Raw genomic sequence first — 901,215 nt, 5'->3', positions numbered from 1 at the left:
TTCGCCTGCAGAGAAGAACAGGAACTCACCGTAGCGGCCGAGGGTGTCGATCTTGGTGATTTCAGCGGGGCTGGTGTGGGTGAGTTGCATGGTTCTTCTCCTGCGGCTTGTTCGCCTTCCATGGGTCTCAATATATAAAGCTCTAGAGCTTTAATCAAGCATAGAAGAATACCGCTCGTCGGTAGTTGAAGAGGGCGCCTGGGGGCGCCCTTTTTTGTGCCCGGCGTTTCAGGTCCGTTGGGGTAGACTGCGGGCTTTCTTCCTCGAAGGGGTGTTGCCGTGCTGGTAATCCGGGTGAACGGCAAGAGGCCGATCAAGCTTGAGCGTAAGTTGAGTGAGGCTGGCGGCTGGGGGCTGTGGGATTTCCACCGGGCTGAAAGCTCGTACACCATTGGGGTGAAGACGCACCGCCTCGCGCGAGTCAGGCCGGCCGAGCCGGCTGCCGGGAAGCCTGTCGAGCTGTTCATCATGCGCGAGGCTTCGGCGCCTGAGTCGGAGTGGATCTCGTTTGGCGAGGGTGTTGCGGCGTACGAGTCCGACAGCTGACGGTCTAGCAAGATTTATAGATTGCGCGTACTGAGAATTGCCATTTTGCCGTTATGGTAATTTTTATGTGTATTGAATGAATATTTCTCTAGTGTGAGGGATTGCGATGGCGGATTTATGGGGGCCGGTTAACGGTATTTATACAGCTGCTACTCCGTTGCTGCCTTGGTTGGATAGTCTCCCTAGAATCGATGCTATTGAATTGGGCGGGGCATTAATTAGTGCAGGCTTCGGCGCAGGCTTTGGTGCATGGATGGCAGGCCGTATTGCCAGGAATACAAAGTTAAGAGATGAGCTTTTAGTAGAACTTCGCAGTGCCGATGTTGCGCTGACATTGTGTGCTTCAATAATGGATGTGGCTGGTGCATTCAAGAAGCAGCACGTATTGATTGTTCAAAATAAGCATAAGTCAGATTTAGAGCAGTTTAAAAAGCATCAAAAAGCTAACGTCCAAGGTGAACCATTTATATTAAAAATGGATCACTTGAAGTTCCAGCTCATAAAGCCTCCAGTCGCTGAACTGCGGATTATGGTTCTCAAGGAAGTTAGCGTATCGCCCAATGGCGTCAAGTCGATGGTTGCCCTGGCAGATGCCGTTGAAAATCTTAACGGTATGATCGTGCGGTACAACGATATCTTGGAGATGTTTGAAAGCGGAACCTTACCTATTGGCTTCAAGGCGGAGCATTACTACCTCGCTTTGCCTGTCAAGGGCGTTACTCATAATGAGTATGTTTCAGCTCTGGAAGGGATTGCGACTTACACTGATGATGTGCTTTTTTTTGCTCGAAAGCTTGCTGAGTGTATAACCTTGCAGGGGTCTAAGGTTGCTGGTCGTTTTGCGGCGGTATCTGGGGAGGCGCGTCCAGTTAGGAAGATCGCTGCACTTGAGGAGAATGAGGGTCTCTTTCCTTTAGAAGGCAATTATGAAAATTGGATGAAAGGTTGGGAGGAAGAGCCTGACAATAAGGTGAAAAAAAGTTGGTGGCGCCTTTTTAAATAGAAGGTGCCAGAATCTAAGCCCTCACTTATTGTTGGCGGGTTTTACAGTATTCTTTGGATGAAGTAACGCCAAATCTCTCACTTCCCTGAGGTGGCCTTGATTAGCTCTGGCCCCTGGTTCCGCACGTTCCCCACTGCTCTGTCGACAGGGAACCACTCGAACGCCTCGGGCGGTGTGCCTTCGTGTAGTAGCATCATTTCGGCGCGGTGCTCGGTGGTGGCGGGGTCGATCCATTCGCGGGCCAGTTCGGGGCTGAGCACGACCGGGCGCCGGTCATGCACGTCGACCATTCCGCCCTCGGCATCGGCGGTGATGATCACGAAGCCGTCTGTTTCGTCGGTTTCGCCGCCGGCCGGCGGGAATTTGCCGATGGCGGCGAAGAACAGCGGGTCACCGCTGCGTAGGCGAATGAAGTAGGGCTGCTTGATCTTCGGGTTGTCTTCGTCTTTGACCCACTCGAACCAGCCGTCAGCGGCCACCAGCGCGCGGTGGGGCCATATCTGTTTGAAGAACTTGCCGGTGGCCACTTTCTCCAGCCTGGCGTTGATCGGCGGTGGCATCTTCCCTCGCGCCCAGTTTGGCGCCCATCCCCACTTCACCTCGGCCACCACCAGGTGTCCGCCCGTGCTGTGCAGCACCTGCACCTGGGTGCTTGGCGCGACGTTGTAGCGCTGGATTGGCTCGCCCTCCCAGCCGCTCATGGCGTCCTGCTCGCTGTCGAGCTCGCGCAGGTAGTCGCGCATGCTTCGGTACTGGGCAAACCTTCCGCACATCCTCTGTTCCTCCTGTCGCTCGCCTTGAGCATGGCATTGACGGCGCGCCTGTCAATGCAAATACTGTTTATCTATACAGTATTAGTTTAGGTAATACCCTTGGCCAGCGTCAGCATCCTCGGCCCTGTCGCTACCGGCGGCGCCGAAATTCCCTACTTCCTCCCCAGCGTGCCGGCGGGTTTCCCCAGCCCGGCCCAGGATCACATCGAGCAGCGTATCTCCCTCGACGAACTGTTCGGCCTGCACCGTCCGCAGATCTATCTGGCACGCGTAGGCGGCGACAGCCTGCAGGGCCTGGGCATTCTCGACGGCGACCTGGTGCTGATCGACAAAGCGGCCAAGGCCAGGCGTGGCGACGTGGTGATTGCGTGCGTCAACGGCGAGCCGCTGCTCAAGATCATGGGCGGTGACCAGCACCAGGTCATCCTACTGTCGGCCAATCCCAAATACGCGCCGCGCTACGTGCTCGAGGCTGAAGATTTTCAGGTATGGGGCGTCTATGTCGGCCTGTGCCGGCAGGGGCGCCACTGTGGCTGATCGCGTATTCGCGCTGATCGACTGCAATGCGTTCTACTGCAGCTGCGAGCGGGTGTTCCGTCCCGACTTGGCGCGCGTGCCCATCGTCGTGCTGTCGAACAACGATGGCTGCGTGGTGAGCCGCACCAGCGAGGCCAAGGCGCTGGGCATCAAGATGGGCGAGCCGTGGTTCCAGATCCGCAAGGCGTTCGAGGCGGCCGGCGGCATGGCGTTCAGCTCCAACTATGCGCTGTACGGCGACATGAGCGAGCGGGTGATGACCGTCATCGAGGGGCTGGTGCCGGCGCTGGAGGTGTACAGCATCGACGAAGCCTTCGCTGAGCTGACGGGCGTGCTGGGTGACCTCGATGCGCTGGGGCGAGAGATACGCGCCCAGGTGCTGGCGTGCACCGGCATCCCGACCGGCGTGGGGATCGGCCCGAGCAAGACGCTGGCGAAGCTGGCCAACTACGCGGCGAAGCGCTGGCAGAAACAGACGGGTGGGGTGGTCGATATTCGCGACCCGGAGCGCCGCGCGAAGCTGCTGGCGGCCACTCCGGTCGGTGAGGTGTGGGGTGTTGGGCGCCGGCTGACGGCCCGGCTGGGCGAGCTGAACATCAAGACCGCGGCCGACCTGGCTGCGGCTGATGCCTGGACGCTGCGCAAGCAGTTCAGCGTGGTGCTGGAGAAGACTGCGCGCGAGCTGCGCGGCATACCTTGCCTAGAGCTCGATGGGGAGGCGCCGCCGAAGCAGGAGATCTGCTGCAGCCGGATGTTCGGCAAGCGCCTGCACGAGCTGCCGCCGATACGCGAGGCGGTGGCCACCTACGCCGCCCGGGCTAGCGAGAAGCTGCGCGCGCAGGGCTCGGTGTGCAAGCGGGTGCGGGTGAGCATCCGCACCGGCATGTTCAACCCGGATGAACCCAAGTTCGCGCGCGGCGTGATGTGCGAGCTGCCGTACCCCAGCGACGATACCCGGCTGATCACCCATGCCGCCCTGGCCGGGTTGGAACAGATCTACCGGCCCGGCTTCGCGTTCAGCAAGGCAGAGGTGCTGCTGCTCGATCTCTGCCAGCGCGGCGAGTACACCGACGACCTGTTTGCGCCGACCCAGCCCGAGGCCTCCCGCCAGGTCATGGCGGTGCTGGATGCAGTGAATGCGAAGTGGGGCAGGGGAACGCTGCGGCCGGGAGTCGTGCCGCCGGCGCCAGGATGGGGGATGAAGCGGGAGATGATGAGTCGGAGTTATACGACGGATGTCGATGCTCTCTGGTCTGTAGGCGGGTAACATGGTGCGCCGCTCGTCGGATGATTTGCAGGCGAAAGCCGAGCAAACCCGGGCAGAATGCAGCGTCAAAAAAAGCGGGTATCAGAGCGGGTATAGATAGACGGTTTTCTTTGTTGGTGTCCTTTTAAATCAATACGTTATGAAGCAAAGAAAAATCGTCCACATCGACTGCGACTGCTTCTACGCCGCCATCGAGATGCGTGACGACCCGAGCCTGGCCAATCGTCCGCTGGCCGTCGGCGGTTCGGCGGACCGTCGCGGGGTAATCGCCACCTGCAACTATGAAGCGCGCGCCTATGGTGTGCGCTCGGCGATGTCGTCGCGGCATGCGTTGAAGCTGTGCCCGGACCTGCTGATCGTCAAACCGCGCTTCGAGGTGTACCGCTCGGTGTCGCGGGAGATTCACGGCATCTTTCGCCAGTTCACCGATCTGATCGAGCCGCTGTCGCTGGATGAGGCCTATCTGGACGTGAGCGACTCGCCGCATTTCGCCGGCAGCGCCACGCGCATCGCCCAGGAGATTCGTCGGCGCGTGGCGCAGGAGCTGCACATCACGGTGTCGGCCGGGGTGGCGCCGAACAAGTTCCTGGCCAAGATCGCCAGCGACTGGCGCAAGCCCAACGGGCTGTTCGTGATCACCCCCGATCAGGTGGACGAGTTCGTCACGGCGTTGCCGGTAAGCAAGCTGCACGGGGTCGGCAAGGTCACGGCGGACAAGCTGACGCGCTTAGGGATTCGCACCTGTCTGGATCTGCGGGAATGGAACAAGCTGGCGCTGGTGCGCGAGTTCGGCAGTTTCGGCGAACGCCTGTGGCGTCTGGCCCATGGCATCGACGAGCGCGAGGTCAAGGTCGACAGCCGCCGCCAGTCGCTGAGCGTGGAGCATACCTATGATCAGGACCTGCCCGATCTGGAAGCCTGCCTGGAGAAGCTGCCGGCGCTGCTCGAGGAGATGAACGGCCGCCTGCAGCGCCTGGATTCCAGCTACCGGCCGGACAAGCCCTTCGTCAAGGTCAAGTTTCACGACTTTACCCAGACCACACTGGAGCAAGCGGGGGCCAGCCGCGATCTGGACAGTTATCGGCAGTTGCTGGCCAGTGCCTATGCCCGTGGCGACAAGCCGGTGCGCCTGCTCGGCTTGGGGGTCAGGCTGCACGATCTGCGCGGCCGGCAGGAGCAGCTGGAGCTGTTCGCCTAGTTGCCCTTGTGGGAGGGGCTTTAGCCGCGAGGTTTTATCGCGGCTGAAGCCGCTCCTACAGGAACAGAGTGCGTCCTGTAGGGCGAGCGTCGTGTCACTCCGCCCAGAGGCGAATCGGCTTGCCGCTGGCCGGCCACAGCTGCAGTTGGCCAATGCCGTTGAAGTCCCAGCGCTGCACCTCGTCGAGCGCCGCGAGGAAGCGCTGCTCCTGTTCCATCAGCGCTGGTGCGCACATCTTGCGGGTGCTGCCGGCGGGCTCGAAGCTGAGCGCGTCGCCCTTGAGCGAATAGCCGGCGAACCAGTGGTTGCAGCCAGCATGGCCATGGGCGCGGCCGTCGGCGGCGAAGGTGACGGTCAGGTGGCTGCGGTCGATCAGCGGGCGTTCGCCGATCCATTCCACGCGGTAGCTGCGCTCGGTTTCCAGTTGCGGTGCGTCGCTGGCGCAGCCGGTCAGGGCGGCGGCGAGCAGGGCGAAGGGGAGGGTGCGATGCATGGTTTCAGGCCTCCTGGCAGTTGCGGCACAGATGCCGGCCGGCGTCGTTGCGCCAGCCCAGCTCGGCGATGCGGGCCTCGGCGGCCGGGGCTTGCGCCGCCTTGCCGAGCGCCGCATCGACGGCGAATTCGAAGTCCAGCTGCTTGCCGCAGCCGTCGCAGTTCACCTGCCAGTTGTGGATGGCCAGTTCCTTGAACTGCGGGCCCTTGCACACGGCCAGCCATTGGCCGGGCGGGTTGATCAGATGGCGGACCTTTTCCACCTCCAGGCGCATGTGCAGGTCGCGGCTGCCCTTGAGGGTGACCAGAAGCGCGTCACCTGCCTGGATCGAGCCGCCGTTGCCGGTGACCTGATAGCGGCCCGGCGCCAGGGCGCGGCATTCGGTGAGGGTGTGTTGCGGGTTGAGCAGGGAATAACGGAAATCGTGTTCGGCCATGGGTCCTCCGGATCAGCCGGCATGCTATCACGCGCCGGCCTTGACCTCATTGCGCGGGCTGCCGGCGAGCCAGGCGGCGATGTTGTCCAGCGTGGTGCGGGCGATGGCGGCCAGGGCTTCATGGGTAAGAAAGGCCTGGTGCGCGGTGATGATGACGTTGGGGAAGGTCAGCAGGCGGGCCAGGGTGTCGTCCTGCAGCGGCAGGTCGGAATGGTCTTCGAAGAACAGTTCCGATTCCTCTTCGTACACGTCCAGGCCCAGGTAGCCGAGCCGGCCGCTTTTCAGCGCGCCGATCAGCGCCGGGGTGTCGACCAGCGCGCCGCGGCCGGTATTGATCAGCATGACGCCGCGCTTCATCTGCGCCAGGCGAGTGGCATCGATCAGGTGGTAGCTGGCCTCCGTCAACGGGCAGTGCAGGCTGAGGATGTCGCTCTGGCCGATCACCTCGTCCAATGGCGCCTGGCGCGCGCCGATGGCATCGAGCCCGGCGAGCGGGAACGGATCGTAGACCAGCACCTGGCAGCCGAAGCCATGCATGATGCGGGCGAACGCCTGGCCGATCTTGCCGCCGCCTATCACCCCGACAGTCTTGCCGTGCAGGTCGAAGCCGCTCAGCCCGTGCAGCGAGAAATCCCCCTCGCGGGTGCGGTTGAAGGCCCGGTGGATGCGCCGGTTCAGCGCCAGGATCAGCGCCACGGCATGTTCGGCTACCGCATGCGGCGAATAGGCCGGCACGCGTACCACGGGTAGCTGCAGGCGTTGCGCTGCCGCGAGGTCAACATGGTTGTAGCCGGCCGAGCGCAGGGCGATCAGGCGTGTGCCGCCCGCCGCCAGACGCTCCAGCACCGGTGCCGACAGATCATCGTTGATGAAGGCGCAGACCACCTCGCAGCCGTCGGCCAGCGCGGCACTGGCCGCGGTCAGGCGCGTCTCGTGGAACTGCAGCTGCCAGTCTTGCGGGCGTGCGCTGGCGAGGAAGCTGTCGCGGTCATAGGGCTTGCTGCTGAACAGACAGATGCGCATGGCGAGTCCTCAGGCGCTCTGGGCCGTGGCTTCGGTGAGGCGGGCGATGGCTGCGTCCAGTTCGTCCAGCGCGCGCTGAGCCTCCGGGTCATCCTGCTTGAGCAGGGTTTCGCTACGTTGACAGGCGGCGCGCAGTTGCGGCACGCCGCAGTAGCGGGTCGCGCCATGCAGGCGGTGTACGCGCTCGATCAGCGCAGTGCGTTCGCCGGCATCGCGAGCCTGGCGAATGGCCTGGCGATCACCCGGCAGGCCGGCCAGCAGCATGCTCAGCATGTCGGCGGCCAGATCGGCCTTGCCGGCGGCCAGACGCAGCCCTTCCTCGGCGTCGAGCACCTTGATCTGCGAGGGCGCCGGGGCGGGCGATACGGGTTTGTGTGCGGGCTGGTTGCGCAGGCTCAGGCCGGTCCACTTGAGGATGACCTGGCACAGCTGGCGCTCGTTGATCGGTTTGGTCAGGTAGTCGTCCATGCCGCTTTGCAGCAGGGTGCGCTTCTCGTTGGCCAGTGCATGGGCGGTCAGGGCGATGATCGGCGTGGCGCTGCGGCCCTGTTCGCCTTCCCACTGGCGGATGGCCTCGGTGGCCTGACGGCCGTCCATGCCCGGCATCTGCACGTCCATGAACACCAGATCGAAACTGCCGTGCTGCACCGCTTCGATGGCGGCGAAGCCGCTGTCCACGGCCGTGACCTGGGCGCCGAGATCGTCCAGCAGGGTTTGCACCAGCAGCAGGTTGGCCGGGTTGTCGTCGACGCAGAGAATCTGCGGTCTGCGGCCGTTGACCGGCGCGCTGGGCTCGCCGGGCCCGCGCTGGGGGCAGAGCATCTCGACCAGCGCCTTGTGCAGCTTGCGCGTGCACGGCGGTTTGGCCTGCAGCTGGGTGTAGGCATCGGGCAGCGATTCGTGGAACAGCCCCAGTTCGGTGGTCGGGCACAGCACCAGGGTCTTGCAGCCAAGGCGGTCGAGGTCCCAGATGTGTTGCGCCAGCGCCTCGGGCGGCAACTGCTCGGCGGTGATGCCGAGCACTGCCAGGCTCAGCGGCCGTTCGTGCTGATGCTGCTGGCTCACGGCCTCGAGCAGTGGCTGCAGGCCGGCGAAGCTTTCCACCTCGAGACCGCAGTCTTCCAACTGGTGGGTGAGCGCCTGGCGGGCCAGTTCGTGGCTTTCCAGCACCGCCACGCGGCGGCCCTGCAGCGGCGTACGCGGCAGGTCGTCGGCATCGTCGCGGGCTTTCGGCAGGCTCAGGCTGATCCAGAATTCCGAGCCTTCGCCCGGGGTGCTGTCGACGCCGATCTCGCCGCCCATCTGTTCGATCAGGCGCTTGGAGATCACCAGGCCCAGGCCGGTGCCGCCGGCCTGGCGGCTGAGGGAATTGTCGGCCTGGCTAAAGGCCTGGAACAGCGCGCGCAGATCCTCGTCGGACAGGCCGATGCCGGTGTCCATCACGCTGATGCGCAGCTGGGCGCTGTCGACGCTCTCGTCCTCGACCATGGCGCGCATGACGATAGTGCCTTCGCGGGTGAACTTGATGGCGTTGCTGACCAGGTTGGTCAGCACCTGTTTCAGGCGCAGCGGGTCGCCGCGCAGGGCCAGTGGCGTGTCGCGGTAGATCAGGCTGATCAGCTCCAGCTGTTTCTCGTGGGCGGCGGGGGCGAGGATGGTCAGGGTGTCCTGCAGCAGGTCGCGCAGGTTGAAGGGGATGCTCTCCAGCACCAGCTGCCCGGCCTCGATCTTGGAGAAGTCGAGCACCTCGTTGATGATGCCGAGCAGGCTGTCGGCGGATTTCTCGATGGTTGCCAGATAGTCCTGCTGGCGCGGGCTGAGCTCACTCTTCTGCAGCAGGTTGGTGAAGCCGAGAATGCCGTTGAGCGGGGTGCGAATCTCGTGGCTCATGTTGGCCAGGAACTCGGACTTGATGCGGCTGGCCTCCAGGGCTTCCTTGCGCGCGAAGTCCAGCTCGATGTTCTGGATCTCGATGGTTTCGAGGTTCTGCCGCACGTCCTCGGTGGCCTGCTCGATGCTGTGCTGCAGCTCTTCCTGGGCATTCTGCAGCGCCTCGGCCATGCGGTTGATGCCGGCGGCCAGCTCGTCCATCTCATGGCTGCCCAGCGGCGGCAGGCGGGTTTCCAGATGGCCGTCCTTGAGCTGGGCCACGCCGGCCTTGATGGCACGCAGCGGCTCGTTGATGCTGCGGCCCATGCGCAGGGCCAGCAGGGCGGTGACGGCGAGACCGCCGGCGATCAGCAGCAGGCTGGCGAACAGGCTGCGGTAGCCGATCAGCAGCGTGCCCTGGTGCGATAGCTCCAGCTCCACCCAGCCGAGCAGCTGGGCGCTGCGTTCGCTGTCTGCCGAGCGGGTGGCCAGCAGGTGCTGGTCGTAGACCGGCAGCAGAAAGCGCGTGGCATCCTGGCCGCTGAGCAGGCTGATGCCCGGCTGATCGCTGGGCGCAGGGTTGAGCATGCTCGGTCCGGCGTGCGCCAATGGCGCCCGCTCGGCGGCGAGGAAGCTCACCGAACGCACGTCCGGGTGTTCCAGCGACTGCCGCGCGATGCGTTCGAGCAGTACCTTGTCCTGCTGCTGCAGGGCGGGGGCGGCCAGGGGCGCCAGGTGTTCTATCAGCATCTCGCCACGTTGCAGCAGCTGCGCCTGCAGACCGGACAATTGCACCCAGGTGAAGTAGCCACCCAGCACCAGTGCCAGCAGGCTGGTGGGTAGCAGGGTGAGCAGCAGCACGCGGCCTTTGATGCCTAGATCCTTGAACACGATTTTCCTCCTTTATGACATCTGGGCAGTGTAGCGACTCGGCGCGCCGGAATCTGTAGATGAGCGATTGTCGTTTAATAGGTAGAATTGTTCGCATCTACCTTCCCGGTTTGCACCATGATGACCCACGCCTGCCCCTCGGCCCGCATTCTCGCCGTCGAGGACGACCCCCTGCTTGCCAGTCACCTGCAATCGCACCTGGTGGCCCGCGGCTTCGATGTGACCCTCAGCCATGATGGCAGCGAGGGGTTGCGCCTGGCCGAGCGCGAAGATTTCGACCTGATCCTGATGGACATCCTGCTGCCGGGCATCAACGGTCTGGATGCCCTGCAGCAACTGCGCCGGCGCCGCAGCGTGCCAGTGTTGCTGATGTCGGCGCTGGGCGATGAGCAGAATCGCATCGCCGGTTTCAGCCAGGGCGCCGACGATTACCTGCCCAAGCCCTTCAGCCTGGGCGAGCTGAGCGTGCGGGTGGAGGCCATTTTGCGCCGCGTCGCCTACGAGCGCCGTGAGCCGCAGCCGGGCGTTGGCGACGATGCCCTGCAGTTCGACGATGGCCGCAGCGACGTCGCCTACGCCGGTCAGTGGCTCGGTCTGACGCCCAGCGAGTACCGGGTGCTGGAGCTGCTGTGGCGGCACCAGGACGAAGCGCTGAGCAAGCCCTTCCTTTACCAGCAGGCGCTGCGCCGCGCCTATGCCCAGCATGACCGCAGCCTCGACATGCATGTCAGCCACATCCGCCGCAAGCTGCAGGCGGTGGGTTACGAGGCGATGCGGGTGGACACCGTCTGGGGCAAGGGCTACATCCTGGCGCAGGCCGGCGCATGAGCCTGCCGGGTCGGCACTCGCTGCTCTGGCGCCTGGCCGGAGCGCTTGCGCTGTTCTGCCTGCTGCTGGTCAGCCTCTATGCGGATGTCGGTCGGCTGCTGGTCCAGACCGCTTCCTATCTGCCCGAGTCGACTCGGCAGGTGCTGCGCGAGCATGCGCGCGAGGCCGAGGCGGCCTGGCGCGAGGGCGGGAGCGTCGGTGTGGACACCTTTCTCGAGCAGCTGCGCGAGCGCGAGGGAATCTGGGCGGCGGTGGTCGACGAGCACAAGCACTCGCTGTCGTCGATGCCGCTTGACGAGGCGCAGCAGCAGCGCCTGGATTTCGTGCGCAGGCTGGATTTCCCGGTGGGGCGACCGGGCAGCACGCCCACCTTCTATGTGCCGTTCAGCGATGGCCAGGCGCGCCTGGTGCTGGAGCTGCCGCAGCGCCTGGATCCACGGCAGTACGTCGAGCTCTGGGAACTGCTGTTGCAGCGCCTGCTGCCGGCACTTCTGGCCGTGGCCCTGGCTGTGCTGCTCTATCGTCTGCTCATCGCTCCGCTGGCGATGCTGCGCAGGCAGGCCGCGGCGCTGAGTTCCGGCGATCTGTCGGCCAGGCTGGGTCCGCGGGTGACGCAACGCAAGGACGAGCTGGGCGAGCTGGCGCGCAGCTTCGACCATATGGCCGAGCGTCTGCAGGGCACCGTGGCCTTTCAGCGTCAGCTGCTGCGCGACCTGTCCCACGAGCTGCGCACGCCGCTGGCGCGCCTGCGCGTGGCCGGCGAGAGCGAACAGGACGTCGAGGCCCTGCGCCAGCGCCTGGCGCGTGAAGTGCTGCAAATGGAGAAACTGGTGGGCGACGCCCTCGAGCTGGTCTGGCTGGACACCGAAAGGCCCCGCCTGCCGAGCGAGGAGGTGGACGTCGCCCGGCTGTGGGACGTGCTGCGCGAGAATGCCGCGTTCGAAACCGGCTGGCCCGTCGAGCGCATGCCCTGCGACCTGCCCGCCGACTGCCGCGTGATCGGGCACCTCAACGGCCTGGCGCAAGCGCTGGAGAACATCCTGCGCAATGCCATTCGCCACTCGCCGCAGGGTGGCTCGGTACGCCTGGGCGGGCGGCGCGAGGCGGGTGATTGGCTGCTGTGGATCGAGGACCAGGGGCCGGGAGTCGCCGAGAGCGAACTGGAAGCCATCTTCCGCCCCTTCACCCGGCTCAGTGCCGCGCGGCCCGGCGGCGACGGTTTCGGCCTGGGCCTGGCGATTGCCCGCAGCATGGTGGAAACGCAGGGCGGCCGCGTATGGGCGCACAACGGCGAGCCCGGGCTGCGCGTGCATATCCAGCTACCGGCGACCTGAGCCTGCCGCGCAGCGCCGCGTTACGTTCGCCGGGATGCTGCGCTCGCGGGTTCGGCGTATCATGACGCCCCTTCGCGTCAGTCTGGATTCGAGCGACCCATGACCCTGCAATTTCCCACCATCGCCGACTGCATCGGCAACACGCCCCTGGTGCGCCTGCAGCGCCTGGGCGGCGACACCAGCAACACCCTGCTGGTCAAGCTGGAAGGCAACAACCCGGCCGGCTCGGTCAAGGACCGCCCGGCGCTGTCGATGATCAACCGCGCCGAGCTGCGCGGCGATATCCGCCCTGGCGATACCCTGATCGAAGCCACCAGCGGCAATACCGGTATCGCCCTGGCGATGGCGGCGGCGATCAAGGGCTACAAGATGATCCTGATCATGCCGGACAACTCCACCGCCGAACGCAAGTGGGCGATGACCGCCTACGGCGCCGAGCTGATCCTGGTCAGCAAGGAGGAGGGCATGGAGGGCGCGCGTGATCTGGCCGAGAAGCTGCAGGCCGAAGGGCGTGGCAAGGTGCTCGATCAGTTCGCCAATGGCGACAACCCCGAGGCGCACTACAGCGGTACCGGCCCGGAAATCTGGCGCCAGACCGGCGGGACCATCACCCACTTCATCAGCTCCATGGGCACCACCGGCACCATCATGGGCACCTCGCGCTATCTCAAGGAGCAGAACCCGGCGATCCAGATCGTCGGCCTGCAGCCGCAGGAAGGCTCGGCCATCCCCGGCATTCGTCGCTGGCCGCAGGAATACCTGCCGAAGATCTATCAGGCCGAACGGGTCGACCAGGTGATGGACATGGGCCAGGCCGAGGCCGAGCACGTCATGCGTCGTCTGGCGCGGGAAGAGGGCATCTTCTGCGGCGTGTCTTCCGGCGGCTCGGTGGCCGGCATGCTGCGCCTGTCGCAGCAGGTGGAGAACGCGGTGCTGGTGGCGATCATCTGCGATCGCGGCGACCGCTACCTGTCCACCGGCGTTTACCAAGAACCGACCCACTGATGGCCAGACGCAGCTCCAACCTGCGCTTTCAGCCCAGCGGTGGCAGTCGCGCGGCGCAGGTCCCGGTCGGCAAGAAGCAGAAGCTCGCCATCGAGCGCCTGGCCGGTGACGGTCGCGGCATCGCCTTCGAAGGCGGGCGTACCTGGTTCGTCAGCGGCGCCCTGGCTGGCGAGCAGGTCGAGGCGCGGGTGCTCGGCGCCCGCAGCCAGACCGTCGAGGCGCGCGCCGAACGCATCATCGTCGCCAGCAGCGAGCGCCGTGAGGCGCCCTGCATGCATGCCGAGCGCTGTGGCGGTTGCAACCTGCAGCACATGCCGCATGCCGATCAGCTCGCCCTGAAACAGCGCACGCTCACCGAGCAGTTGTCACGTTTGGGTGGCGTGCAGCCGGATGAATGGGCGGCGCCCTTGGTTGGCCCCGAGTTCGGCTACCGCCGCCGCGCGCGGGTTGCCGTGCGCTGGGATGCCAAGGCGCGTCAGCTACAGGTCGGTTTCCGCGCCGAAGCCAGCCAGGACATCGTCGCCATCGACGACTGCCCGGTACTGGTACAGCCCTTGCAGCCGATTTTCAGGGCATTGCCGGCGCTGTTGCGCAGCCTGGAAAAACCGCAGGCGGTCGGGCATGTGGAGCTGTTCAGCGGCACCGCCGAAGCCGTGCTGCTGCGCCATACCGCGCAACTGCCCGAGGCCGACCTGAGCCGTCTGCGCGCCTTCTGCGGCGAGCATCGCGCGCAGCTCTGGCTGCAGGGCGACGGACAGCCAGAGCCCGACGATCCGGCGGCCGAGCTGGGGTTCGAGTTGACGCGCTGGCAGCTGCGGCTGGCCTATCGCCCGGGCGATTTCGTGCAGGTCAACGGTCCGGTCAACGAGGCCATGGTCGCTCAGGCGCTAGACTGGTTGTCAGTGCAACCCGGCGAGCGGGTGCTGGACCTGTTCTGCGGCCTGGGCAATTTCGCCCTGCCGCTGGCGCGTCAGGCAGCCGAAGTGGTGGCTGTGGAAGGTGTCGAGGCGATGGTCGCGCGGGCTGCGGCCAACGCACGGAGCAACGGGCTGGACAATGCGCACTTTTTCCGTGCCGACCTGTCCAACCCGCTGGCCAATGAAACCTGGGCGCGTGGCGGTTTTGCCGCTGTGCTGCTCGATCCGCCGCGCGATGGCGCGCTGGAGGCGGTGCGCGGGATGAGTGCGTTGGGCGCCCGGCGGCTGGTCTACGTCTCCTGCAACCCGACCACCCTGGCGCGCGACGCCGCGGAGCTGGCGCAGCAGGGATACCGGCTGCGCCGTGCCGGGATTCTCGACATGTTCGCGCAGACCGCGCATGTCGAAGCCATGGCGTTGTTCGAAAAGATTTAGCGGTAAGTGGCACGTTCGGTGTCACAGGGACGTACAGGAGGTACGTTCTTTCAGTTAATCCGACCGGCTCAGAGAAGGCCGGCGACTGCTCGGTGCGACCTATGCGCACCGTAGGGAAGGTAAGACGATGGTTCAGGTAAGAGCGCATCAGCCAGTCAACGATGACGGCAGCATCAATCTCGAGGCCTGGCTGGATCATGTCGCCAGCGTCGACCCGGCGCTGGATCGTCAGGCACTGCAAGAGGCCTGCGAATTCGCCCGCGATCTGGAGCAGCAGGCCAACACCACCCAGCATCACTGGAGCGAGGGCGCCTCGACGTTCCGCGCCGGCCTCGACATCGCGGAAATCCTCGCCGACCTCAAGCTCGATCAGGATTCGCTGGTCGCGGCGGTCATCTATCGTGGCGTGCGCGAGGGCAAGATCACCCTGGCCGCGGTGCACCAGCGTTTCGGTCCGGTGGTGGCCAAGCTGATCGAAGGCGTGCTGCGCATGGCGGCGATCAGCGCCAGTATCAATCCGCGTGAATCGGTGGTGGTCGGCTCGCAGACGCAGGTAGAGAACCTGCGCAAGATGCTGGTGGCCATGGTCGACGACGTGCGCGTGGCGCTGATCAAGCTGGCCGAACGCACCTGCGCCATCCGCGCGGTCAAGGAAGCCGACGAAGAGAAACGCCAGCGTGTGGCGCGCGAGGTGTTCGACATCTATGCACCGCTGGCCCACCGCCTGGGCATCGGCCATATCAAGTGGGAGCTGGAAGACCTGTCCTTCCGCTACCTGGAGCCGGAGCAGTACAAGCAGATCGCCAAGCTGCTGCACGAGCGTCGTCTGGATCGCGAACAGTACATCAACGACGCCATGGCCCATCTGCGCCAGGAGCTGGAAGCCACCGGCATCAAGGCCGATATCAGCGGCCGGGCGAAACACATCTATTCGATCTGGCGCAAGATGCAGCGCAAGGGCCTGCAGTTCAGCCAGATCTACGACGTGCGTGCGGTGCGCGTGCTGGTGCCGGAGGTGCGTGACTGCTACACCACCCTGGGTATCGTGCACACCCTGTGGCGGCACATTCCCAAGGAGTTCGACGACTACATCGCCAACCCCAAGGAGAACGGCTACCGCTCGCTGCATACTGCCGTGCTCGGCCCGGAAGGCAAGGTGCTGGAAGTGCAGATCCGCACCCACTCCATGCACGAAGAAGCCGAACTGGGCGTGTGCGCGCACTGGCGCTACAAGGGCACCGACGTCAAGTCCGGCTCCAACCACTATGAAGAGAAGATTTCCTGGCTGCGTCAGGTTATCGAGTGGCACGAGGAGCTGGGCGATATCGGCGGTCTGGCCGAACAGCTGCGCGTGGACATCGAGCCGGATCGGGTCTACGTCTTCACCCCCGACGGCCACGCCATCGACCTGCCCAAGGGGGCCACGCCGCTGGACTTCGCCTACCGCGTGCACACCGAGATCGGTCACAACTGCCGCGGCGCCAAGATCAACGGCCGTATCGTGCCGCTGACCTACAGTCTGCAGACCGGCGAGCAGGTGGAGATCATCACCAGCAAGCAGGGCTCGCCGAGTCGCGACTGGCTCAACCCCAACCTGGGCTACGTCACCACCAGCCGCGCGCGGGCCAAGATCGTCCACTGGTTCAAGCTGCAGGACCGCGACCAGAACGTCGCTGCCGGCAAGCAGCTGCTCGAACGCGAGCTGGCGCGCCTGGCCCTGCACGGCGTGGATTTCGACAAGCTGGCCGAGAAGGCCAACCTGAAAATCGCCGAGGACCTGTTCGCGGCGCTGGGTGCCGGCGACGTGCGCCTGGCGCATGCGGTCAACCTGGCCCAGCAGCTGGTCGAACCGGAGCGCAGCAGCGAGCAGCTCGAACTGATCCCGCGCAAGGCGCAGGGCTTCAAGCCGGGCAAGCGCGGCGACATCCAGATCCAGGGTGTCGGCAACCTGTTGACGCAGATGGCCGGCTGCTGCCAGCCGCTGCCGGGAGATCCCATCGTCGGCTACATCACCCTCGGTCGTGGCGTCACCATTCATCGCCAGGATTGCCCCACCGCGCTGCAGCAGTCCGCGCGCGAGCCGGAACGGATGATCCAGGTGAGCTGGGGGCCGGTGCCGGTGCAGACCTACCCGGTGGAAATTGTCATCAAGGCGTACGACCGCTCCGGTCTGCTGCGTGACGTCACCCAGGTGCTGCTCAACGAGAAGCTCAACGTGCTGGCGGTCAACACGCGCTCGAATAAGGAGGACAACACCGCCTCCATGTCGATCACCGTGGAGATTCCCGGGCTCGATGCGCTTGGCCGTCTGCTGGCGCGTATCGGCCAGTTGCCCAATATCATCGAGGCGCGTCGCCACCGCGTGGCCTAGCAGGAAGCTTTCATGTACCAACTCGACGACCTGCTGCACCTGATGGCGCGTCTGCGCGATCCGCAACACGGCTGCCCCTGGGACCTCAAGCAAAGCTACGCCACCATCGTGCCCTACACCCTGGAGGAGGCGTATGAGGTCGCCGACGCCATCGAGCGCGGCGACTTCGAGCACCTGCCCGGCGAGCTGGGCGACCTGCTGTTTCAGGTGGTCTATTACAGCCAGCTGGCGCAGGAAGAGGGGCGTTTCGATTTCGCGCGGGTAGTCGACGGCATCACCGCCAAGCTGATCCGCCGTCACCCGCACGTATTCCCCGACGGCGACCTGTATGGCGCGCCGGATGCGGCCAGGCTGGAGGAGGCCGCGGTCAAGCAGCGCTGGGAAGAACTCAAGGCCCTGGAGCGCGCCGAAAAGGCCGCCGCCCCCGAGCAGCTGTCGCTGCTCGATGACGTACCCGCCGCATTGCCGGCGCTTTCGCGCGCGGCCAAGTTGCAAAAGCGTGCGGCCCAGGTCGGTTTCGACTGGCCCGAAGCACTGCCGGTGGTGGACAAGGTGCGCGAAGAGCTGGACGAGGTGCTCGAAGCCATGAGCGAGAACGATGCCGAGGCGGTTGCCGAGGAAATCGGCGATCTGCTGTTCGTCGTCACCAACCTGGCGCGGCACCTGAAGGTCGACCCGGAAGCCGCGCTGCGCGCTGCCAATGGCAAGTTCGAACGACGCTTTCGTTTCATCGAGCAAAGCGTGCGGGAAGCCGGGCGCAGCCTGGACGGCTGCTCGCTGGAGGAGCTGGACGCCCTGTGGGGCGAGGCCAAGAAGCTGGAGAAACAGGCGCCCGGTTGCTGAACGCCATATCCGGGAACGGCTGACTCGCCCCTCCTGACGTGCATCCCGGCTACGGCTTGGTTTTCGGGCTGGAGCCGCTGCGCCTTAGCCCTTATGCTGGGCGCCTTGGACTGGCAGCGTGAATCGTCGCTGCCGCAACAAAATCATGTTCGGGATCTTTAGCCATGGGTCTTTCCCTGCGCGACCAGCTGCTCAAAGCCGGCCTGGTCAACGAAAAACAGGCCAAGCAGGTTGGCAAGCAGCAGCAGAAGCAGAAGCGTCTGGCGCACAAGGGCCAGGCCGAACTGGACGACAGCGCACGCCAGGCTGCGCTGCAGGCGCAGGCCGAAAAGGCCGCGCGTGATCAGGAGCTCAATCGTCAGCAGCAGGAAAAGGCCGAACAGAAGGCCCGTGCGGCGCAGATCAAGCAACTGATCGAGCGCTCGCGCCTGCCCAAGCTCGACGGCGACGACTACTACAACTTCGTCGATGACAAGAAGGTCAAACGCCTGCCGGTCAACACCATGATGCGCAACAAGCTGTCCAACGGCTGGCTGGCCATCGTCCGCCATGGCGGTGGTTATGAGGTCATTCCGCGTGAAGCCGCGCTGAAGATCCAGGAGCGCGATGCCTCGCGCATCGTTCTGCTCAATACCCACGTCGAAGCGCCGGACACCGACGATCCCTACGCGGCCTATCAGATTCCCGATGATCTGATGTGGTAACGCCCTAGGGTGCGCCGTGCGCGACGCATTGCGCGCACCCTACCTCGACCTTTGGGTCAATCCAGCGGCAGCTCGGTGGTGCGTTTGACCTCGCTCATGGCGATATGCGAGTGCGCCTCCTGCACGTGCGGGCGCTGCAGCAGGTGGTCGCGTAGGAAGCGCTCGTAGTCGGCGATGTCGCGCGCCACCACCTTGAGCAGGTAGTCCGAGCCGCCGGCCATGGTGTAGCACTCCAGCACCTGCGGGTAGCCCACCACCGCCTGCTCGAACTCTTCCAGATTGCCGCGGCCATGGGCCGACAGCTTGATGTCGACGAACACCGTCATGCCCAGGCCCAGCTGCTTGGGGTTGAGCAGGGCGACCTTGCGTTCGATCAGGCCTTCCTCCTGCATGCGGTGAATCCGCCGCCAGCACGGCGATTGCGACAGCTCGACCTTTTCCGCCACCTCGGCGGCGGACAGGTCGGCGTCGTGCTGCAGCAGGCGAAGAATCTTGCGGTCGATGGGGCTCAGCTTGTCCTGCATGACTGTTTCCATTTTCTTGTGATTGTTGGAAGGATCATGCGCAGTATCAGCAATCCGGCCCGCAAATAGAAAGAAAAAAGCGGAACTCCTCGGTCATGATCTTTGCCAGTCGTCCCGTACAGCGATCCTGGCGGGGCAGAACAGGGTGGCACCTACCGTTGCCATCCCCGCTCTCCATAAGAATAAGAGGAGCACCCCATGTCACTGGCCGAGATCCGCCTGGATGACAAGTACCGTCTCGCCACCGGTCACCTCTACCTGACCGGCACCCAGGCGCTGACCCGCCTGCCCATGCTGCAGAAACAGCGTGACGCCGCCCATGGTCTGAACACCGCCTGCTTCATTTCCGGTTACCGCGGCTCGCCGCTGGGCAACCTGGACAAGAGCCTGTGGGACGCCAAGCAGTACCTCAAGGACAACCACATCCACTTCCAGCCCGGGGTCAACGAAGAGTTGGCCGCCACCGCCTGCTGGGGTAGTCAGCAGACCAGCCTGTTCCCCGGCGCGCGCTACGACGGCGTGTTCGCCATGTGGTACGGCAAAGGCCCGGGTGTGGATCGCTGCGGCGACGTGTTCAAGCACGGCAACTCGGCCGGCGTATCGCCGCATGGCGGCGTGCTGCTGCTGGCCGGCGACGACCATGGCTGCAAGTCCTCGAGCATCGCCCACCAGAGCGAGCACGCTTTTATCGCCGCCTCGATCCCGGTGCTGAACCCGGCCAACGTTCAGGAGATCCTCGACTACGGCATCATCGGCTGGGAACTGTCGCGCTACAGCGGTTGCTGGGTGGCGCTGAAGACCATCGCCGAGAACGTCGATTCCTCGGCCGTGGTGGATGTCGACCCGCTGCGGGTCGAGGTGAAGATTCCCACCGACTTCAAGCTGCCGGAAGACGGCGTGCATATCCGCTGGCCGGACCCGCCCCTGGTCCAGGAAAAGCGCCTCAACACTTACAAGATCTACGCCGCGCGCGCCTTCGCCCTGGCCAACAACCTCAACCAGATCAAGCTCGATTCGCCCAACCCGCGCCTGGGTATCATCACCACCGGCAAGTCCTACCTGGATGTACGTCAGGCGCTCAACGACCTCGGTCTGGACGAGCAGCTCTGTGCCCAGGTCGGCCTGCGCGTGCTCAAGGTCGGCATGAGCTGGCCGCTGGAGCCGGTGTCGGTGCACGAGTTCGCCGAGGGCCTGGACGAGATCCTGGTGGTGGAGGAAAAGCGCAGCATCATCGAGGACCAACTGACCGGTCAGCTGTACAACTGGCCGGTGGGCAAGCGCCCGCGAGTGGTGGGCGAGTTCGATGAGGGCGGCAATTCGCTGCTGCCGAACCTCTCCGAGCTGACCCCGGCGATGATCGCCCGGGTTATTGCCAAGCGTCTGGCGCCGATCTATTCCAGCCCGGTGATCGAGGAACGCCTGGCCTTCCTCGCCGCCAAGGAGGCGGCGCTGGCTGCGCCCAAGCACCACACCGCGCGCACCCCGCATTTCTGCTCCGGCTGCCCGCACAACAGCTCGACCAAGCTGCCGGAAGGCAGCCGCGCCCTGGGCGGCATCGGTTGCCACTACATGACCCAGTGGATGGACCGCAACACCGACACCTTCACCCAGATGGGCGGCGAGGGCGCCACCTGGATCGGCCAGGCGCCGTTCACCGACACCCCGCACGTGTTCCAGAACCTCGGCGACGGCACCTACTTCCATTCCGGCCAGCTGGCCCTGCGCGCCTCGGTCGCCGCCGGGGTCAACATCACCTACAAGATTCTCTACAACGACGCGGTGGCCATGACCGGCGGCCAGCCCATCGACGGCGAGCTGCGCATCGACCAGCTCAGCCAGCAGGTCTATGCCGAGGGGGTCAAGCGCATCGCCCTGGTCAGCGACGAGCCGGACAAGTACCCGACCCGCGCCACCTTCGCGCCCATCGTCACCTTCCACCATCGCCGCGAGCTGGACGCCGTGCAGCGTGAGCTGCGCGAGTTCAAGGGCGTGTCGGTGATCCTCTACGACCAGACCTGCGCCACCGAGAAGCGCCGCCGGCGCAAGCGCGGCAAGCTGGTCGACCCGGCCAAGCGCGCCTTTATCAACCCGGCGGTGTGCGAGGGCTGCGGCGACTGCAGCGTCAAGTCCAACTGCCTGTCGGTGCTGCCGCTGGAGACCGAGCTGGGGCGCAAGCGCGAGATCGACCAGAACGCCTGCAACAAGGATTTCAGCTGCCTGGAAGGCTTCTGCCCGAGCTTCGTCACCGTGCATGGCGGTAGTCTGCGCAAGCCGGAGGCGGTTGGCCTGGGCGCGCTCTTCATCGCCCTGCCGGAGCCGCGCCAGCCTGCGCTGGAGCGTCCGTGGAACATCCTCCTGCCCGGCGTCGGCGGCAGCGGCGTGACCACGGTCGGCGCGCTGCTGGGCATGGCCGCGCATATCGAAGGCAAGGGCTGCACGGTGCTGGATCAGGCCGGCCTGGCGCAGAAGTTCGGCCCGGTGGTCACCCATATCCGCATCGCCGCCAAACAGGACGATATCTACGCGGTGCGCATCGCCGCCGGCGAGACCGATCTGCTGCTCGGTTGCGACCTGGTGGTTTCCGCCAGCGAAGAGGCCCTGGCCAAGCTCAACGACAAGATTGCCCATGCGCTGGTCAACAGTCATGAGGCGGCCACCGCCGAGTTCACCCGCAACCCCGATGCCCAGGTGCCCGGCGCCGCCATGCGCGAGGCCATCATCGAGGCCGTCGGCGCGGCCAAGACCCAGTTCGTCGATGCCACCCGCCTGGCCACCCGCCTGCTTGGCGACAGCATCGCCACCAACCTGTTTATGCTCGGTTTCGCTTATCAGAAGGGTTTGGTTCCCGTCTCCGCCGAGGCGATCAACAAGGCCATCGAACTCAATGGCGTGGCGGTGCAGCTCAATCAGCAGGCGTTCCTCTGGGGCCGTCGCGCGGCCCACGACCTGGCCGCGGTGGAGAAGCTGGCCGCGCCCAAGGTGGTCGAGGCGCCGCGTTGCCAGAGCCTGGAGGAGATCGTCGAGGATCGTGTGCAGCGTCTGAGTGCTTACCAGAACGCCGCCTACGCCGCGCGCTACCGCGAGCTGGTCGAGCGCGTGCGCCAGGCCGACACTGACGCCGAGCAGCGCCTGAGCAAGGCCGTAGCACGCTATTACTTCAAGCTCCTGGCCTACAAGGACGAGTACGAGGTGGCGCGCCTGTATAGCGACGCCGCCTTCCGCAAGCAGCTCGAGGCGCAGTTCGAAGGCGACTACCAGCTGCAGTTCCACCTGGCGCCGAGCTGGCTGAGCAAGCCCGATCCGGTCACCGGTCAGCCGCGCAAGCGCGCCTTCGGTCCCTGGATGCTCAAGGCCTTCGGCGTGCTGGCGCGCTTCAAGTTCCTGCGCGGCACGGTGCTCGATCCGTTTGGCCACAGCGCCGAGCGCAAGCTCGAACGCGAGCTGATCGAGGAGTACGAGGCGACCGTCGCCTATCTGCTCGCCGAGCTCGATGCCGGCAACTACCGCACGGCGGTGGCGCTGGCCGAGATTCCCGAGCAGATCCGCGGCTACGGCCACGTCAAGGAAGCGGCGCTGGCCAAGGCACGCGAGCAGGCCGCGCAGCTCAAGGCGCGCATGGCCGTCAGCGAAATCGCCGCGGTGCAGCTGTTCGAACCGGCCGCCTGATCCTTCCCCCGTCACCCCTTGCCACCCCCTCCCGTCTGGGAGCGGGGCGGCCTTTTACAACAAGAAAACCGAGGTAACCGATGTCCGTCTTCACCCACGTCGACTTCGATCAGCACGAACAGGTGGTCTACGGCCACGACAAGGCCAGCGGCCTGAAAGCCATCATCGCCATCCACGACAGCACCCTCGGCCCGGCCCTGGGCGGCTGCCGCATGTGGAACTACGCCTCGGACGAGGAGGCGCTGCGCGACGTGCTGCGCCTGTCGCGCGGCATGACCTACAAGTCGGCCCTGGCGCGCCTGCCGCTGGGTGGCGGCAAGGCGGTGATCATCGGCGATCCGCACACCGGCAAGAGCGCGGCGCTGTTCCAGGCCATGGGCGATTTCGTCGACAGCCTCGGCGGGCGCTACATCACCGCGGCGGACTCCGGCACCGGCGTGGCCGAGATGCAGATCATGGCCGAACGCACCCGCCACGTGGCTGGCGCCGGCCAGCGCGAGGCCTTCGACGGCGGCAGCCGCGATGGCGACCCGTCACCGTCCACCGCCTATGGCGTGTGCATTGGCATCCAGGCGGCGGTAGCCCATCGTCTCGGTCGCCAGGATCTTTCCGGCATCCGCGTGGCCATCCAGGGCGTCGGCCAGGTCGGCTTCGGCCTGGCCAAGCTGCTCAAGGACGCCGGTGCCCAGCTGTGGGTGACCGATATCCAGGCCGCCAACGTGCAGCGCGCGGTCGCCCAGCTCGGCGCCACCGCGGTCGGCCAGCACGATATCTACGGCCTCGATGTGGACGTCTTCGCCCCCTGCGCCCTCGGCGCCATCGTCAATCCGCAGACCCTGGAGGCGCTGCGCGCGCCGATCATCGCCGGCGCCGCCAACAACCAGCTGGCCGACGCCAGCCTGGCCGAGACCCTGCGTCGCCGCGAGTGCCTGTATGCGCCGGATTACGCGATCAACGCCGGCGGCATCATCGATGTCTGCTACGAGCGCACCGGCGGCAGCGCCGCCCAGCTCAAGGCGCATATCGAAGGCATCGGCCCGACCCTGACGGAGATCTTCCAGCGCGCCGAGCGCGAGGGCGCGACCACCACCGCCATCGCCGACCGCATGGCCCGCGAGCGTCTGCAGGGCGGTCTGTGAGCCATGGATAGGCAATAACGCTGGTGGGCATGGCGCACCCTACGAGATGAGGTGCGTCGTGCGCACCAAGCGGGGTGGCCCGACCACCCCAGGCTTCTGACTTTTTCACAACAACAAGAGGGCAAGTCCCAATGAGTCAAGACAGCATCGCCACCGGCACCTTCGCCGGTGCCTCCAGCAGCGCCGGCCGAGGCCTGTGGTCGTCGCGCTGGGTGTTCTTCCTCGCCGCCACCGGCTCGGCCGTGGGCCTGGGCAATATCTGGAAGTTTCCCTATATCACCGGACAGAACGGCGGCGGCGCCTTCGTCCTGGTCTACCTGGCGTGCATCCTCGCCATCGGCATCCCGCTGCTGATGACCGAGGTGATGATCGGCCGCCGCGGTCGTGCCAATCCGGAAGGCGCCTTCGCGGCGCTGGCCAGGGAAGCACGGGCCAGTCGGCACTGGCGCTGGCTGGGTACGCTGGTGGTGCTGACCGGCTTTCTCATCCTCAGTTTCTATGCGGTGATCGCCGGTTGGGCCGTGGCCTATACACCCACGGCCATGACCGGTGGCTTCGCCGGGCTGAACGGGGAGAGCAGCGGTGCACTGTTCGGCGCCATGCTGGCCGACCCCTGGACGCTGGCCGGCTACGGCACCCTGGTGCTGGTACTGACCCTCGGCATCGTCGCCTTCGGCGTGCGCGGCGGCCTGGAGCGCTCGCTGCGTTTCCTCATGCCGGGGCTGTTCGTCCTGCTGCTGGTGCTGGTGGGCTATGCCGCCACCACCGGGCATTTCATGCAGGCGGTGCACTTTCTCTTCGACGCCGATTTCAGCAAGCTCAGCGCCGCGGGCGTGCTGGCCGCGCTTGGCCATGCCTTCTTCACCCTGAGTCTGGCCAGCGGCGCGATGATGGCCTACGGCTCCTACCTGCCGGCCGGCACCTCGATCGCCAAGACCGCGCTGATGGTCGCGCTGGCCGATACCGGCGTGGCGCTGCTGGCCGGCCTGGCGATCTTCCCGCTGGTGTTCGCCAACGGCCTGGAGCCGGGCGCAGGGCCGGGGCTGATCTTCGTCACCCTGCCGATCGCCTTCGGCCAGATGCCCCTGGGCCAACTGGTCGGCGGGCTGTTCTTCATCATGCTGGCGATCGCCGCGCTGACTTCGGCGATTTCCCTGAGCGAGCCGACCATCGCCTGGCTGACCGAGAAGTTCGGTATCAGCCGCTTCAAGGCGGTAGCGCTCAGCGGTATCGCCCTGTGGCTGCTGAGCCTGGGCACGGTGCTGTCGTTCAATGCCTGGAGCGAGGTGACTCTGCTGGGCAAGACCTTCTTCGACAGCCTGGATTTCCTCACCACCAACCTGCTGATGCCGCTGGGCGGCCTGGCCACCGTGCTGTTCGCCGGCTGGGCGCTGAGCCGCAAGACCGTGCAGCAGTCCATCGGCATCGACCAGCCGCAGCTGTTCTCGCTGTGGTGGCAGGTGCTGCGCGTGATCACCCCGCTGGGCATCCTGGTGGTGTTCCTGCACAGCCTCGGGTTGTTTTGAGTGAGGCAGCGCCCACCTCCGAGGCGGATGGGCTCGATGTGGACTCGTCGCGCTTTTGTCGCGCTGCAAGCTTGGCTGCGGCATGACAAAAGCGCGCGACGCCGCTAAGATGCGCCCGGCCTTTGCGACACCGCTCGCCGGGCTGGGTCCCCTTAGTTCAACGGATAGAATAAGCCCCTCCTAAGGGCTAGATGCTGGTTCGATTCCAGCAGGGGACGCCATCGATTTTTTCTCGGATGCTCCCACATCCTCCCGAATAAGACGGGAACTAAGACAAACCGGCCATTCGAGCCGGTTTTCTTTTGCCTGAATATGTTGGTTCGATATGGGAGCGTACTCCCTACCAGCCTGACAATGCAGGTTAGCCCTTCGAGTCCCAGCCATTCACCTGGCCATCATCTAGGGTGATGCGCAGTCCGTACCGGTTTTTGCCCTGCGGGTAGTATTTCCAGACCTCGCGAGTCTTCGTCTTCAGGTACTTCTGGTCTACAGCGGCGGGGCGACCAATGGAGTCTATTAGCTGATCTTCACTCATTCCCTCCCAGATCGAACCCTTGAGGATCGCTTGCACGGTGGACTCATTGCTGTATTTCTTGCGGAGATAGGCGATCCGTGCAGCGTGCTGGCTTTTTTTGATGAAAACATAGGAAACACCGCCAATGATCAGCGCACCGAGCACGAACGGCCATGCTCCGGCGTCAGTGATCTTCTGGAAAACCAATACCGGTATCCCAACGAAGATGCCCAAGAAAAGAAGGGCACGCTGTTCTTTTGCGGAAATCTTGGCCATTCCGGCTTCCTTGCTGTTGGTTTGTCCGGGAGTCTAAACCAGGAGACAAGTAGCGACCATGGATCAGGCTCTGAGCCGAATCAGACGCCGATCCTGGGGCTTTTCCAAACTGGGCTGTTCAAGATTTTTCGTCGAAGAGCGATGGTCGCGCCCCAGGACTATCTGAGCTGTCCTGAGCTTCCAATTGCGGTATGGGGTATTCGATCTGTTGCTGCTCTTGGTCATCGCGGTAAATCTCCTAAAATTTGAGGAGCTTAGCTTTCAGGCCAGTATGGCGAGGCCATCGTGGCGCACCGTGCGGATATGCGGTGCTCGTGCGGCCTGACCAAAAAGCTACTGGAAGAGTTGGAGCAACTGACGGATCACCGCGACCTGGCAGAGTCATTGGGCGAGATGATGCGCAGCCCGGACGCCTTCGGGAACGACCGGCTGAGCGACCTTTACCACAAGATCATTGCGCTACCGAACCGCACCAAGATCATGCGAGAGCTGGCCGAGACGCTGAAGACACTGATCACCCTAGAGCGCCAGGCCTACAACCTCGACGAGCAGGAGCATGAAGAACCCTACGAGGAACGGTTGCGACGATTGTTGGGGGGATGGCTAAGGCGGCGGTCTCACTGGTAATGAATGGGCGCTGATAACCCTATGGTGCCTAACGATAAGTACAGCGAGCTGCTGAGGAAAAGAACGCCTGAATACTTTCGAACAGTGTGTTTCGGGGCTTGAGGCCGTTGTCGAGGATGGCAAAAGGCTGGCATGATCTGTTCCCATTGAGAACGAAAGGAAGTTGATCAATGGGCCTTCAATGGAATGAGTTCGAGCTACCGGGTAAGAAGCTTCCGCAATGGAAGCGCACCTTTGCCGTAGATCAAGAGACCGGCCAGGTTTTCGTAGCCGCAGCCCTTACTGGCGATGCCGAGTACCTCGTATGGGCCTGCGCATCTAGTGATGGTATGCCCACCTATACCCGAAACGATCACTACTACGTTCCTGCGGAATGGATGGCGAGCGAGTTTTCGCACACCAAGCCTATGTGTGAAGCCATTACGGCTGCCGCCGATAATTAATTTTCTCTTGCAATAACTCTAACTTTTTATTTTGGAGTCTTGTATGGCATTGCTGCAAGAAGAACCGTGGTTCAAGGATAAGATGGATAGGGAGGGCGTGGCTAAGTTCCTGACCAACTATCTGGATACCAACGAAGACTTAAAGGTTCTGAATGTGAATGCCCCCTGGGGGGCAGGTAAAACATTCTTCTTGCAGAACTGGCATGACGCATTACTTCAGGAGCGTGCGGTTATCTACTTCAATGCATGGACGCATGATTATGCAGGTGATGCTTTTGTAGCACTCACCGCAGCAATCAATGATGCGCTTCTCGAGTTCATCCCAACCGGAAAGGCTGAGGAAGCTCTACGTGATTTCAGAAGTAAAGCGACTAGCGTAATTCTGGCTGCTACACCTGCATTGGCCAAGGGGGTTATTAAGAAGTTTACAGGTGTAGACGTTGCAGCAATAACTGAGAAAATTGACTCCGAAGCACTTGCAGATGCTGCTGAAAAAGCCCTGGATAATCTGCTGCAAAGTAATAAAGAAACAATGCAGGTCGTTGAGAATTTCAAGGTTCGATTTGCAGCATTAGCTTTAGAGGCAGCTGCCAATCAAGCTGTTAAGTACGAGACAGAATCACGCCCGCTCTACATCTTCATAGATGAGTTAGATCGATGCAGACCAACTTTTTCCATCGAGCTACTGGAAAGAATTAAGCATTTTTTTGATGTCGAAAATTGCAAGTTCATTATTGCATGCGATGTTGCTCAGCTCAGGCACTCCATAGGTGCGATTTATGGGGTGGGTTTTGAAGGTGATAAATATCTCAAAAGGTTCTTTGATGCTGAGTACTCGCTAAGCTTTGATAACACCGAGAAGTGGTTGCAGGCCCAGGAGTTAAATTTTGGTAGTGTGTCTTTGCCACCTATAAGGCTTCATGATATTCGGCATAGATATTCGGCGAGTGGCGATAGAAACTTTGTTGCTCCTGCCTCAGACGCGGTTCTGGCTGGGCAGTATAACCTGAATGAGCTTCAGGCTATTTTGTATTCCATATCTTCTACTTTCAAGCTAAAGCCGCGTGAGTTGGAGAAATGCCTTAGGCAGCTAAAAGCTATTAGCTCTTCGGTTAAGCCTGCAGCTGTAGAGATTTTTTTCGCTTTCTACCTAATCGTCCTGAGAGATGAGGCACCGCACCTCTACAGAAGGGTTGTTGCGCACAATGATCCTGATGCATGGCAGGAAATATGTAAAACCTATCCCGCCAGATCTTTGTATTATGGAGGTAGCAATGAGGAGGTACATAGTACTGCTAAGCGCTATTTTACATGTCTTCACTCGACGGCAGAGTCTATGCGCGAAATGATTCATGCTGACAATCAGCATAATACACTACACTCTCACGTGATTTGGCTTTTCAATGGTCCTAATTGCATTGCAATGATGAAGCAATATCTGGCGCTGGTGGATCTTTCCCATAGCCTTGAATGACTTTGTATCTTTGCCTTGATTGTGTGTTGATTAGGTGCCTTTGTGAAAAATGCAGTGCTGTTGCTTCTTGTTTACTCGACTGTTGTTACGGTGTTCCTGATCGCATATTTTTTGCCAATTAGGCAGGCGCTCGGTCGTTTGTTTGGAGGGATGAACTTTGCACAGAGATTTATATTGGCCTTTGCGTTTTTTACCATAGTGGCTGTGGTTGGTGTTTTTGTATTGCACTTATGGCTGAAAATCGACGTGACCACCAATCTGGGTCAGGTAGGTGACTTTGTTGGTGGAATACTTAATCCAATACTTAGCTTTCTTGCTCTTATTGCTATTGTTTCTTCGGTATCGCTGCAGGAAAAAGAGCTATCCTCAACAGTCGAGTCACTGCGTGCGCAAGAGTTGATTTTTAAGACTCAAAATTTTGAAAGTTCATTTTTTAATTTGCTTTCTGCGCAGCGTGAGCGGCGTTCAGAGCAAAAAATAGATGTGGATGGAAAAATTGTTAGTTCGTATTCGTATGTTGCTGACCTTATTTATGATGAAAGAAAGAAGATAAATGCTGATGCGATTGGGTGGCGTAAAAGTTTATCTGCGGCAAAGACGGCTCTTGAGGATATGGAAGCTCGCGATAGTAGTATTATGCTTTTAGAGCAATTTTCTATTCTGACTAAAATGATCGAGAATGCGCGCATGAGTGGTGAGCAGGTTAAGTACTATATGACGCTTGCGTATTCGAGCTTAGATGCTAATGAAGCACTTGTTCTTGTTAATTATTCGGTTTATCGTAAGAGGGTTGGGCGCATGTTAAAGCAGAATTTATCTATCGATGTGACGCCATCTTATTTTATTGCGCCTGTACTCTCTGCTTATTATGACTGTGACTAATTGCTTTTGCAGGTAGCGCTGGGTGGTTGGCGCTAAATTATTAGAATATATCAGATACTAAACTATGCTAAGGATTTCCGGGGCGGCACCACCCACGAAAAGGAGTTCGACCATACCCATTCTTCGCTACCTCTGCGTTGCCCTCGCTTCCGCCCTGGTGGCCGCTTATGCGGCCATCTGGCTTGCCGGCCCTGCGCCGCTGGAACGTACCGCCACCACCATTCCGCCACTGCGTTTTGCCCAGGGTGACAATCTGGTCATCTGGGGCGGTTGGCGCGCCGTTGAGGGCGACGCCTACGGCACTACCAACGGTGTTGAGATCATTTGTAACCGCGAGCGCCAGACTTGCCTGGAGGCGCATGCCTCGTTGCTGAACCACACCGAGGGGCAGGATCTGGAGGCGCAGGCATTCGCCTACGAGGTGAGCGCGTGGGATGACCAGCACCTGGTGGCGATCAGCAAGGACGGCATGGGCGAGTGCCTCGATCGCATCCTTAACGTAGACCTGGTGGGCGAGGGCGCCACGCTGGAATGGCGCCCAGGCGAGGGTGACTGCCAGGGGGATATCGGCAAGGCCGTGTTGGTGGGCGACCTGCTTTAGCGAGCGGTTTGCCGGCGAGCGAGGGTTGCCTGGGCGCGGCGGGCGAGCCGGTAGCTGATGAAATCGCTCACTATGAAGCGGCCGAACGCGATGGATGCGGCAAACGCGCTTACTCCAATGATGAAATCGCCGACGTTGAATTGATACACCGAGACGGTGAAATACAACGCGCCAACTACACCTATGGTCATTGCGGCAACGGCACTCCAGATCGCGGCGAATTTCTCGAAGCCGCCGATGACGACCTCGGGCTTATCGCTCCCTTCCGGCACCTCCAGGTGTCGGCATAGGCTGCGAAGCTGCGGCTTAGTCCAATTGCCGTCTTTATCCAGCGCTAACAAGAACTCCATTTTTGATCGGCTGGTGGTGACGCCAGACGCGATGCGGAATGCCTCCAGCTCGATGGACGTTTCCAAGTAATGGGACAAGTCTGGGTTTTTGGCGACGCTGGAGCGCAGAGCCTTTAGTCGCTCAAGAGGCTTACGCACGAAGTGTTTGTCGTGTGCCTCGAAGGCGCTGAGCAGCGGTGCGATCAGCTTGGGGAAGAGAGACAGCACTGTTACGGCTGCAGTGAATAGCGGCGCGTACTGGCTACCGATCAGGGCTTGAGCTTGTTGGAGCAGATCCATTTAAGGGCAACGTCCTTGATAAAAGGTGGCAGTTTGCCCGCTGGGGCGCAGGCTGCCAAGCTGCGGGCTGGCTTGCATATTCCAGAGTGGCGGTAAGGTCTGCGGACAACTGCCAATGACGGAGTATGCAGATGAGTATCGATGTGAACACGGCTGTAGGGGAGCAACTGGCGGAGCGGGTTGCGCAGCCGGATAGGGATTGGGTGACGCCAGAGGAGCGGTTGTTGCTGCGGTTTTACCGCAAGCTCGATGCGGGTGAACAGGCGTTTATGCGCCGGTGTATTGCTCGGCGGCGCCGGGCAGTTGTCTGTGAGTTACTTGGAATGTCGCTGACCCCCTGTAGGGTCGATCTATCGGTTGACAGCTTGCACTCTGAAGCCTTCCACACAGGAGAGCGTCACCATGTCAAGAATCAAAGCCGAGCACGAAGTCCGCCGCCCTGGCGAGCGATACCTCGATGATGTGGCTGGCCCCGTCAGAGTAGGGCGCTACACCCGGAGCGATGAGCTCTGGATCTACTATCGTGGAACCGTGCAGGAGCGGCCATGCGAGATACGCATGGCCGCTATCCGTGATGAGCTTCTAAGCGGAGTGGATAGTCGGGAAGAAGGCGGGTCTTCCTTGGTCACCTTGGTTCGAGAAACTAGGCCGCTGGCGCGGCCGGAGCGGTAATCCATCCGCGACAGCGCGACAACCCAGCAATGGCGCGACCTCTAGCGATTTTTTATCCGCGACACCGGGCACTCTGTCGCGGATAGAAAAACGTCGCAGCCCAGCAGTGACGCGGGTTGTCGCGTTGTCTCGGATAAAACTACCTTCCAGAGCGTTGGCTTTGATGGAGGCTAGATACCCTATATCCCGGGTATGTTTCGAATTATCTCGGCTTTCAGGTAAGTCAGCAGAACACCGAATGACCACGAAGCTGTCGGCTTAAACACGTTCTCTCTGGCTTTGTTCCAGATGGTGTCGTCTTTGATGCTGTCGGCGAAGTCATGACCATTCCAAGTGAGCCGCCAAAGGACGATCATTGCAGGGATACCGCGTTGTAATGGACCAACAGCACCTTCTGCTAGACCGGCCTCAATCAGCAGATTTGCATGGTAATTGAAGGCCTGCTGGTCAACATCGGACAGTTCCTGGCGAGGCGCGGTCTCAACGGCCAGAACAATTTTCCTTATCAGATCCATGTCGCGTTTCATACTTTCCTCGGTTTGTGAGCACCATTCGGGGTTCAACCTAAAGACAGTAGTCGATCCATCCGATGGTGAAATTGCGAGTTAAGCAGAGGTACTTCGGGTTTTAGGGGTACGTTTGGGGGTATGCAATGAATATCGAAACGCTAAATGCTAGACATGGCTTGGTCTTGAGTGGCTATGTTCGATTCCAGCAGGGGACGCCATCCTGATTGCTTTCCTTCGCGTTCAGCGAGCGCTCGTCGCAACGCGCTGTTCCACACGTATTCCTCGATCACCTGCAGCCATGTTGGTCATCCGCTGATGCCACGGCGGCGTGATGCCGTGCGGCCATTTCAATTGTCGGCAGGGCCTCGCCAAATCAAGGCGTCTCGCCATTATTGTAATGAGAACTGTTTGCATGCACGATTGGCGCTCCTTGCCAATGAGCGTGACCTCACATGGAATGTTCTCGACAGTCATTGCCGGCGCCAGGCCGGAGAGGTTCCCGGCGGTCTTTTGCAGCGAATGCGCCTGCCTATGACCACTCTGCTGCGGTCCTTGACCGCAAGGCTTTGCTGGCGGCCTATCAGGCTCAGCGTCATGCATTGCTCAATCTGGCGACGCGAGTTCTGGGATGTCGCAGCAGAGCCGAGGATGTCCTGCAGGATGCCTTTCTCAAGCTGTGGGAGGGCAGCCTCAATCTCTCCCGGGTGGATGCGCCCGAGCGCTACTTGACTCGCCTGGTACGCAACCTGTCCATCGACCACTTGCGGCGCCTGCAGCTGGAGCAGCGCTACGGTGCCGCCGGCGAACTGGCGGATCTGCAGCCTTCGGAAATCTCGCCAGAACAGGCCGTAGGCGGACAGCAGGCCGTGCGCCAGTTGCTCGATGCGCTGGCGGAGCTGACGCCGCGGATGCGCCGGGTTTTCACCCTCAGTCAGCTGGACGGCCTCACCCAGCGCGAGGTGGCGACTCAACTGGGCGCTTCGCCAGCGCTCATCAGCCTGATCCTGCGCGATACCCTGGGGCATTGCCGTGTCCGACTCGACGGGCAGTGCTCGCGCAACTGTCCCCTGGCCAAGAGGTTCTGAATGAAACTGCTGCGTCTGGTTTTCCACGAATATCGCTGGTCCATCGCGCTGGTGCTGGGGCTCAGCCTGGGCAGCGCATTGCTCAGCGTGGCGGTGATTGCCTTCATCAATCAGCGCATGCTTAACCCGGCGAGCAATCCGGGGGTGGCGCTGGGGCAGTTCGTCGCCTTGCTGGCCTTGCTGCTGGTGCTGGCCTCGGCGGCGCAACTGTCGCTGACGGCGCTGGGCCATCGCTTCGTCTATCGCATGCGCCGCGCGTTGGTGAAGCGGGTGCTGGACACCAGCATTGAGCGTCTGGAGATCATTGGTGGCTCCAACATCATTGCGAGTCTTTCCAGCGACATCCGCAATATCACCCTGGCCTTCGTGCATCTGCCCGAACTGATCTACGGCAGCGTGCTGACGCTGGCGGCGTTCGCCTATCTGGCCTGGCTGTCGCCGGGTCTGTTCGTCACCACATTGCTGTGGATGAGCTTCACCCTCGGCGTGGGCTGGCTGCTGGTCGGGCGCCTCAATCATCACCTGCGCATGCTGCGTGAGTCCGAGGATCGTCTGTACGGCGACTACCAGGCGGTGATCGACGGGCGCAAGGAGCTGACCCTAAACCGCGACCGCGCGCAGCGCCTGTACGAGGACGAGTTCGACCTCAGCGCGCGCGCCTATCGCGATCACGTGACCCTGGCCGACCGTTACCACGGCCTGGCCAGCAACTGGGCCAACATCATGGTGCTGGGCACCATCGGCCTGGTGTTCTACCTGGCCAACGGCCTGGGTTGGGCCTCCACGGCGGTGGCCTCGACCTACGCGCTGACCATTCTGTTCATGCGTACACCGCTGGTGTCGGCGGTGGCGGCGATCCCGACGCAGATCGCAGGACGCGTGGCGCTGGACAAGGTCGAGTCGCTGGCGCTGGCGCCTCATGTGGAGACCTTCGAGCATCCAGCCGACCCCTTGAGCGGACAGTGGCAGGTGCTGGAACTGCATGAGGTGGAGTATCGCTATCCGGCACAGGACGGTGAGCCCGGCTTCGACGTGGGGCCGGTCAGTCTGCGCCTTGAGCGCGGCGAGACGGTGTTTCTGGTCGGCGGCAACGGCAGCGGCAAGTCGACTCTGGCACGTCTGCTGACGGGCCTGTACATCCCGCAACGCGGCGAGATCCGTATCGATGGCCGGGTGCTCGGGCCGCAGGAGTGGCCGGCGTACCGTCAGCTGTTCGCATCGGTGTTCACCGACTATCACCTGTTCTCGCAGCTGCTTGGTCCGCGCGGCGTGGCGGCATCGGATGAAGAACTCGAGCACTGGCTGGGCAGTTTGCACATGCGCCACAAGGTGCAGGTGGCGGCGGGGCGCCTGCGGGACACACGTATGTCTGCCGGTCAGCGCAAGCGTCTGGCGCTGCTACTGGCGTTACTCGAAGCGCGCGACATCCTGCTGCTCGACGAATGGGCCGCCGATCAGGATCCGCTGTTCCGTCAGGTGTTCTATCGCGAGCTGCTGCCGCAGTTGAAGGCCGCCGGCAAGACCGTATTCGCCATCAGTCACGACGATCACTACTTCGACCAGGCCGACCGCCTGCTGAAGATGGACGGTGGGCAGCTCCAGGAATTGCAGGGCGAACATCGCGCCCGGGCCAGTCGCAACGCGCTGCTGGAGATCGGTGGCGCTGCCCGTTCCTGAATGCCGATTGCCCTCGCTGCGCCCGCATCATGCGGGCGCAGTCGTTTTGCCGAAGTGATTTCACATTCCGCCGGCAATCGCCCTAAACATTCCTTCCCCTCGTTCGTCAGTGTTAATGAGAATGTTTTCCAGTTCATTCCGGCTGGCGAACCGCCCATTCAGCACGCAGATATCGGGAGGATTTATGGGGCTCGTTTACGACTATATCGGGGTTGGCTTCGGGCCCTCGAACCTGGCTCTGGCCATCGCCACCGAAGAGTTCGCCCAGCGCAGCGGGCGAGAGCCCAACGTCTGTTTTATCGAGCGCAAGCCTGCCTTCAGCTGGCATGAAGGCATGCTGATCGACGGCTCGAGCATGCAGATCTCCTTCCTCAAGGATCTCGCCACGCTGCGCAACCCCGCCAGCCGCTTCACCTTCATCAGCTACCTCAAGGCATGCGGGCGCCTGGAGGATTTCATCAACCTGAAGACCTTCTACCCCAGTCGTGAAGAGTTCAACGACTACCTCGGCTGGGCTGCCGATGCGTTCGCCGGGCAGGTGCATTACGGCGAGGAGGTGACCAGCATCGAGCCGTTCTACAGCGCCGGCACCTGTGCCGGCATCGAGGTGGTTTCGCGCGGTGCGGACGGGCAGAGCACGCGGCGCCGCGCGCGCAACCTGGTGCTGGGCATCGGCGGTGTGGCGCAGATTCCGGCGGCCTTCACCGGCATGACTGACCCGCGCATCGTGCATTCCTCGCGTTATCTGGGCGCGCTCGATGCCATGCTGGGCGATGGCAGTCGTCCGCGCCGTGTCGCCGTGATAGGTGGCGGGCAGAGCGCCGCAGAAATCTTCCATGACCTGGCATGCCGCTTCCCGCAGGTCGAGGCCAGCCTGCTGGTGCGTGGCGGCAGCCTCAAGCCGTCGGACGACAGCCCGTTCGTCAACGAGATCTTCAATGCCGACTTCACCGACCGCATCTTCGCCCAGGATCCCGCGCAGCGCGCACAGATGCTCAGCGAGTACCGCAATACCAACTATTCGGTGGTCGACCTGGAGCTGATCGAGAAGATCTACCACCTGTTCTACCAGCAGAAGGTGCGCGGCCAGCATCCTCACCGCTTGCTCACCCATCGCGAAGTCATGGCTGTGGCCGCCGATGACAGTGGTGTGGAACTGAGCCTGCGCAACACCCTGGGTGGCGATCAGCATCGCGAGCGTTTCGATGCGGTGATCCTCGCCACCGGCTACCGCCGCGACTATCACCGCACCCTGCTGGCGGGCTTCGCCGACTACATCGAGGGCGATGCGGTCGACCGCCAATATCGCCTGCCGCTGCGGGCGGACTGCCAGGCGCAGATCTTCCTGCAAGGTGGCTGCGAGGGCAGTCACGGCCTCAGCGATACCCTGCTGTCGGTGCTGGCCATGCGCTCCGAAGAGTTGGTCGCTTCGATGTTCGTCGAACCCGCTGGTGTACAGGTGCGCGATTCGCTGCGTCTGGCCGCGGCTTCGCTCAGCTGATCGACAGACGCAGTTTTCCTTCTTTTGCGAGCGGTCGGCAGCCACTGCCGGGCCGCTGTGCAGGCACGAGTTTTCACGGGTGACGAGATGAGATCGATGGTGGATCAGGCGCAGCACTTTGCCGACATTCTGGATTATCACGCCGAGCGCGTGCCGGGCCGTGTGGCCATCCGGCATATCGTGGCGGATCAGGGCGAGCCGCTGCTGACGACCTATGCCGAGCTGCGCGAGCAGGCACTGGCCGTGGCTGGCCTGCTGCAGCGTCTGGGCTGTCAGGCCGGCGAGCGTTGCGTGCTGATGCTGCCCAGCGGCGCTGACTATGCCGCTGCCTTCTTCGGTTGCCTGTACGCCGGCGTGATCGCGGTGCCGGCCTTCCCGCCGGAGAACAACCGGCAGATGCACATCGAGCGCCTCACCGGCATTCTGCTCGATGCGCAGCCCATGGTGGTGCTGGCGCCGCACGAGGTGATCCGGCGTTGCCAGGCGGACCTGCAGCCGCTGCTCGCACCCGGGGCGCAGATGATCGCCATCGAGGATGTCGAAGCCCACGACCGTGCCGGCTACCAGCCACGGCTGATCAGCAGCGCTGCGCTGGCCTTCCTGCAATACACCTCGGGTTCCACCCGTGCGCCCAAGGGGGTGATGGTCAGCCACGCCAACCTGCTGGCCAACGAGCGCAGCATGAGCCGCGGCTTCAGCGCCAGCCGCGAGGAGTCCTGGGTCAGCTGGCTGCCGCTGTATCACGACATGGGGCTGATGGCCGGGCTGCTGCTGCCGATCCTGCACGGCGGCACCCTGACGCTGATGGCGCCGAACTTCTTCCTCGCCAGACCGGCGCGCTGGTTGCAGGCCATCAGCCAATACGGCGGCACCTTCTCCGGCGGGCCGGATTTCGCCTATCGCCTGTGCGCCGAGCGCGTGCCGCAGAGCAGCCTGGAGGCGCTCGATCTGAGCAGCTGGCGCCTGGCGTTTTCCGGCTCCGAGCCGATCCGCCTGGATACCCTGCAGGCCTTCGGTCAGCGCTTCGCGGCGGCGGGCTTCAGTGCCGAGGCGCTGGCGCCGAGCTATGGCCTGGCCGAGGCGACGCTGTATGTGTGCGTCGATGCTGCCGAGCGCGAGCCGCAGGTGGAGACGTTCGCCAGTACCACAGCGGGCCAGGCGGACAGCCGTTTGCCGGCCTGTGGCTGGAGCGATGCCGAGCACCCGCTGCGCATCGTCGAGCCGCAGACGCTTCAGGTGCTGGGGGACGATCAGGTCGGCGAGATCTGGATCGCCGGGCCAAGCATCGCCCAGGGCTACTGGCGTAACCCCGAAGCGACCGCCAAGGCCTTCGTCGAACGTGATGGCCAGCGCTGGCTGCGCACCGGCGATCTGGGCGTGGTACGCGAGCGTCAGCTGTTCATCGCCGGGCGCCTGAAGGACCTGATCATCCTCAATGGCCAGAACCATTACCCGCAGGACATCGAGCAGGCGCTGGAGCAGGACATCGAGCTGCTGCGCCAGGGGCGTATCGCCGCATTCGCCGTCACCGACGAACAGGGAATCGAGGGCGTCGGCCTGGCGCTGGAGATCAGCCGCAACGTGCGCAAGCTGATCAGCGCCGAGATGATCTGCCAGCGCATCGCCGACGGCATGGGCGAGCGCTTCCAGCTGGCGCCGCAGCTGATCCTGCTGCTCGAGCCGGGTACCTTGCCGCGCACCACCAGCGGCAAGCTGCAGCGCTCGGCCTGCCGCAGCGGCTGGCAGAACGGCAGCCTGGCCACCTTCGCGCAGTGGTACAAGGGGCGCCTGCAGGACGCCGAGGCGGCGAGTCCAGTGCCGCAAGCCAGCACCGTGCTGCCGCAGGTGCTGCAGGCCTGGCAGGAGGTGCTGGGCTGCGCGGAGCTGGGGCAGGGCGACCACTTCTTCGCGCGTGGCGGCGACTCGGTGGGCGTGATGCAGGTGCTGGCGCGTCTCAACGCCGAGATGGGGCTGGAGCTGCAGGCCGAGAGCCTGTTCGAACGCCCGCGCCTGGGGGATTTCAGTGCCTGGGTCGCGGCGCAGCCGCGCACGGCCCGGCAGGTGCCACCCCCGCAGGCCGAGGTGCGTGACGCGCAGTGCGCGCAATCCTATGCGCAGCAGCGCCTGTGGTTTCTCGAGCGTCTGCAGGGTGACGCCAGCGCCTACCGGCTGGGCGGTGAGCTGCGGTTTCAGGGCCAGCTCGACGAGACGGCGCTGCAGCGCAGCTTCGATGATCTGATCAGTCGCCACGAGAGCCTGCGCACGCGCTTCGCCGCTGGCGAAGAGGACGGCGTGCCACTGCAGCGCATCGATCCGCCCTTTACGGTCGACCTGGCGCATTTCGATCTGCGCGGCGAGGCAGATGCCGAGGCGGCACTGGCGCGCCTGCGCGAGGAACGGATGAACCTGCCGCTGGATCTGCAGCAAGGGCCGTTGTGGCATCTCGCTCTGGTGCGGGTGAGCGAGGACGATCAGCGTCTGCTGCTGGTGATGCACCACATCATCTGCGATGGCTGGTCGATTCAGGTACTGATCCGCGAGTTCGCCGAGCTTTATGGTGCCCATATCCTTGGCCAGGCACCGAACCTGCCGGCACTGCCGGTGCAGTACGCCGACTACGCCATCTGGCAGCGGCGCTGGCTGCAGGCGGGCGAGGGCGCGCGTCAGCTGGATTACTGGAAGCAGCAGCTGGGTGATGAGCAGCCGTTGCTGCAACTGCCCGCCGACCACCCGCGCCCGGCGCGGCAGAGCCACCGCGGCGCGCGCCACGCCATTCGTCTCGATGAGGCGCTGAGCCAGCGTCTACGCGCGCACGCTGCCGATCAGGGCGTCACCTTGTTCATGCTGCTGCTGGCCGCCTTCAAGGTGCAGCTGCAGCGCTACAGTGGCCAGCGCGATATCCGTGTCGGCGTGCCCAGTGCTGGGCGCGTGTGCCGGGAAACCGAAGCGCTGATCGGCTTTTTCGTCAACACCCAGGTGCTGCGCAGCGAGTTCGGCGGCGAGCACCGCTTCGCCGATGTGGTGGCGCAGGTGCGGGCAGCGGCCCTCGGCGCGCAGGATCACCAGTTGCTGCCGTTCGAGCAACTGGTCGACGCGCTGGCGCCGCAGCGCAGCCTGAGCCACAACCCGCTGTTTCAGGTGAAGTTCACCCAGCAGTTCGCCCTGGCCCAAGATCTGGCGCTGCCTGGCGTGACCCTCAGCGCGAGTCAGCTGGACGAGCAGGCTGCGCACTTCGATCTGGGGCTGGATATCACCGACCTGCCCGAGGGCATCGAGGCCGCCTTCACCTATGCGCAGGATCTGTTCGAAGCGCCGCGCATCGCTGGTTTCGCCGCCGATTTCGAACATCTGCTGGAGCAATTGCTGGCGCAGCCGCAGGCGCCACTGGCCAGCCTGCAACTCGCGGCGCAGCCGGCGCAGGTCGCGGGCGTCGAGCGCAAGTTCGCCGCTGCGACGGTGCTCGGTCTGTGGCAGCCGCAGGTGCACGGCGAGGCCGTGGCATTGATGCACGACGGCGTGCCCTACCGCTTCGCCGCGCTGGAAGCCCAGGCCAATCAACTGGCGCAGCACCTGCTTGCCCTGGGCGTGGCAGCGGAGCAGCGGGTCGGCCTGTGCCTGCAGCGTTCACCGTCTTTTGTTATCGGGCTGCTGGCCGTGCTCAAGGTCGGCGCCGCCTTCGTGCCGCTCGATCCGGCCTGGCCGGCGCAGCGTCAGGCGTTCGTCCTGGCCGACAGTGCCTGTGTGGTATTGCTCTGTGAGTCCGCGTCGGTGCAAGGCTTCAATGGCCCGCAGCTGGACTTCAGCGCCGATGCGCCGTGGCGTCAGCAGACCAGCGCTGCGCCGAGCGTGCCGGTGCACCCGCAGCAGGCGGCCTATCTGATCTACACCTCCGGCACCACCGGCCAGCCCAAGGGGGCGGTGATCAGTCATGCGGCCCTGGCCGACTACGTGCAGGGCCTGCTGGAACAACTGGCCCTGGCGCCCGAGACGAGCATGGCGATGGTGTCCACCGTTGCGGCCGACCTGGGCCATACCGTGCTGTTCGGCGCGCTGTTGTCCGGACGTACCCTGCACCTGCTGAGCGCGGAAACCGTGGCCGATGCCGATAGCCTGGCGGACTACCTGAGCACGCAGCAGGTCGGCATCCTCAAGATCGTGCCGACTCACCTGGCCGGCCTGCTGCAGGCCGGCGCAGGTGAGCGGGCGATACCTGGGCATGCCCTGATCTTCGGCGGCGAGGCGCTGCCGGTCGAGCTGGTGAAGGAGGTCAAGCGCCTGCGTCCGCAGTGCCGGGTGATCAACCACTACGGCCCCAGTGAGACCACGGTCGGTGTGCTGACTCACGAGGTCACGGACGCCGAGCTGGCAGCGTTGAGCGGCGTGGTGCCGATTGGCCGGCCTTTGCCCAACGTCCGCGCCCTGATACTGGATGCAGCGCTGACGCCGCTGCCGCAAGGTGCGGTTGGCGAGCTGTACCTGGGCGGGCCTGGCCTGGCGCGCGGCTATCTCGATCGTCCGGGGCTGACGGCGGCGAGCTTTCTGCCCGATCCCTTCGCCAAGGGTGAGCGTCTGTATCGCACCGGCGACCGCGCGCGCCTGTTGGCCGACGGGCGTATCGAATTTCTCGGGCGTGGTGACGATCAGGTCAAGGTGCGCGGCTACCGTGTCGCTCTTGGCGAGATCGTGGCGCAGCTGCGCGGCCTGGCGGGCGTCGCCGATGCCCATGTGCAACTGGACGAACGCGGCCAGTTGCTCGCCTATGTGGTTGCGCAGGACTCTTCTCTCGATCCCGCGCAGGTGCAGGCGCAACTGGCCGAGCGTCTACCTGACTATATGCTGCCGAGCCATGTGCTGCTGCTCGAACGCTTCCCGCTGACCGCCAATGGCAAGCTCGACCGTCACGCGCTGCCGCAGCCGCAGGCGGCAGAGCAGGGCTTCGAGGCGCCGCACGAGGGCGTCGAAGCGCAGCTGTCAGCACTCTGGCAGCAGGTGCTGAAGGTTGAGCGCGTCGGCCGTCACGACAACTTCTTCGCCCTTGGCGGCGACTCCATCCTCAGTCTGCAGATCATCGCCCGGGCGCGACGCCAGGGTATTCGCCTGACGCCCAAGCAGCTGTTCGAGAAGCAGAGCATCGCCGAACTGGCGCAGGTCGCCGTCGTGGCAGAGACGCCGGCGGCACCTGCAAATGCCAGCGCAGAGGTGACGCACGCCTTTGCCCTGACACCGATTCAGGCGCGGTTTTTCGCCCAGCCTCCGGCGCGCATCGGCCACTGGAACCAGTCCTTGCTGCTGGCAGCGGACGAACCGCTCGACGCCCGTGCACTGGAGCAGGCGCTGCAGGCCGTGGTGCGTCATCACGCCAGCCTGCGCCTGAGTTTCCAGCAGGATGCGCAGGGCAACTGGCAGCAGCGCTATCGTGACGTGCAGCCGACGCAGGAGCTTTTGTGGGTATGCCAGGTGGCCGCCAACGAAGACCTGCCGGCGCTGTGCGACGAAGCCCAGCGCAGCCTGGATATCGAGCATGGCCCGCTGCTGCGCGCGGTATTGGCGCAGTTGCCGGACGGGCGTAATCGACTGCTACTGGCCGTCCACCACCTGGCGGTCGATGGCGTGTCCTGGCGCGTGCTGCTCGAGGATCTGCAGCAGGCCTACGCGCAGCGACTGGCCGGACAGGCGATCAGCCTCGCCACCGTTGCGACCAGCTTCCAGCAGTGGTCGGTGCATCTGCAGGCCCTGGCCGGCAGCCCGCAGCTGGCGACGCAACTGGCGTATTGGCAGGGTTTCAGCGCCGCCGAAGCCTGCCTGCCCTGCGAACGGCCCGAAGGCAGCGCCAAGGTCGCCGATGCCGGCCAATTGCAGCTGCAGCTCGATGTTGCCACCACTGCGCGCCTGCTCGGCGAAGTGCCGGCGGCCTACCGCACCCAGATCAACGACGTGCTGCTGGCGGCGCTGGCCCAGGCCTTGTGGCAGTGGAGTGGGCGCCAGCGTACGGTGATCAGCCTGGAGGGTCATGGTCGCGAGGACGATCAGCTCGACCTGAGCCGCACGCTGGGCTGGTTCACCAGTCTGTACCCCGTGGCGCTGCAGGCTGGCGATGACCTCGGCGCGACCCTCAAGCAGGTCAAGGAAGGGCTGCGTCAGGTGCCGGACAAGGGCATCGGCTACGGCGTGCTCAAGTACCTGGCCAAGGCTCCGCTGGAGGAGCTGACGGGCCAGGGGCTGACCTTCAACTACCTGGGCCGTTTCGATGACCAGGCCGGTGCACGCTGGCGTCTGGCTGACGAAGCGAGCGGCGCGCCACGCGACGGCAGCGGCCCGCTGGCGAATGCCCTGGCCATCGACGGTCAGGTGCGTGGCGGTTGCCTGCAACTGATGCTGACCTACAGCCGCGCGCGCTTCGAGACGAGCACAGTCGAGCGGCTGCTGGATCTGTACGAGCAGGCGCTGCGGCAGTTGATCGAGCATTGCTGCGCACCCGGAGCCGGTGGCCTGACACCTTCCGATTTCCCTCTGGCAACGCTCGGCCAGGCGCAATTCGACGCCTTGCCTTATGCGCCGCAGCAGATCGAGGATCTGTTCCCGCTGGCGCCGATGCAGCAGGGCATCCTCCTGCACAGCCAGCTGGAGCAGGGCAGCGGCATCTACCTGATGCAGGACCAGTACGCCGTGGCCAGTGCGCTGGATGTGGAGGCCTTCACCCATGCCTGGCAGCAGGTGGTGCAGCGTCACCCGGCGCTGCGCACGGCCTTCTGCAACCTGGAAGGGACGCCGCATCAGCTGGTGCTGCGCCAGGTGCCGTCGCCCGTGCAGTTCCTCGATTTCAGCGAGCTACCGCGCGATGAAGCCGAGGCCAGGTTGCAGGCGATCCTGCGCGAGGAGCGTCAGCGCGGCTTCGATTTCACCCAGGCGCCTTTGCTGCGCCTGCGCCTGGTGAAGTTCGCCGACGCCGATCTGCGCATCGTGCAGAGCCATCACCATGTCCTGATCGACGCCTGGTGCCGCGGCCTGATGCTGGCCGAGTTCTTCGCCCAGTACCGCGCTCGGCTGCTTGGGCGCAGCCTGCAACTGCCGCCGGCGCGACCCTATCGCGACTTCATCGCCTGGCTCGCACGCCAGGACGAGGCGGCCAGTCGTCGCTACTGGCGAGACGAGCTGGCCGGCTTCGACACGGTCACGCCACTGCCTTATCGCCGCCAGCAGGGCGAGGCGGGCATGCGCGATGTCAGCCTCGCGCTCGATGCCGAGCAGACCCGCGCGCTGGCCGAGCAGGCGCGGCGTCATCAGCTGACCGTCAACACCTTCGTCCAGGCCGCCTGGGCGCTGCTGCTGATGCGCTACAGCGGGCGCGACGACGTGCTGTTCGGCGTCACCGTGGCCGGGCGCCCGACTGAGCTTGAGGGCATCGAAGAGGCGCTGGGGCTTTTCATCAATACCTTGCCGCTGCGCGTCCGAGTGCCGGGCGCGGGCGCGACCGGGCTGCAATTGCTGCAAGCGCTGCAGGCGCAGAATGCCGGCATGCGTCAGCATGAGCAGTTATCCCTGGCCGAGGTGCAGAACCTCGCCGACACCCCGCGCGGCCAGCCGCTGTTCGACAGCCTGTTCGTGTTCGAGAACGTGCCGCTCGGTGGCGAGGTGCAGGAGGCCGTCGAAACCTACCGCATCACGCCGTTGGCCAACCGCACCCACACCAACTATCCGTTGACCGTAGTGCTGCTGCCGGGTGCCAGTCTGACCCTGCAACTGAGCTTCGATACCCAGCAGTTCGCCGTGGTCGACATGCAGGTAGTGGTCGGGCATTTCCGTCGTCTGCTGCTGCAGCTGAGCGAGGCGCCGCAGCGTCCCTTGAGCGAGCTGCGCCTGCTCGATGACAGCGAGCGCGAATCCCTGTGCCAGCTGGGCCAGGGCGAGATGCAGCCGCAATGGTATGCGCAGAGTTACCTGGCGCGCTTCGAGGCGCAGGTCGAGCAGCAGGGCGCACGTACCGTCGCCCGCTGCCAGGGGCAGACGCTGTCTTATTTTGAACTCAACGAGCGGGCCAACCGTATCGGTCATGGCCTGATCGAGTGCGGCGTGCGGTTCGATGATGTGGTGGCGCTGTATGCACCCCGTGGTATGCCACTGCTGAGCCTGATCATCGGCGCCTTCAAGGCCGGTGCTGCCTACCTGGCGCTGGACGAGCGCCATCCGCCGGCGCGCAGCGCGCGCATGTTGGCCAGCAGCGCTGCGCCGGTGCTGATCACCCTGCGCGAGCAACTGGCGCAGGTTCAGGCGATGCTCGCCGAACTGCCGCAGCCGCCACGCGTGCTGGTCTATGAAGACATGCTGGAGCACGGCCGCCGCGACAATCCCGGGCGCTACGCCGGCCCCGAGCACCTGGCCTACCTGATCTACACCTCCGGGTCCACTGGCGAGCCCAAGGGGGTGATGGTCAACCAGCGCGGCATGCTCAACAACCAGTTGGCCAAGGTGCCTTACCTGCAACTCGGCGAAGCGGACGTGATCGCCCAGACCGCCGCCACCGGCTTCGATATCTCGGTCTGGCAACTGCTCACCGCGCCGCTGTTCGGTGGCGCGCTGGAGATCATCCCCGATGCCATCACCCATGATCCGCAGGCGCTGCTGGCGTGCGTCGCAGCCACCGGGGTGAGCGTGCTGGAGGCGGTGCCGGCGGTGATCGACGGCATGCTCGAAGCGTCGGCCGTGGCGCTGCCGGCACTGCGCTGGCTGTTGCCCACCGGCGAGGCGCTGAGTCATGAGCTGGCCACGCGCTGGTTCGCCCGCTACCCGCAGGTGCCGATGATCAACGCCTACGGTCCGGCCGAATGCGCCGATGACGTGGCGCTGTACCGCCTGGATGCGGCGCCGCCACGGCGACAGCCCATCGCCATTGGCCAGCCGACCGACAACAACGGTCTGTACGTGCTGAGCGGCGACCTCGAGTTGTTGCCCAGCGGTGTGGTCGGCGAGCTGTATATCGGTGGCACCGGTGTGGGCCGTGGCTATGCCGCGCGCCCGGGGCTGACGGCCGAACGCTTCGTGCCCGACCCTTTCGGCGCACCGGGCGAGCGCCTGTACCGCAGTGGCGACCTGGCGCGCTGGAATGCCGAGGGACAGCTCGAATACGTCGGCCGGGTGGACTTCCAGGTGAAGATCCGTGGCCAACGCATCGAGCTGGGCGAGATCGAAGCCTGCCTGCTGGCCAGCGCGCCCTTGCGCCAGGCCGTGGTGGTTGCCCACGAAGGGGCAGCCGGTACGCAGCTGATCGCCTATGGCGTGGCCGAGGCCGGCCAGCAGGTCGAGGTGCAGGCGCTGCGCGAGGCCCTGGCTGCGCAGTTGCCAGCCTTCATGGTACCGGCGCAGATCATCCTGTTGCCGCGCCTGCCGCTCAACGCCAACGGCAAGCTGGATCGCCGCGCACTGCCGGCGCCACAGGCGCAGGTGCGCAGCGTCGAGGCGCCACAGGGCGAGCTGGAACAGCATCTGGCGCAGCTCTGGCGCGACCTGCTCAAGGTGGAGCAGGTCGGCCGTCACGACCACTTCTTCGAACTCGGCGGCCACTCGCTGCTGGCCACCCGCCTGCTGGCCCTTATCCGCGAAACGCGCGGCGTTACGGTGCCGCTGGCGCAGGCCTTCGAGGCCACCACCGTGGCCAGCATGGCCAGCCTGATCTGCAGCCTGGAAAGCCAGGCCCTCAACGATGAACGCCTGGACGCGCTCGACGACCTGATGAGCGCTCTGGAGGAAATTCAGTGAATCTGTTGCATGACAAAGCCCTGCTGCTGTCGCGTCGCTTTCTCGGCCTGGGGCCGCAGCAGCGCCGCGCCTTCCTCGACAAGCTGCGCGAGCAGGGGCTCGACGCCTCGGCACTGCCGATTCCGCCGGGAGCGGCCGATGCCGAGGGCAGTGTGCTGTCCTACGCGCAGCAGCGCCTGTGGTTCCTCGAACAGCTGCAGCCGGGCAACAGCGCCTATCACCTGCCGGGCGCCCTGCAGTTGCAGGGGCCATTGGACGAGGCTGCCTTGCTGGGCGCCTTCAGCGATCTGGCGCAACGTCATGCGAGCCTGCGCACGCGCTTCTTCGCCGATGCCGACGGCAACCCGCGCCAGTGCGTCGACGCGGCGCCGGCACTGACCCTGGAACCGCTGCAGGGCGATGACTTTGCCGCCCTGACGCGTGAGTTCGCCCAGCGCCCGTTCGACCTCGAACAGGCGCCGCTGTGGCGCATCGGCCTGCTGCGCCAGGACGAGCAGCGGCATGTGCTGCTGGTCTGTCTGCACCACATCATCGCCGACGGCTGGTCGATCCAGCTGTTGTTGACCGAGCTGGCGCAGTTCTATCGCGTGCGCGTGCAGGGCGAGCCTGCCGCACTCGCCGAGCTGCCGCTGAGCTACGCCGACCACGCCCTGTGGCAGCGCGCCTGCCTGGATGCCGGCGAAGGCGAGCGGCAGCTGGCCTACTGGCGTGAGCAACTGGGCGACGAGCAGCCGTTGCTGGAGCTGCCTTGCGATCATTCGCGCCCGGCGCAGCAGAGCTTTCGTGGCGCGCGTCTGGCCTTTCGCGTGGAGCCCGCGCTTGCCGCCCGCGTGCGCGAGCTGGCGCGGCAACAGGGCTGCACGCCGTTCACCGTGCTGTTGGCGGCCTACAAGGTGTTGCTGCACCGCCTGAGCGGCCAGCGCGACCTGCGTGTCGGCGTGCCCATTGCCGGGCGTATGCAGAGCGAAAGCCAGGGGCTGATCGGCTTCTTCGTCAATACCCAGGTGCTGCGCAGCGAGCTGAGCGGTGAGCAGAGTTTCGAGCAACTGCTGGCGCAGGTGCTGCGCACGGCGCAGGGTGCCCAGGCGAATCAGGCGCTGCCCTTCGAGCAACTGGTCGAGGCGTTGCAGCCCGAGCGCAGTCTCAGCCACAACCCGCTGTTCCAGGTGCTGTACAACCACCAGCAGCGCCCGCAGGACAGCCTGCAACTGACGTCCGGCCTGCGTGCCGAGCTGATCGGCCTGGACAGCGGCAGCGCGCAGTTCGACCTGGCCCTGCACACCTGGGAAGGCCCGGGTGAGGAGCTGGCCGGCAACTGGAACTACGCCCTGGATCTGTTCGAAACAGCCACGGTGGAGCGTCTGCATCAGCGTTTCATTCGCCTGCTGGAGCAATTGCTGGAACAGCCGCAACTGGCCATCGGCGAGCACCGCCTGGACGATGATCAGGATCGCCTGGCCCTGACCAGCTTCAACGCCACTCGCGTGGATTACGGTGCGGTGGAGCCGGTGCATCGTCAGTTCGAACGTCGCGTACAGGTGCAGCCGCAGGCCATCGCCCTGGTGTTCGGCGACCAGCGTCTGAGCTACGCCGAGCTGGACCTGCGCGCCAACCAACTGGCCCACCATTTGCAAAAGCTTGGCGTAACTCGCGACAGCCTGGTGGGCGTGGCGGCGCTGCGTTCGGTGGAGATGGTGGTGGCGCTGTACGCCATCCTCAAGGCGGGCAGCGCCTACGTGCCGATGGACCCGGAATATCCGGCCGAGCGTCTGCGCTACATGCTCGAAGACTCTGGCGTCAGCCTGCTGCTGAGCCACGATGCGGTGATCGACAGCCTGCCGCAGGTGAGCAGCGTGCAGGTGCTCAACCTCAATCATCTGGATCTTTCTCAAGAGCCGCAGACCGCGCCCGAGGTAGCGATTCACCCCGAGCAACTGGCCTACCTGATCTACACCTCCGGCTCCACCGGCAAGCCCAAAGGGGCCGGCAACAGCCATGCGGCGCTGTACAACCGCCTGGCCTGGATGCAGGAGGCTTACCAGCTCACGGCGGATGATCGGGTGCTGCAGAAGACCCCGTTCAGTTTCGACGTGTCGGTGTGGGAATTCTTCTGGCCGCTGATCACGGGCGCGCGTCTGGTGGTGGCGCAGCCGGGCGATCACCGCGACCCGGCCAAGCTGGTCGAGCTGATCGCGCGCGAGAGCATCAGCACCTTGCACTTCGTGCCTTCGATGCTGGCGGCCTTTGTCGGCCATGGTGACTTGCACGGCTGCGAGAGCCTGCGACGTATCGTCTGCAGCGGCGAAGCGCTGCCGGCAGAGCTGGCCAGCAGCACGCGGCAACTGCTGCCGCAGGCCGAGCTGTACAACCTGTATGGCCCGACCGAGGCGGCCATCGACGTGACCCACTGGCGCTGCAGCGGCCAGGAACGGCGCAGCGTGCCGATTGGTCGACCAATCGCCAACCTGCAGATCCATATCCTCGACGAACGCCTCAACCCGCAGCCAATCGGCGTGGCGGGGGAGCTGTATATCGGCGGCATCGGCCTGGCACGGGGTTACCACCGTCGTCCGGGACTGACCGCCGAGCGTTTCGTCGCCAGCCCCTTCGGCGATTGCCAGCGCCTATATCGCAGTGGTGATCTGGCGCGCTGGACCGAAGAGGGCGTGCTGGAATACCTCGGCCGTATCGACCATCAGGTGAAGCTGCGCGGCCTGCGTATCGAACTGGGCGAGATCGAAGCGGCGCTGCTGGAACATCCGGCGCTGCGTGAGGCGGTGGTGCTGGTGCGCGATCAACAGCTGGTGGCCTATGTGGTCGGTGGCGATTACGACGAAGTCGAGCTACGGGCGCGTCTGAAACAGCGCCTGCCCGAGTTCATGCTGCCGAGCCATGTAATGCAGCTCGAGTGCCTGCCGCTGTCGCCCAATGGCAAACTGGAGCGCAAGGCGTTGCCGGAGCCGCAGCGCGTTCAGCGTGACTACCAGGCGCCGCGCTCCAGCCTGGAAAGCCAGCTCGCAAGCATCTGGCAGGAGCTGCTGGGTGTAGAACGAGTAGGGCGCGACGACAACTTCTTCGAGCTGGGTGGCGATTCCATTCTCAGCCTGCAGATCATTGCCCGTGCCCGCCGTCAGGGCATCGAGCTGACGCCACGGCAGCTGTTCGAGCGTCAGAGCATTGCCGAGCTGGCCCAGGTCGCAACCCGCAGCGCCGAGACGTCGGGCTGCATCATCGACAGTCAGCGCGACATCCCGCTGACGCCGATCCAACACTGGTTCTTCGCCCAGCCGATGAACAATCGTCAGCACTGGAACCAGTCGGTGCTGCTCAGTGCACGCGAGCCGCTGCAGCCGCAGCGCCTCCACGCTGCCCTGCAGGCCGTGCTGGAGCAACACGACGCCTTGCGCCTGCGTTTTCAGCAGCAAGGCGACAGCTGGCGCCAGCGCTATGCGGCCGAGGCCGAAACGCTCGAACTGCGCGTCGAGCGCTGCAGCCTGGCCGAGCTGAGCGCGCTGTGCGACGAGGTGCAGGCCAGCCTCGATCTGAGCCATGGCCCGCTGCTACGCGCCGTGCTGGTGCAGTTGCACGAAGGCGGCGAGCGCCTGTTGCTGGTGGTCCACCACCTGGTGATCGATGGCGTTTCCTGGCGCATCCTGCTCGATGACCTGCAGCGTGCCTATGCGCAGCTGGGCGTGGGCGCCGCTGCCGATCTGGGGCGCAAGAGTAGTGCCTGGCAGAGCTGGAGCGAGCGCCTGGCGGCCTATGCGTCCAGCCCCGAAGTGGCCGCCGAACGTGCTTACTGGCAGGCGCTGCCGGCTGATCGCGGGCTGCCCTGCGACCACCCGCAAGGGCGCAACCTGACGGCCTGCGCTGAACGGTTGGAGGTGCAGCTCGACCCCACCACCACCGAGGCGCTGCTGACACAGGCTCCGGCGGCGTACCGCACGCAGATCAACGACCTGCTGCTCAGTGCACTGGCCCATGCCCTGCGTGACTGGAACGGGCAGGCGCAAACCCTGATCGCCCTCGAAGGCCATGGCCGCGAAGCGCTGTTCGAGGAGCTCGACCTGAGCCAGACCCTGGGCTGGTTCACCAGCCTCTACCCGCTGTTGCTGCAGGCCGGTGACGACTGGGATGCGACCCTCAAGGGCACCAAGGAGAACCTGCGCCGGGTGCCGCGCGGCGGCATCGGTTACGGCCTGCTGAAATACCTGCAGGGCGAGGACCTGCCGGCGCTGGACGACGCGCTGCTGTTCAACTACCTGGGCCGCCTGCAGACCAGCGGGCAGTTGTTCGATCTGGCCGAGGAAGCGTCCGGCGCGCAACGCGACGCCAGCGCACCGCTGGCCTGTGCCCTTGCTCTGGACGGTCGCGTCACGGGCGGCTGCCTGCAGTTCACCTGCACCTTCAGCCATGAGCGCTTCGAGCGCGAGCGCATCATCGCGCTGCTCGAGGCGTACCACTGCGCGCTCGTCGAGCTGGTGCAGCACTGCCGCACGCAGGCTGCTGTCACCCCCAGCGATTTCCCCTTCGTGCCGCTCAGCCAGGCCGATCTCGACAGCCTGCCGCTACCGGCCCGGCAGATCGAAGACATCTATCCGCTGACACCGATGCAGCAGGGCCTGTTGTTCCACAGCGAACTGCAGGTGGCCGATGGTGCCTACGTCAATCAGCTCAGCCTGGAGGTCGAGGGCTTGCCGGTGGCGCGTTTCAAGGCGGCCTGGGCGGCTGCGCTGCAGCGCCATCCGTTGCTGCGCGCAGCCTTCCTGCGCCTGGGCGCCGATCAACAGGCGGTGCAGCTGGTGCAGCGCGAGACGCATCTGATGATTCGCGAACTGGAGGGAAGCGACCTCGATCTTCAGGCACTGCTGCGCGATGAGCGCGAGACGCCATTCGACCTGACGCGGCCGCCGCTGATGCGCCTGGCGCTGGTACGCCTGGGGGAAGGGCGTCATCAACTGATCTGGACCCTGCACCATATCCTGCTCGACGGCTGGAGCAGTGCCGCGCTGCTGGCGCAGGTACTGCAGGACACACGCGGCGAGGGCGGCGCGCACGAGGTCGGGCATTACCCGGATTACCTGGCCTGGCTGCAACGCCAGGATCTCGCTGTCAGCGAGGCGTTCTGGCGTGAGCAGCTGCAGGGCTTCGATGAGCCGACGTTACTGACTGGCAGTCTGCGCAGCGAGTTCTCTGCAAGCGGCAGCGGCGTGCATATCCTGAACCTGCCGCGTGCTGAACTCGAAGCCTTTGCCAGGGCTCGACGCATCACCCTCAATACCCTGATCCAGGCGACCTGGACGCTGCTTCTGCAGCGTTATTGCGGGCGCCGCCAGGTGGCCTTCGGTGCCACCGTAGCGGGGCGGCCGGCGAGTGTGGCGGGCATCGAACACATGCTTGGCCTGTTCATCAATACCCTGCCGGTGGTGCAGGCGCCGCAGCCTCAGGGGCCTGTCGGCGACTGGCTCGATGCGTTGCAGGCGCACAACCTGACGTTGCGCGAGCACGAGCAGGTGCCGCTGTTCCGCCTGCAACAACTGGCCGGCCACGCCGGGCGCGAGCTGTTCGATACCCTGCTGGTGTTCGAGAACTACCCGGTGGATCAGGTGCTGCAGGGGCAGGGCGATGGCCTGCGCTTTACCAATCTGCAGGCGCACGAGCAGACCCATTACCCGCTGAGCCTGGCGGTGATGGCTGGCAACGAGCTGCAGGTGCACTGGCACTATCAGCGCGCGCATTTCAGCGACCGGCAGATCGCCGGCATGAGTCGCCAGTTCGAGCGACTGCTGCAAGCCCTGTGCGCCGATGCGCAGTGCTGCATCGGCGAACTGCCCTTGCTGGATGAAAGCGAGGTGGCCGAGGTCGAGGACTGGAATGATGCTTCTCCAGCTCCCGATACCCCTCAGCTATTGCCACAGAGTATCGCCGAGCAGGCGCGCCTGCGCCCGACGGCCATTGCCCTGGTGCATGGCCAGCAGCGCCTGAGCTTCGCCGAGCTGGAAGCCCGCGCCAATCGTCTGGCCCATCAGTTGATCGCCCGTGGCGTCGGCGCCGAGGTGCGCGTCGGTGTAGCGCTGGAACGTGGCATCGAGCTGTTCGTTGCCCTGCTGGCGGTGCTCAAGGCCGGCGGTGCCTATGTGCCGCTGGACCCGGATTACCCCGAAGAGCGCCTGCGCTACATGCTCGAAGACGCCGGAGTAAAACTGCTGCTGAGCCACCAGGCGGCCTTGCCGCGCCTGCCCGAAGTGGCAGGTATCGAGGTGCTCGACCTCGATCATCTGCCACTGAATGATCAGCCGCTTGAGGCGCCCGAGGTGGATATCCACCCCGAGCAACTGGCCTATCTGATCTACACCTCCGGCTCCACCGGCAAGCCCAAGGGCGTTGCGGTGGCTCATGGTGCCATTGCCCTGCATTGCCAGGCCATTGGCGAGCGTTACGAACTGACCGCCGAGGATCGCGAGCTGCACTTCCTTTCGGTCAGTTTCGACGGCGCCCACGAGCGCTGGCTGACGCCACTGAGCCATGGCGCGCGGGTGGTGATCCGCGACCAGCAGCTGTGGAGCGTGCAGCAGACCTACGATTGCCTGATCGCAGAAGGCATCAGCGTGGTGGCCTTGCCGCCGAGCTACCTGCGCCAGTTGGCCGAATGGGCCGAGCAATGCGGCAAAGCGCCCGGGGTGAAAACCTACTGCTTCGCCGGTGAAGCCTTCAGCCGCGAGCTGTTGCAGCAGGTGATTCGCAGCCTGCAGCCGCAATGGATCATCAACGGCTACGGGCCGACCGAAACCGTGGTCACCCCGACCCTGTGGCGAGTGCCGGCGGCCACGGCCGACTTCACCACGGCCTACGCACCGATTGGTGATCGCGTCGGCGCGCGCCAGGGTTACGTGCTGGATGCCGACCTCAACCTGTTGCCGGTCGGCGTGGCTGGCGAGCTGTATCTGGGCGGATTGTTGGCGCGTGGTTATCTGGATCGACCGGGCGCCACCGCCGAGCGCTTCGTGCCCAATCCGTACCGCCCCGGTGAGCGCCTGTACCGCACCGGCGACCGTGTACGGCTCGGCGCTGATGGCCAGTTGGAATACCTGGGCCGGCTGGATCAGCAGATCAAGCTGCGCGGCTTCCGTATCGAGATCGGCGAAGTCGAGGCGGCGCTGAAAGCCTGCGCCGGCGTGGGCGAAGCGCTGGTGGTGGTCAAGGACAGCGCCGCAGGCAAGCGTCTGGTGGGTTACGTCAGCGGCCAGGGTCTGAGCGAGAGTGAGTTGAAAGCGCAGCTCAAGCAGCGCCTGCCTGCGCATATGGTGCCGAGCCATATCCTGGCGCTGGAGCGACTGCCGCTGCTGCCCAACGGCAAGCTGGATCGGCAGAGTCTGCCGGAGCCACAGGTGGAAGCGGGCGAGTACCAGGCGCCGCGCACCGAGCAGGAACGGCTGCTGGCCGAGCTGTGGAGCGAGCTGCTGGCGCAGCCGCGCATCGGCCGTGACGATCACTTCTTCGAGCTGGGCGGCCACTCGCTGCTGGCGACGCAACTGATCTCCCGCCTGCGCCATGCGCACGGGCTGGATCTGCCGCTACGCGCCGTGTTCGAGGCGCCGCTGCTCAGCGATCTGGCCAGGCAGCTGGAACAGGCTGCTCAGGCCGTCGACCTGCCTCTGCAGGCCAGGGGCGAGCGGGCGCAGGTGCCACAGTCTTTCGCTCAGCAGCGCCTGTGGTTCCTCCAGCAACTGGAGCCGAGCAGCAGTGCCTACCACCTGCCGGGCGTGCTGCGTCTGCGTGGTGAGGTGGACCGGCAGGCGCTGCAGCAGGCCTTCGAAGCCCTGGCCGAGCGTCACTGGATTCTGCGTACCACCTTCACTCAGGACGCCGACGGCCAGCCGCTGCAATGCATACAGCCGCAGGCGTTGGTGAATCTGGAGATGCTCCAGGCCAGGGGCGAGCACGCCTTCCAGGCCCTGGCGCGGGCATTTATGGAAAAGCCTTTCGAGCTGCAGCAGTCGCCGCCCTGGCGTGTCGCCCTGGTGACCCTGGAGCCGGGTGAGCAGCGCCTGCTGTTGTGTTTGCATCACCTGCTGTCCGATGGCTGGTCCGTGCAAATTCTGCTCGCCGAATTCGCCGCCCTGTACAACGCCGCCCGCGCTGGCGTGGCGGCTGTACTGCCGGCGCTGACCGTGCAGTACGCCGATTACGCGGCCTGGCAGCGTGAGTGGCTGGCAGGCGGTGAAGGCGCACGGCAACTGGCCTACTGGCGCGAGCAGCTGGGCGACGAGCAGCCGCTGCTGGAGCTGCCTTGCGACCATCCGCGACCGGCGCGGCAAAGCTTTCGCGGTGGACGGGTGCATTTCCGTCTCGGCGCAGCCCTGGGCGAGCGCCTGCGCGACTTGGCCCAGGCGCAGAACGCGACGCCCTTCATGGTGTTGCTGGGCGCCTACAAGGTGTTGCTGCATCGCCTGAGCGGGCAGCGCGATTTGCGCGTCGGCGTGCCCATCGCCGGGCGTACGCGCGCCGAGGTCGAAGGGCTGATCGGCCTGTTCGTCAACAGCCAGGTGCTGCGCAGCGAGGTTGCTCCGCAGCAGAGCTTCACGGCGCTGGTCGAGCAGATCAGGCGCACCAGCCTGGAGGCTCAGGCGCACCAGGAGCTGCCCTTCGAGCAACTGGTCGAGGCGTTGCAGCCCGAGCGCAGCCTCAGCCACAACCCGCTGTTCCAGGTGGCCTATGACCATCAGCAGGTGCGCCACGAGGCGCTGGGGCAGTTGCAGGATCTGCACGCCGAGGTGCTGACCCTGGCCGATGGCGGCAGCCAGTTCGACCTGGCGCTCAACACCCAGGAAGATCGCTACGGTCAGTTCAGCGGCAACTGGAACTACGCCCTGGACCTGTTCGAGGCAGCGACGGTGGAGCGCCTTCACCAGCGCTTTATCCGCCTGCTGGAGCAACTGCTGGAACAGCCGCAACTGGCCATTGGCGAGCATCGCCTGGACGATGATCAGGATCGTCTGGCCCTGACCAGCTTCAACGCCACCCGCGTCGATTACGGCGTGGTCGAGGCGGTGCACCGTCAGTTCGAACGCCGTGTGCAGGCGCAGCCCGAGACCATCGCCCTGGTGTGCGGCGAGCAGCGGCTGAGTTATGCCGAGCTGGACCTGCGTGCCAACCAGTTGGCCCACCATCTGCAAAAGTTTGGCGTGACTCGCGACAGCCTGGTGGGCGTGGCGGCGCTGCGTTCGGTGGAGATGGTGGTAGCGCTGTACGCCATCCTCAAGGCCGGCGGCGCCTACGTGCCGATGGACCCGGAATACCCGGCCGAACGCCTGCGCTACATGCTCGAGGATGCCGGTGTCAGCCTGCTGCTGAGCCACGACGCGGTGATCGACAGCCTGCCGCAGGTGGGCGGCGTGCAGGTGCTCAATCTCGATCATCTGGATGTGAGCGGCGAGCCGCATACCTCGCCCGACGTAGCGATTCACCCCGAGCAGCTGGCCTACCTGATCTACACCTCCGGTTCCACCGGCAAGCCCAAAGGGGCCGGCAACAGCCATGCGGCGCTGTACAACCGCCTGGCCTGGATGCAGCAGGCCTACAACCTGACGGCTGACGATCGGGTGCTGCAGAAAACCCCGTTCAGTTTCGATGTGTCGGTGTGGGAATTCTTCTGGCCGCTGATCACGGGTGCGCGCCTAGTGATGGCGCAGCCGGGCGATCACCGCGATCCCGCCAAACTGGTCGAGCTTATCGGGCGCGAGAGCATCAGCACTTTGCACTTCGTGCCCTCGATGCTGGCGGCCTTCATCGGTCATGGTGACTTGCACGGCTGCGAAAGCCTGCGCCGCATCGTCTGCAGCGGTGAAGCGCTGCCGGCGGAACTGGCCAGCAGCACGCGGCAACTCTTGCCGCAGGCCGAACTGTACAACCTTTATGGCCCGACCGAAGCGGCCATCGACGTCACCCACTGGCGCTGCAGCGGCCAGGAGCGGCGCAGCGTGCCGATTGGCCGACCAATCGCCAACCTGCAGATCCATATCCTCGACGAACGCCTCAACCCGCAACCGATTGGCGTGGCTGGCGAGCTGTATATCGGTGGCGTCGGCCTGGCCCGCGGTTATCACCGTCGTCCGGGGCTGACCGCCGAACGCTTCGTCGCCAGCCCCTTCGGCGATGGTCAGCGTCTGTACCGCAGCGGCGACCTGGCGCGCTGGACCGAAGAGGGCGTGCTGGAATACCTGGGCCGCATCGACCATCAGGTGAAGTTGCGCGGCCTGCGTATCGAACTGGGCGAGATCGAGGCAGCACTGCTGGAACATCCTGCGCTGCGTGAGGCGGTGGTGCTGGTGCGCGACCAGCAACTGGTTGCCTATGTGGTCGGCAGCGATTACGACGAGGTCGAGCTGCGGGCGCGGCTGAAACAGCGCCTGCCCGAGTTCATGCTGCCGAGCTACTTCGTCCCGCTCGAACGTCTGCCGCTGTCGCCCAATGGCAAGCTGGAGCGCAAGGCGCTGCCGGAACCGCAGCGCGTTCAGCGCGATTACCAGGCGCCACGCCCCGGACTGGAAAGCCAGCTCGCAAGCATCTGGCAGGAGCTGCTGGATGTGGATCGGGTAGGGCGTGAGGATGATTTCTTCGCCCTCGGTGGTCATTCGCTACTGGCCACGCAACTGGTATCGCAGATTCGCCGTCACCTGCAGCGTGAGCTGCCGCTACGCGCCGCTTTCGAGGCCAGCACTCTCAGTGCCCAGGCCTTGCAGCTGGCGGCCGCCGACGCTGCGCCTGGCTTCGGTCTGCAGGCTCGCCAGCGTCCAGCCCGTAGCCCGCAGTCCTTCGCTCAGCAGCGCCTGTGGTTCCTCGCCCAACTGGAGCCCGACAGCCTGGCCTACCACCTGCCTTGCGCCGTGCGTTTGATGGGGGAGCTGGACGTCTCGGCGCTGCAACGCAGCTTCGACACCCTGGCCCAGCGTCATGAAAGCCTGCGCACCACTTTCGCCAGCGGCGAGGCGGGTGAGCCCCTGCAATGTGTGCAGCAGCCGATTGCGGTTGGCATCGAGCGCCTGCAGGCGCAGGACGAGGCGAAGTTGCAGCAGCAGATCGATGGCGTCAATCGGCGCCCCTTCGATCTGGAACAGAGCCCGCCCTGGCGTGTGGCGCTGATTGAACTGGATCCACGACAGCATGTGCTGGTGCTCTGCCTGCATCACATCATCGCCGACGGTTGGTCGATCCAGGTGCTGCTCGACGAGTTCGCTGCGCTCTATCGTGGCCATGCCGAAGGGCAGCCGGTTGAGCTGGCGGCACTGCCGATCCAGTACGCCGACTACGCCCTGTGGCAGCGTGATCATCTTGCTGGCAGTCGCCTGGCCGAACAGGTGCAGTGGTGGCGCGAGCAGCTCGGTAGCGAACAGCCGCTGCTGGAGCTGCCGGCAGACCGGCCGCGTCCGGCCGTGCGTCTGGGGCAGGGGGCGCGGCATGCCTTCAACGTGCCGGCCAGCCTGGTCGAACGACTGCGTGAGCAGGCGCAACTGTACGAAGTGACGCCGTTCATGCTGATCCTGGCGGTCTACCAGAGCCTGCTGTATCGCCTGACCGGCCAGCACGACCTGCGCATTGGCGTGCCGGTGGCCGGGCGTACCCAGGGCGAGAGCGAGGGGCTGATCGGCCTGTTCGTCAACACCCTGGTGATTCGCAGTGAAGTGGATGCGCAGCACTCGTTCGTCGACCTGCTGCGTCAGGTCAAGTCGCGGGTGGTCGGCGCCCAGGCCCATCAGGATGTGCCTTTCGAGCAACTGGTCGATGCCCTGCAGCCGGAGCGCAGTCTGAGCCACAACCCGCTGTTCCAGGTGGCGTACAACCATCAACGGCAGGACCAGAGCGCCCTGCAGACGTTGCCCGGCCTGCAGTGCGAAAACCTCGACTGCCAGGGGCAGAGCGCCCACTTCGACCTGGTGCTGGGCACCCTCGAACAGGCCGATGGCCGCATCGAGGCCTACCTGGATTACGCCACCGATATGTTCGATGCCTCCAGTGTCGAGCGCCTGGCCGGCCGGTTCCTACGTCTGCTCGATGGAGCGTGCCGTATGCCACAGGCGTCGCTGGCTGATCTGCCATTGTTGAGTGAGTCGGAGGTGGAAGAGGTCGAGGCGTGGAACAACCCAACACCCGTTCCGAACAGCATTCAACTCTTGCCGGAGCGCATCGCCGAGCAGGCGCGTCTGCGCCCAACGGCCATTGCCCTGGTACACGGCCAGCAGCGCCTGAGCTTCGCCGAGTTGGAAGCCCGCGCTAATCGCCTGGCCCACCAGCTGATCGCCCGTGGCGTCGGCGCCGAGGTGCGCGTCGGTGTGGCGCTGGAGCGCGGTATCGACCTGTTCGTCGCCCTGCTGGCGGTGCTCAAGGCTGGCGGTGCCTACGTGCCGCTGGACCCGGATTACCCCGAAGAGCGCCTGCGCTACATGCTCGAAGACGCCGGAGTAAAACTGCTGCTGAGCCACCAGGCGGCCTTGCCGCGCCTGCCCGAAGTGGCAGGTATCGAGGTGCTCGACCTCGATCATCTGCCACTGAATGATCAGCCGCTTGAGGCGCCCGAGGTGGATATCCACCCCGAGCAACTGGCCTATCTGATCTACACCTCCGGCTCCACCGGCAAGCCCAAGGGCGTTGCGGTGGCCCATGGTGCGATTGCCCTGCATTGCCAGACCATTGGCGAGCGTTACGAACTGACGGCCGAGGATCGCGAACTGCACTTTCTCTCGGTCAGCTTCGACGGCGCCCACGAGCGCTGGCTCACGCCACTGAGCCACGGTGCGCGGGTGGTGATCCGCGACCAGCAACTGTGGAGCGTGCAGCAGACCTACGACTGCCTGATCGAAGAAGGCATCAGCGTGGTGGCCTTGCCACCGAGTTACCTGCGCCAGCTGGCCGAGTGGGCCGAGCAATGCGGCAAAGCGCCTGGGGTGAAGACCTATTGCTTCGCCGGTGAAGCCTTCAGCCGTGAGCTGCTGCAGCAGGTGATTCGCAGCCTGCAACCGCAATGGATCATCAACGGCTACGGCCCGACTGAAACCGTGGTCACCCCGACTCTGTGGCGAGTGCCGGCAGCCACGGCCGACTTCACCACGGCCTATGCGCCGATTGGCGACCGCGTTGGGGCGCGCCAGGGTTACGTGCTGGATGCCGACCTCAACCTGTTGCCGGTCGGCGCGGCCGGCGAGCTGTACCTGGGCGGGCTGCTGGCGCGCGGTTACCTGGATCGACCGGGTGCTACCGCCGAGCGCTTCGTGCCCAATCCCTATCGCTCCGGCGAGCGCCTGTACCGCACTGGCGACCGCGTGCGCCTCGGTGCCGACGGCCAGCTGGAATACCTCGGCCGGCTGGATCAGCAGATCAAGCTGCGCGGCTTCCGCATCGAAATCGGCGAAGTCGAAGCGGCGCTGAAAGCCTGCGCCGGTGTGGGTGAAGCGCTGGTGGTGGTCAAGGACAGTGCCGCAGGCAAGCGCCTGGTGGGCTACGTCAGCGGCCAGGCGCTGAGCGAGAGTGAGCTGAAAATGCAGCTCAAACAGCGCCTGCCGGCGCATATGGTGCCGAGCCATATCCTGGCGCTGGAGCGCCTGCCGCTGTTGCCTAACGGCAAGCTGGATCGGCAGAGCCTGCCGGAGCCGCAGGTGGAAGCGGGCGAGCACCAGGCGCCGCGCACCGAGCAGGAACGACTGCTGGCCGAGCTGTGGAGCGAGCTGCTCGGTATTGGCCAGATCAGCCGCGATGCCCAGTTCTTCGCCCTGGGTGGCGATTCGATCCAGTCCCTGAGCCTGGTCACGCGGCTGCGCAAGGCCGGCTGGGAGCTGACTCCCAAGGCGGTGTTCCAGCACCCGCGCCTGGCCGATCTGGCTGCTGTGATGACGCCGCTCGGCACTCAAGCCGTGGCGGTGCAGCGGGCCAGTGGCGAGCTGCCGCTGACGCCGATCCAGGCGCATTTCTTCTCCTTGCCCATGGCCAACCGTGCGCACTGGAACCAGGCCTTGCTGCTGGATGTGCGCCGACCACTGCACGCTGCCCATTTGCTGAGCGCGCTGCAGGGGCTGATCGAGCATCACGATGCGCTGCGTCTGGCCTTCCGTCAGGATGAAACGGGCAACTGGCAGGCCTTCTACCGGGACGAGGAGCAGGCCGAGCGGCTGTTCCGGCAGCGCCGCATCGACTCGGACGCAGCCCTGCAGGCGCAATGCGAGGCAGCACAGCGCAGCCTGGATCTGCAGCACGGTCCGCTGCTGCGGGTGCTGCTCGCGGACTTGCCGGATGGCAGCCAACGCCTGCTGCTCGCCGCTCATCACCTGATCATCGATGGCGTTTCCTGGCGCGTCCTGCTGGATGATCTGGCCCGCGCCTACCAGCAGGCTGTGATCGGCCAGCCGGTCGATCTCGGTGACAGGCCGGGCAGCTACCAGACCTGGGCCGAGCACCTGTGGCGCCATGCGCAGGGAGCCCAACTGGCCAGCGAGATGGGCTACTGGCAGGCGCAGCACGCCAGCCAGCGTGTGCCCGTAGATGACCCGGCCGGCGAAGCCAGCCATGCCCAGGTGCAGACCTGCACCTGGCAGCTGAGCGAAGCGCAGACCCGGCGTCTGCTACGCGAGACCCTGAAACAGCAGGATGCGCGCATGGACGAAGTGCTGCTCGCCGCGCTGGCCGAGGGCTTGCGTCGCTGGAGTGGGCTGGACGACAGCCTGATCGCCCTGGAAGGCCATGGGCGTGAATGGCTCGACGAACAGGCTGAGCAGGATATCGGCCGGACGTTGGGCTGGTTCACCAGCCTCTACCCGCTGCGCCTGCAGGCGCAGGAGACCTTGCCGCAGACCCTGTCCAACGTGCGTCAGCGCCTGCGCAGCGTACCGAACAAGGGCCTGGGTTATGGCCTGCTGCGCTACCTGGGTAACGCCGAACAGCGGCGCCGCCTGGCCGAGTTGGGTGAGCCGGATATCGCCTTCAACTACCTGGGGCAGTTCGATGCGCAGCTTGGCGATGGTCACTTCATGCCCGCCAGCGAGTCGCCGGGCACTCTGGTCGACCCGGCCACGGCGCTGACCCGCGAGCTGGAAATCAACGGCCAGGTATTCGCCGGTCGTCTGAGCCTCAGTTGTCGATTCAGTGCGCAGCGCCATCGCGTACAGCGTATCGAGGCGTTGCTGGCAGCGGTGGGTGATGCACTGCAAACCCTGATTGACGGCACGCCGGCCACGTCTGTTCCGAGCTCGCAAGTCATAAAGGCTGCCGCGCCCAGCCCCTTGCTGCGCCTGAACCAGGCGGATGCCGGACGGCCCACGCTGTTTTGCGTTCACCCGGTCAGTGGCACGCTGGTCGGCTACTACCCCTTGGCCCGCGCCCTGGCGCCGCACTGGCAGGTGTTCGGCCTGCAGAACCGGCAATTGCTGCAGCCGGCCTGGCGTGATCAGAGCCTCGAACAGATGGCCCGCGATTACGTCAGGGTGATGCTGGAAACCCAGCCGCAGGGACCGTATCACCTGCTCGGCTGGTCGATGGGCGGCGCTCTGGTGCTGGCCATGGCCCGGCTGCTGGAACGCCTGGGCAAGACGGTGGCCTTCGTCGGCCTGGTGGACGGCTATGTCCCCGGCGCCGGTCTGGCCCGTGCGCCACGCGCTGACGTGGCAGAGGCCTCGGCCACGGGCGATGACGACTGGCAACAGTTGCTTGCCCTGGAGCGGCACATGCACGCGCTGGCCGCGCAGCATCGGCATATCCAGCCGCTGCGCAGCCCGGTGCAGGCCTGGTGGGCCGCGCATTCGCCGGAGAACAACCGCAATGGCGAGGCTCTGCTGCAGAGCGCCCTGGGCCGAGAACTGCAGCTGTCGAGCTGGGTCCAGGCCGACCACCTGGGCATCGTCCGCGATCCGTCCTTCATCGAACACCTGAGCCGGCAACTGGCTGCGCTCGATCAATCGTCACGGCCGCTGGGCCTGGAGAGTCACGATTATGCAAATTGAACCGCATTACGATCCGCTGCCCATGCCTGTCGCGCTCGATCTAGGCCCGGAAGCGACGTTGCGTGGCGCCGACTACCGCTTCGCCAGCACGGCCAGGCTGCAGCATCAGAGCGAGGTGGAGTCCAATGCGCGCAGTTATCCGAGGCGCATCCCGCTGGAGCTGCGCCGCGCCGAGGGCATCCATGTGCAGGATAGCGAAGGGCGCTGGTTCATCGATTGCCTGGCCGGTGCCGGCACCCTGGCCCTGGGGCATAACCATCCCGTCGTTCTGCAGGCCATTCGCGGCCTGCTCGATGGCAAGCGACCGCTGCACACCCTGGACCTGATGACCGAAGCCAAGGACGAGTTCATCAACGAGCTGTTCGCCTGCCTGCCGGCCGAGTTCGCCCGCGATGCGCGCATCCAGTTCTGCGGGCCGGCCGGCACCGATGCGGTGGAGGCTGCATTGAAGCTGGTGCGCACGGCCACCGGACGTAGTCAGATGTTGGCCTTCCACGGCGCCTACCACGGCATGACCCAGGGCGCCCTGAGTCTGATGGGCAGCCTGGGGCCCAAGCAGTATCTGGACGGCATGATCAGTGGCGTGCAGATGCTGCCGTACCCCTATGGCTACCGCTGCCCGTTTGGTCTGGGCGGTGCCGAGGGCGAACGGGTCGGTCTGCATTACATCGAGAACCAGCTAGGCGACCCGGAAAGCGGCGTGCTGCCGGCGGCCGGCATGATTCTCGAAACGGTACAGGGCGAGGGCGGGGTGATCGCCCCGTCCGCCGACTGGTTGCGCGGCATTCGGCGCATCACCCGCGAGGCCGGTGTACCGCTGATTCTCGACGAGGTGCAGTGCGGCATTGGGCGCACCGGCAGGCTGTTCGCCTTCGAGCATGCCGGCATCACGCCGGACGTGCTGGTGCTGTCGAAGGCCATCGGCGGCAGCCTGCCGCTGGCGGTGGTGGTCTACCACAAGGATCTCGACCGCTGGCAGCCGGGGGCGCACGCCGGCACCTTCCGCGGTAACCAGATGGCCATGGCGGCAGGCGCGGCCACCTTGCGCCTGATCCGCGAGGAGCGTCTGGATCAGCACGCCGCCGCCATGGGCGAACGCCTCTGCGCTCACCTGCAGGCCTTGCAGGCGCGCTATCCGCAGATTGGTGAAGTACGCGGCAGGGGATTGATGCTCGGGGTGGAGATCGTCGATCCACAGGGCAGGGCGGACGCCATGGGGCGCGCACCGCACAACCGCGCGCTGGCCTCGGCCGTGCAGCAGCAGTGCCTGCGCCGTGGCCTGATTCTGGAGGTGGGCGGGCGCCATTCCAGCGTTCTGCGTCTGCTGCCGCCGCTGATCATCACGGCGGCACAGGTGGATCAGGTGGCGGATATCTTCGCCAGCGCGCTCGACGCTGCAGTGAACCACTAAGAATCATCCTCCGTCAGGGGAGCCAAGTCGATGCGGACTGGCTTCCCGCCGCCAGGAATGCCGGCCATTTCAGCGGCTGCCTAATCGTTCCACAGCAGAGCGGACCCCTTTAACGGGTAATGGCGAGGTCGTATCAAATTGCCATCTAAATGATAAAAATTACTATTTAGTTTTGCATTGATATTAGTTAGGCTAGCCAGCGTTTTTTGACAGGCCAGCGGATTGGCTGGCGGTATCGGGGGAGAAGATGATGTCGAAAGCAGTGCAGGGTGCTGGACGTTTTCAACTGAAGTGCCTGGCCGTGGTGATTGCTGCCACATGCCACGGGATGGTTCAGGCGCAAGAGGATCAGGTGACGCTGCCGTCACAGACGGTCACCGGCGAGCTGGACCGCCCGCAAGGCCCGGATTACGGCTACAAGGCCGAGAAAAGCCTGACCGCCAGCAAGACCAGCACGCCGCTGTCGGAGACGCCTCGTTCGGTGTCGGTGGTGACCCGCAAACGCATCGAAGACCAGAAATCGCAGAGCCTCACCGATGTGTTGGGCTACGTGCCGGGTATCTTCGCGCCACCCTTCGCTGCCGGTGATGGTCTGGCAGGTGACCTGTTCTTCATCCGCGGTTTCAACGCCACCGACTATGGCTACGGCCTGCTGCGCGACGGTTTGCGCGTGCAGGGCAACCGCTACGACACCACCAGCGAGCCCTATGGCCTGGAGCGGGTAGAGGTGTTCCGTGGGCCGACCTCGATTCTCTATGGGGAGAACGCGCCGGGCGGCCTGGTCAACCTGGTCAGCAAACGCCCGACCGCCGCCCCGCAGGGCGAAGTGCAGCTCAGCTATGGCTCCAACGACCGTCGCCAGCTCAATCTGGATGTCTCCGGGCCGTTGAATGACAGCGGCAATGTGCTGGGGCGCGTGGTGATGGTGGGCCGCGAGGCCGATACCCAGGTCGATCACGTGCAGGACAACCGCATCTATATCGCCCCGTCGCTGACGCTGAATTTCGACGATTTCAACAGCCTGACGCTGCTGTCGACCTACCAGAAGGATCGCACCAAGCTTGAGTTGGGCTTGCCGGCAGCGGGCACGCTGCTGAAGAATCCCAATGGCAAGATCGACAAGGACACCTTTCTCGGTAACAAGGACTGGAACACCTTCGAGCGTGAAGTCTGGACTCTGGGTTACGAGTTCACCCATCGCTTCAACGACGACTGGCAGTTCCGCCAGAACTCGCGCTACATGCAGTCGCGCATCCAGCGTAACGAGATCTGGCCGGGGGCACTGAACAACGCGGGCTTCGGCACCAACGTCAGTACCCAGGCGTACGATCGACACAACAAGTCCATCACCTATTCGCTGGATAACCAACTCGAAGGCAAGTTCGACACCGGTGCCCTGCAGCACACGCTGCTGGTCGGCGCCAGTTTCGACCGTACTTCCTTCAACCAGGACTGGAGTGCAGGGTTCGGCCCGTCGATCAACGTATTCAATCCGGTCTGGACCAGCGAGCCGACCACGCCGTTCACCATCCAGAACTCGCAGCTCGATCAGCAGATGACCGGCCTCTACAGCCAGTTGCAGAGCAAGTACGAGAACTGGATCTTCCTGCTTGGCGGTCGTTTCGACAGGGTCGATAGCCAGTACCGCAACAAATTCGACGCGACCAGCCCGGTCAGCAACGCAGCCTCCGACCTGGACTACACCGACCGCGACTTCACCTGGCAGACCGGTGTGATGTATCAGTTCGAGAATGGTCTGTCGCCCTACGTCAGCTACTCCACCTCTTTCGTTCCGGTGCAGCAGACCACCAGCGCCAGCGGTCCTCTGGATCCGATCACCGCCGAGCAGTACGAGGTGGGTCTGAAGTACGAGCCCAAGGGCTGGAACACCATGTTCACCGCTGCCGTATTCGATCTGCGTAAGGAAAATGACGTCTATTTCGAGGCGGGCATCAATGACTACCGCCAGGTCGGCGAAAGCCGCTCCAAAGGTGTCGAGTTGGAGATCAACAGCGATATCAGTGCCAACCTGAATGTCACCGCGGCTTATACCTATACCGATGCACGTATTACCAAGGATGCGCCGGGCTCGCGGCTCGAGGGCAACCAGATGACCGGCGTGCCACGCAACCAGGCCTCGATCTGGGCCAACTACCGCTTCCTCGATGGTGCGCTGCGCGGTCTGCGTCTGGGCGGCGGCGTGCGCCACTTCGACAGCACCTTCGCCTACACCGCCGAAAGTCTCTACGGCAAGCTGGACACCGGCGACGTGACCCTGGTCGATGCCGCCATCGGCTACGACATCGACGAGAACTGGTCGGTCGACCTCAACGCCAAGAACCTCTTCGATCAGGAGTACGTGGCAGGCTGCAACAACGCCGGGCGCTGTTACTGGGGCGATGAGCGCACCTTCCTCGGTACCGTGTCGCTGCGCTGGTAAGTGGCAACCGAGTGGGCAAACCAAGGCGAGGGGGCAACCCTTCGCCTTTTTGCATAGGTAAGGACAACGGATGACGAGTTTGAGTCGCCCCGGGCAGTCTGCCGCTGCCCGTGGTTTCGGTCATGCTGGCCTGGCGCTGCTGGGGCTCGCGCTGCTGCTGGCCATGCTGCTGTGGCAGGGCGTGTTGCGCCATCCCTGGCCAACGGCCGAGGCCTGGTTGGCGCCGCTGTCGTCGCAGCCGTCGCTCGACGGCCTGCTGCTGTGGTGGACCCAGCTGCCACGCGCCTTTGCCGGAGTGCTGGTGGGCGCCTGCCTGGGCGTTTCCGGAGCGATCATGCAGCTGATCACGCGCAACCCGCTGGTGTCGCCGGATCTGCTCGGCATCACCGCCGGGGCGCAACTGGGTGTGATCCTCGGCATGCTTCTGCCTGGCGTCCTGGGATTGCCGCTGGTCTTCGTCGGCGGGCTGCTGGCGGCCTTGTTCACCTTTCTGATGGCAGGCGGCTGGAACACCTCGCCGCTACGCCTGACCCTGGCCGGGGTGGCGGTGGCGCAGACCTTTGCCGCGCTGATCGCGCTGTTTCTCAGCCTCAACGACCAGGCTGCGATGGTGGTGTCGCTGTGGAATACCGGTTCGCTGCAGCAGTTGGGCTGGGGCGCGATGCATCCGGCCCTTTACCTGTTGCCGCTGATTGCCCTCGCTCTGCTGGTGCTGATGCGGCCGATGAACCTGGTCGTGCTGGGCGACGGGCAGATGCGCTCGCTGGGGCTTTCGCCGGCCTGGCTGAAAGGGCTGAGCATCGCTCTGGGTAGCCTGCTGGCGGCGCTGGCTATTCATCTGGCTGGCCCCTTGGGCTTTATCGGGCTGATCACGCCGAATCTGCTGCGCTTTGCCTTCGCCGTGGTGCGACCGTCTCGGTTGATTCCCTTGTGCGCGATCTGGGGTGCATTGCTGACGGTACTCGCCGACGCGCTGGTGGCGGCGGTGGAGCCCTGGTTCCAGTTGCCGCTGGGGGTGCTGTCGGCGGTTCTCGGTTCGCTGGCGATCCTCTTGCTGCTGCGTTACGGGCGCCGCGCGCCGGTGGCGGCGGTCACGGCGAGCATGCCGGGCGAGAACCGGGCCATGCGCCTGCCGCTGTGGTCGTTCGTCGCGCTCGCGGTGCTGATCTGCCTGGCGCTGCTGGTAGCGGGCACGGCGCAGGGCGAATCGGGCGTCTGGTCGTTCTGGCAGCGAGTGTGGAGCGGCGAGCCCATGGCCATGACGCTGCTCGATCTGCGCCTGCCGCGGCTGCTGGTGGACATGGCCGCCGGGGCGCTGCTGGCGACCGCGGGCATGCTGTTGCAGGCGGTCACGCGCAACCCGCTGGCCGGTCCGGAAATTCTCGGGGTTAGCCAGATGGCGGCACTGGTGGTGCTGCTCGCACTGATCTTCATGCCCGAGCTGGCCGTTGCCTGGCGCTTCCCGCTGGCCTGGCTGGGCGCCGGCCTGGCGCTGGTGATCGTCATCGGCCTCAACCTGCGTCATGGCCTGGAGCCGCTGCGCGTGACGCTCACCGGCTTTGCCATCAGCGGCGTGGTACTGGCCGTGGTGAGCCTGCTGATGGCGCAGTTCACCAGCAATATCGCCCAGGCGCTGATCTGGATGGTGGGCAGCAGCTACGGGCGTACCTGGAGCGATCTGCAGGCCATGCTGCCCTGGCTGGTGATCGGCCTGGCGCTGTGCGCGGCGACCACGCGCTGGATGGATCTGCTGCAGCTGGGCGACGGCGTGGCCGGCAGCCTCGGGCTGTCGGTGCCGAGCCGGCGGGTGTTGCTGATCGTGCTGGCCAGTGCATTGATTGCAGCGGCCGTGGCGGTGGTCGGCCCGGTGGCGTTCATCGGTTTGCTGGTGCCACATGGCGTGCGCTTGCTGGGCTTTCATCGTGCCCGTCAACGTTTGCTGGCTGCGCCGCTGCTGGGCGCGACCCTGCTGGCTTCGGCTGATTTGCTCGGGCGCGTGCTGCTGGCGCCGCTGGACATCCCGCTGGGAATCGCCATGGCCGCCATCGGTGCACCGTTGTTCCTGCTGCTGCTCAGCCGCGTCTATTTCAGTGACAAAAGGAGCTAGTGCGGTGGCGATGCGTCTTGTCTGTTGCCTGCTGCTGGTCTGTCTGGCGCAGGGCGCCTGGGCGACCGATGCACAACTGGTGGCCCGGCAGTCGGCCGGCGCTGGAGAGGCGCCGCAGCGGATCGTCAGCCTCGATGAGCTGAGTACCGAGCTGCTGGTGTCGCTGGGGATCGAGCCGGTCGGCGTGGCCAACCTGGCCAGCTATCGCCGTTACATCGGTATCGGCAACGACCTGCTCGAGCGCAGTGTCGCATTGGGCAGCGCGCAGCAGCCCAATCTGGAGGCCATCGCCCGGCTCGAGCCGGACCTGATCGTGGGTGTGGCCTACCTGCACCTGCCGTTGTTCGAACGTCTCGATGGCCTGGCACCGACCCTCATCTATCAGGTGTCGCTGGCATCGGCAGGCTATGACGGCGTGGCCATCGGCGAGGCCATGCTGGCGCATCTCGGGCGTCTGACCGGGCGCCAGGCGCAGGCTGCTGCCGTCATCCGCGAAGGCCAGCAGGCGCTGGCTGCCGCACGTCAATCCGTGCGTGAGCGAGATCTGCAGGGCGAGCCGGTTGCCGTGCTCTATCCGCTGGTGCAGCAGGGCAGTTTCATCGCCCTCAACCAGCAGACGCTGATCGGCAGCCTGATGAATCGCCTGGGGGTACGCTCGCCCTGGACGCTGCGCTCCGCCCACAGCCTGCACCGGCGCATCGATATGCGCAGCTTCGCCAGCGAGCCGGGACTGCGCGTGCTGTTCATCGGTGGGCAGGAGCGGGCGCCGTTCTTTGCCAGCCCCCTGTGGAAGGCGCTGCCAGTCGCCCAGCAGCAGCGTTACGCCTTTCTTCCCACGCCGTACTGGACCTTTGGTGGCCCACGTTCGACGGCTGCTATCGCGACCCAGGTGCGCGAGGCGATCGAGGCGATGAATCGTTGAATTTTGTTCTTAGCCATTCGTCCTTTAAGAGGAGCCTGGCGGCTATCACTACTGGCCAGGGGCAAGTCACTTTCACAGAGGTCATCGCATGAGCTTCGACAACGAGAACGCGCGCTTTCTGGTCGTGATCAATCATGAGCAGCAGTATTCCATCTGGCCCGAATACAAGGCCATTCCCGAAGGTTGGTCGGCCGTGGGCGTGTCCGGCGACAAGGCCACCTGCCTGGCCCACATCGAAGAAGTCTGGACCGACATGCGCCCGCTGAGCCTGCGCCAGGCCATGGCGTGAACAGCGACCTGCGGGGAGCGCGACGATGAATCAAGTGACCGATCTGGCGCAGGCCGCCCTGAGCATCGAAGCCGGCCTGCCCATGCGCGTCAGCCCGTTGCAGGTCGGGCAGGGCTTGCACGAACATCTGCCGACTTTGCAGCAACTGGTGGCCGAGCATCTCGAAGTCAGTGGTGGTCTGCTGTTCAGCGGTTTCGCCGATATCGATGTGGCCAGCTTCCAGCAGTTTGCCGCGTCCTTCGGCCATCCGCTGCTGAGTTACGAGTTCGGCTCCACGCCGCGTAGCCGGGTCAGTGCAGGCGGGGTGTATACCTCCACCGAATTTCCCGCCCATCGCCCGATTCCGCTGCATAACGAGCAGGCCTACACCACCGAATGGCCGCTGCGCATCTGGTTCTATTGCGCCCAGGCGGCCGAGCAGGGCGGCGAGACACCGATTGCGGACAGCCGTGAGGTGTTCCGGCGTATCGATCCGGCCATCCGCCAGCGCTTCGCCGAGCGCGGCCTGCTTTACGTGCGCAATTACGGCAATGGTCTGGATCTGCCCTGGCAGCAGGTGTTCAACACCGAGGATCGCCAGCTGGTCGAGCAATACTGCCGCGCGCGACGTATCGACTTCGAATGGCTCGGCGATGACGAGCTGCGTACGCGCCAGCTTTGCCAGGGCGTCGCCCAGCATCCGCGTACCGGTGACTGGGTCTGGTTCAACCAGGCGCACCTGTTCCATCTGTCGGCCCTGGATGCCGATACCCAGGAGGTGCTGATCGATGCGGTCGGTCTTGAGGGGCTGCCGCGTAATGTCTACTTCGGCGACGGTACGCCCATCGAGGCGAGTCTGCTGGATGAGGTGCGTGGCGTGCTGGACGCCTGCACCATTCGCTTCCCCTGGCGCGACGGCGATATTCTGATGCTCGACAACATGCTCACGGCCCATGCCCGCGATCCCTTCAAGGGGCCGCGCAAGGTGGTGGTGGCGATGGCCGAGGCCTACGGCCAGGAGGGCTTCCAATGAATGCATTGCCGCTGCCTGACGGGCGCGTGCTGCAAGGCGAGTCTCGCGACTCTGCGATCTGGCTGTCCTGCGACGGTCGGCCGCTGATACAGCTGCGCATTTGTGAAACCAACGCCGTGCAGGTGCAGGAAGTGGCCACGGCCGATCTGGCCGATGCGCTGTGGTGCGCCAGCTACTGGTGGCTCGCCGCTTATCCGCAGGCGCCACGTCTGGTCTGGCAGGGGCTGGATCAGCAGGCGCTGCAGGCTTGTGGTGACTGGCTGCGCGACGATGCCGGCACGACCAGCGCGCAGGTCGAGCGCAGCCTGTTCTGGCAGTTGCCGCAGCCCTGGCTGCGTCAGGCACTGCCGCCTTATCCGCAGCGGATGGTGATGAGCGACGGCAAGCGTCATCCGCGGCGCCGCGCCAAGCCCCAGGGCGAGGTCTACCGGCGCTTCGATGCGCGCCTGGGCGCCTGGATATCCCTGCGTACGCTGGACATCGAACAGGACCTGGAGCGCTTCAATCGCTGGCAGAACACGCCGCGCGTTCTGCATTTCTGGCATGAGGGTGGCGATCTGGTCCAGCACCGCAGCTATCTCGAGACCATCGCTGCCGATCCGCATGTCTGCAGTCTGATCGGCTGCTTCGACGATCAGCCCTTCGCCTACTTCGAGCTCTACTGGGCCAAGGAAGACCGCATCGCGCCTTTCTATGTCGCCGACGACTATGATCGCGGCATTCACATGCTGGTGGGTGAGCAGGCGCATCGCGGGCCGCACAAGGTGGCCAGCTGGCTGGCGGCGCTGACCCATTACGCCTTTCTCGACGATCCGCGCACCCGCCTGGTGGTAGCCGAACCGCGCGCCGACAACGCGAAGATGATCGGCTATATGCAAACGCTGGGTTACTACCGGGAAAAGGAGTTCGATTTCCCTCACAAGCGCGCGGCGCTGATGGCCATCGGTCGCGAGCGATTTTTTGATAGCGGGGTACTGTGTTGAACGCATCGGGAATCGTTCGGGGTGATTGAGGCACTGGCGCCGCTGTTCATTGGCGACTTCTCCTCTTATCGGGACACCCTGGTGCTGCACGATGATCCACGGCCCTCGGTGCCGCTGCGCGAACTGCTCAGCGACGAGGGGCTGCCGGTGCTGCTGGCGCGCTTCGGCGAGTCGTACACCGGCGGCGACCGCCGTGCGCTGCTGTCGCAGTGGTCGAAGCACTATTTCGTGCGCCTGATCCCGCCAGTGGTGGCCGCCGCGCTGGTGCTGAACCGACGCCTGCCGCTAAACCTCGATGACATCCAGGTGGTGCTCGACGAGGAACACTTGCCACAGGCGTTCAAGCTGCGCGATGCGGGGCAGCCGTTCGCTCCGGGCGATCCGTTCGAGCGTTTTGCCCATCTCCAGCATGACCACTTGCAGCCCCTGATCCAGGCCTTCACCGCGCAGGTGAAGATCGCGCCCAAGGTGCTCTGGAGCAATGCCGGCAACTATTTCGAGTGGATTCTGACGGCGCTGGGCAAGGTACTGCCGGCGCCACTGCTGGCCGACGGTTTCAGCCTCCTGCAGGCGGCCCAGCAGCCTGACGGGCGACGTAACCCGCTGTATCAGCCGGTGCGTTATGTCGAGCTGCAGGGCGCTGCACTGCCGTGGCGGCAACGGCGAGTGTGCTGCATTCGTTATCTGCTGCCCGAACTGGAACTGTGCGAGAACTGCCCGCTGCTCGACGAGCCCCCGGCGCAGGCGTCCGCTTCGGCGTCCTGAGGCGTGCCGGTCAGTGCAGGTAGCTGATCGGCGAGCCGTCCACCGGATTGGCCATCACCCCCATGGGCACGCCGTAGATGCGCTCCAGGGTTTCGCCGTGCATCAGCTCGGCCGGGCTGCCCTGTGCCAGCAGGCGACCGCTGTGCAGGGCCAGCAGGTGGTCGCAGTAGCGCGCGGCCATGTTGATGTCGTGCAGCACCACCAGCACGCCGAGGCCCAGCTCGCGACTGAGGTCGTGAACCCGTGAGAGGACTTCCACCTGGTGGGCGATGTCCAGCGCCGAGGTGGGTTCGTCGAGCAGCAGGTAGCGGGTGTTCTGCGCCAGCAGCATGGCCAGCCAGACGCGCTGGCGCTCGCCGCCAGAGAGCTGGTCGACCAGGCGATCGGCAAACATGCCGGTGTCGGTCAGGTCCATGGCGCGCTCGATGTGCGCGCGGTCTTCGCTGCCCAGGCGGCCAAGGGCGCCGTGCCAGGGATACCGGCCGAAGCCCACCAGCTCGCGTACGCTCAGGCCTTCGGTCTGCGGCAGTTGCTGAGGCAGATAGGCCACCTGCCGAGCGAAGTCGCGCTGACCCCAGGCCTGCAGCGGTTTGCCGTCGAGCAGGATATGGCCGCCGCTGGGCGACTGCTGGCGGGCAAGCAGTTTGATCAGGGTGGACTTGCCTGAACCGTTGTGGCCGATCAGGCCGACCATGCGTCCGGCATCGATGTGCAGGTTCAGGGGATGCAGCAGGGTGCGTTCAGGAATGCTGAAACTGACGCTTTGCAATTCGAACATGAAGCCGTCCGCGGTGGGGTTGCGAAGGGCGTCAATCTAATTCAAACGCTAATCGTTATCAATTTTGTGGCGTCCTGTCGCGTCCCCGATCCGTAGGGTGCGCCGTGCGCACCACTTGGCGGATGGCGGGCTCGCCTGAGGGACGAGCCCTGGAGGTTCAGGCCTGACGCTGCTCTTCCGCCATGCACGCGGCAGCGGTGAACAGGGCGTCGGTGGAGGAGTTCAGCGCGGTTTCCGCCGAGTCCTGCACGATGCCGATGATGAAGCCGATGGCCACCACCTGCATGGCCACCTCGTTGGGGATGCCGAACAGGCTGCAGGCCAGCGGGATCAGCAGCAGCGAGCCGCCGGCCACGCCCGAGGCGCCGCAGGCGCTGATCGAGGCCAGCACGCTCAGCAGCAGGGCGGTGGGCAGGTCGACGGCGATGCCCAGGGTATGCACCGCGGCCATGGTCAGCACGGTGATGGTGATCGCCGCGCCGGCCATGTTGATGGTGGCGCCCAGCGGGATGGAGATCGAATAGGTTTCCTCATGCAGGCCCAGGCGCTGGCACAGCTGCAGGTTGACCGGGATGTTGGCGGCCGAGCTGCGGGTGAAGAAGGCGGTGATGCCGCTCTCGCGCAGGCAGGTCAGCACCAGCGGGTAGGGGTTGCGGCGCAGCTTCCAGTACACCAGCGCCGGGTTGATCACCAGGGCCACCAGCAGCATGCAGCCGACCAGCACCACCAGCAGGTGCAGGTAACCGAGCAGGGCATCGAAGCCGGACTCGGCCAGGGTCGCGGCGACCAGGCCGAAGATGCCCAGCGGCGCCAGGCGGATCACCAGCTTGACGATGGCGGTCACGCCGTTGGCCAGATCGCCCAGCAGCTGCTTGCTGCCGGGGCTGGCGTGGCGGAAGGCGAAGCCGAGGCCGATGGCCCAGGCCAGGATGCCGATGAAGTTGCCGCGCAGCAGGGCGTTGACCGGGTTGTCGACGATGTTCAGCAGCAGGGTCTTGAGCACCTCGCCGATGCCGCCGGGGGGCGTCAGTTCGGCGGCCTGGCTGCTCAGCACCAGCGACGACGGGAAGGCGAAGCTGGCAACCACCGCCACCAGCGCGGCGCTGAAGGTGCCGATCAGGTACATCAGCAGGATCGGGCGGATATGGGTCTGCTGGCCGTGCTGATGGTTGGCGATGGACGACATCACCAGGATGAACACCAGCACCGGCGCCACGGCCTTCAGGGCCGAGACGAACACGTTGCCGACGAAGCCGACCGACAGCGCCGCCTGTGGGGCGATCAGGGCAAGGGCGATACCGGCCAGCAGGCCGATGAAGATCTGCATCACCAGGCTGGTGCGGTTGAGCAGCTGCAGGGCAGGGTGGAGGGCTTGTGACATCAGTCGAGTCTCTGGTTGCGGGGCGCTTTACACGGCGTGCTGCGCTCTGGGCGAGAGGACTTCCGGCCAGCCCTGTCACAGGCTGGCGGAAAAAATAGCGCGCGACTCTAGCACAGTCGCCTGACGCATCGAGCCAGGCGCTGCCATCAGGGCGACAGGGTGCAAGCCGGTGTCGCATATCGGCAAGCGCGCCCTGCTTGAAATATCGAACATCCGGTGCGTATTTTGTACGTCTCGCCGCGCCGAAGCGGCTCTCGGGTCATACAAGGACAGCCTCACATGAGCACCGCCAGCCGCCATGCATTGGAAACCCTCCTGCGTGGCATCGATGAAATCGACTGCGTGACCCCTGACCTCAATGGCGTGCCGCGCGGCAAGGTGATGACCGCAGCGGGTTTTCTCGAGGGGCGCCGTTTGCAGCTGGCGCGCGGCGTGTTGCTGCAGTGCATCATGGGCGGCTATCCGCCGGCGCGTTTCTATGGCAGCGATGACGGTGATCTGGCGCTGGTCGCGGCGCCGGAGCAGATCCACCGTCTGCCCTGGAGCGAGCCGCCGCGCGCCCTGGCGATCTGCGACGCCGAGGAACTGGATGGCCGCAGCTCCGGCCTGTCCACTCGGGCGCTGCTCAAGCGCGTGCTGGCCCGTTATGCGCAGCACGGCTGGCAGCCGGTGGTGGCCACCGAACTGGAGTTCTTCGTGTTTGCGCCGAATGCCGATCCGCAGCAGCCGTTCCAGCCGCCGGTCGGCCTGGATCGCCGCCGCGAAGACGGCGGCTCGGCCTTCAGCGTCAGTTCGGGCAATGGCCTGCGGCCCTTCTTCGCCGAGGTCTATCGCTGCATGGCGGCGCTCGGCCTGCCACGCGACACCTTCATGCACGAGATGGGCGTCAGCCAGTTCGAGATCAATCTGCTGCACGGTGACGCGCTGCAGCTGGCCGATCAGACCTTTCTGTTCAAGCACCTGCTGAAAGAGGTGGGGCTCAAGCATGGCCTTGCCGTGGTGTGCATGGCCAAACCTCTGGCGCACACCCCGGGCAGCTCGATGCACATCCACCAGAGCGTGGTGGAGCAGGGCAGTGGTCGCAATATCTTCAGCGCCGAGGACGGCGAGGCGACGCCCGCCTTTCACCATTTCATCGGCGGCCAGCAGGCGGCGCTGGCGGACTTCACTCTGCTGTTCGCGCCGCACGTGAATTCCTATCAGCGTCTGTGCCATCCCTACGCATCGCCGAACAACGCCTGCTGGTCGGCTGACAATCGCGCCGCCGGCCTGCGTATTCCGGCCAGTGCACCTGCCGCACGACGGGTGGAGAACCGCCTGCCGGGCGCTGACGCCAACCCCTATCTGGCCCTGGCCGCCAGCCTGGCGGCAGGACTGCACGGACTGGAGCACGAGCTGCAGCCGAGCGCGCCGATCCAGGGTGAGTTCGAGGTGCCCGAGCAATTGACGCTACCCTGTACCATGCATGCCGCCATCGAGCGTCTGAAACGCAGCGAACTGGCGGTCGAACTGTTCGGTGCGGAGTTCATCGAAGGATATATCGCCAGCAAGACCATGGAGCTCACCAGCTTCTACGACGAAATCACCCCCTGGGAGCGTCGCGTGCTGGCCGCACAGGCCTGACACCATCGCGCCCGGTGCGAGCTACCCGCTCGCGCCGTGTACAAGGAGCTCTACCCGCACATGCGCCTTATCTGGAAGTCGTTCCGCTCGCTGTACTTCGCAACCTTGCTGATGCTGCTCGGCTCCGGCCTGCTCAGCACCTACCTGGCGCTGCGCCTGGCCGATACGGTGGACGGCCTGTGGGTCGGTGCGCTGATGGCGGCCAATTACTTCGGCCTGGTGCTGGGCGGCAAGCTCGGGCACCGGCTGATCGGTCGGGTCGGCCATATTCGTGCCTATGTCGCCTGCGCCGGGGTGGTTACCGCGGCGGTACTGGGGCATGGCCTGGTGGAGTGGCTGCCGTTCTGGTTGTTCCTGCGCATGCTGGTGGGCCTGGGCATGATGTGCCAGTACATGGTGATCGAGAGCTGGCTCAACGAGCAGGCCGAAGCGCGGCAGCGCGGCCTGGTGTTCAGCGGTTACATGGCGGCCTCCTACCTGGGGCTGATTCTCGGCCAGCTGACCCTGGTGGTGCATCCGACCCTGGGCCTGGAGCTGCTGATGCTGGTCGCCCTGTGCTTCGCCCTGTGTCTGGTGCCGGTGGCGCTGACCCGCCGACTGCATCCGGCGCCCCTGCACCCCGCGCCGCTGGAGCTGAGGTTCTTCCTTAGCCGGGTGCCGTTGTCGCTGACCACCATCGCCGTGGCCGGGTTGCTTATCGGTTCCTTCTACGGCTTGGCGCCGCTTTATGCCACCCGCATGGGCCTTTCCACCGAACAGGTCGGTCTGTTCATGGGCAGCTGCATTCTGGCGGGACTGCTGGTGCAGTGGCCGTTGGGTTGGCTATCGGATCGGCAGGACCGGGTGCGCCTGATTCGCGGTTGTGCGGTATTGCTGCTGCTGGCCGCGTTGCCCCTGGCGGTACTGCCGGAAGTCTTCCTCGGCTTGCTGATCGGTATCGGCTTTCTGGTCAGCCTGATGCAGTTCAGCCTGTATCCGCTGGCGGTGGCTCTGGCCAACGATCACGTCGAGCCGGAGCGGCGCGTGTCGTTGACCGCCATGTTGCTGGTGACCTTTGGCGTAGGAGCCTGTGTCGGGCCGCTGCTGGCAGGAGTGCTGATGCGCTTCTACGGCGCCAACATGCTCTACGTGTTCGTCTGCGTCTGTGCGCTGATCCTGGTGTGGCGCATCCGGCCCGAAGTGGTCACCCATCTGCATCAGGTAGAGGATGCGCCGCTGCACCACATGGCCATGCCGGGCAACGTCGCCAGCTCGCCTCTGGTGGCTGCGCTCGATCCCCGGGTGGATGAGCAGACGGTGCATGAGCAGATGCACGAGCCCGCCGCGGCTGCGGCCCAGGAGGATGCCGAGGCGCCGCGAGCAGGTCAGTAGGGGCTGTCAGAACAGGCCGTCGCTCTCCGTGCGGCGCGCCTCGCGCTGCAGCTGGTAGACGAAGCGTTCGACCTGGCGTTGCTCCAGGCCGTTGATGCGGTAGAAGCGGGTGCCGACGAAGGTCATGTCGATCTTCTCTTCGTACTGCACGTGGCGCAGTTCCACCGCGCAGGTCATCGCGCCGAAGGGCAGGTGAGCGGTGAGTCGTTCGTGCACCTGACCGTTGCTCAGCTGCTGGCTGAGGTTGCCGGGAAAGCGCAGCTTGCAGCCGGTGGCCGAAATATCCAGCAGATGACCTTGCAGCGGTTCGCGCAGCTTGTCGCCAGCCAGCACCACCTTGACCAAGTCGCTCTGCTTGAGCGGTGCGCGAAAGGCGCTGCGGCGCTGGTGATAGATCACTTCCGAGGGGAGCGGAGCCCAGTAGCACGGCGCGCCTTCGAACTCGCCCAGTTGCACGTCGTGCTCGCAGGTCCAGGCCACTCGCACGCCATCGCGGTAGGCCTCGACGTTGAAGGTTTCGCCCTGCTTGAAGAAGCGTTCGCCGTCGGTGGGGATGATTTCGTCCAGTGCCAATCGCGCACGGTCTTTATCGATTTCGACGAGGTAGCTTTGAAAACGCTGGCCACGATCCTTGAATTGGATAACGAGGGGATCATGGTTCTGTTGCAATTGACGCAAGGTGGCAATGATCTCGACGGATGTCTTGAGCACCTTGGGCGGCTGGGGGCCGCTCTCGTCGTTGAACGCGCTGGACACAGTTCGGAACTCTCCGAGTCATAGACTACAACGGCACTAGCATACTGGCTAAGTGCCTGCATGTCCCTGTGCTTTCTTGTTTTTGCGGCTGTTCTCAGGCCTGGCTGAGTGGCCTTTGCTGCGCGATTCTAGCGGCGCTGCCGCGGCTGTCATAGAGGCCGGGCGTCTCCCCGCCGCGCAGGATGCCGAGAACGCTGCCGACCGAAGCCTGGTTGGCGCGAATCAGACGGCCGTTACGCAGATTGGCCTCATGGCAACGCTGCAGCAGGTTGGACAGCTCCTCGCTACGGGCCAGCAGCTGCTCGCCCAGGGCAGAGCCCGCTGCCAGCGCCTTGAGGCCGTCTCGGTCGGCATTCAGGCCGGCGTTCTGCAGCACGCGGCTGCGCTCGCCAGCATGTTGCTGGAGCAGGGCGAGAAGGGGTTGTTTGTCGTTGAGCAGGCTTTCCAGACGCGGAAGATCGCGCTCGGTCAGGGCCTGGAATTCGGTGTCGATCAGCTCGAGCAACTGCTCGGCGGTGCCGATATCGGTGGTGAACAGGTCAAGCAGGGCTGTGTCGTGCATGGCGGGCTCTTGGGGGTCGGGCGTCCAACACCCCCAGCGCAGCCCGGAGACTAGCGCTGGGATTCGAAATCGAGCAGCTTCTGGGCGACGCGCTTGCTGTCGACCTGGTAGCTGCCGTCGGCGATGGCCTGCTTCAGCTGGGCCACGCGCTCTTTGTCGACGATCGGCTGGTCACGCAGCTTCTCGCCGATTTTCTGTAACTGCTGGGCCTCACGGCTCAGTTGCACGGATTCGCCGCTCTTGGCGGTGGTTTGTTCATCGCTACCGGTGACAGGCGCCTTGGTCGGCTGCGCCGCCTCGTTGCGATTGCCAGTCTGAGTGGCGCCGGTACGCCCCGCATTGGCGGGCGTATTGGCATTGTTCAGCCGGTTGAAGTCGATGACCATGATGCAAAACCTCGGACGATTGTTGGACGCTTGCCAAGCTTTTCGGCCCTTGCCGAGAAAACTTTAGGATTTTTTTCGCGCCACTGAATGCAGTGTAGGAGATCGCCAAGGCGATACGTTACAAGAAACATGCCTACATGGCGACTTCCACCTGACCGGGGCCCACTACTCGTGCGCGTATCACCCGTTGCGAACGCAGGTTGCGCACATTGATCTGCTGGCCGGGAGCCCCTTCGGTCAGGGCTTCGCCGGGCATACGTACGTTGACCGTGCCGCCGCTGGCGCTGATCACCACCTGGTCGCCGCGGCGAACCACCTCTGCGACCTGCAGGTGGGCGGGGGTGATGATCTGGTCGCTATTCAGCTGTCGCGTCAATTTCTTGCCTATGGCCTGCGTCGGATCCGTCAGGTAGCCCTGGGCAAGCTGGCCCACGTCACGCTCGACCATGCTCAGATCGGAGGCTTTGACTACGCTCAGGCGCTTGAGCGGGCGGGTCAGCACCGCTACCTGGCGATACAGGCGCACTTCTGCCGGCACGAACACCGTCCAGGGAGCGCTGCCGTTGCAGCGCACGCGCGTGGTCACCCGGCCCAGGGGCTGCGCCGGGCTTTCCAGCGTGGTGGTCAGCGGCTCGTCGCACAGGGCCAGACGCAGCCGCGGGTCGAGTCGGTTCACGCGAATCTCATGGCGGCCCTGGATTTCGCTACGCTGTAGATAATCGACGACCGCCTCCTCAAGAAAGGACTCGGTGGCGCCGATAAGTTCGTCAGTACTGGTGAAAGTCGCCGCCGCCGTACCGCTGTAGCCGAGCATCGGCAAAGCGAGTAAAACGGACAAAGGGGCAAGGCACTTTGCCAGTATCTGACGGAATGATGACGTTCTTGGCTTCATGACTAATACAAAGCAAGCCCCGTGCCGCCTGCTAAGCTGCTACGGGTAGGCGCTACCAGAAGATAAGGAGTCCGGGCATGGCCGGGTTGATGGATTCGGTTAACCAGCGCACCCAGCTGGTGGGACAGAACCGCTTGGAGTTGCTGCTATTTCGCCTGGAAGGCCCACAGCTTTACGGCATCAACGTATTCAAGGTGAAGGAGGTGCTGCAGTGCCCCAACCTCACCATCATGCCGAAATCCAGTCCGGTGGTACGCGGCGTGGCCAATATCCGTGGCGGCACCATTCCGATTCTCGATCTGTCCATCGCCACCGGGCGGGCGGCGCTGGAGGACCTCAAGACCAGCTTCGTCATCATCACTGAGTACAACACCAAGGTTCAGGGCTTTCTGGTGCGTTCCGTGGAGCGCATCGTCAACATGAACTGGGAAGAGATCCATCCGCCACCCAAGGGCACCGGCCGTGATCACTACCTGACTGCGGTGACGCGGCTCGATCAGCAACTGGTCGAGATCATCGACGTGGAGAAGATCCTTGCCGAGGTGGCGCCCACCTCCGAGGTGATCTCCGCCGGTGTGATCGACGACCAGGTGCAGAGCCAGGCGGTGACCAAGCATGTGCTGATCGTCGACGACTCGTCGGTGGCACGTAAGCAGGTGTCTCGTTGTCTGCAGACTGTGGGGGTGGAAGTCACTGCATTGAACGACGGTCGTGAAGCGCTCAACTACCTCAAGAAGATGGCCGATGAAGGGCGCGACCCCGACAAGGAACTGCTCATGCTGATTTCCGACATCGAAATGCCGGAAATGGATGGCTACACCCTGACTACGGAGATTCGCAGCGATTCGCGCATGCAGAAGCTGCATATCCTCCTGCATACTTCGCTCTCGGGGGTATTCAACCAGGCGATGGTGAAGAAGGTCGGTGCCGATGACTTTCTCGCCAAGTTCAAGCCGGATGACTTGGCGGCGCGCGTGGTTGATCGCATTCGTGTGGTGGATGGGGGCTGAGGGGCGTGACCTTTGGCAAACGTTATGGTTGGTGAGGCTGCATTAGTGTCTTCAGGTAATTTGGATTTCGAGCAGTTCCGGACTTTCCTGGAAAAGGCCTGCGGTATTCTGCTTGGCAGCAATAAGCAGTACCTGGTCTCCAGCCGGCTGAACAAGCTGATGGAACAGAACGGCATCAAGACCCTGGGAGAGTTGGTGCAGCGTATGCAAAGCCAGCCGCGCGGGGGCTTGCGCGAGCAGGTCGTGGACGCCATGACCACCAACGAGACCCTGTGGTTTCGTGACACCTATCCGTTCGAAGTGCTGAAGAACCGCGTGCTGCCGGAGCTGATCAAGGCCTACCCGTCGCAGCGCTTGCGCATCTGGTCCGCCGCCTGTTCCTCCGGGCAGGAGCCTTACTCCCTGTCGATGTCCATCGACGAGTTCGAGCGCACCAACCTCGGCCAGCTCAAGGCCGGGGTGCAGATCGTTGCTACCGATCTGTCGCCCTCGATGCTGAGTAACTGCAAATCCGGTGAATACGACAGCCTGGCCATGGGCCGAGGCCTGTCGCAGGAGCGCCTGCAGCGCTACTTCGACCCCAAGGGCCCGGGGCGTTGGCAGGTCAAGGCGCCGATCAAGAGTCGGGTGGAATTCCGGCCGCTCAACCTGCTGGACAGCTACGCGGCCCTGGGCAAGTTCGACATCGTGTTCTGCCGCAACGTGCTTATCTACTTCTCTGCCGAGGTGAAGAAGGACATCCTCACGCGCATCCACGCCACCCTCAAGCCGGGCGGGTATCTGTTTCTCGGGGCATCCGAGGCGCTCAATGGCCTGCCCGAGAAGTACCAGATGGTGCAGTGCAGCCCAGGGATCATCTACAAGGCCAAATAGCGGCACGTGCCATGATCGGCGACAAGCGGGAGGCCTCAGGGTCTCCCGTTTTCGTTTGCGTTGCGCCGGATAGGGTGTGCCGTGCGCACCAATGGTTATGCGATTTCCGCTGGTGCGCGCGGCGCACCCTACGGGCGGCAAGGCGGCAAAGTGGCGTTGCCGCTCGTGGGGGGAAAGCGGAAAGCGCTTGCCGCTTGCCGCTCGGTTGGCAATTGATTTATTCGTAAGTCGTTGAAAATAAAGAATAAATTAAATTGGCACAGCCTTTGCTGAATGTCTGGCAGGAAAGACCAGACAGCCCAAGCGGCAAAGGTTGCAGAACATGAGCATCAACTTCGGCAAGGCCCTAGGTATCCACGAACAGGCACTCGGCTTTCGTGCGCAGCGCGCCGAGGTGTTGGCCAACAACATCGCCAACGCCGATACGCCCAATTACAAGGCGCGTGACCTGGATTTCGCCAGCGTGCTGGCCGAGCAGAATGCCAAGCAGCAGCGCGGCAACGTCGCCCTGGCACGTACCGATGGCCGCCACATTGCCGCCGAGGGCGTTGCCATGGGGCAGGCCGAGCTGCCTTACCGCACGCCGTTCCACGCTTCGCTGGATCAGAACACGGTCGATCTGCAGATCGAGCAAGCCAATTACGCCGAGAACTCGGTGCACTTCCAGGCGAGCTTCACCTTTCTCAACAGCAAGTTCAAAGGGCTGACCAACGCCCTGCGCGGCGAATAAGGAGCGCGATCATGTCTCTAGCCAGTGTTTTCAACATCGCCGGAACCGGCATGAGCGCCCAGAGCACTCGCCTGAACACCATTTCCAGCAACATCGCCAACGCCGAGACCGTTTCCTCGAGCATCGATCAGACCTACCGCGCCCGTCATCCGGTGTTCGCCACCGTGTTCCAGCAGGCGCAAGGCGGCGACCGCGGTTCGCTGTTCGCCGAGCAGGACGAAGCCGGGCGTGGCGTCCAGGTGCTCGGCGTGGTCGAGGATCAGAGCAGCCTGATGCCGCGTTACGAGCCGGATCATCCGATGGCCAATGCCGACGGCTACGTCTACTACCCGAACGTCAACGTGGTCGAGGAAATGGCCGACATGATTTCCGCCAGTCGCGCCTTCCAGACCAACGTGGAAATGATGAATACCGCCAAACAGATGCTGCAGCGCGTGCTGACCCTGGGTCAGTAATGCTTTGAAGGGAGACAGGTGATGAGCACGGTAAGCGGCACGAGTTCGGTACTCGATCAGTACGAGATGAAACAGAACACCCGGCAGAACAAGGACCTCGGCAAGAACGAGTTCCTCAACCTGCTGGTGGCGCAGTTGAACAACCAGAACCCGCTGGAGCCCCAGGGCAACGGCGAGTTCATCGCCCAGCTGGCGCAGTTCAGCAGCCTGGAAGGGATCGAGAAGCTCAACAAAAGCATGGAGTCGATGCTTTCCTCCTATCAGTCGTCGCAGGCGTTGCAGGCCTCTTCGCTGGTGGGGCGCAAGGTGATCGTGCCGACCGAGAGGGCGGTGGTCGATACCAGCGAGAGCTTCAAGGCCAGCGCCGTGCTGCCGGTGAGCAGCGGCAACGTTTATGTGAACGTCTATGACAGCGCCGGCTCGGTGGTGACGCGTATCAACCTGGGCGAGCAGGCCGCCGGCAACGTCAGCTTCATCTGGGACGGCAAGGACTCCAGCGGCAATCTGATGCCGCCGGGCACCTACAAGTTCGAGGCTCAGGCCACCTACGGTACCGAGACCAAAGCGCTTTACACCCTGTTGCCGGCCAACGTCGACAGCGTCACGTTGGGTGGCAGCGAATTGATGCTCAACCTGGCGGGGCTGGGCAGTGTTCCGCTTTCGCAAGTGCAAGTCATCGGCCAATAACTATTGCCGCCGGCAGTTCCGGCAAAGGAGTTTTCCATGTCGTTCAATATTGGTCTCAGTGGTCTGCGCGCCGCCACCAAGGATCTCAATGTCACCGGCAACAACATCGCCAACGCCGGTACTGCAGGTTTCAAACAGTCGCGTGCCGAGTTCGCCGATGTCTATGCCGCGTCCGTGCTGGGCACGGGTTCCAACCCGCAGGGCAGCGGTGTGCTGCTGGGCGACATTTCGCAACTGTTCAACCAGGGCAACATCAACTACACGCAGAACGCGCTGGACCTGGCGATCAACGGCAACGGCTTCTTCGTCACCAGCAACAACGGCGAGATCAGCTACACCCGTGCCGGCTACTTCGGTACCGACCGCGAAGGCTTCATGGTGAACAACTTCGGTTATCGCCTGCAGGGCTATACGGTCGATGCCAATGGCAACCTGCAGAACGGTGTGGTCAGCGACCTGCGCATCCAGACCGCGAACCAGGAGCCGCGCGCCACCGCCAACCTGGCCCAGACCTTCAACCTCAACTCCAACAACGTGGTGCCGACTACCGTACCGTTCGATCCGACCGATCCGACTTCGTACAATTCGTCGACCTCGACCAACATCTATGACACGCAGGGCAACTCCCACGTGTTCACCCAGTACTTCGTCAAGACCGGGCCCAACACCTGGACCATGAACGTGCTGATCGATGGGCGAAACCCGGATGATCCGACGCTGACGACTCCTTCGAGTGTCGATCTGCAGTTCACCACTGCCGGTCAGCTGGATATCCCGGCGTTGGTTGGCTCCACCCCCACCGGCTTCACCGTGGCCGCTGACGGCACCATCAGCCTGAGCACCTGGGTACCGGCCGCGCCGGACAACTCGGTACCGCCGGTATGGAGCCCGAACGGGGCCGCGGCCAACGCGGCCGGGATCACCATCGATGTGCGCCAGTCCACCCAGTTCGCCAGCTCCTTCGCGGTCAACCGGGTCAGTCAGGATGGCTATACCACTGGCCAGCTGGCGGGGCTGGAAATCGACGATACCGGGGTGATCTTCGCGCGCTACACCAATGGCCAGTCCAAGGTGCAGGGCCAGGTGGTGCTGGCCAACTTCGCCAACGTGCAGGGTCTCACTCCGGTGGGCAAGACCGCCTGGGTGCAGTCCTTCCAGTCCGGCGAGCCGGTAGTCGGCACACCTCGCGCCGGTACCCTGGGTGCGCTGCAGGCCGGTGCTCTGGAGGACTCCAACGTCGAGCTTTCCGATCAGCTGGTGAACCTGATCGTGGCCCAGCGCAACTACCAGGCCAACGCCAAGACCATCGAAACCGAAAGCGCCATCACCCAGACCATCATCAACCTGCGTTGATGAGGGCACGCTGCACATCCTGCGCGCTGCGGATGTGAGGCGGGTTCGCCGACGGCGGCAAAGCGGCAAGCCAGGCTTGCCGCTTTGCCGTTGCGGAGCCGGCAAAACCTCGCCGCCAGGGTCTCCGCTGTTTTCTCGATTTAATAAAAAGCACTTTTAAATCAGTAGCTTGTAGTGATTTTTAGAGGCTGGCACGGCGCTTGCTGTATTGCTTGCAAAGAGCCAAGGGCCCGTCGCCCACTCGGAGAATCACCATGGACAAGATGCTGTACGTCTCCATGACCGGAGCGCAGAACAACACACTCGCTCTGCGTGCGCATGCCAACAACCTGGCCAACGTTTCCACCTCGGGCTTTCGCCGCGACTTCGAGCAGGCGCGTTCCATGCCGCTGTTCGGCGAAAGCTATCCGGCGCGGGTATTTGCCATGAGCGAGCGGCCGGGCACCGATTTTCGTGCCGGTTCGCTGCAGGAAACCGGCCGCGATCTGGACGTTGCCATCGGCGGCAAAGGTTGGATCGCGGTGCAGGCGCCCGACGGCAGCGAAGCCTATGTGCGTACCGCCAGCCTGAACATCGATGCGCTCGGCGTGCTGCGCACCGGCAATGGCTTGCCGGTCATGGGCAATGCCGGGCCGATTGCCGTGCCGCCGGAGCAGAAGGTGGAGATCGGCCAGGACGGCACCATCAGCATTCGCGCCCTGGGTGAGAACCCCAACGTGCTGGCCGAGGTGGACCGCATCAAGCTGGTCAACCCGGATCCGAAGAGCCTGGAGAAGGGCGCCGACGGCCTGATCCGGGTCAAGGGCCAGCCCGAGGTGGAGGCCGATGCCACGGTGCAGGTGACTTCGGGCTTCCTCGAGGCGAGCAACGTCAACGCCGTGGAAGAAATGACCGCCATCCTTTCCCTGTCCCGCCAGTTCGAGCTGTCGGTAAAGATGATGCGCACCGCCGAAGACAACGCCTCGGCCATGGCGCGGGTTTTGCAAATTAGCTAATTACCAGCACGCGGCGCCGTAAAACCGGCACCCGAGGAGAATCGATATGCTTCCGGCACTGTGGGTCAGCAAGACCGGTCTGTCCGCCCAGGACATGAACCTGACCACCATTTCCAACAACCTGGCCAACGTCGCGACCACCGGCTTCAAGCGCGATCGCGCTGAGTTCGAGGATCTGCTGTATCAGATCCGTCGCCAGCCGGGTGGCCAGTCCAGCCAGGACAGCGAACTGCCGTCCGGCCTGCAGCTGGGTACCGGTGTACGCGTGGTCGGCACGCAGAAGATCTTCACCGCCGGCAGTCTGCAGACCACCGAGCAGCCGCTGGACATGGCGATCAATGGCCGCGGCTTCTTCCAGATCCTGCAGCCGGACGGCACCGTCTCCTATACCCGCGACGGCAGCTTCCACCTCAACTCCGACGGCCAGATCGTGACCTCCCAGGGGTTCGCCCTGGAGCCGGCCATCGTGCTGCCGAACGAGGTGCGCACCTTCACCGTCGGCGAGGACGGCACCGTCTCGGTGACCACCGCTGGCAATCCGCAGCCGCAGATCATCGGCAACATCCAGCTGGCCGACTTCGTCAACCCGGCCGGCCTTGAAGCCATCGGCAACAACCTGTTCCTGGAGACCGGTTCCAGCGGCGCGCCGCAGGTGGGCAACCCGGGCCTCAATGGCCTCGGCACCACCCTGCAGAACACCCTGGAAAACTCCAACGTCAGCGTGGTGGAAGAACTGGTGAACATGATCACCACCCAACGCGCCTATGAAATGAACTCCAAGGTGATTTCCACCGCCGATCAGATGCTGTCCTTCGTGACGCAGAACCTCTGATCCTTTTGACTCTGTTGTGAACGCCGCGAGGTAGTGGTTATGAACCGGCAAGTTTTCTGTTTCCCCCTGTTGGCTGGCCTGCTGCTCAGCACTGGCTGCGTGGCGCCGACAGCCAAGCCGGACGACCCTTATTACGCGCCGGTGCTGCCGCGCACGCCGCTGCCGGCTGCGCAGAACAACGGCTCGATCTACCAGGCCGGCTTCGAGAATGGTCTGTACGACGACCGCAAGGCGTTCCGTGTCGGTGACATCATCACCATCACCCTCAACGAGCGTACCCAGGCCAGCAAGAACGCCAACAGCAACATCCAGAAGGACAGTTCGGGTGCCATCGGCGCGCCCAACCTGTTCGGCATGGCGGTAACGCCGGACAACCCGCTGCGCAGCCTCGGCGCGCTGGGCATGAACAACCCCAACCTGAGCCTGGAGGCCAACTGGAACGCTCAGCGCGAAGCCAGCGGTTCCGGCCAGGCGGGGCAGAGCAACAGCTTGTCCGGTTCGATCACCGTCACCGTCGCCGAGGTATTGCCCAACGGCATCCTCGCCGTGCGCGGCGAGAAGTGGATGACCCTCAATACCGGCGACGAGCTGGTGCGTATTTCCGGGCTGGTGCGTGCTGATGACATTTCCACCGACAACACCGTGGCGTCCACCCGGGTGGCCGATGCGCGCATCACCTATTCCGGCACCGGTGCCTTCGCCGATGCCAGCCAGCCGGGTTGGTTGAGCCGCTTCTTCCTCAGCCCCATGTGGCCGTTCTGAGTGAGGGTGCATCGATGAAATCCTGGCTGGCTCAGACCCCCGCTTCGGCGGCCAATCTCCTGGCGCAGTGCTACTCGCGTATCGTCGCCGGTCACTCCGTGCGCGATGCCTTCGCGCCGGCTCCGACTCGCCCGCGGCAGCAGGCCTTGCGCCCGCTGCGCAAGGCGCAGTCGGAGCAGAGCGTGTCCTGCCGCCGGCAGTTCGCTGCCGCTCATCGCGGTTATCGTCGGCGTGGCGCCAACGACTGGCTGCTGCTGGCCACCATGCTGGCGTGCCTGCTGCTCAGCCTGCCGACCCAGGCCGAGCGCCTCAAGGACCTGGCCTCGATCCAGGGCGTGCGCAGCAACCAGCTGATCGGTTACGGCCTGGTCGTCGGCCTCAACGGCAGTGGCGACCAGACCACGCAGACGCCATTTACCGTGCAGACCTTCAACAACATGCTGGCGCAGTTCGGCATCAAGGTGCCGCCGGGTGGCAACGTGCAGCTGAAGAACGTCGCCGCGGTATCGGTGCATGCCGAGCTGCCGGCGTTCGCCAAGCCCGGGCAGACCATCGACATCACCATTTCCTCCATCGGTAACGCCAAGAGCCTGCGCGGCGGCAGCCTGCTGATGACGCCGCTCAAGGGCATCGACGGCAACGTCTACGCCATCGCCCAGGGCAACCTGGTGGTCGGTGGTTTCGACGCCAGTGGTGCCGACGGCTCGCGCATCACCGTCAACGTGCCATCCGCCGGGCGCATTCCTGGCGGGGCCACTGTCGAACGTCCGGTGCCGAGCGGCTTCGATCAGGGCAACTACCTGACGCTCAACCTCAACCGTCCCGACTTCACCACGGCAAAGAACATCGTCGATCAGATCAACGATCTGCTCGGCCCGGGCGTGGCCCAGGCCATCGACGGCGGCTCGATTCGCGTCAGCGCGCCGCTCGATCCGAATCAGCGCGTCGACTACCTGTCGATCCTGGAAAACCTCGAGGTGCAGGCCGGTCAGGCGGTGGCCAAGGTCATCATCAACTCGCGCACCGGCACCATCGTCATCGGCCAGAACGTGCGCGTGCAGCCGGCAGCCGTGACCCATGGCAGCCTGACCGTGACCATCACCGAAGATCCCATCGTCAGCCAGCCCGAGGCATTCTCCGGTGGGCAGACCGCGGTGGTACCGCGCTCGCGCGTCGGCGCCGAGGAAGAAACCAAGCCGATGTTCAAGTTCGGCCCCGGTACCAGCCTGGACGAGATTGTCCGTGCGGTTAACCAGGTGGGCGCCGCGCCTTCCGACCTGATGGCCATCCTGGAGGCGCTCAAGCAAGCCGGCGCCCTGCAGGCTGACCTCATCGTGATCTGACGAGGAGCGCCCCTATGGACTCTCGACTCTCTGCCGGCATGCTCGGCAACGGCAAAAGCCCGATCGACAGCGGCGCTTTCACCGACCTGAATCGCCTCAACCAGTTCAAGGTGGGCGGCGACACCGAGCAGAACATCCGCAAGGTCGCTCAGGAATTCGAGTCGCTGTTCATGAACGAAATGCTCAAGGCCATGCGTTCGGCCAACGCCGCGTTCGGCGAGGGCAACTTCATGAACAGCAACGAGAGCAAGACCTACCAGGACATGCACGATCAGCAGCTGGCGGTGACGCTTTCCAAGGAAGGGCGCGGCATCGGTCTGGCCGATGTGCTGGTGCGGCAGATGTCGAAGATCAAGCAGCCCTCGAGCAGGCCCAACCCCTTCGCGCAGATCGAACAACCGGTTGCCGCGGCCAGCGAAGCCAAGTCCGAGAAAGCGGCCACATCCGAGGGCTTCCGCGACGACGTCGCGCTGCTCAACCGCCGGCGCCTGGCCGTGCCGGGCAAACTGGCCGACCGCCTGCTGGCCGGCATCGTGCCGTCGGCCGCCGAAGGCGAGGGCAAGGCCCTGGCGGGTAACGACTGGCTGCCGGCGCAGGCATCTGCCGCACCGGCAAGTGCCGGCCTGAACCCGGGCAACAGCGATGCCATCAGCGGCCGGCGCATCGCCCAGCCGCCGCTGGCGCCGGGCAAGGCCGTGTTCAATTCCCCGCAGGAGTTCGTCGCCACCATGCTGCCGATGGCCGAGGCCGCCGCCGAGAAGATCGGCGTCGATCCGCGCTATCTGGTTGCCCAGGCCGCGCTGGAAACCGGCTGGGGCAAGTCGATCATTCGTACCGGCGACGGGCAGAGCAGCCACAACCTGTTCGGCATCAAGTCGCACAACAGCTGGAAGGGCGAGTCGGCCCGGGTGCTGACTACCGAATACAAGGGCGGCAAGGCGGTCAGGGAGGCGGCCAACTTCCGTGCCTACGATTCCTACGCGCAGAGCTTCGATGACTACGTGAATTTCCTGCAGAGCAACGGCCGCTACGAAAAGGCGCTGAACGCCACCGAGAACCCCGAGCGTTTCGTCAAGGAACTGCAGCAAGCCGGTTACGCCACCGACCCGCACTACGCGCGCAAGATTTCGCAGATCGCCCGCAAGATGCAGACCTATCAGGCCATCGCGGCTGCCGACAGCGCCACCACAAGGACTTGAGGTTGAATCATGGCTGACCTACTCAACATTGGCCTGTCCGGCCTGTCGGCGAGCAAGACGTCGCTGGCCGTTACCGGCCACAACATCGTCAACGTCAACACGCCCGGGTTCTCCCGCCAGGAAGCCGTGCAGACGACCCGTACGCCGCAGTTCAGCGGGGCCGGTTATATCGGCTCCGGCACCACGCTGGTGGACGTGCGCCGCATCTACAACGAGTTCCTCAATACTCAGGTACGCAGCAGCACCGCGCTCAACAGCGATACCCAGGCCTACCTGAGCCAGATCAACCAGCTCGATTCCCTCCTGGCCGGCAGCACCACCGGCGTCACGCCCGGATTGCAGCGGCTGTTCGCCGCCCTGCAGACCGCCGCGGAGGACCCGGCCAACATTCCGGCACGCCAGCTGGCGCTGTCCGAGGCCGAGGGGTTGTCCAAGCGATTCAACACCATCTACGACCGCCTCTACGAGCAGAACGCCTTCCTCAACAAGCAGCTCTCGGCGGTGACCGATCAGATCAATCAGCTGGCCACCTCGATCGCCGGTTTCAATGATGCGATTGCCGTGGCCGCCTCCAATGGCCAGGCGCCGAACGATCTGCTCGACGCCCGCGAAGAGGCGGTGCGCAAGCTGTCCGAGTTCATCGGCGTGACCGTGGTGCCGCAGGACGACAACTCCTACAACCTGTTCATCGGCTCCGGTCAGCCGCTGGTAGTGGGCAGCAAGGCTGCTCGTCTGGAGGTTACCCCCGGGCAGTCCGACCCGCTGCGCAGCGAGATCCAGTTCGTCAGTGGCAGCTCGCGCCAGGGCATCACTTCGCTGATCACCGGCGGCGAGATGGGCGGTCTGCTGCGTTATCGCCAGGACGTGCTGGACCAGTCGATGAATGCGGTGGGGCGTCTGGCGCTGTCCATCGCCGATCAGATGAACCGCCAACTGGGGCAGGGCCTGGACCTCAATGGTCAGTTCGGCAACGAGCTGTTCCGCTCCATAAACGACCCGCTCCTGCTCAGCCAGCGCAGCCTGGCCCGGGTTGGCAACAGCGACACCACGGCCAACCTGGCCGTCACCCTGACCGATACCTCGCGCCTGACCACCAGCGACTACGAGGTGCAGTTCACCAGCGCCACCGAATACGTGGTGCGCCGGGTGTCCGACGGTACGCTGTTCCCGCCGACTCCGGCGACCTTCGACATCACCACGGTACCCGCACCCGAGGTAGACGGCTTCTCGCTCGGTGTGGCCAGCGGTACCTTCGCGGCCGGCGACCGTTTCCTGGTGATGCCGACCCGCAACGCCGGTCGCGATATCCGTGCGGACATGAAAAACCCCGAGGAACTGGCCTTCGCCGCGCCGCTCAAGGCCGAGACCAGCCCGGCCAACATCGGCACCGGCAGGATCACCCAGCCCCGGCTGCTGACCGAGATCAACATCTACGATCCGGCGGCCCAGGCGGACCTGGAAACCAGCCTGCGCAACGCGCCGCCGCTGCGCATCGTGATGGGCGCCGGCGGTGGCGCCACGCAGAGCTACGATGTGGTCGACATCAACGGCAACGTGATCGACACCGGCAGCATCGTGCCCGGCCAGGACAATGCCCTGACCATCACCGTGCCGGCCAACCCACCAGCGATTCCGGCGGCGTTCGATTACCAGGTGACCATCAGCGGGCGACCCCAGGCGGGCGACAACTTCTCGGTGTCGTTCAACACCAACGGCGTATCGGACAACCGTAACGCGCTGAATCTGGTCAACCTGCAGAACAAATCGGTAATCGGCGTCAACCCAGGGGCACCGACCACCACGGGCTCCAGCTTCTCCGACGCCTATGGCGACCTGGTCGAACGGGTCGGTACGCTGACCAGCCAGGCGCGCGTCGATGGCCAGGCCACCAGCGCGATCCTCAAGCAGGCGACCGACAACCGCGACTCGATTTCCGGTGTTAACCTGGACGAAGAGGCCGCCAAGCTGATCCAGTTCGAGCAGTACTACCAGGCATCGGCGCAGATCATTCAAGTTGCGCGTAATCTGTTCGATACCCTGATCAATACATTCTGATAGCCACCCTCCCGCATGCGGGAGGGTGAAGCCTGTTCAACCGACAGGCGTTGCAAGAGGCAAGCCCCATGGTCATGCGCATCTCCTCCATCCAGGCTTTCAACAACGGCGTTTCCGGCCTTGGGCGCAACTACTCCAACCTGATTCGCACCCAGGAGCAGATCAGCAGCGGCAACCGCATCCTCACCCCGGCGGACGATCCGGTGGCCTCGGTGCGTCTGCTGCAGCTCGAGCAGCAGCAGGCCGTGCTCAAGCAGTACAGCGACAACCTCACGGCGGCCAAGAACAGCCTCACCCAGGAAGAGACCACCCTCAATTCGGTGGTTACCGTCATGCAGCGCGTGCGCGAGCTGGCGGTGCGCGCGGGCGGCGGTTCGCTGTCGGCCGAAGACCGCAACTCCATCGCCAAGGAGCTTTCCGAGCGTGAGGCCGAGCTGCTCAACCTGATGAACAGCCGTAACGCCCGGGGCGAGTACCTGTTTGCGGGAAATCTGGGCAAGACCGAACCCTTCGTGCGCAACCCGGACGGCACCTATTCCTACTTCGGCGACGAAGGGCAGCGCACCCTGCAGGTGGCCAGCTCCACCAACGTGGCGATCAACGACAACGGCAAGCGTCTGTTCGAGAGCGTGACCAACGCCAACCGCGTGGCCAACGCCAACGGTGTCAACAATCCGGCGCTGCCGTCGCCACCGCTACCGGCGACCACCATTCCCGCCGTGCCGGCCAATGAGCAACGGGTGTTCATTTCGCCCGGGCTGGTGGAAGACAATCGCGCCTTCAATGCCGACTTTCGCGGTGGTGAGCCCTATTCGCTGGCGTTCGTCAGCGGCACCGAGTTCCGCATCTACGACGCCAGCGGCGCCGACGTGACCTCGGAGATTCCGGGGGGCGGCAAGATCGATCCGCTGGTCAACGGCGGCAACGTCATCAATTTCCGCGGTATGCGTTTTCAGCTCGATGTGGTGCTCAAGCAGGGCGACAACGAGCTGAATCTGGACAGCCTGCTGGCCGACATCCAGCCGCCTGCCACCGCCGGTTCACCGGGTATCGGTACCCACAGCTTCACCCTGCAGTCCGCGCCAACCGAGTTCGCCGTCACCCGTGCTTCCACCAACGGCTCGGCGGCAGTCGTGGCGGGCGGCAACATCGTCAACCAGAACGTGTTCGACAGCCAGTTCCCCACCTCCGGCGTGGTGTTGCGCTTCACCGACGACAGTAACTACGAGGTCTTCGCCCAGCCCGTTGGGCCGAACAGTCCGGTGCTGACCACCGGTACCGTCACTGGTCCTTATCCGGCCAGTTTCACCGTGTATGGCGCCGAGTTCACGCTGTCCGGCCCGGCCAGCGCCGGCGGTGGCGACCAGTTCGGCGTGCAGCCCCAGTTCCAGGAACAGCGCAGCATCCTCAACACCATTTCCCGACTGCGTCAGGCGCTGGAGTCGTCGCCCACCTCGCCGGCCGGGAATCTGGCTGTGCGCAACGAGGTGGCCATCGCCCTGAAGAACCTCGACAACGGCATGGGCAGCGTGCTGGAAGTGCAGACCGAGATCGGCGCGCGCCTCAACCTGATCGAGACCACCGGGATCGACAACGAGGACGTGACCCTGGTGAACAAGTCGGTACAGGCCGAGCTGCGCGAGCTGGATTACGCCGAGGCGTTGTCGCGCCTGTCTTTCCAGACCATCATTCTGGAGGCGGCGCAGCAGAGCTACGTGAAGATCGCCGGGCTGAATCTGTTCAATCAGTTGCGCTGAGCCGGCGTTACCCTCTGCCTGACTCCATTTAGGATGTTGTATGAATATCTGTGTATTCGGTGCCGGTTACGTAGGGCTCGTGCAAGCAGCCGTCCTCGCCAATGTCGGTCACAACGTTCTGTGTATCGAAACCGATGAAGGCAAGAGAGCGGTCCTGGAAAGTGGCGGCATTCCCATCTTCGAACCGGGCCTCCAAGGGCTGGTGGCTGCCAATCACGAGGAGGGACGGTTGCGCTTCTCGGGTAGTCTGGAAGAGGCGGTGAAGCACGCGGATATTCACTTCATTGCCGTGGGGACTCCGTCTGACGCGAATGGCTATGCGGATCTGACCTTTGTTCATGAAGTGGCCAGAGGCATTGCCCAGGTTGCGCAAAAGGATCAGCTGATCATCAACAAGTCCACGGCCCCGGTGGGCACAGCGGATGCCATCGAACAGGTGATGCGCGACACCCTGGACGCGCGGGGGCGCTCGGATATCCAGGTCGACGTCGTCTCGAACCCGGAATTCCTCAAGCAGGGGGCTGCCGTCAGCGACTGCCAGCGCCCGGACAGAATCATCATCGGTTCCAGCAATCCGGCCAGCATCGAGGTCCTGCAGGAGCTGTATGCCCCCTTCAACCGTAATCGCGAGAAGATCATGGTCATGGATCGGCGCAGCGCCGAACTGACCAAGTACGCCGCCAACTGCTTTCTTGCCACCAAGATTTCGTTCATGAACGAAATGGCCAATCTGTCCGAGCTGTTCGGCGCCGATATCGAAGCTGTTCGCCGAGGCATTGGTGCCGATCCGCGCATAGGTTACGACTTCATCTACCCCGGGTGCGGTTATGGTGGCGCCTGTTTTCCCAAGGACGTACGCGCCCTGAAGGCTTCGGCGCAGAGCGAAGACTACGAGCCGGCCATCCTGGCCGCGGTCGAGTCCGTCAATGAAGCGCAGAAGAAAAAACTCGGCCACAGCATCCAGGCGTTCTACGCAGGTCATTTGCGTGGCCGGGTCATCGCGCTTTGGGGGCTGGCCTTCAAGGCCAACACCGGAGACATGCGTGACGCCCCCAGCCGGACATTGATGGAGCATCTCTGGAGCCTGGGGGCGACGGTACAGGCGTTCGATCCGGAAGCAATGCCCGAATGCCGTCGTCTGTATGGCGAGCGACCGGATCTGATACTTGCCAATAGCAAGGAGGAGGCGCTCGTGGGTGCCGATGCGCTTGCGGTGGTCACCGACTGGCAGAGTTTCAAGGCGCCGGACTTTCCACTGCTTCGTCGTACCCTCGGCGATGCGGTGGTGTTCGACGGCCGCAATCTCTACGACCCCCAGGTCATGAAGCGTCACGACTTGCGCTACTTCTCCATCGGCCGCCAGCCGGTCTGAACGAGGCATTCCCGCCCAGGGCCATTCAACGAGTGGCCCGCTTGTTGCTATACCTGTATATCGGGCAACAAAATGCCGACTAATTGACGATTGGTCGAATATCCGGGGGCAGGGGAGTAGCGATGAAGGCGGTCATTCTTGCCGGTGGACTGGGCACACGGATCAGTGAGGAATCCCATCTCAGGCCCAAGCCCATGATCGAAATCGGTGGCAAGCCGATTCTCTGGCACATCATGAAGATCTACTCCCACCATGGCATTCAGGACTTCGTCATCTGCCTGGGCTACAAGGGCTATGTGATCAAGGAATACTTCGCCAACTACTTCCTGCACATGTCCGACGTGACCTTCGACATGTCGAAGAACTCCATGGAAGTTCATCAGCGCTACGTGGAGCCCTGGCGGGTTACGCTGGTCAATACCGGCGAAGACACCCTGACCGGCGGACGGCTGCGCAGGGTACGCGAGCATCTGGGGGATGAGCCGTTCTGCTTCACCTATGGCGATGGTGTGGCCGATATCGATATCCGCTCTCTGATCGACTTTCACAAGCAGCATGGCAAGCCGGCGACGGTCACGGCCATTCAGCCGCCGGGTCGTTACGGTGCGCTGGATATGGACGGTGACCGGGTCGGTGCCTTCCAGGAAAAGCCCGCAGGTGACGGCTCCTGGATCAACGGTGGGTTCTTCGTGCTGAATCCTTCGGTCATCGACTACATCGACGGTGATCAGAGCAGTTGGGAGGGCGAGCCGCTGATGCGGTTGGCGGAGGAGGAAAACCTCATGGCCTTTCGTCACCGAGGCTTCTGGCAGGCGATGGATACCCTGCGTGACAAGAATCAGCTCAACGACCTCTGGGTCAGTGGCAAGGCACCCTGGAAAATCTGGCAATGACGGCATTCGCTCGGAGTTACCAGGGGCGCAGGGTGCTGCTTACCGGACACACCGGCTTCAAGGGCAGCTGGCTCGCCGCCTGGCTGGTCGAGTTGGGCGCCGAGGTGGTGGGTTTTTCGCTGCCCTGCGAACAGGACGGCAATGCTGAACATTGGGCGGCGCTGCGTCTGCCCGTTACCGATCTGCGTGGCGATATTCGCGACGCCTCCGCCCTGCAGCGCCTGCTAGCCGAGCAGCAGCCGGAGATCGTCTTCCATCTGGCCGCCCAGTCCCTGGTGCGTCCCTCCTACCGACAGCCATTGGATGCCTGGTCGAGCAATGTCCTGGGCACCGCCAACCTGCTCGAAGCCTGCCGCGTTACGCCAGGCGTTGCCGCGGTGGTGGTGGTTACAACCGACAAAGTGTACGCCAACCGCGAATGGCCTTGGGGCTATCGCGAGTGTGATGAGCTGGCCGGCCACGATCCCTACAGTGCCTCCAAGGCGGCTACCGAACTGGTGTGCGACAGTTACCGTAAATCCTTCTGGCAGCAGTCCGGCCCGCTGCTGGCGACCGCCCGCGCAGGCAATGTTATCGGAGGCGGAGACTGGGCGGAGGATCGTCTGATTCCCGACCTGGTCCGCGCAGTACAGACCGGGCAGACGCTGCAGATCCGTTCGCCGTCCTCCACGCGTCCCTGGCAGCACGTGCTGGAATGTTTGTCCGGCTATCTGCTGTTGGGCCAGCGACTGCTTGAGGGGGATCGTAGCTGTGCCGATGCCTGGAACTTCGGGCCGGCGCCCGAGGCCAATCGCAGCGTAGCGGAAATTCTTCAGGCCCTGCGTGAGCATTGGCCTGCACTGAGCTGGCAGGCCGCCAGCGACGACGGTCTGCACGAGGCGCGTTTACTCTACCTGGACAGTGCCAAGGCCCGTTCCGGCCTGCACTGGGCTCCGGTCTGGTCGCTGCACACCGCGCTACAGATGACCGCCGAATGGTATCGCCTTAGTCATGAGCGAGGCGAAGTCTGCACCCGTGAGCAGTTGCTGCATTTCATCAATGCTGCGCGACAGGTCGGCTGCGTATGGGCCTGACGGTGAGCGCAACCTCTATCGACGGCCTGATGCGCGTCGACTGCGATGCTCATCGCGATGTACGGGGTGCGTTCACTCGCCTGTTCTGCGCCGATGAGCTGGCACCCTTGCTGGGTGAGCGTCGTATCGTCCAGATCAATCAGTCGCTGACCCGCCAGGTAGGTGCAGTGCGTGGCCTGCACTTCCAGCACTTTCCCCGAGCGGAGATGAAGCTGGTGCGCTGCATTCGCGGTCGAATCTGGGACGTGGTGGTGGATTTGCGCCGCGGCTCGTCGAGTTTCCTGTGCTGGCATGCCGAGACTCTGAGTGCGGAGAATCGGCGCTTGCTGGTGATCCCCGAGGGCTGCGCCCATGGCTTCCAGGTGCTGGAGGAGGACAGCGAGATGCTCTACCTGCACACCGAGTTCTATTGTCCCGATGCAGAAGGCGGGGTCTGTCATGACGACCCTGCGCTGGCCATCGAGTGGCCGTTGCCAGTGCGTGACCTCTCGGCGCGCGACCGAAAACATCCCTCGCTCACCTCGGACTTCATTGGACTGGCACCATGAACTGTCGTCACTGCGCTGCTCCGTTGCGGCAATCTTTCCTCGATCTCGGTCACGCGCCGCCGTCCAATGCCTATTTGACGCAAGCGGACCTGAGTCGGCCCGAGCGCTATTACCCGCTGCGACTCTGGGTTTGCGAGCAGTGCTGGCTGGTGCAGACCGAGGACTACGCCGACTCCGGCGAATTGTTCGATGCCGACTACGCCTATTTTTCCTCTACCTCCAGCAGTTGGCTGGCTCACGCTCGTGCCTACGCCGAGCGCATGCGCGAGACGCTGCACCTGGGAGCTGGCAGTCTGGTGATCGAGGTGGCCTCGAACGACGGCTACCTGCTGCGTAATTTCGTCGAGTCAGGCGTGCCATGCCTGGGCGTCGAGCCAACCGCCAGTACCGCCGATGCCGCGGAGCGTTTGGGGATTCCCGTATTGCGCGAGTTCTTTGGCGAGGCGCTCGGCAAGCGGCTGGCCGAGGAGGGCAGGCAGGCCGATCTGCTGTTGGGCAATAACGTCTTTGCCCACGTGCCGGATATCAACGATTTTTCCCGAGGGTTGAAAGCGGTGCTCAAGCCCGGTGGCACCCTCACCCTGGAATTCCCGCACCTGTTGCGCCTGATCGAACAGGTGCAGTTCGACACCGTCTACCACGAGCATTTTTCCTACCTGTCTCTGTATAGCGTGGAGCGCGTCCTGGAGGCTGCCGGGCTGCGTATCCATGACGTCGAGCAGTTGCCTACACATGGCGGCAGCCTGCGCGTTCACGCTTCGCATCAGGACGACTCACGGCCACGCTCGGCTTCAGTCGATGCGCTGCTGAGTACCGAGGCGCAGGCCGGATTGCGCGATCCTGCCACCTATCGAGGTTTCCAGGCGCGCGCCGACCGATTGAAGAACGATCTGCTGGCCTTCCTGCTCGAGCAGAAACGGGCCGGGCGTCGGATGGCTGCCTATGGTGCTGCCGCCAAGGGCAATACCATCCTCAACTACGCCGGTATCAAGCCTGACCTGCTGCCCTGGGTGTTCGATGCGGCACCCTCCAAGCAGGGCAAGTATCTACCGGGCAGTCACGTGCCCATCCTCTCGCCGTCACAACTGGATGAGGTGCGCCCGGATCTGCTGCTGATCCTGCCATGGAACATTGCCGACGAGGTGATGGCGCAGAACGAGCGCATTCGCCAGTGGGGCGGCCGCTTCGTCACCGCCATCCCGTGCCTGGAGGTGAAATGAAGTCGCGCATCCAGTACACCCAGCCTTCGATATCCGAGCTGGAGGTGCAGTACGTCACCGATGCGGCCCGGCACGGCTGGGGGCCACGCTGCTACGAATACATCGAACGCTTCGAGGCGGCCTTCGGCCGTCACCTGGGGGTCAGGCACGCGATCGCCACCTCCAGCTGTACCGGGGCCTTGCACATGGGCTTGGCCGCACTCGGAATTGGGCCGGGCGATGAGGTGATCCTTGCCGACAGCAACTGGATCGCCTCGGTGGCGCCGGCCGTGCATCTGGGAGCGACGCCGGTGTTCGTCGACATTTGCGAGGACACCTGGTGCTTGGACCCAGCGAAGGTGGAGCAGGCCATAACGCCGCGCACCCGGGCGATCATCGCCGTTCACCTGTATGGCAACCTCTGCGCGATGGACGAGTTGCTGGCCATCGGTGCTCGGCATGGTATTGCGGTCATCGAGGACGCTGCCGAGGCCATCGGCTCCGAGTGGCAGGGACAGCGCGCCGGCAGCATGGGGCGCTTCGGCGTATTCTCCTTCCACGGCACCAAAACCATGACCACCGGGGAAGGCGGCATGTTCGTCACCAACGATACAGACCTCTTCGAACGGGTGCTGGGGCTGTCCAATCATGGTCGGCTCAAAGGCCAGACACGCCAGTTCTGGCCCGATCTGCTGGGGTTCAAGTACAAGATCTCCAACCTGCAGGCCGCGATCGGCTGCGCCCAGACCGAGCGTATCGACGAGCTGATCGAGCGTAAGCGCGCCATCATGGCGAACTATCGTCGGCGTCTTGGTGGCCTGCCCGGCTTGCGCCTGAACCCCGAGCCCGAGGGCACCCGAATCGGCGCCTGGATGCCTACGGTGGTCTTCGACTCCGAGCTGGGCATCACTCGCGAGCGCCTGTTGGCGCGTTTCGCCGAGAACAACATCGACGCCCGCGTCTTCTTCTATCCCCTCTCGGCTCTGCCGATGTTCCAGGGGCGCATACCTGCCGCTGGCGGTCATTCGGCAAGCATTCCCGAGCGGGCCATCAACCTGCCGAGCTTTCACGACATGACCGAAGCGGACATGGCGCGCATCTGCAGCGTGGTCGAGACGTTGCATGCCGAGGCGCGGCGATGAGCACGGTGGTTATTTCCCAGCCGATGTATTTCCCCTGGGTAGGCATGTTCGAGCAGTGGCGACTGGCGGACGATTTCGTGTTCTTTGACGATGTCCAGTTCGCTCGCGGCTTCATCAACCGAGTGCAGTACAAGACACCCGATGGCAGTGCCTGGCTGACGGTGCCGCTGCGCCAGCACGGGCGTGAGGTGCGCATTTGCGATCTGCAGTGCGCCGAAGAGTCGGGATGGCGCGACAAGCATCTGCGTACCCTGGCCCTGGCGCTGGCCGGAACGCCCCATATGCATGACGCCCTGGGGCTGGCCGAGAGGGTGCTGTTGCGTCGTGATCTGGGCTTCTGTGATCTGCTCATCGAGGGCATGCAAACGGTGGCGCAGTATTTCGGCCTGCTAGAAGGCAAGCGTCTGCACCGCTCTTCACAGCTGGCGGTGGAGGGACGCAAGAGCGAGTTGATCCAGGGGTTGGTGGCGCACCTGAGCGGTGATCGCTACGTTACGGGAATGGGCGCCCTGAACTATCTGGACCACGATGCCTTCGAGTGCGCGGGTATCGAGGTCTGCTACATGGACTACCGCAAGCGCGAATATCCGCAGAAGTTTCCGCCCTTCACCCCTTATGTCTCCGTGCTCGATCTGGTAGCCAATTGCGGGCGGGACGGTAGAACCTTCATCGAATCGGGTGTGACCCACTGGCGCCAGGCGCTGGCAGCAAGAGATCAGGCATGAGCAAGCTGAATGACGTGACCTCGCAATACAAACCGGGAGCGGTGACCTCTCTGGAGAACGAGCTGATTCTCAATTGGTACCCGCCGCGCATCCTGCGCCGTCTCGAGGGCAAGGCTCCGCTCTCGCTGCTGGAGCTGGGACTGGGCCACGGTTACACCACGGCCTTGTTCAATCGGCATTTCCAGCGCCACGTGGTGCTCGAGGGCTCCTCCGTGGTGATCGACCTGTTCCGGGAAAACTACCCTGGGCTGAACATCGAGCTGGTGGAGGGCTACTTCGAACACTTCGTCAGCAGTGAGCAGTTCGATGTGGTGATGATGGGCTTCATCCTCGAGCATGTGGACGATCCGGGCCTGATTCTGCGCCGTTTTCGTGACAACCTGCGCCCGGGCGGCAGCCTTTACGTTGCGGTGCCCAATGCCAAGTCGCTGAACCGGCGTCTGGGACTGGCGATGGGCAAGATCGCCGATATCTACGAACTCAATGCCAATGATCATGCCCTCGGCCATCAGCGTCAGTTCTGCCGCGACACGCTCAAGGCGCTGCTGCAAGCGGAGGGGTATCGGGTTACCTGGGAGGAGGGCATCTACCTCAAGCCATTGCCACTCGGCTACATGCAGACCATGCCTGAATTCGAGGAAAACCTGCAGGCCATGTGCGAGGTCGGGGTGGATTTTCCCGACCTCTGCGTGGGGCTGTTGATGGAAGTGCAGGTGGCCTGATGCAACGTGCGCTGGTGGTAGGCCCAGGCTCGATGGTTGGCAGTCGCCTGAGCGAGCACTTACGCGCGCGAGGCTGGCAGGTGATCGGCGCTGGGCGCTCCGGCGACTGCGAGGTGCCGCTGGAGCTGGGCTGCGACAGCTTGCGTACGGAGTTTCCCGGTGTCGAGGCGGATGTGTTGTTTCACTGTGCCGCGGCTTTTGGCGACGACTCACCCCAGGGGGCCTGGCTCAACGACCGGGTCAATGTGCTCGGCGCTCATCAGGTGGTGGCACTCGCGCGTGCTGCGGGCTGTCGGCAAGTGGTGTACGCCGGAAGCGTATCGTCCGCGCGACGCGACGGGGCGGCCTTCGCCAGCAGCTACGGTGCATCCAAGGCGCGGGCCGAGGGTGTTCTGGCCTGGGCGCTGGCGCAAAGCGGGCAAACCTTCGTCAGTCTGCGTTTCGCCCAGCTCTACGACGAGCGCGGCGATTGCATACGCCATCAGCGCTGGTTCGGGCGCATCGTCAGTTACGCCCGCAGCGGCCGCGTGCTGCGCTTGCCCCCGGGGGATGCGCCGCGCAATTTCGTGCACGTTTGCGATGCTGTCACCGCCATGACGCTGGCCAGCGAGGCTGGCGCAGAGGGCGTGTTGCATGTTTGCCACCCGCACAGCGAGAGCTACCTGAGTCTTGCTCGACATGCCTACGAAGTTTTTGGGCAGGGCGGTGAGGTGCAGATCGCCCAGGAGAAGACAGCGTTTTGGCCGGCGTATTTCCCGCCCGCGTCACCAGAGCTGGCGACGCTGGGCCTCACGTTCACACCGTTGCTCGATGGCCTGCGCGCTATCCGTGATGGTGGATATGCCGCACGTTTCGAGGTGTTCGATGTCACTTGAGGCTGCTGGTGTGCGCGTGCTGGTGACCGGTGTGGGCGCGATCATCGGTCAGGGCGTGGTCAAGTCGCTGCGTCCGTTGCCAGAGGTGAGCATCATCGGCCTCGATCGAGACCCACTGGCCTTCGGTCGTCATGCCTGCGACGGTTTTTACGTCAAACCACCCGTGGCGGAGGCAGATCCGGCCTACGACAGCTTCCTCCTCGAACTCATCGAGCGCGAAGCGATTGACCTGGTGCTGCCCGCCATCGAGCAGGATGTCTTTCATTTCGATGCACGCCGCCAATTGTTCGCTTCGGCCGGGGTGGCGGTGGCGCTCAACGACAGCCGCCTGATCGAGCTGGCGCGGGATAAATGGAGCCTGCACCAGGCGCTGCTCGAAGCGGGGCTGCCGGCAATCGCCACCAGCCGATGCGGCGACTGGGCGCAAGCCATCGCGCAGCTCGGTCCGGCGCCGCTGCTGTGCAAGCCGCGGCGGGGCTCCGGTGGCCGTGGTCAGGCTCTGGTAGAGGATGAGGACGATCTGCGGTACCAGCTTCGAAAGCTGGGCGACAACTTCATGCTGCAGCGACTGGTCGGCAGTGCCGACCAGGAGTACACCGTGGGGCTGTTCGGTTATGGCGACGGTACCTCCAGTCGGCCAGCCATCTTGCAGCGCACATTGGGACCCGGCGGTGCTACCTGGAGAGCGCGCAGCGTCGCAAGCGATGCCCTGATCGAGAGTGCTTGCGAGGCATTGACCGCTCAATTCCGGCCTGTAGGGCCGACCAATTATCAGTTTCGCAAGGCCGATGGCCGGGCCTGGTTGTTGGAAATCAATCCGCGCCTGTCGGCATCGGTTTCCTTGCGCGCAGCGCTTGGCTTCAACGAAGCGGCTATGAGCATCGATTACTTCTGTCGTGCTCGGCGCCCGGCGCTTACGCAATGGCGCGCGGCCAGCTGTACCCGTTACATAGAGGATCACATCGAATACTTATGATTGCGGTGATATCGGATGTTCATGGCAATTTCCCGGCCCTGCGTGCGGTACTGAGCGAGGCGGATCGGCTCGGCTGCACGCGGGTGATTTCTCTGGGCGATGTGACCGGCTATTACGCCGAGCCGGAGAAATGTATCGACCTGCTAACCCAGCGCGGCGCCGTGCAACTGCTGGGTAACCACGACGGTTACCTGACGGAAGGGACCGGCTGTCCTCGTTCGCGGCTGGTGTCATCCTTGCTGGAGCACCAGGCTCGAGTGGTGCGTCCTGATCAGGTCGAGCTGTTGGCCGGCCTGAGCTCTCAGTACGAAGAGGGCGATGCCTGCTTCGTTCATGGTGGCTGGGAAGACCCGCGCGATCAGTACCTGTACCGGGTGTCTGCGGACAAGCTGAGCGGCGCCTGGCGTTATTACTTTTCAGGGCATACCCATGTCCAGGTCCTGGCGTCGTTGGGCGACAAGACCTATTGCAACCCCGGCTCGGTCGGTCAGCCGCGCGACGGAGATCCGCGTGCGGCCTTTGCCCTGTTCGACGGCTCGCGCATCGTCCTGCAGCGGGTGGCCTACGATATCGACGAGACGGTCGCGGCGATGCGTCGGGCCGGCTACGACGAGCCGCGGTTGTGGGAAAACCTCTATATCGGCGCCCAGATCGGCGGCCGTATCGACAAGGTCGAAATCATCGAGCGAGAGCACACAAAGTGAGCGCAAACGACGAGTTTCAAGCGGAAGTGCAACGCAACATCGAGGCCGCCGGCCAGGATCAAGGCCTCAAACAGCGGTCTCTGGACTGGATGCTGGAGGCAGGCGGCAAGTACCGCTATTCCTACAACTTCAGCTGGCTGGGCCGGCCCATCATCCAGTACCCCCAGGACATCGTGGCCATGCAGGAGCTGGTATGGGCCGTGCAGCCGGAGCTGATCATCGAGACCGGCATCGCCCATGGCGGATCGCTGATTCTCTTCGCCTCGCTGCTGGAGCTCAACGCGGCTTGCGGTGGGCCCAGTGACGCGAGGGTGCTGGGTATCGACATCGATATTCGCCAGCACAACCGAGAGGCCATCGAGGCACATCCGATGTGCCGTCGTATCGACATGATCCAGGGCTCGAGCATCGCGCCGGAAGTGGTGGAACAGGTGCGCCAGGCTGCCCGTGGTAAGCGGGTATTGGTCTCGCTGGATAGCAATCACACCCACGCACATGTGCTGGCCGAACTGCAGGCTTACGCGCCTCTGGTATCGCCGGGCAGTTACTGCGTGGTATTCGATACCGTGGTGGAAGACACACCCGACGAGCTGCAGGCCGGTCGGCCATGGGGCAAGGGCAACAGTCCGAAGTCGGCGGTGCGCGAGTATCTGACGAGCCACCCGGAATTCCAGGTGGATGAACGAATGGACAACAAACTGCTGATCAGCGTGGCGCCGGAAGGCTATCTGAAGCGGGTTTGAAGTCGACAACGCGAACTCCGGCGTACCGGAGTGCAACGAACATGCTACGGGGTGCGCATGCACAATATTAATAGCAGGATCGTGGTCAGTGTCCCGGTCTTCAATGAAGAAGCCTATGTCCGCGAAACGCTCGAGTCACTCGCAGCGCAGACGTACACGGACTTCCTGGTACTGATCGCGGATAACGCCTCCACCGACGGGACCGGTGAAATCTGCCGCGAGTTCTGCACGCGTGATCCTCGTTTTCACTATGTCCGTCATGCGCAGAACCTCGGGGCTTCGGCCAACTTTCGCTACTGCTTCGAGCATACCTCCTCGGAGTTCTTCATGTGGCTCGGCGGGCACGACGTGCTGGCCCCCGAATTTCTGGCGGAAACATCGGCGCGCATGCTTGCCGACCAGAGGGTCAGCCTGGTCTATACCCAGACCAAATGGATAGATGAGACGGGCAACACGCTCGGGCAGAGCAACGGAGGCAACTACGTTTTCGCCGAGCCACTGGCGCCACACCAGCGCTACCTCAAACTGCTGCATGCGCTGGATCGCTGCGAGGCGGTCAACCAGCTGATCCGGCGTTCGTTCATCGATCTCGACTTCCGCCCGGTGGTCAGCGCGGATCTGGCGTTTCTCTGCCATTTGGCCGCGCACGGGCCGTTCGTCCGTGTCGAGCAGCCGCTGTATGTTCGCCGAGAAATCCGCAGGCGCGACAGCACCGCAATGGAGCGGATGACGGGAACCAAGACGGCTGCCCGTTACCACCAGTTGGCCGAGCTCTTCGTGCACAGCATCAGCACCCACAGGAACATCGCCGCGGAGCACAAGCTGGAGGTCATCAGCCAGGTGCTGGTGTGGTTGAACAAGCGCTTCCAGCTGTTTAACGAAACCCTGCCGATTCCCTCGGCTGCGCTGCAAACGGGGCCATCAACTGACGTCACCTCCGATGAGCCTGCTCCTTTCTTCAGCGTGATCATGCCGGTATACAACCGCGAGCGTTATGTGCGCGAAGCGATCGAATCGGTGCTGGCGCAGGACGAGCGGGATTTCGAGTTGATCGTGGTCGACGATGGTTCCACCGATCGATCGGTAGAGATCATTCGCGCCATCGACGATCCGAGAATCCGTCTGCTGCACAACGACCACGGCGGTGGTGCTTCGGCGCGTAACCGAGGGCTTGCCGAGGCACGTGGGCAGTTCGTGGTGTGGATCGACAGTGACGACCGGCAGGCCAGAGGTGCGTTGAGCGAAATACACCGCAGCATCGCGGCGAACCCGGGTGCCGATGTGTTCTACGGCGACTTGGAAATCTTCGACGACCAATCCAGCACCGGGCAAACGCTGCGCACGCATTACCCCGATTACCAGGGGCAGTCGCTGCTGCCACTGTTGATCCAGGGCAACTGTCTGCCCAATCCGGGGACTGCGGTGCGCCGCTCGCTGTATGACACCTATGGCGGCTACGATCTCGCCTTCACGCGCTGCCACGACTACCAGATATGGACTCGGCTGGCGGACAGCGCCCGCTTCAAGAAAGTCGACGCGATTCTCTGTCATTGGCGTCAGCACGGTGAGAGCTTGTCCAGTGCCAAGACCAAGGCCTTCGAGGCCAAGGTCATTCTGGATGCCTTTGCCCGTTACCCGGTGAGCCGGCTGTTTCCGGATCTGGACGCAGGGCAGGGCGGTCAGGCACAGGCCTGCTGGCGGGTTTCGCAGACGTTGCAGGCGTTGGGTGAGCACGCGGCGGCGCTGCACGTCGCCTACAAGGCCAGCGCTCTGGGGAAGGGCATCGTTCATGACCTTTCCGGACTGGAGCGTCAGGCCGGAGCCGCTTACGAGCCGTTGTTCTCCATCATCCTCACCACCTACAACCGTCCAGACCTGCTCAGGGATGCCCTGGCCAGCGTCGGTAGCCAAACGCTGCGTGATTTCGAAGTCATTCTGATCAACGACAACGGCGAGCCGGTCGAGTATCTGTTGGCGGATTACGACTTTCCCATCACCTATATCCGTCAGGGCCGAAACAAGGGCCTATCGGCGGCGCGCAACGCCGGCTTGGCGCTGGCGCGCGGGCGCTACGTCGTCTACCTCGACGACGACGACATCTACCTGCCCGACCATCTGGCCGTGCTGGCCGAGGCCTTCGAGCAGCATCCAGGCAGCGTCATCTACACCGGTGTGGAGTACGTCAACGAAAAGCTGGAGGGCGGCAAACGCATAGAACTCGGCCGTGGTCAGCCGTTCAGGCACGAGGCGTTCGACCGCGACCGTCTCTTCACGCAGAACTACATTCCCGTCAATACCTGGGCGCACCCACGGGAGATGCTGGCAGCTGTTGGGGAGTTCGATACCGGCCTGGCCGCGTTCGAGGACTGGGACATGCTGTTGCGCCTGGCCTCACGCTATCCCTTTGTGCATGTGCTGACCGTGACCAGCGAGGTGCATACACGAGCACCGGGTGCCGGTGGCGACCACATGCTGGGGCGCGAGCGCAAGAATTTCCCGGCCCTGTACCGCGAGCTCTACGAGCGCTATTCGGGCTCGGCCAGCGAGGGGCTGCAGCGCGGTCGCCAGCAGCTGCTCGAGAGTCTGGGCGAACGCCCCAAGGGCGGCCTAATGGATTGGCTGGCCGAGCGCCTGCCGACATCCACCGAAAACCGTCTGATCGCCGATTATCTGCAGCGTCATCAGGGCGGGCCGTTGATCGGTGTCGTGGTGCTCGACAGCGAAGGCCAGTCCGAGCAGTTGATGGTCACGCTCAAGAGTCTGCTTGGCGAGCGTTGCCTCTATGCGACGCTGCGTATTCTGGTACTCACCACCGCAGACGTGCCGGCGACTTCCGCGGCGGACAAGCTGCACTTCCTGCGTCTGAGCGACGAGCCGTTGGCGTTGCAGATCAACCGGGCTGTCGAAGCGAGCGATTGCCAGTGGTTCATGCTGGCCCGCGCTGGCGATGAATTCACCCAGAGCGGGTTGATGATCGCCGGGCTGGAACTCGCAGCCAATCCAGAGTGCCGCGCCGTGTACGGCGATCAGCTGCAACGTCTGCCCGACGGTAATCTGGGGGCGGCGTTCCTGCCGGGCTTCAATCTCGATCTGCTGCTCAGCTTCCCGTTGGTGATGGCGCGTCACTGGCTGTATCGCCGCGACCTGTTCCTCGCCGCCGGCGGTTTCGACGCCGAATATCCCGAGGCCTTCGAGTTCGAGCTGCTGACTCGCCTGATCGAGCAGGACGGCCTGGGCGGATTGGGGCATATCGATGAACCCCTCCTGATCACCGCGGCCCCTACGCTGCGTGACAACCCCGACGAACGCCGGGTGATCGAACGTCACTTGGGCAATCGTGGCTACCAGGCGAAAGTGTTGCCGGGCCTGCCGGCTCGCTATCGGGTGCATTACGGTCACGCCGGTACGCCTCTGGTATCGATCCTTCTCTCCACGGATGTCGCACTGGCCGCCCTGCAGCGCTGTATCGACAGCCTGCTGGAAAAGACCCGTTACGGCCACTACGAGTTGCTGCTGGCCGATGGCGGTACGCGTGCCGATGTTAGTGCCTGGCTGGGCGAGGTCGCGGCGCTCGGCGACGACAAGGTGCGTGTGCTGACGGCGGCTGCCGGTTTGGCGCAGAACCGTGCTGCAGAACAGGCCCGTGGCGAATACCTGCTGTTGCTTTCGGGCGAAGCGGCCATTGTCAACGAAGACTGGTTGGACGAGCTGCTCAACCATGCGCAACGCCCTGAGGTAGGCGTAGTCGGTGGCAAGCTGCTGACGCCCAACGGACGGATCGCCCAGGCTGGTCTTCTGCTGGGCGTCAATGGCCCGGCAACGCCCGCCTTCGCAGGCGAGCCGATGGATGCGGCTGGCTACATGCAGCGTCTACAGGTTGATCAGAACTACAGCGCCGTGGGTGACGCCTGTCTTATGGTGCGTGCCGAGCTGTTCCGCCAGGTCGGTGGGTTGGATGCGACGTTGACCGCGTTCCGTGACGTGGATCTGTGCCTCAAGGCGCGGGCGGCTGGCTATCTGACCGTATGGGCGGCCAATGCCGTGGTCCTGCACGAGGCCCAGACGCCGCACGCCGATCCGGCAGCCGAGGATCAGCTGTACGAGCGTTACCTGCCGCAACTGGCCAACGATACGGCTTATAACCGCAACCTAGCGCTCAGCGGTCGTGGTTTCGACCTCGAAAGCGATGTCTCTCTCACCTGGCGGCCGCTGAGCTGGCGTCCTGCACCGGTGGTGCTGGCGCATCCGGCGGATCCCTGGGGCTGCGGTCACTACCGAGTGATTCAGCCGTTCGCGGCGATGAAAACCGAAGGCCTGATCGACGGTACCCTGTCCATGGGCTTGCTGCAGGTGACGGACCTCGAGCGTTACGATCCCGATGTGATCGTTCTGCAGCGCCAGATCGGTGATGAACGCCTGGAGGCGATGCGACGCATGCGCAAGTTCTCCCGCGCGTTCACCGTTTACGAGCTGGACGACTATCTGCCCAACCTGCCGCTGAAAAGCGTTCATCGCGCGCAGATGCCGCGCGATATCCTCAAGTCCTTGCGCCGCGGGCTGGAGTTCGTTGATCGTTTCGTGGTTTCCACTCAGCCGCTGGCCGAGGCCTTCGCCGGGCTGCATGAGGATATTCGGGTGATCGAAAACCGGTTGCCCGTGACCTGGTGGAAAGGGCTCGAAAGCCAGCGCCGGCGTGGCCGCAAACCGCGTGTCGGCTGGGCGGGCGGTGTAAGCCATACCGGCGATCTGGATCTGATCGTGGACGTGGTACGCGAACTGGCGTCCGAGGTGGAATGGGTATTCATGGGCATGTGCCCGGACGTGATCCGACCTTACGTTAAGGAAATCCACGCAGGTGTCGATATTGAACACTACCCTGCGGCTTTGGCTGGCCTGGACCTGGATCTGGCCCTGGCACCGGTGGAGCAGAACCTGTTCAACGAGTGCAAGAGCAACCTGCGCCTGCTGGAATACGGCGCTTGTGGCTTCCCGGTGGTATGCAGCGACCTGGTGTGCTACCGCGGTGACCTGCCGGTGACGAGGGTGAAGAATCGCTTTCGGGACTGGGTTGAGGCCATTCGCATGCACATCAATGATCTGGATGCCGCCGCTGCAGCTGGTGACCTCCTGCGCGAGGCGGTACTGCGCGATTGGATGCTCGAGGGAACGAACCTGGAGCGCTGGCGCCAAGCCTGGCTGGCCGATTGAGCGTCCCCGCGAGTGCGTCGAGCCCAGCTGGGCTCGACGGTTTTCAGGCGATGCTGTCACTTTCGTGGCATTTTTTAGCTAAGTGACTGATAGGCAAGAATAAAAAAAGCTTGAAAAAGTCTCTAAAGCTCCAGAGGCAAGCGCCGATAAAGAGTTCGAATGCGAACTTTCTGGGCGTCTGAGCATGCAGGCCCGAGCTCGCAGGCTCAGACAAACGGTTCTAAGGTCATCTGGAGGCAATACCATGGCCCTTACAGTCAACACTAACGTTGCGTCCCTCAACACTCAGCGTAACCTGAATACCTCGTCCAAAGGCCTGGATACTTCTCTCCAGCGCCTGTCCACCGGCTACCGTATCAACAGCGCCAAAGACGATGCCGCCGGCCTGCAGATCGCCAACCGCCTGACCAGCCAGATCAGCGGTCTGGGCGTCGCCACCCGTAACGCCAACGACGGTATCTCCCTGGCGCAGACCGCTGAAGGCGCTCTGCAGCAGTCCACCGGCATCCTGCAGCGTATGCGTGACCTGGCCCTGCAATCGGCCAACGGTTCCAACGGCGCTACCGAGCGTGCCGCCCTTCAGGGTGAAGTTGCTCAGCTGCAACAGGAACTGAACCGTATCGCTGAAACCACCAGCTTCGGCGGTCGCAAGATCCTCGACGGCAGCTTCGGTTCGCAGAGCTTCCAGGTTGGTGCCAACGCCTACGAAACCATCAGCGTGTCCATCGGCTCGGCTGCTACTGATCGCATCGGTATCAACCGCTTCACCACCGATGGCGGTGACGCTCAGGCGATCGCTTCGGGTGCAGCCTTCAGCGCCACCTCCGGTAGTGCCTACGGCAGTGCTTCGTTCAACATCAACTCCAAGCTGTCCAATGGTGACGTAGCCATTTCCGGCGCAGCCAGCGGTTCGGCCAGCGAAGTTGCTCGTGCCATCAACTCGAAGAGCGACGAGACCGGCGTAACTGCCAACGCTCGCACCGTGGCCGTACTGGGTGGCATCACCGCTTCCGGCACCGTCTCCTTCAACCTGTCCGGTCTGACCAGCAAGTCGAAGGAAAGCGATGCGGCTACCGTATCGGCAGTGGTCAACGATGTCACTAACCTGTCCTCGCTGGCTGATGCCATCAACCGTGAAACCGGCAAGACTGGTATCTCGGCTGTGAACAAAGGCGACACTATCGAACTGGTCAGCTCGCGTGGCGATGCGATTCAGATCACCAACTACGCCGGCTCCGGTGGCGCTACGCTGCAGGCCAAGAGCTTCGATGGTGAAGACGATGTCGGCTCCGCAGCGACCATCGTTGCTGGTGGTGGCGCTCGCGCCGATGGTCAGGTACAACTCGAAGCAGCCGATGCCTTCCAGGTTAGCGGCATGAGTGGTGGTCTGGGTGCTGACGGCTTCAGTGAGCTGGATGCGGTGAATACCATCGATATCAGTACGGCGACAGGAGCGCAGAGCGCACTGGGTATCATCAACGGTGCAATCTCCAACATCGACAGTCAGCGTGCTCAGCTCGGTGCCGTGCAGAACCGCTTCGAGAACACCATCTCGAACCTGCAGAACATCGCTGAGAACTCCTCGGCTGCTCGTAGCCGGATTCGCGACACCGACTTCGCTGCTGAAACCTCGGAACTGACCAAGAATCAGATCCTGCAGCAGGCCGGTACCGCGATCCTGGCTCAGGCCAACCAGTTGCCGCAGGCAGTGCTCAGTCTGCTGGGCTAAGGTCGAAAGCGCTAGACTACGGGGGGAAGGGCTTGGCTCTTCCCCCCGTTACCTCATTGTGAGGAGCAATTTATGGACGTCGGTTCGATAAAACCCGCAGTAAATCCTGCAGTTGCCCGAGATGCTGGTGTTTCGAGCGTCACCGAGCCGCGGCAGAAGCAAAGCCTGCCCCTCTCGGCCCCGACCGGGGGCAGCGATGAGCAGTCTTCCACCGGCGCCAGCGCTCCTGTCAAGGAGGCCAGTCGTGAGCAGGTCGAAGAGGCGGTCGCGACTATTCAGGAGTTCGTCCAGTCGGTTCGCCGCAGCATCAACTTCGCGGTCGACGATGGTTCCGGACGGGTTGTGGTGAAGGTGACGGACGCGGGTTCGGGTGATGTCATCCGACAGATTCCGTCGGAGGAGGCGCTGAAACTGGCAGAAAATCTGTCGGAGGTGCGTAGTTTACTGTTCAAGGCCGAAGCTTAGATCTCGGGGCTTGGCATGAGTTTTGACTGGTATCCCGCACGAACGGGATTCAGTCGGATTTTTGACGAGGTACAGGATCATGGTAGGTATCACGGGAGTCGGTTCGGGAATCGACATCGACAGCATTGTCAAGGTACTGGTCAATTCCGAGCGAGCGCCGAAAACCGCTCAGCTGGATCGTCTCGAGAAAACTACCGTAGCCCGTATCTCGGCGTTGGGCACCTTTACCGGGGCGCTCAACACGTTCAAGACGGCAGTCGACTCGCTGAACAAGGCTTCGTTGTTCGAAGCCCGCACGGCGAGTTCGTCCAACACCAGCGTGCTCAGGGTGACTGCCGCTACCACCGCGCCGGCGGGTAACTACAGCGTGCAGGTGCAGCAGCTGGCCAGTAGCAGCAAGGTGGGTTTGCAATCGGTCAGTGGTAGCGGTGCGGCAACGTTCAACAGCGGCGTCATGTCCATTTCCGTTGGCAGCACGAGCTTCGATGTTGAGATCACGGAAGGGAACAACACCCTGGCCGGTATGCGCGATGCGATCAACGAGGCAGGCCGCAGCAGTGGCGTCAGCGCCAGCATCATCACCGACGACTCCGGCTCGCGCCTGGTGCTGACTTCCACCAAAACCGGTGCGAGCAACGATATCCAGGTGTCGGTGACGGAAGACGGCGTAACTTCCGGAAATAATGCGCTCACCTCCCAGGCCTTCACGCCTGCGGTCGATCCCGACAATGCCGACGCTTTCCTGCCTCCCAGTTCCACTACCGGTGCGGCCGGGGTGATCAGTAAGGCCCAGTCGGCCAAGCTGACCATCGACGGTTTGCAATTGGTGCGTAACACCAACAAGATCGATGATGCGCTTGAAGGGGTCACCCTCGACCTCGTCGCGGCGCAGTCCTCGGCCGATCGGCTTGAAGGCAAGACCATCAATCTGACCGTGGGTGTCGACAAGGCAGGTGTAAAGAGCAACCTGCAGAAGTTCGTCAGCGCCTACAACGCCCTTATCACCACAACCTCCCAATTGACGGCAGTCGTACCGGTCGATGGTTCGAATCCGGTTACCGGTCCTCTTCTGGGTGACTCTTCGGTACGCAACGTGCTTTCGGCGCTGCGCAACGAAATGGTGAAGATGTCGGGTGAGGGCGGGGTGCGCGCGCTTGCCGATCTGGGTATCACCACCGAGAAGGATGGCAAGCTCACGCTCAACGACAGCGCGCTGACGGCGACGCTGGACAACAACTTCGACCAGGTCGCCGGTTACCTGACCGGAGACGATGGCCTGATGGGGCGCCTGGCTAAAGCGGTGTCCGGTTATGTCTCCACTGACGGCGTGCTGAAGCAGCGTACCGATGCGCTCAACGGCACCAAGAAGAATATCGATGAGCAGCGCAAGGCCCTGGATCTGCGAGTGGAAAAGATCCAGACGCGCCTTTACGCCCAGTACAACGCCATGGACTCTTTGGTCGGTCAGCTCAAGCGCACAAGCGAAAGCTTGAGCGGCATGCTGGCCAACCTGCCCGGCTTCGTCAGAAAGGATAGTAAGTGATGAGCAAGAACCCCATCGATGCCTACAAGCAGGTCAAGACCAGCCAGGAGGTATCGCCTTACCGTACCGTGCAGTTGTTGCTCGAAGGGGCGCTGCAGCGCGTGATGCTGGCCAAGCAGGCCCAGGCCGAAGGCGATACCGAGATTCGTGGGATGGCGGTTGGCAGCACCATCACCATCCTGGGCGTTCTGCAGGCGGCTCTGGACAAGGAGCTGGGCGGGGAAATCGCCGAGAATCTGGATGCGTTATACGACTACATGACTCGCCGTCTGGCAGGCGTTGCGTTGGACGATACCCCGCGAACCCTGGATGAGGTTCAAGCCTTGCTGGGCGACATCAAGAGCGCTTGGGATGCCATCGGCCCCGAGGTCGAGCCGTCTCCGGCCGGTTGATTTTCCCGCTAAAGCTTTGAGCGCCTACGCCGATACCCAGGGTATCAGCCCATCGGTAGAGCGAGAGCGACTATGAATGCAATGGCGGCCCTCAGGCAGTATCAGACCGTCAACAACCAGGCCCAGGCAGCGGAGGCCAGCCCTCATCGTCTGATTCAGATGTTGATGGAGGGCGGTCTGTCTCGCATCGCTCAGGCACGTGGTGCCATGGAGCGCGAGCAGACGGCGCTCAAGGGCGAGTTGATCGGCAAGAGCATCGCCATCATCGCGGGCCTGCGCGAAAGTCTCGACCATCAGCAGGGTGGCGAGCTGGCGGGTAATCTCGATAGCCTGTACGAATACATGATCGCCCGTTTGACCGAGGCCAACGTCAGCAACGAGCCTGCGATACTCGAAGAGGTCTCCGAGCTGCTGCGCAACGTCAAACAGGGTTGGGATGCCATCGCCCAGTAAGGGCTGGCATCGGAGGAGAAGCGAATGAGTTCATCTGTCCAGCGTTTGGAAGCCACCGGTCTGGCTCTGCGCGACGCTCTGGCCAAGCAGGACTGGGCGGCCATTGGCGAACTGGATGTGCAGTGTCGCCTGGCTGTCGACGCCGCGATGGTCGACAGTCGCGATGAAGAGCAGCTGCGTACCAGCATGGAGAGCCTGCTTGCCCTCTACCGCGAACTGGTAATCGTCTGTCAGACCGAACAGCAGCGTCTGGCTGGTGAGCTGGTTCAGCTCAATCAATCCCGTCAGGGCGCCAAGGTATATCAGCTGTTCGGCTGATTTCGCCGCATTTTCCGGGCTCGACCGGCTGGTTCGGCCCGGAATGTCTCCATCGCTCTCTTCCCCGGATTCCTCTTTTTTCCCATTTTTTACTACCCGACCCGGCTTTCAGCTGCTTAGCTAATGCCTAAGTCGGGCAAAATAATCACGTCATAAAATTGACTAAGTTCAAGTTTTTGACTTTACTAGTGGCCAATTGCCGGTGCGCGCCGAGGATCTGGCGCGCAGTTCCTTTCACTCCTCGGGTCAGACAAACACAAGATGTGGCGTGAAACCAAAATCCTGTTGATCGACGACAATGCTGAGCGCCGCCATGAGCTGGCGATCATTCTGAATTTTCTCGGGGAAGATCATCTCGCCTGTAACAGTCAGGACTGGCGCAACGTGGTTGCCGAGCTCGGCTCCAGCCGCGAGGTGCTCAACGTGCTGTTGGGCGACGTCGAATCCAAGGGCGGCGCGCTGGAACTGACCAAGCAGATCGCGGGTTGGGATGAGTTTCTGCCACTGCTGACGGTGGGTGAGTTCAGCATTCACGAGTGGCCGGAGGATCTGCGCCGGCGCGTGCTGGCCACGCTGGAAACACCGCTCAGCTACAACAAGCTGCTCGATTCCCTGCATCGTGCCCAGGTCTACCGCGAGATGTATGACCAGGCCCGTGATCGTGGGCGGCAGCGCGAGCCCAACCTGTTCCGCAGTCTGGTCGGCACCAGCCGAGCAATCCAGCAGGTGCGGCAGATGATGCAGCAGGTGGCCGACACCGAGGCCAGCGTGCTGATCCTTGGCGAGTCCGGAACCGGCAAGGAAGTGGTGGCGCGTAACCTGCACTATCACTCCAAGCGTCGCGAGGCACCGTTCGTGCCGGTCAACTGCGGCGCGATTCCAGCCGAGCTGCTGGAAAGCGAGCTGTTCGGCCACGAGAAGGGGGCCTTTACCGGTGCCATTACCAGCCGGGCTGGGCGCTTCGAGCTGGCCAACGGCGGCACGCTGTTCCTCGACGAAATCGGCGACATGCCGCTGCCGATGCAGGTCAAGCTGCTGCGCGTGCTGCAGGAGCGCACCTTCGAGCGTGTGGGCAGCAACAAGACGCAGACGGCTGACGTGCGCATCATCGCCGCCACGCACAAGAACCTGGAAAAGATGATCGAGGAGGGCAGCTTCCGTGAGGACCTGTACTACCGCCTCAACGTCTTCCCCATCGAGATGGCGCCGCTGCGCGAGCGCATCGAAGACATTCCGCTGTTGATGAACGAGCTGATCTCGCGCATGGAACACGAAAAGCGCGGCTCCATCCGTTTCAACTCCGCCGCCATCATGTCGCTGTGCCGCCATGACTGGGCAGGCAACGTGCGCGAGCTGGCCAACCTGGTGGAGCGCATGGCGATCATGCATCCCTACGGCGTGATCGGTGTCGGCGAGCTGCCGAAGAAATTCCGTCATGTCGATGACGAGGATGAACAGCTTGCCGCCAGCCTGCGCGACGAGATGGAAGAACGTGCCGCGATCATGGCCGGGCTGCCGGGCCTGGATACGCCTGCCATGTTGCCGCCCGAGGGACTCGATCTGAAGGACTACCTCGGCAACCTGGAGCAGGGGCTCATCCAGCAGGCGCTGGATGATGCCGGCGGTGTGGTGGCGCGTGCCGCCGAGCGCCTGCGCATTCGCCGTACCACCCTGGTGGAGAAGATGCGCAAGTACGGCATGAGCCGTCGCGACGAGGAAGGTCAGGAAGAAGATTGACCCCACGCCGCTGGCGGAAAGGCCCAATAGAGCCGGAGCTTTGACGCAAGCTCCGGCTTTGTTTTTTCAACCTGTTGATAAATAAGACAAAAAAAGTCGGCACGGGGATTGCTAATTCTCTCGCATCTGACCGTCTTCTGACGGTGCGTCGTGCGAGAGAAGCAGATGGAAGCCAACCTTCGTCCCACCGAGCCAGTCGAGGCAAACCCCTCGGCACCGCTCGAACAAGCCAGCCGTGCGGGCCTGGAGCAGGCGTTTGCCCTGTTCAACCAGATGTCCAACCAGCTCAGCGAGTCCTACAGCCTGCTCGAGGCGCGGGTCACCGAGCTGAAAGGCCAGCTGGCGCTGGTCAGCGCCCAGCGCATGCAGGAGCTGGCAGAGAAGGAGCGTCTGGCTCATCGCCTGCAAAGCCTGCTGGATCTGCTGCCCGGTGGGGTGATCGTCATCGATGGCCAGGGCGTGGTGCGCGAAGCCAATCCCGTGGCGCGCGCGCTGCTGGGGCAGCCCCTGGTCGGCATGCTCTGGCGCCAGGTGATCGCCCGCAACTTCGCCCCGCGCGAAGACGATGGTCATGAAATCTCCATGCGCGACGGGCGTCGCCTGTCCATTGCCACTCGCTCGCTGCATGGCGAGCCGGGGCAGCTGGTGCTTTTGACCGACCTGACGGAAACCCGCCGCCTGCAGGATCAACTGTCCCGTCATGAGCGTCTTTCGGCGCTGGGGCGCATGGTCGCCTCGCTGGCCCATCAGATCCGTACGCCGCTCTCTGCGGCGCTGCTGTATGCCAGCCATCTCAATGAGCAGGTTCTGCCGGCCGAGCAGCAGCAGCGTTTCGCCGGGCGGCTCAAGGAGCGTCTGCACGAGCTGGAGAATCAGGTGCGCGACATGCTGATCTTTGCCCGCGGCGAGCTGCCGCTGCCCGATCGGCTGTCGCCTGCGGCCCTGTTCGATGCCTTGCGCGCGGCAGCGGAGGTGCATGTCGGCGGCATGGCGGTGCGCTGGCAGTGCGATGTGCGCGAGGGCGAATTGTTGTGCAACCGCGACACGCTGGTCGGCACCGTGCTCAATCTCATCGATAACGCCATTCAGGCAGGGGGGCGCGAAGCGCGGCTGAAGGTCCACCTGTATCGTCGCGATAACCAGGTGCGCCTGTGTGTCAGCGACAACGGCCCCGGTATGAGCCGCGAAACGCTGGGACGCCTGGGAGAGCCGTTCTTCACCACCAAGACCACCGGAACCGGCCTCGGCCTGGCGGTGGTCAAGGCCGTGGCGCGGGCCCACCAGGGCCAGTTGCTGCTGCAATCGCGCGCAGGTCGCGGAACCTGCGCCATCATTTCTCTGCCGCTGCTCGAGGCGGCGCTTCACTCGAATCAGGAGTAACCCATGGCTGCCAAAGTCCTGCTGGTTGAAGACGATCGCGCCCTGCGCGAAGCCTTGGCCGATACCCTGTGCCTGGGCGGGCATGATTATCGTGCGGTCGATTGTGCCGAGGCGGCCCTGGTCGCCCTGGCCGAGGAGCCCTTCGGCCTGGTGGTCAGTGACGTCAACATGCCGGGCATGGATGGGCATCAGTTGCTGGCGCAGATCCGCGCTCGCTATCCGCAACTGCCGGTACTGCTGATGACGGCCTTCGGCGCCGTGGAGCGGGCGGTGGATGCGATTCGTCAGGGGGCTGCCGATTATCTGGTCAAGCCGTTCGAGCCGCGCACCTTACTGGAACTGGTGGCCAGGCATGCGCTCGGCAAGCTGCCTGCTGGGGATCGCGACGGCCCGGTGGCGCTCGAGCCGGCCAGCGTGCAACTGCTGGAGCTGGCGGCCCGGGTAGCGCAGAGCGATTCGACGGTGATGATCACCGGTGAGTCCGGTACCGGCAAGGAGGTGCTGGCGCGCTACATCCACCAGCAATCCCCGCGTTCGTCCGGACCGTTCATCGCCATCAACTGCGCGGCGATTCCCGACAACATGCTCGAGGCCACGCTGTTCGGCCACGAAAAGGGGGCGTTCACCGGCGCGGTCACGTCCCAGCCGGGCAAGTTCGAACTGGCCGATGGCGGCACCATCCTGCTCGACGAAATTTCCGAGATGCCCCTTGGTCTGCAGGCCAAGCTGCTGCGCGTGTTGCAGGAGCGCGAGGTGGAGCGGGTCGGAGCGCGCAAGCCGATCACCCTGGACATCCGCGTGCTGGCCACCAGTAACCGCGACCTGGCCAGTGAAGTGGCCGCCGGGCGTTTCCGCGAAGACCTCTACTATCGGCTGTCGGTCTTCCTGCTGGCCTGGCGGCCGCTGCGCGAGCGTCCTGCCGACATTCTGCCGCTGGCCGAGCGGCTGCTGGCCAAACACGTCAAAAAAATGAATCAGGCGCCGGTGCGGCTGTCCGAGTCGGCTGCACGAAGCCTGGTGCAGCACCCCTGGCCAGGCAACGTGCGCGAGCTGGACAACGCCATCCAGCGTGCGTTGATTCTCCAGCAGGGTGGAGTGATTCAGGCGCAGGATCTCTGCCTGCACGCACCCATCGGCCAAAGCGTACAGGGCACCGCGCCTCGCTTGGCGGTCGTGCCCAGTGCGCCCGTTGCGCCGCCGGTGGCGGAGGAGGCGATGGTGGCCGATGGCGGCGCTCTGGGTGAGGACCTGCGGCGTCGTGAGTTCCAGGTGATCATCGATACCCTGCGCGCCGAGCGCGGCCGCCGCAAGGAGGCTGCCGAGCGTCTGGGCATCAGCCCGCGCACCTTGCGCTACAAGCTGGCGCAGATGCGCGACGCCGGCATGGATGTCGAGGCCTATCTCTACGCCAGTTAGTCTGGCTCCACTCATGCCTGAAACCAGGCGGGTTATCCCCGCCTGTCGTTTTGCTGTCTCACGCTCTGCCAGCGCGCTTCTCGCACTGCTCCTGCCTGCCGACTGAAGCCTGTCGCTGACAACTGCCCTCTTGGCACCCTTGTTGCAATTACCCCTGCATAGCGCCGCTAGCGTCAAAAAGCGGGCAGTGGAGGAAGTCATGTCCCAGGGTGTCGAATTCAATCGCTTGATGCTGGAAATGCGAGCCATGCAGGCCGAGGCCATGGCCCGGCAAAAGCCGGCTGCCAGCGAGCCGGTGCAGGGCATGCCGAGTTTCTCGGAGATGCTCGGTCAGGCGGTGAACAAGGTCAACGAGACCCAGCAGGCCTCCAGCAAGCTCGCCACCGCTTTCGAGATGGGACAGAGCGGGGTCGATCTGACCGACGTGATGATCGCCTCACAGAAAGCCAGCGTATCCTTTCAAGCCATGACCCAGGTGCGTAACAAGCTGGTTCAGGCTTATCAAGACATCATGCAGATGCCGGTCTGAGGGTTGATTCATGGCTGAGGCAGCAGTAGCAAACGTACCGGTTAAGAGCGAAGCAGCGGAGCCCAAGAAGCCGCTGTTCGGCTTGAGCTTCCTGGAAAATCTCGCCGAGATGTCGGTGCTGCGTCAGCTCGGCCTGCTGGTCGGTCTGGCCGCCAGCGTGGCCATCGGCTTTGCCGTGGTGCTCTGGTCGCAGCAGCCGGACTATCGTCCGCTGTATGGCAGCCTCAATGGCCTGGATGCCACCCAGGTGGTGGAAACGCTCAATGCCGCGGGCATCAACTACACCGTCGAGCCCAACTCCGGCGCCTTGCTGGTCAAGGCCGACGATCTGAGCCGTGCGCGTTTGCGCCTGGCCGCCGCCGGTGTGGCGCCCACCGACAACAGCGTCGGCTTCGAGATTCTCGACCGCGAGCAGGGCCTGGGTACCAGTCAATTCATGGAGGCCACCCGCTATCGTCGTGGCCTGGAAGGCGAGCTGGCGCGTACCGTGTCCAGCCTCAACAACGTCAAGGCTGCGCGCGTGCATCTGGCCATGCCCAAGGCTTCGGTGTTCGTGCGTGACGAGCGCAAGCCGTCCGCATCGGTGCTGGTGGAGCTCTATCCGGGGCGGGCGCTGGAGCCCAGCCAGGTGATGGCCATCGTCAATCTGGTCGCTACCAGCGTGCCGGAGCTGGACAAGGGCCAGGTCACCGTGGTCGACCAGAAGGGCAACCTGCTGTCGGATCAGCAGGAACTCTCCGAGCTGACCATGGCCGGCAAGCAGTTCGACTACACCCGCCGCATGGAAACGCTGTTCACCCAGCGCGTGCACAACATCCTGCAGCCGGTGCTGGGCACCGGCCGCTACAAGGCTGAGGTATCGGCCGACGTGGATTTCAGCTCGGTGGAGTCCACCTCCGAGATGTTCAACCCGGACCAGCCGGCGCTGCGCAGCGAGCAGCAGGTCAACGAGCAACGTCAGAGCAGCCTGCCGCCGCAAGGTGTGCCTGGCGCGCTATCCAATCAGCCGCCCGGTGCTGCGGCCGCTCCCGAACAGGCCGGTGGCGCTGCGGGGGCTGCCGGCCCGGTAGCCCCCGGGCAGCCGCTGGTGGATGCCAACGGTCAGCAGATCACCGACCCGATTACCGGTCAACCGATGCTGGCGCCGTACCCGGCCGACAAGCGTGAGCAGTCCACGCGCAACTTCGAGCTGGACCGTTCGATCAGCTACACCAAACAGCAGCAGGGGCGCCTGCGCCGTCTGTCGGTGGCCGTGGTGGTGGATGACCAGGTACGCGTCGACCCAACCACCGGCGAAGCCACCCGAGTGCCGTGGAGCGCCGACGATCTGGCTCGCTTCACGCGTCTGGTGCAGGACTCGGTGGGCTTCGATGCCAGCCGTGGCGACAGTGTCAGCGTGATCAACACCGCCTTTACCGCCTCGCTGGGCGAAGAGATTCCGGACATTCCGTTCTACACCCAGCCCTGGTTCTGGGACATCGTCAAGCAGGTGCTCGGCGTACTGTTCATCCTGGTGCTGGTGTTCGGCGTGCTGCGTCCGGTGCTCAACAACATCACCGGCGGTGGCAAGGGCAAGGGGCTGGCCGAAACCGGCGACGTCGAGTTGGGCGAGATGGCCGGCCTGGATGGCGAACTGTCCGAAGATCGCGTCAGCCTGGGCGGCCCGCAAAGCATACTGCTGCCCAGCCCCAGCGAGGGGTATGATGCACAATTGAACGCCATCAAGAGTCTGGTGGCCGAAGATCCTGGTCGCGTGGCCCAGGTAGTGAAAGAGTGGATCAACGCCGATGAGTGACAATCGAACCGCTACCAAGCTGAACAAGGTCGACAAGGCCGCCATTCTCCTGCTCTCGCTGGGCGAGACCGATGCGGCTCAGGTGCTGCGTCACCTCGGCCCGAAGGAAGTGCAGCGCGTCGGCGTGGCCATGGCCGGGATGCGCAACATTCACCGCGAGCAGGTCGAACAGGTAATGGCCGAGTTCGTCGACATCGTCGGCGACCAGACCAGCCTCGGCGTGGGCGCCGACGGCTACATCCGCAAGATGCTCACCCAGGCCCTGGGCGAGGACAAGGCCGGCAATCTGATCGACCGCATCCTGCTGGGCGGCAGCACCAGCGGCCTGGACAGCCTGAAATGGATGGAGCCGCGCGCCGTTGCCGATGTGATTCGCTACGAGCACCCGCAGATCCAGGCCATCGTGGTCGCCTATCTCGACCCGGACCAGGCCGGCGAGGTGCTCAGCCACTTCGACCACAAGGTGCGCCTGGACATCATTCTGCGCGTGTCCTCGCTCAACACCGTGCAGCCGTCTGCCCTCAAGGAGCTCAACCAGATTCTCGAGAAGCAGTTCTCCGGCAGCGCCAATACCACGCGCGCCACCATGGGCGGGGTCAAGCGTGCGGCGGACATCATGAACTTCCTCGACAGTTCGGTGGAAGGTCAGCTGATGGACTCGATCCGCGAGGTGGACGAGGACCTGTCGACGCAGATCGAGGACCTGATGTTCGTCTTCGACAACCTGGCCGACGTCGACGACCGCGGCATCCAGGCGCTGCTGCGCGAGGTGTCCTCCGAAGTGCTGGTGCTGGCGCTCAAGGGCGCCGACGACGCGATCAAGGACAAGGTGTTCAAGAACATGTCCAAACGTGCCGCCGAGCTGCTGCGTGACGACCTGGAAGCCAAGGGGCCGGTCCGCGTCAGCGACGTCGAGGCGGCGCAGAAGGAAATCCTCACCATTGCCCGGCGCATGGCCGAGGCCGGCGAGATCGTGCTCGGTGGCAAGGGCGGCGAGGAGATGGTTTAGCAGGGTCTATTCCCGTTTCGCCACGGCCGCGCCGGAGCCAGTTTTTGCGCGGGGCAAGGCATGAGGAGAGAAGTTTGGTCATTCCAAATGAACAACGAATAACGCAGCAGCGCGCAAAGACCGGCCCGGCCCTTCGGGTTGCGCGGCAAATGGCACCATGCGGTGTTGCGGGACTTGGCAAGGGGGCAACCATTCCCTGCGTCCCGCGCCTTGCCTGGCGCCATTTGGCGCAGCAACGCGGCTCGCGTCGAAATGGGAACAGACCCTGATGGCCGCCAAGGAGCCGGAGAGCGAGCTGATTCGCGCCAAGGACCTGGGTACGTTCGATCGCTGGGCGCTGCCCAGCTTCGATGCGCCTGGCGAAGAGTCCGCAGAGAGCGAGGCGGCTCCAGCCGAAGAGCCCGCCGCTGCGGCCGAAGGCGAGGCGCAGGACCTCGGCCAGGTCGAGGAAGTCGCGCTGGAGGACGTCAAGCCGCTGACGCTCGATGAGCTCGAGGCGATCCGCCAGGATGCCTACAACGAAGGTTTTGCCACCGGCGAGAAGGACGGCTTTCACGCCGGTCAGCTCAAGGCCAAGCAGGAGGCCGATGCCGCGCTGGCGCTGAAGATCGGCAGCCTGGAAAAACTCATGGCGCAACTGCTCGAGCCCATCGCCGAGCAGGACCAGCAGATGGAGCTGGCCCTGGTTCGCCTGGTCAGCCATATGACGCGCGAGGTGATCCAGCGCGAGCTGAGCATCGATTCCAGTCAGATTCGCCAGGTCCTGCGCGAGGCGCTCAAGCTGCTGCCGATGGGGGCGGACAACGTGCGCATCCAGGTCAACCCGCAGGACTTTGAGGTCATCAAGGCCCTGCGTGAGCGCCATGAAGAGAACTGGCGCATTCTCGAGGACGACAGCCTGCTACCCGGCGGCTGCCGCATCGAGTCGGAGCACAGCCAGATCGACGCCAGCGTGGAAACGCGCATGGCGCAGGCGCTCAAGCAGCTATTCGAGCAGCAGCGCGCGCAGTTCACCCAACCGCCCGAGGCCGACATAAGCCTCGATCTGGACGCCGGCGATGCGCCTTGATCGGGTGAGTTTCGCCCGGCGTCTGGAGGGCTACACCGAGGCGATCAGCCTGCCCAGCCAGCCCATACTCGAAGGCCGCCTGCTGCGCATGGTGGGCCTGACCCTGGAGGCAGAAGGCCTGCGCGCCGCCATCGGCAGCCGCTGCCTGGTGATCAATGGCGACAGCTACCACCCCGTGCAGGTCGAGGCCGAGGTCATGGGCTTTTCCGGCGGCAAGATCTACCTGATGCCCGTGGGCAGTCTGGCCGGGATTGCACCTGGCGCCCGCGTGGTGCCGCTGCCCGATGCCGGCCGCCTGCCGATGGGCATGTCAATGCTCGGCCGGGTGCTCGACGGCGCCGGCAGGGCGCTCGACGGCAAGGGCGGGATGAAGGCCGAGGACTGGGTGCCGGTCGACGGGCCTGCCATCAATCCGCTCAATCGCGATCCCATCAGCCAGCCGCTGGATGTCGGCATTCGCACCATCAACGGCCTGCTCACCGTCGGACGCGGCCAGCGTCTGGGCCTGTTCGCCGGTACCGGCGTGGGCAAGTCGGTGCTGCTGGGCATGATGACCCGTTTCACCGAGGCCGAGATCATCGTCGTCGGCCTGATCGGCGAGCGCGGTCGCGAGGTCAAGGAGTTCATCGACGAGATTCTCGGCGCCGAAGGCCTCAAGCGTTCGGTGGTGGTGGCTTCGCCCGCTGACGATGCGCCATTGATGCGTCTGCGCGCGGCGCAATACTGCACGCGCATCGCCGAATATTTCCGCGACAAGGGCAAGAACGTGCTGCTGCTGATGGATTCGCTGACCCGCTATGCCCAGGCGCAGCGCGAGATCGCCCTGGCCATCGGCGAGCCGCCGGCAACCAAGGGTTATCCGCCTTCGGTGTTCGCCAAGCTGCCCCGGCTGGTCGAGCGCGCCGGTAATGGCGAGGCGGGCGGTGGTTCGATCACGGCCTTCTACACGGTATTGAGCGAGGGCGACGACCAGCAGGACCCCATCGCCGATGCGGCGCGCGGCGTACTCGACGGCCACTTCGTGCTGTCGCGGCGGCTGGCGGAGGAGGGGCACTATCCGGCCATCGACATCGAATCGTCGATCAGCCGGGTGATGCCGCAGGTGGTACCGCCGGAGCAGCTCAAGCAGGCGCAGCGTTTCAAGCAACTCTGGTCGCGCTATCAGCAGAGCCGCGATCTGATCAGCGTCGGCGCCTACGTACCGGGCGGCGACGCCGACACCGATCTGGCCATCGCCCGGCAACCGCAGATGGCCCAGTACCTGCGCCAGGGCCTCGGCGAAAGCGTGGACATGGCGCAGAGCCGCGAGCAGCTGGCGGCGGTGCTGGGGGCGTGATCGAGGCTGATGGGGCGATGAAACCATGAGTCTGAGCCGTGCCAAGCGTCTGCAGCCGGTCGTGGAAATGGCCGAGAAGGCCGAGCGCGAAGCCGCACGCCAGCTCGGTCATTGTCAGGGCCTGGTCGGCCAGGCCGAGGCCAAGCTGGGCGAGTTGGAGCGCTTTCGCGGCGATTACCAGCAGCAATGGATCAGCGAAGGCAGCAAGGGCGTCTCCGGCCAATGGCTGATGAACTATCAGCGCTTTCTCTCGCAGCTGGAGACGGCCATCGGCCAGCAGCATCAGAACCTCGAATGGCATCGCGCGAATCTGGAGAAGATTCGCGCCATATGGCAGCAGCGCTATGCGCGTCTGGAAGGGCTGCGCAAGCTGGTGCAGCGCTACATCGACGAGGCGCGGCTGGCCGAGGACAAGCGCGAGCAGAAGCTGCTCGACGAACTGGCGCAACGCCTGATCGATCGCGGCGAGCCCTGATTGCAGTTGTCTCACCGCAGCTCAGGTGCTACACCTTGAAGCGTGAACACGCCGATCTGGCAAAGTCCCCAAAAGGAGTAGACATGGCCATCACCTCGCAACCGTCGGCCGACGGGCAAGAGCTGACCATCGTGATTCGAGGACGATTCGACTTCGCCTCCCACCAGGAATTTCGTGACGCCTACGAGCGCGTCAACATCACGCCCAAGCGCTATCAGGTCGACCTGCAGGACACCAGCTATCTGGATAGCTCGGCCCTCGGCATGCTCCTGCTGCTGCGCGATCACGCCGGCGGCGACGCGGCGCAGATTCGTCTGCTCAACTGCAGCAGCGATGTGCGCAAGATCCTCGCCATTTCCAACTTCGAGCAGTTGTTCCAGATCAGCTGAACATGCCTGAGCGCCTGTCGATCCTGATCGTCGAGGACAACGCGGCCGACCGCATGCTGTTGTCGACCATCGTCAGTCGGCAGGGGCACAGGGTACTCACCGCCGGCAACGGGCTGGAGGCGGTCGCCCTGTTCGAGCAGGAGCGGCCGCACCTGGTGCTGATGGATGCCCTGATGCCGGTGATGGACGGTTTCGAGGCCGCCCGCCGTATCAAGCAGCAGGCCGGCGAAGCGCTGGTGCCGATCATCTTTCTCACCTCGCTCACCGAGAACGAGGCGCTGGTGCGTTGCCTGGAGGCGGGCGGCGACGATTTTCTCGCCAAGCCCTACAACCGGGTGATACTCGAAGCCAAGATCGGCGCCATGGATCGCCTGCGCCGCTTGCAGGCCACCGTGCTGGAACAGCGTGACCTGATCGCCCGGCACAACGAACACCTGCTGCGCGAGCAGCGGGTGGCCAAGGCGGTATTCGACAAGGTGGCGCATTCCGGCTGCCTCGACGCCCCCAATATCCGTTATCTGCAATCGCCCTATGCGCTGTTCAACGGCGACCTGCTGCTGGCGGCGTACACGCCCTCCGGCGGCATGCACGTGATGCTGGGCGACTTCACCGGGCACGGCTTGCCGGCCGCCATCGGCGCCATGCCGCTGGCCGAGGTGTTCTATGGCATGACCTCCAAAGGCCATGCCCTGGCCGAGATCCTTCGCGAGATCAATGCCAAGCTCAAGCGCATCCTGCCGGTTGGGGTGTTCTGCTGCGCCACCCTGCTCAACATCAGCAGCCAGCGGGGCCTGCTCGAGGTGTGGAACGGCGGGCTGCCCGATGGCTATCTGCTGCATGGCGACGGGCGACCGCGTCAGGCGCTGGTGTCACGTCATCTGCCGTTGGGCATTCTCGAGCCGGCGGCATTCAGCGATCGCTGCGAGGTGTATCCCCTGGCCGAGGGGGATCGCATATTCCTGCTCAGCGACGGCGTGCTGGAGGCCTGCAACCAGCAGGGCCAGCTGTTCGGCGAAGAGCGTCTGCTGGCCCTGCTCGATGCCAATCGCCAGCCGCAGGCGCTGTTCGAGGAGATCCAGCGGGCCTTGGTGGAGTTCCGCGGCGAAGTGCAGGACGACGTCAGCATGCTGCAGGTCGGCCTTGCCGAAGACGACGAGCGCCCTCGGCCCCTGGCCTTTGCCGACAGCGGCCAGAGCAGTTCGCTGGACTGGTCGGCCAGTTTCGAGTTTCGCGCGCAGAGCCTGCGCCATTTCAATCCCTTGCCCTACCTGTTGCAGCTGCTGCTGGACGTGCAGGCCCTGCGACCGCGCGGCGGGGAGCTGTACACCGTCCTGGCCGAGCTCTACTCCAATGCCCTGGAGCACGGCGTGATGGGACTGAACTCCGCGCTCAAGCAGGATGCCAGCGGTTTTGCCGAGTACTACCGTGAGCGCCGCCTGCGCCTGGCCGCACTGCACGAGGGGTACGTGCGCTTCCACCTGCGGATGCTGCCGGAGGACGGGGGTGGCCGTCTGATCGTGCGGGTCGAGGACAGCGGTCCCGGCTTCGATCCGGGCAGGGTCATGGCGGCTGGCGACGAAGCCCTGTGCGGACGCGGGCTGGCGCTGGTGCGTCAGCTCAGTGATGGCTTCCATGTTGCGCCGGGTGGCCAGGGGGTCAGCGTGGAGTTTTGCTGGTCCTCTGAGGCATAATGCGGGCCTGTCGTTCAGGGAGTGACCCGGTGTCCGATATCCATCTCGACGATGCCGTCCTGGCAGCCTTGCAGGACGTCATGGAAGACGAGTACCCGATTCTGCTCGATACCTTCGTGGCCGATTCCGAGGAGCGCCTGCGTCTGCTGCATCAGGCCGCGGCCGATGGCGATGCGCAGGGCTTGCGGCTGGCCGCTCATAGCTTCAAGGGCAGTTGCAGCAACATGGGCGCGGTGCTGCTGTCTGGCCTGTGCAAGCAGCTCGAGGACGCTGGGCGGCGTGAGGCGCTCGAGCTGGCACCGGCGCTGATCGAGCAGATCGAGCGCGAATTCGCCATCGTCCGCATCCTCTTCAAGTCCGAGCGTCAGCGTTACCGCGTCTGACTTTTCCCGAGTTGGCCCATCCTTTGCTCTGATCCCGTCACGACCCATCAGACGGAGAGCGTCCATGTCCGCGTTGCCCGACCTACGCCTGCAGGCCACGCCTGAGGCGAAGAGCAAAGCGAAGCAGCCGGCCAAAGCGCCGGAGCCCAGCAAGAAAGAGGCTTCCAGCTTTGCCGAGGTGTATGCCAAGGAGCGCCAGGCCAAGCCTGGTGAGCGCTCTGGCAGCACTGCAAAATCCAGCCAGGAGCAGCCGGCCAAGCCCGGTGCCGAGGCCTCGACCCCGGCCGCGACTGCCGCCGAACAACCGGTCGTTGCCGCCCCCGGCAATTCCTTGCCGGCCGAGGAGGGTACGCAGGAGGCGCTCGACCCCTTGCTGGCCATGGCCCTTGGCGGCATGCCGCTGCCGGCTGACATGGTGCCTGCTGCCGAGGAAGCGCTGCCGCCCGAGGCTCTGCTGATCACCGGCTTTGTCGGCGGCAGCGCCGAAGAGACGCAGCCGGTGCTGGAGCCTGAGGTCGATGACCCCCTGGCCATGCTCGCCGAGCTGCCGGAGGAGGAGGTCAAGACCCAGCCCGTGCAGGAGGCTTTGAGCAGAAGTGCGCGGATCTCCACCAGCACCGATTTCGCCGCGGCCATGGCGGCCATGGGCAAAGGCGAAGAGACGCTCAAGAAAAGCGATGAGCCTGCTCTGGACCTGCCGCTCGAGAGCCTGGCCAAGGATGCGCTGGAGAGTCTCAAGGACAGCGTGCAACCCAATCGCCCGGATCAGTTCGTCAGCAAGCTCAACGCCCTGACTCAGGCGCTGAACCAGCAGACCAACGTGACCTCGCGCCTGCCACTGGTGCCCGGTCAGCCGGTCGCCATGCATCAGGGCGGCTGGAGCGAGGCGGTGGTGGACCGGGTCATGTGGTTGTCCAGCCAGAACCTCAAGTCGGCGGAAATTCAGCTCGACCCGGCCGAGCTGGGGCGCCTGGAGGTGCGGGTGAACCTGTCCCAGGATCAGGCCCAGGTCACCTTCGCCAGCCCCAATGCCAGCGTGCGCGAAGCGCTAGAAGGCCAGATGCACCGCCTGCGCGAGCTGTTCACCCAGCAGGGCATGAGCCTGGCCGACGCCAATGTCTCCGACCAGTCGCTGAGTCGCGGCTGGCAGGGCCAGGGGGAGGAGGGCCGTGGTGGTGGTGGACGTGGCGGCGAAGGGCTGCTGGGCGGCGATGACGCAGCGATGGTCGGACATCAGGAAGTGGCCGGTGAGCGCCTGCGCACGGGGCTCGGCCTGGTCGATTACTACGCCTGAGCCAGACGCTGACGGAGTCGACGCCAGCCAGGCGGCGTCACTCCGCTAAACTTGCATTCGCCCGGGTGGCCGAAAGGTCGCCCGGGCGAATGCTTTTTGAGGTGACAGCAAGGGCGCGGCCCTGTTAAATCCGCAGCCCAGAGTTAGACAAGTCTGCTCAGATGCTGGCATAACACTTGCTCTTAACCCTTTGAAAGCGGAAAGAACGTAGGCACTGACGGATTATTGGCATGGCTAAGAAAGAAGCGGCACCGGCCGCCGACGGACAACCCGGCGGCAAGAGCAAGCTCAAGCTCATCATTCTCATCGTCGTGGGTCTGCTCCTGGCCGTCGGTCTTTCCATTGGCGGTACCTGGTTCATTCTCAGCAAGGGCGACAAGGCCGACGATGCCAAGCCCGCCGAAGCTGCCAGCCCCGCGGTACCGGTGCGCCAACCGGCGCTGTATCAGGATCTGATGCCGGCTTTCGTGGTCAATTTCAATCATCAGGGCCGCACTCGCTATCTGCAGGTCAGCATGGCGCTGATGAGCCGCGACGCCGCTGGCGTGGAGAAACTCAAGGTGCACATGCCGGTTTTGCGCAATCGCCTGGTGATGCTGCTTTCCGGTCAGGATTTCGCTGCCCTGCAGACCCCGCTGGGCAAGGAGATGCTCCTGCAGCAGGCCTTGGCCAGCGTGCAGGAACTGGCCCAGAAGGAAACCGGCAGCACCGTGGTCGAGCAGGTGCTGTTCACCAATTTCGTTTTGCAGTAGCCGGGAGCCCAACATGGCCGTGCAAGACCTGCTTTCCCAGGATGAGATCGACGCGCTGCTGCATGGCGTCGACGACGGGCTGGTCGCCACCGAAGACGCCGCGGAACCTGGAAGCGTCAAGCAATATGACCTGACCAGCCAGGACCGCATCGTCCGTGGGCGCATGCCGACCCTGGAGATGATCAACGAGCGTTTCGCCCGCTATACCCGCATCAGCATGTTCAACCTGCTGCGCCGCTCGGCGGACGTGGCCGTCGGTGGCGTGCAGGTGATGAAGTTCGGCGAGTACGTGCACTCGCTGTACGTGCCCACCAGCCTCAACCTGGTGAAGATGAAGCCGCTGCGCGGCACCGGCCTGTTCATTCTGGATGCCAAGCTGGTGTTCAAGCTGGTGGACAACTTCTTCGGCGGCGACGGCCGCCACGCCAAGATCGAGGGGCGCGAGTTCACCCCCACCGAACTTCGCGTGGTGCGCATGGTGCTCGATCAGGCCTTCGTCGACCTGCGCGAGGCCTGGCATGCGGTGATGGACATCAACTTCGAGTACGTCAACTCCGAGGTCAACCCGGCGCTGGCCAATATCGTCAGCCCCAGCGAGGTGGTGGTGGTGTCCACCTTCCATATCGAGCTGGACGGTGGCGGTGGCGACCTGCACATCACAATGCCCTATTCGATGATCGAGCCGATTCGCGAGATGCTCGACGCCGGTTTCCAGTCCGACGTCGACGATCAGGACGAGCGCTGGATCAAGGCCCTGCGCGAGGACATCCTCGACGTCAGCGTGCCGCTGGCCGCCACCGTGGCGCGGCGTCAGCTGAAGCTGCGCGACATCCTGCACATGCAGCCGGGTGACGTGATCCCGGTGGAGCTGCCGGAAAACGTGATCATGCGCGCCAATGGCGTGCCGACTTTCAAGGTCAAGCTCGGCGCACACAAGGGCAATCTCGCCCTGCAGGTGCTCGAGCCGATCGAGCGTCAGCGCTGAGGCGCTGGCAAACCCATTTGAGGTAGGCGAGGAACAACGATGGCAGACGAAGAGAACACCTCCCCCGAGGAACAGGCGCTGGCCGACGAGTGGGCGGCAGCCCTGGCCGAGGCAGGCGATGCCGGCCAGGACGACATCGACGCCATGCTGGCTGCGCAGAGCAGCGCCCAGCCGGCGGCGCCGCGTGCGCCGATGGAAGAGTTCGGCAGCGCGCCACAGGCCAGCGGGCTGCCGGTCAGTCTGGACGGCCCCAACCTGGACGTGATCCTGGATATCCCGGTGTCCATTTCCATGGAAGTGGGCAACACCGATATCACCATTCGCAACCTGCTGCAGCTCAATCAGGGCTCGGTGATCGAGCTCGATCGCCTGGCCGGCGAGCCGCTCGACGTGCTGGTCAACGGCACCCTGATCGCCCATGGCGAAGTGGTGGTGGTCAACGAGAAGTTCGGCATTCGCCTGACCGACGTGATCAGCCCCAGCGAACGCATCAAGAAGCTGCGCTGACCATGGCTCGTCTTCTCGCTCTGCTTCTGAGCATGCCCCTGGCGGCCATGGCGGCCGAACCTGCGGGCAAGGCGGCCACGCCCATGGCCGGTAGCGATGTGGCCGGCCAGCTGGGCCAGTTGCTGCTCGGCCTGCTGCTGGTCATCGGGCTGATCTTCGCGCTCGCCTGGCTGCTGCGTCGGGTGCAGCAACTGGCGCCGCGCGGCGGCCAGGTGATCAAGCTGCTGGCCACTCAGCCGCTCGGTCCGCGTGATCGCCTGGTGCTGGTGCAGGTGGGCAACGAGCAGATATTGCTGGGCCTGTCCGCCGGACGCATCACCCCGCTGCACGTGCTCAAGGAGCCGGTGCACCTGGCCGACGCCGAACCGGCCACACCGGAATTCGCCCAGCGCCTGATGGAGCTGCTGGGCAAGGATCAGAAGGACAAATCCTGATGCTGCGTCTGTTGCTGGTGCTGCTGCTGAGTCTGGCCGCTTCGCTGGCGTTCGCCGAAGATCCGCCATCCGGCGCCTCGCTGATCCAGCAGGGCAGCAGTCCGCTGTCGATTCCGGCGATCACGCTGTCCACCGATGCGGAGGGTCAGCAGGAGTATTCGGTCAGCCTGCAGATCCTGCTGATCATGACCGCGCTGAGCTTCATCCCGGCGTTCGTCATGCTGATGACCAGCTTCACTCGGATCATCATCGTGTTTTCCATCCTGCGTCAGGCACTGGGCCTGCAGCAGACCCCGTCGAACCAGATCCTGGTGGGCCTGGCGCTGTTTCTGACGCTGTTCATCATGGCGCCGATCTTCGACCGGATTAACACCGATGCGCTGCAGCCCTACCTCAACGAGGAAATCGTCGCTCAGGAGGCGCTGACCCGTGCCGAGGGGCCGATTCGCGACTTCATGCTGGCGCAGACCCGTGAGAGCGACCTGGCGTTGTTCGTGCGCTTGTCCAAGCGTACCGATCTGGCCGGTGTCGAGGACGTACCGCTGACCATCCTGGTGCCGGCGTTCGTCACCTCCGAGCTGAAGACCGCGTTCCAGATCGGTTTCATGATCTTCATCCCGTTCCTGATCATCGACATGGTGGTCGCCAGCATTCTCATGGCGATGGGCATGATGATGCTGTCGCCGCTGATCATCTCGTTGCCGTTCAAGATCATGCTGTTCGTGCTGGTCGATGGCTGGGCGTTGATCATGGGCACACTGGCCGCCAGTTTCGGCACGTTATAGCGAGGCTCACGATGACTCCCGAGGTAGCGGTAGACCTGTTTCGCGAAGCGCTGTGGCTGATCGTGCTGATCGTCGGCCTGGCGGTGGTGCCAAGTCTGCTGGTCGGTCTGGTGGTCGCCATGTTCCAGGCCGCGACGCAGATCAACGAACAGACCCTGAGCTTTCTGCCGCGTCTGATGGTGATGCTGATCACCCTGATCTGGGCCGGCCCCTGGCTGGTGAGTCAGTTGATGGAGTACACGCAGAATCTGATCCAGAACATTCCGTACCTCATAGGTTGAGGGGCTGCGCGCGATGCTGGAACTGAGCAACGAGCAAATCAGCGGCTGGGTCGCCCAGTTCCTGCTGCCGTTGTTCCGCATCGCGGCGATGCTGATGGTCATGCCGATCATCGGGACGCAACTGGTGCCGAATCGGGTTCGCCTGTACCTGGCGCTGGCGATCAGCGTGGTGCTGGTGCCGACCCTGCCGCCGATGCCGCAGGTCGACGCGCTGAGCCTGCGCAGCCTGTTGCTGATCCTGGAACAGGTGCTGATCGGCGCCATGTTCGGCTTCATCCTGCAGCTGTTCTTTCATCTGTTCGCCGTGGCGGGGCAGATCATTGCCATGCAGATGGGCCTGGGCTTCGCCTCCATGGTCGATCCTACCAACGGCGTTTCCGTGCCGGTGCTCGGCCAGTTCATGCTGATGCTGGTGACGCTGCTGTTTTTGGCGATCAACGGCCACCTGGTGGTTCTGGAGGTGCTTGCCGAAAGCTTCGTCAGCCTGCCGCCAGGGCAGGGCCTGATGATCGGCCACTACTGGGAGCTGGCCGGCAAGCTCGGCTGGGTGATCGGCGCCGGCCTGCTGCTGACCCTGCCCATGGTCACCGCGCTACTGGTGATCAACCTGGCGTTCGGCGTGATGACCCGTGCGGCGCCGCAGCTGAACATCTTCTCCATCGGTTTCCCGCTGACCCTGGCCATGGGCCTGGTGATCTTCTGGATCGGCCTGTCCGACTTCGGCAGCCTGTTCCAGGCCCTGGCCAGCGAGGCCTTGCAGCAGCTGGGCGAATTCGCCCTGACGCGATGAGGAGCGAGCATGGCTGAAAGCGAAAGCGGTGCCGAAAAAAGCGAGGAACCCACCAGTAAGCGGCTCGAGGAGTCGCGCAAGAAAGGTCAGATCGCTCGCTCCAAGGAGCTCAACACCCTGGCGGTGACCCTCACCGGCACCGTTGCGCTGATCATCTTCGGCGCCTACATGGGCAACGTGCTCATGGACCTGATGCGCGGCAATTTCAGTCTGCCGCGCGAGGTGCTGATGCACGAGGGCAGCATGGCCTTGTACCTGCTGGCTTCCGGCAAGCATGCCCTGGTGGCCATACAGCCGCTGTTCCTGGCCCTGCTGATCGCTTCGGTCATCGGCCCCATCGCCTTGGGCGGCTGGCTGTTCTCCGCCGAGGCGCTACAGCCCAAGGCCAGTCGCATGAATCCCCTGGCCGGTCTCAAGCGCATGTTCTCCGTGCAGGCGCTGGTCGAGCTGCTCAAGGCCCTGGCCAAGTTTCTGGTGATTCTGGCGGTGGCGCTGGTGGTGCTTGCGCTGGATCAGGACGACCTGCTGGCCATCGCCAACGAGCCGGTGGAGCCGGCCATTCTGCACAGCCTCAGGGTGGTGGGCTGGAGCGCGTTCTGGCTGTCCTGCGGGCTGATTCTGATCGCCGCGGTGGATGTGCCGTTCCAGCTCTGGAGCCACAAGCAGAAGCTGAAGATGACCAAGCAGGAAGTGCGCGACGAGTACAAGGACACCGAGGGCAAGCCCGAGGTCAAGGGGCGTATCCGTCAGCTGCAGCGCGAGATGGCCGAGCGGCGCATGATGCAGGCCGTGCCGCAGGCCGACGTGGTGATCACCAACCCGACGCACTTCGCCGTGGCGCTCAAGTACGACCCGGAGAAGGGGGGGGCGCCAATGCTGCTGGCCAAGGGTGGCGACTTCCTGGCGCTGAAGATTCGCGAAATCGCCCAGGAGCACAAGGTGATGGTGCTGGAATCGCCGGCGCTGGCCCGGGCCGTCTACTACTCCACCGAGCTGGATCAGGAAATTCCCGCCGGCCTGTACCTGGCCGTGGCCCAGGTGCTGGCCTACGTCTATCAGCTTCGGCAGTACCAGGCCGGCAAGGGCAAGCGTCCGGGGCCATTGCCGGACCTGCCGATCCCTGCGGATCTGCGTCGCGACTCGTAAAGAGCGTCTTGCACGCTGCCGCGTGATTCTGGAACGCTTCTTGCCATTACCCCAGCAGGGCGCATTTTCGCGTCAAAAGATTGAATGGGCTGGGGTAGAGCTGTGGCAGTAGATCGCGCACAAATCATCGGTGACGTACGCAGCAACCTTGCCGGGTTGCGCCACGGCAACCTGGGCATTCCGCTGCTGCTGCTGGTCATGCTCGGCATGGTCATGCTGCCGATTCCGCCGTTTTTGCTCGACGTGCTGTTCACCTTCAGCATCGCGCTGTCGATCGTGGTGCTGCTGGTCAGCATCTATGCGCTGCGGCCGCTGGACTTCGCCGTGTTCCCCACCATCCTGCTAGCCGCCACGCTGCTGCGTCTGGCGCTGAACGTCGCCTCCACCCGTGTGGTGCTGCTCAACGGCCACGACGGACATGGCGCGGCGGGCCAGGTGATCCAGGCCTTCGGCGAAGTGGTGATCGGCGGCAACTACGTCGTCGGTATCGTGGTGTTCGCCATCCTCATGATCATCAACTTCGTGGTGGTCACCAAGGGTGCCGGGCGTATCTCCGAAGTGAGCGCGCGCTTCACCCTCGACGCCATGCCCGGCAAGCAGATGGCCATCGACGCCGACCTCAACGCTGGCCTGATCGATCAGGCCGAGGCCAAGCGCCGTCGCAGCGAGGTGGCCCAGGAGGCGGACTTCTACGGCTCGATGGACGGTGCCAGCAAATTCGTGCGCGGCGACGCCATCGCCGGCCTGCTGATCCTGTTCATCAACCTGATCGGCGGTATCGCCATCGGCGTGCTGCAGCACAGCCTGGCCTTCGCCGAGGCCGGCAAGGTCTACACCCTGCTCACCATCGGTGACGGCCTGGTGGCGCAGATTCCTTCCCTGCTGCTGTCCACTGCCGCCGCGGTGATGGTGACCCGCGTTTCCACCTCCGAGGACATGGGCTCGCAGGTGCATCGGCAGATGTTCGCCTCGCCGCGTGCTCTGGCCGTGGCCGCTGCCATCCTCATCGCCATGGGCCTGGTGCCGGGCATGCCGCACTTTTCCTTCATCAGCCTGGGCCTGGTGGCCGCTGGCGGCGCCTACTGGATCGCGCACAAGAACCGCAAGGTCAAGGAAGCCGAGGTCAAGGAAGTGCAGCGCCAGCAGGAGCTGCTGCCGGCGCAGAAGGCCCAGGAGGTCAAGGAACTGGGCTGGGACGACGTCACCCCGGTGGACATGGTCGGTCTGGAGGTGGGCTACCGCTTGATTCCGCTGGTCGACCGCAATCAGGGTGGCCAGCTGCTGGCGCGTATCAAGGGAGTACGCAAGAAGCTGTCGCAGGAGATGGGCTTTCTCATGCCCTCGGTGCATATCCGCGACAACCTCGATCTGGCGCCCAACGCCTATCGGTTGACGCTGATGGGCGTCAGCGTGGCCGAGGCCGAGGTCTATCCGGATCGCGAACTGGCGATCAACCCCGGCCAGGTATTCGGCCCGCTCAACGGTATCGCCGCCAAGGATCCGGCGTTCGGCCTGGAGGCGGTGTGGATCGACCCCAGTCAGCGCGATCAGGCGCAATCGTTGGGTTACACCGTGGTCGACGCCAGTACCGTGGTCGCCACCCACCTCAACCAGATCCTGCACAAGCATGCCCACGAGCTGCTCGGCCACGAGGAAGTGCAGCAGCTCATGCAGCTGTTGGCCAAGAGCTCGCCGAAGCTGGCCGAGGAGCTGGTGCCGGGGCTGGTGTCGCTGTCGACCCTGCTCAAGGTGCTGCAGGCGCTGCTGCAGGAACAGGTGCCGGTGCGCGACATTCGCACCATCGCCGAGGCCATCGCCAACGTCGCGCCCAAGAGTCAAGATCCCGCCGCGATGGTCGCCGCGGTACGCGTCTCGCTGGCCCGCGCCATTGTGCAAAGCATTGTGGGACTAGAGCTGGAGCTGCCTGTGATCACCCTCGAACCAAGGTTGGAACAGATATTGCTCAACAGTATGCAGAAGGCCGGTCAGGGCAGCGAGGATGGCATCCTCCTCGAACCGGGTATGGCCGAGAAGCTGCAGCGTTCCCTGGTGGAAGCGGCGCAGCGCCAGGAAATGCTCGGCAAGCCGGTGATTCTGCTGGTGGCCGGTCCGATCCGGGCGATGTTGTCGCGCTTCGCGCGGCTGGCGGTACCCAGCATGCATGTGCTGGCCTACCAGGAAATTCCGGACAACAAGCAGGTCACCATAGTCGCTACGGTTGGCCAGAACTGAGGTAAAGGGTCATGCAGGTCAAACGCTTCTTCGCCGCCGATATGCGGACCGCCATGAAACTGGTGCGAGACGAGCTGGGCGCCGACGCCGCGATCATCGGCAACCGCCGCGTGGCTGGCGGTGTCGAGCTGACCGCTGCGCTGGACTACCAGGTGGCGCCGGCGCCGGTACGCCCGAACCCGGCGTTGGAAGCCGAGCTGCGCAAGACCCAGGCGCGCATCGCCAGTGCCCAGGCGGAGCTGGCCACGCGTGCCGAGCAGGACGCCGGCAAGGACCGCCAGTTGTTCGCCAACGAATCGCTGCTGGCGCCCGAGCTGCCTGCCACGCCGGTCAAACCGCAGCGCGCGGCCGAGTCGGCTCCTGCCGCGGCCCCGGCGGTCGATCCGCGCGCGCTGGAAGCCATGCGCTTCGAGCTGCACGGCCTGCGCGAGCTGATTGAGGTTCAGCTGGGGTCGATCGCCTGGGGCCAGTTGCAGACGCGTCGTCCGCAGCAGGCCAATCTGTGGCGTCGCCTGCAGCGCATGGGCCTGTCTGCCGAACTGTCGCAGGCACTGCTGAGCAAGGTCGCGGGTGTGGCCGAGCCGCGTCAGGCCTGGCGCATGCTGCTGGCGCACCTGGCGCATGCGATCAAGACGCCCAAGGTCGAGCCGCTGGAGGAGGGCGGGGTGATCGCCCTGGTCGGTCCGGCCGGCATGGGCAAGACCACCACCCTGGCCAAGCTGGCGGCGCGCTACGTGCTTAAGTACGGCGCGCAGCAGGTCGCTCTGGTGAGCATGGACAGCTTCCGTATCGGTGCCCAGGAGCAGCTCAAGACATTGGGGCGTATTCTGGGTGTATCGGTGACCCAGATCGATCCCGGTCAGTCCCTGCTGCAGGCGCTGACGCCGCTGGCCAAGAAGCGCGTGGTGCTGGTCGATACCGCCGGTCTGCCGGGTAACGATCCGGCGCTGCGCCTGCAGCTGGAAAGCCTGGCCTCGGCGCGGATCAAGGCGAAGAATTATTTGGTCCTGGCTGCAACAAGTCAGAGCCAAGTGCTCAAGGCGGCCTACCATAGTTACAAGCGTTGTGGCCTTTCTGGCTGCATACTGACGAAGCTGGACGAGGCCGCGAGCCTGGGTGAGGTTTTGGGTCTGGCTATAGGCCAGCATCTGCCGGTAGCCTATGTCACGGACGGACCGCGGATCCCGGATGATCTGCAGGTGCCGCGTAGTCACCAGCTGGTCAGCCGCGCCGTAGGCCTGCAGACCGCCGAGCCGCCGAGCGAGGATGCCATGGCGCAGATGTTCGCCGGGCTGTACCACAGCCCCGCGCAGCGTGCCGGCTGAAACGGCGAGAATGTAGCACCCTCCCGCGTCATGACGCGGGAGTAAACGGCCACGAGGCCAGGTCGAAGTTAGACAAGGTGTAGAAAGAACATGGGTATGCATCCCGTACAGGTGATTGCGGTGACCGGCGGCAAGGGTGGCGTCGGCAAGACCAATGTGTCGGTGAATCTGTCCATGGCCCTGGCCGATCTCGGCCGTCGGGTGATGTTGATGGATGCCGACCTGGGGTTGGCGAATGTCGACGTTTTGCTGGGGCTGACGCCCAAGCGCACCCTGGCCGACGTGATTGCCGGTGAATGCGATCTGCGCGACGTGCTGCTGCAGGGACCGGGCGGTATCCGCATCGTCCCGGCGGCCTCCGGCACGCAGGCGATGGTCAATCTCTCGCCGATGCAGCATGCCGGCCTGATTCAAGCCTTCAGCGACATCAGCGAGAACCTCGACGTGCTGGTGATCGACACCGCTGCCGGCATCGGCGATGCGGTGGTCAGCTTCGTTCGCGCCGCCCAGGAGATCCTCGTGGTGGTGTGTGACGAGCCGACTTCCATCACCGACGCCTACGCGCTGATCAAGCTGCTCAACCGCGATCACGGCATCAGTCGCTTCCGCGTTCTGGCCAATATGGCCCATAGCCCGCAGGAAGGGCGCAATCTCTTTGCTAAGCTGACCAAGGTGACGGATCGTTTCCTCGATGTCGCCCTGCAGTATGTCGGCGCCGTACCCTACGATGAGTGCGTGCGCAAGGCCGTGCAGAAGCAGCGCGCCGTCTATGAAGCCTTCCCTCGTTCCAAGTGCGCTCTGGCGTTCAAGGCGATAGCTCAGAAGGTCGATACCTGGCCCTTGCCGGCCAACCCCCGTGGCCATCTGGAATTTTTCGTCGAGCGTCTGGTGCAGCAACCGACCGCAGACTCGGCCGTATGACAGCAGCCTCTGGACTTCGTATGTACAACAAGGCGCAGGCGCAGGACTCCCAGCACCAGCTGATCGAACGCTATGCCCCTCTGGTCAAGCGCATTGCTTATCACCTGCTGGCCCGTTTACCGGCCAGCGTGCAAGTCGACGATCTCATTCAGGCCGGCATGATCGGCCTGCTGGAAGCGTCGCGCAAATACGACTCCGGCAAGGGGGCGAGTTTCGAAACCTTCGCCGGTATCCGCATCCGCGGTGCCATGCTCGACGAGGTACGCAAGGGCGACTGGGCCCCGCGTTCGGTGCACCGCAACAGCCGCATGGTCAGCGATGCCATTCGTGTCGTTGAAGCAAGAACCGGGCGAGACGCTAAAGATCACGAGGTTGCGGCCGAACTCCAATTGAGTCTCGAGGATTACTACGGCATCCTTGGCGACACTTTGGGCAGCCGTTTGTTCAGCTTCGACGACCTGTTGCAGGACGGCGAGCATGGCGGTTTGCACGAAGACGCCGGGCACACCCACCTCGAACCTTCGCGGGACCTCGAAGACGAACGCTTCCAGGCGGCCTTGGCCGATGCCATCGCCGGTTTGCCGGAGCGCGAACGTCTCGTGCTGGCGCTGTATTACGATGAAGAACTGAACTTGAAGGAAATCGGCGAAGTGCTGGGGGTCAGCGAGTCGCGCGTCAGCCAGTTGCATAGCCAGTGCGCAGCGCGGTTGCGCTCGCGGCTCGGCGAGTGGCGCGCCAGCTGAGTCGGTTTCACGATTAAAGGGCGTCATTGCGTGTGCAATGCGTTTGGGACTGTACGGAGGTCGACTTGGACAAGAACATGAAAATCCTCATCGTTGACGATTTCTCGACGATGCGACGGATCATCAAGAACCTCTTGCGGGACTTGGGCTTCACCAACACCGCCGAGGCCGACGATGGCACTTCGGCACTGCCCATGCTGCAGAGCGGCAGCTTCGACTTTCTGGTGACCGACTGGAACATGCCCGGCATGACCGGCATCGACCTGCTGCGCGCGGTGCGCGCCGACGAGCGCCTCAAGCACCTGCCGGTGTTGATGGTTACCGCCGAAGCCAAACGTGACCAGATCATCGAAGCGGCACAGGCCGGCGTGAACGGCTATGTGGTCAAGCCCTTCACCGCCCAGGTGCTGAAGGAAAAGATCGAGAAGATCTTCGAGCGGGTAAACGGCTGATGTCAGCCGCGAGGGTGCTATGGAACACGATGACTCCACGCTGGGTGACCTCGAGTCGACCCTGAAAAGCAACGCCCGCGAGCTGGTCGATAGCCTGGAACAAGGCAACTTCGGCGCTGCGGTGCAACTGATCAACGAGCTCAACAAGGTCCGCGATCGCGGCCTGTACCACGAGGTCGGCAAGCTGACCCGGGAGCTGCACAACGCCATCGTCAATTTCCAGCTCGACCCGCGCATGCCGCATGCCCAGGAGCTGTCGCAGATCGCCGATGCCACCGAGCGCCTGAACTATGTCGTGACCATGACCGAGAAGGCCGCCAACCGCACCATGGATCTGGTGGAGCAGAGCGCGCCGCTGGTCAACGACCTCAGTGACGAGGCGCAGAGCCTGAGCGCGGAGTGGGGCCGTTTCATGCGCCGCGAGATGGGCGCCGAGGGCTTTCGCGAGCTGGCCAAGCGTATCGAGTTGTTTCTCGCTCGCAGCGAGCGTGACAGCAACAAGCTGTCCGCTCATCTCAACGACATCTTGCTGGCGCAGGACTACCAGGACCTGACCGGCCAGGTGATCAAGCGCGTCACCCAGTTGGTGACCGAGGTGGAAAGCAACCTGCTCAAGCTGGTGCTCATGGCCAGTCAGGTCGACCGTTTTGCCGGTATTCAGCACGACCATGAAGTGCTGCGCGCCGAACAGGAAAAATTAAAAGAGCCATCCCGGGGTGAAGGTCCGCAGATTCATGCCGATAAGCGTGATGACGTCGCCTCCAGTCAGGACGATGTCGACGACCTGCTGTCCAGTCTTGGATTCTAAGGAGCACCCCCTATGAGCTTCGGCGCCGATGAAGAGATCCTCCAGGATTTCCTGGTAGAGGCCGGCGAGATTCTCGAACAGTTGTCCGAACAGCTCGTGGAGCTGGAAAGCCGACCGGACGACATGAACCTGCTCAACGCCATCTTCCGCGGTTTCCATACCGTCAAGGGCGGGGCGGGTTTCCTCCAGCTCAACGAGCTGGTGGAGTGCTGCCATATCGCCGAGAACGTCTTCGACATCCTGCGCAAGGGTGAGCGTCGCGTCGACTCGGAATTGATGGACGTGGTGCTCGAAGCTCTGGATGCCGTCAACGGCATGTTCGGCGAGGTGCGCGAGCGGCGCGAACCGACTCCGGCCACGCCGGAACTGCTGGCGGCACTGTCGCGTCTGGCCGAGCCCGCTGGTGCCGAGGCGGCTGCCCCCGCACAGGAGCCGGAAGCGGAGCCGGAACCCGCTCCGGTTTCCGCGCCTGCCGCCTCCGGCGACATCACCGACAGCGAGTTCGAGCAACTGCTCGATGCGCTGGGCGATGCGCCCGCTGCTGCCCATGGCGCCGAAAGCAGCGCCGCCAGCGACGAAATCACCGACGACGAATTCGAATCCCTGCTCGATCAGCTGCACGGCAAGGGCCAGTTCTCCGGCACGGTTGAAACCGCCGCCGATACCGCCGTGGCGACGGCGTCTGCCGCTTCCGCCGCCAGCGACGAAATCACCGACGACGAATTTGAAGCCCTGCTCGATCAGTTGCACGGCAAGGGCCAGTTTTCCGCGGCAGCCGAGGCAGCCGCTCCCGCCGCTGCCGTAGCCGGTGCTGCGGCAGCGGCCGGCGATGACATCACCGACGACGAGTTCGAGTCGCTGCTCGATGAGTTGCACGGCAAGGGCAAGTTCGTGCCGCCGCCGGTTTCCGCACCTGCCGCCGCGCCCGCAGCCAAACCGGCCGCCGCGGCCAAGCCAGCGGCTGCGGCAAAACCTGCTGCGGCCAAGGCCGAGCCGGCTGCCGCGCGCACCCCGGCGGCGCCTGCGCCGGCTGCCGACAAGGCGCCCGCCGCGAGCGAAGCGGAAACCACGGTGCGCGTCGATACCGCGCGTCTGGATGAAATCATGAACATGGTCGGCGAGCTGGTGCTGGTGCGTAACCGCCTGGTGCGCCTGGGCCTGAACAGCGGCGATGAAGCCATGTCCAAGGCCGTTTCCAACCTCGACGTGGTGACGGCCGACCTGCAGACCGCGGTGATGAAGACCCGCATGCAGCCGATCAAGAAGGTCTTCGGCCGCTTCCCGCGCCTGGTCCGTGATCTGGCACGTAACCTCAAGAAGGAAATCAACCTCGAGCTGGTGGGCGAGGAGACCGACCTGGACAAGAACCTGGTCGAGGCCCTGGCCGACCCGCTGGTGCACCTGGTGCGCAACGCCGTCGACCATGGCGTGGAAACCCCGGAAGAGCGCGAGAAGGCCGGCAAGGCCCGCGCCGGCCGCGTGGTGCTGTCCGCCGAGCAGGAAGGCGACCACATCCTGCTGTCGATCACCGATGACGGCAAGGGCATGGATGCCGACGTACTGCGTGCCAAGGCCGTGGAGAAGGGCCTGCTGGACAAGGACGCCGCCGATCGCCTGAACGAATTCGAATGCTACAACCTGATCTTCGCCCCGGGCTTCTCGACCAAGACCGAGATCTCCGACGTGTCCGGCCGCGGCGTCGGCATGGACGTGGTGAAGACCAAGATTTCCCAGCTCAACGGCACGGTCAACGTGTTCTCGCAGAAGGGCCAGGGCTCGAAGATCGTCATCAAGGTACCGCTGACCCTGGCGATCATGCCGACGCTGATGGTGATGCTGGAAAACCAGGCCTTCGCCTTCCCGCTGGTCAACGTCAACGAGATCTTCCACCTCGACCTGTCGCGCACCAACGTGGTCGACGGTCAGGAAGTGGTCATCGTGCGCGACAAGGCGCTGCCGCTGTTCTACCTCAAGCGCTGGCTGGTGCCGCAGGCCTTCCATGAGGGCCAGCGCGAAGGCCATGTGGTGATCCTCACCGTGGGCAGCCAGCGCATCGGTTTTGTCGTCGATCAATTGGTCGGCCAGGAAGAAGTGGTAATCAAGCCGCTGGGCAAGATGCTCCAGGGCACGCCCGGCATGTCCGGCGCCACGATTACCGGCGACGGTCGCATCGCGTTGATTCTCGACGTACCGAGCATGCTCAAGCGCTACGCTCGACGTTTCTGATGGTTGCGGCCCAGGCATCGCCTGGGCCGTCTAGGAGTGTGTATGGCAGTCAAGGTCTTGGTGGTGGACGACTCCGGTTTCTTCCGCCGGCGCGTTTCGGAAATTCTGTCTGCTGACCCCAGTATTCAGGTCGTGGGTACGGCCACCAACGGGCGGGAAGCCATCGATCAGGCGCTGGCGCTCAAGCCCGACGTGATCACCATGGATTACGAGATGCCGATGATGGACGGCATCACCGCCGTGCGAAACATCATGCAGCGCTGTCCGACCCCGGTGCTGATGTTCTCCTCGCTCACTCACGAAGGTGCCCGTGTCACCCTCGACGCGCTGGACGCCGGCGCGGTGGATTTCCTGCCGAAGAACTTCGAGGACATCTCGCGCAATCCCGAGAAGGTCAAGCAGATGCTGTGCGAGAAGGTGCACAGCATCGCGCGCAGCAACCGCCGTTTCAGCTCGGCCGCGGTGGCTCCGGCGCCGACTGCGGCTAGTCCGACGGCGCCGACTAGTCGTCTTGCCGCCTCGGCGCGCCCGGCGGCTCCCTCGGCCGCCCCGCGCCCCGCGCCGGCGTCCTCTGGTGCCGCACCGGTTTCGCCTGCGCCCAAGCGCAAGTCCTACAAGCTGGTGGCCATTGGCACCTCCACTGGCGGCCCGGTTGCGCTGCAGCGCGTGCTGACCCAGCTGCCGGCCAACTTCCCGGCGCCCATCGTGCTGATCCAGCACATGCCGGCGGCCTTCACCAAGGCCTTTGCCGAGCGTCTGGACAAGCTCTGCCGCATCCAGGTCAAGGAAGCCGAGGACGGCGATATCCTGCGCCCGGGTCTGGCCCTGCTGGCGCCCGGTGGCAAGCAGATGATGGTGGACGCGCGCGGTGCGGTGAAGATCCTGCCGGGCGACGAGCGCCTCAACTACAAGCCCTGCGTGGACATCACCTTCGGTTCGGCGGCCAAGTCGTACGGCGACAAGGTGCTGGCGGTGGTGCTGACCGGCATGGGCGCCGACGGCCGCGAAGGCGCGCGCCTGCTCAAGCAGGGCGGCAGCCAGGTGTGGGCGCAGGACGAGGCCAGCTGCGTGATCTATGGCATGCCGATGGCCATTGTGAAGGCCAATCTGGCCGACGCGGTCTATGGGCTGGACGACATCGGCCGGCACCTGACCGAGGCCTGCCAGTGACGAACGCTAAGTCGGGTGCATGCGCATGGATGTACTGAGCCTAATCGGCGTCATCCTGGCCTTCGTCGCGATTCTCGGCGGCAACTATCTCGAAGGCGGACATGCCGGCGCGCTGCTCAACGGGCCAGCGGCGCTGATCGTGATCGGCGGCACGCTGGGCGCGGCCTTCCTGCAGGCGCCGGTGAACGTGTTCAAGCGCGCCATGAGCATCCTGCGCTGGATCTTCTTTCCGCCACGCATCGACCTGATCGGTGGTATCAATCGCGTGGTGGGTTGGAGCATGGTGGCGCGCAAGGAAGGGCTGCTGGGCCTGGAGGCCGTGGCCGACGCCGAGCCCGATCCCTACGCGCGCAAGGGCCTGCAATTGCTGGTCGACGGCGCCGAACCCGAATCCATCCGCAGCATCCTGGAAGTGGACCTCTACACCCAGGAGGCGCGCGATATCCAGGCGGCCAAGGTGCTCGAGAGCATGGGCGGTTACGCGCCGACCATCGGCATCATCGGTGCGGTGATGGGCCTGATTCACGTGATGGGCAATCTGGCCGATCCGAGCATGCTCGGCAGCGGCATCGCCGTGGCCTTCGTCGCCACCATCTACGGCGTCGGCTTCGCCAACCTGCTGCTGTTGCCGGCCGGCAACAAGCTCAAATCCATCGCGCTGCGCCAGTCGCGTTATCGCGAGATGCTCCTGGAGGGCATCCTGTCCATCGCCGAGGGTGAGAACCCACGCTCCATCGAACTGAAGCTGCAAGGCTTCATGGACTGATGGAGGTATGGCATGGCGCGCAGGCGGCATCACGAAGATCATGAGAATCACGAGCGTTGGCTGGTCTCCTACGCCGACTTCATCACCTTGCTGTTCGCCTTCTTCGTGGTGATGTACTCGATCTCCTCGATCAACGAAGGCAAGTACAAGATCCTCTCCGAATCGCTGACCGGCGTGTTCAATCAGCCGGATCGTTCGATCAAGCCCATACCGGTGGGCGAGGAGCGGCCGCGCACCGGCGAGCCCGAGAACACCTCGCTGGACGACCCCAGCGCCGATGCCACCCTGCAGAGCATTGCCTCCAGCGTGCGCGAGGCCTTCGGCGAGCTGATCCAGAGCGACCAGCTGACCGTGCGTGGCAACGAGATGTGGATCGAGATCGAGCTGAGTTCCAGCCTGCTGTTTCCCAGCGGCGACGCCTTGCCCAACAACCAGGCGTTCGACATCATCGAGAAGGTCGCCAAGATTCTGGCGCCCTACCAGAACCCGGTCAAAGTGGAAGGTTTCACCGACAATCTGCCGATCCAGACCAGCCAGTTTCCGACCAACTGGGAGTTGTCGTCGGCGCGTGCGGCTAGCATCGTGCGTATGTTGGCCATGGATGGAGTGGACCCGTCACGTCTGGCGGCGGTGGGCTACGGTGAGTTCCAGCCCATCGCGGACAACGCCACGGCCGAGGGCAGGGCGCGCAATCGCCGGGTGGTACTGGTGATTTCGCGCAACCTCGATACCCGGCGCGGGGCGGGTAGTACCGCGGCGCAGCAGTCCGGCGCTGGCACGCAACCTGCACCAGCGCCTGTGTCGGGGGTTCCGCAGTCGTGAGCCGTCAAATCCCAGTCGCCTGCTGCGTGCCGGCGACAGCCATTCTCGGCCTGAGCGCCTCACGCCGGGAGGATGAGAGAACATGAAAGTCTGGGCAGTAGCCAATCAGAAAGGTGGTGTCGGCAAGACCACCACCTCCATCGCGCTGGCAGGCCTGTTGGCCGATGCCGGCAAGCGCGTGGTCGTGGTCGACCTCGACCCCCACGGGTCGATGACCAGTTACTTCGGCCATGATCCCGATACGCTGGAGCACAGCTGCTTCGATCTGTTCCTGCATCAGGGCAACGTGCCGCAGGGGCTGCCCCGGCAGCTGCTGCACAGCACCAGCCACGAGAACATCTCCTTGCTGCCGTCGAGCACCGCACTGGCCACGTTGGAGCGTCAGTCGCCGGGGCAGAGTGGCCTGGGGCTGGTGATCGCCAAGAGCCTGGCGCAGCTGTGGGAGGATTTCGATCACGCCATCATCGACAGCCCGCCACTGCTCGGCGTGCTGATGGTCAACGCGCTGGCGGCCAGCCAGCAGCTGGTGATTCCGGTGCAGACCGAGTTCCTGGCGGTGAAGGGCCTGGAGCGCATGATCACCACGTTGGCCATGATCAACCGCTCGCGCAAGCAGGCGCTGCCCTACACCATAGTGCCGACCCTGTTCGATCGTCGTACCCAGGCGTCCATGAGTACCCTGCGCGTGCTGCGCAATACCTATCCCGATCATCTCTGGCCGGCCTACATTCCGGTCGACACCCGTTTGCGCGATGCCAGCCGGGCAGGGCGCACGCCTTCGCAGTTCGATGCCGGCAGCCGCGGCGTGATCGCCTACCGGGCGCTGCTCAAGCACCTGCTGAGCCACCAGCCGGCAGCGCAGGTGGCTTGAAATGCATGACTGTGTTGAACTGCTGGACTCAAGTCCGACGACGCTCCGGCCGATACGCTGTAGAGCTTTCCATCACGGGTTCCAGTCATGAGTCGTAACCTCGCCACAGCCACGCGCTCCCAGCTTGCCTTGCAGTCATACCTCGACGGTTTGCTGCAGGAGGCTGCCGCCGAGCTGGAGATGTCCGTCAGCCTCGACGAGTTCGAGGCGGCGGTACTCGAGGAGCAGGTGCGCGATGCGCGTCTGGTCGAGCCGGTCGCCGTTGCGCCGGTCATCGAGCCTCAGGTGCAGGCGCCGCCAGTCGAAATGCCCGTACCGGTACAGACCGTGGTCGTCGAAGAGGCGCCGCCGCCTGTGGCTCCTGTCGTCGAGCTGGCGCCGTCGCCTGCGGCCGTGCTGCAGGATGGCCGGCCAGGCTGGGCGGAAGAGCCGTTCGAGTGCCTGCTGTTCGACGTTGCCGGGCTGACCCTGGCGGTGCCGCTGATCTGCCTGGGCTCGATCTACCCGCTGCAAGATCAGGAGCTGACGCCGCTGTTCGGTCAGCCGGAGTGGTTCCTCGGCATCCTGCCGAGCCAGGCCGGCAACCTGAAGGTGCTGGATACCGCGCGCTGGGTGATGCCGGACCGCTATCGCGAGGATTTCCGCGATGGTCTGCAGTACGTGATTTCGGTCCAGGGCTACGAGTGGGGGTTGGCGGTGCATCAGGTCAGCCGCTCTATCCGTCTGGACCCCAGCGAGGTCAAGTGGCGCAGTCAGCGTACCCAGCGGCCCTGGCTGGCCGGTACGGTGATCGAGCACATGTGCGCGCTGCTCGACGTGGCGGCGCTCGCCGAACTGATCGCCAGCGGCGGCGCCAAACGCCTGGCCGCTGGAAAACTGCATTGAGAATTGGTGGGTCCGTGGTTATGGGCTCTATAGTTGATGACAGGCGGGTCGACCCGCACATGCCGCGCTGAGCGGTTTTTGACGAGGCTTGGGACATGAAGAAAAGCTCTGCACAAGGTGCCGAAGATCCGATTCTGCAGTGGGTGACCTTTCGCCTGGATAACGAAACCTACGGCATCAACGTGATGCAGGTGCAGGAAGTCCTGCGCTACACCGAGATCGCTCCGGTACCGGGTGCGCCGAGCTACGTGCTGGGCATCATCAACCTGCGCGGCAACGTGGTCACCGTGATCGATACCCGCCAGCGCTTCGGCCTGGGCTCGGCGCCGGTCACCGACAATACCCGTATCGTCATCATCGAAGCGGACAAGCAGGTGGTCGGCATTCTCGTCGACAGCGTCGCCGAAGTGGTTTACCTGCGTCAGTCCGAGATCGAGACCGCGCCCAACGTCGGCAACGACGAATCGGCCAAGTTCATCCAGGGCGTATGCAACAAGAACGGCGAGCTGCTGATTCTGGTCGAGCTGGACAAGATGATGAGCGAGGAGGAGTGGTCGGAGCTGGAGAGCATCTGATGCTCGAAGCCGCCCTGATCCTGCTGGCGCTGCTCTGTGTGGCGCTGGGCTTCGTCTGCCACGGTCTGTATCGCAGCCAGCAGCGTGCGCTGGCGGAACAGGCCAAGCGTGACGCTGCGCGCGATGCGCGGATCAAGGAGCTGAGCAAGCGTCTGGACACCTACCTGACCGGCAGCATTCGCATGGGCGAAGAACTGCATGAGCTGCGCCGGATCGTCGCGCCGCTGCCGGACAAGGTCAGCCAGATCGAGCAGCGCGACCCCAGCAGCCTGTCGTTCACCCAGGCTGCAAGGCTGGTCGGCATGGGCGCCAGCGTCGATGACCTGACCCAGTCCTGTGGCCTGAGCAAGGCCGAGGCCGAGCTGATCAGCCGGCTGCACCAACCCAAGGCGCGGCAGCCGCAATAGCCTCCCTGCAGGCTGGCCATAGTCGCCAGGGTTCTTAGCAGGCCGCCCGGCCTGTGCAATCGTTCCTAGCGCCCACCACCACTGCACCTACGCTGAAGAAGTGGGGCCATTTTGCGTACCGACGCGGCCGGCCCGGATCACAGTTGCGGGGTGACCCTCATGCATCGCCTGATTCCATTGCTTTGCGCCTGCCTGGCATGCCTGCCGCTCGCTGCCCAGGAGGCGCCGCTGGAGGTGCGCGGCGCCATTACCGTCAACGTCATGCAGGCCAAGCACCTTTACGATCATGGCGCCGTGTTCATCGACGTGCGCCCGGCGCGCGAGTGGGGCTGGGGCCATGTCGAGGGGGCGATGCACATGGATCTGCGCGGGCGCTTCGCTGGCCTGGCCCAGCCGCAGTGGCCGCGCGACCTGCCGCTGGTGATCTATTGCGACAGCGAGATGGGCCCGCAGAGCGCGCAGGCGGTGGAGCAGGCGGTAGCCTGGGGGTTCAGCCGGGTGTTCTATTTCCGCGGCGGCTATTTCGCCTGGCAGCTGTTCGACTTCCCCATGGGCAAGGCCACGGCTGGCGAGGCACTGGCAGTCAGCTCCTCGGACCTCTGAGCAGCGCCGGCGGCGGGGTGACGTCGCGCTCTTTGTCCGCCTCGAAGCCGGGCGGGGTCTTGCCCTGCAGGTACCAGGCGAAGGCGATGATCTCGGCAATGCAGCGGTACAGCGCTTCGGGGATGGCGTCGCCCAGCTCCAGGCGGGCCAGCAGCCGCACCAGCTCGGCATTCTCGTAGATCGGGACCTCGTACTCGCGGGCGATGGCAAGGATGGCCTCGGCCAGTTCGTCGTCGCCCTTGGCGCTGAGCACGGGGGCGTTCTGCCCGTCGTAGTTGAGGGCGATAGCCTGGCGCGGTTCCGCCTTACTGCTCTTGCGGCTCATGCGGTTTCATCCACCCAGCGTTGTTCCAGCGTGGTCTTCGGCCCCTGCGGTGGCAGGCCCTGGCTGCAGGTCAGCTCGCCCACTTCCAGCCCGGCTGCCTGCAGGCGTTCACGCAGGTGGTCGAGTTCGGCGTTGATCAGGGCGGTGGTTTCGCCGCGCTCGGCCCAAAGCTGGCTGGACAGGCTGCCGCGCAGCAGTTGTGCACGTACCTGCAGCGGGCCGAGGTGGTCGAGTTCGAACGCCAGCTCCACGCGCCAGAGCGTTTCCTTGTGTTCCGGTTTATCCGCCTTGCCGCTGTCCTCGCGTTGCAGCTTGATCTGCAGCGGGATCACTTCCTGCTGGTGGCGCATCGGCAGTTCCAGTTGCCAGGTGGTCAGCAGGTTGCCGTTGGCGTCCACCTGGGTCTGCGCCAGGCTCGACAGCTGGTGGGTCTGCAGGCGTGACACGGCCGCGGCGGCGAGTTTCAGCAGGGTTTCCAGATCGGCTTCGCCATCCATGTTCTGCAGCAGGCGCGAGGGCAGGGGGAAGGTCAGGGCCTGCTGGCGCGCCGAGCCGGCGGCATTGACCCCGAGCAGCTGTCTGGCCAGATTCGGCAGGTTCTGGTTGAGGGCATTCTGCAGGCCGGCAAGGGTGGCGGCGCCGCCCGGAAACTGCGGCATCAGCTGTGCGATCAGGCGCAGCAGGTTGGCTTTCAGATCCTGCGCCAGTGCGCCGGTCTGGCCCTGCAGCAGCTTGGCTTCGAGCAATACGCCACTGCTCTCCAGGGCCTGCGCCAGGCCCTTGGCGCTGCTCAGCTGGGTGCTGTCGGGCAGGGCGCCGAGCAGCTTGTCGATGCTGCCGCGCAACGCCTCGTCGCCGGTGCGCAGGCCCTGCAGGCCCTTGATCAATCCTTCCAGAGAGGCCTGACGGTTCTGCTGGGCGGCCAGTTGCTGGCCCAGCACCAGTTGATCGAGGCGGCCGCTCAGCGGCAGGAAGGCGAGGCTCTGGCTGCCCTGCACCTGGGCGCTGAGCAGGCTGCCTAGCGGCAGCGCCATGGGGCTGTCGAGCGCCAGCTTGCTGCCGGCCAGCGGGGTGTTGAGCAGGTTGACCACCAGGCGGTAGACGGTCTGGGCGCCCTGTGGCGGCAGCACCTCACGGCTGATCACCTTGCCCTGTACCAAGGTGCCGGGCGGCAGTTGCTGCAGGTCGAGGCTGGTCAGCGGCTTGTCGCCCCCGGCCTGCAGAACCACGGCCAGACGCGTATCCGACAGGGCGGTGACCACCAGGGCGCTGCCCTGGGCCAGCGCCCGCGGGCTTTCCGCCTGCAGAGTGGCCTGTCGGCCGCCGTCGAGCGTCAGTTTGAGCAGCACCTGAAAGCTCTGCGCCTGTTCGCGAATCGCCACCACTTCGGCCTTGGCGCTCTCGCCGGCGGCCAGCATGCCTTCCAGCGGCTGCAGCAGGCGCACGGCCAGGTCCGCAGCCGTCGCGGCGTTGCGAATCACCGGCGGCGAGGGGGGAAGCGGGCGTGGGCTGCTGATTTCACTCATGGGCTTGGGTTGGGCTCCGTCCTTTGCAGGTGCCGAGGGTGCGCATGGCACACTCCATGTGATTCACACCCTGTCGAAAATGCTGACTGCGGGGACAGCGATGCGCCATGTATAATGCCGCCCCGCTGCGCACCGCACTCCGGCACGCGTCAGTATAGCGGCCGGAGCACCGTCGACTTTAACCCTGCCAGGTATCGATGACCCTTCCCGTTCCTCTTCTCGAAGCCGTGGCGCTCAGTTGTGAGCGGGACTGGCGCATGCTTTTCGAGCATCTGAATCTGGCCATGCAGGCCGGCGACATGCTTCAGGTCAGCGGGCCCAACGGCAGTGGCAAGACCAGCCTGCTGCGTCTGCTGGCCGGCCTGCGCCAGCCCACCGCCGGCAGCATCCGCCTCAACGGCCAGCCGATGAGCGAGCAGCGTGCGGAGCTTGCGCGCAATCTGCTGTGGATCGGCCACGCCGCCGGCATCAAGGGGCTACTGACTGCCGAGGAGAACCTCGCCTGGCTCTGCGCCCTGCATCGTCCGGCCAGCCGCGAGGCGATCTGGCAGGCGCTGGACGCGGTCGGGCTGCGCGGTTTCGAGGACGTTCCCTGTCACACCCTGTCCGCCGGTCAGCAGCGCCGGGTGGCCCTGGCGCGCCTGTATCTGGTCGATACGCCGCCGCTGTGGGTGCTGGACGAGCCCTTCACCGCCCTGGACAAGCAGGGCGTGGCGCAGCTCGAGGCGCATCTGGCCAGTCATTGCGAGCGCGGTGGCGTGGTGATACTGACCACCCATCACAGCCTGCAGCACAAGCCGGCCACCTACCGTGATCTGGATCTGGGGCAGTACGCCGCATGAGCAACGTATTCACCCAGCTTCTGGCCCGCGAGATGCGCCTGCTGGCCCGCCGTCCGTCCGACCTGGCCAACCCCCTGGTGTTCTTCGCCATCGTCATCGCCCTGTTCCCGCTGGCGGTGGGGCCGGAGACGCAATTGTTGCAAACCCTTTCTCCCGGCCTGGTCTGGGTGGCGGCGCTTCTGGCCGTGCTGCTCTCGCTGGACGGGCTTTTCCGCAGTGATTTCGAGGATGGCTCGCTGGAACAGTGGGTCCTTTCGTCGCACCCCCTGCCTCTTCTGGTGTTGGCCAAGGTGCTGGCACACTGGCTGTTCAGCGGCCTGGCGCTGGTATTGCTGGCGCCCTTGCTGGCGCTGATGCTCGGTCTGCCCGGGCGCTGTCTGCCGGTTCTGCTGATTTCCCTGCTGCTCGGCACTCCGGTGTTGAGTCTGCTAGGCGCGGTGGGCGCTGCGCTCACCGTTGGCCTCAAGCGCGGCGGCCTGCTGCTGGCGCTGCTGATTCTGCCGCTGTACATCCCGGTGCTGATTCTTGGCAGCGGGGCGTTGCAGGCGGCCCTGCAAGGATTGCCGGCGACCGGTCACCTGTTGTGGCTGGCCAGCCTCACCGCCCTGGCGGTGACCCTGACACCTTTTGCAATTGCCGCCGGCCTGACCATCAGCGTCGGCGAATAATAACGAACCGTGATACGTAGCCCGGACGTGCTCCGGGAGTGGCTTCCCCGGATCGAATACGGGCTACGTCCGAATGATGAGTCGAGCATGAACTGGACCTGGTTTCACAAATGGGGTTCGCCCAAGTGGTTCTATGAGATGAGCGGTCGCTGGCTGCCCTGGCTGAGCATCGCCGCGGTGCTGCTGATCGTCTCCGGCCTGGTCTGGGGCCTGGCCTTCGCACCGCCGGACTACCAGCAGGGCAACAGCTTCCGCATCATCTACATCCACGTGCCTGCGGCGTTCCTCGCCCAGTCCATCTACGTGACGCTGGCCATCGCCGGCCTGGTGGGCCTGGTCTGGAAGATGAAACTGGCCGACGTCGCCCTGCAGCAGGCCGCGCCCATCGGTGCCTGGATGACCGCCATCGCGCTGCTCACCGGCGCCATCTGGGGCAAGCCGACCTGGGGCACCTACTGGGTGTGGGACGCGCGCCTGACCTCGATGCTGATCCTGCTGTTCCTCTACTTCGGCGTCATCGCCCTGGGCAACGCCATCAGCAACCGCGACAGCGCCGCCAAGGCCTGCGCCGTGCTGGCCATCGTCGGCGTGGTGAACATTCCGATCATCAAGTACTCGGTGGAGTGGTGGAACTCGCTGCACCAGACCGCCACCTTCAAGATCACCGAGAAGCCGGCCATGCCGGTGGAAATGTGGCTGCCGCTGCTGCTGGCGGTGCTGGGCTTCTACTGCTTCTTCGGCGCCGTGCTGCTCTATCGCATGCGCCTGGAGGTGCTCAAGCGCGAGGCACGCAGCAGCTGGGTGAAGACCGAAGTGCAGAACCTCGTGGAGGGCAAGGCATGAGCTTTTCGTCCTTTGCCGATTTTCTCGCCATGGGCACCCATGGCGTATACGTATGGAGCGCCTACGGCATCAGCCTGGCGATTCTGGCGTTGAATGTGGTGCTGCCGATCCTGGCGCGCCGCCGTTACCTGCAAGACGAGGCGCGCCGTTTGCGCCGGGAGAAGTCGAAGTGAATCCGGTCCGCAAGAAACGCCTGTACATCGTTCTGGCCATCCTCTGTGGCGTCAGCATCGCCGTGGCGTTGGCGCTGACCGCGCTGCAGGAGAACATCAACCTGTTCTACACCCCCAGCCAGATCGCCAACGGTGAAGCGCCGGAGGGCACCCGCATCCGTGCCGGCGGCCTGGTGGAGGAGGGCTCGGTCAAGCGTTCGCCCGATACCCTGGAAGTGGATTTCGTCGTCACCGACGGCGCCCACGGCGTGACCATCCGCTACCACGGCATCCTCCCGGACCTGTTCCGTGAAGGGCAGGGCATCGTTGCCCTCGGTCGGGTCAACGAAGACGGCGTGCTGGTGGCCGACGAGGTGCTGGCCAAGCACGACGAGAACTACATGCCGCCTGAAGTCATGCAGGCGCTAGAAAAGAGCGGAATGATGCAGAAGCACAATGAGGCCAAAGCCGCGAAAGGCTATCAGCAGGAGAGCGCACAATGATCCCCGAGCTCGGCCATCTGGCGATGATCCTGGCGCTGTGCCTGTGCCTGGTACAGGCCACGCTGCCGTTGATCGGTGCCTGGCGCGGTGACCACCAGTGGATGAGCCTGGCGCAGCCGGCGGCCTGGGGGCAGTTCGTCTTCCTGTTGTTCTCGTTCATCTGCCTGACCTATGCCTTCATGGTCGACGACTTCTCCGTCGCCTATGTGGCGCACAACTCCAACAGCGCGCTGCCCTGGTACTACAAGTTCAGTGCGGTGTGGGGCGCCCACGAAGGCTCGCTGCTGCTGTGGGCGCTGATCCTGGCCGGCTGGACCTTCGCCGTGGCGATCTTCTCGCGCCATCTGCCGGAAGAGATGCTCGCCCGCGTGCTGGCGGTGATGGGCATGATCAGCATTGGCTTCCTGCTGTTTCTGATCGTCACCTCCAACCCCTTCGAGCGCCTGCTGCCGAACTCGCCGATGGACGGACGCGACCTCAACCCGCTGCTGCAGGACTTCGGCCTGATCGTCCATCCGCCGATGCTGTACATGGGCTACGTCGGCTTCTCGGTGGCCTTTGCCTTCGCCATTGCCGCACTGCTCGGCGGCAAGCTGGACGCCGCCTGGGCGCGCTGGTCGCGGCCGTGGACCATCGTCGCCTGGGCTTTCCTCGGCATCGGTATCGCCCTGGGCTCCTGGTGGGCCTACTACGAGCTGGGCTGGGGCGGCTGGTGGTTCTGGGACCCGGTGGAGAACGCTTCCTTTATGCCCTGGCTGGTGGGCACCGCCTTGATCCACTCGCTGGCCGTGACCGAGAAGCGTGGTGTGTTCAAGAGCTGGACCGTGCTGCTGGCCATCGCCGCCTTCTCCCTCAGCCTGCTGGGGACCTTCCTGGTACGTTCCGGCGTGCTCACCTCGGTGCATGCCTTCGCCACCGACCCGGAGCGCGGCGTGTTCATCCTCGCCTTCCTGCTGATCGTGGTCGGCGGTTCGCTGGCGCTGTTCGCCGTGCGTGCGCCGGTGGTCAAGAGCCAGGTGGGCTTCGGCCTGTGGTCGCGCGAGACGCTGCTGCTGGTCAACAACATCGTGCTGGTGGTGTCGGCGGCGATGATCCTGCTCGGCACGCTGTATCCGCTGGTGCTCGATGCCCTGACCGGCGCCAAGCTGTCAGTCGGCCCGCCTTACTTCAACGCCCTGTTCCTGCCGCTGATGGCGCTGCTGATGGCAGTGATCAGCGTCGGTGTGATCGTGCGCTGGAAGGACACCCCGCTGAACTGGCTGGGCCGCATGCTGGCCCCGGTGCTGGTGGCCAGCGTGGTGCTGGCGCTCATCGCCACCTTCGTCCATGGCGATTTCAACTGGGCGGTGCTGGCCGTGTGCCTGCTGGCGTTCTGGGTGGTCCTGGCCGGGGTGCGCGACATTCTCGACAAGACCCGCCACAAGGGCCTGCTCAAAGGCCTGCCGAGCCTGGGCCGCAGCTACTGGGGCATGCAGATCGCGCACCTGGGTTTCGCCGTGTGCGCCCTGGGCGTGGTACTGACCAGCCTCGGCAGCTACGAGCGCGACCTGCGCATGGCGCCGGGCGATTCGGTGGAGCTGGGCGGCTATCGCTTCCAGTTCGACGGCGCCGTGCACCATGAAGGCCCCAACTTCATTTCCGACAAGGGCACGGTGCGCGTGTTCGACGGCGAGCGGCAGATCAAGGTGCTGCACCCGGAGAAGCGTCTGTACACCGTGCAGCAGGCCACCATGACCGAGGCGGGCATCGATGCCGGCTTCACCCGTGATCTGTTCGTCGCCCTCGGCGAGCCGCTGGAGCAGGGCGCCTGGGCGGTGCGCGTGCACATCAAGCCGTTCGTCCGCTGGATCTGGCTGGGCGCGCTGCTGATGGGCTTCGGCGGCTTCCTCGCCGCCGCCGACAAGCGCTACCGCATCAAGGTCAGAACCCGCGTGCGCGAAGCACTGGGCATGCAGGAGGCCAGCGCATGAGACGTCTGCTGTTGCTGTTGCCGTTGCTGGCATTTCTCGGCATCGCCGTGTTCCTCTACCGCGGCCTGTTCCTCGACCCGTCCGAACTGCCGTCGGCGTTGATCGGCAAGCCGTTCCCGGCCTTCAGCCTGCCCTCGCTGGACGATCCCGAGCGCACCCTCAGCGAGGCCGACATCAAGGGCCGGCCCGCGCTGGTCAACGTCTGGGCCACCTGGTGCCCGGCCTGCCGCCACGAGCATCCGGTGCTGAACAAGCTGGCCGAGGCCGGGGTGGTGATCCATGGCGTCAACTACAAGGACGAGCGGGGGCCGGCGCAGAAGTGGCTGCGCGACCTGCACAACCCCTATCAGCTCAATATCGAGGACGCCAAGGGCAGCCTGGGCCTGGACCTGGGCGTCTACGGCGCGCCGGAAACCTTCTTCGTCGATGCCCAGGGCATCATCCGGCACAAGTTTGTCGGCACCATCGACGAGCGCGTCTGGCGTGAGAAGCTGGCGCCGATCTATCAAGAACTGGTCGACGAGGCCCAGCCATGAAGCGTTTGCTGATGTCCGCCGGTTTGGCGCTGGGCCTGTTGGCCAGCGCCCATGCCGCCATCGATACCTTCGAGTTCGCCAGCGAGGCCGAGCGCCAGCGCTATCGCAACCTGATCGAAGAGCTGCGCTGCCCGAAATGCCAGAACCAGAACATCGCCGACTCCGATGCGCCGATCGCCATGGACCTGCGTGGCGAAATCTATCGCATGCTCGAAGAGGGCAAGAGCAACGAGCAGATCATCGACTTCCTGGTTTCCCGCTATGGCGACTTCGTGCTCTACAAGCCACCGCTGACCAGCCGCACGCTGCTGCTCTGGTACGGTCCGGCTGGCCTGCTGCTGATAGGTTTCGGCGTGCTTGGGGTGATTCTTCTGCGCCGCCGCGGGCAGCAGAAGGACCGTTCGGCCGCCGTTCTCTCCGCCGATGAGCAGCAGCGCCTGGCTGCGCTGCTCGAGCAAAACTCTCAGGACCACAAAGACCGATGATCGATTTCTGGTTGCCCGCCGGGCTGCTGTTGCTGACCGCCCTGGCGTTTCTGCTGATTCCGGTGCTGCGCATTCGCAAGCTGCAGGCCGAAGAAGACCGCACCGCGCTCAACGTCACCCTCTATCAGGAGCGCCTGCAGGAGCTGGAAGCCCAGCGCCAGGTCGGCGTGCTCGATGATGCGCAGCTCGAGGCCGGCCGTGCCGAAGCCGCGCGCGAACTGTTGGCCGACACCGAAGGCGTGCAGCGTCGCAGCGGCGTGCTCGGCGGCAAGGTGCCGCTGGTCTGCGCACTGCTGGTACCGGTGCTGGGCGTCGCCCTGTATCTGCACTGGGGCGCGCTCGATCAGGTCGAGCAGGCGCGCAACTTCGCCGCCCAGCAGCCGCAGAGCATCGAGGAGATGACCGCGCGCCTGGAGCAGACCGTCAAGCAGCAGCCGGATTCGGCCGAGGCCTGGTACTTCCTCGGTCGCACCTACATGGCCCAGGAGCGTGCCGGCGATGCCGCCAAGGCCTTCGAGCAGGCGGTGAATCTTGCCGGCCGCGCGCCGGAGCTGCTCGGCCAGTGGGCGCAGGCGCTGTACTTCGCCGAAGGCAAGCAGTGGAACGAGCAACTGCAGGCTCTGACCGACGAGGCGCTGAAGGCCGATCCGGAGGAGGTCACCAGCCTCGGCCTGCTCGGTATCGCCGCCTATGAAAGCCAGCGCTACGCCGACGCCGTGCGCTACTGGGAGCGCCTGGTGGCCGTGCTGCCGGAGCAGGACCCGTCGCGCATGGCCATCGCCGGTGGTATCGAGCGCGCCCGTCAGCAGATGGGCGAGGGCGAGCAGCCCGGCGCTGCCGCCGAGCCGGGTGCCAAGGTGCACGCGCTGGAAGTCAGCGTATCGCTGGCGCCCGAGGTGCAGCGCCAGGTGCAGCCGGACGACGCCGTATTCATCTTTGCCCGTGCCCTCAGCGGCCCGCCCATGCCGCTGGCGGTCAAGCGCATGAAGGTTTCCGACCTGCCGGCGCAGGTCAGCCTGTCGGATGTCGATGCGATGATGCCCGAGCTCAAGCTGTCGGCGTTCGAGCAGGTGCAGCTGGTGGCGCGGGTATCGCGTGAGGGGAATGCGACCAAGGGCGAGTGGATCGGCCAGCTGGGCCCGGTCTCCAACACCGCACGTGACACACAGGCGCTGCTGATCGACAGCCGCGACGGGCAGACACAATGAAACGCCTGGCGCTGCTCTGCGCGATCGCTCTCGGTCTCTCCGGCTGCGTGCTGCAGCAGCCGAGCCCGCCGGTCGGCAAGCTGCCACCGGCGCAGCAACCCGGCACGCCGGCTGGCAAGTTGCCGCCGGTCCAGCAGCCCTCGCACCCGCGCTACGCACCGCCGCCCGGAGTGAAGAGCCACTGGAATCCGGCCTTGGGCGTGTACGTGGTCGAAGGCGCACGCGACCTCTACTACCGCGAGCGCATCTTCTATCGCTGGGATGGCGGCTGGAGCTGGTCGCCACAAGCCGGCGGGCCCTGGAAGGCCACCGACAGCTCGGGCATACCGCCGGGGCTGTTCCGTCAGTATCAGAACCGCTGATCGCGCATTTCCTGTTGCCTCCAAACGAAAACGGCGCCCGTAGGCGCCGTTGTTGTTTGGGTTCGATCCGGGCTCAATGCGCCCAGATCATGCCTACCAGCAGGTAGCAGATCAGCGTCACCAGCACCACGCCGAACAGGTTGAGGGCAAAGCCCGCCTTGATCATCGACTGTATCTTCATATGCCCGGTGCCGAACACGATGGCATTGGGCGGCGTCGCCACCGGCATCATGAAGGCGCAACTGGCGGCGATGGCGGCAGGAATGGCCAGCAGCTCGGCCGGCATGCCCTGCGACACGGCCAGCGCGCCCAGCAGCGGCAGGAAGGCCGCCGCGGTGGCGGTGTTGGAAGTGACCTCGGTGAGGAAGATGATCACCAGCACCACCACGCCGATCATCGCGATCACCGGCAGGGCGCCCAGGGCGCCAAGGCTCTGCGCGATCCACTCGGCCAGGCCGGTGCTGCGGATCACCCCGGCCAGTGACAGGCCGCCGCCGAACAGCAGCAGCACGCCCCAGGGCAGTTTGCTGGCGCTTTCCCAGTTCATCAGAAACACCCGCTGCTTGGCGTCCACCGGGATGATGAACAGCGCCAGGGCGGCAGCGATGGCGATGCTGGTGTCGTTGACGCCGGGCACCCAGCCGGCGACCAACGGCTGGAACACCCAGGCCAGCGCGGTGATCACGAACACCAGCGCCACCAGCTTCTCGCCGCGGCTCAGCGGGCCGAGTTCGGCCAGTTCGCTGCGGATCAGCTGGGTGCTGTCATGCCCGGCCAGGTTGAAGCCGCCACGGGTCAGCCACCACCAGATGAACGCCAGCATGATGATCGCCACCGGCAGGCCGAGCAGCATCCACTGACCGAAGCCGATCTGCACCTCGTAGTTGTCGGCGAGGAACGCCGCCAGCAGGGCATTGGGCGGGGTGCCGATCAGCGTGGCGATACCGCCGACGCTGGCGGCATAGGCGATGGCCAGCAGCAGGGCGGTGGCGAAGCGCTCGCGCTCGTTGTCGCCGGCCTCCTGCTCGCCGGTCAGCAGGCCGATCACCGACAGGCCGATGGGCAGCATCATGATGGTGGTGGCGGTGTTGCTCACCCACATGCTGAGAAAGGCGGTGGCCAGCATGAAGCCGGCGATCTGCTTGCTCGGTTTGCTGCCCATGGCCAGCAGCGTCATCAGGGCGATGCGCTTGTGCAGATTCCAGCGCTCCATGGCCAGGCCGAGGATGAAGCCGCCGAGGAACAGGTAGATGGTCGGGTTGGCGTAGGGCGCGGTGGCGGCGTTGAGGCTGTCGATGCCCAGTGCCGGGATCAGCAGGATCGGCAGCAGCGAAGTGGCGGGAATCGGGATGGCCTCGGTGGACCACCAGGTGGCCATCAGCAGCGTCAGGCCGACGGTGGCCCAGGCGGCGCTGGAAAGCTCGCCCGGCGGATCGGTGAGCAGGTAGGCGAGCAGCAGCAAGGGGCCCAGGATCAGACCGATCCAGGCGGCCTTGGCAGGCGCCGTAGAGTCATTGGTGGTTACTGCCATGTCAGGCTTCCTTCAGCTAAAAAGGCGGCTTTATAGCCCAGTGGGCGACTGTATGACCACGTAACGGCTTGTCGGTTTTGCTTCAGTCTGTGTCACCTCGCTGCAGCGCTTGCGGGGCGCGGCTGTACAAGGGCCCGCCGCAGCGGTTGCAGTAGCTGGCGTTGTGTTCGTGGCGGGGCTTCTTGCAATGCGGGCAGTCGTGTTCCATCTGCCCCTCCAGCCGCATGGCATTGGCCAGTTCGGCGGTGAAGATGCCGGTGGGCACGGCGATGATCGAGTAGCCGGTGATCATCACCAGCGTGGCGAGCATCTGACCGATGGGCGTTTGCGGCGTGATGTCACCGAAGCCCACGGTGGTCAGCGTCACCACCGCCCAGTAGATGCTGATCGGTATGCTGGTGAAGCCATTGGCCGGGCCTTCGATCACGTACATCAGGGCGCCATATACCGTGACCAGGGTGGAGACGCTGACCAGAAAGACGATGATCTTCTGCTTGCTGCCGCGCAGCGCCACCAGCAGGAAATTCGCCTGGGACAGATACTGACGCAGCTTGAGCACGCGGAAGACGCGGATCAGGCGTATGGCGCGCACGATCATCAGGTACTGCGCATCGGCGAACATCAGCGCGAGGATGGCTGGCAGTACCGCCAGCAGATCCACCAGGCCGAAGAAACTGAAGGCATAGCGCATGGGCTTGGGCGATATGTACAGACGCAAGCCGTACTCGATGGCGAAAAGAACGGTGAAGAACCATTCCAGTGCTCTGAATACCTCGGCGTACTGGTTATGGAAGTGCTCGACGCTGTCGAGCATCACCACCACCAGGCTGGCCAGGATGGTCACCAGCAGCCAGTTGTCGAAGCGCTGAGCGGCCGGTGTGCTGGTTTCGAAGATGATGATGTAGAGGCGTTGGCGCCAGGTCTGGCCTTTGTCCACGGCGTGACTCTCCTAGTAAGGCGAGGGGCAAGCCTAGGCAGGAGAGTGTAGCCAGGGCAAGTGACAGGCGCGGGCGAGGGCGCCTACTGATCTTCCGGCGACGACTCCTCCCGCGGGTCGGCGAGCAGGAACTGCTCTCCCGTCACTGCCGTGATTCGCGCGGTACCCATATTGAGCATTTGCCATTGCCACTGCCCGTAGCGGGTGCTGAAGGTGCCGTAAGCCCGGCATGGGCCATGCAGATACCAGTCGTGTTCCTGGCGAGCGGTAACGAGTATGGCGTGGCGCAGGAACTCGGCGACTGCCTGCGGACTGACCTTGAAGTCCGCGCAGTTCTCCTGCCGCGGGCCGAGGCCATCCTCGATCACCTCGATATCGCTGACCGGGCCGATCAGGCTGGGGATCGCCTCGGCACTGGCGGCGCTTGTCGCCAGCAGCAGGCTGAGGCCGAGCGTTCGTCTGTCCATGTCTTGGGTGATCCCTCACTGGCTGGCATCAGGTCGCCAGCTTAGCCCACTGCCCGCGAATCGGCCCGGCACCAGTCGCCGTTTCAGTCTAGGGCCAGGTAGTGCTTGGTAGAGCTGTCGCTGAGGCCTTCCCTGCGCGTGTTGGTGCCGCTGGCGACGAACAGGGCGTCACCGGCTCTGTGGTGAGCGGTCTCGCCGGTGATCTCACTTCGCCGAGGGTCACCACCGCCAGCTCTCGAGCAAAACCTCAACGAGAATTTCAGCCAGGTTCGGCTTCCGCGCGTTCGAAAACATGACGCAGGCCGACCGCTCGGTCACCCAGGTGGCCACAATTTGCAGCCGAACTCCTGCGCGACAAGGGGGCTCTACTGTCTGTCCCGGCGACCCGAACCCGCGGTCGCAAACCGATCAGACAGGAGTCCCGATGACGTCAACACCAGCATCCCTCTGGCCCAAGTCCTGGTTGATGATCGTCGCCTGTGCGCTGCCGCTGCTCGGCGGCTGTTCCTCCGAGGCAGAGCCGGCACCCGAGCCGCCGCGGGTGGCATTGGTCGAGCCGCTGCAGCCCGCCGCGCCGCAGGCCGAGGCGCTGCGTTTCTCCGGGGTGGTGCAGAGCGTGACCACCACCCAGCTGTCGTTCGAGGTGGCCGGGCGCATCGAGCGCATCCTGATCGATGAGGGCACCCGCGTCAGGCGGGGGCAGCCGCTGGCCGAGCTGGACCGCACCGACTACCGCCTGCAGCTGCGTGAAGCCGAGGCGCGCCTGCGTCAGCTGGAGGCGGATCTGGCGCGCAAGCGCACCCTGCTTGCCGAAGGCATTCTCGCCCCTGCCGCCATCGAGGCGCTGGAGGCCAACACCGTGGCCGCGCGGGTGGCTCGCGACAGCGCGCAGCGCGACTTGGACCACAGCACCCTGAACGCGCCGTTCGATGGCGTGGTGGCGCGCCGCCTGGCCGAGCCGGACATGGTGGTAGCGGTCGGCACGCCGGTGTTCGAGATGCAGGACAACCGCCAGATCGAGGTCAGCGTCGATCTGCCGGAAAGCGCCGCGCTGAGCATTCCGCTCGGGCCCGAGCTCGAGGCCGAAGCGCAGCTGGTGATCGCCGATCTGCGCCTGCCGCTGCGCTACAAGGAGCACAGCACCCAGCCGCGCGAAGGTGCGCGCACCTACCGGCTGGTGCTGCAGGGCGAGCCGCCCGAGGACTACAACCTGCTGCCGGGCATGGCCATGCGCGTCAGTCTGCAGCGCCCCGCGCAGCCACAGACAGAGGAGGAGGGCTTTCGCCTGCCGCTGTCGGCGCTGCAGACCGGCAGCGACGGCAAGCACTTCATCTGGCAGGCCGATGAAGGTCGCGCGCGGCGGCTGACGGTGCAGCTGCAGCAGGTCGAAGGCGATCAGGCGCTGATCCGCGGCGAGGGCCTGCAGGCGCAGCTGCCGATCATCGTCGCCGGCGGCAGCAAACTGCACGAGGACCAGCCGATCGAAGCGCGGGAGCGGAACTGAGCCGATGGATTTCGCCCGTTACGCCATCACTCGGCCGGTCAATATCTGGATTCTGGTGCTCACCTGCCTGCTCGGCGGCATCCTCGCCTTCTTCGAGATCGGCCGCCTGGAAGACCCGGAATTCACCATCAAGCAGGCCATCGTCAACGTGCAGTACCCCGGCGCCACGGCGCTGGAGGTCGAGCTGCAGGTGACCGAGCCGCTGGAAAGCGCCATCCAGCAGATGTCGCAGATCAAGGAGATCCGCTCGCGCTCGATGCCGGGCATCGCCGAGATCCGCGTGGAGATGCAGGACCGCTACGACGGTGACGCGCTGCCGCAGATCTGGGACGAGCTGCGCAACAAGATCAACGATGCCCAGGGCGACCTGCCGCCGGGCATCGAGCCGCCGCAGGTCAACGACGATTTCGGTGATGTCTACGGCATCTTCTACGCCCTGACCGGCGACGGTCTGACGCTCAAGGAACTGCACGAAACGGCCAAGGACCTGCGCCGCGCGCTGCTCACCGCCGACGGCGTCGGCAAGGTGGAGATCGCCGGTGTGCAGGAGGAACGCATCCTGGTGGAGGTCGATCAGGCGCAGCTGGCGGCGATGAACATCGCCCCCGACGAGATCGCCGCAGCGCTGGGCGATACCGATGCCGCGGTGGAAGCCGGCGGCGTCAATGCCGGCGACTTCTTCGTGCGCCTGCGCCCCAGCGGAGCGTTCGACTCCCTGGAGGAGCTGCGCGCGCTGTCGGTCGGCCAGGGCCCGCAGCGGGTCGAGCTGGGCGCCATCGCCAAGCTCTCGCGCGACTACGCCGAGCGGCCGCAGCAGATCATCCGCCACAACGGCCAGCCGGCGCTGACGCTGGGTATCAGCGGGGTGTCCGGGGCGAACATCGTCGAGGTCGGGCACAGCGTCGAGGCAGTGCTGCAGGCCAACGAGCACCGCATGCCGCTGGGCGCCGAGCTGCACCCGCTGTACCAGCAGCACCGCATCGTCGACGAGTCGGTGAACAGTTTCGCCCTCAACGTGTTCCTCTCGGTGGCCATCGTGGTCGGCGTGCTGTGCATCGCCATGGGCCTGCGCGCCGGGGTGATCATCGGCGCGGTGCTGTTTCTCACCGTGCTCGGCACGTTGCTGGTGATGTGGCTGGTCGGCATCGAGCTGGAGCGGATTTCCCTCGGCGCGCTGATCATCGCCATGGGCATGCTGGTGGACAACGCGGTGGTGGTCTGCGACGGCATGCTGGTGCGTCAGCGCCAGGGCAAGAGCATCCTCGAGGCGTCGCAGCAGACGCTGCAACAGACGCAGTGGCCGCTGCTGGGGGCGACCATCATCGGCATCCTGGCCTTCGCCGGCATCGGCCTGTCCCAGGACACCACCGGCGAGTTCCTCTTCTCGCTGTTCTTCGTCATTGCCGTGTCGCTGCTGCTCAGCTGGTTGCTGGCCCTGCTGCTGGTACCGCTGTTCGGCCATTACCTGCTGCGCAATGGCGGCGCCGACGAGGATGCCGATGCCGCATACGACGGCCCCTGGTACGCGCGCTATCGCCGGCTGGCTACAGGTGTGCTGCGCTGGCCGAAGCTGACCATCGGCGCGCTGCTGGTGCTGACGGTGATCAGCGCGGTGATCTTCACCCGTCTGCCGCAGAGCTTCTTCCCGCCGTCGAGCACGCCGCTGTTCTACGTCAACCTGTTCCTGCCGCAGGGCACGCATATCCGCGATACCGCGCGCGCTGCCAGCGAGGTCGAGCAGTACCTGGCCGAGCAGGACGGCGTGAGCGATGTGTCGAGCTTCATCGGCGCCGGGGCCTCGCGCTTCATGCTCACCTACATGCCGGAGCAGCCGAATGCCTCGCTGATGCACTTTCTCGTGCGCACCGAGGATGCCGAGCGGATCGACGGCCTGGTCCGGCAGATCAACCAGGAGCTACCGCAGCGCTATCCATCGGCGGACGTCAGCGCCGCCCAGTTCATGTTCGGCCCCAATGCCGAGGCCAAGCTGGAGGCGCGCATCAGCGGCCCGGACATCGAGGTGCTGCGCGAGATATCCGCCGAGGGGCGCAAGCGCCTGCAGGAGCAGGGCCGGGTGCTCAACGTGCGCGACGACTGGCGTCAGCCGGTGCTGGTGCTGCGCCCGCAGCTGGCGCTGGATCGCCTCGCCGATGCCGGACTGACCCGCCAGGCGGTGGCGCGCGCACTGGCTGCCGGCAGCGAGGGCCAGCGCGTCAGCCTGCTGCGCGAGCGCGACGAGCTGATCCCGGTGGTGCTGCGCGCCGCGCCGGATGACCGCATCGACGCCGACAACCTGCTGCAACGGCTGATCTGGAGCCCGGCCGGCAACGGTTACGTGCCGCTGGCGCAGGTCGCCGACCGCATCGAACCGAGCAGCGAGGACGGCATCATCGTGCGCTACGACCGCGAGCGCACCATCTCCATCCGCGCCGAACCGCGCGACGGCGAGAACACCAACGAGGCGCACGAGCGCATCCGTCCGCTGATCGAGGGCATCGAGCTGCCGGTGAACTACAGCCTGAAGTGGGGCGGCGACTACGAGCAGTCCTCCGATGCCCAGCAGGCGCTGGCCAGCACGCTGGCGGTGCCTTATTTGGCGATGGTGCTGGTCACCGTACTGCTGTTCGCCCGGGTGCGTCAGCCGCTGATGATCTGGGCGGTGGTGCCCATGGCCATCTGCGGCGTGAGTTTCGGCCTGCTGCTCACCGGCCAGGCCTTCGGCTTCATGGCGCTGCTCGGCCTGCTCAGCCTGACCGGCATGCTGATCAAGAACGCCGTGGTGCTGGTGGATGAAATCGACCGGCAGATCGCCGCCGAGGTGCCGCGCCTGACCGCCATCATCGAGGCCTCGGCCTCGCGTCTGCGCCCGGTGACGATGGCCGCCGGCACCACGGTGCTGGGCATGGTGCCGCTGCTGTTCGACCCGTTCTTCGCCAACATGGCGGTGACCATCATGGGCGGCCTGGGCTTCGCCACGCTGCTGACCCTGCTGGCCGTGCCTTGCCTGTACCTGCTGCTGATGAAAGTGCGCCCGGAGGAAACCGCATGACTGCCAAGGCCCTGGCCGCTCCGCTGCTGCTCGCCCTGGCCCTGAGCGCCTGCTCCAGCGCACCGCAGCACCCGGCGCCGCAACTGCCGGATACCTGGTTCAGCGCCGCCGGCGTCCACCCGGCCGATGCCGAGTCGCTGGCCAGCTGGTGGCGCCAGTTCGACGACCCGCAGCTCACCGCGCTGGTCCACCGCGCCATGCAGCAGAACCACGATGTACGCCTGGCCATGGCGCGGGTCGACAGCGCCCGCGCGCAGCTGCGCCAGTCGCGCGCCGGCCTGCTGCCGAGCTTCGATTTGCCGGGCTCGGCCAGCCGCCAGTGGATCGAGAACGACCAGGACGCCGAACCCGGTAGCCCGCTGGCCGAGTTCATCCCGGATGACGACCCGATCGCCTTCGACAGCTGGGAACTGGCGCTGCAGGCGACCTGGGAACTGGACCTGTTCGGCGCCACCCGCGCCCGGCGCGACAGCGCCGCCCAGCAACTGCGCTCGGCCGAGGCGCAGACGGTGGCCGCACGCCTGGCCGTGGCCGCCAACACCGCGCAGGGCTATCTGCAGCTGCGCGCGCTGCAGGGGCAGCGCGCGCTCTTGGTCGAAGGCATCGAGGTGGCCCGCGAACTGGAGCGCATCGCCGGGCTGCTGTTTCATGCTGGCGAGGTGACCGGGCTGGACGTCGAGGCCACCTCCGCCGAACGCGCATCGCTGGAAGCCGATCTGGACGAGCTGGATATCCACCTGGCCGAAGCGCAGCTGGCGCTGGATACCCTGCTTGCCGAGCCGCCGGGCAGTAGCGCCGTCCAGCTCGCCGCCAGTACGGCGGTGCCGTTGGCCGAATCGCGAATCGCCGCCGGTCAGCCCATCGACCTGTTGCGCCGTCGCCCGGACCTGATCGCCGAAGCGGCGCGGCTGGATGCCGCCGAACTGCAGGCACTGGCCGCCCGCCGCGACCTGTTCCCGAAACTGGCGGTGCAGGCTGCCGTGGGTCGCTCCGGCTTCGCGTTGGGCGACGCCGTTTCCAGCGCGTCGAACTTCGCCCGGGTCGGCGCCACCTTCGGCCTGCCGCTGCTGGACTATGCAAACCGCGGTGCCGCCATCGAACTGGCCGATGCCGAGGGCGAGGGCGCCTATATCGCCTTCGAGCAGGCCCTGGCCCGCGCGCTGGAGGAGGTCGAACGCGGCCTGACGCGCATTGCCGGCCAACAGCGTCGGCACGCCGCCCTCAGCCGCACCCGCGAGCACCGCGAGCGCGCGCACCGGCTGGCGCAGCGCAGCTACGAGCTGGGCGAGGCGAACCTGAGTGAGGTGCTGGACGCCCAGCGCGGCGCACTGCAGGCGCGCCAGCGGGCATTGGAAGGTCGCACCGCACTGGCGACCGCGCAGGTGGCGTTGTACGTGGCGCTGGGCGGTGGCTGGCAGGCGGGAGGCGCGCAGGCTGCGGATACGCCGAGCGAGGCTGGAACCGTGGAGCGCGAACGCTGATTGGCTTCCTGGGCCAGGCGGCTCAGGCGGGCGGCAGTTTTTCCAGAAAGCGCATCAGCAGGCTTTCTTCGGCGCGCAGGCCCTTGCGCGATGTCGCCAGGCGGATGCCGGCCAGCTCGCCAGCGAGGAAGGCGTCGATCAGGGCCGGATGGATGTAGCACTTGCGGCAGACCGCCGGCGTATTGCGCAGCTGCTGCGCCACCTCCTTGACCATGGCCACCACGTGCTTCTTGGCTGCGCTTTCCGGCTGCCATTCGAGCTCGCGCAATAGCGTCAGGGCCAGCGCGCTGCCGGCCCAGGTGCGGTAGTGCTTGGCGGTGAAGTCGGCGCCGGTAAGTTCACGCAGGTACTCGTTGATATCGGTGGAGGTCACCGCGCGACGCTCGCCATGCTCGTCCAGATACTGGAACAGGTGTTGCCCGGGCAGTTCCAGACAGCGCTGGATGATGCGCGCCAGGCGTCGATCGTTGACCTGCACCTCATGCTCGATGCCGCTCTTGCCGCGAAAGTGAAAGCGTATGGTGTTGCCTTGCACCTCGACGTGACGGTTGCGCAGGGTGGTCAGCCCATAGGAGCGATTGTCCCGCGCGTAGCGGGCGTTGCCGACCCGGATCAGGGTGTTGTCCAGCAGCATGATCACGGTCGCCAGCACCTTCTCGCGGCGGTGTTCGCGCAGGTTCAGGTGCTGCTGCAGCGCTTCGCGCAGCGCCGGCAGGGCTTTGCCGAATGCCAGCAGGCTGGCGTACTTGTCCGCATCGCGGATTTCGCGCCAGCGGGCGTGGTAACGGTATTGCTTGCGCCCGCGGGCATCGCGGCCGGTTGCCTGCAGATGACCGTTGGCCAGTGGGCAGATCCAGACATCGGTGTAGGCGGGCGGCACTGCCAGGGCATTGATGCGAGCCACCTCCTTGGGATCGCGGATGCGCTGGCCCTGCGTGTCGAAGTAGCAGAACTTGCCGCGCAGCTTGCGGCGGCTGATGCCGGGCATGCTGTCGTCGACATAGCGCAGGTCGGCCGGTAGTTCGATGTCGCCAGGCGCCAGGCTCATCGGCGCGCCCCTCGACAAAACCTGACAACAGGCGAAACGGCGATGGCAGGGCAAAGGACAACGTCGGGCATGGGTATCGCTCGTTGCAGCAGATATGAATTAGCCCGCCAAACGAGGCGGGAGTTCACTCTTTACGAGCGGGAAGAGGGGGCGGGCGTCAGGGCGCTGCGCTGTTTCTGACTGCCTGCTGCCAGCTCTGCGCGCCGGCTCTGATCAGCCAGCAGGCGAGGATGAAGGGCATGGTCAGGGCCGGCAGGCCGAGGGCGCTGAAACCGGGCTGCAGCAGCGGGGCGAGCAGGATGCCGAGGGCGGGCACCCAGAGGTTGCGGTGTACCTGGGCCAGGGCAATGGCCGCCAGAGTGGCGTTGTAGCCGTAGAGACCGGCCAGCGCACCCTCGCCGGGCCAGCCGGAGAAGAGCGCCAGGGCGAAGCCGCCGCTGGAACCCAGCAGCGCCCACAGCGCCATGCGGCCATCGGCCAGGCGCAATCCGAGCAGCAGGCACAGGCCGGCCAGTGGCGAGTCGAGGAAGATCACCTGGCCGAGGCCGCGCAGCACGGCGAGTATCAGCTGCAGGAGGCTCAGCGCCGGCGCGTCGGGCGCGCTGGCTGGCGGTGCAGCTGACAGCTCCAGATGAGCGAGCAGTGCCAGCAGCAGCCAACCCAGCAGCACGAAGGGAAAGGTGAAGGCGGGCAGCCAGCCATGCTGGCGCATGCGCCGCATCCAGGGTGCCAGCAGCAGGCTGGACAGGGTGGCGCTGGCGACGATCAGCACGGGCAGCAGCAGCGTCCACGGCAGTTTCAGGCTGAGCAGCAGACCGAGCAGGACGCCGTTGTAGCCGTACAGGCCGATGGCGATGTCCGCCTTCGGGTAGCCGCGGCGTAGCGCCACCCACGTCGAGGTCAGGCCGCCGAGCAGGGCGCCGGGCAGCAGCTCGGGTGCGCCGATCAGAATTGCGAGCAGCACCAGTGCGCCGCATCCGGGGCTCTTTTGCAGGAAGATCTGGGCGAAGCCGCAGAGCAGGGCGCGCAGGCTTTGCAGGGCAGGGTGTGAGGTTGGTAGTCGGGGCATGATGTATATGCCAAGAGAGCCCTCTCCCCCAGCCCCTCTCCCATAAATGGGAGAGGGGAGCTGTCCGTGTCGCTTGGAGGAGACGTGTAGGGTGCGCCGTGCGCACCAAAACCGCCTTGCCATAGCAGGTGCGCAAGGCCTAAGTGGCCCCGCGACATCCTGCGTTGGCTTTATGCGTAGCCCAGATGAAAGCCGGGAAGCAGCAGTCGAGCATTCCCCGGATTTCATCCGGGCTACGGGGCGAGTCACTGCAGCGTTTCGATCCTCAGGCTGTTGGTACTGCCGGGCTGGCCGAAGGGTTCGCCGGCGGTGATCACCACGGTTTCGCCGCGCTTGGCCATGCCCTGGGCCTGGGCGATCTCCAGCGCGGTGCTGGTGACTTCCTCGACCCGGCGCAGGCGCTCGTTGACCACCGAGTAGATGCCCCAGGCCACGGTCAGGCGGCGGGCCGTGGTCAGGCTCGGCGTCAGGCTCAAGATCGGCGCCTTCGGTCGTTCACGCGAGGCACGCAGGCTGGAGCTGCCGGATTCCGTGTAGTTGACCAATGCCGCCACCGGCAGGATCGAGCTGATACGGCGGATGGCGCAGCTGATGGCGTCGCTGGCGGTGGCCTCGGCCTGCGGGCGACCGACGTCGAGCTGGCTCTGGTAGTCCGGGCCGTTCTCCACCTGGCGGATGATCTTGCTCATCATCTGCACGGTTTCCAGCGGGTAGTCGCCGGAGGCGGTCTCGGCCGACAGCATCACCGCATCGGCGCCTTCGGCCACTGCGTTGGCCACGTCGGTGACTTCGGCGCGGGTCGGCGCCGGAGAGAAGCGCATGGATTCGAGCATCTGCGTGGCGACCACCACCGGGCGGCCCAGTTGGCGGCAGGTGCGCACGATGTCCTTCTGAATGCGCGGCACGTTCTCGGCCGGCACTTCCACGCCCAGATCGCCGCGCGCCACCATGATGGCGTCGCACAGCTTGGCGATTTCTTCCAGGTGAATCACCGCCGAGGGCTTCTCGATCTTGGCCATCAGGAAGGCCTTGCCGCCAATCAGCTCGCGGGCTTCGACGATGTCCTCGGGGCGTTGCACGAAGGACAGCGCCACCCAGTCCACGCCCAGCTCCAGGCCGAAGGCCAGGTCGCGACGATCCTTCTCGGTCAGTGGCGACAGCTGCAGCACGGCCTCGGGCACATTGACGCCCTTGCGGTCGGACAGCTCGCCACCGGCGATCACCTCGGTTATCACGGCGTCATTCTGCTTGGCGGTCACTTTCAGGCGCAGGCGGCCGTCGTCCAGCAGCAGGCTCATGCCCGGCTGCAGGGCTTCGATGATTTCCGGGTGGGGCAGGTTGACCCGGCTGGCGTCGCCGGGCGTGGCGTCCAGATCCAGGCGCAGGCTCTGTCCGTTGACCAGATCCACCTTGCCTTCGGCGAAACGGCCGACGCGCAGCTTGGGCCCCTGCAGGTCCATGAGAATGCCGATGGGCTGATTCAGCTCGCGCTCCACCTCGCGCACCCACTGGTAGCGCTGGGCGTGATCGGCGTGCTCGCCGTGGCTGAAGTTGAGGCGGAACAGGTTGACCCCGGCCTCCACCAGCTGGCGGATATGCGCGGCGTCGCGGATGGCCGGGCCGAGGGTGGCGAGGATCTTTACTTTCTTGTCGGCGTTCATTGAGCAGGGCTCTCGAGAATGAGGATGGCGCGGAAATCGTTGACGTTGGTACGGGTCGGGCCGGTGACGATCAGCTCGTCGAGGGCAGCGAAGTAGCCGTAGCCGTTGTTGTTGTCCAGCTCGTCGCGGGCGGACAGGCCCTTGATGCCGGCACGGGCATGGCTGTAGGGCGTCATGATGGCGCCGGCGTTGTCTTCGGAGCCGTCGATACCGTCGGTGTCACCGGCCAGCGCGTAGACGCCGGGCAGGCCCTTTAGGCTCTCGGTGAGGCTCAGGAGAAATTCGGCGTTGCGTCCGCCACGGCCGTTGCCGCGCACGGTTACGGTGGTTTCGCCGCCGGAGAGAATCACGCACGGCGGCTTGATCGGCTGGCCGTGCAGCTGCACCTGGCGGGCGATGCCGGCATGCACCTTGGCCACGTCGCGCGACTCGCCTTCCAGGTCGCCGAGAATCAGCACCGGCAGGCCGGCCGCTTCGGCCTTGGCTGCGGCGGCGTCGAGCGACTGCTGCGGGGTGGCGATCAGCTGGAAGTGGCTACGGGCGAGTACCGGGTCGCCCGGCTTGACCGTTTCCGAGCGCGGGTCCTGCAGCCAGGCGCGCACGTTGGCCGGGATGTCGATGCCATAGCGAGCGAGAATCGCCAGGGCTTCTGCCGAGGTGGTCGGGTCGCCCACGGTGGGGCCTGAGGCGATCACCGTGGCCTCGTCGCCTGGCACGTCGGAGATGGCGTAGGTGTAGACCGTGGCCGGCCAGCAGGCCTTGGCCAGGCGGCCGCCCTTGATCGCCGAGAGGTGCTTGCGCACGCAGTTCATCTCGCCAATGGTGGCGCCGGATTTGAGCAGCGCCTTGTTGATCGCCTGCTTGTCCTTAAGGCTGATGCCCTCTGCCGGCAGCGCCAGCAGCGAGGAGCCGCCGCCGGAAAGCAGGAAAATCACCCGGTCGTCTTCGGACAGGCTCGACACCAGCTCCAGCACGCGGCGGGCGACGCGCTCGCCGGCATCGTCCGGCACCGGGTGCGCGGCTTCCACCACCTCGATCTTCCTGCAATCGGCGCCGTGCTCGTAGCGGGTCACCACCAGGCCGCTGACCTCGCCCTGCCACTCCTGCTCGATCACCTCGGCCATGGCCGCGGCGGCCTTGCCGGCGCCGATGACGATGACGCGACCACTGCGGTCGGCGGGTAGATGGTCGGCCAGCACCTGGCGCGGATGGGCGGCGGCAATGGCGGTAGCGAACAGGTCGCGCAGCAGGCGTTGCGGGTCGAAGTTCATGGCGGTGTTCTCTTGTTCTTGGCTTGAGAGTCGCGTAGCGAGGCGGGCAGGCCGCGTAGGAGTCGATGAGTCGGGGTGCCTGCGCGGCATGCCCGTCAGGGTGACGCAGGGTCGATTCCAGTCCGCAGGCGCCGCGTTGGCAGCGCCTGGGGAGTGGAATCGACCAACCTGGCAATCGGGCCGTGACACCTCCTGCCAGGAAGGTCGAAAGGGTGCCGGGGCGATCCGGCTGGTCGGTGCGCACGGCGCACCCTACGGCTCGCGATACCCCGTAGGGTGCGCCGCGCGCACCGCCTTGTTACTCGCCGCGGATATTGAAGTTGGCCATATGCTCCAGACCCTTGATCAGGGCAGAGTGGTCCCAACCGCTGCCACCGAGGGCCGCGCAGGTGCTGAACACCTGCTGGGCGTTGGCGGTGTTGGGCAGGTTCAGGCCCAGCTCGCGGGCGCCGGACAGCGCCAGGTTCAGGTCCTTCTGGTGCAGGCTGATGCGGAAGCCCGGATCGAAGGTGCCCTTGATCATGCGCTCGCCGTGCACTTCGAGGATCTTCGAGCCGGCGAAGCCGCCCATCAGCGCTTCACGCACCTTGGCCGGGTCGGCGCCGTTCTTGGCGGCGAACAGCAGGGCTTCGGCCACCGCCTGGATGTTCAGCGCGACGATGATCTGGTTGGCCACCTTGGCGGTCTGGCCGTCGCCATTGCCGCCGACGCGGGTGATGTTCTTGCCCATGGCCTGGAACAGCGGCAGGGCGCGTTCGAAAGCGTTCGGGCAGCCGCCGACCATGATCGACAGGGTGGCGGCCTTGGCACCGACTTCGCCGCCGGATACCGGGGCGTCCAGGTAGGCGGCGCCGGTGGCCTTGATCTTCTCGGCGAAGGCCTTGGTGGCGGTGGGGGAGATCGAGCTCATGTCGATCACCACCTTGCCGGCACCGACGCCCGCAGCAACGCCGTCGGTGCGGAACAGTACGTCTTCGACCTGCGGAGTGTCCGGGACCATGACGATGATGAATTCGGCTTCCTGGGCCACTTCCTTCGGGTTGGCCAGGGCGATGCCGTTGTCGCCGACCAGGTCGGCCGGGGCCTTGTCGAAGTGCTCGGAGAAGAACAGGGTGTGGCCGGCCTTCTGCAGGTTCTGCGCCATGGGCTTGCCCATGATGCCGGTGCCGATAAATCCGATTTTTGCCATGAGATGAGTCTCCTCAGATTGCGTTGTGCATGCTGTTCTGGTGGGAAGCCATCCAGCCGAGGCCGGCAGCGGTGGTGGTTGCCGGCTTGTATTCACAGCCGATCCAGCCCTGGTAGCCGATGCGATCCAGGTGCTCGAAGAGGAAGCGGTAGTTGATCTCGCCGGTGCCCGGCTCGTTGCGGCCCGGGTTGTCGGCCAGCTGCACGTGGTTGATGGCGGCCAGGTTGCTTTCCACGGTACGGGCCAGGTCACCTTCCATGATCTGCATGTGGTAGATGTCGTACTGCAGGTACAGGTTGGTGCTGCCGACCTTGTTGCGGATGTCCAGGGCCTGTTGGGTGGTGCTGAGGTAGAAGCCGGGGATGTCGCGGGTGTTGATGGCTTCCATTACCAGGCGGATACCGGCGCCGGCCAGCTTGTCGGCGGCATAGCGCAGGTTGTCGACGAAGGTCTTCTCGACGGTCGCGCAATCCACGCCCTGCGGACGGATGCCGGCCAGGCAGTTGATCTGTGTGTTGCCCAGCACCTTGGCGTAGGCGATGGCCTTGTCGACGCCGGCGCGGAATTCCTCGACGCGATCCGGATGGCAGGCGATGCCGCGCTCGCCCTTGCCCCAGTCGCCGGCCGGCAGGTTGAACAGCACCTGCTCGAGCTTGTTGGCGTCCAGACGGGCCTTGATCTCTTCCACCGCGAAGTCATAGGGGAAGAGGTATTCCACGCCGCTGAAACCGGCTTCGGCGGCGGCGGCGAAACGGTCCAGGAAGTCCACTTCGGTGAACAGCATGGACAGGTTGGCAGCAAAACGGGGCATAAGAAATTCCTCGGTTGCGTAGGGTGTGGTGGCCCGTAGGGTGCGCCGTGCGCACCAGGTGGTACGCATCGGGTATGCGGTGCGCGCGGCGCACCCTACGGATCAGTCGAGCAGCGAGATGGCGGTCGGGGCGTCGACGCCGCGCTCGGCCAGCTCCTCGAACTCGTTGATGGCGTTGATCTCGGTGCCCATGGAGATGTTGGTGACACGCTCCAGGATCACCTCCACCACCACCGGCACGCGGTGCTCGGCCATCAGGCGCTTGGCTTCGGCGAAGGCGTTCTGCAGCTCGTTCGGATCGAACACGCGGATCGCCTTGCAGCCCAGGCCCTCGACCACGGCGATGTGGTCGACGCCATACCCGTTGAGCTCCGGTGCGTTGATGTTCTCGAACGCCAGCTGCACGCAGTAATCGATGTCGAAGCCGCGCTGTGCCTGACGGATCAGGCCCAGGTAGGAGTTGTTCACCAGCACGTGGATATACGGCAGGTTGAACTGCGCGCCGACGGCCAGCTCCTCGATCATGAACTGGAAGTCGTAGTCGCCAGACAGCGCGACCACGTTGCGGGTCGGGTCGGCCTTGACCACGCCGAGAGCCGCCGGAATGGTCCAGCCCAGCGGGCCGGCCTGACCGCAGTTGATCCAGTGGCGCGGCTTGTACACGTGCAGGAACTGCGCGCCGGCGATCTGCGACAGACCGATGGTGCTGACGTAGCAGGTGTCCTTGCCGAAGGCTTCGTTCATCTCTTCGTAGACGCGCTGCGGCTTGGCCGGCACGTTGTCGAAGTGGGTCTTGCGCTGCAGGGTGCGCTTGCGCTCGCGGCAGGCTTCGACCCAGGCGCTGCGGTCCTTCAGCTTGCCGGCGGCTTTCCACTCGCGGGCAACCTCGAGGAAGGCGTCCAGCGCGTTGCCGGCGTCGGAGGCGATACCCAGGTCTGGGTTGAACACGCGGCCAATCTGGGTCGGTTCGATGTCGACGTGGATGAACTTGCGGCCCTCGGTGTAGACGTCCACCGAGCCGGTGTGGCGGTTGGCCCAGCGGTTGCCGATGCCGAACACCAGGTCGGAAGCGAGCAGGGTGGCGTTGCCGTAGCGGTGCGAGGTCTGCAGGCCGACCATGCCGACCATCAGCTTGTGATCGTCGGGGATCGCGCCCCAGCCCATCAGGGTCGGCACCACCGGCACGCCGGTCAGCTCGGCGAACTCCACCAGCTTGTCCGCCGCATCGGCGTTGAAGATGCCGCCACCGGCGACCAGCAGCGGGCGCTCGGCCTCGTTGAGCATGGCGATGGCCTTCTCGGCCTGGACGCGGCTGGTGCTCGGTTTGGCTACCGGCAGCGGCTCGTAGGCGTCGATATCGAACTCGATCTCGGCCATCTGCACGTCGAACGGCAGGTCGATCAGCACCGGGCCGGGGCGGCCGCTGCGCATTTCATGGAAGGCACGCTGGAAGGCGCGCGGCACCTGGCCGGGCTCCATCACGGTGGTGGCCCACTTGGTCACCGGGCCGACGATGCTGGTGATGTCGACCGCCTGGAAATCTTCCTTGTGCATGCGCGCACGCGGCGCCTGGCCGGTGATGCACAGGATCGGGATGGAGTCGGCGGAGGCCGAGTACAGGCCGGTGACCATGTCGGTGCCGGCGGGGCCCGAGGTACCGATGCACACGCCGATATTGCCGGCATTGGTGCGGGTGTAACCCTCGGCCATGTGCGAAGCGCCTTCGACGTGACGGGCCAGGACGTGATCGATGCCACCGAGTTTCTTCAGGGCGGCATACAGGGGGTTGATGGCAGCGCCGGGGACGCCGAACGCGGTATCGACGCCTTCGCGGCGCATCACCAGTACGGCTGCCTCGATTGCTCTCATTCTGGCCATATCTTGTGCCTCTTTTGTTATCAGATTGTATACAAAACGCTTGGCTCGGATTCTATGCAGGCCATGACTTCGCGGTCAACATTTTTTCCGAGGCAGTCTGTCGCCGCGGCGGATTTCTTTTAAAACGCCTGTTTGAGCGGGTTTGGCCGGGTGGTCGACCGCAATGCTCGAATAAATGTATACAATGAAAAATAATATTGTATGTAGGTATTGATGTTTTTGTTTCTGGTGGGATAGTGAGGGCGAGCTTTGGATTGCTCGGGGCATGCCGCCTTACGCCAAGTGCTGGTGCCTCGAGTGTTCGTTCCCTTTGTCACTTAGGAGCATCACCATGAGCCACTTGAACCTGCAAACCGCCAACGCCATCGGCAACCGCGCCCTGGCCGTGGGCCGCGAGATAAAGGCGGCACCGCTGACCGTCGCCGTACTGGATGCCGGCGGGCATCTGATCAGCCTGCAGCGCGAGGACGGCGCCAGCCTGCTGCGCCCGCAGATCGCCATCGGCAAGGCCTGGGGCGCGCTGGCCCTGGGCAAGGGCTCGCGCCTGATCGCCGCCGACGCGCAGCAGCGTCCGGCCTTTATCGGTGCGGTGAACAACCTGGCCCAGGGCAGCCTGGTACCCGCGCCGGGCGGGGTATTGATCCGCGACGACCGCGGCGAAGTGATCGGCGCCGTCGGCATCACCGGCGACACCTCGGATATCGACGAGCAGTGTGCAGTCAGCGCGCTGGAGTCGCTGGGCCTGAAGGCGGATGCCGGGGCGTAGGGTGTGCCGTGCGCACCGGCTTTACCGCCGGTGCGCCCTATGCCCCGGATTGCATCCGGGCTGCGGCCCGTAGGGTGCGCCGCGCGCACCGATTTATGACGCGGACGTTCGGGAAGCCTTTGGTGCGCACGGCGCACCCTACGGACTGGCGTATGTCGCTGGCTCGACGTAGTGCGTAGGGTGGATGTCGCTTTTTAGATCCACCAGGGCGGTGGATCGATAAGGCGCGATCCATCCTGCGGACTTTCGGAGATGCCCCTGACTCTTCGTAGGGTGCGCCGCGCGCACCGAATTCGGTACGTCGAGTTCGGGAAGTCTTGGTGCGCATGGCGCACCCTACGGGCTGGCGTATGCCGCTGGCTCGACGTAGTGCGTAGGGTGGATGTCGCTTTTTAGATCCACCAGGGCGGTGGATCGATAAGGCGCGATCCATCCTGCGGACTTTCGGAGATGCCCCTGACTCTTCGTAGGGTGCGCCGCGCGCACCGAATTCAGTACGTCGAGTTCGGGAAGTCTTGGTGCGCATGGCGCACCCTACGGTGGTCAGCCGCTAGACGCTGCTGACCAATTCGGACGCCGTCGACGGCGCCGGGGCGACTTCGCAGCCCTTGAGCACCAGGCGGATGATGGTCTGCGCCGCGGCTTCGTAATCGGCGTCGTCCAGGCTGGCCTTGCCGGTGACGGTGGAAATCTGCCAGTCGAAGTCGGCGTAGGTCTGGGTCGCGGCCCAGATGCTGAACAGCAGGTGGTGTGGGTCGACTTTGGCCATCAGGCCCTGGTCGATCCAGCGCTGGATGCAGGCGATGTTGTGTTTGGCCTGGTCGTTGAGCTGTTCGGTCTGCTCCGGCGACAGGTGCGGGGCACCGTGCATGATCTCGCTGGCGAATACCTTGGAGGCATGTGGCAGCTCGCGGGAAATACGAATCTTCGAGCGGATGTAGGCGGTCAGTACCTCGCTCGGGTGGCCCGGCTGGTTGAAGGGCGCAGAGGCGGCCAGCAGCGGCTCGATGATGCTTTCCAGGACCTCGCGGTAGAGGTTTTCCTTGGACTTGAAGTAGTAGTAGACATTGGGCTTGGGCAGGCCGGCCTTGGCCGCGATGTCGCTGGTCTTGGTGGCGGCGAAGCCCTTGTCGGCGAACTCTTCGCTGGCCGCGCGCAGGATGAGCTCTTTGTTACGCTCGCGAATGCTGGTCATAAGGCCCTGTGTTTTCCTCTGCCGCCGGACGGCGGTCGGGCATGGTAGCACCGGCTTTGCGCGAGGCTCAAGGCAGCGGCCACGGGCTGCGCAGCTGCTATCTGACTCTTGAGTCAAATTTCTGTATACAAGAAATGGCTTTTCTGTTTTTATCCTTCGCAGCGACATCCATGACAAAAAGTCTCGGCGCGTGACGCTGCAGGAGACCCGCTGTGCACACGAACCAACTCGTCGATCCCTTCGGGCGGCGTATCACCTACCTGCGTTTGTCGGTGACGGACCGCTGCGACTTTCGCTGCACCTACTGCATGAGCGAAGACATGCAGTTCGCCCCGCGCCAGCAGATCCTCAGCCTGGAAGAACTCTATGCCGTGGCCGACGCCTTTATCGGCCTTGGCGTGCGGCGTATTCGTATCACCGGTGGCGAACCGCTGGTACGCAAGAATCTGCTGAGCCTGCTGCAGCGCCTGGGCGAGCGTGACGAGCTGGATGACCTGGCGATTACCACCAATGGCTCGCAGCTGGCCGAGATGGCGGCGCCCTTGCGCGCAGCCGGTGTGCGCCGGCTGAACATCAGCCTGGATTCCCTGCAGCGCGAGCGCTTCGCCGCCTTCACCCGGCGTGACAAGCTCGACCAGGTGTTGGCCGGCATCGACGCCGCGCGTGCCGCCGGCTTCGACAGGATCAAGCTCAACAGCGTGGTGCAGAGCGGGCGCAACGACGACGAGGTGCTCGATCTGGTCGAGTTTGCCGTCGAGCGCGGCCTGGACATCAGCTTTATCGAGGAAATGCCGCTGGGCAGCGTGGTCAGCCACAGCCGCGAGCAGACCTTCTGCTCCAGCGACGAGGTGCGCCAACGTATCGAACAGCGCCATGCGCTGGTGCGCAGCAGCAAGGTGACTGGTGGCCCCTCGCGCTACTGGCAGGTGGTCGGCACGCAGACCCAGGTCGGGTTCATCTCCCCGCATAGCCACAACTTCTGCGGCGACTGCAACCGCGTGCGGGTCACCGCCGAAGGCAAGCTGGTGCTCTGCCTCGGCCACGACAACGCGCTGGACCTCAAGCGCCTGTTGCGCGCCCATCCGGGGGACAGCGAGCGCCTGCGTCAGGCGCTGACCGAGGCGTTGCGCCTGAAGCCCGAGCGGCACCACTTCGCCACCGACGAGCAGGTCCAGGTGGTGCGCTTCATGAGCATGACCGGTGGCTGAGCCCGTCTGATCGGATTCCCATAACAACAATAAGGAGGCTTTCAATGAAGCCCGTTCGTCTGTGCCTGTTTTCCACCCTTTTGCTGACGCCTGCTGCCCTGGCGCAGACCTACGTGGTCGGCGTCGAGGAGTTGCCGTTCGCGCCGCACTACAGCCTCGATGGCGAGGGCCAGTACCGTGGTTTTGCCCGAGAAGTGCTGGATGCCTTCGCCGCCGACAGCGGTGTCGGCCTGAGCTACAAGGCGCTACCCGTGGATCAGTTGCTGCCGGCCCTGCAGCGTGGCGAGATCGATCTCAAGTACCCCGACAGCCCGCATTGGGCCGGCGCGCAGAAGGCCGGCATGACGCTGCACTACAGTCAGGCCGTGGTCGATTACGTCGACGGCGTGCTGGTGGCACCGCAGCGAAAGGGGCAGGCAGTGGAGAGGCTCGGTCGTCTGGCCATGGTCCAGGGCTGGACGCCGCGCGGTTACGAGCAAGCCATCGACAGCGGGCAGATCCAGCTGAGCTACAGCGACGATCTGCGCCAGATGATCCGTCAGGCGTTGAAGCAGGACACCGATGGCGCCTACTTCAACGTGGTGGTGGCCACGCATTATCTGGACAACATCCGCGCACGGCCCGGTGCGCTGGTGTTCGACCCCAAGCTGCCGCACACCCGCGGCAGCTTCCACCTGTCGAGCCTGCGTCATCCGCAGCTGATCGCCCGTTTCGATCGCTTTCTCGTCGAGCGCTCGGCACAGGTGGCGGCGCTCAAGGCGAGTCATCGCGTAGAGGCCAATCTCGATAGCGACTACCTCGGCCTGGAGCAATGGAAAGTGGACTATTTCGAGCGCCAAAAAGCCAAAGCCGGCGCGCAGGCGCCGGCTTCGTCCACTCGATAAGGGCTTAGCAGGCCGTTGAAAAACGTAGGCGAGATAGCCAGTGCAATACCGATGGCGGCCCCGCAAAAACAGGCGAAAAACGGTCGGAGTCGCGCTCGACTTTACGAGCTGTAAATGAGCATTTTGAGCCTGTTTTTAACGCAGCAATGGCAACGCAGGTAGTTTTTCAACAGCCTGTTAGACGGTGGCGTCGGCGCGCTTTAGCGCCTGCGCCTGGCCGCGCATCAGGCCATAGTGCAGTAGCGCGCCGAGCAGGGCGCCAAGCAGCCAGGAATAGCCCGACAGCTGGGTCAGAACGGGCGCCCAGACCGAGGCGACGGAGAACACCGAGGCGATGGCAAAGGCGATCAGCGCCTTGCGGTTCCAGCCGCCGTCGAAGTAGTAGGCCGAGCCGACTTCAGCGCTGAACAGCTGCTGCAGGTCGAGCTTGCGCCGGCGCACCAGGTAATAGTCGACGACGATGATGCCGTACAGCGGCGCCAGCACGGCGCCGAGGGTATCGACGAAGGCGGCGATGCCGACGTTGCTGATGAAGGCGACCCACAGCGCGCCGATGAAGAAGGCGATGCCGGCGGTGATGAAGCCGCCAGTGCGCGCGCTGATATGTGCCGGGGCTAGGTTGGCCAGGTCGTAGGCCGGCGGGATGAAGTTGGCCACCAGGTTGATGCCCACGGTCGCGGCGAAGAAGGTCAGCGCGGCGATGATGGTCAGGGTCAGGTTATCGACGCGCGCGACGATGTCGGTGGGGTTGGTCAGCGTCTCGCCGAACACCACCACGGTACCCGCGGTGATCACCAGGGCGATCAGCGAGAAGAACGCCAGGCTCACCGGCAGGCCGAGGAAGTTGCCGATGGTCATCTGCTTCTCGCTTTTGACGAAGCGTGCGAAGTCGCCGTAGTTGATCACCACCGCGGCGAAGTAGGCGACCATGGTGCCGACCACCGCGAAGAAGGCAGCCACCGGGCCGGCCTTGTATTCACCGGTGCCACTGAAGATGTTGCCCAGCTCGCTGAGCAGGCTGGGGCCGGCCTTGTACCAGATCAGGCCCATCAGCGCGATCATCACCACATAGACCAGCGGCCCGGCCCAGTTGAGGAAGCGGGTGATCCAGCTCATGCCGCAGACGAACAACGCCACCTGGAACAGGCAGACGATCACGTAGGACAGCCAGCCGATGGCGGTCAGGCCCATGTATACGGCCGGGTCCTGCGGTTGCAGCAGCGAGTTGAGCAGCAGCGCCACCGCGGTGGAGGCGAAGTAGGTCTGCACGCCGTACCAGAAGATGGCGACGATACCGCGTACCAGGGCGGGGAAGTTGGCGCCGCGCACACCCATGCTGGCGCGGGCGAACACCGGGAAGGGAATGCCGTACTTGACGCTGGGTTTGCCGGTCAGCTGTACCAGGCCCATGACGATGAAGCCGGCGAGGACGATGCCGGCCAGCACCGCCCAGCCATTGAGCCCGTAGGAGATGAACAGCGTCGCCGCCAGGGTATAGCCGAACAGACTCTGAATGTCGTTCGACCAGACGTTGAAGATCTCGAACCAGCCCCAGGTACGTTTCTCGGGAGCCAGGGGGGCGAGATCCTCGTTGTGCAGCGAGGTATCGATGTGCTTGATGCGGAAATCTTCGGCGTTGGACATGGACAGCTCCCAGTTTTGTTCTTGCGCCGCGACGGCGTATGAGGAGGTTTGTCTGCAGGTTTCGTTCCGATTTTGTATTCGTGTCATGACTGAATCTGTGTATACAGCCATTTCAACAGTGTTTCGGTAGGAACCTGTTTGTCTTGTACACAGAAAATTCGTTGATGAATATGGCTTTCGGATAAATTGCACACAAAAAATAGAAATATTGTGATCAAAAACTTGACCTTGCGGTCAGTTGCGTGCTTGCAAGTCGTTGATGAAAAAGCCGGATAGGTGGCCTGATTCTGCACCGATGCGGTGCCTGCCTGATTGCGAAGCGCCGGGTTGGTGCGGCGATTCAAGCCGGTTTGATAAAGGCGGTGCGCACGGCGCACCCTGCGGCCCGAGGTAGATGGCCGTGTGCACCGCCCATCTTTCGGTGCAAAGAAAAAGGGGGAAGGGCGCGAACGCCCATCCCCCTTTTTACCCGGCCGCCGTCCCTACCCGACGTCGGCCAAGTACGTTGCGGCAGTGGTCAGAAGTGGTACTTGACCAGTGCCTGCACAGCTGTCTGGTCGAAGCGATCGCCCGAACCATCCACCGGTTTCACGCCGTACTTGGCGCGCCACATGTTGATCTCGGTGCCGACGTAGAGCTGGCGCTCTTTGCCGAACAGGGCCTTGCCGGCGTCCCACTTGACCTGGATCGAGGAGCCCACCGAGGTCTGGGTGCCGGCATCGCGCGACGGCGAGCGCCAGTCGACGAAGCCGTCGACGACGAAATCCTGATCGCCCAGGCTGAAGGGGTACGCGGCGCTGACGGTCAGCTGGGTGGCGTAGCCGTTGCTGTCGGCATCGTTGAAGAAGGTGTGGTTGTTGATCTTGACCCGGTAAAGATTGGTCTTGAAGTAGTTGAAGCCGGGGATCTCCCAGTCCAGGCCGACGCCGTACAGGTAGTTCTCCGGGCCGGGACCACCTTCGCCTTTCTCGTAGGTGAAGGCGGCGTAGATGTCCTTGATCGGACCGGCAGCCAGCTTCTGCCCGGTCAGCCAGCTCAGGCTGATGCGCGGGGAGAATTCCATGTAGTAGAAGGAGTTCTTTTCATGCTGGCGGAAGGTGCCGTTGTCGAAGCTGCCGCGCGACTGCACGTTGTCGGCGCGGATGTAGTCGAGGAAATAGAAGACGTCGCCCCAGACCCAGCCGCTGGCGTGTTCGAAGGTGAAGGTGGTCTGAGTGCGCTGCTCCTCGCCATTGAAGTTCATGCGCTGGAAGTTCTCGCCATACAGGTAGGACAGGCTGTTGTCCTGCCAGTACAGCAGGTCGCCGGCGAGGGCCTGCTGGCCGGCGAGCAGGCCGGCAGAGAGCGCGAAGCAGTGAGGCAGATGCTTGAGTTTCATGGGTTTTCCTTATTGTTGGCGTGCAAGCGGACAACTCCCGGCGGCGCAGCACCGGGAGGGGTAAGGGTAAAAGGGGATCAGCCGGAGCGCGTGGTGGTGGCCAGGTCGCGGCTCAGGGTCTTCAGGCTGCTGTCGTCGATGTGATCGTCGTCCTCGCGGTTCTGCAGCACGGTGTGCAGGTGCGCTTCGGGATCGTAGTCGTCTTCCTCCACTTCGTGAGCTTCATCGGGCAGGAAGATGTTCAGCAGAATGGCACTGAAGGCGCCGATGGTGATGGGCGAGCCGAAGATGTTCTTCAGCACGTCGGGCATGTGCGACAGCACGTCCGGCACGCCGGCCACGCCCAGGCCCATGCCCAGCGAGATGGCCACGATCAGCACGTTGCGGCGGTGCAGGCCGGCTTCGCTGAGGATCTTGATACCGGCCACCGCAACGGTGCCGAACATGATCAGGGTGGCGCCGCCCAGTACCGGCTTGGGCATCAGTTGCAGCACCGCGCCGACTGCCGGGAACAGGCCGAGCAGCACCAGGATGCCGGCGATGTAGAAGGCCACGTGACGGCTGGCCACGCCGGTGAGCTGGATAACCCCGTTGTTCTGGCTGAAGGTGGTCATCGGCAGGCTGTTGAACATGGCGGCGACCGCCGAGTTGCAGCCGTCGGCCAGCACCCCGGACTTGATCCGGCGCATGTACAGCGGCCCCTTGACCGGCTGTTTGGAGATGATCGAGTTGGCGGTCAGGTCGCCGGCGGTTTCCAGCGGGGTGATCAGGAAGATCACGGCGATCGGCACGAAGGCGATCCAGTCGAAGCCGAAGCCGTACTTGAAAGGCTGCGGCACGCTGATCAGCGGCACCTCGGCCATGTTGGCGAAGTCCACCCGGCCGGTGAACCAAGCCACCGCGAAGCCCAGGGCCAGCCCGATGATCACCGCCGACAGGCGCAACACCTGCGAGGAGGCGCGGTTGAGCAGGACGATGGTGCCCAGTACCAGGCCGCCGAGGGCCAGGTGGTGCAGGGCGCCGAGATCCGCTGCGCCGTAGCCGCCGGCCAGATCGGTCATGCCCACCTTGATCAGCGACAGGCCCATCAGGCAGATGATGGTGCCGGTGACCACCGGGGTGATCACCTTGCGCAGCTTGTTGATGAACTGGCTGAAGACGATCTCGACGAAGGCGGCGCAGAAGCAGATGCCGAACAGCGTGGCGAGTATCTCCTCCTCGCTGGCACCGCGCCCCTTGACGATGAAACCGGCGCTTAGGATCACGCTGAGAAAGCCGAAGCTGGTGCCCTGCAGGCACAGCAGGCCGGAGCCGATCGGGCCGATGCGCTTGGCCTGAACGAAGGTGCCGAGGCCGGAGACGAACAGCGCCATGCTCACCAGATACGGCACGTGGGCGCCGAGGCCCAGCGCGCTGCCGACGATCAGGGTGGGGGTGATGATGCCGACGAAGCTGGCCAGCACATGCTGCAGCGCCGCGAAGATGGCTGGGGCGAACGCTGGCGTGTCGTCCAGCTGGTAGATCAGGTCGCTATTGCCGGAGGGCGCAGCGGGGGCTTGGGTGTTGCTGTCTGTGGTCATGTCATAGCCTGCCAGTTGTTTTTATACGGTCATGGGCTTGCACGAGGCTTCACGGCACCTCTGAACTGATCGACCTGCAAAGCTGTCTGGTCGGTCAGAATATTTCGACTATAACAATTTGTGGACAGGGTTAAAAACAATTTATTTTTGGATTGTGCACAAAAAATGAACCGCCGGTCAGCTTTCGCTGCCGGCGGTTCATGGGGGGAGGTGTTGCAGGCGGCGCCTCGGTAGGAGGAGGCCGGGAGGGCGGGGATAAAAAGATGCCGCGCCCATTCGCGGGCGCGGCATGTGTGGCAATCAGTTGATCTGGGCGCCCTTGGCGATCCAGCTGCCGATCAGGTCGCGTTCGTCCTGGGTCATCTGGGTGATGTTGCCCAGCGGCATGATCTGCGTGGCCACGGTCTGCGCATGGATCTTCGCCGCCTGCGCCTTCATCTGCTCAGGGGTGTCGAGCATGAAACCGGCCGGTGCGGTGCTGAACATCGGGCTGGTGGGGCTGGCCGAGTGGCAAACGGTGCAGCGCTCGTGGATCACGCTCTCGACCTTGGCGAAGTCGACGCCCGAGCCGGCTGCCGGTGCTTCGCTCGGCGCTGCCTGCTCGGCGGTCGCCGGAGCCTCACCGACTTCCTCGACCTTGGCCAGGGTAGCGCTGGCCGGCTGTTCAACGGCGGCCACCGGCGCGGCGGTCGGCGAGCGGTGGATCGGCGCGGTGACGTAGGCCAGGCAGATCATGCCCAGTGCTGCGGCCGGCAGGGTCCAGACGTACTTGCTGCTGTCGTGGCGGGTGTTGAAGTAGTGGCGCACCAGCACGGCCAGGATCGCGATACCGGCCAGGATCAGCCAGTTGTACTGGCTGCCGTAGGTGCTCGGGAAGTGGTTGCTGATCATGATGAACAGCACCGGCAGGGTGAAGTAGTTGTTGTGGCGCGAGCGCAGCAGGCCCTTGGCCGGCAGTACCGGGTCGGGTTCGCGGTTCTCTTCGATGGCCTTAACCAGCGCACGCTGGGCCGGCATGATAGTGAAGAACACGTTGCCGACCATGATGGTGCCGATGATCGCGCCGACATGGATGTACGCCGCGCGGCCGCTGAAGATCTGGCTGAAGCCATAGGCGGCGGCGATGATCAGCACGAACAGCACGGCGCCGAGCAGGGCGGGGCGCTTGCCCAGGGGCGAGTCGCAGAGGAAGTGGTAGATCACATAGCTGATCGCCATGGAGCCGAGGCCGATGGCGATGCCCATCGCCGGGGACAGCTCGATGCCCGGCTTGACCAGGTACAGGCTGGGGTTGAGGTAGTACACCACCAGCAGCAGGGCGACGCCCGACAGCCAGGTAGCATAGGCCTCCCATTTGAACCAGTGCAGGTTCTCCGGCATTTTCGGCGGAGCCAGCTTGTACTTTTCCAGGTGGTAGATACCGCCGCCGTGAATCGCCCAGAGGTCGCCCGACAGGCCCTCGCGTGGGTTGCTCCGGTTGAGGTTGTTCTCCAGCCAGACGAAATAGAAGGATGCGCCGATCCAGGCGATACCGGTGATCATATGGATCCAGCGGATGCCCAGGTTTAGCCATTCGGTGAAATGTGCTTCCACGATCTGTACCTCTTTCCCGGGGGAGGCACGCCAGCCCCGGGCTTCTCTTATTGGTGGGGGTTGAGGAGAAGGAGTTCGTCCTCATTGAAGAAATGCTCATCGCAGTTGTTGCCGGAACCACTGCGATCAACCACCAGGAAGTCATCCCGCTTTTCGATCGTCAGCACCGGGTGGTGCCAGACGCCGCGATGGTAATTGACGCCCTGCCTGCCATTGCTGAGGAAGGCACGGACGGACCCTGATACAGGTACATCGCCAAGTGGCGCGACCACGATCAGAAAGGGGTTGCCGAGCAGCGGGATAAAGGCCTGGCTGCCCAGCGGATGGCGTTCCAGCATGCGGATGGTCAGCGGCATCTCCAGGGCTTCGGCGCTGAAGATGCTGATGATGGCCTTGTCCTCCGGCTGCGCGGTCTCCACGGTGGCCAGCTTGTGATAGCGGCGGGTGGAGCCGTTGTTGATCATGAAGAAGTCGCTGCCGTCGGTTTCGATCACGTCACCGAAGGGGGCGAAGGCTTCTTTGCTCAGGGGCTCGATGGTCAGGCTACGCATGGCTGTTCTACTTGTTCGATTCGGTTTGTTGGGCTGCGCCAGCCGTTACAGCTGCTGCAGACGGAAGAGGGCGATCTTGTTGATCTCGGCCAGGGCGGTGGCGAACTCCTGCTCCGGCGTGTTGTGAATGCGCTCCTCGAAGGCGGCCAGAATCTGGTGGCGGTTGCTGCCCTTGACGGCCTTGATGAAGGGGAAGCCGAACTTGGTCTTATAGGCGTCGTTGAGTTCGGTGAAACGGGCGAACTCCTCGGCGGTGCATTCGTGGATGCCGGCGCCGGACTGTTCGGCGGTGCTCGAAGCGGTCAGCTCGCCACGCACTGCAGCCTTACCGGCCAGGTCCGGGTGCGCGTTGATCAGCGCCAGCTGCGCCTCATGACTGGCGGACAGGAGGATGTCGGCCATGCGCTGCTGCAGGCCGTCGATCTCGTCTACCGACGCGTCCATGCCGAGGTCGTAAGCCTTCTCGGCCACCCAGGGCGAGTGCTCGTAGATGTCGGCGAAGGCTGCGACGAACTCCTCGCGGCTCAGCTTGGAAGGGGTCAGGGTCTGGAAACGGCTCATGGACGGCTCTCTCATTCGGTCGCGCGGAAGGGGTGGGTGGCGTGCCAGTGCCTGGCGATGTCGACGCGGCGGGCGCACCAGACCTTGTCATGGCTTTTCACGTAGTCGATGAAGCGCGCCAGCGAGGCCAGACGCGCCGGGCGGCCGAGCAGGCGGCAGTGCATGCCGATCGACAGCATCTTCGGCGCGCCGGCCTGGCCTTCGGCGTAGAGCACGTCGAAGGCATCCTTGAGGTACTCGAAGAAATCGTCGCCCTTGTTGAAGCCCTGCACCTGGGTGAAGCGCATGTCGTTGGTGTCCAGGGTGTAGGGGATTACCAGGTGCGGCTTCTCCGCGGTGCTGGCCGGGTCCCAGTAGGGCAGGTCGTCGTCGTAGGTGTCGGAGTCGTAGAGGAAGCCGCCTTCCTCGCGCACGATGCGCCGGGTGTTCGGCCCCAGGCGGCCGGTATACCAGCCCACTGGGCGCTCGCCGGTCAGCTCGGTGAGGATGCGGATGGCCTCGAGCATGTGCTCGCGCTCGGTGGTTTCGTCGACATTCTGATAGTCGATCCAGCGGTAACCGTGGCTGCAGATCTCGTGGCCGGCGGCGACCATCTGGCGAATCACCTCGGGGTGACGCTGGGCGGCCATGGCCACGGCGAAGATGGTCAGGGGAATGTCGTGCTTCTTGAACAGCTCGAGCAGGCGCCAGACACCGGCGCGGCTGCCGTATTCGTACAGCGACTCCATGCACAGGTTGCGCTGGCCCTGTAGCGGCTGGGCGGCGACCATCTCGGAGAGGAAGGCCTCGGACTCCTTGTCGCCGTGGAGGATGTTGCGCTCGCCGCCTTCCTCGTAGTTGAGCACGAAGGACAGGGCGATGCGGGCATCGCCCGGCCAGTGCGGATGGGGCGGGTTGGCGCCGTAGCCGATCAAATCGCGTGGGTAATCAGCATTCACTGCAGTCTTCCTATCTGGATCGTGGCGGTCACTGCGCGCCTGGCAATGGATGGCTGCGCGACCGGGATGGCTAATTGTATACAAAGTTAGTTGCAGTTTGTAAATCGACTTTTCATCATTTTCTTCGTTGCACGGCGTGCAGGGAAAATTGCCTGAGTGGTCAGCAACGAGTGCTGATCGCTGCGTAGCTGCTGGCTCGCGATCGAATAAGCAGTGAACCGCTTTGGTGCGTAGACGGCATCCTGATCGAATTTATTGTGTACAATTTTAGAGCAAACTGTTTTATATTAACTCTGCGTGCTATCCTGCCATTGCGTCGGAGCATTGCGACGAGCCGATTTCAACAGAGTAGAGGAGGTGTGGTGTTCGTAGGGCGCAGGTCGCCACGAGCATCCGAGACCCATGGGACGTTTGACTACGCATGTACTGGACGCCGCACACGGCTGCCCAGGGAGTGACATCAAGGTCGAGCTGTATCGCGTCGAAGGCGCGCAGCTGGAGCTGATCAACAGCGTGACCACCAACCACGACGGCCGTTGCGATGCGCCGGTGCTGCAGGGCGATGACTACCGCACGGGCGTGTATCAGCTGCACTTCCATGCCGGCGACTACTACCGTGCCCGTGGCGTGAAACTGCCCGAGCCGGCCTTCCTCGATGTGGTGGTACTGCGCTTCGGCATCGATGCCGGCCAGGAGCACTACCACGTGCCGCTCCTGATTTCCCCTTACAGCTACTCCACCTACCGCGGTAGCTGACTGACTGGCGGGCCAACAGCCTGCCAGACGAATGCTTGTCACCCTCAGACTCGTTCGAGTCCTTACGCCCGCTCACACTGCGGGCTTTTTTTCGTCTGCGTGTAGGGTGCGCCGTGCGCACCGGAACCCGCGTGGAGCCGTGCAGCGCCTTGAATCCGGTGCGCGTGGCGCACCCTGCGCGCGCCCCGTAGCCCGGATGAAGTCCGGGGTCGGCGATATGCTTGCGACGAGCGCGCCTTTCGTTGCGACCAAACGAAAAGCCCCGGCACAAGGCCGGGGCTTCGATCAGCACGGGGTGTTGCCCTCAGAGGAAGGCGAACTTGGCGATGAAGATCACGCACAGCACATACAGGCTCAGCGATACCTTGTCGCGCTGACCGGTCAGCAGCTTCAGCGTCGCGTAGGTAAGGAAGCCCAGGGCGATGCCGTTGGCGATGGAGAAGGTCAGCGGCATCATCACCACCGTGACGATGGCCGGAATGGTGTCGGTGTGATCCTTCCAGTCGATGTGCGCCATGCCGCTCATCATCAGCATCGCCACGTAGATCAGCGCACCGGCGGTGGCATAGGCAGGGATCATGCCGGCCAGCGGGGCGAAGAACATCGCGGCGAGGAACAGAATGCCGACGGTGACGGCGGTCAACCCGGTGCGGCCACCGGCGGCCACGCCCGAAGCGCTCTCGACGTAGCTGGTCACCGGCGGACAGCCGACCATGGCGCCCACCACGCTGGAGGTGGAGTCGGCTTTCAGCGCCTTGGACAGGTTGTGGATCTTGCCGTCCTCGTCCACCAGGTTGGCGCGGTGGGCAACGCCCATCAGGGTGCCGGCGGTGTCGAACATGTTCACGAAGAGGAAGGCCAGGATCACGCTGATCATCGCCACATTGAATGCGCCGGCGATATCCATGGCCAGGAAGGTCGGCGCCAGGCTCGGTGGCATCGACACCAGGCCGCCATATTCCACCAGGCCCAGGGCCCAACCCAGGGCAGTGACGCCGAGCATGCTGAAGAGGATGGCGCCGAACACGTTGCGGTGGCTGAGCACGGCGATCAACAGGAAGCACACGGCGGCGAGCAGCGCAGAAGGATTGCCGAACGAGCCCATGGTCAGCAGGGTAGCCGGGCTGTCGACGACGATGCCGGCGGTCTTCAGGCCGATCAGACCGAGGAACAGGCCGACCCCGGCGCCCATGGCGAAGCGCAGGCTCATCGGGATGCTGTTGAGCAGCCATTCGCGAATCTTCGACAGGCTCATGATCATGAACAGCACGCCGGAGATGAACACCGCGCCCAGTGCGATCTGCCAGCTGTAACCCATTTCACCGACGACGGTGTAGGTGAAGAAGGCGTTCAGGCCCATGCCCGGCGCCAGGCCCACCGGCCAGTTGGCATACAGGCCCATCAGGAAGCAGCCCAGGGCTGCGCCGATGCAGGTGGCGACGAAGGCGGCGCCATGGTCGATACCAGCGCCGGCCATGATGTTGGGGTTGACGAAGATGATGTAGGCCATGGTGACGAAGGTCGTCAGGCCCGCCAGCAGCTCGGTCTTTATGGTGGTGCGGTGCTCGGTCAGTTTGAAGAAGCGGTCGAGCAGGCCGCCCCTTGCCAGTTGATTCGCGTGTTGTTCTTGTTTGACGCTTTCCACAGCGGGTACTCCTCATCTCTCTTGTTGTGTACCGCCCAGAGCGTTGCGCAAGAACAATGCTCTCTGAGGCAGGCGGTGTTTCGGCGGTGCTTCCTGGCTAAGTTGTTGACCGAGCGGTCAAGAAGTCACTCAGGCGCGATTATGATGTTGTATACAAAAAATGCAATTAATGTTTTTAATGTTGCATTAATCGCACCAGTTGACGGGTCGGGCATGCGTGCGACCGGATTTGGCGACAATCCACCAGGCCTTGAAATTAAAAGTCTTTAAAAACAATTAGATAAGCTCATGGCTGGCAAGGAGTCTTTGGCTGCCTCGGCGGCCATCTGCCGGCCGTAGGACGCCCTTAGCTGCTAATGAACTGAGGCAGGGGTCTATATATAAAGAAAGGATTTGACGCGCTGCGCTCAGCCGAAGGCAGTCTGCGCCTTTGGGCAGCTATGACGTCAGGTGTAGTGGCTGATTGACCTGTGTACAATTGCTCGAATTTTTTTCTGATGTTTTTTCGCTCGGAGCTTGTCAGCTACCGGGTAGAACACAGTAGAGTCGCAGTGTCGCCGACTCTCATTGACGCGAGCCAGAATGAACGATCAATTGCAGCCACTGAAGAAGCAGCCGCGTGCGGGCAAAAGCAGCCGCAGCGGGACTCAGGACGATGTCGTATATGCCCACATTTTCGATGCCATTCTCGAGCAGCGCCTGGCGCCCGGCACCAAGCTGAGCGAAGAGGCGCTGGGCGAGATCTTCGGCGTCAGCCGCACCATCATTCGCCGCGCCCTGTCGCGCCTGGCCCACGAGGGTGTGGTACTGCTGCGCCCGAACCGCGGTGCGGTGGTGGCCAGTCCCAGTGTCGAAGAAGCCCGGCAGATCTTCTATGCGCGTCGCCTGGTCGAGCGGGCCATCACCGAGCTGGCCGTCGAGCATGCCACCGCCGAGCAGCTGGCCGAGCTTCGGCAGATGGTCAAGGACGAGCAGGACAGCTTCTCCCGCGGTGATCGTGGTGCCGGCATCCGTCTGTCCGGCGAGTTCCACCTGAAGCTGGCCGAGGCCGCGCGCAATGCGCCGCTGGTGAGTTTCCAGCGCAGCCTGGTGTCGCAGACCTCGCTGATCATCGCCCAGTATGAAAGCGGCAGCCGCTCGCATTGCTCCTACGACGAACACAATCAGTTGATCGACGCCATCGAGGCGCGCGATGCCGAGCGTGCGGTGCACCTGATGATGCACCACATGGATCACATCGACAGCAAGCTCAACCTGGACGAGGAAAGCGCCTCGGACGATCTGCACGCGGTGTTCTCGCACCTGCTGCAGACCAAGAAGAAGCCGGGCCGCAGCGCCGCCAATCGCTGATTGATCAGGTTGTAAAAAAGCCCCGAGGCGTAAGCGTCGGGGCTTTTTTCATTCCTGCGATTTGTGTCGGCCGCTGCCTTCAATCATCCGCAATCAGGCGCTTGCCCAGGCTTACCGAGGCGTCCACCTTGTAGCCGAGCCGCTCGTAGAAGGCCAGGGCCGCGGTGTTGCTGTCGCGTACCTGCAGGCTGAGCTTGGGGCAACCCATGGCCAGCAGCTGCTCTTCGATATGGGCCATCAACTGGCGCGCCAGGCCCCGCTGGCGCTGCTCCGGGCATACCGCCAGGTAGTTGACCCAGCCACGATGGCCTTCGTAACCGGCCATCGCCGAGGCCACCAGTTGGCCGTCGATTTCACCCACCAGAAACAGCTCGGGTTGCACCTTGAGCTTGCGCTGAATGTCCTTGTGCGGGTCGTTCCAGGGGCGGGTCAGGTCGCAGCGTTGCCAGAGCTCGACGACGGCAGCCTCATCGGCGGGCTGGAAGGGGCGGATAAGCATGCGGGCGACTCCGTGGCGCAAAGCCGCCGTTTTACCACGCGGCTCAGCGGCGCAGGTAGGCGGCGAAGTCGATATCGCCGGCCGAGAGAATGGCCTGTACGCGGTTGTGCACGTTGAGCTTGCGCAGGATGGCCGAGACGTGGGCCTTTACCGTGGTTTCGGCGATATCCAGGCTGTAGGCGATCTGCTTGTTGGACTCGCCCTTGGTCATGCGTTCGAGCACCAGCAGCTGCTTGCGCGTCAGCGCCTGCAGCAGCTCCGGCGGAATGCTGTGGGTGTCGTGGTGCGGGCGCGAGCTGCCGCTTTTCTGCGAGCGGATGATGTCGGGCGGCAGGTAGACGTTGCCGTCGAGTATCTGCGCGATGGCATCGGTCATCTGCGTCCGTGGCGAGGATTTGGTGATGAAGCCCACCGCCCCATAGGTGATGGCCTGCAGCACGATCTGCTTGTCCTGCTCGGCCGAGACGATCACCACCGGGATGGTCGGCGCTTCGTTGCGCAGGTTCATCAACCCGCCCAGGCCGTGCATGCCGGGCATGTTCAGGTCGAGCAGGATCAGGTCGAGATCGTCGTGCTGCTGGGTCAGCTCCAGGGCGCTGTCCAGGTCGGCGGTTTCCATGATCTCGCTGCCGGGGAAGCCGTCAGCGATGACGTTGTGGATGGCTTCGCGAAACAGCGGGTGGTCGTCGGCAATCAGAATCTTGTACATGGCCTTTCACCTCGTTGTTGTGATTATGGTGCGGCGTTGGGGGTGAGGAAAGCGCCAGGCAGTTCGGCTGGCTGAGCGGGCACCAACGGCAGGCCGGCCTGTTGCCAGGCGTCGATGCCGTCACGATACCAGTACAGCTGGCGATAACCCAGCGCATGGGCGCGGCGTGCGGCGTTCCAGCTCAGCCAGCAGTCGGAGCGGCAGTAGAAGACGAAGGGGTGGCGCAGGTCGCCGCCGCTGACCTGGTGCAGGTAATGAGCCAGGTAGCGTTGCCATGGCGCCGCGAGATTGCCGTTGCCGGTGTTGGCCAGCCACAGGCTGCCGGGCAGGTTGGCGTGGGGCTCGTCGTCGATGAATCGCTCGTTCAGCCAGGTGCGCCGGTAGACGTCGATCAGGCGTGTTTCCGGGCGCTCGGCCAGGAGCTGTTGCAGGGCGGGGGTGTCCAGGGTTTGCACGCCGTCCAGGCTGCTCGGCGTCGGGCTGCGGTATTGGCTGCTGCGATAGCCTTCGGCATCGAAAAGCTCTTCTGACTGCACGGCGCAGACCAGCAGCAGCGAGACGAACATCAGGCCTGCGCGCAGGGGCAGACGGTACTTCATGGCGAGGTCTCTACTTATTGTTGTAGCGGTATTACAGGCCATGGTCGCAGGCTTGGGAATTCTACGTTGGAGAGGAAAAGCAGTACCAAAGTAGTAGAAGTCGTAATGGCGAGCGGCCAGATGGCCGTTCAACCCGCCTTGCGCAGCGCCGCGTGCTGCGGGTTGAAGCTGACCACGGCGAGCACGGCGAAGAGCAGGGTCAGGCCGGCGCAGATCAGCAGCGCATCGAGGTGCAGGCGCAGGTACAGGGCGTTGCGCACCAGCTCCACCGCATGGGTGAAGGGGTTGAGCGCGCACAGCCAGTACAGCCATTCGCTGGACTCGCGCATCTTCCACAGCGGGTAGAGCGCGGACGAGAGGAAGAACAGCGGGAAGATGACGAAATTCATCACCCCGGCGAAGTTCTCCAACTGGCGGATGCCGTTGGACAGCAGCAGGCCCAGGGCACTGAGCAGCAGCGCCACCAGGAGCAGCGCCGGCAGCGCGGCGAGCAGGCCCCAGGCCGGCGGTTGCACGCCGTAAACCCAGGCGATGGCGAGGAAGGCATAGACCTGCAGCAGCGAGATCAGCGCGGTGGCCAGCAGCTTGGCGGCGAGCAGGAAGGCGCGTGGCAGCGGGCTGGTGAGCAGCACGCGCATGCTGCCCATCTCGCGGTCGTAGACCATCGACAGCGAGCCCTGCATGCCGTTGAACAGCAGGATCATGCAGGTCAGACCCGGCACGATATAGGTGTCGTAGGTGATGTAGGTGTCGTACGGCTCGATGATGGCGATGCCCAGTGCGGCGCGAAAGCCGGCAGCGAATACCAGCAGCCACAGCAGCGGCCGCACCAGAGCGCTGAGAAAGCGCGAGCGCTGCAGGACGAAGCGTAGCCATTCGCGCAGCACGATGCCGCGCAGGCAATACCAGTAGGCGCTCATGGGCGTGCCTCCCGCGTAGGGTGCGCCGCGCGCACCGAGACCGTATCGCTGCTGTCGTCGGCACGTTTCGGCCTGATCGCCTCGCGCACGTAGCCGCGGCCGAGGGCCTCGTCGCCGGTCAGGCGGGCGAAGCTGGTGGCCAGGTCGTCGCCGAAAGCGGCGGCCTTGCCGCGGGCCACGCGCTCGCCGCGATGCAGGATCAGCAGCTCGTCGCCAGGCTCGATCTCGTCCAGCAGATGGGTGGTCCACAGCACGCTCAGGCCCTGCTCGCGGCACAGGTTGCGTACATGCCGGCCCAGCGCCAGGCGACTGGCAGGGTCGAGCCCGGCGCTGGCCTCGTCGAGCAGCAGCAGGCGCGGCTGGTGCAGCAGGGCGCGGGCGATTTCCACGCGGCGGCGATGTCCGCCATTGAGCGTGCGTACCTTCTCGTGCCGGCGTTCACCGAGGTCCTGGCGCTCGAGTTCCTCGTCGATACGCGCCTGCGCCTCGCGACGCGGCATGCCATGCAGGGCGGCGTGGTAGGCGAGGTTCTGCTGCACCGAGAGGTCCAGATCCAGCGTGCTCTGCTGGAACACCACGCCGAGCTGGCGCAGCGCCTGGCGCGGCTCGCCGGCCAGGCTGTGGCCGAAGATGCGGATATCGCCCTGCTGCAGGTCATACAGGCGGGTGAGCAGGGCGATCAGGGTGGACTTGCCGGCGCCGTTGGGCCCGAGCAGGGCGGCGAAGCGCCCGGCGCTGAGCTCGAAGTCCAGACCGGTCAACGCCTGGCGCGCCCCGTAGGCGAAGCTGACGCCGCGTACCTCGAGGGCGTTCATGGCGTCACCACCACGCCCCAGGGGTAGCGGCCGACCTTGATCGACTTGGTCACCTTGAGCGCATCGACATCGATCACAGAGACATCGCCACTGACGCCGTTGGTGGTCAGCAGGCGCTTCTGATCCGGAGTGAAGGCCAGGTGCCAGACGCGCCGGCCCACCAGCAGGTAGTCGAGAATCTCGAAGGTCTTGGCGTTCACTACCGCCACATGGTTGGCCGGGCCGAGGGCGACGAAGGCGTACTTGCCGTCATCGCTGAGCTTGACCCCCACCGGCTGCACCTTGTCCGGGTGCACGCCCTTGATCTCGAAGCGCAGCACCTTGAGGATCTCGCGCGAGTCGACGTCCATCACCGTGACCGTGCCGCCGATCTCGGCCGAGGCCCACAGGCGCTTGCCGTCCTTGTCGAACTCCACATGGCGAGGGCGCTGGTCGACCAGGGTGTTGTCCACCAGTTGCTGGGTGCTGGTGTCGATCCAGTGCAGCATGTTGGTGGTTTCGCTGGTATTGACCGCCCACTTGCCGTCCGGGCTCACCGCCATGCCTTCGGGCTCGACCCCCACCTCGATCTGCGCCAGCACCTCGTCGCTCTGGGTGTCGACCACGGTGACCAGGGCATCGTCCTCGTTGGAGATGTACAGCCAGCGGTCGTTGGGGTGCAGGGCGAATTGCTCGGGGTCGGCGCCGGAGGGCAACTCCTTGATGATCTTGCGCGTGGCCAGGTCCATCACCTGTACGCGGTCCGAGTCGCTGGCGCAGATGTACAAGAGCGTGTTGTCGGAGGACAGCAGCAGGCCGCGCGGGCGCATGCCGACGGCCAGGGTGTCGGTGACCTCCAGCGTGTCCAGGTCGATCACGCTGATGCTGTCGTCCTTCTCGTTGGACACATAGGCAGTGGCGGCCAGGGCCGAGTGGCAGGCCAGGCCGAAGGCGACGGCGCAGGCGAGACGGGTAAGGCGCATGGGGTTGATCCTCTTGTTATGGTCGTTTGCAGCCGTGTTATGGCCGGTGCGCACGGCGCACCCTACGGTCGGGGCGCACTATCAATTCACGCTGCCCGCCAGATCGCACTTCACCTCAGGCCGGTCGTAGCCGAGGCTGTCCATTTCGTTACTGGGATGCAGAAAACCGTCCTGCGGCGAGGTGCTGACCAGGGCGCGCGGGTGTACCAGCGGGATCGGTTGGCGCAGCTCGCCGTTCCACGGGCGGAAGCTCAGCTTGCGCCCCTTGAAACCATCCAGCGGCAGTTGTTCGTTCAGCAGCAGGTGGCGGATGGCCTGCGAGTCGGCGGCGCGTAGCTTGGTCACGGCAGTGGCGATGCTGCGTACGGCCATCCAGGCGGCGAAGTCGCGGTCGTTCATCCAGCGCCCGGCCAGCTCCTCGAAGCGCTTCTGCAACTGCGCGGCGCCGAAGGTTTCCACCGTCTTGTGCCAGGCGGTCGGGGTCAGGCCCTGGGTGCCGGCCACCGGGCGCGGGTACCAGGTGTTATAGGGCAGGTACTCGCCGAAGTCGCCGCGTTCGTCGGCCACCAGCACCACGTCGTACTCGGCGCTCTGGGTGAACAGCGGCATCTCCGCCTGGGCGCTGCGGCGCTGGTCGTTGTCGAAGCTCCAGGGTTTTTCCGCGACGATCTTGTGGCCGAAGCGCTTGGCCGCGCGCTTGAGCGCCTCGGCGTAGGCGAGGTCGTCCTCGGTGTTGCCGGTCACCAGCAGCCAGCGCGTCCATTTGCGCACGGCGAGAAACTGCGCCAGGGCGTCGGTCAGCATGGCGCGGCTGGGCAGGGTGTGCAGCACGTTGCCCAGGCATTGTTCGCGGCGCAGGCTGTCGTCGGCGCTGCCGGCGTTGAGCAGCAGGCTGTCGGGCAGGCGCTGGCTGAGCTGGCGCAGGGTAGCGGCGGGGGCGTTGATCACGAACAGGCGAATGCCCTGGACATGCAGGGCATCGGCGGCAGCAAGCACGGCTTCGGCGTCGTCGCTCTCGGCACTCTCCAGGCTGTAGCTCTGCTTGAGAAAACGCCCGGTGCTGTTGCTGTCGGCAATCGCCAGCTCGGCGCCGCGGCGGCCGGCGTCCAGCGGCTCGGGGATGACATTGGACAGCAGCGGCCCGCGCGGCGGCAGGTGGGCCAGGTAGCCGATGCGCACCTGCAGCTCGCTGGCACAGGCGACGCCGGCGCAGAGCAGGGCGAGAACTAGCAGGGCGGACTGGCGAATCTGGCGCATGGAGCGGCTCCCGTTCGGATGGCCCCAGCATAGGAACAGCCCCCGCCTTGGGAAATATGCCCAAAGTACCAGCGGGGCCGTACCAAGGTAGTAGACCGCAACGGTCGTCCGCTCCCTAGCATAGTCACCAGGCCAATAAGAACAAAAGGTGAACCCCCATGCGCATCATCAAAGCCCTGACCTTGCCGCTGCTGCTGATCCTCAGCCTGCTCGGCGTCGACAGCCTGCATGCCGCCGGTGACCTGACTCGCCGTCCGGTCGCCTTGCCCGATCTGGTGCTGGGCAGCGAGGAAAGCGACTACGCCATGTCGCAGCGCGAGTACCAGCTGGAGACCGGCCAGGCCTACCAGCTCAAGATCATCTCCACCGGGCAGAAGGAGTACGCCTTCCAGGCCCCGGAATTCGCCACCGCCATCTACCTGCGCAAGGTCGAGGCCGGCGGCGTGGAGATCAAGGCAGTGACCCTGACCGAGCTGGAGTTCGAGGATGCCGGCGAGGCGGAAATCTTCTTCCTGCCGGTCAAGCCGGGCAAGTTCCGCTTCTACGCCAAGGGCCTGGAAGGCAAGGGCATGCTCGGTCATTTCGTGGTCAAGTAGATGACTGCCCTCGGCCGCATCAACCTCGGCGTCAGCCTGCTGTTCGCGCTGGTGACCCTGCTCGGGCTGGCGCTGCTGCTGCGCCAGGCCAGCGAGGATGTGCGCCGTGAACTGCTGGCCGCCGAGGCGGTGGTCGAATACCTGGGGGAGGTGGCTCGTACCCGACCCGCCAGCCTGCGCCCGGAGCTGACCGACAACCTGCGACATATCCGCGTCAGTTGGCTGCGGCCCGGTGAAGACATCCACGCGCAGCCCGGCACCGGCCTGCAGCGCTGGATCGCCCGACAGCTGCTGGACCCGAGCCTGCTGGCGGCCGATGTCTGGCCGCTGGGTGACGGTCGCGAACTGCGCATCGCCCTCGATCCCTATGACGAGATCGAGGAGATCCAGGATTCGCTGCTGCAACTGTTGCTGCTCAGCGCCTTCGCCCTGGCCCTGAGCCTGTTGACCATTCGCTTCGCCGTGCGCCGCGGCCTGCGTGTGCTCGACGAGCTGCTGGCCGGCCTGCGCCAGGTCGGCGCCGGCCACTTCGATACGCGCCTGCCCAACCACGGCCTGGCCGAGGCGCAGCGCCTGGCCGGGCATTTCAACGCCATGGCCACCACCTTGCAGCAGGTGCAGGCGGACAACGCCGAGCTGACCCAGGCACTGCTGGAGTTGCAGGAGCGCGAGCGTGCGCGTCTCGGCCAGACCCTGCATGACGACCTCGGCCAGTACCTCAGCGGCATTCGCGCCCAGGCCTGCCTGCTCAGGGTAATCGCCGACCGGCCGCAGCAGGTGCAGGACACCGCGCGCCTGCTCGACGACAACTGCGAACGCCTGCAGCAGGGCTTTCGCAGCCTGATCCGTGACCTCTACCCGGTGGTGCTGGAGCGCCTGGAACTGGGCCCGGCCCTGCAGCAACTGACCGCTGACTGGCAGCAGGCGCAAGGCATTCGCTGCCGTCTGCAACTGGGCGAGCGATTGCCGGAGCTGCCGCTGGCGAGCAAGGCGCACCTCTATCGTCTGGTGCAGGAGGCGCTGACCAACGTGGCCCGTCATGCCGACGCCAGTGAAGTGCGCATTCGCCTGCAACGCCGCGGCCAGGGCCTGCGCCTGCTGGTGCGCGATAACGGTCAGGGCACCGCATTACCGCTGCGCCCCGGAATCGGCCTGCGCTCGATGCGCGAACGCAGCCGCAGCCTCGGCGGCGAGCTGCGCCTGCACAGCCGCCCGCAAGTGGGCTGGGTGCTGTGCCTGAACATTCCCCTGGAGGCGAAGTCATGAAGATTCTGCTGGTAGATGACCACGCCGTGGTGCGCCAGGGCTACGCCAGCCTGCTGCGCGCCCTGTTGCCGGAGGTGCAGCTGCGCGAGGCTTGCGACGGCGAACAGGCCCTGCAGCGGGTGCAGGAAGAGATACCCAACCTGGTAATCATGGATATCGGCCTGCCCGGCATCAGCGGTCTGGAAGCCACCCGCCGCCTGCGCCAGCGCCTGCCACAACTGCGCGTGATGTTCTTCAGCATGCACGACGAACTGCCCCTGGTACGCCAGGCGCTGGACGCCGGCGCCATTGGCTACCTGACCAAGAACTCGTCACCGGAAGTGCTGGTGGAGGCGGTCAAACGCACCGCCGCCGGCCGCGCCTATATCGAACAGCCACTGGCCACCCAGCTGGCCTGCAACCCCGCAGGCAGCGACGGCCTCGACCCACGCCTGCGCGAGCTGACCCAGCGCGAGTTCGAGATATTCGTCATGCTTGCCCGCGGCCTGCCACCTAGGCAGATCGCCGAGAAGCTATGCATCAGCGCCAAGACCCTGTCCAACTACCAGACCCTGGTGAAGAGCAAACTGCAGATCGCCTCGCAGGCGGAGTTGGTGCACCTGGCGATCGATAGTGGGGTGGTAAGGGTGGGGTTGGAGAGTGCCTGATCTGACGGAGTGCTTGATCGTCCCGCGCTCTGCGTGGGAGCGCAGCCCTCGATGCTCCGTGTCGCCGCTGTGTTTTGTTCGCTCGCGAAGCAGAGCGTCGCAGGCTGGCTCCCACGCAGAGCGTAGGAGCCACATACAGGCTTACTCGCCGCCTTCGCGCACCACCCGCCAAACCGTATTCGCCAGATCATCCGCCACGATCAGCGCGCCACGCGGATCGACCGTCACGCCCACCGGGCGGCCGCGGGTCTTGCCGTCCTCATTGCGAAAGCCGGTGACGAAATCGATGGGTTTGCCTGCAGGGCGGCCGTTCTCGAAGGGCACGAAGATCACCTTGTAGCCCACCGGGTTCTTGCGGTTCCAGCTGCCGTGCTCGCCGATAAATACGCCGTCGGCATATTGCTCGCCCATTACGTCGCTGGAGAAGTCCAGGCCCAGGGCGGCGACATGCGCGCCCAGGGCGTAGTCCGGTTCGATGGCGGCGGCGACCTTGTCCGGGTCCTGCGGTTTCACCCGCGGGTCGACGTGCTGGCCGAAGTAGCTGTAGGGCCAGCCGTAGAAGCCGCCTTCCTGCACCGAGGTCAGGTAGTCGGGCACCAGGTCTTCGCCCATCTCGTCGCGCTCGTTGACCACTGCCCACAGAGTGCCGGTGCCGGGCTGAATGGCCAGCGCGGTGGGGTTGCGCAGGCCGGTGGCGTAGGGCTTGTAGGCACCGGTTTCGGCGTCCACCTGCCAGACCAGGGCGCGGTCGACTTCCGCCTCCATGCCGCGCTCGGTGATGTTGCTGTTGGAGCCGATGCCGACGTACAGGTAGCGGCCGTCTTCGCTGATGGTCAGCGCCTTGGTCCAGTGGTGATTGATCTCCGATGGCAGGTCGGCGACCTTGCTCGGCGGGCCGCTGGCTTCGGTCTGACCTTCCTCGTAGTCGAAGCGCACCAGTTCGTCCTGATTGGCCACGTAGAGATTGCCCTCGTGCAGGGCCAGCCCGTAGGGGGCGTTGAGGTCTTCGGCGAATACCGTCTGCAGCTCGTAGCTGCCGTCGCCATCGGCATCGCGCAGCAGGGTCAGGCGATTGCCGCTTTCCACCGAGGTGGTGCCGCGCGCCTTGATCACATCAGCGATCACGTCCTTGGGCTTGAGCTTGGGAGCATTGCCGCCGCGGCCCTCGGCTACCAGGATGTCGCCGTTGGGCAGCACCAGGGTCTGCCGAGGAATCTTCAGGTCGGTGGCGATGGCGGTGATGCGAAAGCCTTGCGGCACCGTCGGTTGCTCGTCGCCCCAGGGGGTCGGTTCGGCGATGGTCATGCTCGGCAGCACGCCGCGTTCCGGCTCGGGCAGCGGGGGCTGGGGGCCGTAGAACTGTCCGTTCTGCTGCTCGTTGTCGCCACAGGCGGCCAGGCCCAGCGCCAGCGGCAGGGCAAGCAGTGCGTTTGTGCCTTTCATCGTGCACCTCCATGGCGGGGTTGGGCGAGACCGACCCAGGTGGCGGCGCAGGCCAGCACGGCCACGATCACCGACAGAGCCAGGCCCCAGGGCATGACGGCCCAGGCGTCCTTGGCATGCTCCAGCGCATTGACGAACGCCAGCACCCAGGTCGTCAGCAACAGCAGGAAGTAGGCTTGCGGATGGCGCCCCGCGGAGGCGCCGCGAAACAGCCCGGCCAGGGCGAACAGCAGGGCCAGGCCGCCGAACACCAGGCCGCCGACAATCAGCCAGGAGGCGAAGTTGCTCCACTGGATCTGGTAGCTGCGAAAGTAGGCGATGTCGCTCAGCAGGGCGCCGAGAAACAGCGGCACCTGTCCGGCGAGCAGGGTGGCATGCAAGGGGTTCGGGGTGTCTCGATAGGTGCTCTGAACTGCGGTGGTCACGGCAGATCCCTCTTGGGTCGGTGATCGGCGACAGTACGCCGCCCTCGATCTGACTGTTCCTAATCAGGGATCGCCCGTGCGGGGCATGGTTCAGACTGTTTTGCGCCACGGCGGGTGGTGGCAAGGTCAGGCGCGCCGAATGCAGCGCGGGCTTCGCGTGGGGCGGGGCGAGCCGCCAGGGTAGTGATGGCGACTAGCCGTGCCCGCTATTGGTGGGCTGAAGCCCACCCTACGCGCTGTGGTGTGCCAGGTGCTCGTGGAGAGTCAGTCCCAACCCTTGGGGCATTGCACACAGCCGGGCATGTTGGCGTCCTGAAAATTGCCGAAGCGGGTGCGGGCGCCGCTGAGGTTGGCGTTCTCCAGGTTGGAGCCGGCCAGCTTCACTTCCTGCAGGTTGGCATCCTCAAGATGTGCGCCCTTGAGGTCGGCCTTGCTCAGCCAGGTCATCTCCAGATTGGCCGCCTGCAGCTGCACGTTATGCAGCCTGGCCCCGGAGAGGCGGGCGAATTCCAGATTGGCGGCGCGCATGTCGGCGCCTTCGAACTCGGCGGCCTGGGCGAACAGGCCCCAGCCGCTGATGGCCACCAGGCTGGCGCCGGACAGATCGGCCAGGCGCAGGTTGCTCTGTTGCAGGCTGGCGCGGGTGAGGTTGGCGCCGCGCAGCTTGGCCTTCTCCAGATTGGCCAGATCGAGGTTGGTGTGGCGCAGGTCCGCGCCGGACAGATCGGCCCCGGACAGGTCCATGCGGCGCATGTCGAGGTTGCGCAGGTCGGCGCCACGCAGGTTGGCGTTGGGGCATTGGCTGTCGGGTTCGATGCGGCAACCGTCGATCTGCGGCACGCCGTCGTTCTCGGCGCCGATGGCATGGCTGCCGAGTACCAGCAGCACGACCGGGATAAGCAGGGGCAGGTAGTTCATGACGAGTCCTCGGGTTGATTGCCTGATGCGCTGCGCGGCCTAAGCGGAATGCCGCTCAGCCGCTTCTGCGGCAATGGGTAGGGTGCGCCGTGCGCACCAATAGAGCCGCGCAGACGGCGAGAAGGGAACGCGAAAAGCTGGTGCGCATGGCGCACCCTACGGTGCGCCATACGTTGAGCCTTCAGCGCTTGGCGCTGGCCTTGTCCCAGCTCGGCAGCTTGAACACCCAGAAGGAACCGCCCTGGGCCACCGGTTTGGTCAGGTCGGCCATGTCGCCGCCCCACAGCGGCACGGCGCCGCCGTAGCCGGCGGTCACGCCGATGTACTGCTCACCGTCCTGTTCCCAGGTAATGGGCGGAGAGATGATTCCGGTGCCGACCTGGAACTTCCACAGCTCCTTGCCGTTCTTGGCGTCGAAGGCCTTGAAGTAGCCGTCGCCGGTGCCGGTGAACACCAGATTGCCCTTGGTGGCCAGCACGCCGGCCCACAGCGGCAGACGCTCCTTGTGTTCCCAGGCGACCTTGCCGGTGGTGGGGTTCATGGCGCGCAGGATGCCGACGTGGTCGTCGTACAGGCGCTTGATGCGAAAGCCCATGCCCAAGTAGGCAGAGCCTTTCTTGTAATGCGCCTCTTCGGCCCAGTAGTCCTCCTTCCAGTGGTTGGCCGGTACGTAGAACAGGCCGGTGTCCTGGCTGTAGGCCATGGGGTTCCAGTTCTTGCCACCGAGGAAGGGCGGGGAGACCTCGACCACCTGGCCCTTGGTTTCGCCGGCCTTGGGTTTCGGCGGGCGCTGGCCTTCGTTCTCGACCGGGCGACCGGTTTCCAGATCGATATGGCTGGCCCAGGTGATCTTGTCGACGAAGGGGAAGGCGTTCTTCAGCTTGCCGTTGGCGCGGTCGACCACGTAGAAGAAGCCGTTGCGGTCAGCGTGGGCGGTGGCCTTGGTGACCTTGCCGTCCTTGTCCTTGTAGTCGAACAGCACCAGCTCGTTGTTGCCGGAGAAGTCCCAGGCATCGTTCGGGGTGTGCTGGTAGAACCACTTCACTTCGCCGGTGGTCGGGTCGACGCCAACCTGGCCGGAGGTGTACAGGCTGTCGTAGTCCTTGGGATCGCCGCCGTCGCTGGTGCGCGCCCAGCCATTCCAAGGGGCCGGGTTGCCGGCGCCGATGATGATGGTGTTGGTTTCGGCATCGAAACTGGCGCTCTGCCACGGCGCGCCGCCGCCCTGGCTCCAGGCTTCCTTTTTGCCGGTGGGGTGGTTGGGATCGTCCGGCCAACTCGGCGCTTTGACGTCGCCGGTCGGGGTGCTGTCCTTGCCGTTCAGGCGGCCCATGTGGCCCTCGACGAAGGGGCGCATCCAGACTTCCTCACCGCTATCCGGGGCGCGGGCGAACAGCTTGCCGACCACGCCGAACTCGTCACCGGAGCTGCCGTGGATCAGCAGCACCTTGCCGCTTTTCTGATCCTTCACGATGGTCGGCGCGCCGGTCATGGTGTAGCCGGCGGAGTGATCGCCGAATTTCTTGTTCCAGACCACCTTGCCGGTGTCCTTGTTCAGCGCCACGATGCGGGCGTCGAGGGTGCCGAAGTAGATCTTGTCGCCATAGATGGCGGCGCCGCGGTTGACCACGTCGCAGCACGGGCGGATGTCGTCGGGCAGGCGATGGCTGTAGGTCCACAGGCGCTTGCCGGTCTTGGCGTCGAGAGCGAACACGCGCGAGTAGGAGCCGGTCACGTAGACCACACCGTCGTGGATGATGGCCTGCGACTCCTGGCCACGCTGCTTCTCGTCGCCGAAGGAGTAGCTCCAGGCCGGGGCCAGCTTGAACACGTTGTCGGCGTTGACCTGAGCCAGCGGGCTCCAGCGCTGGGCGTTGGTACCCATGCCGTACTGCAGCACGTTGCTGGTGGTGGTGTGGTCGTTGGCAATGTCTTCCCAGGTGACCGGCTTGGCGAACGCGGCCTGGCTCAGCGCCAGGCCGCCGGCCAGCATCAGGGCGAGCGCCAGGGGGCGCGGGGTGCTGGGTAGGTTTCTTGTTGTCATGGTTGTGCTTCCCGTTGAAGAAAGTGATCGTCGCAGTGGCAAGCCGATGGTGGTACCCGGCCACCTTCGCGCCTACGGAAAAACTCCCGCCTTTGCCGGGAGGATTTCCCGGTCGGCCCATGACTTGGCCTTGCTGCCAAGGCATCACTCAAACCCCCACCCAAGCCCTACTACCAAGGGACTAGAACGCGACCACCAAAGCAGCATTCGGCACCTTGCGCGGCCTTTCTAAGATGGCCCCACAAGCTCCGTATGAGCTGTCTTGCGTGCATTCGATGAGGTCCTAGCCATGAACAAGAAACTCAACTCCACCCTGGCCCTGGTGCTGCTGGCCGCATCCACCCAGCTCTGGGCCCATGGCGACGTGGTGCCGCAGGCCGTCAACACCGATGGGCTGGAGCCGCTGGGCGAGGAATGGCTGGAAGAGAACCCCTACCGCGACAACCCGCGCGCCGTCGAGATCGGCGCCTCGGCCTACAACCAGAACTGCGCGGCCTGCCATGGCCTGGAAGCCAAATCCGGCGGCATCGCTCCGGATCTGCGTTTGCTGGAACTGGGCGCCAGTGGCGACGAATGGTTCAAGGAGCGGGTGATCAACGGCGCGGTGCGCGATGGCCGCGTGTATATGCCGAAGATGGCCGACTTCCTCAGCCAGGAAGCCCTGTGGGCGGTGCGCACCTACCTGGAGAGTGTGCACGTAGAGGAGTAATTCATGCGCCGGCTGATCCTCTTGTGTGGCCTGCTGCTGTTTCTGGGCACGGCGCAGGCGCAGGTGCGCGACTTCGACCGTATTGTCGAGTCGGGCACCTTGCGCGTGGCGTTGTACCAGAACTTCCCGCCCTACAGCTACGAGCAGGACGGCCAGCCCCGTGGTGTCGATTACGAGTTGGCCAAGGCACTGGCCGAAGGGCTCGGTCTCCAGCTGGAATTGATGTGGGCGCCGCCGGGGGAAAAGCTCGACGACGACCTGCGCGACTATATCTGGCGTGGCCGCGTCACGGCGCAGGGCGAGCTGGCCGATCTGATGCTGCGCGTGCCCTACGACCGCGAGTTCTCTTACAAACGCAACGAGCTGGGCGAGCTGATCAACGAACTGGTGGTGATGTTCGGCCCCTATCAGCGCGAGCGCTGGCAACTGGCCCATGACCGTCGCCGGCTGGCCGAGGTGCCGAGCATCGCTGCACTGCGCCAGCACCCGGTGGGCGTCGAGGTCGAGAGCGTGCCGTCTTTCTACCTCAGCTCGGTACAGGGCGGCATGCTCAGTCGGGAAACACGTCACTACCCGACGCCACAACTGGCCTTCGCTGCCATGCAGGCCGGCGAGGTGGACGCGGTGATGGCGCTACGTGGCGAGGTGGACTGGCTGCTGCACGAGGCGGGTGATGCGCAGCTGGCGCTGGCGGAGAACGCCTACCCGGACATGGGGCGGCAGATCTGGGAAATCGGCATGGCGGTGCACGAAAGCAATCGGCAACTGGCCTACGCGGTCGAGGAACAGCTGGAAAACCTTATTCTCGATGGCTCGCTCGAGCGCCTCTATGCGCGCTACGGGCTGCGCTTTGAGAAGCCTGAACAATACCAATAAGGCGTGAGCCGGAGGTGGGCGATGGATTGGCGGACCCTGGTGTTGCTGGCCCTGTTCGCCTGGGCCTGGGAGGCGCGGGCGCAAGGTACCGACCCGGTCACCTCGGTGATGTGGGACTACTACCACCAGCGCCTGCTGAACGGTGAGGCCTTCGTCTTCGACGACAGCATTCGCCTGGATGTGCCACCGTTCGCCGAGGATGCGCGCCAGGTGCCGATCCAGATCGACGCCAGGGCCTACAGTGGCCGGGTCAAGCGCATCCTGGCCTGGGCCGAGCTCAACCCCATCCCGCAGATCTTCGATTTTGCTCCCGGTGCGCAGCTCGAACCGAGCCTGGCCATTCGCATCCGCGTCGAGCAGGCCACACCGATCCGCGCCGCAGTGCTGACCGACGATGGCCTCTGGCACGTCGGCTCGGCACGTGTCGAGGCGGCGGGTGGTGGCTGCACCGCGCCCAGCGTGGTGCGTGCCGAGGCCGGCTGGGAGGAGCGCCTCGGGCAGGTGCTGAGCAAGCGCTTCGTGCGTGGCGAGCACAGCCGGTTGCGCCTGCAGGTGTCGCACCCCATGGACAATGGTCTGGTCGGCGGCATCCCCGAGTTCTACATCGAGCAGGCCGAACTGCGCGGCGAGGGCGGCCAGGTGCTGGGGCGCATCGAACTGTTCCCGGCGGTCAGCGAGAACCCCACGCTGAGCTTCGACCTGCGCGGCGAACAGCCTGCCGAGCTGTGGCTGCGCGACAACAATGGCAACGAATTCCAGGCCGCGTTCTGAACACGTTCAGTAGGGTGCGCCGCGCGCACCAACCCATTCAGGGAGGGCTTCCATGCGCTGGATGTTATTGCTGATCTGCCTGCTCGCCGGTCTGGCCCAGGCGCTCGACTACCAGCTGCAACCCCGGCAGCTCGCCGAGGGCGTCTGGCTGGTGGAGGGCAGCATCGACAACTTTGCGACCGACAATGGCGGCAATATCGTCAACGTTGGTTTTATCGAAACCGCCGACGGCGTGGTGGTGATCGACAGCGGCCCGTCGCGCCGCTATGGCGAGGCATTGCGCCAAAGCATCGAGAAGAGCACCGGCAAAGCGGTGGTGCGCGTACTGCTGACCCACCATCACCCGGACCATGCGCTGGGCAACCAGGCCTTCGCCGGCGTGCCCATCGCGGCGCTGGCGGAGACCACAAGGTTGTTGGCAGAGCAGGGCGATGCCATGGCGGAGAACATGTACCGTCTGGTGGGCGACTGGATGCGCGGCACCGAAGTGGTGTTGCCCAGCGAGGAGGTGCAGGAGGGCACGCTGGAAATCGGCGGCCGGCGCCTGCAACTGCTGGCGCTGCGCGGCCACACTGGCGCCGACCTGGCGATTCTCGACGAGCGCACGGGCGTGTTGTTTGCCGGCGATATCCTGTTCTACCAGCGCGCGCTGACCACACCGAACAGCCCCGGGCTGGATGTGTGGCAGGCCGATCTGGATCGGCTCGAAGCCTTGCCGTGGAGGCAGATCGTGCCCGGCCACGGTCCGGTGACCACCGACGCGGCGCCGTTCGTGCAGATGCGTGATTACCTGGACTGGCTCGATGGCTTGCTGCGTCAGGGAGCGGAGCAGGGCGCGGAAATGAACGAGCTGATCCGCGCGCCGATCCCCGAGCGCTTCGCCCAGGTCAACCTGTCGCGCTATGAGCTGATCCGCAGCGTCAGCCACCTCTACCCGCGCTACGAGCGCAGCGCCATGGGGCGGGTGGATCGCCAGGATTAGAGACCTGCGGCGTCCTCGGTGCGCACGGCGAGCGTGGTCAGTAGGGTGCGCCGCGCGCACCGAATATGAGGCGATGGACTGGCCTGATGCATCAGCCACCTTCACCGCGCTGCAAAGCAATGCCATGGCGCGGGTGCATCGCCAGTATCGGAAACCAGCGGCGCCCTCGGTGCGCATGGCGCACCCTACGAGAGTGTTGCCACGGATGTAGGGTGCGCCGCGCGCACCGAATATGACGCGGTGGATTGGCCTGATGCATCTGCCACCTTCACCGCGCTACGAGCGCAACGCCATGGCGCGGGTGCATCGCCAGAATCGGAAACCAGCGGCGCCCTCGGTGCGCACGGCGCACCCTACGCGAGTGTGGTCAGTAGGGTGCGCCGCGCGCACCGAATATGACGCGGTGAATTGGCCTGATGCATCTGCCACCTTCACCGCGCTACGAGCGCAACGCCATGGCGCGGGTGAATCGCCAGGATCAGTAACCAGCGGCGCTCTCGGTGCGCATGGCGCACCCTACGCGAGCGTGGCCGCGGATTCGTGGGCACGCCGCGCGCACCATTGGGCGGTCAAAGCTCTTCGTCGTCACGAATCAGCACGTAATGGCGGCCGTGCTCGGTCTCTTCGTGGTCGTAGACGTAATACATCACCACGTCGCCCTGGCCGGACTGGACGGCCACGTAATCACCGCTGTCGGCCATGAAGAAGTCCCGGGTGGCGGGCTTGGCCAGGCATTCGATATGGGCGGTGACGAAGTGCGTGGGATCTTCCTCGCCGAAATAGTCCTCGCGCTGGTGCGCATCCCACTCGGTGGGCGGCTCGAAGGCGCCGGTGATCAGCACCTTGCCATCGCCCAGGTCCTGCTCTTCGGCATCCGGGTCCTGCTCGTCGGGGCGATAGATCGTGCAATCCAGTGCATCGGGATGGTTGAGAATTTCCTGGCGAGGATGGGGCACGGGCGTCTCCGATCAGAATGTGCAGGCGGCCAAGTGTCCGGCAAAGCTGGGGCCGCCGCAATCGTCATGATCGCAGGCTGTGGAGCAGGTATTGCTACCAAGGAACGAGGAAAATCGGCTGGGGGTGCAATTGTTGGGTGGCCTGTGCGAGCCAAGAATTTGCGGCAGACCGGGAAAAATTCCCGGCAATAACAATGAACCCGCAGAGGTAGCCGCAATGAAACACGCCGGTCTTCGCCAGCCTTTCCTCCTCACCGCACTCTGTGCCGCCATGCTGTTGCCGTCCGCCGCCGCGCTGGCGGTCACCGACGCCGAGATTCTCAAGGACGCCACCACCACCAACGAGATCGTCACCAACGGCCTCGGTCTGCAGGGCCAGCGCTACAGCCCGCTGAACATCCTCAACGATCAGAACGTCAAGGAGCTGCGCCCGGTCTGGACCATGTCCTTCGGCGGTGAGAAGCAGCGCGGCCAGCAGGCGCAGCCGCTGATCAAGGACGGCGTGATGTACGTCACCGCCTCCTATTCGCGGGTGTTCGCCGTCGATGCGCGCACCGGGCGTGAGCTGTGGCAGTACGAAGCCCGCTTGCCGGACGACATTCGCCCTTGCTGCGACGTGATCAACCGTGGTGTCGCCCTGTACGACGATCTGGTGATCTTCGGCACCCTGGATGCCAAGCTGGTGGCGCTGAACAAGGACAGCGGCAAGGTGGTGTGGAGCAAGCGCGTGGCCGATCACAAGGCCGGTTATTCGATCACCGCAGCGCCGCTGGTGGTGGGTGGCAAGCTGATCACCGGCGTCTCCGGTGGCGAATTCGGCGTGGTCGGCAAGATCGAAGCCTATGACCCGAAGAATGGCGACCTGCTGTGGAGTCGTCCGACCGTCGAAGGCCACATGGGCTACGTCTACAAGGACGGCAAGGCCGTGGAGAACGGTATCAGCGGCGGCGAGGCCGGCAAGACCTGGCCGGGCGACCTGTGGAAGACCGGCGGCGCCGCGCCCTGGCTGGGCGGCTACTACGACGCCGACACCAACCTGCTGTTCTTCGGCACCGGCAACCCGGCGCCGTGGAATTCGCACCTGCGTCCTGGCGACAACCTCTACTCGTCCTCGCGTCTGGCGCTGAACCCGGACGATGGCAGCATCAAGTGGCACTTCCAGACCACGCCGCACGACGGCTGGGACTTCGACGGCGTCAACGAGCTGGTGTCCTTCGACTACCAGGAAGGCGGCAAGACCGTGAAGGCCGCGGCCACCGCCGACCGTAACGGCTTCTTCTACGTGCTCGACCGGACCAACGGCAAGTTCATCCGCGGTTTCCCCTTCGTCGACAAGATCACCTGGGCCAAGGGTCTGGACAAGAATGGCCGGCCAATCTACGACGACAGCAACCGTCCGGGTTCGCCGAGCGCGGCGGAGAAGGGCAGCAGCGTGTTCGCCGCGCCGGCCTTCCTCGGTGCGAAGAACTGGATGCCCATGGCCTACAGCCAGGACACCGGCCTGTTCTACGTGCCGTCCAACGAATGGGGCATGGATATCTGGAACGAGGACATCGCCTACAAGAAGGGCGCGGCCTACCTGGGCGCCGGCTTCACTATCAAGCCGCTCAACGAGGAATACATCGGCGTGCTGCGCGCCATCGATCCGAAGACCGGCAAGGAAGTGTGGCGCCACAAGAACTACGCGCCGCTGTGGGGCGGGGTGCTGACCACCAAGGGCAACCTGGTGTTCACCGGCAACCCGGAAGGCTACCTGCAGGCGTTCAACGCCAAGACCGGCGAGAAGGTCTGGGAATTCCAGACCGGCTCGGGCGTGATCGGCTCGCCGGTAACCTGGGAGATGGACGGCGAGCAGTACGTCTCGGTGCTGTCCGGCTGGGGCGGCGCGGTGCCGCTGTGGGGCGGCGAGGTGGCCAAGCGCGTCAAGCACCTGAACCAGGGCGGCATGCTGTGGACCTTCAAGCTGCCGAAGGAGCTGGTCGCCAAGCGCTGATCGGTTGATGTGTCAGACGATGGCCGGACTCTGTCCGGCCATCGTCGTTTCCGGCTCCTGTCGGCCCGCTCTGGGCTGCGTCGAAATGCCAGGGGCGAATTTTCGGCCTCGGGAACGCAAGGCGAAGCGAACGGGTCTAGCCTTTAGCCTTCGCAGCCCTGCCACCTTGCTGCCAAAGTCCCGTGCCAGACCGCTCGCCGCTCTACTACCAAATGACGAGACGATCTGTGCCATGGGCGCATACCGAGGTCGCAGGGCCCTTCCTAAGATCGAAGCATGACTCGCTTCCCCGATTGGCAGCGGGCTCCGACAACAAGAGAGGTCAGCATCATGATTTACGCGAAACCGGGTACTCCAGGCGCCGTCGTCACCCTCAAGCCGCGCTATGGCAACTACATCAATGGCGAATTCGTCGCTCCGCTCAGTGGCCAGTACTTCAGCAACACCAGCCCGGTCGACGCCTCGGTGATCGCCGAATTTCCCCGTTCCAATGCCGCCGACATCGACAAGGCGCTGGACGCCGCCCATGCCGCCGCCGATGCCTGGGGCCGCACCAGCGTGCAGGAGCGCTCGCACATCCTGCTGAAGATCGCCGACCGCATCGAAGCCAACCTCGAGCTGCTGGCCGTGGCCGAGACCTGGGACAACGGCAAGGCCGTGCGTGAAACCCTCAACGCCGACGTGCCGCTGGCCGCCGATCACTTCCGCTACTTCGCTGGCTGCATCCGCGCCCAGGAAGGCAGCACCGCCGAGATCAACGACGGCACCGTGGCCTATCACTTCCACGAGCCGCTGGGTGTGGTCGGTCAGATCATCCCGTGGAACTTCCCGCTGCTGATGGCCGCCTGGAAACTCGCCCCGGCCCTGGCCGCCGGCAACGCCATCGTGCTCAAGCCCGCCGAGCAGACCCCGCTGTCGATCACCCTGCTGGCCGAAATCATCGGCGACCTGCTGCCGCCGGGCGTGCTCAACATCGTCCAGGGCTTCGGCCGCGAGGCCGGAGAGGCGCTGGCCACCAGCAAGCGCATCGCCAAGATCGCCTTCACCGGCTCCACGCCGGTGGGCTCGCACATTCTCAAGTGCGCGGCCGAGAACATCATTCCGTCCACCGTCGAGCTGGGCGGCAAGTCGCCGAACATCTTCTTCGCCGACATCATGAACGCCGAGCCGGCCTTCATCGAGAAGGCTGCCGAAGGTCTGGTGCTGGGCTTCTTCAACCAGGGCGAGGTGTGCACCTGCCCGTCGCGCGCGCTGGTGCAGGAGTCGATCTACGACGCCTTCATGGCCGAGGTGATGAAGAAGGTCAAGCAGATCAAGCGCGGCAACCCGCTGGACACCGAGACCATGGTCGGCGCCCAGGCCTCGCAGCAGCAGTTCGACAAGATCCTCAGCTACCTCGAGATCGCCCAGCAGGAAGGCGCGCAGGTGCTGACCGGCGGCGCCGCCGAGCGGCTGGACGGCGACCTGGCCAGCGGTTACTACATCCAGCCGACCCTGCTCAAGGGCACCAACCAGATGCGCGTGTTCCAGGAGGAGATCTTCGGCCCGGTGATCGGCGTGACCACCTTCAAGGACGAGGCCGAGGCCCTGGCGATTGCCAACGACACCGAGTTCGGCCTCGGCGCCGGCGTGTGGAGCCGCGACATGAACGTCGCCTACCGTATGGGCCGTGCGATCAAGGCCGGCCGCGTATGGACCAACTGCTACCACCTGTACCCGGCGCATGCCGCGTTCGGTGGTTACAAGAAGTCCGGCGTCGGCCGCGAAACCCACAAGATGATGCTCGACCACTACCAGCAGACCAAGAACCTGCTGGTGAGCTATGACATCAATCCCCTGGGCTTTTTCTGAGTCCTGATCAATCCATGACGCGGCGCGCTCGCTCCGGCGCGCCGCCCTTGTACGGCGAAGGACCCTACCCGGGTGGATCTGCAGGCAGCCATCAGCCTGTACGGCAGCAGACCCTTATCGCGACGCGGCTTCGGCCGCGTTTTTTATTGGCACATGTTTCAGGGCCGGCGATCACAGGAACCTTCGCGGTGCGATCCATGCCTATTGATAGCGTCACCTACCAATGCCAGTGCCGATTCATCCCAAAGTACCATTTGGCCTCTTGCCTGGCGGGGGCTTAATGAGGGTGCCGGAATGCCCCGGCGCCATAAAAAGAGGACCGCACCATGTGGACTAAACCCGCCTACACCGACCTGCGTATTGGCTTCGAAGTGACCATGTACTTCGCCAACCGCTGATCGCTCCTGGCCCCGGCCCGTCCGGGGCATCCCCCTGGTAATCCGCCATGCATATCCAGATTCTCGGTTCCGCCGCCGGCGGCGGTTTCCCCCAGTGGAACTGCAACTGCCGCAACTGCCGCGGCGTGCGCGCCGGTACCCTGCGCGCGCAGCCGCGCACCCAGTCGTCCATCGCCCTTTCCGATGACGGCGGCGAGTGGATCCTGTGCAACGCCTCGCCGGACATCCGCGCGCAGCTCGAAGCCTTCCCGGCGCTGCAACCGGCGCGCAAGCTGCGTGACACGGCGATCGCCGGCATCGTCCTGCTCGACAGCCAGATCGACCACTGCACCGGCCTGCTGACCCTGCGCGAAGGCTGCCCGCATCAGGTCTGGTGCACCGAGATGGTCCATCAGGACCTGACCACCGGCTTTCCCCTGTTCAACATGCTCAGCCACTGGAACGGCGGCCTGCAGCACCGGCTGATCGAACTGGACGCCAAGCCCTTCGCCATACCGGCCTGCCCGGGGCTGCGCCTCACCGCCATCGCCCTGCGCAGCAGCGCGCCGCCGTATTCGCCGCATCGCGGCAATCCGCATCCGGGCGACAACATCGGCCTGTTCATCGAGGACCTGCGCACGGGCGGGAGCTTGTTCTACGCCCCCGGCCTGGGCCAGGTGGACGAGCAACTGCTGGGCTGGATGCGCCGCGCCGACTGCCTGCTGGTGGACGGCACCCTGTGGCGCGACGACGAGATGCGCGTGTGTGAGGTGGGCGACAAGCTCGGCAGCGAGATGGGCCACCTGCCGCAGAGCGGCCCGGGCGGCATGCTCGAGGTGCTGGAGGGGCTGCCGGCGGCGCGCAAGATCCTGATCCATATCAACAACACCAACCCGATTCTCGACCTGGATTCGCCCGAGCGTGCCGAGCTGGACGCGCGCGGCATCGAGGTCGCGTTCGATGGCATGAGCATCGTTTTGTAGGGTGTGCGGGGCCGCCCAGGCTGTGCGCACTTCAAAGAATGCTGGTGCGCACGGCGCACCCTACGGCAACGCGTATCGGAGATCCTGATGAGCCAAACTGCCATGAGCCCTGCCGAATTCGAGCAGGCGCTGCGCGCCAAGGGCGCGCTGTACCACATCCATCATCCGTTTCATCGCGCCATGTACGAAGGGCGCGCCACCCGCGAGCAGATCCAGGGCTGGGTGGCCAACCGTTTCTACTATCAGGTCAATATTCCGCTCAAGGATGCGGCGATCCTCGCCAACTGTCCGGACCGGGAAACGCGGCGCGAGTGGATTCAGCGCATCCTCGACCACGATGGGGAGCCAGGCGAAGAAGGCGGCATCGAGGCCTGGCTGCGCCTGGCCGAGGCGGTCGGCCTCGACCGCGAGCAGGTGCTGTCGCAGGAGTTGGTGCTGCCCGGTGTGCGCTTCGCCGTCGACGCCTACGTCAACTTCGCCCGCCGCGCCAGTTGGCAGGAGGCGGCCAGCAGCTCGCTGACCGAGCTGTTCGCGCCGACCATCCACCAGTCGCGCCTGGACGCCTGGCCGCAGCACTACCCGTGGATCGACGCGGCCGGTTACGACTACTTTCGCAATCGCCTGAGCCAGGCGCGCCGCGATGTCGAGCATGGCCTGCGCATCACCCTCGAGCACTACCGCACCCGTGAGGCGCAGGAACGCATGCTGAACATCCTGCAGTTCAAGCTCGACGTGCTGTGGAGCATGCTCGACGCCATGAGCATGGCCTACGAGCTGGAGCGCCCGCCGTATCACACGGTGACGGCCGAGCGCGTCTGGCATCGGGGGATCGCTTTATGATCAAGACAGCGGTGCACATGGCGCACCCTACGGCCGCATTCCACGTAGGGTGCGCCGCACGCACCACGACGGAGTCGCAACCATGACCTCGACCATCCTGCCCACTGTCCCCGCCATCCGCCGCGGCTTCCGCCTGCAGTTCGAGCCGGCCCAGGGCTGCCACGTGTTGCTCTATCCCGAGGGCATGATCAAACTCAACGACAGCGCCGGCGAGATTCTCCAGCAGGTCGATGGCAAGCGTTCGGTGGCCGAGATCATCGACAGCCTGCACCAGCGCTTCCCCGACGTGCCCGGCATCGACGAGGACATCCTGGCCTTTATCGAGGTAGCCCATGCCCAGTTCTGGATCGAGCTTCGCTAAGCCGGGCGTGCAGGTCGGCCCGCCGCTCTGGCTGCTGGCCGAGCTGACCTATCGCTGCCCGCTGCAGTGCCCGTACTGCTCCAATCCGCTCGACTTCGCCAAGCAAGGCGCCGAGCTCAGCACCGCCGAGTGGATCGAGGTGTTTCGCCAGGCCCGTGAGCTGGGCGCGGCGCAGCTGGGCTTTTCCGGCGGCGAGCCGCTGGTGCGTCAGGACCTGGCCGAGCTGATCGCGGCGGCGCGCGGCCTGGGCTACTACACCAACCTGATCACCTCCGGCATCGGCCTGACCGAAGCGAGGATTGCCGAATTCGCCGAGGCGGGGCTGGACCATATCCAGATCAGCTTTCAGGCCGCCGACGAGGAGGTGAACAACCTGCTGGCCGGCTCGCACAAGGCCTTCGCGCAGAAGCTGGCCATGGCCCGAGCGGTCAAGGCCCATGGCTACCCGATGGTGCTGAACTTCGTCACCCATAGGCACAATATCGACAATATCGAGCGCATCATCGAGCTGTGCCTGGAGCTGGAGGCGGACTTCGTCGAACTCGCCACCTGCCAGTTCTACGGCTGGGCCGAGCTCAATCGCGCCGGCCTGCTGCCAACCCGTGCGCAGCTGGAGCGCGCCGAGCGCATCACCAACCAGTGGCGCGACAAGCTGGCGGCGGAGAACCACCCCTGCAAGCTGATCTTCGTCACTCCCGACTACTACGAGGAACGGCCCAAGGCCTGCATGAACGGCTGGGGCAACCTGTTTCTCGACATCACTCCGGACGGCACGGCGTTGCCGTGCCATAGCGCGCGCCAGCTGCCGGTGCAGTTTCCCAATGTGCGCGAGCACAGCGTCGAACATATCTGGCGGCATTCCTTCGGCTTCAACCGCTTTCGTGGCGACGACTGGATGCCCGAGCCATGCCGCAGCTGCGATGAGAAGCACAAGGATTTCGGCGGCTGTCGCTGCCAGGCCTTCATGCTCACCGGCGATGCCAGCAACGCCGACCCGGTGTGCAGCAAGTCGGCGCACCATGAGGTGATTCTCGCCGCGCGCCGCCAGGCCGACGAGGCGCCGCTGGGACTGGGCGAGCTGCAATACCGCAACGAGAAGGCCTCGCGAATCATATGCAAGGCGTAGGGTGCGCCGTGCGCACCGATCCCGACAGCATCTGGGGCGCCGAGCAGGCGGCTGCGGCCAGCGCCGATTTTGCCGAGTTGCACGCTGCTCATGGTGGCGTGCTGTGGGTGGCGTTCGATCCACTGCAGGCCCGTTGCGGGCTGTTCTTCTGCTGCGATGGTGCGGTGTGTGAACTCACGCCGCCGGGGTTTTCCGTGCGCAGCCGCGTCTATGAGTACGGCGGTGGCGCCTGCTGCGCCACGGAGCAGGGCGTGGCCTTCGTCAATGAGCATGATCAGCAGATCTATCGCATTGATATCGGCCTGGACGGCGGTGCGCACGGCGCACCCTACCTGATCACTGATCAGCCTCACTGCCGTTATGGCGACCTGTCCTTCGTTTCCGCCTGGCAGGCGCTGCTGGCGGTGGAGGAGAGCCATGAGACGGGGGCGGTGGTGCACCGCCTGGTACGTATCGGCCTCACCGGCCATCGCCAGGTGTTGATCGAGGGCGCTGACTTTTATGCCGCACCGGTGGCCGACCCCAGCGGCCAGCGTCTGGCCTGGATCGAATGGGATCGTCCGTACCAGCCCTGGGTCGCCACGCGCCTGTGCCAGCGCGAGTCCGGTGAACGTACCCGCGTGCTGGCCGGGCAGGGCAGCGATCAGGCTCTGCAGCAGCCACGTTTCGATGCGCAGGGCCGGCTGTGGGTGTTGAGCGACAAAGCGGGCTGGTGGCAACCCTGGTGTGTCGATGTGCAAGCGCAACCTCAGGGCGCTCCCTGCGATCACGCCCCCGCGCCCTGGCAGCTGGGTGGCCGAACCTATCTGCCGCTGGAAAATGATGAGTTTCTGTTGACTCGTTTCGAGCAGGGGAGAGCAGTTCTCGTAGGGTGCGCCATGCGCACCAACCCTCTCGCCTCCATGGCCAATGGTGCGCACGGCGCACCCTACGAGCGGCGTTTGGCTGGAGATTTCACCCGCTTCCGCTCGCTGACCGCCGATGCCGAGCATTTCTATTGCATCGCCGCTGCGCCGGATCGTCTACCAACGGTGCTCGCCATTCGCCGCAGCGATTGCGCACCGCGAATACTAGCTGGCGGTGAGGCGCCCCTGAGCGAGGATCATCTGGCCCGGCCGCAGCCGTTTAGCTGCACAGTGGGCGAGGGTGAGCACTGCCATGGCTTTTTCTACTCGCCGGTTTCCACCAAGGAACGCCCGCCACTTGTGATTTTCCTGCATGGCGGTCCGACCTCGGCCTGCTACCCGGTGTTCGATCCGCGCATCGCCTTCTGGACGCTGCGCGGCTTCGCCGTGCTCGACCTCAACTACCGTGGCAGCAGTGGCTACGGCCGCGCCTATCGCCTGCGTCTGGCTGGCGGGTGGGGCGAGCTGGAGGTCGAGGACATTCGCGCCGCCATCGAGGCCCTGGGTGGGGAGGGCCGTATCGATTCGCAGCGTGTGTTCGTGCGCGGCGGCAGCGCTGGCGGTTTCAGCGCGTTGCGAGCGCTCGCCGAACTGCCGCAGCTGCGTGGCGGCGCCAGTCTCTATGGCGTCAGCGACCCGCTGGCGCTGCGCCGGGTCACCCACAAGTTCGAGGCGGATTATCTGGACTGGCTGATCGGCGACCCGCAGCAGGATGCCGAACGTTATCGCCGCCGCACGCCGCTATTGCAGGCCGACAGGATCAGGGTGCCGGTGATTTTCTTCCAGGGCGCGCTGGACGCCGTGGTGGTGCCCAGCCAGACCGAAACCATGGTCGAGGCGCTGCGCAGCCGAGAGTTGCCGGTGGAATATCACCTGTTCGCCGAAGAACGCCATGGTTTCCGTCAGGCCGCCAATCTGGCCGAGGCCTTGCGCGCTGAACACGCCTTCTACCGGCGGCTGATCTGAACGGAGGTCGCATTGCATAAACCGGGCGATGCAGTAGGCTGAGCGCAATTCCATAACAACAAGATCCGGGCCGTTGTATGAGCCATGATTTGAGTCAGCTGCGTAAATTCGTCTCTCCGGAGATCATCTTCGGCGCCGGCTCCCGGCATAACGTCGGCAACTACGCCAAGACCTTCGGCGCGCGCAAGGTGCTGATCGTCTCCGACCCCGGTGTGGTGGCAGCCGGCTGGGCTAGGGACGTGGAAGTCAGCCTGCAGGCCCAGAGCATCGACTATTGCCTGTATACCGGCGTCTCGCCCAACCCGCGGGTGGAAGAGGTGATGACCGGCGCCGAGCTGTACCGCAGCGAAGGTTGCAACGTCATCGTCGCGGTCGGTGGCGGCAGCCCGATGGACTGCGCCAAGGGCATCGGCATCGTCGTTGCCCACGGGCGCAATATCCTCGAGTTCGAGGGCGTGGACACCCTTCGCGTGCCCAGCCCGCCGCTGATCCTGATCCCCACCACTGCCGGCACCTCGGCCGATGTGTCGCAGTTCGTGATCATCTCCAACCAGCAGGAGCGGATGAAGTTCTCCATCGTCAGCAAGGCGGTGGTGCCGGACGTGTCGCTGATCGACCCGGAAACCACCCTGAGCATGGATCCCTTCCTGTCCGCCTGTACCGGCATCGACGCTCTGGTGCATGCCATCGAGGCGTTCGTCTCCACCGGTCACGGCCCGCTCACCGACCCGCATGCGCTGGAAGCCATGCGCCTGATCAACGGCAACCTGGTACAGATGATCGCCAACCCGGCGGACATCGCCCTGCGCGAGAAGATCATGCTCGGCAGCATGCAGGCCGGTCTGGCCTTCTCCAACGCGATTCTCGGCGCGGTGCATGCCATGAGCCACAGCCTCGGCGGCTTCCTCGATCTGCCGCATGGCCTGTGCAATGCGGTACTGGTCGAGCACGTGGTGGCCTTCAACTACAGCGCCGCACCGGAGCGCTTCAAGGTCATCGCCGAAACCCTCGGCATCGACTGCCGCGGCCTCACGCATACGCAGATCCGCCAGCGTCTGGTCGAGCATCTGATCGCCTTCAAGCATGCCGTGGGCTTCCGTGAAACCCTCGGTTTGCACGGTGTCGGTAAGTCGGACATTCCGTTTTTGTCCAGCCATGCCATGGACGATCCGTGCATCCTCACCAACCCGCGCGAGTCGACCCAGCGCGACGTCGAGGTGGTCTATGGCGAGGCGCTCTGACGAAGCGCTGGCCGGGCTGCTGGGGCTCAGCAGCCAGTCGGCGCGCAAGAGTCATTACCCCGAGCTGCTGGCCCGCCTGGAAGAGCTGGAAACCGAGCGCAATCGCTACAAATGGCTGTTCGAGCACGCGGTGCACGGCATCATCCAGGCCAGCCTGCAGGATGGCGTGCTGGCAGCCAACCCGGCGATGGCGCGCATGCTCGGCTACGACGATCCGCAGCAGGTGCTGTGGTCGCTGGGCGATCTAGCGCGGCACCTGTTCGTCGGTGGTTTCGACGAGCTGGAAGTGATTCGCCAGCGCCTGAGCCAGGGCCAGGCCCTGCTCGGCTACGAAACGCGCCTGCGCCGGCGCGATGGCAGCACCATCGACGTGCTGATGAACCTGTTGCTCAAACCGGAGGGGGAAGGGGTCTTCGAAGGCTTCGTCGCCGATATTACCGAGCGCAAGCAGGCGCAGCAGCGCCTGCAGCAGCTCAATGACGAACTGGAGCGCCGCGTCGCCGCGCGCACCTTCGAGCTGCTCGAATCCAACCGCAACCTGCAGCGGCAGATCGAGGAACGCGAGCGCATCGAGCTGGCCCTGCGCGAGGCGCGCGACGCCGCCGAGGCAGCCAACAGCAGCAAGGACAAGTACCTGGCGGCGGCCAGCCACGACCTGCTGCAACCGCTGAATGCCGCGCGGCTGCTGATTTCCACCCTGCGCGAACGGCAGTTGCCCAGTGCCGAGCACAATCTGGTCGAGCGCAGCCACCTGGCGCTGGAGGGCGCCGAGGATCTGCTCGCCGACCTGCTGGACATTTCCAAGCTGGACCAGGCCGCGATCAAACCGGATGTCGACGTCTATCGTCTGCAGGAACTGCTGGCGCCCTTGGCGTCCGAGTTCGAGGGCGTCGCCGCGGCCGCTGGCGTGCGTCTGCGCGTGCGCATTGCCGACTGCGCAGTGCACACCGACTTTCGCCTGCTCACGCGCATCCTGCGCAATTTTCTCAGCAACGCCTGCCGTTACACCGAAAGCGGGAGCGTGCTGCTCGGCGCGCGGCCGCGTGGCGCCTTCGTAGAACTGCAGGTGTGGGACAGCGGTCGCGGCATAGCGGCCGATCAGCTGGACAAGATTTTCCTCGAGTTCAACCAGCTGGATGTCGGCCGCGCCACCGAACGCAAGGGCGTCGGTCTGGGGCTGGCCATCGTCGAGCGCATCGCGCGCATGCTCGGTTACCCGGTGCAGGTGCGTTCCGAGCCCGGGCGTGGCTCGGTGTTCAGCATTCGCGTGCCCCGTGCCGAGGCGCGTCCCCAGCGCCAGGCGCAGCCCGCATTGCAGCCGGTATTGGGAGACCCCTTGCCGGGGCGGCGTCTGCTGGTGATCGACAACGAGGCGGAAATTCTCCACAGCATGGCTGCGTTGCTCGGGCAGTGGGGCTGCGAGGTGATCACCGCGCTGGATCTGCCCGAGGCCCTGCAGCGTTTGCAGGGCAGGGCGCCGGACCTGATCCTGGCCGACTTCCACCTGGATCACGGCGTGCTCGGCTGTCAGGTGATCCAGCAGTTGCGCGACGCGTTTGCCAGTGCGATCCCTGCCCTGATCATCAGCGCCGACCGCAGCGATGCCTGTCGCCGCGACCTTCAGGCACTGGGGGTTCCGCTGCTGAACAAGCCGGTCAAACCGGGCAAGTTGCGTGCGGTGCTCAGCCAGCTTCTGCAGGAAACGTGAACGGCTGCGGACTATCGGGCTGAACCTGCGCGCTTGCGATGCTGTCTATTGGCTACCTCGTCCCTCAGGAGATAACCACAATGACAATCACCATGAACCCCGTTATGCGCCGCCTGGCGGCCATCACCGCACTGTTCCACCTGCTTCTGGTGGTGCAGATTCCCGCCGCCAATGCCGCGATGATCGGCACCCACGAGGTGATCGCCGAGCAGCAGCACCAGGTGGATCAGCAGCAACTGATGGCCATGCTCGATGACGAGCAGGTGAAGGAGAAGCTGGTGGCCATGGGCGTCGATCGCGAGCAGGTCGAATCGCGTATCGCCAGCCTGACCCCGGCCGAGCTGGCGCAGTTCAACCAGCAACTGGATCAGGCCCCGGCAGGTGCCGGTGTGGTCGGCATCATCGTGCTGTTTCTGGTGATCTTCATCATCACTGATATGCTGTGCGCCACCAACATCTTCAATTTCGTCAAATGCATAAATCGCTGATTCGCCTCTGCTGTATCGCTTCCATCGTTCTACTCGCAGCCTGCGCTCGGTCTCCGGTGTTGTCACCGGAGGCCGAGCGTCTGCCTGAACGGGTCGAGCTCACCGACGTTCCCTTCTTCCCCCAGGACGCCTATCAGTGTGGCCCGGCGGCCTTGGCCACCATGCTCAACCAGCGCGGTCTGATGACCACTCCGGGTGTGCTCAAGGACAAGGTCTATCTCCCCAGCCGTGAAGGCAGTCTGCAGGTGGAGATGGTCGCCACCGCTCGCAGCCACGAGATGCTGGTCTATCCGCTGCAGCCGCGTCTGGAGGCGCTGCTGGCCGAAGTGGCCGCTGGCAACCCGGTGCTGGTGCTGCAGAACCTGGCATTCGACTGGTACCCGCAGTGGCATTTCGCGGTGGTGGTCGGCTACGACCGTCGCGAGCGCACGCTGATCCTGCGCTCCGGTACCACGCGTCGACTGGTGGACAGCTTCGCCAGCTTCGACAAGACGTGGGCACGGGGTGGCCGCTGGGCCGTGTTGACCTTGCCGCCGGAGCGCCTGCCGGCGCAGGCGGACATGCATGCATGGATGAAGGCCGCCAACGACCTCGAGCAAACCGGCAATGCCCAGCCGGCGCGGCGCGCCTATCGCCGGGCCAGCGAGGCCTGGCCGGAGCAGGCGCTGCCCTGGTTCGCCCTGAGCAACAGTCGCTACGCCGACGGTGACCGCAAGGGCGCCGAGCAGGCGCTGCGCGAGAGCCTCAAGCGCGAGGCGGATTTCGCGGCCGGCTGGTTCAACCTGTCCCAGGTGTTGGGCGAGCAGGGTTGTGCGCGCGAGGCGCAGCAGGCCCAGGCCTGTGCTCAGCGTCTGGCGCCGGAGGATTCGCGGTTCTCCGTGCCGCCGAAAGTCAGCGGTTCTGCCGAGCAGTGTCAGGCCTTGCCGGCCTGTCCGTGATGCACAAACGATAACGGCGCCCTCGGGCGCCGTTATCGTTCATGGGCTGTTGCTCAAACGCCCAGCTTGTCGCGCAGCGTGTAGTACCAGGCGCCGATGGCGCTGAACGGCACCTGGAACATCCGCCCGCCGGGGAATGGGTAGTGCGGCAGCCCGGCGAAGGCGTCGAAACGCTCGGCCTGACCGCGCAGCGCCTCGGCCAGCACCTTGCCGGCCAGGTGTGTGTAGGTGACGCCGTGACCGCTGCAACCCTGCGAGTAGTAGATGTTGTCGCCGATACGGCCGACCTGCGGCAGGCGCGACAGTGTGAGCAGGAAGTTGCCGGTCCAGGCGAAGTCGATCTTCACATCCTTGAGCTGCGGGAAGGTCTTGAGCATCTTCGGACGGATGATCGCCTCGATATTGGCCGGGTCGCGCGCGCCGTAGACCACGCCGCCGCCGAAGATCAGGCGCTTGTCGCCGGACAGGCGATAGTAGTCGAGCAGGTAGTTGCAGTCCTCGACGCAGTAGTCCTGCGGCAGCAGGCTGGCGGCCAGCTCATCGGACAGCGGCTCGGTGGTGATCACCTGAGTGCCGCACGGCATCGACTTGGCCGACAGCTCGGGCATCAGGTTGCCCAGATAGGCGTTGCCGGCGACCACCACGAACTTGGCCTTGATGCGCCCTTCGGGCGTGTGCACCACGGGATTCGCACCGCGCTCGATGCGGATGGCGGGGGATTGTTCGTAGATCACGCCGCCGAGCGACTCCACCGCTGCCGCCTCGCCCAGCGCCAGGTTCAGCGGATGGATGTGGCCGCCGCTCATGTCCAGCATGCCGCCGACGTAGTTGTCGGTGGCCACGACCTCACGGATGCGCTTGCTGTCCAGCAGCTCCAGCTGGGTATGGCCGTAGCGCTCCCATAGCTTCTTTTGCGCTTCCAGGTGGCCCATCTGCTTGCCGGTGAGCGCGGCGAACACGCCGCCGTCCTTCAGGTCGCACTGGATGTCGTACTTGGCGATACGCTCGCGGATGATGCGCCCGCCCTCGAAGGCCATCTGCCCGAGCAGTTGCGCCTGCTTGGGGCCGACGCTGCGCTCGATCACGTCGATGTCGCGGCTGTAGCTGTTGACGATCTGCCCGCCGTTGCGGCCCGAGGCGCCGAAGCCGACCTTGGCGGCTTCGACGATGCTGACCTTGAAACCGTTTTCCAGTAGGAACAATGCAGTCGACAGCCCGGTATAGCCGGCACCGACGATGCACACATCGGTTTCCACCTCGCCCTGCAGGGCAGGGCGTTGCGGGGCTGGGTTGGCTGAAGCGGCGTAGTAGGATTGTGGATATGCCGTGTGCGCCATTTTGAACCTCTGTTCTTTATTTTTTACGAATAAGGCGATGCTACCTGAGTTGAAAATGGCCGGCTAGTGCCCGTGCAAAATATTCAACGTTCCTGCTTTGAATAAAAAATTGGCCTATTTCAGTGAGTTAGCGAAAAAACCTGTTGACGGCCAAAAAGATCTGCGTAGAATGCGCACCCATCGAAGGCACATAGCTCAGTTGGTTAGAGCACCACCTTGACATGGTGGGGGTCGTTGGTTCGAGTCCAATTGTGCCTACCAAATCGATAAGAAAGGGGTCGCCAAGCGACCCCTTTTTTGTTTTCCGAATTTGCGATGGCTTACGCCCTGTTTGTTGTTGCGGCTGCTTGTCAGGGTTCAGGCTTTCTGAAAGCATCCGCACTCTTTACTTCCAGTGACTCTGGTTCGGTCTGGTTGGCCTTCGGGCTCCTGCCATCGTTAGGTGGGTATACCGCTGAATCGCTTCCTGGCTCATCCCAACCCACGTGACCTTTGGTAGGGGTCACCACTAGGAGAGGAGGCGCCATGCCCACCATTACTCTTCCCGACGGCAGTCAGCGTTCGTTCGATCATCCGGTATCCGTACTGGAGGTCGCTCAATCCATTGGTGCAGGTCTGGCCAAGGCCACCCTGGCCGGCAAGGTAAACGGCAAGCAGGTCGATGCCTGCGACGTTATCGATACCGACGCCACCTTGCAGATCATCACGCCGAAGGACGAAGAGGGGCTGGAAATCATCCGCCACTCCTGTGCTCACCTGGTTGGGCATGCGGTCAAGCAGCTGTACCCGAACGCCAAGATGGTGATCGGCCCGGTCATCGATGAAGGCTTCTATTACGACATCGCCATCGATCGTCCCTTCACGCCGGATGACATGGCGGCCATCGAGAAGCGCATGGCCGAGCTGATCGACAAGGACTACGACGTCATCAAGAAGATGACGCCGCGTGCCGAGGTCATCGAGCTGTTCAAGTCGCGTGGCGAGGAGTACAAGCTGCGTCTGATCGACGACATGCCGGACGAAAAGGCCATGGGCCTGTACTTTCATGAAGAGTACGTCGACATGTGCCGCGGCCCGCACGTGCCCAATACCCGCTTCCTCAAGGCCTTCAAGCTGACCCGCATTTCCGGGGCCTACTGGCGCGGCGACTCGAAGAACGAGCAGCTGCAGCGCATCTATGGTACTGCCTGGGCGGACAAGAAGCAGCTGGCTGCCTATATCCAGCGCATCGAAGAGGCCGAGAAGCGCGATCACCGTCGCATCGGCAAGCAGCTCGACCTGTTCCATCTGCAGGAAGAAGCGCCGGGCATGGTGTTCTGGCATCCCAATGGCTGGACCGTCTACCAGGTGCTGGAGCAATACATGCGCCAGGTGCAGCGTGAGAATGGCTACGTGGAAGTGCGCACGCCGCAGGTGGTCGATCGCATTCTCTGGGAGCGTTCCGGCCACTGGTCCAACTATGCCGAGAACATGTTCACCACGGCCTCGGAGAATCGCGATTACGCGGTCAAGCCGATGAACTGCCCGTGCCACGTGCAGATCTTCAACCAGGGTCTGAAGTCCTACCGCGACCTGCCGCTGCGTCTGGCCGAGTTCGGTGCGTGCCACCGCAACGAGCCGTCCGGTGCGCTGCACGGCATCATGCGCGTGCGCGGCTTCGTCCAGGACGATGCGCACATCTTCTGCACCGAAGATCAGGTGAAGAAGGAGGCGGCCGATTTCATCAAGCTGACTCTGCAGGTCTATGCCGACTTCGGTTTCACTGATATCGCCATGAAGCTTTCGACTCGTCCGGCCAAGCGCGTGGGTTCCGAAGAGCTGTGGGATCGCGCCGAGGGTGCGTTGGCCGATGCGCTGAACGAGTCCGGTCTGGCCTGGGAATATCAGCCGGGCGAGGGCGCCTTCTACGGTCCGAAGATCGAATTCACCCTGCGTGACTGCCTGGGTCGCAACTGGCAGTGCGGTACGCTGCAGTACGATCCGAACCTGCCGGAGCGTCTGGACGCCAGCTATATCGCCGAAGACAACAACCGCAAGCGCCCGGTCATGCTGCACCGCGCGATTCTCGGTTCGTTCGAGCGTTTCATCGGCATGCTGATCGAGCACTACGCCGGTTCCTTCCCGGCCTGGCTCGCGCCGACCCAGGCGGTGATCATGAATATCACCGACAAGCAGGCCGATTTTGCCCGCGAAGCGGAGAAAACTCTCAATCAAAGCGGTTTTCGTGCCAAGGTTGACTTGAGAAACGAAAAGATCGGCTTTAAAATCCGCGAGCATACCTTGCTCAAGGTTCCCTATCTCTTGGTTATTGGAGATCGGGAAGTCGAGACACGATCCGTTGCTGTGCGCACCCGCGAAGGCGTAGACCTAGGGTCAATGCCTCTCGAGCAGTTCGCCGCGCAGTTGCAGCAAGCGGTTTCCCGGCGTGGTCGCCAAGATTTGGAGTAAGAACTATTAAGCGTGATATGAGACAGGACAAGCGGGCCGCCCCCAAGGCGCCGATCAACGAGAACATCACTGCACGTGAGGTTCGTCTGATTGGCGCGGACGGCCAGCAGATTGGTGTGGTTTCCATCGATGAAGCGTTGAACGCTGCCGAGGAAGCCAAGCTGGATCTGGTGGAGATTTCCGCAGACGCGGTGCCACCGGTTTGCCGCATCATGGACTACGGCAAGCACCTGTTCGAGAAGAAAAAGCAGGCTGCTATTGCCAAGAAGAACCAGCACCAGCAGCAGATCAAAGAGATCAAGTTTCGTCCAGGGACGGAAGAAGGGGATTACCAGGTAAAACTACGCAACCTGGTACGTTTCCTTGAAGATGGGGACAAGGCCAAGGTATCGCTTCGATTCCGCGGCCGTGAGATGGCCCACCAGGAGCTGGGTATGGAGCTGCTTAAGCGGGTCGAAGCCGACCTCGCCGAACTCGGCACCGTAGAACAGCATCCTAAGCTGGAAGGACGCCAGCTGATGATGGTCATCGCTCCCAAGAAGCGTAAATAACCTCCCGGGCACTGGCAGGCCTGATGGTTATCAGTTGTTAATGAATGCGGAGTACTAAACATGCCAAAAATGAAAACCAAGAGCGGCGCTGCAAAGCGCTTCCTGAAGACTGCTTCGGGTTACAAGCACAAGCACGCTTTCAAGAGCCACATCCTGACCAAGATGTCCACCAAGCGTAAGCGCCAGCTGCGTGGCAGCTCGCTGATCGGTCCGTCGGACGTCGCAAAAGTCGAGCGCATGCTGCGCGTTCGTTAATCGGTCAAGATATCTAGAGGTAATTACTCATGGCTCGTGTTAAGCGTGGCGTTATCGCTCGTGCTCGTCACAAAAAAATCCTGAAGCTCGCCAAGGGCTACTACGGTGCACGTTCGCGCGTGTTCCGCGTTGCCAAGCAAGCGGTAATCAAGGCTGGCCAATACGCCTACCGTGACCGCCGTCAGCGCAAGCGTCAGTTCCGCGCACTGTGGATCGCTCGTATCAACGCTGGTGCTCGCGTCAACGGTCTGTCCTACAGCCGTCTGATCGCTGGCCTGAAGAAAGCGTCGATCGAAATCGACCGCAAGGTTCTGGCCGATCTGGCAGTGAACGAAAAAGCGGCGTTTGCTGCGATTGTCGAGAAAGCTAAGGCCGTTCTGGCTTAAGTCCCCCGACAATCACCGGGTTCGCCCGGTGGCAACGTCAAAGATAGGGGAAGAGCCTTAACAGCTCTTCCCCTATTTCGTATCTGGAGTCTGTAAATGGAAAATCTGGATGCATTGGTCTCCCAAGCGCTCGAGGCCGTGCAACAAAGTGAAGATGTCAACGCCCTGGAACAGCTCCGGGTTCAATACCTTGGCAAGAAAGGCGAGCTGACCGCCCTGATGCAGACTCTGGGCAAGCTGTCGGCCGAAGAGCGTCCGCAGGCCGGTGCTCTGATCAACACTGCCAAGAACCAGGTGCAAGATGCCCTCAACGCCCGCAAGTCCGTGCTTGAGCAGGCTCTGCTCGCCGAGAAGCTGGCATCCGAGCGTATCGACGTGACCCTGCCAGGCCGCGGTCAGACCTCCGGTGGTCTGCACCCGGTGACCCGCACGCTCGAGCGTGTCGAGCAGTTCTTCACCCATATCGGTTACAGCGTCGCCGAGGGCCCGGAAGTCGAAGACGACTACCACAACTTCGAAGCGCTCAACATCCCCGGTCACCACCCGGCGCGGGCGATGCACGATACCTTCTATTTCAATGCGAACATGCTGCTGCGCACCCACACCTCGCCGGTACAGGTGCGCACCATGGAATCGCAGCAGCCGCCGATCCGCATCGTCTGCCCCGGCCGCGTCTATCGCTGCGATTCCGATATCACCCACTCGCCGATGTTCCACCAGGTCGAAGGCCTGTTGGTCGACGAGGGCATCAGCTTCGCCGACCTCAAGGGCACCATCGAGGAATTCCTTCGCGTGTTCTTCGAGAAGCCGCTGGGCGTGCGTTTCCGTCCTTCCTTCTTCCCGTTCACCGAGCCGTCGGCCGAGGTCGACATGCAGTGCGTGATGTGCTCGGGCAAGGGCTGCCGCGTCTGCAAGCAGACCGGCTGGCTGGAAGTGATGGGCTGCGGCATGGTGCATCCGAACGTGCTGCGCATGAGCGGCATCGATCCGGAGAAATACTCCGGTTTCGCCTTCGGCATGGGCGTCGAGCGCCTGGCCATGCTGCGATATGGCGTCAATGACTTGCGCCTGTTCTTCGATAACGACCTGCGGTTCCTGGCGCAATTTCGCTAGCAGCTGCCCCTCGTGATCGAATTCGTTTAAGGAGAACAGACAACATGAAATTCAGTGAACAGTGGCTGCGCAGCTGGGTGAACCCGGACGTCTCGCGCGATGAGCTGGTGGCCCGCCTGTCGATGGTCGGCCTGGAAGTGGACGCCGTGATTCCGGTGGCTGGCGCTTTCAGCGGCGTGGTGGTCGGCGAGATCCTCAGCGCCGAGCAGCACCCGGATGCCGACAAGCTGCGCGTGTGTCAGGTGAGCAATGGTAGCGAGAGCTTCCAGGTCGTCTGCGGCGCGCCGAATGCACGTACCGGCATCAAGATCCCCTTCGCCATGATCGGCGCCGAGCTGCCGGGCGACTTCAAGATCAAGAAGGCCAAGCTGCGCGGTGTGGAGTCCCAGGGCATGCTGTGCTCGGCCTCCGAACTGCAGATCAGCGACGACAACAGCGGCCTGATGGAGCTGGCGGCGGACGCCCCGGTCGGTCAGGACATCCGCGCCTACCTGGGCCTGGACGATGCCAGCATCGAGATCGGTCTGACTCCCAACCGCGGCGACTGTCTGTCGCTGGCGGGTCTGGCTCGTGAAGTCGGTGCCATCTACGGTGCTCCAGTATCGGCGGTATCGGTTGCTCCGGTCGCAGCGATCCATGATGAAGTGCGCCCGGTGGAAGTGCTGGCGCCCAAGGCCTGCCCGCGCTACCTGGGCCGCGTCATCCGCAACGTCGACCTGTCCAGGCCGACTCCGTTGTGGATGGTCGAGCGCCTGCGCCGTTCCGACATTCGCAGCATCGACGCGGCCGTTGACGTCACCAACTACGTGATGCTCGAGTTGGGCCAGCCCATGCACGCCTTCGATCTCGCCGAGATCAACGGCGGCGTCCGCGTGCGCATGGCCGAAGAGGGCGAGAAGCTGGTGCTGCTCGACGGCCAGGAAGTCAGCCTGCGTGCCGACACCCTGGTGATCGCCGATCACAGCCGCGCCCTGGCGATTGCCGGCGTGATGGGCGGCGAGCACAGCGGCGTCAGTGACAAGACCCGCGATCTGTTCCTGGAAAGCGCCTTCTTCGACAACATTGCCGTGGCTGGTAAGGCGCGCTCCTATGGCCTGCACACCGACTCGTCGCACCGTTTCGAGCGTGGCGTCGATTCGCAGCTGGCGCGCAGCGCCATGGAGCGTGCCACCGCGCTGCTGTTGGAAATCGTTGGCGGCGAAGCTGGGCCGATCATTGAGGTCAGCAGCGAGGCCGATCTGCCGAACGTGGCGCCGATCACCCTGCGCGCCGAGCGCATCAGTCAGATGCTGAGCATGGACATGGACGGTGCCGAGGTCGAGCGTCTGCTCAGCGCGCTGGGTCTGGGCGTGATCGCCCAGGGCGCCGGCCAGTGGCAGGTCAGCGTGCCGAGCCACCGCTTCGATATCAGCCTGGAAGTTGACCTGATCGAAGAGCTGGGTCGCCTGTACGGTTACAACCGCTTGCCGGTACGCTATCCGCAGGCGCGTCTGGCACCGCAGGCCAAGGCCGAGGCACGTGCCGAACTGCCGGCCCTGCGTCGCCTGCTGGTGGCGCGCGGTTACCAGGAAGCAATCACCTACAGCTTCATCGATCCCAAGCTGTTCGAGCTGTTCAGTCCGGGCGTGGCGCCGCTGCAATTGGCCAACCCGATTTCCGCCGACATGGCGGCCATGCGTTCGTCGCTGTGGCCGGGCCTGGTCAAGGCGCTGCAGCACAACCTCAACCGTCAGCAGTCGCGCGTGCGCCTGTTCGAAAGTGGTCTGCGCTTCGTCGGTCAGCTAGAAAGCCTGCAGCAGGAGGCCATGTTGGCCGGCGTGATCAGTGGCAGTCGTCTGCCGGAAGGCTGGGCCAACAGCCGCGAGAGCGTTGACTTCTATGACCTGAAAGCCGATGTCGAAGCTCTGCTGGGTTATGCCGGCGCGGCCGATGCGTTCAGCTTCGTGCCGGGCGAGCATCCTGCTCTGCATCCGGGCCAGACCGCCCGTATCGAGCGGGAGGGGCGCCTGGTCGGCTTCATGGGCGCACTGCATCCGGAGCTGAGCAAGACTCTGGGTCTGGATCAGCCAGTGTTCGTCTTCGAGCTGGTGCTGGCCGAAGTTGCTGCTGGTCGTATGCCGGTGTTCAGCGAGCTGTCGCGCTTCCCCGAAGTGCGTCGCGATCTGGCACTGCTGGTGGATCGCGAGCAGCCGGCCGAGGCCGTATTGGCTGCCATTCGTGAAACGGCGGGCGAGTGGTTGACAGACCTCAAGCTATTTGACGTCTATCACGGTAAAGGTATTGATCCGCATAGAAAAAGCCTGGCTGTCGGCTTGACCTGGCAACATCCATCGCGCACTCTTAATGACGATGAGGTGAGTACTACTACGCAAAACATCCTCACCTGCCTCGAACAAAGGTTCAACGCCACGTTAAGGAAGTAGCGTATGGGGGCTCTGACGAAAGCTGAAATGGCGGAACGTCTGTATGAAGAGCTCGGCCTGAACAAAAGGGAAGCCAAGGAACTGGTGGAGCTGTTTTTTGAAGAGATCCGCCAGGCTCTTGAGCTGAACGAACAGGTCAAGCTTTCCGGGTTCGGTAACTTCGACTTGCGCGACAAGCGCCAGCGACCCGGCCGCAACCCGAAAACAGGAGAGGAGATTCCGATCACGGCTCGCCGTGTGGTCACCTTTCGTCCAGGGCAAAAATTGAAAGCCAGGGTCGAGGCCTATGCTGGAACCAAGTCATAACGACGAACTACCGGCAATTCCCGGCAAACGCTACTTCACCATCGGTGAGGTCAGTGAACTCTGCGCGGTCAAGCCTCACGTTCTACGTTACTGGGAACAGGAATTCCCACAGCTCAACCCGGTCAAGCGGCGGGGCAACCGCCGCTACTACCAGCGTCAGGACGTGCTGATGATTCGTCAGATTCGAGCGCTGCTTTACGATCAGGGGTTCACCATCGGCGGGGCGCGTCAGCGTCTTTCGGGTGATGAAGCCAAGGACGACACCACCCAGTATCGTCAACTGATCAAGCAGATGATCGTCGAGCTCGAGGACGTGCTGCACGTACTGAAGAAGTAAGGTGAAGAAAAAGTTGCCTTATTTCAAAAGCTTAATGTATAGTTCCTCCCGCTTTCGGTCACCCGGAAGCATCGTCGGGGCGTAGCGCAGCCCGGTAGCGCACTTGCATGGGGTGCAAGGGGTCGAGTGTTCGAATCACTCCGTCCCGACCAAAAAACCCTAGAAAATCCAGTCATTTAACGGTGACTGGATTTTTTTATGGGCGGGTGCTTTTCAGGATGCACGATTTAGGGCACACATAGGGCACATCGTCCTGCAAGGTTCTTCTGCACGCATTTTCTTGTGCCATGCGATCAGTCGGTCGTATCGTTCTTAATCACTAGGAGGGATGCGCGATGGATAAGCCTGCAAGAACACGGAGCGTGACAGCGCTGAAAGACATGATCAACAAGCCCGAATCCCCGGTCTCTGTCGACGGCATGGATCTCATGCTCGGCAAGGGGGCTGTCCGTGTTGGCGGCGACACTGCTTTCTTGCTGATCTCAAATGCGTCCGGTGTACTCGTGACCGAGAACTGGCAAGAGCTTCAGTATGACTCGACAGACATCAGCTCTGTCCATCTTGCGATTCCAGGCCTGAACGGATTGTCAGTAGAAGAAGTCCGCAGCGTTTCTGTCTTTGAAGAGCTTCGCCCAACTGGTGGCATCCGGCATCACGTCAGCTACACGCTTATGGGGGGCAGTATTTACACGGAGAGCGAGCTTTCGAGCCGGGCGACTGGTAAGCACACTACTGTGTATGAGAAGCGCTGAGCAGCGGCCACCGATCATGCACCCATTCTAGGCCAGTTGGCGGCGTAGTAGTGATCACATAGATCCTCTGCTGATCCTTTTCTCCGATCACCAAACCATCGATCACCAGTTCGTCTTCTAAGTCGAACCAGTGGCTGACCTTCTCTTCATCCTTCTCCATAAATTTCGCAGCAGGAATGTGGACGCGAGTCGGCTCGTACTTTTCCCATCTTCCTTCTTCAACTGACGATAGCCGCGCCCATCCGCCCTGCGGACCTTTCCCCGGCTGTTGCCTGCGCCGACCCCACGGCACCCACACAATTTCCTGGCCATCGCCAGTGAGCACAGTTAGGGCAGCCCTCGGGTTCGGGAAATAGATCTTAAGCTGCTCACCCGTCCGCGTGTACCGCCCGGAAATTTCTACGCCGCCGCACATCGCTAACCCCCTTGGAGATCGGAAAAATCCCACTATACTGATTATATATACAGTATTTTGAGCAGGCTGATGAATACCGCATTTTTGACCCAAGGACGCCGCATCGAGCGTCTATGTCTTTCGCCAGAAAAGCTGAAGATCACAGGTTTCCAGTCCCCAGCAGGGGATCATGAGCAAGGCCCCTTGAGCATCGACGAATTCGTCGGCCTGGGTGCCCCACACATATGGCTATGGATCGCTGACAGCGACGCCTTGTCTGGCCTCGGCATCTTCAAACACGATGTCCTTGTTGTTAACCGCGTCGGTCAAGCTGCTCCAGGACGCGCTGCAATCGTCATCATCGATCATGAGTTCAAGCTCTGCTCAATCCTCACTGACGCTGAGAAAAGGCGCTCTCTTGTCACCATAGACCGCCAGGGCGAGTGCCAGCGCCTGGCCGACGAGGGCGAGGTGATCCTTTGGGGCATCGTCGATTTTCTGTTTCGAGATCTGCGCCCATGAGTCGCCGCGTTTACGCACTCATCGACTGCAATTCCTTTTACTGTTCATGCGAAAGGATTTTCAGGCCTGAGCTGGCCACCACCCCGATTGTGGTGCTGTCCAATAACGATGGCTGCGTCATCGCCCGTACACGTGAAGCGAAGGCCTTGGGCATCGCTATGGGTGCCGCTTACTTCGAAATTCGAGATGAATTACGCCAGCTTGGCGTCCAGGCTTTTTCGAGCAACTACGCGCTTTACAGCGACGTATCGAACAAGGTCATGCGCTGCATCCACAGCCAGGTGCCAGACCTTGAGCAATACAGTATCGATGAAGCCTGGGCTGAGCTGACCGGCATGCTGGGTGATCTGGCAACAATCGGGAAAGCTATCAAAGAGCGCGTTTGGAGCGAATGCGCGATGCCGGTGGGCGTCGGTATAGGGCACACCAAAACCCTCGCAAAACTCGCGAACTTCGCCGCCAAGAAATGGCAGAAGACAGGGGGAGTGGTAGACCTCACCGATCCCATTCGTCGCGACAAGCTGCTCAAGGTGGCGCCGGTCGATGAGGTATGGGGTGTTGGCCGCAGGCTGAGCAAGAGTCTCGAAGTGATGGGCATCAAGACGGCTTGGGATCTCGCTCATGCCGACCTTTCAGTGATCAGAAAGTCATTTGGCCGCGTGCTCGAACGCACTGCCCGTGAGCTACTCGGCGAAGAATGGCTGCGAATGCACCAGGCGCCAGATCTGAAGAAAGAGATCTGTAGCTCCAAAATGTTTGGCACCAAGCTGAGAACCATCGAGCCGATCCGCGAGGCCTTGGCGAGCTACGTCGCTCGTGCTGCCGAAAAACTGCGGGAGCAGGGCAGTCTGGCTGAGGAAATGGTCATCAGCTTGCAGACCTCGGGGTTCGTCGAAGACAGAGAGCGTTACTTCAGCAGCGCTCGCTGCATCCTGCCGCATCCGACAAACGACACGCTCTTGATGACCCAAGCAGCCAATCAGGCTCTAGAGCGCATCTTCAGAAAGGGCTATGCGTACTCGAAAGTCGGCGTTTTGCTAACAAACCTTTGTCCCGCAGATGGGTACACGCCGGATCTGTTTGCTGAGCCGCCTCGCCGGAATTGCGAGCGGCTGATGAAGGCGATTGACCAGTTGAACGCCAGGTATGGGAGAGGGGCGGTCAGGGTAGGGACGATCTGGCCGGGAGGGAGGGCGTGGCAGATGAAAAGGGAGATGCTGTCGCCGTCGTATACGAGTAGCTGGCGGGAGCTGCCGAGAGCTGGGTAGCGCGTAGTAGGCGAGGATGCCAGGAGCCAGTACATCAGTGCTGGATTTTTCATTTTTGTTGGTCGGGTGGACCTGACGGGCACCCAAAATTCTCGTCGCGTTGAGGTATCCTTGAGGTCCGAATTTCAGGTCGAGGAGAGGATTCCGTGATCTCTAACGCAGACAAGGAAAACGTACAGAAGGCGCACGAGATAGCTACCCAGCTTGTTGATGAGCTGAAGGGTGTTGCCTGCTCAAAAAATGCTCTACTGGCAGAGCTTGGGGTGGATATCCTCAGGTCTGTTACTGAGATTGAGCAAAAACTAAAAAGAATATCGCTAGCAAATCAATCCGAATCATAAGAATACGAATATTAAGGGAATAAAATGCCAGTAAATATTAACCGCCCTCATCTCTGGGCGGATGACGTTGCGCGTTCCGTTGATATGTACAACCAATGGTTCCTAGACTTTTCACCGCAAACATTCTTGAAGACGAGGGTCACAGCAACAAAGATAGTAGAAGATAGTCTGAAGGCAACAAATTATCTGAGAAATATATCTCCTGCTATTTTTAAGGCTTATCCCGGAATCCTTTCCACTCTGCGCATGTCTACTTGCCCTCCAATAGCGGTAGATCGTCTTATTGGGCTGTCTGGTGTAACCCCATCTCTTGTGAAGGGCATGGAGCTTGAGCAAAGACTTCCTCTTCGAATGAATAGGGATCAACTTGATCAAGAGCTTGGTCAAATAGGAGCCATCATCGAGAGAATGGCAGATCCAGAAATTTTTAGCTGGCTGAGAAGCGGTCTAGAGCCAACAGAGAGAGAAGTACACAGGGCTGCCACGATCATTGCTGACCGCTTATGTGCCGCTCAGGCTAATCCGATTATTCGCAATGAACAAGAAAAAAGACAGCTCTTAGAAATTAAAAAATGGCTTGAAGCGAGAGGTTATACAGAGGTTCAGCTCGGTGACCGTGTTGATTTCAGGAGTATGCAAAATGGCACATTCAGTTTTAGGCTGAACGTTGTTGTTGGTGATGCTAATCCAGTAAATATCCCGGTTGATGCTGTAATAATGCCCAGGAATGCTCAGCCTGGACAATTTCCATTGCTGGTAGAGGCTAAGTCAGCAGGGGATTTCACCAATACGAACAAGAGAAGGAAAGAAGAGGCCACAAAAATGATTCAGCTCCGTGGAAAGTATGGGGCGAAAATTAAATTTATATTGTTCCTTTGCGGATACTTCGGGACGAGCTATCTTAAATATGAGGCCGATGAAGGAATTGATTGGGTCTGGGAACATAGAATTGATGACTTGGCGGGGTTTGGACTTTAATGATTGAAGAACTGGAATCGAGCAGGATTGAAATTCAAGCTCATTTGGATGGTTTGAAAACTCAGGAAGAGAGGAATCGACTCGGGCAATTTGCAACCCCGTCGTTGCTGGCTAGAGACATTCTGTTTCATGCTAAAGAGTTTCTTCCGGCCAACGAGCGGGTTCGATTCCTCGATCCAGCTCTTGGTAGCGGGGCGTTCTTCGCCGCGCTCAAGAGAGTCTTCAAGGCAGATGAAATCGAAAGCTCTTCAGCGTTTGAAATAGACCCGCACTACGGTGGTCCGGCTGAAGAACTGTGGGTGAAGCAAGGACTAAAGATCACTCACGGCGATTTTACACAAGCCGAGCCTGATCCAGCATTCAATTTGATTATCTGCAATCCTCCTTACGTTCGACACCATCATCTAAAGGGTGATGAGAAGAAAAGGTTGCAGCAGAGCAGTCTCACCGCATCTGGACACAAGCCGACAGGACTGGCGGGTCTTTATGTCCACTTCTTGCTTCAGTGCCAAGCCTGGATGGCTCCTGGGGCAATTGCTGGATGGCTAATTCCCTCTGAATTTATGGATGTGAATTACGGGAAAGAGGTCAAAAAGTACCTGCTTGATAAAGTAACCTTGCTCCAGATTCATCGTTTCTGTCCAGAAGACATCCAATTCACGGATGCATTGGTGTCCTCTGCTGTGGTCTGGATCAAGAACGAGGCTCCGAAGTCTGAGCACGAGGTATTATTTACCTTTGGTGGATCTCTCGCGAAACCAGATATAGTCAAGTCGGTGAGCAGCAAGGATTTGGCCAAGGAAGCGAAGTGGACGCGCTTCCCTAAAGCCGGAGTGCGTGAGGAGGAGGTTGATGGTGTAGTTAGGCTGAGTGACCTTTTCTCTATCAAGCGAGGACTTGCAACAGGTGACAATAAGTTCTTCGTATTGAATGAACAGCAGGTGGCAAGCCTTAATATTCCGGCGACTGCACTGCGACCAATCCTGCCAAGCCCAAGATATGTGAAGGACGATGAGATTAAGGCAGACGAGGAGGGGCTGCCAACAAATGTTGAGCGACTTTTCTTGCTGGACCCGAAAATGCCGGAAGAAGAAATTCAATCCAAGCATCCTGAGCTATATAGATATCTGCTAGAAGGCAAGGAGAAAAGGGTTGATCAAGGCTACCTGTGCAAAGGGCGTAAGCGTTGGTATGACCAAGAGCAGCGCGGACCAGCACCAATCGTATGTACATACATGGGACGGTCAGATGGTAAGAGTGGCAGGCCGTTCAGATTCCTTCTAAATCGCAGCAAAGCAACGATGGCAAACACCTACCTTGCTATGTATCCGACTCCAGCTATGCAGCAGAGGCTCGATGCAGACCCTAGCCTTCTAGAGAAGGTCTGGAGGCAACTCAATGAGATCAAGCCAGAAGTGTTGCTGGGGGAGGGGAGGGTCTACGGCGGCGGTTTGCACAAGCTTGAGCCGAAGGAGCTGAGCAAAGTGCCAATAGAGCTGGACTGAAATAAAAAGCCCCTGAAAAGGGGCTTTTTCATGAAGCTAAGGAACTGGGATCACTGGAGCCAAGATTCGACCGTTTCAGCCCCAAACTCTTCTTTCCAGGCCTTCAGCACTTTGTGATTCCCGCCTTTTGTCTCAACCCGCTCACCGTTATTTGGATTAACGTAGATCTTGACCGCACGCTCTTTACGCTGCCCAGTAGCAGCCTGGGCGCGTTCTGGACGAGCGTGTGGGTCCAAGATGAGCTTTACTTCACGCAGCGAGAAACCGTACTCGGCCAACAGACCGCGCAGCTTTTGCTCGAACTCGATCTCTTTCTTGAGTTCGTTGTCGTTTTTCATCGCATCGAGCTGCTTCAGCTGCTCAGCGAGTTGCGCTTCAAGCGCTTTGAATTCTGCGAGTTTGCTCATTATTTGTCCCCAATTTTTTAATGGTCGGCGGTGAATTCGAGAGAGTCGAAAGCTTTGATTTTCTTTTCTACGGCGGTGCGGCGGGATTGTAGCTGAGAGTCTCTCATCGTGATGTAGTTGTCTTGATAATCATTGAGCAAACCGGCCTCCAGCTGGATCTGGTCTTCGATAACGGAGAGGTCTTTTTTGAGCGTTATGAGGGTAGGGCCAAGGGCTGTTTTAATCTGAAGGCGGATGCGATTGGCCTTGTCACGCAGACGTTTGAGGTAGCGAAGCTGAAGGTGGACGAGATTGAGCTTGGACTCGCCTTCTGCAATCTCGTTGCGGCAGTGATCGATGATGCTTGTGAAGTATGCGTAACGCTCTTCGTATGACTTTTGCGGTCGGCCCATGGCTTTGGAGGTAGGGTTAGGGTCGAGGTCGCGGCGCTTGTAAAACGCTGTGTACATCTGTTTGTCGAGCATGCCCAAGATATCTTTTCCCGGCCTGCCGACCTGGGTTTTGCCATGCTGGGCGCGAAGCGTCTCGATGTCTGACGGCTCCTCATCTTCGTCCTGTTCCATCGCGCGGAGCTTCTCTAGCTCTTCGTCGCGCTCGATTTCAATGCGTGCTAGCTCCAATTCCTTTGGCATTATCGGCTTTCCGGGGGCCAGGCGCTTCTCGGAATCGGGGAGGGCGTTCCAGGCTTCTTCTGTGAAGCCCTGAGGGCGGAAGAGGTTCAGCTTGTGGCGTACGGCCTTCGCTTCATCCTTGAGCCCTTCTTGCTCGTATTTGGCGGCTTCACGAGCGAGCGTGAGGCGCTGTAGGAACGTGCTGAGCAAAAGGTGGCGCTGCACGTCGTCATCGGCCAACAGGTGGCCAGACTCTTCTTCGATTTCGCGTTCCAGCTCGCCGAGATTCTCGTGAAGGCGGGCTACGAGGCGGCGTTGCTTTTCCAGGGGGCTGAGAGCGGGGCGGCCCTGAGATTTTTTCCTTGACGGAGCTTCATCCATGTGAATCACCATTGACAAAACAAATATTTATTACTATAATATGTGTTTTAAAGGTGGTTCTGTCAAGGATGACAATGGAGCTGTCAGGCGGCTCTGCCAGACCTTGGGTGCGGCTGGAAGTTGATGCCAAGCTCCAGGGAGCGGGCTTTCCAGTACGACCGACCTTCGAGGACGAAGGTTGCGAGATCGCCGGCCAAGTAATGCACTTCATGGCCTTTGCTGATGAAGGGCAGAACACAAAGGAACTGGCGCTTAGAGCGCCAGATTTGCAGGGAAGCCTTGGAAATACCGTAGGCGAGAGCTGCTTCAGCAGTAGTTAGTTTTGTGGATGGATCTGAAACAGTAAGAGGGTTGTCATTGAAAAGAACTGGAATACGTGGGTACTCATGCTCCAGCCGGGCTTTCGGCTTGTCTTTGTACGCGATTACGTCGTCTCTCTTATAAAAGACCTTTCCGCCCTGTTTGATGTGCGGGATTGGCTTTCCATTCGATTTAACTGTTCGAAGATTCCTCAGCGTTCCGACTGCAAGCTGAAGCATTGCTGCTGCTTGTGATTCGCTGACGTATTCTGCTGTTCTTGTGTTTACTTGTTCTTTAACAATGCGCATTTTTATTATTCCTTTGGTGCTTGTCCATAACATTATTATAGCATAAAAGCAGTGTTATTTTTGGTGTGGTCAAGTTCTTTGTAATTATTTTGCATCGCTTTAACCCCCTGAGGGGAAGGGGCCACTGGGGTGGTTCTTTGGGTGGGTGCCACTTCCCTCTCTTTTATATATATGAAAGAAGGAAGTGGTAATAAACGCAAAGCTACAACCAGCACAACCACTGGATACCTTACGCGAAGCGGGATTAGATATTTACCACTTCCTCCTGTTTTATATATATGAAAGCAGGAAGTGGTAATAAAAAGACAATCTCATTGACTGGAAAAATATTTTTAATTATTTTCGATATTAATGTTTAAAAGTTAAAAATTAGTGTTATTATAAAAATGTGCAATATAGCACTGCGCCGGAGATGCGTAAAACATAATAACAGGTTAAAATTTAAAATGAATAAAACATTCTATAAGGGTCAAAAACAGGAGCACACTGTAAATGACATAAACACTGCGGTAGTGGTGGTTGGTACAGAAGACATAACAGATTTGAGTTATACGTACGTTAGGGCAGAGAAAAATTTAGAGTCTGTAGTAAAGCTGCTCTCAGAAGCAAAGTCAGAAACAAAGAAGTCTATTTCAATCTTCGTAACAGATGAGAATTACACCGAGCGTTATGAGCTGGCAAGAGCATATAAGGCCGGGCTGTACTTCGTAAACGATACCCACATCGAAAGCCTGAAGGGTTACTCATCTCTTGAAATCGATGAAGTCGCTGCACAAGCAGGCGTTCTAAAGAATATTAAGCGTTTTGTTGCGTCTGTGGCTCGCCAGGTTCCTTTCTCGCTGTCTCGTGACCAAGCCGTAAAGCTTGTTGGAAATGCTGTTTCAGACTTGAGTTTCAGTGTTGAAAAGGATGAAAACCCGCTGGATCTGCTTAACAAGGCAATTGATAGTGACATTATCAAATACCAACACAGCCGCAAAATCAATTTCGATTCTCAAATCGTAGGCAGTTTTCTCAATCATCGTAAACCTAGCCTTGAGGCATCCGCTGAGCTAGAAACCTATGCTGCGAAAATATTCTTGCAGGGCGGCGTTCATGTGCTAGCAGACGGCATGGGCAAGGGTAAAACCAAGCATGTCATACGAAAGCTGATTGAGGCTGGTATCGATTCTGGCGAGAAATCCACGGTATTGACTCATCGTATCGCTATCGCTCGTTCAAGCGCTATCGCTGACCTTGTTGAGCAATACAATGACGACAGCATTAAAGGTCGTGAAGATCAGCTCAAATCACTCTCTCTAGTAATTAATAAATGCGATAACGAGAGGTTTAGGGTTCATACGCATCAAAGCGGCATCGTCATCATCGAAGAAGCCGCCCAGGTACTGCGTCACTTGATGCAAAAAGACTTCACCGGCGACCGTATCGGCGTGTTTCACGAGATTCTTGGGCTCATTAAGAATGCGCGCCTGGTGCTTTTCTGCGAAGCATTTGTGAATGATGTACTGATTAATTACGTACGCCTTGCCGGCAGAACGATAAATTTTATGCAGGGCAATGCTGATTATTCGTCAATTAATGTATGTCTCGGATCGGTAGAGTCAACACAGAGAGAAATTCTCAGAGCTTTGGCTGCGAACAAGAAGGTTCTTTTCTCATCAGATTCGAGAAAACAGGCCGAGACAGTAGCCAAAATTGCCAGAGATCAGGGTAAAAAAGTTCTTTTGGTAACGCAGATAACTAAAGACAATGATGAGGTTGTTGAGTTTCTTGCTAACCCAAATGACACTATTACTAAGTACGACGTGCTTTGCCACAGTCCATCAATGCAATCGTCTGTCAGTATCACCATCAAGCATTTTGAGGCTCATTTCTGCATATTCGGCGCGGTTGTTGGGGTCGATGATGCAAAGCAGTTCGTATATCGAGACAGAACAGCCAAAAAAATTATTGTGGGGATTCATCACACAAGAAATTTCTCGGTCGAAGAGAAGGAAGCTATAGCAAAATTCTTCGGAAGTGGAGATCTGGTTTTCGACTCTATCGCTTTTCAGCAGTTGCACCTAAATGCTCTTGAAAAAAATAATTTCCAGCAATGGTTGTCCATTAGCTTTGGGCTGGATGGTTTTACTATGAGCAGGCTCTCATCTGAAAAAAATGTTGACGAAGAAGCTTCGAAAATCTTCAAGAATGGAAGAAAAGTGGTTGCGCAAATGGTAACAAAGCGAACCCTAGAAGCTGGGAAAGAGTTATCATTTCGGACAATGGAGAGACTTGAGAAAACTACAAACGATAAAGAATACTACATCAATAATTTAATAGATGTAGCTAACGCAACCGGAAAGATTATCAATGAAGTTACTGCGAAGGATGTTGGATTCTATAATCAAGGTGCTGGTCTGACCAAGATTAGAAATATGAAGTGTCTGTTGCTGGAGGATGCTGACTTCGAAAAGTTCAGGGAAAGGGATAATTTACTGACTGGTATCGATGCTAGGCACTACTCGGACATTCGTAAGCATCTTCGCGAGGTGATGACTACGCTATCTATTAGGATGGACGGCAAAGGCGTTTTAACCGAAGACGGACTTGCAGATGCATGTGCATACATTGTTAAAAATCAAATTGATTTCAAGATGAATGGACTTGTTTCAATAAAAGTTGGAGCAAATACGGACCGGCAAAAGCATTCGCTTATCTCTAACTTGCTTTCGAAATTGGGATTGTCAAAAGTAAGAAAGATGGTAGATGGTGAAAGAGTCTATGTCTTAAATCAGGCGCAGTATAAAAGAATGTGCTCGTACGTCTTTCCGTTTAGCTTTAGTTCAATTAAAAGAAAGGATTGGTCTTTTCAGGATAATATTCAATACGATAAAAAAAGTGCGCTCGTATAGATTGAAAATGATACGCAAAAAAATAACTCTTAAAATGAGGTTATAAGCTAGAGGTCTGTTAAAATTATGGTATGATTAATGTGTGAGAAAAAATACCTGCTTGCTCATGCATCTCCAAGTGCAGCCTCGTCCGATATATTTATTTATCGGCGGGGTTTTCACCCTCTAGGCCCAATACTGTAAGGAAAGCATATTAATAGGGATGCTTGTCGTAGGTATTGCCGAGTTCTAGAAAATCTTGTTCAGCTGGAGTGATACAGATCTTACAGGCCAAATCATCGCTAATGGTTGATCTAGTTGCGGCCGCATTACACGCTCATGTACTACAGCCGCTAATTTGGAACCACGCTCAGGGCAGGCTTCTATGGTTTGTGTGTTTTCGGATGCAAATATAATTATGAGTTAGTGGATCCGCATAGATGCATCTCAGTTTTTTTGATCAATTTATTCAGAGGCTCTCTATACAAAAGATCAGGAGACAACGAGATAAAATTGCTTTTACGAATGTCATTAACGCATATTGTAAGCTCCTTGGTCAGTTTGGGGTTGAGTGTAAATCCTCTAATTGCTTTAAGCGTTTTTGAACTGGTGTCTATGACGTGCATTTCGATGAAAAGCCTAGAGCTTTCAGTAAGTTCTGGTGTTGCGTACTCTTCGTTGGGAATTATTTGTGGCATGAAGGGGCACTCCAATATCATGTCTCCAATTTTGAAAAGTATCAGAATTTGTGATTCTTGGCGTATGAAGCCAGCTCTAATTTTTCCATCTCTGAGATTTTTAATCTCAGAGCTGATCGGACTAGGCAGCATTACTTGGAGTGTAAAGCCTTGTTTTGTAAAAAATTGAGCTGCTGAGCCTTCATATACTGGAGTTCTAAGTGGGTATGGAGCATTTATAGATAGTTGTATAAATTCTTTCATGGATTATTTCCTTGTGGGTGATTGGTTTATATGCCAAGTAATGATGTCAATGGCTATGATCACGCTGATTTCTCCCCAGTGATTTATTTTGAGTTGAAATTTCAATTTCTTGGCGAAATTTATTGTGACAACGGTTTTGTGTTCGTCAATACTTTTAAGTTGGTTTTATAAAAATAATTGATGTGGCGAGTTGTCTGCTCGCAACTTATTTGGAATGTCGATCGCAGTCGAATAGATGGATGTGTCATCTACAGCCGTAAATAGGAGATGTGGCGCACGTTGACTATCTGAAAGAACTAACAGACATCGGATTCTTAGAGTTGATTTCGACGTCTCTGCGAATGACAGCCGAATTCTGGAAGTAGTGCCTCTTGCCAGTTAACCGCTCGGACCTTGGTCCACAATAGCCAGGTCAGAAGTACGGCAACGCGAAGCTACGTTTCGGCGGATTGGCAAAGAATGCCACGTACCTGGTGACGCTATTTGCCCTGTCGAATGATCAGGAGATGGCCAGGGAATTTACGACCATGGTCCACATTTACCAGTTCAGGGCACGCGGTTGGATGGTGTTGGCCTGGTGATTTGCGACCATAGTCCATGCGACGCTTTAGTTGAGTGGCGATGATTCGGGCTTAGCGCCCCGGGAGCTTCAAGCGATCTGCGGTTTTCTTGTCTACAGGCAGTGCCTCAACGATGCCGTGATCTACAGTAGGGCTGATTGAAATCGCATTTTTCTGCGCCCGATCTCGACCTTCCTGTAATTGTTCCGGCGTACAAATAAATACTGGCAGCACCCCCGACCAGTTACCTACTCCTTCAAGCTCCGCATCCACATGAATAGAAAGATATTGCTCGGTAAGCTCAAAGGTCGGAGTGCTAACGCTATTGACGCGATTGACCCAGTCAAGCGGTACCACTTTCTTGTTAGCAGCTCTGGAGTTCCGGGGGACAAACGAAAGGCGGATGATATCCATCATAATGAGCCTGCTAAGCCAATCGGAGCCTGCATACCTTTCGTGATAATCAGAGATAAAGCTGCCGCTCTGGAGGTCTGCAAACCACGTGCCGTGAGCCATGCCCAGCACGTTGCCAAATAGCGACTCCATCGCTTCCATGCCACCGAGCATCCTACCGGTCTCTCTGCACATGGTTTTGGTTGCCAATGCATTGCGACGGTCTGTGGCTACTTGGATTTGGACGGTGACCTCGTGCCCAGACTCAGTTCGCTCAATTGCAGGCGGTTGGGAAAGCAGCCCTCCATAGCCCAGTTCATTTGAAAGGACATATCGATCTTCATCTGGCCATTTGCTGAAATCCACGCTCAGTGCCCACAGCTCCCGGATGTTGCCTTCAAGGAAGTGAGAAATTCTAAATCGACATCCGTCCGGACCGAACCGTAGTACCGCCCCTAGCGCTATCAGACTCGGGCCGATAGCGATGATGTCGTCGCGACCCACTTCACCTTGTCCCTGAAGGCGCCTTGATGCCTCGTGGCTGAGCTTCAGCTCATGAAGGTTTTGGGTTGAGTATCGTACTTCGTCCCTGTCGATGAGAACGCTACAGCTAGCGCAAAGCCAAATCCCATTATCGATTGATCCGCGTTGCTCGGGAGTCATTGAGTGATCGTAACGACGCGCGCCAGGACCAGACGCAGCTGCTGCAATGTGAGCAGCAACGCCAATCATGGTCACAGCGTTTGAAGCTTCGTCGCTGGGCCCTACCGTCGACGCCTTGCACAAGGAGCATTGATAGCTTGCCCGTAGGGCGAGATCGCTCTTAGTCCTTCTTGAAAAATCGTCACGTGAGGAAGTCATCTGTGAAATCCAAACCTAATAGGCCCCAGCAGGAGCAGAGTGATTGCAGAGTTACTTTGGTGAAGATGATGTTGGGTATCAGACCGTATTGCTCGAATCTGAAGGCCATCCGCAGACTATTCCAAATACTCTGCCGAGCGTTTCTGATCGATGCCCGTAAAGGCTAAGCTTGGTAGAAACCTTGGGTTAGCTCAAGAACGCTCTGAAATCGAGATGGACCACCTCCACGGAGCTGAAGCTCAGAGCGTTGACCTAATTGGAATACTCTGCGATCCAGCTTACCTTGAGTACGACGAGAACACCTCACTCTGGTCCCTTCTGCGAAGCGGGTTTGGTTGAAAAAGAGCGGCTGCCAGACAAGTGCGAGGGTGGCTTGTACCGCTCAGACGAGCCCGCCCAGCGAAAAATTTATTGGCTGTATGACTGCTCCTGGGCGAGAGCGGCCCTTCGTGGCTGGCAGAGGTCGGCCAGAAGCGGCCACTAATTTCTTGGCAATCAACAGCAGAAAAAGCATTATGGAAACAACTGCTCACGCGCAGTCCCATCTTCGGCGGCATGAATGCCTTGCTTATCTCACACAAGCATTCATTCCTGCTAGCTTTGGCGACATGCTGTGAAGCGCGGGCTTATGCCGCATTCGGCTATAACTGGCTTATACCGCGTTCGATATAACGTCGCAGCAGAAGGGAGTGAAAGATGCATAAAACACTGATCCGCAAGAGAAAAGTCAACATTGTTAGCGAAATGTTAGGCTGCGTATTAGTCGAGCGTTCGGTCTAATCACTGTTAGGCACAGTCAAACACGCAACAATCCAATTCTTTCAACCCAGAGGTCTCCCAACTATGAAAGTCAAACTTGTAGCATTAACAGCATTAGTCGCACTTACCTCAAATATTGCGAACGCAAACGAGCCCATCGTTGTAAATCAGGCAGTAACAGAGAAGGAAGCATTAACAGCTCAGCAAGCATGGTGTGCTGCTCTTCTTGATATCAACGCCGCATACGAAAAGGATGGAAAAGTAGCAGCGAGAGCATTGGCCGAGAAAGTCATAGATTCCGCTTACGCCTACCAAATGGGCGCAGTACTCTTTAAGCCTACGCTCACGGTGAACCCTCAAACATTTCGCCCCACACGTGCCGGTGCGCTATCTTATTTCGTTGGCGGTGACCCATCCTTCCCTGCCGACACAGGTTTTGCTCTAAAAGGCTGGAAAAAATGTGAGCCTGTCACTTCTGCTATTTTTCTTGATGGCAATAGCGCAATTACTATGGGGAAAGTTCACTTCACAGATAAAAATGGGAAAGTGACTACCGTTGACAAAACGTGGGGTTACGTTAAAGACGATGCGGGAAATTTGCGCATTAACCTTCACCATTCATCATTGGAGTACCAACCTAAGTAAATCCGCTATAAACCCATAGGCAGTGGAGTTGTTGCCTAACAAGTCATTCCAGCGGACTGCCTACGGCAGCCGCTGAATTCCAACGTTAGTGGCTTTTCTCCAGGTCATGTCAGGGTCACGAACGTTTGAAGTAATCCAGCAGTAATCCGACAGCTCCAGTGTTCGGCTAACGCCGTAGAAAGCACAATCTAGAGGTTGATTAACGAGATAGTAGATAGTCCGGTGAAACCGACTAAGAGAAAATTGTGAGTCTGTAACTGACGTTGTGACGCGGCCCGGAGAAATTATGATCGAGAGAGTTTTCAGAAGTAGTCGGTTTATGGTGTGGGTGGCAGTCGTTATCTGTGCGGTGTCATCTTTGCTCTTGTATGGTGCCTCGGTTAACATAATCTGGAATACCGCACTGGATGTAGTACGTGATATACCTGTCTCTGCTGACAACGGCAAGAGCCTCGCGGTTCGCCTCCTGAAGCTGTTGGATCTCCTGCTGATCGCTATTACTTTTCAGATCATGGCGGTTAGCCTGTATCGTCTGTTCATCCGTCCGGTGTCTGATGATGACAGAGAATCCCAAAACCCTCTGGACATTAAGAGCTTCCATGATTTGAAGATAACAGTAAGCCAAGTGGCTGTTGTGATACTGGTGGTTCTGTTCCTTGAGCAGGCGGTAGAGATTGGCGCTACGATCGCTACGTTATACTTGGGTGCTGCCATCGGTATCATTATTTTGGCCTCGGTATTCGCGTGGAAGAATATGAAAGACTGATGCACAGCACGCGGTTAGACGTCACCTGCTGGTTGCCTGAACTAGAGAGGCAACCACTCCGCAGAGAATGTAGGCGGCCAACGCTTCATGGGAGCCTGCTTTGGGCAAGAGCCAACGTCACGGGCGTCTGCCACTAACCAATCCAAGCATAGCGACACCATTTCGGTTGCGGCTTCGCCTTCACTACAAAGCTGCGCGTGTTGGCGGCGTTATGCGCATCCATAGAGAGGGTACTCTTATTATTGAAATCAGGAAGGCAGAAAAAGCGGACGTTCCTGCGATACTCGACCTTGTTCGAGGAAAAGCGGAATTCGATGGGTGTTTGAATTCGCTTCAATCTACGGAAGCTGACATTGAGGAAGCTTTCTTCTCCGAACAACCCAAGGCGTTTGCGCTCTTGGCCATGAAGTCAGGCGAGGCCGTGGGTATCGCGACGTACTACAGTATCTATTGCACGTTCATTGCCAAGCCTGGCATCTGGCTAGACGATCTGTTTGTCTATCCGCAGTTCCGGGGAAGCGGTGTGGGCGAAGCTCTACTCTCAGAGCTGTGTATCCTCGCTCAGAATACTGGCTGCGGGCGTATTGACTGGATCGTGGCTACCGACAATGATCGAGGAAGGAGCTTCTACGAGCGCTCGGGCGCTCGGATATTCGAAGAGGTACGGCGTGCCCGGTTAGATGAATGTGCGATCAACGCACTTGCAGAGAAAGCGCATAACAAAGCAATGCACCCGACAAGCGGGTGATTGCGGCGTTAGGTTATCCGAGCAAAAGTGACCCGCCCCTCATTCCTCAGTCACTGTGAATGTCCGCTTCTGGCCGGAAGCAGCCCCTTGTCACCGACCGTAAGTGGCCAGAAGCGGAAACGGTGTGTCTAAAAAGCTGGGGAGATTCACTCATCTCTCACGCCCAAGGTGTACCAATCACCCGCTGGCCACTTTGCAGCGCAGCTGGGTGTAAAAATCAATATTCGCGTTCGGGAACAATGAATCCTAGCGGCTTGATCAACTCATTCACGGCCCCAGCAGCGCGCTCATTCTCCATAAACTCCCGCGGCGTATAGCTCAAAGCAATAGCCAGAGTTAGTGCTTCGTGACACAGCGTTGCGGGATCGAAAGACCATACTTCGATCCGGGTCGCGTCTGTGTCTCTAAAGTCGGGCTCATCGATTACCTTTTTGCTAGCCAAAAACTCGTCGAGCCTCAAGATGGGAGCCGCGTACGTCCGCTGTGCTCGATCAGCAAGCATGGTTCGTGCTTCAAGATAGGTATCGCCCACGGCGACTAGTCCGTCACTGTATTGGCCACGAACATAGATTTCAGCGAGTTTGGGTGACGATACATAGCCTCGAACGTCACTAAGCTCGATATATCCGCTTACTGGTGTAAGCGTAATCAGAAGTTTTTTGATTATGTCTGGCTCGTTAGGCATTACGACGTGGGTCAACATCATGCATTCACTCGCATCACACTAAGTTGTCAATGTTGAGCTAAAAAAATCGGCCATTAGCAGCTCGTAGAGTAGAAAGATCATACAGTCATAGGCCTCTGTGAGCTAATTCTCTACTTTTAACGTGCTCACTATATTTATAGTGGATGAGAATGACTTGAGCTTTTTTACAAAACGATCTTCATCTGCGGCCAGGTAGAGAAAAGGTAGACGAGGTTGGCCATCCTCTCTGCATATTGCTATGCGATTATTTCCACCGGTAACAACTAGGCAGCCCAGATTCACTGAGAGTAGGGGGGGAGTCATTAGCCCGCCATTACTCCAGTGCATTATAGCGCGAACAACCTTGTCGTCAGAAACTCCCCATAGTGACTCCCTGCGGCTGTGTCCGTGCAAAAGCTCAACGATCTCAGCCAAATTAGCCTCTCCGAACAAATACTCGCCTAATTGATAGTCATTTGGGTCGGCGCCATCATCGCAAAAATAGATATTTTCTGGCGAAAAATCCCACTTCACCTCGAAGGTCTCAGGCCATCCTGCTCGGGGCTTGCCCTTGATTGAATTGATCATTCTTATCCTTGATTAGGCCTGTTATTAATGGCAATGCGTTGGCGTAAATATAGGTGCCATGTTGAGACTTGAAAAGTGCGTGGTTCAAATTTTGTGTTGCAGACTCATACTGTCGATATTAAAAATTATCGGAAGTAAGTGTGGTCAAAATTGGTACTGTGATTTCTATCATGTGTTTTTGTTGTGGTCAATAAGAAAAATATAAAACTTGCTGCCAGGGCGGAGGGTGATGAAAAATACTTTAGGAAAAGCCGGCGTGAGTTGTTTGATTATCTGATTATTATTGAGGCTGAATTATGGGGAAGAAGAGGATAGGGGCGAAGATGGAGAATCTTCTTGGAGAGGACGCTAATAGGATTTTTTCTATATCAGCAGCTTCGGATGATCGGTGGGTCGCAACGGATAATGCTTCAGTAGTATTTTGTGAGGAAGCGAAAAGGTATTTTGAGCGAAAGTATGAAGGATGCTTAGTTAATGCGTCAGCCTTGAGTTCAGGGAATGTCGACTTTATTTGCAGCGGAGGTTCTAGGATTGGTTTTCGGGTACAGGCTAGAGGGGTTAAATGGACGAAAGATATCCTTGTCATATCAAATATAAGTGAGCTGCGTAGTTTTTGTGCTCGAAGCCCGTTCGAAGAAATGCTAGGTTTCATTTTCTATGCAAAGGACAAAGTGGGTTATTCGAAGCTGGGGCTTGAGTATCCAGGTCATTTGGGACTTGAGTTGGTAAAGAGGTATGGGTTCAGTAAATATGAACCTTTGGATGATTGCTGGATAATCGAACTTTCCAAGCTTCAACGGATAGATAAGTGTATGGAGTTCATGCTTGGGGTATTTCGTAGAATTTTCTAAGTGATATAGTTCCATTCATTAGGAGCGATCTGTATGGTCAATGATTTAGAGGCAGTATTAGCAGAAAATTTTGCAAATATTCTCTTTGATGGGCGGCAAGCGGAGGTGCGATTTTTCGGATTTGAATGTGGGGGCGGGTGGTATGGCCTGGTCGGAGGAACTCTGCTTTTTATTCAGCAGTATTCCCGAGAGAACAAGCTGGATGTTGTGATTCGACAAGTTAAAGAAAAATTCGGTGAGTTGAGGATATATTTACGAGGTGGTGACGAAATAGTTGACATAGCTACTGATATTGCCGGATTGGTGTCTAGGGTTATCTGTGAGAGTTGTGGTTGCCGAGGAAAACTCAACGAAGAGGAAGGGTGGCTTCGTGTGCGGTGTGAAATACAATGCGATGAGCTGCAAGTCAAAGCGGAAAACTTCGAGACGTATAAGTTTAGTTATGCAGCATCAGTTTTGGCATTAACCTCACTTTTTGGGCTGCGCTCTGTGGAATGGTTGAAGACCTCTCAAATGGCCTTTAACGGTCGTCCCCCATTCGAATTGCTAGCTACCACAGAAGGCTGTCACGAGGTGGTTGTACATATTGGTCGACTAGCGTACGGCGTCGGCGTCTGAAGTAGCGCTCGTTAGTGAATCCCGACAATCCATGACTAATTAATGATCTCATGCTGAATTGTAGACTTGGGTATGAGTGCGCTGTAGACAAAGCTGCTGCATCCTTGATATAGCTTGAGCTGCGGCTGAGGTGCTAATGATAGCCCGCCAATATCTCAGTACTTACTGGAGGCGCAATGGGACGGATTGCTTGTCTGGGGTGGGGGTCACTAGTGTGGGACCCGAGAGGCCTGCCAACGCAGGGGGGGTGGTCTCAGGACGGCCCATTGATACCTGTAGAATTTGCTAGGCAGTCGCAAGATGGGCGAATCACACTCGTACTGATCGAAACAGAGAGGGTAGTTCCCTCACTGTGGGTAGTTATGCAGTGTGAGGATCTAGCAGCAGCCGTTGAAGCTTTGCGCTACCGAGAGGGTATCCCTCAACGAAATGTTGATAGGCATGTTTGCAGGTGGTCTGCCGGACAAGTGTCTCCCAAACTGATACCTAGTCTATCTCAATGGGCTGAGGGGTACGGACTAGATCACGTGATTTGGACCGGGTTGCCTCCGAAGTTCAGCGGCACTGAAATCACGCCCACTGCGGAGCAGGTAGTGGACTACCTGAAGGTGCTTACAGGAGAGGCGCGGGACCTAGCGGAGTATTATGTGCGTAAGGCTCCGCGTCAGATTGCTACGCAATACCGCCAAAGCATCGAGGCTGCTCTTCAATGGAATCCAGTATGACGTAGCACTCTGACCCCATGAAATCATGTCATGTTCTGGAGCATGAGCCGCTGATAGGTGGCATACTAGCATCCTATATATGGTCATATTCCACATGAGTCCTTCATGCCACTTGCCACTCTTCTCGCAATACATGAGCGTGAAAGCCTGTATTCAGGTGCCAATACTGCAATCTGGCATTCACACTCTCTCGCAGTACGTTTAGCCAAGAAGGCTGTCCGCGAAGAAGACTACGTGGCGACATTGATAACAAACGGTATACCGTTCTTAGTGGAGCGGTGGGCTCCATTGCTCCGATCAAAGGGGGTGAGCTTGAGGGTCTCCGGTGTGTTCTGCCATGGGCACCCTCAGGTTTCGTTCGGCTCCCCGCGTCGCCGAGTCGAACTCGCCGATCTGCTTATAGTTCATATACACACGAAGACAGGGCGCTCATCGGCACGAGCAATATTGCTTCAAGCAAAAATGTCGAGTGACTCTACTCATCAACTCTCTTCATCAGATGATCAACTCCACCTATTCAGCCATTGGCCGCCATTTGAATTTGTCTCTGGAGGTCTTGCGCCAGGACTGCGTAACCTCGATGAGCATGGCAAGGGGTCTCGCTATGCTTTGGTGCATAAAGGACAAGCTTACCCTGAGCAGATTAAGTGGGCTGATTAATGCCCTTGGGCAGCGAGCCAGGCAAAAGAGCTACTAACTGCTGACCGCTCTGTGGCCCGGCTGCTCGGAGACATGCTACTCAACAAAGATGGCCGACCGTTTCAGTTGGGGAAACCCAAAGAGGATTGGTCCCGGACAATTCAAGAACTACTACAAATAACAGGGCTGCGCACATATAGGCGTACAAATATTGATCGAGGCCCTTCATCACGAATGACTGATGCATTCTCATCGGAGCCAGGACATATGCTGATGTATACCGACGGAGGCCAGTTCAGCATTTCATCTCAGGTGGCTAGATCATCACTTCTGGAGCGTTACTTCGGTGCTGTACCCATTGCGTTGCAGGGGGGGGATGTCTTGAGCACACCTCCGATTACTTCGCGCGATCAGCCTTCTGGCGGTATCTCAAGCCTCGCTATCGAGACGACTGAGGAGAAGGGCTAAGGTTTACGCTCTTCCCAGATACTTCTTAATGGTTTGGTAGGTTGTCAGACTGAATGAATATAGAAATATATGCGCTGTCATCGTGCATTGCTGAAAGTGCGATTTGTGAAGATCGTGTCATTTCACAGTAGGCTCTCAAAAGTCTAATTAATGTTTTTTTCATGTGCGCGTGGCTTCTGTATAAGGTATCTGCGCTAATTCTTATTCCGCAATTCTCAAGCTTTTCGCGCACGGACTCGGTAATGGTGTTTTGGTTGTCGAATGCATTGTAAATTGCTGTGACTGTTAGGTCTGAAATATTAACAGACCCAGCGCAATTTCCCAGTTTCTCTCGAGCGGCTTCGTAATATTCATGATCAAGCTGCTTTTGAACCATCCCTGCTCCGATTATTCCAGGCCAGCTAGCTAGTGTCCCTGTATGCGTGCGTAGCCTTGTCTTTCGATTTCCCCACTGCTCAAAGAAATAGGTTATCTGATGCTTTATGTTTAGGTCTCGGTTAGAAAGTTGCGGAAAGCTATTGCGTAAGCTTTTCTTAGATATGGCTTCATGAAAAACTCTTTGTATGTCTAAAAGACGATCAATGGTTGTTTCTTGTAGTTCGAAATTTGCGTTGTTAAGGAATACTCTTGCAGAATTATCTTTGCTAATTGTTAGCTTGAAGTAATGCATGAGCATCTCATAGTCAGCAACTAGTGTAAGTCTAGTTTCAAAATTTTCATTGAAGTCATTGCATAATCTCTCTGGGCTATTTTTAGTTACCGGTAGCACTCCCTTGACAGTCATCCAGCTGTAAACCCCTATTGATGAGTCTCTGAATTCACGTACAAAACAGCGTGTCAAGAGGTCTCGCTTTACAAGTGCCGAGTAGCCAATGAATTCGCTCTTTAGAGAATCGTAGATTTCAAATGCAAATTCAGCGCTGATTCCTGTATTTTTTTCAAGTGTTACAAGCATGAGGGCGCTTTGGAAGTCCTTCTTGAAGTTGTCTACAGCTTCGATCGTGTCTATAGATAGATCAGGTGGAAGAACTCTTGTAGAGTCGGAAATTGCCAATTCTTTAGTGGTGGTTGCAAGGTTAACTTCCAGTAAAAAATATGCTAGGTGCTTTATTACTTCGGCTTCGCGGCCAGAGTATTTTCTCTCAGCCATAGTCTTGACGCTTCTAATTATCGTATCTAGTTGCTGCCTTTCTTCGTAGTTCATACCCAGATGAACTAGGATGTCGCTAAAGTAAATCTGATCTAGAAAGTCCAAACCAGCTTTCTGTGATTTGGTAATACGTGCCATCAGAGTTTCCTTAATCCTATGCTACGGCCACACCAATACTGCTTACAGTTGCGCCTACTGCCGCTCCTGTTGTCGCTACGACTGTCGCTCCAGCAACCATCCCGCCACCACCTGCTGCGATCGCCCCACCGCCAAGTGCTGCCAGTGAGGCGTTGGTCAAGGCGGCTCCCGAAAGAGTGCTTATGGCCGTACCGGATGCTGTCGCACCAAGTAGCCCAGTGGTCCCAACCGCTGCTGCAATTGGACCTGCAAAGGCTGCGGCAGCTCCTCCAGTGGCGAGAGTGCCAATGCAGATCAGTGCGACCTTCCCTGGATTCTCAATTACCGTATCTGCTGTCGAACTGGCCAAATCGCCCACAGTATCGACTACTACCATGGCCGCATCGCCTACCGCTCCGGCTGCGTTACCAACAAAATCGAAAACGGATTCAAAGAAAGACATAGTGTTAGCTCCAGGCTTTGCGCAGAAGAAATTTCTGTGCTGTGTGGAGGCAATTCTGCTGACTCGGCGACCCGCGATCTATCGGTAAAAAAGTGTACTTTTTTCTACACTAGGTGCGCTATTTGGATAGAGGTGGGCATCCTCAGTGGAGGTCTTCAGAGCCTCTAGATCATTGACAGATATAGAGGTTTGGAGGTGTCGCAGAGCAAGCCTTGCTATTGTGCGGCTACTTTCGGCGACCAGCCCTAGCTAGGGCCCTACGGTTGATCGTCGGTCAAAATGAGAGGGCGAGGTGTGTAAGAGTCGATTCACGATACGCAACTGATTTAGTATGCCATCAATAAACCAAGGATGGAGGCATGCATGTACCTGGCTGAACTCAACGTCAACAACTTCCGTAAGCTACGTGAGGCAAAGCTGAAATTTCAGCCAGGTCTGAACGTGCTGGTTGGTCCAAACAACGTTGGGAAGAGCGCAGTAGTTGATGCTCTTCGGACCCTTCTTGCCGGGCACGATGAGCCATTCCCGCGCCTCGACGTCTCAGATCGTCATCGCCCTGCGGAAGGGGAGCCAGCTGGCGATATCAGCTTTCATTTTGTTTTTTGTGGGCTCAGCCACGACGACGAGGCTGACTTCATTGCAGCCTTGAGGCCAAGCGCTGACGGTCAGTCGATGGAGGCTCACATCCATGTGAGCTACACGGACGCAGATCAGACAGGTCGATTCAGAGTTAAGCGTTGGTGTGGGGAACATCAAGACGTGGCTTTGACCTCCGATATGATGGAGAACCTCCGAGGAGTGTACCTTCAACCACTTCGCGATGCGGCACAAGGATTGCGCCCTAGTCGTAACAGCCAGCTTTCTCGTCTGCTTCACCTGCTTACGGATAAAGCTGGTCGCGAAGAAATCAATTCAGCTCTGAAAGCGTTGGATGAGCAGCTTCAGGCAAACCCATCCATACAAAGCACCCAAACCGCGATTTCGTCCCGCCATGATTCCATGTTGGGGGCGCAATTGGCTCAATCACTGGCGGTTGGGTTGAGCGCCACCGATTTTCAGCGCCTGTCATCCAGGTTGTCCCTTACGGTCGACGCATTGGAGATCGAGCAGAATGGCCTGGGCTTTAACAATCTGATCTTCATGGCGGTGGTGCTCTCTGAGCTGGCCAAGAACCAGGAGTCGGCATATCGGAGCTTGATTGTCGAAGAACCAGAGGCGCACTTGCATCCCCAGCTACAGAGAGTTCTCCTACGCTATCTTGCTGGAATTCCTACGGGAGAAGGCGAGAAGCCCGTACAGCTCTTCGTGACGAGCCATTCACCGAATTTTGCGAGCAATTCCAAACTCGAATCGCTTACCTGCTTGGTCGAGACAGAAGCAGGTGTTGAGACGTTCTTTCCTCGTGAGATTGAGTTTGCTAAAGGGAAGCGTGAAAAGCTGGAACGCTACCTGGATGTGACCAGAGCTGAGCTGTTTTTCGCCCGAAGGGTGATCTTCGTGGAAGGGGCCGCTGAACTGATGCTTGTGGATGCTCTTGCCACGAGAATGGGGTTGGACTTAAGAGATCACGGTATAAGCCTCATCAGCGTTGAAGGGTTGAACTTTGACTCATTTCTGCCGCTGTTTGGGGAGAAGGCACTACGAATTCCTGTTTCTCTGATTACGGATGCAGATCCCGTTGGGGAAGTAGAGCTTGAAGCCGGTGAAGACGATGAACCAGGAGCGATAGGAGACGAAGAGGTTTTAGCGGAGGCTGCGTATCTTGAGGAGGAAGACGACGCTGGGGATGATGAGCTAGAGCAAGAAGTGCCCGCTGATGGAGAAGCCAAGGCGAAGAAAAAGGCCAAGCGAGTAGGTGTTTACCCAGCGCTAGGTGAAGCGATCAGGTTGTCGAGCAATACCGTCAAGATGAAAGCTTTGGAGGATCACTATGTGAGGGTTTTCCATGGTGTGAAAACGCTGGAATACGACTTGGCACTTCTGGAGGCTAATAGGGAGCCAATGCTTACTGCTTTGGCCGATCCCCATCCCCGTATCGCCAACGCATTGCGCAAGATCGTGGAAGCCGCACCAGATAACACTGCGAAAGCTAAGGCGCTTTTCTGCGGCATGTTTGAGCGTAAGGACAGTAGCATTCAAAAGGGGCGCTATAGCCAGGCGCTGGCTCAGGTTCTGGCTACCAGCGAAGATTGTGAAGTACCCGAATATCTCCGTATGGCGATACTTCATGCCTGTCAGGGAGCTGCGAAAGAATGAAGCTCTCTGATGAGCAACTGGCGGTTATACAGGCGCCATTAGGGGCCATGGCCGTAACAGCATGCGCAGGAAGCGGTAAGACAGCTACTGCAATAAGGCGCCTGATTTACATCCGACAGCTAATGAAGAGCAGCCGTGGACGCGTAGCACTGCTGTCGTTCTCCAACGTTGCCGTCGACACCTTCAATAAGGGTTTTCAACAACTTGCAATCAATCTACCAGATGGTGTAAATCTCAAGCGTGTCGAGGTGGACACGTTAGATGGATTCTTCACTAGTCACGTAATACGTCCTCACGCTCATCGAACGATGGGGGCTAATCAAGCAGCCTTTTTGGTATCGGGAAGCGAACCGTTTCTGAGTGGTTTTTCTTATTGGCGAGATGGATCGTTTCCATTACCTATAGCCGAATTCAAAGTGGGCATCGCAGATGGGAAGACATTCTTCTACTCTGGTACCGGGGATAATCATGAGCTTCTTGATCAAGCTAAAGCCTTAGAGTTGGTCGGAAGGCTGGGGCGCACGGGAGCATATACACACGATCTAGGTAGATACTGGATCTACAAAACTCTTTCCAATCAGCCTGCTGTTTTACGTGCTCTAGCTACTCGGTATCCACAGATTCTTGTTGATGAGTCCCAAGACCTAGGCATGGTGCATCAGGAAATCCTGGAGCTACTCATTAAAGAAGGTGTTCAAGTCTCCCTTATCGGCGACGCGAACCAGGGAATCTATGGCTTTGCAGGTGCCGATGGCTCATTTCTCCGCTCCTACAGCACGCGTGAGGGTGTCAGTGGGTTCGAGCTGACACGTAACTACCGCTCTCTGCCTCCCATTATTGATCTGGCAAACGCTCTGAGTGGACGCGAAGACAAGCCCTATAGAGAGCCCCAGCCAGGTGGGCTTTATTTCTTAGGTTATAAAGATGCAGAGCTAGAGAGGCTGTTCGATAGATTTAGAGATTGTCTAGATGAGCTGGGTTTACAGCACGAGCAGGCAGTAATTCTGGCTAGAGGAGCCGATAGAGTCGCCAAGCTGTCTGGTGAGGTTGAACCTCCTGGAAGAGGGGTAATGACAGCATTTACAGAAGCTGCGCTTTTACGGGATCAACATGCACGATTTCTGGATGCTTTCAAGCTTGTGAGCAGAGGTGTGGTGAGCTTGCTGGAGGATGCCCCGAGCGGCTTGGCCTCCAAGCTTCTAGGCGCACCTCAGGAGGAGTGGATGTTGAGGCTGCGTCGGGTTCTTTGGGGCTTTACTCGTGATGCTGATGCTGGATTGCCATCCTCCAACCTGCTTGGCGAAAGTGAGTGGCATGCGCTACTTCTACAGCGCATACGCAGTCTTCTTGTACATATCCAGCGGGACTACGGATTCGCTTCGGTGGCTAATCTTGGCAACAAATTGAGTAAGCGAGATCTGCGCAACGCACCGCTCAATGCAGCCTCCCCAGTTGGAAAGCAAGGGCCTGAAATCAGGGTAGAAACGGTTCACCAAGTCAAAGGGGAGAGCATTGACGCGGTGCTTTACGTAGCCAAGAAAGCTCACATCGAAGCTCTGTTGGGAGGCACTGGCGATGAAGAAGGCCGCATTGGATACGTTGCGGTTACTAGAGCGAGAAATCTGTTCTGGTTGGCTGTACCTAACTCATGCCTAAAAGAGCTACGTCCGAAGCTGGTTAGTGCAGGCTTTGGGGAGTTAACGAACGGGTAGGTAAGCTATTAGGAGAGGTGGGCATGGAGATTAAATTGGCTAAGCCTGATGTAACATTATTATTCGAGAATGGGCTACCTGAAGATCTATTCAAGAGTTTCTCTGAGGGGCTGGATGTTGAAAAAGTCACTGTTTTAGTACAGTCAAGGCCGCCAAGTGGACCTCAAGCATGTCTTGAGTGGTTCATGCTTCCGCTGGTAGCAACGTATCTTTCCAAATCCTTATTCGATTCTTTCCTTGGTGAAATGGGCAAGGATTTATATTTAGTGCTCAAGAGGAAGATCTCCGATACCACCACAAAGGTGATGACGCAGCCTAGGATCGAGCCAGTTTTGGTTGGTACTAAAGGCAAGCTTAGCCAAGATAATCCTTACAGCATGGCATGCTCTATATATGCTGAGGCAAGTGATGGTAATAGATTTAAATTACTTTTGCCTAAGCCTGGGGCGGATGTTGATTACAACGAAGTAGTGGGGGTTTTTCTAGACTTCTTGTCGGACTATCACTCTGGAGTGAAAGAACTTGATTCAATTGGATTTGATGTGAATTCAAAACCGCCTAGCGGTTACATGTTTGTAAGAGTTAATACTGAAAATAAAAGTGTTGAATGGGTGGAGCTTGTTCGTAAATTTTGATGGTTGCAGTCATACTGCTCGCTGTCAGTGAGTTAAAGTGCAGTATTTGCCGCCGTTAATTATATGTCGCTTGCAGTTTTGAGGTTTATAGATGGTCTCGCAGTCATTTCAGACATTTAATCATTCAATACAAGACGCAATAGAGCTTCTCAACCATTTTGACGCTATAAATACAAATCCGCCACCAGCCAACGCGGAGGTGTTGAAGAGAGCAAGCCTTGTCATGGCATTAGCTGCACTCGAAACCTATATAGAGGATAGGATCATCGAGGCAGCGTATAAGATAGCGGGCAGCGCTCCGAATGGCGGGCACTTATCGAATTTCTTTATCTCGTCACTACAAAGCGATCTGAAGTACTTTCATACGCCAAGCACTGATCGTGTAAAACCAATTTTTGAGAAATACCTTGGTGTGGATATTACTGAAGGTTGGGTTTGGAATCATTTTGATCCGGCCCGTGCCAAATCCGAGCTTAACAAGATTGCCAAGAAGCGTGGGGATATCGCACATCGCTCACTTCGTCCGCTTCCTGGTCAGCCCGTTGCGCATGCAGTGACCCGTGACGAGCTACGGAAACACATTAGATTTATCTGCGATCTCGTAACTGCTACTGAGAAATACCTAAGCGAAAAGCTTTAGGTATTGGAGAATAATATGGCTTACACTAAGTTAAAGTTTTCAAATGATATTGAGGCGGTTGATATTCTTAGCATGCAGGAGATGTCGGTGGAGGAATATCGCGAGTACTTGAACGGCGAACTGCTCTTTGTTGATCATCATGACATTCTGCGGTCGGGGCCAGCTGAGTACCCATTGGCTACAAATAAAGAGCAGCTTGAAATTCTTATATCCTATCTTCAAGGACTCAGATCTAGAGTAGGCTCCGAATCTATTTAATTATATTTAATAATGAGGGAGAAAATGAAATACGAATTGCACGGAGTTTCTTTAGGCGGTCAGGAGTATAGATTTCGCTCCACTAAACAAGATGGTGTGTATGAAATTCTGTTCGAGAATTGTGTCTCCACTCTTGATATGAGGCATTTTCTGAATGATCAAAATAAACCGTTGTCAGGTTCTAGCCACTGGGGGAAGGACAACAAACGGGTTGTAGACTCTATAGTTGTCCTCGCTGAGGTACAGTCTCCAAGATTCTCCGTTGAGAAAGGGTTCAAGGTGTTCAATATTAACTGGGAATCGGACGGTGCAATCGATACTGGTTATTTTGTTATTCGACAGGTCTAGCAAGCATGATGGTTTAGGCGGCATAGTACCGATGAGTGAAATACTTTCGTGATCTTAGGTAAGACAAAATGTAGGGGAGGAGGGGAGTGATTCGAGACGTTACTATTCGAGAGAATAATTTCTTGCTGATTTTTTCAGATGCTGTATTGCTTTATGAAGCAGCGATGGCATGTGATAACGATGATCTCAACAGTGCCTTAGCTAAGTCGTCTGTATTAGCTGTAAATTTTGCAATCGAGGCAGCTGCTAACTCATTTCTACAATCCGTCGAGTTGACAACCCCTCTAAAGGATAGTATCGATAAATTTCCAACTATAGATAAGTTTAATTTTGTACTCCAATGGCATACTGATAATCACCTTCCTAAAGGTGACTCTCATGTCCAGGCAGTAAGTAACTTAGTCAAGAACAGAAATGCGATGGTTCATCCAAAGGTAGTGAAACGGTCGCTGCCAGTTGAGACTCAGGTTGGGCCAGATGGCAGATTATTGCACTCGGTAATAACGTCACCTCCTCGCAAGGGACAGGATGTGAAACATAAGCTATTGGGTCCGGATCCAGAGCTATATACCCATCATGATGCCAAAGCGGCTCTCCAGGTGATGACCAAATTTCTTAATGCATTCGTTTACTGGTGGGGTATTGGATACGACGATGCGGAGCTTTTCCTTTTCCAGACTTGGGACGGGTCATTAAGCGCAAGACCGGTCATGTTTAGAAAGAATCAAATCGATGTTCTCGTTCGCAATGACCACTTTCTGAACATCCAGTTTATGGGTATTCACGGCATGTTTGATGATGACAGTCCTCAAATCTAAGCCCCCTGACGGGAAAGGGGCCAGCCAGAGGCGAGGATTAATGATGCTTATCCGTCAGTGCTCGCAACGCCAACTGTCAGTTAACTAATTTTGGCTCGTTTAAAGTGCTTCTTTCGTTATTCAAGCATTGAGCAATTACAAATTTTAGCTGGCTTATGCATTGGCTTTTTAGTTTCCCATCAACACTCTTGTCAAGAAAATCATCTTGCATCGGTACGTTGATCTTCAAAGCTACATCTGAAAGATCGTGTATTTCAGATTCGTAGTCAATAGTTACTTCAAATATAGAGAAGATCGCTTGAAGAATGCTCTCAACCATTTTCATGATGTCCCGGATAATTTTATCTAGTCTTTGCTTCTCTATCTCGTGCTGTACTTCCTGTCTTTTGAGTTTTCGCTGAGGGAGTTTTATACCTATATTGAACCCCAGGTGGTAATTCGTCCTGTCACCGAAGAAATCATATTTGTTTGAGCGCTCTCGTACGTATTTATTCAGACTAGATTTTGGCTTGGTAATCTTAATATATGCTCTGAACGTAGCATCAAATTTGGCTGTAGATGCTAAGTCTGGTTGAGCTATACCTAGGCCTAGGCCAAGTTTCAAATTATCCCTATGCGGGGAGTAACTTACTCCGTTTCTTTGCAGGGCGTCCCACGTGAGCATGGTGGACATGACGTCAGTGCCAGAGATGAATTTTACGTTTTTATTAGTCAGTTTGTAGCTGATCCCAAATATTTTCCCATTGTTGTGCTTCACTTGAATGCTGATTCCGCGCTCAGCAAATCTATCAACGAGTTGTGACATAGTTCTAGGTCGATTAGGGGCTTTAAAAATTGCTTTGGAAATACCACGCATGATGTAGGCATAATCTTTCTTGGGATCTGAGAACCGTGGTATTTCTTTAGTCCACCCATCTGTGCGGGGGGTGGAAAGCCGGTATCTGTGCTCAATCTCGCGTGCGGCGTTCATGCCTTTATGTCTATCGTTCGAGTCCGCCACTAACTGGAAATTTGCGCCTAGGGCTGCTCTTGAGCTAGTCGCATCGCGCGCTGCAACCCTTACGCGCGATGCGACGATATGTACATGCTCTAATTCTGTGTCTCTATGAATCACTGCGACATATTTTGTTGAGTCGTCATACCCTAACGACTTCATATAGCTGTGAACAGAGCTTAACCATTCCGCACTGGATAGCTTCTCGCCTTTGGCGAGGGAAAGGATGTAGTGTCCACAGAGGTTGTCGCTGTCTCCTTTGTACTGAGCTGCGTGTTGCTCGAACTCAGTTATGATCTGTTCGGGATCAATGAAAACCTTGCGTTCTCCACCTTCGTGATATTCATAGTAAGGGTTTCCGGATACAATATTTCCTCCTATGAACTCCACATGCTTGATTTTTTCTTTATCGCAATGGCGGGCGGCAAGTTCGTACAGAATTCGCGCTCTAAAATTTTTTGAAAATTTTGCCTTTTTACTAATCATATTATTCTCTCTTTTTATTGTTGTTGTATGAGTTTGTTAAGATCTACTAGCTTTTTCTTGAGTGAACCGGAAATTATAAAAGCAGCCTCTGGCATGCTGGGGTCGCTTGCGAGATGGTGCAGGGCATTAACATCCGATGCTATTGCCCCCAGATGAGCAGCGACACACGCAGATTTTGCGTCTAGCCCTAGGCTCTTTTGCCTGATAAGTGCAAATGCAGCAGTTCTGAGGAATTGCGAGAGATAAGCGTAACCAAAGGTTTTTCCGGCACATCGAAGTTCTTCTGCTTCGCCCGGGGTCAAGTAAACCTCCGAAATTACAGTTCTTGGATTGTCTATTCTCGGGCGACCGCCCTTGGTCTTGATTTTCTTCATTGCCCACCTTTGTTTTTATAGTTCTTGGTGTTTTCTTTCTACAGCGCAGAACCCCTTGGGGTATGAGCACAAGCCGTTCTACGCTCTCTACAAGCTGAGGTACGAAGTTTGTAGAGGGGGTTGAACATAGCTTGCTTGGAATTTCTTCTCTTAGAAATGATTATAACATTAATTATTAACTTATTTTAATTGGTGCATGAAGTTTTCGATTGATTGTTTAAAATATTTTTGCTAGAACAGGATTTCTCTACATATATGTTCTAGAGAACATTTTTCGGGTGTGGAATCTGTTCACTAGAACAAATGAGGTGAGAAGATTTGTTCTAGAGAACAAGAATTGAATTGAAATCTGTTCTAGAGAACATTTCCATAAAAAATATTTGTGCTAGAGAACAGATTTGGGCTGATAGATTTGTTCTAGAGAACAGATCTGAAATGAAGAATATGTGCTAGAGAACAAATCATGTACTAAAATTCTATTCTCTTTTTTAACACCAGCTGCGCTGAAGGTAGCCAGCGGTAGTGTCATGTTATAGGGAGGAGTGGGTAAATGGACGTTCGAAAACCGGGAAGTCTGGGTGAATTTTACGAAGGTTGGCAGCAATACGCTGATGCGTTTCTTGTTGCATGCAAAGAGTCTGGCGTTCAGCCAGCTGGGATTAATCCATCTCACGGTTATCTCCGCATTAATTGTGCAGGCTTGCCAGAGCATCTGGTTGTGCTGGCCGATGCTGTGGAGCGGGCGACTGATGGCATTTGCCAATTTTGTGGTGCTACGAACGCAATTGAGCGCGTAGAGGAGGGATGGATCTGGAAGCTCTGCAAGCCATGCATCAGAGCTAGGGCCTCAGAAAACACGCCCTGAGGGCGTCCTGGATCACTGAAAATTCAGGCCTGCCAAGCCAGACTTTTCTTAGTTAACCACAGCCTTTTCAGGAACAATCAGTTTACACATATAAACAAGTGTACGCACATTGTTCCTCATAACTACTAAGCAATCACCACTGGATTTCTTAGTCGAAAGGCTGTAAAAATATTTGACATAAATTCCTTCTTCTGAAATTTATTGCTATTTGCATGGTATAATATAAGCATGCAATAGAATAATAAGAAGAAGAGGCTACTTATGGAAGATATAGAAAAGGGATGGTTGTGGATACGAGAGCTAAAGAATACGGTTTGTTTTTATCGTGTAGTGTTTGGCGAAAAAAGAGAGCGTGTTCTTGCAGTGCCGTACACTGAAGTAATGGCTCGACAGCACGAGATTCGTAAGCACTTTAAAAGTCCGAAAAACACAGCAAAGCTGCTTAAGTATTTCAGTACATTCGAATCCAAAAACAAAGGAAAGCTCGTAGATAATAAAGTGTATCTGACACCATCGCAGATCATTGAATCTCTCACGCTGATCGAAGAGTCACTCGCGGAGTTAGTTAAAGCAGATCCGAAATGCCAGAAGCCTGAAAACCGCCAGGCCGGATATGAGACGTGGCGGCAATGGTCAAAAATCAGGCCTTGGTTAAACACGCTCGGCGGATGGAACATCAAGGAATCTGACTCACAAAAAGCCCTGGGCTGGGGCACCGCAGGGAGGAGAAATCAGGATGGACAAGAAACCTAACCGCACAGGCTTCCTCGCCGGTCAGCTGACCTTTGGTGACGACTTCGACACCCTCGGCCAAACCGAGATCAAGGCTACATTCGAGGGTGAGCCAGAACCCGCCCCTTGTACTGAACCCTGCTTGGCAACAAAAGAAGGGGAGGGGCAGCGCTGCCAAGTCTGTGGCTTCCCCGCCACCGCTGGCCACGTCCAGGGCGTGGTTGATGGTGAGCGCTATAGCCTGCTGATCTGTCCCGGCTGCTTGAAGCACGCTGTTCTGTGTTTGAGAGACAGCCACCGGCAGTGTCGTCTCTTTGATGATGATTTCGAGATCGAGGAGCTGTGCCGATTCGGAAAGGCTCCGCCGACCCATGGTGGTGAGGAAAAGGACTGGCAGCAGATGAAGCCGGTTGGGCGAGAATTCGGTGCGGATCACGATGACTAATGTTTCTCGGCGCGTCATGCGGCTCAAAGAAGTCATGTTTGTGAGCGGCCTTGGGCGAAGCTCCATTTACAACTACATCGCTGCGGGGAAATTTCCAAAATCTCGTCCGTTGGGTGGTGGAATCGTCGGCTGGGACAGCGTGGAGATTCAGCGCTGGGTTGATGCAGTGCTTGATGGGCAAGAATGGAAGCCGCGAGAGACTGATCTCACTGTACAGAAATGAAAAAAGGCACCGAGTGAGGGTGCCTTTTCATAAGTCGGCGGCCATAAGACCTCCTTCCAGTTTCTATCGAGATGACATCCAGTGATTCAGGTCGCTTAGCCTCCAGGCTACGCTTTTGCTGCCAAGCTGGACGCGTTTCGGGAATTTCCCCTCCTGCTCCATCCTCCAGATGGTGCTCCTGCTAAGTCCGATTAGCTCTGCTACCGCTCCAAACCTCAGAAATTTTTCTTGTTGTACTGCTACTGCTGCTCCCATCGCTGCCCTCCCTTCGGCATATAATTTATGACATATTATATGCCTGGCAGTGTTTGCGGTCAATAGCCTCCTCCTTTGTCAACCCCTATTTTTGACGTTTCACAGCGCTCGAATGGGGCTGACAATTGCATTGTCGGGTCGGAGGCCACGTTCTACGCAGACTCTTGCCCTTCGTCGGGTTTTTTGTAGTATTTCTTAACGAGTGCGAGCATGCCAATCTCGTCATCTGGCTCCCTCAGGTAGTCCTTATCCAACTCCTTCAGGAAGTCCTCACCCTCTGGGCCGGTGATAACAGAAAGCGCTTCACTGAGCAGATACCAAGCCCGCTTCATCTCTTTTTCATAGTCGTAGTGATGGTACGTAGCTTTCACCTTGTTACCTTCGGCATGGTTCAGGCAACGCTCTGAGACCTCGGTTGGAATACCAAGCTGCTGCATGAGCGTAGAACCAGACCGGCGAAGGTCGTGCGTTTTCCACTGCTCACCGCCGATGAGAAGGGATTGCGTCTGTACCGTTCTCCCTGTGGCAGGTCCTTTCCCATCAGGCAGTTGTCGGTCGCGAGCGTGGTTTGTCGCGGCCTTCCGATTGATCGGCTTCTCCGGATCACGGCCCGGATAGCACCAGGCAGTGTGGCCGGTCAGCGTTTTTAGCTCTTCGTACAAGCCGATTGAATAAGCGGATAGGTTAACGGTGATTGGGCGTCCTGATTTTGTACGAGCGCCTGGAATCGTCCATGTGCGTTTGCCCCAATCGAACTCTGACCATGCAGCCTGGCACAGCTCGTTGATTCGGCACGTCATAGAGATCTGAAGCATATAGATGATGTGAGTGACGCGATTGAGGCTTGAAGACTCCAAGGCCAGGTCGAGTTCCCGGATCTCCCGAGGACTCAGTACGCGTTCGCGTGGCTTAGTGGCCTTGCCGATGCTCTGCTTACTGATGTTCTCAGCAGGGCTCTCGCTGATCACTTCTCGATCAACAGCGAAAGCAAACATCTGCTTCACGTCGCTGAAAGGTTCCTGGCCTGGAGCTGCGGGTTAACGCAAAAGGCAAGGAATGGTCACTACGTTACCGCGTCAAGATCGGGGCGAAGTGGGGGAACAAGCGACTGCCGCTTGGAGAGTTCCCGACCATTACCGTGGCAGCTGCAAGGTCAGATGCACTGAAGGCCAAGGCTCGCATATCCCAAGGCGAAGACCTAATGGGCGAGCGTCAGGCCGAGGCTGATCGGCGCGCAGAAGAGATCGAAGCGAAAGCGCGGGAAGAGGCGTCCCGTGTAACAGTGAATGATTTTTTCGACCGCTGGATGAAATCCGACAAGCCCAAAGGCCGCAAAGATGGAGGCAAAGAGCTTCGTCGTCAGTTCGAAAAGGATGTGCTCCCACTTCTTGGCGAAAAGGAGATGAAAAACGTCACTAGGGCTGACATCCTCAACGTCACCGATACCGTTCTCGCTCGCGGTGTGAACCGGATGGCGCAATCGCTTTACCGACCCGGGTGAAGGGATCGTTGGCGCGGGCATAGTCGTTGAGGGTGGCTGCGCCTCGGTCGGTGGTGGAGTGATAGGCCTCCAGCCAGTTCTGCCGCACCACCACCGGATCGATCGACAGAGAACGCACCTGCTCGATAAAGCGCGCCAGGTGATGGGCGATCTGCGCATCCTGGGGCTGGTAAGGACTGGCGGCTTCGCCAACGGCGCGCACCTGGCCGAGGTTGTCGACCTCCACCACGTAGGGCGTCACCGTCGACTGCGCCGAACGCCAGACCAGTCCGCCTGCCATCAGCAGCGCCAGGCCCAGACAACCGAAGGCCATCAGTCGCCAGTTGCGTGCCTGCGCCAGGCTGCTGCCCATGCGCAGGTCCCAGGCCTGTGCTGCGGCCTGGTAGGGTGTGATGGGTTGGGGGGTGTCGCTGTAGCGCACCCGTGGACGTGTGAATCGCATCTTCGTCCTCCTTTACGAATTCGATGGGTCGCGAATCTGCGGCCCAGGTGATGAACCACCGCCATCGCCACCACGAAGGGTGTGGGCGACCGTGCTGGTGGCCTGTGAGAGTTGTTGCCTGCGCTGCAGGCGCCTGGCCCAGTCGGGCTGTTTGGTAGGGGCAGTTACAGGATCGGAAGCTGCTGGGGCGCCACTTGCCGCAGCGCCGGAGGGGGCTCCTGCCAGAGCGCGAGCGCCACCGATTGCCAAGCGAGCTGCACCGGGTGCCATACGCGCGCCGGCCAATACCGCGCCGCCGACACCTGTGGCGACTGCAGCAGCACCAGCAGCCATGCCCGCCGCGCCCAGTGCGGTACCGGCTGCTGCACCAGCACCCAGTTGCGGTGCGCCAGAGACCAACCCGGTGGCAATGCCCGGCCCGAAGATTCCCAGGCCGAGCAAGGCCAGCGAGGCGAGCATGAGCCACTGGCGGATGCGCGCGGCGAACAGCGGAGCGTCGAGGAACAGCCAGGCCTCGTCGAGGATCAGCAGTGTCGGCGCGCCGTCAAAGCGCTCCTCGAAACGGGCGAACAGGTAGCTCAGCACGGCAGCCACCGCCGCCTTGCTGTACATCAGTTCTTCCATCTCGAAACACTGCACGTCGGCTCTGCCCAGACGATCCCGGTCGGCATCCAGCAATGCGCCATGAGCGCCGCCTAGCACATAGGGTTGCAGCGCCTGGCGAAGAGCGTTGTCCTGCAGCAGCACGGACAAACCGGTCAGTGTGCGCTGCGCCTCGGGCGCGCCGGCCAGACTGTCCAGCGCCGTCCACAGCGCGGCTTTCTGCTCGGGGTCGACGGCCACACCTTCCTGCAGCAGGCGCGCCTCCAGCCACTCGGCGGCCCAGGCTCGGTATCCTGGCTGATCGATGCGCGCCAGAGGCTGGAAGGCCAGGTCGCCGTCGCCTCCGAGGGCGTAGTGCTCGCCACCCAGGCCCAGCACCGTAGCGCGCAGCGAGCGCCCCATGTCGAAGAGAAACAGGCGCGCGCCCGGGTAGCGTCGGAACTGCAGGGCCAGGGTCGCCAGCAACACCGATTTGCCCATGCCGGTAGGGCCAGCCACCAGGGTGTGGCCGACGTCGCCAACGTGGGTGACCAGGCGAAACGGTGTTGCGCCATCGGTGCGGGTGATCACCAATGGAGGGGCATCCAGATGTTCGTTGCGTGCCGGGCCAGCCCAGACTGCCGAGACCGGCATCAGGTGCGCCAGGTTGACGGTGGAGATCAACGGCTGACGGACGTTGGCGTAGGCGTTGCCGGGGATCGACGAGAGCCAGGCCTCCACCGCGTTGAGACTCTCGGCGATGGTGACGAGGCCGCGGCCCTGGATCACCCGCTCGACCCGGCGCAGCTTCTCGTCGGCGATCTGGGCGTCGGCATCGCTCACCGTCACCGTGGCCGTCACATAGCCGAAGGCGACTTGGTCGGCACCGAGTTCCTGCAGCGCCGCGTCGGCGTCGCTGGCCTTGTTCGCGGCGTCGCTGTCGAGCAGTGGGCTTTCCTGCTGGAAGATCGCTTCGCGCAGCAGCGCCAGGACGCCCTTGCGCTTGGCAAACCACTGCCGGCGCAGGCGCACCAGTTCCTTCTCGGCCTCAACCTTGTCCAGGCAGATAAAACGGGTCGACCAGCGATAGGCGAAGCCCAGACGGTTGAGGTCATCCAGCACGCTTGGCCAGGTCGAGGTGGGAAAGCCACGTACCGACAGCACGCGTAGGTGCTGCTCACCCAAGCGCGGTGCCAGGCCAGTGGCCAAAGGACTGTCGGCCAGCAGAGCATCGAGATGGAAAGGCACCTCGGGTACAGCCACCCGCTGGCGATGGGGCGAAATCGTGGCATGCAGGTAAGTCAGCGTCTGGCTGTCATCGAGCCAGGCGAGCTCTGGCATCACTCCGTCCAGCAGGTCGAAGAGACGATCTGTCTCGGCGACAAAGGCGGTCAGCCGTTCGCGCCAGTCGACTCCGCGTTGCGGCCGGTGCTCGTAGAGCAGGCCGGCGGCGCGCGAGCGCGATTCTTCCGGTGGCAGGTAGAGCAGCGTCAGGTGATAACTGCTCTCGAAGTGGCTTCCGTGCGCCTCGAAGGCAGCACGGCGCTCCTCGTCCACCAGCCAGGACAACGGCTCGGGAAAATCGCTGTCAGGGTAGTCGGCGGCCGCCAGGCGCTCGGCCTCGACAAACAGCGCCCAGCCCGATCCAAGGCGACGCAGGGCATTGTTCAGGCGCGCCGAGGTGACCACCAGCTCGCCTTGGGTGGCGCTGTTCAGGTCTGGCCCGCGAAAGCGCAGGCTGCGTTGGAAAGAACCGTCCTTGTTCAATACGACGCCGGGTGCGACGAGACCGGCCCAGGGCAGCCAGTCGGCCAACTGTGCGGGGCGGCGCTGGTATTCGGTGAGGTTCAGCATGGCGGCCTCCTCACACATCCAGCAGCGACGGCTGCTTGATATGCCGGGCAAATACCTGCAGGAACTGCGGATCCAGACGTGCGCCCCACACCGCCAGCGTGTGGCCGACCAACCAGAGCGCCAAGCCAGGCAGCCACAGCTGCAGGCCCAGACCGACCACCGCCGCCAGAGTACCGTTGAGGATCGCCACGTTGCGCGGCGCGCCACCGAGCAGAATCGGCTCGGCCAGCGAGCGGTGCAGTGGCACCTCGAAACCGGGGATGAGTTCGCGCTCGCCGTTCATGCGATCACCGCCCCGCCGGCAAAGCTGAAAAAGCTGAGGAAGAACGACGACGCGGCGAAGGCAATCGACAGGCCAAAGACAATCTGGATCAGCTTGCGAAAGCCGCCACTGGTGTCGCCGAAGGCCAGCGTCAGGCCTGTGGTAATGATGATGATCACCGCGATGATGCGCGCCACCGGCCCCTGTACCGAATCAAGGATCGATTGCAGTGGTCCTTCCCAGGGCATTCCGGAGCCAGCGGCGAGCACTGGCAGGGAGGCGCTCAAGCAGAGGGCGCCGAGCATCAAGGCGCCGACGAGGCGACGACGATTAGCAACGCGGGGATGGCAGGCAGTCATGACTGTTTTCCTGAGTCAGTGAAGGAATGAATGCGGGGGCGATGGAAGTGAGTTGATAGCCGCGCTCGTCATAGCCGGTGACGCGGGCGATCTGCTGGACATAGCGCGTGCGGCCACGTCCGGCGAGAAACACCAACAGGTTGACCGCCTCGGCGATCAACGCCCGCGGCGCGGCCAGGGCGACCTCCAGGATCAGTTGCTCCAGGCGCAGCAGCGCCCCCTGCGCGGAACCGGCATGGATGGTGGCGATACCGCCGGGATGGCCGGTGCCCCAGGCCTTGATCAGATCCAGTGCCTCACCGCCGCGCACCTCGCCGACCACCACGCGGTCGGGGCGCAGACGCAGCGTGCTGCGCACCAGATCAGCCATGGAGACCACGCCGGGCTTGGTGCGCAGAGCGACGTGATCGAAGGCCGGACACTGCAGTTCGACCGTGTCCTCCAGCACCAGCACGCGGTCACCACTACCGGCCACCTCGGCCAGCAGCGCGTTGGCCAGAGTGGTCTTCCCGCTGCTGGTGCCGCCTGCCACCAGGATGTTCTGCCGCTCACTTACGGCCACACGCAGGTGCTCGGCCTGCGCGGCGCTGAGAATGCCGTCGGCCACGTACTGCTGTAGCGGGATGACGCCGGCGGCGCGTTTGCGCAGAGCGAAGGTCGGCCCAGCCACTACGGGCGGTAGTACACCTTCGAAGCGCTCACCAGTCTCTGGCAACTCTGCACTCAGCAGAGGCTTGTTGCGATGTACCTCCTGGCCGACATGCGCAGCCACCAGGCGGATGATCCGTTCACCATCGGCAGCCGCTAGCGTGCCTAGATGGGCGCGGCCAGCGGACAGTCGATCCAGCCAGAGCGCGCCGTCGGGGTTGAGCATCACCTCGACCACGTCCGGGTCGTCCAGGGCGGCAGCGATCAGTGGGCCCATTGCCGTGCGCAACATGCGCGTGCGCCGATCCAGAGAAGTTGCCGCCGCACTCAGCACAGGGGAAGAGGCGATGCGCCAGTCGCAGCGCGAGGTGACCTCGGCCACCGTTGGATCGCGATACAGGCCGAGGAAGGACATGGCGGTGGACAGCACGCCAGAGCGCTCGTTGTCGCTCTTGTTCAGCACCTCCCGCGCGGCCGAGGCCACCACTGGATGGGGCGCATCGCCCAGGTGCGGCGTGGTCATCATCCGGTGCAGGGTCAGCTCGAAGGTGCAGGCCGGATCTGAGAGGAAGTTGGCGACGCCGCGCAGGGTCTTGTCCTGACCGGCGTAGAGCACGTGTAGGATGGCGCCGACCAGCAGCGCATGACTGGTCTTCTCCCAGTGGTTACGCCGCTCCAGCGCTCCCTCCGGGTCGACCAGGATGTCGGCGATGTTCTGCACGTCGCGCACCTCGTGGGCGCCGCGCCGCACTTCCAGCAGCGGGTTGTAGGCGGCCGAGGCCAGGTCTGTGGGGTTGAACAGCAGGCAGTGCGAGAAGCGCGAGCGCCATCCCGCAGTCAGGCTCCAGTTCTCGCCCTTGATGTCGTGGATGACCGCCGAGGCCGGCCAGGTGAGCAGGGTGGGTACCACCAGGCCGACGCCCTTGCCCGAGCGCGTCGGCGCGAAGGTCAGCACATGTTCGGGGCCTTCGTGACGCAGATACTGATTGTCGAATTGGCCGAGGAACACACCCGCAGGCTGGGTCAGGCCAGCCTTGCGCACCTCATCCGCGTCGGCCCAGCGCGCCGAGCCGTAGGTGGTGACTCGGCGTGCCTGGCGCGCCCGCCAGATCGCCATGCCAATGGCCACCACCAACGCCAGCAGGCTGCTGCAAGCAGCGATGCTACCGCCGACATTGAATACGTCCGGCGCGTAGGCATCGAAGACGAACCACCACTCAAACAGACGCCAGGGATGATAGACCGGCGTGCCCAGTAGTTCGAACCAGGGCGCGCCAAGGCGAGCCTGGTAACCGAGCGCGGCTGCCGTCCGCTGGGTGGCACCCCATACCCCGGACAGGGTAATGGCCAACACCACAATTACTTGGCCGTACAGCACCGTTGTTGCATGCATCCCCGAACCCAACCTCCCAGACAAAACGCACGGCACGCGGATGTGCCGCGGGCGAGAGGTTCGGTACTGGGAAGGAAGGGGGTCAAAGACCGTTTCGGCGAGGACTAAGAAGGTAGGGGCAACACAGCAGGCTGGGGCGGTCGGTGGAAAAGCTCAGCAGGGTGTGTACACGAGGTAGATGTCTATCCGAAGCTGCGCCTGGCGACAGGCAGAAACCGGCCACAAGCGGTCCTTGGAGCTAGCCCGATTGAAAGGTTTTGGGGTTCTGTGAGATCGCCATGTCATTCAGGGATGGCTGAAGACTGCAAGTAATTTTGATATGTTATTCCGTAACGATATCCTTGCGAGATAGCCTCAATGCACCGCTTACTGACCCACTTCTCCAGCGTGATGCTGGGATTGCTGTTCGCTGCGCCTGCCTTTGCAGAAGTCCGCGTACTGACCAGTATCAAGCCTCTCCAGTTGATTGCCGCTGCCGTACAGGACGGAGTCGGCAAACCCGGTGTACTCCTGCCGCCAGGGGCATCTCCCCATCACTTCACACTGCGTCCTTCTGACATTCGCAACGTGCGAGAGGCAGACTTGCTCTACTGGATCGGGCCGGATCTTGAAACGTTCCTGCCAAGAGTTCTGGAAGGCCGTAGGGCAATGACTCTGGCTGTCCAGGACATCAGTGGGCTGCACCTGCGTCGCTTTGGTGAAGAACATCGGCACGACGAAGAACCCGCTGACGAGCACGAAGAGGAGCACACTGATGTGCATGACGAAGGGACAGAGGCTGGCGAGCACGACGAACTACATCGCCCAGGGGCACTTGATGCTCACCTCTGGCTTGATCCCGACAATGCACGCAAGATCGCTTCGCGTATGGCGAGCGATCTGTCCAGCATCGACCCTGCGAACGCCGCTCGCTACCAGGCAAATCTGGCAGCATTCGATCAACGTCTGGCGGCCATGGACGAAAAGATCGAGGATCGCCTCAAACCGTTGGCCGGCAAACCCTTCTTCGTCTTCCATGAAGCTTTCGACTACTTCGAGGAGGCATTCGGCCTGAGGCATGCAGGGGTATTCGCTGTAAGCGCCGATGTTCAGCCAGGTGCGAGAAAAGTTGCCGATATGCGCAAGCGCTTGGAACTGGCAGGAGCCAGCTGCGTGTTCAGCGAGCCGCCCATTCCGCCTCGTCTGGCGCAGACGCTCAGCGAAGGGTTGCCAGTAAGGCTGGCCGAGCTTGATCCGCTTGGCTATGACGTGAAGGTCGACGCGTTGGGCTATGAGCGTCTACTGGAGGCGCTGGGGAGCAATCTGGCCGGTTGCCTGGAGCGGCTTTAAGATCATCGCACGACGCTGGCAGAACCGGCCCCATGAGGGGCCGGTTTTGTTTTCAGATCACGCGTTTGATGGCGATGTAATCTCCTTGGGTGCGCAGAGTGACGGTGACCGACTTGTCTGTTCGGTTACGCCAGAACCAGCCGTGCTTGCCGTCGAAAGCCGCCTCCAGAACGCCACTGTCTTCCGGGGTGAAGCGCCCTTTGCCGTACCCGTGGTAGAAGTCGCGCGGTGCGTTGTAGGGGTCGCCGTGGGTGTCGTAGTTGACCTGGCCGCCATTGGCCGTCCAGAAGTAGTTGACCTTGGCGCCCTTGATCATCTCCAGCTTGATTTCGGCGCCCTGGCCGGGAGCCAAGTCAATGCTCATCTCGTGCTTCAGACCTGCCACTTCCGGCGCTGCCGGCGCTACGGGCGCGGACGATTGAGCAACTTCGGTTGTCACCTCGGGGGCTGGCTGCGTGCTGGGCTGAACCACCGCAGGCGCCTGCACGACCAGCGCGGCGACCTCGGCAGCGGCCTCTTCGGCCAGCTGCTGCTTGATCTCGCCCATCTGAGTGAGGCCCAGCATGCGTCCCGCACCAGTCGGGTCGATGGCATATTCCGAAGGCATCACCACGGTGACCAACAGGACGATGGCGACAATCAGGGCAATGACGGTGGAGCGCAGCAACTGCTGACTGCTCGGCAGTTCGTTGAGGCTTGGGGCTTTGCTATTGAACATATGGAAATTCCTTACTGAGAGACGATCAGGCCGGTGAGCTGGTAACCCATCAGCAGGAAACCGGCGCTCATCATGGCAACGTTGGCGGTATAGGCATGGCGCCAGAAGCTGGCGGTACGCCGCCAGTAGCCCATCAGAATGAGGATGGTGCCGAGGGCCAGCAGTTGACCGATCTCGACGCCGACATTGAAGGCGATCAGGTTGGCGATCAGGCCATCCGGCGAGATTTCGAACTCCTGAATCTTGGTCGCCAGGCCGAAGCCATGCAGCAGGCCGAATATCAGCGTGGCCGCACGGGTATCGGGCTGATAGCCAAACCAGCGCTGAAAGGCACCCAGGTTATCCAGTGCCTTGTACACCACCGAAAAGCCGATGATGGCGTCGATCACGTAGGGGCTGATGCTGATGCTGCTTAGCACTCCGAACAGCAAAGTGATCGAGTGGCCGACCGCGAACAGCGTGACATACAGCCCCACGTCCTTCAGGCGGTAGAGGAAGAAGATCACCCCGAACAGGAACAGCAGGTGATCGTAGCCGGTGATCATGTGCTTGGCGCCCATGTACACGAACGGCACCAGCAACACCCCTGTGCTTTCCTGGATGAAGCCTTTGTCGCCTTCGGGAACACCATGGGCAAGAGCCTCTGGCATGCCTATCAGCAACAGAACGAATGCCAATAGGGGGAGCAGGAACGGTCGGCGCAAGGCGCCATTACCGCGAAGAGATAGCGAATGCATAGGTAGATCCTGAGTTGATGAAGTCTGGGCCACGAGGGCCAGAGTCGAAGAGATACTCAGAATCGAGGGGGACGTTCTATCCGCGTGCTGTGGCCACTGGGCAAGCGCAGTGGGCCGGCAGTCAATGGCTGCTCCGCCGCTAGGTATTGAGGCGTCGGCAGCCAGGCCGAGAGGTGCGGGGTTTCATGGACATGGTCGGCCATCAACGACGAGTGCTGATGGTCTCCCCAGAGCTGAAAATCTTGTTCGCTCAGGTCCTCATCATGGCTGTGCTGATGAGAGATGGTGCCCACTTGCGCAATTTTTCCGTAGCCGGAAAACGCATGCCCCGCCCACAGCAACATCGACAGTAGTGCCAGAGCGGAAAGAAATCGGCATGTAGCAATTTGGCTCAGCATCGACGGACTGATTGCGACTCGACAGGAGGATTGCCTGGTTTGACGCATCCCCCCCAGGGGGATAGGATGCGATGGCGATTATCCTTGCACGAGGCTCCGCGATGAGCAAGCACGAACACGAACATCAGCACCAAAGTCATAAGGAAATCATCAAAAGGTTGAAGCGTGCCGAAGGCCATCTGCGCAGCATTGTTGGCATGATCGAAGATGGACGCGCGTGCGTTGACATTGCCCAGCAACTGCATGCGGTTGAGAAAGCGGTGTGTCAGGCCAAACGCACGCTGATTCAGGATCACATCGACCACTGCCTGGAGCACACGGTCGGCGCTCTCACCAACGGTGAGCGGGCGCCACTTGAAGAATTCAAGCAGATCACCAAGTACCTCTGAGCCCCCGCCATGTCGTCCTTTGCCGAACTCTTGCAACAGGGGGCCAGCCAGGCTTGGCTGTATGTTCCCACCGCCATCCTGCTAGGTGCCCTGCACGGCCTGGAACCTGGGCACTCGAAAACCATGATGGCGGCGTTCATCGTGGCGATCCGTGGCTCTGTCCGTCAGGCCATCCTATTGGGTCTGGCTGCGACGGCCTCGCATACAGCGGTGGTCTGGCTGGTTGCCATCGGCGGTATGTATCTGGGTCAAAACCTCGACGCCCAGACGACCGAGCCATACTTCCAGCTAGCCTCGGCGGTTCTGATCATCGGCATCGCCCTGTGGATGCTCTGGCGCACCTGGCGTGGAGAGCAGATGTGGCGCTTCGAACAGGAAGGTGATCATCCTCACTCGCATGACCATGCGCACGACGAAACGCGACGTATCGACACCGGTCACGGGCGCATCGAGCTGTCAATTTTCGAGGAAGGTGTCGCTCCGCGTTGGCGATTACGTACGATCAGCGGTCAGCCCTGGAAGGCCACAGATGCCTGGCTACAGACGACCCGCGCCAACGGCCGCATGCGGCGCTTCGCTTTTACCGAGCGCGATGGCTATTTGGAGTCCGTGGATGAGATCCCAGAACCGCACGAATTCGACGTGCGATTGAGCCTCGGTCATGGTGGCCACTCCCACGACTATGACCTGGCGTTTCATGAACATGCCCATGCAGACCTGGACGGCTTGGAGCTGTCACTGGATGGCTATCAGGACGCCCATGAGCGAGCCCATGCCAACGATATTCGTCGGCGATTCTCCAGCCGCAACGTGAGTACTGGGCAGGTCATTCTCTTCGGCCTGACGGGAGGACTGATTCCCTGTCCTGCGGCTATCACCGTGCTACTGCTCTGCCTACAGGTCAAGGAAGTCACGCTTGGTGCGGTGTTGGTGCTCAGCTTCAGTGTCGGTTTGGCCTTGACCCTGGTGGCTGTGGGTGTAGCGGCAGCCATTGGCACGCGTCATGCCTCCAACCGCTGGCCCTGGTTGGGTGCGGTAGCGCGCCGCGCTCCGTACCTGTCCAGCCTGCTGATCATCGGAGTGGGCATCTATGTCGGCCTGCACGGGTGGGCAGGGTTGAATACCTGAAATGTGGGACTTCTCAGCCTACCTGGGGTTGTTCGTCGCAGCCTTTGGGGCCGCCACTCTGCTGCCAATGCAGTCCGAAGCGGTGTTGACCAGCTTGCTGCTGGCAGGCAAGCAATCTCCGGCCTTGTTGCTGGTAGTGGCTACGGTTGGCAACGTACTTGGCTCGATCATCAACTGGCTACTGGGGCGCTACATCGAGCACTTCCGCCATAAACGCTGGTTCCCGGTAGCGGATGACAAGTTGCTACGTGCTCAGCGGGCCTACCACCGCTATGGGCGCTGGTCACTGCTGCTAAGCTGGGCGCCGATCATTGGCGACCCGTTGACCGTTATTGCCGGCATGCTGCGTGAGCCGTTCTGGAGCTTTCTGCTGATCGTACTGGTGGCCAAGGCGGGGCGTTACCTGGCGCTGGCGGCGTTGGCGTTCGGGGTGTTGGGATGAGGCGCGATGCGGGGCTCGATCTGGTCAAGTGGTTGGCCATGCTCAGCATGCTGATCGACCACCTGCGCTATTTGTGGCCTGACGCTTACGGCCTGTTCATCATAGGTCGTCTCGCTTTTCCGTTGTTCTGTCTGAGCATCGCAGCCAACGTCACCAGAACCCGCCCCGGCGAACTATTCAGCGAAGGAAATGCGCGCTACCTCGGCTGGTTGCTGGTGTTCTCCCTGATTTCGGAATTGCCGTACCGTGAACTCTCACCGGAAAGTGCGACGCTCAACGTGATGCCGACTTTGTTACTTGGTCTGCTGGTCGCTTGGGGCGTCCATCACGCGGACCGGAACAGCCTGCTACTGGCTACTGGAGCGCTGGTCCTTGCGATACTTTTCCATCATCAACTGATGTACGGCTTAGTCGGTGTGATTTTGCCTGCTGCCTTTATGCTTGGGCTGCGAGGCATGCGTTGGTGGTGGCTGCCTGCCGTACTAGCCATTCTGGCCAACAGTCGTAATCGCTGGTTGGAAGGCTGGGGGGTCACACCGGAGACGGTGGCGATGTTCGTTATGGCTGGTGCCGCTGCGCCATTTGGCCTTGCCCTGTTGCGGCAATCCAGCTCTCTCCGTCCTTGGCCTGTTGGACGATGGGGATACTGGTTCTATCCAGGTCACCTGGCAGCCATATACCTGGTGAGCCCCTGAAAGGGCGTTTGTCCGCTTCTGGCCGATTGCAACCTGCCGTATCCTCTGCTTTCGGCCAGAAGCGGCCGATCATGCAGAGACTTAGAGGACTTCCATTTAAGGCTTGAAGGTACCTACGAAACCGGGGATTCAGCTCTGTGCTGCAGCTGGTTCTAATTGCTGAACTGTAGCCTTGGGTGATTCCATCCGTAGGCTCTCTCGATACTGCTCTGCTGGAGCTTCGTGAGTGACCTCGACAGCAGCATCGTAGTTTTCTCGAATGACCGCCTCTATTTCAGCAATGTCGGCGCGGAAGAACTCCTTGCGCCCGTTAACCTTATTTAACCGACCGGCCGCAAAACGTTCATGAAGCTTTGCTTCCAATGCTGGGGCGTTATCCGAGAAAACCATCGCATGTACGTCAAACCAGAATGGCACCGACGCATCACCTAACTCATCGACGCGATCCATTGGCTCCAGGCGGCGGGTCATACCGATCTTGTAAATTCCTTCCCCGAATGCTCCGACGTTGGAGATCACATAAACGTAGCCAGCTTTGGCGTTCTGTTCGCGATAGTCGATAAGTTTCTCTTCGCTTTCCAGCGCAGCGCGACCTGCTTCAATCTCTGCCAACTTGGCCACAAGCGGCGCGCGTTCCTCCTCCGATTGTGCCTTTTCCAAGCGAGCCTGTAGCTCGCGCATTGCGGTCGCGAAGTGTTTGCGCTCCTTAGCGATCTTCTCCCGAGCGGCGCGAATCTCCTGCTCTAGCTTCTGCTGTTCCCGCAGCTCTTCTCGGGCGCGCTTGGCATCTTCCTTTTCCTCTTGCTTCTTAACCTGAAACTCATGGGCAAGGTGCAGTTCGTCAATCTTGAGGCTCAGGTACTTCCGAGATAGCTCAACGGACATCACTCTGCCGAGACGGTTGCAGGTTTCGAAGGACTTCAGAATGCGCTTTTCGCCCAGCTCTACGTTGTCGAATTTTACATTGTCGACGCAGTAGTCAGCTTCATTGTTGAATGATCGGAGCACCAACTTGATCATGTCGTTGACCAGCTTCCGACCTTCTACCTTGCTCCCATTCACCTCCCAGTTAGTGTTTCCACTCGCTGCCGTTCCACTTTTGATTAAGGCTTTCTGCTGCTCGCGAACCCCGACCAGTCGGGCTTTGTACTCATGGCTGGAGTTCAACTTGAACTTGGGCTCGTAGAGCGCAAAGCTTTCAAGAAGCAGTGTCTCTTCCCAGACGAGGATCTCCCTCTGCAAGTCAGAGGAGCGTTGCGCGAGCGCAGCTGCATCTTGCTCAGCTCGCTGAACCTCCTGGTGCACGGCCGCCAGCTTTCTTTTCTCCTGAGCGATCAGATTTTTGACCTCTACGACTTCCATGGCGCCGATCTGCCTGGTGAGTGCCTGAAGTTGCTGATAGCGCGCCTGAAGGTCAGTCAGTTGCAGGTCAAGATCATCGGCCCGCCTCCGGTGCTCAGGTCCCTTCCAATAGTCACTAAGGGCCATGTGGTTCCTTCCTCGTGTAGATCAAATTGTTGCTTGGCTCTGGACGCCAACCTGGGAGTCTTTATAGCCCAGCCGAACTGTATTGGCCGCTGAAGAAGTGCGGATTCCACGCCATTCGGACACTCAGCCCACGCTGATCCGGACACCTGTTCCACGATCATTCGGACAGGCAGTCGGAGCGCAGCGACGCAGGGGTGGCATTGTTAGTCTGAGGCGCCCGCTGCGTCGGCAACCGTGTCAGCACATCCTTGAGATAGGCATACGGATCGTGCCCATTATTACGGGCCGACTGGATCAAACTCATGATCGCAGCAGCGCACTTGAGCATGCGATCCCGCGCCGAGCATTTGAGAAGGCAACGGGATGAACGCTGGCTGGATAGCCGTGGTTTTCTGGGTATGCAGCCGAATCCATTTGTGGACGAGGTTGGCATTGAGGCTGTAGCCCAAGGCGATGTTTGCGATGGAGGCACCGGGTTCAGAACACTCCTGAATGACCTGGGCCTTGAAAGATTTGCTGTAGGTACGGCGCTGAGGGGGCATGGAAAATCCGCTTGATGGGCCATGGCCTTCGGCGGCGGTGTCGGGAAGGTGTTTTGGCCGGACGGATACTGTTGAACTACGTTGTCTGGGGCAACGGAAGTGTTTCGGCCCGACTCTGGAACGCGATCCGCAGCGACGACTGGGCAATTCCGCACGTTGGCCTGAGCAGCCTCGGGGAAATCGTCGGCTGGGCGCGCCCAGACGAGTTTCCGCCAAGGAACATGCAGACGAGCAAGGGGCTGCGGGCACTCGGCTACAACGTGAGGATCGGTGTTTGATCGAGGCGCCTGTGGCACACGCAGGCTGACGAGCCAGGCGCTGTCCATGGCCTGATCAGGCCGCCCCGCTGCGCCTTGCCTGAGCAGTTGACCTGCATCAATGGGGCGGGAGATCGCTGTACATTGACTCTTGATGTTTGTCCTGGTAAGCGCAATATCTTGCAAAGTCTTGTAAGGATTTCCTTGGCCGGAACCGCAAAGCGACGCGATTGGAGAGGGTGAGATGAAAGCGCACCTACAGGTGATTTTCACGCTCGATGAATTGGCTGCGTACTTGAAAGTCGGCAAGCGGACGCTTTATCGGCTCGCGCGCACGGGGAAATTCCGGCTTTCAAGGTGGGCGGGACGTGGCGGTTTCGTCAAAGTGAAATCGATCAGTGGATCAATGATCAGACCCGAGCCGGAGCAAAGAAGGAGGTGATGCGCAAGCGTGAACAGCAGCAGTCATCCGAGCAGCCCGTGTCGCCTGGGCGCACTGCCCGTCGCAGCAGGCAAAGGGCTTGAGTAACTCGTTTTTCAATTTTTCTGGAGGTATGACATGGACATTGATTTCAAGAAGTTGGCTCCCTGGAACTGGTTCAAGAACGAGCAGCAAGAGCAGCAGACCGCCTCTTCCCTGCCGGTGCAGCGCAATGACCTGCCAGCAGCGAGCGGGCCAGTCAGCCCGATCCTGCAACTGCATCGCGAGATCGACCGGCTGTTCGATGACGCGTTCCGGGGCTTCGGTTTTCCGGCGCTGGCCATGCCGCGGCTGCCATCCGATTGGTCGGGCATGCTGAAGCCGGCCCTGGATATCCAGGAAACCGACAAGCAGTACAAGATTGCCCTGGAAGTGCCCGGTGTCGAGGAGAAGGACATCCAGATCACCCTCAACGACGATGTGCTGGTGGTGCATGGCGAGAAGCGCCAGGAACAAGAGAAGAAGGAAGGTGGCTTCCACCGTGTGGAGCGCTCCTACGGCAGCTTTCAGCGCGCCTTGAACCTGCCTGACGACGCCAACCAGGATTCGATCAAGGCATCGTTCAAGAACGGGGTGCTCACGGTCACGATCGACAAGCGCGAGGTCAGCGCGCCGAAGCAGGGACGTTCGATCGCGATCAACAGCTGACGTCGCCGGCTCGTTCGTCACAAGAAAAACCCGGCACGAGACGAGGTGTCGCGACTCGCGATGCCTCGTCGCCTCAACCTTCTCAGGAGCATCAGCATGGCCAGAAAACAATGCCAGGTCTGCGGCCAACCCGCCACCGTGCGGGTGGAAGCCAATCTCAACGGGCGTCACAGCACCATGCTGTTGTGTGACGACCATTACCGCCAACTGGTGCGCCAGCAAAAGCGCACCGTCTCGCCGCTGGAAGCCTTGTTCGGCTCGCGCAGCGGCCTGTTCGAGGACTTCCTCGGCAGTGATTTCTTCCGCATCGGCGACGACGCGACGCCCGTTGCCGCCGATACCGATGACGTGGTCGATGCCTCGTTCGGCGAGCCCGCCGCCGCAGGTTCGGGTGCGCCGCGCCGTCGCGGCAGTGGTTTGGCCAGCCGCATCAGCGAACAGTCGGAAGCCCTGCTGCAGGAGGCCGCCAAACACGCTGCCGAATTTGGCCGCTCCGAGGTGGATACCGAACATCTGCTGCTGGCGCTGGCCGACAGCGACGTGGTCAAGACCATCCTGGGTCAGTTCAAGATCAAGGTCGATGACCTCAAGCGGCAGATCGAGTCCGAGGCCAAGCGCGGAGACAAGCCATTCGAGGGCGAGATCGGCGTGTCGCCCCGCGTGAAGGATGCGCTCAGCCGCGCCTTCGTGGCCTCCAATGAACTCGGCCATTCCTATGTCGGTCCGGAGCACTTCCTGGTCGGTCTGGCCGAGGAAGGCGAAGGTCTGGCCGCCAACCTGCTGCGCCGCTACGGCCTGACGCCGCAGGCGCTGCGCCAACAGGTCAGCAAGGTGGTCGGCAAGGGCGCCGAGGATGGTCGCGCCGAGACGCCGACCAACACGCCGGAACTCGACAAGTACTCGCGTGACCTGACCAAGATGGCGCGCGACGGCAAGCTCGACCCGGTGATCGGCCGCGCGCAGGAGATCGAGACCACCATCGAGGTGCTGGCCCGGCGCAAGAAGAACAACCCGGTGCTGATCGGCGAGCCGGGCGTGGGCAAGACCGCCATCGTCGAGGGGCTGGCGCAGCGCATGGTGGCGGGCGAAGTGCCCGAGACGTTGCGCGACAAGCGCCTGGTGGAACTCAACATCAACGCAATGGTGGCTGGCGCCAAGTACCGGGGCGAGTTCGAGGAGCGCGTGCAGAAGGTGCTGAAGGAAATCTCCGAGCACCAGGGCGAGCTGATCCTGTTCATCGACGAGGTACACACCATCGTCGGTGCCGGCCAGGGTGGCGGCGAAGGCGGGCTGGACGTGGCCAACGTGTTCAAGCCGATGATGGCGCGCGGCGAACTGAACCTGATCGGCGCCACCACGCTCAACGAGTATCAGAAGTACATCGAGAAGGACGCCGCGCTGGAGCGTCGCTTCCAGCCGGTGATGGTGCCCGAGCCGACGGTAGCGCAGACCATGATGATCCTGCGCGGCCTGCGCGACACCTTCGAGGCGCATCACAAGGTCAGCATCACCGAGGATGCGATCATCGCCGCCGCCGAGTTGTCGGACCGCTACATCACCGCACGCTTTTTGCCTGACAAGGCCATCGACCTGCTCGACCAGGCGGCCGCACGCGTGAAACTGTCGGCCACAGCCCGCCCGGTGGCGGTGCAAGAGCTGGAGTCCGAACTGCACCAGCTGCGGCGTGAGCAGGACTATATGGCCTCGCGCAAGCAGTACGACAAGGCCGCCGAGCTGGGCAAGCGCATCGAGACCAAGGAGACTGAACTCAAGAAGCTCGTCGAGGAATGGGAACGCGAGCGCGCCTCGGGCAGCGCCGAAGTCAAGGCCGAGCATGTCGCGCAGATCGTCTCGCGCCTGACCGGCATTCCGGTCAACGAGCTGACGGTGGAAGAACGCGAGAAGCTGCTGCATCTGGAGCAGCGGCTGCACGAGCGCCTGGTGGGCCAGGACGAAGCGGTGCGCGCGGTGGCCGATGCCGTGCGGTTGTCGCGCGCGGGCCTGCGCGAGGGCAGCAAGCCGGTGGCGACTTTTCTGTTCCTCGGGCCGACCGGCGTGGGCAAGACCGAGCTCGCTAAGGCGCTGGCCGAGTCCATCTATGGCGATGAAGGTGCGCTGCTGCGCATCGACATGTCCGAGTACGGGGAACGCCATACCGTGGCACGCCTGGTGGGCGCGCCTCCGGGTTATGTGGGCTATGACGAGGGCGGCCAGCTCACCGAGAAGGTGCGTCGCAAGCCCTACAGCGTGTTGCTGCTGGACGAGATCGAGAAGGCTCACCCCGACGTCTACAACATCCTGCTGCAGGTGTTCGACGACGGGCGGCTCACCGACGGCAAGGGCCGGGTGGTGGATTTCACCAATACCATCATCATCGCCACCTCGAACTTGGGCTCGGACATCATCCAGCGTCGGCTGAAGGCCCGTAGCGCCGCCGGCGAGGAATACGAGAAGACCAAGTCCGAGGTGATGGACGTGCTGCGCGGACACTTCCGCCCCGAGTTCATCAACCGCATCGACGAGATCATCGTATTCCATGCGCTGGGCAAGGAGGAGATCCGCCATATCGTCGGCCTGCAGCTCGATCGTGTGGCCCGCAACGCCGCCAGCCAGGGCGTGACGCTGACCTTCGATCAGACCTTGATCGATCACTTCGCGGAGGAAGGCTACAAGCCCGAGTTCGGCGCGCGTGAGCTCAAGCGGCTGATCCGCAGCGAGCTGGAGACGGCACTGGCGCGCGAGATGCTGGGTGGCGGTATCGGCAAGGGCGATCACGCCAGCGCCCGCTGGGATGACAAGGCCGAACGGGTGGTCTTCGAGCGCCAGGAGCCACCCGCGAAGCCGGCCGAGCCAGAGCAGCCGGATGCCGCGAAGGCGGCCGAGGCGCCGCATGGCGACGCGGGTAAGGGCTCGCGCAAGAAGAAGTCGGCGAGCGACGCGTCTTAATGTTGGGAGAGGCTGCCGTGTCCGATCCCATCGGCCTGGCATGGGCAGCCTCCCTGGCCTCGATCGCGGTGGCGGTCGTGGCCGCGGGTCACGCGGTCGTCTACAAGCGTGATCCGCGGTCGGCCACGCTCTGGGTGCTGCTGATCGGGATGCTGCCGCTGCTCGGATCGCTGTTGTACCTGCTGTTCGGCATCAACCGCTACCAGCGACGGGCACGACGGCTTTACCCGAGCGCCAGCCATCCAACCCGGGCGACCGGCCCGGCGCAGGGAGACGACGCGCAGCCGGCGGCGCTTGCCGGTCTGGCTGCATTGGTCGGCCGCACCACTGGCCAGCCGCTGACGCGTGGCAACCGTATCGATCCGTTGGTGGGTGGCGAACAGGCCTACCCGACCATGCTCGCCGCCATCGAGTCGGCCCGACACAGCATCGTGCTGGCCTCCTACATCTTTGACGGCGTGGGTATCGGCGAGCAGTTCGTCGATGCCCTGAACCGGGCGCGTGCGCGTGGCGTACAGGTACGGGTGTTGATCGACGATGTCTACGCCCGATGGGCGCGTCACAGCGCCTACAAGCGATTGCAGCGTTGCGGCGTGACGGTTGCCGCTTTCAACCCGACGCTGATCCCTGCCCGTCTGCATGCAGTGCACCTGCGCAACCACCGCAAGCTGCTGGTGATCGACGGCGCGTTGGGCTTCACCGGCGGCATGAACATCGCCTGTCCCTATTGGCAGCCCGATGCACCCGCGCAGGCTTTTCGTGATCTGCATTTTCGGCTGCGAGGGCCGGTAGTGGTGCAGCTCATGCACTGTTTCACCAAGGATTGGTGCGACACCACGGGCGAGCAGCTCGATGAGCGTTTCTGGGCCAATGAGCCCATGTCAGTCGAGGAGGCTGGAGGCAGTCTGGCGCGAGGCATCGAGGCCGGTCCCGATGAAACCCTGGACCGCATGCGGTGGATCTTCACGGGCGCGCTGAGCGCGGCGCGACATTCGGTGCGCATCTGGACGCCTTACTTCGTGCCCGATCAGCCAATCATCGCCGCCTTGAACACAGCCGCTTTGCGGGGGGTACGCATCGAGGTGCTGACGCCTGCCAATGGTGATCACCCGGGCGTGCAGTGGGCCGCGCGCGCCCATTACTGGCAGGTGATGGAACATGGTGCCCGCATTTTTGAGCGACCCGGGCCTTTCGATCACACCAAATTGATGCTGGTCGATGGTCTCTGGTGCTGCCTGGGGTCAGCCAACTGGGACGCGCGCAGCCTACGGCTCAACTTCGAGTTCAACGTTGAAGTCTATGACACTGCACTGTGCACGCAGCTGGAGGCGCTGTTCGACGGGGTCCGCAATGCATCGGTACCGGTGTTGCCCAGGATGCTGCGGGAGCGCCCGCTGGCGGTGCGATTGCGCGATGGCTTGGCACGCCTGTTCACACCCATTCTCTAACGACAGTTTGTCGAGGAGCAACGCGTCATGGAAAAGAAGAATCAATGGAACACCGGCTACTGGATCGTCGCCGTATTGCTGCTGCTGACGCTGCAGAACTACTGGCAAACGGCAAAGACCGTCGAGCCCGTGCCCTACAGCGAGTTCGAGAAGGCGCTGGCCGAGGGTCGAGTGGCGGAAGTGCTGGTGTCGGATCGCAGCGTGACCGGGCGTCTGAAGTCGCCGGACAGCCGGGGCAAGACGACGATCGTGGCGACCCGGGTCGAACCCGATCTTGCCGATCGCCTGTCGAAGTACGACGTGCCCTATGCCCGCGTGGTGGAGAGCACCTGGCTGCGCGATGTGTTGTCGTGGATCCTGCCGGCGGTGGCTTTCTTCGGCGTCTGGTTCTTCCTGTTCCGCCGCTTCGCCGAGAAGCAGGGCATGGGCGGGTTCCTCAGCATCGGCAAGAGCCGCGCCAAGGTGTTCATGGAGAAAAACACCGGTGTGACCTTTGCCGATGTGGCCGGCGTCGATGAGGCCAAGGCGGAGCTGGTCGAAATCGTCGATTTCCTGAAGAACCCGCAGGACTATGGTCGTCTTGGGGCGCGCATTCCGAAGGGCGTGCTGCTGGTCGGTCCGCCCGGCACCGGCAAGACCTTGTTGGCCAAGGCTGTGGCGGGTGAAGCGGGCGTACCGTTTTTCTCCATTTCGGGTTCGGAATTTGTCGAGATGTTCGTCGGGGTGGGCGCGGCGCGCGTGCGCGACCTGTTCGAGCAGGCACGCGGCCAGGCGCCGGCGATCATCTTCATCGACGAACTGGATGCGCTGGGCCGGGCGCGGGGTGTCGGAGGCCCCATCGGCAGCCATGACGAGCGCGAGCAGACGCTCAACCAGTTGCTGACCGAGTTGGACGGCTTCGATGCCTCCGTGGGGCTCATCATTCTGGCCGCGACCAACCGCCCTGAAATCCTCGATCAGGCGCTCTTGCGCGCCGGCCGCTTCGATCGCCAGGTGCTGGTGGACCGACCCGACAAGAAGGGCCGGCTCGACATCCTGAAGGTGCATGTCAAGAAAGTCGCGCTGGCACCCGAGGTCGACCTCGAACAGGTGGCCGCGCTGACCACCGGCTTCTCGGGCGCGGATCTGGCCAATCTGGTCAACGAGGCGGCGCTGGCCGCAACCCGCCGCCGCGCGCAGGCCGTGGAGCTGCAGGACTTCACTGCCGCCATCGAGCGCATCGTGGCCGGCCTGGAAAAGAAAAACCGCGTGCTCAACCCCAAAGAGCGCGAGACCGTGGCCTATCACGAGATGGGCCATGCGCTGGTGGCGCTGGCGCTGCCGGGCACTGACCCGGTGCACAAGATTTCCATCATCCCGCGTGGCATCGGCGCCTTGGGTTACACCCTGCAGCGTCCGACCGAAGATCGTTTCCTGATGACGCGCAGGGATCTGGAACACAAGATCGCCGTGCTTCTGGGCGGACGCGCGGCCGAGAAGCTGGTGTTTGGCGAACTCTCCACGGGGGCGGCCGACGACCTGTCGCGGGCCACCGACATCGCCCGCGACATGATCACTCGCTTCGGCATGGACGAAGGCTTGGGTTACATCGCCTTCGAAGCGCAGCGACCGCGCTTCCTCGACACGCCCGAGTTGGCCAGCGGTGGCTGCCGGGTGGCCGAATCGACCCAGGCGCGCATCGATCAGGCCATCCGCGACATCGTGATGGGCGTGTTCGAGTGCGCCTACGGGATTCTCGATGCCAATCGTGCGGTGCTGGAGCGCTGTGCTCGCGAGCTCCTGGCGCGGGAAACGCTGGATGAAGCCGATATCCGTCGCCTGACCGAGGGGCTCCAGCGCGCCACCTCGGCTACGGCGGCCGAGCCGGCCCCCCCCGCATCTACAACCCATCCCGGAGTCTCGACATGAGCGACAGCCTGCACATGTTTGCCCGCATTGCCAATCCGTCAACCGCGTACCGGCGGCCAAACTCGCCGACCAACCGAACTGCGGCCGTTGCCAGCCACCTTTGTTCACGGGCGCGCCCATCGAGCTGACCACGGCGACATTCACGCGCCACGTGGAGCGCAGCGACATTCCTCTGCTGGTCGATTTCTGGGCCCCCTGGTGCGGCCCCTGCAAGATGATGGCGCCGCAGTTCCAGCAGGACGCGCGCCTGCTGGAACCCAAGGTACGGCTGGCCAAGGTCGACACCGAGGCAGAGCCTCAATTGGCCACCCGCTTCGGCATCCGCAGCATTCCGACCCTGGCGCTGTTCCGGGGCGGGCGGGAGATCGCGCGTCAGGCCGGCGCCATGGGGGCAAAGGACATCGTGCGCTGGGCATCCTCGGCTGTGGTGAGTTGAGGGCCGATGCAGGACTTGCTCGGTACGACGCTGATTCTGCTGGTCGCCTGCAGTCTGGCGGCTGCGTTGACGGCCAGGCTGAATATCCCGACCTTGCTGGGTTATCTGCTGGTCGGTGTCTTGCTGGGCCCTCCGGTCACGGCCTGGATCATGCCGGGACCGGCGCTGAATTTCCTGTCCGAGCTGGGGGTGGCGCTGCTGCTGTTCATGGTCGGGCTGGAGTTCTCGCTCGGCCATTTCTGGCTCACCCGCAAGACCGTGCTGGTGGCCGGGACACTGCAGCTGGCGATGGTCGCCGCACCGGTGGCGTTGGCTTTGCTGTGGCTGGGGCTGCCGCTCGACAGCGCCGCACTGCTGGGCGCGGCGGCGGCCATGTCGTCGACAGCGCTGGTCAGCCGGCAGCTGGCCGATCAGGGCGAGTTGACCACACGCCACGGCCGCGGCGCCATTGCCGTGCTGGTGTTCCAGGATCTGGCCAGTGTGCCCTTGCTGGCGCTGCTGGCGATCTGGGCGCGCGGCGATGCTCCCGGGCTTGGCCGTGTGCTTGGGGAGGTGGCGGGCGTGCTGTTGCTGTTTGCCGTCTCGGCGGTTGCGTCGCGCCGCCTGTTGCATGGTTTGCTGGGCTGGGTGGCGCGGCAGGGGCACGAAGAGTCCTTCGTGCTGGTCTCGCTGAGTCTGGTGGTGGCGGCTGCGGCAGCGGCCCATGCACTGGGTGTGTCGGCTGCGCTCGGTGCCTTTCTTGCCGGCATGGTGCTGGGGGAGAGCGATTTCCGGTACCACATGGAAAACCACCTCAAGCCCTTTCGTGATGTGCTGTCGGGCCTGTTCTTCGTGACCATTGGCCTGCAGCTGGACACCGCGCAGATCGTGGCCGCACCGCTGGCGGTACTGGGTTGGCTGTTGGCCTTGGTGCCTCTCAAGATGGGGCTGAACTTTCTGGCGCTGCGCGCAACCCGCCTGGCGCGCAGGCATCGTGCTGGGTCATGGCGGCGAGTTTGCGCTTCTGCTCCTGGGCATGGTCATGCAGCAGCACCTGATCGCCGCCACCATGGTGCAACCGATGCTGGTGGCGCTGGTGTTGAGCATGGGGTTGGCACCGCTCCTGATCCGACACCATGACCGATGGGCGCGGGCTTTCAGCTGCTCGGGCGCACTCGGTCAGCCACCGCAGGCCGAAGAAGGCGAAGTCGCCGAGCGGGCGCGGTCGTTGCGCGACCATGTGATCATCTGTGAGGCGGATGACGTCGGGCTGCTGCTGAGCCGAACGCTGCGCCTGGCAGGCATACCGCATTTGCTGCTGGAATCGGACCGCCAACGGGTCGAAGCGGGGCGTGCGATGGGGGCGCCGGTGTCGTATGGCGATGCCAGTCGGCTCGACACCCTGGCCGCCGCCTGAGCTTGTCCGTGGTGGTGGCCACTGAGCGCGTAACGGATGCCCAGCTTTTGCGTAATCTGCCCAATGTCAGACTGTACCCGTTGTACCTGGCTGCGGGACTGGGACTGGCCGAGCAGGTACTGTTGATGTTGGGCATCAACGCCGACCAAGTCGACCACCGGATCGAGGAATTACGGCAGACACTCAGTGAGTCAGGTGGGGATAGACCATGAACGGGCCGACCATTTGGCTGATGGTGTCGCTACTTGCCAATATTGGCATGGCGGTTGCAATATGGCGTTTTGTTCGTACCAATCGCCAGAGGCGTGACGAGCTGAAGCATCGCCAACAAGCGCAAATCGATGACAAGGAACGGATCGCCATCGCCCTGGAGGGCGCAGGGCTGGGATTCTGGGAGTGGGATATCGCTACCGACAGCTTCAGGCTTTCTGCCCGCAGTCTGGCGATGTTCGGCTTGACCTCCGACGAGGAGGTTGGCGCCACCCATGCCGCATGGCAAGCGCGTATTCACCCGGAGGATTTACCGGTCGTTCTGGCAAAGGTGCGCGCTTACCAAGAAAACCCGTCGGAGCGATTGGAGTGCGAGTACCGCGTTCGTCATCGATCTGGCGTTTGGATTTGGGTGCTGGATCGCGGCCGTTGGCTGGGTGACGCGGGCAGGCAACTGATAGTCGGCACTCTGCTCGACATCTCTTCTCGCAAGGAAATGGAGCAGCAGTTGCTGCGTATGGCGATCACCGACCCCTTGACCGGCTTGTCGAACCGGCGGGCTTTTAACGAACGATTACAGCTGGAATGGGAGCGCCTCAAACGCAGCCCCGAGATACAAGCAGCACTTGTGCTCTGCGACATCGATCACTTCAAGCGTATCAATGACACCTATGGACACGGATGCAGCGATGAGGTGCTCAAGCACTTTGCTTCACGGTTGAGGGAACATGTTCGCGCAACCGACATGGCTGCCCGGATTGGGGGGAGGAATTCGCTGTGTTGTTGGAAGCGGCATCGATAGAAGACGCCCAAGTATGGGCGGAGCGATTTCGTCAGGACACTGCGGCGACAGCGGTGGTGTGTGGAGATGTGTCGATCAGCTATAGCGCCAGCATGGGGGTGGCTCTCCTTGACCCCCGTTTGCGCTCTGTCGAGCAGGTGATGCAGCAGGCGGACAGCGCGCTCTACCAGGCAAAAAGACAAGGGCGCAACTAAGTTGTGGGTGCACAAGTATTTCAGAATTGAGAGGAGTGGCGATGAAGGAAAAGCAAGCAGACCCGATCAAAACATTTCGCGCCCAATGGGCAGTGATGACGTTCTACGAGCGCTTCGAACAGGTGATCGCGCTCGCGCTGTCCGCAATCATTGCCGTGATCATCGTGGTCTCGCTGCTGCAGCTGATCTCGATCGTCTTCAGCCTGCTGATCATTGATGCGTTCAATCCGCTCGATCACAAGGTCTTCCAGACCGTGTTCGGCATGATCATGACGCTGCTCATCGCCATGGAGTTCAAGCATTCCATCGTGCGGGTGGCCTTGCGGCGCGACAGCATCATCCAGGTCAAGACGGTGATCCTGATCGGGCTGATCGCCCTGGCGCGTAAATTCGTGATCCTCGACCCGGAGACCGGCCCCGCCAAGGTCGCGGCGCTCGCAGGCGCGACACTGGCCCTCGGGGCGACTTACTGGCTGCTGCGCGAGCGCGATGACCGGACAGCCGGGGAAAGCTCAGATGATCAGTCGTGATCTGCGCCACGCGCAGAATGTCGGCGCGCGGCATCGCTGGCTCAATCGCCTGCAAACCGCGCTGTTGGTGCTGACCCTGCTCGGGATTGCCGCCGTCGCTGGCAGCCTGCTGTTGGGTGACGGCGGGCTTTGGCTGGCGCTTGCGGCCGCGGGGTTCACCCTGCTGCTCGAACCGGCGGCCGCCTCCGGGCTGACCTTGCGGCTGTATGGCGCACGCCCCCTGCACCCGGATGAAGCGCCCGATCTTTGGGCTGTGTTGCGCGAACTGGCGGCGCGGGCCGGGCTGCCTGCCGTGCCGGTACCGCACTACGTGCCCAGCGGGGTCGTCAACGCCTTCGCCACCGGTTCGAAGCATCACGCGGCCATCGCGCTGACCGACGGCCTGCTGCGTAGCCTCACGCCCCGCGAGTTGACCGGCGTGCTCGGCCACGAAATCGCGCATATTGCGAACGAGGATATGCGTGTCATGGGCTTGGCCGATTCCATCAGTCGGCTCACCCATCTTCTGGCCTTGTTGGGGCAGCTTGCGATCGTGCTCAGCTTGCCAGCGCTATTGCTTGGAGTCACGGAAGTCAATTGGCCCGCGTTGCTTCTACTGGCGGTCGCGCCACAGCTGGCCTTGCTGGCTCAGTTGGGCTTGTCCAGGGTGCGCGAATTCGACGCCGACCGGCTCGCTGCCGAATTGACCGGCGACCCGCACGGGCTGGCCTCGGCGCTCGCCAAGATCGAGCGGGTGAGCCGCTCCTGGCGCGCCTGGCTGCTGCCCGGATGGGGCAATCCGGAACCCTCCTGGTTGCGCACGCATCCGGCGACAGCTGAACGCATTGAGCGCTTGCTGGAACTTGCTCCGCCGCCCGCGATGCCGCCGTTTCCATCGGCCCGTTTCGTCCCCGAGGTGACCGTATCACCACGTCCGCCACGCTGGCGCACCGGCGGCCTTTGGCGCTGATTTCAACATGGAGAATGACGTGACCTACCCCGACCCCTACAGCCGCCCGGCGCCGGATCGATTCATCCGGCGCTGGCTCGTCATCACTGGCTGCATCGCCGCACTCATGCTGCTGTGGCAGTTCCTGCCCGCCATCGAAGCCTGGTTCAGTCCCCACGAAACGCAGGAGCGCACGGTGACGCCGCGCGGCGACCTGGCCGCCGACGAAAAAACCACCATCGAGCTGTTCGAGAAATCGCGCGGGTCGGTGGTTTACATCACCACGGCACAACTAGTGCGTGACGTCTGGTCGCGCAATGTCTTTTCCGTGCCGCGCGGCACCGGCTCCGGCTTCATCTGGGACGATGCCGGCCACGTGGTGACCAACTTCCACGTGATGCAGGGGGCATCGTCTGCCACGGTCAAACTGGCCGACGGTCGCGATTATCAGGCTGCGCTCGTTGGCGCCAGTCCTGCGCACGACATCGCGGTACTCAAGATTGGCGTCGGCTTCAAGCGCCCGCCGGCGGTGCCGGTGGGCACCAGTGCCGATCTCAAGGTGGGGCAAAAGGTCTTTGCCATTGGCAATCCCTTCGGGCTCGACTGGACGCTCACCACCGGCATCGTCTCGGCGCTTGACCGCACCCTTTCCGGCGACGCCAGTGGCCCGGCCATTGACCACCTGATCCAGACCGACGCCGCTATCAACCCCGGCAATTCCGGTGGCCCGCTGCTCGATTCGGCTGGGCGGCTGATCGGCATCAATACCGCCATCTACAGTCCGTCTGGCGCCTCGGCCGGCATCGGCTTTGCGGTGCCGGTCGATACCGTCATGCGCGTGGTGCCGCAACTCATAAAGACCGGCAAGTACATCCGTCCGGCGCTGGGCATCGAGGTGGATGAGCAGCTCAACGCGCGTCTGCAGGCGCTGACCGGCAGTAAGGGCGTATTCGTATTGCGCGTAACGCCGGGCTCGGCGGCGCACAGGGCCGGGCTCGTCGGCGTCGAGGTCACCGCAGGCGGCATCGTGCCCGGCGATCGCGTTATCAGCATCGACGGTATCGCCGTCGACGACGTCACCACATTACAGGCCCGGCTAGACGACAAGAACGTTGGAGATGTTGTGGTCTTGTTAGTGGAGCGGGCCGGCAAGACTCGCGAGATGCTTGTGGAACTACAACCGGGAGCTTGATGGAAAGTGGGTCATGGATCTGCACAGCGAAGCAGCCAAGCGACTTCAGCCTTGCGCCGAACTACGAGCCCTAGCTAGTGCAGTGGGGAGAAGGCTGTTTAGGTTAAATGGATATAAGGGAGTCATTTTTGATTGTGTTTTTAAAAGAAGGTGTTGATTTTTTTGGGTAAGCATTTAGGGCGTCCAAGGGTTGGAGCAGTTGGCACGGATGAGAGAGCTCAATGCTCGCTAGGGATTGGATCTATGTGTTTTTTCTGACTGACTGCTTACGTGTTGGAACGGGCAACATCGGAAAAGGATGAATCTTTATTCTCACCATTTACCGTATTTTTCGAGCCTGGGCGAAAATTAGGATGATACTTTAGCGCCCTTAATCATTCTCCCATGAAAGGCAAAACGATCCAGTCTCGGGTGTAAGTGCTCACAACATACTGATATAAAATGGATTTTTTATGAATAGGAGAGCGCGCCGCCGCCCTGTTTTTAGGGTTAGGATGAAACTTTATTTGCATCCCACACTTGCTCCAAGCTCGCAGGTTTTATCTCGGCGGCAATATGCGGCGCGCATCAGCTAAAGAAAAACGAATAATTCGGTTATAAGCTATCAACTAATCGAATCCATACGCCGAGACCATGAACTATCAGGATCTTCAGATCGACTGGCTGAAATGCTTTGTCGCCGTGGTGGATGCCGGTTCGCTGTCAGGCGCAGCGCCCGAGGTTCATCGCTCTCAATCTGCCGTCAGCATGCAGTTGAAAAAACTGGAGGCAGCGCTGAACTGTCAGCTCCTGAGGCGCGGCCCCAGGCAGCATCAGTTGACGCCACAAGGACAACTACTCCTGGGCTATGCGCGACGCATGCTCGACCTGCATGCAGAAACTCAGGCTGCCTTTCATGGCCAGGAGCTGACCGGGCAGATTCGTCTGGGTGTTCCTGATGATTACGCCGCCCGCTATCTCACGCCGGTGCTCAAACGTTTCGCACAGCACCATGGCAGTGTGGAAATCGAGTTGAATTGCGAACAGTCGACCGCCTTGATTCCTCGTGTCGAGAAAGGGGAACTCGACCTCGCGCTGGTATCACGCGACCATCCCCGGCACGGAACCCTGCTGTTTCATGAACCACTGGTGTGGGTTGGCTCGGCGCAGTTCCAGACATGGCGGCGCGACCCGCTGCCGATTGCCGTCTACGAAAGCACCAGCCTGGCGAAGCGCAGCGCCATCAACTCGCTCGCTTTGCAGGGGCGCCGCTACAAGGTGGTCTACAACAGCTCCAGCCTGGCTGGGCAACTCGCAGCGGTTGAGAGCGGTTTGGCCATTGCGGTGCTGACCCAATGCAGTGCGCCTGCCCACCTGGAAACCTTGGGTGCTGAGCACGGGCTGGGGCCGCTTGAACCGATGGAAGTGGCGGTCTATCGAAGCAGGGCCTCACAAGCATCGGCGGCTGTCGACAGACTTCACAGCCTGTTGATCCAGACACTCAGGCAGTCGTCTGCAACATAGACGCGCTGCCTAGGCCGACGGCTATTAACGTCCGCTTCTGGCCGATTTCTGCCGGTTGTGATCGGCAGTCCGTGGCCGGAGGTCGCTCCCTACCTGATTGTAGGGTTCACTCTCAGCGCTGGGAACTATTCGGCTAGCAACGTTGTAAGCCGGTTGACTCTGATTGCTTTCCGCTCCAGATCATCATCGAGATGGGTAGGCTGGATGATCAAGGTGACAGCGCGCAGAGCCATCAGTGTCCTGTAGACGCTGACGGAGGGCGAACGAGTTGTGGTGAAGGGCTGTGCATGCGGCTCGCCTCACATCGCTTCCCAATCTATTTGAGTACCCGGCGAGTGATTCTGCCCGTTTGCTGTTGTTACAGGGACCATCTGCGCTCTGGTGATCTACGCCAGTTCGCGTATGAGGTCCGGATGCTTGTTCAGGATACGGATGAGAACAGTAGCCTGGTCGTTGGGCTTTGAGCGGTTCTGCTCCCAGTTCTTTAAGGTCGCAGGCTTGGCGTGAATGGCCTGCGCAAATACACCCTGGGACATCTGCAGCTTTTCGCGCAGTGCGACGATTTCCGCGCCTGTCGCGGGTTCAATTGGCTTGTATTCAACCTTGTGAGTACGCAGCGTACGCTTGCCTTCGCGTGCCGAGGCCAGGTCGTCGAAGCCTTCGATCAGCTCGGAAAAAATATCGCGTTTGGTCATGGTGCTTGCCTCGCCTTCACTTCGCGCTCAAGGAGCGCTTTCAGCTGCCTACGCTGGTCACTGCTCAGGTCATCGAGTTCGTCTTTGTCATACAGGGTGAAGAGCCAGAACTGCAGACCGCGGAGCCAGTAGTAGTAAATCACCCGAACGCCACCTCGCTTCCCCTTGTTGCGCCTGACCGATCCGAAACGGACCTTCCGTAGACCACCGCTGTTGGCGATGACTGCGCCTGCCTCCGGGTTGGTCAAGAGCATCTGCTGGAATAGCGAGTACTCGTCATCATCGAGGTGGGCTTTTCGGTTGCGCTCAAAGGGTGACAGTTCAACGAACAATGCTTTCATTTGTATGCGCTATTTGCGTATATTTAATGGAGAGTGTCTTCTTGTCAAGAAAGAGGCTTGTTGGCCAGATACAACAAATGCGGCAGCCTGAGTGGGCTGCCGCTAAGACTCTCTTCTGACAGGCGCGCTGCGAGGGGATATCTTGTGCCTGATGCGATCAGGCGATCTCCTTGTGTGATCTGTGATCCGGCAGCAACACCTGAGTTTCTGCCGGGCTGACCCGCTCGATAAACCTGGCCAGTTGCTCGGCTGGATCGCCTTCGCGCCTTACCAAGTAGGTGGTTAGCATCGATGCACAGCCGTCTAGCGGCCTGGCCACGACGTCCGGATTGTTGAGTTCGTTGATGCGCGCCAGGCTGGAGAAGCCCAGGCCGTAACCCGCGGCCACCAATGCCATCATCAGATCCAGAGTTGGAACGCGGTCAGCAATAGTCAGTCGCGTATCCACGGCGCCCAGCACCCGCTGCAGCTGTTGCCAGAAGCCTTCGCAAACTTGCGGATCGCAAAGGACCAACGGGTAGCGCACCACCTCGTCGAGCGGCACGCGCCGGTAGCTCAGCAGTGGGTGGCGGGCAGGTACCGCCACAACCAGCGGATCGAACCAGACCGGCTCGGCCACCAGCCCATCGCCGACCTCGTCGGACTGTGCAAGCCCGATATCGAACAGGTCATCGTTCAGGCCTCTGATCTGTTCGCTGAAGGTGACTTCCGACAGGCAGATCTCGACCTCCGGTTCCTCCTCGCGGCACTGGGCGAGCAGGGCGGCCAGGCGTGACTGCGGGATGCCATCGGACAGTGCGACGCGGATGCGCCCGCGGTAGCCGGCCGCCGCGCTTTTGACGCTGGCCTTGGCCTGGTCGACCACGGCCAGCACCCGGCGAGCTTCTTCCAGCAGCACCTTGCCGGCCCAGGTCAGGCGCGTGCGCCGCGTGGTGCGTTCGAACAGCTGCACGCCCAGGCGGTACTCCAGTTCCTTGATGATCCGCGACAGGGGCGACTGCTCGATATGCAGGCGCGCGGCGGCACGCGCAAAATGCAGTTCTTCTGCGACGGCAATGAAACAGCGAAGGTGGCGCAGTTCCACGGCCTTTCCTCCGTCAGTTGTAGGGTTCGGCTTGCACGTCGCCGTTCCAGGTTGGTTGGCGACGCAGGTTGACGATCTGCAGCAGGGCGCCCAGCGCGGCGACACCACCGGCACTGGCGGCCAGGGTCCAGGTGGGCAGCTGCAACAGCAGCACGAAGCCGCCGGCCGCGGCACCGATGGCGCTGCCCAGGTACAGCGCCGACTCGTTGAGGGCGATGGCCAGGTTGCCGTCGCCTTGTGCCTGACGCGCCAAGATCAGCTCGTTATTCTGCGGCACCTGCAGCGCCCAGCCGACCGCGCCCCACAGGGCGATGGGCAGCATCACCAGCCAGGTGCTGATGGCCGCCGCCAGCGGCAGCACGAACAGCGACACGGCGAGGATCAGCATGATGGCGAAGGTCAGCACCGGGCCCTTGATGCGATCCACCAGCGGGCCGATCAGGAAGCTGCCCAGCACACCGCCGATGCCCCAGACCCACAGATAGGGCGTGACCGAGCGCACCGCGCCGTAGGCCGGGTCAGCCAGCAGCGGGGCGATAAAGGTATACATGCCCAGGCTGGCAATGGCGGCCAGCAGTGAGACTAGCAGGATGACCAGTACATGGCCGTCGCCGAGGATCGCCAGCTTCTGCCCCAGCGTGGTGGCGGTGGCTGCCGGCAGGGAAGGGAGCTTCAGCAGCAGGCCGGAGAAGGCCACCAAGCCGAGAAGGGTGACCAGCCACAGGGCGGCCTGCCAGCCGAGCTGTTCGGCGATCAGCAGGCTGAGCGGCACGCCCAGTACCACGCCGCTGGCCATGCCGCCCATGATGATGGCGATGGCCTTGCCGCGGCGTTCCGGGGTGGAAACGGCGGCCGAGGCACCGATGCCCATGGCCAGGTAGACGCCGGCGCCGATACCGGCGATGGCGCGCCAGACCATCAACGCGGTGAAGCTCTCGGCCAGCGCGCTGGCGGCGTTGGCGATGACGAACAGGCCCAGGGCCAGCAGCAGGCCGGCACGCTGGCGATGCGCCGGCGTCAGGGCGACGAAGATCGGCGAACCCAGGCCGTAGGCCAGGGTGAAGGCGGTAACCAGTTGGGCGGCCACCGCAACGGAGACCGCGAACGAGGCCTCGATCATCGGGATCAGCCCGGCGGTGACATAGGAGGCCATGCCGAGGGCGAAGGCCCCCAGCGCTATGAGGTAGATGGGGGATTGGTTAGGTGTGTGCATGCTCGGACTCGCTTGCGTTGCAAGAACGCGTGGGTGGTACAGCGGAGGGATGCGGCCCCGCAACGGGGCCGCATCCGGTTGGGGGACTAGAGTTCGAGGCTGACGTCGTACTCGTTCAGCCAGGTGTTGAGGCCGACTGCCAGCTCCATGCCCATGCGCTCGTACATGGGCGAGACACTGCCGAGCGGCTTGGCCAGGGTCTGCTGGATACGGCCGCTGTCGAGCAGGGGCGTCACCGGCGCATTGCGATCCGCCTGGATGGCGGCCAGGGCGTCACGCAACGCCTGCTCGTAGGCCGGGTCCTGGGTCGAGGGGTAGGGGCTCTTGACCCGTTCGCTGATCGATTCGGGCAGCAGGTCGCGGGTCGCCGCGCGCAGGATGCTTTTCTCCCGCCCGTCGAAGGCCTTCATCGCCCAGGGGATGTTGAAGGCGTACTCGACCAGGCGGTGATCACAGAAGGGCACACGCACCTCGAGGCCGACGGCCATGCTCATGCGGTCCTTGCGGTCGAGCAGGGTCTGCACGAAGCGTGTCAGGTTGACGTAGCTCATCTGCCGCATGCGCTGGTCGACAGCACTTTCGCCCGGCAGTACCGGCGCCTCGGCAATGGCCTGGGCGTAGCTGTCGCGCAGGAAGCTGTGCATGTCCAGTTGGGCCAGCAGGCCCGGGTCGAACAGGGTCTTGCCGTCGAAGTACTTGCCGGTGACCGATGTCAGCCAGGGGAAGGTGTCGGCCTGGATCGCCTCCGGATCGTGGAACCAGCGGTAGCCACCGAACACCTCGTCCGCGCTCTCGCCGGACAACGCCACCGTCGAGTGCTTGCGGACCTCCTGGAACAGTCGGTAAAGCGATGGCCACATGTCGCCCCAGAAGGCCGGTGGCAGGTCGAGGGCGCGGACGATCTGCGCACGCAACGCTGGATCGGCCAGCTCACGACTGTCGAGGACGATCTCCTGGTGGCTGGAGCGAATCTTCTCCACCAGGTCGCGCACGAAGGGCGCATCTGGCGTCCCCCGCACGGCATCGCCGGTGAAACCGCTGCCGTGGTCGACGAAGTCGACGGAGAAGGAGCGGATGTTCTCCTTGCCGGCGGCCAGCAGCTTCTTCGACGCCAGCGCGGTGATGATCGAGGAGTCGAGACCGCCCGAGAGCAGGCTGCACAGCGGTACGTCGGCGACGATCTGGCGGTCGACGATGTCCTCCAGCAAGTCGCGGGTATGGCGGATGGTCTCGTCCAGCGTGTGCTCGTGCTCGCGCGCCTCGAGCTTCCAGTAGTGGCGGCGACCGAGGCCCTGGCGGTTAATACGCACGATCTCGCCCGGCATCACCTCGCGCATGCCATCGAACACGGCGTGGCCTGGCGTCTTCACCATCTCCAGGATCTCGCGCAGGCCGTCGGCACGCACCTTGCGCGGTACCAGCGGGTTGGCCAGCAGTGCCTTTGGTTCGGAGCCGAACACCACACCGTCCGCGGTGGGGAAGTAATACAGCGGCTTGACGCCCATGCGGTCGCGGATCAGCAGCAGCTCCTGCGAACGCAGGTCCCAGATGGCGAAGGCATACATGCCGTTGAGCCGCTCGACGAAGGCCTCGCCCCATTCGACATAGGCGCGCAGCACCACCTCGGTGTCGCTGCGGGTTTTGAACTGATGACCGAGTCGCTGCAACTCGGTGCGCAGCTCGCGGAAGTTGTAGACCTCGCCGCTGTAGGTAATGGCGGCGACCTCGCGCGGGCCACCGTGCATAGCCGTCATCGGCTGACGACCGCCCTCCAGGTCGATGATCGACAGGCGCCGATGACCCAGGCCGACCGGGCCGTCAATCCACAGCCCGCCGGCATCAGGGCCGCGCAGGGCCATGGTGTCGGTCATGCGCTGCAGGGTGTCGCGTTGCGTTTCCAGGTTCTGGCTGTAGGACAGCCATCCAGCGATTCCACACATAGTCGTTCTCCTTGTGATTGGGTTACCCGAGGCTTTCCAGGTCGCTGTCCTCGGCCAGCAGTACGCGCGTCTCGCCATGTACGTAGCGCGCCGGTGCTGGGGTTTGGGCATGGGTGTCGAGGTCGTTGAGCAGGCGCTCCAGCGCCACGGCGGTGTCGAGACCGGCGAAGGGCTGGCGGGGCGGTTCCTTGAGCGCCACGGCGCGCACCACCTGCCGGCACAGCCGCGAGAGCTTGTGCAGGGTGTCCAGGCCAGGTTCGTCGGGGGCAGTGGCGAACTCGTGCAACAGCTCCTCGGCGCCGTTGGCGCCGCGCGTCCAGATGCGCAGCTGGTCGTGGTCCCAGCGCGGTGTGTCGAACACCAGACGCGCATGGATCAGCCGGGCGTCGCGGTCGACGAAGCTGAAATCCACGGTGCGCTGACGCACGATGTTGACGAAGCTGGAGTAACCGGTGACCCGCGCTTCGCCTAGGCTGGCGGTGAGCTGCACGGTGTCGAGCACCTCTGCGCCGGAGATGGAGAAGTCCGAGCGCACGCCGAGTACGCCACCGAGCTGGAGCTGGCCGGCGCGCGGGCAGATCCAGCCGACCAGATCCAGGGCATGGATCACCTCGCTGGTCACACCGCAGGTCGGGCGGTAGTCGTTGATGCGGTCCTTGCCCCAGTGGAAGCTGGCCCGCACCAGTTGCCAGTCGTGACGCCCGACCCAGTCGCGCAACTGCCGGGTTGCGTCCGAGTAGCGCTCCACCAGATCCAGGGCAAAGCCGCCGACCTGATCCAATGCACCGAGCAGCTCGTCCAGGTCGTCGCCCGGCGTGACCAGCGGCTTCTCGCAGAGCACGAAGCCACGGTAGCCGGCCAGTTGCTTGAGCACGGGCGCATGGCTGTGGTCGTTGACGCTGACCACCACGATGTCCGGCGCAAAGACTTCCAGCGCGCGGGGGACGCTGTCGAAGTAGGGCAGCTCAGTCGCCTTCCGCCGGCGCCCGACATAGGCTAGCGACAGCGGCAGGCCGGTGCTCGTGGCGATATGTTCGAAGGCCCGGCGGTAACGGTTGCCGGCGTAGCCCAGGCCGATGATCAGGATCTTCATGCCGAGGCCTCCTGACGGATCAGCAGGCGCTCGTCGCTGGCGGTGAAGCCCAGGGCCTGGTACAGCGTGCCGGCGGCCTCGGTGCTCTGCAGCACCACGCAGCCGACGCCGCGGTTGGCGAACCAGCGCAGCAGGTGCTGCATCAGTTGCTTGGCGATGCCGCGGCCGCGCCACTGCGGCTCCACCACCACCGATTGCACCCAGCCGGATAGGCCGTTGAGGCAGCCCGGCGCCGGCGCGCGCTGGTCGATGATGGCCGTCGCGCAGCCCAGCACCTGGCCGGACTCCCTGTGCTCGGCGGCGAGGATTTGCACGCAGTCACTGTCGTTCAGGCGGCTGTTCAGCCAGGTGCGGTAGGCCGCCCGCCAGCGCGCCGCGTCCTCCGGTGTCTTGCTCGAATAGCTGGCGTTGGTGCCGTCCAGCAGATACGCACGCAGTTCCACCAAACTGGCCAGGTCGGCCTGGGTCGCCGGGCGCACGGTGAGGAAGGACTGGTCCATCTCAGGCCACCTCCGCAGCAAACACCTCGGACGCCAGCGGGATGCTGAAGTGGTCGAAGGTCTCCCTCAGCGACACCGCCAGGTGCTCGATCTGCGCGTCGCTGTGGTTCGGCGTGGCGTTGACGCGGAAGCGCTCCGTCCCTACCGGCACGGATGGATAGTTGATCGGCTGCAGGTACACACCATAGTTATGCAGCAGGCGTTCGGCCGCTGCCTTGCAGCGCTTGGCTTCACCTACCCGCACCGGTAGCACGTGGGTCTGCGAGCAGGGCATCACCGGCACGTCATGGTGCTTGAGCCGCTCGCGCAGCTTGGCGGTCTGGGCATGCAGGCGATCGCGCTCGGTACTGCTGGCCTTGAGGTGCTCGACGCTGGCCAGGCAGCCTGCGGTGATTGCCGGCGGCAGTGAGGTGGTGAAGATGAAACCTGTGGCGAAGGAGCGCACCGCATCGACGATCACCTGGGTCGAGGCGATATAGCCGCCGATTACACCGATGGCCTTGGCCATGGTGCCCTGGATGATGTCCACCTGATCAGCTACACCCAGCTCGGCGGCGATACCGGCGCCACGTGGGCCGTACATGCCCACCGCATGCACCTCGTCGAGGTAGGTGAGGGCGTTGTAGCGCTTGGCGATCGCAACGATTTCAGCGATTGGGGCAATATCCCCGTCCATCGAGTAGATCGACTCGAACACCACGATCTTCGGCTGACCCAGCGGGTAGCTGGCGAGGATCTGCTCGAGGTGCGCAACATCGTTGTGGCGGAAGATCTTGCGCTCGTTGGGCGTGGAGCGAATGCCGTTGACGATGGAGGCGTGGTTCAGCTCATCGCTGATCACCACGCAGTCGGGGATGCGCCGCAGCAGGCACTGGAGGGTGGCATCATTGGAGCCAAAGCCGGTGGGGAAAACCAGCGCCGCCTCCTTGCCGTGCCAGTCGGCCAGGCTAGCTTCCAGACTGGAATACACCTCGTGCGAGCCGCCGATATTGCGCGATCCGCCGGAGCCCGCTCCGTAGGTCTCCAACGCATCGTGCATCTGTTCGCGCACTGCAGGATGTTGCGACATCCCGAGGTAGTCATTGCTGCACCAGACCACCACCGGTTCTTGCTCACGGCCATCCAGTTTGGCCAGCGGGTACTGGCCGCAGATGCGGCTGAGGGTGGTGAAGGTGCGGTACTGGTTGGAGGACTTCAATGTCTCCAGTTGTTCCCGAAGAAGTGCTTGGTACATCCGTTTATCTCCTTAGCGAGTTGATGACACGTCTCTGTGTGGTTCCTCATCAAGCGAGAGCCCTGGCACGGGTAATTGCGGCCAGGTCGGGCTATTCTTCTCGGGATTTATAGGGGTTACAATTTGACTGTTTATCCTAGTACTGGAGGTAACCGGATGAGCGCGCCTCGCACAGCCGAACGCACTCGGGTAGAGCTGGCCGAATTCCTGCGTAGTCGCCGCGAACGAATTTCGCCGGAGGAGGTGGGTCTGCCCGCCGGCAGTCGACGGCGCACGCCGGGGCTGCGTCGCGAGGAGGTCGCGGCCCTGGCCGGGGTGGGTTTGTCCTGGTACACCTGGCTTGAGCAGGGCCGGGATATCAGCGTTTCCGCGACCTTCCTCGACAACCTTTCGCGCACGCTCAAGCTGGATGCCACCGAGCGTCGTCACCTGTTCCTGCTCGCTCACCAGCGCCTCCCGCCAGAGCCAGGGAAGACCTGGTGCACGGTGCCGGCGCTGATTCATCGCCTCATGGGGGATCTGACGTCACGTCCGGCCTACGTGCTTAACCTGCGTTGGGATGTGCTGGCCTGGAACGCCGCTGCAGATCGGGTGTTCGGTTTCTCCGCGCTGCCGGCGGACCGCCGCAACCTGTTGTGGATGCTGTTCACCAGCCCGGCCATGCGCGAGCTCTTCAACCCTTGGGATGAGCAGGCGCTGCAGATCCTCTCCAGTTTCCGCCGTGACTTCGTGCGGGCGACCCAGGATCCGGATATCGCCGCGCTGGTGAAGGATCTGGAGAAGGCCTCGCCGGACTTCAGAGAATGGTGGCGACAGCAGGACATCCACGGCCCGTGCCAGGGGATCCGTCACCTGTACATCGAAGCAGTTGGCCAGGTGGTGTTCGAACACACCACGCTGACCATCGACGAGGACCGCCACCTGCGCCTGGTCTACTATGCGGCCAAGGAGGGTAAGCCGCACAGCCAATCCTTCGAGCAGTGGCTGCAGCAGGAGCCGTCGCTGGTGTAGGCCCCGCTGCCTGTTGCTCAACCAATCGACGGCCCGCGCTGGCGACCCAGTTGCCAGGAGACGCTGTTGCCCTGGATTAGCGCCGACACGCTCTGCCCGAGCCTCTGCTCGATCACCGGCTTCCACGGCACCAGGCTGAAGCCGATGCCATCGTCGAGCAGGACAAAACGGCCGCTGGTCAACTGCACGCTACGTCGGTAGATCCCATTGACGCGCTGGCCATCGACTGCCGGGCGGTACTGCAGGCCCGTCTGCGCCGAGATCTCGCGCGCTACCGCGGTCAGCTCCCTTCCGCGCAAGGTGGCCAGCAGGTTGCGTGCGAGCACCACGCGTTGGCGCTGGCGTTGGGCCAGTCCCTGTACCACCAGGAAGTCGGCGCGCTGCCGCAACGCTTCGCGCACCTCCTTGCCGAAGCCCGTGTCGACCAGCTCTCGGCTGCCGCCGATCAGCTGTTGGTCCAGCCAGGTCGCACCGGCGGCGCGCACCTGCTGCTCGAGGGGCAGCGGCGTGCGCAGCTGGACGGCGACATCGCCCAGGCGGCGGGCATCATGCTGCCGGCCTTGCTCGGGCAGGTCGGCCGGCACCCGCCAGACACCCTCGGCCAACCGCTCGACGATACCGGCCCGGCGCAGGGCTTCGAGGCGGCGCACATGACGCTCGACCAGTGCCTCAGGATCATGTCCGTCGCTCGACTGCGAGCGTGCCAGGGCCAGGTGATGATCGGTGCGATAGAGGCCGTCCGACGCCACAGAAACAATCGACCGATCCACCGCGCGAGGCTCGCTCAGACTGCGTGTTACCACCAGGCCGCCGATGGGGTAGTCGGCCAGTTCCGCGCGGGCAGGCAGGGCCAGGTAGTGCGCCTTGCCGTCGAGGCCGTCGACCACTAGATAGCCGCGGTCGTTTAGCTCGTCGGCCAGCCCCTTGGCAACGATTCGGCCGACCACAACAGAACCATCCTTACCCGGCTCGAATACCGCCAGCTCGCGCTGCAGGCCACCCATGGCTCGCTGCATCGTGCGCACGATATCGCCGCGCTCACCCATGGCGCGCAAGGTCGCCTCAGCCTCGTCACGCAGAAGCCATTGTCCTGGCCGAACTTCATGGGCCAGTTCAAGCTTCTGCAGATGCTGCAAGCGGCCGATCAGCAGTTGCCGACGTGGATGGTTTGCAAGTGTTTTCAGGCTCAGGCCGCCGGCCAGGCGTTCGCGCAGCAGGGTGCGATCCAGGCTGGTGAAACGCTCCTGCTGCACCTCGCGCTGCAGGCTCTGCTGGATCTCCAGCTCGGTACGCGGTCCCAGCCATTCGGTGGCCAGCTCCGAGGCGCGGTTGCGCATGCCCTCGGCGATGTAGTCGCGGGCGATCACCAGGTCCTTGCCGGTGTCGTCCTTGCCGCGCAGGACGATATGGGTGTGCGGGTTGTCGGTGTTCCAGTGGTCGACCGCCACCCAGTCGAGGCGGGTGCCGAGGTCGGCCTCCATCCGGCTCATCAGGTGGCGGGTATAGGTGCGCAGATCGTCGAGCTGCTCGGCATCCTCAGGCGAGACGATAAAGCGAAACTGGTGGCGGTCGTCCCGGCCGCGCTCCTCGAACGCATTCAGGTCGGCCTGGTCGGTCAAGGGCCCGTAGGCCTGACCCGGATCGCCCTCGCGACTGACGCCGTCGCGCTCGATATAGCGCAGGTGGCTCGCGGTCGAGCGCTTGCCTGCCTGGCGCAGGTTCACCAGGCGAATCTTGATGGTGACACGACGGGCGTTGTACGGCAGTTGCTGCCCGCTGAAACGAGCGGCGACATGCCCGCGGCCGAGCCGAGCGCCGGGCTGCTGGCCCGCCTTGCGCGGTTTGCCGGTGCCGGCCTTGTTGGCCTGGCGCAGCACCTGGTTGACGAACGGTTGGCCGCGTTGCTGTGGCTTGCCCGGCTGCGGGCGAAAGCGCAATTCGTCATCCGGACGGCTTCCCTTGCTCATGTTTGGACTCCTCCAAGTTGATCGCAGTACGGCGTATCAGGCACGCTTTTAAGCCAGTGTCGCTGTGGGGCGAACACAATTTCGGCACCTGGCGATACCGGCGCTGTGTCGCCGCCAACCCCCGTGCAGACTGCTTTTCGGGCCAACGAAGTGCCGCCCCCTTTTATCTTGCCCTCCGCTTTTTCCCTGCCTTGGCGCTGCTGAGTTGGGTAATCAGGAGAGGCGGGACGGTGACTTCCAAAGCTCCTGGTCGGCAGGTGAGGGCAGAGGTATCTGCAGCCAGGCGGCCCTCTACCGCACACACCGGGCGCATGCAGTCGGCAGGCGGATCGACACGCAGAAGACCTGCTCATCGACGCGACTCCAGCCACAAGGGCTGCGCCCGACCGATCACCGCGTCGGCGGATATCGGGCCGAAGTAGCGGCTGTCGAACGACGCCGGGTTGCTGCTGCTGAGCAGGAACAGCTCGTCACCAACTAGGCGCCGACAGGCCTGCCAGATTGGCAGCGCGCGACCCTGTCGGTCCCACCTCAAACGCCTGGCCATAAGCACGCCATCGATACGCACCTGACTGCCTTGCATGCACACCCGCTGCGGCGCCACTGCCGCCAAGGTCTTCAGCAACGGCACGTTCGCCGGCAGGTAGCCGCGTTGCGCTGCCAGCGACCTAACCTCCGGCGGCAGATGAACCAGCACCATATCGCCCGGTGCCAACGAGTTGGCTGGCGAAATGCGATACCAACCGACGGGCACGCTGTCGGACGCGTTGTAGACCAGCCGCGGTGGCGACGTTGTGAGCGCCGCCCAACCCAGGGCAGCCAGGCTGCCTGCGAGCAGCGCCAGTGGCCACCGCACGCCGCAAGCACCAAACGTCATGACGTAGCCTCCGGGAACTGCCGCTCCAGCACTTCGCGCAGCATCTCTGCCATGGTTACGCCACGGTCGAAGGCCGCCAGCTTGATGCGCGTACGCAGTGCTGGCGTGACATCCAATGTCAGGCGGGCGCTATAGCGCTCGACCTTGCCGTTGTCGACGGTGGCGCCCTGACGTATCCAGGCTTCGGCCTGCGGATCGGCCAACGGGCGTGCACCGATACCGATGCGCTTGCCGCTCATGTCGACCACCTCAGCAACTCGTCGACCAGGCTGCTGACCTCGCGCGCGGCGGCGCTGTCCGGCGCCAGTTCACGTGCCAGGCGACCGGCTGCCACGCTTTCGGCAAAGACGATGCGCTGGCGTACCTCGGCCTGCATCGCCGGTAGCGGTTGCTCGGCCAAGGCGCCGCGCGCTTCGCGGCCGATCACCGTGGTGCTGACGCGGCGGTTGATGGCGAACGCCGCGCGCAGCGTCGGCCTGAACACCTGCGCCTCGCGGATCAGGTTGACCATCTCCGCGCTGGCCCACAGGTCGTAGGGGCTAGGCTGCACCGGGATCAACACGCGATCCGCTGCCAGCAGCGCCGAGCGGGCGAGGGCGGCGATGCGCGGTGGTCCGTCGATGATCACGTGATCGGCGCGACGAGCCAGCTCCGGTGCTTCCTGGTGCAGCGTTTCGCGCGCCAGGCCGACGGCGCTGAACAATCTCGGCAAACCTTGCTGGCTGCGCCGTTGTGTCCAGTCCAGTGCCGAGCCCTGTGGGTCGGCATCGAACAGGATGACGTTCTTTCCACGCAGGGCCAGTTCGCCGGCGATATGGGTGGCGAGGGTGGTCTTGCCCACCCCGCCTTTCTGGTTGAGAAGGGCGACGATCATGGCCGGATCTCCCCGGCCAGACTGCCCTGATCAGCACCTGTCCACACATAGGCGCTGCCCCAATAACAAGTTAGAGCTTTTAAGTTAGTTAAGTTAAGGGGAGCTGAAAGCCGCGCCAGTCGTGGCCTGTAGCGGAGTCCGTGCGCCTGATAGCACGATGGGGATGCGCCTGATAGCACGAGCCTGGTTGCGCCTGATAGCACGACTGCATTCACAGCTTTTCCGCAAGTTATCCCCGTGCCGTTTACGGCACGCGCCGGAAGGCGAGCAGCTCGGTCGATGGGGGCAGGTGAACGACCTCCAGGCGATACCCTGGAAGTGGCTGCCGGGCGACCAGAGCACGCACATCCAAAGCAAAGTCCGAATAGCGCGCCGAGCTGCCGGATTTGCGGTACAGGTGGCGAAAGTCGAACTGCCAGCCGTCCTCCTGCTTGCCGCCGTGCTTGCGCACCAGGCGATACAACCAGCGTTCGATGCCGCCGGTGAGGTGGAAATAGGCCGGGTCGATGGTTAGCACAAGGGCCTGATCCAGCACCCCGCTGTAGAACCAGTCCGGCAGGATCAGCTCGATACCCAGTGGCCGGCCATCCGCCGCGGCCAGCTCCTTCCACTCGTTGATCCAGGAGAAACGATGCAGGCGCCGGCCAGTGGTCTCGCGGATCGAGGTAGCTACGCTGGTCGACTGCAGCCGATCCAGCGCCGCTTTCAGGCGCTGGTAGTCGCGCAGCGAGGTGCCGCGGCCGATGAAGCGCAGGATCTGGAAAGGCGTTGCACGCATCAGTCGGGAAGTGGGGATGCCCGCATCGCGCGCCTCGACAAGCTGGCTGGCCGCCCAGATCAGGATGTCGGCATCCCAGATCGTGGCGATGCCATGCTCCAGCGTGCCCTCCACGCGCACCGTCACCTCGCCCGAGCGAAAGTCGATCGGCACGGTTCTGCGCGACTTGGCCAGCGAGAAGAACGGATGCGCCATCAGATCCTGGGCATCGCGTGGCGCCATATCTCCCGGCAGGGCGCGGAACAGATCCAGTTGCTCGCTCTGCGAAGTCAAATCGAGATGCCGACAATTCATAGGCGAAGGTTTCACTGATCATCACGCTGCGCTCCCGGGTGGCGGTCGATGTACTCGGGATCGAAGGTGGTCTCGAAGCTGCGCTCACCGGCCCAAGACTCGAGATCGGCGAGCGCGTACATCACCCGCCGGCCGAACTTGTGAAAGCGCGGCCCGCCGCCGATCACGCGCTGCTTCTCCAGCGTGCGCGGCGACAGCCGCAGGAAGGCCGCGGCTTCGTTGTTGGTGAGGTAGCGAGGGGCAGGGCAGGTCTGTGGTGCTTGGGCCTCGTCAGCGCCCTCCACAGGCCGCATGGCATGCGCCGTTGGCCCGGCCTTGCGATGCAGCGGGGCATCGAGATCGATGCGACGCGAGTGATGGGAAAGATTGGTTGACTGCGACATGGTGTGTCCTCCGTTGACGTGGGAGGTGCACCGTGCGGCAGCCATCGCGCTCGATCATGCCGGGTTGGGTCTGGGCGAATGCGCAGGCAGGAGGGGCGAGGATTGATACCGGGAAGGTCTGGACGCTGACCGAGTACGCCCATCTACGCGCGTCACCGGCCATGGTGCCCAAGCACGCCAAGCTCCGCCCACGTAGCCCCGCGGGTATACGGATCTGCGGCTTTCCACAAAACCCGAAAACCGCAACGGCGGATTTCTGTAAATCCGTAAAAACGTAAATCCGCTTCCCCACAAATCCGTAAATCCGTGGTTACGGATCGACGGATTTGGGCAAAACCGTAAGACCGTAACGGTCTCAATCAACTGGCAGCATAATGTGGTTGCTCCAGGCTGATCGACGGGGGCGCGTCCCCGTGCATCAGCCTTCCGGGTGGGGCGCGCGGGTGGCCGGCAGGACAGGGGCGCAAAAAACAAGGCACCGGGTCGCCCCGGTGCCTTCCGCTGGGTTAGCGATTCCAGAACACATGCACCTGCTCGAAGCCGGCCTCCAAAGTGAACACGTCGCCGCTGTATTCCATGTCGCGGGCCATGGCGCGGTAGTCGATATACATAGCCAGGTGTTGTGGAATGCTGGTGGTTTCCTCGGTCAGTTCCTGCGCGTAGTCAGACAGCGAGCTGTAGCAACCGCAGTAATCTTCCTCAGCCGCCTTGCGCGCCTGCTCCAGATCGTTGAAGTGCGCGAGCAGGGCGCCGCCAAACTCGGGGTAATCTTCGATGAAGCAGGCGACCTCGTGGGCGCTTTCGAGGCCCTCATACTCGCCGAGGCGGTAGCCGTCGAAGCCCTCGAAGTCGAGGATGGCGTATTCCTCCGCACTCTCGACCGGTGAGGCTGCCAGCATGGCACTGACCTGCGCCTGAATGTCGTCCAGCCCCAGGGTGGCATCGATCCAGACGCCATGCAGGTGACCGGCGTTGTAGGCGGCCAGGTCGGCAACGTAGATCCTGATGTATTCGCTCATGGATTTCGCTCCTTCGTCTTCAGGGTTCTGCGCTTGCGCTGCGCATGAACCCCTGCCGACTAGGGCGACTAAGGCGGTCGTGAAAAAATCAGGAAAAATCGCGGAGGCTCCACCCAGCGCAGCGGCCGGGTGGAAACCGTCTATTTTTCTTGATTTTGAGGGGGCAAGAACCCCTGCTCGTGGAGAGGTAGGGGCGTCACCATCGGCTGGTGACGGCATCCAGAATTACTCGGCGAGGCGAAATGCCGAGGCCATTCGGCCTTGCTCTTTGACGCTGATCCCGAGCTTCTTGGACGCAGGCCGCCAGAGCAGTCGAACCTTAGTGCGAAAGTCTTCGATGATCTCCAGAGCGTCTTGCTGCTTGAGTCGGAAGTAACCAGCCACCGACAGGGCCAGATCCAGGTCGAGCGCGTTGTCGAACTCGGAGACGTTGAGCTTCAGCCCATCGGCGTAGGACACTGGATTCATGTCGTAGGCGGCGGATAGCTGCCAGCCCTTGCCTGGGACAAGGATGAAACCATGGTTGCGCAAGTGGTCATCCGTATTGCTGACCAGCATGTTGAAAACGATGCGCTTCCACAGCTCCTGTAGGTCAGCTTCTGGCGTGGCGCCCTGGCGCATCAGTACCTCGGCGATTTCCAGGTAGCTGACGCCAGTTGAGTGGTCCTCGCCATCGACGTGCTCCGTCATGGTCATCGCTGAGGCGAAGTGCAGCCGCTCGCCCGTTGGGGTGCGGTCGAAGCGCTTGACCATGAAACAGTGATGGTTGCTGGCGTACTTCCCCGCAGTGGCCTCTGCCACGCGTAGACCGCAGGCGTTGGCGAGGATATTGACCACCATCTCCCAGGCGCCGACATCGTGTTCATCGTTGTTGCTGGGAAACTTGGCGATCCACAGGGCATTGTTCGGATCTACCACGCTGGCCTTTGGCCGGGCGCCACCCAGTGAGCCGCCGGGGGCTATCAGCATGCTCAACCAGTCTCGGCCGTTGCTCATGTCCTCGCCCTGCTCGAAGCGCCTGGACGCCTCCTCAAGCTCGCGCATGCTGGTCATCGGCGGTGCGGCCATATCGTGGTGGTTGTCCAGATACGGGCCATCGACATCAGTCTTGAAGCGAATGGCGCCCACACGGAAGCTGTCGTGCACGCCCAGCAGGTAGTCGGATTCGAACAGCTTCGAGCCTTCTGCGGCCACTCCCGCGCGCACATCCCGTTCATGTCGGCGTCGCATCAGTAAGCGCCCCCAGCGATCGGGCGAGGCGTCGGCGAAAAGGCCGAAGGTCGCGGCGCCCTGTGCAGGGAACTGACGGCCAGCGAAGGGCTGGAGTCTCGGGTCAAGCAGTGCCTGATGTGCCAGGCCGGCTAGTGCCGAGTCGACGAATTCGAACTCGAATCGCTCGCTGCCGCGTGTGCGCTGGCAATGCAGGGTGCCGAGCCTCTGTGGGCCAGCAAGTCCCGCCCAATCGGCGAAGACTAATATCTGGCTAGCCATCGAGTTCCTCCATCAACTGGGCCGCCAGGTCGGCGCCGGTAATGATTTTCTGATCAGCCGGTTTTGCCCTAGAAGGCGTCCTCTTTTCAGCCTTGGACGGCGAGCGCGAGGGCTTGGTGTCTGCCGGTTTCATCGAGCTTGGTTCGGTAGGGGGCGGAGTCCGTCGTTGAGGGGCGGGGCCCCTGGCGACCCGGGACCTTGCCGGCGACAGTGCCGTGTCCTGCAGGTGACGCCCCAGCTCATCGTTCAGCGCGATCTGGGCGATGTCTTTTTCCAGACCCAGCACTTGCAGCACGGCCATGTAGGCACCTAGGGTCACGCCTGCACTGCCTTGCTCTAGAGACCTGAGTGTCGGCAAAGACATCCCGGCCCGCTCGGCCATCTGTTTAGCAGTGATCTTGCGCCGCTTGCGCGCGAGCATCAGACGCTCGCCCAGTGCCTCGAGCAGCCGATCAGATGCAGGTAGGAGTGGGGCGGTTCGCTTTGCCATTGGAAAATATTTCTTCATAAACGTTGAAAAAGTGAAGTGATAATAGCATATGCGCTTCGCCTGGAGGCGAGAGATGGCAGAAAAGAAGAATTATCGATTCAATCTAGTCAAGATAATGAATGAATATTTTCATTTGTAGGTGTCTGCTGCCGACTGGAAAGACTAAAGCGGTCGTGAAAAAACAAGAAAAATCGCAGAAGCTCCCATCCAGCGCAGCGGCCAGGGCGCTGACCGCATGCACCCCGTTAGCTCAGAACCTTCCTTCCAGGTTTGTTTTCACAGGCAATTTCATTGGCATTTGCCATGGCTCGGGTCAGCCCTGACAACTCGCCTCGGCGAGAACCAGGGCCTTTCGGTGATCGATGACCTTGCATCGTCTAGCCACACATTTTCACTAGATGCGCTCGGCCAGACTGTTCGTGGCATTGAGGTGGGGCTCGTTGCTGATGAGCTTGGTCTGCCAGGCCGCGAGCTCACCGTTTTCGACATCGAGGCGCTTGAGCCACTGATCAGCCGACCAGCCCACCACCCGTAACTCCCCGTCATGTGAGCCACCATGCAAGGAGCCTACGGTTTCGTAGCGGATGCCCTTGAGTGCATGGTTCAGCAACACATAGGGAGCAGGCCTTGGGTCGTCAGCATCTCCGCCAAGGTAGGGGTGAGCGCCTGCTTGAATGACTACGCCGTTGCCGCATTCGTAGAAAGCGAAATGACTCGACGGCAGTTGACCGCGCAGCACGTCCAGGCCGCCCACCTGATCCAGGCGCACTTGGTCGAGTAAGGTCAGCCAACTGATGCTCTTGATCTTGGAATGCTTGAACGCCGGGCGATTAGCGAGCAACGCTGCGGTACCTACATCCAGGCCGGGCATGCGTTGAGCCATAAAGGCTTCGGTGGGTTCATTTTCATCGCGCCGAGTCGGTGACAGGTTGAAGGCCAGGCCGGCGTAGCCCTGCTCGGGGTTCAGTCGACGGGCGAAGCTCATGAATAGCTGCTGAAAAAACAGGGGATTTTGTTCTTGGTAAAGCAATGGAACCGAGAACTCCAGAACGCTTAGGCCGTCCCCCATCTTGGCTTGCCATCCACGCTTGCGGTAGATATCGAAGAGCCATGCGCCGGCATCATGGGCGTTTTTTCCATTGGTGTAGGAGAAGCTGAGGTGATCATCCTCATCCATCTCCAGCATCATTTCCCGCAGCGGCTTTGCGTCCTTGTAGGCGATAAGCGGCTTACCCTTGGGGGGCTCTTCCCGCCACAACCAAGTCAGATGCGGTTCTGCCACCTGCTTGAACTCGTCGAAGCATTGGCAAAGCGCTTCACGTACCAAGGGCGTGTGTGCCTCTCTGAAGTAGAGCGTGCCGCGCACGCAAAGCACTGCCCCAATGTAGTCCTCCGGGCCGCCTTTCATCAGCAGGTTACCGGGTATTTCCAGTAGGTGAGGCTGCTTGGCCAGTTCCTCGGCCAGGTCGAATGGTTGTGCCATGGGTGTTCCTCGAAATCAGTAAGCAGGTGCTGGAAGCGGCGGGCGTGGCGAGCGGCCACGGGTCAGGATATACATCAGAGCGCTTGCCGCCGCAGCGGCCCAGCCCAGTTGTTCGACGGGTACCTCGGACTGCTGGTTTTCCTGGCTGCAGTCGCACTCGGTTGATTTCATTTCAACCACTTTTCGCTCATCCCCAGCGATAGCTGCGTATGCTTCAGTTTGCTCGCGATTCTTCTGATCCGGTGGGAACTTCATCTCCACCACCTGCTTGATATTGTCCTGCGTCGGCGGCTTGTTGGGATCCTTGACGATCACCACGTCAGGTCGGCGAATCATCCCCTTGCCCGGTTTGAAAGGCGGATGCTCCGGGTCATCATTCCAATACTTGCTGATCCACCCCGGTATCCAGCCGTGAGCGCTGCTGCCTGTCTGGCTGTCGAGAATGGGCTGCGGCGGGTTCTTGGTCATGTCGTAGCTGACTTCGGGCCGATAAGGACTATGCCCTTGAAGCACCTCATTCAGCTCGCCGAGTCGTTGGGCAACACAGGACTGTTTGAGGTTCTTGCCATCCTGGCTGATGTTAGGCGTGCTGCTGCAGTAGCAGATCGCTGAGCACAAAACCTTCTTGTCCTGCGGATCGAGCTTGGGCTCCAGCACACCTACTGGATTGACCTTGCCAGTCGGGCTCATACCACCTTGGGAGAGGCTTGGCTGATCGCTCATTGCCCATCCCCCTGAACCAGATCGATATGCAGGGTTTCAGAGGCGTCGTGGTTGACCCAGGAGGTCATGCCTTCTGCATCCGTCGTGTCGATGGCACTCCACCCGCCGCTCTACCAGACTTTCACCCTACGACCGGCAACAGGTTTGCCGGTCTCCTGGTCGATCAATTGGAAGCGTCCGGAGAAGGGGGCAGTGGAGTTGCTTAGGGGAACAGGAGGCGTAAAGGCCGCCACGACCGAGGCATCGCCGATCAGCACAGTTCCTGAACCACCGACGATCACATTGCCGTGCGCACCGACACTCCCCAGTGTGGCCGCCGGCAAGCCGTTGATGAACACGGTGGAGGCCACCGCTGAAGCAATTGGGCTTCCGCAAGCAGAAACGTCAGTCTGCCTGGCTGCCGGCAACCCGTCGAACAGGACGTTTGGCGAGCCGACAACGATGGGATTGGTGCCATGGCCTGGCAGCGGGCAGGCCGTAGGGTCGGTAACGCGAGCTGCTGGTTTTCCACTCATTCTGCAGATCCTTGCATGAGCGCGATGTCGCTTCGAAGAAGATGGCCAGAGGGGCGGCCGGGACCATCGAGAGGCCCGGACACGACTCGCTCCAGCCAGATTTCGCACGCGGCCTTAGCGGGATGAAATTGCGCAGAATTTTGCGCGAATGGTCCCGAAGCCCCGGGATATGTGGGCTTGCTGCGACTGTAAGAAAATATTGCGTGTGCGAGTCGAAGGGAGCGATGGACGATCATGCTGTCGCTCCCCATGTGATCCAGCAGCGCTGGGCTGGGAAAGCTGGTCGAGACTCGAGTATCAAGAGATGGAAAGGGCGGATGTGAATCGCCAAGGCTTAAAGCGCTGCTGATGAAGGTTTGCTCTATGGAGGTGTGGATTCGTAGTGATCGGCGAGAGGTCTGCCGCGGCAGACAATGTTGCCGCTTAGGTTGGTCGTTTCGGTGCAGCTGGCGCCGATGATTACGCTGCGTTGACTTGCCCACGTCGCCCTGTGCATCGTTGGCTTGTGGGACTGGTTTGAACAAAACCCTCCCAGGCAACTGGGATTATTCGATAGGAGCAGGGATGGGAGCTTTCACTCCGGCTGGAGAAACGCGTGTAGCTGTTCTGGTGGATTGCGACAACGTATCGCCCGAGATTCTGGAGCACGCATTGCGCGTTGTGGCCCAGTTCGGACGTGTCGTCCTGAGAAGGGGGTATGGCAATCACGGCACCTTGGCGAACAAGTGGCAGGAGGCTCTGGTTCGACTGGCCTTCACGCCATGCCTGCAGTACCAGTATGCAGCCGGCAAGAATACCTCCGATATCGCCTTGGCCCTGGATGCAATGGAGGCGCTCTTCGATCACCGTGCGGATACGTTCTGCCTGGTGACCAGCGACTCCGATTTCGCCTACCCGTCTGGCGAAACAGCCACTCAACCGGATCGGCACCCAGGCGCCTGCGCACCTCGGTGACACCGCTTCTGGCCAGCAGATCGTGAGAGGCCAGACCCTGGGCACAGATGTTCAGGCGCCGCGCCACCTCATGAACCGGCTCGTCGCGGAACAACGCCATGCCAAGCACCAGCCAGAGCACCTGATCGCTGGGCAGGCGACGCCGCCGAATGGTGGCTTGGGCGGAAAGATCCAGCGCGGACGCCACCCACTCGATCGGAATATTTTGGGTGAAGGTGCTCAGATCAGAGAAGTTGAACAGTTCACCTAGATCGAGCAACTGCTGTTGGAGAGACATAAAAAATCCGATACCAGAAACCTGGCATCGGATTTTCGGGGAAGCCCCGCAGGGACTCAAATGCTTAAGTGAACAGCATTACGGTCGTTGACCGGCCTTTTCGTTTTCGGGCGGGCTTTAGCAGTTCTAGGTGGGTTGGTGGGTATAGCCATCGATGACGCACCTTGTCGCCAAATGCTGGCAAACTTGCGCTTCGATTTTCGACAGGAGTCAGTCGATGTCCGCCAGCCCGGAGTTGTCCCCCGGCCTTATCGTCATCCACGGTAACCACCTCGAAGAGTTGCGTGCGCTGGCGGTGCAGTGGATGCGGCGCTATCCGCTGCGGCCGCTGGAAAACGAAGTGCTGCTGGTGCAGAGCAACGGCATCGCCCAGTGGCTCAAGCTGGCGCTGGCCGAGCGTGACGGCTGCGGCATCGCGGCGGCGCTGGACGTTGACCTGCCGGCGCGCTTTCTCTGGCAGGCGTATCGCAACGTGCTGGGCAGGGACGCGATTCCGCAAGAGTCGCCCCTGGACAAGGCGCCGCTGACCTGGCGCCTGATGCGGCTGCTGCCGGGCCTGCTGGCCGAGGAGGCCTTCGCTCCGCTGCGCCGCTTCCTCGCCGATGATCAGGACCTGCGCAAGCGCCACCAACTGGCCGAGCGTCTGGCCGATCTGTTCGACCAGTATCAGGTCTACCGCGCCGACTGGCTGGCCGACTGGGCCGCCGGGCAGGATCGCCTGCGCACCTCGCGCGGCGGCGAGCGGCCACTGGAGGGCGATTCGCGCTGGCAACCCGCGCTGTGGCGCGCCCTGCTGGCGGACGTTGGCGAGCAGCATCTGGCCGAAAGTCGCGCCGGCGTGCATCCACGCTTCGTCGCCCGTCTGGCCGAGCTGGACGCACCGCCAGCCGGACTGCCGCGGCGCATCACCGTTTTCGGAATCTCTTCGTTGCCGGCCCAGGTCCTGGAGGCGCTGGCGGCCATGGCGCGCTTCAGCCAAGTCATGTTGTACGTGCACAACCCCTGTCAGCACCACTGGGGCGATATCGTCGAGGACAAGGACCTGCTGCGCCACGAGTACCGTCGCCAGCAGCGCAAGGGCAGGCCAGGCGCGCAGATCGGTCTGTTCGAACAGGAGTACATGCACCAGCACGGGCAGCCGCTGCTGGCAGCCTGGGGCAAACAGGGGCGCGACTACATCAACCTGCTGGATCAGTACGACGAGCCGCAGCGTTACCGCGAGCAGTTCGACCGTATCGACCTGTTCAGCCCGGCCAGTGAGAACAGCCTGCTCGGCCAACTGCAGAACGACATCCTTGACCTGCGTCCGCTGGCGGAAACACGCAGCACCTGGCCTCCCGTCGATCCCGCCAAAGATTATTCGCTGCGCTTTCATATCGCCCACAGCGCTCAGCGCGAGGTGGAGGTGCTGCACGACCAGCTGCTCGCCAGTTTCAGCGAGGACGCCACGCTGCGCCCGCGCGACATCATCGTCATGGTGCCCGACGTCAACGCCTACGCACCGCATATCCAGGCCGTGTTCGGCCAGTTTGCCAGCGACGATCCGCGCTTCATTCCCTTCACCCTGGCCGACCAGGGGCTGCGCGGCAAGGAGCCGATGGTCATCGCACTGGAGCATTTGCTGCGCCTGCCGGACAGCCGCTTTAGCGTCAGCGAGATTCTCGATCTGCTGGATGTCGCCGCGCTGCGTCAGCGCTTCGCCATCACCGAGGAGCAGTTGCCCACCCTGCGCCGCTGGCTGGAAGGCGCCGGTGTGCGCTGGGGGCTGGACGCGAGCCAGCGGCAGGCGCTGGGCCTGGGCGAGAATCTGGAGCAGAACACCTGGCGCTTCGGCCTGCGGCGCATGCTGCTGGGCTACGCGGTGGGTACGGGCGACGCCTTTGCCGGCATCGAGCCGTACGACGAAATTGGCGGGCTCGATGCCGCGCTGATCGGCCCGGTTACGCGGCTGTTGGAAAGCCTCGACCGGCACCTGCAGCAGCTGCGCGAGCCGGCCACGCCGGTGCGGTGGGGCGAGCGTCTGCGCAGTTTGCTCGACGACTTCTTTCAGCCGCAGAGCGACCGTGAAGAGGTACTGACGACCCAGCTGCTCGATGCGCTGGATGCCTGGCTGGCGCTCTGCGAGGCCGCGACGCTGGGCGAAGCGCTGACCCTACCGGTGGTGCGCGAGGCCTGGCTGGACGGGCTCGACCAGGGGCGGCTGAGCCAGCGTTTTCTCGCTGGTGCGGTGAATTTCTGCACCCTGATGCCGATGCGCGCTATTCCGTTCCGTCAGGTCTGCCTGCTGGGCATGAACGATGGGGACTATCCGCGCAGCCAGGCCCCGCTGGATTTCGACCTGATGGCTGGCGACTACCGCCCCGGTGACCGCTCGCGCCGCGAGGATGACCGCTACCTGCTGCTGGAAGCCTTGTTGGCAGCGCGTGATCGCCTCTATATCAGCTGGGTGGGGCGCAGCATTCGCGACAACAGCGAGCGGCCGCCGTCCGTGCTGGTCGGCCAGCTGCGTGATCATCTTGCCAGTGCCTGGACGCTGGCCGGTGGCGGCGACCTGCTGCATGGCCTGACCACCGAGCACCCCTTGCAACCCTTCAGTCGCCGCTACTTCGATGGCGAGGGGCAGCTGTTCAGTTATGCCCACGAGTGGGCAGCCCTGCATGGCCAGGTCTCGACCCGCGAAAGTGCTGCGCCCTTGCCGGCCTGGGAGGAGGGAGTGCAGCTCACGCCCGAGCTGCTGCAGTCGTTCCTGCGCGATCCGGTGAAGTGCTTCTTCACTCGCCGCCTCAAGGTGTATCTCGACGAAGAAGAGCAGGCGCAGCTCGACAGCGAACCCTTCGCCCTCGACGGCCTGCAGCGCTACCAGTTGCAGGAAGCGCTGCTCAAGGCGGCAGTCGCAGGCGAGGGGGACAGCGACGATGCGCTGAGGTCGGCAGCCGATCGCCTGCAACGCAGCGGCGTGCTGCCGCTGGCCGGCTTTGGCGAGCAGTACCGCAACGCCCTGCTGGAGCCGCTGCCGGCGCAGGTGCAGCGCTACCAGGGGCTTTGCCTGTGCTGGCCGACCCTGCTGGAGTCACCGCAGCGCCTGGCTTTCGCGGCAAACGGTGTGCAGCTCGACGGCTGGCTTGCCGGGTTGCGGCAGAAGGCCGACGGCAGCCTGGCGCGTCTGGAACTGCTGCCGGGTGCGTTGCACAAGGACAAGAGCTGGAAGTGGCATCGCCTGCTGCGTCCCTATGTGCTGCACGTCATCGCCGCGGCCTGCGGCGTACCGCTGACCACGCTGCTGGTGGGGGAAGATCGCAGTCTGGCCTTCGAACCTGTAGCGACCGAGCATGCCGCGCGCGTTTTGGCGGTCTGGCTGGAAGCCTGGAACGCCGGTATGCAGGCGCCGCTACCGGTTGCCTTGAAAACCTCGCTGTCCTGGTTGCAGGACAACAATGAGGACAAGGCTCGCAGCGTCTACGAGGGCACCTACAACCTCGCCGGTGAAGTCCAGGGTAGCGCCAGCCTGGCGAGGCAGTTCTCGGACTACGCCGCACTCACCGCCGATGGCCAGTTTCCGATATGGAGCGAGCGGCTCTACCAGCCGCTGCTCGACAGCCATCCGCAAGCGCTCGAGGAGGACGCAGCATGAACCGACAGCGTCCTCTGGCCCTGACGTTTCCCCTGCATGGCAGCCGTCTGATCGAGGCCAGCGCCGGCACGGGCAAGACCTTCACCATTTCCGCGCTCTACCTGCGACTGATCCTCGGCCATGGCGGCGACGCCGCGTTCCGCGAGCCCCTGCTGCCGCCGCAGATTCTGGTGGTGACCTTCACCGACGCGGCCACCCGCGAATTGCGCGACCGGATTCGCGCGCGCCTGGTCGAGGCCGCGACCGTATTTCGTGGTGATGCCCAAGGCGATGATCTGCTGCGCGAATTGCGCAGTGACTTCGCCCAGACGCAGTGGGACGAGTGCGCCCGCCGTCTGGAGCTGGCGGCGCAGTGGATGGACGAGGCAGCCGTGTCCACCATCCACGGCTGGTGCCAGCGCATGCTGCGCGAGCATGCCTTCGACAGCGGCAGTCTGTTCAGCCAGACCCTGGAGACCGACCACAGCGAGCTACTGGCCGAGGTGGTGCGCGACTACTGGCGGCAGCACTGCTATCCGTTGCAGGGCGCGGCGTTGCAATGGGTTGCAAGTGTCTGGGGGACGCCTGCGGGGCTGGGTAGCAGACTGCGACCGCTGTTGGGCGAAGAGGGGGAGGTTGCGACGCAAGCGCTGGGCGAATTGCTCGATGGCGCGCTGCTGCAGCGCGAGCAGGCACTTGCCGAGCTCAAGGCGCCCTGGCTGACGTGGGCCGATGAACTGCAACTGCTGCTGGATGCTGCTGTGGCGGCCAAGCAGGTGGACGGCAAGAAAATCCAGGCGCGCTTTTACAACCCCTGGCTGGCCAAGTTGCGCGAGTGGGCCGGTGGCGAAGAACCGCGCCTCGACCTGGGCACCGGTTTCACCCGCCTGACCCCCGATGGCCTGGCCGAAGCCTGGAAAGGCGAGGCGCCTGCTCATCCCGCGCTGGACGCCATGGCTTTGCTCAAGGCGCAACTCGATGCGCTGCCTGATCCCGCTGACGCGGCGTTGCGCCACGCGGCTGCCTGGGTGCGTCAGCGCTTCGATTGGGAGAAACGCCAGCGCGCGGAGATGGGCTTCGACGACATGCTCGTGTGCCTGGACGCTGCCCTGCGAGGCAGCAACGGCGCGCGCCTGGCTGAAGTGATTCGCCGTCAGTTCCCGGTGGCGCTGATCGACGAATTCCAGGACACCGACCCGCTGCAGTACCGCATCTTCGATACGCTCTACGAGGTCGAGGCCAACCGCGGCGACTGCGGCCTGTTCATGATCGGCGACCCCAAGCAGGCCATCTATTCCTTCCGTGGCGCCGACATTCATACCTACCTGCGCGCGCGCCGGGCGACGTTGGGTCGGCACTACAACCTGGAGAAGAACTTCCGTTCCAGCCAGGCCATGGTCGATGCCGTCAACGGCGTGTTCCTGCGGGCCGAGCAGCGTGACGGCGGCGAGGGGGCGTTCCTGCTGCGCGATGACCTGCCGTTTATCGAGGTGGGCGCGCAGGGGCGAGGCGAAGTCTGGAGCGTCGAGGGGCAGGCGCAACCAGCCCTGACAATGTGGCATCTGGCGAGTGACGAGCCGGTTGCCAAGGGCGCCTATCTGGATGCCATGGCGGCCGGTGCGGCCAGCGAGATCGTGCGTCTGCTGGATCTGGGCCAGCGTGGGCAGGCAGGTTTCATTAAGGACGAGCTACTGAATACTCTGCGGCCCAGCGATATCGCCGTGTTGGTGCGTGATTTCAACGAGGCGCAGGCCATACGCGGCGAGCTGGCCGTACGCGGCGTGCGCAGCGTGTACCTCTCCGACAAGGATTCGGTGTTCGCCGCCCAGGAAGCACGCGATCTGCTGCTGTGGCTGCGCGCCTGTGCCGAGCCGGATCAGGATCGCCCGCTGCGTGCGGCGCTGGCCAGCGCGACGCTGGGGTTGGCGCTGAGCGAGCTGGAGCAGCTCAACCTCGACGAGCGAACCTGGGAGCGCCGGGTCATGCAGTTCCGCGACTACCGTCAGCGCTGGCAGCGTCAGGGCGTGCTGCCGATGCTGCGTCAGTTGCTGCAGGACTTCGAGCTGCCGCAGCGCCTGATGGGGCGTGACGATGGCGAGCGGGTACTGACCAATCTGCTGCACCTGGCCGAGCTGCTGCAGCAGGCTGCCGCCGAGCTCGATGGCGAACTGGCGCTGATTCGCCACCTAGGCGAGCTGTTGACCGGTGAGGGGCAGGCTGCCGATGAGCAGGTGCTACGCCTGGAGAGCGACGAGGCGCTGGTACGCGTGGTCACCATTCACAAATCCAAGGGGCTGGAGTACCCCCTGGTGTTCCTGCCATTCGTTTGCGCCTTCCGTCCGGTGGATGACAAGAAGCCGCTGCAGATTCACGACGGCGAGCGCCGCCGCCTGGTGCTCAAGGCCGATGAAGACAGTCTGCTGCGCGCCGAGCGCGAACGCCTGGGTGAAGACCTGCGCCTGCTCTATGTGGCGTTGACCCGTGCCCGGCATGCCTGCTGGCTGGGCTTGGCGGATCTGAAGATCGGCAACGGCAAGAAGTCGCGTCTGCACGAATCGGCGTTGGGCTACTTGCTCGGGGGCGGATTGCCTCTGGCGGCCAGCGGCGAGCTTGCCAACTGGCTCGCGCCGTTCGCCAGCGGACTCGATAGCGCCGTGTCGCCTGTGCCGCCGGCCAGTGAGCAGCGTTATCGAATGATCGAAGAAGGTCAGTTCGCGCCGCACTGGCGCACGCCGGCGCGGCGCGCTGCCGAGCACTGGTGGATCGCCTCCTACAGTGCACTGCGTCTGGACGAGGACGCGCCCAGTCAGGTCAGCCGCCACGAGGACGCCGCGCCCGATAGTCCGGCGATGCAGAACGTCATCGACGATGAGGATCCGTTGCTGGCCCTGGCGCCGCTGCCGGCATCCGCTCAAGGGCTGCATCGCTTCCCGCGTGGGCCCAACCCCGGCACCTTCCTCCATGGTCTGCTGGAAATGGCAGCGCAGGAAGGCTTCGCCACCCTGGCGCAGGATCCGCCCAGATTGCGCGAGGCGTTGGCCAGGCGTTGCCAGCGTCGCGGTCTGCAAAGCTGGATCGATCCGCTGCAGGACTGGCTGCTGGCTCTGCTGAGCCAGCCGCTCCCGTTGGCGGGCCCGGATAGCGTGGTTCTGGGGCAACTGACGCAGTATCAGCCCGAGCTGGAGTTCTGGTTCGAGGCGCGTGGGGTGGATGTCAGGCTGCTGGATCAGTGGGTGCAACAGTGCGAGTTACCGGGTGTCGCCAGGCAGCCGCTGCGGGCTGACACCCTCAACGGTATGTTCAAGGGTTTTATCGATCTGGTATTCGAGCATCAGGGGCGTTACTACGTGGCGGATTACAAATCCAACTGGCTCGGCAGCGATGATGGCGCCTACACCCGTGAAGCCATGGAGGTCGCCATCGCCAGCCACCGCTACGATCTGCAGTACGTGCTCTACGTGTTGGCCCTGCATCGGCAGTTGCGTCTGCGCCTGCCGGATTACGACTACGACCGGCATGTGGGTGGCGCGCTCTATGTGTTTCTGCGCGCACCGCAGCAGGGTGCCTACCTGGCCCGGCCGCCTCGTGAGCTGATCGAGCGGCTGGACGCGCTGTTCATGGGCGAAGCAGAGGAGGGCGCAGCATGAGTACGACGCTTGCGCCGGCGCTGCATGATCGCGCCGAACTCTTTGCCCTGCTTTCCACCTGGAGCGAGCGTGGCTGGCTGCGCGAGCTGGATCGTGCGCTGGCGCAGCTGTTCGCCGAACTGGATCCGGACGCTTCGCCCTTGCTGCTGCTTGGCGCCGCGCTGGCCAGCCACCAACTGGGCCAGGGCCACGTCTGCCTCGATCTGGCGGCCACGCTGGCCAATCCGGATTTCACCCTGTCTCTGCCGCCGGAAGGCGAGGACGCGCAAGAAGCGCTGATCCTGCCGTCCCAGGTGCTGGCCGGGCTCAGTCTGGAGTCCTGGCTGGCGGCCTGTGCCGGCAGCTCGCTGCTGGAGTCCGAAGGTGCGCCGCTGGTGCTCAGCGGCGCCTGTCTATATATGAGGCGTTACTGGAACTACGAGCGTCAGGTGGCTGGCGATATCGCCCGGCGTCTGCAGGCGAGCGCTGCGGCCCCGAGCGATCTGGCCACGCGCCTGGCTTCACTCTTTCCCGACGCGCTGGTGGTGGACGGCCAGCGCCAGACCGACTGGCAGAAGCTGGCCTGCGCCATGGCCGCGCAGGGGCGCTTCACGCTGATCACCGGGGGACCCGGAACCGGCAAGACGACGACGGTGGTGCGCCTGCTGGCGCTACTGCAGGAAGCCGCCATGGCCAATGGCGAGCCGCTGCGCCTGAGCCTGGCAGCGCCTACCGGCAAGGCAGCCGCGCGGTTGACCGAGTCCATCGGCGCGCAGGTGCAGTCCCTGGCGCTGGACGAGCGGGTGCGTGAACAGATTCCAACCCTGGTGACGACGCTGCATCGTCTGCTGGGCAGTCGTCCCGGCAGCCGTCATTTCCGTCACGATGCCGCTAACCCCTTGCCACTGGATGTGCTGGTGGTCGACGAAGCCTCGATGATCGACCTGGAAATGATGGCCAGCCTGCTGGGCGCATTGCCGGCGCATGCGCGTCTGATTTTGCTGGGCGACAAGGACCAACTGGCGTCAGTGGAGGCCGGCGCGGTGCTGGGTGACCTGTGCCGGGAGGCGGAAAGCGGTGGTTACAGCGAGGCGACGCGTGCCCGGTTGGAAAGCCAGACGGGCGAGCGGCTGGACGATCCGGCTCTGATATCCGGTAACAAGGCGCTGGCGCAGCATATCGTCATGCTGCGCCACTCGCGTCGTTTCGGCAGTGGCTCGGGTATCGGCCGTCTGGCGCGGGCGGTGAACCAGGGGGATGCGCAGTCGGCCCGCGCGACTCTGGCAACCGGCGCGGACGACCTGCATGTGCTGCGCCTGTCCGGCGAGCAGGATCAAGCGCTGGAGCGACTGTTGATCGGCGGGCTGGGCGAAGCCGAGCCACGTCCGCAGGGGTATGCGCATTATCTGCAGGTAATGCAGGCGCAGCGTCCCGCCCCGGGTGCCGACTCCCAGGCCTGGGATCGTTGGGCCGGTAATGTCCTGGCAGCGTTCGATCAGTTCCAGTTGCTCTGTGCGGTTCGTAAAGGTACTTGGGGTGTCGAAGCGCTCAACGAACGTATCGCTGAAGCATTGGTGCGGCGCGGCCTCCTTGAGCAGTCGCATGGCTGGTATGAAGGGCGGCCCGTGCTGGTAACGCGCAACGACTACAGCCTGGGGCTGATGAATGGCGATATCGGCATCGCGCTGCGTCTGCCGGAGCCGCCAGAGTTTCCAGGTGCGCCTGTACGCGAGGTGCTGCGCGTTGTGTTCCCGCGCAATGACGGCAGTGGCGCCTTGCGGCATATCCTGCCCAGTCGCCTGAGCGCGGTGGACACCGTGTTCGCCATGACCGTGCACAAGTCCCAGGGCTCGGAGTTCGCCCATTGCGCGCTGATCCTGCCTGACAGCCTCAATCCGGTATTGACCAAGGAGCTGGTCTACACCGGTATCACCCGGGCGCGCCACTGGTTCAGCCTGATCGAAAGCCGTGCCGGCATCTTCGAGCAGGCGGTGCTGCGGCGGGTGCAGCGGCGTAGTGGTTTGCGCGAGGCCCTCGAAGCGCTATAGGAAACAAAACTGCAAAATAAGCTTGACGCGCATTCTGCTGGCGGTAGAATGCGCGCCACTTCAGCGATGAGGCGTTTCAAAAACTTCTTGTTAATCAATAAGTTAAGTTGAAAGAAGGGCTTGCAAAGCTGGATCTGGCGTGTAGAATGCGCGCCGGTCGACAGGGTGGTGGTTTGATCCTGTCGGTGCTTCGGTCGAATGGATCGAAAGCGGTTTGAAAGAGGTGGTTGACAGCGGTTTTGAACGCTGTAGAATGCGCCTCCCGCTGGAGAGAAGAAGTTCTGATCGAAGGCGCAAGTGGTTGAGTAGAAAAGAGTTTCTCCGGAAACAAATTCGAAAAACAGCTTGACAAAGAGAGGGGCTGCTGTAAAATGCGCGGCCTCGGTTGAGACGAAAAGCTTAACCAACTGTTCTTTAACAACTGAATCAAGCAATTCGTGTGGGTGCTTGTGAGGTAAGACTGGTAGTCGACTGATTATCAGCATCACAAGTAACACTCGTGAATTCGAGAGTTTATTTGCGATTGCTGAGCCAAGTTTAGGGTTTTCTCAAAACCCAAGCAGTATTGAACTGAAGAGTTTGATCATGGCTCAGATTGAACGCTGGCGGCAGGCCTAACACATGCAAGTCGAGCGGATGAAGGGAGCTTGCTCCCTGATTTAGCGGCGGACGGGTGAGTAATGCCTAGGAATCTGCCTGGTAGTGGGGGATAACGTTCCGAAAGGAACGCTAATACCGCATACGTCCTACGGGAGAAAGCAGGGGACCTTCGGGCCTTGCGCTATCAGATGAGCCTAGGTCGGATTAGCTAGTTGGTGAGGTAATGGCTCACCAAGGCGACGATCCGTAACTGGTCTGAGAGGATGATCAGTCACACTGGAACTGAGACACGGTCCAGACTCCTACGGGAGGCAGCAGTGGGGAATATTGGACAATGGGCGAAAGCCTGATCCAGCCATGCCGCGTGTGTGAAGAAGGTCTTCGGATTGTAAAGCACTTTAAGTTGGGAGGAAGGGCATTAACCTAATACGTTAGTGTTTTGACGTTACCAACAGAATAAGCACCGGCTAACTTCGTGCCAGCAGCCGCGGTAATACGAAGGGTGCAAGCGTTAATCGGAATTACTGGGCGTAAAGCGCGCGTAGGTGGTTCGTTAAGTTGGATGTGAAAGCCCCGGGCTCAACCTGGGAACTGCATCCAAAACTGGCGAGCTAGAGTACGGTAGAGGGTGGTGGAATTTCCTGTGTAGCGGTGAAATGCGTAGATATAGGAAGGAACACCAGTGGCGAAGGCGACCACCTGGACTGATACTGACACTGAGGTGCGAAAGCGTGGGGAGCAAACAGGATTAGATACCCTGGTAGTCCACGCCGTAAACGATGTCAACTAGCCGTTGGAATCCTTGAGATTTTAGTGGCGCAGCTAACGCATTAAGTTGACCGCCTGGGGAGTACGGCCGCAAGGTTAAAACTCAAATGAATTGACGGGGGCCCGCACAAGCGGTGGAGCATGTGGTTTAATTCGAAGCAACGCGAAGAACCTTACCTGGCCTTGACATGCTGAGAACTTTCCAGAGATGGATTGGTGCCTTCGGGAACTCAGACACAGGTGCTGCATGGCTGTCGTCAGCTCGTGTCGTGAGATGTTGGGTTAAGTCCCGTAACGAGCGCAACCCTTGTCCTTAGTTACCAGCACCTCGGGTGGGCACTCTAAGGAGACTGCCGGTGACAAACCGGAGGAAGGTGGGGATGACGTCAAGTCATCATGGCCCTTACGGCCAGGGCTACACACGTGCTACAATGGTCGGTACAAAGGGTTGCCAAGCCGCGAGGTGGAGCTAATCCCATAAAACCGATCGTAGTCCGGATCGCAGTCTGCAACTCGACTGCGTGAAGTCGGAATCGCTAGTAATCGTGAATCAGAATGTCACGGTGAATACGTTCCCGGGCCTTGTACACACCGCCCGTCACACCATGGGAGTGGGTTGCTCCAGAAGTAGCTAGTCTAACCTTCGGGGGGACGGTTACCACGGAGTGATTCATGACTGGGGTGAAGTCGTAACAAGGTAGCCGTAGGGGAACCTGCGGCTGGATCACCTCCTTAATCGAAGACATCAGCTTCTTCATAAGTTCCCACACGAATTGCTTGATTCATAGTCGAAGACGATGCTGTAACGCGACCCTGTTATAGGTCTGTAGCTCAGTTGGTTAGAGCGCACCCCTGATAAGGGTGAGGTCGGCAGTTCAAATCTGCCCAGACCTACCAATTGCTTGGTGCAGAAGATTACGGGGCCATAGCTCAGCTGGGAGAGCGCCTGCTTTGCACGCAGGAGGTCAGCGGTTCGATCCCGCTTGGCTCCACCACTCTCGCGCGTTGCGGTAGAAGGAAAGAGTTCAGAAATGAGCGCTTCAGGGTAGACCTGGTGAGTGCTGATTTCTGGTCTTTTGACCGGTAGAAAATCGTTCTTTAAAAATTTGGGTATGTGATAGAAGTGACTAACGACGTGTTTCACTGCACGTTGTTAATCAAGGCAAAATTTGTAGTTCTCAAGACGCAAATTTTCGGCGAATGTCGTCTTCACGATTGAGACAGTAACCAGATTGCTTGGGGTTATATGGTCAAGTGAAGAAGCGCATACGGTGGATGCCTTGGCAGTCAGAGGCGATGAAAGACGTGGTAGCCTGCGAAAAGCTTTGGGGAGTCGGCAAACAGACTGTGATCCAGAGATCTCTGAATGGGGGAACCCACCTAGGATAACCTAGGTATCTTGTACTGAATCCATAGGTGCAAGAGGCGAACCAGGGGAACTGAAACATCTAAGTACCCTGAGGAAAAGAAATCAACCGAGATTCCCTTAGTAGTGGCGAGCGAACGGGGACTAGCCCTTAAGTTGGTTTGAGTGTAGTGGAAGGCTCTGGAAAGTGCCGCCGTAGTGGGTGATAGCCCCGTACACGAAACGCTCTTATCAATGAAATCGAGTAGGACGGGGCACGAGAAACCTTGTCTGAACATGGGGGGACCATCCTCCAAGGCTAAATACTACTGACTGACCGATAGTGAACCAGTACCGTGAGGGAAAGGCGAAAAGAACCCCGGAGAGGGGAGTGAAATAGAACCTGAAACCGTATGCGTACAAGCAGTGGGAGCCCACTTTGTTGGGTGACTGCGTACCTTTTGTATAATGGGTCAGCGACTTATATTCAGTGGCGAGCTTAACCGAATAGGGGAGGCGTAGCGAAAGCGAGTCTTAATAGGGCGCTTTAGTCGCTGGGTATAGACCCGAAACCGGGCGATCTATCCATGGGCAGGTTGAAGGTTAGGTAACACTGACTGGAGGACCGAACCGACTACCGTTGAAAAGTTAGCGGATGACCTGTGGATCGGAGTGAAAGGCTAATCAAGCTCGGAGATAGCTGGTTCTCCTCGAAAGCTATTTAGGTAGCGCCTCGTGTATCACTGCTGGGGGTAGAGCACTGTTTCGGCTAGGGGGTCATCCCGACTTACCAAACCGATGCAAACTCCGAATACCAGCAAGTGTCAGCACGGGAGACACACGGCGGGTGCTAACGTCCGTCGTGAAAAGGGAAACAACCCAGACCGTCAGCTAAGGTCCCAAAGTTATGGTTAAGTGGGAAACGATGTGGGAAGGCTTAGACAGCTAGGAGGTTGGCTTAGAAGCAGCCATCCTTTAAAGAAAGCGTAATAGCTCACTAGTCGAGTCGGCCTGCGCGGAAGATGTAACGGGGCTCAAACCATACACCGAAGCTACGGGTTCATCCTTTGGATGAGCGGTAGAGGAGCGTTCTGTAAGCCTGTGAAGGTGAGTTGAGAAGCTTGCTGGAGGTATCAGAAGTGCGAATGCTGACATGAGTAACGACAATGGGTGTGAAAAACACCCACGCCGAAAGACCAAGGTTTCCTGCGCAACGTTAATCGACGCAGGGTTAGTCGGCCCCTAAGGCGAGGCAGAAATGCGTAGTCGATGGGAAACGGGTTAATATTCCCGTACTTCTAGTTACTGCGATGGAGGGACGGAGAAGGCTAGGCCAGCACGGCGTTGGTTGTCCGTGTTTAAGGTGGTAGGCTGGTTTCTTAGGTAAATCCGGGAGATCAAGGCCGAGAGCTGATGACGAGCGTTCTTTTAGAATGCGAAGTGGTTGATGCCATGCTTCCAGGAAAAGCTTCTAAGCTTCAGGTAACTAGGAACCGTACCCCAAACCGACACAGGTGGTTAGGTAGAGAATACCAAGGCGCTTGAGAGAACTCGGGTGAAGGAACTAGGCAAAATGGCACCGTAACTTCGGGAGAAGGTGCGCCGGTGAGGGTGAAGTATTTACTACGTAAGCCCATGCCGGTCGAAGATACCAGGCCGCTGCGACTGTTTATTAAAAACACAGCACTCTGCAAACACGAAAGTGGACGTATAGGGTGTGACGCCTGCCCGGTGCCGGAAGGTTAATTGATGGGGTTAGCGCAAGCGAAGCTCTTGATCGAAGCCCCGGTAAACGGCGGCCGTAACTATAACGGTCCTAAGGTAGCGAAATTCCTTGTCGGGTAAGTTCCGACCTGCACGAATGGCGTAACGATGGCGGCGCTGTCTCCACCCGAGACTCAGTGAAATTGAAATCGCTGTGAAGATGCAGTGTATCCGCGGCTAGACGGAAAGACCCCGTGAACCTTTACTATAGCTTTGCACTGGACTTTGAGCTTGCTTGTGTAGGATAGGTGGGAGGCTTTGAAGTGGGGACGCCAGTTCTCATGGAGCCATCCTTGAAATACCACCCTGGCAACCTTGAGGTTCTAACTCTGGTCCGTCATCCGGATCGAGGACAGTGTATGGTGGGTAGTTTGACTGGGGCGGTCTCCTCCCAAAGAGTAACGGAGGAGTACGAAGGTGCGCTCAGACCGGTCGGAAATCGGTCGTAGAGTATAAAGGCAAAAGCGCGCTTGACTGCGAGACAGACACGTCGAGCAGGTACGAAAGTAGGTCTTAGTGATCCGGTGGTTCTGTATGGAAGGGCCATCGCTCAACGGATAAAAGGTACTCCGGGGATAACAGGCTGATACCGCCCAAGAGTTCATATCGACGGCGGTGTTTGGCACCTCGATGTCGGCTCATCACATCCTGGGGCTGAAGCCGGTCCCAAGGGTATGGCTGTTCGCCATTTAAAGTGGTACGCGAGCTGGGTTTAGAACGTCGTGAGACAGTTCGGTCCCTATCTGCCGTGGACGTTTGAGATTTGAGAGGGGCTGACCTTAGTACGAGAGGACCGGGTTGGACGAACCTCTGGTGTTCCGGTTGTCACGCCAGTGGCACTGCCGGGTAGCTATGTTCGGAAAAGATAACCGCTGAAAGCATCTAAGCGGGAAACTTGCCTCAAGATGAGATCTCACTGGAGCCTTGAGCTCCCTGAAGGGCCGTCGAAGACTACGACGTTGATAGGTGGGGTGTGTAAGCGCTGTGAGGCGTTGAGCTAACCCATACTAATTGCCCGTGAGGCTTGACCATATAACACCCAAACAATCTGCCCTCAACGCAGAGGGTGTCGATGGTGAAGTCGACAACAGCCGAAAATTTGCGAGAGCTACAGGCCCAAGGGCCAAGCCAAACGACTGTCACATACCCAATATGGGGTCGCGTCTAAACCACGAGACTCCAACCGAATTGCTTGACGACCATAGAGCGTTGGAACCACCTGATCCCATCCCGAACTCAGAAGTGAAACGACGCATCGCCGATGGTAGTGTGGTGCTTCACCATGTGAGAGTAGGTCATCGTCAAGCTCCTATACGAAACCCCAGATCTCGAAAGAGGTCTGGGGTTTCTTCTTTTTGGCTGGAAAACACAGAGCGCGTAGGGGGCGCTGTGCGCACCGCTGATGACGCGGTTACAAAGGTGCGCGCGGCGCACCCTACGTAGTAGTGCTTTATCGGCATCAATAAAAAGGCCACCTGGAGGTGGCCTTTGCTGTTTCTGGGCAATGATCAATCGCCGCGGTATTCGCAGCCGCTGGTGCAGGTTTCGTGGATGCGTACCCGCGACAGTTCCGGCAGCAGCGGTTTGACCTGCTGCCAGATCCACTTGGCCAGTACTTCGCTGGTGGGGTTTTCCAGGCCGGGTATGTCGTTCAGGTAGTTGTGGTCGAGCTGCTCGTAGATCGGTTTGAAAATCGCCTTGATCTCGGAAAAGTCGCGAATCCAGCCGGTGTAGGGATCGACTTCACCTTCGATGTACAGGGCAACGCGGAAGGAGTGGCCATGCAGGCGGCCGCATTTGTGGCCTTCCGGCACGTGTGGCAGGCGGTGAGCCGCCTCGAAGATGAACTCTTTGAACAATTCCACTGTACAGCGCTCGCGTAAGACTGCCGAAAATCCGGCTTTGAGCCGCGCAGTTTATCAGGTCTCTTCGGCTGTCTGGGCACTCAGCAGTCGGCGAATCTCTTGCGCCACGTAGTGATGAAAGCGTGGGTCGTGCCAATAAGCCAAGTGGCTAAGCGGGGTATGACGTAGGTACCAGGGACCTACCGCCATGGCGCGATCTTCATGGACCCGCTCGGTATAGCCTGGAACGGGTCGAAGCGGGTAGCCAAGCGGGTCAGCCGGTGCGTACAGGTTCAGCCAGCGAGCCTGCTGTCGCATCGGCTCGGTCAGGCAATGGCCGGGGAAGCGGATGGGTTGCACCGGATCGTAAGCGAAGGTGAATAGGGGAATATTGCAGCCGAAGGTGATGATGCCCGCGAGCGTCTCGAGGGCCAGGAAGGGGTCAAGAGGGCAGCTTGGCGTGGCGTTGAGTTTCTGCTGGTCCCAGGCGTAGTTGGAGAATATGTGCCCGCCCAACGAGTGGGCCACGACCAGTAGCGGTGTCTGCGGATCAACCTGGGCGCGCAGGGCGTTCAGGCCATTGCGCACACACTGATGAACTTCCTGGTAGGTGGTGTCGTAGGCTTCGCTGACCTTGCGATAGCCGGCAGCATCACCCAGAAACAGGGTGACCGCTCGACGCAACCAGCGCCATGTGACCGGCTCATGCGCGAGCCTGGCGAGAAAGGCTTCTTCGCGCTTGTCGAGCACGCTGGCCCAGTAAAGCGTCTGGAACGCCACCTGTTTGGCATCGTCGCCCAGTCTTTGGCGAAGGCCCAGAATCAGGCTCTGCGCGAATAGATGCTGACCTTCGAGGTCGCGACTGTCCGGCTGCTTGCCTATGCCATGAATGATTGCAACTGCCAGCTTCATAGCTCCTCCCTGATCCGAAGCAGACTACGTGGAGCTGAAGCTTGCGTCCATCAGAGGGGCTGCAGGCGCTCGGCCAGGCGTCCACTTTCGACCAGTTCGAGGAACTCGTCGCCCAGACGCACGCTTTCCGCCATCGCTTTGCGCCAGTACTGCTCGCGACCGGTATCGTTGCCCAGATAGCGCTTGAAGTCGGTACGGTCGGGGAGTTTGCCGTGCGGCAGGCGGGCCAGGTAGTCGCGAGAGGGCGCCAGCAGCAGGACGTCCTGCAGGCGGTTGCGGTCGCCGCGGCGCCACGGCATGCCCTTGTCGAACCAGCCAGGGATCACCCGGTCGGTGAAGTGCGGGTAGAGCACGATATCCTCGCCGTGATAGGGCAGGTCGAGGTGATAGTCGAGCAGCCCGCCGTCACGGTAGGCGCCTGGCTCCAGGCCGGGAATTTCGCGAATCGCTTCCATCACCATGGGTATCGAGCCGGAGGCGAGCAGGGCCTGGCGCAGGTTCTGCGCCGTCAGCGCATGAAAATGCGAGCGGAAGTCGCTCAGCTGCGCCAAGGGCGGCAGCTGCCGCGCATCATGCAGGATCACCCGATCAAAATGACGCCCCAGGCGCTGGCGAGCGAGCAGGTTGTTACCAATCACCGAGGACAGCCCAAGGCTGAGCTTGCCGCGATGGTCGTGCTGCAGCAGGCCATGGCTTTTCACCACGACGATGTGCAGCCGATAGTGCGGGTTGGCGACGATGCTCGCATCCTGATCGGCGAGAAGCTCGTGGAGCATCTGCCGGCAACTGCCGGAAACATCGGCCATGCTCACGCCCTTGGCGAAGCGCTGGGCGGTATACAGCTCACCGAGGCGGCGAATGCCGGCAGACGGATCGGGCAGGCAGGCGCTGGCGAAGCGCCAGGACCCGATGGAGGCGCCGATCAGGGCGCGCTCGCGGGGCGCACGTGCCAGCCAGTCGCCAAACAGCGCCAGATCCAGCCCCTGGATGCCGATGCCCTTGGGGCCACCCGCAGCGCCGGGCAGAATGCCGACGTCCGCCGGGCTCAGGCCATCCTGGCGAATGCGCGCCAGGGCACGGGGACCCGCCTTGATGGTCAGGGCCGGGGATTTGATATGGATCGCGCTCATGTTCGCCTCCTTTCGCAGCAGGCGATTATAGAGCGCTGGGCGGGCAGGCCAAGCGACTTCACGGGGTGAATGACATGACCCGAATTCAGCTTGAGTTAAGTGCCTGGGCCTAGAGTGACAGGCATGGATTCAGCTGACGGAGAGACTCATGAACCGATTAATCAGCCTTGCGACACTTGTCACCCTTGCCGGTGTGGTTACCATTGCCCAAGCCCGCGATCTTGGCCCGGACGAAGCAAAGCGTCTGCAGGATGCCGGCACCATCAAATCTTTCGAGCAGCTCGATGAAGCGATCCTTGCCCAGCACCCTGGCGCGCGTATCGAGGAAACCGAGCTTGAAGACGAATACGGCCGCTACATCTACCAGGTGGACCTGCGAGATGCTCAGGGGCAACAGTGGGATCTGGAGCTGGACGCCAGCACCGGGGAAATTCTCAAGAACCACCAGGACGATTGATGAACCTGCGTAGCACCCTCGCACTTGCGCTGATCCTCACCTGCGGTTTGGCGGCCGCTCCGGGTCTGGCCCGCGACCTCGATCAGGACGAGGCGCTGCGCCTGCGCCGCGAGGGCGTGATCATGCCGTTCGAGCAGTTGATGCAGCATGTCGGGCAGGCCTATCCCGGTTCGACATTGCTGGAGGCCGAACTGGAGGAAGAGGACGGAATACTGGTGTACGAGGTGGAAATCCTCACTCTCCAGGGTGTGGTGCGTGAACTGGAACTGGATGCCCGCAACGGCAACATCCTGAAGGACGAGGAAGACGACTGATGCGCCTGTTGCTGGTGGAGGATCACGTACCCCTGGCCGATGAGCTGACCGCCAGCCTGACGCGCCAAGGGTACGCCGTGGACTGGCTGGCCGATGGCCGCGATGCTGCCTATCAGGGCGCCAGCGAGCCGTACGACCTGATCATTCTCGACCTCGGTCTGCCGGGCAAGCCTGGCCTGGAGGTGTTGCAGGAGTGGCGTGCCGGCGGCCTGGCGACGCCAGTACTGGTGCTGACTGCGCGTGGCTCCTGGGCCGAGCGCATCGAGGGGCTCAAGGCCGGTGCCGACGACTACCTGACCAAACCTTTTCATCCCGAGGAACTGGCTCTGCGCATCCAGGCGCTGTTGCGCCGTGCCCATGGCCTGGCCAACCAGCCGCAACTGGAAGCCGCCGGTCTGCAGCTGGACGAGAGCCGTCAGTGCGTGACCTCTGGCGGTGAGGTCATCGACCTGACGGCCGCCGAGTTTCGTCTTCTGCGCTATTTCATGCTGCATCCCGGGCAGATCCTGTCCAAGAGTCATCTGGCCGACCACCTCTACGACGGGGAAACCGAACGCGATTCCAATGTCATCGAGGTGCACGTCAACCGTCTGCGCGGCAAGCTCGGGCGCAACGTGATCGAGACGCGTCGAGGCCAGGGTTATCGCTTTACCGGAGAACGGGGTTGAGGTCGATTCAGCGCCGGCTGAGCCTGGGGCTGGCCGGTGCGCTGCTGCTGGTCGGATTGATTCTGGCGCAGGCCAGCCTGTGGGTATTCGACCGCGGTCTGCGTGCTTACCTGGAGGAAGACCTGCGCGACGAGGCGCAGGGGCTGCTCGCCGCTCTGGTGCGTGGGCCGGCAGGGCTGCAGCTGGACGAGCGACGTCTGGACCCCTCATTTCAGCGGCAGTTTTCCGGGCACTATTTCCGCATCGACTTCTCCGACCGTAGCTGGCGTTCGCGCTCGCTCTGGGACCGCGAGCTGCTCAAGCCGGATACCCAGGGCATGCAGGTGGAGCTGGGCGATGGCCCGCAAGGTCAGCGTCTGCTGATCTACCGCGCCGATTACCGCCGCTATGGCGAGAATCTGTCGATCAGCGTGGCCCAGGACTATCAGCCGATCCTGCAGAGCTTTCGCCGCATGCAGTGGTTGGGGCTGGGCATGGGCGGGGCGGCGCTGCTGCTGATTCTTGTCGCCCAGCGCTACACCGTGCGCCGCGCGCTACGGCCGCTGGAGCAGGTGCGGCGGCAGATCGCCCAGCTGCAGCAGGGCCGCCGCTCCGATCTGGATGCCGAGGTGCCCGAGGAACTGGAGCCGCTGGTGGCGCAGATCAATCACCTTCTGGCTCATACCGAAGACACCCTGAAGCGCTCGCGCAACGCCCTGGGCAACCTTGGCCACGCCCTGAAAACGCCCTTGGCGGTGCTGATCAGCCTGGCCGGACGCGAGGAGCTGAGGGCACATCCGCAATTGCGCGCCAGCCTGCGCGAACAACTGGAGCAGATCGAGCAGCGTCTCAGCCGCGAGCTGGGTCGTGCGCGTCTGGCCGGCGAGGTGCTGCCCGGCGCGCGTTTCGACTGTGCCCAGGAGCTGCCCGGCCTGTTCGCCACCCTGGCGATGATTCATGACCGCGGTTTGCATCTGGAATGGCAGGCGCCGGAGGGCCTGATAGTGCCGCGGGACCGCGAGGATCTGCTGGAGCTGCTGGGCAACCTGCTGGACAACGCCTGCAAGTGGGCCGAGCAGCAGGTGCTGCTCTCGGTGGAGGAGGTCGCCGACGGCCATCGGCTGCTCGTCGATGACGATGGCCCCGGCATCGATGCCGAGCGGCGCGAGGCCGTGCTCGGCCGCGGTACCCGTCTGGACGAGCAGGTGGCAGGGCATGGCCTGGGCCTCGGTATCGTGCGCGATATCATCGAGGCCTGGAACGGCCGTATCGAACTGCTGGACAGCCCCTTGGGCGGGCTGCGAGTGGTAGTCAGCCTGCCACGGCGTTGAACCTTTGACTCACGCCAGGCGGTCCATCGCCTGGTGGGTTAAGCGGCGCAGTGCCTTACGGGGCGTGCACCGCTGTCTCTTACATGCCGTTAGCGAAGGCCGGATTGGCGAAGGTGATGGCCGCGCGTACCGGCTGCAGGGCGTGGGCGTAACGCACCAGCACGTCGAGGGCATAGTCGATACGGGCGCGGATGCGCTCGTCGGCCTCGTCCACCGGCTGCGGACCGTTCAGTACCTTCTCCACCTGGCGCACGATCAGGTGCTCCGGCAGATAGCACAGGCGGCAGTTCTTGTAGCTCGAGGCGCGCAGCTCGCTGATCGGATAGGCGCCACCGATGCCGGAGGAAACGCCCACCAGCAGGCCCGGCTTGTGCGCCAGCTCGGCCTTGCTGGCGTAGATGAAGAAGTTCTTGATGGCCGGGCAGGCCATGCCGTTCCACTCCGGTGCGATGATCACCACGGCGTCGGCGGCTGCCAGCTGCTGCTGATACATGGCCCAGGGGCCGGCATCTTCGGCGGGCCACAGCGGCAGCGGGGCCAGACCCAGATCGATGATGCTGCTGGTGTCCTGGCTGGTATAGCCCAGCTCGATCAACCGCTGGCGCAGCACCCGCGCGACCTTCCCCGATTGGCTGTTGTTGCGGCTGGAGCCGGCGACCAAGGCGATATTGAGCATGCTGCTTCCCCCGAAAAAAGAACGCAGGCTAGGCGATAGCCTGCCTGCGCCGCAAGGGAAGCGCCGCCATGGCGTCATGTCCGCCTCTGCGCCGGCCGGATTTCGGTGCGCACGGCGCACCCTACGGGTGTCAGACGCGGAACTGATCCATCAGGCTCTGCTGGTGATTGGCCAGGCGGTTGAGGTTCTGGCTGACCTGCGCCGACTCGTCGGCCTGCGCGGTAATGGCCTCGGTGACGTCGCGGATCGAGGCGACGTTGCGGTTGATCTCCTCGGCCACCGAACTCTGCTCCTCCGCGGCGCTGGCGATCTGCAGGTTCATGTCGGTGATCAGGCTGACGGCCTGACCGATGCGCTGCAGCGCCGCCACGGCCTGGCTGACTTGCTCGACGCTGCCCTGGGCCTGGCGATGGCTGCTGTGCATGGTGCTGACCACCTCACGGGTGCCGTTCTGCAGGCCTTCGATCACCTGGCGGATTTCTTCGACCGAATCCTGGGTGCGTTTGGCCAGATTGCGCACCTCATCGGCGACCACCGCGAAGCCGCGACCGGCCTCGCCGGCACGGGCCGCTTCGATGGCTGCGTTGAGGGCGAGCAGGTTGGTCTGCTCGGCGATCGAGCGAATCACCTCGAGCACCGAGCCGATCTGCTCGCTGCTGCTGGCCAGGCCCTCGACTTCCTGCATGGCCACGTTCATTTCGTTGGCCAGCAGCTCGATGCTGCTGGTGGTCCTGTCGATCACCTGCAGGCCTTCGCGGCTGGCCTGGTCGGCGTTGCGTGCGGCCTCCGCTGCCTGTGCGGCGTTGTGCGCCACGTCTTGGGCGGTGGCGCTCATTTCCTGGAAGGCGGTGGCCACCTGATCGACCTCACGATATTGCTGCTGCATGCCGGCGCTGGTCTGGCTGGCGATGGCGGCCGACTGGTCGGCGGTGCTGCGCGCATCGAGCACGCTGCTCTTCACGTCGGCGATGATCGGCTGCAGCTTGTCGAGAAAGCGGTTGAACCAGCCGGCCAGCTCGCCCAACTCGTCCTGCCTGGCGTATGGCAGACGACGGGTCAGGTCGCCTTCGCCACTGGCGATGTCCTTGAGCATGGCGGCCACACCGAGAATCGGTCGGGTCACGCCGCGCGCCGTCAGCCACATCAGCAGCAGACCGGCCACCACCGCCAGCAGGCCCATCAGCAGGGCGGTCAGGCTGTCGCTGGCACGGTTGGCATCGAGCTGATGACCGAGCTCGATGGCGCGGGCCAGCAGCACCTTCTCCGGCACCTCGAGCAGCACGCTCCAGGGCTGGGCTTCGGGGATCGGCCTGAACGGGCTGACGACGCGCAGCATGTCGCCGTGATGCAGCTCCGCCTGGCCGCCGGCCTTGATCAGCGCGGCCAGTTCGCTGGCATGCTCGGCATAGGCTCGGGCGACCGGCAGGCTGAGCAGGCTCTGATCGCGGCTGTGGCCGGCGAGCAGGGCGCCGGGGCTGAAGATGCTGATATGGCCCTGGCCGTCGTACAGGTCGCGATTGGCCTCCAGGCTGATCTGCTGCAGGCTGGCCAGGCTGATGTCCACGCCCATCACGCCGATCACCTTGCCGTCCAGTTCCAGGGGGAAGGCGATGCTGGTCATCAGCGTCTGCTGGCCGCCGACCTCGTCGTAGTAGGGTTCCAGCACGCAGGTCTTGCGGGTTTCGCGCGGGCAGGTATACCAGGCGTTGTAGGCGACGCCGTTGGCCCCGGGCGTGGTGTCGCCGAGCAGCTGTTCGGTCATCGATTCGGACTCGAGCTGGCCCGGGGTGGGCTGCGCCCAGTACAACGAGAAACGTCCGGCGTCGTTGCTGCCCAGCTCGGCCTGGTCGGCGAACAGTTCGTCCTTGCCGTCCAGCGCGTTGGGTTCGAATACCAGGTAAAGGCCGAGCAGGGCGGGGTTGGCCTCCAGGCTGGTTCGTACCTGGCGTGTCAGGTCTTCGCGCAGGTCGAAGGCATCGAGAAAGCGTTTCTCGGCCTGTTCGCGCAGGAACAGGATCTGCCGGGAAAAGCCCTTGCCATATTGATAGGCGTCCATGAAGTAGCGCTGGATGCGCATGGCCTGCAGCTCGCCACGCGCCTGCAGACGCAGCTTGGCGCTTTCCTCCAGCATGCTGGAACTGGCCTTGTCTACCAGGGCGGCGCTGCGGCTGGACTGATACTGCGATGCTCCCACCAGCAGGGTGACGATGGCGAGCAGGCAGAGGCCGGCGAGCAGGGTGATCTTCCATTGGATCGAAAGACGGCTGAACAGCATGGTGCGTTCCTTTTCCTCGATGGACTACAGCGGGTTATCGGTGCGCGCAGGCGTTTCTTTATTTTGGTGCAGTGTGGGCGGGATTATGCACGTTTTGCTTTAAATTCTGAACGTCGCACTTTTGACAGGATAGTCCGCGTGCGGCAGAGTACGCGGCTTTTTGCACCGGCTACACCGGTGCCCGTGGTAAGTGGAGCGAGTCATGAACGCAGTGATAGCCGCCGTCGGCATCATGTTGGTCCTCAGCCTGTGCCGGGTGCACGTGGTGGTCGCGCTGATCGTCGGTGCACTGGCTGGCGGGCTGCTGGGCGGCCTGGGCGTGGAGGGCACCTTGAAGGCCTTCAACCAGGGGCTTGGCGGTGGCGCCACGGTCGCGCTGTCCTACGCCTTGCTCGGCGCCTTCGCCGTGGCCATCGCCAAGTCCGGCCTGGCCCATGCCCTGGCGGACAAGGCGCTGGCACTGGTGGGCAGACAGCAAGGCGAGGGCGGTGGCCTGCTCAAGTGGCTGCTGATCGCGCTGCTGCTGGCGGTGGCGATCGCCTCGCAGAACCTGCTACCGATCCATATCGCCTTCATTCCGCTGCTGGTGCCGCCGCTGCTTTACGTGCTGAGCAAGTTGCAGCTCGATCGGCGCCTGATCGCCTGCGTGCTGACCTTCGGCCTGATCACGCCCTACATGTTCCTGCCGGTGGGCTTCGGCGGCATCTTCCTCAACGAGATTCTCCTGGCCAACGTGGCCAAGTCCGGCGTCGACGTCACGGGCATCAGCATCACTCAGGCCATGGCCATTCCGGCGCTGGGCATGCTGGTCGGCCTGCTGGTGGCGGTGCTGTTCAGCTACCGTGGCAAGCGCGTCTACGACCTGCAGAAGATCGCCCAGGCCGAACGGGTCGACGTGCAGTACAACCCGCTGAGCCTGCTGGTGGCGGGCGTGGCCATCGCCGCGGCATTCGTCGTGCAGCTGTGGCTGGACTCGATGATCATCGGCGCCCTGGCCGGCTTCGTGATCTTCTCGGTTTCCGGGGTGGTGCGCTGGAAAGAGGCGGACGGCCTGTTCACCGAGGGCATGAAGATGATGGCCATGATCGGCTTCATCATGATCGCCGCGGCCGGCTTCGCCGAGGTGATGAAGACCACCGGCGAGGTCAAGACCCTGGTGGACAGCGCAGCGGCGCTGATCGGTCACGACAAGGCAGTCGGTGCGCTGCTGATGCTGCTGGTGGGCCTGCTGGTGACCATGGGCATCGGCTCGTCGTTTTCCACCATTCCCATCATCGCCGCGATCTTCGTGCCGCTGGGCGTGCAGCTGGGCTTCAGCCCGCTGGCCATCGTCTGCATCGTCGGCACGGCGGGGGCGCTGGGCGACGCCGGCTCGCCGGCCTCCGACTCGACGCTGGGGCCGACCTCGGGCCTGAATGTCGATGGCCAGCACAACCATATCTGGGACAGCGTGGTGCCCACCTTCCTGCATTACAACCTGCCGCTGCTGGCGTTCGGTTGGGCCGCCGCCATGCTGCTGTGAGGCGCAACTGTACGCCGGATTAAGTTCTCGGCGTCTTGGGTCGCTTAACTCTTCCACGGGGCTGCCGATAGATCGGTAGCCCCGTTTTGTTACTGCCTGGCCCATGAGGAAAAACACGATGCGTCTGACATTGAAAGCCAAGGTGATACTGCTGGCCCTGGTACCGGTAATCCTCTTCGCCCTGGTGCTCAGCGGCACGGCGGCCAGCATCCTGCAGCGTCTGGCCGCGGACGAGGTGGCCGAGACCCGTGAGCGCCTGCTGCAGGAAAAACGCAGCGAACTCGAGCACTACATCCAGATCGCCCTTGGCGCCGTGCGGGGGCTGTACGACGGCGCCAGCCAGGGCGACATGGCCAGTCGCGAGCAGGCCATCGCCATTCTCTCGAAGATCAAGTACGGCGCCGATGGCTACTTCTTCGGCCACGACTCCAACGTGGTGCGCCTGTTCCGCGGCGACAGTCCGGTGGACGTGGGCAAGAGCCTGGCCGACCGCCGCGACCCCAATGGTGTGTACATCAACCGCGAGCTGGTCAACGTGGCGAAGAACAACACCTACTTCGTCAACTATTCCTCGCCGCTGCCGGGCAACGAGTCGGTGCTGGTGCCGAAGCTGGCTTACAGCTACTACCTGCCGAAGTGGGACATGGCCCTGGGCACGGCGCTCAATCTCGATGGCATCGAGGCGCAGATCGCCGAAGTCGAGGTGGAGATCGAGCGGCGTATCGGCACCATCATCACCAGCATCGTGGTGGTGGCGGCGATTCTGCTGCTGGTCTTCGGTGTGGTCGGTGTCTGGCTGGGCAACGCCTTCCTGCGTCCGCTGCAGCAGATCAAGGCCAACCTCGACGACATCGCTGCGGGCGAGGGCGATCTGACCCGACGCTTGCCGATCACCAGCGACGACGAGCTGGGGCAACTGGCCGGCTCCTTCAACCGCTTCGTCGAGAAGGTGCACGGCCTGGTGCGGCAGATCGTCGAGATGACCGGCCAGCTCACCGAACTGGTCGGCCAGGTCTCCGAGCAGGCGCAGCGTTCCGAGCAGGCCATGGCGCAGCAGCGCCACGAGACTGACCAGGTGGCCACGGCGATCAACGAAATGTCGGCAGCCGCCCACGAGGTGGCCAAGAGCGCGCAGAACGCCGCCGAGGCGGCGCAGCAGACCGATCACGAAGGCCAGGCTGCCAAGGGCGTGGTGGATGGCAGCATCCAGCGTATCCACGCACTGGTCGAGGACATTCGCAGCAGCGGCGTGTCGCTCGACAGCCTGCAGCAGGACGTACAGTCCATCGTCAGCGTGCTGGACGTGATCCGCTCCATTGCCGAGCAGACCAACCTGCTGGCGCTCAATGCGGCCATCGAGGCCGCGCGAGCCGGCGAGGCGGGGCGTGGCTTCGCCGTGGTCGCCGACGAGGTGCGTGCCCTGGCCAGCCGCACCCAGCAGAGCACCCAGGAAATCCAGGGCATGATCGACCGCCTGCAGCAGGGCACCCAGGAGGCGGTGACCTCCATGCGCCGCTCCAGCGATGCCGGTGAGGTCACCAGCGAGCAGGCCAACAAGGCTGGCGCCTCGCTGGATGCCATCGCCCACCTGATCGCCACCATCAACGCGATGAACGCGCAGATCGCCAGCGCCGCCGAGGAGCAGACGGCAGTGGCCGAAGAGATCAACCGCAGCGTGCACCAGATCGCCGTCGCGGTGGACAGCGTCGCCGATGAAACCCAGCGCGGCGCCCAGACTGCACGCAGCCTGGCCGGCCTCGGTGAGCGTCTCGGGGCGCTGGTGCGTCAGTTCCGCATCTGATTCACAGCGGGAAGCTCCAGCGACTGAATGCGTCGCTAAGCAGCTCGATCCAGGCGCGGACAGCTGGCGACATGCCGCGCCTGTGGGTATAGGCCAACTGGACATAGCCCTCGGGCACCGTCCAGTGCGGCAGCAATGACACCAGGCTGCCATCGGCCAATTCCTCATGGCAGTAGGTGGTGGGCAGCAGGGTAATGCCCACCCCGGCCAAAGCCGCCGACTTGCGCATGGGAAAGTCGTCGACGGCCAGGCGCGCCTCCAGGGCGATTTCACGAGCCTCCTGCGTCCTGTTGTGATGGAAGCGCAGATGAATGCGCCGGTCGGCTCCGATGGCGCCCAGCGCTGGCAACTGCTGCAGATCTTCGGGCTGCTCCAGGCGCAGCCCGGCTATCAGATCCGGGCGCGCCACCACCAGAGCGCGCGCCGGTAGCAGGCGGCGAGTGATCAGGCCCGGTTCTTCGTCATCGGCGTTGCGCACGCGCAGGGCGACGTCCACGGCCTCGTTGAGCAGGTCGATGCGGCGGCTGGTCTGCACGACTTCCAGCTGCACCCTGGGGTAGCGTGTCAGAAAATCATTAATCAGATCGGGCAGCAAGGCCACGCCCGGTGGGGTGGAGAAACGTACCCGACCGCGCGGCTCGCTGGTCAGGTTGGCCACGGTTTCCTCGGCCTGTTCGGCCTCCAGCAGCATGGCCTGGCAATGGCGCAGGTAGCGTTCGCCGATATCGGTCAGCGCCAGTTGCCGCGTGCTGCGCTGCAGCAGGCGCGCACCCAGACGCTGCTCCAGTTCGGCGACACGTCGTGACAGGCGCGATTTGGGAATGCCCAGGGCTCGACCGGCAGCGGCAAAGCCGCCGGCTTCCACCACCTTGGCGAAGTAGAACAAGTCATTGAGGTCATGCATGGCCATCGTCCCATATATGGGACGAACTATCGCATTATTGCTGCCTTATCGACCATTGCTTGCATGGATAGCATCGCCGCAACTGTTTCGCTGCGTTTTACGCCTTATGGAGAGCCTTATGAAACTGTTGCACCTCGATTCCAGCATCCTCGGTGATGCTTCCGCTTCCCGCCAGCTCAGCCGCTCCGTGGTCGAGGCCTGGAGCGCAGTCGAGCCTGGCGTTCAGGTGACCTACCGCGACCTGGCCAGCGATGCGCTGAGCCACTTTTCCGCAGCCAGCCTGGTAGCGGCCGGCACCCCGGCCGAGCTGCGCGATGCCGCGCAGAAGCACGAGGCCGAACTGGCCGAACGCACCCTGGAAGAATTCCTCGCCGCCGACGCCATCGTCATCGGCGCACCGATGTACAACTTCGCCATTCCCAGCCAGCTGAAAGCCTGGATCGACCGCATCGCGGTCGCCGGCAAGACCTTCAAGTACACCGAGAACGGCGTGGTCGGTCTGGCAGGTGGCAAGACCGTGGTGATCGCCTCCAGCGCCGGCGGCATTCACGCCGGTCAGCCCTCCGGGCAGGCGCATGTGGACTATCTGGTGCGCATGCTCAACTTCGTTGGCATCGACGACATCCAGATCGTCCGCGCCGAAGGCCTGGCACTCGGTGGCGATGCGCGGGCGACGGCGATGAGCGCCGCGGCGCAGCGTATCGACGAGCTGTTCACCACTGCCTGATCGACCCGCCATAAACGACAAAGCCCGCGAAAGCGGGCTTTGTCGTTTGCAGGGGCGGCGTCAGACGATGATGCCCTGGCTGCGCAGGTAATCGTCGTAGGTGCCGGAGAAGTCGGTCACGCCGTTGTCCGACAGCTCGATGATGCGCGTGGCCAGGGAGCTGACGAACTCGCGGTCGTGGCTGACGAAGATCAGCGTGCCCGGGTAGTTCTCCAGCGCCAGGTTGAGCGCCTCGATCGATTCCATGTCCAGGTGGTTGGTCGGTTCGTCCATCACCAGCACGTTGGGCTTCTGGCAGGCCAGCTTGCCGAACAGCATGCGGCCCTGTTCGCCACCGGAGAGCACCTTCACCGACTTCTGGATCTCGTCGGAGGAGAACAGCATGCGGCCCAGCGCGGCGCGGATGTTCTGCTCGCCGGTGGTCCACTGGCCCATCCACTCGAACAGGGTTTCGTCGGCTTCGAAGTCGTGCGCGTGATCCTGGGCGTAGTAGCCCACCTCGGCGCTGTCGGTCCACTTCACGCTGCCGGCGTCCGGCTGCATTTCGCCGACCAGGGTGCGCAGCAGGGTGGTCTTGCCGATGCCGTTGGGGCCGATGATGGCCACGCGCTCGCCGGCCTCGATGGTGAAGCTGAAGTTCTTGAACAGCACCTTGTCGTCGAAGGCCTTGGACAGCTTCTCGACGGTCACCGCCTGGCGGTGCAGCTTCTTGGTCTGGTCGAAGCGGATGAACGGGCTGACGCGGCTGGACGGCTTGACCTCGGCCAGTTGGATCTTGTCGATCTGCTTGGCGCGGCTGGTGGCCTGCTTGGCCTTGGAGGCGTTGGCCGAGAAGCGGCTGACGAAGGTCTGCAGCTCGGCGATCTGCGCCTTCTTCTTGGCATTGTCCGCCAGCAGCTGTTCGCGGGCCTGGGTCGAGGCCGTCATGTACTCGTCGTAGTTGCCGGGGAACAGGCGCAGCTCGCCGTAGTCCAGGTCCGCCATATGGGTGCAGACCGCATTGAGGAAGTGTCGGTCGTGGGAAATGATGATCATGGTGCTGTTACGCGCCGTGAGGATGTTTTCCAGCCAGCGGATGGTGTTGATGTCCAGGTGGTTGGTCGGCTCGTCGAGCAACAGCACGTCCGGGTCGGCGAACAGCGCCTGGGCCAGCAGCACGCGCAGCTTCCAGCCGGGGGCGACTTCGCTCATCGGGCCGAAGTGCTGCTCCAGCGGAATGCCCAGACCCAGGAGCAGCTCGCCGGCACGGGATTCGGCGGTATAGCCGTCCATCTCGGCGAACTCGCCTTCGAGTTCGCCCACCTTCATGCCGTCCTCTTCGCTCATCTCCGGCAGCGAATAGATGCGGTCGCGCTCGGCCTTGACCTTCCACAGCTCCTCGTGGCCCATGATCACGGTGTCGATCACGTTGAATTGTTCGTAGGCGAACTGATCCTGGCGCAGCTTGCCCAGGCGCACGTTGGGTTCGAGCATCACTTGGCCGCCCGATGGCTCCAGATCGCCGCCGAGAATCTTCATGAAGGTCGACTTGCCGCAGCCGTTGGCGCCGATCAGACCGTAGCGGTTGCCGTTGTTGAACTTGACGGAAACGTTCTCGAACAGCGGCTTGGCGCCGAACTGCATGGTGATGTTAGCGGTGGAAATCAAAGGACTTACCTATCAGTAACTTGAGGTGCGCTGTTTAAAGGGGGATACCGCTTTCGAGCCTTTCAGCCCGGCCCGAACCGAGGGAGACGAACCTGCGTATAAGAGTGAACGCTACGACCCTGCTGGCAGACGAGCCGATCAAGGCTGGTGAGGCATGGGTGGGTGTGTCGGGCGTCGTGGCGCCGGGGCCTGGTATCCAGGGCGGCGTCGAAGCGCGCAATGGTATCACTTGGCACCCGCAACTTCAGCTCTGGCGCCGAGAATGACTTCAGCGTGCCGCCGCGCCTGATCCCCGAGACGCCGCAACGCAGAATAGGGTGCGCCGCGCGCACCGTCGGCCCGCGAATGGCTACGCGAAGCGGCCCCACCTACGCCGGCGCAATTCGCCGCAAGCTCCTTGCCACGGCCACTGCCGAAAATGGCCGGCCGGTTCGTGGGTAAGGGCAGAGGGCAAGCGGGGAAGGGGCGCCGGCCAGGCGTGGCCTGGCGAGGCTACGAATTAGACCCGCTCCCTTTTTTCTTCAGGCTGGCCTCTCGCTGGACTGATACAGCAGCGCACCCAGCCCTGTAATGCCAAGCAGCACTGCTGCCAGCAGCAGATTGATCGGAATCCCCAGCTCGCGCAGAGATTCGCTGGCATATACATCGGTGCCGGGGATGAGGTAGGCCACGAATAGGCCAGGCCAGAAGCTTGCTGGCGCCAATGCCGAGGCCCACACCTGGCCACGCCTCAACGCGGCCAGGGAAAACAGGCTGACCAGCACCAGGGTGGTGAACTGCATACCGATATGGAATCGCGCATGGCCTGGCCAATCCGGATTGAACAAGTGGCTTGCGTTGAATACGTCGGCGATGGCCACTATCGCCACGGTGGCGACGATAGCGAAACCAAGCATGGCTTTACCAAGCGATGAGCGATTCACGATGGGCAGCCTCACAGACTCGGATAATCGATGAAGCCCGCGTCTTCGCCGCCATACAAAGTGGCTCGGTCGGCTTGGGCCAGTTCAGCGCCTCGGGCAAAACGCTCCGGCAGGTCGGGATTGGCCACGAATGGGGTGCCGAACGACACCAACGCGGCCTCGCCGGCTTTGAGGGCCGCCTCGGCGCTCTGCGCGTCATAGCCACCGTTGGCAATCAGCGGGCTGTCTGTTTGCGGGCCGAACGTCGCCAGTACGTCGCGGGGCCAGTGGGGAAAGTTGTCCAGGGGATAAAGTGCGCGCATCAGGTGCACATAACCAGGCTGCAGCTTGTTCAGCTCAGCGAGCAGGTAGCTGTAGAGCGCCAAGGGGTCGCTGTCGATCATGCTGTTGAACGGGATCACGGGCGACAGCTTGATGCCCACCCGAGTGGGGCCCCATACCTCTATCAGCGCCTGCATCACTTCGAGCACAAAACGGCTGCGCTTGGCGATGCTACCGCCGTACTCGTCTGTACGCAGGTTGGCCGAATCCACCAGGAACTGGTTCGGCAGATAGCCAAAAGCGGCATGCAGCTCAACGCCGTCAAAACCCGCACCTTTGGCGTTTTCAGCCGCGTGCCGATAGTCGGCGATAGTTGCCCGAATTTCGCTCAGGGTCAGTTCCCGCGGTACCTCGTAATCCTGCATTCCGTCCAGGGTGAAGTGCTGCTGTCCCTGAATCGCGACCGCCGACGGCGCCACCGGCAAGACACCGCCACGCACGCTGGAGTGGCCGACCCGGCCGGTATGCCAGAGCTGCGCGAATATCTTGCCACCTGCCGCATGCACCGCCGCCGTTACCTGTTGCCAGGCGGCAATTTGCTTGTCGCTGTACAGGCCCGGGGTCAGCGGACTGCCGACGGCATCTGCCGAGATATTGATCGCCTCACTGATGATCAACCCGGCACTGGCGCGCTGGGCGTAGTAAGTGGCCGTGGACGCCCGCGGCACCCCGGCGGTATCGGCTCGTGAGCGCGTCATCGGCGCCATCACCATATGGTTGCGCAGATCGAGATCATGCAGGCGAGCCGGGCTGAGCAATTGAGCGGTCATACGAAAGTCTCCAGGTTCACGCAGAGGGACATCAGGCGTGAACGGATCATCCGGCTCGGCATGTATAGGATAAAGTCACGAAATCAGGAATGATTGCTCCATAAGTGGAGCAATGGAGTTCCGTATGAAGCTGCTCAACGACATGGCCCTGTTCGTGGAAGTGATCAAGGCCAACAGCTTTCGCGGCGCCGCCGAGGCGCTCGGCATACCCAACTCTACGGTTTCGCGGCGTATCGCCGAACTGGAAAGACGTATCGGCCTGCGCCTGCTCAACCGCACTACACGGCGTATCGAACTCACCGAAGGCGGGCGGCTGTATTTCGAGCGCTGTCGGCGCATCGTCGACGAGGCTCGCCTGGCCCATGAAGAAATCTCCGAGCTCGTAGACAACCCGAGCGGTCTGATCCGCCTGTCCATGCCCACCGACTTCGGAGTGGTCTACCTGGCACCGCTATTGGCCGAATTCGCCGAACGCTACCCGCAGATTCAGTTCGACCTGGACCTCACCCCAAAGCGTCTGGATCTGATTCGCGAGCCGGTTGATCTGGTGATACGAATCGGCACTCTGCCCGATTCGCAGTTGATTGCCCGGCCCCTAGGCACTCTGCGACGCAGCCTCTTCGCCAGCCCTGCCTATTTGGCTCGCTACGGTATGCCGGCTAGCCCGGCGGCACTGCTGCAGCATCAGTGTCTGCGCATGCTCGATGCACCCTGGGTGCTGCACGATACCCAGCAGAAAATCAGCCTGGCGGTACAGGGGCGCTTTTTGCTGAACAACATCGGCATGCTGCGGCGCCTGGCCCTGCTTGGCCAGGGGGTCGCCATGCTGGTGGACGAAATGATCGGCGAGGACCTGGCCCAGGGGCGCCTGCATCGCGTACTGCCCGACTGGAAGGCAGAGGACCTGCCGGTTTACGCGATTACCGAGACACGGCTCGTGCCGGCCAAGGTACGCGTGTTGATTGATTTCCTCACGGACCAGCTACGGCGTGACTGAAGCTGCGGTAGCGGCCCGGTGAACCGCCGGACGCAGCGGGTGTTGGCGACAGAGCACGCTCAGGCCGAGCGCTCCAGCAGAAACTTGCTGAGAAACTGCCGCGTACGCTCCTGCTGTGGGGTGGCGAACAGGGTTCTGGCCGGGCCCTGTTCGACGATCTGCCCCTGGTCGATGAAGATCGCCCGATCGGCCACGTCGCGGGCGAAGGCCATTTCGTGGGTGACGATGATCATGGTGCGCTTTTCTTCGGCCAGGGCGCGGATGGTCGACAGCACTTCGCCTACCAGCTCGGGGTCGAGCGCCGAGGTGGGTTCGTCGAACAGGATCACCTGCGGGCGCATGGCCAGGGCCCGGGCGATGGCCACGCGCTGCTGCTGGCCGCCGGAAAGGCGCTTGGGGTAGGCGTCTTCCTTGCCGCTCAGGCCGACCTTGGCCAGCAGCGCCTGGGCGTGGGCCACCGCCTGTTCACGCGGCTCCTTCTTCACGTGCACCGGGCCTTCGATGACGTTTTCCAGCACCGTACGGTGCGGGAACAGGTTGAAGTTCTGGAACACGAACCCGGCCTGCTGGCGCAGCTGGCGGATCAGTTTCTGCTGGCTCTTGAGCGAGTGGTCGGCATCGATATGGATATCGCCGACGGTGATCTGCCCGGCGCTGGGCTGCTCCAGCAGGTTGAGGCAGCGCAGCAGGGTGGTCTTGCCCGAGCCGCTGGGGCCGATGATGGCCACGACTTCGCCGGCGGCGACGTCCAGGTCGATGCCCTTGAGCACCTCGGTGCCGTTGAAGGCCTTGCGGAGATTGCGCACGGAAATCATCAGTTGTCCTGCTCGTGCCGGTTGACCCTGGCCTCCAGGCGCGCCTGGAAGTGTGCCAGGACGCTGGCCAGCGCCCAGTAGATCAGCGCGGCGGCCAGGTACATGGTGAAGATCTCGAAGGTGCGCGCGGTGATCAGCTGCGCCTGGCGGAACAGTTCCGGCACCTGGATGGTGGCGGCCAGGGCGGTGTCCTTGACCAGCGAGATGAAGCTGTTGCCCAAGGGCGGCAGCGCGGTGCGCGCCGCCTGCGGAAGGATGGCGCGGTACAGGGTCTGCGCCTTGCTCATGCCGATGCTGGCGGCGGCTTCCCATTGGCCGCGGTCGATGCTGGCGATGGCGGCGCGGAGGATTTCCGAGGTGTAGGCAGCCATGTTCAGGGAAAAGCCGATCAGCGCGGCCGGCAGCGGGTCAAGCTGGATACCCAGCTGCGGCAGGCCGTAGTAGATCAGAAACAGCTGCACCAGCAGCGGCGTGCCGCGAAAGAACGACACGTAGAAGCGCGAGAACCAGCGCAGTGGGGCGATGGCGTAGAGGCGAAGCAGCGCCAGGACGAAGCCGAGCAGCAGGCCGAAGAACATGCCGCCCAGGCTCAGCACCACGGTGTAGAGCGCGCCCTTGAGGAGAAAGGGCGCGGATTCCAGAGCCAGCTGCAGGGCGGACTCGATCATTGGGTGACGTCAGCCTGGAACCATTTTTCGGAGAGTTGCTTGAGGGTGCCGTCGGCGCGCAGCTTGGCGAGGGCTTCGTCGATGGCGGCGAGCAGTTGCGGGTTGCCCTTGCGCAGGGCGATGCCGGCCTCCTGGCGGGAGAAGGCGTCGCCGGCCACGGCCAGGCGGCCACCGGTTTTATCGACCATCTCGAAGGCGGCCAGGCGATCGACCAGGATCACGTCGATGCGTCCGACGTTCAGGTCCTGAAACTTGGTCGGGTCGTCATCGTAGGTGCGGATGTCGGCCTGCGGGACGTTGTCCTTCAGCCACTGCTCGTAGTTGGTGCCGAGGCCCACGCCGACCTTCTTGCCGGCCAGGTCCTGCGCGCTCTTGATGCTGTCGCCGTCGGCCTTGCGGGTCAGCGCCTGGATACCCGAGACGGTGTAGGGCGTGGAGAAGTCGTATTTCTTCCGGCGTTCGTCGGAGATGGTCACCTGGTTGATCACCACGTCCAGCCGTTTGGATTCCAGTGCGGCGAGGATGCCATCCCATTTGGTGGGCTGGAACTCGGCCTTGACCCCCAGCTCCTTGGCCAGTGCTTCGGCCAGCTCCACTTCGAAACCGGTCAGCTTGCCGCTGGCGTCCTGATAGTTGAAGGGCGGGTAGGTGCCCTCCAGACCGATCTTGATCGCGCCGCGGGCCTTGATGTCATCGAGCAGGTCGGCGGCAAGGCTCGGCAGGCTGAAGGCGCTGCTCAGAACGAGAGTCAGACTACCGAGCAGGACGCGACGGCGAAGGAAGGAGAAATTCATGGTGACCTCGTGCAAGGAATTGGGTGGTGCCACTCTAGAGAGAATTTTTTATTCCGATAAATAATTAAAAATTATTTATTTATATTCAAATCCTTGTAAGCGAAGAGAGTAGGCGAGCCGCCGGTGTGCAGGAACAGCAATGGACCGTCGCCAGGGAAGGCGCCTCGCGCCAGACCGTCGAGCAGGCCGGCAAAGGCCTTGGCAGTGTAGACCGGGTCAAGCAACAGCGCTTCCAGCCCCGCAAGCCGCTCGATTGCAGCCAGGCCGGCGGCACTCGCCTCGCCATAGCGCGGGGCGAAGTAGTCGTCCCACAGCTCCACCTGCAGGCCTTGCGGCACGGCCACGCCGAGCAGTTCAGCCGTGCCCTGCAGCAGGTTCTCCACCTTGGGCCGTTGCGCCGCCTCGCTGCGCGAGACGGTCACGCCGACCACCCGCAGGTCGGGCTGTGCGCTCTGCAGCGCCAGGGCCAGGCCGGCATGGGTACCGGCACTGCCGGAGGCCAGCACCACTGCAGCGAAGTGCTCGCCGCTGTCTGCGATCTGCTCGGCCAGCTCCAGCCCGCCGCGCACATACCCAAGCGCACCGAGGGCATTGGAACCGCCGATGGGCACCAGATAGGGGCGCCGCCCGGCCGCGCTGAGTCGCTCGCAGGCGGCTTGCAGCAACTGATCGGCATTTTCCAGGCTGGCCACGTGCTCCACCTCGGCGCCGAACAGGTCGAGCAGCAGGCGGTTGCCGTTGCCGAGGTAGTTGCCGCTCTGGCTGTCGATGGGGTTTTCCAGCAGGGCCAGGCAGCCCAGGCCCAACTGCGCGGCCACGGCAGCGGTCTGGCGCACATGGTTGGACTGAATGGCGCCGGCCGTGACCAGCACATCGGCGCCCTTGGCCTGCGCGTCGGCGGCGAGAAATTCCAGTTTGCGCGCTTTGTTGCCGCCCAGCGCCAACGGCGTGAGGTCGTCGCGCTTGACCCAGATATCCCGGCCCAGTTGCTGCGAAAGGCGCGGCAAACGATGCAGCGGTGTGGGCTGGGGAACCAGCGGCAGACGGGGGAAACGGGCGAGGGCGGTGCTGAGCATGGGAGCCTCCAGGGATCGAAGGCTATCCACTCTAGGTTGGCGGAGGCCTTGTTCACAAGCGCGAACGGTTCGATAGCGCAGCGGCGAGAACGTTCCTTATGCCGCCGCGCTGCAGCATCTTCAGTGGCGCAGCTGCGCCAGCCAGTCGCCGAGCAGCACGGCAGCGGCTCGCTCCAGCGCCTGTGCGTGGCGTTTGGCATCGCGGCGCAGGGTGATCGGGTCGATCCCCGAACTGGCCAGTTCGCTGGCGTGCCCCAGCAGCCAATGCTCGAAGCGATCGCCGCGGGCTTCCGGATGGAACTGCAGGGCCAGCACGTTCGGCCCGCGGGCGAAGGCCTGGTTGCGGCACAGCGACGTCGAGGCGAGCCGGGTGCAGCCTTGCGGCAGGTCGAAGGTGTCGCCATGCCAATGCAGCACGGCCACGTCGTTCAGCGCGGCGAGCGGCTGGTACTCGGCCGCGGGCGCCAGATCGAGCGGCGACCAGCCGATTTCCCTGGCCGGCCCGGGGTACACGCGTGCGCCCAGGGCAGCGGCCATCAGCTGCGCGCCAAGGCAGATGCCCAGTGTCGGCCGGTCGGCTGCCAGGCGTGCACGCAGCAGTTGCAGCTCATCGCTGACGATGGGGTAGCTGTCGTGGTCGTAGACCCCGATGGGGCCGCCGAGCACCACCAGAAGGTCCGCGGTGAGTGGGTCGAGCTGGCTCAGGTCGCGTTCCGCGGCATCGATGTACTCGATCCGGTAACCGGCTGCGCGCAGCGGCGCCTCGAAGCTGCCAAGGTCTTCGAAACCGACGTGGCGGATGCCTTGCAGGGTGCGTTGGGTCATGCTGGGTGGTCCTTAGAGAGGGCCGGGCGCGCGGCCCTGGCCTGGAGAATATGTTCGAGGTCCTTGAGCGCGGCCGCCGCGGTGGCGAGCGGTTCGACGCCGCAGCCGATGGCGATGGTTTCGCCCATGGCATCGCTGCTGAGGCGGATCGCCTTGTTCTTGCCATTGACCTGAGCGAAAGGGTCGGACAGCGGGTAGGTCTTGATGCCGACGCTGGCGCGCAGCGTGCCGTTCACCCGCTCGAGACGGCCGACCAGCCTGGGCACCAGCCCCTGCTTCGCCCAGCTGTCGATACGCTGCGCCGTCACCGCGTGGATGCCCTCGACGTCGACATCCTCCATGGTCAGATCGGCGCCCAGGCCGAAGTTGGCCAGCAGCAGGAGTTTGCAGGCGGTATCCCAGCCTTCGGTGTCGTTGCGCGTGTCCGCTTCGGCGAAGCCGCCGGCCTGCGCCTCACGCAGCGCCGCGTCGAAGCCGAGCCCCTGGGTGCGCATGGCATCGAGCAGGTAGTTGGTGGTGGCGTTGAGGATGCCCTCGACGGCGAGCACCTGGCAGCCGGCCAGGCTGTGCTGGAGCAGATCCAGCGTGGGCAGGGCCGCCGCCGCGGCGCCGCTGAGTTTCAGCATGGCCCCCGAGGCGCGCGCGAGTTCGCGCAGCTGCGGGCCGCTGTGCACCAGTGCGCCTTTGCTTATGACGATGCAGTCCTGTCCGGCCGCCAGCGCCTCGCGCAGGTAGGCAAGGCCCGGCCCGCCGCTGCGGAAATCACTGGGGCCGGCTTCGATGAGCACCGACGCGCCGCTCGCCGCGATGAACGCGGGCCCCGTCAGACCGGGCTGCAGCGCGGCCAGCTGCCCGGCTTGCAGGCCGTTGGCGTCGGCCAGGCCGGCGCGCGAGCCACACACCGCGACCAGGCGCACGTCCACGCCGTAGACCTGGCGATAGCGGTCGCGGCGCTGCAGCAGCAGCTCGGCCGTGGCGCGACCGACGCCGCCGAAGCCGGCGATGGCCACCTTTAGCGTTTGCATGGCTTCGATCCTCGCGCGGTCAGCGGGCGAACAGGTTGCCGATGTCGGCAAAGGCCTTCATCTCGATGGCGTTGCCGCTTGGGTCCAGGAAGAACATGGTCGCCTGCTCGCCCGGCTCGCCCTTGAAGCGGATATAGGGCTCGATGATGAAATCGACGCCCGCTGCAGTAAGGCGTTCGGCGGCGTCCTGCCACTGCGCCATCGACAGCACCACGCCGAAATGCCGTACCGGCACGCCGTGGCCGTCTACCGCATTGGCCGGGCCGGCGCCGGCTTCACCGGGCGCCAGGTGTGCGACGATCTGGTGGCCGTAGAAATTGAAGTCGACCCACTCTGGCGAGCTGCGACCCTCGCTGCAACCGAGCAGGTTGCCGTAGAAGTCGCGGGCGGCGGCCAGGTCGTCAACCGGAAAGGCCAGGTGGAACGGGCATAGCGCAGTCATTGGAGTTCCCTCGTTGTGGGTGAGTGGAATCATCCTAGTCGGCGACAATGTTCATAAAAAACTATATGTTCTGATCATGAGCAAAACGGAAGCTTATCAATTGCCATGATCACCGAACTGCGCACCCTGATCGCCGTCGCCCGCTATGGCACCTTCAGTGCGGCGGGCGACCGGGTCGGCCTGACCCAGGCCGCGGTCAGCGGGCATATACGCCGTCTCGAGGACACCCTGGGCTTCGCCCTGTTCGATCGCACCGGGCGCTCGGCCACGCTGAATGCCGCCGGGCTGCGCACCCTGGCGCGCGCCGAGGCGCTGGTGTCCGCCTTCGATGCGCTCGGCGAGCCGACCCAGGACGAGGAGTGGGCCCAGCCCCTGGAGATCGGTGCGATCGCCTCGGTACAGGCGACCCTTCTGACCCGCGCGCTGGTGCCTTTCCGGCAGCGTTTCGCCAATGCGCGGGTGAACCTTCTGCCTGGGGTTTCCCTGCACCTGATGGACAGGGTGGAGGCGGGCGAACTGGACCTGGCCATTCTCATCCGCCCGGCCTTCGAGCCGCCGCGGGAGCTGGAATGGACGCCGCTGGTCCGCGAGCGCTACGCGCTGCTGGCGCCGGCGAGCGTGGCCGGCGAGGACTGGCGGGCGCTGATTTGCGAGCAGCCCTTCATTCGCTACGACCGCTCCTCGTTCGGTGGACGGCAGGTGGAACGCTATCTGCGCGACAACTCGCTCGCGCCGCAGGAGTGGATCGAGGTGGACGATATCCCGGCCATGCGCTCGATGGTGGAGAGCGGTCTCGGCGTGGCGGTGGTGCCGCTGACCGAAAGCATTCTGCCGCTCCCGGCCAGCGTTCGCGTCATCGAGCTTGGCCCGCTGCCGATCCACCGGGAAATCGGCGCGCTGTACCCCAGGGTCAGCCGCTCGGCGGCCGTGGCCGGCTTCATCGAGTGCCTGCAGGGCGTGGGCGTGGCCCGCTGAACGCGCGGCCCCACGCTGCATTTTCATTTTTTCTTTGAAACTCTTGGTGATCTGGCCGGCTTTTTCCGCGCGCACGCATGGCTCAGACTGGCGCTCATTTCGCCTACATCCATCGAATCAGGAGAGTGTCCATGAGTCCCGTTGCCTTCGCGCGTCAGCGCTACACCACCAAGGCTTACGATGCCAGCCGCCAGGTGGAGCAGGCGGTCATCGACGAGTTGCTCGAACTGCTGCGTCTGTCGCCTTCCTCGGTCAATTCGCAGCCCTGGCACTTCGTCGTGGCGAGCACGGCCGAAGGCAAGGCGCGTCTGGCCAAGGGCGCTCAGGAGGGTTTCGCCTACAACCGGCCGAAGATCCTCGACGCCTCCCATGTGATCCTGATCTGCACCCGGCGCGACATCGACGATGCCTACCTGGCCGAGCTGCTGGAGCAGGAAGCTGCCGATGGCCGCTTGCGCGACGAGGCCGCGCGCGCCACGCAGCACAACACCCGCAGCAGCTACGTCAATCTCCACCGCGGGCTCGACGACCTGCAGCACTGGATGGAGAAGCAGGCCTACCTCGCCCTGGGCACGCTGCTGCTGGGCGCGGCTTCCAAGGGCGTGGATGCCACGCCCATGGAAGGTATCGACCGCCAGGCGCTGGACGCCGAACTGGGCCTGACGGATCAGGGCCTGAGCAGCCTGGTCATGGTCGCGCTGGGGTATCGCAGCGACAGCGACTTCAACGCCGCGCTGCCGAAATCGCGCCTGCCGGCCGAGCGTGTCTTCACCCATCTCTGAGCCGGCCAGCCACGGCCCCTCTGCCGTTGCGCGCAGAGGGGCCTGCCCGCCACTTACTCCGGCAGTTTGGCGATCACCTTGATCTCGAAATCGAAGCCCGCCAGCCAGGTCACACCGATGGCGGTGACTGTCGGGTAGGGCGCCTCGCCCCAGTATTCGCCGGCCACTTCCCAGAGGGTCTCGAACTTCGCGTGGGGGTCGACCATGAAGATGGTGGTGTCGACCACGTCGTCGAAGCTGCAGCCGGCCTCGGCGAGGATCGCATTGAGGTTGGCGAAGGTGCGGCGTACCTGATCCTTCAGGTCGGGCTCGGGCGAGCCGTCCTTGCGGCTGCCGACCTGGCCGGACACGAACAGAAAGCCGTTGGAGCGAATCGCCGGCGAGTAGCGGTGCAGCTCGTACAGCGCATGGCGCTCGGGCGGGAAAACCACGTCACGTTTGCTGGTCATTGCATGTCTCCATCTGGGCCACGGCGGCCCGCTGTTTGCGATGGAGTCACTGTAAAAACGCAAGCGGCCTGGATAAACGAGCAACTCTGGTCATGACTGTTTGTAGAATCCAAACAATACAGTCATGAGCGAGACAGGAAATGGACCGTTTCGATGCGATGCAGGCCTTCGCCCGGGTGGTGGAGACCGGCAGCTTCACCCAGGCCGCCGCCACGTTGCACATGAGCAAGACCAGCGCCACGCAGCTGATCCAGCAGCTGGAGGCGCGCCTGCGCGTACGCCTGCTCAATCGCACCACGCGCAAGGTCAACGTCACGGCCGATGGCGCGGCGTATTACGAGCGGGTGGTGCGCCTGCTGGCCGACATGGACGACGCCGAGACCAGCCTGTCCAGCGCGGCGCTGGCGCCGCGGGGCCGTCTGCGCGTGGATGTGCCCAGCCCGCTGGCGCGCATGCTGCTGATACCGGCGCTGCCGGCCTTCTATGAGCGTTATCCGGAAATCCAGCTGACCATGGGGGTGAGCGACCGCATCGTCGACATCATCGGCGAGAACGTCGATTGCGTGGTGCGCGGCGGCGAGATCACCGACCAGTCGCTGGTGGCGCGGCATATAGGCGATCTGCAGCTCGGCATCTACGCCACGCCGGGCTATCTGCAGCGCGCCGGTATGCCGGGCCATCCACGGGAGCTGGGCGAGGGCGCGCACAGCACGGTGGGCTTTCTCTGGTCGCGCACCGGCAAGGCCCTGCCTTACGCCATGCAGCGCGGCGAGGAGCGCATCGAGGCCCAGGGCCGCCCGCTGCTGACGGTCGATGACGGCAATGCCTATCTCGCCGCCGGCCTGGCGGGGCTGGGCATGCTCTGGCTGCCGCACTACATGGCCAGGCCGCATCTGGCCAGCGGCGAGCTGGTGCGCCTGTTCGACGACTGGCAGATGACTCCGATGCCGATGTACCTCGCCTTCCCGCCGAATCGCCATGTCAGCGCCAAGCTGCGGGTGTTCATCGACTGGGTGGTGGGGCTGATGGCCGAGCATGCACCGCTGCAGCCGCGCCCGCCGGTGTGACGCGCATTCGGATCAGCCGGGCCGCTGGGCGAGCAGCTCGTCGAGGATGTTGAGGTTGAAGTGACGCTGCAGGGTGACGGCGAAGAACTGCTCGGCCACCTCCGGAATCTCCGCGTACAGCTGCAGCAGCCCGGCCTGCAGCTCATCCTGCACCACCACCGCGGGCAGCAGGGCAAGGTCGCCCGAGTCGCGTGCGAGCAGACGCAGCATGGCCATGTCGTCGACCTCGGCACAGATGTTCGGCTGCAGGTCGTGACTGTCGCAGAACAGCTCGAACTGGCTGCGGATGTCGCTGCTGCGCCCCGGCACGATCAGGCGCGCCTGCGGCAGGTCGCGGCGCAGCTCGAAGCTTTGCCCCGTGGTGCGCGGCGGGCCGACCAGGCACACCGTCTGGCGGTCTAGCAGACGGCAGCGCCAGGGCCGCTGGGCATCGCTGCTCACCGCCTGGTTGGTCAGCACCACATCCAGCTTGTGCAGGGCCAGGCGTTCCAGCAACTCGCCCAGGCTGCCGGACTCGAGGGTGATGCGCAGTTCGGCGCGGCCGAGAAAGGGCCGCAGCAGGTTTTCCTGGAAATTGCGCGACAGGGTCGCCACCGCGCCGATACGCAGCTGCCGGTTGGCTTGCAGCGCGCCCTGCAGGGTCATCTGCAGCTCGCTGCCGAGGGCGAAGATGCTCTCGGCGTAATCCAGCACCAGGCGCCCGGCCTCGGTCAGCAGCAGGTTGCGCCCGGAACGAATGAACAGTGGATGGCCAAGCTGCTCTTCGAGGGCGCGAATCTGCGTCGACAGCGCCGACTGGGCCACATGCAGTGACTGCGCGGCGCGGGTCAGGTTGCCTTCCTTGGCCACGGCCCAGAAATAGTGCAGGTGATGGAAGTTCAGGCGGCGCATTTTATGTTCTCTAAAGAAGAATGCTTGATTCTTATCAATCTATTTTAAATAAATAAAGCGCTGCCGGAGACTAATGTCGTCCTCATCTTCGGAGAGCACCCATGCCACCGGTCCTTACTGAATTGGCCAGCCTGCTGCCCTGGGTGTACGCCGTGGCCCTGGTGCCGGCGGCACTGGTCGCGGCCGGTCGCACCGGCGCTCTGTGGCGGCCCGCCCGACTGGCCGGCTACGCAGGTTTTGCCTTGGCCCTGGCCGCGCTGCTGCAAGCGACGCTGGACAGCCTGGAAAATGATCGCCTGGGCCTGGCCATGGCCACGCTGGTCAGCCTGCTGGCGCTGGTCATCATCGAGTTTTCCCACCGCTATCTGGACGGCGAGCCGGGGCAGCGCCGTTACGTACTGGCCTTGCTCGGCACCCTGGCATCGGTCGCGCTGGTGGTGACCAGCGGCGATCTGTACCTGCTGGTCGGTGCATGGATCGTTTCGAGCCTGTGCCTGCATCAGCTGCTGACCTTTTACCGCGACCGGCCGATGGCGCAGGTGGTGGCGCACAAGAAGTTTCTTGCCAGCCGCCTGGCCGATCTCTGTCTGCTGCTGGCGACCGTGCTGCTGGTGCGAGCCGCCGGCGGCAGCGAGATCGCGCTGATTCTCGAGCAGGTCGCCGCGCGCCAGGACAGTGGTGGCGCGCTGGGCTGGGATCTGCAGCTGGCCGCCATGTTGCTGGCGCTGGCGGTGATACTGAAATCCGCACAGCTGCCTGTGCACGGCTGGCTGATACAGGTGATGGAGGCCCCCACGCCGGTGTCGGCGCTGCTGCATGCCGGCCTGGTCAATCTGGGCGGCTTTCTCCTGCTGCGCTTCGCACCCTTGCTCTCGGCGGCGCCGGCTGCGCAGACGCTGCTGGTCGTGGTCGGCGGACTGACCGCGGTGCTGGCGGCCCTGGTGATGATGACGCGCATCAGCATCAAGGTACGTCTGGCCTGGTCCACCTGTGCGCAGATGGGCTTCATGCTGCTCGAGTGCGGGCTGGGCCTCTACGAACTGGCACTGGTGCATCTGCTGGCGCACTCGCTGTACAAGGCGCACGCCTTCCTCGCCTCCGGTGAAACGGTGCTGCAGGCGCGCCACCAGGCGCTGCAGGCACGGCGCCCGGCGCCGCGTCTTCGCTCGCTGCTGCTGGCGCTAGGACTGGCCGGCCTGGGTATCACGCTGCTTCACCAGCTCTGGCTGTACTGGCTGCCGACGCATCCGCTGCCGCTGGAAGCGCTGGCCATCGTCGCCGTCGGGCTGGCGCCCTGGTGCCTGCATCGCGGCGGTCTGGCCCATGGGCTGACGATGCTGATCCTGCTGCTCGGCCTGTATCTGCTGTGGCACCTGGGAGCCGCCTGGATACTGGGCGCCGACGCCACATCCGGGGCGCATTCGCTCTACCTGACGCTGCTGGCGCTCGGGCTGTTCGCCGCGCTGTACCTGGTGCAGGCATGCATCGTCGCCAGGCCCGAGGGCGTCCTGGCGCGGCGCCTGTACCCGGCAGCCTTCGCCGGATTCTTCCTTGACGAACACTTCACCCGCCTGACCTTCCGCCTGTGGCCGCCACGCCGGCCGGGCCTGCCCGTGAACGGAGAACGCTCATGACCGCTCTCGAACATTTCGTCGCCATCGACCGCGATCTGCTGCACGCCGCCGCCAGACGCGCGTGCGAGCGCATCGCGCCCACCTGGCCGCTGGATCGCATGATTGCCGTCAGCCCCCTCTGGGAACGGCGCGATCAGGCCTGGCAGGAGGTGGCCGAGCAGCTTTGGCGCCGCGCCGGCAGCCGACTGACGCTGGATGCGCAGGCGTATCGGCAGGCCCTGCAGGAAGGGCATTTCGATGGCCGTCACCTGCAGCAGGCGCTGGACGAGGCCGGCTCGAGCTGGACACCGGCGCAGCTGCTGCACCTGCTTCCCGCGCAGGATGCAGAGGCGTGCGGGCTGCCGCTGCTGGAGGACATGGCCGATGCCGAAATCGCCCTGCCAGGTTGGCCGACATTGATCACCCAGCAGATCGGGCAGTGCTGCGCGGCCTGGTTCGACGAGGCACAGGCCGACTGGCGTCCGGATCGCTCGGAAGGGCTGTATCAGGCCTGGCGCGCGGCCATGCTGCAGGATCGAGGACTCAGCGTGCTCAGTGCCTGTACCGAGCTGCGTCAGCGCATCGGCGAATTGCCGATGCAGCCGCAGGCGGCACTGGAGGTTGCGGTACAGCGCCTGGGGTTGGCGGCCGATGAGCTGGACGAATGGTTCGACTGCCTGTTGCTGCGCAGCCTTGGCTGGGCTTCCTGGTGCGCCTACCGGCGCTGGCAGGCACGGCTTCAGGGCGACGACGATGACAGCCTGCGGCAACTGCTGGCGATCCGCGCCGCGTGGGAATGGCTGGTGGATGATCGTCTGCGCCACGCCGGCAGCCGCTGGAGCAACTGGCGCGAGGCCTGGCAAGCAGCTCGCAGCCAGGTGCCTGCGGCCGGATGGCAGGCGCTGCTGCTGTGTCAGCGCGCCGAAGAGTTGGCCTGGCAGGAGCAGTTGCAGCAAGGCTTGCGCCGGCCCCAGGCGGTGCCGGCGCAGGCGCCCGAGCTGGCACGGGTGTATTTCTGCATCGACGTGCGTTCCGAACCTCTGCGTCGCGCCCTCGAGCAGGCCTGCCCGCAGGTGCGGACCGGTGGTTTTGCCGGCTTCTTCGGCCTGCCCATTGCCTACACGCCGCTGGGCACCGCCGCCACGCGCCCGCAGTTGCCCGGGTTGTTGGCCGCCCAGCTGGCGGTCAGCGACAGCTGCGGCGACAGCCAGCGCGACCGCGTGCTGGCCGAGCGGCGGCAGAAGCGTCTGGCGCGCCAGGGGCGGTGGCAGCTGTTCGAGCGCCTGCCGGCGTCGAGTTTCACCCTGATCGAATCCACCGGGCTGGGCTATGCCGGCGCGCTGCTGGGGCGCACCTGCGGCCTGCTGCACGGGGCGGGGGCGGCGCATCGGGCGGCCTGGCGGGCCGCTGAATGGCGAGCACTCAAACCGGCCCTGGCGCCGCTGGCGCTGACCGAGCGCGTCCAGCTGGCGGCGCGAATCCTGCGGGCGATGAGCCTGACGCGCGATTTCCCGCCGCTGATCCTGCTGCTCGGCCACGGCAGCCAGAGCACCAACAACCCGCAGGCGGCAGGCCTGGACTGCGGCGCCTGCTGCGGTCAGAGCGGAGAGGTCAACGCCCGCCTGCTGGCCGACCTGCTGAACGATGCCGGAGTGCGCCAGGGGCTCGCCGAGGAGGGTATCGAGCTTCCCGATGCCTGCCGGGTGCTCGCCGGCCTGCACAACACCAGCACCGACGAGGTGCAGGTGTTCATCGACGCGCCATTGTCAGCCGAACTGCACTCGGCCTGGCAGCAGCTGCGTGCGGCGCTGGATGCCGCCGGCGCCGAGGTACGTCGGCAGCGCGCGGCGCGCCTCGGCCTGCAGCCTGTCGCCGAGCGCCCGCAGCGTTTGCTGGCCGCGCTGCGTCGGCGTGTCGGGGACTGGGCGCAGACCCGGCCGGAGTGGGGGTTGGCCGGCAACGCCGGGTTCATCGCCGCTCCGCGTGAGCGTACGCGAGGCGTCGATCTGCAGGGGCGCGTCTTTCTTCACGATTACGACTGGCGGCAGGATGAGGACGGCAAGGTGCTGGAGCTGATCATGACCGCACCCATGGTGGTGGCGCACTGGATCAACCTGCAGTACCTGACCTCCACCACCGACAACCGGCGGTTCGGCAGTGGCAACAAGGTGCTGCACAACGTGGTGGGCGGACATATCGGGGTGTTCGAGGGCAACGGTGGCGATCTGCGCATCGGCCTGGCGCGCCAGTCGCTGCACGACGGCGAGCGCTGGGTGCACCGACCGCTGCGCCTGAGCGTGGTGCTGGCAGCACCGCAGGCCATGATCGAGCGGGTGATCGCCACGCACCAGGTGGTACGCGACCTGGTGGAGCACGGCTGGTTGCACCTGCTGCGCCTGGACGATGACGCCAGCATGCCGCTGGAGCGGCGAGGGGAGGCGGGCTGGCAGAAGCTGGCGGGGTGAAGTCAGAGGTGCCCGCTGCCAGGTTATTGGCAGCGGGTGCTACCGCTCAAGGATTGCAATAGGCGCAGTGCGAGGGTGAAGCCAGTTGTGGCAGCGAACGCCGGACTTCATGACCGCAGGCCGGGCAGCCCCAGTGCTGTGCGGCTGGCAGCGGGGTACCCAGGCCACAGTCGGAGCACAGCAGGCCCGGCTCGCTACGGACGATGGCGAAGCCCGGCGCCTGGCAGCTTGGACACAGGCTGGCCAGATGCCGGGCCAGGGCGGCTGCCGCTTCGCGTATCACCACCTGACGCAGCGGATTCATGTGCGCGCGCATGTCCGTTTCCAGCCACACGTTGGGCTCGCGGGCCAGCACCCATTCCAGCTGGCCGATCAGCCAGTCGCGCTGGCGGATGCCCTTGCGGAACCAGGGTTCGCCGGGGCGGCCGAGAATCAGCGCATGCTGGGGAAACTGTGCCTTGCGCATGAAGGCCTCAGCGGCGGGCAGGCTGTCGATCTCGCTCTGCGCGTAGTTGGTCGCGCCCGAACCGGCCATGGCGAACACGCTGTACTGGCGTTCGGCATCCCACAGGCAGAGCACTTCATAGTCCCAGGGCAACCAGCCGACATGCGGGTCGCGCGCGAAGCTGCCTTCGCTGCCCAGGCCGTAGCGGCTGCCGGCGAGGCTGGCGGAGAGTTGCGCCTTGGCCAGTGCCGTGTCGTGAGCGGAGCCGCGTCTGGGTGTTTCGCGACTGAAGGTGCCGAAGTGATCGGTGTCGTAGGTGTTCAGCGGCTCGACGGCGAAACCCAGCGCGGCCAGCGCCTCGCTGACCAGGCGCGCCTTGTCATGGCAGGTGAGAAAGGCCACGGGTTGCCTGGCGAGCAAAGGCTGGGCGGAAAGCGAACTGGCGGCAGACATGACGAAATCCCTGATGGCGGCTGTCGGCCCGATTCTCGCCAGTCGCAGGCATTGGCGATAATAGATTATCTAGCGCTTTAGCATTGGTAGAAGACGATGAATAAATCACGCTTTCACACGCGCCAGACCACCTTCCGCCAGTTGGAGACCTTTCTTGCCGTGGCCGAGCACCTGAGCGTCACCGAGGCGGCGAGGACGCTGCATCTGGCCCAGCCCTCGGTCTCCACCCAGCTCGCCAAGCTGGAGCAGGCACTGCAGATGGAGCTGTTCGAACAGCTGGGCAAGCGTCTGTATCTGACCGACGCCGGACGCGAGGTGCAGGCTGGAGCACGGGAAATCTTCGACGCGCTCGACCGCCTGGAAATGCGGCTGGCGCAGCTCAACGGGCTGACTACCGGGCAGCTCCGACTCGGCGCGGTCACCACGGCAAAATACCTGGTGCCGCGCCTGTTGGGGCCGTTCTGCAGGCAGTACCCGCAGGTGGAGGTGCAGCTGAACATCGCCAATCGCTCGGATGTGATCCGCTGTCTGGAGGACAACCGTGACGATCTGTACGTATTCAGCCAGCCGCCCGATCACCTCGACCTGGAATGCGTGGCGCTGGCAGAGAACCCGCTGGTGGTCATCGCGCCGGCCGGGCACCGGCTGAGCGGACAGCGTATCCGCTGGGAGCAGCTGGCGCAGGAACCCTTTCTCAGCCGCGAGCCGGGCTCAGGTACGCGGCTCGCCATCGAGGATCACTTCACCCGTCACGGCTGGCCCTACAAGCCGCACATGACCATTGCCAGCAACGAAGCCATCAAGGAGTCGGTGGCGGCGGGACTGGGCATCGCCATCCTGTCGCGCCATACGCTGATCCACACGGCGGTGGGCAATCTGGTCGAACTGGATGTGGAGGATTTTCCCATCGCCAACCAGTGGTATCTGGTGCGCTGGCGCAGGAAGGCACTCTCGCCGGCCGCGCAGGCCTTTTCCAGCTTTGCCGAAATGCAGGCGCCTCTGGCAGCGCCAGCGCCCCCTCAGTAAGGCGCCGCCGGCTCGCAGGCGCGGCTCAGGCGTTCATGCACCGCCGCCCAGGCCGCTGATTGCGGCGGCAGCTGGATATGGATGTGCCGCAGGGCCAGTGCATCGAGCTGGTACAGCGCGGCGTACAGGCCGGCGGCATAGCGCTCGGGATCGCCGCTCAGGTCGACGGCCGGGCCGCGGCTGGGGTGCGCCTGGCCACACCAGATCCAGCCGCAGTCGGGGTCATCCAGTTGCGGCCGGGGCAGCTCGCTGAAGCTGCTGGTCGGCGTGCCCGGCGCATAGTGGCGGCGACATTGGCCCGGCGCGCGCACGCTGCCGGGGCGGTTTTCCAGCGCCTGGCCGAGAATCTGTTCGAGACGCGCCTGGCCGAGCATGCCATGGCGCAGCAGGCGCGGGCTGTCGCCAGGCAGCAGGCTGACGATGCTCGATTCCAGGCCGACCTGACAGGCGCCGCCGTCGAGAATCAGCAGTGCGCTCTCGGCGAACTGCCTGGCCACGTGGGCGGCGCTGGTGGGGCTGATCGACATGTAGCGGTTGGCCGAGGGGGCCACCAGGCCATCGCCGAAGGCCTGCAGCAGGGCGCGTGCCACGGGGTGCGCCGGCACGCGCAGGGCGACGCTGTCCTGGCCTGCGGTAACGCTGCGCAGCACGTCGTCGCGGGCCGGCAGGACCAGGGTCAGCGGCCCCGGCCAGCAGGCATCCATCAGCACCTGCGCCTGCGCCGGAATATGGCTCGCCCAGTTAGATGCCTGGCTGGCATCGGCCAGGTGGACGATCAGCGGGTTGCTGTCGGGGCGCTGCTTAAGCTGGAACACCTTGGCCACGGCTTCGCCGTTACGTGCGTCCGCCGCCAGGCCGTAGACGGTCTCGGTGGGCATCGCGAGCAGGTTGCCGCTGCGCAGCTGCTGCACGCAGCGGTCTAGGTCGGTAGTGATCGATGGCATGGTGGTGAGCGGGTCGTGGCTGATGACGTTCAACGGCGCGGCCGTAGGCAGCGGGCGATTGTAGGGCATTTGCGCGCTCGTCGTGCAGGCTCAGACGCGCGGACGCAGTTTCAGCTCCGGGGTCGGCTTGGGTGCGCCATCGGCCGGATGCAGGCCAGGTCGCTCCAGGGCATGCTCCTCGAGCAGACGCGACAGCCCGCGTAGCGCTTCCAGTTGCGCCAGGGCCAACGCGGCCTGGCTCGGATAGCGGCCGTTGGCGTCGGCTTCGAGGTTGCCGAGGCCCTTGAACGGATAGCTGTAGCGCTCGCTGAAGAAGCGCCGGTAGTCCTCGGGCGTGTGCGCCAGCGTGCTGCACGCGCGCTCCAGGCTGGCCAGCTGCTCGGCGACGCTGGCCAGCATCAGGCGCAGGCGAATGCTCTGATGGTTTTCCCAGTTCATGGCGACGGGCTCTGCGCCGGCCGGCCAGCAGGCCGGATCGCCGAAGCGACGGACGAACTCGATGCCGGCCTGGCGGCCGTACTCGGTGAGGCGGGCGATGCGCTCGGCCGGCATGGTCAGGTTCAGGCCGCCTTCCTCGCGGGTGAGCTGGATCAGGCCGATACGGTCGCGAAAGCCGGGCAGCAGCGACAGGGTTTCGTGGTTCCAGTCCTTGGCCACGTTCATCACGATGCGCAGGAAGCTGCCCAGCGCGCCGAGGCCGGTTTGCGGAAAGCGTCGCCAGTAGGCCAGGCGCGCATCGCCGTTGCGTGCCGGAAAATGTACGCGCGGGCCGTCGGCGTCCTCGGTGCTGCCCAGGTCGAGGCCGAAGGTGGGCCGGGTCGGCAGGGCCTGGTCGAAGAAATGGATGGGAAAGTTCGAGGCAATGCCGCCGTCGGTGAACCAGCAGCGCTCCAGGCGCCAGTCGTCGCTGCGGTAGTCGACCGCGTGCAGCGGCACGGCGCTGAGCAGCAGCGGAAAGCTCAGGCTCATGCGCACGGCGACCACCACTGGCAGGTCGTCCGGCAGCGGCAGACGATACAGGCCGTCGCTGCGCTCGCCCTGTTGCGCCGGGCGCTGGCGGGCGCGCATCCAGTTCACCACGCGCTGCGGAAACAGCGCGCCGAACTCGCTCTCGGAGAAATGGAACTGGTTGTTCTCGCGCACCTTTTCGTCGTTGCGAAAGGGCAGGCGGAAGGGCCGGGCCATGCTCGCGCAGGTGGTCATCATCTGCAGGTCGATGCCATGCCGACGCAGTTCACCGAAGGTCAGCGGGCGCTCGCGCTCGATGCTGTCGGCGTTGGAGGCGCAGGCCTGACGCTGGCCGCAGAGGCGATCCAGGTACTCGGTCAGCCAGGGCGTCAGCACCTCGTCGGGGGCCTGATCGTCCGGACCGGGCATGCCCGAACACAGGGCGAAACCATTGGCCGGCATTTCCCGGGAAATCTGACGCAGCATGCGCCAGCCGATGGCCGTCAGGGCGCCGATACCGGCGCAGCCGAGCAGCCACAGCCATAGCAGCGGATTGCCGCCGTGCAGTGCGACCGGCCACAGCGGGCCGCCGCCGAGCAGGGCGCCGACGCCTGCCGCCCGCCAGTAGTGAGCGAGCAATGCGCGGGGCAGGCCCAGCGGGTTGCGCCGAGCGTCCAGCGCCGCGGTGAAGCTGTCGAACAGAGAGCGCAGGGCCGGCGCCGGACGAAACAGGGCCAGCAGCCGGGTGCCGCGGCATTCGGTGGCCGGCAGGCACAGCTGGCAGGGCAGGCGTTCGATCTCGGCGAAGCCCTGCGGGTCTTCGCTCAGCTCGCCGGCCCGGTAGCGCTGGCGACCCAGCTCGGCTGCCGCCGCCGCGGCAGCCGCGATGGCGCCGGCGCTGGTGCCGCCGATGCTGCGCAGGCGGAAGGCCTTGGCGATTTCGCTGATCGCCAGGGGGTAGACGATGCCGCTGGTGATGCCACCCTTCATGACCAGATCGCACTCGCGGGCGAAAACGGGCGGGCGGCGGTCGTTCATCTGGGCTCCTGGGGCACTGCACTGCGATGGGAGCCGGCATCATACAGGGCTGATAGAGGCTATGTGCCAGTGCCTGGAGTCAGTCGCGAAAGAACACCTGGATCAGGTGATACCCGAACTGGGTCTTCACCGGGCCGTGCACTTCGCGCAGCGGCTTCTTGAAAATCACCTGATCCACTGCCCGCACCATCTGGCCGGGGCGCACCTCGCCGAGGTCGCCGCCTTTCTTGCCTGAGGGGCAGATCGAATGCTTGCGCGCCAGCATGTCGAAGGCCTCGCCGGCAGCGATGCGCTTCTTCAGCGCGGCCGCTTCCGCTTCGGTCTTGACCAGGATGTGGCGGGCCATTGCCTTTGCCATGACGGGGTCCTCAATTTTTCCGGGGCGTTATTGTGCCAGCATTCTTTGCGCCATCAGAATGGCGTCAATTCAAAGGCAGGCTTCGCCAGCTGAGTGGCGGCGAATCTTGGCTATGGTATTTCAATCGCTGCCCACGGAAACGCTGCCATGGATCTCCACGCAATGCTCAAAGTCCTGTCCAGCCAGGACGGTTCCGATCTTTATCTGTCCACCGGCGCGCCGCCCTGCGCCAAGTTCAATGGCGTGCTCAAGGCGCTGAGCCAGGAGCCGCTGAAGTCCGGGGACGTGGCGGCCATTGCCGAGTCGATCATGGATGGTGCCCAGCGCGAGGAGTTCGAGCGCGAACTGGAGATGAACCTGGCCATTTCCCTGGCCGGGGTGGGGCGTTTCCGTATCAACATCTTCAAGCAGCGCAACGAAGTCTCGATCGTGGCGCGCAACATCAAGATGGAGATTCCCCGCTTCGAGGACCTCAAGCTGCCGGAGGTGCTGCTCAGCACGGTGATGGAGAAGCGCGGCCTGGTGCTGTTCGTCGGCGGCACCGGCTCGGGCAAGTCCACCTCCCTGGCGGCGCTGATCGACTACCGCAACCGCAACAGCGGCGGGCACATCATCACCATCGAGGACCCGGTGGAATATGTGCACCGGCACAAGAAGTCGATCATCAACCAGCGCGAGGTCGGGGTGGACACCCGCAGCTTCCACGCCGCGCTGAAGAACACCCTGCGCCAGGCGCCCGATGTGATCCTGATCGGCGAGATCCGCGACCGCGAGACCATGGAACATGCCCTGGCCTTCGCCGACACCGGTCACCTGGCGATCTCCACGCTGCACGCCAACAACGCCAACCAGGCGCTGGACCGCATCATCAACTTCTTCCCCGAGGAGCGACGCCCGCAGCTGCTCAACGACCTGGGCAACAACCTCAAGGCGTTCGTCTCCCAGCGCCTGGTCAAGACCCTCGATGGCAAACGCCGGGCCGCGGTCGAGGTCATGCTGGGCACTCCCACGGTGCGCGACCTGATCAAGCGCAACGAGTTCTCCGAGCTCAAGGAGATCATGGAGAAGTCGAAGAACCTCGGCATGCAGACCTTCGATCAGGCGCTGATCGATCTGGTCCACGAAGGCGCCATCGACGAAGAGGAAGCGGTGAAGAACGCCGATTCGGCCAACAACGTGCGCCTGAAGCTCAAGCTCTACCGCGATAATCCCGCCAACGCCGCGCCGCCGGCTGCCAGCGCTGCGCCAGCCCGGCCGGCCGTGGCGCCGACGGTAGCGCCGAAGGTGGCCGACAGCGGCGACTGGGGCCTGGAGCTCAAGCTCGAGGACATTGAACAGGAGCAGCCGCCAGAGGACCCGGGGCGCAAGGGCATCTGAGCGGCGGTGCGCTAGGGCGCGGCGTCGAGTGGCTGCGGCAGATAGAGCTCGATCAGGCGCTTGCTGATGCCTTCGTCATGCACGCTTTGCACGGCGGCACGCAGTTTCTGCACCAGTTGCGCATCGCACTCCTTGGAACAGGCCAGATAGAGATGGGTGCTGGCCAGTACCGGGCTCATCTGCAGCCTGCGCGTGGAGTGTTGCGGCCAGATGTAGAGCGCCTCCGGCACGCCGGTGAACCAGGCGTCGATACGCCCCCGCTCCAGCAGATGGGCGGGGTTTTCACCCAGCGTATGGGTGATGATCTGCTGCTCGCTGAAACCCTGGCTTCTGAGAATCTCCACCTGCGCCGTGCCCAGGCCGACGCCGATGCGCCGGTAGCGCTGGCGCGCTTCGGCGAAGCTCTGCACCGGCTCGTCGAGGCTGAAGAAGGCGCGCTCCAGCGGCATGATGGGCGCTATCCAGGTGTACAGCGGCTCGCGTTCGGGGGTACGCGACAGGGGAATGATCAGCTGGTCGCGGCCGTTGGCCACCTTGCGCTGGGCGCGTGCCCAGGGCTCGTAGCGCAGTTCGCTGAGCAGGCCGGCGCGGGCCAGAGCGGCGAGCGTCACATCGCCGACCATGCCATGACCGCCTTTCAAACTGGCGAAGGTCAGAGGTGGCGCGTTGGGCATGTACAGCTCGATGACGTCTTCCGCCTGACTGGCAAAGGCCAGGCAGAGCAGAGCGCAACAACAGAATTGACGTAACGGCACGGCGAGCTTCCAGCGGCACGATCGTGCTTGAGTATAAGCCGCCACGGCGGCGGTGCGGCTTGACGTTGCGCAAGCTTCACTCACGCAGTTGCGGCAGATCCCTGAACAGCTCCAGCGCCTGCGGGTTGGCCAGGGCGTCGGTGTTCTTCACCGGGCGGCCATGCACCACGTTGCGCACCGCCAGTTCCACCAGCTTGCCGCTGATGGTGCGCGGGATATCGGCCACCGCGACGATCTTCGCCGGCACGTGACGGGCGGTGGTGTTGGCGCGGATCACCTGGCGAATCGTGCTTTCCAGCGCCTCGTCCAGCGCCACGCCGTCGCGCAGGCGGACGAACAGCACCACGCGCACGTCGCCAGCCCAGTCCTGGCCGATGGCGATGGATTCCAGCACCTGCGGTACCTTTTCCACCTGGCGGTAGATCTCCGCGGTACCGATGCGCACGCCGCCCGGATTCAGCACCGCGTCGGAGCGGCCGTGGATCACCAGGCCGCCGTGCACGGTTTCCTCGGCGTAGTCGCCATGGGCCCAGACACCGGGGAAGGTGTCGAAATAGGCGGCGCGGAATTTCTCGCCGCCTTCGTCGTTCCAGAAGCCCAGCGGCATCGAGGGAAAGTGCCGGGCGCAGACCAGTTCGCCTTTCTCGCCGGTCACCGGCTGGCCACTGTCGTTCCACACCTGCACGTCCATGCCCAGGCCCTTGCACTGCAGCTCGCCGCGCCATACCGGCAGCACCGGATTGCCGAGGGCGAAGCAGGAGACGATGTCGGTGCCGCCGGAAATGGACGACAGGCACAGGTCGGCCTTGATGCCCCGGTAGACGAAGTCGAAGCTCTCGTGGGCCAGCGGCGAACCGGTGGAGAGAAGCGCTTTCAGGCGTTGCAATTTGTGCGTTTCGCACGGCTTGGCGCCGGCCTTTTCCAGCGCGGCGAGGTACTTGGCGCTGGTGCCGAAGATGCTGATGCCTTCGGCGTCGATCAGCTCGATCAGGCGTTCGGGCCCCGGATGGAAGGGCGAGCCGTCGAACAGCACCAGGGTGGCCCCCAGGGCCAGGCCGGAGACCAGCCAGTTCCACATCATCCAGCCGCAGGTGGTGTAGTAGAACAGGCAGTCATCGGCCGTCAGGTCGGTGTGCAGGCCGAGTTCCTTGACGTGCTGCAGCAGGGTGCCGCCCACGCCGTGGACGATGCACTTGGGCACACCGGTGGTGCCGCTGGAGTAGAGGATATACAGCGGCTGATCGAAGGGCACGGCAGTGAATTCGGGTTCGCCGCCGGGCTGGTAGAAGTCCTGCCATAGCGCCACGCGGGCCTGGGTGCTGAAGTCGGCGGGCTTCGCCTCGGGCCGGGAGTAGGGCACGACGACGAGTTGCTCCAGGCTCGGCAGGCGTTCGAGGATCTCACCCAGCTTGGCGGTCAGGTCCAGGTTCTTGCCGGCGTAACGGTAGCCGGCAGCGGCGATCAGCACCTTGGGTTCGATCTGGCCGAAGCGGTCGATCACCCCCTGGGTGCCGAAGTCCGGCGAGCAGGACGACCAGGTGGCGCCGAGGCTGGTGGCGGCGAGCATGCCGACCACGGTCTGCCAGGTGTTGGGCATAAAGGCCGCGACCCGGTCGCCGACGCCCACGCCGGCCTCGCGCAGGCTGCGCTGCAGGCCGGCGACATGGCCGGCCAGTTCCAGGTAGCTGAGCTGCTCGCGGCTGCCGTCTTCGCCCACGGCCACCAGCGCCGGGTGCGGGTCGCGGCGGCGCAGCAGGTGTTCGGCGAAATTCAGCCGGGCGCCGGGGAACCAGTCGGCGTCAGGCATGGCCGGGCCCTCGCGCAGCACCCGCTCGGCAGGCGCGCTGAAGCGGATCTCGAAAAAATCGATGATGGCCTGCCAGAAGGCCTCGCGTCGTTCGATGCTCCAGGCGTGCAGGGCCGGGTAGTCGGCCAGGTCGAGACCGTGGCGCCGGTTGACCAGGCGGCGGAAGGCATCCAGGCGGGTGGCGGCGATACGCTCGGCGGAGGGCGTCCAGAGAGGCTGCTGCATGGCCGGTCCTCGTTGCTTGTCGGTACTTTCTACCCTAGCGCAAGCGGGTGGGGTTGCCTTGATGCGCAGCGACGCTCCTCACCACCTTGCCGACCTTTTTGTTGGGGCGATGGCCTTTCACCTATGCCGCGGTGGCCTTACTGGCTCAGGCGTGCGCGGGCCACGCGCGAGCCATTGGCCTTGCCCAGCACCTCGCAGATGCGCTGGCCGGCGGCGATCAGCTTGTCCATGTCGATACCGGTGTCGATGCCCAGACCTTGCAGCATGTACAGCACGTCCTCGGTGGCGACGTTGCCGGTGGCGCCCTTGGCATAGGGGCAGCCGCCGAGCCCGGCGACCGAGCTGTCGAACACCTGGATGCCTTCCTGCAGGCTGGCGTAGATATTGGCCAGCGCCTGGCCGTAGGTGTCGTGGAAATGCCCGGCCAGCAGGTGGCGGGGGATATCGCGGCCGACCACGTTGATCAGGTGGCGGGTCTTGCCCGGCGTGCCGGTGCCGATGGTGTCGCCGAGGGAAACCTCGTAGCAGCCCATGGCGTAGAGCTCGCGAGCGACGCTGGCGACCTGGGCCGGGTCGATCTCGCCGTCGTAGGGGCAGCCGAGCACGCAGGACACATAGCCGCGCACGCGCACCTTGGCGGCCTTGGCCGCCTCCATCAGCGGCACGAAGCGCGCCAGGCTCTCGGCGATGGAGCAGTTGATATTCTTCTGCGAAAAGGCCTCGCTGGCGGCGGCGAACACCGCCACTTCCTCGACTTGGGCCTGCAGGGCGGCCTCGAAGCCTTTCAGGTTCGGCGTCAGCGCGGCGTAGGTAACGCCCGGCTGGCGCTGGATGGCGGCGAACACCTCGGCGGAGCCGGCCATCTGCGGCACCCACTTGGGCGAGACGAAACTGCCCACCTCCACGTAGCCAAGGCCGGCGGCGCTCAGGTCGTCGACCAGGCGCACCTTGTCGGCGACGCTGATCGGCTGTTTCTCGTTCTGCAGGCCGTCGCGCGGGCCGACTTCGACCAGGCGTACGGATTTGGGCAGGCTCATGGGGGTTCCTCGTGTATATCCGTTGTCATCGCGCGTGCGCGGTGGCGTAGGGTGCGCTGTGCGCACCATGGAATGACGATCTTACGGCGCCCGGTGCGCATGGCGCACCCTACGACAATTCCACCAGCACCGCGCCGTCGCTGACCAGCTCGCCTTCGCGGCAGTAGATGGCCTTGACCGTGCCGGCCTCGGGCGCGCGGATGCTGTGCTCCATTTTCATCGCCTCCAGCACCACCAGGGCGGTGCCGGCCTCCACGGCCTGGCCCGGCTCGACCAGCACGCGGACGATGCTGCCGTTCATCGGCGCGGTCAGGCCGCCGTGCTGATGATGGCTGGCCTCGGCCGCGGCGATCGGGTCGAAGCGGCTGACCGCGTGCAGTTCGCCCTGCCATTGCAGGTACAGGGTGTCGCCCTGACGGATCGCGCTCATGCGCTGCTGCGCCGCACCGGGCACCAGCAGGTTGTCGCCCTGCAGCTGCGCCTGGCCGCTGGCGCGCACCTTGCGGCTGCTGCCCTGGCAGCTCAGGTGCAGCTCGATCTCCGCCGGGCCGCCGCTGCGCCAGCCGCTGCGCGCGGCCCAGGGCGAATGGGCGTCGTCGGCGCGGCGGTGTGCGGCTTCGCTCTGGATAAAGGCATCGGCCGCCAGTTGCCAGAAGGCCTCCGGCAGCTCGCTCGGCGGCGGCAGCAGCTGCGCCTCGTGACGCGGGATAAAGCCGGTGTCCAGCTCGGCGGCGGCGAAGGCCGGGTGGGCCAGCACGCGACGCAGGAAGGCCAGGTTGGTCTTGACCCCGCCGACCAGGGTTTCGTCGAGCATGGCGAGCAGGCGCAGGCGCGCTTCCTCGCGGTTCTCGCCCCAGGCGATGACCTTGCCGAGCATGGGGTCGTAGAAGGGCGAGACCACATCGCCCTGGGCCACGCCGCTGTCGGTACGCCGGCCGGGGCCGGCGGCAGCTTCGCGGTACAACTGCAGGGTGCCGGTGGCCGGGAGGAAGTCGTGGTCCGGATCTTCCGCGTACAGGCGCACCTCGATGGCGTGGCCGTTAAGCGGCACTTGTTCCTGCGTGATCGGCAGCGCCTCGCCGCGGGCGACGCGAATCTGCCAGGCCACCAGGTCCAGGCCGGTGATCAGCTCGGTGACCGGGTGTTCCACCTGCAGGCGGGTGTTCATCTCCATAAAGAAGAAGTCGCCGCGCTCGTCCAGCAAAAACTCCACGGTGCCGGCGCCGACGTAGCCGATGGCCTGGGCGGCCTTGACCGCCGCCTCGCCTATGGCGCGGCGCAGTTCGGGTGACAGGCCGGGGGCGGGGGCTTCTTCCACCACCTTCTGGTGGCGGCGCTGGATCGAGCAGTCGCGCTCGTTCAGGTACAGGCAGTGGCCGTGCCGGTCGGCGAATACCTGGATCTCCACGTGGCGCGGTTTGAGTACGTATTTCTCCACCAGCATGCGCGAGTCGCCGAACGACGACTGCGCCTCGCGCTGGGCGCTGGCCAGGGCCTCGGCCAGCTCGCTCTCGCGCTCGACCACCTTCATGCCCTTGCCGCCACCGCCGGCAGCGGCCTTGAGCAGCACCGGGTAGCCGATGCGCTCGGCGGCCTGGCGGAAGGTGTCGATATCCTGCGCTTCGCCGTGATAGCCGGGCACCAGCGGCACGCCGGCGGCCTCCATCAGCGCCTTGGCCGCCGACTTGCTGCCCATGGCGTCGATGGCCGAGGCGGGTGGGCCGAGGAAGATCAGTCCGGCTTCTTCGATGGCGCGGGCGAAACCGGCGTTTTCCGAGAGAAAGCCGTAGCCGGGGTGGATGGCCTGGGCGCCGCTGGCCCTGGCCGCATCGATCAGCTTGTCGATCAAGAGGTAGCTTTCCGCCGGCTTGGCGCCGCCCAGATTCACTGCCAGGTCGGCCTCGCGCACATGCCGCGCCGTGGCGTCGATGGCGCTGTGCACCGCCACGGTACGGATGCCCATGGCCTTGGCCGTGCGCATCACGCGGCAGGCGATCTCGCCGCGGTTGGCCACCAGCAGGGTGTCGATAGGCTTGAGGTTCATGCTTGTTGCTCCTGCCAGGCGGGCGTGCGTTTGTCGAGGAAGGCGCGCAGGCCTTCCTGGCCTTCGGCGCTGACGCGCAGACGGGCGATGGCGTTCTCGGTATAGCGGCGCAGGGCCGGCGTCAGTTCGCCGCTGCCGACTTCGCGCAGCAGGTCCTTGCTGGCGCGCATGGCCTGCGGGCTATTGAGCAGCAGGTTGGCGATCCAGGCCTCGGCCTGGGCATCAAGTTCGGCGGCCGGGCAGGTTTCGGCCAGCAGGCCCAGCTCGCGGGCGCGGTGGCCATCGAAGCGTTCGGCGGTCAGCGCATAGCGCTTGGCCGCGCGCTCGCCCAGAGCCTGGACCACGAAGGGGCTGATCACCGCCGGGGCCAGGCCGATACGCACTTCGGACAGGGAGAACAGGCTGTCCTCGGCGCCGATGGCCATGTCGCAGCAACTGACCAGGCCCACCGCACCGCCGAAGGCCGCGCCCTGCACCACGGCCAGGGTGGGGATCTTCAGGGCGGCCAGGTTGTACATCAGCTCGGCCAGCTCGCGGGAGTCGCTGAGGTTGGCGTTGTAGTCGAGCTCGGCGGCCTGCTGCATCCAGGCCAGGTCGGCGCCGGCGGAAAAGTGCTTGCCGCGGCCGCGCAGCAGCAAGAAGCGCAGGCTCCTGTCCTCGCCGACGGCGTCGAGGGCAAGAATCAGCTCGCGGATCATCGCGGCGTTGAAGGCGTTGTTCTTCTCCGGGCGGTTGAGCCACAGGGTGGCGAAGCCGCGCGGGTCTTTTGCAAGCTCGATAGTGGTGAAGTCGGTCATGGTCGATCCTGTAGGGTGCGCTGTGCGCACCAATTGCCGAGGTTATGGTGCGCACGGCGCACCCTACGGCGAGTTTTACATGCGGAACACACCGAAACGGGTCGGCTCGATCGGCGCATTGAGGCTGGCCGACAGGGCCAGGGCCAGCACCTCGCGTGTTTGCGCCGGGTCGATCACGCCGTCGTCCCACAGCCGGGCGCTGGAGTAGTAGGCGTGCGCCTGCTTCTCGTACTGCTCGACGATGGGCTGCTTGAGGCGCTGTTCGTCCTCGTCCGAATAGTGCTGACCGGCGCGCTCGGCCTGCTCGCGCTTGACCTGCACCAGCACGCCGGCGGCCTGCTGCGCGCCCATCACGCCGATCTTGGCGTTGGGCCACATCCACAGGAAGCGCGGGTCGTAGGCACGGCCGCACATGCCGTAGTTGCCGGCGCCGAAGCTGCCGCCGATGATCACGGTGAACTTCGGCACCTGGGCGCAGGCCACGGCGGTGACCAGCTTGGCGCCATGCTTGGCGATGCCGCCTTCCTCGTATTTCTTGCCCACCATGAAGCCGGTGATGTTCTGCAGGAACAGCAGCGGAATGCCGCGCTGGCAGGCCAGTTCGACGAAGTGCGCGCCTTTTTGCGCCGACTCGGCGAAGAGGATGCCGTTATTCGCCAGGATCGCCACCGGGTAGCCGTCGATGCGGGCGAAGCCGCACACCAGGGTGGTGCCGAACAGCGCCTTGAATTCATCGAACTGCGAGTCGTCGACGATACGCGCGATCACCTCGCGCACGTCGAACGGCTGCTTGGCGTCCGCCGGGATCACCCCGTACAGCTCCTCGGCCGGGTAGCGCGGGGCGATGGGCGCGCGGGCGTCGAGCTGGCCGAGCTTGCGCCAGTTGAGGTTGGCGATGCTGCGCCGGGCCAGGGCCAGGGCGTGCTCGTCGTCGTCGGCATAGTGGTCGGCCACGCCGCTGGTCTTGCAGTGCACATCGGCGCCGCCCAGCTCCTCGGCGCTCACCACTTCACCGGTGGCGGCCTTTACCAGCGGCGGGCCGGCGAGAAAGATGGTGGCCTGGTTGCGTACCATGATGGTCTCGTCGCTCATCGCCGGCACATAGGCACCGCCGGCGGTGCACGAGCCCATCACCACGGCGATCTGCGGGATGCCCAGCGCGCTCATATTGGCCTGGTTGAAGAAGATCCGGCCGAAGTGCTCGCGGTCGGGGAACACCTCGTCCTGACGCGGCAGGTTGGCGCCGCCGGAGTCCACCAGGTAGATGCACGGCAGGCGGTTCTCGCGGGCGATGGCCTGGGCGCGCAGGTGCTTCTTCACGGTCAGCGGGTAGTAGCTGCCGCCTTTTACCGTGGCGTCGTTGGCCACGATCATGCACTCGACGCCTTCGACCCGGCCGATGCCGGCGATCACCCCGGCGGCGGGCACCTCTTCGCCGTAGACCTCGTGGGCGGCGAGCTGGCCGATCTCCAGGAACGGCGAGCCGGGGTCGAGCAGGCGGTTGATGCGTTCGCGCGGCAGCAGCTTGCCGCGCGCGGTGTGGCGCGCCTGGGCCTTCTCGCCGCCGCCTTCGTGCAGGCGGGCGAGCAGGGCGCGCAGGTCGGCGACCTGCTCGAGCATGGCCGCGCTGTTGGCGGCGAACTCCGGGGAGCGGGTATTGATCTGGGTATGCAGGATGGCCATCTGGGGCGCTCCGATTTCTGGCTACCGTCTGTAGGGTGCGCCGTGCGCACCATGCCGTTGTTTTGGTGCGCACGGCGCACCCTACGGGGCGTTCCCGCGATCACTTGGTTTCGTTGAACAGCTCGCGGCCGATCAGCATGCGGCGGATCTCGCTGGTGCCGGCGCCGATCTCGTAGAGCTTGGCGTCGCGCAACAGGCGGCCGGCCGGGTACTCGTTGGTGTAGCCGTTGCCGCCGAGCAGCTGGATGGTGTCCAGGGCCATCCTGGTGGCCATTTCGGCGGTGTAGAGGATCACCGCCGCGGCGTCCTTGCGCGATTCCTCGCCGCGGTCGCAGGCCTTGGCGACGTTGTACAGGTAGGACTTGGAGGCGTTCATGCCGGCGTACATGTCGGCCAGCTTGCCCTGCACCAGCTGGAACTCGCCGATGGACTGCTTGAACTGCTGGCGCTCGTGCACGTAGGGCAGCACCACGTCCATGCAGGCGCTCATGATCCCGGTGGGGCCGCCGGAGAGCACGGTGCGTTCGTAGTCCAGGCCGCTCATCAGCACGCGCACGCCGCCGCCTTCGCTGCCTAGGATGTTCTCTTCCGGCACCTCGCAGTCCTCGAACACCAGCTCGCAGGTGTTGGAGCCCCGCATGCCCAGCTTGTCCAGCTTCTGATGGCGGGAGAAGCCCTTGAAGTCGCGCTCGACGATAAAGGCGGTCATGCCGCGCGAGCCGGCGTTGATGTCGGTCTTGGCGTAGATCACGTAGGTGTTGGCGTCCGGGCCGTTGGTGATCCACATCTTGTTGCCGTTGAGCACGTAACGGTCGCCGCGCTTCTCGGCGCGCAGCTTCATCGACACCACATCGGAGCCGGCGTTGGGCTCGCTCATGGCCAGGGCGCCGACGTGCTCGCCGGAGCACAGTTTGGGCAGGTACTTGAGCTTCTGCTCGTGAGTGCCGTTCTTGCGGATCTGGTTGACGCACAGGTTCGAATGCGCGCCGTAGGACAGGCCGACCGAGGCGCTGGCGCGGCTGATCTCTTCCATGGCCACCACGTGGGCCAGGTAACCCATGTTGGTGCCGCCGTATTCCTCTTCCACGGTCATGCCCAGCAGGCCCATGTCGCCGAACTTGCGCCACATGTCCATGGGGAACTCGTTGTCGCGGTCGATCTGCGCCGCACGCGGGGCCAGCTCGGCCTGGGCGAAGTGGTGGACGGCATCACGCAGCATGTCGATGGTTTCGCCGAGGCCGAAGTTGAGGGTGGGGTAGCTCATGGGACACCTTTTGTTGTCTTGGGGTGCGCCGTGCGCACCGGGTCGGTTGGGGGCGCGACGCACCCTACATGTCGGTTTCCGCCAGGGCTGCCAGGCAGCGCTCCTCGGCGGTATCGAGCTCCAGCTGCATCTGCCGGATGTCCAGCAACTGCTGCTCGAGCTGGGCGCGGCGTGCGGCGATCTTGTCCATGAAGGTTTCCAGCTGCTTGCGGTTGCCGCTGCTGGGGTCATAGAGGTCGATCAGCTCCTTGCACTCGGCCAGGGAAAAGCCGATGCGCTTGCCGCGCAGGATCAGCTTCAGGGTGACCAGATCGCGGGGGCTGAAGATGCGCTCCTGGCCGCGGCGCTCGGGGGCGAGCATGCCTTGCTCCTCGTAAAAGCGGATGGCGCGCGGCGTTACGTCCAGTTCGCGGGCCAGGTCGGAGATGGAGTAGGTGGTGGGCATCGGGGTGCTCTCGTTTACCTTTACGTTAACGTAAAGCTGGAGAAGCACCCCTGTCAAGTGCGGACGATGCCGTCAGAAGGCGTGAACGGCCATGCCAAGCGCGCCAGCCAACGCGCCCAGGACCATCTCCTGCTGCAGGCGCAGGCGGCTGGCGGGCTCGTCGCAGGCAGCCTGGGTCCAGGCCGGCAGCTGGTTGAGCAGCGAGACGATGGCCCGTACCGCACCGCGACGGACAGCGTCGGGCACCTGGCCGCACAGCGGCGCCACTGCCTGCAGCCAGTGCTGTTCGTAGCGCTCGCGCAGCTCGAGGATCTGCTCCAGCGGCTCGGGCGGCAGGCAGCACAGCTCGTATTCGGCCAGGCGAAAGTGCAGGGGCATGCTCTGGTGCAGCTGCAGGTGGCGTTCGAGCAGCGCGCGCAGCCGACTTGTTGCTTCGGGCTGGCTCTTGAGCAGTTGTTCGGCGCCCAGCGTCAGGGCGCTGTAGAACTCCTCGATGAACTCGAACAGCAGCGCTTCCTTGCTCTCGATATGGTTGTACAGCGAGCCTGCGGCAATACCCATGTGGGCGGCCAGGTCGCGCATGCCGACGCGACTGAAACCACGCTCGGCGAACAGCTCCAGCGCCGCGCGCTGGGCATCCTGATAGCGTATTCCGGCCTTGCTGCGCGGCGCCGGGCGTGCCACCGGGCTAGACACGGAACTGCTCCGGGGCGCGGTCCTCGGCCTGGGTGACGTTCTGGTTGATATCTTCGCTCACGTGGGCTTGCTCCAGGGTGGTGCTGGCGATGGATGTAGCGAGGTCGCCGAGATTGCGCAGCGCCTCGCCGGTGGCAGGTCGAGCACGGACAACTCCGCGGCAGGTTCGGCAGAAGGGCGGGTGCGTGGCGCCCGCCGTTGCGTCAGAGCGGGTAGTGCGCCAGCTCGCGGGCGATCAGCAGCCGCTGGATCTCGCTGGAACCCTCGTAGATCTGGGTGATGCGCGCGTCGCGGTAGTACTTCTCCACCGGGAAGTCCTCCAGGTAGCCGTAGCCGCCGTGGATCTGGATGGCCTTGGAACACACCCATTCGGCCATTTCCGAGGCGAACAGCTTGGCCTGCGAGGCCTCCGACAGGCAGCTCAGGCCGGCGCTCTTCAGCTGCGCGGCATGCAGGATCAGCAGGCGCGCGGCGTTGAGCCGGGTGTGCATGTCGGCCAGCAGGTTGGCCACGCTCTGGTGCTCGGCGATCGGCTTGCCGAACTGCACGCGCTCGCGCGAGTAGCCCAGCGCCGCCTCGAAGGCCGCGCGGGCGATCCCCAGGGCCTGGGCGGCAATGCCGATGCGCCCGCCCTCGAGGTTGGCCAGGGCGATGGCCAGGCCCTTGCCGCGCTCGCCGAGCAGGTTGTCTTGCGGAATTCGGCAGTCCTGCAGGGTCACCGCGCAGGTGTCCGAGGCCTTGATGCCCATCTTGTGCTCGCTGCGCTCGACCACGAAACCGGGCGTGTCGGTCGGCACCAGAAAGGCCGACAGGCCCTTCTTGCCCAGCGCCGGATCGGTGACGGCGAAGACGATGGCCAGCTGCGCACGCTTGCCGCTGCTGACGAACTGCTTGGCGCCGTTGAGCACCCAGTGACCGTCCTGCAGCAACGCCTGGGTACGCAAGTTGTTGGCTTCGGAGCCGGCCTGCGGTTCGGTCAGGCAGAAGCAGCCGATGGCCTGGCCGCTGGCCAGCGCCGGCAGCCAGGCGTCCTGCTGGGCCGCGCTGCCATACTTGAGCAGCGGCCCGCAGCCCACCGAGTTGTGGATGCTCATCAGCGCGCCGAGGGCGCCGTCGCCGGCGGAGATTTCCTCCACGGCCAGGGCATAGGCCACATAGTCGGTGTAGCTGCCGCCCCAGGCGTCCGGCACCACCATGCCGAGCAGACCTAGTTCGCCCATCTGCGCCACCACGGCGTCGTCGATCCAGCCGGCCTGCTCCCAGGCCTGGGCGTGGGGCGCCACCTCGCTGCGGGCGAAGTCGCGCGCCATGTCGCGGATCATGCGTTGTTCTTCGGTCAGTTGCAGATCGTTCATCATGTTCTCCTGCGCTCAGGCGGTGCGAAGGGGCTTGCCGGAGGCCGGGCGGAAGCCGTTGAAGAAGGCCTGCACCCGCGCCGGCGCCAGTTCATCCAGGGTGGGCGGGTTCCAGCGCGGTTGCTTGTCCTTGTCGATGATCAGGGCGCGCACGCCCTCCATCAGGTCGCCCTTGGCGAACCACTGATAGTCCAGGTGCAGCTCCAGGGCGAAGCAGTCGGCCAGGCTCAGGTAGCGGCCGCGGCGCAGCAGCTCCAGGGTCACCGCCATCGCCAGCGGTGAGCGGCTGTCGAGTACGCGCAGGGTTTCCTCGGCCCAGTCGCGCAGCTCCGGGCGATTCTCCCGGCGCAGCGCGTCGCGAATCGCCAGCAGGTCGGGCAGGGCGAAATGCTGGTCGATCGCCAGGCGCAGGGCCTTCAGCTCGGAGCCGGGGATGCGCACGGTGGCCAGCTCGGCGAGCAGTGCGCGCAGGTCCTCGCGGGGCGAGGCACTCCAATGCAGCTGGTCGAGACGGGTGTCCAGATCGGCAAGCCGCTCGCTGCCCAGGCAGTAATCGGCCAGGCCGGCGTAGAGCGCGTCGGCGGCGCGCACCTGCACGCCGGTGACACCCAGGTACACACCCAGCTCGCCCGGCAGGCGTGGCAGGAAGTAGCTGCCGCCGACATCGGGGAAGAAACCGATGCCGACCTCGGGCATGCCCATCCGCGTGCGCTCGGTGATCACCCGCAACGAGGCGGCCTGGGCCAGGCCCATGCCGCCGCCGAGCACGTAGCCGTCCATCAGCGCCACTACCGGCTTGGCGTAGCCGTGCAGGTATTCGTCGAGGGCGTATTCCTCTTCGAGGAACAGCACGTTCTGGTTGTCGCCGGCGCGCTGGCTCTCGTACAGCATGCGGATGTCGCCGCCAGCGCAGAAGGCCTTGCCGCCGGCGGCACGCAGGACCACGGCGACTATCGCCGGGTCCTGCTCCCAGGCCCACAGGTGGCGGCAGAGCAGGCGCACCATGGGCAGGTCGAGGGCGTTGAGGCCCTCGGGGCGGTTCAGCGTCAGATGGCCGATGCCGTTGCGCACCTCGGCCAGTACCGCTTGCTCCTGGCTCATGTTCAGGCTTCCCGACGGAACAGGTTGATGATCGCGGAGAAGTCCAGGCCGCCATGGCCCTGCAGGCTGAAGGTCTGGTACAGCTGCTGGGCGGTGGCGCCGAGCGGCACCGGCTGGCGCGCGTGGCGTGCGGCATCGGTGGCCAGGCCGAGGTCCTTGAGCATCAGGTCGCTGCCGAAGCCACCGCTGTAGCCGCGTGCGGCGGGCACGTTGTCCAGCACGCCGGGGAAGGGGTTGTACACCTCAGAGCTCCAGCAACGACCGCTGGAGGTGTTGATGATGCCGGCCAGCACCTTGGCATCCATGCCCAGGGCCACGCCCAGTGCCATGGCTTCGGCGACGCCGACCATGGAGATGCCCAGCAGCATGTTGTTGGCGATCTTGGCCACCTGGCCGTTGCCGGCGCTGCCGCAGTGCACCACGTTCTTGCCCATGGCCGAGAGGATCGGCAAGGCCTGGTCGAACACGCTGACCGAGCCGCCGACCATGAAGGTCAGGGTACCGGCCGCGGCGCCGCCGGTGCCGCCGGAAACCGGTGCATCGAGCATGGGATTGCCCTGGGCGGTGGCCAGGGTCGCCACCTCGCGGGCGCTCAGCGGGTCGATGGTGGAGCTGTCGATCAGCAACACGCCCTGGCCGACATGGGCCAGCAGGCCGTCCTTGCCCAGGTAGACCTGTTTCACGTGGGCGGCGGTCGGCAGCATGGTGACGATCACCTCGACCCCGGCCTTGGCCACCGCGGTGGGCGAGGCGGCGGCGCTGGCGCCGGCCTCCACCAGCGCGGCGACGGCCTGGGTGAAGGGGTCGAAGACGGTCAGGCTGTGGCCGGCCTTGAGCAGGTTGCGGGCCATGGGGGCGCCCATGTTGCCGAGGCCGAGAAATCCGATATGCATGGTGGATACTCCGTAGATGAGGGTGGCGGCAGCGATTCAGTGATGGCGGAAGTTCGGCGCACGCTTGGCGACGAAGGCCTGCATGCCTTCCTTCTGGTCGTGACTGGCGAACAGCGAGTGGAACAGGCGGCGCTCGAAACGCACGCCTTCGGCCAGGCCGATCTCCTCGGCTCGGTTGACGCATTCCTTGATCATCATCGCCGCCGGCAGGGATTTGCCGGCGATGCCGCGGGCCGCTTCCAGGGTGCGTTCCAGCAGCTCGGCGGCCGGCAGCACGCGGGCCACCAGGCCGGCGCGCTCGGCCTCTTCGGCATGCAGCTGGCGGCCGGTCAGGCACAGCTCCATGGCCTTGGCCTTGCCCAGCGCGCGGGTCAGACGCTGGGTGCCGCCGATGCCGGGGATCACCCCCAGGCTCAGCTCCGGCAGGCCGAAGCGGGCGGTGTCGGCGGCGTAGATGAAGTCGCACATCAGCGCCAGTTCGCAGCCGCCGCCCAGGGCGTAGCCGGCCACTGCGGCGATGATCGGCTTGCGCCGCGCGGCGATGCGGTCGGCGGCGGCGAAGAAATCGTCCAGGTAGATTTGCGGGAAGCCCTTGTCGGCCATTTCCTTGATGTCGGCGCCGGCGGCGAAGGCCTTGGCCGAGCCGGTGATGACCAGGCAGCCGACCTCCGGGTCGGCCTCCAGGCGGTCGAGGGCCTGGTTCAGTTCTGCGATCAGCTGGCTGTTCAGCGCGTTGAGCGCCTGCGGCCGGTTGAGGGTGATCAGGCCGACGCGCTCGCGCACCTCGACCAGCAGGGTTTCGTAGTTCATCGGCGTGTTCCTGGCGGGGCCGGCGCGCGGGCGCCGGCCCGGGTGGTCATTTCAGGGTGATGGTGGTGTTCACCGCACCGCCGTCGGCATCCTCGTCGAACCAGCGCTGGGTGACGGTCTTGGTCTGGGTGTAGAAGGTCACCACCTGCTTGCCGTAGGGGCCCAGGTCGCCGAGCTTGGAGGCGCGCGAGCCGGAGAAGGAGAACAGCGGCACCGGCACCGGGATCGGCACGTTGATGCCCACCTGGCCGACGTCGATCTCTTCCTGGAAGTGCCGCGCGGCGGCGCCGGAGCGGGTGAACAGGGCGGTGCCGTTGCCGTTCGGGTTGGCGTTGATGATGTCGATCGCCTCCTGCAGGCTGGCGGCCTGCATCACGCACAGCACCGGGCCGAAGATTTCCTCGCGGTACACGGTCATCTGCGCGGTGACTCCGGAGAAGATGGTCGGGCCGACGAAGTTGCCGTCCTGATAGCCCGGCACGTGCGGGTTGCGACCGTCCAGTTCCAGTTTGGCGCCTTCCTCGACGCCCTTGGCGATCAGGCCGGTGATGCGCTCCAGGGCGGCGCAGGAGATCACCGGGCCGATGTCGGTGCCCGGCTCGGTGCCGGCATTCACCTTGAGGGTCTTGGTGCGTTCGATCAGCTCCGGCAGCCAGGCCTGCGCCTCGCCGACCAGGATCACCACCGGCAGGGCCATGCAGCGCTGGCCGGCGGCGCCGAAGGAGGCGCCGAGCAGGTTGTTGAGGGTCTGCTGCTTGTTGGCGTCGGGCAGCACGATGGCGTGGTTCTTCGCCCCCATCATGCACTGGGCGCGCTTGCCGTTTTGGCTGGCGCGGTTGTAGACATGGGTGCCGACCTGGGTCGAACCGACGAAGGACACCGCCTTGATGTCCGGGTGGTCGCACAGCAGGTTCACCGCATCGACCCCGCCATGGATGACGTTGAGCACGCCCTTGGGCACGCCGGCCTCCAGGGCCAGTTCGACCAGGCGCATGGTCACCAGCGGGTCCTGCTCGGACGGCTTGAGCACGAAGGTGTTGCCGCAGGCGATGGCCATGGGGAACATCCACAGCGGGATCATCGCCGGGAAGTTGAACGGGGTGATGCCGGCGCATACGCCCAGGGGTTGCAGCAGGGTGTAGGTGTCGACGCCGCCGGCGACGTTGTTGGCCAGCTCGCCCATCTGCAGGGTGCCGATGCTGGCGGCATGCTCGACCACTTCCAGGCCGCGGAACACGTCGCCTTCGGCATCGGGCAGGGTCTTGCCCTGTTCGGCGGTGAGCAGGGCGGCCAGCTCCTTGATGTTGTCGCGGATCAGTTGCTGGTATTTGAGGAAGATCCGCGCGCGGGCGCCGATCGGGGTCTTGCGCCAGGTCTTGAAGGCTTCCTTGGCGGCGGCCACGGCGGCGTCCATTTCGGCGGCGGTGGCGAAGGGCACGCGGGCCAGCACCTGCTGGGTGGCCGGGTTGACCACGTCGCGCCACTGGGTGGTCTTGGATTCGACGAATTCGCCGTTGATGAGCAGCTTGACGCTGGGAACGCTGGAAGAGGTCATTTTCGGTCCTGCCTGCTTTCTTGAGGTCGAGTGGGTCCCCTCGGCCGGTGCGGCCGAGCGGTCGGGGTGGTTTGCGGAGGGCCGGCCCGCCGGCCCGGTTTCAGCCCTTGAGCTGCGGGAAGTCTTCTTCGAAGTATTCCTGCGCGCCGCGTTCGCCCTGGCGGCGCTGCACTTCCATCTGCCGCAGTTCGACCCGGCGGATCTTCCCGGAGATGGTCTTGGGCAGCTCGGTGACGAACTCGATGCGCCGCACCCGCTTGTAGGGCGCCAGGTGCTCGCGGGCGAAGGCCAGGATGTTTTCCGCCAGCGCGGCGCTGCCGGGTTCGTCGTGGGCGAGGATGAGGAAGGCCTTGGGCACGGCCAGGCGTACCGGGTCCGGGCTCGGCACGACCGCCACCTCCATCACCGCCGGGTGCTCGATCAGTGCGCTCTCCAGCTCGAAGGGGCTGATGCGGTAGTCGGAGGCCTTGAACACGTCATCGGCGCGGCCAACGAAGGTGACGTAGCCGTCGGCGTCGACCGACGCGGTGTCGCCGGTGCGGTAGTAGCCGCCGCGCATCACCTCGGCAGTCTTCTCCGGGCTGTCCTCGTAGCACAGCATCAGGCCCAGCGGATGGGGCTCCAGCGGCAGGGCCACCTCGCCATCGCTGGCCGGCTGGCCGTCGGGATCGAGCATGCACACCCGGTAGCCGGGCAGCGGACGGCCCATCGACCCGGGTTTGAGCGGCTGGCCGGGGGTGTTGCCGACCAGGGCGGTGGTTTCCGACTGGCCGAAACCGTCGCGCAACCACAGGCCCCAGGCATGCTGGATCTGCTCGATGATCTCCGGGTTGAGCGGCTCGCCGGCGCCCACCAGTTCGCGCAGGCGCAGGCGGCCTTTCAGGCTGGCCAGGTCTTCCTGGATCAGCATGCGCCATACCGTGGGCGGCGCGCACAGGCTGGTGACGCCGTATTTTTCCAGCACGCCGAGCAGGGCCGGAGCGCTGAAGCGGGCGACGTTGTGGATGAAGATGCAGGCGCCGGCGTTCCATGGCGCGAAGAAACAGCTCCAGGCGTGCTTGGCCCAGCCCGGCGAGGAGATGTTCAGGTGCAGGTCGCCCGGCTGCAGGCCGATCCAGTACATGGTCGAGAGGTGGCCGACCGGGTAGCTCTGGTGGCTGTGCAGGACCATCTTCGGTTTGCTGGTGGTGCCGGAGGTGAAGTACAGCAGCATGGGGTCGGTGGCCAGGGTGGTGCCCTCGGCAGTGAACGCGCTGGCGTGCTCCGCGTAGGCCTGGTGCGGCGTCCAGCCCGCCACTGGTGCACCGACGCAGATGCGCGTGCAGTCTGCGGCCAGGTCGGCGAACTTGCCGGTGTGCTCGCTGCCCACCACCAGGTGGCGTACCTGGCCGCGATCGATACGGTCGCGCAGGTCCTCGGCGGTGAGCAGGGCGGTGGCCGGGATCACCACGGCGCCGAGCTTGAAGGCGGCGAGCATGGTTTCCCACAGGGCGATGTGGTTGCCCAGCATCAGCAGCATGCGTTCGCCACGGCGCACGCCGAGGGCGCGCAGGTGGTTGGCCACGCGGTTGGAGCGCTCGGCCAGTTCGGCGAAGCTGTAGCGCTGCTCGCTGCCGTCTTCCTCGACTATCCACAGCGCCGGCGCCTGGTTGCCCTCGGCCATGGCGTCGAAGTAGTCCAGTGCCCAGTTGAACTGGTGCAACTGCGGCCAGCGGAAGTCGCGCACCGCGGTGGCGTAGTCGGTGCGGTGGGCCAGGAGGAAGTCGCGCGCGGCGACGAAGGGTTGGCTGTTGCGGTTCATGGCGGTTCTCCTGCGATCGGCGCGGTACGGGCGGTCAGGCGGCGCGGTGGCCGGCATGGACGAGGCACATGCGGGCGGTCGATGGCGGGAGGAGGGTGGCAGCGGAGGATGGTTTCATGGCGAGTGCCCTTGTTTATTTTTGTTGGGACTGGCCCGGTTTTATCACCAGGCTGGTGAGTCCAGTATAGGTAGGCATTGTTAGGATAAGAACACGTATGGATTCAGGTGCGATATGCAAAAATGTTGCATGTCCCGCAGCGATGTCCCCATGGCTTCTCGACGGTCCGGCCTGGCGGTGGGGATGAAGGGAAGGACCTGATACGCAGGCATAAAAAAGCGCGACGCAAGGAACTTGGTCGCGCTTGGGGCCTTTCGCCCCAGGGAGGCGCCAGGGGTTGGCGCCACGTGGGTCGCGTCAGTGACTGCTGGCGGCGGCTGCGCCGAAGCCGGTCTGGGCCCGCACGAACTGGTCGGCGTAGGCGGCGCGCTCGGCCTGGGCGCGCTTGCTGCGGTCCAGCTTGGAGACCAGCACTATGGTGACGAAGGCCAGCGGCATGGAGAACAGCGCGGGCTGGTCGTAGGGGAACAGCGCTTCGGCATGGCCCAGCACGCCGACCCACACCGAGGGCGAGCCGATCACCAGGGCCAGGGCGCTGATCAGGCCGGCCAGGCCGCCATAGACCGCACCACGGGTGGTAAGGCCGTCCCAGTACATGGCCATGATCAGCACCGGGAAGTTGGCCGAGGCGGCCACGCCGAAGGTCAGGCCGACCAGGAAGGCGATGTTCATCTGCTCGAAGAGAATGCCCAGGCCGATGGCGACCATACCGATGGCCACCGTGGCGATGCGCGAGACGCGCATCTCGTCCTTCTCGTTGGCGCGACCTTTCTTCAGCACCGAGGCGTAAAGGTCGTGGGAGATGGCCGAGGCGCCGGCCAGGGCCAGGCCGGCGACCACCGCGAGAATGGTGGCGAAGGCTACGGCGGAGAGGAAACCGAGGAACAGGTCGCCGCCCACTGCCTTGGCCAGGTGCATGGCCACCATGTTGCCGCCGCCGATCAGGGCGCCGCCGAGCTTGCCGTCGACGAAGTACTGCGGGTCGCCGCCGACGATGACGATGGCGCTGTAGCCCAGGGCGCAGACCACGAGGAAGAAGAAGCCGATGAACAGCGTGGCGAACAGCACCGAGCGTCGCGCCTCGCGGGCGTTGGGCACGGTGAAGAAGCGCATCAGGATGTGCGGCAGGCCGGCGATGCCGAAGACCAGGCCGAGCGACAGCGACACCGCATTGATCGGGTCGGCCAGCAGGGAGCCGGGGCCCATGATCTGCGCGCCGCTGGCATGCAGGGCCACGGCCTGCTCGGCCAGCGTCTCGAAACTGAAGTCGAAACGCGCCAGTGCCAGCACTGCCAGGGTAGTGCCGCCGCCGAGCAGCAGCACCGCCTTGGTGATCTGCACCCAGGTGGTGGCGAGCATGCCGCCGAAAATCACGTAGACCAGCATCAGCGCACCGACCACCACCACCGCGGTGCTGTAGTCGAGGCCGAACAGCAGCTTGATCAACTGGCCGGCGCCGACCATCTGCACCACCAGGTAGCAGCACACCACGGTCAGCGAGCCGAGCGCGGCGAAGCTGCGCACGCGGGTCTGGTCCAGCCGGTAGGAGACGATGTCGGCGAAGGTGTAGCGGCCCAGGTTGCGCAGGCGCTCGGCCATGAGGAAGGTGACGATGGGCCAGCCGACAAAGAAGCCGATGATGTAGACGAAGCCGTCGTAACCCCGGGCGAACACCAGGCTGGACAGGCCCAGCAGGGTGGCCGCCGACATGTAGTCGCCGGCGATCGCCAGACCGTTCTGAAAGCCGCTGATACCGCCGCCGGCGCTGTAGAAGTCGGCGGCCGAACGGGTGCGCCGCGCCGCCCACCAGGTGATCGCCAGGGTGGCTATGACGAAGACGAAGAACATGCCGATGGCATGCAGGTTGAGCGGCTGTTGCTCGGCCGTCAGTGGCGCGGCCTCGGCCAGTGGTGCGCAGAGCGCGAGCAGGAGGGCTGGACGTTTCATACCTGGGACTCCTCGAGGATCTGCGCGCTGAGCGTGTCGAAGTGCAGGTTGGCGCTGCGTACGTACCAGAGGGTGAGCAGCCAGCACAGCAGGATCAGCGCGGCTCCCAGGGGCAGGCCCAGGCTCAGGTTACTGCCGGCGTACAACGGCAGGTGCAGCCAGCCGGGAGCGAAGGCCACCAGCATGATGAAGCTGTAGTACAGGGCCAGCACCAGGCCGCTCAGGGCCCAGGCGAGGCGGGCGCGGCGGCGAGCGAGGCTCTGGAACTTGGGATTGCTGCGTATCAGTGCGCAGGTCAGCGCATGCTTGGCGTGACTACTCATGCTGGTGCTCCGTGGTTGTTGTTGTCGGATCGGTGCGGTTGCCGTCGCGCATGGCACGCGAACGGCGCGGTGAGGAGATCAGTGCCTGGGCGGGCGAGGGCGGTGCGGTTGTCGTCGACGGCGCAGTGAGCGCATGACGGCGCAGCGGCAGTGCGATCCGCAGCGGCCATAAGCGGCGGTGGTCGACCATGCGTTCATGCGATAAGCCCTGAATTGTTGTTGGAGGGGCCGGCCCGATCTGGTCAGGCGTTGTGTCAGGGAGTATATGTAGGCGTATTTACTCTATGTATTGACAAATAAGCCTGACTCATATGCAAAAAAACATGGTAATGGGGCGGATCAACTGGGACGACCTGCGCTTCTTCCTCGAAGTGGCGCGCACTCGCACCGCGAGTGCGGCGTCGCGCAGGCTGGGGGTGGACTACACCACGGTGTCGCGGCGCATCCGCAGCCTGGAGCAGAGCCTGGGCGCGCTATTGTTCGAGAAGTCGCGCAGCGCCGGCTTCGTCCTGACCAGCGAGGGGCAGCGCCTGCTGGGACACGTGGAGAGTCTGGAGGGCACCCTGCAGGTCGCCTGCGAACAGGTCTCCGGCAGCACCGGCGGGCTCGCCGGGCATCTGCGCATCGGTTGCACCGAGGCCTTCGGCTCCTGCTTCGTCACGGCGCAGATGAGCCATTTTCTCGACCACTACCCGAACATCTCGGTGGACATCCTGCCGGTACCGCACTTCATCAGCCTGTCGCGGCGCGAGGCGGACATCGCCATCACCCTGGAACGCCCGGAACGCGGCCCCTATGTCTGCTCGCGGCTGTGCGACTACCGCCTGCGCCTGTACGCCACGCCCGGCTACCTGGCCAACCACGCGCCGATCCGCAGCCGCGACGACCTGGCCGGGCATGCCTTCGTCACCTACGTCGAGGACCTGGCGTTCAGCTTCAAGCTGCTGTACCTCAACGACCTGCTACCCGGTGCGCACAGCCGCCTGCGCAGCACCAGCGTGGTGGCCCAGTACCATGCGGTCCTGGAAGGCCGCGCGCTGGCGATACTGCCGTGTTTTCTCGCCGGCCCCGATCCGCGCCTACAGGCGGTACTGCCGGACGAGGTCGAGGTGATGCGGCAGTTCTGGATGTACTACAGCGAGGATCTGCGCAAGCTCAAGCGGGTCACCCTGGTGGCCGAGTACCTGCGTGCCTGCGCCGAACTCAACCGCGGCCTGCTGCTGGGCGAGTCGACGGAGATGGCCTATCTGCCGAGCCTTTAGGCCGGCGAGCGGCCTGTGCGGTGCTCCTGGTGCTGTCGGGATCGGTGCGCACGGCGCACCCTACGCCTTGCATATGATTCGCGAGGCCTTGTCGTTGCGGTATTGCAGCTTGTCCAGCCCCAGCGACGCCTCGTCGGCCTGGCGGCGCGCCGCGAGAATCACCTCATGGTGCGCCGACTTGCTGCACACCGGGTCGGCGTTGCTGGCGTCGCCGGTGAGCATAAAGGCCTGGCAGCGACAACCGCCGAAATCCTTGTGCTTCTCATCGCAGCTGCGGCATGGCTCGGGCATCCAGTCGTCGCCACGGAAGCGATTGAAGCCGAAGGAATGCCGCCAGATATGTTCGACGCTGTGCTCGCGCACGTTGGGGAACTGCACCGGCAGCTGCCGCGCGCTGTGGCAAGGCAGCGCCGTGCCATCCGGGGTGATGTCGAGAAACAGATTGCCCCAGCCGTTCATGCAGGCCTTGGGGCGCTCCTCGTAGTAGTCGGGAGTGACGAAGATCAGCTTGCAGGGGTGGTTCTCCGCCGCCAGCTTGTCGCGCCACTGGTTGGTGATACGCTCGGCGCGCTCCAGTTGCGCACGGGTTGGCAGCAGGCCGGCGCGATTGAGCTCGGCCCAGCCGTAGAACTGGCAGGTGGCGAGTTCGACGAAGTCTGCCTCCAGCCCCAGGCACAGCTCGATGATGCGCTCGATATTGTCGATGTTGTGCCGGTGCGTGACGAAGTTCAGCACCATCGGGTAGCCATGGGCCTTGACCGCGCGGGCCATGGCCAGCTTCTGCGCGAAGGCCTTGTGCGAGCCGGCCAGGAGGTTGTTCACCTCCTCGTCGGCGGCCTGAAAGCTGATCTGGATATGGTCCAGCCCCGCCTCGGCGAACTCGGCAATCCTCGCTTCGGTCAGGCCGATACCGGAGGTGATCAGGTTGGTGTAGTAGCCCAGGCCGCGCGCCGCCGCGATCAGCTCGGCCAGGTCCTGACGCACCAGCGGCTCGCCGCCGGAGAAGCCCAGCTGCGCCGCGCCCAGCTCGCGGGCCTGGCGGAACACCTCGATCCACTCGGCGGTGCTGAGTTCGGAGCCCTGCTGGGAGAAATCCAGTGGATTGGAGCAGTACGGGCACTGCAGCGGGCAGCGGTAGGTCAGCTCGGCCAGCAGCCAGAGCGGCGGGCCGACCTCGACGGAGCGTTGCAAGGCTCTCTGCGTTGCCGAGGCACCGTTAGGAACGGGGTGGATCGCCGGCTCGGTCGCATGCTCTTGTACGTGTTGCACGCCGTGCTTCTTCGCCTGCTCCTGCGGGGCCGTCATCGGTACAGCCTCGGCGGCTTCGCCGACGCCTTGCAACGGTCCGCGGTCAGCGCAGTTCGATCCAGAACTGGGCATGAGCCACCTCGATGAACTGCTGCACATCGTCGCCCAGCTCCGCGACGTCGGGATAGCGCGCCTCCAGCTCGGCGACGATGTCCGCGACGCTGCGCTGGCCGTCGATCAACTGGAGAATCTCGCCGGCGCTGTCGTTGAGTTTGATCATGCCCTCGGGATAGAGCAACACGTGGCAGCCCTGGGCCGGCTCGAACTGCAGGCGGAAGCCGCGACGGATGGCGGGGACGTTGGGCAGGATGGTCGAGGTCATGGTTGCGGCTCCGTCGTGGTGCGCGCGGCGCACCCTACGTGGAATGCGGCCGTAGGGTGCGCCATGCGCACCGCTGTCTTGATCATAAAGCGATCCCCCGATGCCAGACGCGCTCGGCGGTTACCGTGTGGTACGGCGGGCGCTCCAGCTCGTAGGCCATGCTCATGGCGTCGAGCATGCTCCACAGCACGTCGAGCTTGAACTGCAGGATATTCAGCATGCGCTCCTGTGCCTCACGGGTGCAGTAGTGCTCGAGGGTGATGCGCAGGCCATGCTCGACGTCGCGGCGCGCCTGGCTCAGACGATTGCGGAAGTAGTCGTAGCCGGTCGCATCGATCCACGGGTAGTGCTGCGGCCAGGCGTCCAGGCGCGACTGGTGGATGGTCGGCGCGAACAGCTCGGTCAGCGAGCTGCTGGCCGCCTCCTGCCAACTGGCGCGGCGAGCGAAGTTGACGTAGGCGTCGACGGCGAAGCGCACGCCGGGCAGCACCAGCTCCTGCGACAGCACCTGCTCGCGGTCGAGACCGACCGCCTCGGCCAAGCGCAGCCAGGCCTCGATGCCGCCTTCCTCGCCTGGTGCCCCATCGTGGTCGAGGATGCGCTGAATCCACTCGCGCCGGGTCTCACGATCCGGGCAGTTGGCCATGATCGCGGCGTCCTTAAGTGGGATATTGACCTGATAGTAGAAGCGGTTCGCCACCCAGCCCTGGATCTGCTCGCGGGTGGCGCGCCCTTCGTACATGGCGCGATGAAAAGGATGATGGATGTGGTACAGCGCGCCCTTGGCGCGCAGGGCCTGCTCGAATTCGGCAGGGGTCATGGCAGCTTGGCTCATCAGGATCTCCGATACGCGTTGCCGTAGGGTGCGCCGTGCGCACCAGCATTCTTTGAAGTGCGCACAGCCTGGGCGGCCCCGCACACCCTACAAATGGATGCTCATGCCATCGAACGCGACCTCGATGCCGCGCGCGTCCAGCTCGGCACGCTCGGGCGAATCCAGGTCGAGAATCGGGTTGGTGTTGTTGATATGGATCAGGATCTTGCGTGCGGTCGGCAGGCCGTCGAGCACCTCGAGCATGCCGCCCGGGCCGCTCTGCGGCAGGTGGCCCATCTCGCTGCCGAGCTTGTCGCCCACCTCGCACACGCGCATCTCGTCGTCGCGCCACAGCGTGCCGTCCACCAGCAGGCAGTCGGCGCGGCGCATCCAGCCCAGCAGTTGCTCGTCCACCTGGCCCAGGCCGGGGGCGTAGAACAAGGTCCCGCCCGTGCGCAGGTCCTCGATGAACAGGCCGATGTTGTCGCCCGGGTGCGGATTGCCCCGATGCGGCGAATACGGCGGCGCGCTGCTGCGCAGGGCGATGGCGGTGAGGCGCAGCTCAGGACAGGCGGGGATGCTGAACGGCTTGGCATCCAGCTCGATCAGCCGGTGCTGCAGGCCGCCGTTCCAGTGGCTGAGCATGTTGAACAGCGGAAAGCCGGTGGTCAGGTCCTGATGGACCATCTCGGTGCACCAGACCTGATGCGGGCAGCCTTCGCGCAGGGTCAACAGGCCGGTGCAGTGGTCGATCTGGCTGTCGAGCAGGACGATGCCGGCAATCGCCGTGTCGCGCAGCTGGCGCGCCGGCTGCAGCGCCGGGAAGGCTTCGAGCTGGGCGCGGATGTCGGGCGAGGCGTTGCACAGGATCCACTGCTCGCCTTCGTCGGAGATGGCGATGGACGACTGGGTACGCGGCTGCGCCCGCAGGGTGCCGGCGCGCACGCCGCGGCAGTTGCGGCAGTTGCAGTTCCACTGGGGGAAACCGCCGCCGGCGGCGGAACCGAGAATCTGGATATGCATCTGGGCCTCGCGCGGCAAAAAAATCAGGCCCCGGCAGGCCGGGTGGGAAACGCGGCGCGCCAGGCACACCGCGGCAGGCTCAACGGTTGGCGAAGTACAGGGTCACTTCGAAGCCGATGCGCAGGTCGGTGTAGCTAGGTTTGGTCCACATGCTGCTGTTCCTCCGGTGCTTGGGGTGGTGTCCGCGGGCGGGCCGAGCCCGCCCATGGGGGTCAGGGTCTGGCGGCTTGCTGCGCCTTGAGATGGTCCTCGTACTCGCGGCTCATTACATAGGCCTTGATCTGTTCCACCTCGGCCACGCTCAGCGAGTTCTTGAAGGATGGCATGCCCAGCGGACGGAGGATGCCGTCCCGGACGATCTGCTGGAAGTTGTCGCGGCGCCATTGATCCGTATGGCGCAGGTCGGGGATCAGGCCGCCGCTGACGGCGCCGACGCCGTGACACATCGAGCAGTAGTTGCCGTACAGCAGCTTGCCGGCGTCCAGGTCCGCGGCACTCGCCTGGACCGCCTGCGGCGTGCGCTGCACGGCGATCGTGGTCGCCTGCGGCAGCGGCGGCAGGCTGCTCTGGCCGCCGAGTTTGAACACCAGCAGGCGGCTGAGGTTGCGCACTCCGGGCGCCAGTGCCGCGTCGCCGCCGATCAGCGGCGCCACGCCGCCCCAGCCGGCCATGACCGCTACGTACTGCTCGCCATCCAGGCTGAAGCTGATGGGGGCGGCGACTATGCCGGTCTGCGCGGCGAAGCTCCACAGGCGCTGTCCCTTGTCCGCCGAGTAGGCGTGCAGCTGGCCGTCGGCGGTGCCCTGGAACACCAGGTTGCCGGCGGTGCTCAGGGTGCCGCCGTTCCAGTAGAAGCTATGCGGCACGCGCCAGGCCTCGCGCTGGCGTACCGGGTCCCAGGCCAGCAGGGCGCCGCTCACCGCATCGCGGGGTATCTCGTGAGTGTCGCTGAAGCCGGTACCGGTGTTGAAGCCGTCGATCTTCTTGAACGTGGCCCCTTCGTTGCGATAGACGCCTGGGATTTCCTGGTAGGGGATGTACATCAGCCCGGTCTGCGGGTTGAACGACATGGAGTGCCAGCTGTGCGCGCCGAACGGGCTCGGCCACATCACCACCTGCTCCTGCTCGTAGCGCGAGCCGGGCACCTCCACCGGGCGGCCGGTGGCCAGATCGACCTTCTCGGCCCAGGTCACCTTGCCGAATTTTTCCGCCGAGAGCAGTTCGCCGGTGGCGCGATCGAGCACATAGAAGAAGCCGTTCTTCGGCGCCTGCATCAGCACCTTGCGCGGCTTGCCGTCCAGCTCCAGGGTGGCCAGGGTGATCTGCTGGGTGGCGGTGAAGTCCCAGGTTTCGCCCGGCGTGGTCTGGTAATGCCAGAGCAGCTGGCCGCTGTCCGGGCGCAGCGCCAGGATCGACGACAGGTACAGGTTGTCGCCGCCGCCGGGGCTGCGGATCTCGCGGTTCCACGGCGAGCCGTTGCCGGTGCCGATGTACAGCAGGTCCAGCTCCGGGTCGTAGGCCATGCTGTCCCATACGGTACCGCCGCCGCCGAGCTTCCAGTACTGGTCGCCCTTCCAGGTCTTGGCCGCTGCGGCCAGTTCGGGGTGCTCGTAGGGCTGGGCCGGGTCGCCCGGCACCGTGTAGAAGCGCCAGGCCATCTTGCCGGTCTCGGCATCGTAGGCGGAGAAGAAGCCGCGCACGCCGTACTCGGCGCCGCCGTTGCCGATGATCACCTTGCCCTTCACCACCCGCGGCGCGCCGGTGATGCTGTAGGGCTTGGCCGGGTCGGTGGTCTGCTCGCTCCAGACCTCGTGGCCGGTCTTGGCGTCCAGGGCGATCAGGCGACCGTCCAGGGCGCCGACGTAGACCTTGCCGTTCCACAGGGCGACGCCGCGGTTGACCGCGTCGCAGCAGGCGTAGCGGGAGCGGCCGCGATCCACCTGGGGATCGAACTGCCACAGGCGCTTGCCGCTGCGCAGGTCCACGGCCATCACCCGGCTCCAGGACAGCGAGGTGTAGAGCACGCCGTCGGACACCAGCGGGGTGGCCTCCAGGCCACGGTTGTTTTCCAGATCCAGGTACCAGGCCAGGCCCAGCTTGCCGACGTTGTCGGCGTCGATCTGCTTGAGCGGGCTGAAGCGCTGCTCAGCGTAGGTGCGGCCATGGCTGAGCCATTCGCTGCCGTCTTGCTCGCTGGCACGGATGTCGGCCTCGTCGACCTTGGCGGCCTGGGCGCCTGTGGCGACCAGCAGCGCGGTGAGCAGGCAGACGAAACGGCGTGATTGGGTGAGGTTAGGCATCACGCGAAACTCCTGTTGTTGTTGGAATGGGAAGGCTGGCGGCGGTGCTTAGAAAACGTGTAGCAGGCGCAGGTTGACCCGTCCCTGCTCCTTGAAGCCGTTGTCCACCGAGAGGTCGCGGCCGAAATTGACCAGCAGCTGGTCGCGCGGGGTGAAGAACCAGCTGGCGCCGACGTTGAACTTGCTGGTGTTGGGTTTATCGTCCATGTCCAGGCCATCCACCTCGGTCTCGCCGCCCCACAGGCGCGAGACGCCGGCGCGCAGGTCGAAGCGTTCGTTGACGTGGTAGCGCAGGAACGCCTGGGCCTGGAACAGCGGCTTCTGCTTGAGAGTCTGGCTGGCGGGGCCGAAGTCGTCGTTCTTGCCAAAGAAGGTCACGTCGCCCACCAGGTCGAGGCTGAACTTGTCGCCCAGGCCCTCGATGTAGCCGGCCTGCAGCGCACCTTTCCAGCGGTTCTCGCCGAGGTTGATGGCGCGATCGTTGTCGTAGCTGCCGGTGGGCAGCCAGAGGAAGGGGGTGATGCCGAAGTAGCGGCGCTGTTCCGGCTGGTTCACCAGCCATACGGTGGCGGCCAGGATCAGGTCGCCGGTGCCGCTGTCGCTGCCCAGGGCCGACAGGTCGTCCTTGGCGCGCACGTTGCCGAAGGGCAGGAGGAACTGCGGGTCGACTATGTAGCCGCCCAGTTCCATGAAGTGCACGCCGCGCAGGATACCGATATCCGAATCCAGGCCGGCATCCAGTGGCAGCTTGTCGCCGTTGGCGTAGAGGCGGTTGCGTTCGGCGTGCTGGTAGTAGAGCAGGCCCAGGTTGGTGCCGGCGGGCAGGGCGGTGTAATCGCCGGCGTCTACGTCGAGCGCCGAGGCACTGGCGCAAAAGCCGCTCAACAGGCCGAACAGCGAAGCATGCAGCCACTGCCGGGCCGGTTTGGGCCGAGCCGCATCTGTGCTCATTTTCATGACATCACCTTTATTGTTTTTGTTTAAGATCTTGGCGCTGCCGGGGTTTTCTCCGGAGGCTGTGAAGTCATTGAGCAGAGTCTGTGCCAGCTTTTTTGGCTGGCAGAAAACCAAGCTGAATCAATGATTTGTATAACAACAAGAGTTCTCGAACAGAGCGCGGGCGCCGTCTCGCCGTGACGCTGTCTCGAACTGAGACAGTGGCCCTGGGGCGGGCTGGCCCAGTTCGAGACACCTGGCCGTGAGACGCATGCCATGCACAGATCCAGCGACCCCTCCGCAACGCCCACTTCAGGCAAGCATCTGGTCGATTCCCAGGTAGTCGCCCGTTCCTGGCAGCGCTCGCAGCACTACGGCCTGTGCCAGCGCGACAAGCTGCTGTTCGAGGCGCCGCTGGTGGCTACTGGCAAGCAGATCGCCGAGCGCGACCGCCTGCTGCTGGACTGCGCAATGCCCGAGATGCAGCAGCTGCACGCGGCGCTGGCACCGCAGGATTGGGTGCTGGCCTGCATCGATCTGGAAGGCGTGGTGCTCAGCAGCCTCAGCGGGCGCGGTGCCGGCACCCGCGAGCTGAGCCAGGTGTTTCGCATCGGCGCGCAGCTTTCCGAGCAGAACGTCGGCACCACGGCGCCGGGCTGCGCCCTGGCCGAACGCGAGTCGGTGTTCTTCGTCGGCGAGGAGCACTATCTGGAAGAGGCCCGCCAGTTCTCCTGCCTGGCCACGCCGATCTTCGGCCTCGACGGCGGCATAGTCGGGGTGCTGGACGCCAGCAGCCGGCAGGGCGCGCCCTCGGTCTACACCCTGGAGTCGCTGGTGTTCGCCGCTCGCGCCATCGAGAACCGCCTGTTCGCCCAGCTTGGCGAGGTGCTGCTGGTGCATCTGCACCATCGCCTGGACATCCTCGGCACGCCGCTGGAGGGTCTGCTGGCCTTCGACCCGGCGGGCAAGCTGCGCTGCGCCAACCGCATCGCCGGCCAGTTGCTGCGTATGGGCGAGGTGCGTGCGGGCCTGGACTTCGCCGAGCTGTTCGACATGCCCTTCGCCCACGCCGCCTGTTTTCGCCGCCATGATCTCAGTGCGCCGCTGCGCCTGCGCAGCCACCACGGCGGCGAACTGCACGCCTGCATCACTCAGGGCCCGCCTCAGCGAACGGCGCCGATGCTGGCCGAGGCGCAGCGCCCGCGGCGCAGCGCCGAGCCACTGCCGACGCCGCACAGCGGTGCCTGCCTGCAGGACCCGGCACTGCAGGATGCCCTGGCGCGGGCGCGCAAGGCCTTCGCCCGCGACATCCCGGTGCTGATCAATGGCGAGACGGGCACCGGCAAGGAGGTCTTCGCCCGCTTGCTGCACGAGGGCAGTGCGCGGGCCGGCGAAGCCTTCGTGGCCATCAACTGCTCGTCGATTCCGGCCAGCCTGATCGAGTCGGAGCTGTTCGGCCATGTCGAAGGCGCCTTCACCGGCAGCCGCAAGGGCGGCGCCATCGGCAAGATCGAGCAGGCGCACAAGGGCACGCTGTTTCTCGACGAGATCGGCGACATGCCGCTGGAGCTGCAGGGCCGTCTCTTGCGCGTGCTGCAGGAGCGCAGCCTGAGCCGGCTGGGCAGCAACCAGCTGATCAAGGTGGACTGCGCGCTGATCTGCGCCACCCACCGCGACCTGCAGCAGCTCAGCGCCGAGCAGAGCTTTCGCGAGGATCTCTACTACCGCATCAACGGCCTGCGCGTGAGCCTGCCGGCACTGCGCAAGCGGCGCGACCTGGCGGCGCTGATCCAGCACCTGCTGCGTGCCGAGACCACCGCACAGCAGCCTCTCCAGCTGAGCCCGGCGGCGCTGCAGGCGCTGCTGGACTATCACTGGCCGGGCAATATCCGCCAGCTCTACCAGTGCCTGCGCCTGGCTGCGGCGCTGGCCGAGGATGACGGCGAGATCGGTGTGCAGCACCTGCCGGACGAGGTGCGCGCCGGCCGCGGCGAACAGGCCGCGACGGTGGCGGGGGAAGGGCTGACGTTGGCGGCGGGGAGTACGCTGCAGCTTGCCGAGGCGCGGGCCATTCGCGCCGCGGTGGAGGCCGCCGGCGGCAACCTTTCGGCCGCCGCGCGCAGCCTGGGTATCGCCCGCGCGACGCTGTATCGCAAGCTCAGGGGTATGGAACAGGGGTAGCAGGCCGCTCGCCTGCGTGGTGTATGGCGCGCCACCGGCGCGCCCGGAATAAAAAAGGGCAGAGGGCCGCTCGGGACAGCCCCCCACCCGTAAAACTCACAGCTTGATCATCACCGTTTTCAGTTCGGTGTAGTGCTCGATGGCGGCGGCGCCCATCTCGCGGCCGATGCCGGAGAGCTTGTGGCCGCCGAACGGCAGGGCCGGGTCGAGGGCGCTGTGGCAGTTGACCCACACAGAGCCGGAGCAGATGCGCGGAATCATCCGGTGCACCGCGCCGAGGTCGTTGGACCAGATGCTGGCGCCCAGGCCGTAGGGGTTGTCGTTGGCCAGGCGCACCACCTCGTCGATATCGTCGAAGGGCATGGCCACCAGCACCGGGCCGAAGATTTCTTCCTGGACCAGGCGGTGGCGCTGGTCGACGTCCACCAGCACCGTCGGCTGAACGAAGTAGCCGGGGCCGAAGCCTTCGCCGCCGCAGGCGACGGTGGCGCCCAGTTCGCGGCCCAGGTTGATGTAGCCGGTGACCCGATCCTGCTGCTTGGCGGAGATCAGCGGGCCCATCTGCACGCTGGGGTCGAGGCCGTTGCCCAGCTTCATGCCGTTGGCGATGGCGGCGATGTCGGCCACCACGTTGTCGAAGTGCTTGCGCTGCACGTACAGGCGCGAGCCGGCGCAGCACACCTGGCCCTGGTTGAAGAAGATGGCGCTGGCGGCCCCGGCGGCGGCCTGCTGCAGGTCGGCATCAGCCAGCACGATGGTCGGCGATTTGCCGCCCAGTTCCAGGGTCACGCGGGTCATGTTGTCCATGGCCGCCTTGCCGATCTGCTTGCCCACTTCGGTGGAGCCGGTGAAGGTCAGCTTGTCCACTCCGGGGTGGCTGGACAGCGCCGCGCCGGCGTTCAGGCCGGTGCCGGTGACCACGTTGAACACCCCGGCCGGGTAGCCGGCTTCCTGAACCAGTTCGGCGAGCTTCAGTGCGCTCAGCGGGGTTTCGTCGGCCGGTTTGAGCACCAGGGTGCAACCGCTGGCCAGCGCCGGACCGAGCTTCCAGCAGGCCAGCAGCAGCGGAAAGTTCCAGGCCACGATGGCGCCTACCACCCCCACCGCCTCGCGGCGGATATAGGCGTGAAAATCCTCGTTCGGCATCAGGGGCAGGGACGGCTCCACCGTGCTGCCCTCGATCTTGGTGGCCCAGCCGGCCATGTAGCGCAGAAAGTCGATGCACAGCTGTACGTCCATGGCGCGGGCCACCTGGGCGCTCTTGCCGTTGTTCAGGCATTCCAGCTCGGCCAGCACGTCGGCGTCCCGCTCGATCAGCTCGGCCAGGCGCCACAGCAGGTTCTGCCGTTCGCGCGGGCGGATGCGGTTCCAGGCGGAGTCGTAGAAGGCGCTGCGGGCGGCCTGAACGGCGCGGTCGACGTCTTCAGCGCTGGCCGAGGGGACGCTGGCCAGCGGCTCGCCGGTGGCCGGGTTGCGCACCTGCATGCGGCTGCCGCTGGAGGCGTCCAGCCATTGGTCGCCGATCAGCATGCGTTGTGGCCTGGCGAGGAAATCGAGGGTTTTACGGTGGAGTGGCGGGGTTGCCATGGGCGAAGCCTCTTGTCGTTGTCTTGTGCCGGGGGCTTGAGCAACGGCTGTGCCACTGTCGGCAAAGCCTTGCCAGGCGCCGTCGAGGCGGCTCTGCCGATGAAAAGTGGAGAAAACCGGCTGTATCGAAGTCATACACCTGTCGCAGAACGAGACAGTGGCGCTGCCCCGCTGGAAGCCGCGCAACCGGCGCAAACGCCGGGGCAGGCGGCCTGCGTCGCCTTGGCATGCTTCCTGTTGGGAGCGCGGCGATCTCCGCGCTTGCGGACTTCCCATAACAAACACAACAAGTGGGTACCGACATGACTCAGCTCAGCTACACCCGCGGCCCGCAGGACAAACCCCTGCTGGCCATGACCATCGGCGAAGCCTTCGATACCACGGTGCGTCTGCACGCTCGCCGCGAGGCGCTGGTGGTGCGCCATCAGAACCTGCGTTACAGCTGGGGCGAACTGGCCGAGGTGGTCGAGGACTGCGCCCGCGGCCTGCTCGCCCTCGGCCTGCTGCCGGGCGACCGGGTCGGCATCTGGGCACCGAACTGCGCCGAGTGGTGCATCGCCCAGTTCGCCACGGCGAAGGTCGGCGCGATCCTGGTCAACATCAATCCGGCCTATCGGCTGAACGAGCTGGAGTACGCGCTGAAACAGTCCGGCTGCCGCTGGCTGATCTGCGCCGAGCAGTTCAAGAGCTCCGACTACCATGCCATGCTCGCCGAGCTGATCCCGGAGCTGGCCGATAGCCCGCCCGGCGGGCTGCATGCCCCGCAGCTTGCCGAGCTGCGCGGGGTGATCAGCCTGGCGCGCACGCCGCCCGCCGGCATGCTCGGCTGGGCCAAGCTGCTCGGCCTGGCCGGGCAGATCTCCCACGACGTGCTGCGTCGCCGCCAGGCCCAGTTGCAGTTCGACGACCCGATCAACATCCAGTACACCTCGGGTACCACCGGCTTTCCCAAGGGCGCGGCGCTGAGCCATTACAACATCCTCAACAACGGCTACATGGTCGGCGAGAGTCTGGGGCTGAGCGAACAGGACCGCATGGTGATCCCGGTGCCGCTGTACCACTGTTTCGGCATGGTGATGGGCAATCTCGGCTGCATGACCCATGGCAGCACGATGATCTACCCCGGCCCGGCCTTCGAGCCGCTGAGCACCCTGCAGGCGGTGGCCGAGGAGCGCGCCACGGTGCTGTATGGCGTGCCCACCATGTTCATCGCCGAGCTGGATCACCCGCGCCGCGCCGAGTTCGATCTGTCCAGCCTGCGCACGGGCATCATGGCCGGTGCCACCTGCCCGATCGAGGTGATGAAGCGGGTGATCGAGCAGATGCATATGGCCGAGGTGCAGATCGCCTATGGCATGACCGAGACCAGCCCGGTGTCGACCCAGAGCGCCGCCGACGATCCGCTGGAGCTGCGCGTGGCCAGCGTCGGTCGCACCCAACCGCACTTGGAGACCAAGCTGGTCGACGAACAGGGCAACGTGGTGCCGCGCGGGCAGATCGGTGAACTCTGCACCCGCGGCTACAGCGTGATGCTGGGCTACTGGAACAACCAGGAGGCGACCCAGGAGAGCATCGACGAGGCCAAGTGGATGCACAGCGGCGATCTGGCGGTGATGGACGAGGCGGGCTACCTGAAGATTGTCGGGCGCAGCAAGGACATGATCATCCGCGGCGGCGAGAACATCTATCCGCGCGAGATCGAGGAGTTCCTCTTCACCCACCCGGCGGTGGCCGACGTGCAGGTGATCGGCATTCCCGACAGCAAGTACGGCGAGGAAGTGGCCGCCTGGGTCAAGCTGCACCCGGATCAGGTCCTCACCGCCGAGGCGCTCGCCGAGTACTGCAAGGGGCGCATCGCCCACTTCAAGGTGCCGCGCCACTTCCGCTTCGTCGAGGAATTCCCCATGACCGTAACCGGCAAGGTGCAGAAGTTTCGCATGCGCGAATTGATGCAGGCCGAGCTGGCACCGCCGCTGCGCCTGGTCGGCCGCTGAGCGGCTGGCCTCGCGTCGGCGGCGCAGGCAAACTGGGCCGCGTTGCAGGACGGGGCTGACGCGGGGCGGCATGGCAGTGGAGAAGGGCACCATCTCGGTACAACTGGTCGGCGAGGCGTTGCTCGAGGCGCGCCGCCGCGGGCTCGACGTGGCGGCGCTGCTGGAGCGCGTCGGCCTGCCTGCACAGGCGCTGGAGCGCCCCTACGGGCGTGTGCCTTCGGCGCTCTACGGTCAGCTCTGGCGCGCCCTGGCGGCGGGCATGGACGACGAGTTCTTCGGAATGAACGCCCGGCGCATGAAGGCCGGCAGCTTCGCCTTCATGGCTGCCATCGCCCTGCGCGAGCCCACCCTGGGCGCGGCGCTGGAGCGGGTGCTGGCCTTCTGCGGCCTGGTCTTCGACGGCCTCAGGCCGCGCCTGGTGCAACAGGGCAGCCTGGCCGAAATCGCCCTGGACGAGCCGGACGGCCAGCACAGTCGGGCCTTCGCCTACTTCACCCTGTGGCTGATGGTGCATGGCCTGCTGTGCTGGCTGGCCGGCCGGCGCCTGCCGATCCTCGGCATCGACCTGCGCTGTCCCGCGCCGGGCTATCTCGAGGACTACCGGGTGATGTTCTGCGACAACCTGCGCTTCGAGCGCCCCTCCAGCCGCCTGCTGTTCAACGCCGACTGCCTGGCGCAGCCGGTGCGCCGCAGCGAGCGCGAACTGAAGCGCTTTCTGGCCGGCGCACCAGCCAATATCCTGGTGCGCTACCGCGACCCGCAAAGCCTGGGGGCGCGTATCCGTGCCTATCTGCGCTCGCTGAGCGCCGCACGCTGGCCCGACTTCGAGGCGCTCAGCAGCCATTTCTACATGGCGCCCTCGACCCTGCGCCGCAAGTTGGCCCAGGAGGGCCAGTCGTACCAGGGGCTCAAGGATCAGGTGCGGCGCGAACTGGCTATCACCCGCCTGGATACCGGCGAGGGCGATTTCGTCGAGCTGGCCGGCGTGCTCGGTTTCGCCGACATCAGCGCCTTCTACAAGGCGTTCAAGAAGTGGACCGGCTCTACGCCGGGACAGTACCGCGCACTGATGCACCCGACGCCCGATTGTCCAAAGCGCTCAGATCGATAGACGACTTTCGCCATTGTCGACGGCGGCGCTCGGCGCGAGCATGGTTCTGACTCGTTGCTGGAGCGTGCTATGCGTATCGAAGATTCCGTATTTCTGATCACCGGTGGCGGCTCCGGCCTGGGCCTGGCCGCTGCCCGTCAGCTGCTGGGCCAGGGCGGCAAGGTGCTGTTGCTGGATATCAATGCCGAAGCGGGGCAGCGCGCCGCCGCAGAGCTGGGCGAGGGTGCCCGCTTCGTGCAGGCCGACATCACCCGCGAGGAGGATGGCCGTGCGGCTGTGGCGCAGGCACTGGAGGCCTTTGGCGCCGTGCACGGGCTGGTCAACTGCGCCGGTATCGCACCGGCCGAGAAGGTCCTGGGGCGCAGTGGCGTGCATGGCCTGGACAGCTTCCGCCGTACCGTCGAGGTCAACCTGATCGGCAGTTTCAACCTGCTGCGCCTGGCCGCCGAGGCCATGGCGCAGAACCCGCCGAATGCCGAGGGCGAGCGCGGGGTGATCGTCAATACCGCTTCGGTGGCGGCCTTCGACGGGCAGATCGGTCAGGCCGCCTATGCCGCCTCCAAGGGCGGGGTGGCCGCCATGACCCTGCCGGCGGCGCGCGAGCTGGCGCGCTCGGGCATCCGCGTGATGTGCATCGCCCCGGGCATCTTCGAGACGCCGATGATGGCCGGCATGCCGCAGGAGGTGCGCGACTCGCTGGCCGCCGGCGTGCCGTTCCCGCCGCGCCTGGGCCGCCCCGAGGAATACGCCGCGCTGGTGCGCCACATCGTCGAGAACCCCATGCTCAACGGCGAGGTGATCCGCCTCGATGGCGCGCTGCGTATGGCGGCGAAGTAACCGACACATGACCCGGATTGCATCCGCCCGGGGCGAGCTGATCGGCCTGGCCGCAATCCATGGCACACCAACGACTTTCAGGAGACAACCATGTCTGCAACCGATCCGGTCGTGATCGTCAGCGCCGCCCGAACTCCCATGGGTGGTTTTCTCGGTGACCTGGCCGGCCTGTCCGCCGCCGAACTGGGCGCCGCCGCCATTCGCGCCACCCTGCAGCGCGCCGGACTCGCGGCCGAGGCGGTGGATACCGTGCTGATGGGCTGCGTGCTGCAGGCCGGTCAGGGCCAGGCCCCGGCGCGCCAGGCGGCGCTCGGCGCGGGCCTGAGCCAGGCGGCGCAATGCACCACGCTGAACAAGATGTGCGGTTCGGGCATGCAGGCGCTGATGCTCGGCCACGACCTGCTGCTGGCCGGTAGCGCCGAGGTGCTGGTGGCCGGCGGCATGGAGAGCATGTCCAACGCGCCGTACCTGCTACAGCGCGCCCGCGCGGGCTATCGCATGGGCCACGGCCAGGTGCTCGACCATATGTTCCTCGACGGTCTGGAAGACGCCTACGAGCGCGGCCGGCTGATGGGCACCTTCGCCGAGGACTGCGCGCAGAGCTACGGTTTCACCCGCCAGGAACAGGACGCCTACGCCCTGGAGTCGCTGCGCCGGGCGCAGCAGGCGATGGAGGCCGGCCATTTTGCCGACGAGATCGTCGCGGTCGAGGCTCCTGCCGGGCGTGAGCGGCGCCTGATCGCCACCGACGAGCAGCCACCCAAGGCCAGGCCGGAGAAGATTCCCACGCTCCAGCCGGCGTTCCGCGACGGCGGCACCGTGACCGCGGCCAACTCCAGCTCGATTTCCGACGGCGCTGCGGCCCTGCTGCTGATGCGCCAGTCCGAGGCCGAGCGGCGCGGCCTGAGTCCGCTGGCGCGTATCGTCGCCCATGCCGGCCATGCCCACGCGCCGAACCTGTTCACCACTGCGCCGGTCACCGCGATTCAGCGCGTGCTGGCACGCAGCGGCTGGAGCCTGAACGAAGTGGACCTGTACGAGATCAACGAGGCCTTCGCGGTGGTGCCCATGGTGGCCATGCGCGACCTGGAGATCCCCCACGCCAAGCTCAACGTGCACGGCGGCGCCTGCGCCCTCGGCCACCCCATCGGCGCCTCCGGCGCGCGCGTGCTGGTGACCCTGCTCAATGCCCTTAGCCAGTACGGACTCAAGCGTGGCGTGGCCTCCGTGTGCATCGGCGGCGGCGAGGCCACCGCTGTGGCTATCGAGTTGTATTGAACCGACCCGTAGGGTGCGCTGTGCGCACCGAGAGTTTCTGCCAATCCACGGTGCGCACGGCGCACCCTACGTATGGAGCCAGCCATGCTGCCCAACGAAGAACAACTACTGATCCGCGACATGGCCCGCCAGTTCGCCCAGGAACGGCTCAAGCCCTTCGCCGCCGACTGGGACCGCGAGCATCGCTTCCCAGCCGAGGCCATTGCCGAGATGGGCCAGCTGGGCTTTATGGGCATGCTGGTGCCGCAGCAATGGGGCGGCGCCGAGACCGGCCACCTGGCCTACGCCATGGCCCTGGAAGAGGTGGCGGCGGGTGATGGTGCCTGCTCCACCATCATGAGCGTGCACAACTCGGTGGGCTGCATGCCGATCCTGAAATACGGCAGCGAGGCGCAGAAACAGCGCTTTCTCCGCCCGCTGGCCGAAGGCAGCATGCTCGGCGCCTTCGCCCTGACCGAACCGCAGGCCGGCTCCGATGCCAGCGACCTGCGCACCCGCGCGCGGCGCGACGGCGGGCACTACGTGCTGAGCGGCGCCAAGCAGTTCATCACCTCCGGCAGCCACGCCGGCATGGTCATCGTCTTCGCCGTCACCGACCCAGGGGCCGGCAAGAAGGGCATCAGCGCCTTTATCGTACCCACCGACACGCCGGGGTTCTCGGTGGTGCGGGTGGAGGACAAGCTCGGCCAGCATGCCTCGGACACCTGCCAGATCCAGCTCGACGAGGTGCGCATCCCGGCCGAGCTGCGTCTGGGCGAGGAGGGCGAGGGTTACCGCATCGCCCTGGCCAACCTGGAAGGCGGGCGCATCGGCATAGCCGCGCAATCGGTAGGTATGGCCCGCGCCGCGTTCGAGGCGGCGCGCGACTACGCCCACGAGCGGGTCACCTTCGGCAAGCCGATCATCGAGCACCAGGCGGTGGCCTTCCGCCTGGCCGACATGGCCACCCAGATCGCCGTGGCGCGGCAGATGGTGCACCACGCCGCCAGCCTGCGCGAAGCCGGCCTGCCATGCCTGACCGAGGCCTCGATGGCCAAGCTGTTCGCCTCGGAGATGGCAGAGCGGGTCTGCTCCGCGGCGATCCAGACCCTCGGCGGCTACGGCTACCTCAAGGACTTCCCGGTCGAGCGCATTTACCGCGACGTGCGCGTGTGCCAGATCTACGAAGGCACCAGCGACGTGCAGCGGATGGTGATTGCGCGCGGTTTGTAGGCGCCCCCTACGGCAATCGCCTCAATCGAACCGGTACTGCACCCCCGCGCCGATATACCAGGCGCGCTCCGGCCCCGGCTCGTAATAGCGGCCGTTGCTCTCGCCGACTATCACCGAGCCGATGTATTCGCGGTCCAGCAGGTTGTCGATGCGTAGCACCTGATTGAAGGTCAGGGCACCGAGCGTTTGCTCGAAGCGCGCCTGCCAGTTGAACAGGGCGTAACTGGGCGCGGCCTTGTCGGCGTTGCTGTCCTCGACATACAGCTTGCTGCGGTACAGCCCTTCGAGGGCGGTGCTGAAGCCCTCGCGCGGCTGCCAGGCCAGTTCGCCATACAGGGTGCTGGCGGGGATGCCGGGCAGGCGATTGCCCGCCTCGATCAGCCGACCGCCGCTGGTGAAGTCCTGGCTGTAGGCGGCGTCGATGCGGGTGTAGGCGAGGGTGGCGCGCAGGGTTTCGCTGAGCTGACTTTCCATTGCCAGCTCCACGCCGCGGCGGCGGGTCTGTGCGGCGTTCTGAAAGCGCGTGCGGCCGCCGCTGGCGGATGCCACCACCAGCTCGTCGTCGGTATCGATCTGAAACAGCGCTAGCTGCAGGCTGGTGGCCTCGGCCAGACGGGCCTTGAGGCCGATTTCCAGCTGTTTGCTGGTGGCTGGTTGCAGGTCGAAGCCGAAACCGCCGCCGGCGCCCGAGTAGGACAGCTCGTTGAGCGTCGGTGTCTCCAGGCCCTTGCCCCAACTCGCGTAGAGGTTCAGCTCGGGCAGCAGCGCGTAGCTGGCGCCCAGGGTCGGGGTCAGCTCGCGGTAGGTGACCGAGCCGCTGTCGTCGCCATTGCTCAGGAAGCGGTCGTCCACCTCGAACTTCACCTGGTTATGGCGCAGGCCGGCCTGCAGGTCGAGCTTGCCCAACTGCCAGGCAGCCTGCAGGTAGGGTGACAGGCTGCTGACTTCGTTGCGCTCGTCACGGCGCAGATTGCCTTTCACGCCCAGGGTGCTGCCGACGAAGTTCTCGTAGCCCTGGCGGTCGTCGCGCGACTGGTCGTAATCCAGGCCGGCGGTCAGGGTCAGCAGGCTGGCGCCCAGGTCGAAGGGCTGGATCCAGCGGTTGCCGATGCCATGGAAGCGCCGCTCGAAATCGATCACCCCGCCGGAATGGGACGGGTTGGCCTGCACCGCCACCGGGATCGACTGGTACTGAATCACCCGCCGTGTGCCGCTGTAGACCGTGCTCTGCCAGGTGCCGGCGGCGAAGCTGCGCTCGTAGTTGAGGGCCAGCTGCTGGTGATCGACCGTCTTGCGCGTATCGAACGCCACAGCGCTGGGGGCGGCGGCGCGGCGGTCGTCCTGCACCTGCTGCCAGGTCAGGCCCTGCGGGTCCTGGGTGTCGTTCTGGTCGAGCTGGCTGAAGCTCAGGCTGAGCTTGCTGGCATCGTCCGGATACAGGGTGAGCTTGGCGAAGGTCTTGTCGAGGATGGCGCCGCTGTGGTCGCGATAGCCGTCGGTCTCGAAGTGCGAGCGGTTGAGGATAAAGCCCGCCTGGTCATTGCCGCCTTCAGCCGCCACACGGGTGCGGCTGGTGCCGAAAGCCGCCTGCGAGGTGTCGAGCGACACCCTCGGCGCGCCCTCGCCATCGCGCGAGAACAGCTGGATCACCCCGCCGGAGTTGCTGCCGTAGACGCTGGCGAAGGGGCCGCGCAGCACCTCGATGCGCTCCAGGCTGTCCAGATCGAAGGTCGCCGCCTGGCCCTGGCCGTCGGGGTTGGACAGCGGCACGCCATCGGCCAGCAGCTTGATACCGCGAATGCCGAAGGCCGAGCGGGCGCCGAAGCCACGCGAGGACACCTGCAGATCCTGCGCGTAGTTCTGCCGGTTCTGCACCACCAGGCCGGGCACGCTGCCGAGCGCCTCGGACAGATTGACCCCCGGCTTGCCCAGAGTGGCCTGCTCGGCATCGATGCGGTTGACCGAAAAGGGCAGGCGCCAGCCGCTTGCCTGATAGCGGCTGCCAGTAACCACCAGCGGCTCGGCCTGATAGCTGGCGTTCTCGGCCTGCGCGGCCAGCGGTAGCAGCAGGGCGGGCAGCCAGACGCGGGGGCTCGGCCGATGCATAAGCGAAACATCTCCTTGGGTGCAGGCAGGCGATCTTGACCTTGTCCATTGGTTACGGACCAGCACTTGACCATGGCAGATGCGGGAAATGCTCTACCAAATGTTGCCGGTGCGGGGTTGTCGAACGATTTGGATAGCGCTAACATCCGGCGCAAACAATGAGCGGCACCACATCGATGGTGTCCTGGAGTTTCCATGCAGCAACAGCCTTTCACCCTGCCTGCCCGCGCCACCCTGGTGGTCATGGGCGTCAGCGGCTCCGGCAAGAGCGAAATCAGCCAGGCGGTGGCCGCCACCCTCGGCTGGCGCCATATCGAAGCCGACCACTTCCATCCTCCTGCAAACGTCGAGCGCATGCGCGCCGGCATTCCCCTGAGCGACGATGACCGCAGCCACTGGCTGGACGCCCTGTGCGAGCAGATGCTCGCTGCACAGGCGGCGGGCGAGGGCTTCGTGCTGGCCTGCTCGGCGCTCAAGCGCGTCTACCGTGAGCGTCTGCGCGCGGCGGTGCCAGGGCTGCAGTTCGTCCATCTGCAGATCGACCATGCCACCGCGCTGCAGCGGGTCGGCGCGCGCCCCGGACACTTCATGCCCACCTCACTGGTCGACAGCCAGTTCGCCACCCTCGAAACGCCGGCCGGCGAGCCGCATGTCTGCGTGCTGAATGCGGCCGACAGCCGCGAGTCGCTGCTGGAGCAGATCCGTGCCTGGCTGTGTCGCGATCTGCCGGAGGCTGTTTCGGTGGAGGAGGACGTTGCTGCCATGCCCGAAATTGATAGCGCTAACCAGGGGCCGCAACTGGGCGCCGAGCCGATTTACGAAGGGCGCCTGGCGCGCCTGTTCGATCGCCTCACCGACGGCCTGATGGCCGTTCTGATGGCATTCATGGTGGTGGCAGTGTTTGCCAACGTGGTGCTGCGCTACGCCTTTGGCACCGGCTGGCCGGGCGCCGAGGAGCTGTCGCGGCTGGCCTTCGTCTGGCTGGTGTTCGTCGGCGTGGCCTCGAGCATGCGCCGCGGCGAGCTGATGACCTTCCGCATGATCCGCGACCGCTTTCCGCAACTGGCGCAGCGCCTAGTGGATTCGCTGAGCTGGCTGCTGGTGGCCGGCGCCAGCCTGCTGTCGGCCTGGGGCGCGTGGATGCAGGTGCAGTACGGCTGGGGCAACCACAGCACGGTGGTCGGCTATCCCGTGGTGCTGGCCATGCTGCCGGTGCTGGCGAGCATGGCGGTGCTGGCGATTCTCGCGGTGGTGCAGCTGGTCAATCTCTGGCGGCACGCGCCGCAGGCAAGGCTGACGCAGGCGCAGGTCGAATGATGCTGTCTGATTTCCAACAATACGGGCACTGCCCAGCGAGGACCTGCCGATGACCGTCGCCGTCTTCCTTACATCCCTGCTGGGGTTCATGGCCTTCGGCATGCCCATCGCCTTCGCCCTGATCCTCACCGCCGCCGTGCTGATGTGGTACCTGGATTTCTGGGACGTGCAGCTGCTGGCGCAGAACCTGCTCGCCGGCGCCGACAGCTTCCCGCTGCTGGCCGTGCCTTTCTTCATCCTCGCCGGCGAGCTGATGAACGCCGGCGGCATCTCGCGGCGCATCATCGCTATGGCCCAGGCCTATTTCGGCCATCTACGCGGCGGCCTCGGTTACGTCGCCATTGCCGCCGCGGTGTTGCTGGCGAGCATGTCCGGCTCGGCGCTGGCCGACACCGCGGCGCTGGCCACCCTGTTGCTGCCGATGATGCGTCAGCGCGGCTATCCGCTGCATTCCTCGGCCGGCCTGGTGGCCGCTGGCGGCATCATCGCGCCGATCATCCCGCCGTCGATGCCCTTCGTGATCTATGGCGTGGTCACCAATACCTCGATCAGCCAGCTGTTCATGGCCGGTCTGGTGCCGGGGCTGATCATGGGTGCCGGGCTGATCGTCGCCTGGACCCTGATCGCCCGCGGCTTCACCGAGCCGACGCCGCCCAAGGCCAGCGCCGCCGAGCGTCGCCGGGTACTGGTCGATGGCGTGGCGGCGCTGATGCTGCCGGTGATCATCGTCGGCGGCCTGCGCTTCGGCATCTTCACCCCGACCGAGGCGGCCGTGGTCGCCGCGGTCTATGCCCTGGCGGTGTCGACCCTGTTATACCGCGAGCTGAGCTGGACGGACCTGATCGAGACCCTGACCCGCGCCAGCCGCACCACCGCCTCGGTGATGTTCCTCTGCGCCGCGGCAACGGTGTCGGCCTACATGATCACCCTGGCCCAGCTGCCGGACGAGATCGGCTCCATGCTCGGGCCGCTGGCCGAGCACCCGCGCCTGCTGGTGCTGGCGATCATGCTGCTGATGATCGCGGTGGGCATGGTGCTGGACCTGACCCCGACCATCCTGATCCTCGCCCCGGTGCTGGCGCCGATCGCCATCAAGGCCGGGGTCGACCCGGTGTACTTCGGCGTGATGTTCGTGCTGATCGGCTCCATCGGCCTGATCACGCCGCCGGTGGGCACCGTGCTCAACGTGGTCGGCGGTATCGGCAAGCTGCGCATGGAGGTCCTGGTGCGCGGGGTGATGCCGTTCTTCCTGATCTACCTGGGCATCGTCGTCCTGCTGATAGCGTTTCCGTCCATCGTTACCGTGCCGCTGGCCTGGTTGCGCTGAGTTGACCCACCGGCGCGGGTGCGCCGGCTTTCTTCACAACAATAAGAGGTAGTCCCGATGAAACGTCCGCTGCTCGCCATCCTCACCGCTGCCATGCTGTGCAGCCCACTCGCCGCCGTCAGCGTTCACGCCGACGAAGTCCGTTCGCGGATGATCCGCTTCGGCTACGGCCTTAACGAGAACAGCAACCAGGGCCGCGCGGCCAAGCTGTTCGCCGAGGAGGTGGCCAAGGCCTCTGACGGCAAACTCAAGGTGCGCACCTTCGGCGCTGCCAGCCTGGGGTCGGACGACCAGATGCAGAGCGCGCTGATCGGCGGTGCCCAGGAAATGATGGTCGGCTCCACCGCGACGCTGGTCGGCATCACCAAGGAAATGGCGGTGTGGGATACGCCTTTCCTGTTCAGCAGCGCCGAACAGGCCGACGCCGTGCTCGACGGCCCGGTCGGCCGCCAGGTGATGGACAAGCTGGAGGAGAAGGGCCTGGTCGGCCTGGTGTACTGGGAGAACGGTTTCCGCAACCTGACCAACAACACCCGGCCGATCACCAGGCTGGAGGACTTCTCCGGGGTCAAGCTGCGCGTGATGCCCAACCCGGTGTTTCTCGACACCTTCAAGCTGATGGGCGCCAACGCCGTGCCGCTGCCGTTCTCCGAGCTGTTCACCGCGCTGGAGACCAAGGCCGTGGACGGTCAGGAGAACCCGTTCAACACCATCCTTTCCTCGAAGTTCTACGAGGTGCAGAAGTACCTGACCGTGACCAACCACGTGTACAGCCCGTGGATCGTCACCGTGTCCAAGCGCTGGTGGGACGGCCTGTCGCAGACCGAGCAGAACATTCTCATGGAGGCCGCGAAGAAGGCGCGTGACTTCGAGCGCCAGGACACCCGCGAGGAAGCCGCCCGCGCGCTGGCCGAGCTGAAGGACAAGGGCATGCAGATCAACGAGGTGGACCCCGCCGAAGTGCAGCGCATGCGCGAGCAGGCCGCGCCGGCGATCCAGAAGGTGGTCGACACGGTCGGCCAGCAGCTGTTCGATCAGGTGCAGGCCGAGGCTGAGAAGGCCGCCCTTTAAGTTTCGCGGGGCACGCAGGCGGTGCCGCTCCTTGCATGGTGGCGGTACCCCGGGCGGCGTGCCCCGCGCTTTATTCGTCGTCCAGGCTGCTAGAATCGCGGCCTGGTCTTTCCTGGAGGCGCTATGAGTCAACGTCGTCGCCGTTCCGCCGAACGCGTCACCCTGTCGGATGTGGCCAAGGCTGCCGGCTGCTCGCTGATGTCCGCCTCGCGCGCGCTGTCGCAGCCGGGCAGGGTCTCCGACGCCCTGCGCGAGCAGGTGATGCGCGCCGCCCAGGCGCTCGGCTACGTGCCCAATCCGGCGGCGCGGGCGCTGGCCAGTTCGCGCTCGAACCTGGTGGCGGTGGTGATTCCCTCGCTGTCCAACTCGGTGTTCGTCGACACCGTCGAGGCCATCCAGCGGGTGCTGATGCCGGCCGGCTTCGAAATGATGATCGGCGTCAGCCATTACCGGGTCGAGGAAGACGAGCGCCTGCTGCGCTCCTACCTGGCGCACCAGCCGGCGGGTCTGCTGGTCACCGGCTTCGAGCGCAGCGACGCGGCGCGCGAGATTCTCGGCGCCAGCACCTGTCCGCTGGTGACGCTGATGGAGCTGAGCGACGAACCCGAGGACTACTGCGTCGGTTTCTCCCAGGTCGAGGCGGGTGCCGCCATGACCCGCGCCCTGGTGCAGCGCGGCTATCGCCACATCGCCTTTGCCGCTGCCCAGCTCGACCCGCGCACCCTGCAGCGCGCCGAAGGCTATCGCCAGGTGATGCGTTACCTGGGTCGCCACGATCCGGCGCTGGAGCTGCTCACTCCCGAGCTGTCGTCCATCGGCCTGGGCGCTGAGCTGCTCGACCGCCTGCTGGCGCAGCAGCCGCAGATCGATGCGGTGTTCTTCAACAACGACGACCTGGCCATGGGCGCGCTGTTCCGCGCCCGTCAGCTGGGCCTCGAGGTGCCGGGGCGGCTGGCCATCGCCGGTTTCAACGACCTGCCTGCGGCGGCCTGGATGCATCCGGCGCTGAGCACGGTGCGTACCACGCGCGGACGCATCGGCGAGCTGGCGGCGAACATGCTGCTGGCACTGATGCGCGGCGAGACGCCGGAGCAGCACTGCATCGATGTCGGCTTCGAGCTGGTGATGCGCGACAGCGCCTGAAACGCTACTGACGGTTGGTGGCGGCCAGTTGCTCGGCCGCATCCAGGCGCAGACGCTCGCGCTCGTCGAAGCGCTCGGCGGCCAGCGCCTCGATGGCGGCGCGTTTGTCGCCGCTGCTGAGGCCCGTGTTGGCCTCGATGTCTGCCTTGGCGGCGAGATAGTCATCCAGCCTTTTCTGCCAGCTCTGTCGCTGCTGATCCAGCGCTTCCAACCGCGTGGTGGCTTCTGCGCCCACCAGTTGCTGACGCAGCTGGCGGATCTGCGCCGCACTGGCGCCTTGTGCCTGCAGCCGCGCGGTGTGCTGGCGCAGCTCCTGCTGCAGCTGCGGCAGGACCATGTCCTGCATCTCCTCCGGCAGCGAGGCGCGCAGACGGTCCACGGCCAGGCCTTTTTCGTCGTCGCTCAGCCTGGCGTCATGCTGGATGGCCAGGCGCTCCAGGGTGAAGCGGTTGTAGCCTTCCTCGCGAGCGAAGAAGGCCTGGTGGGTTTCGCTGTCGAACAGCCGTGCGCGCAGGGCCTGTACCGTGGCTTCACGCTGGCGCAGGGCATCCAGGCTGGCCAGCTGCGGCAGGTCGCGCTCCAGCAGCACCAGCTCGCGTTTGTAGGCCAGGTACTGATCGAGCAGGGCCTGCGCGCGGGCGCGTGCTGGCTCGGCCAGCTGGCTGTCGATATAGCCACGCAGACGCCCGATGCTGGCCTGCAGGCTTTCCTCGCCGATGCTGGCGAGGAAGTAGTCGAAGATGCGGCGAATGTCCTCGCTGACGATCAGATTGCCGTCGGCGTCGACGCGAAAGCTGCCATCGACCTGGGTGCCGGCGAAGGAACTGGGCAGCGCAAGCTTCCTGCTCGCTTTCTCGGGGGTGGGGACTGCCGACGCAGCGCCCTGGTCGATCGATGTTGGCGATACGGCGGTGGTCTCGGCAGCAGGGCTGAAGCGATCAGGCAGATGCCCGGGCTCGAGGTAGAGCATCAGCGCCAGGCAGACGGCGAACAGCAGAGGCAGGGCAAACAGGGCTTTGTTCACGGCAGGTTCCAATAAAGCGTCGGATCGGGATTGCTCCCGATCCGAAGCGGGGCTGTAGGGTGCGCCGCGCGCACCGCCAGCGTTTCGGTGCGCACGGCGCACCCTACGCGTGGCGATCTAGAGCCCGGCGTTTTTCAGGCGGTTGGCATGCTGACGGTAGACGGTGACCGGATCGGTCTCGAACAGGCTGGTCAGCCCCAGGGTCTGGTTGACCTCGTCGAGATGGTTCATCCGGTAGTTGTCGCGGATCACCTGACCCATGCGCGAACTGCAGCGGCCGACCAAGCCGTCGTTGGCTTCGCTGCCGAAGGTCAGCGACGAGGCGCCCAGCAGCAGGTCGCTGGGGTCGAGCACGTTGGTCAGCGGGCTGGTGCCGCTCCAGGAGTAGTAGCGCACGCCGTTCACGCTGTAGGCACCTTCGCCGCAGGCGCTGGTGGGAATGCCTTGCGGGAACTTGGCGTTGAAACGTGCAGCGCCCTCGCTGTTGAGCGACTCCAGCGAGCCCAGGGCGTTCTGCGGAGTGGTGCTGGAGCTGCCGGAGAGGAAGTTGATCAGCGCACCGAGGCCGTTGACGATGCCCACCAGCACCGGGGTGGCGACCGGGCCGGCGGGGCCTTCGCTGATGCCCTTGAGGAAATCGGCGGTGGCCGAACCCTTGTGCGGCGCACCGACGCTGGTGACCGAGGCGACCAGATCCGGACGCACGGCAGCGACGTAGCGGGTGGTGGGGCCGCCGTGGCTGTGGCCGATCAGGTTGACCTTGCCCTTGCCGCTGATGGCGACGATATCCTCGACCTGCTGCAGCAACTGTTCGCCGCGCGCTTCGGAGGTGTCGAGCTGGCTGACTTCGGTGACGTAGACGCTGGCGCCGTCACGACGCAGAGCGGCGGGAATGCCGTACCAGTAATCGACGCCGAGAATGCTGTCGAAACCGAGCATGCCGTGGCCGAGGACGATGGGGTACTTGGTCTGGGTATAGCCGGATGAGCCGAACCAGAAAGCCTGGGTTTGGCCGCTGGCGAGCAGGCCGGTACCGAGGCAGAGGGCGAGCAGTGTCTTGTTCTTCTTCATGGGCGCTCTCGATGGGTTTGCTGAGGCAGTCGATGCGTCCTGCAAAAAAATCGCGCCCATCCCGAGGCGCGTACGGCGCAAGGACAATGGCAGGAAACATGCCAGCGCTGATCTCTCGCGACCAAGCCCTCTATCCCGGCGTTTTTCGGGAAATCGCCTCGTTTTGCAGGGGATATCGCCGAGGCTTAGCTGTTACGGGGCGCTACGCCCGGCTGGGGTCGCAGGCCGCAACGGCCACTGCCCGAGCTGGCGATAGCGGGTGCCCCGGCCATCGTTTTCCGAGCAAAACAGGGCGAAATGGCGCAGCGGCCAATCGAAGGTTGGGGCCGGGCAGTTTGGTTGGTGCGGGTAGTGGCGAGCCAGGGTCAGGTGCGGGCGGAAGGCGCGCTCTTCCAACACGTAGCCGGCCGCCAGCAGACGTGCATGCAGCTGCTGCTGCAGTCGTTCCAGCGCCTGCGGCACCCGACTGGGCGCCAGATGCAGCAGGCCGCCGCGCCACAGGCCGAGGCGATCCAGCTGCAGGGTGCTGCGTTTACCCTGTATCTCGGCTGCCAGGGCCAGCAGCGGCGCCACGCAACTGGCCGGCTGCGAACCGAGAAAGGCCAGGGTCAGATGCAGGTTATGCGCAGCCACCGCCTTGCCTGCGGAAAGGGCGTCGGTGCGCCAGGCGCAGATCGCCGCGGCCAGGTGCGGTGGACAGGGCAGGGCGAAGAACAGACGCAGCGGGTAGGTAGTCATGGCATCTCGCTATCGGGGCGCGCCTTGACAGTATCGCGCGGGCTTCTCTAGGATGCGCGCTGCGCCGATTTAAACAGCTACTTGCGGGGCGCCACAGGGTGTTGCTTTCAGCACCTGAAATTCCGCTAAAGCGCTGGTTCGGTGTCGCCTCTCACCGCTGCCCAGCGGGATTTCCGAGGCGGAGACGCGACCATGATCTGTCCCCAACCCCTGATTCGTCTGGCCCCCATCACGTCGGGCCTGCTGCTGCGCAATCCGCGCGTGCTGCTTGGCGGTAGCCACCAGCCCACCCTGCTGCGTTATCTCGAAGGCTGGCCCAAGCGCTGGGCCGGGCCGCGCACCTTCCGTATCCAGTTCGTGCAGAACGGCGAGTCGCTGGCCCGTTTCGCCCGCGACAGTTTCGATCTGGCGGTGATTCAGGCGCCCAGCGCCGACGACCTGGCCGAAACGGTCGCCGAACTGGTGCGGGTGGCGCGCCAGGGATTGATCACTCGGCGGTAGGGTGGGACGACGGCGACTCGTAGGGTGCGCCGTGCGCACCAAAAATATCCCTTGGTCGCTGGCGTACAGCGAGTACCAGCGGTGCGCACGGCGCACCCTACGCATTAAGCGCCGACTCCCCTCAGGGATACTCGATCTCGACGATGTAGCAGGTCTTCTCACCGCTCGGGCTGTGCACCCGCACTTCGGCATCCAGCGGCTTGCCCACCAGGGCGCGAGCCAGCGGCGAATCGATGCTGATCAGGCCCTGTTTCAGATCCAGCTCGTCCGGGCCGACGATGCGATAGCGCGACTGTTCGCCGTCTTCATCCTCGATGGTGACCCAGGCGCCGAAGTACACCTTGTTCGGATCCGAGGGCCTGTCGCTGACCACCTTGAGCTTTTCCAGACGCTTGGTGAGAAAGCGCACGCGGCTGTCGATCTCGCGCAGCATCTTCTTGCCGTAGGTGTATTCGGCGTTCTCCGAGCGATCGCCCTGGGCGGCGGCCTCGCTGACGGACTGGGTCACCTGCGGCCGGCGCACGTGCCACAGTTCGTGCAGCTCGGCGCGCAGGCGCGCCTCGCCTTCGGGGGTGATCAGCGGGGTGCCGGCGGGGCGAGGAGGACGGTAGCGGCTCATGATGTCTCGGGTGGCTGGGTGGGGCGCCAGTCTAGCAAACCCCACCCCGGCATCTCAGCCCTCGCGCAGCACGCTCAGCGGACTGACGTTGAGCGCACGGCGGGTACCGAGCACGCCGGCGCCGCCTACCAGCAGGGCGCCGATCAGCGGCAGCAGGAGCAGCCAGGGATGTGGCTGCCAGCTCATGTCGAAGGCATAGCGATAGAGCAGGAAGCTCACCAGTTCGCAGCCCAGCGCGGCGAGCAGGCCGGCGGCGGCGCCGAGCAGGCCGAACTCGGCGCGGCGGGCGTTGATCAGCAGGCGGCGCTCGGCGCCGAGGGCGCGCAGCAGAGCGCCCTGGCGGATGCGTTCGTCGAGCGTGGCCTGCAGCCCCGCCAGTAGTACGGTGATGCCGGCGGCGAGCACGAACAGCAGCACGTATTCGATGGCCAGGGTGACCTGGGCCAGAATGCTGCGCAGCTGCGCCAGCAGGGCATCGACCTGCAGCAGGGTGACGCTGGGGAAGGCGCGGCTGAGGGTGATCAGCTCGGCATCCTGGCCTGGCGGCAGATAGAAGCTGGTCAGGTAGGTGGCGGGCAGATCCTGCAAGGTCTGCGGCTCGAAGATCATGTAGAAGTTGGGCTGGAAGCTGTCCCAGTCGACCTGGCGCAGGCTGCTGACCTGCGCTTCGCGCTCCACGCCGCCGACGTTGAAGCGTAGACGGTCGCCCAGTTTCAACTGCAGGCTCTCGGCCAGCTCCGCCTCCACCGAAACACCCGGCAGCTCGCTGGCATGTGCCGCGCCCCACCAGCGGCCACTGGTGATCTGGTTGTCGGCGGGCAGCTGCTCGGCCCAGGTCAGGCTGAGGTCGCGCTGGATCGCCCGCTCGCCGCGGCTCTCCTTGCTCACCAGCTGGCGCACCGGCTCGTCGTTGATCGTCACCAGTCGTCCCGGTACCACCGGGTACAGCGGCGCCGGATGCGGAGAGAGTTCGGCCAGGCGTGCGGCGAAGGCGTCGCGCTCTGCAGGCAATACGTTGAGGGCGAAGTGATTGGGCGCATCCTCCGGCAACTGGTCCTGCCAGGTGTCGAGCAGTTCGCCACGCAGCAGGGCGATCAGCGCCATGGCCAGCAGGATCAGGCCGAAGGCCAGCGACTGGCCGGCCGCTGCCAGCGGGTGGCGCAGCAACTGGCCGAGGCCCAGGCGCCAGGGCAGGGCGGCGCGTTGCAGCAACCGGCGCAGGCTCTGCAGGCCGAGCAGCAGCAGGCCGCCGAGCAGCAGGGCGGCCAGCAGACCGCCGCCGAGCAGCGCCAGGGTCAGGCGCAGATCCAGGCTCAGGCGCCACATGATCAAACCCAGTGCCAACAGCGCCGCGCCGTACACCAGCCAGGAGCTGACCGGCACCGGCAGCATGTCGCGGCGCAGCACACGCAGCGGCGGTACCCGGCCCAGTGCCGCCAGCGGCGGCAGGGCGAAGCCGGCCAGCGCGACCAGGCCGGTGGCCATGCCGGCCAGGGCCGGCCACAGCTCGGCTGGTGGCAAGTCGGCAGGAATCAGGCCGCGCAGCAGGTGGAACAGGACGTATTGGCCGCCCCAACCGAGCAACGCACCCAGTACGCAGGCCAGCAGGCCGAGCAGGGCCAGCTGCAGGCCGAACAGCGTCAGGGCCTCGCGCCGGGACAGGCCCAGGCAGCGCAGCAGCGCGCTGGCGTCGAAACGGCGAGCGGCGAAGCGTGCGGCCGATAACGCCACGGCCACGCCGGCCAGGAGCACGGCGGCCAGGCTGGCCAGATTCAGGTAGCGCTCGGCACGTCCCAGCGCGCTGCCGACCTGGCGATTGCCATCGCGAGCATCTTCCAGGCGCTGGTTGGGTTCGAGGCTGGCTTCCACCGCCTGACGGTAGGCACCCAGCGCGTCGGCATCGCCGCGCCACAGTTCGCGAAAGCGCACGCGGCTGCCGGGCTGGACCACCTCGGTGGCGGCCAGGTCATCGAGATGCATCAGCACGCGCGGTGTGAGGCTGTAGAAATCACCGGCACCGTCCGGGTCGTAGGTCAGCACGCGGGTCAGGCGCAGGCGCTTGGCGCCGATCTCGATTTCCTCGCCTATCTGCAGATCGAGGGCGACCAGCAGACGCGCCTCGGCCCAGGCCTCGCCGGCGCTAGGGCCTACGCTGCTTTGTTCCGCAGCGTAGGGCGCAGCTGCGCTTTTCAGCTCGCCGCGCAGCGGGTAGCTGTCGCTGACGGCCTTGACGCTGGCCAGCTGGATACCCTCGTCCGCTGCCACCACGCTGGAGAATTCCACCAGCTGCGCATGCTCGAGGCCCAGGCGGGTGCCGGCCTCGATCTGCTCTGGCTTGGCCTGCGTGCTGCCGCTCAGGCGCAGGTCGGCCGCTAGGAACTCACTGGCGCGCAGCAGCATGGCGTCGTTCAGCCGCGCACTGAAATAGCCGATGGCGCTGCTGGCGGCCACCGCCACCAGCAGGGCGAAGAACAGCACGCGCAATTCCCCGGCGCGGGCATCGCGCAGCAACTGGCGGGCGGCGAGCAGCAGCAGGCGGGTGAGCGGCACGCGATTCATCAGGGCTCCACGCGATCGATCAGATGGCCGCCTTCCAGACGGATCAGGCGCTGGCAGCGATGCGCCAGACGTTCGTCATGGGTGACCAGAACCAGGGTGGTGCCGCGCTCCTGATTGAGTTCGAACAGCAGGTCGCTGATGCGCTCGCCAGTGTGACTGTCGAGGTTGCCCGTGGGCTCGTCGGCGAACAGTACGTCCGGCTCGGCGGCGAAGGCGCGGGCGATGGCGACGCGCTGCTGCTCGCCACCGGAGAGCTGACGTGGGTAGTGGGTCAGGCGCTGCCCCAGGCCAACCCGCTCGAGCAGAACACGGGCGCGCTGGCGGGCATCGGCACGGCCCTCCAGTTCCAGCGGCAGCATGACGTTTTCCAGCGCATTGAGGCTGTCGAGCAACTGGAAGGACTGGAAGACGAAGCCGACATGCTCGGCGCGCAGGCGTGCGCGCTGGTCCTCATCCAGCTCGCCGATGTCCTTGCCAGCCAGCAGCACCTTTCCGGCGCTGGGCAGGTCCAGGCCGGCGAGCAGGCCGAGCAGGGTGGATTTGCCTGAACCGGAGCTGCCGACTATCGCCAGGCTGTCGCCTTTCTCCAGGCTGAGGTCGAGGTCGTGAAGAATGGTCAGCTCGCCTTCCGCGCTGGTGACCACTTTGCTAAGGTTCCGCGCAGCGAGAATGCTCGAAGTCATGGAGATTCCAATGCGTGCATGGTGGCTGAGTGGTGCCTTGGCCCTGCTGTTCTGGGCCCAGGGGGCGGTTGCAGGCACCCTGCTTGTGGTCGGCGATAGTATCAGCGCGGCTTTTGGCCTGGATAGCCGCCAGGGCTGGGTCGCCCTGCTGGAAAAGCGCCTCAGGGAGCAGGGTTTCGACCATGCGGTGGTCAACGCTTCGATCAGTGGCGATACCAGTGCAGGCGGCGCGGCGCGGCTGCCTGCGCTGCTTGCAGAGCACCGGCCCTCGCTCGTGATCATCGAGCTGGGTGGCAACGATGGCCTGCGTGGCCAGCCGCCGGCGCAATTGCAACAGAATCTTGCGTCGATGATCGAGCAGTCGCAGGCCGCCGGCGCTCGCGTGCTGTTGCTCGGCATGCGTTTGCCGCCGAACTACGGTGCCCGTTATACCAGCGCTTTCGCCCAGGTATTCGCCGATCTGGCCGAGCAGAAGCAGGTTCCGCTGGTGCCGTTCTTCCTCGAAGGCGTCGGCGGTGTGCCGGCGATGATGCAGGACGATGGCATCCACCCTGCGCTCGCTGCGCAGGAAAAGCTGCTGGAGAACGTCTGGCCAAGCCTGAAACCGCTGCTCTGAGACTTTTCCGGCCACAGCCTTTCGGCTAATGTGGCCGGCCTGCCATGGAGCCCCAGATGCCGCGTCTCGCCTGGTCCCTGTACGCCTATCAGTTGATCGAACCGGACGAGCAACTGGACCTGTTCGCCTGCCGCGAAGTCCGGCTGCATCTGGTCGCCCGTCAACTGCGTCTGGGCGGCCATGCCGACCGCACCCTGTGTGGTGGACTGCTGCCAGCACAGCCGCGCTGGCGCCAGCTGGACAAGACCTCGTTGCGTGATCGGCGCCTGTGTCCTGCCTGTCTGGCGACCTTCGAGGCACAGCGGCAGGGCCTGTGCTCCAACTGGGCGGATGGCTGACGTCTGCCCGGCGCGCTGATGGCGGTGTACAATCGCCGCAACTTCATTCAACTCATCAAGGACATCCCGGATGTTGTCGCGCTTCTCTGCGGTCAACCGCTGCCTGACACTGCTCGCCCTGTGCTCGAGTGCTGCGGTGCAGGCTCTCGAACTCCCACTGCCGCCTCCAGGCGAGGACGTGGTCGGCCAGGTTCAGGTGATCAAGGCCAAGTACGAAGACACCTTCGCTGACCTGGGAACGGCCAACGATCTGGGTTATCTGGAAATGGTCGCGGCCAACCCGGGTGTCGATCCCTGGCTGCCGGGCGAGGGCACCGAGATCGTTCTGCCTACCCGTTACGTGCTGCCGCCGGGCCCGCGCGAGGGCATTGTCATCAACCTGGCCGAGTACCGCATGTACTACTTCCCGAAAGGCCAGAACGTGGTGCATACCTACCCGCTGGGTATCGGTCGCGAAGGCTGGGGCTCGCCGCTCGGCACCGGGCGGGTGACGGTGAAGACGCCGAATCCGGCCTGGTATCCGCCCAAGTCGATCCGCGAGGAACATGCGGCCGAAGGCGACATCCTGCCCACCGTGGTACCGCCGGGGCCGGACAATCCGCTGGGGCCGTACAAGATGACGCTGTCCTTCCCGGGTTATCTCATTCATGGCTCGAACAAGAAGTTCGGTATCGGCATGCGCGTCAGCCACGGTTGCTTCCGCATGCTCAACCACAACGTGCTCGAACTGGCGGCCATGGTGCCGGTCGGTACGTCGGTGCGCATCATCAACGAGCCGTACAAGTTCGGGGTCAGCGGCGGCAGGGTTTATCTGGAGGCTCATGCGCCACTGGACGACGAAAACGATCCGTCGGTAGTCGACAAGCACACGGCCGTGATCAATGCCCTGCTCAAGCGCGAAGAGCTCAGTGGCCTGCGCCTGGATTGGGAAATGGTTCGGGAGGTGGTCGCGTCGGAAGATGGCATGCCGGTGCCGATCGCTTCGCAGAACGACAGCGTGGTAGCGAGTAGCGATAACCCCTTCTAACTCGCCGCCGGTAAACAGCCCGCCCGCACTTGTGCCGGCGGGCTTTTTATTGCGCGATAGACAACTAGGCCACTGATGGGCAACTAACTACAGGCGATAAAAAAGCCGCCCCAGTTACCTGGGGCGGCTTTCGAGAAGCCGAGTCGCCTATTACTTGCGGCTGGCTTTTTCCAGCATACGCAGAGCGCGCTCGTTGGCTTCGTCAGCGGTCTGCTGAGCCTTCTGAGCGGCAGCCAGAGCTTCATCAGCCTTGCGGTAGGCTTCGTCGGCACGGGCTTGGGCGCGAGCAGCTGCGTCTTCGGTAGCAGTCAGACGAGCTTCGGTTTCTTTGGACATGCTGCTGCAACCGGTAGCCAGAACTGCGGCCAGAGCCAGAGCAGAGAATTTCAGAACGTTGTTCATCGTGTTCCCCTTGAGGTGGAGTTTTCCATAAAAAGCAATTCCCCAACTGCGGGAAATTAGCCGGCCTACATACTACCTATTACTTTTAGTAAGTAAACGGAGGCAAGGCAAGAGTTGCGCTTTTTTTTATTGCTCGATGCCCGTGGCTGGGTGTGAAGTGCCTGGTTTGTATAAAAAACAAACAGTCGAGGGCGGTCTCTCGGCGCACGCTACTGTCGGAGCTGTTATAACTGTCCGGATTCGCAAGTCAAAACAATAAGACGAGAGTGGGGGACGGCAATGTTGGGTAATCTGGGGCTGTTGCTGGGCTTGGCGCTGCTGATCTTCATGGCGCTGCGTGGCGTGAACATTTTCATAGCGGCGCTGCTGTGTTCGATTCTGGTGGCATTGAGCAATGGCGTTGCAGTGCCCAAGGCGCTTCTGGAGCATTTTCCGTTCGGGCCGCTGGGGGCGTTCACATTCGCCGGCAAGTTCTTCGTGCTGTTTCTCTGCGGCGCCATCTTTGGCAAGGTCATGGCCGCCAGCCAGGCGGCCAGCAGCATTGCCCAGGCGATCACGCGCGGCCTCGGCACCCAGCGCACGCTGTGGGTGGCGATGCTGGTCTGCGCGGTGCTGACCTATGGCGGGGTGGTGGTGTTCGTGGTGATCTTCACCATGTATCCGCTGGGCATCACCCTGATGCGCGAGGCCAACCTGCCGAAGCGACTGTTCTGCGCCGCGACGGCGCTGGGCGCCGGCACCTTCACCATGACCGCATTGCCGGGCTCGCCCTCGATTCACAACGTGATCGCTGCCAGCGCTCTGGGCACCGATCTGTTCGCCGGTGCCTGGATCGGTCTGTTCGCTTCGCTGGTGATGATCGGCCTGGGCATGGCCTATCTGCAGCGCGAGTGGCGCCTGGCCCGCGAGCGTGGAGAGGGTTTCGAGGCCAATGTCCAGGACGTGCGCATGGAGCAGCTGGCCGGCACGCCGGGCAGCGGCCCGCACTGGGGCATGGCGCTGGTGCCGATCGTCGTGGTGCTGGGGATCATTCTGTTGCCCCGCGTGATCGCGCTGTCCGGCATGGTGATGCCGGGGCAGGGTGCGCTGGGCCAGCTGCTGGCGTTCAGCCAGGCACAGCCGATCCTCTGGCCGAGTCTGGCGCTGGTCATCGCCACGGGCGTGGCGGTGGTGATGTTCCCGGCGCTACGGCGCAACACCATGGGCTTGCTCGGTCAGGGCGCCGATGACGCCATCATGCCGCTGCTCAATACCGCGGCGGTGATCGGCTTCGGTGGGGTGGTGACACAGACCGCCGGCTTCGCCCAGTTCGCGCAGTGGATACTGGCGGTCGAGCTGCCGCCGCTGCTGTCGGTGTTCGCCTCGGTCAGCGTGGTGTCGGGTATCGTCGGTTCGTCCTCGGGCGGGCTGCAGATATTCATGCAGACCCTGGCGCCGCGCTATCTGGAAATGGGCGTGGAGCCGGAGGTGCTGCACCGTATCGCCAACATCACCGCAGGCGGGCTCGACTCGCTGCCGCATTGCGGCGCGGTGATCGCCATGCTGATGATCATGGGGCTGACCCACAAACAGGCGTACAAGGACATCTTCGTGATCACCGTACTCATTCCGGTGGTGGCAGCGTTGCTGTGCATTGCGCTGTTGAGCCTGTGATTGCGCGTGGCTGGGCGGCCTGCCGCCTGTTAAGCTGAGTGCATTGGGCGTCCGTTGGTCGGGCGTGAATTTGCGCTTTGGTCGAAGCGCCGGTATGAAATACAGACGCGTCGCGATGGGTTCGCGGCTAGAGGAGTGAAGATGAGCGAGGGGTTGTCCATTCACCACGATCAGGCCAGTCATCAATTCGTGACGACCGTCGGCGGTGATCGTGCCTATCTGGCCTATATGGATCTAGGCAAGCAGACCCTGGACATCTATCGCACCTTCGTACCCAACTCGCTGCGCGGTCGCGGTATCGCGGCGGCACTGACCGAACATGCGCTGCGCTATGCCGAGGGCAAGGGGTATACGGTGATTCCGTCCTGTTCCTACGTCGAGCGCTACATGGAGCGTCGTTCGCGTCACCAGCAGGAGGCGCCATAACGCAGGGGGTTAGCCCTCGCTGACCGTGACGGTGGGCTGAAGCCCACCCTACGAGTTGAGCGCGGATACGAAAACGCCGGGCATTGCCCGGCGTTTTCATTGGTGCCGCCTGGATCAGCCACGCTGACGCTTGGGCAGCACGTCCTTGAGCTTGGCGTGCATGCTGCGCAGGCTCTTCTCGGTGGTATCCCAGTCGATGCATGCATCGGTGATGGAGACACCGTACTTGAGGTCGCTCAGATTCTTCGGAATCGACTGGTTGCCCCAGCCCAGGTGGCTCTCGACCATCAGGCCGACGATGGAATTGTTGCCCTCCAGAATCTGGTTGGCGACGTTCTCCAGCACCAGCGGCTGCAGGGCCGGGTCCTTGTTGGAGTTGGCATGGCTGCAGTCGACCATGATGTTCGGGCGGATGCCGGCTTTTGTCAGTTCCTGCTCACAAATGGCGACGCTGACCGAGTCGTAGTTGGGTTTGCCGTTGCCGCCGCGCAGTACCACGTGGCCGTAGGCGTTGCCCTTGGTGGTGACGATGGAAACGCCACCTTCCTGGTTGATGCCGAGGAAACGGTGCGGGCTGGAAACCGACTGCAGGGCGTTGATCGCCACGGTCAGGCCACCGTCGGTGCCGTTCTTGAAGCCGACGGCCGAGGACAGGCCGGAAGCCATCTCGCGGTGGGTCTGGGATTCGGTGGTACGCGCGCCGATGGCCGACCAGCTGATCAGGTCCTGCAGGTACTGCGGGGAAATCGGGTCGAGCGCTTCGGTGGCGGTGGGCAGGCCCATCTCCGCCAGATCGCGCAGCAGCTGACGACCGATGTGCAGGCCGTCCTGGATCTTGAACGAGTCGTCCAGATAGGGATCGTTGATCAGGCCTTTCCAGCCAACCGTGGTACGCGGCTTCTCGAAGTACACGCGCATGACCAGGAACAGGGTATCGGACAGCTCGGCGGCCAGCCCCTTGAGGCGCTCGGCGTATTCGTGGGCGGCCTTGATGTCATGGATCGAGCAGGGGCCGACCACCACGAACAGACGATGGTCCTTGCCATCGAGAATGTCGCGCACCACCTGACGACCATGGGCCACGGTCTTGAGCGCGGCATCGGTCAGAGGAATCTCGCGTTTGAGCTGGTCGGGGGTGATCAGGGTTTCGTTGGAGGCGACGTTGAGGTCGTCGATCGGTAAATCAGCCATCGTGCTATTCATCGGGTCAGTCGTCAGGTCACGGGTGCCGGCCGCCAGCGATCCCCTATGGCGGTGCACAGCTAGTTGGTGCAGGGGGAGCCGAACCTTAGCGCGTACGGGGCTGCGCGACAATGGGCGTTAAGTCCAATAAGGCCGATAGCTTGGGAGTATCAGGCCAGATAGGGAAATTCGGCGGCATGCTTGGCGATCCAGTCGCGGGCGCATTGCTCGATGGCCATGGATTCGCCCGATTCCTGCTCCAGCTGTTGGCGATAGTGCTGAATCTGGCAGACCTGCTCCACCATGCGCGCGCGGAACAGGGTGTCTTCGTCGATGAAGGCGATACCGACCAGGTAATCCTCTTCCTGCCGTCGGCACCAGGCGACCACGCCGGGATAGCGGGCCTGTTCGCCCAGCAGGGGAATGCGCAACTCCACCGAGGTGCCTCGGCGAAAACCGCGCGACGAGTTGCACGCGACCCCGCCCAGGCTGATATTGTTCAGCCGTTGCCGCGGAATGCAGGCCTGCCTGCGTAGCACCAGTTCAACCGGCATGTCGCTTGGATGACGCAGAAACTTACGCATGAACACCGACCTCGAATGCAGGCAAACTGATATCACTGATTTCAGTATAGCGGCGCAATTGGAGCTGACCGATCTCGATGCGGATCGCCATCTGCTCGATCTGCCCGGTACGTCGCTACTGCTGTTCACTAGCACGGGCTGTGCCAGCTGCCGCTGGGCGCGCCGGACCCTGCCGCATTTGCCGCTGCCGGTGACGCGGCTGTGCTGGGTGGACGCCGGCCGTAATGCCGGTTTGGTGACGCGCTACGAGGTATTTCATCTGCCAGCGCTGTTTCTGATTCGCGATGGTCAGTTCTTTGGCGCGTTGCATGCGCCCCTTACCCAAACCGATCTGGTTGCCGCCATGAGCGAGGCGCTGCTTCGCCCGGCTGAGGAGCTTCCCTGATGTCTCAATCCCCCGCGCCGCGCGTCGGCATCATCGGCACCGGTGCCATCGGCGGCTTCTATGGTCTGCTGCTGGCCCGCGCCGGGCTCGACGTGCATTTCCTGCTGCGCAGCGAATACGCCGCAGTCGCCGAGCGCGGCCTGCAGCTCAACAGCAAGGTGCACGGCGCCCTGCAGCTGGCGCCGGTGCAGGCCTATCAGCGGGTCGAGGACATGCCGGCGTGCGACTGGCTGCTGGTTGGCGCCAAGACCACCGCCAATGCCGAACTCGCGCCACTGATCGCCAGGGCGGCGGCGCCTGGCGCCAAGGTCGTCCTGCTGCAGAACGGCCTGGCGGTGGAGGACGAGCTGCGCCCGCTGCTGGCGGAGGGGCTGCATCTGCTCGGCGGGCTCTGCTATATCTGCGTCCATCGCAGTGGCCCCGGCGTGATCGAACACCAGGCGCTGGGCGCGATCAATCTGGCCTATCACTCCGGCCCGACGGCTGATGACGAGCGTCTGGCGCTGGTCGAGGAGGGCGCTGCCATGTTCCGCAGCGCCGGCCTGGATTCGGCCGCCATGCCCGATCTGGCGCAGACGCGCTGGCAGAAGCTGGTGTGGAACGTTCCTTACAACGGCCTGTCGGTGTTGCTCGATGCCGATACCCGCCAGCTGATGGGCAACCCCGACAGTCGTGCGTTGATCCGCGACATGATGCTGGAGGTGGTGCAGGCCGCCCAGGCGCTGGGTCATGGCATGCCGGATAACTACGCCGACAAGCTGCTGGCAGCCACCGAGCGCATGCCCGACTATCTGCCCAGCATGTATCACGACTTCGCCCAGAGGCGGCCGGCGGAGTTGCACGCCATTTATGCGGCGCCTCTGGCGGCGGCCGCTACCGTGGGCTTCGAGATGCCCAGGGTGCGCGCGCTGTATCAGGCGCTGCGTTTCATTCAGGCTCGTCAGGAGGCCTAGTCATGGGCAAGGGGTTGGCTGACAAGCTGGTGCTGGCGATTTCCTCGCGCGCGCTGTTCGATCTCAGTGAAAGCCATCAGATCTACGAGAGCGAGGGGGTGGAGGCTTACCGCCGTTACCAGATCGAGCACGAGGACGAAGTGCTGATGCCGGGCGACGCCTTTCCTCTCGTGGAGAAGCTGCTCGGGCTCAACACGCGCCTGAGCGAGCAGCGCGTCGAAGTGATTCTGGTCTCGCGCAACAGCGCCGATACCGGCCTGCGTGCTTTCAACTCGATCCAGCATTACGGTCTGGGGATTTCCCGCGCGGCCTTCGTTGGCGGCCGCAGCCCCGATCCTTATCTGGCGGCGTTTGGCTGCCATCTGTTTCTTTCCACCCATGCCGATGACGTGCGCAATGCACTGAAGGCCGGCTTTGGCGCGGCGACGCTGCTGTCCGGCGGCACGCGTCGGGCCAACAGCAATGAGCTGCGCATCGCCTTCGACGGTGACGCGGTGCTGTTTTCCGACGACTCCGAGCGCGTGTATCAGAACGGCGGGCTGCATGCCTTCCAGAGTCATGAGCGTGAGGCGGCGCGCCAGGCGTTGCCCGGTGGGCCGTTCAAGCCGTTCCTGGCGGCGCTGCACAATCTGCAGCAGGAATTCCCCGAACAGGACTGCCCCATCCGTACTGCGCTGGTGACCGCACGCTCGGCGCCTGCCCACGAGCGGGTGATTCGCACCCTGCGCGAATGGAACATTCGCCTGGACGAGTCCTTCTTCCTCGGCGGGCTGGACAAGTCGGCCGTGCTCGAAGCCTTCGCCGCCGATGTGTTCTTCGACGACCAGACCGGCCATTGCGAGAAGGCGCGGCAGGTGGTGGCGACCGGGCACGTGCCGCACGGCGTCAGCAACGAACTGCAGCCTTAGCCTGCGCGGGTCGCTAGAGGCCGCCTCCATCGGTGGCTGCCGGGCGAGACAGCCGACGCCTGCGCGCGTTCATCGTTCTGCATATAGCCATTCGTCCTAAATACTGCCGCCGACCTTGCTTTGTCTGATGCGCTGCTAAGCTCAATCAAGGGCCTGCGCCAGCAGTCAAGGAGGCCGTGTGATCCGCTCGATACTCTATGCCACCGATCTAGGTCTCTACGCTTCCTATGTGTTGCAACATGCACTGGCGCTGACGCGCAGCTTCAAGGCCGATCTGTACGTGGTGCATGCCGTCGAGCCGATGGGGCTGTTCGCCGAGTCGGTCCTGCAGACCTATCTGGATGAAGAGACGCTGGAAGAGTTGCGGCGCAACGGTCTGAGCACGGTCATGGCCAGCATCGAGCAGCGCGTGCTGGAGGGCTTTCGCGACGAGTTGGGGGACGGGCAGCAGGATCTGCAACTGATTCGGGCCGTGCGCGTGCTGCAGGGTGATCCGCCTGCGGTGATTCTCGAAGAGGCACAGAAACTCGGGGTGGATCTACTGGTCGTAGGCAGTCACAGCCACGGTGCCGATCTTGCCGTACCGCTGGGGCGTACGGCGGCGCGGGTAGTGCAGCTGTCCGAGGCGCCAGTGTATCTGGTGCCCATGCTTCAGCATCGGGGGCGAGGCGAACTGTAGGGGGATATACCTGGTAAAAGATATAGATGCGCGCTTAAACCAATAATATGGTTATATAAGGCATTGGCGGCTGCCGGCCTGCCTTACTGCTTTGAGGGAAATCTATGAAGCTTCAACAACTGCGCTACATCTGGGAAGTCGCGCACCACGACCTCAACGTATCGGCTACCGCTCAGAGCCTGTACACCTCGCAACCAGGGATCAGCAAGCAGATTCGCTTGCTCGAGGACGAGCTGGGCGTGGAAGTTTTCGCCCGCAGCGGCAAGCACCTGACCCGCGTCACACCCGCCGGAGAGCGGATCATCACCACTGCCGGAGAGATTCTGCGCAAGGTCGAGAGCATCAAGCAGATCGCTCAGGAGTTCTCCAACGAGAAGAAGGGCACGCTGTCCATCGCCACCACCCACACCCAGGCGCGCTACGCGCTGCCGCCGGTAATCAGCGCCTTCATCAAGCAATACCCGGATGTCGCCCTGCACATGCACCAGGGCACCCCGACCCAGATCGCCGAAATGGCGGCTGACGGCAGCGTGGATTTCGCCATTGCCACCGAAGGTCTGGAACTGTTCAACGACCTGATCATGATGCCCTGCTACCGCTGGAACCGCTGCGTGGTGGTGCCGCAGGGGCATCCGCTGACCAAATTGCCCAAGCTGACGCTCGAAGCGCTGGCCGAGCACCCCATCGTCACCTACGTATTCGGTTTCACCGGCCGCTCGAAGCTCGACGAGGCCTTCAGTCACCGTGGTCTGACGCCCAAGGTGGTGTTCACCGCGGCCGATGCCGACGTGATCAAGACCTACGTTCGCCTGGGGCTGGGGGTGGGCATCGTGGCCAAGATGGCGGTGGACGCCAGGCTGGACCCGGATCTGGTGGTGCTCGACGCCGACCAGCTGTTCGAACCGAGCGTGACCAAGATCGGCTTCCGCCGTGGCACCTTCCTGCGCGGCTTCATGTGCGATTTCATCGAGAAATTCGCCCCGCACCTGACCCGCGACATGCTGGCCAAGGCCGTGCAGTGCCACAACAAGTCCGAGCTCGAAGAGCTGTTCAGCGGCGTCGACCTGCCCGTGCACTGAGGCCGCAGACCATAACGAAACATGGCGCCCAAGGGCGCCATGTTTCGTTTCAGCCACCGATGATCAGTGGCTCAGGTGCAGGCCGCACTCGCGATTGTCCTCACCCTTGGTCGGGTCGAAGTAATCGAACTCGTTCGGCAGGTCGTGGGCGACCAGGTACTGGTACAGATCCTTGGACGACCAGTGCAGCAGCGGTGCGACCTTGATCAGACCGTCCGGGTTGATGCTGATCGGGTCCATCTGCGCTCGCACGGCCGTATCGGTGGCGCGCAGGGCGGTGAACCAGACACCTGGTGCCATCTCGCGCAGGGCGCGGGCAAAAGGCTCCAGCTTGACCTCTTCGGTGAACGCGGCGTGGCGCGGATCGTCCAGACCGGGCACCGGGCCGTCGATGGCCTCGCGGTGTGCGCGCGAGCGCTTGGGCAGGTAGGTGATCAGATTCAGGTTCAGCTTGCGCGTCACCTCGTCGGCGAAGCGGTAGGTGGCTTCGGTGTTGTAGCCGCTGTCCATCCAGACCACCGGGATATCCGGCTTGACCTGGCTGACCATGTGCAGGATCACCGCTTCGAAGGGACGGAAATTGGTGGTGCAGATGGCGGGTTTGCCCAATCCGATGGCCCACTGAACCAGCTTTTCCGGCTGGTTGCCGTATTCGGCGTTGAGCGCGTCCAGGTCGAGTTCCATGCTGAGGACTCCAGGTCGTGTGCGTGAGGACGCGATGGTAGCAAAGCCTGGTTATGCCTCTAAATAACTAGCTATATGGATGTCCTTTCATATGGTTATAAGTGGTGACAGATTGCGTGGGCCAAGCCCAGCGGCTAGAGTGCCGGCTCCTTTTTGGCTCAACCGAGGAGTGTCCTGTGGAAATCGCGTGTCTCGACCTGGAAGGCGTACTGGTCCCGGAGATCTGGATCGCCTTTGCGGAAAAAACCGGTATCGAGTCGCTCAAGGCGACCACCCGCGACATTCCCGACTACGACGTGCTCATGCAGCAGCGTCTGCGCATCCTCGATGAGCATGGCCTGAAGCTCAAGGACATCCAGGACGTGATCGCCACCCTCGAGCCGCTGGAAGGCGCCGTGGAGTTCGTCGACTGGCTGCGCGAGCGTTTCCAGGTGGTGATCCTCTCCGACACCTTCTACGAGTTCTCCCAGCCGCTGATGCGTCAGCTCGGTTTCCCGACCCTGCTGTGCCACCGTCTGATCACCGACGAAAGCGACCGCGTGGTGAGTTACCAGCTGCGCCAGAAGGATCCCAAGCGTCAGTCGGTAATTGCCCTGAAGAGCCTGTACTACCGGGTGATCGCGGCCGGTGACTCGTACAACGACACCACCATGCTCAGCGAGGCCCATGCCGGCATCCTGTTCCATGCGCCGGACAACGTGATCCGCGAGTTCCCGCAGTTCCCGGCGGTGCACACTTATGAAGACCTCAAGGGCGAGTTCCTCAAGGCGTCGGACCGCAAGCTGAGTCTGTAGGAGCGAACGGGCGGTGTTCCGCTTTATTCGCGATTTCATCGCGAATTTCGCGGATAAATCCGCTCCTACAGCGCCTGCTGTTCGGCGCGATAGGCCGAGGGCGACTGGCGCTGCCAACGCTTGAAGGCGCGGCGGAAGTTGGCCAGGTCGGTGTAGCCCAGGCTGTAGGCGATCTCTTCCACCGTCATGCGCCCGGCCTTGAGATGCTCCTGGGCCAGGGTGTGGCGCACCTCCTCGAGCAGGCTCTTGAACGAGGTGCCTTCGGCCTGCAGGCGGCGGTGCAGGGTGCGCGGGGTCAGGTGGAAGAGGCGGGCGGTAAGGCTGAGCGAGGGAAAGCCACCCTGTTTTTCCAGCAGCACCCGGCGTACCCGGCTGCTCATGGACTGCTCGGCGGTGAGCTTGGCCAGTTCGCGCTGGAGTATCTGTTCGGTATCACGAAAGCTGGCGGCGTCGGCGGTCTTCAGCGGCTGGTCGATGCTCTGCGCGGGCAGGACGAAGCCGCTCCAGTCGGCGTCGTAGCGCACCTCGCAGCGGCACAGCTGATGGGCCAGTCCGGCGTAGGCGGGCCTGGCGAAGGCGAAGCTGACCCGCTCCAGCGGGCAACTGCCCAGGGTCATGAAGTCCAGCACGTTCTTGATCGCCAGGATCACCGCCTCCAGCACCGGCCGGGCGATGCCGCCCAGCGGCGCCGCCTCGGCGAAGACCAGGCGCGCCTCCCCCTCCGTCTCCACCAGGCGGATGCTCACCAGGCTGGTGCGCAGGGCGATGTAGCGCTCGATCAGCTGGGCGGCCTGGCGCAGGGTGGTGCTGTTCATCGCCGCATAGCCCAGCAGGCCGTGGGTATTGACCACCAGGCGCTCGCCCACCAGCAGGCCGAAGGCCGGCTCGTCGGTACGCGCCATGGCGTCCTCGATCAAGCGCTCGAAGGTGGCCAGCGACAGGTGCAGGTCGCTGTCGCCCAGTCGCGCCTCGTGCAGTTGCGCCCGCGCCAGCCAGCCCGGCACGTCGGCGCCCATGTCGCCGACCAGGCCGACGATCTGCCGCAGGTACTGCGCGGGTAGGGTGAAGCTCTGCATCGCGGCTCCTGTGCTGGAAGCGAATCACTGCGGCGAACAATGTCAATAAATGACCCATCGATGTCAACCCCGAACCTCACGCCCGCGCCGCGCCGCGCTTAACCTGAAAACGCCTGACACCTCATTCGCACAACTACAACAGGAGGTCGCATGTTTTCACTGTTCGCCAGGCGGCGCCCGAGCACGGCCAGCATCAATGGCCGGACGATCGGCGTCGAGCCCAAGGAGACCCTGCTGCAGGCCGCCCTGCGCCAGGGCCTGGATTTCCCCCACAGTTGCCGCGTGGGCGGCTGCGCCAGCTGCAAGTGCCGGCTGCTGGAGGGGCAGGTCAGGGAGCTGACCGAAACCGGCTACATCCTCTCCGACGAGGAGCTGGACCAGGGCTATATCCTCGCCTGCCAGAGCGTGCCGAAAAGCGACGTGCGCATCGCCGTGGACATGAGCGTTCAGCAGGCCCGGCGCCGCGTCGAGGGGCGCGTGGTGGCGCAGGAGCGCCTGACCCACGACATCACTCGCCTGCTGCTGCAGCTCGACGCCAGCCTGCCGTACAAGTCGGGCCAGTACGCCAACCTCGCTATCGAGGCGCTGCCCGGCGTGGTGCGCAGCTACTCCTTCGCCAGCCCGCCGCAGGCCGATGCCAAGGTCAGCTTCTTCGTGCGCCGGGTGGCGGACGGGCGGTTCTCCAGCTTTGTCCATGAACACAACCTGCTCGGTGAGCGCGTCAGCCTGGAAGGGCCGCTGGGCGATTTCTGGCTGCGCCAGGGCGCTGCGCCGCTGTTGCTGATCGCCGGCGGCAGCGGCCTGGCGCCGATCCTGGCGTTGCTGCAGGAGGCCCTGGCCAGCGGCGTGACGCGCTCGCTGACCCTGCTGTTCGGCGCACGCGAGGAGCGCGACCTCTACGCCCTGGAGGAAATCAGCGCCATCGCCGCGCAGTGGCGCGGCCCCTTCCGCTTTCTCCCGGTGCTCTCGGCGTTGCCCGCCGATGCGCCCTGGCAGGGCGCGCGCGGGCTGGTCACCGAGCATCTGGCGCAGGTGCTGGAGCCCGGCGCCCACGCCTATCTGTGCGGCCCGCCGGCGATGATCGACGCCGCCGTGGCGCAGCTGGTGCGCCACGGCGTGGCCCGCGCGCACATCCATGCCGACCGTTTCACCACGCAGCAGGACACCCTGGCGGCTTCGGCCTGAGAGCCGCCAGACCCGTTACCCATAACAAGAGAAACCGCCATGAATATCCTGCATTACCTGAAGTACTTCCTGTTCCATGCCATCGGCCTGTTCGCCGTGCTGGCGCTGCTCGCCGGCGGCGCCTACACCACCGGCGGCCTGCTGACGGTGCTGGCGATCTACCTGCTGGGCGATGCCGTCTGCGGCGACGACACCTCGACCCCGCGCTTCAAGCATCCGTGGATTCTCACCGTGCAACTGTGGCTGGCCCTGCCGCTGCTGGCGTTGATCGTGTTCACCGCGGTATGGACGGTGAGCGGCGGCGACCCCTTGGGCTTCGGCGCCTGGGCCAGCGCGCTGAGCGGCTACGACGTGCTCGCCGCGCGCGAGGCGACCGCCTTCGGCCACCACGTCGCGGCGGTGATCCTCACCGGCCTGATGATCGGCATGATCGGCACCATCACCGCCCACGAGCTGACCCACCGCACCTGGGACCCGGTGTCCATGCTGATCGGCCGCTGGCTGCTGGCCTTCAGCTTCGACACCAGCTTCGCCATCGAGCACGTCTACGGCCACCACCGCTACGTTTCCACCCGCGAGGACCCGGCCACCGCGCCGCGCGGGCGCAACGTCTACTTCCATATCCTCGCCTCCACCCTCAAGGGCAACCTCAGCGCCTGGCAGATCGAGAAGAAGCGCCTGCAGCGCAAGGGCCATGCCCTGTTCGGCTGGCGCAACGCGCTGCTGCGCGGCCACCTGATGAGCGCGCTGCTGGTGCTGGCCGCCTGGGCCATGGGCGGGGTGGTGGCGGCGCTGTTCTTCGTCGCCTGCGCGCTGTGGGGCAAGGCCTTGCTGGAGATCGTCAACTACATGGAGCACTACGGCATGGTGCGCAACCCGGCCACGCCGGTGCAGCCGCGCCACTCGTGGAACAGCAACCGGCGCATCAGCTCCTGGACCATGTTCAACCTGACCCGCCACTCCCACCACCACGCCCAGGGCGAAGTGCCCTACCAGGACCTGCAACCCTTCGCCGAGGCGCCGATGATGATCGGCGGCTACCTGACCACCATCATCGTGGCGATGATCCCGCCGCTGTGGCACCGCCTGATGACGCCCAAGGTGCTGGCCTGGGACCGCGACTACGCCACGGCGGAGGAGCGCGAGCTGGCCGCCCAGGCCAACGCGCGCAGCGGCATCGCCGCGCTGCAGCGGAGTCTGTAGGAGCGAGCTCTGCTCGCGAATATCGGTGCCGCAAAAGCTTCGCTCGCGACGCTCGCTCCCACGGGGCTCAGCGGCCCAGGCGTTCCAGGGTGTCGAGCAGCACCTTGACCTTGGTGATCGACTCCTGATACTCGGCCTGCCAGCTGGAGTCGGCGACGATGCCGCCGCCGCCCCAGCAACTGACCTGGCCATCCTTGACCAGCAGGCTGCGGATGGCGATGGAGCTGTCCAGCTCGCCGCGCACGTCCAGATACAGCAGCGAGCCGCAGTAGAGGCCGCGCCGCGTCGGTTCCAGCTCGTCGATGATCTGCATCGCGCGGATCTTCGGCGCGCCGGTGATCGAACCGCCAGGGAAGCTGCCAGCGAGCAGGTCGAGCGCGTCCTTGCCGGGGGCCAGCTCGGCGGTGACGCAACTGACCAGGTGGTGCACGTTGGGGTAGCTCTCCAGGGCGAACAGCTCCGGCACCCGCACCGAGCCGGTGCGGCAGCTGCGGCCGAGGTCGTTGCGCAGCAGGTCGACGATCATCAGGTTTTCCGCGCGATCCTTGCCGCTGCCCAGCAGCGCCTGCGCCTGCGCCTGGTCGTCCAGCGCATCGCGGCCGCGCGGGCGGGTGCCCTTGATCGGCCGGGTTTCCACCTGGCCCGCGCTGACCTTGATGAAACGCTCGGGCGACAGGCTGAGGATCGCGCCGCCGTCGGCCAGGGCCTGGAAGCCGGAGAAGGGCGTCGGGCAGGCCTGGCGCAATGCCAGGTAGGCGGCCCAGGGATCGCCCGCGCAGGGCGCCTGGAAGCGCTGGGCGAAGTTCACCTGGTAGCAGTCGCCGGCCAGGATGTAGGCCTGGATGCGCTCGATGGCCCGGCGGTAGCCGGCCTGATCCAGATCGGCCCGGAAGGCCTGGGTCAGGCGAAAGCGCGCGGGTTTCTCGTCATGGGGCGCCTCGAACAGCGCCAGCAGGCGCTCGCGCTCGGCCCGTGGCAGGGCCGGATGGAACAGCAGGGCGCTGCTGCCGAGCAGGTGGTCGCTGACCAGCGCCCAGCCGTACAGGCCGAAGCGCGCATCCTCGAGGCCGAGGTCGTCGCGGCTGTGGCCGGGCAGGCTTTCCAGGCGGCGGCCGAAGTCGTAGGCCAGATAGCCGATGAGCCCGCCGACGAACGGTAGTTCATGACCGTCCGGCGCGTCGGCATGGCCGAGGCTCTGCAAGGCGCCGCGCAGGCGTTGCAGGAAATCGTTGGCCGATTCGTCGGCACTCGGTGCCAGCTCTGCCAATGGCCAGGCGCTCATAAGGTCATAGCGTCCACGCTCGGCACCCGGCCGCCCGGCATCCAGCAGGACGGCGCCGGGCGCCTGGCGGATACGCTGGAAGTACTCGGCGGGGTCGGCCCGGTAGGGCAGAGGATGCAGGGAGCAGCTAGGCATGCGTGGCAGTCGAAGGGGCTGGGGGAAGCGATTGTAGTCTGCCGCTAACATTCATCCTAGAGCTTGCGCGAGGGTTTGCCCGGATGCCCGGAGCTGATTAGTATGAGGCCCAGCCGTAACATTGCGCACCATCACCAAAACAATAATTAATGAAGGGATCCAGGCCATGGATGAAGTTATCGATCCAGCCGCTGGAAGCCTGCTACGTTCGAAACTCTCGCCACCCCAGGCCGCTTCGGACTATCTGGCAAGGCCCCAGGTCGAAGCTGCGCTTTTAGCCCATCCGCATGCCCGTCTCGTGCTGTTTTCCGCCCCGGCGGGCTTTGGCAAGACCACTGCCCTGGCGATGCTCGCCAGCGAACGCCGCCATGCCGGCGCCGCCGTCGCCTGGCTGTCGCTCGGCCCCGGCGACGACGAGCCGGTGCGCTTCTTCCAGCAGCTCATAGACGCCCTCGGCCGCGCGCTGCCCGGCCTGGGCGAGGATGCCCTGGGCTATCTGCGCAACACCATGCGGGTGCCGGTCGAGGCCGTCATGGAGAGCCTGCTGGTCGACCTGGCGCAGCGCCAGGAGCCGCTGCTGCTGGTGCTCGACGATCTGCACCTGATCCAGGACGCGGAACTGCTCGCCGCGCTCAACCGCCTGGTCAAGCTGGCGCCGCCGAACTTCACCCTGGCCATCGGCAGTCGTTCGCAACCGCCGCTGAGCCTGGCCACGCTGCGCGCCAAGGGCCAGTTGCTGGAGCTCGGCAGCGAGGAGCTGCGGCTCAACCCGGAGGAGGCGCGCAGCTACCTTGAACGCAGCGGCCTGCAGCTCGATGGCGAGGCCTTCGCCGCGCTGTACAGCCATACCGAGGGCTGGATGATCGGCATGCACCTGGCCAGCCTGTGGCTGCGCCATCAGCCCCAGCCGGTGCAGCAGATGGCCGAGATGGGCGCGGACCAGGGCGCGGTGGGCGATTACCTGCTGCGTTCGGTGTTCGAGCAGTTGCCGCAGGAGCGTCAGGAGCTGCTGCTGGCGTTGGGCGTGGCGCAGCAGCTCAGCGGCGATCTGGCCAACGCGCTGACCGGCCGCCACGATGGCCAGCAGTTGCTGGAGGAGCTGGAGGCCATGCAGCTGTTTCTCCTGCCGCTGGACCGCGAGCGGCAGTGGTATCGCTTCCATAACCTGTTCGCCGAGTTCCTGCGCACCCGCCTCCGGGAGCGTGACCCGGAGCGCTTCAAGCAGCTGCATTTCAATGCCAGCCTGTGGTTCACCAACCACCACATGCAGAACCTGGCCATCGAGCACGCCTGCCTGGCCGAGGATGCCGAGATGCTCGCCGCGCTGCTCGACGGCTGCGGCCTGGAGCTGATCAACCGTGGCCAGTTGCACCTGATCCACAGCTGGCGCCAGCACGTGCCCGACGCCATTGCCGAGCGCTATCCGATGCTGGTGCTGGTGGATGTCTGGAGCCGCGCGGCCGAGCTGGGCCTGGCCGAGGCCAACCGTCTGCTCGACGAGTTGCTGCAGCGCTGGGGGCAGGGCGGCGACAGCGGGCCGCTGAGCGAGCAGATGTTCGCCGCCCTGGCGGTCAAGGCGGTGATCGCCATGCAGAAGGACGACCTGGATACCTGCGTGAGCCTGGCGCGGCGCATCGAGGCGCAGCTCGGCCAGCACACCGCGTTTCTCGAGGTGGCGATCCTCACCGTCGGCGCCCTGGCCCACGTCATGCTCGGCCAGGCCGAGCAGGCGCGCAAGCTGCTGGCGCTGGCGCAGCAGCGCAACCACTTCCTCGAAGGCCGTTACCTGGACATGCAGCTGGCCAACGTGGAGATCCTCCTGTGCCTGGAACAGGGGCGGATCAAGCAGGCGCAGTTGCTCTTCGAGCAGTTGCGCACGCGGATGATGCCCTGGTTCGGCGAGCAGTCCCGGGCCCTGGTGCTGCCGGCCATCAGCGACGCGCTGATCGCCTACCACCAGGGGCGCCTGGACGGCTTGCCGGAGCGGTTGCGCTGGGCCCTGGCCGCGGTCGACGTGATCAACCCCATCGATCTCTATGCGCAGGCCATGCTCTGCCTGGCGCGGGTGCAGCGCCTGCACGATGCGCCCAAGGAGGCGGCCGCGACCCTGGTGCTGATGCAGAACCTGGCGGCGCGCAACCACTCCTGGCGCTTCTACGCGCAGGCGGTCGGCGAGGAAATCGCCCTGATCCTGCAGGAGCCGGCGGCCGACCGCAGCCGGCGGGCCGAGCAGCGCCTGAAGTCGGTGGACTGGGCCAAGCTGGCTGCGCACTACAAGCAGCGCAAGTTCAACCCCGTGCTCTGGGTGCTGGGCCTGACCCGCATCCGCCTGCAGCAGGCGCGCGGCCATTACAGCGAAGCGCTGCACGAGATCACCCAGCTGCGCAGCCAGTTGCAGAACGACTGGCACGGTCTGCACCGTCTGCGCCTGGATCTGCTGGCCGCGCTCAGTTATCAGCGCCTGGGTTATCAGGAGCGCGCACAGAGCCTGCTGGTGCAATGCCTGATCGGCGCCGAGCGGGAAGAAGCGCGCAGCCTGTTCATCGAGGAAGGCGAAGCCATTCGCCAACTGCTGCAGCAACTCGAATCGGCCGAGCGCCAGCCGGCGCTGCAGGGCTTTCTGCGCAGCCTGCTGGTGATCTGGCCGGGGCAGGAGTTGCGCCAGGCACTGGACGTGCTGGAGGAGGGCCTGACCGAGCGCGAGCGCGAGGTGGTCTGCCTGGCGGCCAAGGGCCTATCCAACGAAGAGATCGGCCAGCAGCTGTCGCTGGCCCTGGGCACCGTCAAATGGCACCTGCACAACATCTACGAAAAGCTCAAGGTGCGTAATCGCACTCAAGCCATCCGCCGTGCCCGCGAACTGAGCCTACTCGAATCATGACCAGCCAGAACCAGCCTCGTCAGTCCACGGTGCCCCTGCTGCGCACCAAACTCTATCCGGCCCATGGAGAGGGAGCGCCTCTGCTGGAGCGTTCGGCATTGCTCGAGCGACTGCTGGCCGCGCGCGAGCAGCGTCTGATCGTCCTCAGCGCGCCGGCCGGCTTCGGCAAGAGCACCGTCCTCAGCCAGTTGCGCCGCCGCCTGCAGGAGCAGGGCGCGCGCGTCGCCTGGTTGTCATGCGACGAGGCCGACAGCGAACCGGCGAGATTCCTGCAGTACCTGGTGGCGGCCATCGAGTCGGCTTGTCCGGGCTTCGGCAGTAGCGCCTCGGCGCTGCTGCAGGGTGAGATCAGCTGGCCGCTGGAGGCGGTGATCGACGCCTTCCTCGATGACCTCAAGGCGCTGCCTGGCGAGCTTTATCTGATGCTGGACGACTTTCACCGCATCCGTCATCCCTCCCTCGGCCAGGGCGCCCGCTACCTGATCGAGCGCCTGCCCAGGCATGTGCGTCTGGTGGTCAGCACCCGCTATCAGCCGCGGTTTCTCGATGAGCCGCCGTCGCTCGGCGGCTGGGCGTTCTGGCTAAGGGCCGAGGATCTGCGCCTGTCTCGCGGGGAAACCGCCGCCTACCTGCGCACCATCAAGCAGCTGGCGCTCGATGAGGCTGAGCTCGATCAGCTGCATGCCCGTACCGAGGGCTGGATCACCGCGCTGCATCTGGCGGCGCTGGCGCTGCCGCGGCAGCGTGACCGTGCCGCCTTTCTCGCCGGGCTGTCCGGCGCCGAGCGCAATATCGCCGATTACCTCGCCGAGGATGTGGTGGCCAGTCTGCCCGAGGCGCAGCAGCTGTTCCTCGATCAGACCTCGGTGCTCGATGAATTCAACGCCGAACTGTGCAATGCACTGACCGGCCGCCGCGATGGCCGTGACATGCTGCGCCGGCTGCAGAGCGAGCAGCTGTTCGTCATTCCGCTGGACGAGCAGGGCGAGTGGTTTCGTTATCACCATCTGTTCGCCGAGTTTCTCCAGGGGCGGCTGGCCAAGCGCGGCGACCCGGCGCATCTGCTGCACGCAGCCGCGCGCTGGTGCGAGGCGCGCGATCTCGCCGACAAGTCGATCAAGTATGCCCTGCGAGCACGCGACTATGGCTTTGCCGCCGAGCTACTGGAGCGTCAGGGCGCGCGCCTGATCGCCGGCAACCGGGTGTACGGCATTCTCGCCATCCTCAAGGACATACCGCCGGTGGTGATCGCCGAGCAGCCGGTGTTCCAGATCTTCTATGCCTGGCAGCTGGCCTTCGAGCAGAAGTTCGCCGAATCCGAGGCGCTGATCGAGGAGGTCAGCACGCGCCTGACCCAGGGGCGCGGCAAGGGCATGCACTTCGGTCTGATCGAGCTGCTGGCCGCCGCCCAGGTGCTCAAGGCCCTGGTGCTCTTGTATCAGGACAAGCTGGAAGCCTGCCTCAAGGTCGCCGGTCACTGGCTGGCCCTGGTGCCGCAGAACCAGCCGGTCTTTCGCGCCAGCCTGGCCTGCGTGCAGGCTGCGGCCTTCGCCCTGCTCGGCGAGTTTGGCGAAGCGGCCAAGGCCATTGCCGTGGCGCGGGAAAACCTGCGCCAGTGCGAGAGCGAGTACCTGCATGTGATGGCCAGCCTGATCGAGGCGCTGATCTGCAAGGAATACGGCGAACTGGAGCGCGGACGCGCCCTGGCCGAGGCCGCACGGGCGCGGGTGGAGCAGGTGTTCGGACGACGCAGCCGGGTCGGCGGCCCGCTGGGCCTGGCCTATGCCGACCTGCTCTACGAGCAGGATCGCCATGGCGCGATACTCGCCGAGCTGCCGCTGGCCACCACCTGGCGCGACGTCGCCACCCCGGTGGAGCTGATCAGTCGCGGCAAGCTGGTGATGGCACGCGCGCGCTTCTTTGCCGGCGCGGCGGAGCAGGGGCTGGAAGAGCTCGACGAGTGGCTGGCCGGGCTGCAGGGGCCCGGCTACGAACGCGTGTTCGCCATCGGCATGGGCTGCAAGGTGCAGTTCCTGCTGTGGCTGCGCCGGCCCAACGAGGCCCAGCGCATCTATTTGCAACTGGAGCGTCATCTCGCCACGCTGCCCATCGAACGCTATGGCGATGCCCATACCGCACTGGCGCTGAGTCAGGCGCGTCTGGCCTTGAGCGAGCGGCGCGTGGACAGGGCCCAGGCCAGCCTGGAAGCCTGCCTGGCCAAGCAGGGCGCCGAGCACCAGCGCGACCGGCGCCTGCGTCTGAGCCTGTTACTTTCTGTGGCGTACTGGCGCAAAGGTAACAGCGAAAAGGCCTTCGCCCTGCTGCGTGCCACCCTCGAAGAGGCCTGGCAGTGCGGCTATCGCCGTCTGTTCCAGGACGATGCCTTGTGGCTGCTGCCGCTCTGGGACGCCTGGTGCAGCGCCGAGCCCAAGCGCGCGGCGGCCTGGCAGGGGCTGGCCGAACTGCTCCGCGAGCAGTGCCGCCGGATGGCCATAGATCCTGAAAGTTTCGAGGAAAATCAGGATGTTAGCCATCGCGAAAGAGAGATCCTGCGGCTCGTGGCGGCGGGGCTGTCGAACCGCGACATTGCCCAGACGGTGCATTTGTCGGAAGCCACCATCAAGTGGCACCTGCACAACCTGTTTTCCAAGCTGGGCGTGCGCAGCCGGACTCAGGCCGTGCTCAAGGGCAAGAGTCTCGGCCTTTTGAGCGAGGCCTGAGAAAGACCGGGGTAGAGGGGGAGATGCCATGCTCCATCCCTTGGATGGGCTGGCAGTGCGATAGCGGGTCAGTAGCTTGTAGCCATCTCGAAGCGCAGCGCGTTTCGCGAATCCAAACCTGGCGCAACTAGGGAAGCCGTGACAGGTCTGGTGGTCGGCATGAGCCGATCAGGCTGCTCGTGACAGGACGTCACCGGCAGAGCCCGGGGAACCCCCATTCGAACTGTGGAGATAACAACAATGATGACCCTGAAGAAAATCGCTCTCGCCGCCGCCGTCATGGCCGTTCCGTTTATGGCTCAGGCACAGATGCAGTCCCTCGACGACGCAGCCCTGGCCGATGTGACCGGTCAGGCCGGTATCAGCATCGCCGGTAACTTCGATGCCACCATCGGTTCCATCGTCTACACCGATACCGCAACCGGCGTCGACGACGGCAGCAACAGCCTGAGCCTGAACACCGTCAAGCTGACCGGCTTCAACATCAGCGAAAGCAACCCGCTGACCATCGACGTGGTGGACAACAAGCTGGAAATCGGCCTGCCGGGCATCAACGGTGGCGTCTCGGTCGACTCGGTGAAGATCGGCGCCAACAGCATCGGTGGCGTGGCCATCAACGGTCTGGACATGGCCGGCTCCACCGTCAAGGTCTGGGGTCATTGATCCTCGCCTGACCTGATCCACAGGAGCCTTGCCGCCGGCTGCGGCCGGGCTCCTGCTCCGTTGTACGCAGTTGCGGATTGACCAATGATCGAAATTCTCGTGGGCAGCCTGATCGGTTTGTACGGTTTCACCGAGGCTGTCGACATCAAACCGCAGCCCGCCGGTGTCGTGAACATCACCCAGCCGCTGCTGCCCAATGGCCCGCTGCGCGAATCGGTGATGGTCGAGCCGATGAGCCAGTTGCAGTTTCGCAACGTCATCCGCCAGGCCTACGACTACAGCTGCGGCTCCGCGGCGTTGACCATGCTGCTGGATTACTACCTCGGGCGCAATCTGCAAGAGCGCCAGGTGATGGAAGGGCTGCTGCATTTCGGCGAGGCCGAGAAGATCATCGAGCGCCGCGGGTTCTCGCTGCTCGACATGAAGCGCTTCGTCACCGCGCTGGGGTATCAGAGCGGGGGCTTTCGCGCCGGGTTCGATGATCTCGCCCAGCTCGAACACCCGGCCATCGTGCCGATCGAGTACGCCGGCTTCAAACATTTCGTGGTGGTGCGCGATGTCTACAACGACCACGTCTTCGTCGCCGATCCGGCGTTGGGCAACATCAGTTTCACCCGCGTGCGTTTCGAACAGATCTGGGATCAGAACGTTCTGTTCGTGATCTTTCCCAGCGGCAACGAGCCACCCAATGCCCTGGCGCTCACCGACCGCGACCTGCGCATCATCGATGACCGCACCATCAGTCTGCTGGCCTTTCGCGAGTTCCCGCAGATGGCCAAGTTCACCAGCAATCAGGCCGACCAGTTGGGGTCGGGTGGCGACATTCAATACATTCGCCGCAAATGATTCACCCGGCATAACAATAACGACCTGGGGATAGCGTCATGGGAGTTTGGGGATACGCATGGCTGGCCGCGCTGGCGCTGATGATGCAGCCGGCACTTGCCGACGAGGCTACGGTCGACGATGCACGTGAGGCGCTGACCAAGAAGGACGACGACGCCGACAGCGCCAAGGCGCTGGAAGAGGTGTTCCAGGCCGCGGAGAAGAGTTACACCCTGCTCAAGAAGGGTGAACGCACCCTGACCTACGGGTTCGACTACGCGCTGCTGCGCGATACGCAGATCCAGACCGTGCGCACCGGGCAGAACGTATTCAGCGTGATCGGCCAGAGCGAGGCGCAGCATACCTTCACCAATTCCTTCACCTTCGACTACGGGGTGTGGGACAACCTAACCTTCAGCATGCGCGTGCCGTTCCTGGCCAAGTACGACACCGAACGCGACCTGAGCAGCTACAGCCTCGGCGACATTTCCGCCAGTTTTCGCTGGCAGCCCTGGTCGTCGGCGCGCGGGCGCCCGGTCACCACGCTGTTCGCCACGCTCGGCCTGCCCACCGGGGACAGCCCGTACGACGTCAGCCTGGACAACGGTCTGGCCACCGGTAACGGCTATTACAGCCTGGGTGTCGGCGCCAACCTGTCCTACGTGATCGATCCGGTGGTGCTGTTCGGCTCGCTTGGATACACCTACAACCTGCCGATTCGCGATGCCGATCAGGTGCGCGGCGGACGCCTGCTGGAAGAGGTCGAGCCGGGCTCGAGCCTGTCGCTGAGCATGGGCTTCGCCTATGCGCTGTCCTATGACGTGTCGCTGGCCACTTCCCTGCAGATGGCGCACAACCTGGCGCCGAAGTTCAAGTTCAGCGACGCCACCCTGGAGGGCAAGGAGCAGACCAGTGCGGTGATGAACTTCTCCCTCGGCCTGCGCACCTCGCCGAACAATATCGTCAACGTCAATGCCGGTTTCGGCATGACCGAGGATTCGCCCGACGTCCTGCTCGGCATCTCCATGCCCCTGGATATCAAGGGTCTCAAGGCCGAGTAAGCAGCGAGCGAACCTGATATGACTCATCTAGCCAAGCTGCAGGCTCTGCTGCTGGTGGGGTTGGGCGCGGCCTGCGTCCTGCCTGCCCAGGCGCAACTGGCCAACAACCTGACCATCGGCAACCCCAAGGCCATGGCCATGGGCAACGCCGTTACCGCCGATGTCACCGGTATCGATGCGGTGCACTACAACCCCGCGGCGCTGAGCAAGCTCAAGGGGCGGCAGACCACGGTCAAGCTGCTCAGCGGGGTGATGGACATCCGCGCCAAGTTCGACGCCAAGGAGGATTACGGCTTCATGGGTTACGACGATGACCCGTTCAAGCATTCCAGCAGCCGTACCCTGACTCCGACCATGTACCTGCCGGGTGTCGGCGGCATGACCGAGCTGCCGGTGCTGGTGGCGCCGCTGGCCGGGCTGTCGATCAACCCGCCCGGTTCGAAATTCACCTTCGCCACCAACGTCTACGCGCCCATGGCCTTGGGCTACTCGCGCGATTCGGACAGCGATCCCGGGCGTTTCCAGGGGCGTCAGGTGTCGTTGCAGCGCATCACCTACTTCTCGCCATCGCTGGCCTATCAGGTCAATGACGAGCTGTCGCTGGGGCTGTCCATCGGCTTCTCGCATCAGGCCGTGGCGCTCAACCAGGACTTTCGCAACCCCGGCATGCTCACCGGTCTGACCCGAATCCTCAACGAGGCGCTGTGCCTGCCGGGGCTGGAAGAGATCACCGGGCCATTCATCAACGTCTGCAATGGCAAGATCGGCCCCTTCGACTCGTTGGCCAACCTCGATCTGGATCTGCAGCAGAGCCTGTCGCCAACCTACAACCTGGGCATTCTCTGGGAGCCCAGCGACTGGTTCGCCTGGGGAGCGACCTACCAGAGCGAGGCGCGCATGAACCTGCAGGGCAAGTACCGCGTCGACTACAGCGAGGACTGGGCAGGCTTCTGGTCCGGCCTGCAGGGCTCGCTGTTCGGTCAGATCCTCAGCCCGCTGTTTCCCTACGGCGCGGACGAGGAGAGCGGCAACGCCTCGCTCAAACTGACCTATCCGGACGCCTTCAGCACCGGCATCAAGCTGCGCCCGTTCGACAAGTGGCAGTTCAACCTGGACCTGCGCTGGGTCGGCTACAGCGACTGGAACAGCTTCGAGATCGAGTTCGATCGCGAGCTGGATCTGCTGCGCATCGCCAAGACCTTCGGCGGTGGCAAGGCCACCGATCGCAGCCTCATTCTCGACCGTCGCTACCGCGATACCTGGAGCTGGGGCGTCGGTGCGCAATACGACGTCAATGATCGCCTGGCCCTGCGCGCCGGCTACGAATATCGCCCCTCGGCCATCCCGAAGAACCGGGCGGACGTGCTGGCGCCGGTGGGCGATGCCGATCTCTACGGGCTCGGTCTGGGCTATCGCTGGGACAAGGACACCACCATCGACGTCGGCTTCAACTACTTCGTTTCCAGGCAGAGCATTCCCGCGGGCAGCAGCTGCAACGTCAGCTGCGAAGGCCTGGACAACCTAGTCTACAACCCCTATGCCGGGCTCAATATCGAAACCACGGTCAAGGCCTATATCTTCGCCATGACCTATACCTCGAGGTTCTGAGGCGATGCGCAGTCTGATCTTCATCCTGGCCTTGCTGCCCCTGATGCCGGCCACGGCCGGCAGCCGCTACCTGACCTGGGTCGATGACCTTGGGCGGGTGCACAACACCTTCGTCGACGGCCGTTTCGCCGAGCAGCAGAGCCAGGCCAGGCGCCGCGCCGAACAGAGCGACCAGGCGCGGCTCGGTGACGGCGGTGCCTGGCCGGGCAGTGCGCCAGGCACGGGGGAGAGCAAGCGCCGCTATTTCACCTGGGTCGATGGCAATGGCCAACTGCACAACAGTTTCTATGCCGGCGCCCAGGTCGCCGGTGCGTCGGGTCGCGATCAGGTACTGGCCAGCGGAGAGCGGGCAGGGGAGTACATCGACTCGGCCGTGCTGGAGGGGCGCGGCTTTGCCCGCGACAGCTACGAAAGCCCCTATTACACCTGGGTCGACGAGCAGGGGCGGATGCACAACTCGCCGGTGCCGACCCGGCAACGCGCGCCCGATTCCAGCCAGACCGCTGCACCGGTGCGCTTCAGCGAAGGCCGGCAGATCGAATTCGAGCGCAGCAAGCCTTCGTTGCCGATGCTCGATGGCCAGCCGACGGCTGCCATGCAGGCGCTGCTCGCCGGTAGCGAAGTGCGGGAGGAGGGGCTCTACGGCGAGCTGGTGGCGCGCTGCTGCGGCCAGCTGCGCGACAGCGATTTCAAGCCCCTGTCGGCCGACGAGCCGCGCTTCGAGGAGCTGGATCGCTTTTCCCCCAGCTTCGATTTCCCCATGGGGCGCAGCTACTACGCGGCGCTGAGACTGCCCGCCTCGCGGCAGAGCTACGGCCTGCGCGTGCGCAGTTTCGCCAATCGCCAGGTGGTCTACCCGTCGCTGCTGTTTCTCGACGAGGCCAAGCGGCCGACCCGCCTGGTCAGTGACGCGGTGTACCAACTGCATCCGGAAACCTGGTACCGCTACGCCTTCATCGAAGGCACGGTGCAGGTCCGCGCCGAGCGTGGCGAGCGCTACGTGCTGCTGATTACCACTGATCAGGATCGCAGCCTGCAGACGCTCGACAACAAGCCCTTCAAGCGGCCGCTGCAACCGCTGGCGCTGGATGAGACAGGCATGCAGCGCCATGCCCACGCCGACGAGGGCGCTTTCGAACTCGCCATAGTGCGCTGAGATCGGCGCAGGCCAGATACTTCGAGGCGCCCATAAAAAAACCGGAGTCCAGGGACTCCGGTTTTCGTCTGCATCAGGTCAGCCAGACGGCTTAAACCGGGAACAGCTCGCCCAGTTTCATCGCCAGCATCATGTCGCCTTCGGCGCGCAGCTTGCCGGCCATGAAGGCCTGCATGCCATCGGTTTCACCGCTGGTGATGCCCTTGAGGGTTTCGCTGTCCATGATCAGGGTCACGTTGGCGTTCGGGTTGTCGCCTTGCTCGACGGCGCAGGTGCCGTCCTTGACGATCAGGGCGTAGTTCTCGCCGTCTTCGATGTTGAACTGGAATACCAGATCCAGGCCGGCAGCGGCGCTGGCGTTGAACTTGGATTGCATGGTTTGGACGATGTCAGCAACGCTCATGGTCTTATCCTTCTTTTCAGGTTTTTCGCGCAGCCTCGCGGCCGCAGTGGGCCGGAACTCACCGGTAGGTAATGAGCTCCGGCGCCTTCAGCAGCTGTAAATGCACATGGCTGTTGAAGGAAGCCAGACTCACCTCGTTGCCACGAAACTTCAGCTGGCTGAGCGAGGTGTTGACGATTTGCCAATTCAGTTCGAAAGCTTTGTGCGCCGGTACGCCGGTGACTAGGCGCAGCAGGGCGGTGATGGTGCCGCCGGAGGTGAATACGGCGATGTTCTGTTTGCTCTGGGCCTGTTCGAGAATGCGCCGCAGGCCGCCCTCGACCTGCTCGACATAGGCCTGCCAGCTCTGCAGCCCGGGTTTGTCGTGTTCGCCGGAGACCCAGCGCTGGATCAGCTTGGCGAACAGGCGCTGGAATTCGGCGCGGTTCTGCGCGCCGTTACGCAGGATGTGCAGGGCTTCGGGTTCTTCCGGCAGCAGATCGGGGAGCAGGGTGCGGATCACCGCGTCGGCATCGAACTCGTTGAAGGCTTCGTCGATATCCAGCGCCGGGGCGTCGTTCATGCGCTGCAGTGCGGCATTGGCGGTATGCTGCTGTCGGCGCAGGCTGCCGCTGACGCAGCGGTCGAAGACGATGCCGAGCTGGCTGAGGTGCTCGCCCAGTACTTCGGCCTGGCGCACACCGACGGGAGACAGGACATCGTAGTCGTCTGCACCGAATGAAGCCTGGCCATGTCGAATCAGGTAAATGCTGCCCACGTCCGTACTGGTCTCGGCACGTTGAAAGTTCCGCGAGGTTATGAGGAAGCTCGGGGGCTGTCAACGAAAAAACATACGCTTGTTTGAATTGCTCGTATGGCGCCCGCTCGTGCCGCCAAACCTGGCCGCCCGCCGCCTGCGTCGGTATGCTTGAGCCTTTGTGCGCCTGGGCGCAGCCGCATTGTCCAAGGGGGATCCGTGGAGTTTCTTAGCGAGTACGCCAGCTTTCTGGCCAAAACCCTGACCCTGGTGGTCGCCATCGTCCTGGTGCTGGTTGCGCTCGCTGCCACGCGCGGCAAGGGCCGGCGCAGCAGCGGGCAGTTGCAGGTACAGAAGCTCAACGATTTCTACAGAGACCTGCGCGAGCGTCTCGAGCAGAGCGTGCTGCACAAGGAGCAGCTCAAGGTTGCGCGCAAGGCCGAAGCCAAGGCCGCCAAGCTGGAGAAAAAGGCGCCGGCAAGCAAGCCGCGGGTCTTCGTGCTGGATTTCGATGGTGACATCAAAGCGTCTGCTACCGACAACCTGCGCCACGAAGTGACCGCTCTGCTGTCGCTGGCCAAGGCCGACGACGAGGTGGTGCTGCGTCTGGAAAGCGGCGGCGGCATGGTGCACAGCTACGGGCTGGCATCCTCGCAACTGGTACGCATCCGCGACGCCGGCATTCCGCTGACGGTTTGTGTCGACAAGGTAGCGGCCAGCGGCGGCTACATGATGGCCTGTATCGGCCAGAAGATCCTCGCCGCGCCCTTCGCCATCCTCGGCTCCATCGGTGTGGTGGCGCAGCTGCCCAATGTCCATCGTCTGCTGAAGAAGCACGACATCGACTTCGAAGTTCTCACGGCGGGCGAGTACAAGCGCACCCTGACCATCTTCGGCGAAAACACCGAGAAGGGCCGAGAGAAGTTTCAGGAAGATCTGCAGACCACCCACGATCTGTTCAAGGGGTTCGTCGCCCGCTATCGCCCGCAGCTGGATATAGACGCAATCGCCACCGGCGAGGTCTGGCTGGGCATGGCCGCTCAGGAGCGCCTGCTGGTGGACGAGCTCAAGACCAGCGACCAGTATCTGGCCGAGCGTGCCGTCGAGGCTGAACTGTTTCATCTGCATTTCGCTCAGAAAAAGAGCCTGCAGGAGCGCGTCGGCCTGGCTGCCAGCGCGGCTCTGGATCGCTTCGTGCTGACCTGGCTGAGCAGACTCAATCAGCAGCGGTTCTGGTAAGAGCCCATCGAGGGTTTGCGGCGTCGACCCTTTCGCATTGAAGATGGCCCCAGGTGCACGGCGCTACCGAACGACGACAAGAGGAGAAGGTAATGACTGAATTCAAGGCCCTGCAGATCAGCGAAATCACCGACAACGTCTTCCAGTGCGAAGTGGTGGAGCGGCAGGTCGAGGACCTGCCGGCTGGTGATCTGCTGATCCGGGTGCGTTATTCCTCGCTCAATTACAAGGATGCCCTGTCGGCCAGCGGCAACCGCGGTGTAACCAAGAACTATCCGCACACGCCGGGGATCGACGCGGCAGGCGTGGTAGAAGCCTCCAGCGTGGCCGAATTCGCCGTGGGCGACGAGGTGATCGTCACCGGTTACGACCTGGGCATGAACACCGCCGGCGGCTTCGGCCAGTACATCCGCGTGCCGGCGAGTTGGGCGATCAAGCGGCCGCAGGGGCTGCCGTTGCGCGATGCGATGATCCTCGGCACCGCCGGCCTCACCGCCGCCCTGTGCGTGGACAAGCTGGAGCAGGCCGGTGTCACCCCGGAGGCCGGCACGGTGTTGGTGACCGGCGCCACGGGCGGCGTCGGCAGCATCGCCGTGGTGCTGCTGAAGAAGCTCGGCTATCAGGTGGCAGCGGCTACCGGGAAGGCCGAGCAGGGCGTTTGGCTCAGTAAGCTGGGTGCCGACGAGATCGTCGACCGCGCAGAGCTGCAGCAGGGTGTCGACCGTCCGATGCTCAAGGAGCGTTGGGCCGCAGCGGTGGATACCGTTGGCGGCGACATTCTGTTCAACGTGGTCAAGTCGCTGCAGCGCGGTGGCAGCGTGGCCTGCTGCGGCCTTACCGCCGGTGTCGCCTTCCAGGCCAGCGTGTTGCCCTTCATCCTGCGCGGCGTCAACCTCCTGGGCGTGGACTCGGTGGAGCTGCCGCTGGTGGTCAAGGCCTCGATGTGGGACAAGCTGTCGCTGCAATGGAAGCTCGATCTCTCCGAGCTGTGTCAGGAGGTGGAACTGGCGGAACTGCCGGGCTCCATCGAGCGCATATTGTCCGGTGGCATGGTCGGCCGCGTGCTGGTGCGGCTGGATTGAGCGAGAGGCCCGTCAATGACGGGCCTCGTCGTTTCAGGCCTGGCTGACGTACATGGTGATCTCTGCGCGAAACACCGGCTTCTCTCCCACGTAGGCCATCACCGGCACCATGATGTCGCCGGTCTGGCTCCAATCCACCTCGCTGCCATCGGCCACCGCGCGGATATCGCCATCGGCCTTGGCCAGGTATTGCACCGTCATACCCTTGGGAATCCAGCGGCAGCCGGGCGCAATGGATGCGTCGGTCATGCTACCGGCAGCGAGTTCGGCGGCGTTGCACAGGGCGATGGCATGTACCGTACCGATATGATTGAGCACTTCGCGGCGCTTGGCGAAGTGGACCTCGGCGTAGCCGGGGCGCAGCTCGACCATTTGCGGGGCGATGCTGGCGAAGTAGGGGGCGACCTGACCGATCATCGCGCTGAACTGGGCAGCGCCTGCCTGCTGAAACATCTGCAACATCTGACTCATGGGCTATCTCCTGGGTGCTGCGATTGAAGAAGAGCGCGCGCCGAGGCAGTATACGAGTGTTAGAAAATTATTCTAGAAAAATATTCTAGTCATTGAGGATTGGCATGCCCCGTTCATCGCGCAAAGACGAGATTCTGCAGGCTGCGCTGGCCTGCTTCACCGAGCACGGCGTCGATGCCACCACTATCGAGATGATCCGCGACCGCTCTGGGGCGAGCATCGGCAGTCTGTATCACCACTTTGGCAACAAGGAACGGATCATCGCCGCGCTCTATCTGGCCGGTACCGCGCAGTATGCCGATCTGCTGCAGCGCGGGTTCGCCGAAGCTGCCAGTGCCGAGGCCTGCGTCAAACTGCTGGTAACCAGCTACATCGACTGGGTGGTGACCAACCCGGATTGGGCGCGTTTTATCCTGCACAGCCGCAGTCGGGTCGAAGCGGGCGAGATGGGGGATACGCTGCGTGAGGCCAACCGTGAGCACTTTGCTCGGATACTTGCGGCGCTTGCCGAGTATCGTCGCCAGGGGCTGTTCAGGACGTTGCCGGACGACTGCTTCGCCTCGGTGGTGATTGGGCCGACGCAGGATCTGGCGCGCAACTGGCTGGCTGGCCGCACCCAAAGCGAGCTGGGCGAATGCCGCGAGCTGCTGGCGCAGATCGCCTGGGAAAGCGTGAAAAGCGGCGGCTAATCGAAGCGATAGATGTCCATGCCCAGTGAGCCATAGGTGAAGCCCGAGTGAGCCACGGAAAAGGCACCGCCAGCGCCGCGTGCGAAGAACAGTGGCAGCAGATGCTCCTCACTTGGGTGGTTGCGCACGGCGCTCGGTGCCAGGCGACGGTAATGATGCAGGGCCTCTTCGTCGTCCGTTTCGAGCTTTTCCACCATCCAGTTGCGAAATTCCTGGGCCCAGGGAGTGATGACCTCCGGTCCCGCCCGCCAGTCCAGCTCGCCCAAGTTGTGAGTGATGCTGCCGGAACCGATCAACAGGACGCCTTGCTCGCGCAGCCCGGCCAGCGTGCGCCCCACGCGCGTTTGCAGCTCGGGGCCGAGGCGACTGGGCAGCGACAACTGCAGCACGGGGATATCGGCTGCGGGATACATCAAGGAGAGCGGCACCCAGGCGCCATGGTCGAACGGCCGCTGCGCATCCAGGGCAGCCGGCAGGCCGGCGTCGCTCAGCTGCCGAGCGATTTCGCCGGCCAGCGCCGGAGCGCCGGGGGCAGGGTACTGCAGCGCATACAGAGCGAGCGGGAAGCCGCCGAAGTCATGCCAGGTTCGCGGCTGCTCGCCAGCGGTCAGCAGCAGGCTTTCGTTTTCCCAGTGTGCCGAGACGATCAGAATGGCTTCGGGGCGCTGCAGGTCGGCCGCCAGTCTGGTGAGCGCTTCGCCGCTGGCACCGGGCTGCAGCGCGAGCATGGGCGAGCCGTGTGAGATGAACAGCGAAGGCAGCATGGCACTGGCTCCTGAAGTAGGATGCTGTCATCTTCGCCCCTGAATCTATCGATTTCCAGCATAAATTATTGAGCCTTTTTATCGACTTATTAGGAGTATCCCTGTGCACGAGAGTTTCTGGCAGGAGCGCTGGGCGCGTGATCAGATTGGTTTTCATCTGGATCAGGTCAATCCATACCTGCTGCGGCATTGGCCGAATCTGGATGTACCTGCGGGAGCGCGAGTGCTGGTGCCGCTGTGTGGCAAGAGTCTGGACCTGGCCTGGCTGGCCGGGCAGGGCCATCGCGTGCTCGGCGTGGAACTGGCGGAAAAGGCGGTGCAGGATTTCTTCGCCGAGCAGGGGCTGCAGCCGGAAATCGTTCAGCGCGGCGCCTTCCAGGTCTATCGCGCCGGCGCCGTGGAGCTGTGGTGCGGTGATTTCTTCGCCCTGCGCCCGGAGGACGTCGCCGATTGCCTGGCGCTCTATGACCGCGCCGCGCTCATCGCGCTGCCGCCGCAGATGCGCGAACGTTATGCAGCGCATCTCACGGCGATTCTGCCCAGTGCCTGCCGCGGCCTGCTGATTACCCTGGACTATCTGCAAAGCCAGATGGACGGACCGCCGTTTGCCGTCAGCGACGACGAAGTGCAGGCGCATTTCGCGGCCGCCTGGCAACTGAAGACGCTGCAGCGCGAGGACGTGCTGGCGGGCAACTGGAAGTTCATCCGCCACGAGCTCAAGGCCCTGGACGAAGTGGTTTATCGTCTGGAGAAAGAAGGCTAGAGAGGCCAGGCTCGCCGCTGCGGGCCGCTAATGGCTGATACATGCGCGGCGCGCCCGACAAGCGGACGGCCGCATATGCGGCGTTTGGCTATCAGCGCTTGACGCCGATCTTCTCCAGCGTGCGCAGCTCTCGCGGCAGTATCTCTTGCATCGAGGGTCGCGCCTTGATGCGCTGGTAGTGGGCAACCAGGTTCGGCCAGCGTTCGGCATCCAGGGTTTCGCCGCCGTGCTCCATGTTGATCAACTGGCTGGCCAGTGCGAGATCGGCCATGGACGGTTGTTCGCCAAGGAAGTAGGGCGCATCACCCAGCGTGGTCTCGAAATAGTCGAAGTGGCTGGGCAGCTTGTCCTTGAGCGCCTGCTGCACCTTTTCCTCGTCGCACGGCTGGCCCATGGTGGCTTTCAGTACGCGGTTGCGAAACACCGTGAAGGTGCACAGGGGCGCCAGCTCGTAGTCGGCGTACTTCTCCAGCCAGCGCACCCTGGCGCGTTGCTGCGCATCCTCGCCGTACAGCGGTTTGTGCTCGGGGTAGCGTTCTTCAAGGTACTGACAGATCACGCTGGAGTCCGCCAGCTTGAGATCGCCGTCGCGAAAGGCGGGAATCCGGCCCAGCGGGTTGAGCTCGCGATACCAGTCGGGTTGGGCGAAGGGCATGACCACTTCCAGTTCGTAATCCAGCCCTTTCTCGATCAGACACAAACGTACCTTGCGGACGAAGGGGGAAAGCGGGGCGCCATAGACGGTCAGGCTCATCAAAGCTCCTTGCAGGCTGGGTGATCGGCTGGTCGCGTGGACCATGCGGGGGGGTCAGTCGTAGATGTTCTTCTTCTTCCAGTCGTCGTCTTCCAGGTTCTTCAGGCCCTCGGTCAGCTCGCTGGGCTCGTCTGCGGCTGGAATATTGCTGTTGAGCACCATGGCGTTGGCGCGCGCCAGCTGTTCCTCGAAACGCTTGAGCTGCGTCTGGTATGCCGCCGGCTCCGGTTGCTTGCGCAGATATTGCACGCCGCGCTCGAAGGCCAGACGGGCCTGGCCGGGCTGATTCTGCTGCAGGGCTGTCTGGCCCAGCGTGTTGAAAAACTCGATGTGTACCAGCACCAGCATCTGGCGAATCTGCTTGATCCACTGCTTGCCTTCATTGGCGGGCAACAGACCGCTCTGCACCGAACCGGTGATCAGGGCGTGCAGGTTTTCCAGCAGAAAGCGTACGTCCTTGGCCTTGGCTTCGTTGGCGATGGGCTGTGGCGGGTTCTTCACCGCGATGGATTCGCCCTGAGCAACCTGGGCGCGAAGGGTTTCGATGTCGGCCTTGAGCGTCGCGCTCTGCTTGTCTAGCGGTAGCAGACGCTCGCTGACCTGCAGCTGCAGCTGGGTCAGCAACAGTTTCAGCTGTGGCGTCATCAACTGACCGGGCATGCGCTCGGAGATGTCCTGGCAGCGACGAATGCGGTCGAGCAGGTCGGCACGCTGACGGGCCTTTTCCAGCTTGCTGTTCTCGACGGCATGGTTGATATAGGCAATCACCATCAACAGGGCGATGCCGCCGACTATCAGCAGGGTTATCACGAGTGCGGACACTGCTTGGGACCTCTCGAGCACTGGCTTTTCGTCCGAGTGTAGTGGCTTGGCTGCGAGGCTCCTAGTGGCATGTCAATTTATGGGCTGAAGTCTTTGATTTTAAAAATTTTTTAGAGAGTGGTTGACGACCCTGCAAAGGCTCCCTAGAATGCGCGCCACTTCCAGCGCAATGCCAGAAACAGAGCGAAGGAAGCCGGAAAGTTGCTTGATGTTCCGGGGTATGTCCCCTTCGTCTAGTGGCCTAGGACACCGCCCTTTCACGGCGGTAACAGGGGTTCGAGTCCCCTAGGGGACGCCACTTCAAGTTGTACTGCGGGAATAGCTCAGTTGGTAGAGCACGACCTTGCCAAGGTCGGGGTCGCGAGTTCGAGTCTCGTTTCCCGCTCCAAATTATGATCTACAGACTTCCACTAACGTCTGTAAGTCATTGAAAAAAGGGCCGCAAGGCCCTTTTTTCGTTCCAGCGAAAGCCACTGGAAACCACTCCAAGCCGCGAAAATTGAGTCCTTTTTTAAGTACATCAATACGGGCGGTTTGGTTTCCGGATTGTTGCTGGGAGGAGTGGGGGCGACGGGAAAAGTATCTGCTTCTGACTCATGTTCAGGATCACGATCATGGCTCTCACCGACTTCTCCATCAGGCACGCCCGGCCTACGGGCAAAGACTATACTCTCCGTGATAGCGATGGCCTTTCGCTGGCCATCTCTGCCAAAGGCGGCAGGTCTTGGCATTTCAGGTACTACTGGGCTGGCCGACAACAACGGATGTCCCTGGGCACCTACCCGGAGATCAGTCTCCGGGAAGCGCGTGAATTACGCGACGAGGGCCGAGCCCTGCTGGCCAAGGGCATTAACCCGAAGATCGACCGGAAGCAGAAGTTCCGAGCTGTGTGTCTGGCGGCGGAGCACAGCTTCAAATCGGTGTATCTGCAGTGGCTGGCGCATCGCAAGCTCGAACTCAAGGAGGGGCGGCAGAGCACGCTCTCGCAGATCCAGCGCATCTTCGACAAGAACGTGTTGCCCACGCTGGGCTCCATGTCGATCTACAACGTCCGCCGCGCTGATTTGCTGGAGGTGATTGCCCGGGTCGAGCGGCGCAAGGCGTTCACGACTGCCGAGAAGTTGCGCACCTGGTTCAGGCAGTTGTTCCGCTATGCCCTGGTGAAGGTTGAAGGGTTGGAGGGCAACCCGGCATCAGACCTGGATGTGGTTGCTTTGCCTGTGCCCCCCGTTGTCAACAACCCGTTCCTGCGACTGGAAGAGTTGCCCGACCTGCTGCGCAAGCTGCGTCGTTATGGAGGAACGGTCACCACGCAGTTGGGTATCCGGCTGCTGTTGTTGACCGGCGTGCGCACCGGCGAATTGCGCCAGGCGACGCCAGATCAGTTCGATCTTGAGCGTGGCCTGTGGATCATTCCGGCCGAGGTGGTCAAGCAGCTGCAGGACAGCGCGCGCAAGCGCGGGAAGCGGCTGCAGGACATTCCCCCCTACATCGTGCCGCTATCTGTTCAGGCGATCGAGGTTGCTCGCTACTTGCTGGCGCAGGTCAAGCCTGCACAGTGCTACCTGCTGGCTCACCGCAGCGATCTGAAAAAGCGCATCAGCGAAAACACGCTGAATGCAGCGCTCAAGCGTATGGGCTACGAGGGGCTGCTCACCGGCCACGGTATTCGTGCCACGATTTCTACTGCGCTCAACGAAATCGGTTACCTCAAGACCTGGGTGGATGCTCAGCTCTCGCACGCAGACCCTGACAAGGTAAGCGCCACCTATAACCACGCCCTGTACGTGGAGCCACGTCGGAAGATGGTTCAAGACTGGGCTGATCGGCTCGACCTGCTGGAGCAGGGCGAGGTATGTGCAGCAAGCGCGCATCTGTCCATCCGCATTGATGGTATGCCGGTTCTGGATGATGGTGACGGGGCGGCTGTGGATTCGAGAGCAACTGATACGTTGCCTGTTGTGGTGTCATCGGCGATCAGTACGTCGGCCAAACGCCTGTCGGCAGTGCCGGCCGTTCCTGAGCCAGTGGCACCTGCGGAGGTTGCGATTTCGGACTTCCAGCGCGAGCGAATGGAAATGCTCGAAATCTATGAGGCGCCTCACAACCTGCCGGTGGTGCAGTTCGCCAGGCTGGCCGGCAAATCACGCGACCAGATCAACCGCGAGATCAAGGCCGGCAAGCTGCTGACGTTGAGCGTGGGCAACCGCGGCCAACGGATTCCTGACTGGCAGCTTGATCCGCTCAAGCAGGCGTTGGTGCGTGCCGTGCTGCATCAGGTAGAGGATGTCAATTCGTGGCGGCTTTATCGGGTGTTGTCGCAACCCCGCGAGACGCTGGAAGGGCGCTCTGCCATCGAAGCTGTCTCATCCAGCAATCTCATTGAAATGATCCAGATGGTCAGTGGCGAGCTTGTGAAGGATTGCTCCGGAGAGGTCGCGTAGATTTTGGCGAGCCATGGACGGCTCTGGTTTCACTTCTTTGAATACTGGCTATATTCACTCATGCTGGCGGAATAATAGCGTCGTGTGATCTCACGGAGGAAACGATGGTTAGCATGAGGAATGTAATGGCGCTGTTGGGGGCTGCGCTTCTGGTTGGCTGCACGCAGCTTGATCCGTATCGCGTAGAGGCTGACCACCCTCCGGGCCTCGATGGGAGACTGCCAGAGCAGCCTCCATTTTCTCTCGATAGATCGAGAGAGTGCGGCAGCGCTGGCAATGATTGCGTTCAGTTCGTCGAGTACGATGAGTTCGGCAACGCGTTCAGTCGCGAGCAGTTGCAGGCAGGAGTATCGGCTGCAGAGGCCGTCGCTGAGAATGGTGGGGCGGTTATCGTTTATGTTCATGGCTGGCATCACTCGGCCAGTCCAGGGGATGGGGACATTAAGCACTTTCATTCAATAGTGTCTCAAGCCTCAGAACATAGTGGAAAAGGGGCGGTAGGTATCTATGTTGGGTGGCGCGGTGATTCTATTGATGCGGAAAATGCGCTGTTTGGTTGGTCGAGCTATGTGTTGACGTTTTGGGATCGAAAGTCCACGGCGCATACGGTCGGTCACGGTGGTGGTGTATCGGAGCTGATACGAAAACTGTCTGATATCAGGGCGAAAAATAAAGAATCCAGCTTGATGGTGATAGGGCACAGCTTCGGTGGTGCGATTCTCTATTCGGCAGTTTCTCAAATTTTGGCTGAGCAGATACGTCTTGATTCCGCGTCAGGCGAAAAGAGTTTCGTAAAGAAAGATTTTAGATCAGTCGCTGACTTGGTTGTATTGGCGAATCCAGCATTTGAAGCGATGCGCATGGCACCTCTGTATGCGCTTGCCAGGTCATATGAATATCCCCCTGATTTGCCGCCGAGACTTGTAGTGGTAACAACGACCGCAGACTGGGCTACCCGATACGCGTTTCCTGGGGGGCGGCACTTGGGAACGCTGTTTCAACGATATCCGGAAGGCCCGTCGAGAGCCCTCAATACAACTGCCATTGGGCACTATGTGCCTTACGTTACACATCAGTTAACTGCGGGTAAGTGTGATGATCGGCAAGAGGGCAGTAACTCTCTTGCGGACGAGGGTGGCGATTCTCTTCTCGAAGCATTGAATAAGCCAGCGAGCAGTTGCTTCCCAGGTCATAACGATGCGGCATCAGTGGTTCTAACACGGTGTGATGTGCGCGGGGATTGCAGGTACGTCGTTGACGAGCACTATCTTGCGCGGGGACCCGCCGTGGAGGGATATATTCCCAAGAGATTTCCAATTGCCAATGTCCGAACCGATGCCACAGTGATTGGTGACCACAACGATATTTGGAACCCAACAATGTCCAATTTCTTGTTTGGTCTTTTGGTGGCAGCAATGCAAGATCCGGGGGCTATACCTATGGTGCCGGCTTTATCCGTTGAGTAACCAGGTGCCGGGGATACCTCTGAGTCAGGGCCGGTGCTTAGCGAAAATCCCGGCTGCGTATATCCAGGCCGGTCAGCAGCGGAGTGAGGTCGGTGAGGCGGCCGGCGATCACGTGACGTACTCCATCGGCTGCTTCCAGATGGCCGTCGATACGTAGCATCTGCGACTGCACCAGCACCCGCCGCTGGCGTTCAGCCAGGTCGTGCCAGACCACCACGTTGACCAGCCCGAATTCGTCTTCGAGGGTGACGAAGATCACCCCGCTGGCAGTTTGTGGGCGCTGGCGACCGATCACCAAGCCGGCAACGCTGACCGGACGCCCGGGTTCCACCTCCGACAGCTCGCGTGAGCTGCGACAGCGCTGCGCTTTGAGCTGACGGCGCAATAGCGCCAGGGGATGAGGGCCCAGCGTGGTGCCCAGGGTCGCGTAGTCGGTGAGCAAATCCTCGCCGACCGAGGGCAGCGGTAGTTCTACCGATGCCTCGTTGGGCGCGGCCAGGCCGGCGAACAGCGGCAGTTGCGGCTCGACGCCGGCGACTGCCCAGCGCGCGCGGTAGCGGTGGCCGGCGAGACCGCGTAAGGCGCCGGCGTCGGCCAGTTGCTCGCGGGCTCGGGCATCCAGTTCGGCACGCTGGCTGAGATTCTGGACATCGATGAAGGGGCCGGCATGGCGGGCCGTCTCGATGCGCCGCGCAACCCCCTCGCTCAGTCCCCGGATCAAGCGCAGGCCCAGGCGGATCGCCGGCTGCTCTTTGCCGCATGGCTCCAGCGTGCAGTCCCAATCGCTGTAGCGGATATCCGCTGGCCGAACCTCGATACCGTGTCGACGGGCATCCTGCAGCACCTGGTCGGGGCTATAGAAACCCATCGGCCAGCTGTTGATCAGCGCGCAGGCGAAGGCTGCCGGTTCGTGGCATTTCAGCCAGCAGCTGGCGTAGGTGAGCAGGGCGAAGCTGGCGGCGTGCGATTCGGGAAAGCCGTAGCTGGCGAAGCCCTCGATCTGCCGGAAAATGCGCTCGGTGAATTCCGGCGTGTAACCCTTTTCGAGCATCCGCGACGTCAGCCGCTGGCGGTGTGGTTCCAGACCGCCGTGACGCTTCCAGGCGGCCATGCTGCGGCGCAATTCGTCGGCCTCGCCCGGCGTGTAGTTGGCGGCGACGATCGCCAGCTCCATCACCTGCTCCTGGAAAAGTGGCACGCCGAGGGTGCGCTCGAATACCGGGCGCAACTCTTCGGACGGGTAGGCCACCGGCTCCTCGCCGTTTCGCCGACGCAGGTAGGGATGCACCATGTCACCCTGGATGGGGCCGGGGCGGACGATGGCCACCTGGATCACCAGGTCGTAGAAGGTCTTCGGGCGCAGGCGCGGAAGCATGGCCATCTGTGCTCGCGACTCGATCTGGAACACGCCGATGGTGTCGGCGCGGCTGATCATGTCGTAGGTCGCTCGATCCTCCTGGGGCAGGGTCGCCAGTGTCCAGCGCATACCGCGGTATCGGCCGATCAGGTCGAAGCTCCGGCGCAACGCGCTGAGCATGCCGAGGGCCAGCACATCGACCTTGAGCAGACCGACCAGATCGAGGTCGTCCTTGTCCCACTGAATCACGGTGCGCTCGGCCATGGTTGCGTTCTCCACCGGCACCAGGGTCTCCAACGGATGCTCAGAGATCACGAAACCGCCTGGATGCTGCGACAGATGGCGGGGGAAACCGATCAGCTCGCCGGTCAGCGCCAGCACGCGGCGCAGCAGCGGGTTGTCGGCGTCGAAGCCCGCTTCGGCCAGGCGTTCAGCGGATGGCGCGTGGTCACTCCAGCGCCCGCAGCAGTCGGCCAGCGCGTTGATCTGATCCGGTGGCAGGCCGAGCGCCTTGGCCACGTCTCGTACCGCGCCAGCGCCGTGATAGGTGCTGACCACAGCGGTGAGCGCAGCGCGCCCCCGGCCGTAGCGGCGAAACACGTACTGGATAACTTCCTCGCGGCGCTCGTGCTCGAAATCCACGTCGATGTCCGGTGGCTCGTTGCGCTCGCGGGAGAGGAAGCGTTCGAACAGCAGCTTGCTGTGCGTGGGATCGAGTTCCGTGACGCCTAGCGCAAAGCACACCGTGGAGTTTGCCGCCGACCCGCGCCCTTGGCAGAGGATGCCCTGTTCGCGGGCGAAGCGAACGATGTCATGGACGGTGAGGAAGTAGCTCTCGTAGCCCAGCTCCGTGATGAGCGTCAGCTCGTGCTCAATCAGCGCGCGCACTTCTGAGGGCATGCCCTTCGGCCAGCGTGAGCATGCGCCTTGCTCCACCAGCGCGCGCAGCCAGGAGGCCGCGTCATGGCCGGTGGGCACCAGCTCGTGCGGGTAGTGGTAGCGCAGCTGGCCGAGATCGAAGGTGCAGCGTTCGGCGATGCGCAGCGTTTCGGCGAGCAGTTCCGGTGGATACAGCTCGGCCAGTTCTTCACGTCGGCGCAGATGGCGCTCGCCGTTGGGGAACAGATACGCGCCGGACTCAGCCACCGGCAAGTGGTGGCGGATAGCGGTCATGCAGTCCTGCAGGGCACGCCGGCCACGAGCGTGCATATGCACGTCGCCGCAGGCCACCGGCGGCAGGTCGAGGGCTCCAGCCAGGTCAAGCAACCGGCGCAGCCGCGCGGCATCGTCCGGGCCGCGATGTAGCTCGATGCCGAGCCAAAGCCGCTCAGGAAAGCGCTCGCGCAGCCAGGGAGCGTTCCGGGCATCGTCCTCCGGCAGCCAGATCGCCAGCAAGCCATCCGACGGTACCTCCAGATCCTCGCGCAGCAGGTGGTAGGAGCCTTTCTCTGCGCGGCGTCGGGCCAGGGTGATCAGCCGGCACAATGTCTGGTAGCCGGCAAGGTTCTCGGCCAGCAGAACCAGTTTCGGGCCGTCCTCGATCTTCACCTCGCTGCCGACGATCAGTGGCACACCCGTGTCTTTCGAGGCCTGCCAGGCGCGGACGATGCCGGCCAGCGTGCATTCGTCGGTGATCGCGAGGGCGCAGTAGCCTAGACGTGCGGCGCGCTCGAACAGCTCGCGGGCGCTGGAGGCGCCACGCTGAAAGCTGAAGTTGGACAGGCAGCGCAGCTCGGCGTAGCTGTTCATGCGAACCAGCCGTGCAGCAGCAGTGGCCCCTCATCGTCGACGGTGCGGAAGGCCCAGCCTCGTTGGCCGGTGCGGGTCTCCACTAGGTAGTAATCGCGGCGCACGTCGTCGCCATCCCACCAGCCGGACTCGATACGCTCAGGTCCCGAGAGAATGCGCAGAGAGGCTTCGTGCAGCGGTTGTGGTTCGGCCAACAGCCAGCCGGGTCGTGGGCCTGTAACGGGCAGCGGGCCGCCTTGCCGGTGTTCGCCGAGCTGCCAGGCGTGTTCGGGGCGGTGGTCGGCACGAGCGCCGAGCCCCTGCACGGCATCGTCTCCCAAACGGGCGCGCAGGCGCTCGCGCAGCTGCTCCCAGGGGAGTGACTGCTGGGGGCGCTCATCGAACAGTTGGCGGCGTTCCGGGGTGAAGGTCGGCAACTCGAGTGCCACCAGACGTATGGCCTGCACGGGGGCAGGCAGCTTCACCTGTTCCAGACGGCCGCGGGTCAACTCGAAGAGCATGGCCGCGTCGCGCTCGGCGGCCAGCAGACCGACTTGCACCTCGCTGTCGGCCAAGTCACGGTGTTCCAGGTGCAGGGCGAAGCGCTGCACGCCGCTGTCACGTCCGGTCAGATAGGCGGCGAGGTCGGCGGTCAGGCGTCGCAGCGGGAACAGCAGGGCCTGGTGCGACTCGACCTCGTAGTTCAGCTCGATCCGCGCGTCGAACACGTCTGGCGGCTGGTAGAAGTCCAAGGCCAGTGGCCGGTTACCGAGCAGCGTGTCGAGGTGAACCAGCACCTCGGCGGGAAAGCGCTTCGCCAGGCTGTCGCGGGGTAGGGCGAGCACCTGTCGCAGGTGGCGCAGGCCCATACGGGAGAACGATGTTGCCACTTCATGGGGCAGGCCGAGGCGATCCACCGGCTGCGAGTTCAGTATCTGGCGTAACTCCCCTGTGTCGGTCACCGCCAGGCCGTCGTGGGCGTTGGCCAGCACCCGTGCGGCGGCCGGATTAGGGGCGGCAGTGATGCGGTGCTGGAAGCCCAGCGCGGTCAGTTCCTCACGCAGGCGTGCCTCGAATTGTGACCAGGGGCCGAACAGGCGCAGGCTCGACTGCACCTCCAGCAGCAGGCAACGCGGATAGTACAGGCTGACCTGAGCGCTGAAGCCATAGCCCCAGGCGGCGAGGAACTGTTGCCACCGTTCGATCGCTGCCACGTCGTAGTCAGCGGTGGCGAAGCTGCGACTCAGCGCCTGGGCGGCGGTGAGCGACTGGCCGGGTTTCAGGCCGAGTGCGCGCGCCGCGGGGCTGACCGCTTGCAGCATGCGGCGTTGCGGCGGTCCGGCGAGCAGCGCCAAGGGGGCGTCGGCGTTGGCGTGGTGGCGCAGTACGCCATCCATTGCCAGCTGTGGTAGCAGGATACAGGCCCAGAGCATGGCGGCTTTACTGCCAGGCGCCGGCTGTGATCGGATGGGCCGGAGCTAGACCGCCGCGGCACTTGAGTACGCGCAGTTGTGCTGGCTGGCCGTCGATGGCCAGGCGCAGCGCGGCAGGCGAGGGATTCACCGCCTCACGCAGTGGCCGGTAGGCGAAACCGAGGGTTTGACCACTTTCGGCGGCGACCTGCAGGCGCCGTAACGCGCGGTCGTCGGCTTGTTTGAGCCAGCACAGCACGGCGCCGCAGCTCCCCGAGCGTAGGCATTGCTCTGTGGCCCACAGCGCATCGCGACCCGCTGTCTGGACGATAACCAGGTGGCGCAGATCGACGCCGGCGGCCAGCCAAGCCTGGGGGTAGGGAAGATGGGGAGGAGCGACCAGCACCACCCGCTCGCCGGCGGTGGTTAGGCGTGCCAGCGTCGGCCACAGCAAGCGCAGTTCGCCGATGCCGGTGGCGGCGACGAGGAGCTCGCTCAGCGCCGAATCCGGCCAGCCGCCGCAGGGAAGGGCAGCGTCCAGCTCGGTATGCCCGGTCGGCTGAGTGGCGGATGGCGAGATGACGGCCTGGCCGCGCCAGACGTGGCGCGCCTCAAGCAGGCGGTCAAGGGCGACCACAGATGTCATAGCAGAGGAAATCCGAAATACTGTATGTAAATACAGTATTTGGCCTGTCCCAGGTTTCGGTCAAGTCGAGGCGATGAATGCCGCGCCCAGGTGTGGATAGCGGGGGAAGGTCCTTGTGGATGGCTCAGCTTACGGGGTTCCGTGTGTGACCACAGTTGATTGCGTCTCTCCAACTGGAGAATGCTTTCCCCTTAGCACGGCATCTGGACTGCATGGGCACGCTGGATTAGGCGGCCGACAACGGCTGGGGGCGGTCGATGAGACTGAATCAGGTAGGTGGTTACGTAATGCGGTTTGCCGGCCAGCGGTCGCATCACGATGCCCATCCTGCGTAATGCGCTGATGTGGGATCTAGTACAGATGCCGATACCGTAGCCAGCGGCAATCAGGGCCATCATGAGCTCAAAGGACTGCACTTGCTCTGCAACGTTGGGCGCTGTCTTTGCTGTTTTCAGCAGTGAGTCGATCTGTCGGCCTGGTGTTTCATGGCTTCCTAGGCTCAGGAGGATCAGGGGATACCTGACGACTTGTTCTAGGGGAATATCTGCAAAGGCCAGTAGTGGCGACCGGAGAGGAACGGCAACCGCTAGTTCGTCGCGCCATAGTGGCACAGAGCAAACGGAGCCTTCATCGAGGACGGAGGTGGAGAACCCCAGTGTGTAGCGGCCCTCTATCAAGCCCTTTGCCTGATCCTGTCTGGTTGTCTCGATAATACGGACAGGGGTTTCAGGTTCTTCGGCCCGTTGCTTTGCCAGTAGCGCCCCAAGGGGGGCGAGTAGTGCATTGTGGGAAACGGCAATGTGCAACGGCGCATGGTCATGGTTTTTCAGCACGACTGTCTCCCGGAACAGGCAGATTCATCCGCTCCACGATAATAGCAGAATGAGTTAAATTAAACGTGGTTTAGGTTGGTGCGCTACTAGACGCTTCTGCGGATTATGCAGAAGCGAGCAGTTCGGCCTGGCCGACCCAAGGGCGCAAGAACCTACGAAGCTGAGCCAGCACGGGCATTCGGTATGGCTGTTCGTGCGCTGCGTACGGAAAGGGGGATCGCCCAGGAAATGCTGGCCAACCTAGCGGACATCGAGCGTTCCCACATGGGAAAGATCGAACGCGGCGAGCACTTGCCGACTCTGGTGGTTATCTTGCGGATAGCCGAGGCGCTCAATTGCAGTGCTGCCCAGCTTGTTGCTGATACCGAGAGCAACCTGAAAAAATTACGGCTGCAGGCTGATTCCGCTTCTGCCCCTGACAATCCACTTACTCCTGGTGCTCATTCTTGAAGGGAAAGGTGGGGGCTTGCTCATGGGGGCGTATCGATACCCGGATGAGCGAACCTGTGAGGGGCGGTAGGGCCTAGCCTCCACGCATGATGAAGTGGGTATTGATGAATGCCACGCTCAGGTGGAAGGTGCCGGGGGGAAGGGCCCGGTTGGGCCCTTGGGTGTCGCAGGTGATTAGTTGACTGCATCCTTCAGGGTCTTGCCCGCCCGGAAGCTGGGTAGCTTGGCTGCCGCGATCTTTATCGTCGCGCCGGTCTGGGGGTTGCGACCCTCCCGTTCGGCGCGGGCTTTCACCGAGAAGGTGCCGAAGCCCACCAGCGTGACATCGTCACCTTTCTCCAGGGCGGTGGTGATACTGCTGGTGATGGCCTCCAGCGCACGGCCTGCGGTGGCTTTCGGCAGGTCGGCGGAACGCGAGATAGCTTCGATCAGCTCGGTTTTGTTCATGGCGTACTCCTGGTAGGGCTCTGAAAGGTCGGGAGTATAGCTACTGGCGGGGCCACCTCGTGCCTCATCATCCAGAAAGTCAGCTCCCTGAGCTGGTTCGTGTCGTTTCGTGATTCCACACGAGGGCGTTCTACCCAAGCGCTTTAGTGCCTGAGCCGTTCCGGTTGGACGACATCGAGCAGTGACCTGTGGCAAGCCTGAATTCAGCCTGGGATGTCCGAAATAGAGCCTCCTGCATCGGCCTCCTTGCGGCTCACCTCCCTTGGATAGCTGACTCGCTCGGTGGTGTCGTCACATATTGTTGCAAAGATATTTCCTATCACTTTGATAATCATTCCTAATTGATATTGCTGCGTGTTAGCTTCCACGCCGCCGCAGATGTGAACGCATCATGACGGCGCTTGAAGATAATAATGCCAACCAAAATCATGACCAAAGGAGAGCATATGAGAAGCACTGTCACTTCTGATCTTGCCCCCGCAGCACGTCTCACGCCGCTGGCTGCAGCACTGTTGATCGCCATGGCCCCTCCGGCGTTCGCCGAAAGCGACGTCCCCTCTCAAACCAAACAGCTGCAGCTGGACACGGTTAGCGTGATCGGTAACCCGGAGGACCCGCAGAGCTCCACCGGCTCAGCCTACGTGTTGACCGAGCGGGAGCTGGAAAAGTTCTCCTCCACCAACATCAACGACATCCTGCGTAGCGTTCCAGGGGTCTACACCCGCGAAGAGACCGGGCAGGGCGTGTTCCCGCGCATCAGTATCCGCGCCTCCTCTGCTGGTCGCAGCGACCGAATTTCGGTGCTGGAAGATGGCATCCCCGCCGCCATGTCGCCCTATGCCAACCCTCGGCCTATTACTTCCCCAACGTCGGTCGTATGCACAGCATCGAGGTGCTGAAGGGGCCGGAGATCCTGTTGCATGGCCCGCACACGACCTCTGGTGTGGTCAACCTGATCTCCACGCCGATTCCCGAAACCGCTGGTGGCAAGCTGAATGCGGAGTACGGTTCCTTCGGCACCCTCAAGTTGCATGCCAACTACGGTGCGACCGAGGGCCAGTGGGGCTTCCTGGTGGAAACCTACCAGAGCAAGGGTGATGGCTTTCACGACATCGATCGTTCCAAACACACTGCCGGACACGATATCGAGGAGTACATGGGCAAGGTGCGCTGGACCAGCGCCCCGGACGCAGCCTATTACCAGCATGTGGACGTCAAGCTGCAGTACGGTGTGGAGACTGCCGACGTCAGCTACCTGGGCCTGACCGATGCCGACTTCAAGCGCGATCCTAACCGCCGCTATGGTTTGAGCGAGCTTGAGCGGATGGATCGTGGCCGCAAGGCCGCCAGCGTGCAGCATGTGTTCGGCTTCAGCGACAACACTTTCCTCACCACCACAGGTTACTGGAGCGATACCTACCGCTACTACAACCGGCTGAACCAGATCAACGGCATCAATCTCGGCGGTGTCACCGACATCGTCAACAATGGTGGTGCAGGTGCCGACCTCATCCAGGGCATTCTCGACGGTACGGCCGATACCACCCACGCCAACGGCGTGCGCTACGGCCATAATGATCAGGCATTCGTAGCCAAAGGCGTGAAGATGGAACTGCAACACTGGTTCGAGACCGGTGCCCTGCAGCATGAGCTCATCACCGGCGTGCGTTGGCACGAGGACACCACCAAGAACGCGGTCAGGGGCGTTCCAACAGCATCTATCAGCAGGTCAATGGCAGCCTGGTTCACCAGTCCACCGGACTGGCGCCGCGGCAAGAGGGTGAGGCCGAGGCTTGGTCCGCCTGGATCGGTGATCGCATCACCTTCGGCAAGTGGAGCCTGCTGCCGATCGTCCGCTACGAAGATATCGAGACCAAGGCCAACATTGCTCACAACGCGACCCCGGCCCAGCATGCTGCGCGGAATACCAACAGCCTGAGCAAGACCACCGTGGGCCTCGGTGCCAACTACGCTCTGAACGACCAGTGGACCCTGCTGGCGGGTGTGCATGAAGGTTTTGCTCCGCCCGGCAACGGCGTTGCGGATGGTACCAAGGGCGAGGAAAGCATCAACTATGAAGGCGGTGTGCGCTATCGCAACGGTAGCTTCGGCCTGGATGCGATCGCCTTCCTCACCGATTACCAGAACGCCACTCGTCCCTGCATGGTCGCCAACCCCTGCCCGGACGGCTCGGTGGACGGCTCCCAGCAGGACGGCGAGAAGGAAGTCTATGGCCTTGAGGTCGGGATGTTCGCCGATCTGTACAGTGGTGGTGGCATCACCGTTCCGCTGCGCTTGGCCTACACCTACACGGATGGCGAGTACACTCGCGCTTCCGATAATGGTGCGGTGCTCAAGGGCGACGTCATCGAGTACACGCCGAAGCACATCGGTTCGCTGCAGGTTGGCGTCGAAGCCGATCGTGGCTGGCGCGCCTATGCTGCCCTGAACTACGCGGACAGTTCCTACACCCACAACAGGGCCGGGCGTAGCGGGGTGGATGACCGCTTCCTCAAGACCGACAGCCTGATGACGGTGAATCTGGTGGCGTCTTATCCGCTGTCGGAAGAGACCGAGGTGTATGCTCGGGTCGACAACCTGTTCGATGAGCAGGAAATCACCCACCGTGGTGCCGATGGTGCGCGTGGCAATGCGCCGCGCAGCTACGCTCTCGGTATCCGCCTGAACTTCTGATCCCCTCCGCTCTCTCCCTGTTCAACAGGGGGAGAGCTCCTTCCTGCTGGATGGCCACATCCAGGCCGTACGTCCTGTACCTAAATACAACTTCTCTCGGTATGGCCGAAGCCCTTGCTCCAGGGCTCGCCGTTCTTTATGGAAATGATTTTCTACACGTTTTGACTGTATTTTTTCTGCGCTCATACGTCTCTATTTAGTAGGCTTTTATTTCTTGGCAGGGGCAGGTGGGTAGGGATGCCCGGGCGCATATACCAACAAGGAAAATTGACATGTTAATTTCAGCTCAGCGGGTTCCTGAGCCCGAGCCGACTGCAAGCAGCGTCGAGCCTGACCCCCGGCTTATGCGTGAGCTTTTGCATGCCGCCGGGCTTCGTACCACCCTGACGCGTCAGAAGGTGGCAGCGGTGCTCTATAGCGCCGGGAAGGACGGTGTCTCCGTCAAGGACTTACACCAGAAATTGGCTGTAGCCGGCGAGCCACTGGACGTGCGCAGTGTGCGCCAAGTGCTGAGCCGCCTGAAACAGAAGGGATTGCTGGTATTGCAGGAGCGTGGTCGATATTGCTTTGCCCCAGATATTTTGTGTCCGCCGCGCAACGCTGTGCCACCAGCAGTACGTCAACCTTGATGCAGGCGTTGGTGCAGGAGTAGCAATCCAAGCAGCGTCGCTGCTGCGAAAATCGCTCCGGTCAGGAACGTGCCTTGGTAGCCGACCAGATCCCACAGCGCGCCGGCGACGATGCTGGCCAAAAGCAGGGCCAATCCAGTCAGCAGATGGAACATACCGAAGGCTGTGCCGCGCAGCTCGGCTGGTGCGTTGTCGGCGATCAGGGCAGCGAATAGCCCCTGGGTAAACCCCATGTGTAGTCCCCACAACACGACGCCGACTATCAGGCCCTCCAGTCCTGGCACGAAGGCCAGCGTCAGATCTGCCGCCAACAGCAGGGCAAGGCCCACACTGAGAACCGTCACTCGGCTGACTCGATCGGATAAGGCCCCTGCGGGATAAGCCGAAAACGAGAAGGCCAGAGCCATGACCACCAGTACGGCGGGAGCCCACATCGGTGCCAGTCCGATCGATTGCGCGCGCAGGATCAGGAAGGCTTCGCTGAAACGGGCCAGGGTGAAGATGGAGCCAATCCCGATTATCCACCAGTAGGTACTACTCAAGCGTGCCAACTCTCGGCGGCTTAATGGCGTCCTCGTCCGGGGAGTACTGTCTGGACGGTTAGGCTCCTGAACGAACAGCAACAGCACGCCAATGGACAGGAAGGCTGGTATGACCGCGATCCAGAACACCGTCTGGAAGTGGCTGGCTGTCAGCCACATCAGACCGATGGCCAGAAGCGGCCCGAGGAAGGCGCCGGCGGTGTCCAGAGCTTGGCGCAGGCCGAAGGCGGCGCCGCGCAGCGGGGCAGGGGTGATATCGGCGATCAGTGCATCGCGTGGTGCGCTGCGGATACCTTTGCCTATGCGGTCGACGAAGCGTGCTCCGACCAACCAGTCCAGCGTGGAGGCCAGCGGGAAGATTGGCTTGGTGAGGGCCGCCAGGCCGTAGCCCAAGGCGGTCAGCAGTTTGCGCTTGCCCAGTCGGTCGCTAAGGGCTCCCGAGAAGACCTTGGCAATCGAGGCGGTGGCCTGAGCGATACCTTCGATGATGCCTACGCTCAGAACCGACGCACCCAGCACTGTCACCATGTAGATAGGTAGCAGCGCGTGGATCATTTCGGAGGAAATGTCCATTAGCATCGAGACGAACCCTAAGGCCCAGATCCCGCTCGGGATCGCTCTCCAGCCAGTGGGGGCCGGTGCGGTACCTGGCGAGGCAGGGGGGGGCTCAACGGTTCTCATCATGAGGCCTCGAACCTGCGTGCGTGGGAGTCTAGCAGTGGCGCGCGCCCTGTCCCCTCTCTACCTCGGGAGGCCTCTGCACCGGCAACGCTCGGTCAGGTTATTGCCCATCGGCGTAGCAGGTTGTGGTAAGTGCCAGTGAGGCGCAATAGTGAAGGATGATCGGGGTGATCGAGGGTAAGCATCTGGATGGCCTGATCCATCTCGAACAGCATAGTACGTTGGCTGTCCTCACGAACCATGCTTTGTATCCAGAAGAAAGAAGCGATGCGAGCCCCCTTTGTAACCGGAAGAACCTTGTGAAGGCTGGTGCCTGGGTACAGCACCATGTCGCCGGCTGCCAACTTGATGCGCTGCTCACCATAGGTATCCTGGATTACCAATTCTCCGCCGTCATAGCTGGCTGGATCACTAAAGAAGACGGTTGCAGATAGATCGGTTCTTACTTGTTCCGGGCTGTTGCGAATAGGGCGTATAGCGTTATCGATATGGTAGCCAAAGTTTCCGCCGCCGGTGTAGCAGTTATAGAGCGGCGGGAAAACCTTGCTAGGCAATGCAGCTGAGTAGAAAAGAGGATTTTTCCAGATGCGCGGCAGCATCAGGCTGCTGATGGAGTTGGCCAGCTCGGAATCTTGTGGCAGCTGCAGGTTATGCTTGGCCAGGGCAGATTGATAGCCCGCCGTTGCTTTCCCGTCTGCCCAATCGGCTTGTTCTAGTGTTTGACGGATGCTGCTTGCTTCTTCTTGCGAGAAAATACCGGGTATGTGCAATAGCATGTTCTGGCGCTCCTGTGTGGTTTGCGAAAATATTGGCTGCGATTTGAAAGCTAAATAGGTTAGGAACGCACACAAGGTTTAAAGATAAGGGGTGGGGTACTGGCATGGACAAGAGAGGGACAGCCATTATCATGGCAGCCACCAGGGTAGGTGGCTAGTGAGGTGCTTTCCTCAGTACATAGCCTTGGCGAAATGCCGTAAGAAGATTGTAGTCTGTGCAGTTGGCTTTCTGCATTTTGCGCCGGATGTTGCTGACGTGCATATCCAATACGCGATCAGTAGGGCTTAACGTCCTGTTCAAAACCTGCTGGTACAGAATGGTCTTGCTCAGTACAGACTCCCGGTGGTACCAGAAACTGCGCAATAAGCGAAATTCAGTGCTCGTTAGTTCTAGCCAGTTCTGCTCGTAACGTACATCGGATCGCTTTGCGTCGAAATAGAACGGGCTGTCAGTGTCTTCAAGGCGTTTGTTCTGGCACGAAAAGCGTTCAATTTGTACGCGCTTCAACAAGGCATTTATCCTGGCGCACAAGATGGGCATGTTGAACGGTTTCAGCACGTAGTCGTCGGCACCATATGTGAAGCCGGCCAGGCACTCTTGCTCTTCATATTTGGCGGACAGCAGAATAGTGGGAGTGAACTTTTTGCTGTGAACCTCTTTCAGTATGTCCAGGCTGTCTCGGTCAGGCATCCGCGTATTCAGCAGGATAAGATCGAACTCGAAATGCAATGCCATGTTCTCGCCATCTTTTCCTGTTTGGCACCACGTGGCTTCAAAGCCCTGCTGATTTAGATGTGTGTAAAGGTACTGTCCAAGAGTTGGGTCATGCTCGATGATCAGTAGATGCTGAATACCGGATAGCGACATGGAGGGCCACGCTGTCTAGAAATTAGGTGCTATAAGTCGTGGGAAATTATACGTCTGCGGGCAGAATCCTACGCAAGCATGTTTGCTTACGCAGAGCGGGGCTTGTTCTATACGGAAGATCCCGAATAGAAAAGCCCCGCTTTGCCACATGGATGAGAGCCTGGCTTAGAACCTGAAGTTCGCTGTCAGCTCGGCGGAGCGGCCAGGAGCAACGACGGCGAACAAACCGACATGGGAGGCATCGTAGATGGTCTCGTCGGTCAGGTTGAGTACGTTCAGTTGCAGATCGAGGTTCTCGTTCACCTTGTAGCCAACCATGGCATCGTAGCGCCAGTAGTCGTCCACGGTGATGGTGTTGGCGTCGTTCATATAACGCTCGTCCATATAGTTCGCACCAGCGCCAACCGTCCAGCGATCAGTGAGGGCATAGGTGGTCCACAGACTGAAGCTGTGCGGGGCGATGAACTTGGCCTGGTTGCCATCGTTGGCACCATTGCCGCCAGCCTTGACCACCTCGGCATCCAGGTAGGTGTAACCGCCCCATACGGACCAGGCGTCGGTAAGCCTGCCAGTGGCGCCCAGTTCGATACCAGTAACCTTCTGGTCGCCGTCCAGAACGATGTCACCCGTAACGGGGTCGGTAACCCGCGCATTGGTCTTCTCGGTACGGAATACCGCCGCTGTCAGCGACAGCTGCTGGTTGAGCAGATCCCACTTGGTACCCAGTTCCAGGCTGCGGCTCTTCTCCGGATCGAGGCCATCCTTGCCGTTGAGCAAGTTGCCCGCTCCCGCCCCATCGGCTCCGCCCGACTGGGTATTTTCGCCCGAGGGATTGGACGATGTGCCGTAGGACAGGTAAATGCTGCCGTAGGGGAGCGGTTTGAAGACAATACCCGCCTGGTAGTTCCAGAGATTGCTGGAAGACTTGGCCCCGTTGGGGACGCGATCCTTGACCTCGTAGTCGTCGTAACGCAGGCCCAGGTTCAGATCCCACTGTTCATGCAGGCTGATGGTATCGAAAGCGTAGACCGAGACGACATCGGTCTGGAACTTGCTCGCGGTTTGGCCGTCGCCCCGAGAGACTGTCCAATCATCAGCATGGGGATTGGGATTCTGTAGGTCGTTGGTGGTGTTGTTGCCCGTATATTTGTTTTTGTTCTCGATGGTTTCCCGGCTCAGCTCCAGGCCGCTAGCAAAACTGTGCTTCATACCACCCAGTTCAAACTCGCCGAACAGGTCGGTCTGGTTGATCAACGAGGTGTTTTCCACGTAGCGGGAGCGGAAGGCGTTCCCCACCAAGCCATTCTGCTCTTGTGCGACGTTGGCAAAGACCGGCCGACCCATGATGTAGTCCTGCATGGTATCGGCATGGCGCAGAGTGTTGCGCAGGGTCAGGGTATCGCTGAAATCGTGCTCAACGGCGAGGGTGGTGATTTCCGCGGAGGTTTCGCGGAAATCGCGGTTGGCTCGACCATAGAAATTTTCGCGGTCAACATCGACCGGCTTCATGGTAATCAAGGAAACAGGGTGGCCCTGATCCGGGATGTCATCGCTTTTCAGGTGATAGTAGCTGGCGGTCACCCGGGTCGGGCCGGACAGGCCCCAGGTGATGGTGGGGGCGATACCCCAGCGGCTGACCTCGGCCACATCGCGGCCGGGGGTGTCGGCTTCATGCTTCATCGCGTTCAGGCGGAAGGCGATGTCCTGTTCTTGGAGGTAGTGGTTGGTGTCGACCGTGGTTCGCCAAAGGCTGTCGGTTCCCATTGTCACGCTGCCGGCTACGAAGCTGTCCACCTGGGCTTTCTTGGTCACCAGGTTGATGCTGCCCCCTGTCGAGCCACGGCCGGTATAAGCCGAGCCAGGACCTTTGACGATCTCGACACTTTCGAGGTTGAAGGCTTCGTGGCTTGCCCGGCCCAGGTCGCGGAGACCGTCGACATGAATATCGGTGCTGGCCTCGAAGCCACGAATGAACGGCCTGTCCCCGAGCGGCGTTCCGCCTTCCCCGGCACCGAGGGTAACCCCTGGAACAGTGCGCAGCACCTCGGTCAGAGAGGCGGCCCCGCGGTCCTTGATCAGTTCCTCATTGATGATCGTGATCGACTTGGGGGTTTCCCGAAGAGGGCTGGTAAATTTCGTGGAAGAGGCATGATCGACCTTGTAGGTGTCATGCTGGGTGCCGATGATGTCGAGAGCTTCGAGCTCGACCGTCGACTCCTGCTGCTTGGGCTCTTCGCCCGCAGTCGCAGCCAGGCCCAGGGAAGACCATGATGCGATTGCCAAACCGAGGGCGGAACGGGCTGAGATTGAGTTGGGTAGTCCTGCGGTGTGCTTGAGACTCATGTGTGTGCATCGCTCGTTTTATGAGAATGATGCGCAATTGTTTTTTTGTTGCCTTTTGAGATCAAGCACACTTACAACATTTACGAATTTGGGTTGCACTTTGCGGCTATGAAGCGGTCACGCGCTGCCGCTCCAGCCCCAGGCTTCTGGGGCGCTGGCTGTGACTACGGTATGGCGGGCAGGTTCGTAACCATGCTGTAAAGGGGGGGCACGCTCAGGTGTTGATTTGCTGTGGCTGGCCGGCGATATGTTCCTCCAGTGCCTGCTTGTCCGTCTCGTCCCCGATTTCAGCGGCTCGGGCGTAGTAGGCGAGGGCGATGGCGCGAACTGCTGTGGAATCCGCGAGGGATAGACTTGCACGACCGAAACGGAGGAAATTGAGGTTGCCGGTGCGTAGGGCCTCCAGCAGCCAGTGCTGTGCTTGTTCAAGCTGCCTGTCTTCCGCCAGAACGGCCGCATAGCTGAACTGGCCTCGGAAGTCCCCGGCCTCGGCCGAGCGCTTGTACCATTTCCGCGCGAGTGCTGGATTGCGAGGCACCGTGATGCCTTCCTCGTGGTAGCGGCCAACCAGGTTCATGGACTTGGCGTGTCCGGCTTCGGCTGCGCGCAGATAGAGGGCGTAGGCCTGGCAGTCGTCCCTGGGAACGCCTCGGCCGGTGGCCAGTAGCCCAGCGTAGTTGTACATGGCCCAGTCGAGTCCTGCTGCAATTGCTCGCCGGTAGTGTGCCGCTGCGGCCGAGTGATCCTGCTCGCCACCCCAGCCATGCTCCAGGCAGCGTCCCAGCATATTGTGGGCTGCGGGGTCATCGCTGTTCTGAATGGCGATCTTGAACCATTGCCTCGCCAGCTCTTGATCCTGGGTGATGCCCTGGCCGTTCAGCAGGATCTGTCCCAGCAGCGTTTGGGCCTGCGTAGAGCCCGTGCGGGCTGCGGAGAGTATGGCGTTTGCGGCGCTGGCGGGATCGGCGTTCAGCAGCGCGCCCAGTTCCTCATGGCTCAGCGTATTGCGACGTATCAGAAAAGCGTTCATGCCCTAGTGCCGGAATTGGTTAGACGATCTGTGCATGGTCCAGCTCGCCGCTGAGGAAGCGATGCACGTAGCTCGATGCGGGTTTGGCGCGTAGCGTGGCGGGGCTTGCCCATTGCTCCAGGTGCCCGTCGCGCATGACGCCGATCTGGTCGGCCATGGCGAACGCTTCGTCCTGATTGTGGGTGACCACGATCGCCGTATGGTTGGTGGCCTTGATGATGTCGCGCACTTCGCTGGCGAGGTGCTCGCGCGTGTTCACATCGAGGTTGGAGAACGGCTCGTCGAGTAGGAGCAGCTCGGGGGAGGGCGCCAGCGCTCTAGCCAGGGCCACGCGCTGCTGCTGGCCGCCGGAGAGCTCGTGCGGGTAGCGCCCGCCGACCCCTGGCAGGTGCACGATTTCCAGCATTTCCGCCACGCGTTCCTCGCGCTGTTTGCGGGACACGCCCCTGACGCCGAAGCCCACGTTCTCGCTGATCGTCAGGTGCGGGAACAGCGCATAGTCCTGGAACATCATGCCGATGCGCCGATCCTCGGGTGCGACATGCTGGGTCGGCGAGGACAGGGTCTTGTCGTCGAGGGCCAGGCGGCCTGCCAGCACCGGCTCGAACCCGGCGATCGCCCTGAGAATGGTCGACTTGCCACAACCGGACGGCCCCAGCAGGCAACCGACCTGGCCTCTTGCGAGTGTCAGGGAAAAGTCATGAATCACGTCCAGGGCGCCCTTGGGGGTGTCGTAGGCGACCCGGAGGTGGGACAGCTCCAGGAACGCGTGATTGTCGCTCGCGCTGTGGTGTGGGGTGTGGAGTTGAGAGGGTCTCATGGGTCAGCGTCCATAGGATAGGTTGGCACGCGCAAGGAGGATCACCGGGAGCAGGCCGGCGAGTACGATGGCCACCGCAGCCACCGCGCCTTCCTCGTAGGTGCCCCGCGAAGCCTCCGCGTACAGCCAGGTGGACAGGGTGTCGAAGTTGAGCGGGCGCAGCAGCAGGGTCGCCGGCAGCTCCTTCATCGCATCGACGAATACCAGCAGGGCGCTCGCAGCGAGGGCGGGGCGTATGAGTGGTAGGTGAACGCGGCGCAGGGTTCCCCCCGGGCGCTCGCCCAGGGTGCGGGCGGCGTGTTCGAGGGAGGCCGGAACGCGGGTCAGCCCGGCCTCCACCGCGCCGATCGGAATGGCGAGGAAGCGGATGGTATAGGCAATGACCAGCAGGCCGATGGAGCCCATCAGGAACAGGCGCTGCCCTCCTAGCAGCCCGCCGAGGAGTTCCTCGATGAGCATCACCGGGGCCAGCAGGCCGATGGCCAGCACGGTGCCCGGCACGGCATAGCCCAGGCTGCCGATCCGCGCGAACGTCCGCGCCGGTTGGCGCCATGCGCTTTCGCGCAGGGTGCGGCTGGCCCAGGCGACCATCAGGCCGGCCGCCAGGGTGACCACCGTGGCCAATGACGCGATCAGTACCGTATTGACCAGGCTGCTGATCAGGCTGTCGGACACCCCGCCCATCTTGTGCAGGCGTTGCCAGGCCTCCATCACCAGGTACGTGGCCGGTATCGCGAAGCCGATGAGAATCGGCAGAAATCCGAGCAGGAGCGCGGTTGCAGCGGCGGGGCCATGCAATACACGGGGACGCATCGGCTGCATGCGCTGGGTGTTGGAGAAGCGTTGGCGCGCGCGGCCTCTGCGTTCCATGAGGATCAGCCCGACGATGATGAGCAGCATCGTCAGCGCTATCTGGGCCGCCGCGGCCAGGTCCGAACGTGCGGTCCAGGAGGTGTATACCGTCACCGTCAGGGTTTTCACGCCGAGAAAGGTGGAGGCGCCAATGTCGTTCAGGGCCTCCAGCAGGGCCAGGCTCAGGCCGATGGCCCAGGCTGGCCTGGCCAGGGGCAGGACGATGCGGCGGAATACCTCGGGCCGCCTGGCGCCAAGCGTCCGCGCGGCTTCCAGCAGGTTGGCCGCTTGCGTGAGGAACATGGCGCGCATGGTGAGGTAGACGTACGGGTACAGCACGAAACCCAGCACGAGTATGGCGCCGGCCATGTTGCGTATGTCCGGCAGCCTGAACTCGCGGGGGCTGCTGTAGCCCAGCCAGTCGCGCAGAGTCGACTGCACCGGGCCGATCGGGTGCAGGATGTCCAGATAGGAATAAGCCATGATGTAGGTGGGCACGGCCAGGGGCAGCAGGAGCGCCCAGTGGAGTATGCCCCGCCCAGGAAATTCATAGGCGGTTACCAGCCACGCGCTGCCGACCCCCAGCAGGGTCACCAGCACGCCGACGCCGGCCAGCAGGATCAGCGTGTCGCGCAAGGCCGTAGGGATGACATTGTTGGCCAGGTGCTGCCAGTGGGTGAGGTCGCCGCCGAAGGCGTGCCAGATCAGCGCAGCGATCGGCGCAATGACCGTGGCAGCGACGAGCAGTGCGCCAGCTGGTGCCCATAGGCCACGTACGGCGCGGGAAAAGCGGAAATTGTAGACTGTCATCAGCGTGGCTAGTTGGAGAGCGGGTGCGTCAGCCAGAAGCGGGGCCTTCGCAATGACCAAAGCCCCCGGCTGGATCGCGGCAAGCCGATCCAGCCGGGGGCTTTATTGGTGGCATCAGTTATCGAAGCCGACCTTGTCCACCAGTTCACTCGCCTGCTTGCGGTACTTGGCGACTTCGGCGATGTTGAGCGTGTCGACCTTCAGCGGGCCCAGTGCGGCCATGACCGGGTCGACCTGGACGCCGTCGCGAACCGGATACTCGTAGTTCGCATTGGCATAGATCGCCTGGGCGGCTGGCGAGACCAGGTACTCCAGGAACTTGACCGCGTTGTCGCGATTGGGCGCGTTTTTCGCCAGGGAGGCTCCGGTGATGTTGACGTGCGTGCCGCCGTCGGTGCTGTTGGCGAAGGTCGGGCGGACTACCTTGATGGCATTGCCCCAAGCGCGATCCTCGGAACCCTCTGCCGCATTCTTCATCTGGCCGACATAGTAGGCGTTAGCGATGCCGATATCGCAGATGCCGCCCAGGATGTCGCGGGCGACGTTGCGGTCGCCACCTGTGGCCGTGCGCGCCAGGTTCTGCTTGACGCCTTCGAGCCAGGCCTGGGTGGCCTCCGCGCCGTCATGGGCGATCTTGGCCGCGATCAGGGCGGTGTTGTAGGGATGCTGACCCGAGCGGATGCAGACCTTGCCTTTCCACTTCGGATCGGCGAGTTCTTCATAGGTGAAGCTGGAGATCGGCAGATCCTTGTCGGCATACAGGACGCGATCACGCAGGGACAGGGCGAACCATTGCCCATCCTGGCCGCGAAGGTTGGCCGGAATGACCTGTTCCAGGGTTGGCGATTGCAGCGGCTGGGTGACGCCGCCGTCGACCAGATCCAGCAGGTTGCCGATGTCGACCGTCATCAGCACGTCGGCGGGAGAGCGCTGGCCTTCCGCCTGAACCCGCTCCAGCAGGCCTTCCACGATGAAGATCGTCTTGACCTGGATGCCGCTTTCCTTGGTGAACGCATCCAGCAGCGGCTGGATCAGCGTGGCTTCACGGGTGGTGTAGAGGTTCACCTCTTCCGCCAGTGCATGTGGAGCAGCCATCGCCGTTGTGGCGGCAAGCGCCGCTGCAGCCAGCTGAGTCGGCAGAAATCTTTTTGACATTATCTTCTCCTTCGTAGAATGGGTCAGAACAACAGCGCTAAATCCGTAGGCAAATGCTCCGAAGAGCCGATCATGTCTAACGTGGACTAGATGGCGGAGAGGGCAAATGCGCGGGTGATCTAATCACAAGCTAATAGCGAATTATAGTCATTAAGCTTGGGCGTCAGGTTAATTTTTTGTTGGTAGCGGAGCCGTATTCCAGTACGTGAGGCAGCCGAGGTTTGGCCAGGTCGGTCAGTGCGGTTGACCGGCCTGGCTCACGGATGTAATTCCAGCCCGCGTGGATTCGGGCCACTGCTCAGCGGTTCGGTGTTTCAGGGGAGGCGAGCGTCAGGATGCTGAAGGTATCGGCATGGAAGATAGGGTCGGGCTTGGCATTGGCCTCATCCGGTGCCGGCTGGGTGAAGTCCATGGTGAACAGGTGGACGCGGCCACGAGCGGCATCGTAGACCATGTTGTGTGCCCAGGGGCGGGTACCGACACTGCCCCGTGCCCGGTAACGGCCATCGGTGCCGCGTTCGACCACCGTCAGGCTGGCGTCGGGGCCGCTGGGAATCAGCAGGCGGCCCAGGTCTTCGTCGAAGGCCATGACATTCACCGCTCGATCCACTGGCAGAGTGGTGAGTACGTTGCCAGTGGCCAGGTCGACCACCAGCAGCGTCGGTGTTTCCCCACGGCAGGCCACGAACAGACGCTGGTGGCGTTCGTCCGCCGCTACGGCGCTGGGTTTGCTGCAGGCCGCGAAGCGCCAGGTGCGATGGTGCTGCAGGGCCTCGCCGGATAGCAGGGCCACCTGATCCTCGTCGCGTAGTGGCAGTACTAATTCGCCGCTGCGTAGCAGCAGTGGCGCGTCGAGCTTGCGGACCGGCAATTCGTGGCTGGCGACGATGCGTTCCTGGGCAGGGTCGAACAGGTACAGGGTGGAGCTCTCTGCGCGCCGGCCGCTGGTGATCAGCACCCGCTTGCGTTCGCTGTCGTAGAGCAGGTTGTTGAGGTTGCCGGCGTCCACCGGCAGGCGCTTCAGCAGGGTCATGTCGTCGAGACGGAGAATGCCGAGCGTGCCGTCCATGTTGGCCACGTAGGCCCGGTTCAGTTCCGGTGCGAAGGCCACCGCATTGGCGCCCTGCGTTTCGTCAAGCTGCTTCACCAGCACCTGGCGTTCGATGTCGAACACGCTGAGGCCGTTCTCCCTTCGGGCGAGGAACAGGTAAGGGCGGGTGGGATCGAGCGCGGCGAAGCCCCAGCTGTGTCCGCTGCCGGCGAGCACGTGGATCGCCTCGGTGCTGTACAGCAGCTCCTGCGCTGGGGCATCGGCAGCGGCTGAGCCCAGAGTGGTCACGAGCAGCAGCCCGCCGATCAGTCGTGATGGTGTGATCAGGGTGCGCATGGTTTCAGAACTCCAGGGTGGTGGAGAGAATGAACTGCCGGCTGTCGCCCATCGAGACGAAATAGCGATTGGCGCTGGAGGTGTAATAGGTGCGGTCGAACAGGTTCTTCACGTTGAGTTGCACGCGCAGATTGTGCTCGTCGATCTTGGTGTCGTAGCTGAGAAAGGCATCGGCCACGGTGTAGGACGGCAACTCGAAGGAGTTGGCCGAGTCCCCGGGGCGCTCGCCGACATGGCGGGCGCCGCCGCCCAGGCGCAATCTGTCGCCGCCGAGGAGCGGGCCGGCGTCGTACACCGCCGACAGCGACGCGGTGCGCCGCGCCACGTTCCATAGGCGGTTACCCTGGTACAGCGGATCGTCGGTGGTTTTGGCGTCGAGCAGGGCAAGGCTGCCGATCAGGCTCCAGCGTTCGTTCAGTTCACCGCTGACGTCCAGTTCGATGCCGCGCGAGCGCGCCGCGCCGGACGTATGCCAGTCGGTGAGGTTGGTCGCCGTGTTGTACTGGGAAACCAGCACGTTCTTCTTGTCGATGTCGAAGAAAGCCAGGGTGCCGGTGATTCGGCCGGGAATCTCCAGCTTGGCGCCCAGCTCGTAGGATTTGGCCTGCTCGGGCAGCACGCTGGAATCGATGACCACGCCGCTGCTGAGCGGGGCGATGCTGGACGTCGGTTTGAGCGACTCGGTGTAGCTGCCGTAGAACGACAGTTCGTCGTTCCAGCGGTAGACCAGGCCGAGTCGTGGCAGGAGTTCCTGCCCGCTGGTGTTGGTGTTGGCCCTGAACGGGCGGCCGCGGCCAGCGATCTGGTCGTAGGTCTGGAAGCGTGCGCCGGCCACCAGAATCCAGCGTTCGCCCAGGTACAGAGCGTCCTGCACGAAGACCGAGTTGTTGCGCAGCTTGTCGGTCTGGTCGCTGTCGCTGGCGGAGACGGTGCTCGACGGGCGTTGGAGGCCGTACACCGGGTTCAGATAGTTGAAGCCCGCCGTCACTGCCTCGCGCAACAGGTCTTCGCGGTAGATCTTGCGCTTCTCGTCGTCGATGCCGAGCAGGAGGTCGTTCTGCAGTCCGAGCAGCCGGAAGCTGCCCTGCAGGCGGGCGATCGCATAGCTGTCGCTGCTGACCGCGCCATGGGTCGCATCGTTGCTGCGCGCGACGGCGCCCGTATCGGCGTTAATGCCGTTGATCCGTAGTTGGTTGGCGTCGTAGGTCTCGCGGTTCCAGCTGTAGCCGAAGTGGCCTTTCCAGTTGTCGTTGAACTGATGGTCGAGGGTGAGCTGGGTCAGCTCGGAGCGGCCTTCCATTTCGTTGAAGGGCTCGTCCAGGCGGCGGGTGCGCGGAATGTCCAGTGGCCGGTCGGTGCGTGGGTCGAGCGCCGTACCCCGGTCGAACGGGGTGAGGTACTCGCGGTATTCATAGGACAACACCACCTGGGTGGTTTCGCCATACCAGGCCAGGGATGGCGCAACCAGCTTTTCACGGCGCGTGCCGAAGTTGCGCCAGTAGTCTTCATCTTCGTAATCGAGTACCAGGCGATAGGCCAGGCCGTTGTCGCCGAGGGCTCCGGTGCTGTCCAGCGTGCCGCCACCGCCGTTCCGGCCATGGGCGTAGCCCGAGGCGCGTGCGCTGATGGCGTTGTACGCCTGCAACTCGGGACGCTTGCTGACCACGTTGATTACGCCTCCCGGGTCCATGATGCCGTAGAGCAGCGATGCCGGCCCCTTGAGCACCTCGACGCTGTCCGCCGTCGCGCCGAAGCCACGACCCTGTACCAGCGGCATGCCGTTGCGCATGATCGAGCCGTCGCGATTGCCGCCGAAGCCACGCTTCATGATGGTGTCTTGGGTCGATGCCAGGGTGTTGCCCTGGGTGATACCGCTGACGTTGCCGAGAGCGTCGTCGAGGTTGCGTGGCCTTTGGTCACGCAGAACCTGGGCCGGTACTACGTTGACCACTTGCGGGACTTCCAGGGGGGAGGCGTCGCTGCGCAGGATCGATGTGGTCGTGGATGGCTGATAGCTGGTGCTGCGGTTGCTGGCTTCGATGTGCATGGGGCTCAACTCCAGCCCGCTCGCGCTCAGTGCCTCCAGCACGTAGCTGCCGTCGGCCTGGCGCCGCACCGCTAGGCCATGGCCGCGCAGCAGCTCGGCCAGGCCAGCGTCCGTGTCGTAGTCGCCGCTCAGGCCCTGCCCATCACGCCCGTCGGTCAGGGCTGCATTGCCGACCAGTATGATGCCGGCCTGCTCGGCGAACTGCGCCAATTGCACGGTCAACGCGCCGGGGGCGATGGCGTATTGGCGTGGAGCATCCGCGAAGCCGGCCGAGCTGTGCAACAGCCCGCCGTAGACGAGGGTGATAGCCAGTGCCAGTGGGCGCAGGGGGAGGGACGTAGAAGGGGGCATGCTCGGTCTCCGTAGGGAAAACATCGTGGTTTGCTTCCTACACCGAACAGCTCATGAAAAAAGGGAACCGGCAGATGGAGTTTTTTGCTCAGGCCTGTGCCTCGATGATCACCCACCAGGGCATGATGCGGCGGATACGCACTGGCAGCACCTGTGGCAGCATGTCCAGAGCTTGCTCGGTATCTGCCAGCGGGAAGCTGCCGACCACGCGCAGCGTGGCGACTTCCGGGCTGCAGCCCAGGTAGCCGTGGCGATGGCGGCCAAGCTCCTCGACGAAGCGGCTCAGCGACACACCCTCGGCGACGTAGACCCCCCGGGTCCAAGAGCGGCGGGCGGCTTCCACCTGTTGCGGCGCGCCGAGTTCGCCGGTAGGGGAGACGGTCAACTGCATGCCCTGTTCCACGCGCGCCTTGGCACCGCTGGTGCTGGTCACCTCGGCCGTTCCGGCGAATACGCTCAGGCACAGGCCGTCGTTCTGGTGACACAGGCCGAAGGTGGCACGCTCGCCGGCCACTTCGCCGTGACGGGTTGTCACCCGTACCGGGCCACGCGGATCGCCGCTCGCCTCCAGCAGTATCTCCCCGGCCCGCAGGTGCAGCAGGCGCTGATCCTGGCCGTAGTCGACATCGAGGGCGGAAAGGGTGTTCAGCCAGGCCCGGCTGCCATCGGTCAGCGTCAGGTCGCGGCGCTCGCCGGTGGACGTGGCGTGTTCGGCGGTCAGCGCGACGAGATGGTCGGCCAGTGGGGTGTCGCGTAGCGTACGCCAGCCGAGCAGGCCGCCGGCCGCCAGTACGCCGATCGAGAGCAGTACGCGCCGTCGGCCGATGTGCGTGTTGCCCGGCGCCTGCAGGGCATTGTAGGCAGGTTCCTGGCGGCCCGCCTCGCGAAACGGCGTGAAGCGTGCACTGACCCGCTCCACCACGCCCCAGGCCTGAAGGTGCGCTGGGTCCTCCGCCAGCCAGCGGCGCCAGGCGGCCTGCTGTGCCTCGTCGGCGGTCTCGTTATAGAGCCGCGCATACCAGTCGGCGGCCTGCTGCAGGTGCTGGAAATGCGCTTCGGCCACTGCTCAGCCCTCCAGCCCGGCTTCCAGCAGGGCGCACTGCAGCATGGCGCGGGCCATGTACTTCTTCACCATGCGTTCGGAAATCCCCAGTTGCTCGCCGATCTCGCGGTAGCCGTAGCCATGAACCTGTGCCAGCAGGAAGACCGTTCGTGCTTTTTCCGGCAGGCGGCGCAGCATTGCGTCGATCTCATGCAGCGCCTCGACCAGCATCACTTGTTGCTCAGCGGACGGCGCGAACGACTCGGGTTGCGCGCTCAGCGTTTCCAGCCAGGCCTGTTCTATCTGCAGGCGGCGCCAGCGGTCGATGGACAGCCCGCGTGCGACACTGCACAGGAAAGCCCGCGCATCGCCATCGCTGGTGAAGCCGCGTGGCCTGAGCAGCAGGCGCATGAATGTGTCCTGGGCCAGGTCGGCCGCCTCCGCATGGTCGAAGGCATGGCCGAAGCGCCGCTGCAGCCACTGGTGCAGCCAGCCGTGGTGCCGACGATAGAGAGCGCCGATGCCATCGGGGGCGATGGCGCGTTGCAGGGGAATGGTCACCGGATGATGCTCGATTGATAGATGCGGATAAGAATCTATCTCAATAATACCCAGTGACACGGTCCCTCTGTAAAGCAGTACTTGCTGGCAGGTCGTCGTCGCGTCGCGCTACGGAGGATTTCTGTCGTGCGTCTTTTCCAGGGGATGGCGTTCGTTGGCGAGATACTGGTTCGTACCAACCGTCGCTACTGGTGCAGCGAGTACATGCGCCTGTATCTCGTCGAATCGACCGATCACTACCCGATTTTCCTGGCAGTGCTCGACGAATGTCTGGCTCGCTAGGTAGCGGTACTCCAGTTCCCGTGCCGGCCCTATGGCGTCGCCAGGATCGGCGGTACCGGGATGGCACATCAGCAGGGCCTGTGTCGGTGCCCGGGCCAGCCATTGCTGCATGAGTCGGGAGAAGTCGGCATGGGGCGCCAACGTGTAGAGCCCGGCAAACCAGGGAGGGCTGGTCAGTGCGTGTCTGCGGGCTCGTGCGTAAAAGCCGGCGCAGGCGACCTTCAATACACAGGCCTTGAGCCGTGCGTCTCCTGGATGGCCGAGACGGTCGGGCGCTCGCAGGTAGGGTTTGGCCGTCTGGTTCCAGCGCCGGGCGATGACTTCGAACAGGAGCTCGCGAATGACCGGAAAGGCATGTACGTGCTGGTGGCCATCGATGAAGTCCGGCAGGCGCTGAAAGTGATCGGTGAACAGGTCGATCTGCTCCAGTAGCCGGTCGCGGAGCCAGCCCCTCGGCAACCGCCGGGCCTGGCTGAATAGCAGCCAGTGGGACAGGGGGCGAGCGTTGTCATCGAAGGCGTGGGTCAGGTTGAAATGCAGTCCAACGTCCGCTTGTCCGGATCTGGCTGCCAGCTCCGCTGCCAGGGTCGGCCAATAGGGTGACTGAACCATGACGCTGGTGGCCGAGAGGCAACCCAGGTCGATCAGTTGCAGGATGCGCTGGCTGCCGGCCATGGAGAGAGCGAAGTCGTCGGCGCAGAGCGTGATTCGCTTCATGGCTGGCGCACGCCCTGAAAGGCCCAGAAGCGCCCGAGCAGGAAGGTCACGGCCGCGACGACGAATAGTACCAGCAGGAGCGCTTCCCTGTAGTCCAGTTGGCTGTAGCGCAGCAGCAGGAAGTACAGCGTTTCGTTCAGGGCGAAACTCAGGCTCGCCACCAGGAAGAATCGCGGCAGCGCTTTGACGTGGGGAACGTGATGGGCGTTGAAGGTTTTCAGCCGGTGCCCCCAGTAGCTGAGCTTGAAGGCCAGTAGGAAGCCCAGGATGTTGGCGACCAGGGGCGAGAGGCCAGCCGGAACCAGCAGCCAGCTCACCAACGAGAAGTGCACGAACATCGCACTCCCGCCGACTACGCCGAACCAGAACAGTTCTCGGCTCATGGCGTTGTCTCGCCATATGGCCGTACCACCTGGCGTACCAGGTAGGTGGGACGTTGCTTCACCTCATCGAAGATCCGCCCGATGTACTCGCCGAGGATGCCGACCGAGAGCAACTGCACGCCGCCGAGGAAGGTGATGGCGACCGTAAGGGTGGGCCAGCCCGATAGCGGGTTGCCGAACAGCAGGGTGCGTAGCAGCTCCCAAAGTGCGTAGAGGATGGAGCAGAGCGAGATGCAGCAGCCGATCAGCGTCCAGATGCGCAGGGGCATGTTGGAGAAGGCCGTGACCCCGGTAAGCCCCAGGTTGAGCAGGCGCCGGAAGTTGAAGCTGCTGGTGCCGGCGCGGCGTTCAGCGGTTGCGCACTCCACGGCCAGTTGCGAGAAACCGACCCAGTTGTACAGCCCCTTCATGAAGCGGTTGCGCTCGGGCATTTGCCGCAGGGCGTCAAGTACGCAGCGATCCAGCACGCGAAAGTCCTGGGTGTTCGCCGGAATCTTCTGCGGCGAGCCAAGGTTCACCAGGACGTAGAAGGCCCGGGTGAACAGGCGTTTGCCCAGGCTTTCGCCGATCCGATCCGGGCGCACGCTGTAGACCATGTCATAGCCGGCGCGCCACTTTTCCAGGAACGTCGGCACCATCTCTGGCGGATGCTGGAAGTCGCCGTCGATCAGCACCGCGACGTCTCCCTGGGCATGATCGATACCCGCGGTGAGGGCGATTTCCTTGCCGAAGTTGCGTGACAATTGCACCAGGGTCACCGGTAGGCTCCGGCATTCGGTGAGGACGCGCTGGGCGGTATCGTCGCGGCTGCCGTCGTCCACCACCAGCAGTTCGTGGCGGTAGCCGCTGCCGTCGAGCAACTCGTGCAGGGTGTGGAGCAGCGCGACGATGTTTCCGGCCTCGTTGAAAGCCGGGATGATGCAGCTCACCAGCGGGGATTCGGGGCGTTTGCCATGACCCATGGCTCGGCGCTCCTGCATGATCGTGGCGTTCATTGGCTGCCCTCGCGGCTGTTGGGGCGTTCACCGAGAATCAGCATGGTGTTTCCCTTGACCTCTACCGCGTCCAGGCGCTCGAAGCGGGCGTGCAGGTCGGTGGGGAGCTGTGCCAGATCGTCGGCGTCGATGATCAGGAAATCGCGTGAGGGGGCGGCCACCCGTTCTCGCAGGGTCGCGCCGTCACGGGTGGTGTGGGCGAGTCCGGAGGAATAGAACTCGGCGGAGAACTCCCGGCGTTTGCTCCAGTACAGCAGTTGGCTGTCGCTGTCCGGCCGCAAGGCCTGCCAGTGGGCAATGACCGCCTTCTGCGTGCGTAGCAAGCGCTCGGGCAATGCCGCCTGGAGTGTGGTCGCCAGCAGGCCCAGGGCGATCGTGATGCTTGCCAGCCAGGGCAGGCTGCCGGGGCGCCGGGCGCGTCTCCACAGCTCTGCGAACAGCAGGCAGGCGCCGGGCAGCATGGGGAGCGAGTAGGGGAAGATGACGTTGCCCGAGAGGCTGAAGAACACCAGGGGCATGCATGACCAGAGCAGCAGGTAGGTCAGCCAGCCATCGTTGGCTACCCGTTCCGTTCCAGCTTGCCCGCGCTGACTCAGAAGCCACAGGGGCACGACCAGTGACCAGGGCAGCAGGGCGACCAGCGCGTAGAGCCAGATCATTCCATGGGGCGTGGCATGGGCGAAACCATACTTGTCGCCCTGCCAGCCGGAGTCGAGGAAGCGCTGGAGGTGCTCGCCGACGATGAAGTAGTCGAGGAAGCCGGGTGTGCGCAGTTCGGCCCAGATGTACCAGGGAGCGGCGATCAGCAGTGCCAGCAAGGTGCCGGACAGCCAGGGCAGGCAGCGCCAGAGCGCCGGCCACTGTCGTTGCAGCAGCACCCAGAAGAAGATCGGTAGGCCGCTCAGTACCAGGGAAACCGGGCCCTTGGCCAGCAGGCCCAGGCCGACTCCGACGAAGAAGGTGTAACCCCAGACACGCCCGTCACCAGCCATCGCTCGCCAGAAGGCCACCAGGATCAGGGTGGTGCAGAACAGCAGGGCCGGATCGGTCATCACCGCGCCTGCCGCGGCGAAGAACAGCAGGCTGCTGGCCAGCATCAGCATCGTGGCCAGGGCCATTTCTCCGCCTGCGCGACGATTGGCAAGACTGCCTACCAGCCCGAGCACACCAAGCGACAGCAGCAGCGAGGGTAGACGCACGGCGAACTCGTTCTGGCCGAACAATCCCATGCTCAGTGCTGACAGCCAGGTGGAGAGTGGCGGTTTGGCCCAGAAAGGTACGCCGTAGTCGTGCAGCAGGGTGACCCAGTCGCCGGTTTCCAGCATCTTGCGGGCGATCTCGGCGTAGCGGGCTTCGGTGGTGTCGGTCAGCGGTAGCCAGGCCATCAGCAGCAGACGCAGGAACAGCAGGGCGAGTAGGGCGCAAAGGCCTCCGCGCCACCAGGCGGCGCGTGGGGCGAGTGTGCTGTTACGGTGTTCCAAGGTTGGCATCCTTACTGGCTGGCGACTGTGGCGTGGGTGCGGCAGGTAGCGAACAGATCCAGGTCGGGCTGGTATTCGTCGGTTCGTATCTGTAGGAGTCCCAGTACCGAGTGGAAGAAGTTGTCGTGGCTGAGCGGCTTGTCACGCCCCGCGGCGAGGCAGCCGGTATCCACGGCGAAGCTCTGCCGATAGCCCTCGGAGAACCAGCTGAGCATGGGTACGTGCTTCTGCTGGGCTGGCGCCAGCAGGTAGGGGGTGCCATGCAGGAAGAGGTTGTATTCACCAAGGGACTCGCCATGGTCGGAGAGGTAGAGCATGGCGCTGTCGAGTTCGTCCTGGTTCTGGCGCAGGAGGTCGATCAGGCTCGACAGTAGGTAGTCGGTGTAGACCAGGGTGTTGTCGTAGGCGTTGACGATGCTCTCGCGGCTACAGTCGTTCAGGGCATTGCTGGCGCATACCGGGGTGAACTTCTCGAAGCGCTTGGGATAGCGTTTCGCGTACTCCGGGCCGTGGCTGCCCATCTGGTGCAGAACCAGGACCGCATCGTCTTCGAGCTGGTCGATGTAGGCCTGCAGGTTCTGCAGCAGGATTTCATCATGGCATTCGCCGCTGCCGCAGAGGGTGGGGTCGTTCTGTCGGTCGAGGTTTTCCTGGGTGACACGGTCGCAGGTGCCTTTGCAGCCGGACTGGTTGTCGCGCCAGGTCACCGACAGGCCGGCATGCTTGAGCACATCCAGCAGGCCCTCCTGGCCGCGGGCTCGGGCGGCGTCGTAGTTGGAGCGCGTCATGTTGGAGAACATGCAGGGCACGGAAACGGCGGTATCGGTGCCGCAGGAGCGCACGTTGCCGAAGGCGATGACGCCCGGCTGCTTCCTGAGCAGGGGCGTGGTGTCGCGGTCGTAGCCGAGGAGGCCGAAGTTCTCCGCTCGCGCGCTTTCGCCTATCACCAGTACGGTCAGCGATTTGCGCGGGTGATCCTGCCAGGCTGGCGCTTTTCGGGCGTCGGTGCCGATCTGGCGCAATGGCTCCTTGGCCACAGCGAGTTGCTCGCGCGCGTAGCCGAAGGACGCATACAGGTAGTTGCTGGGCACCACCAGCAGGCGCAGCTCGTGATGGTTGCGAAACAGCGACGCCAGCCCCTGGTAGTTGGTCAGTGCCGTCCCGCCGAGCACGGCCAGCGATGCGCATGCGATGAGCATTTTGCGAGGCAACGCGCGACGCAGTGGTTGGTGCCTGACCGGCAGTTTCCACAGCAGCCAGCAGGGTAGTATGCCCAGGAACAGGATGCACAGCGCCAGCTTGAGAGATAGCAGGCCCTGCACTTCGCCGGGGTCGGTCTCCACGACATTGCGCAGCATGTTGGCGTCGATCATCACGCCGTACTGGCTCATGAAGTAGGTGACGCCGGAGCTGATCAGCAGCAGTGCCATGAGTACTGGCTTGATGACCCAGCGAAAGGACAGCAGCACCAGTACGAAGTTGAAGATGGCCAACACCATCACACCGAAGGTCAGGCGCAGGGCCAGGCCGCTGATGTCCGCCGGGACTATAGCGGCGACGTGTCGCCACAACGGGAAATTGTAGAGGGCAAGCAGCAGGAGGCTGGCCAGGAAGGCCAGGTTTTCCGCGCGTATGGTCAGGCTCTTGAACATCGTCCACTCAGCTCAGGATGAATGAAGGCGCATGCCCTGGATGGGGAGGGCACGTGCGGGAACTCAGGCGAAAGCCTGGGGAATGTGTTGGGACGGGGGCGAACGCTGGGCCGGTATGGAGCGCTACGTGGCGCGGACGGAGAAGACCTTGGCCAGCCAGGCCTTCATCTCGCACAGCGCCCAGGGGTTGGTGCTGCATGCTCCCGTTTCCAGTGCGATCTTGAGCTCGCCGATATCGACCCTCTGCAAGTAGCGCTCGGCATCTTCCAGGCGGCGTCCACCGCCGAAACTGCGCATCTCGGCCAGGGCCTGCTCCTTGCTCCAGCCCTGGTAGACGACCCGGTAGAGCGCGGCGATCAGACCCGTTCGGTTCTGGCCGTGCTTGCAGTGGATCAGGACATTGCCGTGCCCCTGTGCCTGGCGGATGCTGCGTAGCACCTCGATGACGTCGGCATCGTCGATCCGGTTCGTACGCAGCGGCAGGTGGATCTGCTGCATACCGGAGGCCGGCAGCCAACTGGCGTCGCTGCGTTGGTAGAAGTTGATCACCGTGACGATTCCCAGGTCGTCCAGCAGCGGCCGCGCATTGCTGTCGGGCAAGGCACTGCGATAGAGGTTCGGCTCCATCCGGTACAGGTTGATGCGTTTGTCCAGCGGCTGCGCCCATTCCAAGGGACGCACGGCGCTGGTCGCCGGCATGCTGGAGCTGGCCGCACTCCAGGCCAGGCTGATCGGCAAGGCCAGCAAGGCGGCCAGCAGGATCAGCGCCGCCAGCAACAGGCGGCAGAAAGACAGGAGGTGGCTCAACGGGCGGGGACGGTCGTCGAGGGGGCGAGAGCTATCGACAGGGGGCATGGGAGGACTCCAGGCGGGATGAGTCAGCGCTGGCTGAGCTGGTGGTCGGGTTGGTCTTCGGGGTGCCAGGCGATCAAGCGCTTGCGGAAGGCATGGCTGGCGCCCTGGTAGTAGGCGATATCGCGGCGCAGCAGCGGGTCGTTGCTGTCCACCAGCGACTCGCGGCTGAGCGACAGGGCGTCGTCGTGGTGACGCATGCCTTGGCGTGGGCTGAGAATCGCCAGGCTGTCGCCATCGAATAGACCCAGGTGCTGGTAGTTGCCGACCAGGGCTCGGCCGGGAGCACGATCCTCGCGCAGCAGGTTGCGACCGAAGAAGGTGGAGACGTAGTCCATGTTCAGCAGCCCCAACAGGGTCGGCGCCAGGTCGATCTGGCTGGCCACCTCGTGGAACTCGCCGGGCTCGATGTGCTCGGGGGCGTAGATGAACAGCGGGATGTGGTAGTTGGCCAGCGGCAGGTCTTCCTTGCCGGCGCTGCCTGCGGTGTGGTCGGCGACGAAGACGAACAGCGTATTGGCGAACCAGGGCTTGCCCTTCGCTGCGGCGAGGAACTGGCCGATGGCATGGTCGGTGTACTTCACCGCGCCTTCCCGGCCTTCGCCCGAGGGAATGTCGATGCGCCCGTCCGGGTAGGTGTAGGGGCGGTGGTTGGAGGTGGTCATCAGTTGCAGGAAGAACGGCTTGCCGGCCACATGGTCGGCATCGGCCACCTTCAGCGCCTGACGGTAAAGATCCTCGTCGGCCATGCCCCAGGCGTTCTGGAAGGTCATCTCCGACTCGGGCACGTTGCTCTGGTCGACGATGCGGTAGCCATTGCCGCCGAAGAAGGCATTCATGTTGTCGAAATAACCGCGCCCGCCGTAGAGAAACACGCTGTCGTAGCCCTGGGCGCCGAGTTGCTGGCCCAGGCTGGCGTAGCCGCTCTCGCGGCCGATGCGCTTGACGATGGAGCGTCCCGGCGTCGGTGGAATGGACAGGGTGATGGCCTCCAGTCCCCGGTCGGTGCGCGTGCCGGTGGCGTAGAAGCGGGTGAACGCCAGGCTCTGCGGACGCAGTGCGTCAAGATTCGGGGTCAGCCCCTGGCCATTGCCAAAGCTGCCCAGGTACTTGGCGCTCAGGCTCTCGATGGTCACCAGCACCAGATTTAGCTTGCGCGGCTGCCCGGGGTTGTCGATCGCCCGGCGAAGGTCCTGCGGATCGCTGCCGATAAAGCGGGCGTTCGGCTCGGTGACCTCCTGGCGCAGCAGGCTGGCAACCGCCGGCTCCGGCAGCGTGGCGTAGAACTGCTGGTAATCCAGCTCGTTGTTACGGAAGGCGGCGAAGAACTGGTAGGGGCCGTTGCTCGCCAGCTCGCGCTGGTAGGTGTTGCCGCCCAGGCCACGCGGTGCGTCCTGTCCTACTAGCCCACCGCACAGACCGACCAGCAGTGCCAGCATGATCAATGCGTAGGTCGCGCGCAGCGGTGGCAGGCGTGGCGCTTCCAGCGCGGCACGCAAGGGCCGCAACAGAGCCATGGTCAGGCCGATGGCGAGGATGGCCAGAAGCGCCAGCAAGGGATAGATGGGGTAGGACTCGAGGATGTTGTCCACCACCTCCTTGGAATACACCAGGTAGTCCACGGCGATGAAGTTGAAGCGCACGCCGAACTCGTCCCAGAACAGCCATTCCGCCACCGCGATGAACAGCATGACGAACAGGCTGAGTGCCGCCACGCCGAGCAGCAGCCGTGGGTGCCAGCGGCGTTGCCAGAGCCAGCGCGGGCAGAGCGACAGGTACAGCGTCAGGGGGATGGCGGCGTAGAGCAGGAAGCTCAGGTCGTAGACCAGGCCGACGGCGTACAGGCCTAGCAGGTTCGAGACTGTCACGTCGGCATCGACCAGGTGGCTGATCAGCAGCAGGCTGCGCGTGAGGAAGAACACCGCCAGCCAGGCCAGCAGGATGATCGAGAGATAACGAAGTTGCGCGTAATGGAGCCGAGGCATCGTATGATCCTTGGAGGATGAACGTGCCGCAGTCTGCTCAACGCACTGTGAGCCTCTCGTCAAAACCTTGTGAAAAAAACGTCAAGCTCGGGAATATCCACCAATGCGCATTCTGGTCATCGAAGACAACCGCGACATCCTCGCCAACGTGCTCGACTACCTCCAGCTCAAGGGTTTCAGCGTCGATTGCGCGCAGGACGGCCTGAGCGGTCTGCACCTGGCGAGCAATGGTCACTACGACCTGATCGTGCTGGACATCATGCTGCCCGGCATCGACGGCTATCAGGTGTGCAAGCGTCTGCGTGAGGAGGGGCGCAACGAGGTGCCGATCCTCATGCTCACGGCTCGCGATAGCCTGGACGATCGCCTGCAGGGTCTCAACGCCGGCGCCGACGACTACCTGATCAAGCCCTTCGCCCTGTCCGAACTGGTGGCACGCATCGAGGCGATCCTGCGTCGCAGCCGCGGCAGCCGTAAACGCCAGTTGCAGGTCGGCGACCTGTCCTATGATCTGGACACCCTGCATGTCAGTCGCGCCGGACAGCCACTCAAGCTCAATCCGCTGGGCCTCAAGCTGCTGGCGATCCTGATGCAGAAAAGCCCTGCGGTGGTGCGTCGCGAGGCGCTGGAGGAGGCCCTGTGGGGCGATGACTGCCCGAACAGTGAAAGCCTGCGCAGCCATATCTATCAATTGCGCCAGGTGCTCGACAAACCGTTCGGCACGCCCTTGCTGCATACCATCCACGGCGTGGGTTATCGCTTGGCGGAGGTCCCGGATGCTTTCTAAACAGCCTTTCGAGCGGCGCATCATCATCGCCTTCGTGCTGATGACCGTGGTGGTCAGCGGCCTGTTTTCCCGCGGCATCGTGGTGGTCGTGCACTTCATCGAGGAGTATCTGGTTTCCGAAGAATTGGGGCGCGAGCTGCAGCAGGTTCTGGATGAGGACCTCAAGCAGGGCCGCCCGCCGCGACTGGACGCCTCGACGCAGTTCTTCGCCTCCGATCTTGCCGAGTATGCGATTCCCGAGCGCTATGCCGGGCTGGGCGAAGGCTTCACCGAGATCGAGGCCGGCGACGAGGCCTTCTACGCCTACGTGAAGGAGATCGACGGCCAGACCTACATGCTGGTACAGGATCAGAGCGAATTCGAGCGGCATGAGCAGGCCCTGTTCGATGTGGTGCTGGCAGGCTTCATATTGACCGTGATCATTTCCTGGGTGTTGGGGCTGATCATGGCGCGCAAGGTCATGGCGCCACTCAGTCGCCTGGCGCAGCAGGTTCGCCATCGTGATCAGTTGCACCCACTGGCGCCGCCGTTGGCACCGGGCTACCCCAACGACGAGATCGGCCAGTTGGCAGCGGCTTTCGACAGCGCCCTAGGCCGGTTGCACCAGTCACTGGAGCGCGAGCGCCTGTTCACCAGCGACGTCAGCCATGAGCTGCGCACACCGCTGATGGTCATCGCCACTTCCTGCGAGTTGCTCCACGAGGCACCGCTCGGCCAGCGCGAAAGGGAACAGCTGGCGCGCATCGGCCGGGCCTGCGAGGAAATGCGCGGTCTGGTGCAGACCTTTCTGCAGTTGGCCAGGGACAAGAATCAAAGCGCGTTCGTCGACAGCCGCAGTCTGGTTTCGATAGCAGACGAGCAAGTCAACCGTTGGAAGCCCTTGTTCGATGAAAAGGGGCTGGGCTTCCAGTACCGTGTGGAGGGGCAGGACGCAGGTCTCTACAATCCGACCTTCTTGAGTACGGTGATGGCCAACCTGCTGCGCAATGCGCTGCATTACACCGAGCAGGGGGCGGTATGCCTGGTGCTGGAGCCAGGTGGTTTTCGCGTGGAAGACAGCGGTATGGGCATTCCCGCCGATCAGCACGAGCATATTTTCCAGCCTTTCGTTCGTGGCTCCCAGGCCCGTGGCGAAGGACTGGGGCTGGGTCTGTCTCTGGTCAAGCGCATCTGCGCCAGGCAAGGATGGGTCATCGCGGTACGCGACCAGGATGGCGGTGGTAGCTGTTTCAGCGTGTCGCTGAACGAGGCCGCTTGACGAAATTTTCACATCCCTTTGACGTGGCCTTGATGCTCGGCTCTCTAAGGTGGCGAACGTACCTTCTTCCGGACGTTCGCCATGCCCAAGACAAGCCCCATCGAACTCGACTTCTCCCGCAAGTACGACCGGGAACATGCTCAGCAGTACCTGCACAAGCATCAGGACGGCCTGGCTCGACGCCTGTCGCACTGGCGTGACGTGCAGGTGGCGCGCCGCGCCTTGAAGCTAGCCGACCAGCCCAACCTGGTGTTGGATTTGCCCTGCGGTGCCGGCCGGTTCTGGCCGATGCTGTGTGAGCAGCCCAACCGGGTGATCTTCGCCGCCGACAATTCCGCCGACATGCTGGCCATCGCCCGTGCCGCCCAGCCGCGCGAAGTGGTTGACCGGGTCAACACCTTCCAGACCTCGGCATTCGCCATCGACCTGGGAGCCAACGCGGTGGACTGCATCTTCTGTATCCGCCTGCTGCACCACATCGAATCGGCCGAGCATCGCATGGCCATCCTGCGCGAGTTCCACCGCGTCAGCCGCGATACGGTCATCGTCTCGCTGTGGGTCGATGGCAACTACAAGGCCTGGAAGCGCCGCCGTCTGGAGGCCCGCCGCGCCGCCCAGGGAAGGGCATCGGAGAACCAGAACCGCTTCGTCGTTGCCCGCTCGGAGATCGAGCGTGAATTCTGGCAGGCCGGTTTCCGCGTGATCGACCACCTCGATTTCCTGCCTGGCTACGCCATGTGGCGCACCTACGTGCTGCGTAAGCGGAGCTGAGCCGTGGGCGCACTGATCGATATGGAACAGCCCATGCTCACAACCGAGTTCGATCGCTGGTGGAACAGCCCGGGAAGCTGGGTCGAGCCGGCGAACCAGCGGCGTGGCGGCGAAAGTGGCGTGCGCCTGTTGCAGCAACGTGATCCGGCGCGCGCCCCGCTGTACTGCAAGCGGCAGACCGGACATACCTATCGTACCTTGCTGCACCCTTTCGGCCGGCCGACCATCCTGCGCGAGCTGCATGCCTACCGGGCTTTCGCTCGCCTCGGCATCAGGACGCCGCAACTCGTATATTGCGCGGCCCGCAGGCAACAAGGAGGTTGGCAGGCGCTGCTGGTCACCGAAGCCTTGCAGGGCTTCGTCAGCCTGGAGCAGTGGTACGTCGGCAATGAGGACAGGACGCTCCGCGAAGCCGTATTGCAACAGCTGGCAACGACTCTGGCGCGCCTGCATCTGTCCGGCTGGCAGCATGGCTGCTGCTATCCCAAGCACATCTTCGTCAAGGTCGAGGAGGGCGGTGCTAATTCGCAGGTGGAGATTGCCTTACTCGATCTGGAGAAAAGCCGCCGCCGCTGGAGCCTCAAGAGGGCCTCGCGGCATGACCTGGGCCAGTTGGAGCGGCATAGGGGCAATATCCCGGAGTCCGACCTGCTGCAACTCCGGCAAGCCTACTGCCAGGCGCTCGATGGTGTGCGAGGAGGGTGGCAGCCATGAGTGGCGACAATCTGGATGCGCTCTCATTCAAGGGTCGCAGCGGGCTTGGGCGCATTCTGCGCGCCGCCGGTTATTCGCTGGCCGGCCTGCAGGCGGCGTATCGCGGCGAGGCCGCCTTTCGCCAGCTGTTGCTGCTCAATGGGCTGTTGCTGCCACTAGCCTGCCTGGTCGATGTGACGCGCGGCGAGCGGTTGCTGCTGATCCTCGTGCCGATGCTGGCGCTGGTGGTGGAACTGCTCAACTCGGCCATCGAGGCGACCGTCGACCGTATTTCCCTGAGCATTCACCCGCTGTCGAAACAGGCCAAGGACATGGGCAGCGCAGCGCAATTCATCGCCTTGACGATGATCGCCCTGACCTGGGCCTTGATCCTGCTTTAACTCCTCTCATCTGTCGTTTTTAAGGTCGTGCATTCATGACGCGCAGTTCTCCTGCAAACGCTGCCGGATCTCGTGCCATAGCCGGAATCGGGCTACGCGAGCATCTGGCTTTTCTGTCCGCCGCTGTCTTCTCGCTGTTGCTACTGATGACGTTGCTGCGCCTGGCACTATTACTGTTCAACCGCGAGTTGATCGGGACTACCGGGTGGGGCAGCCTGGCCGAAGCTTTCTTCAATGGCGTGCGCTTCGACCTGCGCCTGGTGGTCTACATCTGCGCTCCGCTCGTGCTGGCGCTGGTCTATCGTCCGGCGATGATCCGACGCTCATGGCAGCGCCTGTGGCTGGGCGTATGCGCCAGCCTGGTGATCCTGCTCGGCATGATCGAGCTGAACTTCTACCGGGAGTTCCATCAACGTCTGAACACCCTGGTGTTCCAGTACCTGCAGGAAGACCCGGGAACCGTGCTGAGCATGCTCTGGCATGGCTTCCCCGTGTTGCGTCTGCTGCTGGCCTGGGGCTTGCTGAGCGCCACCTTCTTCCTGGCGCTCTCGCGGATCGACCAGGCCACTCGTAGAATATGTACCTCGGTGCGGCCAGAGCAGCCGACGATCCAGTACCTGAACCAGGGGCTGGTTCTGCTGCTGTGCCTGGTGCTCGCGGTATTGGCCGCGCGTGGCACCCTGCGGCAGGGGCCGCCGTTGCGCTGGGGCGATGCTTTTACCACCGAGTCGGTGTTCGCCAACCACCTGGGGCTCAATGGCACGCTCAGCCTGTATACCGCGGCCAGGAGCCGATACGCCGACGATAGCAGCAAGGTCTGGAAACCCAGTATGCCTGTCGAGCAGGCGATAGTGCTGACGCGCGAACTGCTGCTGACCGATCACGAGCAACTGGTCGATCAGGATACGGCGGCACTGCGCCGGGACTTCCTGCCGCCGCAGGGCACGCACCTGCCCATCCGCAATGTGGTAGTCATCCTGATGGAGAGCTTCGCCGGCCACTTCGTCGGCGCCCTGGGAAGCGATGCTGGCATCACGCCCAACTTCGACCGTCTGGCCGCAGAAGGCCTGCTGTTCAAGCGCTTCTTCGCCAATGGCACCCATACCCATCAGGGCATGTTCGCCAGCATGGCCTGTTTCCCCAACCTGCCTGGCTTCGAGTACCTGATGCAGACGCCGGAGGGCGGGCATCAATTCTCCGGTCTGGCCCAGTTGCTCAGTACGCGCGGTTACGACGACCTGTACGTCTACAACGGCGACTTCGCCTGGGACAACCAGCGTGGTTTCTTCAGCAACCAGGGCATGACGCGCTTTATCGGGCGCCACGATTTCGTCGATCCGGTGGTGTCCGACCCGACCTGGGGAGTGTCTGACCAGGACATGTTCGACCGGGCCGCCGAGGAGTTGCTCAAGCAAGATCCGCAGAAGCCCTTTTATGCCTTGTTGCAGACGCTTTCCAACCATACCCCCTATGCGCTGCCGAGCGTTCTGCCGGTCGAGCCGGTCAAGGGGCATGGCTCGCTCGACGAGCACCTGACGGCGATGCGTTATGCCGACTGGGCGTTGGGGCAGTTCTTCGAGAAGGCTTGGAAGGCACCGTACTTCAACGACACCCTGTTCGTGGTGGTGGGCGACCATGGCTTCGGTGCGCACGAGCAACTGACGGAGATGGATCTGTACCGTTTCCATGTGCCGCTGCTGCTGATCGCTCCAGGCATCCAGCAGACCTTCGGGACGAGCCGGGACACGGTCGGCAGCCAGGTGGATATCGTGCCGACCATCATGGGGCGACTGGGGGGCGTGGCGCGTCACCAGTGCTGGGGGCGCGATCTCTTGAGCCTGCCCGCCGATGATCCCGGTTTCGCCATCATCAAACCCTCGGGCAGCGACCAGACCGTCGCCATGCTCAAGGGCGAACGCATCTTGGTGAAACCCAAGGACATGCCGGCACGCCTGTACCGCTATCAACTGGGCCGGCAGCCACAGGTCGATCTGCTGCCTGCCACTGAGCCGGATGACGGCCTGGGTGAGTACTTGCCAGCCTACCTGCAGACCGCTACCGGCAGCCTGCTCGACAACACCGCAGGTGTCGCTGACAGCGCCGCTTCGCGTCCAACCGTTCGGGAAACGGCGGCGCGGGAGCATTGAGGCGTGTGGGCCCCTGCGTGCATGAAGCAGGGGGATGGCGAGCGAAACTCAGCATGGGCCTGCTGGTATGCTTGCCAGCAGGCACGGCCCAGCTTTATCAGGATCGATCACGATCCCTCTATGTGAATTTAGGGAGTTGGGAATCGTCGGCTACTACACGAGAAGGAGTCGAGTTTGAGTATTTTGAAAGCAGCCCTTATGGCGACCATGCTGATACCCACTATCGCTGGAGCAGCTCCCCCAGACTTTTCGAAATGGGCGAACAAGGAACTGGACAAGAATGGTGTCACCGACGCCCGGGTTGTTGAAACCAGATACCCATTCAGCTTCACGTACTGCCGCAAAGATTCTATGACCCTATGGCGTTATGACGTGATGAGTGCCGAGCACCTTGAGGCGATCCGAGAAGGTAGAATCGCGAAGCCTTTGACGGTAGCGCAAAGAACAGTAGCGGTAGAAAACGGTAGCAGCGCGTGCAAGGTCGGTAGCTGAGGGAAAAAGCGATTACCCGCGACCGTCCACGTAGAGGGTGCTGATGAGCTGAACGCATCAGCACCCTTGCTGCGTCTCACGGCAGCGGTATCACCAATTGTGCGTGTAGGTCGTTGTCAGAACCGTCCCGGCCGCAGGTAGGTGGCTCGTGTTGTTGTTATTGCGCAGTAGCTGACTGTAGAGCGGGTAGTAGTCGCGGTTGAACAGATTCTGGATGCCCACGCTGATCTGATCGTTGTCACTCAGGCGGTACTGGCTGATCAGATCCACCGTGGTATAGCCGCTGACCTTGTGCCGGCCGAAGCTGTCGACGCCGTTGAGACGGTAATCGTCCGAATCGAAGAAGGTGACCTGCAGCCGATTGCTCCACTCTGCGCTCGGTTTGTACTGCGCGTAGGCGGTCAATTTCATCGGCGCGACGCGGTAACCCGTCATGTCCTGCCAGTCCCCACCGTCGGGCTTCTCGCGCCCGCGCATCCAGGTCAGGGTGCCACCGGCTCCCCAAGTCTCGTCGTCGGTCAACCAGTCGACGCTGCCTTCGACGCCATAGATGCGCTCCTTGGTTCGTGTCAGGACCAGGCCGTTGTTGAAGCTCTGCACGTCACCCAGTTTCGAGGTGGTGTAGAACAGCGCCAGCGAACCGAGCGTGTTGCTGCCGACGTCACCGCGCCAGCCGAGCTCGTAGTTGTTGGTTTTCACCGGCTCCAGATCCGAGGAGTCGATGTCGAAGCCCCTGCGTGCGTTGCGCAGCTGTATACCCATGTCCGGCAACTGGAAGCCCTGGCTGAAGGAGGCATAGAGCTCCTGTCCGAGCACAGGCGAGTAGGCCACGCCGATGTTCGCCAGCACGGCGTCGTAGCTGACCTTGCCGCCGCTTACCGTGGCGGGGTCGGTCGCTCGGGATTCGGAGAGCGGGACGAAGTCGTCGAACTCCGCGGTCGAGTACTCGTAGCGCAGGCCGCCATCCACCGACCACTGCTCGTTGAAGCGATGCTGTAGTTGGGCGAAGGCACCCGCGCTGCGGGTAGTCAGCGGCGGCATGTAGGTCAGCTTGCCGATCTTGTCGAATACCCGGCCACCGCTGGCGTCGTAGGCATTCGGGTCGAACACGTCCAGGGGCATGTCGCTGCGCTCCTGGTTGAAGTCTCCACCCCAAAGCAGCTCGGTGCTGCCGCTGTCACCCAACGGCGTGCGCAGTGTAAGGCGGCTGCCGAATACCTCGGTATTCTGGGTCACCTGGTCGACGTTGCCACCGCGCGTGGCGACTGCGCGGGCATCGAACGGAGTGAAGCGGGTGAAGTAGTCGCGATAATAGAGCTGCGCCGAGAGCAGACTGCCGAGCAGATCCTGATGCTCATAGTCGAGGTTGACCAGGGTGTTCTGGATGCGATTCTGCTTGTCCAGCGACAGCCCCTTGAGTGGCTTGGCCGGCACCGAGCCGGGCGGCAGTGCGGTAACCGAGGGATCGGAGGCGTAGTCGGTGTCCTGCTTGGCGTCGTAGTGGCTGGCCGAGAGCTGGATACGCTGGTTCTCGTCGAGGCGCAGGCTGAGCTTGCCGCCGATGTTGTAGGCGTTCGAGTCGAAGAGGTCGCCCTGGCTTGGCTCAGGGGCAATGCGGTGTCCGTTGGCGTCGTAGGACGCACCGATGTGCCTGGCCCCGAAGTCGAAGGCGTAGTCGATCCGTTCCCTGGAACCGGCGACATAGTGCTGGAGTTGTCCACCGAGACCGTCCGAGCCCAGCCGGGTCAGCGGTGTGGTGGCGGTCAGGCTGGTCGTCGCGCGCGACTCGCCGCCGGCCGGCCGGGTGGTCAGCGAAACGATGCCGCCGGTGGCACCGGCACCATAGATCGCGTTGCTGCCGCGCAGCACCTCGACACGTTCTATCTGCGCCGGGTCGATGTTCGCCAGGTTGCGCGCCGAATCGCGGTTGGTGTTCAGGGGGACGCCGTCCACCAGTACCAGCATGTTGCGTCCGCGCAGGGTTTGCCCATAGTCGGTTATGGTTCGGCTGGAGTCGGCCATACCCGGCACTACCTTGGCCAGGATCGTGGCGAGACTGTCGGAGCCTTGGCGCAGTTCTTCCAGTTGGGCGTGCTCGATGACGACAGTCTGCCGGGTGGCCGATACCAGTTCGCTGCTGGTGCGCGATACGGTGACTTCCAGGGGGGCCAACTCCATCGGACTATCGCTGACGGATGGCACGATGGTGGCCGTTTCAGGTTGGGCAGGGACGATCAGGAAGGTGCGTTGGTCTTGCATTCTGACCTCCAGGCCGCTGTGTTGCAGCAACTGCTGGAGCGCCTCCTGGGGCGTGTAGTGGCCTTTCAATGCGGGGGTCTGCTGGCCTGCACCAGCGTCGCTGGCGAAGATGATCTGCACGGACGCCTGCTGTGCCAGATCGTTGACCGCCTTGTCCAGGCTGGTGGCTGGCAGATCCAGGTTGACCTTGTCCTGACCCTGGGCCGACAGGGCGAGGAGCAGACCGCAGGTGAGCATAGACAGGCGCAGGCCGCGCTGCCGGTAGGAAGGGGGCATATATCGATTTCCTTTGTGATTGGCTTTTACAGCAAGCCGCCACGAGAAACCCGAAACCCTACCCGCGGGCGAAATTATTTTTCCGGCCTGCCGACAACCCGCACGCTGCCGTCGACCTCGTGATGCAGACCCACCGGCAGGATGTTCGGCAGCAGGCTCAGTAGGTCGTCCACGCGGTCGCTGTCGAACACCCCGGTGATCGGCAGCGCTCCGAGGTCGGGGTCCTCCAGCCGGATCGGCGCGCTACGGTAGTGCTGGAGCAGAGCCAGCGCTTCGCTCAGCGGCGTGCGTTCGAACACCAGGCGGCTCTCCTTCCAGGCGAAAGTCGCCTCGGTATCGGCGGCGACGACCTCCTGCAGGACGCCCTGGCGTGAGTCCACCTGTTGTCCGGGGGCGAGCTGCAGGCGCTGGCGCGGATCGCCATGGGCTTCGACCTCGACCTTGCCGCGGGCCAGGGTCACACGTACGTCGCCCTCCAGCCGGCGGACATTGAACAGGGTGCCCAGCACCTTGACGCGGGTGGTGCCAGCGTCCACCAGGAACGGCCGGTAGCTTGCCGGCGCGATATCGAACAGCGCCTGTCCGCGCTGCAGTGCGACGCGTCGACTCAACAGGTGCCAGGTGATTTCGATACGGCTGTCGCTGTCCAGCAACAGGCGGCTGCCATCAGCCAGCTCCACAGGCTGTCGTTCGCCGACGGCGGTGCTGCGCTGCTCGCGCTGATAGGCCGGGTCGAGCCAGGCCAGCCCGCCAGCGATGGCCGTGACCAGCAGGACAGCACCCAGGGCCTTGCTCCGTTTGCGCGGCTTGGAACCGAGCTCCGGCAGTGGGAAGCGCTTCTGCAATTCCTCACGGTGGCGCGCCAGGGCGTCTTCTTCCGGGGTGGCGGGGCGTTCGCCAGGCGTCGTGCGGCTCATCGTGCTACCTCACAGCGGCCCAGGCGCTCCCGGCAAGCCGCCAGGCCCAGGCGCAGGTGCTTCTCCACCGTCTTCAGGGAAATGTCCAGACGCGCGGCAACCTCCGTCTGCGGCAGTTCGTGGATCTTGTGCATGACGAAGACCATCTGGCAACGCGGCGGTAGTTCTGCGATGGCTTCCACCAATAGCTCGAACTCCCTCCCGGCCTCGTACTGACGCGCCGGCTGCGCGGCCCCGCAGGCGACATCCGGCAGCTCCGACGAGGCGACGATCCAGGACTGGCGGCGCCGGTCGCTACGGTAGCGGCTCAGCGCGGTGTCATGGGAAATCTTGCGCAAAAGCGCCAGCGGCGTGCGTACGCCTTCCTTCTCGCCGCGTTCGAGTACCTGCACGCAGACGTCGTGAACCACCTCGCGTGCCAGGTTGCGGTCGCCGAAGCGCCGGCGGACTTGTTCGACGAGATCCTCGTAGTGGCGAGTGAGAGTGGACAGCAGTGTCGGTTTGGCAGGATCGAAAGACACGATGCACTCGGTGGGCGCTGTGTGCGAGGGGGAAGTGGCGCTTGATTGTAAATGAGAAGCAGTGTCGAATAAAGCAGTCGTACTACCAGGCGATATGGGTACACTGGCGGCATCGGTGGATAGGTGTTTGTTGCTTGAGGAGGCCTGAGCATGTTCCGACGCGCTTCTCCGAAGGAGGCCATCGTGAAGCAGGCGGCACGGTGGTATGTGTTGTTGCGCGACGAGGATGCGACGGAGGAAGACCGCCAGGCCTGGGCACGTTGGCTCGCGCAGAGCGACCAGCACCGTGAGGTCTGGAGCTCCATGGAGCAGATGGTGCAGAGCTTCGCGCCTCTGCAGGGTGATGGTAAGCGCGAGCTTGCTGTCCGCGTACTGCGGGACGTCCACTCCAGGCATATGGGGCGCCGCAAGGCGCTGATTGCGATCGGTGTCGTCGTAGCCACGGCTGCAGGCGGGCTCGGCCTGGCCGTCAACCAGAAAAATCGCTGACTGGGCGCAGGCGTTGCTCGCCCGGGGGCTGACTACAGCACCTCAGCGGGCGAAATTCGTACCTTCGCCCTGCAAGACGATAGTCACGTCTGGCTCGATTCTGCTGGATGTCCTCGGTGCCATCAGGGGGAAGGGGAGGATGCGCGAGAGAGCTGCAGGTAAGGGTTATCGGGAGGCGCATCCTCGAACAGATCGCGGGGGTCATTCAGCAGATAGCCATGCAGTCGTCGCGACTTGCGCGGCCCCGTCACGTCGCATGTCCAGATGTTCTGGCCGTTGTCGTGCTTGCGGTGCAGTTGCAGTCTCTCGAAGCGTTTTTGCACCCACTGCCAATCTGCCATCTGATCCTGCTTGGCGAATGCTGCTGTGTGCGGGTGTTCTTGTGCGTAGCGTTGGAACACCCCCGGGCTGACCAGAAAGGCTGTGCCGGACACAGTATGCACCAGGGCCTTTGCGTCATTGATGATGAGCTTGCGACCTTGGATGCGCTGCCGCAGCCAGGCCATGAAATGTTCGCCGGAGGGTGGTTCCCGCAAGTTGTCGCCCCCTGCGGTGGAAGAAAGAACAAGGGGCGGTGGTGACGTTGAATCGCTCTCTTGAGAAGGTGCAGATGGTTCATCGACGTAGGTTGCTGGTGACGGTTCAACTTCCGGCCCCTGTGGGGGCTGTTCGGTATCAGAGGCACCGAGCAGTGCCAGCAGGGCATCGACGCTGTCGGCCGCAGGGGCAGCAGGTTGTGCAGGTGCGGCGTTCGCCGCCGGTGAGGTGTTACCGCTATCGGCAGATGGTGTGGCGGATGGTTCGGCGGGGGTGTCGCTGGGCTCCGCCTCTATCACGACGGTGCCGGTGAACGACTCTGGCCGATCGTCACCTTCCCAGATCAGGGCCGGGGCCAGCCGTAGCAGGGTGAATGTGTGTGACCAGCCGGCCTCGCTGGTGACCGTCGCCCGCCAGATCGCCTTGCCGTCAGGGGTGGGCTGGAGCATGCCATGGTCTTGCAACACGTTGAAGACGGCAGTGTTGTTCGCGGGGATGCCATCGATGCCCTGTGCCAGCAGGTGCGCGCGCAGTTTGTCCGAAACAGTCTTGCTGACGAGCCACAGAGAGTCCTGCGTCAGCCAGCCGTCCGACGCCTGGGGCTGGTTGAGTTTCAGCTCTTCTTTCAGCAAGTAGCGCAGACCATCGAGTAGCTTGCGCTGCAGCGCGTGTTTCGGGGCCGCCATAGCGCGTGCGGGATCACCGCCGAGTGCTTGGGCGACCGAGGCGCGGTCGGCCTGCATCACCAGCTCGCCGAGGACGCCGGCGTGTTCGTACTGGCCAGCCAGGACGTACAGCAGTGCGGACCAAAGCGGAGGAAAAGTGCTGAGCCAGTCGAGAATCTCGCCATCGAGTACCTGTCGATACAGCAAGCCCGTGGCCGCGCTGTGCAGCCGGTACTCGCGATCCTGCCGGTAGCGGAATCGGTAGGGGTGGGTCAGCGGGCCGTGCCAGGGGTGCCAAACGCTGCCGTCGGCATGTTCGACATGCAGATCGACGGCGACTTTGCCGATGTCATGCAGCAGTGCGGCGTATGCCATGGCGGCGGTCCAGGCTTCCGCCTGCACTACCTGGTCCTCGGGTGTAGTGCCGGTGGGCAGCAGGTACGATTGCCGCAGCTTGAGCGCATACGCGACGATTTCCAGGCCATGATCCAGCATCCCTCCTGGATACGCATGATGATGAGCTTCCGAGGCAGGAAATTGCTGAACCAGCTCGGCATAGCGTTGCAAGGGGGCCAGATAGAGCGAGGCGAAATGCTTGCGTGAGAGCGAGGTGCGCTGCCAGATGTGTTCCAGCAGGCGTTGACGACGAGGGGTGGACAGCAGGGAGGCGGCCGACTCCGGTCGAATCAGCCCTTTGCCCTTGTCTCCGGCTTGGGGAGGGAGTGTCGCCAGCGAGAAGCGTTTTCGTTGGAACAGAGCAAGCATCGATGGCTCCTGGAGTTGCTGAAGCGAGGGGCCTTTTCCTTTTCCGGATAGACCCGTTTCCCTTGAGGCCCCATTCCCTTCTTCCCTTGCTGGAACCCTTTGAATAGCGGGTACGACCTGTCCTCCGCGAGCGTCAATGCGGTGTGGGTGATATCCCTTTACACCGATGATTGCCTCGTTAAATGAGAATTTGTATTGTTTGTCTCTGGCTGTGCGTTGGTGCCAGAGGGGCCGCCAGACGTGCGTTTGAAGATCACATGTCATGGCGAGCCATAGGGCAGGTGCTTGTACCTGGCAGGTTTTCCCCCTGCGGGTCGCCACCACTAAAATCTCAAGGTGGTGGTTATCACCACGTCCACGGAGGGTGGATATGGACACCAGAATCTACTCTGAAAAGGCGTATGAACTCATTCTGGCGGGCATGACCGAGTGCAGTACGATCGAGGCTCAGTGCATGCTGCTCGACGCTGTAGTCTGCCAGTGCGCCCTGTTTACCCGGGTCTTGGGGGGCGAGCAGATGTTCCTTGATCTGCTGGAGCGCTTGAAGCTCATCGGCCTCGACATGGCTGATGCTGAGATGCCTCTGACCCATCACTGATGCCGGCAACTGCGCGGGAACGGTAAGGCACACGTTTCCATCGCGCGTTCAGCAGAAAGTCACTGCAGCCCAACGACCCGGTACAAGCTGGCCCAGCAGCTTCCGTGAGCCGCAGGGTGGTGAGCCGGGCAGCCACCTCACCTGATTGAGTCGCAGGCCGGCTGACCTTGCTGCAACACGCGCGGAGTCGGCAATAGACTCCGCGCGCGTGCAGTGATCAGACTTCAGCAGATCTTGAATCCTCCGCAATCCCGCAGGAACGCTTCGAACTCGCGTACGTTCTCGGCCGAGAACGGGTAGTGCGTCGCGAAGTGCGGCCTATGGCCAGTGCTTTCGCAGCTGTTGCATGGCCATGTGCCTGGGCCACGGTGCGGTGGTTCTGCACGCTTGCCTGTGCCACTACAGATGGTGCAAGGCTCATCGGGAAGCGCTGCGAGGAAGCCTGCGTAATCCTGCGCGTACTGCTCCACTTCGCCGGCCGCCAGCGCGGCGGCCAGTCGGTTGGCCAGTTCGAGCGAGGCCGGGCCGTCGAGACCCCAGCCATCATTGAAATGGCCGAGGTTGCTTTGTGGGATGAGGTCGGGGGCGAGGCGTTCGCAGTACTCCCACAAGGGATGCCACCACCACACGTTGCTGCGGAAATATTCGCCGCGTTCAGAGGCAGGGGATTGTCCGAAAACGTCCATACCCATGGTTCTATGCTCCTGGAGGTCAGGGAGCATCCATCTGGGAGAAACGGGCAGGCGTTGTCGCCCATAGGTCGGGATGAGAGATGGATGCTCCGGTGGGAAATAGGGCATCCAGGCCGGCAGGGCATGTGATGCCCCGCTAGGGAGAACAGCAAGATCCGAAGCTCGTCGTGGAAATTCGTCGAGTCGCAGCTACGCCAGGGGTGGCGGCGGATGGAGCTGCAAGGGTGTCGCTTGACGTGGCGACGCACGGGCTCGCAGCTGGCGAACCAACAGCGCGAATTAGTGAAACAGTTGGAGCCGCGTCATGGGTACGGGGAATGCGGTAAAACCCACCACCGGAATGTTGAGGCCAGCGTCAAGCGCATTTGCCAGCGATGCGAATCCCGCGGTGCGGCAAGATTGCTGAACTGCTTTACAGGCTAAGCAGGCTTTCAAGCAAGAAGAAGGTCGCGCAGGCCGACTCAACCAATTGTTCGTCATCCGGGCCCACACGATAAAGATGACCAACAAACTGTCCCGTCTCGGCGATGTTACTGGCATCAAGTACTGAAGAGACTTGCGTATGCGCCTGCTGGTACAGCCAATGCTGACCCGGGATGAACTGCGACAGATTGAGCATGGCGATTGCCGAGATCACTTGCGCGGATAGATCCTGCGGCGGGACGTGCGACCCTGTTATTTCTGCATTCTGGCGGGAGCCTCCCCAGCGTTCGGTCCAGTAGGCGCAAGCCTGCAAAGCCGGATGCCGATAGGCTTCTCCGTACAGCCGAACCGCTTCAGCCATGCCCAGCATGGCCCAGGCCTGCCCGCGCGGCCAGCTCCCGGCCTCTTCCTGCTGCACGCCGTCACCGGCATCCAGAACGACATTGGTTCGCCAGGCACCGTGGTCGGTTGCGAGGTGGCGAAGGCAGGTCTGCAAATGCTGGTGCGCCTGCGTGCTTCCTTTCGGACCGCCATAACCCTGCAGCAGTGCCAGCGTCGGTGCCAGCGCGTCGACATTGAGCGTGCGCGTTCCAGGTTCGCCGGCACCCATGCCTGAACCGGACGTCCAGCCACCCAAGGCGGGGTCAAAGCTCGCGGAGATGGCGAGGGCCGCATGACCGGCAAGCTGCTGAGACATATGGTTCTTGCCGAATTTCTGGTGACCGATGGCCGCGCCATACCAGAAAACGAAACTGCGATTGATCGATGGCTCACGCAGCAACAGTTGAAGTTGTGCCGACCAGGCTTCTGCCAGCGCACGGTCGTCGGCACCGCGTGTATAGGCGGCGCGCCGCCACCATAGCCCGGCCCAGAAGCCACCCAGCCAAGAGCCCCTTCTCGATAGCGTCCATTGTGCGGCGGTGCCGGGACGGAACAAAGGGAAACGATCGCCGCATTGCGCTGCAATTTCATCCATTCGCTTGAAGATCGCGTGGATGGCAGTTTGCTGGAGGTTCTTTCCTTGCATGGGTCATTGCCTATGGCGCATGTACAGCAACAGCAGGCACAGAAGGCCGCCTGCGAGCAAAATACCGATCAGGCCCAGCCAGGCGCTTGCGAAGCCCTCCGAGTGGGCCAGGAGCCACCCGAATGCAGGCGGGCCAAGGGCGAAGCCGCCGAAGAACCCAACCGACAGCATGCCCGCCGAGGTGGCCGCTCCGCCAAATCGCTCATCGCGCAACAGCATGCTCATGGCGATCGCATTGCTGGCGACCACGCTCAGGCCCATTCCCATCACGCCCAGCCAGAGTGGCCAGTGCTGATGGGCGTTGGCCTGGCGCATGACCGCCAACGCCAGGCCTGCGAGCACGAACAGCACACCGAGCAGAATGGTTTCGTCCTTCAGCTTGTCGGCGAGTGGCGTCAGCAGCACCCGGGACAGAATCCCCATGACGCCAAAGCAACTGACCATGGCTCCGATGGCGCTGGCCGATACGCCCATTTGATCGGCATGGACCCCGAGAAAGGTCATGAATGAGGACAGCGCCAGACCGGCGCAAAGCTGAATGGCCATCAGCATCGACAGCCAGGCATTGGGTGCGCGCACGCGCAGGGGCTGACGTGGCGCTGCCGCTGATTTGGCCGGTACCCAGCGGCTTACCAAGGCGGCCATGAGCAATGCCACGGGCACCCAGGTTGCCAGCGCGCCACGCCATCCCCACAGCAGCACCAGGGGCGGCAGCGCCACGCCGGCCAGCAATGCGGAGGCTTGGACGCCTGATTGCTTCAGACCGACGACACCGGCTTTGCGGGCTACGGGTACGCCATGAGCGATGGCCTGATTGGTGGCCGGGTTGGCCAATGACTGGGCAATGCCGCAAAACAGCAATGCCGTGATCAGTCCGCCGAATCCAGGCAGGATCGCCATCAGCGAGAAGGACAAACCCACCAGCAGGAACATGCTGACCAGCCCCGCGCGAGTCCCCATGCGCTGAACCAGAGTGCCTGCCCAGGGCGACAGCACGGCGGCGAGTCCGAAGGTGCTGGCGGTCAGCCAGCCCAACTGCTGGCGGGAGATCGCCAAGTCGGCAATCAAATGCGGGCCGAGGATGCCGATGGCATAGAAGATCATCATCGGCATGCCCATCGCCATCAGCAGCAGCACGGACAGCCCCGCCAACGACGCAGGACGTTGGGTTTCAGCGTTCATTCCGCAGCCTTGGGTATGTGCAGGGAAGGGGAGGCTGGATCGAACAGAGCGCCAGGCGCGGTCGCTGCCAGCAACTGTCGACCGATGGTGCTGATCAGCGCATCGTCGGCACCGTCCAGAATATGCGTGGTCTTGGCGCCCCGGTAGATACCGGCGAGCGGTGTCCACTCGCCCAGCCCCTCGGCCCCCATGATCTGGATGGCGCTGTCGGCAGCCTCGCTCACGGCATCCGACGCGGCCAGTTTCGCCAGGTTGACTTCGATGCTGTTGCTGACGCCCGCATCGAACTTGCCTGCGGCGTCAAGTAGCAGGCCCCGTGCCGCGGCGATGCTGCGATACACCTTGTAGACCCGCGCCCGTGCCAGCTGTTTGTCCGCCAGCCTTGCCAGTTGGCCCTTGGGCGAGTGAATGCGCTGGCACATCAGCTCGAAGCAGCGTTGCGCCTGGCCCAGCCAATGCGCCGAACGCAGCAATCGCCCCAATCCCAACCGCTCCTGCATCAGCGCGATGCCCTGGCCGGGCAGGCCCAAGACGTGATCCTGTGGAACCTGCACGTCATGCAAGGCCAGCTCGGCCTGGCCTTGCCAGCGTCCGAGCAAAGACAGCGGCCGCACCACTTCGAACCCCGGAGTATCGGTCGGCACCACGATCATGGAGAGGGACTGTGTCACCGATCCTTCGGCGGTGCGTGCCACCACGGTCGCGAAATTCGCGACCTGGGAACGGCAGATGAACCACTTGCGCCCGCTGACATGCCAACGCCCATCCCGCAGTTCGGCCCGACAGGTCATCGTCGCGGGAATCGAGCCGATGCTTTCCGGCTCCGACATGGCGTAGCTGGAAATGGCCTCACCTCGCACCAGTGGTTGGAGGAAACGCTCCTTGACAGCAGGGCTGGCGTGGCGCTTGAGCATATGGGCATCGAGTGTTGCATCGGCACCCAGAATGCCCGGCGCATATTCCGAACGCCCTTCCTGCTCTGCCACCTGGATGTAATCAACCAGGCTGGCGAGTCGCCCGTTATGCTCCTGCGGATAGAACGTGCCGAACACGCCTGAAGCCCTGGCCAACTGCGTCAGCTCCCGCGTCAGTGCCTTGGCTTCATCATTCTCCGCGGCCAGACGAGTTTCGTGGGGTAGGATCTGCTCGTCGACAAACTGGCGCACACGACGCGCCAGTGCCATCGCCGGCGATGCGGCTGTTAACACGTTGCTCATTGCGAATATCTCCATGTTTCCAGTGCCGTGCTCTGCACAGGCGCGGCAATGCCGGCGCGCTGGCTGCGGTCTGCGGCGTATGAGGTGGCCCAGGTCATGCCTTTGACGGGCAGCGTCATCGCCTGGGGTGTTGCGGTTGACCTACCGCATGCACTGCTGATCGATGAGCTCATGACTCAAAGGTCGAGAGGTCCTCGCAGACCTCGCCCAATGCCTGGATGAAGCGATCGGCTTCTGCCTGCGACAGAACCAGCGGCGGCTGAATCCGCATGACACGGCTGTTGTTGGCCGTCACGAAGGTCAGGATGCCGTGCTCCTGGGACAGCTTGGTCATGATGCGCAGCACGAACATGTCTGCCAGCGTGGACTCCAGCTCGCGCATGGCCGCTTCCAGGTGTTCGCGGGCCTTGCTGGGCATCATGCGGTAGGTCGCTGCGGCCTTGGCGGGCATCCGGCTGGTCATATCGCGCACGAAGGCTTCAATGCCATCCGAGACATCGTTCTGGAACTCGATGGCGATCATCAGGCCCCGCCCGCGAACCTCCTTGATGAAGTAGTGCTTGCGGGCCAACTCCTCCAGCCCTTGTCGCAGGTGCGCGCCAACCAGAGCGGCATTGCCGGGCAGGTCCTCGTGCTCGATCACGTCCAGCGCAGCCATGGCGGCGGCTGCCGCAAAGTTCCCGCCGCCGAACGTCGAGGTATGCAATGCGAATCGGTCGATATTGCCGTACGCGCACTGCCAGACTTCTTTCGATGACAGCGTTGCGCCAATGGGCACCAGACCACCCGACAGCGATTTGGCGAGCACCAGAATATCGGGCGAGACATCTTCCCACTGGCAGGCGAACATCTTGCCGGTACGGCCGAGCCCGGTCTGGATTTCGTCGAGAACCCAGAGGCATTCATGCTCGGTGCACAGATCCCTTACGACCCTGAGATAGCCATCAGGAGCCATGGTGACACCACCTTCACCCTGGATCGGCTCCATGATGAAGGCCGCGACGTCCCCCTTGAGCAGCCGGTCTCGCAAGGCGGAAACATCGGCGAAAGGAATTTCCTCACAGCGCGGCAGCAACGGTTCGAACACCTTGCGGTGCTTCTCGCGTCCCGTCACGGACAGGGCGCCCAACGTCTTGCCGTGATAGCCATTGGTGCAATAGAGCAGCGTGGGTTTGTCGCTGGCGGCCAAGGCCAGCTTCAATGCCGCCTCCATGGCCTCGGTTCCCGAGTTGCTCAGGAACACGCGCTCCAGTCCGGCTGGAGCCAGCTCGGCCAGACGTTTGGCCAGCAGACTGGCATGCAGCGGCGCAGACAGATACTGCACGAAGGTGGGATGCTGCTGAGTGAGGAAATCCTGCAGCCTGGCAGCTATCGCTGGATGGTTGTGGCCCGTGTTGAGGCAGCCGTATCCCGCCACGAAATCCAGGTACCGGCGGCCATCCAGATCCGTCAGCCAGCAGCCTTGGCCATGATTGAAGACGCGCTCGACATGATTGAACTCATAGAATTCGCGCAGAATGGGGTTTATGTGCGTACCGAAGCAACGCAGCACTTCCGAGCGAAGCGCCTGGGAGCCGGCGTTCAAGTCGTGGACGGCTGCTGGCGGCCTGGCGCCGTGGAAGCGGCGCAGTTCATGGAGCCGTACCTCATCCACCGATTCGCCACGGCTCGCCATGGGGTGAGGCAGAAATCCATGCCGCTCTGCGATGCGGCCGATCTCGAGCACCTTGTCAGCGGGCAGTTCTCGGCCGATGGAGAATGGCTCGGCGCGGCCCTCCAGGGCGAGGATCATGGTTTCGGCCAGGCAGCCGTTGAGATTGCGCTTGGGCCCCAGACCCAAGGCCATGGCCCCAAAGTTCACCGCTTCGGTCGCCGATACCAGCCCGCCATCGATGACCAGAATGTCGTCGCGTTTTTCCCAACCGGGCTGCATATCCTTTGGCAGGGCTGCATCCACGACCACGCTACCGCAAGCCAGCCGCCGAGGATCGATGACTCCACCGCTGGAGGTTGCGGCGACGAACAGCCGAACCTGCTCATAGCAATCCTCCAGACCGGCATGCAGCGTAACCTGTCGATGAAATGGCGATGGCAGGTACTCCAGCAAAGTGTCGACCTGCTGTTTTCCCCCACGATGCACCAGTCGCAAGCGGCAGCCCAATGGTGCCAGCAGGCAGACGATGGCCAGCGCAATCGAACCGGGATACCCGAGCACGGCGACCTCTGCTTTTTCTGGCGGAATTTCCAGCGCGGACAGTACGTCCAGCAGATTCATATAGGCGGCATACGCGGTCAGCGAGTTGCCTGTCGTCACCGGGATCTGCGTGCGCTCCAGTGTCTGCAGGCCGCGATTGCCAACGATGGACGTGAAGCCACCCAGCCCTACGAGCTCCGCTCCCTGACCCTTGAGCGCATTGACGCCTTCGACGACGCGCTCGGCAATGCGCCTTGGCTGACTCAGCATCTGCTCGGCCGTCAACGGCATGAACTGCAAGATGCCTTCACATTGCGCACCGCTGGCGCTCACGATGCGCGTGAACTCAATGAACGGAACCAGATTGCGGCGGCGCCAGCGATCGGCGTCGTAGCCACTGGCCTGTTCTTCGAGCATACGACCCGCCATATCGATCAGTTTGACCTGATGCAGCAAGTCCTTGGATGTGGGATGGGCGATAAAACCGAATTTCATAATGTGTTCACTCTCCATGAGTACGCAGGCGGCTCCAGGACCCTTCCGAGATCAGGCTCAAGCCATCGCCCTCCGAGTTATGCCCAAGCCAGACATCGAAGAAATTGACGCGCCGCGGGGCCATCAAGGCCTCGCCCAGCAGCTCCGGGCAGAACCGCCGGATAACGCGCCGATGAACCGTCACATCGTCTTCGGCGTGCTCGACGGGTTCCTCCTTCCATTGCGTCAACGGCACGTTGACCTGGCTGCAGCCATTCAGCGTGTAGCGTTTGTCCAGGTAGGTCTGGATCATGGAAAGCACGCCGTTGCTCAGATAGAAAACGGTGACGTTGCCACCACGCCCAGCCACGCCGCGGATCGAAGAGCCAACCAGGCGCTGTTCCACATTCGGCGCTATTGCGCGAGCGCCATCACCGATGAACGCGAGCACATTGCGTTCGTTCTTCAGGGCGATGTAGGGCAGCGACATCAGGCCGTCCCCCATCAAGGCCCGGCCGTACCAGCCGGAGAAACCGGGATCGGTGCGTGCCACGTTGCGCAGTGCCGACAGACCGCAACGGCCAACGTCGTAGACCCCGGTATAGCGATAGCCTTGCGACTCGATCAGATCGACCACCAGACACCCCAATTGGTGGAAGAAGTAATTGGGGGTCATCGGCATCGTCTCGATCAGATCGCTTGGCTGAGCCGCCGGCAGCTTCTGCAATTGTTCGAGGTTCGCCCGACGCCGATGCAGCACGGCGTCGTCCACCAGCAGGCGTGGTTCCAGATAGTTCAGGAAGTCCGTCAAGCGGACGTCCAGCCCCAGCAGGGTGAATGGCGATAGGTGTGCCTTGTTGCAGTTGACCTGGCCGATGCGGAAGTTGCGCTTGAGCTTGCCTTCCGAATACGGGGTAGCGGATTGCTCCACCTTGCCCTTGAGGAAAAAGAGCCAGGGAGTGCCTTCCTCGCTGGTGTTCTGCGCTTCCAGGAATTCATAGACCGCGCGGTTGAATCCATACATGGACAGCGGCCCCAGATAGTTCGGCACCGGCACGCCTTCGCGGAAAGCGGGCACGCTGCCCGGATGAATGATGCTGTCCACCAGGGCGATGCCGGCTTTTTCAGCCAGGCGCAGAACCTGACTCCGCTCGTCCGGCGTGAGTCGGCCGCAATGCCACAGCACCCGGGCATTGTCGTGGTTGATTGCGGCCACGGCATGATCCAGCCGTTCGCATTGCGCGGAAGAAAGCGTCGTTGCCTGGGAGGAGGGGCGCTGAACCACGATTGCCGGGATTTTCGCCTGCGACTCCAGCACGTTCTGCGTGGCCAAGACAAAGGTTGGAGCGGGGCGTTCATCGAGCGCCTGGAAGGCGCTCGCAAGGCAAGTCGGCATGTCATCGGGCGTGCGCATGAATCCATGCCACAAGCCGCGCGCGGCAATGACCGCATGTCCGTTGCCGTCGGCGTCGAGCGTGCCCTGGAATGGATACCAGACCGTTTCCGGGGAGTCGGCGCAGACAATGATGCCAGGGGCCGCCGCACGCTTGAGGTTGGCCAGAGTCCCACGCGCTTCGTCGATCATGCCGGAGGTCATGGCGATCACATAGGCACGGCCATACAGCTGCCAGCCGGCCAGCGCGCTCACGGCCAACGAGTGTTCGTTGTTGCCAGTCAGACAGCGGTTTTCCGTCCCCTGCAGCAGGGTCTTCATCGAGTCGATGAAGCCGGCCACCATGGAACCCGTGTAGAAATGGAAGTCCCATTGATTGCCCCAGCGTTCGCTCATGAGCTGATGAATCTGTTGTGCCAGTGTCACCTGGCCGTCGGCTTTCTGGTTCGCGCGAGCGAGCATGCGACTGAAATGGGCGTGCTCCAGATGATCCAGAATCAGCCGGAGGATATCGGCGCGGCGTTGCCACGGATTGGAATGAGGCACTCGCACCAGGCGGTTGCCGCCCAGGCGGCACATCCACTTGCCCAGAACCTTCTCCTCGCACAGCAGCATTGCGGAGCAGGGGGAGGGCCGGGTCGGTGGCGTTTGCAGGGTCAGCGGCAGGAAGGGGTCGTCATCGAGAGGCTCCTCATGCCGCGTATCGAGCAATACGCACTCGACTGGGGATAACGTCCGATCGCCAGCCGACAGGGCCTGGCGGGCTGTTGCCAGCGAGTTGAAGCACCGCGAAAACAAGGCGGGCAGCTTGTCCTGGCGTTGTGAGCGCAAGTATCGACAGGCCTGCGCGAAGAGCTGGCAATAGGGGAAGCACTCCTCGTCCGATGGCACATCGAATGGCGTATCGGTATTGCCATTGAGCAAGCCGTTCACGCTTTCCAGCACCATGTCCAAGTCCAGTGCCAATTGCTTATCCTGGCTGACCAGGAAGATTCCGATAGTCCGTCTCTCTTGCTGCATATGCCCGCATCCTCTCTGGCTTGCTGCTGGTGGCACTGCCCGTTCCGGCGGGCTTCCGACGACTCCGTTTACATACGCCATGACAGCCGCAGGCCTGCTTCACGCGGCGGGCTGTAGACGGTGACGAAGCCGTTCTGGTAGCCCACTGCGTCGTAGCGCTGATCGGTCACGTTGTCGGCGTAGGCCGCGACTTCCCAGTTGCCGCGCTGATATCCGGCCACCAGGTTCACCAGGCCGTAACCGTTGCGTTGGTACTGGTTGGCCGCATCCAGGTAGACCTTGCTGCTGCCTGTCACGCTGGCTTGTGCGTACCAGCCCTGGGGGGCGTCGTAGCGGATGCCGATATGCCCGGTCAGGTCCGGCGCGAACGGATTGCGCTTGCCGTCGTAATCGGCCGCGCCATCCCGGAAGTGGTCGAAGCGCGTGCGGTTCCAGGCCAGCCCGCCCTTGAGCTGCCAGCCGCCGCCGAGCAGGTAGTCCACATCCAACTCGACGCCTTTGGACGTGGCCGTTGCGGCACTGGTGATGTACATCATGCCCACGGTGGGCATCTGCATGACCTGCATGTCATCGATGTCCATGATGTAGGCGGCTAGCGAGTAGCGAATGCGCTTATCGAGAAGCCAACCCTTGAGGCCGGTTTCATACGACCAGTTCTTCTCCGGGTCGTAGGACGGATAACCCATCATGGGTGCCAGTACGTTGAAACCGCCGGTGCGCACGCCCCGGCTGGCGCTCAAATACCATTGGTGATCGGCGGTTATCTGATATTGCAAAGCGAGTTTTGGAGAGACGTGCGTCCAGCCCTTTTTCTGACTTGCGGCCCCTCGCGGCTGCAATTCCACCTCGCTACGCTCGATACGTGCTCCGGCAGCCAGGGACCAGTCAGCCGACAGGGGTACGTTCCAGTGAGTGAACAGGGCGGCGGTATTGCTTTTCTGATCGGCGCGCATGTCCGACAGACCCATCATGGTCTTGCTGATGCTGCGCAGGTCGTTGTCGCTGTGATCGCCGTAAACGCCAGCGAGCCAACTGGAATCCCCGAACTGCCCTTCCAGGCGGAACTCCTGGGATAGCGTGCGCAGATGATGGTCACGTCCGACGTGCAGAACGTTCGCCGGCATGAAGTCCGTGTCCTGCTGGATTCGATCCTTGAAGTCGTTCCAGGCCGTCACCGAATGCAACTGCAGGCCGGAGGCGAATGCATGCTGGACATTGAGGGACAACGTCTGCCCCTCGGAGCGATTCCAGCTCGGCGTTCCGGAAGCGACCTGCTTTGTGGGAGCGCTGGGTGCTCCCCACAGGGACGCGCCATCGTCGTACTCCTGACGCGTATAGCGCATGACCACATCCGTTGCAGCGCCTGGCGTCCAGCGCAACCCCAGATTGAGATTGCTCCGTTCGCGATCGTCCTCCTTGTGCCCCGTGTGAGCGTTGTCGATGAAACCGTCCTGGCTCGACCAACTGCCCGATACGCTGGCATAGAGCCGGTTCTCCACCAGCGGCTGGCTGAGCGCGAAGCGCATCGCGCGCTTATCCCGGCTGCCGGCTTCCGCCGACACGCTGGCTCTTGGTGTGGCGTCCATTGGCAGGCTGTGGATGGCAATCACGCCGGCCTCGGCGTTGCGTCCATACAGCGTGGATTGCGGGCCGCGAATGACCTCGATGCGATCCAGATCCAGCAGGCCACTCTCGAACCCCTGCGCCGTCAGCGTGGGCACGCCATCGACCAGTAGCAGCGTGGAGGTGGAGAAGCTGTTGAAGTTGGCTGTCAGCCCACGCATGACGGGTGAATTCATACCCGCCTGCCCGAACGGCTGGAACGATAGGCCAGGAATACGCCCTTCCAGCTGTGCCAGGCTGGTGATGCCGGACTGCTCGGCATCCCAGCCATCGATCACCGCCACGCTGGCGGGCACTTTTTCCAGCGGTCGCTCGATTTTCTCCGCCGTGACGGTGACCGCCGGCAGAGCCTGGGGCTCGACCTGCGCACCCGTGCCATCCGCGGCAAATACCAACTGGGCTCCAGGCGACAAAGCGCCGATCAGAACCGAGGCGATCATGGCCGTCTGGCCGACTGCATCTGTTCCCCTTCGAGGAAGGTGTCCGGTTGATTTCTTCATACGTGCTCCACCGGGCTGCGGCTCAGCCCCGGCGCTGGTTGCCCTGTCTCTACCGGGTCAACGCCCAGAACGCCCAGCTTGTGGGCTTCTTCGGCCAGTGCCTTTTTGTCGATCTTGCCGGCTGGAGTCAGCGGCAGGGTGCGGTAGAAGCGCAGGTACTCGGGCAGCTTGTTCACCTCCAGTCCTTGTTCGCGCAGGAAGTCGGTGATCGCCTTCAGGGAAAACTTCGCCGCCCCCTCGCGCAAGGTGACGCACAGGCACACCCGCTGGCCGAGATCGGCGTCGGGAACAGGGACGCACGCCACGGTGACGACATCGGGATGCGCCATGACCAGACCTTCGATCTGAACCGGGCTGATATTGGCGCCACCGCGAATGATGATGTCCTTCTTGCGACCGGCCAGTACCAGATAGCCCTTGTCATTGATGAAGCCCAGATCTCCGGTCTTGACCCAGCCTTGCGGGTCGCGGTAACGCTCGTCCAGCTCCGGCGCGTTGACATACTGCATGGGGCTCAACGGCCCGCGAGCGGTGATTTCGCCAACCTCGCCTTGCGGCACTTCCTGGCCGTCTTCGTCCACCAGGCGAATCTCGCAGACAGCCGGATTGGGCTTGCCGACGCTGCTCAGCACCACCTCGATGGGATCGTCCAAGGTGTTGTGGCAGTTCACCCCGTCGGCGGAACCGTAGAGGCTGATGAAGCCGCAGCCAAAGGCATCGCAGCATTTGCGCACGGTGGCCTCGTCGATGACCGAACCGCCGACGATCAGCCCGCGCAGGCTGGATTTGTCGACGCTCTGCAGCAGCGGATGGGCGGCGATACGTTGCAGCATGGTCGGCACGCCGAGAATGAAGCTCGGTCGGAGTGCCGCAATCGCCTTGATGGCTTCGTCCACGTCGAATTTGGGCAACACCACCAGAGAACCGCCCAGCCAGCACAGCACGCCGAAGGTGGCGGTAGATCCGAAGGACGAACCCAGCGGGATCAGGTACATGCCGCGGAACTCTTCGCTGTCCGGGGCGATGCGTTGCAGGAAGCGCCCGCGTCCGCCAACCAGGGCATTGTGCGAGTAGGCCACCAGTTTGGGCTCAGACTCGGTGCCGGAGGACACCAGCAGACGCACCGGCGAGTCCGGGCACACTTCGGGCAGGCTGTCGACGTCCAGCGGCGCGGCACTCAGCAGCTCATCCAGCGTGACCCATCCTTCGCGGGGGTTCCCCTGGACGATCAGCCGGCGCATGGACAGCAGGGTGGGGCGCAGCGATTCAATGACCTCGCACAGATCGATGCCTTCATAGGCTTCGGGGACGATCACCGCCCGGGCGTCGCAGCGACGAACCAGCGACTGGATATCCAGCTTGCCGCGCCCCGGCGGGAACGGCGCGACGATGGCGCCGAGCGCCGCCACCGCCAGGTCGATGGCGCAGCACAGCCAATGGTTGGTCAACTGGTAGGCCACCACGTCGCCAGCCACAATGCCCGAATCGCGCAGGCTGTGGGCCAGACGCAAGGCCGCATCCAGGAGTTCGGCATAGGTCACGTCGCCTTGCGGCGACAGCACGGCCTTCTTGTCAGGATGCGCTTTGGCTTTGCTGGCGAACAGCGTGAATACGGGCCGGTTCGGATAGGTACCGTCCTGCGCCCAGCGTTTGCGTTCCTCGACAGGAACCAAGTCGATGATGCCGGCGTTGTTCATGGGAAGCTCCAGGGGGCAGTGACAGAGGAATAGGTCTGGTGGTTCAGGCATTCGGCGATGCGCGAGTCGGCGGCGAGCTGGCTGAGGTCTTCGATGACCACGCAGGCACCGATACCGTGCTCGTTCAGCAGCGTTTCCCATTGCGCAGCGGGGCGTGTACGCAAGCGCTTCGCCAGCAGTTCCTGGCAGGTATCCGCGGCGAGAGGGATGTCCAGCAGCGTGGCCAGCGACTGGAATTGATCAGGGTGTTGGCAATCGATGGCGATCAGGCCGGATCGCGTTGGGTGCACGCCAGACAGCACGCCCGCCGATGCTGTGCAGTTGCCCTGCATCAGCAGATCAGCGGTTCCCAGCAGCGAGCTTTCGACGTGGATGCCAGTGCCCGTGACCGCACGGTTGAGCAAGGCCGCCGTCACCCCCAGCGTCGCCACCACACCGCCCAGCACGTCCAGTACGGTGAACAGGGAGCCGCCCTGGATACCGGACTCCGTCGCAATGGCGTCAGCCACGCCCGACCAGGCCTGGACGGTGAAGTCGGTACCGGGGGCGCTGACGGGTGCCTGCCCCCAGCCACCGGCATAGGCGTAAACCAGTTGTGGCTGAACCCGGTGCAGGTGCTCGGCATCCAGCAGCAGCTCCTGGGCCTTGCCGGGTGCCCAGTTATGCAGAAAGACGTCCGCCTCACGGGCCAGTTCGTAGATCGACTGGCGCCCCTGGGCGGATTTGATGTCGACCTCATGAACAGTCTTGAGATGGTTCAAGGCATCGAAGCGCACCGAACAGCCTTCCGCGCAGGGCGGCATGGCGCGCAGCGGATCGCCACCCGGTGGTTCCAGGCGAATGACTTCGGCACCCAGCAGTGCCAGCAGATGCCCGGCCAGTGGCCCCTGGATGCGCCGACAGCACTCGACGACGCGCAGGCCCTGCAGCGGGAGATGTGCTGGAGCCGCTATATCCCGGGTGTTTTCCGGGGCGGCAGAGGCAAGCGCGAAGCGCCATGGCGCACCCAGGGTCTGTTGGTAATCCAGATCCTCCCGGCGTTGCGCAACGCTGCGCACAGGAACCACCGCTACGCCCGCTTGTGCCGCCAATTGCTGGATCTTCACGTAACGCAGGCGCGCCAACGCTGCCAGGCATGCAGCTGGCAGCGGTGACATGGCTCTGGCATAGCGCAGCAGAAATCCTTTCCAGGCCGTTCCGGCCAGTTCCGCTTCAATACCGACGGCCGCCCAGAAGTTGCGCCATGGTGAGCTGTCGAGCGTTTCCAGCTCAAAAGTGATGCCGTCAGAGGAACGGAATGGCGGCCTCAACTGCGGATCGGAGCTGCCAGGCAGGAACTCTTCACGATCTTCCGGGGCGGTGGCTCCAGCCAGATACTGCCCGATACCGAGCAGCCCGCATCCCAGTGGCGATACCCGAACCTGATGGAATGCTCCCCCGCGCAGTTGCCCCACGGCGGCGGCCAGCGTGCCCTGCAGCGTCATGGCGGCGGTCAACGCCGAGAGGTAGTTCACGCCCAGCGGTTGCGCCTTGCCGCTTGCGCGGCCATGCACGGACATGAGGCCGCTGCCCGCCTGCAGCAGCAGTTCCGAAAGGTGTCTCGTCGGCAGCCAGTTGGACGGAGAGACGTAATGGCCCTGGATGGGCGAGATGGCCGGGTGCTGCAGCACGAACGCAGCGCCGCCCGTATCCACGGGCGAGGAAATCGAAAGCTGATGAATGCCCAGCAACCTGGCCTGTTCCGTCAGGCAACGCTGCAATGCATTCCACTTCGGCAGAGACGATGTGTATGCATGCAGCAAGGAGAATTCATTCAAGAGCGTCGGCATATTCAAGACCAAGAGACAAAAGCGTTGCACTTGCCCCTGGCTTTGAATCACCAGGGGTCATTCTTTCAACAGTGTCCTGGTGTACGAATCAGCCACCTGCGACGGCAGGCAATACGGTCAGACTGTCACCGGCCTTGACCGGCGTGTTGAGCCCATCGGCAAAGCGGATGTCGTCTTCGTTGACGTAGATATTCACGAAGCGATGCACCTGTTCCGCGCTGACCAGCCTGGCCTTGATGCCAGGGTACTGGCTCTCGAGATTGTCGATAGCCTCGGCCACCGAGTTGCCTTGGGTGGTAACTTTCTTTTCCCCGTTGGTCAGCGGGCGCAGCAATGTGGGGACAATCACTGAAATCGACATGTAGAACTCCTTTGCCTCCAATAACTGCTTGGGGCATTCCTGATAGAAATGTTGGAAGAGGCGCTACTCCAGAATGGAGATGCTCTCTTCGATGATCTTTCCGTGCAGTACCCTGAAACTTCGGACGGGCTCCCTGGCCTTTTCCCAGGTGGACACGATCAGGTGATGCGTCTCCGGGCCGTTCGAATACTCGACGTCCTCCCGGCTCGGATAGGCTTCGGTCGCGGTATGGGAGTGGTAGATCACCCGGTGAACCTCGTCGCGCTCATCCAGGCTCCGGAACACCTGGAACTGCTCCCGCGAGTCGAACCGAAAGAAGGTTTCTGACGCCGCCTGGTTGTGCATCGGGACTATCCGGGCCGCTACCTGGTCTTCCCGTGAAGACGCCACGATGCCGCAGGCTTCGATGGGATGATCGCAGCGTGCGTGAGCCAGAACCTGCTCCAGCGCCTGACGCTTGATATGCAGTGCCATGTCCGTGCGCTCCCGGTGTCAGTAGCTGGGCAGCGAGGGGTCTACATCCTTCACCCAGGCCAACACGCCACCCTCCAGGTTGCGCACATTGCGCATGCCCAGTTCCAGTAGCTCGCCGGTCACCTCGGCGGAACGCCGGCCGGACTTGCAGACGATCACCAGATTGGCATCCACCCCAAATCGCTGCCGGAGCGTCTGTGCCACCGTGGGGGATTTCGTTGCCAGGGTCGCGCTCGGAATATGGACGATGTCCCACTCGGTGGGCTCGCGGACGTCGATCAGCACGGGCACCTCGTTCTGCTCCATCAGCTTCTTGAGTTCCGTCACGCTGATACCAGGCACGGAGGCCGCGGCGCCGTCAGCCGGCAACCCCAGGCCGCAGAACACCTGGTAGTCCTCGGCCAGTTCGGTGATCGGCTGCCGGTTGGGCAAGCGGCCGACGGGAAGCTCGCGATAGCGCATCTCCAGCGCGTCATACACCACCAGCCGTCCAAGCAGCGGCTCGCCGATGCCGGTGATGAGTTTCACCGCCTCGGTGGCCATGATGGAGGCGATGGACGCGCAGAGCACGCCGAATACGCCGCCCTCGGAGCACGACGGGGCCATCTCGGGCGGTGGTGGTTCCGGATACAGGTCGCGGTAGTTCAGGCCCAGGCCGTCAGGGGCGTTCTCCCAGAACACGGAAGCCTGTCCTTCGAAACGGAAGATCGAGCCCCACACATACGGCTTGTTCGCCAGCACGCAGGCATCGTTGACCAGATAGCGGGTGGCGAAATTGTCGGTGCCGTCCATGATCAGGTCGAAGCGCGAGAACAGCTCGACCGCCATGTCCCGCTCCAGGCGATCCGTATAGGTTTCCACCTGGACGAATGGATTCAGCCGGGCGATGGATTTCTTGGCGCTGTCCACCTTGAGCTCGCCCACGGTATCCACCCCGTGGATGATCTGGCGCTGCAGGTTGGAGTCATCGACCCGGTCAAAGTCGATCACCCCGATTGTGCCCACCCCAGCCGCGGCCAGGTAGAGCAGGGTTGGAGAGCCCAGGCCTCCGGCGCCGATGACCAGCACCTTGGCGTTCTTCAACCGGCGCTGCCCGATCATGCCCACGTTGGGGATCAGCAGATGGCGGCTGTAGCGGTTGATTTCTTCGCGGCTCAATCCGGCAGCCGGTTCGACCAAAGCAGATAGTTTCATACCACTTTCCCTATTCAGTAGATACGATAACGATAATCATTATCGTAATGGGCGGCGTCCATGGCAATCGGCTTTGTCTGCTATTTCCTATGGCGCAAGCACAAAAAACTATGCGGAAGATGCTCACCCAGCGGGCCGGATTCGAAAGGGCGCATGCGCCCTTTGCCGAATGCTTCAAACCCGTTCGCCGTCCAGTATCGACTGGGCCGAGCGTTCCACTTTTCCGCGTACCCGCCAGGCCAGCACGAAGGACAACAGCACCCCCAGGGTCAGCACCAGGAGCATGCCGGTGTAGCCCAGGCGGTCGAGCAGCACCCCCGCGGCGATCGGCACCGCCAGGCGAGCCACGGTGAACACGGTGGTTTGCAAACCGTAGTCCGAGGCGTTGCGCTGGCGCCGGGTGAAGAACATCGTCAGCCCGAACATCAGCGCCGAGACGGCCCCCATGCTGGCCGCCACGCAGATGGCGCTGGCGATCAGCCAGGTCGGTCCCAGCTCGGCCCAGACCGTGAGCGTCAGCAGCGCCAGCGCGCACAGCGCCGCCAGCAGGTACAGCGCGATGGCCCGCGCCGTGCCCAGTATCGGTGCCAGGCGCCCGCCGAGCAGGCTGAACAGCGCGCCGGTCATGCCGCCGACGATGCCGACGATGAAGGCTACGTGTTCCAGCGGCATGCCCATGTCCAGCATCAACGGTTTGAGGTACAGCCACACCGCGCCGATGAAGGGGAAGCTGGTCAGCAGCAACAGCGTCCATTGCCGTGCCCCCGGCTGGTTGAAGAAACCTGCCCAGTCCGCCATCACACCGGGGGCCGGTGCGTCGCCGGATGCTGTCTGCTCGGGCAGTGCGGCCTGTGCGCGCAGCAACAGGAAGGGCAGGGCGCCGATCAGCAGCCCGCCCCCCATCAACCAGAAGGGGGCCTGCCAGCCCAGGCGCGACTGCACCACGATCATGGCGCCGCCACCGACGATGGCCCCGAGGAACAGCGCGGCGGAACGGATGCTGCCGGCGCGTAATTGTTCACTGCGCGGCAGCCACTGCACCGCCAGCGCATTCAGCGGAATATCCGCCCAGGTGGCGGCAATGCTGATGGCGAAGGTCAGCGCGAACAGCATCACCCGGTCGCCGATCAGGTTGTGCCGACCGATCAGCCAGTACAACGCCAGCAGCAGCGCACTGAGCAGCAACAACCAGTGCACGAAATGCCCGCGCCCCAGGCGCACGCGCTGCACCGGCACGGCAAACAGGAACTTGAAGATCGCCGGCAGCGCGGCAAGCTGGAACAGTCCGATCTCGGTGCCGCTCCAGCCGTGCTGGCGCATCACCAGCGGCATGCCGAACATCAGGTAGATGCTGGGCACCGCCAGCACCAGGTTCATCCAGCCGAACAACAGTTGCAGGCCGAACAGGCGGGGCTTGGTCATGAGAGGTTTTTTCCTTTGCGGGCAAGCAGAACGGCAACGGGGGCTACCGGAAAACGCACGTCATCCAGCTGCTCGACCCGAACGAACCCCGCCTGCTGCAGCTGTGTCGCCAACTGCCCGGCGGGCAGCACATGGCGCCCTTGCATGCGCATGTGCAGGTAGTACTGCAGCACCGGCCTGGCCTGGCGCGCGTCGTAGGCGATCTCGGCATGGCAACAGACCAGCAGGCCGCCGGGGCGCAACGCCGCGTACAGGCGATCCAGGGCGGCCGGGATGTCCTGCACGAAATGCAGCACCGACGAACACCAGATCAGGTCGTAGCCGCTGCCGAAATCGTCCAGTATCAGATCGCCGCCGCGCGTGCTCAAACGGCCGGAGAGGCCGGCGCGTCGGATGTTCTCCTGCGCCACCTCGGCGACTGCCGGGTACTCGAACACCACGCCGGACAGTTCCGGCTGCCGCTCGGCCAGCGCGATCGCCACCAGGCCGGGGCCACCGCCCAGATCCAGCATTCGTCGCGCCTGGGCAAATTCCGGCTGGCGGTTGAGGAGGTCGCAGGCCACTTCGACCGTGACCGCTTGCTGCTCCTGGGCAATCTGCACCCTGGCTGCCTCGGCCCAGCCTTGTTGCTGCGCGGCAGGGGCGGGCAATGGCGGGCGTGGCATGCCTTCGCGTAGCAAATCGGACAACTGCACGCCGACCTGCCGTAGCACCCGATGGCGATACAGCAAGGCATCTCCGCAGTAGTGAGGCGAATCCGCGTTCAGGTAGGGACGCAGCTCGGTACGCGTGCGGTAGTGGAACTCGCCGCTGGCTGTGTGCTCTCGCTCGAGCACGTCCATGCTCCACAGCAGCTCAAGAAAATAGCCGGTGTTGGTGGGGAGCAGCGACAGGTGGTCAGCGAGCTGCTGCGCGCTGACGAAATCATCCAGCTGCACGAACATCCTGGCCTCCAGGGCTACGCGCAAGGCGTCGGCATCCAGGCCAGCCAACTGCACGTCCCAGCAGGCTTGCAGGGCGTGCGGTCGAGCGAGAGGGAAAGGGAAAGTCAGGTTCTCGGCAGGCTCATGCGCCATGGATAGCACCTCCGACCCCATGAAACGTATGGACGCGGCTAGCCGTCTCTCTGATCGGTGTGCTTCCTGTTGTGGGTTGCTCAGGTTCTCTCGGGCGTACGGGTTGCTGCCTGTAAAGCATTGATTTTCCTTCGGTTAGTTTTATTTTTTTGTGGCCATGGCTGGCCTCCAATGGAATGATGCACTACGCTTAATGATAATCATTGACTTTTTGCTATGCGAAAAGCACAGATTTCTATGCGGAAAATTTCGGGGGCGAGAAGGGACAGGAGGTGAGAGGTGAGCGCACAAAAAAGCTGCTGCCGGCTGACGATGGAGGAACCACGCATCCGCAGCGTCCTGGGGGATGGCAAGACACGCCTGCAGCTACCTGACGAAGTCGGTCATTGCTTCCACGACTTCGTCGAGCTGGAGCCAGGGCTTGGCCTTGGCAGGCTGCACTACCGCCCCAGTGTTCCGCTGATCGAGGAGACCCACGGGCCGCACGAAGGCCGGGTCATGGTCATCACCCTCGGCATGAAAGGCCGCTCCTGCTACGAAGGGCAGGACGCCACCAGCCTGGAATTTCAGAAGGGCTACACCACCATCTCCTCGTTCCAGGGCATACCCGGGGAGCGGCATTACCAGGCGGACGACACCGTCTCGCAACTGCGCGTAGTGGCGCACGAGTCCCTGATCCGCAAGTACGTGGGGCCGGAGCGGGCGGCGGAGATCCTCGGCAGCCAGCAGTTCAGCCGCCTGGCCTTCCGCGCCAGCACGCCAGCGGCGATGGCCCACGCCAATGCGCTGATCAGCCACCTGCTGCCCTGCCAGAGCCAACTCTCGCGGCTGGATCTGCACATCCACACCCTGAGCCTGCTCAACGAGCAGTTCAGCCTGCTGGCGCCGCAACACGGTGCCGCCTCATCCCCCTTCTCGCCGGAGGATATCGAGCGTATCGAGCAGGCGCGGCAAATGATGGATGAACACCTCGACAAGCCGCTGACGCTCGATTACATGGCCACCATCGTCGGCATCAACAAGAACAAGCTCAAGGACGGCATGATCTACCTGTACAACGCCACGCCGGCGGAGCTGCTGCTGGAGCTGCGTATGACCAAGGCCCTCACCCTGCTGGAGACCGGCCAGCGGGTTTCCCAGGTCGCCTGGCAGGTGGGCTACAAGTACGCCAACAACTTCACCGTCGCCTTCACCCGCTACCACGGCAAATCGCCCAAGGCCATGTTCGGCAAGCGGGTCGTGGAGCCCTAGACCCTCTCTCCGCGCCCGGAACCATAACGGGCGCTCCTGCCTCTCCTGCTGCAACGCCGTCGCTCACTTGCTGGGCGACGCTGCCCGCCGCTTTCTCTCCCTCTTCTAGCCCGATGCACGCGGCTTGCGCGACGAGCATAGAAAACTGTGCTTTTCGCATACGAGAAAATAATAAGACTCATTCTTGTTTGTGGATAGCATTAGGCCGCTACAAAACAGGCCGGGTTTTCCAAGCCACAGCTCGGATCGAGCGGGCGCGTCGAGACGCACCGCTTGCGCCAATGGCTTCGATTCACGCCGGGACATGCCACGACCAGGCAATGGTTCGCCGATCGGATCAGCGAGCGAGCCAGCCATTACAAAGAGAGATTGTTGTCTGCCATGTTGTACGCAAATACCGACATCCCCCACACCCTCAAGCTAAGGCCGCTCGCGGTTTGCATCAGCCTTGCGCTGGCCTGTAGTCCTGGGGTTCATGCCGATGAAGCGATTGCCAGGGACGAGGTCATCGAGATCGGGCTGCCGGCCGGCGACGAGCAGGCCACGGAGCAGGAAGATGCCCTGGAGCTCAACTCGATGGTGGTCGAGGGCGCATGGGAGACCAAGGATGAAGCCGGCCGCAACGACGTGTACCGCAAGGATGTGTCCAACGTCTACGCCGGCAAGGACGAGATCGAGCGCTACAAGGGGGCCAACGTCGGCGACCTGTTCAAGGGCCTGAACGGCGTCTACAGCGGCGATTCGCGCAACAGCGGCGCGCTCGACCCGAACATCCGCGGCATCTCGGGCGAGGGGCGGATTCCGGTGACCGTCGACGGTACCGAGCAGGCCACGTCGGTGTGGATGGGCTCGACGGGGCTCAGCAACCGCAACTACGTCGACCCCAACATGATCGGCAGCATCGCGGTGGAGAAGGGCCCGTCGATGACGGCCGGGGTCAGGAGCGGCATCGGTGGCTCGGTCGAGATCAAGACCCTGGACGTCGACGATATCGTCAAGCCCGGCGAAAGCTGGGGCCTGGAAGTCAAGACCGAGACCGGCACGAACTCGGTCAAGCCCAACGAAGATGGGATGAACAACTTCGGCAAGGACTACCGCGACATCGACGGTGCCTTCGTGGGTGGCAACGCGGTGATCTTCGCCAAGGGCGGCGGCGCTGCCTTCACCCCCCATGAATCGCCGCGCTACAACGACTTCGATTTCCAGGACAACGCCATGCGCATCGCCCTGGGCACGCGCCAGGAGAACTTCGACCTGTTCGCCGCCTACAGCTACCGCAACCGTGGCAACTACTTCAGCGGCAAGGGCGGCAGCAAGCGGTACGAGGCCGAGGGCGGGCTGAAGGCGGCGACCGAGGCGAACCAGTCGAACGTCCAGGGCGATACCAGCAGGAACTACATCGCTAATCTCTTCCTGCCCGGTCACGAAGTGGCGGGCACCTCCAGCGAGATGCGCACCACCCTGCTCAAGGGCACCCTGTACCTGCCCAATGAGCAAAGCCTGAAACTCAGCTACATGCACAGCGAGCTGGAGTTTGGCGAAAGTATGCCCTACGTGATCAACGAACAGGTTCGCCTGCAGGCATCCGGGTTGTTGCCGAGCGCCAACCTGGGCTTTCAATTCCCGTACAGCGAGGTCAAGCAGGATACCTTCGCGCTGAACTACCAGTGGAACCCCGGGGAAAACCGCCTGCTGAACATGCAGGCCGGCCTGTGGAAGACCCACAGCGATGCCGAGCGCTACCAGAATGGTGAAGAGCTCTACACCATCGATAGCCCGATGCTCAGCGACAAGAACTGGGACAACTACGTCCGTTGCAGCAGCCGGCCCGAGCTATGCCCGGGGGGAGTGCCCGCGCAACCCGAAAAACTGCCCAATACCGATGGGCGCTTCAATATCGTTTCCCGGGCGCTGCAGGTCAGCGACCACGAGCGCTGGGGCGTCAACCTCAGCAACCGGATGGAGCTGACCGACAGCCTGGCCCTGACGCTCTCCGGCGACTTCAGCAACGAGAAGCTGCAGCAGAAGGATTATTCCACCCAGAACAGCGGCAGCATCTACACCTGGTCCACGCGCTACCTGGGCCCGCGCGCGGGCAAGCGCCAGCAATACAACTTCAGCTTCAACAGCGAGTGGGCCGCCACGCCCTGGCTGGTGTTCAACCTCGGTGCCCGCTACAGCGACTACAACTCCTTCGATACCGGCCTCGACGAGCACCGCAAGAACCGCGACCAGGGCTGGGGCGCAAAAACACCCGTTATCGGTCGCCAACTTGGGTATTACCGGCTGCTGACCGATGCCGAGAACCAGGCCATCGTCGATAACACGCGCAGCATGGTCGAGAGCTGGGGGTTGGACCCGGCAACGACCGAGATGTTGATTGCGATGGAGCTGGAGGCCGGCAAGATCGATGGCGTCCGTTACACGTCGAATCCGGAGACGGTGGTCGTTCCCCTCAAGGGCAGCGCCATGAAGATGGACAGCGCGCAAAACCCCTTCCTCAATGGTTCGATCAACCTTGACGAAAAGGTCGATAACCCGCAGGGGACCAATCGTACGGTCGCACGCTATATACCCACTCCCGGAATAGGTGGTGCTGTACGTGGACCGGAGTTGACTGACGCCGAGCGTTGGGCCAGACCGGAAAAGCGCAGGGACAGTGCCTGGGCACCGATGGCTGGCGTGACGCTGCATGTCACCGATTATGCGCGCCTCTATGCGCGCTACAGCGAGTTCGTCCGCTTTCCCTCGATTTACGAAGACACCCAGGCCGTCAACGGTGGCACCTACAGTGTGACGGACAACCGCATGCGCCCGGAACACGCGTACAACTGGGAAGTGGGTTATGTCCACGATCTGCGCGGCTTCCTGCCGGCCTGGCAAGCTGCGGACTTTCGCCTCAACTATTTCAACAATGAAATCCGCGATTTCGTGGACAGGGACTTCGCCTACAGCATTCTGCAATACGACCGCAAGAAGTTGTCCGGGGTGGAACTGCAGAGCCGTTTCGACACCGGCCGTTATTTCTCCGGCTTCTCCGCCACCTACCGCATCGACCAGAAGCTGTGTGACAAGGACGTTGCCGCTACTTTCGATCCCTACTACGGCAAGCTCGTGGATGAGTGCGTGACCGGAGGCTTCCCCACCACATTCTCCCGCACCAGCCTGCAGCCGCAGTACTCCCTGAACCTCGACAGCGGCATGCGCCTGTTCAACGACCGGCTCGAACTGGGCGCGCGGATGATTTACCACAGCAGCGCGAAGAACAAGGAAGAAGCCAAGTGGATCAAGCAGAACCTGCCTTTCGTCCAGGGCGGCAACGAACCGTTCGAGTGGCACCCGATCTGGGTCTTCGATGCCTACGCCGCGCTGCGGGTCAATGAACACCTGGATATCGACTTCGGCATCAACAACATCACCAACCGCTACTACATCGACCCATTGGCCCGCGTCGCCATGCCAGCGCCGGGAAGAACCATGAAGTTGGGATTGACCGCGCGGTTCTGACCGGCGGTACACCGCATTTTTTGCTGTTTTTCAAAAAAACAGTGTTTTTCTCATCTATGACTCGGAGGTTGTTATGAAAAAACTATTGGCACTTTCCCTGCTGTCCCTGGCCACATCAGGGGCTTTCGCGGCGCCTGTCGCGGGTGGTTCGTCTTCGGCCTATGTTAAGGCATGGCCGTCCAACCTGTTGGCAGACGATACCGCGGGGATCGCGATGCCGACCACCGTGGGTGGCAACGCTGACCTCGATGCGGTGGTCAGCTTCCAGGCCGGGCCGATCGCCCAGACCAACGGCGTGCTCAGCGGTTATGGCACCAGCTCCGCGCATATCACCAACCCGTACAACGGTGTGGTGACCTCGGAAACCTGGAAGAACAAGGTGGCGTATGACACCGAAGTCTTCGCCTACCGCCAGATCGCCGCGCCATCCCCGGGCTTCCCCCAGTTCGGCGGCGAGGTGATCGCCAAGGTGGCCGGCGCCGAGGTGTACTTCGGCGAATGGGCGCCGGTCAAGTCCGGTACCCAGCCGCTCTACAGCACCGACCTGAACATGAGCAGCCCCGATCGCACGGTCTGGTACGTGGGTGAAAACCCCACCACCAGCATGCCAACACTGGTCAATGCCAACTACAACGTGGTCGGCATCAAGCAGTACAACCCGGGCACTGCTGGTGGCGTCACCTCGGGCGTGCTGACTGCCAACTACGGGTCGGGTAGCGGTAGCATCACCGGCACCCTGGGTTCGATCAACTTCGTGGGCACCAGCATCAGCTCGAATGGCACGTTCTCACGCGGAACGAACATCGAAGGGCGTTTCTACGGCAGCAATGCCGAGGCCCTGGCCGGTATCTACAAAGGGCCCACCAGCGCCGATCACGTCGCCTTCGGCGGCGCCAAGCAGTAAGGGGCACGTGTAAGGGAGGGGAGAGCTTTGGCTCTCCCTTCTTTGAATTCAGCATTTCCTTCTTTTCTTCTTCCCTTCTTGCCGGACAGAACACCATGTCGCCGTTCGAGTTTTCGCGCGTTGCTTTGCTGTGCCTGCTGACTTTCCTTTCCCCCTTGTTGCTGGCCGACGAAGACGACACCCGGCGACTGCTGAACAAGATCGACCGCACCGTCAACGAACGCGAGCGTGCCCACCTGCCCGCGGTAGACCCGGCGGAAAAGGACGCCTCGCTGATCACCATCGAAGGCCAGACCTACAACGTACAGAACACGCTGGCCGACCTCGGGCCGGCCATCTATGTCGCCCTGAACCTGCAGCAGTGGGCAAAGGTGCGCCAATTCATCGAGCGATACCGGCAACTGCCGGGCCACGAAGCAGCGCTGATACATATGGCGCAAGGCTTGCTCGCCCGCCATGAGCGGGACTACCGCACGGCCATCGACGAGCTGCGCCAGGCGCTGGCGCTGCAGCCAGGTTTCTTGCGCGCCCAGCTGGAGCTGGCCCGCACGCTGTTCGAGGACAACCAGTCCGCCGAAGCCCGGGCGCTGTTCGATGCGGTGGCCGCGAGCGGCATCCCCGAGGCGGTGGCGCCGGTACTGGAAAGCTACCAGGCTGCGCTACGCGAGCGGCGCCGCTGGCACGGAACGCTGGCCGTGGGCGTGGGCTACAACAGCAACATCAACCAGGGCAACGGCATGACCACCCGCACCGAGGTGTGCTTCTTCTTCGAGTGCTTCGCGTACACACGCAAGATGCCCACGCCGATCGAGTCATCCAGCCTGGTCTATGACCTGGCGGCCGAGCGGCGTTTCCAGCTGGACGGCAATCACCACCTGCTGCTGCGCGGGCTCAGCTACGGCAATTATTACGACAAGCACAGCGAGGAAGCCCCCGAGACCTGGTACGAGGAAAACACCAGCGTGCTGTATGCCGGCTATAACTACCTGAGCGCGTTGAACGATGTGTCGCTGACGCCGCTGTTCGAGAACTACTACAGCGACCACCACACCAAGTACCAGGCCAGCGGCCTGCGCGGCGAGTGGAAACACAGCCTGACCCGGCGGCTGCAACTGAACGTGCAGGCGCAGCACAAGCACTTCCGCTTCCAGGGCGAGCAGCGCGAGTATTTCGATGACTTCGACGCGCGCATGCTCGGCAGCTCGTTGTCGTACCTGCTGGACGGCCAGACGATGGTCTATGGCGGCGCGACCTACACGCGGCGCACCCAGGATCAGGACTCGGCGAGCAACCGCGAGTACATGGCCAACCTGGGGATCTACCATCTGTTCGACGTGGGCGTGAACCTCAACCTCACGGCCCTGTACCGCACCACCCGCTACGACGAGCCGGACTACTTCCTCGGCGGGTTGCGCAAGGACAAGCAGCAGATCTACATCGCCAACCTGGGCATGCCGCGCTTCGCGCTGGGTGGGGTGGTGCCCAACCTCTATATCAAGTACACGGACAACCGCAGCAGCATCGACTGGGCATACTCCTATCGCCAGACCGAAGCGGCGTTGAAGTTCGAGAAAAGTTTCTGAGTTCCGGGTAACCGATAGCTGCCTCGGCGCCCTTCAAAAGGCCGATTATCCGATTTACGGCACCAGGGGCTTGCCGGCGCAGGGAAATCGGTATCCCATCGGGTCTACAGCGGATTTTTGCGCGCGTTATGCTGTCTGATTATTTGCGTGGATAGCCATGCGCTGCCTTAATCAAGAGCACTACAGAGCCGGTACAGAGCGAGTATTGAGAAACCACGACAGGACGACCATGAGGTAATCACCATGAAACCTTCCGTACAGACTTCATCCGCGGAGCGCCTGGGCCAGAGGCTAGGCCGGCTGTGGCGGGGATACCTGGGGCAGGAACGGAAGGTGAGTGGCTGGCTGGTTGCTCAGGGTTTGCCGGCGGGTGTTGCCAAGGCCGTGTTGCTGCTCGTCAAGCTGCTGGCGCTCGGTGCGCTGCTGTATGTCGCTTTCTGGCTGGCGCTTCTGCTGGTGTTCGCGCTCGTGGCGGCAAGTGCGGCCCGCAATGCGGACTGGGAGACGCCGGAGCCCGAATGGACGAATGGAACCGCCGGCTTCGGGCTCTACACCCATGATGGCCATCGCATCGACCCGCACGTGTCCGACGACGACTGAGTTGTAGCTGCCTCGCTATTTCTTCGAGGCAGTCTTCGAGATGGCTTTCGTGGCCCCTCCCATCGCCATGGTGCCGCCCTTGCCGCCGGCGGCCTTGGCATCTCCTGTGCCAGTCGCCATGCCCTGCAGCAGGTTTCCAGCGTGAATCCCTGCCCAGGACAACGCCATTACCCAAAATGTCGGCAGGACGATGAACATCGCGGCCATGACGAAGCTCAAGAGCAGATCCCCGAAGGTATTGTTGAGCCCCATGACCACGCTGAAATTCATGTGTGGGCGGCCGAAGCCCATGCCCCACCCGTACAGCGCATCGAGGATCGTCGAGTCGATCCAGCGCGCCAGTTGGAGCCAGAAGTCGACGAAGAAGAGTGCGAACTGCACCACGCTGACGGTCACTACCGTCTTTAGGTTGTACGTGCCGATCATCAGGACGACCGGGATGCAGATCACCAACGCCATTTTGAGCAGGGCGAGCACCATGGGCAGGGCCTGGCGCACGACATCCATGGCGGGGAAGAAGCCGAGTGCACCCACGCCGAGGCCTACGTCGCTGGCAGCGCGGGTAGCCATGTTCGGCAGCGTCATCATGATCTCGCCACCATAGTCGGTGTAGACGGACCCCAGGTTGAGTTTCTGCCGGCCGGGCGATGCAAGGGCGCGGATCACCGAATCGTTGACCTGCTCCTGGGACAGAAAGCCGGCCCAGTTGCCGATCCGGGTCAGCAGGCCGGGGTCTACCTGTTGCAGCAGTCGCGTGCGCAACCCGTTGCTGTCGGACCACCATTGGTTGCAGGTCGGATAACCCGCACCGCTGGGCACCTCGGCCAATCCTGCGTCGCGGGCACTGTCGTATGCCCAACCCTGGCGTGGCGTCTTCGCGCGGTAGGTGTCGTAGTAACCCGGGTTGTCGAGGAAGTAGTGCGAGCCGATCCAGCTGACGTCGTGCATCTGCTCTTTGCTCAGCGCCGGTCGATTCATGAATAGCTTCGCCCTGGCCGGGCCGTAGCACTGGTGGGCGAAGTCGGTCATTTCCTGCGCGAGCACGGGATCGTCGATGCGCGTGGCGTCGACTTCCATCCGAATTTGCCGGAGGTCCGTGCCACAGGGGATCGCTGCGACCGAGGCCGCGGTGATGGCCCGCGAGATTGTGTGCATGAATGCCCACCAGATCGGCACTTGCGCCGACTGGTTGTTGATGGTGCTGAAGGACTGCGACCAGCCGGTTTGCGATGGCAGTGGCACACTCACCTGGCATTGCGCCGAGCGGCCGCGGTCGAACCAGAGGGTGTCGAAATCGACATCGATGAAGGGCACGCCGGCGAACAGGATGACCACGATGGCGACGAAGATGCGGCTCTCGATGCGAACCGCGGAGAGCGCGCCTTTATTGCCTTCGTCCGCTCCTTCGCCACGCGCGCGAAGCCATTCCTGAACGATGATGGCGAGGAACGGGATGGCGAATACGCCGCTGGCGACCAGGACGGCCCAGATACCGTTGTGGACGACCCAGGAAACGAGGGTCAGGTAGAACTCCAGGTAATCGGTCGTGTAGAGCGTCATCTCAGCCTCCGGTCATCTGGCTGATTTCCAGTGTCGCTACCGCGACGACTGCGGCAATTTCGGCCCGCAACAGGCGCTGCCGAGCGCCGGGCTCGCGTGCCAGCACACGGCGGCGCATCCAGATCCAACCCCAGGCGGTGCCGGCATAGAGCAAGAGCCGCCAGACCAGGAAGTGGCCGGCGTGATCCGCCAGCCACTGCCGCCAGCCCTCGATGCCGCCGGCCAGGTGGATGCCGAGCACGTTTATGGCGGCGGCTATCGCCAGCAGCAGGATGACCCACAGCATGATGGAGGCCGCGCGCCGTAGATGATGGGGCCACCCTCTGGTCAGGCTCATGGGGTGCCGCCGCTTGGTGGACGCTGCAGTTGATCGAGTCGGTCGGGGATCGGATCGCCCTCGTAGATGGTGCGGGACCCGGCTGCGCGGAGGGTGTGCCGCTGGATGATGGCCATCGGCGAATTGCCGGCCAGCTCGCGGCGCAGTTGCAGCTCGGTTTTCAGGTTGTGGATCTCGCGGTCGAGCAGGTCGCTTTCGTGTGAAACCGCCTTCTGCGCCAGCTCGTTGGCTGACACGTTCGGTTCTTTGCGCCCGGTCAGCAGGGTACGCTGCAGCAGCAACGCCTTCTCCAGTACACTGGCCAGGGCGATTTCCGAAGCGAGGCGTCGTGCCAGAATGTCTTGGTCGGGCTCGTCGCGCAGCGCCTCGATCACACCGCGGGTGATGGGCAGCGAGGCACTGCCGGCCGCCTGCAGGTTGTCGAGGCTCAGGGGACGGCTGCCGGTGATCAGCCCCTGCAGGGCTTCGAGCTTGGTTTCGTACTCTTCCTGAATCAGCGGAGTCAGGCCGACGCCGGGCGTTGTCACGGTCTTGGTGCAGCTTTCGCAGGTGCGCTGTTCCTGTTCGCCCAGTACCCGTACAGCCCACGCAGCGGCAGCCGCGGGCGAGCTCCAGGTCTCGCAGGTCAGGTTGCCGCCGCAGTTGCCGGGGGCGATCGAACTGGTGTCGTCGACATCGCGTCCGTTGACCAGGTTGTAGCCGGCACCGACCACGTCGCTGACGACGCGAATCGGGCGCTGCCCCGCGCCGCCGGCATTTTCGCCGCCGACCCAGGTCACTCCTTCATTGCCACGGCTCGTTTCGGTCTGCTCGATGGCGGATACCGCATCGGTGCTGGCGACGGCCTGCTTGAGCACCATGCCATCGGCGAGCTGGCTCCATCCAACCTGGCCGCCGGCCACGTCGGCCATCTTCTCTGCCATCGCACGGCAGGTTAATTTTGAGCGATCAAAGTCGAGCCGCGCCTGCAGGATGCCGTTGGTCAGCAGGTTATACAGGCCTGGGTCGGCACGCTGGATGATCAGCGCCGGCAGCGACGCCACGGCGGCCGTGGCGTTCTGGATCACGTTCGACATGATCGTCTGAAAGCCGTTGGTCAGGCCGTTCAACTGGTTCTGGATGGTGGTGGAGATCGACATGTCGCCGCAGATCAGATTGCTGTTCCAGCCGACGCCAACGCCAATGGAGCGCATGTTGGAGGCGGGTGTCATCGACACGGCGCGACCGCCGCCGATCGAATACAGCACGTCGTCACCGATCACGGAGCCCTGGTGTTGCACGCCGTACTGGTTGACGTTGGTTTGGGCCGAGGCACTGGCGCAGGTCAGTGCCAGGGCGGCGGCCAGCAGGGTGGGGCGCAGCGTTTCGGAGGGCGAGGAAGGGCACCGGATCATCATGGCCCACCTCAGTAGAAATCGACGCTGCCAAGAAACACCTGGCCTTCGCGTTCGCAGCAGCTGTAGGGTCGCCACAGCGCCCAGGCGTAATCGCCCCGCTGCGCCTGTACACGGGTGTTGGCGTGAGGGAAGACCGTGCACGTGCGGGAGAGCGACGGCGCCAATTCCTGCCACTTGCCCGTCTGCGCATCGGTTTCGACCAGTGCGCCGGCTGGCCAGTAGCCGTCCTCGGCGTCAGCGAGCAGGGGCTGGTAGACGTGGAGCTGGCCGCGACGGGTGACGACATCCCCAGCACGCTGTGCCACCACGGCGCCGGCCATGTGGTCGTCGCTCTGGTGCAAGAGCCCGCCCCGCGGATAAACGTTGCCCCAGAGGTTGAGGCCGGTGCGGCTGCCGACCTCGCGCATGCCAGGGATCAGTGCTTCCGGGTACACCACCTCGGGAATGTTGTAGCGCCATGCAACGGTATCGAGGGTGCTCAGCAGGTAAGGCATGAAGGCAGTGCCGGCACCCTGGCAGGCATAGCCGGAGGATGAGGCGAACCGGCCGAGCACATAGCCACCGGGGTGGCCCACGACATCGGCGTTCTTGAATTTAGCCAGGTTGTTTTCGTTGTCGTGGTTCGTCGTGCCATCGCCACCAGCACGGGCCGAGGCATTGGGCATGCTCATGGCCCGAACCTCGATCCAGGGGTTTTCCCCGGTGTTGCTGTAGCTGGACACTACCGCATCGGGCACGTAGTGCCGGACCTTCACCGACGTGCGCACCGAGCAGCCGCCATAGGTGCAGTACAGCCAGTAGCAGATACCAGTAATGCGGTATTCCAGGCAGTCGGGTGAGAGCACCGAAGACACGATGGTCGCGGTATTGAGAGCGAACGACGACGAAGCCGCCGTCAGCAAGATGGTGGCGATGCCGGCGCGCAGGCGGCGAGAGCACATCATGGCTGTGCCCTCCTGTGCGCCTCGATGAGCGCAACGGCCGCTGCGACGTCCGGCTCGCCATAAACCACATAGCGGCGGTTCACGATCACGGCAGGAATCGTGGTAACGCCGAGGCTCCAGGCATCGACCACGCCTTGGTAGGCCGAGCCGATGCGTTGTTGCAGTTCGATGCCGCCGTCCCCCAGGCGCCTCTGCACGAGGGCGGCACTGCGTGCCGGGTCGGCAGGCAGATGGGCGGACAGCTCGGCTTTGATACGCGCAGGTTGATCCAGCTCGATGAGCCGAACGCCGCTGGGGACATGTACCGGGTGCTGGCTATCGGTGACGACGACAATGTCGTCGGCCTGCGCCAGTGGGCCGAGCAGCGCGGCGCAAAGCGCTGTGGCAAGTGGATACTTGCGCAGTGGGGGCAGGTAAGGCAGCGGCGCTGGCATGTCGAACTACCGTGAAATGGGTGGTGCTGGCAGTTGACTCGGCGGCAGGGGACGCGACGACAAACAAACGGGAATCGCGCCGCTCCGATTTAATCGCGAGCCGGACGACGGAGCTGGAGGAGGGGCTGGATACGCAGGCGCGCGGGGCGGCTCGCCCAGGTGGGCGGCCGACCCCGTGCAGGTGGGTGAGGATTGCGCCGCGTAGCGACGAGGAACTACAGCAGGCCATTCGAGGCGAACGAGAACGGCTCGCCCAGGCCAACGATGAAGTGATCCAGCAGCTTCACGTCGACGCAGTCCAGCGCACTTTTCAGGCACTGGGTCAGTCGCTCATCCTGGGGTGAGGGATCGGGGCAGCCGGACGGGTGCTGGTGAGCGATCACCAGGGCCGCGGCGTTGTGAGCAAGCGCCCGCTGAATAACCACGCGGGGATGAATTTGAGCTGTATCGATGGTGCCCCTGAACAATGTTTCACAGGCGATGACCTGGTGCTTTGAGGACAGGAATACGGCGACGAACACTTCGCTGGGTTCCGGCATCAGTTTCAGACGCAGGTAGTCGCTGACGGCCTCCGGGTTCTGCAGTTGCGGGCCGTTGGCGAACAAGCGGCGCTCCAGCAGCTCGATGGCCTGGGCGATGATGCGGTTCTCGTGGTCGAGAACCGATGAGGGACAGGGTTTTGCCAGGGAGTCGATGCAGGCTAGGGATGTGAGCATGGGGTTGACCTCCGTGGGAGAGTTCGGAGGTATGCCCGTGGAGGGTTTTCCCTCCGGGGATGGTGGTGGTGTCGGGATGAGCAGGCATCCACCATCGCCTTGGCGGTGGCTGTTCGCACGGGGATGCGAGGCGAACGGGAATGGTCAGCGCGGCAATGCAGCGCCGTAGCCTTGAAGACCGTGGCTACTGACTTGCAACGCCAGTCGAGCGCAGCCAGACGCGCAGGACGACAAAGAATGGGAAACCGGCGAGTCCGATTTCGCCTAGGTTGCCGGCATAGGCGGGAAAATTCGGAAACGGTGATGCCGCACCGGGCTGCGTCGGTGGAGAGCGGCGCATCGCCGAGGAGCTGCCGGGCAGCGAGTTCGAGGCTGTGCCAGGTGCCAGCCTGGATGGTGGCGGCACTGACCGGCTACGCGGGGCGAGTGAGGGCGGCGTGTAGCGTGAGAGGCAGCTAACGATCCTTCGGAACAGGCTTGCTTGATTTAGGTGATGGAGTGCCTGAGTTCAAGGTTTTTGGTTATAGTGTACATTTGGCGCAAAATTGCGTGCTCCGGCAGGATGGCCAATGAAACCACGTTATCAAAAATTCAATCCAAAGAGGCGAATCATTGAGGCCGGTCAATTGGACTCTGAGCGTCTAAAAGAATTGAAAGGTGCAATTTCATACGGTGGTAATCCAGAGCATAAGAGAAATCCAGGAGATTTTGGGTTGAAGCCACCAGCAGACCCTCGCCGAGGAAAGTCCTTGTGTGATGTGGCGGAAGTTTTTAGTCGTGCAGAGGCGTTGAAGTTGCTTCAGGATGGCATTGGAAAAGAGTTGGTCAGTGACAGGGAAGATAATGGCTGGCCGAAGAATATTTGGTCTGTTACAGAGGCAGGTGTTCCACTGGAAGCTCAATTGGAAAACCCTGAAACGGGCCAGTATCACGGCTACCCGATGCCTGACAGTGATCCTTTGGCATCCGAGGTGATTTCTCGCTGGAGGAATCATGTCTGACATCACTTTTTCGATTGACTGGTTGTCCTCGGATGGGGACTCCCCTGTTTTTCGAGATACATCGGGGCATTTGGCGATCCACCTGGATACGTTTTGCCTAACTCGCAACGAGGACGTGTGGTCAAGAACTGTGCGTGACAAAGTTCTTGTTTCGGCATATCCCTTGGCGTTATGGCTTGCATCGTCCTGGTGGAGGTTGAACTTCGAGCCTTTACCACACATGGGAACCAGGCCGCCGTTGGATTGGCGTATGGCTCATGAGTTGGGAGCGGCCAATCACGGTTATGTATGGCCAAGAGTCATTTTCGCTCCAGATGGGGAGATCGTGAATGTTTGGGCTGAGCAGATACGTTTGGATGGACAGTCTATTCAGTATCTTTATGGGCTCGAAACACCTAGCGCTGTAAAGCTCGATAACTTTCAGCGCAGGACCGCGGGCTTTATCGAAAGTGTTCTAAGTCGTCTAGATGCCCTAGGGCATGGTCGGACTGACCTGGCCGAGCTCTGGTCTTTTATCCGGGAGGATAGGGAAAACCCCGAGGTGATGCGGCTCCGAATTCTGGAGGCGCAAATGGGGTACGACCCGGAGGAGTGTCCACAGGACATTATTGCCAAGGCATTGAGTCTGCAGAAGGAAACTGGACTGAGCGCCATGTCGGAGCTGGCGCCGGTCTTTGGGCGTCGAGATAGGGATGATACCGGGCTTGAGGGCATTATTTCTCTTGCCTCGCAAAATGGAATCCTGGGGCGGCCACAGGTGTCCGCTGACGATATCCAATTGGCCTCGGGCTCAGGTGCTCCATGGCAGCGTGGCGTTGATGCCGCAAGGAAACTCCGTGCGAAACTGGGTAACACGGACGAACCTATAAAGAATACAGTTCTTTTTGACCTGCTGGGTATTACCGAGGGGCAGGTTAGTGGTTGGGAGTCTCCTGATAGGAGTATCGTGGCGGTCGCCAAGCCTGTAAAAACGGGTGAGCTTAACTACCTGCCTCGCAAGAAACATCCACTTTCGAGGCGTTTTGAGTTTGCTCGTATGATTGGGGAGGTCTTGGATCAGCCCAGGGTGAATGACAATTGGCTGGTGTCTACTGATATCGCAACAGCTAAGCAGAAGCGTCAACGTGCTTTTGCTGCTGAATTTTTGTGCCCGATTCATTCGCTGACCGGCTACTTGAATGGCGATTATTCGGAGACGTCCTTGGAGGATGCCGCTGAATATTTCAATGTCAGCGATAAGATAGTCGAGTCCTCGCTAGCTAATTACGGTTATCTGGATATTTCATCTGCAGAACCGAAAGTGCCATATCGATCAGTTGCATAATGTGGCCATTCAAAGAGTCAGGGCCGAGAACTCTGACTCGCCTCTATCCGATATAGGGTGTCGCGTTAGAGTAGCCCCGACTCAGCTGAGATGGTTGTGAATTAGCTGGCGTTGCAGCGCGGGCAGCTCCTGCACCGAGCTTGCCGTAAGGGTGAGCTGTTCTCCCTTGGGCCATGCCAGTTGGGCGTGTGGGCCGTCGAGTTGCAGGCGTGCTGCACGGGCCCGCATATCGTCATTGGTGTGCAGGAGCTGCAGGCTGGTTACGGACTGCTCGGTGACCCACAGCCATTCACGGATAGGCTTCGGTGCATCGGGCTGTCGCTTGGCGGAGCCGATCTCGACCAGATAGCCTTGCGGCGATGAGAATATGCGGGTGACGTCGTAGTGCATGGCGATGGGGCGGCTTCCAGGGAAGCGGCGGATTCTGCCAGATATGCGAGCCTTGTTCATCGCGGGCACCTCAATGAGCCTTGGTCAGGGTGGCCCAGTCCAGTGGAAGAGGGGTAATGCCGCGCGCCCGGTCGATGTTCTCGGCGATCTTGAGCGCGGCGTCGAGTTCGCTGATGCCATGCTGCTGCATGAGCTGGTAGCGCTCGGCTTTTTCTTCCGGTTCAGTTTGTGCCAACGCCAGGTACAGACTGGGTGGCACGACGCGGAACAGCAGTTCCATGCTGCGCGACAGCAGCACGCCTTCTGAGAATTTGCCGGACTCCTTGCGTGCGGAGAGCATCAATGCCTTCTGCGCGGGCGTGAGTTCGCGGAACTTGGCGATCTTCTCCACCTCGTCCGGCGGCATGCTGAGGCAGAGCCACCATTCCATCATCGCCAGCATCGGTTCGGCCGCTTTCGGCAGGTCGTCCAGATTCTGCGTCGCGAGCCAGAACCAGGCCCCCAATTTTCTCCACATTTTCGTAATTTTCAGGACATAGGGCGCGAGTAAGGGATTGCGCGTGATGATGTGCCCCTCGTCCGTGACATTGACGATGGGCCGGCCAAGGAACTGGTCACGCTCAGCGATACTGTTGACGGCGTTGATCAACGAGATATAGGCGATCGACAGCTGTGCGTTGTAGCCCTCCCTGGCGTAGGTGGCGAGATCCACGATGGTGATGTCGGCTTCCGGCCAGGGCGTACCGGGTCGGTCGAACATCTCGCCGTCTGCGCCCTGACAGAACATATCCATCGCATCGGCCATTTCCAGCAGCCGGACGCGGCGAACCTCGGGCAGGGTGGTGTCGCGGCCACGCTCGCGCAGCGCATTGCGTATGTCGCGGGTGAGTACCGTGCGCTGCTCGGCGACGCAGCGTTGCGCCGAATCGAGGATGCACTGGCGAATCAGGCTGCGGTCGGCGCGCGTCATGCGCGCTTCCTCCTTGTCTTCGCCGCCGGTGATCATCAGGCGGGCGGTGATCTCCAGTTCGCCGAGCACGTCGCGCTGTTCGTCGCCATCGGCAGCCGCGTCGTCTTCGTCCAGCGCGTCGGCGTCGAGCGTCTGTACCTGGCTGGGCGTTTCCACCAGCCGGTGCGCATCGGCGAACGGCGCGAGGCTGACGCCCGCGCCCGGGGCGAGCTTCACGCGATGCACGGTGAGTCCGAGGCGCGCGGCGAAGTCGCCGTACAGGCCGAAGCTGTTCCCTGCCTCGACGATGAACAACCTGGGGCGGTAGATCGCGGTGACCTGGTTGAGCAGGTTGTTGAGCGTGGCCGACTTGCCCGAGCCAGTCGGGCCGACGAGGAACAGGTGGGCGTTCATTTGCCTGTCGCGGCGGTTGAGCGGGTCGAAGGTGATCGGCCCACCGCCACGATTGAACAAGGTGATGCCTGGATGGCCAGTGCCTTGGCTGCGGCCCCACAGTGGGGCCAGATTGGCCGAGTGCTGGGCGAACATCAGTTGGGTGTACCACTGGCGTTTGTCTTTCGCCGGGTCGTAGACGCAGGGTAACCAGCGCAGGTAGGTATTGAGGGGGGCGACTTCATCTTCTTCGCGTACCGGCTGCAGGCCGGCACCGAGTAGCACGTTGCCGAGCTGCAGGCCGCGCGCGTCCAGCTCGGCCTCGTCGCGGCCGCGCAGGTAAAAAGTGAGCGCGCTGCGGTACAGCTTGTGGGCGCTGCCGATCAAACTGCGGGCCTGCTGTACATCGGCGCGGGCCTGTTCCGAGGCCAACGTGTCGCCCACGGCTTTGCGACCGAGGTGATTCAGGTGCGCTTCGAGCACATCCTGCGGGGTAATGACCAGGGTGAGGCACATCACTGTGTCCTCGGGCATCTGATCCATCAAGGCGTTGATCGCGTCGCCCTTGCGTGTTTCGCCGGTGACATGGCCCGTCGAGGGTGGGCTGCGCAGGCGGTCGACGGCGATGGCGCGGTGCGGCATGCCATCGAAATACCACTGGCCCAGGGCGGCATCCGAACGTGGCTGGCCGAAGAACAGCCGTTGCGCAAAATCGCTGCCGCTGGCCAGCTCGATCTCGCCGGGCTCCTGTTCGTCTAGGTAGCGGGTCAGGGCATAGAAGCGTTCCCGGTCTTCGGCGCTGTTGCCGAGCAGGGTCGGGTGGGGATTGAACCAGCGCAACAGCCAACCGTGGATCTCCGCCGCGCCGAGACGCCGGGCGCGCACACCGGCATGGGCCAGGCCGCCGGCGAGACGGTCGCAGACCCGGTTGAGCGCTTGCTCGGGCGATTGGCCACGGCGCTGTGGTGCCTGGCCGACACGGCGGTAGACGACCAGCCGGGTGCGCCGGGTCTGCCCGCGCCAGGGCAGGCGGGTGACGGTGCTGTCCTCGAACAGGCCACCCGGCTTGGCGATGGCCTGCAGGTGGTGACCGAAGAAGCGCAGGTAGAACTCAGTGAACGCGCTGCCCTGGGCGCGGGGCTGGACGTAGTGGCGCAGCTCATCGAGGTAGCGATCCCAGTTGGTGTCGTCCTGAGCGTAGAGCTGCACGACCCAGGGGTTATCCTCGAGTTCGTCGAAGGCATCCTGCAGCACGTTTTCCAGGGTGTCGCGAACCTGCAGCAGCCAGGCGGGTTCGCGTCCTTCCGTGCCTACCGGGAGCAGCTCGTAGAAGGCCGCCACCGAGGTGCCGTCATCGAGCAGCATGCACTGCGACTGGGGCAGGTACTCGGCCCACGGCAGCAAGTCGGTGAACGAGGGGGCGGCATCGTAGAGCGCCTGCTCGTCGGCCTGGGTGGCTGGCCGCCGCGAGGTGCGCGTGGTGCCGGGTTCGGCAATGCTGTTGGCGTGCAACTCGGCGACGTGTCGCGCCCAGGTGTCCGCTGGTGGCGCGGGTTCCTCGGCCTGGGGCCGGCGCTTGAGCAGGGGCCAGGCCATCAGTAGTCCTCCACCCGTTCACCCGGCAGCGCGTATTGCACCCGCTGGTACAGGGGAAACAGCGTGGTGTAGCCGGGCACCGGCACCGGGTCACTGCCGGCGAGGTGCGGGAACACGTACATCAGCAGATCGGGATTGGGCAGCCTGTGGAACTGCCGATAGATTTCGTTCTGTGCTGTGCGGGTGTAGCGGGCCTGCATGCCAGGCGTGGCGTGTACATCGGCCCCGGTCAGCGGCCGGCGTAGGGCCTGGCGCGCATCGAGCAGTTGCTGGGCAGTGCCGCCGCCGGTCTCGACGTTCCAGATGTCGAGCATCGTGACGTCATCGTGCGGCAGCAGTTTTTCCTTGCTTGTCGTGCAGCCGCCGAGCGTGAGCACGACGGCCAGCAACGCCAGGCCATCAGTCCAGATCTTGCGCATAGGAACTTCCTCCGAGGCGGTGATCGACGCGGCGACCGGCCGGGTCGTAGTCGATGGTCAGGGGGTGTTCGAGGTGTACCGCAACGCGCGCCCCCGGCTTGACGTAGACGGCGGCGAACGCCTGCCCGTACAACTTGTTGACCCAGGCGGACATGTCCTGCACGCCTCCGGCGAGGATGCGGCCCATGGCTTCGTTCGCGTCGATGCCGACGGTGCCGATGGAGCCGTCGCTGCTCATGTAGGAGACTTGGCCGCTATCGCTGTCGATCAACGAAGCGACGCCTGCGCCGGCAGCGGTGATCAGGGCCTGCGAGCCCAAATACTGCTGTGCATTGCTGCGCCGTTGGCCTGATACACAGGGGATGCCATACGGGTCGCTGATCCAACCCAGGCCGTCCTGTGTGTTGTTGCCGCTGTTGCTCTGGCGATTGCCGCCGCGTTCGTCATCTTTCGGGATGGTGCGGATGGTGCCGTCCTCGAACACGAACGTGACCGAACGGATCTGCCCGCGCACGCAGGAGAGGGTCCAGTCGCCCGATGCCGTGCCGCTGACGACTGCACCGGCCACGTCTGGAATATCGATGCCGTTCGCTGTGAGGTTGTCCCGCCCGATCAGGACTTTGAATGGGTACGGGTCGCTGACGGTGCCATCGATCGGCACGCGGCCGATCAGTGCCGTCATGGAGATCGAGCCCATCAAGGTCGAGTTGGTCGGCACGGTATAGACGGCTGTAGTCTCTGGCACACCCGCCGCGCGGCGGCCGGCGTCGACGGCGGAGCTGGCGGTGGTTTCGAGCGTCTTCTGCGTCGGTGCGAAGCTGGTGGGAAAACTGAAGCTGGCGGTACTGCCGGAACTGCGCTGCTTGCCGTCGTCGCGCCGATCCTCCGGTTCGACCCAGCGCAGGGTGTCGCTGCTCAGGCTGTCGCCTGGTTCCAGGCCCAGGCCGACTGGTAGGTCGGTAGGATCATCCTTGCCAATGCTATCGAGCCGCTGCTGCAGTTGTTGCAGCAGACCCTGGGTTTGCTGCCGCTCGCTGCTGACCTGCTGCCGGTCCTGCTGCAACTGGTTGCGTTCGCTTTCGAGCGCACTCTGGATACGCTGGTCGATGGCACCTTCGCGTTGCCGCAGCCGCTGGTTCTCTTCGCGCTGGACCTTGTTGTCGCTCAGCGCGGTTTGCAACTCGGTGCGCAGCTGGCGAACCTGAGCGACCAGCGTCGCCACGGTGTCGCGTGGGGTGTCGCCTTCGATGCCGAGCGCTTTGGCTTCATCGGGCGTGAGCCGGGCAGCTGCTTCCGGTGCGTTGGGCGCGTCGTCACCGCCGGAGAACAGCTTGATGCCGACGAACACCAGCAGCAGCGCCAGGGGGATCATCAGCCACTTGAGCAAGCCATTACTGTGCATCGCGGCCTCCGTCGTGTCGCGGTACGGGCAGGTTGAGGGAGGCATCGACAGGCGCGATGGTCGGCAGCAGGGCCTGCGCCAGCCCGTGTCCACGGGTGACGAGGTAGACGACGGTGGTGTCGTCCGGCGTGCCGTTCGGCCCGAGCGTCGAATGCTGGAAGGTCGCGGTGAGGAAGTGGCCTTGCAGCGCTCGCGGGTCCAGGTCGAGCCAATGCGTGGCGCTGTTGCGCAGGCGCACGGCACTGACCCAGAGGTCGTCCAGACGCCAGGCTGCGAGTGCCTGGGCCTGTACCGGCAGCGTCGGCAGCAGGCTGTCCAGCGGCAGGTCGCGGCGCAGGGTGGCGCGCATGACGCCTGGCACGGGTTCGACGGTGCGCAGCGGTGCGTAGAGGTTCTGTGCCGCGTAGCGGGTCAGGATCACCGGCTGCGGTGTCGCTCGCACGGGCGGAGTCGCTGCGGCACCGCCGTCATCTGCATCGGTTTGAGTGGCGGATGATGTGGCTTCGATGATACGCACCGGCTCCAGGGGCGGCTGTCCGTCCTGGGCTGGTTCGGCGGCGATGTCGAGTAGAATCACAGTGCCGGTATCGGCGTCCTGCAATTGCAGGCGGGTCGGTTCGATCGGCTCGTTTGCCAGCAGGTAGATGGCGCCGGCAGCGCTCTGCACGCGCAGGCGGTTGCCGATCGATGCGGGCACACCGACGCGCACGTTTCGATCCACGAAGACGATGCGCTCTTGGCCGACCACCAGCGGCACGGCCAGTGGCAGGCGCTCCCAGCGCAGGAGCTCGGTGGCTTGGGTGGTGTTGAACAGGAGCAGCGCGAACGCCGCGGCGGCCAGTGGCAAGAGGCGGTTCATGGCGTGTCTTCCGAAGAAGGGGCGGGCGTGGCCGCCGGATCGACAGGGGAGGCAATGCGCTGCGGTGCGCCTTCGTAGCAGTCGATGGCGAGCCCGAACGGGTTGCGCTGTGGGTCGACGTCGATGCGCAGGACCTTGAGCGGGTAGCGCACCAGGGCGCGCTTGACTTGCTCCGATGCGTAGTACTCGTCCGCCGTGACGTCGAGGTTCACGACCCATTCGCGGTTGGAGACCGTGCGCACGCGCAGCGTGGGGTTGTCGCCATAACCTCGCCCGGGAATCTCGTAGATGCCGCGCACACGGCGCCGCAACTCGCCGGCATTGCGGCGGTACTCGTAGTCCTGCTGCAGGAACGCCTGGCAGGCGGGCGTGAGGTAGGGCGACAGGGCGTGCAGGTTGCGTGGGTAGTCGTCGTCGCCATTACTGGGCCAGCGCTGCAACTGCTGCCAGACATAGAACGTGAAGGCGTAAACGCTTTCGGGCGGCACGTCCCACCATTTGCGCGTACTGCCTGAACGCAGGTCTGGTGGCACATGAATCGTCAGGTCGCGCGGTGCGCTCCACCAGCCGACACCCATTACCAAGGCCAGCATGACCAGTACGCAGGCCCCGATTCGCAGCGTCCGGACATGGGCCTGCAGGTGGGCGACTTCGTTCTTGAACCGGCTCACGGCGCCTTGCTCCTGCGCGTGGTCCAGTAACCGGAGCGAATCACCAGCGTATGGCCATCGGTGAACGGTGCGAGCTGTGGCAGATGGGTCGCGACCCACCACTGCAACTGGCGGTACAGCCAGGTTTCGGGTCTGCCGCGCTTGAGCCGGCGCAGAGCACCGCCACCGATGAAAATGCCAGCGGTGACCGCCAGCAGGATGGTCGTGGGGACGATGGCGATCGTCGCGAACATGATGGCCAGCGGAATGCCGCTCGCGAGGCCGATCACGCCCGACGTACCGGCGCAGACCCAGAGTTCATTCGCGGTCAGCCCACGGACGACGACCGGGTGACGGTTGAGACGGTGGGGCAGGAACGCCACCGTCCCATCCGGGCGGATGTCTTCAACCATGTTGGCGTTCCTCGGTTCAGAGAACGCCAATGGCTTCGGTCAGCAGCCAGATGCCAACGACAAGGAGGATCGCGCCGACTGCCACGGTCAGGCCGAACTGGCCCCAGGTCGAGCGACCGATGTGGATCTCCGCATAGCGGGTGTACGCGTGGTAACACACCCCGACGAACATGGACGCGACCACCAATAAGGCGATCAGCATCACGATGTCGTAACCGTAGTTCTGCAGTGTTTGCATGATCCCCGTGCCAGTGCCGCGCGACGGGTTTTCCAGGGTGGGCAAGGCGGCCTGGGCGAAAGGTGAGAGCACGCCGAACATTGGCAGTGCAGCCAGGCTAGTGAAGTGCTGGGGGCGGACGATGCGGGAGAGCGGCTTCATCATGGCGACCTCTTACGAGAGCAGGAAGAAGGTCAGCACCAGGTACAGCACGACGAAGCGCACCACGACGACCAAGAACTGACGTTGGGAAAGCTGTTCCTCCGCCCAGCCGACGTAGGCGCTGCGTATCGCCCAGGCACCCCACACGAGCAGCACGGCGAAAACCGCACCGAGCAGTACGATCGAGACGTCGGAGGGGAGGACGCCGCTGTTGGCCTGGAACGCGGTGGTCTGCGCGGAGTTCATGGCGCGACCTGTGGTTCGAGGAGCGGGGCGGCAGGCTGGCGGTAGTCACCGAGCAGCACGGCGGGGTCGCGCGGTTGCGCGCGGGTTGGAGTCAGGTAGTCGCGGATGCCGGCGCGTACGCGGTCGAGGTCGGCGCTCAGGCGTGCGTAGTCGAAGTGGTAGCGGGCGCGTCCTTCGTGCGGGTGGGTAGCGTGTTGCGAGATGAGCCGCTCGATGCTGTCGAGTTGGCGCAGTGCGGCCGCAAGGCGGGCGTGCTCGGGCGTCGTGTCGTCGGCGCTGGCATGGCCTGAAAGAACCAGGCCGAGCAGCAGTGGGGCCAGGGCCTGCGCGTAGTGCCTATTGGCTGGTGGAAGAAGGAGCATCGACATTTACCAATCCGCGATTTGCGAGGAATGGCGAGATGCTCCCGAGATGCCTGTGGTGGTGCCTTAAACAATGGGAACCTAAGCGTGACCGATTTCCTTGACGGCTATTGCGCTCGGCGGTTAGGAATTGGGTGGTTTATCGAACGGCCTGCTGGCCTGTGATCAGCGCGGAAAGGTAAGAGGGGACTGTGGATGCGTATGGGCGGAAAGCACGTTCGGGAATTGACCTGGTTGAAGGGGTTTTCCGCCGGCGATTAGAGGAGCAGCAAGAAGCTCGCAGCGAGCGTTTCGAGAATGTCATGGCGCTGGCCAGGGAGGTGGCGACTGTCGACCCATTGGGGTTGTCCAGTATGGTTCGTTTGATCGCGGGGCCCTTGCAGGCACGCACCTTGACGTCCGCCGCGCACCGTCCCCAGCATGGGGTAAGGAGCGCTTATGACCTGTCCGACTTCATCGGTTCGATGCTCGTGGAGGTGACCCCGGAGGGGGGGACCGCCGCCAATGTGGTTGGCGATTCGCAGCCTGAGCGTTATCGCTTGTACCTGGGAAGAGACCCTATCCTTCCGATCCCCTGGTCACGACCTCGGTTGATGAACGCCATCGCCAACATCGGCCATGCGCGCCGTATGGGGCAATGGCGTGCTGACTTCAACCACCAGGTTGAACTGCTGCTGCCGTTCGGCCTTGCTTTGGTGCATGGCGGCAACCACTCGCTGGCTGCTGGGATTGCCAATGCCGAGGGCTCGGTCGTGACCAGGACGGTGACAGACCTTTCACCGCTTTACGCCCATGTGCGTTATGACGGCATGAGCATGGTCAGGACTCATGATGCCTGCCGCCTATGGGAACCCGTCGACGAAGAGCTTGGCATCCTGTTCGAGATCGGGCGCTTGATGGTGGAGCATGGGGTGCGCTATGACGCACAGGTGGCTGTCGAAGAGGATGAGGGCGAGGCGGGGAACGAGCGGTTTCCCATCTGCTACCGTGTTTTCTTCGATGGCCAGGACACGGGATATTCACTTTCCAGCAGTGGTGCGACGCGCGCGTTGTTACGGGCCGGCTTCGCCGCCGGCGGCGCGGAAGCGCGCGCGATCGTCGTCGAGGGCGCGGAGTTCGTTCACCGCAATCAGGCCGGCCAGCCGGTGCGCGTGGTGCTTGAGCACTATGGGCGGCGGCCGCTGGTCGATGATCTGGATCGGGTCACGCTCGTTCTCCCGGGTGGGGACGATTGAGGAACTTCCGCTGGAGATGGTTTTTCGCGCAGACCTAAAGGTACTTCTTGAAGCTGCCCGCAGTGATGTTCACCGCCAGGCCGAGAAGAGCCGCGCTCGGCAGCAGTACCAGCAGCGGATGCACGCTGATCGGCAGGGTGAGGTAGATGATCCACGGCAGTACCGCCAATGGCATCAGGCTCGCCTTGGCGCGGTGGTAGATGAAACCCGACTCCCGGCCCGCACCGAACTTGCGAATGTCGCGCCGCACCAGACCATCGACCATGCCGACGAAGGCTGCCAGCAGAAACAGCGGCAGCGTCAGCACCAGGACCAGCAGCCGAACCATGAACGTCAGAATCGTGAATGCGGCGGCGATCAGGTAGTTCTCGCTCCAGGCGTAGACTTGGCTGATGTAGAAACGGATGTCTCGTGCATCTCCATGGCTGGGCGCTCGCGAGCGCGCCGATGCCTGACTCATCCAGTCGAGCAGGCCGGTTTTCACGAAAATCCATTCGTAAGCGCCTTCGACAATCTGGTGCGCGGTGCGGCCCGGCTCCTGTACCACCGCGCTACGGGTGAAGTGCGTGGAAAGGTGGTTCAGCTCGTAGTCGAGCATGCCCTGGGCGTGACGCCAGCCCTGGTCGGGCCAGAACAGGTGCATGCCGACGCACTCGATGATGATCGACAGCAGCAGCGAGCCGATCAGTACGGCGAGCATGCGCAGTGGCAGGGTGATGATGCTGGCGAGCAAGCCTTGCTGACGGGTCTGCGCGCGCTGGGTGGTGGCGGCCGGGTCCCTCATGGCCGATCCTCAGCGTTGCTTGTCTCGCTGGCGGCAAGGTGGCGGAAACCATCGAGCAGGTCGTCGGGCAGCGGCTGATCCTGCAGGCCGGGAATGCCCTGGTTCTCCCACCACTCGCCGGCTTCGGCATAGTGCTGGCGCATGTAGCCCGCAAGCTGCTGCAGATCCTCGGGCATGATTTCGTCAGGATCGGGCGCGGGCAGCGGCATGCGGATTTTCCACAGCTGCCCGCCTTGCAACAGGGCAAAGGCCTGGCCCTTCGGCAGACCGACCACATGTGCAGGCTCGATCATCGGCACGCTTGCGGTACTGATGCGATCCTGCGCATTGGACGTGAAGTCCGTCGCCCCGTGAATATCGGAGCTGTCGGTGGCACCGCTGACCAGGGTGGTCGTGTACACATCTACTTTCGGCAGTTGCCGGGTGAGCAGCTCGGCGGTCGCGGTTTCGCGCACCCTCAACATGAACAAGTTATTGAAATTCCCGATCACCTGCGATGCTTTCGCGCGGTTGCCGATACGGGCCTCAATGTCGGAGAGCGTCTGGGTATATGCCGTGATCTGGACTCCGGCCCCCCCGCCCTTGTTGACGAGTGGCACGAATTCGGCCCCCATCAACTCGTTGAACTCGTCGGCATGAACATTGATCGGGACTCTTGCTCCAGCCATCGCGCCGGGCAGCCCGTCATCAATGCCGAATTTGTAAATGTGACCGGCAATCGATACCAAATCAGAAAACATCGAGTTGCCGACGGCGGCCGCCACTTCTGCATCCGACAGGGCATCGAGGCCGATATAGACCACGGCTCTTTTGCGGACGACTTGCATCCAATCGAAGATGGGCCTGGGGTCGTTCAGGTCGGAGTAGTTCGGTGCGAGCAGCTGTGCGGTTTTGCCGGTGGTGAGCTTTTCCAGCAATGGCAAAAGGCTCGCGACGATCTTGTCGAAGTACGTCCGGTCGTATCTGACGGCGCTACGCAGGCCGTCGAGCACCGGGTCGTAGGTGCGCACCTGTGAGAGGTATTGCTCCAGCGCGACCACGCGCTTTTCCCGGCCCAGCATGTGGCGGGGGATGTTCTTGTCGTTCAGCCTGCCCTCCAGCTGGACGATGATTTCCCACGCCTTCGGCTCGGTGCGGGCGAAATAGTGGGCGGCGTATTCGAGGAACAGCGCGTCGATGTTGACGACGTGCCGCTGAATCAGCAGGTAGTCCGGGCGCTGGCCCAACTCGACCAGGGCACGGGCAATGATGTTGACGAACCTCCACGCGAACTCCCTGAAGGCCGCACTGTTGCCTTCACCGGAGAGCTGCCCCGCAATGCGTGTGGCCACCTCGCTGATCCGCCCGAACCTTCCCACGGCGTTGTAGCGTGCGCTGAAGCCCGGCCAGCCCAGATGGAAGACGTAGAACTCGCGTTCGCGCCCGGCGCGTTTGGCTTCCACGTACATGCGCTTGAGCAGGTCGGCGTCGCCTTTCGGATCGAACACGATCACCACTTCGTGCTCTCCCGCCGCGTTGCGCCGCCGAATGTCCTGGGTCACGAACAGCTCGGCGAGCCTGGTCTTACCGACCCGTGTCGCGCCCAGGACAAGCGAGTGACCCACCCGCTCGCCAAGCGGCAGGCTGACATCGACTTCGTTCGGTTCGATACCGTGCAGCCGGGGCAGGCCACCGACTGGAGGTAACGGTCGCAGCGGGTTGATCGGAATGTCCCAGGCGGTGAGCCTGGCCAGCTTCGACAGTGGAAACGGTGCGAACTCCAGCCGCTCTTCCAGGCGGCGCGCCAGCAGGTAGGCCGGTGTGGGTTCGACATAGCGGCGAAATTCGGGCCTGAACGTCTGCGTCAGGCGGTGGGTGTGCCGCTGTTCCCAGCGAAAGCCTCGGCCGATGAACAGCCGGTGCTGGCTGACGGGCACGTTACGGCTGGTCATCACGTAGCGCGGCAATCGGCGGATGTTGCGCCGATAGCGCAGGACGACCAGGGCATCACGCAGGCGGATCGCACCGAAGGTGGCGAAGGCCAGGGCGCTGCCCAGGCCAATCATTGGGCTCAGCGCGAGCGACCAGGGTGCCGCCAGGGACAGGAACGCGGCGGCGGCGCAGACCGCCACGGTGTACAGCTCCACGGCTGGCCGTAACAGCACCTCGATCGCGTGGGGCTGGGCCATGGCCGGCGTTTCACTGCTCGATGCCGGTTGCCGTGATCAGCACCGGGTAGTGACGCAAGCCAATGCGCTCGGCGAGGTCGTCGCCGGCAACAGGTGACAGCGACAGTCCCGGCACCAGCGCGCGCAGCGCGGCCAGGTTCTCGGCCGACGTGACGTTGACGACCAGGCCCACCGCATGGAGCTCGTGCAGGCGCAGTGACCGCTGGCGCAGCCAGGTGTGCGAGCGCTCGTCGTCGCCGACGAGAAAGAACGGCGACAACCCCGGCGCTTCGATCACCCGACGCGCCACATCGCCCGGCGACAGGCGCATCGAGCGTACCGGCAGCATGTCGGCTTCGCTGAACGCTTTGGCTGGCGGACGCGGAATCTCGATGCGTGGCGATGTCACGCCGGCGCGCGGTTGCAGGTTCAGCACTGCGTAGTACGGCAGGGCTGACGTACCGCCATGGTCTGCGACGACGGTCAGCGTGTCGGCCTGGGGGATCATTGGCAGCGACGACAGAAAGAGGCAGGCGGCGAGGGTGGTCATGGATTTCATGGCAGGTTCCTTCGGGAGGTGATTTCCAGTCGGGGCTCGCCGAGCACGCGGGCCAGGTGTTGGCCGACGCTGTGGCGGTAGCGCGCGGCTGGCGCGCCGCCGGCAGGGCGGTGGTAACGGCCGATGGCGAGCAGCCAGTCGTCGCCGGGGGTGTGCTGCTCACGCAGGATTTCGGCGGCGATGGCGAGGTTGCGATAGGGGTCGAGCAGGTCGCAGGGCTGTGCGTAGCGCTGCGTGTGGTAGCCGAGATTGACCTGACCGAGGCCGGCGTCGATGCGCGTGGCAGGTGTGCGCTTGAGTGCCTGGCGCAACCCGGTGCAGGCCTCGGCTCGGGTGGCGTAGTGCTGCGGCTGGCCCGCGACGTTGAGCGTCCATGGCCACGGCACCAGGCGTCCGCGCAGGTGGATACCGCTCTCTTGCAGCGCCACGGCGTACAGCACCGTCGAGGGAATGCCGGCGCGCTGCGCGGCGACCTGGTAGGCCGGCGGCGGGATTTCCCGCGCCTGAGTGGTATCGGTCAGCACGCAGGCCAACAGCACGAGCGCGGTACGACGCGACATTACGGTTGCCGCTGCCATTGGCCGCCGACCTGGCGCACGACCGCTGGTAGGTCGCCTGGCAGGCCCAGCGACAGCCAGCGGCCCGAGTCGTGATTGAGCGTGACCTGGCCGCTGCGCACCTTGGCCGGGTCAATCCCAATACGCTGCGCCCAGGCGCGGATGCGTGCGTCGTCGGCGCGGCTGTCGACGACGTAGATGTCGAACTCCATGCCCGTCGCCTGCAGCCGCAGGGTGGTCTGATCGCATGCCGCGCAGGCGTCGTTGACGAATACGGCGATCCGTTCGTTCCCTGCCGGCGTGGCCGGCGAGAATGCCGGGCCGGCATCGGGGAGGATGACCCGCGGCATGTTGGCGTGGAGCCGCTGCCAGGCGTCGTCGTAGGCCCGTTGGTAAGCGAGTAATTTCTCGACACGGTGCGCTTCGGCCTGGACCTGCAGCTCCGCATAGCGCTGCCGTTCCTGCTCGGAACGCGCCTCGATGCCCAACGCGGTGAGCGGATCGATATTGGGCGAGTAGATTCCCAGCGGCCCTTGCATCAGTGCCCGGTAGCGCACCCATTCCTTGCTGCTTAGCCCCCAGTCCCGCGCGTGTTGCTCGTCGGTGCGCTCGATGGCCATAGGCCGCTCGTGGCTGGGCGTGTTGTCGGCGGTGCGGGTTTCCGCGCCCTGGGCAAGGTTGCTGGTCAGCAGGACGATCAGTGCGGGGGCGATATGGCGCTGCTTCATCTGCCCCTCCTACTGCGCGGGAACGGGCAGGCGACGGATGTCGTCGCCGTGGCGGAACACGGCCGTGCGCCCTTCGATGGTTTCGAGATGCCAGTCGGCTTCGGTCTCGCCGGGGCGCAGCAGGCGAACCTGCGAGAGCGCGCCCGAGGCGGCTGGCAGAATCGACAGGAAGCGCTCGCCGGCGCGCAGCTCTGCAGCGATCACCCGGAATGGCGGCTCGATGATCTTCGGTGTGGTGGGGGCGGCTGCCCGAGGACGGGGCGGGGGCGTTGGCGCCGGGCGAGGTGTGCTGAGCCGCATTTCCAGCTGCTCGATGCGGGCTTGCAGCGGCAGCAGGTTGTCCGCTGTCGGGCGGCTGCCGAGTGCCTGCTCGATGGCGTTCAGTCGTTGCTCCAACGCCTGGCGCTCGACTTCGTAGCGTGCCTGGGGCAGGGCGTCCGGTTGCTGCTGGGCTTGCTCGACCTGCTGGATCAGTTCGGCCAGACGCTTTTCCAGCACGGCGACCTGCAGGCCGGGTGTGTTGGTTTCGACCTGTGCTGCCAGCCCCGACAGCGCGACGTGATCGATCACGACGGCGGCGCTGATGAGCAACAACCAGGTGATGGTGGCGGCGCGCAGTAGCGTGCCGTGCCGGTGTTGCCCACTGCCTGGCATCGTCGTCATGGCTGCGACTCCCCGACGGCACTGGGCGCTGTATCCGGCGCGTCGGCAGGTGTGTCAAAGGGCTGGATGAAGCAAATGCGGCGTGCGCTGTGGTCGACGTGCAGCGTCCGCGCCGGCCCAGCCAGGGTCAGCAGGGCGTCGCGCAGCTGCAGCGGGCCAAGGTGATAGTGCGCGGCCGGCAACGGGAGGCTGCCCAGCGTGTCGGTTTCACGTCCGTTGCACAGCTGGTAGCCAGAACGCTGCAACACATGGCGCAGCGCGTCGGCGACGTTGGCGTTGAGGGTGTCGGGAATGGATACGTCGACCACCTGCAGCAGTAGATCCTGCTGGGCGGCCGTCGGGGCGAGCTCGACCAGGGTGTAGCGGCCGTAGCGGGCGACCGGGATGTACTCCGGCGCTGGAGCTGTAACCTCATCGGGAGCGGGAGCGGGAGCGGGAGGGGGCGATGGAGGCGTTGCACAGCCGGCCGCGAGTGCGGCCAACAGCAGGCAACTGCAGTAGGAACGGATGGCGTGCATGGCTCGGCTCTCGGCAAGGTCGAGCCGAGACCATCGCCATTGCGCGAGGCCATATCAGCAAACAAAGGGAATCTCTGTGATGCCGATTCTTGTGGACGAATTACGCCTCACGACTGCTTGGTGATCAGGGCCGTCCGAGGTGAATATATGGCGGGTGAGGCGGTAAACTGCCGCTGTCAATTGACGTAAGCGATTTCATGACTCTTACAGATGCTACGCTCGCGCTGCTGTTGGCCGCGCGAATACATGGAACTGACGCTGCCGTGAGAGCGACGGCGAAGCGTTGTGTGAAGTTGCTGCCGCGGAGTAAGCGCGATCTGATCTACAAGGTGGTCGATAGCCAGAGCCCGCTTGAACTGGTGAGTTTCTTGGCGCAGGGGTTGGAACTGTGATCACTGCGGGAACGTAGAGGAAAAAGAAAAGCCGGCAGCCCGAAGGACCGCCGGCATGGGTGCATGGATCAGGCTGCAACGAGTTGCCGTGCCAAAGCCACTTCTACCGAGTCGCCATCCTGGTTCAGAACCTCGAGCCCGGATTCGGGCACGTCTCCCGACGTGCTCTGCGACACCATGATCTTTCTGGCCATCAGCGCCAGGCAGGTCATCTGCGAGGTGGCGGCGTAGCCCAGGTAGATCACCTTGACCGCCAGCTTCTGGCCGATGCGCCAGGAGCGGCGTGCGGCTTGTTGAAGCGAATACACGTTGTAGCCCGACTGCATGAAGACAATCGTGGGGAACTCCAGCAAATCCAAGCCGGTTTTCACCAATTCGGGATTGGTAATGAGTACGTCGATACCGCGATCCAGCTGCTCGGCGATCCAGTCCTCGCGGCGAGAGGCATCCACGCTTGCACGCAGTACCGCCACCTTGAAACCTTCCTGCTCCAGCAGCATCTTCAACCGTGAGGTCGTATCGCGTGTGCCGGTGTAGACGCTGTAGACCAGGGTCTTGCGACCTTCCGCCTTCTCCTGCCTGCAGATCTCGATCAGCTCGCGCTCCTTGGGCATCACTTCCAGTTCGTTGAACTGGGAAGCGACGAACGCCAGCAGCTCGCGCGTGCGCGGATGCGTGACGGTCTCCGCCCGGAAGCACGTATCCGGCCAGGCCAGCAGCACATTGAGAACCACGCCCAGCAACGTCGTGTCGCGTCTCGCCAGGGCCTGTTTCAGTTCCTGGCTCAGCCGCGCCGACAGGTTGCGGTAGGCGGAGGCCTGCTCGTCATCCATGGCGACCTCGCGGAATTCCTCGTCGTAAGGCGGCAGCACGTTGCCACCGATGTCCTTCAGCTTGAGGAACACGGTGAACGGCAAGACGCAGCGCAGCACGCCTTTAGGACCGAAACCGGGTGCCTTGACCGTGCGCACCGATATCTTGCTGCCCTTGGCGGTCTTGTGCGCCGTGCCCGTGCTCTCGGAGTAGATGTCCTTGAGCACGCCGTGATCGCGCATGAATGCCATCGCAGCCGACGTCATGCTGCCGCTCTTGGAAGGCCGGTAGCCGTCTTCGATCATCCTCCCAGGCAAGGCGCGGAACAGCAGGTAGAACAAGTCGTCGCCATAACCGCCCATCAGCGTGCCGGTGAGCAGCAAGGTCTTGCGCGACTTCGCCGCCAGTACGCCCATGGCCTGGCCTTGGGCGCTGCCGCCGTTCTTGTACTCGTGCGCTTCGTCTGCGATGAGCAGGCCGAACGTGCCTTGCGGCAGGTAGCGTTTGATGAATTCGGACGGCTGGTAGCCGCCCTCGCCGAAGCCGAACTCCATACTTGCCATTGCCCGTTCCATCCGGTGGGCTTGCCGATCCGAGAAGACCAGTTCGCCGTTGCCATCCATCAGGTTGATGAACTCGTGGATGTTGTCGCCGAGCATCGACGCGAGGAACGCATCACCGAACTTCTGCATCAGCTTCTGCGCGGTGACTTCACCAATGGTGGGAATACGTTTCAGCGCTTTGAGCACGGCAGAGGACTGGTCGCTGGCGGACAGGCTCCTTGGACGAATCAGCGTCCACAGCGACGTGGCGCACTGGCTGCACTTGCGGCGGTATTCCTCGGCTTCGAGCTCGATCGGATTGATCGGTTCGCCGTCCAGGTCGGTGATGACCTGGCCGCAGTCAGGACATGCACCCACTTCGCCGTGACGAGTGCGGTGCCGGGTGAAGACCGGCTTCCAGTGAAAACCCAGTCGCATGCGCACGCGGCCCAGGACGAAGAACTCCTGGCCCTGTGGCGATACGCCCAACTGCTCGCGCAGCTTCAGCAGCTTGACCAGCGTGTCCGGTCCGTTGAGCACCCAGACCTTGGCACCGGCAACCGTCTCCTGAATTTCCCGCCGCCACTTGTAGACAAGATGCGGCGGCGAGAGCACCAGGGTGCGGCGATAGCCTTCGGCATTGAGCACGGCGGCGGTGGCAATGCCCACCGTCGTCTTGCCGCAGCCCATCTCGCCATTGACGATCGCCGCGCGCTCTCCACGGTCGACCAACAGCTCGGCGACGGCATGGACCACATCGGCTTGCGCCGCGAACAACTGCCGCTTGAGGCTGGCGACGACGATTTGCCGATGCACCTGTGCCTGGCCGGCGTAGACCGGCGGGTTGGCGCGGTTGAGAGAGTCGAGCAGTTCGTCGCCGAATTCGGATACGAAGTCCTGCAGGCTGAGCGAAAGGGGCGATTCCTCGGCTTCGAGCAGGTCGCCCTGCACGACGGTATCGGGGATGGTTTCAAGATCGAGGGACATGGTGATGCTCCATGGAGTATGGGGCGTGCACCTCCCCAAGGGGCGGTGACATGCCCCGTGGGATGAGAGAAATCGGTGACGGCCGAATCAGCGCTCGGACGCCAGCACGATATGGGTTGCGCTGCGGTCTGCTTCGGTGAAGATGCAGATGCTCAGTTCACGATGAACCGTGTAGGAGGACTCGAGTCGATCACCGGATTGCAGGGCGGCGTTGTTCGCTTGCCACTGCGCGTCGGTGATGTCCCCCCAATCGCCACGGCTATGGCGCTGGAAGTACGGCAGAGGATCGAGGCGGCCTTCCCGCATCACGCGGTCGATGCCGGGGCTGAAAATCAATGCGCCTATCGCAAACAGCAAGGAACGGCGGTCGCCGGTTGGAGGTTGGGGTGCCATGGGTGTGCTCCTTTCGTGGAGTGCTCAGGGCTTGGCTCCCTCGGGGGCCATGCCCCGATTGGGTGGGTGAAGACGATTGCGTGCCGTCAGACCAGGTGGCTTTCCTCGGGCAGTTGAACGACGGTTGTGCGATGGTCATCGCTGGTGATCACGAGCAGAAACAGGTGTGGCGTGATCCGGTAGCGAGAACGTATGGGCGCATCCTGATCGAGAGCCACTGCGTTGGCCTGCTGCTCGGCCTCGCCGACGTCGCCCCAGTCTCCAGCCAGATGGCGTTGGACGTAGGGCAGGGGGTCGATAAGGCTTTTGCTGGCCAGCCAGTACACCTTCTCGCTCAACTGCAACGAGCCTAGGGCGAACAACGGTTGTGCCTGCGGCGCAGGCCGCTTGCGGAAACGTGGAAACATGGCGTTGCTCCTTTTGTGGGATGAAAACAGCAGGGCGGCGAACCGCCCGGTGGGGATCAGTGGATGGTGATGATTCGGCCCAGCGTTGCCGAGCCTGGGGAGAGGTCCCAGGCGCGAATCACCGGCACGAACTTGTCCGTGAGAATGCGTGTTTCGGCGATGGAACCATCGTCGCGCTCGCGGTATTCCGTGCTGGTGCTTTTCTGCTTGTGGGTGTCGCCCTTGACGGCCAGGATTCGACCGCTCTTGGACTGCACGACACCAGAGATCGCGCCGGCCGCGAGGGCCAGTGCCAGGTGCCAGTGGGACAAGGCGCGCGCCGGAGCACGCAAGGACTGCTGCGCGGCACCGAGATGGGTCTCGAACGACGGCCACAGGCCCTGCAGGCGCTGCACTTCCTCGGCGAACTGCGCCGGCTCCATGCTGATGCGATAGAAGTGCTCGGGCTCGCTCAGTGCAGCGGGGACGACATAGGGGAGTAGCGGCCACTCGGCTGGAAGTTCTTCCGCGTCGAGTTCGCCTTGCCCGATTTGCAGCAGCCGGGTGCGGATGGATTTCACGTCGTCGCCCACCAGCTCGCGCTGGCGGGTTCGGCGGCCGAACACGACAACCTGCTTGAACTGCGTATCTACCGCTCGGTGGATGCACAGGTCGGCGAAGTGCCGTGTGAGCCAGCCGACCAGTTCCTGGTCGAGCACGTAGGAGGGCACGATGAAGACGAGGATGCCGTCGTACTGCAGCAGCGGCAGGGTCTTCTGGTAGAACAGCTTTTCCAGCCTGGCGCGGCCTCTGCCCTCGTAGCCCATGTTGCCGTTGGCGTCTCTGGCGAGATCGCCGTAGGGCGGGTTGAGCCACAGCAGGCCGAAGCTCTGCCGCGCGATAAACGCATCCATCAAGTCACCTTGGATGCAGTGATCGACCAGCAGCCGCGCATGGTTGGCGCGTTCCTGGTCGTACTCCACCGCATAGGCGGTGATCTGATCACGCCCGAGGGCATGCGCGGCTTCCGCAATGGCGACGCCTTCGCCGGCGCAAGGGTCGAGAATGCACATCGGCCCATTGCTGGGGGTCAGTGCGCTGAGCGCTCTTTCAAGGGTGGACTCGTCGGTCGGGTAGTAGCCGTTCTTGGCGAAATTCCTTGCGAGCCTGGGGAACATAAGAGCCATGGGAGTCTCCTGATTGGCGTGGATGAAGGAAGGCGGACGCGCGCGGGGCGCGTCCGCTGCAGGTGCATCAGGCCACGGCTTCCAACGGCAGGTCGGTGGTTGCCGACTGCCGTGGTGCGTAGGCGGTGAGTACGCCATCGCGGATCAGTTCGCCCAGCGCTTCGGTCAGCGCTGGAACGTCCAGCCCCAGGCGTAATCCGCGTAGCGGCCCGAGAGCCACCGGCAGGTCCTGGAGCATGTTGTGATCGCGCAGCAGCGCCAGTACGGGGGCCTGCCAGTGATCCAGCAATGGGAGTGGGCAGGTGTCCCTGACCAGTTGCCACAGGCGTGGCATTGGATCGGTTACCGAGCACGGCAGCAGCGCCAGGGCGCTGGACGTGCCCTTGTCGGGCCGTATGCAGCGCTGGTCGAACAGCCAGAGGTTGACCATCGAGCCGAACAGCGTGCGGCGGTAGGAGCGGGTCAGGCGTTTTTCCAGACGCTCGACCGTGCCAATGAAGATGGGGACGGAGCCACCTTGCTCAGTGATGAGGTGGAAGTGGTCCAGCCCATCCTCGTCGCGGGCCAGGGTCAACCGGGCCAGGAACTGCTGGATAGCGGTGTCCCGCGCCCAGACCGAGATAAAGATCAGGTTTCCCTGTTCGTCGCGGATGCAGGCGTCGGCCATCAGGTCGGCGCACTCGTCGATGCGATACAGCGTTGCGGGCGATGAAGGTACAGGCATGGTGATGTCCTCGATGAAAGGAGGAGCAGCACCACCCGCAAGGGCAGTGGCTGCCCCGTCAGGGATGAAAGACCGCGGATCAGGTGATCGATCCGCACGGACGCTCAGAACGCCAGTTCGGTGAACGAACCGTCGGGCTGATGCTTGGCGATGCGGTTGCCGGTATTGTTTTCGAGGTCACGCTGAACCTCGGTGAACAGGCTTTCCGGCACTAGGATCTGAAAATGACGCAGGACTTCTCGGTAGTAGTCCAGGTCATGGTTGAACGGATTGCGCTCGTGCAGGTTGCTGTACAAGTAGTCGTCGTCTTCGACCCGCGCTGCATCGTCGATCAGCTCGGGGGGCTTCTTGATGATCAGGAAGAAGTGCTTCATCGGTCGATCCCAGCCGAGTATGACGGTGATGGGAAATCCCTTGTGAACGGTGTCGAAGCGGTGCTGACTCATGGTGAAGCTCCTCGCTTGAAATCGCCGGATGCTTCCCCATCGGGGTCGCCCCGGCGGGTGATGAAATGCCGCGTGAGCAGCTATGGAGCCAAGCGCCAGTCCTCAGTACGAACCGCAACCGGCCGGGCAACAATCCAGCGCTATCCCGTGCCTGCAATAGCCGTTTTCAGCATTCCAGTTCAGGGTCTCTTCCCTCTCGGCAAGTGTGGCGTAGCCCCATTCCTCGATGGCGATATGCAGAGCCCATGAGCGCTGGTGTTCGGGCAACTGATCAACGTGAGTATCAATCGCTGCACTGAACCGTTCGACGTAGTAGTCGTGAGACTGTCCGCAACCATGTCTGGCTTGTGCGGCTGCCGTCTCGCAGATTTTCTGCCACGCTGGTTCATCAAGTGCGGGGCGGGTATTCCCGATGGGTTGTGAGGGGGTATTGCTGGTGGTGGTTGACATGCTGGAGTCCTCCAGAAAAACCAGAGCCCTCCCCGCGTAGGGGAAGGAACCCCGGCGGGTAGATGAAACACCGCGAGTGCGGCGATGATGATCACGCAGCTTGTTGGTCAGGCTGCTGGTTCCATTGCTGTGACTTGAAGTCGAGCGCGTAGCCCAGTACACCCAGGCGTGCGATCTGCAGGCGCAGCGTGCGGCGGTCGATGGTCGAGTCCAGTTTTACCGACTCGCCCAGCGGCCACAGCAGGCCGAACAATGCAGCATCGTCGCTGTCGGTACTGCCGGAGGCAGTGGCCGTGGTATCGCCCAATGGAGCAGTTGTCGATGCCAGCACGGGGGCTGGCGCTGGGTTCGGTGCGGCAGTGGGTGCTGCCAGCGGTTGCGAGCTCAGCTCTTCATCGAGCGGATCAACGTCTTGGGAGGCAAAGCCACGTGCTTCGTCGCGACTCAGCTTGTCGATGCCCGAAAGAGTCATGCCATCCAGGCTGGCGCGAATCTCGAAGCGCATGCCGCCGCCAGTCGGATAGGCCTTCGGGTAGATGTAGCGGATGACGAATTCCCCGTCGTATTTACCTTCGGGGTATTGCTCCAGTTCCGCGTCTTTCACCTCGAACACACCGAGGTGCGTAGTGAGGCGACCAACCGTGAACGGGCCGTTGCGGCCGCGGATCGTGCGCAGGGTGAGCTGGCCTGGAACGATGATGGGTGAGGCTGCCTGGGGAGCGACCGTGGAATCCATGGTGTTTCTCCTTGTGCGGATAGGATGACGAGAGGCGGCCACCTGGTCGGAACCAGGTGGCGTGCCAGAGCGGAATAGCTGGGCCTTGAAGGGCTAGAACGAAGCCGCCCGAGCGGGCTCCTCGGCAGGCGCTTGCGCGGGGGCGCTGGATTGCGGATGTGCGCTGTCGTCTTCGGCGGGAACCGTTTCGCCAGGCGCAGTTGCGCCTTCGGTGACGGGGGCCTCGGATTCCTGCGGATGGACCTGCTTGCCGTCGACCTTGATAAGGCCGATATGGATGAGCTCGGATTCCAGTGAGGCCGCTGCTTGACCTGCTTTCTCGCCTTGGGTACGGATGTACGGACTGGCTTGCATGTCGTTGAGCCTGAAGGCAATCAGCACCTTCTGTTTGGCTTCGACGGGCAGGACGCAGAGGCGTACCAGTTCCTGGGCCGCCGCACTGGTGACGGTGGTGTTGATGTAGCGGTACTCCCGCTCTCCAGTGGGAACGTCGACCGGGCCGGTCAGCGCTGCGATGCAGCACGACAGGAGCGAACCGCCAGCCGTCCGAGGAACGTCCTTGGGATCTCGCAGGTAGCCGATACCGTGGGTGATCAGTTCATACTGCTCGATCTGATCCAGCTCGGCGCGGTCGATCAACTCGGCGATCAGCAGGCGTGCCTTGAGACTGGCAGCGGCCTTGCCTTTGTGCTCGCCGCTGGGACGGATGAACGGGTCGACCCAGAGGTCGCCGAGACGGAAGCGAACCAGCGGCCGCTGCTGGTGATCATCGGTGCCGACGTAGGGCTGGATGAGTTTCTTGGCTTCGGCACCGGAGACCCGCACGTCGAAGTAGCGCTTGAACGGGTTTGTTGCAGGCCCGACGAGCGCTGCGACGGTACACCAAAGGGATGGAGGGCCTTTACGTCCGGCCTTTCCTTGAACCTCGCGGACACGCTGGATGTGGCCGATGCCGGAGGTGTGGATGTCGAAGTACGGCTTCTGGTTGGAAGTAGTGCTGGTCATGGTGGATCTCCTGACTTGGGAACAAGAGCACGGAGACACACCGACCCAATGCGGGGAGGTGCGTAACCCCGCGATGGGTTGAGGAACATCTGCATCTACCACCGGCAAGCCGGTAGTCGTTCGCGCGAGTGATGCGGTGCGAACGGGGTCGGTCACACGAGGGAACCGTGGGCAGCCTTGAAGACCGGAGCTGCCTGGCATGTCGCTGACGACGTCAGCGGAACATGGGGTGAGCCTGGCGCTACGCGAATCTTCCGGCCAGGGGGAATCGGCAACTGCCGGTGACCTTATTCGTTAGTCGCCGCAGTAGCAGGTGATGAGGCCGTCGGTGTCTGTTGATTGTGTTCTTTTCAATTAGTCGTGACCGGCAGCAGTCGACCCAAGCGGTGCTGATGCTCGTATGGCTTCAAACTCAATTTATGTGTTTTTGGTATTAGTGCTATTAAATTGGTGCTATTTATCAATCAATATCCAGAGAGTAGATTGCCTATCTCTACGGTTTCGAGAGCAATCCATGCCGTGCTTTTCAGAATCAGGGATTGGCAGGAGTATCCATATGAAGCAGACGATAAAGGCCACTCTCATGGCTGCCATAATCGGGATATCGACAGCTGAGGTTGGGGCGGCGGACTACAAGCAGAATCCGTTCACCTTGGCCTACGAGGGCGCGATCACGAAGAACGAGCCGGGCAAGATCAACATCCACCCGGTCACGTACAAACTCAATGGCCTGGATATTGCCGCCAACATCTACACCCCTACGAACTATGACCCTGCGAAGAAATATCCCACCGTCGTCGTGGCGCATCCCAATGGGGGGGTGAAGGAACAGGTCGCCGGCCTGTACGCCCAGCACCTGGCCGAGCAGGGCTACATCACCATTGCTGCCGATGCGGCATACCAGGGGGCTAGTGGCGGCCTGCCGCGTAACGTGGACAAGCCCGCTTACCGCATCGAGGACATCCATGGCATGGCGGACTTCATCGCCGGCTATCCAGGCGTTGATAATGCGCGCCTGGGCTTGCTCGGCATCTGTGGTGGCGGCGGCTACTCATTGGCGGCGGCGCGAACCGACAAGCGATTCCAATCCATCGCGACTGTGAGCATGTTCAACTCCGGGCTGGTACGCCGCAATGGCTACGAGGATTCGCAACTGTCCACCATCCAGGAGCGCCTGCAACAGGCTTCGGCTGCCCGTGCTCAGGAAGCAGCGGGCGGAGAAACACTCTATGCCGGGGATGCAACGCTGACTGATGAGCAGATCGCCAAACTGCCGTTTGATCTGTATCGCCAGGGTTTCGAGTACTACGGGAAGACCCATGCCCACCCGAACTCGACCTTCAGATACACCATGAGCAGTCTGCTGGATCTGATGAGCTTCGATGCCACGAATCAGATCGAGCTGATCGACAAGCCGTTGCTGATGATCGCGGGCAGCCAGGCCGACAGTCTGTACATGAGTGAGGATGCGTTCGCCAAAGCCGCCGGCACGCAGGACAAGGAGCTGTTCAAGATCGAGGGTGCCACTCATATCGAAACCTATTGGGTGCCGAAGTATGTGGACGCTGCAATGGGCAAATTGACGGTGTTCTACGCCAGAACGCTCTGACTTGAAGGCCTTGTTACCATGAACAATACCCTGCTGGGGATCGCGGTATGTGCCGCGATTCCCTTCGCCAGCGTGGCTGGCGAAGCCAATAAGTCTGTGGCAGCCCAACAGATCATCCAGGCAGGCTCACAGGCTTCGGCAACAGGATCGGCGGATTACTTCACTGGTCGGGTGCGCGTCGATCCCTTGTTTCCCGCTAGCGGTGAGATCAATGCCTCTGGTGCCTACGTGACCTTCGAGCCAGGCGCACGTTCGGCGTGGCACACCCATCCCGCAGGACAGCGGCTGGTAGTGGTTTCCGGCGTGGGCCTAACGCAGGAATGGGGCAAACCCGTACAGGAGATCCGCCCGGGAGACGTGGTCGTATGCCCGCCGGGCGTCAAGCACTGGCACGGCGCCACTCCGACGACGGCAATGAGCCACTTGGCCGTGAGCGGCGCGGTGGATGGCAAGAGTGTGGAATGGCTGGAGAAGGTCACCGATGATCAATACAACGCCCGCTAGGCACTGTAAGCTCGGAGTGCTGGCAGCGACATTTGCGCTGAGTCTGGGGCTGGGGATTATGCCGAGCCCCGCTGCTCAGGGCACTGTGGAAGAGCAAGTCATGCCCTCCGCACAATCTGCCTCCGAGACGCTGTCCGCCAAGCAGCAGGCCATCCCGTTGATTGCGGCCGCCATGGCCAGGAGCGATATGCCCAGGCTCAATGCCGTCTTGAACCAAGGGCTAGACGCGGGCCTGACCATCAGCGAGGTGAAGGAAGTCCTGGTGCAGCTCTATGCCTACACCGGCTTTCCGCGCAGTCTCAACGCACTCGCCGAGCTGATGAAGGTGGTGGAAGAGCGCAACCGGCGTGGCATCCAGGACGCGCCGGGGCGGGAGCCCAGTGGCATCATTCCCACCGGCAATGAACTGCTGGTGGTGGGGAAGGCCAACCAGACCCACATTGCAGGTGCACCCGTCCAGGGTCCGTTGTTCGACTTCGCCCCCATCATTAACCAGTACCTTCAAGCGCATCTGTTCGGCGCCATCTTCGAGCGCGACAACCTGGACTGGCAAAGCCGTGAGCTGGCCACGGTCGGGGCGCTGGCCGCCACGCCCGGCGTGGAGGCGCAACTGCGCTCGCACATGGCCGCCAGCATGAGGGTAGGTTTGACGGAATCGCAGCTGCGCCAACTGATCCAGGTGCTGGCCGACCACGGTGATACCGATGCAGCCAAGCGCGCCCGCGAGGCGTTGGATACACAGCTGGCTGGAGCTACCCGGCAGCCATGAGTCAGGGCTCGCTCACCCAGTGAGGGTACAGGTCAAATCAGCCTGAATAGCGCAGAGCATCGCGAAATAATGTAAAGGCGGGTGAGGTCTGGTGTCGGCTCGGGTAGTAGAGGTGGTATCCCGAGAACGGTTCACACCAGTCCGCCAGCACATGAATCAACCGACCCTCCGCAACATACGGCTGCACCTGATCCTCGGGCATGTAGGCCAGCCCCAACCCCTTGAGGGCAGCCTGCAGACGCATGGCGATGTTGTTGAACACCAATTGGCCTTCGACGCGCACCTTCAGCTCCTGCCCCTCCTTCTCGAACTCCCAGGGAAAGATACCGCCGTAAGTCGGCAGGCGGATGTTGATGCAGTTGTGCTGCATGAGATCGCGCGGGAGTTTGGGCTTTGGATGCCGGGAAAAATACTCCGGGGAGCCGACAACGGCCATGCGCATATCGGGGCCGATGCGTACTGCGATCATGTCCTTGGCGACCTGCTCACCCAGCCGGACGCCAGCATCGTAGCCTTCCGCCACGATGTCGGTCAGGCCGTAGTCCACGATGATCTCGATGTTGAGGTCAGGATTGTCGGGCAGTAGCTTCGTGAGTACTGGTTGCAGGATCGTGATTGCGGAATGCTCGCCAGCGGTGATGCGCAGCTTACCTGCTGGCCTGTCGCGAAACTTGCTGAGTAAGCCCAGCTCGGTGTTGATTTCCTCGAACCTGGGGGCGACCACTCGTAGCAGATGTTCCCCTGCCTCCGTAGGGGAAACGCTCCTGGTGGTGCGCGCAAGCAATCTGACGCCCAGGCGTTCCTCCAACTGACGCATGGCCCGACTCAAAGCAGGCTGCGACATGCCGAGCTTGGCTGCGGCATGGGTGAAGCTGCGCTCCTGTGCCACGACCGAGAAGATCGCGAGCTGATCGTAGCTGTCAGCGGTCATTTATGCGCCTCTGTTATAAGCCAATTACAATTGTGCCATCTAGCGCGGTTAATTACTCTGGTTCTACATCACTTTGGAAAGTCGTCACGGCGACATCCAAGCTCAGTAGAACAAGCGAATCGGTAATATTGCTTGTATAGGATCGACTTCTTTGGCCAAGGAGGAGTCTGCTCCAATGTCTGCTTCTGGCCGATCAGCAGGACTCTTTCTTAGTCAAGTGAACTAACAACTGCCAGAAAACATGCTCGTCAGTCGCCGCAGTAGCAGGAGATGGACTCTTCGGCTGGGTCGAATAGGTCTCCCTGATCGGCGGCGAAGCGCGCCAACTCGGCATAGGTGGGACCGTCGGCACGAAATCTAGCGCCGCTCGGCTTGCTCGCAAGATTCAGCGACTCCATGCGAATCCACCATTCGGCTGCCTCGGGTCTGGCTTTGATCAGTGCCAGGCGCTGACGCTGGGGCTTGAGGAAACAGAGGTCACAGTTTCCTTCCAAGGTTCGACCGTTGACGCTCAGCAACCGCAGGTCGAAGGGTTGGGACTGCCAGAAGTCGATCACGTCATGCACCGTGATGCCGGCCTCAGCCAGCGGCATGCACATGATCTCGCTGGCCGACTCGGTGGAATGACCTCGCGCGCGAATTTTGGCGACGCGGCGCTGCTCGTCGGCGCGAATGCCGATGAACTGATCCCACTCCGTCCAGCCAAGGCCGCGCAGGAATTTGTGCATCGGTCGGATCTTCAAGCTGGTGGTGCAGGCGCGGGCAACAGGGTTCGGTAGATACTGGCGGTGGCGGATCAACGCCTCGAACGGCTCGCCCTGTCGGTTGGCGGTGGCGAAATCTACCTCTGCGAATCCCACTTCCGTGGTTCGGTATTCGAGCCAATGGATAGGCACTTTCCAGCGCTCGGCGCATTCGCGCACGAATCGCAACGTAGGCTCGACTTCTTTGCCGGTATTGGCGAAGCAGACCACGGTTGTCGGGGGCAATCCGCCGTTGGCCTGTAGCACACGCCAGAGCATATATGCACTTGTGCGGCCGCCGCTGAAACTGATGCAGGTGGGGTGGTCGATCTTGAACGGGTCGCGCATGCGGACGTCTCCTGGGGCAGGCCGGCGTCAACCGGCGAGGGGCCGGTGCGGCCTGGAGACGGGGAATGCGCGAGGGGCACTGCGATCAGAAGAAGCCCCCGCGAACGGGGGCTGTGGGAGAGGTCAGTTGCCGCCAAGTGTTGGTGGCACTGGCTTGAGGGACAGGTGGGTAGCGGTGGCAGACAACTCCAGGTCGTCCTCGCTATTCAGGATGTGTCCGAAAACCTTGTCTTTCGGGTCGAAGTCCTCGCCGAAGTCATCGCCGCCGAGCTCGGTTCTTGCCAACTCCCACCAGTCATCGAATGGATCGATGTCTGGATTGCAGCCGACTGCAAAGGCGAGCAACGTCTGGCGTCCATCGGGCCGACGTTCGCCCCGCTCGGCGAGGAAGTACACGCCCTGGTCTTTGACCAAGATAACGCGGCACTGATTGGCAACCGCTTCGGCAAGCACGGGGCGCAGGTCCGCGCCTTTGAATCGTAGAGACATGGATATGATCTCCTGACTTATGGATGAGGGGTTTCTTGCCGCAAGGGCGAGAAGCGGTGCGGTCAGTGCCGGGTGGGTTTGCTCCCCGACAGGTATTGCACGCGGATGCGCCGCCAACTTCCATCGTCGATCAGTTGCTCCAGCGTTTCCCCGAGCGAGTCGAAGAACACTTGATCGATGCGTTCGACGAGTTCTCCGTCGCGTTTCAGCTCGATCGCGTAGAGGTCGTCGGCCCGTTCGTACAACACGATGACCTGACCCTGGAACTTTGCTGTGGCAACGGTGAAGCTGATCGATGGAGGCGTTTTGATGATGTCGTCGGGTAGCGGGTCGACGATGGAGAAGTCCTGCGCGCCGGCATCCACCAGCAAGTGGGTGATGTGGCGGAAGCCGTCGGGAGCAGGCAACTGTTCCAGCTGGTTGATGAGATCCTGCAACTCTGGGCAGCGTGGTTGCGGGATCGGCAGCTTGGCCGGCGCGGAACCGAGGATGTGCGTTTGCACCTTATAGGGCGTGCCGTCTGCGGTGTACTCGGTGCGTTCTTCCGGTGTGTCCGCGCGCAGGCCGTCGAAACGGCGGCGGGCATATGGCTGGACCTGCACCTTGGTGCCTTCGCCAGGTACTTCGGTCAGGAGTGCGCGGTCGAGTACAGCGAACTCGGTACGGCCGGTCTTGACGACGATGGCGTCGCCGGTGTCAGCGATCACCTTGCCCTCGAATGGCCTGGGATCGATGTGGAAGCCCAGCGTCGAGACCTTGGGTTGTCCATCGAAGATATTGAACTTGAACGTGTGGACATTACGGGGAACATGACCAGCGACCAGAACGGGCATTTGTGCGCGGATAGCTTGGGTATCCATTGGAGACTCCTTGATGGAAAACAAGGGACTCCCGCCCGCAAGGGAGGATGTCCCTTGAGGGGTGGATGGCGCGACATGCGCCGGGTAACAGTGCAACCAATGCGGTGAACCGCACCGCAGCCTTTAAGGTCTCGACTGCCTGGGATGTTGCCGGCGACGCCAGCGAACATGCGGCAACGATGGTGCGCTGGCGGTCGGTTTGCGCGTGGCAAATCGAATCCGGTGGTCACCGTATTGGCCGTTCTCCAGACGAGAAAAAGCCTCTCGATGAGGGGCTGATAGAGAGACTCTGCGGCCCAGGTGTCCGGCCTTACGCCTGATACAGCGCGATTCCGCCGAGCGTGGGGGCATCGGCATCCAGAATCAGGATGCGAACGTCGGCATCGGCCGCTTGATGCAGGACGTCTACCAGTGATGCTGGAACATCCTTGTCCAGGTGCTCCTTACGCAGCCGCTCAGCGGTGATACCTTCGACGTGCAACAGGTTGTCCGTCGTCCAAATTGTGTTTCGATCGGATGGTGTTGTGGTCAGGTATATACCTGTGGAGTTCCGCGGCTGGACGTAGGGACGTCCGCAGAAGAAAATGGCCCGTGCGACGGGGCACGGCGCAGCCTTGAAGGCCTTGGTTGATGGGCATGCCGCCAATTCTGGCAGCAGACGTGTCGAGCTGATTCAGCTCCTCGCTCAGAACATCGAGGGAGTATTGACGTTTCGCCGCACCCGTATTGGCAATGAGCGCCCCATGCGCTGATCCACCTGGGATTCACCTGGTGCTGTCCACCTCGACACGGGGAATGGGCACCGTAGCTACGAGAGCGAAGGGCAATGCACATCATCGAGAACAACGGACAGGCTGTCGCGCATACGAACTACTGGGACAGCCAGCACGCCGCCAAGGGTTACGCATTTCTTTCATGGAACGCCGGTGCGGGCCGAGTGCTTCTGCCGGACACACTGGTGCCAGCGCTGGCCGATATGCGGGCCGGCCGCTATGTGATCGTCAGCCAGGGACCGTGGCATCAGCTGGGTGGTCGTGAAGCGTGGGAGCTGCTGTTCGAGGACGGCAGTGACGCGCCGTACTGCCTGCACCTGGTCGCTGAACAATCCGACCGGCGCCTGCCGGACACCGATCAGGGTGGTGGTTTCGTGGTCACCGTGTGGACGCGCGAGGGAGAGCAATTGTGCCTGCCTGGCAAGTATCGGAAGGTTGCGGAAATTCCCTGTCTGGCCCCCTGGCGCGAGCATTGATCAGATTGACAGTGTTGGCGTATTGAATCCTGGCATTTATCCGGGATAGGTTACCCGGGTGCCAGAAGTTGACGCACACCCGCCGGCGGTGAGTAGCCGGAAAGATCTCGTCAGGAGAAAGCCATGGACGCTTATATCGGCTATGTGGCCGGCATCATTAAACGAGCGGACGCCCGTTACATGCCCGGTGACGCCGACAAGTATGCCGTTGAAACCGGCCTGTTCCAGAAGGGGGGCTTTTTCAACGTCCCGCAATTGCTGAAACTCGCCAGTACCTTGGGCGATGAGAAGATAACCAGCATCGTTTACACGATGCAGAACCCCCGCAGCCGATACTCCCACGTAACCCACAAGCAGATTGCGGCAGTCACCCATGCACTGCTGTCGCACTACGGCAGTGCCAATGCTGTCTACGCGGCTGCGCTGGGTGTTTCCGTGGATGAGATGATCGAGGCCGTGGAAACCTCGGAGGAGGGCTGAAATGGACGGTCTCGATTTCTCGGATATCAGCGACGACCAGCTTGTGGAGCTGGCACGGGCTTGCTGCTTGGAATCGCTCAGGCGGAGTCCGGCAGCGGCACAGGCCATGCGGGACATGATGCTTTCCGAGGCCGAGAAGGCTCGGATCGCGCGTGAGGCCTCAGAGGCGGAAATCCGAGCTGCACGCGCACGCGAGACGGAGCGCATCGCCCGAGACGCCGCTGCACAGGCCCGCTACGAGGAGGAACGTCGAACTGCCGCTCATCGTGCCGCCTCCGCAGTTCAGGCCTCCGAGCGAGCGCGTATCCTCGCCGAGGAGCAGAAGCAACGGGACATGGCACTGCTGCGCCAGGCTGCCACGATGGTCGGCAAGTCGCCAGCCGACATCAGCATCTTGCATTGCTATAGCCGTGGCAGCATGCGCTTGATCATCAACCCCGGCTCGTACCGCTACACCCGCAACCATCTGGTCGATTATCGCGTCAAGACCGCGGATATCAGGACGGTGCAGGCACTGGTCAATCGCAAGCAGGACTTCGTTACCTTCTGCGCAGCCGCCGCAGCGGTGCTCCCAACCGATACTTTCATATCTGGCAGCGACTATCGCTGGCCCGAGGAATAATCATGTCCAAGCAGCTTTCCAATCCTCTGCAGGCGCTCATTCGCAAGTCCGCCTCGACGTTGCCAACGAACACCGGCAACGTCGCACGCTACGAGGAAAGGCTCAATCGTACCGAGGGACCACGTATCATCGTGGCTGATCTTTCCGGCTCGATGGAGAGCCCGGCGTGGGGGCAGCGGCGAAAGCTCGATCTGCTACGAGAGGCCGTCGATGGCATTCTGGCCAATGCGCTTGAACCGATGCGGCTGATCGCCTTCGCCGGCGCGCCGGTCGATGGCATCAATCAGCTGCCAAGCAACAGCCTGGATGGTGGCACGGCTCTGCACTTGGCGTTGGATTGCGCTGCCACGCACAAGCCGCTGGCGACGCTGGTTATCAGCGACGGGCAGCCGGATAACGAAGAGCTGGCGCTGGCCGCCGCGCGACGCTTACCCGGTCGTATTGATGTTCTCTACATCGGGCCGGACGTGGAGCAGTCCGCGATCCAGTTCATGCGGCGCTTGGCTCAACTCGGCTGTGGTAACTATGCTGCGAACGACGTGGCCAAAGCGGGCCAGCCGGCTCTCTTGCAGAGTATCCGACAACTGCTGCTGGACGCGCCTCGATGACCCAATTCCAGAAGCGCATCCCCCGCGCCCGACGCATGCTGGAGTCCGTGGGCAGTCAGTACCCTGGCGCATGGAAGCAGTTCGATGCGTTCCGGGCCGATCGTGGCAAAGGCCTGCCCGACTGGCCGGATTGGTGCTTCATGCCCATCGCCGCTGGCTACGCGATTGCCAGCGGGGGTGGCGCCAACCGTGTTCCGCTGGAGCGCGTGAACCATCCCGCCGTGCTCACTGCGCTGGCGACTTGGCGCATGACCCAGGGGATTTTCCGCTTCGACGAAACGCTCCGCGCTGCCTTGCTGGATACGCCGCTGTCTGGTGGCCTGCCGACGCAACACCTGTTTCGGCTGCCGCATTGGTGTGTCTATGTCGAGACGGAGGGCCTGACGTGGAGTGACATTCCGCTGGAGGGATTCTTTGCTCACCTGGAGTACGACATCGCCCGCGGTGGCACGCCTGAGCTGCGGTTGCTGCTGGACGTTGGGGGCGATCCACGCCAGCCGTTCTCGCCGGAGACGCTGCTGCCGGTGCCGATAGTCCTGTCGGCTGCCGATATAGAGTCGGCGGTTGAACTGGTCAATCAGAGCGCCCGGGAGCAGGCGACGGCGCTGGGCGTACCGCCCGATATCCCGCTCGGCCTGGCGCAGCCCCAGGCCGTCTCGCTGGCGCCGCTCATTTCGCTGCTGCTTTATCTCTGTGCGGAGCCGGACGTCACGCGGAAAGGCTCGAAGGTGACCCTGGACAATCCGCAGCCGACGCGAACTCGCCGGGACGGCTGGAAGCTGTTCCCCGCGGACGGTCCGATGGAGATCGATGTTGGCGCCCGCCTGGGGGCTGCATTGCGCACGGCGCTGGATCGTCGTGAGGAGATGCGTTCCGCCGACGCGGGCACCGGCAAGACCCTCGCCCCGCATATGCGTGCGCAGCACTGGCACTCCTTCTGGTCTGGCCCCAAGTTCACACCCGATGGTTCGGCTATTCCCCAACACCTACGCAAACTGGACGTCCGGTGGATGCCTCCGATTCCGGTCAACATTGACGATCCTGACAATCTGACCCCGACCATACGCCCCGTGCGTTGACACACTGCGAGGGTGGACTCAAGTCGATGAAATAGCCCCTCGTTAGAGGGGCTGGCAGCAAGGTGGTGAGCTTGTTGGCTCCTGTGAAGTAACGTGGAGCATGTTGTCTGGGGAAAAGGGGCTGAGAGCAGGCTCACCAGCCGTCGTAGTGGAGCACCAGATCGGCGATGACCTTGCGGCGTTCCAGGTCGAGACCACCGAGGTCGGCAAGCCCCTCGAACTGGCAGCGTTTGAGCATCGCGCCACCTTCACTGGCATTGTAAAAACTGACCATCGCGGAAAGAAACATCCGCTGTCCGCCGCTCAGAACGCCCAGGGCGTCATTGAGCCTCAGTACGTTCGGCCGTAGCTCCCACTTGGTCTTGGCTTGTTGCATTCCTTCGTGGGTGCCGTCGCCGAACCACTCGACACCGGCGATTTGGATGCCTCGCTTCCAGGCTTCCAAAAAGGCTGCCGGTGCATGGTCGAAGTGCAGGATTTCCCGCGCGATCTGATCAAGTACGTCTTGGGGTAAAGACTGGTTCATGATGTGCTCCCGATGGGTAGGGGTCAGGACTGGAGGCGCTGTTGCCAGTCCCCTGTTGTCAGGGCCTGGTCGGCTGCGTGAAACGAACGGAAGTACTCGACGGACTCGCGCGATACCGGACCATCCTCGTCGGCGGTGCCGATGTAGTAACCGGCACCACTGCGTAGCACCTGAAGGGGCCGGCGTTCGCCAAGGTGGGCCAAGGCCAGGTAGCCGACGGATTCGGCGCGAGCCTGATCGACGCTGAGTGGGGCGGGTGAAGACGTATGGGGCATGAAAACCTCCCAGTTGAAGTGGAAGCACCGGCACCCGTAGGTGCTCATCCGCAGGAACGGTGCGAAACGGACTGGTTGGGTCGGCGCGGAGGATTCCACGGTGCAGCCGAGGACCCGTGCTGCGGGCATGGTGTCGACCAAGGTCGACGACGCATGGGGAGCAGCTTCGAGCGGCTAGGGGAGTGCGTCAGCGGGAAATGGGAAACCGATAGCCCCCTGATTGAAGGAGGAAGCGACCGGCACATGCAGGTGTGTGCTGGTGGAAAAAAGAACGCTCCCGAAGGAGCGTTCATGGGACAGGTCAGGCCGTGACCTCCTGCAGTTTGCCGTTGCCGTCGAAGATCAGCTGTACGACCGCCCCGGCCAGCTTCGGCTGGGAGCGCTGGCACAGCGCATCTGGCAGCAGTGCCCTGACGACGTGAGCGGCGTCTTGCGAGCAGCCTACGGCGACGAACGTGGCGAGCGTTTGCGCGTCCTCATCCTCTCGACCCTCGTTATAGAGGTCATCGAAGATGTAGTCCGAAATGAGCTCCGTGACGTTGCCAGACTTCGGCGTCAGGTAGAGCGTGTCGTCCTTGCGCAGTGCATCCACCGGATACTCGCCAGGTTCGCCTTCCAGGCTTACGATCAGGCTGTCGACCAGAACCAGCTCGGTGCATTCCGCCAGGGGCGGGCAGCTATCGCTATGGAGAATCGCGCCGTGACGGACGTTTACCTGATCCGGCGTGACGGTCTTGACCATGTGCCTCAGCCAGTGATCTGCATCGAGACGATGCTCTTCCAGCAGAAAGGCTCGTCGTGCTTCCAGATAGGTTTCCACAGCGAGGTCATTCTCCCCGTCGCGGTCGATGGACCAGACGCCTGTTTCCTCCAGCGCAACACGGGCCGCTACTCCATGTAGCGGATAGCGTTCCCAGTAGCGGTGGTATCCCGCCGGGTTGCCTTCCCAGTTACGGAACCAGGCGCGCGGAGCGAATAGCACATCGTTGAGCAGGTCTGCGTTAGACGAAGACAGGCAGGTTTCCGCGTACTGCTCGATGAATTCGTAGCCAGCCAGTCGCTCCTTGGCTTCAAGCAGTGCTTGTCGGTAGGCCTCCATGATTGCTGCTTGAATATGTCGGTGATCCTCCCACTCGTTGAGCAGGTGCTGACGATCCGGTAGGCGGGCGATCATGTCGTCGCGCAGCAGCACGATCTGATGCTTGGGGAGTGCTAGAGTCCTGCCGATGGGCAGACCCTGGAGAAAGCACCGCCATTGTGTCGGTGATGTGTCGAGATCGAGCAGAATCTGGCCTATCGGTGTTTGCCTCCATGGCAATCTCGCATCCGCCAGCGGGCGAGCGATGTTGACACCGTTGAGTGATACGGGCACCGGAAAAGCCTCGCACAGTGTGTTGAGTTGGCGCTCGACCCATTGAGGCAAGGTGAGGTGGGTTTGCGGTGATTGCACACCGTCCAATCGGATCTCGGTGCCGACCCGAGAGGGTTCGGGATATACCTCGATGGCGTCGCCGCGGATGATGGTCGCCGTGGCGGCGTTGAAGGCCTTGCTGCCTGAATGTACCGATAGATGCTCGGCGAAGTACAAGGTCGACAGGACGCCGAGACCGAATGCGTTCTCCCGCTCTTTCAAGTCGTGATCCCAGCCTGATTCGGCGATGAATATCAAGGTTTGAAGATCGGTGATACCGCAACCGTCGTCGTCGACGATGAGGGTATTGCCGTCGGCGATGACCTTGATGTGGCTGGCCTTCGCGCGGCGCGCGTTCTGCAGCAGCTCACCGAGCATTGAATGCGGGGTGAATGCGTGGCGCAAGTTGGCGATCAGTTGGTGCTGATTGGTCTGGAGACTGATAGTGCTCATGGGATGACTCCTGATAAGGGGGACGCCCGTCAAGGGCGCGTGGACGAAAGCGATAGGCGCAGGCGATGGCGGGGGCTGGCGGAGCCAGGTGCCAACGGAGAGGGAGCAGAAGGGCATCGACGCCGAGGGAAGGCGTTCATCCGCGGTGGGCGATGCGGAGCGGATTGCGCCGGTCGCTACGGGGAGTAGCGCAACCTTGAAGACCGTGGTTGCCGAGGGACGCGCTGAAGGTTCAGCGATACCTGGGAAGAGAATTGTCGGAACATGGTGGTGCGGTCATCCGACTATCGGAACTGGCCACCGGCCGCGTTCATGTCAGCGCCTGCAGCAGCCGTTGCCCGACCCAGGCGATGCAGGGCACCGCCATTGAGTTTCCGATCGCCTTGTAGCGCGGAGCATCGGCTGCTGGTTTGCCTCGGTATGGCACAGCCGTATAACCATCGGGCATGCCCTGCAGTCGCTCGCACTCCAGTGGCATCAGCCGTCGCACGTGCCACTGGAGCCAGTTCTCTGCGCGGGGATCGTTCTGCTCGTAGTGAAAGTGCGCTTCGTGGCTGGGCACCAGCACGTAGCCTTTATCGCTGCCGCCACTGCAGGCCCGCAACGTCGATGAGATACCATCCCCCAGTTCAGCGGCTAGGCCATGCTCACGGCCGCGCAGGGCCACGCTGAGCACCATTGGCATGCCCTGGCCGGGTTTGCCGCCGCCGGTGGACAATGCTCCGGCGATTTGCCCGTGGCCGGATTCCCAGCGCAGCTCCCCGCGTGAGTTCTGCGCAAACGCGATGGCCGGCATCACCTTCGTGCGTAAGGTAGGTGCCAGGTTCGCCGCTGCATCTGCGCCGAAGTCCTGGGCCGTAAACGCAATGATCGGAATGCCGCGACCCGTGCCATCCTCGCTGCAGCCTTTGCCATTGTTCGCTGTATTGAGGGTATGGCTGATGGAGCCGGTGACTGACTGAACAAGTAAGGTATCGGTCTCGAAGTCGCCTTTGGTGCCGGCCTGTGCCGTCAGGCAAGCGGCGACGTCAATCGGTCCAGTGGTGTTGCCGCCGCCGAAGCCGAAGGACACCGAAATCCTGCCGTAGGGCTGGTTCAGGTGGGCATAGTCGACTGGTTCAGCAGGGCCAGATGCAGCAGATGTGGCAACGTCTTGCCACGGTGCGCGGCCCTGCGCAGGATGCCCGAGCACGCTGTCGGACTCAAAAAGTACCTGGGTGGGATCGAGGTCCTCTCGACCACTTGCCACAAGAATGATTCGACGCCTGCGTTGGGCGACGCCGAAATATTGGGCGTCGAGCAGCCGCCACGCAACGCGGCGGCGGGGTCCAGACACACAACCTGCGTGCGTCCACCGAGCCCCTGGCGGTTCGAGTGGACTGCTTTCGCCGGCCAGTGCGCCCAAGAGACATCCGAAGGCATTGCCTCGGTCGCTAAGGACACCTGGTACGTTTTCCCAGACGTGTGCTGCCGGCGGGCGGCGGGTTTCGAGACGGGCTTGATCGATGGCATTTGCGAGCTCCACATAACTTAGGGCTAGGGCACCGCGCGGATCGTCCAGCCCATGGCGGGCACCGGCGATGCTGAACGCTTGGCAAGGGGTTCCTCCGACCAGGATGTCTGGTGCCGGTACTGTGCCGGCGAGCACCAGGTCAGCGATCCGCGTCATGTCCCCGAGGTTGGGCACCTTGGGGTAGTGGTGGGCGAGGAGCGCGCAGGGGAACGGATCGATTTCGGCGAACCAGGCTGGCTCCAGGCCGAGTGGTTGCCAGGCGAGGCTGACGGCCTCGATGCCGCTGCAGACGCTGCCGTACTGCAGTGGGGGCCTGTGGGGTTGAGAGTGCATTGGGTTATCTCCTGTTCATGGGCTTGGCGGCAATGCGCTCGCCGAACCGCTGGTTTCGGATAGGCAGGAGAAAGGTGCCGAGGGCCTGGGCCTTCGGCTGTTGAGGAAGAAACCACCTGTGAACTGATGCAGGGAGTGGCCGTCGTCAAAGCCATCCGCTGTCGATTGCACTCGACCCTTGTCGTGGCTGGGGTCGAAATCCTTCGGCACGCATCTGCGCACAAAAGGAACCCGTTGTTTCGCCGGCGGGCACCGGCGCTGAATACCGTTCGACCCGAAGGGTCTCCTGGGGGCTCGTTCTGCTATCGAGCGAGGCAAGGCACCAGGGGACCCGTCGGAACGAAAAATCAGCCAATCAGAGCGTCCGTGAGATACGGGCTGCGGATGAGTCCGCCTTCTCGTCAAACCAGCGAAACGCCGGCGACGGGCACACGTTGCAGAAGGATGGTGCGTGCTGGGTTCCTCGCGGGCGCGAGGTATGCGCATCGACCGTGGTCGATACGATGGGGGAGATGGAGTCGCGACCTATTTTGCGGTCTGTCGCGGCTTGTGTGTCGCGCTGCGTGTTGCGCTGGCTTGCTGGATGGGCAGGGTGCCTTTGCAATCGGGATAGTTGCGGCAGGACCAGAAAGGGCCAGTCTTGCCGGTGCGTTGACGGGTGGCACTGCCACACAGCGGGCAGGCGGGCCCCTCGGGCAACTTGATGGACAGGGTGGTGCCGCGATACTGCTGCACGAGCTGGGTGATCCACATGGATTGCTTCGCAACGAAGGTATCCAACGTCATGCTGCCGGATTCGATCATGTCCAGGGCCTGCTCCCAGACGGCTGTAGTGCCGGGGTCGGTAATGGCTGCTGGCACCGCATCGATGAGCGTGCAAGCCGCTTCTGATGCGCGAACGGAACGACCTTTCTTGATCAGGTAGCCACGGTCGAGCAGGCCTTTGATGATGTTGGCGCGCGTGGCCTCGGTGCCGATGCCTGTGGTTTCTTTCAGCTTCTGCTTCAACCGGGGATCAGTGACCAGCTTGGCGACGCCCTTCATGGCCTTGACCAGATCGCCCTGCGTAAAGGGCTTGGGCGGTAGTGTCTTGAGTGCTTTCAGATCGACGTGGCCGACCTGGCAGGACAGCCCTTCGCGCATGGCAGGCAACACCTGGCTGCGCGCTGTCGATTCGCTGTCCTCGTCGTCCACTTCCGGTACGGCCAGCACCTGGTGCCAGCCGGAGATGATCACCTGCTTGCCGATGGCTTGCAGATTCTGACCGCCGCACAGCAGCTGCGCGGTGGTGCGATCGAACTCGTGATGCGGTAGGAACTGCGCGAGGTAGTGCGCGCGGATCAGCTTGTAGACCGCCAGCTCCTTGTCGCTCATGGCTGATAGGTTGGCTGGCTCCAGGGTTGGAATGATGCCGTGGTGGGCCGAGACCTTGCCGTCGTTCCAGGCGCGTGAGCGCTGAGTACGGTCGAGCTGATCGAGCAACGGGCGCAGGCTGGGATCGGTGCTGAGCACGGCGGCGAGTACGGCCGGCATCTCGGCGAGCATGCTCTCGGGCAGGTAGCCAGAGTCAGAGCGCGGGTATGTCGTCGCCTTGTGCGTCTCGTAGAGGGCCTGCGCAATGTCGAGCGTTTCCTGCACGTCGAGGCCCAACTGGCGCGAACACACTTCCTGCAGAGTGCCGAGGTCGAACGGCAGCGGTGGGCCTTCGCGCACACGCTCTGTTTCGACCGAGACCACCTGGGCGCTGCTGGCAACGCGCATGCGATCGGCAGCTTGTTGCGCCACCGCCTGCTGCAGGCAACGGCCGCTGTCGTCGGTGCAGCCATCCGGCGCGATCCAGTTGGCGAGGAAGGGTTGCCCACCCGCTGATAATGCAATCTCGACGGTCCAGAACGGCACCGACACGAAGAGCGAGATCTCGCGATCGCGGGTTACCACCAGTGCCAGCGTCGGTGTCTGCACCCGGCCGACCGAGAGCACACCGTCGTAACCAGCCTGACGCCCGAGCAGGGTGAACAGGCGGCTCAGGTTCATGCCGATGAGCCAGTCGGCCCGGCTGCGAGCGAGTGCCGAGTAGTACAGCGGCAGCGTCTCGACCGAGGGCTTCAACGCGCCGAGTGCCTTGCGGATGCTCGCGTCGTTTAGCGCCGACAGCCACAGCCGTTGAATCGGCCCGCGATAGCCGCACAGGTCGATGATCTCGCGAGCGATCATCTCGCCTTCGCGATCCGCATCGGTGGCGATCACCAGTTCGGCGGCCTGGCCGACGATCTGCTTGACGATCTTGAACTGCGCGGCGGTTGCGGCCTTCGGCTCGACGCGCCAGCGCTCGGGAATGATGGGAAGCTGCTCGATGGACCAGCGCTTGTACTGCTCGCCGTATGCTTCCGGTTGCACCGCTTCGACCAAGTGACCAATGCACCAGGTCACAACTACGCCCGCTCCGCTGTAACAGCCGCTACCGCGTTGGCCCGCACCCAGGACGCGGGCGATATCCTTGCCCTGGGACGGTTTCTCGCAGAGGAACACGCGCATACAGTCTCCGGGGCGTGATGGTCATCGAATGACCCTCAGCATTCCCGTCAGCCGCGTGCGCGGCAGCAAACAACCCGGCAGCGCCGGACGCCGGCTTGTGTGCGAAGCCGTGGCCTCGTTGATGTACGAGGTCGACTCAGGTTGGTGCAGTCCTCTTTCCGCGCCCGCCGATGGCATTGGACGCGGCGGCGTGCAGCAGGCGGCGGAAGGTCGGGCATTCCATGTGGCTCGGCGCAGGGCATGCCGCGGCGTGCCGCAGCCCGTCGCGCATGGCGCTCAGCTTGCGGATGGTCCGATCCAGCTCGTTCGCCTTTGCCGCGAGCATCTGCCGGTCGATGCGTGGCTGGCCGTCCGGCGCGAACATCAGCGCGATCTCGTCGAGCGACAGACCAGCGGCACGCCCCAGCCCTATCAGCGCCAGCCGTTCCAGCACCTGCTCGTCGAACAGGCGACGAAGCCCACGCCGGCCGACCGAGGCGATCAACCCCTTCTCCTCGTAGTAGCGCAGTGTCGAAGCGGGCATGCCGGCACGCTGCGCCACCTCGCCAATATCCAGCTCTTTCACCCTCTTGACCTCAAGTTGACTTGAAGTGGCATCGTACTGCCTTCACCGTTTCAAGGCATGCAGCAGGAGGCCAAATGAGCGACGAACGTCAGGTTTACGACGATCAGGAGAAACTCTGGAACGGCCCGGCAGGCCGTGCCTGGGTCGAGGCGCAGGACGTGCTCGATGGGATGTTCCAGTCCTTCGAGGAGCACCTGGTCCAGGCGATGGCCGCGGCTTCCGGTGGCCGGGTGCTTGATGTCGGCTGCGGCACGGGCAGCACCACGCTCGCCCTTGCGCGACGGCTAGGACCGCAGGGGCGTGCAGTGGGCATCGACCTGTCGGCGTCGGTGCTGGCCCTCGCGCAGGCACGCGCCGAACGGGAAGGAGTACCCGCCGACTTCATTCGCGCCGACGCCCAGGCCCATGCCTTCGAGCCGGCCAGCTTCGACCGGATCGTGTCGCGCTTCGGTGTCATGTTCTTCGGCGATCCCGTCCGGGCTTTCGCCAACCTACGCCGCTCGGCCAAGGACGGCGCTGAACTGTGCTGCATCGCCTGGCGCAGCGCCGCCGAAAACCCGTTCATGACCACGGCCGAGCATGCCGCGGCACCGCTGCTGCCGCAGCTTCCAGTTCGCCAGCCGGGCGCACCTGGACAGTTCGCCTTCGCGGACAGGCACCGTGTTCAGGCCATCCTCGAAGAAAGCGGCTGGGCTAGCATCGACATTCGGCCCATCGACGTGGCCTGCGTGCTGCCCGAGCGGGATCTGATCCGGTATGTGAGCTGGCTCGGCCCGGTCGGCGTGATGCTGCAACAGGCGGACGAGCCAACGCGCAGCGAGGTGGTCGCCACCGTGCGCGCTGCCTTCGAGCCTTATGTGGGTGGCGCGGAAGTTCGCTTCACCGCCGCCTGCTGGTGGGTGGGGGCTACGGCATCCAGATAGGGGATGCTATGTGGACAGGGCGATGCAGCGAGCTCACCGAGAGCTTCGTTCACAGAGCGCTGGAATTCGATGGAACTCAGTGGAACTATCCCCTGGGGATAGTTCCACTGAGGTATACAGCGGACATTACTCGGCTGGGTGGGCTGGATCGCTGGCGTGTTTCGGACTGAGCATCACCGACTCGATGCGGTAAGGCAGGATGCCGACGCGCCGAGCCTCGATCTTGAACGTCACGCGCTCGTTCTCGTCGGCGTCTTCCCACTCATCGCGGACGGTGCGCCCCTCCACCAGCACCCGCATGCCTTTCTGATACAACGACTGCCAGTGCTCGGCCTCGCGGTGCCACAGTTCCACGGGAGCCCAATAGCCGCCGCGATCCTCGAATCCGTCCTTGGTGGGAACGGGGTTGTCGAAATATACGTTGAGGCGCAGCAGCCGTCGCGGCTCGTCATTGCCGTTCGGAAATTCCCTGAATTCTGGCGCAGAGCCGATATTGCCCTCGCCAACGAAGTGCGTGCTCATAATGATTCCTCGGGGTGGGTGGTGCCGGTGGGTGCAGCGTGTTTGCTAACGCGCTGCAGGTAGCTCGATTCGGCCAGGGCGACTTTGCTGGCGCAGGCCTGGGCCTGGCGGCCCAGTGTGTGGAGGAGGCTGATTTGCATGTTCAGGACGATGCGCTGGACCTCCATCGCGTAGAGGTCGTCGATCAGTGTGTCGGGAGTCGCAGGGCTGGTGATCAGCGCCTGCCACAACGCCACCCCCATGGCGGAGCGATCGGGCCTGCGCCAGCGCAGAAACACGGTCCCTGCGCCAGTGGTCTGCTGGGCCAGCTCAACGGGTAGCAGGCGGAAGGGGTAGTCGACCGCCTGCGCCAGGACGCGCCGCTGTGCCAGCTTGATGAGATCGTCGCGAAGTGCGTGGCACTGGCTGGCCCATTCGGTAAGAGCCCCCTTACCTTTAAAAGGAAAGGGACGTAAAAGGCCTTTTAGAGAGGCTGCCTGTTCCAGTTTCTGGAAGTCAGCCTGTTCCAGTGGGTGAAAGCGGCGAGCTGCCGTAGAGGTCGAGGGGGGCGTCATGCTGGCGCATCCTCGCCTTCACCTGGCGCAGCCACCGGATCACCGACGTCCTCCACCGGGAAGTCGCCGGCACCGGCATCCTCTGCTTCCTGGTTTGCTGACGAGGCTAGTGCTGAGCGCCGGATGATGGGTGGCGCGTAGCGGGAGCGCAGGGTGCCTTCGAGCACGTCCTGCGGCAGTTCGCCCAGTTTCTCAATGGCTGCCCTGGCTGCGGCATTCTTGGCAGCGAAATCATCCCTGGTGCAGCCCGAGTAGCGAAACTGCTGTGCCAACGAGAACAGGCTGCGCAGTGCGTGAGCCCCTTCGTTGAGCCAGCGCTCGAGCGTTCCGCGATCGATGAGGGCGGTGTGATGCGCGAGGATCAATTTCCGCGCAAGGTCGTCGTAGTCGGCCAGCAGATACACTGCCAGGAAGCCGAGCTGCGCGTTCACGAACAACGGGAGCTTCACAGGCTGCACGTTCATGTTCTCGCCCAGCGACAGCGCTGGTGGCACGTCGGCCAGCGCCTGGTCGACCTGTTCGCGCAGGGCCTGCAACGTATCCTTGGTCTGCGTCAGCTTTTCCTCGATCCTCAGCATCCACCAGTCGGAGTAAGGGTCGTCTTGCTCGGAGCCGCGCTTGATCTTGTTGGCGATGGCGATGAAGCCGTTCAGGCCGACGATGCCGGGTTTCCCGTCGCTGGCGGCGCGGCCATGCCAAATCCTGGATGCGTGGTGGGTGTGCAGCGTCAATGCCATTGCGCTGCGCAGTGTCCCGAGATTGAGCTGCAGTGGTTTTTCGTCGTTGGCCATGAGGGCGACTCGCGGTATGGGGAACGAGTCGCCAGCTTGGGCAGCGGGAGGAAGGCGGTCAGTCAACAAACCGCACCCGATGCCAGCCGGGTTTGGCGAGCGGAAGGCTGCCTGTTGCAACTATCCCCTGGGGATAGTTCCAAGGAGTTCCAGTAGGTCGGGCTGGCGCAGCGATGGGCGATGCTGGCTGGTGGCGAGTTCGGAAGGCTGTCTGTCGCAACTATCCCCTGGGGATAGTTCCAGGGTGATCCAGGGAGGTTTCCCCAAGCCGCTATTTCTGGTTCAGCAGGGCGTGCAGATGGGCAAGGTGTGCCTGGACGACTGCGGGGTTCGCCGGTTGAGAAGGGGGCTCGGGAGGTGGGTCGCTGGCAACGGCACTGCTCTGCCCGTGTCCAGCCCATGCGTTGAATTCACCACGAATAGCGGCCTGGATGATGCCGAACAGATAGCCGGCAGGTTTACGCACCTCGCAGCTACGACAGCGCGCGGCCCATTCGTCGAGCACGGCCTGGCGCTGCCCAGTCTCGACCTGCTGCAGGGCCACCAGCGCGCCGGCCTGCTGTTCCTCCTGCAACGCCAGGAAGCGTTCAGGCATTCGCAGGCCCTGGAGTTCTCGCGCGCGCGGTACTGTACGATTTATACGATTACTTACAGTACGGTCTTGCTTCGGATTCCGAAGAGGGCCGGTTTTGCTGGCTTCCATGCCCGCTTCGGAATCCGAAGACGGCGGCTCGCCATTCCGAAGAAGGGCATTGCAGCCTTCTTCGGATTCGTGGGAAGTCTGCGCCTGTGGATAACTTTCGCCTGCGGATATACTGCCCTGGGCCATGCGCTGTGTCAGCACCTGTAGGCGTGTCGGCAGTACACGGCCGCTAAGCATCGGGTCTTCGCTGAGTTCCTGAATGGAGTAGTAGCCCACACGCTGAATCGCTTTGCTGGCGTGGTTGAGCGCGTGGCTCACCAGCCCCAGGTATTCCGGGTCAAGCTGCATGGCCTCAAAGGGCGTGAGCGGCTCGTCGTGTAGGACATAGAGGTTGCCTTTGATGCGCCCGGTCGTGGGGTCGCGCCGGCGGCGCACTAGGCTGAGCCAGCGCGTTAATCGCAGGAGTGTCAGCGCGCGCGCCACGGTTTCATGCGATGCCTGTTCGGCGCAGGGTGTCGATGCCAGGTAGGGGCGGAGCTGATCGTAAGTCGGGAACGCTGTGACCCCATCGCCGTTGAGCAGCAGTCGAAATACCTGCCATGTGTTGCGTTCCAGCGGTGTCAGACGGCGGTCGAGAAACAACGCGCGAGGCACGCTTTCATGGCGGTTGCCGCTGTAGATAAATCCATCGCTGGCTGGATTGCTGCCCTGGGTGGAGGGCAGCTGCCGCAGGGCGTTGTCGAGCAGCGTTGAAAGAGAGACGGGGCCTGTCGGCGAGACCATGGCCTTACACCAGGCCTTGGTCGATCCAGCTTCCTATCGCAGCCCATATCACGGACATGGGCAACGACAAGGCTTCGGCCAGATCCATCGTCAGCTCCAGCATCGTGCTGTCGTCATCCAGCGCGATGCCGCGCTCCGTAATGCCGGATTTCCACTGCTTCCACAGGGTCATCTCCTGTTCTTCATTCAGAACTGGATGCCGCCCCCGGCGTTTAGGCAGCTTAATGATGTCGCGGCGCAGGGCGACCTCCTGATGGGTCAGCCCGTAGAACTTGCTGACCATCTCGGTGCTGGCCCCCAGGCGCAACATGCGATCGACAGTGGCGATCTCCTGCTCGATGTCGTGCATCTGGCCGACCAAGCGCCAGAGGACGTCTGTGTTCACCGTCACAGAACACCACGGCACCTGCGCATTTGCCAGCAGGCTCACCAGGGCGGGCTGCTTCAGTACGTCCAGTTCCCGCTCGCTGAACCCCATCGACTGGCAGCGGCGAAGTTGGCCATTGCGCAGATCGTGCAGAGCCTGTGCGACGACAGCCTGATTGAGTGGATGAGGTGCCGACATGGTTCCCTCCGGCCTGTTTCAGTGGTTGGTCTCATCTGGATTGGCCTCCAGATCCAACAGCCGGCGTGCCAGCCGGACCAGACGGAACAACTTGACCAAGCCGTTATCGCTCAGGCGGGGTAGGGCTTCTGCGTCCCTGACGTCGGTTCCCAACAACAGTGCCCCGAGGCTGTCGCCCAGGCGAAGATCGTCCTGATAGGGCTCGGTGGCGTAGTGGATACTCAACGCGCGCAACAACGCCAACACCATGCGGCCGAACGTCGGTAGCGGCGTGTCCTGGTGGGGCAGCGTGCAGGTGAAACCTATACCGGCCATGACCGCTTCGATGTGGTCGACCAGTTGGGCTTCCTCGGCGATCTCCTGCGCGAATTGTGCAATGTGGATGCGCAGGCGATCTGGCGAGTCCAGCCCCGGTTCGATGTACCAGACGTCGCTGATCGGGAACAGTCCTCCGGCCTGCACGGGAATCGCCTGAAGCACGTTATCCGTGAAGGTGGGTAGAGGCTCGCCGGTGTGTTCGGCGACCATCTTCTGGATAGCTTGCAGCCGATCGGTATTGTCGGCAGGTGAGACGATGTGCCCCTGCAGGCGTACTTCGTTATCCCCCTCATTGGGGGACGCGACTGGCTCCCGAGTCTGTACTGGTGATAGCGGTAGGGTGGGGGCGTTAGGTGCGGTTCCCGAAGTATCTGCTGCAGTGCCATGGTCGCGAGCGGCGTCCGGCGGGGGAGTGGATGCACTGTCGGTTTTGATGACGGTCGCGGCTTCGATTGGCGGCAGTGGTGGGCTGTTTACCGCGCGCTGACGGTGCTCGGTGCTGTCGACGTCAAGCTCCAGCACGTTGTAGTCGATACCGAGCAGCTCCGACATCTGACCGATCAGTTCGTCTTGAACCCGGCCGCCAGAAAAAGAGCTTGGCTGTCCATCGAATGGTGCGAGGACGTCGTGGAATAGCGTCTCGAAATCAGTGACCAACTCCTTGCCGCACGCATATTTTTCCCAGGTCAGTTCGGCGGCCTTGCGCAATACCGCCAACCGTTCGACTTGATGCCTCCCCAAACCGTTGTACAACACGTTGGGAATGGTGGGCAGCAGGTAGCGTACGGTGTCTTGCATACGACTGATGTGGGACTGCGGAACCGGGTAGCCATCGGCGCTGAGGCGGCGAGCAAGTTCCGACTGCGACAGCGGCTTGCCGCTTTCGAGTTCGTACAGTTCCCTGGCCTTCTCGACACCGAGCGCGCGCTCGATGAATGTCAGGCCGCCACGGAGCTCGTTTTCCGCCAGGTGCCCGGTCAGCGCGATGATTTCGCCACGTTCGGGCCAAGGGCGGAACAAGCAGTAGATGCGGAAGAATTGTTCCTCCTTCGTTTCGGACCACAACTCCCGCAGGATGGCGAGCCTGGTGTTGCCACCGTTACGAATGATGAAATGGTTGGCACCAGGACGCCGGGTGATCGGCGGGGGAGCATCGAGGCCACGCTCGCGGATGGAGGCTTTTATGTCGTCGTAGAGCGGATTGCGCGTCAGGCGTGGATCGAGCTCATACGGAAGCAGATCGTCGAGCGTGACGACCATCGGGGTGTCGGTAACCGGGTCGCTCAACACCTTCGCGACAGGGCCGGAACGGGAGAAGCCTTCGGCCATCAGCTTGCCGGCCATTTCCTGGGGAGAGACATTAACCATTCAGGTCTCCCTGCAGGCTCCGTGCTGCCCGGCGAAGACGCGCCCAGGCGTTTTGGCTTGCCCCGTGATCGCTCGCCGTTGAGCTGGTGAAGATCGGCGGCAGGCCAGATTTCATGAATTTCAGGTGCCCTCCCTGTGTGCGGCGGACTTCCCAGCCCTCACTCAAGGCGAATTCAACCAGCGGCAGTAGCCGCTTGTGACCGCGGCAGAGCTCATAAGCGTTCGACATCTGAGTGCCTCCTGCCAGTTCGGCCAGTTACACCGGCAAACTGCTCCTGCCATTGCGGAAAAAGCTCGTTCGCGAGGGCCCGCATGGTCTCCAGGGCCGCCGGTGCCTGACGCCCAGTCGGGCGTCGATACTCGACCCTGTGTACTGGCTGGCTCGATGTCGCGGCGCGAGGGAAAGCCTCGATGGCGGGTATCTCGGTGAGCAGTATCTGGACTTCGTGATGCTCACGAAAAATCAGCCGCAGCGTCTGCTGAACCAGCTTGGCGTTCGACGAGATCGCTGGCACGCGGTTGAGCAGCAAATGCAGTGGCGGAGGCTGGATACCTAGATAGCGGTAGGGGGCGATTGCATCGATCAGTTGCAGCGTGCCTCGCTGCAGTTCCCGGGCAGCGAGGATTTCCGGGGTGATCGGGGAGACGGCCATGTCTGCGGCGAGCATGGCCATCTCCAGCATGACGCTGCGCGCGCCTTGTGTATCGATCAGCACCAGGTCGTAGTGCGGTCGGAACAACGGTAGCAGGTTGCGCAGGCGCAAGCGCCCGTCTGCAGCATGCAGAAGCAGTGTGCCCAGTTGCTGGTGTTCGTCGTTGGACAGCACCACATCCAGACCCGTGACGGTCGTGTGCGATACCAGCTGTGGCAGTGCTTGCTCGTTGAATGCCAGCAGCTCGTAGATGCCGCCGGCGGAGCGGTGGGTGAGTTCGTAGTAGGACGACAACGTGGGCTGCACGTCGAGATCGATCAGCAGCACCCGCAGGCCTGCATCAGCAATAAAGCCTCCCAGGTTGGCGGCGACGGTGGTTTTACCGACTCCACCCTTCGTCGAAATGATGGCGATCACTTGCATGGCTCGCTCCTTGTCCGTAATGGAGCGGCGTCAAACGCGCTCTTTGAGGCGTTCGGTGATCCAGGCGTCAATTTCGGCGGAATCCCAGCCGACGGCGCGAATACCCAGGCGTAACGCTTTCGGGAATTTGCCGGCTTTCATCAAGCCATAGATGTGTGCGCGCTTGAAGCCCGTTTTGGCTTCAACTTCGGCGCGGCGGAGAATGCGGCGATCCGCAACAACTTGCTCAGACATGGTGGTCACTCCTTGATGCTTGATAGCACTCGTAAGGCGTGACCCGTAGTAGAGGAGCGTCACTCCATTGGCGCATCAAACAATCGGATCGTGCTGACCACCGGATTCATCAAAACACCTGCTCCGATGCCCTACTGACTTTGATGGCATACACCGTCAAGCCGACCCGTGAGCGTTCCATGTTGGTAGCACCCTGGGGACAATCAAGACCAAAAAGGATCAGTCTTCTTCTGCTGCGATAACGAATGGTTATGTCAGTATCTTTTCGTCATTGAGCTGACGAAAAAAGTCATGCACGGGTCAAAAGGGGGACTCATCTCGTGTAGAAAGGTCACTGGTAGCAAGTATCCGACCAGCAAAGGCATTGTGGCCTGGCCTTCGTTCTGCAACGGCGTGACCTTTGCGGTCAGGGGTATGACGAAAACAAAACGACCCTGGCGATAAGAACCAGGGCCATACTAACTGTTTTGAGAAAGCGTATTAGGCAGTAATCACCTCACCAACTTGCTGGGCACGGGCGAAAAATCTGCTCAATGCTGCCGATGGGGGCTGGTCGAGCATGGTAATGAACGTCGCCGCGCTGGGGACATCGTCGGTTGTTGGGCGGATGACGACGTCGGGGTGGCTATACAGGGTGATTTGTGATTCCAGTCCAACACCGATGCCATAACCCGCCGCAACCAGCATCATCATCGGCTCGTGCCCTGATACATATTCGGCTATCGAGGGCGCAGGCAGCGCGTACTCGCAAAACCAGCGGCGAATGATATTGTATCCACCCGAGCATCGCTCGGGATGGCAAAGAATCAGGGCATGCCGGGCCACCTCTTGGAGGGGGATCTTCTCTAGAGAGAGGAGGGGGTGATTCCGGGGGACGGCGATGGCGGGGCGATCTGTCCAGACAACTTCCTTGAAGAGTTCGCTGCCGAGCTCGGTGTGCACGGTGAAGCCGGCATCGATCTGGTCGTGCACCAGTGCGTTGACCATCTCCTTGGCGGTCATTTCGATGATTCTCACTTCGGTGAGAGGTTCCTCCTCACGGCAACGGGCCAGTAACTGTGTCAATCGGGGCTGTGCGAGGCCATCGGTCAGGGCTATGCGCAGTCGGCCGCGGTATCCTCGCTCAGCAGCATGCACGCGAGTACGGGCCCCTTCCATGAAAGCAAGCATTCGACGTGCCTCCTCACGGAAGACTTCACCGGCCCAAGTCAGCCGGATGTGTCCCCTGACGCGATTGAACAGGCGAGCCCCCAGCTCCGCTTCCAGCTCCTTAATGGCCCGAGCGAGGGGGGAGGGTTCGATATGAACTCTGGCGGCTGCCCGCGAGAAGCTCAGTTCTTCAGCGACGACGAGGAAGTAGTGCAGGTGACGTATCTTCATAATACAGCAGCCTCCTTACTGTTCCGTGGTGTTTCCCATAGGGACAGAGCGTCACCATTGGCTCCTGGGGGAGGACCGCGTGGTTCGTCGTTTGAGAGTCGGTCATTGAGGTTCCTTGGTGATTTCTGGCCCTTGCCTGGTAACTACTCAAGCAGACATTTGAGGGAATTACCGATAGCAATTCGCAATGGCCTCCGTCGATGGAGCCGCCATCTGTCGGGATTGGGCGCTGTGTCGCAGTTGGAGAGGAGCCGGCAGGTGCGGGAGGAGGGCCCTGGTAGATGCGGAACAGACGTCAGTAGCTGCCCCTGGCCTGTCCTGGAAAGAAAAATTGGCGCGGGGGTTGCCTGGGCGTCCAAACAAGTCCATAATTGCGTCCGCTGCCGACAAGGTGGTTGCGGAAAACTCTTTACAATCAAAGAGTTATGAGCTAGATTCTAGTCTCGTTTCCCGCTCCAGATTTTAGAAATGCTGCTCAGGCAGGGTTTCATACGAAGTTCCAGGTCCCCTTCGTCTAGTGGCCTAGGACACCGCCCTTTCACGGCGGTAACAGGGGTTCGAGTCCCCTAGGGGACGCCACTTCAAGTTGTACTGCGGGAATAGCTCAGTTGGTAGAGCACGACCTTGCCAAGGTCGGGGTCGCGAGTTCGAGTCTCGTTTCCCGCTCCAAATAAACGAAAACGCCGCTCAATCGAGCGGCGTTTTCGTTTCTGCCGTTTGCACAATGAAAAAGGCCCGCCGGTTAGCCGTGCGGGCCTTTTGTCTGTCGGCCGGTCAGTGTTTGGCGCCGTCGGTGGGCAGGGCCAGCAGCTGCTTTTCCTGATTCCAGTCGAACGGCTCGTCGTTCTCTTCGGCTTCGAAGCGGCGCTCGTCGAGGGCCTGGTACAGGGCGATCTCCTCGTCCGGCATGAAGTGCAGGCAGTCGCCGCCGAAGAACCACAGCAGGTCGCGTGGCACCAGGTGGGCGATCTGCGGGTAGCGGTGAAACACCTGACTGATCAGGTCCTGGCCGAGGTACTGGCTGGACACCGGGTCGCTCGGCAGTTCGGCGAGCAGTTCGTCGTAGCGTTCGATAAACAGGGCATGGCTGTCGTCGAGCACCTGTTCGGCTTCACCCAGGGCAACGAGGATGCCGCGCAGGTGGTTGAGCAGGGCGAGGTGGTGTTCGAGATGGCTGGCCATGTAGCAGTGTCCTGAAAGGTAAAACGGGCGCAGGAGTATAGAGTTCCTGGCACCCGCTGTCCCGCTTGGGTGGTCTTCCTGTGGCAGGGGCTGTTTAGGTCAGCGCACCTTGCCGCGGCTCAGCTTGAGCTCTTCCTTGGTGAAGTCGTCGACGTCGATCACCCGCCGCCGCGCCGCTTCGGCCGCTTGCAGGCGCAGGCCCTGCTCGCCATCGAGAATGCCGGCGGCAATCGCCGCTTCGATGGCATCCTGGCCCGGTGCCGGCTGCAGGCTGCCGTCCTTGAGCGCCTGGTTCAGGCGTTTGCGGGCGTCCTGGCTGGCCTGCACCAGGTTCAGTGCATGTTGCAGCGCACCCACCGAATCCTGGTCCGCCTGCGGTCGGTAGCAGCCTTCCAGCACCGATTCCAGGGCAGGGTCGCCGGCCTGGCGGCCGATGATCGCGGCTACCTCCGCCTCCAGCACGTCGCTCGGGCCGTGGTGACGACGACCAAGGGGGAAGACCAGCACTTTCAGCAGGCAGCCGAACAGGCGGTTGGGGAAGTTGCTCAGCAGTTCGTCGAGCGCCTGTTCGGCATGAAAGAGATTCTCCTCCATGGCCCAGCGCACCAGCGGTCTGACGGCCTGCGGGTAGTCGAGGTCGTGGTAGCGCTTGAGCGCGGCCGAACCCAGGTAGAGATGGCTGAGCACGTCGCCCAGGCGCGCGGAGAGGCGTTCGCGGCGCTTCAGATCGCCGCCCAGCAGCATCATGCTGCTGTCGGCGCACAGGGCGAAGGCCGCGGCCAGGCGATTGAGCGCACGGTAGTAGGGCTGGCTGAGGTCGTCGCCGGGCACCGTGCCCAGGCGTCCCAAGGTCAGGCTCAGGAGGAAGCTGCTGGCGGCGTTGCCGACGGCGAAGCCGATATGGCTCATCAGCAGCGCATCGAACTCGGTCAGCGCCTGGTCCTTGTCCTCACGGTCGGCCAGGGCCATTTCCTTGAGCACGTAGGGATGGCAACGGATGGCGCCCTGGCCAAAGATCATCAGGTTGCGCGAGAGGATATTGGCGCCCTCGACGGTGATGAAGATGGGCGCCCCCTGCCAGGAGCGGGCCAGGTAGTTGTTCGGGCCCATGATGATGCCCTTGCCGCCATGCACGTCCATGGCATGGCCGATGCACTCGCGGCCGCGCTCGGTCAGGTGGTACTTGAGAATCGCCGACAGCACCGAGGGTTTCTCGCCCAGGTCGACGGCATTGGCGGTGAGGATGCGCGCGCTGTCCATCAGCCAGGCGTTGCCGCCGATACGCGCCAGCGCTTCCTGAATGCCCTCGAAGGCGGCCAGCGGTACGTTGAACTGCTCACGCAACTGGGCGTACTGGCCGGTGGCGAGGCTGGTGAACTTGGCCGCACCGGTACCGACGGCCGGCAGCGAGATGGAGCGGCCCACCGACAGGCAGTTCATCAGCATCATCCAGCCCTTGCCGAGATACTCCTGGCCACCGATCAGGTAGTTGAGCGGAATGAACACGTCCTTGCCCGAGTTCGGCCCGTTCATGAAGGCGGCGCCCAGTGGCAGGTGGCGGCGCCCGATTTCCACGCCGGGGGTATCGGTGGGGATCAGCGCCAGGCTGATGCCGAGGTCCACCTTGTCGCCCAGCAGATGATCCGGGTCGTAGGCCTTGAAGGCGAGGCCGAGCAGGGTGGCCACCGGACCGAGGGTGATGTAGCGCTTTTCCCAGTTCAGGCGCAGGCCGATCACTTCTTCGCCGTTGAACTGGCCCTTGCAGATGATGCCGGTGTCGGGCATGGCGCCGGCGTCGGAGCCGGCCAGCGGGCCGGTAAGGGCGAAGCAGGGGATGTCCTCGCCACGCGCCAGGCGCGGCAGATAATGGTTGCGCTGTTCTTCTGTGCCGTAGTGCAGCAGGAGCTCGGCCGGACCGAGGGAGTTGGGCACCATCACGGTGGAGGCCAGGTCGCCGCTGCGGGTCGCCAGCTTCATCGCCACCTGCGAGTGCGCGTAGGCGGAGAAGCCCTTGCCGCCGTATTCCTTGGGAATGATCAGGGCGAAGAAGCCATGCTGCTTGATGTGCTCCCAGGCTTTCTCCGGCAGGTCCATTTCCTGGCCGACCTGCCAGTCGCTGATCATCGCGCAGAGTTCTTCGGTGGGGCCGTCGATGAAGGCCTGTTCTTCTTCGCTCAGCCTGGCCTTGGGATAAGCCAGCAGCGTTTCCCAGTTCGGTCGGCCACTGAACAGTTCGCCGTCCCACCACACGGTGCCGGCCTCGATGGCGTCGCGTTCGGTAGCGGACATCGGTGGCAGGACGCGCTGGAACCAGTTGAACAGCGGGCCGCTGAAGAACTGCCGGCGCAGGTCGCCGAGCACGACGAAGGCGGCCACCGCCGCGGTGATGATCCATAGCAGCAGTTGCAGCCAGCCGGGTACCGGGCTGAACAGGGCCATGGCCAGCAGATAGGCTGCGGTGATGCCGAGGGCGGGCAGGGCGGCGGTACGGCTATGGGCCAGGTAGGCGACCCCGAGCAGCAGAACCAGCAACCAGATGACGAGCATGAGCATTCCTCCATGATTCGAGCGGGCGACGCCCCGAGCATAGTCACAAATGGCATCAGGGGCGGTGAGCTTGGCCGGATCGTCTTGATCGGCGCGCAATCGGCAGGTTTAGACTGAGACGAAATTCAGGAGCCCTCACCATGCATGCCTATCTGCGACCCGGCCGCTTCATTGACAGTGACCATCCTGCGGTAGTCGAGTTCGCCGAACGTTGCCGTGGTGCTGCACGCGAGCCGCGTAGCCAGGCCATCGCCCTGTACCTGGCGGTGCGTGATGGCGTGCGCTACAACCCCTATTCCTTCAGCCTCGATGCGCAGACGCTCAAGGCCAGTCATGCCCTGGAAGCCGGGGAGTCCTACTGCGTGCCGAAGGCCAACCTGCTCGCTGCTTGCGCCCGGCACTGCGGCATCCCCGCGCGTATCGGCCTGGCCGATGTGCGCAATCACCTGTCCACGCCACGTCTGCTGGAGTTGCTACGCAGCGAAGTGTTCGCCATGCATGGCTACACCGAGCTGTATCTGGACGGTCGCTGGGTCAAGGCCACGCCGGCGTTCAACGAGGCGTTGTGCCGGGTGTTCAAGGTGGCGCCGCTGGAGTTCGACGGCCTGCATGACAGCGTCTTTCACCCCTACAACGACAAGGGCGAGCGCTATATGGAATACCTGGTCGATCATGGCCAGTTCGAGGATCTCCCCGAGGAACTGTTCTTCGACCACCTGCAGCGCTGCTATCCGCATCTGTTCGAGGCCGGCACGCAGGGGCTGCAGGGCGACATGCAGCATGAGGCGGCAGCTATCGACTGAGTCGATAGTCAAGATCGGCAGGACGGCCTTTTCTCCGCGCGTCAGGGCCGGTAGGGTGCATGCCAGCGAAGGGCGGAAGAAACACCCGGTTGCAAACCCGTGGTTCCGCCCTCATCTATAACGACATCACTCTCGCGCGGGAAACCCCATCTTCATGAGCTCCGCCCTGACCATTCGGCAGTTGACCAAGACCTACGGAAACGGCTTCCAGGCCCTGCACGGCATCGATCTGGACGTCGCCGAAGGTGACTTCTTCGCCTTGCTCGGCCCCAACGGCGCCGGCAAATCCACCACCATCGGCATCCTCTCCACGCTGGTGAACAAGAGCAGCGGTACGGTCAGCGTGTTCGGCCACGACCTCGACCGCGAACCCTACGCGCTCAAGCGTTGCCTGGGCGTGGTGCCGCAGGAATTCAACTTCAACCAGTTCGAGAAGGTGTTCGACATCGTCGTCACCCAGGCCGGCTATTATGGCATTCCGCGTTCCATCGCCAAGGAGCGCGCCGAGCAGTACCTGACCCAGCTCGGCCTGTGGGAAAAGCGCGACGTGGCCTCGCGCGAGCTGTCCGGTGGCATGAAACGCCGGCTGATGATCGCCCGCGCCCTGGTGCATCAGCCGCGCCTGCTGATCCTCGATGAGCCCACCGCTGGCGTGGACATCGAACTACGCCGTTCGATGTGGAGCTTTCTCACCGAGTTGAACCAGCAGGGCATCACCATCATCCTCACCACCCACTACCTGGAGGAGGCCGAGCAGCTGTGCCGCAACATCGGCATCATCGACCACGGTCGCATCGTCGAGCTGAGCAGCATGAAGGACCTGCTTAAAAAGCTGCACGTCGAGACCTTCCTGCTCGATCTCAAGGACTCCTACAGCGAGGCGCCGAAACTGACGGGTTATCCGGCGCGCCTGCTCGATCACCACACCCTGGAAGTGCAGGTGGAGAAGAGCCAGGGCCTCAACGCGCTGTTCCAGCAACTGGCGCAGCAGCAGGTGCAGGTGCTGAGCCTGCGCAACAAGACCAATCGCCTGGAGGAGCTGTTCGTCTCCCTGGTGGAAAAGAACCTGGCCAAGGTGGCGCAATGAATACCCAGTACCTGAACAGCGAATTCGCCGCCAATCTGGTGGCTCTGCGCACCATCGTTCACCGCGAGGTGCGCCGTTTCCTGCGCATCTGGCCGCAGACCCTGCTGCCGCCGGCGATCACCATGGTTTTGTACTTCGTCATCTTCGGCAACCTGATCGGCCGACAGATCGGCGACATGGGCGGCTTCAGCTACATGGAGTACATCGTGCCGGGGCTGATCATGATGTCGGTGATCACCAACAGTTACGGCAACGTGGTGTCGAGCTTCTTCGGCAGCAAGTTCCAGCGCAACGTCGAGGAGCTGCTGGTATCGCCGGTATCGCCGCATACCATCCTCATCGGTTTCGTCGTCGGCGGCGTGCTGCGCGGGCTGGCGGTGGGCCTGATCGTCACCATCCTGTCGCTGTTCTTCACCCATCTGCAGGTGCATCACCTGGGCGTGACGGTGCTGGTTGTGCTGCTGACCGCGACCATCTTTTCCCTGGGCGGCTTCGTCAACGCGGTGTTCGCGCGCAACTTCGACGATATCTCGATTATCCCCACCTTCGTGCTGACGCCGCTGACCTACCTGGGCGGGGTGTTCTACTCCATCACGCTGCTGCCGCCGTTCTGGCAGACGGTGTCGATGGGCAACCCCATCCTGCACATGGTCAACGCCTTCCGCTACGGCATTCTCGGCGTGTCCGACATCCGTATCGGTGTGGCCATCGGCTTCATGCTGCTGGCCACGGCCGCGCTCTACACCCTGTGCATCCGCCTGCTGATCAGCGGCCGTGGCATGCGTCAGTAATCTGTAAAAAACATAGCGAAATAACTTGCGCTCCTGTCAGTAACGCAGCAGCCGGTTAGACTCCGCCTCTACCAAGAAAAAGGGGCTGATCATGACCGTGCTGTTGCGTGCGCTTCCTTGGCTGTGGCTGGGCTTGTGGGCACTGCCTGCAGCGGCGGCCGAAGGGCCGATGGTCGAGGTCGTGCCGGTACGGCAGATGGAGGTGCGTGACGAGCTGATCACCTTCGGTTCGCTGCGCTCCGACGAGTCGGTGATGATTCGTCCGGAAGTGGAAGGGCGCCTGGCCACCCTGCATTTTCGCGAGGGGCAGGCAGTGACCGCCGGCGATCTGCTGGTCAGCCTCGACGATGCCATTACCCGTGCCGAGTTCGCCCAGGCCAGGGCCAATCTCGATCTCGCCGAGAAGAACCATCAACGCGCGCAGATGCTGTTCCAGCGCGGCGCCAGCAATGCCCAGGCGCTGGACGAGGCGCAGAGCCAGCTGCAGGCCTCGCGCGCCAGCCTGGCTCTGGCCCAGGCGCGGCTCGACAAGACCCAGATCAAGGCGCCCCACGACGGCGTGCTCGGCCTGCGCCAGGCCAGCGTCGGCGACTACCTCAGCGCCGGACAGAACATCGTCAATCTGGAAGTGCTCGACCCGCTCAAGGTGGACTTTCGCATTCCGCAGAAGGCCGTGGCCCAGGTACGGCTCGGCCAGACCGTGGAAGTCACCCTCGATACCTACCCCGGCGAGCGTTTTCGTGGCGAGATCTATGCGCTCAACCCGCGCCTGGATGAGGCCGGGCGCAGCCAGGCCATCCGCGCCCATATCGGCAACGACGATCGCCGCCTGCGTCCGGGGCAGTTCGTGCGCGTGTCGGTGATCCTCGAGGAGCGGCCGCAGGCGCTGGTGATCCCCGAGGAGGCGGTGATGCCGCAGGGCGACAAGCTGCTGGTCAATCTGCTGGTGGACGGCAAGGTCGAGCGCCGCGAGGTGATCCTGGGCAAGCGTTTCGATGGCCTGGTAGAGGTGCGCGAGGGCTTGCAGGGTGACGAGACGGTGATCAGCGCCGGCTGGCAGCGCGTACGTGAAGGGCTGGCGGTGCGCAGCAAGAGCGGGGAGCGCCAGCGGTGATCCTCTCCGACGTCTGCATTCGCAGGCCGGTCTTCGCTACCGTCCTGTCGCTGATCGTGGTGTTGCTGGGGCTGATGGCCTATGACCGCCTTAACGTGCGCGAATACCCCAATATCGACGTGCCAATCGTCACCGTGCAGGTCACCTATCCCGGCGCCAGCCCGGAGATCATGGAATCGCAGGTGGCGCAGCCGGTAGAAGATGTACTCTCGGGGATCGAGGGGCTGGACTTCGTCACCTCCATCAGCCGCGCGGAAAACACCCAGATCACCGCGCAGTTCCGTCTCGGCCGCAGCGCCGACGAGGCAGCCAACGACGTGCGCGATCGCCTGGGGCGGGTGCGCAACCTGCTGCCGGACGAGGTGGACGAACCCATCGTGCAGAAGGTCGAGGCCGACGCCCAGCCGGTGATCTGGATCGCCTTTCACAGCGAGCAGCACAGTGCGATGGAGATCACCGACGTGCTGGAGCGGGTGATCAAGGATCGTCTGCAGACCATCCCCGGTGTGTCCGAAGTGCAGGTGCGCGGCGCCCGGACGTTTTCCATGCGCATCTGGCTCGACCCGGAGAAGCTGGCGGCGCACAACCTCACCGTGCAGGACGTGGAGGACGCCCTGCGCCGGCAGAACGTGGAAATCCCGGCCGGGCGCATCGAGTCGCGCGAGCGCGAGTTCAGCGTGCTGTCGGAAACCGATCTGCGCACGCCCGCGCAGTTCAACGAGCTGATTCTCGATGATTCGCAGGGCTACCTGCTGCGTCTGTCCGACGTTGGTCGCGCCGAGATCGGCCCGCGCGACGAGCGCACCGTGGTGCGCTTCAAGGGCCTGCCGGCGGTGACCCTGGGCCTGGTCAAACAGGCCACGGCCAACCCGCTGGACATCTCCGATGGTCTGGAAGCCGCCTGGGACGACGTCAAGGCGCTGTTGCCCGAAGGCATGAACATGACGGTGGCCAACGACAACTCGCAGTTCATCCGCGAGTCCATCGACAACGTCTTCGCCACCATCTGGGAGGCGGTGGCGCTGGTCATCCTGATCATCTTCATCTTTCTGCGTTCGCTGCGTGCGACGCTGATCCCGCTGGTGACCATTCCGGTCTCACTGATCGGCGCCTTCGCCCTGATGTCGCTGATGGGCTTCACCATCAACACCCTGACCCTGCTGGCCATGGTCCTGGCCATCGGCCTGGTGGTGGACGATGCCATCGTCATGCTGGAGAACATCCACCGCCATATCGAGGCGGGGATGAAGCCGATGCAGGCCGCGTTCAAGGGCAGCCGCGAGATCGCCTTCGCGGTGATCGCCATGACCCTGACCCTGGCCGCCGTGTTCGCCCCCATCGGCTTCATGCAGGGCACCACCGGCAAGCTGTTCACCGAATTCGCCTGGACGCTGGCCGGCTCGGTGCTGGTGTCCGGTTTCGTCGCTCTGACGCTGACGCCGATGATGTGCGCCGTGTTGCTCAAACCGCACCAGCACGAGCAGCGCCATAGCCGCGTGTACAACCTGATCGAGGGCTTTCTCAACGGCCTGACCTACAGCTACAAGCACAGTCTGGATCGCGCTCTGCGTGCCTGGCCGCTGGTGCTCGGCGTGCTGCTGGCGGCCTTCGTGCTGTGCGCCTGGCTGTTCAGCGGCCTGCGCTCGGAGCTGGCGCCCACCGAAGACACCGGCACCATAGTCGGGGTGTTCAATGGCCCAGACGGCGCCACCATCGACTACACCGCGCGCTATGCCCGCGAGGTGGAGGCGGCCTACGCCAGCATCCCGGAAACCAACCGCTACCTGATCGTCGCGGGCTTCCCGACCGTGGCCCAGGGCATTTCCTTCATGAAGCTGGAGGACTGGGGCGACCGTGCGCGCAGCCAGTTCGAGATCCGCAACGAACTGTTGCCCAAGTTGCAGGACATCGCCGGCATGCGAGTCACCCCGGTCAACCGCCCGCCGCTGGGGCAGAGCGCGCGCAACCAGCCGATCAACTTCGTCATCCGCTCGTCCATGGAATACGCCGAGCTGCAGGGTTACGTCGATCAGCTGATGGAGCGCATGCGCGACTATCCGGGCCTGGAGGGGTTGGACAGCGACCTCAAGCTCAACTCGCCGCAGCTGCAGATCAACGTCAACCGCGAGCAGGCCGCAGCCGTGGGCACCGACGTGTCGGTGATCGGCCGCAGCCTGGAAAGTCTGTTCGGCAGCCGCCAGGTGACCCGCTTCAAGCAGAATGGCGAGCAGTACGACGTACTGGTGCAGCTGCAGAACATCGACCGCAGCAACCCGCAGGACCTGGACCGCGTGTACGTGCGCGACCGCGAAGGCGGCATGGTGCAACTGTCCAACCTGATTTCGGTGCGCGAGACCGTGGCGCCGCGCGAGCTCAACCACTTCAACCAGCTGCGTGCGGTGACCATCAGCGCCAACGTCGGCGCCGGCTACACCCTGGGCGAGGCGCTGGACTACCTCGAGGCCGGCGCGCGAGCGGTATTCCCGCCGGAAACCCAGTACGACTACACCGGCACGTCGCGCGACTTCAAGGAGTCCAGTTCGGGTATCGCATTGATTTTCGCCCTGGCCCTGGCGTTCATCTTCCTGGTGTTGGCCGCGCAGTTCGAGAGCTTCAGCGATCCGCTGATCATCCTGTTCAGCGTGCCATTGTCGATGGCCGGCGCCTTGCTCGCCCTGACCCTGTTCGGCGGCACGCTGAACATCTATTCGCAGATCGGCCTGGTGACCCTGATCGGTCTGATCACCAAGCACGGCATCCTCATCGTCGAATTCGCCAATCACCTGCTGCGTGAAGGCAGGGAGCTGCGCGGTGCGGTGATCGAGGCTTCGGTGCAGCGCCTGCGGCCGATCCTGATGACCACAGGCGCCATGGTTCTGGGTTCGCTGCCGCTGGCCATCGCCACTGGGGCCGGCGCCGAAAGTCGCCAGCAGATCGGCCTGGTGATCGTCGGCGGCCTGCTGGTGGGCACCTTCTTCACCCTTTACGTGATCCCGACGCTGTACCTGCTGCTGCGGCGCTGGGCGCCGCTGCGGATGATCGAGGAAGAGCCCGCCGCGGCATGAGCCTGTCAGGAGCATTCTGGTGCGCACGGCGCACCCTACGTTTACCAGGGCGCCCTCGGGTTGACGTAGGGTGCGCCGTGCGCACCGAGCAAACCTGGAGCTCGCTGTGGGTGCGGCTGGGCGGTCAACCCGGTAAACTCGCCCGGTTTTTCGCCAACCCGGATCCCGCCCCATGCAGCACCCCGCCGAACATTCCCCGCTGGGCAAGTCCAGCCAGTACATCGCCGAGTACAGCCCCGAGCTGCTGTTTCCCATCTCGCGTACCAGCAAGTGGGCGGAGCTGGGCCTCGACGGCGACAACCTGCCATATCAGGGCGTGGACTACTGGAACTGCTACGAGCTGTCCTGGCTGCTGCCGTCCGGCAAGCCGGTGGTGGCCATCGGCGAATTCGCCATTCCTGCCGATTCGCCGAACATCATCGAGTCCAAGTCCTTCAAGCTCTATCTCAACTCGCTGAATCAGACAGTGTTCGCCAGCTGGGACGAATTGCAGGCAACCCTGGTGCGCGATCTGTCGGCGGTGGCCGGCAAGCCGGTGGCGGTGCGCCTGCGTTCCTTGGCCGAGGTGGCGGGCGAGGGCGTGGCGACGCTGCCGGGCCAGTGCATCGACGAACTGGAGATCAGCGTCAGTCAGTACGCCCATCCGCAGCCGGAGCTCTTGCGCTGCAATGCGAGCCGCGTGGTGGAGGAGAGCCTGCACAGCCACCTGCTGAAATCCAACTGCCCGGTCACCGGTCAGCCGGACTGGGGCAGCCTGGTCGTGCAGTACCGGGGCGCGGCGCTGGATCACGCCAGCCTGCTGGCTTATCTGGTGAGCTTCCGCCAGCACGCCGACTTTCATGAGCAGTGCGTGGAGCGCATCTTCCTCGATCTGCAGCGCCTGCTGCAGCCGCAGTCCCTGACCGTCTATGCGCGTTACGTGCGCCGTGGCGGGCTGGATATCAATCCGTATCGCAGTACCGAGGCGTTACGCGTAGACAACGCCCGGCTGGTGCGCCAGTAAGCCATGAAAAAGCCGCCAGCCCGAAAGGGGTGGCGGCTGTAGGCTTTCCGACGGGTCAGATGCCCATATTGGCCAGGCTCTGCATGATGTTGCGCAGGGTGCCGGCGAGGGTGGGGTGGCTGGCTTCGAAACGTTCCACCGCCAGGTTGACGCCGTCCATCAGGGTGGCATCGGGAGCGGCCGCGGCCTGGCGCGCCAGTTGTACTTCGATTTCCTGAATCAGCAGGTAAAGCGATGCCCGTTCTTCTTCGCTGAGCGGCGTGCCATGAGCGAGTTGCTCATGAAGAGCTTCCAGTTGCTGCTGCAGGTCATTGGCTGGCATAGGGTTCTCCCTTGTCGAATCGGCATAGGCATTGACCGTTGTCGGTGGCCGAAGGTTTCTGCCCGTACAACAAGGGTAATTCAAGCACGCCGGCTTTGCCTGACCAGGGTCAATCCGTTCAGGGCTTTTCGCCCTTGAGCCGGCGCATGCCGATATCCTCGAGGCTGGCCTGGATCTCACCCAGATGATCGACCACCGAGTGCGTCCCCAGGCGATAGAGCTGCAGCGTGGCCTCGGCGCGCAGACGCTCCTGCTCGTTCGTCGTCAGCGCCTGCCAGTCAGCCGGCGCGAGGCCGCACAGGGGGCCGCAGGCGGCCAGGCCGATGGTCCAGCAGCCGGCATTGAGGCCGGCCTGCAGAAGGTGCGGGTTGCCGCTGACCAACACGCAGCCGTCGAGACGCTCCACACCCAGTTGGCTCAGGGCCTGCCAGCAGGCGTCAGGCGCGGGCCAGGGCCTGGCCTGGCGCGCCAGGACAGCCGTGACCGGTACCGGCAGTGCCTCGGCCAAACGCAGGCTGGCGTCTGCCGGCAGGCTGTCGAGCCAGGCGCAGGGAATGGCGTCGGCGTGCAGCCTGTGCAGCAGCTGTTCTGCGCCGGGCGTGAGCTCCGCGTGTTCGTCGGCTACTTCGCTCAGCATCTGCTGCAAGGCCTGCTGTTGCGTCGGCGTCGGCGCTTGGCCCAGCCAGCCCGCGAGAGCCTGCTGCGGGCTGCCCAGGGTATCGGTGCGAGTGCATTGGGGATGCAGCCGCTGCAGTGCGACCGGCAAGGTGCGGGCGCCGAAGTCGACCAGGCAGCCGGACAGCTCGAAAAGAATGGCGGTAGGGGAGGCGTTAGGCATGGGGTCATCCGTGGCGGTGGCCTAGTCCAATCTAGCGCCAGCGGATGACCGGAAGATGACCGTCAGGTGACGCTGAGCAGGGCGCGCAGATGCTCCGGCAGGGCAACGGATCGGCCGCTTCGATGGTCGATCCAGACCAGCTTGCAGTAACCTTCGCCGTAAACCGTGTCGGGATCGTCCAGCGTGGTCAGGCGGTGTTCGACCACCAGGCTGCTGCGCCCCAGGGCGCCGGCATGCAGCTCGACCACCACCGTAGCCGGGTGCACCACGGGTTTGAGGTAGGTGTGCTGGGTCTGCAGCACTACCGGGCCTTGAGGTGCGCCGCTCATCGCAATGCCGACGCGCTCGAACCAGGCGACCCGCGCCTCTTCCAGGTATTGCATGTAGATGATGTTGTTGACGTGCCCGTAGCTGTCCATGTCGCCCCAGCGCACGGGTATCCGGGCGGTATTCAGCAGTGTCTTATCGGTCATCACAATTGTTCGCTATGCTGCCCAATCAGGGCTCCAGGCTTTATACTGCGCGGCCTTCACGGCCGCTGGCGGGTGGCCACACCACTTTTCTCAAGGAGAGACTGCAATGCATGTTATCGGTGCTCGCTGGATCGTGCGCCTGGGGAGCCTGATGGCGCTGGTCGGCCTCAGTCTGCTGCCGGCCATGAGCCAGGCCGCTTCGGAAGAAGACCCCTGGGAGGGCTTCAACCGCGCGATGTTTCGCTTCAACGATACACTCGATACCTACGCGCTGAAACCGATTGCGCAGGGCTATCAAAAGGTCACGCCGCAGTTTCTCGAAGACGGCGTGCACAACGTCTTCGGCAATATCGGCGACGTCGGCAACCTGACCAACAACCTGCTGCAGGGCAAGCTGCACGATGCCGGTGTCGATACCGGTCGCCTGATCTTCAACACCACCTTCGGCCTGCTGGGCTTCTTCGACGTGGCCAAGCATATGGGCCTGCAGAAGAGCGACGAGGATTTTGGCCAGACCCTGGGCGTCTGGGGCCTGAACAGCGGGCCCTATCTGGTGATCCCGTTCCTCGGTCCGAGCACCGTGCGCGACGCCGCCGGCAGGGTGCCGGACAGCTTCGTGACGCCTTATCCGTACATCGACCACGTGCCGACCCGCAACGTCACCCGTGGCGTCGAGGTGGTGGATACCCGCGCCAGCCTGTTGTCGGCCGAACGCCTGATCAGCGGCGACAAGTACATCTTCATCCGCAACGCCTACCTGCAGAACCGCGAGTTCAAGGTCAAAGACGGTGACGTCGAAGACGATTTCTGAGTTCGGCAGGCATGAAAAAGGCGGCTTAAAGCCGCCTTTTTCGTAAGCATGCGTTTCAGCTCATCGAGATGATGGCCAGGCCCAGCGATTGGCGTCCGTCACCCAGATCGCCGATTCGCACCACTTCGGCCTGGGCGTCGAGGCCGGCCAGTTCGCTGTGTTCGGAAGGGATGTGCACCTTGACCTTGTCGCCCATCTTCAGCATGACTTCGGCCTCGATTTGCATGCCGGTGCTGGAGAGATCCAGGCACAGGGCCGGAATTTCCCGGCCAGCATGATGCAGGGTGACTGGCGCTTCCAGTCGCATGCGGATGTAGTCGCGTTTCTCGCTGTACGCTCGATCACTCTGACTCATGGACCCTGTCCTCTTCTTATGAGCTCTCCCGCGGTTCTTATAACTCCCGCCGATTTACCCTGTAAAGCCGCCGGACGACGACCGGTGCCGGCTTGAATCGCTCGCCAGATGGGAGTACCGTCTGCCCCTTGAAATCGCCCTGGCGCCATTGATGCGGCGCCGCGCTACGGGCAGTCACCCTAATTGCCCTGGCGCAGTTTGCCTGGATACCCCATGCACAAAACCAGTGCCACTCTGCTGATCATCGACGACGACGATGTCGTGCGTGCCAGCCTCGCAGCCTATCTCGAGGACAGCGGCTTCAAGGTATTGCAGGCCAACAACGGTTTGCAGGGGCTGGAAGTGTTCCAGCAGGAAAGCCCCGACCTGATGATCTGTGACCTGCGCATGCCGCAGGTCGATGGCCTCGAGCTGATCCGTCGTATCAACGCCCTGGGTGTCGAAGTCCCGGTGATTGTGGTCTCGGGCGCAGGCGTCATGAACGATGCCGTCGAAGCCCTGCGTCTGGGCGCTGCCGATTACCTGATCAAGCCGCTGGAAGACCTGGCGGTGCTCGAGCACTCGGTGCGTCGGGCACTGGATCGCTCGCGCCTGCGCATGGAGAACCAGCGCTACCGCGAGAAGCTTGAGGCTGCCAACCGCGAGCTGCAGGCCAGCCTGCACCTGCTGCAGGAAGACCAGAACGCCGGTCGCCAGGTGCAGATGAACATGCTGCCGGTGACGCCCTGGCAGGTCGATGGCCTGACCTTCGCGCACAAGATCATCCCCTCCTTGTACCTGTCCGGTGATTTCGTCGACTACTTCCGCATCGACGAGCGACGCATCGGCTTCTACCTGGCGGACGTTTCCGGGCACGGCGCTTCTTCGGCCTTCGTCACCGTGCTGCTCAAGTTCATGACCACGCGCCTGCTCTACGAGTGGCGGCGGGGCGGTTCGCTACCCGAGTTCAAGCCCTCCGATGTGCTCGGCCACATCAATCGCGGGTTGATCAACTGCAAGCTCGGCAAGCATGTGACCATGCTGGGCGGGGTGATCGACGAACAGAGCGGCCAGCTCACCTACAGCATCGGCGGCCATTTGCCGCTGCCGGTACTGTTCGAGAATGGCGAGGCGCGGTATCTGGAAGGGCGCGGCCTGCCGGTCGGCCTGTTCGCAGAGGCCGAGTATGGCGATCAGGTCATGAAGCTGCCCGAATCATTCAGCCTCACCTTGCTTTCCGACGGCATTCTCGACCTGCTGCCAGGCGAGACGCTGAAGGAGAAGGAATTGGCGTTGCCACAACTGGTTAGCCAGGCTGGCGGTACGCTTGACGGTTTGCGTCAAGTTCTCGGTCTGGCCAATCTGGGTGAGATGCCGGATGATATTGCCTTGCTGGTGTTGAGCAGGAACCTTGCATGAACCCTGGGATGAGCCCCGGTCGCATCCAATTCGCCGAGCAGGATGGCACATTCGTCCTGAAATTCGTCGGCGAAGTCCGTCTGACGCTGTGTTCGGCGCTGGATGCCACGATTGAGAAGATTTTCACCGCGTTGAATTTTTCGGCCATCGTCATCGACCTGACCGAAACCCGCAGCATCGACAGCACCACCCTGGGTCTGCTGGCCAAACTGTCCATTCTTTCGCGGCAGAAGGTGGGCCTGTTGCCGACCGTGGTGACCACGCACGACGATATCACCCGCCTGCTGCAGTCGATGGGTTTCGATCAGGTGTTCAATATCGTCGATCGTCCGATTCCCTGCCCGGAAGCACTGGACGACCTGCCATCGCAGGATCAGAACGAGGAAGTGGTCAAGGCCAAGGTGCTGGAAGCGCACCGTATCCTGATGGGGTTGAACGACTCCAACCGCGAGGCCTTCCATGATCTGGTCAGTGCGCTCGAGCGGCACTGACCTCCCTGGTTTTCCGTCGGGTGCGCTGTGCGCACCGACTGATTCAAAGAAAGCCTCAGGTGCGCACGGCGCACCCTACGTATTGATCTCGTAGTATTCGAAAGGGGCGTCAGCTTGGCTGGCGCCCCCTTTTTTTGTTCAGGCCTTGGCGGCCAGCAGTGCCTCGAGCTTTTCCTGGTCACGGGCGAACAGGCGGATGCCCTCGGCCAGTTTCTCGGTGGCCATCGCATCTTCGTTCAACGCCCAACGGAAGGCGCTTTCGTCCAGCGTCTGACGAGCTTCGCCAGCGCCGCCCGGAGCAAGCTTGCGGCTCAGTTCGCCCTCATCCTCGGCCAGCTTCTGCAGCAGTTCAGGGCTGATGGTCAGGCGATCGCAGCCGGCCAGCGCTTCGATCTGGCCGAGGTTGCGGAAGCTCGCTCCCATCACCACGGTGTCGTAACCGTTGGCCTTGTAGTAGTCGTAGATACGGCTGACCGACTGCACGCCCGGATCTTCGCTGCCGACAAAGTCACGGCTCTCGGTTTTCTTGTACCAGTCGTAGATGCGGCCGACGAAAGGCGAGATGAGGAATACGCCGGCATCGGCGCACGCTTGCGCCTGGGCGAAGGAGAAAAGCAGGGTGAGGTTGGTCTGCACGCCGGATTTTTCCAGCTGCTCGGCAGCGCGAATGCCTTCCCAGGTCGAGGCGATCTTGATCAGCACCCGTTCGCGGCCGATGCCGGCCTGCTCATAGAGGCCGACCAGACGCTCGGCGCGCAGCAGGGTGGCGCCGGTATCGAACGACAGGCGGGCATCCACCTCGGTGGAAATGCGCCCGGGAATGACCTTGAGAATCTCCTGGCCAACGGCAACGGCGAAGTGGTCGCAGGCCAGACCCGGATCACCCTTGCCGGCGCTGACGGCCTGTTTCAGAAGATCGGCGTAGCCCGGCAGCGATGCGGCCTTGAGCAGCAGGGAGGGATTGGTGGTGGCATCCACCGGCTTGAGCCGGGCGATGGCGTCGAGATCACCGGTATCGGCGACCACGGTGGTGAACTGCTTGAGTTGTTCCAGCTTGGAGGTCATGACGAGGCCTTGTCGTTGCAGATGGCATGACCTTACCCGAGGCGCTGCGGGCGCTCAACGGTCGAGTCACTGACAATTTTTTACCTTTTGGGGGCGCGCTTTTGGCCTGCTCGTTCGTCTTAACATATGAAGGTGCGGTGAAACGCGCCGAGGTCGGTGGAGTCCGACTTCAGATGAGCAGCCAAGGAGCCCGAATATGTCGACCCAAACTCAGCGCTCTCGTTCACTATGCCGCGCGGCTCCGGATACCCGTCAGTGCCGCGAATGGCTGCAGGCCGCAGGGCTGCGTTTCAGCATGCCGAGACTCAAGGTGGTGGAGGCGCTGTATGGCGCCGACGACGAGCAGGGAATCTCCAGCCGCGACTTGCATCGGCAGCTGAGCGAGGCGGGCGAGCCGCTGTCACTGGTCAGCGTGCGGCAGGTGCTGCGCCGTATGGAGGAACACGGCATGGTGCAGGCCACCGGGCGCAGCCGTTACCGCCTGACGGCGCCGGATCAGTGCCCGCGGAGCAATTCGGCGGCCTGATCCAGCAGCCCCAGCGGATCCTGCACCTTGTGGATGTCTACCGACAGCAGCTGACGAAAGCGCCGGGCGCCGGGAAAGCCCTGAGCCAGGCCGAGCACATGGCGGCTGACGTGATGCAGGGTGCCGCCTTCGCGTAGGTGCTGCTCGACGTAGGGCTTGAGTGCGAGCAGGGCGTCCATGCGACTGATGCTGGGTGCCGCCGCGCCGAACAGGCGGTTGTCCACTTGCGCCAGCAGATAAGGGTTGTGGTAGGCCTCGCGGCCGAGCATCACACCATCGAAGGTCTGTAGATGCTGCTCGCATTCTTCCAGCGTCTTGATGCCGCCGTTGAGGATGATTTCCAGATCCGGGAAGTCACGCTTGAGCTGGGCGGCCACATCGTAGCGCAGCGGCGGAATCTCGCGATTTTCCTTCGGCGACAGCCCCTCGAGGATGGCGATACGGGCATGCACGGTGAAGCTGCGGCAGCCGGCGTCCCGCACCTGGCCGACGAAATCGCATAGCTCGGAATAGCTGTCGCGGCCATTGATGCCGATGCGGTGCTTGACCGTTACCGGAATGCTCACCGCGTCCCGCATGGCTTTCACGCAGTCGGCCACCAGCGCCGGATGCCCCATCAGGCAGGCGCCGATCATGTTGTTCTGTACTCGATCACTGGGGCAGCCGACGTTCAGGTTTACCTCGTCGTAGCCATGCTGCTCGGCCATCTTCGCGCAGGCGGCCAGATCCTGCGGGTTGCTACCGCCCAACTGCAGGGCGATGGGATGCTCGCATTCGCTGTAACGCAGAAAACGTTCGCGGTCGCCATGGATCAGCGCGCCGGTGGTGACCATCTCGGTATAGAGCAGGGCGTGACGCGACAGCTGACGCAGGAAGAAGCGGCAGTGGCGATCAGTCCAATCCATCATCGGCGCCACGGAAAAGCGGCGGGACAGGGCGGGGCGGGTGGTGTTCTCTGGTTGCATAGACGTTCGGCTGAGTGGCGTTGTCCCGAGCACCGACAGGCTGGTCTGTAGGCGTTGGCGACAAAAAGGGCCGATAGTCTATCAAGAATGCCGGCTGGTCTGGGGTCAGTGAAAATCCCGGCTCTTCACATCGAGCCCGGTCAGCAGCGGGCTCAGGCGGCTATCGGCTGGCGACCGTTTGTCGCTCACGTCGGAGGCAGTCGGTCGCAGCCAACGCCGACTCCAGCCTCTATTCCTGAGGCGCCGGTAAGCCAAGCGCCTCGAGCAACTGCAACGCCAGGCGTATGCGCTCGGCATTGGGGTAGTTGCGGTTGGCGAGTATCACCAGGCCGGTATCGCGTGCCGGCAGCAGCAGGATGTAGGCGCCGAAGCCGTTGGTAGAGCCGGTCTTGTTCAGCAGCAGGTCACCTTCGGCCGGCGTGGGTGCGCTGAAACGCTCCACCGCCTGGGGTTGCAGGGCCATCTCGGCGGAGTTGCCCGCTTGCAGCTTCGCCAGGTTGATGGGGTAGGCATAGCGCTCCCAGCCCAGGCCCTGCGTCATGTCGCCGACCTGATAGTAACCGCGATGGGTGGAGCTGACGGCCTGGTGCAGCGGTGCGGGCAGCTTGTCCGGGTGCAGGTTGGCGTCGATGAAGCGCAGCATGTCCGCGGCAGTGGATTTCAAGCCGTAGGCTTCGGCATCCAGCGCGCCGGGGCTGACCCGCACGGCCTTGTCGTCGCGGTAGCCCCAGGCATAGCGCGTCATCTGCTCGGCCGGTATCTGCACGTAGCTTTCCTGCATGCCCAGTTGCGGCAGCAGGTCCTGCTCCATCAGTTCCTGGAACGGCTTGGCCAGGCTGGCGGCGGCCAGGTGACCGAACAGGCCGATACTGGGGTTGGAATACAGTCGTTGCGTGCCGGGCGGGTAGACCGCCTGCCAGTTGCGGTAGTAATCGAGCATCTGGCGTTCGTTGCCGACTGCATCCGGAAACTGCAGTGGCAGGCCGCCAGGGGTGTAGGTGGCCAGGTCCAGCAGACTGATGTGATCGAACGCGCTGCCCTGTAGCGCCGGCAGGTACTGGCTGGCGTTGTCGCTGAGGTTCAGCGTACCGCGCGCTTCGGCGTAGGCGCCGAGGGTGGCGGTGAAGAGTTTGCTGATCGAGCCCAGTTCGAACAGGGTGTGGCGATCCACGGCCTGGCCGCTTTCACGTGAGGCGACGCCGTACTCGAAGAAATGCTGCTGGCCCTTGTGGCTGATGGCGATGGCCATGCCGGGGATGGCATAGGTCTGCATCATCGGTTCCACAGCGGCATCGACTGCCTGGCGCAGCTCGGCGAAGGCCGATTGGCTGCCCAGGCAAAGGCCGAGCGCGAGGAGCAGAGGGCGAAGGGATGGGTGCATGATCGTTCCTTGTCAGTTCATCGGGGGCAGGCGGCGGGGCACCGAGGTCTTCTTGACGATGGCGGTGTTGGTTTCGGCATGGCCGTTGATGCGGTCGAGCACCTCGTCCAGTTGCTCCATCGAGCGCACGTGCAGGCGAGCGATGAAGCAGTCCTCGCCTGTGACCTTGTCGCATTCGGTGAACTCGGGGGTGGCCTGGATCAGCCGTTCCACCTCGTGCAGCTTGCCGGGCAGCGGGCGCACGCGAACGATGGCCTGCAGCTGATAGCCGAAGTGGCTTGGATCGATTTCCACTCGGTAGCCCTTGAGTACGCCGCGTTCTTCCAGGCGGCGCAGGCGCTCGGCCACGCTGGGTGAGGACAGGCCACTGATCTGCGCGAGGGCCTTCAGGGAGCGCCGCGAGTCTTCCATCAGGGCCGCGATCAGGGTCTGGTCGATTTCATCGGTCATTGCAGGCCTCGTTAGGCAAAAGCCGGAATCTGCCGTTGTAAAAAAGGCATGAGGCAGATTTTGCCTCAGATTCGCCATGGAGAGGAAAGTTGCACCTTCGGATAATGGAGGCCTGTCAAAGCGAGGATCGAACCGTGGACAACAAGCTCAAGCGTGGCTCGCTGGAAATGATCGCCGCGATGCTGATTTCCGGCACCATCGGCTGGTTCGTGCTGGCCTCCGGCCAGGCGGTGGTGGACGTGGTGTTCTGGCGCTGCCTGATCGGCGGCGCCGCATTGTTGCTGGTCTGCGCCGTGCTCGGCCTGCTGCGCGCCGAGCTGCTGGGGCGACGGGTATTGCTGCTGGCGGTGCTCAGCGGTGTGGCCATTGTCGGCAACTGGCTGCTGCTGTTCGCCTCCTACGCGCAGGCATCCATCGCCGTCAGTACCGTGGTGTACAACGTCCAGCCGTTCATGCTGGTGGGGCTGGCGGCGCTGTTTCTCGGCGAGCGCATCACCTGGCTCAAGCTCGGTTGGCTGGCGCTGGCCTTCATCGGCATGCTGGCCATCGTCGGTGCCCATGGTCGTGGTGCGGTGGCTGGCGGCAACTATTTACTGGGCATCGCCCTGGCGCTGGGGGCGGCGCTGCTCTATGCGGTCGCGGCGTTGATCGTCAAACGTCTCAGCGCTACGCCGCCGCATCTGATCGCGCTGATTCAACTGCTGACCGGTGTGCTGATGCTGGCGCCCCTGGCTGGGCATCAGCTGCCGCAGGGCGAGGCGGCCTGGGCCAGCCTGATGACCCTGGGCGTGGTGCATACCGGGCTGATGTACATGCTGCTCTACGGCGCCATCCAGAAACTGCCGACGGCGCTGACCGGCGCACTGTCGTTCATCTACCCGGTGGCGGCGATCTTCGTCGACTGGCTGGCCTTCGATCACTGGCTCAGCCCGCTGCAATGGCTCGGCGTGGCGGCCATCCTGCTGGCCGCGGCGGGCATGCAGCAGGGCTGGCGCTTTGGCCTGCGGGCGCGGCCTACCGTCAGGGCCTGACGCCCTGTTCGCGCAGACGCTTGTACAGCGTATTACGGCTCAGGCCGAGGTGGCGGGCCAGGTAGGAAATGTTGCCGCCGCAGGCCTGGTACTGGCTGGCCAGGTCGCAGGCGTCGATCTCGGCCGGGGCTTGCTCAGGGGCGTCCGTTGGCAGGTCGAGAAAGAAATCGTCCGGCAGGTGTTCGGCACGGATAGGTTGCTCATCGGCCATCACCAGGGCCACGCGCAGCACGCTGCTTAGCTGGCGCAGATTGCCCGGCCAGGGGTGGCGCTCGAACAGCTCCACGACCTCGCGGCTGAGCCCCGCCCACTGCCTGGGTTCGCGATGTTGCTCCCATAGCCGCTGGAACAGCGCCTGCTTGTCGCTGCGCTCGCGCAGCGGTGGCAGCTCCAGGTTCAGGCCGCTGATTCGGTAGTAGAGGTCGGCGCGGAACTGGCCGCTGTCGACGTCCTGGCGCAGTGGACGGTTGGTGGCGGAGACCAGGCGTACGTCCACCGGATGCAGCTCGCTGCTGCCCAGTGGCTGCACGCAGCGCTCCTGTAGCACGCGCAGCAGACGCGCCTGCACCCGCAGCGGCATGTCGCCGATCTCGTCGAGAAACAGCGTGCCCTTGTGCGCCTTGCGGATCAGCCCGATATGGCCCTTCTGGCTGGCGCCGGTAAAGGCGCCTTTTTCGTAGCCGAACAGCTCCGACTCCACCAGCTCTGCCGGAATGGCGGCGCAGTTGACCGCGATGAAGGGCTGATCGGCGCGCGAACTGGCGCGGTGCAGAGCCTTGACGAAGACCTCCTTGCCGGCGCCGGTTTCACCCTGCACCAGGATTGGGATGTCCTTTTCCAGCAACCGCTCGGCCAGGCGGATGGCCTTGTCCATCCGCGCGTCACCCAGGCTCAGCGCACGCAGCGGCGGCTCCTCGGGTACGGGCGCAGGGCCCTGCGGACGGAAATCGCGGGCCTGTATCGGCGCCGGCCGGGCAGGGCGGCGCACCCGCGCGTGAAAGCGAAAATGGCCGCTGGTGCGCAGGCTAAACGGCTGGCCGTCCGGCTGGTTGAGCAGTTGCTGCAGTGGCACGTCGAACAACTGCTCGATGGTGCCGTAGGTCAGCGACTGGCCAAGCAGGTTGTCGGCGCGGCGGTTGGCCGAGACCACATGGCCGCGTTCGTCGAACACCACCAGGCCGGCCCAGGGGCTGTCGAGGTTGTCCAGGCTGGTGTTGAAGCTGAGCAGGTGATACTGGTCGGCGAACAGCTTGAGGATCAGGCGATTCTCCACCGACTGGCTCATCATCTTGACCATGCCGAGGGTGTGCGCCGGCGGCAGGTAGCTGTCGCTGGACACGTCGAGCACGGCGATCATGCGCCTTTGCTCGTCGAAGATCGGCGAGGCTGAACCGGTCATGAAACGGTTGGCCTTGAGGAAGTGCTCGTCGTGCTGGATATGCACGGCCTGGCCGCAACTGAGCGCGGTGCCGATGGCGTTGGTGCCGGTGTAGCGCTCCAGCCAGCTGGCCCCGGCGACGAAGCCGGCGGCCTGGCGCGGCTCGATGAAACGCTGGTCGCCCCAGGATTGCAGCAGCCGACCCTGCTCGTCGGCGAGCATGATCAGGCAGTTGGAGTTGGCGAGGATGGTGCCGTAGTAGGGCAGCACTTCCTGATGGGTGGTCTGCACCAGCGCCTGGCGGCTTTCCAGCAGGGCCGAGAGTTCGCCGGGGGCCGGCGGGTCGAAGCGCGGCGTGCTCTGGTGGGTCAGGCCGTAGTCACGACAACGCGACCAGGACTCCTGGATGATGGTGTCGTGTGCCGGGGCACGGGCAGCTTCTGTCATGGTGCGATCTCTTCTTGTCGGTTCGCGATCTGTGTCGCGATTGGTCCAGTCTCGTTCATGACTGTTCAATGTCAACGAACGAATTGTTCAGTTGTTCACATCTGACTGTTCAAAAGTGTTCAGTCGAACATCGCCAGGCAACCCGATCTCGCGCTTTTTCTCTTGAATATCAGTTGGATATTCCGATTTCCGGCGGTCTGGCACGCTTGTCGCTGTAGGTGTTCGAAACCGAATGGCACGACAAGAAAAAGGACAGGCCATGTCGCTCAAGCTCGAACACGTCACCCGTATCGTCGATGGCCAGGTGCATATCGACGATGCCTGCCTGAGTTTCGAACCCGGGTCCTTCAACGTTCTGCTCGGCCGCACTCTGGCCGGCAAGACCAGCCTGATGCGCCTGATGGCCGGGCTGGACCGGCCCAGCAGCGGCCGCGTGCTGATGAACGGCGCCGATGTCACCGGCGTGCCGGTGCGTCAGCGCAATGTGTCGATGGTCTATCAGCAGTTCATCAATTACCCGACCCTGACGGTGTTCGAGAACATCGCCTCGCCGCTGCGTCAGGCTGGTGTGGCCAAGGAGCTGATCGTCGAGAAGGTCGAGGCCACCGCGCGCATGCTGCGCATCGACAAGCTGCTGTCGCGCTACCCGCTGGAGCTGTCAGGCGGCCAGCAGCAGCGCACGGCCATGGCCCGAGCGCTGGTCAAGGACGCGTCCCTGATCCTCTTCGACGAGCCCCTGGTCAACCTCGACTACAAGCTGCGCGAGGAGCTGCGTCAGGAAATGCGCGAGCTGTTCCAGGCGCGCCACACCATCGCCATCTACGCCACCACCGAGCCCAACGAGGCGCTGGCCCTCGGTGGCACCACCACCATCCTCCACGAAGGGCGGGTGGTGCAGAGCGGCAAGACCGCCGAGGTCTACCACCGCCCGCAGCAGGTGCTGGCCGCCGAGCTGTTCTCGGAACCTGCGATCAACCTGATGCCGGGGCGCATCAGTGGCACCGAGGTGAGCTTCGCCGATTGCGTGCACTTTCCGCTCAACCCCGATCTGCGTGGCATTGCCGAGGGCGAGTACCGCTTTGGCGTGCGCCCCAGCCATATCGGCCTGGTGCCGTCCAACGACGATGATCTGGAACTGGCTGTGACCGTCGAGCTGGCCGAGATCAGCGGCTCGGAAACCTTCCTCCACGTGCGCAACGAGCAGTTTGTGCTGGTGCTGCACCTGCCGGGCGTGCACGAGTACGCGGTGGATACGCCGATCCTGATCTACATCCCTACCCACAAGCTGTTCGTCTTCGCTGCCGATGGGCAATTGGTGCAGGCGCCCAGTCGCCGTCAGGGGAGGGCTGCCTGATGGCCGAGATTCGTCTGCATAACCTGGCGCACAGCTACAGCGGCACGCCGAAAGCGCCGGAAGACTACGCGATTCGCGAGATGAACCACGTCTGGCAGCAGGGCGGCGCCTATGCGCTGCTGGGACCTTCGGGCTGCGGCAAGTCGACGTTGCTCAACATCATCTCCGGTCTGCTCAGCCCGTCGCAGGGCGAGGTGCAGTTCGACGGCAAGGCGGTCAACACGCTGTCGCCGCAGCAGCGCAATATCGCCCAGGTTTTCCAGTTCCCGGTGGTCTACGACACCATGACGGTGTTCGACAACCTGGCCTTCCCACTGCGCAACCAGGGCATGGACGAAGCGCGGGTGATGAGCAAGGTGCACGAGATCGCCGAGGTGCTGGAGCTGCATCCGCTGCTGCACAAGAAGGCGCGCAACCTCACCGCCGACGAGAAGCAGAAGGTCTCCATGGGCCGTGGCCTGGTGCGCGACGATGTGTCGGCGATTCTCTTCGATGAGCCGCTGACGGTGATCGACCCGCATCTGAAGTGGAAGCTGCGGCGCAAGCTCAAGCAGATTCACGAGCAGTTCAATATCACCATGGTCTACGTCACCCACGATCAGCTGGAGGCTTCCACCTTCGCCGACAAGATCGCGGTGATGTACGGCGGGCAGATCGTCCAGTTCGGCACGCCGCGCGAGCTGTTCGAGCGCCCCGGGCACACCTTCGTCGGCTACTTCATTGGCAGCCCCGGCATGAACCTGATCGAGGTGCAGCGCTGCGAGGGCGGGGTGCGGTTCGCCGGCACGGTCCTGCCGCTGTCCGACGCGCTCAACCAGCGCCTCGCCGAACTGGACGGCAAGCGCCTGCAGGCGGGCATTCGTCCCGAGTTCGTGCACATCTGGGACGGCGCCTATGAAGACGCGCTGTGCGCCCGCGTGCTGCATGTCGAGGACCTCGGCACCTACAAGATCCTCACCTTCGACCTCGACGGTCAGGTGCTCAAGGCGCGCCTGCAGGAAGATCAGCCGGTGCCGCGCGAGCAGGTCTACCTGAGCTTCCCGGCGCAGTGGCTGATGCTCTATGCCGACGACTACCTGGTGGAGGTGGCGCCATGAAGGTGCAGAACAACAAGGCCTGGTGGCTGGTGCTGCCGGTGTTCCTGCTGGTGGCGTTCAGCGCCATCGTGCCGATGATGACGGTGGTCAACTACTCGGTGCAGGACATCTTCGACCCCTCCACGCGCTACTTCGTCGGCGTCGACTGGTACAAGCAGGTGCTGCAGGACCCGCGTCTGCACGACTCGCTGCTGCGTCAGTTCATCTTCTCCGCCTGCGTGCTGCTGATCGAGATTCCGTTAGGCATCGCCATCGCCCTGTGCATGCCGACACGCGGGCGCTGGGCGTCGCTGTGCCTGATCCTGATGGCCATTCCGCTGCTGATCCCGTGGAACGTGGTCGGCACCATCTGGCAGATCTTCGGCCGCGCCGACATCGGCCTGATGGGCTGGACGCTGAACAAGCTGGGCATCAGCTACAACTACGCCTCCAACACCATGGACGCCTGGGTGACGGTGCTGATCATGGACGTCTGGCACTGGACCTCGCTGGTGGCGCTGCTGTGCTATTCCGGGCTGCGCGCCATTCCCGACGTCTATTACCAGGCGGCGCGCATCGACCGTGCGTCGAACTGGGCGGTGTTCCGCCATATCCAGCTGCCCAAGCTGAAAAGCGTGCTGCTGATCGCGGTGATGCTGCGCTTCATGGACAGTTTCATGATCTACACCGAGCCGTTCGTGCTCACCGGCGGCGGGCCGGGCAACGCCACCACCTTCCTCAGCCAGACCCTGACGCAAATGGCCATCGGCCAGTTCGATCTGGGCCCGGCCGCGGCGTTCTCGCTGGTGTACTTCCTGATCATCCTGCTGGTGTCCTGGCTGTTCTACACCGCCATGACCCACGACGACAAAACCCGCTGAGGCCGACCATGATGCTGCGCAAACGTCTGGCACTGCTGATCTACTTCCTGTTTCTGCTGGTGCCGATCTACTGGCTGCTGAACATGTCGTTCAAGAGCAACACCGAGATTCTCGGGGGGCTCAGCCTGTGGCCGCAGAACTTCACCCTGGACAACTACCGGGTGATCTTCACCGACCGCAGCTGGTACGAGGGCTACCTCAATTCGCTGTATTACGTCAGCCTCAACACCCTGATCTCGCTCAGCGTGGCGTTGCCGGCGGCCTATGCCTTCTCGCGCTATCGTTTTCTCGGCGACAAGCACCTGTTCTTCTGGCTGCTGACCAACCGCATGGCGCCGCCGGCTGTGTTCCTGCTGCCGTTCTTCCAGCTCTATTCGTCCATCGGCCTGTTCGACACCCATATCGCCGTGGCGCTGGCGCACTGCCTGTTCAACGTGCCGCTGGCGGTGTGGATTCTCGAGGGCTTCATGTCCAGCGTGCCGAAGGAAATCGACGAGACGGCCTATATCGACGGTTACAGCTTCCCGAAATTCTTCGTGAAGATATTCATCCCGCTGATCCGCTCCGGCATCGGCGTCACGGCCTTCTTCTGCTTCATGTTTTCCTGGGTCGAGCTGCTGCTGGCGCGCACCCTGACCTCGGTGGACGCCAAGCCCATCGCCGCAGTGATGACCCGTACCGTGTCCGCCTCGGGCATCGACTGGGGCGTGCTGGCCGCTGCCGGGGTGCTGACCATCATCCCGGGGATGCTGGTGATCTGGTTCGTTCGCAACCATGTGGCCAAGGGCTTCGCCCTCGGTCGCGTGTAAGGGAGGTTCGTCATGAGCTGGATGGCCTGGACTCTACCGACCGCGCTGTTCTTCGCCGGCATCGCCGTGCTGCTGGCCGGCATGACGCTGGTCGAGCTGCGCTGGCCGTGCGTCGAGCGCAAGGGTTTTCTGCCGATCACCACCACCCGGGGTGATCGGTTGTTCATCGGTCTGCTCGGCGGCGCCTACCTGCACCTGCTGGTGATAGGCGTGACCGACTGGAGCGTGTGGATAGCCTCGCTGCTATCGCTGTTGTGGTTGTGCGCAGTCATGCGCTGGGGCTGAGCCGGGCTGCCGCCGGTATGCCTCTCCCCAAATCCTGAGATGGAGGTCTCTATGTTCGACAATAACAACAAGACCCGACATAGCATGGCGTTGGCCGCCTTGCTGGCGTTGTCCGGTTTGAGCGGTGCGGCCTGGGCGGATGCCTATGAAGAGGCCGCGAAGAAATGGATCGCCGAGGAGTTCAACCCCTCGACCCTGACGCCCGAGCAGCAGCTCGAAGAGCTGAAATGGTTCATCAAGGCCGCCGAGCCGTTTCGCGGCATGAACATCAGCGTGGTGTCGGAAACCATCACCACCCACGAGTACGAGTCCAAGGTGCTGGCCAAGGCGTTCAGCGAGATCACCGGGATCAAGCTCAAGCACGACCTGCTGCAGGAAGGCGATGTGGTCGAGAAGCTGCAGACGCAGATGCAGTCGGACAAGAACATCTACGACGGCTGGGTCAACGACTCCGACCTGATCGGCACCCACGCGCGTTACGGCAAGGCGGTGGCGATCAGCGACATGATCGAGGGCGAGGCCAAGGACTTCACTTCACCGACCCTGGATCTCGAGGACTTCATCGGTCTGTCCTTCACCACCGGGCCGGACGGCAAGCTCTATCAGCTGCCCGACCAGCAGTTCGCCAACCTCTACTGGTTCCGCGCCGACTGGTTCGAGCGCCCGGAGCTGAAAGCCAAGTTCAAGGAAATCTACGGCTACGAACTGGGCGTACCGGTCAACTGGTCGGCCTATGAGGACATCGCCGAGTTCTTCTCGGTGCACGTCAAGGAAATCGACGGTCAGCGCGTCTACGGCCACATGGACTACGGCAAGAAGGACCCGTCGCTGGGCTGGCGCTTCACCGACGCCTGGTTTTCCATGGCCGGTGGCGGCGACAAGGGCCTGCCAAACGGGTTGCCGGTAGACGAGTGGGGCATTCGCGTCGACGGCTGCCGGCCGGTGGGTTCCAGCGTTGCCCGCGGCGGCGACACCAACGGTCCGGCGGCGGTGTTCGCGACGCAGAAATACGTCGACTGGATGCGCCAGTACGCACCGCGTGAGGCCCAGGGCATGACCTTCTCCGAGGCGGGCCCGGTGCCGGCGCAGGGTGCCATCGCCCAGCAGATCTTCTGGTATACCGCCTTTACCGCCGACATGACCAAGCCGGGCCTGCCGGTGGTCAACGAGGACGGCACGCCGAAATGGCGTATGGCGCCGTCGCCGAAAGGGCCGTACTGGGAGGAGGGCATGAAGCTCGGATATCAGGATGCCGGTTCCTGGACCTTCCTCAAGTCCACCCCGGAGAAGCAGCGCCTGGCTGCCTGGCTCTATGCGCAGTTCGTCACTTCCAAGACCGTGTCGCTGAAGAAGACCCTGGTCGGCCTGACGCCGATCCGCGAGTCGGACATCAACTCCCAGGCCATGACCGACGCCGCACCCAAGCTCGGCGGGCTGGTGGAGTTCTACCGCAGCCCGGCCCGCGTGCAGTGGACGCCAACCGGTACCAACGTGCCGGATTATCCGCGTCTGGCCCAGCTGTGGTGGCAGTTCATCGCCGAGGCCGCCAGTGGCGACAAGACCCCGCAACAGGCGCTCGATGGCCTGGCCGCAGCGCAAGACACCATGCTCGGTCGTCTGGAGCGCTCCGGTGTGCTAGGTGAGTGCGGGCCGAAGCTGAACGAGCCGCGGGATCCGCAGTACTGGTTCGATCAGCCCGGTGCGCCCAAGCCCAAGCTGGAGAACGAGAAGCCGCAGGGCGAAACCATCGCCTACGACGAGCTGCTCAAGTCTTGGGAGCAGGCGCGCAACTGATCGCTACGGCAGAAACGACAACGGCACCCTCGGGTGCCGTTGTTCGTTGTGCAGCGCTGCTTATTTATGCAGGTGTTCGGCTGCGTGCAGGGTGTTTTCCAGCAGGCCTGCGCGGGTCATCGGGCCGACGCCGCCCGGCACCGGGGTGATCCAGCCGGCGCGGGGCAGGGCGGTCTCGTAAACCACGTCGCCGACCAGCTTGCCGTCTTCCTGGCGGTTGATGCCGACGTCGATGACGATGGCGCCTTCCTTGATCCACTCGCCCTTGACCAGGCCCGGCTTGCCGGCCGCGACCACGACGATGTCGGCCTGGCCGACATGGCCCGCCAGATCCTTGGTGAAGCGGTGGGTGACGGTCACGGTGCAGCCGGCCAGCAGCAGCTCCATGGCCATCGGCCGGCCGACGATATTGGAGGCGCCCACGACTACGGCATGCATGCCGTACAGGTCGGCGCCGGTGCTTTCCAGCAGGGTCATGATGCCCTTCGGCGTGCACGGGCGCAGCAGCGGCATGCGCTGGGCCAGGCGGCCGATGTTGTAGGGGTGGAAGCCGTCCACATCTTTATCCGGACGGATGCGCTCGAGCAGCAGGGAGGAGTCCAGATGCTCGGGCAGCGGCAGCTGCACCAGGATGCCGTCGATGGTCGGGTCTTCGTTGAGCTCGTCGATCAAGGCGAGCAGATCGGCCTGGCTGGTCTCGGCCGGCAGGTCGTAGGCGCGGGAGAGGAAGCCGACTTCTTCGCAATCCTTGCGTTTATGTGACACATAGACCTGGGAGGCGGGATCGGTACCGACCAGGATTACGGCCAGGCCTGGCGCACGAAGGCCTTGCTGGCGGCGTTCGGCGACACGTTGGGCAATCTGCTGGCGGAGGCTGGCGGCGATCGCCTTGCCGTCGATCAGTTGTGCGGTCATTGCGCTGGTTAACCATTAATAAGGATGAAAAAAGGACGCGCATTCTCGCATGGGCGCTCACTTGGGCAAAGGCGCCTGCCGTCGATTTCGCGTAACTCCTTTATATCGCTGAACTTTTTTGAAAATTTCTGTTGACGGGGTTGGGGGGCGTCTATAACATTCGCCCCGCTTCTCAGGAACAGCCACTCGCTGGGTGAGACGGCAAGAGTCAAGCCCTCGTGGCAAGGTTCAAGTCGAAAGCTTGTAAGTCTGCACTAGCGGATGGATAAGCGCCCGTAGCTCAGCTGGATAGAGCATCCGCCTTCTAAGCGGATGGTCGCAGGTTCGAGTCCTGCCGGGTGCGCCATTTGGCGGTCAGGCAATTTGAGTAAGCAATGCAATATGGTGGGCGTAGCTCAGTTGGTAGAGCACAGGATTGTGGCTCCTGGTGTCGTGGGTTCGATTCCCATCGTCCACCCCATATTCCAGAACGCCAGGCCCAAAGCCTGGCGTTTTTGTTTTAAGCTTCAAACCACGCGGACGTGGTGAAATTGGTAGACACACCAGATTTAGGTTCTGGCGCCGCAAGGTGTGAGAGTTCGAGTCTCTCCGTCCGCACCATCTTACAAAACCCTCCCGATTGCCGCCTGCTTCTAGGGTGACTTCTTCATATCGACCCTCTAGAATGCATGCCCTTGATTCGGGGCCGGTTCGAGCCGGCTTATGTCTGTGCAACGAGGAATATCCATGCAAGTTTCTGTTGAAAGCACTTCTGCTCTTGAGCGCCGCATGACCGTCGGCGTCCCCGTCGAGCGCATCGAGACCGAAGTCAACAAGCGTCTGCAACAGACTGCCCGTCGTGCCAAGGTCCCTGGCTTCCGTCCTGGCAAGGTGCCGATGAGCGTTATCCGTCAGCGTTACGAAGACGCTGCTCGTCAGGAAGCGCTGGGCGACCTGATCCAGGCTACCTTCTACGAAGCCGTGGTCGAGCAGAAGCTGAACCCGGCCGGTGCCCCGGCTGTCGAGCCGAAGTCCTTCGAAAAGGGCAAGGACCTGGAATACGTCGCCACTTTCGAAGTCTTCCCCGAGTTCGAAGTCACCGGCTTCGACTCCATCGCCATCGAGCGCCTGCAGGCTGACGTGGCCGACAGCGACGTCGACAACATGCTCGACATCCTGCGCAAGCAGAACACCCGTTTCGAAGCTGTCGAGCGTGCTGCCGAGAACGGCGATCAGCTGAACATCGATTTCGTCGGCAAGATCGACGGCGAAGCCTTCGCTGGCGGCAGCGCCAAGGGTACCCAGCTGGTGCTGGGCTCCGGCCGCATGATCCCGGGCTTCGAAGATGCCCTGGTCGGCGTCAAGGCCGGTGAAGAGCGCGTGATCAACCCGACCTTCCCCGAGGACTATCAGAACCTCGACCTGGCCGGCAAGACCGCCGAGTTCACCGTTACCGTGAACAGCGTTTCCGCGCCGCAACTGCCTGAGCTGAACGACGAGTTCTTCGCCCTGTTCGGCATCAAGGAAGGCGGTCTGGAAGGTTTCCGCGCCGAAGTTCGCAAGAACATGGAGCGCGAACTGCGCCAGGCCATCAAGTCCAAGGTGAAGAACCAGGTAATGGACGGCCTGCTGGCTGCCAACCCGGTCGAAGTGCCGAAGGCGCTGATCGGCAACGAAGTGAACCGTCTGCGCGTGCAGGCCGTTCAGCAGTTCGGCGGCAACATCAAGCCTGACCAGCTGCCGGCCGAGCTGTTCGAAGAGCAGGCCAAGCGTCGCGTGGTGCTGGGTCTGATCGTCGCCGAGGTGGTCAAGCAGTTCGATCTGAAGCCTGACGAAGCCCGCGTGCGTGAGCTGATCGAAGAAATGGCTTCGGCTTATCAGGAGCCCGAGCAGGTTGTGGCCTGGTACTACAAGAACGACCAGCAGATGAACGAAGTGCGTTCGGTTGTACTGGAAGAGCAAGTTGTAGATACTGTTCTGCAGAAGGCCAACGTGACCGATAAAGCGGTCTCCTACGAAGACGCAGTCAAGCCGGCGGAAGCCCCGAAAGCCGACTGATCTCGTAACCTCGTTCGAGTACACCACCATAAGCCAGCCTCAGTGCTGGCTTATGCGTATTTGAGACATGACTATTAGGGAGTGAGCGCAAGACATGTCCCGCAATCCTTTTATGCAAAACATGCCTGAAATCCAGGCCGCTGGCGGCCTGGTGCCGATGGTCATCGAGCAGTCCGCTCGTGGCGAGCGTGCCTACGACATCTACTCGCGCCTGCTCAAGGAGCGCGTGATTTTCCTGGTCGGCCAGGTCGAGGACTACATGGCCAACCTGATCTGCGCCCAGTTGCTGTTTCTGGAGGCAGAAAACCCGGACAAGGACATTCACCTGTACATCAACTCACCAGGTGGCTCGGTGACCGCCGGCATGGCGATCTACGACACCATGCAGTTCATCAAGGCAGACGTGTCCACCACCTGCATCGGTCAGGCCTGCAGCATGGGTGCCTTCCTGCTGGCCGGTGGGGCCAAGGGCAAGCGCTTCTGCCTGCCGAACTCGCGCGTGATGATTCACCAGCCGCTGGGTGGCTTCCAGGGCCAAGCCTCGGATATCGAGATCCATGCCAAGGAAATTCTCTTCATTCGTGAGCGTCTGAACGAACTGCTGGCCCATCACACCGGTCAGAGCCTGGAAACCATCGAGCGCGACACCAACCGCGACAATTTCATGAGCGCTCCACGCGCCGTGGAGTACGGCATCGTCGATGCCGTTCACGAAAAGCGTCAAATGCCGGTGTAGATGAGGTTCCGGCTGCGGGCATTGTGCATCGGCGCGTCCGTCGCCCTTGAAAATGCCCGCATTTGCCTTCATCTTGTGTTGCAAGCCTACCGTATTGGATTGATCGAATGACTGATACACGTAACGGTGAGGACAACGGCAAACTGCTTTATTGCTCCTTCTGCGGCAAAAGCCAGCACGAAGTGCGCAAGTTGATCGCCGGTCCTTCCGTCTTCATCTGCGACGAATGCGTCGACCTGTGCAATGACATCATCCGCGAGGAGGTGCAGGAAGCCCAGGCCGAGAGCAGCGCGCACAAACTCCCGGCACCCAAGGAAATCAGCGCGATCCTCGATCAATATGTGATCGGTCAGGAACGCGCTAAAAAGGTGCTTTCGGTAGCGGTGTACAACCACTACAAACGTCTCAACCAGCGCGACAAGAAAGACGATGTCGAACTGGGCAAGAGCAATATTCTGCTGATCGGTCCTACGGGGTCGGGCAAGACACTGCTGGCCGAAACGCTGGCGCGCCTGCTCAACGTGCCGTTCACCATCGCCGACGCCACCACCCTGACCGAGGCCGGTTACGTGGGTGAGGACGTCGAGAACATCATTCAAAAGCTGTTGCAGAAGTGCGACTACGATGTCGAGAAGGCCCAGATGGGCATCGTGTACATCGACGAAATCGACAAGATCTCGCGCAAGTCGGACAACCCGTCCATCACCCGTGACGTGTCGGGCGAGGGCGTGCAGCAGGCGCTGCTCAAGCTGATCGAGGGTACGGTAGCCTCGGTTCCGCCGCAGGGCGGGCGCAAGCATCCGCAGCAGGAGTTCCTGCAGGTCGATACGCGCAACATCCTGTTCATCTGTGGCGGCGCGTTCGCCGGCCTGGAGAAGGTTATCCAGGCTCGCTCCACCAAGGGCGGCATCGGCTTCGGTGCGGAAGTGCGCAGCAAGCAGGAAGGCAAGAAGATCGGCGAGTCCCTGCGTGAGGTCGAGCCGGACGATCTGGTCAAGTTCGGTTTGATTCCCGAGTTCGTCGGTCGTCTGCCGGTCATCGCGACCCTGGAGGAGCTGGACGAAGCGGCTCTGGTGCAGATCCTGACCGAGCCTAAGAACGCGCTGACCAAGCAGTACGCCAAGCTCTTCGAGATGGAAGGCGTCGACCTGGAGTTCCGCTCCGATGCGCTGAAGTCCGTTGCGCAGAGGGCGCTGGAGCGCAAGACCGGGGCCCGCGGCCTGCGTTCGATCCTCGAAGGCATCCTGCTCGATACCATGTACGAGATCCCGTCCCAGCAGGACGTGAGCAAGGTGGTGATCGACGAGAGCGTCATCGACGGTTCCTCCAAGCCGCTGCTGATCTACGAGAACAGCGAGCCTCAGGCCAAGGCCGCGCCAGACGCGTAGAAGCTGTTACACGGTGCAAAGAAGGGGCCCTATGGGCCCCTTCGCTTTTCTGGACATTGCGCTTGTTTTTTACGGGAGCTACCCCCATCTTAAAAGCCAAGGGTAATCCCGCCTGTTCACGGCCTCATGGCCGCCGCTGAGCCGAAATCATGAAGACAACCATCGAATTGCCTCTCCTGCCGTTGCGCGATGTTGTGGTCTATCCGCACATGGTCATCCCGCTTTTCGTCGGGCGTGAGAAATCCATCGAGGCCCTCGAGGCAGCGATGACGGGCGACAAGCAGATTCTGCTGGTGGCCCAGAAGAACCCGGCCGTCGACGATCCGGATGACCAGGATCTGTATCGCGTGGGTACCGTTGCCACCGTTCTGCAACTGCTCAAGCTGCCCGACGGCACCGTGAAAGTGCTGGTCGAAGGTGAGCAGCGTGGCGCCATCGAGCGTTTCATCGAACTCGATGATCATTGCCGGGCCGAAGTCCAGCTGATCGAGGAGGGGGATACTGCCGAGCGCGAGTCGGAGGTATTCACCCGCAGTCTGCTGAGCCAATTCGAGCAGTACGTGCAACTGGGCAAGAAGGTGCCGGCCGAGGTGCTGTCGTCGCTCAACAGCATCGACGAGCCCAGCCGCCTGGTCGACACCATGGCGGCGCACATGGCGCTGAAGATCGAGCAGAAGCAGGAAATCCTCGAGATCACCTCGCTGTCCGCTCGTGTCGAGCATGTACTGGCGCTGCTGGATGCCGAGATCGACCTGCTGCAGGTGGAAAAGCGCATCCGTGGCCGCGTGAAGAAGCAGATGGAGCGCAGCCAGCGCGAGTACTACCTGAATGAGCAGATGAAGGCCATTCAGAAGGAACTGGGCGATATCGACGAAGGCCACAACGAGATCGACGAGCTGAAGAAGCGCATCGACAACGCCGGCCTGACCAAGGAGGCGCTGACCAAGGCCAATGCCGAGCTGAACAAGCTCAAGCAGATGTCGCCAATGTCCGCCGAAGCTACCGTCGTGCGCTCCTACATCGATTGGCTGGTCAATGTGCCGTGGAAGGCCGAGAGCAAGGTGCGCCTGGATCTGGCGCGCGCAGAGAGCATTCTCGATGCCGACCATTACGGCCTGGAAGAGGTCAAGGAGCGCATCCTCGAGTATCTCGCCGTGCAGAAACGGGTGAAGAAACTCAAGGGGCCTGTGCTGTGCCTGGTTGGCCCGCCCGGCGTGGGCAAGACCTCGCTGGCCGAGTCCATCGCCGCCGCGACTAATCGCAAGTTCGTGCGCATGGCCCTCGGTGGCGTGCGCGATGAGGCCGAGATTCGCGGCCACCGCCGTACCTATATCGGCTCCATGCCGGGTCGTCTGATCCAGAAGATGACCAAGGTCGGCGTGCGCAACCCGCTGTTTTTGCTCGACGAGATCGACAAGATGGGGCAGGACATGCGCGGCGACCCTGCGTCCGCGCTGCTTGAGGTGCTCGATCCGGAGCAGAACCACAACTTCAACGATCACTATCTGGAAGTCGACTACGACCTCTCGGATGTGATGTTCCTCTGCACCGCCAACTCGATGAACATCCCCGGCCCGCTGCTGGACCGCATGGAGGTCATTCGTCTGCCGGGCTACACCGAGGACGAAAAGGTCAACATCGCCATCAAGTACCTGGCGCCCAAGCAGATCAAGGCCAATGGCCTGAAGAAGGGCGAGCTTGAATTCGAAGAGGCGGCCATCCGCGACATCATCCGCTACTACACCCGCGAGGCGGGCGTGCGCAGTCTGGAGCGGCAAATTGCCAAGGTCTGCCGCAAGGCGGTCAAGGAACATGCCAGCGAGAAGCGCTTCCAGGTGCGGGTGACGGCCGATTCGCTGGAGCACTTCCTCGGCGTGCGCAAGCACCGCTATGGCCTGGCCGAGCAGCAGGATCAGATCGGCCAGGTGACCGGGCTGGCCTGGACTCAGGTCGGTGGTGAGTTGCTGACCATCGAGACCGCCGTGGTGCCGGGCAAGGGCAATCTGATCAAGACCGGTTCGCTGGGTGACGTGATGGCGGAGTCCATGACCGCCGCCATGACCGTGGTGCGCAGCCGTGCCAAGAGTCTGGGAATCCCTGCAGATTTCAACGAAAAGCGCGACGTTCACATCCACATGCCCGAAGGTGCTACGCCCAAGGATGGCCCGAGTGCAGGCATTGGCCTGTGCACGGCACTGGTCTCGGCGCTGACGCAGATTCCGGTGCGTGCCGATGTCGCCATGACCGGTGAGATCACCCTGCGAGGTCAGGTGCTGGCCATTGGCGGTCTCAAGGAAAAACTTCTGGCTGCACATCGCGGTGGGATCAAGACGGTGATCATTCCCGAAGAAAATGTGCGTGATCTGAAAGAAATTCCGGAAAATATTAAGCAAGACCTGCAGATTAAACCGGTTAAATGGATTGACGAGGTCCTGCAAATTGCGCTGCAATACGCCCCGGAGCCCTTGCCCGATGCGGCTCCCGAGATGGTTGCAACGGATGACAAGCGCGAGTCTGATTCCAAGGAGCGAATCAGCACGCATTAGCCGGGGGGCTTCCTTGACACAATTTTTGAGCCCTTGTTATAAAGCGGCTTTTATTGTGTCGGCAGGCCATCCAGCACCCGCTTTGCTTACACTAAAAATCAAGAAACAAACTCAACAGAAATAAGGGGACTTAGAGTGAACAAGTCGGAACTGATCGATGCTATCGCTGCATCTGCTGATATCCCGAAAGCTGTTGCTGGCCGCGCGCTGGATGCAGTGATTGAATCCGTCACTGGCGCTCTGAAGGCTGGTGATTCCGTCGTACTGGTTGGCTTCGGCACCTTCGCTGTCAAAGAGCGTGCTGCTCGCACTGGCCGCAACCCGCAGACCGGCAAGCCGATCAGCATCGCTGCTGCCAAGATCCCGGGCTTCAAAGCTGGCAAGGCTCTGAAAGACGCCGTCAACTAAGCGTCTTCCGGGTTTGCCTCGCCGCCGGACTCTGTCTGGCGGCTGTTAGGAGGCAGAGCAGGGAGTCGGAGACTTTTCTGCACTGACCGCTTAACGCGTTACGAGAAGGCGCATCCAAGGATGCGCCTTTCTTCTATCTGGACATTACCCACACTGCGCGGCTGGTGACTTTGTACAGTCGTTCTGGGGGAAGCATGCTGCAAAACATCAGGGACAATTCACGCGGTTGGATTGCCAAAATCATCATCGGCCTCATCGTGATGCTGATGGCCTTCACCGGTTTCGAAGCCATCGTCACGGGTACCAGCAACCGCAACAATGCGGCTGACGTGAACGGTGACACCATTACCCTCAATGAGCTCAACCAGGCCGTCGAGATGCAGCGCCGTCAGCTGCTGCAGCAGCTGGGCCGCGATTTCGATGCCTCGCTGCTCGACGACAAACTGCTGCGCGAGGCTTCGCTCAAGGGTCTTATCGAGCGCAAACTGCTGCTGCAGGCGGCGGGCGACGCGCATTTCGCCTTCTCGCAAGGCTCGCTGGATCAGGTGATCCTGCAAACCCCCGAATTCCAGGTAGATGGCCGCTTCGATGCTGCACGCTTCGATCAGGTCATCCGCCAGATGGGCTACACCCGCCTGCAGTTCCGCCAGATGCTGGAAGAGGAAATGCTGATCGGCCAGCTGCGTGCCGGTATCGGTGCCAGCAGCTTCGTCACCGAGCAGGACGCACGCGCGTTCGCCAATCTGGAGCGTCAGACCCGCGACTTCGCCAGCGTCACCATCAAGGCCGATCCGGCTGCCGTGGAACTGGCGGACAGCGACGTGCAGGCCTACTACGACGAGCATGCCAGCGAATTCATGAGCCCCGAGCAGGTGGTGCTGGAATACGTCGAGCTGCACAAGGACAGCTTCTTCGATCAGATCGAAGTCAGCGACGATGATCTGCAGCCGCTCTACGAGAGCGAGATCGCCAATCTGGCAGAGCAGCGTCAGGCGGCGCACATCCTGATCGAGGGTGACGACGCCGCGGCGCGCACCAAGATCGAGGAAATCAAGGCGCGCGTCGATGCAGGCGAGGATTTCGCGGCACTGGCCAAGGAGTTTTCCGAGGATCCGGGCTCGGCTGCCGATGGCGGTGATCTGGGTTATGCCGGCCCTGGCGTCTACGATCCGGCGTTCGAAGAGGCGCTCTATGCGCTGCAAACGGGCCAGGTTTCCGAGCCCGTACGCAGCGACTTTGGCTGGCACCTGATCAAGCTGCTCGGCGTGCAGGCGCCCGAGGTGCCGAGCTTCGACAGCCTCAAGGACAAGCTGGCTCGCGATTTCAAGGCGCAGCAGGTCGAGCAGCGTTTCGTCGAAGCAACCAAGCAGCTGGAAGACGCCGCGTTCGAAGCTTCCGATCTGGCTCAGCCGGCTCAGGAGCTGGGGCTCGAACTGAAGGTCAGCGAGGCGTTCGGTCGCGAGGGCGGTGCCACGGGCATCACTGCCAATCGTCAGGTGCTGCAGGCTGCCTTCAGTCCTGAAGTACTGGAGGACGGTACCAACAGTTCCACCATCGAACTGGACCCGAGCACCGTCGTGGTGGTGCGCGCCAAGGAGCACCGCAAGCCCGAGCAGCTGCCGCTCGAGCAGGTGGCCGAGAGCATTCGCGCTCACCTGTTGCAGGAGCGTGCCAGCGCCGCCGCCAAGGCGGAGGGCGAGAAGCTGCTGGCTGCGGCCCGGGCTGGCGAGTCGGAGGGGGCGAACTGGCAGGTGCAGGAAGCGGCCACCCGTAGTCAGGATGGCGTGGAGCCCAAGGTTTTGCAGGCGCTGTTCCGCATGTCCAAGCCGACCACTGCAGGCGAGCCGAGCTACGCCGGCGTGACGCTGAACAATGGCGATTACGTCGTGCTGCGCCTCGATGGCGTGAACGCGCCCGATGAAGCGCTGACCAGCGAAGAGCTGGCAATGTATCGCAACTTCCTGGCATCGCGCGCCGGTCAGCAGGACTTCGCTGCGCTACGCAAGCAGCTGGAAGCCAAGGCCGACATCGAGCGTTTCTGATCGTCGTCCGCTGCGAAAAAAGCCCCGCCTGGTGCGGGGCTTTTCTTTTGCGGGTCATAACAGCCATTCGATGGGCAGCCACGATAGCAGGCGCACGCCCAGACGCTTGAGCAGGCCTGTGCCGGGGTCGCTGTCGAATCGGCGCAGCTCGCCATCCTGGCGCTGCAGCCAGTAGATCCGGCCGTTTTCGTCCAGGCCCAGCTCATAGGCATTGGCCGGGATATCGCCTTCGAATGCCTGACCAATGGCTGCGGCCAGTGCCGGGCTTTCGATGAGGAAGCCCATCTCCGTGTTGAGGCTGGCGGAGCGTGGGTCGAAGTTGAATGAGCCGATGAAGACCCGCTGGCCATCGAGCGCGAAGGTCTTGGCATGCAGGCTCGAGCCGGAGCTGCCAAACGGCCCGGCCCTTTCCCGATGGCCGTCGTCCTCCGCTCCCAGACGCATTTCATAGAGTTTGACGCCGCCTTCCAGCAGTGCGCGACGGCGTTTGGCGTAGCCGGCATGGACGGGCGTCACGTCCGTTGCTTCCAGTGCATTGGTGAGAATGCGCACTTCGACGCCGCGTTGAACCAGGCCGGTGAAGATATCGACGCCGGTTTGCGTGGGGACGAAGTAGGGGGAGACGAGGTCGACCCGCGATTCGGGGATGTCGAGCATCTCGCCCAGGTGGCTGATCAACAGCTGGCCGTCACTGGCCGTGCCGAGACCCTTGGCGGGATCGTCACTGACCAGCGTGGTCTCGCTCCATTCGAAGCTCAGGCGCTTGTCCAGCAAGCGTTGGATGAACTCGCTTTCCTGCAGGGCCTTCACGTAACCGCTGGCTGCAGGTGAGTCGGACAGGTCGGCCGCGAGATCATGCAGGCGCAGCGGGGTGTTCCGCCTGCGAGGCACGATCAGCTCCAGCGGATAGCTCGAATCGCTGGCCCAGTAGCGATCGAAATCGGCGGAGGTGTCGGCCACCACCGGGCCGATGGCCAGAACGTCGAGGTCGGCGAAGAGCACGCCTTCGCTGGCCTCGAAGTATTCGTCGCCGATATTGCGCCCGCCGATAATGGTGGCCTGGTTGTCCACGGTGAAGGACTTGTTGTGCATGCGCCGGTTGGCGCGGGGGAAATGGGTCAGATAACCCAGCACCTTGGCCTGGCGCAGGGAGAAGGGATTGAACAGGCGCACCTCGATGTTGGGGTGGTGGTCGAGCGTGCTCAGGATCTGATCGAGCCCGGCGATACCGTTGTCGTCCAGCAACAGGCGGACACGAACGCCTCGTTCGGCCGCTCTGAGCAGGGCATCGAGCAATAGGGTGCCGGTGATGTCGTCGCGCCAGATGTAGTACTGCACATCGATGCTACGCTCGGCTGCTTCGACCATGAGCATGCGCGCGGCGAAGGCATCTCGGGCAGCCGCCAGCGTCAGGATGCCGGACAGCCCGGGATGAGCGTCTCGCTCGCTGCCCAGAGCCTGTCCCAGCGTTGTATCGGCCGTTTCTTCCTGGGTGAAGGCCTGACTCTCGGTACGGCCATCCAGTGGCGGCAGGGCGCAGCCGAGCACCAGGCCGCATAGCGCGCAGATCAGGCAGGCTCGCCATTTGTTTGTCGGGGTCATTCACCCATCTCGGTTCCAGGCTTCCCAGCTAGGACAACGCCAAGGTTGAAGCGTGCCGAGTAGTGCTGGCGTTTCGATTCGGTTTGAATGCTGACAAACGCCAGAAACGACAACGCCGCACTTGCTGAGCAAAGTGCGGCGTTGTGGGTTCAGGCACGGCTGGGCCGTGCATGGGGAGCAGCGGAACCGGGCATCGCTCTACGATGCCCGGCGACCTTCTCAGTCTTCCATGGCGCCCATGGCGGTGGTGTTGAAGCCACCGTCGACGTACATGATCTCGCCGCTGATGCCCGAGGCCAGGTCGGAGCAGAGGAAGGCACCGGCGTTGCCGACTTCCTCGATGGTGACGTTGCGGCGCAGCGGGGTCTGCTTCTCGTTGGCGGCCAGCATCTTGCGGAAACTGGCGATGCCGCTGGCAGCCAGGGTACGGATCGGGCCGGCGGAAATGGCGTTGACGCGAGTGCCTTCCGGGCCGAGGCTGCCGGCCAGGTAGCGCACGCCAGCTTCCAGGCTGGCCTTGGCCATGCCCATCACGTTGTAGTTCGGCATGGTGCGCTCGGCGCCCAGGTAGGAGAGGGTGAGCAGGCTGCCGTTGCGGCCCTTCATCATCTCGCGACCGGCCTTGGCCAGGGCGACGAAGCTGTAGGCGCTGATGTCGTGGGCGATCTTGAAGCCTTCACGGGTGGTCACTTCGGTGAAGTCGCCATTGAGCTGGTCGCCCGGGGCGAAGCCGACCGAGTGGACGATGCAGTCCAGACCGTCCCACTTCTTGCTCAGCGCTTCGAACACCGCGGCGATTTCCTCGTCGCTGGCCACATCGCAGGGGAAGCACAGGTCGGCGCTGGAGCCCCAGCCGGCGGCGAACTCTTCGACGCGGCCCTTGAGCTTCTCGTTCTGGTAGGTGAAAGCCAGCTCGGCACCTTCGCGGTGCATGGCGGCGGCGATACCCGAGGCGATGGACAGTTTGCTGGCAACGCCAACGATGAGTACGCGCTTACCGGTTAGAAAACCCATTGTGCTATTCCTCTTCCTGTTTCAAGGATCAGTGAGCCGTTGCCGGGGCCATGAAAGCGGCTTCCAGCAACTGCTGCGTATAAGGGTGTTGCGGTGCGCTGAAGATCGACTCGGCAGACCCCTGTTCCACTACCTGGCCCTGCTTGACCACCATCAACTGGTGGCTCAGCGCTCTGACTACCGCCAGGTCATGGCTGATAAACAGATAGGTCAGGTTGTACTTGGCCTGCAAGCCGCGCAACAACTCCACCACCTGGCGCTGAACCGTGCGGTCGAGCGCCGAGGTGGGCTCGTCCAGCAGAATCAGCGCCGGTTTCAACACCAGTGCCCGGGCAATGGCAATCCGCTGCCGTTGCCCGCCGGAAAACTCGTGGGGGTAGCGATGCCGCGTCTGCGGGTCCAGCCCTACCTCCAAAAGCGCGTCGATGATCGCCTGTTCCTGCTCTGCCTCGCTGCCCATGCGGTGAATGCGCAGGCCTTCTCCGACGATCTGGGCCACCGACATGCGTGGGCTCAGGCTACCGAAGGGGTCCTGGAACACCACCTGCATCTGTCGCCGCAGGGGACGTACCTCATGCTGGCTCATGCCCTGCAGCTGCTGGCCCTGAAAGCGGATGTCACCGCGGCTGGCGAGCAACCGCAGAATGGCCATGCCCAGGGTGGACTTACCGGAACCGCTTTCACCCACGATGCCCAGGGTTTGGCCCTGGGGCAGGCTGAAGTTGATGCCGTCCACTGCCTTGACATGATCCACCGTCCGGCGCAGCAGCCCCTTCTTGATCGGGAACCACACGCGCAGGTCGTCCACTTCCAGTATCGGCTGGCCCACGGGGTTGGCCGCGGGATCGCCGCTGGGCTCGGCGCCGAGCAGTTCCCGGGTATAGGGATGCTCTGGAGCCTGGAACAATTGTTCACACGACGCCTGTTCGACGATGCGACCGCGCTGCATGACACATACGCGATGGGCAATTCTCCGTACCAGGTTGAGATCGTGGCTGATCAGCAGCAAGGACATTCCCAGGCGCGCCTGCAGATCCTTGAGCAGTTCGAGGATTTTCAGCTGCACGGTGACGTCCAGCGCGGTGGTGGGCTCGTCGGCGATCAGCAGCTCGGGCTCGTTGGCCAGGGCCATGGCGATCATCACCCGCTGCCGCTGGCCGCCGGAAAGTTCGTGCGGGTAGGCCTTCAGGCGTTTCTTCGGTTCGGGAATGCCCACCAGTTCCAGCAGCTCCAGGGTACGTGCGCTGGCGGCCTTGCCGCGCAACCCTTTGTGCAGGGCGAGCACCTCGTTGATCTGCTTCTCGATGCAGTGCAGCGGGTTGAGCGAGGTCATCGGCTCCTGAAAGACCATGGCGATGCGGTTGCCACGGATGCCGCGCAGGCGGCCCTCGCCGAGCTTGAGCAGATCCTGCCCGGCGTACTCGATGCTGCCGGCCGGATGCCGCGCCAGCGGGTAGGGCAAAAGGCGCAGGATGGAGTGCGCCGTGACCGACTTGCCCGAGCCACTCTCGCCAACCAGGGCCAGGGTCTCGCCTTTATGGATGTCGAAGCTGACGCCTTCGACCACGCGCTGGCACTGTTCGCCCATGACGAACTCGACGGCCAGGTCGCGTACTTGCAGCAGGGTTTCGTTCTGGCTCATGTCATTTCCTCGGGTCGAAGGCATCGCGGGCGGCTTCGCCGATGAACACCAGCAGGCTCAGCATGATCGCCAGCACGGCGAAGGCGCTGATGCCCAGCCAGGGCGCCTGCAGGTTGCTCTTGCCCTGGGCGACCAGCTCGCCCAGCGACGGTGCGCCAGGCGGCAGGCCGAAGCCGAGGAAGTCCAGCGCAGTCAGCGTGCCGATGGCGCCGGTGAGGATGAAGGGCATGAAGGTCATGGTCGAGACCATGGCGTTGGGCAGGATGTGGCGGAACATGATGGCGCCGTTGCCCATGCCCAGCGCCCGCGCCGCACGCACGTACTCGAGGTTGCGGCCGCGCAGGAATTCGGCGCGCACCACGTCCACCAGGCTCATCCAGGAGAACAGCAGCATGATGCCCAGCAGCCACCAGAAGTTCGGCTGCACGAAGCTGGCCAGGATGATCAGCAGATAGAGCACCGGCAGGCCGGACCAGATCTCGAGAAAGCGCTGGCCGAGCAGGTCGACCCAGCCGCCGTAGAAGCCCTGCAGGGCGCCGGCGATGACGCCGATCACCGAACTGGCAAGGGTCAGGATCAGGGCGAACAGCACCGAGATGCGAAAACCGTAGATCACCCGCGCCAGCACGTCGCGCCCCTGATCATCGGTGCCCAGCCAGTTCTGCGCCGAGGGTGGGGCAGGGGCCGGAACCTCCAGTTCGTAGTTGATGCTCGAATAGCTGAAGGGAATCGGCGGCCAGATCATCCAGCCGTCCTTTTCCGCGATCAGCTCCTGGATATAGGGGCTCTTGTAGTTGGCCTGCAGCGGGAACTCGCCGCCGAACACCGTTTCCGGGTAGCGCTTGAGCACCGGGAAGTACCACTGCCCGTCATACCGCACGGCCAATGGCTTGTCGTTGGCGATCAGCTCGGCGCCCAGGCTCAGGGCGAACAGGATGAGGAACAGCCACAGCGACCACCAGCCACGCTTGTGCGCCTTGAAACGGTCGAAGCGGCGTTGATTGAGAGGGGAGAGTTTCATGCTCAACCCTCCCGGCTTTCGAAGTCGATGCGCGGATCGACCAGGGTGTAGGTGATGTCACCGATCAGTTTCACGATCAGCCCCAGCAAGGTGAAGATGAACAGGGTGCCGAACACCACCGGATAGTCGCGGTTGATCGCTGCCTCGAAGCTCATCAGGCCCAGACCATCGAGGGAGAAGATCACCTCGATCAGCAGGGAACCGGTGAAGAAGATGCCGATGAAGGCGGCAGGGAAACCGGCGATGATCAGCAGCATGGCGTTGCGAAACACATGGCCGTAGAGCACGCGATGGTTGGTCAGGCCCTTGGCCCGGGCCGTGATCACGTACTGTTTGTTGATCTCGTCGAGGAAGCTGTTCTTGGTCAGCAGGGTCAGGGTGGCGAAGTTGCCGATCACCAGGGCAGTGACTGGTAGCACCAGGTGCCAGAGGTAGTCGAGGATCTTGCCGCCTAAGCTGAGCTCCTCGAAGTTGTTCGAGGTCAGCCCGCGCAGCGGGAACCAGTCCCAGTAGCTGCCCCCGGCAAACAGCACGATCAGCAGAATGGCGAAGAGGAACGCCGGGATGGCGTAGCCGACGATGATCGCCGAGCTGGTCCAGACGTCGAAGGCGCTGCCGTGGCGGGTAGCCTTGGCGATGCCCAGGGGGATGGAGACCAGATACATGATCAGGGTGCTCCATAGTCCGAGCGAGATCGACACCGGCATCTTCTCGATGATCAGGTCGATGACCTGAGCATCGCGGAAGAAACTGGCACCGAAGTCCAGCTGGGCGTAGTTCTTCAGCATGATCCAGAAGCGTTCCGGCGCCGACTTGTCGAAGCCGTACATCTTCTCGATCTCGGCGATCAGCTGCGGGTCAAGGCCCTGGGCGCCGCGGTAGTTGGAGCCGGCCACCGAGACCTCGGCACCACCGCCGGCGATGCGGCTGGTGGCGCCATCGAAGCCTTCGAGCTTGGCGATCATCTGCTCCACCGGCCCGCCGGGGGCGGCCTGGATGATGATGAAGTTGATCACCAGAATGCCGAACAGGGTCGGGATGATCAGCAGCAGACGGCGGATGATATAGGCCAGCATGTTATTGCTCCGCCTGTTCGGCCGCTTGCCGCTGCGCTGCGCTGGGCTGCTCGAGGCCCGGGCGTACCCACCAGGTGTGCAGGCCGATGTCGTACAGCGGCGTTACCTTGGGATGCTCGAAGCGGTTCCAGTAGGCGACGCGCCAGGTCTTGATGTGCCAGTTGGGGATCACGTAATGGCCCCACAGCAGGACACGGTCAAGAGCGCGGGTATGGGCGATGAGGCTTTGCCGCGAATCGGCGTTGATCAGGCCTTCGACGAGCTGGTCGATGGCCGGGTCCTTGAGGCCGATGTAGTTGCGGCTGCCGGGATTGTCGGCGCTGGAGGAGTGCCAGTATTCGCGCTGCTCGTTGCCCGGCGAGTTGGATTGGCCGAAGCCGCCGACGATCATGTCGAAGTCGCGCGAGCGCAGACGGTTGATGTACTGCGAGACGTCGACGCGGCGAATCACCAGCTCCATGCCGAGGTCGGCCAGGTTGCGCTTGAAGGGCAGCAGAACGCGCTCGAACTCGGTCTGCGCCAGCAGAAACTCGAAGCTCACCGGCTGGCCGCCTGCGTCGAGCATGCGGTCGCCCTCGATGCGCCAGCCGGCCTGCTGCAAAAGCTGATAGGCGCGGCGCTGCTGTTCGCGGATGATGCCGCTGCCGTCGGTGACCGGTACGCGGAACTCTTCGCTGAACACCTCGGCCGGAATCTTGCCCCGTAGCGGCTCGAGAATCGCCAGCTCGTCTTCACCGGGCAGGCCCTGCGAGCCCAGTTCGGAGTTATCGAAATAGCTGCGGGTGCGAATGTAGGCGCCGTTGAACAGGCGCTTGTTGGCCCATTCGAAGTCGAACAGCAGGCCCAGGGCCTCGCGTACGCGGCGGTCCTGGAACTGCGGGCGGCGGGTGTTGAAGATGAAGCCCTGCATGCCGGTCGGATTGCGGTTCTGGATCTCTTCCTTGATCAGCTGACCGTTGGCGACGGCGGGGATGCTGTAGGCAGTCGCCCAGTTCTTCGCACTGGTTTCCAGCCAGTAATCGAACTGTCCGGCCTTGAGTGCTTCCAGGGCCACGGTGTTGTCGCGGTAGTAATCGACCTGCATCTGGTCGAAGTTGTAGAAACCGCGGCTCACGGGCAGGTCCTTGGCCCACCAGTCCTTGACGCGCTCATAGCGGATACTGCGCCCGGCCTGCACCCGGCCGACGCGGTAGGGGCCGCTGCCCAGCGGCACTTCCAGATTGCTGCGGCTGAAGTCGCGCTCGGCCCACCAGTGCTTGGGCAGCACTGGCAGCTGGCCGACGATCAGGGGTAACTCGCGGTTGCCGGCGTGCCTGAAGATGAAGCGCACGCTGTGCGGCGACTCCACCTCGACGCGCTCGACGTCGGCGTAGTAGCCGCGGTACATGGGCGCGCCTTTCTCCATCAGGATGTCGAAGGTGAACTTGACGTCCTCGGCGGTGACGGGCTCGCCATCGTGAAAGCGCGCTTCCTTGCGCAGTAGGAAACGCACCCAGGCGTTGTCCGGTGCCTTCTCGATCTTCTCGGCGAGCAGGCCATAGCTGGTGAAGGGTTCGTCCAGGCTCTGCACCGTGAGGGTGTCGTAGATCAGGCCGATGTCGGTAGCGGAAACGCCCTTGCTGATGAAGGGGTTGAGGCTGTCGAAGCTGCCGAAGCCGGCCTGGCGGAAAATGCCACCTTTCGGTGCGTCAGGGTTGGCGTATTCGAAGTGCTGGAAGTCGGCGGGATACTTCGGTGGTTCATCATAGAGGGTGGCGGCGTGCTTGGGGGCGGCGAGGGCGAGGCCGGCCAGGCCGAGCAAGATGAGGCTGCTACCGTGGAGCAGGATACTGCGCAGCGGGTGGATCATCGAGCGTTCTCCGTAGGCTTCAGCCACCAGGTGCGCAAGCCCAGGGTATAGGGCGGCGTGGTGACGAAGGCGAACCGGTTGCGGTACGCCAGGCGGTGATAGTTGATGTACCAGTTGGGAATGCTGTAGTGCTGCCAAAGCAAGACCCGGTCCAGCGCGCGGGTGGCCGCGATCTGTTCGTCCCGGGTCTGCGCCGACAGCAGTTTGTCGATCATCTCGTCGACCACCGGGTCACTGACCCCCGCATAGTTGCGGCCACCCTTGATGCCCACCTGGCTGGAATGGAAGTACAGCGACTGTTCCAGGCCGGGGCTCAGGGTCTGTGGCAGGGTGAGCAGGATCATGTCGTAGTCGAACTGGTCGAGGCGTTGCTTGTACTGGGCACGGTCGACAGTGCGCAGATTGGCGCGAACGCCGACGCTGGCGAGGTTGGCGACATAGGGTTGAAGAATGCGCTCGAGGCTGGGGTTGACCAGCATGATCTCGAACTCGAGGCGCTCGCCGCGGGCGTTGCGCAACTCCTGGCCGGCGGGCTTCCAGCCGGCGTCGGCCAATAGACCGAGCGCGCGACGCAAGGTTTCCCGAGGGATGCCGCGGCCATCGGTTACCGGTTGTGTCGGCGGTTCGGTGAACAGCTGGGCGGGTAGCTTGTCGCGGTGTGGCGACAGCAGCAGCCATTCGGCGCCCTCGGGCTTGCCGGTGGCCGAGAACTCGCTGTTGGGGTAGTAGCTGGTCGCGCGCACGTAGGCGTTGTTGAACAGGGTGCGATTGGTCCATTCGAAGTCGAACATCAGCCCCAGCGCCTGCCGCACCCGGCGGTCGGCGAACGTGGCGCGCCGGGTGTTCATGAACAGCGCCTGGGTCTGGGTCGGTATCTGGTGCGGAATCTCGGCGCGGATCACGTCGCCGCGGATGACGGCCGGGAAGCGATAGCCGTTGGCCCAGTTCTTCGCCTGGTTCTCGATATAAAAGTCGAACTCACCGGCCTTGAAGGCTTCGAAGGCCACATGGTTGTCGCGGTAGAACTCCACTTCGACCCGGTCGAAGTTGTACTTGCCGCGGTTGACCGGCAGATCCTCGCCCCACCAGTTCTTCACGCGCTGAAACACTAAGCGTCGGCCGGGTACCACCTGGATGATGCGGTAGGGGCCGCTGCCCAGAGGAGGTTCGAAGGTGGTCGCCTTGAAGTCGCGGTCCTTCCAATAATGCTGCGGCAGTACCGGCAATTCGCCGAGACGCAGGATCAGCAGCGGATTGCCGGCGCGCTTGAACACGAAGCGGATGCGATGGCGGCCGAGAATGTCGACCCGTTTCACTTCCTGCAGGTTGGTACGGTATTGCGGATGGCCATCGCTGCGCAGCAGGCGGTAGGAGAAGGCCACGTCATAGGCGGTAATCGGCTTGCCGTCGTGAAAGCGTGCTTCCGGGCGCAGGTTGAACACCACCCAGCTGCGGTCCTCGCTGTACTCCACGCTTCTGGCGATCAGGCCGTAGCTGGAGGCTGGCTCGTCCCCGGACGGATCGTAGGGGCCGGTGCCGACCATCAGCGGTTCGTTCAGCTCGGTCACGCCGTACTGCAGGAAATGCGCGGTGGAAATCGGGCTGCTGCCCTTGAGTGGGTAGGGGTTCAGTGTATCGAAAGTGCCCGAGGCCATGATGCGCAGGGTGCCGCCCTTGGGCGCCTCGGGGTTGACCCAGTCGAAATGGGTGAAGCTGGCGGGGTACTTGAGTGTCCCGAACTGGGCGTAGCCGTGGCTTTCGCTGATAGTCGCAGAGGCGGGAAAGCTCAAGGCCAGGCTCAGGGACAGCAGGAGGAGGGGACGCATCGGGCGTGAGATCCGATCCATGGCGGCTTTTGGGCTTCTGGGTCGGTACAGTAACAGCTTGTCTGGGCAGGAAAAAGAGCGCCGTTCCGGGCGAGCAGTGACGGCACTTTGGCATACACTTCATGTACACACCACGAGGGTACGAATTTGTCGGAACGCAGCCATGGTTTGCAGTCATGGATCGATCGCCTGAACCAAGCCGAACTACCCGCGCTGGCCGCCGTGGTGCAGGATCTGCAGCGCCTGGCCCAGCAGGATTCGGCCTCGGTGCAGCAGCTGGCCGACGTGTTGCTGCGTGACGCAGCGCTGACCAGCAAGGTGCTGCGGGTCGGCAACAGCGTCTATTACAACCCCTCGCAGGAAACCATCAAGACCATTTCGCGGGCCATCGTGCTGATCGGCTTCGACAATGTGCGACTGATCGGGCTGTCGGTGAGCCTGATCGACGGCCTGCTCACCCGCGCGCCCCGCGAGCAGTTGCAGGAGCTGCTCGCGCGTTCCTTCCACGCCGCCGTACAGGCACGCAACATCGCCGGTTACGTGCTCTCCAAGCATGCCGAGGAAGTGTTCATCGCCGCCTTGCTGCATCATCTCGGCGAGTTGGCCTTCTGGGGCTGTGGCGGTGAGCAGGCCGATGAACTGGCCGCGGCCCTGGCGCAACCGGGGGTCGAAACCGAGGAGGCGGTGCGCGAGGTGCTGGGCACCAGCTTCCGGCAACTGACCCAGGGGCTCGTGAAAAGCTGGAACCTGGGCGAGACCGTCAGCCTGGCCCATGCCGGCGCCAATCAGCACGACCCGGCGGCCTATGCGGTGCAGCTGGGGGTGCGTATCAGCGAGGCGGCGCTGCAGGGCTGGGATTCGCCAGAGATGGAAGCCGTGCTGGCGAAGATGGCCGCATTCGTCGACCTCAGTCCGGAGGAGGCGCTGCAGCAGGTGCTGGCCAGTGCCGACGAGGCGGTCAAGGTGGCCTCCACCTTTGGCGCCAGCAAGCTGTGTCGGCTCATTCCCAATACCGACCCCGAGCAGATTCGCCTGCAGCAGGAAGAGCGCAAGGCGCGCCTGTTGCAGCCGGACCTGCTGGTCATGCAGCAGGCGCTGCAGGACCTCGGCCTGATGGTAAGCAAGCGCGCCGATGTCGGCCTGATTCTCGATACCCTGCTCAAGGGGCTGCACCGCGGCGCCGGTCTGGAACGGGTGATGCTGGCGGTGCTGGCGGATGGGCAGAGCTGTTTTCGCGCCAAGCGCGTGATGGGCGACAAGACCGAGCAGTGGCTGCAGGACTTCGTTTTGCCTGCCGAGCAGGTCGAGCAGCCCCATATCTTCAGCTATGCACTGCGCCACCGCGAGCCGATCTGGATGGGGGTGCCGGCCAGCTACAACCTGGCCGAGCTGGTCACTCAGCCGATCCGCCGCAGCCTGGGCGCGGGAATGTTCTTCATCGCGCCGATCATCGCGGGAACGCGAGAGATCGGGGTGCTCTATGCCGACAGCAGGTTATCCGGCAGGGCGCTGCGCCACGAACAGTTCGTGGCCTTCCAGCGCTTTACCCAGTTGACCGGGCGCTGCCTGGAGGCGATCAGCAAGCGTTGATCAGGGCAGGAAGAGCGTCACTGTCTGCCCGGGGCGCAACGTGCTGCTGCGCGGGTTCCAGGCCTGCAATCGCTTGAGGTCGATCTTGAAACGCTTGGCGATGACGTACAGCGAATCGCCTTGCTGAACCCGGTAGTAGGTGGCCTTGTCGCGCGCACTGCTGGCTGGCTTGGCGCTGGCGACCTGTGTGGCGCCTGCGCCCGGTTCCGTCAGATTGAGCACCTGGCCAACTTTCAGCTGGTTGCCTTGCAGTTTGTTCCAGCGCTGCAGGTCGTGCACGGCGACCTGGTTGGCGCGGGCGATCTGCCACAGGTTGTCGCCGTTCTTCACCTGATAGGTGCGCGCCGCCGGAGCCTGAGCCACGCTACGCTGCTGATACAGCGGCTCGCTCGGCTGCACGCCGGGCTTGCCGGGAATGGTCAGCACCTGGCCGATGCGCAGATTGTTGCCGCTCAGACGATTGACGTCCTTGAGCATGCTCACGCTCAGGTGATGACGGTTGGCGATGCCGTGCAGGCTGTCGCCGGAACGTACGGTGTAGCTCTGCCAGTCGACCAGCTCCTGAGGCTTCATCAATGCCAGGTTGGCGCTGAGCAGTTCGGCCTTTTCGGTCGGTACCAGGAGGTGCTGCGGGCCGTCGAGCGTGATGCCGCGTTTGTAGGCGGGGTTCAGCTGCAGCAGTTCCTGCTCATCCAGGTCGGCCAGTTTGGCGACTCGGGAGAGGTCCATGTGCTGCTTGATCGCGACCTGCTCGAAGTAGGGCTCGTTGGCAATCGGTGACAGCGTCACGCCATAGGCCTCGGGCGTCAGGATGACCTGCGACAGGGCCAGGAGTTTGGGCACGTAGTCCTCGGTTTCCTTGGGCAGCGACAGGTTCCAGTAGTCGCTGGGCAGGCCGAGCTTTTCGTTGCGTTCGATGGCGCGGCTGATGCGGCCTTCGCCGGCATTGTAGGCGGCCAGGGCGAGCAGCCAGTCGCCGTTGAACATCTCGTGCAGGCGGCTCAGGTAGTTGAGGGCGGCCTGGGTCGAGGCGGTGACGTCGCGCCGGCCGTCGTACCAGTTGGTCTGGCGCAGGTTGTAGTGACGACCGGTGGAGGGAATGAATTGCCAGAGACCGACGGCATGGGCGGAAGAGTAGGCCTGCGGGTCGTAGGCGCTCTCGATCACCGGCAGCAGGGCCAGCTCCATCGGCATGTCACGTTCGGCCAGGCGCTCGACGATGTAATGGATGTAGGGAGCGCTGCGCTCGCTGACGGTGTCGACATGCCGCGGGTTGCTGGCGTACCAGAGGCGCAGACGTTCGATGCGGGGGTTGATGCCGATCTCGTCCTGAAGCTTGAAGCCGTCGCGCATGCGTTCCCAGATATCGGTGTACTCGCGCGGTTTGACCTGGTTGTTGAGCCACTCCGGCTCGCGCTCCAGGCCCACGGCTCGGGAGGTGTCAGCCGAGCGGTCCGGGGTATCGCTGGGCAGGCTCTGACAGCCGGCCAGGATCATGCTGCACATCACCGCTAGCGCTCGAGCGCTTCGCACCAATGCCTTTGTATTCAATGGCTTGCGTGATGATAAAGGCATTGGGTGAGGTGTTTGTCCCGGCGAAAAGATCGGGCGATTCTAGGAACCGAAGCGGGGGTGGTCAAGTTTTCGCCAGCCATTTGTGACCGGCATCCCGTCGGTCACCCAGATGGGGCGTTGCGGGTGCCGGGGACGCTGGCGCTCGGCAATTCTCTGCCTGCCTTGCGGGCCCTCAGAAGCGGTCCTTCCAGGCGCGCAGGCTGGCGAACACGGCGCTCGGTTCGCTCGAGGACCGCTCGTCGTTTCGTTTGGCGGCCTCGATCACGCCGGGCTCGCCGGTGCGCAGAAAGGGATTGGTGGCCCGCTCCAGCTCGATGCTCGAGGGCAGGCTGATGCGGCCCTCGTCGCGCCAGCGGCTCACCTCGGCCAATCGCGCGCTGACGTCCGGGTTGTGCGGCTCGACGGCATGGGCGAAGCGCAGGTTGCTCAGGGTGTACTCATGGGTGCAGTAGACCCGTGTTGCACCAGGCAGGGCGGCCAGACGGCTAAGCGACTGGTGCATCTGTTGCGGCGTGCCCTCGAACAGGCGACCACAGCCGCCCGCGAACAGGGTGTCGCCACACAGCAGCAGATTCTGCTCGGCGTGGTAATAGGCGATATGACCGAGGGTATGGCCAGGCACGGCCATGATCTGGAAACGCAGGCCGAGCACCTCGATCAGGTCGTTGTCGCCCAGATCCACGTCACGCGCCGGGATCTTCTCCGCCGCCGGACCGGCGACGCGTGCGCCGGTGGCCTTCTTCAGCTGTTCGACGCCACCGACGTGGTCGAAGTGGTGGTGGGTGATCAGGATATCGCTCAGCGTCCAGTCGCCATGAGCCTCCAGCCAGGCCAGTACCGGCGCCGCATCACCTGGGTCGACCACCGCGCAGCGGCGGCTGGTCGGGTCCTGCAGCAACCAGATGTAGTTGTCGTTGAAGGCGGGCAGCGCGTCGATCTGAATCATTGTGGGTCGCTAAGCTGGTGATAAAGGTGCATCTTAGACAGGACATGCAGAACCTGTCATGCGGAGGCAGCGATGACTGATCAGGCATTCGCCCAGGCCGACCCCGAGTGGCTCAAGCTCATCGGCGAGGCGCGCGACTGGCTTGCCGGGCCGCTCGGCCAGCTGTTGCTGGAGGAGGAGCGGCGCCTGCTGGAGGAGGAGCTGGCGCGTTTCTTCGGCGGTTATCTGGTGAGCTACGGGCCAGGCGCCGAAGGCCCGCCCAAGGCCGGGCAGATTCAGCACAACGTGCGCCTGGGCGCGCCGATGCCCGGCGTGCAGATCGTCTGCGAGGAGCAGTCCTGGCCGCTGGGCGAGCACGCGGCCGATGTGGTGGTGCTGCAGCATGGTCTGGACTTCTGTCTGTCGCCACACGGCTTGCTGCGCGAAGCGGCGCGCAGCGTGCGGCCGGGCGGGCACCTGCTGATTCTGGGTATCCATCCCTGGAGCGGCTGGGGCGCGCGGCGTCTGTTCGCGCAGGACGGGCTCAGGCAGGCGCGCTGCATCTCCCCCAGTCGAGTGGGTGACTGGCTGACGCTGCTGGGCTTTGCGTTGGAGAAACGGCGGTTCGGGTGCTATCGTCCGCCGCTTGCGTCGCTCGCCTGGCAAATGCGCCTGCGGCGACTGGAACGTTGGGGGGAGGCCTGGCAACTGCCGGGGGCCGGCTTTTACCTGCTGGTAGCGCGCAAGCTGGTGGTCGGTTTACGGCCGCTGCGGCAATCGCGTCGTGAGCCGATGGGCAAGCTGTTGCCATTGCCGGTGGCCAAGATCAGCCGCCGCGACATCGATACCTGAAAGGCTCCCCCGACTGGTCAATTCCGTACAGAGCCTGTGAATGTCTGAAACCGATGAAGTGGTGATCTACACCGACGGCGCCTGTAAGGGCAATCCCGGCCCCGGAGGCTGGGGGGCATTGCTGGTCTACAAGGGCGTGGAAAAGGAGTTGTGGGGCGGGGACCCCAGCACCACCAACAACCGCATGGAGCTGATGGCGGCGATTGCCGGCCTGATCGCCCTGACCCGGCCCTGCTCGGTCAAGCTGGTGACCGATTCGCAATATGTGATGAAGGGCATCCAGGAATGGCTGCCGAACTGGAAGAAGCGCGGCTGGAAGACCGCCTCGAAAGAGCCGGTGAAGAATGCCGACCTCTGGCAGAAGCTGGATGAAGAGGTCAACCGTCATCAGGTCAGTTGGCAGTGGGTGCGTGGGCACACCGGCCATCCGGGCAACGAGCGCGCCGATCAGTTGGCCAACCGTGGCGTCGACGAGGTGCGCTCGGCGCGCTGAGCCGTGGGGGCTCCACCTGGGTTAAGATGCCGCGCTGAAAATGTGGCAAGCAGATAGATGAGAGAGGCAAGGCGTGACAACCGATAACACCGTCAACCGCTATGTGGTGCTGGATACCGAAACCACCGGCATGCCGGTCACCGACGGGCACCGCATCATCGAGATCGGTTGTGTCGAACTGCTGGGGCGGCGCCTGACCGGGCGCCACTTCCATGTCTACCTGAACCCCGATCGCGAGATCGACGAAGGCGCCATCGCGGTTCACGGCATTACTAACGAGTACGTCGCCGACAAGCCGCGATTCAAGGATGTGGCCGATGAGTTCTACGAATTCATCAAAGGCGCCCAGCTGATCATCCATAACGCAGCGTTCGACGTTGGCTTCATCAACAACGAGTTCGCCCTGCTGGGGCAGAGCGAGCGTGCCGATGTCAGCGACTACTGCTCGGTGCTCGACACCCTGATGATGGCGCGTGAACGCCATCCGGGGCAGCGCAACAGCCTCGATGCGCTGTGCAAGCGCTATGGCGTCGACAACTCCAACCGCGAACTGCACGGCGCACTGCTCGACTCGGAGATCCTCGCCGACGTCTACCTGGCGATGACCGGTGGTCAGACCCATCTGTCGCTTGCCGGTGAGGGCGCCGATAGCGATGGCAGCGGTCGTCAGCAGGCTACGCCGATTCGTCGTCTGGATGCCGCGCGTCCGCGCACCCGCGTCATTCGCGCCAGCGAGGATGAACTCGCGGCGCACCTGGCGCGCCTGGCTGCCATCGAGAAATCCGCCGGTGGGCCGTCATTGTGGGCGCAGCTGGAAAAGGCGCCGGAATAACCGAGCAGCGCAATTGCGACCTTTTCTTATAGCGTGATGCACAGGGGGTTCCGCCGATCAGGGGGAGCCTCTAACCTGAGGCGATGGGCAGGCGAGGGCCTGCCAGCTTTCAGGACGTCAAAATGTATAAAGATCTAAAATTCCCCGTCCTCATCGTTCACCGCGACATCAAGGCCGACACGGTGGCCGGCGATCGCGTGCGCGCCATTGCGCGCGAGCTGGAACAGGACGGTTTCAGCATTCTCCCCACCGCCAGTGCAGCCGAGGGCCGCATCGTCGCCTCCACCCACCACGGTCTGGCCTGCATCCTGGTGGCCGCCGAGGGCGCGGGGGAGAACAGTCGTCTGCTGCAGGACATGGTCGAGCTGATCCGCGTGGCGCGGGTGCGTGCTCCGCAATTGCCGATCTTCGCCCTCGGCGAGCAGGTCACCATCGAGAATGCGCCGGCCGAGGCCATGGCCGATCTCAATCACCTGCGCGGCATCCTCTATCTCTACGAAGACACCGTTTCCTTCTTGGCCCGTCAGGTGGCGCGGGCGGCGCACAACTACCTCGACGGCCTGCTGCCGCCGTTCTTCAAGGCGCTGGTGCAGCACACCGCACAATCCAACTATTCCTGGCACACGCCCGGTCACGGCGGCGGCGTGGCTTACCGCAAGAGCCCGGTAGGCCAGGCGTTTCACCAGTTCTTCGGGGAAAACACCCTGCGTTCGGATCTGTCGGTGTCGGTGCCGGAGCTGGGTTCGCTGCTCGATCACACCGGCCCGCTGGCCGAAGCCGAGGCGCGCGCCGCGCGCAACTTCGGCGCCGACCACACCTTCTTCGTGATCAACGGCACGTCCACGGCGAACAAGATCGTCTGGCATTCGATGGTCGGGCGTGACGATCTGGTACTGGTGGACCGCAACTGCCACAAGTCGATCCTGCATTCGATCATCATGACCGGTGCGATCCCGCTGTACCTGTGCCCCGAGCGCAACGAGCTGGGCATCATCGGGCCGATTCCGCTGTCGGAGTTCAGCCGTGAATCGATCCAGGCCAAGATCGACGCCAGCCCGCTGGCACGCGGTCGCGCGCCTAAGGTCAAGCTGGCGGTGGTGACCAACTCCACCTACGACGGGCTTTGCTACAACGCCGAGATGGTCAAGCAGGCGCTGGGTGATTCGGTCGAGGTGCTGCACTTCGACGAGGCCTGGTACGCCTACGCCGCGTTCCATGAGTTCTATGCCGGCCGCTACGGCATGGGTACCCAGTGCGACGAGCGCTCGCCGCTGGTGTTCACCACCCATTCCACGCACAAGCTGCTGGCCGCGTTCAGTCAGGCCTCGATGATCCATGTGCAGGATGGCGGGCAGCGCCAATTGGACCGTGACCGCTTCAACGAAGCCTTCATGATGCACATCTCCACGTCGCCGCAGTACGGCATCATCGCCTCACTGGATGTGGCCTCGGCGATGATGGAAGGCCCGGCCGGGCGTTCGCTGATCCAGGAAACCTTCGACGAGGCCCTGAGCTTCCGTCGTGCCCTGGCCAACGTGCGCCGCAATCTCGATGCCGAGGACTGGTGGTTCAGCATCTGGCAGCCGGGCGAAGCCGATGGCGCCGACAGCCTGTCGACTGCCGACTGGGTGCTGCAGCCGGACGCCGACTGGCATGGTTTCGGCGAGGTAGCCAATGACTACGTGCTGCTTGACCCGATCAAGGTGACGCTGGTGATGCCCGGTCTCAACGCGGCCGGCAAACTGGAGGAGCGCGGGATCCCGGCGGCGGTGGTCAGCAAGTTTCTCTGGGAGCGCGGCCTGGTCGTGGAAAAGACCGGTCTGTATTCCTTCCTGGTGCTGTTTTCCATGGGCATCACCAAGGGCAAGTGGAGCACGCTGCTGACCGAACTGCTGGAGTTCAAGCGCAGCTACGACGCCAATCTGCCGCTGGTGGACGTGCTGCCCTCCATCGCTCATGCGGGTGGCGGCTGCTATCAGGGCATGGGGCTGCGCGATCTGTGCGATGCGCTGCATGGCTGCTACCGCGACAACGCCACGGCCAAGGCGTTGAAGAGCATGTACACGGCTTTGCCGGAAGTGGCGATCAAGCCGGCCGAGGCCTACGACCGCCTGGTGCGCGGCGAGGTCGAGGCGGTGCCGATCGATCAACTGCAGGGGCGCATCGCTGCCGTGATGCTGGTGCCTTATCCGCCGGGCATTCCGCTGATCATGCCGGGTGAGCGCTTCACCGCCGCGACCCGCTCGATACTCGACTACCTGGCCTTCGCGCGGACCTTCGATCAGGCCTTCCCGGGCTTCGACATCGACGTGCACGGCCTGCAGGCCGAGGCGGGGCAGTATTGCGTCGATTGTCTCGTGGAGTGATGTGCCCGAGGTGACTGCCGGGGGCAAGACCCTCGGCAGATCAAGCCCTTATCCGTGATACTCAAAGCGCTTGTTAACGTCCGGGGCGTGCCCTGCGTCACAGTGGCAAGCATCGACTTTTATCGCGTGCTTGTTATAGTTGCTCGGTTATTAATCACAAAATCGTTACTGTGCTGCCGAGCCACGGCTGAGGATGACTGCCATGTCCGACTATCAAGCCTTCCGCGTCGAGTTGGCGGACAAGATCGCCCATGTGCAGATCAACCGCCCGGACAAGGTCAATGCGATGAATGCCGACTTCTGGCGCGAGATCATCGAGATCTTCCGCTGGGTCGATGCCACCGATGCGGTGCGGGTGGTGGTGCTGTCCGGTGCAGGCAAGCACTTTTCCTCCGGTATCGATCTGATGCTGCTGGCCTCGGTTGGTTCCCAACTGGGCAAGGATGTCGGCCGCAATGCCGATGCCCTGCGCCGCAAGATCCTCGAACTGCAGGCTTCCTTCGTTGCCGTCGACCAGTGCCGCAAGCCGGTGCTGGCCGCGATCCACGGCTACTGCCTGGGTGGCGCCATCGACCTGATCAGCGCCTGCGATATGCGTTACGCCACGGTCGACGCGCAGTTCTCCATCAAGGAGATCGACATGGGCATGGCGGCCGATGTCGGTACCCTGCAGCGCCTGCCGCGTATCATCGGTGACGGCATGATGCGCGAACTGGCCTTCACCGGGCGCAGCATCGACGGCGCCGAGGCCGCGCGTATTGGTTTGGTCAATCGCACCTACGAGAGCCAGGAAGCCCTGCTGGCCGGGGTCATGGCAATCGCCGCGGACATTGCCGCCAAGTCGCCGGTGGCGATTCGCGGTACCAAGGAAATGATTCGCTACATGCGTGATCACCGGGTCGACGATGGCCTGGAGTACATCGCCACCTGGAACGCTGCCATGCTGCAGTCGGAAGACCTGCGTCTGGCCATGACGGCGCACATGACCAAGCAGAAACCGGAGTTCGCCGACTGATGCCGTATCCACTGTTGTCCGCTGCGAGTCTCGAGGTGCCTAGAGCATGGTGAGTGGAGCCACATCCCTGAACCTGGTGCGCGACGAACTGTTCGTCACCATGGAAGAGGCCGAGCAGAGCCTCGAGCACTTCATCGCCGAACGTCACAACGGCAGCCTGCTGCAACAGGCAGTGGAAAGCCTGCAGCAGGTGCGCGGCACCCTCAATCTGATCGAGCTGGCCGGCGCCGAGCTGCTGGCGCAGGAGGTGCTGGATCAGGCTACCGATATCCCCGCCGGCGCCGGCGAGGAGCGCGACGTGCAGTTGGCCGCGCTGAGCAACGCGCTGCACGTGTTGCGCCGCTATCTGGAGAACGTCGACGCCCATCGCCAGGAGATGCCCGAGCTGCTGCTGCCGGCAATCAATGACCTGCGCATGGCCGGCGCCCAGCAGCCTTTGCCGGAAAGCTTCTTCTTCAGCGTGCGCCTCGATCATGCGCGGCCGCACAGCGCTACCCAGCCGCTGGATGGCGCGGCCAAGCTCAGCGAAGGCAAGCGCCTGCGCCACATGTATCAGGTGGGGTTGCTCGGCTTCATCCGCGAGCAGAATCCGCAGGCCAGCCTCAAGCTCATGGTGCGCGCCATGGCGCGTCTGGACAGCCTGTTCGCCAACGAGGCACGCGGGCGCATGTGCTGGATCGGCGCCGCTGCCATCGAGGCGCAGTGCGATGGTCAGCTGCTGCCGCGCAAGGGGCGCAAGCAGCTGTTCTCGCGCCTGGATCGCGAACTCAAGCTGATGCTGAGCAATCCGCAGTACGAAGCGCCGCGCAGCCTGCTCAAGGAGCTGCTGTATCTGGTCGCGCTGGCCGACAGCCACGGTCCGCTCGCCAGCGCCATGCGCGAAGTCTTCGGGCTGACGCCGCTGCCGTTCACCGATCATCTGCTGGAAGAGGAATACCAGCGCCTGGCGGGGCCGGGGCAGGCGGTGATGCGTTCGCTGTCCACGGCGATTCGCGAAGAGCTGGCCAGCGTCAAGGACATGCTCGATCTGCTCGAGCGTGGCACCCTGCAGGGCGAAACCCTGGGTACTCTGCATGCGCTGCTGGGCAAGCTGGCCAAGACCCTGGGCATGGTCGGCCTCAACTCCGCGGGCAACTCGCTGAGTGCGCAGCTGCCGCTGGTGGCGGCCTGGAACGACAATACGGCCCCGCAGCCGGAGCAGTTGCACAAGCTGGCCGATGCCGTGCTGTATGTCGAAGGCATGGTGGCCAGCCTCGAGCGAGGCGAGGGGCGCGATACTCGACCGGCGCCGGTCGAGCCGGGCAACGAGGCCGACTCCTTCGCCAATCACCAGCTCAACGAGGCGCGTATCGTCGTGGTCGACGAGGCCCAGGCCGGTCTGGCGCTGGCCAAGCGCGCCATCACCGCATACCTGGAGGCGGGCGGCGACAAGATGCACCTGGCCAACGTGCCGTTCAGCCTGCAGGCGGTGCGTGGCGGGCTGTGGTTCCTCGAGCAGCGCCGGGCAGCCATGCTGGTCGGCGCCTGCGCCGACTATATCCAGACGCGCATGCTCGAGTCCGGGCAGATGCCGTCGGAGCAGATGCTGGAAACCCTGGCCGATGCGCTCAGCAGCCTGGAGTACTATCTGGAAGCCGGTGCCGTGATGCGGCCCGAGACCCGTCCCAGCGTGCTCGATCTGGCTGAAGAGAGCGTCAAGGCGCTGGGCATGCCGGTGGCGGCCTGATGATCTGGCGCAACGCCTTTCTCGACCCGGCCCAGCCGGGCGGCTGGGCGTTGCTCTACCACCAGCAGCATTTTCTGGCCGACAGCAACGGCGTGTTGTTTCCTCGCGACTGGATCAAGCGCCAAGACCTGCAGATCGTCGGCGAACAGGGCATCGGCTATTTCGGTGAGGACGCCATCTATCTACTGCAGGTGAAACCGTCGTCCATGCTGGATGGTTGCAGCTGGCAGAGCCTGCGTCAGTTCATGCTGCAAGGCGAGGCGGAGACTTTCCGCATGCTGGCGTACGCCGCGCAGATCGGTACCTGGTACGCCGAGCATCGCTTCTGTGGCAGCTGCGGTGCGCCGACGCGCCAGTTGCCGGGGGAGCGAGCGATGCGTTGCGACGGCTGCGAGTCGCAACACTATCCGCGCATCTCGCCGAGCATGATCGTGCTGGTCACGCGTGGGGACGAGATCCTGCTGGCCCGTTCGCCGCGCTTCGTCACGGGCGTCTACAGCACCCTGGCCGGCTTCGTCGAGCCGGGCGAATCGGTGGAGCATTGCGTGGCGCGCGAGGTGCGCGAGGAAGTCGGCGTCGAGGTGAAGAACCTGCACTACATCGGCAGCCAGGGCTGGCCATTCCCGCATTCACTGATGCTCGGCTTCCACGCCGAATATGCCGGTGGCGAAATCGTCATGCAGGAAGACGAGATCGAGGATGCGCGCTGGTTTCGCGTCGATGAGCTGCCGCCGTTGCCGGCTTCGCGTTCCATCGCCCGCCATCTGATCGATCTCTACGTGGCGCGCCGCCTCGGTCTGCCCGAGCCCAGTCTGCCGTAGGGCGGGGCAACCCGCCAAATCGATGCTGTGGCAGGTCGCACCCGCCCTACGCGACCCAGTGCTGCCAGACCAGGCGTGCGGTCAGTGCCAACACCACCAGAATGAACACCGGGCGAATGAATTTCGAACCGCCCTTGATTGCCGTGCGCGCGCCCAGGAAGGCGCCGACCATCAGTGCCGCGCCCATGCTCAGACCAAGCACCCAGGCCACCTGACCGAAGGCGATGAATACCGCCAGTGCCGCGGCGTTGCTGACGAAATTCATGGTGCGTGCCACGCCACTGGCGCGCACCAGGTCGAGCGGATACATCAGCAGGCTGCTGACCGTCCAGAAGGCGCCGGTGCCCGGGCCGGCCACTCCATCGTAGAAACCCAGACCAAGCCCCTGTGGCCACTGCCGGCCGCGGGCGATCGGCAGGTTCTGTTCCGTCGGAGCCTCGGGCATGCGGCCGAACAGCAGATACAGGCCGCAGGCGAACACCACCGCCGGCAGCATCTGGTTGAGCCAGGCGGCGGGCATCCAGTGGGCGATCACCGCGCCGAGCAGGGCACCAATCAGCGTGGCCAGCAAGGCGCTGCGCCACTGCCCGGGGTCGAACAGCTTGCGCCGGTAGAAGGTCAGCGCTGCGGTGCCCGAGCCGAAGGTGGCGCACAGTTTGTTGGTGCCGAGCACCAGATGAGGCGGCAGGCCGGCAGTGAGCAGGGCGGGGATGGTCAGCAGGCCGCCACCTCCGGCGATGGCGTCGATGAAACCGGCGGTGAAGGCGACCAGCGCGAGAATGGCCAGGGTGCTGGGGTCGATGGCGAGTTCGAGGGCGAAGGGCATATAAAGTGTCGACTTGTGGGCGAGTGCGCAGCCTGCTGGCTGTTCGCGGTGAGGCGAGCTGCGCATAATGCCGGGATTTCGTCAGAGAAGGAACGCAATCGATGCAATACGACGGGTTGGCCTGGGCCATGGCGCTGTTGGCCGTATTGGCGCTGCTGGTGGCATTGCGCATTCTGCTCAATACGGGCTGGTTCCTCGGCTGGCTGCGCGGTACCTGTGGTCTGGCATTTCTTGCGCTGGCGGGGCTGGTCGGCCTGGTGGCTTACGATCTCTATGCCTATGAGTCGCTGCAGCCAGGTAAACCCTTGGTGACGCTGAGCTTCAAGGCCGATGGCCCGCAGCGTTATCAGGTGACGCTGCTCGAAGGTGGGCGTGAGCGTATGGTGACCCTGGAGGGCGATCTGTGGCAGCTTGATGGCCGGCTGATTCGCTGGAAAGGTCTGGCCGAGTTGATCGGTCTCGAACCGGGTTACCGCCTGGAGCGGCTATCCGGACGTTTTCTCGCCATCGAGCAGCAGGCGTTGGCGCAACACGGTCGCGTACAGCTCGCGGAAAGCCCGTACGGTGTGGATCTGTGGCGCTGGCTGCGCCTGAGCCAGCGTGACCTGCTCCTGTTCGATCCGCAGGCGCTGCGCGTCACCTATCTGCCGATCGCCGCCGATGCGGTCTACAGCGTCAGCCTGACACCGACCGGTCTGCTGGCCGAGCCGATGAACCCGGCGGCAGAAGCGGCCTTGAAGGATTGGTAGCGGCCGCTTGCGGCAGAGGGTGCCCGAAGGGCGGGAGAGGGTAGTGGCGTTGTGCGCTTCCTGGCTGTCAGCGATGTAGGGTGGGCTTTAGCCCACACTGACCAGGATTGGCGGGCTAGAGTGCAGTGCCGTCCTGCCCAACAAATGAAAACCACTGAACCTGCGGTGCGCATCGCGTACCCAAAACGACAAAGGCACCTTGTAGGTGCCTTTGTCGTTCGGGGCATTTGGCTTCAGGAGAGGAAGCCGCCGTCCACGTTCAGCGCCACACCGGTGGTGTAGCTGGACGCTTCGCTGGCCAGGTACAGCACCGCGCCGGCCATTTCGCTGGGGTCGGCTACGCGCTTGAGCGGAATGCGCTGCAGCGCATGCTTGAGGATGGCGTCGTTTTTGGTCAGTGCCGAGGCGAATTTGGTGTCGGTCAGGCCCGGCAGCAGGGCATTGCAGCGAATGCCGAACTGCGCGCATTCCTTGGCGAACACCTTGGTCATGCTGATCACCGCGGCCTTGGTGACCGAGTAGATGCCCTGGAATTCGCCGGGGGATACGCCGTTGATCGAGGCGACGTTGATGATCGAGCCGCCGCCGTTTTCCTTCATCAGCTTGCCGCCTTCGATGGACATGAAGTAGTAGCCGCGGATATTCACGTCCACGGTTTTCTGGAAGGCGCCCAGGTCGGTGTCCAGCACGTTGCAGAACTGCGGGTTGGTGGCGGCGTTGTTGACCAGGATGTCGAGGCGACCGAACTGTTCCCTGATCTGCGCGAAGACGCTGGAGATCTGTTCCATCTCGCCGATGTGGCAGGCGATGGCGGTGGCCTTGCCGCCTTCGGCCAGGATGGCATCGGCCACGGCCTGGCAGCCCTCGATCTTGCGGCTGGAGACGATCACGTGAGCGCCTTGCTGGGCCAGCAGCTTGGCAATGGCCTCACCGATGCCGCGGCTGGCGCCGGAGACGAAGGCGATCTTGCCGTCGAGGTCGAACAGTTGGGTCTTGGACATTGTGATTACCCCGGGTTTAGAGAGTGGTTTTGCCGATGACCTGCAGGCTCATCTGCTCCAGCAGCTTGTTCATGTGGATGAACTGGGCGAAGCGCTTGTCCTGGGTCTGGCCGTGGTAGAAGCGGTAGTAGATCTGCTGCACGATGCCGGCCAGGCGGAACAGGCCGTAGGTGTAGTAGAAGTCGAAACTCTTGATCTCGATGCCGGCCTGCTCGGCGTAGTAATCGACGAACTGCTGGCGGGTGAGCATGCCCGGGGCGTTGCTCGGCTGGCGACGCATCAGCTGCACGGGGGGCGGATCGCCAGCTTCGATCCAGTAGGCCAGGGTGTTGCCCAGGTCCATCAGCGGATCGCCGATGGTGGTCATCTCCCAGTCGAGCACGCCGATGATCTGCATCGGGTTGCTCGGGTCGAGAATCACGTTGTCGAAGCGGTAGTCGTTATGCACGATGCCCGGCTTGTGATGATCGGCCGGCATCTTGTCGCGCAGCCAGGCCTTGACCGGCTCCCAGGTTGGTGCGTCGGGCGTCAGGGCCTTCTCGTAGCGCTCGCTCCAGCCCCTGATCTGGCGTTCGACATAACCCTCGGGCTTGCCCAGATCGCCCAGGCCGCAGGCGTGGTAGTCGACGTTGTGCAGCTCCACCAGCTTGTCGATGAAGCTCTTGCACAGCGCGGTGGTCTGCTCGGGGCTGAAGTTCAGCTCGGCCGGCATGTCCGAGCGCAGGATGATGCCCTTCACTCGCTCCATCACGTAGAACTCGGCACCGATCACGGATTCGTCGGTGCAGTGCACATAAGCCTTGGGGCAGTAGGGGAAACCGGCGTTGAGCTGGTTGAGGATGCGGTATTCGCGGCCCATGTCGTGGGCAGACTTGGCCTTGTGACCGAACGGCGGACGCCGCAGGACGAACTCCTGCTGCGGGTACTCGATCAGGTAGGTCAGATTGGATGCACCGCCGGGAAACTGGCTGATTCTGGCTTCGCCGCTCAAGCCGGGGATGTGAGCCTTGAGATAGGCATCGATGACGGTGGCGTCGAGTTCTTCGCCTGCGCGGATGCGGGTGGACTGGTCGGTGAGCGCCATGCTTATCCCTTCTGCTTATGATAGGTGCCCTAGATAATTGGCTAATCTAATGCTGCGCACGGGCTGCCACAAGCGATACGCGTCGTTATAGGTGGGCGTGTTGCACCGCAATCAAGTTGCTTGATCAGCCGCGACAGGGGCTTTCAGGATGGCGCAGGTGCGAGGGGGATGCGTAAGGGGCGCTGGGTGCGCCGGGGATGCCATCTCAAGACATGAGATGAGGGAGGCGGGCTGCTCGCACTGTGGCCAGCAGCCCGTTGCAACGGCTCAGTCGTCCTGCTTGACGCTGACGTGACCGAACAGCTCCTGGGAGAAGCGCACGCGCTCTTCGGGAGTTTCCTGCACGCCCTTGGCTTTCAGTTCTTCCAGGCGCGCTTCCACGGCATGGGCGCGATGAGTCAGGCCGCAGTCGTTGGCGATCTGGATGTTCAGGCCGGGGCGGGCGTTGAGCTCGAGAATCAGCGGGCCCTTGTCCTGGTCGAGAACCATGTCCACGCCGATGTAACCCAGGCCGCACAGCTCGTAGCAGCCGGCGGCAAGCTTCATGAAGCCATCCCAGTTCGGCAGTTGCACGCCGTCCACCGCGTTGGTGGTATCCGGGTGCTTGCTGATCTTGTTGTTCAGCCAGGTGCCGCGCAGGGTGACGCCGGTGGCCAGGTCCACACCGACACCGATGGCGCCCTGGTGCAGGTTGGCCTTGCCGCTGGACTGACGCGTCGGCAGGCGCAGCATGGCCATCACCGGGTAGCCCATCAGCACGATGATGCGGATGTCAGGCACGCCTTCGTAGCTGATGCTCTTGAAGATGGTATCCGGGGTCACGCGGTATTCGATCAGTGCGCGGTCGCGGTGGCCGCCGAGCGAGTACAGGCCGGAGAGAATGCTGGAAATCTGCTGCTCCAGCTCCTCATGGCTGACGATCTTGCCGGACACCGTCTTGAAGCGGTCCTCGAAACGGTCGGCGATCACCAGGATGCCGTCACCGCCGGCGCCCTGCGCCGGCTTGATGACGAAGTCGCTGCGCCCGGCGATGATCTCGTCGAGCTTGTCGATTTCCTTCTCGGTTTCGATGATGCCGTACAGCTCCGGCACATCGATGCCGGCCTCGATGGCCCGCTCCTTGGTGATGATCTTGTCGTCGACGATGGGGTACAGGTGCCGTTTGTTGTACTTCAGCACGTAGTCCGCATTGCGTCGGTTGATGCCCATGATGCCTTTGGCTTCAAGGGCCTTCCATGTCTTGATCAGGCCGAACATGGTCTTAGTCCTTGAGGAAGGCTTTGAAACGGAACAGTTCGGTCAGGCGGTAGCCGCGGTAGCGACCCATCGCCAGCATGAAACCCACCAGGATCAGCAGGACCGCCGGGAAGGTGAACACGAAGTACACCAGCTCCGGCACGCTCATCAGCAGGTGCGCCAGGGTCGCGGCCACCAGGGTGCCGATGGCGACCTTGAAGGCATGGCCGCCGCCGCGCTCTTCCCAGGTGATCGACAGGCGTTCGATGGTCATGGTCAGAATCACCATCGGGAACAGCGCCACCGACAGGCCGCGCTCCAGGCCCAGCTTGTGGCTGAACAGGCTGATGGCGGCGATCAGCACCACGACGAAGGTCAGCACCACCGACAGGCGCGGCAGCATCTGCAGTTTCAGGTGTTCCAGATAGGAGCGCAGCGACAGGCCGAGCGCGGTGATCACGGTGAACAGGAAGATGCCGAAGCCCAGCTGGGTTTCGCGGAAGGCGAGGGCGATCAGCACCGGGGTGAAGGTGCCGAGGGTCTGCAGGCCGCCGAGGTTGCGCAGAATCAGGATGACCAGCACGCCGATCGGGATCATCACCATGATCATGAAGGTCTGCTGGGTCTGCAGCGGCAGGCCGTACAGCGAGTATTCGAGGAAGCTGGCGTCGGTGTTCTCGTCGGTCAGCTTGGCCAGGCGGATGGCATTCATCTCGCTGTTGTTCAGGCTGAAGCTGACCTGAGCCTGACGGCCGCCTTCGAGGCTGACCAGGTCGCCATCGCCGATCCACCAGACCAGGCGATCGGCCGGCAGGCCCTGCTCACCGGTTTCCGGGTTGAAGTACAGCCACTTCTGGCCGTTGAAGCTGCGCAGCCACAGCTCCGGCGACTGCGCCACCTCGGCCTGCAGGCGAATGGTGTGTACGCGCTCCATCGGCACGTGGGCGATGGACAGCAGCAGGTCGACCACCTTGGCTTTGTTGGCGGTGGAGGCGTCGCCGCCGAGCAGCAGTTTTACGTTGTCGTCGTTGGCGTTGTTGACGCGCTTGATGGTCTCGCTGATGAAGGTTTCGACGTCGGCCGAGTGCTGGCGAATCGGCGCGAGCAGGGCTTCGGCGGCGATCTTCTCCGGGCCTTCGACCGGGATGCTGTCGCGGAAGATCGGGCCTTTGGCCGGCGGTTGTTCGCCGCTGTAGCGCTTGGTCAGCACCAGGCGGTAGTAGAGGGTCTGCTTGCCGTTGGCGCGACGCGCCGACCAGGTGACGCGGCGGTTGCCGTCGACGCGGTTGACGCTGACGCCATAGTTGTTGGAGATGAAGCTCTCGTTGAGGCTGACGTAATCCTGGTTCAGCGGCGGTACGAACATCTGCAGTTTCACCGGCTCGCGCGGGCTGGCCAGGAATTCGACCTTGGCGTCGATGTTCCACAGGTCGTCGGTTTCGTCCTCGGTCACCGGAATGCCGAGAATGAAGATTTGGTATGCCGTAATCAGAACGCCCAAGGCCACCAGCAGGGTGATCAGGACTTTCAGATGCAGGTTCAGAGAGCGCATGGGAGTTACTCGCCAGGGGTTGCGTCATTGGTGCAGCCGGGTTTTCCAGCGGCATATTTAAGGCTTGGGTCGACCATCGCTTCGAAGTCCTTGAGTGCTTCGGAGCCGATCAGAAGCGGGTATTGGAATGCGCTTCGGTCGGTCAAGTTCACTTCTATCGTGCGCAGGGTCTGGCCCATGCACAGTTCAAGGTCGATGACAGGGCGCGCCGTGTAGGTCTTGCCTTCTTCCGGATCGAAGTCTCCGGCACGGCGTTTGATCTTGCTGATGCGCGAGAGCGGGCGCTCCACGGTGTGCTCATGGCTATCGTCCACCGCCAGGACGAAACGTACCCAGGTTTCGCCATTGCGTTTGAAGCGCTTGATGTCGCGAGCGCTGAGCGAAGCTGTCTTGGCGCCGGTGTCGAGCTTGGCGGCAACCAGCACGTCGAGCTCTTCGATATGAATGTATTCGTTCAGACCATAGATGGACTTGCCGAGGGCCAGACCCGGGAAAGACAGGCTCAGCAGGCAGAGGCACAAGGAGAAAGGTTTCAGTCTCATGGGTCCTTGAGAGAAGGTTGCCGTAGGCGGGTGGAAAAGGTGGCTGGCGACGTCCTGCCAGGTCTCGCCTGCGATGGAAGTCTAGCAGGCATGGCAAAAGGCAATGACCAGGCATGAGTGCGCGAATTCTAGCATGGGGATTTTCCGTGCCGACAGACGCTTATGTAGCTTTCTGCAAGTAAGGTCGCGGTTCGCTCTGGGGGATGGGATAAAAATATTGTCGACAATGCTTTGGTCTACTTTGACATAAACCGCTTTTGAGCGTAGTTTTCACGGCATTGAACGTCACTGGTGTCGACAATCATGCTGCTTGAATCGGAAACATCGCCAATCGCCCAGGTGGATTCGGAAACACTTTCCGAGCATGTGTTTCGCCTGATCCAGGCGGCCATCGTCAAGGGCGAGATCGCGCCGGGCAGCAAGATTTCCGAGCCCGAGCTGGCGCGCACCTACGGCATCAGCCGGGGGCCGCTGCGTGAGGCGATCCACCGGCTGGAAGGTCAGAAGCTGCTGGTGCGCGTACCGCATGTGGGCGCACGGGTGGTGTCGCTCAGTCATGCCGAGCTGATCGAGCTGTACGAGATTCGCGAATCCCTCGAGGGCATGGCCTGCCGCCTGGCGGCCGAGCGCATGACCCAGCAGGAAATCGACGAGCTGCGCCGGGTGCTGGAGCTGCACGAGCAGGACGCCGCGTTCAAGGCCGGCGTCGGCTACTACCAGCAGGAAGGCGACTTCGATTTCCACTACCGGATCATTCAGGGCAGCGGCAACCGCACCCTGGCCAAGCTGCTGTGCGACGAGCTGTACCAACTGGTGCGCATGTATCGCCTGCAGTTCTCCGCCACGCCCAATCGTCCGCGCCAGGCTTTCGCCGAACACCACCGCATTCTCGATGCCATCGCCGAGCGTGACGGCGAACTGGCCGAACTGCTGATGCGCCGCCACATCGGCGCCTCCAAGCGCAATATCGAGCGCCACTACAAGGAAGCGCTCGCCACTTCATCCAAGACCCGAGGTGATTCATGACCCAGCTTTCCGCCGGCCAGCGCTTCCGCCAGGCCCTCGCTGAAGAGAAACCGCTGCAGGTAATCGGCGCGATCAACGCCAACCATGCGCTGCTGGCCAAGCGTGCGGGCTTCCGTGCCATCTACCTGTCCGGTGGTGGCGTGGCGGCCGGCTCCCTGGGCCTGCCGGACCTGGGCATCAACACCCTCGATGACGTGCTCACCGACGTACGCCGCATCACTGATGTGTGCGACCTGCCGCTGCTGGTGGACATCGACACCGGCTTTGGCCCCAGCGCCTTCAATATCGAGCGCACCATCAAGAACCTGATCAAGGCCGGCGCCGCCGCCGCGCATATCGAGGATCAGGTCGGCGCCAAGCGCTGTGGTCACCGCCCGGGCAAGGAGATCGTCTCCTGCGAGGAAATGGTCGACCGCGTGCGTGCCGCCGCCGACGCCAAGACCGATCCGGACTTCTTCCTCATCGCCCGTACCGATGCCATCCAGGCCGAGGGCGTGGACGCCGCCATCGAGCGCTGCCAGGCCTATGTCGAGGCCGGTGCCGACGGCATCTTCGCCGAGGCCGCCTACGACCTGCCCACCTATAAGCGCTTCGTCGATGCTCTGAAGGTGCCGGTACTGGCCAACATCACCGAATTCGGCGCCACGCCGCTGTTCAGCCGCGACGAGCTGGCTTCGGTCGGCGTGGCCATCCAGCTCTACCCGCTGTCGGCCTTCCGCGCGGCGAACAAGGCGGCAGAAAGTGTCTACACCTCGATCCGTCAGAACGGCCACCAGAAGGACGTGATCGAGCTGATGCAGACCCGCGCCGAGCTGTACGACCGCATCGGCTACCACGCCTTCGAGCAGAAGCTCGACGCGCTGTTCGCTGCCGGCAAGAAATAAGGCTGTAGCCCGGATGCAATCCGGGGATTGGTTGGCGTGGTTGCCGGATTGCCGCCGGGCCACGCACCTAGAACAAGAGACAAGGAGATGACCATGAGCTCGACTGAAACCGCCCCTGGCTTCAAGCCGAAGAAATCCGTCGCCCTGAGCGGCACTGCCGCCGGTAATACCGCGCTGTGCACCGTCGGCCGTACCGGTAACGACCTGCATTACCGTGGCTATGACGTGCTCGATTTCGCCAATCGCTGCGAGTTCGAGGAAATCGCCCACCTGCTGGTGCACGGCAAACTGCCCAACGTCGCCGAACTGGCCGGTTACAAGGCCAAGCTCAAGGCCCTGCGCGGCCTGCCGGCAGGGGTCAAGGCCGCGCTGGAGCAGCTGCCGCCCTCGGCGCACCCGATGGACGTGATGCGCACCGCCGTGTCCGTGCTCGGCTGTCTGGCCCCGGAGAAGGATGACCATAACCACCCCGGCGCCCGCGACATTGCCGACAAGCTGATGGCCTCTCTGGGCTCGGCGCTGTTGTACTGGTACCACTACAGCCACAACGGCAAGCGCATCGAGGTGGACACCGACGACGACTCCATCGGCGGCCACTTCCTGCACCTGCTGCACGGCGAGAAGCCGCGCGAGTCCTGGGTGCGCGCCATGCACACCTCGCTCAACCTGTATGCCGAGCACGAATTCAACGCCTCCACCTTCACTTCGCGGGTGATCGCCGGCACCGGCTCGGACCTGTTCAGCTGCATCGCCGGCGCCATTGGCGCGCTGCGCGGCCCCAAGCACGGCGGCGCCAACGAGGTGGCCTTCGAGGTGCAGAAGCGTTACGACAGCCCGGACGAAGCCGAGGCCGACATCCGCGAGCGGGTAGGGCGCAAGGAGGTGGTGATCGGCTTCGGTCACCCGGTCTACACCGTCAGCGATCCACGCAACAAGGTGATCAAGGAAGTGGCCCGCGAGCTGTCCGTGGAGCAGGGCAACACCAAGATGTATGACATCGCCGAGCGCCTGGAAAGCGTGATGTGGGAGATCAAGAAGATGTTCCCCAACCTCGACTGGTTCAGCGCCGTGAGCTACCACATGATGGGTGTGCCCACCGCCATGTTCACCCCGTTGTTCGTCATCGCCCGCACCGCCGGCTGGTCCGCCCACGTCATCGAACAGCGTATCGACGGCAAGATCATCCGCCCGAGCGCCAACTACACAGGCCCCGAAGACCTGAAGTTCGTGCCGCTCAAGGACCGTAAATAAAATGACCGAAACCGTGAATAGCCAATACCGCAAGCGCCTGCCCGGCACCGTGCTGGATTACTTCGATGCCCGTGAGGCGGTCGAGGCGATCCAGGCCGGCGCCTGGGACAAGCTCCCCTACACCTCGCGCGTGCTCGCCGAGCAGCTGGTGCGCCGCTGCGATCCGCAGGATCTGACAGCCTCGCTGGAGCAGCTGGTCTACCGCAAGCGCGACCTGGACTTTCCCTGGTACCCGGCGCGCGTGGTCTGCCACGACATCCTCGGCCAGACCGCGCTGGTCGACCTGGCCGGCCTGCGCGATGCCATCGCCGAGCAGGGCGGTGACCCGGCCAAGGTCAACCCGGTGGTGCCGACCCAGTTGATCGTCGACCACTCGCTGGCCGTCGAGGCGCCGGGCTTCGACCCGGACGCCTTCGAGAAGAACCGCGCCATCGAAGATCGCCGCAACGAGGACCGCTTCCACTTCATCGACTGGACCAAGACCGCGTTCAAGAACGTCGACGTGATCCCGGCCGGCAACGGCATCATGCACCAGATCAACCTGGAGAAGATGAGCCCGGTGATCCAGGCGCGCGGCGGCATCGCCTTCCCCGACACCTGCGTCGGCACCGACTCGCACACGCCGCACGTCGATGCCCTGGGCGTGATCGCCATCGGTGTCGGCGGCCTGGAGGCCGAGACCGTGATGCTCGGCCATCCCTCGATGATGCGCCTGCCCGATATCGTCGGCGTCGAGCTGACCGGCAAGCGTCAGCCGGGCATCACCGCCACCGATATCGTCCTGGCGCTGACCGAGTTCCTGCGCAAGGAGCGCGTGGTGGGTGCCTGGGTCGAATTCTTCGGCGAGGGTGCCGACAGCCTGTCCATCGGCGACCGCGCCACCATCTCCAACATGTGCCCGGAGTACGGTGCCACCGCCGCGATGTTCTATATCGACGGCCAGACCATCGACTACCTCAAGCTCACCGGCCGCGAGCCGGAGCAGGTGGCGCTGGTGGAAAACTACGCCAGGACCACCGGTCTGTGGGCCGACGCCCTGCAGGGCGCCGAGTACGAGCGGGTGCTGAGCTTCGATCTGTCCACCGTGGTGCGTAACCTGGCCGGGCCGTCCAACCCGCACAGGCGGCTGCCGACCTCGGCGCTGCACGAGCGTGGCATCGCCGACGAGGCCAAGCTGGCGGCGGGCAGGGCCGAAGAGGCTGAGGGCCTGATGCCTGACGGCGCGGTGATCATCGCTGCCATCACCAGCTGCACCAACACCTCCAACCCGCGCAACGTGGTCGCTGCCGGTCTGCTGGCGAAAAAGGCCAACGAACTGGGTCTGGTACGCAAGCCCTGGGTGAAGACGTCGTTCGCACCGGGCTCGAAGGTCGCCAAGCTGTACCTGGAAGAGGCCGGCCTGCTGCCGGAGCTGGAGAAGCTCGGCTTCGGCATCGTCGCCTACGCCTGCACCACCTGCAACGGCATGTCCGGCGCGCTGGATCCGGCGATCCAGAAGGAAATCATCGAGCGCGACCTTTACGCCACCGCCGTGCTCTCGGGCAACCGCAACTTCGACGGTCGCATCCACCCGTACGCCAAGCAGGCCTTCCTCGCTTCGCCGCCGCTGGTGGTGGCCTACGCCATCGCCGGTACCGTGCGCTTCGATATCGAGCAGGATGTGCTCGGCCATGATGCGGCTGGCAATCCCGTGACGCTCAAGGACCTCTGGCCGAGCGACGAGGAAATCGACGCCATCGTCGCGGCGAGCGTCAAGCCCGAGCAGTTCAAGCAGATCTACATCCCGATGTTCGACCTCGGGACGGTGAAGGAGGCCGAGAGCCCGCTGTACGACTGGCGACCGATGTCCACCTATATCCGCCGCCCGCCCTACTGGGAAGGCGCGCTGGCCGGCGAGCGTACGCTCAAGGGCATGCGGCCGCTGGCGATCCTGCCGGACAACATCACCACCGATCACCTGTCGCCGTCCAACGCCATTCTGGCGGACTCGGCTGCCGGTGAGTACCTGGCGAAAATGGGCCTGTCGGAGGAGGACTTCAACTCCTACGCCACCCACCGCGGCGATCACCTGACCGCCCAGCGCGCCACCTTCGCCAACCCGCAACTGGTCAACGAAATGGCCGTGGTCGACGGGCAGGTGAAGAAGGGCTCGCTGGCGCGCGTCGAACCGGAAGGCCAGGTAATGCGCATGTGGGAAGCCATCGAAACCTACATGAACCGCAAGCAGAACCTGATCATCATTGCCGGTGCCGACTACGGCCAAGGGTCATCGCGGGACTGGGCGGCCAAGGGCGTGCGTCTGGCGGGTGTGGAGGTGATCGTGGCCGAAGGCTTCGAGCGCATCCACCGCACCAACCTGGTGGGCATGGGCGTGCTGCCGGTGGAGTTCAAGCCGGGTACCACCCGCCTGACCCTGGGCCTGGACGGCACCGAGACCTATGACGTGGAAGGCGAGATTTCGCCGCGCTGCGACCTGACCCTGGTGATCAACCGCCGCAACGGCGAGGTGGTCAGGGTGCCGGTGACCTGCCGCCTGGATACGGCTGCGGATGTCAGCGTGTACAAGGCCGGCGGCGTGCTGCAGCGCTTCGCCAAGGACTTCCTCGAAGGCGCGGTGGCGTGATGACGCGGTCTGCTCCCTCTCCCATTCATTGGGGGCACGCCTAGTGGAGAGGGCTGGGGAGAGGGTGGTGCAGGCGGCTCGGTGTTGTCTGATAGACCCTCTCCCCCGGCCCCTCTCCCGCAAGCGGGAGAGGGGAGACAAGCGCGTAACCCGGATGAAATCCGGGGCAAGGTTGAATGATTCTCCCCGGATTGCATCCGGGCTACTTCAGGACTGCACTCATGGCTCATCTGCCTCAAGTGAAAATCCCCGCCGCCTATATCCGTGGCGGCACCAGCAAGGGCGTGTTCTTCCGCCTGCAGGACCTGCCCGAGCGCTGTCAGGTGTCGGGCGAGGCGCGCGATGCGCTGTTCATGCGCGTGATCGGTAGCCCCGACCCCTATTCGGCGCATATCGACGGCATGGGCGGCGCCACCTCGAGCACCTCCAAGTGCGTGATCCTGTCGAAAAGCAGCCAGCCCGAGCACGACGTCGATTACCTCTACGGCCAGGTGTCCATCGACAAGGCTTTCGTCGACTGGAGCGGCAACTGCGGCAACCTGTCCACGGCGGCTGGCGCCTTCGCCATCCACGCCGGCCTGGTCGATCCCGCGCGGATTCCCGAGAACGGCACCTGCGTGGTGCGCATCTGGCAGGCCAATATCCAGAAAACCATCATCGCCCATGTGCCGGTCACTGATGGCCAGGTGCAGGAAACCGGCGACTTCGAGCTGGACGGGGTGACCTTCCCAGCGGCGGAGATCGTGCTGGAATTCCTCGACCCGTCCGACGACGGCGAGGAGGGCGGCTCCATGTTCCCCACCGGCAACCTGGTGGACGACCTGGAAGTGCCGGGCATCGGCAGCTTCAAGGCGACCATGATCACCGCCGGCATCCCGACCGTGTTCGTCAATGCCGAGGACATCGGCTATCGGGGCACCGAGCTGCGCGAGGATATCAATGGCGATCCGGCGCAACTGGCGCGCTTCGAGCAGATCCGCATCGCTGGTGCGCTGCGCATGGGGCTGATCAAGACGGCCGAGGAGGCTGCGACACGTCAGCACACCCCGAAGATCGCCTTCGTCAGTCCGCCCAAGGACTACCGCACCTCCAGTGGCAAGGCGGTGAAGGCCGGCGAGGTCGATCTGCTGGTGCGTGCGCTGTCCATGGGCAAGCTGCACCACGCAATGATGGGCACCTGCGCGGTGGCCATCGGCACAGCGGCGGCGATTCCCGGCACGCTGGTCAACCTGGCGGCCGGTGGCGGCGAGCGCGAGGCGGTACGTTTCGGCCATCCGTCCGGCACCCTGCGTGTCGGCGCGCAGGCCAGGCGGGTCGATGGTCAGTGGACGGTAACCAAGGCGTCGATGAGCCGCAGTGCGCGCATCCTGATGGAAGGCTGGGTACGCGTACCCGCTGAAAGCTTCTAGGCCCTGAATGAGAAAAGGCTCGAGGTTTCGAGCCTTTTCCCTTTGTAAACATGTGCTTGCAGCGGTTATTTGAGGCGCCTTTCAACACCTTTTTCCACCAGGATCTTGGCGGAGATTTCCTCCACCGAGAAATGCGTGGAGTTGATGAAGGCGATGTTTTCACGGCGGAACAGGTTCTCCACCTCGCGCACTTCGAACTCGCACTGGGCGAAGCTGGCGTAGCGGCTGTTGGGCTTGCGCTCGTGGCGGATGGCGGTGAGGCGATCCGGGTCGATGGTCAGGCCGAACAGCTTGTCGCGGTGCTTTTTCAGCGAGTCGGGCAGTTGCAGACGCTCCATGTCGTCTTCGGTCAGCGGGTAGTTGGCGGCGCGGATGCCGTACTGCATCGCCATGTACAGGCAGGTGGGCGTTTTGCCGCAGCGCGAGACGCCTACCAGGATCAGATCGGCCTTGTCGTAATAATGGGTGCGCGCGCCGTCGTCATTGTCCAGGGCGAAGTTCACCGCCTCGATGCGCTCCATGTAGTTGGAGTGCTGGCCAATGGAGTGCGACTTGCCGACGGAATAGGAGGAGTGCGAACTCAACTCCTGTTCCAGGGGCGAGAGAAAGGTGGAGAAGATATCGATCATGAAACCATTTGCGGTATCGAGGATCGCACGAATATCGCGATTGACGATGGTGTCGAAGATGATCGGGCGTGCACCGTCCCTTTCGGCGGCAGCATCGATTTGTTGTACCATGGCGCGCGCTTTATCGATGCTGTCGATATAAGGACGCGTAAGTTTGGTGAATTGAATATTCTCGAACTGCGCGAGCAGGCTCTGGCCCAGGGTTTCGGCCGTGATGCCGGTGCCGTCGGAGATGAAGAAAGCGGTTCGTTTCATTTGCGCCAAAGGCCTTAAGCTGAGATCGATTCTTGGCTATGATAGGCCGCGTTTTTCGCCGGGCCCATGGGGTTCGGCATTGTTACTTATTCAAGGGCACGGCCACAATCGCGCGACTTCGGTCGTTCGACATTGCGCAGCCCACTGAGCTTTTCCAACACCGTTAGTGGAGAGATCACCTTGGTAGAGTACGTAGTTTCCCTCGATAAGCTCGGCGTCCACGATGTAGAGCATGTGGGGGGCAAAAACGCATCCCTCGGCGAGATGATCAGCAACCTGGCCGGCGCCGGCGTCTCGGTTCCCGGCGGTTTCGCCACTACGGCTCAGGCCTACCGCGACTTCCTCGAGCAGAGCGGCCTGAATGCCCAGATCCACGCGGCCCTCGACGCGCTCGACGTCGACGACGTCAACGCCCTGGCCAAGACCGGCGCGCAGATTCGCCAGTGGGTCATGGAAGCCGACTTCCCGGCCGAGCTGGACAAGCAGATTCGCGAAGCCTTCGCCACCATGAGCGCCGGCAACGACAACATGGCCGTGGCCGTGCGTTCCTCCGCCACCGCCGAAGACCTGCCGGATGCTTCCTTCGCCGGCCAGCAGGAAACCTTCCTCAACATCCGCGGCGTGGACAACGTGATCCGCGCCACTAAGGAAGTCTTCGCTTCCCTGTTCAATGACCGTGCCATCGCCTACCGCGTGCATCAGGGCTTCGACCACAAGCTGGTCGCCCTGTCCGCCGGCGTGCAGCGCATGGTGCGTTCGGAAACCGGCACCGCCGGCGTGATGTTCACCCTGGACACCGAATCCGGCTTCCGTGACGTGGTGTTCATCACCGGCGCCTACGGCCTCGGTGAGACCGTGGTGCAGGGCGCGGTCAACCCCGACGAGTTCTACGTGCACAAGCCGACCCTGGAAGCCGGCCGTCCGGCGATCCTGCGTCGCAACCTGGGCAGTAAGGCGATCAAGATGGTCTACGGCGACGAGGCCAAGGCCGGTCGTTCGGTCAAGACCGTGGAAGTCGACCGTGCCGAGCGTGCGCGCTTCTGCATCAGCGACGCCGAGGTCAGCGAGCTGGCCAAGCAGGCGCTGATCATCGAGAAACACTACGGCCGCCCGATGGACATCGAGTGGGCCAAGGACGGTGACGACGGCAAGCTGTACATCGTGCAGGCCCGTCCGGAAACCGTGAAGAGCCGCTCCAGCGCCACCGTGATGGAACGCTACCTGCTGAAAGAGAAGGGCACCGTGCTGGTGGAAGGCCGCGCCATCGGTCAGCGCATCGGCGCCGGCAAGGTGCGGGTGATCCACGACGTGTCCGAGATGGACAAGGTGCAGCCGGGCGACGTGCTGGTCTCCGACATGACCGACCCGGATTGGGAACCGGTAATGAAGCGCGCCAGCGCCATCGTCACCAACCGCGGCGGTCGTACCTGCCACGCGGCGATCATCGCCCGTGAGCTGGGCATTCCGGCGGTGGTTGGCTGCGGCAACGCCACCAGCGTGCTGAAGGACGGCCAGGGCGTGACCGTTTCCTGCGCCGAAGGCGACACCGGTTTCATCTTCGAGGGCGAACTGGGCTTCGACATCCGCAAGAACTCGGTCGACGCCATGCCCGAGCTGCCGTTCAAGATCATGATGAACGTCGGCAACCCGGATCGCGCCTTCGACTTCGCCCAGCTGCCGAACGAAGGCGTGGGCCTGGCCCGCCTGGAATTCATCATCAACCGCATGATCGGCGTGCACCCGAAGGCGCTGCTGAACTTCGCCAGCCTGCCGCCGGAGATCAAGGACAGCGTCGAGAAGCGCATCGCCGGCTACGGCGATCCGGTCGACTTCTATGTCGAGAAGCTGGTCGAGGGCATCAGCACCCTGGCCGCTGCCTTCTGGCCGAAGAAGGTCATCGTGCGTCTGTCGGACTTCAAGTCCAACGAATACGCCAACCTGATCGGCGGCAAGCTGTACGAGCCGGAAGAAGAAAACCCGATGCTGGGCTTCCGCGGTGCTTCGCGCTACATCAGCGAATCCTTCCGCGACTGCTTCGAACTGGAATGCCGTGCGCTGAAGAAGGTGCGTGGTGAAATGGGCCTGACCAACGTCGAGATCATGGTGCCCTTCGTGCGTACCCTGGGCGAGGCCTCGCAAGTGGTCGAGCTGCTGGCGAGCAACGGCCTGGCCCGCGGTCAGGACGGCCTGAAGGTCATCATGATGTGCGAACTGCCGTCCAACGCGCTGCTGGCGGAGGAGTTCCTGGAGTTCTTCGACGGCTTCTCCATCGGCTCCAACGACCTGACCCAGCTGACCCTGGGCCTGGATCGTGATTCCGGCATCGTCGCCCACCTGTTCGACGAGCGTAACCCGGCCGTGAAGAAGCTGCTGGCCAATGCCATCGCCGCCTGCAACAAGGCCGGCAAGTACATCGGCATTTGCGGCCAGGGCCCGTCGGACCATCCGGATCTGGCCAAGTGGCTGATGGAGCAGGGCATCGAGAGCGTGTCGCTGAACCCGGATTCGGTACTCGATACCTGGTTCTTCCTGGCTGAAACTCAACCCGCCTGAGGCGCGATCATCGATGTGCACAAGGGCGGGTTGATCCCGCCCTTTTTAGTGCCCCGGGAACCGCCGCGTCGCCAGCGGCGTGGCGGCCAACGGGCGGGCATCGCAATCGATGTGAAGCATCGTCTTCGAGGTTTTTTCCGAGTGTCGTCTTTATTTCTGGCACAGCGCCATTGCGGTCACCCGATCCATGCAAAGCAGCAGTGAGCTTTTCCCCGTCGCCCTGATCAGCGCCGAGTTGCGCGGTGATCTGAGCGAGGACGTCTACCTCCTCAAACCCAACAACAGCCCCGATTGCACTGTCGAACTGGCCCTGACCCGCCTGGGCCTGGCCGGCGCCGAGGGCGAGCGGGGCGTGCCGGTGGTACTGCTGCACGGCAGCTTCTCCAATCGTCGCTTCTGGTATTCGCCCAAGGGCATCGGCCTGGGCGCCTACCTGGCGCGTGCCGGTTTCGATGTGTGGATCGCCGAAATGCGCGGTCATGGCCTGTCACCACGCAATGACAGCTACCGAAGCAACAACGTGGCGCAGTACGTGCGTTACGATCTGCCGGCCGTTGCCGATTTCATCTTCGAGCAGAGCGGGCAGGCCGCACACTGGATCGGACACTCCCTCGGTGGCGTGATCCTGGCGGCGGCGCTGGGTGGTGGCTTCCTCGATGAGTCGCGCGCCCGCTCGGCGGCGTGGTTCGGCAGCCAGATCAGCCGCATCTACTGGCCGCTGAAGCTGCCGCCGGTGGAGTGGGGAGCTCGGTTGCTGCTGCGCGCCTTTCCCTATCTATCCGGGCGACGACTGAAGCGGGGACCGGAAGACGAACCCATTGGCCTGGCTCAGGAAACCCTGCGCTGGCTGGGCCTGTTCGGCCGCTTCGGCGATCGCGAGCAGGACTGGTGGACAGGGCTGACCCAGGTGCGTCTGCCCATTCTGGCGGTCGGCGCCGTGGCGGATCATCAGGACCCTGCCTGGGCTTGCCGCAAGTTGCTGGAGCAATGCAGCGCAGCGCCGACGCAGTTTCTGCTGCTGGGCAAGAGCAATGGTTTTTCCAGCGACTTCGGCCATATCGAGATGCTGGTCAGCAAGGAAGCGCAGCGTGAGGTGTGGCCGCTCACCGAATACTGGCTGCAACACCTGCAACTGCCGGCAGGTTTCAGCGAGGAAGCGGCGAGTGTGGGCGGCTGAGCCTGTTCGGGTCGTTTCTTCGTCGCACGCATACCGGTAATATGTGACGCCGCTAAAGGTCGCGGTCATTTACCGGGCAGCCGGTGGTCGCATGTTCATCGCGTTGGCGCCAAGCATTCTCGTGCCACGCTTCGTTGCCGCTGAACGCCCCGCATGCCGAGTTGTCCTTGATTTGAAACTGCCTGTGTCGTTGAACACCTCGGTTTAGAGCCCTGGGTTGCCACCTCATTCATCGTTGAAAGGAGTTTTGCCATGCACTACATCACCCCAGATCTGTGCGACGCCTATCCGGAGCTGGTCCAGGTGGTCGAGCCGATGTTCGCCAACTACGGTGGTCGCGACTCCTTCGGTGGTCAGATGGTGACCATCAAGTGCCATGAGGACAATTCGCTGGTAAAGGAACAGGTCGACCTGCCGGGTGAAGGGCGTGTGCTGGTGGTCGATGGCGGCGGCTCGCTGCGCCGGGCGCTGCTGGGGGACATGCTTGCGGAGAAGGCTGCCAAGAATGGCTGGGCGGGCATCGTCGTCTATGGCTGCATCCGTGATGTGGATGTGATTGCGCAGACGGATCTGGGCGTGCAGGCGCTGGCCAGCCACCCGATGAAGACCGACAAGCGCGGTATCGGCGACCTCAACGTGCCGGTCACCTTCGGTGGCGTGACCTTCAAGCCGGGCGAATACCTGTATGCCGACAACAACGGCATCATCGTCTCCCCGCAAGCGCTGAGCATGCCGGAATAACCCGGATGCAGGCTTACGACTCCGCGTTGTTGCATGCCTTCGTGCTCGATGGGCAGGGTGGTGCCCGCAGCATTTGTCCCGCAGAGCTGGACGACCTGCAGCTGCGCGAGTGGGAAAGCCTGTGGTTGCACTGGGATCGTGGTCAGCCTCAGGCGCAGCGCTGGTTGCGCGAGAACAGTGGGCTGGATGAATTCAGCTGCAACCTGCTGCTCGAGGAAAACACCCGTCCGCGCCTGCTGCCCCTGCCCGACGACGAACTGTTGCTGTTCCTGCGCGGGGTCAACCGCAATCCCGGTGCAGAGCCGGAAGACATGGTCTCGGTGCGCATCTTCGCCGATGCCCGCCGCGTGATTTCCCTGCGTCTGCGGCCGCTGCGGGCGACCGAAGCCCTGATCGCCGACTTCGAGGCCGGCCGTGGGCCGAAAAGTGCTTCAGAGCTTCTACTTGATCTGGCCCGCTATCTGACCGACCGGGTCGATGACCTGATCACCGAGCTGAGCGAGGCGCTCGACGAAGAAGAGGACGGGCTGGATGCCGATGAACGCTATCGCCCCGACCACAGCCTGATGCTCCAGTTGCGCCGCCGGGCGGCTGCGTTGCGTCGCTTTCTGTCGCCGCAGCGCGACCTCTACGCTCAGCTGGTACGCAATCGCCAGGTCTGGTTCATGGAAGATGACGAGGATTACTGGAACGAGCTCAACAACCGCCTGACCCGCTATCTGGAGGAGCTGGAGCTCATCCGCGAGCGCGCCAATCTGGTTCTCGAGGCGGAAAGCCGGCGCTTGAACGAGCGCATGAACCGCCTGATGTATCGCTTCAGCATCACCGCCGTACTGTTTCTGCCGTTGACCTTCATCACCGGCCTGCTGGGCATCAACGTCGGCGGCATTCCCGGCGCCGACAGCTCGGTGGGTTTTCTGGTCGCCTGTGGCCTGATAGCTGCGTTGGCGCTGGGTCTGCTGCTGTTGTTTCGCCGCTGGCGCTGGTTGTGATGTGTGACTCATCTGCCCGCCACTGCGTCTAGCCGTGACATCCCGTGAGGTGCGCATGCACGATCCATTCGAAGAGTCTCTACGCGACCTGCTCAAGTCATCGCCGTCCAGCCATGACGACGATGCCTGCCTGCATCGGGTGCTCAAGACCGCCAATCGCCAGGTCGGCGCTGGCGATCTGTTCAGCCTGATAGGCCACTGGCTGCAGGCGCTGATGATTGCCCTGAACAACGGTTCGGCGCATGTCGCGCCAGTTTCTCGCCGTACTCAACCCCCTGTTTCTGCTGATAAGGCCGACTGAAATGGAACTCGATCCCTGGACCCAAAGCCTGATCTCCGCGATGACCGCACTGTGGACCAAGGTTGCCGGCTTCATCCCCAATCTGTTCGTCGCCCTGGTGCTGGTGCTGCTCGGCTTCGTCGTGGCCAAACTGCTCGACACCCTGCTGTCCAAGCTGCTCGGCAAGGTAGGGCTGGACCGTCTGATGATGGGTACCGGGCTGACCAAGCTGTTGGCCCGTGTGGGGATCCAGGCGTCGGTTTCGACCCTGATCGGCAAGATCGTCTACTGGTTCGTGCTGCTGATCTTCCTGGTTTCGGCTGCCGAATCGCTTGGCCTGCAACGCGTATCCGCCACCCTCGACGTGCTGGCGCTGTACTTGCCCAAGGTCTTCGGTGCGGCCCTGGTGTTGCTGGCCGGCGTACTGCTGGCGCAACTGGTCAGCAGCCTGGTGCGTGGCGCCGCCGAAGGCGTCGGCCTGGAATATGCCCATGGTCTCGGTCGCGTGGCCCAAGGCCTGGTGATCATCATCAGCATCTCGGTGGCCATCGGCCAGCTCGAGGTCAAGACCGATCTGCTCAACAACGTCATCGCCATCGTCCTGATCTCGGTCGGTCTGGCGGTCGCCCTGGCCCTGGGGCTGGGCAGTCGCGACATCGCCAGCCAGATCCTGGCAGGCATCTACGTGCGCGAGTTGTACCAAGTCGGGCAACAGGTGCAGGTCGGCGAGGTCGAAGGCCAGATCGAAGAGATCGGCACGGTGAAAACCATTCTGTTGACCGATGCCGGCGAGCTGGTTTCGGTGGCCAATCGGGTGATGCTCGAACAACGCGTGAACAGTCGCTGACGCCAATCTGTTATTTTATGCAGCTGCCCGGCAGGCATGACCTGCCGGGCACTTTTCGTCCTGACCGTCGGCCCGACTCGTTTTGAACAAAGCTCAATCCCTGCCCACGCGCTATGACCCCCGCGAGCTCACCGATGAAGAGCTGGTGGCGCGCGCCCATGACGAGCTGTTTCACATCACCCGTGCTTATGAAGAGCTGATGAGGCGCTACCAACGCACATTATTCAACGTATGTGCGCGCTATCTGGGGAACGAAAGGGACGCCGACGATGTCTGTCAGGAGGTGATGCTGAAGGTGCTATATGGCCTGAAGAACTTCGAAGGCAAGTCCAAGTTCAAGACCTGGCTGTACAGCATCACTTACAACGAGTGCATCACTCAGTACCGAAAAGAGCGGCGCAAGCGTCGATTGATCGATGCCTTGAGTCTGGATCCGCTCGAAGAAGCTTCCGACGAAAAGACACCCAAAGTCGAGGAGCGAGGCGGTCTGGATCGCTGGTTGGTTCATGTCAATCCGATCGACCGCGAAATTCTGGTGCTACGATTTGTCGCAGAACTGGAGTTCCAGGAGATTGCCGACATCATGCACATGGGCTTGAGCGCAACGAAGATGCGCTACAAGCGAGCATTGGATCGGTTGCGGGACAAATTTTCGGAAACTTCCGAAACTTAGTTCAGCTTCCCGACCACTAAGGGAGTGGCGAAACCTGATAAAATCGCCGCCAAGTTGCCGAGTGATGTTCGCGGCGACTTATTAACCACCAAGATGGGGATTTAACGGATGAAAGTAAAAAACACCTTGGGCGTAGTCATTGGCTCTCTCGTTGCCGCAACTTCCTTCGGCGCGCTGGCGCAAGGCCAAGGCGCTGTCGAGGTGGAGGGCTTCGTCAATCGCTACTTCACTGACTCTCAGCGTGGCTATGCCCACGATGAAGGCAACCTGTTCGGTGGCAGCATTGGCTATTACCTGACCGACGATGTAGAACTGGCGCTGTCCTACGGCGAATACCACGACATTCGTGGCGAGCGTAACCTCGGCAACAAGGACATCAAAGGCAGCCTGACCGATCTGAAGGCCATCTACCACTTCGGTCAGCCGGGTGTAGGTCTGCGTCCTTACGTCTCCGCAGGTTTCGGTCATCAGAGCATCAGCAACACTACTAGCGGCGGCCGTAACCACTCGACTCTGGCCATTGCAGGCGCTGGTGCCAAGTACTACTTCACCGAAATGTTCTACGCCCGTGCCGGCGTCGACGCTCTGTACAACATCGACCAGGGCGACACCGAGTGGCAAGCCGGTGTGGGTGTTGGTCTGAACTTCGGTGGCGGCAGCAAGCCGGCCCCGGCTCCGGCCCCTGTAGCTGCAGCTCCGGAGCCGATGCCTGAGCCTGCTCCTGAGCCGGCCATGGAAACCGTTCGCGTCGAGCTGGACGTCAAGTTCGACTTCGACAAGGATCGCGTCAAAGAAGAAAGCTACGGTGACATCAAGAACCTGGCTGACTTCATGAACCAGTACCCGCAGACCACTACCACCGTTGAAGGTCACACTGACTCCGTCGGTTCTGACGCTTACAACCAGGGTCTGTCCGAGCGTCGTGCCAACGCCGTACGTAACGTGCTGGTCAACCAGTACGGTGTCGATGGCAACCGCGTGAACGCTGTTGGTTACGGCGAAACCCGCCCGGTAGCCGACAACGCCACCGACTCCGGCCGCGCCATCAACCGTCGCGTTGAAGCCGAAGTAGAAGCCCAGATCAAGCAGTAATGCTTCTGGTGCTGTAAGGAGAAACCCGGCCTCGGCCGGGTTTTTCTTTTTTCTGCATAAAAAAGCCCGCCAAGGGGACGGCGGGCAAACAATGCCTTCGCAGGAGGCGAAGCAGTCAGGCATGCAGGAGTTGGGGCATTCCGAGCTGGGCGCTGGCGCGGGCGACCTCGCCGATCACCAGGATGGCCGGGCTCTGCAAGGCGAAGGCGCGGGCATCTGCGACCATATCTGCCAGTTGGCTGCGGCACTCGCGCTGTGCGGGCAACGAGGCGTTCTCGATCATGGCCACCGGCATCTCGCCGCTCATGCCGCCGGCGAGCAGGCCGTCGCGAATATCCGCCAGTTTGGCTACACCCATATATACCACCAAGGTGGTGCCGCTCTGCGCCAGCGCCTGCCAGTTCAGCGAGCTGTCATCCTGGGTATGGGCGGTGACCAGGGTCACACCGCGCGCCACGCCGCGTAGCGTCAGAGGGATGCCGCAGTTGGTGGCGCCGGCCAGGCCGGCAGTGATGCCGTTGACCAGCTCCACCTCGACGCCGTGCGCGCCGAGCCAGTCGGCTTCCTCGCTGCCGCGACCGAAGATGCAGGGATCGCCGCCTTTAAGACGCACCACGCACTTGCCCTGGCGCGCGTAGCGCAGCATCAGGCGATGGATAAAGGCCTGCGGTGTGGAGCGGCAGCCGCCTCGCTTGCCCACCGAGACGATACGCGCGCCGGGGCAGTGCTCGAGCACGGCCGGGTTGACCAGATCGTCGATCATCACGATCTCGGCCTGGTTCAGCGCCTTGACCGCCTTGAGGGTCAGCAGCTCGGGATCACCGGGGCCAGCGCCCACCAGCCAGACTTTTGCGTTCATATCGGGTTCCTCGTAGGGTGCGCCGTGCGCACCGAGTTATTTTGCAGCGGTGCGCACAGCGCACCCTACGCTTGTGTCGCCACTGCCTGCTGGGCCAGCAACCGCTTGATTTCGGGTACGCAGGAGCCACAACTGGTGCCGCATTTGAGTTCCTGCTTGAGGCCGTTCAGATCCAGGCCGCGCTCGATGCCGGCGCACACCGCGCTTTCGCTGACGTTCAGGCAATTGCACAGGGTCTTGCCGCGCGTGGTGGCGCCGACGTTGCCTGGCGGCGCGGAGACCGGGGCGAGCAGCCAGCGGCGCAGGTCGGCATCGGCCTGGCCGTCCAGCCACAGGCTTCTCAGCCATTCGCTGGCGGCCGTTTCGCCGGCCAGACGGATACTGACGATGCGGCCATCCTCGATACGCACGCGCTTGCCCACCGCGCGGCGCGGGTCGTCGTAGGCCAGCACCGGGCCCTGGTTCAGGCGCAACAGGCGGTCGATCTGTGCCAGCAGCTCGGGTTGCGGCGCCACGGCGCTGGCGGCGCGGATCAGCAGGGCGGGGCGCTCGCGGCCGGTGGGGGTGAGGCTGGCGTAGGCGAAGTCCTCGAACAGCGGACGCAGGGCCTCGAAGCGGCTCTGCACCTCGCCCTCGACCAGGGCGAACAGCTGCCAGGGCAGCTCGACCTTGTCCACCTCGACGCCGGCATGCTTGAGCTCCGGCTGCTTGGATAGCGGGTCGAAGGCCGGTTGGGTCAGCACGTTGGTGCCCAGGCCCTTGAGGAAGCGGTCGCCCCAGTGCATCGGCAGCCAGGCTTGGCCTGGGCGCACCGACTCGTCCGCCTGCACCGGCAGGATCAGGCTGCCGCGGCGGCTGCGCAACCTGACCAGGTCGCCGTCCTGCAGGCGGCGGCGACGCAGTTCATCCGGATGCAGGCCGAGCACGGCGGCCTCGACATGGCCGAATAGGCGCGCGGCGGTGCCGGTGCGGCTCATGCCGTGCCACTGGTCGCGCAGGCGGCCGGTGTTGAGGGTAAGGGAGAAACGCGCCTCGCGCTTTTCCTTTGGCGCGCGGTAGGGGTCGGCATGGAACTGCGCACGCCCGCTGGCGGTGGGGAAGCGGCCGTCGGCATAGAGCCGTGCGGTGCCCTGCCGTGCGCCGGGCGCAAACGGCCATTGCTGGGGACCTTGGTCATCGAGCAGCGCGTAGCTCAGCCCCGAGAGGTCGAGATCGCGCTCGGCGGTCAGGAACTTGTATTCCTCGAACAGCGCCTCGGCGCTGGTGAAGTCGAACAGGCTGGGCAGGCCGGGGCGGAGCAGAGTTTCCAGGCGACGGGCGAAGTCGCAGGTGATCGACCAATCGGGCCGCGCATCGAAGGGCGCTGGCACGGCGCGGCGTACATGACTGACGCGGCGCTCGGAGTTGGTCACCGTGCCTTCCTTCTCGCCCCAGCTGGCGGCGGGCAGCAGCAGGTCGGCGTAGCGGCAGGTCTCGGTGGTGAAGAAGGCTTCCTGCACCACGACGAAGGGGCAGGCGGCCAGGGCCTCGTGCACCTTGTTCTGGTTCGGCAGCGACTGCGCCGGGTTGGTGCAGGCGATCCACAGCGCCTTGATGCGGCCGTCGTGCACCGCATCGAACAGCTCGATGGCGGACAGGCCGGGCGTCTCCGGCAGGGTGTCGACGCCCCAGTAGGCGGCGACTTCGGCGCGGTGCTCGGCGTTGCCGGCCTCGCGGTGGCCCGGCAGCAGGTTGCTCAGGCTGCCGGTCTCGCGGCCGCCCATGGCGTTGGGCTGGCCGGTCAGGGAAAAGGGGCCGGCGCCGGGCCTGCCGACCTGCCCGGTGGCCAGGTGCAGGTTGATCAGCGCGCTGTTCTTGGCGCTGCCGGACGAGGACTGATTGAGCCCCATGCACCACAGCGAAAGGAAGGAGGGCGCGCGGCCGATCAGCTCGGCGCAGCGCTGCAGGGCGTCCAGGCTGATGCCGCAGATATCGGCGGTGGCCGCCGGGCTGTAGTCGCGCACCAGGTTCTTCAGCGCCGCGAAACCTTCGGTGTGGGCGTCGATATAGCGGCGGTCGACCCAGCCTTCCCACAGCAGGAGATGCAGGATGCCGTGAAACAGCGCCACGTCGGTGCCGGGCAGAATCGCCAGGTGCAGGTCGGCCAGCTCGCAGGTGTCGGTACGCCGCGGATCGACGACGATGATCTGCATCTCGGGGCGGCGCGCCTTGGCTTCTTCCAGGCGACGGAACAGCACCGGGTGGGCGTAGGCCATGTTGGAGCCGGCGATCAGCAGGCAGTCGCTCTGCTCGATGTCCTCGTAACTGCAGGGCGGGGCATCGGCGCCGAGGCTGCGCTTGTAGCCGACCACCGCCGAGCTCATGCACAGGCGCGAATTGCTGTCGATATTGTTGGTTCCCACCAATGCTCTGGCCAGCTTGTTGAAGGCGTAGTAGTCCTCGGTCAGCAACTGGCCGGAAATATAGAAGGCCACGCTGTCCGGGCCGTGCTCGCGGATGGTCTCGGCGAACACCGCCGCGGCGTGATCCAGGGCGCTGTCCCAGTCGGTGCGCGAACGGGCCAGGCCCTTGCCCAGACGCAGCTCGGGATGGAGCGCGCGGGCGTCGAGGTCGCCGGTCAGGTGCAGGGTCGAGCCCTTGCTGCACAGCTTGCCGAAGTTGGCCGGGTGGCTGGGGTCGCCGGCGACGCCGAGGATCTTCTCGCCGTCGTGCTCGATCAGCACGCCGCAGCCCACGCCGCAGTAGCAGCAGGTTGAAGCGGTGATTTGGCTTTGGGTAGGCATGGCGCTCGACTCCGTGGTTTGCGGCTTGCTGTAGGAGCTAGGGGGGACGCTGAGTTCCTGCTGGCGATCCAGGTCGCGAAAGGCATCGCCAGCAAGCTGGCTCCTACAGTTCTATGCGCACTTTTCGGCCTGGTTCAGGGCCAGCAGCACGCGGCCGTTCTCGACCCGGGCATGGTGCCGGTGAGCGCAGCCCACATCCGGCGCCACGGCCTCGCCGGACTCCAGCTCGATCTGCCAGTTGTGCAGCGGGCAGGCCACGCGCTTGCCGTAGATCAAGCCCTGGGACAGCGGGCCGCCCTTGTGCGGGCAGCGGTCGTCGAGGGCGAAGACCTCGTCGGCAGCGGTACGGAAGATGGCGATGTCGCCCTTGGGACCGCTGACGATGCGCGAGCCGAGCACGTTGATTTCGTCCAGGGCGCAGATATCCAGCCAGTTCATACGGTGGCCTCCTCGATTTGCACCACCTTGATGGTGTCGAACTCTTTCTTCAGTTGCGGCGTCTCGATGCGCTCCTTCCACGGGTCCTGCTCGAACGACAGGGCGTAGTGCAGGCGCGCGGCCAGGGCCTTGCGGTTGGCTTCGTCTTCCAGCACCGCCTTCTTGATGTGCTCCATGCCGACGCGCTGCATGTAGTGCACGGTGCGCTCCAGGTAGAAGGCCTCCTCGCGGTACAGCTGGAGGAAGGCGGCGTTGTATTCGCGCACTTCTTCGGCGGTCTTCACCTTGACGAAGAACTCGGCGACCTCGGTCTTGATCCCGCCGTTGCCACCGATGTACATCTCGAAGCCGGAATCCACACCGATGATGCCGACGTCCTTGATGCCGGCTTCGGCGCAGTTGCGCGGGCAGCCGGAGACCGCCAGCTTGACCTTGTGCGGCGACCACATGTTGAACAGGTCATGCTCCAGGTCGATACCGAGCTGGGTGGAGTTCTGCGTGCCGAAGCGGCAGAACTCAATGCCGACGCAGGTCTTCACCGTGCGGATGGACTTGCCGTAGGCGTGGCCGGAGGGCATGTCCAGGTCCTTCCACACGGCCGGCAGGTCGTCCTTCTTGATGCCCAGCAGGTCGATGCGCTGACCGCCGGTGACCTTGACCATGGGCACGTTGTACTTGTCGGCCACATCGGCGATGCGGCGCAGCTCGGACGGGTTGGTCACGCCGCCCCACATGCGCGGCACCACCGAGTAGGTGCCGTCCTTCTGGATATTGGCGTGGGCGCGTTCGTTGATCAGGCGCGACTGCGGGTCGTCCTTGGCCTCGCCCGGCCAGGTGGAGATCAGGTAGTAGTTGAGAGCCGGGCGGCAAGTGGCGCAGCCGTTGGGCGTACTCCAGTTGAGAAACGCCATGGTCTGCGCCATGGACGTCAGGTGCTGCTCGCGGATGGCCTTGCGGATCTGCCCGTGGTTGAGGTCGGAGCAGCCGCAGATGGCCTTCTCGCTCTTGGGTTTGACGTCGGCGGCGCCGCCCACGGTGCTGATCAGGATCTGCTCGACCAGACCGGCACAGGAGCCGCAGGAGCTGGCGGCCTTGGTGTGCTTCTTGACCTCGTCGACCGAGAACAGGCCGTTCTCCTGGATGGCCTTGACGATGGTGCCCTTGCACACGCCGTTGCAGCCGCAAATTTCCATGCTGTCGGGCATGTTGGCGGTCTTGTCGGCGCCCTGGTGGCCGACGTCGCCGATGGCGCCTTCGCCGAACATCAGATGGTCGCGGATCTCGCTGACGTTGTGGCTCTCGCGGATCTGGCGGAAGTACCAGCCGCCGTCGGCGGTGTCGCCGTACAGGCAGGCGCCGACCAGCACGTCGTCCTTGATCACCAGCTTCTTGTACACGCCGCCGATGGGGTCGGAGAGGGTGATGGTCTCGGTACCTTCGCCGCCCATAAATTCGCCGGCGGAGAACAGGTCGATACCGGTGACCTTGAGTTTGGTCGAGGTCACCGAGCCCTGGTAGCGGGAGAAACCGAGCTGGGCCAGGTGATTGGCGCAGACCTTGGCCTGCTCGAACAACGGCGCCACCAGACCGTAGGCGATGCCGCGGTGGCTGGCGCATTCGCCGATGGCGTAAACGCGCGGGTCGAAGGTCTGCATGGTGTCGTTGACCAGGATGCCGCGGTTGCAGGCGATGCCGGCGCTCTCGGCCAGTTCGGTGTTGGGGCGGATACCGGCGGCCATCACCACCAGGTCGGCGGGAATCACCTCGCCGTCCTTGAATTTCACCGCGCAGACACGGCCTTCGCCATTGTCCAGCAGTTCGGCGGTGTGCTTGGGCAGGAGGAACTTCAGGCCACGGTCTTCCAGGGACTTCTGCAGCAGCTCGCCAGCGGTGCGATCCAGCTGGCGCTCCAGCAGCCAGTCGCCGAGGTGCACCACGGTGACGTCCATGCCGCGCAGCTTGAGGCCGTTGGCCGCCTCCAGGCCGAGCAGGCCGCCGCCGATGACCACCGCGTGCTTGTGGGTCTTGGCGGTGTCCATCATGGTCTGGGTGTCGGCGATGTCGCGGTAGCCGATCACGCCCTGCAGGTCCTTGCCCGGAATCGGCAGGATAAAGGGGTTGGAACCGGTGGCGATGAGCAGGCGGTCGTACTCGGCCTCGCTGCCATCATCGGCGATGACCAGGCGCTGCTTGCGGTCGATCTTGACCACCTTGCGCCCGAGCAGCAGCTTGATGTCGTTCTCCGCATACCAGTTCAGATCGTTGAGCACGATCTCCTCGAAGGTCTGCTCGCCGGCCAGCACCGGCGAGAGCAGGATGCGGTTGTAGTTGGGGTGCGGCTCGGCGCCGAACACGGTGATGTCGTAGAGGTCGGGGGCGAGCTTGAGCAGCTCCTCGAGGGTGCGTACACCCGCCATGCCGTTGCCGATCATCACCAGCTTGAGTTTTTGCATGCCGGCCATCTCCTGAAAAATCACGGTGGAAAAGAAACAAAAAAGGCGTCCCGCTAGTCACCTAGCGAGGACGCCTTTGTCCAGGTCCCGTTCTATCGGGAAGTGCAGCCTTCTTCGTTGAAGGTCGCGCTTTATGTGTTTGCTGCCAGTAACAATGCAGTGCCTGTGCCAACTTTCTCGAAGCTCGGTTTTCCTGGCTTTTCAGCGACTTGGCGTATCTGCCGGACGGGGCTCGTGCACCTTTGCGAGGCGTTTTGCGCTGCTTTGGTGCGAGTGGGACTATTTGAGCAGCAGCAGCGCCAGCAGCAGGTTAAGCAGCAGCGACACCAGCGCCACCGTGCGCCAGACCAACAGCGGCTCGCGTTCCAGCAGCGGTCGTGGACGGTTGTTCAGCGACTGGCGCTCGCCGCTTTCCAGGGCCAGCAGCCATTCCTCGGCGGTTTCGAAGCGCTGCGCCGGGGCAGCGGCTACCGCGCGGTTCAACACCTCGTCGAGCCAGGCCGGCAGGTCCGGGCGATAGCGGCTGGCCGGGGGCGGCTGGCCGAAGCGCGGGTGCTGGAAGGCCTCGACCTCGCCATAGGGATAGTGACCGGTGAGCAGGTGGTAGAGGGTCACGCCGGCGGCGTAGAGATCCTGCTGGGCGCTGGGCGGGCTGCCGGCGAAGGCTTCCGGGGCGATATAGCTGGGGGTGCCGGGCAGGGCATGCGCCTCGTCGCGGGTCAGGCCCGGACAGTAGGTCAGGCCGAAGTCCAGCACGCGCAGTTCGCCGTCGTCGCCGAGCAGCAGGTTCTCCGGCTTGATGTCGCGGTGGATGATATTGCGCCGGTGCAGCAGGCCGAGCGCCTTGATCAGCCGCGGCGCCAGGTCCTGCCAGTCGGCCAGGCTCAGCGGGCCATGCTGTTGCAGGCGCGCGGCCAGGGTCTGGCCGGCGTACTCGCGCTGCACGTAATACAGGTGCTGACGCTGCGGCAGGGCGTGCAGCTCGGGGAAGTGGCGGCCGGCGACGCGACGCAGGAACCATTCCTCCTGCAGCAGCGCCGGGCCGGCCTGTTCCTCGCCGGCGCGGCTGGCCGGCAGGGTCTTGAGCAGCCAGGGCTGATTGTCGGTATCGCGCACCCGGTAGATCAGCGACTGGCGCGATTCGCCGAGCAGCCGTTCGACCTGCCAGCCCTCGAACTCCTGGCCGTCGCGCAGACGCGGCGGCAGCGGCCAATGCTCGAGCTGGGCCAGGGTGTCGGCCAGCGCGGCTTCCGGGAGCTGCTCGACCTGCACCAGCAGGGCGCTGGCGTTGTCCTGACTGCCGGCACGGTGCGCCTCGTCGACCAGTGCCTGGCAGATCGCCTGGGCATCGGCGCCCTGTAGCAACTCGCCGATGCGCTTGTCGCTGAGGCAGGCCCAGACGCCGTCGCTGACCAGCAGGAAGCGGTCGCCGGCCTGCAGCTCGCCGTCGCGGTAGTCCACCACCAGGTGCTGATCCAGGCCCATGGCGCGCTTGAGCACGTGCTGCATGCCCGGCTGTTCCCAGACATGGTCCTCGGTCAGGCGCAGCAGGTGGCCGTCACGCCACAGGTAGGCACGGCTGTCGCCGATATGCGCCAGGGTATAGCGGCGGCCGCGCAGCACCAGGGCGGTGAGGGTGGTGAGCAGCGGCTGGCCGCCGCCATTGGCCTGTAGCCAGCGGTTATGCGCGGTGAGCAGACGGTCCAGGCTGTGCTGCACCGGCCAGGTTTCCGGCGTGGAGTAGTAATCCAGGGCAAGCGCCTGCAGGGTGGCGCGCGCCGCCAGGCCGCCGTCGGCGCACTGGCTGACGCCATCGGCCAGGCCCAGCAGATAGCCCTTGCTGGCGGCCAGGGCCGGCGCCGGGGTGACCACGCGCAGGGCATCCTGGTTCTCGCTGCGCGGGCCGATGGCGCTGGTTTCGCCGATGCTCAGTTGCAGGGCCATGATGCAGTTTCCGTAGATCTTTGGACCGTAGGGTGCGCCGTGCGCACCAGGCTCGACGCAAATCGCTGGTGCGCGCGGCGCACCCTACGGAGTGTGGCTGGTCGTCGAGAACTCGCTCACACCCGCGCGGCGGTGACCGCGGCGCTGCCCCAGGTGGTGCGCCAGCGCTGCTTGACCCCGTGCAGGCCGATCCAGGCCAGCACACCGAGGCTGGCGAACAGCCACAGGCCCAGCTGGTAATCGCCAGTGTGCTGCTTGATGGTGCCGAGGCCGGCGGCGAGGAAGAAGCCGCCGATGCCGCCGGCCATGCCGATCAGCCCGGTCATCACGCCGATTTCCCTGCGAAAGCGCTGCGGCACCAGCTGGAACACGGCGCCGTTACCGGCGCCGAGGCCGAGCATGGCGGCGACGAACAGGGCCAGGGCAGCGGTCGAGCTGGGCAGGTTGAAGCCCACCGCGGCGATGCACAGCGAGGCGATGGTGTACATCATCAGCAACGTGCGGATGCCGCCGATGCGGTCGGCCAGGGCGCCGCCGAGCGGGCGCAGCAGGCTGCCGGCGCAGACGCAGGCGGCGGTGTAGTAGCCGGCGGTCACCGGGTTCAGCCCGTACTGGTCGCTGAAGTAGCCGGGCAGGGCGCTGGCCAGGCCGATGAAGCCGCCGAAGGTGACGCTGTAGAAGAACATGAACCACCAGCTGTCGCGGTCGCCGAGGGCCTTGAGGTAGTCGCCGAAGGCTTTGGGTTTGGGCCGCTCCGGCGCGTTCCTGGCCACCAGGGCGAAGATCACCAGGGTCGCCAGCAGCGGGATCAGCGCCCAGCCGAACACGTTCTGCCAGCCGGACAGCGCCGCCAGACCCGGGGCGAACAGGGCCGCCAGGACGGTGCCGGAGTTGCCTGCGCCGGCGATGCCCATGGCCTTGCCCTGGTGCTGCGGTGGGTACCACTGCGAAGCCAGCGGCAGGGCCACGGCGAAGGCAGCGCCGGCGAAACCGAGGAACAGGCCGAGCAGCAGCGCCTGCTCGTAGCTGCCGATGCCGATCTGCCAGGCGCAGAACAGCGCGATGATCACCACCACCTGGCCGAGCAGGCCGGCGGTCTTCGGCGACAGGCGGTCGCAGAGAAAGCCCATCAGCAGGCGCAGCACGGCGCCGGCGAGAATTGGCGTGGCTACCATCAGGCCGCGTTGCTGGGCGTTGAGTTCGAGGTCGGTGGCGATTTGCACCGCCAGCGGGCCGAGCAGGTACCAGACCATGAAGCTCAGGTCGAAATAGAGGAAAGCGGCGAACAGGGTGGGGGCGTGGCCGGCTTTCCAGAAACTTGTATTCATCGATCACCTCATCAGCGAGAAGGAGCCCAGCATGGCGCGGCGAAACCGTGGTCGTGGACACGGCGGCCGCGCCTGCCGGGGAGGCCGTGCACTTGTGGTGCAGGGCCCTGCGGCCGAGGCCACAGCAGGGTTGAACGATTGCAGTGCAGGCTCGGATCGCGACGCCTGCGCCGGCCCCGGACACTGGGGCGAACACGAAAAAAAACGCCGCTTCACCGCAGGCCATGAAGGCCGGGTGAGGCGACGTCTTTGTCGTGAGGGAGGTGGCCGCCGTTGGCTACCTGGTATCAGGGACTAAGCAAGTGCCGGGCCAACCGATCGAAGGCCCTGATAGGGGGCGTTGCGGCATTTCGGCGAGCGCAGGGCTGCCGCAAAACGAGGCGTTTGCGCTGTCAATGCACCCGAACGGGGCGGGTGCTTCGCTCAGCTATGCGGCGAGCTGAGTGCAGTTCGTGCTTCGATGCTGGCCAGTTGGGCGATACTGGTTGCGTGAGTCGGTAGCGGCAGGGTCAGCAGGGCGATTGCCAGCAGATTGCTCAGCAGCCCAGCCTGACGGGCACGGCGGTAGGTGTCGGTCATCCTCGATCCCCCCTTTTTTCTGTTCTGACCTAGGCGTAGCAGACGATTGGCGATGTGTCACGGTGCTTGCAGCAATAACTGTGCAAGTTCCTGCCAGGGCCTGCTTCGTCAGCGTGCGCCTGGCGCATGGGGAACCCCGCTCAGTCGAGCCGATTGACCTTGGGGAACTTGGCACTGAAGGCGTCCGGCATCGGCACCACCTTCGACTGGCGGTAATCGAAGAACACGAAGCCGGACTTGGCCATGGCCACCAGTGTGCCGTCGGCCGGGCGGGTGATGCGGAAGGTGATATCGCCGCCATAGCGGTTGAAGTCCATCACCCCGACCTCGAACAGCAACTGGTCGCGGGCATGGGCTTCGGCTCGGTAGGTGGTGGCCAGATCGGTGACGATGATGCCGGTGCCGTCCTCGTCGGTCTCGCGAATGCCGAACTCGTAGAGAAAGCGCGCCCTGGCTTCGGAGATCATCGAAATCATCGAGTCGTTGCCCAGGTGGTTGGCACCGTTGATGTCGGTGACCCGCACGGTGAGCTGGGTGCTGTAGCAGTACTGGTCTTCGGGAAATTCTAGGGTCAGGCGGGCCATGGTGCGTCTCGTGGAAAATCAGGCGGCGATTGTACGCCGCCTGCTCCCAGGCAGAAGAGTCATCCGCGCCACAGGCGCTCAGTGCGCGAGGAAGCGCCTGAAGCCCTGCAGCTCGCTGCGGATCTGTGGCAGGGCCTGTTGCAGCACGCTGGCGGCGTTCGCCAGGCGCCGATCATCGGCTCGGCTGGCCTGCAGGGCGGTGAAACTGCCGCTGGTGAACGGCAGCACCACCTTGTGCCGTTCGCCGAGGAAGGCCAGGCGGTCCCAGTCGCCAGCCACCAGCAGCCGCGGCGAACTGGGGCTGAACAGGCTCTGGCCGATGCTGTAGTCATGCGCCGGGTTGTTCACTCCCAGCAGCGGCAGCAGGGTTGGCAGCAGGTCGACATGGCTGGTGCGCAGCTTGGTGCGCTGCGCCTCGCGGCCCGGCACCCAGAGCACCAGCGGCACGCGCAGCTGGGCATCGACGAAGGTGGAGTTGTGGCCCCAGCGGCCGTTGTCCATGAACTCTTCGCCATGATCGCCGGTGATCACGATCAGCGTGTCGTCCAGCAGCCCGCGCTGTTCGAGATGGTCGACGACCCGGGCGATCTGCCCGTCAAGGTGGTGCACGGCGTTCAGGTAGCGCTTGTAGATGCCGTCGATGTCGCGCTCTAGGTCCATGCTGGCGTAGCTGAAGTCCGGGAGGTAATCCGGCTCGATCACCGACTCGGGCGGGAAGTCGTAGTTGGCGTGCGGCGACTCGAAGAACATGAAGGTCATGAAGGGCTTCGCACGGTCGCGCTGGTCGATGAACTGCAGCAGGTCGTCGACGTTCTTGCGGTCGCGCTGCCAGCTCGGCCCGCGGTCATAGGATTGCATCTGCGCCGGTGGCACCTTGACGAACAGGGTCTTGTCGAACTCCGGATAGCTGAACTTGGCGCTGGTGAACAGGCGCATCTGGTAGTCCTGCTGTTGCAGCACGTCGATGAGCGGGCTGCCGATGCGCGCATCCAGTACCGAAAACCAGAGGTTGGCCGGCAGGCCGTAGAACTGGCTGAACATGCCGATACGGGTGCCGTTGCCACCGGAGAAATGACTGTCGAAGCGCAGCGCGCGCGCCGCGAAGGCGTCGGTCTGCGGCATCACCCGTGGGTTGAGGCTGTCGGCACGCCAGGATTCGGCCACCAGCCACACCAGGTTCAGCGGTTTGTCCGGGCGCGTCAGACGCAGCGGCGCCTGCGGATACTTGAGCTGGCCCTTGAGTGCGACGTTTTCCAGCTCCAGACGCTGCGGTCGCTGCAGGCCGAGCTGTTGCTCGAGGAAGCGGCGCATGGTCAGCGGCTGATAGAAGGGCATGCGCTGAGCGGTCTCGAGCAGGGGGCTGTAGCCGTAGAAGTGGCTGACGCCGTAGCTGACGCGCTCGCCCAGCGTGGCCAGGAGAAACAGCGGCAGCACCCACAGCCAGCGCGGCGCGGGTAGCCGCGGTTGCCATCTGGCCAGCGCACTGGCCAGCAGGCGCAGCAGCGCCTGGCCCAGCAACAGCGCGGCGGCGATCAGGGCGAAGCCGCTCTGCGTCGATTCGGAGGAGCCCAGGGCCGCGATACCGCCCGGCGTGGTGAGGATGTTCCAGACGAAACCGTTGAGGTGAAAGCCATACAGCTGCCAAAGCAGTCCGTCGGCGTAGATCAGCAACTGCAGCAGACCCGCCAGCAGCACCGACAGCGTCAGGCCGAGACCGCGGTGCAGCCGGCTGCCAAGCTGGCCCAGCAACCACAGAGGAGCGATGAACAGCAGCGCGTAGCTACCGAGCAACACCAGCTGGTACAGCCCCAGGGCGAGGCTCGCCGGCGGGTCGAAGGCGCGGGACAGATGCCCGGCGACGGCGAGCCAGGTGAAGAACCAGTACAGCGAGTCGGCGCGGCGCGTCGATGGATGGCTGGGCACGCACAATTTCCTTTCTTATTGGAGATGGCCGCGCAAGGTAGCGATGCGACCTTAAGCGAGGCTTAATCGGCGTTCAGCGGTGTGCGGTGTTGAGGTGATAGAAGGTCACTCGGCCGCCTTCCTTGCTGGGGCCTTCGTTGTCCTGGATGTAGGCCCCGGCCTTGAAGTACAGCTGCTGCTTCGCCCAGGAGGGATGGAGCTGGCGGTACAGCGAGCCCTTGTCGTCGTCCTTGCTGACCACGGCCACGCCCAGCTTGCCGGTAGGCGTCAGGCGCAGGTCGTAGCCGAAGCGTTCGCCCAGCTGCACGTTTTCCGCCAGCAGGATGTTCTGCACCTGGTGATCGCCGGGTTTCTCGCGCAGCAGCAACTCCAGGCGGCCGATACCGTTGCGATAGTGGTACTGCAACTTGATCAGCGGGTCGTTTTCGCTGCCGGGCTCGTCCTTGCTGTGAATCTGGCCGATCACCACCTTGTTCTTGCTGGGCACGCTGTCGACTGTCAGCACTGCGCTGAGGTAGCTGTCGCTGCTGCCGTGTTGCCAGTTGCTCAGGCTGCCGTCGCTCTGCGTCTCGCGCAGCTCGCTGCGAGGGTACTTGGCATCGGCGGTGGGCGAGCCGGTCACCGGTGCCCAGAAGGTCACGCTGCCATCTGCGTTGCGGCGGAAATAGCCGCTCTGATAGCCGTTGTTGAGCCTCGTGGTGCTGATGGTGGTCGGGGCTGGGTCGGTGGGGACGGACAGGTTCCAGGTGGTGAGATCGAGCACGTAGAGTCCTTGGTCGGGAGTGGAAAGCCCCCTTTCGTCTACCGAAGCGGCAAATGGTTCAACGCTGCCCCGAACCGCAAGCCGAACGGTCGCACTCGGGGCAGAGCAGGTCAGGCGGCCGGTCGCTGCTGACGCTGGTAGAGGAACTCCAGCACCGCGGTGCGGTAGGCGTGATACTGCGGGTCGTTGGCCAGTGCCAGGCGGTCGCGCGGGCGCGGCAGGTCGACGGCGAGAATTTCGCCGACGGTGGCCGCCGGACCGTTGGTCATCATCACGATGCGATCGGACAGCAGCACGGCTTCGTCAACGTCATGGGTGACCATCACCACGGTGCTCTGGGTCTGCCCGACGATGCGCAGTAGCTCGTCCTGCAGGTGCGCGCGGGTCAGGGCATCGAGGGCGCCGAACGGCTCGTCCATCAGCAGCACCTTGGGCTCCATGGCCAGGGCGCGGGCGATGCCGACGCGCTGCTTCATGCCGCCGGAGATCTCGTTGGGGTGCTTGTGCATGGCATGACTGAGGCCGACCATGTTCAGCGCCTGCTCGGTGCGGGCCTTGAGCTGGGCCTTGTTTTCGCGCGCGCCGAAGACCTTCTCCACGGCCAGGTGGACGTTGCCGAAGCAGGTCATCCAGGGCAGCAGGCTGTGGTTCTGGAACACCACGGCGCGCTCCGGGCCGGGCCCGTCGATCTCGCGGCCGTTGCAGATCAGGCCGCCTTCGTTGGCCTCGAGCAGGCCGGCGATCAGGTTGAGCACGGTGGATTTGCCGCAGCCGGAATGGCCGATCAGCGCCACGAACTCGCCGCGGGCGATGCTCAGATTGACGTCTGCCAGCGCCTGGAAGCGGCCTTTCTTGGTGTCGAAGTGCTTGCTGACGGCGGTCAGCTCCACGAACTTGTCCATCGCAATTCTCCCGTTCCCCGGAGGCTGCCCGGGGAGTCGTGTCAGGCTTTCCCGTATTCAATTCGGGATGTTTTCATTTAAATCAATGGGTTGAATTCGTTTCTTCTACTGCTTTATCAGCTCGCGTAGTCGAAACGCCTGGCGATCAGCAGCAGCGTCTGCTCCAGCGCCAGGCCCACCAGGCCGACGATGATGATGGCGATGAGAATGTGCTCGACGTTGAGGTTGTTCCACTCGTCCCACACCCAGAAACCCAGGCCGATGCCACCGGTGAGCATCTCTGCGGCCACGATCACCAGCCAGGCCACGCCGATGGCCAGGCGGATGCCGGTCATCAGGTGCGGCAGCACGGCGGGAAACAGGATGCGCGTCAGCACCTTGAACTCCGACAGCTTGAGCACACGGGCCACGTTCAGGTAGTCCTGCGGCACACTGGCCACGCCGGCGGCGGTGTTGAGGATGATCGGCCAGATCGAGCTGATGAAAATCACCCAGATCGACGCCGGGCCGGCCGCCTCGAATACCAAGAGGCCGATCGGCAGCCAGGCCAGCGGCGAGACCGGACGCAACAGGCTGATGATCGGCGCCAGCATGCCGGCCAGGAAGGCGAAGCGGCCGATGGCGAAGCCCAGGGGAATGCCCACCAGCGCGGCGAGGCCGAAGCCGACGCCGACGCGGCCAAGCGAGTTGAGGATGTTCCAGCCGATGCCCATGTCGTTGGGGCCGTTGTCGTAGAAAGGGTCGGCGAACAGCACCAGGGCGGCCTGCCAGGTGCTCAAAGGCCCGGGCAGGCCCTCGCTGTACTGCGCCAGCAGCGACCAGAAGCCGATGAAGGCGAGGATACCCAGCAGCGGAGCGATGCCGGCCTTGAACAGCGTGGCGAGGGTTTGCGCGTCGGGTAGCCGCGTCGCAAGGCTTGCGCGCGGCTTGGCGACTGGGGGTAATGGCGTTTTCAGGGGCGCATTCATGGTCACCTCCGATCAGGCTTTGATGGCGAAGGAATCGGCATAGGCGGCCGGGTTGCTGCCGTCCCAGACCACACCGTCGATCAGTGTGCTGCTGCGCAACGGGCTGCTTGGCACCGCCAGTTTCAGCGCGCCGGCGGCCTCAGCGTAGAGCGCGGTCTGGTTGATCTGCGCAGCCACGGCGGCGTAATCCGGTGCGTCCTTGAGCAGGCCCCAGCGCTTGAACTGGGTGAGGAACCACATGCCGTCGGAGTGATAGGGGAAGTTGACGCTGCCGTCCTTGCAGAAGGCCATGGCGTGCTCGTCCTTCCAGTTGTTGCCCAGGCCATCTTCATACTGCGCAAGGAAGCGTGGCTCGATCACCTGCACCGGGGCGTTGACGTAGGCCTTGCCGGAAATCAGCTTGGCGGTGCTCTTGCGGTTCTCCTCGCTGGCCTCGATGAAGCGGCTGGCGTCGAGAATGGCCATGATCAGCGCGCGCGCTGCGTTGGGATACTGCTCGATAAAGGCGCGGGTGGTGCCGAGCACCTTCTCCGGGTGGTCCGGCCAGATCTGCTGGGTGGTGGTGGCGGTGAAGCCGATTTTGTCGAAGATCGCCCGCGCGCCCCAGGGTTCGCCGACGCAGAAGCCGTCCATGTTGCCGACGCGCATGTTGGCGACCATCTGCGGTGGTGGCACGACGATGGTCTTCACGTCGCTCATGGGGTTGATGCCCAGGCTGGCGAGCCAGTAGTACAGCCACATGGCGTGGGTGCCGGTGGGGAAGGTCTGGGCGAAGGTCAGCGGGTTGCCGCCTTTCTTCACGTGCTCGGCCAGTTGCGCGCCGTTGGTCACACCGGCGTCGCGCAACTGTTTGGAAAGCGTGATGGCCTGGCCGTTCTGGTTCAGGCCCATGAGCACCGCCATGTCCTTCTGCGGGCCGGCCAGGCCGAGCTGGGCGCCGTACATCATGCCGTAAAGCACATGGGCAGCGTCCAGTTCGCCGGTGTTGAGCTTGTCGCGCACGCCGGCCCAGGAGGCCTCCTTGCTCGGGTTGATGGTCAGGCCATATTTCTCGCCGAAACCCTGTGTCGCGGCTACCACCACCGAGGCGCAATCGGTCAGTGGAATGAAGCCAACCGTCAGCGCGGCCTTCTCCGGTGCGTCGGAGCCGGCGGCCCAGGCCGCGCTGCGCAGCGAAGCGGGGGCGGACAGGCCGAGCGCGGCGATACCGCTCACGGCGCCGGCCAGGGCGATGGATTGCTTGAGGAAGTTGCGGCGGCTGGTGTCCAGCGGCTTGTTCGAATCACGATCGGTCATGGGTCTAATCCTTGTCAGGCGCATAAACAAAAACGGCGTACGCCAGGCCACCTCAAATGAGAGGGAGGTGACCTGACGGACGCCGTTGTCCGTGATCCTCGGCCCGCCGCCGTTGGCGTGCTACGCAGGATGGTTGACAGTGACTTAGCAAGGGGCTTGCCAGCTTTCACGTATAACAGCCGAGCAGCACCATGCGGCGCCTGGCAGGTAGAGGCTGGATACAAGCCGGCCAGCAGCTAACCGTTTTTAATCAAGAAGTTGCAGATGCTTGTTGAGGTCGATTGACAGCATGCGCGGCGAGCGAGCGCGCGGCTCGCCCTGCATGTTTCTGAGCCAATGCCGTGCATGGGCAGGCGACGCTGAGCCTTTTTGGTTCGCCTGGAAGGCTCAGGAAGCCGGTTGAACGCGCGCCTCCTCGACGAAATCGCGCAGCCAGCGCAGCACTTCGACGGCTTCCCAGCGGGCCGGATCGAACAATGCATAGGCCAGCCCCTGGTAGCCGACCACGTCCAGCTGGCGGTGGTAGCCGGCGCGCTGCAGCAGGGCCTCGATCTCGGCGAAGCAGGTATTGAAGTGCTGACGATTGAAGGGGGTGCGGCTCTCGGTGACGATGCCCTCGAGCTGCAGCTCCTCGACCATCTCGCGCACCCGCTCCAGCGGCATGCGGTTCACCCGGTGTTTCAACTGCAGTACGTCCAGCATGGTAGCGCTCCTGTGCAAAAGGTCATTTACCTGTGATGCCAAGCCTAATCTAAAAATACTGTACAAATAAACAGTATTGAGGAATAGTAAGGCCACTGCAGACCTGTCCGCCCGCAAGACGGGCGCCTTGCGAGAGGAGAATTGGCAATGCAACAGATGCTGATGACGATTGTGCTATCGGTCTTCCTGTACGGCTGCGCTCAGCCCCAGGTCGAGCGACCGCAGGCCAATGGCGCGTACCTGGTGATCGAGGGCGAGCAGGCCTGGGCCGTGCTGGTGTCCGATGGTCGCAGAGTGGAGGAGGTTGGCCGGGTGCTGGATGTGATTCGCCTACCCAGCCATCATTCCAACATCGCCGCCAGTTACGTGATCGACACCCCCAACTGCGGCAAGCTGCAATGGCTGACCGAGCGACATGGCGCCGCGGAGGGTGAAACCACGCTGCTGCCCGCCGCCTTCAACGAACAACTGGGCAACCCCAACTGCGTATTGAACCAGGGGCTCAGCCGGGCCTGGACGGCGCTGGACTATTCCGGCTGAGCGCAGCGCGCCCCGACATTCGACAGCCGAGACGCGCAAAGAAAAAAGCGCCGCGACCTTAACGGAAGCGGCGCTTTTCATTTATGCGTCAGCGCGTGCTTACAGCAGGTGTTGCTTGTCCATCTCGATGGCGGCGTCGAGGGTTTCCAGCAGCGCCTTGCGCACCTTCAGCTTGGTGTTCTTGTGCGCGGTCATGTTGATCTTCTTCATCTGCTGCGCCACTGCCTGAGCGGTGGCCAACAGTTGCTCGGCCGGCACGATCTTGTCGAGGAAGCCGGCATCCACTGCACCGGCAGGGTCGAACATCTCGCCATTAATCACCGAACGATGGAAGGCGGATTTGCGCAGACGGTCGCGGGCCAGCTCGATGCCGACATGGTGCATGGTCATGCCGATCTGCACTTCGTTCAGGCCGATGTTGAACGGGCCTTCCACGCCGATACGGTAATCGGCGGACAGCAGGATGAATGCCCCCTTGGCCACGGCATGACCCGGGCAGGCGACGATGATCGGGTAGGGGTGAGCGAGCATGCGCCGCGCCAGGGTAGAACCGGCAGCCACCAGGTTGATCGCATTCTGCGGGCCGGAGGTCATCACCTTCAGATCATAGCCGCCGGAAAGAATGCCTGGCTGGCCAGTGATGACGACGATGGCGCGATCCTGCTCCGCACGATCGAGCGCTGCATTGAAGGCGGCGATCACGTCAGGGGAGATGGCATTGACCTTGCCGTTGCTCAGGGTGAGGGTGGCGATGCCGTCCTCGAGTTGGTAGCTGATCAGGTCGCTCATGGCAGTTTTCCTTGTTAGGGCCGCAGGGCTGAATGTGGGCAGAAGGTACTCAGCGGAATCGCTCTGGTAAAGCGCCGTGGCTGACTGGTGGGTCAGTGTTTTTGCCTATCGCGGCGATGCCGGATGGCAATTGGCCGAGAGACGTCGCGCGGCAATAAGGTGTAGCGAACCGAAGGAGAGCTACCCATGAATACCCTGTACTCCATCCTTTATGTCATCGCCGTGATCGGTCTGTTGCTGGCAGCGGTCCTGTTCAGCGAAAGCCAGCTGCTGCGCAGCCCCACCGGCGTCCTGCTGCTGTTCGGCGCCGGCCTGTTTGCCTCGCTGGGCTTCCTGCTGTTTGGTCATACGCGCTTCGACGATCAACCCGCCAGCGAGCACGACGAAAACCCGCTTCGCTCTTAAGCGCATGAATCCTTTAAAAAAAATTTGCCATCGGGAAAACATTCGACTAAATTAGCGCGCCTCGACGGGGTAAACGCCAAAACGTCGAGATCCGGTGAAGTGTCCGAGTGGTTGAAGGAGCACGCCTGGAAAGTGTGTATACGGGAAACCGTATCAAGAGTTCGAATCTCTTCTTCACCGCCACTTTCAATAAGCCCTTGATTTTCCTAGAGAATCAGGGGCTTTTTGTTTCAGCTAGACGCCTTTCTGATCCCATAGGTACAGAAGGGTGGTACAGATGCACGTCATGACCAAGCCGTGGAAGCATCCTCGTTCGGGGATTTTTTACCTCCGCCGTGAAGTCCCCGAAGACATCCGTCAGATCATCGGCAAGCGCGAATGGAAGGTCTCACTCAGAACCCGAGACTTCGCCACTGCCCGTCCTCGTTTCGCATCGGAGCTGATCCGTTGCGAGGACATCTTCTTCGCAGCCAGAGAGCAACTCGCTGGCCGTCCACGAGTTCTAGCCTCTGATGCCCCCAAGCTCGCCGATAGGTGGGCGCAAGCTGTGCTTGAGTCATGGGAAGGCAAGCCTGAGGATCTCACCGACTTTCTGATCCAGCCTCTTGATGGTGATGACGTCACCGATGTTCAGCTCGCCTGTGATGTTGTCGATAGCAGCAGCTACAAGGCTCGCCAGAACGCTGTAGAAGGGTTCATGAAGTCGGTGCTGGCTCAGCACCATTTGCCTGTTCCTGATGCCTCTGAGCCCGCCTACAGGTCTCTGGTGGATGCGTTCTACAGCCGCTGGTGCGACCTCTGCAGGATGGCACTGGCGCGATTTGCAGGTGACTGGCGAGAAGCCATGGAGCTTCCGTTCGCTGAGAAACCACTCGCGGTGGAGCAGAAGGCAGCAGAGAGCAAGCTGAGCAGCCCCAGGCTTTCAGAAGTCTTCCGCAAATGGGCGGATGACAAGCGCCTGACCGATGGCGATACCCGCAGCACCAATAAGACCATCTCCGAGTTCGGCGCAACGGTCACGCGCTTCGTTGAGCTATACGGTGACCTTCATGTACCCAGGATCACCCGTGCGCTTTGCCAGGAGTTCAAGATGGCTCTGAGCAAACTGCCGACGAAGGGAGAGGGCATTCGAGGGCTGGCTGCGCCGGAATTGATTGCCAAGGCTGAGGCGGAAGGGTTGCCTACTGCCGGGTTGGCGACGGTGAAAAAGCAACTGCGAGCCCTGTCCGCTGTGCTGAACTTCGCGGTGCAGCGCTTGGCCGCGATGGACGAAGAACCCATCTCTGCATCGGGAATGCTCAGAAGCATCGCCAAGGCAGCGCGAAGAGCTGAAACAAGGGCTGCCGAGGACAAGCACTACACTCGCCAGGATCTGGTCGCCATCTTCACTAGCCCCTTGTTCAAAGGCCAATGGCAGCCGCCACGCTCTGATTTCGGTCAGGCGCTTTACTGGCTGCCGCTGCTCATGGTTTACACGGGAGCCCGTCGAGAGGAGTTCCCTCATGTGGTAGCGCTGGGCTGGTCAGCGAGCTGCTTGGTCAGGTGCTGCTCGTTTCGTATGGCTGCGATTGAAGCCGGTTGCTGATCATCTGGCGCCCGCTCACCATCGTTATCGCAGGGGTAGTCCGAGCATCGTGTTTGAACGGGGAGGGGGTGCCCTGTTTTTTCAGGCGGAGAGGGGTGGGTACTGGGGGGAATCGAGTGTGACGGCTCGATGGATAGGGGCTCGCATTTTTGCTGAAAAAAATCGCTGCAGATAATTGACGAGTACAGAAAATGAGTACGAAACTAATCGGTTAAAGGCGCAATATGCTGAAAGGAAAGGCTTTTTTAGCCTGGCTGTGATCCTCAAGAGTTCGAATCTCTTCTTCACCGCCACTTTCGCAATACATGAAGCCCCGAGAGCTGAAAAGTTCTCGGGGCTTTTTGTTTGCTGCCTTTTTGCTTTTGCCCATCTCCGGCGCAACCTGTGTGGGCTTGCGTGAAGCCTCACCTCAACCTTGGCCCTGGCCGCTCCCGGTGGTCCATTGGCAATAACCATGGTCACTATCGAGAACGCTGATTTCTATCTGGCGAGCCGGTGGCCTACTGTCGATCGCAACAGAAATTGAGTTGGATTGGAGGTGGCTATGCCCCGTATCGATGTGGTGTCCCTGGTTGGTAGCGCCGTGCCGGCTGAGCTCAGAGCCGATGGTCATATGGCGTGCTGGCTGCTGATGGTCGATGGTCAACCCAAGGCCGGGCCCTTCGCTTCGCGTGAGGCGGCGCTGGCTTGCCAGGCGGTGTGGCTGCTCAGCACCGCTGCCCGGCGCGAGGGTGACTTGCTGCTGGCCTGATTACCGTTTTACCCCGCGCTCGCTCCAGCGCTCCCCTTGGCCCGCCTCTGGCGGGCTTTTTCTTGTCTGCCGGGTAGAATGGCGATCATTTGTTCGAGGGGCGCCGTGTGGCCAGGTGGGACATTTTCTGCAGCGTGGTGGACAACTACGGCGACATTGGCGTGACCTGGCGGCTGGCTCGGCAGCTGGCGGCCGAGCAGGGGCATGCGGTGCGCCTTTGGGTCGATGAGCTGAGCGCCTTCGTGCGCCTGTGCCCTGCAGCGAATCCCGACGCCGAGAGTCAGCTGCGTTCGGGTGTCGAGGTGCGTCACTGGCGTGAGCCGTTCCCGGCGGTTGAGCCGGCGGAGGTGGTGATCGAGGCCTTCGCCTGCCAGTTGCCACCTTCCTATATAGAGGCGATGACGGCGCGCGGCTCGCGGCGTCTGTGGCTGAACCTGGAATACCTCAGCGCCGAAGACTGGGTTGCCGGGTGTCATGGCCTGCCATCACCTCAGCCGGGCGGTTTGCAGAAGTTCTTCTTCTTTCCCGGGTTCGTGGCGGGCACGGGGGGCTTGTTGCGTGAGGCCGAGCTACTGGCGCGGCGGCGCGCCTTTCAGGCCGATGCGTCGGCGCGGCAGGCGTTTCTGCAATCGCTCGGTGTGGTGCGTGTAGCCGGGGCGCGCTTGATCTCGCTGTTCGCCTACGAAAATGCCGGGCTGGCGGGCTGGCTCGATGCGCTGGCAGCCGGCGCGCAAGCGACTCAGCTGCTGGTGCCGCAAGGCAAGATTCTCGCCGATCTGCAGGTCTGGCTCGGTGACGCGCAGCTGGCGCCGGGTGATCAGCGCCGGCGTGGCAATCTGCAGATTCATGTGCTGCCTTTTCTTGCTCAGGACGATTACGACCGTCTGCTGTGGTGCTGCGACCTCAATGCGGTGCGCGGCGAGGATTCCTTTATCCGCGCGCAGTGGGCCGGGCGGCCGCTGCTCTGGCATATCTACCCGCAGGAGGAAGGGGCGCACTGGGACAAGCTGGAGGCTTTCCTGGCGCTCTATGGCGCCGAGTTGCCGTCGGACGTCGCCGCTGCGCATGCCGCGTGGTGGCGCGCATGGAATGCCGGAGAGGGGATGGAGCAGGCCTGGCCTGCGCTTCTGCACGCGTGGCCGGTATTGCAGCAACATGCCGAGCGCTGGTGCGATTCGCAGGCCGCTCGGCCGGACCTTGCCACAGCGCTGGAACAGTTTTACCTAAATTGGCTATCATACGCGGCCTAGATTTCTGTACCTCCCGCATATTTCGGATATCCGCATGAAAACTGCACAAGAAATGAGAGTCAACAGCGTGGCCCTGATCGATGGCCAGCCGTGGCTGATCCAGAAGGCCGAGTTCACCAAGTCCGGTCGTAACAGCGCCATCGTCAAGATGAAGCTGAAGAACCTGCTCAACGGTTCCAAGACCGAGACCGTCTACAAAGCCGACGACAAGATGGAGCCGGTGATTCTCGAGCGCAAGGAAGTGAACCTGTCCTACATCAGCGGTGAGGACTACGTGTTCATGGATCCGGAGTACAACTCCTACGAGCTGCGTGCCGAAGATCTGGAAAGCGTTCTGCCGTTCATCGAAGAAGGCATGACCGACGTCTGCGAAGCCGTGTTCTTCGAAGGCAAGGTGATCTCCGTCGACCTGCCGACCACCATCGTGCGTCAGGTTGTCTACACCGAGAACGCTGCCCGTGGCGACACTTCCGGCAAGGTGATGAAGCCTGCCAAGCTGCGCAACGGCACCGAGATCAAGGTTGCCGAGTTCGTTGACATCGACGACTGGATCGAGATCGATACCCGTGACGGTTCCTACAAGGGCCGCACCCAGGCTCCGGCCTGAGCTTGAACGCTACGAAGAACCCGGCCTTCGCGCCGGGTTTTTTGTGGCTGTTACGCGGTGGTTTGCGTGGGGCGCGCGGCGCATGATCCTACTGCTGCGGTGTCGCCAGGCTGGCCTGTAGTGCCTGGTCCCAGGGCGGCGGGAAGCCGAAGCGCTGCTTGAGAAAGCTCAGCAGCAGCCGTGTGCGCGGGCTGGCTTCGCGTTCCAGGCGCAGCGCGTAGATGCTCACCGGCTCAGCGGCCGGCAGGCCCTGCTCGCAGAACAGCGGGATCAGCTCGCCACGCTGCAGATGCTCGCTGCTCATCCAGGTGGGCAGGTGGGCGACGCCCAGGCCGGCGAGGGCGCTGAACAGCAGGGTCTCGGCATTGTTGCTGGTCTGGCGCAGGCGTTTGGGCTTGCACAGTTGCAGCTTGCCGTCGACCTCGAAGCGCCAGGCGTAGGGTGGGGCGAGGCTGTCCCAGTCCAGGCCGTCGTGTTGCTCCAGCTCCAGCGGGCTGCGCGGGATGCCGCGGCGGCGCAGGTAGTCCGGGCTGGCGCAGACGATGCGGGTCATCGACGCCAGCGGGGTGGCGACCAGGCGACTGTCCGGCAGCGGGCCGATGCGTACGACGATGTCCACCTCGCCCAGATGCTCACCCTGCAGGTCGGTGAAACTGTCGATCAGGCGCAGCTGCACGTCGAGCCCGGGGTTGGCGCGCAGGAAGTTGGCAATCGCGGGTGCCAGGTGGCGGCGACCGAAGGGCGAGGGTGCGTCGATGCGAATCAACCCTTCCGGCGCGCTGCTCAGCGATACCGCCTCGGCACGCGCCAGGTGCAACTCGGCAAGAATGCGCCGGGCACGTTCGGCGAATGCCAGGCCCGCCGGGGTCACGCGCACCGCATGGGTGCTGCGGCTGAACAGGCTGCTGCCCAGGGCGCGCTCCAGCGCGTCGATGCGCCGGGCCACCGCCGAAGGCGTGAGCGGGTGACGCCGGGCAGCGGCAGAGAAACTGCCGGTTTCCAGCACGTCGAGAAAGAGTTCCAGCTGGTCGGTCAGGGCATCGGGGTTCATGGTGATCTGCTTGTGCGTAATCGGCACAGCCATTTTGCGTTGCTGTGCGTTTCCGCGCTAGCCGAGGCTGCTTAACATGCCTTCCACTGTCTGGAGGTGCCATGAATCTGTTCGACCTGTTGCCGAATCTGTTGCTGGGGCTGGGTTTGGGAACGCTGGGAGGGTTGTTCGGCATCGGCGGCGGGCTGATCGCCATTCCGGTACTGGGCATTGTCTTCGGGCTGGATCAGCAACTGGCGCAGGGCACCGCCCTGGTGATGGTGGTGCCGAACGTGATGTTGGCGATCTGGCGTTACCACCAGAGAAACCGTATCGACCTGCGCTATGCCCTGCTGCTGGGTGTCACCAGTTTCTTCTGCGCCTGGCTGGCCTCGCTGTACGCGGTGGAGGTGGACTCGCGCACCATGCGCTGGGCCTTTGTCGGCTTCCTGCTGGCGCTGGCAGCCTACAACCTGCTGCGCATGCTGATGGCTCAGGTACCGGCCAGCGGCGAGCTGCGCCATCACTGGGGCTGGTTCGGCGTGCTGGGCGGGGTGTCCGGCGCCATGGGCGGTCTGTTCGGTGTGGGCGGCGCGGTGGTGGCGACGCCGGTGTTGACCAGCGTGTTCGGCACCAGCCAGGTGGTGGCGCAGGGGCTTTCACTGTCGCTGGCGCTGCCGAGCACCGGGGTGACTTTGCTCACCTATGCGGTGCACCATCACGTCAACTGGTGGATGGGCGTGCCGCTGGCCATTGGCGGCCTGCTCAGCATCAGCTGGGGGGTACGCCTGGCGCACTCGCTGCCGGAGCGTCTGCTGCGCAGTCTGTTCTGCGGCTTCCTGCTGCTCTGCGCGCTGCTGTTGGCGCTGGAATCCGGCGGCCTATAGCCGGAAGCCTTCGACGATATGTTCGGCCAGGCACTCGGTCACCGGGGACTGGCTGCTTTCGTTGCGCAGCAGCACGATGCTGGTCAGTGGCAGCAGGGGCAGGCCTTCGGCCTCACCGAGAATGCGCAAGTCCGGGGTGATCAGACTTTGCAGCTGCGCGGTGACGGCCAGGCCGGCGCGTACCACGGCGAAGATCGCCGACAGGCTGGGGCTGGTATAGGCGATGCGATAGGGGCGACTCATCGCATCCAGCGCGTTGCAGGCCCATTCGCGGCAGAAGCAGTCGGCGTTGAACATGGCCAGCGGCATGGGGTTCTGCTCGTGCGGGCAGAAGCCCTGGGCCACGGCCCAGGCGAAGCGCTCCTGGCGCAGCAGTTGGCCGATCTCCTTGCCGGGCTGGCGGGTAACGATGGTCAGATCGAGATCCTGGCGCAGCAACAGCTGGCCGGAGGGTTCGCAATGCACCTCCACCTGCACCAGCGGGTAGGCCTGGGCGAAGCGCGAGAGTATTTCCGGCAGGAAACGCATCACATAGTCGTCCGGCGTGCCGATGCGCACGGCGCCGACCATGTGCGGTTCGCGCAGGGTGTTGAGCACTTCGCCGTGCAGCTTGAGAATGCGCCGCGCATAACCCAGCAGCACCTGGCCTTCGGGCGTCAGCCGCACCTGGCGGCCGTCGCGCTCGAACAGCGGTCGCTGTACCACGTCTTCCTCCAGCCGCTTCATCTGCATGCTGACGGCCGATTGGGTGCGATTGACCGTTTCCGCGGCGCGGGTGAAGCCGCCGGTGTCGGCGATGGCCACGAAGCTGCGCAGCAGTTCGGTATCAATGCTGGGGTGGTAGGCCATTCATCAATCCTCGAGATGGATACTATAAATAACATTCGTTGGATTGATCTTAAGCGCGGCCCGACAATTACGCCAACCCCACAGGGAGGGCGAAAAGATGAAAGGTCAGAAAGGTTATGCACTGGCACAGGCCATCCACTTCGAGCGCCTGCCGTCATTGGCAGCCATGTGGCGTATGCTGCGTCGCTGGCAGCAGTTGGCGCGCCAGCGTCGGCAACTGGCTCGGCTCGATGCCGCTGCGCTGAAGGACCTGGGCTTGTCCCGCGCCGATGTGATGCAGGAGGCCGAACGGCCATTCTGGGATGATCCGCTGAAAAAGTGACGAGTAATGACTGGAGTTGTTGAATGAGCGCGGAACGCAAGGGCGCCGATTTTTTCCTGTTCCAACTGATGCTGCTGCTCTGCGCCATCTGGGGCAGCCAGCAGGTGGCCATCAAGCTGGCGGCGGACGACATCGCGCCCATGCTGCAGGTGGCCCTGCGCTCCGGCATCGCCGCACTGCTGGTCGGGCTGCTGTTGTTATGGCAGCGCGGTTGGCGCGACTGGGTCAGCGCGACTTGGCTGGCCGGACTGCTGGCAGGCGTGCTGTTCGCCCTGGAGTTCTTCTTCATCGCCTTGGGTCTGCGCCATACCACGGCCTCGCATATGGCGGTGTTTCTCTATACCGCGCCCATCTTCTCGGCGCTTGGGCTGCACCTGTTGCTGCCCAGCGAGCGCCTGCGGCGTCTGCAGTGGCTGGGTATCGCGCTGTGTTTTGGCGGTGTGGTGATGGCCTTCGGTGTGGGCGGCAACTGGGCCCAGATCGATGCCGGTATGCTGCTTGGTGATGTGCTGGGGCTGTGCGCCGGCATGGCCTGGGGCGCTACCACGGTGGTGGTGCGCGCTTCTCGACTGTCCGAGGCGCCGCCTGGGCTGACGCTGTTCTATCAGTTGGCGGTGGCCTTCGCGTTGCTGCTCGCTTATGCGCTGGCGGTGGTCGATCTTGGCCAGTTGCGCTGGAGCCCGATCGCCATCGGCAGCATCCTGCTGCAGGGCGTGGTGGTGTCGTTCTTCACCTACCTGACCTGGTTCTGGCTGCTGCGCCGTTACCTGGCTTCGAACATGGCGGTGTTCTCCTTCATGACCCCGCTGTTCGGCGTCAGCTTCGGCGTGCTGGTGCTGGACGAGCCGCTGACGCTGAACTTCATCATCGGCGCGGCACTGGTGCTGTCGGGCATCACCCTGGTCAGCAGCGAGGCCTGGCTGCGTCGGCGCTTCGCTGACTGGCGCGGTTTGCCGCAACGATCCTGATGCTTTGCCTGCAAGGAGGCTGGAATTTGTCCGCTTATCACTTGGCCCAACTGAACATCGCCTGGATGAAGGCACCGCTGGAATCGCCGGGAATGGCCGATTTCGTCGCCAACCTGCAGCGCGTCAATGCCCTGGCCGAAGCCTCGCCTGGCTATGTCTGGCGTTTGCAGGACGAGGCGGGCGATGCCACGGCGATCCGCCCGTTCGGTGACGAGGTGCTGGTGAACATGTCGGTCTGGCAGGACGTGCAGTCGCTCAGCGATTACGTCTACAAATCCGCGCATACCGAGATGCTCAAGCGCCGCCGCGAATGGTTCGAGCGCGTCGAACAGGCGCACCAGGTGTTGTGGTGGGTGCCGGCCGGGCATCGTCCGGACGTGGTCGAGGCGGCCGAGCGTCTGGCGCATTTGCGCGAGCATGGCGCCACGCAGCAGGCCTTCACCTTCCGCCATGCGTTCGCGGCGCCGGCCTGATAGGCTGGCTCGCCATGACGCTCTCACTTTCTCTCGCCGAAGCGCGCCGCCTGGCCCTGGCGGCTCAGGGGTTCGGCCGTACCCCGCGCGGCGCCATCGCCCACCGGCACTTGCAGGCGCAGATCGAACGCCTCGGCGTGCTGCAGATCGATTCGGTCAACGCCTTGGTGCGCTCGCATTACCTGCCGGCGTTTTCCCGCCTTGGCCACTACCAGGCCGAGCACCTCGACGAACTGGCCTGGGGCCGGGCGCGCCGTCGGCGCCTGTTCGAGTACTGGGGACACGAGGCTTCGCTGTTGCCGCTGGAACTCTATCCGCTGCTGCGCTGGCGCATGCGCCGGGCCGCCGATGGCCAGGGCATCTACCCGGGGCTGGCGCGCTTCGGCGTGGAGCGGCGCGACGCCATAGAGACCGTGCTGCAGGCCGTGCGCGAGCGCGGTGCGCTGGGCGCCGGCAGTCTGTCCAGTCGTACTGAGAAGGCCGGCCCTTGGTGGGACTGGAGTGCGGAAAAGATGGCGCTGGAGTGGCTGTTCGCCGCAGGCCTGGTGACGGTGGCCGGACGCCGCGGTTTCGAGCGTCTGTACGATCTGCCGGAGCGGGTCATCCCGGCTGAGCTGCTCAATCATGCCGAACTGGATGAGGACGATGCGCAGCGGCGCCTGTTGCTGCGTTCGGCCGATGCGTTGGGCGTGGCGACGGAGAAGGATCTGCGTGACTACTACCGGCTCGATGCCGGCGACAGCAAGCGCCGTATCGCCGAGCTGGTGGAGGCGGGCGAGCTATTGCCGGTCGCAGTGCAGGGCTGGCGGCAGCCGGCCTACTGTCGGGGCGAGCCGCGCGTACCGCGGCGCATCCGTCACAGCGCGCTGCTGTCGCCGTTCGATTCACTGATCTGGGAACGCGAGCGCACCGAGCGGCTGTTCGGCTTCCGCTACCGCCTGGAGATCTATACCCCGCAGGCCAAGCGCGTATACGGCTATTACGTGCTGCCCTTCCTGCATCACGAGCGCCTGCTGGCGCGGGTGGACCTGCGCAGCGAGCGCGCGGCCGGGCGCCTGGCGGTGCATGCCGTGCATCTGGAAGAAGCGGTGTTGAGCGACGAGGCGCGCCTGGCGCTGGGCGATTCGCTGCGTGCGCTGGCGCACTGGCTGGGGCTGGAGCAAGTGTGGCTGGCGCCGAGCGTCAGCCTGCGCGGGCAGCTCGGCTAACCGCCGTTTTCCAGCAGGAACTTCAGCTCCTCGACGCGCTGAATGTTCAACTGCATCGGGCAGGTGTAGTACATCGGCGAGCCGACGTGCTTGCCCTGCAGGTCGCATTGGCCGTTGCGGTAGATCAGCCAGGCCTTCTGCGTCGCCTCCAGTTGCTGGGCATCTTGCGGCGCACCTTCCTGCAGCTTGAGAAAAAGCTGCTGGTAGACCCGGTTCATTTCTTTCTTCGCCGCTTCGGAGACGCCCTCGGCGCAGCCGGCGACGCTGGCGTTGTTGATCGCTCCGCTGGCGTCCCGGCAGGCCTGGTACTGCATGTCGTAATCGGCCCAGGCAGTGAGCGGCAGGAACACTAGGCTCAGGTACTTGTACAGAGTCGGCATGGTCATATCGCAAACGAGAAGGGGCTGCGTTGCAGCCCCTCGGGAGGGGCTTACTTGGCCGCCAGACGGGTGCGCATGTTGTTGGCGCGGTCGTGGGAGCCCGGATGCGAGTCGAACATGCTGCTTTCGCCGCCGCCCAGCTTGGCCAGTTTCTCGAACGCGGTGACCAGGCCTTCACGCGGGATGTTGCGCTGCGTCAGCAGGTCGAAGGAGAAGTTGTCGGCCGCGGTTTCCTGGCTTTGCGAGAACTGCGCATTGACCAGCTGTTCGCCCATGGCGCCAAGCTGCGAGGCGGACAGGGCAGCGACGGTGCCATTGCCCGAAGCAGCGGCCGCATTGCGTGCGGCGGCAGTGGCGTAGGCGGTCTGCATGGCCTTCTTGGTGTGGCCGAGGGCGACGTGACCGATTTCGTGGCCGAGCACGCCTTCCACTTCGTTGTCGGTCATCAGGTCCATCAGGCCGCTGTAGACGCGCACGCAGCCGTTGGCCATGGCCCAGGCATTGACGTCGTCGGCCAGGTAGGCCTTGTAGGTGATCGGCGTGCCGTTGATCTGATGGCCGAGGTTGCTGGCGATCTTGTCCAGACGCTTGGCGTAGGGGCTGGTCGGGCCGGCGACATTGGCTGCGGCGTCCATTTCGGCGCAGGCCTGGTCGGACATGCTTTTCACTTCGGCATCGCTCAGGGTCGCGGCTTGCACGGCCATCAGGCCGGATTGCAGCATGGCGTCGGGAGACATGTTCTGGCAGCCGGTCAGAAGCACGGCGCTGGAGAGGGCAAAAGCGGAGAGGGTGGTGCGCAGTTGCATGGATCATCGTCCTTGTTGGTGGTGTTGGCCGCGAGTCCTTTCCGGCTGGGTGTTGCTTCGGCACCTGTCCGGTGCTCGCGAGGGGCGGCATTATGCCGGATAACGCACAAAAGATGTGCGAGCCGGTTCGCGCCCTGGCCACTGGCCAGGGCGCGGCTCGTCAGCGGCGTACCTGCTTCAGCGTCTCGGCGATCATGAAGGCCAGTTCCAGCGACTGGTCGGCGTTCATGCGCGGGTCGCAATGGGTGTGGTAGCGGTCGGACAGACCGTCCTCGGTGATCGGGCGCGAGCCGCCGATGCATTCGGTGACGTTCTGCCCGGTCATCTCGATATGGATGCCGCCGGCGTAGGTGCCTTCGGCCTGGTGCACGGCGAAGAACTGCCGGACTTCGCTGAGGATCTGCGCGAAGTCGCGGGTCTTGTAGCCGCTGCTGGCCTTGATGGTGTTGCCGTGCATGGGGTCGGAACTCCACAGCACCTGGCGGCCTTCTTCCTTGACCTTGCGCAGCAGGCGCGGGAAGTGCGCTTCCACCTTGTCCGCGCCCATGCGCACGATCAGGTTGAGGCGGCCTGGATCGTTGTCCGGGTTGAGCGTGTCGAGCAGGCGGATCAGCTCGTCCGGGTCCATGCTCGGGCCGACCTTGACGCCGATGGGGTTCTCGATGCCGCGCATGAATTCGACGTGCGCACCGTCTAGCTGGCGGGTGCGGTCGCCGATCCACAGCATGTGCGCGGAGCAGTCGTACCAGCGGCCGGTGAGGCTGTCGCGACGCACGAAGGCTTCTTCGTAGTTGAGCAGCAGCGCTTCGTGAGCGGTGAAGAAGCTGACTTCGCGCAGTTGCGGCGCGCTGTCCATGCCGACGGCGCGCATGAACGCCAGGGTTTCGTCGATGCGGTTGGCCAGCTGGTGGTACTTCTCGGAGAGCGCCGAGTTGGCGATGAAATCGAGGTTCCACTGATGCACCTGATGCACGTCGGCAAAACCGCCTTGGGCGAAGGCGCGCAGCAGGTTGAGGCTGGCGGTGGCCTGGTGATAGGCCTGCAGCAGGCGCTCCGGATCGGGCACGCGGCTGGCGGCGTCGAAGCCGATGCCGTTGACGATATCGCCGCGGTAGGCGGGCAGGGTGACGCCATCGATGGTTTCGCTGCCGGAGGAGCGCGGCTTGGCGAACTGGCCGGCCATCCGCCCGACCTTGACCACCGGGCAGCCGGCGGCGAAGGTCATGACGATGGCCATCTGCAGCAGCACCTTGAAGGTGTCGCGGATCTTCGCGGCGGAAAACTCGGCGAAGCTCTCGGCACAGTCGCCGCCCTGCAGCAGGAAGGCGCGGCCCTGGGTGACTTCGGCGAACTGGCGGCGCAGCTCGCGCGCCTCGCCGGCGAACACCAGCGGCGGGTAGCCGGCCAGGGTCTGTTCGACGCGGGCGAGGTGGGCGGCGTCAGGGTATTCGGGCTGCTGCTGGATGGGCTTGGCCCTCCAGCTTTCTGGGCTCCAGGCGTGCGACATGCGGCATCTCTGTATCGGCTGATTCGGGCTGGTGGGCATCTTAACCGATAAGCCCCATGCCCCCTAGCGCAGCCCCGGGCGCAACGACGCGGGGCGCTGCACGCGCCCGATCTGCAGGTCACTCGTCCCTGAGGCCGGGCTGCGCGAGCAGCAGCGGCGCGGGCTCGGGTGGGCGGCGCGACCAGAGCCATGCCAGGGCCAGGCCCGACACCAGGTGCCAGCAGCCCCAGAAGGCGGCGATCAGCAGCATGCCGCCGGCCTGGGGGAAGAAGGTGAAGATGATCACCAGGCCCAGCGCCGAGTTCTGAATGCCCACTTCCAGGGTCACGGCGCGGCGCTCGCCTGCCGGTAGCCCGCCGATCAGTGCGCTGAGATAGCCGATGCCCAGCGCCAGCGCGTTGTGCGCCACCACCAGCCAGAAGAACAGGTGAAAGTGGCGGGTGAATTGCTCCAGATTGCGGCTGAACGCCAGGGCGACGAAACCCAGCATCACCAGCAGGGCGAACAGGCGCAGGGGCTTTTCCAGGTGCTGCGCGAGGCGTGGAAAGCGCCGCCCCACCCACATGCCTGCCAGCAGTGGCAGGGCCAGCACCAGCAGCACGAGCGCGAGCAAGCCCAGCGGGTCGAGGGCGATCTGCGTCAGCAGCGGCCGCGTGTAGGGGTTGAGCCAGGCGTACAGGGCGAAATTCAGCGGTGTGAGCAGGCTGGCGGCCAGGCTCGATACCGCCGTCATGCTCACCGAGACCGCGACATCGCCCCGCGCCAGCCAGGTCATGATGTTGGAAAAGCTGCCGCCGGGGCAGGCCGCGATCAGCATCATGCCCAGGGCCAGTTCCGGCTCGATGCCCAGCCCCCAGCAGGCCAGGCAGGTCAGTGCCGGCAACAGCAGAAACTGCGCCAGCAGCCCGAGCAGCGGGGCGCGTGGCGCGCGAGCGATGCGGCGAAAATCATCGGCGCGCAGATCGAGAGAAACGCCGAACATCATCAGCGCGACGATCAGATTGATCAGCACCAGGCTGCTGGGGTCGAAGGCGATCGTCACCGGTTCCACGTTCAGGCTCCCTGGGTGGCCGCGTAGGCACTCTCGCTCAGCTCGCGCCGCAGGGCGGCACTGTGCGCGGCGATGCGTCTACGATAGCTGTCCTTGTGCACGTAGTAGGCCATGCGCTCCAGTGGCAGGTAGCGGTAGCCGCCATCCAGGCGCTGGCCGGCCTGCTCGCGGATGGTCTGGCGCAGAACCTGTGCCGCCGGGCTGCCGGCCTGCAGCTGGCGGATGTACAGCGCCACCAGTTCGGCCTGCTCGTCGCGCCCCTGCCAGCCGAGACCGGAGGCCTCGACCATGCCGAGCACGAACAGGTCGTCACGCTGCGGGTGGAAGACGTTGAGATACAGCTGCGGCGCGCCTGCGCCCTCCGGCCAGTTCAGCTCGCTGCGCTCGATGAAGGGATAGTCGAGCTTGTAGCCGGTGGCCAGCAGGATCAGGTCGTACTCGGCCCGTGCGCCATGGGCGAAGGTGACGCTGTGGCCGTCTATCGCCGTGATATCGCCGCGCACGCGGATATCGCCATGGCCGATATGGTGCAGCACCAGCGAGTTCATCACCGGGTGCGATTCATACAGGTGGTAGTCAGGATCGGGCAGGCCGTACTGCGAAGGTTTGCCGACCAGAGCGCGCACCAGCAGTCCATCGAGCAGCTGCTTGAGCCGGCGCGGAAGCCTGATCGCTCCGCCGAAGGTGTCGGTGGGCTTGCCGAGGATGAACTTGGGCAGGAAGTAGTAGCCGCGCCGTACCGACAGATCCACCGAGGCGGCGCGATGCACGGCATCGACCGCGATATCGCAGGCCGAGTTGCCGCAGCCGACCACCAGCACGCGTTTGCCGGCGAAGATATCGGCGCTCTTGTAGGCGCTGGAGTGCAACACCTCACCGGCGAAGTGGCCGGGCAGGGATGGCAGGTTGGGCGTATGCAGGGTGCCGTTGGCGATCAGAACGCCATCGAGGCGCCATTCGCGCTGTTCGCCGTTGCGCTCGCTGACCAGCGTCCAGCCCTTGTCCAGGCGTTGCAGCTGCACCACGCGGGTGTCGAACTGGTAGTGCTGGTAAAGGCCGAACTGCCGGGCATAGTCGCGAAAGTAGCGGCGCATTTCGCTGTGATGCGGGTAGGAAGCCACTTCGGGGCGCATGGGGAAGTCGCGAAACTCGGTAGTGCCCTTGGAGGAAATCAGGTGCGCCGAGTGGTACATGGTGCTGTGCGGGTTGTCGATGTCCCACAGGCCGCCGACATCGCTGTGCAGTTCGAAGCCGACAAAATCGATGCCGTGCCTCTTCAGTTGCCGGGCCGCGCACAGCCCTGTCGGGCCGGCACCTATGATGGCGTACATGGCGAACCTCGTTATTGTTATGTTGGCCAACGCAAGTGCTGGAATTATTGCGTGACCCGCAGCGCCGCCTTCAATGACAATCGGCGCCTTTGCCCCGTCGCCCATGGTGCGGGATGTCACTGTTGGAGAATGGTCCATGCCCGGATTGCCGCCGAGCGACGAAATGCAGATGCTCGATGAGGTATTGCTGGCCGAAGTGCGCGATGCCTTCGGTGTGATCCGCGTGGTGCAGATCGGCGCCTATCGCTTTCTCGAGTTCGGTGATGCCATCGAGCAGAGCTGCGTGTTCCAGGGCGATCCGAGCTGGCTGGAGTACGACTACACCCGCGCCATGCTGCTCGGTGCGCTGTGCCACGACGCGCCGGAAACGGCGTTGTTTCTCGGCCTGGGCGCCGGCAACCTGACCCAGGCCTGCCTGAAGTTCCTGCCGCTGGAGGACGTCGAGGCCATCGAACTGCGTCCGGACGTGCCGCGCCTGGCCATGGAGTTTCTCGGCCTGGATGACGATCCGCGCCTGACCATCCGCATCGGCGACGCCACCGAACTGCTCGACAGCGCCGAAACCGCGGATCTGATCTTCCTCGATCTGTACACCGATCAAGGCCCCGGCGCCGGCCATCTGGCCTGGCGGTTTCTCGAGCATTGCCGGGAGAAGCTCAATCCCGGTGGCTGGCTGATCATCAACCAATGGGCCGGCAACGACGGCAAGCCGCTCGGCGCGGCGCTGCTGCGCGGCCTGTATCACCGCCATTACTGGGAATGCCCGGTGAAGGAGGGCAACGTGGTATTGCTGATACCCGCCGATCTCGACCAGCCGCTCGATCTTGGCCGCCTGCAGGTGCGAGCCGGCGAGCTGGCACCGCGCCTCGGCTATTCGCTGCAGCCGCTGATCGAGGCGCTACGTCCGGCTACCTGATGCGCATCTGCGAAAGGGGCTGAAAGCGGCTATTGCGGGCGCTGCGCCGGGCAGAGCTCTCGTTGCCAGAGCGGCCTGGCCATAAAAAACAGCACCTGAGCCCGGTTTTCCGGTATAGTGCGCGCCGGCCAATTTTCTGGCCACGTTCAGGTAGTGCAATTCGCCCGGAGCTCGACTTCGGCAGCCGGTCCCGCTGCGGACTATCCTTGACGATTCACTTTCATCACGTTTTCGCAAATCCCCGCCGAACCAGGCTGCCAGGGTGACCCACAAGGTCTTACACGGCATGCGCAGCTTTGGAACATGGGTCTTTGCGGATGCACTTGAGGCAGACCCATGACCCAGGAAATCGGCGGCTTTGCCGCGCTCGGACTTCATCCCAATATTCTCGCCGCTCTGACCGCCGTCGGTTACGAAGAGCCGTCTCCGATCCAGTCGCAGGCCATTCCGGTGATCCTCGCCGGCCACGACATGATCGGCCAGGCGCAGACCGGTACCGGCAAGACCGCCGCCTTCGCCCTGCCGCTGCTGAGCAAGATCGACCCGGCCAAGCGCGAGCCGCAGGTGCTGATCCTCGCCCCGACCCGCGAGCTGGCCCTGCAGGTGGCCACCGCTTTTGAAACCTATTCCAAGCAGATGCCGGGCGTGAACGTCGTCGCCGTCTACGGCGGCGCGCCGATGGGCCCGCAGCTCAAGGCCCTGCGCATGGGCGCACAGATCATCGTGGCCACGCCGGGCCGTCTGGTCGACCACCTGCGTCGTGACGACAAGGTGCTGTCCACCATTCAGCACCTGGTGCTCGACGAAGCCGACGAGATGCTCAAGCTGGGCTTCATGGACGATCTGGAAATCATCTTCGAAGCCATGCCGGAAAGCCGCCAGAGCGTGCTGTTCTCCGCCACGCTGCCGCATTCGATCCGCGCCATCGCCGAGAAGCATCTGCGCGAGCCGCAGCACATCAAGATCGCGGCCAAGACCCAGACCGTCTCGCGCATCGAGCAGGCGCACCTGATGATCCACGCCGACCAGAAGACCAACGCCGTGTTGCGTCTGCTGGAAGTCGAGGATTTCGACGCGCTGATCGCCTTCGTGCGCACCAAGCAGGCCACTCTGGATCTGGCCTCCGCGCTGGAAGCCAAGGGCTTCAAGGCCGCTGCGCTGAACGGCGACATCGCCCAGAACCAGCGCGAGCGCGTGATCGAGTCGCTCAAGGACGGTCGTCTGGACATCGTCGTCGCCACCGACGTCGCCGCCCGTGGTATCGACGTGCCGCGCATCACCCACGTGTTCAACGTCGACATGCCGTACGACCCGGAATCCTACGTACACCGTATCGGCCGTACCGGCCGCGCCGGTCGCGACGGCCGTGCGCTGCTGCTGGTGACCCCGCGCGAGCGCCGCATGCTGCAGGTGATCGAGCGTGTCACCGGGCAGAAGGTGGGCGAGGTCAAGCTGCCGAACGCCCAGCAGGTGCTCGATGCCCGTATCAAGAAGCTGACCAGCAGCCTGGCGCCGCTGGTCGCGGACGCCGAAGCCAGCCATGGCGAACTGCTCGACCGCCTGACCGCCGACATCGGCTGCAGCCCGCGCGCGCTGGCCGCCGCGCTGCTGAAGAAGGCCACCAACGGTCAGGCGCTGGATCTGGCCAGCGTCGAGCGCGAGCAGCCGCTGGTGCCGGGCGTTGGTGGTGCGCCGCGTGAGCGTCGCGAGCGTGATGGTGATCGTGGCGGCGAGCGCGGTGAATACCGCGAGCGCCGTGCGCCGCTGCCGCTGGCCGAGGGTCGTGTACGCTGCCGTACCGCGCTGGGCACTCGCGACGGCATCGCCGCGAAGAACCTGCTCGGCGCCATCCTCAACGAGGGCGGCCTGGCGCGCGAAGCCATCGGTCGCATCCAGATCCGCGAGACCTTCAGTCTGGTCGAGCTGCCGGAAGATGGTCTGGACCGTCTGCTCGGCAAGCTGAAGGACACCCGCGTGGCCGGCAAGGCGCTGAAACTGCGTCGCTACCGCGAGGATTGATCCACCAGGCTCGATGCCTTGCCGCTGGATCAGCAAAACGCCGCGCCCTGCACAGGGCGCGGCGTTTTTGTTTGTGCGCCAGCCTGTCAGCCGGTTTCGCTGAGATTGGCCTTGGGCGCCAGGCGGTCGAACACCTCGGGCGTCAGCGCCGCTTCGCCAGCCTCGTCGAGCACTTCGCGCGGGTGCTCGCTGCCGGGGATGCTGCTGTCGAGCATGCTCAGCAATTGTGCGCCGCGCGCGGTGAGGATGAAGTTCTCGCCGTTGCCGCCTTCTTCCTCCGGGCGCGGCTCGATAAAGCCGTTGTGCAGCAGGCGGGCCTCGTAGCGGGCGGCTTCGGCGCGCAGGTGGTCGAGATTGTCCACGTGCTCACCGGCATTTTCGTGCTCCTCGGCCAGCTCTTCGGCATAACGGCGCGGGGCGAAGGGTTTGCCGGCGGAGTTCTGCGCCTCGTGCAGCAGGCGTTCGATCAGGTCCCAGTCATGTTTCATGGCGGTACTCCCTAAGCGATGGGCTTATAGGGTCCGACTTCACTGACGCGGTACGGTTCGACCCAATTGCCGAGCGGTCCATGCAAAGCAAAACGCCCCGAACCAGTCGGGGCGTTTCGTTCGCTTCTGCCAGCGCTGATCAGGCGCGGCGACGGAACAGCGGTTGCGGCTGATCGGCCGAAGCCTGATAGACCTCGCTGTAGTCCTCGAAGGCCTTCAGCGCATCAAACGGGTCCTTGTCCGCGCGCAGGGCGAAGGCATCGAAGCCGACGCGCTTGAGGGCGAACAGCTGATCGCGCAGCACGTCGCCGATGGCGCGGATTTCGCCCTTGTAGCCGTAGCGGGTGCGCAGCAGGTAGGCGGTGGAGGAGTGACGGCCGTCGGTGAAGGCCGGAAATTCCAGGGCGATAACCTGGAAGTGCGCCAGGTCATCGGCGATTTCCTCGACCTCGTCGCCGGCTTCCAGCCATACGCCGAGGCCGCCGTCGCGGGCTTTCAGCGCATGGGCATGCTCGCGCCACAGGGCCAGCGGGACGATGATGTCGTCGCAGTTGGGAATGACGTCCAGGGTCACGTCCTTGGCCAGCAGGTGCCAGGTTTCGTCGACCACCTGACCGTTCTTAATGATTCGCTGCATAGACGCGCTCCTTGAACGGGTCGATACCGACACGGCGGTAGGTGTCGAGGAAGCTTTCTTCTTCGGTGCGTTGCTCGACGTAGACCTTGATGATCTTGTCGATCACGTCCGGCATGTCGTCCTGAGCGAAGGAGGGGCCGAGGATCTGCGCCAGGCTGGCTTCGCGACCGGCGCTGCCGCCGAGCGATACCTGGTAGAACTCCTGACCTTTCTTGTCCACGCCGAGGATGCCGATATGGCCCACGTGGTGGTGACCGCAGGCGTTCATGCAGCCGGAGATGTTCAGGTCGATATCACCGATGTCGAACAGGTAGTCGAGGTCGTCGAAGCGGCGCTGAATGGCTTCGGCCACCGGAATCGACTTGGCGTTGGCCAGCGAGCAGAAGTCGCCACCCGGGCAGCAGATGATGTCGGTCAGCAGGCCTACGTTCGGCGTAGCGAAGCCTTGTTCGCGCAGCTCGCCCCACAGGGTCAGCAGCTGACGCTGCTCGACGTCGGCGAGGATGATGTTCTGGTTGTGGCTGTTGCGCACTTCACCGAAGGCGTAGCGATCGGCCAGGTCGGCGATGGCGTCGAGCTGCTTGTCGGTGACGTCGCCCGGCGCCACGCCGGTGGGCTTGAGCGACAGGGTCACCGCGACGTAGCCGGGCTTCTTGTGGGCGAAGGTATTGCGCTGGCGCCAGCGGGCGAAGCCCGGGTGTTCGGCGTCCTGCTGGGCGAGCAGGGCGTCTTCGTCCTGCAGGGTCTGGTAGGATGGGTCGACGAAATGCGCGGCGACGCGGGCGACTTCGGCTTCGGTCAGGGTGGTCGGGCCGTCCTTGAGGTGCGCCCACTCGGCATTCACGCGCTCGGCGAACACCTCGGGGGTCAGCGCCTTGACCAGGATCTTGATGCGCGCCTTGTACTTGTTGTCGCGACGGCCATAGCGGTTGTACACACGCAGGATGGCGTCGAGGTAGCTGATCAGGTGCTGCCAGGGCAGGAATTCGTTGATGAAGCTGCCGACGATCGGGGTACGGCCCAGGCCGCCGCCGACGGAAACGCGGAAGCCCAGCTCGCCGGCCTCGTTCCTCACCGCTTCCAGACCGATGTCATGCACTTCGATGGCGGCGCGGTCGCTCACGGCGCCGTTGACGGCGATCTTGAACTTGCGCGGCAGATGGCTGAACTCGGGGTGGAAGGTCGACCACTGGCGGATGATCTCGCACCAGGGGCGCGGATCGACGATCTCGTCCTTGGCCACGCCGGCGAACTGATCGGTGGTGGTGTTGCGGATGCAGTTGCCGCTGGTCTGGATGGCGTGCATCTGCACGGTGGCCAGCTCGGCAAGGATCTCCGGCACGTCTTCCAGGTCCGGCCAGTTGAACTGCACGTTCTGCCGGGTACTGATGTGCGCGTAACCCTTGTCGTAGTCGCGGGCGATCTTGGCCAGCATGCGCACCTGGGTGGACGACAGCAGGCCATAAGGCACGGCAACGCGCAGCATCGGCGCGAAACGCTGGATATACAGACCGTTCTGCAGGCGCAGCGGACGGAATTCCTCGCCGCTCAGCTCTCCGGCAAGGTAGCGGCGGGTTTGATCGCGGAACTGCTTGACGCGATCCTCGACGATCTGTTGATCGTACTGGTCATAAACGTACATGAAGGGTCCTGTTGTCAGGCTACTTACTGCCAATCAGCGCGCACGGCCGCGCACTCCCGAGGAGCCGGGGCACGATACCAGCTCAGGTTTATGCGTAAAAGTGATGTTTGAATATATAAACCTAGGTTTAGGGAATAAGACTGTCTCAGAGCATAACCATATGGTTTGAGCGTTGGCCAAGCCTGGTCTTAAATGCACAGTGCATTACCCACAAGCACAAGAATAGGGGGAGTCATGAGCGAGCACAGTGAACCGGAGAAATCCGACAGCCTCATCGATGCGTGGGCCATATTGAGCCTGATCCTGATCGCCGTTGCCACGGCGGTGTTCTGGGTCAGCGGCCAGTAGTCTTCGACGCGCTTGCAGAGGCCGACCCGTCTTGGCGGGCGGCCTTTTTGCGTTTATGCCTTTATACTGCGCCCGGTTCTCGGGGAGGGGCGTCGTGATCAGGTGGATGCTGGGGCTGTTGCTCATGGGGTGCTGCTGCCTTGCTGGCGCGCAGCAGCGGCCGGTTTCCATGGTGTTTCTCAACCCGGGATACAGCGACGAGCCGTTCTGGGTCGCCTATTCGCGTTACATGCAGGACGCAGCCGACGATTTGGGCGTCGAGCTGCGCGTTCTCTACGGCCAGCGCGACAATGCCCGTATCCTCGACAATGCCCATCAGGTCCTGGCTGGCAAGCATCCCGATTACCTGATCTTCGTCAATGAGCAGTTCACCGGGCCAGAGATCCTGCGCCTGTTCGAGGACAGCGAGGTGCGTCTGTTCGCCTTGCACAGCACCCTTACCCCTGAGCAGCAGGCGCTGGCCGGCGGCAGCCGGGAGCGCTACCGGCACTGGCTGGGTAGCCTGGTACCCAACGATGAGGAGGCCGGCTACCTGATGGCGCGTGCGCTGATCGCCCTGACAGACGGCAAGCCTGCGGAAATGCTGGCGTTCACCGGCATCAAGCAGACGCCCTCGGCGACCTTGCGCGTCGCAGGGCTGGAGCGAGCCCTGGCCGAGGCTCCGCATGTTCGTCTGCAGCAGATGCTGTATGGCGAGTGGCGTCAGCAACGTGCCTACGAGCAGGCGCAGGCGCTGCTGCCGCGCTATCCGAATCTCAACCTGGTGTGGGCGGCCAACGACGAAATGGCCTTCGGTGTCATGCAGGCGGCCGAGGAGCAGGGCCGCCGCCTGCACTACGCGGCGCTGAACAATTCCCACCGTGTGCTGCAGGCACGTATCGAGAGGCGTATCGAGGTGCTGGCCAGCGGCCATTTCATTCTCGGGGGATGCGCCCTGGTGATGCTCTACGATCATTCCAGGGGGCTCGATTTCGCCGAGCGTGGTGGCAAGGACCAGGTGGCCAGCCTGCTGCGCCTGATCGATGACAAGGATGCCGAGCGCCTGCTCACTCGCCTCGACCAGGACGACATCGGCCTGGATTTCCGTACTTTCAGCGCCACCCAACGACCGCAGATGAGCCGCTACGCCTGTTCCATCGACAGCCTGCTGCGCTGATCAGCCGGTGGCCAGGTGCAGGATCAACTTGACCGCCCCCAGCAGTACCAGCACGAACAACCCGGTGAACATCAGCCCGAGCAGAATGAAGTGACTGGGCTTGCCGCGGCTGAAGTCGCGGCTGCGGTTCTTGCCGCTCTGTACCCCCAGTGCGGCGGCCAGCACGCTCTGCAGCATTTCCCATAGCGTCAGGGGCGGTGGTGGCTGTTGTTTGTCTGGCTCGTTCATAGGTGCTCTCCCGGTCTCCCCTGAGCATAGTCGCTGTCTGGCCGCAGCGGCCGCTGCAGCGCCGCCGGCATAGGCCGAGGAGCGCTTAGCCAACGGGTGGCAAACGGCTATAGTCAAGCACAGGGAGCCACTGCAGGCAGGAGCGTTGCCCGTGATGCCCAGACCGTTACCCCGCGCGCTCGGTGAGGCACTCGGTGCGCTGGTTCGCCAGTATCTGCCTGATGCGCTGCGGCAACTCTGTCTGGCACTGGAGCAGGCGCTGGCAGAGCAGCGCTTGCGCGCCTTTTCCAATGAAGAAGCGCAGGCCTGCGAGCATTTCATGCGCTTTTGCCGCAATCAGCAGGAGCGCGCCATCGCCAGCTGCGTGCAGGGCATCTGCGGGGGGCTGCTGGCTCTTCCGGAGCAGGCCGCCGTGCTCGACAGTCGCAGCGAGTGGAGCCTGGTGGACGATGAGGAAGTCGACGACATGCTGCTCGCGCGGCGCCTGGTGCGCACCTTGCGCGAAAGCCTCGGGGTACGTGAGTGGCGGGTCTGCGGCTGTTTCAACCGTCTGGCCGGCGAGCCTCTGGCCGATGCGGACAACCCCCTATCGTTCGAATTTCTCCTGCGTCAGCTGCAGGCCGAGCTACGCCTGCGCAATCAACCGCTCGGCGTGCGCGCCCTCTACCTGAGCGAAGCCGGACGCCTGCTGCCGGACTTGCTGCAGCCTTACATGCAGGCGCTGGTCGAGCAGTTCGCCGCACAGCGGATCGAGCCGCTCAGCGCCGAACTTGCGCCAGCGCGTGCCCACACGACGCCGCCACGGGCCGAGGCGGCGTCCGCCACCTATCAGGCCATCCAGCAACTGCGGCGCAGCCAGCCTGCAGCGTCGCCGCCCGTCCAGGCGGCCCAGACGCATGGCGAGATCCCCGCGGCACTGCTCGGTCGCTTGCGCAGCCAGCCGGTGCCGAGCGGTGGCTGGACGGCGCAGGCACTGCTCGAGCAATTTCGGCAACAGGACTGTGCCCTCAGCCTGCGCCAGCAGGAGGACACCCAGCTGGTGAGCGAGGTGTTCCAGCATCTGACACAAGATGACGGCCTGGCGCCGGCGCTCAAGCCAGGCATCGAGCGCCTGCTGCTACCGGTATTGCAGGCGATGCTGAAAGAGCCGGCCGCCCTGGCCGACAGCAATCACCCGGTGCGTGCCACCCTGGATCGTGTGCTGCGCCTGGGTGATCACTGCGAACCGGCCAACCCCGCGCTGGAAGGCCGGGTGCACGAGGTGATCGAGCAGATCATCGCCGGCTATGACGGTGACAACCGGAGCTTCGCCGTGCACGCCGCGGAGCTGGACGAACTGATCGACCAGCAGCAGCGCAGCTATCGGCAGAATGCCGAGCGGGTCAAGCAATTGCACAAGGGCCAGGACACCCTCAAACAGGCCCAGCGGGAGCTTGCCGACGCGCTGCGGGAGCTGCATGGCGAGGAGAGCGTGCCCAGATTGTTGCTGGAGTGGTTGGACGCCGGCTGGCGCGACCTGCTGGTGCATGAACTGATCCGCCTGGGCCGACAGAACCTGACCTGGCGCCTGGACATGTCCCTGACCGGGATGCTCTGTACGCGCCTCAACGAACGGGCCAAGGAGCCTTTTCGCGGCGATCCCGAGGCCTATGCCGCGGAGGTCGAGCATCAGTTGCAGGTGCTCAAACGGCGCATGGAGGCCTTCGGTGCCGGCAGCTTCCAGTACGGCCCGGTGTTGGCCAGGTTGCGCCAACAGCTGCTCGGTGAGGCGCCCGTGCAACTGGCGATCCCAGAGCATCTGCCAGGGGCCCGGCCGGTGCTGGCAGACGAACTGCAGCGCTGGGGCGAGCGCCTGGAGCAGCTCCATGAGGGGGCTCGCCTGCAGGATGCGAACGGCCAGGTGCATCGCCTGGTGTGGAAGAACCCGGCGATGGATCACTACGTGCTGGTCGACCGTCAGGGCCGCGAGAGTGGATGTTTCACCGAGCAGGCACTGGTCGCCGAGCTGGCCAGCGGACAGTTGCTGATAGAAGAGGGCAGTCGCGATTCCGACAGCCTGGTGCAAAGAACCCTGCAGGACATAGTAGGGCGCCTGTATCGCGAGGTCGCCCATGCCCGCAGTCATGACGAGCTGACCGGTCTGCACAACCGCCGCGCTTTCGAGTCCGCGCTTGCGCAGAGCCTGGCCAGCCGCAGTCGGCACGCCTTCCTCATGCTGCACCTCGACCAGTTCGCCCTGATCAATACCCACTCCGGGCCGCATGCCGGCGACGCCTGTCTCGGTCGCGTCAGCGAGCTGCTGCGGCGCTGGTTGCCTCAGGCCAGCTGCCTGGCACGGGTCGGCGGAGTGGATTTCGCGGCGGTGTTGCCCGGGTGCAACGAAGCCCAGGCAGCGGATCTGGCCGAGCAGGTGCGCCGCGAAGTGGAGAGCGAGGGCTTCGTCTGGGAAACGCGCAAGCATGGCATCACGCTCAGCGTCGGGGTGGTCGAGGCGGCGCAGCGGCATGACGTCGCCAATCTGTTCTGCGAGCTGCAATCGGCCTGCAACGCCGCCAAGGAAGCCGGGCGCAATCGCGTGCACTGCTTCAGCATGGCCAGTGACGACAGTCGCATCGGCCTGCTGGCCATTGCCGCGCGGGTCGACGACATCGTCGAGCGCGAGGACCTGGCGCTGCGCGTACAGCAGATTGCGCCGACGGCAGGACAATCCAGCGAGCTGCCGCACTACGAGCTGCTGCTGGTGATGCAGAACGAATTGCAACTGCAGGACTTCATCGCGGCCGCGGAACGCTATCACCGCATGAACAAGGTCGATCGCTGGGTGCTGCGCCACATCTTCGCCGTGCTCGATCGACATCCTGACCTCTGGGGCCGCTGCAGTGCGCTGTCGATCAATCTGTCCGGCAGCAGCCTGAACGACGACAAGCTGCTGGGGTTCATCGAGAGCCTGTTCGAGCGCTACCGGGTCGACCCGCGGCGCATCTGCTTCGAGCTGACCGAAACGGCGGCGGTCTCCAACCTGGCCAAGACCGCCGATCTGGTGCGCCACCTGCAGCGCGCTGGCTGCAGTTTTTCGATCGATGACTTCGGCGTGGGCTTCTCCAGCTACGACTACCTCAAGCGCCTGCCGGTGGATTACGTGAAGATCGACGGCAGCTTCGTCAGGGAGATCGAGCGCTCCTCCAGCGATCTGGCCATGGTTCGCTCGATCAACGAGATCGCCCACGCCCTGGGGCGGCAGACCATCGCCGAATACGTTGAAACGCCTGCCATCCGCGCGCGTCTGCTGGAAATGGGGGTGGATTACGTGCAGGGATATGGCGTGCAGAAGCCCGTGAGCCTGGAGGACTGGCTTGGCGTGGCGGCGCTTTGACCCGCGCAGGGTGAATCGGGCAAGCTGCGCCGCGCCCCCGGAACGATGCCCACCATGTTCGACGACGACTTTCCCGACGATACCGCGCAGACCGAGCGCACCCGCCAGATCATCCTGCGCTATCACCTGAGCTGGAAGCAGCGCGATCTGGAGGCCGTGCTGGCGCTGTATCACCCGCAGGTGGAGTACAACGATTTCTACCAGCAGCGCAGCATGCAGCTGGCCGAGCTGCGCGCCTACGTCGCCGGCAACCTGCCGCGCCATCCCGGCGAGTCGCTGGAGCACTTCGACCGCATCCGCATCGACGGTCACACCGCATTCATCCAGTACCGCACCCGTGTGCAAGGCAGCGAGGGGCTGGTGTCGTTCTGCACCGGCGAGGCCATCACCGTACGCGACGGGTTGATCTGGCGCGTCAACGAGTACGCCACCCTGATGCGCGAACGGCAGCCGCTCGGTGCGCCCGGTGCGCGGCCGGCGATCAGTCGCCTGGGGCTGTCGAGCCGCCAGCTCGGGCAGATGGCGCAGGACCTGCAGGACTATTTCCAGCGCAGCCAGCCCTTTCTCGACCCCGAGCTGAACCTGCAGCAGGTGGCGACGGCCACCGGCTACAGCCGCAACCAGGTTTCCCACCTGCTCAATCAGGTGCTCGGTGAAAGCTTTTACCGTTACGTCAATCGCGTGCGCCTGCAGTACCTGCTGGCGGGGCTCGAGGCTGACAGCGACCCGGTGCGTATCGACGAGCTGGCATTCGCTGCCGGCTTCAACTCGCTATCGGCGTTCTACAGCTGCTTTCGGCGTCATACCGGGCTTTCTCCCAAGGCCTATCTCAAGCAGCTTTCCTTGCGGGCGCGCACGCAAGACGGCCGCTGAGCGCTGGCGCTAGCCTTGCGCCATGGATATGACGGAGGTACGGATGAACCCCTGGCGCAACATCAGCCTGTGGATGGATCAGCTCGAGGAGCCGCTGCAGCCGCGCGCCAGTTTGCAGGGCGACCTGCAGGCGGATGTGGTGGTTGTCGGCGCCGGTTATACCGGACTGTGGACGGCCTACTACCTCAAGCGTCAGGCGCCGCAGCTACAGGTGGTGATACTGGAGGCGGAGACTGCCGGTTTCGGCGCCTCCGGGCGCAATGGCGGCTGGCTGATGGGTAATCTGCTGGGTGAGGATCGTCTGCTGGCGGGCTTGCCGACTGCCGAGCGCAAGGCCGCTTTCGAGCTGCTGCATGGCATCCCTGACGAAGTGGCCGCAGTGGCGAGCCGCGAAGGCATCGATTGCGAACTGCAAAAGGGTGGGGTGCTTTACTGCGCGGCCCGCTATCCCGAGCAGGAAGCTCGACTGCGTGAATACCTCGGGGAGCTGCGTGCGCTCGGCTTGAGCGAAGACGATTACCGATGGCTGGCGCCGAACGAACTGGCCGAGCAGTTGCGCGTGGCCAATGCCTACGGCGCGCTCTACAGCCCGCACTGCGCGACCATCCAGCCGGCCAGGCTGGCCCGTGGCTTGGCGCGCTGTGTCGAAGGGCTGGGCGTCGAGCTGCACGAGCGCAGCCCGGTGATCGACTGGCAGCCGGGCCAGGTGCGCACTGCGCACGGCCGCGTCACGGCAGACTGGGTGGTGCCGGCCATCGAAGGCTACGCCGCTACTCTGGCGCCCTTGGGCAATCACCAGTTGCCAGTACAGAGTCTGATCGTCGCCACCGAGCAGCTGCCGGCGGATGTCTGGGCCGGTATCGGCCTGGAGCGTGGCCAGGCCTTCAGCGAGTTCAGCCGGCAGGTTACCTACGGTCAGCGCAGCCGCGATGATCGCCTGATCTTCGGTGCTCGCGGTGGCTACCGTTTTGGCGGGCGCCTGCGCAGCGATTTCAACCTGACCGAGGACGAGCTCGGCCTGCGCCGTTACCTGATGGCCGAGCTCTTCCCGCAACTGCGCAACGTGCGCTTCACCCATTCCTGGGGCGGCAATCTGGGCATGGCGCGGGGCTTCCAGCCGCACATGCTGCGCGATACGCGCAACCGCATCGCCCTGGCCGGCGGCTACGGTGGCGAGGGCGTGGGCGCCAGCAACCTTGGCGGGCGGACCCTGGCCGATCTCATCCTCGGCCGCGACAGCCTGCTGTTGCGCCAGCCCTGGGTACATCCCGACAGCCCGGTTGCCAGCCTGCGCCGCTGGGAGCCGGAACCCTGCCGCTGGCTGGGCTACAACGCCATCATCCGCAGCTTCGTGCATGAGGACAGGGTGCTGGCCGACCCGCGCAGCCCGGCCTGGCGTCGGCGTCTGGCGCAGGCGCTGGCCGGGCGCATGGAAAGCCTGATGAAATGAGGCGGCGACAGCCTGGCTGTCGCCCTGCGCTGTTGCTTCAGACCTTGAAGCGGCCGAGCAGACGGTCCTGCTGGCCCACCTGTTCCACCATCGAGGCGCATTGGCGTACCTGCTGTTCGGCGCCGCCGGCCAGTTCATGGCTGATGTCGCGAATGTTGGTGGTGTTGCGGTTGATTTCCTCGGTGGTAGCGCTCTGCTCCTCGGCGGCGGTGGCGATCTGCAGGTTCATGTCGTTGATGCGGGTGATCGCCTCGCGAATGCGCCCGAGCATGTCGTTGGCCGCGCCGGCTTCCTCGGCGGTCTTGCTGGCGGTATCGCGGCTCTGCTGCATGCGGCTCTCGGCCTGACGCACGCCGCCTTGCAGCTGGTCGATCATCTGGCGGATTTCCTGGGTGGCCTGCTGCGTGCGCGAGGCCAGCGAGCGCACCTCGTCGGCGACCACGGCGAAGCCGCGGCCGGACTCGCCTGCGCGCGCTGCTTCGATGGCCGCGTTCAGCGCCAGCAGATTGGTCTGCTCGGCGATGCTGGTGATCACCTGGAGGATCGACTCGATGTTGTGGCTGAGCTTGGCCAGCTCGTTGATCGCATGGCTGGTTTCGTCCATCTCGTCGGCCAGATGGCGAATGGCCGAGCTGGACTGCGACACCACGCGAACGCCGTTTTCGGTTTCTTCGTTGGCGGCCACGGCCGCCTGGGCTGCGGCCTGGGCGTTGCGCGCCACCTCTTCGGCGGTGGACGCCATCTCCTGCATCGCGGTGGCCAGCTGGTCCAGCTCCTGCAGCTGTTCCTGCAGCCGGCGAGCGGCCTGCTCGGATTCGTGGGAGGTGAGGGCGGTGCTCTCGCGCACCTGCTGCGAGCTGCCCATCACGTCGCCGATCAGGGTCTGCAAGGTCTGCAGGAAACGGTTGAACTCCTGCGACAGCTCGCCGATCTCGTCGTTGCTGGTGATGGCCAGGCGGCGCGTCAGGTCGCCTTCGCCGCTGTTGATCTCGCGCAGCGAGGTGCTGAGCAGGCCCAGCGGTTTGAGCAGGCTGTTCATCAGCACGCCGAGCACCACCAGGCTGATGGCGACGCCGATCACGGTACCGATCACTGCCAGCCAGGTCAGGCGATTGGCTTCGGCCATGACCACGCTTTCGTCCAGCACCACGCCGATGTACCAGTCCATGCCGCGCAGGTTGGGCAGCGGGGTGAAGGACAGCAGCAGGCTCTTGCCGCCGGCTTGCACTTCGCGCAGCTCCTTACCCAATGCCGGGCTCTGGCCGTCGAACAGTTCGCTGTAGGACTTGCCGTTGTAGTCGGCGTTGGGGTGGGAAATGATGTTGCCCGACCGGCTCAGCAGGAAGGCATAGCCGGCGCCGTTGAAATCCAGGGTGTTGACCGCGTCGGCCACCGACTGCAGGCGGATATCGCCGCCGAAGGCGCCGAGAAACTGGCCCGCATCGCTGATTCGGGCCACGGCGGAGATGAGAATCTCATTGGTGGTGGAGTCCACATAGGGTTCCGTCAGCATGGCCTGGCTGCCGCTCTTGCCGGTGGCGTACCAGGGGCGCTTGCGGCCGTCCCAGTCAGGGCTGGGCTTCCAGTCGTCACTGTTCTTGATCGGCTTGCCGTCCGCTTCCAGTGCTCCGAATACCAGGATGAATTCGTTTTTCAGCAGCGGCGCATCGAACACCCGCTGGATCTCCTGCGGGCTGTAGTTGCTGTCGATGGTCTGCGCCATCAGATCGATCAGGCGCAGCTTGGCGTTGAGCCAGTTCTCGATCTGCCTGGCCAGCGCGTTGCTCGATTCGGAAATGCTGGCTTCCACCTGGCCGCGCAGGGTGTCGCGCACCTGGCTGACCTGCAGCAGCGACAGCAGGCTGGTGGTGAGAAAGAGAACGGTAGCGGCTGCGATGCCGACCTTGTGAGCGATTTTCATGGATGGCTCCTGGAGCGCCGAAACGACGGGGCTGCATCCATGCAGGACAGGTACTATCAGCTTAGTACGGTGATGGCATATTGCCTTGCTGAGGCTATTCCCATCTCTTATCGGCTTGCAAGCCTCGTTCTTGAGGGCTCAGCGGCGAGAAAGACGCAGTCGGCTGGTGTTTACCAGGTCCACGGCACGCGCCCGTAGCTGCCCGCAGCCCCCGTCGATATCCTGACCGGCGCTGTTGCGCACCTTGGTCAGCACACCACGGCTGTGCAGGTAGCGCACCATCTGCACGATGCGTTCGCCGTCCGGACGCTGGTAGTCGTCGGCGTCCAGGCTGTTGTAGGGGATCAGGTTGAGCACGGCGAACTTGCCCTTGAACAGACGCAGGATGTTGTCCATCTCTTGCTGGCTGTCGTTGATGCCCTTGAGCAGCGTCCACTGGTACTGGATGGGGTAGTCGATGCTGCGCGCGTAGGCCTCGCCCAGTTCCATCAGCTGTTCGGGATCGATGCGAGGCGCCTTGGGCAGCAGGCGCTGACGCAGCTCGGCATCGGTGGTATGCAGCGACAGGGCCAGGGCAGGGCGCACGCGCTGCTGCGGCAGGCGCTCGAATACCCGAGGATCGCCCACCGTGGAGAACACCAGGTTCTTGTGGCCGATGCCGCCCTCGGTACCGAGCAGGTCGATGGCCTCGAGCACGTTGTCGAGGTTGTGCGCCGGCTCGCCCATGCCCATGAACACCACCTTCTTCACCGGGCGAAAGCGCCGGCCCAGCGCGACCTGGGCCACCATCTCGGCGCTGCTGAGCTGGCGCAGCAGGCCGCTTTTGCCGGTCATGCAGAACACGCAACCCACGGCGCAACCGACCTGGCTGGAGATGCACAGGCCGTCGCGCGGCAGCAGCACGCTTTCCACCATCTGCTTGTCGGCCAGCTCCACCAGCAGGCGCGCCGAACCATCGGCCCCCGGATGCTCGGAGCGCAGCCGGACCAGCGCGTCCAGTTCCGCAGCAATTGCCGGCAACCCCTGGCGCACGGAGAGCGGCAGGAAGTTCTCGGTCTTCTGGTGCTTGGTGCCGGTGTCCAGGGGTTTGCCCTGCAACCAGGCGCGCGTGATCCGCCCGATATGCTGGGGTTTGGCGCCAAGGGCGGCGAGGCGTTGAGTGAGGTCGGCGAGCTGCATGGGGCGCGGATGCTATCACTTGGCCGCGGCGTCGACCACGTCGAAGCGCAGCACGCCGATCATCTGCCCGGCCTCTGTGACCACTCGCACCTGCCAGCGGCCCTGCGGGTCGTGGGGGAAATTCAGCTTGTGGGTCCAGGCGCGGTAGCCTTCCTTGCGCCCGCCGTGAATGTCCAGGGCGATGCGGTCGACTTCGCGCCCGTTGTGCTGCCAGAGGTGATAGATGCGCTCGTTCAGACCGCGCGGGGCATTGATCGCGGTATAGGCGTACAGCCCGTCATCTTGCAGCTGCGCCAGGGTGACGGTGGTGAGCGGCTCTCCCGGCGTGCGCAATTGGCCGTCGAAACGGTCGCTGATGGCGACGTCGGCCAGCCACAGGGTGGCCGGTGGCACCCAGACCCGCGCCATCCAGCCGCCGCCGGCCAGGGCCAGCGGCAACAGTGCGAGGGCCAGCGTGCGTCGCCAGCCGGCGCCGCCGATCAGCCCGGGCAGGCTCGGCAGTGCCAGCAGCGTCGCCAGGGTCAGGGCGATGCCGTAGCTCTGCGGCGTGCTGAGATGGAAGATGATCGGCAGGGCGGTGAGCATCACCGCGAACAGCGCCAGGCTATGGAACACCAGCAGCAGCCAGCGGCGCGGTGCCAGCCAGCGGTAGTACAGCGGGTCGGTAATGGATACCAGGGCCGCTGCGGCCAGCAGGCCGCTGAACAGCAACTGTCCGCTGTTCCAGGTGGTGGTGATGAGGAAGAACGGGAGGACGAAGAACAGGCTTTCCTGATGGATCATCTGCGTTGCATAGCGCAGTAGCGGCAGCGGCAGTTCGAAGCCGAAACGCCGGGCGATGCGCTCACGCAGCAGGTTTTCCAGCATCAGCCAGAGCCAGCTCACCAGCAGCACCACCCCCAGCACCTTGGCCAGATGCGCCTGACGATCGACCAGCAGAAAGCTGGCCAGGCCCGAGCAAAAGCCGAACAGGGCGATCAACCCGGGATAACGGCGTGTCCAGGCAAGCAGGGCGGGAATGCGATCGAGCAGCGCGTTCATCGGTTCAGGACGGGGCAAGGGTGGGGGCGCATCCTAGGCAGCGGCAAGGTCGCGCGCAAGCGAGTCGTCAGCCGAACTGGCGATGGCGAACGGCTTGCGGCAGTATGGCGCCCCCGTTTCACCGCCGAGTCCGAAAACGATGAAATTCATCCATCAACGCGAGCATCTGGAAGAGGGCGATCTGGTGGTTATCCAGTGTTCGCAGCCCTGCAACATCCGCCTGATGAACGATGCCAACTTCCGTGCGTTCAGGAACCGCGGCCGGCATAGTTACCACGGCGGCGCCTTCATCAAGTTTCCGGCGAAGATCCGCGTGCCCTCCAGCGGCTTCTGGAACATCACCCTGGATACCGTGACCCGTCGAGCCGTGAGCATGACGCGCAAGCCGCAGATGGAATACAGCATCAAGATCGTGCGTCGACCGGGGGCCTGATCCTCGCTCTTCGCACCCGCGGGCAAGACGCGAGAGAAAAATGCTAAACCCTGGCCGCCGAGGCAGGGTCACAACTGATGAATCCGAAATTAAAGAGGGAGCATCAGTATGTTGAAATTTCTCGGCGGCACCGTTGGCATCATCTTCATTATCGGCCTGATCGTGGTGATCGGTCTGTTCAAGCTGATTTTCTAAGCGCACGCGCAGTCAGGCCTTGCCCCGCTGCCAACGGCAGCAGGGCAAGGTTCGTTCAGAGGCGGCGTCTGTTTTCGTGATACTGCGCGCAGGTCATGAAGCCCTTGCTGTCGACACGGCCGTTGACGTCGAAATTCACGTAGTAGGGCTGTTCGTGCCCGTCGACATTGAGCACGTAGTTGTTGCAGGTGCTGCCGCTGAGACTGTGCTCGACCTGTGAGGAGGGCGGGCCGCCAAGGGTGCGTACCTGTTCCTGGGTCATGCCGTGATCGACCTGCTTGACCAGTGGTTCGTCGCGGAAGGTCACGTAGTCCACAGGGTTCTCGATGGTCGAGCAACCTGCGAGCGTGGCCGCCACGGCCAGTACGGCAAGGCTGTGCTTGTACATGTCGTCGCTCCGTCGCATGAGCCGGATTGGCTCGATATGGCTTGGAGCGCGGCGCTGTCGGCGGAGTTCGGTTTTTTTGCGGCCGCCCCGGCCTGTCTGAATAGACAAGCCGGGGCCGCAGTGCTTAATCGTCGTAGCCGAGGTTCGGCGCCAGCCAGCGTTCGCTGACGGCGATGTCCTGACCCTTGCGCTTGCTGTACTGCTCGATCTGATCCTTGTCGACCTTGCCCACGGCGAAGTACTGCGCCTCGGGGTGAGCGAAGTACCAGCCGGATACGGCGGCGGCCGGGAACATGGCGTAGTGCTCGGTGAGGAACACACCGCTGCGGCCGGCCTTGTTGTAGTCGGCCTCGGGGTCGAGCAGCTTGAACAGCGTGGCCTTCTCGGTGTGATCCGGGCAGGCCGGGTAGCCAGGGGCAGGGCGGATGCCCTTGTACTGCTCGCGGATCAGCGCCTCGTTGTCCAGTTGCTCGTCCGCTGCGTAGCCCCAGTACTCCTTGCGCACCCGCTCGTGCAGCCACTCGGCGCAGGCCTCGGCCAGGCGGTCGGCCAGGGCCTTGACCATGATCGAGTTGTAATCGTCGCCCTTGGCCTCATAGGCCTTGGCCAGTTCCTCGGCGCCGATGCCGGCGGTGGTGATGAAGCCGCCCACGTAGTCGGTCACACCACTTTCCTTGGGCGCGACGAAATCGGCCAGCGACAGGTTCGGCTTGCCGTCGGGCTTGATGGTTTGCTGGCGCAGGTGGTGCAGCTTGGCCAGGGGCTTGCCGTCGTCGCCGTAGACTTCGATGTCGTCATGAGCGACCTGGTTGGCCGGCCAGAAGCCGAAAACGGCACGGGCCTTGATCAGCTTCTCGTCGATCAGCTTCTTCAGCATCGCCTGGGCGTCGTTGAACAGGCTGGTGGCCGCTTCGCCGACGATCTCGTCGGTGAGGATGCGCGGGTACTTACCGGCCAGGTCCCAGGAGATGAAGAAGGGCGTCCAGTCGATGTATTCGGCCAGGGTCGCCAGGTCGATGTCGTCCAGCACCTGGGCGCCGGTAAAGCTCGGTTTGGGCGCGATGTAGCCGTTCCAGTCGAAGGCCGGCTTGTTGGCGATGGCATCGGCATAGCCCAGGCGCTCGGTGCGCGAGGCGCGTGCCGAGGTGCGCTCGCGCACCACCACGTACTCCTCGCGGGTCTTCTGCACGAAGTCGGCCTTCAGCTCCTTGGACAGCAGCTGGGTGGCCACGCCCACGGCGCGTGAGGCGTCGGTGACGTAGACCACGGCGTCGTTGCTGTACTGCGGGTCGATCTTCACCGCCGTGTGCGCCTTGGAGGTGGTGGCGCCGCCGATCATCAGCGGCAGGGTGAAGCCCTGGCGCTGCATTTCCTTGGCCACGTGGACCATCTCGTCCAGCGAGGGGGTGATCAGCCCGGACAGGCCGATGATGTCGCATTTCTCGTCGCGGGCGGTCTGCAAGATCTTCTCCGCCGGCACCATCACGCCCAGGTCGACGATATCGTAGCCATTACACCCAAGAACCACGCCGACGATATTCTTGCCGATGTCGTGCACGTCGCCCTTGACCGTGGCCATGAGGATCTTGCCCTTGGCCTCCGGCTTGTCGCCTTTCTCGGCTTCGATGAAGGGGATCAGGTGCGCCACGGCCTGCTTCATCACCCGGGCGGACTTGACCACCTGGGGCAGGAACATCTTGCCCGAGCCGAACAGGTCGCCGACCACGTTCATGCCGGCCATCAGCGGGCCTTCGATCACCTCGATCGGGCGCGCGCACTGCTGACGGCACTCTTCGGTGTCTTCGACGATGAAGGCGGTGATGCCCTTGACCAGCGCGTGTTCCAGGCGCTTGTCCACCGGCAGCGAGCGCCATTCCTCGTTCTCGACTTCCTTGGCGGCGCCGTCGCCCTTGTACTTGTCGGCGATGGCCAGCAGCGCCTCGGTGGCGCCGTCATTGCGGTTGAGCACCACGTCCTCGACCGCGTCGCGCAGCTCCTTGGGAATCTCGTCGTAGATCTCCAGCTGGCCGGCGTTGACGATGCCCATGGTCAGGCCGTTCTGGATCGCGTAGTAGAGGAACACCGAGTGGATCGCTTCGCGCACCGGGTTGTTGCCGCGGAAGGAGAACGACACGTTGGACACGCCGCCACTCGATAGGGCGAATGGTAGATGCTCACGGATATAGGCGCAGGCTTCGATGAAGTCCACCGCGTAGTTGTTGTGCTCCTCGATGCCGGTGGCCACGGCGAAGATATTCGGGTCGAAGATGATGTCTTCCGGCGGGAAGCCCACTTCATTGACCAGGATGTCGTAGCTGCGCTGGCAGATTTCCTTCTTGCGCGCGGCGGTGTCGGCCTGGCCGACCTCGTCGAAGGCCATCACCACCACGGCGGCGCCATAGCGCTTGCACAGGCGGGCGTGATGCTTGAACTGCTCGACGCCTTCCTTCATGGAGATGGAGTTAACGATGCCCTTGCCCTGGATGCATTTCAGGCCCGCTTCGATCACCTCCCACTTGGAGGAGTCGATCATGATCGGCACGCGAGAGATGTCCGGCTCGCCGGCGATCAGGTTGAGGAACCTGACCATGGCGGCCTTGGAGTCCAGCATGCCCTCGTCCATGTTGATATCGATCACCTGGGCGCCGGCTTCCACCTGCTGCAGGGCGACTTCCAGAGCCTCGGTGTAGTTCTCTTCGCGGATCAGACGGGCGAACTTGGCCGAGCCGGTGATGTTGGTGCGCTCGCCGACGTTCACGAACAGCGAGTTGCGGTCGATGGTGAAGGGCTCCAGGCCCGACAGGCGACAGGCCTTGGGAATGTCCGGGATCACGCGCGGCGGGTACTTGGCCACCGCCTCGGCGATCGCCTGGATGTGCGCCGGAGTGGTGCCGCAGCAACCGCCGATGATGTTGAGGAAACCCGAAGCGGCGAACTCTTCGACTACCGCCGCCATCTCGGCGGGCGACTCGTCGTACTCGCCGAAGGCGTTGGGCAGGCCGGCGTTGGGGTGTGCGGACACATGGGTGTCGGCCTTGTTGGCCAGCTCTTCCAGGTACGGGCGCAAGTCCTTGGCGCCGAGGGCGCAGTTCAGACCCACGGAAATCGGCTTGGCGTGGCGTACCGAGTTCCAGAACGCCTCGGTGGTCTGGCCGGACAGGGTGCGGCCGGAAGCGTCGGTAATGGTGCCGGAGATCATGATCGGCAGCTCGACGCCGTCTTCCTCGAACACCTGCTGCACGGCGAAGATCGCCGCCTTGGCGTTGAGGGTGTCGAAGATGGTTTCGATCAGGATCAGGTCGGCGCCGCCCTCGATCAGGCCGCGGGTGGCCTCGGTGTAGTTCTCCACCAGTTCGTCGAAGGTGACGTTGCGAAAGCCTGGGTCGTTGACGTCCGGGGAGATCGAGCAGGTGCGGCTGGTCGGGCCTAGAACGCCTGCGACGAAGCGCGGGCGATCCGGGGTTTCCAGCGTCTTGGCATCACAGACTTCACGGGCCACGCGGGCGCCGGCCAGGTTCAGCTCGTAGACCAGTTCCTCCATGTCGTAGTCGGCCTGCGACACGCGGGTGGCGTTGAAGGTGTTGGTTTCCAGGATGTCGGCGCCGGCATCCAGATAGGCCTTCTCGATGGCGGCGATGATCTGCGGCTGGGTCAGCAGCAGCAAGTCGTTGTTGCCCTTGACGTCGCTCGGCCAGTCGGCAAAGCGCTCGCCGCGGTAGTCGGCCTCTTCCAGCTTGTAGCTCTGGATCATGGTGCCCATGCCGCCGTCGAGGATCAGGATGCGCTCCTTCAGGGCTTGCTGGAGGGCTTGGAGGCGGGCGCTGCGATCGGACATGAGAACTACCTGAGCAAAGCGGGAACAAAGGTGCGCGATGATAGCAAAGCTGCAGGGTTCTGGAGCGCCTGGGCAGTTTCCATGAATTTCATTCATGTTGCTGGGCGCGCCGTCTCGTTAGAATTGCCAGCATCGCAATCAAGGATGTGGCCATGCTCAAGCCTGCTGCCCTGTTTTTTCTTTCCATCGCAGCAGGCCTGGCCCGTGCCGAAGCGATCTCCTACATCGACGACGTCCAGCCCATCCTCACCCACAAGTGCATAGCGTGCCATGCGTGCTATGACGCACCTTGCCAGCTCAACCTGGGCAGCGGCGAGGGCATGTTGCGCGGCGCCAGCAAGCAGCCGGTGTACGACGGCACGCGCAGCAAGGCGCAGGCGACCACACGGCTGTATCTGGATGCACAGGGAGAGGCGGCCTGGCGCCAGCGCGGCTTTCATTCGGTGCTCGCTGGCGAGAATGGCCAGGCGGCGCTGATCAAACGCATGCTGGAGCTGGGCCGTAGCCAGCCGCTCGAACCCAACGCCAAGCTGCCCGGCAACCTCGATATCGCCATCACCCGCAGCAACAGCTGCCCATTGCCGGGTGAGTTCGCCGCCTATGCGCAGAAGAATCCCCACGGCGGCATGCCGTTCGCGGTCACCGGCCTGAGCGATGACGAGTACGCCACGCTGCAGCGGTGGCTGGCCCAGGGCGCGCCGGTGGCCGAGCAGAAGTTGCAGCCTTCGGTCGCCGAGCTGGAGCAGATCGCCAGGTGGGAGGCGTTTCTCAATGCCCCTGGCGCGCGGCAGGACCTGGTTTCGCGCTGGTTGTACGAGCATCTGTTTCTCGCCCATCTGCACTTCGCTGGCGGCGAACCCGGGCATTTCTTCCAGCTGGTGCGCTCGCGCACGCCCAGTGGCCAGCCCATCGATCCCATCGCCACGCGTCGCCCCAACGACGATCCGGGTACCGAGTTCCACTATCGCTTGTGGCCGATCCAGGGCGTCATCGTGCACAAGACCCATATCACCTACCCACTGAGCGATGCCGGGCTGGCGCGCGTGCAGGAGCTGTTCTTCGGCGAAGACTGGCCGCTGGAGGCCGTGCCGGGCTATGGGGCGCAGCGCCGCGCCAATCCCTTCGAGACCTTCGCCGCGATTCCGCCAAGGGCGCGTTATCAATTCATGCTGGATAACGCCGAGTATTTCGTGCGCACCTTCATTCGCGGTCCGGTGTGCCGCGGGCAGATCGCCACCGATGTGATCCGCGACAACTTCTGGGCCCTGTTCCAGGCGCCGGAGCATGACCTGTATGTCACCGATGCGGCCTATCGCAGCGAAGCCACGCCGCTGCTGGCGATGCCGGGACAATTCGATGAGATCGGCGATCTGCCGGGGCTCTGGCGTGATTACCGCAACAAGCGCAACGCCTACGAAAATCTGCGCAAGGAGGCCTACGCCAATGCGCCGCCGGCCGACTGGGCGCATATCTGGAGCGGTAACGACAACGCGCTGCTGTCGATCTTCCGCCAGCACGACAGCGCTTCGGTGCGCAAAGGGCTGATCGGCGAGATTCCACAGACCCTCTGGTGGATGGACTACCCGCTGTTCGAGCGCACCTACTATCAACTGGTGGTCAATTTCGACGTGTTCGGCAACGTCTCGCATCAGGCGCAGACCCGCCTGTATTTCGACCTGATCCGCAACGGCGCCGAGGTCAATTTCCTCCGCCTGTTGCCGGCCGGGGCGCGCAAGGGCTACCTGGACGACTGGTACCAGAACAGCGGCAAGCTGAAGATGTGGCTGGATTACACCTCGGTCGATCATCGCAGCCCGAGCGGCCTCACCCTGGAAGACGAGAATCCCAAGCAGCAATTCGCCGTGCAGCTGCTGCAGCGCTACGCCAGCCTCAACGCGCGTCCGGACCCGATCAACCGCTGCACTGGCGCCCATTGCCATCGCGATGGCTTGCCGCCCGAGCTGAGGGATGCGGAGCAGACGCTTTCGCGCCTGGCCAGTCGTCCGGCTGGCGGCCTGCGGGTGATCCGCCAGTTGCCGGAGGCGACGCTGCTGCGGGTGGAGCTTGCCGACGGCTCGCGCGAGGTTTACAGCCTGCTGCGCAATCGCGCGCACAGCAATGTGGCGTTCATGCTGGGTGAAGAGCTGCGCTACCAGCCACGTCTGGATACGCTGACCATCTACCCCGAGGTGCTCAGCAGCTATCCGAACTTCCTGTTCAGCCTCAAGGCCAACGAGATGGACGAGTTCGTCGCGCAGATGGAGCGCGCTGCCGATGCAGCGGCTTTCGAGCGCATCGTCGAGCGTTGGGGCATTCGCCGCAGCCACCCGCAGTTCTGGCGCTATTTCCATGACCTGGCCGAACACATCCGCGAAACCCAGCCAGTGGAGGCGGGTGTGCTGGATATGAATCGCTACCAGAACCTCTGACGGCGTGCGCGCAGCGCGCCACAGGTTTGTCCTGCGCTATTGTCGCGATCAATTCCTACTAAATTAGTTGGGCTTTAACCGTGCGCCGCACTGGCGTACACTGCGCGCATGTTCGCGAGGAGTTGCCATGAGCGCCATCACCATTACCCAAGCTGCCGAAGATTACCTGGCCGAGCTGCTGAGCAAGCAGGACACCCCGGGTATCGGCATTCGTGTATTCATCACCCAGCCGGGTACGCCTTACGCGGAAACCTGCATCGCCTATTGCAAGCCGGGTGAGCAAAAGCCCGAAGATACCCCGGTCGGTCTGGCCAGCTTCACCGCCTGGATCGACGCCGTCAGCGAACCCTTTCTGGAAGACGCCGTCGTCGACTATGCCACCGACCGCATGGGCGGCCAGCTGACCATCAAGGCGCCGAACGCCAAGGTGCCGATGGTCAACGAAGACAGCCCGCTCAACGAGCGCATCAACTACTACCTGCAGACCGAGATCAATCCCGGTCTGGCCAGCCATGGTGGTCAGGTCAGCCTGGTCGATGTGGTCGAGGAAGGTATTGCCGTGCTGCGTTTCGGCGGCGGCTGCCAGGGTTGCGGACAGGCCGATTACACGCTCAAGGAGGGTATCGAGAAGACCCTGCTCGAGCGCATTCCCGAGCTCAAGGGCGTGCGTGACGTGACCGATCACAGCAATCGCGAGAACGCCTACTACTGAGGTGCTCTGCACGACGACAAGGGCGACCCGGTGGGTCGCCCTTGTCGTTTCCGGCTACCAGTACCTGGGGTAGCGCCCACTGCGCGTGGCGTTGTTGTACAGCAGCGCCACCAGCAGCAGGATCAGTGCGCCAGCCAGGGTTGGAAAGAGCAGGAAGCCCCAGCCCGGCTGAGCGAGAAAGATGATCACCGGGTTGGAGCCGGCCGGCGGGTGCACGCTGCGGGTCAGCATCATCAGTGCGATGGCGCTGCCTACCGCCAGAGCCAGCGACCAGATGCCGGGGCCGAGCAGATGCAGGCAGATCAGCCCGACCAGGCTGCTGAGCACATGCCCGAACACCAGGTTGCGCGGCTGCGAGAAAGGCAGATCGGGAAAGCCGAACACCAGCACGCAGGACGCGCCGAACGAGCCCAGCAGCAGGCTGGCCGACAGCGCATCGCCACTGGCGGCGATGCAGGCGATGGCAAGAAAGCCACCCAGCCAGGCCAGCAGCACCTGACGCAGCGAGGGCAGAGGCGGTAGCGCCGCACCATCGCCGCGCAACTTGCCAAGAAAATTCAGCATGGCGAACCCCTCCCTACGCGGACGCTGGAAGCCGGGTTGCGCGCGAGCATCTGCGCGGGGCGGATCGGCCTGCGCAGTAGCTCGCCGCCGCAGTTGGGGCAGCGCAACGCCAGCTTGTTCTCGGCGCAGCTGCGGCAGAAGGTGCATTCGAAGGAGCAGATCAACGCGTCTGCGCTGTTCGCCGGCAGGTCTCGGTCGCAGCACTCGCAGTTCGGGCGTAGCTCAAGCATTCAGGTTCTCCTGGCGTGCCTGGCCGAAGCGCTGCAGGTAGTCCTGCGGGCTGATGGCCAGGTGTTTGTGAAAGCTGCGGCGCAGGTTCTCCGCGTGGCCGAAACCGGTCAGGCGGGCCACCGTGGCGATCGAGGCCTGGGCGTCCTGCAGCAGATTGCGCGCGGCCTCCAGGCGCACCCGCTCGACGTAGCGGCCCGGCCCCATGCCCAGTTCCTGAACGAACACCCGCGACAGCGTGCGTGGCGTCATGTGCGCCTGAGCGGCGAGCGCCTCGAGCGACAGGTCGTCACCGAGATGTGCGGGAATCCATTCGAGCAAGGCGGCAAGCCGCGGCACCCGGCTAGGCTCCGGGCTGAGCAGGGCGCTGAACTGCGCCTGGCCGCCGGGGCGGCGCAGAAACATCACCAGGCGGCGAGCCACTGCCAGGGCCAGCGCGCGTCCCAGGTCGGCTTCTATCATCGCCAGAGCCAGATCGATGCCCGCGGTCACGCCGGCCGAAGTGAAGATGTGCCCATTGCCGTCGCGGTCGTGCGGGTCGTAGGTATGCAGGCAGTCAGCCAGGACCTCGACCTGCGAATAGCCATTGCGCAAGGTCTGCACATCGGCCCAGTGAGTGGTGGCGCGGCGCCCATCGAGCAACCCGGCGGCGGCCAAGATCAGCGCGCCGGAGCACACCGAGCCGAGCCGCCGTACCTGCGGCTCGACGTCCCGCAACCAGTTCAGCAGGGCCGTATGCTGGCACTGACGCTCCACGCCCGGCCCGCCTGGCACCAGCAGCGTGTCGATCTGGCTGGCATCGGCGCTGCGCCAGGCGCTGTCGGCAACCAGCTGAATGCCTGCCGAGGTGCTGACCGGGCCGGGCGCTTCGCCTAGCAGGCAGATCTGGTAGGAGGGCGGCAGACCCTGGCGCTGGCGCTCGACGTTGGCCGAGGCGAATACCTGCAGCGGCCCGGTAACGTCCAGGCTCATGACGTCGGGGTAGGTCAGGCAGGCGATGGTTCTGAGCGCATCCATAAGAGCCTCCAGGGGGATGGGAGGCAGTCTGCGCCGAGGCGGTCATGGCAACAAGGACAATAAGCCCACAAATATTGCCAAGCACTTAGCGGGCGCCGGACGGCGCCCCGTGGGGAATTACTCGGGCATGCTCCAGGGCGCCAGATCGAAGCCCTTGCGGCGCAGCTCGTCACGCGAACGCTGCAGGGCGTCGGCGAGTTGCTGTGGGTCGCTGTAGGTCGCGCTGGACAGTTGAGTGCGGCCGAGCAGGCGAGTGCTGGTGCGGTCGATGACGCTGATGCTGACGACGCCGGTGCCGTCCTGCGGGGCCCAGGCTACGCATTGGAACGGGCGGAAGGCGCGATCGGCAATCAGCAGGGCTTCGTTAAAACGCAGCGGTGTGTTCATGGGGTCGGTTTCTCCGAGTTGATCCCAGCAAATTAGTGGCGGCCCGTGGTTTACCAAGAGGGCCTTTCATTGCTGTTGATGAACGCAGGCGACCTATAAGTCACACACCATTGAAAAAAACTTTTAATGCACTTGCGAAGTGCCTTGCAAAAAACTTCCAGCGTCTCGCCGATTACAACTTTCTAGTCGGAAAGTTCCGCTGTCCTATTGCTGGTCACCGGCCCCAGCCCAACGCCAGCGGGGGCTGGAGCGACGACATGGGCGTTGCGTTGGTGGCGATAGGCACTTACCGCCTCATATACCGATTTGCGCAGACGGTTAATTCCACCGATCGGTCGATGTTCCGCGAGTGCATGCCAGGGATTGAAGGACAAATTGTCGCAGAACAGGTTTTGTTCACGGCTATCGAAGTCCTTAGCCGGGACGGTAATACGTGCCACGCTTTCGAAGGGCGAAATCTTTTCGCTCCACTCCACGCTGGTGTCTTCGATGGGCATGTAGTACTGCGCGTTCTGTTTTTGTACCTGCAGTTCGAAGCAGGCCGGAGCACGATCCAGGGACAGTTGCTGGTACAGCGCATTGCGCAGGAAGTTGGGCAGGTCGGTGTTCTGCTCGGGCAATTCATAGGGCGGGCAGTTCTGCGGTGCCGGCACCACGCGGTACTTGATGTTCAATGAGCCGAGCTTGAACGGGGCGATGGAGTTGTAGGTGGTGGCCACCGGCGTCTCGGGAGCCGGCGCCAGGGTCTTCAGGGCGATGAAGAGATGGCGTATTTCCCAGGTGCGCGGGTCCCAGCTGGGAAAGAAGGCCAGTACCTTCTTGCCGTCGGCCTGGGCGGCGAAGTTGCTGCGGTACTCGGCCACGTCGCGGACGAAGAACGCCGTGTTGTTGAACATCACGAAATCCTGATCGCCGGCATGCAGCGGATTTTTCATCAGTTTCTCGCCGGGCACGTCGAGAAGCTTGATGGCCATGCCTCGGGCATCGCGCGCGCGATCGAACTGCGGATAGGCGTTGCCGTTGGACAGGCGCATCCAGGCCTGCCAGGTGTGGCCCGGCTCGGCGAACACGCCCTGGCGCAGGCTCTCGTCGAGATCGTCCAGCACCTGGACTTCGGCCCTGACACAACCGTGCGCCTTGGCGTGGGCGTCACGCAGCACGCGGGTGTTGTCACGGTGCTGTTCGACGATGCGCACGGCGTCCTCGATGATCAGGCGGGTCAGCGCCGCCTCGTCGGCTGCGATTTCTTCCTGCGTGGAAACCGGCCCGGAGAACTTCCAGGCGTAATAGCCTTCGCCGATGCCCCAGCCGATCAGGCCGAGCACAATCAGAGTGAGCAACAGCTTGCCGAGCAGCCGACCGAGCCAGAGCCAGAAACGTTTCAACATGCTTGTGATCCTTGTTCCGGAACGCGTCAGTGGGGTCAGCCTTCGCAACTGGGGCCGGGTGTCCAGGCTTTTGCCGGCACTTCGGTGAGCTGGGCTTCCAACCCGTCGTTGCCGAGCACCTTGAGATATTCGATCACCGCCAGGCGCTCATCCGGCGCCAGTGCACGGCCTATCACTCCCTGCTGGCGACAGCCATCGCGGAACTCATGGCCGCCGTTGCCATTGCCGGTTACCCGCGTGTCGAACAGGAAGCCGCCGGGGAACGCTTCGCTGCGGTAACCGACCCGTACCGGATCGAACTCGAAGTTGCCGACCCAGAAGCGGGTCTGCCGTTCGTACACCGGCGACAACAGCTCGAACAGGTTGGCCACCGAACCGTTGTGCAGGAAGGGCGGGGTGGCCCAGATGCCGTCGAGCGGGCGCGCCTTGTAGCCGCGTTTCTCCTGCACGCCGATCGACAGGCCGTAACCGTCCATGCGCCAGCGCTGCCGCGGGCTGATGCCGGCATCCTGGTAGGCGCGGTTTTCCACGTAGGCGGTGATGTAGGCCAGGGCCTTGGCGCTGGAGATGCTCTTGAAGTCGACCTCGTCGAGGCTGGCGCCGAACAGTTGCACATCCAGACGCGACAGCTCGGCCTTGGTCCAGCCCAGACGACTGATGTCGAAGCGGTGATCGGCGATGTTGTCGGCCGTGGTCGGGTCGGTACCGACTATGTCGGTCGGCACGATGCGCATCTTCCATTCCGGATCGCGCGCAGGGGCCAGTCGCTGCTCGCGCGGCTTGGGATTGGGGGCGTGGCAGTAGGCGCAGTTTTCGCTGTACAGGGCTTTGCCGCGGCTGGCCAGGGGCAGATCGATCTTGCCGAAGATCGCCTCGGGCCACTGCGGTGGCTGCAGCTGCTTGAGGGTTTCCTCCAGCGTATAGAGGTCGTGCAGACGCACGCTGGAGGCATAGCGGTCGGCCTCCGTGACGCCTTGGCCATGCTCGTCGAGCAGGTGCAGGCTGGCGCCTACCCCCAGAGCCTCGCCGACGTTGCGCGCCATCGGCTGCATGGCAGAGCCATTCCATTGCACCCAGTCGAACTTCCAGATATCCCACAGGTGCGGGTAGCTGACCGGTGCATTGGCGATGCGGTAGTTGGCTTCGTCCAGTGCATCGCCGAATACGGTATTGGCGATACGGCCGAACGCATCGGTACGGCCGAAGCCTTCTTCCGTTGGATAGAGGCCGCGGTGCCAGTCATTGGCGGCAGTGGCCAGCAGGCGATCGAGCACCTGCTTGAAGTCCTGGCGCAGGCGATCACGATCCTGCGCGTAACGATCGCCAAGCACCTCCTGAGCGAAACGGCGGAACTTGAGCGGGTTGTAATAGGTGAAGGCCATGCTCATGCCCAGCGCCTGGCCGAAGCCCCCGCCGCGCAGGGTCGGTACCGTCGAGGCCAGTGAATGCAGGGCGGCGCCGCCGTCGATACGCACCGCCTGGCCCTGGTAGCGCAGTTCGCCGGTGTGACAGGCGGCGCAACTGATATCCAGAAAGTGCTCGCCGCTCTCGTTGTCCTGATGGCGGGCGAAGCCGACCGGCAGATTGCCGGGGTTCAGAGAAGTGGCGCGTTGCTTGGGATCGGTAAGAAAACCGAAGCGGGCGAGATAGTCAGGGCGCGCGAATTTCTCGCTGCCGAAGGGCATTTCCAGGGCGACGAACCAGTCGTAGCGCAGGCCTTTAACCGTGGTGCCCTGAGGGGTGTAGTAATAGGTCTGGCGCTGCTCGTCGCTCCACTGCTGCAGATAGTGCAGCTGTTCGGGCGGCTCGAACCTGGGCAGGTTCGGGTTGGCGACGTAATAGAGCACTACCGCCAGACCGATCAGTACCAGCACCAGAACCAGCTTCAGGGTACGGCGGAGCAGACGCATCGGAGACTTCCTTGTGGCGTTCTTATTAGTGGCCCTGTTATGCCAATCCTGCAGACGCTTGGCAAGTTGCCATCGCCATGAACATGAAACTCCTGCAATAACCAACTGGAACAAGCGATATAGAGAAATGGTTTATGCAGTGTCAAAGTTCTTGCTAGCGTTACAGTTGTGCGCGCCAAATCATTGTTTTTATTGATATTACAAAATAATGGCGCCAAGGAAGGGGTATGTTGGATGTCGTTTCCGTCGCATCCCGGCAATTACTGGTGGTCGAGCCGCTAGGCGCGTGCGAACAACTACTCCTTCCTCTGCAGGAGGCAGGTTGGGCGCTGCGCCGCGGCACACTGCAGTCTCTGCAGGGCAGCTCCGGCGATGTGGTGCTGATTCATCTGCACGAGCAGCCGCTGGCGCCGCTGCTGGCTCAGCTGCGCAGCATGGAGGCCAGCTGGGTGGCGGTGCTGGATTCGCAGACCCTGGAGCGGGGCGAGATCGCCGAATTGATCGGCGAATGGTTCTTTGCTGCCCTGGCGCTGCCCACCACCCCGGAAAATCTGATGGAAACGCTCTCGCAGGCGCAGGCGAACGCGCGCCTGCGCAGCCTGCAGGGCGAGCGGCAGGCGCGTCAATTTCTGGGCAACGGCGCCCAGGCGCGTACGCTGCGCAAGCAACTGGAGCAGTTGAGCGAGGTGCCCAGGCCGCTGCTGATCAGCGGCGAACGCGGCAGCGGCAAGACGCTGCTGGCGCGCCTGCTGCATGAGCGCTCTTCACGCGCCGGCCATGCCCTGCAGCGTCTGGATTGCGCCGGGCAGGCCGAGGCGCTGTTCGACCGGCCCGGGCATGCGGGTGCGCTGGCCGTGGCGGCGACAGGCACGCTGCTGCTCGAGGGCCTGGCCACATTGTCCGCGCCGACCCAGCAGCATCTGTTGCAGCATCTGCACACCCATCCAGGGCTGCACCTGATCAGCATCAGTCGTGGCGAGCTGGAAGAGTCGGTGCGCCAGGGGCGCTTTCGCGAGGACCTCTATCGGATGCTCGCTGACGTGCGCTTGCAGACGCCCCGGCTACGCGAGCAGCGCAGCGACATGCTGCTGCTGGCCGAACATTTCGCCAAACTGCATGGCGCGGTAATCGGGCGCAGGCATCGGCATTTCAGCGAAGAGGCTGTCGATGCCATGGTCGAACATGCCTGGCCCGGCAATGTGCGTGAGCTGTGCAATCGGGTGGTACGGTCCCTGGTGCTCGCCCAGGGACGGCAGATTCTCGCGGGTGATCTGGGGCTCGAGGCCGGACGGGGGCCGGGCGCCGCGGTGACCACGCTGCAGGACTACATTCTGCGGGCCGAGCGCCAGGCGTTGAACGATGCCCTGGCGCGCCATGCCAACAACATGAGCCAGGCGGCCCGCACCCTGGGTATTTCCCGCCCGACCTTCTACCGGCTGCTGCACAAGCATCGCCTGCGCTGACAGCCTTCGGCTGTATCGTCGGCGAAACACTGTTAAGGTGCTCAGCGAATGTTTCGCCAAGGAGATTGCCATGCACCCGTTCGATGCCGATAAGCCCCCGAAACTTGCCATGCTGCTGGGTTATGCCGGCCTGGTGCCTTTCGTGGGCGGCGCACTGGGCATCTGGGTGATTCCGCTGGGCTGGCGGCCGTTCGTGCTGAACGCACTGCTGGATTTCGCTGCAGTGATTCTCGCCTTCATGGGCGCCATTCACTGGGGCCTGGCGATGCGTGCGGAGGAGACCGACGAGAACGCTCAGCTGCAGCTTGGCCTGTCGGTGATCCCCCCGATGCTCGGCTGGGCGGCGCTGGCCAGTGGCTTGCCCATGGCCTTCACCTTGCCGATCTTCCTCTTCGCCTTCATCGGCCTCTATCTGGCCGACATGCATGCGGTGCGGGTCGGGCTGGCGCCGCAGTGGTATCCGGCGTTACGCACACCCCTGACGCTGGTGGTCTGCGGCAGTCTGCTACTGGCCTGGGCCAGTGTGCTGATTCGCTGAGCCCAGCAGCTCGGCAACCTTCTCCAGCGCAGCCTGCCGGCGCGCCGTCCAGCCGCCGGTCAGTTCGCAGAAGGGCTGATCGTTGCTGGTCAGCCAATGTCGACAGGCCTGATGAAAGGCCAGGCGCTCCTGCAATTGCGGCTGGCAGCGCTGGCCATCTTCCACCCAGGGCACGCCCTGCGGATCGAGCAGCAGATGCAGGTCGTACTGGCGCGCGCACAGCTCCTGCTCCAGCCAGGCCGGGCAGTCGCCGAACAGGCTGTGGCTCCACAGCATGTTACTCAGCAGATGCGTGTCGAGGATCAGCAAGGCCGGCGCCGCTGCGCGGGCAGCATCTTCCCAGGCCAGTTGGCCGCGGGCGATGGCCGGGATATCGGCGTAGCAGGTGTCGCGTTGCTCGCGTTCGATGAAGTGGCGCACGTATTCGCCCACCACCACGCCGCCGAAGCGTGCCTGTATCTCGCCTGCCAGCCAGCTCTTGCCGCTGGATTCCGGTCCAGTCAATACCAGAATCTTCATCGACTGCCCCAGATGGCCGGGTCGCGACGCCAGCTCAGCCAGCCGCTGATGGCCAGCAGGGTGAACGCGGCGTACAGCGCGGCGGTCAGGTACAGGCCGCTGTGCAGGAAGAACGCCACGTAGCACAGGTCCACCACCACCCACAGTGCCCAGCACTGCAGGCGCTTCTGCGCCATCCATAACTGTGCGACCAGACTGAAGGCGGTGAGAGCGGCGTCCAGCCAGGGCGAGCTGGCATCGGTATGGGTGGCCATCAGGTAGCCCAGCGCCAGCGCGCCGATGCTGCCCGCCAGCAGCCCCGTGAGCACGCCGGCCGGCCGCAGGCGACTGACGGTGCGCCCGTCATGCCGCTCGCCGCCGCGGGTCCATTGCCACCAGCCATAGAGTTGCAACGCAGCGAACAGCACCTGCAACAGAAGGTTGGAATACAGCCGCCAGTCGTAGAACAGCCAGGCGTAGAGCAGCACCATGATCAGGCCGATGGGCCAGCACCAGGGGTTCTGCCGCACCGTCAGCCAGACCGCAAGGATGCCGAGCCCGGCGGCAATCAGTTCGAGCCAGGACATCTGGCGCCCTCGTCAGGAAAAGGGAGCGATTGTACTGATCTGCCCGACCTCAGCACACCAGGCTGTCGGCCTGCCGGTAGAGCATCAGCAGCTTGCGGGTGATGGTCTGCTGGATGTCCTCGCGTTCGAAGCTGGACAATCGCGGCAGGCGCGCCAGTTGCAGGCGGTGCAGATGGAGATATGGCATCTGCTGGTCGAACTCGCGCAGGTCGCCCTTCATCAGCACCGGCAGGAAGACGTCGCCAATCTTCTTCTGGTTGCTGATGATCTGCGCCAGCGCGGGCTTGAAGGGCATCGTCTTGGGCGTGGGGCCGCCGTCCTTGATCTGCGTGCTGAGCAGCAGGCCCGGCTTGCCCAGCACCTTGCCCGGCAGCACGCACAGGCCGGTCTTGCGAATGGCCTGGCTCTCGATGCCGTGCAGGGTGTCGTGGAAGGCATAGGGGTTGGGCAGCACCACCATCTTGCGGCCGAGATCGGTGGGGAAGTGCAGGCTGTAGTTGGTATACAGCTGGCCCACCGACTCGGAATAGACGCACAAGCGATTCTCGAACAGCTTGATGAAGCGCTCGGCCAGCTCGCGGCGGGCCATGCTGTCCAGGTCCCAGATCAGATCCTGATTCTGCGGTCGGCTGAAGTCGACCTCCTGGTGCTCCATGCTGCTCATGCTTTTCTCATATGCGGAACTGTCCCAGCAGGCGACCGAGCTGATCGGCCAGCTGTTTCAGATGCTGGCTGGCCGCACTCGACTGTTCGGCGGCTTCGGCCGTGTTATGGGCGAGAGCGGCCGTCTGCGTGACGTTCTGATTGATGTCTTCCACCACGTGCGACTGCTGCAGGGTGGCGCTGGCGATCGAGGCGTTGAGCCCGGTCAGATTGCGCAGCGATTGTGCGATCTGCGCCAGACTTTCGCCAGCCTGGCTTGCCTGTTCCACCGTTAATTGTGACGCACGGCTGCTGTCATGGATGACCTTGACCGCCGCCTCGGAATTGCTCTGCAGGCGTTCGATCATGCCCTGGATCTCGGCGGTGGACTGCTGCGTGCGCTGTGCCAGCAAGCGGACCTCGTCGGCGACCACGGCGAAGCCGCGACCCTGCTCGCCGGCGCGGGCCGCTTCGATGGCGGCATTCAGGGCGAGCAGGTTGGTCTGTTCGGCGATCGAGCGGATCACCTCCAGCACGCTGCCGATCTGCGTGCTTTCGCTGGCCAGCGACTGGATCACCTCCACGGCCTTGTCGATGGTCCCGGAAAGCTGGTCGATCTGGCGCAGGCTGGCATTGATGTTCTGCTGGCCCTGGCTGGCCTGTTCTTCGGCCGTATGCATTTCGCTGGAGGCATGCTCGGCGTTCTTCGCCACGTCCTGCACGCCATAGGTCACTTCGTTGACCGCCGTGGCCACCAGCTCCATCTGCTGCGCCTGTTGCTGGCTGTGTCGCTGTGCTTCGCTGGAAATGTCACCCAGCGAGCGCGCGGCCTGATCCAGCGAGCCGGCGGATTCGAGCAGCTGGCCGATCACCCGACGCAGCTTGTCGGTAAAGGCATTGAAATGCGTGGCCAGGGCAGTGAGTTCGTCGCGGCCATGAGTGTCGAGGTTGCGGGTCAGATCGCCTTCACCGCTGGCGATGTTGGCCATGGCGTCTACCGCTATTTGCAAGGGCTGCGCGATACTGCGGGTAATCAGCACGACCAGAGCGGTCAGCAGCAGCACGATCAGCAGACCCATGCCCACCGCACGCATCGCCTGCGTCCTGAATTCGGCCTGGACATCGTCCACATACACGCCGGAGCCGATGATCCAGCCCCAGGGCTGAAAGAGTTCGACGTAGGAGATCTTCGGTACCGGGTCAGTGGCGCCAGGTTTCGGCCAGCGGTAGTCGACCTGGCCAGCGCCCTGGCTGCGGGTGATGGCGACCATCTCGTTGAACAGCGCCTTGCCGTCCGGATCCTTGAAACCGGAAAGGTTCTGCCCCTCGAGCTTGGCATTCATCGGATGCATGAGCATGACCGGGGTCTGGTCATTGATCCAGAAGTACTCCTGGCCGTCGTAGCGCAGACCGCGGATGACTTCCATCGCCTGCTTCTGCGCTTCCTCGCGGCTCAGGCTGCCGGCGCTTTCCAGGCCCTGGTAATGCTTGAGGATGCCGGCCGCGCTCTGCACCACGTGCTCGGTCTTCTCGGCCTTGCTGGCGTACAGATCGAGATTGATCTGCCGCAGCATATAGGCGCCCTGAAGCACCAACATCAGGATGGCCAGCGCCAGAATCAGCCACAGACGACGGCTGATGGGAAGACTACGCAAACTGTTCATGAAGAAATTCCTGATTGTTGTAATTGTCGGGCTGAGGCGTCTGGAACGGCTATTGGGCAGCGCTGTCACCTCGACGCATCATTCATGTTAGTTGTCTGTTAGCATCTCGGCCGCTCGGCAAAAAACTGAATAGTCGCCGGGCGCGCCGTCGCAAGGAACCTGTGCGACGGGGCTGTGTCCCAGGGCCGGGACTTTTGCTTCAGTTTTACTCGTAAGGCACTTGCCGCGTTTGGGGGAATCGATGGATATCTGGATGGCCTTTCAGGCCCTGATCCTGGGCATAGTGGAAGGCCTGACCGAGTTCTTGCCAATTTCCAGCACCGGTCACCTGATCGTGGTCGGCGATCTGCTGGGCTTCAACGGAGAAACCGCTACAGCGTTCAAGATCATCATCCAGCTCGGCGCCATTCTGGCGGTGATGTGGGAATTCCGCGCGCGGGTGCTCGGTGTGGTGCTGGGGCTGCGCAGCGAGCCGCGTGCGCAGCGCTTCACCTTCAACCTGCTGCTGGCCTTCATTCCGGCTGTGGTTTTCGGCCTGGCCTTTGCCGATCTGATCGAACACTGGCTGTTCAATCCGATCACGGTGGCCACCGCCTTGATCGTGGGCGGCATCATCATGCTCTGGGCGGAGAAACGTGAGCACGCCATCCAGGCCGAGTCGGTCGATGACATGACCTGGAAGCTGGCGCTGAAGGTCGGCTTCGCGCAATGCCTGGCGCTGATTCCGGGAACATCCCGTTCCGGGGCGACCATCATCGGCGGGCTGGTGTTCGGCCTGTCGCGCAAGGCGGCCACGGAGTTCTCCTTCTTTCTGGCGATGCCGACCATGATCGCCGCCACGGTCTACTCGCTGTTCAAGTACCGCGACATCCTGCAGTGGAGCGATCTGCCGATTTTTGCCATCGGCTTCGTCAGCACCTTCATCGTGGCGATGATCACCGTGCGCGCCTTGCTCAAGTTCATCGCCAATCACAGCTATGCCGTGTTCGCCTGGTACCGCATTGCCTTCGGTCTGGTGATTCTCGCCACCTGGCAACTGCACCTGATCGACTGGAGCACGGCGCAACCGTGAGCGGCAACGAACGCAAAGGGCGCCTGAGAAGTTGGGATGACGCCAAGGGTTTTGGTTTCATCCAGCCGCAAGACGGTGGAGCCGAGGTTTTCGCTCATATCTCGGCGATGCGCGGCGACCGCCGCCCGCAGCCGGGTGACGAGGTGCTGTTCGTCGCCGGGCGTGATCCGCGCGGTCGGCCGCGTGCCGAACACCTGCGCCTGGCCGGTGAACTGAGCCTTGATCGGCCGGCGATCCGGCGCAAACCGAAAACGCCCGGCACGGCGGCACCGGTAGTGCGCAAGGCTGCTGCCAAATCCACACACCGATCATCGACTCAAGGCTCCATCCATAACTTTTCCAGCAAGGCCTTGGTGCTCGCTTTGCTGTGCATCCTGCCATTGCTCGGCTGCGTGACGCTGTTCGGCAAGGGGCTCTGGTGGATATTGCCGCTTTATCTGCTGGCCAGCCTGCTGAGTTTCCTGCAGTACTGGCTGGATAAACGCAGCGCTCAGAGTGGCGGCCGACGCACGCCGGAAAACACCCTGCATCTGGTGGAGCTGATCGGTGGCTGGCCGGGTGCGCTGGTCGCTCAGCAGACCTTCCGCCACAAGACGCGCAAGGCCTCCTATCAGGCGCTGTTCTGGCTGATCGTCGCGGCGCATCAACTGTTGTGGATCGATTGGCTGCTGCTCGACGGCGCCTACGTCGCCCGCCATATCCCGCTATTCGTCCAGTAGCAGACCGGGCTGCAGGCGCTTGGGCAGTCGGCGTACCACCAACTGATGGGAACGGGTCAGCAACTGGCGCAGCTCTTGGTCGCCAAGCGGTAGCTGGCGGGCGCTCATGCTGACCCAGTGCGCTCGCGCCAGATAGGGCGCGGGGCGAATGCCGGGGCGGTCGACGTAGCCGAGAAAGAGGTCGTGATCGACCTTGAAGGCCAGATCCTCGCCCAGAAAATCGAGGATGGCGAACATCTTGTTGCCGGCTACCGAGAACACCCGGTTGCTGCCCCACTTGAGGTCTTCGCGGGCGCCCGGCAGGCTGAGGCAGAAGCTGGCGATCTGGTCGGGCGTCATGGGCATGTCCATCGCTGGTCGAAACGGCAGTCTATCGGTTGGCCGACTCGCTGCGTAGCCGCTCGATCTGGCGCCGGGCATAACCGATGAAAGCGGCCAGTGCCTGGGGCCGCTGAGCCAGGTCATCCCTGGCCTGGCCCAGATAGACGTCTCGCGCGGTTTCCAGCAGCGGCCGGTGCTCAGGGGGCAAGCGCTCGAGCAGCCAGTCGGCCGCCACGTCCTTGGCAGCGATCTCGCCGCTGCTCAGCGTCAGCCAGATGCGTGCCAGGGCCAGGACCACGTTGCACTCATCGCCCAGCCAGTCGTCCGGTCCGTTCCATTGCGCCGCGGTGTCGTGCAGGGCGTGAATCATGTCCGCCTCAGGCACCGGCTCGAACAGTTCGGCAGCCGGCGGGCCCAGCAGGCTGATAGCGTGCTGACGCGCCTTGCTCAGCAGGATGGCCAGGTCATGATCAGCCATGGCCGGCTCGAAGCGACCCGCCTGCAGCTCGTCGCGCAGCCATTCGCCGAACTGCAGTTCGCGCATCGGCCGATAACGCCAGGGCCGCACGGCGTCGTGCACCAGCAGCGTCACCTCCAGCGGGCGCAGGTGCGCGGTGGCCGGCCAGGCCGACAGCCTCAGCAGGTCGGTCATCAGGGCCTTGCGTGTGCTGTCGCTCAGGGGCGTGCGGACGGTGACCAGCAGATCGATGTCGCTTGCCGGTTTGAGGCCGCCGCTGACGGCGGAACCGAACAGATGCACCGCCAGCAGGTTGTCGCCAAGGTGATGATGCAGGAGGGTGAGGGCATTGCTGATCTGCAGGTTCATGTTTTCGCCATTGCGTTTCAGGTTGCGCTGCACTTTACCGCCGTTCGGCCTCGTCTCGCAGATGCGGGTTCCCGAAGCCCGGGTCTGGTCCCTGATAGCGTTCCACGCCATCTGAGGTGTCTGGCAGGATTATCTGCGTGGCTCCCTTGGGATGCCGGGATAGCTGAGCGCAAAAAAAAGCCCCTGAGCATCGACTCCGGGGCTGAGGAGGGTCGGCAGGGCTGCCGACCGGGGAGAGCAGATTCAGGCCTGTGGCTGCCAGCCGCCGCCGAGCGCCTTGTAGATCGCGACGATGCCGCTGTACAGCTCGACTTCGGCCGCGGCCTGGGCGTCTTCGGCGGCCAGGCGCTCGCGCTCGGCGTCCAGCAGAACGAGGAAGTCCACCGTGCCTTCGCGATAACGAATCGCCGCCTGGTCGGCAGCCGCGCGGCTGGCTTCGGCCTGGCGCACCAGGGAAACCAGGCGCTGCTGGCGTTTGGCATAGTCGCTGAAGGCGTTTTCCGATTCTTCCAGCGCCAGCAGCACCTGCTGTTCGTACTGCGACAGCGCGCCATCGGCCTCGGCTTCGGCGCCGCGCAGGCGTGCTCGTACGCTGCCCAGGTCGAAGGCCGCCCAGCTGATGCTCGGCGCTACGCCCCAGGCGCGGGCTGCTGACGAACCCAGCTGCGAACCGCGCCCGGCGGTAAAGCCGAGAAAGCCGGAGAGGCTGACCCGCGGAAACAGATCCGCCGTCGCCACGCCGACCTCGGCCGTGGCCGCCGCCAGTTGCCGCTCGGCCGCCTGGATATCCGGGCGACGGCGCAGCAGTTCGCTCGGGTTGCCGATGGGCAAGGCCTTGGCGATCACCGGCAGGGGTTTGGGCGACAGGTCGATCTGCAGCTGTTCCGGGCGCTGGCCGAGCAGGGTGGCGATGCGGTTCTGCGCGCGCACCTGCTGCGCCTGCAGTTGCGGCAGGCTGGCTTCGGTGGCGGCCAGGCGGGCATCGGCGCGCAGCACGTCCAGTTCGTTGCCGACGCCGGCGTCGCGCAGCTGTTCGGTGATGCCGCGCGAGTCCTGCTGGTTCTTCAGGTTCTCGCGGGCAATGCTTTCGCGCAGCTGTGCGCCACGCAGGGTGCCGTAGGCATCGACCAGTTCGGCGATCAGGCTGACCTGCAACTGGTAGTAGTCGGCCTCGGCCACTTCGATGCGCGCCTCGCTGGCTTCCAGCTGGCGCTGGATGCGGCCGAACAGGTCCAGCTCCCAGGCCATGTCCAGGCCCAGGTCGTAGCGTTCCTGACGGATGCGCTCCTCGCTGACCGGTGGCTGCTGCGCCTTGCCGAACTCGCCGCTGGCGCGGCTGGTGACGGTGGGCAGGCGGTCGTTGGCCACGTCATCGCGGATCGCCCGAGCCGCACGCAGGCGGTTGAAGGCCACGCGCAGCTCGCGGTTGTCCTGCAGCGAACGCTGCACCAGCTGGTTCAGCGTCGGATCGTCGAACTGCTGCCACCAGGCGGCTTCGAAGCGGCTGCGGTCGTAATCGGCCGCCTCCAGCGCGGCAATGCGCGCAGGGTCGGTCACGGGCGCTCGATAGTCCGGGCCGACGGCGCAGGCCGACAGCGCCAGGGCCAGGAGGGCGGGGGCAAAGGCTTTCATGCATGCGACTCCTGCAGACGGGCGACTTTGCGCGCTTCGCGTTTTTCGACGAAGCCGCGGATCAGGACATAGAACACCGGAGTCAGCAGCAGGCCGAAGAAGGTCACGCCGATCATCCCGGAGAACACCGCCACGCCCATGGCATGGCGCATCTCGGCGCCCGCACCGCTGGACAGCACCAGCGGCACCACGGCCATGATGAAGGCGATGGATGTCATCAGGATCGGGCGCAGACGCAGGCGGCAGGCTTCCAGCACCGCTGCGACGCGGTCGAGACCCTCTTCCTGTTTCTCCTTGGCGAACTCGACGATCAGGATGGCGTTCTTGCAGGCCAGGCCCACCAGCACGATCAGGCCGATCTGGGTAAAGATGTTGTTGTCGAGCCCGGCAATGATCACCCCGGTGATGGCGGTGAAGAGCACGATGGGCACGATCAGGATCACCGCCAGCGGCAGGCTCCAGCTTTCGTACTGGGCGGCCAGCACGAGGAAGGCCAGCAGCACGCAGAGCGGGAAGATGAAGATCGCGGTATTGCCGGCGAGGATCTGCTGGTAGGTCAGATCGGTCCACTCGAAGGTCATGCCGATCGGCAGTTCCTCATTGAGCAGCTTGGCGATGGCCGCCTCGGCCTGGCCCGAGCTGTAGCCCGGCGCGGCGGCACCGTTGATCTCGGCGGTGAGGAAGCCGTTGTAGTGCATCACCCGATCGGGACCTGCGCTGTCATCGACCTTGACGAAGGTCGACAGCGGCACCATCTCGCCACGGTTGTTGCGCACCTTGAGCTGACCGATCTGCTCCGGTTCCAGACGGAATTGCTGATCGGCCTGGACGTTGACCTGGTAGGTGCGGCCGAAGCGGTTGAAGTCGTTGGCGTACAGCGAGCCCAGGTACACCTGCAGGGTGTCGAAGATGTCGCTGATGGCCACACCATGGGTCTTGGCCTTTTCGCGGTCGATGGCGGCATCGACCTGCGGCACGTTGACCTGGTAGCTGGTGAACACCGACATCGGGTTCAGCTCCGGCAACTGGCGGGCCTTGTTGAGGATGTTCTGGGTCTGCACGTACAGCTCGTCATAGCCCAGGTTGCCACGGTCCTGAATCTGCAGGCGGAAGCCACCGATGGTGCCCAGGCCCTGTACCGGCGGCGGCGGGAAGATGGCGAGGTAAGCCTCCTGAATCACACCGAACTGGCCGTTGAGCTCGGCGGCAATGGCGCCGGCAGACAGGCTCTCGTCCTTGCGCAGGCCGAAGTCCTTGAGCGTGACGAAAACGATGCCGCTGTTCGGGCTGTTGGTGAAGCCGTTGATCGACAGACCGGGGAAGGCCACGGTGTTTTCCACGCCCGGATGCTTGCTGGCGATTTCGCTCATGCGCTTGATCACCACTTCGGTACGGTCGAGCGTCGCTGCGTCCGGCAACTGGGCGAAGGCCACCAGGTACTGCTTGTCCTGCTGCGGCACGAAGCCGGTCGGGGTGCTGGAGAAGCCCAGGTAGCCGAGCACCAGCAGGCCGCCGTAGACCAGCATGGCGATGCTGCTGCCACGCAGCACGCGGCGCACGGTGCCGACGTAGCGGTTGCTGGCGCGCTCGAACATGCGGTTGAACGGGGTGAACAGCCAGCCGGCGAACAGCCTGTCGAGCAGGCGCGAGAATCCATCCTTCGGTGCGTGATGGTCCTTGAGCAGGATGGCGGCGAGGGCTGGCGACAGGGTCAGCGAGTTGATCGCCGAGATCACCGTGGAAATGGCGATGGTCAGGGCGAACTGCTGATAGAACTGGCCCGAGAGACCGGAGATGAAGGCCGTCGGCACGAACACGGCGCACAGCACCAGAGCGGTGGCGACGATGGGGCCGGTCACCTCCTTCATGGCCTGGCGGGTGGCCTCGACCGGGGATTTGCCCAGGGCGATGTTGCGCTCGACGTTCTCCACCACGACGATGGCGTCGTCCACCACGATACCGATGGCCAGCACCAGGCCGAACAGCGACAGGGCGTTGAGCGAGAAGCCGAACATGTGCATGACCGCGAAGGTGCCGATTAGCGATACCGGCACGGCAGCCAGGGGGATGATCGAGGCGCGCCAGGTCTGCAGGAACAGCACGACCACCAGCACCACCAGCACCACGGCTTCGAGCAGGGTGTGCACCACCGCCTCGATGGAGCCGCGCACGAAGATGGTCGGGTCATACACCACTTCGTAGTCCATGCCTTGCGGGAAGGACTTCTTCAGTTCGGCCATGCGCTCGCGCACCGAGTCGGAAATCTCGATGGCGTTGGAGCCGGGGCGCTGGAATACCGGGATGGCCACGGCCGGCTGGTTGTTCAGCAGCGAGCGCAGGGCGTACTGGTTGGAGCCCAGCTCGACGCGGGCAATGTCGCGCAGACGGGTGATTTCGCCGTTGTCGCCAACGCGGATGATGATGTTCTCGAACTCTTCCTCGGAGACCAGGCGGCCCTGAGCGTTGATCGACAGCTGGAAGCTGTTGCCGGCATCGGAAGGCGGTGCGCCGAGGGCACCGGCGGCGACCTGGCGGTTCTGCTCGCGGATGGCGGTGACCACGTCGGTGGCGGTGAGTCCACGCGAAGCTACCTTGTTCGGGTCGAGCCACACGCGCAGCGAGTAGTTGCCCATGCCGAACAGCTGCACGTCGCCGACGCCGTCCAGGCGCGCCAGCTCGTCCTTGACGTTGAGCGCGGCGTAGTTGGACAGGTAGAGCATGTCGTAGCGCTGATCCGGCGAGGTCAGGTGCACCACCATGGTCAGGTCCGGGGAGGCCTTGTCCACGGTCACGCCGAGACGCTGCACTTCGGTGGGCAGGGTCGGCATGGTGCGGGTGACGCGGTTCTGCACCTGCACCTGGGCGTTGTCCAGATCGGTGCCGAGGGCGAAGGTCACGGTCAGCGTCAGGCGGCCGTCGATGGTCGACTGCGACGACATGTAGAGCATGCCCTCGACGCCGACGATGGCCTGCTCCAGCGGCGAGGCGACGGTTTCACCGATCACCTTGGGGTTGGCACCGGGGAAATCGGCACGCACCACCACGGTGGGCGGCACCACTTCCGGGTATTCGCTGATCGGCAGCTGGAACAGCGAGATGGCGCCGCCGATCAGGATCAGCAGCGACAGCACCGCGGCGAAGATCGGCCGCTGGATGAAGAATTGCGAGAAATTCATGGGTCTTTCCTCTGGGCGCGGGTTGGATCAGCCGCGCGGCGAGCGAGCTTCGATTTTTTCGGCGGCGATGCGCGGGGCCTGGCTGCCATCGACGGCCTGGCGCATGCGGGCCAGCTGTTCGAGGGTGCTGTCATCGGCCATGGATACCGGCTGCGGGTCGACGATGGAGCCGGGCATGGCGCGCTGCAGGCCGTTGACCACGATCTTCTCGCCTTTGCTCAGGCCGCTACGCACGATGCGCAGGCCTTCGAGCTTCGGCCCCAGTTCGATGGAGCGATAGGCCACGGCATTGTCCTCGCCCAGCACCAGCACGTACTTCTTGCCCAGATCGGTGCCGACCGCCTCGTCCTTGATCAGGGTGGCGGCGTAGGGCTTGCTGCCCACCAGCTTGAGGCGGGCGTACAGACCGGGGGTGAAGCGGCCGTCCTGATTATCGAACACGGCGCGACCACGAATGGTGCCGGTACGCGGGTTGACCTGGTTGTCGAGAAAGTCCAGCTGACCCAGGTGCGGGTGGCCGGCTTCATCGGACAGGCCCAGGTACACCGGGCTGGCGCCGCGGGCGTCGGCGCCGGACTGGCGGGCCAGCTCGACGTACTTGAGGAAGGCGCGCTCGTCGGCGTCGAAGTAGGCGTAGACCTTGTCGGTGGAGACCACCGAGGTCAGCAGGCTTTCGCCGGCGCCGACCAGGTTGCCTTCGGTGATTTCGGCGCGGCTGACGCGACCGTCGATGGGCGAGGTGATGCGGGTGAAACCGAGGTTGAGGCGGGCGTTGTCCAGTTCCGCCTGGATCGCCGCGACCTGCGCCTGGGCCTCGGTGGCGGCGCTGGCGCGGGCATCGGCGAGTTCCGCGGAGATGGCGTTGCTCTGGCGCAGGCGTTCGCCGCGGCGGGCTTCGTTGGCGGCGCGCGCCTGGTTGGCACGGGCCTGCTGCAGCTGGGCTTCGAGGCGCTTGACCTCGGCCTGGAACGGACGCGGATCGATCTGGAACAACAGGTCGCCTTTCTTCACCAGGCTGCCTTCGCTGAAGGCGACGCGGTCGATGTAACCGGAGACGCGCGGGCGAATCTCGACCGATTGCGGCGCTTCGAGACGCCCGGTGAACTCATCCCATTCGTTGACCGGCTGTTCGATCACTTCGGCCACGCTGACCTTGGCCGCGGGCATCTGGTTTTGCGCCTGCGGCGCCTGTTCACAGCCGCTCAGCAGGACCAGGCCGGCGAGGGCGAGGGGAAATATCCAGATGTTCTTGTGTAGCTGTTCCATGGGTGACTCCGCCAGACGGATTTGTGAATGGGCGGAGTCTGCTGCGCGGCATGGCCAGCGACGAATCGAATGCCATGAAGTTGAATATCAGTGCTAATGATTATTGGCAGCTCATGGCGATGTTGCAGCCCGCCGCTTCGTCCCTGGCAAGGGCCCGGCTGCAGTTGCGCTCATTCATCGCTCTGTTCTGGCGGCGTTTCGAAGGCCGAGCGCACGGCCTCCACGACCCGCTGCGCGCGCTGGGCGTCCTCCAGCTGCGGGTAGGCCTTCTTCAGCTTGCCGGACAGCTGCCAGCCGTTCTCCCTGAGCGAGCGGATGATGCGATTGGCGTCCTGATCCGGCATTTCCAGCACCTCTTTCAGGCGCTCCTGGGCACGCTGGAAAACTACCAGCACTCGCGCTTCATCCGCCATCTCGGTGCGCACGGTGTGTTCGATGACCTGTGCGGTGTACAGCACGTGTTCGCTCAGGTCCGGATAGCGCCAGGCGAACAGGGCGTCGTCGTAATCGTCGAACACCAGGTTGCTCTGGGTGCCATCCTCGTAGGCCTTGAGCTCGCCAAAGCGGTAGGCCGCGGCATAGCGCTGCATGAAGGGCCGCGAAAACACCTCCAGCGTGCGGTCGTAGCGCGCGCGAAAGTCGATCGAGCTGGTGATCGTGGCCGATACGGGCAGGATCACGCCGTCAGGCAGCGCCTTGTCACGAATCAGCACGTCGTTGATCAGGAAGCGGTGCAGCCGGCCATTGCCGTCACGCATCGGGTGGATGTAGACGAAGGCGAAGGCGATAGCTGCGGCTCGGGCCAGCGGTTCGGCGCCGCGGGTGGCCGTCTCGAACGCTTTCAGCCCGTCGAGCAGCTGCGCCAGGTGGTCGAAGGGCGGGGCGATGTAATGCACGATGTCCTCGCGCATGGTGGCCTGGCCGACGAACACCGGCGAACGCCGCAAACCCAGGCCGAACGCTTCGCTGCCGAGAATGCCCGCCTGTAGTCGCTGCAGGCTCTGGTTGCCCAGCGGATCCTCGATATGCCCGCAGTACCTGGCGATCACCTGGGCGAAACGCTGGATGCGGTCGGCCTGGTCCTGCTCTTTCTCGATCAGGAAGCTGGCGCGGGATTCCTTGAACGTCAGCCAGGTAGCCGTGCGCAGCAGGATGTCTGCGCCGAAGGCCTGATTCAGTTCGCGCAGTGCCGCATCCAGGTCGAACTGCAGCGCCTGCTGCAGTGCCTCGGTACGGCGGATCAGCGGGCAGAAGTGCGGTGTGCCGGGCAGATTGTCGTTGATGCGCCAGCGCCGCGCGCGCAGCGGCTCGACCCGGGTCAGGTAGTGCTGCGCCGAAATCGCATCGACGTAGCCACCGTTGGTGACGTCCGGCACATCCAGGCGCTGCCCGGTCAGCCACTCATAGAGGAAGCCGGTGCGGCGGGCATACTGGCCGAACGGCGCTTGCCGGCACCAGGTTTCGATGGGCTCGGGGCCGACGGCGGCGAACAGGCGGGCGAAGAACTCAAGGTGAATTTCCTCGTACTTCAAGCCGAACTCGAAATGGCCGGCGAAGCTGTCCGCTGGCTGGTAGCTGGCCGGATACCTGTTTTCGATAAGGCCGTCGCTCTCGCGACTCATCCGCGAGCTGCCGATCAGCGACTCGACACGCAGGGGCTGGACCGGCGCAATACCGTAGCGTTCGGCCAGTGCCTTGAAGCCAACCTGCATGAGTGAATTCCTTAATTGGAGTGAAAAATCGATAACAAAAAGCCGTTGCCGCGCGAAAACGATAATCCTCGCCGCACAAAAACGCTAATGGATAGTTGGATTTGACAAGAAATCGTTGGTTCTAGTCGAAAATAATAACGAGCTAGTGCCGGCACGCCCGATGAGCCGCGAGCGGCAGGGCAGGCTTACAGGCTGTCCGGATCGCCGCAGAACATCTGGATGCGCGAACGCAGCCAGCGTTCGGCCGGATCGTTGTCCTGAGCACCGCGCCAGGCCATGTGCAGTTCGAACGAGGGGGTTTCCAGTGGCAGCTCCTCGGCGCGCAGGCCGCCGGCGGCCGTCAGGGCGGCAGCGGTGTAGTCCGGCACGCTGGCGACGATGTCGGTTTCCGCCAGCAGACTGGCCAGGCCGTTGAACTGCGGCACGGCCAGTACCACATGGCGTTTGCAGCCGACCTTCTCCAGTTCCTCATCGATGAAGCCGGTGAGGTCGCCCGCGTAGGACACCAGGGCATGAGGGCGGGCGCAATAGTCCTCGAGGCTCAGCGCGCCGGGGGCGGTGTCGGCGCGCAGCAGTTTGGCCTTGCTGCGCCGCAACACCTTGCGTTTGGCATTGGCCGGCAGCTCCTCGGTGTAGGACACGCCCACGGAGATTTCCCCGGAAGCGAGCAGCCCCGGCATCATCAGGTAGTTGGTGCGACGAACCACCAGAACCACGCCCGGGGCCTCGGCGCGCAGACGGCGGAGCAGGGCGGGGAGCAGGGCGAACTCCACGTCGTCGGACAGGCCAACACGAAACACCGCCTTGCTGGTGGCCGGGTCGAAGTCGGCAGCGCGACTGACCGCGGTGGAAATCGAGTCCAGTGCCGGCGAGAGCAGGGCGAAGATTTCCTGCGCGCGGGGTGTCGGCTCCATGCTGCGGCCGGTGCGCACGAACAGGGGATCATCGAACAGGGTGCGCAGGCGGGCGAGGGCGGCACTGATGGCCGGCTGGCCCAGGAACAGCTTCTCCGCAGCCCGGGTAACGCTGCGCTCGTGCATCAGGGTCTCGAAGACGATCAGCAGGTTCAGGTCGAGGCGACGCAGGTCGTTGCGGTTCATCCGGGTACCATCCGAGGAAAACGGGCCTTGTCAGCACGGCGTGGCAATGAGAGCCTTTGCCTGGGCAATAGTACGGGCAGTGCGTGACGGAATGAAAGTCGCCGAATCACTGCCAGGCATGAAGACTATCGATGGAGTCTGATAGTGCTGCCGACCCACAGCGGATAGAGTCCACAGTCATTGAAGTGTTAATCCGCGATCAAGCTCGAGGTAAGCGATGTCCCGCATGATCCGTTTCCATAAGTTCGGCGATGCCGAAGTACTCCAGTACGAGGAGGTTCCAACGCCCGTGCCCGGCCCAGGTGAAGTGCTGGTGCGCGTGCAGGCCGTTGGCCTTGGCTGGAAAGACGTGCTGTGGCGGCAGAACCTGGCGGCCGAGCAGGCCAAGCTCCCGTCGGGCATCGGCTTCGAACTGGCCGGCAGCGTGGCCGCGCTGGGCGAAGGCGTCAGCGACTTCGAAGTCGGCACCGCCGTGGCCGGTTTCCCGGCCAGCACACCGAATCGTTATCCGACCTGGGGTGATCTGGTGCTCATGCCCGCTCACGCCCTGACCCGTTATCCCGACGTGCTCAGCCCGGTCGAGGCCAGCGTTCATTACACCAGCCTGTTGTTCGGCTATCTGGCGCTGAATGATCTTGCCCACCTCAAGCCGGGGCAGCACGTGCTGATCACCGAGGCCAGCCATTGCATGGCGCCGCAGACCGTGCAACTGGCCAAGGCGCTGGGCGCCAAGGTCATCGTCTCCACCGGTTCGGCCGATGATCGCGAGTTTCTCCGCGGCCTCGGCGCCGACAAGGTGATCGTGACCGAGGAGCAGGACCTGGTTCTGGAGGTGGAGCGCTACACCGAAGGCAAGGGCGTCGAGATCATCCTCGACCAGTGTGCCGGTCCGCAGATGAAGCTGCTGGGCGACATCGCCGCGCCACGTGGCAAGCTGATCCTGTACGGGATCAACGGCGGCAACGACACGGCGTTCCCGGCCTGTGCGGCGTTCAAGAAGCATCTGCAGTTCTTCCGTCACTGCGTGCTGGATTTCACCGGTTGCCCGGAGCTGGGCATCGAGCCCAACAACGAGGCCGTGCAGCGAGCGCTCACGCACATCAACCAGATGACTGCCGACCGTCTGCTGACGCCGGTGATCGACAAGGTCTTCGCTTTCGAGGACTTCGTCGCGGCTCATCGCTACATGGAAACCTGCCCGAATCGTGGGCGAGTGGCTCTGCAACTGGCCACGGATTAAAGTCCGTGGCCTTGCGGTCGCTATATCCAGCAAGCCTACCGTTCGTTCAAGGATCGTTTCATGAGTCTCGTCACCGGTGACGCGCTATCGCTGTTGTTGTTTCGTCTGCATAGCGGCAGGTTGCTGGGGATCAACCTGCTCAAGGTCAACGAGATCATTCCTTGCCCGGCTCTGACCAAACTGCCCAATCGCCATCCGCACGTGCGCGGCATCGCCACGCTGCGCGGTTCGGCACTGACGGTGATCGACCTGGCCCGCGCCATCGGCGAACGCGGTGTTTCCAGCGAAGACGAAGGCTGCCTGATCGTCACCGAAGTGAGTCGTTCGCGGCAGGGGCTGCATGTGAAGAGCGTCGAGCGCATCGTGCAATGCTCGACGCGTGACGTGCGTCCGCCGCCCGCGGCTGCCGGCAACCGCGCCTTCATCACCGGGGTGACGCAGATCGACGGCGCCATCGTGCAGATCCTCGATATCGAGAAGGTGCTGCACGACATCGCGCCGGCGCTCGACCAGGCGCCCATCGAGGGCTTGCTCGAGAGCAGGGACCAGCAGTTGCTGCAGGGGCGCCGAGTGCTGCTGGTGGACGATTCCCAGGTTGCGTTGCAGCAGACACTCAACGTGCTGCGCCAACTCGGCCTCGACTGCACGGCCGTGCGCAGTGCCCAGGCGGCGCTGGAGCAGCTGCATGATTATCAGCAGGCCGAGATGCCGTTCGAACTGCTGGTCTCGGATATCGAGATGCCGGAAATGGACGGCTACAACCTAGTGCGGGAAATCCGCCGCAGCGCCGATATCGCCGCCACCTACGTGCTGCTGCATACCTCGCTGGACAGCACCATGAACACCGAAAAGGCCCGCTCGGTGGGCGCCAACGCGGTGCTGACCAAGTTCTCCTCGGTGGACCTGACCCAGGCATTGCTGGACGCCTTCCGGCAGATGGACGGGCGCTCCTGAGCGGGATGATCCTTGCTGCCGGGCGGCAAGGACTGGCCTGATCGGTTACCTGACTCCAGCTCGACCCCCTCTGTGTTCAATCGCTTGAGCGCTTGCCCGGCTGGCGTGAGTTCGTCTGCGCCGAGCTCGACGCCGGGCGAACACACCCCTGTGCGTTGAGTGGCCAGCCCTGCCGAAGCCGGACGGCCAGGGGCGTCGACAGCGAGGCGGCGCCGAAACGGCCGTGGCTGCGTCCGCGCGGCAGATTCTGGGGGCGCCACTTCCAGCCAGCCAGGGGTTGTCATGGCGCATTGAGATTGAACTGAGCGGCTGGGGCGATAGTCCCAGAACAGGGGCGTGCGAGCCCCCTCGTTCGTTCCGTTCATCTCAAACAATCAGGATCAGGTCATCTTTCCCATGGATGTGCTTTCCGAGTTCTTTGAACGTACCACTTTGCAAGGGCGTCTGTTCTTTGCAGGCGCGGTTGAAGGGACCTTGGTGCTGGACAAACCACCTGGCATGGCGTTTATCCATGTGATCGAGCGCGGCGGGGTGGACATGGTCCAGCCTGGTCTGCCTCGTGTCGCCATCAACGAACCCAGCGTGCTGTTCTGCCCCAGCACCTGTTGCTACCAGTTGCACGTGCGTGACCCCGCTGGTCTTGAGCTGATCTGCGCCTCGTTCCAGTTCGGGCGTAGCGGTCAACAGCCTTTCCCTCTGGGGCTGCTGGAGACCCTGGTGTTTCCCCTGGCCGCCCTGGAGCAGCTAGGCCCGGTGATCGCCACCCTGGTCAACGAGTTCCGCAATCCGGCACCGGGCCGCAGCAAGGCGCTCAATCTGTTGTTCGAATACGTCTTCGTGCTGCTGGTGCGCCGTGCGGTCAACCAGGGGCGGATCACCAGCGGCTTGCTCTTCGCTCTGCAGGATGGCCGCCTCGGGCCGGCGCTGCTCTGCATTCACCAGGAGCCGGCGATACAGTGGAGCGTGGAGCGCCTGGCGGATCTGGCGAAGATGTCGCGCTCGAAGTTCGCCGCTTTGTTCACCGAGGTGATGGGCATGGCGCCCATGGCCTACGTCACCGCGTGGCGCATGAAGGTGGCGCAGGACATGATGCGCGACGGTGTGCCGATCAAGATCGTCTCCGATGCGGTCGGCTACAGCTCGCAGGCTTCATTCTCGCGAACCTTCGCGCAGCAGGTCGGCCTGCCGCCGGGTGAATGGCTACGCCAGGCCGTCCATGAGCCGCCACCGCAGCTGTCGGCGCGAATCTACCGCAACTGGCCGTAAAGGCGCCCGCATCTGGCCATGCCGGTCTACCGAGCAATGGCCAGGTGCGGAGCGTGTTCGTATGCTCAGCCCGCGGCCTGGGTCAGCAGATCGCCGAGCAAGGCGTAGGCGAAAGCGAAGTAGATGAATACGCCGAGCAGGTCCATAACCGAGGTGATCAGTGGCGAGGACAGCGTCGCCGGATCGGTGCCGATGCGCCGGGCGAGGAACGGCAGTAGCGCACCGATGACGCCGCCGAGTACCGTGCACACCAGCATGCTCAAGCCCACCACCATCAGTACGTCGAAGCCGACACCTTTGGCGAAGTAAGCCAGTACCACTTCCAGTGCCGCGATGGCGACGCCCAGCGCGGCTGCCACCGGCAGTTCATGCTTGATGATCAAGCCCACATCGCGCCATTGCAGCCTGAGATCGCCTAACGCCATAGCTCGGATTACCAGGGTGGCCGACTGGCTGCCGGTGTTGCCGCCCATGTCCACGATCGGGGCGATGAAGGCGGCCAGCACGATGACCTGGGTGAGAAGCTCCTCCTGCGCCGCAACGAAGGTGCTGGTCACGACGCCGAAGAAGGTCAGGATCACCAGCCAGAACACGCGCACCTTGAACATCTGCCGCAGCGGTGAGGCCAGTACGTCCAGATCCTGGGCGCCCAGGCTGGCCGTACCCCCGAAGCGGGCGAGCTGGGTGGCGTCCTGCTCCTTCTCGATGTCCATGGCATCGTCCACCGTGACGATGCCGATCATGCGCTCGCCGCCATTGGTGACCGGCAGCGCGAGCAGGTCGTAATGACGGATCAGCTCGGCGGCCTGCTCGCGTGTCCAATGGGCACGCGCGAAAACCGGATCGCGGCGCATGATCGTGCCGATGCTGGCCTGCGCATCGGCAAGCACCAGGTCGCGCAACGACACGGTACCGCTGAGGCGGTGCTCCTGGTCGAGCACGTAGAGGCTGTAGATGGTCTCCTTGTCCGGAGCGGTGGCGCGCACATGGGCCAGTGCCTCGGCCACGGTCATCTGCGGAGATACATGGACGTAATCCGAGGTGGTCACCGAGCCGACCGTGCCTTCGGCATAAGCGGCCAGGCGTAGGATGTCGTCGCGCTCGACCTTGGCCAGGGCTGGTAGCAGCTTGTGCTTGTCCTGCTCGCCGAGACGGTTGTAGAGGTCGGCACGGTCGTCCGACGGCATGTGTTCGAACAACTGCACCACGGCTTCGCGGGACATGGCGCGCAGCATGCTGTCCTGGCGCTGTTCGGGCAGATGGACGAAAAGCTCGGCGCGTGTCGGCGCAGCCAGAGTCAGCAGCAGGGCGAGCGCCTGCTCCGGGGGCAGTACATCCAGTGCTTCGGCCAGGTCGGAGGGATGTGTGTGTCTGACGAAGCTGGCAAAGCTCGCGGCATCCAACGAGCGGGACAGGGTGCGAATCGAGAACAGCAAGTCTTCGCGGTTCATGGGCATGCTCCTTTGCGGCCTTTGGCAGCCGCAGGCATGCCCGGTCAGTCAGACCATGGACAGGCCCCGGTGCCCGCAGGCCGATAACGGGTAAGGAAGGGGATGTAAAAAGGGCAAGATCGACTAGGTTCGGGGTCCATGACGCTCTCCAGCGGGTTGATGAAGGCCAGGGCTCGAGCCCCGACGGTGTGGCGTCGCTTGTTACTTCAGCGCGGATGCGCGGCCGCTATCGCCAACGGCTTCGTTGGCGAACACCAGCTGACCGCACTGCGGCATGAAGGGGAGGGAGTGGTTGGAGACGACCGAAGATCGATCGCTGCATGCCACTACCTGCCAGGCCGGCAAGGTAGTGGCGAGGAGGGACTCGCGGTTACCTTGCCTGGGGTAGGTCGATACGGGATCGACTATGGGAACTGTCCATGGCAAGAACTCCTGGAATTCGAACGGGCGGGATCTTAGGTCTTGCATGGATGCCTGACAACTTTCCCGCGCTCCATAATGCACGCCGTTCAGCTTGGGTTTAGGCGCGGCGGGAGGGCGCCGCGCCCGTGCTCAAGCCACCACCGGAATCAACGGGTCGGCCGCGGCCAGGGCGACGGCCCGCTCGGCTTGTGGCGGATAGATCCACTGGGTGTTGATCTGGGTCTTGAGCTCCTTGCCTTCCTTGCCCGTCAGCACCACCTTGCGCTCCCAGCCTTCGGTGAATACCGCGCCCCAGGCGCCGAGGTCCAGGCAGGTGACGTACTTGGGTTGACGGTAGGGAATCGGCTCGACACCGAGCAGATCCGCCGCGGCGTTGTTGCCGGCCGAGCGACCGAGGGCGATGGCGTGCTGGCAGGTCATCAGCGCATGGTTGCCAAGGTCGTCCACCGCGGCATACGCGGTATCGCCCGTGGCGTAGACGGCGTGCTGGCCCAGTACCTTCAGGTTGCGGTCGACGTGCAGGCGGCCGAAGGCATCGCGCTCGCCGTCGATGTGCTGGGTCAGTGACGAGGCTTTCACCCCTACGGTCCAGATCACGGTGTTGGCCTCGATGCGTTCGCCGTTGTCGAGCTGCACGCCTTGAGCGTCGACCATCGACACCGGGCTGCCCAGCTTCCAGGTCACACCCAGCGTGTCACTGGCTTCGGCGATCACCGAGGCGATCTGCTCGCCCATGACGCTGCCGACCTGCTTGCCCATATCGACGACGATGACGTGGAGGTCGGCCTCGTCACCCAGAATGGCGCGCAGCCGCGCCGGCATCTCCGTGGCCGTTTCGATACCGGTGAAACCGCCACCGACCACCACCACGGTATTACGCGCCTGGCTGGCCGGCTTGTGGCGCAGGCCCTGCAGATGGGCTTCGAGCCTTTGCGCCGACTCGAGGCTGTCGACATCGAAGGCGAAGCGATCGATGCCAGCCAGCGGCGGGCGCGCCACCTGGCTGCCGGACGCCAGGATCAGCCTGTCGAAGCTCAGTTCGGCCTGGGCGCCGCCTGCGCCGCGATAGATAACCCGCTTGCCCGCCGCATCGATGCGGGTAGCGCTGCCCGGCACGAACCGCACGCCGACCGCATCGAACAGCGGCCCGAGCGGGGCTACGGCGGTGGAAACGTCGGCCTCGTAGAAGCGCGGACGCACGCGCAGCTCGGCCTGTGGGGCAAGCAGGGTGACGTCCACATCCAGGCGTTTGTGCTGGTCCAGCAGGCGGATCGCGCTCAGGGCACTCCACATGCCGGCGAAGCCGGCACCGATGATCAGGATTTGCTGTTTCACGTTGTGATTTCCCGTAGTGAGTGAAGGTGTTGGCTGACTGCGGAAAGGATTCTGCCGCTGGCTTGGATCAAGGTATTGATCCATTATTCGTGAAAACAAGTGATCCACTTTGGAGCCGACATGCCGCTCGAGAAGGCTGCGCCACAGGTGGTGTTCCTGCCGCTGGGAACACCGGAGGAGGGAGCCAGCCTGCAGGGCTGGCTGTACGAGTCGCTGCGCCGCGCGATTCTCGGTGGCCGTCTGCCGGCAGGCAGCAAGCTGCCCAGCACGCGCGCCATGGCCGAGCACTACGGCCTGGCCCGCGGCACGGTGCAGGCGGCCTATCAACAGCTGCTTTCCGAAGGCTACCTGCAGGCACGTACTGGCAGCGGGACGCGGGTCAGCGAGGTGCTGCCGGACCCGACGCTGAATGCGGGCTACGTTCGGCGCAAGGTGGTCGCCAAGGTGGAAGAGCAGCGCGTCGCCCCCGAAACGCCCTGGCTGAAACGTCTGGCCGAGATCGAGCCGATCTTCTCTCGGCGAACGTTGCCAACCGGCGTGCGTCCGTTCTTTCCTCACCGTGGCGATATCAACGCCTTTCCCATCGACCTGTGGCGCAAGCTGCACACGCAGCAACTGCGCAGCTCGCGCCTGACCATGCTGCTCGATTCGGATCCGGCGGGCTTGCCCTCGCTGCGCGAGGCCATCGCCGGCTACCTGGCCATCGCCCGTGGGGTACAGGTTTCGCCGCAGCGCATTCTGGTGCTCGGCAGCGTGCAGCAGGGCCTGGATATCTGCCTGCGCTTGCTGGCACCAGGCGACTCTCAGGTCTGGATGGAAGACCCGGGTTATCCCGGCGCGCGGCAGTTGATGGACATCTCCGGTATCCGCCGCGTGGACGTGCCAGTGGACCGAGCCGGCATGCAGGTGGAAGAGGGCATGCGCTTGGCGCCTGGCGCGCGCCTGGCCTACGTCACGCCCTCACGCCAGGCACCACTGGGTGGTGAGCTGTCGCCGGCGCGGCGCCTGGCCTTGCTGAAATGGGCGGCAGAGCAGGGCAGCTATATCTTCGAGGACGACTACGACAGCGAGTACCGCTTCATCGCCAAACCTATTCCGGCGTTGCGCTCCATGCCGGGCGCCGAGCACTCGGTGATCCTGGCCGGCACGTTCAGCAAGCTGCTGTTTCCGGCCATTCGCCTGGCCTACCTGGTGCTGCCTGAACATCTGACGGAGAGTTTCACCCGCGCGGCGGCGCTGATGTCGCGTCATGCCAACAGCCTGGCCCAGGCAGTGCTGGCCGACTTCATTCATGAGGGGCATTTCGATCGTCACGTGCGGCGCATGCGCAAGATCTATGCATCGCGGGCCGATGCCTTCGCCGAGGCGGCGCACAAGCACTGGCAAGGGTTGATCGAGGTGCCGGAAATTCGCGCGGGCATGGATATCGCCTGCCATTTGCAGGTCGAGAACGAGCGGGAGGCTTTTGCCCGTTTGCAGGCGGCCGGCGTCGATGCCTTGCCGCTGTCGCAATACTGCGTCGGGGTCAGAGCACCGGGCTTGGTGATGGGCTTCGCGCCCTATGCGGAATCTGCCATCGAGGATGCCGCCAGGGCCGTTGCGCAAGCCCTGCGCGGCTGAGAACTGCCCCGGCCGAGGCCGGGGCAGGCGCCATCAGAGGATGCTCAGCGGGTATTCGATGAAGGCGCGAATCTCGTTGAGATCCGGGCCGACATCGGTGCTGGAGCGGTAGATGGAATTGCGCAGACGCAGGTGCAGATCCTTGGCCGCACCGCTTTGCACGGTGTAGCTGACCTGGTTGAAGATCTCGCGCTCGGTGCCGTTGTTGTCGCTGCCGGTATCGATGTTGTCGCCGCGTACGTAGGCGAACTTGTAGCGCAGCCCCGGCGCGCCGTACTGGGCGAAGTCCAGCTCGTAGCTGGCCTGCCAGGAGCGCTCGTCCTTCAGGTTGAAGTCCGAGTAGTAGGAGTTGGCCAGGTAGATGCTGGCGCCGCCATCGCCGTAGTCATAGGCGAAGCCGGCATCGCCGCTGTTGCGCTGGTGCGCGACGATGAAGGCATGGGCGCCGATGCTGTACTTGGCCGCCAGGCTCCAGATGGTGTTGCGGTCCCCCTGGCCATCGCCGCCGAGATCGATTGCGGCCACCGAACCGGTGTCGTACTTGGTGCGGTAGATGTTGAAGTCGAAGTTCAGCGCCTGATCCGCAGCCAGTGCCAGGTTGTAATTGAGGTTGGCGTAGTAGCGCTTGTACATGTCCTCGAGATCGGCGTGGTAGACCGCCAGGCTCAGGTCATCGCTAAGGGTGTAGCTGCCGCCGAGCACGTCGATGCTCTTGAGGCGGTTGGGGTCGCGTGCCGAGTCGCCCATCGGGCTGTCGGCGGTGAAGCGACCGGCATTCAGTTCCAAACCTTCGATCTCGTTGCTGGTGACCAGCGTGCCGGTGAAGGATTGCGGCAGCAGGCGGCTGTCGTCATGGGCCAGAACCGGCAGGGAAGGGAACTGGTTGCCGTACCTGATCACGGTATTGGAGACGCGCAGCTTCACCGCGGCACCGGCCTGGGACAGTTCGTCCACCGGACGGCCTTCGCTGTCGGTATCGAAGAATGGGCGATAGTTGCGGCCACGACCGCTGTCGAGCTTGATGCCGAGCAGGCCGAAGGCATCGACACCGAAGCCGACGGTGCCCTGGGTGAAACCAGACTCGAAAGTGGTGATGAAGGCCTGGCCCCAGGTCTTGGCGTCGGCGGCGTTGTCCTTGTAATCACGGTTGAAGTAGGCGTTGCGCAGCAACAGATTGAGTCTGGCGTCCTCGACGAAACCCTGGGCTTCGGACTGGCTGCTGGCATGAGCCAACTGGCCGCCAAGCGCGAGGCTGCAGGCCAGCGCGAGACAGTGCTTCTTGTGCATGGGTGCTCCCGGTGTTGGTGTGCTTTCTTGTCAGGCCTCGCAGCGAGGCAGGACCTGGTCCGGACGGACCGTTTAGAGATATCACCGAGACGGTGCAGGCACTATTGATGGTGGTCGATGATCACTATCGATTCGCTCGATGACGCGCAGTCAGCGAACAGCGCTAGTCTGCACACCGATGAAGATTCCAGGGGCAGTGGTTCTCCACAGACCATTGCCCAGGCTCCGCTTCATCTCCTTTGGTTACGAGTTGCGGCCGCACCGGATATCCGGCGCGGCCTTTTTTTTCGTCCAGGATGCAGCGGGCCGCGGATGCGTAGCTGCGGGCAAGGCGATGGCCGGCAGCCCAACGCGTCAGAACGTCTGAAGGGCGCATCTGTCAGTTGATAGGTCACCCTCAGGAGTAGTTGCCATGAACAAACACACCGATAACGACCTCCACGACTGGCAGCGCTATGTGTCGCTCGGCAGCGGGCTGGCGCTGCTGGGCTCCGGTTTGCGGCGCGGCGGCTTGCTGGGCGTAGCCGGTGCCGCGCTGGGCGGATGGTTGCTGTCCCGCGGCCTTGGCGGGCATCACCCGCTCAAGCGCGCGGCTCTGGCCGACCCACTCGCGCCAGGTGCCGAAAAGGCCCGCTACGCGCACATGCCGCTGGATTCCGAAGTGCACAGCCCGGACTTCGCCACGCAGAGCGCACTGCCCGATACCACGCCGATGGGGCACGAACGGTCGGCGCGATGAACGAGCCGTTCGATCTGGCGCGTTTCGTCGAGGCGCAGCAGCGCGATTATCAGCAGGCCCTCGACGAGCTGCGTGCCGGCGCCAAGCGCAGCCACTGGATCTGGTACGTGTTTCCGCAGCTGCGCGGCCTGGGCCGCAGTGAAATGGCCGAGCACTACGGCATCTCCGGCCTCGACGAGGCGAGGGCCTACCTGGCGCACCCGCTGCTGGGCCCCCGCCTGGAAGATTGTGCCCGGGCGCTGTTGCTCCATCGCGCCCGCCCGGTACGGCAGATCATGGGCTCGCCGGACGACCTCAAGTTGCGTTCGAGCATGACCCTGTTCCAGGCGGCCGCACCCCAGCAGCCGCTGTTTACCGAGGTGCTGCAGGCGTTCTACGACGGCGAGCAGGATGCTGCGACCTTGCAGCGTCTGTAGCCTCAGGGCGCGCTGTGCTGGACGGGCCAGATACCGCCGTCGCCGACCACCACGATGCGCTGATCGGGTTCTGCACGAAAGGTCATGCTGCCGGTGAAGCTGCCGAAGGCGGGCAACAGGCTGACTTCGTTACCCAGGACGAAGCAGGGCAGGCGCAGACGCTGCCGCCCCTTGCCGTGCAGCAAGTAGGCCGGATGCAGGTGGCCGGCCAGCACATGATGACTGGCGTGCGCGCGAGGTTCGTGCTGCAGGGCGAAGGGGCCGAGCAACAGCGGTTCTTCCACCACTGCGATGCGCAAGTCTTCCGGCGGGTCGCCCGCACGTTTGTCGTGGTTGCCACGCACCAGGGTCATGGCCAGCTCGGCATGCCGTTCGCGCCACTCGGCCAGCGCCGCCAGGGTGGCCGGCGTGCGTGAGCCGGGGGCATGGAGAAAATCACCGAGAAAGATCAGCTGGCGACAATCGAAACGCTGCAACAGGGCGTCCAGCCGCTGCAGGTTGGCGGCGGTAGTACCCTGTGGCACCGGCTGGCCCAGGGCGCGATAGGCGGCAGCCTTGCCGATGTGGATGTCGGCGATCAGCAGCACCTGCTGCTGCGGCCACCAGATGGCCTTGTCCGCCAGGAGCCAGAGTTCGGCGCCGGCCAGCGACACGATCAGATGGCCGGGGTGGTGCTCGCTCATGAAACCTCTCTAGTCAGCGGCGTTTTTTCGGGCGCTGCGCCGGTGGCCGGGGCAGGCCGTCCTTGCCCTGACGCGGAGAGCGGCCTTTGCGCGGCGCCGGGCGCTCGTCGTCGATGGCGAATGCCGGGTCCTGATAACCACCCGGGCCGGCGGCCTGCTCCAGATCGGCCACCATGCGCCGGATACGGTCAGCGAGTTTCTCCGAACTCAGGCTTTCGCGAAAGCGTTCCACCAGCAGGGGGAAGGCGAACGGCGTGGCGCGCTTGACGGTACGGATATCCAGCCGGCGCGATTGCAGACGCTGCAGGGTGTGTTGCAGGCGCTGCACGTCCAGCTCCTGGCGCAGCACTTCTTCCTGGGCCTGGCCGAGCAGCAGGTTGCCCGGGTCGTACTGGCTGAACACGTCGAAGAACAGTCCACTGGAGGCCTGTAGCTGGCGGGTGCTCTTCGGCGCGCCGGGGTAGCCGCTGAACACCAGGCCGGCGATGCGGGCGATCTCGCGAAAGCGCCGGCGCGCCAGCTCCCCGGCGTTGAGGCTGGCGAGCACGTCGGAGAGCAAGTCGTCCGTGCTGAACAGCGCGGGCGTGAGCCGCGCGGCGAAATCCACCTCGCTGGGGCACAGCAGCTCCAGGCCATAGTCATTGATCGCAATGGAAACGCTCAGCGGTTGTTCGCGGGCCAGGCGCCAGGCCAGCAAGCTGGCCAGCCCCAGATGCACCGAACGACCGGCGAAGGGGTAGAGGAACAGATGCCAGCCTTCGCGGGACTTGAGCACCTCCGCCAGCAGGGTGGCGGCGCCGGGCAGGGCGGACCAGGCCTGCTGCACGTCGAGCAATGGGCGCAGCAGCTGCATCTCCGGGCCGACGTATTCTTCCTGGGCAGCGGCGTCGAGCTTGGCCAGCACGGCGTCCGCCAGTTCGCTGGAGAGCGGCATGCGTCCGCCGTTCCAGCGCGGGATCGCGGCCTTGCGGCTGGTGGCGCGGCGCACGTAGACGGTCATGTTTTCCACCCGCACCAGTTCCAGCGGGCGACCGGCGAAGAGGAAGGTATCGCCGGGGCGCAGACGGGCGATGAAACCTTCCTCGACGCTGCCCAGAGAGCCTCCGCCACCGCCCTTGCTCCAGTATTTCACCGCCAGGCTGGCGTCGCTGACGATGGTGCCGATGCTCATGCGATGACGCCGCGCCAGGCGTGCATCGGGCACCTGCCACAGGCCGCTGGCGTCCGGCTCGGCGCGGCGGTAATCGGGGTAGGCGGTCAGCGAATGGCCGCCGTGGCGGATGAAGGCCAATGCCCACTGCCACTCGTCATCGCTGAGGCTGCGGTAGGCCCAGGCGCTGCGCACCTCGGCCAGCATGGCATCGGCGTGGAAACCGCCGCCCAGGGCCATGCTCACCAGGTGCTGGACCAGCACGTCGAGCGGTTTGTCCGGCGAAAGCCGTGCCTCGACCTTGCGCTCGGCCACGGCGCTTTGTGCGGCGGCCGCTTCCAGCACTTCCAGGCTATGGGTGGGCACCAGCGTGGCGCGGGACGGGCGCCCCGGGGCATGGCCGGAGCGGCCGGCGCGCTGCATGAGGCGGGCCACACCCTTGGGTGAGCCGATCTGCAGCACCCGTTCCACCGGCAGGAAATCCACCCCGAGGTCCAGGCTCGAGGTGCAGACCACGGCTTTCAGTCGGCCTTCCTTGAGCGCCTGTTCGACCCAGTCGCGCACCTCCTGCGACAGCGAGCCGTGGTGCAGGGCGAGCAGGCCGGCCCAGTCCGGGCGCGCCTCGAGCAGGGCCTGGTACCAGCTTTCCGCCTGCGAGCGGGTGTTGGTGAACACCAGTGCGGTGCTGCTGGCCTCCAGCTCCTCGACCACCTGCGGCAGCATGCGCAGTCCCAGGTGCCCGGCCCAGGGAAAGCGCTCCAGGCCGGCCGGCAGCAGGCTGTCGATGCGCAGATCCTTGGCCAGCTTGCCCTGCACCAGGCGCCCGGCGGGCATCAGCACCTCGCGGGCATGTTCGAGATTGCCGAGAGTGGCGGACAGCGCCCATACCAGCAGCGACGGATGCCAAAGGCGCAGGCGTGCGAGGGCCAGTTGCAGTTGCACGCCGCGCTTGTTGCCGAGCAGCTCGTGCCACTCGTCGATCACCACCATGCGCAGGTGGGCGAAGGCGTCGCGGGCATCGGCGCGGGTCAGCAGCAGGGTCAGGCTTTCCGGCGTGGTGATCAGCGTACTCGGCAGCTTGCGGCTCTGCCGGGCGCGTTCGGCACTACTGGTGTCGCCGGTGCGCAGGCCGATGTCCCAGGGAATCTGCAGTTCATCCAGCGGCGCCTGCAGGGCGCGCGCGGTGTCGGCGGCGAGCGCGCGCATCGGGGTGATCCACAGCACCGTCAGCGGCGCCATGACCGGTTTCTTACGCGGGCGAGGGCTGGTGGTCTCGGCAGGAGAGGGCGTGGCGAAACGCTCCAGGGCCGCGAACCACAGGGCGTAGGTCTTGCCGGCTCCGGTGGAGGCGTGCAACAGGCCGGACTCGCCTGCCTTGACCGCCTGCCAGACCTCCCTCTGAAAGGCGAAGGGCTTCCAGCCGCGCTGGGCGAACCAGGCGCCGGATAGGCTGCGGCGGCTAACGGGTTGATCCATCAGAGCAGCCCTTGCAGCGTGGCCAGGGTGTCGGCGTCCTCCACCCGCTTGTCGGTACGCCAGCGCAGCATGCGCGGAAAGCGTACGGCGACGCCGCTCTTGTGCCGCTTGGACAGGGCGATGCCCTCGAAACCCAGCTCGAACACCAGGGTCGGAGTGACGCTGCGCACCGGGCCGAATTTCTCCACGGTGGTTTTGCGGATGATCGCATCGACCTTGCGCATCTCGTCGTCGGTGAGGCCCGAGTAGGCCTTGGCGAAGGGCACCAGCACGCGCTCGCCAGGCGTGGAGTCGTCCCACACGGCGAAGGTGTAGTCGCTGTACAGACTGGCCCGGCGACCGTGGCCGCGCTGGGCATAGATCAGCACCGCGTCGACGCTGAACGGGTCGATCTTCCACTTCCACCACAGGCCCAGATCGCGGGTGCGGCCGACCCCGTACAGGGAGTCGCGGCGCTTGAGCATCATGCCTTCTACGCCCAGCTCACGGGAGGCTTCGCGCTGGCGGGCAAAGTCCTGCCAGTCGCGGCCGGTGAGTTGCGGCGAGAGCTGCAGACGGGCATCGCCGACCTCCGCCACCAGCAGTTCCAGGCGGGCGCGGCGCTCGTCCTGGGGGCGCGAGCGCCAGTCTTCGCCACGCCATTCCAGCAGGTCGTAGGCCAGCAGCGCGGCGGGTACCTCTTCCAGCAGTTTCTTGCTCAGGGTCTTGCGGCCGATGCGCTGTTGCAGCAGGGCGAAGGGCTGAATGCCGAACACCGCGCCGCTGCCTGGGGTGGGCTCCTTCCAGGCCACCAGCTCGCCATCGAGCACGCTACCGTCCGGCAGCGCCTCTGCCAGTTCGCGCAGCTCCGGGAAACGCTCGGTGATCAGCTCCTCGCCGCGGGACCACAGCCACAGGCGCCCGTCGCGCTTGACCAGCTGCGCGCGAATGCCGTCCCACTTCCATTCCACCAGCCAGTCGCTGGCCGGCCCCAGCTGAGCGTCGAACTGTTCCAGCGGCTGCTGCAGCGGATGGGCGAGGAAGAAGGGGTAGGGCTGGCCGCCGCGCTGGGCGTGTTCGTCCTCCGACTCGGCGGCGATCAGCGCCAGGTAGCGCTGTGCGGTCGGCCGATGCGACAGATCGGTGTACCCCACCAGCCGCTGCGCCACACGCTTGGCGTCGATCTGCGCCAGGCCGGCCAGGGCACGGGTCACCAGCAGTTTGGAGACGCCGACGCGAAAGGCGCCGGTGAGCAGCTTGAGGCTGACCATCAGGCTTTGTCGATCCAGCTGCGCCCATAAAGGTGGCAGACGCTCGGCCAGCTCCGCGGGCGGCAGGCCGCGCAGGGGCAGCAGTTGTTCTTCCAGCCACCAGGCCAGCCCCTGTTCGGAGGCGTGCTGCGATTCGGGCAGGAGCAGGGCGATGGTTTCCGCCAGATCGCCGACGGCCTGGTAGCTCTCCTCGAACAGCCAGTCGGACAGGCCGGAAAGCCGGGTGGCCAGCTCGCGCAGCACCCGCGTCGGCACCACCTGACGTGGGCGGCCGCCGGCCAGAAAGTACACCGCCCAGGCCGCATCCGCTGACGGCGCTTCGGCGAAATACTCCTGCATCGCCTGCAGCTTGGCGTTGCTCGAGGTGGTGGCGTCCAGCCGCGCGTAGAGTTCGGCGAAGGCTTTCATGGGCTCGGCTCCACGTCGTCTTCATCGCCGTATTCGGTCTGGAAGGCGCGGGCATCGAGGCCTTGCTCGCGCAGATGACGCACCAGCACGTTGACCTGGCCATGGGTGACCATCACCCGTTCGGCACCGGTCTGCTCGATGGCCCACAGCAGGCCGGGCCAGTCGGCGTGGTCGGAGAGGGCGAAGCCGCGGTCCACGCCACGCCGCCGGCGCGTGCCGCGCAGCAGCATCCAGCCGCTGGCGAAGGCGTCGCTGTAGTCGCCGAAACGGCGCATCCAGGTACTGCCGCCGGCCGAGGGCGGCGCGAGGATCAGCGCCTGGCGCAGCAGCGGGTCGTTCCTGGCGATATCACCGGCGTAACGGGTTGGCGGCAGGTGTACGCCGCCGGCGCGATACACCTCGTTCAGTGGCTCGACGGCGCCGTGCACCAGGATCGGCCCGATGCTGGCGTCGATGCCGTGGAGAATGCGCTGGGCCTTGCCGAAGGCGTAGGCGAACAGCACGCTGGCCTTGCCGGCGGCGGCATTGGCGCGCCACCAGGCGTCGATACCGGCGAAGATCTCGGCCTGCGATGGCCAGCGGTAGATCGGCAGGCCGAAGGTGGATTCGCTGATGAAGGTATGGCAACGCACCGGCTCGAAGGGTGCGCAGGTGCCGTCCGGCTCGACCTTGTAATCCCCGGAAGCGACCCAGACTTCGCCCTGGTATTCCAGACGCACCTGCGCCGAACCGAGCACGTGCCCGGCGGGATGAAAGCTCAGGGTTACACCGTGGTGCTCGAGGCGTTCGCCGTAGGCCAGGGTCTGCAGGCGGATATCGTCGCCCAGGCGCGAGCGCAGAATGCCTTCACCGGGCGCCGCCGCCAGATAATGACCATTGCCGCGGCGGGCGTGATCGCCATGGGCATGGGTGATGATCGAGCGTTCCACCGGTCGCCACGGATCGATGTAGAAATCACCGGGCGGACAGTAAAGACCTTCGGGACGGGCAACGACCAGATCCATGAAATCCTCTTGGTGGCTTGCTAGAGCTTAGAACGCCCGGGAGGAGATTAGGTTCGGATTTCAGGCGGGGCCAGGCTCAGCTGGGCATCTGCCGTCTCGGCAAGCACGGCCGAACTCCAATCGCCGAAGCATGCTCAGTGGCCTGCGCCCTGTCGATCGACCGATGAGAGAGCAGAATGCGGGTTGCCATGAAAGGTCGTCTGACCTGCCCGGGCCATGCCAACGCCTGAGTATTAAGTTTGCCTTCAAGGCTCTTGCACCATTGTGCGGTTTTCCGAAGCGTAACGGCTATCTAGTCTTCTTCCGATGGATAAGACGAGGAGATAGCTATGCGCAAGATCCCTGTTGTTACTGCCATCACAAGCGGTCTGTTGTTGCTACCGATGGCCCATGCCGATGTAACCCAGTTGCTGCAGAACAACGCTTGCACGGCATGTCATCAGCCTGCAGCACGCACAGTGGGCCCTTCCTGGCAGGAGATAGCGCAACGTTACGGGGACGGCAGCAAGAGTGCCGAACAACTTGGCAGCAGCATAAAGAGTGGTAGCTCAGGCTCTTGGGGCGCCATACCTATGCCTGCGCAGGCCCAGCTCAGTGATGCCGATGCAACGAGCATCGCTGAATGGATTTTGACTGCACCTCACCAGTAAAGACGGCACCTTCCCATAACACTGACCCGCCAGATGCGCCCCCGAGCGCCTCGAGGAGGCGGGCTCCAATCGGATTAGCGAGGACTCCCTCATGGCCCACATGATTAAGGTCAACGGCAAAGAGCACCAGGTGGATGTCGATGACGATACCCCGCTACTGTGGGTGCTACGCGATGTGCTCGGGATGACCGGCACCAAGTTCGGATGCGGCATGGCATTGTGCGGCGCATGCACCGTGCACATGAATGGAAACGCGGTGCGCTCGTGCATTATGCCGATCAATGCGGTGGTGGGTTCCGAGATCACGACCATCGAAGCGATTGGGGAAACGCCGGCCGGCAAACGCATACAGGACGCCTGGTTGGCTCATGAGGTGGTCCAGTGTGGCTACTGCCAGTCGGGTCAGATCATGTCCGCCAGCGCTTTGCTGGCGCGCAATGCCAATCCAAGCGACAGCGACATCGACGGCGCGATGGCCGGCAATATCTGTCGCTGCGGAACCTACGTACGCATACGCGAAGCCATCAAGTCTGCTGCCGGGCAGCCCGTTGCGCAGGTGGAGGGGTAATCATGAACAGTTTGCAGGACTTCCCCATGAAAACCTCGTCCCAAGAGCCCCTGGCCCTGAGCCGGCGTCATTTCCTCAAAGCCAGTGCTGCGGTCGGGGGCGGGCTGTTGATCAGCTTCTCGCTGCCCCCGCTGATGCGCGATGCTCAGGCTTCGACAGGGAGGAGTTTCGCGCCCAACGCCTATGTCCGTATTGATCGCGAAGGCGGTATCTACCTCACGATCCAGCCAGTGGAAATGGGGCAGGGGACTTACACCTCCATGCCAGCGCTGATTGCCGAAGAGCTTGAAGTCGGCCTTGAACAGGTGCACATCGAGCATGCGCCAGCCGATGACAAGCGTTATCCAAATCCCATGCTTGGTTTCCAGGTAACCGGTGGCTCGACCTCGGTACCCGGCAACTGGAAACCCCTGCGCGAGGCAGGAGCTGCTGCTCGGGTACTACTTGTCGCCGCTGCCGCCCAGCAATGGGGAGTCGCGCCTGACAGTTGCAGAGCTGAGGCAGGCGAGGTGTTGCATCCCTCCAGTGGACGCAAGTTAGGCTACGGCGAACTGGTGGACGCCGCGGCCAAACTGCCGTTGCCGGAAACGATTCCGCTGAAGGATCCCAAGGATTTCAAGCTTATAGGCACACCGGCCAAGCGCACCGATTCGCCTAGCAAGGTCAATGGCACGGCGGTGTTTGGCATCGACGTACACCCCGAGGGTATGAAGGTGGCAGCGATCACCATATGCCCCGTGGTCGGCGGAACACTCGATGCGGTCGACTCCGCCCCGGCGATGGCTGTGCGTGGGGTGCGCGAGGTGATTCGCACCGATAATGCGGTAGCGGTCATCGCCGATCACATGGGCGCAGCGCGCAAGGGCTTGGCTGCTCTGCAGATCAAGTGGAACCCTGGGGCGAATGCCCAGCTTTCCAGCGCGCAGTTGTTGAGCGATATCCAAAAGGCTTCAGAGCAAGCGGGAGTCGAAGTCCGCAACGATGGCAATGCCGAAGAGGCGCTGCAGAAAGCGGCAACGCGACTGGACGTGGTCTATCAGGTGCCGTTTCTTGCTCACGCCTGCCTGGAGCCGGTCAACTGTACCGTGCATGTCCGCAAGGATGCCTGTGACATCTGGGTGGGCATTCAGGTGCCAGCTCGCGCCAAGACAGCTGCGGCAGAGTTGACCGGTCTGCCCGAGGAGGCCGTGCAGGTTCACAACCATCTCATCGGCGGAGGGTTTGGCCGGCGCCTGGAAATCGATTTCGTGATCCACGCGGTGAAGATCGCCAAGCAGGTCGATTACCCGGTCAAGGTCATCTGGTCTCGCGAAGAGGATACCCGCCACAGCACGCTGCGACCGTTTCATTACAACCATCTGAGCGCCGGACTGGATGAGCAGAATCGTCCAGTAGCCTGGACGCACAAGGTCACCGGCGGCTCCATCCTGGCACGCTGGGCCCCACCGGCCTTCGTCAATGGCATCGACCGCGATGCCGTGCGTGATGCCAGCGGGCCGTATGCATTCCCCAACGTCAAGGTGCAGTACGTTCGTCATGAGCCGCCGGCTGGTATCACCCCGGCCTTCTGGCGCGGCGTCGGCCATACGCAGAACGCCTTCATGGTCGAGGGCCTGCTCGATGAGCTGATCCATGTCGCCAAGGCCGATCCTTTCGAGTATCGCTATCCGCTGCTCCAGGAACATCCACGCGCAATCAAGGTGTTGCAGCTGTTGCGAGAGAAGTCCGATTGGGACAGCCCCCTGCCACAGGGCCATGGCCGCGGCCTGGCACTGACCTACTGCTTCAGCACCTATGCGGCGCAGGTGGCCGAGGTCAGCGTGAGTGCCAACGGCGATGTGCGGGTACTGAAGGTCACCACCGTTGTCGACTGCGGCATTCCAATCAATCCCGATAGCGTGGTGGCGCAGATTCAGGGCGGAACCTTCTTCGGTCTTACCGCGGCGCTGTTCGGCGATATCACCTTCAAGGATGGCCGCGTGGAGCAAGGCAACTTCGATACCTACCGGATGCTGCGGATCAATGAGGTTCCAGAGCTGATCACGCATACGGTTGAAAGCAGCGAGGCCCCGGGTGGCCTCGGTGAGGTTTCGACGGTGACTATCGCTCCGGCCGTGGTCAACGCCATATACGCCGCAACCGGCAAGCGCTTGCGCAGTTTGCCCATTAACACGCAGGAGCTGCGTACTACCTGACTGAGTTCAGATGGCCGATAGCGGATCGACAGGGAGCATGGTCAGCCGCGCAGGGTGGGCACGCAATCGTGAATAGGTGCTTCACGCATCCTGAGCATGCCCCCCTGGCGTCCGTTCGTATACGCGGTCAGTTCCGACAACACCGATAGCGCCACGCTCTCGGGCGTGTCGCCGCCTAAATCCAGGCCCATGGGGTAATGCAGGCGCTCATAGCCCGGATAATGCCGACTTGAGGGGCCGATATCGGCGAGTAGCCGCTCGGTGCGGCTACGTGGGCCCAACTGGCCGATGTAACGTGGCCGCATGCGCAGTGCGTGCTCCAACCAGTGCCTGTCCTGGCGGTAGCTATGCGACATGATCACTACTGCAGCTGCATTGAGTATCGCGCCCAGGTCCGCTTGTTGCTCCAGCTCCAGATGCACCACCTGAACGGCGCCGGGAAAGCGCTCCTTGCGAGCAAAATGCCTGCGGGCGTCAATCACCGTAACCTGCCAGCCGTGCTGGGAAGCCAGACTTACCAGCGGCTGCGCATCGTGACCCGCACCGAAAACTACCAATCTAGGAGGCGGCATCAGGTACTCGAACAGCACCTCCACCTCGCCACCCTCCAGGCTATAACGCTGGCGGGCCGAGCGTTGATGCAGCATGACGGCCCGCAAGTCGACCTCCAGCGCTTTCGCGAGGGAGTCCTGGCGGATGCTTAGGTGCACAACACCGGTTGGATCGATCGCGACTCGGTCGGCCAGGCGAACGCTCTCATCGCTGCTCGCGATCACTGTGGCAAGAGCCGCCGGAGCGCCCAGTCTGTGGACTTGCCGCAACAGACAGAGCGGCAAAGGTACTGCGTTGTGTTGAACTCGCTCCAACAGAATATGGACAGTGCCGTTGCAGCCCAGGCCGAAGGTCAGATCCTCTTCCTCGTCGGCTTCGTCACCTTCGGCACCGGTACTGTAAGTGCGGACTGTGGGTTTGCCTGAATCGGTAAGCCACCAGGCTTTGCTGATGAGATCACGCTCCAGACAGCCGCCGCTCACCGTGCCGACAGCACCACCGGCAACCGGGATTAGCATGCGCGCGCCAGGGCGGCGATATGCAGAGCCTTCCACCTTCACCACGGTCGCCAGCACAGCGTCCTGCTTATTCGCCTCCAACTCATCCGTCGCCAGCAACAACTGCATTATGTCTGTCATGACGCCTCGCCGCTTATTCGGTCATTGCGTCGAGTATTGCCCAGCACATGTCGCACCATTAGCCATCGCAACTGCATGACGCTTTAAGAGAGCCTTAACAATGTGGGAGCGCCGGCCTGCCCTCTGGCTTGAACTGCAGCAACCCACACAGGCAAATTGAAGAGCGTGCAGAAAGGTGGTGCTTTAATGCTTGTCAGGTTGCACTCCACGAGGTCCGCCCATGAATCGCAACGATTTACGCCGTGTCGATCTGAACCTGCTGGTGATCTTCGAAACGCTGATGTTCGAGAAGAATCTCACCCGCGCAGCAGAAAAGCTGTTCCTGGGCCAACCCGCGGTCAGCGCCGCTCTGGCGCGATTACGTGATCTCTTCGACGACCCGCTGTTAGTACGCAACGGGCGCGGCTTCGAGCCAACGGCACGCGCACTGGCAATTCTCAAAGAGCTGCAGCCGGCAATGGATACCATCTCCTGCGCGGTCAGCAGGGCCCGCGAATTCAATCCGGCCACTAACCGGGACACGTTCCGCATCGGCCTGTCCGACGATGCAGAGTTCGGACTGTTCCCTGCGCTGCTTAATCAATTGCGGGAAGAAGCGCCAGAAGTCGTGATCGTCGTTCGGCGCGTCAACTTCCTTCTCATGTCGCCCATGCTGGCCTCGGGAGAAATTTCCGTTGGAGTCAGCTACACCGCTGAACTGCCTGCCAACGCGAAACGCCGGAAACTGCGTGAGTTGAAGGTCAAGGTGCTAAGAGGCGATAGTCGTCCTGGGCCGCTGACGCTGGACGATTACTGCGCACGGCCGCATGCACTGGTGTCCTTTTCGGGCGATCTGACTGGCAATATCGATAACGACCTGGCCAAGTTGGGGCGCTCGCGCCGGGTCGTACTGGCGGTACCGCAATTCAGCGGGCTGCGCTCTATTCTGGCCGGGACGGAATTGCTGGCATCGGTGCCCGATTACGCCGCTGCGGCCTTGATCGAAGGAACCCACCTACGCGCCGACGACCCTCCGTTTCCGATAGTGACGTCGGATCTGTCCATGGTCTGGGGTGGGGTAACCGACAATGACCCCGCCGAGCGTTGGCTCAGGAGCAAGATAGTTGAGCACATGAGCGGTTAGCAGTTAGTCAACGATCCGGGCTGCGCTTCGGTCAGATACACACAAAGGTCTGTCATCGGGGGCATGGCCGGTATCTCGAAGTACATCTGCACGAGCCAGCCTCTGTGATAGGTCGCATGATTGACGAGATGCAAAACCATGGCTTCGGCAGTCATGTTGCCGCGATTGCCGGAGACGAAGGCAAAATCGATGCTACGGGCCAATGTCGCTTCGCTCTGCCTGGCATACCACTCAATGAGCCAGTTATCGACCTCCAGTTGAGCTTGACGCAATTCGGAGAGGTCTGGATAGGGCATCGCCTGACGTGACGTGAAACCATGCTCACGGCCTTCCAGGTGGGCTTGCCAGATTCGATCCACCACGTACATATGGTTCAGCACTGCAATGATGGTCTTGATAGGGCCTGCATGTTCGCGAGTGAGTTCCTCGGCGGGGAGTTCAGCGACACTGTTCAGAAAAAGCTTGTCTGCCCAACGCTTGTATTCGATGAGCATGCTGCCCATGGCGGTATTGGCCATGATGAGCCCTCCCAAAAGTCGAGCGGTATCTTTGGTTTCGCGCAAGCCACACGGGTATGGCCGAGGCTCTCAATCAGATCGATCGCGAGCAGATGGAGTGTAGGTACATCACAGACTCACGTCAGGCCTGAGCGACAAGCGAACTGTCGGTTCTGCACCTCGAAATTCCCCGGCGTACTGAAGCCCAACTGATCAATCGCTCTATTCGTAAGTAGCACTTAAAAGCCTCTGAGCTTCCAGGCGTATTGTTCAATCAGCGTCTGCAGTCGACCATCTTCGCCCAAGTCGCGCCGCTGCGATTGAACAGTCTTCGGAGGAACGTTATGGACGCTTACGTCAGACCCATAGCCTATCGCAGGGTGCTTGGTTTCGTAGCCAGCCTCTGGATGCGTCGTAGTGGATACTTCTTTCTCGGTCTGACATTGACGCTGGCCGCCACGGGTTTCGACCTCTTGCTACCCTGGGCATCCGCGCGGTTGATTGAAGGTGTGGCCGAGAGTGCTGACCAGGCGCTTGTCTGGCAGAGCTGGGTAGTGCTTCTGGTGGCCTTTGCGGGGTTTGCGATCAGCCGGAATCTCGCCCACCGTCTATGGATTCCGCTGGCCGCTCGAAACATGCAAACAGTTCTGCTGCAGGGATTCGATCATGTTCTGTCGGCGCCAGCCGATTGGCATGCGACCCAAGCCACCGGCGAGACGGTAAGACGCATACGTCGCGCGATGGACGGGTATGACGCCGTCACTGACGCGACTACCATCCATCTCGGGCCCGCACTGGTGGTGTTGCTTGGCCTGATCGTCATGATCGGCTGGCGAGAGCCTATTGCCGGTGTCTTGGCACTGCTGGTTGCACTGGCCTTCATAGCGAGCAATCTGCTGGTGGGTATGCATTGGATTCGGCCGGCCAGCTTGCAGGCCAATGCTACGGACAGTCATCTCAGCGGAATCGTCGCTGACGTTCTGGCCGCTTCGGTAACGATCAAGGGATTTACGGCAGAACGACGTGAAAGCAATCACATGGAAGAAATTGCCAGACTCTGGGGTAGGTCGTCAGCCACTGCCTGGCGGCGTTTCGTCGATCTGGGGCTGGTGCAAAATCTCCTACTGCTTCTGTTGTTGACGGGTTTGAGCGGCGTAGCGCTCTACACATGGGCGAGGGGCGAGACGGGGCCAGGCGATGTCGCTTTTGCCGTAACGTCTTTTCTTCTGATGGCTGGCTACCTGCGGGGCTTCGGGGAAAACCTGCGAGTTGCGCAGAAGGGCCTGGAGGATGCAGCAGATGCCCTGTTGCTGACGGCTTTGCCGCGAGAGGAAACGCGCGAGCCAGTTCTTGTCGATCTTTCCTGGCGAGGAGAAGTGGTGTTCGATGGGGTGAGCTTTGCCTACCCCCAGGGACGGGTATCCGTGTTGAATCGCCTGGATTTACAGATCAAGCCAGGCGAAACAGTCGCCATTGCCGGCGCCAGCGGGTCTGGAAAGTCCACCATTGCGCGTTTGCTGCAGCGCTTTTACGAGCCTTCAGCTGGGCGCATTCTGCTGGATGGTCACGATATTGCGCAGCTGCCGCTGGCTACGCTGCGACAGCAAGTTTCAGTCGTAACCCAGGAGCCCACGCTTCTGAATCGCTCGATCTGGGAGAACATTGCCTATTCGCGCCCGACGGCCAGCAAGGCGGAGGTGATCGCTGCGGCCAAAGCCGCCTGTGCGCACGACTTTATCCTGCAGTTACCGCATGGCTATGAGACGCAGGTCGGTGCTTACGGCGCGCGTCTCTCCGGCGGTCAGCGCCAACGTTTGGCATTGGCGCGCGCGCTCCTGGTAGATGCCCCCGTACTGATAATGGACGAAGCGACCTCTGCACTCGATCCACAGACCGAAGCCGAGGTGCTGGCGAGCATCGCTGCCTTACGTCCGCAGCAGACCCGTATCGTAATTGCCCATCGGCCTGCGGCCATATTGGCGGCAGATCGAGTCGTGTGGATGAATAAGGGCAGGGTGAGCGAAAACTCGACCAGCGTGCTGTTCTGAAGCCTGCCGTGCGGCATGAATGAGGTTCAGAGCAGTAGCGGTGCTTCGATCTGCTGCTGATGCGTGGCGTCACGCTCGTGGCGCAGAAAGTCGATCAGCGCACGTAGTTTTGCGGGAACGCGGCGACGGTCGGGGTAATAGAGGTGAAGGGCAGGGAGGGTAGGGCTCCAATCGGCCAGCAGACGCACGAGTCGCCCCTGTGCCACCAGCGCCTCGATGTAACCGTTGATCATGTAGGCAACTCCCAGCCCCTCCAAAGCGGCACGCACGAGAATTTCCGAGTCGTTGAGTATCAATCTGCCTCTCGGTGTCAGATCGTACTTTTCATCACCGCGAGAAAAATTCCAGCGCTCGATCTGGCCGCTCGTGGTGTGGCGCTAGCCGATGCAGTTATGCATCGTCAACTGCTGGGGATGCGTCGGTACGCCGTGCTGCACCAGATAAGTAGGCGAGGCAATGACCTGCGCCTGAAGCGTAGGGCCGACAGCGATGGCAACCATGTCTTTTTCGACTGCGTCGCCGAAGCGGATGCCTGCGTCGAAGCCCTGGCTCACGATATCAACCAGAAGATTCTCCACCCGAATTTCCAGGTTGATCTCTGGGTAAGCCGCCATGAAGCGCCGTAACACGGGTTGCAGAATGATCAGATAGGCTGCTCGCGGCACGTTGATCCGCAGCAGGCCTGATGGGTGATCGGCTTCACGGCCCAGTTCCTGGGAGGCCGATTTGAGCAGCTCGAGCGCTGGCTGCACGCGCTCCAAATAACGCTCGCCGATTTCGGTCAGGCAAACGCTGCGGGTAGTGCGGTTGAAAAGCACTAGCCCAAGACGCTGTTCGAGGTTGCGAATGCTCTGGCTTACCGCCGAAGGCGATACTCCGAGTCTCACTGCCGCTGCAGAAAAACCTTTTTCCTCAGCAACGGCAATAAAGGTGAGCAAACCATCTAGGTGGTCTTGACGCATAAGCCGCTCCGGCATCGTTCGGGAGCCGAATGTACTTTATTGCCAGCGTGCCGATTATGCAGATGAGCTTAATAGGGCATGCGGCTAGCTCAGCTGGAATTACAACTAACATATTATTAGAACGGGTCAGTGGAAATTGCCAGCGCCGAATGGGCTCATGAGCCATGTCGACGAGTGTCTCGGGCGAATTCGATGAAGGCCTTGAGCGCCGCCGGAACCTGTCGTCGGCTCGGATAGTAAAGGTGCAATCCGGGATAGAAAGGGCACCAAGACTCCAATACCTGGATCAAGCGCCCCGAAGCGAGATGTTCGCTGACCATGCCCTCGAAAACGTAGGCCAGGCCAACGCCCTGAAGCGCCGGGTCAACCATGAGACCTACGTCGCTCAGAATCAGAGGTCCCTCCACATCGATTTCCAGCTCTACGCCGGCCTGAGAGAACTCCCAGCGATAAAACGAACCGCTGGGAAATCGATGGCGGATGCAAGGTATGCCGTGCAGGTCCTGGGGTTTCTGTGGAGTAGGGTGTTGCCGTAGAAATTCTGGCGAGCCCACGACCACCGAGCGCATGTATGGGCCAATAGCCAGGGATACCATGTCCGCCTCTAGCCGCTCGCCAAACCGCACTCCTGCATCGAAGCCTGCTGAGACCACATCCACCAGCGCATCGTCGGTAACGATGTCCACACGTACGTCTGGGTAGGCCTGAAGAAACTTGCTGACCATTGGCAGCAACACCAGCTGAGCCGCTGGCCGGCCAGCCGTAATGCGCAAGTTGCCGGAAGGCTTGTCACGAAAATTGTTGAGATCCTCCAAGGCATCGTCGATATCGCGAAAGGCTGGCCTGACCCTTGAGTAGAGGCGTTCACCGGCCTCGGTCAGCGCCACACTCCGAGTCGTGCGGTTGAACAGGCGTACCCCCAGGCGGGTTTCCAGTGTTCGTAGTGCGTGACTCAATGCCGATGGCGAGAGCCCGAGGTCAATCGCAGCCCGGCTAAGACTGAGGTGCTGAGCGATGCTGAGAAAGATCGACAGATCTGCCGCGGATACTGGCTTCATATATGAGCGAAATTCACAAGGCCATTCAATTTTATTGGGATTATCACAGCAATAACGGGATTTTAAAGTGGCGTCAACTCATCAAGAAGGCCCGCAATGGTGCAGGCCAAAGACAGGAGGAGTTGATATGCGTACTTGGTTCATTACTGGTGCTTCCCGCGGTCTTGGCTCTCTGATTGCAGAACACGCTCTGCGTGCTGGTGACGCGGTAATTGCTACGGCCCGCAAACCTGAAGAAGTCGTGTCGCGCCTTGGCAACCATCCCAAGCTGCTGGCGGTGCGTCTGGACGTGACCAGCGAAAGCGAAACCCAGCAGGCCGTGGCTGAGGGCATCAAGCGCTTCGGGCGTATCGATGTCGTGATCAACAACGCCGGTTTCGGCGTGCTTGGCGCAGTCGAGGAGACGAGCGCCAGCGAAACCGAGCGCCTGTTCGCCACCAACGTGTTCGGCGTGTTGAATGTGATCAGAGCGGTACTGCCGCACATGCGTCGCCAACGTTCCGGCCACATCATCAACATTTCCTCCATTGGTGGTTATCAGGCGTACGTAGGGTGGGGCGTATACGGCTCGACGAAGTTCGCCATAGAAGGCATCACTGAGGCGCTGCATCAGGAGGTCGCGCCGCTGGGCATTCACGCGACCGTGGTCGAGCCGGGCTTTTTCCGTACCGACTTTCTCGACGAGCAATCGCTGATCAAGACCGCACTGGAACTGGCCGACTATGACGACACGGTTGGCGCAATGCGGCGCTTCGCGAAGGACTACAACCACACCCAACTAGGCGATCCGGTGAAATTTGCCGAAGCCATGCTCGCTTTGGTCAACGCGCCCAAGCCGCCTCAGCGCCTGCCGCTTGGCAGCGATACCGTGGCTCGTATCGAAGCAAAGAACGAGTTTGTCGTCAGCGAACTGAACGAGTGGCGAGACCTGGCCATGTCGACCGATTTCCAGGCCTGAAGTGACCGCCCAAATCCTGTTGAGGAAAGTCTCATGAAAAGCATCATGTTCTTTGCACTCGGCGCCCTGATGACCACTCAGGCGATGGCAGCCGCCAAAGCCAGCACACCGGCGCCAGACGCAGCGAGCGATTACTACTACGGCATGCATCTGGATGTGGCTCGCGTGGTATCGCATGGGGAAATTCCAAACGTCTGCCGTGCGGTGCCGGTGGAGATGACCTATGAAGACTCGCAAGGCGTGCAGCACACTATCCGTTATCAGGTGATGGGGACCGGTTGCAGCGGAGGCTGACTGCCAAGTTGGAAGACCAGAGAGAAACCGGGCTCGTCCCGGTTTCTTTTTTACGTCGAAAGCGGAGCCTCTACCTCGGCGATCTGCGTAACGCATATTCGCATAATGTATATTATGTTAAATTACGTATATCCATGAGGGCCTGTGCAGCCCCCACGTTTTGAGCCTCCTGATGAAAAAGTAGACGAATCCTGATCAAAAAGAATCTTTGAAAATCAGAGCCCTGCAGACGCTCAGCCATTTCACCTCCCCCTTTTTGGGTGCAATGCTAAGTCTAAAAATTAGACTGATGCCCACTTCCTGTCTGACTAAAAAAAGCAAAAAGTAGACAAATATCAACTCGCATACTTAGATGTAGTTCACTAGCCACTGCTCGACAATATCGCTGGAGCCGCCTATGTCCCTAGCTACAGATTCAGTGCCGCGTCCGATATTCTGCGGCCCCGACGCCATAGGCCTTAGCGTTGAGCAGTATTCCGCTAGTTATCCTTGTGTCGTGGCGTACCTACGTATGTTCTCTCCTTCAATAGGCGTAGAAAACGATTTCTTATGGGGGCGGCAATTTTTAAGTCGCCACACACGTTTCCCCGGTACATACAATTCCTATCGCGCAATTATTGAGCGCTTATTGCTTTGGAGTTGGATATCTGAAAGCAAATCAGTCTTAACCTTAAACAGAAGTGATTTCGGTCGATTCTGTTCGTTCTGTGAGCAGCCGCCCGAGAGTTGGATTGGAGGCGGTCGACCGGCCCGCTTTGTGAATACCAACTCGGGGCGGGTTCAAAATGACTCTTGGCGTCCATTTGATGCCAGCGGCCAGGCAGGATCCGATAACTATAAGCCGTTCACAGGTACAATACGTCAGGTGCAAAGCATCAGCAGTTCTTTCTTCAACTTCCTTCATGCAAACGATGCGGCAGCAGTTAATCCTGTGGTCATGAGCAGGTCGAAGAATGGACGCGCGGATAAGCGACACCAACCTAGCCGGCACTTGTTAACTCCAGAGCAAATATCTACGGTAATTGACGTTTTAGAGCGTCTCGCAGTAATCGATGCCACTCTAGAGCGCCCCCTCTTTATCGTGGCTGCCACTGTATATATGTGCCTGCATGGAACTGATTTAGCGTCAACTGATAGCTACTGCCCGACCATGAGTTGCTTTGTCATGGAGGAAGATAATTGGTGGTTTATTATTGATCGGCCAGGCTCCTCACCTCATAAACTCTCAGTTCCTTCACATTTTTTGCCTTACTTGAAGCGTTACCGGATCAGCAGAGGGTTGCTGCCACTGCCTGGGCGCAATGAGGGTGAGCCCTTGTTACATAGCAATCGTGGACGCCTGGGGCTATGTGAGCGCCATATACGTGAAGTGGTAAGTGATGCACTAAAGCAGGTACATTCAGATATCAGCGAAAGAGAAGGAAATTGTGCTGATTGGAATATGTTGCTCTCTTCCAATATGCGCTTTCTAAAAGATAGTGGCGCGAAGATGGCTGCTCTAACTCACTCGCCTTCTGAATTGCAACGAAACCTTCGTAGTGAGAGTCTCGCTTATACGTATGGCAGGTATTACGCTGATTCATAATTTCCGTTTACTTGTGTTGCCTGATTTTTAGGCGCCGTGTAGCGTTTAAATGCTTGCGCCAAGACGGGCCATACAGCTGGAGATCACGCGGCAAACTGCATTGAGTTGGCTGGATATCTACTATACCGAACGCAGTTTTGGCTTACTGGATCAACTGGGTCGGCAGGTCGACCTGCTCTGTTCGACCGTGCAACCCCTGATTGCCTCGTGATCGGGTCAATTTGAAACAGAAAGCACCTGAACACCTCTCTCATGAGCGGTTTGGAAACAAAGTTTGAAACTTCATATTCTGTGAATTGAGCACCTGTTGCCGCATCAATAGATGCCGGGCTGACCTGCGCAAGAGGTATTCCCCGTACGCTTACTGCTCACCTACTCAAATGACCTTCAGCGAGGTACCGGCAGCGGTGTATTGGTGCTAAGGCTGTTGGCCCAGGCCTGAACTGCTTGGTGATCTATCACGCCGCCTGCGTCCACATCGGCCAGGGCCGCTCGGGTCAGGCGGCCGCGCTCTTCTTCCTGATCAATCCATGTGGCCAAGGCTTGCTTGAGAATCCAGTCCGTGGAGCGGCCCAGATGTGCGGCCATCTGATCGACTCTCTCAGCTAGCTGTACTGGGACGTGAGCCGTGATAACCCGGGTTTCGATTGGGCAGATCATGATGGGCTACTCCTACGCAACGAAGGGCTGCGGACTGTAGTCCATTATGACTGGCCATTTCGTTACTGCCGAGCCGAAAGCAGTCTCGCCAACCAGATGTCTTTGCCGGATGGTTACCCCTGTATGCAGTATCTAAGTGACACATGCATACAGCAACTGATCGGCTTCTTAGGCAGCGCCGAGCGCTCTAGAACCGGGTTTATAGTCGATTATAGAGTGATTATAGAACAATTATAGAATTCGCTTTTGGTGCCTGATTGGGTATGCCCGAAGCAGGCAGCTCCTGCACCTCGGCTAACCACAGATGTTTGACTAGGACCCAAGCACCTAGGGGCTCGACTTAACGGCTAGCGAGGCCGGTCTTGGGCTAGCGCGCCGAATGGGTGGTGCGAACCCTACGAGCTGAGAAATCCGGTTAAACGGAGCTACCAGCTGAGCCCGATACCCTGCATGACACTCTGTTTGATCCAAATCAACGAAGCACTGTTATTGTCAAAACGAGCGTTCATGCCCCGGGGCAATCTGCTATCGTCGCCCTATCGCCCCGCCTGGTGAATTGCTGTGCGTCGGATTGGATTGATCCTGGTAATGATTGCTAGCCTCGTGCTGCCGACCTTCGGCGGTATGGCTTTCAGCATGCCTGCACAACCTTGCCCGATGCAGAGCGCCGATCATCAGAGCCATGCAATGGCCGATGCTCCGTGCTGCGAGCAAATGGATAAGTCTGATGGGGTGGCCAGTAAGTCCCCCTGCAAATCCGGCCAGGAATGCAAGACCGGAGGACTTCTCCAGACCACCGTTATCAAGAGCATATCCCCTCTTCCCTCACGCCCCGAGATATTGCTGACCCAGTCGGTGATTAAGCGAGAGCCCGCAGGACTCTGGCGCCCTCCTCGTTTCGTCTAATGCAGTGATCTTCGCGCCTTTAAACCAGGCGCATCGTCGCGGCCACGCTTTTGGTGGCGACCTCGATCAATCGCATTGGAGGCGAAAGCATGCCCGCTTTCCTTTTCCCACGCCGTGGCTATCTCGGTGTGTTAGCTGCCGCATTCTGGGCAGTTCCCTGGGTTGCTGCACAGGCGCAGCCCCTAACCTTCGAACGAGCGCAGGCGCTCGCCGAACAGCGCGCACCTGAGAACCTGGCACGACAAGCACAGGTCGCTTCGGCACAGCAGGCCGTAGTTCCCGCAGACGCCCTGCCCGATCCCAAGCTGATTCTCGGCATCGATAATCTGCCCATCGAAGGGCCTGATCGTTACACCCTGAATCGTGACTCAATGACCATGCGCCGCATTGGGCTCATGCAAGAGGTTCCCAATGGCGACAAACGCCAGGCCCGCCGCCAGTTGGCCGAGGCCTCCGTTGTCCGGGCCGAGGCCGAGCAGCGCGCCATGCAGCTTGAGGTCAAACGCCAGACGGCATTGAGCTGGTTGGATGTGTACTACGCCGAGCACAGTGTTGGCCTCTTCGATCAACTGGACCGCCAGATCGAGCTGCTCCGCTCGACGGTGCAATCGCTGATCGCCGGTGGCAGCGCTCAGCCTGGTGAACTGCTGCAGGCCGACCAGGAGGCTTTGGCATTGCAGGATCGGCGGGATGAGCTGAGTCGCGACGTGGCGATAGCTCGGGCCAAGCTGCGCCGCTGGATAGGCAACGAAGCCGATCAACTTCTGGCGGGAGATGTGCCCAGCCTAAGTTTGGATGCCCCCCACCTGCAGCACCGTTTGACTCAGCATCCCGACTTGCGTGCCGCGTCTGCCCGGGTTGGCGAGGCCAGCGCAGAGTTGAATGAGGCTGTAGCCGAGAAGACACCTGACTGGGGCGTAGAGTTTGCCTACAACAACCGCGACAACCAGTTCGGCGACATGGTGATGGTGCAGTTCACCTTCGACCTGCCGTTGTTCGTCGGCACACGCCAGGGCCCCAAGATCAACGCCAAGCAACAGAGCGTGTCGCAGATGGAAGCCGAGCAGGAAGTGCTGCTGCGCGCCCATCAGGCTGAGTTGGAAAGCGGCCTTGCCGAGTTGGAGCAACTACGCAGAGCTCTGGCGCGTACCGAGAAAACCTTGATCCCTCTGGCGAGCAAACGTGCCGACCTCGAATTGGCCGCCTATCAGGCCGGCAACAGTCAGCTGGCATCCGTCATCACCGCCCAGCGCGAACTGATCGAGGCTCAGCTGCGACAGATCGAACAGCAGCGCAAGCTGAGCCAGCTCTCCGCGAGCTTGTACTACGCCTATGTGGAGGGCCTGCAATGAAGATTTCAGCATTAGGTTTTTCTGCGGCCTTGTTGACCATGGGTATTGCTGCGGCAGGCGGTGGCTACTGGCTGGCCGAGAGGCCGGCCAACCATGAGGTCATGCCAACTCCCGCACCGACGGATGAGCGCAAAGTGCTCTACTGGTATGACCCGATGCAACCTGACCAGCGCTTCGATAAACCGGGCAAGTCCCCCTTCATGGATATGGAGCTTGTCCCCAAGTACGCAGATGCAGGGCAGGACTCCTCGACCCTGAGCGTGCCCTCGCAAGCCGTGCAAAACCTCGGGATGCGCACCGCGCCAGTAACTCGCGGTGTGCTGCCTTCGGGTATCGAGGCCGTCGGTTCCCTGGCCTATAACCAGCGCGAGGTGGCGAACCAGCAGGCCCGAGCGGGTGGGTTCGTCGAGCGGGTCTACGGACACGCCCCTGGCGATGTATTGCCCGCCGGTACGCCCCTCGTCGACCTGCTGATTCCCGAATGGTCTGCCGCCCAGCTGGAGTTCCTGGCTGTGTTGCGTACTGCTGACACGCGCTTGATAAGTGCGACCCAGGAGCGCCTGCGCCTGCTTGGCATGCCTCAATCGTTGGTCGAGCAGGTTCGGCGCAGCGGCCAGCCACGGGCGGTTCAGACCATCTCCACGCCCATCGCCGGCGAGCTGCAGGCATTGGAGGTGCGTACCGGGATGACCGTGGCAGCCGGCCAGGACCTGGCGCGGATCAACGGACTGTCCACGGTCTGGCTCGATGCCGCAATCCCCGAAGACCAAGCTGGAGCGGTTCAGCTTGGCGCGAGCATCACCGCCACCCTGACCGCCTTCCCAGAACAGCCTCTGCAAGGTCGTGTCGTCGCCTTGCTGCCGAGTGCCGACTCGCAGACGCGTACGCTCACGGTACGCAGCGAGCTCGCCAATCCCGCCGGTAAATTGCGCCCCGGCATGTTCGCCGCCGTGCGTCTGAACAGCACCGTCGAAGAACCCGCGCTACTGATCCCGAGTGAAGCTGTGATTCGCACCGGTAAGCGTGCGCTGGTGATGCTGGCCGAAGCCGATGGGCGCTACCGCCCCCTGGAGATCACTTTGGGCCGCGAGGCCGATGGGCGTCTGGAGGTGTTGTCCGGTCTTGAGGAAGGGCAGTCGATCGTTACCTCCGGACAGTTCCTGATCGACTCGGAGGCCAGCCTCCAGGGGGTCGTGGCCAGCCATGTCGAGCTGGACAATGCAAAGAAACTCCATGAGTCCCATGGCGTGATTCGTGCCCTGGACGCCGAGGAGGTCACCCTGGAGCACGGTCCATTCGAGAGCCTGAACATGCCCGGCATGACCATGGCATTTCCGCTGGCCAGCCCTGAAGTAGCTGCGGGACTCAATCCCGGGGATCACGTACGCATCGGCGCTCGTCAGACGGACTCCGGCTTGCAAATAGAGCGGCTCGACAAGCAAGGAGAGCAGCCATGATCGCGCGCCTGATCTACTGGTCGATAGGCAACCGCTTCCTGGTGCTGCTGGCGACCCTGTTCATCACCGCTTTAGGGATCTGGTCGTTGCGCAACACGCCGGTGGACGCGTTGCCGGATCTCTCAGACACCCAGGTCATCATCAGAACCAGCTTTCCCGGCCAGGCGCCGCAGATCGTCGAGAACCAGGTGACCTATCCGCTGGCCACCACGATGCTCTCGGTCCCGGGGGCGAAGACGGTGCGCGGCTACTCGTTCTTCGGCGACTCCTTCGTCTATGTGCTGTTCGAGGACGACACCGATCTCTACTGGGCGCGCTCGCGCGTGCTGGAGTACCTCAACCAGGCCCAGGAACGCCTGCCGGAGGGCGTCACCACCACTCTGGGCCCGGATGCCACCGGCGTGGGCTGGATCTATCAGTACGCATTGGTCGACCGCAGCGGCCAGCATGACCTGTCCCAGCTGCGTGCGATGCAGGACTGGTTTCTCAAGTACGAGCTCAAGAGCCTGCCCAACGTGGCCGAGGTGGCCACCCTCGGCGGCATGGTCAAGCAGTATCAGGTGCTGCTCGATCCGCAGAAGTTGGTGGCTTACGGGGTAACTCAGCAGGAAGTCGAAGCGGCGCTGAAGAGCGCCAACCAGGAAACCGGCGGCGCCATTCTGGAGCTGGCGGAGCGCGAGTACATGGTGCGGGCCTCGGGCTATTTGGAGAGCCTGGATGATTTTCGCAATGTGCCGCTGCGAGCTTCGGCTAGCGGAATTCCGGTGCTGCTAGGCCAGGTGGCCACCATTCAACTGGGGCCAGAGATGCGTCGCGGCATTGCCGAATTGGACGGCCAGGGTGAAGTGGTCGGTGGCGTGGTCATCCTGCGCTCCGGCAAGAATGCCCGTGACACCATCGCTGCCGTGAAGACCAAGCTGGACAGCCTGAAAGCCAGCCTGCCCGCCGGCGTCGAAGTGGTCACTACCTATGACCGTTCGCAACTGATCGACCGTGCCATCGACAACCTCAGCTACAAGCTGCTGGAAGAGTTCGTGGTGGTTGCCTTGGTTTGCCTGATCTTTCTCTGGCACCTGCGCTCGTCTCTGGTTGCGATCATCACCCTGCCCCTGGGCATCCTGATGGCCTTCATCGTCATGCGCTACCAGGGCGTCAATGCCAACATCATGTCGCTCGGCGGGATCGCCATCGCCATCGGCGCCATGGTCGATGCCGCCGTGGTGATGATCGAGAACGCGCACAAGCACATCGAGGCCTGGAAGGCGCGGCACCCCAATGAACCGCTCCAGGGTGAGGCGCACTGGCGAGTCATCGGCGAAGCCGCGGCCGAGGTCGGGCCGGCACTCTTCTTCAGCCTGCTGATCATCACCCTATCGTTCCTCCCGGTCTTTACCCTGGAGGCCCAGGAAGGACGGCTGTTTGGCCCGCTGGCCTTTACCAAGACCTATGCCATGGCCGCTGCTGCCGGCCTCTCAGTCACCCTCGTACCGGTGCTAATGGGCTACTGGATTCGTGGGCATATCCCCAGCGAACAGCAAAACCCCTTGAACCGCTGGCTGATCGGCGCATACCGGCCGGTGCTGGAGTGGGTGCTGGCCTGGCCCAAGGTGACCTTGGCGCTGGCCGTGCTGGTCTTTGTGTCCAGTCTGTGGCCCCTCAGCAGACTCGGAGGAGAGTTCCTGCCGCCCATGGACGAAGGCGATCTGTTGTACATGCCTTCGGCCCTGCCCGGTTTGCCGGCGAGCAAGGCAACCCAGCTGCTGCAGCAAACCAACCGCATGATCCTCACGGTGCCGGAGGTGGCCCGGGTATTTGGCAAAGCCGGGCGAGCGGAGACAGCTACCGATCCGGCGCCGCTGGAAATGTTCGAGACCACCGTGCAATTCAAGCCGCGCGAACAATGGCGCGCGGGAATGACGCCGGAGAAGCTGATTGAGGAGTTGGATCGGGCGGTGAAAGTCCCAGGGCTGTCCAACATCTGGGTGCCGCCAATTCGCAATCGCATCGACATGCTGGCCACGGGGATCAAGAGCCCAATCGGCGTAAAGGTCTCTGGAACCTCCCTGGTCGATATCGAGCGCATTACTCGCGATATCGAGACGGTGGCCAAAGACGTACCTGGGGTGAGCTCCGCGCTGGCAGAGCGCCTCACCGGCGGACGCTATGTGGATATCCAGACCGATCGCCTGGCCGCGGCACGCTACGGCCTGAGCATTGCAGACGTACAGGCGGTGGTATCGGGTGCCATTGGCGGCAGCAATATCGGCGAGACGGTCGAAGGACTGGCCCGCTTTCCGATTAACCTGCGCTATCCCAAGGAGTGGCGGGACAGTCCCCAGGCGCTAAGGCGTATGCCGATCCTCACCCCTGCCGGCCAGCAGATCACCTTGGGCACCGTCGCCCAGGTTAGCCTGACCGAAGGGCCGCCGATGCTACGCAGCGAGAACGGGCGCCTGTCCGGCTGGGTCTATGTTGATGTCCGTGGGCGCGACCTGGCATCGACCGTACGTGAGCTACAGCAACGCGTAGCTGAGCGGGTACAACTCGACGCTGGCATGACCGTTTCTTACTCCGGTCAGTTCGAGTACCTGGAGCGCGCCAATGCGCGGCTGTCCTGGGTGGTGCCGGCGACCTTGTTGATTATCTTCGTGCTGCTCTACCTGACCTTCAGCCGCTTCAGCGAGGCCCTTCTGATCATGGCCACCCTGCCCTTCGCCCTGTCGGGGGGCATCTGGCTGCTCTATTGGTTCGGCTTCAACTTGTCGGTGGCCACTGGGGTCGGCTTCATTGCCCTGGCCGGCGTCTCGGCCGAGTTCGGGGTGATCATGCTGTTGTATCTGAAGAACGCCTGGCATGCTCGGCTGGACTCCGGACGCAGCGGTGATCCGGCCCTGCTCGAGGCCATTCGGGAAGGCGCGGTGCTGCGTGTCCGTCCCAAGGTGATGACGGTTGCCGTAATCATCGCCGGCCTGCTGCCCATTCTCTGGGGCGGTGGAGCGGGTTCAGAGGTGATGAAGCGCATTGCCGCCCCCATGGTTGGCGGCATGATCACTGCCCCGCTGATGTCCATGCTGGTCTTGCCGGCAGCCTACTGGCTGATGCGAAGACAGCGCACAGGAATAGTTCGCGCTCCGCAGGCGCTGTAACTCCAGACGCTCAGGTGAGCCGCACACCAAGTGCGGCTCACCTGAGTAGCAGCACAAACAGCATTACGACGATGTAATTTTGACTTCATTTTTGTGACAGGTTACGAGGGTATATTCAAATTACTACTTGGAAGGAGTGATTGAATATGAAAACCCTCAACGCTGTTGCCGCATTTACAATTATGGCTATTTCTTCTGCAGCCATTGCAGAAGGTGGCGCTGATCGTGTTTATGGTCGGATGATTCAAGCCAATGAACAGGCCATGCAAGAGTATGCTGCGACTAACGGGAAGAATCGTCCCGAAGTCGTTCACTACCGCTATGGCATGAAGCTTGACATCGCCAAGGTCGTAGCCAGCACCCCTACGGATGCGAGCTGTGGCGTGATGCCGGCCCAGATGACATACGAGGATTCCAACGGCAATCTGAATATTCTGGAATACCGGGTAGCCGGGACAGGCTGCCGGAACCAGAACTAATAAATGACATCGCGCTGACGGAAATGTAATTTCCAGGTCACCCTGACGTTATTTGGTATGTGGAAATATGACAAAAGCGCGCTCGGCTATGCCGGCGCGCTTGGCGCATATGTCCAACAACACAATGAAACTGCCAATAACATCAGGAGCATTTATGAACAACAAGGCCCTGTTTTGACTTTCTCTGATCTGTCTAAGTATCAGTACCGGGCAAGCTGCAATGGCCGCCGACGAGAAAGGCGAGGGATTGATCGAAAGCAACGGCGTGATAGAACGATTCAAAGTCTAGCTTCATCGAGGGCACCAAAGGCTTCGGTGTCGATGCGCATGCATCCACGGATTGTACCCGCAAAAATAACTCGAACTCCCATCCACAAGAAATTGTCCATTCAACTGAGCCACATTCTTGGTCCGTGAGCCAAAAGATTGGCTGATTTTCTTCATTACAAAAAAGGCTTAATGTTATGCATATGTCTTACTTGCGCTTTGCCGCCATGATTTCTACCTCGACAGTAGTGATGTATGGGGCTATGTATCTGAACTCCTACGCACTTGAGCATGTAATGTGGAGCGAGACTCGCGTCTGGATGGCGTTGATAATGGGATCTATCATGACCATAGTAATGCTTCTGTTCATGCTTAAAATGTATACGGTGCGGAGTGTAAATATAGTTATATTATTGTCAAGTGCCGTTCTTTTTGCTGTGGCGCTTTGGGTTGTGCGCAGCCAAGTAACAATAGATGATACCGACTATATGAAAGCCATGATCCCGCACCACTCTATTGCCATCATGACCAGCGAGCGAGCGCAAATAAATGATCCGCGCGTTCGGCAGTTGGCAGATGAAATTATCAAGGCACAGCGACGGGAGATTGCGGAGATGAAACAATTAATTGATGATTTGGAACGAAATTAAGCTAATGGTATTGAGGAGGCGAAAGCTGAACGGATATATGAGTTGATTAAAATTATAGACGTCAGAATGTAGAGTAAGACACTAAAGCCGCCTGGGCACTGGACGTGCGCAAGCGGCTATTTATTTGATAAAGTTTCTACCGAGGAAAATAATCCTCAATTACTTGGTCTGTTCCCGCCTTTGTCAACCCAATAACCTGGTAAGCATGCTGTACGCCACCGACTTCCATGCCGGGGGAGCCCGCCGGCATTCCAGGAACAGCGATACCAACCAGATCATTGCGCTTGCTGAGTTCGAGGACCTGAGCAGCCGGTACATGACCTTCGACGAACTTGCCGTCAATCACCGCCGTGTGGCAAGACGCCAACCGTGGCGCGACGCCCAGGTGTTGCTTCACTGCTGTCATGTTGCTTTCGACATGGTCGACGACTTTGAAGCCATTCGCTTCGAGGTGCGAGATCCACTTCTTGCAACACCCACAATTGGCATCACGATGGACATCAATCGTCAGGGCATCAGCTGCTTGAACCGCAGATGTGGCGGATAGAGCGGCCAGTAGGGCCAGATATTTAGCTTTCATGAACGTGCTCTTTGCCATCGGAGTGGGTGTGGGTCTTGGGTGAGGCATTCGGAGCCTTCTCGGAGTGATGATCGCCTCCGTTTGAGGACGCCTCATCTCCAGCATGGTGGTCATCGCCATTCATATTTGAGTGGTGATCAGCTTCAGACGCGGAGCCACCTTCGTGACCCGTAGCTGCGGCATCGTGATGACCAGGCTCTCCGGCATCACCTGGGCCATGATGGTCTTCGCCACCGCCGCTATTACCATGATGCCCAGGCTTGTTGTCGCCATGCTGCCCTTCATGGTTGTGCATCTGCGTTTCCCCGCCACCATGCTGATGGCCACCGCTGGATGCGACGAGTGTTTGGTACTGCTTGGCATCCATCGTCGGCAGCTGGTTGAGGAAGGCGACCATGCCCCAGATGTACTGATCGCCCATGCTCTTGCCCCACGCAGGCATACCCGTTGCCTTGATGCCGTGCTTGATCACCCAGAAAGTAGCAGCGGGATTGCCATCGACACCGATCTTGGCGAGGTTGGGGGGCGCAGGATAAAGCGATTGGCTCAACTCGGTCTCCGCCACACCTGGCGCCAAGTGGCAGCCAATGCACATCGAGTTGTAGTTACCCGCACCGGCGCGAATAAGAGCTTGATCATCGAGGTTGGGCACCTCGATGTCCCGCGAGCGAACCTCGATAGAGCGGTCACGGGCCATCGATAAGAAGGCGTGCACTGCAGGAAAATGCGGGTCGTCGGCCCCGACGTTGACCACGCCAAAGTAGGCGCCGGCCAGGACAGCTGTGCTACCGACTACGCCAGCCGCCACCAAAGTTTTAATTGTTCTTTTCATGTCAGGTTCTCAAAACCACATCCGGATACCGGCGACAAAACGCGCCTCGTCTACATCACCGCCCTCGTCGCGAACCATGTCTGCCGTGTTGCCATAGGAGCGGCTCCAGGAGACCCCGACATAGGGGGCAAACTGCCTGACAATCTCGTAACGCAGACGCAAGCCGAGCTCGGTATTGGCCAACCCCGATCCGACACCACGCTCAGGATCGTTCTTGCCGTAGAAGTTCATTTCGGCAATTGGCTGGAGTATCAGTCGGTTGGTCAGCAGAATGTCGTACTCGCCCTCCAGTCGGGCAGCGGTCTGGCCATTCTCGCCCACGAAGGCGGTGGCTTCGGCCTCGAAGGCGTAAAGCGCCATGCCCTGAACACCGAAGGCGGCCCAGGTCTGCGGCGACTCGGGTTTGAAGTCCTGACGAACTCCCGCGACGACGTCCCACCAAGGGCCGATCGAGCGGCCGTACAGCAACTGCAACTCCGCATCCTCAGTCACGCCGTTGGTACGCTCGCCTTCGGAGCGGAACCAGACTCGGTTGATGTCACCGCCTACCCAGCCCGACGCATCCCAGGCCAGGGTGCTGCCCTCATCTGCATCCTGGTATTCGAGCTGATCGAGCAAGAAAAAGCTGTTGATGGCGCTGTCGTGCACCTTATGGCCAGGTAGAGGCGGAAAAGCCGCTTGGCGATCAGCATCCGTCAGAACGGGTATCGGCGTACGGCTGGTGGTTCTTGGAGCTTCAGTGGAGCCATGGTTCATCTTTGAATGATCCATGCCGTCCATCTGCCCTTGCATGGCGCCATGGTTCATCTTGCTGTGGTCCATGACTGGAGCCTTATCTTGGCTCTGGCTGTGGCCCATCTGGCTATGATCCATGCTGCCCGAAGCACCCTGCATGGCACCATGGTCCATCTTGCTGTGATCCATGCCCTCCATCGGCGCTTTGGTAGCGCCGTGGTTCATCTGGCTATGGTCCATCGACATGGCGCCGTGCCCCATTGCCGAATGATCCATTTCTTCCGCAGCCAAGGTAACGCCGCCGCTGAACGCACTCAGCGACACAGCCAGCGCCAAGAGAGATGGACGTGAAAACTTAGTGGTCATGGTTCGAACCTGCTTCGGCTTCGGTGCCGCCATGCTTATCCATCATGTTTTCGTGATTCATGCTGTCATGCTTCATGTCTCCGTGATCCATGGCGCCATGATCCATCTGCTGGCCAGCCGCCTTATCCTTCGACTGATCTGCATGCTTGCCACTGGCGGTCTTGGGCGCAGCCGACTCGGCAGCATGTTGTTCGTGCTCACTGTGCCCCTCACCTGCCAACGAAACCGGTGCGTGCAGGGCAGCCAATAAGCTAAACATGACTGCGCTGCCAGTCAGGGCATTTCGCTTCATAAAAGTGCTCATCAGAAATCTCCTTTACTCATCCACACGAACTTCACGGAACATGCCCATTTCCATGTGGAGCAGCAGGTGGCAGTGATAGGCCCATCGCCCCAACGCATCGGCAGTCACTCGATAGCTGCGCTTGGAACCTGGCGGCATGTCGATGGTGTGTTTTCGCACCAAGAAATTGCCGTTCGCATCCTCCAGGTCGCTCCACATGCCATGAAGATGGATCGGATGAGTCATCATGGTGTCGTTGACCAGCGTGATGCGAACACGCTCGCCGTACTTGAGGCGCAGAGGCTCGGCGTCAGAGAACTTGATGCCATCGAAGGACCAGGAGAATTTCTCCATGTGCCCGGTAAGGTGCAGCTCGATGGTGCGACTTGGTTCGCGACCATCCGGGTCGAGGAAGGTGCTGCGCAGGTCAGAGTACGTAAGGACGCGTCGGCCGTTGTCTCGCAAACCAATACCTGGGTCGTCCAACTTGTGCGTCGGTGTCATGGTCTGCATATCGACCAGCGGGTTGTTGGTCTCTGAGGCTGGGTGTGCCTGCATCGCACCTGCCATGCCTGCCATGCCTGCCATGCCCGAATGATCCATTCCAGCCATCTGGCTGTGATCCATGCCGGCCATGCCACCCTGCATGCTCCCATGATCCATGCCCGCCATACTGCCGTGGTCCATTCCGGCCATGTTCCCGTGATCCATGCCGCCCATGCTGCCGTGATCCATACCCATGTCGCCCATGGCAATCAGCGGACGCGGGTCGGGGCTGGGTACCGGTGCACTCAACCCCTCCTGTACAGCAAGGGTGCCGCGCGCATAGCCAGTGCGATCCATGGATTGGGCAAACACGGTATAGGCCTGTTCGCTGTCTGGTTCGACGATCACGTCGTAGGTCTCGGCCACGGCGATACGGAACTCGTCGACGCTGACCGGTTTGACGTGCAGACCATCGGCCGCAACCACAGTCATCTTCAGGCCCGGGATGCGCACATCGAAATAGGTCATCGCCGAGGCGTTGATGAAGCGCAGGCGGATCTTTTCGCCCGGTTTGAATATGCCGGTCCAGTTGCCATCAGGTGCCTGGCCATTCATCAGGTAGGTGTAGGTGTAGCCACTGACGTCAGCGAGATCCGTCGGGCTCATCTTCATCTCGGCCCACATCTTGCGATCGGCTACCGCAGCGGACCACCCCATCTCGCTCACGTCATTGATGAAATCACCAACGGTGCGCTTGTGGTAGTTGTAGTAGTCCGACTGCTTTTTGAGCTTGGCCAGTACCCGCGCTGGATTTTCATCGGTCCAGTCGCTCAGCAGCACGACATAATCACGGTCGTAACTGAAGGGCTCGGGTTCCTTGGCGTCGATGACCAGCGCGCCGTATACGCCGACTTGCTCCTGGAGCCCCGAGTGGCTGTGATACCAGTAGGTGCCGTTCTGGTTGACCTTGAACTTGTACTCATACATGCCGTCGGGGGCGATGCCATGGAAGCTCAGGCCCGGAACGCCATCCATGTTCGCCGGCAGGATAATGCCGTGCCAGTGAATGGACGTGTCCTCCTTGAGGCGGTTGCGTACGCGCAACGTCACGGTCTCGCCCTCCCGCCAGCGCAGGATTGGGCCTGGCAGCGAGCCATTGATCGTCATGGCGGTACGCGCTGCGCCGGTGATGTTTACCGGAGTCTCTCCGATAAACAGGTCGAAATCGTTACCGCTCAGCACGTTCGGCTGACCTGGGCTGGTTACCGCCCAGACCGGCGTGCGCCACATGCCCATGCCGCCGAGAATACCGGCGGCGGCGAGGCCTTTGACGAAAGTACGTCTTGTGGTTTTGCTTTGCATGCCGTTATGTCCAATCCGTCAGATGAGCCGGTGATATGCATCCGGTCTCGGGTTCATTGACTGCTCCAGTGTCGGGAGATTTGATCTTCAAGCCTTGCGTGCTGCGCAAGTTCCCCCTGACACCAAGCAGTATGAAACTGCCATATCTCAACCATCCGGGTGATTACATTTCTGTAAGGTTGAGGGGGCTCAGCAGCTGGCGTGTTCCGCCTGTTTGGCTTGGCTGCCGGCGACAGGAGCTTCATCGTTCTGCTGCTTGGCCAACTGATAGGCTTCCAGCGAGACCTGGCGGGCTTGTTCCATGCGTGCAAACGTGCGATCAGCACCGCCTTCGGCCATCGCCAGGCTGGAAACACTCAGGGCAGCAACTACAAACAGGGTTTTGATCGATTTCATTTCGTTAATCCTCAGAAGTTTAGAAGCCCCTGTAACTAGTGGGGACGAGCGTTAAGCTCGCTGCTACGTTAACCACGACGCCCTGTCAGCAACCTGATCCGAACATTACAGTTCTGTCAGTTTGCTATTTCTTTCTTGTAGGCCCTCTTGAAGGCTCGGTACTGTCTTCCTGCCCGCGCAGCCTTGCGGATTCCATGGGCCTGATCGGTAGCAATGCCTGAGCTAACTCGTTCATTCGCACCGACGGATCGCGACCATCAAACAATCAAGAGAGATAGCCACTATGTCGAACAAATCCAACGTAGCTACCGGTGCCGCCTTGGCTCTGGTGGCCGCCAGCCTGTTCTCCACCCTGCCCGTCCAGGCTGCTCAGGAAACCAAAGCAGCAGAAGTGAAGTGCTTCGGGATCAATGGTTGCAAAGGGCAGAACGACTGCATGACCGCGAAAAACGACTGCAAAGGCCAAGGCGAATGCAAAGGCCAAGGGTTCAAGTTGATGACCCAGACCAAATGTGACGAAGCCGGTGGCAAAACCAGCGAATAAGGCGGTTCAGGGGAGTGCATGCCACTCCCCTGCTGGAGTCTCGAATGAGTAAGCGCAAAACTCTGGGTTTCGGTCTTGGCCTTCGTAACGAGTATTACCGGCAGATCCTGGAGGAACGGCCTGCGGTCGACTGGTTCGAGATCATTTCCGAGAATTACCTGGTGGAGGGCGGCAAGGCTCTCTACTTCCTTGATGCGATCGGCGAGCACTACCCCCTGGTGATGCACGGAGTATCTCTTTCGATTGGCGGCTCACATGCCTTGGACATAGACTACCTACGACAGCTCAAGCAGCTGGCGGATCGGGTGCAGCCTCAGTGGGTGTCTGATCACCTGTGCTGGAGTCGAGGCAACGCCCATCAACTTCACGATCTGCTGCCGCTGCCGTTTACCAAGGAGAGCCTGCTGCATGTCGCGGCCCGGGTGCGCCTGGTGCAGGATGTTTTGGAGCGTCCCATCGTGCTGGAGAACGTTTCCTCCTACGTGCAGTGGACAACATCCAGCATGAGCGAGTCTCAGTTCCTCTCGGAGCTTAGTTACCTGACCGGGTGCGAGCTGCTTCTCGACGTGAACAATGTCTACGTCAGTTCGCGAAACCAGGGTTTCGACCCTTGGCAGTTCATCACGGAGCTGCCGCAGGAGCGGATTCGGCAAATTCACCTGGCCGGGCACAGCGATTACGGGCAATACCTCATCGACACCCATGATCAGCCCATCGCTGATCCGGTTTGGTCTCTCTACAGCAAGACTTTGAGCTACTTGGGCCCGACATCGACCTTGATCGAGCGGGATGACCAGTTTCCGCCGCTGGAAGAGCTGTTGTCCGAATTAGCACATGCCCGTGCTATCGCCAAATCTGTGATATCGGGGGCCACCCCTTGAGCCTGATCGCCGTACAGACTGCATTTGAAACTTACCTGACAGGTGACAGTGCCCTGCCCTCCAACGAGCTTTTGGAGCAGATCCGAGGTAGCACAGCGCTGAGTGCTCTCGAAGGCCTGCAGATCTACCATAACGCCTATCGCTCGCGCCTGCTGGCGGTGCTGCGCGAGGATTTCCCGGCGCTGCAGCAATGGCTGGGAGAAGAGTCGTTCGAGCAACTCGCACTGGCCTATTTCACCGCCTGGCCATCACGGCATTTCAGCATTCGCTGGCTTGGTGAGAAGCTGCCCGAGTTTATTGGCAGCTACATTGCGGAACCTCAACTTTCACCGATTCGCGAACTCGCGGAGCTTGAGTGGGCTTTTACACTGGCTTTCGATGCTCAGGACGTCGAAGCGCTTTCACTGCAGGCCATCAGTGAGTTTTCGGCTGAAGACTGGGTTTCATTCAGGGTTTCCCTGACTCCATCTGCCAGATGGCTGCGATTGCAGTACAACACCCTGGCGCTGTGGAAGGCTGCCAAGTCTGGGGATCTGCTTCCCGTTGCCACCCAACCAGCCGGGAATCGAGACTGTCTGGTCTGGCGTCATAACCTCATATGCCAGTACCGAAGCCTGGAGCCAGAAGAGGCGTCTGCATTGCGGTTTTTCGTCGAGGGTGGATCGTTCGCCGAACTCTGCGAGTCATTGAGCGCAACACATGGAAAGCAAGCCCCCCTGCAGGCCGCAACTTGGTTGAAATTGTGGGTCAACGAAGGTTTGCTAAAGCTCAGGGCAACTATTCACGAATGACCCGGACCTATAGGCTAGCGACTTCTCTTTGGCCACTCCGAGCGCGTCTATGACACACCGCATCATTCATTTCAAACAGCAAGCCTTGCTGGACCCAGAGACTTACCAGGCGATGCTGGCCGACGGCGTCGGTCATTGGGAAGCGCTTGTAGGAAAAGTCGTCGGAATAGAAGACGAGAAAAGCCACGAGTTCGCCGCATTGAAAAGCCTGTTCAAGCGAAAGCGCTACTCCTATGACACGCTGGAAATGCGCGAGCCAGGCGATCACTCAAACTGGCTTCGCGGCCGAGATGGGGAAGAAGATATTACTAACGAGGTCACCAGTATCCACGGGCTGAAAGAGCTCTCAGAACTGGAGATTTAGTCGGTCGGCAGGCCAGTGCTCAAGCGCTGACCTGGGCCGCATAACCAAGCTCCTGGATCAGCTCGCGGATCGATTCGGCACTTTCTGTGCTCTCTACAGTGACCTTGCCGGCCGCCCGATCCACCTCTACGCGTGCGTCCTGATCCAGCGTCTGGATGGCCTTCGTGATTTTGCTGACGCAACTGCCACAACCCATTCCGGTAACCTTCAGGATAAACATGTCTCACCTCTCTGATTGAACGACCAGGATGGCCCTACGACAAGCATCAACCTTCCCGCATTGGTAAGGTCAAGTTATTACCGTTTGCCGGTAGAGCTTTGTCATTATCAAAAATTTTACGTTAAAGGTTTCAATGGTACGCACTTCCAATAAGTGTTGTGCGCCAAACATTAAGCATTGGATGATTTTAAACTGCTCTGGCATAAATCCGTGCCTATGCCAGAGCAGTATATTATTAATGTTATGCTGCCATTTGCTCACATTTCTCCGCGCATTCTACGCATGCTTTGCTGCACTTTTGGCAATGATCCGCTTGATGTTTTGCGCACTCTTCCCCGCATGCGCGGCAGATCTTTGCACAAAAAGCACAGAACTCTTTAGCGTACTCACTCTCACGGCTCATCAAGGTAGCAGCCAGTGCGCATATGTTCGCGCAGTCGCGGTCGAGTTCGATGCATCGAGCCATCATTTTTAAGTCGTCCTCACGCAGACAAGCAGAGGCACACGTTTCGCAAACCATGGCACAGTTCGAGCAGGCTTGAATACAAGAAGCAAACATTGAATTTTTCATTGCGCTCTCCAGATAATTATATGTCGTCTAGCTAGCTGAAGAACTCCTGCCTCATCGGCTTTCAGCAAGCACAAAAAATACGACATGCTCCCGTCGAACGCGTTTCGATCAATTTAATTACAATCCTGTAATGCTCTTCCCATGCCCTAGGCGCATAAGTGGGATAATCCAGAGACACCTACGGTCCAACCCGCTGATAGCAGGCCGGCTTCGCTAGCCGACCGTGAGCAATAAGAGCATGGCCTCTGCCAGTCATTAAGGTGTAAGCAGGCTATTCAATGCGCGCCTGGCGCAGTCGTAGAGCGTTGAATACCACCGACGCCGAACTGACACTCATCGCCAGCGCAGCAATCAAAGGCGACAGAAGATGCCCCGTCAGCGGGTACAGCAGCCCCGCTGCTAGCGGGATTCCCATCGCGTTGTAGAGGAACGCAAAGGCGAGGTTCTGCCTCATGTTTTTCACGGTTGCCACTGACAGGGTGCGCGCTCGCAGAATGCCCATCAGATCTCCCTTGACCAGCGTCACTTGGGCGCTGTTCATCGCCACATCGGTACCGGTGCCCATGGCGATACCTACGTCAGACCTAGCCAGGGCGGGCGCATCGTTGATGCCGTCACCCGCCATGGCGACACGACGGCCATAGCCCTGCAAATCGGCGACCAGTTTCTCCTTATCCTGCGGTTTGACCTCACCATGCACTTCCTCGATTCCGAGCTGCTTCGCCACGGCTCTTGCTGTGGTGAGGCCATCACCAGTGGCCATGATGACCTTTACGTCTTCGCTTTGAAGCTTGGAGACAGCCTGTTGAGAAGTAGGCTTGATCGGATCGGAAACGGCCAGGAGTCCCGCCAGGCGACCATCAACGGCCAAATAGATGATGCTGATGCCTTCCAGACGCAGTTGCTCGGCGCGATTGCGCAGCGGGGTAATATCGACGCCCGCCTCGTCCATCAGTGCGGTGTTGCCGAGCTGAAGCTGATGGTCATCGACCTGGCCGCGCACACCAATACCCGAGCCAGATTCGAAAGTGTCCGGTTTGACCAGTGCAATGCCCTGACCGCGCGCATGATGGACGATGGCATGAGCCAGCGGGTGCTCACTACCCTGGTCGAGACTAGCAGCCAGGCGCAGCACTTCATTGGAGTCGTAACCGCCTGTCCCTTCCGCATTATGGAATACGGGACGCCCCTCAGTCAGGGTTCCAGTCTTGTCGACGATGAGCGTGTCGATCTTGCATAGATTTTCGATGGCGCTGGCATCGCGGAACAACACACCGCTGCTAGCGGCCTTGCCAGTCGCAACCATGACGGACATCGGGGTTGCCAGACCCAGAGCGCAGGGACACGCAATGATTAGCACCGCCACCGCATTGATCAGGCCAAATACCCAGCCTGATTCCGGCCCGAATAGCCCCCAGCCGAAGAACGTAAGGACCGCGATCAGGATCACCCCAACCACGAAATACCCTGCCACCGCATCAGCCATACGCTGCATGGGGGCCTTGGAGCGCTGGGCCTTGGCCACCATCTGCACGATCTGCGACAGCATGGTTTCGGCACCGACTTTCTGCGCCTTCATCACTAGACTGCCGTGGGTGTTCAGGGTGGCACCGATAAGGGCATCGCCTATCCGCTTGGTAACCGGTACTGGCTCGCCGGTGAGCATCGATTCGTCGACTGCGCTCTCACCCTCCAGCACAGTGCCATCTACAGGAACCTTCTCGCCTGGCCGGACACGCAGATGATCGCCCTGATGGACATGAGTTAGAGGAATGTCCTCTTCTACTCCATCGGGCCTGATGCGCCGCGCTGTCTTTGGTGCCAGTCCCAGCAGCGATTTGATAGCTGCGGACGTCTGCGAGCGAGCCTTTAGTTCGAGCATTTGGCCCAACAGCGTGAGTGAGATAATCACCGCGGCTGCTTCAAAATAGACGCCGATACGTCCGTCCTGGACAAAGTCCGCCGGAAACCACTGCGGAACCAAGGTAGCGGCCACGCTGTAGAGGTAGGCAGCTGCAGTTCCCAATCCGATCAGCGTCCACATGTTGGGGCTGCGGTGCCGGATGGAGTCAATGCCGCGGGCGAAGAACACCCATCCACCCCATAGCGTCACGGGCGTCGCCAGAGCCAGCTCGACCCAGTTCTGTGTCGCGCCATGAAACAGTTGCAAGGAATGGCCGGTCATCGCCAGCATGGTCACGATGACGGTCAGCGGTAGGGTCCACCAGAATCGCCGAGCGAAGTCCTTCAGCTCCGGGTTTTCCTCCTCTTCCAGCTCCGGGATGACAGGCTCCAGCGTCATGCCACAGATCGGGCAGTTGCCAGGAGTCGGTTGGCGAATCTCAGGATGCATCGGACAGGTGTATGCGGCTCCTTCTGGTGCCGATATCGGGGGCTGACTCGTATGCTGATGTGCTTCATGAGACGAGTTGCCCATGTACAAGTGGGGATCAACTTGAAACTTCTGCAGGCATTTGGCACTGCAGAATCGGTAGGTCTTCCCTTCAACGCTCTCGCGATATGGGCTATCAGATTTCACCTCCATGCCACACACAGGATCGCGTTGACTTTCCGGTTGACCGTGCGAGTTGTGCCCATGTCCGTGATCGTGGCAGGAGGAATTTCGCATGTGATTTATTTCCTATCTTCGTCCTTAGAAACCGTGGCACCGCTAGCGTGGGAGTGCCCGCCATGATTGTGGCCAAACAGGTGCATAAGCGGGCATAGCAGCAAGATGAGGTATGGCAGGGCCTGTGAGATGTGACCGTAATGCTCGCGTGCCACATAGAAGATGCCGATTACGGCCAGCATGATCAGCGCAATGCCAATCTTGCTCTTCCAAAAAGGCGGTTCAGTGGTACTGGTGTGATGGGTATGGTCCATGACAATAGCCTCGTTTCAATGGCAGCTGGATCAGCATAGGTGTCCCAGACTGGGCGGAGTTGACGAGTATCAATAGACGTCAGCGTACGATCACCTTACCGACCATTCCCGACTGATAATGTCCTGGAATATTGCAGGCGAACTCCAGTTCGGTGGCGGCGGAGAAGGTCCAGATCAACTCTTCGCGTGCTCCAGGTCCGACAAGAACACTGTTGGGGTCATCGTGTTCCATACCAACCATCTTCATGCCGCCCATGGCATGGCCCATATTGCTCATGTCATGCGCCCCCGTTGGGGACAGCGTGCCGTTCTGAAACATCGCAGCCATCTCTTTCTGATGTGCGGCATGGGATGCCGCTTTTCCAAGATTGAATTCGTGTAGCAGTGCACCGTCATTTTTCAGTACGAAGCGAACCGTCTCGCCTGCTTTGATCTCCATAGCTTTAGGTTCGAAGAAGATGTCCCCCATCCGTACTTCGATGGTGCGATCTACAGCCTGACTGTCTCCCAGTTGCCCGATGCTGTCTTTATTGTGGCCCGGGCTGGCCATCGCGTTGGCTGCGCCGAGCAGCAAACCCACGGTGGTGATCAAAGAAAGGGATATGAGTTTCATGGTGTGCCTATGGGGTAGTTAGGAGATATGCGCCCCTATGCTGATTGAGTGCCGCTGCCGGCAGGCTGACGCGCAAACTACATTGCAGTAAGGTTTGTCAGATCGGTGCTAACCAGCCCGCGGCCGACGGGTAGCACCGGTGCTGGGCTAACGCAGAGCAAACTCACCGACCATTCCCGCCTGGTAATGCCCAGGCAATGTACAGGCGAAGCTCAAACTACCCGCCTGAGGGAAGGTCCACACGAACTCTTTAGTTGTGCCGGGCTCGACGAAAACAGCATTCGGATCGTCATGCTTGGCTTTGATGACTTCCGGATAGCCTGGAGGGTTGGAGTCTCCCGTGCCATAACGCTCATGCCAGACAATGCGTTCGGCCATGCCGGTCGGTGTCAATGTGCCGTCCTTGAACAAGGACGCCATCTTGCGCTGGTGTTCCAGCTGGGAAGCGGCTTGCCCGATGTTGAACTCGTGCATCAACGCGCCCTCGTTCTTCAAAATGAAGCGCACGGTTTCACCCGGTTTCACATCGATCGTTTTCTGGCTGTAGCTGATGTCGTCCATCTTCACGAAGATGGTACGAGTTGCTGGCGTCGCCTGGGTCTGCTGCCCAATGCCATTGCTACTGCCGCCGGTCTCGGCAAATGCCGGAAAAGTGGTGCTGATAAACAAAGTGCTGATCAGCAGCTTAAGGGGTATGCGTTTCATGGTGAGACCTCGTGATGGACGCTGGAAATCTCATGTTATTCCCCACTTGCTGCCAGGCCGCTGACCCCAAAACTACAATTGCGTCAGCTGGGAAAAAGCACGGCGCCTTAGAGGCGCCGCTAGGCCAAAGGAGCAATCACGAAAGGCCTGGAAGATGGGGGAAATCTTTACTGATGGCATTCCTTGTCGGCCATCATCAGCTTGTGCTCTCGAATCATTTGACCCAGCACGTCGTCTACAAGCTTGTCATGCTTTTCCATCCAGGCCAGATGCTCTTCGGCAGACATGTCTGGCGCGGGATGTTCGTTGTGCAGTTGGCTCATGATGTCTTCGAGCATGTTCATATGCTCCTTCATGTGCACATGCCGCTCGCCGACCGGGGCCTTCTCCGCCTGGATCAGCACGGCTTCTGCTTTGTCGCGCATCTGCTGGATGCGTTCGAATACTCGATCGCTGCCCCCTTCGGCCCAAGCCATAGAAGACAGCAGTAGCGAACCAACCAGAAGCAAAGGTTTCAGCGATTTCATGGGGCAGTCTCCATCAGTGAAAACTATGGCCGGCACCTCTGCTTTTGGTCTGTCGAGGGCCGAAAGCACAACCCAGTGCTCATGCTTGCACCCTAGACAAGCCACCCTGTCAGCGACCTGAAACCAGAATTACATTTTCGTAAGCTTCTGGTTGGTGCCGCTGTTTGCCTGCAAACTCAGACCACCCGTTTTTTGGAGTCTGCTCGCATGAAACTACTGGTAGCTGAAGATGAACCCAAAACCGGTGCATATCTGCAGCAAGGCCTCACCGAAGCGGGATTCAATGTCGACCGGGTTATGACAGGTACGGATGCCCTGCAGCACGCGCTGAGCGAGCCCTATGACCTGCTGATCCTGGATGTGATGATGCCGGGGCTGGACGGATGGGAAGTGCTGCGCATGGTGCGCGCCGCCGGAAAAGACGTCCCAGTGCTGTTCCTGACCGCACGCGATGGTGTGGACGATCGCGTTAAAGGGTTGGAACTGGGCGCGGATGACTACCTGATCAAGCCATTTGCTTTCTCAGAGCTTCTGGCCAGGGTCAGAACGCTGCTGCGCCGAGGCAATGGCTCACCCACGCAAACCACCATGAAAATTGCCGATCTGGAAGTCGATCTGATGAAACGGCGCGCTGTCCGGGGTGGGAAGAGAATTGACCTGACGGCGAAGGAGTTTTCACTGCTGGAACTGCTACTGCGCCGGCGCGGCGAAGTGCTCCCGAAATCGCTGATTGCTTCGCAGGTGTGGGACATGAACTTCGACAGCGACACCAACGTCATTGAGGTCGCTGTACGTCGGCTGCGCGCCAAGATCGATGACGATTTTGATCTCAAGCTGATCCATACCGCCCGCGGCATGGGGTACATGATGGATGCGCCGGAGTGAATATGAAGCACCTCTCGCTGACCGCTCGGATGAGCTTGATGTTCATGTCCGCGGTGATTGCAGTCCTGACAGTAGCGGGGCTGAGCTTCAACATGCTCAGCCAGCACCACTTCAAGATGCTGGACCGGCAGGCCCTGGTGGAAAAACTCGAATCAGCCAAACACATTCTCAACAACGCTCGCAGCGGAGCTAGCCTCTCCGAGGAGTTACCGCAGTTGCGAGCCTTACTGGGGGCGCATCAGGATCTGGCCGCAACCATCCTGGCCAGCGACGGCGCAGTGCTCTTTTCCGACCCCAGAGCAGTCGAAGTGCCGGAACGCTTCAGGCGTGCCGATGAGCAGAGCATGTGGGAGTGGCAGAAAGACGAGCACATGTACCGGGGCATGACGGCTCAAATCTCTGTGACTGACCAACCCGAACCGCTTACAGCTCTGCTGATTCTCGATGTCACCAATCACACGCACTTTTTCGACACGCTGCAGCGATGGTTCTGGATTGGATTGGTCATCAGTGCCTTGGTCAGTGCGGCGCTTGGCTGGGTGGTTGCTCGCAGTGGTCTTAGGCCCCTGCGGCAAGTCACTGATGTAGCCTCCGGGATGTCCGCTCGCTCGTTACAGGAACGAATCCCTCTAGAACCAGTGCCGCGGGAACTTCAGCAACTGGTTCTATCCTTCAATGCGATGTTGGCTCGGCTAGAGGATGCCTTCGTTAGGCTCTCCAATTTTTCGGCCGACATTGCCCACGAGCTACGCACGCCCGTTAGCAACCTGATGACCCACACCGAGGTCGTGCTGAGCAAGAAACGCGATATCAATGCCTATGAAGAGAATCTGTACTCGAACCTGGAGGACTTGAAGCGCATGTCTCGCATGATCGATGACATGCTGTTCTTGGCCAAGGCTGATAATGGCCTGATCATCCCAGAGCAGGCCAGGATCGAACTGGCCGACGTAGTCTTCAAACTGTTCGACTACTACCACCTCCTGGCAGAAGAGCGCGACATTGAACTATCGCTCACAGGGAAAGGCCAAGTGCTAGGAGATCGGCTGATGCTTGATCGAGCGCTGTCCAACTTGCTGTCCAATGCGCTGCGTTACACGCCGGCGGGAAAGACAATTTCGGTTCTGATCCGCCAGACAGCGGACTCAACTATCTTCAGCATCGAGAACCCAGGTAACACAATCAGCTCGGAGCATCTAGAGAAACTCTTCGACCGCTTTTACCGGGTTGACCCCGCTCGGCGGGAGGGCAGCCCGAGCAACGCCGGGCTCGGTCTTGCCATCACCCGCTCCATCATTGAGGCTCACAAAGGCCGCATCTGGTGTACTTCAGCGGCGGGTGTCACGGGCTTTCACATCGAATTCCCCCATCACCAATGTTGTCGGCCTGGCGGTAAGTCGGCTACTGCCAACCGCTAGCCCAACTTGACCGAGTGGGTGCAGGTGCAGTTCGACTAAGCGCAGATTGCATTCGCCATCCAGATAGGCAACGAGCGGTGAGCTGACACTAGAGCCCCCATTCGCTCTCGGGTAATAGCTTATGAAGTTTCGTAACGGCATCCCCCGCGCTTGCCTCGCCAATCCAATCCAATGCTCGAATGGCGCCCCTGCTCCAGTAGCGCTAAGAGCCATCAATCATCGAGGCTTATACCGAAGTCTGGCCATCACATGCTGGGCTACCTGGTGCTCATTCGCGAGGCGTGGCGCATGGCGGCAAAGATTATCGATTCAGATGATTTCGCGGGGTATCTGCATTGCCAGATTTATCTGATTGAGTATTTGCATCGGTGTCTAGCATGAGCATGACCTGCTCTGCATGGATGCTGAAGCTTCTTTGGAGCACCACCAAGAGATGCTACCAACAAAAAATGAGTAGGGTGAATTGGAGAAGCCTCAGCGTGCTGGGTATATCCACCCTTGACCCTGTAGCTGCTACAGGGTTTTTAATTCGGCAGGTTCAAATTCAATAGGAAATGCGGGTCATGAGCACTTGTGAGAAGTCCTGTGGCTGCGGTTCTGCTTCGCCCCCCCCTGAAACCGCAACAATGTCTGTGGCTGAAGGAAGCTGGATCAGCACTTTTTCCGTGCCCAAGATGGATTGCCCTTCCGAAGAGCGGATGATTCGGTTAGCACTGAATGGCTTGCCTGAGCTTCATTCGTTGTCCTTCGATCTGGCCAACAGGCAGGTCCGCGCGTTTCATGACGGTTCGGTTGAGCAGCTTGCCAGCAAGCTGGAGTCGCTAGGTCTGGGAGCAATGCTGCTAGACATTCAACCGGCTAGCCGGGAGTCTGTCGCGGCCAACAGTGCCAGTGAAGAGCTAACTGCCACGAAAGAGGCCAGTACGCTGAAAATCCTGCTCGGCATCAATGGTGCGATGTTTGTCACCGAGATGACCGCTGGGTTAATCGCTCAGTCGGCTGGTTTGGTTGCCGACTCTCTGGACATGTTTGCTGATGCAGCCGTGTACGGACTGGCTCTCTACGCGGTCGGTCGTAGCGTACAGCTGCAAGTACGTGCAGCTCATCTGGCAGGCTTCCTTCAAATCGTATTGGCTCTGGGCGTACTAGGGGAAGTGGTTCGGCGCATCCTCTACGGAAGCGAGCCTGAGTCGATGCTGATGTTGGGGGTAGGCATAGTTGCACTGGCGGCAAACGTCAGCTGCCTCTTGCTGATCTATGGCCACCGCGAAGGTGGTGCCCACATGAAAGCGAGCTGGATCTTCTCAGCCAACGATGTGCTCGCAAATATCGGTGTGATCGCTGCAGCGGCACTGGTTGCATGGACAGGTTCTCCCTACCCAGACTTGGTCATTGGTACTGTCGTAGGGCTCTTCGTACTGAATGGAGCGCGTCGCATATTGGCTCTGAAAGGCTAATCAGCAACGTCGCCCGCGGCGTCATAAGGCAATTACGATGAGCCTTCAACCCTCCACCGGCAGCTGGAATCTGCTGCTGATCGCCTGGCTAGTAGCTCTGGTGTCGACCCTCTCCGCGCTGTTCATCGGCGAAGTAATGGGGCAGGCGCCATGCGTGCTGTGCTGGTTCCAGCGTGCCTTCATGTTCCCACTAGCGGTAATTCTGGCTATCGCCTGCTACCACTCAGACTTCGCTATCTGGCGCTATGCCTTGCCGCTGGCCGCCATCGGCGCAGCACTGGCCTTGGCCCATACGCTGCTTTATGCAGGGTTGATTCCCCAGCCGATTCAGCCGTGCACGGCTACCGGCCCGTCTTGCTCAGGATCTGACATGACCATCTTTGGCGGCATGCCTTTGCCGGTGCTAGCCCTGTTGGCCTTTGCCCTGATCGCCGTCCTACTCATCATCATCCGTCGGAGAACCATTTAATGAACCGCCGCCCTCTGGTCCTGATCATCTGCGTGGTGATCCTGGCCGCCTTTGCTGCCGCTGCATACCTGTACGTGCCATCGAAATCGTCCCAGACATCGCAGCAGCCCCAGGCAACCGCGCCAGCGCAAGCGGCAACGGAAGCCACCTCAGACAGTAGCAACCTAGTCCGTTTCCACTCGCCGGTGTTCGGCCCAGCCAAAGCCCCGGTGACCATCGTTGAGTTCTTCGACCCGTCGTGTGAGGCATGTCGCGCCTTCTACCCGCATGTGAAAAAAATCCTCGCCGAGAACCCCGCCGAAGTGCGCTTGGTGCTGCGCTATGTGCTGTTCCACCAAGCATCTGAGGAGGTGGCACGCCTGTTGGAGGCCTCGCGTAAACAGAACCTATATCCGCAGGTGCTGGAGGCCGTGCTAGAAGCCCAGCCGGGCTGGCACGACGACCCCAAAGCCCAAGAGGCCTGGATCGTCGCCGAACGAGTCGGCCTGAATGTGGAGAAAGCTCGTGCGGACATGAACACACCCGCTGTCGATGCCGTACTTAAGATAGACATGCAGGACGTTAAGGCGGTGGGTGTTCAGGGCACACCGACTTTCTTCGTCAATGGCCGCCCGCTGGACGAGTTTGGCCTCGAACCACTGCGCCAATTAGTGGGTAGCGAAGTCGCCAAGGTAAGGAAGTGACGCCATGGGTGTGCTGGAAAATCGTATTCCACCGCCCTTGGTCGCAACCCTCATCGGAGTTCTGATGGGGGGAGCCGATTGCTACTTGCCAAGCTTTGATCTGACGCTTGGCTTGCGCGTGGCCATCTCGCTGCCCGTGTTATTGCTGGGGCTGGGCGTGTGCCTTGCCGGAGTGCTGTCCTTCCAACGCGCTTCTACCACGGTCAACCCGCTACGCCCGGAGAAGGCCTCTGCCTTGGTCGATGGCGGCATCTACCAGCACACCCGCAACCCGATGTATCTGGGCTTCGCCACTGCTCTGGTGGCTTGGTCGCTGATGCTAGCCTCGCCATTCACACTGCTCGGTGTGGTCGCCTTCGTGATGTACATGAACCGCTTCCAGATTGATCCCGAGGAGCGGGCACTGAGGTTGCTTTTTGGCGAGGAGTTCGTCCGCTACTGCTCAAAGGCACGGCGCTGGCTTTGAGCCAGCTCGCTAATCGAAGTTTTTAGCCCAACAGTCCAGTTCGTCCCATCTAGCTTTACAACTAATATGGAAATTCATATATTCGATTAAGCGAATATTATGAGATGTGGCCGATGACCAACAAAAGCAGTGTGCTGTTCGTGTGCGTCGCTAATGCCGCCCGGTCTCAGCTGGCCGAGGCGCTCCTGCGGCATACCGATTCCGAGCATTTCGAGGCATTCAGTGCGGGCACCGACCCAGGTGGTGTTGATCAGCGGACCATCGAGGCATTGGAGCACCTGGGTGTGAGTACTGAGGGCCTGCGCAGTAAGTCCATCGATGGGTTCGAGGGCAAGCGCTTCGACTATGTCATCACCCTGTGCGACAAGTCGGCGCTGGAGTGCCAGGCGCTTCCTAGTGCTGGCGAGGTTCTCGCGTGGAACTTTGAAGACCCGGTTACGAGCACCAAGCCGGAAGCATTCCGCCACACGCTTCATGAGATCCATGAGCGCATCAAGATGTTCGTCCTGGTGAAAACCAAACGCTGAGGTCGCTATGGCTGAGTCCCTAACTCCCACCACCGTTTTCAAATGCCTGGCTGACGAGACGCGTGTCCGCGCCATGATGCTGATCGTGCAAGAGGGCGAGCTCTGCGTGTGCGAGCTGACCTGCGCGCTCGATGAGAGCCAGCCCAAGATTTCTCGCCACCTGGCCCAGCTGCGTACCTGCGGGCTGCTTGAGGATCGCCGCCAAGGCCAATGGGTGTACTACCGCCTACACCCTGAACTGCCTGAGTGGGTCGTGCAGATCCTCCAGACCACGCACGCGGCGAACCACAGTCTGCTGGGTGATGACGCCCAACGTTTGCAGCAAATGGGGGATCGCCCAGAGCGTGCAGCAAGCTGCTGCTGAGCCCTGATGGTGGGATGAGTGATGAAAGTTCTGTTTCTTTGCGCCGCCAACAGCTGCCGCAGCATCTTGTCGGAGGCTCTGTTCAACCACCTCGCTCCGGCGGGCATGCAGGCATTCAGTGCCGGCAGCCAGCCCAAGGGGGAAGTGAATCCACTGAGCCTGCAGGCTTTGCAGCGGGCTGACATCGGCACCGACGGACTCTTCAGCAAGTCCAGCGATGTGCATGCGCAGCTGTCCCCGGATTTCGTCATTACGGTCTGCGACAAGGCAGCAGGAGAGGCCTGCCCGGTGTTCTTCGGCCCAGCGATCAAGTCGCACTGGGGGCTGGTCGATCCGTCCGAGATGGACGGTAGCGCAGAGCAAATTGAGGCAGCCTTCGACCACACCCTGACAACCATCCGCACACGCGTTCAGGCCTTTCTCGCATTGCCGTTCGAGCGCCTGAGCCCAGAGCAGCTCAAGGCCGAGCTGGCACTGATCGGCACCCTGGGAGCTTGAGCATGAGCAAGAGTCGTTTGTCCTTCCTGGATCGCTACCTGACCCTGTGGATCTTCCTCGCCATGGCACTGGGCGTGGCTCTGGGCAGCCTGTTCGAGGGCTTTCCGGTCTGGCTGAACAGCCTGTCCGTGGGCTCGACCAACATCCCAATCGCCATCGGCCTGATCGTGATGATGTATCCGCCGCTGGCCAAGGTGAAGTACGAGGAGCTGCCGCAGGTGTTCAGCGACAAGCGCATCCTGGCTTTGTCACTGATCCAGAACTGGGTGATCGGCCCAGTGCTGATGTTCGCCCTGGCAGTGATCTTCCTGCGCGACCAGCCCGAGTACATGACCGGTTTGATCCTGATCGGCCTGGCCCGTTGCATCGCCATGGTACTGGTGTGGAACCAGATCGCCGGTGGCAACAACCAGTACGTCGCCGGCCTGGTGGCCTTCAACAGCATCTTCCAGATCCTGTTCTTCAGTGTGTACGCCTGGATCTTCCTCGGCCTGCTGCCGCCACTGTTCGGCCTGCAGGGCAGCGTGATCGAGACCAGCTTCTTCGATATCGCCGAGTCGGTGCTGATCTATCTTGGCATTCCCTTCCTGGCCGGATTCCTCACCCGCAAGCTGTTGATCGCGCGCAAGGGTGAGGCCTGGTACAGCGAGCGCTTCATTCCGCGTATCAGCCCGCTGACCCTGGTGGCGCTGCTGCTGACCATCGTCGCGATGTTCAGCCTCAAGGGCGACATGGTGCTGCAACTGCCGCTGGATGTGCTGCGCATCGCCTTCCCGCTGACCATCTACTTCGTGGTGATGTTCTTCATCAGCTTCTGGATGGGCAAGCTGCTGGAGGCTGACTATCCGCGCACCACGGCGCTGGCATTCACCGCGGCCAGCAACAACTTCGAGCTGGCCATCGCGGTGGCCATCGCCACTTTCGGTCTGGCCTCGCCGGTAGCCTTCGCTACGGTGATCGGCCCGCTGGTTGAAGTGCCGGTATTGATCTCGCTGGTTGGTGTCGCCTGGTGGCTCAAACGCCGCTGGTTTGACGGCGCCGCCACTGTTCCCCAGGAGTAATCATGCAAGACGATCTGCTACCCAACCTGGACATCGAACTGGCTGACCTGCCGAGTCCAGACAAGCTCGGTATCGAGTCGGCTTCGACTCACCCACCCCGCATCCTGTTGCTCTACGGCTCCTGCCGCGAGCGCTCCTTCAGCCGCCTGCTGACCGAAGAGGCCGCACGCTTGCTACAACGCTTCGGCGCCGAGACCCGCATCTTCGATCCGAGCGGCCTGCCGCTGCCGGACGATGCTCCGGATAGCCATCCCAAGGTTCAGGAGCTGCGTGAGCTGATGCAGTGGTCGGAGGGCCAGGTGTGGTGCTCACCCGAGCGTCACGGCTCGATGACCGCCGTATTCAAGGCGCAGATCGATTGGGTGCCGCTGGCCATTGGCGCGGTTCGCCCGACCCAGGGCAAGACCCTGGCGGTGATGCAGGTCTGCGGCGGTTCGCAGTCATTCAACGTGGTCAACCAGCTGCGAGTGCTTGGCCGCTGGATGCGCATGTTCACCATCCCCAATCAGTCCTCGGTGCCCAAGGCCTATCTGGAGTTCGACGCGGACGGCCGGATGAAGCAGTCCTCGTTCTACGACCGTGTAGTGGATGTGATGGAGGAACTGGTCAAGTTCACCCTGCTGCTGCGCGATCGCTCTGACTACCTGGTTGACCGCTACTCCGAGCGCAAGGAATCGGCGGAAGAACTCTCCAAGCGCGTCAATCAGCGCGCTATCTGATCGAAGGAACACCTTAGATGAGTCATCCGCACGACCTGCTCAGCATCCCCGGTATTCCTGGCAAGCTGATCTTCACGCCCTGCCCAGGCACTAAGGACACCTCGCTTGAGGAGGCGCTGGCTGCGCTCAAGCAAGCCGGCGCTTCGGCGGTCATCACCCTGATGCCGCAGAGCGAGCTGGCCGCCAATGGCGCCGAGCAGATTGCCAAGCACTGCCAGGCTTTTGATCTCGGCTGGTATCACCTGCCGGTGTCCGATGAGCAAGTGCCGCTCGAAGATTTCGGCCAGGGTTGGCGAGAGTCCCGCCAGGCGATCCTCGATCAACTTCGCGCGGGCCAATCGCTGGCCATCCACTGCAAGGGTGGTTCCGGTCGTACCGGGCTGATCGCTGCACGCATTCTGATCGAGGCAGGCATCCCACGTGTCGATGCCATCGCCCTGGTGCAGGCCCTGCGCCCCAAAGCCATTCAGCATCCAGCGCATCTCAACTGGATCAACCAGTTCGACGCGACCAACTGACCACACCTTTACGCGAGACCGCACCATGACGATCAAAGTCGGTATCAACGGATTCGGCCGTATTGGCCGCCTGGCCCTGCGCGCTGCCTGGAACTGGCCCGAGCTGGAGTTCGTGCAGATCAACGACCCGGCTGGCGATGCTGCCACCCACGCCCACCTGCTGAACTTCGACTCAGTACATGGCCGCTGGCAGCACGAAGCGGGTAGCGATGGCGAGAACGTGGTGATCGATGGCAAGCGTATTCGCGTCACCGCCAACAAGGCCATCGGCGATACCGATTGGAGCGGCTGCGACTTGGTGATCGAGGCCAGTGGCAAGATGAAGACTGTCGCCGTGCTCCAGACCTATCTGGATCAGGGCGTGAAGCGCGTGGTGGTCTGCGCACCGGTCAAGGAAAAAGGCGCGCTGAACGTGGTGATGGGCGTCAACCAGCACCTCTTCGACCCGGCGCAGCACCGCATCGTCACTGCCGCCTCCTGCACCACCAACTGCCTGGCGCCGGTGGTCAAGGTGATCCACGAGAACCTGGGTATCCGCCACGGCTCGATCACTACCATCCATGATCTGACCAACACCCAGAGCATCCTCGACACCCCGCACAAGGATCTGCGCCGCGCCCGCGCCTCCGGCATGAGCCTGATCCCGACCACCACCGGCTCGGCCACGGCCATCGCGGAGATCTTCCCCGAGCTGCGCGGCAAGCTGAACGGCCATGCCGTGCGCGTACCGCTGGCCAACGCCTCGCTGACCGACTGCGTGTTCGAGGTAGCGCGTGGGACCACCGCCGAAGAGGTCAACGCTCTGCTCAAGGCAGCTGCCGAAGGCCCGCTGAAGAACATCCTGGGCTTTGAGGCGCGTCCGCTGGTATCCATCGACTACCGCACCGACCCGCGCTCCTCGATCATCGACGCCCTGTCGACCCTGGTGGTAGCCGGCACCCAGGTGAAGATCTACGCCTGGTACGACAACGAGTGGGGGTACGCCAACCGCGCGGCGGAGCTGGCCCGGCTGGTCGGCGCGGCGGAGTAATCAGCAATCATGAAGGCGTTGTCAGCCCTATCCGTGGAAGTGCGTCAGTACCTGCTGGTCACCGGTAACTACTGGGCGTTCACCCTTACCGACGGCGCATTGCGCATGCTGGTGGTGTTGCACTTCCACACTTTGGGCTACACGCCACTGCAGATCGCTGCGCTGTTCCTGTTCTACGAGATATTCGGCGTTATCACCAATCTGGTGGGCGGCTATCTCGGCGCACGCCTCGGCCTCAACCGCACCATGAACATCGGCCTGGGTATGCAGGTGCTGGCCTTGCTGATGCTGACGGTGCCGGCCGCATGGCTGACCGTGCCCTGGGTAATGGGCGCCCAGGCGCTGTCTGGCATCGCCAAGGATCTCAACAAGATGTCCGCCAAGAGCTCGATCAAGCTCCTGGTGCCGGACAACCAACAGGGTACGTTGTACAAGTGGGTGGCCATCCTCACCGGCTCGAAGAACGCGCTCAAGGGCGTGGGCTTCTTCCTCGGTGGTGCGCTGCTGGCCTTGCTCGGCTTCACGGGCGCAGTGCTGTCCATGGCGGCGGTACTGGCTCTGATCTGGCTGGGCAGCCTGGTGCTGCTGAGGAGGGATCTCGGCAAGGCCAAGGCCAAGCCGAAGTTCCGCGACATGCTGTCCAAGAGCCGGGCGATCAACATCCTCTCGGCCGCCCGGTTGTTCCTCTTCGGCGCTCGCGACGTGTGGTTCGTGGTGGCGCTGCCGGTGTATCTGAGCACCGTATTCGGTTGGGACTTCTGGCTGGTTGGGAGCTTCCTTGCCGCCTGGATCATCGGCTACGGCATCGTGCAGTCCTTCGCCCCCAGTATCACCGGCAAGAAGAGCGGGCACGTGCCTGATGGCCGCGCTGCTTTCTCCTGGGCTCTGGCCCTGGCCGGTTTTCCGGCGCTGATTGCTCTAGGGCTGAGCGCCGGCTGGTCGGCACAGGTGGTACTGCTGGGCGGGCTGATGCTGTTCGGTGTGCTGTTCGCGGTGAACTCGTCGCTGCACAGCTACCTGATCGTTAGCTATGCCAAGGAGGACGGGGTGTCCCTGGACGTGGGCTTCTACTACATGTCCAACGCCTTGGGGCGCCTACTCGGCACGCTGCTCTCCGGCTGGGTGTTCCAGCAGTACGGGCTGGAAGCCTGCCTGTGGGTTTCCAGTGGTTTCGTGCTGCTGGCAGCTCTGATTTCTATCGCGCTACCTCGGCACTCGACGCCAGCCTCGTAAGGGGCTGCCTAATGGCCCCCCTTTCTTCGACCCTAATTCAGCGACTAAGTGATTCGCTCACCTCTGAGCGGTCACGGCAAAGAAACGTCGGCACAGCCCGCACGTAGATCAGTTCAGCAACCAATTCGACCAGGGTCTGAGTGATTACTGCGGCGGCGGCTAGGACGCGCAAATCCTCAGGCAGCGCCAGTGCTAGTGGCAGAACCACCAGCGAGTTGCGGGTCGAGGAGCTGAAGGTCACCGCTCTTGCCGCGCCGGCAGGAAGTCGAAATGCTCTGGATACCCAGGCACCGATGATCGGAGCCAGGAAAGCAAAGGCGATATAGACCGGTAGCACTGGGGCAAGTCTGTCGAACTCATTCACCACGGGCGCAATCTGTGAGCCGACCACGGTGATCAACACTGCCGCCATTGCCGGCACTGGTAGCCAGGCCCAGGCGTCAGCCCATACCTTCACCGCAGCGGAGCGTTTGACTAAAGCCTCAGTCAGCAAGGCCAGGATCAGTGGGGCCACGATCAGAGCTAGAAAGGCTTCAACGAAGGGGCCTATCGACACGACCACTCCAGAGGAGCCGCTCAGCATCAGGCTGAGGTAGAGCGGCAGCAAGGCAAGCTGGAGCAGCAGCAAAATAGGGGTCGCTGAAAGGATCAGGCGAGAATCACCTCGGCCAATATGGGTGAACACCACCACGTAGTCGATGCAGGGGGTGAGCAGTACCAGCAGCACGCCGATCAGGATGGCCGGCTGGCCTTCCAGGAAACGGGTCAGCGCCCAAACCAACAGGGGAATCAGAACGAAGTTGGCGATCAGGAGCGCTGCCATGAAGAATCTGTTGCGCAAGCCTTCCCGCAAATTCAGTAACGGAATTTGAAGGAACATTGCATACATCAATACAGCGATGGCGGGCGTAACCAGGGCCGACAGCCCCTGAGCTGCGGTCGGAGCTAATAGCCCACCAATCGCCGCGACAATCACTGCCACGAAGTAGATCGGTACTTGGTTCTGCTCTAGTGCATCTCTCGTCATGGTTCCCTCAAGATCAAACTGCAAAGGTCTGGAGGAAACCCTGGACTCCAGGGCCCTCTCCAGCCAGGGTGGCTTTTAGTATTTTACGGCGCATCCATATGGTTGAGTCTTGGGCTGGCGATCACTAGATCGATCGTCGAGTCCCACGGAGGGCGGATCTGGTGCACCTCGGCCGAGGGCATCACCAGCTTCCACATGAAGTTTCCAAGGCTCTATGGGGCATGATCGCGCAGAGCATCATGCGCTGAACAACCAGACAAGCACAGACGCCTGTCTCATGAGGAAGACACCAGCTGCTAGAAAATCCGGCGAAAAACTTGGACGCCGACAGGTGCTCTAGAGTGGGCTTTATAGTTAATTATAGAGCGATTATAGAATCCCCCTCTGGACGTCTAAACTGATGCTGTCCGATTGCCCCGTCGCCGAGGTCAGCAGCTAGGAAAAATCAGTCAGAGCGGCGTCGTACTGGGAGCGGGCTCAACGGATCAAGCGCGATTCGACTGAGCGCAGATTGCATCAGCCATCCACTCCGGCATAGATCCTTGTGCCGACGTTAACGCCAGCCATTCGCTATCGGGCAGCAAGGCGTGAAGTTTCGCCGCGGCCTGCATTGCAAAGGGCGCGTCGATCCATGCCAGCGCTCGAGCTGCATCCCCAGCCAGCGTCGCTCCAAGCGACATTAGCCATGCCGGCGCGCACCTGATTTCAACCTGATAAGCACCAAACTGAAGCGTGCGGGCGTGACCATTGGTGAGGAAAATTTCGCGCAAAGGCATCTGAGTCGTTAGACCTAGCGCATTCGCTACATAAGCCCCGTGCCGAACAATGACTTCGTTCGTGACAGCTGCTAGCGATTGAATAACCTTGTAGGGTGCTGGAGGACGGAAGTCAGGTGGACCGAATTTTGTGGCTATTGGCATCACATAGATCCCGTGCGAGACCCTGATCAGGCAGCCACGTTGCACCAAGCGGGACAGACATCGCGATACGGCAGCACGGCTCCCCAAACTCAGGAATCGTTCCGGGGTAAGCACTTCTCCCTCTGGAAAGCGCTGACTAGTTTCCAGGATCAACTCGTTAAGTCGTTTCATGCTGACTTACCGCCAATGGGCTAGAAGCATCACCTCTGCGTCCATGGAGAGAAATCTCTCTGCCAGCCCAACCGCTCCCGGCACAATCAGGCAGAACACATTGAGGAGCTATAAACCTGATGTTTAGCTGCATCCAGCGTGTGCCCACATTCTCTCTGAGAATACGTATGGCCTGAAGCTGTAGTGAAGTCATAACCCAAGATTCGCTCGTCCTGGTCATAGACCCTGACCAGCTCTATGAGCCTCTCCATCGTCCAGTCATTGGATCCATTCAGACGGGCTGGCAGTACAACCTGGACCGCTTCGATCAGCGTCCCAGCTGCGCGCCTCTTCAGCATGTCTTCGAGCTCTTCTTCTGAGGGAATGAGAAGCATCGTTCTCCATGCTGATGCCTTCTGGCGCCGGTTGATCATCACGTAGAACCAAGGACGATGCTCCTCGAATTCGACGAATCGCCACATTTGGGTGCCCTCTCCCAGCAGCGGCGGATACGCGATTTCAGCGCGCCTGTACGTGATAAACATCAGCACACCCTCTTTTAAGCTATATATAGCATAGCCCCAGAGGCGCTAAAAAGGCTTCATCGTTCCTTTTGCGAGACAGCAAAATGGAACTCAACGAAGCCCTTGGTCTGGTGATCAAGAATCTGCGAAATTCGAAGGAGCTGCCTCAGGAAGGCTTGGGGCCCAGCCAGAGCTACATCAGCGCGATCGAGCGTGGCAAGTGGAAGCCATCCATCGAAAAGGTTGAGCAGATCGCCGAAGTGGTCGGCATTCATCCTCTGACCCTGCTGGTTCTGGCATATCAAAAGCAGACGCCTGGACTGAAGCCTGATGAGCTGCTGAAAAAGATCCAACGAGAAATCACGAGCCTAAAGGGAAGCCGGTGAGAGATATACCTAGATGAAGTCCGTGCAGGTGGTAATCGAAGACTGGGATGGCGATGGAGCCATTCGTATCCCCGATGAGGTGCTCCAGGAGCTGGGTGTTGACGTCGGAGACAGCCTCTATCTCATCGAAGAATATGTCGGCTCCGCCCGCTGTATCGTGCTCAGCAACTCGCCGCAGATTCCAGATCGTATAGATGAGCTTGTGAGCATGTGGGACGGTTCCGCTTCGAAGCCCCCTGCGAAATAACCTAGTTTCACGACGCCCTGACAGCTATCCTATACGCGCAGCCCAAGAGCTTCCTCTCCCGGGCGTTGTACCGGTGATGAAACTTGGTTCGAGGCGGCCCCTAAGGCCGCCTTTATCATTTCTGGCCGGCAGAAGTCGGAACGAACTCTTTGAATGTGGAGCTGAAGACTGGTCCCATAGTCCCCAATGGCAAGGTCTCCGATTGTTCTTCTATCCTCCCGGCCAGGATTACGTCATCTCGCGAAGGGAAGTGGCGCAACAGAAACTTTGCATCGTCCCGCACCTGCTCGGGCAGGCTGCTATCCCGCGACAACTTGACGAGGAAATCCCGGGTTTGTACCACCGCGCGTGAGCGCTCATCTGGCATTGTCATTACCATCTCCCCCAGAAAGCCGGATGCAGTGAGTTTCACCCAACTCGGTCATGATCACCAGCACCTCGTTGACAAGCGAAATTACCCTTGCACGCCAATTAGCTCGTCCCAACAAGTTGTATAGCGCGGGCTCAACATGTCACGTCGCATCGCCCGCTTCGGCTTCTTCGACACTCGGCCAAAACGCACAGCGTCCCGCCCTTCCCGCTCGTTGATGCTGGATCACTGCCATCAGCTTTTCGGCACCTGGGCGCGGCCCCGAAGTGAATAGGTCTGAGGTCACCTCTCCGCGCTGGCTCAGACCCGCCGGCGGAGTACGCCTGGATTCATGATCGGTGGCCGCTGGTGACTCCACTGGATGCAGAGCTCCGCTGCCAAGGCCTGCTTGAAGATGACCTTCAGTCAGGCCGGCAGACCATGCTCGATAGCAAGCAACACTTGGCGTGCAGCCCGCCCACCGACCTCGGTGCTCAGCAGGGAAACGGGCTGCAGGTTTCCTAACGCGATATTAGGCGACGTGAGCCAGCGAGTCGCTGCGGCGTGATCTGCCTCCAGCACGTTGATCAGCACGTCGGCCAAGTCCGCGAGTCGGCAAAACGCATCGCCCTCAGCAGGGGTCATGAGGGAGGCCTCCGGAACCTTTCCGATCCAGCCTGCTACGGTGCCGGAATCAACATCCAGCACCTCACCCAGACGAGCGGTTAGCTCAGCGGGGAGTCCCGCCTTGATCGCTAGGTGCAGGTTGTAATGGCTCTGGGGCAGTCCAATTTGCTCAATAAGCTTCTTCATCATGACAACCCTCTGGTGAGGTCGACGGCTCAGTTATCTGCCGTGCCGGGGCCTCCGCTGCCTGCGAATGCCTGATGCGCAGAAACTCGCTAGGGAATGGCCATCTTGGATCATTACCCTGTCGAAGGTGTTGAAGACTCCCTCCGACTGGAATATGCGGTCAAGAACGGCGTCCGCCAATTCAACTCGGCGGCTAGGCTCATTCCAGTTGTCATAGATAAGCAACCAATTCTGATCGAATCGGGCGTAACCATCTGCTTTCTTAATCTTCTTCGACACGAAGTATGCCATCGCTTCGGCCCAGCTCTCGGCGCCATTGCCGCACCATGGCTCACCGGGTTGATTGTCCCGTATCAGTTGGCGTTGGGCTTTGGCTGTGAGCTTGTCCTCGCCCACGCCGGCCCTGCGCGGAAAGAAGATGGCGATATCGTCATCAGGTGTTCGCCACAGATGCGGTTCTGTCTCGCGCAACCGATCCATGCTGGCGTTGTTACTGGAAACGGCCTCGGTGATTTCGATCCCAATCGTTAAGTTTGCGCACTGAAGTTGAATATCTGGACGGTCCGAGTGAACCACCTTGATCGGCTGCATCTGTTCGGGGCAGTCAGTCCGAAGCATCCAGATGATTGAGTAGATCTCGGTATGGTCCGAAGACCTTCCTTCAGAACGAAGCGGAACGTCAGTCACTATCCTTCCCAGTTGGCGCTTGCGCTTGCGTCGGTCAGGGGCAAGCTCAAGTAGAAGATAGGGCTTGTGGAACACCGGACTTTTCATTAGTTGGGCTCCGTTCAGCCTCTTGGCGCTGTTAGTTTGTGCAAATTACTACTACGGCTCGAGAAAGCGTGGGATCGATTTGCTCCCTGTTTTCAATAGTTACCTCCGGGCGAAGCTCAACCCCTCTAAGCGCGACAAGATCATATTTTAGCCGCTTCGCTTCCCTCCCCTTGAAATCCGGTTTTGCGACCTCACTTGATCTCAAAGAGCCAGTACGCATCAGCGATCCAGATGCCTTGAGGAGGCCTAGTGGGAAAACAAGAAAAAGCCAATCCTGCCACCGGTCGTTACGACACTGACGACGTGACAAAGCGCGTCGTGTGGACCCAGGCTGCTGGTCATTGTGAGCTGTGCGGCACCGACCTCATGTACGACTATCGTGCAGGAAAGCCCATGAAATGGGGCGAGGTAGCTCACATCCTGCCCGCTAGCCCGAAGGGCCCGAGAGGCAAAACTGACCATAATGAAGCCAAGGCCGAGTCGCTTACCAATGACCCGGCTAATCTCATGCTTCTCTGCCCAGGCTGCCACGACAAAATCGATCGCGATGCTGACGGATACCCGGAAAGCGATCTAAGTGGCCTGCACCAGGCTTATCTGGAGCGAGTCCGGCTTGCGGCAACCACGCCTGACGGCGGCAGAGCCATTCCGCTGATTGTGCAGAGTCAGCATTTCGCGACGATCAACGATATCCCTATTCGTGATCTGTTGGTTGCGATGTCCGCAGAGGGACTAACTGCATTCGATCATGCCATCAAGATTACTTTTCCGGCCCCCAGTCATCGTGGCAGGGATGCCCACTACTGGCAGAGCATCCAGGACAGCGTTCAGCACGAGTTAGAGCAGCAGCTAAGGCGTCGTGGAGGAGCCTATGGGGACTCCCCTACGTTGGCCGTGGTGGGATTGGCAGATATCCCAGCGCTGATGATGCTGGGACAGTCCTTAGGCGATCGCTCCAAGCGCCTGCTCTTCTCGTTCAACCGCGAGCATCAGCTACGTTGGCCTAATCAGTCAGCTGAGCCACCGGAGTTTTTGTTCCGCCCCCCTGTGGATGGGGATGGCCAGCTTGCACTGGTGCTGTCTATCTCCGCTCAGGTCCCGCTTCGCGACGTCGAGGAGGCACTACCTGGCGCACGTATCGCAGAGTTAAGCATCCCAGAACCGAGTTACGCGATGGTTCAGAACCGTCGCGTGATTCACGCTTTTCGCGACGCCCTACAAATGCACTTGAGCCGACTTGAGGCCGCGACGGCGGACACAATTCATGTGTTTGCAGCCATCCCAGCTGCGTTGGCAATTGAATTCGGTGCCTTGCTTACCACGCAACATCGGCACCCTTACCTGATTTTCGATCGAGACAAAGACAACCAAAACAGGTTCACGCCAACACTACAGTTGGGCCGCCCGGCCCAGGAGATCCGCTGATGTCCATGAGCAATGAACAGACCAAGCGCGGGAGCTGGGAACACTTTCTGCTCCGCGCAGCACGGGAGATCTCGCTGTCGGAAGCACAGTACGAGAAGATCAGCGATCGATACTCCCAACTGCAGAAAATCCTTAATGCATCCAGCGATCCGCTACTGGCAGGAGCACATATTTTTCCTCAGGGCTCCATGCGCCTGAAGACGACGATTAAACCCGTTTCTGGTGCTCCCGAGGATCTGGACACCATCGATGCGGACGCGATCATTTGGCTTCCCCATGCTCAGGGGGCGGACGCTCAAGCAATTCTGGAGGCTATCGAAGAGCGATTCAGAGCCGGCAGCCGCGTTCAGGAAGAAATCAAACCGCTGCGTCGCGGCATCCGGATCGTCTATGCCGACGAAAACCCCGGCTTCCATATTGATGTCACGCCAGCGCGTGCCATCAATGGGAACTCTCAGGGCAATGGCGAAGGTAAGCTGGAAGTGCCAGATCGGGAGACAGGATGGAAGGCGAGCAGCCCCATCCCCTACTCTAACTGGCTGCAGGTCGCTTCTACCCAGACGATCTCCTTCGAGGAGCACCTGGCTGTCGCGAAAAGTCAGCGTGCCTTTGATGCCGCCACTCAGGATCCGTTGCCTCAATATGAGGAGTACCTCGATCAAGACCCACTTCGGGCGACGATCAAGCTGCTGAAGCGGCATCGGGATGAGTGGGCCATTCGGACCAAGAATGAGAGCTTCCGGCCTATTTCAGCAGTCATCACTACACTCGCCACTCATGCCTACCTGGACGTGGCGAAAGAGTCTCAGTCGAGGCCGCTAAGGCCGCTGGACGCGATCCTCGAAATCGTCCGGAGGATGCCAGATCACGTCAAACACCGCGGGAACGAATGCTTGGTCTGCAACCCCGCCGACAGCGGTGAAAACTTCGCGGAGAAATGGAATAGACCGAGTGAAGGACATCGCTACCGCCGGGCGTTCCAAGACTGGCACTCGAATGCCAGCGCATCCGTGTCAATGGGGCTTGAGAGCTTCGAGTCCGCAGAGGCCTTTGCCAAGGCAGTTCAGGAAAACTTTGGCATCGGCCCTGCCTTCATCTCGGCAGTGAATGGCGAGATTCCGTCCAACTGGACGATGCCAGGCCGCCCGGATGGAACCACCCGAAACTCCACATCGATGGGCGCACTGTTTGGCGGTGTCAGCGGAACAGCGAATTCACAAGAGGATGTGAAGCCAGTTGGGCGTCTTGGTTGATCAGATGGAGACGCCTCTGCAGCGGGGCATAGCCGCGCTGCGAGGCGCTCTTGGCGAAGATGCCGCACTTGCACTGCTTCAGCCTGCGACCACACGGGCTGACGAAGCTGCGAGTTATTACTTTCCTTTGCCCGTTGACTATACGGGCACAGAGCGTCGGCTACGTATTAGCTTTCCGAGGAATTTCCCCCGCGGCGGATTAAGGCTTACTGTCGAACCTTCGCCATGGCTTATATGGCCCCACGCCATGGACGTCGGGCTTTGTCTGCATGGCTTCCAAGAGCGCCCAGTGATGGGCACCCCTGAATACGTGGTGTCGGATAGCCTTGCTCGGTTACGCAAGATCGTGAGCTTGTCCCAAATGGGGTCATGCGCGGCTGCCCGGGAAGCCGAATTTCGGCGCGAAATCACATCCTACTGGTCGAGGCAGCAGGGGCTGTCTCTACAAAACCTTATTCTTCTGGATCGCCCTCAAGCTGCCTCGAAGCTGTTTGGTCTAAGCGATCCTCGACAAGCGTTGCCGTCCGGCCAGGAAACAGTCTGGCTCGCAACAGATCTGTCATCACTGAAAAGACACTGCAGACGCACGATTGGCAGATCCCCCAGGATGCGTGCTCCCGAGACGCCAGGCTTCTACGCAAAGCTTCAGAGTTATCCGAACCTGCGCATTCCGGCCCCTGAGTTAGTGCTCACATGGCTCATTCCACACCTTGCTCCTGGCGACAGCGCGCAGCTGCTGGCTTGGTTCAATGAGCGTGGCTCACTACCTAACCGCTGGATCGCTTTGGAGCTTCCGGGAGATGCCGGTGCTCCGATCTACTGCCTTAACGTTCGCGCGTACGGCCCGCAGTTGGATCGAGGATCAAAGTTTTACCTGCGTTCAGCTCGGCGCCGGCCAGCAGTAGCAGTCAGCCATCCCCCAGTTCTGATCCGAGCAACGACCCTGGATGTACTGGATCGGACAGAGATTTTGTCCCGTGACCTCAGCGGTGTGGCGCAGAACCTGGAAGCGGCTCGCGTAGTTTGTGTTGGAGTGGGCTCGTTGGGTAGCACGGTTGCCCTACAGTTGGCACGCTCGGGTGTTGGGCATCTGACACTCATTGACCCGGATTACTTGGTGTCGGCGAATCTCGGCAGGCATGTACTCGGGGCCGATGACCTAGGCCTGGCCAAGGCCGAAGCGCTTCAGGAGCGAATTCGCAAAGACCTACCTACCACGGAGGTCGCTGCGTTCGCAGACTTCGCTGAAGTGGTGATGTACCAGAATCCCGAAGTATTTGATAAAGCGGATCTGGTCGTAGTTACCACTGCGGATTGGCAGTCAGAGGTGGCTCTGTGGAGCTCCAAGTCGAATGGCACATCCTGGGGTCTACTCCAGGCCTGGAGCGAACCTCATACGCAGGTGGGGCATGTGCTCCTTGCCCCATCGGGTGCATTTGATGCTCGAGGCCTATTCACAGAAAACGGTGAATTTAGGCACAAGCTCACCGAGTGGCCGGAAGGTGGCGTTGTCGCCCTTCCCGCCTGTGGAGAGAGTTTCATCCCAGGAGGTTCTCTGGGAATGGTGAACATTGCTTCAATGGTCTCTCAGGCCGCATTACGAGCATTGAGCGGCGGCACCGGAGCCCCAATCTGGGTCAGCAGCATCAATGGCCCCCACGACGTGGCGACGCTGGGAGGGCAGTATCTGGGGCCTGAACTACCTGCTGGCATGCAGCAAGCTCAGTTGGAGCGCGATTGGCCGGAGCAGCTGGAGACAGCTCGATGACGGCAATCGCCTGGCAATGGAGCTGGCCCGGGGTGGACACTCATCTGTTGGTATCGCAGGACGTTGCGAACCTGTTGGAGCGCTATCGGCAGAGGCGCTTCGATGTGGAGCGTGGGGGACAGCTATTTGTCGACCCCGCAAGCGCTGCCGGACTGGTACTTGCCTTGGCGACTCCTCCCCATCGAGATGATCGGGCTGGAAGAACTTGGCTGGAGTTGAATGCCCACCGCTGCCGAGATGAAATTGAACGAGCCAATGCTGCCGGGCTCCGACTGGTGGGGTACTGGCATACTCACCCGCAAAGCATTCCTATGATCTCCCCCACTGATGTCGGGAGTTTTTCCAGGTTTGCAGCGCGCTACACGCGAGATCTGCCGCACCCGCTGGCAATCATCGTGGGCAACTCCAGCAGCCCTGAAGGCATAAAGGCTTGGTCCTTCAGGGAGGGGCGTTATGTTGAAGCTGCATGGGGTAGCTGGCCAGGTTAGCGGTTACACCCTTCTGCCAGCATTAGCGCAAAAAGCTCCGCCTGAAATCGTGCGTCGTCCAACGCGTTATGGTTGGGTGCGCTTTGGGGGTTGAGCCGAGCTATCATTTGCGAGGATTTAGTTTCCTTCCAGCGGCATCCGGTAACCCCCATGTAATACGCCTTCATGTCGAGTGCGGTGAACCCAAAGGGGTTCGCCCCAGAATACTTATGGAAGTAGTAGTTGATGAACGACCAGTCAAACGGGGCATTCAGCCCCACGAAAACGACTTTCTGATCTGCCGAACATAGCTGGTTCAACCATTGCTCCAGCTTGAGCATCGCCGTCTGTGGGGCTAGTCCTTCGTTTTCGAGCTTGGTGAGGTCAAGGCCAGTTACGGCGACAGCCTCCGGATCGTGCTGTAGGCCGTCTGGCTGGAGCTCGAGATAGATTGACTGGGCGGGCTCTGAGACGACGCAAGCGCCGATGGAAAGCAGGCTATAGATGCCCGGTACCGGCCCGGAAGTTTCTACGTCGACGGAAACATAAAGCTCATCGCTCACCATTTCACCCCTTTATTTAGTCCAATCCATTCGGACAGTATGCGGTGAGCTGCATAAGCCGAACACCCACCCCCCATGGAGACGTCAGCGTCATGGACAACGCTCGTGATCGTATTACCCAGGAAATTGTTGAGGCCGAGGACCTTAAACTGCTGGCGGCAGTGGATACCTATGGCTACCAATGCCCTGGTTGCCAAACTCAGGCCTTCCCGCGCTCCTACCGCCCGGAGAACTTGGTTCGGGCTCACTTTCAACTGCGCGACCCTCACGTCTCAGGTTGTGAGGTGGAGGGCGAAATCAAGGTTATAGCGCAGGGCAAGCGCGGCAGTGTTCAGCAGGAGTTGGAGACCTCGCCAGGTTTATCACCCGCCCGGCTGCAGCTGATTGAAGACCGTACAATCGTCGATCCTGCGCTACCTCACACCGAGTCTCAGACACAGAGCGTCAGGCGGTCGGATGGAGCCACTGGCCTGGTGCGCCGAGAGGGACGACGCGCAGCAAACAGTATTCGTCCTATCTGCCGCGCTTTTTTGCGCTTCCCCTTCGATAGGCATCTTTCTTTAGCCATCCCAGGTATTGCCCCAACGACCTATCAAACCGCCTTCAAGAAACTTCGGTCGAAAGGGTTGGAGCCATGTCCTAATGCGCGTGTTTTCTATGGAGAACTGGCCTGGACGCCAGCCGCTGAATCGCCCGAACACTTGACCATTTCACTCAACGCGGGCGAATGGGAGGAAAAAAAACTAACGCCTTACCAGGTGGTCGTCCTTTGGAGCAAGTGGTCAGCAGCTGCCCGCGGGCGACTGAAAAATGAGCTGGAAATAGCCCGCCAAGAGAACATAAAAGCCAAAAAAGACAAGCAGGCATCCCGCAGTTACCTCTTCTTTGTGGGTGCCCAGGATGCCAAGAACCCTGCAATTTTCCATGTGCTGGACCATCGACTCATTTGCACCGCACATGACGAGCTGGTGTTCCCAGTGCGCAGCTAGGTGCAGATTGGGGTAGCGGAAGGCGGTCTTATGGCAGTCCCTCGGGCCAGTTTGAGATGTGTTGTAGCGCACTCAGCTGCCCAGGGAACACTCCTGTGCTCTCCACATAGCGCAATGCGGATTGGCCATCGCTCCAGCCTACGTACTGCATCAGCGCTTTGAGATCCCAGCCGCTGCGGGTGGCCCAGGTGGCAAACCCGCGGCGCAGCGAGTGGCTACTGTACAGCTCCGAAGGCAGCCCTGCCGCCTGCAGTACGGCGCGCATGAGTGGGACAATGCTATTTGGGTGCAAACCCTGCTCACCTAAATGCCCCCAGCGATCAATTCCACGGAATACCGGCCCACGCGCGATGCCCGCCACGCTGATCCAGTCGACGTAGGCTTGTACTGGGCACAACCTGGCCAACGCCGGCGCGCTGAAGGTCTGGCCCTGGTTGTCGCGGTCGCCTTTGCTCCACGGCAGAAATAGTTGCATCCCCTCCCCGGCCCGCACCTGGATGTGCTCGACTTGCAGGCGGCACAACTCATCACTGCGGAACGCCCGCCAGAAGCCAATCAGAACCAGTGCACGGTCGCGGCAACAGCGCAGCAACCGCGGCCAGTCGTCCTCCGCTCGTGCTCTCCCCTCGGCCTGCTCCAACCACAGCACACACTGCTCGAGCTGGCGCAGCTGCAAGGGTTCGGCCTGCTTCTCCTGACGCGGATGCAGCGTACGGATGCCTTTGAGGACCTGACGGACCAGTGGGGTCTTGGTTGGATCCGGAAAACCCTGACTGACATGCCACTGCGCCAGGGCTGCCAGGCGCAGCTTGAGCGTGTTGCTGGACAGCGTGGCGGCGTGGTCGACCAGGTAGCGCACGATGGCATCGCTGGTCGCCGGCAAGAAGCCACCCCAGGTCACCTCGAAGTGCTCGAGCGCCTGCTGGTAGCTGCGCCGCGTGTTGGCGCGGGTGCCGGCCTGCAGGTACCGCTCAATCTCCTGGCTCATCTGAGCTCATCCCCTTGGTGTACCGGTGAGCGACTGCCAAACGACGAAAAAGCCGCTTCACCTTGGATAATTCGTGATTACCCAATTCTAGATCACGAGCGGAGCAGAGAGAAAATATTTGATAAAGTGCTATGTATCTACATGGTACATACCACAGAACGAAATCGTCAGGAGTTCCACTTATGGCCCGCGGCGGCATCAACAAAGCGATCGTGCAGAAAGCCAGGAATGCCCTCCTCGCCCGCGGCATTCATCCCAGCATTGATGCGGTGCGTATCGAGCTGGGCAACACCGGTTCCAAGACCACCATCCACCGCTATTTGAAGGAGCTGGAAAGCGTCGAACAGGCTATCTCCAGCGATGTGCTGAGCACTACGCTAACTGGCCTCATCGAGCAGCTTCTGGATCAATTGAAGCAAGAGGCTCAGCAGTCCGTGGCCCAGGCCCACAAAACGCTGCTACGCGAGCGCGCGGCAGTACATCAGCAATCGGCCGTGCTCGAGGCCAGGATGCGAGACCTAGAGTCACAGTGCTCAGGCCTGACTCTACAGCTGCAAGCGGCCCAAGAGTTGACTCTCCAGGAGCAACAACAGCGCCAGGCCGTAGAAGTCGATAACGCCCGGATGGTGCAATCCCTGCAGGATCTGCAGGTGCGAGTGCGGGAGCGCGACGAGCGGATCCAGTCGCTCGAAGACATGCATCAGCACGCTCGTGATGGCATGGAGCATTACCGCCAGGCCAGCAAGGAGCAGCGTGAGCAGGAGCAGCGCCGCCATGAAACCCAGACCAGCCAGCTTCAGGTCGAGATACGCCAGCTGCAACAAACGCTGATGATCAAGCAGGACGAACTGACTCAGCTGAATCGCGACAATGCAAGGCTGGTCACGGAGGCACGGCAGCATCAGAAAGATCAGCATGCGCTGGAGCAGCTCCTCGCGCTGAGGGACCAGGCTCTGGAGAGCGCTCAAAGCACTCTGACCGATATGGAGCACACGAATGACACGCTTGAGCGGCAGTGTCAGGCTCTGCGGGGGGAAGTGGCGCAATTCGATGAAGCCTGCACAGCGCAAACACAGCAAGTACAGAACCTGCAAGAACGGCTAGCCGAAATAACTGACCAATTGAAGCTACTCGCGAAGGTATCGCCGCCAGAGAATGAATTAGCGCCTTAAAAGAGCGAGTAAAGGCGACTGCCGCCCTAGGGGGCTACCCGCAACAGGAGTATCAATGCCAACGAAAGACGAACTACGAGAGATTCTCTCACGCAAGGCAGAGGAATATGAAGGCGCCGGCGGCGAGGTTGTTCTCTATGCCGCGCAAATTGAGTCCAGCAAAAAGCCCTGGAAGAAGAAACCGAGCCTGCTTGATGAAGCTTTCCAGCGTGAGCTTCAAAAGTCGGAGAAGGAATGGTGCGACAAGATTGCGAACAAGCCCTGAAACTCTATTGTTGCTGGTGAGCCGAATCTCCCAGAGAATGGCCATCAAACGCCCCGTCTCGAACATATCGATCTTGTTGCAGCTGGAGGTGTCTATCCAGAAGCGGAAACCTCCCCATAGGCACATATCCAAGAATCCGTCGAAGAGCCTGATAGCCCACCCTGTCGACAGATGGAAATGCTGCAGCCAGATGGATATCTCTCGGCAAAACTACGCCACTCCGTCCATCCTCAAAAATCTTTGTAATTAAACTGTATCTCGAAAGAGGAAGGGCATCGAGCAATATCGCGGCCAGTACGAAGCTTCCGATTCGACTAGAAGGGTCGGCAGTAGATGGGCCGATTGAGACGCTGTGCTCTAGAGAAGTAGGTGCGGCGAATCGAACACCTTTCTCTATATAAAAGTTAATTCGCGCCGCCCCTCCCCGACCATTGCGATAAGGAGCTTGAAGAAAAATACCAAACAACTTATTAAATAGTTCCTGCTGAATGGTGCGTTCGCCGCCAACACAGTTGATCATGGAACTCTCAACTCTAGAAACAGTAGCAGACCAGAATCCCCCTCCGCTCCACCCTACATTAGCATCTCCTCTTGGGACAGAATTACAAATATTAGCAAAAGCTTCCCAGGCCTTCGAATACCTTGACGCATCATTCAGCGACTCTAGATGCTTTCCGTGCATCATACAAATCGAGGAATGCGCATAACACCAGCTCTTTCTCCACATCGGCAATCGACCATTAGCCACATCAGCCCGAAGGCAATCTGGACAGAAAAAACGACGATATCTCCAATCAACAACATCGCTTCTTTTGAACGAAAAAAACTGTTCAAAATTTCCATGAAACGAAACATTCATATTTCGAGCGAAGCGTTTGCTGGCCTCTAAATAATCAACATCTGGATCAATAGATTTAATTTCCAGCCCCTCCCACCAACTAGTAGGTTTCTCAGAAAGTCCAATGCGCTTGAAATTCTGAACATGGCGGCTGACGCTGCAGCGAAATAGCCACGAAGAAAGTGTTTCGTCAACACCCGCAGCAGGCAGGCCAAAAAATAGCATGCCTAGTATCCCCAAGGATTCATATTCGCTCGCTGCAACATATCTATGTTCACCTGCTCGACCCCTAGTTTAATCGCATAACATGCAGCACTTCTGATTATTTCAAGGGTTTTATCCATTCGACCATTTGTGATGGACAATATGGCCTTTACCATCGTTTCGGAGTACAAATGAGATGGTTGCTTTAATGGCAGAGACTCTTCGATTTCGAACAAAAAAGCCCTAAACTCCTCGTCCTCATTCCAATCTTTTAGGATTACTTCATGGAAGCGCCGTTTAAACTCATCATTTGATCGCAGAGCATTTCGAGCGCTTACCGTGCCAAAGCAGAACAATTTCAAACCATATTCTGAGCCAAGCAGCTTTTTCAAAATGGACATATTAATTCTCTGCTCTTGCTTGGAACGAAGCAGCGCGTCGTGAAATTCATCTATTACCACGCCCCATATCTTCCTAAGTCGAATCACTTCTCGAATCTCGTTTGGAAATTCTGATCCACCTTTGGCGCCGCTCCCAGGCATGAGGGGAATGCCTAAAGCGTGGGCAAATTCAGCTCTCAGATTCTTCTTTACATGTAGCTCGGGCGACTCAGCCATGGAAATGAATATCAGACCATCGCTACCGTTAACGCGCTGCGGTATTTTGGATATAATGGCGGTCTTTCCAGACCCACCAGGTCCAACTACAAGTAGGGCAGGCGCACTAAGCCGATCAGGTACGGCATGGATGTTGTTCATAATGCGAAAAACAGCTTCGCTTGAATTATTATCGATCCAGAGTTCTTGCTGCACGGCACCGATCCGAGTGTTGATGTCCGCATGTATGAACGTCTGTACGTCGAGCCTAACATGATCGCTATTCATTTCCGCCCTCACGAGTGAAGCGTTTAGGAGTAACCGAATAGTCTGGTTTCTCTGGAGACTGTCTAGGTAACAGGTTGTCGACAATAGGCCGCGGATATGCCTCGTGATACTCTTTTTCGGCAGCCTGCTGGCGCCTAGCCTTTCGTGTCAGAGAGGCACTTTGCTTCTCAATATTCTGTTTTTCTCTATAAGCTGAGCGCCCAATATCATCATCAATTGCCCCGAGTCGTACAGGAAGCCTGAAGAATTTGCTCGCACGGTACTCCTCGAAGCTTTGCGCATGCAAAGTTAAATCGGAAAGACGAATAGAGCAAAATCTACCACTCAACTTTACCCATATCTCATCTAAATTAAACGGATCAAATTTAACTATAGCGCTGGCGGTGCCAACATGTTCCGCCAAGACCGGATCCCAATAGATGTTGCCATGAAGACGGACTCCGTACGGATTGATCATTCGGGTTTCCTCAGGCATAAAGTAAAGCCTAAGTTGTTCGGGGTCAGGAATTCTCGGCGGGTACGGAACGCCTCCATTCGGAGCAAAATACTCCGTCCATGCTTGTCGAGGACTAGTGCCAAGCTCGCTATGAATAGTTGAGTGGTATACCGTAACTTCTTGTGCGAACCACCGCGAAAAATCAGAAAATGTCATAGTGGCGGCTTTATCGCTATCAATCTTTCCGCGCGCCACCGCATTAGACATTGTTGTCCCTTTCAACAAATGGACCTTCGTTGTCATAAAGGTTCCGATCAGTGACTCAACATGCCCACCATAATGCTTTTTCCCGATCGGTCGGTACTCTGGATGAATATCAAAAGCAGCGCATCCCGCCTTAAACTTCGGGCTTGTAAACTCCGCAGCATTATCCATGTGCAAAACTTCAGGCTTTCCATAATACGGATAATCTTCCAGCATTAATCCGACTTTATTTACAAAGATAGACTTAGGCAGGACACTATGGGTCAACGCACAAGCTACAGAAATCGCTGATGGTACGTGAAGGCTAAGGTAGTAGCCGAGAATAACTCTTGTCTTAACATCAATTAACACTGTCCACCATGGGCGTCCAATTATGTTAATTCGATCATCGGCAAGTAATATTATGTCGACCAGAGTGTGATCCATCTGCACCCATTGCAAGGGTCTATCGAGATTCAGTTTACCGGGGCGCGCGGAGTATTTTTGTGACGCCACGTCACTGCCATGCTTTGTTTGCACGCGCTTCCTTTCTGGTAATATGGCCTTCACTCGCCGCAAAACTGTATCTTTGCAGGGTGAGGGAATACCCTGCTCACTGCAGGCGACATCAACCTCAACCCAAACTTTGCTGTAACTAGCCCCTTCTGAATTATAAATCTTCTTGGTGGCTTCCTGGATGATGGTTTCAACCGCCTCGCTTAGGCGTGTAACCCCCTCTTTCATGCCTCTTTTGACAAGCACAACCGATATAGGGCCTAGCTCTTCATTGAATTTCCGATTCAACTGATAAAAATAACTTTTTGAAATGTTTAGGCCGGAGCATGCTTCAGCGATCGAGAGCTCGCCTGCTCGCCAGGCTTTGATGATATTGAACCGATCTGCCGCAAGGGATAACTGCTCGGTAGTACAATTTATTAAACTAGCCCCCAATGAGGACTCAACCTGTATTATCTCAACCTCATCAATCCTTTCAATATCGCGCCTCGCCACCATTAAAACTTCTTTAGTAGCGCATATCATAACTCTAATATTTTTGTGGCTGAATTCTTGTTGCACCCTCGCGAGTTTGCCCCTCGCCACAACAAGCTCTCCGCGATTTAATTGATCTACCACAACCTATTCTCACTCTAGTGGCACACCAGCAGGCTTAGCCGGTGCAAAGGTTATAGATATGAAGATCTAGAGAGATGTGAAAGATTAAAAGGTACAGACAGCGGTAACCCCAGTCTGTCAGCGTGAAAGGTTCGACTGAAATTCATCAAGGACTTAGATGGGATATTTAAAAAGTAGACTATAGGCAGGATTCTGCCATTTTTTGTCTACTTTTTACGCCTGCGGCGGTTTATGCCATTGTTTTAGTTGAGTTTTTGAAAATGTACTTTTTGATCAAGCGCATCACGTTTTCTAAGGACCTCTCTTCTGCCATTTCCCCTCAGCAGCGATTCGAAGCTGCCTGCCACTCATCGTAATACTGCAACCTTGTGATCCGGCGCCCACTCCAGACTCAGAGGCTTTCTTGCCTTGAGACCAATCTGGAGGAACACAGATGGAAACCCTGACTAGCCTGTTCGATACCAAGGGCTGCCCCTTGGACAAACAAAAATTCACCTGGCGCGAAATGGCTGGCAAGCCCATCAGCAAACTGGATGACGATGCCTTCACCCGCGTGCGCATCATCCTCATGAACGGCATCGAGACCGATGCCCTGCGTCTGAAGAACATCGGCGCGCGCTTCAATGGGCATCTGCGTCAGGCGCTGGCCGAGGTGCGGCGCACCGAGCAGCATCAGGCCACGATGGTCAACTGGCTGCTGTCTGCCGATCACTCGCCGCTGGAAACCACGGTGGCTTACGAACAGGTGGCGATCGAGGTGACCGCCGCGGTGGCGCAGAACGAACCCGATCCCTATCAGGCGCAGACCTATCGCTTCGGCCTGCTGGAGGATTTCGATCATCTGTATCGCTATTCGGCCATGCTCGATCGGCTCGAGGGCAAGGATGCCAACAACATTCTGCAGGGCTACACCGACATCATCCCAAGCCGACCGACCACCGTGCATCACCGTGCGCCCGAGGACGATCTGCGCGACTCCTATCAGCGCGAAAGCGCGGCCCTGATCACCAAGATTCACGCGGCGATGATCACCGCCGCCGAATACCAGACCCACGACTATTACATGACCATCGGCCCGACCTTCGCCGATCCCCTCGCCCGCCAGCTTTACGCGGAGATCGCCTCGGTCGAGGAACAGCACGTGACCCAGTACGGTTCGCTGCAGGACCCCGACGAGAGCTTCCTGGAGAAGTGGCTGATCCACGAGGCGATGGAGGTCTATGCCTACAACAGCTGCATGGAGCAGGAAGAAAACCCGCGCATCAAGGCGATCTGGGAGCGCTTCCTCGACTACGAGCAAGGCCACCTGCACCTGGTCTGCGAGCTGTTCAAGAAGTACGAACGCCGCGACCCGGCGGAAATCCTCGGCGGCTCGGTGCCCAAGCTGATCGAGTTCAAGAGCCAGCGCGAGTTCGTGCGCAAGACCCTGGCCGAGGAAATTGACCTGCGCACCAAGGGCCACGATTACGTCGACAAGAAGCACGAAGGTCACGCCAGCCGCGACTACCGCAACCACCTGAACTCCGAGGGTGTGCCTGCCGAGGCGGCTTCCGCCGGCTATCAATGGGCGCCGGGTACCGAGCTCAGCCTGAAGAACGCATCCTGAGGATTTCGCCATGCAGAACGCTACCAAGATGGGACTCAACTACACCGGCGTACAAATGTCTCCGATCGACAGCGAAGCCATGCTCAAGGCCAGCCAGGAAGTGCCGCCAGATGTGCCCGGCGACGAACGCAAGCTGGCTGTGGTGCGCAGCGAGGAAGTGGCGCGGGCCGATGCCGTCGGTTCGGTGCCGCTCCCCGGCTCGGTCAAGGGCATGATGAAGACGGCGCTGAACAAGCTCACCGGCGTCAGCCCGGAAATGCTGATCGACAAGCTGGGCGAGCGCCTGGCCTTCGAACGCACCGGGGTGCGCCTATACGAGGCACTGCTGGCCAAGGTCTCGGTGATCGAGGTGGTCGACGAAGCGCAGCTGACCACCCTGCAGCGCTTTCGCGCCGAAGAGGCCGAGCACTTCGCCCTGGTCGTGGCGGCGATGGAAAAGCTCGGCGCCGATCCCTCGGCGATGACGCCCTGCGCGGATGTCGTCGGTGTCACCGGCATGGGCGTGTTGCAGACCATCAGTGACCCGCGGACCAACCTGGCGCAGTCGCTCAACGCGCTGCTGACCGCCGAGCTCACCGATAACGCTGGCTGGGAGCTGCTGATCGAACTCGCCGACACCTGTGGCCAGCCCGAAATCGCCGAGAGCTTCTACAAGGCGCTGAATCAGGAGCAGGTGCACCTGGAGACGGTGCGCAACTGGCTGAAGGAGGAAGTCGTGCGGCAGGTATAAGCGCACAGTTAAGTAGCACGAACGAGCGGGGAAGGTGCCATGGGCCCTTCCCCGCTTTTCGTTCAGCGCCCTCTTCTGCTGCTTATGGCACTAGCTTTCGCCGCGGCGCAGCATGCGCCGCAAGGTGCCGAGGATATGGCTGTGACCGTGGCCGGCAGCGTCGCCGCCATCGGCGGCGGCCTTCTTGTCCAGACGGTTCCACAGCTTTTCGTGGAAGTAGTAAGCCACCGTATTGCAGGCAGGCTCCAGCACGGCGATCAGGCCGCCGGTGAGAAAATCGCCGGTCAGCGCATAGGCAATGCCGAAGGCGATGGAAAAGTGCAGGATGGCGAAGGTAAGAGTCTTTGGCATCAAAGGCCCCGGCACCGCGCGAGGCGGTGCCGGGCTCCGTTAGCGTTTGGCGTCCAGGTCAGGCGCCGCGGAGCGCTCGAGGAAGGCGACGGTGATCTGCGGCAGGTGATCGCGCAGCCAGTCGGCCATGGCCACCTCCTGCTTGAGGATCTGTTCGCAGGCGGTCTGGGTCTGGGCGTCGCCGGCGCGTTTGGCCGCGGCGATGAGCACGGTGTACGAAGCGATTTCCATGTTCTCGAACACGTAGCCGCTCATTGCACCCTTGACCACCTCGTCGCTGACCGTCATGCCGGCAACGGCCTGGCCGAAGGCCATTACCTTGGCGGAGAGGTCCTTGAAGGTTGAAGGGCTGCTGCCCAGGCGTTGCAGACAGGACTCCAGCAGCTCGCGCTGGCCACGGGTCTCGTCGATGTGCTGGACGATGCGCGCCTTGAGGTCCGGGTAATGTTCCAGGCGCTCGGCCTGGGCGGTAAGCATCTTCTCGGCCTGTTGCTCCATGGCATGGGCGTCGCGCAGCCAGTCCAGCAGATTGTCGGTAGGGGTAGACATGTCGTTTAGCTCCTGTCGGTCGAATTGCAGATGGCCTTGCAGGGGGCAGGCGCCCTCCTCTCACCGCTCCCGCTGGCGCAAGCACAGGGGGGCGGAAATCGCGGCTATCTGTTGGAAAAGAGAATCTGAAACAAGGCGCCATCCGTGGCGCTCGCGCTAGCTGACGCTAGCGGTTGTTGCCGCCACCTCCGTGGCTGCGCTCACCGCCCTTGCGTCCTGCTTCGGAGGCACGCTGACGGTCGTTGGAAAAGTTGCCACCGCTGGCCTGTCCGCCTTTGCGGCCGGCCTCGGAGGCGCGTTCAGGATCGTTCCTGAAATTGCCTCCACTGTTCTGACCTCCCTGACTGCCGATCTCCTGATAGAACTCCTTGTCATGGCTGGCGGACGTACTTTCACCTCCTTTGCGGCCAGCTTGTTCGACGGTCATCTTGCCTTTCTGCGTGGTCATGGAAACCTCCACTTCTTCGCGTTCAAAGGGACGGGGCCTGGCGATTGCGTTGGCCCTCACTAGAGAGGAGTGGCGCCTGCAGGGCGCGGTTCAGGTTATTTTCAGCGCCCGGGATGAACGGCATCGGCAGCGATTTGGCCCCTGGAAAAAGGTTGAACCGGGCTTGCGCGAGGGACTTCTACACAGAAAGACCCAGGCTGAAACGAGGAGAAGCCATCATGCCCGCGCTATCCGCCACGCCCGACTGTTGCTGGACCGTCTCGGCACCGAAAGGCGATTTCCCCACCCTCTCCGGGCATTGCGAATGCGAGGTCGTGGTGGTCGGTGCCGGTATCGCCGGCTTGAGTGCAGCCCTGGCACTGAGCGAGGCAGGCAAGTCGGTGATGGTGCTGGAAGCGCGCGAAGTGGGTCGTCAGGTCACGGGATTGTCCACCGCCAAGATCACCACGCAGCACGCGCTGATCTACCGCGAGCTGCTAGATGATTGCGGCGAAACGCTGGCCAGGGCCTACGCGGATGCCAACCGCCAGGCGATGCAGCGCATTGCCGAGTGGATCGAGCGCTACGCCATCGACTGCGACTACCAACAGCGTTCGGCCTACGCCTACGCCATCTCCGAAGCGCAGAAGGCCGCGGTGGTGAAGGAAGCCGAAGCCGCCCGTTCCCTCGGGCTGGAGGCACGGGTGCTGCACCAGGCGCCGCTGCCCTTTGCAACCAGCTGTGCGCTGGAATTTCCCCAGCAGGCGCAGTTCAACCCGGCCAGTTACCTGGTGGGCCTGGCGCAGGCGGTACAGGCCAGAGGTGGCCGCGTGTTCGAGCGGACCCGCGCCATGAGCTTCGAGCACGACGAGCGCTGGCAGGTCGGTTTCGAAGGCGGCGTGGTCAGCGCCGATCAGCTGGTCCTGGCCACGCACATGCCGGTGCAGACACCGGTGGACTACATCAGCCCGACCCAGCCCCGCTGCCACGTGGCCATTGCCTTTCGCCCGCGCGAGGGCGAGTCCGTGGATGGCATGTTCATCGCCGTGGAAGAGCCGACCCGCTCGATCCGCATGGGTCAGGATGCCGAGGGGCCGTTGCTGATCGTGCTGGGGCCGCGGTTCAACACCGGCCAGGACGGCAATGTCGCGCAGCGCTTCGACGAGTTGGAACACTGGGCTCGCCAGCATCTGCCGGTGGCCGAGCCCGTCTGGCGCTGGTGCAACGAGGATTACGACACGCCCGATCGCATGGCCTACGTCGGCGAGCCCGACCCGGACCAGTCCCCCGGCCTGTTCGTGGCCACCGGCTTCAGTGCCTGGGGCATTACCAACGGCACGGCTGCCGGGCTCGGTCTGGCCGAGCAGATCGTCAGTGGCCGCTGGCCCTGGGGCGCGCTGTTCGACCCGAGACGTTCGGCGGGCGAGGACCTCAATCAGAGCAGCGACAGCCACACCTACATCGACTCGGTGGAGGATCTCGGCCCTGGCGAAGGTGGCGTGCTGCGGCGCGGCGAGGACAAGCTGGCAGTCTGGCGCGATGATGCTGGAGCGGTGCATGCGCTGTCGGCCGAATGCACGCACATGGGTTGTCCGGTGACCTGGAACAATGCCGACAGAACCTGGGACTGCCCCTGCCATGGTTTGATCTTCGAGGCCGATGGTGCGGTCAGGCACGGCCCGGCGCGCGAGCCGCTGGCCAAGCGCAGGCTGCGGCGCTGAGGCGCTTAGCCGGAACTGGAGGAGTCGCGCTGAACGGGATTCTCCAGCAGCGCGCGGATCTGCGTATCGCGCTCCAGGGCGCGCTCGTGGGGTTCGCTGAGCTGTTTGCGGAACTCGGGCGATAGCGGCTCGTCGAACAGCGCTTCGAAGCAGCGTCGAACCTGCTGCTCGACCTCCAGCGCGGCATGCAATCGGGCATCGTCATGCACGGGGGCAACCAGCGCCTTGAGGCTGTACCAGCCTTCGCGCAGCACGCCTTGCAGGCTGGGATGATCGCTGGGCCGGCCACCGTAGGTGGCGATCTGCGCCTGTGTCAGGTCGATCACCAGCGCGTGTTCGGCAGCCCAGGTGTCGAACAGCTGCTGCAGATCCGCCGCCTCGGCGTCAGCGGCGAAACGTCGATAGGCCAGCTGCCCGTCCTCGCAGGCGAGCAACAGGTGGTTGAGTTGGGTGATGGTCTTGTCCAGTGTCGGCATGTGCTGAAAGCCCTTCGCGTTCACCGTGTGAAAGGAGAAAACCGGATGCGCGGAGCGAACCGCGCATCCGGTCGCGAGCGGCAGGGTCAGCTCTTGGCGCGCTCTGCGTCACGCAACGCCCTGACCTCGTTGTGATTGCGCAGCACACCCTCGTACTGGCGCTGCACCATGGCGCGGATATCCGTCGGCAGGTTCTTGCTCAAGGCTTCGCTGTAACGCTCCTTGGCGACATCCTCGCCGCGCTCCGCCTCGTTGAGGATCGCCTCCTCGTCCTTGCCGGTCACCAGCGACTTGAGATCGACCCAGCGGCGATGCAGGTCAGCGCTGATGCTGGTGCTGTCCTCCGGCTCACCGCCGAACTCCAGCACCACACGTTGCAGCTCGGCGGCGGCTTCGCCGCATTGCCGCGCGCGCTGGGTGAACAGCTGCTTGATGTCCGGGCGCTTGATGTCTTCGGCGCAGACCTTGAAGCCGGCCTCGCCGTCCTTGCAGGTTTCGATCAGTTTGTTGAGGGTGCGGACAAGCTCTTTGCGATCGTCTGTGAGCTCCATTTTTTCGCCTCCGGGCCGATACGACGGCCAATGCTTGGTTGGATGTCCCGTGATGGGGCCACATGAAATCCGACGCACAGCCGAGCGGGATCGTTCAGCCAATCTTCCAAGCGGTCGCCAGGCACGGCTTCAGGTATGCACACACCAGTTGACGGATTCCGCCGGCATGCCCAGGCAATCCACGGAGTGGATGATGCCGGCCGCCAGCGCCTCCTCGACGTTGAGAATCCGCGGCGCGGCGGTCAGGCAGTCGAGCACGTCCAGCGGGGCCTGCGCGCCTTGCGTGCACTCGTCGACGATGGCGGCGTAGAGCTGCAGGTCGTAGTCCAGGCTCATGGCGTATTCGGACATGCGCGTGTGGTCCACCGCGCCGTTGACCGTCCAGTGAAAGGGATGGAACAGGAACTTGCTGTGCTGGCAGGCGGTGCGCGTCTGCCCGGCGAGGAAGATGATGTTGCCCATCGATTCCACCGTGCCGAGGTTGTGGGTCTTCACCGGCACCGGCAGCGAGATCAGGAAGTTGTAGAGGGAGAAGCCGTAGCTGCACTCCCCGCCCATGGTGGCGATCTTGATCACCAGCTCGTCTGCGCCCTGATGGATCGCCTGGCTGCATTTGTCGATGAACTGCCCGCACGTGTAGGAGTTGATCGGCGCGGTGAAATGCACGACGTGAGTTCTCATGTTGCTCTCCTCTGTCGTTGAGGCGCCGTCACGCGCCTCCCTCTCTTGCAGTGAGTGAGAACTGCCCCACAGGGTTCACCTTTCTACGGGCACCTGAGCCCGCTCTGGCGAAAAAAGGCTGAACGGCTGCCTCGAGCGGAACTCTGTTCCTTTCAAGGGAACCACGGACAACGAACACCCCGAACCTGCGAAATACGGTTCCCCCGGGGCCGCCGCACCGTCTCCCTCCTTCTCCTTGCGGCGGTTCCCTTCTTTTCCTGCGAGGCATGCGAGCCACGGCAAAAGGCCGAACTCGCGCCCGGTCAGGCAGTCACAAAACCGTGACCCGTCCCGCTCGGGTCACGCCTCGGCAACGAACGGACGCAACGGAGAGCATCGATGCCACTGCTCAAACTGCTGCATTTGACAGCGCTGATCTGCTGGTGCGGCGCGCTGATGTACCTGCCGGCAATGATCGCCGCCGGGACCCGCAGCAGCGACGACCTGTTCTATCGCGACCATGCCCACCTGACGCGCATGGTCTTCACCCTCGTCGCCACGCCCGCCGCGCTGCTGGCCATCGGCTCGGGTACCGCACTGTTCCTGCGCGATGCCCTGTTCGATCCCTGGCTGATCGTCAAGCTCACCACCGTTGCCGGCATGGTCATCTGCCATGCGCTGTGTGGCGTGCTGGTCCTGCGCATCGAACGCGTCCCCGAGCCATCGCTGCGCCGTGACTGCCTGCTGATCGGCCTGCTGATCGCCAGCCTGATCAGCGCCACGCTCTGGCTGGTGCTGGCCAAGCCCTTCTGACCGCGGAGTTCCTACCGACATGCACCGTTTGCCTCGCAACCACCAGCACGCACCAGTCGGTCAGGGGACGAGGCGCTACTCAGCGGGTATCGACGCCGACGCCGTGCTCGTACACCAGGCGCCCGCCCAGGTAGGCGGCCAGGGCGATCAGGGCGGCGGTCAGCAGCGACAGGTACAGCCCCCAGCGCTCCATGCCCTGCTCCGGTCCGGCGTAGCGCAGCAGCCAGTTCAGCGAGGCCAGCGACAGCATCATCACGGCGATGATGGCGTGGCACCAGGCGGTGATCTTCAGGCGGATGCTGGTCACCGTCAGCAGGTCGACCAGCCCGGCCAGACTGGCCACCCAGCCGCCGAAGGCGCCGACGCCGGCGAGCCAGAGACTGGCGCGCGCCCAGAACGGGTCGGCCAGCAGCAGGTAGGCGATGTCGCTGGCCACCAGACCGAGCAACGCCGCCACCGGGAAGTGGGTCATCATCGGGTGCAACGGATGCCCGGCGATGGCGGCGCGGCTGACAATGACTTCTCTGATTTCGGCCATCCAGGCCTCCTTGCGCAAGGGTTGGGAAGGAAACGGCGACGCCTGCTGCAGCGTCCCTGTCTGAAATGGACCGCGCTGACGCTGGCAGTTCCATTGCTCGTTGCCTGCCAGGGCCCGCAATCGGCACTCGACCCCGCCGGGCCGATGGCACGCGAGGTGGCGCTGCTGTGGTGGGCGATGTGCGCGTTCGCCACCCTGGTGCTGGTGGTGGTGACCGCGCTGTGGCTGCACGCCATGCGCCGCCAGCCGCGCGAAGTGGACGCCGCTCGCGCACGGCAGCTGACGCTGCGCTGGCTGGTGGGGGGCGGCCTGCTGCTGCCGACGCTGAGCATCATCGTGCTGCTGGCGTTCGGCATTCCCATCGGTCATCGCATGCTGCCCTTGCCGCTGGACGAGCCGCCGCTGCGCATCGAGGTGGTCGGGCACCAGTGGTGGTGGGAGGTGCGCTACCCGGAAAGCGGCGTGGTCACCGCCAACCAGCTGCACCTGCCGACGGGGCGTCCGGTGGACCTGGACGTGAGCAGCGCCGACGTTATCCATTCCTTCTGGGTGCCGCGCCTGGGCGGCAAGATCGACATGATCCCCGGCCGCGACAACCGCATCCGCCTGCAGGCCGATCAGCCCGGCGTGTTTCGCGGGCAGTGCTCGGAATTCTGCGGCACCCAGCACAGCCACATGATTCTCGACGTGCAGGCCCACAGCGAGGACGACTTCCAGGCCTGGCTGCAGGCCCGTAGTGAGCCGCAGATCAGCCCCCTGCCCGGCCCGGCCGGCGAAGCCTTCCAGGCGCGCTGTGGCCAGTGCCACCGCGTCGCCGGCGTCAGCGATGGCGAGCGGGCGCCCGACCTGAGCGACATCGGCTCACGCAAAAGCCTGGGTGCCGGCGTGCTGAGCAACGAGCCGGGCGCATTGCTGCGCTGGCTGCACGAACACCAGCGGCTCAAGCCTGGCAACGCCATGCCGCTGCACGACGATCTCGACCCCGACCACCTCAGCGCCATCGCCGACTGGCTGGAGACCCTGGCACCGTGAGCAAACAGAGCAGCGACAACAACGTCGATACGAACGACCTGCACGACCAGTTCGACGACGTGTGGGGCAACCCGCGCGGCTGGAAGTCCCTGACCATCGTCAACCACACCACGGTCGGCATCCGCTTCATGCTCACCGGGCTGGGCTTCTTCCTGTTCGGCGGTCTGCTGGCGATGCTGGTGCGCACACAACTGGCGCTGCCGGGTTACGACTTCCTCGAGCCGGACATGTACAACCAGATCTTCACCATGCACGGCACGGTGATGATGTTCCTGTTCGCCGTGCCGATGATGGAAGGCCTGGCGGTCTACCTGATTCCGAAGATGCTCGGCGCGCGCGACCTGGTGTTCCCGCGCCTGTCGGCGCTGGGCTACTGGTGCTACCTGTTCGGCGGGCTGATCCTGTGTGCCAGCCTGCTGCTGGGCATCGCGCCCAAGGCCGGCTGGTTCATGTACACGCCGCTGTCCAGCGCGGTGCACACACCGGGGCCGAACTCGGACTTCTGGCTGATCGGCATCACCTTCGTGGAAATCTCCGCGGTGTCGGCCGGGGTGGAACTGGTGGTATCGATCCTGCGCACCCGCGCCGAAGGCATGGCACTGCACAAGATGCCGATCTACGCCTGGTATATCCTGGTGATGGCAATGATGATCGTGGTCGGCTTTCCGCCGCTGATTCTCGGCAGCATCCTGCTGGAGCTGGAGCGCGCCGCCGGCCTGCCGTTCTTCGAGGTGGCCCGCGGTGGCGACCCGATCCTCTGGCAGCACCTGTTCTGGCTGTTCGGCCATCCCGAGGTGTACATCATCTTCCTGCCGGCCGCCGGTATCGTCTCGACCCTGCTGCCGGTGTTCTGCCAGCGTCCGCTGGTGGGCTATCGCTGGGTGGTGCTGGCCATTCTCACCACCGGCTTCATCAGCTTCGGCCTGTGGGTGCACCACATGTTCACCGTGGGCATCCCGCAACTGGCGCAGGCGTTCTTCTCCGCGGCGAGCATGCTGGTGGCGATACCCACCGGCGTTCAGGTGTTCGCCTGGATCGCCACGCTGTGGCTGGGGCGGCCGGTGTACCACGTGCCGATGCTGTGGCTGGTGGGCTTTCTGGTGATCTTCGTCTGTGGCGGCCTGACCGGGGTGATGCTGGCCCTGGTGCCCTTCGACTGGCAGGTACACGACACCCATTTCGTGGTGGCACACATGCACTACGTGCTGGTGGGCGGCATGTTCTTCCCGCTCCTGGCCGGCATCTATTACTGGCTGCCGCATTTTTCCGGGCGCATGCCCTCCATGCGCCTGGGCAAATGGGGCTTCTGGCTGGTGTTCATCGGCTTCAACGTTACCTTCCTGATCATGCACTGGACCGGGCTGATGGGCATGCCGCGGCGCATCTACACCTACCAGACCGGCCTGGGCTGGGACCTGCCCAATCTGATCTCCTCGGTGGGCAGCTTCATCATGGCCATCGGTATCGCCACCGTGCTGCTGGACATCGTCCTGCATTTCCGTTTCGGCCAGCCGGCGGACAACAACCCGTGGAAGGCCGATACCCTGGAATGGAGTACCCACCTGCCGCCGAGCCCCTACAACTTCGTCAGCCTGCCGCCGGTGCGCACCCGCCACCCGCTGTGGGAGGAGCCCGATCTGGGCGAGCGCATCGACCGTGGCGATTTCGCGCTGACGGTGATCGACCACGGCCGCCGGGAAACCTGGGGCGTCGAGCCGCTGACCGGCAAGGTGCGCGAGATCGTCCATCTGCCCGGCAACAGCTGGCTGCCCTTCATCGCCGCCGCGTTCATCGCCTTCACCTGCCTGGGTCTGCTGAGCAAGCACTACTGGGTGGCGCTGGCTGCCAGCCTCGTCGCGGTGCTGGCCCTGCTGCGCTGGAGCTGGGAGAACGGCGCGCATCCCCTGGCGGCACCGGACGCGCGGGTACAGCCGGGCGAGCCGCCGCTGCATTCACGCACCTGTGACGGTCCCGGGCTGTGGGGCATGGGCGTCACCTTGCTGGCCAACGGTGCGCTGTACCTGTCGCTGCTGTTTGGCTGGTTCTACCTGTGGACGGTATCGCCGAACTGGCAGGTGCCGGACGCGCCGGTGTTCGACCAGCGCGTGCTGCTGGCCAGCGCTCTGGCGCTGACTGCCGCGGTGCTCTGGCAGCGACCGGTGCTGCGTAGGCTGCGCCGTGGCGAGGGCGAGCCTTCCGCCCTGCTCACCTGCTTCGCCGGTGTCGCCACGCTGGGGCTGCTGCATGCGGCGCTGCTGCTGTGGGCGATACTCGGCGGCGACCTCGCGCCGCGTGCCACGGCGCATGACGCCGTGGTTCTGGTGATGCTCGGTTACAGCCTGCTGCATGGTGTGCTGGCCGCCGTGCTCAGCGGTCTGCAGGCGCTGCGCGTGCATTACGGCTATGTGTGCGCCAAGACGCCCTACGAGCCGCTGGTGGTCGAGCAGCTGTGGCAATACAACCTGGCGGTGCTGTGGATCAGCTACTTCTGCCTAGTCCTGTTTCCCCCCACCTTTGGAGGCCTGTGATGCAGCCCCTGGCCTCGCCCTACAACCCCATCCACATTCCGCTCGGGCTGGTGCTCTGGAGCCTGTGGTTCGTCGCCGTTTACGGTGGTCTCTCGGTGGGCTGCGCGTTGGCGCCGCCGGCTCCCGAGCAAGGCCAGTGGACCTGGCTCAACGCCCTGCTCGCCCTGTTCAGCCTGCTGACGTTCATGGTTCTGCTATGGCTGGCCAGGCGCTTTCAGCTCGCCGCCAGACGCGCCGATGAACAGCCGGCCGGCCGTTTCGTCGCGCGCCTGGCTGCGTCCGTACACCTGGTGGGTGCGCTGGGCACCCTGTTCGTCGCCCTGCCAATCCTGAGCCTGCCGCCATGCCTGTGATGCTCTGTGCCCTGATCCTGCTATTGCCCGCCAGCGCTGCTGCCCATGGGCCATTCGACAGTCACCTGCATCTCGACGAGCGCCTGCCCCTGATGCTGAGTGCGGTGCTCCTGGGTAGCGCCTGGCTGCTTTATATAATCGGTTGCCGCAAGGTACGGCCGCATGGCCGGGAGGCCTTGTGGATGCACCTGGCGATGGTCATAACCGTATTCGCCGTGTTCGGCCCGATCGACGATTGGGCGGAAACCAGCACCAGCCTGCACATGGTTCAGCACATGCTGTTCATGATCGTCATTGCACCTTTGTGGGCGCTGGCGCGGCCGCTGCCGCAATGGCGAGCGGTACTGGGCGGCTGGTTGCGTCCGCTGTCCGACGCGCTGCTGCGTGGCGGTCGCTACCCGGTGGCACTGGCCATGCTGCACGGCGCGATGATCTGGATCTGGCACACGCCCAGTCTGTACATGCTGGCGCTGGAGAACACCTGGTGGCATGCCATCGAGCACGCCTGCTTTCTGTTCAGCGCCTGGCTGTTCTGGTGGTCCTGCCTGCGGGCCAGTCCCCGGCAGGTGCCCCACGCGCTCATGGCCATTCTGCTGACGCTGATGCACACGGGCCTGCTGGGCGCACTGCTGACCTTCGGCAATACCCCCTTCTATGGCGAATCGCGTGATCTGGCCGACCAGCAACTGGCCGGCCTGCTCATGTGGGTACCCGGCAGCCTGGTTTACCTGGCCGGTGCCGGCTGGATCAGCTGGCGCTGGCTGACGCGCATCTGGCGCCGCCAGGCCGACGCGCGACCGCTGTGAACGCGAGCGAAACGCGTACGTTCGACCTCGGCGCCCGACGCTGCGAAGCGCGGTGACGTCGCCGAGGCCGATGCCCTCGCAGCCGTTAAGTTCAAGTTGTTTTTCTGTCGCGAGACTCGCGAATTTATCTTGGCGTGCTTAACACGCTGTAAGCGAACGATATTGCCGAAACGGCGAGTTTTGCCTGCAAGTCTTGGTCTAGACCTCTTCCCAGTTAATACAGCGATACGCGTTATATCGTCGTGATATCACTTTGTCCTTTTTTTTTACCAATCGTCCCGATCTCTGGCATTTTAAAATGACATCGCTATTTTTCAGGAGTGTTTTGAAAAGGAGGTGTATATGAAACACGACCTGGAAAGTATTAGATCAGCACTATCGGATTATGATATCGATACGATGTCACGACCGGACGGAAGTGTAGTGCTGACCGTCAAGCACAGGAACAGACATTTGACACGCGTTGTTGATGCGAACTGTTCCACAGAAGAAGTCATTCGTCTGATTAAATTCGACATGACCCTGGATGAGGATGGGCATTCGATAAACGAAGCGGTGAAGTATTGTTGCTCGAGTACTTTACCAACTTACTCGCGCGAGCCGATCTTTCGCACGCGCAACTCCCGCTTGTGGGCTCTACGGAAGCTCAAAACCTCATAAGGAAGTGATATCGATGCCTAGACGTCATGCCTTTAGACCTTGTCAGGGCAACCTGATGGAGCAGGTCGAGCACCACACTCCCAAAGCGCGGATGTCTTGCGAATGGCCCTACATTGCAGGTTCTACCTGCCTGGTGGTGCTGTTGATCTGGCAGCCTCTCCAGCCGGCTGCACTGGTGGTACTTCCTCAGCACAGCCTTCAGGCGCCGAGCTACGCGGCTCAGAGCCTGCAGGACATCGATTCGAGCTGCTACGAGGTGCGTAGCGAAGCGATGAGCGAACGAGGCTGTAGCCAGGGCAACTGCGGCAGAGACAAGGTGAGCCCGCTGCACCATGGCGAGGAATTCGAGTTGAGCCGTTCGATCCTCACCTGCGCGAACCTTAGTGGCACTGCCATCCCGCGGAGCGAAACGGACAAACCGCAGAACATGATGATCGAAGTCATCAGGTCCAATCACTCCTTCTGAATTCCCTCCTCTCGCTTCTGGCCAGCCCCACGGTGGTCTGGTCGGTGAAGCACTCTGCCCTCCCGCCTCGAATCATTGATCCAATGATCGGGGCGGGTGTCGATATTAAGGACTACTTCACGGAGGTCCGGACATGTCGGATTCGATGCTTTATTTCTCCATCGCGCTGGCTGCAATTCTCGCACTGGTGCAACTCTGGGCAATTATCAGCGTATTTCGCAGCGACAAGACGGTCGGTACCAAGACACTTTGGGCATTGCTGATCTGGTTCTTGCCCATTATTGGCTTGATTTGCTGGGGAGTTGCCGGGCCGCGAGGACACGGTGCAGGACCAAGTTCACCCGAGCACAGCAAGTAAATTATTTCGTACACGCTGGAAGTTTTCTGAAACAGCAACAAGCGCATTGCTGAAAATTATATGACTTATATCTGTACACAGCCTGTGCAGAGAGGATGCCTGTAATGGAGAGGTATAAGTATCTTGATAGCATCACCGCTTATAACAGTTGCGCCAGCGCTTGCGAACATTGCGCAAGCGTTTGTCTGACCGAGAAAAAGGCCGAATGTTTTCGCTGCATTCAGTTATGCCGTGACTGCGCGGATTTGTGCCGACTGACAGCTACCCTGATGTTGCGTGACAGCGACTACGCGGCGGTGGCGAGTCAGCTGTGCCGAGTCGCCTGCCTGGCCTGTGCCGAGGAGTGCGCCCTGCATGCCAGCGCGCATTGCCAGGAGTGCGCGCGTAGCTGTCAGGTGTGCGCGGAAGAACCCTCACTGGAGCAGGTCTGAACCATGGCCGAACACGAGAAAGGCAAACCCGAGCAGGACCGACAGGCGCCGGCGGATGCAGGCCTGTGGGACGATCCAGGTAACGAAGATCCGGGCTCGCTGCTCGACGGCCGGGTGCCGCTGCGGCCCTCCCGCGACCCGAAGGGGACGCAGCAGCCGGACGACGCCGAGTAGCAGGCAAACGCTGCCACTCGGCGCTACGCCGGGTTCAGGCGGGAATGGTCTTGGCGCGCATTTCCCGATCCCAGATGCGGTGCTGCTTCAGCGCGGTCTCGAAGCGCATGTACAGCGGGTCGAAACTGTCGCCGCAGAGCATCCCGGCGTCCTCTTCCAGCCCCAGCATCGCCGCCAGCTGAGCGGCATCGCCGCTGAGCGCGACGGGCTTGAGATGCTTGTAGGCCTCCAGCAGGTAGTGCTTGGCAACGCCGTCGTCCTGCAGCGTCTTGAGCACGTACTCGCCCCCCGGTACGAACACGGCGTCGACGGTGATCGAAGGTTCCGAGGCAAAACTGCCATCGGGCTGCATGGGCTGGCCGTCGGAGTCCTTTAGCGCGGCGGCCGAAGGCGCCAGCAGCTTGGCCACGGCGCCGGCGCCTTCCAGCATCTTCTTCAGGCTGCCGACCTCGTCGGCCTTGCAGCCGGGCGTGAGCAGCACCGCGACGCGGCGCCCGCGAATGTCGCCAGGCAGAAGATTCATCTGGCTGAGCGCAGGGGAAACCTCCGCTTTGCCCTCCATGCTCGGGGTCGAAGTGCTGTCCAGGTCGATACCCAGGTTCTCCGCGACGCGCAGTGCCAGCAGCGGGTCGATGTGCGCGAGGATTTCCTTGACCTGCCGCTCGCGGATGTACAGACGCTCGACTTTCGACAGCTCGAAGCTGTAGGCATCGACGATGTGCTGTTGCTCGGTCGCGCTCATGCTGCGCCAGAACAGGGTCGCCTGGGAAAAGTGGTCGGCGAAACTGGGCGAGCGCACCCGTATCTTGGTGCCGTGCACGGGCTCGGGATAGGAACTGTAACCGCCGCCGGTCGGCGCTGGCGGCGTCTCGCGCGGCCAGTTGCCGTCGATGGAGTTGGGCTCGTACGCCGCCCTGCCGCGATTGATCTGCTGGCGATGCGGCGCATCACGCTGGTTGTTGTGGAAGGGGCACAGCGGCCGGTTGATGGGGATTTCGTTGAAGTTGGGGCCACCCAGACGCAGCAGCTGGGTGTCGGTGTAGGAGAACAGACGGCCCTGCAGCAGCGGGTCGTTGCTGAAATCGATGCCGGGCACCACGTGCCCGACGTGGAACGCCGCCTGTTCGGTTTCGGCGAAGAAGTTGTCCGGGTTGCGATTGAGCACCATGCGCCCGACCACGCGGATCGGCACCAGCTCCTCGGGCACCAGCTTGGTCGGGTCGAGCAGGTCGAAGCCGAAGCCCTGCGCGTCCTCCTCGTTCATCACCTGCAGGCCCAGCTCCCATTCCGGGTAGAGGCCCCGCTCGATGTCCTCCCACAGGCCGCGGCGGTGGAAGTCCGGGTCCTTGCCGGCGAGCTTCTGCGCCTCGTCCCAGACCAGCGAGCAGACGCCGGCCTTGGGGCGCCAGTGAAACTTCACCAGCTTGCTCTGCCCCTGCGCATTGACCAGCCGGAAGCTGTGCACGCCAAAGCCCTGCATCGAGCGGTAGGCGATGGGTATGGCGCGGTCGGACATGGTCCAGAGCACCATGTGCGCCGACTCCGGGGTCAGCGAGACGAAGTCCCAGAAGGTGTCGTGGGCCGAGGCGCCGGTGGGTATCTCGTTGTGCGGCTCGGGTTTGACCGCATGGACGAAGTCGGGGAACTTGATCGCGTCCTGGATGAAGAACACCGGCATGTTGTTGCCCACCAGGTCGAAGTTGCCTTCCTCGGTGTAGAACTTCACGGCGAAGCCGCGAACGTCGCGCACGGTGTCGGCCGAGCCCCTGGGGCCCTGCACGGTGGAAAAGCGCACGAATACCGGAGTGCGCTTGCCCACCTCGCCGAGAAAGGCGGCGCAGGTCAGGTCGCTGGCCGCATCCGTCACCTCGAAGTAGCCGTGCGCCGCCGCGCCGCGGGCATGCACCACACGCTCGGGAATGCGCTCGTGATCGAAGTGGGTGATCTTCTCGCGCATGATGAAATCTTCCATCAGCGTCGGTCCGCGCTCACCCGCGCGCAGGCTGTTCTGGTTGTCGGCGATACGCGTGCCGGTATTGGTGGTCAGCGCCTCCCCCGTCGCGTCCTCGCGGAAGGCTTCGAGTTGATCGAGCTTGGCATTGCCATTACCCCGGTCGAGGGTATCGGTACCGGCCATCTGGCTGCCGTTCTCGGCGGCTTTCGATTGCTTCTTCATGGGCTACTCCTGGCTTGGATCGGAGCGGTGCGTCGCCGCGCACTGCAGATTTCCGGGGGCGCGACGGCCAGCTTCAGAGGCCTGACAAGGGCGGTCACGAATCGATCCCGGTGTTTTTTATGAGGCAGCCCGCAGGGGTTCGGTTCGAGTTGAATTTTCAGGCGCACGCCACGGCATTGCGCCGCTGGGGCCGCCGGTACGGGGAAATTCTTCCTGAACTTCATCGCTTCCCGGCCCTTCTACCCCAGTGCACGCCCATTACCGGAGGAAGCAACATGAACCCATTGAAACCGCTTGCCATGCTGGCTGTAGCCGCATTCGCCCTGTGCGCCGTCACGGCCATTCAGGCTGCCAACGAGACTGATTCGATCAGCACCGAAGACTTCGTCGAGGAGGCGTCGGCCAAGGGGGTCGCCGAGATCGAGACGGCCAAACTGGCGCTGGAGAAGTCCGGCAACGAGAAGGTCAAAGGCTTCGCGCAGATGATGATCGACGATCACCGTCGGGCCAATCAGGAGCTGGCCGAGCTGGCCAAGCGCAAGGACCTGGACGTGTCCGACGATGCCGAGCTGATCAATCAGGCCAAGGCCATGGTGCTCAAGCTGCGCGGCGAAGGCAGCTTCGACAAGGCCTACATGAACAACCAGGTGGTGGCCCACCGCCAGACCATCGAGCTGTTCCGCCGCGGCGTGAACGTGAAGGACGAGGAAATCGCCGCCTTCGCCCGGGAAACCCTGCCCAAGCTGGAGCAGCACCTGCAGCGTGCCGAACAGATCAACGGCGAACTGCCGGAGAACTGATCCAGGCACGCGCACCCCGGAGAGCATGACTGCAGATGCCCACGGAAACCGCATTGAACGGTGACTGGCTCGCCTTCGTGCCCTGGCCAGAGTTGAGAACCCTGCTCGTCGCCGTGATCGCGGCTGCTCTGGCCAGCCTGTTCTTCGGCACCCTGTTGCGCCTGCTGGCGCGCTTCAGCGGTGCCCTGCCCTTTGCTCATGTGCTGCTGCAAAGCACGCGTGACCCGCTGCGCTGGTTGTTGCCGCTGCTGGCCATGCAACTGGTACTCAACGCCGCCCCGGACAATATGGCGCTGATCGGCGAGGCCAGACGCCTGGCGGCGCTGGTCACCATCGGCGTATTTACCTGGCTCGGCCTGCGCGCGGTCGGGGCGGTTCAGCGCATCGTCGTGCTGTACAACCCGGTGGACACGGCCGACAACCTGCAGGCGCGGCGCATCCAGACGCAGACCCGCGTGCTGGTGCGCATCCTCAGCGTGTTCGTGGTGATCTTCGGCTTCTCCACCATGCTCATGACCTTCCCCGCGGCGCGCCAGTTCGGCACCAGTCTGCTGGCGTCGGCCGGCCTCGCCGGTCTGGCCGTGGGCTTTGCCGCCAAGCCGGTGCTGGGCAACCTGATCGCCGGTCTGCAGATCGCCCTGACCCAGCCGATCCGCCTGGACGACGTGGTGATCGTCGAAAACGAATGGGGGCGCATCGAAGAGATCACCGGCAGCTACGTGGTGGTGCGCATCTGGGACGATCGCCGGCTGGTGGTGCCCCTGCAGTGGTTCATCGAGAACCCCTTTCAGAACTGGACGCGGCAGACCAGCTCGATCACCGGTTCGGTGTTCTTCTGGGTGGATTACGCCACCCCGCTCGAGCCGCTGCGCCAGGAGCTGACGCGCCTGTGTCAGGAGGCGCGACACCTGTGGGACGAGCGCGTCAACGTGCTGCAGGTGGTGGACACCAGCGACCGCGCCATCCAGCTGCGGGTGCTGGTCAGCTCGCCGGACTCCTCGCGCAACTGGGACCTGCGCTGCTACATCCGCGAGAACCTGATCACCTTCATCAGCAACCGCTATCCCGATCACCTGCCACGACTGCGCGCCAACCTGCACGGCAGTGAAGACGCGGCGCCGCGCAACACCCCCACTGCCGATGCGCAGCGCCAGCCGCCGGTATAGCCGGCGCTCTCAGACCGCGCGCAGGCGCTCGTAGTAATAGGGCAGCTGCAGCAGCGCGTAGCTGGCGGCGGCGCGGCGTACCTCGTTGCGATCGCCGCTGAACTGCACCGTCTCGCTGACGATGCCCTGGTGCTGATCGAGGCGGATCGCGCAGGCGATGCACTGCACGCCGTCCATCTCGTCGTCGGCCTCGGCCAGCCCGGTGTTGGCCAGGGCGATATCCGCGCCGCTGCGGGTCAGCGCGCCAAGGGCCATTTCCTGCGCGACCTCCTCACTGGTGAGGCCGAAGCGCTCGATGGTCTCGGCGCTGACGCCCAGGCACTGCTGCTTGGCCTCGGGTGAATAGACGATGAAACCGCAGTCGAGCACCTGGCCGCTGCCGGGAATATCGGCCACCAGCGAGGCGATCAGTCCTGCCGTGCAGGATTCCGCCGTACTCAGGCGCAGTTTGTACTTGTTCAGAAAGTTGACGATCTGCTCGACGCTGTCCATCTGCCACAACCTCCGGGCTTGTTGGCTACCGCTCTGTGGAAGCTGTCGGGGCGGGCAAAGTTCAACCTTTTCCGCTGCGCTTGTCAGACAAAAAAAGGTCGAACCTTTGCCGCTTTCGCCCCGTCAGCAAAAGAGTATGGGGGCGATGGATAGCCAAGGCTTCGAGCCACATGTTGCGACTCCGCTCTCCTACCCGCCCGTGGCGTTTTGCCCGGGATGCCCTCAGGTGTACTCGAACATTGGAGATAGACATGGGAACCGCTGCAGCTATCAACCCAAACGCCAAGCTTCCGGCGGACATTCAGCCTCCCTTGCACATGGGCAGCCACCACCCGCAGCGCAAGCGGGTGCTCTTCGTCACTTCCGAATTCAGCGACCTGATCAAATGCGGTGGTCTCGGCGACGTGTCCGCCGCACTGCCGCGGGCGCTGGCACCGCAACACGATATCCGCCTGCTGATCCCCGGCTATCGCCAGGTGGTGGAAAGCGGTTGGCCGATCCGCATCGTCGGCCATGTCCGCGGGCTGGCGGCGTTGCCGCCGTGCCGCATCGGACGCATGGATCTGGCCGATGGCCTGATCGTCTATGTGCTGCTCAACCCCGTGCTCTACGAACGCGACGGCACACCCTATGGCGATGCGCAGAGCCAGGACTGGCCCGACAACCACATCCGTTTCGCCCGCCTGGGGCTGGCCGCGGCGGAAATCGCCACCGGCGACGCCGGCATCCAGTGGCGTCCGGACCTGGTGCACGCCAACGACTGGCCCGCTTCCATGGCGCCGGCCTACATGGCCTGGCGTGGCGCCACGGCACCGGCCCTGCTGACCATTCACAACCTGGCCTACCAGGGCCTGTGCGACATGGCCTGCAGCAGCGAGCTGGCGATCCCCGAGGAGGCCTGCGGCATCGACGGCATGGAGTTCCACGGCCGCCTGTCGTTTCTCAAGGCCGGTATCTCGTATGCCCATCACGTCACCACGGTGAGCCGCACCTATGCCCAGGAGATCACCACCCCCGCGTTCGGCTGCGGGCTCGAGGGCATGCTGCAGGCCAAGGTGGCCGCAGGGCAGCTCAGCGGCATCGTCAACGGCATCGACGAAAGCTGGAACCCGGAAACCGACCCGCACCTGCTGCAGGGCTTCGCCCCGCGCCAGTGGGAAGGCAAGCGCGCCAACGCCGCCTATGTCGAGCAATGGCTGGGCCTGGAGGCCGAGGGGCCGCTGTTCGCGGTGATTTCCCGTCTGGTGCAGCAGAAAGGCATCGACCTGACCTTGGAGGTGGCCGAGCACATCGTCGCCCAGGGCGGCCGCATCGGTGCCATCGGTCGCGGCGAACCGGCTCTGGAGGCGGCCATGGCGCAACTGGCGCAGCGCTATCCGGGACGCATCGGCGTGCACATCGGCTTCAACGAGACCGATGCGCGGCGTCTGTACGCGGCCAGCGACTTCCTGCTCATGCCGTCGCGTTTCGAGCCCTGCGGGCTGAGCCAGATCTACGCCCAGCGCTTCGCCTCGCTGCCGATTGCCCGGCGCACCGGCGGGCTGGCCGACACCATCGAGGATGGCGTCAGCGGCTTTCTCTTCGACGAACCGGATGCCGCCAGCTATCGAGCCGCCATCGACCGGGCCCTGCAGGTGTATCGCCACCGCGAGCTTTTCGACGCCATGCGCTGCCACGCCATGCACGCGCCGCTGTACTGGCGGCAATCGGTACGCCCCTACGACCGCCTGTATCAGCGCCTGCTGGCACGAAGCAGCGCCAGGAGGGAGCAGCGCTGATGTACAGCCATGGCGCCCGGCCGATGGCCGATGGACGTACACGTTTCGCACTCTGGGCGCCCAGTTGCCGGCGCGTGGACCTGCAACTGCTGGACGGCAGTCAGCACCGGCTGACGCCCCAGGACGACGGCTGGTTCGTGCTGCTGCTCGATTGCCCAGCGGAAGCCAGTTACCGCTACCTGATCGACGAACAATGGACGGTGCCGGACCCTGCCTCGCGACGGCAGGTGGACGATGTGCACGGTTTCAGCCAGGTGGTGGACCCGCAGCGCTATGAATGGCGCCATTGCGACTGGCACGGCCGGCCCTGGCACGAGGCGGTGATCTACGAGCTGCACGTCGGCCTGTTCGGGGGCTTCCAGCAGGTCGAGGAGCATCTGCCGCACCTGGTCGACCTGGGCGTCACGGCGCTGCAGCTGATGCCGCTCGCCGCCTTTTCCGGCCGGCGCAACTGGGGTTACGACGGGGTGCTGCCCTTCGCGCCGGCGAGCTGCTACGGCACGCCGGATGAACTCAGGCGCCTGGTCGATAGCGCCCACGCCTTCGGCCTGATGGTCTTCGTCGACGTGGTCTACAACCACTTCGGCCCGGACGGCAATTACCTGGGGCTGTACGCCCGCCAGTTCTTCCACGAGGAGCGTGCCACGCCCTGGGGCGCTGCCATCGATTTCGGCCGGCCGCAGGTACGCGATTTCTTCTGCGAGAACGCCCTGATGTGGCTGCTCGACTATCGCATCGATGGCCTGCGTCTGGACGCGGTACACGCCATCGACGACGACGGCTTTCTCCGCGAGCTGGCCTCGCGCGTGCGCGCCGCGGTACCGGCGCAGCGCCACGTGCACCTGGTGCTGGAGAACGAGAACAACGCCGCGCATCTGCTGCGCGACGGTTTCGATGCGCAGTGGAACGACGACGGCCACAACACCCTGCACGTGCTGCTCACCGGCGAGGACGAGAGCTACTACGCCGACTACGCCCAGGCGCCGACGCGCAAGCTGGCCACCTGTCTGGAGCAGGGTTTCGTCTATCAGGGCCAGGCCAATCGCCACGGCCGCCCGCGTGGCGAGCCCAGCGCCGACCTGCCGCCGCATGCCTTCGTGCTGTTTCTGCAGAACCACGACCAGGTCGGCAACCGCGCCTTCGGCGAACGCCTGGCGCTGCTGGCCGAGCCCGATGCGCTGAAGGCGGCCACCGTGCTGCTGCTGCTCTGCCCCATGGTGCCGCTGCTGTTCATGGGCGAGGAATGGGGCTGCACGAGGCCGTTCCTGTTCTTCACCGACTATCACGACGAGCTGGCCAATGCGGTGCGCGAGGGCCGGCGCAACGAGTTCGCCGAATTCTCCCGCTTCAGCGACGCCCATAGCCGCGAGACCATCGCCGATCCCAACGCGTTGGCCAGCTTCCTGCGTTCGCAGCCGGATCTGGCACCGGCGCTGGAGCCGCAGCAGCGCGACTGGCTGGCCTTCTACCGCGGTCTGCTGCAGGTGCGCCGCACGCGTCTGCAGCCGGGTCTGCAGGAGGCACGCAGCCTCGGCGCAGAGGTACTGGGCGACGCGGCCGTGCTGGCGCGCTGGCGGCTCGGCAACGGGCCGACGCTGAGCATCGCGCTGAACCTGGGCGCGGGCGCGGTGCATCTGCCGGCCCCGAGCGCGCAGGCCGAGCGGCTGTACACCTACCGCATCGAGGATGCCGACCTACGTCAGGAGCAACTGCCGGCGCGCAGTGTCCTGGTCACCCTGGAGCCCGTGCAATGAGCGATACGCTATTGGCCGAACTGGCCGAGGCGGCCGGTCTGTACATCGACTGGACGGATGCCCACGGCCGGCCGCAAGCCGTTACTCCGGAGGCGCAGCGCGCCCTGCTGGAAGCGCTGGGCTACCCGGCGCAGAGCCCCGAACAGATACGTTCGAGCCTGGCGATGCTGACGCAGCAGCAACACATACCCTCGCCCGATGCCCTGTTGCTACAGGATCAGGGTCAGCCCCTGCCCCTGGCGCTCTACCCGGCCGACAGCCCCTACCGGCTGATCGACGAACAGGGCCAGGTCTTCAGCGGCCGCCTCGACGCCGACGCCCGCCTGCCGGCCCAGCCGCAGCCCGGCTATTACCAGCTGGAGATCCGCGATACCCGTCACGCGCTGGCGGTCACCCCGGCGGCGTGCCTGTCGGTGTCGCAGCTGTGCGGCAAACCGCGCATCTGGGGGCTCACCGCACAGCTTTACGGGCTGCGCCGCCCAGGCGATGGCGGCGTCGGCGACACCCAGGCAGTGGCCGAGCTGCTGCGACATGCCGCCAACCAGGGCGCCGATGCCTTGGCACTGAGCCCGGTGCACGCGCTGTTCGCTGCCGACACCGAGCGTTTCGGCCCCTACTCGCCGTCCAGTCGTCTGTTCTTCAACCCCCTGCATGCGGCGCCTGCCGACCGCCTGGGCGAAGAACGGGTGCAGCGCGCCATTCAGGCGGCCGGTCTGCAGGAGGAAATGCAGCGTCTGGAACACTTGGAGCTAATCGACTGGCCCGCCGTGGCCAAGACGCGGCAGCGCCTGCTGTGGCAGCTGTATCAGGACTTTTGCCAGGCGCCTGGCGATCTGCTCGCCGATTTCGAGGCCTTCCGCGCGGCAGGCGGCGACGCCCTGCAGCAGCATTGCTGTTTCGAGGCCATTCATGCGCAGCGCCTGCGCGAAGGGGCCAGCGGCGACTGGCGCAGCTGGCCGCAGGAACTGCGCAGCCCGCTCCAGGGCGCCGTCACCCGCTTCGCCGCGGAACAGGCCGATACGCTGAGGTTTCACGCCTTCGCCCAGTGGCTGATCGCCCATGGCCTGGAATGCGCCCAGGCCACGGCCAGCGGTGCGGGCATGGGCATCGGCCTGATCGCCGATCTGGCCGTGGGCGCCGATTGCGCGGGCAGCCAGGCCTGGTCACGCCAGGACGAACTGCTGCCTTCGGTCACCGTCGGTGCGCCGCCGGACATCATCAATCGCCAGGGGCAGAACTGGGGCGTCGCCGCGTTCTCGCCGCAGGGGCTGCAACGGCACGGCTTTCGCGCCTACATCGAAATGCTGCAGGCCAATCTGGCGCACGCCGGCGGTATCCGCATCGACCACGTGATGGGGCTGCAGCGCCTGTGGGTGATCCCGCAGGGCGGCGAGGCGCAGCACGGCGCCTACCTGCGCTATCCGCTGGATGACCTGCTGCGCCTGTTGGCGCTGGAGTCGCACCGCCACCGCGCCCTGGTCATAGGCGAGGACCTGGGCACCGTCCCCGACGGGCTGCGCGAGAAACTGGCGGCGCGCAACATACTCGGCACCCGCGTGCTGCTGTTCGAACAGCAGGACGGGCGCTTCATCCCACCGGCACAGTGGTCGCGCAATGCCCTGGCGACCACCACCACGCACGATCTGCCGACCATCAAGGGCTGGTTCGCCGGCCACGACATCGAATGGCGGGTGCGCGCCGGGCACGCCGATGAGCAGAGCCTGGAGCAGGACCATGCCGAGCGTGCCGGCGAACGGGTGGCGCTGCTGCAGGCGCTGGAACAGCGCGGCCCGCTCGGCGGCACCGATGATGACGCCTGCCTGCAGGCCTGCATCGACTACATCGGCAGCACGCCCTCGGCGCTCGCCCTGCTGCCGCTGGAAGACGCCTGCGCGCTGGAGCAGCAGCCCAACCTGCCCGGCCCCGGCGACCTGCACCCCAACTGGCGACGGTGCTACCCGCTGGCGGCCAACGAACTGCTGGAACAGCCGGCGACCCGCCGCCGTCTGGCCTGTCTGGATACGGCACGCCGGGAGGCAGGCGATGAGTGATCTGCGCGCGACCTTGCGCCTGCAACTGCACAAAGGCTTCACCCTGCACGACGCCACGGCCCTGGTGCCCTACATGGCGCAGCTGGGCATCAGCCACCTGTACGCCTCGCCGGTGCTCACCGCCCGTCCCGGCTCGATGCACGGCTACGACGTGATCGATCCGAGCCAGGTCAACCCCGAGCTCGGCGGCGAAGCCGCGCTGGTGCAGCTGGCCGATGCCCTGCATGCGCGCGGCATGGGACTGATACTGGATATCGTGCCCAACCACATGGCGGTCGGCGGCGAAGGCAACCCCTGGTGGCTGGACGTGCTCGAATGGGGCCGCGCCAGTCCCTACGCCGCCTTCTTCGATATCCAGTGGCAATCCCATGATCCGCTGCTCAGCGGCCAGCTGCTGGTGCCCTTCCTGCGCAGCGATTACGGCGAAGCCCTGCGCGAGGGCACCCTGCAGCTGGCCTTCGATGCGCGCCGCGGGCGGTTCCACGCCCAGCATTTCGAGCATCGCCTGCCGCTGACCCCGGCGAGCTACGACGAGATTCTGCGCGGCGCGGAAGACCCTGCGCTGCGTGAGCTGGGCCGGCGCTTCGCGCGTCTCGGCGATGGCCCGCAAGCGCGCGGCCAGGCCGAGAGCCTGTGCGCCGAACTGAGCCGCCATGCCGAGCAGGCGCAGCAGCTGCTCGCACCCTTCCAGCAGGGCGACGAGGCCGGCCAGCAGCGCCTGCACCGGCTGCTCGAACGCCAGCATTACCGCGTCGCCAGCTGGCGCACCGCCGCCGACGACATCAACTGGCGGCGCTTCTTCGACATCAACGAGCTGGGCGCCCTGCGCGTGGAGCGCGCCGATGTGTTCGAGCAGACCCATGCCAAGGTTTTCGAGCTGGTCGAGCGCGGCCTGGTCGATGGGCTGCGCATCGATCACATCGACGGCCTGGCCAACCCGCGCGCCTATTGCAGCCGCCTGCGCCGCCGCATCGCCCGGCTGCGTGGCGGTGCGACGCTGCCGCTGTTCGTGGAGAAGATCCTCGGCCACGGTGAGCAGCTGCCGGCGAGCTGGCCGGTGGCCGGCACCACCGGTTACGAGTTCATGAACCAGGTTTCCCTGCTGCAGCACGATCCCCATGGCGAGCCGGTGCTTGGCGCCCTGTGGGGCGAAATGAGCGGCCGCCCCACCGCCTTCGACGAAGAGGTACAGCAGGCGCGGCGCCTGGTACTCGACAGCTCGCTGGCCGGTGATCTGGAGGAAGTCGCCCAGCGCCTGCTGCAGGTCGCCCGGCATGACATCGCCACCCGCGACCTGACCCTGGGCGCGATTCGTCGGGCCTTGCGCGAGCTGATCGTGCACTTTCCGGTGTATCGCACCTATGCCCAGGCCTGCGGGCGCTCGCCGCAGGATCGGCAGTTCTTCCAGCAGGCTCTGGAGGGTGCGAAACAGACCCTGGCCGAGGCGGACTGGCCGCTGTTGCAGCATCTCGACGACTGGCTCGGCGGCGCCTGCCTGCGCGCGCAACCGCCCGGTCGCGCCCGGCGCCTGCGGGCCCTGGCCCTCACCCGCTTCCAGCAGCTGACCTCGCCGGTGGCAGCCAAGGCCGTGGAGGACACCGCGCTGTACCGCGCCGGCGTGCTGCTGTCGCGCTACGACGTGGGCTTCGATGCCGAGCATTTCAGCGCCAGTGTCGAGCAGTTCCACCAGGCCTGCCGCGCACGGGCCGCCCAGCACCCGTACAACCTGCTGGCCACCGCCACGCACGACCACAAGCGCGGCGAGGACTGCCGCGCGCGCCTGGCAGTGCTCAGCGAGCGAGCGGCCTGGTATGCCGAGCTGGTGCGCAACTGGCGGCAACTGGCGCAACCGCTGCACTCCGACAGCCTGCCGCAGGCGCCGGATGGCGGCGAGCAGGCCATCCTCTACCAGGCCCTGATCGGCAGCTGGCCGCTGGGCCTGCAGGCCGGGGATGACGCCGGCCTGCAGCAGTACCTGCAGCGCTTGCTCGACTGGCAACGCAAGGCCCTGCGCGAGGCCAAGCTCAACACCGCCTGGAGCGCGCCGAACGACGATTACGAAACGGCCTGCGCGGATTTTCTGCGCCGCCTGCTCGCCGAGCCCGCCGGCCTGGCCCTGCGCAGCGAGCTGGCTGCCACCGTCGACGCCATCGCCCCCGCCGGTGCGCTCAACGGCCTGGTGCAATGCCTGCTGCGCCTGACCGCGCCCGGCGTGCCCGATCTCTACCAGGGGTGCGAGTTCTGGGATTTCAGCCTGGTCGACCCGGACAACCGCCGCCCGGTGGATTACCAGGCGCGTCAGGCCGCGCTGGAAGCCGGTGACACGCCTGCCGACAAGCTGGCGAGCTGGCAGGACGGACGCATCAAGCAGTGGCTGATTCAGCGCGTGCTGGCTCTGCGCGCCGCCGAACCGGCGCTGTTCGCCCAGGGCCAATACCGCCCGCTGGCGGTCGAGGGCGAGCACGCCGCCCAAGTAGTGGCGTTTCTGCGCAGCCATGGCGACCAGCATCTGCTGGTGGTCGCCCCGCGCCTGAGCGCCGGTCTGCTCGCCGATCACCCCGTGCCGCACGTGCCGCCGCAGCGCTGGGGCGACACCCGCGTGGTGCTGCCCGAAGAGCTGGCCATCGGTCAGGCGAGTGGCCTGCTCGCTCCTTGCTCCGCTGCATCTCCCCAGGGCCTGCGGCTGTCCGCCGTGCTGGCCGAGTTTCCCGTCAACCTGATTCGTCTTACCTCGTGATCCAAGGAGCTACGCCATGAAAACCGATGAACAGCGCATCCGCGAGTTCGCCTTCCAGATCTGGGAATCCGAAGGCCGCCCCCAGGGTCAGCACGAGCGTCACTGGCAGATGGCCTGCAAGCTGGCCGAAGCGGAGGCCGAAGCCGCCGCCCAGCCCCAGCCGGCGGCCAAGCCGAAACGCATCAGCAAGCCCAAGACCGTGCCGCTGAGCGAGGCCGAGCAGCCGGCACTGCTGAAGAAGCCCCGTGCGCCGCGCAGCAGTACTCCGAAAACTCCGAAACTCTGAGGTCATCCCTATGCGCAAGCAACAGCGCTCTCGCGTGACCGAGGGCAGTCCGTTTCCATTGGGCGCCACCTGGGATGGCCTGGGAGTCAACTTCGCGCTGTTCTCGGCCCACGCCACCCGCGTGGAGTTGTGCCTGTTCGACGAGCGCGGCGAAACGGAGATCGAGCGCATCGAACTGCCCGAGTACACCGACGAGATCTGGCACGGCTACCTGCCCGACGCGCGTCCCGGCCAGGTCTACGGCTACCGCGTGTACGGCCCGTACGAGCCGGATGCCGGGCACCGCTTCAACCCCAACAAGCTTCTGATCGACCCCTATGCCAAGCAGCTGGTGGGCAAGCTGCAATGGTCGGAGGCCCTGTTCGGCTACACCATCGGCGACCCGGACGGCGACCTGAGCTACGACGAGCGCGACAGCGCTCCCTTCGTGCCCAAGAGCAAGGTGATCGACCCCGCCTTCACCTGGGGCGAGCAGCCGCGCATCCGCGTGCCATGGGAACACACGGTGATCTACGAGGCGCACCTGCGCGGCATCAGCATGCGCCATCCGGCGGTGCCGGACCGGCACCGCGGCAGCTGCGCCGGCCTGACCAACCCCGAGCTGCTGCGGCACATCCGCGAGCTGGGCGTCTCCAGCGTGGAACTGCTGCCGGTGCATGCCTTCGTCAATGACCAGCACCTGCTGGAAAAGGGCATGAACAACTACTGGGGCTATAACAGCATCGGCTTTTTCGCGCCCCACCCCGCCTATCTTGCCAGCGGCCGCATCAGCGAGTTCAAGGAGATGGTCGCGCACCTGCACGATGCCGGCCTGGAGCTGATTCTCGACGTGGTCTACAACCACACCGCCGAGGGCAACGAGCGCGGCCCTACGCTGAGCATGCGCGGCATCGACAACGCCAGCTACTACCGCCTGATGCCGGACGAGCGGCGCTACTACATCAACGATTCGGGCACCGGCAACACCCTCGATCTCAGTCACCCCTGCGTGCTGCAGATGGTCACCGACTCGCTGCGCTACTGGGCCACCGAGATGCGCGTGGACGGCTTTCGCTTCGACCTGGCGACCATTCTCGGCCGCCATGCGCACGGCTTCGACGAGCGCCACGGCTTTCTCGTCGCCTGCCGCCAGGACCCGGTACTGAGCAAGGTCAAGCTGATCGCCGAACCCTGGGACTGCGGCCCGGGTGGCTATCAGGTCGGCGGCTTCCCGCCCGGCTGGGCGGAGTGGAACGACAAGTTCCGCGACAACGTGCGCGCCTTCTGGAAAGGCGACCGCGGCGAACTGGCGGAACTGGCCAGCCGCCTCACCGCTTCGGGCGATCTGTACAACCAGCGCGGCCGCCGCCCCTTCGCCTCGGTCAACTTCATCACCGCGCATGACGGCTTCACCCTGCGCGACGTGGTGTCCTACGACCACAAGCACAACGAAGCCAACGACGAGAACAACCAGGACGGCACCGACCGCAACCTGTCGTGGAACCACGGCTGCGAAGGCGCCACCGACGATCCCGCGATCCGCAGCCTGCGCGTGCAGCAGATGCGCAACATGCTGGCCACCCTGCTGTTCGCCCAGGGCACGCCGATGCTGGTGGCCGGCGACGAGTTCGGCCGCACCCAGCACGGCAACAACAATGCCTACTGCCAGGACAACGAACTGAGCTGGGTGGACTGGTCGCTGGACGACGAGGGCCGGGAGCTGGTGGCCTTCTGTCAGCGTCTGATCGCCCTGCGCCATACCTATCCGATCCTGCGTCGGCAGCGCTTTCTGGTCGGTCATTACAACGAGGAGATCGACGTCAAGGACGTGACCTGGCTGGCTCCGGGTGGCGAGGAAATGACCAAGGAGCACTGGCACGACGAAGAGGCGCGCTGCATGGGCATGCTCATGGACGGCCGAGCGCAGCCTTCGGGGGTCAAGCGCAGCGGCGCCGATGCCACCTTGCTGCTGCTGGTCAACGCCGGCCACGAGCCCTGCAACTTCCAGTTGCCGGATGTCTACGGCGGGCGTCACTGGCTGTGCCTGGTCGATACCCACACCGCGCAAACCGATCCGGCGCCGGTGCAGCAGCAGGTGGTCGAACTGGCCGGCCGCTCGCTGCAGCTGCTGGAGCTGCTGCGCTGAAAAAGGCTTGGAGTTGCGTCGCTTGCCGGCGCAATTCCAGGCGCTCCGCGGACCGGCAGGGCAGCCTGCCCGGGCCGCGATCCCTCCCCTCGCGGCTGCGAATTGCCTGGCGAGCCACTCGCCGGTGGGCACGGCTGGGGAAAATAACCTGAACCCAGCTCTCGCCCGCTCACTCGAAAACTCATAGGCCCTGAACACGACCCGTCGCGTATGCCGCATGGGTGCTGGCTTGCAGCCAGTATCTGGGCATCAGCCGAAATTCACCAACACCGGCTTCGGTCGGTCACGGGAGACAGTCATGAAAGCAGTGGTTTTCCACGATATCGGCGACATCCGTCTCGACGAAGTGCCCGAGCCTCAGGTGCAGGCCAGCACCGATGCGGTGATCCGCATCACCGCATCGGCCATCTGCGGCACCGATCTGCACTTCGTCCGCGGCACGGTCGGCGGCATGCGCAAGGGCACCATCCTCGGCCACGAGGCGGTCGGCATCGTCGAGGCGCTGGGCAGCGACGTGCGCAACCTGAGCATCGGTGACCGCGTCGTGGTGCCCTCCACCATCGCCTGCGGCAACTGCGCCTACTGCCGCGCCGGTTACTACGCGCAATGCGACGAGGCCAACCCCAACGGCAAGGAGGCCGGCACCTCCTTCTACGGCGGCCCGGAGATCACCGGCGCCTTCGACGGCCTGCAGGCGGAACTGGCGCGTATCCCCTTCGCCAATATCGGCCTGGTCAAGCTGCCCAGCGAGATCAGCGACGATCAGGCCATCCTGCTGTCGGACATCTTTCCCACCGGTTACTTCGGCGCCAAGCTGGCGGAAGTCAGCAGCGGCGACACCGTGGCGGTGTTCGGCTGCGGCCCGGTGGGCCAGTTCGCCATCGCCAGTGCCAAGTTGCTCGGCGCGGCGCGGGTGTTCGCCATCGACCACCTCGACGACCGCCTGGACATGGCGCGCCGTCAGGGCGCCGAGGTGATCCATTTCGACCGTGAAGACCCGGTCGACACCCTGCGCCGGCTGACCAACGGCATCGGCGTCGACCGCGCCATCGATGCCGTCGGCGTCGACGCCCAGTGCCCCGCCCATGGCCACGCGCCGGGTAACGGCGAGAACGCCCAGTGGCAGCCCGGCGATGCGCCCGAGCAGGCCCTGCAGTGGGCCGTGGATGCCCTGGCCAAGGCCGGCACCCTGGCCATCGTCGGCGTCTATCCGCATCAGGCGCGCGAGTTTCCCATCGGTCAGGCGATGAACAAGAACCTCACCGTCAACATGGGCAACTGCAACCACCGCCGCTACATCCCCGAGCTGATCGAGATGGTCCAGGCCGGGCGCATCGATCCGGCGAAGATCCTCACCCAGGTCAAGCCGATGAGCGATGCCATCGAAGCCTTCAAGGCGTTCGACCGCCGCGACAGCGGGTGGATCAAGGTGCAGCTGCGCCCGGCCCGCAACGACGCCGTCAACGGCAGCGAGGAGCGCGTGGACGGCGGCCCGATCCTCGACCGCGCCATCGCCGAAGCCGACCCGCTGAAAGAATCCCGTTCGAAGAAACCGGGTCGCCTGTGAGCGCGGCCCGACGAGGTGCACTGCAACCGTGAATACCACCATCCCCAATCCCGAGGTGATCATCGATCGCGTCACCCCGGTCAAGCGCCTGGAGGTGCTGACCATCAACACGCACAAGGGCTTCACTGCGCTCAACCGGCGCTTCATCCTGCCGGAGCTGCGCAGCGCGGTGCAGGCCACCGGTGCCGATCTGGTGTTCCTGCAGGAGGTGCTGGGCAGCCATGCCATGCATGCCAAGCGCTTTCAGGACTGGCCCAGCGTGCCGCAATACGAGTTTCTCGCCGACAGCATGTGGCCGCAGTTCGCCTATGGGCGCAATGCGGTCTACCCGGCCGGCGATCATGGCAACGCCCTGCTCTCGCGCTTTCCCATCCTCGAGTATCACAACCTCGACGTCACGGTCAGCGGCACCGAGCAGCGTGGTCTGCTGCACTGCCGCCTGGACGTGCCGGGACACGCCGAAGTGCATGCGATCTGCGTGCACCTCGGCCTGCGCGAGCGGCATCGGCGACAGCAGCTCGGCCTGCTGCTGGACCTGCTGGCGACCCTCGACCCGGCAGCGCCGGCGATAGTGGCCGGCGATTTCAACGACTGGCGCCAGCGCGCCGACGACCAGCTCGCCCCGCATGCGCTGACAGAGGTGTTCAAGCACCATCATGGCAAACCGGCGAGAAGCTTCCCCGCGCGCTGTCCGTTGCTGCGGCTGGACCGCATCTACGTGCGCAACGCCACCGCGCACAAGCCGCAGGTGCTTTCGACCCGACCCTGGTCGCACCTGTCCGACCATGCCCCGCTGGCTGCGGAGATCCATCTATGAGTGGCATATGGCGTGACGGCAATCAGCTGGAACTGCTGATCAATGGCGAGGACTACTACCCGCGGGTGTTCGCCTGCATTCGCGAGGCTCGCGTCGAGGTGCTGCTGGAGACCTTCATCATCCGCGAGGACAAGGTCGGCCTGGAGTTGCAGGAGGTGCTGATCGAGGCGGCGCGGCGCGGCGTGCGGGTGGTGATCGCCGTGGACGGCTACGGTACCGCCGACCTCGGCCGCGAGTACGTTTCGGCGCTGACCCGCGAAGGCGTCAGGGTCCATGTCTTCGACCCCAGTCCCAAGCGCCTGGGCGTGCGCACCAACCTGTTCCGCCGGCTGCACCGCAAGCTGGTGGTGATCGACGGCAACCTGGCCTTCGTCGGCGGCATCAACTACTCGGCCGATCACCTGGGCGACTTCGGCGAGATGGCCAAGCAGGACTATGCCGTGGAAGTGCGCGGCCCGGTGGTGGCGGATCTGCATTCGGCCATGCTGCGGTTCCTGCGCCCCGCGCTGAGCGAACCGAGCCCGGCGCAACCTTCGCGCGCGCCGGTCGGCGACATGCGGGTGATGCTGCTCGAGCGCGACAACGAACGCCACACCACCGACATCGAAGACGCGCACCTGGCGGCATTCGAGGCGGCCCGGCAGCGCCTGGTGATCGCCAACGCCTATTTCTTCCCGGGCTATCGAGTGCTGCGCGCACTGCGCAACGCCTCCCGCCGCGGGGTGAAGGTGACCCTGATCCTGCAGGGCCAGCCGGACATGCGCTGGGTCCAGGCATTCTCGCGCCTGCTCTACAACTACCTGCTGCGCGAGGGCGTGGTGATCTACGAATACTGCCAGCGCCCGCTGCACGGCAAGGTGGCGCTGGTGGACGAGGAATGGGTCACGGTGGGTTCGAGCAACCTCGACCCGCTGAGCCTGGCGCTGAACCTCGAGGCCAACCTGGTCATCCGTGACCGCGCCTTCAACCAGCTGCTGCACGACCACCTGCAGCAGCTGTCGGCCGAGCATTGCCAGCGCATCGCCCTGGAACGCGTGGTGCGCGGCTACTGGTGGCGCGCGCCCGTGGTGTTCCTGTGCTTCCACTTCCTGCGCCGCTTCCCGGCCATCGCCGGCTGGCTGCCGGCCCACCGCAAGAATCTCAAACCACTCGATCCGGCAGACAAGAGCTGCTGCTATGAAGAGGAAAAGACTGGATGAACGGCGCTCAGAACAAGCCCTGGATGCGCTGGGGAAAACGCCTGCTTACGCTGTTTTTCGTGCTGGCGGTGCCGGCACTGCTGTACATGCTGGCGCGCAACCTCGACTGGGGCGAAGTGCGCCAGGCATTGCGTGACTACAGCGCGCAGACCCTGCTGGTAGGCGCGGCCCTGGTACTGGCCAGCTACGTGGTGTTCAGCTGCTACGACCTGCTGGCGCGGCGCTACAGCCGCCACCATCTGCCGACCCGTCAGGTGATGCCGGTGGCGATGGTGTGCTACGCCTTCAACCTGAACTTCACCACCTGGATCGGCGGCGTGGCCATGCGCTATCGCCTGTACATGCGCCTGGGCCTCAGCGCCTCGACGGTGACGCGCATTCTCAGCCTGGGCCTGTTGACCAACTGGACCGGGTACATGGCGCTGGCCGGGGTGATCTTCGCCCTGCGCCAGGTGCAGTTGCCGGAGAGCTGGGGCCTGGGTGTGACCGGTCTGCAGCTGGTGGGCTTCGCCCTGCTCGGCATCGTCAGCGCCTATGTCGGCATCTGCGCCTTCTCGCGCCAGCGCGTCTGGCACTGGCGCGAGCGCGGCATCACCCTGCCCTCGCTGGGCATGGCGCTGACGCAGATATGCCTGGGGGCGAGCAACTGGGCGCTGATGGCGGCGCTGATCTACTGGCTGCTGCCGGAAGGTGCCACCTATACCTCGGTGCTCGGCGTGCTGTTGATCAGCTGCATGGCCGCCGTGGTGGCGCACATCCCGGCCGGTCTTGGCGTGCTCGAGGCGGTGTTCCTCACCCTGCTGCAGCATCAGTACGGCCAGGCCAGCATCATCGCCGCCCTGCTCGCCTACCGGGTGCTCTACTACCTGTTGCCGCTGCTGCTGGCCAGCGTCACCTACCTGGTGCTGGAAAAGCGCGCGCGCACGCTGCGCAAGCAGGGCAACGACACGGCCGAAAGCGTGCCCAGCAAGACCTGAGGCCAGCGGCCTGCGCGGCGTGAGTCGCGCAGGCGCTGGACGCAAACACGCCACCCGACGAAAAGACTGAACTCCCCCTAGCAGGGCGCGGGTCTATGTTCCCATCCACCCTGCAAAACCGGAGTCACGACATGGCCAAGCCCCTGCATCTGATCAGCTACATCCTCAACAACCAACCGCACAGCGTCGAGGTCGAATCCGACCGCGAGGAGCTCACGCCGGATCAGGCGCGCTGCTACCTCAGCGCGCTGCACACCTTCGAATGGCCGGATGAGTTCACCGACGTGCAGGTCACGCGCATCCTGCATCCGAAGAAAGGCGCCCCCACCCCGGCGCACCGCGTGCAGCGCTGAGGCGCCTCACTGCTGCGGAGGCGTGCGCGGGGGCAGCGGTACCTGCCAGATGTCCCGCGCGTACTCGCTGATGGTACGGTCCGAAGAGAACCAGCCCATGCGCGCCGTGTTGAACACGGCCGAGCGCCACCAGTCGTTGGGCTTCAGCCAGCGTTTGTCGACCTGGCGCTGCGCGGTCCAGTAGGCCTCGAAGTCGGCGCAGACCATGAAGCGGTCGTGGTACAGCAGGCCATCGACCAAATCCACGTAACGACTCGGATCGTCCGGCGAGAACACGCCATCGCGAATCGCGCCCAGCGCGGCCTGCAGACGTTCGGAATCGGCCACCACATCGCTCATGTCCAGTGCCAGGCGCCGACGCGCCTCGACCTGCTGGGCGGTCATGCCGAAGATGAACATGTTCTGCTCGCCCACCTGCTCGGCCATTTCCACGTTGGCGCCATCCAGGGTGCCGATGGTCAGCGCGCCATTGAGCGCGAACTTCATGTTGCTGGTGCCCGATGCCTCCATGCCGGCGGTGGAAATCTGCTCGGAAAGGTCGGCGGCCGGGATGATGGTTTCCGCCAGGCTGACGTTGTAGTTGGGGATGAAGACCAGCTTGAGCAGGCCGTGCACGGTCGGATCGCCGTTGATGGTGCGGCTGATGTCGTTGGCCAGCTTGATGATCAGCTTGGCCTGCCAGTAGCTGGCGGCGGCCTTGCCGGCGAAGATCTTCACCCGCGGCACCCACTCGGTGGTGGGATCGTTGCGGATGGCCTGGTACAGCGCCACGGTATGCAGCAGGTTGAGCAGCTGACGCTTGTACTCGTGGATGCGCTTGACGTGCACGTCGAAGATCGCCGAGGTGTCCAGGTTGATCCCGAGCAGCAGGCGCACCCGCTCGGCCAGTGCTTCCTTGTTGCGCTGGCGGCACAGCGCGTATTCCTCGCGGAAGGCCTTGCGCTCGGCATAGGGCTCCAGCTGCGCCAGGGCGGTTTCCGGTTCCTCCAGCACGGCCTCGCCGAGGGTGTCCACCAGCAGGTGGGTCAGCCCCGGGTTGACCTGGAACAGCCACCGGCGGAAGGTCACGCCGTTGGTCTTGTTATTGACGCGGTTCGGGTACAGCCGGTGCAGGTCGCGAAACACCGTGTCGCGCATCAGCCGCGTGTGCAGGGCCGACACGCCGTTGATGCTGTGCGCGCCGAGAAACGCCAGATTGCCCATGCGCACCCGGCGCCCGTGATCCTCCTCGATCAGGGACACGGAGCGCAGCAGCTGGAAATCGTGGATGTCCTTGGCGCGCAGGGCGTCGATATGTTCGGCGTTGAGCAGGTAGATGATCTGCAGGTGGCGCGGCAGCAGACGCTCCATCAGCGCCACCGGCCAGGATTCCAGGGCTTCCGGCAGCAGGGTGTGATTGGTATAGGCCGTCGAGGCCACCGTCAGGCTCCACGCCTGCTCCCAGGGCAGGCGGTGCTCGTCCACCAGCAGGCGCATCATCTCCACCACGGCGATGGCCGGGTGGGTATCGTTGAGCTGGATGGCCACCTTGTCGGGCAGGCTCTGCAGATCACCGTGCAGGCGCATGTGGCGGTCCAGCAGGTCCTGCAGCGAGGCGGACACCAAAAAGTATTCCTGGCGCAGACGCAGCTCCTGGCCGGCCTCGGTGTCGTCCGCCGGGTACAGCACCTGGGAGATGCTCTCGGCGCGTACCTCGCCAGCCACGGCGCCAAAGTGGTCGCCGGCATTGAAGCGGTCCAGCTGCAGGTTTTCCTCCGCGCGGGCACGCCACAGCCGCAGGGTATTCACCGCGGCGCCACGCCAGCCCACCACCGGCGTGTCGTAGGCGATGGCGCGCACCGTTTCCAGCGGCTGCCAGACCTGACGACTGCTGCCGTCGTCCAGCTCGTGATTGGTCACCCCGCCACCGAAGCCGACGCGGTAGGCCACTTCGGGGCGCTCGAATTCCCAGGGGTTGCCGAAGTCCAGCCAGGTCTCGGTCTGCTCGGCCTGCCAGCCGTCGATGATCGCCTGACGGAACAGCCCGTGCTCGTAGCGGATGCCGTAACCGTGGGCCGCCAGGCGCAGGGTCGCCATGCTTTCCATGAAGCAGGCGGCCAGGCGACCGAGGCCGCCGTTGCCCAGCGCAGCGTCGGGCTCGATCTCACGCAGGCGCTCGAGCTCCACGCCCAGTTCGCTCATCGCCTGGCGTGCGATGTCGAGCAGGCCGAGGTTGCTCAGGTTGTCGATCAGCAGGCGGCCGATGAGAAATTCCAGCGAGAGGTAATAGACGCGCTTGGCGGCCTGGCGATCGACCTGCGTGGAGGACTCCTCCCAGTGATCGATCAGCTGATCGCGGGTGGCCAGCGCCAGGGCTTCGAACCAGTCGTGCTCGTAGGCGTTGGCCGGGTCCTTGCCCACGGCATAGCGCAGTTTGTACAAAATCAGCGCCTTGAAGTGTTCGACGGGGCTGTCGGTATCCAGTTGGGAGTCGTTCATGGCCTGTCCTTCGCGCAGCCGCGCGGCGCAGTGGTGAGACACCGAAACGAGCGTTCGGCTTTCTAGTTTGTGGCCGCAGGAACGCCGTCGAGTTCAGGGTTTTTCTGCCCTTTCCACTTATCCAAAACCCTGAACTTACCCCCTCGGGGGCGGCTCACAACCCATGAATGCCAATGCTGAGGAATGCTTCATGCGAGCCGCCGTTTCGATTCTCCTGCTAGGCTGCCTGAGCGCCGGCCAGGTGTGGGCCGAGGCCTGCTACGTCACTTCGAGTGCCTCCAGCGAAGCCATCGCCGAGGTGGAACAGGAACTGTGCTACGAATTCACCGGGATGGACGAAGGTGCCATCGACTGGTCGTGCAGCAACGAAAGCACCGACATGATCCGCCGCGAGCAACAGAAGGTTGCCAGTTGCGCGGCAGACAAGATCGGCAGCTGCGAAGCCGCGCTGACCCAGGCGACGCTGGCCAACTACCGCGCCGGCGACGACGACCAGGGCAAACCGCGCCCGGCCGTACCCAACGACGCCAAGGTGATCACCCACTACTACCGCGCCGGCGATCTCAGGCAGGTACGCATCGACTGCGAAAGCAGCGGCGGTACCTGGCGGGATCCGCAATGATGGGGTTTGACGGTCTGCTGCTGTTGCCCAGCGATGCTCACTCCACGGCCCATGAACGCAGCGTCCAGCGTCTGCTCGGCGAGAAGCTGGCGGCGCTGCTCGGCTGCCCCTTTCTCGGCCCCAGTCAGCCGGGCGTGCACGGCCAGGGCAAGTACTACTTCCTGCCTTCGGACACCCTGGTCGGCGACGTGACGGCGCTGGGCATCGAAGGGCCGCAGGATTTCTTCGGTGGTCAGGTCGAACATGCCTTCCAGGCCACCAAGGCCATCAATCACCCGACCCTCGACTCGCCCCGCTACGTGCCGCAGGGCTGGTCACGGCGTTTCGCCCGGCAGATCGAAAGCATCACCCTGCCCGGCTTCACCGCCTTCGATCTGGACGATGCACGGGAAGCCGGCCGGCGCCTTCTGCGCGATGGACCGGTGCGCCTCAAGCCGGTCGAGGGCTGCGGCGGACGCGGCCAGCAGGTGCTGCGTACGGCCAGCGAGCTGGATGCGGCGCTGGCCGACATCGACCCGCAGCGGATACGCGAGCTGGGCCTGGTGCTCGAAGAGGACCTGCAGGAGCCCTATACCTACAGCGTCGGCCAGATTCGCGTGGCCGGCGTCACGCTCAGCTACTACGGCATCCAGCAGCTGACCTCGGACAACAGCGGTTGCCAGGTCTACGGCGGCTCCGAGCTGACCCTGGTACGAGGCGAATACCTGGCACTGATGACGCTCGACCTGCCGCGCGCCGTGCGTCTGGCCGTGCAGCAGGCGCGCATCTTCGAGCTGGCGGTGTTCGAGGCCTACCCCACCGTTCGCGCCTCGCGGCGCAACTATGACGTGGCCCAGGGCCTGAACACCGTCGGCCGCGCGCGCTGCGGCGTGCTGGAACAGTCCTGGCGCGTGGGTGGTGCGAGCGCCGCGGAGATCTTCGCGCTGGAGGCCTTCATCGAGCAGCCGGACCTGCAAAGCCTGCAGGCCTCGACCCACGAACTGTACGGCGACGTGCCGCCACCGCCGGGGGCGATCTGTCTGTACCAGGGCGATGAGGACGGGCTCGGCTTGATCAGCAAGTACGTCAGGGTTACTGAGCATGAGCGTGCATAGCGAAAGCATCGACATCCAGGTGGCCGACGAGAGCATCGCCGGCACCCTGGTTTCCCCGGCCAGCCAGGTGCCCGGCGTGCTGTTCGTGCACGGCTGGGGCGGCAGCCAGCAGCGCGACCTGGCGCGTGCACGCGGCATCGCCGGGCTGGGTTGCGTGTGCCTGACCTTCGATCTGCGTGGCCACGAGCGCGACATCGGGGCGCAGGGCCGGGTTACCCGCGAACACAACCTGAGCGACATCCTCGCCGCCTACGACCGCCTGGTCGCCCACCCCGCCGTCGACAGCGACTGTATCGCCGTCATCGGCAGCAGTTATGGCGGCTACCTGACCACCCTGCTCAGCGCGCAGCGCAAGGTGCGCTGGATGGCACTGCGCGTGCCCGCGCTGTACTGGGACGAGCAGTGGCACCTGCCCAAGCGTCAGCTCGACAAGGCACGCCTGGCCCAGTACCGGCAGCAGCCGTGGCGGCCGCAGGACAACCTGGCCCTGGCTGCCTGCGCGGACTTTCACGGCGACGTGCTGCTGGTGGAGTCCGAGCATGACGACTTCGTGCCGCACGCCACTCTGATGAGCTACCGCGCGGCCTTCGACAAGGCCCACTCGCTCACCCACCGCATTCTCGCCGGCGCCGATCACGGGCTCAGCGACGACCGTCACCAGCAGGCCTACACCCGCATCCTGATCGACTGGGTCAGTGAAATGGTGGTGGGTTCGCGCGTCGGCAACTACCCGCACCAGCTGGTGCGCTACTCCTGAACTGGCGCATTCGGCCAGTCGCAAACCATGGGCCTGCGGCCCTTATCCGCAAAAGGAGAGCAACGATGAAAATCAGCAAGATCATGACCCGCAACGTCCGCACCCTCGAACCCGAGCGCAGCATCCGCGAGGCCGCGACCCTGATGGCCGACATCGACAGTGGCGCGCTGCTGATCAACGAGGGCGATCGCCTGATCGGCATGGTCACCGACCGCGACATCGCCATCCGCGCCGTGGCCGCCGGCCTGGACGGCAATACGCCGGTGCGTCAGGTGATGAGCAGCAACGTGCGCTACTGCTTCGACGACGAGGACGTCGACCACGTCGCCGCCAACATGGCGGACCTGCAGGTGCGCCGCCTGCCGGTGCTCAACCGCGAGAAGCGCCTGGTGGGCGTGGTGTCGCTGGGCAACATCGCCTCCGGGCATAGCCGCCAGGCCAACGATACCGTCCTGCGCGGAGTGTCCAGCGCCCATTGATGCCAAGGGATGCGCACCAACCGCACATGCGGCTGGTGCGCATGGCGCACCCTACTCACTCGAGGTGCCGCGCGTTGCTTGCCCGTAGGGTGCGCCGCGCGCACCGTGACACGTCCAAGCATGCAACCGCACGCGGTGCCCCTCTACACGGGGCGCAGCACCAGGGTAGCCAGCGGCGGCAGCTGCAGGTTGAGCGAATCGTGCAGGCCATGGTTGGCCACCGCATCGCTGTGCACCGTGCCCTGGCTCCCCGCCCCGGAGCCGCACCAGCGGCCCTCGTCGGTATTGAGCAGCACCTGCCAGGCGCCGGCGCGCGGCACCCCCACCCGATAATCGTGGCGCACCTGCGGCGTGCAGTTGTGTACCACCAGCAGCGGTTGCCCACCCTCGCCATGGCGTAGCCAGGCGAACACGCTGTTGTGCGCATCGTCGCCGATCAGCCACTGAAAGCCCTCCGGGCGCTCGTCCCACTGGTGCAGCGCGACTTCCTCGCGATACAGCCGATTGAGCTCGCCCAGCAGCGCCTGTACCGCGCCATGCTCGGGATATTGCAGCAGGTACCAGTCCAGCTGCTGGTCGTGGTTCCATTCGCGCCACTGGCCGAACTCGCAGCCCATGAACAGCAGCTTCTTGCCAGGGTGTGTCCACATCAGGGCGAGGAACAGACGCAGGTTGGCGAACTGCTGCCAGCGATCGCCCGGCATGCGCCCGATCAGCGAGCGCTTGCCGTGCACCACCTCGTCGTGGGAGATGGGCAGGATGTAGCGTTCTGAGAAGGCGTAGTGCAGGCCGAAGGTGATCTGCTGGTGGTGATGGCGGCGGTACAGCGGGTCGGTCTGGAAGTAGCGCAGGGTGTCGTTCATCCAGCCCATGTTCCACTTGTGGCTGAAACCCAGGCCACCTTCGTTCACTGGCCGGCTGACGCCGGGCCAGGCGGTGGACTCCTCGGCGATCACCAGCGCCCCCGGTACCTCGCTGCGCACCACCTCGTTGAGGTGCTGGAGGAACTCGATGGCCTCCAGGTTCTCGCGCCCGCCATGGCGGTTGGGGATCCACTGCCCTTCCTCGCGCGAGTAGTCGCGATACAGCATCGAGGCCACGGCGTCGACGCGCAGGCCGTCGACGTGGTATTCGCGCAGCCAGTACAGCGCACTGGCCAGCATGAAGCCGTGCACCTCGCTGCGGCCGAGGTTGTGGATGCAGGTATTCCAGTCCGGGTGGTAGCCCTCGAAGGGATGGGCGTATTCGTACAGTGCGGTACCGTCGAACTCGGCCAGACCGTGGGCGTCGTTGGGAAAGTGTCCCGGCACCCAGTCGAGGATCACGCCGAGGCCGGCGCGGTGGCAGCGGTCGACGAAGGCGGCGAAGCGCTCCGGCTCGCCCAGGCGCGCGGTGGGCGCGAACAGCGACAGCGGCTGATAGCCCCAGGAACCGCCGAAGGGGTGCTCCATGATCGGCATCAGCTCGATATGGGTGAACCCCAGGTTCTGCACGTAGGGAATCAGCCGATCGGCCAGCTCGTCCCAGCTTGGCGTGCGCTCATCGTGCCACTGCCAGGAGGCGGCATGCAGCTCGTAGATGGCCAGCGGCGCCTCGGGCCGATGGCGCTGCGCGCGGTCGTTCATCCAGTGCTCGTCCTGCCAGGCGAAGGCTTCGCCGCGCGGTACGCGCGAGGCGGTCGCCGGCGGCGCCTCGGTGGCTTGGGCCAGCGGATCGGCCTTGTGCGGCAGCAGGCCGTGCTGGCCGAGGATTTCGTACTTGTAGCGCTCGCCAGCGGCCAGGCGCGGAATGAACAGCTCCCACACCCCGGCCGGGTAGCGCAGGCGCATTGGGTGGCGACGACCGTCCCAGCTGTTGAAGTCGCCCACCACCGACACCCGCCGGGCATTGGGCGCCCACACCGCGAAGCTCACGCCGGGTACGCCCTCGTGTTCGCAGGGGCGCGCACCGAGACAACGCCACAGCTCGCGGTGGTTGCCTTCGGCGAACAGGTACAGATCCAGCTCGCCGAGAATCGGGCCGAAGGCGTAGGGGTCTTCCACCTCCTGCACGCTGCCGGGCCAGTGGATGCGCAGGCGATAGGCGCTGGGCTGCTCCAGCTCGAGCTCGAACAGGCCGTCGGCGTGACGGCGCTGCATCTCGCCCAGCAGCCTGCCTTCGGGATCGATCAGCTCCACGGCATCGGCGCCGGGCAGCCATACGCGCACCAGCGTGCCGTCGCCCTGCGCATGCGGGCCGAGGAAACCGAACGGATCGCCCTCCTCGGCCCGGCACAGACGCATCACTCGTTCGTCACTCAACTCGTTATCTCCATCAGTTGTCGGGCCAGGTCCACCAGGCCCTGCAGGGGAACGTCGATCCAGTCGGGGCGGTGCCCGCTCTCGTAGACGATTTCGTAGGCGGCCTTTTCCAGGCTGAACAGGGTCAGCGCGGCGTCTTCGCCGTCGCGTTCGTACCATTCGTGAGGCAGGCCGGCTGCCGCCAGGCGGTAGCCGTCGAGGAAGGCATCGCGGGCAATTTCGCGGTAGCGCGCCACCAGCGCCGCCACCGTCTGCTGCGAGTCGCCGCCGCCGTCCATGCCTCCGGCGCTGCGCTGGGCCACGGCGGCTGCGTAATCGATCGAGCGCAGCATGCCGGCCACGTCCTTGAACGGGCTGTGGTACTGGCGGCGCTCCTGCAGGGTGCGATTGGGCTCGCCCTCGAAGTCGATGACGTAGGCATCGCCCTGCACCACCAGCACCTGGCCCAGGTGCAGGTCGCCATGCACGCGGATGCGCAGACCGCCGGCCACACGCTGGGTGAGATGACCGAGCGCCTGCTGCAGCTGCTGTTCGTGGTCGAGCAGCCAGTCGGTCTGTTCGGCCAGGGCCGGCGCCAGGCCGTCGCGCTGCTGCTGCAGCGCGCGCAGGGCCTGATGCAGCTGTTCGGCGATCGACTCGCGCCAGGCGGCGCAGTCCTGCTCGTCGCTCAGGCGACAGCCGAACGCCGGATTCTCGGTGGGCCGCGCCAGTACCGCGTGCATCTCGCCGACGCGCTTGCCGAGCACGCTGCAGAACTGCGCGAGTTCGGCCAGCGCATCGACCTGCGGCTCGCTCATGCCACCGGTCAGCTCTTCGCGAATGGCGCGTTCCAGGGTGTTGAGGGTCCACAGCCAGGCGTCGCCCTGGTTGTCCAGATAGCCTTGCACCACGACCAGGGTGTGCTGGTCCTGGTCGTCGACCCGCACCACCTCGCCCAGCAGCGGCGCGATATTGGCGAAACCCTGGTCGCCGAGGAAGCGGCTCATTTCCACCTCCGGGTGGATGCCGGCGAAACCGCGGCGCAGCAGCTTGAGCAGGATCTGGTTGCCGACCAGCGCCGAACTGTTGGACTGCTCGGCCGACAGCAGCTTGAAGGTGGCCTCCTCGCCGTTATCCAGGGCCAGCAGGGCCGGCTCGGCGCGGAACTGGATCTCCCCTGCGGCGCTGTGCAGCACGCGCTCCTGACGCAGCAGGGCGAGAATCGACTGGCTGAACTGCGGCAGGCTGAAGGCGTCGGTCAGCAGTTCCACGTGGCGGCCGCGGCGCAGCCTGGCCAGGGCCATCTGCTGCGGCAGGTCGTTGCCTTCGGCGCGCTCGGGCACCGCCGCCAGTGGCAGGCGGTAGTACTCGGCACCCTGTTCGCCACGCACCTCCAGTTCGGCCAGCAGGGGCGCGTCGGCCTCTTGGTCCAGCGGCACGACATAGAGCAGCCGAACCGCACCGGCGGCGATCCGGTCGCCGGCATACCAGCGCCGTTTCGGCAGGTACAGCGGCAGCGACTCGCGCTCGAGAATCTGCCGTGGCCGGCCTTCCAGCACTTCGCTCAGGCCGCGGCTGAGCACCAGGGTCTGCAGCTCGGGCATGCGTTCCACCGGTTTGAGGTGCCAGCTGGGCATCTGCGAGGCGTCGGCCAGGTAGAACCAGTAGAAACCGTAGGGCGGCAGGGTCAGCAGGTAGGGCAACTGGCCGATGGGCGGAAAGGATGCGCCGCCGACCATCTCCACCGGCACCCGGTCGTGGTAGTCGGCCAGTTCCAGTTCGACGGCCTGGGCCGCGCTGGACAGGTTGGCCACACAGAGAATGCATTCCTCGCTGCCCTCCTCGGTGCGGTGCAGGCGCAGGTAGGCGAGGATGCGTCGGTTGCTCGGTGCCAGCATTTCCAGGCTGCCGCGGCCGAAGGCCTTGTGCTGGTTGCGGATGGCGAGCATGCGCCGCGTCCAGTTGAGCAGCGAGTGCGGGTCGCGCGCCTGGGCCTCGACGTTGATGGTCTGGTAGCCGTACAGCGGGTCCATGATCGGCGGCAGCACCAGGCTGGCCGGATCGGCGCGGGAGAACCCGCCGTTGCGGTCCACCGACCACTGCATGGGTGTGCGCACGCCGTCGCGGTCGCCCAGGTAGATGTTGTCGCCCATGCCGATCTCGTCGCCGTAGTACAGCGTCGGCGTGCCGGGCATCGACAGCAGCAGGCTGTTGAGCAGCTCGATGCGTCGCCGGTCGCGCCCCACCAGGGGCGCCAGGCGCCGGCGGATGCCCAGGTTGATGCGCGCGCGACTGTCGGCGGCGTAGTAGTTCCACAGGTAGTCGCGCTCGTCGTCGGTGACCATCTCCAGGGTCAGTTCATCGTGGTTGCGCAGGAAGATGGCCCACTGGCAATTGGGCGGAATCTCCGGGGTCTGGCGCAGGATGTCGGTGATCGGAAAACGGTCTTCCTGGGCGATGGCCATGTACATGCGCGGCATCAGCGGGAAGTGGAAGGCCATGTGGCATTCGTCGTCTTCGCCGAAATACGGTCGGGTGTCCTCCGGCCACTGGTTGGCCTCGGCCAGCAGCATGCGATCGGGGTAGCGCGCATCCACTTCGGCGCGGATGCGCTTGAGCACCTCGTGGGTCTCCGGCAGGTTCTCGCTGCTGGTGCCGTCGCGCTCGATCAAGTACGGGATGGCGTCCAGGCGCAGGCCGTCGACGCCCATGTCGAGCCAGAAGCGCATCACCCCGAGCACCGCCTCGATGACCCGCGGGTTGTCGAAGTTGAGGTCCGGCTGGTGCGAGTAGAAGCGGTGCCAGAAGTACTGCCCGGCCACCGCGTCCCAGGTCCAGTTGGACTTCTCGCTGTCGATGAAGATGATCCGGGTGCCGGCGTACTTGTCGTCGCGATCGGACCAGACGTAGTAGTTGCGCGCCTTGGAACCCTTCTTCGCGCGCCGTGCGCGCTGGAACCAGGGGTGCTGGTCGGAGGTGTGATTGATCACCAGCTCGGTGATCACGCGCAGGCCGCGCCGGTGCGCCTCGGCGATGAAGCGGCGGGCGTCGGTGAGGCTGCCGTAGTCCGGGTGCACGCCCCGGTACATGGCGATGTCGTAGCCGTCGTCACGCCGTGGCGAGGGATAGAACGGCAGCAGCCAGAGGGTGTTCACCCCGAGGTCGGCGATGTAGTCGAGCTTGTCGATCAGGCCCTGGAAGTCGCCGATGCCATCGTTGTTGGCATCGAAGAAGGACTTCACGTGCACCTGGTAGATCACCGCGTCCTTGTACCACTGCGGATCGTTGAGAAAGGTTCTGGCGCTGCTGCGTCTGGCCATGTCGGGCGTCCTCCTTGTCAGTTGCCGGCCTGGATGCGCCAGATGCCGAACGGCAGATGCCAGGGTTCGATACGCATCCACTGCACCTTGCCGTGCCAGGTCCAGCGGTGGCCGTTCATCAGGTCTTCGCCGTGCAGGTCGGCGTCGTCAGGCAGGCCCAGCTCCCACAGCGGCAGCTCGAAGTGCGCCTCCTGGGCTGCGAAGGGATCGAGGCTGATGGCCACCAGGATGAAGTTGCTGCGGTCCTCGGTGCGCTTGCCGAAGTACAGGATGTTGTCGTTCCACACCGTGTAGGCCTGGAAGCCCAGGTGGGTCTGCAGCGCGGGATTCTCGCGGCGGATCTGGTTGAGCCGGGCGATCTCGGCGTTGATGTTGCCGGGGGCGTGGTAGTCGCGCGGGCGCAGCTGGTACTTCTCCGAGTCGAAGTACTCCTCCTTGCCCGGCACCGGGTCGGCCTCGCACAGCTCGAAGCCTGAGTACATGCCCCACAGCCCCGAGCCCATGGTGGCCAGCGCGGCGCGGATGAGAAAACCGGGGCGGCCGCAGCGCTGCAGGAAATAGGGGTTGATGTCCGGCGTGTTGACGAAGAAGTTCGGCCGGTAGCAGTCGCGCCATGGCGGCTGGTTCAGCTCGGTGAAGTAGGTCTGCAGCTCGGCCTTGGTGTTGCGCCAGGTGAAGTAGGTGTAGCTCTGGCTGAAGCCCAGCTTGCCCAGGCGCGCCATCATCGCCGGGCGGGTAAAGGCCTCGGAGAGGAAGATCACTTCCGGGTGCCGAGCGCGCACATCGGCGATCAGCCATTCCCAGAACGGCATGGGTTTGGTGTGCGGGTTGTCCACCCGAAACAGGGTCACGCCCAGCGCTACCCAGCCCAGCACCACGTCGCGCAGGGCCAGCCACAGATCGGGCATGGCCGCCTCGGCGTAGAACTCGACGTTGACGATGTCCTCGTACTTCTTCGGCGGGTTCTCGGCGTGACGGATGCTGCCGTCGGGTCGCCAGCTGAACCAGCCGGGGTGCTGCTTGAGCCAGGGATGGTCGGGCGAGCACTGCACGGCGAAATCCAGCGCCACTTCCAGGCCATGCTGGCGCGCCACCTCGACCATCTGGCAGAAGTCCTCACGGCTGCCCAGCTGCGGGTGCAGGGCCTCGTGGCCACCCTCCTCGCTGCCGATGGCGTAAGGGCTGCCGGGGTCGTCCGGGCCGGCTTTCAGGCTGTTGTTCGGCCCCTTGCGATGGGTGCGACCGATGGGGTGGATGGGCGGGAAATACAGCACGTCGAAGCCCATCCGGGCGATCTCGGGAATGCGCTTCTCGACGTCGGCGAAGGTGCCGTGACGGCCATCCTCGCCCAGGGAGCGCGGGAACAGCTCGTACCAGCTGGCGAACTCGGCCAGGCGGCGCTCCACATCCAGGGGGTAGTTGCGGCTGCGCAGCAGGTGCGGACGGTACTCGGCGCGGCGCATCAGCTCGTTGACCGAAGGATCGATCAGCACCGCCTCACGCTCTTCCTGCGATTGCGCGGCTTCCACGCGCTCGACCAGCGCAGCCACTTCGCCACGCAGGTGCTCCGGAGCCTGGGCGCAGATGCGGCGTACCAGCTGTGCGCCCTCCTGCAGTTCGAGATCGACCGGCACGCCGGCGCCGAGCTTCTTCACCAGTTCCTGACGAAAGCTGGCATAGACATCCAGCCAGGCTTCGATGGCGAACTCGGCGCGGCCCTGCTCGTCGATCTGCAGGGTGGCGGACCAGTGATCGTTGCCCAGTGGCTGCATCGCCACGCGTTGCCAGCTGGCCTGATCGGCGCTGCGCCAGAGCAGGTCGGCGGCCAACTGGTCATGGCCGTCGCTGAAGATCACGGCACTGACGACCAGCGGACGTCCGCACAGGCATTTGGCGGCGAACCGTCCCTGCTCGACCACCGGCTGTACCGCCTCCAGTGCCAGTCGGGGCTCCTTCAGGGCTATTGCAAGGGATTGCTCGACGGAGTGCGGGGGCAGCATGGTTCCTGGCTCCTTCACGCCTGGCAGACGCTTCGTGGGGTATGAAAAAAACGAGCGCAGCGCAGGCTGGCTCTAAAAATTCCGAGGCAGCCGGAGGCGGAAAAGTTCAGGCAGTTTTACCGGGGCGATGGGCTATCGCCTGTCGTCAGGTTCCTCTTCGGCCTGGTCATCCGGCCGGTTCCTGGTACCCGGTTCGACCATCAGCGGCATGAGGTGCAGCACCACCAGCACGATCAGCGTGGACAGAACGGCAGTGGCCTCGCGGCCAAGACCGACCGCCACGCCGATGGCAGCCGAGGCCCACAGGCCGGCCGCAGTGGTCAGGCCCTTGACGTCGGAGATGTTCTGCCCCTTGAGGATGGTGCCGGCGCCGAGAAAACCGACACCGGCCGCGATGCCCTGGATCACCCGGCTCATGGCGTCGGCTTCGGCGCCGTCCTGCTCCAGCGCCATGACGAAGATCGCCGCCCCCAGGCACACCAGCATGTGCGTGCGCAGACCGGCCGCCTTGCCCATGACCTCGCGCTCATAGCCGAGCAGCCCGCCGAGGAACATGGCCAGGACCAGGCGCAGCGTGGCGCGGGTAATGTGTTCCACTTGGGCGAGATCGGAGAACTCCTCCACCAGGGTCATGAGAATGCGCTCGAATACGTCCATCTGCGTTAGATCCTCGATTCTTTCCTTCTGAGCCGCGAAACGGCGAAGAGGTTCGGCTGATCGATGCAGCTCCGATCATCCGAAACGGGGAACCAAACCGGCCATGCGCATTCATTCCCGATAGGTGTCGTGCGGCAATTCCGCCGCATGACCAACCGGGAGAACCCTCATGCCCCGAGGCAGCAAAGCCAAGTACACGGAAAAACAGAAGCGCAAGGCCGAGCACATCGAGGACAGCTACAAGGCTCGCGGCGTACCCGAGGAGAAGGCCGAGGCGCGCGCCTGGGCCACGGTCAACAAGCAGTCCGGTGGCGGCGAGAAGGCCGGAGGCTCGGGCCGCAAGACCAGCGCCGGCGCCAAGCAGCAGGCCCGCGAATCGTCCGCCCAGCGCGCGGCCAAGACGCGCCAGGGCGTGCCCCGCGCCGGGCAGCAGCTGGAGTCGATGACCCGTGACGAGCTGATGGATCTGGCGCGCAAACGCGACCTGTCCGGCCGTTCGCGCATGCGCAAGCAGGAGCTGGTGGAAGCGCTGCGCAAGAAGCAGTGATCACGATGCAAGGATGCCTTCATCCGCGGCCAGGCGCGTCTGGCCCGAATGAATGCGTCTCTCCACGGCGCCCGCGCCGATACGCTGCGGCATCGGGCAGGCGCCGTTCTTGCCTAGTGGCGGGTGCCGCCCTTGCGTCCGTTTTCGCCGGGCACCACCTCGTCGGTCCAGGGCTCACCGTCGAGCGGCGCCGAACGCGCCAGCTCGGCTTCGTCGAGGCCGGCGCCACCGCCTATGTCGGTTTCGTCGACGATGCTGAGCTCCTCATCCAGCGGGCGATCCTCGCCGCGCTCGAAAGGCGAACGGGCGCCGCTGTCGTCGATCAGGGTATCCGGGCTGAGGTCGTCGAGACTGACGTTGTCCTCGTGTGCGCTTTCGCTGAGCGTCGCGCCGCCGGTCAGGCCGGGCTGATCCTGCGCGCTGTGTGCGGGGCGCTCGCTTGGTTGCGCCGGTACATCGCCGAGGATGCTGCTCTCTTCGTCAGCCTCGAAGTCCAGAGCGTCTTCCGGCAATTGCTGCGGCCTGGGGCCGGGTGTGCGGTCTTTCATCGCTGCCTCCTCCAATTGCGGTGTGGCGACGGCGCCAGCGCGCCATCGCGACGAGCCTGGTTCAGGGCGAGATCGGGTCGCTGGCGGGAAAGGTTTCTTCCACGGCGTTGTCCAGCCGTGCCTCTCGTGCTCCGGGCGCGGTCTGGCGCTGCTGCACGGCCTCCAGTTCCTTCTGCAGCCGCGGCAAGGCGGCGCGCAGGTCGGCCACGCACTGGCGCAGGCCTTCGAGTTCGGTCTTGGGATCGCTGATCATCCCCTTGACCACGCAGTGCCCGGTGAAGCCGCGCTGCAGCAGGGCAGCGCCGCCCAGCGCCTTGAGTACCCCTCTCGAACCGCCCTGGCAAAGGCCGGTGACCACGGCGGTGGCGCCGGTGGCGAGCGAGATGGCACGTTCCAGGCGTTGGACATTGTGGCTGAGTGACATGGCAGTTCCTCCTGTCAGGATGAATAACGGGCCTTTGCGGCTCCGATGAGATTTAGAAGCGCGCCCCCCTGGCAAAGGTTCAGACAATCGGGCCAGCGGCTCATGGGCGCAGGATCACCTTGCGGCACTCTTCCTTGCGCGATTCGAAGATGCGGTAGCCCTCGGCCGCTTCAGCGAGAGGCAGGCGATGGCTGATGATGATTTCCGGGCGCAGCTCGCCTTCGAGCACGTGCTGCAGCAATGTCGGCAAGAGCGGGTGCACGTGGGTCTGGCCCATCTTGAAGGTCAGGCCCTTGTCGAAGGCATCGCCGAACAGAAAGCCGTGGATGAAGCCGGCATAGACGCCGGGAACGCTGATCGTACCGCCGCGCCTCACGGCGGCGATGCACTGACGCAAGGCCACGCCGCTGCTGGCCTCCAGCTTGAGGGCGGTGAGCACGGTTTCCGTCAGGCTGCCCTTGGCTTCGAAGCCCACCGCATCGATCACCGCATCCACACCGCGGTGGCCCGCGGTCTGCTCGATGATCGCGGCGGCCGGGTCGTCGACCACGTCGAAGTTGATCGGCACCACGCCGTAGGTCTGCTGGGCGTACTGCAGGCGGTAGTCATGGTGATCGACCATGAAGATCTGCTCGGCGCCGAGCATACGCGCGCAGGCCGCGCTCATCAGCCCTACCGGCCCGGCGCCGTAGATGGCCACGCTGCTGCCGGGCTTGATGCCGGCGTTGATCGCCGCCTGGTAACCGGTGGGCAGGATGTCGGTAAGAAACAGCACCTGCTCGTCGTCCAGCTCGTCGGGCACCTTGAACGGGCCGGCATTGGCCTTGGGCACGCGCACCAGCTCGGCCTGGCCACCCGGCACGCCGCCATACAGGTGGCTGTAGCCGAACAGTGCGGCGCCCGAAGGAATCTGCTTCTTGTTGAGGATGGCGCCGCGCCCGGGGTTGGTGGTTTCGCACGCGGCGTGCAGGTCCAGCTGGCAGAAGAAGCAGCTGCCGCAGGCGATCACGAACGGCACGATCACCCGGTCGCCCTTGCGTACCGCGGTCACCGCGGGACCGGCCTCCTCCACCACGCCCATGAACTCATGGCCGAAGATGTCGCCCTGTTTGACCTGGGGAATCTTGCCGCGATACAGGTGCAGGTCGGAGCCGCAGATGGCGGTAGCGGTGACACGCAGGATGATGTCGTCGGGCTGTTCGATGCTGGGATCGTCGACCTGATCGACGCGGACGTCGTGGCTGCCATGGTAGGTCAATGCACGCATGAGCTTTCTCCTGGAACAGGGCATGTCCCTATTCCGAAATCGGTCTCGGGCGGACGTTCAGGCTAATTGTTGCGACGGATGCAGTTCGGTTTGCGCCATCAGGCTGTCGACCACCTGGTGCAGCGCTTCGCCATGTTCCAGGCCGTTGGCGCGGGCGCCGCGGTATTCGGCCAGCTGTGCCTCGGCGCTGCCGCCATGCAGCGCCAGGTGGCGCGCATGCTCCAGTATCCAGCGGTCGCTCGCGGGCACCTGGATGGCGATGCGCTCGAGCACCTCCTCCAGCCAGGTGGCGAAGGTCAGCAGACGCTGGCTGGCCGGTTCGATGAACAGCCCGCGCAGGCCCTGGCGCTTGGCACGCCAGCGGTTTTCCAGGGTGAGCACGCGGATCAGCGGGTCATCGCACCAGGCGTGATGCGGGGTGAGCTGCACATGCTCGACCATGGCGCGAAACAGCCCGGCGAGGCACAGCGCATCGTCCAGCCGCGGGCAGGCATCGGCGATGCGCAGCTCCAGCGTCGGATAGCGCAGCGAGGGGCGGATGTTCCACCACAGGTTGGCCGCCGAGCGGATGCAACCGGTGTCGGTCATCACCTGCACGTAGCGCTGGTACTCGGCCTCGTCGGCGAAATGATCGGGGATGCCCATGCGCGGCCACTCGTCGCACACCGCCTGGCGATAGCTCATCAGCCCGGAGGGGCGGCCGCTCCAGAACGGCGAGGATGCACTCAGGCCCAGCAGCAGCGGCAGCCAGGGCGTCAGCCGGTTCATCAGGCGGATACGGTCCACGCCCTCGGCCACGCCGACATGCACGTGCAGCCCGGCCAGCACGCTGCGGCTGGCGACCATGCGGTAATCATCGAAAATCGCTCGGTAGCGCGGCATGTCGGTGGCCCGCACGCGCCGCCACTGGCCCAGTGGATGGGTGCCGGCGGCGAGCACGCCGCAGTCGAATTCCCTGGCCAGGCGCGCCAGGGTGCGGCGTGCACCTTCCAGGCACTGACGGGCATCCGTGAGGCTGTGCAGCACCGGGGTGACCACTTCGAACTGGGCGGCGAACATCTCCCGCGTCACCCGCTCGCCGAGCTCGTACTGACAGGCCGTGGCGAAGGCCTCCACGTTGCGCCTGGCCACCTGGCGGCTGGTCAGGTCGGTGAGAAAGTACTCTTCCTCGATGCCGAAAGTGCTCTGTGTCATGTCCCGTCCACTCCGCCTTTGCTGCTGTTGAGCGGCGTCGGGGCGTGAGGGTTCAACCTCTCGGACGAAGCGGCAGGCACCGGCAAATTAGGTGGAATCTTGTCCCGGCGGCGCCCTCCTAAACAGAACAAGGCCCGTTCGAGGAGAACCCTTTCATGTCGATCGCCAGCTTCGTCGACAGCACCTCCGCCACCCCCATTGCGCCACCGCCCCGGCAAGGCACCTGGCAACGCACCTATCGCCAGCTGCTGGACGAACCCGTGCCGGGCCATGCCCTGGCGCTGGAGTTTCTCGAGCAATGCCTGGAGCAGGCCCGCGAGCTGCCCTGCGAGCTGCCGTCCCGCGTAGAGGAACTGACGCAGTGGTCCCGGCAGCATGCGCAGGCGGTGACCGAACAGTACGCGGCCTACCTGGCGAGCCGGCGCGCCGGTGCCGAGCGGCGCTACTTTCCGCATCGCTCCCATGCCCTGCACTTTCTGCGCGCGGTGGCGCCGACCAAGCTTGTCGATGGCGCCTGGCTCTACGGCACGCTGCCGCACTGGCGCGACGCGCGCATGCACGCACTGGTGCGTACCTACCTGGAAGAGCTGGGCGACGGCGTGCCGGCGCAGAACCACGTGCTGCTGTATCGCCGGCTGCTGCATACCCAGGGCTGCGACGACCTCGAGGCGCTGGACGACGGACTCTATCGCCAGGGAGCGATCCAGCTGGCCCTGGGCCTGGCGTGCGAGCGTTATCTGCCGGAAATCATCGGCTACAACCTGGGTTACGAACAGCCGCCCCTGCACCTGCTGATCAGCAGTTTCGAGCTCAACGAGCTGGGCATCGATCCCTACTATTTCCAGCTGCACGTGACCATCGACAACAGCGCCACCGGCCATGCCGCCAAGGCCGTGCAGTGCGTGCTGGACAATCTGCCTGTCGTCGGCGACGCCGAGGCGTTCTACCAGCGCGTGCGAAACGGCTATCGCCTCGGCGAGCTGGGCACGGGCTCGACGGCGGTGATCGAAGCCTTCGACCTACAGCACGAGCTGCTGGCGATGCTGGAGCGCAAGCGCAGCGTGGCCAGCCAGGTGCATTCCGATTACTGCCGTATCGGCGGGCGCACGGTCAACGAATGGCTCGGCGCCGAAGGCGATGTGGCCGGCTTTCTCGACGCCCTGCAGCAGCATGGCTGGATCAGGCGCGACAGGGATCCGGCCAACAGCCGCTTCTGGCGTCTGGTGCAGGGTGAAGGCGCGGCGATGTTCGGCGTGTTCAGTCCCTACGAAAAGCAATTGCTGCACGACTGGATCGCCGGCGACTGGAGCCAGGACGAGCAGACCAACCCCTTCCGCCCGCGGCGCCCTGCCCAGGTCTCACACCTGCCCGGCGCCGCGACCCAGGGCGGCGAACTGGACCGCGAACGGCGCGAGCTGCAGGCGCAGCTGGCAGGTCTCGATCCAGCCGGCCGCGAACGTCGCCTGATCGAACTGCTGGCTCCGGCGCACCATGCCTCTGCGGCCGGCCTGGCGGCCACGCGCAGCTTCGCCGCGCTCTTGCAGCAGGCTCACTGACTCTGGAGACACCCATGCATCAGCCGGATTTCGCTTCGCCCGCCACCCTCGCCCTGCTGCGTCTGGGCACGCTACTGCGGGCACGCGGTTATCACTTCATCACGCCGACGCCGGCGACCCACCAACGGGTCAATGGCCGCCCCGGCAACGAGCAGGCACGCGATCTGCGCGACGTCTTCGGCTGGAGCCGCCCGTTCGCCGATGGGCTGCTGGAACCCGAGATCATCGAAGCCATGGACGAAGCGCAGGTGCTGCAGGGGCAGGACGGGCAATGGCGCAGCCGGGTGCGCTGGTCGACCCTCGACGGCGGCCTGTATGCCCATTCGCGCTTTCCCACCGAGGAGGCCGATGCGGTGTTCTTCGGTCCGGATACCTATCGCTTCACCCGTCTGCTGCGCGAGCACCTCACGCACTGCCACCAGCCGCTGCGGCGCATCGCCGATATCGGCTGCGGCGCGGGGCCCGGCGCCATCACCGCGGCGCAGCTGCGTCCGGGGGCGCAGGTGCTGGCCCTGGACATCAACGAACGAGCGCTGGCCATGACCGCGGTGAACGCGCGGCTGGCCGGCATCTTCAATCTGGAGGTGAGCAAGAGCGATCTGCTCAGGGATGTGGACGGCTACTTCGATCTGATCATCGCCAACCCGCCCTACATGCTCGACCCGCAGCAACGCACCTATCGCCATGGCGGCGGCAAGCACGGTGCGGGTCTGTCGCTGGCGATCTTCGATACGGCCATGGAACGTCTGGCCCCTGGCGGCACGCTGCTGCTGTATACCGGCGTGGCCATCTTCGACGGCGAGGATCCCTTCCTCAACGCCATCCGCCTGTCGCTGGGCGACACCGGCTGGGACTGGAGCTACGAGGAAATCGATCCGGACGTGTTCGGCGAGGAGTTGCAGCACCCGGCCTATGCGCAGGCCGATCGTATCGCCTGCGTGGCGCTGCGCCTGACCTATCAGCCGCAGGCGCGACAGCGTTGAGCAGCAGG

Annotated in this window: 807 protein-coding genes, 13 tRNA genes, 3 rRNA genes and 10 pseudogenes (1 of these 833 running past the window's edge); 444 read left to right on the top strand and 389 right to left on the bottom strand. The window is 63.2% G+C overall.

Annotated elements, in window-relative coordinates:
• Window positions 1-90 carry the 5' portion of an AcrIF11 family anti-CRISPR ADP-ribosyltransferase gene (locus L1F06_RS15430; protein ID WP_129482142.1) on the bottom strand. 369 nt of this gene lie to the left of the window's left edge, so 90 of the gene's 459 nt are visible here — the first part of the coding sequence; its start codon is at window positions 88-90; its stop codon lies off the left edge, out of view.
• A 189-nt stretch (window positions 91-279) separates the two neighbouring features.
• Here L1F06_RS15430 and L1F06_RS15425 point away from each other — a divergent pair, with 189 nt between their 5' ends.
• Together L1F06_RS15425 and L1F06_RS15420 are read left to right on the top strand one after the other, a co-directional pair.
• Complete coding sequence (locus tag L1F06_RS15425; RefSeq protein ID WP_129482143.1) at window positions 280-546, top strand: hypothetical protein; 267 nt, start codon at window positions 280-282, stop codon at window positions 544-546.
• Window positions 547-652: 106 nt separating this feature from the next.
• Window positions 653-1,549 carry a glycosyltransferase family protein gene (locus tag L1F06_RS15420; RefSeq protein ID WP_129482144.1) on the top strand — a complete coding sequence of 299 codons (897 nt, stop codon included), beginning with the start codon at window positions 653-655 and terminating at the stop codon, window positions 1,547-1,549.
• 77 nt (window positions 1,550-1,626) lie between these two features.
• On the opposite strand, the gene L1F06_RS15415 is transcribed toward L1F06_RS15420, so the two are convergent.
• Window positions 1,627-2,322: an SOS response-associated peptidase family protein gene (locus L1F06_RS15415; RefSeq protein ID WP_129482145.1), complete on the bottom strand. Its 696-nt coding sequence runs from the start codon at window positions 2,320-2,322 to the stop codon at window positions 1,627-1,629.
• Between the two features lie 99 nt (window positions 2,323-2,421).
• Here L1F06_RS15415 and L1F06_RS15410 point away from each other — a divergent pair, with 99 nt between their 5' ends.
• The 3 genes from L1F06_RS15410 (at window position 2,422) to dinB (ending at window position 5,324) form a co-directional block, all read left to right on the top strand.
• A complete protein-coding gene (locus L1F06_RS15410; RefSeq protein WP_003247020.1) occupies window positions 2,422-2,859 on the top strand; it encodes a LexA family protein in 438 nt (145 codons plus the stop codon).
• A complete protein-coding gene (umuC, locus tag L1F06_RS15405; RefSeq protein WP_129482146.1) occupies window positions 2,822-4,126 on the top strand; it encodes a translesion error-prone DNA polymerase V subunit UmuC in 1,305 nt (434 codons plus the stop codon). Before L1F06_RS15410 ends, umuC begins: the two co-directional genes overlap by 38 nt.
• A 139-nt stretch (window positions 4,127-4,265) precedes the next feature.
• Complete coding sequence (dinB, locus tag L1F06_RS15400; protein ID WP_129482147.1) at window positions 4,266-5,324, top strand: DNA polymerase IV; 1,059 nt, start codon at window positions 4,266-4,268, stop codon at window positions 5,322-5,324.
• A gap of 94 nt (window positions 5,325-5,418) precedes the next feature.
• Here the strand turns inward: dinB and L1F06_RS15395 are convergent, their stop codons facing one another.
• From L1F06_RS15395 to L1F06_RS15380, 4 genes are read right to left on the bottom strand one after another with little or no spacing between them, the layout of a single operon-like run.
• Window positions 5,419-5,817 carry an META domain-containing protein gene (locus L1F06_RS15395; RefSeq protein ID WP_096826170.1) on the bottom strand — a complete coding sequence of 133 codons (399 nt, stop codon included), beginning with the start codon at window positions 5,815-5,817 and terminating at the stop codon, window positions 5,419-5,421.
• A gap of 4 nt (window positions 5,818-5,821) precedes the next feature.
• Entirely contained in the window at window positions 5,822-6,253 is a 432-nt protein-coding gene (locus L1F06_RS15390) for a hypothetical protein (RefSeq protein ID WP_129482148.1), read from the bottom strand.
• A gap of 27 nt (window positions 6,254-6,280) precedes the next feature.
• Window positions 6,281-7,276, bottom strand: coding sequence for a 2-hydroxyacid dehydrogenase (locus L1F06_RS15385; protein ID WP_129482149.1), 996 nt, complete (start codon window positions 7,274-7,276; stop codon window positions 6,281-6,283).
• 9 nt (window positions 7,277-7,285) lie between these two features.
• On the bottom strand, window positions 7,286-10,036 hold the full coding sequence (locus L1F06_RS15380) for a response regulator (protein ID WP_129482150.1): 2,751 nt from the start codon (window positions 10,034-10,036) through the stop codon (window positions 7,286-7,288).
• Between the two features lie 117 nt (window positions 10,037-10,153).
• On the opposite strand from L1F06_RS15380, the gene L1F06_RS15375 reads away from it, so the two are divergent.
• From L1F06_RS15375 to L1F06_RS15345, 7 genes are all read left to right on the top strand, one after another.
• Window positions 10,154-10,864, top strand: coding sequence for a response regulator transcription factor (locus L1F06_RS15375; protein ID WP_129482151.1), 711 nt, complete (start codon window positions 10,154-10,156; stop codon window positions 10,862-10,864).
• The gene (locus L1F06_RS15370) at window positions 10,861-12,198 is read left to right on the top strand and encodes a sensor histidine kinase (protein ID WP_129482152.1); all 1,338 of its coding nucleotides are present in this window, start codon (window positions 10,861-10,863) and stop codon (window positions 12,196-12,198) included. The genes L1F06_RS15375 and L1F06_RS15370 overlap by 4 nt, the downstream gene beginning before the upstream one ends.
• Before the next feature lie 99 nt (window positions 12,199-12,297).
• Window positions 12,298-13,203: a cysteine synthase CysM gene (gene cysM, locus L1F06_RS15365; RefSeq protein ID WP_012018246.1), complete on the top strand. Its 906-nt coding sequence runs from the start codon at window positions 12,298-12,300 to the stop codon at window positions 13,201-13,203.
• On the top strand, window positions 13,203-14,555 hold the full coding sequence (gene rlmD, locus L1F06_RS15360; RefSeq protein WP_129482153.1) for a 23S rRNA (uracil(1939)-C(5))-methyltransferase RlmD: 1,353 nt from the start codon (window positions 13,203-13,205) through the stop codon (window positions 14,553-14,555). Before cysM ends, rlmD begins: the two co-directional genes overlap by 1 nt.
• 127 nt (window positions 14,556-14,682) lie before the next feature.
• A complete protein-coding gene (gene relA, locus L1F06_RS15355; protein ID WP_129482154.1) occupies window positions 14,683-16,926 on the top strand; it encodes a GTP diphosphokinase in 2,244 nt (747 codons plus the stop codon).
• A gap of 12 nt (window positions 16,927-16,938) precedes the next feature.
• Window positions 16,939-17,769: a nucleoside triphosphate pyrophosphohydrolase gene (gene mazG / locus L1F06_RS15350; protein ID WP_129482155.1), complete on the top strand. Its 831-nt coding sequence runs from the start codon at window positions 16,939-16,941 to the stop codon at window positions 17,767-17,769.
• Window positions 17,770-17,933: 164 nt separating this feature from the next.
• Entirely contained in the window at window positions 17,934-18,473 is a 540-nt protein-coding gene (locus tag L1F06_RS15345) for a DUF2058 domain-containing protein (RefSeq protein WP_003247034.1), read from the top strand.
• Window positions 18,474-18,529: 56 nt separating this feature from the next.
• On the opposite strand, the gene L1F06_RS15340 is transcribed toward L1F06_RS15345, so the two are convergent.
• Entirely contained in the window at window positions 18,530-18,997 is a 468-nt protein-coding gene (locus L1F06_RS15340) for an Lrp/AsnC family transcriptional regulator (protein ID WP_003247035.1), read from the bottom strand.
• 198 nt (window positions 18,998-19,195) lie between these two features.
• Here L1F06_RS15340 and L1F06_RS15335 point away from each other — a divergent pair, with 198 nt between their 5' ends.
• The 4 genes from L1F06_RS15335 (at window position 19,196) to L1F06_RS15320 (ending at window position 25,549) form a co-directional block, all read left to right on the top strand.
• Window positions 19,196-22,663: an indolepyruvate ferredoxin oxidoreductase family protein gene (locus tag L1F06_RS15335; protein ID WP_129482156.1), complete on the top strand. Its 3,468-nt coding sequence runs from the start codon at window positions 19,196-19,198 to the stop codon at window positions 22,661-22,663.
• Between the two features lie 80 nt (window positions 22,664-22,743).
• On the top strand, window positions 22,744-23,802 hold the full coding sequence (locus L1F06_RS15330) for a Leu/Phe/Val dehydrogenase (protein WP_129482157.1): 1,059 nt from the start codon (window positions 22,744-22,746) through the stop codon (window positions 23,800-23,802).
• Between the two features lie 131 nt (window positions 23,803-23,933).
• A complete protein-coding gene (locus L1F06_RS15325) occupies window positions 23,934-25,328 on the top strand; it encodes a sodium-dependent transporter (RefSeq protein WP_129482158.1) in 1,395 nt (464 codons plus the stop codon).
• A gap of 146 nt (window positions 25,329-25,474) precedes the next feature.
• Window positions 25,475-25,549 (top strand) — tRNA-Arg (locus tag L1F06_RS15320).
• Window positions 25,550-25,689: 140 nt separating this feature from the next.
• Here the strand turns inward: L1F06_RS15320 and L1F06_RS15315 are convergent.
• The gene (locus L1F06_RS15315; protein ID WP_244157971.1) at window positions 25,690-26,118 is read right to left on the bottom strand and encodes a hypothetical protein; all 429 of its coding nucleotides are present in this window, start codon (window positions 26,116-26,118) and stop codon (window positions 25,690-25,692) included.
• A gap of 285 nt (window positions 26,119-26,403) precedes the next feature.
• On the opposite strand from L1F06_RS15315, the gene L1F06_RS15310 reads away from it, so the two are divergent.
• The 5 genes from L1F06_RS15310 to L1F06_RS15290 all read left to right on the top strand — a co-directional run bounded on the left by L1F06_RS15310 (window position 26,404) and on the right by L1F06_RS15290 (window position 30,145).
• Window positions 26,404-26,745 carry a hypothetical protein gene (locus L1F06_RS15310; protein ID WP_090432724.1) on the top strand — a complete coding sequence of 114 codons (342 nt, stop codon included), beginning with the start codon at window positions 26,404-26,406 and terminating at the stop codon, window positions 26,743-26,745.
• A 170-nt stretch (window positions 26,746-26,915) separates the two neighbouring features.
• Entirely contained in the window at window positions 26,916-27,188 is a 273-nt protein-coding gene (locus L1F06_RS15305; protein WP_090432722.1) for a hypothetical protein, read from the top strand.
• Between the two features lie 43 nt (window positions 27,189-27,231).
• Window positions 27,232-28,662, top strand: coding sequence for a KAP family P-loop NTPase fold protein (locus L1F06_RS15300; protein ID WP_090432720.1), 1,431 nt, complete (start codon window positions 27,232-27,234; stop codon window positions 28,660-28,662).
• Window positions 28,663-28,704: 42 nt separating this feature from the next.
• Window positions 28,705-29,544 (top strand): hypothetical protein, encoded by an 840-nt coding sequence (locus tag L1F06_RS15295; protein ID WP_129482159.1) that lies wholly within the window; start codon window positions 28,705-28,707, stop codon window positions 29,542-29,544.
• Between the two features lie 157 nt (window positions 29,545-29,701).
• Window positions 29,702-30,145, top strand: a complete 444-nt coding sequence (locus L1F06_RS15290) for a hypothetical protein (RefSeq protein ID WP_252576659.1) — start codon at window positions 29,702-29,704, stop codon at window positions 30,143-30,145.
• Here L1F06_RS15290 and L1F06_RS15285 read toward each other — a convergent pair.
• Both L1F06_RS15285 and L1F06_RS15280 read right to left on the bottom strand, forming a co-directional pair.
• Window positions 30,142-30,774, bottom strand: a complete 633-nt coding sequence (locus tag L1F06_RS15285; protein ID WP_090432715.1) for a hypothetical protein — start codon at window positions 30,772-30,774, stop codon at window positions 30,142-30,144. The two genes, L1F06_RS15290 and L1F06_RS15285, sit on opposite strands and share 4 nt — an antisense overlap.
• A gap of 851 nt (window positions 30,775-31,625) precedes the next feature.
• Entirely contained in the window at window positions 31,626-31,973 is a 348-nt protein-coding gene (locus tag L1F06_RS15280) for a DUF2513 domain-containing protein (protein WP_090432711.1), read from the bottom strand.
• A 548-nt stretch (window positions 31,974-32,521) separates the two neighbouring features.
• Between L1F06_RS15280 and L1F06_RS15275 the strand changes: the two genes are divergently transcribed.
• From L1F06_RS15275 to fhuF, 13 genes are all read left to right on the top strand, one after another.
• Entirely contained in the window at window positions 32,522-33,040 is a 519-nt protein-coding gene (locus tag L1F06_RS15275; RefSeq protein ID WP_230089971.1) for a sigma-70 family RNA polymerase sigma factor, read from the top strand.
• Window positions 33,041-34,717, top strand: a complete 1,677-nt coding sequence (locus L1F06_RS15270) for a multidrug ABC transporter permease/ATP-binding protein (protein WP_129482162.1) — start codon at window positions 33,041-33,043, stop codon at window positions 34,715-34,717. It abuts the gene before it with no gap.
• A gap of 184 nt (window positions 34,718-34,901) precedes the next feature.
• Window positions 34,902-36,218, top strand: a complete 1,317-nt coding sequence (locus L1F06_RS15265; protein WP_129482163.1) for a lysine N(6)-hydroxylase/L-ornithine N(5)-oxygenase family protein — start codon at window positions 34,902-34,904, stop codon at window positions 36,216-36,218.
• 96 nt (window positions 36,219-36,314) lie between these two features.
• A complete protein-coding gene (locus L1F06_RS15260) occupies window positions 36,315-45,971 on the top strand; it encodes a non-ribosomal peptide synthetase (protein WP_129482287.1) in 9,657 nt (3,218 codons plus the stop codon).
• On the top strand, window positions 45,968-61,954 hold the full coding sequence (locus L1F06_RS15255; RefSeq protein WP_129482164.1) for a non-ribosomal peptide synthase/polyketide synthase: 15,987 nt from the start codon (window positions 45,968-45,970) through the stop codon (window positions 61,952-61,954). The genes L1F06_RS15260 and L1F06_RS15255 overlap by 4 nt, the downstream gene beginning before the upstream one ends.
• Window positions 61,944-63,365 (top strand): aspartate aminotransferase family protein, encoded by a 1,422-nt coding sequence (locus L1F06_RS15250; RefSeq protein ID WP_129482165.1) that lies wholly within the window; start codon window positions 61,944-61,946, stop codon window positions 63,363-63,365. Before L1F06_RS15255 ends, L1F06_RS15250 begins: the two co-directional genes overlap by 11 nt.
• 328 nt (window positions 63,366-63,693) lie before the next feature.
• Window positions 63,694-65,805 carry a TonB-dependent siderophore receptor gene (locus tag L1F06_RS15245; protein WP_129482288.1) on the top strand — a complete coding sequence of 704 codons (2,112 nt, stop codon included), beginning with the start codon at window positions 63,694-63,696 and terminating at the stop codon, window positions 65,803-65,805.
• 70 nt (window positions 65,806-65,875) lie between these two features.
• On the top strand, window positions 65,876-67,912 hold the full coding sequence (fhuB, locus tag L1F06_RS15240; protein ID WP_129482166.1) for a Fe(3+)-hydroxamate ABC transporter permease FhuB: 2,037 nt from the start codon (window positions 65,876-65,878) through the stop codon (window positions 67,910-67,912).
• 10 nt (window positions 67,913-67,922) lie between these two features.
• Complete coding sequence (locus L1F06_RS15235; protein WP_129482167.1) at window positions 67,923-68,834, top strand: iron-siderophore ABC transporter substrate-binding protein; 912 nt, start codon at window positions 67,923-67,925, stop codon at window positions 68,832-68,834.
• A gap of 88 nt (window positions 68,835-68,922) precedes the next feature.
• Window positions 68,923-69,123: an MbtH family protein gene (locus L1F06_RS15230; RefSeq protein WP_003247048.1), complete on the top strand. Its 201-nt coding sequence runs from the start codon at window positions 68,923-68,925 to the stop codon at window positions 69,121-69,123.
• A 25-nt stretch (window positions 69,124-69,148) separates the two neighbouring features.
• Complete coding sequence (locus L1F06_RS15225) at window positions 69,149-70,135, top strand: TauD/TfdA family dioxygenase (RefSeq protein WP_129482168.1); 987 nt, start codon at window positions 69,149-69,151, stop codon at window positions 70,133-70,135.
• Window positions 70,132-71,118, top strand: coding sequence for a GNAT family N-acetyltransferase (locus tag L1F06_RS15220; protein WP_129482169.1), 987 nt, complete (start codon window positions 70,132-70,134; stop codon window positions 71,116-71,118). Before L1F06_RS15225 ends, L1F06_RS15220 begins: the two co-directional genes overlap by 4 nt.
• Before the next feature lie 21 nt (window positions 71,119-71,139).
• Complete coding sequence (fhuF, locus tag L1F06_RS15215) at window positions 71,140-71,883, top strand: siderophore-iron reductase FhuF (RefSeq protein ID WP_129482170.1); 744 nt, start codon at window positions 71,140-71,142, stop codon at window positions 71,881-71,883.
• A 10-nt stretch (window positions 71,884-71,893) separates the two neighbouring features.
• Here fhuF and L1F06_RS15210 read toward each other — a convergent pair whose 3' ends face one another.
• Together L1F06_RS15210 and sstT are read right to left on the bottom strand one after the other, a co-directional pair.
• Window positions 71,894-72,661, bottom strand: coding sequence for an ATP-binding cassette domain-containing protein (locus tag L1F06_RS15210; RefSeq protein WP_096826193.1), 768 nt, complete (start codon window positions 72,659-72,661; stop codon window positions 71,894-71,896).
• Between the two features lie 157 nt (window positions 72,662-72,818).
• Entirely contained in the window at window positions 72,819-74,042 is a 1,224-nt protein-coding gene (sstT, locus tag L1F06_RS15205; RefSeq protein ID WP_012019048.1) for a serine/threonine transporter SstT, read from the bottom strand.
• A 279-nt stretch (window positions 74,043-74,321) separates the two neighbouring features.
• Here sstT and L1F06_RS15200 point away from each other — a divergent pair, with 279 nt between their 5' ends.
• Together L1F06_RS15200 and L1F06_RS15195 are read left to right on the top strand one after the other, a co-directional pair.
• Window positions 74,322-75,665, top strand: a complete 1,344-nt coding sequence (locus tag L1F06_RS15200) for a glutamine synthetase family protein (protein ID WP_129482171.1) — start codon at window positions 74,322-74,324, stop codon at window positions 75,663-75,665.
• A 60-nt stretch (window positions 75,666-75,725) separates the two neighbouring features.
• Complete coding sequence (locus L1F06_RS15195) at window positions 75,726-77,036, top strand: MFS transporter (protein ID WP_129482172.1); 1,311 nt, start codon at window positions 75,726-75,728, stop codon at window positions 77,034-77,036.
• A 6-nt stretch (window positions 77,037-77,042) separates the two neighbouring features.
• Here L1F06_RS15195 and L1F06_RS15190 read toward each other — a convergent pair whose 3' ends face one another.
• The 4 genes from L1F06_RS15190 to flgA form a co-directional block, all read right to left on the bottom strand.
• Complete coding sequence (locus L1F06_RS15190) at window positions 77,043-77,792, bottom strand: flagellar brake protein (RefSeq protein WP_012019046.1); 750 nt, start codon at window positions 77,790-77,792, stop codon at window positions 77,043-77,045.
• 94 nt (window positions 77,793-77,886) lie between these two features.
• On the bottom strand, window positions 77,887-78,354 hold the full coding sequence (locus L1F06_RS15185; RefSeq protein ID WP_129482173.1) for a flagella synthesis protein FlgN: 468 nt from the start codon (window positions 78,352-78,354) through the stop codon (window positions 77,887-77,889).
• 50 nt (window positions 78,355-78,404) lie between these two features.
• Window positions 78,405-78,740, bottom strand: coding sequence for a flagellar biosynthesis anti-sigma factor FlgM (flgM, locus tag L1F06_RS15180; protein WP_003247058.1), 336 nt, complete (start codon window positions 78,738-78,740; stop codon window positions 78,405-78,407).
• Window positions 78,741-78,873: 133 nt separating this feature from the next.
• On the bottom strand, window positions 78,874-79,632 hold the full coding sequence (flgA, locus tag L1F06_RS15175; protein WP_129482174.1) for a flagellar basal body P-ring formation chaperone FlgA: 759 nt from the start codon (window positions 79,630-79,632) through the stop codon (window positions 78,874-78,876).
• A gap of 77 nt (window positions 79,633-79,709) precedes the next feature.
• On the opposite strand from flgA, the gene L1F06_RS15170 reads away from it, so the two are divergent.
• The 68 genes from L1F06_RS15170 to L1F06_RS14835 all read left to right on the top strand — a co-directional run bounded on the left by L1F06_RS15170 (window position 79,710) and on the right by L1F06_RS14835 (window position 149,752).
• On the top strand, window positions 79,710-80,642 hold the full coding sequence (locus L1F06_RS15170; protein WP_003247060.1) for a chemotaxis protein CheV: 933 nt from the start codon (window positions 79,710-79,712) through the stop codon (window positions 80,640-80,642).
• Between the two features lie 45 nt (window positions 80,643-80,687).
• Entirely contained in the window at window positions 80,688-81,515 is an 828-nt protein-coding gene (cheR, locus tag L1F06_RS15165) for a protein-glutamate O-methyltransferase CheR (RefSeq protein ID WP_041772905.1), read from the top strand.
• A gap of 322 nt (window positions 81,516-81,837) precedes the next feature.
• Window positions 81,838-82,245, top strand: a complete 408-nt coding sequence (flgB, locus tag L1F06_RS15160) for a flagellar basal body rod protein FlgB (RefSeq protein WP_003247062.1) — start codon at window positions 81,838-81,840, stop codon at window positions 82,243-82,245.
• Window positions 82,246-82,256: 11 nt separating this feature from the next.
• Window positions 82,257-82,700, top strand: coding sequence for a flagellar basal body rod protein FlgC (gene flgC, locus L1F06_RS15155; RefSeq protein WP_003247063.1), 444 nt, complete (start codon window positions 82,257-82,259; stop codon window positions 82,698-82,700).
• A gap of 21 nt (window positions 82,701-82,721) precedes the next feature.
• Window positions 82,722-83,387, top strand: coding sequence for a flagellar hook assembly protein FlgD (flgD, locus tag L1F06_RS15150; protein WP_012019041.1), 666 nt, complete (start codon window positions 82,722-82,724; stop codon window positions 83,385-83,387).
• A gap of 36 nt (window positions 83,388-83,423) precedes the next feature.
• Entirely contained in the window at window positions 83,424-84,740 is a 1,317-nt protein-coding gene (gene flgE / locus L1F06_RS15145; protein ID WP_012019040.1) for a flagellar hook protein FlgE, read from the top strand.
• Window positions 84,741-84,994: 254 nt separating this feature from the next.
• On the top strand, window positions 84,995-85,735 hold the full coding sequence (locus L1F06_RS15140; RefSeq protein WP_129482175.1) for a flagellar basal body rod protein FlgF: 741 nt from the start codon (window positions 84,995-84,997) through the stop codon (window positions 85,733-85,735).
• A gap of 46 nt (window positions 85,736-85,781) precedes the next feature.
• Window positions 85,782-86,567 (top strand): flagellar basal-body rod protein FlgG, encoded by a 786-nt coding sequence (gene flgG, locus L1F06_RS15135; RefSeq protein WP_003247067.1) that lies wholly within the window; start codon window positions 85,782-85,784, stop codon window positions 86,565-86,567.
• Window positions 86,568-86,606: 39 nt separating this feature from the next.
• Entirely contained in the window at window positions 86,607-87,329 is a 723-nt protein-coding gene (flgH, locus tag L1F06_RS15130) for a flagellar basal body L-ring protein FlgH (protein ID WP_003247068.1), read from the top strand.
• 263 nt (window positions 87,330-87,592) lie between these two features.
• Entirely contained in the window at window positions 87,593-88,672 is a 1,080-nt protein-coding gene (locus tag L1F06_RS15125) for a flagellar basal body P-ring protein FlgI (protein WP_036987504.1), read from the top strand.
• A gap of 14 nt (window positions 88,673-88,686) precedes the next feature.
• A complete protein-coding gene (gene flgJ, locus L1F06_RS15120) occupies window positions 88,687-89,871 on the top strand; it encodes a flagellar assembly peptidoglycan hydrolase FlgJ (protein WP_012019038.1) in 1,185 nt (394 codons plus the stop codon).
• A gap of 9 nt (window positions 89,872-89,880) precedes the next feature.
• The gene (flgK, locus tag L1F06_RS15115) at window positions 89,881-91,926 is read left to right on the top strand and encodes a flagellar hook-associated protein FlgK (protein ID WP_129482176.1); all 2,046 of its coding nucleotides are present in this window, start codon (window positions 89,881-89,883) and stop codon (window positions 91,924-91,926) included.
• Window positions 91,927-91,994: 68 nt separating this feature from the next.
• Entirely contained in the window at window positions 91,995-93,683 is a 1,689-nt protein-coding gene (locus L1F06_RS15110; protein ID WP_012019036.1) for a flagellar hook-associated protein 3, read from the top strand.
• Window positions 93,684-93,723: 40 nt separating this feature from the next.
• Window positions 93,724-95,055, top strand: coding sequence for a UDP-glucose dehydrogenase family protein (locus tag L1F06_RS15105; RefSeq protein ID WP_129482177.1), 1,332 nt, complete (start codon window positions 93,724-93,726; stop codon window positions 95,053-95,055).
• Between the two features lie 122 nt (window positions 95,056-95,177).
• Entirely contained in the window at window positions 95,178-95,948 is a 771-nt protein-coding gene (gene rfbF, locus L1F06_RS15100; RefSeq protein WP_003247074.1) for a glucose-1-phosphate cytidylyltransferase, read from the top strand.
• Window positions 95,945-97,021 carry a CDP-glucose 4,6-dehydratase gene (gene rfbG / locus L1F06_RS15095; RefSeq protein WP_129482178.1) on the top strand — a complete coding sequence of 359 codons (1,077 nt, stop codon included), beginning with the start codon at window positions 95,945-95,947 and terminating at the stop codon, window positions 97,019-97,021. Before rfbF ends, rfbG begins: the two co-directional genes overlap by 4 nt.
• Window positions 97,012-97,569: a dTDP-4-dehydrorhamnose 3,5-epimerase family protein gene (locus tag L1F06_RS15090; protein ID WP_129482179.1), complete on the top strand. Its 558-nt coding sequence runs from the start codon at window positions 97,012-97,014 to the stop codon at window positions 97,567-97,569. The genes rfbG and L1F06_RS15090 overlap by 10 nt, the downstream gene beginning before the upstream one ends.
• A complete protein-coding gene (locus L1F06_RS15085) occupies window positions 97,566-98,789 on the top strand; it encodes a class I SAM-dependent methyltransferase (protein ID WP_129482180.1) in 1,224 nt (407 codons plus the stop codon). The genes L1F06_RS15090 and L1F06_RS15085 overlap by 4 nt, the downstream gene beginning before the upstream one ends.
• Window positions 98,786-99,910, top strand: coding sequence for a DegT/DnrJ/EryC1/StrS family aminotransferase (locus L1F06_RS15080; RefSeq protein WP_129482181.1), 1,125 nt, complete (start codon window positions 98,786-98,788; stop codon window positions 99,908-99,910). The genes L1F06_RS15085 and L1F06_RS15080 overlap by 4 nt, the downstream gene beginning before the upstream one ends.
• A complete protein-coding gene (locus L1F06_RS15075) occupies window positions 99,907-100,635 on the top strand; it encodes a WbqC family protein (RefSeq protein WP_003247079.1) in 729 nt (242 codons plus the stop codon). Before L1F06_RS15080 ends, L1F06_RS15075 begins: the two co-directional genes overlap by 4 nt.
• Entirely contained in the window at window positions 100,632-101,357 is a 726-nt protein-coding gene (locus tag L1F06_RS15070) for a class I SAM-dependent methyltransferase (RefSeq protein WP_129482182.1), read from the top strand. Before L1F06_RS15075 ends, L1F06_RS15070 begins: the two co-directional genes overlap by 4 nt.
• Window positions 101,357-102,232: an NAD-dependent epimerase/dehydratase family protein gene (locus L1F06_RS15065; RefSeq protein ID WP_129482183.1), complete on the top strand. Its 876-nt coding sequence runs from the start codon at window positions 101,357-101,359 to the stop codon at window positions 102,230-102,232. Before L1F06_RS15070 ends, L1F06_RS15065 begins: the two co-directional genes overlap by 1 nt.
• On the top strand, window positions 102,222-103,208 hold the full coding sequence (locus L1F06_RS15060; protein ID WP_252576655.1) for an ATP-grasp domain-containing protein: 987 nt from the start codon (window positions 102,222-102,224) through the stop codon (window positions 103,206-103,208). The genes L1F06_RS15065 and L1F06_RS15060 overlap by 11 nt, the downstream gene beginning before the upstream one ends.
• The gene (locus L1F06_RS15055) at window positions 103,205-103,912 is read left to right on the top strand and encodes a metallophosphoesterase family protein (RefSeq protein ID WP_129482185.1); all 708 of its coding nucleotides are present in this window, start codon (window positions 103,205-103,207) and stop codon (window positions 103,910-103,912) included. Before L1F06_RS15060 ends, L1F06_RS15055 begins: the two co-directional genes overlap by 4 nt.
• Window positions 103,909-104,655: a cephalosporin hydroxylase family protein gene (locus tag L1F06_RS15050; RefSeq protein ID WP_129482186.1), complete on the top strand. Its 747-nt coding sequence runs from the start codon at window positions 103,909-103,911 to the stop codon at window positions 104,653-104,655. Before L1F06_RS15055 ends, L1F06_RS15050 begins: the two co-directional genes overlap by 4 nt.
• 57 nt (window positions 104,656-104,712) lie before the next feature.
• Complete coding sequence (locus tag L1F06_RS15045) at window positions 104,713-109,863, top strand: glycosyltransferase (protein ID WP_129482187.1); 5,151 nt, start codon at window positions 104,713-104,715, stop codon at window positions 109,861-109,863.
• A 244-nt stretch (window positions 109,864-110,107) separates the two neighbouring features.
• Window positions 110,108-111,592: a flagellin gene (locus tag L1F06_RS15040; RefSeq protein ID WP_003247086.1), complete on the top strand. Its 1,485-nt coding sequence runs from the start codon at window positions 110,108-110,110 to the stop codon at window positions 111,590-111,592.
• A gap of 72 nt (window positions 111,593-111,664) precedes the next feature.
• Window positions 111,665-112,057: a flagellar protein FlaG gene (locus L1F06_RS15035; protein WP_129482188.1), complete on the top strand. Its 393-nt coding sequence runs from the start codon at window positions 111,665-111,667 to the stop codon at window positions 112,055-112,057.
• Between the two features lie 79 nt (window positions 112,058-112,136).
• Entirely contained in the window at window positions 112,137-113,600 is a 1,464-nt protein-coding gene (gene fliD, locus L1F06_RS15030; protein WP_129482189.1) for a flagellar filament capping protein FliD, read from the top strand.
• Complete coding sequence (fliS, locus tag L1F06_RS15025) at window positions 113,600-113,992, top strand: flagellar export chaperone FliS (RefSeq protein WP_003247089.1); 393 nt, start codon at window positions 113,600-113,602, stop codon at window positions 113,990-113,992. Before fliD ends, fliS (L1F06_RS15025) begins: the two co-directional genes overlap by 1 nt.
• Window positions 113,993-114,064: 72 nt before the next feature.
• Window positions 114,065-114,445 carry a flagellar export chaperone FliS gene (gene fliS / locus L1F06_RS15020; protein WP_003247090.1) on the top strand — a complete coding sequence of 127 codons (381 nt, stop codon included), beginning with the start codon at window positions 114,065-114,067 and terminating at the stop codon, window positions 114,443-114,445.
• 24 nt (window positions 114,446-114,469) lie between these two features.
• Window positions 114,470-114,763 carry a flagellar protein FliT gene (gene fliT / locus L1F06_RS15015; RefSeq protein ID WP_003247091.1) on the top strand — a complete coding sequence of 98 codons (294 nt, stop codon included), beginning with the start codon at window positions 114,470-114,472 and terminating at the stop codon, window positions 114,761-114,763.
• Between the two features lie 261 nt (window positions 114,764-115,024).
• A complete protein-coding gene (locus L1F06_RS15010) occupies window positions 115,025-116,500 on the top strand; it encodes a sigma-54 dependent transcriptional regulator (protein ID WP_129482190.1) in 1,476 nt (491 codons plus the stop codon).
• A 165-nt stretch (window positions 116,501-116,665) separates the two neighbouring features.
• On the top strand, window positions 116,666-117,880 hold the full coding sequence (locus tag L1F06_RS15005) for a sensor histidine kinase (protein ID WP_129482191.1): 1,215 nt from the start codon (window positions 116,666-116,668) through the stop codon (window positions 117,878-117,880).
• 3 nt (window positions 117,881-117,883) lie between these two features.
• On the top strand, window positions 117,884-119,296 hold the full coding sequence (gene fleR, locus L1F06_RS15000) for a sigma-54-dependent response regulator transcription factor FleR (RefSeq protein WP_129482192.1): 1,413 nt from the start codon (window positions 117,884-117,886) through the stop codon (window positions 119,294-119,296).
• A 199-nt stretch (window positions 119,297-119,495) separates the two neighbouring features.
• Window positions 119,496-119,825 (top strand): flagellar hook-basal body complex protein FliE, encoded by a 330-nt coding sequence (gene fliE / locus L1F06_RS14995; protein ID WP_003243188.1) that lies wholly within the window; start codon window positions 119,496-119,498, stop codon window positions 119,823-119,825.
• A gap of 10 nt (window positions 119,826-119,835) precedes the next feature.
• Entirely contained in the window at window positions 119,836-121,620 is a 1,785-nt protein-coding gene (fliF, locus tag L1F06_RS14990) for a flagellar basal-body MS-ring/collar protein FliF (RefSeq protein WP_129482193.1), read from the top strand.
• Window positions 121,613-122,629: a flagellar motor switch protein FliG gene (gene fliG / locus L1F06_RS14985; RefSeq protein WP_003243191.1), complete on the top strand. Its 1,017-nt coding sequence runs from the start codon at window positions 121,613-121,615 to the stop codon at window positions 122,627-122,629. Before fliF ends, fliG begins: the two co-directional genes overlap by 8 nt.
• 268 nt (window positions 122,630-122,897) lie before the next feature.
• Window positions 122,898-123,698: a flagellar assembly protein FliH gene (fliH, locus tag L1F06_RS14980; RefSeq protein WP_003243193.1), complete on the top strand. Its 801-nt coding sequence runs from the start codon at window positions 122,898-122,900 to the stop codon at window positions 123,696-123,698.
• Window positions 123,688-125,034, top strand: a complete 1,347-nt coding sequence (gene fliI / locus L1F06_RS14975; protein ID WP_003243195.1) for a flagellar protein export ATPase FliI — start codon at window positions 123,688-123,690, stop codon at window positions 125,032-125,034. Before fliH ends, fliI begins: the two co-directional genes overlap by 11 nt.
• Before the next feature lie 25 nt (window positions 125,035-125,059).
• The gene (gene fliJ / locus L1F06_RS14970) at window positions 125,060-125,509 is read left to right on the top strand and encodes a flagellar export protein FliJ (RefSeq protein ID WP_003243197.1); all 450 of its coding nucleotides are present in this window, start codon (window positions 125,060-125,062) and stop codon (window positions 125,507-125,509) included.
• A gap of 83 nt (window positions 125,510-125,592) precedes the next feature.
• The gene (locus tag L1F06_RS14965; RefSeq protein WP_003243199.1) at window positions 125,593-125,898 is read left to right on the top strand and encodes an STAS domain-containing protein; all 306 of its coding nucleotides are present in this window, start codon (window positions 125,593-125,595) and stop codon (window positions 125,896-125,898) included.
• 2 nt (window positions 125,899-125,900) lie between these two features.
• Window positions 125,901-127,589 (top strand): fused response regulator/phosphatase, encoded by a 1,689-nt coding sequence (locus tag L1F06_RS14960; RefSeq protein ID WP_012019022.1) that lies wholly within the window; start codon window positions 125,901-125,903, stop codon window positions 127,587-127,589.
• Window positions 127,590-127,618: 29 nt separating this feature from the next.
• Window positions 127,619-127,972 (top strand): Hpt domain-containing protein, encoded by a 354-nt coding sequence (locus tag L1F06_RS14955; RefSeq protein WP_003243202.1) that lies wholly within the window; start codon window positions 127,619-127,621, stop codon window positions 127,970-127,972.
• Between the two features lie 64 nt (window positions 127,973-128,036).
• Window positions 128,037-129,266 carry a flagellar hook-length control protein FliK gene (locus L1F06_RS14950; RefSeq protein WP_129482194.1) on the top strand — a complete coding sequence of 410 codons (1,230 nt, stop codon included), beginning with the start codon at window positions 128,037-128,039 and terminating at the stop codon, window positions 129,264-129,266.
• A 230-nt stretch (window positions 129,267-129,496) separates the two neighbouring features.
• The gene (gene fliL, locus L1F06_RS14945; RefSeq protein WP_012019019.1) at window positions 129,497-130,018 is read left to right on the top strand and encodes a flagellar basal body-associated protein FliL; all 522 of its coding nucleotides are present in this window, start codon (window positions 129,497-129,499) and stop codon (window positions 130,016-130,018) included.
• A gap of 13 nt (window positions 130,019-130,031) precedes the next feature.
• On the top strand, window positions 130,032-131,003 hold the full coding sequence (gene fliM, locus L1F06_RS14940) for a flagellar motor switch protein FliM (protein ID WP_003243207.1): 972 nt from the start codon (window positions 130,032-130,034) through the stop codon (window positions 131,001-131,003).
• Between the two features lie 39 nt (window positions 131,004-131,042).
• A complete protein-coding gene (fliN, locus tag L1F06_RS14935) occupies window positions 131,043-131,510 on the top strand; it encodes a flagellar motor switch protein FliN (RefSeq protein WP_003243210.1) in 468 nt (155 codons plus the stop codon).
• 2 nt (window positions 131,511-131,512) lie between these two features.
• Window positions 131,513-131,944 (top strand): flagellar biosynthetic protein FliO, encoded by a 432-nt coding sequence (gene fliO / locus L1F06_RS14930; protein WP_003243212.1) that lies wholly within the window; start codon window positions 131,513-131,515, stop codon window positions 131,942-131,944.
• Window positions 131,944-132,729, top strand: a complete 786-nt coding sequence (gene fliP / locus L1F06_RS14925) for a flagellar type III secretion system pore protein FliP (RefSeq protein WP_003243214.1) — start codon at window positions 131,944-131,946, stop codon at window positions 132,727-132,729. Before fliO ends, fliP begins: the two co-directional genes overlap by 1 nt.
• Window positions 132,730-132,740: 11 nt before the next feature.
• Window positions 132,741-133,010, top strand: coding sequence for a flagellar biosynthesis protein FliQ (gene fliQ / locus L1F06_RS14920; RefSeq protein WP_003243215.1), 270 nt, complete (start codon window positions 132,741-132,743; stop codon window positions 133,008-133,010).
• Window positions 133,011-133,023: 13 nt separating this feature from the next.
• Window positions 133,024-133,800 carry a flagellar biosynthetic protein FliR gene (gene fliR, locus L1F06_RS14915; protein ID WP_129482195.1) on the top strand — a complete coding sequence of 259 codons (777 nt, stop codon included), beginning with the start codon at window positions 133,024-133,026 and terminating at the stop codon, window positions 133,798-133,800.
• A 9-nt stretch (window positions 133,801-133,809) separates the two neighbouring features.
• On the top strand, window positions 133,810-134,946 hold the full coding sequence (gene flhB, locus L1F06_RS14910) for a flagellar biosynthesis protein FlhB (RefSeq protein WP_129482196.1): 1,137 nt from the start codon (window positions 133,810-133,812) through the stop codon (window positions 134,944-134,946).
• Between the two features lie 84 nt (window positions 134,947-135,030).
• A complete protein-coding gene (gene flhA / locus L1F06_RS14905; RefSeq protein ID WP_129482197.1) occupies window positions 135,031-137,178 on the top strand; it encodes a flagellar biosynthesis protein FlhA in 2,148 nt (715 codons plus the stop codon).
• A gap of 11 nt (window positions 137,179-137,189) precedes the next feature.
• Window positions 137,190-138,503 (top strand): flagellar biosynthesis GTPase FlhF, encoded by a 1,314-nt coding sequence (gene flhF, locus L1F06_RS14900; protein WP_129482198.1) that lies wholly within the window; start codon window positions 137,190-137,192, stop codon window positions 138,501-138,503.
• Window positions 138,504-138,593: 90 nt separating this feature from the next.
• Entirely contained in the window at window positions 138,594-139,424 is an 831-nt protein-coding gene (gene fleN, locus L1F06_RS14895) for a flagellar synthesis regulator FleN (RefSeq protein ID WP_012019013.1), read from the top strand.
• On the top strand, window positions 139,421-140,167 hold the full coding sequence (gene fliA / locus L1F06_RS14890; protein WP_003243225.1) for an RNA polymerase sigma factor FliA: 747 nt from the start codon (window positions 139,421-139,423) through the stop codon (window positions 140,165-140,167). The genes fleN and fliA overlap by 4 nt, the downstream gene beginning before the upstream one ends.
• Before the next feature lie 77 nt (window positions 140,168-140,244).
• On the top strand, window positions 140,245-140,619 hold the full coding sequence (locus tag L1F06_RS14885; RefSeq protein WP_169968482.1) for a chemotaxis response regulator CheY: 375 nt from the start codon (window positions 140,245-140,247) through the stop codon (window positions 140,617-140,619).
• 19 nt (window positions 140,620-140,638) lie between these two features.
• Complete coding sequence (locus L1F06_RS14880) at window positions 140,639-141,427, top strand: protein phosphatase CheZ (protein ID WP_003243230.1); 789 nt, start codon at window positions 140,639-140,641, stop codon at window positions 141,425-141,427.
• 12 nt (window positions 141,428-141,439) lie between these two features.
• The gene (locus L1F06_RS14875) at window positions 141,440-143,653 is read left to right on the top strand and encodes a chemotaxis protein CheA (protein ID WP_129482199.1); all 2,214 of its coding nucleotides are present in this window, start codon (window positions 141,440-141,442) and stop codon (window positions 143,651-143,653) included.
• Between the two features lie 42 nt (window positions 143,654-143,695).
• Window positions 143,696-144,823, top strand: a complete 1,128-nt coding sequence (locus tag L1F06_RS14870; RefSeq protein WP_129482200.1) for a protein-glutamate methylesterase/protein-glutamine glutaminase — start codon at window positions 143,696-143,698, stop codon at window positions 144,821-144,823.
• A gap of 25 nt (window positions 144,824-144,848) precedes the next feature.
• On the top strand, window positions 144,849-145,589 hold the full coding sequence (locus L1F06_RS14865) for a flagellar motor protein (protein WP_003243234.1): 741 nt from the start codon (window positions 144,849-144,851) through the stop codon (window positions 145,587-145,589).
• Between the two features lie 12 nt (window positions 145,590-145,601).
• Window positions 145,602-146,411 (top strand): flagellar motor protein MotD, encoded by an 810-nt coding sequence (motD, locus tag L1F06_RS14860; RefSeq protein ID WP_003243236.1) that lies wholly within the window; start codon window positions 145,602-145,604, stop codon window positions 146,409-146,411.
• A gap of 82 nt (window positions 146,412-146,493) precedes the next feature.
• Complete coding sequence (locus L1F06_RS14855; RefSeq protein WP_012019009.1) at window positions 146,494-147,282, top strand: ParA family protein; 789 nt, start codon at window positions 146,494-146,496, stop codon at window positions 147,280-147,282.
• A gap of 87 nt (window positions 147,283-147,369) precedes the next feature.
• Complete coding sequence (locus L1F06_RS14850; protein ID WP_012019008.1) at window positions 147,370-148,167, top strand: CheW domain-containing protein; 798 nt, start codon at window positions 147,370-147,372, stop codon at window positions 148,165-148,167.
• Between the two features lie 95 nt (window positions 148,168-148,262).
• Window positions 148,263-148,742 carry a chemotaxis protein CheW gene (locus tag L1F06_RS14845; RefSeq protein WP_003243242.1) on the top strand — a complete coding sequence of 160 codons (480 nt, stop codon included), beginning with the start codon at window positions 148,263-148,265 and terminating at the stop codon, window positions 148,740-148,742.
• Window positions 148,742-149,149, top strand: coding sequence for a DUF2802 domain-containing protein (locus L1F06_RS14840; RefSeq protein ID WP_012019007.1), 408 nt, complete (start codon window positions 148,742-148,744; stop codon window positions 149,147-149,149). The genes L1F06_RS14845 and L1F06_RS14840 overlap by 1 nt, the downstream gene beginning before the upstream one ends.
• A gap of 159 nt (window positions 149,150-149,308) precedes the next feature.
• On the top strand, window positions 149,309-149,752 hold the full coding sequence (locus tag L1F06_RS14835; protein ID WP_129482201.1) for a rhodanese-like domain-containing protein: 444 nt from the start codon (window positions 149,309-149,311) through the stop codon (window positions 149,750-149,752).
• Here the strand turns inward: L1F06_RS14835 and L1F06_RS14830 are convergent.
• Window positions 149,733-150,077 (bottom strand): EscU/YscU/HrcU family type III secretion system export apparatus switch protein, encoded by a 345-nt coding sequence (locus L1F06_RS14830; protein ID WP_012019005.1) that lies wholly within the window; start codon window positions 150,075-150,077, stop codon window positions 149,733-149,735. The genes L1F06_RS14835 and L1F06_RS14830 overlap by 20 nt on opposite strands.
• Complete coding sequence (fliK, locus tag L1F06_RS14825; protein ID WP_129482202.1) at window positions 150,074-151,603, bottom strand: flagellar hook-length control protein FliK; 1,530 nt, start codon at window positions 151,601-151,603, stop codon at window positions 150,074-150,076. The genes L1F06_RS14830 and fliK overlap by 4 nt, the downstream gene beginning before the upstream one ends.
• A 197-nt stretch (window positions 151,604-151,800) precedes the next feature.
• On the opposite strand from fliK, the gene ccmA reads away from it, so the two are divergent.
• From ccmA to L1F06_RS14775, 10 genes are all read left to right on the top strand, one after another.
• Window positions 151,801-152,445: a cytochrome c biogenesis heme-transporting ATPase CcmA gene (gene ccmA / locus L1F06_RS14820; RefSeq protein ID WP_129482203.1), complete on the top strand. Its 645-nt coding sequence runs from the start codon at window positions 151,801-151,803 to the stop codon at window positions 152,443-152,445.
• Window positions 152,442-153,113, top strand: a complete 672-nt coding sequence (gene ccmB / locus L1F06_RS14815) for a heme exporter protein CcmB (RefSeq protein ID WP_003243253.1) — start codon at window positions 152,442-152,444, stop codon at window positions 153,111-153,113. The genes ccmA and ccmB overlap by 4 nt, the downstream gene beginning before the upstream one ends.
• An 87-nt stretch (window positions 153,114-153,200) precedes the next feature.
• On the top strand, window positions 153,201-153,956 hold the full coding sequence (locus L1F06_RS14810; protein ID WP_012019002.1) for a heme ABC transporter permease: 756 nt from the start codon (window positions 153,201-153,203) through the stop codon (window positions 153,954-153,956).
• Window positions 153,953-154,129 (top strand): heme exporter protein CcmD, encoded by a 177-nt coding sequence (gene ccmD / locus L1F06_RS14805; RefSeq protein WP_012019001.1) that lies wholly within the window; start codon window positions 153,953-153,955, stop codon window positions 154,127-154,129. Before L1F06_RS14810 ends, ccmD begins: the two co-directional genes overlap by 4 nt.
• Window positions 154,126-154,611 carry a cytochrome c maturation protein CcmE gene (gene ccmE, locus L1F06_RS14800; protein WP_012019000.1) on the top strand — a complete coding sequence of 162 codons (486 nt, stop codon included), beginning with the start codon at window positions 154,126-154,128 and terminating at the stop codon, window positions 154,609-154,611. Before ccmD ends, ccmE begins: the two co-directional genes overlap by 4 nt.
• Window positions 154,608-156,581, top strand: coding sequence for a heme lyase CcmF/NrfE family subunit (locus tag L1F06_RS14795; protein WP_096826237.1), 1,974 nt, complete (start codon window positions 154,608-154,610; stop codon window positions 156,579-156,581). Before ccmE ends, L1F06_RS14795 begins: the two co-directional genes overlap by 4 nt.
• Window positions 156,578-157,117 carry a DsbE family thiol:disulfide interchange protein gene (locus L1F06_RS14790; RefSeq protein ID WP_129482204.1) on the top strand — a complete coding sequence of 180 codons (540 nt, stop codon included), beginning with the start codon at window positions 156,578-156,580 and terminating at the stop codon, window positions 157,115-157,117. The genes L1F06_RS14795 and L1F06_RS14790 overlap by 4 nt, the downstream gene beginning before the upstream one ends.
• Window positions 157,114-157,602, top strand: a complete 489-nt coding sequence (locus tag L1F06_RS14785; protein ID WP_129482205.1) for a cytochrome c-type biogenesis protein — start codon at window positions 157,114-157,116, stop codon at window positions 157,600-157,602. Before L1F06_RS14790 ends, L1F06_RS14785 begins: the two co-directional genes overlap by 4 nt.
• Entirely contained in the window at window positions 157,599-158,810 is a 1,212-nt protein-coding gene (gene ccmI / locus L1F06_RS14780) for a c-type cytochrome biogenesis protein CcmI (RefSeq protein WP_129482206.1), read from the top strand. The genes L1F06_RS14785 and ccmI overlap by 4 nt, the downstream gene beginning before the upstream one ends.
• On the top strand, window positions 158,807-159,172 hold the full coding sequence (locus L1F06_RS14775; protein WP_003243270.1) for a hypothetical protein: 366 nt from the start codon (window positions 158,807-158,809) through the stop codon (window positions 159,170-159,172). Before ccmI ends, L1F06_RS14775 begins: the two co-directional genes overlap by 4 nt.
• Window positions 159,173-159,245: 73 nt before the next feature.
• Here L1F06_RS14775 and L1F06_RS14770 read toward each other — a convergent pair whose 3' ends face one another.
• The 3 genes from L1F06_RS14770 to L1F06_RS14760 form a co-directional block, all read right to left on the bottom strand.
• The gene (locus tag L1F06_RS14770; protein WP_129482207.1) at window positions 159,246-160,703 is read right to left on the bottom strand and encodes an SLC13 family permease; all 1,458 of its coding nucleotides are present in this window, start codon (window positions 160,701-160,703) and stop codon (window positions 159,246-159,248) included.
• Between the two features lie 82 nt (window positions 160,704-160,785).
• Window positions 160,786-161,640, bottom strand: a complete 855-nt coding sequence (locus L1F06_RS14765) for an ion transporter (protein ID WP_012018993.1) — start codon at window positions 161,638-161,640, stop codon at window positions 160,786-160,788.
• An 83-nt stretch (window positions 161,641-161,723) separates the two neighbouring features.
• The gene (locus tag L1F06_RS14760; protein WP_129482208.1) at window positions 161,724-162,107 is read right to left on the bottom strand and encodes a hypothetical protein; all 384 of its coding nucleotides are present in this window, start codon (window positions 162,105-162,107) and stop codon (window positions 161,724-161,726) included.
• Between the two features lie 424 nt (window positions 162,108-162,531).
• On the opposite strand from L1F06_RS14760, the gene L1F06_RS14755 reads away from it, so the two are divergent.
• The 3 genes from L1F06_RS14755 to L1F06_RS14745 are packed head-to-tail and all read left to right on the top strand — an operon-like array spanning window position 162,532 to window position 168,141.
• On the top strand, window positions 162,532-163,611 hold the full coding sequence (locus L1F06_RS14755; protein ID WP_129482209.1) for an efflux RND transporter periplasmic adaptor subunit: 1,080 nt from the start codon (window positions 162,532-162,534) through the stop codon (window positions 163,609-163,611).
• A 4-nt stretch (window positions 163,612-163,615) separates the two neighbouring features.
• Window positions 163,616-166,660 (top strand): efflux RND transporter permease subunit, encoded by a 3,045-nt coding sequence (locus L1F06_RS14750; RefSeq protein WP_129482210.1) that lies wholly within the window; start codon window positions 163,616-163,618, stop codon window positions 166,658-166,660.
• On the top strand, window positions 166,657-168,141 hold the full coding sequence (locus L1F06_RS14745; RefSeq protein WP_129482211.1) for an efflux transporter outer membrane subunit: 1,485 nt from the start codon (window positions 166,657-166,659) through the stop codon (window positions 168,139-168,141). The genes L1F06_RS14750 and L1F06_RS14745 overlap by 4 nt, the downstream gene beginning before the upstream one ends.
• A 22-nt stretch (window positions 168,142-168,163) precedes the next feature.
• Here L1F06_RS14745 and L1F06_RS14740 read toward each other — a convergent pair whose 3' ends face one another.
• From L1F06_RS14740 to gcl, 7 genes are all read right to left on the bottom strand, one after another.
• Window positions 168,164-169,189: a DNA topoisomerase IB gene (locus L1F06_RS14740; RefSeq protein ID WP_012018988.1), complete on the bottom strand. Its 1,026-nt coding sequence runs from the start codon at window positions 169,187-169,189 to the stop codon at window positions 168,164-168,166.
• 157 nt (window positions 169,190-169,346) lie between these two features.
• Window positions 169,347-170,258, bottom strand: a complete 912-nt coding sequence (locus L1F06_RS14735) for an urea transporter (protein WP_129482212.1) — start codon at window positions 170,256-170,258, stop codon at window positions 169,347-169,349.
• Window positions 170,259-170,503: 245 nt separating this feature from the next.
• Window positions 170,504-171,919, bottom strand: coding sequence for a pyruvate kinase (gene pyk / locus L1F06_RS14730; RefSeq protein ID WP_129482213.1), 1,416 nt, complete (start codon window positions 171,917-171,919; stop codon window positions 170,504-170,506).
• The gene (locus L1F06_RS14725) at window positions 171,916-173,190 is read right to left on the bottom strand and encodes a glycerate kinase type-2 family protein (RefSeq protein ID WP_012018985.1); all 1,275 of its coding nucleotides are present in this window, start codon (window positions 173,188-173,190) and stop codon (window positions 171,916-171,918) included. The genes pyk and L1F06_RS14725 overlap by 4 nt, the downstream gene beginning before the upstream one ends.
• Window positions 173,191-173,488: 298 nt before the next feature.
• Window positions 173,489-174,379, bottom strand: a complete 891-nt coding sequence (locus tag L1F06_RS14720) for a 2-hydroxy-3-oxopropionate reductase (protein WP_012018984.1) — start codon at window positions 174,377-174,379, stop codon at window positions 173,489-173,491.
• Window positions 174,380-174,392: 13 nt separating this feature from the next.
• Window positions 174,393-175,190 (bottom strand): hydroxypyruvate isomerase, encoded by a 798-nt coding sequence (gene hyi / locus L1F06_RS14715; RefSeq protein ID WP_012018983.1) that lies wholly within the window; start codon window positions 175,188-175,190, stop codon window positions 174,393-174,395.
• A 102-nt stretch (window positions 175,191-175,292) separates the two neighbouring features.
• Window positions 175,293-177,068, bottom strand: a complete 1,776-nt coding sequence (gcl, locus tag L1F06_RS14710) for a glyoxylate carboligase (RefSeq protein WP_012018982.1) — start codon at window positions 177,066-177,068, stop codon at window positions 175,293-175,295.
• A 331-nt stretch (window positions 177,069-177,399) separates the two neighbouring features.
• Here gcl and L1F06_RS14705 point away from each other — a divergent pair, with 331 nt between their 5' ends.
• Window positions 177,400-177,834 (top strand): GlcG/HbpS family heme-binding protein, encoded by a 435-nt coding sequence (locus L1F06_RS14705; protein WP_012018981.1) that lies wholly within the window; start codon window positions 177,400-177,402, stop codon window positions 177,832-177,834.
• A 550-nt stretch (window positions 177,835-178,384) separates the two neighbouring features.
• Here the strand turns inward: L1F06_RS14705 and L1F06_RS14700 are convergent.
• On the bottom strand, window positions 178,385-179,029 hold the full coding sequence (locus L1F06_RS14700) for a TetR/AcrR family transcriptional regulator (protein ID WP_003243302.1): 645 nt from the start codon (window positions 179,027-179,029) through the stop codon (window positions 178,385-178,387).
• A gap of 212 nt (window positions 179,030-179,241) precedes the next feature.
• On the opposite strand from L1F06_RS14700, the gene moaA reads away from it, so the two are divergent.
• Window positions 179,242-180,237, top strand: a complete 996-nt coding sequence (gene moaA, locus L1F06_RS14695; RefSeq protein WP_012018980.1) for a GTP 3',8-cyclase MoaA — start codon at window positions 179,242-179,244, stop codon at window positions 180,235-180,237.
• 44 nt (window positions 180,238-180,281) lie between these two features.
• The gene (locus L1F06_RS14690) at window positions 180,282-181,121 is read left to right on the top strand and encodes a substrate-binding periplasmic protein (protein WP_012018979.1); all 840 of its coding nucleotides are present in this window, start codon (window positions 180,282-180,284) and stop codon (window positions 181,119-181,121) included.
• Between the two features lie 177 nt (window positions 181,122-181,298).
• Here L1F06_RS14690 and L1F06_RS14685 read toward each other — a convergent pair whose 3' ends face one another.
• The 7 genes from L1F06_RS14685 to puuE form a co-directional block, all read right to left on the bottom strand.
• Window positions 181,299-182,765: an NCS1 family nucleobase:cation symporter-1 gene (locus tag L1F06_RS14685; protein ID WP_003243307.1), complete on the bottom strand. Its 1,467-nt coding sequence runs from the start codon at window positions 182,763-182,765 to the stop codon at window positions 181,299-181,301.
• A 517-nt stretch (window positions 182,766-183,282) separates the two neighbouring features.
• Window positions 183,283-184,143 carry an outer membrane protein OmpK gene (locus L1F06_RS14680; protein WP_012018977.1) on the bottom strand — a complete coding sequence of 287 codons (861 nt, stop codon included), beginning with the start codon at window positions 184,141-184,143 and terminating at the stop codon, window positions 183,283-183,285.
• A 77-nt stretch (window positions 184,144-184,220) separates the two neighbouring features.
• On the bottom strand, window positions 184,221-185,723 hold the full coding sequence (locus tag L1F06_RS14675) for a nucleobase:cation symporter-2 family protein (RefSeq protein ID WP_012018976.1): 1,503 nt from the start codon (window positions 185,721-185,723) through the stop codon (window positions 184,221-184,223).
• Between the two features lie 300 nt (window positions 185,724-186,023).
• The gene (locus L1F06_RS14670; protein ID WP_129482214.1) at window positions 186,024-187,316 is read right to left on the bottom strand and encodes a urate hydroxylase PuuD; all 1,293 of its coding nucleotides are present in this window, start codon (window positions 187,314-187,316) and stop codon (window positions 186,024-186,026) included.
• A gap of 47 nt (window positions 187,317-187,363) precedes the next feature.
• Window positions 187,364-187,867, bottom strand: coding sequence for an ureidoglycolate lyase (locus tag L1F06_RS14665; protein WP_024307764.1), 504 nt, complete (start codon window positions 187,865-187,867; stop codon window positions 187,364-187,366).
• A 45-nt stretch (window positions 187,868-187,912) separates the two neighbouring features.
• On the bottom strand, window positions 187,913-188,428 hold the full coding sequence (gene uraD, locus L1F06_RS14660; protein WP_129482215.1) for a 2-oxo-4-hydroxy-4-carboxy-5-ureidoimidazoline decarboxylase: 516 nt from the start codon (window positions 188,426-188,428) through the stop codon (window positions 187,913-187,915).
• Between the two features lie 11 nt (window positions 188,429-188,439).
• On the bottom strand, window positions 188,440-189,366 hold the full coding sequence (gene puuE / locus L1F06_RS14655; RefSeq protein WP_129482216.1) for an allantoinase PuuE: 927 nt from the start codon (window positions 189,364-189,366) through the stop codon (window positions 188,440-188,442).
• A gap of 402 nt (window positions 189,367-189,768) precedes the next feature.
• Here puuE and uraH point away from each other — a divergent pair, with 402 nt between their 5' ends.
• Window positions 189,769-190,122, top strand: a complete 354-nt coding sequence (gene uraH, locus L1F06_RS14650) for a hydroxyisourate hydrolase (RefSeq protein ID WP_003243320.1) — start codon at window positions 189,769-189,771, stop codon at window positions 190,120-190,122.
• 304 nt (window positions 190,123-190,426) lie between these two features.
• Here the strand turns inward: uraH and L1F06_RS14645 are convergent, their stop codons facing one another.
• A complete protein-coding gene (locus L1F06_RS14645) occupies window positions 190,427-191,767 on the bottom strand; it encodes an NCS2 family permease (RefSeq protein WP_003243322.1) in 1,341 nt (446 codons plus the stop codon).
• Between the two features lie 582 nt (window positions 191,768-192,349).
• Here L1F06_RS14645 and L1F06_RS14640 point away from each other — a divergent pair.
• Window positions 192,350-193,117 (top strand): GntR family transcriptional regulator, encoded by a 768-nt coding sequence (locus tag L1F06_RS14640; protein ID WP_003243324.1) that lies wholly within the window; start codon window positions 192,350-192,352, stop codon window positions 193,115-193,117.
• Window positions 193,118-193,196: 79 nt separating this feature from the next.
• Here the strand turns inward: L1F06_RS14640 and L1F06_RS14635 are convergent, their stop codons facing one another.
• The 7 genes from L1F06_RS14635 to L1F06_RS14605 form a co-directional block, all read right to left on the bottom strand.
• Window positions 193,197-193,616 (bottom strand): GNAT family acetyltransferase, encoded by a 420-nt coding sequence (locus L1F06_RS14635; protein ID WP_012018400.1) that lies wholly within the window; start codon window positions 193,614-193,616, stop codon window positions 193,197-193,199.
• Between the two features lie 43 nt (window positions 193,617-193,659).
• Entirely contained in the window at window positions 193,660-194,325 is a 666-nt protein-coding gene (locus L1F06_RS14630) for a response regulator transcription factor (RefSeq protein WP_012018401.1), read from the bottom strand.
• 23 nt (window positions 194,326-194,348) lie between these two features.
• Window positions 194,349-194,924 carry a PQQ-dependent catabolism-associated CXXCW motif protein gene (locus L1F06_RS14625; RefSeq protein WP_129482217.1) on the bottom strand — a complete coding sequence of 192 codons (576 nt, stop codon included), beginning with the start codon at window positions 194,922-194,924 and terminating at the stop codon, window positions 194,349-194,351.
• Between the two features lie 128 nt (window positions 194,925-195,052).
• The gene (locus tag L1F06_RS14620) at window positions 195,053-195,844 is read right to left on the bottom strand and encodes an ABC transporter permease (protein ID WP_003243332.1); all 792 of its coding nucleotides are present in this window, start codon (window positions 195,842-195,844) and stop codon (window positions 195,053-195,055) included.
• The gene (locus L1F06_RS14615; RefSeq protein ID WP_129482218.1) at window positions 195,841-196,659 is read right to left on the bottom strand and encodes an ABC transporter ATP-binding protein; all 819 of its coding nucleotides are present in this window, start codon (window positions 196,657-196,659) and stop codon (window positions 195,841-195,843) included. The genes L1F06_RS14620 and L1F06_RS14615 overlap by 4 nt, the downstream gene beginning before the upstream one ends.
• A complete protein-coding gene (locus tag L1F06_RS14610) occupies window positions 196,656-197,621 on the bottom strand; it encodes a YVTN family beta-propeller repeat protein (RefSeq protein ID WP_003243336.1) in 966 nt (321 codons plus the stop codon). The genes L1F06_RS14615 and L1F06_RS14610 overlap by 4 nt, the downstream gene beginning before the upstream one ends.
• A gap of 81 nt (window positions 197,622-197,702) precedes the next feature.
• The gene (locus L1F06_RS14605; protein WP_129482219.1) at window positions 197,703-198,878 is read right to left on the bottom strand and encodes an ABC transporter substrate-binding protein; all 1,176 of its coding nucleotides are present in this window, start codon (window positions 198,876-198,878) and stop codon (window positions 197,703-197,705) included.
• Window positions 198,879-199,036: 158 nt separating this feature from the next.
• Here L1F06_RS14605 and L1F06_RS14600 point away from each other — a divergent pair, with 158 nt between their 5' ends.
• The 3 genes from L1F06_RS14600 to L1F06_RS14590 are packed head-to-tail and all read left to right on the top strand — an operon-like array spanning window position 199,037 to window position 201,387.
• On the top strand, window positions 199,037-199,474 hold the full coding sequence (locus L1F06_RS14600; RefSeq protein ID WP_096826263.1) for a cupredoxin domain-containing protein: 438 nt from the start codon (window positions 199,037-199,039) through the stop codon (window positions 199,472-199,474).
• On the top strand, window positions 199,475-200,740 hold the full coding sequence (locus L1F06_RS14595) for a HAMP domain-containing sensor histidine kinase (protein WP_129482220.1): 1,266 nt from the start codon (window positions 199,475-199,477) through the stop codon (window positions 200,738-200,740).
• Window positions 200,737-201,387 (top strand): response regulator transcription factor, encoded by a 651-nt coding sequence (locus tag L1F06_RS14590; protein ID WP_129482221.1) that lies wholly within the window; start codon window positions 200,737-200,739, stop codon window positions 201,385-201,387. Before L1F06_RS14595 ends, L1F06_RS14590 begins: the two co-directional genes overlap by 4 nt.
• Window positions 201,388-201,528: 141 nt before the next feature.
• Here the strand turns inward: L1F06_RS14590 and L1F06_RS14585 are convergent, their stop codons facing one another.
• The 4 genes from L1F06_RS14585 to exaA form a co-directional block, all read right to left on the bottom strand.
• Window positions 201,529-202,830 (bottom strand): PQQ-dependent sugar dehydrogenase, encoded by a 1,302-nt coding sequence (locus L1F06_RS14585; protein ID WP_129482222.1) that lies wholly within the window; start codon window positions 202,828-202,830, stop codon window positions 201,529-201,531.
• Window positions 202,827-203,255, bottom strand: a complete 429-nt coding sequence (locus tag L1F06_RS14580) for a DUF2231 domain-containing protein (RefSeq protein WP_003243346.1) — start codon at window positions 203,253-203,255, stop codon at window positions 202,827-202,829. Before L1F06_RS14580 ends, L1F06_RS14585 begins: the two co-directional genes overlap by 4 nt.
• 264 nt (window positions 203,256-203,519) lie before the next feature.
• Window positions 203,520-204,173, bottom strand: a complete 654-nt coding sequence (locus tag L1F06_RS14575) for a pentapeptide repeat-containing protein (protein ID WP_129482223.1) — start codon at window positions 204,171-204,173, stop codon at window positions 203,520-203,522.
• 181 nt (window positions 204,174-204,354) lie between these two features.
• The gene (gene exaA, locus L1F06_RS14570) at window positions 204,355-206,217 is read right to left on the bottom strand and encodes a quinoprotein ethanol dehydrogenase (RefSeq protein WP_129482224.1); all 1,863 of its coding nucleotides are present in this window, start codon (window positions 206,215-206,217) and stop codon (window positions 204,355-204,357) included.
• A 289-nt stretch (window positions 206,218-206,506) separates the two neighbouring features.
• On the opposite strand from exaA, the gene pedF reads away from it, so the two are divergent.
• The 4 genes from pedF to L1F06_RS14550 are packed head-to-tail and all read left to right on the top strand — an operon-like array spanning window position 206,507 to window position 209,555.
• A complete protein-coding gene (gene pedF / locus L1F06_RS14565) occupies window positions 206,507-206,926 on the top strand; it encodes a cytochrome c-550 PedF (protein WP_003243351.1) in 420 nt (139 codons plus the stop codon).
• Between the two features lie 3 nt (window positions 206,927-206,929).
• A complete protein-coding gene (locus L1F06_RS14560; RefSeq protein WP_129482225.1) occupies window positions 206,930-207,802 on the top strand; it encodes a substrate-binding periplasmic protein in 873 nt (290 codons plus the stop codon).
• Between the two features lie 21 nt (window positions 207,803-207,823).
• Complete coding sequence (locus L1F06_RS14555; RefSeq protein ID WP_129482226.1) at window positions 207,824-208,573, top strand: quinoprotein dehydrogenase-associated SoxYZ-like carrier; 750 nt, start codon at window positions 207,824-207,826, stop codon at window positions 208,571-208,573.
• Between the two features lie 52 nt (window positions 208,574-208,625).
• The gene (locus tag L1F06_RS14550) at window positions 208,626-209,555 is read left to right on the top strand and encodes a quinoprotein relay system zinc metallohydrolase 1 (protein WP_129482227.1); all 930 of its coding nucleotides are present in this window, start codon (window positions 208,626-208,628) and stop codon (window positions 209,553-209,555) included.
• 569 nt (window positions 209,556-210,124) lie between these two features.
• On the opposite strand, the gene L1F06_RS14545 is transcribed toward L1F06_RS14550, so the two are convergent.
• On the bottom strand, window positions 210,125-210,511 hold the full coding sequence (locus tag L1F06_RS14545; RefSeq protein WP_129482228.1) for a hypothetical protein: 387 nt from the start codon (window positions 210,509-210,511) through the stop codon (window positions 210,125-210,127).
• A gap of 217 nt (window positions 210,512-210,728) precedes the next feature.
• Here L1F06_RS14545 and L1F06_RS14540 point away from each other — a divergent pair, with 217 nt between their 5' ends.
• From L1F06_RS14540 to L1F06_RS14485, 12 genes are all read left to right on the top strand, one after another.
• A complete protein-coding gene (locus tag L1F06_RS14540; RefSeq protein ID WP_129482229.1) occupies window positions 210,729-212,504 on the top strand; it encodes a methanol/ethanol family PQQ-dependent dehydrogenase in 1,776 nt (591 codons plus the stop codon).
• A gap of 330 nt (window positions 212,505-212,834) precedes the next feature.
• Window positions 212,835-214,355 carry an acetaldehyde dehydrogenase ExaC gene (gene exaC, locus L1F06_RS14535; protein ID WP_129482230.1) on the top strand — a complete coding sequence of 507 codons (1,521 nt, stop codon included), beginning with the start codon at window positions 212,835-212,837 and terminating at the stop codon, window positions 214,353-214,355.
• A 326-nt stretch (window positions 214,356-214,681) separates the two neighbouring features.
• Window positions 214,682-214,753, top strand: a complete 72-nt coding sequence (pqqA, locus tag L1F06_RS14530) for a pyrroloquinoline quinone precursor peptide PqqA (RefSeq protein WP_003243383.1) — start codon at window positions 214,682-214,684, stop codon at window positions 214,751-214,753.
• A 47-nt stretch (window positions 214,754-214,800) separates the two neighbouring features.
• Window positions 214,801-215,715: a pyrroloquinoline quinone biosynthesis protein PqqB gene (gene pqqB, locus L1F06_RS14525; RefSeq protein ID WP_129482231.1), complete on the top strand. Its 915-nt coding sequence runs from the start codon at window positions 214,801-214,803 to the stop codon at window positions 215,713-215,715.
• Window positions 215,716-215,802: 87 nt separating this feature from the next.
• Entirely contained in the window at window positions 215,803-216,555 is a 753-nt protein-coding gene (pqqC, locus tag L1F06_RS14520) for a pyrroloquinoline-quinone synthase PqqC (protein ID WP_129482232.1), read from the top strand.
• Between the two features lie 82 nt (window positions 216,556-216,637).
• Entirely contained in the window at window positions 216,638-216,916 is a 279-nt protein-coding gene (pqqD, locus tag L1F06_RS14515; protein WP_107320898.1) for a pyrroloquinoline quinone biosynthesis peptide chaperone PqqD, read from the top strand.
• Entirely contained in the window at window positions 216,888-218,042 is a 1,155-nt protein-coding gene (gene pqqE / locus L1F06_RS14510) for a pyrroloquinoline quinone biosynthesis protein PqqE (RefSeq protein ID WP_129482233.1), read from the top strand. Before pqqD (L1F06_RS14515) ends, pqqE (L1F06_RS14510) begins: the two co-directional genes overlap by 29 nt.
• Window positions 218,030-219,913: an alpha/beta hydrolase family protein gene (locus tag L1F06_RS14505; RefSeq protein ID WP_129482234.1), complete on the top strand. Its 1,884-nt coding sequence runs from the start codon at window positions 218,030-218,032 to the stop codon at window positions 219,911-219,913. Before pqqE (L1F06_RS14510) ends, L1F06_RS14505 begins: the two co-directional genes overlap by 13 nt.
• Window positions 219,914-219,990: 77 nt before the next feature.
• A complete protein-coding gene (ercA, locus tag L1F06_RS14500) occupies window positions 219,991-221,154 on the top strand; it encodes an alcohol dehydrogenase-like regulatory protein ErcA (protein WP_129482235.1) in 1,164 nt (387 codons plus the stop codon).
• Window positions 221,138-222,862, top strand: a complete 1,725-nt coding sequence (locus L1F06_RS14495) for a hybrid sensor histidine kinase/response regulator (protein WP_129482236.1) — start codon at window positions 221,138-221,140, stop codon at window positions 222,860-222,862. Before ercA ends, L1F06_RS14495 begins: the two co-directional genes overlap by 17 nt.
• Before the next feature lie 80 nt (window positions 222,863-222,942).
• Entirely contained in the window at window positions 222,943-223,350 is a 408-nt protein-coding gene (locus L1F06_RS14490) for a PA2779 family protein (RefSeq protein WP_012018428.1), read from the top strand.
• Complete coding sequence (locus tag L1F06_RS14485) at window positions 223,335-224,288, top strand: PA2778 family cysteine peptidase (RefSeq protein ID WP_129482237.1); 954 nt, start codon at window positions 223,335-223,337, stop codon at window positions 224,286-224,288. Before L1F06_RS14490 ends, L1F06_RS14485 begins: the two co-directional genes overlap by 16 nt.
• A 53-nt stretch (window positions 224,289-224,341) precedes the next feature.
• Here L1F06_RS14485 and L1F06_RS14480 read toward each other — a convergent pair whose 3' ends face one another.
• Window positions 224,342-225,625, bottom strand: coding sequence for an NAD(P)/FAD-dependent oxidoreductase (locus L1F06_RS14480; RefSeq protein ID WP_129482238.1), 1,284 nt, complete (start codon window positions 225,623-225,625; stop codon window positions 224,342-224,344).
• A 184-nt stretch (window positions 225,626-225,809) separates the two neighbouring features.
• On the opposite strand from L1F06_RS14480, the gene L1F06_RS14475 reads away from it, so the two are divergent.
• The 11 genes from L1F06_RS14475 (at window position 225,810) to L1F06_RS14425 (ending at window position 234,196) form a co-directional block, all read left to right on the top strand.
• Window positions 225,810-225,886, top strand: a tRNA-Val gene (locus L1F06_RS14475).
• Between the two features lie 264 nt (window positions 225,887-226,150).
• Entirely contained in the window at window positions 226,151-228,073 is a 1,923-nt protein-coding gene (gene thrS / locus L1F06_RS14470) for a threonine--tRNA ligase (RefSeq protein WP_129482239.1), read from the top strand.
• A 17-nt stretch (window positions 228,074-228,090) separates the two neighbouring features.
• Complete coding sequence (gene infC / locus L1F06_RS14465; protein WP_003243406.1) at window positions 228,091-228,624, top strand: translation initiation factor IF-3; 534 nt, start codon at window positions 228,091-228,093, stop codon at window positions 228,622-228,624.
• Between the two features lie 60 nt (window positions 228,625-228,684).
• A complete protein-coding gene (gene rpmI / locus L1F06_RS14460) occupies window positions 228,685-228,879 on the top strand; it encodes a 50S ribosomal protein L35 (protein ID WP_003243407.1) in 195 nt (64 codons plus the stop codon).
• A gap of 29 nt (window positions 228,880-228,908) precedes the next feature.
• Window positions 228,909-229,265 carry a 50S ribosomal protein L20 gene (gene rplT / locus L1F06_RS14455; RefSeq protein ID WP_003243409.1) on the top strand — a complete coding sequence of 119 codons (357 nt, stop codon included), beginning with the start codon at window positions 228,909-228,911 and terminating at the stop codon, window positions 229,263-229,265.
• A gap of 96 nt (window positions 229,266-229,361) precedes the next feature.
• Complete coding sequence (pheS, locus tag L1F06_RS14450; protein WP_003243410.1) at window positions 229,362-230,378, top strand: phenylalanine--tRNA ligase subunit alpha; 1,017 nt, start codon at window positions 229,362-229,364, stop codon at window positions 230,376-230,378.
• A gap of 44 nt (window positions 230,379-230,422) precedes the next feature.
• Window positions 230,423-232,801 (top strand): phenylalanine--tRNA ligase subunit beta, encoded by a 2,379-nt coding sequence (gene pheT / locus L1F06_RS14445; protein ID WP_129482240.1) that lies wholly within the window; start codon window positions 230,423-230,425, stop codon window positions 232,799-232,801.
• A 3-nt stretch (window positions 232,802-232,804) separates the two neighbouring features.
• Window positions 232,805-233,107 (top strand): integration host factor subunit alpha, encoded by a 303-nt coding sequence (gene ihfA, locus L1F06_RS14440; protein WP_003243414.1) that lies wholly within the window; start codon window positions 232,805-232,807, stop codon window positions 233,105-233,107.
• Window positions 233,088-233,444 carry a MerR family transcriptional regulator gene (locus tag L1F06_RS14435; protein WP_003243416.1) on the top strand — a complete coding sequence of 119 codons (357 nt, stop codon included), beginning with the start codon at window positions 233,088-233,090 and terminating at the stop codon, window positions 233,442-233,444. The genes ihfA and L1F06_RS14435 overlap by 20 nt, the downstream gene beginning before the upstream one ends.
• A 75-nt stretch (window positions 233,445-233,519) precedes the next feature.
• Window positions 233,520-233,596 (top strand) — tRNA-Pro (locus L1F06_RS14430).
• A gap of 183 nt (window positions 233,597-233,779) precedes the next feature.
• On the top strand, window positions 233,780-234,196 hold the full coding sequence (locus L1F06_RS14425) for a hypothetical protein (RefSeq protein ID WP_177491086.1): 417 nt from the start codon (window positions 233,780-233,782) through the stop codon (window positions 234,194-234,196).
• Here L1F06_RS14425 and L1F06_RS14420 read toward each other — a convergent pair.
• Window positions 234,174-234,611 (bottom strand): NUDIX hydrolase, encoded by a 438-nt coding sequence (locus L1F06_RS14420; protein ID WP_129482241.1) that lies wholly within the window; start codon window positions 234,609-234,611, stop codon window positions 234,174-234,176. The genes L1F06_RS14425 and L1F06_RS14420 overlap by 23 nt on opposite strands.
• A gap of 69 nt (window positions 234,612-234,680) precedes the next feature.
• Here L1F06_RS14420 and L1F06_RS14415 point away from each other — a divergent pair, with 69 nt between their 5' ends.
• The 5 genes from L1F06_RS14415 (at window position 234,681) to L1F06_RS14395 (ending at window position 239,204) form a co-directional block, all read left to right on the top strand.
• On the top strand, window positions 234,681-235,112 hold the full coding sequence (locus L1F06_RS14415; RefSeq protein ID WP_129482242.1) for a LexA family transcriptional regulator: 432 nt from the start codon (window positions 234,681-234,683) through the stop codon (window positions 235,110-235,112).
• The gene (locus L1F06_RS14410) at window positions 235,109-236,380 is read left to right on the top strand and encodes a Y-family DNA polymerase (RefSeq protein ID WP_129482243.1); all 1,272 of its coding nucleotides are present in this window, start codon (window positions 235,109-235,111) and stop codon (window positions 236,378-236,380) included. Before L1F06_RS14415 ends, L1F06_RS14410 begins: the two co-directional genes overlap by 4 nt.
• Before the next feature lie 146 nt (window positions 236,381-236,526).
• Window positions 236,527-236,721 (top strand): hypothetical protein, encoded by a 195-nt coding sequence (locus tag L1F06_RS14405; RefSeq protein WP_129482244.1) that lies wholly within the window; start codon window positions 236,527-236,529, stop codon window positions 236,719-236,721.
• A gap of 84 nt (window positions 236,722-236,805) precedes the next feature.
• Window positions 236,806-237,699 (top strand): XamI family restriction endonuclease, encoded by an 894-nt coding sequence (locus L1F06_RS14400; RefSeq protein ID WP_252576652.1) that lies wholly within the window; start codon window positions 236,806-236,808, stop codon window positions 237,697-237,699.
• A complete protein-coding gene (locus L1F06_RS14395; protein WP_129482246.1) occupies window positions 237,699-239,204 on the top strand; it encodes an Eco57I restriction-modification methylase domain-containing protein in 1,506 nt (501 codons plus the stop codon). The genes L1F06_RS14400 and L1F06_RS14395 overlap by 1 nt, the downstream gene beginning before the upstream one ends.
• Window positions 239,205-239,254: 50 nt before the next feature.
• On the opposite strand, the gene L1F06_RS14390 is transcribed toward L1F06_RS14395, so the two are convergent.
• From L1F06_RS14390 to L1F06_RS14380, 3 genes are all read right to left on the bottom strand, one after another.
• Window positions 239,255-239,611: a histone-like nucleoid-structuring protein, MvaT/MvaU family gene (locus tag L1F06_RS14390; RefSeq protein ID WP_129482247.1), complete on the bottom strand. Its 357-nt coding sequence runs from the start codon at window positions 239,609-239,611 to the stop codon at window positions 239,255-239,257.
• A gap of 17 nt (window positions 239,612-239,628) precedes the next feature.
• Window positions 239,629-240,603, bottom strand: a complete 975-nt coding sequence (locus L1F06_RS14385) for a hypothetical protein (RefSeq protein ID WP_129482248.1) — start codon at window positions 240,601-240,603, stop codon at window positions 239,629-239,631.
• A gap of 83 nt (window positions 240,604-240,686) precedes the next feature.
• On the bottom strand, window positions 240,687-241,211 hold the full coding sequence (locus L1F06_RS14380; protein ID WP_177491088.1) for a helix-turn-helix domain-containing protein: 525 nt from the start codon (window positions 241,209-241,211) through the stop codon (window positions 240,687-240,689).
• Window positions 241,212-241,657: 446 nt separating this feature from the next.
• Here L1F06_RS14380 and L1F06_RS14375 point away from each other — a divergent pair, with 446 nt between their 5' ends.
• Window positions 241,658-244,105, top strand: coding sequence for a hypothetical protein (locus L1F06_RS14375; protein WP_129482250.1), 2,448 nt, complete (start codon window positions 241,658-241,660; stop codon window positions 244,103-244,105).
• Window positions 244,106-244,500: 395 nt separating this feature from the next.
• On the opposite strand, the gene L1F06_RS14370 is transcribed toward L1F06_RS14375, so the two are convergent.
• Window positions 244,501-245,025 carry a hypothetical protein gene (locus tag L1F06_RS14370; protein WP_129482251.1) on the bottom strand — a complete coding sequence of 175 codons (525 nt, stop codon included), beginning with the start codon at window positions 245,023-245,025 and terminating at the stop codon, window positions 244,501-244,503.
• Between the two features lie 632 nt (window positions 245,026-245,657).
• Window positions 245,658-246,839, bottom strand: coding sequence for a hypothetical protein (locus tag L1F06_RS14365; RefSeq protein ID WP_177491090.1), 1,182 nt, complete (start codon window positions 246,837-246,839; stop codon window positions 245,658-245,660).
• Between the two features lie 843 nt (window positions 246,840-247,682).
• Here L1F06_RS14365 and L1F06_RS14360 point away from each other — a divergent pair.
• The 3 genes from L1F06_RS14360 to L1F06_RS14350 all read left to right on the top strand — a co-directional run bounded on the left by L1F06_RS14360 (window position 247,683) and on the right by L1F06_RS14350 (window position 249,757).
• Entirely contained in the window at window positions 247,683-248,243 is a 561-nt protein-coding gene (locus tag L1F06_RS14360) for a metal-independent carbonic anhydrase family protein (RefSeq protein WP_003245852.1), read from the top strand.
• A gap of 286 nt (window positions 248,244-248,529) precedes the next feature.
• Window positions 248,530-249,009: a YqhA family protein gene (locus L1F06_RS14355; RefSeq protein WP_129482252.1), complete on the top strand. Its 480-nt coding sequence runs from the start codon at window positions 248,530-248,532 to the stop codon at window positions 249,007-249,009.
• A gap of 100 nt (window positions 249,010-249,109) precedes the next feature.
• The gene (locus L1F06_RS14350; protein ID WP_252576645.1) at window positions 249,110-249,757 is read left to right on the top strand and encodes a GNAT family N-acetyltransferase; all 648 of its coding nucleotides are present in this window, start codon (window positions 249,110-249,112) and stop codon (window positions 249,755-249,757) included.
• 217 nt (window positions 249,758-249,974) lie between these two features.
• On the opposite strand, the gene L1F06_RS14345 is transcribed toward L1F06_RS14350, so the two are convergent.
• Together L1F06_RS14345 and L1F06_RS14340 are read right to left on the bottom strand one after the other, a co-directional pair.
• Window positions 249,975-250,463 carry a hypothetical protein gene (locus tag L1F06_RS14345; RefSeq protein WP_129482253.1) on the bottom strand — a complete coding sequence of 163 codons (489 nt, stop codon included), beginning with the start codon at window positions 250,461-250,463 and terminating at the stop codon, window positions 249,975-249,977.
• A gap of 102 nt (window positions 250,464-250,565) precedes the next feature.
• Entirely contained in the window at window positions 250,566-251,030 is a 465-nt protein-coding gene (locus L1F06_RS14340; RefSeq protein WP_129482254.1) for a hypothetical protein, read from the bottom strand.
• Between the two features lie 884 nt (window positions 251,031-251,914).
• On the opposite strand from L1F06_RS14340, the gene L1F06_RS14335 reads away from it, so the two are divergent.
• On the top strand, window positions 251,915-252,499 hold the full coding sequence (locus L1F06_RS14335; RefSeq protein WP_129482255.1) for an MbcA/ParS/Xre antitoxin family protein: 585 nt from the start codon (window positions 251,915-251,917) through the stop codon (window positions 252,497-252,499).
• Window positions 252,500-254,356: 1,857 nt separating this feature from the next.
• Here L1F06_RS14335 and L1F06_RS14330 read toward each other — a convergent pair.
• Window positions 254,357-255,619 carry a hypothetical protein gene (locus L1F06_RS14330; RefSeq protein ID WP_129482256.1) on the bottom strand — a complete coding sequence of 421 codons (1,263 nt, stop codon included), beginning with the start codon at window positions 255,617-255,619 and terminating at the stop codon, window positions 254,357-254,359.
• Between the two features lie 805 nt (window positions 255,620-256,424).
• Between L1F06_RS14330 and L1F06_RS14325 the strand changes: the two genes are divergently transcribed.
• The 7 genes from L1F06_RS14325 (at window position 256,425) to L1F06_RS14295 (ending at window position 262,728) form a co-directional block, all read left to right on the top strand.
• The gene (locus tag L1F06_RS14325; protein WP_129482258.1) at window positions 256,425-258,317 is read left to right on the top strand and encodes an ATP-dependent nuclease; all 1,893 of its coding nucleotides are present in this window, start codon (window positions 256,425-256,427) and stop codon (window positions 258,315-258,317) included.
• Window positions 258,314-260,029: an ATP-dependent helicase gene (locus tag L1F06_RS14320; RefSeq protein WP_129482259.1), complete on the top strand. Its 1,716-nt coding sequence runs from the start codon at window positions 258,314-258,316 to the stop codon at window positions 260,027-260,029. Before L1F06_RS14325 ends, L1F06_RS14320 begins: the two co-directional genes overlap by 4 nt.
• A gap of 23 nt (window positions 260,030-260,052) precedes the next feature.
• Window positions 260,053-260,664, top strand: coding sequence for a hypothetical protein (locus L1F06_RS14315; RefSeq protein WP_129482260.1), 612 nt, complete (start codon window positions 260,053-260,055; stop codon window positions 260,662-260,664).
• Between the two features lie 91 nt (window positions 260,665-260,755).
• The gene (locus L1F06_RS14310) at window positions 260,756-261,304 is read left to right on the top strand and encodes a HEPN domain-containing protein (protein ID WP_129482261.1); all 549 of its coding nucleotides are present in this window, start codon (window positions 260,756-260,758) and stop codon (window positions 261,302-261,304) included.
• A gap of 15 nt (window positions 261,305-261,319) precedes the next feature.
• Window positions 261,320-261,562, top strand: coding sequence for a hypothetical protein (locus tag L1F06_RS14305; RefSeq protein ID WP_129482262.1), 243 nt, complete (start codon window positions 261,320-261,322; stop codon window positions 261,560-261,562).
• Window positions 261,563-261,586: 24 nt separating this feature from the next.
• On the top strand, window positions 261,587-261,910 hold the full coding sequence (locus L1F06_RS14300) for a hypothetical protein (RefSeq protein ID WP_129482263.1): 324 nt from the start codon (window positions 261,587-261,589) through the stop codon (window positions 261,908-261,910).
• Between the two features lie 86 nt (window positions 261,911-261,996).
• Entirely contained in the window at window positions 261,997-262,728 is a 732-nt protein-coding gene (locus tag L1F06_RS14295; RefSeq protein WP_129482264.1) for a hypothetical protein, read from the top strand.
• A 76-nt stretch (window positions 262,729-262,804) separates the two neighbouring features.
• Here L1F06_RS14295 and L1F06_RS14290 read toward each other — a convergent pair whose 3' ends face one another.
• On the bottom strand, window positions 262,805-264,208 hold the full coding sequence (locus L1F06_RS14290) for a relaxase/mobilization nuclease domain-containing protein (RefSeq protein WP_129482265.1): 1,404 nt from the start codon (window positions 264,206-264,208) through the stop codon (window positions 262,805-262,807).
• Between the two features lie 14 nt (window positions 264,209-264,222).
• The gene (locus L1F06_RS14285) at window positions 264,223-264,582 is read right to left on the bottom strand and encodes a hypothetical protein (protein WP_129482266.1); all 360 of its coding nucleotides are present in this window, start codon (window positions 264,580-264,582) and stop codon (window positions 264,223-264,225) included.
• Between the two features lie 550 nt (window positions 264,583-265,132).
• On the opposite strand from L1F06_RS14285, the gene L1F06_RS14280 reads away from it, so the two are divergent.
• From L1F06_RS14280 to L1F06_RS14265, 4 genes are all read left to right on the top strand, one after another.
• Window positions 265,133-265,447, top strand: coding sequence for a hypothetical protein (locus L1F06_RS14280; protein WP_129482267.1), 315 nt, complete (start codon window positions 265,133-265,135; stop codon window positions 265,445-265,447).
• 261 nt (window positions 265,448-265,708) lie between these two features.
• On the top strand, window positions 265,709-266,200 hold the full coding sequence (locus L1F06_RS14275) for a hypothetical protein (RefSeq protein ID WP_129482268.1): 492 nt from the start codon (window positions 265,709-265,711) through the stop codon (window positions 266,198-266,200).
• Entirely contained in the window at window positions 266,184-266,624 is a 441-nt protein-coding gene (locus tag L1F06_RS14270) for a hypothetical protein (protein ID WP_129482269.1), read from the top strand. The genes L1F06_RS14275 and L1F06_RS14270 overlap by 17 nt, the downstream gene beginning before the upstream one ends.
• Window positions 266,617-266,847, top strand: a complete 231-nt coding sequence (locus L1F06_RS14265) for a helix-turn-helix transcriptional regulator (protein ID WP_252576642.1) — start codon at window positions 266,617-266,619, stop codon at window positions 266,845-266,847. The genes L1F06_RS14270 and L1F06_RS14265 overlap by 8 nt, the downstream gene beginning before the upstream one ends.
• Window positions 266,848-266,910: 63 nt before the next feature.
• Here L1F06_RS14265 and L1F06_RS14260 read toward each other — a convergent pair whose 3' ends face one another.
• Together L1F06_RS14260 and L1F06_RS14255 are read right to left on the bottom strand one after the other, a co-directional pair.
• The gene (locus tag L1F06_RS14260; RefSeq protein ID WP_129482291.1) at window positions 266,911-267,102 is read right to left on the bottom strand and encodes a helix-turn-helix transcriptional regulator; all 192 of its coding nucleotides are present in this window, start codon (window positions 267,100-267,102) and stop codon (window positions 266,911-266,913) included.
• 152 nt (window positions 267,103-267,254) lie between these two features.
• Complete coding sequence (locus L1F06_RS14255) at window positions 267,255-268,097, bottom strand: tyrosine-type recombinase/integrase (protein ID WP_252576785.1); 843 nt, start codon at window positions 268,095-268,097, stop codon at window positions 267,255-267,257.
• A 29-nt stretch (window positions 268,098-268,126) separates the two neighbouring features.
• Here L1F06_RS14255 and L1F06_RS25005 point away from each other — a divergent pair, with 29 nt between their 5' ends.
• Window positions 268,127-268,603 (top strand): integrase arm-type DNA-binding domain-containing protein, encoded by a 477-nt coding sequence (locus L1F06_RS25005; protein ID WP_129482271.1) that lies wholly within the window; start codon window positions 268,127-268,129, stop codon window positions 268,601-268,603.
• Here the strand turns inward: L1F06_RS25005 and trbF are convergent.
• The 7 genes and pseudogenes from trbF to traG all read right to left on the bottom strand — a co-directional run.
• Window positions 268,587-269,045: pseudogene (gene trbF, locus L1F06_RS14245) on the bottom strand (conjugal transfer protein TrbF); the annotation flags it as partial. The gene L1F06_RS25005 and the pseudogene trbF sit on opposite strands and share 17 nt — an antisense overlap.
• 12 nt (window positions 269,046-269,057) lie before the next feature.
• Window positions 269,058-269,507 (bottom strand): annotated as a pseudogene (locus L1F06_RS25030) (P-type conjugative transfer protein TrbL); the annotation flags it as partial.
• Window positions 269,505-271,481 (bottom strand): annotated as a pseudogene (gene trbE / locus L1F06_RS14235) (conjugal transfer protein TrbE); the annotation flags it as partial. The pseudogenes L1F06_RS25030 and trbE, both read right to left, overlap by 3 nt.
• A gap of 10 nt (window positions 271,482-271,491) precedes the next feature.
• The gene (locus tag L1F06_RS14230) at window positions 271,492-271,764 is read right to left on the bottom strand and encodes a VirB3 family type IV secretion system protein (protein ID WP_014596914.1); all 273 of its coding nucleotides are present in this window, start codon (window positions 271,762-271,764) and stop codon (window positions 271,492-271,494) included.
• Window positions 271,761-272,102, bottom strand: coding sequence for a TrbC/VirB2 family type IV secretion system protein (locus tag L1F06_RS14225; protein ID WP_014596913.1), 342 nt, complete (start codon window positions 272,100-272,102; stop codon window positions 271,761-271,763). The genes L1F06_RS14230 and L1F06_RS14225 overlap by 4 nt, the downstream gene beginning before the upstream one ends.
• A complete protein-coding gene (trbB, locus tag L1F06_RS14220; protein WP_014596912.1) occupies window positions 272,074-273,042 on the bottom strand; it encodes a P-type conjugative transfer ATPase TrbB in 969 nt (322 codons plus the stop codon). The genes L1F06_RS14225 and trbB overlap by 29 nt, the downstream gene beginning before the upstream one ends.
• A gap of 51 nt (window positions 273,043-273,093) precedes the next feature.
• Window positions 273,094-274,143, bottom strand: a pseudogene (traG, locus tag L1F06_RS14215) (IncP-type conjugal transfer protein TraG); the annotation flags it as partial.
• Between the two features lie 357 nt (window positions 274,144-274,500).
• Here traG and znuA point away from each other — a divergent pair.
• The gene (znuA, locus tag L1F06_RS14210; RefSeq protein ID WP_010791789.1) at window positions 274,501-275,472 is read left to right on the top strand and encodes a zinc ABC transporter substrate-binding protein ZnuA; all 972 of its coding nucleotides are present in this window, start codon (window positions 274,501-274,503) and stop codon (window positions 275,470-275,472) included.
• Between the two features lie 52 nt (window positions 275,473-275,524).
• Here the strand turns inward: znuA and L1F06_RS14205 are convergent, their stop codons facing one another.
• The 3 genes from L1F06_RS14205 to L1F06_RS14195 are packed head-to-tail and all read right to left on the bottom strand — an operon-like array spanning window position 275,525 to window position 277,325.
• Window positions 275,525-276,190 carry a hypothetical protein gene (locus tag L1F06_RS14205; protein ID WP_003116624.1) on the bottom strand — a complete coding sequence of 222 codons (666 nt, stop codon included), beginning with the start codon at window positions 276,188-276,190 and terminating at the stop codon, window positions 275,525-275,527.
• An 11-nt stretch (window positions 276,191-276,201) separates the two neighbouring features.
• The gene (locus L1F06_RS14200; RefSeq protein ID WP_003119946.1) at window positions 276,202-276,927 is read right to left on the bottom strand and encodes a HupE/UreJ family protein; all 726 of its coding nucleotides are present in this window, start codon (window positions 276,925-276,927) and stop codon (window positions 276,202-276,204) included.
• A 56-nt stretch (window positions 276,928-276,983) separates the two neighbouring features.
• Complete coding sequence (locus tag L1F06_RS14195; protein WP_124209411.1) at window positions 276,984-277,325, bottom strand: hypothetical protein; 342 nt, start codon at window positions 277,323-277,325, stop codon at window positions 276,984-276,986.
• Between the two features lie 101 nt (window positions 277,326-277,426).
• On the opposite strand from L1F06_RS14195, the gene L1F06_RS14190 reads away from it, so the two are divergent.
• Genes L1F06_RS14190 through L1F06_RS14175 form a run of 4 tightly spaced genes read left to right on the top strand, consistent with a single transcriptional unit; the run spans window position 277,427 to window position 279,979 of the window.
• Window positions 277,427-277,714, top strand: a complete 288-nt coding sequence (locus L1F06_RS14190; protein WP_003116626.1) for a metal-sensing transcriptional repressor — start codon at window positions 277,427-277,429, stop codon at window positions 277,712-277,714.
• Window positions 277,715-277,723: 9 nt separating this feature from the next.
• A complete protein-coding gene (locus L1F06_RS14185; protein ID WP_003116627.1) occupies window positions 277,724-278,842 on the top strand; it encodes a nickel/cobalt efflux protein RcnA in 1,119 nt (372 codons plus the stop codon).
• Window position 278,843: 1 nt separating this feature from the next.
• Window positions 278,844-279,284, top strand: coding sequence for a YqaA family protein (locus L1F06_RS14180; RefSeq protein ID WP_003116628.1), 441 nt, complete (start codon window positions 278,844-278,846; stop codon window positions 279,282-279,284).
• Window positions 279,281-279,979, top strand: a complete 699-nt coding sequence (locus L1F06_RS14175; RefSeq protein WP_003116630.1) for a TraX family protein — start codon at window positions 279,281-279,283, stop codon at window positions 279,977-279,979. Before L1F06_RS14180 ends, L1F06_RS14175 begins: the two co-directional genes overlap by 4 nt.
• 129 nt (window positions 279,980-280,108) lie before the next feature.
• Here the strand turns inward: L1F06_RS14175 and L1F06_RS14170 are convergent, their stop codons facing one another.
• The 3 genes and pseudogenes from L1F06_RS14170 to L1F06_RS14160 all read right to left on the bottom strand — a co-directional run bounded on the left by L1F06_RS14170 (window position 280,109) and on the right by L1F06_RS14160 (window position 282,009).
• Entirely contained in the window at window positions 280,109-281,467 is a 1,359-nt protein-coding gene (locus tag L1F06_RS14170) for an SNIPE associated domain-containing protein (RefSeq protein ID WP_003119948.1), read from the bottom strand.
• Between the two features lie 157 nt (window positions 281,468-281,624).
• Window positions 281,625-281,789: pseudogene (locus tag L1F06_RS14165) on the bottom strand (transposase domain-containing protein); the annotation flags it as partial.
• A complete protein-coding gene (locus L1F06_RS14160; protein ID WP_001446199.1) occupies window positions 281,746-282,009 on the bottom strand; it encodes a transposase in 264 nt (87 codons plus the stop codon). The gene L1F06_RS14160 and the pseudogene L1F06_RS14165, both read right to left, overlap by 44 nt.
• A gap of 14 nt (window positions 282,010-282,023) precedes the next feature.
• Between L1F06_RS14160 and L1F06_RS14155 the strand changes: the two genes are divergently transcribed.
• The 14 genes and pseudogenes from L1F06_RS14155 to L1F06_RS14090 all read left to right on the top strand — a co-directional run bounded on the left by L1F06_RS14155 (window position 282,024) and on the right by L1F06_RS14090 (window position 296,888).
• Window positions 282,024-282,287, top strand: a complete 264-nt coding sequence (locus L1F06_RS14155; protein ID WP_003116633.1) for a hypothetical protein — start codon at window positions 282,024-282,026, stop codon at window positions 282,285-282,287.
• Window positions 282,288-282,510: 223 nt separating this feature from the next.
• The gene (locus L1F06_RS14150; protein WP_350353647.1) at window positions 282,511-282,708 is read left to right on the top strand and encodes a helix-turn-helix transcriptional regulator; all 198 of its coding nucleotides are present in this window, start codon (window positions 282,511-282,513) and stop codon (window positions 282,706-282,708) included.
• A gap of 117 nt (window positions 282,709-282,825) precedes the next feature.
• Window positions 282,826-283,395, top strand: a complete 570-nt coding sequence (gene hsp20, locus L1F06_RS14145; protein ID WP_003116634.1) for a small heat shock protein sHSP20 — start codon at window positions 282,826-282,828, stop codon at window positions 283,393-283,395.
• A 96-nt stretch (window positions 283,396-283,491) separates the two neighbouring features.
• Window positions 283,492-286,341: a heat shock survival AAA family ATPase ClpK gene (clpK, locus tag L1F06_RS14140; RefSeq protein WP_129482273.1), complete on the top strand. Its 2,850-nt coding sequence runs from the start codon at window positions 283,492-283,494 to the stop codon at window positions 286,339-286,341.
• Window positions 286,342-286,358: 17 nt separating this feature from the next.
• A complete protein-coding gene (gene cls, locus L1F06_RS14135; RefSeq protein WP_003116636.1) occupies window positions 286,359-287,789 on the top strand; it encodes a cardiolipin synthase in 1,431 nt (476 codons plus the stop codon).
• 27 nt (window positions 287,790-287,816) lie between these two features.
• A complete protein-coding gene (gene ftsH / locus L1F06_RS14130; protein ID WP_014596898.1) occupies window positions 287,817-289,697 on the top strand; it encodes an ATP-dependent zinc metalloprotease FtsH in 1,881 nt (626 codons plus the stop codon).
• Window positions 289,678-290,133: a thioredoxin TrxC gene (trxC, locus tag L1F06_RS14125; protein ID WP_043942200.1), complete on the top strand. Its 456-nt coding sequence runs from the start codon at window positions 289,678-289,680 to the stop codon at window positions 290,131-290,133. Before ftsH ends, trxC begins: the two co-directional genes overlap by 20 nt.
• A gap of 6 nt (window positions 290,134-290,139) precedes the next feature.
• The gene (locus tag L1F06_RS14120) at window positions 290,140-291,252 is read left to right on the top strand and encodes a cation:proton antiporter (RefSeq protein ID WP_014596897.1); all 1,113 of its coding nucleotides are present in this window, start codon (window positions 290,140-290,142) and stop codon (window positions 291,250-291,252) included.
• The gene (locus tag L1F06_RS25025; RefSeq protein ID WP_256364846.1) at window positions 291,194-291,529 is read left to right on the top strand and encodes an NAD-binding protein; all 336 of its coding nucleotides are present in this window, start codon (window positions 291,194-291,196) and stop codon (window positions 291,527-291,529) included. The genes L1F06_RS14120 and L1F06_RS25025 overlap by 59 nt, the downstream gene beginning before the upstream one ends.
• 208 nt (window positions 291,530-291,737) lie before the next feature.
• Window positions 291,738-292,735: pseudogene (locus L1F06_RS14115) on the top strand (GGDEF domain-containing protein).
• A gap of 41 nt (window positions 292,736-292,776) precedes the next feature.
• Window positions 292,777-293,265, top strand: coding sequence for a phosphate-starvation-inducible PsiE family protein (locus tag L1F06_RS14105; protein ID WP_004152114.1), 489 nt, complete (start codon window positions 292,777-292,779; stop codon window positions 293,263-293,265).
• Complete coding sequence (locus L1F06_RS14100; protein WP_003116644.1) at window positions 293,252-294,214, top strand: zinc metalloprotease HtpX; 963 nt, start codon at window positions 293,252-293,254, stop codon at window positions 294,212-294,214. Before L1F06_RS14105 ends, L1F06_RS14100 begins: the two co-directional genes overlap by 14 nt.
• A gap of 19 nt (window positions 294,215-294,233) precedes the next feature.
• Window positions 294,234-295,385: a S1C family serine protease gene (locus tag L1F06_RS14095; protein WP_129482274.1), complete on the top strand. Its 1,152-nt coding sequence runs from the start codon at window positions 294,234-294,236 to the stop codon at window positions 295,383-295,385.
• 633 nt (window positions 295,386-296,018) lie between these two features.
• Window positions 296,019-296,888, top strand: a complete 870-nt coding sequence (locus tag L1F06_RS14090) for a LysR family transcriptional regulator (protein WP_003116646.1) — start codon at window positions 296,019-296,021, stop codon at window positions 296,886-296,888.
• A gap of 386 nt (window positions 296,889-297,274) precedes the next feature.
• Here the strand turns inward: L1F06_RS14090 and L1F06_RS14085 are convergent, their stop codons facing one another.
• The 8 genes from L1F06_RS14085 to hemA form a co-directional block, all read right to left on the bottom strand.
• Window positions 297,275-297,583, bottom strand: coding sequence for a helix-turn-helix domain-containing protein (locus tag L1F06_RS14085; RefSeq protein WP_003116648.1), 309 nt, complete (start codon window positions 297,581-297,583; stop codon window positions 297,275-297,277).
• A complete protein-coding gene (locus L1F06_RS14080; RefSeq protein ID WP_047588122.1) occupies window positions 297,580-297,924 on the bottom strand; it encodes a toxin in 345 nt (114 codons plus the stop codon). Before L1F06_RS14080 ends, L1F06_RS14085 begins: the two co-directional genes overlap by 4 nt.
• A gap of 157 nt (window positions 297,925-298,081) precedes the next feature.
• On the bottom strand, window positions 298,082-299,008 hold the full coding sequence (locus tag L1F06_RS14075) for a LysR family transcriptional regulator (RefSeq protein ID WP_129482275.1): 927 nt from the start codon (window positions 299,006-299,008) through the stop codon (window positions 298,082-298,084).
• Window positions 299,009-299,021: 13 nt separating this feature from the next.
• Window positions 299,022-300,221: an MFS transporter gene (locus L1F06_RS14070; RefSeq protein WP_074915921.1), complete on the bottom strand. Its 1,200-nt coding sequence runs from the start codon at window positions 300,219-300,221 to the stop codon at window positions 299,022-299,024.
• Window positions 300,222-300,307: 86 nt separating this feature from the next.
• Window positions 300,308-302,161: an asparagine synthase (glutamine-hydrolyzing) gene (gene asnB / locus L1F06_RS14065; protein ID WP_014596887.1), complete on the bottom strand. Its 1,854-nt coding sequence runs from the start codon at window positions 302,159-302,161 to the stop codon at window positions 300,308-300,310.
• 22 nt (window positions 302,162-302,183) lie between these two features.
• Window positions 302,184-303,254, bottom strand: coding sequence for a Gfo/Idh/MocA family oxidoreductase (locus tag L1F06_RS14060; protein ID WP_129482276.1), 1,071 nt, complete (start codon window positions 303,252-303,254; stop codon window positions 302,184-302,186).
• On the bottom strand, window positions 303,251-303,754 hold the full coding sequence (locus L1F06_RS14055; protein WP_014596885.1) for a GNAT family N-acetyltransferase: 504 nt from the start codon (window positions 303,752-303,754) through the stop codon (window positions 303,251-303,253). Before L1F06_RS14055 ends, L1F06_RS14060 begins: the two co-directional genes overlap by 4 nt.
• A gap of 1 nt (window position 303,755) precedes the next feature.
• Entirely contained in the window at window positions 303,756-304,988 is a 1,233-nt protein-coding gene (gene hemA / locus L1F06_RS14050; RefSeq protein WP_014596884.1) for a 5-aminolevulinate synthase, read from the bottom strand.
• 156 nt (window positions 304,989-305,144) lie between these two features.
• On the opposite strand from hemA, the gene L1F06_RS14045 reads away from it, so the two are divergent.
• On the top strand, window positions 305,145-305,999 hold the full coding sequence (locus tag L1F06_RS14045; RefSeq protein WP_014596883.1) for a helix-turn-helix transcriptional regulator: 855 nt from the start codon (window positions 305,145-305,147) through the stop codon (window positions 305,997-305,999).
• A gap of 17 nt (window positions 306,000-306,016) precedes the next feature.
• Here L1F06_RS14045 and L1F06_RS14040 read toward each other — a convergent pair whose 3' ends face one another.
• The 12 genes and pseudogenes from L1F06_RS14040 to L1F06_RS13985 form a co-directional block, all read right to left on the bottom strand.
• Window positions 306,017-307,966: a relaxase/mobilization nuclease and DUF3363 domain-containing protein gene (locus tag L1F06_RS14040; protein WP_129482277.1), complete on the bottom strand. Its 1,950-nt coding sequence runs from the start codon at window positions 307,964-307,966 to the stop codon at window positions 306,017-306,019.
• A 349-nt stretch (window positions 307,967-308,315) separates the two neighbouring features.
• The gene (locus L1F06_RS14035) at window positions 308,316-308,843 is read right to left on the bottom strand and encodes a S26 family signal peptidase (RefSeq protein ID WP_014596881.1); all 528 of its coding nucleotides are present in this window, start codon (window positions 308,841-308,843) and stop codon (window positions 308,316-308,318) included.
• Window positions 308,840-309,082 carry a hypothetical protein gene (locus L1F06_RS14030; protein WP_014596880.1) on the bottom strand — a complete coding sequence of 81 codons (243 nt, stop codon included), beginning with the start codon at window positions 309,080-309,082 and terminating at the stop codon, window positions 308,840-308,842. Before L1F06_RS14030 ends, L1F06_RS14035 begins: the two co-directional genes overlap by 4 nt.
• Window positions 309,079-309,717: a ParA family partition ATPase gene (gene parA, locus L1F06_RS14025; RefSeq protein ID WP_014596879.1), complete on the bottom strand. Its 639-nt coding sequence runs from the start codon at window positions 309,715-309,717 to the stop codon at window positions 309,079-309,081. The genes L1F06_RS14030 and parA overlap by 4 nt, the downstream gene beginning before the upstream one ends.
• A 244-nt stretch (window positions 309,718-309,961) precedes the next feature.
• Entirely contained in the window at window positions 309,962-310,789 is an 828-nt protein-coding gene (locus tag L1F06_RS14020; RefSeq protein ID WP_111482017.1) for a replication initiator protein A, read from the bottom strand.
• 11 nt (window positions 310,790-310,800) lie between these two features.
• Window positions 310,801-311,172: a helix-turn-helix transcriptional regulator gene (locus tag L1F06_RS14015; RefSeq protein WP_129482278.1), complete on the bottom strand. Its 372-nt coding sequence runs from the start codon at window positions 311,170-311,172 to the stop codon at window positions 310,801-310,803.
• Window positions 311,173-311,678: 506 nt separating this feature from the next.
• On the bottom strand, window positions 311,679-312,191 hold the full coding sequence (locus L1F06_RS14010) for an antirestriction protein ArdA (RefSeq protein WP_129482279.1): 513 nt from the start codon (window positions 312,189-312,191) through the stop codon (window positions 311,679-311,681).
• A 225-nt stretch (window positions 312,192-312,416) separates the two neighbouring features.
• Window positions 312,417-313,682: a type II toxin-antitoxin system HipA family toxin gene (locus L1F06_RS14005; RefSeq protein WP_014596875.1), complete on the bottom strand. Its 1,266-nt coding sequence runs from the start codon at window positions 313,680-313,682 to the stop codon at window positions 312,417-312,419.
• Entirely contained in the window at window positions 313,675-314,172 is a 498-nt protein-coding gene (locus L1F06_RS14000; protein ID WP_075747539.1) for a helix-turn-helix domain-containing protein, read from the bottom strand. The genes L1F06_RS14005 and L1F06_RS14000 overlap by 8 nt, the downstream gene beginning before the upstream one ends.
• A gap of 394 nt (window positions 314,173-314,566) precedes the next feature.
• A complete protein-coding gene (locus L1F06_RS13995) occupies window positions 314,567-315,655 on the bottom strand; it encodes a DUF3396 domain-containing protein (RefSeq protein ID WP_129482280.1) in 1,089 nt (362 codons plus the stop codon).
• A 15-nt stretch (window positions 315,656-315,670) separates the two neighbouring features.
• Complete coding sequence (locus L1F06_RS13990; protein WP_043942197.1) at window positions 315,671-316,378, bottom strand: VRR-NUC domain-containing protein; 708 nt, start codon at window positions 316,376-316,378, stop codon at window positions 315,671-315,673.
• Window positions 316,375-316,893: pseudogene (locus tag L1F06_RS13985) on the bottom strand (PAAR domain-containing protein). The gene L1F06_RS13990 and the pseudogene L1F06_RS13985 overlap by 4 nt, the downstream one beginning before the upstream one ends.
• Before the next feature lie 564 nt (window positions 316,894-317,457).
• On the opposite strand from L1F06_RS13985, the pseudogene L1F06_RS13980 reads away from it, so the two are divergent.
• A pseudogene (locus tag L1F06_RS13980) lies at window positions 317,458-317,787 on the top strand (NYN domain-containing protein); the annotation flags it as partial.
• On the opposite strand, the pseudogene L1F06_RS13975 reads toward L1F06_RS13980, so the two are convergent.
• Window positions 317,780-318,124: pseudogene (locus tag L1F06_RS13975) on the bottom strand (transposase domain-containing protein); the annotation flags it as partial. The pseudogenes L1F06_RS13980 and L1F06_RS13975 sit on opposite strands and share 8 nt — an antisense overlap.
• A 217-nt stretch (window positions 318,125-318,341) precedes the next feature.
• Between L1F06_RS13975 and recC the strand changes: the two are divergent.
• The 8 genes from recC to rrf all read left to right on the top strand — a co-directional run bounded on the left by recC (window position 318,342) and on the right by rrf (window position 333,192).
• Window positions 318,342-321,755 (top strand): exodeoxyribonuclease V subunit gamma, encoded by a 3,414-nt coding sequence (gene recC, locus L1F06_RS13970; RefSeq protein WP_129482281.1) that lies wholly within the window; start codon window positions 318,342-318,344, stop codon window positions 321,753-321,755.
• The gene (recB, locus tag L1F06_RS13965; RefSeq protein ID WP_129482282.1) at window positions 321,752-325,381 is read left to right on the top strand and encodes an exodeoxyribonuclease V subunit beta; all 3,630 of its coding nucleotides are present in this window, start codon (window positions 321,752-321,754) and stop codon (window positions 325,379-325,381) included. Before recC ends, recB begins: the two co-directional genes overlap by 4 nt.
• A complete protein-coding gene (gene recD / locus L1F06_RS13960; RefSeq protein WP_129482283.1) occupies window positions 325,378-327,408 on the top strand; it encodes an exodeoxyribonuclease V subunit alpha in 2,031 nt (676 codons plus the stop codon). Before recB ends, recD begins: the two co-directional genes overlap by 4 nt.
• A gap of 567 nt (window positions 327,409-327,975) precedes the next feature.
• Window positions 327,976-329,511 (top strand): 16S ribosomal RNA (locus L1F06_RS13955).
• Window positions 329,512-329,596: 85 nt separating this feature from the next.
• A tRNA-Ile gene (locus tag L1F06_RS13950) sits at window positions 329,597-329,673 on the top strand.
• A gap of 22 nt (window positions 329,674-329,695) precedes the next feature.
• Window positions 329,696-329,771 (top strand) — tRNA-Ala (locus L1F06_RS13945).
• Window positions 329,772-330,024: 253 nt separating this feature from the next.
• A 23S ribosomal RNA gene (locus L1F06_RS13940) occupies window positions 330,025-332,917 on the top strand.
• A 159-nt stretch (window positions 332,918-333,076) separates the two neighbouring features.
• Window positions 333,077-333,192 (top strand): 5S ribosomal RNA (gene rrf / locus L1F06_RS13935).
• The 16S, 23S and 5S rRNA genes sit together here with 2 tRNA genes alongside, the layout of an rRNA operon.
• 201 nt (window positions 333,193-333,393) lie before the next feature.
• Here rrf and queD read toward each other — a convergent pair.
• The 3 genes from queD to L1F06_RS13920 are packed head-to-tail and all read right to left on the bottom strand — an operon-like array spanning window position 333,394 to window position 335,771.
• Window positions 333,394-333,750 carry a 6-carboxytetrahydropterin synthase QueD gene (gene queD, locus L1F06_RS13930; RefSeq protein WP_003239652.1) on the bottom strand — a complete coding sequence of 119 codons (357 nt, stop codon included), beginning with the start codon at window positions 333,748-333,750 and terminating at the stop codon, window positions 333,394-333,396.
• A gap of 54 nt (window positions 333,751-333,804) precedes the next feature.
• A complete protein-coding gene (locus L1F06_RS13925; protein WP_129482292.1) occupies window positions 333,805-334,641 on the bottom strand; it encodes a hypothetical protein in 837 nt (278 codons plus the stop codon).
• Window positions 334,642-334,691: 50 nt separating this feature from the next.
• Window positions 334,692-335,771 (bottom strand): patatin-like phospholipase domain-containing protein, encoded by a 1,080-nt coding sequence (locus tag L1F06_RS13920; protein WP_129482293.1) that lies wholly within the window; start codon window positions 335,769-335,771, stop codon window positions 334,692-334,694.
• A gap of 148 nt (window positions 335,772-335,919) precedes the next feature.
• Between L1F06_RS13920 and L1F06_RS13915 the strand changes: the two genes are divergently transcribed.
• From L1F06_RS13915 to L1F06_RS13900, 4 genes are read left to right on the top strand one after another with little or no spacing between them, the layout of a single operon-like run.
• Window positions 335,920-336,228, top strand: coding sequence for a PepSY domain-containing protein (locus L1F06_RS13915; protein WP_003239655.1), 309 nt, complete (start codon window positions 335,920-335,922; stop codon window positions 336,226-336,228).
• The gene (locus L1F06_RS13910; protein ID WP_003239656.1) at window positions 336,228-336,542 is read left to right on the top strand and encodes a PepSY domain-containing protein; all 315 of its coding nucleotides are present in this window, start codon (window positions 336,228-336,230) and stop codon (window positions 336,540-336,542) included. The genes L1F06_RS13915 and L1F06_RS13910 overlap by 1 nt, the downstream gene beginning before the upstream one ends.
• Window positions 336,542-337,210 (top strand): response regulator transcription factor, encoded by a 669-nt coding sequence (locus L1F06_RS13905; RefSeq protein WP_129482294.1) that lies wholly within the window; start codon window positions 336,542-336,544, stop codon window positions 337,208-337,210. The genes L1F06_RS13910 and L1F06_RS13905 overlap by 1 nt, the downstream gene beginning before the upstream one ends.
• Window positions 337,207-338,520: an ATP-binding protein gene (locus L1F06_RS13900; RefSeq protein WP_129482295.1), complete on the top strand. Its 1,314-nt coding sequence runs from the start codon at window positions 337,207-337,209 to the stop codon at window positions 338,518-338,520. Before L1F06_RS13905 ends, L1F06_RS13900 begins: the two co-directional genes overlap by 4 nt.
• 79 nt (window positions 338,521-338,599) lie before the next feature.
• Here L1F06_RS13900 and L1F06_RS13895 read toward each other — a convergent pair whose 3' ends face one another.
• Together L1F06_RS13895 and L1F06_RS13890 are read right to left on the bottom strand one after the other, a co-directional pair.
• Window positions 338,600-339,196 (bottom strand): NADPH-dependent FMN reductase, encoded by a 597-nt coding sequence (locus L1F06_RS13895; RefSeq protein WP_129482296.1) that lies wholly within the window; start codon window positions 339,194-339,196, stop codon window positions 338,600-338,602.
• Between the two features lie 130 nt (window positions 339,197-339,326).
• A complete protein-coding gene (locus L1F06_RS13890; protein ID WP_003239660.1) occupies window positions 339,327-341,471 on the bottom strand; it encodes a methyl-accepting chemotaxis protein in 2,145 nt (714 codons plus the stop codon).
• A 202-nt stretch (window positions 341,472-341,673) separates the two neighbouring features.
• Between L1F06_RS13890 and L1F06_RS13885 the strand changes: the two genes are divergently transcribed.
• On the top strand, window positions 341,674-342,993 hold the full coding sequence (locus tag L1F06_RS13885; protein ID WP_129482297.1) for a Na+/H+ antiporter family protein: 1,320 nt from the start codon (window positions 341,674-341,676) through the stop codon (window positions 342,991-342,993).
• A gap of 118 nt (window positions 342,994-343,111) precedes the next feature.
• Window positions 343,112-344,794 (top strand): methyl-accepting chemotaxis protein CtpM, encoded by a 1,683-nt coding sequence (ctpM, locus tag L1F06_RS13880; RefSeq protein ID WP_096826314.1) that lies wholly within the window; start codon window positions 343,112-343,114, stop codon window positions 344,792-344,794.
• A gap of 1 nt (window position 344,795) precedes the next feature.
• Here the strand turns inward: ctpM and L1F06_RS13875 are convergent, their stop codons facing one another.
• Window positions 344,796-345,698, bottom strand: coding sequence for a LysR substrate-binding domain-containing protein (locus L1F06_RS13875; RefSeq protein WP_003239663.1), 903 nt, complete (start codon window positions 345,696-345,698; stop codon window positions 344,796-344,798).
• Between the two features lie 118 nt (window positions 345,699-345,816).
• Here L1F06_RS13875 and L1F06_RS13870 point away from each other — a divergent pair, with 118 nt between their 5' ends.
• Window positions 345,817-346,425: an FMN-dependent NADH-azoreductase gene (locus L1F06_RS13870; protein WP_003239664.1), complete on the top strand. Its 609-nt coding sequence runs from the start codon at window positions 345,817-345,819 to the stop codon at window positions 346,423-346,425.
• A gap of 60 nt (window positions 346,426-346,485) precedes the next feature.
• On the opposite strand, the gene L1F06_RS13865 is transcribed toward L1F06_RS13870, so the two are convergent.
• The 3 genes from L1F06_RS13865 to L1F06_RS13855 form a co-directional block, all read right to left on the bottom strand.
• Complete coding sequence (locus L1F06_RS13865; RefSeq protein WP_003239665.1) at window positions 346,486-348,072, bottom strand: ABC-F family ATPase; 1,587 nt, start codon at window positions 348,070-348,072, stop codon at window positions 346,486-346,488.
• A gap of 521 nt (window positions 348,073-348,593) precedes the next feature.
• Window positions 348,594-348,995: a hypothetical protein gene (locus L1F06_RS13860; RefSeq protein WP_012018446.1), complete on the bottom strand. Its 402-nt coding sequence runs from the start codon at window positions 348,993-348,995 to the stop codon at window positions 348,594-348,596.
• 11 nt (window positions 348,996-349,006) lie between these two features.
• Window positions 349,007-350,086 (bottom strand): alkene reductase, encoded by a 1,080-nt coding sequence (locus L1F06_RS13855; RefSeq protein ID WP_129482298.1) that lies wholly within the window; start codon window positions 350,084-350,086, stop codon window positions 349,007-349,009.
• Between the two features lie 124 nt (window positions 350,087-350,210).
• Between L1F06_RS13855 and L1F06_RS13850 the strand changes: the two genes are divergently transcribed.
• Window positions 350,211-351,083 (top strand): LysR family transcriptional regulator, encoded by an 873-nt coding sequence (locus L1F06_RS13850; RefSeq protein ID WP_003239692.1) that lies wholly within the window; start codon window positions 350,211-350,213, stop codon window positions 351,081-351,083.
• Between the two features lie 59 nt (window positions 351,084-351,142).
• Here the strand turns inward: L1F06_RS13850 and tcyN are convergent, their stop codons facing one another.
• From tcyN to L1F06_RS13815, 7 genes are all read right to left on the bottom strand, one after another.
• Entirely contained in the window at window positions 351,143-351,898 is a 756-nt protein-coding gene (tcyN, locus tag L1F06_RS13845) for an L-cystine ABC transporter ATP-binding protein TcyN (RefSeq protein ID WP_003239694.1), read from the bottom strand.
• A complete protein-coding gene (gene tcyL / locus L1F06_RS13840) occupies window positions 351,898-352,566 on the bottom strand; it encodes a cystine ABC transporter permease (protein ID WP_003239696.1) in 669 nt (222 codons plus the stop codon). The genes tcyN and tcyL overlap by 1 nt, the downstream gene beginning before the upstream one ends.
• The gene (gene tcyJ / locus L1F06_RS13835; RefSeq protein ID WP_003239698.1) at window positions 352,563-353,360 is read right to left on the bottom strand and encodes a cystine ABC transporter substrate-binding protein; all 798 of its coding nucleotides are present in this window, start codon (window positions 353,358-353,360) and stop codon (window positions 352,563-352,565) included. Before tcyJ ends, tcyL begins: the two co-directional genes overlap by 4 nt.
• A gap of 71 nt (window positions 353,361-353,431) precedes the next feature.
• A complete protein-coding gene (locus tag L1F06_RS13830) occupies window positions 353,432-354,436 on the bottom strand; it encodes a D-cysteine desulfhydrase (protein ID WP_129482299.1) in 1,005 nt (334 codons plus the stop codon).
• A gap of 120 nt (window positions 354,437-354,556) precedes the next feature.
• Window positions 354,557-355,261, bottom strand: coding sequence for a glutamine amidotransferase (locus tag L1F06_RS13825; RefSeq protein ID WP_129482300.1), 705 nt, complete (start codon window positions 355,259-355,261; stop codon window positions 354,557-354,559).
• Window positions 355,258-356,286 (bottom strand): homoserine dehydrogenase, encoded by a 1,029-nt coding sequence (locus tag L1F06_RS13820; RefSeq protein ID WP_129482301.1) that lies wholly within the window; start codon window positions 356,284-356,286, stop codon window positions 355,258-355,260. Before L1F06_RS13820 ends, L1F06_RS13825 begins: the two co-directional genes overlap by 4 nt.
• 19 nt (window positions 356,287-356,305) lie before the next feature.
• On the bottom strand, window positions 356,306-356,728 hold the full coding sequence (locus L1F06_RS13815) for a VOC family protein (RefSeq protein ID WP_003239706.1): 423 nt from the start codon (window positions 356,726-356,728) through the stop codon (window positions 356,306-356,308).
• Between the two features lie 105 nt (window positions 356,729-356,833).
• Here L1F06_RS13815 and L1F06_RS13810 point away from each other — a divergent pair, with 105 nt between their 5' ends.
• Together L1F06_RS13810 and nfsB are read left to right on the top strand one after the other, a co-directional pair.
• Window positions 356,834-357,703, top strand: coding sequence for a LysR family transcriptional regulator (locus L1F06_RS13810; RefSeq protein ID WP_129482302.1), 870 nt, complete (start codon window positions 356,834-356,836; stop codon window positions 357,701-357,703).
• Between the two features lie 131 nt (window positions 357,704-357,834).
• Window positions 357,835-358,485 (top strand): oxygen-insensitive NAD(P)H nitroreductase, encoded by a 651-nt coding sequence (nfsB, locus tag L1F06_RS13805; RefSeq protein ID WP_003239710.1) that lies wholly within the window; start codon window positions 357,835-357,837, stop codon window positions 358,483-358,485.
• 53 nt (window positions 358,486-358,538) lie between these two features.
• On the opposite strand, the gene L1F06_RS13800 is transcribed toward nfsB, so the two are convergent.
• Window positions 358,539-358,934, bottom strand: a complete 396-nt coding sequence (locus L1F06_RS13800; RefSeq protein WP_003239712.1) for a RidA family protein — start codon at window positions 358,932-358,934, stop codon at window positions 358,539-358,541.
• 140 nt (window positions 358,935-359,074) lie between these two features.
• Between L1F06_RS13800 and L1F06_RS13795 the strand changes: the two genes are divergently transcribed.
• Complete coding sequence (locus tag L1F06_RS13795) at window positions 359,075-360,001, top strand: LysR family transcriptional regulator (RefSeq protein ID WP_129482303.1); 927 nt, start codon at window positions 359,075-359,077, stop codon at window positions 359,999-360,001.
• A gap of 12 nt (window positions 360,002-360,013) precedes the next feature.
• Here the strand turns inward: L1F06_RS13795 and L1F06_RS13790 are convergent, their stop codons facing one another.
• Complete coding sequence (locus tag L1F06_RS13790; RefSeq protein ID WP_012018455.1) at window positions 360,014-360,892, bottom strand: LysR family transcriptional regulator; 879 nt, start codon at window positions 360,890-360,892, stop codon at window positions 360,014-360,016.
• Between the two features lie 101 nt (window positions 360,893-360,993).
• Between L1F06_RS13790 and L1F06_RS13785 the strand changes: the two genes are divergently transcribed.
• Entirely contained in the window at window positions 360,994-362,526 is a 1,533-nt protein-coding gene (locus L1F06_RS13785) for an NADH-quinone oxidoreductase subunit L (protein WP_129482304.1), read from the top strand.
• Window positions 362,523-364,970, top strand: coding sequence for a YbcC family protein (locus tag L1F06_RS13780; RefSeq protein WP_129482305.1), 2,448 nt, complete (start codon window positions 362,523-362,525; stop codon window positions 364,968-364,970). The genes L1F06_RS13785 and L1F06_RS13780 overlap by 4 nt, the downstream gene beginning before the upstream one ends.
• A gap of 46 nt (window positions 364,971-365,016) precedes the next feature.
• Here L1F06_RS13780 and L1F06_RS13775 read toward each other — a convergent pair whose 3' ends face one another.
• The gene (locus tag L1F06_RS13775; protein WP_129482306.1) at window positions 365,017-365,868 is read right to left on the bottom strand and encodes a DUF6671 family protein; all 852 of its coding nucleotides are present in this window, start codon (window positions 365,866-365,868) and stop codon (window positions 365,017-365,019) included.
• Window positions 365,869-365,964: 96 nt separating this feature from the next.
• Here L1F06_RS13775 and L1F06_RS13770 point away from each other — a divergent pair, with 96 nt between their 5' ends.
• Window positions 365,965-366,894, top strand: a complete 930-nt coding sequence (locus L1F06_RS13770) for a LysR family transcriptional regulator (protein WP_129482307.1) — start codon at window positions 365,965-365,967, stop codon at window positions 366,892-366,894.
• On the opposite strand, the gene L1F06_RS13765 is transcribed toward L1F06_RS13770, so the two are convergent.
• From L1F06_RS13765 to L1F06_RS13755, 3 genes are all read right to left on the bottom strand, one after another.
• Entirely contained in the window at window positions 366,888-367,907 is a 1,020-nt protein-coding gene (locus L1F06_RS13765) for an L-threonylcarbamoyladenylate synthase (RefSeq protein ID WP_129482308.1), read from the bottom strand. The two genes, L1F06_RS13770 and L1F06_RS13765, sit on opposite strands and share 7 nt — an antisense overlap.
• A 21-nt stretch (window positions 367,908-367,928) precedes the next feature.
• Window positions 367,929-369,824: a patatin-like phospholipase family protein gene (locus L1F06_RS13760; protein ID WP_129482309.1), complete on the bottom strand. Its 1,896-nt coding sequence runs from the start codon at window positions 369,822-369,824 to the stop codon at window positions 367,929-367,931.
• Window positions 369,825-369,903: 79 nt separating this feature from the next.
• Window positions 369,904-370,182 carry a peptidylprolyl isomerase gene (locus L1F06_RS13755; protein ID WP_003239721.1) on the bottom strand — a complete coding sequence of 93 codons (279 nt, stop codon included), beginning with the start codon at window positions 370,180-370,182 and terminating at the stop codon, window positions 369,904-369,906.
• A gap of 162 nt (window positions 370,183-370,344) precedes the next feature.
• On the opposite strand from L1F06_RS13755, the gene L1F06_RS13750 reads away from it, so the two are divergent.
• On the top strand, window positions 370,345-371,559 hold the full coding sequence (locus tag L1F06_RS13750; protein WP_129482438.1) for a PilT/PilU family type 4a pilus ATPase: 1,215 nt from the start codon (window positions 370,345-370,347) through the stop codon (window positions 371,557-371,559).
• An 11-nt stretch (window positions 371,560-371,570) separates the two neighbouring features.
• Here L1F06_RS13750 and L1F06_RS13745 read toward each other — a convergent pair whose 3' ends face one another.
• The 17 genes from L1F06_RS13745 to L1F06_RS13665 form a co-directional block, all read right to left on the bottom strand.
• Window positions 371,571-372,233, bottom strand: coding sequence for a substrate-binding periplasmic protein (locus tag L1F06_RS13745; RefSeq protein ID WP_435301320.1), 663 nt, complete (start codon window positions 372,231-372,233; stop codon window positions 371,571-371,573).
• 157 nt (window positions 372,234-372,390) lie between these two features.
• Window positions 372,391-374,346: an acetoacetate--CoA ligase gene (locus tag L1F06_RS13740; RefSeq protein ID WP_129482310.1), complete on the bottom strand. Its 1,956-nt coding sequence runs from the start codon at window positions 374,344-374,346 to the stop codon at window positions 372,391-372,393.
• A gap of 137 nt (window positions 374,347-374,483) precedes the next feature.
• Complete coding sequence (locus tag L1F06_RS13735; RefSeq protein WP_003239730.1) at window positions 374,484-375,383, bottom strand: hydroxymethylglutaryl-CoA lyase; 900 nt, start codon at window positions 375,381-375,383, stop codon at window positions 374,484-374,486.
• Between the two features lie 109 nt (window positions 375,384-375,492).
• Window positions 375,493-377,427: an acetyl/propionyl/methylcrotonyl-CoA carboxylase subunit alpha gene (locus L1F06_RS13730; protein WP_129482311.1), complete on the bottom strand. Its 1,935-nt coding sequence runs from the start codon at window positions 377,425-377,427 to the stop codon at window positions 375,493-375,495.
• Window positions 377,424-378,224 carry a gamma-carboxygeranoyl-CoA hydratase gene (locus L1F06_RS13725; protein WP_129482312.1) on the bottom strand — a complete coding sequence of 267 codons (801 nt, stop codon included), beginning with the start codon at window positions 378,222-378,224 and terminating at the stop codon, window positions 377,424-377,426. The genes L1F06_RS13730 and L1F06_RS13725 overlap by 4 nt, the downstream gene beginning before the upstream one ends.
• Window positions 378,225-378,299: 75 nt before the next feature.
• A complete protein-coding gene (locus tag L1F06_RS13720; protein WP_129482313.1) occupies window positions 378,300-379,907 on the bottom strand; it encodes a carboxyl transferase domain-containing protein in 1,608 nt (535 codons plus the stop codon).
• A 100-nt stretch (window positions 379,908-380,007) separates the two neighbouring features.
• Window positions 380,008-381,171 carry an isovaleryl-CoA dehydrogenase gene (locus tag L1F06_RS13715; protein WP_129482314.1) on the bottom strand — a complete coding sequence of 388 codons (1,164 nt, stop codon included), beginning with the start codon at window positions 381,169-381,171 and terminating at the stop codon, window positions 380,008-380,010.
• 64 nt (window positions 381,172-381,235) lie between these two features.
• Window positions 381,236-381,616 carry a MerR family transcriptional regulator gene (locus tag L1F06_RS13710; protein ID WP_129482315.1) on the bottom strand — a complete coding sequence of 127 codons (381 nt, stop codon included), beginning with the start codon at window positions 381,614-381,616 and terminating at the stop codon, window positions 381,236-381,238.
• Between the two features lie 72 nt (window positions 381,617-381,688).
• Window positions 381,689-382,312: a TetR/AcrR family transcriptional regulator gene (locus L1F06_RS13705; RefSeq protein WP_232531408.1), complete on the bottom strand. Its 624-nt coding sequence runs from the start codon at window positions 382,310-382,312 to the stop codon at window positions 381,689-381,691.
• Window positions 382,313-382,515: 203 nt separating this feature from the next.
• Complete coding sequence (locus L1F06_RS13700; RefSeq protein ID WP_129482316.1) at window positions 382,516-383,667, bottom strand: acyl-CoA dehydrogenase family protein; 1,152 nt, start codon at window positions 383,665-383,667, stop codon at window positions 382,516-382,518.
• A 15-nt stretch (window positions 383,668-383,682) separates the two neighbouring features.
• Window positions 383,683-384,768: an enoyl-CoA hydratase/isomerase family protein gene (locus L1F06_RS13695; protein WP_129482317.1), complete on the bottom strand. Its 1,086-nt coding sequence runs from the start codon at window positions 384,766-384,768 to the stop codon at window positions 383,683-383,685.
• A gap of 2 nt (window positions 384,769-384,770) precedes the next feature.
• Window positions 384,771-385,661, bottom strand: coding sequence for a 3-hydroxyisobutyrate dehydrogenase (gene mmsB, locus L1F06_RS13690; protein WP_003239747.1), 891 nt, complete (start codon window positions 385,659-385,661; stop codon window positions 384,771-384,773).
• 36 nt (window positions 385,662-385,697) lie between these two features.
• Window positions 385,698-386,471 carry an enoyl-CoA hydratase gene (locus L1F06_RS13685; protein WP_096826335.1) on the bottom strand — a complete coding sequence of 258 codons (774 nt, stop codon included), beginning with the start codon at window positions 386,469-386,471 and terminating at the stop codon, window positions 385,698-385,700.
• Between the two features lie 46 nt (window positions 386,472-386,517).
• Complete coding sequence (locus L1F06_RS13680) at window positions 386,518-388,026, bottom strand: CoA-acylating methylmalonate-semialdehyde dehydrogenase (protein ID WP_003239750.1); 1,509 nt, start codon at window positions 388,024-388,026, stop codon at window positions 386,518-386,520.
• Between the two features lie 100 nt (window positions 388,027-388,126).
• Entirely contained in the window at window positions 388,127-389,827 is a 1,701-nt protein-coding gene (locus tag L1F06_RS13675) for an AMP-binding protein (RefSeq protein WP_003239754.1), read from the bottom strand.
• 415 nt (window positions 389,828-390,242) lie between these two features.
• Window positions 390,243-391,892 (bottom strand): cation acetate symporter, encoded by a 1,650-nt coding sequence (locus tag L1F06_RS13670; protein WP_092375755.1) that lies wholly within the window; start codon window positions 391,890-391,892, stop codon window positions 390,243-390,245.
• Window positions 391,889-392,215, bottom strand: coding sequence for a DUF485 domain-containing protein (locus tag L1F06_RS13665; RefSeq protein WP_129482318.1), 327 nt, complete (start codon window positions 392,213-392,215; stop codon window positions 391,889-391,891). The genes L1F06_RS13670 and L1F06_RS13665 overlap by 4 nt, the downstream gene beginning before the upstream one ends.
• Before the next feature lie 311 nt (window positions 392,216-392,526).
• Between L1F06_RS13665 and L1F06_RS13660 the strand changes: the two genes are divergently transcribed.
• Window positions 392,527-393,477, top strand: a complete 951-nt coding sequence (locus L1F06_RS13660; RefSeq protein WP_129482319.1) for a LysR family transcriptional regulator — start codon at window positions 392,527-392,529, stop codon at window positions 393,475-393,477.
• A gap of 60 nt (window positions 393,478-393,537) precedes the next feature.
• On the opposite strand, the gene pqqE (L1F06_RS13655) is transcribed toward L1F06_RS13660, so the two are convergent.
• The 7 genes from pqqE (L1F06_RS13655) to L1F06_RS13625 form a co-directional block, all read right to left on the bottom strand.
• On the bottom strand, window positions 393,538-394,782 hold the full coding sequence (gene pqqE / locus L1F06_RS13655; protein WP_252576640.1) for a pyrroloquinoline quinone biosynthesis protein PqqE: 1,245 nt from the start codon (window positions 394,780-394,782) through the stop codon (window positions 393,538-393,540).
• A gap of 46 nt (window positions 394,783-394,828) precedes the next feature.
• Complete coding sequence (gene pqqD / locus L1F06_RS13650; protein ID WP_092375744.1) at window positions 394,829-395,107, bottom strand: pyrroloquinoline quinone biosynthesis peptide chaperone PqqD; 279 nt, start codon at window positions 395,105-395,107, stop codon at window positions 394,829-394,831.
• Between the two features lie 82 nt (window positions 395,108-395,189).
• Window positions 395,190-395,942 (bottom strand): pyrroloquinoline-quinone synthase PqqC, encoded by a 753-nt coding sequence (gene pqqC / locus L1F06_RS13645; protein ID WP_129482320.1) that lies wholly within the window; start codon window positions 395,940-395,942, stop codon window positions 395,190-395,192.
• Between the two features lie 87 nt (window positions 395,943-396,029).
• Window positions 396,030-396,944, bottom strand: a complete 915-nt coding sequence (pqqB, locus tag L1F06_RS13640) for a pyrroloquinoline quinone biosynthesis protein PqqB (protein ID WP_129482321.1) — start codon at window positions 396,942-396,944, stop codon at window positions 396,030-396,032.
• Window positions 396,945-397,023: 79 nt separating this feature from the next.
• Window positions 397,024-397,095, bottom strand: coding sequence for a pyrroloquinoline quinone precursor peptide PqqA (gene pqqA, locus L1F06_RS13635; RefSeq protein ID WP_003239771.1), 72 nt, complete (start codon window positions 397,093-397,095; stop codon window positions 397,024-397,026).
• Between the two features lie 61 nt (window positions 397,096-397,156).
• Window positions 397,157-399,244 carry a PQQ-dependent dehydrogenase, methanol/ethanol family gene (locus L1F06_RS13630; RefSeq protein WP_129482322.1) on the bottom strand — a complete coding sequence of 696 codons (2,088 nt, stop codon included), beginning with the start codon at window positions 399,242-399,244 and terminating at the stop codon, window positions 397,157-397,159.
• 48 nt (window positions 399,245-399,292) lie between these two features.
• Window positions 399,293-400,201, bottom strand: coding sequence for a transporter (locus L1F06_RS13625; protein ID WP_129482323.1), 909 nt, complete (start codon window positions 400,199-400,201; stop codon window positions 399,293-399,295).
• Window positions 400,202-400,456: 255 nt separating this feature from the next.
• Here L1F06_RS13625 and L1F06_RS13620 point away from each other — a divergent pair, with 255 nt between their 5' ends.
• Entirely contained in the window at window positions 400,457-402,361 is a 1,905-nt protein-coding gene (locus tag L1F06_RS13620) for a sigma-54-dependent Fis family transcriptional regulator (protein ID WP_129482324.1), read from the top strand.
• A gap of 96 nt (window positions 402,362-402,457) precedes the next feature.
• Here the strand turns inward: L1F06_RS13620 and L1F06_RS13615 are convergent, their stop codons facing one another.
• On the bottom strand, window positions 402,458-403,948 hold the full coding sequence (locus L1F06_RS13615) for an aldehyde dehydrogenase family protein (protein ID WP_129482325.1): 1,491 nt from the start codon (window positions 403,946-403,948) through the stop codon (window positions 402,458-402,460).
• 302 nt (window positions 403,949-404,250) lie between these two features.
• Here L1F06_RS13615 and L1F06_RS13610 point away from each other — a divergent pair, with 302 nt between their 5' ends.
• The 5 genes from L1F06_RS13610 to L1F06_RS13590 all read left to right on the top strand — a co-directional run bounded on the left by L1F06_RS13610 (window position 404,251) and on the right by L1F06_RS13590 (window position 410,380).
• Complete coding sequence (locus tag L1F06_RS13610; protein WP_129482326.1) at window positions 404,251-405,942, top strand: AMP-binding protein; 1,692 nt, start codon at window positions 404,251-404,253, stop codon at window positions 405,940-405,942.
• Window positions 405,943-406,012: 70 nt separating this feature from the next.
• Window positions 406,013-407,053, top strand: a complete 1,041-nt coding sequence (locus tag L1F06_RS13605) for an AraC family transcriptional regulator (RefSeq protein ID WP_129482327.1) — start codon at window positions 406,013-406,015, stop codon at window positions 407,051-407,053.
• Window positions 407,054-407,122: 69 nt separating this feature from the next.
• Complete coding sequence (locus L1F06_RS13600; protein ID WP_100549704.1) at window positions 407,123-407,890, top strand: 3-hydroxyacyl-CoA dehydrogenase; 768 nt, start codon at window positions 407,123-407,125, stop codon at window positions 407,888-407,890.
• 90 nt (window positions 407,891-407,980) lie between these two features.
• Entirely contained in the window at window positions 407,981-409,168 is a 1,188-nt protein-coding gene (locus tag L1F06_RS13595) for an acetyl-CoA C-acyltransferase (protein ID WP_012018472.1), read from the top strand.
• A gap of 84 nt (window positions 409,169-409,252) precedes the next feature.
• Entirely contained in the window at window positions 409,253-410,380 is a 1,128-nt protein-coding gene (locus L1F06_RS13590) for an acyl-CoA dehydrogenase family protein (protein ID WP_129482328.1), read from the top strand.
• Window positions 410,381-410,401: 21 nt separating this feature from the next.
• Here L1F06_RS13590 and L1F06_RS13585 read toward each other — a convergent pair whose 3' ends face one another.
• Window positions 410,402-412,486 carry a TonB-dependent receptor family protein gene (locus L1F06_RS13585; protein ID WP_129482329.1) on the bottom strand — a complete coding sequence of 695 codons (2,085 nt, stop codon included), beginning with the start codon at window positions 412,484-412,486 and terminating at the stop codon, window positions 410,402-410,404.
• Between the two features lie 195 nt (window positions 412,487-412,681).
• Between L1F06_RS13585 and L1F06_RS13580 the strand changes: the two genes are divergently transcribed.
• The 4 genes from L1F06_RS13580 to gntR all read left to right on the top strand — a co-directional run bounded on the left by L1F06_RS13580 (window position 412,682) and on the right by gntR (window position 417,344).
• Window positions 412,682-413,803: a gluconokinase, GntK/IdnK-type gene (locus L1F06_RS13580; protein WP_129482330.1), complete on the top strand. Its 1,122-nt coding sequence runs from the start codon at window positions 412,682-412,684 to the stop codon at window positions 413,801-413,803.
• 49 nt (window positions 413,804-413,852) lie between these two features.
• Entirely contained in the window at window positions 413,853-415,130 is a 1,278-nt protein-coding gene (locus L1F06_RS13575) for a TRAP transporter large permease (protein ID WP_129482331.1), read from the top strand.
• A 57-nt stretch (window positions 415,131-415,187) separates the two neighbouring features.
• Window positions 415,188-416,201 carry a TRAP transporter substrate-binding protein gene (locus tag L1F06_RS13570; RefSeq protein ID WP_003239801.1) on the top strand — a complete coding sequence of 338 codons (1,014 nt, stop codon included), beginning with the start codon at window positions 415,188-415,190 and terminating at the stop codon, window positions 416,199-416,201.
• A gap of 123 nt (window positions 416,202-416,324) precedes the next feature.
• The gene (gntR, locus tag L1F06_RS13565) at window positions 416,325-417,344 is read left to right on the top strand and encodes an HTH-type transcriptional regulator GntR (protein WP_003239803.1); all 1,020 of its coding nucleotides are present in this window, start codon (window positions 416,325-416,327) and stop codon (window positions 417,342-417,344) included.
• Window positions 417,345-417,348: 4 nt separating this feature from the next.
• On the opposite strand, the gene L1F06_RS13560 is transcribed toward gntR, so the two are convergent.
• The 3 genes from L1F06_RS13560 to thpR form a co-directional block, all read right to left on the bottom strand.
• Window positions 417,349-418,368 (bottom strand): lipase secretion chaperone, encoded by a 1,020-nt coding sequence (locus L1F06_RS13560; protein ID WP_129482332.1) that lies wholly within the window; start codon window positions 418,366-418,368, stop codon window positions 417,349-417,351.
• 117 nt (window positions 418,369-418,485) lie between these two features.
• Window positions 418,486-419,439 carry a triacylglycerol lipase gene (locus L1F06_RS13555; protein WP_003239806.1) on the bottom strand — a complete coding sequence of 318 codons (954 nt, stop codon included), beginning with the start codon at window positions 419,437-419,439 and terminating at the stop codon, window positions 418,486-418,488.
• A 192-nt stretch (window positions 419,440-419,631) separates the two neighbouring features.
• Window positions 419,632-420,177 carry an RNA 2',3'-cyclic phosphodiesterase gene (thpR, locus tag L1F06_RS13550; protein ID WP_129482333.1) on the bottom strand — a complete coding sequence of 182 codons (546 nt, stop codon included), beginning with the start codon at window positions 420,175-420,177 and terminating at the stop codon, window positions 419,632-419,634.
• Between the two features lie 192 nt (window positions 420,178-420,369).
• On the opposite strand from thpR, the gene L1F06_RS13545 reads away from it, so the two are divergent.
• Window positions 420,370-420,678 (top strand): hypothetical protein, encoded by a 309-nt coding sequence (locus L1F06_RS13545; RefSeq protein ID WP_096826353.1) that lies wholly within the window; start codon window positions 420,370-420,372, stop codon window positions 420,676-420,678.
• A 121-nt stretch (window positions 420,679-420,799) separates the two neighbouring features.
• Here L1F06_RS13545 and greB read toward each other — a convergent pair whose 3' ends face one another.
• Genes greB through L1F06_RS13530 form a run of 3 tightly spaced genes read right to left on the bottom strand, consistent with a single transcriptional unit; the run spans window position 420,800 to window position 424,539 of the window.
• Entirely contained in the window at window positions 420,800-421,297 is a 498-nt protein-coding gene (greB, locus tag L1F06_RS13540; RefSeq protein ID WP_012018825.1) for a transcription elongation factor GreB, read from the bottom strand.
• 54 nt (window positions 421,298-421,351) lie between these two features.
• The gene (locus tag L1F06_RS13535; RefSeq protein WP_129482334.1) at window positions 421,352-423,856 is read right to left on the bottom strand and encodes an ABC transporter permease; all 2,505 of its coding nucleotides are present in this window, start codon (window positions 423,854-423,856) and stop codon (window positions 421,352-421,354) included.
• A complete protein-coding gene (locus tag L1F06_RS13530; protein WP_096826355.1) occupies window positions 423,856-424,539 on the bottom strand; it encodes an ABC transporter ATP-binding protein in 684 nt (227 codons plus the stop codon). Before L1F06_RS13530 ends, L1F06_RS13535 begins: the two co-directional genes overlap by 1 nt.
• A 10-nt stretch (window positions 424,540-424,549) precedes the next feature.
• Between L1F06_RS13530 and L1F06_RS13525 the strand changes: the two genes are divergently transcribed.
• The 3 genes from L1F06_RS13525 to L1F06_RS13515 all read left to right on the top strand — a co-directional run bounded on the left by L1F06_RS13525 (window position 424,550) and on the right by L1F06_RS13515 (window position 426,520).
• Window positions 424,550-425,155: an arylesterase gene (locus L1F06_RS13525; protein WP_003239817.1), complete on the top strand. Its 606-nt coding sequence runs from the start codon at window positions 424,550-424,552 to the stop codon at window positions 425,153-425,155.
• A gap of 56 nt (window positions 425,156-425,211) precedes the next feature.
• Window positions 425,212-425,493, top strand: coding sequence for a hypothetical protein (locus L1F06_RS13520; RefSeq protein ID WP_003239821.1), 282 nt, complete (start codon window positions 425,212-425,214; stop codon window positions 425,491-425,493).
• 70 nt (window positions 425,494-425,563) lie between these two features.
• The gene (locus L1F06_RS13515) at window positions 425,564-426,520 is read left to right on the top strand and encodes a L,D-transpeptidase family protein (protein ID WP_096826356.1); all 957 of its coding nucleotides are present in this window, start codon (window positions 425,564-425,566) and stop codon (window positions 426,518-426,520) included.
• Between the two features lie 150 nt (window positions 426,521-426,670).
• On the opposite strand, the gene oprI is transcribed toward L1F06_RS13515, so the two are convergent.
• Window positions 426,671-426,922, bottom strand: coding sequence for an outer membrane lipoprotei OprI (oprI, locus tag L1F06_RS13510; RefSeq protein ID WP_003239826.1), 252 nt, complete (start codon window positions 426,920-426,922; stop codon window positions 426,671-426,673).
• A 279-nt stretch (window positions 426,923-427,201) separates the two neighbouring features.
• On the opposite strand from oprI, the gene L1F06_RS13505 reads away from it, so the two are divergent.
• Window positions 427,202-428,575 (top strand): GntP family permease, encoded by a 1,374-nt coding sequence (locus tag L1F06_RS13505; RefSeq protein ID WP_012018822.1) that lies wholly within the window; start codon window positions 427,202-427,204, stop codon window positions 428,573-428,575.
• A gap of 141 nt (window positions 428,576-428,716) precedes the next feature.
• Window positions 428,717-429,001 carry a GNAT family N-acetyltransferase gene (locus tag L1F06_RS13500; protein ID WP_003239830.1) on the top strand — a complete coding sequence of 95 codons (285 nt, stop codon included), beginning with the start codon at window positions 428,717-428,719 and terminating at the stop codon, window positions 428,999-429,001.
• 114 nt (window positions 429,002-429,115) lie between these two features.
• On the opposite strand, the gene L1F06_RS13495 is transcribed toward L1F06_RS13500, so the two are convergent.
• Together L1F06_RS13495 and L1F06_RS13490 are read right to left on the bottom strand one after the other, a co-directional pair.
• Window positions 429,116-430,192: a 3-deoxy-7-phosphoheptulonate synthase gene (locus L1F06_RS13495; RefSeq protein ID WP_003239832.1), complete on the bottom strand. Its 1,077-nt coding sequence runs from the start codon at window positions 430,190-430,192 to the stop codon at window positions 429,116-429,118.
• A gap of 161 nt (window positions 430,193-430,353) precedes the next feature.
• Window positions 430,354-430,767 carry a PilZ domain-containing protein gene (locus L1F06_RS13490; protein WP_003239834.1) on the bottom strand — a complete coding sequence of 138 codons (414 nt, stop codon included), beginning with the start codon at window positions 430,765-430,767 and terminating at the stop codon, window positions 430,354-430,356.
• Between L1F06_RS13490 and L1F06_RS13485 the strand changes: the two genes are divergently transcribed.
• The 5 genes from L1F06_RS13485 (at window position 430,766) to cysB (ending at window position 434,771) form a co-directional block, all read left to right on the top strand.
• Complete coding sequence (locus L1F06_RS13485) at window positions 430,766-431,152, top strand: YbbN family protein (protein WP_041772892.1); 387 nt, start codon at window positions 430,766-430,768, stop codon at window positions 431,150-431,152. The two genes, L1F06_RS13490 and L1F06_RS13485, sit on opposite strands and share 2 nt — an antisense overlap.
• A complete protein-coding gene (locus L1F06_RS13480) occupies window positions 431,152-432,105 on the top strand; it encodes a putative 2-dehydropantoate 2-reductase (protein WP_129482335.1) in 954 nt (317 codons plus the stop codon). The genes L1F06_RS13485 and L1F06_RS13480 overlap by 1 nt, the downstream gene beginning before the upstream one ends.
• A 2-nt stretch (window positions 432,106-432,107) precedes the next feature.
• Window positions 432,108-433,013, top strand: coding sequence for a 5'-nucleotidase (locus tag L1F06_RS13475; RefSeq protein ID WP_003239840.1), 906 nt, complete (start codon window positions 432,108-432,110; stop codon window positions 433,011-433,013).
• Between the two features lie 178 nt (window positions 433,014-433,191).
• Window positions 433,192-433,692, top strand: coding sequence for a universal stress protein (locus tag L1F06_RS13470; RefSeq protein ID WP_003239842.1), 501 nt, complete (start codon window positions 433,192-433,194; stop codon window positions 433,690-433,692).
• Between the two features lie 104 nt (window positions 433,693-433,796).
• Window positions 433,797-434,771 (top strand): HTH-type transcriptional regulator CysB, encoded by a 975-nt coding sequence (gene cysB / locus L1F06_RS13465; RefSeq protein ID WP_003239844.1) that lies wholly within the window; start codon window positions 433,797-433,799, stop codon window positions 434,769-434,771.
• A gap of 63 nt (window positions 434,772-434,834) precedes the next feature.
• On the opposite strand, the gene L1F06_RS13460 is transcribed toward cysB, so the two are convergent.
• Complete coding sequence (locus tag L1F06_RS13460; protein ID WP_003239846.1) at window positions 434,835-435,455, bottom strand: phosphoadenosine phosphosulfate reductase domain-containing protein; 621 nt, start codon at window positions 435,453-435,455, stop codon at window positions 434,835-434,837.
• Between the two features lie 176 nt (window positions 435,456-435,631).
• Here L1F06_RS13460 and thrH point away from each other — a divergent pair, with 176 nt between their 5' ends.
• Window positions 435,632-436,249, top strand: a complete 618-nt coding sequence (thrH, locus tag L1F06_RS13455; protein WP_003239848.1) for a bifunctional phosphoserine phosphatase/homoserine phosphotransferase ThrH — start codon at window positions 435,632-435,634, stop codon at window positions 436,247-436,249.
• A 65-nt stretch (window positions 436,250-436,314) separates the two neighbouring features.
• Here the strand turns inward: thrH and L1F06_RS13450 are convergent, their stop codons facing one another.
• Window positions 436,315-437,325: an AraC family transcriptional regulator gene (locus tag L1F06_RS13450; protein ID WP_003239851.1), complete on the bottom strand. Its 1,011-nt coding sequence runs from the start codon at window positions 437,323-437,325 to the stop codon at window positions 436,315-436,317.
• A 150-nt stretch (window positions 437,326-437,475) separates the two neighbouring features.
• On the opposite strand from L1F06_RS13450, the gene L1F06_RS13445 reads away from it, so the two are divergent.
• Entirely contained in the window at window positions 437,476-438,510 is a 1,035-nt protein-coding gene (locus tag L1F06_RS13445; RefSeq protein WP_003239854.1) for a 2Fe-2S iron-sulfur cluster-binding protein, read from the top strand.
• Between the two features lie 39 nt (window positions 438,511-438,549).
• Entirely contained in the window at window positions 438,550-439,713 is a 1,164-nt protein-coding gene (locus L1F06_RS13440) for an alkane 1-monooxygenase (protein WP_003239855.1), read from the top strand.
• 67 nt (window positions 439,714-439,780) lie between these two features.
• Here the strand turns inward: L1F06_RS13440 and pabB are convergent, their stop codons facing one another.
• A complete protein-coding gene (gene pabB / locus L1F06_RS13435) occupies window positions 439,781-441,130 on the bottom strand; it encodes an aminodeoxychorismate synthase component I (protein WP_003239857.1) in 1,350 nt (449 codons plus the stop codon).
• 166 nt (window positions 441,131-441,296) lie between these two features.
• Here pabB and L1F06_RS13430 point away from each other — a divergent pair, with 166 nt between their 5' ends.
• The 7 genes from L1F06_RS13430 to L1F06_RS13400 all read left to right on the top strand — a co-directional run bounded on the left by L1F06_RS13430 (window position 441,297) and on the right by L1F06_RS13400 (window position 452,044).
• The gene (locus tag L1F06_RS13430; protein WP_177491101.1) at window positions 441,297-444,011 is read left to right on the top strand and encodes a winged helix-turn-helix domain-containing protein; all 2,715 of its coding nucleotides are present in this window, start codon (window positions 441,297-441,299) and stop codon (window positions 444,009-444,011) included.
• On the top strand, window positions 444,008-446,731 hold the full coding sequence (locus tag L1F06_RS13425) for a helix-turn-helix transcriptional regulator (protein ID WP_003239860.1): 2,724 nt from the start codon (window positions 444,008-444,010) through the stop codon (window positions 446,729-446,731). The genes L1F06_RS13430 and L1F06_RS13425 overlap by 4 nt, the downstream gene beginning before the upstream one ends.
• A 240-nt stretch (window positions 446,732-446,971) precedes the next feature.
• Window positions 446,972-447,394 (top strand): DUF6160 family protein, encoded by a 423-nt coding sequence (locus L1F06_RS13420; protein WP_003239862.1) that lies wholly within the window; start codon window positions 446,972-446,974, stop codon window positions 447,392-447,394.
• An 84-nt stretch (window positions 447,395-447,478) separates the two neighbouring features.
• Window positions 447,479-448,240, top strand: coding sequence for a C39 family peptidase (locus L1F06_RS13415; RefSeq protein WP_003239864.1), 762 nt, complete (start codon window positions 447,479-447,481; stop codon window positions 448,238-448,240).
• Window positions 448,241-448,278: 38 nt separating this feature from the next.
• Window positions 448,279-449,280 (top strand): transporter, encoded by a 1,002-nt coding sequence (locus L1F06_RS13410; protein ID WP_129482336.1) that lies wholly within the window; start codon window positions 448,279-448,281, stop codon window positions 449,278-449,280.
• 18 nt (window positions 449,281-449,298) lie between these two features.
• Window positions 449,299-450,888, top strand: coding sequence for an outer membrane protein transport protein (locus tag L1F06_RS13405; protein ID WP_129482337.1), 1,590 nt, complete (start codon window positions 449,299-449,301; stop codon window positions 450,886-450,888).
• Between the two features lie 4 nt (window positions 450,889-450,892).
• Window positions 450,893-452,044, top strand: coding sequence for a MalM family protein (locus tag L1F06_RS13400; protein ID WP_129482338.1), 1,152 nt, complete (start codon window positions 450,893-450,895; stop codon window positions 452,042-452,044).
• A 91-nt stretch (window positions 452,045-452,135) separates the two neighbouring features.
• Here the strand turns inward: L1F06_RS13400 and L1F06_RS13395 are convergent, their stop codons facing one another.
• Both L1F06_RS13395 and L1F06_RS13390 read right to left on the bottom strand, forming a co-directional pair.
• Window positions 452,136-452,447, bottom strand: coding sequence for an SCP2 sterol-binding domain-containing protein (locus tag L1F06_RS13395; protein ID WP_003239871.1), 312 nt, complete (start codon window positions 452,445-452,447; stop codon window positions 452,136-452,138).
• Window positions 452,448-452,505: 58 nt separating this feature from the next.
• Window positions 452,506-453,204: a histidine phosphatase family protein gene (locus L1F06_RS13390; protein WP_129482339.1), complete on the bottom strand. Its 699-nt coding sequence runs from the start codon at window positions 453,202-453,204 to the stop codon at window positions 452,506-452,508.
• 198 nt (window positions 453,205-453,402) lie between these two features.
• On the opposite strand from L1F06_RS13390, the gene sohB reads away from it, so the two are divergent.
• Both sohB and L1F06_RS13380 read left to right on the top strand, forming a co-directional pair.
• The gene (gene sohB / locus L1F06_RS13385) at window positions 453,403-454,422 is read left to right on the top strand and encodes a protease SohB (RefSeq protein WP_129482340.1); all 1,020 of its coding nucleotides are present in this window, start codon (window positions 453,403-453,405) and stop codon (window positions 454,420-454,422) included.
• A gap of 92 nt (window positions 454,423-454,514) precedes the next feature.
• Entirely contained in the window at window positions 454,515-455,504 is a 990-nt protein-coding gene (locus tag L1F06_RS13380; RefSeq protein ID WP_096826367.1) for a YhdH/YhfP family quinone oxidoreductase, read from the top strand.
• Window positions 455,505-455,537: 33 nt separating this feature from the next.
• Here L1F06_RS13380 and L1F06_RS13375 read toward each other — a convergent pair whose 3' ends face one another.
• Complete coding sequence (locus L1F06_RS13375; protein WP_129482341.1) at window positions 455,538-455,975, bottom strand: hotdog fold domain-containing protein; 438 nt, start codon at window positions 455,973-455,975, stop codon at window positions 455,538-455,540.
• A gap of 104 nt (window positions 455,976-456,079) precedes the next feature.
• Here L1F06_RS13375 and L1F06_RS13370 point away from each other — a divergent pair, with 104 nt between their 5' ends.
• Window positions 456,080-456,664, top strand: coding sequence for a TetR/AcrR family transcriptional regulator (locus tag L1F06_RS13370; protein ID WP_129482342.1), 585 nt, complete (start codon window positions 456,080-456,082; stop codon window positions 456,662-456,664).
• On the opposite strand, the gene L1F06_RS13365 is transcribed toward L1F06_RS13370, so the two are convergent.
• Window positions 456,661-457,428: a DODA-type extradiol aromatic ring-opening family dioxygenase gene (locus tag L1F06_RS13365; RefSeq protein ID WP_012018809.1), complete on the bottom strand. Its 768-nt coding sequence runs from the start codon at window positions 457,426-457,428 to the stop codon at window positions 456,661-456,663. The two genes, L1F06_RS13370 and L1F06_RS13365, sit on opposite strands and share 4 nt — an antisense overlap.
• Before the next feature lie 103 nt (window positions 457,429-457,531).
• Between L1F06_RS13365 and L1F06_RS13360 the strand changes: the two genes are divergently transcribed.
• Entirely contained in the window at window positions 457,532-458,191 is a 660-nt protein-coding gene (locus L1F06_RS13360) for a thiopurine S-methyltransferase (RefSeq protein WP_129482343.1), read from the top strand.
• Between the two features lie 91 nt (window positions 458,192-458,282).
• Here L1F06_RS13360 and L1F06_RS13355 read toward each other — a convergent pair whose 3' ends face one another.
• Window positions 458,283-458,945, bottom strand: coding sequence for a glutathione S-transferase family protein (locus L1F06_RS13355; RefSeq protein ID WP_129482344.1), 663 nt, complete (start codon window positions 458,943-458,945; stop codon window positions 458,283-458,285).
• 54 nt (window positions 458,946-458,999) lie between these two features.
• Window positions 459,000-459,767 (bottom strand): hypothetical protein, encoded by a 768-nt coding sequence (locus L1F06_RS13350; RefSeq protein ID WP_012018382.1) that lies wholly within the window; start codon window positions 459,765-459,767, stop codon window positions 459,000-459,002.
• Window positions 459,768-459,989: 222 nt separating this feature from the next.
• Here L1F06_RS13350 and L1F06_RS13345 point away from each other — a divergent pair.
• The 4 genes from L1F06_RS13345 (at window position 459,990) to L1F06_RS13330 (ending at window position 463,677) form a co-directional block, all read left to right on the top strand.
• Window positions 459,990-460,065: transfer RNA gene (locus L1F06_RS13345), tRNA-Glu, on the top strand.
• Window positions 460,066-460,079: 14 nt separating this feature from the next.
• Window positions 460,080-460,155 (top strand) — tRNA-Gly (locus L1F06_RS13340).
• Between the two features lie 226 nt (window positions 460,156-460,381).
• Complete coding sequence (locus tag L1F06_RS13335; RefSeq protein WP_065985483.1) at window positions 460,382-462,211, top strand: tyrosine-type recombinase/integrase; 1,830 nt, start codon at window positions 460,382-460,384, stop codon at window positions 462,209-462,211.
• 104 nt (window positions 462,212-462,315) lie between these two features.
• Window positions 462,316-463,677: an alpha/beta hydrolase gene (locus L1F06_RS13330; RefSeq protein ID WP_129482345.1), complete on the top strand. Its 1,362-nt coding sequence runs from the start codon at window positions 462,316-462,318 to the stop codon at window positions 463,675-463,677.
• Window positions 463,678-463,714: 37 nt separating this feature from the next.
• Here the strand turns inward: L1F06_RS13330 and L1F06_RS13325 are convergent, their stop codons facing one another.
• The 4 genes from L1F06_RS13325 to L1F06_RS13310 all read right to left on the bottom strand — a co-directional run bounded on the left by L1F06_RS13325 (window position 463,715) and on the right by L1F06_RS13310 (window position 469,653).
• Window positions 463,715-466,783 (bottom strand): error-prone DNA polymerase, encoded by a 3,069-nt coding sequence (locus tag L1F06_RS13325; RefSeq protein ID WP_065985159.1) that lies wholly within the window; start codon window positions 466,781-466,783, stop codon window positions 463,715-463,717.
• Window positions 466,780-468,195, bottom strand: a complete 1,416-nt coding sequence (locus tag L1F06_RS13320; protein WP_065985160.1) for a Y-family DNA polymerase — start codon at window positions 468,193-468,195, stop codon at window positions 466,780-466,782. The genes L1F06_RS13325 and L1F06_RS13320 overlap by 4 nt, the downstream gene beginning before the upstream one ends.
• A gap of 7 nt (window positions 468,196-468,202) precedes the next feature.
• Window positions 468,203-468,820: a translesion DNA synthesis-associated protein ImuA gene (gene imuA / locus L1F06_RS13315; protein WP_065985161.1), complete on the bottom strand. Its 618-nt coding sequence runs from the start codon at window positions 468,818-468,820 to the stop codon at window positions 468,203-468,205.
• Between the two features lie 191 nt (window positions 468,821-469,011).
• On the bottom strand, window positions 469,012-469,653 hold the full coding sequence (locus tag L1F06_RS13310) for a LysR family substrate-binding domain-containing protein (RefSeq protein ID WP_065985162.1): 642 nt from the start codon (window positions 469,651-469,653) through the stop codon (window positions 469,012-469,014).
• Between the two features lie 105 nt (window positions 469,654-469,758).
• On the opposite strand from L1F06_RS13310, the gene L1F06_RS13305 reads away from it, so the two are divergent.
• Window positions 469,759-470,103 carry a helix-turn-helix domain-containing protein gene (locus L1F06_RS13305; protein WP_065985163.1) on the top strand — a complete coding sequence of 115 codons (345 nt, stop codon included), beginning with the start codon at window positions 469,759-469,761 and terminating at the stop codon, window positions 470,101-470,103.
• 174 nt (window positions 470,104-470,277) lie between these two features.
• Here the strand turns inward: L1F06_RS13305 and L1F06_RS13300 are convergent, their stop codons facing one another.
• Entirely contained in the window at window positions 470,278-470,550 is a 273-nt protein-coding gene (locus L1F06_RS13300; RefSeq protein WP_065985164.1) for an HU family DNA-binding protein, read from the bottom strand.
• 413 nt (window positions 470,551-470,963) lie between these two features.
• Between L1F06_RS13300 and L1F06_RS13295 the strand changes: the two genes are divergently transcribed.
• The 3 genes from L1F06_RS13295 (at window position 470,964) to L1F06_RS13285 (ending at window position 473,873) form a co-directional block, all read left to right on the top strand.
• On the top strand, window positions 470,964-471,449 hold the full coding sequence (locus L1F06_RS13295) for a TonB-dependent receptor plug domain-containing protein (protein ID WP_083237861.1): 486 nt from the start codon (window positions 470,964-470,966) through the stop codon (window positions 471,447-471,449).
• Window positions 471,450-472,218: 769 nt separating this feature from the next.
• Window positions 472,219-473,244: a TonB-dependent receptor domain-containing protein gene (locus L1F06_RS13290; RefSeq protein WP_083237863.1), complete on the top strand. Its 1,026-nt coding sequence runs from the start codon at window positions 472,219-472,221 to the stop codon at window positions 473,242-473,244.
• Window positions 473,245-473,516: 272 nt separating this feature from the next.
• Window positions 473,517-473,873 carry a hypothetical protein gene (locus tag L1F06_RS13285; protein WP_065985165.1) on the top strand — a complete coding sequence of 119 codons (357 nt, stop codon included), beginning with the start codon at window positions 473,517-473,519 and terminating at the stop codon, window positions 473,871-473,873.
• Here L1F06_RS13285 and L1F06_RS13280 read toward each other — a convergent pair.
• The 19 genes from L1F06_RS13280 to L1F06_RS13190 all read right to left on the bottom strand — a co-directional run bounded on the left by L1F06_RS13280 (window position 473,864) and on the right by L1F06_RS13190 (window position 497,485).
• On the bottom strand, window positions 473,864-474,994 hold the full coding sequence (locus L1F06_RS13280; RefSeq protein WP_435301305.1) for an MFS transporter: 1,131 nt from the start codon (window positions 474,992-474,994) through the stop codon (window positions 473,864-473,866). The genes L1F06_RS13285 and L1F06_RS13280 overlap by 10 nt on opposite strands.
• Before the next feature lie 197 nt (window positions 474,995-475,191).
• Window positions 475,192-475,872, bottom strand: coding sequence for a Fe2+-dependent dioxygenase (locus L1F06_RS13275; RefSeq protein ID WP_065985166.1), 681 nt, complete (start codon window positions 475,870-475,872; stop codon window positions 475,192-475,194).
• A 154-nt stretch (window positions 475,873-476,026) separates the two neighbouring features.
• Window positions 476,027-476,740: a response regulator transcription factor gene (locus L1F06_RS13270; RefSeq protein ID WP_065985167.1), complete on the bottom strand. Its 714-nt coding sequence runs from the start codon at window positions 476,738-476,740 to the stop codon at window positions 476,027-476,029.
• A 165-nt stretch (window positions 476,741-476,905) separates the two neighbouring features.
• Window positions 476,906-479,083 (bottom strand): TonB-dependent receptor, encoded by a 2,178-nt coding sequence (locus L1F06_RS13265; RefSeq protein ID WP_065985168.1) that lies wholly within the window; start codon window positions 479,081-479,083, stop codon window positions 476,906-476,908.
• A gap of 214 nt (window positions 479,084-479,297) precedes the next feature.
• A complete protein-coding gene (locus L1F06_RS13260; RefSeq protein WP_065985169.1) occupies window positions 479,298-480,113 on the bottom strand; it encodes a tetratricopeptide repeat protein in 816 nt (271 codons plus the stop codon).
• A gap of 19 nt (window positions 480,114-480,132) precedes the next feature.
• Complete coding sequence (locus L1F06_RS13255) at window positions 480,133-480,933, bottom strand: ABC transporter ATP-binding protein (RefSeq protein WP_065985170.1); 801 nt, start codon at window positions 480,931-480,933, stop codon at window positions 480,133-480,135.
• 3 nt (window positions 480,934-480,936) lie between these two features.
• Window positions 480,937-482,595: an ABC transporter permease gene (locus tag L1F06_RS13250; RefSeq protein ID WP_065985171.1), complete on the bottom strand. Its 1,659-nt coding sequence runs from the start codon at window positions 482,593-482,595 to the stop codon at window positions 480,937-480,939.
• Window positions 482,596-482,709: 114 nt separating this feature from the next.
• Window positions 482,710-483,750, bottom strand: coding sequence for a Fe(3+) ABC transporter substrate-binding protein (locus L1F06_RS13245; RefSeq protein WP_065985172.1), 1,041 nt, complete (start codon window positions 483,748-483,750; stop codon window positions 482,710-482,712).
• Between the two features lie 298 nt (window positions 483,751-484,048).
• Window positions 484,049-485,137, bottom strand: coding sequence for a YncE family protein (locus L1F06_RS13240; RefSeq protein WP_065985173.1), 1,089 nt, complete (start codon window positions 485,135-485,137; stop codon window positions 484,049-484,051).
• 4 nt (window positions 485,138-485,141) lie between these two features.
• Window positions 485,142-487,535, bottom strand: a complete 2,394-nt coding sequence (locus tag L1F06_RS13235; RefSeq protein WP_083237864.1) for a TonB-dependent siderophore receptor — start codon at window positions 487,533-487,535, stop codon at window positions 485,142-485,144.
• 88 nt (window positions 487,536-487,623) lie between these two features.
• Window positions 487,624-488,598 carry a FecR domain-containing protein gene (locus L1F06_RS13230; RefSeq protein WP_083237865.1) on the bottom strand — a complete coding sequence of 325 codons (975 nt, stop codon included), beginning with the start codon at window positions 488,596-488,598 and terminating at the stop codon, window positions 487,624-487,626.
• 3 nt (window positions 488,599-488,601) lie between these two features.
• Window positions 488,602-489,132 carry a sigma-70 family RNA polymerase sigma factor gene (locus tag L1F06_RS13225; RefSeq protein ID WP_129482440.1) on the bottom strand — a complete coding sequence of 177 codons (531 nt, stop codon included), beginning with the start codon at window positions 489,130-489,132 and terminating at the stop codon, window positions 488,602-488,604.
• Between the two features lie 114 nt (window positions 489,133-489,246).
• Window positions 489,247-490,137: a ChbG/HpnK family deacetylase gene (locus L1F06_RS13220; RefSeq protein WP_065985175.1), complete on the bottom strand. Its 891-nt coding sequence runs from the start codon at window positions 490,135-490,137 to the stop codon at window positions 489,247-489,249.
• A complete protein-coding gene (locus L1F06_RS13215; protein ID WP_065985176.1) occupies window positions 490,134-490,520 on the bottom strand; it encodes a GtrA family protein in 387 nt (128 codons plus the stop codon). The genes L1F06_RS13220 and L1F06_RS13215 overlap by 4 nt, the downstream gene beginning before the upstream one ends.
• Window positions 490,517-491,515 (bottom strand): glycosyltransferase family 2 protein, encoded by a 999-nt coding sequence (locus tag L1F06_RS13210; protein ID WP_065985177.1) that lies wholly within the window; start codon window positions 491,513-491,515, stop codon window positions 490,517-490,519. The genes L1F06_RS13215 and L1F06_RS13210 overlap by 4 nt, the downstream gene beginning before the upstream one ends.
• On the bottom strand, window positions 491,512-492,996 hold the full coding sequence (locus tag L1F06_RS13205; protein WP_208857131.1) for an ArnT family glycosyltransferase: 1,485 nt from the start codon (window positions 492,994-492,996) through the stop codon (window positions 491,512-491,514). The genes L1F06_RS13210 and L1F06_RS13205 overlap by 4 nt, the downstream gene beginning before the upstream one ends.
• A gap of 11 nt (window positions 492,997-493,007) precedes the next feature.
• Window positions 493,008-494,648, bottom strand: coding sequence for a phosphoethanolamine transferase (locus L1F06_RS13200; protein ID WP_065985178.1), 1,641 nt, complete (start codon window positions 494,646-494,648; stop codon window positions 493,008-493,010).
• 123 nt (window positions 494,649-494,771) lie between these two features.
• Window positions 494,772-495,503 carry a dual specificity protein phosphatase family protein gene (locus L1F06_RS13195; RefSeq protein WP_083237867.1) on the bottom strand — a complete coding sequence of 244 codons (732 nt, stop codon included), beginning with the start codon at window positions 495,501-495,503 and terminating at the stop codon, window positions 494,772-494,774.
• Window positions 495,504-495,526: 23 nt separating this feature from the next.
• On the bottom strand, window positions 495,527-497,485 hold the full coding sequence (locus L1F06_RS13190) for an LTA synthase family protein (RefSeq protein WP_065985179.1): 1,959 nt from the start codon (window positions 497,483-497,485) through the stop codon (window positions 495,527-495,529).
• 103 nt (window positions 497,486-497,588) lie between these two features.
• Between L1F06_RS13190 and L1F06_RS13185 the strand changes: the two genes are divergently transcribed.
• From L1F06_RS13185 to L1F06_RS13155, 7 genes are all read left to right on the top strand, one after another.
• A complete protein-coding gene (locus L1F06_RS13185; protein WP_065985180.1) occupies window positions 497,589-498,272 on the top strand; it encodes a response regulator transcription factor in 684 nt (227 codons plus the stop codon).
• Window positions 498,262-499,530: a sensor histidine kinase gene (locus L1F06_RS13180; RefSeq protein WP_065985181.1), complete on the top strand. Its 1,269-nt coding sequence runs from the start codon at window positions 498,262-498,264 to the stop codon at window positions 499,528-499,530. The genes L1F06_RS13185 and L1F06_RS13180 overlap by 11 nt, the downstream gene beginning before the upstream one ends.
• 81 nt (window positions 499,531-499,611) lie before the next feature.
• Window positions 499,612-500,301 (top strand): class I SAM-dependent methyltransferase, encoded by a 690-nt coding sequence (locus L1F06_RS13175; protein ID WP_065985182.1) that lies wholly within the window; start codon window positions 499,612-499,614, stop codon window positions 500,299-500,301.
• A gap of 33 nt (window positions 500,302-500,334) precedes the next feature.
• Window positions 500,335-501,015: a lipopolysaccharide kinase InaA family protein gene (locus L1F06_RS13170; protein ID WP_244268100.1), complete on the top strand. Its 681-nt coding sequence runs from the start codon at window positions 500,335-500,337 to the stop codon at window positions 501,013-501,015.
• Window positions 501,012-501,395: a diacylglycerol kinase gene (locus tag L1F06_RS13165; protein WP_083237868.1), complete on the top strand. Its 384-nt coding sequence runs from the start codon at window positions 501,012-501,014 to the stop codon at window positions 501,393-501,395. Before L1F06_RS13170 ends, L1F06_RS13165 begins: the two co-directional genes overlap by 4 nt.
• 35 nt (window positions 501,396-501,430) lie before the next feature.
• Window positions 501,431-503,542, top strand: coding sequence for an LTA synthase family protein (locus tag L1F06_RS13160; protein ID WP_065985183.1), 2,112 nt, complete (start codon window positions 501,431-501,433; stop codon window positions 503,540-503,542).
• A 174-nt stretch (window positions 503,543-503,716) separates the two neighbouring features.
• Window positions 503,717-504,034, top strand: a complete 318-nt coding sequence (locus L1F06_RS13155; RefSeq protein ID WP_129482346.1) for a hypothetical protein — start codon at window positions 503,717-503,719, stop codon at window positions 504,032-504,034.
• Between the two features lie 90 nt (window positions 504,035-504,124).
• Here L1F06_RS13155 and L1F06_RS13150 read toward each other — a convergent pair whose 3' ends face one another.
• The 3 genes from L1F06_RS13150 to L1F06_RS13140 all read right to left on the bottom strand — a co-directional run bounded on the left by L1F06_RS13150 (window position 504,125) and on the right by L1F06_RS13140 (window position 508,007).
• A complete protein-coding gene (locus L1F06_RS13150; RefSeq protein WP_065985185.1) occupies window positions 504,125-506,569 on the bottom strand; it encodes a TonB-dependent receptor in 2,445 nt (814 codons plus the stop codon).
• 74 nt (window positions 506,570-506,643) lie between these two features.
• Window positions 506,644-507,486 carry a FecR family protein gene (locus tag L1F06_RS13145; RefSeq protein ID WP_065985186.1) on the bottom strand — a complete coding sequence of 281 codons (843 nt, stop codon included), beginning with the start codon at window positions 507,484-507,486 and terminating at the stop codon, window positions 506,644-506,646.
• Window positions 507,483-508,007 (bottom strand): RNA polymerase sigma factor, encoded by a 525-nt coding sequence (locus tag L1F06_RS13140; RefSeq protein WP_065985187.1) that lies wholly within the window; start codon window positions 508,005-508,007, stop codon window positions 507,483-507,485. Before L1F06_RS13140 ends, L1F06_RS13145 begins: the two co-directional genes overlap by 4 nt.
• A 150-nt stretch (window positions 508,008-508,157) precedes the next feature.
• On the opposite strand from L1F06_RS13140, the gene L1F06_RS13135 reads away from it, so the two are divergent.
• Window positions 508,158-508,496: a DUF4880 domain-containing protein gene (locus L1F06_RS13135; RefSeq protein WP_065985188.1), complete on the top strand. Its 339-nt coding sequence runs from the start codon at window positions 508,158-508,160 to the stop codon at window positions 508,494-508,496.
• Window positions 508,497-508,618: 122 nt separating this feature from the next.
• Here L1F06_RS13135 and mobH read toward each other — a convergent pair whose 3' ends face one another.
• On the bottom strand, window positions 508,619-510,463 hold the full coding sequence (gene mobH / locus L1F06_RS13130) for a MobH family relaxase (RefSeq protein WP_065985189.1): 1,845 nt from the start codon (window positions 510,461-510,463) through the stop codon (window positions 508,619-508,621).
• 370 nt (window positions 510,464-510,833) lie between these two features.
• On the opposite strand from mobH, the gene L1F06_RS13125 reads away from it, so the two are divergent.
• On the top strand, window positions 510,834-511,061 hold the full coding sequence (locus L1F06_RS13125; protein ID WP_065985190.1) for a hypothetical protein: 228 nt from the start codon (window positions 510,834-510,836) through the stop codon (window positions 511,059-511,061).
• Window positions 511,062-511,285: 224 nt separating this feature from the next.
• Here the strand turns inward: L1F06_RS13125 and L1F06_RS13120 are convergent, their stop codons facing one another.
• The 14 genes from L1F06_RS13120 to L1F06_RS13055 all read right to left on the bottom strand — a co-directional run bounded on the left by L1F06_RS13120 (window position 511,286) and on the right by L1F06_RS13055 (window position 530,859).
• Window positions 511,286-511,753, bottom strand: a complete 468-nt coding sequence (locus L1F06_RS13120) for a hypothetical protein (RefSeq protein WP_065985191.1) — start codon at window positions 511,751-511,753, stop codon at window positions 511,286-511,288.
• A 412-nt stretch (window positions 511,754-512,165) separates the two neighbouring features.
• On the bottom strand, window positions 512,166-513,203 hold the full coding sequence (locus tag L1F06_RS13115; protein WP_065985192.1) for a hypothetical protein: 1,038 nt from the start codon (window positions 513,201-513,203) through the stop codon (window positions 512,166-512,168).
• A gap of 3 nt (window positions 513,204-513,206) precedes the next feature.
• Complete coding sequence (locus tag L1F06_RS13110) at window positions 513,207-514,385, bottom strand: MFS transporter (protein ID WP_065985193.1); 1,179 nt, start codon at window positions 514,383-514,385, stop codon at window positions 513,207-513,209.
• Window positions 514,382-515,602, bottom strand: coding sequence for an acyl-CoA dehydrogenase family protein (locus tag L1F06_RS13105; RefSeq protein WP_065985194.1), 1,221 nt, complete (start codon window positions 515,600-515,602; stop codon window positions 514,382-514,384). The genes L1F06_RS13110 and L1F06_RS13105 overlap by 4 nt, the downstream gene beginning before the upstream one ends.
• Window positions 515,603-515,771: 169 nt before the next feature.
• Window positions 515,772-518,291: a prodigiosin MAP biosynthesis aminotransferase PigE gene (pigE, locus tag L1F06_RS13100; protein WP_065985195.1), complete on the bottom strand. Its 2,520-nt coding sequence runs from the start codon at window positions 518,289-518,291 to the stop codon at window positions 515,772-515,774.
• 7 nt (window positions 518,292-518,298) lie between these two features.
• Entirely contained in the window at window positions 518,299-520,683 is a 2,385-nt protein-coding gene (locus L1F06_RS13095; protein WP_065985196.1) for a decarboxylase, read from the bottom strand.
• A gap of 68 nt (window positions 520,684-520,751) precedes the next feature.
• On the bottom strand, window positions 520,752-522,806 hold the full coding sequence (locus L1F06_RS13090; RefSeq protein WP_208857132.1) for a TonB-dependent receptor: 2,055 nt from the start codon (window positions 522,804-522,806) through the stop codon (window positions 520,752-520,754).
• The gene (locus L1F06_RS13085) at window positions 522,803-524,503 is read right to left on the bottom strand and encodes a class I adenylate-forming enzyme family protein (protein ID WP_083237871.1); all 1,701 of its coding nucleotides are present in this window, start codon (window positions 524,501-524,503) and stop codon (window positions 522,803-522,805) included. The genes L1F06_RS13090 and L1F06_RS13085 overlap by 4 nt, the downstream gene beginning before the upstream one ends.
• Window positions 524,500-526,383, bottom strand: a complete 1,884-nt coding sequence (locus L1F06_RS13080; protein ID WP_252576637.1) for a CoA transferase — start codon at window positions 526,381-526,383, stop codon at window positions 524,500-524,502. The genes L1F06_RS13085 and L1F06_RS13080 overlap by 4 nt, the downstream gene beginning before the upstream one ends.
• A 37-nt stretch (window positions 526,384-526,420) precedes the next feature.
• Window positions 526,421-526,693 (bottom strand): MoaD/ThiS family protein, encoded by a 273-nt coding sequence (locus L1F06_RS13075; protein WP_065985198.1) that lies wholly within the window; start codon window positions 526,691-526,693, stop codon window positions 526,421-526,423.
• Between the two features lie 63 nt (window positions 526,694-526,756).
• Window positions 526,757-527,167, bottom strand: a complete 411-nt coding sequence (locus tag L1F06_RS13070; protein ID WP_065985199.1) for a M67 family metallopeptidase — start codon at window positions 527,165-527,167, stop codon at window positions 526,757-526,759.
• 18 nt (window positions 527,168-527,185) lie between these two features.
• Entirely contained in the window at window positions 527,186-528,361 is a 1,176-nt protein-coding gene (gene moeB, locus L1F06_RS13065) for a molybdopterin-synthase adenylyltransferase MoeB (protein WP_065985200.1), read from the bottom strand.
• A 174-nt stretch (window positions 528,362-528,535) separates the two neighbouring features.
• Window positions 528,536-529,783, bottom strand: coding sequence for an MFS transporter (locus L1F06_RS13060; RefSeq protein ID WP_065985201.1), 1,248 nt, complete (start codon window positions 529,781-529,783; stop codon window positions 528,536-528,538).
• A complete protein-coding gene (locus tag L1F06_RS13055; RefSeq protein ID WP_065985202.1) occupies window positions 529,780-530,859 on the bottom strand; it encodes a class I SAM-dependent methyltransferase in 1,080 nt (359 codons plus the stop codon). Before L1F06_RS13055 ends, L1F06_RS13060 begins: the two co-directional genes overlap by 4 nt.
• Window positions 530,860-531,138: 279 nt before the next feature.
• Here L1F06_RS13055 and L1F06_RS13050 point away from each other — a divergent pair, with 279 nt between their 5' ends.
• The 5 genes from L1F06_RS13050 (at window position 531,139) to L1F06_RS13030 (ending at window position 538,704) form a co-directional block, all read left to right on the top strand.
• A complete protein-coding gene (locus tag L1F06_RS13050; protein ID WP_129482347.1) occupies window positions 531,139-532,110 on the top strand; it encodes a helix-turn-helix domain-containing protein in 972 nt (323 codons plus the stop codon).
• Between the two features lie 381 nt (window positions 532,111-532,491).
• Complete coding sequence (locus L1F06_RS13045; RefSeq protein WP_065985203.1) at window positions 532,492-535,617, top strand: TonB-dependent receptor domain-containing protein; 3,126 nt, start codon at window positions 532,492-532,494, stop codon at window positions 535,615-535,617.
• A 214-nt stretch (window positions 535,618-535,831) separates the two neighbouring features.
• Entirely contained in the window at window positions 535,832-536,521 is a 690-nt protein-coding gene (locus L1F06_RS13040) for a Slam-dependent surface lipoprotein (RefSeq protein WP_252576634.1), read from the top strand.
• 95 nt (window positions 536,522-536,616) lie between these two features.
• Window positions 536,617-538,104 carry a surface lipoprotein assembly modifier gene (locus L1F06_RS13035; protein ID WP_065985205.1) on the top strand — a complete coding sequence of 496 codons (1,488 nt, stop codon included), beginning with the start codon at window positions 536,617-536,619 and terminating at the stop codon, window positions 538,102-538,104.
• Window positions 538,105-538,347: 243 nt separating this feature from the next.
• Window positions 538,348-538,704: a DUF3742 family protein gene (locus tag L1F06_RS13030; RefSeq protein WP_065985206.1), complete on the top strand. Its 357-nt coding sequence runs from the start codon at window positions 538,348-538,350 to the stop codon at window positions 538,702-538,704.
• Window positions 538,705-538,719: 15 nt separating this feature from the next.
• On the opposite strand, the gene L1F06_RS13025 is transcribed toward L1F06_RS13030, so the two are convergent.
• The 6 genes from L1F06_RS13025 to radC all read right to left on the bottom strand — a co-directional run bounded on the left by L1F06_RS13025 (window position 538,720) and on the right by radC (window position 544,092).
• Window positions 538,720-540,264, bottom strand: coding sequence for a conjugal transfer protein TraG N-terminal domain-containing protein (locus L1F06_RS13025; RefSeq protein WP_065985207.1), 1,545 nt, complete (start codon window positions 540,262-540,264; stop codon window positions 538,720-538,722).
• Window position 540,265: 1 nt separating this feature from the next.
• A complete protein-coding gene (locus tag L1F06_RS13020) occupies window positions 540,266-540,601 on the bottom strand; it encodes a hypothetical protein (protein ID WP_065985208.1) in 336 nt (111 codons plus the stop codon).
• Window positions 540,598-541,998 (bottom strand): integrating conjugative element protein, encoded by a 1,401-nt coding sequence (locus L1F06_RS13015; RefSeq protein WP_065985209.1) that lies wholly within the window; start codon window positions 541,996-541,998, stop codon window positions 540,598-540,600. The genes L1F06_RS13020 and L1F06_RS13015 overlap by 4 nt, the downstream gene beginning before the upstream one ends.
• 8 nt (window positions 541,999-542,006) lie before the next feature.
• Window positions 542,007-542,942 carry a TIGR03756 family integrating conjugative element protein gene (locus tag L1F06_RS13010; RefSeq protein ID WP_177491104.1) on the bottom strand — a complete coding sequence of 312 codons (936 nt, stop codon included), beginning with the start codon at window positions 542,940-542,942 and terminating at the stop codon, window positions 542,007-542,009.
• Window positions 542,939-543,376 carry a TIGR03757 family integrating conjugative element protein gene (locus tag L1F06_RS13005; RefSeq protein ID WP_065985210.1) on the bottom strand — a complete coding sequence of 146 codons (438 nt, stop codon included), beginning with the start codon at window positions 543,374-543,376 and terminating at the stop codon, window positions 542,939-542,941. The genes L1F06_RS13010 and L1F06_RS13005 overlap by 4 nt, the downstream gene beginning before the upstream one ends.
• 215 nt (window positions 543,377-543,591) lie before the next feature.
• Complete coding sequence (radC, locus tag L1F06_RS13000) at window positions 543,592-544,092, bottom strand: RadC family protein (protein WP_083237873.1); 501 nt, start codon at window positions 544,090-544,092, stop codon at window positions 543,592-543,594.
• A gap of 569 nt (window positions 544,093-544,661) precedes the next feature.
• On the opposite strand from radC, the gene L1F06_RS12995 reads away from it, so the two are divergent.
• Window positions 544,662-545,093 carry a hypothetical protein gene (locus L1F06_RS12995; RefSeq protein WP_083237874.1) on the top strand — a complete coding sequence of 144 codons (432 nt, stop codon included), beginning with the start codon at window positions 544,662-544,664 and terminating at the stop codon, window positions 545,091-545,093.
• Entirely contained in the window at window positions 545,086-546,417 is a 1,332-nt protein-coding gene (locus L1F06_RS12990) for an ImmA/IrrE family metallo-endopeptidase (protein WP_065985211.1), read from the top strand. Before L1F06_RS12995 ends, L1F06_RS12990 begins: the two co-directional genes overlap by 8 nt.
• Window positions 546,418-546,498: 81 nt before the next feature.
• Here the strand turns inward: L1F06_RS12990 and L1F06_RS12985 are convergent, their stop codons facing one another.
• The 10 genes from L1F06_RS12985 to L1F06_RS12940 form a co-directional block, all read right to left on the bottom strand.
• Window positions 546,499-546,867 carry a hypothetical protein gene (locus L1F06_RS12985; RefSeq protein WP_244268103.1) on the bottom strand — a complete coding sequence of 123 codons (369 nt, stop codon included), beginning with the start codon at window positions 546,865-546,867 and terminating at the stop codon, window positions 546,499-546,501.
• Between the two features lie 10 nt (window positions 546,868-546,877).
• Complete coding sequence (locus tag L1F06_RS12980; protein ID WP_065985212.1) at window positions 546,878-549,745, bottom strand: conjugative transfer ATPase; 2,868 nt, start codon at window positions 549,743-549,745, stop codon at window positions 546,878-546,880.
• The gene (locus L1F06_RS12975) at window positions 549,745-550,164 is read right to left on the bottom strand and encodes a TIGR03751 family conjugal transfer lipoprotein (protein ID WP_065985213.1); all 420 of its coding nucleotides are present in this window, start codon (window positions 550,162-550,164) and stop codon (window positions 549,745-549,747) included. Before L1F06_RS12975 ends, L1F06_RS12980 begins: the two co-directional genes overlap by 1 nt.
• Window positions 550,145-551,566: a TIGR03752 family integrating conjugative element protein gene (locus L1F06_RS12970; protein ID WP_065985214.1), complete on the bottom strand. Its 1,422-nt coding sequence runs from the start codon at window positions 551,564-551,566 to the stop codon at window positions 550,145-550,147. Before L1F06_RS12970 ends, L1F06_RS12975 begins: the two co-directional genes overlap by 20 nt.
• The gene (locus tag L1F06_RS12965; RefSeq protein WP_065985215.1) at window positions 551,556-552,425 is read right to left on the bottom strand and encodes a TIGR03749 family integrating conjugative element protein; all 870 of its coding nucleotides are present in this window, start codon (window positions 552,423-552,425) and stop codon (window positions 551,556-551,558) included. Before L1F06_RS12965 ends, L1F06_RS12970 begins: the two co-directional genes overlap by 11 nt.
• Window positions 552,422-553,096: a PFL_4703 family integrating conjugative element protein gene (locus L1F06_RS12960; RefSeq protein ID WP_065985216.1), complete on the bottom strand. Its 675-nt coding sequence runs from the start codon at window positions 553,094-553,096 to the stop codon at window positions 552,422-552,424. Before L1F06_RS12960 ends, L1F06_RS12965 begins: the two co-directional genes overlap by 4 nt.
• Window positions 553,093-553,488, bottom strand: a complete 396-nt coding sequence (locus L1F06_RS12955) for a TIGR03750 family conjugal transfer protein (protein WP_065985217.1) — start codon at window positions 553,486-553,488, stop codon at window positions 553,093-553,095. The genes L1F06_RS12960 and L1F06_RS12955 overlap by 4 nt, the downstream gene beginning before the upstream one ends.
• A gap of 16 nt (window positions 553,489-553,504) precedes the next feature.
• Window positions 553,505-553,807, bottom strand: coding sequence for a TIGR03745 family integrating conjugative element membrane protein (locus L1F06_RS12950; protein WP_244268119.1), 303 nt, complete (start codon window positions 553,805-553,807; stop codon window positions 553,505-553,507).
• A gap of 72 nt (window positions 553,808-553,879) precedes the next feature.
• A complete protein-coding gene (locus tag L1F06_RS12945) occupies window positions 553,880-554,113 on the bottom strand; it encodes a TIGR03758 family integrating conjugative element protein (RefSeq protein WP_065985218.1) in 234 nt (77 codons plus the stop codon).
• Window positions 554,110-554,481, bottom strand: coding sequence for an integrative conjugative element protein, RAQPRD family (locus L1F06_RS12940; RefSeq protein WP_065985219.1), 372 nt, complete (start codon window positions 554,479-554,481; stop codon window positions 554,110-554,112). The genes L1F06_RS12945 and L1F06_RS12940 overlap by 4 nt, the downstream gene beginning before the upstream one ends.
• A gap of 296 nt (window positions 554,482-554,777) precedes the next feature.
• Between L1F06_RS12940 and L1F06_RS12935 the strand changes: the two genes are divergently transcribed.
• Window positions 554,778-555,710 carry a DUF6710 family protein gene (locus L1F06_RS12935; protein ID WP_065985220.1) on the top strand — a complete coding sequence of 311 codons (933 nt, stop codon included), beginning with the start codon at window positions 554,778-554,780 and terminating at the stop codon, window positions 555,708-555,710.
• A 34-nt stretch (window positions 555,711-555,744) separates the two neighbouring features.
• Here L1F06_RS12935 and L1F06_RS12930 read toward each other — a convergent pair whose 3' ends face one another.
• The 7 genes from L1F06_RS12930 to pilL2 are packed head-to-tail and all read right to left on the bottom strand — an operon-like array spanning window position 555,745 to window position 561,666.
• Entirely contained in the window at window positions 555,745-556,494 is a 750-nt protein-coding gene (locus L1F06_RS12930; protein ID WP_065985221.1) for a TIGR03747 family integrating conjugative element membrane protein, read from the bottom strand.
• Window positions 556,491-558,662, bottom strand: coding sequence for a type IV conjugative transfer system coupling protein TraD (gene traD / locus L1F06_RS12925; protein WP_065985222.1), 2,172 nt, complete (start codon window positions 558,660-558,662; stop codon window positions 556,491-556,493). Before traD ends, L1F06_RS12930 begins: the two co-directional genes overlap by 4 nt.
• 10 nt (window positions 558,663-558,672) lie before the next feature.
• A complete protein-coding gene (locus tag L1F06_RS12920) occupies window positions 558,673-559,149 on the bottom strand; it encodes an integrating conjugative element protein (protein WP_435301319.1) in 477 nt (158 codons plus the stop codon).
• A 47-nt stretch (window positions 559,150-559,196) separates the two neighbouring features.
• Window positions 559,197-559,760 carry a lysozyme family protein gene (locus L1F06_RS12915; protein WP_065985224.1) on the bottom strand — a complete coding sequence of 188 codons (564 nt, stop codon included), beginning with the start codon at window positions 559,758-559,760 and terminating at the stop codon, window positions 559,197-559,199.
• Complete coding sequence (locus L1F06_RS12910; RefSeq protein ID WP_065985225.1) at window positions 559,760-560,485, bottom strand: TIGR03759 family integrating conjugative element protein; 726 nt, start codon at window positions 560,483-560,485, stop codon at window positions 559,760-559,762. Before L1F06_RS12910 ends, L1F06_RS12915 begins: the two co-directional genes overlap by 1 nt.
• Before the next feature lie 9 nt (window positions 560,486-560,494).
• Window positions 560,495-561,148 (bottom strand): hypothetical protein, encoded by a 654-nt coding sequence (locus L1F06_RS12905; protein ID WP_065985226.1) that lies wholly within the window; start codon window positions 561,146-561,148, stop codon window positions 560,495-560,497.
• A complete protein-coding gene (gene pilL2 / locus L1F06_RS12900) occupies window positions 561,145-561,666 on the bottom strand; it encodes a PFGI-1 class ICE element type IV pilus protein PilL2 (protein ID WP_129482349.1) in 522 nt (173 codons plus the stop codon). Before pilL2 ends, L1F06_RS12905 begins: the two co-directional genes overlap by 4 nt.
• Window positions 561,667-561,863: 197 nt before the next feature.
• Between pilL2 and L1F06_RS12895 the strand changes: the two genes are divergently transcribed.
• On the top strand, window positions 561,864-562,058 hold the full coding sequence (locus tag L1F06_RS12895; RefSeq protein ID WP_065985228.1) for a DUF7740 domain-containing protein: 195 nt from the start codon (window positions 561,864-561,866) through the stop codon (window positions 562,056-562,058).
• A 68-nt stretch (window positions 562,059-562,126) separates the two neighbouring features.
• Here the strand turns inward: L1F06_RS12895 and L1F06_RS12890 are convergent, their stop codons facing one another.
• The 9 genes from L1F06_RS12890 to L1F06_RS12850 form a co-directional block, all read right to left on the bottom strand.
• Window positions 562,127-564,400, bottom strand: a complete 2,274-nt coding sequence (locus L1F06_RS12890) for a helicase-related protein (protein WP_129482350.1) — start codon at window positions 564,398-564,400, stop codon at window positions 562,127-562,129.
• 87 nt (window positions 564,401-564,487) lie between these two features.
• Window positions 564,488-564,793, bottom strand: a complete 306-nt coding sequence (locus L1F06_RS12885; RefSeq protein ID WP_129482351.1) for a hypothetical protein — start codon at window positions 564,791-564,793, stop codon at window positions 564,488-564,490.
• A gap of 86 nt (window positions 564,794-564,879) precedes the next feature.
• Window positions 564,880-565,200 (bottom strand): methyltransferase, encoded by a 321-nt coding sequence (locus L1F06_RS12880; protein ID WP_129482352.1) that lies wholly within the window; start codon window positions 565,198-565,200, stop codon window positions 564,880-564,882.
• Window positions 565,201-565,256: 56 nt separating this feature from the next.
• Window positions 565,257-566,366, bottom strand: a complete 1,110-nt coding sequence (locus L1F06_RS12875; RefSeq protein WP_129482353.1) for a DUF6094 domain-containing protein — start codon at window positions 566,364-566,366, stop codon at window positions 565,257-565,259.
• Window positions 566,367-566,433: 67 nt separating this feature from the next.
• Window positions 566,434-567,090 (bottom strand): hypothetical protein, encoded by a 657-nt coding sequence (locus L1F06_RS12870; protein WP_129482354.1) that lies wholly within the window; start codon window positions 567,088-567,090, stop codon window positions 566,434-566,436.
• A 104-nt stretch (window positions 567,091-567,194) separates the two neighbouring features.
• A complete protein-coding gene (locus L1F06_RS12865) occupies window positions 567,195-567,536 on the bottom strand; it encodes a hypothetical protein (protein ID WP_129482355.1) in 342 nt (113 codons plus the stop codon).
• A 102-nt stretch (window positions 567,537-567,638) separates the two neighbouring features.
• Window positions 567,639-567,986 carry a hypothetical protein gene (locus L1F06_RS12860; protein ID WP_129482356.1) on the bottom strand — a complete coding sequence of 116 codons (348 nt, stop codon included), beginning with the start codon at window positions 567,984-567,986 and terminating at the stop codon, window positions 567,639-567,641.
• Between the two features lie 91 nt (window positions 567,987-568,077).
• Entirely contained in the window at window positions 568,078-568,722 is a 645-nt protein-coding gene (locus L1F06_RS12855; RefSeq protein ID WP_129482357.1) for a DUF3275 family protein, read from the bottom strand.
• 93 nt (window positions 568,723-568,815) lie between these two features.
• A complete protein-coding gene (locus L1F06_RS12850) occupies window positions 568,816-569,727 on the bottom strand; it encodes a DUF3577 domain-containing protein (RefSeq protein ID WP_129482358.1) in 912 nt (303 codons plus the stop codon).
• Between the two features lie 556 nt (window positions 569,728-570,283).
• Here L1F06_RS12850 and L1F06_RS12845 point away from each other — a divergent pair.
• From L1F06_RS12845 to L1F06_RS12835, 3 genes are read left to right on the top strand one after another with little or no spacing between them, the layout of a single operon-like run.
• Window positions 570,284-571,336: an alpha/beta hydrolase gene (locus L1F06_RS12845; protein WP_129482359.1), complete on the top strand. Its 1,053-nt coding sequence runs from the start codon at window positions 570,284-570,286 to the stop codon at window positions 571,334-571,336.
• An 18-nt stretch (window positions 571,337-571,354) separates the two neighbouring features.
• A complete protein-coding gene (locus L1F06_RS12840; protein WP_129482360.1) occupies window positions 571,355-571,840 on the top strand; it encodes a (R)-mandelonitrile lyase in 486 nt (161 codons plus the stop codon).
• Window positions 571,818-572,609: a carboxymuconolactone decarboxylase family protein gene (locus tag L1F06_RS12835; RefSeq protein ID WP_435301304.1), complete on the top strand. Its 792-nt coding sequence runs from the start codon at window positions 571,818-571,820 to the stop codon at window positions 572,607-572,609. The genes L1F06_RS12840 and L1F06_RS12835 overlap by 23 nt, the downstream gene beginning before the upstream one ends.
• Before the next feature lie 37 nt (window positions 572,610-572,646).
• Here the strand turns inward: L1F06_RS12835 and L1F06_RS12830 are convergent, their stop codons facing one another.
• From L1F06_RS12830 to L1F06_RS12810, 5 genes are all read right to left on the bottom strand, one after another.
• Entirely contained in the window at window positions 572,647-573,540 is an 894-nt protein-coding gene (locus L1F06_RS12830) for a LysR family transcriptional regulator (protein ID WP_129482361.1), read from the bottom strand.
• Between the two features lie 248 nt (window positions 573,541-573,788).
• Window positions 573,789-574,631: a phosphoadenosine phosphosulfate reductase family protein gene (locus tag L1F06_RS12825; RefSeq protein WP_129482362.1), complete on the bottom strand. Its 843-nt coding sequence runs from the start codon at window positions 574,629-574,631 to the stop codon at window positions 573,789-573,791.
• A gap of 123 nt (window positions 574,632-574,754) precedes the next feature.
• Window positions 574,755-575,120, bottom strand: coding sequence for a DUF3085 domain-containing protein (locus L1F06_RS12820; protein WP_129482363.1), 366 nt, complete (start codon window positions 575,118-575,120; stop codon window positions 574,755-574,757).
• A gap of 62 nt (window positions 575,121-575,182) precedes the next feature.
• Window positions 575,183-575,980 (bottom strand): GTPase, encoded by a 798-nt coding sequence (locus tag L1F06_RS12815; protein ID WP_129482364.1) that lies wholly within the window; start codon window positions 575,978-575,980, stop codon window positions 575,183-575,185.
• 310 nt (window positions 575,981-576,290) lie between these two features.
• The gene (locus L1F06_RS12810; protein ID WP_177491106.1) at window positions 576,291-576,461 is read right to left on the bottom strand and encodes a DUF5983 family protein; all 171 of its coding nucleotides are present in this window, start codon (window positions 576,459-576,461) and stop codon (window positions 576,291-576,293) included.
• A gap of 345 nt (window positions 576,462-576,806) precedes the next feature.
• Between L1F06_RS12810 and L1F06_RS12805 the strand changes: the two genes are divergently transcribed.
• From L1F06_RS12805 to L1F06_RS12785, 5 genes are all read left to right on the top strand, one after another.
• A complete protein-coding gene (locus tag L1F06_RS12805) occupies window positions 576,807-577,229 on the top strand; it encodes a hypothetical protein (protein ID WP_129482365.1) in 423 nt (140 codons plus the stop codon).
• A 123-nt stretch (window positions 577,230-577,352) separates the two neighbouring features.
• Window positions 577,353-577,709, top strand: coding sequence for a hypothetical protein (locus tag L1F06_RS12800; protein WP_129482366.1), 357 nt, complete (start codon window positions 577,353-577,355; stop codon window positions 577,707-577,709).
• Window position 577,710: 1 nt separating this feature from the next.
• The gene (locus tag L1F06_RS12795) at window positions 577,711-578,331 is read left to right on the top strand and encodes a hypothetical protein (protein WP_129482367.1); all 621 of its coding nucleotides are present in this window, start codon (window positions 577,711-577,713) and stop codon (window positions 578,329-578,331) included.
• A 2-nt stretch (window positions 578,332-578,333) separates the two neighbouring features.
• A complete protein-coding gene (locus L1F06_RS12790) occupies window positions 578,334-578,939 on the top strand; it encodes a vWA domain-containing protein (RefSeq protein WP_129482368.1) in 606 nt (201 codons plus the stop codon).
• On the top strand, window positions 578,936-580,018 hold the full coding sequence (locus tag L1F06_RS12785) for an AcrVA2 family anti-CRISPR protein (protein ID WP_129482369.1): 1,083 nt from the start codon (window positions 578,936-578,938) through the stop codon (window positions 580,016-580,018). The genes L1F06_RS12790 and L1F06_RS12785 overlap by 4 nt, the downstream gene beginning before the upstream one ends.
• A gap of 133 nt (window positions 580,019-580,151) precedes the next feature.
• On the opposite strand, the gene L1F06_RS12780 is transcribed toward L1F06_RS12785, so the two are convergent.
• The 6 genes from L1F06_RS12780 to L1F06_RS12755 form a co-directional block, all read right to left on the bottom strand.
• Window positions 580,152-580,544 (bottom strand): hypothetical protein, encoded by a 393-nt coding sequence (locus tag L1F06_RS12780; RefSeq protein WP_129482370.1) that lies wholly within the window; start codon window positions 580,542-580,544, stop codon window positions 580,152-580,154.
• A 23-nt stretch (window positions 580,545-580,567) separates the two neighbouring features.
• Window positions 580,568-580,819: a hypothetical protein gene (locus tag L1F06_RS12775; protein ID WP_129482371.1), complete on the bottom strand. Its 252-nt coding sequence runs from the start codon at window positions 580,817-580,819 to the stop codon at window positions 580,568-580,570.
• A gap of 301 nt (window positions 580,820-581,120) precedes the next feature.
• Complete coding sequence (locus L1F06_RS12770; protein WP_129482372.1) at window positions 581,121-582,683, bottom strand: ATP-binding protein; 1,563 nt, start codon at window positions 582,681-582,683, stop codon at window positions 581,121-581,123.
• A gap of 310 nt (window positions 582,684-582,993) precedes the next feature.
• A complete protein-coding gene (locus L1F06_RS12765) occupies window positions 582,994-584,529 on the bottom strand; it encodes a DNA cytosine methyltransferase (RefSeq protein ID WP_129482373.1) in 1,536 nt (511 codons plus the stop codon).
• 525 nt (window positions 584,530-585,054) lie between these two features.
• Entirely contained in the window at window positions 585,055-587,064 is a 2,010-nt protein-coding gene (locus L1F06_RS12760; protein ID WP_129482374.1) for a DNA topoisomerase III, read from the bottom strand.
• A gap of 136 nt (window positions 587,065-587,200) precedes the next feature.
• Complete coding sequence (locus tag L1F06_RS12755; protein ID WP_129482375.1) at window positions 587,201-587,629, bottom strand: helix-turn-helix domain-containing protein; 429 nt, start codon at window positions 587,627-587,629, stop codon at window positions 587,201-587,203.
• A 74-nt stretch (window positions 587,630-587,703) separates the two neighbouring features.
• On the opposite strand from L1F06_RS12755, the gene L1F06_RS12750 reads away from it, so the two are divergent.
• Entirely contained in the window at window positions 587,704-588,552 is an 849-nt protein-coding gene (locus tag L1F06_RS12750) for a class I SAM-dependent methyltransferase (protein ID WP_129482376.1), read from the top strand.
• Window positions 588,553-588,678: 126 nt separating this feature from the next.
• On the opposite strand, the gene L1F06_RS12745 is transcribed toward L1F06_RS12750, so the two are convergent.
• The 10 genes from L1F06_RS12745 to L1F06_RS12700 form a co-directional block, all read right to left on the bottom strand.
• The gene (locus L1F06_RS12745; RefSeq protein ID WP_129482377.1) at window positions 588,679-589,074 is read right to left on the bottom strand and encodes a single-stranded DNA-binding protein; all 396 of its coding nucleotides are present in this window, start codon (window positions 589,072-589,074) and stop codon (window positions 588,679-588,681) included.
• The gene (locus tag L1F06_RS12740) at window positions 589,071-589,628 is read right to left on the bottom strand and encodes a DUF3158 family protein (RefSeq protein ID WP_129482378.1); all 558 of its coding nucleotides are present in this window, start codon (window positions 589,626-589,628) and stop codon (window positions 589,071-589,073) included. Before L1F06_RS12740 ends, L1F06_RS12745 begins: the two co-directional genes overlap by 4 nt.
• Window positions 589,625-590,419: a PFL_4669 family integrating conjugative element protein gene (locus tag L1F06_RS12735; protein ID WP_129482379.1), complete on the bottom strand. Its 795-nt coding sequence runs from the start codon at window positions 590,417-590,419 to the stop codon at window positions 589,625-589,627. Before L1F06_RS12735 ends, L1F06_RS12740 begins: the two co-directional genes overlap by 4 nt.
• Window positions 590,420-590,690: 271 nt before the next feature.
• On the bottom strand, window positions 590,691-591,845 hold the full coding sequence (locus L1F06_RS12730; protein ID WP_129482380.1) for an STY4528 family pathogenicity island replication protein: 1,155 nt from the start codon (window positions 591,843-591,845) through the stop codon (window positions 590,691-590,693).
• A 4-nt stretch (window positions 591,846-591,849) separates the two neighbouring features.
• Window positions 591,850-592,410 carry a DUF2857 domain-containing protein gene (locus tag L1F06_RS12725; RefSeq protein WP_129482381.1) on the bottom strand — a complete coding sequence of 187 codons (561 nt, stop codon included), beginning with the start codon at window positions 592,408-592,410 and terminating at the stop codon, window positions 591,850-591,852.
• Between the two features lie 18 nt (window positions 592,411-592,428).
• Window positions 592,429-594,096 carry a ParB family protein gene (locus tag L1F06_RS12720; protein ID WP_129482382.1) on the bottom strand — a complete coding sequence of 556 codons (1,668 nt, stop codon included), beginning with the start codon at window positions 594,094-594,096 and terminating at the stop codon, window positions 592,429-592,431.
• Window positions 594,089-594,325 carry a type II toxin-antitoxin system HicA family toxin gene (locus L1F06_RS12715; RefSeq protein ID WP_129482383.1) on the bottom strand — a complete coding sequence of 79 codons (237 nt, stop codon included), beginning with the start codon at window positions 594,323-594,325 and terminating at the stop codon, window positions 594,089-594,091. The genes L1F06_RS12720 and L1F06_RS12715 overlap by 8 nt, the downstream gene beginning before the upstream one ends.
• Entirely contained in the window at window positions 594,309-595,172 is an 864-nt protein-coding gene (locus L1F06_RS12710; protein WP_129482384.1) for a ParA family protein, read from the bottom strand. The genes L1F06_RS12715 and L1F06_RS12710 overlap by 17 nt, the downstream gene beginning before the upstream one ends.
• Before the next feature lie 30 nt (window positions 595,173-595,202).
• Window positions 595,203-595,406: an AlpA family transcriptional regulator gene (locus L1F06_RS12705; RefSeq protein WP_129482385.1), complete on the bottom strand. Its 204-nt coding sequence runs from the start codon at window positions 595,404-595,406 to the stop codon at window positions 595,203-595,205.
• Between the two features lie 480 nt (window positions 595,407-595,886).
• Entirely contained in the window at window positions 595,887-596,786 is a 900-nt protein-coding gene (locus L1F06_RS12700) for a LysR family transcriptional regulator (RefSeq protein WP_129482386.1), read from the bottom strand.
• Window positions 596,787-597,289: 503 nt separating this feature from the next.
• Between L1F06_RS12700 and L1F06_RS12695 the strand changes: the two genes are divergently transcribed.
• Both L1F06_RS12695 and L1F06_RS12690 read left to right on the top strand, forming a co-directional pair.
• Window positions 597,290-597,365: transfer RNA gene (locus L1F06_RS12695), tRNA-Glu, on the top strand.
• Window positions 597,366-597,379: 14 nt separating this feature from the next.
• Window positions 597,380-597,455: transfer RNA gene (locus tag L1F06_RS12690), tRNA-Gly, on the top strand.
• A 105-nt stretch (window positions 597,456-597,560) separates the two neighbouring features.
• On the opposite strand, the gene L1F06_RS12685 is transcribed toward L1F06_RS12690, so the two are convergent.
• Together L1F06_RS12685 and L1F06_RS12680 are read right to left on the bottom strand one after the other, a co-directional pair.
• A complete protein-coding gene (locus L1F06_RS12685; RefSeq protein ID WP_003239888.1) occupies window positions 597,561-597,968 on the bottom strand; it encodes a PA2817 family protein in 408 nt (135 codons plus the stop codon).
• Between the two features lie 99 nt (window positions 597,969-598,067).
• Window positions 598,068-600,515 carry an acyl-CoA dehydrogenase gene (locus L1F06_RS12680; RefSeq protein ID WP_129482387.1) on the bottom strand — a complete coding sequence of 816 codons (2,448 nt, stop codon included), beginning with the start codon at window positions 600,513-600,515 and terminating at the stop codon, window positions 598,068-598,070.
• 140 nt (window positions 600,516-600,655) lie between these two features.
• On the opposite strand from L1F06_RS12680, the gene L1F06_RS12675 reads away from it, so the two are divergent.
• The 6 genes from L1F06_RS12675 to queF all read left to right on the top strand — a co-directional run bounded on the left by L1F06_RS12675 (window position 600,656) and on the right by queF (window position 608,378).
• Window positions 600,656-601,318, top strand: coding sequence for a transglutaminase-like domain-containing protein (locus L1F06_RS12675; protein ID WP_129482388.1), 663 nt, complete (start codon window positions 600,656-600,658; stop codon window positions 601,316-601,318).
• Between the two features lie 154 nt (window positions 601,319-601,472).
• A complete protein-coding gene (locus L1F06_RS12670) occupies window positions 601,473-602,405 on the top strand; it encodes an ABC transporter ATP-binding protein (protein ID WP_003239894.1) in 933 nt (310 codons plus the stop codon).
• A gap of 11 nt (window positions 602,406-602,416) precedes the next feature.
• Window positions 602,417-603,196, top strand: coding sequence for an ABC transporter permease (locus L1F06_RS12665; protein WP_041773067.1), 780 nt, complete (start codon window positions 602,417-602,419; stop codon window positions 603,194-603,196).
• A 91-nt stretch (window positions 603,197-603,287) separates the two neighbouring features.
• Entirely contained in the window at window positions 603,288-604,310 is a 1,023-nt protein-coding gene (locus tag L1F06_RS12660) for an efflux RND transporter periplasmic adaptor subunit (RefSeq protein ID WP_003239898.1), read from the top strand.
• Entirely contained in the window at window positions 604,307-607,375 is a 3,069-nt protein-coding gene (locus L1F06_RS12655) for an efflux RND transporter permease subunit (RefSeq protein WP_003239900.1), read from the top strand. The genes L1F06_RS12660 and L1F06_RS12655 overlap by 4 nt, the downstream gene beginning before the upstream one ends.
• 172 nt (window positions 607,376-607,547) lie before the next feature.
• Entirely contained in the window at window positions 607,548-608,378 is an 831-nt protein-coding gene (gene queF / locus L1F06_RS12650) for an NADPH-dependent 7-cyano-7-deazaguanine reductase QueF (RefSeq protein WP_129482389.1), read from the top strand.
• Between the two features lie 55 nt (window positions 608,379-608,433).
• Here queF and L1F06_RS12645 read toward each other — a convergent pair whose 3' ends face one another.
• From L1F06_RS12645 to L1F06_RS12635, 3 genes are all read right to left on the bottom strand, one after another.
• Window positions 608,434-608,700, bottom strand: a complete 267-nt coding sequence (locus L1F06_RS12645) for a DUF4404 family protein (protein ID WP_003239904.1) — start codon at window positions 608,698-608,700, stop codon at window positions 608,434-608,436.
• Window positions 608,701-608,818: 118 nt separating this feature from the next.
• On the bottom strand, window positions 608,819-609,538 hold the full coding sequence (gene pcrP / locus L1F06_RS12640) for an HAD superfamily inactivated hydrolase PcrP (RefSeq protein ID WP_129482390.1): 720 nt from the start codon (window positions 609,536-609,538) through the stop codon (window positions 608,819-608,821).
• Window positions 609,539-609,600: 62 nt separating this feature from the next.
• Window positions 609,601-610,011, bottom strand: a complete 411-nt coding sequence (locus L1F06_RS12635; protein ID WP_129482391.1) for an acyl-CoA thioesterase — start codon at window positions 610,009-610,011, stop codon at window positions 609,601-609,603.
• Window positions 610,012-610,117: 106 nt separating this feature from the next.
• Between L1F06_RS12635 and L1F06_RS12630 the strand changes: the two genes are divergently transcribed.
• Window positions 610,118-610,822, top strand: a complete 705-nt coding sequence (locus tag L1F06_RS12630; protein ID WP_003239909.1) for an MlaA family lipoprotein — start codon at window positions 610,118-610,120, stop codon at window positions 610,820-610,822.
• Window positions 610,823-610,877: 55 nt separating this feature from the next.
• Here the strand turns inward: L1F06_RS12630 and L1F06_RS12625 are convergent, their stop codons facing one another.
• Window positions 610,878-611,177, bottom strand: a complete 300-nt coding sequence (locus L1F06_RS12625; RefSeq protein WP_003239912.1) for a PilZ domain-containing protein — start codon at window positions 611,175-611,177, stop codon at window positions 610,878-610,880.
• Window positions 611,178-611,390: 213 nt separating this feature from the next.
• On the opposite strand from L1F06_RS12625, the gene rssB reads away from it, so the two are divergent.
• Entirely contained in the window at window positions 611,391-612,575 is a 1,185-nt protein-coding gene (gene rssB, locus L1F06_RS12620) for a two-component system response regulator RssB (protein WP_003239913.1), read from the top strand.
• A gap of 8 nt (window positions 612,576-612,583) precedes the next feature.
• Window positions 612,584-613,066 carry an anti-sigma factor antagonist RssC gene (rssC, locus tag L1F06_RS12615; protein ID WP_003239915.1) on the top strand — a complete coding sequence of 161 codons (483 nt, stop codon included), beginning with the start codon at window positions 612,584-612,586 and terminating at the stop codon, window positions 613,064-613,066.
• A gap of 138 nt (window positions 613,067-613,204) precedes the next feature.
• On the opposite strand, the gene tal is transcribed toward rssC, so the two are convergent.
• Window positions 613,205-614,131, bottom strand: coding sequence for a transaldolase (tal, locus tag L1F06_RS12610; protein ID WP_129482392.1), 927 nt, complete (start codon window positions 614,129-614,131; stop codon window positions 613,205-613,207).
• Between the two features lie 196 nt (window positions 614,132-614,327).
• On the opposite strand from tal, the gene L1F06_RS12605 reads away from it, so the two are divergent.
• On the top strand, window positions 614,328-614,657 hold the full coding sequence (locus tag L1F06_RS12605; RefSeq protein ID WP_129482393.1) for a transcriptional repressor: 330 nt from the start codon (window positions 614,328-614,330) through the stop codon (window positions 614,655-614,657).
• Here L1F06_RS12605 and dusA read toward each other — a convergent pair.
• From dusA to L1F06_RS12590, 3 genes are all read right to left on the bottom strand, one after another.
• Window positions 614,627-615,622 (bottom strand): tRNA dihydrouridine(20/20a) synthase DusA, encoded by a 996-nt coding sequence (gene dusA, locus L1F06_RS12600; RefSeq protein ID WP_129482394.1) that lies wholly within the window; start codon window positions 615,620-615,622, stop codon window positions 614,627-614,629. The genes L1F06_RS12605 and dusA overlap by 31 nt on opposite strands.
• 229 nt (window positions 615,623-615,851) lie before the next feature.
• Window positions 615,852-617,003, bottom strand: coding sequence for a class C beta-lactamase (gene ampC / locus L1F06_RS12595; protein WP_129482395.1), 1,152 nt, complete (start codon window positions 617,001-617,003; stop codon window positions 615,852-615,854).
• A gap of 12 nt (window positions 617,004-617,015) precedes the next feature.
• Entirely contained in the window at window positions 617,016-617,453 is a 438-nt protein-coding gene (locus L1F06_RS12590) for an Lrp/AsnC family transcriptional regulator (RefSeq protein ID WP_012018475.1), read from the bottom strand.
• A 134-nt stretch (window positions 617,454-617,587) separates the two neighbouring features.
• On the opposite strand from L1F06_RS12590, the gene L1F06_RS12585 reads away from it, so the two are divergent.
• Window positions 617,588-618,484 (top strand): DMT family transporter, encoded by an 897-nt coding sequence (locus L1F06_RS12585; RefSeq protein ID WP_129482396.1) that lies wholly within the window; start codon window positions 617,588-617,590, stop codon window positions 618,482-618,484.
• On the opposite strand, the gene L1F06_RS12580 is transcribed toward L1F06_RS12585, so the two are convergent.
• Complete coding sequence (locus L1F06_RS12580) at window positions 618,474-620,309, bottom strand: sigma-54-dependent Fis family transcriptional regulator (RefSeq protein ID WP_129482397.1); 1,836 nt, start codon at window positions 620,307-620,309, stop codon at window positions 618,474-618,476. The two genes, L1F06_RS12585 and L1F06_RS12580, sit on opposite strands and share 11 nt — an antisense overlap.
• Before the next feature lie 259 nt (window positions 620,310-620,568).
• Between L1F06_RS12580 and L1F06_RS12575 the strand changes: the two genes are divergently transcribed.
• The 6 genes from L1F06_RS12575 to L1F06_RS12550 are packed head-to-tail and all read left to right on the top strand — an operon-like array spanning window position 620,569 to window position 626,508.
• On the top strand, window positions 620,569-621,663 hold the full coding sequence (locus L1F06_RS12575) for an ABC transporter ATP-binding protein (protein WP_003239928.1): 1,095 nt from the start codon (window positions 620,569-620,571) through the stop codon (window positions 621,661-621,663).
• On the top strand, window positions 621,663-622,760 hold the full coding sequence (locus L1F06_RS12570) for an ABC transporter ATP-binding protein (protein ID WP_129482398.1): 1,098 nt from the start codon (window positions 621,663-621,665) through the stop codon (window positions 622,758-622,760). Before L1F06_RS12575 ends, L1F06_RS12570 begins: the two co-directional genes overlap by 1 nt.
• The gene (locus tag L1F06_RS12565; RefSeq protein WP_003239931.1) at window positions 622,757-623,620 is read left to right on the top strand and encodes a carbohydrate ABC transporter permease; all 864 of its coding nucleotides are present in this window, start codon (window positions 622,757-622,759) and stop codon (window positions 623,618-623,620) included. The genes L1F06_RS12570 and L1F06_RS12565 overlap by 4 nt, the downstream gene beginning before the upstream one ends.
• A gap of 8 nt (window positions 623,621-623,628) precedes the next feature.
• On the top strand, window positions 623,629-624,429 hold the full coding sequence (locus L1F06_RS12560; RefSeq protein WP_003239933.1) for a carbohydrate ABC transporter permease: 801 nt from the start codon (window positions 623,629-623,631) through the stop codon (window positions 624,427-624,429).
• 12 nt (window positions 624,430-624,441) lie between these two features.
• On the top strand, window positions 624,442-624,714 hold the full coding sequence (locus L1F06_RS12555) for a DUF2160 domain-containing protein (protein ID WP_129482399.1): 273 nt from the start codon (window positions 624,442-624,444) through the stop codon (window positions 624,712-624,714).
• A 51-nt stretch (window positions 624,715-624,765) separates the two neighbouring features.
• A complete protein-coding gene (locus tag L1F06_RS12550; protein ID WP_096826380.1) occupies window positions 624,766-626,508 on the top strand; it encodes an ABC transporter substrate-binding protein in 1,743 nt (580 codons plus the stop codon).
• Between the two features lie 60 nt (window positions 626,509-626,568).
• Here the strand turns inward: L1F06_RS12550 and folD are convergent, their stop codons facing one another.
• Entirely contained in the window at window positions 626,569-627,423 is an 855-nt protein-coding gene (gene folD, locus L1F06_RS12545; protein ID WP_003239941.1) for a bifunctional methylenetetrahydrofolate dehydrogenase/methenyltetrahydrofolate cyclohydrolase FolD, read from the bottom strand.
• Window positions 627,424-627,692: 269 nt separating this feature from the next.
• On the opposite strand from folD, the gene L1F06_RS12540 reads away from it, so the two are divergent.
• The 9 genes from L1F06_RS12540 to L1F06_RS12500 all read left to right on the top strand — a co-directional run bounded on the left by L1F06_RS12540 (window position 627,693) and on the right by L1F06_RS12500 (window position 636,580).
• A tRNA-Arg gene (locus tag L1F06_RS12540) sits at window positions 627,693-627,769 on the top strand.
• Window positions 627,770-627,807: 38 nt separating this feature from the next.
• A tRNA-His gene (locus tag L1F06_RS12535) sits at window positions 627,808-627,883 on the top strand.
• Between the two features lie 55 nt (window positions 627,884-627,938).
• Window positions 627,939-628,023 (top strand) — tRNA-Leu (locus L1F06_RS12530).
• A gap of 126 nt (window positions 628,024-628,149) precedes the next feature.
• Window positions 628,150-629,460 (top strand): trigger factor, encoded by a 1,311-nt coding sequence (gene tig / locus L1F06_RS12525; RefSeq protein ID WP_129482400.1) that lies wholly within the window; start codon window positions 628,150-628,152, stop codon window positions 629,458-629,460.
• Window positions 629,461-629,554: 94 nt separating this feature from the next.
• On the top strand, window positions 629,555-630,196 hold the full coding sequence (clpP, locus tag L1F06_RS12520; protein WP_012018482.1) for an ATP-dependent Clp endopeptidase proteolytic subunit ClpP: 642 nt from the start codon (window positions 629,555-629,557) through the stop codon (window positions 630,194-630,196).
• A gap of 107 nt (window positions 630,197-630,303) precedes the next feature.
• On the top strand, window positions 630,304-631,584 hold the full coding sequence (gene clpX, locus L1F06_RS12515) for an ATP-dependent Clp protease ATP-binding subunit ClpX (RefSeq protein ID WP_003239947.1): 1,281 nt from the start codon (window positions 630,304-630,306) through the stop codon (window positions 631,582-631,584).
• A 149-nt stretch (window positions 631,585-631,733) separates the two neighbouring features.
• Window positions 631,734-634,130: an endopeptidase La gene (gene lon, locus L1F06_RS12510; protein ID WP_129482401.1), complete on the top strand. Its 2,397-nt coding sequence runs from the start codon at window positions 631,734-631,736 to the stop codon at window positions 634,128-634,130.
• A 135-nt stretch (window positions 634,131-634,265) separates the two neighbouring features.
• A complete protein-coding gene (hupB, locus tag L1F06_RS12505) occupies window positions 634,266-634,538 on the top strand; it encodes a nucleoid-associated protein HU-beta (RefSeq protein WP_003239952.1) in 273 nt (90 codons plus the stop codon).
• 194 nt (window positions 634,539-634,732) lie between these two features.
• Window positions 634,733-636,580, top strand: coding sequence for a SurA N-terminal domain-containing protein (locus L1F06_RS12500; protein ID WP_129482402.1), 1,848 nt, complete (start codon window positions 634,733-634,735; stop codon window positions 636,578-636,580).
• Window positions 636,581-636,634: 54 nt separating this feature from the next.
• Here the strand turns inward: L1F06_RS12500 and L1F06_RS12495 are convergent, their stop codons facing one another.
• From L1F06_RS12495 to L1F06_RS12465, 7 genes are all read right to left on the bottom strand, one after another.
• On the bottom strand, window positions 636,635-638,182 hold the full coding sequence (locus L1F06_RS12495; RefSeq protein WP_129482403.1) for a phospholipase D family protein: 1,548 nt from the start codon (window positions 638,180-638,182) through the stop codon (window positions 636,635-636,637).
• Between the two features lie 219 nt (window positions 638,183-638,401).
• Window positions 638,402-639,196 carry an enoyl-ACP reductase FabI gene (fabI, locus tag L1F06_RS12490; protein ID WP_024308006.1) on the bottom strand — a complete coding sequence of 265 codons (795 nt, stop codon included), beginning with the start codon at window positions 639,194-639,196 and terminating at the stop codon, window positions 638,402-638,404.
• A 28-nt stretch (window positions 639,197-639,224) separates the two neighbouring features.
• A complete protein-coding gene (locus tag L1F06_RS12485) occupies window positions 639,225-640,838 on the bottom strand; it encodes an ABC transporter ATP-binding protein (RefSeq protein ID WP_012018486.1) in 1,614 nt (537 codons plus the stop codon).
• A gap of 1 nt (window position 640,839) precedes the next feature.
• On the bottom strand, window positions 640,840-641,859 hold the full coding sequence (locus L1F06_RS12480) for an ABC transporter permease (RefSeq protein ID WP_003239960.1): 1,020 nt from the start codon (window positions 641,857-641,859) through the stop codon (window positions 640,840-640,842).
• A 2-nt stretch (window positions 641,860-641,861) separates the two neighbouring features.
• Window positions 641,862-642,935 (bottom strand): microcin C ABC transporter permease YejB, encoded by a 1,074-nt coding sequence (locus L1F06_RS12475; protein ID WP_003239962.1) that lies wholly within the window; start codon window positions 642,933-642,935, stop codon window positions 641,862-641,864.
• 1 nt (window position 642,936) lies between these two features.
• Window positions 642,937-644,784 carry an extracellular solute-binding protein gene (locus tag L1F06_RS12470; RefSeq protein ID WP_003239964.1) on the bottom strand — a complete coding sequence of 616 codons (1,848 nt, stop codon included), beginning with the start codon at window positions 644,782-644,784 and terminating at the stop codon, window positions 642,937-642,939.
• Entirely contained in the window at window positions 644,781-646,610 is a 1,830-nt protein-coding gene (locus L1F06_RS12465; RefSeq protein WP_129482404.1) for an extracellular solute-binding protein, read from the bottom strand. The genes L1F06_RS12470 and L1F06_RS12465 overlap by 4 nt, the downstream gene beginning before the upstream one ends.
• Before the next feature lie 168 nt (window positions 646,611-646,778).
• On the opposite strand from L1F06_RS12465, the gene L1F06_RS12460 reads away from it, so the two are divergent.
• Window positions 646,779-648,200, top strand: a complete 1,422-nt coding sequence (locus tag L1F06_RS12460; RefSeq protein WP_435301303.1) for an HDOD domain-containing protein — start codon at window positions 646,779-646,781, stop codon at window positions 648,198-648,200.
• On the opposite strand, the gene L1F06_RS12455 is transcribed toward L1F06_RS12460, so the two are convergent.
• On the bottom strand, window positions 648,201-649,775 hold the full coding sequence (locus L1F06_RS12455; RefSeq protein WP_129482406.1) for a lytic transglycosylase domain-containing protein: 1,575 nt from the start codon (window positions 649,773-649,775) through the stop codon (window positions 648,201-648,203).
• A gap of 172 nt (window positions 649,776-649,947) precedes the next feature.
• Entirely contained in the window at window positions 649,948-650,721 is a 774-nt protein-coding gene (gene gloB, locus L1F06_RS12450) for a hydroxyacylglutathione hydrolase (protein WP_129482407.1), read from the bottom strand.
• A 72-nt stretch (window positions 650,722-650,793) separates the two neighbouring features.
• On the opposite strand from gloB, the gene L1F06_RS12445 reads away from it, so the two are divergent.
• From L1F06_RS12445 to nudC, 7 genes are all read left to right on the top strand, one after another.
• Complete coding sequence (locus L1F06_RS12445) at window positions 650,794-651,552, top strand: class I SAM-dependent methyltransferase (RefSeq protein WP_003239977.1); 759 nt, start codon at window positions 650,794-650,796, stop codon at window positions 651,550-651,552.
• 40 nt (window positions 651,553-651,592) lie between these two features.
• The gene (rnhA, locus tag L1F06_RS12440) at window positions 651,593-652,045 is read left to right on the top strand and encodes a ribonuclease HI (RefSeq protein ID WP_012018492.1); all 453 of its coding nucleotides are present in this window, start codon (window positions 651,593-651,595) and stop codon (window positions 652,043-652,045) included.
• Window positions 652,046-652,175: 130 nt separating this feature from the next.
• Window positions 652,176-652,877 (top strand): DNA polymerase III subunit epsilon, encoded by a 702-nt coding sequence (dnaQ, locus tag L1F06_RS12435; protein ID WP_252576783.1) that lies wholly within the window; start codon window positions 652,176-652,178, stop codon window positions 652,875-652,877.
• Between the two features lie 122 nt (window positions 652,878-652,999).
• Window positions 653,000-655,243 (top strand): Orn/Lys/Arg family decarboxylase, encoded by a 2,244-nt coding sequence (locus L1F06_RS12430; RefSeq protein ID WP_129482409.1) that lies wholly within the window; start codon window positions 653,000-653,002, stop codon window positions 655,241-655,243.
• A 202-nt stretch (window positions 655,244-655,445) separates the two neighbouring features.
• Complete coding sequence (locus tag L1F06_RS12425) at window positions 655,446-656,258, top strand: crotonase/enoyl-CoA hydratase family protein (RefSeq protein ID WP_129482410.1); 813 nt, start codon at window positions 655,446-655,448, stop codon at window positions 656,256-656,258.
• Window positions 656,259-656,304: 46 nt separating this feature from the next.
• On the top strand, window positions 656,305-657,984 hold the full coding sequence (locus L1F06_RS12420; protein ID WP_129482411.1) for a FimL-related protein: 1,680 nt from the start codon (window positions 656,305-656,307) through the stop codon (window positions 657,982-657,984).
• Window positions 657,984-658,805 carry an NAD(+) diphosphatase gene (gene nudC, locus L1F06_RS12415; RefSeq protein WP_129482412.1) on the top strand — a complete coding sequence of 274 codons (822 nt, stop codon included), beginning with the start codon at window positions 657,984-657,986 and terminating at the stop codon, window positions 658,803-658,805. The genes L1F06_RS12420 and nudC overlap by 1 nt, the downstream gene beginning before the upstream one ends.
• Before the next feature lie 46 nt (window positions 658,806-658,851).
• Here nudC and L1F06_RS12410 read toward each other — a convergent pair whose 3' ends face one another.
• On the bottom strand, window positions 658,852-659,631 hold the full coding sequence (locus tag L1F06_RS12410) for a TSUP family transporter (protein WP_129482413.1): 780 nt from the start codon (window positions 659,629-659,631) through the stop codon (window positions 658,852-658,854).
• Between the two features lie 101 nt (window positions 659,632-659,732).
• Here L1F06_RS12410 and L1F06_RS12405 point away from each other — a divergent pair, with 101 nt between their 5' ends.
• On the top strand, window positions 659,733-660,380 hold the full coding sequence (locus L1F06_RS12405) for a hypothetical protein (RefSeq protein WP_252576632.1): 648 nt from the start codon (window positions 659,733-659,735) through the stop codon (window positions 660,378-660,380).
• Window positions 660,381-660,613: 233 nt separating this feature from the next.
• Here the strand turns inward: L1F06_RS12405 and L1F06_RS12400 are convergent, their stop codons facing one another.
• From L1F06_RS12400 to rloA, 5 genes are all read right to left on the bottom strand, one after another.
• Window positions 660,614-661,381: an SDR family oxidoreductase gene (locus L1F06_RS12400; RefSeq protein ID WP_003239997.1), complete on the bottom strand. Its 768-nt coding sequence runs from the start codon at window positions 661,379-661,381 to the stop codon at window positions 660,614-660,616.
• 16 nt (window positions 661,382-661,397) lie between these two features.
• Window positions 661,398-662,465 (bottom strand): phosphotransferase family protein, encoded by a 1,068-nt coding sequence (locus L1F06_RS12395; RefSeq protein ID WP_129482414.1) that lies wholly within the window; start codon window positions 662,463-662,465, stop codon window positions 661,398-661,400.
• A 267-nt stretch (window positions 662,466-662,732) separates the two neighbouring features.
• On the bottom strand, window positions 662,733-663,722 hold the full coding sequence (locus tag L1F06_RS12390; RefSeq protein ID WP_003240002.1) for an alpha-L-glutamate ligase-like protein: 990 nt from the start codon (window positions 663,720-663,722) through the stop codon (window positions 662,733-662,735).
• 4 nt (window positions 663,723-663,726) lie between these two features.
• Window positions 663,727-665,253: an osmotic stress tolerance membrane protein RloB gene (gene rloB, locus L1F06_RS12385; protein ID WP_003240004.1), complete on the bottom strand. Its 1,527-nt coding sequence runs from the start codon at window positions 665,251-665,253 to the stop codon at window positions 663,727-663,729.
• A gap of 5 nt (window positions 665,254-665,258) precedes the next feature.
• Window positions 665,259-665,795, bottom strand: coding sequence for a retropepsin-like aspartic peptidase RloA (gene rloA, locus L1F06_RS12380; RefSeq protein ID WP_012018498.1), 537 nt, complete (start codon window positions 665,793-665,795; stop codon window positions 665,259-665,261).
• Between the two features lie 303 nt (window positions 665,796-666,098).
• On the opposite strand from rloA, the gene L1F06_RS12375 reads away from it, so the two are divergent.
• From L1F06_RS12375 to prpF, 5 genes are all read left to right on the top strand, one after another.
• Entirely contained in the window at window positions 666,099-666,821 is a 723-nt protein-coding gene (locus tag L1F06_RS12375) for a GntR family transcriptional regulator (RefSeq protein ID WP_003240010.1), read from the top strand.
• On the top strand, window positions 666,818-667,705 hold the full coding sequence (prpB, locus tag L1F06_RS12370) for a methylisocitrate lyase (RefSeq protein ID WP_129482415.1): 888 nt from the start codon (window positions 666,818-666,820) through the stop codon (window positions 667,703-667,705). The genes L1F06_RS12375 and prpB overlap by 4 nt, the downstream gene beginning before the upstream one ends.
• Before the next feature lie 93 nt (window positions 667,706-667,798).
• Window positions 667,799-668,956, top strand: a complete 1,158-nt coding sequence (gene prpC, locus L1F06_RS12365) for a bifunctional 2-methylcitrate synthase/citrate synthase (RefSeq protein ID WP_129482416.1) — start codon at window positions 667,799-667,801, stop codon at window positions 668,954-668,956.
• A gap of 13 nt (window positions 668,957-668,969) precedes the next feature.
• Window positions 668,970-671,579, top strand: a complete 2,610-nt coding sequence (acnD, locus tag L1F06_RS12360; protein ID WP_177491109.1) for a Fe/S-dependent 2-methylisocitrate dehydratase AcnD — start codon at window positions 668,970-668,972, stop codon at window positions 671,577-671,579.
• Window positions 671,580-671,800: 221 nt separating this feature from the next.
• The gene (prpF, locus tag L1F06_RS12355; protein ID WP_129482418.1) at window positions 671,801-672,988 is read left to right on the top strand and encodes a 2-methylaconitate cis-trans isomerase PrpF; all 1,188 of its coding nucleotides are present in this window, start codon (window positions 671,801-671,803) and stop codon (window positions 672,986-672,988) included.
• Between the two features lie 65 nt (window positions 672,989-673,053).
• Here prpF and ppsR read toward each other — a convergent pair whose 3' ends face one another.
• Window positions 673,054-673,872 carry a posphoenolpyruvate synthetase regulatory kinase/phosphorylase PpsR gene (gene ppsR / locus L1F06_RS12350; RefSeq protein ID WP_003240022.1) on the bottom strand — a complete coding sequence of 273 codons (819 nt, stop codon included), beginning with the start codon at window positions 673,870-673,872 and terminating at the stop codon, window positions 673,054-673,056.
• Window positions 673,873-674,052: 180 nt separating this feature from the next.
• On the opposite strand from ppsR, the gene ppsA reads away from it, so the two are divergent.
• The 8 genes from ppsA to L1F06_RS12310 all read left to right on the top strand — a co-directional run bounded on the left by ppsA (window position 674,053) and on the right by L1F06_RS12310 (window position 682,227).
• Window positions 674,053-676,425, top strand: a complete 2,373-nt coding sequence (gene ppsA / locus L1F06_RS12345; protein WP_012018503.1) for a phosphoenolpyruvate synthase — start codon at window positions 674,053-674,055, stop codon at window positions 676,423-676,425.
• A 187-nt stretch (window positions 676,426-676,612) separates the two neighbouring features.
• Complete coding sequence (locus L1F06_RS12340) at window positions 676,613-677,602, top strand: alpha/beta fold hydrolase (protein WP_129482419.1); 990 nt, start codon at window positions 676,613-676,615, stop codon at window positions 677,600-677,602.
• Between the two features lie 252 nt (window positions 677,603-677,854).
• The gene (gene rraA / locus L1F06_RS12335) at window positions 677,855-678,343 is read left to right on the top strand and encodes a ribonuclease E activity regulator RraA (RefSeq protein ID WP_129482420.1); all 489 of its coding nucleotides are present in this window, start codon (window positions 677,855-677,857) and stop codon (window positions 678,341-678,343) included.
• A gap of 5 nt (window positions 678,344-678,348) precedes the next feature.
• Entirely contained in the window at window positions 678,349-679,335 is a 987-nt protein-coding gene (locus L1F06_RS12330) for a CorA family divalent cation transporter (protein WP_129482421.1), read from the top strand.
• Between the two features lie 55 nt (window positions 679,336-679,390).
• Complete coding sequence (locus tag L1F06_RS12325) at window positions 679,391-679,636, top strand: hypothetical protein (protein ID WP_003240032.1); 246 nt, start codon at window positions 679,391-679,393, stop codon at window positions 679,634-679,636.
• A gap of 1 nt (window position 679,637) precedes the next feature.
• Window positions 679,638-680,462, top strand: a complete 825-nt coding sequence (locus L1F06_RS12320; RefSeq protein ID WP_012018507.1) for a mechanosensitive ion channel family protein — start codon at window positions 679,638-679,640, stop codon at window positions 680,460-680,462.
• Between the two features lie 82 nt (window positions 680,463-680,544).
• Window positions 680,545-681,135: an RNA polymerase sigma factor SigX gene (gene sigX / locus L1F06_RS12315; protein ID WP_003240036.1), complete on the top strand. Its 591-nt coding sequence runs from the start codon at window positions 680,545-680,547 to the stop codon at window positions 681,133-681,135.
• Window positions 681,136-681,243: 108 nt separating this feature from the next.
• A complete protein-coding gene (locus tag L1F06_RS12310; RefSeq protein ID WP_129482422.1) occupies window positions 681,244-682,227 on the top strand; it encodes an OmpA family protein in 984 nt (327 codons plus the stop codon).
• 115 nt (window positions 682,228-682,342) lie between these two features.
• Here the strand turns inward: L1F06_RS12310 and cobA are convergent, their stop codons facing one another.
• The 14 genes from cobA to L1F06_RS12240 all read right to left on the bottom strand — a co-directional run bounded on the left by cobA (window position 682,343) and on the right by L1F06_RS12240 (window position 699,749).
• Window positions 682,343-683,086: a uroporphyrinogen-III C-methyltransferase gene (gene cobA, locus L1F06_RS12305; protein ID WP_129482423.1), complete on the bottom strand. Its 744-nt coding sequence runs from the start codon at window positions 683,084-683,086 to the stop codon at window positions 682,343-682,345.
• A gap of 65 nt (window positions 683,087-683,151) precedes the next feature.
• Window positions 683,152-685,869, bottom strand: coding sequence for a nitrate reductase (locus tag L1F06_RS12300; protein ID WP_129482424.1), 2,718 nt, complete (start codon window positions 685,867-685,869; stop codon window positions 683,152-683,154).
• A gap of 111 nt (window positions 685,870-685,980) precedes the next feature.
• Complete coding sequence (gene nirD / locus L1F06_RS12295; protein WP_012018511.1) at window positions 685,981-686,307, bottom strand: nitrite reductase small subunit NirD; 327 nt, start codon at window positions 686,305-686,307, stop codon at window positions 685,981-685,983.
• Window positions 686,304-688,760 carry a nitrite reductase large subunit NirB gene (nirB, locus tag L1F06_RS12290; RefSeq protein ID WP_129482425.1) on the bottom strand — a complete coding sequence of 819 codons (2,457 nt, stop codon included), beginning with the start codon at window positions 688,758-688,760 and terminating at the stop codon, window positions 686,304-686,306. Before nirB ends, nirD begins: the two co-directional genes overlap by 4 nt.
• Before the next feature lie 279 nt (window positions 688,761-689,039).
• Window positions 689,040-690,704 (bottom strand): bifunctional protein-serine/threonine kinase/phosphatase, encoded by a 1,665-nt coding sequence (locus L1F06_RS12285; protein WP_129482426.1) that lies wholly within the window; start codon window positions 690,702-690,704, stop codon window positions 689,040-689,042.
• A gap of 116 nt (window positions 690,705-690,820) precedes the next feature.
• Entirely contained in the window at window positions 690,821-692,032 is a 1,212-nt protein-coding gene (locus tag L1F06_RS12280; RefSeq protein ID WP_129482427.1) for a nitrate/nitrite transporter, read from the bottom strand.
• A gap of 423 nt (window positions 692,033-692,455) precedes the next feature.
• The gene (locus L1F06_RS12275) at window positions 692,456-692,611 is read right to left on the bottom strand and encodes a hypothetical protein (protein WP_012018515.1); all 156 of its coding nucleotides are present in this window, start codon (window positions 692,609-692,611) and stop codon (window positions 692,456-692,458) included.
• A gap of 140 nt (window positions 692,612-692,751) precedes the next feature.
• Window positions 692,752-693,195 (bottom strand): thioesterase family protein, encoded by a 444-nt coding sequence (locus L1F06_RS12270; protein ID WP_003240052.1) that lies wholly within the window; start codon window positions 693,193-693,195, stop codon window positions 692,752-692,754.
• Window positions 693,196-693,273: 78 nt separating this feature from the next.
• On the bottom strand, window positions 693,274-695,118 hold the full coding sequence (locus L1F06_RS12265) for a sulfatase-like hydrolase/transferase (RefSeq protein ID WP_129482428.1): 1,845 nt from the start codon (window positions 695,116-695,118) through the stop codon (window positions 693,274-693,276).
• 73 nt (window positions 695,119-695,191) lie between these two features.
• The gene (locus tag L1F06_RS12260; protein ID WP_129482429.1) at window positions 695,192-695,881 is read right to left on the bottom strand and encodes a polysaccharide lyase family 7 protein; all 690 of its coding nucleotides are present in this window, start codon (window positions 695,879-695,881) and stop codon (window positions 695,192-695,194) included.
• 110 nt (window positions 695,882-695,991) lie between these two features.
• Window positions 695,992-696,783 (bottom strand): ABC transporter ATP-binding protein, encoded by a 792-nt coding sequence (locus L1F06_RS12255; RefSeq protein WP_129482430.1) that lies wholly within the window; start codon window positions 696,781-696,783, stop codon window positions 695,992-695,994.
• A gap of 116 nt (window positions 696,784-696,899) precedes the next feature.
• Entirely contained in the window at window positions 696,900-697,751 is an 852-nt protein-coding gene (ntrB, locus tag L1F06_RS12250; protein ID WP_036986784.1) for a nitrate ABC transporter permease, read from the bottom strand.
• Between the two features lie 12 nt (window positions 697,752-697,763).
• Window positions 697,764-699,047, bottom strand: coding sequence for a CmpA/NrtA family ABC transporter substrate-binding protein (locus L1F06_RS12245; protein WP_129482431.1), 1,284 nt, complete (start codon window positions 699,045-699,047; stop codon window positions 697,764-697,766).
• A 387-nt stretch (window positions 699,048-699,434) separates the two neighbouring features.
• Complete coding sequence (locus L1F06_RS12240; protein WP_012018520.1) at window positions 699,435-699,749, bottom strand: hypothetical protein; 315 nt, start codon at window positions 699,747-699,749, stop codon at window positions 699,435-699,437.
• A 147-nt stretch (window positions 699,750-699,896) separates the two neighbouring features.
• Between L1F06_RS12240 and L1F06_RS12235 the strand changes: the two genes are divergently transcribed.
• The gene (locus L1F06_RS12235) at window positions 699,897-700,289 is read left to right on the top strand and encodes a hypothetical protein (protein ID WP_129482432.1); all 393 of its coding nucleotides are present in this window, start codon (window positions 699,897-699,899) and stop codon (window positions 700,287-700,289) included.
• Window positions 700,290-700,388: 99 nt separating this feature from the next.
• Here L1F06_RS12235 and L1F06_RS12230 read toward each other — a convergent pair whose 3' ends face one another.
• A complete protein-coding gene (locus tag L1F06_RS12230) occupies window positions 700,389-701,078 on the bottom strand; it encodes a crotonase/enoyl-CoA hydratase family protein (RefSeq protein WP_129482433.1) in 690 nt (229 codons plus the stop codon).
• 186 nt (window positions 701,079-701,264) lie between these two features.
• Here L1F06_RS12230 and L1F06_RS12225 point away from each other — a divergent pair, with 186 nt between their 5' ends.
• The 6 genes from L1F06_RS12225 to efp all read left to right on the top strand — a co-directional run bounded on the left by L1F06_RS12225 (window position 701,265) and on the right by efp (window position 705,676).
• Entirely contained in the window at window positions 701,265-701,483 is a 219-nt protein-coding gene (locus tag L1F06_RS12225) for a hypothetical protein (protein WP_129482434.1), read from the top strand.
• Between the two features lie 93 nt (window positions 701,484-701,576).
• Window positions 701,577-701,666 (top strand) — tRNA-Ser (locus tag L1F06_RS12220).
• Window positions 701,667-701,769: 103 nt separating this feature from the next.
• A complete protein-coding gene (locus L1F06_RS12215) occupies window positions 701,770-703,068 on the top strand; it encodes a site-specific integrase (protein WP_129482435.1) in 1,299 nt (432 codons plus the stop codon).
• 544 nt (window positions 703,069-703,612) lie between these two features.
• On the top strand, window positions 703,613-703,819 hold the full coding sequence (locus L1F06_RS12210) for a hypothetical protein (RefSeq protein ID WP_129482436.1): 207 nt from the start codon (window positions 703,613-703,615) through the stop codon (window positions 703,817-703,819).
• A gap of 107 nt (window positions 703,820-703,926) precedes the next feature.
• Window positions 703,927-705,069: an elongation factor P maturation arginine rhamnosyltransferase EarP gene (earP, locus tag L1F06_RS12205; protein ID WP_129482437.1), complete on the top strand. Its 1,143-nt coding sequence runs from the start codon at window positions 703,927-703,929 to the stop codon at window positions 705,067-705,069.
• Between the two features lie 34 nt (window positions 705,070-705,103).
• Window positions 705,104-705,676, top strand: coding sequence for an elongation factor P (gene efp / locus L1F06_RS12200; protein ID WP_003240094.1), 573 nt, complete (start codon window positions 705,104-705,106; stop codon window positions 705,674-705,676).
• A gap of 88 nt (window positions 705,677-705,764) precedes the next feature.
• Here efp and L1F06_RS12195 read toward each other — a convergent pair whose 3' ends face one another.
• Window positions 705,765-706,727, bottom strand: a complete 963-nt coding sequence (locus tag L1F06_RS12195) for a LysR family transcriptional regulator (RefSeq protein ID WP_129482786.1) — start codon at window positions 706,725-706,727, stop codon at window positions 705,765-705,767.
• Window positions 706,728-706,828: 101 nt separating this feature from the next.
• Between L1F06_RS12195 and L1F06_RS12190 the strand changes: the two genes are divergently transcribed.
• Window positions 706,829-707,593: a sulfite exporter TauE/SafE family protein gene (locus L1F06_RS12190; RefSeq protein ID WP_129482774.1), complete on the top strand. Its 765-nt coding sequence runs from the start codon at window positions 706,829-706,831 to the stop codon at window positions 707,591-707,593.
• Here the strand turns inward: L1F06_RS12190 and L1F06_RS12185 are convergent.
• Complete coding sequence (locus tag L1F06_RS12185; RefSeq protein WP_003240101.1) at window positions 707,588-708,442, bottom strand: LysR family transcriptional regulator; 855 nt, start codon at window positions 708,440-708,442, stop codon at window positions 707,588-707,590. The genes L1F06_RS12190 and L1F06_RS12185 overlap by 6 nt on opposite strands.
• A gap of 97 nt (window positions 708,443-708,539) precedes the next feature.
• Between L1F06_RS12185 and L1F06_RS12180 the strand changes: the two genes are divergently transcribed.
• From L1F06_RS12180 to L1F06_RS12165, 4 genes are read left to right on the top strand one after another with little or no spacing between them, the layout of a single operon-like run.
• Entirely contained in the window at window positions 708,540-708,764 is a 225-nt protein-coding gene (locus L1F06_RS12180) for a DUF1127 domain-containing protein (protein ID WP_129482773.1), read from the top strand.
• Between the two features lie 23 nt (window positions 708,765-708,787).
• Window positions 708,788-709,732, top strand: coding sequence for a DMT family transporter (locus L1F06_RS12175; RefSeq protein WP_129482772.1), 945 nt, complete (start codon window positions 708,788-708,790; stop codon window positions 709,730-709,732).
• 26 nt (window positions 709,733-709,758) lie between these two features.
• Window positions 709,759-710,205, top strand: a complete 447-nt coding sequence (locus L1F06_RS12170; protein WP_129482771.1) for a DUF3291 domain-containing protein — start codon at window positions 709,759-709,761, stop codon at window positions 710,203-710,205.
• 14 nt (window positions 710,206-710,219) lie between these two features.
• Window positions 710,220-711,413 carry a winged helix-turn-helix domain-containing protein gene (locus L1F06_RS12165; RefSeq protein WP_129482770.1) on the top strand — a complete coding sequence of 398 codons (1,194 nt, stop codon included), beginning with the start codon at window positions 710,220-710,222 and terminating at the stop codon, window positions 711,411-711,413.
• Here L1F06_RS12165 and L1F06_RS12160 read toward each other — a convergent pair.
• From L1F06_RS12160 to L1F06_RS12140, 5 genes are all read right to left on the bottom strand, one after another.
• Window positions 711,410-711,799, bottom strand: coding sequence for a lysozyme inhibitor LprI family protein (locus L1F06_RS12160; protein WP_252576768.1), 390 nt, complete (start codon window positions 711,797-711,799; stop codon window positions 711,410-711,412). The genes L1F06_RS12165 and L1F06_RS12160 overlap by 4 nt on opposite strands.
• A 44-nt stretch (window positions 711,800-711,843) precedes the next feature.
• Complete coding sequence (loiP, locus tag L1F06_RS12155; RefSeq protein WP_129482768.1) at window positions 711,844-712,599, bottom strand: metalloprotease LoiP; 756 nt, start codon at window positions 712,597-712,599, stop codon at window positions 711,844-711,846.
• 160 nt (window positions 712,600-712,759) lie between these two features.
• Window positions 712,760-714,106, bottom strand: coding sequence for a class II 3-deoxy-7-phosphoheptulonate synthase (locus L1F06_RS12150; RefSeq protein WP_003240116.1), 1,347 nt, complete (start codon window positions 714,104-714,106; stop codon window positions 712,760-712,762).
• Window positions 714,107-714,224: 118 nt separating this feature from the next.
• Window positions 714,225-715,157 (bottom strand): bile acid:sodium symporter family protein, encoded by a 933-nt coding sequence (locus L1F06_RS12145; RefSeq protein WP_129482767.1) that lies wholly within the window; start codon window positions 715,155-715,157, stop codon window positions 714,225-714,227.
• A 2-nt stretch (window positions 715,158-715,159) separates the two neighbouring features.
• A complete protein-coding gene (locus L1F06_RS12140; protein WP_129482766.1) occupies window positions 715,160-716,488 on the bottom strand; it encodes a flavin-containing monooxygenase in 1,329 nt (442 codons plus the stop codon).
• 136 nt (window positions 716,489-716,624) lie between these two features.
• Between L1F06_RS12140 and L1F06_RS12135 the strand changes: the two genes are divergently transcribed.
• Both L1F06_RS12135 and L1F06_RS12130 read left to right on the top strand, forming a co-directional pair.
• Window positions 716,625-717,404 (top strand): spermidine synthase, encoded by a 780-nt coding sequence (locus L1F06_RS12135; protein WP_003240122.1) that lies wholly within the window; start codon window positions 716,625-716,627, stop codon window positions 717,402-717,404.
• A gap of 336 nt (window positions 717,405-717,740) precedes the next feature.
• Window positions 717,741-719,423 (top strand): DEAD/DEAH box helicase, encoded by a 1,683-nt coding sequence (locus tag L1F06_RS12130; protein WP_012018551.1) that lies wholly within the window; start codon window positions 717,741-717,743, stop codon window positions 719,421-719,423.
• A gap of 86 nt (window positions 719,424-719,509) precedes the next feature.
• On the opposite strand, the gene L1F06_RS12125 is transcribed toward L1F06_RS12130, so the two are convergent.
• The 3 genes from L1F06_RS12125 to L1F06_RS12115 all read right to left on the bottom strand — a co-directional run bounded on the left by L1F06_RS12125 (window position 719,510) and on the right by L1F06_RS12115 (window position 722,190).
• Complete coding sequence (locus L1F06_RS12125; RefSeq protein ID WP_096826427.1) at window positions 719,510-719,911, bottom strand: transcriptional regulator; 402 nt, start codon at window positions 719,909-719,911, stop codon at window positions 719,510-719,512.
• 139 nt (window positions 719,912-720,050) lie between these two features.
• Window positions 720,051-720,548 (bottom strand): DUF934 domain-containing protein, encoded by a 498-nt coding sequence (locus L1F06_RS12120; RefSeq protein ID WP_129482765.1) that lies wholly within the window; start codon window positions 720,546-720,548, stop codon window positions 720,051-720,053.
• Window positions 720,532-722,190, bottom strand: a complete 1,659-nt coding sequence (locus L1F06_RS12115) for a nitrite/sulfite reductase (protein ID WP_129482764.1) — start codon at window positions 722,188-722,190, stop codon at window positions 720,532-720,534. Before L1F06_RS12115 ends, L1F06_RS12120 begins: the two co-directional genes overlap by 17 nt.
• A gap of 517 nt (window positions 722,191-722,707) precedes the next feature.
• On the opposite strand from L1F06_RS12115, the gene L1F06_RS12110 reads away from it, so the two are divergent.
• Window positions 722,708-723,694 carry an ABC transporter substrate-binding protein gene (locus tag L1F06_RS12110; protein ID WP_129482785.1) on the top strand — a complete coding sequence of 329 codons (987 nt, stop codon included), beginning with the start codon at window positions 722,708-722,710 and terminating at the stop codon, window positions 723,692-723,694.
• Here L1F06_RS12110 and L1F06_RS12105 read toward each other — a convergent pair whose 3' ends face one another.
• Complete coding sequence (locus L1F06_RS12105; protein ID WP_012018556.1) at window positions 723,695-723,922, bottom strand: DUF2970 domain-containing protein; 228 nt, start codon at window positions 723,920-723,922, stop codon at window positions 723,695-723,697.
• Window positions 723,923-724,076: 154 nt separating this feature from the next.
• On the opposite strand from L1F06_RS12105, the gene L1F06_RS12100 reads away from it, so the two are divergent.
• From L1F06_RS12100 to L1F06_RS12090, 3 genes are read left to right on the top strand one after another with little or no spacing between them, the layout of a single operon-like run.
• Window positions 724,077-727,295 (top strand): EAL domain-containing protein, encoded by a 3,219-nt coding sequence (locus tag L1F06_RS12100; RefSeq protein ID WP_129482763.1) that lies wholly within the window; start codon window positions 724,077-724,079, stop codon window positions 727,293-727,295.
• Window positions 727,296-727,349: 54 nt separating this feature from the next.
• Window positions 727,350-728,168: an AraC family transcriptional regulator gene (locus L1F06_RS12095; protein WP_129482762.1), complete on the top strand. Its 819-nt coding sequence runs from the start codon at window positions 727,350-727,352 to the stop codon at window positions 728,166-728,168.
• Window positions 728,169-728,211: 43 nt separating this feature from the next.
• Window positions 728,212-729,618 (top strand): NAD(P)/FAD-dependent oxidoreductase, encoded by a 1,407-nt coding sequence (locus tag L1F06_RS12090; protein ID WP_129482761.1) that lies wholly within the window; start codon window positions 728,212-728,214, stop codon window positions 729,616-729,618.
• Window positions 729,619-729,655: 37 nt separating this feature from the next.
• Here L1F06_RS12090 and L1F06_RS12085 read toward each other — a convergent pair whose 3' ends face one another.
• From L1F06_RS12085 to L1F06_RS12075, 3 genes are all read right to left on the bottom strand, one after another.
• Window positions 729,656-731,539: a methyl-accepting chemotaxis protein gene (locus L1F06_RS12085; RefSeq protein ID WP_129482760.1), complete on the bottom strand. Its 1,884-nt coding sequence runs from the start codon at window positions 731,537-731,539 to the stop codon at window positions 729,656-729,658.
• A 138-nt stretch (window positions 731,540-731,677) separates the two neighbouring features.
• Window positions 731,678-732,718, bottom strand: a complete 1,041-nt coding sequence (locus tag L1F06_RS12080) for an RNA methyltransferase (RefSeq protein WP_129482759.1) — start codon at window positions 732,716-732,718, stop codon at window positions 731,678-731,680.
• A gap of 15 nt (window positions 732,719-732,733) precedes the next feature.
• Window positions 732,734-733,759, bottom strand: a complete 1,026-nt coding sequence (locus L1F06_RS12075) for a DUF5924 family protein (RefSeq protein ID WP_129482784.1) — start codon at window positions 733,757-733,759, stop codon at window positions 732,734-732,736.
• Window positions 733,760-733,898: 139 nt separating this feature from the next.
• On the opposite strand from L1F06_RS12075, the gene L1F06_RS12070 reads away from it, so the two are divergent.
• Window positions 733,899-734,192 (top strand): DUF1883 domain-containing protein, encoded by a 294-nt coding sequence (locus tag L1F06_RS12070; protein WP_003246948.1) that lies wholly within the window; start codon window positions 733,899-733,901, stop codon window positions 734,190-734,192.
• A gap of 108 nt (window positions 734,193-734,300) precedes the next feature.
• Complete coding sequence (locus tag L1F06_RS25060; RefSeq protein WP_455580337.1) at window positions 734,301-734,387, top strand: small membrane protein YohP; 87 nt, start codon at window positions 734,301-734,303, stop codon at window positions 734,385-734,387.
• Between the two features lie 55 nt (window positions 734,388-734,442).
• On the opposite strand, the gene osmE is transcribed toward L1F06_RS25060, so the two are convergent.
• The gene (gene osmE, locus L1F06_RS12065) at window positions 734,443-734,775 is read right to left on the bottom strand and encodes an osmotically-inducible lipoprotein OsmE (protein ID WP_003246947.1); all 333 of its coding nucleotides are present in this window, start codon (window positions 734,773-734,775) and stop codon (window positions 734,443-734,445) included.
• Between the two features lie 124 nt (window positions 734,776-734,899).
• On the bottom strand, window positions 734,900-738,610 hold the full coding sequence (metH, locus tag L1F06_RS12060; RefSeq protein ID WP_129482758.1) for a methionine synthase: 3,711 nt from the start codon (window positions 738,608-738,610) through the stop codon (window positions 734,900-734,902).
• Window positions 738,611-738,762: 152 nt separating this feature from the next.
• Here metH and L1F06_RS12055 point away from each other — a divergent pair, with 152 nt between their 5' ends.
• Together L1F06_RS12055 and nfuA are read left to right on the top strand one after the other, a co-directional pair.
• Window positions 738,763-741,039 carry a fatty acid cis/trans isomerase gene (locus L1F06_RS12055; RefSeq protein ID WP_129482757.1) on the top strand — a complete coding sequence of 759 codons (2,277 nt, stop codon included), beginning with the start codon at window positions 738,763-738,765 and terminating at the stop codon, window positions 741,037-741,039.
• Window positions 741,040-741,166: 127 nt separating this feature from the next.
• Complete coding sequence (nfuA, locus tag L1F06_RS12050) at window positions 741,167-741,751, top strand: Fe-S biogenesis protein NfuA (protein WP_003246944.1); 585 nt, start codon at window positions 741,167-741,169, stop codon at window positions 741,749-741,751.
• A gap of 54 nt (window positions 741,752-741,805) precedes the next feature.
• Here nfuA and L1F06_RS12045 read toward each other — a convergent pair whose 3' ends face one another.
• From L1F06_RS12045 to L1F06_RS12020, 6 genes are all read right to left on the bottom strand, one after another.
• A complete protein-coding gene (locus L1F06_RS12045) occupies window positions 741,806-742,315 on the bottom strand; it encodes an HPP family protein (RefSeq protein WP_129482756.1) in 510 nt (169 codons plus the stop codon).
• The gene (locus L1F06_RS12040; RefSeq protein ID WP_096826437.1) at window positions 742,309-742,545 is read right to left on the bottom strand and encodes a DUF1272 domain-containing protein; all 237 of its coding nucleotides are present in this window, start codon (window positions 742,543-742,545) and stop codon (window positions 742,309-742,311) included. Before L1F06_RS12040 ends, L1F06_RS12045 begins: the two co-directional genes overlap by 7 nt.
• The gene (locus L1F06_RS12035) at window positions 742,538-743,560 is read right to left on the bottom strand and encodes a GlxA family transcriptional regulator (protein WP_129482755.1); all 1,023 of its coding nucleotides are present in this window, start codon (window positions 743,558-743,560) and stop codon (window positions 742,538-742,540) included. The genes L1F06_RS12040 and L1F06_RS12035 overlap by 8 nt, the downstream gene beginning before the upstream one ends.
• Before the next feature lie 117 nt (window positions 743,561-743,677).
• On the bottom strand, window positions 743,678-743,947 hold the full coding sequence (locus L1F06_RS12030) for a hypothetical protein (RefSeq protein WP_003246940.1): 270 nt from the start codon (window positions 743,945-743,947) through the stop codon (window positions 743,678-743,680).
• Window positions 743,948-744,129: 182 nt separating this feature from the next.
• Window positions 744,130-745,335, bottom strand: coding sequence for a catalase family protein (locus tag L1F06_RS12025; protein WP_129482754.1), 1,206 nt, complete (start codon window positions 745,333-745,335; stop codon window positions 744,130-744,132).
• Window positions 745,336-745,370: 35 nt separating this feature from the next.
• A complete protein-coding gene (locus tag L1F06_RS12020; protein WP_129482753.1) occupies window positions 745,371-747,245 on the bottom strand; it encodes a c-type cytochrome in 1,875 nt (624 codons plus the stop codon).
• A 227-nt stretch (window positions 747,246-747,472) separates the two neighbouring features.
• Here L1F06_RS12020 and L1F06_RS12015 point away from each other — a divergent pair, with 227 nt between their 5' ends.
• Entirely contained in the window at window positions 747,473-748,708 is a 1,236-nt protein-coding gene (locus tag L1F06_RS12015; RefSeq protein WP_129482752.1) for a sigma-54-dependent transcriptional regulator, read from the top strand.
• Between the two features lie 70 nt (window positions 748,709-748,778).
• Window positions 748,779-749,246: a DUF3429 domain-containing protein gene (locus L1F06_RS12010; protein ID WP_003246936.1), complete on the top strand. Its 468-nt coding sequence runs from the start codon at window positions 748,779-748,781 to the stop codon at window positions 749,244-749,246.
• Here the strand turns inward: L1F06_RS12010 and L1F06_RS12005 are convergent.
• Genes L1F06_RS12005 through L1F06_RS11990 form a run of 4 tightly spaced genes read right to left on the bottom strand, consistent with a single transcriptional unit; the run spans window position 749,214 to window position 752,637 of the window.
• Entirely contained in the window at window positions 749,214-749,765 is a 552-nt protein-coding gene (locus L1F06_RS12005) for an AAA family ATPase (protein ID WP_129482751.1), read from the bottom strand. The genes L1F06_RS12010 and L1F06_RS12005 overlap by 33 nt on opposite strands.
• Window positions 749,762-750,331, bottom strand: a complete 570-nt coding sequence (gene pnuC / locus L1F06_RS12000) for a nicotinamide riboside transporter PnuC (protein WP_096826443.1) — start codon at window positions 750,329-750,331, stop codon at window positions 749,762-749,764. Before pnuC ends, L1F06_RS12005 begins: the two co-directional genes overlap by 4 nt.
• Before the next feature lie 49 nt (window positions 750,332-750,380).
• Window positions 750,381-750,995, bottom strand: a complete 615-nt coding sequence (locus L1F06_RS11995) for a hypothetical protein (protein ID WP_003246933.1) — start codon at window positions 750,993-750,995, stop codon at window positions 750,381-750,383.
• A gap of 7 nt (window positions 750,996-751,002) precedes the next feature.
• Entirely contained in the window at window positions 751,003-752,637 is a 1,635-nt protein-coding gene (locus L1F06_RS11990) for a methyl-accepting chemotaxis protein (protein WP_003246932.1), read from the bottom strand.
• A 241-nt stretch (window positions 752,638-752,878) separates the two neighbouring features.
• Between L1F06_RS11990 and L1F06_RS11985 the strand changes: the two genes are divergently transcribed.
• The gene (locus L1F06_RS11985) at window positions 752,879-753,709 is read left to right on the top strand and encodes an undecaprenyl-diphosphate phosphatase (protein WP_012018574.1); all 831 of its coding nucleotides are present in this window, start codon (window positions 752,879-752,881) and stop codon (window positions 753,707-753,709) included.
• Entirely contained in the window at window positions 753,706-754,428 is a 723-nt protein-coding gene (locus tag L1F06_RS11980) for a DUF1294 domain-containing protein (RefSeq protein ID WP_129482750.1), read from the top strand. Before L1F06_RS11985 ends, L1F06_RS11980 begins: the two co-directional genes overlap by 4 nt.
• Here L1F06_RS11980 and L1F06_RS11975 read toward each other — a convergent pair.
• The 7 genes from L1F06_RS11975 to L1F06_RS11945 all read right to left on the bottom strand — a co-directional run bounded on the left by L1F06_RS11975 (window position 754,414) and on the right by L1F06_RS11945 (window position 764,461).
• Window positions 754,414-754,767, bottom strand: a complete 354-nt coding sequence (locus tag L1F06_RS11975) for an MmcQ/YjbR family DNA-binding protein (protein ID WP_003246929.1) — start codon at window positions 754,765-754,767, stop codon at window positions 754,414-754,416. The two genes, L1F06_RS11980 and L1F06_RS11975, sit on opposite strands and share 15 nt — an antisense overlap.
• Window positions 754,768-754,798: 31 nt before the next feature.
• On the bottom strand, window positions 754,799-755,575 hold the full coding sequence (locus L1F06_RS11970) for an AadA family aminoglycoside 3''-O-nucleotidyltransferase (protein WP_129482749.1): 777 nt from the start codon (window positions 755,573-755,575) through the stop codon (window positions 754,799-754,801).
• Window positions 755,576-755,818: 243 nt separating this feature from the next.
• Window positions 755,819-757,207 (bottom strand): efflux transporter outer membrane subunit, encoded by a 1,389-nt coding sequence (locus L1F06_RS11965; RefSeq protein ID WP_096826446.1) that lies wholly within the window; start codon window positions 757,205-757,207, stop codon window positions 755,819-755,821.
• Window positions 757,204-760,383 (bottom strand): efflux RND transporter permease subunit, encoded by a 3,180-nt coding sequence (locus tag L1F06_RS11960; protein ID WP_129482748.1) that lies wholly within the window; start codon window positions 760,381-760,383, stop codon window positions 757,204-757,206. The genes L1F06_RS11965 and L1F06_RS11960 overlap by 4 nt, the downstream gene beginning before the upstream one ends.
• A gap of 27 nt (window positions 760,384-760,410) precedes the next feature.
• Window positions 760,411-761,649, bottom strand: coding sequence for a multidrug efflux RND transporter periplasmic adaptor subunit MexE (gene mexE, locus L1F06_RS11955; RefSeq protein WP_012018579.1), 1,239 nt, complete (start codon window positions 761,647-761,649; stop codon window positions 760,411-760,413).
• Between the two features lie 170 nt (window positions 761,650-761,819).
• Entirely contained in the window at window positions 761,820-763,361 is a 1,542-nt protein-coding gene (locus L1F06_RS11950) for a Fic family protein (RefSeq protein ID WP_129482747.1), read from the bottom strand.
• 185 nt (window positions 763,362-763,546) lie between these two features.
• Window positions 763,547-764,461: a LysR family transcriptional regulator gene (locus tag L1F06_RS11945; RefSeq protein ID WP_003246923.1), complete on the bottom strand. Its 915-nt coding sequence runs from the start codon at window positions 764,459-764,461 to the stop codon at window positions 763,547-763,549.
• Window positions 764,462-764,678: 217 nt separating this feature from the next.
• Here L1F06_RS11945 and L1F06_RS11940 point away from each other — a divergent pair, with 217 nt between their 5' ends.
• The 3 genes from L1F06_RS11940 to L1F06_RS11930 all read left to right on the top strand — a co-directional run bounded on the left by L1F06_RS11940 (window position 764,679) and on the right by L1F06_RS11930 (window position 767,921).
• Window positions 764,679-765,701 (top strand): zinc-dependent alcohol dehydrogenase family protein, encoded by a 1,023-nt coding sequence (locus L1F06_RS11940; RefSeq protein WP_003246922.1) that lies wholly within the window; start codon window positions 764,679-764,681, stop codon window positions 765,699-765,701.
• A gap of 60 nt (window positions 765,702-765,761) precedes the next feature.
• On the top strand, window positions 765,762-766,655 hold the full coding sequence (locus tag L1F06_RS11935; RefSeq protein ID WP_003246921.1) for a chemotaxis protein CheV: 894 nt from the start codon (window positions 765,762-765,764) through the stop codon (window positions 766,653-766,655).
• Window positions 766,656-767,051: 396 nt separating this feature from the next.
• Entirely contained in the window at window positions 767,052-767,921 is an 870-nt protein-coding gene (locus L1F06_RS11930; RefSeq protein ID WP_129482746.1) for a helix-turn-helix transcriptional regulator, read from the top strand.
• Window positions 767,922-767,986: 65 nt separating this feature from the next.
• Here the strand turns inward: L1F06_RS11930 and mgtE are convergent, their stop codons facing one another.
• Window positions 767,987-769,372 (bottom strand): magnesium transporter, encoded by a 1,386-nt coding sequence (gene mgtE, locus L1F06_RS11925; protein WP_129482745.1) that lies wholly within the window; start codon window positions 769,370-769,372, stop codon window positions 767,987-767,989.
• Between the two features lie 552 nt (window positions 769,373-769,924).
• Window positions 769,925-771,130, bottom strand: coding sequence for an NAD(P)/FAD-dependent oxidoreductase (locus tag L1F06_RS11920; protein WP_129482744.1), 1,206 nt, complete (start codon window positions 771,128-771,130; stop codon window positions 769,925-769,927).
• A 120-nt stretch (window positions 771,131-771,250) separates the two neighbouring features.
• Between L1F06_RS11920 and pdxR the strand changes: the two genes are divergently transcribed.
• Window positions 771,251-772,750: a MocR-like pyridoxine biosynthesis transcription factor PdxR gene (pdxR, locus tag L1F06_RS11915; RefSeq protein ID WP_129482743.1), complete on the top strand. Its 1,500-nt coding sequence runs from the start codon at window positions 771,251-771,253 to the stop codon at window positions 772,748-772,750.
• 33 nt (window positions 772,751-772,783) lie between these two features.
• Here the strand turns inward: pdxR and L1F06_RS11910 are convergent, their stop codons facing one another.
• Window positions 772,784-774,037 (bottom strand): OprD family porin, encoded by a 1,254-nt coding sequence (locus L1F06_RS11910; RefSeq protein ID WP_129482742.1) that lies wholly within the window; start codon window positions 774,035-774,037, stop codon window positions 772,784-772,786.
• 412 nt (window positions 774,038-774,449) lie between these two features.
• Here L1F06_RS11910 and L1F06_RS11905 point away from each other — a divergent pair, with 412 nt between their 5' ends.
• Window positions 774,450-774,776 (top strand): hypothetical protein, encoded by a 327-nt coding sequence (locus tag L1F06_RS11905; protein ID WP_129482741.1) that lies wholly within the window; start codon window positions 774,450-774,452, stop codon window positions 774,774-774,776.
• Entirely contained in the window at window positions 774,773-775,192 is a 420-nt protein-coding gene (locus L1F06_RS11900; protein WP_129482740.1) for a DUF1810 domain-containing protein, read from the top strand. Before L1F06_RS11905 ends, L1F06_RS11900 begins: the two co-directional genes overlap by 4 nt.
• Before the next feature lie 2 nt (window positions 775,193-775,194).
• Here L1F06_RS11900 and pdeM read toward each other — a convergent pair whose 3' ends face one another.
• The 4 genes from pdeM to L1F06_RS11880 are packed head-to-tail and all read right to left on the bottom strand — an operon-like array spanning window position 775,195 to window position 781,163.
• Window positions 775,195-775,875 (bottom strand): ligase-associated DNA damage response endonuclease PdeM, encoded by a 681-nt coding sequence (pdeM, locus tag L1F06_RS11895; RefSeq protein WP_129482739.1) that lies wholly within the window; start codon window positions 775,873-775,875, stop codon window positions 775,195-775,197.
• A gap of 13 nt (window positions 775,876-775,888) precedes the next feature.
• Window positions 775,889-778,501 (bottom strand): ligase-associated DNA damage response DEXH box helicase, encoded by a 2,613-nt coding sequence (locus tag L1F06_RS11890; RefSeq protein ID WP_129482738.1) that lies wholly within the window; start codon window positions 778,499-778,501, stop codon window positions 775,889-775,891.
• The gene (locus tag L1F06_RS11885; RefSeq protein WP_129482737.1) at window positions 778,501-780,159 is read right to left on the bottom strand and encodes an ATP-dependent DNA ligase; all 1,659 of its coding nucleotides are present in this window, start codon (window positions 780,157-780,159) and stop codon (window positions 778,501-778,503) included. The genes L1F06_RS11890 and L1F06_RS11885 overlap by 1 nt, the downstream gene beginning before the upstream one ends.
• Complete coding sequence (locus L1F06_RS11880) at window positions 780,156-781,163, bottom strand: ligase-associated DNA damage response exonuclease (RefSeq protein WP_003246911.1); 1,008 nt, start codon at window positions 781,161-781,163, stop codon at window positions 780,156-780,158. Before L1F06_RS11880 ends, L1F06_RS11885 begins: the two co-directional genes overlap by 4 nt.
• Window positions 781,164-781,492: 329 nt before the next feature.
• On the opposite strand from L1F06_RS11880, the gene L1F06_RS11875 reads away from it, so the two are divergent.
• From L1F06_RS11875 to L1F06_RS11865, 3 genes are all read left to right on the top strand, one after another.
• A complete protein-coding gene (locus tag L1F06_RS11875; RefSeq protein WP_012018592.1) occupies window positions 781,493-781,813 on the top strand; it encodes a c-type cytochrome in 321 nt (106 codons plus the stop codon).
• A gap of 91 nt (window positions 781,814-781,904) precedes the next feature.
• Window positions 781,905-782,381, top strand: coding sequence for a (2Fe-2S)-binding protein (locus tag L1F06_RS11870; RefSeq protein ID WP_041773080.1), 477 nt, complete (start codon window positions 781,905-781,907; stop codon window positions 782,379-782,381).
• A 2-nt stretch (window positions 782,382-782,383) separates the two neighbouring features.
• Window positions 782,384-784,576, top strand: coding sequence for a xanthine dehydrogenase family protein molybdopterin-binding subunit (locus tag L1F06_RS11865; RefSeq protein ID WP_129482736.1), 2,193 nt, complete (start codon window positions 782,384-782,386; stop codon window positions 784,574-784,576).
• Between the two features lie 41 nt (window positions 784,577-784,617).
• Here L1F06_RS11865 and L1F06_RS11860 read toward each other — a convergent pair whose 3' ends face one another.
• Entirely contained in the window at window positions 784,618-785,754 is a 1,137-nt protein-coding gene (locus L1F06_RS11860) for an XdhC family protein (protein ID WP_252576767.1), read from the bottom strand.
• Window positions 785,755-785,986: 232 nt separating this feature from the next.
• Here L1F06_RS11860 and L1F06_RS11855 point away from each other — a divergent pair, with 232 nt between their 5' ends.
• The gene (locus L1F06_RS11855) at window positions 785,987-786,889 is read left to right on the top strand and encodes a LysR family transcriptional regulator (RefSeq protein ID WP_252576766.1); all 903 of its coding nucleotides are present in this window, start codon (window positions 785,987-785,989) and stop codon (window positions 786,887-786,889) included.
• On the opposite strand, the gene L1F06_RS11850 is transcribed toward L1F06_RS11855, so the two are convergent.
• On the bottom strand, window positions 786,886-787,407 hold the full coding sequence (locus L1F06_RS11850) for a DinB family protein (RefSeq protein WP_012018597.1): 522 nt from the start codon (window positions 787,405-787,407) through the stop codon (window positions 786,886-786,888). The two genes, L1F06_RS11855 and L1F06_RS11850, sit on opposite strands and share 4 nt — an antisense overlap.
• Window positions 787,408-787,730: 323 nt before the next feature.
• Here L1F06_RS11850 and L1F06_RS11845 point away from each other — a divergent pair, with 323 nt between their 5' ends.
• Window positions 787,731-789,434 carry an ABC transporter ATP-binding protein gene (locus L1F06_RS11845; protein WP_129482734.1) on the top strand — a complete coding sequence of 568 codons (1,704 nt, stop codon included), beginning with the start codon at window positions 787,731-787,733 and terminating at the stop codon, window positions 789,432-789,434.
• A gap of 26 nt (window positions 789,435-789,460) precedes the next feature.
• On the opposite strand, the pseudogene L1F06_RS11840 reads toward L1F06_RS11845, so the two are convergent.
• Together L1F06_RS11840 and L1F06_RS11835 are read right to left on the bottom strand one after the other, a co-directional pair.
• Window positions 789,461-790,396 (bottom strand): annotated as a pseudogene (locus L1F06_RS11840) (LysR family transcriptional regulator).
• A 155-nt stretch (window positions 790,397-790,551) separates the two neighbouring features.
• On the bottom strand, window positions 790,552-791,454 hold the full coding sequence (locus tag L1F06_RS11835; protein WP_129482733.1) for a LysR family transcriptional regulator: 903 nt from the start codon (window positions 791,452-791,454) through the stop codon (window positions 790,552-790,554).
• A gap of 127 nt (window positions 791,455-791,581) precedes the next feature.
• On the opposite strand from L1F06_RS11835, the gene L1F06_RS11830 reads away from it, so the two are divergent.
• The 3 genes from L1F06_RS11830 (at window position 791,582) to L1F06_RS11820 (ending at window position 794,291) form a co-directional block, all read left to right on the top strand.
• Window positions 791,582-792,412 carry an oxidoreductase gene (locus L1F06_RS11830; protein WP_129482732.1) on the top strand — a complete coding sequence of 277 codons (831 nt, stop codon included), beginning with the start codon at window positions 791,582-791,584 and terminating at the stop codon, window positions 792,410-792,412.
• 84 nt (window positions 792,413-792,496) lie between these two features.
• Entirely contained in the window at window positions 792,497-792,706 is a 210-nt protein-coding gene (locus L1F06_RS11825) for a DUF2790 domain-containing protein (protein WP_252576782.1), read from the top strand.
• Between the two features lie 511 nt (window positions 792,707-793,217).
• A complete protein-coding gene (locus L1F06_RS11820; RefSeq protein WP_252576765.1) occupies window positions 793,218-794,291 on the top strand; it encodes a site-specific integrase in 1,074 nt (357 codons plus the stop codon).
• A 387-nt stretch (window positions 794,292-794,678) separates the two neighbouring features.
• On the opposite strand, the gene L1F06_RS11815 is transcribed toward L1F06_RS11820, so the two are convergent.
• Complete coding sequence (locus tag L1F06_RS11815) at window positions 794,679-794,951, bottom strand: CopG family ribbon-helix-helix protein (RefSeq protein WP_129482730.1); 273 nt, start codon at window positions 794,949-794,951, stop codon at window positions 794,679-794,681.
• 995 nt (window positions 794,952-795,946) lie between these two features.
• Between L1F06_RS11815 and L1F06_RS11810 the strand changes: the two genes are divergently transcribed.
• The 5 genes from L1F06_RS11810 to L1F06_RS11790 all read left to right on the top strand — a co-directional run bounded on the left by L1F06_RS11810 (window position 795,947) and on the right by L1F06_RS11790 (window position 803,208).
• Entirely contained in the window at window positions 795,947-797,209 is a 1,263-nt protein-coding gene (locus L1F06_RS11810) for a TolC family protein (protein WP_129482782.1), read from the top strand.
• On the top strand, window positions 797,206-798,666 hold the full coding sequence (locus L1F06_RS11805; RefSeq protein WP_129482729.1) for an efflux RND transporter periplasmic adaptor subunit: 1,461 nt from the start codon (window positions 797,206-797,208) through the stop codon (window positions 798,664-798,666). Before L1F06_RS11810 ends, L1F06_RS11805 begins: the two co-directional genes overlap by 4 nt.
• Window positions 798,663-801,812 carry an efflux RND transporter permease subunit gene (locus L1F06_RS11800; RefSeq protein WP_129482728.1) on the top strand — a complete coding sequence of 1,050 codons (3,150 nt, stop codon included), beginning with the start codon at window positions 798,663-798,665 and terminating at the stop codon, window positions 801,810-801,812. Before L1F06_RS11805 ends, L1F06_RS11800 begins: the two co-directional genes overlap by 4 nt.
• Window positions 801,813-801,958: 146 nt before the next feature.
• A complete protein-coding gene (locus tag L1F06_RS11795) occupies window positions 801,959-802,291 on the top strand; it encodes a DUF2790 domain-containing protein (RefSeq protein WP_129482727.1) in 333 nt (110 codons plus the stop codon).
• Between the two features lie 464 nt (window positions 802,292-802,755).
• On the top strand, window positions 802,756-803,208 hold the full coding sequence (locus tag L1F06_RS11790; RefSeq protein WP_129482726.1) for a DUF305 domain-containing protein: 453 nt from the start codon (window positions 802,756-802,758) through the stop codon (window positions 803,206-803,208).
• 136 nt (window positions 803,209-803,344) lie between these two features.
• Here the strand turns inward: L1F06_RS11790 and L1F06_RS11785 are convergent, their stop codons facing one another.
• From L1F06_RS11785 to L1F06_RS11760, 6 genes are all read right to left on the bottom strand, one after another.
• The gene (locus L1F06_RS11785) at window positions 803,345-803,788 is read right to left on the bottom strand and encodes a DUF411 domain-containing protein (RefSeq protein WP_129482725.1); all 444 of its coding nucleotides are present in this window, start codon (window positions 803,786-803,788) and stop codon (window positions 803,345-803,347) included.
• Window positions 803,778-804,620, bottom strand: a complete 843-nt coding sequence (locus L1F06_RS11780) for a c-type cytochrome (RefSeq protein ID WP_129482724.1) — start codon at window positions 804,618-804,620, stop codon at window positions 803,778-803,780. The genes L1F06_RS11785 and L1F06_RS11780 overlap by 11 nt, the downstream gene beginning before the upstream one ends.
• Window positions 804,621-804,629: 9 nt before the next feature.
• The gene (locus L1F06_RS11775) at window positions 804,630-805,721 is read right to left on the bottom strand and encodes a copper resistance protein B (protein ID WP_129482723.1); all 1,092 of its coding nucleotides are present in this window, start codon (window positions 805,719-805,721) and stop codon (window positions 804,630-804,632) included.
• On the bottom strand, window positions 805,711-806,025 hold the full coding sequence (locus L1F06_RS11770) for a hypothetical protein (protein WP_129482722.1): 315 nt from the start codon (window positions 806,023-806,025) through the stop codon (window positions 805,711-805,713). The genes L1F06_RS11775 and L1F06_RS11770 overlap by 11 nt, the downstream gene beginning before the upstream one ends.
• 12 nt (window positions 806,026-806,037) lie before the next feature.
• Window positions 806,038-807,852 carry a copper resistance system multicopper oxidase gene (locus L1F06_RS11765; protein ID WP_129482721.1) on the bottom strand — a complete coding sequence of 605 codons (1,815 nt, stop codon included), beginning with the start codon at window positions 807,850-807,852 and terminating at the stop codon, window positions 806,038-806,040.
• Between the two features lie 189 nt (window positions 807,853-808,041).
• A complete protein-coding gene (locus L1F06_RS11760; RefSeq protein WP_004374659.1) occupies window positions 808,042-808,248 on the bottom strand; it encodes a co-regulatory protein PtrA N-terminal domain-containing protein in 207 nt (68 codons plus the stop codon).
• 283 nt (window positions 808,249-808,531) lie between these two features.
• Between L1F06_RS11760 and bufA2 the strand changes: the two genes are divergently transcribed.
• Genes bufA2 through L1F06_RS11740 form a run of 4 tightly spaced genes read left to right on the top strand, consistent with a single transcriptional unit; the run spans window position 808,532 to window position 810,828 of the window.
• Window positions 808,532-808,792 carry a BufA2 family periplasmic bufferin-type metallophore gene (gene bufA2 / locus L1F06_RS11755; protein ID WP_003460126.1) on the top strand — a complete coding sequence of 87 codons (261 nt, stop codon included), beginning with the start codon at window positions 808,532-808,534 and terminating at the stop codon, window positions 808,790-808,792.
• A gap of 44 nt (window positions 808,793-808,836) precedes the next feature.
• Window positions 808,837-809,673 carry an MNIO family bufferin maturase gene (gene bufB / locus L1F06_RS11750; RefSeq protein WP_129482720.1) on the top strand — a complete coding sequence of 279 codons (837 nt, stop codon included), beginning with the start codon at window positions 808,837-808,839 and terminating at the stop codon, window positions 809,671-809,673.
• Window positions 809,670-810,464, top strand: a complete 795-nt coding sequence (locus L1F06_RS11745; RefSeq protein WP_129482719.1) for an HvfC/BufC N-terminal domain-containing protein — start codon at window positions 809,670-809,672, stop codon at window positions 810,462-810,464. Before bufB ends, L1F06_RS11745 begins: the two co-directional genes overlap by 4 nt.
• A gap of 49 nt (window positions 810,465-810,513) precedes the next feature.
• A complete protein-coding gene (locus tag L1F06_RS11740) occupies window positions 810,514-810,828 on the top strand; it encodes a hypothetical protein (RefSeq protein ID WP_129482718.1) in 315 nt (104 codons plus the stop codon).
• Window positions 810,829-810,847: 19 nt separating this feature from the next.
• On the opposite strand, the gene L1F06_RS11735 is transcribed toward L1F06_RS11740, so the two are convergent.
• The 7 genes from L1F06_RS11735 to L1F06_RS11705 all read right to left on the bottom strand — a co-directional run bounded on the left by L1F06_RS11735 (window position 810,848) and on the right by L1F06_RS11705 (window position 816,347).
• Window positions 810,848-811,048, bottom strand: a complete 201-nt coding sequence (locus L1F06_RS11735) for a heavy-metal-associated domain-containing protein (protein WP_129482717.1) — start codon at window positions 811,046-811,048, stop codon at window positions 810,848-810,850.
• A 241-nt stretch (window positions 811,049-811,289) separates the two neighbouring features.
• On the bottom strand, window positions 811,290-811,619 hold the full coding sequence (locus L1F06_RS11730; protein WP_129482716.1) for a four-helix bundle copper-binding protein: 330 nt from the start codon (window positions 811,617-811,619) through the stop codon (window positions 811,290-811,292).
• A 271-nt stretch (window positions 811,620-811,890) separates the two neighbouring features.
• Entirely contained in the window at window positions 811,891-814,248 is a 2,358-nt protein-coding gene (locus L1F06_RS11725; protein WP_129482715.1) for a heavy metal translocating P-type ATPase, read from the bottom strand.
• A 5-nt stretch (window positions 814,249-814,253) separates the two neighbouring features.
• The gene (locus L1F06_RS11720) at window positions 814,254-814,502 is read right to left on the bottom strand and encodes a DUF2933 domain-containing protein (RefSeq protein WP_129482714.1); all 249 of its coding nucleotides are present in this window, start codon (window positions 814,500-814,502) and stop codon (window positions 814,254-814,256) included.
• A 79-nt stretch (window positions 814,503-814,581) separates the two neighbouring features.
• Entirely contained in the window at window positions 814,582-815,115 is a 534-nt protein-coding gene (locus L1F06_RS11715; RefSeq protein ID WP_129482713.1) for a cupredoxin domain-containing protein, read from the bottom strand.
• Between the two features lie 147 nt (window positions 815,116-815,262).
• On the bottom strand, window positions 815,263-815,820 hold the full coding sequence (locus L1F06_RS11710) for a cupredoxin domain-containing protein (RefSeq protein ID WP_129482712.1): 558 nt from the start codon (window positions 815,818-815,820) through the stop codon (window positions 815,263-815,265).
• Between the two features lie 167 nt (window positions 815,821-815,987).
• Window positions 815,988-816,347 (bottom strand): co-regulatory protein PtrA N-terminal domain-containing protein, encoded by a 360-nt coding sequence (locus L1F06_RS11705; RefSeq protein ID WP_009394801.1) that lies wholly within the window; start codon window positions 816,345-816,347, stop codon window positions 815,988-815,990.
• Window positions 816,348-816,554: 207 nt separating this feature from the next.
• Between L1F06_RS11705 and L1F06_RS11700 the strand changes: the two genes are divergently transcribed.
• From L1F06_RS11700 to arsJ, 14 genes are all read left to right on the top strand, one after another.
• Window positions 816,555-817,232 carry a heavy metal response regulator transcription factor gene (locus L1F06_RS11700; protein ID WP_129482711.1) on the top strand — a complete coding sequence of 226 codons (678 nt, stop codon included), beginning with the start codon at window positions 816,555-816,557 and terminating at the stop codon, window positions 817,230-817,232.
• A 2-nt stretch (window positions 817,233-817,234) separates the two neighbouring features.
• The gene (locus tag L1F06_RS11695; protein WP_177491138.1) at window positions 817,235-818,650 is read left to right on the top strand and encodes a heavy metal sensor histidine kinase; all 1,416 of its coding nucleotides are present in this window, start codon (window positions 817,235-817,237) and stop codon (window positions 818,648-818,650) included.
• A gap of 563 nt (window positions 818,651-819,213) precedes the next feature.
• Window positions 819,214-820,107: a cation efflux transmembrane domain-containing protein gene (locus tag L1F06_RS11690; RefSeq protein WP_129482709.1), complete on the top strand. Its 894-nt coding sequence runs from the start codon at window positions 819,214-819,216 to the stop codon at window positions 820,105-820,107.
• A gap of 37 nt (window positions 820,108-820,144) precedes the next feature.
• Window positions 820,145-820,576: a disulfide bond formation protein B gene (locus L1F06_RS11685; RefSeq protein WP_129482708.1), complete on the top strand. Its 432-nt coding sequence runs from the start codon at window positions 820,145-820,147 to the stop codon at window positions 820,574-820,576.
• A complete protein-coding gene (locus tag L1F06_RS11680; protein WP_129482707.1) occupies window positions 820,576-821,259 on the top strand; it encodes a DsbA family protein in 684 nt (227 codons plus the stop codon). The genes L1F06_RS11685 and L1F06_RS11680 overlap by 1 nt, the downstream gene beginning before the upstream one ends.
• A 4-nt stretch (window positions 821,260-821,263) precedes the next feature.
• The gene (locus L1F06_RS11675; RefSeq protein ID WP_129482706.1) at window positions 821,264-821,725 is read left to right on the top strand and encodes a methyltransferase family protein; all 462 of its coding nucleotides are present in this window, start codon (window positions 821,264-821,266) and stop codon (window positions 821,723-821,725) included.
• 113 nt (window positions 821,726-821,838) lie between these two features.
• On the top strand, window positions 821,839-822,252 hold the full coding sequence (locus L1F06_RS11670) for an arsenate reductase ArsC (RefSeq protein ID WP_129482705.1): 414 nt from the start codon (window positions 821,839-821,841) through the stop codon (window positions 822,250-822,252).
• Between the two features lie 7 nt (window positions 822,253-822,259).
• A complete protein-coding gene (locus L1F06_RS11665) occupies window positions 822,260-822,616 on the top strand; it encodes a metalloregulator ArsR/SmtB family transcription factor (RefSeq protein WP_129482704.1) in 357 nt (118 codons plus the stop codon).
• A gap of 21 nt (window positions 822,617-822,637) precedes the next feature.
• On the top strand, window positions 822,638-823,114 hold the full coding sequence (locus L1F06_RS11660; protein WP_129482703.1) for an arsenate reductase ArsC: 477 nt from the start codon (window positions 822,638-822,640) through the stop codon (window positions 823,112-823,114).
• A 2-nt stretch (window positions 823,115-823,116) separates the two neighbouring features.
• The gene (arsB, locus tag L1F06_RS11655) at window positions 823,117-824,175 is read left to right on the top strand and encodes an ACR3 family arsenite efflux transporter (protein ID WP_129482702.1); all 1,059 of its coding nucleotides are present in this window, start codon (window positions 823,117-823,119) and stop codon (window positions 824,173-824,175) included.
• 2 nt (window positions 824,176-824,177) lie between these two features.
• Window positions 824,178-824,894: an arsenical resistance protein ArsH gene (gene arsH, locus L1F06_RS11650; protein ID WP_129482701.1), complete on the top strand. Its 717-nt coding sequence runs from the start codon at window positions 824,178-824,180 to the stop codon at window positions 824,892-824,894.
• Between the two features lie 17 nt (window positions 824,895-824,911).
• Window positions 824,912-825,412 carry a cyclin-dependent kinase inhibitor 3 family protein gene (locus L1F06_RS11645; RefSeq protein WP_129482700.1) on the top strand — a complete coding sequence of 167 codons (501 nt, stop codon included), beginning with the start codon at window positions 824,912-824,914 and terminating at the stop codon, window positions 825,410-825,412.
• A 25-nt stretch (window positions 825,413-825,437) separates the two neighbouring features.
• Window positions 825,438-826,442 carry an ArsJ-associated glyceraldehyde-3-phosphate dehydrogenase gene (locus L1F06_RS11640; RefSeq protein WP_129482699.1) on the top strand — a complete coding sequence of 335 codons (1,005 nt, stop codon included), beginning with the start codon at window positions 825,438-825,440 and terminating at the stop codon, window positions 826,440-826,442.
• A 9-nt stretch (window positions 826,443-826,451) separates the two neighbouring features.
• Entirely contained in the window at window positions 826,452-827,675 is a 1,224-nt protein-coding gene (gene arsJ, locus L1F06_RS11635) for an organoarsenical effux MFS transporter ArsJ (RefSeq protein WP_129482698.1), read from the top strand.
• A 37-nt stretch (window positions 827,676-827,712) separates the two neighbouring features.
• On the opposite strand, the gene L1F06_RS11630 is transcribed toward arsJ, so the two are convergent.
• The 3 genes from L1F06_RS11630 to L1F06_RS11620 all read right to left on the bottom strand — a co-directional run bounded on the left by L1F06_RS11630 (window position 827,713) and on the right by L1F06_RS11620 (window position 830,317).
• On the bottom strand, window positions 827,713-828,702 hold the full coding sequence (locus tag L1F06_RS11630; protein ID WP_129482697.1) for an arsenic resistance protein: 990 nt from the start codon (window positions 828,700-828,702) through the stop codon (window positions 827,713-827,715).
• Window positions 828,703-829,187: 485 nt separating this feature from the next.
• Window positions 829,188-829,793: a DUF6088 family protein gene (locus tag L1F06_RS11625; RefSeq protein WP_129482696.1), complete on the bottom strand. Its 606-nt coding sequence runs from the start codon at window positions 829,791-829,793 to the stop codon at window positions 829,188-829,190.
• A gap of 86 nt (window positions 829,794-829,879) precedes the next feature.
• A complete protein-coding gene (locus tag L1F06_RS11620; protein WP_177491136.1) occupies window positions 829,880-830,317 on the bottom strand; it encodes a hypothetical protein in 438 nt (145 codons plus the stop codon).
• An 83-nt stretch (window positions 830,318-830,400) separates the two neighbouring features.
• Between L1F06_RS11620 and L1F06_RS11615 the strand changes: the two genes are divergently transcribed.
• Window positions 830,401-830,682 (top strand): helix-turn-helix domain-containing protein, encoded by a 282-nt coding sequence (locus tag L1F06_RS11615; RefSeq protein ID WP_129482695.1) that lies wholly within the window; start codon window positions 830,401-830,403, stop codon window positions 830,680-830,682.
• 13 nt (window positions 830,683-830,695) lie between these two features.
• A complete protein-coding gene (locus L1F06_RS11610) occupies window positions 830,696-830,929 on the top strand; it encodes an AbrB/MazE/SpoVT family DNA-binding domain-containing protein (protein WP_129482694.1) in 234 nt (77 codons plus the stop codon).
• A gap of 115 nt (window positions 830,930-831,044) precedes the next feature.
• Here the strand turns inward: L1F06_RS11610 and L1F06_RS11605 are convergent, their stop codons facing one another.
• From L1F06_RS11605 to L1F06_RS11595, 4 genes are all read right to left on the bottom strand, one after another.
• On the bottom strand, window positions 831,045-831,296 hold the full coding sequence (locus tag L1F06_RS11605; protein ID WP_289781961.1) for a BPSL0761 family protein: 252 nt from the start codon (window positions 831,294-831,296) through the stop codon (window positions 831,045-831,047).
• A gap of 87 nt (window positions 831,297-831,383) precedes the next feature.
• Window positions 831,384-831,476 (bottom strand): DUF4113 domain-containing protein, encoded by a 93-nt coding sequence (locus L1F06_RS25000; protein ID WP_353851027.1) that lies wholly within the window; start codon window positions 831,474-831,476, stop codon window positions 831,384-831,386.
• A 228-nt stretch (window positions 831,477-831,704) separates the two neighbouring features.
• A complete protein-coding gene (locus tag L1F06_RS11600; protein ID WP_129482692.1) occupies window positions 831,705-832,094 on the bottom strand; it encodes an antitoxin Xre/MbcA/ParS toxin-binding domain-containing protein in 390 nt (129 codons plus the stop codon).
• Between the two features lie 30 nt (window positions 832,095-832,124).
• Window positions 832,125-832,865: a hypothetical protein gene (locus tag L1F06_RS11595; protein WP_129482691.1), complete on the bottom strand. Its 741-nt coding sequence runs from the start codon at window positions 832,863-832,865 to the stop codon at window positions 832,125-832,127.
• A 249-nt stretch (window positions 832,866-833,114) separates the two neighbouring features.
• Here L1F06_RS11595 and L1F06_RS11590 point away from each other — a divergent pair, with 249 nt between their 5' ends.
• The 4 genes from L1F06_RS11590 to L1F06_RS11575 all read left to right on the top strand — a co-directional run bounded on the left by L1F06_RS11590 (window position 833,115) and on the right by L1F06_RS11575 (window position 837,799).
• The gene (locus tag L1F06_RS11590; RefSeq protein ID WP_129482690.1) at window positions 833,115-834,290 is read left to right on the top strand and encodes an SAVED domain-containing protein; all 1,176 of its coding nucleotides are present in this window, start codon (window positions 833,115-833,117) and stop codon (window positions 834,288-834,290) included.
• Window positions 834,290-835,543 (top strand): nucleotidyltransferase domain-containing protein, encoded by a 1,254-nt coding sequence (locus tag L1F06_RS11585; RefSeq protein ID WP_129482689.1) that lies wholly within the window; start codon window positions 834,290-834,292, stop codon window positions 835,541-835,543. The genes L1F06_RS11590 and L1F06_RS11585 overlap by 1 nt, the downstream gene beginning before the upstream one ends.
• 292 nt (window positions 835,544-835,835) lie before the next feature.
• Window positions 835,836-837,311 carry a ThiF family adenylyltransferase gene (locus tag L1F06_RS11580; RefSeq protein ID WP_252576764.1) on the top strand — a complete coding sequence of 492 codons (1,476 nt, stop codon included), beginning with the start codon at window positions 835,836-835,838 and terminating at the stop codon, window positions 837,309-837,311.
• Complete coding sequence (locus L1F06_RS11575; RefSeq protein ID WP_129482687.1) at window positions 837,308-837,799, top strand: Mov34/MPN/PAD-1 family protein; 492 nt, start codon at window positions 837,308-837,310, stop codon at window positions 837,797-837,799. The genes L1F06_RS11580 and L1F06_RS11575 overlap by 4 nt, the downstream gene beginning before the upstream one ends.
• Here the strand turns inward: L1F06_RS11575 and L1F06_RS11570 are convergent.
• Entirely contained in the window at window positions 837,796-838,344 is a 549-nt protein-coding gene (locus tag L1F06_RS11570) for a 3'-5' exonuclease (protein ID WP_129482686.1), read from the bottom strand. The two genes, L1F06_RS11575 and L1F06_RS11570, sit on opposite strands and share 4 nt — an antisense overlap.
• A gap of 89 nt (window positions 838,345-838,433) precedes the next feature.
• Between L1F06_RS11570 and L1F06_RS11565 the strand changes: the two genes are divergently transcribed.
• Window positions 838,434-839,330 (top strand): hypothetical protein, encoded by an 897-nt coding sequence (locus L1F06_RS11565; protein WP_177491128.1) that lies wholly within the window; start codon window positions 838,434-838,436, stop codon window positions 839,328-839,330.
• A gap of 28 nt (window positions 839,331-839,358) precedes the next feature.
• On the opposite strand, the gene L1F06_RS11560 is transcribed toward L1F06_RS11565, so the two are convergent.
• Entirely contained in the window at window positions 839,359-840,318 is a 960-nt protein-coding gene (locus L1F06_RS11560) for a site-specific integrase (RefSeq protein ID WP_129482685.1), read from the bottom strand.
• Between the two features lie 182 nt (window positions 840,319-840,500).
• Here L1F06_RS11560 and L1F06_RS11555 point away from each other — a divergent pair, with 182 nt between their 5' ends.
• Window positions 840,501-841,490, top strand: a complete 990-nt coding sequence (locus L1F06_RS11555; RefSeq protein ID WP_129482684.1) for a DNA-binding protein — start codon at window positions 840,501-840,503, stop codon at window positions 841,488-841,490.
• 55 nt (window positions 841,491-841,545) lie between these two features.
• Entirely contained in the window at window positions 841,546-841,755 is a 210-nt protein-coding gene (locus L1F06_RS11550; protein WP_129482683.1) for a hypothetical protein, read from the top strand.
• Window positions 841,756-841,759: 4 nt separating this feature from the next.
• Here the strand turns inward: L1F06_RS11550 and L1F06_RS11545 are convergent, their stop codons facing one another.
• The 3 genes from L1F06_RS11545 to L1F06_RS11535 form a co-directional block, all read right to left on the bottom strand.
• Window positions 841,760-842,818: a TniQ family protein gene (locus L1F06_RS11545; RefSeq protein ID WP_129482682.1), complete on the bottom strand. Its 1,059-nt coding sequence runs from the start codon at window positions 842,816-842,818 to the stop codon at window positions 841,760-841,762.
• Between the two features lie 2 nt (window positions 842,819-842,820).
• A complete protein-coding gene (locus L1F06_RS11540; RefSeq protein ID WP_252576763.1) occupies window positions 842,821-843,609 on the bottom strand; it encodes a TniB family NTP-binding protein in 789 nt (262 codons plus the stop codon).
• Window positions 843,610-843,673: 64 nt separating this feature from the next.
• Complete coding sequence (locus L1F06_RS11535; RefSeq protein ID WP_252576762.1) at window positions 843,674-845,437, bottom strand: transposase family protein; 1,764 nt, start codon at window positions 845,435-845,437, stop codon at window positions 843,674-843,676.
• Between the two features lie 490 nt (window positions 845,438-845,927).
• Here L1F06_RS11535 and L1F06_RS11530 point away from each other — a divergent pair, with 490 nt between their 5' ends.
• Window positions 845,928-847,100 (top strand): hypothetical protein, encoded by a 1,173-nt coding sequence (locus tag L1F06_RS11530; RefSeq protein WP_003246783.1) that lies wholly within the window; start codon window positions 845,928-845,930, stop codon window positions 847,098-847,100.
• A 10-nt stretch (window positions 847,101-847,110) separates the two neighbouring features.
• Window positions 847,111-847,830, top strand: coding sequence for a ferritin-like domain-containing protein (locus tag L1F06_RS11525; protein WP_129482680.1), 720 nt, complete (start codon window positions 847,111-847,113; stop codon window positions 847,828-847,830).
• 90 nt (window positions 847,831-847,920) lie between these two features.
• Here the strand turns inward: L1F06_RS11525 and L1F06_RS11520 are convergent, their stop codons facing one another.
• The 3 genes from L1F06_RS11520 to L1F06_RS11510 all read right to left on the bottom strand — a co-directional run bounded on the left by L1F06_RS11520 (window position 847,921) and on the right by L1F06_RS11510 (window position 849,178).
• Complete coding sequence (locus L1F06_RS11520) at window positions 847,921-848,181, bottom strand: DUF2061 domain-containing protein (RefSeq protein WP_003246788.1); 261 nt, start codon at window positions 848,179-848,181, stop codon at window positions 847,921-847,923.
• A 39-nt stretch (window positions 848,182-848,220) separates the two neighbouring features.
• Entirely contained in the window at window positions 848,221-848,730 is a 510-nt protein-coding gene (locus L1F06_RS11515) for a ferritin-like domain-containing protein (RefSeq protein WP_003246790.1), read from the bottom strand.
• Between the two features lie 166 nt (window positions 848,731-848,896).
• Window positions 848,897-849,178, bottom strand: a complete 282-nt coding sequence (locus L1F06_RS11510; RefSeq protein ID WP_129482679.1) for a con-10 family general stress protein — start codon at window positions 849,176-849,178, stop codon at window positions 848,897-848,899.
• A 218-nt stretch (window positions 849,179-849,396) separates the two neighbouring features.
• Here L1F06_RS11510 and L1F06_RS11500 point away from each other — a divergent pair, with 218 nt between their 5' ends.
• Window positions 849,397-850,878 (top strand): FAD-dependent oxidoreductase, encoded by a 1,482-nt coding sequence (locus tag L1F06_RS11500; RefSeq protein WP_129482678.1) that lies wholly within the window; start codon window positions 849,397-849,399, stop codon window positions 850,876-850,878.
• A gap of 5 nt (window positions 850,879-850,883) precedes the next feature.
• Here L1F06_RS11500 and L1F06_RS11495 read toward each other — a convergent pair whose 3' ends face one another.
• The 3 genes from L1F06_RS11495 to L1F06_RS11485 all read right to left on the bottom strand — a co-directional run bounded on the left by L1F06_RS11495 (window position 850,884) and on the right by L1F06_RS11485 (window position 852,586).
• Window positions 850,884-851,354: a PA2169 family four-helix-bundle protein gene (locus L1F06_RS11495; RefSeq protein WP_129482677.1), complete on the bottom strand. Its 471-nt coding sequence runs from the start codon at window positions 851,352-851,354 to the stop codon at window positions 850,884-850,886.
• A gap of 86 nt (window positions 851,355-851,440) precedes the next feature.
• Window positions 851,441-851,905: a ferritin-like domain-containing protein gene (locus L1F06_RS11490; RefSeq protein ID WP_003246800.1), complete on the bottom strand. Its 465-nt coding sequence runs from the start codon at window positions 851,903-851,905 to the stop codon at window positions 851,441-851,443.
• Window positions 851,906-852,034: 129 nt separating this feature from the next.
• Window positions 852,035-852,586: an ATP-dependent Clp protease proteolytic subunit gene (locus L1F06_RS11485; protein ID WP_003246801.1), complete on the bottom strand. Its 552-nt coding sequence runs from the start codon at window positions 852,584-852,586 to the stop codon at window positions 852,035-852,037.
• A gap of 378 nt (window positions 852,587-852,964) precedes the next feature.
• Here L1F06_RS11485 and L1F06_RS11480 point away from each other — a divergent pair, with 378 nt between their 5' ends.
• The gene (locus tag L1F06_RS11480; protein WP_003246802.1) at window positions 852,965-853,378 is read left to right on the top strand and encodes a CopD family protein; all 414 of its coding nucleotides are present in this window, start codon (window positions 852,965-852,967) and stop codon (window positions 853,376-853,378) included.
• A gap of 79 nt (window positions 853,379-853,457) precedes the next feature.
• Here the strand turns inward: L1F06_RS11480 and L1F06_RS11475 are convergent, their stop codons facing one another.
• Window positions 853,458-853,916 carry a DUF2231 domain-containing protein gene (locus L1F06_RS11475; RefSeq protein WP_129482676.1) on the bottom strand — a complete coding sequence of 153 codons (459 nt, stop codon included), beginning with the start codon at window positions 853,914-853,916 and terminating at the stop codon, window positions 853,458-853,460.
• A 144-nt stretch (window positions 853,917-854,060) separates the two neighbouring features.
• Between L1F06_RS11475 and coxB the strand changes: the two genes are divergently transcribed.
• The 9 genes from coxB (at window position 854,061) to L1F06_RS11430 (ending at window position 860,724) form a co-directional block, all read left to right on the top strand.
• The gene (coxB, locus tag L1F06_RS11470) at window positions 854,061-854,948 is read left to right on the top strand and encodes a cytochrome c oxidase subunit II (RefSeq protein ID WP_003246804.1); all 888 of its coding nucleotides are present in this window, start codon (window positions 854,061-854,063) and stop codon (window positions 854,946-854,948) included.
• Window positions 854,945-857,476 carry a cytochrome c oxidase subunit I gene (ctaD, locus tag L1F06_RS11465; protein ID WP_129482675.1) on the top strand — a complete coding sequence of 844 codons (2,532 nt, stop codon included), beginning with the start codon at window positions 854,945-854,947 and terminating at the stop codon, window positions 857,474-857,476. Before coxB ends, ctaD begins: the two co-directional genes overlap by 4 nt.
• Window positions 857,476-857,829 (top strand): hypothetical protein, encoded by a 354-nt coding sequence (locus L1F06_RS11460; protein WP_129482674.1) that lies wholly within the window; start codon window positions 857,476-857,478, stop codon window positions 857,827-857,829. Before ctaD ends, L1F06_RS11460 begins: the two co-directional genes overlap by 1 nt.
• A complete protein-coding gene (locus L1F06_RS11455; RefSeq protein WP_003246807.1) occupies window positions 857,820-858,635 on the top strand; it encodes a cytochrome c oxidase assembly protein in 816 nt (271 codons plus the stop codon). The genes L1F06_RS11460 and L1F06_RS11455 overlap by 10 nt, the downstream gene beginning before the upstream one ends.
• A gap of 342 nt (window positions 858,636-858,977) precedes the next feature.
• On the top strand, window positions 858,978-859,295 hold the full coding sequence (locus tag L1F06_RS11450; RefSeq protein ID WP_080518503.1) for a hypothetical protein: 318 nt from the start codon (window positions 858,978-858,980) through the stop codon (window positions 859,293-859,295).
• A 13-nt stretch (window positions 859,296-859,308) separates the two neighbouring features.
• The gene (locus L1F06_RS11445) at window positions 859,309-859,761 is read left to right on the top strand and encodes a hypothetical protein (RefSeq protein WP_012018625.1); all 453 of its coding nucleotides are present in this window, start codon (window positions 859,309-859,311) and stop codon (window positions 859,759-859,761) included.
• Between the two features lie 133 nt (window positions 859,762-859,894).
• Window positions 859,895-860,119, top strand: coding sequence for a PLD nuclease N-terminal domain-containing protein (locus L1F06_RS11440; RefSeq protein ID WP_129482672.1), 225 nt, complete (start codon window positions 859,895-859,897; stop codon window positions 860,117-860,119).
• A 104-nt stretch (window positions 860,120-860,223) separates the two neighbouring features.
• Entirely contained in the window at window positions 860,224-860,550 is a 327-nt protein-coding gene (locus tag L1F06_RS11435) for a four-helix bundle copper-binding protein (protein ID WP_012018626.1), read from the top strand.
• A gap of 3 nt (window positions 860,551-860,553) precedes the next feature.
• Window positions 860,554-860,724: a hypothetical protein gene (locus L1F06_RS11430; protein WP_157045651.1), complete on the top strand. Its 171-nt coding sequence runs from the start codon at window positions 860,554-860,556 to the stop codon at window positions 860,722-860,724.
• 34 nt (window positions 860,725-860,758) lie between these two features.
• Here L1F06_RS11430 and katE read toward each other — a convergent pair whose 3' ends face one another.
• A complete protein-coding gene (gene katE, locus L1F06_RS11425) occupies window positions 860,759-862,900 on the bottom strand; it encodes a catalase HPII (protein ID WP_012018627.1) in 2,142 nt (713 codons plus the stop codon).
• 275 nt (window positions 862,901-863,175) lie between these two features.
• Between katE and L1F06_RS11420 the strand changes: the two genes are divergently transcribed.
• The gene (locus L1F06_RS11420; RefSeq protein WP_012018628.1) at window positions 863,176-863,700 is read left to right on the top strand and encodes a DUF4142 domain-containing protein; all 525 of its coding nucleotides are present in this window, start codon (window positions 863,176-863,178) and stop codon (window positions 863,698-863,700) included.
• 35 nt (window positions 863,701-863,735) lie between these two features.
• Window positions 863,736-864,866 (top strand): mechanosensitive ion channel family protein, encoded by a 1,131-nt coding sequence (locus L1F06_RS11415; RefSeq protein ID WP_129482671.1) that lies wholly within the window; start codon window positions 863,736-863,738, stop codon window positions 864,864-864,866.
• A 9-nt stretch (window positions 864,867-864,875) separates the two neighbouring features.
• Here L1F06_RS11415 and L1F06_RS11410 read toward each other — a convergent pair whose 3' ends face one another.
• On the bottom strand, window positions 864,876-865,358 hold the full coding sequence (locus tag L1F06_RS11410) for a CinA family protein (RefSeq protein ID WP_003246814.1): 483 nt from the start codon (window positions 865,356-865,358) through the stop codon (window positions 864,876-864,878).
• Between the two features lie 251 nt (window positions 865,359-865,609).
• On the opposite strand from L1F06_RS11410, the gene glgA reads away from it, so the two are divergent.
• The 11 genes from glgA to L1F06_RS11355 all read left to right on the top strand — a co-directional run bounded on the left by glgA (window position 865,610) and on the right by L1F06_RS11355 (window position 881,002).
• The gene (gene glgA / locus L1F06_RS11405) at window positions 865,610-867,136 is read left to right on the top strand and encodes a glycogen synthase GlgA (protein ID WP_012018630.1); all 1,527 of its coding nucleotides are present in this window, start codon (window positions 865,610-865,612) and stop codon (window positions 867,134-867,136) included.
• Window positions 867,136-868,890, top strand: coding sequence for a malto-oligosyltrehalose trehalohydrolase (treZ, locus tag L1F06_RS11400; protein WP_003246816.1), 1,755 nt, complete (start codon window positions 867,136-867,138; stop codon window positions 868,888-868,890). The genes glgA and treZ overlap by 1 nt, the downstream gene beginning before the upstream one ends.
• Entirely contained in the window at window positions 868,887-870,941 is a 2,055-nt protein-coding gene (gene malQ, locus L1F06_RS11395) for a 4-alpha-glucanotransferase (protein ID WP_129482670.1), read from the top strand. Before treZ ends, malQ begins: the two co-directional genes overlap by 4 nt.
• Window positions 870,934-873,678: a malto-oligosyltrehalose synthase gene (locus L1F06_RS11390; RefSeq protein ID WP_129482669.1), complete on the top strand. Its 2,745-nt coding sequence runs from the start codon at window positions 870,934-870,936 to the stop codon at window positions 873,676-873,678. Before malQ ends, L1F06_RS11390 begins: the two co-directional genes overlap by 8 nt.
• Window positions 873,679-873,694: 16 nt before the next feature.
• The gene (locus L1F06_RS11385) at window positions 873,695-873,964 is read left to right on the top strand and encodes a DUF2934 domain-containing protein (RefSeq protein WP_003246819.1); all 270 of its coding nucleotides are present in this window, start codon (window positions 873,695-873,697) and stop codon (window positions 873,962-873,964) included.
• Between the two features lie 10 nt (window positions 873,965-873,974).
• Window positions 873,975-876,089, top strand: coding sequence for a glycogen debranching protein GlgX (gene glgX / locus L1F06_RS11380; protein WP_129482668.1), 2,115 nt, complete (start codon window positions 873,975-873,977; stop codon window positions 876,087-876,089).
• A gap of 298 nt (window positions 876,090-876,387) precedes the next feature.
• A complete protein-coding gene (locus tag L1F06_RS11375) occupies window positions 876,388-877,656 on the top strand; it encodes a zinc-dependent alcohol dehydrogenase (RefSeq protein ID WP_012018635.1) in 1,269 nt (422 codons plus the stop codon).
• Between the two features lie 28 nt (window positions 877,657-877,684).
• Window positions 877,685-878,473, top strand: a complete 789-nt coding sequence (locus L1F06_RS11370) for an endonuclease/exonuclease/phosphatase family protein (RefSeq protein ID WP_129482667.1) — start codon at window positions 877,685-877,687, stop codon at window positions 878,471-878,473.
• Window positions 878,470-879,672, top strand: a complete 1,203-nt coding sequence (clsB, locus tag L1F06_RS11365; RefSeq protein WP_003246823.1) for a cardiolipin synthase ClsB — start codon at window positions 878,470-878,472, stop codon at window positions 879,670-879,672. Before L1F06_RS11370 ends, clsB begins: the two co-directional genes overlap by 4 nt.
• Entirely contained in the window at window positions 879,669-880,649 is a 981-nt protein-coding gene (locus L1F06_RS11360) for a lysylphosphatidylglycerol synthase domain-containing protein (protein WP_003246824.1), read from the top strand. The genes clsB and L1F06_RS11360 overlap by 4 nt, the downstream gene beginning before the upstream one ends.
• A 131-nt stretch (window positions 880,650-880,780) precedes the next feature.
• Complete coding sequence (locus tag L1F06_RS11355; RefSeq protein ID WP_003246825.1) at window positions 880,781-881,002, top strand: hypothetical protein; 222 nt, start codon at window positions 880,781-880,783, stop codon at window positions 881,000-881,002.
• A 6-nt stretch (window positions 881,003-881,008) separates the two neighbouring features.
• On the opposite strand, the gene L1F06_RS11350 is transcribed toward L1F06_RS11355, so the two are convergent.
• Entirely contained in the window at window positions 881,009-883,480 is a 2,472-nt protein-coding gene (locus L1F06_RS11350) for a glycogen/starch/alpha-glucan phosphorylase (RefSeq protein ID WP_003246826.1), read from the bottom strand.
• 190 nt (window positions 883,481-883,670) lie between these two features.
• Between L1F06_RS11350 and L1F06_RS11345 the strand changes: the two genes are divergently transcribed.
• From L1F06_RS11345 to L1F06_RS11330, 4 genes are all read left to right on the top strand, one after another.
• Window positions 883,671-884,102 carry a hypothetical protein gene (locus L1F06_RS11345; RefSeq protein WP_252576761.1) on the top strand — a complete coding sequence of 144 codons (432 nt, stop codon included), beginning with the start codon at window positions 883,671-883,673 and terminating at the stop codon, window positions 884,100-884,102.
• On the top strand, window positions 884,099-885,196 hold the full coding sequence (locus L1F06_RS11340) for a DUF3182 family protein (protein ID WP_129482665.1): 1,098 nt from the start codon (window positions 884,099-884,101) through the stop codon (window positions 885,194-885,196). The genes L1F06_RS11345 and L1F06_RS11340 overlap by 4 nt, the downstream gene beginning before the upstream one ends.
• On the top strand, window positions 885,183-885,953 hold the full coding sequence (locus tag L1F06_RS11335) for an alpha/beta hydrolase family protein (RefSeq protein WP_003246829.1): 771 nt from the start codon (window positions 885,183-885,185) through the stop codon (window positions 885,951-885,953). The genes L1F06_RS11340 and L1F06_RS11335 overlap by 14 nt, the downstream gene beginning before the upstream one ends.
• Window positions 885,954-886,018: 65 nt before the next feature.
• Window positions 886,019-886,432, top strand: a complete 414-nt coding sequence (locus L1F06_RS11330) for a CBS domain-containing protein (protein WP_129482664.1) — start codon at window positions 886,019-886,021, stop codon at window positions 886,430-886,432.
• 143 nt (window positions 886,433-886,575) lie between these two features.
• On the opposite strand, the gene glgB is transcribed toward L1F06_RS11330, so the two are convergent.
• The 4 genes from glgB to L1F06_RS11310 form a co-directional block, all read right to left on the bottom strand.
• Window positions 886,576-888,714: a 1,4-alpha-glucan branching protein GlgB gene (gene glgB / locus L1F06_RS11325; protein WP_129482778.1), complete on the bottom strand. Its 2,139-nt coding sequence runs from the start codon at window positions 888,712-888,714 to the stop codon at window positions 886,576-886,578.
• 14 nt (window positions 888,715-888,728) lie between these two features.
• A complete protein-coding gene (gene treS, locus L1F06_RS11320; RefSeq protein WP_129482663.1) occupies window positions 888,729-892,031 on the bottom strand; it encodes a maltose alpha-D-glucosyltransferase in 3,303 nt (1,100 codons plus the stop codon).
• A 17-nt stretch (window positions 892,032-892,048) separates the two neighbouring features.
• Window positions 892,049-894,031 carry an alpha-1,4-glucan--maltose-1-phosphate maltosyltransferase gene (locus L1F06_RS11315; protein WP_096826482.1) on the bottom strand — a complete coding sequence of 661 codons (1,983 nt, stop codon included), beginning with the start codon at window positions 894,029-894,031 and terminating at the stop codon, window positions 892,049-892,051.
• A 132-nt stretch (window positions 894,032-894,163) separates the two neighbouring features.
• Window positions 894,164-894,688 carry an MgtC/SapB family protein gene (locus L1F06_RS11310; RefSeq protein ID WP_003246834.1) on the bottom strand — a complete coding sequence of 175 codons (525 nt, stop codon included), beginning with the start codon at window positions 894,686-894,688 and terminating at the stop codon, window positions 894,164-894,166.
• A 169-nt stretch (window positions 894,689-894,857) separates the two neighbouring features.
• On the opposite strand from L1F06_RS11310, the gene L1F06_RS11305 reads away from it, so the two are divergent.
• Window positions 894,858-895,235, top strand: coding sequence for a Rho termination factor N-terminal domain-containing protein (locus L1F06_RS11305; RefSeq protein ID WP_003246835.1), 378 nt, complete (start codon window positions 894,858-894,860; stop codon window positions 895,233-895,235).
• Window positions 895,236-895,348: 113 nt separating this feature from the next.
• Here the strand turns inward: L1F06_RS11305 and L1F06_RS11300 are convergent, their stop codons facing one another.
• The 4 genes from L1F06_RS11300 to L1F06_RS11285 all read right to left on the bottom strand — a co-directional run bounded on the left by L1F06_RS11300 (window position 895,349) and on the right by L1F06_RS11285 (window position 898,668).
• Window positions 895,349-895,783 carry a hypothetical protein gene (locus tag L1F06_RS11300; protein WP_129482662.1) on the bottom strand — a complete coding sequence of 145 codons (435 nt, stop codon included), beginning with the start codon at window positions 895,781-895,783 and terminating at the stop codon, window positions 895,349-895,351.
• Between the two features lie 61 nt (window positions 895,784-895,844).
• A complete protein-coding gene (locus tag L1F06_RS11295; protein ID WP_003246837.1) occupies window positions 895,845-896,207 on the bottom strand; it encodes a YgaP family membrane protein in 363 nt (120 codons plus the stop codon).
• Window positions 896,208-896,307: 100 nt separating this feature from the next.
• Window positions 896,308-897,474, bottom strand: coding sequence for a zinc-dependent alcohol dehydrogenase (locus L1F06_RS11290; RefSeq protein ID WP_129482661.1), 1,167 nt, complete (start codon window positions 897,472-897,474; stop codon window positions 896,308-896,310).
• Between the two features lie 57 nt (window positions 897,475-897,531).
• Window positions 897,532-898,668 (bottom strand): carboxylate-amine ligase, encoded by a 1,137-nt coding sequence (locus L1F06_RS11285; RefSeq protein WP_129482660.1) that lies wholly within the window; start codon window positions 898,666-898,668, stop codon window positions 897,532-897,534.
• A gap of 155 nt (window positions 898,669-898,823) precedes the next feature.
• On the opposite strand from L1F06_RS11285, the gene L1F06_RS11280 reads away from it, so the two are divergent.
• Window positions 898,824-900,224, top strand: coding sequence for an iron-containing redox enzyme family protein (locus L1F06_RS11280; RefSeq protein WP_129482659.1), 1,401 nt, complete (start codon window positions 898,824-898,826; stop codon window positions 900,222-900,224).
• A 14-nt stretch (window positions 900,225-900,238) separates the two neighbouring features.
• Window positions 900,239-901,207, top strand: a complete 969-nt coding sequence (locus L1F06_RS11275; RefSeq protein WP_012018648.1) for a methyltransferase — start codon at window positions 900,239-900,241, stop codon at window positions 901,205-901,207.
• The last annotated feature ends 8 nt before the right edge of the window (window positions 901,208-901,215 follow it).

This window comes from Pseudomonas hydrolytica (assembly GCF_021495345.1).
Classification (GTDB): Bacteria; Pseudomonadota; Gammaproteobacteria; order Pseudomonadales; family Pseudomonadaceae; genus Aquipseudomonas; species Aquipseudomonas hydrolytica.
Note: the sequence above shows the minus strand (reverse complement) of the source record. Positions and strands in the feature narration are given on the sequence as shown.

Excerpts from the sequence above, each read along its gene's own strand:
- L1F06_RS15420 (WP_129482144.1), top strand. The coding sequence starts at position 653 with ATGGCGGATTTATGGGGGCCGGTTAACGGTATTTATACAGCTGCTACT.
- L1F06_RS15415 (WP_129482145.1), bottom strand. The coding sequence starts at position 2,322 with ATGTGCGGAAGGTTTGCCCAGTACCGAAGCATGCGCGACTACCTGCGC.
- umuC (WP_129482146.1), top strand. The coding sequence starts at position 2,822 with ATGTCGGCCTGTGCCGGCAGGGGCGCCACTGTGGCTGATCGCGTATTC.
- dinB (WP_129482147.1), top strand. The coding sequence starts at position 4,266 with ATGAAGCAAAGAAAAATCGTCCACATCGACTGCGACTGCTTCTACGCC.
- L1F06_RS15395 (WP_096826170.1), bottom strand. The coding sequence starts at position 5,817 with ATGCATCGCACCCTCCCCTTCGCCCTGCTCGCCGCCGCCCTGACCGGC.
- L1F06_RS15390 (WP_129482148.1), bottom strand. The coding sequence starts at position 6,253 with ATGGCCGAACACGATTTCCGTTATTCCCTGCTCAACCCGCAACACACC.
- L1F06_RS15385 (WP_129482149.1), bottom strand. The coding sequence starts at position 7,276 with ATGCGCATCTGTCTGTTCAGCAGCAAGCCCTATGACCGCGACAGCTTC.
- L1F06_RS15375 (WP_129482151.1), top strand. The coding sequence starts at position 10,154 with ATGATGACCCACGCCTGCCCCTCGGCCCGCATTCTCGCCGTCGAGGAC.
- L1F06_RS15370 (WP_129482152.1), top strand. The coding sequence starts at position 10,861 with ATGAGCCTGCCGGGTCGGCACTCGCTGCTCTGGCGCCTGGCCGGAGCG.
- cysM (WP_012018246.1), top strand. The coding sequence starts at position 12,298 with ATGACCCTGCAATTTCCCACCATCGCCGACTGCATCGGCAACACGCCC.
- rlmD (WP_129482153.1), top strand. The coding sequence starts at position 13,203 with ATGGCCAGACGCAGCTCCAACCTGCGCTTTCAGCCCAGCGGTGGCAGT.
- relA (WP_129482154.1), top strand. The coding sequence starts at position 14,683 with ATGGTTCAGGTAAGAGCGCATCAGCCAGTCAACGATGACGGCAGCATC.
- mazG (WP_129482155.1), top strand. The coding sequence starts at position 16,939 with ATGTACCAACTCGACGACCTGCTGCACCTGATGGCGCGTCTGCGCGAT.
- L1F06_RS15345 (WP_003247034.1), top strand. The coding sequence starts at position 17,934 with ATGGGTCTTTCCCTGCGCGACCAGCTGCTCAAAGCCGGCCTGGTCAAC.
- L1F06_RS15340 (WP_003247035.1), bottom strand. The coding sequence starts at position 18,997 with ATGCAGGACAAGCTGAGCCCCATCGACCGCAAGATTCTTCGCCTGCTG.
- L1F06_RS15335 (WP_129482156.1), top strand. The coding sequence starts at position 19,196 with ATGTCACTGGCCGAGATCCGCCTGGATGACAAGTACCGTCTCGCCACC.
- L1F06_RS15330 (WP_129482157.1), top strand. The coding sequence starts at position 22,744 with ATGTCCGTCTTCACCCACGTCGACTTCGATCAGCACGAACAGGTGGTC.
- L1F06_RS15325 (WP_129482158.1), top strand. The coding sequence starts at position 23,934 with ATGAGTCAAGACAGCATCGCCACCGGCACCTTCGCCGGTGCCTCCAGC.
- L1F06_RS15315 (WP_244157971.1), bottom strand. The coding sequence starts at position 26,118 with ATGGCCAAGATTTCCGCAAAAGAACAGCGTGCCCTTCTTTTCTTGGGC.
- L1F06_RS15305 (WP_090432722.1), top strand. The coding sequence starts at position 26,916 with ATGGGCCTTCAATGGAATGAGTTCGAGCTACCGGGTAAGAAGCTTCCG.
- L1F06_RS15300 (WP_090432720.1), top strand. The coding sequence starts at position 27,232 with ATGGCATTGCTGCAAGAAGAACCGTGGTTCAAGGATAAGATGGATAGG.
- L1F06_RS15285 (WP_090432715.1), bottom strand. The coding sequence starts at position 30,774 with ATGGATCTGCTCCAACAAGCTCAAGCCCTGATCGGTAGCCAGTACGCG.
- L1F06_RS15280 (WP_090432711.1), bottom strand. The coding sequence starts at position 31,973 with ATGAAACGCGACATGGATCTGATAAGGAAAATTGTTCTGGCCGTTGAG.
- L1F06_RS15270 (WP_129482162.1), top strand. The coding sequence starts at position 33,041 with ATGAAACTGCTGCGTCTGGTTTTCCACGAATATCGCTGGTCCATCGCG.
- L1F06_RS15265 (WP_129482163.1), top strand. The coding sequence starts at position 34,902 with ATGGGGCTCGTTTACGACTATATCGGGGTTGGCTTCGGGCCCTCGAAC.
- L1F06_RS15260 (WP_129482287.1), top strand. The coding sequence starts at position 36,315 with ATGGTGGATCAGGCGCAGCACTTTGCCGACATTCTGGATTATCACGCC.
- L1F06_RS15250 (WP_129482165.1), top strand. The coding sequence starts at position 61,944 with ATGCAAATTGAACCGCATTACGATCCGCTGCCCATGCCTGTCGCGCTC.
- L1F06_RS15245 (WP_129482288.1), top strand. The coding sequence starts at position 63,694 with ATGGTTCAGGCGCAAGAGGATCAGGTGACGCTGCCGTCACAGACGGTC.
- fhuB (WP_129482166.1), top strand. The coding sequence starts at position 65,876 with ATGACGAGTTTGAGTCGCCCCGGGCAGTCTGCCGCTGCCCGTGGTTTC.
- L1F06_RS15235 (WP_129482167.1), top strand. The coding sequence starts at position 67,923 with ATGCGTCTTGTCTGTTGCCTGCTGCTGGTCTGTCTGGCGCAGGGCGCC.
- L1F06_RS15230 (WP_003247048.1), top strand. The coding sequence starts at position 68,923 with ATGAGCTTCGACAACGAGAACGCGCGCTTTCTGGTCGTGATCAATCAT.
- L1F06_RS15225 (WP_129482168.1), top strand. The coding sequence starts at position 69,149 with ATGAATCAAGTGACCGATCTGGCGCAGGCCGCCCTGAGCATCGAAGCC.
- L1F06_RS15220 (WP_129482169.1), top strand. The coding sequence starts at position 70,132 with ATGAATGCATTGCCGCTGCCTGACGGGCGCGTGCTGCAAGGCGAGTCT.
- L1F06_RS15210 (WP_096826193.1), bottom strand. The coding sequence starts at position 72,661 with ATGTTCGAATTGCAAAGCGTCAGTTTCAGCATTCCTGAACGCACCCTG.
- sstT (WP_012019048.1), bottom strand. The coding sequence starts at position 74,042 with ATGTCACAAGCCCTCCACCCTGCCCTGCAGCTGCTCAACCGCACCAGC.
- L1F06_RS15200 (WP_129482171.1), top strand. The coding sequence starts at position 74,322 with ATGAGCACCGCCAGCCGCCATGCATTGGAAACCCTCCTGCGTGGCATC.
- L1F06_RS15195 (WP_129482172.1), top strand. The coding sequence starts at position 75,726 with ATGCGCCTTATCTGGAAGTCGTTCCGCTCGCTGTACTTCGCAACCTTG.
- L1F06_RS15185 (WP_129482173.1), bottom strand. The coding sequence starts at position 78,354 with ATGCACGACACAGCCCTGCTTGACCTGTTCACCACCGATATCGGCACC.
- flgM (WP_003247058.1), bottom strand. The coding sequence starts at position 78,740 with ATGGTCATCGACTTCAACCGGCTGAACAATGCCAATACGCCCGCCAAT.
- flgA (WP_129482174.1), bottom strand. The coding sequence starts at position 79,632 with ATGAAGCCAAGAACGTCATCATTCCGTCAGATACTGGCAAAGTGCCTT.
- L1F06_RS15170 (WP_003247060.1), top strand. The coding sequence starts at position 79,710 with ATGGCCGGGTTGATGGATTCGGTTAACCAGCGCACCCAGCTGGTGGGA.
- flgB (WP_003247062.1), top strand. The coding sequence starts at position 81,838 with ATGAGCATCAACTTCGGCAAGGCCCTAGGTATCCACGAACAGGCACTC.
- flgC (WP_003247063.1), top strand. The coding sequence starts at position 82,257 with ATGTCTCTAGCCAGTGTTTTCAACATCGCCGGAACCGGCATGAGCGCC.
- flgD (WP_012019041.1), top strand. The coding sequence starts at position 82,722 with ATGAGCACGGTAAGCGGCACGAGTTCGGTACTCGATCAGTACGAGATG.
- flgE (WP_012019040.1), top strand. The coding sequence starts at position 83,424 with ATGTCGTTCAATATTGGTCTCAGTGGTCTGCGCGCCGCCACCAAGGAT.
- L1F06_RS15140 (WP_129482175.1), top strand. The coding sequence starts at position 84,995 with ATGGACAAGATGCTGTACGTCTCCATGACCGGAGCGCAGAACAACACA.
- flgG (WP_003247067.1), top strand. The coding sequence starts at position 85,782 with ATGCTTCCGGCACTGTGGGTCAGCAAGACCGGTCTGTCCGCCCAGGAC.
- flgH (WP_003247068.1), top strand. The coding sequence starts at position 86,607 with ATGAACCGGCAAGTTTTCTGTTTCCCCCTGTTGGCTGGCCTGCTGCTC.
- L1F06_RS15125 (WP_036987504.1), top strand. The coding sequence starts at position 87,593 with ATGCTGGCGTGCCTGCTGCTCAGCCTGCCGACCCAGGCCGAGCGCCTC.
- flgJ (WP_012019038.1), top strand. The coding sequence starts at position 88,687 with ATGGACTCTCGACTCTCTGCCGGCATGCTCGGCAACGGCAAAAGCCCG.
- flgK (WP_129482176.1), top strand. The coding sequence starts at position 89,881 with ATGGCTGACCTACTCAACATTGGCCTGTCCGGCCTGTCGGCGAGCAAG.
- L1F06_RS15110 (WP_012019036.1), top strand. The coding sequence starts at position 91,995 with ATGGTCATGCGCATCTCCTCCATCCAGGCTTTCAACAACGGCGTTTCC.
- L1F06_RS15105 (WP_129482177.1), top strand. The coding sequence starts at position 93,724 with ATGAATATCTGTGTATTCGGTGCCGGTTACGTAGGGCTCGTGCAAGCA.
- rfbF (WP_003247074.1), top strand. The coding sequence starts at position 95,178 with ATGAAGGCGGTCATTCTTGCCGGTGGACTGGGCACACGGATCAGTGAG.
- rfbG (WP_129482178.1), top strand. The coding sequence starts at position 95,945 with ATGACGGCATTCGCTCGGAGTTACCAGGGGCGCAGGGTGCTGCTTACC.
- L1F06_RS15090 (WP_129482179.1), top strand. The coding sequence starts at position 97,012 with ATGGGCCTGACGGTGAGCGCAACCTCTATCGACGGCCTGATGCGCGTC.
- L1F06_RS15085 (WP_129482180.1), top strand. The coding sequence starts at position 97,566 with ATGAACTGTCGTCACTGCGCTGCTCCGTTGCGGCAATCTTTCCTCGAT.
- L1F06_RS15080 (WP_129482181.1), top strand. The coding sequence starts at position 98,786 with ATGAAGTCGCGCATCCAGTACACCCAGCCTTCGATATCCGAGCTGGAG.
- L1F06_RS15075 (WP_003247079.1), top strand. The coding sequence starts at position 99,907 with ATGAGCACGGTGGTTATTTCCCAGCCGATGTATTTCCCCTGGGTAGGC.
- L1F06_RS15070 (WP_129482182.1), top strand. The coding sequence starts at position 100,632 with ATGAGCAAGCTGAATGACGTGACCTCGCAATACAAACCGGGAGCGGTG.
- L1F06_RS15065 (WP_129482183.1), top strand. The coding sequence starts at position 101,357 with ATGCAACGTGCGCTGGTGGTAGGCCCAGGCTCGATGGTTGGCAGTCGC.
- L1F06_RS15060 (WP_252576655.1), top strand. The coding sequence starts at position 102,222 with ATGTCACTTGAGGCTGCTGGTGTGCGCGTGCTGGTGACCGGTGTGGGC.
- L1F06_RS15055 (WP_129482185.1), top strand. The coding sequence starts at position 103,205 with ATGATTGCGGTGATATCGGATGTTCATGGCAATTTCCCGGCCCTGCGT.
- L1F06_RS15045 (WP_129482187.1), top strand. The coding sequence starts at position 104,713 with ATGCACAATATTAATAGCAGGATCGTGGTCAGTGTCCCGGTCTTCAAT.
- L1F06_RS15040 (WP_003247086.1), top strand. The coding sequence starts at position 110,108 with ATGGCCCTTACAGTCAACACTAACGTTGCGTCCCTCAACACTCAGCGT.
- L1F06_RS15035 (WP_129482188.1), top strand. The coding sequence starts at position 111,665 with ATGGACGTCGGTTCGATAAAACCCGCAGTAAATCCTGCAGTTGCCCGA.
- fliD (WP_129482189.1), top strand. The coding sequence starts at position 112,137 with ATGGTAGGTATCACGGGAGTCGGTTCGGGAATCGACATCGACAGCATT.
- fliS (WP_003247089.1), top strand. The coding sequence starts at position 113,600 with ATGAGCAAGAACCCCATCGATGCCTACAAGCAGGTCAAGACCAGCCAG.
- fliS (WP_003247090.1), top strand. The coding sequence starts at position 114,065 with ATGAATGCAATGGCGGCCCTCAGGCAGTATCAGACCGTCAACAACCAG.
- fliT (WP_003247091.1), top strand. The coding sequence starts at position 114,470 with ATGAGTTCATCTGTCCAGCGTTTGGAAGCCACCGGTCTGGCTCTGCGC.
- L1F06_RS15010 (WP_129482190.1), top strand. The coding sequence starts at position 115,025 with ATGTGGCGTGAAACCAAAATCCTGTTGATCGACGACAATGCTGAGCGC.
- L1F06_RS15005 (WP_129482191.1), top strand. The coding sequence starts at position 116,666 with ATGGAAGCCAACCTTCGTCCCACCGAGCCAGTCGAGGCAAACCCCTCG.
- fleR (WP_129482192.1), top strand. The coding sequence starts at position 117,884 with ATGGCTGCCAAAGTCCTGCTGGTTGAAGACGATCGCGCCCTGCGCGAA.
- fliE (WP_003243188.1), top strand. The coding sequence starts at position 119,496 with ATGTCCCAGGGTGTCGAATTCAATCGCTTGATGCTGGAAATGCGAGCC.
- fliF (WP_129482193.1), top strand. The coding sequence starts at position 119,836 with ATGGCTGAGGCAGCAGTAGCAAACGTACCGGTTAAGAGCGAAGCAGCG.
- fliG (WP_003243191.1), top strand. The coding sequence starts at position 121,613 with ATGAGTGACAATCGAACCGCTACCAAGCTGAACAAGGTCGACAAGGCC.
- fliH (WP_003243193.1), top strand. The coding sequence starts at position 122,898 with ATGGCCGCCAAGGAGCCGGAGAGCGAGCTGATTCGCGCCAAGGACCTG.
- fliI (WP_003243195.1), top strand. The coding sequence starts at position 123,688 with ATGCGCCTTGATCGGGTGAGTTTCGCCCGGCGTCTGGAGGGCTACACC.
- fliJ (WP_003243197.1), top strand. The coding sequence starts at position 125,060 with ATGAGTCTGAGCCGTGCCAAGCGTCTGCAGCCGGTCGTGGAAATGGCC.
- L1F06_RS14965 (WP_003243199.1), top strand. The coding sequence starts at position 125,593 with ATGGCCATCACCTCGCAACCGTCGGCCGACGGGCAAGAGCTGACCATC.
- L1F06_RS14960 (WP_012019022.1), top strand. The coding sequence starts at position 125,901 with ATGCCTGAGCGCCTGTCGATCCTGATCGTCGAGGACAACGCGGCCGAC.
- L1F06_RS14950 (WP_129482194.1), top strand. The coding sequence starts at position 128,037 with ATGTCCGCGTTGCCCGACCTACGCCTGCAGGCCACGCCTGAGGCGAAG.
- fliL (WP_012019019.1), top strand. The coding sequence starts at position 129,497 with ATGGCTAAGAAAGAAGCGGCACCGGCCGCCGACGGACAACCCGGCGGC.
- fliM (WP_003243207.1), top strand. The coding sequence starts at position 130,032 with ATGGCCGTGCAAGACCTGCTTTCCCAGGATGAGATCGACGCGCTGCTG.
- fliN (WP_003243210.1), top strand. The coding sequence starts at position 131,043 with ATGGCAGACGAAGAGAACACCTCCCCCGAGGAACAGGCGCTGGCCGAC.
- fliO (WP_003243212.1), top strand. The coding sequence starts at position 131,513 with ATGGCTCGTCTTCTCGCTCTGCTTCTGAGCATGCCCCTGGCGGCCATG.
- fliP (WP_003243214.1), top strand. The coding sequence starts at position 131,944 with ATGCTGCGTCTGTTGCTGGTGCTGCTGCTGAGTCTGGCCGCTTCGCTG.
- fliQ (WP_003243215.1), top strand. The coding sequence starts at position 132,741 with ATGACTCCCGAGGTAGCGGTAGACCTGTTTCGCGAAGCGCTGTGGCTG.
- fliR (WP_129482195.1), top strand. The coding sequence starts at position 133,024 with ATGCTGGAACTGAGCAACGAGCAAATCAGCGGCTGGGTCGCCCAGTTC.
- flhB (WP_129482196.1), top strand. The coding sequence starts at position 133,810 with ATGGCTGAAAGCGAAAGCGGTGCCGAAAAAAGCGAGGAACCCACCAGT.
- flhA (WP_129482197.1), top strand. The coding sequence starts at position 135,031 with ATGGGCTGGGGTAGAGCTGTGGCAGTAGATCGCGCACAAATCATCGGT.
- flhF (WP_129482198.1), top strand. The coding sequence starts at position 137,190 with ATGCAGGTCAAACGCTTCTTCGCCGCCGATATGCGGACCGCCATGAAA.
- fleN (WP_012019013.1), top strand. The coding sequence starts at position 138,594 with ATGGGTATGCATCCCGTACAGGTGATTGCGGTGACCGGCGGCAAGGGT.
- fliA (WP_003243225.1), top strand. The coding sequence starts at position 139,421 with ATGACAGCAGCCTCTGGACTTCGTATGTACAACAAGGCGCAGGCGCAG.
- L1F06_RS14885 (WP_169968482.1), top strand. The coding sequence starts at position 140,245 with ATGAAAATCCTCATCGTTGACGATTTCTCGACGATGCGACGGATCATC.
- L1F06_RS14880 (WP_003243230.1), top strand. The coding sequence starts at position 140,639 with ATGGAACACGATGACTCCACGCTGGGTGACCTCGAGTCGACCCTGAAA.
- L1F06_RS14875 (WP_129482199.1), top strand. The coding sequence starts at position 141,440 with ATGAGCTTCGGCGCCGATGAAGAGATCCTCCAGGATTTCCTGGTAGAG.
- L1F06_RS14870 (WP_129482200.1), top strand. The coding sequence starts at position 143,696 with ATGGCAGTCAAGGTCTTGGTGGTGGACGACTCCGGTTTCTTCCGCCGG.
- L1F06_RS14865 (WP_003243234.1), top strand. The coding sequence starts at position 144,849 with ATGGATGTACTGAGCCTAATCGGCGTCATCCTGGCCTTCGTCGCGATT.
- motD (WP_003243236.1), top strand. The coding sequence starts at position 145,602 with ATGGCGCGCAGGCGGCATCACGAAGATCATGAGAATCACGAGCGTTGG.
- L1F06_RS14855 (WP_012019009.1), top strand. The coding sequence starts at position 146,494 with ATGAAAGTCTGGGCAGTAGCCAATCAGAAAGGTGGTGTCGGCAAGACC.
- L1F06_RS14850 (WP_012019008.1), top strand. The coding sequence starts at position 147,370 with ATGAGTCGTAACCTCGCCACAGCCACGCGCTCCCAGCTTGCCTTGCAG.
- L1F06_RS14845 (WP_003243242.1), top strand. The coding sequence starts at position 148,263 with ATGAAGAAAAGCTCTGCACAAGGTGCCGAAGATCCGATTCTGCAGTGG.
- L1F06_RS14840 (WP_012019007.1), top strand. The coding sequence starts at position 148,742 with ATGCTCGAAGCCGCCCTGATCCTGCTGGCGCTGCTCTGTGTGGCGCTG.
- L1F06_RS14835 (WP_129482201.1), top strand. The coding sequence starts at position 149,309 with ATGCATCGCCTGATTCCATTGCTTTGCGCCTGCCTGGCATGCCTGCCG.
- L1F06_RS14830 (WP_012019005.1), bottom strand. The coding sequence starts at position 150,077 with ATGAGCCGCAAGAGCAGTAAGGCGGAACCGCGCCAGGCTATCGCCCTC.
- fliK (WP_129482202.1), bottom strand. The coding sequence starts at position 151,603 with ATGAGTGAAATCAGCAGCCCACGCCCGCTTCCCCCCTCGCCGCCGGTG.
- ccmA (WP_129482203.1), top strand. The coding sequence starts at position 151,801 with ATGACCCTTCCCGTTCCTCTTCTCGAAGCCGTGGCGCTCAGTTGTGAG.
- ccmB (WP_003243253.1), top strand. The coding sequence starts at position 152,442 with ATGAGCAACGTATTCACCCAGCTTCTGGCCCGCGAGATGCGCCTGCTG.
- L1F06_RS14810 (WP_012019002.1), top strand. The coding sequence starts at position 153,201 with ATGAACTGGACCTGGTTTCACAAATGGGGTTCGCCCAAGTGGTTCTAT.
- ccmD (WP_012019001.1), top strand. The coding sequence starts at position 153,953 with ATGAGCTTTTCGTCCTTTGCCGATTTTCTCGCCATGGGCACCCATGGC.
- L1F06_RS14795 (WP_096826237.1), top strand. The coding sequence starts at position 154,608 with ATGATCCCCGAGCTCGGCCATCTGGCGATGATCCTGGCGCTGTGCCTG.
- L1F06_RS14790 (WP_129482204.1), top strand. The coding sequence starts at position 156,578 with ATGAGACGTCTGCTGTTGCTGTTGCCGTTGCTGGCATTTCTCGGCATC.
- L1F06_RS14785 (WP_129482205.1), top strand. The coding sequence starts at position 157,114 with ATGAAGCGTTTGCTGATGTCCGCCGGTTTGGCGCTGGGCCTGTTGGCC.
- ccmI (WP_129482206.1), top strand. The coding sequence starts at position 157,599 with ATGATCGATTTCTGGTTGCCCGCCGGGCTGCTGTTGCTGACCGCCCTG.
- L1F06_RS14775 (WP_003243270.1), top strand. The coding sequence starts at position 158,807 with ATGAAACGCCTGGCGCTGCTCTGCGCGATCGCTCTCGGTCTCTCCGGC.
- L1F06_RS14770 (WP_129482207.1), bottom strand. The coding sequence starts at position 160,703 with ATGGCAGTAACCACCAATGACTCTACGGCGCCTGCCAAGGCCGCCTGG.
- L1F06_RS14760 (WP_129482208.1), bottom strand. The coding sequence starts at position 162,107 with ATGGACAGACGAACGCTCGGCCTCAGCCTGCTGCTGGCGACAAGCGCC.
- L1F06_RS14755 (WP_129482209.1), top strand. The coding sequence starts at position 162,532 with ATGACGTCAACACCAGCATCCCTCTGGCCCAAGTCCTGGTTGATGATC.
- L1F06_RS14750 (WP_129482210.1), top strand. The coding sequence starts at position 163,616 with ATGGATTTCGCCCGTTACGCCATCACTCGGCCGGTCAATATCTGGATT.
- L1F06_RS14745 (WP_129482211.1), top strand. The coding sequence starts at position 166,657 with ATGACTGCCAAGGCCCTGGCCGCTCCGCTGCTGCTCGCCCTGGCCCTG.
- L1F06_RS14740 (WP_012018988.1), bottom strand. The coding sequence starts at position 169,189 with ATGAGCCTGGCGCCTGGCGACATCGAACTACCGGCCGACCTGCGCTAT.
- L1F06_RS14735 (WP_129482212.1), bottom strand. The coding sequence starts at position 170,258 with ATGCCCCGACTACCAACCTCACACCCTGCCCTGCAAAGCCTGCGCGCC.
- pyk (WP_129482213.1), bottom strand. The coding sequence starts at position 171,919 with ATGAACGCCGACAAGAAAGTAAAGATCCTCGCCACCCTCGGCCCGGCC.
- L1F06_RS14725 (WP_012018985.1), bottom strand. The coding sequence starts at position 173,190 with ATGAACTTCGACCCGCAACGCCTGCTGCGCGACCTGTTCGCTACCGCC.
- L1F06_RS14720 (WP_012018984.1), bottom strand. The coding sequence starts at position 174,379 with ATGGCAAAAATCGGATTTATCGGCACCGGCATCATGGGCAAGCCCATG.
- hyi (WP_012018983.1), bottom strand. The coding sequence starts at position 175,190 with ATGCCCCGTTTTGCTGCCAACCTGTCCATGCTGTTCACCGAAGTGGAC.
- gcl (WP_012018982.1), bottom strand. The coding sequence starts at position 177,068 with ATGGCCAGAATGAGAGCAATCGAGGCAGCCGTACTGGTGATGCGCCGC.
- L1F06_RS14705 (WP_012018981.1), top strand. The coding sequence starts at position 177,400 with ATGAGCCACTTGAACCTGCAAACCGCCAACGCCATCGGCAACCGCGCC.
- L1F06_RS14700 (WP_003243302.1), bottom strand. The coding sequence starts at position 179,029 with ATGACCAGCATTCGCGAGCGTAACAAAGAGCTCATCCTGCGCGCGGCC.
- L1F06_RS14690 (WP_012018979.1), top strand. The coding sequence starts at position 180,282 with ATGAAGCCCGTTCGTCTGTGCCTGTTTTCCACCCTTTTGCTGACGCCT.
- L1F06_RS14685 (WP_003243307.1), bottom strand. The coding sequence starts at position 182,765 with ATGTCCAACGCCGAAGATTTCCGCATCAAGCACATCGATACCTCGCTG.
- L1F06_RS14680 (WP_012018977.1), bottom strand. The coding sequence starts at position 184,143 with ATGAAACTCAAGCATCTGCCTCACTGCTTCGCGCTCTCTGCCGGCCTG.
- L1F06_RS14675 (WP_012018976.1), bottom strand. The coding sequence starts at position 185,723 with ATGACCACAGACAGCAACACCCAAGCCCCCGCTGCGCCCTCCGGCAAT.
- L1F06_RS14665 (WP_024307764.1), bottom strand. The coding sequence starts at position 187,867 with ATGCGTAGCCTGACCATCGAGCCCCTGAGCAAAGAAGCCTTCGCCCCC.
- uraD (WP_129482215.1), bottom strand. The coding sequence starts at position 188,428 with ATGAGCCGTTTCCAGACCCTGACCCCTTCCAAGCTGAGCCGCGAGGAG.
- uraH (WP_003243320.1), top strand. The coding sequence starts at position 189,769 with ATGGGACGTTTGACTACGCATGTACTGGACGCCGCACACGGCTGCCCA.
- L1F06_RS14640 (WP_003243324.1), top strand. The coding sequence starts at position 192,350 with ATGAACGATCAATTGCAGCCACTGAAGAAGCAGCCGCGTGCGGGCAAA.
- L1F06_RS14635 (WP_012018400.1), bottom strand. The coding sequence starts at position 193,616 with ATGCTTATCCGCCCCTTCCAGCCCGCCGATGAGGCTGCCGTCGTCGAG.
- L1F06_RS14630 (WP_012018401.1), bottom strand. The coding sequence starts at position 194,325 with ATGTACAAGATTCTGATTGCCGACGACCACCCGCTGTTTCGCGAAGCC.
- L1F06_RS14625 (WP_129482217.1), bottom strand. The coding sequence starts at position 194,924 with ATGAAGTACCGTCTGCCCCTGCGCGCAGGCCTGATGTTCGTCTCGCTG.
- L1F06_RS14620 (WP_003243332.1), bottom strand. The coding sequence starts at position 195,844 with ATGAGCGCCTACTGGTATTGCCTGCGCGGCATCGTGCTGCGCGAATGG.
- L1F06_RS14615 (WP_129482218.1), bottom strand. The coding sequence starts at position 196,659 with ATGAACGCCCTCGAGGTACGCGGCGTCAGCTTCGCCTACGGGGCGCGC.
- L1F06_RS14610 (WP_003243336.1), bottom strand. The coding sequence starts at position 197,621 with ATGCGCCTTACCCGTCTCGCCTGCGCCGTCGCCTTCGGCCTGGCCTGC.
- L1F06_RS14605 (WP_129482219.1), bottom strand. The coding sequence starts at position 198,878 with ATGCGCCAGATTCGCCAGTCCGCCCTGCTAGTTCTCGCCCTGCTCTGC.
- L1F06_RS14600 (WP_096826263.1), top strand. The coding sequence starts at position 199,037 with ATGCGCATCATCAAAGCCCTGACCTTGCCGCTGCTGCTGATCCTCAGC.
- L1F06_RS14595 (WP_129482220.1), top strand. The coding sequence starts at position 199,475 with ATGACTGCCCTCGGCCGCATCAACCTCGGCGTCAGCCTGCTGTTCGCG.
- L1F06_RS14590 (WP_129482221.1), top strand. The coding sequence starts at position 200,737 with ATGAAGATTCTGCTGGTAGATGACCACGCCGTGGTGCGCCAGGGCTAC.
- L1F06_RS14585 (WP_129482222.1), bottom strand. The coding sequence starts at position 202,830 with ATGAAAGGCACAAACGCACTGCTTGCCCTGCCGCTGGCGCTGGGCCTG.
- L1F06_RS14575 (WP_129482223.1), bottom strand. The coding sequence starts at position 204,173 with ATGAACTACCTGCCCCTGCTTATCCCGGTCGTGCTGCTGGTACTCGGC.
- exaA (WP_129482224.1), bottom strand. The coding sequence starts at position 206,217 with ATGACAACAAGAAACCTACCCAGCACCCCGCGCCCCCTGGCGCTCGCC.
- pedF (WP_003243351.1), top strand. The coding sequence starts at position 206,507 with ATGAACAAGAAACTCAACTCCACCCTGGCCCTGGTGCTGCTGGCCGCA.
- L1F06_RS14560 (WP_129482225.1), top strand. The coding sequence starts at position 206,930 with ATGCGCCGGCTGATCCTCTTGTGTGGCCTGCTGCTGTTTCTGGGCACG.
- L1F06_RS14555 (WP_129482226.1), top strand. The coding sequence starts at position 207,824 with ATGGATTGGCGGACCCTGGTGTTGCTGGCCCTGTTCGCCTGGGCCTGG.
- L1F06_RS14550 (WP_129482227.1), top strand. The coding sequence starts at position 208,626 with ATGCGCTGGATGTTATTGCTGATCTGCCTGCTCGCCGGTCTGGCCCAG.
- L1F06_RS14540 (WP_129482229.1), top strand. The coding sequence starts at position 210,729 with ATGAAACACGCCGGTCTTCGCCAGCCTTTCCTCCTCACCGCACTCTGT.
- exaC (WP_129482230.1), top strand. The coding sequence starts at position 212,835 with ATGATTTACGCGAAACCGGGTACTCCAGGCGCCGTCGTCACCCTCAAG.
- pqqB (WP_129482231.1), top strand. The coding sequence starts at position 214,801 with ATGCATATCCAGATTCTCGGTTCCGCCGCCGGCGGCGGTTTCCCCCAG.
- pqqC (WP_129482232.1), top strand. The coding sequence starts at position 215,803 with ATGAGCCAAACTGCCATGAGCCCTGCCGAATTCGAGCAGGCGCTGCGC.
- pqqD (WP_107320898.1), top strand. The coding sequence starts at position 216,638 with ATGACCTCGACCATCCTGCCCACTGTCCCCGCCATCCGCCGCGGCTTC.
- pqqE (WP_129482233.1), top strand. The coding sequence starts at position 216,888 with ATGCCCAGTTCTGGATCGAGCTTCGCTAAGCCGGGCGTGCAGGTCGGC.
- L1F06_RS14505 (WP_129482234.1), top strand. The coding sequence starts at position 218,030 with ATGCAAGGCGTAGGGTGCGCCGTGCGCACCGATCCCGACAGCATCTGG.
- ercA (WP_129482235.1), top strand. The coding sequence starts at position 219,991 with ATGAGCCATGATTTGAGTCAGCTGCGTAAATTCGTCTCTCCGGAGATC.
- L1F06_RS14495 (WP_129482236.1), top strand. The coding sequence starts at position 221,138 with ATGGCGAGGCGCTCTGACGAAGCGCTGGCCGGGCTGCTGGGGCTCAGC.
- L1F06_RS14490 (WP_012018428.1), top strand. The coding sequence starts at position 222,943 with ATGACAATCACCATGAACCCCGTTATGCGCCGCCTGGCGGCCATCACC.
- L1F06_RS14485 (WP_129482237.1), top strand. The coding sequence starts at position 223,335 with ATGCATAAATCGCTGATTCGCCTCTGCTGTATCGCTTCCATCGTTCTA.
- L1F06_RS14480 (WP_129482238.1), bottom strand. The coding sequence starts at position 225,625 with ATGGCGCACACGGCATATCCACAATCCTACTACGCCGCTTCAGCCAAC.
- thrS (WP_129482239.1), top strand. The coding sequence starts at position 226,151 with ATGCCCACCATTACTCTTCCCGACGGCAGTCAGCGTTCGTTCGATCAT.
- infC (WP_003243406.1), top strand. The coding sequence starts at position 228,091 with ATGAGACAGGACAAGCGGGCCGCCCCCAAGGCGCCGATCAACGAGAAC.
- rpmI (WP_003243407.1), top strand. The coding sequence starts at position 228,685 with ATGCCAAAAATGAAAACCAAGAGCGGCGCTGCAAAGCGCTTCCTGAAG.
- rplT (WP_003243409.1), top strand. The coding sequence starts at position 228,909 with ATGGCTCGTGTTAAGCGTGGCGTTATCGCTCGTGCTCGTCACAAAAAA.
- pheS (WP_003243410.1), top strand. The coding sequence starts at position 229,362 with ATGGAAAATCTGGATGCATTGGTCTCCCAAGCGCTCGAGGCCGTGCAA.
- pheT (WP_129482240.1), top strand. The coding sequence starts at position 230,423 with ATGAAATTCAGTGAACAGTGGCTGCGCAGCTGGGTGAACCCGGACGTC.
- ihfA (WP_003243414.1), top strand. The coding sequence starts at position 232,805 with ATGGGGGCTCTGACGAAAGCTGAAATGGCGGAACGTCTGTATGAAGAG.
- L1F06_RS14435 (WP_003243416.1), top strand. The coding sequence starts at position 233,088 with ATGCTGGAACCAAGTCATAACGACGAACTACCGGCAATTCCCGGCAAA.
- L1F06_RS14425 (WP_177491086.1), top strand. The coding sequence starts at position 233,780 with ATGGATAAGCCTGCAAGAACACGGAGCGTGACAGCGCTGAAAGACATG.
- L1F06_RS14420 (WP_129482241.1), bottom strand. The coding sequence starts at position 234,611 with ATGTGCGGCGGCGTAGAAATTTCCGGGCGGTACACGCGGACGGGTGAG.
- L1F06_RS14415 (WP_129482242.1), top strand. The coding sequence starts at position 234,681 with ATGAATACCGCATTTTTGACCCAAGGACGCCGCATCGAGCGTCTATGT.
- L1F06_RS14410 (WP_129482243.1), top strand. The coding sequence starts at position 235,109 with ATGAGTCGCCGCGTTTACGCACTCATCGACTGCAATTCCTTTTACTGT.
- L1F06_RS14400 (WP_252576652.1), top strand. The coding sequence starts at position 236,806 with ATGTACAACCAATGGTTCCTAGACTTTTCACCGCAAACATTCTTGAAG.
- L1F06_RS14395 (WP_129482246.1), top strand. The coding sequence starts at position 237,699 with ATGATTGAAGAACTGGAATCGAGCAGGATTGAAATTCAAGCTCATTTG.
- L1F06_RS14390 (WP_129482247.1), bottom strand. The coding sequence starts at position 239,611 with ATGAGCAAACTCGCAGAATTCAAAGCGCTTGAAGCGCAACTCGCTGAG.
- L1F06_RS14385 (WP_129482248.1), bottom strand. The coding sequence starts at position 240,603 with ATGGATGAAGCTCCGTCAAGGAAAAAATCTCAGGGCCGCCCCGCTCTC.
- L1F06_RS14380 (WP_177491088.1), bottom strand. The coding sequence starts at position 241,211 with ATGCGCATTGTTAAAGAACAAGTAAACACAAGAACAGCAGAATACGTC.
- L1F06_RS14375 (WP_129482250.1), top strand. The coding sequence starts at position 241,658 with ATGAATAAAACATTCTATAAGGGTCAAAAACAGGAGCACACTGTAAAT.
- L1F06_RS14370 (WP_129482251.1), bottom strand. The coding sequence starts at position 245,025 with ATGAAAGAATTTATACAACTATCTATAAATGCTCCATACCCACTTAGA.
- L1F06_RS14365 (WP_177491090.1), bottom strand. The coding sequence starts at position 246,839 with ATGACTTCCTCACGTGACGATTTTTCAAGAAGGACTAAGAGCGATCTC.
- L1F06_RS14360 (WP_003245852.1), top strand. The coding sequence starts at position 247,683 with ATGAAAGTCAAACTTGTAGCATTAACAGCATTAGTCGCACTTACCTCA.
- L1F06_RS14355 (WP_129482252.1), top strand. The coding sequence starts at position 248,530 with ATGATCGAGAGAGTTTTCAGAAGTAGTCGGTTTATGGTGTGGGTGGCA.
- L1F06_RS14345 (WP_129482253.1), bottom strand. The coding sequence starts at position 250,463 with ATGATGTTGACCCACGTCGTAATGCCTAACGAGCCAGACATAATCAAA.
- L1F06_RS14340 (WP_129482254.1), bottom strand. The coding sequence starts at position 251,030 with ATGATCAATTCAATCAAGGGCAAGCCCCGAGCAGGATGGCCTGAGACC.
- L1F06_RS14335 (WP_129482255.1), top strand. The coding sequence starts at position 251,915 with ATGGTCAATGATTTAGAGGCAGTATTAGCAGAAAATTTTGCAAATATT.
- L1F06_RS14330 (WP_129482256.1), bottom strand. The coding sequence starts at position 255,619 with ATGGCACGTATTACCAAATCACAGAAAGCTGGTTTGGACTTTCTAGAT.
- L1F06_RS14325 (WP_129482258.1), top strand. The coding sequence starts at position 256,425 with ATGTACCTGGCTGAACTCAACGTCAACAACTTCCGTAAGCTACGTGAG.
- L1F06_RS14320 (WP_129482259.1), top strand. The coding sequence starts at position 258,314 with ATGAAGCTCTCTGATGAGCAACTGGCGGTTATACAGGCGCCATTAGGG.
- L1F06_RS14315 (WP_129482260.1), top strand. The coding sequence starts at position 260,053 with ATGGAGATTAAATTGGCTAAGCCTGATGTAACATTATTATTCGAGAAT.
- L1F06_RS14310 (WP_129482261.1), top strand. The coding sequence starts at position 260,756 with ATGGTCTCGCAGTCATTTCAGACATTTAATCATTCAATACAAGACGCA.
- L1F06_RS14305 (WP_129482262.1), top strand. The coding sequence starts at position 261,320 with ATGGCTTACACTAAGTTAAAGTTTTCAAATGATATTGAGGCGGTTGAT.
- L1F06_RS14300 (WP_129482263.1), top strand. The coding sequence starts at position 261,587 with ATGAAATACGAATTGCACGGAGTTTCTTTAGGCGGTCAGGAGTATAGA.
- L1F06_RS14290 (WP_129482265.1), bottom strand. The coding sequence starts at position 264,208 with ATGATTAGTAAAAAGGCAAAATTTTCAAAAAATTTTAGAGCGCGAATT.
- L1F06_RS14285 (WP_129482266.1), bottom strand. The coding sequence starts at position 264,582 with ATGAAGAAAATCAAGACCAAGGGCGGTCGCCCGAGAATAGACAATCCA.
- L1F06_RS14280 (WP_129482267.1), top strand. The coding sequence starts at position 265,133 with ATGGACGTTCGAAAACCGGGAAGTCTGGGTGAATTTTACGAAGGTTGG.
- L1F06_RS14275 (WP_129482268.1), top strand. The coding sequence starts at position 265,709 with ATGGAAGATATAGAAAAGGGATGGTTGTGGATACGAGAGCTAAAGAAT.
- L1F06_RS14270 (WP_129482269.1), top strand. The coding sequence starts at position 266,184 with ATGGACAAGAAACCTAACCGCACAGGCTTCCTCGCCGGTCAGCTGACC.
- L1F06_RS14265 (WP_252576642.1), top strand. The coding sequence starts at position 266,617 with ATGACTAATGTTTCTCGGCGCGTCATGCGGCTCAAAGAAGTCATGTTT.
- L1F06_RS14260 (WP_129482291.1), bottom strand. The coding sequence starts at position 267,102 with ATGGGAGCAGCAGTAGCAGTACAACAAGAAAAATTTCTGAGGTTTGGA.
- L1F06_RS14255 (WP_252576785.1), bottom strand. The coding sequence starts at position 268,097 with ATGTTTGCTTTCGCTGTTGATCGAGAAGTGATCAGCGAGAGCCCTGCT.
- L1F06_RS14230 (WP_014596914.1), bottom strand. The coding sequence starts at position 271,764 with ATGAACGGCGAGCGCGAACTCATCCCCGGTTTCGAGGTGCCACTGCAC.
- L1F06_RS14225 (WP_014596913.1), bottom strand. The coding sequence starts at position 272,102 with ATGACTGCCTGCCATCCCCGCGTTGCTAATCGTCGTCGCCTCGTCGGC.
- trbB (WP_014596912.1), bottom strand. The coding sequence starts at position 273,042 with ATGTTGCGCACGGCAATGGGCCCACTGATCGCTGCCGCCCTGGACGAC.
- znuA (WP_010791789.1), top strand. The coding sequence starts at position 274,501 with ATGCACCGCTTACTGACCCACTTCTCCAGCGTGATGCTGGGATTGCTG.
- L1F06_RS14205 (WP_003116624.1), bottom strand. The coding sequence starts at position 276,190 with ATGTTCAATAGCAAAGCCCCAAGCCTCAACGAACTGCCGAGCAGTCAG.
- L1F06_RS14200 (WP_003119946.1), bottom strand. The coding sequence starts at position 276,927 with ATGCATTCGCTATCTCTTCGCGGTAATGGCGCCTTGCGCCGACCGTTC.
- L1F06_RS14195 (WP_124209411.1), bottom strand. The coding sequence starts at position 277,325 with ATGCTGAGCCAAATTGCTACATGCCGATTTCTTTCCGCTCTGGCACTA.
- L1F06_RS14190 (WP_003116626.1), top strand. The coding sequence starts at position 277,427 with ATGAGCAAGCACGAACACGAACATCAGCACCAAAGTCATAAGGAAATC.
- L1F06_RS14185 (WP_003116627.1), top strand. The coding sequence starts at position 277,724 with ATGTCGTCCTTTGCCGAACTCTTGCAACAGGGGGCCAGCCAGGCTTGG.
- L1F06_RS14180 (WP_003116628.1), top strand. The coding sequence starts at position 278,844 with ATGTGGGACTTCTCAGCCTACCTGGGGTTGTTCGTCGCAGCCTTTGGG.
- L1F06_RS14175 (WP_003116630.1), top strand. The coding sequence starts at position 279,281 with ATGAGGCGCGATGCGGGGCTCGATCTGGTCAAGTGGTTGGCCATGCTC.
- L1F06_RS14170 (WP_003119948.1), bottom strand. The coding sequence starts at position 281,467 with ATGGCCCTTAGTGACTATTGGAAGGGACCTGAGCACCGGAGGCGGGCC.
- L1F06_RS14160 (WP_001446199.1), bottom strand. The coding sequence starts at position 282,009 with ATGCCCCCTCAGCGCCGTACCTACAGCAAATCTTTCAAGGCCCAGGTC.
- L1F06_RS14155 (WP_003116633.1), top strand. The coding sequence starts at position 282,024 with ATGGGCCATGGCCTTCGGCGGCGGTGTCGGGAAGGTGTTTTGGCCGGA.
- L1F06_RS14150 (WP_350353647.1), top strand. The coding sequence starts at position 282,511 with ATGAAAGCGCACCTACAGGTGATTTTCACGCTCGATGAATTGGCTGCG.
- hsp20 (WP_003116634.1), top strand. The coding sequence starts at position 282,826 with ATGGACATTGATTTCAAGAAGTTGGCTCCCTGGAACTGGTTCAAGAAC.
- clpK (WP_129482273.1), top strand. The coding sequence starts at position 283,492 with ATGGCCAGAAAACAATGCCAGGTCTGCGGCCAACCCGCCACCGTGCGG.
- ftsH (WP_014596898.1), top strand. The coding sequence starts at position 287,817 with ATGGAAAAGAAGAATCAATGGAACACCGGCTACTGGATCGTCGCCGTA.
- L1F06_RS14120 (WP_014596897.1), top strand. The coding sequence starts at position 290,140 with ATGCAGGACTTGCTCGGTACGACGCTGATTCTGCTGGTCGCCTGCAGT.
- L1F06_RS25025 (WP_256364846.1), top strand. The coding sequence starts at position 291,194 with ATGCTGGTGGCGCTGGTGTTGAGCATGGGGTTGGCACCGCTCCTGATC.
- L1F06_RS14105 (WP_004152114.1), top strand. The coding sequence starts at position 292,777 with ATGAAGGAAAAGCAAGCAGACCCGATCAAAACATTTCGCGCCCAATGG.
- L1F06_RS14100 (WP_003116644.1), top strand. The coding sequence starts at position 293,252 with ATGATCAGTCGTGATCTGCGCCACGCGCAGAATGTCGGCGCGCGGCAT.
- L1F06_RS14090 (WP_003116646.1), top strand. The coding sequence starts at position 296,019 with ATGAACTATCAGGATCTTCAGATCGACTGGCTGAAATGCTTTGTCGCC.
- L1F06_RS14085 (WP_003116648.1), bottom strand. The coding sequence starts at position 297,583 with ATGACCAAACGCGATATTTTTTCCGAGCTGATCGAAGGCTTCGACGAC.
- L1F06_RS14080 (WP_047588122.1), bottom strand. The coding sequence starts at position 297,924 with ATGAAAGCATTGTTCGTTGAACTGTCACCCTTTGAGCGCAACCGAAAA.
- L1F06_RS14070 (WP_074915921.1), bottom strand. The coding sequence starts at position 300,221 with ATGCACACACCTAACCAATCCCCCATCTACCTCATAGCGCTGGGGGCC.
- asnB (WP_014596887.1), bottom strand. The coding sequence starts at position 302,161 with ATGTGTGGAATCGCTGGATGGCTGTCCTACAGCCAGAACCTGGAAACG.
- L1F06_RS14060 (WP_129482276.1), bottom strand. The coding sequence starts at position 303,254 with ATGAAGATCCTGATCATCGGCCTGGGCTACGCCGGCAACCGTTACCGC.
- L1F06_RS14055 (WP_014596885.1), bottom strand. The coding sequence starts at position 303,754 with ATGGACCAGTCCTTCCTCACCGTGCGCCCGGCGACCCAGGCCGACCTG.
- hemA (WP_014596884.1), bottom strand. The coding sequence starts at position 304,988 with ATGTACCAAGCACTTCTTCGGGAACAACTGGAGACATTGAAGTCCTCC.
- L1F06_RS14045 (WP_014596883.1), top strand. The coding sequence starts at position 305,145 with ATGAGCGCGCCTCGCACAGCCGAACGCACTCGGGTAGAGCTGGCCGAA.
- L1F06_RS14040 (WP_129482277.1), bottom strand. The coding sequence starts at position 307,966 with ATGAGCAAGGGAAGCCGTCCGGATGACGAATTGCGCTTTCGCCCGCAG.
- L1F06_RS14035 (WP_014596881.1), bottom strand. The coding sequence starts at position 308,843 with ATGACGTTTGGTGCTTGCGGCGTGCGGTGGCCACTGGCGCTGCTCGCA.
- L1F06_RS14030 (WP_014596880.1), bottom strand. The coding sequence starts at position 309,082 with ATGAGCGGCAAGCGCATCGGTATCGGTGCACGCCCGTTGGCCGATCCG.
- parA (WP_014596879.1), bottom strand. The coding sequence starts at position 309,717 with ATGATCGTCGCCCTTCTCAACCAGAAAGGCGGGGTGGGCAAGACCACC.
- L1F06_RS14020 (WP_111482017.1), bottom strand. The coding sequence starts at position 310,789 with ATGAATTGTCGGCATCTCGATTTGACTTCGCAGAGCGAGCAACTGGAT.
- L1F06_RS14015 (WP_129482278.1), bottom strand. The coding sequence starts at position 311,172 with ATGTCGCAGTCAACCAATCTTTCCCATCACTCGCGTCGCATCGATCTC.
- L1F06_RS14010 (WP_129482279.1), bottom strand. The coding sequence starts at position 312,191 with ATGAGCGAATACATCAGGATCTACGTTGCCGACCTGGCCGCCTACAAC.
- L1F06_RS14005 (WP_014596875.1), bottom strand. The coding sequence starts at position 313,682 with ATGGCTAGCCAGATATTAGTCTTCGCCGATTGGGCGGGACTTGCTGGC.
- L1F06_RS14000 (WP_075747539.1), bottom strand. The coding sequence starts at position 314,172 with ATGGCAAAGCGAACCGCCCCACTCCTACCTGCATCTGATCGGCTGCTC.
- L1F06_RS13995 (WP_129482280.1), bottom strand. The coding sequence starts at position 315,655 with ATGGCACAACCATTCGACCTGGCCGAGGAACTGGCCAAGCAGCCTCAC.
- L1F06_RS13990 (WP_043942197.1), bottom strand. The coding sequence starts at position 316,378 with ATGAGCGATCAGCCAAGCCTCTCCCAAGGTGGTATGAGCCCGACTGGC.
- recC (WP_129482281.1), top strand. The coding sequence starts at position 318,342 with ATGTCCGCCAGCCCGGAGTTGTCCCCCGGCCTTATCGTCATCCACGGT.
- recB (WP_129482282.1), top strand. The coding sequence starts at position 321,752 with ATGAACCGACAGCGTCCTCTGGCCCTGACGTTTCCCCTGCATGGCAGC.
- recD (WP_129482283.1), top strand. The coding sequence starts at position 325,378 with ATGAGTACGACGCTTGCGCCGGCGCTGCATGATCGCGCCGAACTCTTT.
- L1F06_RS13925 (WP_129482292.1), bottom strand. The coding sequence starts at position 334,641 with ATGAAGCTGGCAGTTGCAATCATTCATGGCATAGGCAAGCAGCCGGAC.
- L1F06_RS13920 (WP_129482293.1), bottom strand. The coding sequence starts at position 335,771 with ATGAGCGCGATCCATATCAAATCCCCGGCCCTGACCATCAAGGCGGGT.
- L1F06_RS13915 (WP_003239655.1), top strand. The coding sequence starts at position 335,920 with ATGAACCGATTAATCAGCCTTGCGACACTTGTCACCCTTGCCGGTGTG.
- L1F06_RS13910 (WP_003239656.1), top strand. The coding sequence starts at position 336,228 with ATGAACCTGCGTAGCACCCTCGCACTTGCGCTGATCCTCACCTGCGGT.
- L1F06_RS13905 (WP_129482294.1), top strand. The coding sequence starts at position 336,542 with ATGCGCCTGTTGCTGGTGGAGGATCACGTACCCCTGGCCGATGAGCTG.
- L1F06_RS13895 (WP_129482296.1), bottom strand. The coding sequence starts at position 339,196 with ATGCTCAATATCGCCTTGGTCGCCGGCTCCAGCCGCAACAACAGCCAA.
- L1F06_RS13890 (WP_003239660.1), bottom strand. The coding sequence starts at position 341,471 with ATGCTGTTCAGCCGTCTTTCGATCCAATGGAAGATCACCCTGCTCGCC.
- L1F06_RS13885 (WP_129482297.1), top strand. The coding sequence starts at position 341,674 with ATGAACGCAGTGATAGCCGCCGTCGGCATCATGTTGGTCCTCAGCCTG.
- ctpM (WP_096826314.1), top strand. The coding sequence starts at position 343,112 with ATGCGTCTGACATTGAAAGCCAAGGTGATACTGCTGGCCCTGGTACCG.
- L1F06_RS13875 (WP_003239663.1), bottom strand. The coding sequence starts at position 345,698 with ATGCATGACCTCAATGACTTGTTCTACTTCGCCAAGGTGGTGGAAGCC.
- L1F06_RS13870 (WP_003239664.1), top strand. The coding sequence starts at position 345,817 with ATGAAACTGTTGCACCTCGATTCCAGCATCCTCGGTGATGCTTCCGCT.
- L1F06_RS13855 (WP_129482298.1), bottom strand. The coding sequence starts at position 350,086 with ATGACCGCTCAATTGCTCAGCCCGGCTCGCCTGCATGATCTCGATCTG.
- L1F06_RS13850 (WP_003239692.1), top strand. The coding sequence starts at position 350,211 with ATGAAGCTGCTCAACGACATGGCCCTGTTCGTGGAAGTGATCAAGGCC.
- tcyN (WP_003239694.1), bottom strand. The coding sequence starts at position 351,898 with ATGATTTCCGTGCGCAATCTCCGCAAGGCCTTCAACGGCACCGAGGTG.
- tcyL (WP_003239696.1), bottom strand. The coding sequence starts at position 352,566 with ATGATCGAGTCCGCCCTGCAGCTGGCTCTGGAATCCGCGCCCTTTCTC.
- tcyJ (WP_003239698.1), bottom strand. The coding sequence starts at position 353,360 with ATGAATTTCTCCTTCCTTCGCCGTCGCGTCCTGCTCGGTAGTCTGACT.
- L1F06_RS13830 (WP_129482299.1), bottom strand. The coding sequence starts at position 354,436 with ATGCTCAGCACCGCCCTCGCCCGTTTCCCCCGTCTGCCGCTGGTTCCC.
- L1F06_RS13825 (WP_129482300.1), bottom strand. The coding sequence starts at position 355,261 with ATGACCCAACGCACCCTGCAAGGCATCCGCCACGTCGGTTTCGAAGAC.
- L1F06_RS13820 (WP_129482301.1), bottom strand. The coding sequence starts at position 356,286 with ATGCAAACGCTAAAGGTGGCCATCGCCGGCTTCGGCGGCGTCGGTCGC.
- L1F06_RS13815 (WP_003239706.1), bottom strand. The coding sequence starts at position 356,728 with ATGACTGCGCTATGCCCGTTCCACCTGGCCTTTCCGGTTGACGACCTG.
- L1F06_RS13810 (WP_129482302.1), top strand. The coding sequence starts at position 356,834 with ATGATCACCGAACTGCGCACCCTGATCGCCGTCGCCCGCTATGGCACC.
- nfsB (WP_003239710.1), top strand. The coding sequence starts at position 357,835 with ATGAGTCCCGTTGCCTTCGCGCGTCAGCGCTACACCACCAAGGCTTAC.
- L1F06_RS13800 (WP_003239712.1), bottom strand. The coding sequence starts at position 358,934 with ATGACCAGCAAACGTGACGTGGTTTTCCCGCCCGAGCGCCATGCGCTG.
- L1F06_RS13795 (WP_129482303.1), top strand. The coding sequence starts at position 359,075 with ATGGACCGTTTCGATGCGATGCAGGCCTTCGCCCGGGTGGTGGAGACC.
- L1F06_RS13790 (WP_012018455.1), bottom strand. The coding sequence starts at position 360,892 with ATGCGCCGCCTGAACTTCCATCACCTGCACTATTTCTGGGCCGTGGCC.
- L1F06_RS13785 (WP_129482304.1), top strand. The coding sequence starts at position 360,994 with ATGCCACCGGTCCTTACTGAATTGGCCAGCCTGCTGCCCTGGGTGTAC.
- L1F06_RS13780 (WP_129482305.1), top strand. The coding sequence starts at position 362,523 with ATGACCGCTCTCGAACATTTCGTCGCCATCGACCGCGATCTGCTGCAC.
- L1F06_RS13775 (WP_129482306.1), bottom strand. The coding sequence starts at position 365,868 with ATGTCTGCCGCCAGTTCGCTTTCCGCCCAGCCTTTGCTCGCCAGGCAA.
- L1F06_RS13770 (WP_129482307.1), top strand. The coding sequence starts at position 365,965 with ATGAATAAATCACGCTTTCACACGCGCCAGACCACCTTCCGCCAGTTG.
- L1F06_RS13765 (WP_129482308.1), bottom strand. The coding sequence starts at position 367,907 with ATGCCCTACAATCGCCCGCTGCCTACGGCCGCGCCGTTGAACGTCATC.
- L1F06_RS13760 (WP_129482309.1), bottom strand. The coding sequence starts at position 369,824 with ATGAACGACCGCCGCCCGCCCGTTTTCGCCCGCGAGTGCGATCTGGTC.
- L1F06_RS13755 (WP_003239721.1), bottom strand. The coding sequence starts at position 370,182 with ATGGCAAAGGCAATGGCCCGCCACATCCTGGTCAAGACCGAAGCGGAA.
- L1F06_RS13750 (WP_129482438.1), top strand. The coding sequence starts at position 370,345 with ATGCTCAAAGTCCTGTCCAGCCAGGACGGTTCCGATCTTTATCTGTCC.
- L1F06_RS13745 (WP_435301320.1), bottom strand. The coding sequence starts at position 372,233 with ATGCCCAACGCGCCACCTCTGACCTTCGCCAGTTTGAAAGGCGGTCAT.
- L1F06_RS13740 (WP_129482310.1), bottom strand. The coding sequence starts at position 374,346 with ATGCAGCAGCCTCTCTGGACGCCCTCCGCCGAGCGTATCGCCGCCACC.
- L1F06_RS13735 (WP_003239730.1), bottom strand. The coding sequence starts at position 375,383 with ATGAGCCTGCCCAAATCCGTACGCCTGGTCGAAGTCGGCCCGCGCGAC.
- L1F06_RS13730 (WP_129482311.1), bottom strand. The coding sequence starts at position 377,427 with ATGAACCTCAAGCCTATCGACACCCTGCTGGTGGCCAACCGCGGCGAG.
- L1F06_RS13725 (WP_129482312.1), bottom strand. The coding sequence starts at position 378,224 with ATGACCGACTTCACCACTATCGAGCTTGCAAAAGACCCGCGCGGCTTC.
- L1F06_RS13720 (WP_129482313.1), bottom strand. The coding sequence starts at position 379,907 with ATGGCCATCCTGCATACCCAGATCAATACCCGCTCCCCGGAGTTCGCC.
- L1F06_RS13715 (WP_129482314.1), bottom strand. The coding sequence starts at position 381,171 with ATGAGCTACCCCACCCTCAACTTCGGCCTCGGCGAAACCATCGACATG.
- L1F06_RS13710 (WP_129482315.1), bottom strand. The coding sequence starts at position 381,616 with ATGCCCACCACCTACTCCATCTCCGACCTGGCCCGCGAACTGGACGTA.
- L1F06_RS13700 (WP_129482316.1), bottom strand. The coding sequence starts at position 383,667 with ATGAACGATCTGCAACTGACCGAAGAACAACGCATGATCCGCGACATG.
- L1F06_RS13695 (WP_129482317.1), bottom strand. The coding sequence starts at position 384,768 with ATGAGCCAGGAGCAAGCGGTACTGGCCGAGGTGCGCAACGGCATCGGC.
- mmsB (WP_003239747.1), bottom strand. The coding sequence starts at position 385,661 with ATGCATATCGGATTTCTCGGCCTCGGCAACATGGGCGCCCCCATGGCC.
- L1F06_RS13685 (WP_096826335.1), bottom strand. The coding sequence starts at position 386,471 with ATGAACTACGAAACCCTGCTGGTCGAGGTGCGCGAGCGCGTCGGCCTG.
- L1F06_RS13680 (WP_003239750.1), bottom strand. The coding sequence starts at position 388,026 with ATGACCTCTTCCAGCGTTCCCAGCGTCAAGCTGCTCATCAACGGCGAA.
- L1F06_RS13675 (WP_003239754.1), bottom strand. The coding sequence starts at position 389,827 with ATGAACCGCAACAGCCAACCCTTCGTCGCCGCGCGCGACTTCCTCCTG.
- L1F06_RS13670 (WP_092375755.1), bottom strand. The coding sequence starts at position 391,892 with ATGAAACGTCCAGCCCTCCTGCTCGCGCTCTGCGCACCACTGGCCGAG.
- L1F06_RS13665 (WP_129482318.1), bottom strand. The coding sequence starts at position 392,215 with ATGAGTAGTCACGCCAAGCATGCGCTGACCTGCGCACTGATACGCAGC.
- L1F06_RS13660 (WP_129482319.1), top strand. The coding sequence starts at position 392,527 with ATGCAAAAAAACATGGTAATGGGGCGGATCAACTGGGACGACCTGCGC.
- pqqE (WP_252576640.1), bottom strand. The coding sequence starts at position 394,782 with ATGACGGCCCCGCAGGAGCAGGCGAAGAAGCACGGCGTGCAACACGTA.
- pqqD (WP_092375744.1), bottom strand. The coding sequence starts at position 395,107 with ATGACCTCGACCATCCTGCCCAACGTCCCCGCCATCCGTCGCGGCTTC.
- pqqC (WP_129482320.1), bottom strand. The coding sequence starts at position 395,942 with ATGAGCCAAGCTGCCATGACCCCTGCCGAATTCGAGCAGGCCCTGCGC.
- pqqB (WP_129482321.1), bottom strand. The coding sequence starts at position 396,944 with ATGCATATCCAGATTCTCGGTTCCGCCGCCGGCGGCGGTTTCCCCCAG.
- L1F06_RS13630 (WP_129482322.1), bottom strand. The coding sequence starts at position 399,244 with ATGCCTAACCTCACCCAATCACGCCGTTTCGTCTGCCTGCTCACCGCG.
- L1F06_RS13625 (WP_129482323.1), bottom strand. The coding sequence starts at position 400,201 with ATGAAAATGAGCACAGATGCGGCTCGGCCCAAACCGGCCCGGCAGTGG.
- L1F06_RS13620 (WP_129482324.1), top strand. The coding sequence starts at position 400,457 with ATGCACAGATCCAGCGACCCCTCCGCAACGCCCACTTCAGGCAAGCAT.
- L1F06_RS13615 (WP_129482325.1), bottom strand. The coding sequence starts at position 403,948 with ATGGCAACCCCGCCACTCCACCGTAAAACCCTCGATTTCCTCGCCAGG.
- L1F06_RS13610 (WP_129482326.1), top strand. The coding sequence starts at position 404,251 with ATGACTCAGCTCAGCTACACCCGCGGCCCGCAGGACAAACCCCTGCTG.
- L1F06_RS13605 (WP_129482327.1), top strand. The coding sequence starts at position 406,013 with ATGGCAGTGGAGAAGGGCACCATCTCGGTACAACTGGTCGGCGAGGCG.
- L1F06_RS13600 (WP_100549704.1), top strand. The coding sequence starts at position 407,123 with ATGCGTATCGAAGATTCCGTATTTCTGATCACCGGTGGCGGCTCCGGC.
- L1F06_RS13595 (WP_012018472.1), top strand. The coding sequence starts at position 407,981 with ATGTCTGCAACCGATCCGGTCGTGATCGTCAGCGCCGCCCGAACTCCC.
- L1F06_RS13590 (WP_129482328.1), top strand. The coding sequence starts at position 409,253 with ATGCTGCCCAACGAAGAACAACTACTGATCCGCGACATGGCCCGCCAG.
- L1F06_RS13585 (WP_129482329.1), bottom strand. The coding sequence starts at position 412,486 with ATGCATCGGCCGAGCCCCCGCGTCTGGCTGCCCGCCCTGCTGCTACCG.
- L1F06_RS13580 (WP_129482330.1), top strand. The coding sequence starts at position 412,682 with ATGCAGCAACAGCCTTTCACCCTGCCTGCCCGCGCCACCCTGGTGGTC.
- L1F06_RS13575 (WP_129482331.1), top strand. The coding sequence starts at position 413,853 with ATGACCGTCGCCGTCTTCCTTACATCCCTGCTGGGGTTCATGGCCTTC.
- L1F06_RS13570 (WP_003239801.1), top strand. The coding sequence starts at position 415,188 with ATGAAACGTCCGCTGCTCGCCATCCTCACCGCTGCCATGCTGTGCAGC.
- gntR (WP_003239803.1), top strand. The coding sequence starts at position 416,325 with ATGAGTCAACGTCGTCGCCGTTCCGCCGAACGCGTCACCCTGTCGGAT.
- L1F06_RS13555 (WP_003239806.1), bottom strand. The coding sequence starts at position 419,439 with ATGAAGAAGAACAAGACACTGCTCGCCCTCTGCCTCGGTACCGGCCTG.
- thpR (WP_129482333.1), bottom strand. The coding sequence starts at position 420,177 with ATGACTACCTACCCGCTGCGTCTGTTCTTCGCCCTGCCCTGTCCACCG.
- L1F06_RS13545 (WP_096826353.1), top strand. The coding sequence starts at position 420,370 with ATGATCTGTCCCCAACCCCTGATTCGTCTGGCCCCCATCACGTCGGGC.
- greB (WP_012018825.1), bottom strand. The coding sequence starts at position 421,297 with ATGAGCCGCTACCGTCCTCCTCGCCCCGCCGGCACCCCGCTGATCACC.
- L1F06_RS13535 (WP_129482334.1), bottom strand. The coding sequence starts at position 423,856 with ATGAATCGCGTGCCGCTCACCCGCCTGCTGCTGCTCGCCGCCCGCCAG.
- L1F06_RS13530 (WP_096826355.1), bottom strand. The coding sequence starts at position 424,539 with ATGACTTCGAGCATTCTCGCTGCGCGGAACCTTAGCAAAGTGGTCACC.
- L1F06_RS13525 (WP_003239817.1), top strand. The coding sequence starts at position 424,550 with ATGCGTGCATGGTGGCTGAGTGGTGCCTTGGCCCTGCTGTTCTGGGCC.
- L1F06_RS13520 (WP_003239821.1), top strand. The coding sequence starts at position 425,212 with ATGCCGCGTCTCGCCTGGTCCCTGTACGCCTATCAGTTGATCGAACCG.
- L1F06_RS13515 (WP_096826356.1), top strand. The coding sequence starts at position 425,564 with ATGTTGTCGCGCTTCTCTGCGGTCAACCGCTGCCTGACACTGCTCGCC.
- oprI (WP_003239826.1), bottom strand. The coding sequence starts at position 426,922 with ATGAACAACGTTCTGAAATTCTCTGCTCTGGCTCTGGCCGCAGTTCTG.
- L1F06_RS13505 (WP_012018822.1), top strand. The coding sequence starts at position 427,202 with ATGTTGGGTAATCTGGGGCTGTTGCTGGGCTTGGCGCTGCTGATCTTC.
- L1F06_RS13500 (WP_003239830.1), top strand. The coding sequence starts at position 428,717 with ATGAGCGAGGGGTTGTCCATTCACCACGATCAGGCCAGTCATCAATTC.
- L1F06_RS13495 (WP_003239832.1), bottom strand. The coding sequence starts at position 430,192 with ATGGCTGATTTACCGATCGACGACCTCAACGTCGCCTCCAACGAAACC.
- L1F06_RS13485 (WP_041772892.1), top strand. The coding sequence starts at position 430,766 with ATGAACACCGACCTCGAATGCAGGCAAACTGATATCACTGATTTCAGT.
- L1F06_RS13490 (WP_003239834.1), bottom strand. The coding sequence starts at position 430,767 with ATGCGTAAGTTTCTGCGTCATCCAAGCGACATGCCGGTTGAACTGGTG.
- L1F06_RS13480 (WP_129482335.1), top strand. The coding sequence starts at position 431,152 with ATGTCTCAATCCCCCGCGCCGCGCGTCGGCATCATCGGCACCGGTGCC.
- L1F06_RS13475 (WP_003239840.1), top strand. The coding sequence starts at position 432,108 with ATGGGCAAGGGGTTGGCTGACAAGCTGGTGCTGGCGATTTCCTCGCGC.
- cysB (WP_003239844.1), top strand. The coding sequence starts at position 433,797 with ATGAAGCTTCAACAACTGCGCTACATCTGGGAAGTCGCGCACCACGAC.
- L1F06_RS13460 (WP_003239846.1), bottom strand. The coding sequence starts at position 435,455 with ATGGAACTCGACCTGGACGCGCTCAACGCCGAATACGGCAACCAGCCG.
- L1F06_RS13450 (WP_003239851.1), bottom strand. The coding sequence starts at position 437,325 with ATGCAGAGCTTCACCCTACCCGCGCAGTACCTGCGGCAGATCGTCGGC.
- L1F06_RS13445 (WP_003239854.1), top strand. The coding sequence starts at position 437,476 with ATGTTTTCACTGTTCGCCAGGCGGCGCCCGAGCACGGCCAGCATCAAT.
- L1F06_RS13440 (WP_003239855.1), top strand. The coding sequence starts at position 438,550 with ATGAATATCCTGCATTACCTGAAGTACTTCCTGTTCCATGCCATCGGC.
- pabB (WP_003239857.1), bottom strand. The coding sequence starts at position 441,130 with ATGCCTAGCTGCTCCCTGCATCCTCTGCCCTACCGGGCCGACCCCGCC.
- L1F06_RS13430 (WP_177491101.1), top strand. The coding sequence starts at position 441,297 with ATGGATGAAGTTATCGATCCAGCCGCTGGAAGCCTGCTACGTTCGAAA.
- L1F06_RS13425 (WP_003239860.1), top strand. The coding sequence starts at position 444,008 with ATGACCAGCCAGAACCAGCCTCGTCAGTCCACGGTGCCCCTGCTGCGC.
- L1F06_RS13420 (WP_003239862.1), top strand. The coding sequence starts at position 446,972 with ATGATGACCCTGAAGAAAATCGCTCTCGCCGCCGCCGTCATGGCCGTT.
- L1F06_RS13415 (WP_003239864.1), top strand. The coding sequence starts at position 447,479 with ATGATCGAAATTCTCGTGGGCAGCCTGATCGGTTTGTACGGTTTCACC.
- L1F06_RS13410 (WP_129482336.1), top strand. The coding sequence starts at position 448,279 with ATGGGAGTTTGGGGATACGCATGGCTGGCCGCGCTGGCGCTGATGATG.
- L1F06_RS13405 (WP_129482337.1), top strand. The coding sequence starts at position 449,299 with ATGACTCATCTAGCCAAGCTGCAGGCTCTGCTGCTGGTGGGGTTGGGC.
- L1F06_RS13400 (WP_129482338.1), top strand. The coding sequence starts at position 450,893 with ATGCGCAGTCTGATCTTCATCCTGGCCTTGCTGCCCCTGATGCCGGCC.
- L1F06_RS13395 (WP_003239871.1), bottom strand. The coding sequence starts at position 452,447 with ATGAGCGTTGCTGACATCGTCCAAACCATGCAATCCAAGTTCAACGCC.
- L1F06_RS13380 (WP_096826367.1), top strand. The coding sequence starts at position 454,515 with ATGACTGAATTCAAGGCCCTGCAGATCAGCGAAATCACCGACAACGTC.
- L1F06_RS13375 (WP_129482341.1), bottom strand. The coding sequence starts at position 455,975 with ATGAGTCAGATGTTGCAGATGTTTCAGCAGGCAGGCGCTGCCCAGTTC.
- L1F06_RS13370 (WP_129482342.1), top strand. The coding sequence starts at position 456,080 with ATGCCCCGTTCATCGCGCAAAGACGAGATTCTGCAGGCTGCGCTGGCC.
- L1F06_RS13365 (WP_012018809.1), bottom strand. The coding sequence starts at position 457,428 with ATGCTGCCTTCGCTGTTCATCTCACACGGCTCGCCCATGCTCGCGCTG.
- L1F06_RS13355 (WP_129482344.1), bottom strand. The coding sequence starts at position 458,945 with ATGAGCCTGACCGTCTATGGCGCCCCGCTTTCCCCCTTCGTCCGCAAG.
- L1F06_RS13335 (WP_065985483.1), top strand. The coding sequence starts at position 460,382 with ATGGCTCTCACCGACTTCTCCATCAGGCACGCCCGGCCTACGGGCAAA.
- L1F06_RS13330 (WP_129482345.1), top strand. The coding sequence starts at position 462,316 with ATGGTTAGCATGAGGAATGTAATGGCGCTGTTGGGGGCTGCGCTTCTG.
- L1F06_RS13325 (WP_065985159.1), bottom strand. The coding sequence starts at position 466,783 with ATGAACAGCTACGCCGAGCTGCGCTGCCTGTCCAACTTCAGCTTTCAG.
- L1F06_RS13320 (WP_065985160.1), bottom strand. The coding sequence starts at position 468,195 with ATGCTCTGGGCCTGTATCCTGCTACCACAGCTGGCAATGGATGGCGTA.
- imuA (WP_065985161.1), bottom strand. The coding sequence starts at position 468,820 with ATGACATCTGTGGTCGCCCTTGACCGCCTGCTTGAGGCGCGCCACGTC.
- L1F06_RS13305 (WP_065985163.1), top strand. The coding sequence starts at position 469,759 with ATGCAGAAGCGAGCAGTTCGGCCTGGCCGACCCAAGGGCGCAAGAACC.
- L1F06_RS13300 (WP_065985164.1), bottom strand. The coding sequence starts at position 470,550 with ATGAACAAAACCGAGCTGATCGAAGCTATCTCGCGTTCCGCCGACCTG.
- L1F06_RS13295 (WP_083237861.1), top strand. The coding sequence starts at position 470,964 with ATGCCAACCAAAATCATGACCAAAGGAGAGCATATGAGAAGCACTGTC.
- L1F06_RS13285 (WP_065985165.1), top strand. The coding sequence starts at position 473,517 with ATGTTAATTTCAGCTCAGCGGGTTCCTGAGCCCGAGCCGACTGCAAGC.
- L1F06_RS13280 (WP_435301305.1), bottom strand. The coding sequence starts at position 474,994 with ATGCTAATGGACATTTCCTCCGAAATGATCCACGCGCTGCTACCTATC.
- L1F06_RS13275 (WP_065985166.1), bottom strand. The coding sequence starts at position 475,872 with ATGCTATTGCACATACCCGGTATTTTCTCGCAAGAAGAAGCAAGCAGC.
- L1F06_RS13270 (WP_065985167.1), bottom strand. The coding sequence starts at position 476,740 with ATGTCGCTATCCGGTATTCAGCATCTACTGATCATCGAGCATGACCCA.
- L1F06_RS13265 (WP_065985168.1), bottom strand. The coding sequence starts at position 479,083 with ATGAGTCTCAAGCACACCGCAGGACTACCCAACTCAATCTCAGCCCGT.
- L1F06_RS13260 (WP_065985169.1), bottom strand. The coding sequence starts at position 480,113 with ATGAACGCTTTTCTGATACGTCGCAATACGCTGAGCCATGAGGAACTG.
- L1F06_RS13255 (WP_065985170.1), bottom strand. The coding sequence starts at position 480,933 with ATGAGACCCTCTCAACTCCACACCCCACACCACAGCGCGAGCGACAAT.
- L1F06_RS13250 (WP_065985171.1), bottom strand. The coding sequence starts at position 482,595 with ATGACAGTCTACAATTTCCGCTTTTCCCGCGCCGTACGTGGCCTATGG.
- L1F06_RS13245 (WP_065985172.1), bottom strand. The coding sequence starts at position 483,750 with ATGTCAAAAAGATTTCTGCCGACTCAGCTGGCTGCAGCGGCGCTTGCC.
- L1F06_RS13240 (WP_065985173.1), bottom strand. The coding sequence starts at position 485,137 with ATGCGCACCCTGATCACACCATCACGACTGATCGGCGGGCTGCTGCTC.
- L1F06_RS13235 (WP_083237864.1), bottom strand. The coding sequence starts at position 487,535 with ATGCCCCCTTCTACGTCCCTCCCCCTGCGCCCACTGGCACTGGCTATC.
- L1F06_RS13220 (WP_065985175.1), bottom strand. The coding sequence starts at position 490,137 with ATGAAGCGAATCACGCTCTGCGCCGACGACTTCGCTCTCTCCATGGCC.
- L1F06_RS13215 (WP_065985176.1), bottom strand. The coding sequence starts at position 490,520 with ATGAGCCGAGAACTGTTCTGGTTCGGCGTAGTCGGCGGGAGTGCGATG.
- L1F06_RS13210 (WP_065985177.1), bottom strand. The coding sequence starts at position 491,515 with ATGAACGCCACGATCATGCAGGAGCGCCGAGCCATGGGTCATGGCAAA.
- L1F06_RS13200 (WP_065985178.1), bottom strand. The coding sequence starts at position 494,648 with ATGTTCAAGAGCCTGACCATACGCGCGGAAAACCTGGCCTTCCTGGCC.
- L1F06_RS13195 (WP_083237867.1), bottom strand. The coding sequence starts at position 495,503 with ATGCCCCCTGTCGATAGCTCTCGCCCCCTCGACGACCGTCCCCGCCCG.
- L1F06_RS13190 (WP_065985179.1), bottom strand. The coding sequence starts at position 497,485 with ATGCCTCGGCTCCATTACGCGCAACTTCGTTATCTCTCGATCATCCTG.
- L1F06_RS13185 (WP_065985180.1), top strand. The coding sequence starts at position 497,589 with ATGCGCATTCTGGTCATCGAAGACAACCGCGACATCCTCGCCAACGTG.
- L1F06_RS13180 (WP_065985181.1), top strand. The coding sequence starts at position 498,262 with ATGCTTTCTAAACAGCCTTTCGAGCGGCGCATCATCATCGCCTTCGTG.
- L1F06_RS13175 (WP_065985182.1), top strand. The coding sequence starts at position 499,612 with ATGCCCAAGACAAGCCCCATCGAACTCGACTTCTCCCGCAAGTACGAC.
- L1F06_RS13170 (WP_244268100.1), top strand. The coding sequence starts at position 500,335 with ATGCTCACAACCGAGTTCGATCGCTGGTGGAACAGCCCGGGAAGCTGG.
- L1F06_RS13165 (WP_083237868.1), top strand. The coding sequence starts at position 501,012 with ATGAGTGGCGACAATCTGGATGCGCTCTCATTCAAGGGTCGCAGCGGG.
- L1F06_RS13160 (WP_065985183.1), top strand. The coding sequence starts at position 501,431 with ATGACGCGCAGTTCTCCTGCAAACGCTGCCGGATCTCGTGCCATAGCC.
- L1F06_RS13150 (WP_065985185.1), bottom strand. The coding sequence starts at position 506,569 with ATGCCCCCTTCCTACCGGCAGCGCGGCCTGCGCCTGTCTATGCTCACC.
- L1F06_RS13145 (WP_065985186.1), bottom strand. The coding sequence starts at position 507,486 with ATGAGCCGCACGACGCCTGGCGAACGCCCCGCCACCCCGGAAGAAGAC.
- L1F06_RS13135 (WP_065985188.1), top strand. The coding sequence starts at position 508,158 with ATGTTCCGACGCGCTTCTCCGAAGGAGGCCATCGTGAAGCAGGCGGCA.
- mobH (WP_065985189.1), bottom strand. The coding sequence starts at position 510,463 with ATGCTTGCTCTGTTCCAACGAAAACGCTTCTCGCTGGCGACACTCCCT.
- L1F06_RS13125 (WP_065985190.1), top strand. The coding sequence starts at position 510,834 with ATGGACACCAGAATCTACTCTGAAAAGGCGTATGAACTCATTCTGGCG.
- L1F06_RS13120 (WP_065985191.1), bottom strand. The coding sequence starts at position 511,753 with ATGGGTATGGACGTTTTCGGACAATCCCCTGCCTCTGAACGCGGCGAA.
- L1F06_RS13115 (WP_065985192.1), bottom strand. The coding sequence starts at position 513,203 with ATGCAAGGAAAGAACCTCCAGCAAACTGCCATCCACGCGATCTTCAAG.
- L1F06_RS13110 (WP_065985193.1), bottom strand. The coding sequence starts at position 514,385 with ATGAACGCTGAAACCCAACGTCCTGCGTCGTTGGCGGGGCTGTCCGTG.
- L1F06_RS13105 (WP_065985194.1), bottom strand. The coding sequence starts at position 515,602 with ATGAGCAACGTGTTAACAGCCGCATCGCCGGCGATGGCACTGGCGCGT.
- pigE (WP_065985195.1), bottom strand. The coding sequence starts at position 518,291 with ATGAAATTCGGTTTTATCGCCCATCCCACATCCAAGGACTTGCTGCAT.
- L1F06_RS13095 (WP_065985196.1), bottom strand. The coding sequence starts at position 520,683 with ATGCAGCAAGAGAGACGGACTATCGGAATCTTCCTGGTCAGCCAGGAT.
- L1F06_RS13090 (WP_208857132.1), bottom strand. The coding sequence starts at position 522,806 with ATGAAGAAATCAACCGGACACCTTCCTCGAAGGGGAACAGATGCAGTC.
- L1F06_RS13085 (WP_083237871.1), bottom strand. The coding sequence starts at position 524,503 with ATGAACAACGCCGGCATCATCGACTTGGTTCCTGTCGAGGAACGCAAA.
- L1F06_RS13075 (WP_065985198.1), bottom strand. The coding sequence starts at position 526,693 with ATGTCGATTTCAGTGATTGTCCCCACATTGCTGCGCCCGCTGACCAAC.
- L1F06_RS13070 (WP_065985199.1), bottom strand. The coding sequence starts at position 527,167 with ATGGCACTGCATATCAAGCGTCAGGCGCTGGAGCAGGTTCTGGCTCAC.
- moeB (WP_065985200.1), bottom strand. The coding sequence starts at position 528,361 with ATGAAACTATCTGCTTTGGTCGAACCGGCTGCCGGATTGAGCCGCGAA.
- L1F06_RS13060 (WP_065985201.1), bottom strand. The coding sequence starts at position 529,783 with ATGACCAAGCCCCGCCTGTTCGGCCTGCAACTGTTGTTCGGCTGGATG.
- L1F06_RS13055 (WP_065985202.1), bottom strand. The coding sequence starts at position 530,859 with ATGGCGCATGAGCCTGCCGAGAACCTGACTTTCCCTTTCCCTCTCGCT.
- L1F06_RS13045 (WP_065985203.1), top strand. The coding sequence starts at position 532,492 with ATGTTGTACGCAAATACCGACATCCCCCACACCCTCAAGCTAAGGCCG.
- L1F06_RS13040 (WP_252576634.1), top strand. The coding sequence starts at position 535,832 with ATGCCGACCACCGTGGGTGGCAACGCTGACCTCGATGCGGTGGTCAGC.
- L1F06_RS13035 (WP_065985205.1), top strand. The coding sequence starts at position 536,617 with ATGTCGCCGTTCGAGTTTTCGCGCGTTGCTTTGCTGTGCCTGCTGACT.
- L1F06_RS13030 (WP_065985206.1), top strand. The coding sequence starts at position 538,348 with ATGAAACCTTCCGTACAGACTTCATCCGCGGAGCGCCTGGGCCAGAGG.
- L1F06_RS13025 (WP_065985207.1), bottom strand. The coding sequence starts at position 540,264 with ATGACGCTCTACACGACCGATTACCTGGAGTTCTACCTGACCCTCGTT.
- L1F06_RS13020 (WP_065985208.1), bottom strand. The coding sequence starts at position 540,601 with ATGAGCCTGACCAGAGGGTGGCCCCATCATCTACGGCGCGCGGCCTCC.
- L1F06_RS13015 (WP_065985209.1), bottom strand. The coding sequence starts at position 541,998 with ATGATGATCCGGTGCCCTTCCTCGCCCTCCGAAACGCTGCGCCCCACC.
- L1F06_RS13010 (WP_177491104.1), bottom strand. The coding sequence starts at position 542,942 with ATGATGTGCTCTCGCCGCCTGCGCGCCGGCATCGCCACCATCTTGCTG.
- L1F06_RS13005 (WP_065985210.1), bottom strand. The coding sequence starts at position 543,376 with ATGCCAGCGCCGCTGCCTTACCTGCCCCCACTGCGCAAGTATCCACTT.
- radC (WP_083237873.1), bottom strand. The coding sequence starts at position 544,092 with ATGCTCACATCCCTAGCCTGCATCGACTCCCTGGCAAAACCCTGTCCC.
- L1F06_RS12995 (WP_083237874.1), top strand. The coding sequence starts at position 544,662 with ATGAAACCACGTTATCAAAAATTCAATCCAAAGAGGCGAATCATTGAG.
- L1F06_RS12990 (WP_065985211.1), top strand. The coding sequence starts at position 545,086 with ATGTCTGACATCACTTTTTCGATTGACTGGTTGTCCTCGGATGGGGAC.
- L1F06_RS12985 (WP_244268103.1), bottom strand. The coding sequence starts at position 546,867 with ATGAACAAGGCTCGCATATCTGGCAGAATCCGCCGCTTCCCTGGAAGC.
- L1F06_RS12980 (WP_065985212.1), bottom strand. The coding sequence starts at position 549,745 with ATGGCCTGGCCCCTGCTCAAGCGCCGGCCCCAGGCCGAGGAACCCGCG.
- L1F06_RS12975 (WP_065985213.1), bottom strand. The coding sequence starts at position 550,164 with ATGCGCAAGATCTGGACTGATGGCCTGGCGTTGCTGGCCGTCGTGCTC.
- L1F06_RS12970 (WP_065985214.1), bottom strand. The coding sequence starts at position 551,566 with ATGCACAGTAATGGCTTGCTCAAGTGGCTGATGATCCCCCTGGCGCTG.
- L1F06_RS12965 (WP_065985215.1), bottom strand. The coding sequence starts at position 552,425 with ATGAACCGCCTCTTGCCACTGGCCGCCGCGGCGTTCGCGCTGCTCCTG.
- L1F06_RS12955 (WP_065985217.1), bottom strand. The coding sequence starts at position 553,488 with ATGGTTGAAGACATCCGCCCGGATGGGACGGTGGCGTTCCTGCCCCAC.
- L1F06_RS12950 (WP_244268119.1), bottom strand. The coding sequence starts at position 553,807 with ATGTTCGGCGTGCTCTCACCTTTCGCCCAGGCCGCCTTGCCCACCCTG.
- L1F06_RS12945 (WP_065985218.1), bottom strand. The coding sequence starts at position 554,113 with ATGAACTCCGCGCAGACCACCGCGTTCCAGGCCAACAGCGGCGTCCTC.
- L1F06_RS12940 (WP_065985219.1), bottom strand. The coding sequence starts at position 554,481 with ATGTCGATGCTCCTTCTTCCACCAGCCAATAGGCACTACGCGCAGGCC.
- L1F06_RS12935 (WP_065985220.1), top strand. The coding sequence starts at position 554,778 with ATGGCGCTGGCCAGGGAGGTGGCGACTGTCGACCCATTGGGGTTGTCC.
- L1F06_RS12930 (WP_065985221.1), bottom strand. The coding sequence starts at position 556,494 with ATGAGGGACCCGGCCGCCACCACCCAGCGCGCGCAGACCCGTCAGCAA.
- traD (WP_065985222.1), bottom strand. The coding sequence starts at position 558,662 with ATGGCCCAGCCCCACGCGATCGAGGTGCTGTTACGGCCAGCCGTGGAG.
- L1F06_RS12920 (WP_435301319.1), bottom strand. The coding sequence starts at position 559,149 with ATGATCCCCCAGGCCGACACGCTGACCGTCGTCGCAGACCATGGCGGT.
- L1F06_RS12915 (WP_065985224.1), bottom strand. The coding sequence starts at position 559,760 with ATGTCGCGTCGTACCGCGCTCGTGCTGTTGGCCTGCGTGCTGACCGAT.
- L1F06_RS12910 (WP_065985225.1), bottom strand. The coding sequence starts at position 560,485 with ATGAAGCAGCGCCATATCGCCCCCGCACTGATCGTCCTGCTGACCAGC.
- L1F06_RS12905 (WP_065985226.1), bottom strand. The coding sequence starts at position 561,148 with ATGACGACGATGCCAGGCAGTGGGCAACACCGGCACGGCACGCTACTG.
- pilL2 (WP_129482349.1), bottom strand. The coding sequence starts at position 561,666 with ATGCACGCCATCCGTTCCTACTGCAGTTGCCTGCTGTTGGCCGCACTC.
- L1F06_RS12895 (WP_065985228.1), top strand. The coding sequence starts at position 561,864 with ATGACTCTTACAGATGCTACGCTCGCGCTGCTGTTGGCCGCGCGAATA.
- L1F06_RS12890 (WP_129482350.1), bottom strand. The coding sequence starts at position 564,400 with ATGTCCCTCGATCTTGAAACCATCCCCGATACCGTCGTGCAGGGCGAC.
- L1F06_RS12885 (WP_129482351.1), bottom strand. The coding sequence starts at position 564,793 with ATGGCACCCCAACCTCCAACCGGCGACCGCCGTTCCTTGCTGTTTGCG.
- L1F06_RS12880 (WP_129482352.1), bottom strand. The coding sequence starts at position 565,200 with ATGTTTCCACGTTTCCGCAAGCGGCCTGCGCCGCAGGCACAACCGTTG.
- L1F06_RS12875 (WP_129482353.1), bottom strand. The coding sequence starts at position 566,366 with ATGGCTCTTATGTTCCCCAGGCTCGCAAGGAATTTCGCCAAGAACGGC.
- L1F06_RS12870 (WP_129482354.1), bottom strand. The coding sequence starts at position 567,090 with ATGCCTGTACCTTCATCGCCCGCAACGCTGTATCGCATCGACGAGTGC.
- L1F06_RS12865 (WP_129482355.1), bottom strand. The coding sequence starts at position 567,536 with ATGAGTCAGCACCGCTTCGACACCGTTCACAAGGGATTTCCCATCACC.
- L1F06_RS12860 (WP_129482356.1), bottom strand. The coding sequence starts at position 567,986 with ATGTCAACCACCACCAGCAATACCCCCTCACAACCCATCGGGAATACC.
- L1F06_RS12855 (WP_129482357.1), bottom strand. The coding sequence starts at position 568,722 with ATGGATTCCACGGTCGCTCCCCAGGCAGCCTCACCCATCATCGTTCCA.
- L1F06_RS12850 (WP_129482358.1), bottom strand. The coding sequence starts at position 569,727 with ATGACCAGCACTACTTCCAACCAGAAGCCGTACTTCGACATCCACACC.
- L1F06_RS12845 (WP_129482359.1), top strand. The coding sequence starts at position 570,284 with ATGAAGCAGACGATAAAGGCCACTCTCATGGCTGCCATAATCGGGATA.
- L1F06_RS12840 (WP_129482360.1), top strand. The coding sequence starts at position 571,355 with ATGAACAATACCCTGCTGGGGATCGCGGTATGTGCCGCGATTCCCTTC.
- L1F06_RS12835 (WP_435301304.1), top strand. The coding sequence starts at position 571,818 with ATGATCAATACAACGCCCGCTAGGCACTGTAAGCTCGGAGTGCTGGCA.
- L1F06_RS12830 (WP_129482361.1), bottom strand. The coding sequence starts at position 573,540 with ATGACCGCTGACAGCTACGATCAGCTCGCGATCTTCTCGGTCGTGGCA.
- L1F06_RS12825 (WP_129482362.1), bottom strand. The coding sequence starts at position 574,631 with ATGCGCGACCCGTTCAAGATCGACCACCCCACCTGCATCAGTTTCAGC.
- L1F06_RS12820 (WP_129482363.1), bottom strand. The coding sequence starts at position 575,120 with ATGTCTCTACGATTCAAAGGCGCGGACCTGCGCCCCGTGCTTGCCGAA.
- L1F06_RS12815 (WP_129482364.1), bottom strand. The coding sequence starts at position 575,980 with ATGGATACCCAAGCTATCCGCGCACAAATGCCCGTTCTGGTCGCTGGT.
- L1F06_RS12805 (WP_129482365.1), top strand. The coding sequence starts at position 576,807 with ATGCACATCATCGAGAACAACGGACAGGCTGTCGCGCATACGAACTAC.
- L1F06_RS12800 (WP_129482366.1), top strand. The coding sequence starts at position 577,353 with ATGGACGCTTATATCGGCTATGTGGCCGGCATCATTAAACGAGCGGAC.
- L1F06_RS12795 (WP_129482367.1), top strand. The coding sequence starts at position 577,711 with ATGGACGGTCTCGATTTCTCGGATATCAGCGACGACCAGCTTGTGGAG.
- L1F06_RS12790 (WP_129482368.1), top strand. The coding sequence starts at position 578,334 with ATGTCCAAGCAGCTTTCCAATCCTCTGCAGGCGCTCATTCGCAAGTCC.
- L1F06_RS12785 (WP_129482369.1), top strand. The coding sequence starts at position 578,936 with ATGACCCAATTCCAGAAGCGCATCCCCCGCGCCCGACGCATGCTGGAG.
- L1F06_RS12780 (WP_129482370.1), bottom strand. The coding sequence starts at position 580,544 with ATGAACCAGTCTTTACCCCAAGACGTACTTGATCAGATCGCGCGGGAA.
- L1F06_RS12775 (WP_129482371.1), bottom strand. The coding sequence starts at position 580,819 with ATGCCCCATACGTCTTCACCCGCCCCACTCAGCGTCGATCAGGCTCGC.
- L1F06_RS12770 (WP_129482372.1), bottom strand. The coding sequence starts at position 582,683 with ATGAGCACTATCAGTCTCCAGACCAATCAGCACCAACTGATCGCCAAC.
- L1F06_RS12765 (WP_129482373.1), bottom strand. The coding sequence starts at position 584,529 with ATGCACTCTCAACCCCACAGGCCCCCACTGCAGTACGGCAGCGTCTGC.
- L1F06_RS12760 (WP_129482374.1), bottom strand. The coding sequence starts at position 587,064 with ATGCGCGTGTTCCTCTGCGAGAAACCGTCCCAGGGCAAGGATATCGCC.
- L1F06_RS12750 (WP_129482376.1), top strand. The coding sequence starts at position 587,704 with ATGAGCGACGAACGTCAGGTTTACGACGATCAGGAGAAACTCTGGAAC.
- L1F06_RS12745 (WP_129482377.1), bottom strand. The coding sequence starts at position 589,074 with ATGAGCACGCACTTCGTTGGCGAGGGCAATATCGGCTCTGCGCCAGAA.
- L1F06_RS12740 (WP_129482378.1), bottom strand. The coding sequence starts at position 589,628 with ATGACGCCCCCCTCGACCTCTACGGCAGCTCGCCGCTTTCACCCACTG.
- L1F06_RS12735 (WP_129482379.1), bottom strand. The coding sequence starts at position 590,419 with ATGGCCAACGACGAAAAACCACTGCAGCTCAATCTCGGGACACTGCGC.
- L1F06_RS12730 (WP_129482380.1), bottom strand. The coding sequence starts at position 591,845 with ATGGTCTCGCCGACAGGCCCCGTCTCTCTTTCAACGCTGCTCGACAAC.
- L1F06_RS12725 (WP_129482381.1), bottom strand. The coding sequence starts at position 592,410 with ATGTCGGCACCTCATCCACTCAATCAGGCTGTCGTCGCACAGGCTCTG.
- L1F06_RS12720 (WP_129482382.1), bottom strand. The coding sequence starts at position 594,096 with ATGGTTAATGTCTCTCCCCAGGAAATGGCCGGCAAGCTGATGGCCGAA.
- L1F06_RS12715 (WP_129482383.1), bottom strand. The coding sequence starts at position 594,325 with ATGTCGAACGCTTATGAGCTCTGCCGCGGTCACAAGCGGCTACTGCCG.
- L1F06_RS12710 (WP_129482384.1), bottom strand. The coding sequence starts at position 595,172 with ATGCAAGTGATCGCCATCATTTCGACGAAGGGTGGAGTCGGTAAAACC.
- L1F06_RS12705 (WP_129482385.1), bottom strand. The coding sequence starts at position 595,406 with ATGTCTGAGCAAGTTGTTGCGGATCGCCGCATTCTCCGCCGCGCCGAA.
- L1F06_RS12700 (WP_129482386.1), bottom strand. The coding sequence starts at position 596,786 with ATGAAGATACGTCACCTGCACTACTTCCTCGTCGTCGCTGAAGAACTG.
- L1F06_RS12685 (WP_003239888.1), bottom strand. The coding sequence starts at position 597,968 with ATGGCCAGCCATCTCGAACACCACCTCGCCCTGCTCAACCACCTGCGC.
- L1F06_RS12680 (WP_129482387.1), bottom strand. The coding sequence starts at position 600,515 with ATGCTCGTCATCTGGTTGCTGGTTCTGCTGCTCGGGGTCGCCTACCTG.
- L1F06_RS12675 (WP_129482388.1), top strand. The coding sequence starts at position 600,656 with ATGCATGCCTATCTGCGACCCGGCCGCTTCATTGACAGTGACCATCCT.
- L1F06_RS12670 (WP_003239894.1), top strand. The coding sequence starts at position 601,473 with ATGAGCTCCGCCCTGACCATTCGGCAGTTGACCAAGACCTACGGAAAC.
- L1F06_RS12660 (WP_003239898.1), top strand. The coding sequence starts at position 603,288 with ATGACCGTGCTGTTGCGTGCGCTTCCTTGGCTGTGGCTGGGCTTGTGG.
- queF (WP_129482389.1), top strand. The coding sequence starts at position 607,548 with ATGCAGCACCCCGCCGAACATTCCCCGCTGGGCAAGTCCAGCCAGTAC.
- L1F06_RS12645 (WP_003239904.1), bottom strand. The coding sequence starts at position 608,700 with ATGCCAGCCAATGACCTGCAGCAGCAACTGGAAGCTCTTCATGAGCAA.
- pcrP (WP_129482390.1), bottom strand. The coding sequence starts at position 609,538 with ATGCCTAACGCCTCCCCTACCGCCATTCTTTTCGAGCTGTCCGGCTGC.
- L1F06_RS12635 (WP_129482391.1), bottom strand. The coding sequence starts at position 610,011 with ATGACCGATAAGACACTGCTGAATACCGCCCGGATACCCGTGCGCTGG.
- L1F06_RS12630 (WP_003239909.1), top strand. The coding sequence starts at position 610,118 with ATGCATGTTATCGGTGCTCGCTGGATCGTGCGCCTGGGGAGCCTGATG.
- L1F06_RS12625 (WP_003239912.1), bottom strand. The coding sequence starts at position 611,177 with ATGAGTCAGAGTGATCGAGCGTACAGCGAGAAACGCGACTACATCCGC.
- rssB (WP_003239913.1), top strand. The coding sequence starts at position 611,391 with ATGCACAAAACCAGTGCCACTCTGCTGATCATCGACGACGACGATGTC.
- rssC (WP_003239915.1), top strand. The coding sequence starts at position 612,584 with ATGAGCCCCGGTCGCATCCAATTCGCCGAGCAGGATGGCACATTCGTC.
- tal (WP_129482392.1), bottom strand. The coding sequence starts at position 614,131 with ATGACCTCCAAGCTGGAACAACTCAAGCAGTTCACCACCGTGGTCGCC.
- L1F06_RS12605 (WP_129482393.1), top strand. The coding sequence starts at position 614,328 with ATGTCGACCCAAACTCAGCGCTCTCGTTCACTATGCCGCGCGGCTCCG.
- dusA (WP_129482394.1), bottom strand. The coding sequence starts at position 615,622 with ATGCAACCAGAGAACACCACCCGCCCCGCCCTGTCCCGCCGCTTTTCC.
- ampC (WP_129482395.1), bottom strand. The coding sequence starts at position 617,003 with ATGCACCCATCCCTTCGCCCTCTGCTCCTCGCGCTCGGCCTTTGCCTG.
- L1F06_RS12590 (WP_012018475.1), bottom strand. The coding sequence starts at position 617,453 with ATGACCGATGAAATCGACCAGACCCTGATCGCGGCCCTGATGGAAGAC.
- L1F06_RS12580 (WP_129482397.1), bottom strand. The coding sequence starts at position 620,309 with ATGACAGAAGCTGCCCGTGCCCCGGCACACGACACCATCATCCAGGAG.
- L1F06_RS12575 (WP_003239928.1), top strand. The coding sequence starts at position 620,569 with ATGTCGCTCAAGCTCGAACACGTCACCCGTATCGTCGATGGCCAGGTG.
- L1F06_RS12570 (WP_129482398.1), top strand. The coding sequence starts at position 621,663 with ATGGCCGAGATTCGTCTGCATAACCTGGCGCACAGCTACAGCGGCACG.
- L1F06_RS12565 (WP_003239931.1), top strand. The coding sequence starts at position 622,757 with ATGAAGGTGCAGAACAACAAGGCCTGGTGGCTGGTGCTGCCGGTGTTC.
- L1F06_RS12560 (WP_003239933.1), top strand. The coding sequence starts at position 623,629 with ATGATGCTGCGCAAACGTCTGGCACTGCTGATCTACTTCCTGTTTCTG.
- L1F06_RS12555 (WP_129482399.1), top strand. The coding sequence starts at position 624,442 with ATGAGCTGGATGGCCTGGACTCTACCGACCGCGCTGTTCTTCGCCGGC.
- L1F06_RS12550 (WP_096826380.1), top strand. The coding sequence starts at position 624,766 with ATGTTCGACAATAACAACAAGACCCGACATAGCATGGCGTTGGCCGCC.
- folD (WP_003239941.1), bottom strand. The coding sequence starts at position 627,423 with ATGACCGCACAACTGATCGACGGCAAGGCGATCGCCGCCAGCCTCCGC.
- tig (WP_129482400.1), top strand. The coding sequence starts at position 628,150 with ATGCAAGTTTCTGTTGAAAGCACTTCTGCTCTTGAGCGCCGCATGACC.
- clpP (WP_012018482.1), top strand. The coding sequence starts at position 629,555 with ATGTCCCGCAATCCTTTTATGCAAAACATGCCTGAAATCCAGGCCGCT.
- clpX (WP_003239947.1), top strand. The coding sequence starts at position 630,304 with ATGACTGATACACGTAACGGTGAGGACAACGGCAAACTGCTTTATTGC.
- lon (WP_129482401.1), top strand. The coding sequence starts at position 631,734 with ATGAAGACAACCATCGAATTGCCTCTCCTGCCGTTGCGCGATGTTGTG.
- L1F06_RS12500 (WP_129482402.1), top strand. The coding sequence starts at position 634,733 with ATGCTGCAAAACATCAGGGACAATTCACGCGGTTGGATTGCCAAAATC.
- L1F06_RS12495 (WP_129482403.1), bottom strand. The coding sequence starts at position 638,182 with ATGACCCCGACAAACAAATGGCGAGCCTGCCTGATCTGCGCGCTATGC.
- fabI (WP_024308006.1), bottom strand. The coding sequence starts at position 639,196 with ATGGGTTTTCTAACCGGTAAGCGCGTACTCATCGTTGGCGTTGCCAGC.
- L1F06_RS12485 (WP_012018486.1), bottom strand. The coding sequence starts at position 640,838 with ATGAGCCAGAACGAAACCCTGCTGCAAGTACGCGACCTGGCCGTCGAG.
- L1F06_RS12480 (WP_003239960.1), bottom strand. The coding sequence starts at position 641,859 with ATGAAACTCTCCCCTCTCAATCAACGCCGCTTCGACCGTTTCAAGGCG.
- L1F06_RS12475 (WP_003239962.1), bottom strand. The coding sequence starts at position 642,935 with ATGCTGGCCTATATCATCCGCCGTCTGCTGCTGATCATCCCGACCCTG.
- L1F06_RS12470 (WP_003239964.1), bottom strand. The coding sequence starts at position 644,784 with ATGATCCACCCGCTGCGCAGTATCCTGCTCCACGGTAGCAGCCTCATC.
- L1F06_RS12465 (WP_129482404.1), bottom strand. The coding sequence starts at position 646,610 with ATGCGTCCCCTCCTCCTGCTGTCCCTGAGCCTGGCCTTGAGCTTTCCC.
- L1F06_RS12455 (WP_129482406.1), bottom strand. The coding sequence starts at position 649,775 with ATGCCTTTATCATCACGCAAGCCATTGAATACAAAGGCATTGGTGCGA.
- gloB (WP_129482407.1), bottom strand. The coding sequence starts at position 650,721 with ATGATTCAGATCGACGCGCTGCCCGCCTTCAACGACAACTACATCTGG.
- L1F06_RS12445 (WP_003239977.1), top strand. The coding sequence starts at position 650,794 with ATGACTGATCAGGCATTCGCCCAGGCCGACCCCGAGTGGCTCAAGCTC.
- rnhA (WP_012018492.1), top strand. The coding sequence starts at position 651,593 with ATGTCTGAAACCGATGAAGTGGTGATCTACACCGACGGCGCCTGTAAG.
- dnaQ (WP_252576783.1), top strand. The coding sequence starts at position 652,176 with ATGCCGGTCACCGACGGGCACCGCATCATCGAGATCGGTTGTGTCGAA.
- L1F06_RS12430 (WP_129482409.1), top strand. The coding sequence starts at position 653,000 with ATGTATAAAGATCTAAAATTCCCCGTCCTCATCGTTCACCGCGACATC.
- L1F06_RS12425 (WP_129482410.1), top strand. The coding sequence starts at position 655,446 with ATGTCCGACTATCAAGCCTTCCGCGTCGAGTTGGCGGACAAGATCGCC.
- L1F06_RS12420 (WP_129482411.1), top strand. The coding sequence starts at position 656,305 with ATGGTGAGTGGAGCCACATCCCTGAACCTGGTGCGCGACGAACTGTTC.
- nudC (WP_129482412.1), top strand. The coding sequence starts at position 657,984 with ATGATCTGGCGCAACGCCTTTCTCGACCCGGCCCAGCCGGGCGGCTGG.
- L1F06_RS12410 (WP_129482413.1), bottom strand. The coding sequence starts at position 659,631 with ATGCCCTTCGCCCTCGAACTCGCCATCGACCCCAGCACCCTGGCCATT.
- L1F06_RS12405 (WP_252576632.1), top strand. The coding sequence starts at position 659,733 with ATGCAATACGACGGGTTGGCCTGGGCCATGGCGCTGTTGGCCGTATTG.
- L1F06_RS12400 (WP_003239997.1), bottom strand. The coding sequence starts at position 661,381 with ATGTCCAAGACCCAACTGTTCGACCTCGACGGCAAGATCGCCTTCGTC.
- L1F06_RS12395 (WP_129482414.1), bottom strand. The coding sequence starts at position 662,465 with ATGGCGCTCACCGACCAGTCCACCCGCATCCGCGCAGGCGAAGAACTC.
- L1F06_RS12390 (WP_003240002.1), bottom strand. The coding sequence starts at position 663,722 with ATGTTCGGCCTGATCAAGACATGGAAGGCCCTTGAAGCCAAAGGCATC.
- rloB (WP_003240004.1), bottom strand. The coding sequence starts at position 665,253 with ATGCGCTCTCTGAACCTGCATCTGAAAGTCCTGATCACCCTGCTGGTG.
- rloA (WP_012018498.1), bottom strand. The coding sequence starts at position 665,795 with ATGAGACTGAAACCTTTCTCCTTGTGCCTCTGCCTGCTGAGCCTGTCT.
- L1F06_RS12375 (WP_003240010.1), top strand. The coding sequence starts at position 666,099 with ATGCTGCTTGAATCGGAAACATCGCCAATCGCCCAGGTGGATTCGGAA.
- prpB (WP_129482415.1), top strand. The coding sequence starts at position 666,818 with ATGACCCAGCTTTCCGCCGGCCAGCGCTTCCGCCAGGCCCTCGCTGAA.
- prpC (WP_129482416.1), top strand. The coding sequence starts at position 667,799 with ATGAGCTCGACTGAAACCGCCCCTGGCTTCAAGCCGAAGAAATCCGTC.
- prpF (WP_129482418.1), top strand. The coding sequence starts at position 671,801 with ATGGCTCATCTGCCTCAAGTGAAAATCCCCGCCGCCTATATCCGTGGC.
- ppsR (WP_003240022.1), bottom strand. The coding sequence starts at position 673,872 with ATGAAACGAACCGCTTTCTTCATCTCCGACGGCACCGGCATCACGGCC.
- L1F06_RS12340 (WP_129482419.1), top strand. The coding sequence starts at position 676,613 with ATGCAAAGCAGCAGTGAGCTTTTCCCCGTCGCCCTGATCAGCGCCGAG.
- rraA (WP_129482420.1), top strand. The coding sequence starts at position 677,855 with ATGCACTACATCACCCCAGATCTGTGCGACGCCTATCCGGAGCTGGTC.
- L1F06_RS12330 (WP_129482421.1), top strand. The coding sequence starts at position 678,349 with ATGCAGGCTTACGACTCCGCGTTGTTGCATGCCTTCGTGCTCGATGGG.
- L1F06_RS12325 (WP_003240032.1), top strand. The coding sequence starts at position 679,391 with ATGCACGATCCATTCGAAGAGTCTCTACGCGACCTGCTCAAGTCATCG.
- L1F06_RS12320 (WP_012018507.1), top strand. The coding sequence starts at position 679,638 with ATGGAACTCGATCCCTGGACCCAAAGCCTGATCTCCGCGATGACCGCA.
- L1F06_RS12310 (WP_129482422.1), top strand. The coding sequence starts at position 681,244 with ATGAAAGTAAAAAACACCTTGGGCGTAGTCATTGGCTCTCTCGTTGCC.
- cobA (WP_129482423.1), bottom strand. The coding sequence starts at position 683,086 with ATGAACGCAAAAGTCTGGCTGGTGGGCGCTGGCCCCGGTGATCCCGAG.
- L1F06_RS12300 (WP_129482424.1), bottom strand. The coding sequence starts at position 685,869 with ATGCCTACCCAAAGCCAAATCACCGCTTCAACCTGCTGCTACTGCGGC.
- nirD (WP_012018511.1), bottom strand. The coding sequence starts at position 686,307 with ATGAACTGGCTGGATATCTGCGCCCTGGACGAAATCAACGTGCTCGGC.
- nirB (WP_129482425.1), bottom strand. The coding sequence starts at position 688,760 with ATGCAAAAACTCAAGCTGGTGATGATCGGCAACGGCATGGCGGGTGTA.
- L1F06_RS12285 (WP_129482426.1), bottom strand. The coding sequence starts at position 690,704 with ATGGCCCTGCAACTGAGCATCGGCGAAACCAGCGCCATCGGCCCGCGC.
- L1F06_RS12280 (WP_129482427.1), bottom strand. The coding sequence starts at position 692,032 with ATGAATACAAGTTTCTGGAAAGCCGGCCACGCCCCCACCCTGTTCGCC.
- L1F06_RS12275 (WP_012018515.1), bottom strand. The coding sequence starts at position 692,611 with ATGACCGACACCTACCGCCGTGCCCGTCAGGCTGGGCTGCTGAGCAAT.
- L1F06_RS12270 (WP_003240052.1), bottom strand. The coding sequence starts at position 693,195 with ATGGCCCGCCTGACCCTAGAATTTCCCGAAGACCAGTACTGCTACAGC.
- L1F06_RS12255 (WP_129482430.1), bottom strand. The coding sequence starts at position 696,783 with ATGGACAAGTTCGTGGAGCTGACCGCCGTCAGCAAGCACTTCGACACC.
- ntrB (WP_036986784.1), bottom strand. The coding sequence starts at position 697,751 with ATGAATGCGCCCCTGAAAACGCCATTACCCCCAGTCGCCAAGCCGCGC.
- L1F06_RS12245 (WP_129482431.1), bottom strand. The coding sequence starts at position 699,047 with ATGACCGATCGTGATTCGAACAAGCCGCTGGACACCAGCCGCCGCAAC.
- L1F06_RS12240 (WP_012018520.1), bottom strand. The coding sequence starts at position 699,749 with ATGCTGGACGTACTGCAGTTGAAACACCGGGTGAACCGCATGCCGCTG.
- L1F06_RS12235 (WP_129482432.1), top strand. The coding sequence starts at position 699,897 with ATGCAACAGATGCTGATGACGATTGTGCTATCGGTCTTCCTGTACGGC.
- L1F06_RS12230 (WP_129482433.1), bottom strand. The coding sequence starts at position 701,078 with ATGAGCGACCTGATCAGCTACCAACTCGAGGACGGCATCGCCACCCTC.
- L1F06_RS12225 (WP_129482434.1), top strand. The coding sequence starts at position 701,265 with ATGAATACCCTGTACTCCATCCTTTATGTCATCGCCGTGATCGGTCTG.
- L1F06_RS12215 (WP_129482435.1), top strand. The coding sequence starts at position 701,770 with ATGACCAAGCCGTGGAAGCATCCTCGTTCGGGGATTTTTTACCTCCGC.
- L1F06_RS12210 (WP_129482436.1), top strand. The coding sequence starts at position 703,613 with ATGCCCCGTATCGATGTGGTGTCCCTGGTTGGTAGCGCCGTGCCGGCT.
- efp (WP_003240094.1), top strand. The coding sequence starts at position 705,104 with ATGAAAACTGCACAAGAAATGAGAGTCAACAGCGTGGCCCTGATCGAT.
- L1F06_RS12195 (WP_129482786.1), bottom strand. The coding sequence starts at position 706,727 with ATGAACCCCGATGCCCTGACCGACCAGCTGGAACTCTTTCTCGACGTG.
- L1F06_RS12190 (WP_129482774.1), top strand. The coding sequence starts at position 706,829 with ATGAATCTGTTCGACCTGTTGCCGAATCTGTTGCTGGGGCTGGGTTTG.
- L1F06_RS12185 (WP_003240101.1), bottom strand. The coding sequence starts at position 708,442 with ATGGCCTACCACCCCAGCATTGATACCGAACTGCTGCGCAGCTTCGTG.
- L1F06_RS12180 (WP_129482773.1), top strand. The coding sequence starts at position 708,540 with ATGAAAGGTCAGAAAGGTTATGCACTGGCACAGGCCATCCACTTCGAG.
- L1F06_RS12175 (WP_129482772.1), top strand. The coding sequence starts at position 708,788 with ATGAGCGCGGAACGCAAGGGCGCCGATTTTTTCCTGTTCCAACTGATG.
- L1F06_RS12165 (WP_129482770.1), top strand. The coding sequence starts at position 710,220 with ATGACGCTCTCACTTTCTCTCGCCGAAGCGCGCCGCCTGGCCCTGGCG.
- L1F06_RS12160 (WP_252576768.1), bottom strand. The coding sequence starts at position 711,799 with ATGACCATGCCGACTCTGTACAAGTACCTGAGCCTAGTGTTCCTGCCG.
- loiP (WP_129482768.1), bottom strand. The coding sequence starts at position 712,599 with ATGCAACTGCGCACCACCCTCTCCGCTTTTGCCCTCTCCAGCGCCGTG.
- L1F06_RS12150 (WP_003240116.1), bottom strand. The coding sequence starts at position 714,106 with ATGTCGCACGCCTGGAGCCCAGAAAGCTGGAGGGCCAAGCCCATCCAG.
- L1F06_RS12140 (WP_129482766.1), bottom strand. The coding sequence starts at position 716,488 with ATGTACGCCATCATAGGTGCCGGCCCGACAGGGCTGTGCGCGGCCCGG.
- L1F06_RS12135 (WP_003240122.1), top strand. The coding sequence starts at position 716,625 with ATGCCCGGATTGCCGCCGAGCGACGAAATGCAGATGCTCGATGAGGTA.
- L1F06_RS12130 (WP_012018551.1), top strand. The coding sequence starts at position 717,741 with ATGACCCAGGAAATCGGCGGCTTTGCCGCGCTCGGACTTCATCCCAAT.
- L1F06_RS12125 (WP_096826427.1), bottom strand. The coding sequence starts at position 719,911 with ATGAAACATGACTGGGACCTGATCGAACGCCTGCTGCACGAGGCGCAG.
- L1F06_RS12120 (WP_129482765.1), bottom strand. The coding sequence starts at position 720,548 with ATGCAGCGAATCATTAAGAACGGTCAGGTGGTCGACGAAACCTGGCAC.
- L1F06_RS12115 (WP_129482764.1), bottom strand. The coding sequence starts at position 722,190 with ATGTACGTTTATGACCAGTACGATCAACAGATCGTCGAGGATCGCGTC.
- L1F06_RS12110 (WP_129482785.1), top strand. The coding sequence starts at position 722,708 with ATGGTGTTTCTCAACCCGGGATACAGCGACGAGCCGTTCTGGGTCGCC.
- L1F06_RS12105 (WP_012018556.1), bottom strand. The coding sequence starts at position 723,922 with ATGAACGAGCCAGACAAACAACAGCCACCACCGCCCCTGACGCTATGG.
- L1F06_RS12100 (WP_129482763.1), top strand. The coding sequence starts at position 724,077 with ATGCCCAGACCGTTACCCCGCGCGCTCGGTGAGGCACTCGGTGCGCTG.
- L1F06_RS12095 (WP_129482762.1), top strand. The coding sequence starts at position 727,350 with ATGTTCGACGACGACTTTCCCGACGATACCGCGCAGACCGAGCGCACC.
- L1F06_RS12090 (WP_129482761.1), top strand. The coding sequence starts at position 728,212 with ATGAACCCCTGGCGCAACATCAGCCTGTGGATGGATCAGCTCGAGGAG.
- L1F06_RS12085 (WP_129482760.1), bottom strand. The coding sequence starts at position 731,539 with ATGAAAATCGCTCACAAGGTCGGCATCGCAGCCGCTACCGTTCTCTTT.
- L1F06_RS12080 (WP_129482759.1), bottom strand. The coding sequence starts at position 732,718 with ATGCAGCTCGCCGACCTCACTCAACGCCTCGCCGCCCTTGGCGCCAAA.
- L1F06_RS12075 (WP_129482784.1), bottom strand. The coding sequence starts at position 733,759 with ATGAACGCGCTGCTCGATCGCATTCCCGCCCTGCTTGCCTGGACACGC.
- L1F06_RS12070 (WP_003246948.1), top strand. The coding sequence starts at position 733,899 with ATGAAATTCATCCATCAACGCGAGCATCTGGAAGAGGGCGATCTGGTG.
- L1F06_RS25060 (WP_455580337.1), top strand. The coding sequence starts at position 734,301 with ATGTTGAAATTTCTCGGCGGCACCGTTGGCATCATCTTCATTATCGGC.
- osmE (WP_003246947.1), bottom strand. The coding sequence starts at position 734,775 with ATGTACAAGCACAGCCTTGCCGTACTGGCCGTGGCGGCCACGCTCGCA.
- metH (WP_129482758.1), bottom strand. The coding sequence starts at position 738,610 with ATGTCCGATCGCAGCGCCCGCCTCCAAGCCCTCCAGCAAGCCCTGAAG.
- L1F06_RS12055 (WP_129482757.1), top strand. The coding sequence starts at position 738,763 with ATGCTCAAGCCTGCTGCCCTGTTTTTTCTTTCCATCGCAGCAGGCCTG.
- nfuA (WP_003246944.1), top strand. The coding sequence starts at position 741,167 with ATGAGCGCCATCACCATTACCCAAGCTGCCGAAGATTACCTGGCCGAG.
- L1F06_RS12045 (WP_129482756.1), bottom strand. The coding sequence starts at position 742,315 with ATGCTGAATTTTCTTGGCAAGTTGCGCGGCGATGGTGCGGCGCTACCG.
- L1F06_RS12040 (WP_096826437.1), bottom strand. The coding sequence starts at position 742,545 with ATGCTTGAGCTACGCCCGAACTGCGAGTGCTGCGACCGAGACCTGCCG.
- L1F06_RS12035 (WP_129482755.1), bottom strand. The coding sequence starts at position 743,560 with ATGGATGCGCTCAGAACCATCGCCTGCCTGACCTACCCCGACGTCATG.
- L1F06_RS12030 (WP_003246940.1), bottom strand. The coding sequence starts at position 743,947 with ATGAACACACCGCTGCGTTTTAACGAAGCCCTGCTGATTGCCGATCGC.
- L1F06_RS12025 (WP_129482754.1), bottom strand. The coding sequence starts at position 745,335 with ATGTTGAAACGTTTCTGGCTCTGGCTCGGTCGGCTGCTCGGCAAGCTG.
- L1F06_RS12020 (WP_129482753.1), bottom strand. The coding sequence starts at position 747,245 with ATGCGTCTGCTCCGCCGTACCCTGAAGCTGGTTCTGGTGCTGGTACTG.
- L1F06_RS12015 (WP_129482752.1), top strand. The coding sequence starts at position 747,473 with ATGTTGGATGTCGTTTCCGTCGCATCCCGGCAATTACTGGTGGTCGAG.
- L1F06_RS12010 (WP_003246936.1), top strand. The coding sequence starts at position 748,779 with ATGCACCCGTTCGATGCCGATAAGCCCCCGAAACTTGCCATGCTGCTG.
- L1F06_RS12005 (WP_129482751.1), bottom strand. The coding sequence starts at position 749,765 with ATGAAGATTCTGGTATTGACTGGACCGGAATCCAGCGGCAAGAGCTGG.
- pnuC (WP_096826443.1), bottom strand. The coding sequence starts at position 750,331 with ATGTCCTGGCTCGAACTGATTGCCGCCGGGCTCGGCATCCTTGCGGTC.
- L1F06_RS11995 (WP_003246933.1), bottom strand. The coding sequence starts at position 750,995 with ATGAGCAGCATGGAGCACCAGGAGGTCGACTTCAGCCGACCGCAGAAT.
- L1F06_RS11990 (WP_003246932.1), bottom strand. The coding sequence starts at position 752,637 with ATGAACAGTTTGCGTAGTCTTCCCATCAGCCGTCGTCTGTGGCTGATT.
- L1F06_RS11985 (WP_012018574.1), top strand. The coding sequence starts at position 752,879 with ATGGATATCTGGATGGCCTTTCAGGCCCTGATCCTGGGCATAGTGGAA.
- L1F06_RS11975 (WP_003246929.1), bottom strand. The coding sequence starts at position 754,767 with ATGACGCCCGACCAGATCGCCAGCTTCTGCCTCAGCCTGCCGGGCGCC.
- L1F06_RS11970 (WP_129482749.1), bottom strand. The coding sequence starts at position 755,575 with ATGAACCTGCAGATCAGCAATGCCCTCACCCTCCTGCATCATCACCTT.
- L1F06_RS11965 (WP_096826446.1), bottom strand. The coding sequence starts at position 757,207 with ATGAAAGCCTTTGCCCCCGCCCTCCTGGCCCTGGCGCTGTCGGCCTGC.
- L1F06_RS11960 (WP_129482748.1), bottom strand. The coding sequence starts at position 760,383 with ATGAATTTCTCGCAATTCTTCATCCAGCGGCCGATCTTCGCCGCGGTG.
- mexE (WP_012018579.1), bottom strand. The coding sequence starts at position 761,649 with ATGGAACAGCTACACAAGAACATCTGGATATTTCCCCTCGCCCTCGCC.
- L1F06_RS11950 (WP_129482747.1), bottom strand. The coding sequence starts at position 763,361 with ATGCAGGTTGGCTTCAAGGCACTGGCCGAACGCTACGGTATTGCGCCG.
- L1F06_RS11945 (WP_003246923.1), bottom strand. The coding sequence starts at position 764,461 with ATGAACCGCAACGACCTGCGTCGCCTCGACCTGAACCTGCTGATCGTC.
- L1F06_RS11940 (WP_003246922.1), top strand. The coding sequence starts at position 764,679 with ATGTCCCGCATGATCCGTTTCCATAAGTTCGGCGATGCCGAAGTACTC.
- L1F06_RS11935 (WP_003246921.1), top strand. The coding sequence starts at position 765,762 with ATGAGTCTCGTCACCGGTGACGCGCTATCGCTGTTGTTGTTTCGTCTG.
- L1F06_RS11930 (WP_129482746.1), top strand. The coding sequence starts at position 767,052 with ATGGATGTGCTTTCCGAGTTCTTTGAACGTACCACTTTGCAAGGGCGT.
- mgtE (WP_129482745.1), bottom strand. The coding sequence starts at position 769,372 with ATGAACCGCGAAGACTTGCTGTTCTCGATTCGCACCCTGTCCCGCTCG.
- pdxR (WP_129482743.1), top strand. The coding sequence starts at position 771,251 with ATGCCGCTCGAGAAGGCTGCGCCACAGGTGGTGTTCCTGCCGCTGGGA.
- L1F06_RS11910 (WP_129482742.1), bottom strand. The coding sequence starts at position 774,037 with ATGCACAAGAAGCACTGTCTCGCGCTGGCCTGCAGCCTCGCGCTTGGC.
- L1F06_RS11905 (WP_129482741.1), top strand. The coding sequence starts at position 774,450 with ATGAACAAACACACCGATAACGACCTCCACGACTGGCAGCGCTATGTG.
- L1F06_RS11900 (WP_129482740.1), top strand. The coding sequence starts at position 774,773 with ATGAACGAGCCGTTCGATCTGGCGCGTTTCGTCGAGGCGCAGCAGCGC.
- pdeM (WP_129482739.1), bottom strand. The coding sequence starts at position 775,875 with ATGAGCGAGCACCACCCCGGCCATCTGATCGTGTCGCTGGCCGGCGCC.
- L1F06_RS11890 (WP_129482738.1), bottom strand. The coding sequence starts at position 778,501 with ATGGATCAACCCGTTAGCCGCCGCAGCCTATCCGGCGCCTGGTTCGCC.
- L1F06_RS11885 (WP_129482737.1), bottom strand. The coding sequence starts at position 780,159 with ATGAAAGCCTTCGCCGAACTCTACGCGCGGCTGGACGCCACCACCTCG.
- L1F06_RS11880 (WP_003246911.1), bottom strand. The coding sequence starts at position 781,163 with ATGGATCTGGTCGTTGCCCGTCCCGAAGGTCTTTACTGTCCGCCCGGT.
- L1F06_RS11875 (WP_012018592.1), top strand. The coding sequence starts at position 781,493 with ATGCGCAAGATCCCTGTTGTTACTGCCATCACAAGCGGTCTGTTGTTG.
- L1F06_RS11870 (WP_041773080.1), top strand. The coding sequence starts at position 781,905 with ATGGCCCACATGATTAAGGTCAACGGCAAAGAGCACCAGGTGGATGTC.
- L1F06_RS11865 (WP_129482736.1), top strand. The coding sequence starts at position 782,384 with ATGAACAGTTTGCAGGACTTCCCCATGAAAACCTCGTCCCAAGAGCCC.
- L1F06_RS11860 (WP_252576767.1), bottom strand. The coding sequence starts at position 785,754 with ATGCAGTTGTTGCTGGCGACGGATGAGTTGGAGGCGAATAAGCAGGAC.
- L1F06_RS11855 (WP_252576766.1), top strand. The coding sequence starts at position 785,987 with ATGAATCGCAACGATTTACGCCGTGTCGATCTGAACCTGCTGGTGATC.
- L1F06_RS11850 (WP_012018597.1), bottom strand. The coding sequence starts at position 787,407 with ATGGCCAATACCGCCATGGGCAGCATGCTCATCGAATACAAGCGTTGG.
- L1F06_RS11845 (WP_129482734.1), top strand. The coding sequence starts at position 787,731 with ATGGACGCTTACGTCAGACCCATAGCCTATCGCAGGGTGCTTGGTTTC.
- L1F06_RS11835 (WP_129482733.1), bottom strand. The coding sequence starts at position 791,454 with ATGAAGCCAGTATCCGCGGCAGATCTGTCGATCTTTCTCAGCATCGCT.
- L1F06_RS11830 (WP_129482732.1), top strand. The coding sequence starts at position 791,582 with ATGCGTACTTGGTTCATTACTGGTGCTTCCCGCGGTCTTGGCTCTCTG.
- L1F06_RS11825 (WP_252576782.1), top strand. The coding sequence starts at position 792,497 with ATGGCAGCCGCCAAAGCCAGCACACCGGCGCCAGACGCAGCGAGCGAT.
- L1F06_RS11820 (WP_252576765.1), top strand. The coding sequence starts at position 793,218 with ATGTTCTCTCCTTCAATAGGCGTAGAAAACGATTTCTTATGGGGGCGG.
- L1F06_RS11815 (WP_129482730.1), bottom strand. The coding sequence starts at position 794,951 with ATGATCTGCCCAATCGAAACCCGGGTTATCACGGCTCACGTCCCAGTA.
- L1F06_RS11810 (WP_129482782.1), top strand. The coding sequence starts at position 795,947 with ATGCCCGCTTTCCTTTTCCCACGCCGTGGCTATCTCGGTGTGTTAGCT.
- L1F06_RS11805 (WP_129482729.1), top strand. The coding sequence starts at position 797,206 with ATGAAGATTTCAGCATTAGGTTTTTCTGCGGCCTTGTTGACCATGGGT.
- L1F06_RS11800 (WP_129482728.1), top strand. The coding sequence starts at position 798,663 with ATGATCGCGCGCCTGATCTACTGGTCGATAGGCAACCGCTTCCTGGTG.
- L1F06_RS11795 (WP_129482727.1), top strand. The coding sequence starts at position 801,959 with ATGAAAACCCTCAACGCTGTTGCCGCATTTACAATTATGGCTATTTCT.
- L1F06_RS11790 (WP_129482726.1), top strand. The coding sequence starts at position 802,756 with ATGCATATGTCTTACTTGCGCTTTGCCGCCATGATTTCTACCTCGACA.
- L1F06_RS11785 (WP_129482725.1), bottom strand. The coding sequence starts at position 803,788 with ATGAAAGCTAAATATCTGGCCCTACTGGCCGCTCTATCCGCCACATCT.
- L1F06_RS11780 (WP_129482724.1), bottom strand. The coding sequence starts at position 804,620 with ATGAAAAGAACAATTAAAACTTTGGTGGCGGCTGGCGTAGTCGGTAGC.
- L1F06_RS11775 (WP_129482723.1), bottom strand. The coding sequence starts at position 805,721 with ATGACCACTAAGTTTTCACGTCCATCTCTCTTGGCGCTGGCTGTGTCG.
- L1F06_RS11770 (WP_129482722.1), bottom strand. The coding sequence starts at position 806,025 with ATGAGCACTTTTATGAAGCGAAATGCCCTGACTGGCAGCGCAGTCATG.
- L1F06_RS11765 (WP_129482721.1), bottom strand. The coding sequence starts at position 807,852 with ATGCAAAGCAAAACCACAAGACGTACTTTCGTCAAAGGCCTCGCCGCC.
- L1F06_RS11760 (WP_004374659.1), bottom strand. The coding sequence starts at position 808,248 with ATGAAATCGATCAAAACCCTGTTTGTAGTTGCTGCCCTGAGTGTTTCC.
- bufA2 (WP_003460126.1), top strand. The coding sequence starts at position 808,532 with ATGTCGAACAAATCCAACGTAGCTACCGGTGCCGCCTTGGCTCTGGTG.
- bufB (WP_129482720.1), top strand. The coding sequence starts at position 808,837 with ATGAGTAAGCGCAAAACTCTGGGTTTCGGTCTTGGCCTTCGTAACGAG.
- L1F06_RS11740 (WP_129482718.1), top strand. The coding sequence starts at position 810,514 with ATGACACACCGCATCATTCATTTCAAACAGCAAGCCTTGCTGGACCCA.
- L1F06_RS11735 (WP_129482717.1), bottom strand. The coding sequence starts at position 811,048 with ATGTTTATCCTGAAGGTTACCGGAATGGGTTGTGGCAGTTGCGTCAGC.
- L1F06_RS11730 (WP_129482716.1), bottom strand. The coding sequence starts at position 811,619 with ATGAAAAATTCAATGTTTGCTTCTTGTATTCAAGCCTGCTCGAACTGT.
- L1F06_RS11725 (WP_129482715.1), bottom strand. The coding sequence starts at position 814,248 with ATGCGAAATTCCTCCTGCCACGATCACGGACATGGGCACAACTCGCAC.
- L1F06_RS11720 (WP_129482714.1), bottom strand. The coding sequence starts at position 814,502 with ATGGACCATACCCATCACACCAGTACCACTGAACCGCCTTTTTGGAAG.
- L1F06_RS11715 (WP_129482713.1), bottom strand. The coding sequence starts at position 815,115 with ATGAAACTCATATCCCTTTCTTTGATCACCACCGTGGGTTTGCTGCTC.
- L1F06_RS11710 (WP_129482712.1), bottom strand. The coding sequence starts at position 815,820 with ATGAAACGCATACCCCTTAAGCTGCTGATCAGCACTTTGTTTATCAGC.
- L1F06_RS11705 (WP_009394801.1), bottom strand. The coding sequence starts at position 816,347 with ATGAAATCGCTGAAACCTTTGCTTCTGGTTGGTTCGCTACTGCTGTCT.
- L1F06_RS11700 (WP_129482711.1), top strand. The coding sequence starts at position 816,555 with ATGAAACTACTGGTAGCTGAAGATGAACCCAAAACCGGTGCATATCTG.
- L1F06_RS11695 (WP_177491138.1), top strand. The coding sequence starts at position 817,235 with ATGAAGCACCTCTCGCTGACCGCTCGGATGAGCTTGATGTTCATGTCC.
- L1F06_RS11690 (WP_129482709.1), top strand. The coding sequence starts at position 819,214 with ATGAGCACTTGTGAGAAGTCCTGTGGCTGCGGTTCTGCTTCGCCCCCC.
- L1F06_RS11685 (WP_129482708.1), top strand. The coding sequence starts at position 820,145 with ATGAGCCTTCAACCCTCCACCGGCAGCTGGAATCTGCTGCTGATCGCC.
- L1F06_RS11680 (WP_129482707.1), top strand. The coding sequence starts at position 820,576 with ATGAACCGCCGCCCTCTGGTCCTGATCATCTGCGTGGTGATCCTGGCC.
- L1F06_RS11675 (WP_129482706.1), top strand. The coding sequence starts at position 821,264 with ATGGGTGTGCTGGAAAATCGTATTCCACCGCCCTTGGTCGCAACCCTC.
- L1F06_RS11670 (WP_129482705.1), top strand. The coding sequence starts at position 821,839 with ATGACCAACAAAAGCAGTGTGCTGTTCGTGTGCGTCGCTAATGCCGCC.
- L1F06_RS11665 (WP_129482704.1), top strand. The coding sequence starts at position 822,260 with ATGGCTGAGTCCCTAACTCCCACCACCGTTTTCAAATGCCTGGCTGAC.
- L1F06_RS11660 (WP_129482703.1), top strand. The coding sequence starts at position 822,638 with ATGAAAGTTCTGTTTCTTTGCGCCGCCAACAGCTGCCGCAGCATCTTG.
- arsB (WP_129482702.1), top strand. The coding sequence starts at position 823,117 with ATGAGCAAGAGTCGTTTGTCCTTCCTGGATCGCTACCTGACCCTGTGG.
- arsH (WP_129482701.1), top strand. The coding sequence starts at position 824,178 with ATGCAAGACGATCTGCTACCCAACCTGGACATCGAACTGGCTGACCTG.
- L1F06_RS11645 (WP_129482700.1), top strand. The coding sequence starts at position 824,912 with ATGAGTCATCCGCACGACCTGCTCAGCATCCCCGGTATTCCTGGCAAG.
- L1F06_RS11640 (WP_129482699.1), top strand. The coding sequence starts at position 825,438 with ATGACGATCAAAGTCGGTATCAACGGATTCGGCCGTATTGGCCGCCTG.
- arsJ (WP_129482698.1), top strand. The coding sequence starts at position 826,452 with ATGAAGGCGTTGTCAGCCCTATCCGTGGAAGTGCGTCAGTACCTGCTG.
- L1F06_RS11630 (WP_129482697.1), bottom strand. The coding sequence starts at position 828,702 with ATGACGAGAGATGCACTAGAGCAGAACCAAGTACCGATCTACTTCGTG.
- L1F06_RS11625 (WP_129482696.1), bottom strand. The coding sequence starts at position 829,793 with ATGAAACGACTTAACGAGTTGATCCTGGAAACTAGTCAGCGCTTTCCA.
- L1F06_RS11620 (WP_177491136.1), bottom strand. The coding sequence starts at position 830,317 with ATGTTTATCACGTACAGGCGCGCTGAAATCGCGTATCCGCCGCTGCTG.
- L1F06_RS11615 (WP_129482695.1), top strand. The coding sequence starts at position 830,401 with ATGGAACTCAACGAAGCCCTTGGTCTGGTGATCAAGAATCTGCGAAAT.
- L1F06_RS11610 (WP_129482694.1), top strand. The coding sequence starts at position 830,696 with ATGAAGTCCGTGCAGGTGGTAATCGAAGACTGGGATGGCGATGGAGCC.
- L1F06_RS11605 (WP_289781961.1), bottom strand. The coding sequence starts at position 831,296 with ATGCCAGATGAGCGCTCACGCGCGGTGGTACAAACCCGGGATTTCCTC.
- L1F06_RS11600 (WP_129482692.1), bottom strand. The coding sequence starts at position 832,094 with ATGATGAAGAAGCTTATTGAGCAAATTGGACTGCCCCAGAGCCATTAC.
- L1F06_RS11595 (WP_129482691.1), bottom strand. The coding sequence starts at position 832,865 with ATGAAAAGTCCGGTGTTCCACAAGCCCTATCTTCTACTTGAGCTTGCC.
- L1F06_RS11585 (WP_129482689.1), top strand. The coding sequence starts at position 834,290 with ATGTCCATGAGCAATGAACAGACCAAGCGCGGGAGCTGGGAACACTTT.
- L1F06_RS11580 (WP_252576764.1), top strand. The coding sequence starts at position 835,836 with ATGGGCACCCCTGAATACGTGGTGTCGGATAGCCTTGCTCGGTTACGC.
- L1F06_RS11575 (WP_129482687.1), top strand. The coding sequence starts at position 837,308 with ATGACGGCAATCGCCTGGCAATGGAGCTGGCCCGGGGTGGACACTCAT.
- L1F06_RS11570 (WP_129482686.1), bottom strand. The coding sequence starts at position 838,344 with ATGGTGAGCGATGAGCTTTATGTTTCCGTCGACGTAGAAACTTCCGGG.
- L1F06_RS11565 (WP_177491128.1), top strand. The coding sequence starts at position 838,434 with ATGGACAACGCTCGTGATCGTATTACCCAGGAAATTGTTGAGGCCGAG.
- L1F06_RS11560 (WP_129482685.1), bottom strand. The coding sequence starts at position 840,318 with ATGAGCCAGGAGATTGAGCGGTACCTGCAGGCCGGCACCCGCGCCAAC.
- L1F06_RS11555 (WP_129482684.1), top strand. The coding sequence starts at position 840,501 with ATGGCCCGCGGCGGCATCAACAAAGCGATCGTGCAGAAAGCCAGGAAT.
- L1F06_RS11550 (WP_129482683.1), top strand. The coding sequence starts at position 841,546 with ATGCCAACGAAAGACGAACTACGAGAGATTCTCTCACGCAAGGCAGAG.
- L1F06_RS11545 (WP_129482682.1), bottom strand. The coding sequence starts at position 842,818 with ATGCTATTTTTTGGCCTGCCTGCTGCGGGTGTTGACGAAACACTTTCT.
- L1F06_RS11530 (WP_003246783.1), top strand. The coding sequence starts at position 845,928 with ATGGAAACCCTGACTAGCCTGTTCGATACCAAGGGCTGCCCCTTGGAC.
- L1F06_RS11525 (WP_129482680.1), top strand. The coding sequence starts at position 847,111 with ATGCAGAACGCTACCAAGATGGGACTCAACTACACCGGCGTACAAATG.
- L1F06_RS11520 (WP_003246788.1), bottom strand. The coding sequence starts at position 848,181 with ATGCCAAAGACTCTTACCTTCGCCATCCTGCACTTTTCCATCGCCTTC.
- L1F06_RS11515 (WP_003246790.1), bottom strand. The coding sequence starts at position 848,730 with ATGTCTACCCCTACCGACAATCTGCTGGACTGGCTGCGCGACGCCCAT.
- L1F06_RS11510 (WP_129482679.1), bottom strand. The coding sequence starts at position 849,178 with ATGACCACGCAGAAAGGCAAGATGACCGTCGAACAAGCTGGCCGCAAA.
- L1F06_RS11500 (WP_129482678.1), top strand. The coding sequence starts at position 849,397 with ATGCCCGCGCTATCCGCCACGCCCGACTGTTGCTGGACCGTCTCGGCA.
- L1F06_RS11495 (WP_129482677.1), bottom strand. The coding sequence starts at position 851,354 with ATGCCGACACTGGACAAGACCATCACCCAACTCAACCACCTGTTGCTC.
- L1F06_RS11490 (WP_003246800.1), bottom strand. The coding sequence starts at position 851,905 with ATGGAGCTCACAGACGATCGCAAAGAGCTTGTCCGCACCCTCAACAAA.
- L1F06_RS11485 (WP_003246801.1), bottom strand. The coding sequence starts at position 852,586 with ATGAGAACTCACGTCGTGCATTTCACCGCGCCGATCAACTCCTACACG.
- L1F06_RS11480 (WP_003246802.1), top strand. The coding sequence starts at position 852,965 with ATGCCACTGCTCAAACTGCTGCATTTGACAGCGCTGATCTGCTGGTGC.
- L1F06_RS11475 (WP_129482676.1), bottom strand. The coding sequence starts at position 853,916 with ATGGCCGAAATCAGAGAAGTCATTGTCAGCCGCGCCGCCATCGCCGGG.
- coxB (WP_003246804.1), top strand. The coding sequence starts at position 854,061 with ATGGCACGCGAGGTGGCGCTGCTGTGGTGGGCGATGTGCGCGTTCGCC.
- L1F06_RS11460 (WP_129482674.1), top strand. The coding sequence starts at position 857,476 with ATGCAGCCCCTGGCCTCGCCCTACAACCCCATCCACATTCCGCTCGGG.
- L1F06_RS11455 (WP_003246807.1), top strand. The coding sequence starts at position 857,820 with ATGCCTGTGATGCTCTGTGCCCTGATCCTGCTATTGCCCGCCAGCGCT.
- L1F06_RS11450 (WP_080518503.1), top strand. The coding sequence starts at position 858,978 with ATGAAACACGACCTGGAAAGTATTAGATCAGCACTATCGGATTATGAT.
- L1F06_RS11445 (WP_012018625.1), top strand. The coding sequence starts at position 859,309 with ATGCCTAGACGTCATGCCTTTAGACCTTGTCAGGGCAACCTGATGGAG.
- L1F06_RS11440 (WP_129482672.1), top strand. The coding sequence starts at position 859,895 with ATGTCGGATTCGATGCTTTATTTCTCCATCGCGCTGGCTGCAATTCTC.
- L1F06_RS11435 (WP_012018626.1), top strand. The coding sequence starts at position 860,224 with ATGGAGAGGTATAAGTATCTTGATAGCATCACCGCTTATAACAGTTGC.
- L1F06_RS11430 (WP_157045651.1), top strand. The coding sequence starts at position 860,554 with ATGGCCGAACACGAGAAAGGCAAACCCGAGCAGGACCGACAGGCGCCG.
- katE (WP_012018627.1), bottom strand. The coding sequence starts at position 862,900 with ATGAAGAAGCAATCGAAAGCCGCCGAGAACGGCAGCCAGATGGCCGGT.
- L1F06_RS11420 (WP_012018628.1), top strand. The coding sequence starts at position 863,176 with ATGAACCCATTGAAACCGCTTGCCATGCTGGCTGTAGCCGCATTCGCC.
- L1F06_RS11415 (WP_129482671.1), top strand. The coding sequence starts at position 863,736 with ATGCCCACGGAAACCGCATTGAACGGTGACTGGCTCGCCTTCGTGCCC.
- L1F06_RS11410 (WP_003246814.1), bottom strand. The coding sequence starts at position 865,358 with ATGGACAGCGTCGAGCAGATCGTCAACTTTCTGAACAAGTACAAACTG.
- glgA (WP_012018630.1), top strand. The coding sequence starts at position 865,610 with ATGGGAACCGCTGCAGCTATCAACCCAAACGCCAAGCTTCCGGCGGAC.
- treZ (WP_003246816.1), top strand. The coding sequence starts at position 867,136 with ATGTACAGCCATGGCGCCCGGCCGATGGCCGATGGACGTACACGTTTC.
- malQ (WP_129482670.1), top strand. The coding sequence starts at position 868,887 with ATGAGCGATACGCTATTGGCCGAACTGGCCGAGGCGGCCGGTCTGTAC.
- L1F06_RS11390 (WP_129482669.1), top strand. The coding sequence starts at position 870,934 with ATGAGTGATCTGCGCGCGACCTTGCGCCTGCAACTGCACAAAGGCTTC.
- L1F06_RS11385 (WP_003246819.1), top strand. The coding sequence starts at position 873,695 with ATGAAAACCGATGAACAGCGCATCCGCGAGTTCGCCTTCCAGATCTGG.
- glgX (WP_129482668.1), top strand. The coding sequence starts at position 873,975 with ATGCGCAAGCAACAGCGCTCTCGCGTGACCGAGGGCAGTCCGTTTCCA.
- L1F06_RS11375 (WP_012018635.1), top strand. The coding sequence starts at position 876,388 with ATGAAAGCAGTGGTTTTCCACGATATCGGCGACATCCGTCTCGACGAA.
- clsB (WP_003246823.1), top strand. The coding sequence starts at position 878,470 with ATGAGTGGCATATGGCGTGACGGCAATCAGCTGGAACTGCTGATCAAT.
- L1F06_RS11360 (WP_003246824.1), top strand. The coding sequence starts at position 879,669 with ATGAACGGCGCTCAGAACAAGCCCTGGATGCGCTGGGGAAAACGCCTG.
- L1F06_RS11355 (WP_003246825.1), top strand. The coding sequence starts at position 880,781 with ATGGCCAAGCCCCTGCATCTGATCAGCTACATCCTCAACAACCAACCG.
- L1F06_RS11350 (WP_003246826.1), bottom strand. The coding sequence starts at position 883,480 with ATGAACGACTCCCAACTGGATACCGACAGCCCCGTCGAACACTTCAAG.
- L1F06_RS11345 (WP_252576761.1), top strand. The coding sequence starts at position 883,671 with ATGCGAGCCGCCGTTTCGATTCTCCTGCTAGGCTGCCTGAGCGCCGGC.
- L1F06_RS11340 (WP_129482665.1), top strand. The coding sequence starts at position 884,099 with ATGATGGGGTTTGACGGTCTGCTGCTGTTGCCCAGCGATGCTCACTCC.
- L1F06_RS11335 (WP_003246829.1), top strand. The coding sequence starts at position 885,183 with ATGAGCGTGCATAGCGAAAGCATCGACATCCAGGTGGCCGACGAGAGC.
- L1F06_RS11330 (WP_129482664.1), top strand. The coding sequence starts at position 886,019 with ATGAAAATCAGCAAGATCATGACCCGCAACGTCCGCACCCTCGAACCC.
- glgB (WP_129482778.1), bottom strand. The coding sequence starts at position 888,714 with ATGCGTCTGTGCCGGGCCGAGGAGGGCGATCCGTTCGGTTTCCTCGGC.
- treS (WP_129482663.1), bottom strand. The coding sequence starts at position 892,031 with ATGGCCAGACGCAGCAGCGCCAGAACCTTTCTCAACGATCCGCAGTGG.
- L1F06_RS11315 (WP_096826482.1), bottom strand. The coding sequence starts at position 894,031 with ATGCTGCCCCCGCACTCCGTCGAGCAATCCCTTGCAATAGCCCTGAAG.
- L1F06_RS11310 (WP_003246834.1), bottom strand. The coding sequence starts at position 894,688 with ATGGACGTATTCGAGCGCATTCTCATGACCCTGGTGGAGGAGTTCTCC.
- L1F06_RS11305 (WP_003246835.1), top strand. The coding sequence starts at position 894,858 with ATGCCCCGAGGCAGCAAAGCCAAGTACACGGAAAAACAGAAGCGCAAG.
- L1F06_RS11300 (WP_129482662.1), bottom strand. The coding sequence starts at position 895,783 with ATGAAAGACCGCACACCCGGCCCCAGGCCGCAGCAATTGCCGGAAGAC.
- L1F06_RS11295 (WP_003246837.1), bottom strand. The coding sequence starts at position 896,207 with ATGTCACTCAGCCACAATGTCCAACGCCTGGAACGTGCCATCTCGCTC.
- L1F06_RS11290 (WP_129482661.1), bottom strand. The coding sequence starts at position 897,474 with ATGCGTGCATTGACCTACCATGGCAGCCACGACGTCCGCGTCGATCAG.
- L1F06_RS11285 (WP_129482660.1), bottom strand. The coding sequence starts at position 898,668 with ATGACACAGAGCACTTTCGGCATCGAGGAAGAGTACTTTCTCACCGAC.
- L1F06_RS11280 (WP_129482659.1), top strand. The coding sequence starts at position 898,824 with ATGTCGATCGCCAGCTTCGTCGACAGCACCTCCGCCACCCCCATTGCG.
- L1F06_RS11275 (WP_012018648.1), top strand. The coding sequence starts at position 900,239 with ATGCATCAGCCGGATTTCGCTTCGCCCGCCACCCTCGCCCTGCTGCGT.